Source organism: Micromonospora sp. NBC_00421 (assembly GCF_036017915.1).
In the GTDB taxonomy this organism is placed as follows: domain Bacteria; phylum Actinomycetota; class Actinomycetes; order Mycobacteriales; family Micromonosporaceae; genus Micromonospora.
The window spans coordinates 1,139,177-2,061,922 of the sequence record NZ_CP107929.1; the positions used below are offsets into that span (position 1 = coordinate 1,139,177).

Genomic DNA, 922,746 nt, shown 5'->3' on the forward strand with positions numbered 1-922,746 from the left:
AGCCCGGGGAGGTCGGGCAGGTAGGCGGTCGGGTCGATGTCGGACAACAGGCGGCCGATGGTCACGGCCTCCTCGGCGAGCCCCAGGGCCTCCTCCTGCCGGCCCAGGCCGCCCTGCGCCATGCCGAGGTTGTGCAAGGTTCTCGCCAGGTGCGACAGGTGGGTGGCGGGATCGGTCCGGGCCAACTGCCGGTACGTGTCCGCGGCTTCCTGGCTGTGGACGAGGGACTCTTCCCGCCGGCCCAGTTCCGACAGCACCTGCCCCAGGTTGTGCAACGATCTGGCCAGGGCGGGCAGATGGGTGGTGCGGTCGGCGTCGGCCAGCCGGCGGCGGATCGCCACGGCTTCCTCGATGGGCGCCAGGGCCTCCGCGTAGCGGCCGGCGTTGGCCAGGCGCCAGGAGCGGGTGGCGTGCAGGCGGGCCTCTTCCGCCGGATCGTCGGTCATGGTGAGCCGATGCGTGGTGAGGACGTCTACGATCGCGGCGGCACCGACATCGAGGTCGACGTGTCGGTCGGCGGGCAGCAGCGCCTCGACCGCTTCCAGCGCCGTGAGGTCGACACCGGGTATGCCGGCCAGGGTGCTGAGGGTGGCACTGCCGGCGATGATCGCGAGTTGTGGCCGGTCGCACAGGAGTGGGTACAGGTGTGCGGGCCCGAGGTGGGGCCAGCGGGCCGCGGCGGCGGTGAGGAAGGTGACCGCCCGCGAAGCGTACGTCGCGGATGTCGTACGCGGCGGGGAGTGATCCGACGCCGGCGATGGTGGGTCGTGCAGCAGCTCGCCCAGTCGGGTGGGCGCCCACGGTTCGGCCGGGTGGTCGGGACCGGGCAGGGTATGAGCGATGAAGTCCTCGGCCAGTCGGTCCGGGTACAGCGGTTCGAGCGCGGTGACCCGATGGGGATCGGCGGCCGGGTAGCAGCGGCTGTGGTCGCTGATGATCCGTTCGGCGGGCAGTTCCCGCTCGATCCGACGAAGCAGCCCGGTGGCCTCGGGGTGGGGGAGCGGGCCGGTGAAGGCGGCGGTGAAGACGGTACGGGCCATGACATCGTCGGGCGTGTGGTGGTTGAGCCCGTGGACGTGGCCCTCGTACAGACGGACCCAGTGTTGACGTTCGCGGTCGAGCAGGTAGCGGGTCAGCATCTTGATCCGCGTGGGTGGCTGGTCCCCGGTCGCGCGGGTGTCGACGGCGACGAGCGCGGCGACGTGCACGGTGAGGGTGAGCCCGAACTCCGGATGACCCAGGTCGAGGAGCGGGGGGAAGGCGGCCGGGCCGGGGATCTCGTAGACGGCGGCGAAGCTGTCATGGGCGGCGGTGAACATGGCCCACCGGTCGTCCTCGTCGTCAGGCAGCGGGTCCAGGTAGTGCTCGGAGGTGCCGGCCTGAACCCGGGGATCGTCCAGGTTGGCACGCAGTGCCGGCCAGAAGGACGCGCTGCGTGCCACCATCAACACCCGTGCCGGCTTGCCGGCCTGATGGAGCAGCGAGTTGCGCAGCAACCAGAGCAGGGTGGACAGCGGGTAACGGTCGGCGTAGTCGACGATCAGCAGCACTCCCCGGTGGCGGTCCAGTCGCAGGTCCTGGCTGCTCAGCAGGGCGCTGGGCATCCCCACGTGGGGCACCGCGGTGACGGCCTTCCAGCCCTCGGCGGCGACCTGGGCGGCGAGATGGTCGGCCAGCCGCGTCTTACCCCGGCCCCCCGGTGCGTGCAGCCAGCGCACCGCCAGTCGCGGCCCGGTCTCCGACCAGGTACGCAGCTCGTCGAGATCAGATTCGCGACCGGTGAACGGGACCACGCAGGCGTGGGCGTTGAGCATCCGGGAGGGCATCTTACGCAGCCAGCTCCGGTCCGGCAGGTCGGGCCGGCGGTGTTCCTCCAATAGATAGAGCGGTGTGCCGTCCCCGAAGACATGCAGGTCGGCACCGATCACCCCGTAGGCGGTGCCGGCGACAGCGGAGACGTTCTGGTGAACGGGGGAGGGCTCGATATTCACCGGGAAGGTCCCGGGTCGGGCACCGGGCCGATCGGGTCAGTTCCCGGCGGGGCGGGGTGGTTGATGATGCTGCCGAACATCACTCCCTGCGCGGTGGCGCCGGAGGCGGTCGCGGTGATGTTCTGTATCCACTGCTGCTGGGGAGTGGGCAGCCGGGTCAACAACTCGTCACGCAGATCACGCAGGGCGTCGGTCCTGGCCGGATCTTCCTCGATCAGGTCTGACAGGCGCATCTGCCAGGCCGGCAGTAGCCGTTGACGTACCTGATCGCGCTGGGCTGGCGGGGCCTGCTCCACCTCCGCGGCCAGGGCGTCCAGCCGCCGAACCGTGGCGGTTTCCCGGTGCGGGTCACCACGACCGAGTAGCCGGGTGAACCCGGAGCGTGCCACCTGCCACATGTCCGTCGCGGCCGCCTGTACCAGTACCGCCGCTCCGGTCATACCCAGATCTGTCAGCGTGCTCATATCCACGTGGCGCTCCTCCTCATCCGAAGGAATCGATATGTCTCGACGCTATCAAGCCGGTGCGACGGGCCGGAAAAGCACCTGTTCCGGCTCGGGCGGCGGTCGCGGTAGCCGCACATCGGGTGGCAGATTGGTATCAGGGGCGGCACGGGCTGCCAGGTGAACGTAGTCGACAAAGACGTCGATGTGGTGTCGGAAATGCGACCTCCGGTAAGGTGCCCGGCGCGCACAATGTGGGCGCCGCATATCCCGCAGCGAGGCGGCGAGCGATTGTCGATATCTGTGGACCGGCGGAATTCAGGGGATCTGTGGGGTGGTGGTGACCGGCTTGATGCCGTAGTCGACGAGCCGGGTGAGCAGGTCGCCGGGGTGAGCTGAGTGGCGGTGCTCAGATGGCACTGCCGATTGCCGGGCCGCGCGGTATCGGGGACGCTCCAGGTGCTGACGGGGCCGGATGGTGTGCTGCCGTGCTGACCCTCTCTTGCGGACATCCGGCGGATGCGGCCGTCAGCCAGGCCTGCTCCCACCTGGTCGTCGTACCGGAGGGCGGGGAGGTGGCGTGCTTCCGGTTGCCGAGCGGGCGTGGGGTGGCTCGACCTGATCTGCCGGGAGTGCGACGAGGCTGGTCGGCCGGCCGGGTTGGTCGCTACCGGTGTCGTGGGGGCAGGTGATCGACCTTGCTCCGATCGACGACACCGACGGTTCCCGGTGGCTGGCGCTCACCGCCGACGGCACGATCGTCGAGCTTGATCCGGGACGACGACCGGTTCACGGTGTTGGCGACCGTCGAGCTGGTCGACGAGCCGGAGCACGCGCCGTGGATGGACCGCCGGCTGAGGTACCGGCTGCATGCCTCCGCCTGCGGTCGCTTTGCGGCAGTGGTCAACGGCCACGGTCGGTACGGGCGGGTGGTGGATCTGGGTCGGGGCGCTGTCGTGACGCTCGCGCTCGACGGCGGGGAGCTCACCATGAGATGCACCTGAATGCCCGCAAGCACCCCGAGATGACGAGAGTGGCACGCCGGGTGGTGGCCTCACGTCCGGTGGCTGCGCATTTCCGGCGTCGCGGCCAGAGCGTCGCGCCACGTCTGGCACCACGCCGCGTAGTCGGTGAACACCTCCGCCGGCTGCTGACGGCTCTGCACGACGAAGCTCGGGTGAAAAGGCCGTCCGGTGGGAGTGCCGGTCGGCTGGTATCTCAAGTCGATGCTCCAGCGAGTGTGGTCGCTGAGGTTCGGGGTGGAACGGTGTGGTGTGTACCGGTGCATGAACACGACGCCGCCCCGTCTCACCGGGGCTGGTCGTGGTGCCTCGGCGGGTAGGTGGCCCGATGCGATCCGGGGACCGGGGCCGTGCGCGATGTACCCACCCCGCCACGCGTGGGGGATCACCTCGAGGCACCCGTTGTGTCGCGTGGTGTCCACCAACGGAATCCAGCAGGTGACAATATCTGAATTGTCGGCCTCATTCGACATCGTCGCCGCGTCCTGGTGCCACGGCACGTCATGGAATCCATCTCTCGCGCCTGTGGAATCTGCCGGTGGCTTTGCGCGGACGTGTTGAATGGGATTGCAGGTGATCTCTGCCCCGATGAGGAGTTCCAGTGCGGCCAGTAGGCGCGGGTGCCGCAGGAACGCAAACGTAGCCGGACCGAGCACCGTGGCGATGTCCATATGCTCGGTGATTTCAGGGGCTTGAGCGTGGAGCAACGCGGTCCGCCGTGCGAACGGCATGTCCGGGTAAAGATCGGCGAGGCGACCTTCGGCGCGGAGAGTGTTCGCGCGCTCCGTCAACCAGGCCGCGTACTCGTCGATTATCGGAGCGAGGTCGGCGTCGTCGAAAATGCTCTCCGCGACCAGTACACCTTCCTTGTGGAAAATGCGTACCTGTGCATCGCTGAGTGGCAAAGTTCCCCCTGCTGACTCTGTCAGTTCCAGGACTGATCCTAGCGCATGGTATGTTGCTTATCAAGCCACGATAATCAATGTGTCGGGGTTGACTGGCTTTGATCGTACGCCTAGCATTGCCATGCTGGCCGCCGGTGACCTGGGTCGCGGGGTGAGGCCTGTGGAGCCAAGCCGGGTCTTTTGGCTGGGGGCGATCCGTTGCTACCGACCATCTGGAGTGCTCAACGATGACACCGCACGTCGTCACGCTCGCACCGCAGATGATGCACTACATGGAAAACTTCTATGCGGACGGCAAGTTGAGCTGGCTGCCGTACGTGATGTTTTTTCATCCGGCGAGCCATCGCTCTGCTTTTGTCAACACCGACCGGCTGGGCTTCCGCATTTCCCGCCGAGGAGCCGAGGAAGTGTCGGTGGCAGGCCCGCAGCCGGACGGTGGGGTGAACATCCTGGTCGGTGGCTCCACCGCGTTCGGTGTCGGTGCCACCGCCGACGCCGCGACAGTGTCGTCGAGGCTGTGGTCCGCGTACGCGCCCGAGCATGCCTGGGTGAACCTCGGCGGTCGCGCTCACAACTCGGCTCAGGAACTGGTCAATTTCACGCTGCACCGGCACCTGCTGTCCGGTATTCGGAACATCGTGCTCTTCTCCGGGCTCAACAACCTCGGACTGGCGCGGCTGCCAGGGCGTATTCGCGGCGAGCACGGCGCGTTCTATCACTGTGACGAGTTCAACGAGATCATGCACGAACGGCAGCGGCCACCTCGACTAATTGGTTTGTCACAACGACTGCGACGGGATGCCGGAAAGGCCGGAGCGAAGCGCGATACGCACGCCAGACCCCCGGCCGAGCAGCAGATCGAGATCGCTGCCGACCTGACCCTGCGGCACCTCGGCACGTGGCGCCTGCTCGCGGACGCGTTGGGGGCGACACTGTCGTTCGTCCTCCAGCCACTTGCCACCTGGGTTCGGGAACGTCCGTCACCGCCGGAGCAACTGCTCTTCGACGAGCTGGATGCGGTCTTCAACTTCCGGGAAACCTATGGCGACATCATCCCGCCGCAGGTGGGCCAGGATTATGCGGCGGTGTTACGGGTCGGTTGCGAGAAGCTGGGGGTCCGCTTCGTCGATCTCGCCCCGCTGCTCGCGGATGCCGTCCGACCCGACGACTGGATTTTCGTCGACCGCGCGCATATGACCGACAGGGGTTGCGACGTCGTCGCCGCCCTGCTTGCCAGCCACTGCGACTTGCGATAGCCGGCGCCGGAAGCGCTGGCTCAACAGGAAGGACGGTCGATGCCTTGGCCCTGCTGCGAAGTTTCCTGCTCCGCCTGTTTCGACGCCCACGCAGGCGCGAAAAGCGTCGCCACGACGGTGACGGCTCCACGTACCCCATGTTCTGATCCGGTCGTCCGGCGGAGCCGCGATGCCTGACCTGGTCCTGGGGGTGTCCGCCCACTACCACGACAGCGCCGCGGCGCTGCTTGCCGACGGGGTCCCGATCGCCGCCGCGCACGAGGAACGCTTCAGCCGGCGCCGGCACGACCCGGCGTTCCCGGCCGCTGCCGTCCGGTACTGCCTGGACTCAGCCGGGGTGGCGTTACCGGACGTGTCCACCGTGGCCTACTACGAGGACCCCGTGCTGAAGTTTCGGCGGGTGCTGGCCAGCTACGCGGGTGCGGCTCCCCGGGCCTTCCGGACGTTCCGCGACACGCTGCCGTCCTGGTTGTCCTGGAAGCTCGCCATACGCCGCGACATTCGCCGCCACCTGACCGACCTCGACATGGGCGAACCGCCGCGGATCGTCACCGGTCGGCATCACCTGTCGCATGCGGCCTCGGCGTTCTTTCCGAGCCCGTACGAGTCCGCCGCCGTGCTGGCGGTCGACGGCGTCGGCGAGTGGGCCACCACGACGCTGTGGCACGGCACCGGCACCCAGCTGCGCCAGCTCGCGGAACTGCGTTTCCCGCACTCGCTGGGCCTGCTGTACTCCGCGTTCACCTACTTCTGCGGGTTCAAGGTGGACTCGGGTGAGTACAAGCTCATGGGGCTGGCCCCCTATGGCACGCCACGCCACACGGACCTCATCCGGGAGCACCTGATCGACATCAAGCCAGACGGGTCGTTCCGGCTCGACCTGCGCTGGTTCGAGTTTCTGCGTGGCCGGGCGATGACCGGTCATGGCTTCGAACGGCTCTTCGGCGGGCCGCGCCGCGATCCCGAATCTCCGCTCACCGAGCGCGAGTTCGACCTGGCCGCGTCGGTGCAGCAGGTGACCGAAGACGTGGTCCTCCGGCTGGCGCGCACCGCACGCCAGCTGACAGGCGAGCGCAGGCTGTGCCTGGCCGGGGGAGTGGCGCTCAACTGTGTGGCGAACGGCAGGTTGGCCAGCGAGGGGGTCTTCGACGAGGTCTGGATTCAGCCCGCCGCCGGTGATGCCGGCGGAGCGCTGGGCGCGGCTCTGTCCGTGGCGATGGCTCGCGGCGCATCCCGTGTGCACGTGGGCACCGGCCGCGACGCGATGTCCGGGGCGCTGCTCGGACCGGACTTCGACGGTGCCGAGATCCGGGCCAGCCTGGAGCGCCGGGGGGCGGTCTACCGGACGCTGGGTCAGGCCGCCCTGATCGACCAGGTCGTCGCCGCGCTTGCTGCCGGCAAGGTGGTCGGCTGGTTTCAGGGCCGGATGGAGTTCGGGCCACGCGCTCTCGGGGCACGCTCGATCCTGGGTGACCCGAGGGACCCCGACATGCAGTCCAGGATGAACCTCAAGATCAAATTCCGGGAGTCCTTCCGGCCGTTCGCACCGGCGGTGCTGGCGGAGGACGCCAAGGACTACTTCGACCTGAGCCAGGACAGTCCATACATGCTCCTGGTGGCGAACGTATCCGCTGCGCGACGGTTGGACGTCGAGCCCACGAGCCGGTCCACGGGGCTGGATCTGCTGAGGATCCCGCGTTCATCGATCCCCGCGGTCACCCACGTGGACTTCTCCGCCCGGGTGCAGCACGTCCGAGCAGACGACAATCCGCACTTTCATCGGTTGCTGACCGCGTTCAATCATGCGACCGGATGCCCGGTCCTGGTGAACACGTCGTTCAACGTCCGGGGCGAACCGATCGTGTGTACGCCGGACGACGCCTACACATGCTTCATGCGTACCGACATCGATCTGCTCGCGATCGGCGACCACCTGCTGGAGAAGGCGACGCAGCCTCCGTTGCAGGACGACGAATGGCGCTCGCGGATTCCGATGGACTAGCGCCGTTCGCCTGCCTGCCAATCGTCGGAAGGAGCCTGATGGGGACCGCTCTACTTGCCCTGGTGTATTACCTGTTGGTCACCCCGGTCGGTCTCGTGAGCCGGGTCGTCCACGACCCGTTGCGACGTCGTTGGAACCCGCACGCGTCGACCTACATGACCTATTTCACCGACCCTTCGGGAAGCCGCGACCGGGCTTGAAGTGGTGCCGTGGTTCGGTGACGCCCCGGCTCGGTGACGCCGGCTGGCACCGCATCACCGGCACGACCGACATCGCCCGCGCCACCCGCCAGGCCCCCCGTCGCTGACCCGGCCTGATCACCGCCGTGACCCGCAGCTACCTGACGACGCCATGCCCATGGCCCGCTACCGGACGACCGCCATGGTCCTCGAATCCTCGCTCGCCCTCACCAGACAGCCCTCGAAGTCCGCGAGGAACTGTTCGATCCGCGCCGCCGGTAGGTATCTGGTGTCGGCGCTGAGGGAAACGCGAGGAACAGCCGGCGGACCGAAAATCTTGAGAGAGAACCTGCACTGCAGCCACCCTGGATCGGCCTGCCATCTGAAGGACGTCTCCGCCGCCAGGCGACGGACGTCGGTGCTGTCTGCGGGCACCGCGACGGCGCTGTCTGCTGACGTCGACACGACAAGTTCGTCTTCCTGGGGCTGACTCGCCGCGGTCCAGACCGGCGGGCCGTCAGAGCGGGTGTCGTTGAAGTAACAGTCGCGTTGGACCACGCCGTCCTCCGCTTGCAGCCTTTCCACCGCCGCGTCCAAGTCCCGCTGGCGGTAGTACGCGTGCCAGTGTGCCTCGGCTGCGGCGCGGTCGGTCGCGGAGAGCAGGTCGTCGAACGTCCACGCCGCAGAGACGTCGAGCACGAAGAGGCCCTGCTGGCACATGTGCGTCACCATGCCCTGGTGGCCGGGCCAGAACCGGTTGCTGGTCAACGACTGCAGGTGGCACCGGTGCTGACCGGTCCAGCTGGTGAGCACGCACACGCAGGCCGCCTGTAGCACCGTGGATTCGCCGACGCCGTGCCGCGCGGCGAGGAGCCGGGCGGCCGCCCCGACCGCCGGCGACGTCAGCAGCGCGCTCCGGAACGCAGGGGTCTGAGGCGGTTCGGCCTCGGTGAACATCGACGATCGGACCCGCCCGATCTGCCTCGTCCAGTACTCCACGGACCTGGCCGAACGCCGTCGCGCGGCGGGAAGCAGCTGATTCCGGGCCAGATCCACAGGCTGCGGGACCTGGCCGGGGAGTTCCGCACCTTCCAACAGTTTGGCGAGATCCTCCCGGACGACGCTCAGCCCCTGCAGGTCGGCGGCGGAATGGCACAACGTCAGGAGGACGTGCTCTATGGCGCCGCCCCTCGTGACCAGGGCAACGCGCAGCGGGAGGTCACCCCGCGCGTAGTCGTACGCCATGGATCGCAGCCGGTGGGCAACCGCGTGGATCCCCGAACCTCCGGCCTCCACGACCTCGACGCGCAGGGCGCCGGAGCGCTCCACCGCCTGCCGATACTCGCCGTCGACAGCGAGGATCCTGGTCCGCAGTGATTCGTGCCGGTCGAGCAGGCGTCCGATCGCCGCCGCGATCGTGCGGGCATCCTGCTTCAGCCCCGGCGGTACCGCGACAACCGTTCCGACGTTGAAGTGGCCCGGCGCGTTGCGTTGGATCGCGTCCCAGATGCCCTGTTGACCCCAGGTCAGCGGCGCCGTTTCGCCGCGTGCGCCGGAGAAGGATGCGGCGACTGCATACCCGGCGCCGGTCTGCTGATCTGTCGCGCCCTCACGAATAGGTGCGGCGTCGTGGTCTGGTGTCGAGTCCAGCACCGCTACGACGCTACATCCTCACACTTCGATGGGGCAAGTGTGCTGCGGCGTGTGTGGCAGTCGCTCGTCGAGTGCGAAGAAAGTCGGTAAATCAATCGATGAACTTCGCTCGTGCTGCTAGGGTGATCGCAGAGATGCATCTACGGGGAAACGCGCGGGTTCGTGACTCGCGTGAGGGAGGTGCGTGACGCGCATCACTTCGGACAGTCTGGCTGTTCGGCAGCCACATCCAATCGACACCCATCCAGTGCCATCGCGCTGCGGCGCGACGACTTCCTGAATGGCTGTGAGCATGCTTTCTACCTCGGAAATCCGTGCTGCACTCGATGCTCGCGGATCGCGTCAGCAGGAACTATTCGCTGAGGCACGCCGCCTACGTGACAAGCACTTCGCGCGAAGCATCGTCCTCCGTGGGGTAATAGAAGTCACCAATGTCTGCCGCGTCAATTGCGACTACTGCCCCATGCGCCGCGACAACACCCGGTACAACGACCGCTACTTCATGAGCAGCGACGAGATCGTCCAACGAGCTCGCGAGATTCACGAAGCCGGTATCGACGTCATCCTGCTGCAGGGCGGCGAGGCGCCGCGGGTGCTGGCTGCGGTCAAGGAGGCGATCGCGGCCATCAAAGAACTCTACGGAGGCCGCGTCGAGGTGCTGCTCAATCTCGGCAGCCTCACCAGGGATCAGTACTCCGAACTGCGACAGGCCGGAGCCACGAGCTACATCCTCAAGCACGAGACAAGCGACGCCGCCCTTCATGAGCAGGTTCGCGGGGAGACCCTGGAGTCCCGACTGGAGAGCCTGCGGGACCTGCTCGATCTGGGCTACAAGGTGGGCACCGGATTCATCTCCGACCTGCCTGGCCAGCGGATCGAGAGCATCGTCGACGACATCGAGCTCGCCGGGCGACTCGGCGTCCACATGTGTAGCGTGAGTCCCTTCGCCCCGGCACCGGACACGCCCCTCGCGGACCAGCCCAGCGGCTCCCTCGACCTCGCGCTCAACTCCATCGCATGCCTTCGCATCTGCTATCCACACCTGCTCATTCCGTCGGTGAGCGCGCTGGAGAAGGCGGACAGCGGAGGGCAGGCAAGGGGTCTGGAGGCGGGCGCCAACGTCCTGACGATCAACTTCACGGCGGAGAGCGATCGCCAGCGGTACCTCATCTACGGAAAGAATCGGTTCGTCGTGCGGATGCAGCACGTGCAGGAGATCGTCCGCAACGCCGGCCTCGGCATCCGGGGTTCGATCTTTCTGCCCGACGGCGCGGGTCGTCCGGCATGACCGGCAAGGAAGCGGCGGCTGCGGAGAGATGACCTTTACTCGTCCAGCGCTGACCGCTCGCATCCTGGGTCGGGCGCCACAGCCCATCGGGCTTCAGGAGCGGTGCGGAGCGCTCGGCCAGCGACTGACCGAAGCGGGTGTGCGAGCGGGCGACGTCGTGATGCTCGACGATCTGCGGGGGGAGGGCGTCGCTGTCGCGGCGATGGCACTGTGGAGCCGCGACGCGATTCCCCTGCCGTGCCTGCGCAGTTCCGACGCGCCGAGCGGCCTCGCCTCGTTTCGGATCGAGGCGGACCTCACAGTGCACGCCGCGCGGTCGGGGCAACCCGTGCCGGAGGGACTCGGGACGACTGCCGTTCTTCACGTCAGCTCGGGCAGCACCGGCCGACCCAAAGTGGTGCGACGTGGCATCGCGAGCGTACTCATGGAGGCTGACGGCTACCAGGATGGTCTGTCGCTGAGTCAAGAGGACCGGTTGCTCGTCCCGATACCGCTGGCCCACTCGCTCGGCTGGGGTACGGCGATGAGCGGATTGCTGAGCGGCTGCGCTGTTGACGCACAACCCATGGTCCGGCCGTCCGCGGTGGCACGGAAGATAGACAGCGGCGCGGCGACGGTGGTGGCGCTGACTCCACTGGCCGCGCGACTTCTCGCCGGGACCACGCGCCATCCCGGTGGGCGTGTCCTGCGTTGCGCCTTCGTCGGTGCCGGTGCCGTCTCCGACCAACTGGACGAGGAATTCGGCGCGCGGTTCGGAGTCCAGTTGACGCGGGGATACGGGGCATCGGAGACAGGTGGGACGTTCATCGGGAACCGGGGGATCGGCCGACCTGTTTCGGGCGTCAAGGTCGTCCATCCGCTACCCGGCCACTCTGGTGAGCTGCAGCTGCAGCTGGATGCTCCCGTCGAGGGCTACCTGGACTCCACCGAACCGCCCAGCTGTACCTGGCACACCGGTGATCTGGTGCACCACGACGCCGACGGTGTCGTGCGTTTCCTGGAGCGGCTCCGGCCCGCCATTCGCCTCAACGACCGGTTCATCGACGCCTACCACCTGGAGCGTGTGCTGCGGGGCGTCAACGGCGTCGAAGCCGTGCACCTTCTGACGACGGCCAGCCCGGACAGACCCGAGGTAGAGCGGCTCTACGCCGTGGTGGCAGGGGTCGACCCGAACGCGGCAGAGCTCGAAGCATGCCTGGCATCCCTGCCGGACGACGTTCCGATCCCACGGATCATCCGATGCGACAGCCTGCCGTCGGACGCGGTCGGCAAACCGGATCGGCAGAAGATCATCGCACTTGTCCGGGCGGGGGACGCATGAGCCGGGAGGACCGGCGCCGTCGTGCATGCGGACACCTGGTCGCCGCGGCGGTCATCGACGCCTTGGCCGCGAGCGGCCCGCCGAGCTTCACCGAAGATGAGCTCATCCAGCACGAGGCGTTGCGGTTCCGGGACCTCGCGATGCTGGGCCTGAGTTCATTCGACAGGATGGCGCTGGCCTCGCGGCTCGAGGATGAGACAGGTGTGGAACTGGACGACGAGGTGCTGACCGATCCGCGGCGTCGATCCGTCGCGAGCTGGTCGGAGTGCCTGTTTCTGGCTGGTGCCCTCCGGAAGGGGCACGCGGACCTGGGACATGACGACGAAGGTCGAGCGGCAGGTACTCGACGGGCCGACGAGCGAGGGCATCTGCCTGGCATGCACCCCTGAATCGAGCGACCCCTCGCCCGCCGCCCGACCTACCCGCCACCGCACCCCGCCCCCGACGCCGAGCACGCGCCGTAAGGACCGTCACGGCGGTCCGCAGACCGAACAGGGGCGAGGGGATCCCCTTCGTCGGCTCCACCGCCGGCTTGACAATCGAAACATACCGATTAATGCTGGTGCTCGCGAGGCGAACCGAACGATCACCGGCGTCCGGCGTCCGGCGTCCCTCGTTCCGTCGCGCTGCCGTGCGCCGACCCCCGGAGGAATCGCAGCCACCATGGGACTGAAGAGCAGCCTTCTCGGTGTCACTGCGGCGGCCGTGACGTTTGCCGCAGCCCTGGACGGCACCGGCCTGCCGGCCACCGTGCCGACCAGCACGACTCCGCCGCCCGGCAGCGCTCCGCCGCCCAGCATGACTCCGCCGGCGAGCACCGCGGTGCCGACCAACCCCCCGCCGAGCGGGGCCGCGTGCAACGTCCGCTATTCGGTCTACACCTGGGACACCGGCCTGACCAGCAGCATCACCATCACCAACACCGGCCTGACCACTGTCACCTCCTGGCGGCTGACGTTCCCGCTGCCCGCCGGGCAACGCATCACCAGCGACTGGAACGCGGTGTACTCGCCGTCCAGCGGCAATGTCACCGCCCGTGGCCTCGACGACCACGTCGTCATCGGGCCGGGTGCCGCGATCGCCATCGGGTTCGTGGCCACCCACACCGGTGGCACCGGCAGCCCGTCCTCGTTCGCCCTCAACGGGACGCCCTGCTCGCTCGGCTGAGCTGCGGGCGGCCGGTCAGGGCGGCCGGGCCGGATCACCGTTGCCGACGTCACGGACGGCTCGGATCAACGCGCTGCGCGCCTGGCGACGAGTGGTCGCCCAACCAGCAGGGGGTGCGACGGGCCGCCCGGCGAGGGGTGCGCCGGGCGGCCCGCCACGTGGGGAAGGCTCAGATGAACAGGGTGTTCGGACCCATGCCGCAGACGATCCGGCCGTACAACTCGGTGTTGGTGTCGGGGTTGATCAGCCCGTGCAGGCTCATCGCGTTGACGTCCCGCACGATCCGCTGGATCGGCACGTCGCGGTAGATGGACGTGCCCCCACCGGCGGAGGCGAAGATGTCGACCGCCTCCTTGGCCAGCCGGGTCGCCCAGCCCTGGTCGGCGCGGACCCGGGCCCGCTGCTCGAGGGTCCACTCCGCGCCGGTGGCCGCGAAGCTGTCGACCAGGTCGGCGGCGTGGTACGCGTGGAACTCGGCCTGCTCGATCTTCATCAGCGCGGTGCCGACCTTCAGGTGGGTGATCGGGGCCTCGCTCTGGTTCTCGTACTCGGTGTAGGTGATCTTCCGGCCGGGCAGCCGGTCGAAGAACTCGTCGCGGGCGGACTTCGCCACGCCGACGACCGCCCCCACGCCGGAGGCCGCCGCGTTGAGCGCCGCCGGGGTACGCCAGACGGGCGAGTCGGCGTTGCCCTGCGACAGGCCCTGCGGGATCATCGCCGCGCTCATCGGGATGATGTGGCTGCTCGGGACGAACACGTCCCGGGCCACGGTGGTGACGCTGCCGGTGGCGGTCAGGCCGGTGGTGTACCAGTCGTCGACGATCTCCAGGCTGCCGATCGGCACCAGCGCCATGATCGGCTCCGGCTCGGCGTCCGGGCGCAACACGACCACCGCGATCTCCTGCCACTGCGCGTGGTGGGCCCCGCTGATGAAGTGCCAGCTGCCGTTGACGACGACGCCCCCGTCGGTGGGCACGGCCGTGCCGCCGACGCTGTTGGTGCCGCACACCCGGGTGTCGGGTACGGCGAACACCTCGTCCTGGGCCTCGTCGGGGAACAGGCCGGCGAGCCAGGTGGGAATCCACAGCACCGAGGTGACCCAGGCGGTGCTGGCGTCGCCCCGGCCCAACTCGGTGGCGACGGCCACGAGCGTGCGGGTGTCCGCCTCGTAGCCGCCGTAGCGTCGGGGCGTGCGGAGCCTGAACAGCCCCGCCTCCTCGATCGCGGCGACCGTCTCGTCGTGGAGCCGACGATTCTCCTCCTGCCACGCCGCGTGCTTGCGGATCAGCGGGACTAGACCCGCCGCACGCTGGACCAGTTCCTCGCGGGTGGGTGCTTCGGTGGTCGTGGGCACGTGTCCTCCTCAACGGGTGACCGGATCGACCGGGGTCGTGTCGGCCAGGCACCATCGACGCTGTCACACCCCGTGGGCCGTCACCTCTTCCGGATTGCTCGGTGTCGACTCATGACCAGTGGCGGAAGGGCACGAGCGGAGAAGTCGGCCGTTCGGGCCCGTGTCACGCTCGCAGGTGTCGCCCGGCCTGACCCCGGCCCGGCGGCGACCGTCTAGGGAGGAACGATGAGTTTTCCGCAGATCGTCTCGCGTGATGAGTGGATCGTGGCGCGGGAGAAGCTCCTGGAGGAGGAGAAGGCGCTGACGCGCGCCCGCGACCAGCTCAGCGCCGCCCGCCGGGCCATGCCCGTCGTGCCGGTGGAGAAGGAGTACGTCTTCGACTCGCCCGCAGGCCGGGTGACACTGCTCGACCTGTTCCAGGGCCGCCGTCAGCTCATCGTGCGGCACTTCATGTTCGCCCCGGAGGCGGAAGAGGGCTGTGTCGGCTGCTCGATGCAGGCCGACAACGTCGGGGACCTGTCGCACATGCACGCCCGGGACTCCTCGTTCGTGATGATCGCCCGTGCCCCGCTGGAGAAGATCGAGCAGTTCAAGGCCCGGATGGGCTGGAGCCACATCCCGTGGGTCTCGTCGTACGGCAGCGACTTCAACTACGACTTCAACGTCTCGATGGACAAGGGCGAGCTGCCGGCGGTCAGCTCGTTCATCCGCGAGGGCGAGAAGATCTTCCACGCCAGCTCGGTGTTCGACCGGGGCGGCGAGGTGTTCATCAACACCTACAACTACCTCGACGTCACCCCGCTCGGCCGGCAGGAGGAGGAGCTGGCGCACCCGTGGGACTGGTGGCGGCACCACGACCGCTACGGCTCCGACGAGGCCGCCAACCCCGGTGAGAACTGGTGGACCGGGGTGAACAAGTTCCGGGTGCAGCACGAGGGCGCGGCCGTGCAGGCGGCGGAGGCCGGGACGCAGTGACGCCGGCGCGGTGGGGCGCGGCGGCGCTCCACCCGCTGGGGCGGCCGGTTCCCGGCCGGGCGGCTCATCCCGCCCCCGGGAGCCGGCCGCCGCCGTGCGCGTGCACTGTCCGGGGTGCGTGGGCGGGCCTGTGTGCGACGGCCCGCCGGGCGCGTCGTGGGGATGACCTGCTGTGTCGCGGGTGCGGGCGGCTCAGGGGACGGTGACGCTGTGCCGAGGCGCCGGCACCGGGGCCGGTGCGCGTCGGGGGATGCCGCCGAGCATCCGCAACGCCGCCGCCGACGGCGACCCCGCCTCGACGGTGAACGTCACCAGCATCAGGTCGGACATCTCTTCCAGCCGCAGCGTGTGCTGGTTGACCGTCAGCGCCCCGACCACCGGGTGGGCCATGTCGTAGGTCATCGTCTCGCAGGTGCTCACCGGGTGCTCGGCCCACATCCCGGCGAACTCCGGGCTGCGCGACAGCAGCTCCTCGACCAGCCCGACGATCCGCTGGTCGCCCCGGTAGCGGCCCACTGCCATCCGCAGGTAGGCCACCACCGAGCGGGCCTTGCCCGGCCAGTCGGCGTACAGCTCGCGCATGCGGGGGTCGAGGAAGACCGAGCGGCTCATGTTGGGTGCCTCGTCGAGGTGCCAGGCGAGCAGCGCGTGGCCCAGCGGGTTCCAGGCGTGCACGTCGGTCGCGGCGCCGAGCACCATCGCCGGCACGTCGGGCATCATCGCGAGCATCTGGCGCAGGGCCGGTGGCGCGGCGTGGGCCAGGGCGGTCCGCTCGGGCGCCGCCCGGCCTGGGCGGGCGAGCACGAACAGGTGGGACCGCTCGTCGTCGTCGAGCCGCAGGGCCCGGGCGACGGCGTCGAGCACCTCGTCGGAGACGTTGTGTGCCTGGCCCTGCTCCAGCCTGGTGTAGTAGGAGACGCTCACGCCGGCGAGCTGGGCCAGCTCCTCGCGGCGTAGCCCGGAGACCCGCCGCCGCTCGCCGTAGCGGGTCAGGCCGGCGTCCTGCGGGCTGATGACGCCGCGTCGCGATCGGAGGAACTCGCCCAGCGAATTCATGCGAACCAGTATGACCGACGAGCATGACACTGTCAGTGGTACCCACGGTGGAAGTACCAACGGTTTCCGGCCGGGCGGAGCGGGGTGCCGTGCCCGGCCGGACCCGATCAGTGTCCTGAACGGACGTTCAGGCCGTCTCGGCCAGGAAACGCAGGATGTGGGCGTTGGTGATCTCCGGCTGCTCGGTGAGCGGAACGTGTCGCGAGTCGGGGACCAGCGCGCCGGCCGAACCCTTCGGCAGGGCCTCGACGATCCGGGCGAGCCTCTCCTCGTCCATCGCGAACGAGACGTCCTGCGCACCGAAGATGTTCAGCGTCGGCTGGGTCGGCAGGGCACCCCACAGCGCGCCCTGCTCGGCCGCCCACTCCGGGCTGCCGAAGGTCGCCGCCGGGAAGTTGGTCCGGTACATGCCCAGGGCGGCGCGCAGGTTCTCCGGGTTGCCGAGGGCGGCCCGGATGTCGGCCAGGTCCTGCGTGACGTCGTAGCCGTCGCGCGAGTACTTGTGCAGCATGAATTCGAGGAAGGCCAGGTCGTTGGCGGCGACCAGTTCGTCGGCGGCAGCCATCTGGAAGAACCAGAAGTGGACCTGGACGTCGATGCCCCTGGGGTCGAGCACGAACTCGCCGAAGAACTGGAACGGTGGCACGTCGCAGGCGACCAGCCGCGACCAGCGTTGCGGCGCCTGCACGGCCGCACACCACGAGACGGCGGCGCCGAAGTCGTGGCCGATCAGCACCGCCCGCTCGTCGCCGCCGAGGACCTCGTGCAGGGCGTTGACGTCGGCCATCAGGTCGCGGATGTGCTCGCGGCCCGGCGGCGGGACCGAGCTGGGGGCGAAGCCCCGGGTGAACGGCGCCACGACCCGGTAGCCGGCGTCGGCCAGCGCCGGCATCAGGTGCCGGTACGTGTTGGGGGTGAACGGGAAGCCGTGCACGAGCAGGGCCAGGGGGCCCTCGCCCAGCTCACGGTATGCGATGTCGATGCCGTTGACGGTGACCTGTGACTGACGCATGGGATGCCTCCTCGGCGGGCACGGATTGCCCCAAGACTGGCCGAGCCGAGCACCGCCCGCTTCTTCCTGCGTGCTGCCTCGTTGTAATGCGCGGACCTGGGAGGGGCCGTGGAGTACGCACTGGTGATCTTTCACGACGAGGCCGGCGAGCTGAGCCCGGCGGAGCTCGACGAACACCCCCGGCACCGCGCCTGGCTCGACGAGGTGCAGCGACGGGGGGCGTTCGCCGGCGGGCAGCGCCTGCGCCCCGGCCGGGTCGGCCGCACGGTGCGGGCCCGGTCCGGAGCCGTGCTGGTCTCCGACGGCCCGTTCATCGAGGCCCGGGAGCAGGTGGGTGGGTTCGTCCTGCTGCGCTGCGCCGACCTCGACGAGGCGACGGAGCTGGCCGCCCTGCACCCGTTCGCCGAGCTGGGCACCATCGAGGTGAGGCCGGTCTGGACCCGCTGACGTTCGCGGTCGACGCCGCCGTTGCCGGGGCGTTCCGCCGGGAATACGGCCAGCTCGTCGGCGGGTTGGTCGGCCTCACCGGCGACCGGGGCCTGGCCGAGGACTGCGTGCAGGACGCCTTCGCCATCGCGCTGCGACGCTGGCGCGACGAGGGTGTGCCGCGCCGGCCCGGGGCCTGGCTGACCACCGTGGCGCGCAACCGGGCCGTCGACCGGTTGCGCCACGAGAACATGGCCGCCGCCCGGCTGCGCGAGGCCGCGGCCACCCTCCCGGCGTACGACGAGACCCCGCCGGTGCCGCCGGTGATCCGGGACGTCCAGTTGCGGCTGATCTTCACCTGCTGCCATCCCACGTTGTCGCTGCCGTCGCAGGTCGCGCTGACCCTGCGTACCGTCCTGGGGCTCGGCCCGGCGGAGATCGCCCGCGTCCTGCTGGTCGCGCCGGGAACCCTCGCCCAGCGCCTGGTGCGGGCCCGGCGCGGCGTCCGCGACGCGGGCCTGTGCGGTGAACTGCCGCCGGCCGGCGAGCTGCCCCGCCGGGCCACGGCCGTACGGGCGGTGCTGTACCTGCTGTTCACCGAGGGGTACGCCGCCACGGCCGGCGGGGACCTGCTGCGGTGCGGGCTGTGCGCGGAGGCCGTGCGGCTGGGCCGCCTGCTGGCCCGGCTGCTGCCCGACGACCCGGAGACCCTCGGGTTGCTCGCGCTGATGCTGCTGCACGACGCCCGGCGCGACGCGCGCACCGACGCCCGCGGCGGCCTGGTGCCGCTGGAGCGGCAGGACCGCCGGCGGTGGGATCAGGGTCGGATCGCCGAGGGGGTGGGCCTGCTGGACCGGGCGCTGCGTCAGGGGCGACCGGGCCCCTACCAGGTGCAGGCGGCGATCGCCGCCTGTCATGCCACCGCCCCCGACGCGGCCCGTACCGACTGGCCCCAGATCGCCGGGCTCTACGCCGAGCTGGCCCAACTGACGCCGTCTCCCGTGGTGCGGCTCAACCGGGCGGTGGCGGTGGGGATGGCGGATGGCCCGCAGCGGGGCCTGGCGCTGCTGGAGCAGGTGGAACGCTCCGGCGAGCTGGCCGGCCACCACCTCGTCCCGGCCGTCCGCGGCGATCTGCTGCGCCGGCTGGACCGTCCTGCCGACGCGGCCGGGGCGTACCGGCGGGCGGTGGAGCTCGCCGGCAACGACGTCGAGCGTCGGTACCTGCGGGACCGGTTGGCGGAGGTCACCGGCGGTCTTCCGGATCAAGAAGGATAAATCAGCAGGGAAATGTATATTTCCCCGAGGTTCACCCGTCGGTCTGACGAACCCGGTCCGGCATCGCCGGGCCATGACGAGGGGATCAGACATGCTGCTGGAGAAGAGGACCGCGATCGTCTACGGCGCCGCGGGCGCGCTGGGCAGCGCGGTGTCGCGCGCCTACGCCCGGGAGGGCGCGACCGTGTACCTGGCCGGTCACCACCTCGACCGGGTGGAGACGCTCGCCAAGGAGATCACCGCCGAGGGCGGCCGGGCGTACGCCCACCAGGTCGACGCGCTCGACCAGGCGGCGGTCGAGGCCCACGCGGCGCTGGTCGCCGAACGGGCCGGGCGTATCGACGTGTCGTTCAACGCCGTCGGCCTGGACCACGTGCAGGGCGTCCCGCTGCGCGAGCTGGGCCTCGACGACTTCCTGATGCCGATGAACACCTTCGTGCGCACCCAGTTCCTCACCGCGTCGGCGGCGGCGCGGCGGATGGTGGAGCAACACAGCGGGGTCATCGTCATCCTGTCGACGTCCGCCGCGCGGGCACCCATGCCCTCGGGCGGCTTCGGGGTGGCCTGCGCCGGCATCGAGTCGCTCTCCCGGGAGCTGGCCGGCGAGGTGGGCCCGTTCGGGGTGCGCGTGGTCTGCCTGCGTCCCGACGCGATCCCGGAGAGCGTGCGGCACGGCTCCTACGTCCGCGAGACGTGGCGACGCGCGGCCGAGGCGAACGGGGCGACGCTGGACGACATGCTGGCGGCCAAGCCGGGCATGCCGAACCCGCTGCTGGGTCGGGCGGTGACCCTGGCCGACGTGGCCGGCACGGCCGTCTACCTCGCCTCCGACCTGTCCAGCGGCCTCACCGGCTCGATCACCACGGTCGGTTGTGGAGTGCTCGTCGACTGATCGTGCGCCGGCCGCCCGACGGATTTCTCTCCCGGGCGGCCGGTGTCCCTCTCGACGCCGGGTGCGAAATTGAGCAAGCTCGAAGAGTGCCTCGACCGGGTAGCGTTGGTCGGGACCGGCAGCGGATGCCGAAGATGCCCTCAGCAAGGGTGCCACTGTCAGTGGTACGCATGGCAGGGGGATAGGTAGCGAGGTCGCGGCTACCTAGTGTTCGTGGTCATGGCGGAGAACCAGAGCACGTCGGAGCAGCTCAGCTCCGCGCAGAAACTTGCCCTATTCGTCCTGCTCGGCGCGCAGTTCATGCTGTCTGTCGACTTCTCCATCCTCAACGTGGCGCTGCCCCGGATGGGCGAGGGCGTCGGCCTGTCGCTGGCGGACCTGCCGTGGGTGGCAAGCGCGTACGCGCTGCCCGCCGCGGGCTTCACGCTCCTGTTCGGGCGGGTCGCCGACCTGTTCGGCCGGCGGCGGCTGTTCCTGACCGGCATCGCGCTGCTCACTGTTGCCTCGCTGCTCGGCGGCTTCGCGACCAACCCGGAGATGCTGTTCAGCGCCCGCGTGCTGCAGGGCTTCGCCAACGCGATCGCCATCCCGGCCGCGATGGCGCTGCTGATCACGACCGTCTCCGACGAGCGGGCCCGCGCCCGGGTGCTCGGCCTCAACGGTGCGCTGCTCTCCGGCGGCTTCACCGTCGGCGCCCTGGTCGGCGGCAGCCTGGTCAGCGCCCTGGACTGGCGCTGGGCGTTCTGGATCAACGTGCCGGTGGCGGTCGCCATCCTGGTGCTGACCCCGCTGGTGATCAAGGAGAGCGTCCGGCCCGCCGGCGTCAAGCTCGACGTGCCCGGCGCCGTGACGGTCACCGCCGGCCTGCTCGCCCTGGTCTACGGCGTGAGCATGCAGAGTTGGATCGCCCTCGTCGTCGGCGCGGTGCTCATCGCGGCCTTCTGGTTCGTCGAGCTGAAGGCCAAGGCGCCCCTGGTGTCGCTGACCCTGCTCAACCGACCCAACATCAAGTGGGGCAACTACGGCGGCATCGTCGCCTTCGTGATGGCCAGCGGCGTCAACTTCGGCCTCACCCTCTACATGCAGGACGTGCTCAAGATGGCGCCGTTCACCACCGGTCTGGTGTTCGGCGGCCCGGGTCTGGTGGCCGTCGTCGCCGGCGTCATCGCCGGCCGCATGATCGGCAGGTACGGCTACCGCAACGTGCTCGCCATCGGCCTGCTGGCGCAGGGCCTGACCACCGTCCCGCTGCTGTTGACCGGCACGTCGACGACGCCGAGCCTGGCGCTGATCGTGCCGTCGCTGTTCCTGATGTACTTCGGGCACGTCACGGCAGTCGTCGCCTACACGGTCACCGCCACCTCCGGCCTGGACGACTCGCAGCAGGGCCTGGCCACCGGCCTGGCCACCCTGGCCCAGCAGATCGCGGTCACCATCGGTATCCCGATCTTCGGGGCGCTCGTGGCCGCCCGCACGGACGTGCTGGACGGCGTCCACTTCGCCATGCAGGTGCAGATCGTCGTGATCCTGGTTTCCGTGGCACTGATCTGGATCGGCCTGCGGGACCGGGGCGTTCCGACCGGGCCAGCCGCCGCCGAGCGGCAGGAGCCGGTGCCGACCGCCGAGGCGCAGCAGCCCGCCCCGGTGCCGGTGCCGCGCACGGTCAGCGAGAACACCGTCTAGACGCTGCCGCGTCCTGCCTGACCGTGGTGTACGGAGCGCTGGGCGCTCCGTACACCACATGCTCGCGCCCACCGGGCGTCCGCCACCCGGCGGCGGCCCGTGGGCCTGAGGTGGAGCGCGCGGACCTGTCGGCGTCGGCGGCGGTGACTCGCCGGCACCGACAGCGCTGAGTCGAATGCGACATCACGCGCCCCGACGCGCCCCGGCAGGCTCTCCCTCCGGCCACCCGGAGGACCAGGACCCGTCAGTCACGGGCGATGACGCGCCCCGACCACGGACCACACGGGGCCCGGACCACACGGGACCCGGACCACATGCGGACCTGGAACGCAGGGAGGCCCGGACGACCATGAGCGGCTACGCGGCCGGTGACGGTGCGGCCGGCGCGACGACGTCGGCGACTCGACTCACTGTGGGCCGGCCGGCAACGCCGACCGCTGCGCCCCCGGAGGTGGACAGCAGGACGGGCGCCCTGCGGGACTTCGCACCGCGGGACGCCCGTGCCGGGGACCGGTCAGGACTGCCTGAGCCAGTCGGCGAGCCGCTCGCCGATCATGATGGAGGTGAGGTTGGTGTTGCAGTTGACGATCGACGGCATGACGGAGGCGTCGCAGACGTACAGGCCCTCGATGCCGTGCACCCGCAGCCGCTCGTCGACCACCGCCCCCTCGTCGCCGGCCACGCCCATCCGGGCCGTGCCGACGGGGTGGTAGCCGCTGTCCAGGCTGAGCCGGACGTAGTGGCGCATCAGTTCGTCGTCGGCGACCATGTCCTCGCCGAGCACCACGAACCGCTGGCCCTGGTCGTTGATGCCCGCCGTCTGCATGAACTGCCAGCACTGGCGCACGGCGTCGACGAGGATCTGGATGTCGCGCTCGGAGTCGAGGAAGTTGAGCGCGACGTCCGGCGGCGCGGTGGGGTCGGCGGAGGTGAGGGTGAGCCGTCCCCGCGACTCGGGCCGCTGGTGCACGACCATCACCCCGAAGATCGTCTTTGCGGCGGCCAGCATCTGCAGCTCCGGGAAGAGCGTCAGGTCGAAATGGTTGATCATGTAGTACTGGAGGTCGTTGAACTCCGCCGAACCCGGCGCGGTGGTCCGCAGGATCGTCTGGAGGAACGCGTCCTGCGGGTCGAAACTGCCCTCCTGCGGCACCATGAAGGCGCCGGTGCGCGGGTGGTCGATCAGGTCGGCGCCGACCCCGGGCCGGTCCAGCAGCACGTCGATGCCGAGCCGCCGCAGGTCGCCGGCGGGCCCGATGCCCGAGCGCATGAGGATGGCGGGCGAGTTGACCGCCCCGGCGGCCAGCACCACGGTGCCGGCCTCGATCACCTCGGTGCCGCCGCCGGGCTTGGCGATCTCGACGCCGCGCGCCCGGGTGCCGGCGAACACCACCCGGTTGACGTGGACCCCGGAGCGGATCTCCAGGTTCTCCCGGCCCCGGGCCTCGCTGAGGTAACCCATCGCTGTGGAGAACCGGTTGTTGCCCTGGCGGTTGGACGGGATCGGGCCGACGCCGGTGGCCTCCGGGTGGTTGTGGTCCTCGACGTCGGGAAAACCGGCCTTGAGGCAGGCGTCGTGGAACACCTGCTGCACCGGGGCCATCTCGTCCTGGGTGAACCGGCGGATCGGGATCGGGCCGCCCTTGCCGTGGTACTGGTCGTCGAAGTCCTGGTCGTCCTCGAGCCGCTTGTAGAACGGCAGCACCTCGTCCCAGGCCCAGGCCGGGTTGCCCAGCTCGGCCCATTCGTCGAAGTTGTCCGGGGTGCCGCGCAGTGCGATGGTGGCGCCGACGGCGGACGATCCGCCGGTGACCTTCCCCCGCGGGAAGATGATCCGCCGGCGGTCGGTGATCTCGGCCTTGAAGTGCCAGTCGTGGCGGTCCATCGACATGGCGCTGCCGTCGAGCAGATCGGACGGGGTCTCGGCCACCGTCGCGAAGTCGGGGCCCGCCTCCAGCAGCAGCACCCGGCGGGCGGGATCCTCACTGAGCCGGGCGGCCAGCGCGGCTCCGGCGGAGCCGGATCCGACCACCAGATAATCGATTCCGTGCATCATCGGCGTCCTTCGGTGCGTGGGGGATGGGCGATCCTGTCGGCGTGCCGGACAGGGGTGGATGCGCTTCCATTGCGGACGTGCTCGGGACCCGTCCTGAGCATCACACCGAGCGCTGGCCGCCGCTTCTCCGCCGTTGCCGTGCCGCCCGCTGCGCCGCTGTCGCCGTACCGCCGCTGTCGCGCCGCGGCTGTCGCGTCAGGCGCGGGGCGAGCGCCGGCGCCGGGCGCGGGCAAGCGAGGCGGCTGTCGCCTCGTACCCGTCGCCCGCGCCGACCATCAGCGAGCGCAGCTGTGCCTCGAAGCAGACGTCGGCGTCGTACGGGTCGATCAGGTAGCCGCCGAGTTCGAGGCTCACCAGCCCGTGCAGGGCGATCCACATGTTCTGCGCGGCCAGCAGCGGATCTCCGGCGCGGAACCGGCCCTGTTCGGTGGCGCGGGCCACCGCGTCGACAAGCGGCTGGAGCGTGTACTTGCCGTGTTGCCGGTCGCCGTCGGCCAGGACGAATCCGCCGAGCGCCCCGCTGCCGAACATGACCTGGTAGAGCTGCGGGTGGTCGAGGGAGTTGGCCCGGTACGCGTGCCCGAGGGCCATCACGTCGGCGACGGCGTCGGAGGTGGCCCGCACGGTCGCCATGCGCCGGTGCAGGCGGGCGAAGCCTTCGTGCACCATCGCCCGGACCAGGTTGTCCATGCCGCCGAAGTGCGTGTAGACGGCCGTGGTCGAGGTGCCCACGGCGGCGGCGAGTCGGCGGGTGGTGAGGCCGGCGGTGCCCTCCTCGGCAAGCAGCCGGGCCGCGGCCTCGAGCAGGGCCGTCGCCAGGTTGGGGTCGATTCGGCGGGGACTCACGTTGACATGGTCTCACGCCCGGCGTACCTTCGATGGAGTAACGCTGTTACGTAACCGCGATACGCAAAAAGGTCGCCCAGCTCGTGGAGGTCCCAGTGAGCGTCGTCGCCCTCGCCCCCAAGACCCTCTCTCGCAACGACAACCGGCGCCCCGTCGCCACCGAGGCGACGGAGTTCGACCTGACCGTCACCGGGCGGCTGCCCGCCGAGCTGGACGGCTGCCTCGTCCGCATCGGGCCGAATCCGATGGGTGGCGACCTGCCCGGCCACGCCCTCGTCGGCGACGGCATGGTGCACGGGGTGCGCCTGCGCGCCGGCCGTGCGCTGTGGTACCGCAACCGGTGGATCCGCACCGACCGCACCACCCGCGCCCTTGGTGAGCTCGCCCTGCCCGGCCCCCGGCACGGGCTGTCCGACAATGCCAACGCCAACGTCATCCGGCACGGCGGGCGCACCCTCGCCCTCGGCGAGGCGGGCGTGCTGCCGGTCGAGCTGGACGACGAACTGGGCTCCGTGGCCCGGATCGACTTCGACGCCACCCTGCCGCACGGTTTCGCCGCGCACGCCGAGTGCGACCCGGTCACCGGGGAGCTGTTCGCCGTGGCCTACCACCACGAGCTGCCGTACGTCGAACACCTCGTGCTGAGCCCGCAGGGGCGGGTGCGCCGCAGCGAGCGCATCGAGGTCAGCGGCCCGCCGCTGATGCACTCGCTGGCGCTGACCGACAGGCACTCGGTGCTGTTCGACCTGCCGGTCACCTTCCAGCCGGCGCTGGCCCGCTCGGGCTCCCGCTTCCCGTACGCGTGGTCGCCCGGTCGACCGGCACGGCTCGGGCTGCTGCCCCGCGAAGGGCGGGGGGCCGACGTGCGCTGGTTCGACGTCGACCCCTGCTACGTCTTCCACCCCGTCAACGCCTACGAGGTCGACGACACCTGCGTGGTGGACGTGGTGCGCCACGCCCGGGTCTTCGACCGCGATCTGCACGCCCCGGGGGAGACCGCGCCGACCCTGTGGCGCTGGACGCTGGACCTGACCCGGGGCACCGTCGCCGCCGAGCAGCTCGACGACATCCCGCAGGAGTTCCCCCGCATCGACGAGCGCCGCAAGACGATGCCGCACCGGTACGCCTACACCGTGGCCATGCAGTCCGGAGCGGGGGTGCTGGGCGGCTCGGCGCTGCTGCGTCACGACCTGCTGCGCCGGGAGGTGGCGGTGCACGACTTCGGGCCGTACCGGGAGGCGGGGGAGGCGGTGTTCGTCCCGCGCGACGCACGCTCGGCCGAGGACGACGGGTGGCTGCTGACCTACGTCCACGACGGACGTACCGACCGCAGCGATCTGGTCGTGCTCGACGCCGGCGACTTCGCCGGGCCACCGGTGGCAGTCGTGCACCTGCCCGGCCGGGTGCCCAGCGGATTCCACGCCAACTGGATCGGATCCTGACCCGGCACTCCGGGAACGGACAGATCTCCGACAGCACCTGGGCAATCTGAAGGAACCGTGGCGCGGGCCGGCCGGTTAGCTTCGCGGCAACCGCTGTCTCGTTTTCCACGGGCCGTACGGCGGACTCTCCCGCGTTTCCATGGAAGGTGCCAAAGATGACCCAATCCCTCGCCGTCGCACCGTCTTCCGGGCTGCTCGCGCGGCTCAACGGGGCCTACCACCGGGCCGCTCTCAACGGCTTCCTCATCGTCGTGTTGGCGCACTGGGCCGAGCACCTGGTTCAGGCGTACCAGATCTGGGTCCTCGGCATGCCCCGGCCGAAGGCGCGGGGCGTGCTGGGCCAGTTCTACCCGTGGCTGGTCTCCTCCGAGTGGTTGCACTACGGCTACGCCATCGTGATGTTGGTCTTTCTCTTCGCACTGCGCCGGGGCTTCGTCGGGCGTGCCCGCACCTGGTGGACCGTGGCGTTGGCCATCCAGTTCTGGCACCACATCGAGCACTTCCTGCTGCTGTGGCAGGTGCAGTCCGGCACCATGTTCTTCGGCCAGAAGGTGCCGACCAGCATCCTGCAGCTCGTGCTGCCGCGGGTGGAACTGCACCTGTTCTACAACTCGGTGGTGTTCGTTCCCATGGTGATCGCGATGTACCTGCACCTGCGGCCGAACCGGCGCGAACAGGAGCTGATGACGTGCAGCTGCGTCGGACACCGCATCGCCGGCCGGTCCCTCGCCCCTCATGCCGCGTGAGCTGAGCCGCCCGCCCGGCGGCCGTCGCCGGGCGGCGGCCGTCGCCGTGGCGGTGGCGGTCGCCGGGCTGCTCGCGTTCCCCTCCGGCGCGGCCCGGGCCGACGGTGGCCCGGTCTCCACCGACCCGCCGGCCGGCGCGGCGCTCACCGCCGCGCCCGCCGAGGTGACCCTGGGCTTCGGCGCCGGTGTCGACGAGGGACAGTCGCACGTCGCGGTGCTCGATGCCGGTGGCGGGCGGCTCACCGACGCCGAGCCGGTCCGGGTCGGCTCCACCCGCCTGCGGCTGCCGATGCACGTCGACGCGGCCGGCGACTACACGGTCGCCTACCACGTCACCTTCGTCGACGGCACGACCAGCACCGGGGCGTACCGGTTCAGTGTGGGCACGGGCGTCGCTCCGGCCCCGCTGGACGACGCCGCGCGCCGGGTCAGCACCGAGGTGGTGGCCGACGCGCACGGGCACGGCGTCGACGGCTTCAGCGCCTTCCTGCTGTTCGTCGACGGCGTCGTCCTGGTCGTGGTCCTCGCCCTGTTGTGGCTACGTCCTCGGGGCGGGCGGGCGCTGGCCCTGCGCATCGACGAGTCCCGGACCTGACGGCGGCACGACGTGACGGCACTCCGGACAACGCGCAGCGGCGCCGACGAGATCCGTCGGCGCCGCTCGTGCGGGTGGTCAGGGGGTGGGGAAGAACGCACGGACGAACTTCTCCCACCCGCGCTCACCGATGAGCGCCCGCATCTTCGGCAGCAGGCGCGGCGGCATGCCGAGCCGGTAGCGGATGCGCGGGTTCGGGGTGGAGACCGCTGTCTCGAGGACCTTCGCGACGTTCTCGGCGCGGACGGCGATCTTGCCGCGCAGCGGCGGGTCGTCGCTGAGCCGGTACGCCTGGTGCCAGTCGACGAAGTGCTCCCAGAAGTCCCGGTACAGGGCGGGGTTCTCGTGCGAGTCCATGCCCAGGTCGGCGACGCTGTCGGGGACGAAGCCGCCGAGGATGGGCGCCGGCTGGAGCACCACCACCTTGATGCCGAAGGGAGCGACCTCCAGGCGCAGGGAGTCGCTGATGGCCTCCAGCGCGTGCTTGGTGGCCTGGTAGTAGCCCCGGCCCGGGGTGGCGAACATGCCGAAGATCGACGACATCATGATCACCCGGCCGCCGCCCTGCTCCCGCATGCCCGGCAGGACCAGTTGGGTGAGCCGGCACAGCCCGAAGACGTTCGTCTCGAACTGGGCGCGGACCTCGTCCATCGGGGTCTCCCCGATGGTGCCGTTGAGGCTGTACGCGGCGTTGTTGATCAGCGTGCCGACCGCCCCGTGCTCGTCGGTGATCCGCTTGACCGCCGCGGTCATCGACTCCTCGTCGTTGACGTCGAGGTGGAGCACCGTGATGCCCTCGTCGGCCAGGTCGGCCAGGGCGTCCACGTTACGTCCGGTGGCGTAGACCGGCCAGCCGGCCCGGTGCAGCCGCAGCGCGGTGGCCTTGCCGCTGCCCGAGGACATACCGGTGCCCGACGAGGCGCCCGTCAGCAGGATGGCGCGTGACTGGGTCATGATGGCGTCCCTTCCCGGCCGGAGATCACTCGTCGCCCAGCCGCGCGATGCGGCTGCGATCGACCGACGAGCCCAGCCCGGTGGCGTCGACCAGGCGGTTGATGAACGCGAACAGGCAGGCGCAGAAGACCGCCTCCAGCATCTCGGCGTCGCTCCAACCAGCTGCCGCGGCCTTCTCCCAGTCCGCGTCGGTGATCTTGTACGCGCCGGTGCTCACCTTCGTCACCAGCCGCATGAGCGGCATGGTGCGCTCGTCGACAGGCAGCTCCTCGACGCTGTCGGCGTCCGACACCGCCTCCAGCAGCTCGTCGCTGCCGCCGAACTGGCTCAGGAACCAGCTGTGCGTTCCGACGCAGTACGGGCAGCCGTTCAGCTTGGACGTCCAGGCCGAGATCAGCTCCTTGAGGTGCCGGGGCAGGGTTTCCCCGCCGAAGATGCCGCCGTAGCCGGCGATCACCACCGCGAGCAGCCGCGGATTGGTGGAGGTGAGCCGGAACATGTCGGGCACGAATGGCAACCCGGTGACCGCCTTGATTTCCTCGTAGAGTTCGGCGGTGCGACCCTGAGCCTGATCCTCGTCAATCATCGGGACTCTGATTCCCGGCTGTCTCGTCGTCGTTTCCATGGGCCATCTCCTCGTTGCTCGGGCGATCCCGGGCCAGGTGGGCGACGTTGCGTTCCACGACGAAGCAGGGCCGCTGTCGGCGCTGGCCGCAGCAATCTCCGACGGGGCTGCGGGGCAACACGGAAACGCTGGCGACGGCGGTCGGGCAGCGATTCCGCTGGCCCATGATGGCACGTCGTCGCAGCTCCGGTGCTCTCCCAGATTGCCTAGTGCGGGAACTCCCACGGTTGAACCGTCGGCGCGGTCGGACCGTACAGCCCACTGGCTGAAGGCACTTTTCGCCGATAATCTGTTCAATTCACAGAGATGGATGAGGTACGTGATGCCGGCAAGTGTTCTGCGACCGGTGCTGGGCGCGCTCGGGTTGACGCAGATTCGATACGTCGACCCGGTGCGTCGCGGGCGGGCCAGCGGCCTGGTGGCCGAGGTGTACAGGCAGGTGGAAAGGGACTTCGGTGTGCTGGCCCCACCGGTGGCCCTGCACGCCCCGGCTCCCGAGGTGCTGGCCGCCGCCTGGATGCTGCTGCGGGAGACGCTTGTCGTCCCCGGTGCCGCCCCCCGCGCGGCCAAGGAGGCGGTGGCCACCGCGGTCTCGCTGGGCAACGCCTGCCCGTACTGCGCGACCATCCACAACAACGCGCTCGGCCTGCTCGCCGGCGGCGGCTCCGCCCGGCCCGACGCCGGCGCGGCAGCGTTGGAGGAGGTCGTCAACTGGGCGATGCTGACCGACGGGGGCCCGCCGCAGCCGCCGCCGTTCCCCGCCGTCCAGACCCCGGAACTGGCCGGGGTGGCGGTGCTGCTGCACTACCTCAACCGGATGGTCAACGTGTTCCTGCGTGACATGCCGCTGCCGCCGGGTGTGCCGGAGGTGGCGTTGCCCGTCGTGCTGAGGGTGCTCGGCTGGGCCATGATGAGCGCCGCGCGACGTCCGCACGGGCCCGGTCTCTCGCTGGACCTGCTGCCGGCCGCGCCGCTGCCGGCGGACCTGTCCTGGGCGGCCGGCAACCCGACTGTCGCCCAGGCCTTCGGCCGGGCCTGTGCCGCGATCGACGAGGCTGGCCGCCGCTCGGTCCCCGAGGCTGTCCGGGACCTGGTGCAGGTCAACCTGGTCGGTTGGCGCGGCGGTCCGCGGGGGATCAGCCGGGCCTGGGTGGAGGGGTTGGTCGAGGGAATGCCCGAACGGCAGCGGCCGGTCGCCCGGTTCGCCCTGCTGGTCGCCTTCGCCTCCTATCAGGTGGACTCGGCGGTCGTGCGCGACTGTCGGGCCGCCGGGGCGGACGCCCCGACGTTGGTCGAGGTCTCCGCCTGGTCGGCGATGACCGCGGCCCGGTGGCTGGGCGTCCAGCTCCCGACCCCGGGGTGATCACTCCCGGACAGGAGTGGCATCGCCGAACAATTCGGATAATCGCTGCGACTGTCGGAATAAGTCACCTTGCCGCAGTGGGACCAGAGAAGTCTTCGTATTGATTTAACTCCATGCGTGGTATCGTCCTACTTCATCCGGACCACATTGGAACACTCACAGTAAGCGCGGTCCGATATCTTCCGGGTCCGCACTTACGCCACCCGGCGTGCGGTGCTTAGCGACATTTCAGGCCGGGTAGTCGAACACCTGTTCCGCTGCATGCGACGACGCCGTCGTGGCCGCTCCGAGCAGGGTCAGATCGCCGGTCGTCGGGATGTCCCGACGACCGGCGACCCCAGTGCACGGGCATGCCGTGCCTGGTGCGGTCGGAGTGTCCCCCACGTGTTAACCGAATGGAGTGATGGGCTGTGCACAATGCTGTCGAAAGAGCCATCTCGATCATGTGGGATCGCTACCACGAACCCCTGTCACTTGATGCGATGGCCGATTCTGCCTTTCTCAGTCGCTTTTACTTCTCTCGGCTGTTCCGGTCGAAGACGGGCACTTCGCCGGGGCGCTTCCTGACCGCGATCCGGCTTTACAAGGCCAAGAACCTGCTGCTCGAGACCGACATGAGCGTCACCGACATCGCCTACGCCGTCGGCTACAACAGCCTGGGCACCTTCATCAGCCGGTTCACCCGCAGCGTGGGTATCTCGCCGGCCCGCTACCGATGGCTCGCCGAGAACGGCATCCCGCAGCTGTCCCGCACCCGCACGGCCGGCCCGCGCCGCCGGGCCACCATCACCGGCCGACTCGTCCTGCCCCCGGTCGACGTGCCGGTCAAGGTGTACGTGGGCATCTTCGACAGCCCCATCGTGCAGGGGTTGCCGGCCTCCTGCGACATCCTGGAGGCCTCGGGCGAGTACGTGCTGCGCGACGTGCCGGAGGGGCAGTGGTACCTGCGGGCCGCGGCGATCGCGCTCGGTGACATCGCGGCCCGCCCGTCCATGCGTCGCCCCCTGGCGGTCGGCTCCCACGACGCGCTGACCGTGGCCACCAGCGACAACCTCACCGTCGACCTGGAACTGCACCACACCGGGGTGTTCGACCTGCCCATCCTGATCGCGCTGCCCGAGCTGGACAGCAACGACCCCGCCAGCCGCACCAGGCGCGGGTTCACCCGCACCGACCGGCGTACCGCCAGGCCGTCCCGGTTGCTGCACCGGGCCAAGTCGTGACCGCCGCCTCCGGGTGGTGGCGACCCCGGAGGCCGGATGGCGGCACCGTAACCGGGGAATGAGGGCGCGGGCCGAACGGGACCCGGCCACGCGCCCAGGAACACCCCGCGCAGAAGGCGGTCGGCCGGTGGCGCCCGGGCCACCGGCCGACCGCCGACAGCGGCTCAGCACAGCGGTGCGGCTCAGCGTACGGAGGCGGCGATCGGTGACTCCGGCACCCGGAACGGCCCCCAGGTGAACGCCGGCAGCCAGCGCCCCGGGTCGGCGCTCCACCGCAGCGACCGGATCTGCGACGCACTGCGGCGACCGGCCAGCGACAGGTACACCTCGTGCCACGGGCCGACCACGGTCACCGCCGGCTCGCCCGTACCCGCCACGGCCCGCCCGTGCTCGGTCTGCACCGCCAGCGGCGGCAGGCCACGGCCGTCGAGCGCGGCGGACAGTCCCCTCAACAGCACGTCGAAGGACGCCGGTAGCGCCGGATGGTCGACCGGCGGCGCGACGCCCAATGCCTGACGCAGGTCCAGCTCGTGGGTGAACGCGTCCATCACCAGGATGTGCCCGTCCATCGAGTCCGGGCCGGCGAGGAACTCCTCCACCGGCCCGCTCAGCCGCTCCCACTCGACGAGCAGCTCCGGCAGCCCGGCGTCGGGCGTCGCGCCGGGGACGGCACCGGTGACCCGACCGTGCACCCGCGCGCAGACCTCCACCAGGTGCGCGACGAGCCTGTCGACGGTCCAGTCCGGGCAGTGCGCCACCGGCAGCGTGCCCGCGCCGGGCGGCCCCTCGGCAAGCAGGTCCGCCGTGGCCCGCCGGACCTGGCGGTAGGCCGCGTCGGCGGGAACCCGGGACGGGCGGGACGGCTGCGGTTCGACGATGGTCACGGTCGTGCCTCCTCGCGTGGCGACGCCACGGCTTCGACGGAACCCGACGCGGGCGCGGCGGGAACGACAGGTGCGCCGGCCTGGCCGGCGGTGAGCCGTCCCGTACGGTGCAGCCAGCCCACGGTGTCGACGAGCGTCTCACCGATCGGCCGGGGCGCCGGCCCCGCCGACCGGGCCACGTCCTGCGGGCGGGCGTCGACGGCGCAGACGTAGCAGGCCCCGTACTCGGCCGGGATGTGCCACGGCCACACCCGCTGCGCCAGGTCGGTGGCGTAGGCGAAGGGCAGCATCGCCCGGGCCGGCAGGAACAGCGTGGGCAGCCGGCGGCCGGTCGCCTCGCGAACGGCCCGCAGGTAGCCGCGGGTACTCAGGTAGCGGCCCGGACCGAGGTGCCGCCCACCGTCCCCGGCCGGCGTAGTGGCCAGCTCCGCGAGCAGCGCGGCCGTGTCCCGGACGTCGCCGACCGGGAAGCCGCCGGTGGGCCACATCGGCATCAGGCCGCGCAGCACGTTGCGCAGCCGGGCGTTCTGGTCGCCGAGCCTCGGGTCGTCCGGGCCCAGCAGGGCGGGCGGATAGGCGATCACCACCGGGTCGCCCTGCGCCTGGTGCCTCCTGGCGACCCGCTCCGCGGCGGCCTTGCTCGCCAGGTACGTCTCCCGGGCCGTGGTCGGTGGCGACTGCGGGCCCACCGTCCCGGCCGCCGACGGCGCCAGCGCGCCGAACGTCGACACGTGCACCGAGCGCCCCACCCCGGCCCGGCGGGCCGCCGCGAGCACCACCTCGGTGCCGCGCGCGTTGGTCCGTCGGGTCGCCCCGTGCCACCGGCTGTCGAACGAGTAGACCGAGGCGGCGTGCACCAGCGCGTCGACACCACCGACGGCCCGGGCCACCGCCGTCTCGTCCAGCACGTCGCCGACGCAGACCTGCACCGCGTCGCCGGGCACCGACAGCGGGGACAGGGCCGGGACGACCCGGTCCGGATCCCGGGCCAGCACCCGCACCCGGTGCCCGGCTGCGGCGAGCGCCGCCACCGTGTGCGCGCCGACGAAGCCCGTACCACCCGTCACGAGCACCAACATCGCGAGCTCCTCTCCGCCCGCGACCGGCGCGCAGACGCGCGGCGCGACGCTGCTGCCGGGCCTGGCGGGCGGCTCGATCGTGTCCCGCCCGCCAGCGGCGGGCTACTCCCAACGTGCCGTTGTCCGGCACTGCGTCGCAGGTCAGAGGGCAATCGGGAAGTGGCTGCGGGCGTCGCGCGGTCGGGAAGATTGACCAGTTGGATCGTCGAATCTGGATGAATGGGAGCTACAGGTGGCCGGCACCATCAGGGCGCTCAGGCGCCGTGTCCTCACCCCAGACGTCAAGGAGACCCTCGTCTCCACCCGGGGCTTCCACGACAAGAATCCGGAGGCCCGCACCATCCTGGAGACGGTCGGTTCGTCATTTCTGACCGGGCTCTCCTCGGCCGCCGGCGCCCGCCGGGTGACCGACGTCGACACCGAGCTCGCCGAGCTGCCGACCCGCTTCCAGGGGTTCGCCTACGAGGGCGCGGCCATGGGCTTCGCGCTGGTCGACGCGCTCACCCCGGGAACACCCCGGCGCAGCGCCGAGTTCCTCGCCGGCACCGGCGACCGCCACGTCTACATGGCGTACGTCGGGATCGGCTGGGCGCTGGCGCGGCTGCCGAAGTTCCTGTGGCGGCGGGCCCTGGCCGCCGCCACCGACCCGCTGCTGCGCTGGCTCGTGCACGACGGCTACGGCTTCCACCAGGCGTACTTCCACACCGCGGAGTACGTGCACGGCCGGCGGGCGGTGACCGACTTCCCGTGGCCGCCCGAAGGCCCCACCGCGTACGCGGCCCGCGCCATCGACCAGGGCATCGGCCGGGCCACCTGGTTCGTCGCCGGCTGTGACCCGACGGTCGCCGCCGACCTGATCGACCGGTTCCCGGCGACGCGGCACGAGGACCTCTACAGCGGGGCGGGGCTCGCGGCGACGTACGCGGGCGGGTGCACCGCCGACGAGCTGCGGCTGTTCCTGGCCCGCTCGGGTGAGCACGCCCCGTTCGTCGCCCAGGCCAGCGCGTTCGCCGCGCAGGCCCGGATCCGGGCGGGGCTGCCGGTGCCGCACACGGAGCTGGCCACCCAGGTCTTCTGCCAGGCGTCGGCCGTCGACGCGGCTCGGGTCACCGACGAGCTGATCCCCGCGGGCCCGGACGCCTCCGGTCGGCCGGCGTACGAGGTGTGGCGGCGAGCCGTGGCCGCGCGGTTCCGGGCCGACGCCCCGGTACAGCCGTGACCGCGATCGCCGACCCGAACCGGCTGCGCCCGCCGGGCCCGTCGCCCTGGACCGCCCCGGCCCTGCTCGGGCGGATGGCCCGCAACCGGCTCGACGTCATGCGGGCGGTGTCCGCCCGGTACGGCGACGCGGTCCGGCTGCCGCTGGGGCCGAAGACGCTCTGGTTCTTCAACCATCCCGACCACGCCAAGCACGTGCTCGCCGAGAACCCGGGCAACTACCACAAGGGCATCGGGCTGGTGCACGCCCGCCGTACCCTCGGCGACGGCCTGCTCACCAGCGAGGGCGCGCTGTGGACCAAACAGCGCAAGGTGATCCAGCCGGTGTTCCAGGCCCGTCGGATCGCCCGCCAGGCCGACGCGGTCGCCGAGGAGGCGGTGCGGATGGCCGCCCGGCTGCAGCGCATGGTCGGTGCCGGCCCCGTCGACATCGGACACGAGATGACCGAGCTGACCCTCGGCGTGCTGGGCCGCACGTTGCTCGACGCGGACCTCGGCGAGTTCGGGGGGATCGGCGCGGCGTTCGAGGCGGTGCAGGACCAGGCGATCTTCGAGATGATGTCGCTGGGCGCCGTGCCGACCTGGGTGCCGCTGCCCCGGCAACGGCGCTTCCGTCGGGCCCGTGCCGAGCTGCAGGAGATCGTCGACCGGCTGGTGGCACACCGGCGGGCGGAGCCCGGCGGCATCGCCGACCGCGACGACGTGGTGTCCCGCCTGATCGGGTCGACCAGCCGGGAGGCCGACCCCCGGGTGGCCCGACAGCGGATGCGCGACGAGCTGGTCACCCTGCTGCTGGCCGGGCACGAGACCACCGCCAGCACCCTGACCTGGGCCTTCTATCTCCTCGACCGGCACCACGAGGTGTGGGAGCGGATGCACGCCGAGGCCGTCGAGGTGCTCGGTGACCGCAACCCGGTGTACGAGGACCTGCACCGGCTGCGGTACACCGCGATGGTGGTCGACGAGGTGATGCGGCTGTACCCGCCGGTGTGGCTGCTGCCCCGCATCGCCCAGGGCGACGACGTGGTGGGCGGCTGGCACGTGCCCGCCGGCGCGGACGTCGTGCTGTGCCCGTACACCCTGCACCGGCACCCGGAGTTCTGGCCCGACCCGGACCGCTTCGACCCGGAGCGCTTCGACCCGGACCGGCGCACCGACCGGCCGCGGTACGCCTACCTCCCGTTCGGCGCCGGCCCCCGCTTCTGCGTCGGCAACAACCTCGGCCTGCTGGAGGCGGTGTTCGTCCTGGCCTGCGTGACCCGGCAGCTGCGCCTGTCGCTGCGACCCGGGCACCCGGTGGTGCCGGAGCCGATGTTGACCCTGCGGGTGCGCGGCGCCCTGCCGATGCACGTCTACGAGGCCTGACCCCGCCCCCGCCCCGACCTGGCGCAATCGGTGCTTCCCGGCCGGTTGCGCCTCGTCGTGTCCGCCGGACGGCGGCGTCGCGGGTGGTGCCCCGTCGTGGTCCGAGCTCCCAGCGCCCTTCGGTGCGGCCGGATCCACAGGCGGGCACGGTGACGGCCGGGCGACCACGCGGGGTGCGTGGCCGCCCGGCCGTCGGCGGGTGGGCCCGGTGGGCACCGGGCCGACCCGGTCAGTCCTTGCCGACCTCGCAGAACCGGCCGCCGTGGAACAGCAGCGCGTCGCTGCTGCCGCCCCGGCCGGTGCCGAGCACGGAGCCGAGGAAGATGGAGTGGTCGCCGCCGTCGTACACGGCCGCCAGCTTGCACTCCACCCAGGCCACGTTCCCGGACACGATCGGCGCCCCGGTGTGCGGGCCCGTCTCGCACCGCACCGTGGCGAACTCCCGCTCGTCGCGGGGCCGGCTGGAGCTGGCGAAGTAGCGCGCCAGCCCCTCCTGGCCGGCGGCCAGGATGGACACCGCGAAGGTGCCCTGCGCCAGGACGGTGTCGTGCATGACGGAGCTGCGCTTCACGCACACCAGCACCATCGCCGGGTCCAGCGACACCGAGGTGAACGCGTTCGCGGTCATCCCGTGCGGCAGGTCCCGGCCGGACGTCACCACCGTCACGCCGGTGGCGAACATCCCCATCACCGCCCGCAGTTCGGCGTGGTCGGCCGTGGAGGTCTGTTGCTGGTCCGCTCTGGTCACGGCTCAGCCCTCCCCGACGCCTTCGAGGACCTTGCGCTGGCCGCCCGCGGCGGGGGCCACCGCGTACCGCGACAACGCCGTCCGCAGGGTGTCCGGTACCCGCGTCGGGCGGGTGTCGGTGTTCGGGCCGCGCATGCACGCGATCCGCTGCCGTCCCCGGGCCACCAGCTCCTCGAAGCCGTCGCGTAGCCGCACGTAGTCGAAGGCGAAGCCGATCTGGGTCTGGGTGAGGTCCTCCAGCCGCATCCGGATCGACAACTCGTCGAACGCGGTGATCTCGGTGAAGAACTCGCACTCGCACTTGAGGGTGAACAGCTTCAGGTCGTCGCGGATGTCCGCCAGGACCTCCGGTGCCTGCTCGCGCAGGAACATCTCCCGGCACCGGCCCTGCCAGCGCAGGTAGTTGACGTAGTAGACGTTTCCGACGAGGTTGGTCTCCTCGAAACCGACCAGGTGCCGGTACTCGTAGTAGGACTCCACGACTTCACCTGCTTCCTTGCGCCATCATCGTGAACACCACCGGCTCCTCGACGTCGTCGAGCGCGGTCACGAAGGTGGCGATCCGCGCCGCCCCCGACCGCAGGGCCACCCAGCCGGCCGGGCCGTTCGGCTCGGCCACCAGGTCGACCCGGGCATGGCCGTTCTTGCGTAGGCACTCGACCGCGCCCCAGACCCGGGTGGCCGCGACGGACAGGTCCTCGCCCTGCTCCCGGGCCAGCAGCGTGGCCAGGGCGAGCCCGTCGGGGCCGATCAGGCCGGCCCACTCGTCACCGGAGCGGGCCGAGGCCAGCTCCACGTCGCACCCCACCGCCGCCGAGGCGCCGGCGACGGCGACGGTGACCCCGCCCCCGTGCGAGGCGGAGATCCGCACGTCGGCGTCGACCTCCGGCTTGCCGTCCGGCCGGTAGCGCACCGTCGTCTCCGTGCCCAGCGCCCAGCTCACCGCGCGGGCGGTCTGCCGGCGGCGGGCAGCCGTACCGGTGGCGTCCGCGTCGTCGGGTCGCACCACGACGCGCAGCTCGTCGGGGAGGAACGCGCCGACCCGCCGCTCCAGGTACGGGCCGACCAGCGCCGGCAGCCACGGCCCCGTGCCGTCCTGCTTGCGTACGGCGTGCAGGCGTAGCCCTTCCCACCGCTCGACGACGTTGCCGTCGGCGTCGCAGACGTCCACGTCGTAGTGGTACGTGTCGCCCTGGCGCAGCCGTTCCACCGCGTGGATGGTGACGGTGTCCAGGGTGGCGGCGACCTTCGGATCGGCCAGGTGCAGCCGCTCGACGGCGCCCGGCAGCAGGGTCGCGTCCGGCACGCAGCACTGCAACGCGTGCATCACCGTGTCCCGGGTGCCCGGGTCGGCCAGGACCAGGTCACCGGGGCGGTACCGGGCGAACCACCCGTCGACCGGCCGGTTGGACACCCGCGCCGTGCAGCTCGTCGCCGCCAGGTCCGTATAGCCCAGCAGGCGCTGGAACCGCCGTCCCTGGAACAGCACCGGTCCGTACAGGTCGCGGGCCGGGTCGATCGGCAGCAACTCCGCCGCGGCGGAGCCCGGCCGGGGCTCGACCCGCAGCGTCCGGTCCCACCGCAGCCGGGCCCGGAAGTGGTCGGCGGCGAAGTTGGTGTCGCTGCTGCGTACCACCGCCTGGACCGTACCGTCGGCGGCGGCGAGCACCGCGATCCGGATCGTGGTGCCGCCCGCGGGTGGCACCACGATCGGCCGCAGCAGCTCGACGTCCTCCAGCACCGGGGCCGTCGTGCGCCCGGTGAGCGCCGAGGCCGCCTGCGCCATCGCCTCCATGCCCAGCACGGCGGGGAAGAGCAGGTCCCCGTCGAGCAGGTGGTCGGGCAGGTAGAGGTCGTCCTCGGCGGTCAGGTCGGCGTCCACGACCAGCTCCACGCCCGGGTAGTGCACCTGCAGCCGGTCGACGAAGCGCAGCAGCGGCACGTCGCACCGCTCCAGCGTGACCGTCGGCAGGCCGTCGGCGCGACCCATCACCACAAGCGTCTGCGGTGCGGCCGGGCTGGCCAGCACCTCCTTCAGCGTCGCGATGCCGGCCTCCACCGGGATCGGCGCGATGCCGTCGCGGGTGAGGGCCTCCAGCACCCCGAGCCGCTCGCCCATGCCGGCGCCGGACCACACCGACCACTCCAGCGCCAGGCACCGGATGTGCGGGTAGTCCTCGCCGACCTTGCGGGTCAGGTCGGTCATCCAGTCGTTGGCCGTGGCGTAGTGCCCCTCGCCGCGCAGCCCGGCCCGGCCGATGATGCTGCCGAAGGTGACAAGCAGCCGCAACGTGTGCGGGTCGGTCGCGGCGAGCACGGCCTCCAGCCCGTCGATCTTCGGGGCGAGGGTCCGCCGGAACGTGGCCTCGTCGAGGTTGGCCACCGCCGTCGGCTCGTTGCGGCCGGCGCCGTGCAGCACGCCGGTGACCGGGCCGAGGACCCGCTCGATGTCGTTGACGGCCGCCTTCACCTCGTCCAGCGCGGTGATGTCCGCGCGGGCGTAGTGGAAGCGCACCCCGGCGGCGGTGAGCCGGTCGAGGTTGGCCGCCAGCTCCGCGTCGGTCGCCGGATCGGAGCGGCCGATCAGGCCCACCGCCGCGAGGGTGTCCCGGCCCAGGGCCAGGGCGCACTCCGCGGTGATGCCCTTGCCGCCGCCGGTGACCAGCAGCACGTCCTCCACGCCGAGCCCCGGCCCGCCGTTGGGCGCCAGGGTCGCCGGCCGCAGCACCGGCACGTACCGGTTGCCGTCGGCGTCGTAGTGCACCTCGCTGAACCCGGCGGTGGCCGCCACGTCGGCGACCACCCGGGTCACCGTGGCCGTCACCGCCTCCTCGGACGGTGCGTCGGCGAGCGGCAGGGTGACCACAGTGGTGGCGATCTCCGGGTGTTCCTGGTGCAGCGTCTTGGCCAGGCCGGCGGCGTTGCGCCGGTCGCCGACCGTCACGAACCGGACGGCGGTGCCCTGTGCCAGCGCGGCCCGCGCCGCCCGCAGCATCACCGGGATGTGCTCGGGCTGGCAGTCGCGGGGCAGGCACAGCAGCACCCCGCCGCCGACCCGGGCCTGTTGCAGCGCCGTGCGCAGTGGCTCGGCGAGTGCGCTGTGCCCGGCGGTGAACGCCTGCCATCCGCCGTCGACCGGGGCGTCGACCCGGGGCCCGACCTCGGTGGGCACCAGGTCGACGGCGAACGCCCGCACCCACGGCGCCACCCCGGCGATCGACGTGTCCGACTCGTCGGTGTCGGCCGTGGCGCCGGCGTCGTCGAGGATCTGCGCGATCTCCGCCACAGTGGCGGTGGCGTAGCTGGAGGTCAGCGTCGGCGCCGCCACGTTGAGCTCCCGGGCGGCCTGGTTGACGATCTGGCCGACGGTGATCGAGCTGAGGTGCAGCTCGTCGAGCGGCCGGCTGTCCGGCCGCACCGCCTCCAGGGGAAGCTCCGCCCGCTCGGCGGCGAGCCGGCGCAGCAACCCCAGGCTGTCGACCGTGGCGCCGGGCCCGGAGACCGCCACCGACGCGCCGCCCGGCGCCACCGCGACGGCGGCCGGCTCCTCGGCGGTACGGGCCACCGCGAAGTCCCCGGCCGGCGCCGACTCGGCGGGGCTGGCGAAGAAGCGCAGCGGCCGGCCCGGCTCCAGTGGCCGGGTGAACCGGTCCTGGAACAACGCCCCGTGGTTGACCGGCGCCCCCGCCGCGTACGCCGCGCCGACCGCGTTGAGCAGGCCCGCGAGGGAGAGGCTGTCGGTCTCCAGCGAGATCGTCGGCACCTGCGGGGCGATGTCGGCGGCCAGCCCGCGCAGCACCCGGCCGGGGCCGACCTCCAGCAGCAGGTCGGCGTCGTCGGCCAGGCGGCGTACCGCCTGGGTGAACCGCACCGGGTCCAGTACCTGCCGGCGCAGCAGGTCCGGCACGTCGGTGTCGGCCGGCAGCACGGTGCCGGTGACCGTGGAGACCATGGTCTGCGACAGCGGCGCGAAGGTCTCGCCGCGCAGGTGCTCGGCGAACGCGACGGCCGCCGGGGCGACGGCCTCGGAGTGGAAGGCGTGCGACACCGCGATACGGGTCCAGAACAACCCGGCCCGCTCGGCGCGCGCACCGACCTGCTGCACGTCCTCGACCAGGCCGGAGACCACGGTCTGCTGCGGGCTGTTGTAGCCGGCGATGACCACAGGCGTGCCGGCCAGCAGCGGCTCCACCACCTCGGGGGCGGCGGAGATGCTGGCCATCGTGCCGTCCCCGGCGCTGGCGTCGGCCATGATCCGCCCACGTGCGCCGGCGGTCGCGATGAGCGTCTGCTCGTCCATGGCGCCGGCCCAGTGCAGGGCGGTCAGCTCGCCGAGGCTGTGTCCGGCCGCGCCGGTGGCCCGGATACCGAGCATCGACAGCGCCCGCAGGCCGGCGACCGACGCCGTCACGATCCGCGGCTGGGCCACCGCCGTGGCCACCAGGTCCGCACCGGGCGGCGGCTGGTGGGCCCGGTACAGGGCGTCGATCTCCTCGAACCGTCGGCGCAGCGCGCCGCCGTCGGCCCGTCGGCCCGCACCCTGGCCGGGGAAGAGGAACCCGATCCTCGGAGCGGGCCCCGCCGTGCCGAGGAAGACGCCGCCGGCCGCGTCGATCACCCGCTGCTCGCCCGCGTCGAGCAGCTCGACCAACCGCTCCAGCCGCTGCCGCGCCTGTTCGGGCGAGGCGACGACCACCGCCGCCCGCACCGGTCGGCCGGTGAGCTTTCCCGCCAGGGCCGCGGCCAGGTCGCCCAGTTCGGCGTACGAGAGCCGGCCCACCCACGGCGCCAGGTCCGACAGCCGCGAGCCCAGCTCCTGCGGGGTACGCGCGTCGAACATCAGCAGCTCGGCGTCCTGCCGGGAGCGCACCAGCGCGGTCGTCGACGCCCCGATGCGGGTCCGTCGGCCGCTCTCCGCGCTCTCGACCACCAGGTGGGCGTTGATGCCGCCGAAGCCCATCGACGACACGGCCGCCCGGACCGGCTTGTCGGCCGGCCACAGCTCCGCCGTGGCGGGCACCCGCAGGGCGGGCTGCTCCACGTCGAGCACCGGGTGCGGATCCACGTGCCCGGTGGCCGGGGGGATGACCTGCTGGCGTACCGCGAGGATCGCCTTGAGCAGTCCGGCGACCCCGGCGGCGGCCTTGGTGTGCCCGAAGTTGCCCTTCACGGTGCTGATCGCGGCGGGTGCGCCCACCGGGTCGGCCTCCTGCCGGGCCTCGGTGAACGCGCGCAGCTCCGTGGCGTCACCGACGGCGGTGCCGGTGCCGTGGCCCTCCAGGTAGGACACCGAGTCGATGCCGAAGCCGGCCCGCTCGTACGCCCGCCGGATGGCCAGCCGGTGGCCGCTGGCCTCCGGCCGGGTGATGCCGCCCTTGCCGTCGGAGGAGTAACCCCAGCCGGCGATGACGGCGTGCCGGCGCAGGCCTCGCGCCACCGCGTCGGAGTCGCGCATCAGCACCAGCATCCCGCAGCCCTCGCCGGGCCAGAACCCGTTGGAGTTGCGGTCGTAGACCCGCATCTCGCCGGTGGCCAACGCGCCGGTCTTGGCGAAGCCGATCACCTCGAACGGGTCGATGCTCAGGTCCACCCCGCCGGCCACGGCCGCGTCGAGGTCGCCCCGGGCCAGGGCGTTGCAGGCGGTGGCGACCGACAGCAGCGACGACGAGCAGGCACCGTCGACGGTGAAGCCGCCACCCTTGAAGTCGAAGTGGTTGCAGACCCGGCCGGCGATGGTGTTGGCCAGGCCGCCGGCCAGGGTGTCCTCGTCGATCGGCGGGAACGGTGCCTTGTAGCGCGGCTCCAGCCCGTCGAGGAACGCGCCGACGGCGGCGTCGTCCCAGCCCTGCTCGCGCAGCGCCGCCCCGACCGTGCGCCGCACGTACGGCCAGCGCAGCCGCAGCAGGTTGGCCCGGCTGAACTCGCCGGTGAGGGTGTTGCCGATGATCACGCCGGTGGTGGTCAGCGGCAGCCCCTCGCCGTCGGCGAAGCCGGCGTCGGCCAGGGCCCGGGAGACGGTGTCCAGGGCCAGCCAGTGCGTCATGTCGGTGGACCGGAAGGTGCTTCCGGCGATCTTGTACTTGACCCGGTCGAACTCGAAGCCCTCGATCACGGCGGCCTTGGCCGAGTAGAACCGGTCGGGCGCGGCGGGGTCGGGGGAGTAGTAGTCCTCGGAGTTCATCCGCTCGTCGGGCAACCGGCGGAAGGCCCGACGGCCGGTGAGGACGTTCTCCCACAGCTGGTTGGGGTCCTCCGCGTCGGGATACCGGCAGGCGATCCCGACGACGGCTATGCGTTCGCTCACGCGATGCTCCTGGGGGTGTCGAGGGTCAGCGCGGTGGCGGTGCGGGACTTCTTGCGGAGGTCGGCGATCCACCAGCCCACGCCGCGGATGGCGCAGACGACGACCACCGCGAAGAAGAGCGTGTAGACGACGTTGAACAGCATCAGCACGCCGTAGGTCATGGCCACGCCGGAGCCGAACATGAACTGGTTCATCGGCTTGACCGGGGTGGTGCCCGGGTCGGTGATCATGTAGTTGGTGAACAGCACGAACGCCACCCCGGTCATCACGCCCAGCGCGGAGAACAGCGCCACGTCCCAGATCCAGTGCCGGATGAACGCCTGGATGGCGAAGCCGCCGAGCCAGCCGACGATCAGCGGGACCTTGCGGGTCAGCAGCGCGTTGATCACGGTGCCGGCGGTCACGATGATGATCGGGATCATGATCCGGAAGTACGTGTTGGCGTTCTCCGTGAACTGGTACGGCGGGGCGATGGAGATCCAGGAGCCGAAGCAGACCAGCGCCATCGTGATGCCGAAGTTCGACGGGTTCATGTAGTGCCGCATCCGGCCGTAGACCGGCGCCTGGAAGACGTACTTGCCGGTCACGCCGACGATCACGGCGAACGCGATCGGCAGGAACATGTCGTTGGCGTACAGGAGCATGTTGCAGGCCAGCGCGGTGATGTGCGAAGGCAGCAGGAACTCGTACACCCGGCGGGCGCCGCCGCCGAGGAACCGGGGGGTGTCCTTCTTCGCCCAGGCCCGGACCAGCTCGAAGCTGATCTCGGCGGCGTAGCCGGTGAGCACGGCGAAGATGGGCCACAGCCACGGCTGCTCGAAGCCGAGCAGCGTGTAGCCGAAGATGTTGAACACGCTGATGGACAGGGCGAAGTTGCGCAGGGCCAGGTAGCGGCGGTCGGGCGCGGGTTTGGCCGGGACGACGGGAGCCGCGGGCGCGGTGTCGATGCTGGGGGGAGAGGCGATCGTGGTCATCGGTTCGGAACCTCCTCGACGCGGTCGGTCAGCACGAGGGTGTGCGTGCCGGCGGTGAGCTGCTCGCTGACGCTGTGCTGCTGGCCGCTCAGGTCACGCCAACGCATGTCGACGGTGACCGGGCCACTGGTGGCTCCCAGTCCGAAGTGGACCTCGAAGCTGCGCTTGCCGCCGTGGCCGCTGCCGCCGTCGAGCTGGGAGATCTGCTTGCGTCCGTCGGGCGTGGTGACGGTGACGGTGGCGCCGTAAGCCGGGGTGCAGAGCATCTTGCCCGCCGGGGCGTCGACCGCCGGCCGGTACAGCCGCAGGTTCAGGTAGTTGCCCTTGCCCGGCGCCTCGTTGACGTAGAACGCCGGCGGGCCCCACTGGCGGGCCACCGCGAGGTCCAACGCGCCGATACCCCGGGTGTCGGCCGTGGCGATGCCCCGGGTGGGGATCGGCACGTCCAGGCCGACCTGCCCGGTGATGTTGGCGAACTCGCCGCTTGCCGTGCGGGCGAAGAACGCCAGCGGCTGGCTGCCGGCGATGTCGTCGCCGGGCTGCATGTTCGGCCACATCGCCGGGTTGGACATCAGGTCGTCGTTCATCATGGCCATCTCCTGCAGCCACGGCCAGCGGTCGATCTTGCCCTTGACGAAGCCGAGGGTCTGCACGACGTCCAGGTCGCCGCTGTTGAGGAAGTCGCCGAACTTCACGTCCCAGCCCCAGCCGCTCCAGGCCAGGCCGAGCGGGCGGGCCTCCTGGGTGAACGGGGCGACGCCCTTGTCCAGCTTGGCGAGCATGTCACCCTCGTCGCGGGCCCGGTTGATCCAGACGAAGTTGCTCTCCTCCAGGCCCCAGGCCGTGGTGATGTTGGAGACCATCATGTCGAAGGTGCCGTTGCGGTCCAGGTCACCGAAGTCGATGCCCATGCCCTTGAACGAGCCGTTGCCGAGCACGAACGACTTGGGCGTGGTGGGGGTGCGCTCGCCGACGGCGACCGTGAATTCGATGCGGCCGGGCTTGGAGACGTTGTGCAGCAGGTGGTCGTGGCCGAAGTCGTTGGCGACGTAGACGTCGGGCAGGCCCCGGCCGGTGAGGTCGGCGGCGTTGAGGCCCAGCGTCCAGCCGGTCGACGCGACGAACGGGATCGCTGCGCGCTCCGGCACGAAGGTCACCGAGGGGGCGTCGCCCGAGGTCGCCGACAGCCAGCGCAGGACGTGGCTGCCACCACCGTTTGTGGCGCTGGACAGCGTCTCGTTCATCTCGACGTTGTCCTGGCCCCTGGTGTTGAGCACGTCGGACTCGGGGAAGTAGTTGCCGATCACCACGTCCGGCCGGCCGTCGCCGTCGAGGTCGCTGACCAGCGTGGCGTTGGTGTGCCACTTGGGCCCGTGGTAGAGGCCGTCGGGCGAGCTCTGCGGCAGCAGCTCCTGGCGCTGGTACGTCGCGTTGGACACCGTGGTGGCGCTGGCCTTGTGCAGGAACAGGATCGGCACCCGGCCCCAGAAGGTGACCATGAGGTCCATCCGGCCGTCGAGGTTGTAGTCACCCGGCACGCAGCCCATCGGCGCCATCGTGTCGTCGATCGGCAGCGGCGCCGGATCGAGGATGAACGGCGCGAACTGGTCCTCCTTCGGCGCGGTGGGCGCGTAGGTCACGACCACCTTGTCGGTGCGCACGTCCACGAAGCACAGGCTGTTGGCGCGGCCGTGACCGGTGAGGTCGTTGACGGCGATGCTCGCGCCGACCGACGAGACCCAGGCGCGGATCTTGTGGTAAGACCGGTTGACGTCGCGACTTGTCTTCTTGGGTAGCTGGTCGTAGCCGTCCGGGTAGGCGATCGGCTGCTCGGTGAAGCGGTATCGTGTGGCGGTCTCATCGGCACCGGCGACGGACACGCGGCTGTCGATGATGAAAAAGAGCGAGGCCACGAGTAGAATCGCGACTATTCCGGGACTGAGCGAGCGTGCGCGTTGACCCAGCACGGTACGGTCTCCTTACAACAGAGCCATCGGCTTCTGCCAAAGCCGATGGCGTGAACAGGACAGACGGCATCACCGCGGCGGTGTTCCACGGGCGGCCCCGGGGTGCTGCGCGGTAAGGGATGGGAAGTGGCACCTGACGTCGTGGGCCTCGCGGCCGACGGTGCGGCCGGAGGAGGGCGTTCTCCAGCCACTTCGGTCCGTGCGGCGAAGCTGCTTTCTGGCGTGCCTGGTTTCCTCCTGTAGCGGCGGGAAGGGTGGATGTTCGGCGACCGGATCGGGCCAGGTTCATCGTGCGACGGTGGCGCCGGGGCGCGCTTCTTTCACATTGCTCCCGACGTTTTCGCAGCATGAAAGCGGTTTAGTTCGCGTATAGCGGACGATTTGCCGCGCCGGATCCCTATTGGTCGATCTCGTTCGCGTTGATCCGCTGTGTCCACCCGTCCGGTGCAAGACGGCAATATGGCGACTAACTGTCGTGGCCGCGATGGCTAGCGTGGGTGGCGGCGCTGCCCGAGGCGCCGCCCGGGCGTCGTCCGCAGGGACCGCCCCCGCCCGGGTTCCGGGAAGAGAGGAAGCCGCCGTGTCTGTCGAGGGTTTCTGGAAGGTGGCCGTCGCCACCCCGTTCGGCGTCCGCCGCACCGAGTTGGAGCTGTTCAGCAAGGACGGTGTCCTGCAGGGCATCTCCCGTGGTGAGAAGGAGACGCTCACCCTGAACGACCTCCGGCTGGAGGGTAACCAGCTGTCCTGGTACCAGTCGATCAAGAAGCCGATGCGGATGGACCTGGCCTTCGACGTGACGATCGACGGCGACGAGATGACCGGCACCGCCAAGGGCGGCCCGATGCCGGCGGCGAAGGTCAGCGGTCACCGCGAGCCGGCGACCCAGCCCGCCTGAACCGTCGCCGTGTGTCGGCCCGTCCCCGCCCGCCCGGCGGGGGCGGGACCGCCGGCCCAGTTCGGCTCTTCGGCTGCACCATCCAACCCGGATATGTATTGACTTAAGTGCATTTATCTACAATGGTCATGGGTACTCGACGCGGGAGCATCCATGACCGACTTGCCAGCGGGCACCGAGCACCATCGTTATCTGATCATCGGCGGTGGTCCGGCCGGCCTCCAGCTGAGCTACTACCTCCAGCAGGCCGGCAGCGACTACCTGACGCTGGAGCGCGCGGCCGAGCCCGGCGAGTTCTTCCGCCGGTTCCCCCGCCACCGCAAGCTGATCTCCCTGAACAAGGTGCACACCACGAGCACCGATCCGGAGATCCGGCTGCGCTGGGACTGGAACTCGCTGCTGCACACCCCGGCCGACCTGCCGTTCGCCGACTACAGCCGGGAATACTTCCCCTCCGCCGACGACATGGTCCGCTACCTCGGCGACTTCGCCCGCCACCACGGGCTCGCCGTCCGCTACGACACGACGGTCGAGCGGGTGTCCAGGACCGAGGACGGCTTCCTCGTCCGCGCCGGCGGGCGGCTGCTGCACGCCGACTGCGTGGTGGTGGCGGCCGGCTGGGGCAGGCCCCACATCCCCGACGTACGCGGCATCGAGCACGCGATCGGCTACGAGGACATGAGCACCGACCCGGCCGACTACGCCGACCAGCGGGTCCTCATCCTCGGTAAGGGCAACTCCGCGTTCGAGACCGCCTCGGCGATCCTCGGGCACGCCGCCATGATCCACCTGGCCAGCCCGCGCCCCCTGCGGCTGGCCTGGAACACCAAGCACCCCGGCGACGTACGCGGCCACCACGGCGCGGTCCTGGACAGCTACCAGTTCAAGACCCTGCACTCCGTGCTCGACTGCGTCGTCGACGAGATCCGCCCGGTGGGGGACAGGTACGAGGTGCGCCTGACCTACACCCACGCCGACGGCGAGACGGCCGTGATGGAGTACGAGTCGGTGCTGCGCTGCACCGGCTTCGCCATGGACACCTCGATCTTCGCCGACGACTGCCGCCCCGGCATGGTGCCCAGCGGGCGGCTGCCCGCCACCCGCCCCGACTGGCAGTCGGTCGACGTCGACGGGCTCTACTTCGCCGGCACGCTGGCCCAGGACCGGGACTTCAAGAAGGCCTCGTCGGCCTTCATCGACGGGTTTCGCTACAACCTGCGTACCCTCGCCGCCCTGCTGCGCGAGCGGTACGACGGCGCGCCGCTGGCGTACGAGAAGGTCGCGGCGGACGCCGAGGCGCTCACCGAGGTGGTGCTGGACCGGGTCAACTGGAGCTCGGCGCTGTGGACCCAGTTCGAGTTCCTCTGCGACGCCCTCGTCGTCGACGCCGGCGCCGGGGTGGTGCGCCACTACCACGACCTGCCCGAGGACCACGCGGTCGCCCGGTTCGGCGGCGAGAGCCACTACTACACGTTCTCGCTGCGCTGGGGCCGTGACAGCTACTCCGACGTGTTCGCCATCGAGCGGCATCCGCAGCCCGACCGGGCTGCCGAGAGCGCCTTCATCCACCCCGTGGTGCGCCGCTACCGGGGCGGGGAACTGGTCGAGGAGCTGCACCTGCTGGAGGACCTGCTGGCCGAGTGGCGTCGGCAGGACCGGCACGTGCAGCCCCTGCGTGACTTCTTCACCGCGGACCTGGGGCGGTGAGGTCCTACCGGAGGACCATGACCTCCGACAACTTCTTGCGGGTCAGCTGCGGGACGGTGACCCCCTCGGCCGGGTAGCCGACCGGTATCACCAGGCAGGCGCGCTCCTCGCCCGGACGCTCGCAGATGTCGTTGAGGAACCGCATCGGGCTGGGCGTGTGGGTGAGGGTGGCGAGCCCGGACAGGTGCAGGGCGGTTATCAGCACCCCGACGGCGATACCCACCGACTCCTTGACGTAGTAGGGCTTCGGGGTGTGCGGCCCCTGGTGCACCTCGAACACCACGATGACCACGGGGGCGGTCTCCAGGAACGGCTTCTGCCAGTCGGTGCCCATCGGGGCCACCGCCTCCAGCCACTCCTGCGAGGCACGGCGCGTGTAGAACTCGACCTCCTCGGCCTCGGCGGCCTCGCGCAGCCGCCGCTTGCGGTCGGCGTCGGTCACCACCACGAAGCGCCAGGGTTGCAGGTTGGCGCCGCTGGGGGCCGTCGCGGCGGCCCGGACGGCCTCCTCGACGACCTCCAGCGGCACCGGCTCGGCCGAGAAGTGCCGCACCGACCGGCGGGCCGCCATCCGGTCGGCGAAGTCCCGGGCGGTGCGGCTCATCGACGTGGGATCCAGCCGTTGCAGCTGGAACGGGGTGGTCGCGATCTGGTTCACGGGGGGCCTCCATCGGCAGGTCGGGGCCCCTCCAGCATCACCCACGCCACCCGCCGCCGGTTGTGCGTGATTGCCCAGATCGCCGCCCGCGAACAGTCAGCCCGCCGTCCGCTCCGCGAGGTCGTCGACGACGTCGGCGAGCGTGCCGCCGTCGCGGACGACGGCCCGCTGGCGGCGCGCCCCGGTGCCGTCGACGCCGAGCCGCTCCAGCCACTGTCCGACGGGGTCGTGGTCGCTGTGGGCGCGTAGCGCCGGCTCGACCGTGGCCAGCAGGTCGCGGACCAGTTCGGTCGTCGGCCGCAGCCTGCCCGTGCGCGGGTCCAGGCCCTCGCCGTCCAGGCCGTCGCGGGCTGCCCGCCAGTAGGCCGCCCGCAGCAGCTCACCGGTGACGTGCGGGGTGGGTTCGCCGGCGGCCACCGCGGCCGACAGGTGCACCACCAGCGCCCGCACCAGTGCCGCGTACCGCGCCGCGTCCTCGGCGGTGGTGGCGGAGTCGGCGACCCGGACCTCCAGGGTCGGGTACCGCTCCGAGGGGCGTACGTCCCAGAAGATGGTGGCCCGGTCGACGAGCGCGCCGACGTCGAGCAGTTGCCGTACCACCTGGTCGTAGTGCTCCGCCGAGTCGAACACCGGCGGCGGCCCGGCCACCGGCCACCGGCCCCAGACCGTGGTGCGCCAGCTCGCGTACCCGGAGTCGCGGCCGTCCCAGTAAGGCGAGTTCGCGGTCAGGGTCAGCAGCAGTGGGAGGTACGGCCGCAGGTGGTTGCCGACCAGCACCGCACGCTGCCGGTCGGGCATTTCCACGTGCACGTGCAGCGCGCACAACGCCAGCTCGTCGTGCAGGCCCCGGTACATCTCGTTGCCGAGGGTCTGCCGCGGGCCGACGGTCATCGGCGGCGGCACCGCCCCCGCGACGGGGGCCGTGCCGGTGGCGACCACCCGCAGCCCGGCCGCCCGCGCGCAGTCCGCGACGACCTTGCGGGCCTCGCCGAGCTGGTCGGTCAGCTCGCCGAGGGTGCCGCAGGCGTGGGTCCGGGTCTCCAGTTGCAGTTCGGTGATCTCGCCCGACACCCGCTCCCCGAGCGACGCGGACGCCGCCGCCACGACCTCGGCGGCCCGGGGCACCGGGGCCCGGGTGACGGCGTCGACGACGAGGAACTCCTCCTCCACCCCGAAACGGGGCGGTGGGGCGGCCGGGGGCGTGGTGAGGGTCATGACACACCATTATGGACGGCTGATCGGCCCGTGGCCAGCAACGACGCGCCTCATAGGCGCGCGGGAACGCCTCGGGCCGCGCCGACCGGACCCCGCCGCTGCCGGGCGAGGACGCCGACGATCGTCGCGGCGAGCAGGGCGGCGCGGTCGGGCAACTGGCTCACGTCCACCCACTCGCTGCGGGCGTGCGACCCGCCGCCCACCCCGCCCAGGCCGTCCAGCGTGGCCACGCCCAGTGACCCGGTGAAGTTCGCGTCGGACGCGCCGGCGGCGTGCGCGGCCTCCAGCGGCGGCAGGCCCAGCTCGTGGCCGGCCCGCCGGGCGATCTCCAGCAGCGGCATGGCCACCGCCTCCTGCAACGGGTAGCGGTTGATCCCGCCGCCCACCACGAGAGCGGCCTCGGCCAGGTGGGGGGTCAGCGCGTGGATCAGCCGGTCCACCCGGTCGAGCTCCTCCCTCGTCCAGGCGCGCACGTCGACGCAGAACGTCGCCGACTCGGGCACCTGGTTGCTGATGCTGCCGGCGCTGAGCACCGTCGGCGTGACGCTGGTGCCCTCGGCGGCGAACGCCCGTACGGCCAGGACCTGGTGGGCCAGCTCGACGGCAGCGTTCACCCCCCGGTGCGGCTCCACGCCCGCGTGCGCTGCCCGGCCGCGGACGGTGATGTCGTACCTCGAACCGCCCTTGCGGGCGACCTTGAGCGCGCCGGTCTCCGTGGCCGGCTCGCCCACCAGCACCGCCCGCGACCGCCGGGCCTGCTGCTCGATCAGCGGCCGGGACGTCGGAGACCCGCTCTCCTCGTCGCAGGTCAGCAGCACCCCCACCCGGGAGGTGTCGGGTAGCAGCGACAGCGCGGTGACCAGCTGCACGATGCCCGACTTCATGTCGCACACCCCGGGCCCGGTGGCGATGTGGTCGGCGAGCGCGAAGGGCCAGTCCCGCGTGGTGCCCTCCGGCCACACCGTGTCGTAGTGCCCCAGCAGCAGCACCCGCTGGTCCTCGGCCTGCCAGAGCAGGTGCGGCAGCCCGTCGCGCACGACCCGCACGGCGGGCCGGCCCAGCAGCGGGCTGATCCAGCTCTCCAACAGGTCGGCGCAGGCGTGCAGGTGCCGCACCGCCCCGGGCGGGGATTCGGCGTGCACGAGTTGACGGAGTCGGTCCACCATGGGCCCGGCCTGCGTCCGGGCCTCCTGCCGTATGTGCGTCGTGTCGACCATGGTGCCGATCGTGGCAGCGGCCCTTACGCAGCGGCAATACGCATCCGTGCCCTGCTCGTCACCGTAGGTGTCGGCCCAGGTGCCGGCCTCGCGGACGGCATTCTCGAAGAGCCCGCGACCCGAAGCGTCGGGCCGCGATGGGCACTGTCGAAGAAGCGGACGGGCCGCCGGGCCGGCAGCATGCGCAGCAGGACCGCGTCGCCGCCGGCCGCGGCCTGTCACGCCGAGGAGAGACACGTGGCACACATCGATCTGGGTCTGGACGAGACGCAGTACCCGGGGATCAGCGGGCTCATGCACTACCGACCGGAGACCGCCAAGGCGCTCAACGCCCTGGCCGAGGCGCTGCTGCACGCCCCGCACCCCACTCTCGGCGCCGGCGAGCGGGAGCTGATCGCGGCGTACGTCTCCGGGCTGAACGACTGCACGTTCTGCTGCTCGTCGCACTCGGCATTCGCCGCCGCCCAGCTCGACGGCGGCATGCCGTTGGTGGTCCAGGTCCGGACGGACCCGGACACGGCCGAGGTCTCCGCGAAGCTGCGCGGCCTGCTGCGGATCGCCGCCGCGGTCCAGTCCGGCGGGCGCCAGGTGAGCACCGCGCTTGTCGACGCGGCACGCGCCGAGGGCGCGACCGACCTGGAGATCCACGACACGGTGCTGATCGCCGCCGCGTTCTGCATGTTCAACCGCTACGTCGACGGGCTCGGCACCCGACTGCCGGAGGACCCGGTGGCCTACACCGAGACCGCGCAGCGAATCAAGGTCGGCGGATACGTGGGCTCGGCCTGACCCGCCCCGGTCCGGCGGGCGCGGGGCCGCGCCCGCCGGCACGACCACCGTCCTATCCGTTGTACGGCATGGTGGGGAACCAGCCGTAGCCGAACATCGCGGGCAGCCGCACGTCCCAGTACACGACCATGAAGACACCCAACGCGATCAGCAGTGCCCCGGTCACCGCGGCGGTACGGGTCGGGCTGGCCGCGAGCCATCGCACGAACCGGCCCCGGGTGGCCACGATGACCAGGGCGAACAACGCGGTGACGATGGCGATGTTGCCGAGCGACTGGAGCACGAACGCGCCCGCCCCGTACAGCGGGTTGCCGGTCTCCACCGCCCAGTGGAAGAGCTTGTTGAACAGCGGGTACGGCCGGCCGATGAGGAACCCGCCGACCAGCGCGCCGAGCACCACCACCCGGGCGACCGGGCGACGCGCGAACGAGTCGGGCAGCGTGCCGAGCGCGGCCAGACCGAGGTAGACGAAGGCGAGCCCGATCACGCCGAAGACGACCATCGACTGGACCAGGCGCACCGGCAGCCCGCCGACGGTGTCGGTGGACAACTGTGGCAGCCGGTCGCCGAGCAGCACGCCCACGAAGCCGTACGTCGCGGCGACCGCCACCATCCCGACGGTGAGCCAGCCGACCGGCCGCAGCAGCACACGCAGCCCGGCCCGGGTCGCATCGGCGTCGCTGGCCTGGCTCATCGGGCCGACCGCGGCGGCCATCGCGATGTTGCACGCCGTGAACGTGCCGGCCAGGCCCGAGACGAACGCGAAGACCAGACCCGCGACGGTGCCACCGATGGCGGTGGCCTTCGCATCGTGGCCCAGCAGGGTGTTGGCGACGTTGTCGCCGATCACGTGGTCGACGAACTCGTACGACCACAGCACCGCCAGCAGGATTCCCGCCGCGACGCCGCCCAGGACGATCCGCCCGCGCGAGCGCGGATAGGCGTGCGCGGTGAGCTGGACCGCGCGCACTGTTTCGGTGTCAGTCATGGATGGATTGTGGAGACGGAACCCCCCGTTGCCTTCTTCCGGATTGCCCTGTGCGTCGGGCAGGACGGCAACCTCGAACAAGTGCCCGCGTGCCCGTCTCCTCCATGGTGGACTCATGTCGGTCACTCCGTACCAGTGGCGTCGCGTCCGTACCTCCGTGCCCGTCGTCCTCGGGCGGCTGCTCGACCTCGTCGGCGAGGCCCCGCCGGATCGGCCCGCCACCGCGCACTGGACGGTGGCGGACACCATGGCCCACCTGTGCAGTGTCGCCGCGATGGGGCTGGCCCTGGTCCGGAGCGCCCCACCCGACCTGCCGGTGCCCGATCTGCTCGAGCTGCGCCGGCGCACCACCGTCGACACGATCTCGGTGATGAACGCCGAGGTGCTGCGGCACTTCACCGAGCGGCGGCTGCCGGTGCTGGCCGAAAGGTTGCGCGCCGACGTCGAGGAGGTGCTGCGGGCGGCCGACGACGCCGGACCGGAGCACGAGGTGTCCTGGCTGGGCGGGGCCCGGCTGCCGGTCGCCGGGCTGCTGGCCCACCTGCTCAACGAGCTGAACCTGCACGCCTGGGACATCGCCCGGGCACTCGGCCGACGTTGGGCCGTCGACCCCGCCGACGCCGCGCTCTTCGTCGACCTGTTCATGATCGGCATGACCCGCCGTGGCTACGGCCGGCTGCTGGACCGGGACGGCCCGGCGCATCCCGGACCGATCTCGGTGAACTTCCGGCACCGCTTCGGTCCCGAGGTGACCATGGCGCTGATCGACGGCCGGGTGACGGTGGCACCGACGAAGCGCCGTCCCGACGTCCGGCTCTCCTTCGATCCGGCCACCTTCACGCTGATGCTGTTCGGTCGGGTGCCCCGGGTACGCGCGGTCCTCGGTGGCGCGGTGCGGGTGGGCGGCCGGCGGCCCTGGCTGCTGCCGATCTTCCTGCGCACCATGCGCCTGCCGTCCTGACCCGGGTCGCCGACCTCGCCTGCCGTGCGGCGGCGACCGCGCCGGCGGGGCGAAGGGCACGGGCGCAACACGGAAGAAGTGCCCGCGCGCTGACGGGTGCGACCGTGGGATGGACAAGGTCCACGAGGCGGAGAGCCTGCCCAAGGAGGAACTGGTGACGATTACCGAAACCCCCACGCGCGAGGAGATCCTCAGCCGCGTCGCCAAGGCCGAGCCGGTGCTGCGGGAGCACGTGGCCTGGTCGGAGGAGAACCGCCGCCTGCACGAGGCGACGGTCGAGGCGATGGCCGAGGCCGGCATCTTCCGGATGCGGGTGCCCAAGCGCTACGGCGGCTACGAGTGCGACGGCGCGACGCTTGTCGAGGTCGGCACGGCGCTGGGCCGCATCGACGGCTCCGTGGGCTGGGTCGCGATGGTGAACTGGATTCCCACGTACCTGGTCTGCATGTTTCCCGACGAGGTGCAGGACGAGGTGTTCTCGATTCCGGACGTGCGGGTCTGTGGCACCAACGCCCCCAAGGGCACGATGGTCCCGGTCGAGGGCGGCTACATCCTCAACGGCCGGTGGCCCTTCGTCAGTGGCGCGCACCACGCGCACTGGATGGAGGCGGCGGCGGTCATTCTGCGCGACGGCGCCGAGCCGGAGCCGGTCATGACCATGGTGCCGATGTCCGACATGGAGCTCGTCGACGACTGGCACACCACCGGGCTGCGCGGCTCGGGCAGCATCACGACGGTGGCCACGAACGTCTTCCTCCCCGCCGAGCGGGTCATCCCGCTGGGTGCCGCGCTGGGCCCGGACACGCTGTCGGCGACCAACCGGAACATCCCGATCTACTCCACTCCGGCCACGCTGGTCGCCGCGGTCTCCGGGGTCGGCATGCTGGCCGGGCTGGCGAAGGCGGCCCGGGACACCTTCTTCGACCGGTTGCCCGACCGGAAGATCATCTACACCGACTACCCGAGCCAGGCCGAGGCCCCGCTGACCCACCTACGGGTCGGCTCCGCCACCCACAAGATCGACCAGGCGGTGTTCCACGCCCGGCGGATCGCCGAGGTCGTCGACCACAAGGCGTTCAGCGGCGAGGCGTGGACGGTCGAGGAGCGGGTCCGGGTACGCGCCGACCAGGGCGAAGCGGCGCGACTGGCCAAGGAGGTCGCCGACATCTTCCAGATGGCCAGCGGCGGCACCTCCATCTACACCGACGTCCCGATCCAGCGCATCGTGCGGGACATCACCTCCGCCGCGCTGCACGGCCTCGTCGTCCCCGACGTCAACACCGAGCTGTACGGCAGGGTGCTGTGCGGACTGGAGCCCAACACCCTCTACATGTGACGCCTGTGCGCCGCGCCGGGCCCTTCCCACCACCGCCGTGGGGAGAGCCGGCGCGGCGTCGGTCGTCTGGTGCGGTCGGCCCGCCGTGACCGCGCGGGCCGGGCGTCCGTGACACCCGGCCCGCGCGGTCACGGCCGGCTCAGCTCGCCGCGCAGGACAACGACGGTACGCCGTTGGTGCCGCTCGCCGATCCCAGGAAGCCGAAGGTCGTGCTCCCGCCGGCACTGATCGCACCGTTGTAACCGACGTTTCGGGCGGTGACCGTCGCGCCGCTGGCGGTGACCGTCGCGCCCCACGCCTGCGTCACCTGTTGTCCGTTCGCGAAGGTCCAGGTCGCCGTCCAACCGCTGATCGCCGAGCTGCCGGCGGTCACCCGTACCTCGGCCTGGAAGCCGCCCTGCCACTGGCCGGTCACCGTGTACGACGCCGAACAGGACCGCCCGCCCGACGGCGGCGTGGTCGTCGGCGCGGCGGTGGTCGGTGCCGGGGTGGTCGTCGGTGGGGTGCTGGTCGGTGGGGTGGTGGTCGGCGGCGTCGTCGGGGTGGTGCTGCCGACGCCGCTCATGATGGCGTCGATGATGCCCTGCTGGGTGACCGTGGCGTTGCTGCGGTTGAACAGCCCGAACCCGTACGCCCCGTTGTAGCCGTTGTCCCAGTAGGCGGTGGCCGCCCCGTACTTCTTGGCGGTGGACACCAGGGTGCGCGCGTAGTCCGCGCGGTAACGGTTGTTCGTCGAGTCGGCGGCCGTCTTGTCGACCGAACCGTATTCACCGACGAAGACCGGGTAGCCACGCGAGACGAAGGTGTCGCGTACCTTCTTCAGCTGCGCGTCCATGAAGTCCTGCTGGCCCCAGGTCGACTTCCGTGCCGGATTGGTGGCGGCCGGCCCCCACTGCGTGATGGTGCCGTTCTCCTCGCCGGCGAAGTCCCAGGGGTCGTAGTAGTGCACGGAGATCATGAGCCGCTGCTCGTTGGCGGGAACGGACGTCGACCGGTACTGGTCCGTCGGCAGCACGAAGCCGTAGTTGCCCACGGTGTAGTCGATGTTGGTGTTCCAGCCGGGGACGAGCAGCCAGCGGGAGGTGTTGTTCCCGCCGGTCCGGCGGACCGTGTCCACGAAGATCTGGTTGTAGGCGTTGATGTTCGAGTAGCACGGTTGGGTGGGATTGCCGTACTGTCCGTCGAACTCCTCGTTCATGGACTCGAGGATGAGGTGCTCGCCGTAGCTCTGGAACCTGGTCGCGATCTGCTGCCAGACCTTCTGGTACTTGTCCCTGATCGTCGTCTGGTTGGACGAGTCGCAGATCAACCACGAGCCGGTGATGGTCTTGTAGCCGTCGCCATGCATGTTGATCAGCACATACAGACCGCGACCGTAGGCGTAGTCGACGATTTCCTTGATCCGGTTCAGCCAGGCGGAGCTGATCGTGTAGTTGGGGGCGGACCCGATGTTTCCCAGGTAGGAGACCGGGATGCGGATCGTCTTGAATCCCGCCGCCTTCACCCGGTCGATGAAGGCCTGCGTCACGACCGGGTTGCCCCAGGCCGTCTCGCTGGGGATCCCGTTGGCGTTGGCCTCCAGGGCGTTCCCCAGATTCCAGCCCGCCCCCATGTCGGCGACGAGTTGGGTGGCGTTCAGTGGGGCCATGCTGTCAGCCGATGCGGAACTCGCCAGCACGGCTGTGGATCCGGCCAGCGCCAGTACGCCGGAGAGCAAGGCGAACTGGACCTTTCTCAGTGTGGACTTCACGAGCATCTCCTGTCTTCGAACCAACCGTCACGCTGGGTTGTCGAAGCGATTCGACGATACTCGACTGCCTGGATGGGGCGGTCGATGGGCGGTCAAAGAATAGATGCCTGTATATAAATGAAGCAAGATTGCCGGCAGCACGTCTCCGTCGAGGGTTGATCACCGTGCGGGGGGCGGCACCCCCGTGCACCTGCGGGTGGACGGCCCGGCTTCGACCCGATGGGCGTGCCGGACGGCAGCAGCCGGCCGGCATGCGCGGAGGCGGCGGATCACCGGTGGCGGCGGGCCATCCACTGCCAGATGCGGGTGCCGTCGAGGCTCGGGTCGTTGCGGGCCACGTAGATCCAGGACCAGTGACCGGGGAACCGGTAGCCGTCCCAGACGACGTGGTCGTACAGGGTTATCAGTGATCCCGGGATGAGGTGGTGGGCGTGGACCGTGTTGGTCTCGGGCGGCACGGTGTCGTCGTCGCGTGAGGTGACCAGCCAGGTCGGGGTGTGGATCTTCGCCAGCTCCGCGTCGGTGATCAGCGGCGGGCCCTCTCCGCCGAGTGGCTCGACGACGCCGCAGACCGGCACCGACGCGGCGAACAGGTCGGGGCAGGCGACGGTCATCTCCAGGGACATGTAGCCGCCGTTGCTGCACCCGGCCACGTAGATCCGGTCGGGGTCGACGCGCTCGCGGTGGACGAGGTCCTCGACGATCTCGCGGATCAGCGGGGCGAACCGGGGACCGTCCTCCATCCAGTAGGAGGTGCTCTGGGGAGCGACGACGTACGCGTCGGAGAAGATCCGTTGCGCCTCCGGGGTGGCGAAGCCCAACGCGCCGCGGTTGGCGCGCAGCGTGGTCTCGTTGTCGTAGTAGTCGTCGGGCAGTGAGGCGCCCTCGCCGGCACCGTGCAGCCAGAGGATCAGCGGCAGCCGACCGCGGCGGGGGGACCGCTTCGGGGAGTACAACCGGTACTTCAGGCCCGAGCCCGAGACGTGGTGGCTGAAGGCGTCCACCTCGGGGTTCGACAGCCGCCCCTGCGCGAAGCCGGTGATGGTGACCGGTGGGCCGTGACGCCGGACGAGCGGGATGTTCTGCCTGATGGTGTAGACGAGGTCCAGCCGGACGTTGCGGCCCCTGCTCACGATGTAGCCGAGGGTGCCACCGCCGAGTTGACCTTCGGCATGGCTCAGGTCGAGCACGATGTTTCCGTGCCGGTCGAGCCGGGCTGCGGTCACCGTGCGGTCCAGGTCGTACTCGCTGAAGATCAGATCGCCGGGAGCGATCGGGATCGGGCTGGTGGCCTTGGCGTGCACGGTGAACGTGCCGGGGTGGAGCCCGGCGGGGTCGATCGGCCCGAGCCGGCCGGTGTCGAGGGTGACCGAGGTGACCTGTTCGCCGCCGTCGAGCGTCCGCGCGTCGAGGGTGAAGCTCACACCGGTGGGACGGTGGCCGTCGGCGTGGGCGGCAGGGCCGGGCAGTGCCAGGCCGACAGCGGCGCCGGCGCCGCCGGCCAGGACGGTGCGGCGAGTGACAGACGTGGACATGCGGCTCCCGGCACCTATGTAGACGTTCGTCGATAGAGGATCAACCTAGCGCCGCAGGGATCCGCTGGCAACCGGTGCCGTCTCGGGTGAGGCTCGGCGTGCCCACCGACCCGCCGACGCAACAGCCCCTTACCGCGCGGTCGGCTGACTGCCGGTGCTCGCGGCCTCCGGGTCGGCCGGCCCGACATTGGTCGGAGCGTCGGGGCTCGCGGCGGTCTGCAACTGGTACGACCGGTAGGTCAGCCAGAGTGCGACCAGCCCGGCGACTGCCGCTGCCACGCTGGCGAGCTGGTCGGCCAGGTCCGGGCCGAGCGCCAACACCCCGACGACGATGATCAGGACCGCCAGCCCGCCGAGCGCCACGGTGCGGACCTGCTGCTTGGCCAGGTGCGCCGTCCAACGGCGCGGGATCACCCTGATCACCAACTCCGCCAGGATGATGCCGGCCATCACCAGGATCGGCACCTGCCACGGCTCGACCTTCATGGATCCTCCTTCACCCCGTCTCCGGTTATTCGAGTGCCGCCTTCATGGCGGCGATGAACTCCGAGGTCAGGTCGGACTCACCGGTCAGCATCTGGTTGGTGTGGTCGACGAAGACCTCGGCGAACGCGCGGTATTCGGGGTGCATCGGCCGGGGCCGGGCATTCTCCACCGCACCCCGTAGTGCTTCCAGGTGTGGGATGACCGCCTGGAGGTTCCTGTCGTTGTACGCGTCGGCCAAGGTCGGGGCGAAGCCGTGCCCGGCGAGGATCTTCTGGGCTGCTGCGCCGGTCATGAAGTTGATGAACCGGAGGGCGTGGTCGGGGTGGGGGCAGGTGCGCACGAGTGCGAGGCTCTGGCCGCCGAGCACCCCGGGCCTCAGCGGGTCCACCTGGATCTTTCCGGCCAACAGGTCGGGGTCCTTACGCTGCTGGAGTTCGCGGTACTTCACCGGCCAGTTACGCATGAACGTCGGTCTGGCCTGCACGAACGTGTTCAGGCTCGCGTTCTCGTCGCTGGAGAGCGTGACCTTCTTGGCCTCGATGGCCGCCCGCAACGGTTGCAGCGCCTTCTGCCAGGGCTTCAGCTCGAACAGGATCTCGCCGTTCGCGCTCAGCAGTTCAGGGTCCACGGACATGGCGTGCTCCAGGACGTTGACCAGGAAACCCTCGTTGTAGTTCGACGAGTTGGGACTTAGCTGGCCGACGAACGAGCGCTTACCGGCGGTGGCGAAGGTGTCGAGCACGAGCGACAACGTCACCTTGTCGGGCTGCTCGGCCGCGGGATTGCGCCAGAACAACATGCCGACATCGGTGTTCAGCGGCGCGGCCCAGTAGCTGTTCGGGGCGTCGGCGACCTGGTGGAGATCCTTCACCGACGTCAGGAAGTTCGGGTCGGTCAGCCGGATCGGGGTGATCAGCTTCTGCGCGGCGAACTCGGGGATGTCGACGATGTCCAGGTTGAGGATGTCGGCACTGCCGTTCTGGGCTGCCGTCAACAGTCTCTTGCGTTCGTCGCCGGATCCGCCCTCGACCTCGTCGGTGAACCGGACCGGGGTGTCGGGGTTGGCCTGGTTCCACATGTCCATCAGCAGCTTGCGGGCCCCGGTGGGGTCGGCGCCGGTGGCGAGTCGGAGCTCGACCGGTGGTGGGCGATGTCCGCCGGGTAGCAGGTAGACCGCTGAGGCGCTCAGCGCGCCGCAGGTCAGCACCCCGCTGAGAAAGGAGCGCCGCGAGTACTGCTCGGACATGGTGCGGACTCCTTCGATCCAGGCCGGTTACATGCGCGCAACGAGTCATTCATCACGTTACGCTTTGGCGTTGATGAATGACGGGCCCGGTAGGGGCGCTTGGCGGAGGTTGTACTGTCGGAAACCGGATTCGACGCCGGGGCCGGCTCCGGTGTTCCGCTCTCTCGCCTGACAACATCTTCCGACGCAATTGTCAGTCCTGGAATATGCAGCAACGGGTCGCCGCTGTCGCACTGCCGGGTCGGTGGAACGTCGGGCCTCGTCGCCCGGATCCGGCGCAGCGGTCGTCACGGTCTGACCTGATCACCCGGACCCCTGATGGGCAGCCGATTGACCCACCACGACCAGTTAATATAGTTTCCTGATTCCTGTGGTGCCCGCCCGGGCGCACGTCGAGCCTGGGCACCGACCGGCTGGCGGCCCGCCGCCCCTTCCCCGAGGAAACGCCATGGTGCGCAGAAGAACAGTCGCCTACGCCGTGGGCACCCTGCTGACCGGCATCGCGGCGGTCGGCTACGGCCTGCCGTCGGCCAGCGCCGCGACCGCCGGCCCGATCACCGGTCTGGCCGGCAGATGCGTCGACGTGGCCGGCGCCGACCCGGCCAACGGCACGGCGGTGCAGCTCTACGACTGCAACGGCACGGCGGCCCAGACGTGGACGGTGGGCAACAGCGACAGCTCGATCCGCGCGCTCGGCAAGTGCCTCGACGTCACCGCCGCGTCGACCACCAACGGCGCCAAGATCCAGCTGTACGACTGCAACGGCACCGGCGCCCAGAAGTGGACCGCCGCCAGCGGAGGCGCCCTGGTCAACACCGCCTCCGGCAAGTGCCTCGACGTGACCGACCGGAGCAGCGCGAACGGTGCCCGACTGCAGATCTGGACCTGCGGTGGCACCACCAACCAGCAGTGGACCCTTCCCGGTGGCGGCACCCCCACGCCCACCCCGACCGCCACCGCCCCGGCCGGCACCAACCTCGACGACCCGGCGAAGAAGGACGTCGCCATGCAGCTCGTCTCGGCGGCGGAGAACTCCTCGCTCGACTGGCGCGCCCAGTTCTCCTACATCGAGGACATCGGCGACGGCCGCGGCTACACCGCCGGCATCATCGGCTTCTGCTCCGGCACCGGCGACATGCTCGAACTGGTCCAGGCGTACACGAACACCAAGCCCGGCAACGTGCTGGCCGGCTACCTGCCGGCGCTGCGCGCCGTCAACGGCACCGCGTCGCACGCGGGTCTCGACCCGAACTACCCCCGTGACTGGCGCACCGCCGCCAACGACCCGGTGTTCCGCGCCGCCCAGGAGTCCGAACGGGACCGGGTCTACTTCACCCCGTCGGTCCGCGACGGGAAGAACGACGGGGTCCGGGCGCTCGGCCAGTTCGCCTACTACGACGCGGCGGTCATGCACGGGTACGAGGGCATGCGTCAGATCCGCAGCCGTGCCCTCACCCGGGCGAAGCCCCCGGCGCAGGGTGGCAACGAGCGGACCTGGCTCCACGCGTTCCTCGACGAGCGGGTCGTCGAGATGAAGAAGGAGGAGGCCCACTCGGACACCTCCCGCGTCGACACGGCACAGCGGGTGTTCCTCGACAACGGCAACCTCGACCTGAACACGCCGCTGGTCTTCGCCGTCTACGGCGAGCAGTTCCGCATCGGCTGACTCGCGCCGTGCCACGGGGCGGTCCAGGGTGTCGGCGCGGTGCCGGCGCCCTGGACCGCCCCGCTCACGGTGCCCAGGGTGTCGTGATGTTCCAGGTGCTGTCCGCGGCCCACAGCACGGGTGTGTTCCACGCCGCGCCGCCGGTGCCGTTGCTCAGCCAGACCTCCGAGTCGTAGTGCCGCAGGTATCTGCCGCGGAAGTTGTAGGACTCCAACGAGACCCCGCCTCCGCTGACCCCGACCCGGGCGCACCAGGTGGCGTCCGCGCGGAGCAGCGCCGAGCCGTCGTTCGGCGAGTTGCGCACGCGCGACTCCTGGTGCCTGAGGAACTGCCCGGGGAAGTTGACCGACTCGAACGAATAGCACGCCGCGTCGGCCAGACCCGCCCGGACGGTGTACGTCGCGTCGCTCCTGAGCACCGCCGAGCTGTTCGCGTCCACGACCTCCGTATAGGCGAGGCTGTCCCGGTGTCGCAGGAACCGGTTGGTGTACCCGGGGGTCGTCACCTGTAGGGAACGGCGGGTGTTCAGTGGCAGCGCCACCGGCGCCGAGCTGCCGATCGTCCTGGACGCGTTGATCAGGGCCAGGTTGGCCGCCCGTACCCGGGCCTGGTCCATCTTGACCACCTGCCGGTCGTAGGTGAGGAATCCGTTCAGCTCACCCTCCTGGTCGGCGATCTCGGTGTAGACCGAGGCGCTCAACCCCTTGCCGAGCATGAGGTTCTGCGTGCCCTGCACCAGGCCGACGTAGCGGTCGGTCAGCGCGGTGGAGTTCGGTTGCCACTCGTAGGCGAAGAAGCTGCCGTTCGGGCTCCACTCGTGTCCGGACGCGCGCAGGCCGAGGCCGCCGAACTCGCCGAGCACGGCGATCCGGCTGCTCGACGGCACCGGCGAGTCCGGCCCCAGGTAGACGTGCCAGTCGTCGATGTCGCCGTTGCCGGGATCACCCGACGACTGGCAGCAGTTGTGGCCGCTGTGCGCGTTGACCAGCCGGGTCGGGTCCTGGGTCTTGACGGCCTGGGCGACCCGGCGGGTGTCGGCCAGCGCCCGCTCACCCCACCCCTCGTTGTAGACGGTGTAGGTGACGACGGCCGGTGAGCTGCGATGCTCGTCCACGATCTCGCGGGCCTCGGTTTCGAGCTGCGCCTGCTGCGCGTCGGTCGCGTTGATGTCCTGCGCGGTCAGGGACGGGACGTCCTGCCACACCAGCAGACCGAGCCGGTCGGCGTGGTAGAACCAGCGCTGCGGTTCGACCTTGATGTGCTTGCGCACCATGTTGAAGCCCAGGTCCTTGTGCTTCTGCAGGTCGAACGCGAGCGCGGCGTCGGTGGGGGCGGTGTAGAGCCCGTCCGGCCAGAAGCCCTGGTCCAGGGTGCCGGTCTGGAAGACGAACTGGCCGTTGAGCTTGGGTCGCAGGACACCGTCGACCATGCCGGTGCTGATCTCGCGCATCCCGAAGTAGTGGGTGGTCCGGTCGACCTGAGCACCTGCGGCATTACGCAGGGTGATGCGCAGGTGGTAGAGGAACGGGTCGTCGGGCGACCAGCGGCGGGCGCTCGGCACGGGCACCGCGAACTCGGTGAGACCGCCGGTGGCGGAGCCGACCACGGTGGTGCCGTCGAGCGCTTCGGCCAGGACGCTGTGACCGCTGACGTCTCCCCGGGTGAGGACCCGGACGCGCAGGGTGTTGTCGGTCAGGCGCGGAGTGAGGTCGGCCCTGCTGATCGAGGCCGTCGGCACCGGTTCCAGCCACACGGTCTGCCAGATGCCGGAGCTCGGCGTGTAGAAGATCCCGCCGGGCTGCTTGGTCTGCTTGCCGATCGGCGGCAGGCTGCCGTTCTGCCGGCTGTCCGTCGGGTCCCACACCTTCACCACGATCTCGTTCGCGCCGCCCCGCAACGGTGCGGTGACGTCGAAGCTGAAGGCGTCGTAGCCGCCGGTGTGGCCACCGACCGGCACGCCGTTGACCCAGACGGTGGTCTGCCAGTCGACGGCGCCGAAGTGGAGCAGCACCCGGCGTCCGTTCCAGTTCTCGGGCACCGTCACGGTACGGCGGTAGAACAGGTAGTTGCGGTTGTCCCCGGCGGCGCGCCGCACGCCGGACAGGGCGCTCTCCACCGGGAACGGCACGTTGATCCGCTCGGGCAGATCGGCGTTGAACTGCGGGGCGTCGTCGGTGGCGGACTGACGTAGCTGCCATTCGCCGTTCAGGTTGAGCCAGTCCGACCGGGTCATCTGCGGTCGCGGGTACTCCGGCAGTGGCGTGCCGTCGAGTGCCTGGGCGGTCCAGGGGGTGGTCAGCGGCGGGTTCTTGGCCGGTACGGCGTGCGCCGGTGCGGCCGGCGCGGCGAGCAGGCCGGCGACCAGGGTGAGGACGAGCAGTAGGGGTGCGACGAGGCGGACGGGATCGGGACGTGTCATGCCGTCTCCATCGGACGGGCCGTCAGGGCCGAGCTGCGCCACCGGCGGCTGGCAGTGGGGGTGTCGGGCGGCCGGTCAGGTCACGTCCGGTCCACGGGCCGGGCGCGGACGTCGGGAGTTCCGGGAGGGATCGGTGGTGGTAGTCATGACTCTGCGCGCTGTCCGTCCACGGTATCGGACTTCGGGGGACAAAGGGGCGACGGACGGGTGTCGTTCTGAGGCCCGGTCAGATGGCGTCGGGCCGCCTTGCTGAACTCGGCCAGCAGACGCGACCGGTCACCGGATCGGGTGGCGAGCACCACGTGGCCGGGGGCGATGCCCTCCAGCGCCACGGTGGTCAGGTCCGGGCGCAGACCGCGGATGCCGCCGGGCACGATGGCCACCGCCTGACCGGCGGCGACGAGTTCCAGCTTGTCCTCGGCTGCCGTCACGAGCGGGCCACCGGGCGCCGGCCGCCGTCGACGTCACGTGCGGCCTCGATCAGGGCCTGCGCGCCGGCAACGGTCGGTGGCTCGACCGGCGGAGGCGCCCCGGCGTACGACTCTGGGTCACGGCGCCCGCCCCGAGACCGGCGGCGAGCTGCGTCGCCAGCCCGCCTGCGGCGGGACCGCACCATCGCGGTCCCGCCGCAGGTCGCGTCAGCGCCGCACGACGGTGAAGCCGCCCGGCAGGACCCGTGCCGGCACGGTCGCGCCGGACACCACCGTCCGCGACCGGCGCACCCCCGCCGGGTCGTACGACTCGACGACGGCCGGTCCCGTGCCGGGCAGGGTGACAGTGGTGGTGCGCGGGGCGCGGGCGGCGCTGCGCAGCACCGCCGTGGCGTGGCCGTCGCCCGCGACGACGAACCGGGACAGCAGCGGCTCCAGCATGACCGCGTCGACCACCGCGCCGTCGCCGGTGGCCGTGGCCGCCAGCGCGGTGGCCCCCGCCGGCAGTTCGCCCGCCCCGGACAGGGTCACCGGCAGCAGCGCCCCGGGGGCGGGGGAGGTGCCCTGCGCGCCGGTCTGCCCGTGCCGCACCTGGCCCAGCGGCGACGTCCGGCCGTCACCGGCCAGGGCGGACCAGCGGGTGACCGCCGACGCGCCGGGGGTCAGGTCGACCACCGGCAGCACCAGCTCCGGCTGGGGCGACGGCGGCAGTTCCCAGCGGACGGTCGACCCGGCGGGCATCCGGACCAGGGACCCGCCGCTGATCGACGACTCACCGTTCCACGACGACGGCGGGGTGACCACTGTGGCCCCACCCTCGCGGGTGCCCTGCTCGGCCTCGACCACGCGGGTGCCGACACGTTCCACGATCCGACCCTGCCGGGCCGCCGCGGCCACCTCCGGTCGGGCGTCGAGGGCCAGCATGCTGAGCAGGCCGTGGATCGTCGACTCGGCGCCGGAGTTGCGGTTGATGGTCCCGTCGCCGGAGATGCCGTCGATCGTGCGCCCCGTCGCCGGGTCGTACGCGGGCACGCCGGCCGGGTTCGCACCGAAGTACCAGGCGGCGACGACCCCGGCGAGCTGGTCGAAGCCGCCGCGTCCGGTGGCGTCGGCGACGGCGAGCAGCGACTGCAGGCGGGAGTCCACCCCGTAGGCGATCTGGCTGCGGTCCACCGGGGTGGGGATCCGCCCGTTGTCCGGGCCGCCGGAGGTGAGCAGCCACGGGGTGAAGACGGCGGAGTCGGCCACCGCCGGGTCGAGCAGCCGCCGGTCGCCCGACACCCGCGCGGCGGCGGCCAGCGCGGCCGGCATCTGTGAGCCCCACCCGTGCCACATCGACCGCGACAGCGCCCACGGGCGGACCGCCCCGAACGGCCAGTGCCGGGCGTCGCCGCCGGCCAGCGCGGCGATGCCCGCGGCGAAGTGGCGCAACGCCAGGCGGGCCGTCGCCCCGCCGCCGGCCCGCACGTACGCGGCCAGCCCGAGGACCGCCTCGGCCGTCGCGTCGGCCCCGTCGGCGATCAACCAGGCGGGGGTGCGCTCGCCGTCGACGGTCTGGAAGGTGCCGTACCGGGAGAGGACCTGCCGTTGCAGCGCGCCGATGGCCAGGTCGAGGCGCTCGCGCAGGAAGCCGGCGAACCCGACGTCGGCGGTACGCCACGCGGCGTACCCCTCGCCGAGCGCCCACACCGTGCGGGCCAACCAGTACGACGGGCCGCTGTCGGACGGGTCCGGCAGCTCGACCGGCTCGGCGCTCGGGTTGAGGGTGCCGTCCGGCTGCGCCCACAGCACCACGTTGCCGGCGTGCGGCCCGGTCGTCGTCTGCAGGTAGGTCAGGCCGCGCAGCAGTTCCCGGGAGACGTCCCGGCTGCCCGTCGACCCGGTCTGCGTCCAGTGCCGCAGGTAGACCACGGCGGCCCGGGCCACGTCGTCGGCGTTGTACGCGCCCTGCCCCCAGGTGTCGGTGGCCGGGTCGTACGCCCCGCCGCCGACCCGGCGCAGGTTCCCGTCCGGTCCCGGCTCGGCGTACGTCCACAGCATGCCGACCTCGGGGGACTCGGCGAGCCGGTAGGTGGTGTGCCCCTCCAGCGCGGGCGGGGCGACGGCCTGGCGCAGGAAGTCCAGGTGCGAGAGGTTCGTCAGCGCCCCGGCAGCCGGCGCGGTGGCGGTGGACCCGGTGGCGGTGGACCTGGTGGCGGTGGACCTGGTGGCGGGGGCCGCCCCGGCGGGGGTGCCGGCGAGCAGGGGAGTGCTCAGGGCGAGCCCGCCCAGCAGCAGGGTGCGGCGCTTCACTGTGGCTCCTCGGTGCGGTCGGGACGGGGGTGTCGTCACGGCAGCCGGTCCAGCCGGGCCACGCCGATGCGGGAGTCCGCCATGCCGTAGAAGACGTAACGGACGCCGTCGACCTCCTCGACGGCGGTCGGGAACACCACGTTCGGCACGGTGCCGTTGCGCTCCTCGGCCAGCTCCGGCACGAGGATCGGCTCGGCGGTACGGGCCAGCACCCGCGACGGGTCCGCCGGGTCGAGCAGCATCGCCCCGGCGGCGTACTCGACGCGCTGGGTGGTGGGGTCGAAGCCCTCGGGGATCTCGCCGGTGACCCCGTGGTGGATCAGCAGCCAGCCCTCGGGCACCCGCAGCGGCGGCGGACCGGCACCGATCTTCAGCTCCTCGTACGGGAACTCCGACAGCGCCACGCAGCGGTGCCCGCGCAGCCGCACCAGCGCCCCGATGTCGGCGCGCACCTCGTCGACGGGCACGTAGGAGATCCAGATGCCGGGCCGTTCGTCGGTGACGCCGGCCGGCAGGTGCACCCCCTCGCCGGGGCGGAACCAGCCGAGGTCCCACATCGGACGGTGCAGCATCGCGTAGCAGTCCCGCCCGTCCGGGCCGGGCACCGGTTCGGGGAAGAACACGGCGTCCTTGTTGGGGAACATGTTCAGGTCGGTGTCCAGGTCGGGCTGGTAGCCGAACTGCACCGGCCCGAGTCGCTGCCAGTGCCGCAGGTCCGCCGACACCGCCAGGGCAAGGCGCGGGCCCAGTGGCCCGTACGCGACGTACGTCATCAGGTGTCGGCCCAGGTCCGGCACCCAGGTCGTGCGGGGGTCCTCGACCCCGGCGTTGTTCTTGCCCCGCTCCCAGCCCTCGTCGGGGGCCAGGACGACGCCGTCGCGGCGGACCCCGGCCGGTACGCCGTCGCGCAGCTCGACCTCGGCGAGGCCGACCCGGGACACGTTGCCCTCGGCGACGAGCCGGGGCAGCAGGTGCAGCCGTCCGTCCGGGGTGCGGCCGCTGGCCGGGTTCAACACCCCCTCGGCCTCCAGGGGCTGGCCGGGCTCGGGCGTCATCACGACGCCGATCCTGGTCAGGGTGTAGGGGACGGTGGTGGAGACAGTCATCGTCAGCCTTTCACTCCGGAACCGATGTCGGTGGAGACGAAGTACTTCTGGAAGGCCAGGAACAGGCCGACCGCCGGGGCGGCCAGGACGCACGCCCCGGCCAGCACCGCCCCGTACGGGTTGGCGGCGCGGGCCGCCACGTTGCTGATGTAGTTGGCCAGCGAGACCGCCAGCGGCTGCATGTCGGCCTGCTTGGTGACCAGGAACGGCCACAGGAACTCGTTCCACGGGCCGATGAAGGTCAGCAGGACGACGGTCAGCAGCGCCGGGCGCACCAGCGGCAGTGCCACCGACCAGAGCACCCGCAGCTCACCGGCGCCGTCGATGCGGGCGGCGGCGAACAGCTCGTCGGGCAGTTGCAGGAAGAACTGCCGGAAGACGAACACGGCAGTGGTGTTGATCGCGAACGGCAGGATCATCCCGAGGTACGAGTCGGCCAGCCCGTAACCGCGCACGATCAGCACGTACAGGGGGATCAGCAGCAGTTGGAACGGGATCACCTGCACCAGCAGCACGAGCGCGAACAGCGTCCCCCGGCCGCGGAACCGCAGCCGGGCCAGCGCGTAGCCGGCGAGCAGGCCGAACACCACAGTGCCGAGGATGACCCCGCCGGTGAAGATCCCCGAGTTGACCAGGGAGCCGAGCAGGTCCACCCGGGAGTTGATGTCCCGGTAGTTGTCCAGGGTGAGCCCCGAGGTGGGGAACGCCCCGGCCGGGGAGGTGTCCGGTTCGGCCTGCAACGACCCGACGAACATGTAGTAGAAGGGGAACAGGAAGACCAGCGCCCCGCCGAACAGCGCGACGGTGCGCAGTACCGTCGTCAGCCGACCGCCGGTGGCGCGCTTCCCGGGTGTGCCTGCCATGTCAGTCCCTCTCCAGCAGCCGTCGGTTGATCGCCGAGATCACCAGCACGCCGATCACCAGCAGCACGCCGATGGCGGCGGCCACGTCGGGCTGGCCCTGCTGGATGCCGCGCTGGTACATCACCAGCACCGGGGAGGCCGACGACCCGCTCGGGCCGCCGCCGCCGGTGAGCAGGTAGGGCTCGGTGAACAGGTTCGCGCCGGTGATGGTGGCCAGGATGACCACCAGGGCGGTCGCCGGGCGTACCGCCGGTACGGTCACCGACCGGAACCGGGCCCACGCCGACGCCCCGTCCACGGCCGCCGACTCGTACAGCTCCTTCGGCACGTTCTGCAACGCGGCGAGGTAGAGCAGGATGAAGAAGCCGAGCTGCTTCCAGGCCACGAACACGGCGATCACCGGCATCGCCAGGCCCTCGTTGACCAGCCAGGACGGGTCGGGCGCGAGCGGTCCGAGCAGCTGGTTGACAAGCCCTTCGGAGTTGAACAGGAACAGCCACACCCCGACCACGGCGACGCTCGCCGTGACGTACGGGACGTAGAACGCCACCCGCAGGAACATCCGTGCCCGCACCGCCTTGTTCAGCGCCACCGCCAGCAGCAGGGCCAGCACGGCGGTGAGCGGCACGTTGATGACGAGGAAGACGCCGATGTTGCCGAACGCCTGGCGCACCTGCGGGTCGACCAGCACCGCGCGGTAGTTGTCGAGCCCGACGAAGGGCCGGTCCACCACCGCCCCGGGCGCGGCGAAGAAGTAGTCGTGGAAGCTCATCCAGATCGCGAACCCGAGCGGGTAGGCGAAGACCGCGGCGACGAACACGGCGTACGGCGCGGCCAGGAGCAGGCCCACCGGGTGGCGGCCGAGCACCGCCGCCACCCGGCCGCGCGGGGCGCGGCGTCCGGTGCCCCCGCCGCCGGCCTTCGGCCCGGCGTCGGTGGCGGCTGCGGCGTGGGCGGTGGCCATCAGGATGCGGCGAGCTGCTCGGCCTTCTCCGCGGCGGCGGAGAGGGCGTCGGACACCGGCTTCTTACCGAAGATCACCGATTCGGTGTACGCGTCGCGGAACGCCTGCCAGATGGCCACCGAGTTCGGCACGTTGGGCACCTCGACGGTGCGCGCGGCCTGCTGGGCGAAGCCCTGGTAGGCCGGGTTCTTCGCGAAGTGGTCGGGGTAGGCGGCCGGCAGGTCGGCGCGCAGCGGCATCTGGCCGGTGGCGGTGAGCAGCGCGCCGTCCTGTTCCTTGCTGGTGGCGAACTTCAGCACGTCCCATGCGGTGGCCCGGTTCTGGCAGGCCGAGTACATGGCGACGTTCTTGGCGTCGCTGAACGTCTTCACCTGGTCGGCGGGCGTGCCGGCGGAGGTGGGCACCGGCACCGCGCCCCAGGAGACCTTGTCGCGGTAGACCGAGATGGCCCACGGGCCGACGATCGCCATGGCGGCCTTGCCGTCGGCGAAGGAGTCGCCGTTGTACTTCTCCTTGGGGGCGAGCCCCTCGTCGTAGAGGGTCTTCCAGAACTCGGCGACCCGCTGTCCCTCGGGGGAGTCGAACTGCGGCTTGCCGCCGTCGAGGAGCTGCTTGCCGCCGCTCTCGGCGGCGAACAGCGGGTAGAAGTCGAACCAGGACTGGAAGAACTCGCTTGTCGGCGCAGGGTAGATCGCGGCCTGCGCGGCACCTGAAGACTTGATCTTCCGGGCGGCGGCCAGGAACTGGTCGTACGTGGCCAGCTGCGGCTTCTCCGGGTCGAGGCCGGCCTGGGCGAAGATCTTCTTGTTATAGAAGATCATCACCGGGTTCGACTTCCACGGCAACTGGTAGAACTTGCCGTCCGGCGACGTGTACTGCCCGGCGTTGGCGCCGGTGCGCCCGGTGATGTAATCGGTCGCGCCGGCGAAGGAGTCGAGCGCGACCAGGCCGCCCTGCTTCTGGAACTGCGGCACGGCGGCCGGGGCGGTGTTGAAGATCAGGCATGGGGCGTTCCCGGCGGTGATGGCCGCCCCGATCACCTCCTCGGAGCTGGTGCCGGCCGGGATCTCCTGGGCGGTGATCTGCTCCTCGGCGTGCTGGGTGTTCCACGCCTGCACCATCGCCTTGCCCCAGGCGACCTCCTCGGCGTTGTTGGACAGCCAGACCGTGATCGGGCCGCGAGCGGCGTTGGCCTTGCCGGCGTCGCCGCCGCCGGAGTCGCCGCAGCCGGCGGTGGCGGCGAGGGCGACGGTCAACAGGGCGGCGGGAATGGTCCGTCTCATGTCTTCTCCGATCCGGGAACGGGGTCAGGTTCGTCCGCCCGCCGGGCCGGTGGCCGTCGGCGGTGCGGGTGCAGCGGTGTGGGGTCAGGAGGGTGGTATGGGCGGTGGTGCCGTCGATCCCCGCACGATCAGCCGCGCGGGCGGGATGGGGATGTCCGCTTCGGGTTTGCCGTCGATGAGGTCGAGCAGGGCGTCCGCGGCGGCCCGACCCCAGCCGAAGGGGTCGGTGCGGACGGTGGTGAGGGCGGGATTGACGTAGCCGGCGAGTTCCGTGTCGTCGAAGCCGGTGATCGACAGTTCGTCGGGCACGCGGATGCCCTGTTGGACGGCGATCGAGAGGCCGGCGATCGCCATCAGGTCGTTGCCGTAGACGATCGCGGTGGGCGGGTCGTCGCCCTCCAGCAGGGTGCGGGTGGCCTGCGCGCCGCCGGCCGCCGAGAAGTCCGACTCGATGGACCGGCCGGTGGGCAGGCCGGCGGCGGCGAGGGCCTGCTCCCACGCCTGCTGGCGGACGGAGCCGTGCAGGAAGTGCAGCGGCCCCGACACGTGGGCGATGCGACGGTGCCCGAGTTCCACCAGGTGGTTCACGGCGGCGGCGACCCCGGGCCGGTCGTCGACCAGGAGGGCGGGGTGGTCGCTCGGCACGTCCGGCCGACCGATGGTGACGGCGGGCAGCCGCAACTCGGCCAGCAGGGCGATCCGTGGGTCGCCGAGCCGCAGGTCGAGCACGAACACGCCGTCGACCCGTTCGGCGTTGGCGAGCCGGCGGTAGCTGGCCTCCTCGACCGAGAGGTCCGGCACCACCTGGAGTACGAGGGCCTGCCCGCGGTCGGCCAGGGTCCGCTCCACGCCGGCGATGAACGACGGATAGAACGGGTCGGCCCCGAGCAGTTCGGGCGGCCGGGCGATCACCATGCCCACGCTGAACGCCCGGGAGACGGACAGGGCCCGGGCCCGGTGACTCGGTGCCCAGCCCAGCGACGCGGCCACCGCGAGGATCCGGGTCCGGGTCTCCTCGCCCACCCCGGGGCGTCCGTTGAGAGCGAAGGACACCGCGCCCTTGGACACCCCGGCCGCCCGGGCGACGTCGGCGATGGTCGGTCGGCTCGGTCTCACGCGCGGCACCCCCTCGGTCACAATCCGGCTTTACTCGATTCACATCGACGTAACAAAACTCACTGCGGAGGGACGCTAGACCGGTTTAGTGAGCCGCGCAAGCCCAGCGTCGGACGCTGCTTTCGGTCCCCACCTGCTCACGTACGGTGGTGGCGGTCGGACTCGACGCCCCGCTCCGCCGACCTCTCGACGACCACCGGATCGTCGACGACGCGGGCGCCTGCGTGTCGCGCGTGGCGGTGTGGGCAGTGCCATGTTTCGTCCAGGGGGAGAGGGGCATTTTCCGGCTGCGTCCCAGGTGGGCCGCACGTTACCCGGTGGAGGCGCACGATGACGGTCGGCCGTTCGGAGACGTCGTCCGTTGTCGGCGACGGGGCCGGGCACCAGGTGCGGTCCGCGAGGCCGTCTCGGGTGGCGGGACTCCGATGGTGACCACCGGCAGTGAGGATCCGGGGGCGGCATTCCGCTCGGCCGTGCTCACCGGACGTCTCGATCTGCCGTTACCCGGTGGCGGACACACGGGTGAGCGGTGGTCGCGCTTCGTCGAGCTCGGTCGCGCCGACCTGACGCTGGCCCGGCTGGGGGAGGGGCACGCCGACGCCCTGGCGATCCTCGCCGAACTCGGCACGACGATCGATCCTGGGTGGCGCCGCGAGCCGTGGGGCGTGTGGGCGGCCGTGCCGGCTTCGGTCACCGCGACCCGGGACGGCGACCGGTGGCGGCTGACCGGTGACCGGCCGTGGTGCTCCGGGGCGGGGCTGCTGTCCCGGGCCCTGCTCACCGCGACTGCCCCCGACGGCGTCCGGCTGTTCGCGGTCGAGGTCGATTCCGCCGGGGTCACCCCGCTGGCCGACACCTGGCCCGCCGTCGGCATGGCCGCCAGCGACAGCCGGACCGTCAGTTTCGACGGCGTGACCGCCGTTGCCGTGGGCGGACCCGGCAGCTACACCGCGCGGCCGGGCTTCTGGCACGGCGGGCTCGGCGTCGCGGCATGCTGGTACGGCGGGGCGGTCGGGATCGCCGACACCCTGTACGCCGCGGCGCGGCACCGCCGCCTCGGCCCGCACGCCATGGCGCACCTCGGGGCGGTCGACGCGGTCCTGACCGCCGCCCGCGCCGTCCTGTTCGCCGCCGCCGACGAGATCGACGCGAACCCCAGCAGCGACGCGGACCGGTTGGCGCACCAGGTTCGCGCCACCGTCGAGGCGGCCGCCACCACGGTCCTCGACCGGGTCGGCCGGGCCCTGGGGGCGGGCCCGTTGTGCCGGGACGCCCGGCACGCCCGACGGGTCGCCGACCTGACGGTGTATCTGCGGCAGAGCCACGCGGAGGCGGACCTGGCCCATCTCGGTGAACTCGTGACGGCGGCAGGAGACCCCGGATGGTGAGGCCGATCGTCGACACGGGCACCGACGAGGGCACCTGGCGGGCATGGCCCGCACCGGCCGGCTGGCCCGAACTGGCGCTTGACGACCGGGCGTGGACGGTGCCGCCGTTGGTCGTCGCCCCGCATCCCGATGACGAGGTGCTCGGCGTCGGCGGCCTGGTCGCGATGCTCGCCGGCGACGTCGAGATCGCGGTCGTCACCGACGGCGAGGCCTCACATCCGGATTCGACTGTCCATTCGCAGGCGGAGCTGGCGGCGATCCGGCGGGCCGAGACGGTCACGGCCTGCGGGCTGCTCGGGGTCGTCCCCGCCGCCATCGACCATCTCGGGCATCCCGACGGTGGAGTCGACGAAGCGGCGCTCACCGACGCATTGACCACCCGGCTGGCACCGGGCCGGTGGTGTGTCACGACGTGGCGCGGCGACGGCCACCCGGACCACGAGGCGGTCGGGCGCGCGGCCGCGGTCGCCTGCCGGCGTACCGGTACGACGCTGCTGGAGTTTCCCGTGTGGACGTGGCACTGGGCCCGACCGGACCATCCCGACGTGCCGTGGCACCGTGCGCGCCGGATCGACCTGACCGGGGTGGCCAGATCGGCCAAGCGGAAGGCGATCGACGCCTTTCGTAGCCAGGTCCTGCCGCTCGGGCCGGCGCCCGCCGACGCCGCGATCCTTCCCCCGAACGTTCTCGCACGCTTCGCGCGTCCCTACGAAACGGTGTTCGTACCATGACCTCACGCGGCACCCCGGCCGGATACTTCGACGACCTGTATGCCGGCGCCGAGGACCCGTGGAGTTTCGAAACCCGCTGGTACGACCAGCGTAAGCACGAGGTGACCGTCGCCTGCCTGCCGCGCCGGCATTACCGGTCGGCTTTCGAACCGGGATGTTCGACGGGCATGCTCACCCGCCGCCTCGCACCGCGGTGCGACCGGCTGCTGGCGGTCGACATCGCCGCCGCACCGGTGGCGACCACCCGGCAACGGCTGTCGGGCCAGCCGCACGTACGGGTGGAGCGGATGCGCGTTCCCGACGAGTGGCCGGCCGACCGCTTCGACCTGATCGTGCTCTCCGAGCTGGGCTACTACTTCGACGACGCCGGACTGGACCGGCTGGTGGCCCGGACGGTGGACTCGCTCGAACCCGGCGGCACGCTCGTGGCCGTGCACTGGCGGCCGGCGGTGGCCGAGCACGCACGTGGCGGCGACGACGTGCACCGGCTGCTCGCCGGCGTGGACGGCCTGGTGCGGACGGCACGGCACGAGGAGGCGGACTTCCTCCTCGACGTCCTCCTCCGGGTGCCGCCGCCGGCCGGATCCGTCGCACAGGCCGAAGGTCTGTGGTGAACCGGATGGCGGTCGTCGTGCCCGCCCACGACGAGCAGGCATTGTTGCCCGCCTGTCTGACCTCGCTCCTCGACTCGCTGCGTCACCTGCCGGTGCGCTCGGAGGTGATCGTCGTGGCCGACGACTGTCGGGACGCCACGGCCACCGTCGCCGAACGTCTCGGCGCCGTCGTGCTGACGGTGCGGGCCCGCAGCGTCGGCCGGGCCCGCGCCGCCGGCATGACGCACGCGCTGCGGCACGGCCCGCAGGGTCTGTGGCTCGTCACCACCGACGCGGACAGCCGGGTGCCCCGGCGGTGGGGCGGCTGGCAGCTGCGCCACGCCCGTGCCGGCACCGACCTGCTGGTCGGGACCGTGCGCGTCACCGACTGGGCGCCCAGATCCACTCAGGTCCGCGAACGTTTCGAGACCCGGTACCGGCGGGGTCTGACCGGCACCGGTCACCGGCACGTCCACGGTGCGAACCTGGGCTGCGCCGCCACCGCCTACGAGCGGCTGGGCGGATTCGCCGACCTGCGCCACGGCGAGGACCACGACCTCGTCGAGCGCGGTCGTCGGCGTGCCATGCGGGTCGTCACCGACGCCGGCTGCGCGGTCCGGACCAGCGCCCGGCGACAGGGCCGAGCACCGCACGGCTTCGCCGGCTACCTCGACGCCCTCGACGACCGGCCACCGGCCCTCGACGGTCGGGCCTGAGCGAGGGCCGTCCGGCGGGGCGCCGGCCAGGAACGACGCCGCTCTCGGCGAGTACCGGGGCCGAGACCTGTCGCATGCCCTGTCCCGGGGCCGGACCGGGTCCGGCCCCGGGACAGGTGGCGGTCAGGTACGCAGGCTCCACCGCTGGTTGGCGCCGCCGTTGCAGGACCAGAGGACGAGCTTGGTGCCGTTGGCCGTGTTGGCGGCGTTGGCGTCCAGGCACAGGCCGGACTGTTGACCGGTGATGGTGCCGTTGGCGTTGACGTTCCACTGCTGGTTGGCGCCGCCGTTGCAGTCCCAGATGATCACCGCGGTGCCGTTGCTGGTGCCCTGGCCGTTGGCGTCGAGGCACTTGTTGCCGTACACCTGCAGTTGCCTGCCCCCGGTGTAGGTGAAGCGCTGGCCGGTGGCGCTGCCGCAGTCCCACAGCTGCACCTGGGTGCCGTTGTTCTGGGTCGAGTTCGGTACGTCCACGCACCGGCCGGACTGGGAGCCCACGATCTGCTGCCCGTTACCCGGTGGTGGCGTCGTGGGCGGGGCGGTCGTGGGCGGGGCGGTCGTGGGCGGCGTGGTGGGTCCGTCGCCGTTGAGTGAGGTGATGAATTTCCAGACTTCGGCCTGCGTCCAGGACTTGGCGCCGGGTGCGTAGGGGTCGGCGGAGCCGTCGACGGCGTTGGGAGCGTGTGGTCCGTCGAAGGCACCCCAGACGACGGGGTAGCCGGTGCGGCAGCCGGTGTACCAGGTGACGATGTGGGTGAGGCTGCCCTGGGCTGGTTCTCGCGGGCTCTGGGGGGTACAGCCGTTGTTCTGGACGAACCGGTCGCGCATGGAGCGTCCCCCGGAGATGGGGAGTGTGCCGTCGCGGAGACCGTGGATGCCGAAGTAGGCGATGGGTTGGGTGCCGCCCTGGCAGCCGCTGAGGACGCCGCCGGAGTAGACGATGACGCCGCGGAAGACGGTGGCGCGGGCGCAGGCGATGGCATAAGCCATGGCACCGCCGTAGCTGAAGCCGGAGGCGAAGAGCTGGGTGGTGTCGACGCAGAGGCTGTTTTCGATCTGCCGGGTCATGTCGTCGACGAAGGTGAGGTCCTGGCCGTTGCTGTTGCCCCAGCCGTTGTTGATGCCCTGGGGGGCGACGAAGATGGTGTTGGTCTTGCCGTACTTGTCGACACGAAGTCCGTAGTAGGACCATTCGATGCCGCTGGTGCTGCCGTTGTCCACCTGTTCGGCGGTACCGCCGACCCAGTGGAAGGAGAAGACCAGCCGGTAGGGGTGATTCATGTCGTAGGTGTCGGGGATGCGCAGGATGTAGCTGCGGCTACGGCCGCCGCTGGAGATGGTGTGGGTGCCGCTGGTGAGGGTGGGCGCCTTTCCGCAGCCGGCGGTGGTCGCCAGGGTGGCGGTGTTGGTGGCTGCGGAGGCGAGTCCGCCGCTGAGGGCGAGACCGGCGGCCATGGTGAGGGCGACCGCGGCGGCTGCCACGGTCGCCGCGGTTGACCGGTGTTTCAAGACCTTCAACTCCTTCTGTCCTGGAGATGTCACATCGGGCTGCGGGCCGGTGCGGAGACGGTGTGGCGGACCGCCGTCTCCCCGGGTCTGCGCCTCGGCGGCGGGCCTCCCGGGATCACCCCCGGTCACCTCGTCGATTCCGCTGGCCGCGACGGCACCGTGCGTCGAGCCTCGGATGTGGAGGTGACGCGCTACGGTGCCGGGCCCGGGTCAGCTCGGTCGCCGGGGGGTTGGCCCACGGCCGAACTGCTGACCGGGCAAACAGGCCCAACTCAGACAGGGTTTGCACAGGCTCGGCGAATCGATTCGACACACCATAGATCCGCGCCCATCAGTGCGTCAAGTGACGATCGTCGATGAAGCAGTGGGCCTGGCCTCTGTCGCGGACAGCTGGCACCTGTGGCACGACCTGCGCGAAGCCGCGGGTAAGGCCGGTCACTGTCGCTGTCGGGTCCGCTCCCCGGTCCAGGCCGCTTCGAGGATCGCGGTCAGGCTGTCGGTGTCGGTCGGGCCCGGATGGTTCTGGATCAGACGGGTGACGCCACTGGCCATCTCCGCGAAGCGCGGGAGGTCGGCGCGTGCCACGCCGATGTCCGCCAGGGTCGCAGGGATGCCGATGTCGGCGAGGAGCCCGTCGAGCCAGGTGAGGAACGCGTCTGCGGCCTCGGCCTCCGAGGCGTCGGTCACGTCGAGCCCGCACACCCCGGCGAGGACGGCCAGCCGGTCGCCGACGGCGTCCCTGGCCGCGTCCAGCGCGTACGGCAACAGCAGCCCGACGCCCAGGCCGTGCGGCGTGTGCGTGGCCGCACCGATGGGGTACTGGAGAGCGTGCGGGGCCCCGTTGCCCGCGTGGGAGAAGGCGAGCCCGGCGAGCACGGCCCCGTAGGACATGTCCGCGCGCGCGTCCGTGTCGCCTCCGTTCCTGACGGCACGACGCAGGCTACGGGCGATCCGCTCCGCGGCCAGGAGCGCGTAGTGGTCGGTGACCGGGTTGCGGCCGAGGAACACCTGCTCCACCGGGTCGCGCGGTCCGTGGGCCCGGGGCCGCGCGGTGTAGCTCTCCACCGCGTGACAGAACGCGTCGATGCCGGAGTGGGCGGTGACCGTCGCCGGGCAGGTGTAGGTGAGTTCGGGGTCGACGATGGCGAAGTCGGGCACGATGTGGACGCTGGAGACCCCCACCTTCAGCTCGCGGTCCGGGTCGGTCAACACCGAGACGGGGGTGAGCTCGGAGCCGGTGCCCGACGTCGTCGGCACCGCGACGAGCGGAATCGTCGGCCCCGGCACCTTCGACTCGCCGTAGAAGTCGCGCGGCGTCCCACCGTGGCGCCGGATGACGCCGACGATCTTGGCGAGGTCGATCACCGTGCCGCCCCCGATGGCGAGGATCACGTCGGCGTCCACCTCGGCGGCGACCGCGACGGCAAGGTCGACATCGGTGAGCGGCACGTCCGGGGTCGCGTCGGAGAACACCTCGACGACCTCGACCTTCTCCCGGACGGCGGCCACGATCCCGGCCACGCCCGGCTGCCCCAGCAGAACCCGGTCGGTCACGATGAGGACTCGCGAGCCGCTCTCGGCCACCACTCGTGGGATGTTCTGTGCGACCCCTTCGCCCACTATCAGCTGGCGTGGTCCGCGGACGGTCTCAAGCATGTCGGTGCCTTTCCGGAGCGTCGGCGGCGGTATGTCGGGCGGACGCCCGGAGCAGCAGGCCGGTCACGGTAGGTCGATCGCCGCGTAGGTGAGGTCGAGGTATTCGAGGATGCCCTCGTGCGATCCCTCCCGGCCGATCCCGGACTGCTTCACGCCTCCGAAAGGAGCCGACGGGTCCGAGATCAGGCCACGGTTGATGCCGAGCATCCCGGTGTCCAGCCCCTCGGCGAACCGCAGCGCCCGCTGCAGGTCACGGGTGAAGACGTAGCCGACCAGGCCGTGCTCGGTGTCGTTGGCCCTCGCCAGCACCTCGTCGTCGGAGGTGAACGAGATGACCGGCGCCACCGGGCCGAAGATCTCCGTCTTCAGCATCCGCGCATCCTCGGGTACGTCGACGACGACCGTGGGCGGGTAGAAGTGGCCCGGCCCGTCCGGACGCGCGCCGCCCACCAGGACCCGGGCGCCACGGTCGACCGCGTCGGTGACGAGCTCGTCGATCCTGGTGACCGACGCCTCGTCGATCAACGCCCCGACGTCCACGCCGTCGTCGAGACCGTGGCCCACCGACAGCGCGCCCATCCGCTCGGCGAAGCGGGCCGTGAACTCCTCGCGTACCGGTTCCTCGACGTAGATCCGGTTGGCCGCGATGCAGGACTCCCCGATGTTGCGCATCTTGGCCACCATGGCACCGTCGAGCGCGACGTCCAGGTCGGCGTCGGCACACACGATCAGGGCCGCGTTGCCGCCAAGCTCCATGGAGGTACGCAGCACGTTGTCCGCAGCCTGTCGGAGCAGCACGCGCCCGACCTCGGTCGACCCGGTGAACGACAGCTTGCGGGTCCGACCGTCTGCCAGCAGTGCGGAGACCACCTCGCCGGCCCGCTTGGTGGTCACCACGTTGACGACGCCCGGGGGAACCCCGACCTCCTCCATGAGGCGGGCCAGGAGCAGCATGGTCAGTGGCGTCTGGGCCGCCGGTTTGGTGATCGTCGTGCAGCCCGCGGCCAGCGCCGGAGCGATCTTGCGGGCACCCATGGCCAACGGGAAGTTCCAGGGCGTCACGAAGACGCACGGTCCGACCGGCTTCGGTACGGTGAGGATCCGGTATCCACCTGCGGGAGCGGTGCTGTAGCGCCCCTCGACGCGTACCGCCTCCTCGGCGAACCAGCGGAAGAACTCGGCGCCGTAGGTCACCTCCGCCCGCGCCTCGGCGAGCGGCTTGCCCATCTCGAGCGTGATCAGCCGGGCGATCTCCTCGGACCGTTCGGTCAGTGCCCGGTACGTCGCGGTCAACAGCTCTGACCGTTTCCGCGGCGGGGTCGCCGCCCACCCCGTCGTTGCCTTGTCCGCCTCGTCCAGGGCGGCGAGCCCGTCGACGACGTCGGCGTCGGCCACCTCGGCGATGGTCCTGCCGGTGGCCGGGTCCTCGACGGCGAAGGTGGCGCCGCTTGCGGCGTCGCGCCAGGCGTCGCCGATCCGGAGCCGCCGGTGCTCGGGGGCCAGGACGTTGATCGGGTCACTCATCGCGTCGCCTCCTGTGATCCTCGTGGTGATGTGCCGGCGCAGGTCGCCGTCGCCGCACGGCGCGGCTACCGCCCGGCCTCGGACAGCGACAGCCCGGTGCCCGCGTCGAACAGGTGCGCACGGTCCAGGTCGACCGTGACACGCACCCGCTCGCCCGGCGTACCGGTGACGGTGGGTCGTGCCTTGACCTTGATGATCTTCGTTCCCACCCGGACGTCGACCACCGTGCGGTCACCGAGCGGTTCGAGCCCGTAGAGCTCCCCCGACAACGACGCGTCCCCACGCTGCTCGACGGACAGGTCCTCCGCACGCAGGCCAAGCAGCAGCGCACGACCGTCCTCGGCGGTGGCCCAGCGGGGCCGCGGTAGCGTCCAACCCTCCGCGCTGACCAGACGATCTCCCTCGGCGTGGCAGGCGAGCAGGCTGATCGGTGGGCTCCCGACGAATCCGGCGACCCACTGGTTGGCGGGACGCTCGTACACCTCGGTCGGCGTGCCGACCTGTTGCACCTTCCCCGCCTTGAGGACCGCGACCTGGTCGGCCATGGCCAGGGCCTCGACCTGGTCGTTTGTCACGTAGACGAAGGTCGCTCCGAGGCTGCGGTGGATGCGGGTGAGCTCGGTGCGCATCTCGATGCGGAGCTTGAGGTCGAGGTTCGTCAGCGGCTCGTCCATGAGGAACGCGCGCGGGCTGCGGACCAGCGCCCGGGCCAGGGCGACCCGTTGCATCTCGCCGCCCGACAACTGCGCGGGACGACGCTGCAGCAGCCGTTCGATGTGCAGCAGGTTCGACATCCGTTCGACGGCGGCGGCGATCTCACGCGAGGAACAGCGGCGTGCCCGCAGCGGCGAGGCGATGTTCTCGTAGGCCGTGTGTCGCGGGTAGAGGGCGTAGTTCTGGAAGACCATGGCCAGGTCGCGTGCGGCCGGGGTGTCACCGGTCGCGTCCCGGCCGTCCAGGTGCACCGACCCGGCGTCGAGCTTGTCCAGGCCGGCGATCGCCCGCAGGGTCGTCGTCTTGCCCGCCCCGGAGGGCCCGAGCACGACGAAGAACGAACCGTCAGGCACGTCCAGCGTCACCCCGTCCAGGGCCTGGACCTTGCCGAAGGACTTGCACAGCCCGTGTGCTGCCACGGTTCCCATCAGGCCACCAGCTCTTCCGTGCGCACGTCGTAGACCGCCGGGGTCCCGCCGGTGTGCCGTAGCCCGACCGGTGCGTCGGCGGCGAAACGGACGGTCGGTGGCATCCGCACCCGTACGTCGCGTCGGCCGTCGTGGTCGACCACGTAGATGATCTCGTCACCCAGCCACTCCGCCGAGACCACGCGGGCCGGGACCGAACCTTCCGCCCCTGGTGCGGTGACCTCCAGTGCCTCCGGCCGGACGCCGGCGACCAGACGACTGTCGCGCGGCAGGCCCGGCGGTGGCGTGAGGGCCAGTCCGCCCTGACCGCGCAGCTCCCCGTCGGCCACCTCCACCTCGATCAGGTTCATCGGCGGGGAGCCGATGAACGCGGCGCAGAAGAGGGTCGCCGGACGGTCGTAGACCTCCAGCGGCGTGCCGATCTGCTCGACGCGGCCCTTGTTGAGGATGGCGATCCGGTGACCGAGCGACATCGCCTCGACCTGGTCGTGGGTGACGTAGACCATCGTCGCCCCCAGCTCTCCCTGGAGGTGCTTGATCTCCGTACGCATGTCCGCCCTCAGCTCCGCGTCCAGGTTGGTGAGGGGTTCGTCCATGAGGAACGCGCGCGGTCGTCGCACCAGGGCGCGGGCGAGTGCGACGCGCTGCTGCTCCCCGCCGGACAGTTGGCGTGGCCGCCGGTCCAGCAGCGGACCGAGCCGCATCAGCCGGGCGGCCTCCTCGACCCGCGCGCGCACCTCCGGCTTGGGCAGCCCCTCGGCCCGCAGCGGGAACGCCAGGTTGTCGCGGGTGCGCAGATGCGGGTAGAGCGCGTAGAACTGGAACACCATGGCGATGTCGCGCTCGGCGGGCGGCAGGTCGTTGACCAGCGTGTCGCCGATGCGGATGTCGCCGGTCGTCTGCCTCTCCAGGCCGGCGATGGCCCGCAGCGTGGTCGTCTTGCCGCACCCCGAGGGGCCGAGCATCACGAACAGCTCACCGTCGCCGATGGACAGGTCGACGTGCTCGACCGCGACCGTGCCGTCCGGGTAGCGCTTGTGCAGGGCGGTCACCTCGATGGCTGCCATCAGCGTCGCACCGCCCCGAGCGTCACACCGGCGACGAGGTGCCTGCGCACCAGATAGGCGAAGACGAGCACCGGTAGCGCGAACACCACCGAGGCGGCGGCCACCAGACCCCAGTCCACCGTGGTGCCACCGATGAGGCCGGCGATGGCGGGTGGGGCCGTACGCACGCTGTCGCTGGAGGTGAGGAAGATGGCGAACACGAACTCGTTCCAGGAGAAGATGAGGGCGAAGACCGCCGTCGCGGCGATGCCGGGCAGGAGCAGGGGGAGGGTGAACTTCCAGAACGCCTGCAGCCGGGTGTAGCCGTCGAGCATGGCGGCGTCCTCGTACTCGGCGGGCACCTCGTCGACGAACCCCTTCATCATCCAGATCGTGAACGGGACGTTGAACGCGGCGTAGATGAGGATCAGGCCGAGCTTGGTGTCGATGAGTCCGACCTGGCGGTACATCAGGAAGATCGGCACCACGACCACCACGGGCGGCATGAAGCGGGTGGACAGGACGAAGAAGAGTTGGTCCTTCTTGGCCTTCAACGTGAAGCGTGAGTAGGCCCAGGCCGCCGGCACCCCCAGCACGGTGGCCAGCACCGTGGAGACCCCGGCGACCACGACGGAGTTGAGGAACGAGCCGGACAGGGCCGAGCGTCCGCCGCCGGAGGCGACGAACACGTCCCTGAAGTGGTCCAGGGTGACAGTGAAGCCGAAGAACTCGGCGGGTACGGCGTAGACGTCCCGGTTCTCCTTGATGGAGGTCTCGATCATCCACAGCACCGGGAAGAGCATCACGACGGCCAGCACGGTCAGCAGCGCGACCTCCAGCGCGGACCGGCCCCGGCCCCGGCCGCCGGAGCGGCGCGCGGGGGGCCGGGGGTCCGGGGCAGGACCTGCGGCCACGGCCTCGTCGACGGAGACGGCCATCAGTCCTCCTTGAGCTTGTTCAGGTAACGCAGGTAGAGCTGCGTGAGGACGATGACGACGAGGACCATGAGGATCCCGTACGCCGAGGCGGTGCCGGTGTTGAAGCCCAGGAACGCGACCTTGTAGACGTGGAACGACAACGTCTCGGTGGAGACACCCGGCCCTCCGCTGGTCAGGATGTAGACGAGGTCGAACAGCCGGAACGCCTCGATGGCCCGGAACAACACGGCGATGAGCAGCAGCGGCCACACCAGTGGAAGCGTGATGGTGCGGAACCGGAACCACTCGGACGCGCGGTCGATCGAGGCGGCCTCGTACAGGTACCTGGGCACCGCGGTGAGGCCCGCGAGTGCGATGAGCATGATGAACGGCGTCCACTGCCAGGTGTCCACCATGATCAGGGAGACCAACGCCGTCCGCTGCCGGGTGAGCCACTCCACCTGCCCCAGCCCGAGCGAGCCGAGCATGCTGTTGACCACGCCGAACTGCGCGTCGAGCATGAACCGCCAGAACAGCCCGACCACGACCGGCGACAGCATCATCGGCACCAGGAACAGGGTGGTCAGCAGCCCCCGCCCGTGCGTACGCCGGGAGATCAGGTAGGCGATGGCGAAACCGAGCACCGTCTGCAGGGCGACCGCGCCGACCACGTAGATCAATGTCGTCAGGGCCCGCTGGTGGACCTGCGCCGACGTCAGGATGGCGGTGTAGTTGCCGAAGCCGACGAAACGGGCGGGCCCGCCGCGGGTGGCCGAGTAGTCGGTGAAGGACAGGTACAACGCCCACAGCAACGGGAACACCGACATGCCGAGCAACAGCAGCAGCGCGGGGGAGATGAAGGCGACGGCGAGCCCGCGGTCGCCCAGCCGGCGGCGGGACCGCCCCGGTGCAGGCGGCGTCGCGGACGCCACCTGCCCGGGGTGGTCGGTCGGCACGGGGATGGGGTCACTCACAGCCCGCCGCCGCCCTTGCGGTTGCTGGAGTCGAGCACGCCCTGCTGCTCCCTGGCGATGTCGTCGAGCGCCTCCTTCGGCTTCTTCGCGCCGTTGAGGGCCGCGTTCACGCCTGTGTTCTCGATGTCGACGAGACGCGCGTACTCGGGCACGTTCCACATGTCCCGCATCCGCGGCACCGAGTCGGTGTACACCTGGTTGAACGGCCCGGCATTGAGGAACTCGGGCGACTGGAGGGCGTCCGTACGCGACGGCACGCCACCAGCCGCGGCCCACTTCTTCTGGACGTCGGCCCGCTCGAACCACTGCATGAAGTTCAGGGCCTCGGCCTGGTTCGCCGTGGGGGAGTAGGCCGACACGTGCATCCCCATACCGCCGAGCGGAACCAGGTTCGTCTTCTGGCTCGGCAGGGTGGCGAAGCCCAGCTTGTCGAGGATCTGCTCCCGGGTGGTGCCGAGCTTCGACTGCTTCGGATCCAGCAGGCCGCCGCTCGCGGCGATCCAGTTGAACCCGATGCATGCCTTGCCCTGGGCGACCGCCGCGTTCACCTCGTCGATGAACCAGTTGCCGGAGCCCTTGGCGGTCAGCGGCTTCATCTTGTTGACCAGGACGTCCATCGCCTCATGGCCGGCAGCGTCGTTGAGGACGCCATCGATCTTGCGCTTCTTGGCGTCCCAGAGGTTGCCGCCGTAGACGCCGTTGACCGTGTTGTAGGTGACGGCCGCCGCGTCGGAGCCGTTGGCCTGGTGGAAGGCCAGCCCGCTGACGCCGGGGTTGTTCGCCTGGCACTTCTCGGCGACGGAGATCATCTCGTCCCAGGTCTGCGGTGGCTTGTCGCCGATCAGGTCCTTGCGGTAGATCATCGTCCAGGTGTCACCGAGCAGCGGCAGCCCGTACAGGCTGGCGTTCTCGTCGCGTTTGCCGGTCTCGGCCTGGGGGAACTGGCCGTAGGCCGCCAGAAGGTACGGGTCGTAGGCCTTGACGTCGATGTTCTTCTTGACGAAGTCGGTGAGGTCGAGAATGTTACCGTTCGTCACGGCCTCGCCGATGTGTTGCGAGTCCAGGATCGCGATGTCGAAGTCGGTCTTGCGCGCGGCGAACTGGGTGAACATCGCGTCGTGCCAGTTCGCGTTCGGCACGGTGTTGACCTTGACGGTCGCGTTCGGCCGTTCCTTCTTGTACTCCGCGTTCGCGAAGGCTTCCAGTGCGTGGGCGGGTGGCCAGTCGAACCAGATGAAGCTGAGGGTCAGCGGGTCCTTGGTGAGCTCGGGGATGGTCGCCGGTGCCTTGGGGGCGCTCGTCTTCGCGCCGTCGTCCTGGCCGCCGCCGCAGGCCGCCAGGGTGGTGGCCACCAGCAGCATGGCCGCCGTCGCCAGCTTCACCTTCCGACCGGAAACGGATGTTCGTACTATTCGCTTCGGGTGCCGCATCTTCGTGCCTGCTTTCTGGGTGGGGACTTCCAGGGCCTCGCTCAGCAGGTGCTTGGTCGTTCAGACGTGTCGCCGGGCTGGTGCGGGGGTCGACCCGCGGACCGGACTCACGGGTACACCGCGACGTGCCGGGTCTTCAGGCCGTCGAGAGGGACGTCGGTGCATCGGCGGCCCGGTGACGAACCGGGCAGGACGTCGAGCATGCTCATGGGAGCTCCAGGGGACGGGCGGAGCGATGGCAGGCGGTGTCGCGACGGTGCAGGATGACGGGTGTCCGTCAGTTTTCCTATACGATCCGGTGGGGGGCGTCAGCATGTCGCAGCGTGGTGACCGATGTCAACAGGTTCCCGAAGACGCAGGAGAGGACCTCACGTCACGATGGACGACGAAGCGATGACCGCCCGGGGCCGCAGGGCCGTGACGGGCGGAACGTCGTCGGGGCGCTCTGGCGGCCGGCTCGCCGACGAGGTGTACGACACGCTGCTCGGCCAGCTGATGTCGCTGCGGATCGAGCCTGGCTCCCGCGTCACGATCGACGTCCTGGCCCGAGAGCTGGGGGTCTCGCAGACGCCGATCCGGGACGCGCTGAACCGCATGGAGGCCGAGGGTCTGGTCGTGCGGGTGCCCCATGCCGGCTACCGCATTCCCCCCCAGATCACCCGGCACCGATTCGAGGACATGCTCGAAGCCCGCCTGCTCCTCGAGCCGGCGGCGGCGCGCAGATCCGCCGAACGGGCATCTCTGGAGCAGGTGGCCGGGCTGCGACGGATGCTGGCGGAGATGGCGGAGTTGGAGGGGGGCGACGGGCCCACCGCCTACGGCGCCTTCGGGCTACGCGACGCGGCCTTCCACGATCTCGTCGCCCTGAGTGCGGAGAACCAGGTCATCCGGGAAGCGCTCGCCCGCCTGCACAGCCACGTGCACCTCTTCCGGCTGCACCACGACACCCAGGTCACCCACCTGGCCATGGCCGAGCACGAGGAGGTGGTGGCCGCGATCGCCGCGCGTGAACCCGACGCCGCCGCCTACGCGATGCGTCGGCACATCCTGCGTTCGGGCGAGCGGTTCCGTCGACTGTTCGACGAGATCGGGGACGCGGACGCGGTGGCGGTGGAGGCTTGACGGGCGGGCAGGGCAGGGGAATGCTAGCTCAATCGGATCGGATTGGATCGCGTCCACCACCGCCACCACATGCGAGGAGAAGCAGGTGCCCAGAGCGCTGCTCCTGACCGGCGACGCCGCCGAGGAACTCGACACCATGTATCCCTACTACCGCGTACAGGAGGGTGGCTGGGACGTCGACGTCTCGTCACGGACGAGACGTGACGTGCAACTGGTCATCCACGAGTTCGACCCCAACTCCGACGCCTACGTGGAGAAGAACGGCCGGAAGCTGCCGGTCGACGTGCCCTGGGCCGAGGTCGACGTCGAGCGCTACGACGCCCTCATCATCCCCGGAGGACGGGCCCCCGAGTGGATCCGGGTCGACGCCGACGTCAGGCGCATCACCGAGCACTTCTTCGCCCGCAACCTCCCCGTCGCGCTGGTGTGCCACGGCGCGCAGGTGCCGGCGGTGTACGGGCTGCTGAAGGGCCGGAAGACGGCGTGCTTCCCGCCCATCACCGGTGACATGGAGAACGCGGGCGCGACGGTCATCGACGCTCCCGACGTCGTGGACGGCAACCTCGTCTCCTGCCGGGGATGGCCCGACATGCCGCAGTTCGGCAGGGCGATGATGGAGCTCTTCTCGAAGTCCGTCGACTCCGCATCGGCATGAGCCCCGCCCCGGTGACGGCGCTTCGGACCGTCACCGTCGGCGGCTCCCCCGTCCACGTCCTGGAGGGCGGCACCGGGCCTGCGGTGTTGATGCTGCACGGCTCCGGACCCGGCACGACCGGGTCCGGAGCCTGGGCGAGCACGGCCCAGGCGCTTGGCACGTCCTGGCGCCTGGTGGCTCCTGACCAGGCGGGGTTCGGCCGTACCCCTGTCCCGGCGGGCTCCTCCGGTGGGCTCCGGATGTGGACGGAGCAGGCCGCCGGCCTGATGGATGCTCTCGGCATCGAGGACTACGCCGTGGTGGGTCACTCCATGGGCGGTGCCGTGGCGCTGGCGCTGGCGGCCGCCCGCCCCCGACAGGTCACCCGGGTCGTGGCGGTCTCGACGATGGGCGCCCCCGGGGCGCCGCTCTCCGCCGACCTCGACGCGCTCTGGGCCGCCCCGGCCGGCCCGCTCGGGGCACGGGACATGCTCAGTCGCCTCGTCCTCGACCAGACGCTCGTGACCGATGCGGCAGTCGACGCCCGTGCGGACGCGATGCGGGCGGGGGCGGCCGCCTACGCGTCGTTGTTCCCGCCACCCAGGGCACGATGGGTCGACGATCTCACCCTCCCGGCGCGCACGCTGGCGGCGGTCCGCGCGCCCGTGCTGCTCGTGCACGGTGCCGAGGACCGGGTCACCCCGCTCTGGACGGCAACCCGGCCCCTGCTCGAAAACCTGGCCGATGTCCGTCTGCACGTGCTCGGCCGCTGCGGGCACGTGCCGGCGATCGAGCACCCGGACGAGTTCAGGCAACTCCTGTCGTGCTTCCTCCGCCGGGACCGCCGTCACTGACTGGCTGTGCAGATCCGTTCGGCCCTATCGGCCAGCGTAAATTGCTAAAGCAGTCTTTCAGGTGGAAGAGAAGTCTGGTCGCGACTTTCCCAAATGTGTAGAGTGAGCGCAGCGCAGCCCCGGCTGGCATTCCGCCGCTCGGGGCGACGAGTATCTCGGGCAGGCCGGGGAGGGCCCGCCGGTGGTGGGGCGACTTTTCCGATGGCTATGCGCCAGGGGTGGGCTGAGGCCCCCCGAGCAGGCGATCGTCTCCGGGCGCGAACGGCACCGACGTCTATCGGGGATGGCTGACCCCCCGACGAGTTTCGGCGAGGCGAGGTGGAGGAGGAAAGCATCCATGGAAGACAATGCGTTACGGTCCCGGCGCGGCTTTCTGGGAATGGGGGTGGGGCTGCTCGGTGCGGCCGGTCTGGCCGCATGCGGAGGCAACCCGCCGTCGACGCCCGGGGCGCAGGCCGAGGTCCCGAAGGAGCTCGTCGACGCCGCGGCACCGTTGAAGGGCGCCTCGCTGGGGATGCTGTCGCAGAAGCTGTACTCGGAGGCGGCGAACGCGGCGCTCGACGCCTCGATCAGGAAGTTCGCCGACACCACCGGCACGAAGATCGGAAACAGTCTGGTCCAGGCCGACGCCGGCGACCTGGTGGCCAAGATCGACGCCGAGGTCAAGGGTGGCGTGGCGCGTGACCTCGCGTTCATGACCGACTCGCGGTTCGTCGCCCAGTTCCAGTCACTGGGCGACCTGGAGGACGTGACGGACGTCGTCCAGACACTGACGGCGAAGTACGGCGAACCCACCGCAGAGTCCAAGAACTTCTGTGTCTTCGACGGCAAATGGTTCGCCATCCCCTACCACTTCATCGGGATCGGGTCCTTCCTGCGCAAGGACTGGATGAGCGACGAGGGCATCACCCCCAGGGACATCTACAGCTGGGAGGAGCTACGGGACCTCTGCCTGGCGATCTCCGATCCCGGCAAGCGGCGGTTCGGCTGGGGCATGACCGTGAACCGGTCCGGTGACGCCAACGGCATGATCGAGGCGTTGATCAACTCCTACGGCGGGGCGATCGCCTCCAACGACGGTAGGAAGGTCACGTTCGACTCTCCCGAGACGGTGCAGGCGGTGACCTTCCTCGGTGACATCTACACCAACCCCAGGTACAAGCCGATGCTGCCGCCCGGGGTGGCCGCCTGGACCGATTCCAGCAACAACGAGAACTGGCTCGCCGGGATCCTCGGCTACACCCGTAACCAGTTCAGCGTCTACGCGGACTCCAAGACGAAGAAGAACCCCGTCTACGAACGCACCCACGTCTTCGCCGACTGCATCGGGCCGGCCACCGACAACTCCCTGCTGCTCGGTCAGTCCCAGGGCTTCGTCATCTTCAAGGGGGCCAAGAACGCCGCACTCGCCAAGCTCCTGGCGCAGTACCTGGTCACCGCGCCCGCACTGGTCGGGGTGGCGAAGGAGGCGCCCGGTCTGGCGTTGCCGGCCTGGGAGAAGGTCTGGGACGCCGACCCGTTCTTCACCGGCGGCGACCCGGCGTTCCCCATCATGCGCAGGATCACCCAGCAGAAGCTGCCGCTGTCCACGAAGAACGGCCTGGAATTCCCGCAGAAGGCCAGCGCGGGGCAGCAGGCAGCCGTCGGCGCCTACGTCCTCACCGACATGATGCAACAGGTCATCCAGGGCACGCCGGCCGCGCGGGCCGTGCAGGCCGCCCACGCCAAGATGGTGCAGATCTTCACCCAGCAGGGTCTGCCACAGTGACGTCGGTCCGCCCGGCACCGGCCCCGGCGTCAGGAGCATCCCCGCGACCGGAGTCCCGTTCTCCCGGCGCGATCCAGCGACGGCTGGGTCGTGACTGGCGGCTGGCGGCGTTGTTCCTGGCTCCCATGGCCGTGCTGGTCGGCGCTCTCGTGCTCGTCCCGATCGGCTGGGCTGTCGTCACCAGCACCACCGAGCGGCACGGGCAGCACAGTGTCTTCGTCGGTCTGGCCAACTACCTCGCCCTGGCCGACGACGGGCAGTTCCACACCGGCGTCATGAACTCGTTCGTCTTCACCGCGTACGCCGAGGTGTTCAAGACGGTGCTCGGGCTCGTCTCGGCCCTGCTGCTGCACCACCGACGCCGCGGCCGGGCCGTACTGGCCGGGCTGCTGCTCGTGCCGTGGGTGGTGCCGACGGTGGTCACCGCATTCAGCTGGCGCTCGTTGCTCGACCCGATCTTCGGCAGCGTCAACATGCTGCTCACCGAGTCGGGGATCGGGCCGCTGCTGGTCAGCGCGCACCTGGTCGACAGCTGGCCCGCGGGTTGGCTGTCCGAGGCGTCCCTGGCCATGCCGTCGGTGATCGGAGTCAACGTGTGGAAGGGGGTGCCGTTCTTCACCGTCGCCTTCCTCGCCGGGTTGAAGGCCATCCCGACCGACCTGTACGAGGCGGCGACCGTCGACGGCGCCTCGGCGTGGCGGCGGTTCGTCCACGTGACGCTGCCCGGACTGCGTCACGTGATCACCGTGACGGTGACCCTGTCGTCGATCTGGACGTTCAACAACTTCGACCTCATCTGGTTGCTGACGCAGGGCGGCCCCGGCGACGCGACGGCGCCGTACGTGCTGGTCGCCTACTCGAAGGCGATCCTCCAACTCCAGTACGGCGCGGGGGCGGCGGTCACGCTGGTCATGCTGCCGGTCATCGGTGGGCTGGTGTTCGTCCTGGTCCGGCTGTTACGCCGGGACGCCGGCACCGCGCCGCCCCGACGCGCCCGCAGGCCCCGGACGGCCCCGCCGACCCGCACGGCCCGCGCGGCACTGCCGTGGGTGGTCGCCGTGGCGGTCACCGGGGCGCTGGCCTGGGTGTCGCCGCACATCTTCTGGAAGGCGGCGCTGGTTCTCGGAGTGTTCGTGGTGATCGCGGCGGTGGTCGGCCGGGTGGTCTCTACGCTCGGAGCGTCGGGTCGTCGCCGGACGTCGTCGCTGGTGTCGGGCCTGGCGTCGGGCATCGCCCTGGCCGGGTTGCTCCTCTTCGTCCTGGCCCCGCTGTACTGGATCGCCGTCACGGCCTTCAAGTCCGACGGTCAGATCGTCATGCACGCCAGCGACCTGTGGCCGACGCCGTGGACCCTGCAGCAGTTCACCGACCTCTTCGCCACCAAGCCGTTCGGCCGCTGGTACCTCAACACGGTGCTGGTGTCCGTGGCGTCCACGGTGGTGGCGCTGGTCTGTGCCGCCCTGGCGGGTTACGCGCTGGCCCGGCTGCGCTTCCGCGGGGCACAGGGTTTCACCGTCACGGTCCTGATCACCTACGTGATGCCTGGCGCGTTGCTGTTCATCCCGCTCTACCAGCTGCTCATCGGGGTCCGGCTCACCGACTCGCTGTGGTCGCTGGTCGTGACGTACCCGACCTTCACACTGCCGTTCGCCACCTGGCTGTTGACGGGATACTTCGCGTCGATCCCCGTCGAGTTGGAGGAGGCCGCGCTTGTCGACGGCTGCACCCGCCTCCAGTCGTTCCGCCGGGTGGTGCTGCCGCTGGCCAAGCCGGGACTGCTGGCGGTCGCGCTGTTCACCCTGACCAACGCCTGGAACGAGTTCCTCTTCGCCTTCGTGTTCATCACCAAGGACGAGTACAAGACGCTCCCTGTGGGCATGCAATCCATGATCACCGGGGACGTCGTGCCGCAGGGACAGCTCGCCGCCGCGTCACTGCTCGTCAGCATCCCCGTGGTGGTCATGTACGCCTTGGGGCAGCGCTTCCTGACCGACGGGCTCACCGCGGGCGCGGTGAAGGGCTGACCGGGACAAGCGAGGAGGGGCGGTCTCGCGGTCGGGTCGGTTCAGCTGGCCGCTCGGCGCCGGATGGCCGACCTGTTCGCAGTCGACACTCGGCGTCCTGCGAATCCGGGACGGTGAGATCGTCACGTACCACGACTACCCGAACGCGATAGGCGGCTCCGCCGTCGCGGGCAGCGATAGGCGGCTCCGCCGTCGCGGGCAGCCTGGACAGGCTGGGTACCCTGCTGATCAGCCTCCCGGGGCAGCCGTCGGGGGTCGTGACCGGCAGCCTCTGCGGCCGTGATCCCCGCGGCGAGGTGACCGGACCCGGGTGGAGGAAGATCAGGTCAGTTGGCCGTTGCCGGCCAGGTGGCGGTACCAGTGGGCGCTGTCCTTCCAGGTGCGCTCCTGGGTGTCGTAGTCGACGCGGATGATGCCGAAGCGGCGGTCGTAGCCGTAACCCCACTCGAAGTTGTCGAGCAGCGACCAGACGAAGTAGCCGCGGACGTCCGCGCCCTGCGCGCGGGCGTCGGCCACCGCACCGATGTGCCGGCGCAGGTAGTCGATCCGCCGGTCGTCGTGGATCCGTCCGTCGGCCGAGACCACGTCGTCGAACGCCGCGCCGTTCTCGGTGATCATCAATGGCTGGCCGGGGTACTCGCGCTTCAGACGTAGCAGGAGCTCGGTCAGGGCCGGTGGGTCGATGTTCCACCCCATCGCCGTGTGCGGGCCGGGCTGCGGCAGGAAGTCGACGTCGTCGGCGCCCACCCACGGCGAGTGGGCCGAGGCGCCGTGCCCGTCGGCGTCGGAGCGGGCCGAGTGCCCGTCCCAGGCGCGGACGAGGGTGCTGGAGTAGTAGTTGACCCCGAGGACGTCCAGCGGCACCGCGATCAGCTTCTCGTCACCGGGGTGCACGAACGACCAGTCGGTGACGGCGGCGGTGTCGGCGAGCAGGTCGGCCGGGTACGCCCCGTCCAGCATCGGGCCGAGGAACGCCCGGTTGGCGAGGGCGTCGATCCGCCGGACCGCGTCGGAGTCGGCGGCCGAGTTGGACGCGCCCCGCACGACGTGCAGGTTCAACGTCACCGACAGTTCGGCGCCCGGCGTCAGCTCCCGGACCACCCGCCCGGCCAGGCCGTGCGCCAGGTTCAGGTGGTGCACGGCAGCCAGCGCGGCCGCCGGTTCGGTCCGACCGGGCGCGTGGACGCCGGAGCCGTAACCCAGGTAGGCCGAGCACCACGGCTCGTTGAGCGTGGTCCAGGTGTGTACCCGGTCGCCGAGCGCCGCGACGATCCCCGACGCGTACTCCTGGAAGCGCAGCGCGGTCTCCCGCACCGGCCATCCGCCGGCGTCCTCCAGTTCCTGCGGCAGGTCCCAGTGGTACATGGTCGCGACCGGTCGGACGCCGCGCTCCAGCAGGCCGTCGACCAGCCGCGAGTAGAAGTCCAGGCCGGCGGAGTGGAACCGCCCCGAGCCGCCCGGCTGCACCCGGGGCCAGGAGATCGAGAAACGGTACGCGCCCAGCCCCAGCTCGGCGATGTGGTCCAGGTCCTGCGGCCACCTGTGGTAGTGGTCGGCGGCCACGTCGCCGGTGTCGCCGTTGCGGGTACGCCCGGGGGTGTGACTGTAGGTGTCCCAGATGGACGGACCCCGACCGTCCTCGGTGGCCGCACCCTCGATCTGGTACGCCGCCGTGGCCGAGCCCCAGACGAAGCTCTCCGGGAAGTTCCGTGCCGTCATCGCCCCGCCCTCTCCGTGCCGGCCACCACGCAGTGGTACCCCGACGACTCGCCCGCCACCAGTTCGGCGGTCGCCACCCCGTCGCGGAAGCTCACCTCGAACTGGGCGCCCGGCCCCTCGCCGGGCGCCGGGATCCGTACCCGTTGCCGTTGCCCCTCTGCCGGAGCGTAGAGCCGCAGTTCCACCCCGTCGGCCCAGTCGTAGTCGGGTCGGTCGCAGCGTGCCCCGAACCCGATGACCGCGCCGGGCCGGGCGAGCACCGGCAGGCTGTCGTACCCGTGCTTCTCGGTCACCCACGCCGGCCCGGTGAGCTGCGCGCCGGTGACCAGGTGGGTCCACGTGCCGGCGGGCACGTAGAAGGTGACCTGCCCGTCGGCGCTGAGCACCGGCGCGACGAGCACGTCCGGCCCGAGCATGTACTGCCGGTCGAGGTGTGCCACGGCCGGATCGTCCGGGAACTCCACGATCATCGGACGCATCATCGGGATGCCCTCCCGGTGCGCCTGCTCGGCCGTCGCCGCCAGATAGGGCATGAGACCGAGCTTGAGCCGGGTGAAGTGGCGCAGCACGTCCACGGCCTGGTCGTCGTACGCCCACGGCACCCGGTACGAGCCGGAGCCGTGCAGCCGCGAGTGCGAGGAGAGCAGTCCGAACGCGATCCACCGCTTGAACACCGCCGGGTCGGGGGTGCCCTCGAAGCCGCCGATGTCGTGGCTCCAGTAGCCGAAGCCGGACGACGCCAGGGACAGCCCGCCACGCAGCGACTCGGCCATCGCGACGAACGTCGACTCGCAGTCGCCGCCCCAGTGCACCGGGAACTGCTGGCCGCCGGTGGTGGCCGAGCGGGCGAACAGCACCGCCTCGCCCTCGCCCCGCTCGGCCTCCAACAGCGCGAAGACCGCCTTGTTGTAGAGGTAGGAGTAGTAGTTGTGCATGCGCTGCGGGTCCGACCCGTCGTGCCACACCACGTCGGTGGGGATGCGCTCACCGAAGTCGGTCTTGAAGCAGTCGACGCCCATGTCCAGCAGCGCTCTGAGTTTGCCGGTGAACCAGGCCACCGCGTCCGGGTTGGTGAAGTCGACGAGCGCCATGCCGGCCTGCCACTTGTCCCACTGCCACACCGACCCGTCCGGGTTGCGCACGAGGTAGCCGGCCTGCCGGCCCTCCTCGAACAGGTACGAGCGCTGCGCGATGTACGGGTTGATCCACACGCACACCTTCAGGCCCCGCTCGTGCAGCCGGCGCAGCATGCCCTCCGGGTCGGGGAAGGTCGCCGGGTCCCAGACGAAGTCGACCCAGTGGAACTGGCGCATCCAGAAGCAGTCGAAGTGGAACACCGACAGCGGCAGGTCCCGCTCGGCCATCCCGTCGACGAACTCGGTCACCGTCTTCTCGTCGTACGACGTGGTGAACGACGTGGACAGCCACAGCCCGTACGACCAGGCGGGCACCCGGGCCGGTCGGCCGGTCAGCGCCGTGTAGCGGCGCAGCACGTCCTTCGGGGTGGGGCCGTCGACGACGTGGTAGGTGAGCGACTGGCCCTCGACGCTGAACTGGGTCTGCGCGACGACCTCCGAACCGACCTCGAACGACACGTGCTCCGGGTGGTCCACGAACACCCCGTAGCCGGCGCTGCTGAGATAGAACGGCACGTTCTTGTACGCCTGCTCGCTGGCGGTGCCGCCGTCGGCGTTCCAGACGTCGACCGTCTGCCCGTTCTTCACGAACGGGCCGAACCGTTCGCCCAGGCCGTACACCGTCTCGCCGACGCCGAGCGCGAGTCGTTCGTGCACGTACCGGCGGCCCTCGCCGTCGGTGACGATCCCGATGCTGCGTTCGGTGGAGGCCGTGATCAGCCGGTCGCCGTGCCGGAACTCGACCCGCCAGCCGTCGACGAGCGCGACCCGGACGGTCAGTTCGCCGGTGGTCAGCGACGCGCTGATCCCGGTGATGTCGACGGTGACCGGGTGCGTGTCGTCGGTGCTCAGCCCGAAGTGGGGTTCGCGGGGCAGCCCGCCGTTGTGGTGGCCGATGGTGACCCCGACCACGCCGGGCGCGGGGGAGAAGAAGCGGACGGTGACGACGGGCCGGTTGAGCGTGTCGCCCCGACCGTTGATCCGACCGGCCGGCGCGAAGACGGTGAAGCCGCGGTCGTCCGGCTCGACCGATTCGACCGTGCCGGGGCGCAGCACGCTGACCCCCGGGCGCAGTTGCCAGTACCCGTCGGTGAACTTCACTTCTCGGCTCCTGCCGTGATGCCGCGCGCAAGGGTGCGCTGGAAGATGAGGAAGAAGAGGATGGCCGGCACCAGGCTGATCAGGGCGCCGGCGTTTGTCGTCGGGGCGTCCATCAGCCGGTCGCCCTGCAACGACGCGAGGGCGACCGGGATGGTCTGGGTCTGGTTGTCGATCAGCATGACCAGCGGGATGAGGAACTCGTTCCAGGTCCAGATGAAGAAGAAGATGAGCAGGACGGCGAGGGTCGGCCGCAGGTTGGGGAAGACCACCCGCCACAGCACCGTCCACTTGCCGGCGCCGTCCAGCGCCGCGGCCTCCAACAGCGCGCGCGGGAACGTGCCCAGCACCGAGGCGAGCAGGTAGGTGCCGAACGCGCTCTGGATGACGGTGAAAATGATGATCACCGACAGTCGGGTGTTGTAGAGGCCGATCTCCTTGGCGGCGTAGTACAGCGGGTAGATCAACGCCTCCTGCGGCAGCATGTTGGCCAGCAGGAACAACCCGACGATCCACAGCCGGCCGCGGACCCGGCCGATACCCAGGGCGTACGCGTTGAGCAGCGACACGACGACGCCGAGCACCGCCACGGATCCGGCGATGAGTGCCGAGTTCCACAGCTTGAGCGGAAAGTTCACCTCGTTCCAGTACGTCAGCAGGCCCCTGGTGTAGAACTCCGTCGGCCAGCTCAGCGGCCCGCCCGACGAGTAGTCACCAGGCGACTTGAACGCGTTGAGCAGCATGAACGCGAAGGGCACCAGCATGACGAGCGCGCCCACGGTGACCCCGGCGAGCACCACCCAGCGGCTGACGCCCCGGTGGTGCCGGTCGCGCACCGGCCGGCGGACCGGGGGCGCGGTGATGATGACGGCCATCTCAGATCCCCCGGTCCCGACGCTCGCTACGGGCCTGCACCCCGATGAAGACCACGGCCACCACCACGATGATCAGCGTGAGCACTGTGGAGATCGCGGAACCGTACCCGACCTGGAGCTTCTTGAAGAACGTGTAGTACGCGAAGTACGACGGCACGTTTGTGGCGTTCTCCGGGCCGCCCCGGGTCAGCGCGTAGATCGGCCCGAACACCTTCAACGCGGCGATGGTGCAGGTGAGGGCCACCACGAAGGTCTCCGGTCGGATCTGCGGAAGTGTGATCGCCCGGAACCGGCGCAGCCAGTTCGCCCCGTCGACCTCGGCCGCCTCGTACAGCTCCGGGTCGACCCGCTGCAACGCCGCCATGAACACGACCACCGGGTAGCCGATCTGCACCCAGATCATCACCGCCATCACCGCCGGCAGCGCGGTGTCCGGGTCGCCCAACCAGTCGTGGCGCAGCGCTCCGAGACCGACGGCGTCGAGCAGACTGTTGAACGCGCCGTCGGGGCGCAGGATCCAGCCCCAGACGATGCCGGCCACCACCACGGGCAGCACCTGCGGCAGATAGAACGCGGCCCGCAACGCCGCCGCCGTACGCGGCCTGAACCGACGCCCGATGACGTCGAAGAGCACCGAGGCGAGCAGCAGCCCGAGCAGGGTCGGCACCACCACCATCGCGACGATCATCGCCACGGTGTTGCGGAACGACGCCCAGAACACCTCGTCGTGCAGCAGCCGCTGGTAGTTGTCCCACCCGACGAAGGTGGGGTCACCGACGCCCGACCACCGGGTCAGCGACAGGTAGCCGGTGCCGACCAGCGGCACCCCGATGACCAGGATGAACAGCACCGCTCCGGGGAGCAGGTAGAGCCAGTACGCCGCGTCCCGGCCGCCCGGCCGGCGGCGGGACGGGGGAGCGGGGGTGGGGGTCGCCGCCGACGGTGTGGCGGCGACGGTGTCGGAGACTGCCATGGAGGATCCTTCCCGACGGGGCGGGCGGACGCGCCGGTCGTGCCGGACGCGCCCGCCGCGCACCGGGTCACTTGCCGGTGATCTCCTTGACGCCGTCGGCGTACGGCTTGGCGATCGTGTCGAGCACCTGGTCGGGGGACTTGGACCCGTTGATCAGGCCCTGGAACCCGCCGACCAGCACGTCGTAGTAGCCGGGCACCGGCCAGTCCGGGTAGAAGGCCAGACCGTCCTGCTTGCTGACCGTGTTGAAGTCCTCGATCAGCTTGCGGTCCTTCGGATCGCTGATCTTGGCGGGGTCACCGGCCACCGGGACGCCACCGTTGTTGCCGATCAGGTCCTGGATCTCGGGGCGCAGGGTGATGTCGATGAAGTCGTACGCCAGGCTCTTGGCCTTGCTGTTCGTCGGGACGACCCAGATGTTGCCGGACGAGCCGGCGTTGAGGGTGTTGCCCGGGAACAGGAAGGTGTCCCAGTTGGCCTTCATCTCGGCCTTGAAGCGGCCGTACCACCAACTGCCCGAGACGATCATCGGCGTCTTGCCCGCGATGAACGCGGTGCCCATGTCCTCGGCCTTGAGGCTCGCCGAGTCCTTGGCCACGTAGCCCTTCCTCACCCAGTCGGCGAAGGTGTCCGCGCCGTACTTCAGCGGGTCGGCGCGGAAGTCGACAGGGTTCTTGTAGAGCTGGTAGTCGTCGACGAACTGCCTGTCGGCCTTCGACAGGGCCAGCTGGTAGAAGAGCTGCCCGGCCGGGTACTCGGCACCGGCCATGCCCAGCGGGGTGATCTTCTTGCCGACGAAGGTGTCCATCGCGGCGGTCAGCTCCGCCATGGTGGTGGGCACCTTGACGCCGTTACGGTCGAACAGGTCCTTGTTGTAGTAGACCGTGACGTACTCGCCGTAGTTCGGCACGCCGAACCAGTTGCCCGACCCCATCACGCCCTTGTCGCTGTACCGCGCGGTGGTCTGCAGGCTGGGGCTGAGCCTGTCGGCCCAACCGCGCTTCGCGGCCTCGTAGCTGAGGTCGGTGAGCAGGCCCTGGGACGACAGCAGGCCGGCCGTCGCGTTGCCCTTGTTGTACTCCATGATGTCCGGGCCTTCGGACGAGTTGATGATCATGCCGGCGTTCTGCTGGATCTGCTCGAACGCCTTGCGCTCGAAGCGCACCTCGACGCCCGGGTGCTCGGTCTTGAAGATCTCGATGGCCCGGTCCCAGCCGACCCCCATCGCGCTGTTCTCGCCCTCGTAGTGCCAGAGCTTGAGGGTCTTGGCCCCGCTGTCGTCACCGCTGTCGTCGTCGCCGCACGCGGCCACGGTGGTCGTCGCGGTCGCCGCCAGGGCGATCGCGGCGACGATCCGGCGGAATCGCTGCATTGCTATCCTCCTCGTTGAGTATCGAGCCCGGTACTTCACTGGGTCCGTCGTCGCGTTGCCGCGCGGCGACGGGCCTTTTCTACTGGTCAGCCCCTATCGGCGGGCGGCTTCGTGGGGCTGCGGTCGAGCCCCGGATCTCCAGCGCGCACGGCAGCAGCTGCTGGTGGCGCTCGTCACCGGCCCCGTCCAGGTGGCGCACCAGCGCCTCGATCGCGATCCGGCCCATCGCCGACCCGGGCGACGTCATGGCGGTCAGCGCCGGGGTGGCCAGCTCGGCGACCTGCGGCGAGGTGACCATCGAGACGACCGACACGTCGTCGGGCACGGCCAGCCCCCGCGCGGTCAGTTCGCCGAGGATGCCGAAGATCGCCGCCTCGTTCATGGCCAGCACGGCCGTCAGGCCCGGCGCCCGTGCGAAGGCGGCGGCCAGCGCGGCCCGCCCGCCCGCGGCGCTGTCCTCGGCCGGGATCATGACCGGCTCCAGGCCGTGGCCGGTCATGGCCGTGACGAAGGCGTCCCGGGTACGCAGCGCCGGCCCGTAACCGCTGGCCAGCGTCTCGGCCGAGTGGTTGACGTAGACGATCTGCCGGTGCCCGAGGCCGACCAGGTGCGCCACTGCCTCCCGTACGGTCTGCGCGAAGTCGATGTCGACGTAGGAGAGCCCGTCGGTGTCCCCGGTGCGCCCGATCAGCACCAGCGGCACACCGGCCTGCTGGAGCGCGGTGACCCGCTCGTCGGTGAGCTGCACCTCCATCAGCACGACGCCGTCGAACATCCGCTGGCTGGCCAGCCGGCGCAGGCCGTCGAGGTCGCCGCCGCCACCGACGGGCGACAGCACCAGGTGGTAGCCGACGGCGCTGGCCGCCGCGGCGGCCCCGGTGACGAACGCCGTCTCGGTCGCGCCCAGGCCGCGTTCGTCCATCGGCAGCAGCAGGCCCAGGATCCGGCTGCGTCGACTGGCCAGACCACGGGCCATGGCGTGGGGCTGGTAGTCGAGCTCGGCCATGGCGGCGAGCACCTTGGCCCGGGTGGCCGGGGAGATCGGCCGGGCGCCGGTGAGGACGTAGGAAACGGTGCTGACCGAGACCTGCGCCAGGCGGGCGACGTCCTGCATGGTGGCCACCGCGCACCTCCTCCGGCCAGGCAGGGAACCGCTTGGGAATGGTCGTCGAAGCGGTTCGACGAAGCGGTTCGACAGACGCTAGACCTCCTGTTACAGCGACGTCAATAGCCGATGTCGAAGGAGGTCACCTCGTCGGGCGTTCGGCGAACGGGAAGCTCCAGGATCTGCGGGAACCGCCAGGTGCGCGCCCGGTGAACCGTCGGCTGCGCCCGGTGTGCTGGGCTTCCTCGTGGGCCCGTTCACGGCGAAGGCGGTCTTCCCGGACGGCGTCACGGCCCTGGCGAACGTGGGCTGCCCGGTCGGTCGCGCGGACGGGACGCGCGACGCGATCGAGGCGGTCTTCGCGCCGGCCCGCGACGCCGGGCCGTGGGTCGAGTTCGGCGGCTCCGCGGACCCCGCAGGACCGCCCGGGGGCCCGTCGGGATTAGGAACGAGTTTCGTCTCCACGTGGTCGGTATCCGGATGATCAGGCGTCGGCGACGGTGACGACGACCTTGCCACCGGGCAGGGTGTTCGCGGTCGCGTCGGCGTGCAGGGCCGGCAGTCCGGCCAACGGCACCCGCCGGGCGACGTCGACCCGCAGCTCACCGGTGCTGACCCGGGCGGCCAGGTCGGCGAGTTGGTCGGCGTCGCTTCGGACGAACAGGTCGATGCCGCGCACGCTGCGCTCCTCGTCGGAAGGGGCGGGCATCCAGACGGTGGTGTTGACCAGGGTCCCGCCGTCCCGGATCACCGTGACCAGCGCGGCGAGCTGTTCCGGGGCGACAGGCGCGAGGTTGAGTACCAGGTCGACCGGCTCGGTCACCGTCGACGTCACGTCGGTGGTGGTGTGGTCGATCACCTCGTCGGCGCCCGCGGCCCTGACCGCGTCGGCGCTGCGCGGGCTGGCCGTGGCGATCACCCTGGCACCGGCCTCCTTCGCCAGCTGCACGGCGTATCCACCGACCGCTCCGCCGGCCCCGTTGATCAGCACCCGCTGGCCGGCGGTCAGCTTGCCGTGGTCGAACAGCGCCTGCCACGCGGTCAGGCCCACCAGCGGGAGCGCCGCCGCGTCGGCCAACGGGATGTTCCGGGGCGCTCCCGTCAGGATCCCCGCCGGGGCGATCACGTACTCCGCGGACGCCCCGGTCCCCGTCATCGGCAGGAAACCGATGACCCGGTCACCGACCGTGACCTCGTCCACGTCGTCGCCGACCGCGTCGACCGTGCCGGCGACGTCGAGGCCGGGAGTGTGCGGCAGCTCGACCGGGATCGGGCCCTGCATGTAGCCCGCGCGGATGTTGCCGTCGACGCCGTTGAACGACGTCGCGGCGACGCGGATCCGGACCTGACCGGCGCCGGGGACGGGCTGCGCGACGTCCTCGTAGCGCAGCACCTCGGGACCGCCGAACTCGTGAAAACGTACTGCCTTCATCGCTGAACCTGCCTCTGTGAGCGCCGCCGATGTGCTTCGCACCCGAAGCAGGGCATGACCCCTGTGGCACCGCTTCGCGTGCGAAGGCACCCAGCCCGGCGTCACCGGGGCTGCCCGGAGGCAGCCGCCGGATCCGCTGTCGCTGGCTACGTCGACCAATCTGGCAGGCCCCGGCGCGGTTAGCCTGGGCCGGACTGGCCCACCTTGACGATTGCCGGTCCGCCGGCGTCGCCGACGATCTCCGCGAGGCGCGCGGCATCGGCCGAACCCGGTGCCGCGGTGAGCATCAGCGCCGCCAGATCGTCGCCCGGGATGGTGAGAAGGCTGCCGACGAGCGTGACGGTGTCACGGTCCGGGTGGACGAACGTGGCGCTGCTCTCGTAGGCCGCCACCGGTCGTGGCGTACGCCACAGGGTGTCGAAGAGGCTGCTCCGGCTCCGCATCTCGTCCACCAGTTCGGCGAGGGCGGCGTCGGCGGGGTAGCGCAACAGCGCGCTCCTCAGGCTGGCGGTGAGGACCGCCTCATGGTCGGTCGCGTCGGCGGCAGACTGCCGGAAACCGTTGAGCGGATCGCAGAACGTACGCCAGGCGATGTTCCACTCCCAGGGTTCCCCGGTGAGATCCCAGTGCCCCAGGGCCAGGAACGCGCTGTTCACGGCGACCAGGTTCATCGCCGCGTCGGAGACGAACATCGGGGTGTCCGTGAACCGCTCCAGCAGCCGCATCGCACCCGGACCGACCTCGTTGGGCACCTGCCCGTCCGCGGCGGCGTACCCGGCCAGTGCGCAGAGCCGCTCGTAGTCCGCCCGCCCGGTCCGTAGCGCACGGGCGATGGCGTGCACCACCCCGGCCGACGGATGGCTGCGCCCCTGCTCCAACCGCCGTACGTAGTCCGCGGACATCCCGGCGAGCTCGCCGAGCTCCTCCCGCCGCAACCCCTGCACCCGCCGACGGCCGACAGGTAGCCCGACAGTCGCAGGGGCCGTACTCTCCCGCAACTGGCGCACCGCGGCGCCGAACTCGTGACGTTCCACGGCCCCAGTGTGCCCCGACGGTCCAGGCAGCGGGTAACGGGCGGCCGGGCAGGACCTGCATGCGCAGTCGTACCCGTCCGTCTCGGTGCACGGTCTCGGGATACTCCGGCTCGGGCTGCTCCGTCACGTCGTGGGCGGTCACTGACCACGTGTTCGGCCACCGCTGGTCGAGGTGCGAACGGTCACCCGGCGGCGCGGCCCGGACGGCCCACCCCGCCCTCAGCCGGTGCCGAGACCCACGTCCCGGGCCCGGACGATGGCCTCGGCGCGACTGCTCACCTGCAACTTGACCAGGATGTTGGACAGGTTGTTGCGGACGGTCTTCGGGCTGAGCCCGAGCCGCTGGGCGATGGTGGCGTTGTCCAGCCCCCGGGACACCAGGTTCAGCACCTCGCGCTCCCGATCGGTGAGTTGCGGGAAGGGTGCCGGCCCGGTGGCGCGCACCCCGGACCACAGCGCGACGGCGTGGGCCGCGACCGCCGGGCCGAGGATCATCTCGCCGTTGGCGATCGCCCTGATGCTGCGCTCGACCTCGGTCGCGTTGGCTCCCTTGAGCAGGTAGCCACGGGCGCCGGCGCGCAGCGCCGCGATCAGCGACTCGTCGTCGTCGAGCATGGTGACGATGAGCACCCCGGTCTGCGGTGAGCGTCTGGTGATGATCCGGGTGGCCTCGATCCCGGACCGTTCGGCGAAGTGCAGGTCCATCAGCACCACGTCGGGACGTTCGGTCGCGACGACGTCCAGCGCGGCGTCGACGTCGGCGGCCTCGCCGACGCAGCGGATGCCGTCCAGAGTGGACAGCAGCGCGGTCATGCCGAGTCGGAACACCGGGTGGTCGTCCACCACGACCACCCGGATCGGCGACGTCACGTCCCGGCTCCCGGGGTGGGGATGGTCAGGGTGACGGCCGTGCCCTGCGGCCTGCCGGCGGTCGAGGTGGGGCCGATGGTCAACGTGCCACCGATGCCGGCCGCCCGCTCCCGCATCGACTGCAGTCCGACCCCACGCGACCGGGTGGGCGGAGGCGGCCCGCAACCGTCGTCGGCGACCGTGATCCTCACCCGGTCCGGCCGGTGGACGAGCGTGACCGTGCACACGCCGACCCCGGCGTGCCGGTGGACGTTACGGACCGCCTCGGTGATCACTCCGTAGGCGGCGGTCGCCATGGTGTCGGGCAACGGGCCGAGCTGCGCCGGGGCCGCCACGCGGATGTCGAGGCCGGCGACGGCGTACCGCTCGCGCAGGGTGTGCAGGGCCGGGATGAGATCGCCGTCGGCGAGGACCGGCGGCATCAGGTCGCGGGCCAGGTCGCGTACCTCCTCGGCGCGCTCGGTGGTCTCGACGACGAGCCGGTCGAGCAGTTCCCCGGCCATCGTCACGTCCCGATGGAGCAGGTTACGCACCGCAGCCAGGCCGAGCCCGATCCCGCTCAGTGCCGGTCCGAGTCCGTCGTGCAGGTCACGACGCAGCGTACGACGCTCCTCGTCGCGGGCCTCGGCGAGGCGCGCCCGGGACCTGGCCAGCGCCTCGTTGGTGCTGGCCAGGTCGACGACGGCGGCGACCACCGGGGACAGGTCGGCAAGCGCGGCGGCGGCGTGGCCGCCCAGCCGTTCCCCCGGCCGTGGCCAGGCGGTCAGCCGACCGACCGTCCGTTGACCGCTGACCAGGTCGACGGTGAGTTGCCCCGCGCCGGTCGGCGTCGGCTGGTGGTCCCCGGGACAGCCGGTGTAGGCCGTGGGCGCGCTGCCCGCACCCGACCGGTCGGTCACGGTGATGGTGATCCGGGCCAGGCGCAACGAGGTGGCGATGGCGAGAGCCACGTTCTCGATCAACTGTCCGCCGGAGTCGGCGTCGCGCAGCCGGTGGACGACCTGCCGCATCAGCGGCTCCTGGCTGTCGCCGTGCACCAACCGGTCGACCCGTCGCTGCACCCACTGGCGTACCGGCTGGAAGGCGGCGGCCAGCAGCGCGGTGACCACGATCTTCGGGGCGAGGGAACCCGCAGGCACCCACCGGTCGAGCAGGGTGACGGCACCGATGTAGGTGGCGATGACGCCGGCGGTCATCAACAGCCAGACCAGGGTCCGCCGGACGGCCACCTCGATTCCCCACAGGCGTTGCCGGAGCACCACGACGAGCACGGCGGCAGGAAAGAACGCCTGTGAGGCGAGCATCAGCGACGGCGCGGCCCAGGCTGGCCCGAAGCCCGGCCACCACGGCGGCGAGACCAGCAGGAAGGCCAGACACAGCAGGAGGTTCCCGACGGTCAGCCAACCCATCCCGTGCCGCTGCCCCGGCGGACCGGTACGCCACCGCCAGGCCGCCCCGGCCGCGGCGATCAGCCCCAACGGCACGAGCGCGGGCATGATCGGCCCGAACAGGTCGACACGCAGCTCCCGCAGCCCGCTATCGCTGATCGGGAACAGTCCGTACGGCGCCGGCGCGGTCAACGCCGCGACCTGGGCGCAGGCGAGGTAGAGCACCCCGGCGGCGACGGCGACCCGGGCACCCCGCCGCATCGGCCGGTCGGGCAGCAGCCACGGCATCAGCACCACCAGGCCGTACAGGCCGGGTAGCCAGGCCCAGTGGTGGGCGCTGGTCAGCGCGGCCGGTGCCCACCACTGTGGATGCCGCTCGGCCAGCAGGGTCCACTGCGCGGCGAACGCGGCGAGCGAACCGCCGAGCGCCGCCGCCGCGACGATCCAGCCGGCGAGGTGCGCCCGGCGGCCGAGGATCAGCCAGGCGACCCCGCCGTAGATCACCCCGTCCATCAGGTCGACCAGGGAGAAGAGCTGGGTGGTGGTCATCGGCGGCAGCACCGCGCACCAGGTGGCCACGGCCGCCACGGTCAGCGTCGCGGTCAGCCCGAGCACCGTCCAGGCCGCGACCCGGTGCCGGGTGTCGCGGTGCGGCGCGGGCGGCTCGTCGCCGGAGCGGAAGGTCATGACAGCCGCTCATTCTGCCCCCGGACAGCCGCCGCCCGAACGGGCCGGGGGACGGCTGTCCGTACGGCCGAGCGGCGGTGTCCCGTCCACCCGGGACGCCCGTCCCTGGTGGACGGGAGCGACCGCCGCGCAGACTGCCGTGCGCCGCTACCGCAGCGGCCGAACCCGCCGTGGCGCGTCCCCGTGCCACGGCACGGGTAGCCGGCGGGGACGGGCCGATGTCCCGCAGGTCGGGCAGCACGACGCGCCGACCCGTGACCGCATTCGGCTGGTGGACTTTGTGAAAGGAACCTCGACGATGGACGCTCCGGGCGGACCACCCCACGTTGTCTGTGGGCCGATCGTGCGCCGGGTCGATCCGGGCAGCGCGGCGGTCTTCGTCGCCGTCCGGTCCGCCTGCACCGTCACCCTCACCGTGTTCGAGACCGGCCCCGGCCCGACCTACGCCCGGGGCGCGACGGTGGCGACGGGCAGCCGGACCGCGGTCCGCCTCGGCGGCAACCTCTACGTGGCCACCGTCCAGGCCGTCGGCGGCCTACGGGAGGGCCGCCTGTACGGCTACGACCTCGCCTTCCCGGGCTCCACCGGCAACTGGTCGAGCCTGCTGGCCGCCGGGGCGGTGGCCGTCGACGAGACCGCCGCCCGGTCGCTGCTCAGCTACGCCGGTGACCCCCGGGCGACGGGCGGCGCACCCGGCTACCCCAGCTTCGTGACGCCACCGGCGGACCCGGGAAAGCTGCGGATCTTCCACGGGTCGTGCCGCAAGCCACACGGGGAGGGCCACGACGCGCTGGCCGTCCTGGACCCGATCCTGGCGGCGGCCGGCGGCGACCCGACGGTACGCCCGCACCAGCTCGTGCTCGGCGGTGACCAGATCTACGCAGACGACGTCGCCGACGTGCTGCTGGCGATGGTGCACGGGCACGACGCGGTGCCCGCCCGGGACGGGCAGCCGGCCGTCCCGGCGTTGCCCGGCATCGGGGCAACCCTGGGCCTGCCGCCGGAACTACTCCCCGACGGCTCCACCAGCCCGCCCGCCGACCGGCTGTTCACCCCCGGCAACCGGGCGGTGACCCTGGCCCGGGACGCGAAGTTCACCTCGGGCGAGGCCGACAGCCACCTGATGTCGCTGCGCGAGTACGCCTGCATGTACCTGCTCGCCTGGTCCGACCAGCTCTGGCCGGCGACCTATCCGCGGTTCGAGCACGTCTTCCCCGCCGACACCCGGATCCTGCGTGACCCGCAGGGCGGTGGACCCGGCGACACCGTCTACGACCGGCTGCTGGTCGGTCGCGCCTACGACGCCAGCAGCCAGCAGCAGAAGATCATCCGTCGTTTCCTGCGCTGGCACGAGCAGGCGATCCGACTGAAGAACTTCCAGCGCGGCCTGGTCGCCGTACGCCGGTCGTTGGCCAACGTCGCCACCTACATGATCGCCGACGACCACGAGGTCACCGACGACTGGAACATGACCCGGGAGTTCGTCACCGGTGCGGTGGTCGGGTCCGAACTGGGCCGGCGCGTCGTGCGCAACGCGATGGCCGCGTACGCGGTCTTCCAGGCCTGGGGCAACACCCCCGACCGGTTCACCGAGCAGGGCGCGGCCGGTGAGCCGGGCCGGGACCTGCTGACCGCGTTGAGCGGCTGGCTGGCCGCCCCGGCGGCGGTGGACGACCTGCGACTGCGCGAACGCCTCGGCCTGCCCACCGCGATCGGCGCCGACGGCCGGCCGGCCCGCCCCGCCGGTGCCCTCAGCTACCACTTCACTGTCACCTGGCCGCGTTACCAGCTCGTCGCCCTGGACACCCGCACCTGGCGGGAGTATCCGGCCGGCGCCGGGCACCCGGGCGGGCTGCTGCTCGCCGACCACCCGCTCGACGAGATGGTCAGCGGCGGCGGGGTGCTGGACGACGAGGCGGTCACCGTGCTGGCGCAGCCGGTCGCCGTGTTCGGGATGCCGCTGCTCGAACAGCTCGCCCAGCCGGCCATGAAGGCCATCGCCGGCCGGTACGAGGCCGACGCCGAGGACGCCTGGATCACCAGCGACGCGGCCACCCACAAGTTCCTCGGTCGGCTGCTCTCCGCCGCGCCGCCCGGCCCGGACGGCGTCCGTCGCCGCCGGATCGTCATGCTCGGCGGCGACATCCACTTCGGCTCGGCCGAGCGGATCCGCTACTCCGCGACGCTGCCGTACGCCAGCGGCCCCGACCGCGCCCACCCCTTCCAGGGGGTCAACCGCACCGAAGGGGTGATCGCCGGGTTCGTCTCCAGCGCCCTGCGCAACGAGGTGGCCCTGACCCGGCTGCTGCACGACGTCGGGTACGTGCCGCTGCTGGACAGCCTCGGCCGCATCGATCTGGTGGGCTGGGCCAACGAGGACGAGGGTCGGCAGGGGCGACGCTTCCAGGCCGGGGTCCAGGTCGGGGTGGCCGCCGACGCCGTGTCCGGTTGGTGGGTCTCCGGCCGGCCCGCGGTCAGCGACCACGACCGGCTCAAGCTGCTCGGCCGGCCGCCGGAGTGGAGCGTCCAGGTGCAGTTCGCCCACCACGACGAGGCCGACCCGACGGTTCGCCGCGACGGCACCCCGCAGACCGTGCTCGACCCGGCCGGGCTGCCCCGCGAGCAGGCGCTGGCGCAGTACCTGGCCGCCGCCCACAACCTAGACGGGTATCTCGGCACCTGGGGCAACGGCAAGGAGATCGTCGGGCACAACAACCTCGGCGAGATCACCTTCGACTGGCCGGCCGGCGAGTGCAAGCGGGCCACCCAGCGTCTCTGGTGGCACCTGCCGTCCGAGACCCGGGCCGCCGCGCTGACCAGCTACACCATCGACCTGTCGTACGGCTGTTCGCTGCTGGCCGACGCACCGTACGGCTACGTGTTGCGCCTCGACGACCACGACGCCCGCGCCGGCGGGAAGGCACACTACGACGGGGTCGACCGGCCGGCGACCCTGGTCACCGACAGGTGGGTGACCCGGCTCCAGGCCGACCTGGCCACGCTGGGCTTCGGCCCGGCGGGTGACCCCGGCACGTACGACCCGACGACCTACTGGGCGGTGCGCGAGTTCCAGACGTACGCCCGCGCGGACCGGGTCGCGCACGAACCCGCCGGGGCGACCGCCACCCGGTACTCCGACCGGTTGGCGGCGGTCGACGTGCCGGAGTCGGAGCGCTACCTGGGACCGGTCAGCGGGATCGCCGACCTGGCCACCCAGCTCGCCATCCGGCACTGGCTGGACAAGCGCTGGCGCTGCCCGGTGGTGGTGGAGGCGTGGCAGGTCGCCGGCGGCAGCCCGCAACAGCTCGCCACCGGCAACGTCTGGCGCGCCGACACCGCCCACCCGGCCGACCAGCGGCTCTACTCACGGGTGGTGACCGGCCGTCCGGCCGACGCCGGCCCGGCGCCGGCCGACCACCCCGAGCTGATCCCGCTGGGACGGTGGGGCAGTCGGGCCGCCGCGCCGCAGTGGGCCGGGCCACTGGTCGAGCCGACCCTCGAACTGCTCCCCGAGGCGCTGATCCCGCCGAGGGACGGGGAGGTCGGCGGACCGTCGCTGGCCGCGCTGGCCACCGCCGCCGGCAGCGGCGATCCCGCGGTGGCCGACCCGGCCCGCCGTCGGCTGTCCACCTTCAAGGTGCTGCGGGCGGTCGCCGAGAACACCCGACCCGGCTCCACCGGCGGCTGGTGCGACGTGCTGGACGGCACCGACGAGGGGGTGCTGCGGATCGGGCCGTTCGGCTGGCCCGCCGACGGCCCCCGCACCGCACCGGTGACCCTGCCGCCCCGGCCGGACTGGCGTACCCAACCCGGCCAGCTCTGGGCCTGGCTGGCCGCGCTGCGCGCCACCGACCGCGACGCGTACGAGGCGATGGGCGGGCTGGCCGGGCTGTCCGGGACGCCCGGCTGGGGAGTCGACGGCGGTGCCCTGCTCTACCCCGAGCTGCGGATCAGCCGGGCCCGGCCGGCGCTGAGCGACCACACCGGTGGCGCGGGCACCCCGATCGGGTACGTCCGCGAACTGCTCGACCTGCGCGGCTGGCACTGGGTGCACCGCTTCACCACCGGCCTGCGTACCCGACCCGGCGTCCGGCACGGCATCTGGCGCTTCGCCCGCCAGGGCCTGCACGACCTGCTCGGCACCCCGTGGGATCCGCCCGGCGCGACCCCGGTCACGGTGCCGGACGTGCCCGGCCCGGACGGCAAACCCCGCCGGGTGCGGATCGGTGACCTGTTCACCTCGGAACGGGCGGTGGCCCTGCTCGGCTGCTGGCAGACGTACCGTGCCCACCACCTGGTCGCCCTCGGAGCGCCGGTGGCCGGCGAACCGCCCGAGCAGCGGACCGTGCCCCGCGCCGGCACCGAACTGCGGACCGTGCTGACCGTGGCGCGGACCCTCGGGCCGGACTTCACCGGCCCGCCCACCGGCTGGACCGACGCCCACGAGGCCGCCCTGATCACCGCGATCGGCCAGGTCGTCGGGGCCACGTCCGACGCCGAGCTGACCGCCGCGCTGGCCGCGGTGCGGGCCTGGCCGACCTGGCCGGGTGGCACCGGCTACCAGCTTCCGGTCGCCGTGCTCCCGGCGGCGGACCGGACGCTGTCACCGCAGCGCGGCTCGCTGCGGCTGGACACCGGCGACCTGTCCCGGGTGACCGGATGAGCCCCCGACGCGACGACCAGCACCGCAGTGAAGGAGACCCGGACGCATGAGCGACGACGTGGAGCGGAACCGGAACGTCCTCGCCCTGCTCTGGGGCGAACTCCGTACCCTGGCCGAACCGGTGCTCGGCGCGGCCGACCCGTGGCGGCGGGCCCGGCTGATGCGGGCGCTGGGCTGGGACCTGGAAGCGGTCAGCGGGGTCGACGCGCACGCGTTCGAGCAGTGGGTCGGCACCGTCGGGGCCGCGATCGGGACGCTGGACGCCGCGATCGCCGACGGCCCGCCGGACTCGCTCGCCGAACTCAAGAAGATCGGCACCGCGGCCGGCACCGCGTTCGGACAGGTCGGCACGCTGCCCCCGGCGGTGCGCGGAAAGCTACCGCCGTCGGCCGGCCTGCCCGAGGCGCTTGCCGACGACCTCGTCGACCACCTGATCCTCACCTACCTGCTGCACCGGGCACCCTGGACGGTCCCGCTGCTGACCCTGCTCGGCCTGGTCACCCCCGGCGTCGAGCTGCCGGCCAGCCCGCCGATGCCGGCCGGTGACGCGCCGGTCCGGTTGCCCCGTCACCGCGACGAACTGCACCTGGAACGGCTCGTCGAGCTGGTCGCCGACCCCGGCGGTTACCTCAGGGGGCTGTACGCGCCGGCCGGTTGGGAAACCCCCGAGGCCGTCGACGCGCTGGCCGCGCGGCTGCTGCCCCGGCTCGCCGCCACGCTGCGCGCGTTCGGGGTGGACGCCGCGCACGGGGTGCGGCCGGGCATCGGCCCGGACCAGGGCGAGGCCGGGCAGCGGCTGGCCGACGGCCTGCTCCGGCTCCGGTTCGCCGTCGCCGGACCGCCCGGCGGGGAACCGCCCTCGCTGCCCGGCGGGGAACAGGCCGCGTTGCCCGGCGGGGGACAGCCCGCGTTGGTCGTTGGGGAACCGCCCGCGCTGCCCGGCCGGCAGGGACCGGGGTCACTGGCCGCCGCCGACCCGGACGCCCAGCTCCACCTCGGCGTCACCCTCGCCCTGGCCTGCTGGGACGGCCTGCTCACCGGGATCGTCGCCCCCACCGGCGAGGTGCACCTCGAAGGCGCGCTGGGCCGCTGGAACATCGCCACCGACCTGGCCGGCGCGGGCCCGGCCATCGCGGTCAACTCGGCCGGCGTGACCCTCGCCGGGGGCGGCCCGGCGGTGAAGTTCTCCGCCGAGATCGCCCGGATCGCGCCGAAGGACGAGCCCGGCTGGGTGATCGGCGCACCCGACGGCACCCACCTGTCCGTCGGGCAGCTCGTGCTGCGCGGTCGGGCGACGCTGAGCACCGGCCGGGACGACATCGAGCTGATGCTCGCCGCTGGCCGCGCCGAACTCGTCGTCAAGGCCGGCGACGGTGACGGGCTGCTGGCCCGGCTGCTGCCGTCCGACGGTCTGCGGTTCGGCTTCGACCTCGGCCTGGGCTGGTCGCTACGGACCGGCCTGCACCTGTCCGGGGCCGCCGCGCTGACCGCCGACTACCCGATGCACCTCTCGTTGCGCGGCATCCACCTGGAAGGGCTGCGGATCGCGCTCGCCGCCAGCACGCCCACCGCCAGCGTCGGCCTGACCGTCACCACCACGGTCCGGGCCGAGCTCGGCCCGCTGCGGGCGGTGGTGGAGAACATCGGGATCCGCGCCGACCTCGCCTTCCCGCCCGCGGTGCCGGCCGGCACCGGCAACCTCGGCAACGCCGACCTGGTGCCCCGGTTCAAGGCCCCGGACGGGGTGGGGCTGCGGATCGACAACGGCATCGTCAACGGCGGCGGTTACCTGTTCGTCGACGAACCCCGCGGCATGTACGCCGGCGCCCTCCAGTTGGGCATCGCCACCAAGGACGGCGTTTCACCGATGCGGGGCTTCCTGCTCCAGGCCACAGCGATCCTCAACACCCGCAACCCCGACGGCAGCCGACTGGTCGAGGCCGACGGCGACCACACCTTCTCGATGCTGGTCGTCGGCACCTTCCAGTGGTACCCGGGGCTGATGCTCTTCTGGGGCATCTCCATCACCGGTCTGGGGCTGGTGGTCGGGCACAACCGGCGCAGCGACCCCGAGGAGGTCCGCAACGCCGCCCGCGCCGGGACCCTGGACGCGCTGCTGTTCCCCGAGGACGTGGTGGGCCGGGCACCGGCGGTGATCGCCACCCTCAGCCGGATCTTCCCGGTCGACCCCACCGGCACCGTGCTCGGCGCGATGGTCCGGCTGAACTTCCTCTCCGGCCAGGTCGTCGCGGACCTCGCCGTGCTCGTCGAATTCCCCGACCCGGTCCGGGTGCTGCTGCTCGGCAGGCTGGTCATCGACTTCCAGTCGGCCGGACGGCTCCGCCTGGACTCGGCCGGCATCGTCGACGTCGCCCGCAGGGAGATCAGCCTCGACGGCGCCCTGATCGGCTCCCACCTGTTCGGCAGGCCGGTCTCCGGCGAGTTCATGGTCCGGGCCCGGTGGGGCCGCTCGTCGTCGTTCGCCCTGTCGATCGGCGGGTTCCACCCCAGGTTCTGCCCGCCGGCCGGCTTCCCGCCGGTCAAGCGGTTCGAGATCGCGCTGCAGAAGTCCGGCAAGGGCCTCAAACTCCACGCCTACCTGGCGATCACCAGCAACACCGCCCAGTTCGGGGCGGAGCTGGTGATGCACTTCGAGGCGGGTGCCCTGGCCGTCGACGGCCGGGCCTGGCTGGACGTGCTGTTCCAGTTCACGCCGTTCTGGTTCACCGCCGAGATCGGCGCGTACGTCACCCTGACCTACGACGGCACCGAGCTGCTGGTGGTCCGACTCGTCCTCGGGGTGAGCGGCCCCGGCCCCTGGCGGGCCTGGGGGGAGGCGCGCATCAAGTTCCTGTGGTGGGAGGTGTCGGCCAAGCTCGACTGGACCGACGGGAAGCGGGCCGACGCGCGGGAACCCAGCCAGGTGGACGCCGCGGCGCTGCTGGGTGCGGCGCTGTCCAGCCCGGACGCCTGGGAGATCGGGGCCGCCACCGTCGGCACGGAACCGGTGGCCCTACGGGCGGTCGAGGGGGCCGGGGGAGCGCTGCTGCTCTCCCCGGGGGCCACCCTCGGCGTACGCCAGAACGTCCTGCCCCTCGGCGTGGAGCTGCACCGGATCGGCACCTCCCGCATCCGTGGTCCGCACCGGTTCACCCTGACCGAGGTCAGTGTCGGCACCGGCGACGACACGGTACGCGGCACCCTCGGCGCGCCGATCCTCGACGACTTCGCCCCCGGCCAGTTCCGCGACCTGACCCCCGAGCAGCGGGTGCTCACCCCCGGCTTCGAACGGATGGAGGCCGGCCGTGCGGTGGCCCTGCCGGACGGCACCGCCCTGCCGGCGGACGACGCCACCGTCTTCGCCGGGCTCGACGCCGACGACGCCTACGACCGGGTGATCATCGACGACCCGCAGGACGCCGGACGGGAGATGCCGGCGACGCCAGCTGCCCGCTCGGCGACCGGCGCCGCACCGGGCGGGCTGCTCGCCCTGTTCGCGGCCACCGGCCCGGCCGCCAACGCCCGCAGCCGGACCACCGGAGCGGCCCGGTTCACCGGTGCCGACCTCGGTCTGCGCGACGCCGGGCCGTCCTGGCTGCCCGGCCCGGGCGTCCCGCACCCCACCGGCCGGCGACCCCGCCCGGCCCGGGTCAGCCCACCGGCGACCGCCCTGCCGACCGCGACGCAGGCCGCCGAGGTGGCCCCCGGGGGAGACCGCGGCCGGCTGTTCCGCCGGGTCGGTGTCCGCGTGCCCGACCCGACCATCGTCCTCGCCGAACCCGAGAAGGTGTCCTGACATGGGTGGCCTCCGCTTCCTGCCCTGGGTACGCGACGGCGTCGCCCGACTCGTCTCCGTACCCGACCCGCTCGGCGGGGCGCTGCCGCACACCCGCGCCGAGGTGGCGCTCTCGGTGACCGCGCACGGCACCGGCCCCGTCGGGGTCGAACCGGTGGACCTCGTCGGCACCACCACCGCCCTGCTGCACGGGCCGGGTGACGTGACCGGCCTGGACGGCCAGCAGATCATCCGCAGCCACCCGGCGGCGGGCGCGGACAACGTCGACGTGACCCTGTTCGCGGCGGTCGAGTTCGACCTGCCCGACCTGCCCTGGCGGTACACCCCGGCGAAGCCCGATCCGCAGGGCCGGCTGCGTCCCTGGCTGGTGCTCGTCGTCGTCCCGGCGGGCCCGCAGGGTCGGCTGGACACCTCGGCGGGGCAGCCGCTGGCCCGACTCGTCACCACCGCCGGGCAGCTCCCCGACCTCGCCGAGTCCTGGGCCTGGGCACACGTCCAGGTGCTGGCCCTCGCCGAGGACGAGAACGTCGCCGACATCCTCGCCGACGCGCCGCAGCGCACCCTGTCCCGGCTGATCTGCCCCCGACGGCTGGCCCCGGGCACCGACTACCTGGCCGCCGTCGTACCGGCCTTCGACGCCGGTGTGCGTGCCGGGCTGGGCCTGCCGGTCGACGCCGGTCCACTGGTGCCGGCCTGGGGCGTGGGCTCCCCGGCAGCCGATCCGCAGGCCCCGATCGTGCTGCCGGTCTACCACCACTGGACCTTCCGCACCGGCCCGGACGGCGACTTCGAGTCGCTGGCCCGGCGGCTGCGCGGCCGGGCCCTGCCGGCGGACGTCGGCCGGCAGCCGGTGGACATCGCCGCCGCCGGCGGTGGGCTGCCCGACCTCGCACCCGCCGGCGTGGAGGGCCGCTCCGTGCTCGCGTTCGAGGGTGCGCTCGCCTCGCCCAGCATGACCCCCACCGTCTGGCAGCCGGCCGCCGCCGCACCCTGGCAGGCCCGGATGACCGAGCTGCTCGCCCACGTCGAGGACTGGTTCACCCCACCGCTGTACGGCGAGATCCACCGCCAGCAGGGGCAGGTGCCACCGCCGGGCAGCGAGCCGCGCTGGCTGGCCGGGCTGAACCTCGACCCGCGCTACCGGGCGGCGGCGGCGCTGGGTACCCAGGTCGTCCAGAAACACCAGGAGGACCTGGCCGCCGCCGCCTGGCAGCGGGCCGCCGAGCTGTCCGAGGTCAACGAGCAGTTGCGGCGTGGGCAGGCGGCCCGGGACAGCGCCACCGCCCTGTTCGCCAAGCGGGTCGACCCGACGGCACCCGGAAACGCCCTCGGCGACGACCAGCTCGTCGCGCTGGCCCGTCCGGTGCACGACCTGGTCCCCGCCCCCGCCCCGACCGGGCTGACCAGCGCCGGCGTTGCCCCCGTCGAGTCGCTGGACGAACTACTCGACGGCAACGCCGGCGCCCGCGCGGCGACCAGCGCGCCGTTCCGCCGGTTGGCCCGTCCGCGCGGCCCACTCGCCCGCCGGCTGCGTCCCGCCGCGCCGGCACCGGCGGCGCTGCTGCGGCTGGCCGGCGGCGCGAGCCCGGTGCCGCCGGCCCGGATCCCGGCCGGCGGCGTCGTCTTCGACGATCTGGTCCCGCAGGAGCAGGGCATCGCCCGGCTGACCCGGGAACTCCTCGAAGCGGCCGACCCGTGGTGGCATCCGGCCGCCACGCTGGCTCCGACGTCCCTCGTGAGAGCCGCCGCGGACGACCCGGTCACCACGCTGGCCAGCAACGGCGGCGACCTGCTCGGCCCGGACCGGTTCTTCGTGGCCGCCGCCGACGGCCGGCTGTTCGAGCGACGCCGGCTCGACGGGGCCTGGACCTGGCGGGACCACGGCGCCCCGGCCGGCACCCGGGTGGTGACCTCCGGTGCCACCGTCGCCCCCGACCGGGTGTACGTGCGGACCCGCGACAGTCGGCTCTACGAGCGTCGCTACGACGGCGACCGGTGGGTGTGGACGGACTGCGGCAGCCCACCCGGCGGTGCCGCCAGCCGACCCACCGCCGGCGGCACCGACATCTTCATGCTCGCCCCGGGCGGTGACCTGTACCGCTTCGCCACCGTGGCCCGGACCTGGATCTCGCTCGGCCGCCCGCAGCTCGCCACCGGCGAGCGGTTGTGGGGTTCACCGCGCCCGACCCCGGCCGGCGTGTTCGTGGCCACCTCCGCCCAGCGGCTCTTCGTCCACACCGGGCAGTGGAGTCTGGTCGCCGACGGTCCCGGGCAGCCGCCGCCGACCTGGGGTTCCCCGGCGGCCTACCACACCCTCAGCCACCCCCGGGCCGACGGTTTCGGCTACCTCACCCCGACCGGTGAGCTGGTCACCCGGGTGCCCGGCTGGGGCGGGACCGTCAACCACGGCCGGGTGTCCTTCCGCCCTCCGCTGGCGCAGAACCTGCGGATCGTCTCGCTGGGTCAACAGACCGTGACCAGTGGCTACGACGAGGAGCCGGAGCTGCTCGTCCTGGCCCACCCCGAGGGCGACCCGGACGACCTGCGGCTGTACGGCCGCTACCAGTGGCGCAACGACGCGACAGGGGTCTACTCCTGGAACTGGGAGGAGATCGGCCGACCGGCCAACGGGATCGCCGCGCACCGGCCCGGCCCGGTCGTCGGCGACGACCGGGCCGGCGAGATCTTCGTCCGGACCGCCGACGGGAGGCTGGCCGCCTACACCTGGGGCGACCGGGCCGTCGGATGGGTCGACCACGGCACTCCGGCCGATCCACGTGGTGCCGGCCCGGACACCGCCCCGGCCCCGGCGCACGTCCGGTTCGCGCCCCGGCTCGGCCTGCTCTCCTCGCTGCTGGTGTCGTACCGGGTGGTCGAGGGAGCCGGCAGCCGGATCCGTTCGCAGGCCGTCCACCACCTCGACGAGGCGGGCCTGCTGCGGGAGGACACGCTCACCGCGCCGGTGGCCGGACCGTTCACCGGCGTGCCCGCAGCGGCCACCTCGATCACCGCCGGCACGCTCGCCGCCGGCGGACCGTCGTACCTGATCGCGGTGGCGGTGCTGGCCGGCAGCGCGCCCGGCACCCGGCGGCTGGCCTACTGGGTCGGCAGCGGGATCGACGCCGACGGCACCGCCACCGGCGGCTGGACCGGCCCGTACGAACTGCCCGATCCGGTGGGCGGGCACGCCGACGCGGTCGACGTCACCGTCGCCGACCTGGACGGTGACGGGTCACCCGAGCTCGTCATCGGGTACGCCGTCAACGGCACCGACCCGGCACGGGCGACCAGCCGGGTGTTCTACCGGGTCGGTTGGGGGCTGGACGCGGCCGGCCGGGTCACCCGGGGCTGGACGGACTCGCTGCCCACCCCGTACACCTTCACGGCGATCCACTCGGTCAGCGTCGACGTGGTCGACATGACCGGCGACCAGGTGCCGGACCTGTTGGTCTTCGTGGCCGGCACGGACGCGGCCGGGCTGCCGGCGGCCCGGTACTTCACCGGCCGGGGCATCAACCGGCGCGGCCGGATCGCCGACCCGGGTTGGACCGGCCCGCTGCCGGTCGCCGGTGAGGCGGCGGTGGCCGCCGGCGGCGCGGCGGGTGCGGCGGTCGTCGACGTCAGCGGCACCCGTCGTCCCGACCTGGTGGTGGCGTACCGCTCCCGGGTCGGGGTGCTCACCACCAGGGTCGGCTTCGACCTGGATCCCGACGGCGTGCCGGTGATCTGGAGCCCGCCGCAGGACATCCCCGGCGCGGCGGACGCGCCGACCGGACACGGTTGCAGCCTGCTCGTGGGCGACCTGCGCACCGACCTGGTTGCGGCGCGGAGCGCGATGGGCGACCGGTTCATCGCCGCCGCCGCGAACCACCAGGACCGGCTGGCCCCGGCCCAACGGTTGGCCGCCGACCCGAAGCCGACACGGGTGCCCCTCGCCCAGGCGGCGGGCGCGGTGCGCGCCACGGTACGCCCGGAGACCGCGGTCGCCGGTGAGGTGCTGGCCGGGCTGAGTGTCGCCGGTGACCTCCTGGTCGACGTGCTGCCCCCGACCGGCGACCCGCTGCGCCGACTGCTGGCCGGGATCACCTTCGACGTGCCCAGCTACGAGCTGCTACGCGGGCTGTCCCAGGAGTACGTGGTGCCGAACCTGCCGGCGGTGGCGCCGGAGACGATGACCGCGCTGGCCGCCAATCCCCGGTTCATCGAGGCGTTCCTGGTCGGGCTCAACCACGAGATGAGCCGGGAGATGCTGTGGCGGGGTTTCCCCGCGGATCCCCGGCAGACCTGGTTCCGGCAGTTCTGGGACGTCCGTGGCGCGGCGTCGGCGGGCGGGCCGCTCACCGACATCCCACCGCTGACCGACGATGCCTGGCGCACCGGCCCGCTCGGCAGCCACCTGACCGCGGTCGGCGCCGCCGACGAGCAGTCCCTGGTCCTGGTGATCCGGGGCGAGGTGCTGCGCCGGTTCCCGTCCACGGTGGTCACCATGCGGCGGGCCCGCTGGGTCGGGTCGCGGCGGGAGCCGACCGGGGTGGACCTGCCGCCGATCTTCCAGGCTTGGCTCTCCCCGGACCTGCTGCTGTTCGGTTTCCCGTTCACCGCCGAACAGGCCCGTGGCGCGACCGACCAGGCGCACGGCGATCCCGGCTACTTCTTCGTCCTGCGGGAGCAACCCACCGCACCCCGGTTCGGTCTGGACACCGAGCCGGCCGACCCGCCGTCGTCGGCCTCGCCGGGCACCCCGGTCTGGGCCGGTCAGCACTGGGACGACCTGCACTGGGGCGACCTGCCCGCCGGTGCCCGCTTCCTCTCCCCTTACGCGCCGGGCTTCCCGGCCACGCCGGTGGACGGCGCGGTGTTCGGCCGCAACGCCGCCGACATGGCCCGGGTGGCGCTGCAACGGCCCGTCATGCTCGCCCGCCACGCCAGCGACCTGCTGCTCACGCCGGAGACCCAACCATGACCGTCGCACCCCGCCCCGCCGGCACCACCGCTGTCCCGCCGGCCACCCGACCGTCGTCGGGGGAGCCGCAGGCCACCCGGCCTTCGCTGGCGCAGCCGCAGGCCACCCCGACGCCGCTGTCCGACGCGCTCACCGGCACCCCGTGGACGCTGTCCACCGGATACCCGCTGGCGCTGCTGCCGGTCCGGCTGGAGACCCGGTTCGCCGGTGCCTCGCTGCGGATCCGGGTCTATCCCGACCAGATCCACATCGACAGCCACGAACCCCGGCTCACCGACGACGAGGTGGCGGCCGGCCAGGCGTACTGGCAGGGTCCGACCGCCGACGGCACCGCCCCGACCGGCGGTGCCGTACCGGCCGGTGACCCGCTGCCGGCCGGGCCGGGTACGGAGGCCTGGGCCGAGCTGGTCCGGCGGTTCGGGGAGACCCGGGCCGGCTGGATCGCCCGGGTGATGGAGCCCGACCCGTCGACCGGTGACCTGCCCGACCCGCTGCGCCGCCCGGCGCCGTGGTGCGAACCGGCCCGGGTCCGACTGCTACCCACCCGTTGGTACGCGGTGGGCCGGACCACCGACGACACGCTGTTCACCGGCGTCTCCCTGCCGGTGACCCGCGACCTGGCCGCCGGACCGACCCCGGTGCCGCCCGCCGACCCGGCGACCCGCACCCCGGCCGGGGCGGGTGGCGCCACGGCACCCCCGGTCGACGAGGGCATGCGCTGGATGGTCGACTACCCGGCCGCGGTGGCCGCCGGAATGGCCTTCGCCGTCGACGTGCCCACCGACAGCGCCGGCCGGCCCCAACCGGTGGACCGCCTGCTGGTCTTCGGCGTCGACACCGACACCGCGCCGGACGTGTCCGCCGCGCAGCTCGGCCGGTTGCTGGAGGCCCACGCCGCCACCGACGGGCTGGCCTTCCTGCCGCCGGGCACCCCGACCAACAACACCGAGACGGTCACCGTGACCGCGCGTGCCCCGGTCGCCCGGGTCACCGGCACCGACGTGGTACCCGGCGACACCGGTGCGCCGGACGAGAACGCCGCCGCCCTGGCCAGCCGGGCTCTGGCCGTACCGCTGCGTGCCGTAGCGGCCGGGGCGTCCCCGACCGCGCCGACGGCCGACGACCTGGCGGCCGTCCGCCGTCGGCCGGTGCGCGCCGACGCGCCTACCGCGCTGGCCCGTGCCGCCGCGGCCGACCGGGACGAACGGCGGATGGCCCGGCTGGTCCGGCGGGCCCTCTGGCCGGCCGGACCGGGCAGCATGCTGCGGCACCTGCTGCCGGTGGCCACCCCCGACGAGCAGCGGAGACTACGCGCCCACTTCGTCGAGCACCTGCACCCGGAGGGGCCGTTGCCCACCCTGCGCGTCGGTGCCCAGCCCTACGGGCTGCTTCCGGTCGCGGCGCTGCGCCGCTGGCAGCCGGCCGGCCCCGCCGAGGCGCGGGCGGTCCCCGTGCTGCGCGAACTCTGGCAGCGGGTCTGGCTGGCCGCCCCGGCCCCCCGGATCCGGCCCGGGTTGCCCGACCCCGAGCAGACCATGGTGGAGATCCTGGCCACCGACGCCCGGGTGTTGGAGGTTCGGGCCCGCAGCATGCTCGGCAACGACTACGTGAGCTGGCTGTGGCGGTTCGCCCGGCTCGAACTCGGCCCGCACTGGCGGCAGCAGGTCGTCGAACCCGGCCGGGCGCTGCTGGCCGCGCTCGGTCTGGGTGGCCCGGTCGATCCCCGGCTGTCGCTGGCGGTCTTCGCCGAGGGTGCCTTCGCGCTGGGCACCCCGCTGGTGGCCGCACCCGGCCCGGCCCGGGCCGAGAGGATCCGGGCCTACCTCGACGCGCTGGCCGCGGTGGGCCTGCGCGGCGACCGGATTCCGGTCGCACCCGCCGCCGACGGGCCGGTGCCGCTGTTCCACCGGCTGCTGCGGGCGGCGCTGATCGCCGAACACTCGGCCGCCGCCGACCTGCTCGCGCAGGTCGCCGGGCTGCCGGCCGCCGCCGAGATCCCCGAGCCGGAACTGGTCGACGTCCGACCGGGCGAGGTCACGCCGACGCTGCGCCGGCGGCTGGCGGTCACCGTGCCCGGCACCGGCGGCCGGAGTGTGGGCGACTACCTGGCCGCCGCGACCGGGGACGGTGACGCCCGGCACCTGGCGGCCACCGCCGACCTGCGCGAGCTGCGCGGCGCGCTGGAGGGCCTGGCGACCGGGCTGGACACGGCCACCCTCGACCCGGACGACCTGGACCGGTACGTCGCCGGCACGCTCGGGCTCGCCGCGCACCGGCTGGACGCCTGGGTCACCTCCCTGGCAGGTAACCGGCTGGACCGGCTGCCCGCCACCCGTCCGCCCGGCACGCCCGACGGGCTGCACATCGGCGCGTACGGCTGGCTCACCGACCTGCGCCCTGCACCACCGCCCACCCTGGTCGACCGGCCCGCCCACGTGCTGGACCCCACGGTGCCGGCGAAACTGGTGGCGGCCCCGGCCGGAGCGGGTCACGTGCACGCCCCGTCCCCGGCGCAGGCGGCCACCGCCGCCGTGCTGCGCAGCGCGTGGCGCTCGCACGGCGGCGGCGACGACAACCCGGTAGCGGTCGACCTCTCCTCGCGCCGGGTCCGGCTGGCCGGGCAGCTCCTCGCCGGCATGCGCGACGGTCAGGCCCTGGGCGAGCTGCTCGGCTACCGGTTCGAGCGCGGCCTGCACGACCATCCGGACGGCCCGCTCGACCGGTACCTCCCGCTGTTCCGCAGGCTGGCCCCGGTGCGCGCGCACCGGGTCGACCCGGCCGAGGACGGCGGACCGCCGAGCATCGTCGACACCGTCGCGTCCACCGCCGTCGCGGACGGGTTGGAACTGCACCGGCTGCACCGGGCCGGCGCGCTCGCCGGCGAGCTGGCGAAGCTGCCCGGTGCCGCCCGGATCGCCGTCGGCGAGGTGCTCGACGAGCTGGCCGAGCACGCCGACGCGGTCGCCGACGCCCTGCTCGCCGAGGGCGTGCACCAGCTTGCCGTGGGCGACATGGACCGTGCCGCCGCGGCGGTGGACGTCGCCTCCGGCGCGGCCGGCAGCCCGCCGGAACTGCACTTCACCCGTACCCCGGCAAGTGGGGTGACGGTGACCCACCGGGTCGCCCTGCTGTTCCACCTCGACGACCGGTTCGCCGGCCGACGGGTGGACTGGCCGGCGGGCCGGTCCGCGCAGCCCCGGATCATCGGCGCGGCGGTCGACGCGTTGACCGCCGCGCTGCTGCCGCCCGCCGACCGGGTGTGCTGGCGGATGCGCTGGTACGCACCCGACGGCGGTGACGTCACCGACCCCGTCGAGGGCAGCCTGGACTTTCTCGGGGCAGCGGCGGTGGACCACCTCGCCGCACCGCCGCACCCGGGCGTGCCCGCCGGCACCGATCTGGACCGGCGGATCGAACTGGTCGCCTGGAGCAGTTTCGCACCGTCCCGGGTGACCCCCGACTGGCGGTTGGCGCTGGACTACGACCGGGATCCCGACTGGCCTGCCTCCCGGGTCAGCCTGGCCGAGTTCCTGTCTGCGGTCGCGGCGTTGCGTGACCTGTTCGGCCGGAGCCGGCAACTGCTCGCCGCCGACCTGGGCACCGAGTCCGACGCGCCGGTACAGGTCGACCACGCTACCCGGCACGAGGCCACCGAGCTGTGGCAGCTCGCCCGCGCCACCGCCGACGACCTGCGTCCCGCCGGCGGCCCGGCGGACCCGGCCGGGGGCGGGACCACCGTGCGTGACGCGCTGCGCACGGCCGCCGGGTTCGGCGTCGTCGGGGTGTTCCCGCCACCGCACAGCGATGCCGAGGTGGCGGAGGCCGGCCGGTCCGCGGGCGACGAGTTGGCCCGGCGGATCGCCGCGCACTGCCGGCTGGTCGCCGAGGCCCGGGGCACCGTGGCGTGCCCGCTGGACGGCTGCGACTGCGACCCGGAGACCGACTTCGACGACCCGGACGCGCCACCGCAGGCCCGCCGCGAACTGCAGGTCGCGCGGGTACGGGCCCTGCTCGGCGCCGACATGCCGGTGCTGTCGGCCAGCCGGGCCCCCGACCCGACCGCGCTGGCCACCGCACTCGCCGCCAGCGACGCCCTGCAGGGCGGCTCGCCCCACCCGGTACGACGCTGGCTGGCCCGCTACGGTCGGGTCCGCCCGGCGGTGGGCCGGTTGCAGGAGGCGCTGACCTACGCCGACGCCCTCGACGCGGGCGGGGTGGTGCGGGTGCCGGCGCGGGTCAGGGTCGCCCAACTGCCCTACCGGGCCGACGACCGGTGGGTGGGTGAGGCCCCGCCGCCACCCGACAGCCAACCGACCTCGCTGGTCCTGGTCAGCCTCGGCGACCTCGACCCCGTCCGGCCGGTGCACGGTCTGCTCGTCGACGAGTGGACCGAGGTGGTGCCGGCCGCCCGGACCCGGACCGGCCTGACCTTCGAGTACGACGCGCCGGCCGCCGCCGCTGCCCAGGCGGTGCTGCTGGCGGTCAGCGCCGACGGGACCCCGAGCTGGCAGCCGGCGGGCCTGGCCCAGGCCGTCGAGGAGACCCTCGACCTGGCGATCGCCCGGGTCACCGACCTCGACTCGCTCGGTGCCGGCGGGCAGTTCCTGCCCGCGTTCTACCTGCCGACCAACGTCGCCGAGGCGGCGACCACCACCGACTTCGTTCCGGACGCGGCACCCGCGACTGATGAGCAGGAGGGCCGATGACCCACCTCGGACAGGACCACCGGCCGACGTCGGCCGTCCCCCCCGATGCCACACCGGATCCGTCGGCCTCGGTGACGACCTGGACCCGGCTGGAGCCGCGTACCCGGCGGGGCGACCTGAGCCCGGCCCTGGAGGCACGCACCGCCGATCCGCTGTGGCTGCTCGCCCGGCAGTGGCAGTTCGGCGAGTTCACCGGAGAGGACGCCGGTTCGCCGGTGGCCGCCCGGGTGCACGCCGAGGTGACCCCGTTCACCAGGTACCGCCCGGGTGCCGCCTCGGGCAGCACCATCGGGTTGCCGGCCCACATCCCGCTGGAAGCGCTGGCCGAGCGGGAGGGCGCGGCCACCGCCGACGACCTGCGACTCTCGGTGGAGACCGGCCAGCAGTTCCTGCGGCTGCTGGCCGAGGCCGGCGCCGCCGAGCTGGCACCGGCGGTCGCCCGCCGCTACCGGATCCCCGCAGTGCCGCCGGACGCCCCGTCGGCGGCCGACGCGGCCACGGTCGGCTACCTGCGGGTGGTCGCCGGCCGGGTGCCGCACGGCGACCTGCTGCTGCGGGCCTGCGCGGCCGGGACGGTCGACACCGACGTGCCGGTGCCGCCGGCCCTGGCGGGCGCGGTGCGTACCGCGATCGTCGGCTGGCTGGCCTGGCTGGGGGTGCCGCCCCGGCCGCCCGGCCCACCCGGGGGATACCTGCTGCAGCTACCGGCGGTCATCTCGCCCGGGGTCGACCCCCGGCCGGCGAGCCCACCGTGGCCGCCGGCCGACTTCCACCCGCTGATCAGCACCGCCGGGCTGGAGGACACCGCCTGGCAGCGGGAGCGCATGGAGTACGAGTTCTCCGTCGCCGCCGCCGGGTCGGCCGGTGAGCTGGTGCTCGCCGCCCGGGAGTACGACGGTGACCGACTGGACTGGTACCACTTCGACAACGCGCCCGGTGACACGTTGCAGGCGCAGCCGGCCAGCCAGGAGCTGGTCCGGGTCACCCTGCCCACCCCGGTCGGTTACGCCGGGATGCCGGCCACCCGGTTCTGGGAGATGGAGGACTCCCGGATCAACCTGGCCCAGGTCGGGGCGGGCGCCGCCGACCTGGCCCGGATGTTCCTGCTCGAGTACGGCCTGGTCTACGCCAACGACCACTTCGTGGTGCCACTGGAACTGCCTGTCGGTTCGGCCACCCGGATCCGGTCGCTGATCGTCACCGACACGTTCGGCACCCCGACGCTGGTGCCGGCCGCTCCCGGCGGGCGCGGCTGGGCGTTGTTCCGGCCGTCCGGCGCGGTCACCGACGGGCCCGCCGACGTGCTGGTCCTGCCCGCGACGGCAGCCACCACACTGGATTCCGAGCCGGTCGAGGAGGTCCGGTTCGGCCGGGACGAGATGGCGAACCTGGCCTGGGCGATCGAGCGTACGGTGACCGGCGCGACCGGCCGGGGGATCGACCGCAGCGCGCAGGTCGCCCGGGCGGCCGTCCCGCCCCGTCCACCGGTGTCCGATCCGCCGCCTGTCGACCCGGTGACCGGACGCCCGGTGACCGTGCCCGAGCTGTCCTACGCGTTCGCCACCACGGTGCCGGAGAACTGGGTGCCGCTCGTCCCCACCCCGATGCCCGACGACCCGACGGCGGTGCGGCTGCGGCGGGTGCCGATCCAGCAGCCGACCCGTGACGGGCCGCCCGTCCCGGTGTCCGGGCACAGCCGGCTGCTCGACTGGCGGCCCGGTCCGGGCGGCACCGGGGTGGTCGAACTGGCCGTACCCGAGGAGGAGATCGGCCGGTCCGGGGTGCGGGTGCTGCGCCGTTGGCAGTTGGCCCGGGGCGTGGACGGCTCGGTGCACCTGTGGCTCGGTCGCTCCCGGCACGCCACCGGCGGTGCCGTCTCCAGCGGCCTGCGCTACGACGCCGTGGAGCCCCGATGAGCCCCGCCGCCGGGGCGGACGACCCGACCATTTCCACCGATCTCGAATCCGCGCGGAGAAACCGATGACGATCACCTGGAAGAACAACCTGCCGCTGCCGATGGCCCGGCCCCGCTACTACGACCACCAGTACCTGCGCGCCGCCGACCTGGCCCAGGCGGTGGACTACCTGCTGTCCCGGCAGCACCTCACCGCCCGGCTGCGGCAACCGGTCGGCGTGGTCAGCGGCCTGGAGCTGAGCGCGACCGGGAGCGACGTCACGGTCGCCGAGGGCGCGGCCGTCGACGCCGACGGGCTGCTCGTCGTGGTGCCCGGCAGCCGACGGCTGAGCCCGCCCGGCGACGGCACCTTCCAGGTCACCCTGCGTTACCTGGAGACGCTCACCGACCGGCGCGAGGAGGGCGGGGTGGCCGCCGAGACCCGGTGGACCGAGGAGGGTCGGGTGGAGCTGACCAGCACCCCGCCGGCCGACCCGGGACGCACCATCGTGCTCGGCCAGGTGGTCAGCAACCGGGGCGTGGTGACGGTGCAGAGCACCGGCCGGCTGGTCGCCGGGCTGCGGATGCCGGCCGGGGCGATCGTGCCCGCCGTCGGCAACTCGCCGGAGGCCGGCATCCAGTTTCCCGCCAACCCCGGCGGCGGGGTGGGCGACGAGGCGTTCATCCGCTACTGGGCGGCAGCCGGCGAGAACACCGTCCTGCGGATCGGCAACAACAACGACCCCGAGGACGCGATCGCCTTCCACCAGGCCGGCGGGGACCGGCTGCTGATCAGCCGGAGCATGCTGCACCTGGGCAGCCTGGACGGCACCGCCGTGCAGGCCGACCAGGTGGTCACCGGCCTCGGCTTCTGGGGGACGGGTGTCCAGCACGCGCAGCTCTCCTTCCGGGCCGGGCGCGGCTTCGAGCTGGTCGACCGCAGCAGCACCACCCCCGGGCTGGGCTACCCGCTGCACAGCCAGCCGTACGCGGACCTGGAGGTGCAGGAACTGCGGGCCGCGCGGGTCCGCGGACGCGGCGGGCTGAGCCTGGCCAGCGACGGCCAGGTCGCGGTCCGGGCCGGCGCCGGACTGACCGTGGTCAAGGAGGCCGGTGCCAGCGGGAACCTGACCGTCCAGGGCGCGCTCGGGGTGGCCGGGACGGTCAACCTCCCCGACGGGGGCTATCTCGCCGGTGCCGGACGGCTGCACCTGAGCGGCCCGGAGCGGCTCTACCTGCTCAACACCCAGGGTGTGTACGTCGGGTACGGCAACAACTCCGCGCCGGACGCGGGCTGCCTGTGGGTGGAGAAGCGGGGTCTTGTCGGCGGCGACCTGCAGGTCAACGGTCGGCTCGGAGTGAAGACGAGCCCGAACTCGATTCCCGACTGGAGTGGCGGGGGCATCAGCACCTTCGACATGTTCGTCTCCGGGGCTGTCTACGCGGGGCCGGCGGGCGGCCCGTACCCGATCTCGTTGGAGGCCGCCACCGGCAAGATCGTGGGCCGGACGAAGCAGTTCGTCATCGACCACCCGCTGGACGACCCGGCGGATCCGGACCGCCGGCTGTTGGTGCACGCCGCGCTGGAGGGCCCCGAGAACGGTGTCTACTACCGGGGTGAGGGGCGGCTCGTCGACGGCGTCGCCACCGTCGACCTGCCCGGGTACTTCGAGGCGCTGACCCGGCTGGAGGGTCGGACCGTCCAGCTCACCCCGGTCTTCGAGGACGACGAGCCGGTGTCGCCGTTGGCGGCGTCGCGGGTCGCCGCCGGCGAGTTCCGGGTCCGCACCGTCGACGGTGCGAAGGCGTCGCACGCCTTCTACTGGCAGGTCTCGGCGATCCGCGCCGACCTCGAACCGTTTGCGGTCGAGGTGCCGGCGACGCCGCACGCCCGCCCGGCCGCCCCAGCCGACGCCGCCCCGACGCCCGACGCCCCCACCGCCGCGTGACACCGCAACGGCGGCCAGCAGAGAGGAGTACGAGATGGACATGGTGATCGATCGGGTCGACGGGGGCCCGGTCCCGGAGGACGACGATCCGGAGAGCCGGATCGGGGAGGCGGTCGGGTACGACCTCTTCGCCGCCGAGGAGGAGCCGCCCCCGGAGCCGCCCGCGCTCGCGGCGTACCACCTGGCGCCGACGCTGCGGCTGCTGCGCGACGAGGTCGACAGGCGCTGGCCGCACCGGGACCGTGCCTCGGACGGCTGGATCGGTGATGCCGCCCACCAGGCCGGCACCTCCGACCACAACCCGGACGCGGACGACCGCTCGGTCAACGCGCTCGACATCGACCGGGACGGCATCGACCCGGTGCTGGTGATCCGCAAGTGCATCGCCCACCCGTCCACCCAGTACGTGATCTTCGACCGGACGATCTGGAGCCGGAGCCGGGGGTTCGCCCCGGCCCGGTACACCGGCAGCAACCCGCACGACAAGCACCTGCACGTCAGCGTCAGCCACCAGCGGGCCCTGGAGCGCAGCGACCGGAGCTGGGGGATCGTGGCGGCGCCGGTGCCGAAGCTCGGTGACCGGGTGCTGCGGCGCGGTGACCGGGGCGGTGACGTCCGCGAGTTGCAGGCCACCGCCAACCGGCTGGGGGCCGCTCTGGCGGTCGACGGTGACTTCGGGGCCGCCACCGAGGCGTGGGTACGCACCTTCCAGCAGTCTCGGAAGCTGGCGGTGGACGGTGTCGTCGGGCTGTTCACGGTGGCCGCCCTGCGCGCCGCGACCACTCCGCCCGCGCCGACGCCGCCCGGGCGGAAGCCGGGCTCACGTACCCTGCGCCGGGGGACGAGCGGCGACGACGTGGCATTCGTGCAGCGGTTCGTGGGGGAGCGCCGGTGTGGCCGCGCGACAGGCGACTTCGACGCGCGGACGGAGAGCGGCGTGCGGTGGTACCAGGGCCTGCGCGGGATCCCTGTCGACGGGGTGGTCGGACCGCGGACCTGGCGCGAGATGCAGGTGACGGTCGGCTACTGATCGGCGCGGCGGTCGCCGAGGCCCGTCCAGGGTTCAGCTCTGCTGGTAGTTCACCGCGGCGAACCCGCAGGGCTGGTGCAGGTGCAGGTAGTAGGCGCCCTCGCCGTACTCGTCCAGGTCCGCGCCGCCGATCAGACCCAGGTAGTCCATCGGTTGCCCGCAACCGGGGCAGTCGGGGTGCTCGGCGTCCTGGATCCAGTCGGGCCGGCCGCCCAGGGTCGATCCGCCCCGATCCCACGCGCTGGCCTGGTAGGGGCTCCGCCGGACCGCACCAGGGACCGGTATCAGCCTGGGCGGATCCTCCGCCTCGGCGGAGCCCAGGTGGCCCGGGCGGGTGTTGCCGGTCCACCAGACGGTGTCACCGGCCGGCGTGACCCGGCTGTACAGCGTCGTGTAACAGGCGCAGAAGTGGCATGTCTCGATCACCAGCCGGCCGGACCAGCCCGTGTGCGCCAGTGCGGCACCGACGGCAGGGTCCGCCGGATCGAGGTCCACCGCGGTCCACAGCGGTGACCCGCACCACGGACACGTGGGACCTTCCGTGCGTCGCGGTGCCCCACGCAGGATCCATGCGTACGCGGTGTCACCGCACAGGTCCCGTCGGCGGCCCTCCGGGCCGATCGTCCAGCCGCCCTCCCGCGCGTAGGCCAGGACGCCGACGTGCAACTTCTCCGCGCCGGCCGGCGGTCGTGTCGACCAGCGACGCAGGGCGCTCTCGGCCATCGGGTGCGCGGTGTGCGCCAGGATGACGAGCAGCTGGTTGAGCTGGTCGGGCGTCCGGCCACCGTCGATGTGTTCGATCACCCGGCGGACGACGTCCGCGTCCGCCGCCCGGTACAGCTTCCCCGGCCACCACACGCCCCGGTCGAGCAGCGCGCCGAGGTACGGCGTCAGCCTTCCCGGATCGGCGTCCGCGATCAGGGACAACTCCTCGATCGCGTCGTCGTCCCCGTCGACGGACACCTTCCTGATCAACTCCGCAACCACGAGGCGATGTTAGCCACCACGAGCCACGGGCCTCCCGGCGGCCGGTAGGCGACGGCACATGCCGGGCCCCGGCCTGCCGTCAGGTGGCCACCGGCCCGGTCACGCTCCTTCGGGCTGCTGACCCGGCCAGAACGGCCACTCCTCGAACGACCGGCACCGCCCGTCGTCGGCGAACCGCATCACCCACAGGTCTCGGTACTCCTGGGCGACCGGATCGCCGTAACGGACCTCGTGGCGCGACACCGCGGTGTCGCCGTCGACGGCGACGATCTCCCAGGTCATCCGGAACACCTCGGCGGGGCCCTCGCGGTGCTCCTCCCACATCCGGGCGATGGCCGCCAGGCCCACTACCGGCGTCCAGTACGGCCCCTGCTGGTAGCTCGCATCCTCGGTGAAGAGGGTGACAAGCGCATCCGTGCCCGGTGTCCGCCAGGCCCGTTCGTAGCCGGCGAGCCAGTCGTCGACCTGTCTCCTGTCCATGCCTCCCACCCTGCCATCCCGTGGCCCGTCGACCTCGCCAGCCGCGCCAGTGGCCCGGCTCCGGCCGGCGGAAGGCCCGAGCGGGTCAGTCGGCCGCTGCCAGTGCGGCCGTCAGGTGCGCGTGGGTGTCCTCGTCGAAGGCGACGAGTCGTACCCGTCGGACGTTCGTCGGGGTCGACCTGATCGTCGCGATGGCGATCCGGGCGGCCCGCTCGGGCGGGTAGCCGTACACGCCGGTGGCGATGGCGGGGAAGGCGACGGTACGGGCGTCGAGGTCGTCGGCGACCTGCAGGCTCCTGCGGTAACACGAGGCCAGCACCTCGGCCTCACCGTGGCCGCCGCCCGCCCAGACCGGCCCGACGGTGTGGATGACGTGCCGTACGGGTGGGTCGAGGTCGAACGCCGGGGTCGGCATCGCGTCGCCCGGCGCGCACGGGCCGATCGCGCCCCCGGCCCGGGCCAGCCGGGGCCCGGCCGCACGATGGATGGCACCGTCGACACCACCGCCACCCAGCAGGGACCCGTTGGCGGCATTGACGATGGCGTCCACGCTCTCCCTGGTGATGTCGCCCGTGACGACCTCGATCACTGTCACCGCAGCATCGTGGCACACCGGGCGCAGCCGTGCCGGGTCGCGCCGAGCACGGTTCCCGCGCGGTGCGTGTCCCTCCTGTCCGACGTCCGCCTTCGTGTCCGACGTCCGCTCTCCCGGCCGTGGTGGTCCGCTTTCCCGGCTGGGATGGTCCGCCCTCCCGGTCGTGGTGAACGGTGCCGTCCCGGCTGCGGGCCCGCCGGCAGGTCACCATACGCTGGGTCGGCATCCGACCCGCCTGACGAGGGGACCCTGCACCGTGCGCGATCAGCCCATCGGTTCCTGGCTCGACGATCTCGCCTCCGCCGCCCCGGCACCCGGCGGTGGTGCGGCGGCGGCGATGAACGCCGCCGTCGGCGCGGCGCTCGTGTCGATGGTGTGCAACCTGACGATCGGGAAGCCGAAGTACGCCGAACACGAGCCGATCATGCGGGAGGCTCTGGACGCGGCCACCCGGCTGCGTGCGCAGGCGGTTCAACTCGCCGACGACGACGCGGCCGCCTTCGGCGCTGTCACCGATGCATACAAGCTTCCCAAGGAGACCGACGCGGATCGGACGACCCGGACGGCCGCCATCCAGGCGGCGCTCGTGGGAGCCGCGGCGGTGCCGCTGCGTGTGGCTGCCGTGGCCGCGGAGATCATCGAGCTCACCGGTCGCGTCCTGCCGGGTGCGAACGTCAACGTCCTGTCCGACGTCGCCGTGGCGGCGGCCTCCGCCCGTGCCGCTCTCGATGCCGCCGTCATCAACGTCGAGATCAATCTGGGAGCGATGAAGGACGAGGAGCGTCGGGCCGGGTTGCGTGTCGAAGTGGACAGGCACGCGGCCGCTGCCGCCGCCGCGGACGACATCGTGAACGCCGTACGGGAGAGGATCCACACGTGAGGCTCATCGACGGTCGGGCCATCGCCGCCGCCATCGCCGCCGAGGTCACCGCCGCTGTCACCGAGCTCACCGCGCGGGGCGTCGTGCCGACGCTGGCCGTGGTCGTCCCGACCGGCGACGAGGCTACCGCCTGGTACGTCCGGTCGATCGAACGGGCCGCCGCCAGGGTCGGCATCACCTGCCGGGTCGACACGCTGACCGACCCGGACGGGAGGTCCATCGCCAAGCATCTCGACGAGCTGTCGGCCGACCCGACAGTGCACGGCATCATCTGCCAGACGCCGCTGCCCGAGGGCGTCACCCTGGACACCGTCGGCCGGCACATCGCGCCGGCGAAGGACGTCGACGGCGCCAACCCGGTCAGCCTGGGCCGTCTTGTCGCCGGCCTGCCGACCTACGCCCCGGCCACCGCCGCCGCCGTGCTGGAGATCCTGCGCCGTGAAGAGGCCGACCTGGCCGGTGCCCATGCCGTGGTCGTCGGCCGGTCCACGGTGGTCGGCAAGCCGGCCGCGCTGCTGCTCCTCGCGGAACACGCCACGGTGACGGTCTGCCATTCCCGTACCAGGGATCTACCCCGGGTCTGCGCGGACGCGGACGTCCTCGTGGCGGCGGTGGGCCGCGCCCATCTGGTGGGCGCGGAGCACATCAAGCCCGGCGCGGTCGTCATCGACGTGGGTACGAATCCGACCGCCGACGGTGGCCTCGCCGGTGATGTCGATCCGGACGGCGCACAGCGGGCCGGTTCCCTGACGCCCGTTCCCGGCGGTGTCGGGCCGGTGACGACCATGCTGCTGATGCGGCACACCGTCCAGGCGGCAGCACGCGAGGTGTGAGGCGAACGACCGATCGGGCGGGATGCACCCGGCCCGACGGGTCGGCCGGTAGGTGGTCCGCAGGATTCAGTGCTGGCGAGCGTCGGCGCGGACGGAGCGTCGGCGGCTGACGCGTCGATCCGGGCGTCCGGTCACGAGCCTGGTGGGGCCCGTACCCCGAAGCATGGTGGCCGCTGCTCCGTCCGGTGGTGGTCGTCATGCTGCGGTGGGCGGTGGGTGTCCGTCGGCGCCGGCGGGGTAGGCGCGGGTCTCGGTGACCTTGACGGCGGCCCACACGGATCGGCCGGGCCCCAGGTCGAGGTGGCTGGCGGCGGCGGGGGTGATGTCGGCGACGGCGGCGATCGGGCCGTCCAGTTGGACTCGCAGGTTGTCGCCGTGGCGTTGCAGGCCGGTGATGACGGCGGGCCAGGTGTTGCGGGGGCTGCCGTCGGGCCGGTGCGGGTGCAGGGCGACGGCGGAGGGTGGGAACGCGACGAACGCGTCGCCGTGCAGAGGGTCGGCGACGGTGAGGGTGAGCTGGTCGTCGACGCGGACGGTGTGGCCGTCGGCGGTGCCGCGGTAGAGGTTGAGGCCGACGAGTCGGGCGACGTAGTCGGTGCGGGGCCGGGCGGTGACGGTGGCGGCGTCGCCGTCCTGCACGACCCGGCCGTCCTCGATGATGACGAGCCGATCGGCCAGGACCAGGGCGTCGAGCGGGTCATGGGTGACCAGGAGGGTGCCGCCGGGATGGGCGTCGAGGTGCCTGTGGAGTTCGGCGCGGGTGTCGAGTCGGGTGCGGGCGTCGAGTGCGGCGAGGGGTTCGTCGAGCAGCAGTAGCACCGGGTCGAGGGCCAGGGCGCGGGCGAGCGCGACCCGCTGTGCCTGCCCGCCGGAGAGCTGTCTCGGCTTGCTGCGTGCCTGTGCGGCCAGGCCGACCCGGTCGAGCCAGGCGGCGGCCTGCCGACGGGCGGTGCGCCGGTCGGCACCCCGGCGACGCGGCCCGAAGGCGACGTTGTCGAGCGCGCTGAGGTGCGGGAAGAGGAGGTAGTCCTGGAAGACCACGCCGATCGGCCGGTGTTCGGGGGGTGTCCAGTGGTCCTGGTCGGGCCGGTCCACGTCGCGCCCGGCGAGGCTCAGGTGGCCGGCGGTCAGTGCTTGCAGACCGGCGAGGGCGCGCAGGGCGGTGGTCTTGCCGGCGCCGTTGGGGCCGAGTAGGGCGACCACTTCGCCGGCCTCGACCCGCAGTCGCAGGTCGAGGCGGAAGGTTCCCCGGTCGACGACGAGGTGGGCGTCCGCCACGGGGGAGCGGGTGGACCGGGTGTCGGTCATGGGCTGGTGATCCACTTGTCGCGGAGGCCGGCGAGGATGGCCACGGACACGGTCAGCAGGACCAGGCTGAGGACGACCGCGCCGTCCAGGTCGCCGCCCTCGATGGTCTGGTAGACGGCCAGCGGCATGGTCTGGGTGATACCGGGATAGTTGCCGGCGAAGGTGATCGTGGCGCCGAACTCGCCGAGAGCCCGGGCCCAGCACAGCACCGCTCCCGCGGCGACGCCCGGTGCCACCAGGGGCAGGGTGACGTGGGTGAAGGTGGTCCAGCGTCCGGCGCCGAGGGTGGCGGCGGCCTCCTCGTAGCGGGCGTCGGCCCCGCGTAGTGCGCCTTCGACGGCGATGACCAGGAACGGCATCGCGACGAACGCCTCGGCGACGATCACGCCGGTGGTGGTGAACGGCAGGGTGTAGCCGAACGTGCTGTCCAGCCATGTGCCGAGCAGGCCCCGGCGGCCGAACACCAGGAGCAGCGCCACCCCGCCGACCACCGGCGGCAGGACCAGCGGGACCGTGACCAGCGCGCGGACCACCCGCCGGCCGGGGAACCGGGTACGGGCCAGCAGCCAGGCCAGCGGCACGCCCAGCAACAGGCACCCGACGGTGGCGACGCTGGCGGTCTGCAGGGACAGCCGGAGCGCGGTCAACGCGCCGGGCTCGGTGAGCCGCTGCGGCAGGCTGCTCCAGGGGGCGCGGGCCACCAGCCCGGCCAGCGGCAGTACCAGGAACAGCAGACCCAGCAGCGCCGGGGTCAGCAGCGCCGCCGGTACGCGTTGCGCCCGGCGGCGGCGTGGCGGCCCGGTCCGGACGGGCTCGTCCGCTCGGACCGGGCGTTCACCGGTCGAGGTCACGCGTCACCCGGGCCGGTCACGGGGTCTGGAAGCCGGCGGCGGTCAGGACGGTGGTGCCCTGCCCGGAGCGGACGAAGGCGACGAAGGCCTGCGCGCCGGGTTTGTTGGCTGCGTTCTTCAGCACCACGATGGGGTAGTCGTTGATCGCGCCGGCGGATTCGGGGAACTCCACCCCGTCGACGTCGGCGTCGGCGGCCCTGGTGTCGGTGCGGTAGACCAGGGCGGCGTCGACCTCACCGAGCTTCACCTTCGACAGGGCGCCCTTGACGTCCTGCTCCAACGTGACCGGGGTGAGTTCCACCTGCGCGGCGGTCAGGACCCTGGTGGCCGCCGCGCCGCAGGGCACCTGCTCGGCGCAGCGGGCGACCTTCAGGCCGGGCCTGGTGAGGTCGGTCAGCGCCCCGATGCCTTTCGGGTTGCCCTCGGGCACGGCGATGACCAGTTGGTTCTTCGCGAAGACGACGGGGGCACCGTCGGCGTTGCCGGCATCGGTGACCGGCTGCATGTTCTTCGGCGCGGCCGAGGCGAACACGTCCGCCGGCGCGCCCTGGTTGATCTGGGTGGCCAGCGCGGAACTGCCGGCGAAGTTGAACCTGACCACCACCCCGGGGTGGGCGGCCTCGAAGTCCTTGCCGATCCGGGTGAACGACTCGGTAAGCGACGCCGCCGCGAACACGGTGACCGTCCCGGTCACCCCGGTGCCGGACGGGGCCGCGCCCGGCGAGCCTGCCTTGTTGCCGCCGCAGCCGGCCAGCCCGGCGACCGCGAGGGCCGTCACCCCGGCCAGCACGGCGCGGACGAAACGTGCACCCACCTGCTTCTCCTCCCCGAAGGTCGCGGTGCCCGCGCTCACGCGCCGGCCCGGGTCCTGTGCGTCGGGCCTGACCGCTCCACCACCACCGTGGTGGATTTGATCACCGCGACCGCGACGGAGCCGACCTGCAGGCCCAGTTCCTCGACCGCTTCCCGGCTCATCAGCGAGACGATCCGGAACGGCCCGGCCTGGATGTCCACCTGGGCCATCACCGTGTCCTTGGCGACCGCGGTGACGATCCCCCGCAGCCGGTTGCGCGCCGAGGACTCCTCCGACCGGCCGTCCGGTTGGCCCGCCTGCGCACGGACGAATCCGGCCAACTCGACGCCGTCGATCGCCCGGTGGCCCTGCTCGTCCCGGATGGCTGGCAGTCGGCCCGCATCCACCCAGCGGCGCACCGTGTCCACGCTCACGCCGAGCAGATCCGCGGCTTCACCGATCCGAAACACCGTCACACCGGGCACCCTACCGGTACGCAACTGCTGCTCGGAAGAGTGGTTACGACTGGCGACTGCGGCACCTACGACCTATCAGTGGCCGCACCTGCCTCATGCGTAGGAGTCGTCCTCCGCTGCCCCGTCCCGGGGGTCCAGTGCTCCAGTGGTCATCAGGCGAACTGCCGCAGCACGGTGGGGTCGGTGATGGTGTCGTCGGCGGCGAGCATGATCGCCTTCGACAGGATCGTCGACAGCATCGGGTCGTCGTCGAACGGCAGGTGCAGCCGCCCGGTGCCCCCGCGCGCGGGGACGATGCACAGGTAGGCGTCGTGGGGCTCCATCATGACGTTGCCCGAGCCGAGGTGGATCCGGTAGCCGCGCAGGTTCCCGCGTACGTGCAGGTAACGGTCCGCGAGGGTGGCCCGGCCGGCGATGGCCATCCGGGGGAGGAGCCGGGCCAGGGCGTCGCGGCGTACCTCCGCCGACGGGGTCAGCGCCCCGACCACGGTGCTGTGCCAGTAGTCCCGGAACCGGTCCTCGCCGCGGTCGGCCCACTGCGGGTCGGTGGCGATCGAGGTGACGCCGACGAAGAGGTCCACGTCCCGCATCGCCTCGGTGAACACCAGTGGCGGTACGTCCGCGACCGGTACGGGTTGCCAGGTCGCGCCGTCGGATCGGGCGAACCGCACCTGATCGGTGGCGCAGTGGTCGACGTCGTAGTTCCGGGGATCGTCCGTGCCGACCAGATGGTGGTGGAAGGACGCCCGCCACGCACCGCCGCCGAAGAGCTTCGTGGCTTCGCTGTCGTACCCGCCGTCCCAGGTGCCCAGGTAGCCGGCCTGCCAGCCGCGGGCGCGCATGAGCGCGTTCGCCTGGCGGTAGCGCAGGATGTGCGCGGCGAACCGGTTGGAGTAGGAACCGGTCCGCTCCTCGGCCGGGGTGAGCAGGTAGACCTCGCGGAAGGCCTGCTTGAACGGCTGCGTCAGGCCGGTGGCGAGCACCCGTTCACGCCAGGCGAGGATCTCGTCCACCCCGGCGCGGATGGGGTGCCACAGCCGGACCCGGTCACCACGCGCCGGCCGCCCGTCGAGACCGGCGACCGTCCAGCCGTCGGCGTCCTCGCGGGGCAGGCCCGCCGACCAGTCGCGTCCGTCGGTGCTGGTCTCCCAGAGCAGCCGCCGCCCGTACGTCCCGGTGACCGGGTGGTCCAGGAAGCGGGACACCCAGTCCGGGTACGCCCAGGTGCGCTCCTCGGACAGCAGCGCCTCCACCCGTTGGCGCTCGGCGGTCAGCGTCGCGTTGACGGCCTTCACCGAGTCGCGCAGCTGTTTCAGCTCGTCGGCGTGCGCCTCCTTGAGCACCGCGGGAACGCCCTTGAGCCCGACGTCGCCGCGGGCGAAGGTCAGGCGGGCCTTCTCGCCCTCGACCCGCACCGTCGCCTCGTACGGGCCGACCGGGGTCCGCCGGGTCCCGGCCGGGTCGAGCCCGTGATCGTCGACGGCGAGTTCCAGCACCTCGCTCAGTGACCACCCCCGCAGAGCGCCGAGGCGGGTCAGCGCGGTGTGCACCCGACTGCGTACCGCCTTGTTCTTCACGGTCACCGCGAGCCGCGCCAGGGTGCGCACCGGTGTCTCACCGTCGCGCCCGGTGAGCAGTTGCACGGCCGCGATCGCGGTGCGCTGGGCATGGGGGAAGCCCGCCGCCTGGCGGGGCGCGGCCGAGGCGGCGGCGGTGACCCTCGCCAGCAGTTCCGTGGCCGCCTCGTCCGACTCCCGCGACAGCGCCCACACCAGGCCACGGAGGAGGCGGTCCGAGTCGTCGTGCACGGAGTGCCGGTGGGCGGCGAACGCCTCCAGGATCGCGCGGACCGCCTTCCTCCCGTCGGTCGCGGTCTTGAGCTGCTCGTCGAGGCCGCGCAGCCATCTCGCCGGTGCGGTCGGCTTGTCGAGCGAGGCGCAGTGGGCCAGCAGTTCGGGCACACCCGGCGCGGCGAGGACGTCACCCAGGCCGGCGCGGACGAGCGGACCGAACTCGTCGCCGTGGTGCAGCAACCGGGACGGCACGCGGCGACCCGTGGCGCGGTCGACCGCCTCCCCGATCAGCGTGACGACCCGGCGTCGAGGGCCGGCCGTCGGGAGGTGGCCCGCGGCGAGTTCGTCGAACAGGGCCGCGAGCGCCGGCGCGAGATCGGCCAGGTCGGCGGGAGCCAGGTGCGCGGCGATCGTCGCCGGCAGCTCCAGATAGGCGACATTGTCGTAGCCCTGCCCCCGGCCGGCGACCTCCAGACTCCACAGCAGGTCCGCCCGGGTCCAGTCGTGTTCGTCGTCGACGAGACTCCGCACCACCTCGTTCAGCGCGGACGGCATCGAGCTGGCCGCCACCTCCAGGTGCACGGCCAGCGCGGCGCGGCGGCGCAGCTCGGTCGGCCACGACCCGGTGACGGCCCACTCCGGCGTACGGGTCACCGACGACGTCCAGTGGTAGGTGCTCGCCCGCCGGAGCAGCGGCCGCACCTGGGCGTCGGCTTCGGCGATCCCGGTCTCCACCCTGAGGCGGTCCGTCGCGCTCAGTGCGGGAAGCAACCGCATCCAGTCGGCCATGTCAGCCACCCACCAGGGGGACGAGCCGCACGAAGGCCACCTCGGGGTCCACGAGCAGGTCGATCTCCTCATCAAGGTCCTCGACCTGGCGCTCACCCACCAGCAGCACGAAGCCGTTGTGGGCGAAGGCGGCACAGGCCGCGTCCGCCTGACGTTCCCAGTCCAGCCGCCGGCCCCGACCGACCCGGTAGCCGTTCAACGTCGCCTCCGCGTCGGTCGGCCGTACCAGACCCCGGAAGACGTCGGCCTGCTCGGCATTGAACCGTGCCACCTCCTCGCGTACCCGCAACCGGACCAGCTCCCGCGCGGAGATGCGCTCCGGCAGACCGGCCAGCGGCCACTGGTCGATCGCCCTGCCGGTCGCCGTCTCGTCCCGAACCGTCACCGTGGCCATTGCGCCGTGCTCCTTGCCTTGGGTGAGCGGCATCATGGCACGACGGTCCGACGGGACAGTCTCGTCAGCCCTCCGGGCAGCGGTGTCGCCGCGCACAGCAGCGTGCCGGCAGCCGGGTACCGTCAGCGCAGGGATCACCCGTCCTGCAGGCTCTCCTGCAGTTCGGCGGGCGCCCGCATCCGCCACGCATCGGTGATCAGCTCGGCCAGCCGCTCGACTGACACCTCGGTGAGGCGCACCATCACCAGGGGCAGCCCCTCGTACCCGGCCGTCGTGAAGAACAGGGCGGGCTCGCCGAGGAGCAGCGCCTGCTTCTCCCCCTCATCACCGACATGGAGCACCGCGACATCGGTGCGGATCACCCGCGGTTTCCCCGGCACGCGTTCCGGATAAGACCAGACGAAACCCTTGTTCTCCACGCGGAAGTCGAAGCCGTCGCTGGGAATCTCCACCGCGTGGGGCAGCGCGAGCGCCAGACGGCGTACATCGTCGGCATCAGCCATCCGCAGAGGCTACAACGGCGCCCGATCCTCCTGCCCGGGACTCGGCCGGCGCTCCGTCCCCGGGCACCGTGCCTGCTGCTGTTCTTCGCATGGTCGACGTAATGGGGAGGCGTGGGTGATCTTCGCTGGTCACTGGTGCCTATGAAACTTGCTGAGGCTCTTGCGTTGCGCGCGGATGCGGCGCGTCGCGTCGAACAACTCCGTGCCCGCATCGTCGCCAGCGCCCGTTTCCAGGAGGGTGAGTCGCCTGCGGAGGAGGCGGCGGCGCTCCTGGCGGAGGTCGGCGGGGTGCTCGGTGAGCTGGAGTCGCTGATCCGGCGGATCAACCGCACCAACGCCGCGACCGTGGTCGACGGTGGCACGCTCACCGATGCTCTGGCCCGCCGGGACGTGCTCCGGTTGCGGCACGGCGTGGTCACCTCTGCCGCCGACGCCGCTGCGGGGGAGGGCCAGCGCGGGTTTCGGCAGTTGCGGTCGGAGCTGAAGATGATCCCGGCGTTGCCGGTGGCGCTACTGCGCGGCCAGGCCGACGATCTCGCCCGGCAGCTCCGCGAGGTCGACACCCTGATCCAGCGGAGCAACTGGGAGGTGGACCTGCTGGACTGACGGGTTGCGGAGCAGGTAGCCGACGTGGAGGCGTGCACGAACCCGAGAGCCGGCGGGTATTCCGGCTCACTCCTGGCGCGCCGAGGGCAGGCGCAGGGGTTCGATTCCCCGGCACACATCGCACGCCCAGCACAGCACACAGGTGACGGCGCACAGGGCACGGCACACTACCGGGTGCAGATCCACGACGGCGAGGGCGGGACAGGGGACCTCCGCAACCCCGTACCGACACGGCTCCTTCGATACCACGCGCGACCCCCGCACTGAGCTGCCGCGCCGGATCATCGCGCCTGTGTTCCTCGGCGTGTGGGACCGGCAACCCGACCCCGCCGTCGGCGGGGAGATCGTCAACGGCGAGCCGGGCCTGATCGCGACTGATCGTCAGAGCCGTACTCTCGCCGTGCTCGCACTCGCCACGACCGGCACTGGCAGGATCAGCCATGTGTGGGTGGTCCGGAACCCCCGGAAGCTCGACGCATGGCGCTGGTCTCCGACCGCCCCGGACCGCTGATCGATGCTCCGCCAGCGCCGGGAGTCATGCCGGCTCGGGCACGGCTCCCGGCTCGCCGTCGTCGGGCATCGGCTCGACCGGTGCCTCCGGCAACTCGCTGGGTGTGTCGGGAAGAAGCTCGCCGAGGTCGTCCGGCACGGGCTCCCGAGGGTCGAGGGGTGGATAGACATCGGGATCGAGGTCAGGATTTGTCATCGGGCGATTATCCGCCACGACCGTATCCCGCGCACGTCTGCCTCGGCCCACTCGTCACCGGTCAGCGTGACGACGGCGCATCCAGGGGGACCGTGCAGGCCAGCGGGAGGTGTAGACCGCTGCGGGCATCGAAGCCGGTAGTCGGGCAGCAGGCGGTGCCCCTGGCGGGCGACCAGGTCGACCGCGTCGATCAGGTAGTCGGCGACCAGGTCGGAGACGAAGTAGCCGAAGGTGATCCGGGTCCAGCCGGGCTTGATCCCACTCGCAGCCAAGGGCGATCTCCTCCTGGAACGCCCGGGAACGCTCCTCGTCGATGCCCAGCAGGCGGTGCCCGTAGGGGCCCGCGCAGGAGCATCCGCGCCGTCTGCTCCCGGCCTCGACTCACCCATCCGGACCGGCACGTACGCCGTACCCCGTCCGGCGTCCGGCGCGACGCCGCCGGACGATCGTCCACACCGGATGGCCGCGCCGGGGGGCGGCCCCCTTCGACCGGGCCGGCTGGTGCCCTCGCCCGTGCGGGTGCGACGATCTCGACCGGTCCTGCGGACGACCCGAGGAGGGCGCGATGGCCACCGGCGCCGAGCTGGACGACTGCCGGCGGGTCGCCGAGAAGGCGGCGCGTCTCGGCGGCCGGGAGCTGCTGCTGCGCTTCGGCGACCCCGGCCGCATCGACTACAAGACCGCCTCCACCGACCTGGTCAGCGAGGCGGACCGGGCCAGCGAGGCGCGCATCGTCGCGCTGCTGCGCGCCCGCCGGCCCGGCGACGGCATCCTCGCCGAGGAAGGCAGTGACCACGTCGGCGGTTCCGGGTTGCGCTGGGTGCTCGATCCCCTCGACGGCACCGTCAACTACGTCGCCGGGATGCCGTTCTGGTGCGTCAGCGTGGCCTGCGAGGAGCAGACGCCGGACGGTTGGCGGCCCGTCGTCGGGGTGGTCCACGACCCGGTGCACGACGAGACGTTCTGCGGCGTCCGGGGCCGGGGCGCGTTCCTGAACGACGTGCCGCTGGCTCGGCCCGCCGGCGTCGCGCTCGGCGAGGTCGTCCTCGCCACCGGGTACGCCTACGACGTCGCCCACCGCCGGGTGCAGGCGACCGTGGTCACCGACCTGGCCGGCGACGTACGCGGGGTGCGGATGTTGGGCTCGACGGCGCTGGCCCTGGCCTGGATCGCGGCGGGCCGCTGCGACGCGTACGTCGAGGACCGTACGTTCCGCTGGGACTGGGCGGCCGGTCTGGTGATCGCCGTCGAGGCCGGTGCCGCGGTCGAGGTGAGCGGCAGCCGGGTGCTCGCCGCCCCGCCGGAGCTGATCGACGGCCTGCGTCCTCGGGTCGCGGCGCTGGGTTGACCACTGCCGCCCAGACGGTCGGCCTGCGGCGTGAACGGTGCGGCGTCAACCGGCACCGAGACAGACGAACGCCGCCGCGGTGGCCCGGGCGGTGCTGTCACCGGAGGTGACGAAGGCCTGCTGGGCATCGGCGAGGGCCTGCGCCGGGCGGACCCCGGCCCGCATCCGTCGGTGCAGATCCAGCATGAGCGCGGTGGTGGGGTCGGCCGGCACCGGCAGCACGGTGGCGATCAGGCACCGTGCGCCGAGGGCGAGCAGCACGGCGGCGAAGCCCATGACCTCGTCGCCGGGACGCACCCCGGTCAGCCCCGAGTCGCACGCGGAGAGCACCACGCAGCCGGGCGGACGGGGGACCCGCTCCCACTCGTACGCGAACAGTGGTCCGTCGGCCAGTTCCAGGGTGGAGAACTGCGGGTTGTCGGCGCGGAAGGTGCCGTGGGCGGCGATGTGGACCAGGCCGGCCCCGTCCAGCGCCGCGGTCAACGCGTCGGCGGTGGCGTCGGCACCGGTGAGCAGGGTGGCCCCGGGCAGCACCTGCGCGAGTCGGCGTACCTCGGTCCGGCCGGCGGGCAGGCGCGGCCCGCAGGCCAGGACCGAGGGCCCGGCCGACGGCGGCTGGCCGTCCGCCCTGAGCCAGGCGGTGGCCGACGGGGCCACCGTCACGGGACGTCCGGCGCAGGTCGGCAACCCCGACCACGGTACGGCGTGCAGGGCCCCGACCGGCACGACCACCAGGGGGCGGTCGCCGAGGTGCCGCCGCAACGGATCGAAGAGCTGGTGGTCGAGGGTGGCCGCGGCGTGGCTGGCCCCGGCCCGCGCGGTGGTCGTGTCGCCGGTGGTGACCAGTCGGCGCAGGGCGAACCGGTGCCAGCGGGCCAGGTGCACCGCCTCGGCGAGCGGGCCGAGGTCGTGCAGGCTGGCCCGGCCGTCGCGGACCAGCACCGCCCGGAGCCGGTCGTCGTGGGCGACCAGCTCGACCAGCACGCGGGAGCCGAGCCGCCCGGCGAGCATGCCCACGCCGGGCGGAGCCATCACGCCGCTCCCCCCGGGCACCCGCCGGGCCAGGTCCTGGATGCGCCGTTCCAGCCGGGCCTGCCGGCTGCGCAGGGCGTGGGCCGGTCGGCCGGCCAGCACCGCGTCCTCCAGCAGGCTACTGACGAGCCTGAGCTCGGTGAGCGCCGCGAACAGGTCCGGGTCGTCAGGGGGCAGCGCCGGCCGCATCCGTAGGGTGTTGGCCCGCCACCGTTCGGCCCAGGCCAGGGTCCGGGCCGGGGAGCCGGCGCGCACCGCCATGTCGAGGCCCTCGGCGGCAAGTTCCTGTCCGTACGTTCCGCTGTGGGCGCGTAGCTCGGTGGCGCCGAGCGACGTGCGGTGCTTGTCGAGTACGGCCAGTCCCCGGCGCAGTGCGCGGGCCGCGCCGGGGTCGTCCCCGGTGAGCCGACGCGACCGGCCCAGGGCGTACCAGCCCTGGGCGCGGCGGGGGGCGGTGCCCCGACGGCGGGCCTGGGCGGCCACGTCGAGCAGGGCCACGGCCCGGTCGACGCGACCCGATGCGGCGGCCAGCAGGCCGGCGTCGATGCGGGTGGTCAGCGCCGGGCCCGGCCAGCCGGTGGCGTCGAGTTGGTCGGCCGTCCGCACCATCGCGGTGAGCAGGGCAGCCGTTCGGGTGCCCCGGCGGAACTCCGCGCGCAGTTCGACGTGCCGGGCGAAGGCGGCCCAGGTGCGGCGGCCCTGACGCCGGAAGCCGCCCCGGGCCTGGGCGGCAGCCGTGGTGGCGGTGTCCAGGTCGTCGGCCAGCAGCGCGGCCCGCGCCTGGGCGAGCTGTGCCTCGGCGAGGTCCGAGGCCATCGCCCTGCGGTGCAGCTCCCGTACGGCGGCGGCGGCGACCTCGACGGCCTCGTCGAGCAGCGGCACCGACAGCAGCAGCTCGAACCGGTCCAGCAGCAGCGCCGGACGGGGAACGGCGAGCCGCCGGTACTCCTCGTCGACGTCGGCGAAGCAGCGCAGCGCCACGGCGATCTCGCCGCGTTGCCCGGCGGCGATGCCGCTGTTCCAGCGGGCGTCCGCCGCCGCGAGGTCGAGTCCGAGCCGGTGGAAGGCAGCCGCCGCCCGGGAGAGGTCGTCGTCGGTGCCGCCGGGGGCGCCCCGGTGCGCGTGGAGTAGTCCTCGGTTGTTGCGGGCGCGAGCCTCCAGCAGCGGGTCGCCCTCGCGTTGGGCTATGTCGATGGCGATGCCGTAGTCGCGCACCGCCTCGGCATAGCGTCCGCGGTAGTGCAGCACCACCCCCCGCTGCATCCGGGCGCGGCCGGCGTCGGCACCCGTGAGCTGGGGCAGCGCGGCGGTCACGGCCCGCAGCGCCGCAGCGGTACGACCGGCATTGGCCAGCACGTACCCGAGGCTCATCCGGGCCAGTGCCTGGGTACGGGGGGTGCCGGCGACCCGTACCGCCCGGCGGAGGTGGCGCAGTGCGCCGGCCAGGTCGTTGAGCTCGCGCAGGGCCAGGCCGATGGCCCGTTCGGCGGTGGAGCGCTCGTCGTCGTCGGCGGTCTGGCTGGCGAGCACCCGGTGGGCGATCGTGATCGCCTCGGGTGGGTATCGCTGGACGGCGTCGAGTGCCGCCTGGGCCGTCGTGGCACCGGGACCGGTGCTGTCGGGCATGCCCTAGAGAGTCCACTACGGCCAGCCGCGAGTCAATGTCGAGAATCCGTCGCGTGAATGTCGTCAATGGGTTCGGCCCGCTGGTTGTGCAATTGACAAAGGGCGATGGTTTGGAATAATTGGCGGTCGGGGAATTCGCGGCGTCCGCCATCGGTGGGCGCGCTTCTCTCATGAGCATGGAGGATCCGTGCCGCCGTCTGACCAACCTTCCGTGCCGGGTCCGGCCGGCCGGCTGTCCCGGCGGCGGATTCTCGCGCTGTCCGCGTTGGCGGCGGCGGCACCGTTCGGCGTCGCACCAGGCCCGGCTGCCGCTGCTGGCGATTCGGACGCCGCCGCCTACCAGAAGGCGTTCGAGGCGGCGCTGGCAGCCGACCAGAACGTGCGCCGGTACACCGCGCCGGGTCGGGAGATCCTCTACCGGCCCCGGCAACTGCTCGCCGCCGACGTCGACGTCCAACGGGTCGCCGCCTGGTTGCGTGCCCACGACTATCCCGTGACCGTCGGCGCCGGCTTCGCCGGTGTCACCCGGCTGTCGTTCGATCGGGAAACCGACATCCCCGGTGTCGTGACGAAACTACGCGACCCCCGACAGTGGCCCGGTCAACCGGTGCCGGCGGTGCAGCCGCACCATGTGCTGATCGGCCTGGGCAACATCATGGGAAACCCGGGTACGCCACCCCGCTCGGCTGCGGCGCTGCCGCCGCCCGACCCGACCCGGCTCGGCGAGGGCACGGGGGTCACCGTCGGCATCTGCGACACCGGGATCTGGCGGCAGGCCGGCGGCTACCACCCGCAGTGGCTCGGCGGCGCATACCTGCCGCAGCTCGACGACGAGGACCCGCTCTACGTCCACACCGACGTGCTCGCCCCGCAGGGAGGGCACGGCACCTTCGTCGCCGGCGTGGTCCGGCAGGCTGCGCCGGGGGTACGCGTCGACCCGGAGCAGGCCCTGGATCCGACAGGTGTGGGGGACGAGGAGACGGTGGTGGCCGCCCTGAGCCGGCTCGCGCCGCAGGTCTCCGTGTTCAACCTCTCGCTGGGGGGATACACCCTCGACGACCAACCCTCGCTGCCCCTGGCCAACGCGCTGGCGGCGCTGCCGGCGACGAGCGCGGTGGTCGCGGCGGCAGGCAACGCCGGCACCAGTCGTCCGGTCTGGCCCGCCGCCCTGGACCGGGTGCTGGCGGTCGCGGCGCTCAGCCAGACGGCCGGCGGTCTGGTGCCGGCCGTCGACAGCTGCTTCGGGCCCTGGGTGGACGCCTGCGCCCTCGGTGAACGCCACAGCACCTACGTCGAGGGGCAGTTACCGCTGCCCGGCCGGCCGGTACGGCAGTTCCACGGGTTCGCCGTCTGGGCCGGCACCTCGTTCGCCACCGCACACGTCTCCGGACGTCTCGCCGCCCTGATGACCGCCGGGGGCCTCAGCGCGGACGCGGCGCGCACGACCCTGCTCGCCGCGGCGAGCTGGCATCCCGACTACGGGGTGTTCGTCGGATGAGCGGCACCGACGACCGGGCGGTGGCCCGGTGACCGGTCCGAGCGTGACCAGCCTGCTGTCCGCCGCCGCCGGCGGGGACGAGTCGGCCTGGGCCGAGCTGGTGCGCCGGTACACCCCGCTCGTGTACTCGGTCATCCGGGCGTACGACCTCAGTCGGGCCGATGCGGCCGATGTCAACCAGACCGTCTGGCTCCGCCTGGTGGAGCAGCTCGGCCGGGTACGCGAACCCGAGGCGCTGCCGGGCTGGCTGGCCACCACGACCCGGCGCGAGTGCTACCGGTTGTCCCGCCTCAGCCGCCGGGCCCGGCCCGTCGACCCGTACGACGATTCACTCGAGACCTGGCACGGGTTCTCCCGGGAGTTGGCCGCGATGGCCCCAGCCCCGGACGACGAGTTGCTGCGCGCGGAGCGACGGCAGGCGTTGCGCGAGGGCTTCGTACAGCTTCCACCACGCTGTCAGGCGTTGTTGGCGCTGCTGACGGCCGACCCGCCGATGAGCTATCGGGAGGTCGCCGAGCGGTTGGGGATTCCGGTCGGCAGCATCGGACCCACCCAGGCCCGTTGCCTGCGTAGGCTGCGGGAATGCCCGGCGATCGTCGGGTTCGTCGGAGCATCCGCCATCGGTACGAACGGGGGTGAGTCGGATGGAGCGGTGGCCGCCGGTCGATGACGAGGCACTGACGACGGAGTTGGGCGCGGCGTTGTGGGACACCGGGCCGGTCTCGGAGGCCTACCTGAGCGCGGCGCTGGCGGCGTTCACCTGGCGTACCGCGGACGCGGAACTGGCCGTCGCCGAGCTGACGTTCGACTCGGCGGTCGACGCCGAGCTGGTCGGGATGACCCGGTCTGCCGCGTCCGCGCGGACGCTCTCCTTCCGCAACGGGTCGGTGGTGGTGGAGATCGAGGTCAGTGACGCCGGGATCGTCGGGCAGCTCTTCCCGTCCGGCGGTGGACGGGTGAGTGCCCGGACGGCCTCCGGCACGTACGACGAGGTGCCGGTGGACGCGGTGGGGTTCTTCTCGTTGGGCGTCCCACCGTCGGGTCCGGTCCAGTTGTGCGCACGCACCGTCGGGTATGCGGTCTCCACCGCCTGGGTCTGTCTGCGCTGACCGCAGATCCGCTCCCGCCGGCAGTGGTGCGGCAGGCGATGCGCACCCGGTCTCCGGCCTCGGCCGGACCGACGAAGGTGGGGTGCGGGCCGGCTGGCCCGCACCCCACCCGGAGGCGGCGGTGACCCGCGCTACCCCCGCTGCTCGCCCGCCAGCAGGTATTGCACCCCACCGAGGTCGGCGCGCTCAGTGCCGTCGGCGTCCGGCCCGAACTGGGTCACGTTGAGCGCGGTCTCCTTGGCGAGGGCGGTCTCGGCCGAGAAGGCCAGCGAGAACTCGAGGCGCTCGCCGGGCTTCAGCATCAACCCGCTGATGCTGGCCTTCGCCGGTTCCACGATCTCCAACTCGGTCTTGCCGACCTGGCGGACGCCCGTACCGATCTTGCCGGCGGCCTGCCAGCGCTCGAACAGCGTCGCGCCGAGGTCGACGAAGACCCGGGCTCCCCGGGCCTGCTCTCCCGGCTGGGTGAAGACCAGGTCGTTCCTGGTCTCCACGGTGGTCACGTTGCCGATGGCGAATGGCCGGACGACCCGCGGCCCGCCCGCGGTGAGCCGGACCGAGTCGACGTTGCGCCAGGCGATGTTGTTGTTGTGCAGGGTGTTGACGCTGTTGCTCGGGCCCTCGAAGGTCATCGGGTCGGTGGGCGACACCCAGCGCGCCAACAGGCAGAAGTGCCCCGGTCCGGGCACCCCGGTCCACGGGATCGTCACCGTGGTGACACCCGGGTAGACGGTCACGCTGGCCGCGCCGATCTGGGTCCAGTGCGTCGGCCAGGTGGCGCCGCCGCCCGGGGTCGTCCGGTAGACCCGCAGCACTCCGTTGTCGATGCCCGAGCCGTACGGGCCGTTGTTGCGCAACTTCAGGAAGAGGTAGTTGGTGACACCGACGATCGGGTTCTGGCTGACGGCACACTCCACGGCGGTCGGGCAGACCTTGATGTCGGGGCTGGCCCACAGCGGGCTGTACGAGTGTGGTTGGACGCCGGTGTCGGCGGTGACGTCCTTGAGGTAGACGTCGGTGCGGGCCGCCGCGGCGGCCCTCTTCTGCGGTGCCTCGCCGGGTGCCGCGGCGGCTGCGGTGACCGCCAGCAGGCCGGCCAGCGCCGCGCCCGTGAGCACGGCCAACGTCGAGCGGCGGACCCGTTTCCCTACCTTGCCCATGACAGGTTTCTCCCATCGACGGGGGACGCCGAGCCCGGAGTGTTTCCATGCCGTGTCGGCGCGATGACATATGGAAGAGTCGTGGCTGCGCCGGGAAATACCGTCGCCGGCCACGCCGCCAGATGGCGCCAGGACCGGCAAAAGAGACAGTCATCGATGCTGCTGACGAAGCCGACGGCCACCGCGACACCGGTGCCGTAGCCGCAGGTGACCACCGGCCCGGAGGAGCGCCGCGATGAACGATGTGATCCCTACCGGCAGCCCCGGGACGATTCTGGTCTGTATCAGGGGGAACTCCGGTGCAGGCAAGAGCAGCATCGCCCGGCAGTTGCGGCTGCGGCATGGTCGTGGCTGTGCCCTGGTCGAGCAGGACTACCTACGCCGGATTCTGCTGCGGGAACGGGACCGGCCCGGTGGGCTCGCACCCGCCCTGATCGAGCAGACGGTCCGGATGGCCCTCGACCACGGCTACCACGTGATCCTCGAGGGGATCATGCACGCCGCCCGCTACCGTCGGATGCTCACCTCCCTACGCGACGGCCACCGCGGCCGTACGCTGTTCGTCTATCTCGACGTGTCCCTGTCGGAAACCCTGCGTCGGCACGAGCTGCGCCCGCAGGCCACGGAGTTCACGGCGGACAACATGCGTGACTGGTACGCCCCGCGCGACGTCGTCGGGTACGACGACGAGGTCGTCCTGCCCGAGGTGACCTCGATGGAGGAGGCCGTCCTCCGGATCGCCATCACCGCCGGGCTGCCCCTGACCGGACGTGACGCCGACGTTCCCCCCGCCACGCCCTGACGGCAGACCGCCGACCGACGACGTCGGGTTCGGGCCCGGCCGCGATACCCGTGTACGGCGCGGAGGACTGCCCCGGCCTCGGCCGAGGTCGGTGGGCTCTCCCGCGCGTCACGCGCGGTGACGGCGGGTCTTCTCGATGACGTCCCGGCCGTCGACGTGCTGCTGGCGGGGCGCGTAGCCGGCCTTGCGGAGAGCGGCTGTCGTGTCGGCCGTGGTGGCCTGGCTGGCCAGCACGGTCGGGGCGAGCAGACGCAGGTGGAGCGGGCCCAGCCGCTTGTCGGCACAGATCTGCGCCAGCAGCACGGTGTCGTCGCTGACCAGGGTGCTGACCACTGGCGAGACGCGTACCGACCCGTGTTGGCGGGCGACGTCGGCGAGCAGATAGGCAAGTGGTTGCGGCAGCCCGCCTTCGGCGATCTTCGTCAGGGCCTTCGTCAGGCGCTGCCTGGTCCAGCCGGCGTCGTACGCGCCGCGTACCGTAGCCGGGTTGAAGCGCCAGGTCGTGGCGGTGCCGCGGGACTCGACGACGGCGGTGGCACCGAGGAGCTCTGCCAGCTCTGGGCTTGGTGTTCCGGCCACGACCGCGGTCAGGTCCGCCTGCAACCGGGCGGTAGGGGTGACCTCGCCCAGGTCGCCGACGGCCTCGACGACGTCCGCGTCGGCGAGCAGCGCCTGGCCGGCGGGGCTGACAGCGCCCGCGCCGAGGACTCCCAGGGTGGTGGCCTCGTCCAGCAGGCCGCGTACGGTGGTGGCGCTTCCGAAAGTCAACGGCTGGCGCCACCAGGTCCACTGAGCCGCCTGATCGAGGTTCGTCGTCGCCCGGTGGCCCAATGCCCGCAGCGCGGCCAGCCGCGCGTGCGCCGACCAGGCCTCGTCGTATTCCGGCATCCATGGCCCGGTCTGCGACGACGGCAGGTAGTCCAGGTCGCGCCATGCCGTGAGGAGCACCGCGAGCCGGCGGTCCAGACCACGGGTGAGCCAGCGGTCGTACCCGGCCGTCGGGATCACGCGTGTGCCGAGTTCGGCCAGCCCGGCCTCCGTGGCGACGGCCAGCAGCAGTCGTACCGTCGGTGTCGTCACACCGAGCGCCTTCGCCGTCCGGTTCAGCTCCCGCACGCCGACGCCACCGGCCTTGACCGTGGCCAGCGGTTCGCGTCCCGCCCCGTCCAGCAGCGCCGCCAACAATCCGACCACGGCGATGCCCTGTGCCTGGGCGTCGCGGCGTACGGTCACCGGTTCCGGGGTGTGCCAGGCGACAGGCGGTTCCTGCGGCTGGAACGGCGCCCGGTAGTCCACGCCTCGCAGCGCGAGCGCGACCTGACCCGCCAGCTGGTAGTCCTCCCAGGTGACGCGGTAGACCAACCCGTGCTCCTCGGCCCAGTCCAGCGGATGCACCTGCCGGTAGCGGGGTTGGTACCGAATGCGGTGGGCAATGCCGCTGCCGCCGTAGCGGCGGATCCGCCCGCCCTCACGGTCGGCCTCCTGCACCAGCGACCGGGTCGCGGCCGGCATCCGCTTGACCAGAGCGTGCACGTTGTCCGGGTGGAGGAAGAACTCCGCCAGCGCCTCCAGCAGGTCCGCCTTGCGGCCCTTCGTGGGCAACCCCAGGTTGCCCGTGATCACCTTCAGGTCCTCGACGTTCAGCACCGCGGCGAGCTGACCTGCGGCGGGGCCGACACCCAGCGGACGGTCGAAGACCTCTCGCAGGATGCCGCTCACCGCGAACCGGCTCCGCAGCCGCCCGAGCAGCCCCGCATCGGTGGCACGCTGCAGATAGGGCGTCGCGTCGGCACCGACCAACGCCGACACCTCCGCCTCGGTGACCGCGCCGCCCAGCGCCGACGCCGCCTCCAACACCTGGAGACTCGGCAGGTCGAGGCCAGCAAGCTGGTCATACGGACTCACGACGACGCTCCCGGGACACGGCGACAGCCTGAATTCAACCGCACGAACCGGGCTCGTACGATGCGACCCGCCGGTCGACCAACCCACGGGGAGCCCGGACCGCCCGGAGAGCACCCGGCCGGACACCGACTCGGCGACGCTGCCGAACAGCAACAGGGCAGCACCGTTGACCAGCACCCGGTACCAGCCTTCCGGGTTGACGAGGAGCGGGCTCAGCAGCCGCCACCACTCGCCGTCGTACACGGCCCGGTCGCGGACCATCGCTGTCGGCACGTGGGAAGGCGGCGGTTGCTACGCGAGAACCAACTGCCCGAGTTCCTGGGTGCACCGGGTGAGCGCGACGTAGAGGCCGTTCCAACCGCGGGGTTCAGCGGCGATGCCCTGGGGATCGACGAGGAGCGCCGCATCCCATTCCAGCCCCTTGGACTGGGCTGCGGTGAGCACCGGCACATCGGTCAGCAGGGCGAGGAGTCCGGCGACGCGGTCGGCGGGGGCGATCACCCCGACCGTACCGCCGTGCCACCGTTCCTGCAGCTGTCGTACGGCTCGGGTGGCGGCTCCGGCGAGCTCCTCGGACGTGACCGTCAGCTCCCAGGGGGCGATGCCGGACGAGCGTACCGCCCGGGGCGGCACGCTGTGGCTACCGGCTCGCCTCAGGACGGGTTCGGTGAGCTCCATGACCTCACGCGGGGTTCGGTAGCAGATGGTCAGTTCCGCAGCGGTCCAGCGTTCTCCCAGAGCTGCGCGCACCGCCTGGGCCCAACTGGTGTGCCGGTGCGCTGCCTCCGCCTGGTCGATGTCGCCGACCGCCGTGATGGAGCGGCTGGGACACCGTCGGAGGACCATCTGCCACTGCATCTCGGACAGCTCCTGCGCCTCGTCGATGACGACGTGGCCGTACACCCAGCCGCGCTGGCGGCGCGCGTGGTCGGCGACGAACCCGCCGGGTGGTGGCGGGGCTTCCACCTCGCCGAGCAGGTCGGCGAGGGCGTCGAGGAGGGGGATGTCGCTCGATGCCCACGGTGCGGGCTCGGCCGCGACGGCGGTGATCTCCTCCGTGGACAACGCCGGAGCGAAGCGGGCCAGCAGCGTGCGGTCGGTCAGGAGGTCACCAAGCAGGGTCTCGGCATCGCGCGTGGGCCACCATGCTTCGACGAAGCGGGCGATTGTCGCGTTCTCCGCGATGTGGGACCGAAGCTCATCGATTTCTTCCTCGGAGAACAGTCCGTCGACGTCGCTGCCGGTGGACCCCCGGTCAGGACGGTGGTCATGCTGCATGCTCCGGTCGACACGGGCGAGGATGTCCTCGAAGCCCTCCTCCATCTCGTTCATCAGCGTCTCGCGCTGCTCGACGACGGCGTCGGCGAGGAGGTGGTGCAGCTGCTCGGCGAACGCCTGGCGGGCCCGGTGGTACGGGCGCCCCTGCACCGAGGTGAGTGCCTGGGCCACTGTCGTGGCGTCGATGACGTAGAACTCCCCCTCCCACCGCAGTTTCAGCTCGCGGGCCCGGGGGAGCAGCGACGTGACGTAGTCCTCGAGCGCGGGCTGCCACAGGGCACGGCCCTTGATCTCGGCGAGAAGCCGGCTCTCGTCGCGTCCCACCCGGATCTCGGGCAGCAGCGTGTCGCAGGTCGCCGAGACGACGGCGGTCTCACCGAGCGCCGGCAGCACCTGGGCGATGTACTCCAGGAACCGCGGGGAGGGGCCGAGGACCAGGACCGCCTGGTCCGCCATCTGTGGGTGGGTGAAGAGCAGATAGGCGACGCGGTGCAGGGCCACCACGGTCTTGCCGGTGCCGGGACCGCCCTGCACGATCAACGGGCCGGTCGCCTCCGCCCGGATGATGTCGTCCTGTTCGCGTTGCAGCGTGGAGATCGCCGTCGACATGCGACCGGTACGCCGCTGGTCCAGGGCGGCCAGCAGGGCGCCTTCGCCGACGAGTTCCGCCGTCATGGTCCCGTCCAGGGGCTCGTCGTCGACGCCGACGACGGCCGAGCCCTGCGTACGGATGTGCCGGCGTCGTGCCTGCCCCTGCGGATCGACAGCCGTCGCGGTGTAGAACGGCCGGGACGCGGGAGCGCGCCAGTCCAGCAGCAGCGGCTCGCTGTCCTCGTCGTCGTTGCGGAGACCGACCCGGCCCACGTGCCGCACGGTGCCGTCGAGACCGTCGAGGCGGCCGAAGACCAGCCCTTCCTGTGCCCGCTGTAGCTCCTCGTACTGCTGGCGGAGCATGCGCAGCCGCGCCCGTTCCAACGCGTCCAGGGCCTCTGCCGAAAGCTCGGTCTGTAGGTGGTCGACAAGCTTGTCGCGCCGGGCCAGGGCCAGGCCGAGAAACTCCTGTTCCTCGGCGACCGCGGACCGACGTGGGCCGTCCTCTGCGTTGGAGGTCGGCGCTTCGCTACTTGACATCACCTTGCTGATGCCGGCGGTGCCATTCTTCAGAGCAGATTTCCGGCCCATTCGCAGATCCTTGTATTGGTGCTCTTCCTCGGCCCGATCGGGTCCCAGGTGATCCGGTGGCAAGCATAGGGTCGGTGTCTCCCGACCGGGTGTAAACCCTACGGCCGGAGATGAAAATCTCAGTGCCTTGCAGTTCGCAGCCGCCTGTGGCCTCGCCTGGTCTTGATTCACCAATAGCCGCACTCGGTCTCATCCGCCCGTCGTCGGCGGGACCAGCACCGAGCCTTCTTCATGATGCGTCGCGGTCTGCTTCGACCGGGTGCTGCCGTGGCGGCCCTCGTCCGGGAGGGTGATCACGTTCGGGCCGGTCGGAGATCGCTGACGCGGTGGCGCGGGCCGCCGACCGGGACCTAGGAGGTCGACCCCTCCGGGTGACCGTACGGCGGGTGCACCGATCGGCTACCCGGATCGGGCGGCCATCCGACACCCCGTTGTAGCCAGTCGAACGATCTGGCGCCCACGTCGGGCGTGTGACAAGGATTGAGCGGTCCGATCGGACGGCATCGCTCACGTTGGCGAAATAAAAGGAAGGTCACATGAACCTGCCCGAGCATTGGTGGAGCGCTAGCCAAAGTTACGTTTCGGAGATCCTCTCACTGCTCGCTGCCGCGCCGGATCGTGAGGTCGCCTATTGGCGTGGCGAGGTGTTCTCTGGCGGTGACCTGATCCGGTCCGTGACTGAAACGTTTCTTGCGCTGCGCGACCGCGGAGTGGGCAAGGGGGACGTGGTGGCGATCCTGGTCGCACCGAACAGCCCCGAGATGCTCACCGCGCGGTACGCGACACAACTGCTCGGCGGTGCCGTGTGCTATCTGCGGACCACCAATCCCGGCACCAGGACGACGGTCCTTCCGCTGGATCACCAGATCCAGATCCTGCGCGAGACCGAAGCTGTGACCGTCTATGCCGATGCCGAGAGTGCGGAGCGTGCGGCAAAGCTCGCCGACGGTGGTGGTGTCCCGGTGACCCGTCTCGATCCTGGGGAACGCGACGAGGTCTCCCGGGTCGGGGTTGCCGACACCCCGGGTGCCGAGTCGTGGGAGCCGGACGCGCTGGCCTTCATCGGCTTCACGAGTGGCAGCACGGGGCGGCCCAAGGGCATCCGGTTGTCGGGCCGCGCGTGGGAAGCCACCTCGCGTGCCTGGATGCAGCTCGGTGGTGAAGCCGGCTGTGGCTCGATGTTGGCCTCCACCCCGCTGAGTCACGGCGTTGCCCCGCTGGTGGACGCCGTCCTCGCCATGGGCGGAGCCCTCCACCTCCAGGAGAGCTTCGACGCCGGGAGCTTCGTGCACACCGTCAGCACGGAGAAGGAGATCTCGTGGACGTTCATGGCGACGAACCACGTGTTCCAACTCATCGACCACCTGCTCGAGCGGGGAGTCCGCGACAGTGACGCCGTGGAGGCCGCGGGCCTGTCCACGTTGAAGCGGATCATCTACGGCGGCAGCCCCGCGGCACCCGCCAGAATTGCCCAGGCCTTCCGGCTCTTCGGCCCCGTCCTGGCGCAGGGCTACGCCACGACCGAGAGCGGTCGGATCACGACCCTGACACCTCCGGAGCACGGCGACCCGCAGCTCGCAGCCACCGTCGGGCGTCCCTTTCCCGAGGTGGACGTCGTCGTCTGCAACCCGGATTCGGGTGCGCAACTGACGGTCGGGGAGGTCGGTGAGGTCCGCGTCCGCTCACCGCAGATGATGGATGGTTACCACCGCGACCCGGAGTTGACTGCCCGGGTCCTCCGGGACGGCTGGTACTCCACCGGGGACATCGGCCGTCTCGACGAGCGAGGATATCTGACTCTCCTGGGTCGGGTGGCCGACGTCATCAAGGTCGGCGGCGTCAAGGTCCACCCGATCGTCCTCGAGGCGGAGATTCTCTCCCATCCGGGCGTCCGGCACGCCGCCGTCTACGGCGTGCGGGACGAGGATGGCAGCGAGCACATCCATGCCGCGATCGAATGCGATCCGGCCGAGGTGGTCGACGTGGAGACCATTCGCGCGGGAATTGCTGAGACGCTGTCCCCGATTCATGTGCCCGAGAAGTTCAATGTCCTGAGTGCGCTGCCGATGAACAGCAACGGCAAGCCCGACAAGGTGCTCCTGAGGGCGCAGTCCGTCTGACCTGGACCTCCGGGTTCGCATACCGATCGAACCGCTACGTCGAGAAGGCGAGTGAATGAACGTCCACCTGGCGTCATACCTGACCGGAAAAACTACTGACGATCTTGCTGGAAGCAAACGCGAGTTCCTCGAGATCGGCCGTCGTTCCGGCAATTACCCCATGGCCACCGCGCGGCGCGACGGGGTGGATTCGGAAGTAAGTGTATGGTGCAGCAACGACTATCTCGGAATGGGTCAGAACCGTCAGGTGATCACGGCCATGAAAGCCGCGATCGATAGCCATGGCGTAGGCTCCGGAGGCTCCCGGAACATCGGTGGGACAAACCACTACCACGTCCTTCTCGAAAATGAGCTGGCGGCCCTGCACGGCAAGGATGCCGCGCTCTTCTTCACCTCGGGATACACGGCCAACGAAGGATCCCTCTCCATCCTGGCGAGGATGCCGGAAGATACAGTCGTATTTTCCGATGCAAAGAACCATGCCTCCATCATCGACGGTCTCCGGCACAGCGGCGCGAAGAAGCACGTCTTCAGGCACAACGACGTCGCTCACCTGGAAGAACTGATCGCGGCGACCCCCGCTGACCGCCCGAAGTTCATCGTCGTGGAAACCGTCTATTCCATGTCGGGCAATGTGGCACCGCTGGCCGAGATCGCCGACATCGCCGACAGGTACGGTGCCACGACCTTCATCGACGAGGTCCACGCGGTCGGCATGTACGGCCCGCAGGGTGCCGGCATCGCCGCACGGGAGGGCATCGCCGACCGGTTCACAGTCGTGATGGGCACCTTGGCAAAGGGGTACGGAACGGTCGGCGGCTACATCGCGGGGCCGGCGGCCCTCGTGGACGCCGTGCGGACCTACTCGCGCTCGTTCGTCTTCACCACCTCGCTGCCGCCGGCGATCGCGGCCGGTGCGCTGGCGTCGGTTCAATACCTGCGGTCCTCGGACGTGGAGCGGAAGACCCTCTCGGAGAACGCCCGTCTTCTGCACAGCCTTCTGATCGCGGCCGACATCCCGTTCATCTCGACGGACTCCCACATCGTCTCGGCCTTCGTCGGTGACGACGCCACCTGCAAGCGGGCGTCCCAGCTGCTGTTCGAGCGGCACCGGGTCTATGTCCAGTCCATCAATGCCCCCAGCGTGCCGGCGGGCGAGGAGATCCTGCGGATCGCTCCGTCCGCCGTGCACGACCAGCACGACGTCGAGAACTTCGCCCAGGCCCTTCAGGAGGTCTGGAAGGAACTGGACATCCCGACCGCGAGCGCCCGGGACTGGTCGAGGTCAGGACTCTGCGGTGGCGGTGCCCGCACCGCCGTGACAGACGGACTGCTGCCGTAATGACCATGTCCGTCGCCGACGTGCTGGCCGACACGGCCACGCGGCTACCCGACCACGTCGCCGTCATCCACGGGTCGGAGCACCTCACCTACGGACGGCTGTGGGAACAGGCGCGTCGCCACGCCGCCGTGCTGCGGGCCAGCGGGGTGCGGCCGGGAGACCGGGTCGCGCTGCTCGTGGTCGACACCCCGCAGTTCCCCGTCGTGTACTTCGGCGTGTTGGCGACCGGCGCCGTGGTCGTCCCGCTGAACGTCATGGCGACCGCGTCGGAGATCGCACACGTACTGACCGACGCCGACGCCCGTTTCCTGGTGTGCGCCTCCTCGTTGCTCGCCCAGGCGAGAGAGGCGACGGGGCCGCTCGGCACGGTCCTTCTCACCGTCGGCCCCGGCCCCGCGGGCACTGTCGACCTGGAGAACGCGGCACAGGACACGGCGCCGATCGACGGTCCCGCCGTGCGGGAACCCGACGACGTCGCGGTCGTGTTCTACACCTCCGGCACGACGGGCGACCCGAAGGGCGTGATGCTCACCCACCGGAACATCCTGTACAACGTCGAGCGGATGGTCACCACCCCGTACGCGTTCCGCAGCGACGACGTACTGCTCGGGTGTCTGCCACTGGCGCACGGCTTCGGTCAGATCTGCGGCATGCTGACCGGCTTCCGGGCCGGTATATCCATCGTCATGATGCCGAGGTTCTCCGGCCGGGAGGCCCTGGCTCTGATGAGGAGACACCACTGCACGGTGTTCATGGGCGTGCCGACCATGTACGTCAAGCTGCTCGATGCGGTGGCCCAGGGAGAGCCCGTTCCCCGGCTCGACCGCGTCTACAGCGGGGGCTCGGCGCTTGCGGTCAAGACCCTCGACGACGTCCGACGCGTGTTCGGATGTCCGGTGTACGAGGGCTACGGGATGACCGAGACCTCCTGTAGCGTCGCCTACCACTATCCGGGCCTGACTTTCCGACCCGGAACCGTCGGTGTGCCGATCACCGGCATCACCGTCGGGGTAGCTCGGCCGAACACCGACCGGACCGATCTCCTGCCGGTCGGTGAGGTGGGCGAGATCGTGGTGCGCGCTCCCAGCGTGATGGCCGGATATCTCGGTCGTCCCGATGCCACCGCCGAGGTCCTGATCGACGGCTGGTTCCGCACCGGCGATCTCGGCAGGCTGGACGGCGACGGCTACCTCTCGATCGTGGGCCGTAAGAAGGACCTGATCCTGCGGGGCGGCTACAACGTCTATCCGCGCGAGATCGAGGAGGTCCTGGTCGGGCACCCGGCCGTGGCGCAGGTGGCGGTCATCGGTGTTCCGCACCCTGTGCTCGGTGAGGAGGTCTGGGCGATCGTCGTCCCGGCGCAGGACGTCGCCGCGCGAACGGGTGAAGAACTCGTCGAGTGGGGCAGACAGCGTCTCGCCGCATACAAGTACCCGCGTCGGGTCGAGTTCACCGACGCTCTCCCGACAGGGCCGAGCGGAAAGGTCCTCAAGCGGATCCTCGTCTCGACGTACGGGTCGACCGCCGGTGTGTAGCGGCAATCGACACGACCCGACTGTCCGACGGAACCGGAGTCGTCCTCCGGTGTCCTGAGGAACGAGTGGCTTCGCGGATGAGGCCGACCGACTCCGATCCGGCGCGGCGCGCGCCGTGGAAGGCGTCGGCATCCTGCGCCAGGCGGGATCAGATCGGCGAGACACGCGCGGCACGGCTGCGGGTGCGGCGACCAGACATCGTACGTGACAACAGGTAGGGCGGCTCGACCATGGTTGAATTCCCAGCGGACACGCCGACGTCGACCGAGGCGATCGCCATCGTCGGTATGTCCTGCCGACTCCCGCAGGCGGAGAGCCCGGCCCAGCTGTGGCAGCTCCTGCGCGACGGCCGCAGCGCCATTGGCGCGCCCCCGGCGGGCCGCCCCGAACTGCCCTCGCGGCCGGGGGGCTACCTCGAGGACGTCAGCGGCTTCGATGCGGGCTTCTTCGGCATCGGTCCGCGTGAGGCCTCGTCGATGGATCCACAGCAGCGGCTGATGCTCGAGCTGGCCTGGGAAGCTCTGGAGGACGCCAGGATCCTGCCGTCCGCTCTTGCCGACAGCCGGACCGGTGTCTTCGTCGGCGTCATCGCCGACGACTACGCCGCCCTCACGCATCGGCAAGGGGCCGAAGGCATCACCCGCCACACCCTGACCGGCCTCAACCGCGGGATCATCGCCAACCGCATCTCCCACACCCTGGGTCTGCACGGGCCGAGTGCGGCGGTGGACACCGGTCAGTCCTCCTCACTTGTCGCTGTGCACCTGGCAGTCGAGAGCCTGCGGCGTGGCGAGTCCACCATGGCCATCTGCGGCGGCGTCAACCTCATCGTGGCGCCGGAGAGCACCATCAGCGCCGAGCGGTTCGGTGCGCTGTCACCGGACGGCCTCAGCTTCACCTTCGATGCGAGGGCGAACGGGTACGTGCGGGGTGAGGGCGGCGCGTTCGTGGTGCTCAAGCCGCTGCGCGCCGCCGTGGCGGACGGCGACCCGGTCTACTGCGTGCTGCACGGCAGCGCGATGAACAACGACGGGACCACCGAGGGTCTCACCGTGCCTGGTCCGGCCGGCCAGCAGGACGTCCTGCGGCAGGCGTACGAACGTGCCGGGGTCTCGGCGGAGCAGGTGCAGTACGTCGAGCTGCATGGCACGGGCACCAAGCTGGGCGACCCGATCGAGGCGGCGGCCCTGGGCGCGGTGCTCGGTGACGGCCGCGTGCGGGGAGCCGAGCTGCGGGTCGGCTCGGTGAAGACCAACGTCGGACACCTTGAGGGTGCGGCCGGCGTCGTCGGCCTGCTGAAGGCGGCGCTCTGCATCCGTCACCGCGAGCTCGTGCCGAGCCTGAACTACGAGAACCCCAACCCCGACATCGCGTTCGACGAGTCGAAGCTCGCCGTACAGGAGAGCCTCGGATCGTGGCCACGCCCGGACGAGCCGCTCTTCGCGGGCGTCAGCTCGTTCGGTATGGGCGGCACCAACTGTCACGTGGTCCTTTCCGACTGGTGCACCGGGTCCGCGGCGGCGGAGTCGCCTGCCGCCGAGTCCGACCCGGGTGTGGTGCCGTGGGTGGTGTCGGGTAGGTCGGTGGAGGCTGTGGTTGGTCAGGCGGGGCGGTTGGTGTCGTTTTTGGAGGGGTGTTCGGGGTGGGATGTGGTGGGGGTGGGTCGTTCGCTTGCGGTGTCGCGGGTGGGTTTTGATCATCGTGCGGTGGTGGTGGGGGAGGGTCGGGAGGAGTTGTTGGCGGGTGTTCGGGGTTTGGCTGCGGGTGTGGTGGGTGGTGGGGTGGTGTCGGGTCGTGTGGTGTCGGGTGGTGGGGTGGCGTTTGTGTTTTCGGGGCAGGGTAGTCAGCGGGTGGGTATGGGGCGTGAGTTGTATGTGAGTGAGCCGGTTTTTGCGGCTGCTTTTGATGAGGTTGTTGCGGCTCTTGATGTGTTTTTGGATCGTTCTTTGGTTTCGGTGATTGAGGGTGAGCCGGAGCTTTTGGGGCGGACGGTGTTTACTCAGCCGGCGTTGTTTGCGGTTGAGGTGGCGTTGTTTCGTTTGTTGGTTCATTACGGGGTGGTGCCGGATTTTGTGGTGGGTCATTCGGTGGGTGAGGTGGTGGCGGCTCATGTGTCGGGTGTGTTGTCGTTGGGGGATGCGGCGCGTTTGGTGTGTGCGCGGGGGCGTTTGATGGAGGGTGTGGGTGGGGCGATGGTGGCGGTGAATGTGGGTGGGGAGCGGGTGTCGGGGTGGTTGGAGGGGCGTTCGGGTGTGGGTGTGGCGGGGTTCAACAGTCCGGTGAGTACGGTGGTTTCGGGTGATGAGGGTGCGGTGTTGGAGGTGTTGGAGTTGGCTCGGGCGGAGGGGGTGCGGGCGACTCGTTTGAGGGTGGGTTGTGCTTTTCATTCGGCGTGTTTGGATGGGGTGTTGGAGGAGCTTACTGAGGTGGCGCGGGGGTTGACGTATTCGGTTCCGCGGATTCCGGTGGTGTCGAATGTGACGGGTGGGTTGGTGGAGGGGTTTTCGGCGGAGTATTGGGCTGTGCAGGCTCGGTCGGCGGTGCGGTTCGCTGATGGTGTGGGCACGTTGGTGGGGTTGGGTGTGTCGGCGTTTGTGGAGTTGGGGCCGGATGCGACGTTGGCGGGTTTGGTGGGTGAGTGTTTGGGGGGTGTCGAGGATGTGGTGGTGGTTCCGGTGTTGCGTGGGGGGCGTTCGGAGCGGCGTTCTCTGGTGACGGCTCTGGCGCGTGTGCATGTGCATGGGGTGGGGGTGGAGTGGGAGCGGTTGTTGCCGGGTGTGGGTGTGGTGGATCTACCGACGTACGCCTTCCAACGCCGACGCTTCTGGCTGGACGACCCGGCGGTCGCGCCGGCTCAGGTCCCGCCCGTCGCGGCCGGGCGGAGCGCCCCGAAGCGGTCCGCGTCGCGCGGCGATGAGCTGGAGCTGGTCCGTACGCACGTCGCCGCGGTCCTCGGCCACGGATCGGCGCGCGACGTGGACATCGACACGACATTCAACGACCTGGGCTTCGACTCCCTCGCGGCCGTCGAGCTTCGCGACGCGCTGAACAGGGTCACCGGGCTCTCCCTGCCTTCCGGCCTCCTCTTCAACTACCCGACCCCGGCGGTACTCGCCGAACACCTCGGCGGTCAGCTCCTCGGCCTGGACGAGGGTCAGCGCCAGGGTGACGACACGTACGGGGCCGCCGCCCTCGACGAGCCGATCGCGATCGTGGGCATGGCCTGTCGGCTGCCGGGAGGGGTCGCCTCTCCGGAGGACCTCTGGCGTCTGGTCAACGGCGAGGTCGATGCGATCGACGGGTTTCCGACCAACCGCGGCTGGGACCTCGACTCGCTCTTCGCCTCCGATCCGGACAGCCCCGGCAAGACCTACGCCACCACTGGTGGTTTCCTACACGACGCGGACCGGTTCGATGCCGAGTTCTTCGGCATCAGCCCCCGCGAGGCGGCGGCGATGGATCCGCAGCAGCGGCTGCTGCTGGAGACGGCGTGGGAGGCCATCGAGCACGGCGGGATCGACCCGGCCGGGTTGCGCGGCACCCGCACCGGCGTGTACGTCGGCGCGACGGCGCAGGAGTACGGGCCACGGCTGCACGAGCCGTCCGGCGGACATGACGGTTATCTGCTGACGGGTAACACCGCAAGCGTCGCGTCGGGTCGGGTGGCCTACACCTTCGGGTTGGAGGGGCCGGCGGTCACTGTCGACACGGCGTGTTCGTCCTCGTTGGTCGCGCTTCATCTGGCTGCCCAGTCGTTGCGTCAGGGTGAGTGTGCGATGGCGCTCGCCGGTGGGGTGACGGTGATGGCGACCCCCGGCATGTTCGTGGAGTTCTCCCGGCAGCGGGGGTTGTCGCCGGATGGGCGGTGCAAGGCGTTCTCGTCGTCGGCGGACGGGACGGGTTGGGCCGAGGGTGTGGGTGTGCTGGTGTTGGAGCGGCTGTCGGATGCGGTGCGTGGTGGGCGTCGGGTGTTGGCGGTGATCCGTGGTTCCGCGGTGAACCAGGACGGCGCGAGCAATGGTCTGACGGCCCCGAACGGCCCCTCGCAGGAGCGGGTGATCCGGGCCGCGTTGGCGAACGCGCGGTTGTCCGCCGCGGAGGTGGACGTGGTGGAGGCGCACGGTACGGGTACCCGGTTGGGTGACCCGATCGAGGCGCAGGCGCTGCTGGCAACCTACGGTCGGGACCGCCAGGAGCCGCTCCGGCTCGGCTCGTTGAAGTCGAACATCGGTCACACGCAGGCCGCGGCGGGTGTGGCGGGTGTGATCAAGATGGTGATGGCGATGCGCGCGGGGGTGATGCCCGCGACGTTGCACGTGGACGAGCCGACCCCCGAGGTCGACTGGTCGGCCGGCGCCGTGGAGTTGTTGACGCGGCCCCGCCAGTGGCCGGAGGTGGGCCGCCCGCGCCGGGCGGGTGTGTCGTCCTTCGGCGTGAGCGGAACCAACGCGCACCTCATCGTCGAGCAGGCCCCGGAGATCGAGGCTTCGCTGGCGGCGGAGCCTGCGGCGTCGGGTGTGGTGCCGTGGGTGGTCTCGGGTAGGTCGGTGGAGGCTGTGGTTGGTCAGGCGGGGCGGTTGGTGTCGTTTTTGGAGGGGTGTTCGGGGTGGGATGTGGTGGGGGTGGGTCGTTCGCTTGCGGTGTCGCGGGTGGGTTTTGATCATCGTGCGGTGGTGGTGGGGGAGGGTCGGGAGGAGTTGTTGGCGGGTGTTCGGGGTTTGGCTGCGGGTGTGGTGGGTGGTGGGGTGGTGTCGGGTCGTGTGGTGTCGGGTGGTGGGGTGGCGTTTGTGTTTTCGGGGCAGGGTAGTCAGCGGGTGGGTATGGGGCGTGAGTTGTATGTGAGTGAGCCGGTTTTTGCGGCTGCTTTTGATGAGGTTGTTGCGGCTCTTGATGTGTTTTTGGATCGTTCTTTGGTTTCGGTGATTGAGGGTGAGCCGGAGCTTTTGGGGCGGACGGTGTTTACTCAGCCGGCGTTGTTTGCGGTTGAGGTGGCGTTGTTTCGTTTGTTGGTTCATTACGGGGTGGTGCCGGATTTTGTGGTGGGTCATTCGGTGGGTGAGGTGGTGGCGGCTCATGTGTCGGGTGTGTTGTCGTTGGGGGATGCGGCGCGTTTGGTGTGTGCGCGGGGGCGTTTGATGGAGGGTGTGGGTGGGGCGATGGTGGCGGTGAATGTGGGTGGGGAGCGGGTGTCGGGGTGGTTGGAGGGGCGTTCGGGTGTGGGTGTGGCGGGGTTCAACAGTCCGGTGAGTACGGTGGTTTCGGGTGATGAGGGTGCGGTGTTGGAGGTGTTGGAGTTGGCTCGGGCGGAGGGGGTGCGGGCGACTCGTTTGAGGGTGGGTTGTGCTTTTCATTCGGCGTGTTTGGATGGGGTGTTGGAGGAGCTTACTGAGGTGGCGCGGGGGTTGACGTATTCGGTTCCGCGGATTCCGGTGGTGTCGAATGTGACGGGTGGGTTGGTGGAGGGGTTTTCGGCGGAGTATTGGGCTGTGCAGGCTCGGTCGGCGGTGCGGTTCGCTGATGGTGTGGGCACGTTGGTGGGGTTGGGTGTGTCGGCGTTTGTGGAGTTGGGGCCGGATGCGACGTTGGCGGGTTTGGTGGGTGAGTGTTTGGGGGGTGTCGAGGATGTGGTGGTGGTTCCGGTGTTGCGTGGGGGGCGTTCGGAGCGGCGTTCTCTGGTGACGGCTCTGGCGCGTGTGCATGTGCATGGGGTGGGGGTGGAGTGGGAGCGGTTGTTGCCGGGTGTGGGTGTGGTGGATCTACCGACGTACGCCTTCCAACGCCGACGCTTCTGGCTGGACGGCCCGCGTGCCGGTGACGTGGAGAGTCTGGGACTGACGGCTGCGGACCATCCGCTGCTGGCTGCGGTGATCGCGGAACCGGACGGCGGCGGGGTGCAGTTCTCCGGGTCGTTGTCGTTGTCGACGCGACCGTGGTTGGCAGATCACACGATCGGTGGGACGGTCCTGGTGCCGGCAACGGTGTTCCTGGAACTGGCCGGTCATGCCGCCGAGCAACTCGGACACGCCACCGTCGAGGAGCTCACCCTCGAATCACCCCTCACGCTGACCGCAACCGCCGCAGTCTCGATCCGGCTGACCGTCGAGCGGGCCGATACGCGCGGAGACCGTCGGTTCACGGTGTACTCCAGGACCGGCGCAGGGCAGTGGACCGCCCACGCGGCCGGCCTGCTCACGCCCTTCGCCCCCTCGGCAGGTGTCTGCCTGGACCAGTGGCCGCCTGCTGATGGCGTCGCCATCCCGCTGGAGGGCGTCTACGACCGCCTCGACGATCGGGGTTACGGGTACGGACCGGCCTTCTGCGGTCTCCGTGCGGCCTGGCGCGTCGGGGACGATCTCTTCGCCGAGGTCGCGCTGCCCGACCAGCTGCACGACGAGGCCGGTCGTTTCGGCGTGCACCCCGTTCTGCTCGACGCGGCCCTGCACCCGCTGGTACTGGAGGCGGCGCAGGAGGGCGACACGATCCGCCTGCCGTTCTCGTTCTCGGGTTTCACCATGCACGCGGTCGGCGCCACGGTGCTGAGGGTCCGCTGGACCCGTACCGGCCAGGACACTGCGCGCCTCGCTGTCGCGGACGGGGCCGGCGCGCCGGTGGCGACGATCGGGGCGGTCTCCCTGCGACCTGTCGACCGTGATCGGCTCGCACCGGCCGGTCCGGCCGTGGCGTCCCTGTACCGCGTGGACTGGGATGCCGTGCCTCCGGTCGATCCCGTCGACGAGCAGCGGTGGGTTCGCGTGGGCGAGGCGCCGCACGCTGACCTCGGGGCACTCCGTGCCGCTGTCGACGCGGGCCTCCCGGCACCGGAGTTCGTGGTGGTCAGTGGTCAGGAACTAGCTACCGACGCCCCGGCTGACGTGCCTCTGCAGACCCACGTGACGACGGTGCGCGGTCTGCAGGTGGTGCAGGAGTGGTTGACCAGCCGGCAGTTCGCCGAGAGTCGCCTGGTGGTGGTCCTGCCCGACGGCGCGCTACCCACGGCGGCGCTCGTGGGCCTGGTCCGGACCGTCCAGTCCGAGCATCCGGGCAGGCTGGCCCTGGTCCACCTGGACGAGGGTGGGGCGGCGCTGTTGCCGGTGGCGTTGGCGTCGGGTGAGCCCGAGGTCGCGGTGCGCGGCGGTGGGCTGTTCGTACCGAGGCTGGCACCGGCTTCGGGTGTGGTCGCGGCCGTGGCGGCGGGCCCGGCCCCGGAAGGCCCGGCCCCGGGGGGCATGGACCCGGAGGGAACGGTCCTGGTGACCGGTGGCTTGGGTACGTTGGGTCGTCTCGTGGCGCGGCGGTTGGTGTCGCACCACGGTGCGCGGCATCTGCTGCTGGTGAGTCGCCGTGGTGGTGCGGCTCCGGGCGCTGCGGAGTTCGTGGCGGAGCTGGCGACGTGGGGTGCGCGGGCCTCGGTGGCCGCCTGCGACGTGTCGGATCTCGACGCGTTGGCCGGTCTGTTGGACGAGGTGACGGCGGATCGTCCACTGACCGCTGTGGTGCACACGGCAGGCGTGCTGGACGATGCGACGGTCGGGTCGCTGACGGCGGGTCAGCTGGAGCGGGTGCTGCGCCCGAAGGTGGACGCGGCCTGGAACCTCCACCGGCTGACCCGCGACCGCAGGTTGTCCGCCTTCGTGGTCTTCTCGTCCATCGCAGGTCTGGTGGGCACCGCCGGTCAGGCGAACTACGCTGCGGCGAACACCTTCCTGGACGCTCTCGCGCAGCACCGCCGGGCGCAGGGTCTGCCCGCCACCTCGCTCGCCTGGGGGCTGTGGGACAGCGCCGAGGGCATGGCCGGCGGCCTCGGAGATGCGGACGTCGCGCGTTGGAAGCGCAGCGGAGTCCTCCCGCTGCACCCGGAACAGGGCATGGCGCTGTTCGACGCCGCGCTGGGTTCGGCGGAGCCGCTGCTGGTCCCGGCCGAGCTGGACCTGGGTGCGCTACGCGCCCTGGCCGAGGGCACCGGGCTCCCCGGCCTGTACACCGGCCTGGTCCGGGCACGCCGTCGGCAGGCGACGGGCGTCGCCCCCGGCGCCGGCTCGTCCTGGGCCCGACGGCTGGCCCCGCTCTCTCCCGACGACCGGGCACGAGCGGTGCTCGAGACCGTACGGGAGACCGTCGCCCTCGTGCTCGGGTACGGCGCTGGTGCCGACGTCGATCCCGGCAGGGCGTTCAGGGACGCCGGCTTCGATTCGCTGACCGGTGTGGAGTTCCGTAACCGGCTCGACGAACTGACGGGTCTGCGGTTGCCGGCCACGTTGGTCTTCGACTGCCCGTCGCCGGGGGCGGTGGCGGACTTCCTGCTGGCTCGACTCGAGGTGTCCGGACCGGTTGTCGCCCCGTCCGTGGTTGCGCACGACCTCGGTTCGGACGAGCCGATCGCCGTGGTCGGTATGGGGTGCCGTTATCCCGGTGGGGTCGGTTCGCCGGAGGATCTGTGGCGGCTGGTGGCGGCGGGCCGGGATGCGATCGACGAGTTCCCGGCGGATCGCGGCTGGGACGTGGACGCGCTCTTCGACCCGGATCCGGGAAGGACCGGCAAGTCGTACACGCGTAGGGGTGGTTTCCTCTACGACGCTGCGGACTTCGATGCGGAGTTCTTCGGGCTGAGTCCGCGTGAGGCGGTGGCGACGGATCCGCAGCAACGCCTGTTGCTCGAGGTCGTGTGGGAGGCGTTGGAGCGGGGAGGTATCGATCCCGCCTCGCTGGCCGGTTCCTCGACCGGGGTGTACGCGGGTGTGATGTACAACGACTACGGGTCGCGGTGGGGGAGGGCTCCGGAGGGGTTCGAGGGCCATCTGCTGACGGGCACGATCGCGAGTGTGCTGTCGGGCCGGGTGGCGTACACGTTCGGCCTGGAGGGGCCGGCGGTGACCCTGGACACGGCCTGTTCCTCGTCGTTGGTGGCGGTGCATCTGGCAGCACAGGCGTTGCGTCGGGGCGAATGCTCGATGGCGGTTGCCGGTGGGGTGACGGTGATGTCGACGCCGAACACCTTCGTGGAGTTCTCCCGGCAGCGGGGGTTGTCACCGGACGGGCGGTGCAAGGCGTTCTCGTCGTCGGCGGACGGCACGGGCTGGGCCGAGGGTGCGGGCGTGCTGGTGTTGGAGCGGCTGTCGGACGCGCACCGGCTGGGGCACGACATCCTGGGGGTGATCAGGGGTTCCGCGGTCAACCAGGACGGTGCGAGCAACGGTCTCACCGCCCCGAACGGCCCGTCCCAGCAGCGGGTGATCCGTCAGGCTCTGGCCAACGCGGGGTTGACGGCCTCCGATGTCGACGCCGTGGAGGCGCACGGCACGGGTACCCGGTTGGGTGACCCGATCGAGGCGCAGGCGCTCCTGGCGACCTACGGTCAGGAGCGGTCCGGTGACCAGCCCCTGTGGCTTGGATCGATCAAGTCGAATATCGGTCACACGCAGGCGGCGGCGGGTGTGGCGGGCATCATCAAGATGCTGATGGCGATGCGTCACGGTGAGCTTCCGGCGACCCTGCACGTCGACGAGCCGACCCCCGAGGTCGACTGGACGGCGGGCACGGTGCAACTGCTGACGCAGGCGCAGAAGTGGCCGGAGCGCGGTCGTCCGCGTCGCGCATCGGTGTCGTCGTTCGGGATCAGCGGCACGAACGCGCATGTGGTCCTGGAACAGGGACCGGAGCCGATCGTGGCAGGTGGCCCGGTCGTAGCGGGGCTTCCGATTGTGGTGTCCGCCAAGAGTGCGACGGCGCTGGTGGCCCGCGCGGGCCAGCTCCGCGGACTTCTGGCCTCGTCGGTCGTGGAGCCGGCGGTGATCGCTTCGGCTCTTGCGACGCGGGTTCCGCACCTTCCGGTCCGGGCGGCCGTCACGGGGGCGGACCGCGACGAGTTGCTCGCGGGTCTCGAGGCACTGGCTTCGGGCGGTTCCGCGCCGAACCTGGTGCAGGCCGTCGCCTCCGGCAGGGGCAGGACGGTGTTCGTCTTCCCGGGTCAGGGTTCGCAGTGGCAGGGCATGGCGCTCGAACTCCTCGACTCCTCCCCGGTGTTCGCCGCGCGGCTGGCGGAGTGTGGGCAGGCGCTGGCGCCGTTCACGGACTGGTCGCTGCTGGACGTGCTGCGCGGTGTGGACGGCGCGGCCGGTCTCGACCGGGTCGATGTGGTGCAGCCCGCGTTGTGGGCGGTGATGGTGTCGCTGGCGGCGCTGTGGCGTTCGGTGGGCGTCGAGCCCGATGCGGTGGTCGGTCACTCACAGGGCGAGATCGCGGCGGCGGTGGTCGCCGGGGTGTTATCGATCGAGGACGCGGCGAAGATCGTCGCGTTGCGTAGCCGGGCGATCGTGAAGCTGGCCGGCACGGGCGGGATGGTGTCGGTGGCGCTGCCGGCCGACGAGGTTCGCGCGCTCGTCGCCCGTTGGGGCGGAGCGGTCGAGATCGCCGCCCACAACGGCCCGGCGAGCACCGTCGTCTCCGGTGACCCGCAGGCGCTGGCCGACCTCGTCGCGCAGAGTGAGGTCGACGGATACCGTGCCCGCACCGTTCCGGTCGACTACGCCTCCCACTCCGCCCACGTCGACCTGTTGGAGGACGAGCTACGGGAGCTGTTGGCCGGCGTCACGCCGCGTACCGGTGAGATCAGCTTCTTCTCCACCGTCACCGGGCAGCCGCTGAGCGGTCCGGAACTCGACGGTGGGTACTGGTTCCGCAACCTCCGCCGGACCGTCCGGTTGGAGGAGGCCGTCCGTGCGCTGCTCCGCGACGGGTACCGTGTCTTCATCGAGGTCAGTGCCCACCCGGTGCTCACCTCGGCGCTCGGTGACACCGCCGACGACGCCGGCGTACGCGGGGCCGTGGTCGTCGGATCGCTGCGGCGCGACGACGGTGGACCGGACCGCTTCCTGGCCTCGGTCGCCGCGGCACACGTCAACGGGGTGCCGGTCGACTGGTCGGCGGTGGTCGGCGCCGCCGGTGGACCGGTCGACCTGCCCACGTACCCGTTCCAGCGGCAACGCCACTGGCTCGAAGGCCCGCCGCCAGCCGGGGACGCCGGCGGGCTCGGCATGGCCGCCGAACGCCACCCGCTCATCGGGGCTGCCCTCTGGATGGCGGCCGACGAGGACAAGCTGGTCCTGAGCGGACGGATCTCCCTCAGCGGGCAGCCGTGGTTGGCGGACCACGCCGTGGCGGGCACCGTGCTGCTCCCCGGCACCGCCTTCGTCGACCTCGCGATCCGGGCGGGTGACCACACGGGTCTCGACCAACTCGACGAGTTGACGCTGGAGGCTCCGTTGGTGCTCACGGGCCGCGGCGCGGTGCAACTCCAGGTCGCGGTCGACGCTCCGGACCAGGAGGGTCGGCGTGCGTTGTCGATCCACTCCCGGCCGGAACCCGGGGCCGTCGACGCGCTGCCGAGCCCATGGGCCCTGCACGCCACCGGAACGCTGGGCCGCGCGCAGGCGCGCACGGGGGCGCGGGACGCCGCCGCCTGGCCTCCCGCCGGCGCGGAGCCGGTGGATCTGTCCGCGGCGTACGACACGCTCGCCGAGCGGGGCTTCCAGTACGGCCCGACCTTCCAGGGGTTGCGGGCGCTGTGGCGCGCCGGGACGGAGATGTTCGCCGAGGTCGCCCTGCCGACGGACGTCGCCCCGGACGGGTTCGGGATCCACCCGGCCCTGCTCGATGCCGCGCTGCATCCGCTGGCGCTCGCCGAGGGCGGCCGGCTGGTGCTGCCGTTCGCCTGGACGGGCGTCCGGCTCCACGCGGCGAACGCCAACATGCTGCGGGTGCGGCTCACCCCTGCCGGCTCGGGTACCGCGATCTCCCTCGCCGATGCCGGCGGTGCGCCGATCGCGACGGTGACATCGCTGGGCCTACGGTCGGTCGACCCTGCGCAGCTGGCCGGTCGGACCACTGCGGACCAACCGCTACTCGAGGTGGAGTGGACGGCCGTCGGTGCCGGCCCCACGATCACCCGGTGGGCCGTGCTCGACGGGTCCGGCCACGGGCTGCCCGCCCCGCTGGGGACCTACCGTGACCTCTCCGGCATCGAGGGGGGTCCGCAGCTCGTCGTGGTCCCCGTCGCCGACGGGGATCCCCGTGCCGTGGCACACAGCACCCTGCGGCTGGCCCAGGAATGGCTCGCCGACGCGCGGTTCGGCGATGCGCGTCTGGTCTTCGTCACCCGTGACGCGACCACCGCCCGCACGGAGGCCGGCCTCGGCTCGGCTCCCGTCTGGGGGCTGGTGCGTACCGCGATGTCCGAGCACCCCGATCGGTTCGGCCTGGTGGACGTGACGCAGTGGGACCTCTCCGCGGCCGAGCTGGGCCGTGCGCTGGCCGTGCCGGGAGCACAGGCGTGCCTGCGGGACGGGGCGCTGCTGGTGCCGCGGCTGGTCAGGTCGCCTGCGACCAGCCACCCGGCGCCTGCGCTGGACCCCGGGGGCACCGTGCTGCTCACGGGTGCGTCGGGCACGCTGGGCCAGCTGTTCGCCCGCCATCTCGTCGCCGCGTACGGCGTACGGCACCTGCTGCTGGTGAGCCGCCGTGGCCGGGAGGCCCCGGGCATGCTGGAGCTGGAGGCCGAACTCGTCGCGCACGGAGCCGAGCTGTCCGTGGTCGCCTGCGACATCGCCGACCGGGCGGCGGTCGCCACCGTACTGGAGGGTGTTCCCGCCGAGCATCCGCTCACCGCTGTGCTCCACACCGCCGGCGTGCTCGACGACGGCACGCTGCAGGCACTCACGGCCGGGCAGCTCGACACCGTGCTGCGTCCCAAGATCGATGGTGCCCGGCACCTGCACGAGCTCACGGCGGGCCTGGACCTGGACGCGTTCGTCCTGTTCTCCTCGTTGGCCGGCACGGTCGGCACCGCAGGACAGGCCAACTACGCGGCGGCCAACACCTACCTGGATGCCCTGGCGCTCCACCGTCGGGCGCTGGGGCTGCCGGGCACCTCGCTCGCCTGGGGCCTGTGGGCCGCCGACAGCGGGATGACCGCCCACCTGACCGACGCCGACCTGGCCCGGATGTCCCGAAGCGGAATCGCGCCGATCAGCAGTGAGCAGGGGCTGACGTTGTTCGACGCCGCCCTGGCGACCGGTCGCCCGGTACTCGTTCCGGCACTGCTGGACCACACCGGACTACGGCGGCGGAGCGAGGACGGCACGTTGGCCGCTCTCTTCCACGCACTGGTGCGCCCGGCGCGGCGGGTGGCGGTCGGCGAGCCGACAGGTGGAAGCCCGCTCCGGGAGCGACTGGCGGGCCTGCCGGCCCAGGACCAGCAGCGCGTACTGCTGGAGCTGGTTCGGGACACGGTGGCGTCGGTACTGGCGTACACCCGCGCCGACCAGGTCGCCACCGACCGAGCCTTCAGCGAGTTGGGCTTCGACTCGCTCAAGGCGGTGGAACTGCGCAACCGGTTGAACGCGGTGTCCGGGCTGAAGCTGCCCGCGACGTTGGTGTTCGACCACCCCGATCCGGTCGAGCTGGCGGGCTTCCTGCGGACGGCGCTCGTCGGTGCGGCGACCGGGGCGTCCGTGGCCGAACCGGTCGCCGGTGTTCCGGACGAGCCGATCGCGATCGTGGCGATGGCCTGTCGCTACCCGGGGAAGGTCGCCTCGCCGGAGGAGCTGTGGGCGCTGCTGTCCGACGAGCGGGACGGGGTGGGGCCGTTCCCGGACGATCGTGGCTGGGACCTGGACAACCTGTACGACTCGAACCCGGATCACGTGGGCACCTCGTACACCCGGCACGGCGGATTCCTCTACGACGCCGCGCAGTTCGATCCCGAGCTCTTCGGCGTGAGTGCGCGGGAGGCCACGGCCATCGACCCGCAGCAGCGCCTGCTGCTGGAGATCTGCTGGGAGGCGTTCGAGCGTGCCGGTATCGACCCGACCTCGCTCAAGGGCAGCCAGACCGGTGTGTTCGCCGGTGTCATGGCAAACGACTACGCCGCACGTCTGAAGGACGCCCCCGACGCGTTGGAGGGCTACCTGTCGGTCGGTAGCACGGTCAGTGTCGCCTCCGGCCGGGTCGCCTACACGTTCGGCCTGCAGGGACCGGCGATCACCGTCGACACTGCCTGCTCCTCGTCGCTGGTCTCGATCCACCTCGCCGCGCAGGCACTACGCAACGGTGAGTGCGGGTTGGCGTTGGCAGGGGGTGTGACGGTGCTGGCCGCGCCGACGCTGTTCGTGGAGTTCAGCCGGCAGCGCGGCCTGGCACCGGACGGCCGCTGCAAGTCCTTCTCCGCGCAGGCGGACGGCACGGCGTGGGCCGAGGGCGCCGGAGTGCTCCTGTTGGAGCGGCTCTCCGACGCCCGGCGCAACGGCCGTCGGATCCTCGGGGTCCTGCGGGGCACCGCCGTCAACAACGACGGTGCGAGCAACGGTCTCACCGCCCCCAACGGTCCCTCCCAGGAACGGGTGATCCGCCAGGCACTCACCAACGGGGGGCTGGTCCCGGCGGACGTCGACGTGTTGGAGGCCCACGGCACCGGCACCACACTGGGTGACCCGATCGAGGCCCAGGCGGTGCTCGCCACGTACGGGCAGGAACGCACGTCCCCCCTCCTGATGGGCTCGCTGAAGTCGAACATCGGGCACGCCCAGGCCGCCTCGGGTGTTGCCGGCGTCATCAAGATGATCATGGCGATGCGGCACGGAACGGTGCCGAAGAGCCTGCACATCGACGAGCCCAGCCCGCACGTGGACTGGTCCGCCGGCCGGGTGGAACTCCTCACCACGGCGGTGCCCTGGCCCGAATCCGGACGTCCGCGCCGGGCGGGCGTCTCCTCCTTCGGCATCAGTGGTACCAATGCCCACGTCATCGTCGAGCAGCCACCGGCCACCGAGGCGGTCTCGCCGCCCCCGCCGATGCCGATCGTGCCGCTGGTGCTGTCCGCGCACAACGAGGCGGCGCTGCTGGCGCAGGCCGATCAGGTCGGCGCGGTCCTCGCCGGAGCCACGCAGGAGGACCTGGCGTCGACCGGAAGCACGCTGGCCACGGGGCGTGCCGGGCTGGCGCACCGGGCCGTGGTGGTGGCAGCCACCGTCCCGGAAGCGGTCGGCGGGCTCGCCGCGCTGAGCGTGCGTGGCACGCCTGTGGCCGGTCGGACCGCTTTCCTCTTCACCGGTCAGGGCAGCCAGCGAATCGGTATGGGCCGGGAGCTGTACTCCGCCTACCCCGGCTACGCCGACGCCCTGGACGCCGTCTGCGGCGAGCTCGACCGGTGGCTGGACGAGCCTCTGCTCGACGTTCTCTGGGGTGAGGACCCCGCGTCGCTGGACCGGACCCATGTCGCCCAGGCCGCCCTGTTCGCCACCGAGGTGGCGCTCTACCGGCTCCTCGAGGGCTGGGGGATACGGCCGGACTTCCTCGGAGGTCACTCCGTCGGCGAACTGGCAGCCGCGCATGTCGCCGGCGTCTTCTCGCTGGCCGACGCCGCGAAGCTGGTCGCGGCCCGTGGCCGGCTGATGCAGTCCCTGCCCGGTGGCGGAACGATGCTCGCCGTCGAGGCCGACGAGCGGGAGGTGCTGAGGCTGCTCGACGGACGGGAGGACCTGCTGGGTGTCGCCGCCGTCAACGGCCCCACCTCGGTGGTCCTCTCGGGGGACACGGCGGCCGTCGCGGCGGTCGGAGCGGAACTGACCGCTCAGGGGCGGAGGACCAAGCGGCTCCGAGTCAGCCACGCCTTCCATTCCCCGCACATGGACGCGATGCTCGACGACTTCCACGCGGTCGCGAAGGACCTCGCCTTCGCCCCGCCCACCATCCCGATCGTGTCGACCCTGACCGGGACGCTGGCCACCGTCGAGGAACTGACCACTGCGGAGTACTGGGTCCGCCACGTCCGCCAGCCGGTGCGCTTCTGGGATGCGGCACGCGCGTTGGAGGCCGAAGGCGTGCGGACCTTCCTGGAACTCGGCCCGGACGGCGTGCTCAGCGCCATGGGACAGGATTTCCTCGACGCGGCGGCACTGCTGGTCCCGGTGCTGCGCGCTGGGCGTCCCGAGCCGCATACCGTCGTCACCGCCGTGGCCCACGCCCATGTCCGAGGCGTGCCGGTGCGCTGGCGTGCCCTGTTCGGCGAGAACGCCGGCCGGGCCGTGGACCTGCCGACCTACCCGTTCCAACGCCGGCACTACTGGCTGACCGAGGGGCGTGGCAGCGACGACGTCACCTCGGCGGGCCTGGACTGCGCGCGGCACCCGCTGCTCGGAGCCGGGGTGCCGCTCGCGGATTCCGACGGTGTGCTGTTCACCGGCCGGGTGTCGGCCCGTAGCCACCCGTGGTTCGCCGACCACACCGTCGCCGACACCCTGCTGGTCCCCGGGACGGCCCTGGTGGAGCTCGCCGTGCATGCGGGAGCCGCGGTCGGTTGCGAGCGACTGGAGGAGCTGACCCTCCAGGAACCCCTGGTCCTTCCCGACGCAGGGGCGCTCAGGCTGCAGATCACCGTCGGCAGCCCGGATGCGGACGGCCGTCGGCCGGTGGCGATCCACTCCCGTGGAGACCAGGACGGCGACGTCTGGGGCCGGCATGCCACCGGAAGCGTGGTCGCTGCCATTCCCCTCAGCCCGCATCCCGACCCCGAGCTGGCGTCCTGGCCTCCAGCCGACGCCGAACCACAGCCGGTCGACGACCTGTACGACCGCCTCGCCGGCCACGGCTACGGGTACGGCCCGGCCTTTCAGGGACTCCAGGCGGCCTGGCGGTCGGGTGACGACCTCTACGCTGAGGTACGGGCAGACGTCGACACTGATGGATTCGTCCTGCATCCGGCGCTGTTCGATGCCTCGTTGCATGCGCTGCTCCTGGAGGAGTCGGCGGAGATCCGGCTGCCCTTCTCCTTCGGCGGTGTCCAGCTGTCGGTGATCCGGCCCGGCCCCCTGCGGGTGAAGCTCTCGGTCGGCGGGAGCGGAGCCGTCGCGGTGCGCATCGCCGACGACACCGGAACGTTGGCAGCCACCGTCGAGTCGCTGACGCTACGAGCGCTGCCGACCGGCACGCTGACCGGCCACCCCCATCCGGACGTGTATGCGGTGGAGCGCACCGCGGTGGAACTCGCCACCGTGGGTGCCACGAGCATCGCGGTTCTCGGCTCCGACGACCTGGGGCTCGACGCCGGGTGCCATCGGAACCTCGCCGCCCTGACCGCGGACGGCGTGGCCGTTCCCGACGTGGTCGTCCTTCCGGTACGTCCAGCCTCCCCGGAGGCGACGGCCGAGGTCACGGGAGAGGTGCTGGCGGTGTTGCAGCAGTGGCTCGACACCGACAGGCCGATCGGAACACGACTCGCCGTGATCAGCACGGGGGAACTGGCGCACAGCGCGCTGTCCGGGCTGATCCGGGCTGCCGAGTCGGAACACCCGGGGCGATTCCAGCATGTGATCACCGACGGCCTGCCGGCCAGCGAGGAACTGCGCGCAGCGGCTCTGGCAGATCCGCGACCACAGCTCGAGCTGCGCGGGGGACACGCCTACGTGACCAGGTTGGTGAGGGTGCCGCAGCCGGTCCGACGCCCGGACTCCGACGGCCGGTTCGACCCGCAGCGTACGGTGCTGGTCACCGGTGGCACCGGGGCGCTCGGTGCCCTGGTCGCCCGGCACCTGGTGGAGGACCGTGGCGCCCGCCGGCTGCTGCTCACCAGCCGGCGGGGCGGCGCGGAGAACCTCGTGGCCGAGTTGACGGCGCTCGGTGCCGACGTGCGGGTGGCGGCCTGCGACGTGGCCGACCGTGGGGCGCTGGCCGAGCTGCTCGCCTCGATCCCGGACGAACACCCGCTCGCCGCGGTGGTGCACGCGGCCGGAGTCGTCGAGGACTCCACCGTGGCGGCGATGACCCCGGAGAGCCTCGCCCGGGTCCTGCGGCCGAAGGTGCAGGCGGCCTGGAACCTGCACGAGCTGACCGCCCGACTGGAGCTGACGGACTTCGTCCTCTTCTCCTCCGTCGCCGGCCTGGTGGGCAACGCAGGACAGGCCAACTACGCCGCGGGTAACACCTTCCTGGACGCGCTGGCCGAGTACCGTCGCGGCGTCGACCTGCCCGCAGTGTCCCTGGCCTGGGGGATGTGGCAGGGCGGAATGGCCGACGAGCTCGAACAGGCCGATCGGTCCAGGTTGATGCGCAACGGGGTGCTACCGATGCCGACCGACCAGGCACTCGCGGCGCTCGACCTGGTCATGGTCGCCGACAGGACGGCACAGGCAGACGGTGACCTCGGATCCCGACCGGTGCTCGCGCCGGTGGCGCTCGACCCTGCCGCGCTGCGCTCCCTCGGAGACACGTTGCCTGAGCTGTTCCGCGGTCTGGTGCGTGCCGGGCGACGAACGGACCGGCACACCACGCCCGTGGAGATCCCGCTGGCACAACGGCTCACCGGGATGGGCGAGGCGGAGCAGGAGGCGCTGCTGCTCTCCTTCGTCAAGGAGCAGGTCGGCGTCGTGCTGGCCCACCCGGCACCACTGACGATCGACGCCCGGCGCGGTCTGATGGACCTGGGCCTCGACTCGCTCACCGCCGTCGAGCTCCGCAACAGGCTCAACACCGCCACCGGGCTGAGGTTGCCCAGCACGCTCGTCTTCGACCACCCGACCACGGCAGCGCTGGCCGAACACCTGCGGGGTCACCTGATCGGCCAGCAGCAGGATCCCGTCCAGAAAGCACTGGACGCCCTGGAGGCCGTCATCGCCACCCCGGACACGCCCGACGGCGTCGCCCTCGCAGGAACGATCGCCGCGCAACTGCGCAGGCTGCTCCGGATGGTGGACGGAGGGCCGACCCTGCCGGCCGTCGAACTGGACACCGACGACGACCTCTTCGCGGCACTCGACAACGAACTCGGCAGGCAGGCATGAACAACGAGCAGAAACTGCGTGACTACCTCAAGCGGGCCACCGTCGAGCTGAGAGAGAGCCGTCAGCAGGTCCAGGAGCTGGAGGAGCGCGCCGGTGAGCCGATCGCGATCGTGGGCATGGCATGCCGGCTGCCCGGCGATGTCACCTCTCCGGCAGACCTCTGGGAGCTGTTGAGCGCGGAACGCGACGCGGTGGGTGCCTTTCCCGAGGGCCGTGGCTGGGACCTGGAGGAGCTCTACCACCCCGACCCCGACCATCGAGGGACCTCGTACGCCCGCGAGGGTGGTTTCCTGTATGACGCGGACCGGTTCGATGCCGAGTTCTTCGGCATCAGCCCCCGCGAGGCGGCGGCGATGGATCCGCAGCAGCGGCTGCTGCTGGAGACGGGGTGGGAGGCCTTCGAACACGCGGGCCTCGATCCGACCGCGCTGCGGGGCACCCGTACCGGGGTGTACGTGGGTGTCATGTACGACGACTACGGCTCCCGGTTCCCCAGCGCGCCGGAGGGCTTCGAGGGCTATCTGCTCACCGGGAGCGCGGGCAGCGTCGCGTCGGGTCGGGTGGCCTACACCTTCGGGTTGGAGGGGCCGGCGGTCACTGTCGACACGGCGTGTTCGTCCTCGTTGGTCGCGCTTCATCTGGCTGCCCAGTCGTTGCGTCAGGGTGAGTGTGCGATGGCGCTCGCCGGTGGGGTGACGGTGATGGCGACCCCCGGGACGTTCGTGGAGTTCTCCCGGCAGCGGGGGTTGTCGCCGGATGGGCGGTGCAAGGCGTTCTCGTCGTCGGCGGACGGGACGGGTTGGGCCGAGGGTGTGGGTGTGCTGGTGTTGGAGCGGCTGTCGGATGCGGTGCGTGGTGGGCGTCGGGTGTTGGCGGTGATCCGTGGTTCCGCGGTGAACCAGGACGGCGCGAGCAGCCAGCTGACCGCGCCGAACGGGCCCGCGCAGGAGCGGGTGATCCGGGCTGCCCTGGCCAACGCGCGGTTGTCCGCCGCGGAGGTGGACGTGGTGGAGGCGCACGGTACGGGTACCCGGTTGGGTGACCCGATCGAGGCGCAGGCGCTACTGGCCACCTACGGCCAGGCCCGGCGGAACGACCACCCGTTGTGGTTGGGTTCGGTCAAGTCGAACATCGGTCACACGCAGGCCGCGGCGGGTGTGGCGGGTGTGATCAAGATGGTGATGGCGATGCGCGCGGGGGTGATGCCCGCGACGTTGCACGTCGACGAGCCGACCCCCGAGGTCGACTGGTCGGCCGGCACGGTGCGGCTGCTGACCCGGGCTCGGCAGTGGCCACGGCCCGACCGTCCGCGTCGTACAGGTGTGTCGTCGTTCGGGATCAGCGGGACCAACGCTCACGTGATCATCGAAGAGGCGCCGCGTGGGCGTGCCGTCGACCCGGTGACCGGGCCGGATGCCGTGGTACGACAGTCGGAGCCGGCTCTACCGACGCTGCGCGCACCGTGGTTGCTCTCGGCCAGGTCGGAGGCCGCCCTCCGGGCGCAGGCGAGCCGGCTGCTGGCCTGGCTCGCCGACCACCCCGAGGTCGACGACGCCGATGTCGCCGCCGCCCTGACCGTCGCGCGGGCCCAGCTGGAGCAGCGCGGCGCGGTGCTCGGCGCCGACCGGGCCGGTCAGCTCGCCGGCCTCACGGCCCTGGCGGCGGGTACGGCTTCCCCGCAGGTGGTGTCGGGTGCCGTCACCACCGGCGAGACGGCCTTCCTGTTCACCGGTCAGGGTGCGCAACGTGTCGGTATGGGCGCCGGGTTGGCTGAGGCATTCCCGGTGTTCGCCGCCGCTCTCGACGAGGTGTGCGCGGAACTCGATGCCCTGCTGGGGGTGTCGCTCCGCGAGATCATGTTCGGCGCGACCGGTGGTGCCGGGAACAGTGGCGGTGAGACCGGGCGCATGCCCCCGCTCGACCGGACGGAATTCACGCAACCCGCGTTGTTCGCGTTCGAGGTGGCGCTGTACCGCCTCCTGGCGTCGTTCGGCGTGACCCCGGACGTGGTGGTCGGGCATTCGATCGGCGAGCTGGCTGCGGCCTACGTGGCCGAGGTGTGGTCGCTGGCCGACGCGTGCCGGCTCGTTGCCGCCCGGGGTCGGCTGATGGGCGCGCTGCCGGCCGGTGGAGCGATGCTCGCCGCCGCGGTGCCCGAGGAGCGGGCGCGGGAACTGCTCGCGGCGGGGACGGTCTCGCTGGCCGCCGTGAACGCGCCCGTGGCGACGGTGTTCTCGGGCGAGACGGCGGCGATCGACGCACTGGCGGACCGGCTGGCGGGCGAGGGGGTGAAGACGAACCGACTGACGGTCAGTCACGCCTTCCACTCGGCACTGGTCGAGCCGATGCTTGCCGAGTACGAGCAGGTCGCCAGCTCGGTGACGTATCAGACCCCACGGATCGGCGTGTGCTCGACGGTGTCCGGCGCGCCGGCGGGCCCCGAACTGCTGACGCCGCAGTACTGGGTGCGGCAGGTGCGCGAGGCCGTGCGGTTCGCCCCGGCGGTGCAGTCTCTCGTCGACGCCGGCGTGCGCCGGTTCGTCGAGGTGGGTCCGGACGCGGTGCTGTCGGCGCTGACCCGCCAGACGCTGATCGACGAGGTGGCGTCCCGCTCGCTGGTCGCGGCGGCGGCGCGACGCGGCGTCGACGAGACCGACCAGTTCCTGCGGTTGCTCGCCGCCGCCCATTGCGCGGGCGTCACCGTCGACTGGACGCCGCTGTCACCGGGAAGACCGGTCGACCACCTCGACCTGCCTGGATACGCTTTCCAGCATCGCCGTTACTGGGTGCAGCCCGACGACGGCGCGCTAGGTGACCTGGGCCGCGCGGGTCTCGCCGCGCTCGACCACCCGATGCTGCGCGTCGGCGCGCCGCTTGCCGGTCGCGACGAATGGCTCTTCAGTAGCAGGCTCTCCACCACCGGTCAGCCGTGGATCGCCGACCACACGGCCTTCGGGGCGGTGCTCCTGCCCGGCACCGGGTTCGTGGAACTCGCGTGTGCCGCGGGCCGCCACCTGGACCTACCCGTCGTGGACGAACTCGTCCTGGCGACGCCGCTGCTGTTCGACGGCACCACTGCCGTGGACGTGCAGGTCTCGGTGACCGAGCCCGACCACACCGGTCGCCGGGGCCTGTCTGTCCACTCGCGGACCGTCACCGGCACCGCGCGGTCCGACCCGGGCGAGCCGGAGTGGACGCTGCACGCCACCGGCACCCTCGCCCCCGCCGACGATGTGCCGCCGGCCTGGACCGACCCGGACTGGCCGCCGACCGACGGCACGTCGATCGACGGCACACGGCTGTACGACCGGCTCGCCGACCTTGGATTCGGCTACGGCCCGACCTTCCAGGGTGTGCGCGCCGCCTGGGCCGGTGGGGACGACATGTTCGCCGAGGTGACGCTGGACGAGACGACAGCGGGCCGGGCGGCGGGCTTCGTGGTGCACCCGGCGCTGATGGATGCGATCTTCCACGCTGCCATCGACGGACTCGCCGACGGTCTACCCGACGGCCGGCTGCCGCTTCCGTTCTCCTTCGGCGGCGTCCGGGTGTTCCGGCACGGCGTCACCGGGGTCCGCGCCCGCATCATCCGTTCGGGTCCCGGGAAGGTGCGCATCGACGCCTGTGACGCCACCGGCGCCGCGGTGCTGTCGATCGACGCCGTGCTCGCCCGCCCCGCGGACGCGCGCGCTCTCGCCGGCGCCCGCAGCCCGCTCTACGCTCTCGACTGGACGCCGGTGACGGCACCTGCGGTGCCGGACCGGCACCTGCTCGCACTGGGTCGACCTGTCGCAGGTGGTGCCGGGACGTTCGGGGACGTCGCGGCGTTCGCGGCAGGCGGGGGCCACCCGGGCGCGGCCGTCGTCTGGTCGCCCGAGACGGCGACAGCGGACGGCGACGACGTCCCCGCCACCATCCGCGCCGCCGTGCACGACGCCCTCGTGGTGCTGCGCGGCTGGTTCGCCGAACCGGGCTGCGCCGAGTCGTTGCTGGTCGTGCTGACCCGCAACGGCGCAGGTCTGCCCGGTGAGACGCCGGACCCCGCGGCGGCGGCCGTCCGCGGCCTGGTGCGCAGTGCGCAGTCGGAACATCCTGGACGCATCGTGCAGGTCGACCTCGATGACGACGACCTCGCGGACCTGCGCCGGTGGATCGCCGTGGCGGTCGCCACGGAGGAACCACAGCTCGCGATCCGCGACGGAGTCACCCTGGCACCGCGGCTGATCCGTACCGCGACCGGCGGATCGACTGACGGGCCCTTCGGTGACGGGACGGTCCTGATCACCGGCGGCACAGGTGGGCTGGGCGCCGTCACCGCACGTCACCTGGTCACCCGGCACGGGGTACGCAGACTGCTGCTCGTCTCGCGCCGTGGCCTCGCCGCGCCGGACGCCACGGCGCTGGTCACCGAGCTGACCGGGCTGGGCGCCGACGTACGCGTCGCCGCGTGTGACGTCAGCGACCGCGCCGCGGTCGCGGCCCTGCTGGCATCGGTACCGGTGCACGAGCCGGTGACCGCTGTCGTACACACCGCGGGCGTGGTCGACGACGGCACCATCGAAACCCTGACCGCCGAGCAGGTGGACCGGGTGCTCGCCCCGAAGGTCGATGCGGCCTGGCATCTGCACGAGCTCACCCGCGACCTGGACCTGTCGGCGTTCGTGCTGTTCTCCTCCGCCGGGCCGCTGCTCGGTGGGCAGGGTCAGGGCAACTACGCGGCGGCGAACGCGGCGGTGGATGCCCTCGCCCGGACGCGCCGCAGTGCCGGTCTGCCCGCGCACTCGCTGGCGTGGGGGCTGTGGAGACTCGGCATGGCCGAGGCATTGAACGACCCGGGTGGCGAACACCTGGCGCGTCGGATCCGTACGCGTCTCGGTCTGTCCCCGATCGAGCCGGACACCGGCATGCAGATGTTCGACCAGGCGGTGACCAGCGACGAACCGATGGTGACGACCGCGCTGCTCGATACCTCCGCCCTCACCGCGCTGGGTCGACTCGGCACGTTGCCCGCGGTGCTGCGTGGCCTGATCCAGCTACCGGCGCGCCGCCGGACCGCCGACAGCCCGTTGCGCCAGCGGTTGCTCGACGCCCCCGCCGACCAGTGGGAGGCGCTGGTCCGCCACGAGGTCCGCGCGATCGCCGCCGCCGTCCTCGGCCACGAGTCGGCCGACGCCATCGAGCCCGAGACCCCGTTCGCAGAGCTGGGCCTCGACTCGCTCGGCGGAGTCGAGTTCCGCAACCGGGTGACCGCAACCACCGGTGTTCAGCTTCCGTCCACGCTGGTGTTCGACTATCCGACCCCCGCCGCCGTGGCGGGTTTCCTGCGTACCCGGATCGACGGTTCGACGCCGACGCGACCGCGTCCCACCTCGACCAGGGCCAGGGCCAGGGCCGACGAACCGATCGCGATAGTCGGCATGAGCTGCCGGTATCCCGGCGACGTCGGGAATCCTGACCAGCTGTGGGAACTGGTCGCCGGACGCGTGGACGCGATCACCCCGATCCCCGGTGACCGCGGCTGGGACCTCGACCACCTGTACGACAGCGACCCCGGCAAGCCTGGCAGGATCTACACCCGGGAGGGCGGATTCCTGCGTGCCGCAGGTGATTTCGATGCCGCCTTCTTCGGCATCGGGCCCCGTGAGGCAGCGGCGATGGACCCGCAGCAGCGGTTGCTGCTGGAGGCGTCCTGGGAAGCGATCGAGGATGCCGGCATCGATCCGACCGCGCTGCGGGGCAGCGACACCGGGGTGTACGCGGGCGTCATGTACCAGGACTACGGCTACGTGGCGCGCGCGGCCGCCGACGGTGCCGCGGAAGGCTACCTGGCGACCGGGTCGGCCGGCAGCGTCGTCTCCGGCCGGGTGTCCTACGCCCTCGGTCTGGAGGGACCCGCGGTGACGGTGGACACGGCATGTTCGTCGTCGCTGGTGGCCGTGCACCTGGCGGTGCAGGCGCTGCGTGCCGGGGAGACCTCGCTGGTCCTGGTCGGTGGGGTGACGGTCATGTCGACCCCGCTGCTGTTCGTGGAGTTCTCCCGGCAGCGGGCGCTGTCACCGGACGGGCGCTGCAAGGCGTTCGCGAGTGCCGCGGACGGTGTCTCGTGGTCCGAGGGCGTCGGCGTGCTCGCCCTCCAGCGGTTGTCCGACGCGGAGCGTGCCGGGCGTCCGGTGCTGGCCGTGATCCGCGGTAGCGCCATCAACCAGGACGGCGCCAGCAACGGCTTGACCGCGCCGAACGGCCCGTCCCAGGAGCGGGTGATCGCGCAGGCACTTGTCAACGCCGGGGTGAGCGCGGCCGAGGTGGACGCGGTGGAGGCGCACGGCACCGGTACCACGCTGGGTGACCCGATCGAGGCGCAGGCACTGATCAACGCCTACGGACAGGACCGCGTCGAGCCGCTGCGGATCGGGTCGTTGAAGTCGAACATCGGGCACACGCAGGCGGCTGCCGGTGTCGGCGGTGTGATCAAGATGGTGCAGGCGTTGCGGCACGAGCTGTTGCCGCCCACCCTGCATGTCGACGCGCCGTCGCCGCACGTCCAGTGGTCGGCGGGCGCGGTACGGATCCTGACCGAGGTCGAGCCGTGGCCGGCCGGGAAGCGTCCGCGCCGGGCGGGGGTGTCGTCGTTCGGGATCAGCGGGACCAACGCACACGTGATCCTCGAAGAAGCACCGGCGGTCCCGCGGCCGGTCGATCTACCGCGTCCGGCGGTCGTGCCGTTGTTGCTGTCCGCGCGGACGACAGCCGCGCTGCGGGCCCGGGCACGTCAGCTGTACGACGCGCTGTGCGACAGTCCGGAGTGTGACCTGGCCGATGTCGCGGCGACCCTGGCGCTGCACCGCGCGCGGCTCGAGCAGCGCGCCGCCGTCGTGGGTTCGGACCGGGAGACGCTGCTGGCGGCCCTGGCGCGCCTGGCAGCCGGCGAGCCCGGACCGGGCGTCACCGACGACACCGGTCGGACAGGCACGACGGCGTTCCTGTTCACCGGCCAGGGCGCGCAGCGGATCGGGATGGGTGCCGGGCTGTACCGGGCGTTCCCGGTCTTCGCCGCCGCGCTCGACGAGGTGTGCGCGGAATTCGGAGCACACCTGGGGCAGCCGCTGCGGGAGGTGATGTTCGCCGAGACGATCGAGAATCCGCTGGACCGCACCGAGTACACCCAGCCCGCGTTGTTCGCGTTCGAGGTGGCGATGTGCCGCCTCGTCGAGTCGTTCGGCGTCCGACCGGATGCGGTGGCCGGGCATTCGATCGGCGAGCTCGCCGCGGCGTATGTGGCAGGTGTCTGGTCGTTGCCGGACGCGTGCCGGCTCGTCGCGGCCCGAGGTCGATTGATGGGGGCGCTGCCGACAGGCGGGAGCATGCTGGCCGCCGCGGTACCGCAGGAGCGGGCCGTGGAACTGCTGGCGGTGGGCGACGCCGGGCCGGCGGTCGCGACGGTCTCGCTGGCCGCGGTGAACGCTCCCGATGCGGTGGTCTTCTCCGGAGACACCGAGGCGGTATCGGCGCTCGAATCGAGGCTGGTGGCCGAGGGCGTCAGGACCAGCAGACTGCGGGTGAGCCACGCGTTCCACTCCGCCCTGATGGAGCCGATGCTGACCGAGTTCGCGCAGGTGGCCGGGGACCTGACGTACCACGAGCCACGGATACCCCTGTGCTCCACGGTCTCCGGTGAATTCGCCGGCGGGTCGGTGGGTACGCCCGAGTACTGGGTACGGCAGGTGCGCGAGACGGTGCGTTTCGCCCCGGCGGTGCGGTCACTACTCGATTCGGGTGTGCGTCTGTTCGTCGAGCTGGGGCCGGACGCGGTACTGACGGCCATGACCCGAGCCACTGTGGCGGCGGACCCCGCAGCGCGCGCATCGGTGGTCGCTGGATCCCGTCGTACGGTCGCCGAACCCGAGCAGTTCGTCACCGCGCTGGCAACCGCGCACTGCGCAGGCCGGCCGGTGCGGTGGGCGGCCTACTTCGGAGCTCGACCGCAGACCCGGATCACGTTGCCCACCTATCCCTTCCAGCACGAACGATTCTGGCTGCTCCCCGCTGAGGCCGCCGCGCCGCTCGCCGGTGCCGACTCCGTCGACCACCCGCTGCTGCACGCCCGGGTGCAGCTCGCCGGCAGGGACGAGTGGCTGTTCACCGGCAGGCTCTCGCTGCGCACGCACCCCTGGCTCGCCGACCACACCGTCTTCGGCACCGTCCTGATGCCCGGTAGCGGATTCGTGGAGCTGGCTCTGGCCGCCGGTGCCCGGCTCGGCGTGCCGCGCCTGGCGGAGCTGGAACTCGCGGCGCCGCTGGTCCTCACGGCCGACGGTGCCGCCGATGTTCAGCTCGCGGTGGGCCGACCCGACGCCGGTGGGCAGCGGACCGTGGCCGTCCACGTCCGCACCGCCGACGCCTGGGTGCTGCACGCCCAGGGCCTGCTCACGCCCGCCGCGCCGACCGCCGCACCGGACTGGTGCCAGCCGTGGCCTCCGATCGCCGGCGATCCGGTCGACGGGCAGCAGGTGTACCGCGCACTCGGCGACCTCGGCCTCGGGTACGGCCCGGTGTTCCAGGGTGTCCGTGCCGCGTGGTCGCGTGGCGAGGAGGTGTTCGCCGACCTGGCGCTCGACACCGCCACCGCAGCGCGGGCCACCGCCTTCGGACTGCATCCGGCGCTGCTCGACGCGGTGTTCCATGCCGCTGTCGGCCAGCTCGCCGAGAGCGGGTCCGACGGCCGGGTGCCACTGCCGTTCGTCTTCCACGGTGTCCAGCTGGCACAGTCCGGCGTCGGTGCCTTGCGTGTCCGCGTCGCCCGCGTCGCACCGGACGCCGTGCGCGTGGACGCGGTCGACGCGACCGGTGCCCTCGTGCTGAGCATGGAGTCGGTGCGGGCCCGCCCACTCGCACAGCAGGCGTTGGCCCGGCTGCGCGGTGCGGCACCGTTGTTCGACCTCGAGTGGGTCGCCGTGCCCGCCGTCGCCGAGGCGGACGCCGGGCGCGTCGTGGTGCTCGGCGACCCGGCGGCCGTCGCGGCCCCGGAACCCCCGACCTGCTGCGCCGACCTCGCCGACCTCGCCGTGCTGCAGGATGTTCCCGACACGGTGGTGTGGCCGGTGCCCCGCGGAACCGGTGCCGGCGCGGCGGACATACACGCCGCCGTGCTGACGGCGCTCGCGCTGTTGCAGGAATGGACAGCCGCCGAACACCCCGGCCGACTCGCGATCGTGACGCGCACGGCCGCCGGACTGCCCGGCGAGGAACCCGATCTGGTCGGAGCCGCCGTGGCGGGCCTGGTGCGTAGCGCACAGTCCGAACATCCGGGCCGGTTCCTGCTCGTCGACCACGACGGTGACACCCTGCCGATCAGGTCGCTCGCCGAGGCCGTGGCCCGGGACGAACCCCACCTGGCCGTTCGTGAGGGTCGGCTCCTGGCACCGCGCCTGCAGCCGCTGCCCGCCGCCGCACCGCTCATGCCACAGTCGTTCGGCCACGGCACGGTGCTCGTCACCGGCGGCACCGGCGGGATCGGTGCGATCGTCGCCCGACACCTGGTCGCCGCGTACGGCGTACGGCGGCTGCTGCTGGCATCGCGGCGCGGTGCCGCCGCTGACGGTGCCGCCGATCTGGTCGCGGAGCTGACCGGACTCGGCGCCCGGGTCCGGGTCGTGGCGTGCGACGTCACCGAACGCACCGCGGTCCAGGCCCTGCTGGCCGGGATCGACGTCGACGCCCCGCTGACCGCCGTCATCCATGCGGCGGGTGTCCTGGACGACGGCACGCTCGACACCCTCACCGCCGCACAGACGACCCGGGTGCTGGCACCGAAGGTAGACGCGGCACTGCACCTGCACGAGCTGACCCGTGACCTGCATCTGTCGGCGTTCGTGCTGTTCTCGTCCGCCGCGCCGTTGCTTGGTGGACAGGGACAGGGCAACTACGCCGCCGCGAACAGCGTGCTGGACGCGCTGGCACGTGTGCGGCGCGGTGCCGGCCTGCCCGCGCACTCACTGGCCTGGGGACTGTGGACCGTCGGCATGGCGGGGGTGATCGGCGGGGACGGCGCGGAGCAGCACGCCCGCCAGATCCGGACCAGGCTGGGCCTGATCCCGATCGACCCGGAGGCCGGGATGGCGCTGTTCGACGACGCACTCGCGACCGATCGGGCGACCCCGGTGACGGCACTGCTGGACATGCCGGCGCTGACCGCCCTGGCACGCGGCGGCACACTGCCCGCGGTACTGCGTGGCATGGTCCGGGTCCCCCCGGCCGCTGCCCCTACCGGGGTGGGCCTGGCGCGGCGGTGGGCCGCGCTGCCCGACGCCGACCGCGACCGTGTGATCCTGCGCGAGGTGCGCGACGTCGCCGCGGCCGTGCTCGGCCACGTGTCCGGCGACGCGATCGGCGCCGACGCGCCGTTCGCCGAGCTCGGTTTCGACTCCCTCGGTGCCGTCGAGTTCCGCAACCGGCTCGCACAGCTGACCGGGCTGTCGTTCCCGTCGACGCTGGTCTTCGACCATGCGACCGCCGCCGACGTGGCGAAGCTGGTGCGATCGCGGCTCGAGGAATCCGGCGTCGGCGTGGTGGAGCAGGCGCCGGCCGGCGTGCGCGGGACGATCACCGGCCTGGTGTCGGCGGCGCACCGACGCGGTGAGTTGGCAGGGGCGATGCCCCTGCTGGTCGCGGGCTCCGATCTGATGACCACCTATCCCGCCGCCGAGGCCGCCGCGCGGCACCCGGCTGTGCAGTTGCTGGCGCGCGGTGCCGCGGCGCCGACGCTGATCTGCCTCCCCTCGTTCCTGGCGGGATCGGGTCCGCACCAGTTCGCCCGGCTCGCCCGCGAGTTGGGTGGCGAGCGGCAGGTCGGTGCGTTACGGCTGCCCGGCACTCGCCCGGGCGACGACCTGCCAGCCACCTGGGCCGCAGCGATCGAGAGCCTCGCCGCGACCGTAGCGTCGGAACTCGAGCGGGGCCCGGTGGCGCTCGTCGGCTATTCGATCGGCGGTGCGCTCGCCCACGCGGTCGCCCGGCGGATCGAGGACGACGGCGGCGAAGTCACGGGCGTCGCCATGATCGACACGTACTCCCCGGAGGACCACGAACTCAACCGTCTGGTGCTCACCGACGCGCTGGGGCAGATCCTGTCCCGGGACAACGCCCTGACCCCCGTCGACGACCACGGCCTGGTCGCCATGGGCGGTTACGTGCGGATGTATCCCGAGCGGAAGGCCGAGTCGATCGCCGCACCGACGCTGAATCTGCGGGCCACCGTGACGCTGGGCAGCTTCGGCGACGTCGACCCCGTCCCTGACTGGCAACACCGTGGGCCGGTCCGGTGGGTCGAGGCGAATCACTTCTCGATCATCGAGGAGAAGGCGGCAGAGACCGCCGCGCACCTCCGGCGCTGGCTCGGTTCACTCGGCGGTCGTTGATCTGTCCACCGGGTGTCCGGAAGGGAGCCTCATGCAGCCGTGCCGACGGACGGCACGTCATCGAGCGGTCGGCACCTCACACCACGAGGAGCCCCAGATCCAGGGCCCGGACAACCGCGAGGGTTCGGTTCGGGCAGTTCAACTTGGCCAGGATGATGCCGACCGTGCGTTTGACGCCGTGTTCGGAGATCCTCAGCGACCGGGCGACCTGTCGATTGCTCTGCCCCTCGGCAATGAGGCAGAGTACCTGGCGTTCCCGTGCGGTCAGGGCGACCGTCGGCGCGCGCTTCGAGGTGGTGTCGTCACCGGCCTGGTCGGGTGTCGTCACGGATCTGCGAACCAGGGCCGCGGACACGTGGAACCGGCCGGCCTCCACGTCGACGATCGCCTCGCGGAGGGTCTCGGGCCGGAGATCCGCCCAGTCCAGGAAGCCGTTCGCGTGGTCGACCCACCACTGGTCGACGATGTCCTCCGAGTCCAACAGGATCAACACCCTCATGTGGTGGATGCGCAGCTGCTCGGCGATCTCGTCAGGCACCTGGTTCAAGGAATTGCTGGAAAAAATGACGAGCTGCCCGTCGCGGAATGTCGAGAGGCCTTCGATGTCCGTGATGAACTGCGCGGTCAAGGGGATGTCGAGTGAGCGGAACATCCCCTCGATGCTGTATCGACGGATGTGATCCTGGATCATCAGCACGATGTGGAGGTTGGTGTCGGTGCTGCCGGTCGCCATCGCGATCGCGGTCCGCAACGGCGATCGCCCGACCTGCAGGAACCGGCGGTCACGTGGATCGGGCAACAGGTAGTCGCCCTGCGGGGTGAGGGATCCGCGATCTTCACTGCGTGAACCCGCTCGCCACTTCACCCTGTCGTCCACGCCACCCATGTCAGTGATCCCCCGATTTTCGCGTCTTAATCTCGAAGGGCCCGAACCCATAGACGAGCATGGCACGAGTTTGCGGGGACCGTCCACCCCGGAACGAAGTAGCGGGAGCAATTCATGATCATCATTGGACCTGATGCGAACAGGGCGACCAGCGTGCGGCCTTGGGTGTGGCGTGGACGCCATCCGGACCGCGCGGTGGCGCTGGTCACAGCCAAAATGCTCTCGGGTGGCGGCGGGGCTGCGCGCCCATTGTCCGCCCGAAGCGACCACCCCCACCGTCATCTGCGAAGTCAGCACGGCCACGGGGTCGCAAGGAGCCGGTGTGGTAGCTGGCCGAAGGCATGAAATCCGCCCGGTCGCAACCCTCGGGGAATCATGGGATCCTCCGACTCGCAAAGCTGCCAGAGCCACAAAAATATTAATTCCGCAAGCCTGGCAAAGCGCGCCACCCGTTCGGGCGCCACAGTTCCTGAAAAGAGAAGCCAAGCTTGACAGTGACGTGGACCTTGCTTATAGTCCTGCCGTTCAGGCCCTTGCCGACCAATATCCGAAGGTATTCATGACCGCGCCTCACACGTTGCCGAAGGCCAGGCAGCAGTTGATCCTTGCCGTTCTCATGGTGTGTTCACTGCTGATTTGGCTGGACAATACCGTCCTGAGCACCACGCTGGAGACCCTTGCCGATCCGGTCCGCGGACTGGGGGCCGACCCCGGTCAGTTGCAATGGGCGACCGGTGCATACACGCTGGCCTTCGCCACGTTGATGTTCACCGCCGGGGCATTGGGCGACCGGTTCGGTCACCGGACCGTGTTCTCCAGTGGGCTGGTGATCTTCGCCGGGTCGTCGCTGTGGGCGGCGTACGCGAGCGACGCCGGCCAACTGATCGCCGCCCGATCGGCGATGGGGGTGGGCAGCGCGCTGATCACGCCCGCCAACCTGGCCATCCTCATGTGGACCTTCAGTGGCCCGGCGCGGGCCGCCGCGATCGGCATCTTCTCGACGTCGGCCGGCGTCGGAATGGCTGCCGGTCCGGTGCTGGCGGGGTTCCTGCTCGATCATTTCTGGTGGGGCTCGGTCTTCCTGATCAACGTCCCGGTCGCCGTCGCGGCGTTGGTCGGGCTCGCCGTGCTGGTCCCGAATTTCCGCAGCCCCACTCTGCGGCCACTGGATCCCGCGGGAATGCTGCTGTCGATCAGCGGCCTCGTGGCGTTGTCCTACGGGCTGATCCGGGCGGGGCAGGTCGACGACTGGAGTCGTACCGGCGTCTGGGCGCCGGTCGTCGTCGGTCTGGCCCTGCTCGCCGTCTTCGTGCTCGTCGAGCTGCACGTCAAGGTGCCCAGCTTCGATCCGCGGCTGCTCATGCAGCCCACCTTCGGTGGCGGCAACGTGGCGCTGGCACTGCTGCTCTTCGCGGTGGCCGCCATCACCTTCTACAACGCGTTCTACCTGCAGGGTGCGCTCGGATTCTCGCCGATGGAGGCCGGCTTGGCCAATGTCCCGACCGCACTCGGCGCGCTCGCGGGGGCGCCTCTCGGCTCGCGCCTGAGCCGCCACCTGCCGCTACGGGTCGTCACCGTGCCGGCGATGACCGTAGCCGCGTTGACCATGGCCGGGTACGGGTTCCTCGGACTACAGACCTCACTCGTCTCGATCGAGGTCCTGTTGCTGATCCAGGGTCTGTCGATCGGCATGGTGATCGGCCCGGTCACGGCCGCGTTGCTCAGCAACCTGTCGTTGGCGCAGGCCGGGGCCGGATCTGCCGTCACCAACACCGTCCGACAGACCGGAAGTGTGATCGGCATCGCCGTCGGCGGCACGATCATGTCGATCGTCTACCGACGTGCGATCGAACCCTCGCTGGGGGGAGTGCCGGCCCCGGTGCAGGATCAGGCGCGAGTCTCCGCCGAACAGGCTCGCCACGTCGCCACCGTCATCCACCGGCCCGCTCTGGCGCAGGCCGCCGATGACGCGTTCATCCATGCCATGCACGTCGGTGCGGCCTGGATCGCGCTCGTCACCCTCCTCGGGGCGGTGCTGCTGCTGCTCAGCCTGCCTGCCGGTGGCAGGAAGAACGACCCGATGCCGGAGCCGGACCACGAGGAGGACCGCGGCCCGGAGGCCACGGTTGCCCAGGTGCGGTGAGGGGGACGGTGCCCGGTCGTGGGTGGACAGGTCGCGGGGGCGGTCGGCCGGTTCCCGGCGTGGTGCCGACGTCGTTCAGCCGCCGACCGCTGCCGCCACCGCTTCCCCCAGGATGCCGAGGCCCTCGGACAACTCCTCGTCCGTCGACGTCAGGGGCGGCATGAGCTTCACCACCTCGTCGACCGAGCCGGACGTCTCCACCAGCAGCCCACGGGAGAACGCCTCCCGGGCGACCCGACCGGCCGTGCTCGGCTCCCGGAAGGCCAGACCCCACACCAGGCCCCGACCCCGTGACGCCGCCATCTGCGCCGGATACCGACCGGCGAGTTCCGCCAGCTGCTCCTCGAACAGGATGTCCCGTTCCGCTGTCTGCTTCTCCAGTTTGCTGTCGGTCCAGAACTCCCTCAGTGCGGCGGTCGCCGTGACGAAGGCGGGGTTGTTGCCGCGGAATGTTCCGTTGTGTTCGCCGGGTTGCCACACGTCGAGTTCGGTGCGGAAGAGAGTGAGGGACATCGGCAGGCCGTATCCGCTTATGGACTTGGAGAGGCAGACGATGTCGGGGGTGATCCCGGCGTGTTCGAAGCTGAAGAACGGGCCGGTGCGGCCGCAGCCCATCTGGATGTCGTCGACGATCAGCAGTATGTCGCGGCGGCGGCACATTTCGGCGAGGTCGGCGAGCCAGGTCGCGCGGGCCGGGTTGACGCCGCCTTCACCCTGCACGGTTTCCACGATGACAGCGGCCGGGAGGTCCATTCCGCTGCTGCTGTCGGCGAGCATGGTGTCGAGCAGGGTGAGCCCGGACACCCGGCCTTCGGCGAAGCCGTCGTACGGGATGCGCCAGGTGTGTCCGAGCGGGACCCCGGCGCCGGCGCGTGCGGTGGCGTTTCCGGTGACGGCCAGTGAGCCGAGCGACATGCCGTGGAAGGCGCGGGTGAAGGCGACGACGGTGTGGCGTCCGGTCACCTTGCGGGCGAGTTTGAGCGCGGCCTCGACGCTGTTGGCCCCGGTGGGCCCGGGGAACTGCACGCGGTAGTCCAGGCGGCGCGGGCCGAGTACCCGCGAGGCGAACTCGGTGAGGAAGTCCTGCTTCGCGGCGGTCAACATGTCGAGACTGTGGGTGACCCCGTCCCGCGCGAGGTAGTCCAGCAGGGCCCGCTTGAGTACCGGGTGGTTGTGGCCGTAGTTGAGGGCGCCGGCACCGGCGAAGAAGTCGAGGTAGCCGCGGCCGTCGCGGGCGAAGAGCCGGCTGCCCCGCCCGTGGTCGAACACGACGGGCCAGCTCCGGCAGTAACTACGGACCTCGGACTCGATTGTCGGGGCGATCATGATGTCTCCTCGGAGTTGGACCTGCCCGTCCACCACGGCCTCTTCAGTCCCTCAGGCCTGGGCCATCTGCTCACGCAGGCTGCGCGGCCGCATGTCCGACCACACCTCTGCGATGTGGTCCAGGCACTCCTGCTTCGACCCGGACGTCCCTTCGGCGGTCCAGCCGGGCGGCAGCTCCCGGTCGGCCCACCAGATCGAGTACTGCTCCTCGTCGTTGCGTACGACGCGGTAGACACCGTCGTCAGTCATGGCCCCTCCTGCTGGTCGGGTGATCCGAGTAGGTGGGCCCGATCCTGCCGGGCCCACCCGCACCGTCCATAGAGACGAACGCGCAGAGGCGTCGTGCGGTCGCGTCCCTGTTCGGTGGTTCCCTGCGTCGCGCAGGCTCTGGTCACGGCGGATCGCCAACTGGAAGGGGGCTCGACATGGCCGAGCGACGCCACCTGATCTCTATTGACGACCTCTCCGACGACCAGCTGCGCTGGATCGTCCAGCGTGGCGCCGAGTACTCGCGTGGTGCCGTGGGAGCGGACCGACCGCTGTCCGGGCGGGTCGTCGGCGTGCTGTTCCGCAGGACGTCCACCCGTACCCGGACCGCGTTCTCCGCCGGTGCGCTGCGGCTGGGCGCCGGACTGGTCACCTACGGCCCCGACGACCTCCAGTTGAACACCGGCGAGTCCGTCGAGGACACCGGGACGGTGCTGTCCGGCATGCTCGACGTCCTGGTGGCCCGTACCGCCGGGCCGGAGGCCGAGCTGCGGGCGTACGCCGCCCAGAAGCAGATGTCTGTGGTCAACGCGATGAGCGCTGTCGAACACCCGACGCAGGCCCTCGCCGATCTCACCACGATCGTCAGGCACTTCGGTCGGGTGGAGGGCGTACGGGTGCTGTACGTGGGGGAGGGGAACAACACCGCCTCCGCGCTGACGCTCGCGCTGTCCCGGTACCCCGGCACCGAGCTGCACCTGCGTACCCCACCGGGGTACGGCGTCGGGCAGCGGTACCTCGACCAGGCGGCGGCCTCCGCCCGGCACAGCGGTGCGCGGGTCGAACAACGGCACGACCTGTCCGCACTGCCACCTGTCGACGTCGTCTACACCACCCGTTGGCAGACCACGGGATCGACGAAGCCGACGCCCGACTGGCGTACGGCATTCGCCCCGTTCCAGGTCGACGAGGCGTTGCTGGCCGCCGTCCCGGACGCGGTGTTCATGCACGACCTGCCGGCACACCGGGGCGAGGAGGTGACCGCGGCGGTGCTCGACGGACCCGCGAGCATCGCCTTCACCCAGGCCGAGAACAAATACCACAGCGCCCGGGCGGTCCTGGAGTGGTGCGCCGCCGACCTGCCGAGCGGCGGAGCGGGGCTGTGACCACCTTTCTCGACGACATCTCCACCCACGCCGCGACCCGGCCCGACGCGCCGGCGATAGTCACCCCGGAGACCGTCGTCTGCTACGCGGACCTCGTCGCCCGGACCGACCGGCTCGCCCGCGCGCTGGTGGCCCGCGGCGTCGGTCCGGAGCAGGTCTGCGCGGTCCTGGTCGACCGGGGCCCGGAGGCCGTGATCGCGATGGCGGCCGTACTCCGGGCCGGCGGCGCCTTCCTCACCCTCAACGCCGAGCTACCCGACAACCGACTGGCGGCCATGGTCCGCACGGCCCAGGCCCGGATCCTGGTCACCACACCGTCCCGGGCCGGTCAGCCCGTCCTCCCCGTCGACGGCCCGACAGTGCTCGTCGACGCGCCCGACGTGCCGGCGACCCTGCCACTGCTGTCGCCCCGTTCGCTCGCCTACGTGAGTCACACCTCCGGCTCGTCCGGACCGCCGAACGCGGTACTGCTGGAGCACCGCGGCGTCACCAACTACCTGCGGTTCGTCGTCGCCGACTACGGACTCGGCCCGGACACCGTGGTGCTGCAGCTCGCGCCGTTCGGGTACGACGCCTCGATCCGCGACACGTTCGCCCCGCTCGTCGCCGGCGGGCAGGTGGTCCTGGTACCCCGCGCCACCCTGCTGCGGACAGGTGAGTTCGTCGCGGCCGTCCGGGAGTGGGGGGTGAACACGATCCTCTCGGCCACCCCGACGTTCCTGACGTCGCTGCGGCGCAGCGGTCTGCCCGATCTGCGGCTGACCGTGTCCAGCGGTGAGTCGCTGCGCCCGTTCCTCATCGCCGGCGGCCGGGACACCGTGCGGGGGCGGATGATCAACCAGTACGGTCCGACCGAGACCACGATGACCTCGACCCGCTTCGACGTGCCACCGGTCCCCGACACCACTGTCGACCTGATCGGGACACCTATCGACGGCGTCAGCGTGCGCCTGCTCGACGACGGTCTGCGCACCGTGCCCGACGGTGGCGTCGGCGAGGTGTGCATCGGTGGCTGCGGTGTCGCGCGCGGGTACGGCGGACGGCCGGCGTTGACCGCGGCCCGGTTCGTGCCGGACCCCCATGGGGCGCCCGGAACCCGCATGTACCGCACCGGTGACCTGGCACGCCGGTCACCCGACGGCGACCTCGTGTACCTCGGACGCACCGACCGGCAGCTCAAGGTCCGTGGCTACCGGATCGACCCGGCCGAGATCGAGGGCGCGCTGCTGGCACACCCTGCCGTCGCCGGCGCGGAGGTCTCCGCGGAGACCGACGTCGACGGCCGGGTCTTCCTCGTCGCGCACGTCGCCGGCGCGTCGGCGGAGGTGACGGACTCGGCTCTGCGCGCACATCTCGCGCTGACGTTGCCACCCCACATGATCCCGCGCCGGTTCGCCCGGATCGTCCGCGTGCCCACCACCGCCAGTGGCAAGACCGACCGTCGGGCGATCACCGCGGACCGACCGTGAGGACGACGGGCATCGGGCCCACCCTCGCGGACGTCCGGACGGCTGCCGCACGGATCACGGGCCTGGTGGATCGCACTCCGGTGCTGGCCCTGAACTCGCGGGTGCTGCTCAAGGCCGAGCACCGCCAGCGCGGCGGATCGTTCAAGGTCCGGGGCGCGGCGAACGCCATGCTCGCGCGGTACGCGGGCGAGGTGGTGGCCGGTTCGTCAGGTAACCACGGCATCGCCGTCGCCATGCTCGGTGCCGCCCTGGGCATCAGGGTGACCATCGTGATGGCCGCCGGCGCCAGCGACGGCAAGGCACAGGCGATCAGTGCGCTCGGCGCCGGTGTGGTGCAGGTGGCAGGCGGGGTGGTCGAGCGGGACCGCCGGGCCGAGGACATCGCCGCGGCGACGGGTGCGGTCCTCGTGCCGTCCTCCGACCACGAGCTGGTGGTGGCCGGGGCCGGCACCGTCGGGCTCGAGGTGTTCGAGCAGGTGCCGGGCCTGTCGACGATCTTCGTACCGACCGGCGGCGGTGGCCTGCTGGCCGGCGTCTGCCTGGCCGCGTCGGCGCTGTCCCGGCCGGTGCGGGTCGTCGGGGTGGAGCCGATGTCCGCCCGCCGGTACGCCGTCTCGGTCGCCCGGGGTGCGCCGACGGAGGTGCCACCGTCCCTGACGATCGCCGACGGCCTGCGGGGGCAACGACCCGGCACGGTTCCCTGGCCGATCATCAGGCACCGGGTCGACGATCTGATCGGCGTGACCGACGACGCGATCACCCACGCCCTGGGGATCCTTCGCCGCGCCGGTGTCAGCGCGGAGCCGAGCGGTGCGGTGGCGCTGGCCGGCGCACTGCGCGGATCCCCCGGCCGCGCGGTGGCGATCGTGTCCGGTGGAAACGGCAGCGCGGGCAACGGCAGTACCAGGACGACAGAAGAACCTCCGGCAGAACTGCTGCCGGCGTCAACCGGTGAGTCTGCACGTTCTTCCCTGCACTGTCTCGGTGGTGCGGAGGAGTCTCATGGCAGGCGCATCGCGGAGCGGATGCAATTCGAGGAGCGGCTCTATGACCGAACAGACACCCCCGGGGTCAGGAGTGCTGGCGACAATCGGCGCGACACCGATCGTCGAGCTGGTGAAGCTCGACCCACGTAGTCCGTTCCGGATGTTCGCCAAATTGGAATCGCACAACCCCGGCGGCAGCATCAAGGACCGCTCGGCGCTGGAGATGCTGCGAGAGCGCATCCGCGACGGGCGACTCGTACCCGGACGGTCGGTGGTGGTCGAATCGAGCTCCGGCAATCTCGGAATCGGGCTCGCGCAGGTCTGCGGGTATTACGGTATCCGCTTCATCTGCGTGGTCGACCCGCGTACCAACCGGCACAACATCGACGTCATGCGTGCCCTCGGCGCGCAGGTCGAGGTGGTCACCGACGTCGACCCGGCCACCGGTGAATACCTGCCCGTCCGCATCCGGCGGGTCCGGGAACTCGTCGCGACGATCGACGACGCGTACTGCCCGGACCAGTACTCGAACCCGCTCAACCCGCGGGCACACCACACGACCGTACGGGAGATCGTGGCGGCCCTGCCCGAGGTCGACTACCTGTTCTGCGCCACGAGTTCCTGCGGCACCCTGCGGGGGTGCGCCGAGTACATCAGGACGCACCAGTTGCCGGTGACCCTCGTGGCGGTGGACGCGTCGGGCAGTGCGATCTTCGGTCCGGCGGTCGGGTGGCGGATGCTTCCCGGCCACGGCGCATCGGTGCGTCCGAAGCTGTACGGCAGCGACCTGGCCGACGTCGTGGTCCGGGTCGACGACGTGGACGCGATCGCGGCCTGCCGTCGACTGGCCGCTCGCGAGGCGATCCTCGTCGGTGGCTCGTCGGGCGCCGTCGTGGCCGGTCTGGAGCAGATGCGCGACCAGATCAGGCCCGGGGCCACCTGCGCGATGGTCTTCCCCGACGGCGGCGAACGGTACCTGGACACCATCTACGACGACGACTGGGTCATGACGTACTTCGGTGACGTGGCGCATCTGTGGAACAAGCCCGACGTGCAGGTGGCGCCATGTTGATCCTCGGGGCGGGTGAGGTCCGCGCCGTCCTCGACGGGGCCGAGCACGAGGTGGTGTCCGCGGTGGACGCGGCGTACCGGTCGCACGCTCAGGGCCGCACGCGGGTACCGCAGTCGGTCTTCCTCCGCTTCCCGGACGGGGAGCGCGAACGGATCATCGCGCTACCGGCCTTCCTGGGTGGTGCGACGCCGACCTGCGGGGTGAAGTGGGTGTCGTCCTTCCCCGGCAACCTGGGCCGGGGGATGCACCGGGCATCGGCCGTGATGATCCTGAACTCGGTGCACACCGGGGTGCCGGAGGCGGTCCTCGAAGCGTCGGCGATCTCGGCCGGACGGACGGCCGCGAGCGCCGCCCTGGCGGCGGCGACCCTCTCCTCGTCCCGCCCGGAAACCGCGGTGACCCTCGTCGGCTGCGGCCCGATCGGCTTCGAGGTGCTGAGGTATCTGCGGGCCGTACTACCGGCGCTGGACACCGTGACGTTGTACGACCTGAGCGCCGAACGGGCGCGGTCGTTCGCCGCCGAGGCGCTCTCGGTCTGGCCGACGTTGACTGTCGACGTGGCGCCGAGCGCGGCCGACGCCCTGGCCCGCCACCGACTCGTCTGCCTGGCGACGACGGCGAGCGCCCCGCACCTGGGCACCGAGCACTGCCGACCGGGGACGCTGGTGCTGCACCTGTCGTTGCGCGACCTCACCACCGACTCCATCCGTTCCAGCGTGAACATCGTCGACGACGCGGACCACGTCTGTCGGGCCGCGACGTCGTTGGACCTCGCCCAGCAGGAAGCCGGCCACCGCGACTTCATCTCGTCCTCGCTGGGCGAGATCCTGCTGACCGGTAAGCGGTACGTCAGGAGCGACGACGCCGTGACGGTGTTCTCCCCGTTCGGCCTCGGCTGCCTGGACCTGGCGGTGGCCGACCTGGTCCGGGCTGCGGCATCGGCCCGCGGCCTGGGCACCACCCTGGCGAACTTCCTACCGACGGAGCAGCAGGTGCGCGCATGACCGACATCCTGGAAACCGGCAACCAGTTCCGACTGTCGTTCGAGCAGGAGCAGCTGTGGTTCCTCGACCAGGTCCGGTCCGGCGCGCAGGAGTACCTGCTGCACTGGGGATTCCGGCTGCGCGGGCCGCTGGACCGGGAGGCGCTGACGGCGGCCTTCTCCGAGATCGTCGGCCGGCACGAGATCCTGCGTACCCGCTATGCGACGGTCGACGGACAGCCGGTGCAGATCATCGAGGAACCGGCACCGGCCGACCTCACGGTGGTGGACCTCAGCGGATATCCGGCGGAGGAACAGGATCGGCGGGTACGGGAGGTCGGCGAGGTCGCGGTGACCACAGCCATCGACCTGCGCACCGCCGCGCCCTGGCGGTTGACAGTTGTCCAGCTTTCCCCGCGTGAGGCGATCCTGCTGATCGTGGTGCACCACATCGCCTTCGACGGCCCGTCGCTGGGCGTCCTCGCCAGGGAGCTGGGTGTGCTCTACGCGGCCCACGCCCGGGGCGAGGAGCCACCGCCGGAGCCGTTGCCGCCGTTGGAGCTCCAGTACGCCGACTTCGCCGACTGGCAGCGGAGCCGGTGGAGCGCCGACGACGCGGCGCTCCTGCGGCAACTGGACTACTGGCGTGCGCGACTGGCCGGACTGACCCCACTGGAGCTGCCGACGGACCGGCAGCGCCCCGCCGTCTGGGAGCCGGCCGGCGACGTGGTGGCGTTCGTGGTGCCGGCGTCGTCGGCGGCCCGGATCCTCGCCGTGGGACGCGCCGCCCGGGCGACCCCGTTCATGGTGTTCCTGGCCGTCTACCAGCTCCTGATCAGCCGTTACGCCGACCAGCTCGATTTCGGTGTCGGGGTGTCGACAAGTGGGCGGAACCGGGTCGAGCTGGAGCCGTTGATCGGTTCGCTCGCCCAGACTGTGGTGCTGCGGACCGAGCTGGCAGGCGATCCCACCTTCGTCGAGCTGCTCGGCCGCGTCCGTGAGACGGCCCTGGACGCCTTCGCCCACAAGGACGTGCCCCTGCAACGGCTCGCCGCCGAACTGGCGCCGGACCGGAGCCTGTCCCGTAACCCCCTCTTCCAGGTCGGGTTCGCGGTCCTCAACGGCCAGGGGGAGCCGCTGCGGCTGCCCGGCATCGAGGTCGACTGGGTGCCGACCCCGGTGCTCAGCGCCACCTTCGACATGTCGCTGCAGCTGGTCGAGGAGCCGGACGGATCGTGGGTCGGCCGGATGACCTATCCCACCGCGCTCTTCGACCGGGGCCGGATCCAGCGGATGGCCGACAACTACCTGGCGCTCCTGGAGAACCTCGCGGCGGCGCCGGAGGCACCGCTGCGGGACGTGCCGACCGTGACGGCCGCGGAACAGCGGCGGCTGCTCGGCGGGAACCCCGGGCCGCACGAGGCGACCGACGCGTTGCTGCCGCACCTGTTCCGGGCACGGGCCGAGGCCACGCCGGACGCGGTGGCAGTGGTCTGTGGTGACGTCGAGCTGACCTACGCCGAGCTGATGTGCCGGGCGGACGGCCTGGCCGGCTTCCTGCACACCCGTGGTGTCGGCGTGGAGACGGCCGTCGGCGTCGCCATGCACCGCGGCACCGATGTCGTGGTCGCGCTGCTCGGGACGCTCGTGGCCGGTGCGGTCTACGTCCCGCTCGCCCCCGACCTGCCGGCCGACCGCCTGGAGTTCATGATCGACAACGCCGGCGTCGACCTGGTGCTCACCGAGACGGCGCTGCGACGACGAATCCCACGGCGGGTGCCGGTGATGGTGCTCGACGAGCAGTGGGACGACATCGCCCGCGCCGCACCACCGCCCCCGGTGGCGCTCGACGCCGCGAACGCCGCCTACGTCATGTACACGTCCGGCTCCACGGGCCAGCCCAAGGGCGTCGTGATCACCCACGGCGGGATCCGCAACCGGGTGCTGTGGGCGGTGCGCCAGCACCAGCTGACCGCTGCCGACCGCGTCCTGCAGAAGACGACGATCGGGTTCGACGCCTCGATGTGGGAGTTCCTGGCGCCGCTGGTGTCCGGCGGTGCCGTGGTGATGGCGCCGCCGGACGCGCACCGCGACACCGCCGTGCTGGTCGGTGCGCTCGCAGCGCACCGGATCACCGTGGTGCAGCTCGTCCCGTCCGTGCTGCGGACAGTGGTGGACGAGCCGGAACTGGCCGCGTGCGGCGCACTGCGGCTGGTGTGCTCCGCCGGTGAGCCGCTGCCGACCGACCTGTGCGAGCGACTTCTCGGGGTGCTGGAGGTGGAGCTGTACAACACCTACGGCCCGACCGAGTGTTCGATCGACGCGACCGCGTGGCGCTACGAGCGCGGGGCGACGGACGGCACGGTCCCGATCGGCGTCGCGCTGCCCGGCGTCGACCTGTACGTGGTGGACTCCGCCGACCGGCTCACCCCCGTCGGCGTACCCGGCGAGCTGTGCGTCGGCGGCGTCGGCCTCGCCCGTGGCTATGCCGGGCGCGGCGACCTCGCCGCCGAGCGGTTCACCCCGAACCCGTTCGCCAGCCGGCCGGGTCAGCGGTGGTACCGCACCGGGGATCTCGTCAGGTGGCGTGCCGACGGCACGCTGGAGTTCGTCGGCCGGCTCGACGCGCAGGTCAAGGTGCGGGGGGTACGCGTCGAACCCGGTGAGGTGGAGGCCGTGCTCCGGGCGCATCCGTCGGTCGCGGCGGCCGTGGTCACCTCCTACCGGTCCACCGCCGGTGACCTGGAGCTCGCCGGCTACGTGGTGCCGGCCGCCGGGGCGACGGCGGAGCCCGACGAGCTGTCCGGATTCCTCGCCACCCGACTGCCCGCCGCGATGGTTCCCGCCGCCATCGTCACGCTGGCCGAGCTTCCGTCGCTGCCCAACGGAAAGGTCGACCGGTCCGCGCTGCCTGCCCCCGACAGCCGGCCGCGCGACGACGACCCCGGTCACGTCGCGCCGCGAACGCCCACCGAGCGGGCCGTCGCCACGGTCATGGGCGAGCTGACCGGGGTCGAGCGGGTCGGTGTGGCGGACGACTTCTTCGCGTTGGGTGGGCACTCGCTGCTGGCGATCCGGCTCGCGCACCGGCTGCGCCGCAGGTTCGGGCTGGAACTGACGGTGGCCACCCTGTTCGACGGCCGGACCGTGGAGCGGGTCGCCGCGGCGATCGACGCGGGCACGACCCCCGACAGCGGGCCGCAGATCGTGCCGGTGCCGCGTACCGGCGCACTGCCGACCTCGTTCGGTCAGCAGCGGCTGTGGTTCCTGGACCAGCTCGAACCGGGCAGTGCGGAATACCTGATCCCGATGGTGTACCAGCTCACCGGGGCGCTGGACACCGCGATCCTGCACCGCGCGGTGGAGCAGGTCAGCGCCCGGCACGAGGTGCTGCGCACCCGCTACGTCGCCGACAACGGTGTCCCGCTGCAGCTCGTGGATCCGCCCGGCCCGGTGGCCTTCGACGTGGTGGACCTGACCGGCACCGCGGATGCCGCGCCGCGGGCCAGGGCGATCATCGGGGCGGCGAGCGCCAGGCCGTTCGACCTCACCGCCGAGCGCCCGCTGCGGGTCACCGTCGTGCACACGGCGGTCGACGAACACCTGGTCGCGGTCACCCTGCACCACATCGCCTTCGACAACTGGTCGCTGGGCATCTTCCTGCGTGAGCTGAACGAGGCGTACGCGGCGGGCCTCGCCGGCACCCCGTGGTCGCCGCAGCCGCTCCCGGTGCAGTACGCCGACGTCGCCGCCTGGCAGCGCGACCGGCAGGCCGACGGCACCATCGGCAGCCAGATCGAGTACTGGCGGGCCCAGCTCGCCGGGCTCGTGCCTGTGGAACTGACCCCCGACCGGCCCCGCCAACCCGGGCGTGACCTCAGCGGTGACCTGCTGATCGTCGACGTTCCGCAGGCCACCGCGGCGGCGGCACGGGAGCTGGGCAACCGCACCGGTGCCACCCTGTTCATGGTGCTGCTCGCCGCGTTCGACGTGGTGCTGGGCCGCCACACCGGCCGCACCGACATCGCGATCGGCACCCCGGTCGCCGGCCGGACCCGGCCGGAGAGCGAGGACCTGGTCGGCTTCTTCGTCAACAACCTCGTGGTCCGGGTCGACCTGGGCGGCGAGCCGACCTCCCTCGACCTGATCGACCGGGTCCGCCGGACCACCCTGAAGGCGTTCGCCCACCAGGAGGTGCCGTTCGAACACCTCGTCGACGCCCTGCAACCGGACCGCGACCTGTCCCGCAACCCGCTGTTCCAGATCATGTTCGAGGTACAGCACACCACCGGTACCTCGGCGGCCACCCTCGCCGGGTGCACCGCGGTCGGCCTGGACAGTGGCGTGGCGGTGGCGAAGTTCGACCTGACCCTGTCCGTGATGGAGCAGCCGGACGGCCGGTTGGAATGCTGGTTCGAGTACGCCACGGCGCTGTTCGACCGCGCGACGGTCGAACGCCTCGCCCGCCAGTACCTACGCCTGCTGAGCGGCATGACCGCCGACCCGCACGCCCGGATCGGCGACCTCGATCTCCTGTCGGCCGACGAACGCCACACCATCGCGCACCGGTGGCCGGACCCCGACGCGCACCGGTTGGACCTGCTCGACCCGCCCGACGAACGGCACCTCTCGGTACCGGAGCTGTTCGCACGGTGGGTGGCCCGGACCCCGGACGCGACAGCTGTGGTGTTCGGTGCCGAGCGGCTCGGGTTCGCCGAGCTCGACGCGCGGGTCCACGCGCTCGCGCACCGCCTGCGGGCGATGGGCGTCGGACCGGAGGTCGTCGTCGGCTCATGCCTCGAGCGCGGGTTCGCGCCGGTCGTGGTGCTGCTGGCGGTGCTCAGGGCCGGCGGGGTGTACGCGCCGTTCGACCCGGAGCATCCGCCGGAGCGCCTGCGCTACATGCTCGCCGACGCCGGGGCGCACCTGGTGGTGACCACGGGCGGGTTCGCCGACCGGTTCGCCGGGCACGAGCGCCCGGTGCTTGTCGTCGACGACGACGAGGACCGGGCGGTTGCCCGGTCGTCGGCCGACCCGGCGCCGGTGACGGTTCCGGACAACCTCGCGTACATCATCTACACCTCCGGGTCGACCGGCCGCCCGAAGGGTGTGATGATCTCGCACCGGTCGTACGCGCACCACTGCCGGGTGATCGCCGACTACTACGGCATCCACCCCGGGGAGCGGGTCGTCCTGCTCTCGGCGCTCACCTTCGACGTCGCCATGGACCAGATCGGCGCCACCCTGACCGCCGGCGCCACACTCGTGGTGAGCGACCCGGTCTTCTGGACGCCGAGCGAGTTGCCGCCCAAGCTGGAGCAGTACGGCGTGACGATCATGGAGATCACCCCGGCGTACTACCGGGAGATGCTGGAGTCCGGTGTGGACCGGCTCGCCGGGTTGAAGCTCATGAACGTCGGCTCGGACGTGGTGACCGTCGCCGACGCCCAACGCTGGGCGGCGACCGGCCTGCCCGGCCGGTTCCTCTGCAACTACGGTCCCACCGAGGCGAGCGTCACCTGCATGCTCAACCCGGTCTCGGGCGACCTCGCCGACGAGCGCGGCACGGCCACCCTGCACATCGGCCGCGCGGTCGCCGGTACCCGGGTGTACGTGCTCGACGCGGGGCTGCGTCCGCTTCCGGTCGGGGTTCCCGGCGAGCTGTGCATCGGCGGCGTACGGCTGGCGCGCGGCTACCACCGGCGGCCTGAGCTGACGGCGGAACGGTTCGTGCCCGACCCGTTCGGGACCGAACCGGGAGCGCGCCTCTACCGCAGCGGTGACCTGGTCCGGCACCGGCCCGACGGCACCGTCGAGTTCCTCGGCCGGCTCGACACCCAGGTGAAGATCCGTGGTTTCCGGATCGAACTCGCCGAGATCGAAGCCGCGTTGGCCACGCACCCCGCGGTGTCCGCGGCCGTCGTCGTCGCGAAGGACGTCGGGCCCGGCGACAAGCGGCTCGTCGCCTACCTCGAGTGGCCCCACGACACCGGGCCCGACCTCGACGAGCTGCGGGCCTACCTGCGGGAGTCGCTGCCCTCGTACATGATCCCGTCGGCCTGGGTCACCGTCGCGGCCCTGCCGCTGTCACCGAGCAAGAAGGTCGACCGGGCGGCGTTGCCCGATCCGACACCACTCCAGCTCGACGGCGCCCGCGGGTACGTGGCACCGCGCAACCCGGCGGAGGAGACCATCGCCGCGATCTGGTCCGACATCCTCGGTGTCGACCGGATCGGCGTCGACGACGACTTCTTCGGACTCGGCGGGCACTCGCTGCTGGCCACCCGGGTCCTGGCCCGGCTGCGGGCGGCCCTCGCCGTCGAGGTCCCGCTGCGCAGCCTGTTCGACGCGACCACCGTGGCGGAGTTGGCCGTGGTGGTGACCGACCTGATCGCGGCGGAACTCGACGAGCTGACCGACGCCCAGCTCAGTGAACTGCTTTCCCGGGATGGTGCCCTGTGACTGAGACAATCGATCGAGCCGGTCTGCGCGCGGAGTTGCTTCGGCGCAGGCTCGCAGGTGCCGCGACCGCCGCGCCCGACGAAGGGATCGCCCGGGTGCCGCGCGGGACGCCGCCCGCGTCGTCGTTCGCGCAGCGCCGGCTGTGGATTCTCGACCAGGTCCGGCCGGGCGGCACGGAATACCTGGTCAGCGCGGGCCTTCGACTGTTCGGGCCGTTGGAGCCCGAGGCGCTGCGGGCGGCGCTGGACGGGATCGTGGCCAGGCACGAGGTGCTGCGCACCCGCTATGTGGTGGTCGACGGTGAGCCGTGCCAGCTGATCGACGCTCCGCAGCCGGCCCCGCTGCACGAGGTGGACCTGCGTGGTCTCGACACCGCCGCGCAGGACGAGCGGATCGCCGGCTGGCTGACCCACGACCGGGCACCCGTCGACCTCGCGACCGGGCCGGTGCTGACCGGAACCCTCGCGCGGCTGGCCGACGAGGAGCACGCGCTTGTCGTGACCCTGCACCACATCGCCTTCGACGGCTGGTCCGAGCAGGTGCTGTGGCGTGAGCTGGACCAGTTGTACCGGGCCGCGCTGACCGGCGGGCCGTCCCCGCTGGCACCACTGCCTGTGCAGTACGCCGACTTCGCCGGCTGGCAGCGCGGCGTGCTGTCCGGCGCCACGCTGGACCGTCAGCTCGCCTACTGGCGGCAGGCGCTGGCCGGTGCCACCCCGGTGGAGCTGCCACTCGACCGGCCGCGCCCGCAGGTCCGGGACAGCGCCTGCGACGTGGTCCCGTTCGCGGTGCCCGCGTCGGACGCCCGTGCCCTGCACGAGCTCGCCCGCCGGGCCGGCGCGACGCCGTTCATGGTGCTGCTGGCCGGGTACGCGATCCTGCTCGGCCGGTTCGGCCGGAGCGACGACGTCACGGTCGGCACCCCGGTGGCCTGTCGCGACCGGGCCGAGGTGCAGGACCTGATCGGGCTGTTCCTCAACACGCTGGTCCTGCGCGTCGACCTGTCCGGCGACCCGTCCTTCCCCGAGGTCCTGCGGCGGGTGAAGGAGATGGCGCTCGGCGCGTACGCCCACCAGGAACTCCCGTTCGAACGGCTGGTGGACGAGCTGGCCCCGGTACGCGACGCGTCCCGGACCCCGCTGTTCTCGACCATGTTCCTGTGGGCCGGCGGGGAGTCCGGGGCCCGCCACGTCGGCGGGCTGCGCGCCGAGGAGCTGCCGGTCGGTGAGAGCGACGCCAAGTTCGACCTGACGCTTGTGGTCGTCGACCAGCCCGACGGCACCCTCACCGGGTTCCTGAACTACGCCACCGCGCTGTTCGACCGGGACACCGTCGAGCGGTTCGCGGCCCACTTCACCGCCCTCGTCGGCAACGTCGCGCGCCGGCCGGACGCCCCGATCAGCCGGTTGGCCGAGTCCCCACCGGCGGAGCGGCGGCTGGTGCTGGGCAGGTGGAACGAGACCGACGTGGCGTACGGGACCGGCACCCTGCCGGAGCTGTTCGCGCGGCAGGCGGGCCGTACCCCGGACGCCGTCGCCGTCCGCTTCGAGGGCGAGGACGTCACCTACGCCGAGCTGGACCGGCGGGCCGACCGGCTGGCGCGGTACCTGGTCGACGCGGGCGTCGGGCCGGAGTCGATCGTCGGAGTGTGCCGTCGCCGCGGCGTCGGGCTGGTGGTGGCCCTGCTGGCGATCCAGAAGGCCGGCGGCGCCTACCTGCCGCTGGACCCGGACCACCCGGCCGAGCGCCGTGACTACATGTGCGCCGACGCCGGTGCCACGATCGTGCTCACCGACGACGAACCGGTCGTCTCCGACACCGGGCCGGTGCCGGCGGGGGCGGTCCCGGCGGGGCCGGACCACCCCGCGTACGTGATCTACACGTCCGGCTCGACCGGCCAGCCCAAGGGGGTCGTGGTCACGCACCGCGCGATAGTCAACCGGCTGCGGTGGATGCAGGACGCGTACCGGCTGGACGCCACCGACCGGGTGTTGCAGAAGACCCCGTACAGCTTCGACGTCTCGGTGTGGGAGTTCTTCTGGCCGCTGACCACCGGGGCCACCCTGGTGGTCGCCCGGCCCGACGGCCACCGCGACCCGCACTACCTGGCCGGACTGGTCGCCACCGAACAGATCACCACCCTGCACTTCGTACCGTCCATGCTCCGGGTGTTCCTGGCCGAGTCGTCCGGGCCGTTGCCGTCGGTGCGCCGGCTGATCTGCAGCGGCGAGGCGCTCCCCGCCGACCTGGCCGCCGCCGCCCACGAGCGGATCGGTGGCCGGCTGGACAACCTCTACGGGCCGACCGAGGCGGCCGTCGACGTCACCGCGGCCCGGTGCGAGCCCGGCACGCCGGTCACGATCGGCAGGCCGATCGCCAACACGCGCACCTACATCGTCGACGGGAACCTGCGACCGGTCCCGATCGGCGTACCGGGTGAGCTGCTGCTGGGCGGTGTGCAGCTGGCCCGCGGCTACCTCCACCGCCCGGCGCTCACGGCGCAGCGGTTCGTTCCCGACCCGTTCGACGAGGCCGGCGGTGGGCGGCTGTACCGCACCGGTGACCTCGCGAGGTACCTGCCGGACGGCCGCATCGACTACCTCGGCCGGCTCGACGACCAGGTGAAGATCCGCGGGCACCGCGTGGAACTCGGCGAGATCGAGGCGGTGGCGGCCGAGCATCCGGGCGTGTCCGCGGTCGCCGTCACGGTGCACGACGGCCAGCTCGTCGGCTACCTCGTCGCCCGGGGGACGGGCGTCGAGGTGGGCGAGGTGGCGTCGTTCCTGCGCCGTCGGCTGCCCGAGGCGATGATCCCGAGCCACTGGCAGCTGCTCCCCGCGCTGCCCCTGACCACCAGCGGGAAGACGGACCGCCGTGCGCTGCCCGCCCCGACGTCCGGTCGCGGCGGAGCGGCCGGAGAGTACGTCGCCCCCCGTACCGCCGCCGAAGGCGTCGTCGCCGACGCACTCGGTGCGGCGGTGGGCGTCGCCCGGGTCGGTGTGCACGACCGGTTCTTCGACATCGGCGGCGACTCCATCCGCGCGATCCGCGCGATCGGGGCCCTGCGCCGCGCGGGGCTGGACCTGTCGGTGCAGGACATCTTCACCCACCAGACCGCGGCGCAGCTGGCGACGCTCGCCGACCGGCCGGCGACCGGTGCGGACGACCCGCTGGTCGGCCCGTTCGAGCAGATCGGCCCGGCCGACCGCGAACGGCTCCCCGACGGCCTCGTCGACGCCTACCCGATGGGCCAGGTGCAGGCCGGCATGGTGTACGAGATGCTCGTCGACGACTCGCACCCGGCGTACCAGAACGTCACGAGCTTCGACATCGTCGACGACGGCCCGTTCTCCCTGGCCGCGTTGCGCGACGCCGGGCAGTGGCTGGTCGACCGGCACGAGATCCTGCGTACCACCTTCGACATGTCCGGCTACTCCGAGCCCATGCAACTCGTCCACGCCAGCGCGCGGGTCGAGATCGGCTTCGACGACCTGCGCGGGCTCCCGGAGGCCGAACAGCAGGACGTCCTGGCGCGGTACCGGCACACGATGCACTCGACGAGGCTGCCCGTCGACCACGCACCGCAGCTGCGCTGGCACGTGCACCGCACCGGGGAGCGGACGTGGGTGCTGACCCACACGGAGTGTCACGCCATCCTGGACGGCTGGAGCCACCACTCCCTCATCGGTGAGCTGCGGGACACCTACCGGGCGATCCGGGACTCCGACACCGACGCGCTGAAGCCCCCGCCCCCGGGGCGCTACGCCGACTTCGTCAGGTGGGAACGGCGGTCGCTGTCCTCCGGGGCGGACCAGGGGTTCTGGCGGGACCGCGTCGGTGACCACGACCGGGTCGCCCTGCCGGCGGACACCGCCCCGGCCGGCCACGGCGCGGTGCCGGAGCTGCGGATGTCCTGGCGGCATCTCGAACCGCAGCTACGGCAGCTGGCCGCCCGGACGCAGACCTCACTCAAGGCCGTGCTGCACACCGCGCACCTCGCGATGCTCGGCGTCATCACCGGCCAGCGGCGGTTCTTCAGCGGTCTGGTGGTCAACGGCCGACCCGAGTTGCTACGCGGCGACGAGGTCATGGGGATGTACCTCAACACCGTGCCGTTCGCGGTGGACCTGCGTACGCCCCGGTGGCGCGACCTCGTGCGCGCCGTGTTCGCCGAGGAGCTCGCCGTCTGGCCGCACCGGCGCTACCCGATCCCCGCGATGCAACAGAGCTGGGGCGGCGGCACGCCACTGGTCAGCGCCATCTTCTCCTATCTCGACTTCCACGTGCTCGACGCGCAGCAGGACGTGTTCGGCGCGGTCGTCGACGACAGCCCCAACGAGTTCACCCTGGTCACCTTGACCTTCCCGGGTGAGCTGCGACTGGAGTGCCGGGCCGGCTGGGCGACGCAGGAGCGGCTGACCGCCCTGGGGGAGACCTTCCTCGCGATGCTCGCCGCGATGGTCGCCGACGACGGCGCCGGTCCGGTGGACCTCGGCGGGACCCCGGCACACCGGTTCACCGTGCCGCAGCGGGACTGGCCCGCGCTGCCCGAGGTCTGCGTCACCGACCTGTTCACCACCCAGGCACACGCCCGGCCGGACGCCGTCGCGCTCGAGTGCGGCGAGTCGCGCCTGACCTACGGCGAGCTCGACGCCCGGGCCAACCAGCTGGCGTGGGCGCTTCGTGAGCAGGGCGCCGGCCCGGAGACGCCGGTCGCGGTGTGCATGGACCGCGGGATCGACGCGGTGGTCGCGCTGCTCGGCATCCTCAAGGCCGGTGCCTGCTACCTGCCGCTCGACCCGAAGTACCCGGACGACCGCATCGGGTACCTCCTCGACGACTCCGGCACCCGGATCCTGCTGAGCGGGCCGGGCCATGCCCACCGTTTCGCGACCCGCGCCGGGCTGACCACGCTGAGCCTGGACCCCGGCTGGTGGTCGCACAGCAGCCTGCCGACCAGCGCGCCACCGGTGGCCCTGTCCCCGGAGAACCTCGCCTACATCACGTACACGTCCGGGTCCACCGGGCGTCCGAAGGGCGTGCTGGTCCCGCACCGGGGCGTCGTACGGCTGGTGCACGGTCAGGACTACGTGCGGCTGGACGCCGACCAGGTCCTGCTGCAGGCCGGCACGCTCGCCTTCGACGCGTCGACGTTCGAGGTCTGGGGCGCGCTGTGCAACGGGGCACGACTGGTCGTCGCCCCGGAGACGCCCACCGCAGCCGAGCTCGAGGAGATCCTGCGCCGGCACGGGGTGACCGTGCTGTGCCTGCCCACTGGCCTCTTCGCCACCATCCTGGACGTCCGGCCGCAGGCGCTGGCCGGGGTACGCGAGGTGGTGGTCGGTGGGGAGGTGCTGTCTCCGCTGCACGTGCGTACGGCGATGGCGCACGGTGTGGTGGTCAGCAACGGGTACGGCCCGACCGAGAGCACCACGTTCGCCACCGTCCACCCACGGATTCCGCTGCCCGCGGTCACCGATGCCATCCCGATCGGGAAGCCGATCAACCACACCTACGTGCAGGTCGTCGACGAGAACCTCGATCCGGTTCCGTTCGGTGTGCCGGGTGAGCTGCTGCTGGGCGGGCCGGGCGTCGCCCGGGGATACCAGGGCCGGCCGGACCTGACCGCCGAACGCTTCGTACCGGACCCGTCCGGGGACTCGCCGGGGAACCGGCTCTACCGCACCGGGGACATCGTCCGCCAGGACCCGGACGGCACGCTCCGCTTCGTCGGGCGGCGCGATCACCAGGTGAAGATCCGCGGACACCGCGTCGAGTTGGGCGAGGTGGAGGTCGCGCTCGCCGAGCTGCCCCCGGTGCGGGCCGCCGCGGCGGCGGCGTACCAGGGTGTCGACGGGATCAAGCAGCTCGTCGGCTACGTCGTCCTCGACGAGGACGGCCCGACCGACCCCGCCCGGCTCGGCGACCTGATGCGGAGCCGGGTGCCCGGCTTCCTGGTCCCGACGGCCTGGGTACGCCTGGACGGGCTTCCGTTGAACAACAACGGCAAGCTCGACCGGGCCGCGCTGCCCCGGCCGGTGGCGGGCACGTCGGCACGGGAGTACAGCGCACCGCGTACGCCGACGGAACTGGCGGTGGCGGAGGTCTGGACCGATCTGTTCCACCTGCCCCGGGTCGGCCGGGACGACGACTTCTTCGACCTCGGTGGGCACTCGCTGCTGACGTTGCGGGCGATCGCGATGCTGCGGGACCGGCACGGCATCGAGACGACCGTGCGGTCCTTCGTCGAGCACCGCACGCTCGCGGCGCTCGCCGAGTCGATCGATCGCCACCGGTCGCCGGCCACGGCGTTGCTCTGGCTGCGCCGTACCGGTGACAAGCCCCCGCTGGTGTGCGTGCATCCCGGCGGCGGCAGCGCGCACTGGTACCGGCGGCTGGCCGAACACCTCGACCCGGACCTGCCGGTGGTCGCGTTCGAATGGCCGGGCCGTGACCCGTCGACCGGCGCGGTCCCGTCCACCGAGGAGATGGCGGCCCGCTACGTCGCGGAGCTGCGGGCGGACGTCCCGCACGGGCCGTACCGGATCTTCAGCTGGTGTGGCGGCGGCGGGGTGAGCAGCGAGATGGCCACCCGGCTGGCGGACGACGGCGAGGAGGTCACCTTCATCCTGCTCGACCCGGGGCAGGACGCCTGGCAGAAGGAGCACCTCTGGGACGAGTACGCCCTGATCAGGAAGTGCGTGACGAACCTGGAGCGGCTCGACGCGGCACCGCCGGACGAGGACACCTCGGTGCTCCGGCAGGAGACCCTGGCGCTGCTCGAACACATCGTGGACGACATCGTCGGCAACGACGGCATCACCCTGCCCGAGCGCGGCGCGGGGACGATGTGGCTGCCCGCCGCGCGGATGTGGGAGGAGGTCATGGAGATGGTGCTGTCCTACCGTGACCGCCCGTACGCCGGTCACCTGGACCTGATCGTCAGCGACGAACTGGCGCTGGGCGCGCACGAGGTCGTCAGCTCCGGGCAGAGCTTCGACGACTACCTGCAGCGGTGGCGGGAACGGACCGGCGAGGTGGCGGTCCACCGGATGAAGGGTGAGCATTTCTCGGTCATGAAGGAGTACGTGGCGGACCTCGCCCACATCGTGACGACGCTGATCGACACGCCGGCCGGGCGACGGTGAACGGGGTGCACACCGCGCCACCGCCCGGACCTGCTCCGGCCGGCCGGGCACTCGTGGCGGTGTACGCCGCCGGCAGCGGCTCCGCCTTCGGCAGCCAGATGACGATGCTCGCGTTGCCGTGGCTGGTCCTGGAGAGCACCGACTCGGCGCCCCGGGCGGGTCTGGTCTTCGCCGTGTCGGTGCTGCCCATGGCGCTGCTCGGATTCGCCGGCGGTGAGGTGATCCAACGGTTTGGCGCCCGCCGGACCATGGTGGTCGCCGACTTCGCCCAGGCCGTGGCCATCGCGGCGATCCCCGTGCTGGCCGCGCTGGACCGGCTCAGCTTCCCCCTGCTGCTGGCGGTGGTCGCGGTGATCGGCGTGCTCGGGGTGCCCTACTTCGCCGCCCAACGCGACCTGGCCACCGAGCTCGCCGGTCCGGACCCGAAGGCACTGATGCGGGCGAACAGCGTGCTGGAAGGGTGCTTCAACGTCGCCGCGCTCGCCGGTCCGGCCGTGGCCGGTGTGCTGATCGCGACCCTCGGTGCGGAGCAGGTGCTGTGGTTCGACGCCGCGACCTACGCGTTGTCAGGTCTGCTGCTGTGGTGGTTCGTCCCCCGCACGTCCCGGACGGCACCGCCGCCACCCCGGTCGGAGCAGCAGACCGCGACCCACACGGGGGTCCTGGCCGGCGTACGCGCGGTGCTCGGAGACGACTTCCTCCGCCGGGTGATGGTCTCGACCGTCAGCTTCGGTTTCCTCATGCGGGTCCTGATGCTCGCGCTGCCGCTGCTGGCGTTCGACCGCTTCGGCGGCGATGCCAAGGTCGGCGGGCTGCTGCTGTCGGGCTTCGGTGCCGGTGCCATCGCCGGGGCGGCGGTCAGCTATCTGGTCGGCAGCCGGTTGTCCCCGACGCTGGTCTTCGGTCTGGCCGCCTTCCAGCTCGTCCTTCCCTGGTGGGTGCTGCTGTTCGACGTGCCGGTGCCGGTCCTGGTCGCCGCGCTCGCGGTGTCCGGTGCGGCGCTTCCGTTGTCCAACGCCCCGTTCTTCAGCATCCTGGCCACCCGGTTCCCGGCCGACATCCGGGCGAAGGTGATCCAGGCGGTCATGACCATCAGCAACATCGCCGGCCCGCTGGGCTTCGTCGCCGGCGGAGTGGCGATCGGCCGCTTCGGGGTGACGACTACCCTGCTCGTCCTCGCCGCCCTGTCCACCCTCGCGGCGGTCAACCTCGTGGTGGCGCTGCGGCGGTTCGGTCCCGTGACGCTGACCGGCGCGCAGCCCGCGACGACAGGGCAGCCCGCGACGACAGGGCAGCCCGCGACGACAGGGCAGCCCGCGACGACAGCGGGACGGTAAGCCCGCCCGGCCCCGGTGCCTCAGCCGGGAAAGGTGCGATCCGTGGGCCGTCCGCGCTGGACGGCCCACGGATCGCACCCGTCCGGTCCCTGCGGTGCGACGTGCCGAGCACCCGGTGAAGAACGTCAGCCACGCCAGGACGGGCACGGTCGCAGGTTCGCCACCGTGCCCGTGCAATGTCGGCCCGGGCCGGGCCGACCGACCCCGCGACCTGTCGCCGTCGACCCCGTCCTCATGCCGGCGTCGACGGCACCGTCCTCATGCCGGCGTCGACGGCGTTTCCGTCTCGATCGCCGCGACCGCCAGCAGCCGGCCGGTGGTGGACTCGCGGAGCTCGAGGTCGGCGATCTCGGAGAGCGGGTCGGCGACGTTCTGCCATCTCCGCGCGGTGATGGTGAAGAGCGCGCCTAGGTCGGCATTGCCGAAGAAGCCCACCTTCTGGTCGATCACCCGCCGCTGGAGGAACTGTCGCTCGCTACGGCCGAGCCCGCGCCACAGTCGCAACAGCGCGGTGTCGAAGATCGAGAAGTACGAGGCGAAGTAGACCAGTCCGGCGCCGTTGATGTCCCGTACGGCGTCCAACGCGTACGCGAAGGACTGCTCCTGCCCGGCGAGCGTGAATCCGGGCGGCCCCGGAGCGCAGAAGCTGCCCGCGTGACGGGCCCGGCCGACGAGCGTACGTGGTGAGAACCGATTGGGAAGTCGCGGTAGATCGACGTGGTCGAAGTCGTGGGGGACGGTTTCGGTGAGGACCCGGTTGCTGTCCGGACGGCCACGCGCGATCCACCGGTTGAGCGTCTCCGCGTACATGCACTCCGGGTTCGGCGTCTCGTAGAACTCCGCCGGATCGAGGACCGCGGTGCCGGGGCCGGAACCGGCGGGCGCGAGCCGGTGCAGGGTGAGCACCGAGCCGCCGCCGAACTGGAAGACCCTCGACGTCACGTCGAGCTCGTCGCCGAAGGTCAGGCCGTGCGGATGAACGACCTTCCCGCCACGCACCCGGTAGTAGTAGAACGACAGATAGGTAGGTTGGCCCTCGGCGGTACGGGCGGCGTGCACGTTGGTGCGGCAGGCCTCGGCCACCGACTCCCACGTCCAGTCACCGATCCGCCCGAAGATCAGTGAGCCACCGCTGCACATCCCCGGCGCGACGACCACCCTCCGGGGGAGGGCTGTGTTCTCCGGCATCATCCCACCGTTCCCGTCGTGAGCAGTTCCGCCGCCCTGCGGATACGCCACCGGCGCACCGCCGCGAGGAACGCGTCGTTGTCCGCGGGCGAACCGATCGACACCCGAACGCCGTCACCGTCGAAGACCCGCGTCTCGACACCGGCCCGTGCACACCAGCGGCCGAACGGGCCCGCGTCCTCGCCGAGCCCGAGCCAGACGAAGTTGGCCTGGCTGACGGGAACCGCGAAGCCGTCGGCGAGCAGGGCCGCGCGCACCCGGGTCCGCTCGGCGATCGTCTCCCGGGCCCGCGTCAGGAGCACCTCCTCGACGCCGAGGGCGGCGATCGCCGTGCGCTGGGCCGGACCGCTCACCGCGTAGGGCAACGCCATCTCGCGCAGCGACGCCACGACGTGTGGGGCGCCGACGAGGTAGCCGACCCGAAGTCCCGCCAGGCCGTACGCCTTCGAGAACGTGCGCAGGACCACCAGGTTCGGATACCTGTCGCACAGCGCGAGGCCGCCGGCCCCGGCGGGCTCGTCGACGTACTCGAAGTACGCCTCGTCCAGGGCCACCAGGCAGGTCGGCGGGGTGCGATCGAGGAACGCGCGCAGCTGTTCCGGGCCGACCAGGGTGCCCGTGGGGTTGTTGGGATTGCAGATGACGACCAGCCGGGTGGTGGCGGTGATCCGATCGGCCATGGCGGTGAGGTCGTGCGTGTCGTCGACCAGCGGCACCCGCTCCGAGCGGACCCCCAGCTGGTCGGCGAGGACCGGGTAGTACTCGAAGGACCGCCAGGCGTAGACGGCCGTGGCCCCCGACCCGGCGAGCTGGAACAGCGACTGGAGCAACGCACAGGACCCGGCGCCCACCGCCACCCGGTCGGCCTCCACACCGTGGCGGTCGGCGAGCGCCAGGATCAGGTCGGTACACGCCGGGTCGGGATAGCGGTTGACGTCCCGGCCGCCCGCCGCCACCGAGGCGACGATGTCGGGCAGCGGGTCGTGTGGCGACTCGTTGCGCGACAGGCCCCGGGTGGCGGCGTGGGACGGCCCGGCGGTCTCACCCACGACAGCGCTCCGCGACCAGATCGGCGATGTCGCCGACGGTCGCGAGCTCCAGCAGTTCGTAGTCGGAGACCTCGATGTCCAGCCGCTGGCTGAGCAGGGCCGACAGCTCGACCACGGTGAGCGAGTCGAGGCCCACCTCGGCGCGGTCGGCGGTGGCGACGACGTCCTCGGTGCGCATCTGCAGGTCCTCGACCAGAATGGCCTTGAGTTGGTCAAACATGGCTCGTCATCCGTTCACCTCGACCCGTGGAGCCGGCACGCAACGTGAGCGTCACGTCCTCGATGAGGTCCTCCTGTCCGGCCACCGCCTGCAGGCGGCCCAGCGCGAAGAAGACGTCGCGCGGATCGACGCCCTCGCGGGCGGCGACGTCCAGCACCCGGTTCCTGAATCCGGAGAACACCCCGGCGAGACCACTCACCACGCCTATCGAGTCGATGGTGGGCGGTGCGGGCATCAGTTCCCGTTCGGCGATGTCCGCCGCGTCCAGCAGCCGGTAGAGGTCGATGCCGGTGTGGTAGCCCAGCCGTTCGAGCACGGGCACGAGGACCTCCAACTGCGTGTTGCCGGCCCCCGCGCCGAACCCCCTGGCGCAGGCGTCCAGGATGGTGGCGCCCGCCTCGGCGGCGGCGATCGAGTTCGCCACCGCCATACCGAGATTGTTGTGCCCGTGGAACATCACCGGCACGTCGACCGCGGACCGGATGGCCGCGATGCGCGTGCTCACGTCCGGCGGCAGGTAGTAGCCGGAGGAATCGAGGATTCCCACGCCGGTCGCGCCGAACCCGACGAGCCGCGCGCACTCCTCGGCCAGGCGCTCGGGAGTCGCCATGTGGCTCATCAGCAGTACGCCGTGGGCGTCGACGCCCACGTCGCGCAGCAGCCCGAGGTGCCGTTCGGCCAGGTTGCCCTCGGTGCAGTGGGTGCCGATCCGGACGAGGTCGACGTCGTACGAGATGGCCTGCCGGAGGTTCTCGGTGGTGCCCCAGCCCGGCAGCATGAACACCCCGAGCCTGCTGGTCGACAACGCGTCCCGGACCACCGAGAGCATCGCCGCGTCGCTGAGCAGGGCGCGGCCGGCCTGGAGGGAGGAGGCGCCCAGGCCGTTGCCGTGCCCCACCTCGACGACGGGCACCCCGGCCGCGTCGGCGGCCTCGGCGTACGCCCGGAGCTGGTCCCGCCCGAGTTGGTGGCGGACGGCGTGGTGGCCGTCGCGCAACGTCGGGTCGTGGATCAGGATCGGTCGCCCCGGCGTGTTCTCCACGGCTTGCCGGCTCATGATGCCCCCTCCAGGACGTCGATCGGTCGGCGTGCCACCGCACAGCGCTCGGCGACCCGGATCGCCGCGGAGTTGATGATGTCGAGGTTGCCCGCGTAGGCGGGTATCTGGTCGCCCGTGGAGGTCACCTCCACGGCGATGAACGCCCTGCTGTCGTCCGCCACGAGGCAACTCGTCACGGTGTAGCCGGCGGCGAAGGCACGGACGTCGGCGGCGGCGGCGGCCACGAGTGGGCGCACCGAATCGGGTGTCAGCCCCGCGCCGATCAGGGAGATGGCCACCCGGAAGGTCGCCGGAGGACGGGCCGGGCTGATGTTGAGGATGGCCTTCACGTCCCCGACGCCGGTGAACTCGCGCAGCGCGTCCTGGGTGGTCTCCACGTACTCGTCGATGTTCAGCCTGGTCCCACGGCCGACGCTGAGCGTCGCGGCGGTCGCGACCACCTCCACGTAGTCGACGCGGTGGGCCCGCGCGACCGCCCGGACGATCGGCACCGCCGCCTGTCCGCCGCAGCTGACCATGTTGAGGTCGCGGTGGGCGGTGACGTCCGCGCCGTTCACGGTGGGGACGACCATCCGCCCGATCCGGCTGGGCGTCAGGTCGACCAGCAGCGTGCCGAGCGGTGCCAGCGCCTCGGCGTGTTCGGCGTGCGAGCCGGCGTCGGTGGCGTCGAAGACCACGTCGAGCGGTGCGTCGAGGTCGGCCAGTGCGGGCAGGCCCCGGCTCGTGACCGGCAGCCCCAGCCGGGCGGCCCGCTTGAGGCCCGGGCTCTCGGCCGTCCGGCCGACGACGAGGTGAAGGTCCAGGGCGGCGGACCGGTCGGCCTTCATCGCCAGGTCGACGCCGATGAGTCCGGCGCCGAGTACCCCGACTGACAGCCGTCGTTCTGGATTCATCGAGGGGATCGCCTTCCTACCCGGGTCGTGACTACGCATGCGCTACGTGCAGGGTGACCGCGCCCAGCTGGTCGAATTCGGCGGTGTAGGTGTCGCCGGGGCGCAGCGGGACCGCGGCGTGCAGGGCACCGGTCATGATCAGCTGCCCGGCCTCCAGCGTGACGCCGTTCTCGCCCAGCAGGTTCGCCAGCAACGCCACCACCGCCACCGGGTCGCCCAGGGCGTCGGCGCCCCGACCGGACGCGACCAGCTCCCCGTTGCGGCGGAAGGCCATTCGTACGAGCCGGTGGTCCAGGTCCGGGCGGGCCGGGACCGGACGTCCCAGGACGGCTGCGCCGTTCGAGGCGAGGTCGGCGATCGTGTCGCCCAGTCGGATGCGCCAGTCCGCGATCCGGGAGTCGACGATCTCGAGACCGGCGACGACCTCTCCGATCGCCGCGTGGGCCTGCTCCACCGTGACGCCGGGACCGGTCAACGGGCTCGCCAGCCGAAAGACGATCTCGGCTTCCACCTTCGGCGAGATGAACTCGCCAGGAGCGAAGCGGGTGCCGTCCGGGTGGACGGTCGAGGCGAACACCGGGCCGTAGTCCGGTGCGTCGACCCCGAACATCTCCTGCATCGAGGTGGAGGTGAGCCCGGCCTTGTAACCGATCACCCGCTCGCCGTCGGCGACCAGCAGGTCGGTCAGCCGACGCTGGACGGCGTAGCCGCCCGCCGCGTCGAGCGTGGGGCGGGTGTCGGTGAACGGGGCGATCGGTACGCGTCTTTGCCGCGCCTCGTACAGGGCCCGGGCCATCCACTCGGCGTCGTGCTCCGCCAGGGCCGGTGATCCGTCGTTCCGGCTCATCGGGTGGCCACGAAGAGCCGGCTGCCGGGCATCGGCAGGGGGGTGCTGGTCACGTCGGAGAAGCCGGCCTGCCGGAAGAGTTCGCACCACTGGTCCTCGGCCGGCAGCCGTACACCCATCGCACTCTCGTGGAGGTAGCTGAACAGGGCACTGAAGGCGCGCTCGCCCGGTGTGTCCACGTACGGCACCGCATCGGTGACCACCAGGCAGCCGCCGTCGGCGAGGTGGTCGCGGCACGACCGCAGGACACCAGCGAAGACCTCGGGAGTCTGCGCGACGTCGTGCATGACGAAACCGGCGTGGACGATGTCCGCGCCGGCGAGGGGACCCGGGTCGTCCACGAGCGTCTCGACGGACCGGTTGACCACCGTGAGCCGATCGCCCACCTGGGCGCGGTGACCGGCGCGTTCGGCCTCCTCGCACGCCCCCGGGCTGAGGTCCAGGGCCACGCCGGTGCTGGTGGGCAGCTCGGTCAGCAGCCGGATCAGCAACGCGCCCGCACCGGCGCCGAGATCGACGATGCGCCGGGGCTTGCGGCTGATGATCTCGGACAACACCCCGGGATAGAAGCCGTACGAGCCGATCCAGCGGGACGAGACCGCCACCCGTCGGCCGTCGCGCTGGTGGTGCCGGCCGGCCGTCTCCGGTTCGCGCAGGAACCGCTCGGCGTGATCGATGTACGGCCGGTTGGCGTTGAGCGACCAGGAGAGGTAACCCGCCTCGTACCTGCGGTCCGCGAGCTGGGCGCAGGGCGCGAACAGCCCGGTCTCGGCGTCGTGCTCGAGCAGACCGGCGGCGACCATGGCGCGCAGGAACGGCAGGATGCGCGCTTCGGCGACGCCGGCCGCCGCCGTTGCCTCGGCCAGCGTGAACGGCGTCCCACGGTCGAGCAGCGGTGAGAGTCCCAGATTCTCGGCGATCTCCAGGAGAGTGGCATTCGCCGCCAGATCCGCAGCGATTCCACTGACGTCAGAACTGATCACTGATTCACCCCACGTCCCGCCGGTTCGGCGATTGTCCGGTATCGGCCCTTGTTGCTCTCAGTTCGCGTCCGTCGACCCGGCAGGCGCGGCCGGTGTGGTGACGCGAAGCCACCGCCGCCCATTCGACCAGGGTCTCCACGACGCGACACTGGTGCGTGCCGCCCGGTCGAATGCGCTGTCGGAGTGGCGGCGAGCTCTGCCGAGTCGTCCATCCACCGCTCCTCCGGTAACGGCGGTGACCCACCTTTTCGGCACGGGTCCGCAACGGTTGTCAATGTTCCACGGGACCCGGACCGGCTGCAGAGAAGAATCGGCAGACCTGCGGGAGACGTCGACTGTCGTCGCTTCCCGCTGGCTGCCTGTTCGGCGACCGGGTCGCGGCGCGGGGCGACGATAGCGAGTCGATGGTCCGCTATCGTCCGGCGCCGGTGGCTGACAGCGAGCCGACAGCGACCAGTTAGCTCGTCGCGGAACCGTACGCCCAGGAGATTCCGACGCCACGCCACGCCACGGCGCGGCGACGAAGGAGGCGTGATGGGCGAACCGATGTGGGTCAATGTCGTGGCGACCGACCCGGTGTTGGAGGCGGGCGTGACGAGCGCGATGCTCGGGTGCCCGGACATCACCGTGGTGACGACGCGGGAGCGGGCCGCGGTCACGGTCCTGGTCGTCGACCAACTGGGCCAGGACGCGCTGGACACGGTGCGGGCCGTCCGTGCCGGGGCGGACCGCCCCGAGGTGGTGCTCGTGGTGCCCGAGGTGGAGCCGGCTGAGGCGCTGTGGGCCATCGCGGCTGGTGCGCGCGGCCTGCTCCGACGCCGGGAGGCGACCGCGGAGCGGCTCACCCGCACCGTGCTGGCCGCCGGTGAGGGGGACTGCACGGTCTCGCCGGACATGCTCGACCGGTTGCTCGCCGCGCCGACCGTTCCCGCCGGCACCCTCGCGTCGAACATCAGCGACCGCGAGCGCGCGGTGCTGCGGCTGCTCGCCGACGGACGGGAGACCGGTGAGATCGCGCAGGAGCTGTGCTACTCGACGCGCACCGTGACCAGTGTCGTGCACGACATCACGCGGCGGTTCCGGCTGCGCAACCGGGCCCACGCGGTGGCCTTCGCCCTGCGGGCCGGGATGTTGTGAACGACGGACAGGAGAGGCGCATGACGTCCCCGACCGCACATCTGGTGGCCCCGGACGCGGTCATCCGGGCCGAGGTGCTGGCCGCCCTGCGGCAGGCCGGCGTCACCTCGGTGCCCGAGCCGTACGGATCACCGGACACCGTCATCGTCACCGCGGTCGCCACGGTGAGCGAGGCGCTGGTGGCGTGCCCGCCGCAGCCGTGGTCCGCGCCGCGGGGAACGCTGGTGATCGCGGACCGCTTCTCGCCGACGGACGTGGTCCGCGTACTACGGTCGGGGACCCTGGTGATGCTCCGGTTCACCGACGCCACACCGGGCCGGCTGGCCGCCGCGCTGCGGGCCGCCCGCGACGGCGAGGTCCGGTTGCCGCACGAGGTGCTGGTCGGGGTGCTCGGTGGCGTCGGTACGCCGGACCCGGCCGGAACGTCCCGGTCGGCTGGCCGGTCGCCGCTGACGCCCCGGCAGACGAGGGTGCTCGCGTTGATGGCCGAGGGCCAGGACAACGCGACGATCGCCAGGTCACTGCTGTGTTCCCACCACACGGTGAAGAACGTCATCTACGACATGATGGCGCGGTTGCAGGTGCGCAACCGGGCCCACGCCGTGGCCTGCGGGGTAGCGGCCGGTCTGATCTGAGCCGGTCGTCCACGGTCCTCCGCCCCGGTGCCGGCCGTGGTGTCCCGGCGGACCCGCTCCCGTCCGCCGGCGTGGGCGGTCCCGGGAGGGTGGCGTCCGGGCCGGCCGCTGTCACCGCTCGGCCGGCCGCCGGGGATCACCGGCCGGCGCCCGGTCGGCGATGACCCGCAACAGGTCGGCCGGCTCGGTCGCATAGCTCAACCTGGATCCGGGCAACTGCACCACTTCGGTGTCCCCGTACGCCGACCAGCTGGCCAGTGCCTCCGGTGCGATGCCCTGGTCCAGCCACCGGATCGCGGTCAACGGGCAGCGCAGCGGCGTCGGGCGGGGTATCCGGTAGGCCCGCAACGTGGCCAGGTCGGCCCGGAGCGCACGTACGCCGGTCGCGACGACCGACGGCATCGGGTTGCCGCCCGTGGCCACCGTGGTCGCCAGCACGCGTGCGGTCAGCTCGTCGTCGGTCGGCTCGGTCTGCGCCTCGCCGGCCGACCGGTGGAGACGGTGGGGTGCGGGACAGCCCGATACGAACAGGCGCAGGGGCGCCGGCGCGCCCCGCCGGTCCAACTCGACCGCGACCTGGTAGCCGAGCAGCGCGGCGCTCTCGTGGCCGAAGACCGCGAACCTCTCGACCCCTCGGCGCACCAGACCGGCCACGAGTTCCGCGGCCCGCTCCGGCAGCGTGGGCGGTGCCGGTGGACCGGTGGCCGTCGAGTCGGTCCCCTGTGCTCCGCCGCCTGGCCCGCCTGCGGCCGGCGTACGGACGACACACCACGGGCCGACGGCGTCGGGCCACCGATCGAACTGGAAGTGGCCGTTACCGGCGCTGGGTATGCAGATGAGCGCCGCGGTACCGGCATGCGGCGTATCGGTCCGGTGGTCCCGAGATGAGGCCATGAGGAAGGTCGCCTTCGTTGACGGAGAGTAGGCATTTCTTGCTCAATCGTCGTTCCACGCGCCTCCATGTCACTATCACCGGCAGGGTAGGTCCCGGCCGGTGGGTAAAGCGTGATGATGGGGACCTGAAAACGGCCGGCCATAGCTTCGTTCTGTCGGCGGCAGCCGGCACGAGAGCCGAAGCAGACAAGGGGTACCGAGTTGCGAGTGTCAATGGTTTCCGGTCCGTACCTGCTCACCACGCCGTTCACCTCGGTGGTCGCCGTTCCTGGCGACACTCCGTGGGGCTGATCATCCCTCCCGGAGGAGTCGCCGGAGGGCCGCCACCGGGGCGGCCCTCCGGCGACCCGGCGCCACCTGGCGTTACGGTACCGGCAATGGTTCGGCCATCGCGACGGCGATTCTGCGGGATCCGGTGAACGGTTCACGACCGTGGGCTGACAGCATATTGTCGACGATCAACACGTCGTCACGCTGCCAGTCGAATCGTCGCTGGGCGGCGCGGTAGCAGTCGCGCAGGTGTGCCACGATCTCGTCGGGGATCGGCCCGCCGTCTCCGTAGTACGTGTTGGTGGGCAGGTCCGCCTCGTCGAACATCTCCCGCAACCCCTCGCAGTCCTCCTCGGGCAGCGTGGTCACGTGGAAGAACGTGAGGTGGTTGAACCAGACGGTCTCGCCGGTCACCGGATGCTGGTGCACCGCCCGTCGGCGGGCCGTCGTGCGCAGGCCGGTGCGCCCGATCCACCGGACCTCCACACCGCTCGCCGCACAGTAGCGTTCGACCTCGGCCCGGTCGGTGGTGTTGAACGCCTGTTGCCACGGCACGCCGAAGCCCTCGGTGAAGTTGCGGACCACGGTCCAGCCGCGCCGGGCGAACTCCTCCCGCACGGTCGGGTCGATCGACCGCAGAACCCGACGGGTGTCGGCGAGCGGAGTGGCACCCAGCGTGTCGGGCGGGGTGATGCAGTAGAAGAACAACGTCAACGGCCAGGTCGCCTGGTACGAGTTCTCGTTGTGCAGGAAGATCTCCTCGGTCGGCGGGTAGTCCGTCGACGTGTAGACCTGGCCCGCGATGGTGCTGCGTGGTGACGACCGCTCGGCATAGGACAGCGGTGCGCCGGACACCGCCCGGACGACCCGCTCGAACCCGCTGACCCCGCCGACGTCGAAGCCGCGCAGCAGGACCGCGCCGTGGGTACGCAGCTGCCGACGGACCGAATCCCGGACCCCGGCGAGATGACTCGCGGCCGGCACGCCGTCGGTGGGCGCGGTCAGCACGCCGGGCAGTGCCGACTCGTCGCCGGTCACCGAGGGCGTGAGCTTGGTGGATGTGATCTCGCTGGTGGTCAACGGTCGACTCCCTTTCGGCCGGATCCCTGGCAACACACGTCGGTCCATGCGGCCGGGTCGTCGGGGTCATCCGGGATGCGTTCACAGATGACGTAGTGCTGTGGCGCCATTGCCGTCGGATACGCGCTCAGCGCCGCCATGCACGCGGCGTGGGCATCTTCAGGTGTGCGTACGGCCTCGGTCCGGGCCAGACGAGCGGCCAACGGCACACCGTGCACGGCGGTGAAGGCCCTGGCACCGGTGGACGCCAGTGCGTCGCCGAGCAGCCGTTGCACCTCGGTCACCTCGACCCAGCAGCCGTCCACGAACAGCCAGCCCGGCCCCCGCTGTACCGGGTCGAGCGGGATCGCGCCACGGATCCCCCGGGCGTCGAGGTCACCGGAAGCCGCCGTGATCAACAGGTTCTCGACCGCCAGGAGCAACGCTTCGGTCTCGTCGGCGGAGATGCGGCAGGTGTCGCTGCTCCAACAGCCGAGACGCAACTGTCCGTCGGTCCCGTAGAGATCGAACCGGATCAGCGTGGTCCCGACGGGCATCGGCTGCCGCCGGAGCTGCGTCGCGCGTCGCGCGGCGTCCAGTTCACCAGGTGCGGGTGCGGGTGCCGTGGCCCTGCCTGCTGCCGGACCTGACTCGATGACAAGGTTGTTGAACAGCGGTTCGCAGTCGAACACGATGCCGCGCTCGTGCTCGATCCGGCCGGCGACGGCACGCTGCCGGTCCACGTCGTACCGGCCGTGCCTGCTCGCGTCGACCACCGCGGCCCACGCCTGACGGACCAGCCGGTCGAGGGTGGTGTCACCGATCGTGAGCGTGATCAACGCGAGCTGTGCGAGGCTGCCGACGTGCTGCCGGAGGTACGGCTCGAAGCGGTTGGCGGACAGGGTGGGCAGCACGAGCTCCCGGCTGCCGGTCCGGTGCGAGAGCACCGCGCCGATCGCCGCCAGCACGACGCTGGCGCGACTCGTCCTGGTGCGCGCCGTCACCGCTCGCAACGCCATCCCGGCCGCGGCGGAGGTCATCTCGACGGCTACCGATCCGTCGCCCGCCGCGCCCCGTGGGACCGGGTACAGACACTGCGGCATGCGGGACAGCCGGTCGCGCCAGTAGTTCAGCACCGTCTCCTCGTGCCGCAGTGCCTTGGGCGTGTTCTCCAGGGCGACCAGGTCCAAGGGCTGGATCGGTGGTCCACCGGCCGGTCGTGCGGTGCGATCCCGGATCAGGTCCGCGAACTCCCTCTTGACGATCTCCATCGCCTGGTAGTCGACGGCGAGGTGCGAGCAACCGATCACCGCGGCCTGCACCACCGGGGCGGAGCCGGTGGACGGGTCACCCGGCAGCACCGCGAGGGCGACCCGGACCGGCAGTTCGTCGATGCGGTAGGCGCCTGCGGCGCGCAACCGACGGATGAGGTCCCGGGTCAGGCCGGCCCGGTCGACGAGCCGCGGGTCGGCGGCCTCGATCGCGTAGACCTCCACGACGAGGTCACCGGTGGCGTGCACGAACTGTCGTGGTGCGACGCCGTCGACGTACGTCGTACGCAGTCCCTCGTGCCGTGCGACCAGGGCCGCGAGTGCCTCGGCGACGTCGTCGACGACGGCTGTGGCCGGAACGTCGAGTTCTCCGGCGACGGCCGCGAAGAACTGCTCCGACTCACCGCGGAGCCACTGCAGGATGTTGTACTGGCCGATGTTGAGCGGCCCCTCGGCCGATCGTGTCCCGCTGAACGGCACGGTCACCGATGGCCGGGGGGCCAGGCTCACCGATCGCTCCCGGCGGCGGGGGCCGCGGGTCCGGGTTGCCTGGCGGGTCGGCGTCGTCCGAGTGCCCGGCACGGCACTATCGACATGCCCTGGTGAAACCATGTGCGCCAGATTATTGAGCGCCCCGTGCCGGGCAGTAGGGAAGGACCGGCAGCGACTCACGGGTCGGATCGTGTGCGTTGTTCTGCCGGTTGTTCCCTGCGTGCGCCGGGCCGCACCGGACATCATCGACCTGCGTCCATCAGGCGTGCGGCGGCCGGTCTGCCGCGTGGGTTCACGTCCACTCGGCCGGACCGTCCGACATGTCGTCGACCGCCGGGCGGATGCCGACGCACTCGATCGTGGGAGGCCCGAATGACCGTATCGATCCGTCAGCGGATCACCGATATCGCGGCGACGTCAACCGACCAGCCCGCGGTCGTCGGCTTCGACGAGAACTCCGTCGAGCAGGTACTGACGTGGCGGGAGTTGGCCGAGCGGAGCGGCCGGCGGGCGGACGCACTGGTGGACGCCGCCGCCCGGGGGACCGGCCCGGGAGTGGTCGCGGTCGAGGCGAACAACACGATCCAGGCGGTGGTAGACATCGTGGCCGTCCTCTCTGCCGAGCTGCCACTGCTGCCGCTGAACCCGGCCTCGCCCGGACCCGAGCGGGAGAAGCTCCTCGCCTTCATCGGCCGGACCTACGGCCGGGCTCAGCTCATCGCCGCCGCCGCCCCAGCCGCCGCCCCAGCCGCCGCCCCAGCCGCCGCCCACGAGGCCGCCTCCGACGCCGACGCGGGCCGGTCGGCGTGGTCGCCGGCCCGTCGGATCGGCTACCTGCTGCCGACCGGGGGCAGCTCCGGCCACCCGAAGATCGCGGTCCGCCCCGGGCCGCTCGGCTACGACCCGCACCAGGTGCCGTTGCCGTTGCGCCGTCGTGCCGGCTGGCGATCCGGTCAGCGGCAGCTGATCCTCGGCCCCCTGCACCATGCGGCCCCGTTCACCACCCTGCTGGACGGGCTCCTCGACGGCAACACCACCATTCTGCCGCCGTACTTCCTACCGGCCTGGACGGTGGAGCTGGTCGAGCGCCACGCGGTGGAGTGGATCCAGCTCACCCCGGCGCACATGCGCACCATCCTGCTGCTCCTCCAGCCCGACCCGGCGTCCTTCACCAGCGTACGCACGGTGATGCACACAGCCGCGTCGTGCGACTCGTTCACCAAGCAGCGGTGGATCGAGCTGGTCGGGCCAGAGCACCTGTACGAGGTGTACAGCTCGACCGAGAACATCGGCGGCACCCTGGTGCGTGGGGACGAATGGCAGCAGCGACCCGGAACGGTGGGTCGCGGGTTCTTCACGAAGATCAGCATCAGGGACGACGCCGGGAACCGGCTCGGCCCGGGACAGACCGGCAAGGTGTTCATGCGCGCCGGCCGGGTCTCCAGGGGAGACGCGTACCTGGGCAGCCAGGTGCTGGAAACGACCGCCGACGGTTTCGCCAGCGTCGGCGACTTCGGGTGGCTCGACGAGGACGGTTACCTGTTCCTCGCCCCCCGACGGCACGACGTGATCAATGTGGGCGGCGAGAAGGTCTATCCCAACGAGGTCGAGGCCCGGTTGCTGGAACACCCCGCGGTGCTGGACGCCGTGGTGGTGGCGACTGAGGAGCAGGTGCTCGGGTCGACGGTCGGGGCCTACGTAGTCCGCAGGCCGGGAGCCTCGGTCAGCAGCGGTGAGCTCATGGCGCACTGCCGGGCCGTTCTGGTCAACTACAAGGTGCCTACCCGGGTGACGTTCGTCGATCAGGTACCGCGCTCGTCCGCCGGGAAGCTCGAGCGGTGGCGGCTGGCCGGCCAGCGGGGTTGACGTCGCGGCCCGGTCCTCACCTACCTCCGGTCGACTCGTTCCCACCCCGCGCCGGTAGCCGGCCGGCAGCCTGGCGCAACGCGCCCAGCTCTTCGATGGAACGCGAGTGCCAGGGGTTGTTCTCCTGCATGGCGAAAGCGTTCGCGGCCTGCACGAAGAACTGTTCCGCGGTATCGAACTCGCCCCGGCCCAGGTATACCCGGCCGAGCCCGAACAGGGCGTGTGCGTGTACGTTCCGCTCGCGCGTCACCCGGCAGAGCTCGACCGCCTCGCTGAAATGGATCTCGGCCGCGGTGAACTCGTTCTGCTCCAACATGGCCCTGCCGAGGCCGTTGAGGGCGTAGGACTGGCCGACGCGGTCGTCCTGTGCCCGCGCCAGATCCAGCGCCGACTGGAAGACCGCCTTGGCGGTCAACGACTGTCCGGAGTCGGCGAAGACCTCACCGAGCCGGTACAACGCCTGTGCCTGGAGGCGCCGGTTACCGAGCTGTTCGCCCAGGGCGAGCGATTCCTTCGCCAGGGTCTCGGCCTGTGCCGGGGAACCGAGATCCAGATGGCAACGCGCCAGTCCACTCAGCACATGGGCCTGTGCGCCCAGGTCACCCACGGTCCGGAACTTCGCCAGGGCCTGCTCGTAACGGAGCACCGCGATGGCGGGCCGGCCCTGGATCCGGTCCAGGTGAGCAAGGTTGCGCAGCGTCAGTGCCGACCCGGCCTCGTCGCCTGCCGCGTCGAACAACTCCATGGCGTGCAGCAGGTTCTCGCCGTCGTCCTCGGCGTGTTGGGCGACGCCCAGCGAACCGAGCGACGCCCGCACGGCGGCTTCACCCCGGCGGTTGCCGGCCCTACTGGTGGCCTCCAGCGCGACGGTGTGCGTCGTACGCCACTCGGCGAACATGCCGCGTCTCTCGTACATGGTGACCGACACGACGGCCAGCTCCCAGCACAACTCGTCCAGCTCCAGCTCCGCCGCCTGGCGGACCGCCACCTCCAGCGTGATCCGCTCCTCGTCGAACCAGGCCGTCGGATCGCCGAGGAACCGGTCGAACTCGGCACGCGCGCCGGCCCACCGGGGCGCCGTCCCGTGCAGGACCGCGAAGCGCCCCCCGTAGATCCGTTGATGAGCCTCCTCGGCCAGGGCGAGCAGGGCGCCCAGCGACCGCGTGACCGCCTCCGTGTACGCCTTCTGGTCGCCCTGCGTCAACCGGTGCTCGGTCGCGAACACCCGTACCAGCTCGTGGAATCGATAGCGGGGTTGGCTGGTGAGCGCGGAGAGGTGTGCCTCCAGCAGCCGGACGTCCGCGAGCTCGTCGAGGAGCGCCGTCGCCCGCTTCGTGTCGCAGTCCAGCAGGGCCGCCGCGGTCCAGGCGCTGAACTCGTGGAGTTCCAGTGCGCTGAGGAGCCAGAACAGGGTCTGCGCCGGTGCGGTGAGTGACTCGTACACGTCGGCGAGCAGCGAACGGACCGCGACGTCGCCGTGGGAGAGCTCGTCCAGCCGGGACCGCTCGTCGCGCAGCCGGTCCACCAGGGTGCCGACCGCCCAGTGCGGGTGTGCGGCCAGTCGGACCGCGGCGATCCGGACGGCCAGGGGCAGGCCGCCGCACATCCGGGTCAGCTCCGCCGCGGCGTCGGGTGCCGCAGTGACCCGCTGCTCCCCGCAGATCCGACCGAGCAGGGTCAGGCTCTCGGCGGCCGACATCATGTCGACATCGACGGCGCGAGCGCCCGGGATGCCGGCGAGCCTGCGGCGGCTGGTGATCAGCACCGCCGGACCGGGCACGCCGGGGAGCAGATCGGCGATCTGGTCCTCGTTGCCTACATCGTCCAGCACGATCAGCAGCCGCCGGGTCGCCAGCTGGCTGCGTAGCAGGTTGATCCGCTGACCCCGCGTGCCGGGGATCGCCGCCGGGGCGACGCCGAGTCCGTGCAGGAGGTCGCTGAGTACCGCGTCGGTCGAGCGTGGTTGGGCGGTGCTCCCGTACAGGCAGGCGTAGAGGCTGCCGTTGACGAATCTGGCGCGTAACAGGTGGGCGACGTGCAGGGCCAGCGAGGTCTTGCCGCAGCCCGGTGCGCCGGTGATGATCGCGATCGGCACCTGTGTGGTGTCCTCGCTGGTCAGCGTGGCAGTCAACGTGTCGACAAGCGTGGCATGGCCGACGAAGTCCGGCAGATCGGCGGGCAACTCCTGCGGCCGGTGCAGGCCCGTGGCGGTCCCGGTACCGCCCTCGTCCACGTCGCCGCTGATGCTGCTGTCCTGGCTGAGGATCGCGCGTTCCAGTTTGCGCAGGTACTGGCTCGGCTCGATGCCCAGTTCGCCCACCAGGTTGGTGCGGGCCAGACGGTACGTCGCCAGCGCTTCAGCCTGGCGTCCTGATCGGTAGAGGGCGAGCATCCGGAATCCCCACAGGCGTTCCCGCAGGGGGTGTTCCGTGGTCAGCGCGACCAGTTCCTCGACCAGCTCCCGATGACCGCCCAGACCCAGACGGATCTCGGCGCGGTCCTCCAGCGCCATGATCCGTCGTTCCTCCAGCCGGTGGGAGGCGATCTCCGCGGCCCGGCCGGGCACTCCGCCCAACGCCGGGCCGGACCAGATGTCGATCGCACGGTCCAGGTGGGCCAGCGCTTCGTCCAGCCGTCCGTTGGCCGCGGCGGAGCGACCCTGGGCGAGGGCGTCGTCGAACACGAGGTAGTCGAGCTGCTGGCGGTCCACCCGGATGGAGTACCCCAGTGGGTTGGTGTCGATGATCTCCGGACTGCCGAGCGCCCGGCGCAGCGCGGAGATGCAGATCTGGATCTGACCGCGCGCGCTGGGCGGCGGGGAAGCGTCCCAGACGGCACCGATCAGCTTCTCGACGGTCACGACATGGTTGGCGGCCATCAGCAAATTGGCCAGCACTATACGTTGCCGCGGAGAGGTTATCGGCACGGGAGAACCATCGACCACGGCTTCCAATGTTCCAAGAACCCGGAACTCGACTCGTACCATGTCGGCAGCATACGGGATCGTCTGAACGACGAGCGTCAATCCCATTTTGCCCGGCCGTCGTGCGCTTGGCAAGCGGGCGGGCCTGGGTGGTACGCCGAGCCGGCCGCCGGGGGTAGCCTCAATTCTTCATGCTGCGGTGTGACGGGATATGAATGCTGTTAATGCTGCAGCATACGGGCGAAATCTCGGTATATTGTCTTGAATGGTTTGGTGTCGCTCGATGTCGTGAGGTTCCGGCATGTCGTGAGGTTCCGGCATGATCGTTTTGTCCCGCCCGAGGTGCGGCCCCGAGCCCCGGACCGCCGGTCACCTGCGCCTGATCGGTGCGTCCGGTGTGGAGACGGGATAGCCGGGCAGAGCCGAGGCCAGGGTCGCGACGGTCGGCCAGTCGAACAGGGCGCGTTCCGGCAGGTCCCGGCCCAGCGCGACGCTCAACCTGGCCACCGCCTGCGTCGCGAGCACCGAATGGCCGCCGAGGTCGAAGAAGTTGTCGTGCCGTCCCACCTCGTCGAGGTTCAGTACCTCGGCCCACACTTCGGCGATGGCCCGCTCCGTGGCGGTGCTCGGCACGTCCTCCTCGGCGAGCGATGACTGTGCGTAGCTGATCTCGTTCATCGTGCACTACCCCCTGGGTCGACGACAATGTGATGTCGAATAGCGGTCGGTCGCAGTCTCGCCACCCGTCGGCGTGAATTGTGGTCCGATTCGACAGGGTTAGGCAAGGGGCGGCGGCAAGAAGCAACGGCGGTCGGCCTCTTCCGGAATTTCTGCCGATGTTTCTCTGCGGCCACCCGGCTTTCCGTGAAACATTGGCGATTGTTGTCGATCCGTGCCGACGGCTCGGACTGCCGCCGTTACTGAAGGAGCGGTTGATGGTTGGCTTGACGGAGCTCGCATCCACCCTGCGGGGGCATTCGGCCGTGCGTGACGCACGGGCGACGACGATTCGCCACGATGATCGGGACGCCACGATCGGCGTGGTCGAGTTCTCCCAGTACGTGAGTGGGCCGGAGCTTCGCAGCTATGTGTGGGACCGGCTCGGTGCGAACTGCGGACTGGACGGCGTGCTGCTCGTCGACGCCATGCCGCTCGCCGGTGACGCGCTCGACACCGAGTACGTCCGGTCCGCCGTCGTCGCCGGCACGTGCACCCTGTCCGAAGGGCCGGCCGACGGCATCGAGGAACGGCTCCTGTCGATCTGGAGGAGCACCATGAACCTCAGGTGGATCGGCGTGCACGACGACTTCCTGGACCTCGGCGGCGACTCGATGGTGGCGGTCGAGATCCTCGCGAAGATCGAAGACGATTTCGGCCAGGCGCTTGACGTCTACGACTTCATGAGCACCTACAGCATCCGCGGCGTCGCCGGCCTGCTGCGTGAGCCCCGGGCGCTGCAACGGCAGTGAGCAGGTGGGGACGTCTTCATGATCGGCTCTTCCGGGCATCCCCACCGTCCGGCAACACTTGTTCCGCGTCCACCGGGGCCACCCATTTCCGGTTCCGTCTCACGGAGCCGGTGCAGGTCCAGTGCGACCTGACGGGTGGCTGAGCAAGGCCCGGTTCGATTCGGCTGCCGGAGCCCGGTTCCGCTCGCCGGGACGCCCGGTTTCGGCACAGTCATGGCGCCGCCCAACGGTGAACGGATCGGGGAGTCGACGCTCTCCGAGCGGTGGTGCCGGCAGGCCGTGCGAGCGTCCACGGAGTCGGTGCGCCACGGCCGGCAATGTGGGAAGGGCGCGCGTATCCAGTCCGGCAATAGGCGAATCGTTCTCGGGTTCGGGGTCGTCGTCGTCCGGCGACAGAAATTGATCTTACGCTGGCCCATCTGACGGGTGTCGGACCCTTTGTTACCCGCAGTGGGCGGCTGGTTCGCCGCGACCCGCGGCGCGCGCCTGGTCGACTCTGCCGATTCCCACGTCATCCCTGGAAGATGGGCGAGCATCCGCCGGTCTCGCGCCCATCCGGGGCACCTTCACGAGCGAGTCGCCCGCGGAGGGCCGGTGAATGGTCGCCGTCCCCGGCGGACGGCATCGTGCGGCTCCCGTCCGGGCGCGGGGCGTCGTCAGGCACCGGGCCACGCACCGTTTCCGCCGCCGACCGAGTAGGGATACTCAGCTGCGCACCGCATCCGGCCTCAGGCGTCGGCGTGTCGGTGCGGACAGAGTGTTGCTCATGGCCGAGCTACCGCACCGACCCGTCGCCCTGCGTACCGTCCCACCGTTGCCGACCGTAATGGCGTACGGCCGGCAGGTCGGGCTGGGGGTCCTCGGCCGGGCGGTCGCCGGGTTGGGTCGGCTCGTCGGTCGACATCGGGCCGGCTGGCGGTGGGTGGCCCGGCGGCACCACCCGGCGCTGGACGGGTTGGCCGCCGCGTACGCCCGGGCGGTCTGCGCCCGGGCCGCCCGGCAGGTCCCCGCCTACCGGGCCTTCCTGGACGCCCGACCGGCGGGCGTCCGCCGCCGGCTCGTCGACTTCCCGGAGACCGACAAGCGTAGCTACGTGGTGGCCCACGACGCCGCCGCCCGCTGCCGGCACGGGCGGTTGCCCACCCGGGGGGTGGTCGTCGACGAGTCGGCCGGCTCGGCCGGGCGGCCGTTCAACTGGCCCCGTAGCGAGCGGGAGCTCCGCGCCGTGCACCGGGACATCGCCGGCTACACCGGGCTGGTCTTCCCGATGCGCCGGCCGTTCGTGATCAACGCCTACTCGATGGGGGCCTGGGCGACCGGGACGACGACCGGCGCGGCGATGGCCCGGATCGCGGTGGTGAAGAACACCGGCCCGGACCTCGGGAAGATCATCGACACGCTGCGGGAGTTCGGCCCCGACTTCGACTACCTGGTGACCGCCTATCCACCGTTCCTGAAGCACCTGCGGGACCGGCTGGACGCCGAGGGTTTCCCCTGGTCGCGGTACCGGGTCTCGGCCAGCTGCGGCGGCGAGGGGATGACCGAGGCGCTGCGCGACTACCTGGAGCAACGCTTCGACCTGGTCCGGTCGGCGTACGGGGCGTCCGACCTGAGCATCGGCATCGGCGCGGAGACCCGGTTCACGGTGTGGCTGCGGCGTCGCCTGCAGACCGACAGGGGGCTGCGCGACGCCCTGCTCGGCGCAGGCGAGCAACGGCTGCCGATGGTGTTCCAGTACAACCCCTTCGCGACCTTCCTGGAGACCAACGAGCGTGGGGAACTGCTCTGCACGGTCACCGGCGGTGACGTGCTCCAACCCCGGCTGCGGTACAACGTCGGGGACGAGGCGCTGCTCGTGTCGTACCGGCGGGTCGTCGAGCTGGTCGGGGCCGATCCGGTACGCCGGGCCGAGTTGCGTACCGCGGTCTCGGCCGAGCGGATGACCCTGCCGTTGCTGCTGCTCTTCGGCCGCAGCGACTCCACCGTCTCCTACCTCGGCGCGAACCTCTACCCGCAGGACGTCGAGTACGGCCTCTACGTCGGCAACCCGTCCGCCGCCGAGATCAGCCGGTTCTGCCTGGCGCTTGTCGAGGACGCGGCGCTGGAGACCCGGCCGGTGATCCACCTCGAACTGCGCCGCCCGCTGGCCGCCCCGGAGCGCGACGCGCTCGCCGACGCGTGCCGCCGGGGGGTGCGTCGGCACCTGACCTCGGTCTCCCGCGACTTCGCCCAGTCCCTGGTGGAGGACCCGACCGCCGGCGACCTACGGGTGGAGCTGCACGAACCCGGCACCGGCCCGTTCGCCGGCCAACAGAAGATCAAGAACAGCTACCTGGTGAGGTGACCATGCGTACCCGTGACTTCTCCCGCGCCCCCGCGCAGGCCCGCGCCGGCGCCATGTTCATCGGCGGCACCCGCTACGCCAACCCGCTGGTGCTGCTGCGGTTGGCCCCGGCCTGGTTCCGGATGGTCCGTGACATGCGCCGGATGAAGGGCTACTGCTGGCACACGGTCTACTGGCAGTTCCCGTTGACGCTCGGCACCATCGCGTTCTTCACCGACCGCGACGCGATGCTGCGCTTCGCCCGGACCCGGCACCACCGCCGGCTGATGCTCTGGTTGACCGACGGCACCCGCAACGCCACCGCCGGCTTCATCCGGCTCTACACCGCCGCACCGGACGGCTACTCCAACGGCACCTGGCGGGCCGAGGACGCACAGCTGGGTCACATCGACACCTTCACCCCGCTGGGCGCGGAGACGACCGGGCCGGCGGTGCGCCGATGAGCCCGGCCCGGCACCGGTTCGCGCGGGTCACCGACCGGCGCGGCCTGCGGCGTTTCCTGGCCTTCGGCGACCGGCTGTACGCGGGCGAACCACGCCACGTGCCCACCCCACGGCAGCAGATCCGGCGCTGGTGGCGCGACGGCGTGCCGCTGTACCTGCTGCGCGACGCCACCGGCACGGTGGTCGGCCGGACCACCCTGCACACCGACGCCGACTTCGACGCCAAGCTCGGCCGCCGGTGCCAGCTCTTCGGGCTCACCGAGTTCACCGAGCCGGCCGCACGACCGCTGTTCGACGCGATCACCGCGCACGCCGACGCCGACCGGGAACTGCTGTTCGGCCCGGTGGCGCTGCTGCCCAACCAGGCCGGCGGGGTGATCACCTCCGGCTACGCCGAGCGGGGCTTCGTCGACAGCGCCTGGAACCCGCCGTGGTACGCGACCGCCTACGAGGCGTACGGCTTCGCCCGCCGGTTCGAGTCCGACACCTGGATCTGCCCGGTGCCCGCCCCACCGGAGCCGACCCCGCCGGTGCAGGTGGACCCGGACGGCGCGCGGATCGTGCTGCACCGGGGGGACGTGCGGCGGCTCGACGCGCAACTCGACCTGCTGCGCGGGATGCTCAACGCCTCCTTCGCCCAGCTTGGCTACTACACGCCGATCTCCGCCGCGCAGCTGCGGCGGCAGACCGACGGGCTGGCGTACCTGCTGGACGAGTCGCTGCTGCTCTACCTGACCCGCGACGGCGAGCCGGTGGCGTTCGTGCTCTGCGTACCCGACATCAGCGAGTTCCTGATCACCGTCCGGGGCGACCTGCACCTGGTCAACCAGGCGCGGCTGCTGGCCGCCCGCCGCCGGTACCGGCGGGAGGCGGTGCTGATCGTCAAGGGCGTGCTTCCGCAGCACCAGGGGCGCGGCTACCAACGGCTGCTCTCCACGCACCTGCACCGCAACCTGCACACCGCCGGCTACACCACGCTGCGCAGCACCTACGTCGAGCGGGACAACGCCGCGTCGGCCGCCCAGTACCGGCGGCTCGGCGGCCGCCCGCTGCACGGGTACACCTTCTACGCCAAGGAGCGGTAGGTGGACCTCGACGCGTTCCGCGCACTCGAACCGTGGTGCTGGCGGGCCCCGAGCGCGCACAACACCCAGCCGTGGCGGCTGCGCTACGAACCCGACGCGGTCCGGATCGGCTGGGATCCCGCGTACACCCTGCCCGCCGCCGACCCCACCGGCCGGGACCTGCGGCTGTCCCTCGGCGCGTTCGTCGAGACCTGCCTGATCGTCGCGGCCGACGCCGGCCTGCGGCTGGAGTACCTCGCCGACCACGACGAACGCCACAGGTGGGTGGGGCTGCTGCGGCCCGCCCCGCACCGCTACCCGACGCCGTTCCGCACCACCGATGTGTGGGAGCGTCGGACCCACCGGGGCACCCTCGCCGGGGGCGTGGAACCTGACGTCCTCGCCGCCCTGGACGCGGTCGCCCGGCCCGCCGGCGGCGGCGGCGTCCGGACCGTGCCGCGCGCCGACCGGCTCGGCGCCCTGCTGCGCGCCGCCGACCGCGGGTCGTACGCGGACCCGGCGGTCGTCGCCGAGCTGCGCCGCTGGCTACGGCTGGACCCGACCCATCCGGACTACCACGCCGACGGGCTCACCGACAGGTGCCTCGCGCTGTCCCGGCCCGCCGCCGCCGGGCTGCGGGTGGCACTGGCCGGGTACCCGCTGCTGCGCCCGCTGGGCCTGCCGAGACTACTCGCCGCCGCAGGGGGCGACCCGCTCGCCCACGGTGGCACCGTGCTGGTCCTGCTCGCCCCGGAACACCTCGACCGGTCCGGACAGGTCGAGTTCGGGCGGGTGCTGCTGCGCAGCTGGCTGACCCTGCACACGGCGGGGCTAGCGGCACATCCGCTGAGCCAGCTCATCGACGTCGCCGCCACCCGGGCGGCGCTCGGGACGCTGCTCGACGTCGCACCGCAACGCCTGCTGCACGTCACCCGGGTGGGGCGGCCCACCCGTCCCGCACCCCGGTCGGCCCGCCGGGTTCCGGCCTGTGCCGCTGCACCGCCGACCGGCTCGTGATCAGCAGGACGACGACGGCTCGCGGAGTGAACAAGACCTTCGTCCGCAGCCCGGGCTGAGCGCAGGGCCCCTGCGGTTGCGGTACCCGGCTACGGTCGGGACCGTGACTGACGGTGTCTTCACGGGTACGCGAGCGCCGGGTGGGGTGCCGCACTGGCACACCGTGCACCGGTCGCGTCTGTTCACTGTGCTTCCGGCGATCGCGCTCGGTCTGCTGGGCGTGAACTTCGGCTGGGAGGCCGTCCGCCGCAATGTCGACATCCGGGCACTCGCCGAATGGCCGTTGCGGTTCTCGTTGATCGACCTGCAGACCACCGCCGCCATCGGTGCCGCCCTCGCCGGTCTGATGTTGACGCGAGCCCAGTTCGCCCGGGCGAACCAGCCCCGCTTCGGGTACTCGTGGACGCCGCACGATGCGAACAACGACCGGTGGGAGTTGCACCTGTCGAACGCCGGCCCCGGTTACGCGGGCGTCACGAGGGTCGAGTACCGCCTCGGTGCCGGACCCTGGCTGCCGTATCAGACCTTCCGGGAGGAGCTTGCGGCACGCGGCGTGCGGCCGGCGGACGCCGACTTCTCCTGGTTGGGTCGCGCACCCCTCCCGCCGCAACCCAGGCTCGCGGAGGGATATCACCTCGGATCGTTCACCGTGCACGGCCTTGTGCAGATCGACCCGTTCGACATTCGGATCCACGCCGAGGACGGTCTCGGCGACCGGCACCAGCTGACCATCAACTCCGCGGCCCGCCTGCCCGTGCCCGCCTGGGAGCAGGTCGTCAGCGCGCGGGCGGACGACGCACCGGAGGGTGGCTGAGCGGACCACCACATCCGCCGGTCGACTCTCCCGTCGACCGGGCGGAGGTCGACCAACCCGTGGCCGGTGAGTTCGTCGACCAGCTCCCGGATCTCGTCGAGGCGCAGGGGCGGGTCGTCGTCGACAGCCTCGGCGGTCGAGCGGAGGGTGACCCACCCGTGGTACTCGAACACGGCAGAAGTGTACGGCGAGCCGGACGGGGGACGCGTGTTCCCGTCGCGACGGGGACAAAAGGGTTTGCGCAGGCAGTGGACCGGGAGTTTGACTGTGCTCACTATGCCCTTTCCTTCGCCGGTCTTCGTCGCGGGCACGGGTCGCTCGGGAACGTCACGGATCGCCGACGTCATCGGCGAACACCCGCTGATTCACCGGATTCCCATGGAGACCCGGTTCCTCGTCGACCCGGGTGGTCTGCGGGACCTCGCCGACGCGCTCACCAGCCGGTTCGAGCCCGGCGTCGGTGAGGACGCCCTGCGCCGGCTGAGCGACCTGCTCACCGTACGAGTGCCCGGCCGGCGCGACGATCGCGGCAGGACCGTTCCCGAGCTGGTCGGCGAGCGGCGCTACCGGGACGCGGTGCAGAGACTCTGGCCGCAGTTGATCGCGACCACCTACGACGAGCCTGCGCCGGCGGAGGGCTTCGGCGACGCCGACCGGCCGGCCGGGCCGTTCGCGCCGCCGAGCCGCCGACGGGTGGTTCCCCGGTACTTCAGCGACCGGGGTGACCTGGTCGCGATCCTGCGGGGTCTGGTCGACGGGTTGTTCGACGGGGCAGCCGCCGACGCGGGCAAGCCGACCTGGTGTGAGAAGACACCGTTCAACATGCTCTGCATGGATTTCCTCTGGGAACTGGTCCCCGAAGCGACAATCGTGCACATCACGCGTCACCCGGTCTCCGTACTCGCGTCCCACCTTGCCCAGCCGTGGGCGCCGCCCACCGTGCACGGCGCACTCGCCTACCTCACGCCGGTCTACCACCGATGGCTCGCCTGGCGGGACACGGTCGACCTGACGGCCAGGCGGTACGTCGAGGTGCGGGCGGAGGACCTCGCCGCCGACTGGCCCGGGCAGCGCCGCGCCCTGTTCGCACGGCTCGGCGTCGACGACGTCGTCACCCCCTCGACGTTCCAGTCACACCGGCTGACGAACCGCAGCGACCAGCTCGACGCCGCAACCCGGGAGTTCGTCGAGGAGGCACTCGGCAAGGTCATCCCCGCCATGGGATACGAGTGACCCACGCCGTCCTCGGCGAATCCCCGCTACCCCCGGATGCCCGCCCAGTCCACCCGTCTTCCGAGGTCACCATGTCCGACAGTCGTGTCGTCAGCTCCGCCCTGTCCTTCTCCTGGCCGGATGACACCCCGGTCTTCACCGACCTGTCGTTCTCCGTCCCCGGTGGCCGTACCGGCCTGGTCGCCGCGAACGGCGCCGGCAAGTCGACCCTGTTGCGGCTCGTCGCCGGTGAGTTGCGTCCGACCGGCGGCAGCGTCACCGTCGAGGGGGTGCTGGCTTACCTGCCCCAGCACCTGCCGTTCGCCCGGCACCAGACGGTCGCCCAGGTGCTCGGGGTCGACCGCGTCATCGCCGCGCTGCACGCCATCGAGGCCGGCGACGCCGCCGAGGAACACTTCACCACCGTCGGCGACGACTGGGACGTCGAGGCACGCACCCGCGCCGAACTCGACCGGCTCGGGCTGACCGACGTCACGTGGGACCGGCGGCTCGGCACCCTCAGCGGCGGCCAGGTGGTGTCCCTGGGCCTCGCCGCCGAACTGCTCAAGCGGCCCGACGTGCTGCTGCTGGACGAGCCGACCAACAACCTCGATCGCCGGGCACGGGAGCGACTGACCGCCGTGCTGCGCTCCTGGACCGGATGCCTGCTCGTGGTCAGCCATGACCGGGCACTGCTGGACGAGATGGACCGCATCGCCGTCCTGGACCACTGTGGGATCCGCTGGTACGGCGGCAGTTTCACCGCGTACGAGCAGGCGGTGCAGGCCGAGCGGGAGGTGGCCGAGCGACAGGTACGCCAGGCCGAGCAGGACGTGAAGCGGCAGCGGCGCGAACTCCAGCAGGCCCGGGAGCGGTCGGCCCGTCGTGCCTCCACCGCCTCGCGGAACCTGGCCGACGCGGGGCTGGCCCGGATCGTCGCCGGCAACCTCAAGCGGGACGCGCAGGTGTCGGCGGCCAGGGCCAACGACGTGCACGCCGCGCGGGCCCGCGACGCCCAGGCCCGGCTGGACCAGGCGAGCGCCGCCGCCCGCCGTGACGACCACCTCGTCGTCGACCTGCCCGACCCGACGGTGCCCGCCGGCCGCACCCTCTTCCACGGTGAGGGTGTGCGGGCCGCCTACGCCGGCCGGCCGGTATTCGCCGGTGACGGGGTGGGTCTGGTCATCCGGGGCCCCGAACGGATCGCCCTGACCGGGCCCAACGGCGCGGGCAAGTCCACGCTGCTGCGGCTGATCAGCGGCGACCAGGAACCGCTCGCCGGTGCCGTCATGCGGGCGCAGGGGCGGGTGGCGTACCTGTCGCAGCGTCTCGATCTGCTCGACCCGGACCGTACGGTCGCCGGGAACCTCGCCGCCTTCGCGCCGTCGCGGACCGGGGCGGACCGGATGAACCTGCTGGCCCGCTTCCTGTTCCGTGGCGACCGCGCCCACCTGCCGGTCGGTGTGCTCTCCGGCGGCGAGCTGCTGCGCGCCACGCTGGCCTGCGTCCTGTTCGCGGAACCGGCGCCGCAGCTGCTGCTGCTCGACGAGCCCACCAACAACCTGGACCTCACCAGCGTCGCGCAGTTGGAGAGTGCGCTCCTGTCGTACCGGGGGGCGTTCGTCGTGGTCAGCCACGACCAACGGTTCCTGGCCGAGATCACCGTGGGTCGCTGGCTCCGGCTGGCCGACGGCCGGCTCACCGAACTCGGCGAGCCGCCGCAGTGACCCGCGCGCTGACCGGTCACCCCGTGGTCCGTTCCGTCAGGAGGCGCCGGCGGCCGCACGAATGAGGTCGACGAGCAGGGCGGCCTCCGGGATGGCCACGGTGTGTGAACCACCGGGCACCTCCACCGTACGCCGGGAGCCCGCCCGCTCGGCCATGAACCGGTGGGCGGCGACCGGGATGTTGAGGTCCTCGCTGCCGAACAGGAACCAGGACGGCAGCGATCGCCAGGCGGGCTCGCCGGAGGGTTCGTTCAGGGCGGCCTCGGTGATCGGCCGCTGGGTCACCGCCATCACGGCAGCCCGCTCCGCCGTCGAGTGGGCGGCGAACTGGTGGTGGTAGCGGTTCTGCTGGATGTAGAGGTCGGTGTCCCCGCCGGGGAGCGTGACGGCGGCCAGCGTCTCGCCCAGGGAACTGCCGGGGAACCGCCCGGCCAGGACGACCGGTCCGGTGAGCAGGGCGCGCAGGTGGTCGGCGTCGTGCGGGACACCGCGCAGCGGGTTGGCCACGGCCACCGCGGGATAGCCGTCGCCGAGCAGCCCGGCGATCACGCCGTCCCAGCTCGCCGACTCGGCGAAGGCGCCGTGGACGAGGACGACAGTCGGCTTGCCGGGCGGTGCGGTGGTGGTGGACATCGCGGTACCTCCGGATGCTGGTGGGAGGGGCGACTCTATTGTCGGACCATCGGCGCACCGTCTCGTCCGTCGATCGACCGGCTCACCCGGCCGGGGAGACGGGCACCGGCGGGAGCCACCGCGAGTCGAAGGGAACTGATCGTGAACGACCAGCCAGAGCCACCGCCCGTGACCGGAGCGGCGATCAACCCGGCCGTGCCACCGAGCGGCCCCGGCTGCGTCGAGTGCGAGTCCTCCGGCGGGTGGTGGTTCCACCTGCGCCGCTGCGCCGGCTGCGGCCATGTCGGCTGTTGCGACTCCTCGCCGGGCCAGCACGCGACGGCACACGCGACCACGACCGGGCATCCGGTGGTCCGGAGTTTCGAACCCGGTGAGTCGTGGTTCTGGGACTACTCCGAAGACCGGTTCCACCCCGACGGGCCGGAGCTGGCCGGGCCGCCCTCGCGCCCGCTCGACCAGCCCGCCCCCGGTCCCCGCGGACGGGTGCCGGCGGACTGGAAGCGCCTACTGCACTGACTGCCGGGGCCTGCCCGCGGCGCGGTGCGCCGGGGCCGGTGGCGGAACCCGGGTCGATGAGCATCTTCGATGTCTTGACACCTCAGATGCGATCGCTAACACTTGTCTGCAATGCGCACGTAACAACCGGAACACATGTTGCCTGCCTCGGCGGAATGCAGGCCGAGGCTGCTCGTGCGGCACGTCAACCAGGTCGGGCGGTGGGCTCGGCGCCACGCACGCCCTGGCTAATGTTAGCGCTAACATACGCGACCGTCCCGGGAGGGCAGCATGTTCGTGGTCCCACGACGAGTACCACCGACGTCGACACCTGACGGCAACGGAGCAGCGTCGTCGCGCACCCGGCCGGTTCGGCGGCTGCTGGTCGCGCTGACGGCCGCGATGACCGCGATGGTCGGCGGTGTGGTCGTCACGTCGTCACCGGCCACCGCGGCCACCAGCCAGTTCCGGGGCATGAACTGGGCCGTGCTGGGGGACAACTTCAGCAAGGGCCCCCTCGTCGTGCAGGGCCTGAGTTCGTCGGACAGCAACGCGACGGTGCGGGCCAAGGCCAACGCCCTCTACGACGACATGGCCGCCACGATGGGGGTCAACACCGTCCGCCTGCCGGTCAACACCCACACGGTGGGGACGGCGTGGTGGAACGCCTATCGGGGGGCCATCGACGCCGCCACCGAACGTGGTTTCAAGGTCATCCTGGCCTACTGGGAGGACGGGGCCGCCTCCGGCGGTCGGATCACCAACCTCGGCGCGTGGAACGCGATGTGGACCACGGTGACCAACACCTATGCCTCGAACCCCAACGTCTACTTCGAGCCGATGAACGAACCGCACGGCTACAGCTCGGCGGACTGGCGCAACGTCGCGGCGAACTGGCTCAGCTCCCACTCCTCGGCGCCGCCCGGCCGGGTGCTGATCGGCGGCACCGGCTTCAGCCAGGACCTGCGCGACATCTGCAACGACAGCCGCTTCAACGCGACCCTGCTGTCCTTCCACTACTACGCCTTCTTCTACGGCGCGATGACCTACGACGCGTTCCTCGGCCACATCCAGGCCCGCCTCGGTAACTGCGCCTCCCGCGCGGTCGCCACCGAGTACGGCGCGCCCATGAACGACGGCCGCAACTACGCCGACGCGGGCAGCACCGACAACTTCGTGCGCTACATCCGGGCCATGGCCCAGGTCATGCGCAACAACCAGATGGGCGGCACCTACTGGCCCGCGCTCGGCGGCAAGCCCGGCACCATCGGTTACGACTGGTACTCGATGTACGCCCTCAGCGGGAGCGGCACCGACCTCAACCTCACCATCCGCAACACCTCCGGCGCCGACCGGATCCGGTACGGCTGGGGCGACACCATCGGCAGCGAGCCGACGACGCCCCCGACGACGCCCCCGCCGTCGACGGGGACGTTCTACCAGGTCACCGTGCGGCACAGCGGCAAGGCCATGGATGTCCAACAACCGAACACCGACAACGGCGCGCGCGTCGGCCAGTACACCTACACCGGCAACGCCTGGCAGCAGTGGCAGTTCCAGGACGCCGGCAGCGGCTACTGGCGCCTCGTTAGCCGGCACAGCGGAAAGTGCCTCGACGTGGTGAGCGCCTCCACCGCCGACGGCGCCGAGCTCGTCCAGTACACCTGTGGCAGCGGCACCAACCAGCAGTTCCAGATGGTCGCCAACGGCAACTACTTCCAGCTGCGGGCCCGCCACAGCAACAAGTGCGTGGACGTTCCGGCCTCGTCGACCGCGGACGGCGTGATCCTCAAGCAGTACACCTGCAACACCGGCGCCAACCAGCAGTGGTCCCGCACGGCCGTCTGACGGTCGTCCCGACCACGAGCACGGATGCACGGTGGCCCGCACGCCCCGCCGGTGGCCGGGGTGTGCGGGCCGGTGTGTGGGGCGGCCACCACCGCTGCCCCACACCACGCCGCACCAACCGCCCCCGGCCCGGAGGCAGCCCGACCCGGCCGTCCATTCTCGATCACCGGCACCCGGGGACGCCACCTTCCCCGGATGGCCGGCGCGTCCCGCCGTGACGCCCCCGTCGCAGGGGAACCGGGTGTGGGTACGACGGCCGACCGTCGTACCCACACCCACCGGCGTCGGGTCACCGCCCCCGTGGGGACGGCGGCGACACCGGGAGCCGTTACGGGGTCACGGTGCGCAGGTGGGCCCGGTACCCCTCGCCGTAGCTCTTGGTCGGGGTGCCGTCGTAGTCCTCGATGAGGACGTTGCCGCCGCTGCAACCCCACGGGTTCCAGGTCCATGCGGTGTAGCCGAGCCGGTTGCGGTCCAGCCAGGTGGTCAACCGGTCGATGTAGTCGTGGGCGCAGGTGTCCTGGCCGATCTCACCGGCGTGCACCGGCACCTGCGCGGCCACCGGCGCGATCTGGGTGTCCCAGCAGGTCTCGGTGACACAGGCGTTGAAGTTGTACGAGTGCCACGAGGCCACGATGTTGTTGCGCGGGTCGGTCGGCTTGTAGGTCAGCCACTGGGTCAGGTCGTTGGTCCAGGTCAGCCCGGGGACCAGCAGGACGTTGGTGGCGCCGGTGGCGCGTACCGCGTCGACCAGGCTCTGCATGCCGGCCACCGGGTAGTCGATGCCGGTGCAGGTGCCGCCGTCGCGCAGGCAGCGCCAGGCCGCCGTCATGTCCGACCAGTTGTTGGCGGCGTCCGGGTAGGGCTCGTTGAACAGGTCGAACAGCACCGCGTCGTTGCCCTTGAACGCGTTTGCCACCCCGGTCCAGAACTGTGGCGTGTACTGCCTGCTCGGCATGGGCTTCTGGCAGGTGGCGTCCACGTCCGGGCAGGCCGAGATGTTGCCGGTGTACTGGCCGTGGGTCCAGTGCAGGTCGAGGATCGGGTTGATGCCGTTGGCGACCAGCAGGTTCGCGTAGTCCTTGACCGCCTGCTGGTAGGTGGTGCCGCTGGGCGACCCGGACAGGCCCAGCCAGCAGTCCTCGTTGAGCGGGATCCGCACGGCGCGGATGTTCCAGGACTTCATCGCGTCGACCGAGGCCTGGTCGACCGGGCCGCTGTCCCACATGCCCTTGCCCTGCACGCAGGCGAACTCGCCGCTGGCCCGGTTGACGCCGAGCAGCCGGTAGGTGGCACCGCTCGCGGTGACCAGCCGGTTGCCGGAGACCCGCAGGCTCGGCGCGGCACCGCTCGGCGGTGTGGTCGTCGGCGGTGTGGTCGTCGGGGGAGTGGTCGTGGGCGGTGCGGTGGTGGGCGGTGTGGTCGTCGGTGGGGCGGTGGTCGGCGGTGTGGTGGGGGAGGGGCTGACCGTGCCGGTGCAGGTCGTCCCGTTGAGCGCGAACGACGTGGGTACGGGGTTGGTGCCGCTCCACGACCCGTTGAAGCCGATCGTGGTGGACCCGCCGGTGTTCAGCGCGCCGTTCCAGCTCAGGCTGGCCGCCGACACCCGCGCACCGGACTGGGACCAGGTGGCGCTCCAGCCCTGGGTGACCCGTTGGTCGGGCTGCGGGAAGTCGAACGTCAGGGTCCAGTTGGTGAGGGCGGAGCCGAGGTTGGTGATGGCGACGTTGCCGCTGAACCCGCCGGTCCACTGGCTCTGCACCGTGTAGGTGACCGCACAGGCCGAGGCTGCGGCCGAGGCCGGCAGGGTGGCCGCGGTCAGGCTGGCGGCCACCAGTGTGCCGGCTGCTGCCGACGCCAGCAGGGCATGACGACGTGTCATGAGGCTCTCCTAGTCATAGAGGGGAGCGTCGATGGGAGCGCGTGTGCGAGCTTTCTTTATGAGCCTCACTAAGTCAAGCGCATCGATGCCGTTTCGACGGATCGCCGGTGCGGGTACGCGGCGGCGCTACCGGGGTGAGGCGGTCGTCTCGCGGGCGACCACCGTCTCGGTAGCGCACCACCGTTCCGGCACCGACTCGCCGTTGATCAGCCGCAGCACGGAGTCGCCGACCGACTCGCCGAACGAGTGCACGTCGAGGCTCATCGTGGTGAGGGCCGGCGAGGCCAGCCGGCAGAGGCTGGAGTCGTCCCAGGCGATCAGGCTGACGTCGCGGGGAACCCGGTGGCCCGACTCCTTGGCCGCGTGCAGGCCCGCCACCGCCATCAGATCGTTGTCGTAGATGATCGCGGTGGGTGGCTCGGGCTCGCTCATCAACCGGGCGGTCAACCTGGCCCCGGACTCCGCCGAGTAGTCGCCCTCCACCACGACGGCGTCGACGGCGGCCGCCAGCATGGCGGCCGTGCGGGTCCGGGTGTGCACGAGAGTGCCGGGTCCGGTGATCCGGGCGATGCGGTGGTGCCCGAGTCCGACCAGATGCGCGAGAGCCGCCCGCATCGACCCGACGTCGTCCCGCCGTACCGCCGGGTTGTCGTGGGTCGGCTCACCCGCCACCACGACGGGCAGGCGGAGGTCCCGCAGCACCGCCGGCCGGGGGTCGTCCACCGCCGGGTTCACCAGCACGATCGCGTCGACCAGCCGTTGCTGCGCCCACCGCCGGTAGGCGGCGATCTCGGCGGCGTGGTGGGCGACCACATGCAGCAGCACCGACCGGCCGTGGGCGGCGAGTCGTTCCTCGATGCCGGCGATGAACTCCATGAAGAACGGCTCGGTGCCGAGCAGCCGGGGCGGTCGGGCGAGCACCAGGCCCACCGCGCTCGTCCTCCACATGTCGTCCACCGTGCACCCCCGGGTCAGTCAGCTTGCCGATTCGGTGAGCCCCGCCCGCTCGTCGGTCACCTGCTCGGGCGGGCGCGGCCCGGAACCCAGTGGTACGAGCTCGGATTCGAGGACCAGGGCGGCGGCGCCGATGGCCGAGGCCGTGGCGGCGGAACGGGAGAGCCGTACGTCGACCGTGTGCGTGCCCCGCGAGAAGGAGGCGCGGAGTTCGTGCCGGACGATGGGAAGGTACACCGACCCGGCGGCGGCCAGGCTCGGCCCGGTCAGCACGAGCACCTCGAGATCCATCAGGTTCGCCAGCGTCCGGGCGGCGGCCCCGACGTGCCGGGCGGACCGCTCCAGCAACGCCAGCGCGTGCGGTTCGCCCCGGCGTGCGGCGCGGCTGATCGCGGCGAAGTCGGCGACCACCGAGGGCCGCCGCGCGCCGACCGTGAAACCCACCGCCCGGGCCGCTGCCGGGTCCGACCGCGCGGCGGCGACCACCGCAGCCGGCCCGGCCAGCGCCTCCACACAGCCACGGGCACCGCACCAGCACCGCGGCCCGTCGGCCGACACGCAGACGTGCCCCAGTTCCCCGACGTTGCCGCTCGGCCCCCGGTAGGTGACGCCGTTGATGACCAGGCCGGCACCGATGCCGGTGCCCATGTAGAGGACGGCGGCCGAGGTCGCGGCGCCGAATCCGCCCGTCCAGTGCTCACCCAGCGCCGCCGCGGTCGAGTCGTTGTCCAGCACCACCGGCAGCGCCGTCACCTGTTCCAGCGCCCGGCCCAGCGGAAACCCGTTCCACTGCCGCATGGCGGGGGCGAGCCCGACGTCCGGGGGGCCGCCGATGCCCCGGGTGGCGTCGACCGGGCCGGGGAACACCAGGCCGACGCCGAGAATCCGGGCCCGTTCCACTCCGACGCCGGCGATGAGCGCGGCGATCTCGGTGGCGATCCGGGCGACGACGACCGGCGGCTCCTCGGCGCCGGCACCGGGACGGGAGATCCGGGCCACCACGGTGCCGCCCAGGTTGGTCAGCGCGTACGTGATGACGCCGTGATCCAGGTGCACGCCGACGGCGTACCGGGAGGCGTGGTCGAGTTGGAGCAGGACCCGCCGTTTGCCCCCGGTCGACTTGGCGTGACCGGTCTCGACGACCAGGCCCTCGTTGATGAGCTTGCGGACCAGGGTGGAGATCGTCGGTGCGGTGAAACCGGTAGCCTTGATCAGGCCGACCCGGCTGATCGTGCCGGCCGCCCGGATCGCGTCGAGAACGAGTGACTTGCTGCTCGCATGCGGTTTGCTCGCTGCTGGTCCGCTCACTGCTTCTCTGCCAGGGCTGTTCGGTCGGCCGACCGGAAGTATACAAGCAGTGCGATGTCGTAGGGCCCTGGCCCGGTCCGGGCTCCGCTCCTCGGCGCGGGTGGGCCTTACGCGCGGCGAGCCTCCCTGGCAGCCCGCCGGTACGCGTCGACCTACGCCGGGCTCACGACCTGCCCGTCGCGGCGGGCAGCCGTACCTCGAACTGGCAGCCCCGGACGGTGTTGCGCACGTCGACGCGGCCGCCGTGGGCCTCGACGAGACCACGCACGATCGCCAGGCCGAGCCCGCCGCCGCCACCGGATCCGGCCGTGCCCGGTGTGCGGGCCCGCTCGCCCCGGAAGGCGACGTCGAAGACCCGGTCCAGGTCCTGCTCGGGGATGCCGCCGCAGGTGTCCGAGACGGCCAGCCACACGCTGTCGCGTTCGTGGCCGGCGGCGATGTGCACGGTGCCGTCCTCGGGGGTGTACCGGACGGAATTGATCAGCAGGTTGCTGACGACGCGGGCGAGTTCGCGTTCACCGGCGCGTACGGAGGGCCAGCCGCTGTCCGCGGCGACCAGGCGGATCTTCCGGCCGGCGGCGAGCGGCGCGACACCGGCGATCGCGTCGGACACGATGTCGCGCAGCGGCACGGTGGTGGGTACGAGCCGCAGCGCGCCCGCGTGGATCCGGGACAGCTCGAACAGGTCGTCGACGAGTTGCGCCATCCGGTCGCTCTCCACCCGGATGCGGCGGTGGTATTCGGCGACGGTGGCCGGGTCGTCGATGATGCGGTCCTCCAGGGCCTCGGCCATCGCCCTCAACCCGGCAAGGGGAGTGCGCAGATCGTGCGACACCCAGGCGACGAGTTCGCGCCGTCCGGCCTCCAACCGCCGTTCCCGGTCCCGGGCCGCCTGGGCCCAGACGGCGGAGGCGGCCAGCCGGCTGCCGAAGACGGCACCGACGGCGAGGCTGATCACCGCGGAGGCGCTCACGGTGACCAGGACGACCCACAGGTCGTGCGGGGACAGGAACATGGCCTGGGCGACGGTGGCGACGCCGACGACCACGGCGAGCACGGTGACGGTGAGCAGCACCAGGACGTGTACGAGGATCGAGCGGCCGCGCAGCAGCCGGAGCATCCCGGCGCCGGCCAGCCCGACGACACCTCCGGCGGCGAGGGCGTAGAGCCCGATGAGCAGTGTGTCCTTCACCGGCGGGCTCCTTCGTCGAGCGGATCGTACCGGTAGCCGACGCCCCAGACGGTGCAGATGCGGCGCGGTTCCGCCGGCTCCTTCTCGATCTTCTCGCGCAGCCGACGGACGTGGACGGTCACCGTCGACTGGTCGCCGAACTGCCAGCCCCACACCTTGTCCAACAGGTCGGCGCGGGACCACGCCCGCCCGGGGTGGCGCATCAGGAACACCAGCAGGTCGAACTCCCGGACGGTCAGCGCCAGCGGCACGCCGTCGAGCTCGGCGACGCGTCGGGCGACGTCGACGGCGAGCTCCGCGTCGACGAGCCTGCCCAGGCCCGCCGACCCGGTGGCGGGCCCGGCGGTACGCCGCAGCACCGAACGGATCCGGAGCACGAGTTCCCGGGGCGAGAACGGCTTGGTCATGTAGTCGTCCGCGCCGACCTCCAGCCCCAGCACCCGGTCCGCCTCCTCGCCGAGGGCGGTCAGCATGATCACCGGAAGGTCGGGGAGCTGCCGGCGGATGCGGCGGCACACGTCGAGGCCGTTGATCCCGGGCATCATCAGGTCGAGCACCACGAGATCGGGCCGGTGGGCGGCGATCGCCGCGAGCCCGGCGGCGCCGTCGGCGGCCAGCCGGACCTCGCAGCCGTCCTGTTCCAGGTAGCGGCGGACGACGTCGCTGACCGTGGGGTCGTCGTCGACCACCAACACCCGGTGTCCCATTCCGGCCACGCTACCGACCGACCGACTACGAGCCGCTCCCGCCTGGCCTTTCGGATTCCTTACCGCGTGCCGGGGATCGGCGTCGCCGGTCTCTCCACAGCCCCGAGAGCACCGTCACGCCGGCGACGAGCAGCAGCACCACGGCGAGGTTCCGGCCGTACGGCAGCGGCAGCGCCGAGGGGTTGTCCGGGGACGTGCCGAAGCCGAGCACGAGCGGCAACGCCACGACGCTGAGCGCGGCGACGCTGATCGCGGCGGCCCGCGTCACCGGGCGGTGGCGGCGCGGGACGGACCGGGTGAGCGCGGCGCCGGCGGCCAGCAGCACGGCCATCCAGACGATGTCGTGCCCGACCAGCACGCCGGCCAGGAAGAGCAGCACCCCGGCCGGATCGATCTCGGGGTCGGCGAGCGCGCCCACCACGGCGTACCCCATGGCCAGCAGTCCGACCGCGACCAGCGCTACCCGGGTCCTCACCGCGACTGCCGGACGATGATCCGGCCGAGCCACTTGGTCTGTAGCACGCCGGGGCGGTTCGGGGCGATCAGGCGGGCGGGAAAACCGTGGTCGAGGTGCAGGGGTGCCCCGCCCAGCCGCAGGGCGACAAGCGTCAGCGGGTCACGTACGTGCGCCGGCCCGACTGTCGACGTGCGGTACCGGCCGACCTCCTCCAGCGACTCGACGACGACTGTCGCCCGGTCCAGGTCGACACCGACGAGCGCGACCAGGTCCCGCAGCCGCACCCCGCTCCACCGCCCGGTGGCGCTCCACCCCTCCACACAGGCGATCGGCAGCTGCGCGGTGTGCTGCTCCAGCGCGTGCAGGTCGGCGAGGTCCAGCTCGGTGCGCCCGGCGGGACCGGTGACCACCAGCCGGTACGCCGGGTCCAGCGCGCGGACGGCCACCCCGGCGCGCTGCGCGGTCTTGTTGACCGGTAGCCCCTGCGGTCCCACGTCCGGCCGGCGGGGGGCGAGCACCGCCAGCCCGGACAGCGGTCGGACGGTCTGCCCGACAGTGGTCAGGGTGACCAGCCCGGCCGCTGCGGCGACACCGCCGAGCAGCCCGCGTCGGCTGAGCCGGTCGGACGGCGACTCGTCGGTGGGCCGGGCGAGCGCGGCGCGTACGGCCGGCAGTTGTACGCCGACGTGCACCAGCAGCGCGCCGATCGCCAGCCACGCCACCCGGTAGTGCCCGGCGGTGAAGAAGTACGGCATCGGCGCGTACCAGCGGGAGACGTTCAGCACCCCGCCCACCACCTGGAACAGCGCCGCGGCGACCAGCACGGCGACGCTGGCGCGTTCGACCGCGTGGGCGATCGACCGGACCGGCGGCCAGCGGAACAGGTGGTGGTAGACCGACCACAGCTTGGCCCCGAGCAGCGGCACCGTGGCCAGACCCGTCGCCACGTGCAGACCCTGGGCGAACCGGTAGAGCCCCACCGGGCGGGCCGGCCAGCCGAACCAGCCCGGCGGGTTCAGGACCAGGTGACTGAGCAGCCCGGTGAGGAAGCAGACGGCGAACGCCACACCGAGCGCGACGCCGAGTTGGCTGGTCAGCCGGGTCGACCGTAACCGGGAGGGGAACCGGTCGGGCCGCAGTGGCCCGCGCCGCAGCACCTGCGGGGGTGCCGGCAGGGGCGCCTGCCACCAGCCTGCCAACCGCCGCAGCCGGGTGGGACGGCTGGTCACCTCGGCGTGAGGGTGGCGAACCACCGGCCCGCCTCCGTCCAGGTGTCGCGCACCCGCAGCGCCGTGTCCCCGGCCAACGCGGCAAGATCGTCGAGGGGTACGCAGGCCCACGGCAGGGGGCTGCCGGTGCCGCCCGGGGTCTGCACCGTGGCCGTGCCGGACCAGGCCGGGGTGCCGGGTGGCGCGAGCTCGGCGTGCAGCCGGCCGTCGGCCGCCAGCAGCCGGCGGCAGCGGCGTAACAGCCGGTGCGGGTCACCGCCGATGCCGATGTTGCCGTCGGCCAGCAGCAGGTGCCGCCAGCGACCGGCCCCCGGCACCGGGCCGAAGACGTCGCGTTGCAGCGCGACCGCGCCACGCCGGCGGGCCAGCCGGACCGCGATGGCGCTGACGTCGATGCCGAGGGCCGGGCGTCCGGCGTCGATCAACGCACCGGTGAGCCGGCCGGGACCGCAGCCGACGTCGAGGGTGGGGCCGGTGCAGCGGGCGAGCAGGGTGGCGTCCCCGGCGGTGGCGTCCCGGCACCAGACGGCCGGGTCGAACCGCAGCACACCGCCGCTCGGGTGCCGGGCCGTGAACGCGGTCGGGTGGCCCGACGCGGCCCGGTCGAACACGGCGTCGAAGACCGCGACGGCGTTCACCGGGCGACCGCCACGGGCGACGGCACGTCGGCGGCGACGGCGACGGCGAACCGGCTGCCCGCCGGGCACCGTGCGGCCACTGCGTGCGCGTCGGCCGCGGTGTCCACGTCCCGCAGGTGGGGCAGCAGGTGGACCCGCAGGCCGCGACGGCGCAACGCGGCCAGGGTGAGCCGGCCGGTGTCCGCCACCGAGGTCGGGATGGTGCGCAGCACCTCGGCGTGGTCGGGTACGCGCAGGCCCAGCGTCCACCAACCACCGTCGTCGGCCGGCCCGAACACCGCGTCCGGTCCGTCCGCCGTGCCGAGCAGCCGCGTCGCGGTGTCGAGGTGGCCGGCGGTGAGCTGCGGGGTGTCCATGCCGATCAGCAGGGTGCTGGTACCCACCTCGCGGGTGTCGGCGAACGCGTTGGCCAGCCGGTCGCCGAGCGGGCCGCCCCGCTGGGCGAGCCGCGTCCAGCCCGGTGGGGCCGGATGGTCACCGTCGACGACCAGGACCCGGGCGCCGGCCGTGGCCGTGGTGACTGTGTCGAGGGTGTCGGCCAGGGCGGCAGCGGCGACCCGGGCCGCCTGTTCGGGGGTGCAGGGCGGGCAGAGCCGCGTCTTGACCCGGCCTGGTTCCGGCTTCTTGGCCAGCACCAGCACCTGAGGGACGCTCACCGGGCCAGCACCGCGCTCATGTCCCGGACCGCGCGGGCGGTGCCGAGCACGGTGCCGGTGACCTTGGATCGGGTCCCGGCCGCCCGGGGGTGGTAGTCGACGTCGACCTCGACCACCCGCCAGCCGGCCCGACCGGCCGCGATCAGCAGCTCCAGCGGGTAACCGAAGCGGCGGTCCCGCAACCCCAGCGCCAGCAGGTCGTCCCGGCGGACGGCCCGGATCGGCCCGATGTCGTGGACGTCGAGGCCGGTCGTGCGGCGCAGCCGGTGGGCCAGGAAGGCGTTGGCGACCCGGGCGTGCAGCGGCCACACCCCGCGCGCGGTCGGACGCCGCCGGCCGGTGCCCAGCTGCGCCTCGCCGACGAGGACCGGACCGACCAGCCGGGGCAGCTGCGCCGGGTCGAAGGACCCGTCGGCGTCCAGCACGCACACCACCCCGTCGGCGGGGTCGGCCGCCAGGACCCCGGCGTGCACCGCCGCGCCGTACCCGGGCTCGGCCACGCTGATCACCTCGGCGCCGCAGGCGCGGGCCACCGCCGCCGAGCCGTCGGTCGAGCCGTTGTCCACCACGATCGGCCGGTAGCCGGCCGGCATCCGGGCCAGCAGGTCGGGCAGGGCCGGGGCCTCGTTGCGGCAGGGAAGAACCACATCGGTCATGCTGCGGACGGTAGGACAGGATCCGCCCGGAAATCCTTACCGGCCGATGACGGCGTTCTCCGGCACCGCGGAGTTCTTACGAACCGCTGACGGGAGACCGTCACCGGAGCGCGTCGCCGCCTGCCGGCTCTACCGTCGGCGGGTGACTCACGTACTCGTCACCGGCGGTGCCGGTTTCATCGGAACCCATGTGGTGACCGCCCTGCACGACGCCGGCCACCTGGTGACCGTGGTGGACTCCGGTCATCCCGGCGCACACCGGCAGCCGCTGCCGGACACCGTGGCGGGCGCCCCGCTCGTCCGGCTCGACCTGCGCGACAGGTCCGCCGTGGACGGGGCGCTGGCCGGCGTCGACGTGGTCGTCCACCAGGCGGCGATGGTGGGACTCGGCGTCGACCTGGACGACCTGCCCGAGTACGTCGGCTGCAACGATCTCGGCACGGCCGTCCTGCTCGCCGCGATGGCCCGCGCGGGCGTGCACCGGCTGGTGCTCGCCAGCTCCATGGTGGTCTACGGCGAGGGCGCCTACTCCTGCGCCGCCCACGGTCCGGTCCGCCCCGCGCCGCGAACCGTCGCCGACCTGGCCGCCGGCCGTTTCGAGCCGACCTGCCCGAGTTGCGGTGCCACCCTCGTGCCGGGGCTGATCGGTGAGGAGGCTCCGCTGGACCCCCGCAGCGGGTACGCCGCCACCAAGGTCGCCCAGGAACATCTCACCTCGGCGTGGGCCCGGCAGACCGGAGGCTCGGTGGTGGCGCTGCGTTACCACAACGTCTACGGGCCGGGGATGCCCCGGGACACGCCGTACAGCGGGGTGGCGGCGATCTTCCGCTCCTCGATCGAGGGCGGACAACCGCCCCGGGTGTTCGAGGACGGCGGCCAGCGCCGTGACTTCGTGCACGTCCGCGACGTGGCGGCGGCCAACGTCGCCGCGCTGGACGCGACCGGGACGCGCACCGGCTGGCGGGCGTACAACATCGCCTCCGGTCGTCCGGCCACCATCGGCGAGCTGGCCACGGAGCTCGCGCGGGCCGCCGGTGGCCGCCCGCCGGTGGTCACCGGCGAGTTCCGGCTCGCCGACGTGCGGCACGTGGTCGCCTCGCCCGCGCGGGCCGAGGCCGAACTCGGCTTCCGGGCCGTCGTGGGGCTCGCCGACGGGATCGCGGAGTTCGCGTACGCGCCGTTGCGCGGGTGAACGTCACCCCGCGCCACCGCCCGGCGCGTGCCGACCTGATCGCCGCCGCCGCCGCGCTCGGCCTGTTCGCGGTGGCCGCCGTCACCGGTGGCGTGCTGTATCTGCTGGGACATCCGGTGCACGCCAGCGCGGCGCCACTGTTCGCCGGGTGGTTGCCGCACGTCGGCCCCGGCACCCCGCTGGCCCTGCTGCTGGCCGTGCTGGTCTGCTGGCGTGGGCCCGCGCTGGCCGCCCGGTCGTCCTGGCGAGCGCTGCTCGCGATCTCCTACGCCACCGCGGTGGCCTGGACGCTGTCGCTCGCCCTGATCGACGGCTGGCAGCGCGGCATCGCCGACCGGCTGACCACCGAGTTCGAATACCTGCACGAGGTACCCGGCGTCACCGACATCCCGGCCATGCTTGCCGGGTTCTCCGGCCGGATCCTCGACCTGCAACCGGATTCCTGGACCACCCACGTGTCCGGGCACCCGCCAGGGGCACTGCTCGTCTTCGTCTGGCTCGACCGGGTCGGGCTGGATGGCGGCGGCTGGGCCGGCCTGCTGTGCATCCTGGTCGCGGGACTCGTCGCCGTCGCGGTGCCGCAGACCGTACGGCTGCTCGGCACCGACGAGGCGGCCCGCGCGGTGGTGCCGTTCGTGGTGCTGTTCCCCGGTGCGGTCTGGGCAGGGGTGTCGGCCGACGGGCTGTTCGCCGGGCTGACCGCCACCGGGGTCGCCCTGCTGGCCTACGGGGTGACCCGGGGGCGTGCCGTGGGCGCGGTCGCCGGCGGCGCCCTGCTGGCCTTCGGCTGCTACCTCTCCTACGGGCTGATCCTGATGGCCCCGATCGCACTGGCGGTCGTCGTGCTCGGCCGGCACCGGCGCACAGTGGGCTGGGCATTCGTCGGGGCGGTGCCGGTCGTCGCCGCGTTCACCGCCACCGGCTTCCTCTGGCCCACCGGCTACCACCTCGTCATCGAGCGCTACTACCAGGGCATCGCCAGCGACCGGCCGTACGGCTACTGGGTCTGGGCCGACCTCGCGCTCGTCGTCGTCGCCGCCGGTCCGGTGGCAGCCGTGATCATCCGTCGTGCGGCACTGGCCGCTCGCCGGGCCTTCTCGTCTCGCTGGCCGGACCTTCGCCGGCCGGACCTTCGCTGGTCGGACCTTCGCCGGTCGGGCTTTCGTCTGCCGGGGGCGGACCAGGCCGGTTGGCTGCTGGCCCTCGCCGCCACGGCGGTGATCATCGCGGCGGACCTGTCCGGCTACAGCAAGGCCGAGGTCGAACGCATCTGGCTGCCCTTCACCTGCTGGTTCATGGCGGGAGCGGCGCTGATCCCACCCGCCGACCGCCGCAGCTGGCTGGCGGTGCAGGCCGGGGTGGCCCTCACGGTCAACCACCTGCTCCTGACGGGCTGGTAACGGGACTTCTTACCGAAGCATGACGTACCCGTCGAACGTTGAGCTTCCACCGCCCGCCGGTCCGTACCCCGGGGCGACAACACATCACCGGAGCCGTCTTTCGGCTTTGAGGAGATTCCGATGAACCGCAGAAAGAACGGGACGCCGCTGGTGCAGTCGCGGCCGGCCCGGCTCGCCATGGCGGCGGTCGTGCTGGCGGCCACCGGTGCGCTGACCGTCACCTTCGTCACCAGCGGCGGCAAGGGCACCGCGGACGCCGCCACCAGCCTGGACCAGTTCGTGAAGATCGAGAACGTGGCGCCGAACGTGCAGAACCCGAAGCCGGCCGCCGGCGCTTCGACCGGCCGGTTCACCGTCGACTGCGGCACGAACGGCAACGGCAAGTTCAGCCCGGACAACCCGGTGGCCCAGCCCGGCATCCGCAACGGCGCCGAACACGTCCACGACTTCGTCGGCAACCTGGCCATCACCGCGAACTCCTCCAACGCCGACCTGGACGCCTCCGGCACCACCTGCCGCAACGGTGACAAGTCGTCCTACTTCTGGCCGGTCGTCCGGATCGACAAGAGCGTCCGCAGCGGCAACCAGGTCCAGCAGGCCCTCGCCCAGACCCAGCCGATGGTCGTCTGCCCCTCGGTCGGCAAGCGGCTGCGCGCCGTCCCCACCGGAGCCCGCGCCACCGTCGACCGCCTGCTGGCCGAACTGGACCGCCAGCAGGCTGCCGCGAACCAGCGGATGACGGCCAGCCGGGGCCGCATCGACGCCGCGTTCAACCGTGAGGTCATCGACTCGCTGCGGGCCCGCCGCGCCGCGATGATCAAGCAGATCAGCACCACGGTCACCGCCGCCGGCGGTAACCAGCCCGGCCTGGTCTCGCTCGTCGAATGTGACATCAGCTACGACGACATGCACGCCCGGATGCCCGGCGCCACCCACCGCGCGAGCGTCAAGGCGGCCCAGGCCGCCAACCCGCGGATCCAGTGCCCCAGCGTGCGGGACAAGTTGCCCGGCGTGCCCGCCGGGGCGCTCGCCGAGGTGAACCGCAACCTCGACGAACTCGACCGGCAGATCTCCGAGGCCAACGAACGCCTCGTCACCAGCCGTGGCCAGGGTGGCCCGGCCTTCGTCGACAACGCCATCCTCGGCCCGCTGCGCGCCAAGCGGACCGCCGTGCTCGACCGGATCGCCATCGCGATCAGCCGGCAGGCCGCCCGCCCGCAGGGCCTCGAAGCGTTCGCCACCTGCACCCTGGACCAGGCCCCCGGCGCCACGGCGGCACCGAGCAACGCGCCCACCACTGCCGCCGCGCCCACGACTGCCGCCGCGCTCCCCGATCCGCAGGGGCCCAACTTCGAACTGCCCGGCAACACCGGTGGCATCGTCCGCCCGGCGCAGGTGTTGATCGAGTACCGCGGCAACCCGGTCAGCAAGGTGGTGCCGATGCCGAAGTTCCTCCGGGCGCTCACCGGTGACGCCAAGCCGACCAGCCGTGGCCCGGCCAACGCCCGCGCCACCTGGAGCTGCGCGGGCTTCGCCGACCGGCTCTCCGACAAGTACCCGATCTGCCCCGCCGGCAGCCAGGTGCAGCGCGTGCACGACTTCCCCGGCTGCTGGGACGGCAGGAACATCGACAGCGACAACCACCGCAACCACGTCGCGTTCGCCGACAAGGCCACCGGCGCGTGCCCGCAGGGCTTCCAGGCGATCCCGCAGCTGCGGATCACCGTCGGCTACGACATCGCCCGCGACGTGCAGGTCAAGGGTCAGTACGCTCTCGACTCCTTCCCCGAGGAGAACCACAACCCCTTCTCCGACCACAACGACTTCGTCAACGTCAACTCCGCCCAGACCATGCAGCGCATCGCCACCTGCATCAACAAGGGCAAGAACTGCTCCTGACGACACTGGCACGAGCCGCCCAGGACGGGCCCGGGGCGGGAGTCTGACCAGACTCCCGCCCCGGGCCCGCGGCGCTGCGGCCTACCGGTCGGCGCCGGGGCGGGTGAGCAGGCGGCGTAGCACCGTGACGACCTCGGTGGGGGTCTCCTCGGCCATGAAGTGACCGGCGGACGTGGTGTGGTGCTCCAGGTCGGTGGCCCAGGCGCGCCACCGGGCGGCGGCGTCGAAACCGAGGGCCGCTCCCCAGTCCTGCTGGACCACGGTGACCGGCATGGTCAACCGGTTCCCGGCGGCCCGGTCGGCCCGGTCGTGTGCGAGGTCGACACCGGCCGAGGCGCGGTAGTCGGCGACGATGGACGGCACCGCCTCACGAGACGCCCTGAGGTACTCCGCGCGTACGTCCGGGGCGATGGCCTGCGGGTCCCGGGCCCAGACGTCGAGGAAGTAGCCGAAGAAGGCGTCCGGGCTGGCGCCGATCAGCTGCTCGGGCAGGCCGGGTGGTTGGGCCATGAGGTAGAGGTGGAAGGCGACCGCCGCGTCGACTCCGTGCAGGATGTCCCACGTGTCGGGGGTGGGCAGCACGTCGAGCGAGGCGAGGTGGGTGATCGTGTCCGGATGGTCGAGGCCGGCGCGGATGGCGACCAGCGCGCCACGGTCGTGCCCGGCGAGGGCGAACCGCTGGTGACCCAGCTCGCGGGCGAGGGTGACGACGTCGGCGGCCATGGTCCGCTTGGCGTACGTGTCGCCGTCGCGCTCGGCGGGCTTGTCGCTGGCACCGTAGCCGCGCAGGTCTGGGCAGATCACGGTGTGGTCGGCAGCCAGGTCGGTGGCGACGTGCCGCCACATGAGGTGGGTCTGCGGGAAGCCGTGCAGCAGCACGATCGGCCGTCCGGTGCCGCCCACCGCCACCTGGAGCCGTACATCTTCGTCGACGGTGACGCGCTGGTAGTCGAAGCCGGGAATGGTGGTGCTGGTCATCGTTCGTACCCTTCTGTTCGGTAGCCGTGTTCAGCGTGCCGCCCGCCGATGAGCAACCGATGAGCGCGCTACGTTGAGGCGGGACACGGAAGGGGGTTCGCGGTGCAGGTCGGGTTCGGCGTCCTCGGACCGGTCGTCGCGTGGGACGCCGACGGTGCGTCGATCGACCTGAGGGGGCCCCGACACCGCGCGGTGCTGGCCCGGCTCCTGGTGGCCCAGGGGCGGGTCGTCCCGGTCAGCCGGCTCGTCGACGACCTGTGGGAGGACCCACCGGCGGGCGCGGTGAGTGCGGTGCGCACGTTCGTGGCGGCCCTGCGTCGCGCGCTGGAACCGCAGCGCCCACCGCGCGAGCCGGCCCGGCTGCTGGTCACCGAGGGGCCGGGTTACGCGCTGCGGGCCGCGCCGGAGGCGGTCGACGCCTGGCGGTTCGACGACGCGGTGGTCGCCGCGTCCACCGCAACGCCCCGCGAGACCCTGGCGCGTCTCGACCCCGCCCTGCGGTGGTGGCGCGGGCCCGCGTACGCCGGCTTCGACGAGCCGTGGGCCGGTGTCGAGCGGTCCCGCCTCGAACAGCTCCGGTTGCACGCGATCGAGCGGCGGGCCGAGGCGCTCCTGGCGGTGGGGCGGGCCGTCGACGCCGTACCGGGTCTCGACGCCCATGTGGCCGAACATCCGTGGCGGGAGGAGGCGTGGCGGCTGCTGGCGCTCGCCCTGTACCGCACGGGCCGCCAGGGCGACGCGCTCGCGGTGCTGCGCCGGGCCCGTGGCCTGCTCCGCGACCAGCTCGGACTCGACCCCGGCCCACGCCTGCGCCGTCTGGAGACCGACATCCTCCGGCAGGCCGACCGGTTCGGTGACGATTCCGCCCATCCAGGTCCGGAACAGGTCTGGGCACAGGCCGCTGCGGCGTACGACCGCACGGTGGCCAGCGGCGCTCCGGCGCGACTCGAGTCGACCATCGGCCTGCTCAGCGGTCTCGCGGTGGCCGGACCGGAGGGGCTCGAAATGGCCCGGGACCAGCGGTCCGCAGCCGTCGCCGCCGCCGAGCGGCTCGGTGACCCCGAACTCACCGCCCGGGTGATCGGCGGCTACGACGTGCCGGCGATCTGGACCCGCTCGGACGATCCGCAGCGGGCGGGGCAGATCGTGGCGGCCGCCGAGCGGACCCTGGCCGCCCTGCCCCCGGGCTCCTCCGCTGCCACCCGGGCGCGGCTGCTGGCCACCGTCGCGGTGGAGTCGCGCGGCACCCGGTCCGCGCGGGGGCCGCAGGCGGCCCGGCAGGCGGAGGAGATCGCACGCCGCCTGGGGGATCCGGCCCTGCTCGCCTTCGCCCTCAACGGCGTGTTCATGCAGACGTTCCCGCGCGCGGGTCTCGCTCCCGCGCGGGACGAGGTCGGCGCGGAGATCGTGGCGCTCGCCGCCCGGCACGATCTGGTGACCTACGAGATCCTCGGTCACCTGATCCGCCTCCAGGCCCGCAGCGCGCGGGCGGACTTCACCGGCGCGGACGGCCACGCGGCGGTCGTGACGCGACTCGCCGCCCGGCACGGGCGACCGCTGGTCGGCGTCTTCACCAGGTGGTACGAGGCACTGCGGCTGACCGCGACCGGGGCGGCACCGCACGTCGCGGAGGCGGCCTACCGTGATGCGGCGGTGTCGTTGTCCGGTGCCGGCATGCCCGGGGTCGAGCGGGGGCTCCTGCCGCTCGCCCTGCTGTGCCTGCGCGTGTGGCACGGCCAGCCGGCCCGCTTCGCCCGGGACACCGACTGGGGGCCCTACCTGCCCTGGGCGCGTCCGCACGTGCTGCTGGCGCAGGATCGCCGGGCCGAGGCCGCCGTCGCGCTGCGTCGGATCCCCGAACCCCCGCCCGACCTGCTCTTCGAGGCCCTGTGGTGCCTGACCGCCCAGAGCGCGATCACGGTGGACGACCGGGAGGTCATGCGACGCGCCCGGACCGAACTCGCCCCGGCCGCCGCCGAGGTGGCCGGCGCCGGCAGCGGGATGCTCACCGTAGGTCCGGTCGCACATCACCTCGGCTGCCTCGACACCGCGCTCGGCCACCCGCGCTGACCGGGCCGCGACGTCGGAATACTCCGCCGCCCTGGTCGCCGCGCGCCGGTCGCCCCGGGCTGGGACAGGCCAGCACGGCAGGTGCACCCCGGCGCCGCGCGGAATCTAAGACATTTCCCATTTGCATTGGCGAGCATCTATCTCGACAGCCGCGTAGGGCGGCCGGTCAGAACAGGAGCAGCCCATGTCCGTACGACAGTCCAGCACGATCGACGACGCGGCGGCACGCCCGGTCAGCACCCTTCCCGCCGCGCCGGACGGCTGGCGGGGCCCCCTGCTGGACCACCTCCCACCACGCGAACGCCGGCTCTTCCACCGGTTCGGCAAGGGGCCGGCGGTGCCCGTACCCGATCTGCGTATCCACCAGGCGTTCGCGCGCTGGGCCGCCGCCACCCCGGATGCCGTCGCGGCCGAGCACCTCGGGGTGCGGATCGGCTACCGCGAGCTGGACCGCCAGGCCGACCGGCTGGCCATCCGGCTGGTGGCGCTCGGCGTGCGGACCGGGGACACCGTGGGCGTCTTCGCCAGCCGGTCGATCCCGATGCTGGTGGGGATCCTGGCGACGCTCAAGGCCGGGGCGGCCTACGTCCCGCAGGACGTCCGGATCGCCCCGGCCGGGCAGTTGCGGCAGGTCATCTCGGCTGCCCGCTGCCGGGTGGTGCTGACCACGTCGGCGACCCTGGACGCGGTGCCGGCGTTGCCCGGTGTGCCCCGGCTCGCGGTCGACGAGGTGATGACCGAGCCGCTGCCTGCGGAACACCACCCGGCCGTCGCGGTCCCGACCCGTCCGGTACGCGCCGACGACGGCTGCTACGTGCTGTTCACCTCCGGCACCACCGGCACCCCGAACGGCGTCACCGTGACCCACGGCAACGTGGCCAACATCCTGCTCACCGCGCCGGGCGACCTGGGGATACGGCCGGGTCGGCGGGTCGCCCAACTGCTCAACGTCGCCTTCGACATGGCGGCCTGGGAGATCCTGGGCTGCCTCGCCAACGGTGGCACCCTGCTGGTGCGCGACGGTGATCTCACCGCCACCGCCGCCCGCGCCGACGTGGTGATCGCCACCCCGTCGGTGCTCGGCCGGATCGACCTGGACCGGTGCCGGCGGGTGCGCGTCGTCGCCGTGGCGGGCGAGCCCTGCCCGCGTCCGCTGGCCGACCGGTGGGCCGCCGGCCGCCTCTTCTACAACTGCTGCGGACCGACCGAGACCACCATCGTCAACACCATGCACCGGCACCGGCCCGGGGGCCCGCTCACCATCGGTCGACCGACGCCGAACAACACCGTCTACGTCCTCGACGCCGACGGCCGGCCCTGCCGCATCGGCGAGGTCGGCGAGATGTGGGCCGGTGGCGGTTGCGTTTCCGTCGGCTACCTGGACAACGCCGCGCTCAACGCCGAGCGGTACGCCCCGGATCCGTTCCTGGGCGCGGGGCGGCTGATGTTCCGTACCCGGGACCGGGCACGCTGGTGCGCCGACGGGGAACTGGAACACCTGGGCCGCACCGACGACCAGGTGAAGGTCCGGGGCTTCCGGGTCGAGCTGGACGCGGTCTCCGCCGTGCTGGAGGCGGTGCCCGGCTGCCGGCAGGCGGTCACGCTCAGGCTGACCGACCGCGACCTGGTCTCCTTCGTCGCTCCGGCGGAGCTGGACCCGCAGCGGTGCCGGGAGGCGGTGGCCGCCGCGCTGCCCTACTACTGCGTGCCGGCGGCCGTGCACCCGTTGCCGGAGCTGCCGATGACCGGGCGGGGCAAGGTCGACCGGGACGCGCTGCGCCGGCTCGCCCTCGACCTGCGGTGGCAGTGGGCGCACATCGAGGAGGCGGCGGCGTGACCAGCACCGGTCTCCGGCCCCCGCCGGTCCCGCAGGCACGCCCGGTTACCGTCGCGGAGAGCGGGTCCGGCGGCGTGCTGCCACCGCCGGTGTCGACGCTGCGCCGGATCCTCGCCCACCCCCGGTTCATGCACCACCACCGCCTGGTGGCGGCGGTGCTCGCCACCAATATCGCGCTGTTGGCGTACGGGCTGACCGCCGGTTGGTGGCGCGGCCCCGAGGCGCTGGGTGACGCCGCCCTGGCGAACGTGGCGCTGGCGGTGCTGGTGCGTCAGCAGTACCTGGTCAACCTGTTCTTCTGGCTGGCCACCCGGGCACCCACCCGCTGGCCGCTGCGGATCCGCGCGACGTTGGGCAAGGTCTACCACTTCGGCGGGCTGCACGTCGGCGCGGCGCTGGCCGGGACCGGGTGGTACCTGGCGCAGCTCGGCGCGCTGACCGTCGGCGACGGACCCGGTGGGGCGGGGGCGCTGGTCACCGGGTACGCCGCCGCCGGCCTGCTGCTGGCGGTGGTCGGCACCGCGCTGCCGCCGGTGCGCTCCCGCCGGCACGACCTGTTCGAGCGCACCCACCGCCTCGGTGGCTGGGCGGCCCTGCTGCTGCTCTGGGTACAGGCCGGTTTCCTGGCCGGCGGGCCGGTCGCGTTGGCCGTCTCCCCGCAGGGCGGGGCGCTCGCCGTGCTGACCGCCAGCATCGCGCTGCCCTGGCTGCGGCTGCGCCGGGTGCCCGTGGTGGTGGAACGCCCCTCGTCGCACGTGGCGCTGGCGCACTTCGACCACGGGGTGACCCCGTTCCCCGGCTCGTCCACCGCGGTCAGCCGCAGCCCGCTGTGGGAGTGGCACTCCTTCGCCAACGTGCCGGCGCCGGGTCGGCCCGGGTTCCGGCTGACCGTCTCCCGGGCCGGCGACTGGACCGGGCGGTTCATCGACGACGCGCCGGAGCGGGTCTGGGTGAAGGGGATCAGCACGGCCGGGGTGGCCAACATCGAGACCCTGTTCCGGCGGGTGGTGTACGTGGCGACCGGCAGCGGCATCGGCCCGGTGCTGCCGCACCTGCTGGCCGGGCAGGTGCCGGCCCGGCTGGTCTGGGTGGCCCGCCGGCACCGGGAGACCTTCGGTGACCAGCTGGTCGACGAGATCCTCGCCCACCAACCCGACGCGCTGCTGTGGGACACCGCGCACGACGGCAAGCCCGACATGCTGCGGCTGGCCTGGCAGGCGTACCGCCGGTTCGACGCCGAGGCGGTCATCTGCATCTCGAACCGCCCGCTCACCTGGCAGGTGGTGCGGGGCATGGAGGAACGCGGGGTGCCCGCGTACGGCGCGATCTGGGATTCCTGACGGCATGGAGGCGACGATGAGGATCACCATCGAGAAGGACGACCGGGTGGTCACGGTGCGGTTGTGCCGGCCCGAGGTGCGCAACGCGTTGGACACGGCGTTGCTGACGGAACTGGTCGAGGCGCTGCGACCGCTGGACCGCGATCCGGGCGTGGGCTGTTTCGTGATCACCGGGTCGGAGCAGGTCTTCGCGGCCGGTGCCGACATCCGGGAGATGGCGGGCAAGTCCTTCCTGGACGTGGCGCTGGAGGACCACTTCGCGGGCTGGGACGCGTTCGCCGCGCTGCGCACCCCGAAGATCGCCGCAGTGGCCGGGTACGCCCTCGGCGGTGGCTGTGAGCTGGCGATGATGTGCGATCTGGTCTTCGCGGCGGAGAACGCCCGGTTCGGGCAGCCGGAGCTGCGGCTGGGGGTGATGCCCGGGATCGGCGGCACGCAGCGGCTGACCCGGCTGGTCGGCCCGGCCCGGGCGATGGACCTGGTCCTCACCGGACGCCAGCTCGATGCGGCAGAAGCGGAACGGTGGGGCCTGGTGTCGCGGGTGGTGCCGGCAGCGCGGCTACTGGCGGTGGCGCAGGACGCAGCGGCGGTGGTGGCCGGGCATCCCAAGTTGGCGACGCTGCTGGCGCGGGAGGCGGTCCGTCAGGCCGAAGAGGTCGGCGTACGGGCCGGGGTGCTGTTCGAGCGACGGGCCTTCCACGCCCTGTTCGCCACCGAGGACCGGCGGGAGGGCATGGCCGCCTTCCTGGAGAAGCGTCCGGCCCGGTTCTCGGGTCGCTGAGCCGCCCGGCGGCCCGGGGTCCCACCGGTCCCGGGCCGCCGGCTCAGAGCGCGCCGATCTGGTAGCCGAGTCCGTGTACGGTGCGGACCACCCCGTCGCCGAGCTTGCGCCGCAGGTAGTGCACGTACGTGTCGACCACCGCCTCGGTCCGGTCGGCGCCGAAGACCCGCCCGCGTAGCTGGCTGCGGCTGTGCACCATCCGGGGCTGGGTGGCGAGCAGCCGGATCAGCTCGAACTCCCGTCCGCTGAGCGTCACCTCCCGGCCGTCGGGCAGCCGTACCCCGCGCTGGGCCAGGTCCAGCTGCCCGGCCCCGATCGGGATCAGCTCGGCGGTGTCGAAGCGGCGGCGGGTCAGCGCCCGCACCCGGGCCATCAGCTCCGGCACCTCGAACGGCTTCGGCAGATAGTCGTCGGCGCCCGCGTCCAGGCCCCGGATCCGCTCGTCGGGGTCGGCCAGCGCGCTGAGCATGAGCACCCGGGCGGCGACCGCGCAGCGCCGCAGCCGGATCAGCAGGTCGACGCCGTCGATCGCCGGCAACCGGCGGTCCAGCATGATCACCTGGTACCGGCCGCGCAGGGCCAGGTGCAGGCCCCGTTGGCCGTCCCGGGCCAGGTCGATCGGGTAACCCGCCCGGCGGAACAGCTCGACCAGCATGTCGGCGAGTTCCGCGTCGTCCTCGACGAGGAGCAACGGGCCGTGCGCCTGGTCTGGCGGGTGGGTCATTCGTTCATGGTCGCACCGAAGTGGGGGACTGTTGACCGGTGGAATTCTTCACCGGTCGGAATCTGCTCATCTCGCGCTCCTGATCCACCCGGTCGCGGTTCGCCCGCCAGCAGAAGGGCCACCAGGACCCGGCGGGATCGCCGTCCGGCGGCGGCGCGCCGGCCCGCCCACCGAAGCGCACCGGCAGCCGTACGGTGAAGGTGGCACCCGCTCCCGGCCGGCCGGTGGCGCTGATCGTGCCGCCGTGCGCGGTGACCACCTCGCGGATCAGGGCCAGTCCGAGCCCGACCCGGCGGTCCCCGGCGTCGGGCCCACTGTGGAACCGGTCGAAGATCCGTTCGGTGTGCCGTGGGTCGAACCCCCGGCCGGAGTCGCCGACCGTCAGTTCGACGTGGTCGGCGAGCACCGGGCCCAACCGCACCTCGACGCGACCGCCGGTCGGGGTGTGCTGCAGGGCGTTCGCCAGCAACTCCGCCACCACCCGGTGCAGCGCGGGCCCGACGCCGCGGACCGGCACCGGGGCGCCCACACCGGCCACGGTGAGCGTCACGCCGTGCGTGGCGGCCCGGGGCGCGTCGGCCTCGACCGCCTCGGTGACGAGCGCGGCGAGGTCGACGGTGGCCACCGGCCGGGTCGTCGCCGTCGGGTCGGCCAGCCGGGCCGACAGGAGCAACTCGTCGACGATCTCCCCGAGCAGCCGGGTGGTACGCAGCAACCGGTCCAGATCCTGCTGGTCGGTGCCGGTGTCTTCGCCGGTCGACCGCTGCGCCAGCAACTGCGCCGCCGTGTGCACCCGGGTTATCGGGGCCCGCAGCTCGTGGCTGGCATCGGCGACGAAACGGCGCTGCCGGTCGAGTGCCTCGGTCAGCGGCTCCACCGACCTTCGGCGCAACCGCAGGTCGGTCGCGGTCGCCGCGACCAGGACCGCCACCGCGGCGGCCGCCACCCCCCAGATCAGGTGCCGCCGCTCGGCGAGCTGGAAGCGGGCGTCGAAGACCACCTGGACGACTTCGCCGTCGCGCAGTTGCGTGCGTACGTGGTAGATGGTGCCGTTGCGGGCCACCTGGTCGACCTGTGGCCGACCGGTACGTTCCACGGTGTGGATGGCCGGGTGGTGGGGGAAGCCGGCCGGAGGTGCGCCGCCGTGCCCGGTGTCGCTCGCGCCGCCGAAGATCCAGGTGCAGCCCGACGGGTCGGCGGGGCGGCCGTGCACCATGGCCCAGTCCAACTCGTGGCGGATCTTCGCCTGCTGGAGGTGCAGCAGGGCGGCGTAGCCGATCCCGCCGACCAGGGCCAGCAGGGCGACGACCAGCAGACCGACGGCCAGCCCGGTGCGCGGTCGGGCGCGGCGTACGCCGCCGGTCAGCGGCACCGCGCTGCCGCTCCCGGCCTTCCCGCCCGGGTGCGACCCGGTCTGCCGGTTCGGCCATCGACCCCCATTCCTCGAAGATGGCACATCGTCCACCGGATCGGAAGGGATCACGACGTCCTCCCGGATGGCGGGCCGGCGGAGGTCGGTTCCCTGCCGGCGCGGGAGCGAGTGAGCGTTAACATCTTGGTCGATACCACCACCGCAGCCCCTGGCGGCGGAGGGTGGTGGCGACGTGGCCGGGTGCCCTGAGCGGCTCTTGAGCCGCCCGAAACGCTCTGGTAACATCGCCGGATCTGAATGGGACCCCTGCCGGTTCGTTCGCCCCCACCAGCCCGATCATGAGAGTGCTCGACCTGTGATCGTCGATGTGAGCGTTCACATTGCCTGTCGGCTCCGGTCCCGACGTGGGAACGGCCGACGGGTGCGGGTCGACCACGCTACCCGGCCCCCGGCGACAACGTCACCGTGGGCCACCGCGCAGGGACCGTCCCCGAGAGGCTCCACCCGTCCTGATGAAGGAGCACCCCATGCATCTCCTGGCTGACACACCCGGCCCGGCTCCCCGTCCGCCGGGTCACCGGCGTCGGCGATGGCTGCTGCCGGCGGCCACGGCAGTCGTGACCGCCCTGAGCGGCGGCGTCGTCGCCGTCACCGCGACGGAGGCCGCCGCGGCCACGATCGACACCAACGCCTCGTACGTGCTGGTCAACCGCAACAGCGGCAAGGCCCTCGACGTCTACAACCTGGCGACCACCGACGGGGCCCGGATCACCCAGTGGACCCGCAACGACGGCAGCCAGCAGCAGTGGCAGTTCGTCGACTCGGGCGGCGGCTACTACCGGCTGAAGTCGAGGCTGTCCGGCAAGGTCCTCGACGTCTCCGGCAAGTCGACCGCCGACGGCGGGGCGATCGTGCAGTGGACCGACAACAACGGCACCAACCAGCAGTTCAGCATCCAGGACATCGACGGCTACATTCAGCTGGTCAACCGCAACAGCGGCAAGGCCGTCGAGGTGCAGGGCGCGGCCACCGCCGACGGGGCCAACGTCGTCCAGTACGCCGACTGGAACGGCACCAACCAGCAGTGGCAGCTCGTCCGGGTCGGTGGCACCACCACCCCGCCGCCCACGACGACCCCACCGCCGGGCGGCAACTGCACGTTGCCGTCGTCGTACCGGTGGTCGTCGACGGGTCCGCTGGCCAACCCGAAGTCGGGGTGGGTGTCGCTGAAGGACTTCACCGTCGCGCCGTACAACGGCAAGCAGCTCGTCTACGCCACCACGCACGACTTCGGCAACACCTGGGGCTCGATGAACTTCGGCCTCTTCACGAACTGGTCGGAGATGGCGTCGGCGTCGCAGAACGGGATGAACTCCGGCACTGTCGCGCCGTCGTTGTTCTACTTCGCGCCGAAGAACATCTGGGTGTTGACGTACCAGTGGGGTGCGGGCGCCGCCTTCTTCTACCGGACGTCGAGCGACCCGACGAACCCGAACGGGTGGTCGGCCGCACAGGCCATGTTCACCGGGAGCATCACCGGCTCGGGGACGGGTCCGATCGACCAGACGGTGATCGGTGACGGCCAGAACATGTACCTGTTCTTCGCCGGCGACAACGGCAAGATCTACCGGGCCAGCATGCCGATCGGGAACTTCCCCGGCAACTTCGGCTCCAGCTACACGACCATCATGAGCGACACCTCGGAAAACCTGTTCGAGGCGCCGCAGGTCTACAAGGTGCAGGGCCAGAACCAGTACCTGATGATCGTCGAGGCCAGGACCAGCTCCTGGGAGCGCTACTTCCGCTCGTTCACGGCGACCAGCCTGAGCGGCACCTGGACGCCGAATGCGACGACCTACAACAACCCGTTCGCGGGCAAGGCCAACAGCGGCGCGACCTGGACCAACGACATCAGCCACGGTGAGCTGCTGCGGACCAGCGCCGACCAGACCATGACCATCGACCCGTGCAACCTGCAACTGCTCTACCAGGGCCGTTCCCCCAGCTCCAGCGGCGTCGACTACGGCCTGCTGCCGTACCGGCCGGGGCTGTTGACGCGGCAGCGCTGAGCCGTACCGCAGGGCCGCCCCCCGGATTGTTCCTGAGATCCCCGCAAGGGGGCGGCCCGAGGGCGGTCCACGCCCCGCATCGACCAGCTCGGTAACTCCAGCGTCACCGGTCGGCAGGACCCGCACGCGCGGGTCCTGCCGACTCTCGTTTCCACAGGTACACCCGCCGCTCACACCCGGACCCGCGAAACCACTGGTGCGGCGGTCGACTCCCGTCAGCGGGACACCGAGAAGGCTGTCCGCTGTCCGTCGTCCGCATGGTCGGGTTGCGGGGCGGGCGGTGGCCCGGATGCCCCAGTCGATCACCCGTTGGCCGCCGGGACCTCAGCGACCGACCGCATCGGGGGCGCAGGGCGCGGCGGCGGCCTCAGCACACCGGCCGCGAACTGTCGGGCGCGGGGTGGAGCGGGACGGTCGTGACCGCCGTCGGTGCAGTGGCCGCCGCCGGAGGCCGGCCAGGGCCGCCGCCATCGGAGATCCGACCAGGGACTGTGGTGGTAGGTGAACGCAGCCGCACAGCCCCCGCCATCGTGGCCCGGCCCGGCCAACAGGAAGGAGGACCGGCTCCGTGGCTCGGAGCCGGTCCCCCTCAGTCAGCCCACCGCCGCGACGACGGCGGCGGGTGGTGCGTCACACCTGGGTGAACCGCCACTGCTGGTTGGCGGCACTGTGGCAGGTCCACTGCAGCAGCCGCGCGCCGTCGGTGGTGGCGCCACCGTTGACGTCCAGGCAGAGCCCGCTCTGCACGTTGCGCACCGTGTAGACCCCGGAGGTGGTGGTCGCCGTCGCGGTGAACTTCTGCTGGTTGCTGTTGTTGCAGGTGGCCTGCTGGAGGAACGCCCCCGCCGTGGTGGAGCCGCCGATCACCTCGGCGCACTTGTTGCTGTGCACCGCCTTCAGGTAGACCGCGCCGCTACCGGCGTCCACGGCCTGCCACTTCTGGTTGTTGCCACCGGTGGCCGCCCACTGGGTGAGCTGGGCGCCGTCGGCGGTGGAGACGCCACTGACGTCCATCAGCTTCCCGCTGTGCAGGGCGGTGAGCGTCCAGGTCTTCCCGGCCACGCCGGTGCCGGTGCCGGTGCCGGGCGTGCCGACACCGTTCCCGCCGAAGGTGTGCGAGTCGAGGTCGAACGCGTTGTTCGCACTGCTCTTGAACACCATGTAGAGCGGGTGCGTCCCGGACAGCGCGGACACGCTCACCGGCGCGGTGGACTGGTAGTTGTTCCAGCCGCCGGTGCTGGGCACCGGAGTGGTGGCCAGCAGGGTGCCGGTCGGTGAGTCGGCCCGCAGCTCGATCGAACCGCCACCGGACGGCGACGACAACCGGTAGCTGACCGTCGAGATGCCCGACAGGCTCATCGGGTTGAACGCGATCCAGTCGTTGTTGGAGATGTCACCGACCCGCTTGGTGCTCTCCGCGCTGGCCTCGTCGACCACCCGGATGCCGGACTGGCTGCTGAAGTACTCGGCCTGCTTGTGCTTCGGCTGGAGGATCGCCTGCGCGGTGCCGGTGAGCGGGGACGAGCCGCCCGGGCCACCGCTGTCGGTGTAGCGCGCGTTCAAGACGTAGAACAGGTTGGCGCCGTCGGGGTGCCCACCGAGCAGGTCGGTGGAGATGGTGCCCGAGCAGCCCGGGTACTCGGTGGTCTCGTGCGCGTGGTCGTCGTGACCCAGCGCCGGGTTGAGGAGCACCTTGGAGCAGTCGACAGTGCCGCCGTCCGGATCGGTGACGCTGATCTGGTACGACACCTTGTCACCGAAGGTGAGCATGCCGCCGCTGGCCGGCGTGGTGATGGTGACCACCGGCGCGCTGTTGCCGACGGTGATCTGGACGTTGGCGAAGCCCGTCTTTCCGGTGTTGTCGGTGACCTTCAACTGCGCCGTGTAGTTGCCGTTGGTGGTGTAGACGTGCGACGGGTTGGCCGCCGTCGAGGTGGTGCCGTCACCGAACGTCCACTGGTAGCTGAGCGTGTTGCCCGGGTCCGGGTCGGCCGTGCCGGCGCTGCTGAACTGGACGTTCAGCGGGGCGAGGCCGCTGGTGGGCGTGCCGACGGCCTTGGCGATCGGCGACCGGCCGCCCTGGATGTAGTCGATCCGGTAGAGCCCGGAGTCGCTGTTGCCGCCACCGAAGTTGGTGCCCCACTCCAGCACGTAGAGCGAGCCGTCCTTGCCGAACTCCAGGTCCATCGGCTTGTTGAACCGTCCCCCGGGCAGGAACGAGTTGGTGCGGGTCACCGCCGTGGCGGAGTCGAAGTGCACCTCCTTGATGTAGCTGCGCGACCACTCGTAGAAGAAGTGCACGCCGTCGTAGTAGGCCGGGAACTTCGTGGCCGACGGGTTCGCCGGGTCGTAGCGGTAGACCGGCCCGCCCATCGGCCCGGAGCCGCCGGAACCGAGCTCCGGGAAGTTCGACGAGGTGCCGTAGCCGTACCACATGTTGGGCGCGACGACCGGTCGCAGGCTGGTCAGGCCGGTGTTGTTGGGCGAGTTGTTGACCGGCGCGTTGCAGTTGAACTTGGCCCCGACCACGCCGGTGTCCGGGTTGAACGGCGCGTAGGGCTGGTTGTCACCGTGGCAGAACGGCCACCCGTAGTTGCCGGGCTGCTTGATCACGTTCAGTTCGACCAGGCCCTCGGGGCCGCGGTTGGTGGTGGGCGGGTTGCGGTCCGGCCCGTAGTCGGCCAGGTAGACCCAGCCGTTGGAAGGGTCGATCGAGAAGCGGAACGGGTTGCGGAAGCCCATCGCGTAGATCTCGGGCCGGGTCTGCGCCGTGCCCTGGGGGTAGAGGTTGCCCGTCGGGACGGTGTAGCCGCCGGTGGCCGAGGGGCGGATGCGCAGCAGCTTGCCGCGCAGGTCGTTGGTGTTGCCGGCGCTGCGGGCGGCGTCCAGGTTGGACTTGCCGGACCGCCAGTCCAGCGGGGCGTAGCCCTGCCAGTTGGGGTCGAGGTTCGGCGGCGTGTCGTCGCCGGTGCCGATGTAGAGGTTCCCGTCCGGGCCGAAGTCGATGTAGCCACCGGTGTGGCCGGGCTCGGGGAAGGTACGGTCCCGGTACGCCGGGATGTCGATGATCCGGGCCTCGGTGGACAGGTTGAGACTGTCACCGGAGAGCGTGTAGCGGGAGACGCGGTTGACGTCGGTGCTGCTGCTCGCCGGCGAGTGGTACAGGTACACGTACCCGTTGGTGGCGAAGTTCGGGTCCAGCGCCAGGCCGGTGAGACCATCCTCGCCGCCGGTGTAGACGCTCAGGGTGCCGGCGGTCACGGTGCTGTTGCTGGTGGGCTTGAAGATCTTGACCTGGCCGCCGCGCTGGATGTACATGACCCGACCGTCCGGCAGCACGGCCAGGGCCATCGGGTCGACCGTGTTGTCGTCCAGGGTGCGCTTCTCGAAGTTGCTCCAGACGGTGCCGCCGCAGTCGCCGGGCAGGTTGCCGGCGGCCCACTTCACGCCGCCGAGGACGTGGTCGCGGAAGCTCGTCTCGCTGTAGGAGGCGATCGCGTGGCCCATCGCGGTGGCCCACACCCGCCCGCCAGCGGCGTTGCGGCACCAGGAGATCGGGTGGTCCGGACCCATCGCCCGGGACCCCGGGTTGTAGGTGCGCTCGTCGGCGGTCACCAGCACGTGCACGTTGCCGCGCGGGTTGGCGTCGAAGTTGTACCACTCCTCGCTGCGGTTCCAACGGTCCGGCAGGCCGGTCGTCGACGGGTGCTGCTTGTCGGCGACGATGGCGGTGCCGGGCAGCACGCCGGGGGAGTGCTCGGGCATGTGGGCACCGCCGTTGAGGGTCTGGTCCCACCAGGGGTACTCGCCCTCGATGCCCATGTCCAGGGCGTTGTGGATGCCGACGATGCCCTTGCCGCTGGCCAGGTAACCCTCCACGGCCTGGCGTTGGGCGGCCGAGGTCCAGACCATGCCGGAGGTCTGGAACATGATGATCACGTCGAAGGTGGCGAGGTTGGCCGGGGTGAAGACGCTGGAGTCCTCGGTCTGCACCAACTCGAAGTTGTTGGCCGCCGCCTGCTGCTGGAACATGCTGATCCCGGCGGGGATCGAGTCGTGCCGGTAGCCCACCGTCTTGGTGAACAGCAGGGCGCGGAAGGCCGGTGCCGCCGACGCGGGTGGGGCGAGGCCGAGCGACAGTAACAGGCCGGCGATCATGGCGATGAGCAGTGTGGTGCGACGCATGCCGTCTCCTAGTTTTCGGCGGGCAACTCCGGTGGCGACCGTGGCTCCGTCGGCGCGTCAGGTGGTGGCTGGCGCAGGCAGGGCACGGGTGTGGTGCTCGGGTCGTCGTGCCGTCCGCCGTAACGGCCGTCAGCCCCGTTGATCGTCACAGAGAGTGACTTGTTGGTGTTCTCGTCCCGTGGGTCGCGAGGTCAGGATGATTGAGTCATCGATGACTGTCAATGGATTGGGGAAGGTTCGATGTTTCGACCTGTTGGTGGCAGCCGGCTGCGGACCCCTCGACGCGGCGGCGGTGCTGATCGGGGGGCGTGCCTGGGAATTGCATCGGGAGGAGGATTGTGGACAAGCATCGAAACATCTATCTTCATACGTGTGATGTTTCGTCGATGTCAAGGAAAGTTTGCTTCGACGAGACGTAAGCACCCGTGGCAGACAGCGAAAGTACTCCCGTCCGACTCGATGCACGAGCCGGACGTGGGGTGGCGATCACGTCGATGACTACTTTCTGTGAGGGTTCCCGGAATGTCAGACCCACCACCGGCGTCGCTGCTCACCCTCCGGGGGATCGGCAAGTCCTTCTTCGGGGTACGCGTCCTCGACGGTGTCGACCTCGACGTCGCGCCGGGCGAGGTGCACGCCGTCGTCGGTGAGAACGGCGCCGGCAAGTCCACCCTCATGAAGATCGCCTCCGGCGGGTACGCCCCGGACGAGGGCACCGTCGAGGTCGCCGGTGAACCGCGCGTCTTCCGGGGCCCGCGCGACGCGCAGCGGGCCGGGGTCGGCATCATCCACCAGGAGTTCAATCTGCTGCCGGAGCGCACCGTCGCGGAGAACGTCTACCTGGGACACGAGCCGGTGCGCCGCGGGTTGGTCGACCGCGGGGCGATGCTCGACCGCACCAGCCGGCTTCTCGCCTCGATCGGGGAGACCACCCTCGCGGCCGACGCCCAGGTGGGCCGCCTCGGCGTCGCCCAGCAGCAGGTCGTCGAGATCGCCAAGGCGCTCGCCCTGGACGCCCGGCTGCTCATCATGGACGAGCCGACCGCGGCCCTGGCCGACCACGAGGTCGAACTGCTCTACGGCCTGGTACGCCGGCTCCAGCAGCGGGGCATCGGCCTGCTGTACGTCTCGCACCGGCTCACCGAGGTCTTCGACCTGTCCGGCCGGATCACCGTCCTCAAGGACGGCCGCCGGGTCACCACCGTGGACACCGCCGACACCACCACCGACACCCTGGTACGGCACATGGTCGGCCGGGAGCTGTCCAGCTACTACCCGGACCGGGCCCGCCCCGCCGACCTCGGCCCGGTGCGGCTCACCGCCCGCGACGCGGGGAACCGGAAACTGCGTGGCATCGACGTCGAGTTGCGAGCCGGGGAGGTGCTCGGCGTCGGTGGTCTCCAGGGCGCCGGGCGGTCCGCGCTGGCCCGCGCGCTGTTCGGCGTCGACCCGTTCACCACCGGCGAGGTGACACTCGACGGCAGAACGGTCCGGCTGCGCTCGCCCCGGACCGCGATGCGGGCCGGCATCGCCTACGTCACCGAGGACCGCAAGGGGGAGGGCATCGTGCCCCGACAGTCGGTGCTCGACAACGCGCTGCTCGCCAGCCGGGCGGTCTTCGCGGCCCGGTCCGGTCGCGCCGCCCGTACCGCCCGGGTGCGGGAGCTGCTCGCCGCCGTCGAGGTCCGCGCCGCCGGCGACGACCAGGAGATCCGTTTCCTGTCGGGCGGCAACCAGCAGAAGGTCGTGCTGGCCCGCTGGCTCGCGCTCGACCCGCAGGTCCTGCTCTTCGACGAGCCGACCCGGGGCATCGACGTGGGCGCGAAGTCGGCCATCCACGATCTCGTCCGCCGGCTGGCCCGCGACGGCGCAGCCGTGTTGATGATCTCGTCCGACCTGCCCGAGCTGCTGGGGATGAGCGACCGGATCGTCGTCATGCGCGACGGCCGGATCGCCGGCGAGCTGCCCGCCGGCGCGACCGAGGAGGACGTGGTCGCCCTGGCCGTAGGCCACGTGAGGGCTGGCGCCCAGTGAGTGCGAGGAGTGAGCCGGGTTTGCGAGCCCCGCAGTCGCGAACGGGGATGGCTCTGGTGAGTGCGAGGAGTGAGCCGGGTTTGCGAGCCCCGCAGTCGCGAACGGAGACCGTCCGGTGAGCGTGTTGTCGTTGTTGCCGGCCCGACGGCCGGTGCCGGGCGTGTTCGTGGCGCTGGCCCTCACCCTCGCGATCGGCTGGCTGGTCGTCCTGGTCGACGGCGGCCAGTTGTTCAACCAGTCCACGACGGTGAGCCTGCTGCACGTCGCCGCCGGTCTCGGGTTCGTCGCCGTCGGCCAGACCCTGGTCATCCTCGGCGGTTCGCTCGACCTCTCCGTGGCGTACGTGATCAGCCTGAGCACCCTCGTCGCGGCCGAGACGATGAACGGCAGCGACGGCGCGCTGCTGCCGGCGATCGGCCTGGCGCTGGCGGTCAGTGCCGGCGTCGGACTGCTCAACGGGCTGCTCGTGACCAGGTTCCGGGTCAACGCGTTCATCGCCACCCTCGGCGTCGGGTTGCTGCTCAAGGGGTACCTCGACAGCAACTACGACGGCCCGGCCGGCAGCACCTCACCCGGCCTGGTGCAGTCGCTGGGCTATCAGCGCGTCGGCCCGGTGCCGCTGTCGTTCCTGCTGCTGCTCGCGGTGACCGCGGCGGCCTGGTTCGTACTGTCCCGGACCCGCTTCGGTCACCACCTGGTCGCCGTCGGCGGTGATCCGGAGGTCGCCCGGCTCTCCGGCGTCCGCAACGACCGGGTGCTCGTCACCGCGCACGTGCTGTGCTCGCTGTGTGCCGGGCTCGCCGGGATCTACCTGGCCAGCCGGCTCGGTTCGGGCGCGCCCCGGGTGGGCACCGAGGGCCTCTACGACCTGGAGTCGATAGCCGCGGTGGTGATCGGCGGGACCGCGCTCGCCGGTGGGCGCGGCGGTGTCGTCGGCACCGTCGGCGGGGTGCTGCTGCTCGCCAGCATCGACGCGATCTTCAACCAGCTCGAGGTCGACGCGTTCTTCAAGCAGGTGATCAGGGGCGTCATCATCATCGCCGCGGTCGCCGTCTACGCCCGTCGGGCTCTGCGAAAGGCGGCGGCCTAGCCATGCAGCTCGTCCAGCGTCGTCCGCTGTCACTGCGCCGTGTCCGGCTTCGCCCCGGCGGGGTGCTGCCGATCCTGGCCATCCTCGCGGTGCTGCTGGTGCTCGTCGGCATCCGGCAGCCCAGTTTCCTCGACCCGCCGTCGTTGATGTCCTTCCTGGGGCGTTCCGCACCGATCATCCTGCTCGCCGCCGGCCAGTACTTCGTGATCGTCTCCGGCGAGTTCGACCTCTCCGTCGGCTCGCTGGTCACCGCCCAGGTGGTGGTCGCGGCCCGGCTGATCGACGGCGACCCGGCCCGCACCTGGCCGGTGGTGCTGCTCCTGCTCGGCTTCGGGGCGCTGGTCGGGCTGGTCAACGGCCTGATCACGACACGCCTGCGGGTGCCGTCGTTCATCACCACCCTCGGCATGTTCCTGATCCTGGTCGGCGCGGTGTACCTGTGGTCCGACGGCGCGCCGAAGGGCGGTCTCTCCGAGGAGTTCCGGCGGTTCGGCCGGCGGGCGGTCGAGGACGTGCCGCTGCTCGGCCGGGTGCCGTACGCGCTGCTGGTCCTGGTGGCCGTCGCGGTGCTCGCGGTGCTGCTGATGCGGTCGGACTTCGGCCGGACCCTGGTCGCCGTCGGCGACAACCCGCGCACCGCGCAGCTGAGCGGGGTACGCGTCTGGCGTACCCGGACCGTCGCCTTCATCCTCAGCGGGCTGGCGGCGGCCGTGGCGGCGATCCTGCTGGGCGGCTACAGCGGGGTGTCGTTCCAGGCCGGTGCGGGCCTGGAGTTCGGTGCGATCACCGCTGTCGTCCTCGGCGGCGTCGCCCTGGGCGGGGGGCGCGGCTCGGTCGTCGGCGCGATGCTCGGCGCGTTGACCCTCGAACTGCTGTTCGCGCTGATGAATTTCTACGGCGTCTCCGGCGCCCTCAGGTCCACCGTCCAGGGCGCGATCATCCTGCTCGCCGTGGCGGTCTCGGCAACCCGTTCTTCGTCACGATAAGGGGAATCCATAGTGCGACGTTCCATGGCGGCGCTGGCCGCCGTCACCCTGCTGTCCCTCACCGCCTGTGCCACCGACGAACCGGGCGCGGGGCCCTCGGGCGGTTCCTCCTCCGCCGCCGGGTCGGGCACCGGGGAGCAGTCGAAGTTCTTCGTGCAGGCCGACTACGACGCGGAGTTGGCGCTGCTCGGCGCCACCCCGACCGGCGCGGCGGACAAGCCGTGGGAGCAGGTGCTCAATCCGGCCATGGTGGACACCGCGAAGTTCAGGAAGGCCGGGCCGCACAAGATCTGTTTCTCCAACGCGGCCTTGAACAATCCGTGGCGGCAGGTCGGCTTCAAGACCATGCAGGCCGAGGTGGAGGCGCAGAAGAGCCGCATCAAGGAGTTCGTGCACGTCGATGCCGAGGGCAAGGACCAGAAGCAGATCGCGGACATCAACGACCTGCTCGGCAAGGGCTGCGACGCGCTCATCGTCTCGCCGAACACCACCGCCACGCTCACCCCGGCCGTCGAGGCGGCCTGTAAGGCCGGGCTGCCGGTGGTCGTGTTCGACCGTGGCGTCGACACGAAGTGCCCGGTGACGTTCATCAACCCGATCGGCGGTTACGGCTTCGGCCACGTCGGTGCCGAGTTCGTCAGCCAGAAGATGAAGCCCGGCGGTAAGGTCCTCGCCCTGCGGATCCTGCCCGGCGTCGACGTCCTGGAAACCCGCTGGTCGGCCGCGAAGGTGGCGTTCGACAAGGCGAAGGTGGACGTCGTGGGGGTCGAGTTCACCGACGGCGACCCGGCCAAGACCAAGAAGATCGTCGACGACTACATCCAGCGGTACGGCACCATCGACGGCGTCTGGATGGACGCCGGCGCGGTCGCCGTCGCGGCGGTCGAGGCGTTCCAGGACGCGGGCAAGCCGGTGCCGCCGATCAACGGCGAGGACCAGCTCGACTTCCTGAAGATCTGGAAGGACAAGAAGCTCACCGCCATCGCGCCGACCTACCCGACCTACCAGTGGCGTACGCCGATCGTCGCCGCGCTGCGGATCCTCGACGGCCAGCAGGTGTCCAGCCCGTGGAAGCTGCCCCAGCCGACAATCACCCAGGACAATCTGGACCAGTACCTCGACGCGGACATGCCGCCGCTGCACTACGCGATGTGCGGCTGCACCGACCTGCCCGGTTACCCGCAGCGCTGGAAGTAGGTCCCGGTGTACGCCATCGGTGTCAACCCCTGGGTGTGGGCCTCGCCTGTCGACGACGCGGCCCTCGCCGAATTGGTCCCGCGGATCGCGTCGTTCGGCTTCGACGCGGTCGAACTGCCCATCGAACAGCCCGGCGACTGGGATCCGGCCCGTACCCGGGATCTGTTGGCCGCGCACGGTCTGGTCGCGGCCGGCGTCTGCGCGGTCACCCCGCCGGGGCGGGACCTGGTGAACGCCGCCCCGGCCGTCGTGGAGTCGACAGTCGCGTACCTCACGGGGTGCGTGACTGCCGCGGCGGCCGTCGGCGCGCCGTGCGTCGGCGGCCCGGTGTACGCCTCGGTCGGCCGCACCTGGCGGATGTCGGCGGCGGCGCGGGCGGCCTGCTACGCGGAGTTCCGGCGGGCGCTGACGCCGGTGGCCGAGCAGGCCGGCGAGCAGGGCGTCAGCATCGGGGTCGAGGCGCTGAACCGCTACGAGACGAGCGTGGTCAACACCGTCGCGCAGACGGTGGAGCTGATCGACGGGTTGCCGTCGAGCGTCGGCATCATGATCGACACCTATCACATGAACATCGAGGAGTCCGATCCGTACGCGGCCCTCGCCGCCGCTGGCCCGCACATCAAGCACGTCCAGGTCAGCGGCACCGACCGGGGCGCACCCGGTGCGGACCACTTCGACTGGCCGCGCTTCTTCGCCGTGCTGCGGGACACCGGTTACCGGGGCGCGCTCTGCATCGAGTCGTTCACGGCGGAGAACGAGACCATCGCCACCGCCGCGGCGATCTGGCGTCCACTGGCCCCCTCGCAGGACCGGCTCGCCACCGACGGCCTGCGCTACCTCCGGGCGGCCACCGCCGATCCGCCGGCCGCGGCCGGCTGAGGCGGTTCGACGGATGTGCCGTACGGGGGCCGACCACCGACGGTCCTGCCGGCGGCAGGACCGTCGGTGGTGGCTTGACAGGAAAGTGGAACCACAGGACAGTCGGCATACGCATTTATGGATACCGATATTAACTGGGTGGGGTGCGTCATGAGGAAGTCACTGACGGCCGTCGTCATGGCCGCCGTCGTCGCCCTGACCGGGATGGTCGCCGTGCTCGCGCAGTCCAGCGCGGCGAACGCGGCGGCCGGCTGCCGGGTGGACTACGTCGTCAGCAGCCAGTGGACCGGTGGTTTCAGTACCGACATCACGATCACCAACCTGGGCGACACCGTCAACGGTTGGACGCTGCGGTTCGCCTTTCCCGCCGTCGACCAGCTGCTCGCGCAGACCTGGAGCGCCACCTGGAGCCAGTCGGGCCAGCAGGTCAGCGCAACGAACCTGGGCTGGAACGCGACCCTGGGCACCAACGCCACGGTGAACATCGGCTTCGTCGGCTCCTGGTTCGGCAACAACCCCGTGCCCGCGTCGTTCACGCTCAACGGTGTCGCCTGCACCGGCGGCGTCCGGCCCAGCATGACGCCTACCGGGACGACGACGACGCCGCCGGTCGCCGACTATCCGGCGATCGTCACGTGGCTCGGCCCTGCCGCCGGCGCGGTCTACACCGGGCCGGGGCCCGTCCCGCTGGCGGCGACCGCGACGGTGGGCGGCGGCCACTACATCACCTCGGTGTCGTTCCGGGTGAACGGCGTCACTGTGGCGCAGGGGGTGAAGACCGCCGGTGACCGGTACGAGACCCAGTGGACCCCACCGGCCGGGGAGCCCGGCACCAGCACCACCTTCGTGCTGAACGTCTCCGCCGGCACCGACCAGTCGCTGTCCGGCGGTGCGCCGCCGCGGCTGGTCACGGTGGTGACGCCCGCGTCCACCGGCACCAACCGACCGCCGGCGGTGGCGCTGAGCACCCCCGGCGGGCAGACGTACTTCCTCGAACCGACGACCGTGACGCTGGTGGCGGACGCCACCGACACCGATGCCGGGGACGTCGTCGGCCGGGCGGAGCTGTACCTCGGCACGACCCGGGTGGCCACGACCACGACCAGCAGCGGGCAGCGCTACCAGTTCCCGGTGGACCTGGCGGCCGCCACGTCGTCCACCTTCACCGTCCGGGTCTACGACTCCCACGGGGGCGTCGGCATCTCGAACCCGCTGATTTTCACCGTCCGGTAGGCCGCCAGGTGCCCGGCGGCACCGCGGTTCGCAGGCGGGCCCGATCCCGGGTGGCGTACCCCGGCGATGGTGTCGGGGTACGCCGCTGCGGCGGGGGGAGGAAGGTCGGTCGGTGGCGTGAAGTCGGCCCGCGGTGGGGTCAGCGTGCCGCAGCGGGATGTTCCGGCCCCTGCGCCGCCTCATCAGTGCCCCCGTAGCCGCCCGGAGGAGACCATCCCGGACGACGCTTCCTGAGCCACCCGGACCACCCGCTCGCCTGCGGAACCGTCAGCGTCCGCCTGTGGCGTCGCCGGACCGCGCGCCAGCGGAGGCCGAACCGAGCACATCCGGTCGACCGGAAGCGCACTCGACAGTCGGGTCTGCGGTGCCGCACGGTCACCCCGCCTGGTCCCGCCAGCCGCGCCGACGGGTGGGCCGGGCCGGGCCGGTGCGGCCGGCGGGAACGCGGCGACCTGGTCACCGGCCCGAACTACCCACGTTGGTAATGGCCCCTGACCAGCGGGGTGGGCGAGTCTAACCAGGCATAGATCCGTACCTGTGAGTTCCGTGGGTCCGGCAGCTGGAGGGAAGGTCTGGACTTGCCATGCGACAACTTGAGGTGGCTCTGATCGGCGCGGGACTGATCGCGCGCCTGCACCTGGAGGCGTGGATCGGCGCCGGGGCGGCCGTCCGGGTCTGTTCCGACGACGGCCGGGCCGCCGAGTTGGCGCGTGAGTTCGGGGCGCGGGCCGTGGGCTCGCTGGACGAGGCGTTGGACGGTGCCGACGCCGTGGACATCTGCACCCCGACCGGCACCCACCGGGAGATCGCCCTGACCGCCATGGCCAGAGGCGTGGGCGTGGTGTGCGAGAAGCCGTTGGCGGCCACCACCGCCGAGGCCGAGGAGATCGTCGACGCCTCCGAGCGCGCCGGGGTGCGGCTCTACCCGGCCCACGACGTACGGTTCGCGCCGGCTTTCGCGCGACTGCACGAGCTGGTGGCGTCCGGAGGCCTGGGCGAGGGCACGACCGCGCGGTTCCAGTTCTCCGCGTACCACCCGAGGCCCTGGACGGGGTCGGTGCCGGCGCGGTCCGGCGGGATCCTGACCGACCAACTGCTGCACGGCGCGGACCTGGCCTACTGGATCTTCGGGGAGGTGGTCCGGGTGTACGCCTGCTACCAGGGCGAGATCGCCGCACCGGCCCCGCAGGGGGCGGTGGCGACCGGCACCGCCGTCCTCACCCACGCCAACGGCGCGATCAGCCAGATCGTGAGCCGGTGGACGGCCACGCCGAAGCCGCCGGTACGGGTGACGTTCCACGTCGCGGGCACCGGGGGCAGCGTGAGCTACGACTCCGAGTGGCCCCAGGAGGTCCGGGTGGCCGACGGCGAGGCCGGCGGCTTCGGCTACGCCGGCAGGTCGGTGTTCGCCACCGAGATGCGCGAGTTCGCCCAGGCCTTCCTGGGTGGCCCCGAACCGCGACTGGGTGCCCGGGACGCGCTGGCCGCGGTCCGCATCACCCAGGCGGCAGCGGAGTCCGCCTGGACCGGCCGCGCCGTGGAACTGCCTGTGAAGGGAGCCGCATGAAGGTCGCCGTCCTGTCCCTCGCGCACGAGCGCGCCGAGGCCTACGCCCGTCTGCTGCACGACCTGCCCGACGTCGAACTGCTCGTCGCCGACCCCGACGGCACCGCCGACGACCAGGAACGGGGCCGGACCCTCGCCGGACAGCTCGGGGTGCCCTACGCCGACGACTGGGACGAGGTCACGCAGTGGCGTCCACACGCCGTCGTGGTCACCGGGGAGGTCGGCCGTCGCCGGGAGGTGGTCGAGCGGATGGCCGAGGCGGAGGCGTTCGTGCTGTGCGAACAGCCGCTGGCGCTCACCGAGTCGGACGTCAAGGAGATGGTGGACGCCTGCGACATGGCGGGTGTCCGGCTCACCCTCGCCTCCCCGGCCTGCTACGGCGAGGCGTTCGCCGCGATCCGTCGGGGGATCGCCGACGGCGTCGTCGGCACCCTGACGACCATCCACGGCGCATACCACACCCCGCCGGTGGCCGGCCTGGGCGCCGTCGCCGCCAACGCCCCGTACCTGCTCGACCTGGTGGACACGGTGCTCGACGGGGCACCGGCGGAGCGGGTGTACGCGCAGGCGAACGACGTGCTCGGTGGGGGGCAGGGCGTCGAGAGCGCCGCGGTGCTCACCGTCACCTACCGCGGTGGGGTGGTCGCCACGCTCGACTGCAGTTGGAGCAGGTCGCCGGCGGCCGGACCGACGCTGACCCTCGTCGGGGACCGGGCGAGCGTGGAGTACGACGCCGCGCCCCGGTTGCTCGGCGGGTTCGACGCCGCCACCGGCGGTGAGCGGCGGGAAACGGGTGGGGAGGACCGGTATCCGCTGATGCTCCGGGAATTCCTCGACACGATCGACACCGGCAAGGGAGCCGGCCCCGACGGCGAGGTCGGGTTACGCACGCAGCGGATCATCCAGGCCGCCTACGAATCGATGCGCACCGGGCAGCCCGTCGACGTCGGATGACGACGTCGGCCCTGGCCGACCTCGGGATCCGGACCTGTCGATCACCTTTCGCGAGGATGGCGCCGACATTGTCGGTGCGGGAATCGCGTGCCCAGGTTCAGGCGGAAACGACCCGGCGAAATGGGAGACCAGATGAGTGTCACGCAGGTGGAAGTCGTCCTCAGTGGTGGGCCGGTCGATCTGTCGTCGGCGCAGCGCAGCGTCCCGGAGGCGGCGTTGGGACAAACACTCAAGATTCGACACGGGGCCGGCTACGAGCATTTCGTCCACGACGGTGAGTACCGGACGGTGAACGGCTGCGAGGTGGCGGTGTTCCGCTGGGCCGGGCGCACGAGAATCGCCGAATAAACCGCTCACCCACCATTTTCCGAGGGAGAAGGATTCCATGACCGACGCCATTTCCTTCGAGCAGCCGTGGGCGCGGACCGACAAGTTCGACCCGCCGGCGATCTTCGACGAGCTGCGGGAACAGCGTCCGCTCGCCCGGATGCGCTACCCGGACGGGCACGTCGGTTGGATCGTCTCCAGTTACGACCTGGTGCGGGAGGTCCTCAGCGACCTGCGGTTCAGCCACAGCTGCGAGGTCGGTCACTTCCCGGTGACGCACCAGGGGCAGGTGATCCCGACCCACCCGTTGATCCCCGGGATGTTCATCCACATGGACCCGCCCGAGCACACCCGGTACCGCCGGCTGCTGACCGGGGAGTTCACCGTCCGGCGGACCAGTCGGTTGACGTCGCACGTGCAGGCCGTCGCCGCGGAGCAGATCGAGGTCATGCGGGCGCACGGAGCACCTGTGGACCTGGTCGAGACCTTCGCCCGGCCGCTGGTGCTGCGGGTGTTGTCCGAGCTGGTCGGCCTGCCGTACGCGGAACGCGACCGCTATCTGCACGCGGTGATCCTCCTGCACGACGCCGAGGCGGACCCGGCGGCCGCGGCCGCCGCCTACGCCGAGGCGGGGGCGTTCTTCGACGAGGTCATCGACAGGCGTCGACAGCAGCCCGGCGACGACCTGATCAGTGCCCTGGTCGCCGACGAGGAGCTGACCGGGGAGGAGGTACGCAACATCGTCACGCTGCTGCTGTTCGCGGGCTACGAGACCACGGAGAGCGCGCTGGCAGTCGGCGTGTTCGCCCTGCTGCACCACCAGGACCAGCTGGCCCTGCTCCGGGCGGAACCGGCGAGGCTCGACGCCGCGATCGAGGAACTGCTGCGTTACCTGACGGTCAACCAGTACCACACGTACCGCACCGCGCTGGAGGACCTCAAGCTCCACGGCGAGTTGATCAGGAAGGGGGACACCGTCACGGTGTCCTTGCCGGCGGCCAACCGTGACCCGGCCAAGTTCGGGTGCCCCGCGAAACTGGACATCGAGCGGGAGACCTCGGGCCACGTGGCGTTCGGCTTCGGCGTCCACCAGTGCCTCGGTCAGAACCTCGCCCGGATCGAGCTGCGTACCGGGCTGTCGGCACTGTTGCAGGCCTTCCCCGACCTGGGGTTGGCCGTCCCGGCCGACGAGGTGCCGCTGCGCCTGCAGGGTTCCGTCTTCGCGGTGAAGAACCTCCCCGTCCGCTGGTGAGCGTTCCGCTCCGCTGATCCTCGAAAGGACCTGCCCCGCCGTGCGCACCGACCTCATCAGGCCATTGCCCGTCACGCTCCAGGAGAACGCGGCCCGGTTTCCCGGCAAGGTGGCCTTCGAGGACGACCGGCGGGCGGTGACGTACCGCGACCTCGAGGCGCGGACCCGGCGGCTCGCGGGGCACCTGGGGGGCCTCGGCGTCCGGCCCGGTGACCGGGTGGCCATCTGGCTGCCCCAGTCGGTGTCGACGGTGGAGAGCTACCTCGCGATCGTGCGCGCCGCCGGCGTCGGGGTGCCGCTCAACCCCGCCTCGGCGCAGGCCGAGCTGGAGTACCTGCTGTCCGACAGCGGCGCCACGGTGATCGTCACCGATGCCGCACAGGCCGGCAGGCTCCGGTCGATGCCGCACCTGACGGTGCTGGTGACCGGTGCCGAGGTGCCGACCGGGACGCTGTCGTACGACGCGCTCGCCGATGCCGAACCGGACCAGCCGGCCCGCGACGACCTCGGTCTCGACGACGTGGCCTGGATGTTCTACACCTCGGGGACGACCGGCCACCCCAAGGGTGTGCTGTCGACCCAGCGCAACTGTCTCTGGTCCGTCGCCTCCTGCTACGTGCCGATTCCCGGGCTGACCGACCGGGACCGGGTGCTCTGGCCGCTCCCGCTGTTCCACAGCCTCTCGCACATCGCCTGCGTGCTGTCCGTCACCGTGGTCGGTGCCACCGCCCGGATCATGGACGGCAGTTCCGCGTCGGACGTGCTCCGGGTGCTCCGGGAGCAGGAGTCGACCTTCCTGGCCGGGGTGCCCACCACCTACCAGCACCTGGTGACGGCGGCCCGGCAGCACGGCTTCTCGGCACCCCACCTGCGGATCGGCCTGGCCGGCGGAGCGGTCCTCGCCGCCGGGCTGCGCCGGGAGTTCGAGGAGACCTTCGGGGTGCCGCTCGTCGACGCGTACGGCAGCACCGAGACCTGCGGGGCGATCACCATCAACCCGCCGGACGGCCGGCGGGTCGACGGATCCTGCGGCCTGCCCGTGCCGGGCGTCGAGGTGCGCATCGTCGACCCCGGTACCGGAGTGGACCGTCCCGCCGGGGTCGAGGGGGAGGTGTGGGTCCGTGGGCCGAACGTCATGGTCGGCTACCACGACAGCCCGGAGGCGACCGCCGAGGCACTGCGCGACGGCTGGTTCCGCACCGGAGACCTGGCCCGGCGGGACGACGCCGGGTACTTCACCATCTGCGGGCGGAGCAAGGAGCTGATCATCCGCGGTGGGGAGAACATCCACCCCACGGAGGTGGAGGCGGTGCTGCGGACCGTCCCCGGGGTCGCCGACGCCGCCGTGGCGGGCCTGCCGCACGACACGCTCGGCGAGGTGCCGGTGGCGTACGTGATCCCCGGCGACACCGGGTTCGACGTCCAGGCCCTGCTGAGCCGGTGCCGCGAGCGGCTCTCCGCCTACAAGGTGCCCGCCGAGGTCCGCGAGGTGACGCACATCCCCCGCACCGCCTCCGGCAAGGTCCAGCGGCGGCTGCTGGCCGAACAGCCCGGCCGGGTGGTGTACGCGGCGACCGAGCACCACGACGCGCTGACGACCGTCGCCGAGCCCGACGACGCCGTCGCGGCGACCCTGCGGCGTCGGCTGTCCGCACTCGACGAACCGGCCCAACTGGCCCTCCTGGACGACCTGGTCCGCACCCAGGCGGCGGCGGTGTCGGGACAGCCGGGGCCCGGGTCGGTCCCGGCCGACCGGGCGTTCCGCGACCTGGGCTTCACCTCGCTGGCCGTCGTCGCACTGCGCAACCGGTTGACGGCGGGCACCGGGCTGCGGCTGCCGACCAGCGTTGTCTTCGACCATCCCACCTCGCTGGCGTTGGCCGCCTGGCTGCGGGCCGAGCTCCTCGGCGTCGACCGGACGGTCGACGAGCCGGTGCCGGTCGCCGACTTCGACGAACCCGTCGCCATCGTGGGTATGGCCTGCCGGCTGCCCGGTGGGGTGAGCGGGCCGGAGGAGCTGTGGGACCTGGTGGCCGCCGGTGTCGACGCGGTCGCCGAGTTCCCCGACGACCGGGGCTGGGACCTCGATCGGCTGTTCGACCCGGATCCGGACCGCACCGGCACCTCGTACACCCGGCACGGTGGTTTCCTGCGCGATGCCGGGCTGTTCGACGCGGGGTTCTTCGGGATCTCGCCGCGTGAGGCGCTGGCCATGGATCCGCAGCAGCGGTTGCTGCTGGAGACCTCGTGGGAGGCGCTGGAGCGGGCCGGCATCGACGCCTCGTCGCTGAAGGGCACCGACGTCGGCGTGTTCACCGGCGTCTTCGGCCACGGCTACGGCACCGGCGTCGACGCGCCGGAGCTGGAGGGCTTCACCACCACGGGGTCGGCCACCAGCGTGGCATCGGGGCGGGTGTCCTACGTGTTCGGCTTCGAGGGGCCGGCGATCACCGTGGACACCGCCTGCTCGTCGTCGCTGGTGGCGGTGCACCTCGCCGCCCAGGCCCTGCGGCAGGGCGAGTGTTCCCTGGCGCTGGCCGGCGGGGCGACGGTGATGGCGAACCCGGACACCTTCGTGGAGTTCTCCCGGCAGCGGGCGCTCGCCCCGGACGGCCGGTGCAAGGCGTACGCCGCCACCGCCGACGGCACCGGCTGGGCCGAGGGCGCGGGCGTGGTCGTGCTGGAGCGGCTGTCGGTGGCCCGGGAGCGCGGCCACCGGGTGCTGGCGGTGGTCCGGGGCAGCGCCGTGAACCAGGACGGCGCGTCGAACGGCCTGACCGCCCCGAACGGTCTGGCGCAGCGGCGGGTGATCCGTCGGGCGCTGGCCGCGGCGGGCCTGTCGCCGGCCGAGGTGGACGCGGTGGAGGGGCACGGTACGGGGACGACGCTCGGTGATCCGATCGAGTTGCAGGCGCTGCTGGCGACGTACGGTCAGGACCGGGACGCGGATCGGCCGTTGTGGTTGGGGTCGCTGAAGTCGAACATCGGGCACACCCAGGCGGCTGCCGGTGTCGCCGGTCTGATCAAGATGGTCCAGGCGCTGCGGCACGGGGTGCTGCCGGCGACGCTGCACGTCGACGCCCCGGCGGTGGGGGTGGACTGGTCCGCCGGTGCCGTGGCGCTGTTGACCGAGCCCCGGGAGTGGACCCCTGAGGGTCGTCCACGTCGGGCCGGGGTGTCGTCGTTCGGGGTGAGCGGGACGAACGCGCACGTGATCGTGGAGGAGGCGGCCGAGGAGCCGGCCGTCGCCGAGGTGGCCCCGCCGGTGGCGGCGGAGGTGGTGCCGCTCGTGGTGTCGGCGCGCAGCCCGGTGTCGTTGGCGGGTCAGGCGGGTCGGCTGGCCGGGTTCGTCGCGCGGTCCGGTCTGCCGTTGGCGGGGGTGGCCGGGGCGTTGGTGTCGCAGCGGGCGGTGTGGTCCGAGCGCGCGGTGGTGGTGGCGGGCTCGGTGGACGAGGCGTCGGCCGGGTTGGATGCGCTCTCCCGTGGTGAGCAGGCGGTCGGTGTGCTGACCGGCGGCGCGGAGGTGGCGGGCCGGGTGGTGTGGGTGTTCCCGGGCCAGGGGACGCAGTGGGTCGGCATGGGCCGGGAACTGCTCGACACCTCGCCGGTCTTCGCCGCCCGGATCGCCGAGTGCGCCGCCGCGCTGGAGCCGTGGATCGACTGGTCCCTGCGGGACGTGCTGCGCGGTGAGGCCCCCGCCGACCTGACCGAGCGGGTCGACGTGCTGCAACCGGCGTCGTTCGCGGTGATGGTGGGCCTGGCGGCGGTGTGGTCGTCGGTGGGGGTCCGGCCGGACGCGGTGGTGGGTCACTCGCAGGGTGAGATCGCGGCGGCCTGCGTGGCCGGGGCGCTGTCGCTCCGGGACGCGGCGCGGGTGGTGGCGCTGCGCAGCCGGGCCATCGCCTCGACCCTGTCGGGCCACGGCGGCATGGCGTCGGTGGCGTCGGGTGAGGACGAGGTGACCGCACACCTGACGCCCTGGGCGGGCCGGGTGGAGGTCGCCGCGGTCAACGGGCCGTCGTCGGTGGTGATCGCCGGTGAGGTCCAAGCGCTGGACGAGGCGTCGGCGGCGCTGGCGGCGCGGGGTGTGCGGGTACGGCGGGTGGCGGTGGACTACGCCTCGCACACCCGGCACGTGGCGGACGTCGAGGAGATCCTGGCCGAGGCGCTGGCGCAGGTCGAGGCGAAGGCGCCGGTGGTGCCCTTCTACTCCTGCGTGACCGGCGGATGGGTCCGCGACGCCGGGGTGGTCGACGGCGCCTACTGGTACCGGAACCTGCGTGCCCAGGTGCGGTTCGGCCCGGCCGTCGCCGCCCTGGTCGACCAGGGGTACGGCGTCTTCGTCGAGGTGAGCGCGCATCCGGTGCTCGTCCAGCCGATCAGCGAACTGGTGGCCGACGCCGACGTGCTGGTGACCGGCACCCTGCGGCGCGACGACGGTGGCCTGCGCCGGCTGCTGGCCTCGATGGCCGAGCTGTTCGTCCGGGGGGTGGCGGTCGACTGGGCCGCGATGTTCCCGCCGGTGTCCGGCCGGGTGGACCTGCCGACCTACGCGTTCGACAGGCGGCACTACTGGCTGCGGTCGACACCCACCACCACGGACGCCACGTCGTTGGGCCAGGAGACCACGGCACACCCCCTGCTCGGCGCGGTGGTGAGCCTGCCGGACTCGGCCGGCTTCGCGGCCACCTCGCGGTGGTCGTCGCGGGCTCTTCCGTGGCTCGCGGAGCACCTCGGCGCGGAAACCGTCGCGGTGCCGAACGCGACCCTGGTCGAGGTGGCCATCCGGCTCGGTGACCTGGCCGACACCCCCGTCCTCGACGACCTGACCGTCGAGGTGCCCGTGCTGCTGCCGGCGCGCGGCGGCCGTGACATCCGGGTCGTCGTCGGCGAACCCGACGGGACGCGGCGGCGGTCCGTGGCGATCCACTCCCGTGCCGCGCAGGCCCCGTTCGACGCGCCATGGACCCGCCACGCGCACGGCACCCTCGCCCCCACCGTCACCCTGCCGACCCGCCCGATGCCCGGAGTCGCCACCGAGGTCGACCTGGACGAGGGCGCGGCACGGGACGCCGACCGTTACGGGCTGCACCCCGCCCTGCTCGACGCGGCCGTCCGCGCCGTCCTGCCCGACGGCACGCAGCCGACCCGGTGGACCGGGGTGACCCTGCTGGCTTCGGGGGCCACCGCCGTGCAGGTCCGGCCGGGCCCGACGTCGCCGCAGGGGACCGCGCTGACGCTTACCGACGCCACCGGGCGACCCGTGCTGACCGCCGACGGGGTGCTCGGCACCGCCGAGGCCGACGAACCGGCCGGCGGTGCGTTGCCGCCCGACGCCCTGTTCCGGGTCGAGTGGACCGCGCTGCCGCTGCCGCCCGTGGACCGCGCCGTCGACATCGTGCCCGTCACCACCGGCGGGGACGTCGCCACGGCGGCGGCGACACCACCTGACGTCCTGCACTACGAGGCGGTCACCGGGGATCCCCGTACGGCGGCCGACGCCGCGCTGACGCTACTGCAGACCTGGCTCGCCGAACCGGCCCTGGCCGACACGCGACTGGTCGTGGTCACCGGTGACCACACCGCGCTCGACGTCGCAGCGGTGTGGGGCCTGGTGCGGTCGGCGCAGTCGGAGCACCCGGGCCGGATCGTGCTGGTCGACCTCGACGACGCGTCCCGGCCCGCGCTGCCGGCGGTGCTGCACAGCGGCGAGCCGCAGGTGCGGGTGCGCGACGGCGTCGCGGAGGTGCCCCGGCTGGTCCGGTTCTCGCCTGACGTCCCGACGCCGCACCGTCGACTCGACCCCGACGGCACCGTGCTGATCACCGGTGGCACCGGAACCCTGGGGGCCACCACGGCCCGTCATCTCGTCACCGCGCACGGCATCCGGCACCTGGTCCTGCTCAGCCGGCGGGGCCACGCCCCGCAGCTGCACGCCGAGTTGACCGCGCTGGGGGCGTCGGTAGACGTCGTCGCCTGCGACGCGGCGGACCGGGACCGGCTGCGGGACGTGCTGGCGGCGGTGCCGGCCGCGCATCCGCTCACCGCCGTGGTGCACACCGCCGGCGTCCTCGACGACGGGGTGCTCACCGAACTGCACCCGGAACGCCTCGACACCGTGCTGCGGCCGAAGCTGGACGCGGCGCTCCACCTGCACGAGCTCACCCGGGACCTGGACCTCGCCGCGTTCGTGCTGTTCTCCTCGGCGGCGGGCGTGCTGGGCAACCCGGGGCAGGCCAACTACGCCGCGGCCAACGCGTGTCTCGACGCGCTCGCCCGGCAGCGGCACCGGCTCGGGCTGCCCGCCGTCTCCCTCGCCTGGGGCTACTGGTCGCAGGCCAGCGACATGACCCGGCACCTGGGGGTCGCGGACCTGAGCCGCCACCGGCGTACCGGCATGACCGGCCTGTCCGCCGCCGAGGGCATGGCGCTGCTGGACGCCACCCTCGGCCTGGCCGACACGGTGGTGGCGGCGAAACTCGACCTGCCCGCCCTGCGGCGGGCCGCCGTGGCCGGCGACCCGGTCCCGCCGCTGCTCCGCGCGCTGGCCCCGGCGCCGCGGCCGAGGGCCGGCAGCGCCACCGGCCCCACGTCGCTGGCCGGGCGCCTCGCCGGACTCGCCGAGACCGCGCAGACCGAACTCCTGCTCGACCTGGTACGCGGACACGCCGCCGCGGTGCTCGGCCACGCCGACGCCGACGCCGTGCACCCCGGGCGCAGCTTCAAGGACGCCGGCTTCGACTCGCTCACCGCCGTGGAACTGCGCAACCGGCTGGCCGCCGCGACCGGGCTCACCCTGTCCCCGGCGATGGTCTTCGACTACCCGAAACCGGCCGCGCTCGCCGGGTACCTGCACACCAGGCTGCTCGGTGGGACCTCGCGCCAGCCGGCCGCAGCCGGTGCACCTGCCCCGACGACCGACGAGCCGATCGCGATCGTGGCGATGGCCTGTCGCTTCCCCGGGGGCGTGCACGGCCCGGAGGACCTGTGGCGGGTGGTGGCCGACGGGGTCGACGCGGTCACCGAGTTCCCCGCCGACCGGGGGTGGGACACCGACCGGGTCTACCACGAGGATCCGCACCACCCGGGCACCTCGTACGTGCGCCACGGCGCGTTCCTCGACGACGCCGCCGGCTTCGACGCGGCCTTCTTCGGCATCTCACCGAACGAGGCGTTGGCGATGGACCCGCAGCAGCGGCTGCTGCTGGAGACGTCATGGGAGGCGTTCGAGCGGGCCGCGATCGACCCGACCACGCTCGCCGGGCAGGAGGTCGGGGTCTTCGTCGGCGTCAACAGCCACGACTACGACACCCGCACCCTCCAGGCGGCCGGCACCGAGGGTTTCCGCCTCACCGGAAGTTCGGGCAGTGTCGTCTCCGGCCGGGTCTCCTACCACTTCGGCTTCGAGGGGCCGGCCATCACCGTCGACACCGCCTGCTCCTCCTCGCTTGTGGCGCTGCACCTGGCGGCGCAGGCGCTGCACCGCGGCGAGTGCACGATGGCCCTCGCCGGGGGTGTGATGGTGATGGGCACCGTCGAGACGTTCGTCGAGTTCTCCCGGCAGGGTGGCCTCGCGCCCGACGGCCGGTGCAAGGCGTTCGCCGACGGCGCGGACGGCACCGGGTGGTCCGAGGGGGTGGGACTGCTGCTCGTGGAGCGGCTGTCGGAGGCCCGCCGCCGGGGTCACCAGGTGCTGGCAGTGGTCCGGGGCAGTGCGGTGAACCAGGACGGCGCGTCCAACGGGCTCACCGCGCCGAACGGCCCGTCGCAGCAGCGGGTGATCCTGAAGGCACTCGCCGACGCGGGCCTGCGACCCTCGGACGTGGACGTCGTGGAGGCGCACGGCACCGGCACGACGCTCGGCGACCCGATCGAGGCGCAGGCGCTGCTCGCCACCTACGGCCAGGACCGACCGGCCGACCGGCCGCTGTGGCTGGGGTCGGTGAAGTCGAACATCGGGCACACCCAGGCCGCGGCGGGGGTCGCGGGCGTCGCCAAGATGGTGCTCGCCATGCGGCACGGCGTGCTGCCCCGGACGCTGCACGTCGACCGTCCGTCGCGCAACGTGGACTGGTCCTCGGGCGCGGTGGAGCTGTTGACCGAGGCGCGTGACTGGCCGGACACCGGCCGGCCCCGCCGGGCCGCGGTGTCGTCCTTCGGCATCGGCGGCACCAACGCGCACGTCGTCCTGGAAGCGGCTCCCGACCAGCCGGTCACCGACCCGCCGGAGTCGGCGTCGGAGCCGGAGTCTGGGCCGGAGTCGAGCGGCTTCCCGGTCCCGGTCGTGGTGTCGGCGCGGACGGCTGCCGGCCTGCGCGGCCAGGCGGGTCGGCTCGCCCGGTTCCTCGCCGACCGGTCCGACGTACACCTCACCGATGCGGCACACGCCCTCGTGACCACCCGCGCCCACCTCGAACACCGGGCGGTCGTGCTGGCCGCCGACCGGGGGCAGGCCGGCACCGGTCTGTGTACCGTCGAGCGTGGCGCGACGGGCCCCGGGATCGTCTCCGGCACCCCGGTCCCGGGCAGACTGGCCGTCCTGTTCACCGGCCAGGGCAGTCAGTGGGCCGGCATGGGACGCGAGCTCGCCGCAGCCTTCCCGGTCTTCCGTGCCGCGTTCGACACCGCCTGCGCCGCCGTGGACCGGCACCTGGGCCGGCACGCGTCGCGCCCGCTGGGTGACGTGGTCTTCGCCTCCGACGGTGAGCTGCTCGACCAGACCGTCTACACGCAGGGCGCGCTGTTCGCCCTGGAGACCGCGCTGTTCCGGCTGGTCGAGTCCTGGGGGGTACGCCCCGACCTGCTCGCGGGCCACTCGGTCGGGGAGATCACCGCCGCCCACGTCGCCGGGGTGCTGGACCTGGACGGGGCGGCCAGACTGGTCGCCACCCGGGGCCGGCTGATGCAGGACCTGCCCACCGGTGGCGCGATGGTCGCCGTCCAGGCGACCGAGGCCGAGGTCGCGCCGCTGCTCGCCGGGTCGGAGGGGGTCGTCTGCGTCGCGGCGGTCAACGGCCCCGACGCGGTGGTGCTCTCCGGCGACGAGGACGTCGTGCTCGCCGTCGCCGCCGAACTGGCCGGTCGGGGCCGCAAGACGCGACGACTTCCGGTCAGCCACGCCTTCCACTCACCGCTGATGACGCCGATGCTCGACGAGTTCCGCGCGGTGCTGGCGGACCTGTCGTTCCGGCCGGGCGACCTGCCCGTCGTGTCCACGCTGACCGGCGCGCTCGCCGGGGAGGGCCAGCTCGGCACCCCGGAGTACTGGGTCGACCAGGCCCGCCACCCGGTCCGGTTCGGCGACGCGGTCACCGCGCTGAGCGGGCACGGCGCGACGACCTTCCTGGAGCTGGGGCCGGGTGGGGCGCTGGCCGCGATGGCGCTCGCCACGCTCGGCGTACCGGAGCAGAGCTGCCTCGCCGTGCTGCGCAAGGACGGCGCGGAGGTCGCCGACCTGGTGGCCGCGGTCGCGGCGCTGCACGTGCGGGGCGTGCCCGTCGACTGGACCGGCCTGCTCGGCAGGCGTGCCACCGGGGTGGGAACCGAGCTGCCCACCTACGCGTTCCAACACGAGCGGTACTGGGCCGAGCCCGACGACACCGCCACCGGGGGCGCGGAGGCGCTCGGTGCCACAAGCGCCGGGCACCCGTTGCTCGGCACCGTGATCGACGTGCCCGACACCGGCGGCCTGGTGCTCACCGGTCGGCTGTCGCCACGCAGCCCGGGGGTGCTCCCCGGCCCGACCCCCCGGGTGCCGGTCGCCGTGCTGCTGGAGATGCTGGTCCGGGCGGGCAACGAGGTCGGCTGCGGCAGCCTCGACCAGATCGTCGTCGAAGCGCCGCTGACGGTCGCGGCGGCCGGGCGTACCCGGGTGCGGGTGACCGTGGCCGGTCCCGGCGCGGACGGACGTCGTGGCGTGGCCGTCCACGGCCTACCCGACGGCGCGGCGCCGGGGTCGTGGACCTGCCACGCCCGCGCCGTGCTGGTGCCCGGGGTGCCGCCGCCGGCGTTCGACAGGCGGGACCGGTCGGGCACCGAGCTCGGCCTCCCGGCCGAGCTGGCCGAGCAGGCCGCCGCGTTCACCCTCCACCCGGGACTCGTCGACGCCGCGCTGCGCGTCCTGGCCGGCGACGACGAGCGGGACATCGCGACGTGCCGGAGCATGACGGTGTACGCGCAGGGCGCCGCTGCCGTGCGGCTGCGGACGACACCGACGCCAGACGGCGGCCACCTGCTGGAGCTGGCGGACGTCGACGGCGAACCCGTCGCCACGATCGGCCCGCTGACCCTCGACGCCGCCGTCCCCGTCGCCCCGGTGCCGTTGACCCTCGACGCCGCCGCCGTCGTGGCGGTGGACGGTGACCCGCAATCGCAACCGCAACCGCTCGCCCGCCGGGTGGTGCCCCGGGGCGGGGCGACAGGTGCGGGGCTGTCGGACCGGCTCGCCGGGCTGGCCGTCGCCGAGCAGCTCCGGATCGTGCTGGACCTGGTCAAGGAGAGCACCGCCGTCGTCCTCGGCCACCGGGACTCGGACGCGTTCGACGAGGAGCAGCCCTTCAAGAGCCTCGGCTTCGACTCGTTGAGCGGGGTCAAGCTCCGTAACCGACTCCAGGACTTCACCGGCGTACGGCTGCCCAGCACCCTGGTCTTCGACTACCCGACGCCGGCGGTCCTCGCCGCCCACCTGCGCGCCGAACTGCTCGGTGAGCACCCGGAGCTGCCAGTCACCGCCGGGGCTGCCGTCTCCGACGAGCCGATCGCGATCGTGGCGATGAGCACCCGGCTGCCCGGCGGCGCGGACACTCCCGAGGAACTGTGGAACCTGGTACGGGAGCGGCACGACGCGGTCGCCGGCTTCCCCGTCGACCGGGGCTGGGATCTCGACGGCCTCTACCACCCGGACCCCGCCCACCCGGGCACCAGCTACACCCGTACGGGTGGGTTCCTCTACGACGCCGCCCAGTTCGACGGCACGCTGTTCGGGATCTCGCCCCGCGAGGCGCTGGCGATGGACCCGCAGCAGCGGTTGCTGCTGGAGACCTCCTGGGAGGTGCTGGAGCGGGCCGGCATCGACCCGCTGTCGGTCAAGGGCAGCGACATCGGGGTCTTCACCGGCATCGTCCACCACGACTACGTGACCCGGCTGCACCGGGTGCCCGAGGACGTGCAGGGCTACCTGATGACCGGGGCGGCGGCCAGCGTGGCCTCCGGTCGGGTGTCGTACGTGTTCGGCCTGGAGGGACCGGCGGTCACCCTGGACACCGCCTGCTCCTCCTCGCTGGTGGCGATGCACCTCGCGGCCCAGGCGCTGCGGCAGGGCGAGTGCTCGATGGCGCTGGCCGGCGGCGCGACGGTGATGGCCAGCCCGGACGCGTTCCTGGAGTTCTCCCGGCAGCGGGGGTTGTCCGCCGACGGCCGGTGCAAGGCGTACGCCGACGACGCCGACGGCACCGGCTGGTCCGAGGGGGTCGGGGTCCTGCTGCTGGAGCGGTTGTCGGTGGCGCGGGAGCGCGGGCATCCGGTCCTGGCACTGCTGCGTGGCAGCGCGGTGAACCAGGACGGCGCGTCCAACGGGCTGACCGCGCCGAACGGCCCGTCGCAGCAGCGGGTGATCCGCAGCGCGCTGGCCAACGCCGGCCTGACGCCCGCCGACGTGGACGCGGTGGAGGGGCACGGCACCGGCACCGCGCTGGGCGATCCGATCGAGGCACAGGCCCTGCTGGCCACCTACGGGCAGGGCCGGGACCCCGACCGTCCGCTGTGGCTGGGGTCGCTGAAGTCGAACATCGGGCACACCCAGGCGGCGGCCGGGGTGGCCGGGGTGATCAAGATGGTGCAGGCGCTGCGGCACGAGCTGTTGCCCGCGACGCTGCACGTGGACACCCCCACCACCAAGGTCGACTGGTCGGCCGGGGCGGTCCGGGTGCTGACCGAGGCGCGGGACTGGCCACGCGGCGGGCGTCCGCGCCGGGCCGCCGTGTCCTCCTTCGGGGCCAGCGGGACGAACGCGCACGTGATCCTGGAGGAGGCGCCGGCCGCGCCGACGGCGCCGGCCGCCCCGGAGGTCGTACCGGCCGGGGTGGTGCCGTTGGTGGTGTCGGCGGGCAGCCCGGGTGCGCTGGCCGGGCAGGCCGGCCGGCTGGTGTCCTTCCTCAAGGGTGCCGGTGCGGTGCCGCTGGCCGGGGTGGCCGGTGCGCTGCTCTCGGGGCGCGCGAAGCTCGGCCGGCGGGCCGTGGTGGTGGCGCAGACCGACGCCGAGGCGCTCGCCGGGCTGGGCACGTTGGCCCGGGGTGAGAACGCCCCGGGCCTGGTCACCGGCGGCGTGGACGTGCCCGGCCGGGTGGTGTGGGTGTTCCCCGGCCAGGGCTGGCAGTGGGTCGGCATGGGCCGGGAACTGCTCGACTCGTCACCGGTCTTCGCCGCCCGGATCGCCGAGTGCGCCGCCGCGCTGGAGCCGTGGATCGACTGGTCCCTGCCGGACGTGCTGCGCGGCGAGACCCCCGCCGACCTGACCGAGCGGGTCGACGTGCTGCAACCGGCGTCGTTCGCCGTGATGGTGGGCCTGGCGGCGGTGTGGTCGTCGGTCGGCGTACGACCGGATGCGGTGCTCGGGCACTCGCAGGGTGAGATCGCCGCGGCCTGCGTGGCCGGGGCGCTTTCGCTCCAGGACGCCGCCCGGGTGGTGGCGCTGCGCAGCCAGGCGATCGCCGCGAAGCTGTCCGGTCGCGGTGGCATGGCCTCGGTCGCGCTGCCCGAGCAGGACGTGCTCGGGCGGTTGACGCCCTGGGCTGGCCGGGTCGAGGTGGCCGCGGTCAACAGCCCGTCCTCGGTGGTGGTCGCCGGCGACGCCGACGCCCTGGACGAGGCCCTGGAACTCCTGGCCGGCCAGGGGGTACGGGTCCGGCGGGTGGCCGTCGACTACGCCTCCCACAGCTGGCACGTCGAGGACATCCGGCACACCCTCGCCGACGTGCTGGCCGGGATCGACGCGCAGGCGCCGGCCGTCCCGTTCTACTCGACGGTCACCGGCGACTGGATCCGCGACGCCGGGGTCGTCGACGGCGGCTACTGGTACCGCAACCTGCGCAGCCAGGTCGGATTCGGCCCGGCGGTGGCGGACCTGGTCGCCCAGGGCCACGGCGTGTTCGTGGAACTCAGCGCGCACCCGGTGCTGGTGCAGCCGATCGCCGAGATCACCGACGGGCTGGTGGTCGGGACGCTGCGCCGCGACGACGGTGGCCTGCGGCGGCTGCTGACCTCGATGGCCGAGCTGTTCGTGCAGGGGCTGGCCGTCGACTGGGCCGCGCTGCTGCCGCCCGTCCCGGTCCGGGTCGACCTGCCGACGTACGCCTTCGACCACAGGCACTACTGGCTGCACGAGGCCGACCCGGGCACCGACGCGGCCGAACCGGGCACAGACGGCGCTGACGCCGACTTCTGGGCCGCGCTCGAGCGTCCCGACCTGGACTCCCTCGCCGAGTTGCTGGAACTCGCCTCACCCGACCAGCGCGGTGCGCTGGACACCGTCGCCCCCGTGCTGGCCGACTGGCGGCGCAAGCGCCGCGAGATGTCCACCGCGGAGAAGCTGCGCTACCAGGTGACCTGGCAGCCCCTGGACCGGGAGGCCGCCGGGGTGCCGGCCGGCCGGTGGCTCGTCGTCGTGCCGCCGGCGCACGGTGACGACGCGCTCCTCGCCGACCTGGCCGGACAGGGCCTCGACCTGACCCTGCTGGAGGTCGACGCGCCGGACCGCACCCGGGAACGGCTCGGTGTCCGGCTGACCACGGCCCTGGCCGACCACGACCTGACCGGCGTGCTGTCCCTGCTCGCCCTGGACCCCGGGACCCCGACCGAGGTCGCGGCGACGACGCTCGCCCTGGTGCAGGCCCTGGGCGACCGGGCCGTCACCGCGCCGCTGTGGTGCCTGACCCGGGGCGCGGTGAACATCGGCATCCAGGACGCCGTCACCGCACCTGCCCAGGCCGCGCTCTGGGGCCTCGGCCGTGCCGTCGCGCTCGAACGGCCGGACCGCTGGGGCGGTCTGGTCGACCTGCCCGGGGCGAGTGACCCCCGCACGGCACAGTCCCTGCTCGGGGTGCTGAACGGCGTCGACGAGGACCAGCTCGCGATCCGCCGGTCGGGCACCTACCGTCGGCGGCTGGTCCGCAAGCCCGTACCCGAGCCGGCGGGCGGCGGGGGCTGGCAACCCCGGGGCACGGTCCTGGTGACCGGTGGGGCGGAGGGGCTCGGCCGGCACACCGCCGTCTGGCTGGCGCAGGCGGGCGTCGACCGGCTCGTCGTCACCACCACCGCCCACGCGCCCGACGACAGCGTGCCGGAGCTGCGGGCCGCACTGGCCGGGCTCGGCCTGTCCACGGTGGTCGAGTCCTGCGCCGATGCCGACCGGGACGCGATCGCCGCCCTGCTGGCCGCGACGGCCCCGGAGCAGCCGGTGACTGCCGTGGTGCACGCCGCCGACGTCACCCAGACCAGTTCCGTCGACGACACCGGCGTGGGCGACCTCGCCGGGGTGTTCGCCGCGAAGGTGGACACCGCGCTGTGGCTGGACGAGCTGTTCCGGGACACCCCGCTCGACGCGTTCGTCGTGTTCTCGTCGATCGCGGGGGTCTGGGGTGGTGGCGGCCAGGGGCCGTCCGGTGCGGCGAACGCCGTCCTCGATGCCCTCATCGAGTGGCGTCGGGCCCGCGGCCTGCGGGCGACCTCGATCGGCTGGGGCGCGCTGGACCAGATCGGGGTGGGCATGGACGAGGCCGCCCTGGCCCAGCTGCGCCGCCGGGGTGTCCTGCCGATGGCCCCCCCGGTGGCGGTGACCGCGATGGTCCAGGCGGTGGGCGGCAACGAGAAGTCCGTGACCGTCGCCGACATGGACTGGGCCGCCTTCGTCCCGGCCTACACCTCGGTGCGGCCCAGCCCGCTCTTCACGGATCTGCCCGAGGCGAAGGCCGCCCTGGCGGCGTCGCAGCCCGACACCGGTGACAGCGACACCGCCGCGTCGCTGGCGGACTCCCTGCGCGACGTCACCGACAGCGAACAGCAGCGGATTCTGCTCCGGCTGGTCCGTGGACACGCCTCGACGGTGCTGGGCCACGGCAGCGCCGAGGGCATCGGGCCGAGGCAGCCCTTCCAGGAGGTCGGCTTCGATTCGCTGGCCGCGGTCAACCTCCGCAACAGCCTGCACGCGGCGACCGGGCTCCGCCTGCCGGCGACGCTGATCTTCGACTATCCCACCCCGGAGTCGCTTGTCGGCTACCTGCGTGCCGAACTGCTCCGGGAGGCCGACGACGACCTGGCGGGGCGGGAGGACGACCTGCGGCGGGTCCTCGCGTCCGTGCCGATCGCCCGGTTCCGGGAGGCGGGCGTGCTGGAGACCCTGCTGGGACTGGCCGACGTGGACGCCACCGGCCCGGATACCGGGCCGCCCCCGGCGGACGACGACGGGGAACTGATCGACGCCCTGGACATCGCCGGTCTCGTCCAGCGTGCGCTGGGCACGACGAGCTGACCACCGATGACGAACGAACGTGGAGGATGGGTTATGTCGGCGCCAGACGAGCAGATCGTCCAGGCACTGCGTGCCTCGCTGAAGGAGAACGCCCGGCTTCAGCAGGAGAACAGTGCGCTTGTCGCCGCGACCGCGGAGCCTGTCGCGATCGTCTCGATGGCCTGCCGGTACGCCGGCGGCATCCGTGGCCCCGAGGACCTGTGGCGGGTGGTGACCGACGGCACCGACGTCTACACCGGCTTCCCCACCGACCGCGGCTGGGACCTGGAGGGCCTCTACCACCCGGACCCGGACAACCCTGGGACGACGTACGTCCGGGAAGGTGCCTTCCTGCACGACGCCGGGCAGTTCGACGCCGCGTTCTTCGGGATCTCCCCCCGGGAGGCCCTGGCGATGGACCCGCAGCAGCGGCAACTGCTCGAGGTGGCGTGGGAGACCTTCGAGCGGGCCGGTATCGATCCGCACTCGGTGCGGGGCAGCGACGTCGGGGTGTTCGCCGGGATCGTGCACCAGGACTACGCACCCGACCTCAGCGGGTTCGAGGGGTTCCTCAGCCTGGAACGCGCGCTGGGCACCGCGGGCGGGGTCGCCTCCGGCCGGGTCGCGTACACCCTCGGGCTCGAGGGACCCGCGGTGACCGTCGACACCATGTGCTCGTCGTCGCTGGTCGCGGTGCACCTGGCCGCCCAGGCGCTGCGCCGGGGCGAGTGCTCGATGGCGTTGGCCGGCGGTGCGACGGTGATGGCGACGCCGGGCGGGTTCGTCGGCTTCGCCCGTCAGCGGGGGTTGGCCTTCGACGGGCGCTGTAAGTCGTACGCCGCGGGTGCCGACGGCTCGTCCTGGGCCGAGGGCGTCGGCGTGCTGCTGCTGGAGCGCCTCTCGGTGGCCCGGGAACGGGGTCACCAGGTGCTGGCGGTGATCCGGGGCAGCGCGGTGAACCAGGACGGCGCGTCCAACGGGCTGACCGCGCCGAACGGCCCCTCCCAGCAGCGGGTGATCCGCAACGCGCTGACCAGCGCCGGGCTCCGGCCGACCGATGTGGACACCGTGGAGGGCCACGGCACCGGCACCGTGCTGGGCGACCCGATCGAGGCCCAGGCGTTGCTCGCCACGTACGGGCAGGGCCGGGATCCGAGGCAGCCGTTGTGGCTCGGCTCGGTCAAGTCGGTCATCGGCCACACCCAGGCGGCGTCCGGGGTGGCCGGGGTGATCAAGGCGGTGCTGGCGCTGCGCCACGGGGTGCTGCCGGCGACCCGGCACGTGGACGCGCCCACGCCGCAGGTGGACTGGTCGGCCGGCGCGGTGGAGCTGTTGACCGAGACCCGGGACTGGCCCCGTAACGGTCGTCCCCGCCGGGCCGGTGTGTCGTCGTTCGGTGCCAGCGGCACCAACGCGCACCTGATCCTGGAGGAGGCACCGCAGGAGGCGGCCCCGGCCCCGCTGCCGCCGACCGGGGTCGTTCCGATGGTGGTGTCGGCGCAGACCACCACCTCGCTCGCGACTCAGGCGGGCCGGCTGGCGTCGTTCCTCGCCGACACCCCGGCGCCGCTTCCCCAGGTGGCCGGGACGCTGGTGGCGGGCCGCGCCACGTTGGGCGAGCGGGCCGTGGTGGTGGCGGGCTCGACCGAGGAGGCGGTGGCCGGGTTCGGTGCGTTGGCGCGGGGTGAGAACGCGCCAGGTCTGGTGACCGGCTCCGGTACGCCCGGTCCGGTGGTGTGGGTGTTCCCGGGCCAGGGGACCCAGTGGGCCGGCATGGGCCGGGACCTGCTGGACTCCTCCCCGGTGTTCGCGGCGCGGATCGCGGACTGCGCCGCCGCGTTGGAGCGGTGGGTCGACTGGTCGCTCGTCGACGTGCTGCGCGGGGACGTCGACCCGGCGGTGCTGCAGCGGGTCGACGTGCTGCAACCGGCCAGTTTCGCGGTGATGCTGGGCCTTGCCGCGGTCTGGACGTCGGTCGGTGTGCAGCCCGACGCGGTGCTCGGCCACTCGCAGGGCGAGATCGCGGCGGCCTGTGTGGCCGGTGCGCTGTCGCTTGACGACGCGGCCCGGGTGGTGGCGCTGCGCAGCCAGGCGATCGCCGGGACGCTGTCCGGGCGGGGCGGCATGGCGTCGGTCTCGCTGAGCGAGGAGGAGGCGACCCAGCGGCTGGCCCGGTGGGCCGACCGGGTCGAGGTGGCCGCGGTGAACGGCCCGTCGTCGGTGGTGGTCGCGGGCGACGCCGACGCCCTCGACGAGGCCCTGGACCTGCTCGACGACCAGGGCGTCCGGGTACGGCGGATCGCGGTGGACTACGCCTCGCACAGCCGGCACGTGACGGACGTCCGCGACGCCCTCGCCGACGCGTTGGCCGGGATCACCGCGCTGGCGCCGACGGTGCCGTTCTACTCCACCGTGACGGGGGAGTGGATCCAGGCCGCCGGGGTCGTCGACGGTGGCTACTGGTACCGCAACCTGCGCCACCAGGTGCGGTTCGGCCCGGCGGTCGCCGAGCTGCTCGCCCAGGGGCACGGCGTGTTCGTCGAGGTCAGCGCGCATCCGGTGCTGGTGCAGCCGATCAGCGAGATCGTCGACCGGGCCGGCTCCGAGGTGGTCGTGACGGGGTCGCTGCGGCGCGACGAGGGCGGCCTGCGCCGCCTGCTGACCTCGATGGCCGAGCTGTACGTCCGGGGCGTACCGGTGGACTGGTCGGTGCTGCTGCCCGACGGGGCGGGACAGCCGCCCGTCGCGCTTCCCACCTACGCGTTCGACCACCAGCACTACTGGCTGCGGATGGGCGACTCGGCCACCGACGCGGCGTCGCTGGGCCTGGTCGGCGCCGACCACCCGCTGCTGGGCGCGGTGGTGCCGCTGCCGCAGTCGGACGGGTTGGTCTTCACCTCCCGGCTGTCGCTGCGGACCCATCCGTGGCTGGCCGGGCACGCGATCGGCGGGGTGGTGATCATCCCCGGCACGGTCTACGTCGACCTCGCGGTGCGGGCCGGCGACGAGTTCGGCTTCGGCGTCCTGGAAGAACTGGTGATCGAGGCGCCGCTGGTGCTGCCCGAGCAGGGCGGGGTACGGCTCCAGGTCGCCGTCGGCGGGCCGGCGGAGACCGGGCTGCGCCCGGTGTCGGTGTACTCGCTGCGCGAGGACGGCACGGACACCTGGACCCGGCACGCCACCGGCCTGTTGGCGGCCACGCCGACGACGCCGGTGACCGGATTCGACTTCACCGCGTGGCCGCCGCCGGGGGTACGGCAGGTCGACATCGACGGCTTCTACGCCGACCTCGTCGAGCGGGGTTACGCCTACGGCCCGGCGTTCCAGGGGCTACGCGCGGTGTGGCGGCGCGGCGACGAGGTGTTCGCCGAGGTCGCGCTCCCGGACGACCAGCGGGAGGACGCCGGCAGGTTCGGTATCCATCCGGCGCTGCTGGACGCCGCCCTGCACACCAACGCCTTCGCCAACCCGGACGACGACCGGCGGGTGCTGCCGTTCGCGTGGAACAGGTTGGTGCTGCACGCCGCCGGCGCGTCCGCGCTGCGGGTACGGGTCGCGCCGTGCGGGCCGGACGCCCTGTCGTTCCAGGCCGCCGACGACACCGGCGCTGCGGTGGTGACGATGGACTCGCTGGTGTCGCTGCCGGTCTCCGCCGATCAACTGGAGACGGCGGCGCAGGAGAGCCGCGACTCGCTGTTCCAGGTGGAGTGGACCGAGCTGCCCCCGGTCGCCGCCGCCCCGGTGCCGTCCTGGACGACGGTCACCGGCCCGGCCGACGTGGCGGCCCTGACCCGCGGCGCAGCCGGCGCACCGACGGCCGTCCTGCACGCCGTCGGTGACGACGACGGGCCGCTGGCGCTGACCACCAGGGTGCTGGCGGTGGTGCAGGCCTGGCTGGTCGCGGACGAGCTGGCGGACGCGCGGCTGGTGGTGGTGACCCGGGGCGCGACGCCCGCGCGGGACGGCCTGGTGGGCGACCCGGCCGGCGCGGCGGTCTGGGGTCTGCTCCGGGCCGCCCAGGCGGAGAATCCGGACCGGTTCGTCCTGCTCGACGCCGACCCCGCCGGCCCGGACCTGCTGCTGGGACCGGCACTGGCCAGCGGTGAACCGCAGCTCGCGGTGCGGGGGACCACCCTCGCCACCCCCCGGCTCACCCATGCCGCGAACCAGGATCCGGGTGCGCCCGACGTGTTCCGGCCGGACGGGACCGTGCTGGTCACGGGCGGGACCGGGTCGTTGGCTGCCATGCTCACCCGGCATCTGGTGTCCCGGCACGGGGTGCGCCGGCTGGTGCTGGCCAGCCGCCGGGGTCCGGCCGCCGACGGTGTCACGGAGCTGGTCGCCGAGCTGACCGCGCAGGGCGCGGACGTGTCGGCGGTGGCCTGCGACGTGTCCGACCGCGACCAGGTCGCGGCCCTGCTGGCGGAGCACCCCCCGACGGCCGTGGTGCACCTGGCGGGCGTCCTGGACGACGGCGTGATCGGCGCGTTGACAGCCGAGCGGCTGGCCGGCGTCTTCGCCCCCAAGGTGGACGCGGTGCGGCATCTCGACGAGCTGACCCGGGGCACCGCACTCGACGCCTTCGTCGTCTTCTCGTCGGCCGCCGCGCTGATGGGCTCCGCCGGTCAGGGCAACTACGCCGCGGCGAACGCCTTCCTCGACGGGGTGATGGCCAACCGCCGGGCGGCCGGGCTGCCGGGCGTGGCGCTGGCGTGGGGCCTGTGGGAGCAGAGCACCGGCCTGACCGCCCACCTCAGCGCCGTCGACCAGGCCCGGATGAGCCGGGGAGGCGTCCTGGCGATGACCCCGGCGGAGGGCACCGCCCTGTTCGACGTGGGTCTGCACGCCGACCAGGCGCTGTTGGTGCCGATCAAGCTCGACCTGAAGGCGATGCGGGCCCAGGCCGCGACCGGCGGGGACGTCCCGCACCTGCTGCGCGGTCTGGTCCGGGTGGGCCGGCGGGTGGCGCGGGCGTCGGCCGGCGACAGCGGCGGGCTGGTCCGCCGGCTCGCCGGGCTGACGCCGGACGAGCAGGAGACCATCCTGGTGGGCATCGTCCAGGCCGAGGCGACCGGGGTGCTGGGCTTCAGCGGACCGGAGCTGGCGCAGGGCACCCGCACCTTCAACGAGATCGGGTTCGACTCGCTGACGGCTGTCGAGCTGCGTAACCGGCTGAGCGCGGCGACCGGGGTGAAGCTGCCCGCCACGCTGGTCTTCGACTATCCCACGCCGGTGGCGTTGGCCCGGCACCTGCGTACCGAACTGGGCGACACGGTGGCCGGCACCGCGACCACGGTCACCGTGCTCGCCGATCCCGACGAGCCGGTCGCGATCGTCGGCATGGCCTGCCGGCTGCCCGGTGGGGTCACCGACCCCGACGAGCTGTGGCGGATGCTGTCCGAGGGACGCGAGGGGATGTCCCCCTTCCCCGACGACCGGGGCTGGGACCTGGCGGGCCTGTTCGACCCCGATCCGGAGCGTCCGGGTACGTCGTACACCCGGCAGGGGGGTTTCCTCCAGGGCGCCGGCCTGTTCGACGCCGGGTTCTTCGGGATCTCGCCGCGGGAGGCGCTGGCGATGGATCCGCAGCAGCGGTTGCTGCTGGAGGCCTCCTGGGAGGCCCTGGAGCGGGCGGGCGTCGACCCGACCGCGGTACGCGGCCACGACATCGGTGTCTTCACCGGCGTCTCCATCCACGACTACCTGGAGTCGCTGAGCAACATGCCGGCGGAGCTGGAGGGCTTCGTCACCACGGCCACCGCCGGCAGCGTGGCCTCCGGCCGGGTGTCGTACGCGTTCGGCTTCGAGGGACCGGCGCTCACCGTCGACACGGCGTGTTCGTCGTCGCTGGTGGCGATGCACCTCGCCGCGCAGGCGCTGCGCCAGGGCGAGTGTTCGATGGCGCTGGCGGGCGGGGTCGCCGTGATGGGCTCGCCGATCGGCGTGCTCGGCATGTCCCGGCAGCGCGGGCTGGCCGAGGACGGACGGGTCAAGGCGTTCTCCGCCACGGCGGACGGCACGGTGCTGTCCGAGGGTGTCGCCATCGTCGTCCTCGAACGGCTGTCGGTGGCCCGGGAGCGGGGCCACCGGGTGCTTGCGGTGATCCGGGGCAGCGCGGTCAACCAGGACGGCGCGTCCAACGGGCTGACCGCCCCGAACGGGCCGTCGCAGCAGCGGGTGATCCGCAGCGCGCTGGCCAACGCCGGCCTGACGCCCGCCGACGTGGACGCGGTGGAGGCCCACGGCACGGGTACCGCGCTGGGCGATCCGATCGAGGCGCAGGCGTTGCTTGCCACCTACGGCCGGGACCGCGACCCGGAGCAGCCGCTCTGGCTGGGTTCGTTGAAGTCGAACGTCGGGCACACCCAGGCCGCCGCCGGGGTGGCCAGCGTGATCAAGATGGTGCAGGCGCTGCGGCACGACGTGCTGCCGCCCACCCTGCACGTGACCGAGCCCACCGGCCAGGTCGACTGGTCCGCCGGGGCGGTCGAGTTGCTGACCGAGGCCCGGGACTGGTCCCGCAACGGTCGTCCGCGTCGGGCCGGGGTGTCGTCGTTCGGGATCAGCGGCACGAACGCCCACCTGATCATCGAGGAGGCGCCTGCCGACGAGGTCCGGGCACTGCCCCCGGAGGAACCGGCGGACGGCGTGGTGCCGCTCGTGGTGTCGGCCCGCAGCGCCGGCTCCCTGGCGGGTCAGGCGGGCCGGCTGGCGGCGTACGTCGAGCGGGCCGGCGAGGTGCCGCTGACCCGGGTGGCGGGAGCGCTGCTGTCGAGCCGGGCGCTGCTCGGCGACCGCGCCGTGGTGGTGGCGGGCTCGGCCGGGGAGGCGTCGGCGAGCCTGGCCGCGCTGGCCCGGGGCGAGACCCCGGCCGGGGTGGTGACCGGCAGCGTGCGGGTGCCGGGGAAGCTGGTGTGGGTGTTCCCCGGCCAGGGGACCCAGTGGGTGGGCATGGGCCGGGAACTGCTCGACACCTCCCCGGTGTTCGCCGAGCGGATCGCCGAGTGTGCCGACGCGCTGGCGCCCTGGATCGACTGGTCCCTGGTGGACGTGCTGCGCGGCGACACCGGACCCGAGGTGACGAACCGGGTCGACGTGCTGCAACCGGCCAGCTTCGCGGTGATGGTGGGGCTGGCGGCGGTGTGGGCGTCGGTGGGTGTGGTGCCCGACGCGGTGGTCGGCCACTCCCAGGGCGAGATCGCCGCGGCCTGCGTGGCGGGCGCGTTGTCGCTTCAGGACGCCGCCCGGGTGGTGGCGTTGCGTAGTCAGGCCATCGCCGCCGAGCTGTCCGGCCGCGGCGGCATGGCGTCGGTGGCCCTGAGCCAGCAGGAGGCGGTCGCCCGGTTGACGCCGTGGGCCGACCGGGTCGAGGTCGCCGCGGTCAACGGTCCCACCTCGGTGGTGATCGCCGGTGACGCCGAGGCACTGGCCGAGGCGGTGGAGGCGCTGTCCGGTCGGCGGGTGGCGGTGGACTACGCGTCGCACACCTGGCACGTCGAGGACATCGAGGACGAGCTGGCCGAGACGCTTATCGGGATCGACGCGCAGGCGCCGGTGCTGCCCTTCTACTCCACGGTCACCGGCGGGTGGATCCGCGACGCCGGGGTGGTCGACGGTGACTACTGGTACCGCAACCTGCGCCACCAGGTGCGGTTCGGCCCGGCCGTCGCCGATTTGATCGACCAGGGTCACCGGGTGTTCGTCGAGGTGAGCGCGCACCCGGTGCTGGTCCAGCCGATCAACGACGTGGTCGACGGCACCGAGGCCGACGTCCTGGTGACCGGCACACTGCGCCGTGACGACGGTGGCCCGCGACGGCTGCTGACGTCGATGGCCGAGCTGTTCGTGCACGGGGTGCCGGTGGACTGGCAGGCGATGCTGCCGCCGGTCACCGGTCGGGTGGACCTGCCGACGTACGCGTTCGACCACCAGCACTACTGGCTGCACCCGGCGGTGGCGGCGGACGCGTCGTCGCTCGGGATGGCAAGCGCCGACCATCCGATGCTCGGCGCGGTGGTCCGGCTGCCGCAGTCCGACGGGTTGGTCTTCACCTCCCGGCTGTCGGTGCGGTCGCACCCGTGGCTGGCCGGGCACACCGCCGGCGACGTCGCGGCCGTCCCGGGATCCGGGCTGGTCGAGCTGGCGGTACGCGCCGGTGACGAGGCCGGCTGCCCGGTCCTCGACGAACTGGTGATCGACACGCCGCTCGTCGTCCCCGCCCACGGCGGGATCCGGGTGCAGGTCGCCCTGAGCGGGCCCGGCCGGGACGACGCCCGCACGGTGGACATCTACTCGCTGCGCGAGGACACCGCCGACGAGGTGTGGACCCGACACGCCACCGGCCTGCTCTCGCAGACCCCCGGGACACCGGAACCGTTCGACTTCACCGCCTGGCCGCCCCCCGGCGCGCGTCCGGTCGACATCGCTCCGCACGACGCCGGACCGGCCGAGGAGGGTTCTCCCTACGGCGAGGCGGTGCGGGCCGCGTGGCGGCGCGGCGGAGAGGTGTTCGCCGAGGTCTCCCTGCCCGAGGGGCAGGTCGCGGAGGCGGCCGGATACGGCCTGCACCCGGGGTTGCTGGCCGCGGCCCTGCACCCGGGCCTGCTGCCCACGGCGGACGGGGCCGGTGCGCCGCTCCGACAGCCGCTGGACTGGCACGGGCTGGTGCTGCACGCCGTGGGCGCGTCGACGCTGCGGGTCCGGCTGGTCGCCACCGACGCCGACACGGTGGCGCTGAGCGCCGCCGACGACACCGGCTCGCTGGTGCTGACCGTGGACTCGCTCGGGCTCCGTACGCCGTCCGGGGGCACGGCCGACGCCGGCACGCAACCCGTCAACTCGCTGTTCCGGGTGGAGTGGACCGAGCTGCCCGCCGACGGTGCCGTGCCGACGCCGGCATGGACGCCTGTCGCCACCGCCGACGAAGTGGCCGCCCTGACCGACGTACCCCCGGCGGTCGTGCTGGACGCGACAGGTGCTGGCGATCCCCTGACGGTGACCGCCCGGGTGCTCCAGGTCGTCCAGGCCTGGCTGGCCGGCCCGGGGCTGGAGGAGTCGCGGCTGGTGGTCGTGACCCGCGGCGCGGTGCCCGCCGGGGACGGCGCGGTGCCGGACCCGGCCGGGGCGGCGGTGTGCGGTCTGGTGCGTGCCGCCCAGGGTGAGAACCCGGACCGGATCGTCCTGCTCGACCTGGATCCGGCCCTCGACGGGGGCGTGGAGCCGGTGCTGGGGGCGGCCCTGGCCAGCGGTGAGCCGCAGCTCGCGGTGCGCGGGACCACCCTGTCCGTGCCCCGGCTCGCCCGCGCCACCCGGACCGCCGACCCGGCCACCGGCTTCGGCCCGCAGAGCACCGTCCTGGTCTCGGGCGCCGGCGTGTTGGGCGCGCTGGCCGCCCGGCACCTGGTGGCCCGGCACGGTGTCCGCCGGCTGGTGCTGGCCAGCCGGCGGGGTGCGGCCGCCGACGGGGTGGCCGAGCTGGTCGCCGAGCTGTCCGGGCGGGACGTGGACGTCACCGTGGTGGCCTGCGACATGTCCGACCGGGATCAGGTGGCGGCCCTGCTGGACCAGCACCCCCCGACCGCGGTGGTGCACACGGCAGGTGTCCTGGACGCCGGCGTGATCGAGACGGTCACCCCGGAGAAGCTGGCCCGGGTCTTCGCGCCGAAGGTGGACGCGGTGCGGCATCTGGACGAGTTGACGCGGGGGCTGCCGTTGACGGCGTTCGTGGCGTACTCGTCGGTGTCGGCGGTGTTCATGGGTGCCGGTAGCGGTAGTTACGCGGCGGCGAACGCGTTCCTGGACGGATTGATGGCGCAGCGCCGATCGCTGGGGTTGCCGGGGTCGTCCCTGGCCTGGGGTCTGTGGGAGCAGACCACCGGCATGGCGGCGAACACCGACGAGCTGACCCGGGCCCGGATGAGCCGGCGTGGCGGGCTCCAGCTGATGACGCAGGCCGAGGGCATGGCCCTCTTCGACGCCGCCCTCGGCGCGGAGCAGGCGCTGCTGGTGCCCGCGAAGTTGGACCTGCGCGGCGTCCGCGCCGACGCCTCGACCGGCGGCGCGGTGCCGCACATGCTGCGTGGTCTGGTCCGCGCCGGCCGGCGGCAGGCGAGCTCCGGTGCCGCCGGCGGGGGACGCGGCCGGCTCGCCGAGCGGCTGGCCGGGCTCACCCCGGCGGACCAGCTCTCCCTGCTGCTGGACCTGGTACGCGGCCAGGTGGCGGCCGTCCTCGGACACACCGGTGCCGGTGCGGTCCGGGCGGACGCGGCGTTCAAGGACGCCGGTTTCGACTCGTTGACCTCGGTGGAGCTGCGCAACCGGCTGCGCGAGGCGACCGGGCTGAAACTGCCCGCCACGCTGGTGTTCGACCACCCGAGCCCGCAGGCCCTCGCCCGGCACCTGCGCGACGAGCTGGGCGACGGCACGCCGACGGTGGCCGTGCCGACAGTCGCCGCCGCCGACCCGGAGGAGCCGATCGCCATCGTCGGCATGGCGTGCCGGCTGCCCGGTGGGGTGGCCGGGCCGGCGGACCTGTGGCGGCTGGTGGCCGAGCGCCGGGACGCGGTGTCCGGGTTCCCCACCGACCGGGGCTGGGACCTGGAGGGCCTGTTCGACCCCGACCCGGAGCGTCCGGGCACGTCGTACACCAGCCGGGGCGGTTTCCTGCACGAGGCGGGGCTGTTCGACGCCGGGTTCTTCGGGATCTCGCCGCGGGAGGCGCTGGCGATGGACCCCCAGCAGCGGTTGCTGCTGGAGGCGTCCTGGGAGGCGCTGGAGGACACCGGGGTGGACGCGACCGCGCTGAAGGGGGCCGACGTCGGCGTGTTCACAGGCGTCTTCGGCCAGGGCTACGTCGCCCCGGGGGCCAGCGTGGTCACCCCCGAGCTGGAGGGCTTCGCGGGGACCGGCGGGTCGTCGAGCGTGGCGTCGGGCCGGGTCTCCTACGTCTTCGGCTTCGAGGGCCCGGCGATCACGATCGACACGGCCTGCTCGTCCTCGCTGGTCGCCATCCACCTGGCGGCCCAGGCGCTGCGGCAGGGCGAGTGCTCGATGGCGCTGGCCGGCGGTGCGACGGTGATGGCGAACCCGGGCGCTTTCGTCGAGTTCTCCCGGCAGCGGGGGCTGGCCGTGGACGGGCGCTGCAAGGCGTTCGCCGCCGCCGCCGACGGCACCGGCTGGGCCGAGGGCGTTGGCGTGGTGGTCCTCGAACGACTGTCGGTGGCGCGGGAGCGGGGGCACCAGATCCTGGCGGTGCTGCGCGGCAGCGCGGTGAACCAGGACGGCGCGTCCAACGGGCTGACCGCGCCGAACGGCCCGTCCCAGCAGCGGGTGATCCGCCGGGCGCTGGCCAACGCCGGGCTGGTCCCGGCCGAGGTGGACACGGTGGAGGCGCACGGCACCGGCACCGCCCTGGGCGACCCGATCGAGGCGCAGGCGCTGCTCGCCACGTACGGCCGGGACCGTGATCCGGGCCGGCCGCTGTGGTTGGGGTCGTTGAAGTCGAACATCGGTCACGCGCAGGCCGCCGCCGGGGTGGCCGGGGTGATCAAGATGGTGCAGGCGCTGCGGCACGGGGTGTTGCCGGCGACCCTGCACGTGGACGCGCCCACGCCCGAGGTGGACTGGTCGGCCGGCGCGGTCGAGCTGCTGACCGAGGCACGGGACTGGCCGCGCAACGGGCACCCGCGCCGGGCCGGGGTCTCCGCGTTCGGGGTCAGCGGCACCAACGCGCACCTCATCCTGGAGGAGGCGCCCCCGCAGGACGACACCCCCACCCCCGCACCGGCCACCTGCCCGGACGTGGTGCCGGTGCTGGTCTCCGCGCGCAGCGCCACCGCGCTGGCCGCGCAGGCCGGCCGGTTCGCGGCGTACCTCGACCAGGCAGGCGAGGTGCCGCTGGCGGACGTGGCCGGGGCGCTGGCCTCCGGTCGGGCCGCGCTTACCGAGCGGGCCGTGGTGGTGGCGGGCTCCCGGGCCGAGGCGACGGCCGGGCTCACCGCGCTGGCGGCCGGCGGGAACGCGCCCGGCGTGGTGACAGGTCGGGCGGGCGCCCCGGGCAAGGTGGTCTGGGTGTTCCCGGGCCAGGGCACCCAGTGGGCCGGGATGGGCCGGGAACTGCTGGCGTCCTCGCCGGTCTTCGCCGAGCGGATCGCCGAGTGCGCTGCCGCGTTGACGCCGTGGGTGGACTGGTCGCTGATCGACGTGCTGCGCGGCGAGGCCCCGCCCGACCTGCTGGACCGGGTCGACGTGCTGCAACCGGCCAGTTTCGCCATGATGGTCGGCCTGGCCGCGGTGTGGCGGTCGGTCGGGCTGCGGCCGGATGCCGTGGTCGGGCACTCTCAAGGTGAGATCGCCGCCGCCTGTGTGGCAGGCGCGCTGTCGCTCCAGGACGCTGCCCGGGTGGTGGCGTTGCGCAGCCAGGCCATCGCCACGGCGCTGTCCGGGCGGGGCGGCATGGCGTCGGTCGCCCTGGGCGAGGACGAGACGGTCGCCCGGTTGACGCCCTGGGCCGACCTGGTCCAGGTCGCCGCGGTCAACAGCCCCACCTCGGTGGTGATCGGCGGCGACGCCGGAGCCCTCGACGAGGCGCTCGCCGCGCTGGCGGCCGACGGGGTCCGGGTCCGGCGGGTGGCGGTCGACTACGGCTCGCACACCGTCCAGGTCGAGCAGATCCGCGACCTGCTCGCCGAGACGCTGGCGGACGTGCGGGCGCAGGCCCCGACGGTGCCGTTCTACTCGACAGTGACCCGGGAGTGGATCCGCGACGCCGGGGTCGTCGACGGCGGGTACTGGTACCGCAACCTGCGCGGTCAGGTGCGCTTCGGCCCGGCCGTCGAGGATCTGCTCGGCCGGGACCACGGCGTGTTCGTGGAGATCAGCGCCCATCCGGTGCTGGTCCAGCCGATCAGCGAGATCGTGGACGACGCCGACGTGGTGGTGACCGGGTCGCTGCGGCGCGACGACGGCGGCCTGCGGCGGCTGCTGACCTCGATGGCCGAGGTGTACGTCCGGGGCGTGGCGGTGGACTGGACCGGGCTGCTGCCCCCGCCGCCCCGGCGGTTGGAGCTGCCGACCTACGCCTTCGACCACCGGCACTACTGGCTGCGCCAGCCCATCGGCGTCGCCACCGACGCGACGTCACTGGGACAGGCGACGACCGACCACCCGTTGCTGGGTGCGGTGGTCCAGCTGCCCACCTCGGACGGCCTGGTGTTCACCTCGCTGCTGTCGGTGCGCTCGCATCCGTGGCTGGCCGATCACGCGGTCGGCGGGGTGGTGATCCTGCCCGGCAGCGGGCTTGTGGAACTGGCCGTACGCGCCGGCGACGAGGCCGGTTGCCCGGTGCTCGACGAGTTGGTGGTCGAGACGCCGCTGGTCCTGCCCGAACAGGGCGGGATACGGGTGCAGGTGGCCCTGGGCGGGCCGGGCGCGAACGGCACGCGGGGGGTGGAGGTGTACTCCCGCCGCGACGGCGGCACCGGCACCTGGACGCGGCACGCCGTCGGGGTGCTCTCCGCGACACCGGGCGGCAGCGGCACCGAATACGACTTCACCGCGTGGCCACCGCCGGGCGCGGAACCGGTCGACGTCGGGGACTTCTATGCCGACCTGGCCGAGCGGGGTTACGGCTACGGCCCCGCGTTCCAGGGCCTGCGTGCGGTGTGGCGGCGCGGCGACGAGGTGTTCGCCGAGGTGGCCCTGCCCGAGGACCTGCGCCCCGAGGCGGGCCGGTACGGCGTCCACCCGGCGCTGCTGGACGCCGCCCTCCAGGCCGCCACGGCCGGTGCCACCGGAGAACAACCGGACGAGGCGGTGCTGGCCTTCGCGTGGAACGGATTCGTCCTGCACGCCGCGGGTGCGACGGCGCTGCGGGTGCGGCTCGCGCCGAACGGGCCGCAGACCCTGGTCGTCGAGGCGGCCGACGGGACCGGTGGACCGGTGCTGACGATGGACTCGCTGGTGTCCCGCCCGGTGTCGGCGGCGCAACTGGGTGCCGCCGGGCACGACGCCCGGGACGCGATGTTCCGGGTGGACTGGAGCGAACTGCCCGGGACCTCCGCCGAGCCGGTGCCGTCGTGGACGCCGGTCTCCACCGCCGACGAGGTGACGGCACTGGCCCAGGGCGAGGAGCTGCCACCGGTGGCGGTGTGCGACGCCGACGGCGGTGCCGGTCCGCTCGCGGTGACCTCCCGGGTGCTGGCGGTCGTGCAGGCGTGGTTGGCCGAGCCCCGGCTGGAGGAGGCGCGACTGGTCGTCCGTACCCGGGGTGCGGTACCCGCCGGTGGTGACCACCTGGTGACCGACCCGGCCGCCGCGGCGGTGTGGGGTCTGGTCCGGGCCGCCCAGGCCGAGAACCCGGACCGGATCGTCCTGCTGGACGCCGACCCCACCCCCGGGGCCGCTGCGGACCCGGTGCTGGTGGCCGGTGAACCACAGCTCGCCGTGCGGGCGGACCGGCTCTGCGTTCCCCGGCTCGCCCGGGTCGCCGACCCGCTCCGGGACGCCCCGGTCGCCTTCCGGTCGGACGGCACCGTCCTGGTCTCGGGTGTCGGCGCGTTGGGTGCGCTGGTGGCCCGGCACCTGGTGGCCCGGCACGGGGTACGTCGACTGGTGCTGGCCAGCCGGCGCGGCCCGGCCGCCGAGGAGACGGCCGAGCTGGTCGCCGAGCTGACCGCACAGGGCGTGGACGTGTCGGCGGTGGCCTGCGACGTGTCCGATCGGGACCAGGTCGCGGCGCTGCTGGCCGAACACCCGGTGACCGGCGTCGTGCACACGGCCGGGGTGTTCGACGACGGGCTGGTCGGCGGGTTGACCCCGGACCGGCTGGCCGGGGTGTTCGCGCCCAAGGTCGACGCGGTACGGCACCTCGACGAACTCACCCGGAGCCTGGACCTGGACGCGTTCGTCGTGTTCTCGTCGGTCGCGGGCGTGGTCGGCGGCGGCGGTCAGGGCAGTTACGCCGCGGCGAACGCGTTCCTGGACGCGGCGATGGCGCACCGGCGGGCGGCGGGCCATCCCGGGCTCTCGTTGGCCTGGGGCCTGTGGGAGCGCAGCGTCGGGATGGCTGCCCACCTCAGCATCGTCGACCACGCGCGGGCCAGCCGTGGCGGCGTGCTGGAGCTGAGCCGGGCCGAGGGCCTGGCCCTGTTCGACGCCGCGTTGCGGATGGACCAGGCGCTGCTGGTGCCGATCCGGCTGGACCCGCAGGCGATGCGGGCCGACGTCGCCGCCGGCGGCGCGGTGCCGTCGCTGCTGCGGGGCCTGGTACGCGCGGGCCGGCAACAGGCGCGGGCCGCGGCCGCGCCGGACGACTCGCTGGCCCGCCGGCTCGGCGGGCTTGCCCCGGCCGACCAGGAGGCGCTGCTGCTGGACGTGGTGCGCGGCCAGGTCGCGGCGGTGCTGGGGCACGCCGACCCGCAGGACGTCCGGGCGGACGTGGCCTTCAAGGACGTCGGGTTCGACTCGTTGACCTCGGTGGAGCTGCGCAACCGGCTGCGCGAGGCGACCGGCCTGAAACTGCCGCCCACGCTGGTCTTCGACTATCCGAACCCGGTGGCGCTCGCCCACCACCTGCGGACCCGGTTGCGCCCGGACGACACCGCGCCCGCAGCGGACGCGACGGTGGACGAGGCGCGGCTGCGGCAGGCCCTCGCGTCGGTCCCGCTGGCCCGGCTGCGGGCGGCAGGACTGGTCGACGCCCTGCTCGAACTGGCCGGCACGGACGAGCCGGACGACGGTGCCGCGCAGGAACGGGAGGTCGGCGACCTGGACGTCGACGACCTGGTGGAACTGGTGCTCGGCGGTGAGTAGCCCCGGGTGGTCCGGCAGCTGCTACGGAGGAAAGGTGGGCGTGCGGTGAGTGCGTCGTACGAGAAGGTCGTCGAGGCGTTGCGGCGGTCGGTGGCCGAGGCCGGCGAGTTGAAGAAGCGCAACCGCCAGCTGCTCGGCGCGTCCCGGGAGCCGATCGCGATCGTCGGGATGGCCTGTCGGCTGCCGGGCGGGGTGGCCGGGCCGGCAGACCTGTGGCGGCTGGTGTCCGAGGGCCGCGACGCGGTGTCGGGGTTCCCGGACGACCGTGGCTGGGACCTGGACAACCTGTTCGACCCCGACCCCGACCACGCGGGCACCTCGTACGTCAGCCGGGGCGGTTTCCTGCACGAGGCGGGGCTGTTCGACGCCGGGTTCTTCGGCATCTCACCGCGTGAGGCGCTGGCCATGGATCCGCAGCAGCGGTTGCTGTTGGAGGCCTCCTGGGAGGCCTTCGAGAACGCCGCCGTCGACCCGACCGCGCTGAAGGGCGCCGACGTCGGCGTCTTCGTCGGCACCGCCCCGCAGGGTTACGGGTCCGGTCCGATCGGGCCGGAGATGCAGAGCTTCGCGGGGACCGGGGTGGCGTCGAGCGTCGCCTCGGGCCGGGTGTCGTACGTGTTCGGTTTCGAGGGGCCGGCGGTGACCGTGGACACCGCCTGCTCGTCGTCGCTGGTGGCGATGCACCTGGCAGCGCAGGCGCTGCGGCAGGGCGAGTGCACGATGGCGCTGGCCGGCGGGGTGATGGTGATGTCCAGCCCCAACTCCTTCGTGGTGTTCTCCCGGCAGCGGGGGTTGGCGGCGGATGGGCGGTGTAAGGCGTTTGCGGAGGGTGCGGATGGGATGGGGTTGGCGGAGGGGGTGGGGGTGGTGGTGTTGGAGCGGTTGTCGGTGGCGCGGGAGCGTGGTCATCGGGTGTTGGCGGTGTTGCGGGGTAGTGCGGTGAATCAGGATGGTGCGTCGAACGGGTTGACGGCGCCGAATGGTCCGTCGCAGCAGCGGGTGATCCGGGCGGCGTTGGCGAATGCCGGGCTGTCACCGTCCGAGGTGGACCTGGTCGAGGGCCACGGCACCGGGACGTCCCTCGGCGATCCGATCGAGGCGCAGGCGTTGCTTGCCACCTACGGCCAGGACCGGGAGCCCGGGAGGCCGTTGTGGTTGGGGTCGTTGAAGTCGAACGTGGGTCACGCCCAGGCCGCCGCCGGGGTGGCCAGCGTGATCAAGGTGGTACAGGCGCTGCGGCACGGGGTGCTGCCGCCCACCCTGCACGTCGACGCCCCCAGCACCGGGGTGGACTGGTCCGAGGGCGCGGTGGAGCTGCTGACCGGGGCCCGTCCGTGGCCCCGCGACGGGCATCCGCGTCGCGCCGGTGTGTCGTCGTTCGGGGTCAGCGGGACCAACGCGCACCTGATCATCGAGGAGGCACCCGAGGAGGTGCCCGCCACTGACGGGGTGCCGGCCGACGGGGTGCCGGCCGACGGGGTGGTGCCGCTGGTGGTGACGGCGCGCAGCGCGGCGGCGTTGGCCGGGCAGGCGGAGCGGCTGGCCGGGTTCCTCGCGACGACCCGGTCGCCGCTCACCGGGGTGGCCGCCACGTTGGCCGCCGGCCGGGCCGTGCTTGACGACCGCGCCGTCGTGGTGGCCGGTTCGACCGAGGAGGCACTGACCAGGCTCGGCGCCCTCGCCCGGGGGGAGGACACCGCCGGGGTGGTGACCGGCAGCGCCCGCGCGCCAGGGAAGCTGGTGTGGGTGTTCCCGGGCCAGGGTTCGCAGTGGGTCGGGATGGGCCGCGAGTTGCTGGACTCCTCACCGGTGTTCGCCGCCCGGATCGCCGACTGCGCCACCGCCCTGGCCCCGTGGATCGACTGGTCGCTGGAGCAGGTGCTGCGTGGCGAGGCCGATCCCGAGCTGACCGACCGGGTCGACGTGCTCCAGCCGGCCAGCTTCGCCCTGATGGTCGGCCTGGCCGCGGTCTGGACGTCGGCCGGCGTACGGCCCGACGCCGTGCTGGGCCACTCGCAGGGTGAGATCGCGGCGGCCTGCGTGGCGGGGGCGCTGTCGCTCGACGACGCCGCCCGGGTGGTGGCGCTGCGCAGCCGGGCCATCGCCTCGACGCTGTCGGGAAAGGGCGGCATGGCGACCGTGGCGCTCGGCGAGGACGACGCCGTCGCCCGGCTGGCGCCGTGGGCCGACCGGGTCGAGGTGGCGGCGGTGAACGGCCCGACGTCGGTGGTGGTCGCCGGGGACGCCGAGGCCCTGGACGAGGCGCTGGCGTCGCTGGCGGGCCAGGACGTCGGGGTACGGCGGGTGGCGGTGGACTACGCGTCGCACTCGCGGCACGTGGCGGACCTCCGGGAAACGCTTGCCGAAGCGCTGGCCGGGATCACGGCGCAGGCGCCGGCGGTGCCCTTCTACTCGACCGTGACGGGTGAATGGATCACCGACGCCGGGGTGCTGGACGGGAACTACTGGTACCGGAACCTGCGCCACCAGGTCCGGTTCGCCCCGGCGGTGGCCGAGCTGCTCGACCGGCGGTTCCGGATCTTCCTGGAGGTCAGCGCGCACCCGGTGCTGGTCCAGCCGGTCAACGAGATCGTGGACGACGCCGACGTGCTGGTCACCGGCTCGCTGCGCCGCGACGACGGCGGTCCGCGCCGGATGCTCGTCTCGCTTGCCGAGCTGTTCGTCCGGGGCGTACCTGTGGACTGGACCCCGTGGCTGCCGGCCTCGGCGTCGGCCCGGGCGGAGCTGCCGACCTATGCCTTCGACCACCGGCACTACTGGCTCCGGTCGGCCGACACGGCGACCGACGCGACGGCGCTCGGCCAGTCCGCGCCGGATCACCCGCTGTTGAGCGCGGTGGTGCGGTTGCCCCAGTCCGACGGGGTGGTCTTCACGTCGCAGCTCTCGGTGCGGTCGCATCCGTGGCTGGGCGACCACGCGATAGGTGGCGTGGTGCTCTTCCCCGGCACCGGCCTGGTGGAGTTGGCCCTGCGGGCCGGCGACGAGGTGGGCTGCCCGGTGCTCGACGAACTCGTGACGGAGACGCCGCTCGTGGTTCCCGAACACGGCGGGGTGCGGGTCCAGGTCGCTGTGGGCGGACCGGACGACGACGGCGTACGCCAGGTGGACGTGTACTCGCAGCGCGGGGAGGCCGCCGACGGGTGGACCCGGCACGCCACGGGTTCGTTGTCGGCACGGCCGGGCGACAGCGGCGACCGGTTCGACTTCACGGCGTGGCCGCCCCCGGGCGCGCAGCGGGTCGAGGTCGGCGACTTCTACGCCGACCTGGTCGAGCGGGGTTACGGCTACGGTCCCGCGTTCCAGGGAGTGCGGACTGTGTGGCGGCGGGGCGACGAGGTGTTCGCCGAGGTCGCCCTGCCCGAGGAGCACCGCGCCGAGGCCGCCGGCTACGGCCTGCACCCGGCGCTGCTGGACGCGGCCCTGCAGACCGGCACCGTCGCCGCCGCGGCGGACGAGCCGCAGGGGCAACCCGGGCGGTCGGTGATGCCGTTCGCCTGGAACGGTCTCGTGCTGCACGCGGTGGGCGCGGCGGCGCTGCGGGTCCGGGTCACCACCGGCGGACCGGACACGATGGTCGTCGAGGCCGCCGACCAGACCGGCGGACCGGTCCTGACGATGGACTCGTTGGTGTTGCGCGCGGTCTCCACCGACCAGGTGGACCCGGCCGGGACCGATGCCCTGTTCCAGGTCGACTGGACCGCGCTCGCCACTGTCGCCGGGCAGCCCTCGCCGTCCTGGGTGGCGGTGGACGGCCCCGACGATGTGGCCGCCCTGACCGAGGTGCCCGACGCGGTGGTGGTGACGGCGGTCGGTGCCGGCGACGCGCTGGCCGTGACCTCGCGGGTCCTGGCGGTCGTGCAGGCCTGGCTGGCGGCGGGCGAGCGGGACGAGTCGCGGCTCGTGGTGGCCACCCGGGGCGCGATGCCCGCCGGTGACGGCGGGGTGACCGACCCGGCGGCGTCGGCGGTGTGGGGTCTGGTGCGGGCCGCCCAGGTCGAGAACCCGGACCGGATCGTGCTGCTGGACGCCGATCCCGCCACTCCCGACGGACCGGAGGCGGTGCTTGGCGCGGTGCTGGGCAGCGGCGAGCCGCAGGTGGCGGTACGCGGGTCGACGCTGGCCGTGCCGCGCCTCGCCCGCGTCCCCCGGGGCGCCGGCTCCCCGTCCGGGTTCGGCCCGGAGTCGACCGTGCTGATCTCGGGGGCCGGCACGTTGGGTGCTCTCGCGGCCCGGCACCTGGTCGCCGGCCACGGGGTGCGGCGGCTGGTGCTGGCCAGCCGGCGGGGCCACGCCGCCGACGGGGTGGCCGAGCTGGTCACCGAGCTGACCGCGCAGGGCGTCGAGGTGTCGGTGTGGGCCGGTGACCTGTCCGACCGGGATCAGGTCGCCGCCCTGCTGGCGCAGGAGCGTCCGACCGCCGTCGTGCACACGGCGGGGGTGTTCGACGCCGGGGTGGTCGGGGCGTTGACCCCGGAGAAGCTGGCCCGGGTGTTCGCCCCGAAGGTCGACGCGGTACGCCACCTGGACGAGCTGACCCGTGACCTCGCCCTCGACGCGTTCGTCGTCTACTCGTCCGCCTCGTCGATCTTCATGGGCGCGGGCAGCGGCGGCTACGCGGCGGCCAACGCCTACCTGGACGGCCTGATGGCCCAGCGCCGGGCGGCGGGTCTGCCCGGGTTGTCGCTGGCCTGGGGGCCGTGGCAGCAGCTCACCGGGATGGCGGACACCATCGACGACGTCACCCTGGACCGGATGAGCCGGCGTGAGGGGCGCGGCGGCGTACGCGGTCTCGGGTCCTCGGACGGCATGGCGCTGTTCGATGCCGCCCTGGCGTCCGGGCCGGCGCTGCTGGTGCCGGTCCGGCTGGACCTGCGGGAGGTCCGGGCCGACGCCGCTGCCGGTGGGGGCGTACCGCCTCTGCTGCGGGGACTGGTCCGGGTGGGGCGGCAGTCGGCGCGGGCGGCGGCCGGCGGGGACGGCGGGCTGGCCCGTCGACTCGCCGAACTCGCCCCGGCCGACCAGGAGACGCTGCTGCTGGAGCTGGTACGGACCCAGGTCGCGGTGGTGCTCGGGCACGCCGAGGCGGGGGCCGTCCGGGCGGACGCGGCGTTCAAGGACGCCGGGTTCGACTCGCTCACCTCGGTGGAGCTGCGTAACCGGCTCCGCGAGGCGACCGGTCTGAAGCTGCCGGCCACCCTGGTCTTCGACTACCCGAACGCGCAGGCCCTGGCCCGCCACCTGCGGGCCGAGATCGCCGTCGAGGAGGTGTCGCCGGTCGACTCCGTCCTGGCCGACCTCGCCGGCCTGGACTCGGCGATCGGTGCCGTGGCCGGCGACGACGAGGCCCGCGACCGGATCACCGCGCGCCTGCGGGAGCTGCTCGACACGGCCGAGGCGGCGGCCGATCCGGGGCCGTCCGACGACGACCTCGACACCGCCAGCGACGAGGAGCTCTTCGCGCTCGTCGACCGTTTCGCCTGACCACCGCACGACCCGCAGACCGGCAATCGGACACGGACATCCCCGGGGAGCTGAGTTTCCATGGCTGACGAGGTGCAACTCCGCGACTACCTCAAGCGGGCCATCGGCGACGCCCGCGACGCCCGCAGGCGGCTGCGCGAGGTCGAGGACCAGGCACGGGAGCCGATCGCGATCGTCGGGATGGCCTGCCGGTACCCGGGCGGGGTGACCTCGCCGGACGACCTCTGGCGGGTGGTGGTGGACGGGGTCGACGCGGTCGCCGGTTTCCCCACCGACCGGGGCTGGGACCTCGACGTCCTGTTCGATCCGGATCCCGACCGGCCGGGCACCTCCACCACCAGCCGGGGCGGTTTCCTCTCCGACGCCGGCCTGTTCGACGCCGGATTCTTCGGGATCTCACCCCGCGAGGCGCTGGCGATGGACCCCCAGCAGCGGCTGCTGCTGGAGGCGTCCTGGGAGGCGATGGAACGGGCGGGCGTGGACCCCTCGTCGTGGCGCGGCACCGACGTCGGCGTGTTCACCGGGTTGTCCAGTCAGGGCTACGGGGCCGGCTCCGGTCGCCCGGTCGCGCCGGAGTTGGAGGGGTTCGCCGGCACCGGTGCCGCGCCGTGCATCGCCACCGGCCGGGTGTCGTACGTGTGCGGTTTCGAGGGGCCGGCGGTGACCGTGGACACCGGCTGTTCGTCGTCGCTGGTGGCGATGCACCTGGCCGTGCAGGCGCTGCGGCAGGGCGAGTGTTCGGCGGCGCTGGCCGGCGGCGCGATGGTGATGGCCCAGCCCGGTTCCTTCCTGTCCTTTTCCCGGCAGCGGGGGTTGGCGGCGGATGGGCGGTGTAAGGCGTTTGCGGAGGGTGCGGATGGGATGGGGTTGGCGGAGGGGGTGGGGGTGGTGGTGTTGGAGCGGTTGTCGGTGGCGCGGGAGCGTGGTCATCGGGTGTTGGCGGTGTTGCGGGGTAGTGCGGTGAATCAGGATGGTGCGTCGAACGGGTTGACGGCGCCGAATGGTCCGTCGCAGCAGCGGGTGATCCGGGCGGCGTTGGCGAATGCCGGGCTGTCACCGTCCGAGGTGGACCTGGTCGAGGGGCACGGCACGGGCACGGTGCTGGGTGACCCGATCGAGGCGCAGGCGCTGCTTGCCACCTACGGTCAGGGCCGGGAACCGGGGCAGCCGTTGTGGCTGGGCTCGGTGAAGTCGAACATCGGGCACACCCAGGCGGCGGCCGGGGTGGCCGGCGTGATCAAGGTGGTGCAGGCGCTTCGGCACGGGGTGCTGCCGCCCACCCTGCACGTACAGCAGCCCAGCACCGAGGTCGACTGGTCGGCGGGTGCGGTGGAGCTGTTGACCGGGGCCCGGCAGTGGCCGCGCGGTGACCGGCCACGTCGCGCCGGGGTGTCGTCGTTCGGGATCAGCGGGACCAACGCGCACCTGATCATCGAGGAGGCACCGGAGGAAGCACCCGAGGAGGCGTCCGAGGCACCCGATGCCGAGGTGTCGGCGCCCGGGGTGGTGCCGCTGGTGGTGACGGCGCGCAGCGCCGGGTCGTTGACCGGCCAGGCCGCCCGGCTCGCGTCGTACCTGGAGTCGGCCCCGGTGCCGCTGGTGGAGGTGGCCGGCGCGCTGCTCTCGCACCGGACCCTTTTCGACGAGCGCGCCGTGGTGGTCGCGGGTTCGGCCGGGGAGGCGTCGGCCGGGCTGGCCGCGTTGGCCCGGGGCGAGACCGCCCCCGGTGTGCTGACCGGTGCGGGCCCGGCGGGCAAGGTCGTGTGGGTGTTCCCCGGTCAGGGGACCCAGTGGGTCGGGATGGGCCGGGAACTGCTCGACTCGTCCCCCGTCTTCGCCGCGCGGATCGCCGAGGTCGACGCCGCGTTGACGCCGTGGATCGACTGGTCGCTGATCGACGTGCTGCGCGGTGACGCGGATCCGGGACTGACCGATCGGGTCGACGTGCTCCAGCCGGCCAGCTTCGCGGTCATGCTCGGGCTGGCGGCGGTGTGGGCGTCGGTGGGTGTGCTGCCCGACGCGGTCGTCGGCCACTCCCAGGGCGAGATCGCCGCGGCCTGCACGGCCGGCGCGCTCTCCCTCGCGGACGCCGCACGGGTGGTGGCGCTGCGCAGCCAGGCCATCGCCGCGAAGCTGTCCGGCCGGGGCGGGATGGCCTCGGTCGCGCTCGGCGAGGAGGACGTCCTCGCCCGGTTGCGGCCCTGGGCGGACCGGGTCGAGGTGGCCGCGGTGAACAGCCCGTCGTCGCTGGTGATCGCCGGGGACGCCGAGGCGTTGGACGAGGCGCTGGAGGCGCTGGCCGGGCAGCAGGTCCGGGTACGGCGGGTGGCGGTGGACTACGCCTCGCACAGCCGGCACGTGGAGGACATCCGCGACGCCCTCGCCGACACGCTGGCCGGGATCACCGCACAGGCCCCGACGGTGCCGTTCCACTCGACGGTGACGGGGGAGTGGATCCGCGACGCCGGGGTGACCGACGGCGACTACTGGTACGAGAACCTGCGCCGACGGGTCGGGTTCGGGCCGGCGGTGGCCGACCTGGTCGCGCAGGGCTACCGGGTGTTCGTCGAGGTGAGCGCCCACCCGGTGCTGGTCCAGCCGATCAGCGAGATCGTCGACGACACCGACGTCGTGGTGACGGGCACGCTGCGGCGCGACGACGGCGGGACGCGCCGCCTGCTCACCTCGATGGCCGAGCTGTTCGTCAGGGGCGTACCGGTCGACTGGACCGGGGTCCTGCCGCCCGTCGCCGGGCACGTCGACCTGCCGACCTACGCCTTCGACAGGCAGCACTTCTGGCTCCGGCCCGAGGAGTCCGCGACCGACGCGGCGTCGCTCGGTCAGTGGGCGACGGAGCACCCGCTGCTGGGGGCGACGGTCCCGCTGCCCCGCTCCGACGGCCGGGTGTTCACCGCGCGGCTGTCGCTACGGTCGCATTCCTGGCTGGCCGACCACGTCGTCGGCGGGGTGGTGCTGCTGCCCGGCAGCGCGCTTGTGGAGTTGGCGGTGCGGGCCGGCGACGAGGTGGGGTGCCCGGCGCTCGACGAGCTCGTCACCGAGTCGCCGCTGGTGCTGCCCGAGCACGGCGGGGTCCGGGTGCAGGTGTCCCTGGGCGGGCCGGCGGACGACGGCACCCGGACGGTGGAGGTGCACTCGCTGCCCGACGGCGTCGACGACGGGTGGACCCGGCACGCCCGGGGCACGCTGTCCGCCGCGTCGCCGCCGGCCCCGGAGTTCGACTTCGCCACCTGGCCGCCGATCGGTGCGCGGCAGGTCGACCCGGCGGACCGCTACCCCGACCTGTCCGCACGTGGGTACGTCCACGGCCCCGCCTTCCAGGGGCTGCGCGCGGTGTGGCAGCGGGGCGAGGAGGTGTTCGCCGAGGTCGCCCTGCCGGACGAGGTGGCCACGGAGGCGGCCGGCTTCGGGATCCATCCCGCGCTGCTGGACGCGGCCCTGCACGCCACTCTGCCCACCGCCGACGGCGACCCCGACGAACTGCGGCTACCGCTGGACTGGGCCGGGCTGGCGCTGCACGCGGCCGGCGCCTCGGCGCTGCGGGTACGGCTGGTGCCCGGCGCGGCCGGTGTCGTCTCGCTGGCGGCGGCCGACGGGACCGGCAGCCCGGTGCTGACGGCCGAGTCGGTCGTGCACCGTCCGGTCACCGTCGCCGGGCTCGCCGCCGCCACGACGCCGCAGGACGCGTTGTTCCGGGTGGAGTGGACCGGCCTGACCGCCCCGGCGGCGACATCGGCCGACGCCCGGCCCGACGTCGAGGTGCTGGAGGTGGCCGGTGGAGCCGACACGCTGGCCGTGACCTCGCACGCGTTGGCGGCGCTCCAGGACTGGCTGGGCCGGGCGGAGCAGGCGCGACTGCTTGTGGTGATGCGGGGGGCGGTGCCGGTTGGCGACGGGGCGGTGGTCGACCCGAGCGCGGCGGCGGTGTGGGGGCTGATGCGTTCCGCCCAGGCCGAGAACCCCGACCGGATCGTCCTGCTGGACCTCGACGCCGACGGTGCCGCGGAGCAGGTCCTGGGGCCGGTGCTGGCGAGCGGGGAACCGGAGGTCGCCGTCCGCGCGGGGAAACTCCTCGTCCCGCGCCTGGCCCGCGCCGACACGCCCGCGCCGCAGACCCCCGCCGACGCGCCCGCGTCGCAGGCTCCCGCCGGATTCGGTCCACACGGGACGGTGCTGGTGTCCGGTGCGGGTGTGCTCGGGGTGTTGACGGCCCGGCACCTGGTGGCCCGGCACGGCGTACGACGTCTGGTGCTGGCCAGCCGGCGGGGACCGGACGCCGAGGGCATGGCGGACCTGGTCGTGGAGCTGACCGGGCAGGGCGCCGAGGTGTCTGTCGTCGCCTGCGACCTGTCCCGCCGCGACGACGTGGCGGCCCTGCTCGCACAGCACCGCCCGACCGGGATCGTGCACACCGCCGGCGTGCTGGACGACGGGGTGGTCGAGGCGTTGACCCCGCAGCGGTTGGCGCGGGTGTTCGCCCCCAAGGTGGACGCGGTACGGCATCTCGACGAACTGACCCGGGGCACGGACCTCGACGCGTTCGTGGTGTTCTCCTCCGGCTCGGGGGTGTTCGGCTCGCCCGGCCAGGGCAACTACGCGGCGGCGAACGCCTTCCTGGACGCCACGACGGCGAACCGTCGGGCGGCCGGGCTGCCCGGCTTGTCGCTGGCGTGGGGCCTGTGGGAGCAGGCCACCGGGATGACCTCGCACCTCGGCGGAGCCGACCAGGCCCGGATGAGTCGGGGTGGCGTGCGGCCGATCACCGCGGCGGAGGGTGTCGACCTGTTCGACGCCGCGCTCGCCGCCGGGCAGGCGTTGCTGGTGCCGGTCAAACTCGACCTCCGCCAGCTGCGTGCCGGCGGTGTGGTGCCACACCTGCTGCGCGGCCTGGTCCGGCCCGGACGGCAGCAGGCGCGGCGGGCGGCCGACGGCGACGGCGGGCTGGCCCGGCGGCTCGCCGGACTCGCTCCGGCGGAGCAGGAGGCGGTGCTGTTGGACCTGGTGCGTGCCCAGGTCGCGGTGGTGCTCGGTTACTCCGGCGCGGCGGCGGTCCGGGCGGACGGGGCGTTCAAGGACGCCGGGTTCGACTCGTTGACGTCGGTGGAGCTGCGTAACCGGCTGCGGGACGCGACAGGCCTGAAACTGCCCGCCACGATGGCGTTCGACTATCCCACCCCGTACGCCCTCGCCCGGCACCTGCGCGACGAACTGGGCACCGGTGGTGACGCACTCACCCGGGTCACGGCCAGGATCGAGGAGGTCGAGTCGCTGATTGGCGAGCTGACGCTCGACGAGTCGACGAGATCCGCCCTCACGCTCCGCCTGCAGGGGCTGGTCGCCAGGTGCACAGGGGTCCGTGGGCAGGGCGAGGTCGCCTCGGTGGCGGAGCAACTCGAATCCGCCTCCGCCGACGACGTCCTCGACTTCATCGACGCGGAACTCGGACTCACCTGACCTCGGTGCGCGCCGCCGGACCCCATCGACACCTTCGTGAGGACAGACGACAATGGCCACTGACGAGAAGCTCCTGCAGTACCTCAAGCGCGTCACCGCCGAGCTGCACACCCTGCGGCAGCGGGGTTCCGGGCACGCCGACGAGCCGTTGGCCGTCGTGGGCATGGCGTGCCGGTTCCCCGGTGGGGTGTCCTCGCCGGAGGAGCTGTGGCGGCTGGTGGCCGACGGGGTGGACGCCCTCTCCGACTTCCCCGAGGACCGGGGTTGGCCCCTGGAGGGCCTGTTCGACCCGGACCCGGACCGCCCCGGCACCTCGTACACCAGTCAGGGTGGTTTCCTGACGGGCGCCGGGCAGTTCGACGCCGGCCTCTTCGGGATCTCCCCCCGGGAGGCGCTGGCGATGGACCCGCAGCACCGACTGCTGCTGGAGACGTCGTGGGAGGCGCTGGAGGACGCCGGGGTCGATCCGACGTCGATGCACGGCACCGACGTCGGGGTGTTCTCCGGGGTGTTCACCCAGGGCTACGGGGCCGGGTCGATCACGCCGGAGCTGGAGGCCTTCGCCGGCACCGGGTCGGCGTCGAGCGTCGCGTCCGGCCGGGTGTCGTACACCTTCGGGTTCGAGGGGCCGGCGGTCACCATCGACACCGCCTGTTCGTCGTCGCTGGTGGCGATCCACCTGGCCGCGCAGTCGCTGCGGCTGGGGGAGTGCTCGATGGCGCTGGCCGGCGGGGCGACCGTGATGCCGACACCCGGCACGTTCGTGGCGTTCTCCCGGCAGCGGGTGCTCGCCGCCGACGGGCGGAGCAAGGCGTTCGCCGCCGCCGCGGACGGCACCGGTTGGTCCGAGGGCGTCGGTGTGGTGGTGCTGGAACGGCTGTCGGTGGCCCGGGAGCGTGGCCACCGGATCCTGGCCGTACTGCGGGGCAGCGCGGTGAACCAGGACGGCGCCTCGAACGGGTTGACCGCGCCGAACGGCCCGTCGCAACAGCGGGTGATCCGCAAGGCGCTGGCCGGGGCCGGGCTGACCCCGGCGGAGGTGGACGCCGTGGAGGCCCACGGGACGGGTACCGCGCTCGGCGACCCGATCGAGGCCCAGGCCCTGATCGCGACCTACGGCCAGGGCCGCAAACCGGGCCGCCCGCTGTGGCTGGGATCCGTCAAGTCCAACATCGGGCACACCCAGGCGGCGGCGGGCGTGGCCGGCGTGATCAAGATGGTGCAGGCGCTGCGGCACGGCGTGCTGCCGCCCACGCTGCACGTGGACGAGCCCACGCCGCAGGTCGACTGGTCCGCCGGCGCGGTCGAGCTGTTGACCGGGGCGCGCGACTGGCCGCGCGACGGCCAACCGCGCCGCGCCGGGGTCTCCGCCTTCGGGATCAGCGGCACCAACGCGCACGTGATCCTCGAAGAGGCCCCCGCCGCCGACGTCGCGACGGCCCCGGCGGAGGCGCCCACCGGGCTGGTGCCGCTTGTCGTGTCGGCGGGCAGCGCCGCCTCGCTGACCGCGCAGGCGGATCGGCTGGCCGCCTTCCTCGCCGGCACCGAGCTGCCGCTGGCCCGGGTGGCGACGGCCCTGCTGACCGAGCGGGCGGTGCTCGGTGAGCGCGCCGTGCTGGTGGCGGACACCACCGCGCAGGCGGTCGCCGGGCTGCGCGCGCTGGCCGGCGGCGAGGCCGCCCCCGAGGTGGTGACCGGTTCGGTTACGCCCGGCCGGGTCGTGCTGGTCTTCCCGGGGCAGGGCGCGCAGCGGCCCGGCATGGGCCGTGAGCTGTACGACAGGTATCCGGTGTTCGCGCAGGCGCTGGACGAGGTCTGCGCGCACCTCGACGCGTGTCTGGCCGGCTGGATCGACCACCCGGTGCGCGACGTCGTGCTGGACCGGCTGCCGCGCAGCGGTGACCTGCTGAACCAGACGGTGTTCACCCAGGCCGGCCTGTTCGCGCTGGAGAGCGCGCTGTTCCGGCTGGTCACCTCGTGGGGGGTGCGGCCGGACCTGGTGATCGGGCACTCGATCGGCGAGCTCACCGCCGCGTACGCCGCCGGGGTGTTGTCGCTCGCCGACGCGGCCCGGGTGGTCGCGGCACGCGGCCGGCTCATGCAGGCGTTGCCGCCGGGCGGGGTGATGGTCGCGGTGGCCGCGAGCGAGGCGGAGGTCGCCGACCTCCTCGACGAACGGGTGGAGCTCGCCGCGGTCAACGGCCCGTCCTCCGTGGTGCTCTCCGGCGACCACGACGCCACCCTCGCCGCGGCGGACCGGCTGCGCGAGCGGGGCCACAAGACGAAGCAGCTAGTCGTCTCGCACGCGTTCCACGCCCACCAGATGGAGCCGATGCTGGCCGGGTTCGCCGCCGAGATCGCCGGGGTGACCTGGCATCAGCCGACGATCCCGGTGGTGTCGAACGTGACAGGCCGGCTGGCGGAGCCGGGCGAACTCGCGGACCCGGGGTACTGGTCGGCGCACGTACGCCGGCCGGTCCGGTTCGCCGACGGGATCGCCGCCGCGCTGGCGTACGGCGGCGACCTGTTCGTGGAACTCGGGCCGGGCGCGACGCTGACCGCGATGGTGGCGGAGACCGCCGCCGCGACGGACGCCGAGGTCAGGTGCGTCCCGGCGCTGCGCGACGGCCGCCCGGAGGACCGGACGCTGCTGACCGCGCTTGCCGAGTTGTTCGTCCGGGGCGTCCCGGTCGACTGGGCCGGCCTGCTGCCGCCGGTGACCGGGCACGTCGACCTGCCGACGTACGCCTTCGATCAGCGGAACTACTGGCTGCCGCCCGGCGGGGCCGGGGCGGACGCGACGTCGTTGGGGCAGTCCGCCGTCGACCACCCGCTGTTGGGTGCGGTGGTACGCCTGCCGCAGTCCGACGGGCTGGTGTTCACGTCGCTGCTGTCGCTGCGGTCGCACCCGTGGCTGGCCGACCACGCGATCGGTGGCCGGGTGCTGGTGGCCGGGACCGGCCTGGTCGAGTTGGCGGTCCGCGCGGGCGACGAGGTCGGGTGCCCGGTGCTCGACGAGCTGGTCATCGAGACGCCGATGCGCGTCCCGGAGCGCGGCGGGGTGCGGGTGCTGGTCGCCGTGGGCGCCGCCGGGGACGGCGGGACCCGCCCGGTGGACGTGTACTCGCAGCGCGACGACGATGCCGACGAGTGGACCCGGCACGCCACGGGCCTGCTGTCGGTCGGGCCGGCGGCGCGGCCCGCCGGGTTCGACTTCACCGCCTGGCCGCCGCCGGGCGCCCAGCCGGTCGAGACGGGCGGTGTCTACGCCGACCTGGCCGAGCGGGGCTACGCGTACGGCCCGACGTTCCAGGGGCTGCGGTCGGTGTGGCGGCGGGGCGAGGAGGTGTTCGCCGAGGTCGCGTTGCCGGCGGAGACCGGCACCGGGTCGGGCGGCTTCGGCATCCACCCCGGGTTGTTGGACTCCGCCCTGCACGCCGGCATGCTCGGCACCGCGGCGGCGGAGGATGCCGGCCCGCCGGTGCTGCCGTTCGCCTGGAACGGGATGGTGCTGCACGCCGCCGGCGCGTCGGCGCTGCGGGTGCGGATCACCTCCGCAGGCCCCGGCGCCATCGCGGTGGAGGCGGCGGACCCGACGGGTGCCCCGGTGCTGTCGGTGGATTCGTTGGTGTCCCGGCCGGTGTCGGTCGACCAGCGGGACGCCGGCCCGTCCCGCGACTCGTTGTTCCGGGTGGAGTGGACCGCGCTGCCGGCGGTCGCCGGGGAACCCGTGCCGTCGTGGGCGTCGGTGGCGACCGTCGACGACGTGGTGGCCCTGGTCGACGACCCGCCGGCGGTGGTGGTGTTCGAGGCGGTCGGCGCGGACGACGCGCTGGCCGTGACCGCGCGGGCGCTCGACGTCCTCCAGGTGTGGCTGGACGCCGGTCCGCAGGAGTCGCGGCTGGTGGTGGTGACCCGGGGTGCGGTGCCCGCCGGTGACGGCGGGGTGGCCGACGCCGCCGCGGCGGCGGTCTGGGGGCTGGTGCGGTCGGCGCAGGCCGAGAACCCGGACCGGATCGTGCTGCTGGATCTCGACCCCGACGACACCGTCGAGCAGGCGCTGGGGCCGGTGCTGGCGGCGGGTGAACCGCAGGTCGCGGTGCGGGGCACCGGGCTCTCGGTACCCCGGCTGGCCCGGGTGGCGGCCCCGTCGGACGCCGCGACGACCGGCTTCGACGGGCCGGGGCCGGTCCTGGTCACCGGCGGCACCGGGTCGTTGGGCGCGCTTGTCGCGCGGCACCTGGTGTCAGGGCGCGGGGTGCGGCGGCTGGTCCTGGTCAGCCGGCGTGGTCCGGCCGCCGACGGTGCGCAGGAGCTGGCCGCCGAGCTGACCGGGCAGGGCGCCGTGGTCTCGGTCGTCGCCTGTGACGTGTCGGACCGCGACCAGGTGGCGGCGCTGCTGGCCGCGCACCGGCCGACGGCCGTGGTGCACACCGCGGGTGTGTTGGACGACGGCGTGATCGGGGCGTTGACCGCCGACCGGTTGGCCACCGTGTTCGCCCCCAAGGTGGACGCGGTCCGGCACCTCGACGAGCTCACCCGGGGGCTGGACCTCGACGCGTTCGTGGTGTTCTCGTCCGCGTCCGGGGTGTTCGGCTCCGCCGGGCAGGGCAACTACGCGGCGGCGAACGCTTTCCTGGACGCCACGGTCGCCCGCCGCCGCGCGGCCGGCCTGCCGGCGGTGTCGCTGGCGTGGGGCCTGTGGGAGCAGACCGACGGGATGACCGCCCACCTGGGCGAGGCCGACCAGGCACGGGCCAGCCGTGGTGGCGTCCTGGCGATCGGGCCAGCCGAGGGGATGGCCCTGTTCGACGCGGCCGTGCGCACCGACCAGGCGCTGCTGGTGCCGGTCAAGCTGGACCTGCGGGCGACCCGGGCGACCGTGCCGTACCTGCTGCGCGGCCTGGTCCGGCCGACCCGGCAGCAGGCCCGCGCGGCGGCGGCCGGGGACCAGGACCTGGTCCGCAGGCTGGCCGGTCTCGACCCGGCCGCGCAGGAGGCGCTGCTGCTGCACCTGGTACGCGGTCAGGTCGCGTTCGTGCTCGGGCACGCCGGCGCGGACGCGGTGCGCCCGGACACGGCGTTCAAGGACGCCGGATTCGACTCGCTGACCTCAGTCGAACTGCGCAACCGGCTGCGGGAGGCGACCGGGCTGAAACTGCCGGCGACCCTGGTCTTCGACTACCCGAACCCGGTCGCCCTCGCCCGCTACCTGCACGGGGTGCTGGGCGAGCGGGTGGCCGGCACGCCCACCCCGGTCGCCGCCGTGGCGGACCCGGACGAGCCGATCGCGATCGTGGGCATGGCCTGTCGGCTGCCCGGCGGGGTGACCAGCCCGGACGACCTGTGGCGGCTGGTACGCGACGGCCGCGAGGGCGTGTCGCCCTTCCCCACCGACCGGGGCTGGGACCTGGCGGACCTGTTCGACCCGGACCCCGACAACCGGGGCACCTCCACCACCAGCCGGGGCGGCTTCCTCGCCGACGCCGGCCTGTTCGACGCCGGGTTCTTCGGGATCTCGCCCCGGGAGGCGTTGGCCATGGACCCGCAGCAGCGGCTGCTGCTGGAGGTGTCGTGGGAGGCCCTGGAGGGCGTCGGCATCGACCCGACCTCGCTGCGGGGCAGCGACGTCGGCGTCTTCACCGGGATCTCCGCCCAGGGCTACGGGATCGGGGTGCCCGCGCCCGAGCTGGAGGGCTTCGCGAGCACGGCCGGGGCGGCGAGCGTGGCGTCCGGCCGGGTGTCGTACGTGTTCGGCTTCGAGGGGCCGGCTGTCACCATCGACACGGCGTGTTCGTCCTCGCTGGTGGCGATGCATCTCGGTGCGCAGGCGCTGCGGCAGGGTGAGTGTTCGATGGCGCTGGCCGGCGGGGCGACCGTGATGGCGACGCCGGGCACCTTCGTGGCGTTCTCCCGGCAGCGTGGTCTGGCCGGTGACGGCCGGTGCAAGTCGTACGCGGACGGCGCGGACGGCACCGGCTGGGCCGAGGGCGCCGGCGTGGTGGTGCTGGAGCGGCTGTCTGTGGCGCGGGAACGCGGTCACCGGGTGCTGGCCGTGCTGCGGGGCAGCGCGGTGAACCAGGACGGCGCGTCCAACGGGTTGACCGCGCCGAACGGACCCTCGCAGCAGCGGGTGATCCGCCGTGCCCTGGCCAGCGCCGGTCTCGACCCGGCCGACGTGGACGTGGTGGAGGGGCACGGGACCGGGACGGCACTGGGGGACCCGATCGAGGTGCAGGCCCTGCTGACCACGTACGGGCAGGACCGGTCGCCCGACCGTCCGCTGTGGTTGGGTTCGATCAAGTCGAACATCGGCCACGCGCAGTCGGCGGCGGGCGTCGCCGGTGTGATCAAGATGGTGCAGGCGCTACGGCACGACCTCATCCCCCCGACGCTGCACGTGGACGCCCCCACCTCCCAGGTGGACTGGTCCGGGGGAGGGGTGGAGCTGCTGACCCGGGCACAGGAGTGGCCGCGCGACGGTCACCCGCGCCGGGCGGGGGTGTCGTCGTTCGGGATCAGCGGGACGAACGCGCATCTGATCATCGAGGAGGCGCCGCCCGAGCCGGCCCCGCCGGTGGCCGCCGCGCCGCCGGCCGGTGTGCTGCCGTTGGTGGTGTCGGCGCGCAGTGCCGGCTCGCTGGCCGGGCAGGCCCGCCGGTTGGCCGGCGTCGTCGAGGACGCCGACGGGGCGTCGTTGGCGGCGGTGGCGCGGGCGTTGGTGTCCGGGCGGGCCGTGTTCGGGGAGCGGGCCGTCGTGGTGGCGGGGTCCGCCGAGGAGGCGTTGACCGGCCTGCGGGCGCTGGCGCACGGCGAGAGCGCCCCCGACCTGGTGGTCGGCCGGACGACCACCTCGGGACCGCCCGGAAAGCTGGTCTGGGTCTTCCCGGGCCAGGGGGCGCAGTGGGTGGGCATGGGGCGGGAGTTGCTGGACTCGTCGCCGGTGTTCGCCGAGCGGGTCACCGAGTGCGCCGCCGCGCTGGCGCCCTGGGTCGACTGGTCCCTGCCGGAGGTGCTGCGGGGGGAGTGCGATCCCGCGTTGATGGAGCGGGTCGACGTGCTCCAGCCCGCGAGCTTCGCGGTGATGGTCGGGCTGGCGGCGGTGTGGTCCTCGGTCGGGGTGTTCCCCGACGCGGTGCTGGGCCATTCCCAGGGCGAGATCGCCGCGGCATGCGTGGCGGGTGCGTTGTCGCTTCAGGACGCGGCCCGGGTGGTGGCGCTGCGCAGCCGGGCCATCGCCACGGAGCTGTCCGGACGCGGTGGCATGGCCTCGGTCGCCCTGGGCGGGGAGGAGGTCGCCGCGCGGCTCGCACCGTGGGCCGGGCGGGTCGAGGTGGCCGCGGTCAACGGTCCCGGCTCGGTGGTGGTCGCCGGCGACGCCGAGGCGTTGGACGAGGCGCTCGACGCGTTGTCCGCCGACGGCGTGCGGGTGCGCCGGATCGCTGTGGACTACGCCTCGCACAGCCGGCAGGTGGAACGCATCCGGGACACCCTCGCCGACGCGCTGGCGGGGATCCGCGCGCAGGCGCCGGTGGTGCCGTTCCGCTCGACGGTGACCGGCGAGTGGATCTCCGCCGCCGGGGTCGTCGACGGCGGCTACTGGTTCCGCAACCTGCGCCACCAGGTGGGTTTCGGTGCCGCCGTGGCCGAGCTGGTCGACCAGGGGCACCGGGTCTTCGTGGAGGTGAGCGCGCACCCGGTGCTGGTCCAGCCGATCACCGAAAGCACCGACGACACCGACGCGGTGGTCGTCGGGTCGTTGCGGCGCGGTGAGGGCGGACTGCGCCGGCTGCTCACCTCGATGGCCGAGTTGTACGTCCGCGGTGTCGCGGTGGACTTCGGCGGCGTGCTGCCCACCCCGACCGGCCGCGTCGACCTGCCGACCTACGCCTTCGACCACCAGCACTACTGGCTGTACGCGACCGAGCCCGCCACCGACGCCGTCTCGTTGGGGCTGGCCGGCACCGACCATCCGATGCTCGGCGCGGTGGTCCGGCTGCCGCAGTCCGACGGCCTGGTGGTCACCGCCCGCCTCTCGTTGCGTACCCACCCCTGGCTGGCCGACCACGCCGTCCGGGACGTGGTCGTGGTGCCCGGTGCCGGACTGGTCGAGCTGGCCGTCCGCGCCGGGGACGAGGCCGGCTGCGCGGTGCTCGACGAGTTGGTGATCGAGGCGCCGCTCGTGATCCCCCCGCACGGTGGGGTCCGGCTACAGGTCGCCGTCGGCGGGCCGGACCACCACGGCACCCGTACCGTCGAGGTGTTCTCCCAGCGTGAGGACGTCGACGGCGGCGCGGACAGTTGGACGCGGCATGCCACAGGTGTGCTCGCGGTGGACGCGCCGCGGGGGCACGGCGGCGGGTTCGACTTCACCGCCTGGCCGCCCCCCGGCGCGCAGCCGCTGGACATCGGCGAGGGCTACCGCCGGCTCGCCGAGGTGGGCTACGGGTACGGCACGACGTTCCAGGCCGTCCGGGCGGTGTGGCGGCGGGGCGAGGAGGTCTTCGCCGAGGTGGCGCTCCCCGAGGAGCACCGGGCGGAGGCCGGCAGGTTCGGCATCCACCCGGCGTTGCTGGACGCGGCCCTGCACTCGACCCTCGTCGGTGCCGTGTCCGCCGCCGACGCGTCGGGCGGGCAGGAACTGTCGTTGCCGTTCGCCTGGAACGGGCTGCGACTGCACGCGGCCGGCGCCGCGGTGCTGCGGGTACGGGTCACCAGCCCCGGGCCGGACGCGATGGCGCTGGAAGCCGCGGACGAGGCCGGTGGCCTGGTCGTGACGATGGAGTCGCTCGTGGGTCGGCCGGTGTCCGACGCGCAGTTGGCGGCCGCCGCGGCGGGAACCGCGCCCGCCGACTCGCTGTTCCGGTTGGAGTGGGTCGGGCTGCCCCCGGTCCGGGTGGAGTCGGCACCGTCCTGGCTTCCCGTCGCGGACGCCGAAGCGGTGGCCGACCTGGCCGACGACGTGTTGTCGGGCACGGTGGACGCCCCGGCGGTGGTGGTCCTGGAAGCCGTCGGCGGCACCGACGTGCTGGGGCTGAGCACCCGGGTGCTGGACGTGGTCCAGTGCTGGCTCGACGGCGGCGGGTTCGAGGAGTCGCGGTTGGTGGTCGCGACCCGGGGCGCGGTGCCCGCCGGGGACGGTGCGGTGACCGATCCCGCCGGCGCGGCGGTGTGGGGCCTGGTACGGGCCGCGCAGGCGGAGAACCCCGACCGGATCGTCCTGGTCGACCTCGACCCGGCCGGCGGGGAGGCGACGGAGTCGAGGTGGGGTGCGGTGCTGGCCTCCGGTGAGCCGCAGGTGGCGGTGCGCGGCGCGGCGCTGTCGGTGCCGCGCCTCATCCGGGCCACCGGCGCGGTGCCGGCGGCCGGGAAGGTGTTCGGCCCGGACGCGACGGTGCTGGTCACCGGTGGCACCGGGGCGTTGGGCGCCCTCGCGGCCCGGCACCTGGTCACCCGGCACGGGGTGCGACGGCTGGTGCTGGCCAGTCGGCGTGGTCCGGCCGCCGAGGGCGCGACCGCGCTGGTCGCCGAGCTCACCGGGCAGGGTGCCGAGGTGGCGGTGGTCGCCGCCGATCTGTCCGACCGGGATCAGGTGGCGGCCCTGCTGGCCCAGCACCCCCCGACCGCGGTGGTGCACACCGCCGGTGTCGCGGACGCCGGGGTGATCGGCACGGTCACCCCGGACCGGTTGGCGGAGGTCTTCGCGCCGAAGGTGGAGGCGGTGCGGCATCTGGACGAGTTGACGCGGGGGCTGCCGTTGACGGCGTTCGTCGTGTACTCGTCGGTGTCGTCGGTGTTCATGGGTGCCGGTAGTGGTAGTTACGCGGCGGCGAACGCGTTCCTGGACGGATTGATGGCGCAGCGTCGGTCGCTGGGCCTGCCGGGGTTGTCGTTGGCGTGGGGCCTGTGGGAGCAGACCACCGGCATGGCGGCCGGCACCGACGAGCTCGCCAGGTCCCGGATGACCAGGCGTGGCGGGCTCCTGTCGCTGACCCCTGCGGAGGGCATGGAGCTCTTCGACGCCGCCGTCGGGTCCGGGCAGGCGCTGCTGGTGCCCGCGAAGTTGGACCTGCGCGGCGTACGCGCCGACGCCTCGACCGGCGGCGCGGTGCCGCACCTGCTGCGTGGCCTGGTCCGGGCCGGTCGACAGCAGGCGCGTGGCGCGACCGGCGACGAGGCCGGGCAGATCGCCGAGCGGCTGGCCGGACTGCCGGCCGCCGAGCGGGCCGGGATCCTGCTGGATCTGGTGCGGGCCCAGGTGGCCGCGGTGCTGGGCTACCGGGCCGGCCACCACGTCGAGGCCGACCAGGGACTGTTCGAGGTCGGCTTCGACTCGCTCACCGCCATCGAGCTGCGCAACCGGCTGCGCGACCTCACCGACCGCAAGATCGCCGCCAATCTCGTCTTCACCCATCCGACACCGGAACGGATCGCCGCCCACCTGTACGAGCTGATGTACGGCGACCGGGCGGACGTCCCGGCGGCGATCTCCGTCTGAGAGAGGGTGACGACGTGTTCGACGTGGACGGCTACCTGCGGCGGATCGGCTGCCAGGGAATGACCGGGGTGGACCTGGAGACGTTGCGGGTGCTGCAGAAGAGGCACCTGATGGCGATTCCGTACAGCAGTCTCGCCTACGACCTCGACGACGGGGTGGTCGTCGTCGACCTCGACGACGACGCGGTGTTCACCCGGAGCATCGTCGATGGGCGGGGCGGCGCGTGCTACCACCTGAACCGCCTGTTCTACCGGCTCCTCTGCGAGCTGGGCTACCAGGCCACGCTGCTGGCGGGCAGCACCACCGAGGGCCGGGCCGCGTTCGGCAGCGACGTCGAGCACATGTTCGCCCGGGTCGCCCTGGACGGTGCCGACTGGCTGGTCGACGTCGGCTACCCGGGACCGACGTACGTCGAGCCGCTGCGGGTCTGCGCCCCGGTGCAGGCCCAGTACGGCAGCCGGTTCCGGCTGGTCGACCAGGGGCCCGGGATCGCGCTGCAACGCAGGGGGGTCGCCACCCGCTGGGGCACTGTCTACACCTTCACCATGCAGCCCCGGCAGTGGAGCGACTGGAAGGAGATGGAGAGCAACTTCCGGGAGATCCTGGCCGATCCGGGCCGGGACGACACCCGGGAGGTCCTGTGTGGCCGCGCCGTGGACGACGGGCAGGTGTTCCTGCGGCAGCGCCGTTACCTGACCGTCCGCAACGGTCGTGAGCAGGTACGCACGATCACCGACGACGACGAGCACCGGATGCTGCTGTCCCGCATCCTCTCCGGTCACCTCGACTGAGCTCGAACCCGGTCGTTACCAGAAAGGGAGACGATGGAGAAGCTGGATCATCCGTTCGCATGGTTCGTCGACTTCGTCCGGGCCTGCTTCGTGGAGTACTCCCGCTTCGTGTGGGCCTTCTACGGCGGCGCGCCGGAGCTGATGGCCGCCCGCCCGGCGCCGCAGCCGAGGGGCGTCCGCCCCGCGCCGCGGTCGACGGCCGCCCGCCCGGCGCGGTGGCCCGGGCCGGAGACCGTGGAGAAGACACCGTGAGCGCGACGGTTCCGGTGCGGCTCGGTGACCGCTCCTACGACGTGTCCGTCGGCGCGGGGGTCCGTTCCTCCCTCGCCGAGGTGGTGGGCCGGTTGGGTGCCAGACGGGCGGTCGTGGTGTCGGCCCGGCCACCGCGGTGGGTTCCCGACCCGGGGGTGGAGACGCTGCTGTTGCCGGCCCGCGACGGCGAGCACGGCAAGACCCTCGCCACCGTGGAGGCGTTGTGCGGCGAGTTCGTGCGGTTCGGGTTGACCAGGAACGACGTCGTCGTCTCCTGTGGCGGCGGGACGACCACCGACGTCGTCGGGCTGGCCGCCGCGCTCTACCACCGGGGGGTGGACGTGATCCACCTGCCCACGACGCTGCTCGCCCAGGTGGACGCCAGCGTCGGCGGGAAGACGGCGGTGAACCTGCCGGACGGCAAGAACCTGGTCGGCGCGTTCTGGCAGCCCCGTGCGGTGCTCTGCGACACGGACTACCTGTCCACCCTGCCGCCCCGGGAGCTGGCCAGCGGGTTCGGTGAGATCGCCCGCTGCCACTTCATCGGCGCCGGTGACCTGCGCGGCCTGCCGCTGACCGCGCAGATCGCCGCCAGCGTGGCCCTCAAGGCCGGCATCGTGGAGGTCGACGAGCGCGACGCCGGCCGGCGGCACCTGCTCAACTACGGCCACACGCTGGGTCACGCGCTGGAGTTGGCGACCGGCTTCGCGCTCCGGCACGGTGAGGCGGTCGCCATCGGCACGGTCTTCGCCGGCCGGCTGGCCCACGTGCTGGGTCGGATCGACCAGGCCAGGGCGGACGAGCACCTGACGGTCGTCCGGCACTACGGCCTGCCCACCGCACTGCCCGCCGGGGTCGATCCCGAACTCCTGGTCGGTCAGATGCGCCGGGACAAGAAGGCGGTCGACGGACTCGGTTTCGTCCTGGACGGGCCCGCGGGCGCGGAACTGGTCGGCGACGTGCCGGTGGCGGCGGTCCGGCGGGCCCTCGACGAGATGCCGCGGGTGCCGATGGCCACGCTGGTCGGGGCCGCCACCGCCGATGCGGTCTCGACATGAGACGGTTCCCGCACCCGCCGGGCGACGCCGACGGACCTGCGCACGCCCGCTGCCCGGCGGATCGGCTGCTGGCCCACCGGTTGGACGAGGCGCTGGCCCGTCCCGCGGCGCAACAGCCGGGCTGGCCGGACCCGGACCGGGCCCGGGCCGTCGTCGCGCGGTTGCGGCAGGTCGATCCGATCGTGACGCCGGTGGAGACGGCCCGGCTGGCCGATCGGCTCGCCTCGGTCGCCCGGGGTGAGGCGTTCCTGCTCCAGGGCGGCGACTGCGCCGAGACCTTCGCCGACAACACCGAGTCGCACCTGCGCGCCAACCTGCGGGTGCTGTCCCGGATGTCCGACGTGCTGACCGGGGCCACCGGGATGCCGGTGGTCAGTATCGCGCGAATGGCAGGCCAGTACGCCAAGCCCCGGTCCAATGCCGTGGACGCGTCGGGCCTCCCGGTGTACCGCGGTGACATCGTCAACTCCGCCGAACCCACCCTCGCCGCCAGGACGCCCGACCCGTACCGCATGTTGCGGGCCCACGCGCACGCGGCGGGCGCGATGGAGGTGGTCCGCCGGGTCGGCGCGGGCGGGGTCTACGTGAGCCACGAGATGCTCCTGCTCGACTACGAGCGGGCCGTGCTCTGGGCGGATGCCTGCACCCCCCGAGCCCGGCTGACCAGCGGTCTCGCCCACTTCCTGTGGGTCGGTGAGCGCACCCGTCAGCTCGGCGGGGCGCACGTCGCATTCGCGGAGCTGCTGGCCAACCCGATCGGCGTCAAGATCGGTCCCGGGGTGACCCCGGAGCTGGCCGTCGAGTACGTGGAGCGCCTCGACCCGGACGCCGTCCCGGGACGGTTGACGCTGGTGAGCCGGATGGGCCACGCCCTGGTCCGGGACGTGCTGCCGCCGATCGTGGAGAAGGTCAACGCCTCCGGGCACCAGGTGGTCTGGCAGTGCGACCCTATGCACGGCAACACCCGGCTGTCGGGTAACGGGTTCAAGACCCGGCACTTCGACGGAGTGCTCGACGAGCTGGCCGGCTTCTTCGAGGTGCACCGGGGACTCGGCACCCATCCGGGCGGCATCCACGTCGAGGTGACCGGCGAGGACGTGACGGAGTGCCTGGGTGGCGGCTGCGGGATCACCGAGCGTGACCTGCCCACCCGCTACCGGACCGCCTGCGACCCGCGACTGAACGCCGCGCAGTCGGTCGAACTCGCCGTCGCGGTCGCCGCGATGCTGACCGGTCGGGGCTCGGCCGGGCGGGCGGGACGGTGCTGACCACACCCGCACCCGTGAGCGGCACCACCCGGCTGTACGTGGTCCTGGGTGATCCGGTCGTCCAGGTGCGCTCACCCCTGCTGGTCAACCCGCTCCTCGCCCGGCTGGGCGTCGACGCGGTGCTGGTCCCGGTGCACGCGCGGCCGGAACACCTCGCCCGGATCCTGGACGGGTTGCGGTGTGTCGGCAACGTCGACGGCATCTTCGTCACGGTGCCGCACAAGGCCGCGGTCGTCGCGCTCGCCGATCGGTGCAGCCCGATGGTCCGGATCGCCGGGAGCGCCAACGCGCTGCGCCGGGACGACGACGGCAGCTGGTACGCGGAGAACTTCGACGGTCTGGGCTTCGTGGCCGGTCTGGTGGCGGCCGGCCACGAGCCGGCGGGCCGTCGGGTGGCCCTCGTCGGGGCGGGGGGCGCGGGCAGCGCCATCGCGGCGGCGCTGCTGTCGGCGGGGGTCGACCGGTTGGCCGTGTGTGACCCGGACACCGCCCGACTGGCCGGTCTGCGCTCCCGCCTGGACCCGCACTGGCCCGGCCGCACCGTCACCTCGGCCGGGCCGGACCTCGACGGCGTCGACCTGGTGGTGAACGCCACGCCGCTCGGGCTCGAACCCGACGACCCGCTGCCGATGCGACCGGACCTCCTACCACCGGGCAGCGTGGTGGCCGACATCATCATGCACCCCCGGGAGACCCGCCTGTTGCGGGCCGCCGCGGCGCGTGGGCACACCGTCCATCATGGATTCCACATGCTCGACGGGCAGCTCGATTCGTACCGCTCCTTCTTCCGCTGGGGCGACGTGTCGACGACTACCAGACCGAGGGATGTTGGCCCCCGACCGCGCTCATACCATGACGCAAGAGGCTGAAATCGCCATTTCCCTGTCACACGGCCATTCACGCTTTCTCCCAATGGGATCCACCACGAGAATCGGAGAGCCATGGACGCGCGACCGGCACCAGAATTCCCCGCGTGGCCTCAGCACGACGACGCCGAGCGGGACGGCCTGATCCGTGCGCTCGAGCAGGGCCAGTGGTGGCGCATGGGCGGATCCGAAGTGGACTCGTTCGAGCGAGAGTTCGCCGACCACCATGGCGCCGAACACGCGCTGGCGGTCACCAACGGCACACACGCGCTGGAGCTCGCCCTGCAGGTCATGGGAGTCGGGCCGGGCACCGAGGTCATCGTGCCGGCCTTCACCTTCATCTCCTCCTCCCAGGCGGCCCAGCGGCTCGGCGCGGTCACCGTCCCGGTCGACGTCGACCCGGACACCTACAACATCGACCCGGGAGCGGTCGCCGCCGCCGTCACGCCACGCACCAGGGCGATCATGCCGGTGCACATGGCCGGTCTGATCGCCGACATGGACACGCTGGCGAAGATCTCCGCCGAGAACGGCGTACCGCTGCTCCAGGACGCCGCGCACGCGCACGGCGCGCAGTGGCAGGGCCGGCGCGTCGGTGAGCTGGGCAGCATCGCCACCTTCAGCTTCCAGAACGGCAAGCTGATGACCGCCGGCGAGGGCGGTGCCGTGGTGTTCCCGGAGGGGGAGAGCGAGAAGTACGAGCTGGCCTTCCTGCGGCACAGCTGTGGTCGGCCCCGGGGCGACCGCCGCTACCTGCACCGGATCTCCGGGTCCAACATGCGGCTCAACGAGTTCTCCGCCGCCGTGCTGCGGGCACAGCTGCGTCGCCTCGACGCGCAGATCGCGCTGCGGGACCAGCGCTGGACGCTGCTGTCGCGGCTGCTCGGGGCGATCGACGGGGTGGTGCCGCAGGGCGGCGACGTGCGCGCCGACCGCAACTCGCACTACATGGCGATGTTCCGCGTCCCCGGCATCAGCGAGGACGGCCGCAACGCCCTGGTCGACCGGCTGGTGGCGGCGGGTCTACCGGCGTTCGCCGGGTTCCGCGCGATCTACCGCACGGAGGCCTTCTGGGAGTTCGGCGCACCCGACGAGAGCCTGGACGCCATCGCGGAGCGCTGCCCGCACACCGATGCCATCAGCCGGGACTGCGTCTGGCTGCACCACCGGGTGCTGCTCGCCGGAGAGCAGGAGATGCACGCGACGGCCGAGATCGTCGCCGCCGCCGTGGCCACCGCATGAGCATCCGGGTTGCGGTGGTCGGGCTCGGCTGGGCGGGGCGGGAGTTGTGGCTGCCGCTGCTGCGTGCGCACGCCGACTTCGAGGTCGTCGCGGTCGTCGACGCCGACCCGGCGTCGCGGGCGGCGTTCCGGGACGAGCCGGGCCTCGCCGTGCATCCCACTGTCGACGCGTTCACCGCGAAGGAGGTCGACCTGGCCGTCGTCGCGGTGCCCAACCACCTGCACGTCGAGGTGGCCGGCGCGTTGCTCGCCACCGGGATCTCGGTGTTCGTCGAGAAACCGGTCTGCCTGACCTCTGCCGAGGTCGACGTCCTCGCGATGGCCGAACGCCGGGGCGGGATGCTGCTCGCCGGCAGCGCCGCCCGGTACCGGGGTGATGTCGAGGCGTTGCGGCGGGCGCTGCGGGACCTGGGTGACATCCGGCACGTCGACCTCGGCTGGACCCGGTCCCGCGGCGTGCCGCGGGCCGGCGGCTGGTTCACCCAGCGCGGCAAGGCCGGCGGGGGAGCGCTGTTCGACCTCGGCTGGCACCTGGTAGACACGCTGGCGTTCCTGCTCGGCCCGGCCACCTTCACGCAGGTGATCGGCGTGACGTCGGACGACTTCGTCAACGTGGACGCCTGGCGGGCGGCGTGGCGACAGGACCAGCCCGGCGCCGACGCCGCCGACGTGGAGGACACCGCACGCGGTTTCCTGGTACGCGACGACGGCGTCTCGGTCGCCCTGCGGGCCAGTTGGGCATCGCACGAGGCGCGGGACGTGTCGTCGATCCGCGTCGAGGGCCGGGCCGGGGTCGCGGAGTTGAGGTGCACCTTCGGCTTCAGCCCCAACCGGGAGCCCGATCCGGTGCTGACGATGACCCGGGAGGGCGCCACGACCCGGCTCGCGGTGCCGACCGAGCGGATCGGCATCGAGTACACCCGGCAACTGGACGACCTCGCCGCGATGCTCGCCGACCCGGCCAGCCGCGGCCGCGCCATCGCCGAGGCCCGGCCGATCGTGCAGATGATCGAGAACTTCTACGCGTCGGCGGGGTCGGCGCGTGCCCGGCGCACGGTGTCCGCGTACCAGTGAAGAGGTCTCCATGGCATTTCCGATCGTCGACCGGCCGGCGACCGCGACCGACCCCTCGGCACCGGTCCGGCACGCGGTCATCTTCGACCTCGACGGGGTCGTCGTCGACAGCTTCGCGGTGATGAGCGAGGCCTTCGCCATCGCGTACGCCGAAGTCGTCGGCGACGGCCCGGCGCCCTTCGGGGAGTACCGTCGCCATCTGGGTCGCTACTTCCCGGACATCATGCGGATCATGGACCTGCCGCTGGCGATGGAGGAGCCGTTCGTCCGGGAGAGCTACCGCCTCGCCGACCAGGTGCAGGTCTTCGACGGCATCCTCGAACTGCTGCTGACCCTGCGGGTCCGCGGCCTACGGCTGGCCATCGCCACCGGCAAGAGCGGGCCACGGGCCCGTTCACTGCTGGACCGGCTCGGCCTCCTGCCGTTCTTCGCCCACGTGATCGGCTCCGACGAGGTGGCCCGCCCCAAACCGGCCCCCGACATCGTGCGACGCGCCCTGGACCTGCTGGACGTGCCCCCCGAGCGGGCCATCATGATCGGGGACGCGCCGACCGACCTGGCCAGCGCCCAGGGCGCCGGGGTCGCCTCGGCCGCCGCGCTGTGGGCGCCGCCGGAGGACATCGCCGAGTTGCTCGCCGGCGGCCCCGACCTGGTGCTGCACCGCCCCGCCGACCTGCTCGCCCGCTGTCCGGCCGTCCCGGCCGGCTGACCGTGGAGACGGCCCACTACCTCGGCGTCGACGTCGGCGGCACCAAGGTCGCACTGCGGGCCGAGACCGACGCCGGGCTCGTCCGGGAGTCCACCTTCGGCTGGACGCCCCGGCACAGCGTGACCCGGGATCTCGCCCAACTCGCCGGGGAACTGACGAAGCTGCGGGCCGGCATCGGTGCCCCACCGCGCTCGGTGGGGGTCGCGATGCCGGCGACGGTCGGCCCGGGGGGCCGGGTCACCTCGTGGCCCAGCCGGCCGGAGTGGGTCGACCTGGACCTGGACGCGGCCCTGCGGGCGCTGTTCCCCGGGGCGAGCGTCGCCTGGGCGGACGACGGCGATCTCGGCGCGCTCGCCGAGGCGCGGGCCTCTGGCTGTGACGATCTGCTCTACGTCGGGGTGGGCACCGGCGTCGGTGGCGGTCTGGTCCTGGGTGGCGTCCCCTGTCCCGGACCCGGCCGTGGCTCGTTCGAGATCGGGCACGTCATCGTCGAGTCGGGCGGGGCGAGCTGCGTCTGCGGCCGGCGCGGGTGTCTCCAGGCGGTCGCCTCCGGACCGGCCACCCTGCGCCGCGCGGCGCGACTGCGGGGAGCGGAGGTCACCTTCGACGAACTGGGGCCGGCGGTGCGCGCCGGACAGCCCTGGGCCGTCACCGCCGTCGACCGGACGTGCCGCGCCCTGGCCGCCGCCGTGACCAGCGTGCAGGAGCTGCTCCACCCGCAGCGTGTGCTGATCGGTGGGGGCTTCTCGGCCGGCGTCCCCGAGATCGTCGACCGGATGGCCGCCTGGTTGGCCGAACTGGCACGCCCCGGACACGACCCGTTGCCGGTGGCGCCGGCCCGGCTGGGCGGTCTGTCGTCGTTGCACGGCGCGGTGTCGCTCGCCCGCCTCGTCGCACCGCCCCCGGCCGGGCCCGCGCGAGGGTCGACGTCACCGCCGGCCGGCGTACCTGTCCCGACCGCCGCCCCTGCCGACAGCGCGGGATGACCACCGGGCCGACCGGTCCGACCACAGGCGTCAGCCCACCCCGGCGGGTCGGAGCAGCGGCAGCACGATGGTGTCGACGATGTCCTCGAGGGTCGCGTCGGAGACGGGTTGGAGGGTGGTGAGGAGTTCGAGCCGCAGCAGGGCGAAGGGCAGCTCCCGGACCCGTGCGGAGAGTCGGGTGAGATCGATCTCACCGCGCGCCGCGGCGCGGCCGTAGACGATGTCGAGGGCGTGTGGGCGGCCGTACCGGATCACGTCGCGAAGGTCGGCCGGACCGGTGCCGGTCTCCTCGAAGTACCCGGCGAGGTGGACGCTCATCACGGTGACGAACTCGGTGCGGGTGCGGCTGATCTCCTGCATCAGGGCTAGCAGGTCGCCGCGGAGCGAGCCGGTGTCCTCGGGTGCCGGGACACGGTTGCGCTCGAGGACGTGGACGATCGTCGCACGCAGCAGCTCGAGCCGGTCGCCCCAGCGTCGGTACAGCACGGGACGGCTGGTCCCGGCGCGCGCGGCGACGGCGTCCATGGTGAAGCGCGCGTAACCGGCCTCCTCCAGCTCCTGCCAGGACGCGTCCAGCAGGGCCTGCTCCAGTGCGGCGCCCCGTCGCCGGCTGCCCGGCTCACCCACCTCGACTCACCTGCGCAGCATACTTGCGGGCCCGGTGCGCCCGATCTAGAGTCGCCTCTCGATAAGAAACAACGATGTATCTTAGGATGTGTCCATGTCTGCATCCGGCAAGCCCGCACCCGCCGCAACGCCGACCGATTCCGATCGCATCGACCCGGTGGTGCGGCGGCTGGCGCTCACGATCATCGTCGGTGCCCTGGCGGCGGTCTTCGACACCACGATCGTCAGCGTCGCCATCAACGACCTGGCCCGTGACCTGGATGCCCCGCTGAGCACCATCCAGTGGGTGAGCACGGGCTACCTGCTGGCCATGTTCGTCACCATCCCCATCGTCGGCTGGACCCAGACCGCGGTCGGCGGCAAGCGGTTGTGGCTCGGTTCGCTCGGGTTCTTCCTGCTCGGATCGGTGCTCTGCGCGTCGGCGTGGGACGCCCCCAGCCTCATCGTCTTCCGGATCGTCCAGGGCGTCGCCGCCGGCGTCATGATGCCGCTCATGAGCACGCTGATCATGCAGGCCGTCCGGGGTCGCAACATCGGCAGGGTGATGGCGACCATCAGCCTGCCCGTCGCGCTCGGCCCGATCCTCGGCCCGGTCCTGGGCGGCCTCCTGCTGGCCACCGGGAACTGGCGGCTGCTCTTCCTGGTCAACATCCTGTTCTGCAGCGTCGGTGGCTGGCTCGCGTTCAGGAACCTGCCCGACGACCGGCCCGTCGGCGAGCGGGGCCGGCTCGACACCGTCGGCCTGCTCCTGTTGTCGCCGGGTGCCGCCGCCCTCATCTACGGCCTGTCCCAGATCCCGGTCACCTCCGGCCTCGACAGCCCCAGGGTCCTGGTCCCGCTCCTGGCCGGCCTCGTCCTGGTCGCCGGTTTCATCGGCTGGGCGCTGCGCCGGGGAGCCGGGGCGCTGGTGAACATCCGGCTGCTGAGTCACCGGTCGCTCGCCGCGTCGGCGGGCCTGCTCTTCCTGGTCGGGGTGACCCTGTACGGCGCGATGCTGCTGCTGCCGCTCTACTGGCAGCAGGCCCGAGGTGAGGACGCGCTCGGCGCGGGGCTGCTGCTCATCCCGCAGGGCATCGGTTCGCTGTTGTCACGGCCGCTAGCCGGTCGGTGGACCGACCGGGTAGGGCCCCGCTGGATCGCGTTCGCCGGCTTCGGCATCGTGGGCCTGGCCACCGTGCCCTTCGCCGTCGCCCCCGACGCGCCGTACCCGCTGCTGATGGCCGTCCTGGTCGTGCGCGGTCTGGGGCTGGGCACCGCCACCATCCCCCTGGCCAGCGCCGCCTACCTGGGCCTGGACCACCGCGACATCCCCAACGCCAGCATCATCGTCCTGGTCACCCAGCAGATCGGCGGCTCGTTCGGCACTGCCGTCCTGGCCATGATCCTCCAGCACGCCGGTTCCGGCTCGCGGGCACCGGACGCCGTCACCCGGGCCTTCGGCACGACCTTCTGGTGGTCGGTCGGCTTCACCGTCCTCGCCGTGCCGCTCTGCCTCCTGCTCCCCGGCCGTCCCAAGCCTCTTCCCGATTCCGAGAAACCCCAATCCGAGGTCGCCGCCCGCGCCTGAACCGCAGCGCAGCTGCTTATCCGAGGGGTATCTCCGACGTGCCCCAGGGGCCGACTGGTGCATGTCCGCAGGGTGACCCGAAGGTCGAGCCATTTCGTCATCAGAACAAGGTGGACAGTGCTCGGAGGCCACGGATCGGACGGTGGGTGTCTGATTCCCAACTCAGTTCGCAAATGTCTCCACAAGGTATGGTCAGCGGTGCTGGCCTGCCCTACCCTACGATGGCTCGCACGGATCGCCGGTGATCGTAAGGCAATCCTGTGGATGGCGGGGTCGACGCACATCGACATTCGGTAATCCACTTCTGCGGCGGAGGTCGCTTCAGGTGATCACCGGTGTTGCGGGTCGCGGCGGTGCTGTTCCTGTTCATCCCAGGTGGAGAATGTCGGCGCCTGCCCGCGTACTGACGAAGACTGCGACAGGGTTGGAGAGAACAGAACATGGATAGTCCAGGGGGAATCGTTCGGTCACGGCGCGGGTCCGTCCGCACCGTCGGCCTGTTGGCGGCTCTTCTCGTCGCCCTCCCCACCGCGGGCTGCGGCACCGACAAGGTCGAATACCGTGACGACCGAGGAGACATCACCCAGCTCGTCTACCGCTTCTACGCCGACACGACGGAGGGGAAGTTCGACGATCTGAACAAGGTGCTCTCCGAAGGGGTGGTGGTCAGCAATCCCGGTGGGGGTCTCACCGAAGGACGGGACAAGGTCATCGCCGGCGCGTCCGAGGGGTTCAAGACCGAGGACCGGGTCCAGGAGCTGGTCAGCAACGTCCTCGTCGACCTGGACGGCGACAAGGCCAAGGTCCGGGCGGACGTGGTGCAGCTCTTCGGTAGCAGCGTCACGCCGAAGGGGAAGATCGCGCCGGAGCCGACCCTCACCCTCAACTCGCGGATGCGCTTCGAGGCGACGCGCTCCTCGGACGGGTGGCGCCTGTCGCGCATCGAGGGCGACGTCCTGTGGGCGATCGACAAGTCCGTTCCCGCCCCCGCCCCGCGTTGATCCCGGGTAAGGGGTAGCCGGCGAGCCGGGGAGGGGCGGTGTCGTCCACCGTCCCGAACCGGCGGACCGCCCTCCGTCCGACCGGGACGGGCGGCATGCGGACGCCGTGTCGAATCACACGCGTCCGGCGGTGGCTCGCCACCCTGGTCGGCGGCCACCTTCCGGCTTCCACTGCTATCAAGGCGAGGTATGCCCAGCCGCCCTCGCCTGCCCTAGCCTACGAATGCTCGTACGGATGACCGATGGGGCCGACAACAGGCTGGCGGGGGGGAATGATGGCGATCCTGGTGACCGGTGCGACCGGCAACGTCGGCCGTCACGTCGTCGACCTGTTGGTGCGGGCGGGCGCGGACGTGCGGGCGACCTCCCGCAAGCCGGAGTCGCTCGACCTGCCGGCGGAGGTCGACGTCCGCCGGGCCGATCTGACCGACCCGGCGACGTTCACGCAGGCGTTCCAGGGCGTCGAGAAGGTATTTCTGTACAACCAGCCGGCCAGCATCGACGGGGTGATGGCGGCCGCGAAGGCCGCCGGGGTCAGGCACGCCGTACTGCTGTCCTCGCTGGCCGTCGCCGGTCGCGACCCGGACCACTGGATCGCCAGGTGGCACCGGGAGGTGGAGGAGGCGATCGAACGGTCAGGTCTGTCGTGGACCTTCGTCCGACCGGGCGCCTTCGCCGTGAACTCCCTGCTCTGGGCGCCCGCTATCAGGCAGGGCCGGCCGGTGCGGCTGCACTACGCGCACTCCTACCTGTCCTCCATCCACGAGCGGGACATCGCCGAGGTGAGCACCCGCGCCCTGCTGGAGGAGGGCCACGCCGGGGCGAGGTACCACCTCAGCGGCGGTGACAGCATCACCCAGGCCGAGCAGATCGCCCTCATCGGTAAGGCGATCGGCCGAGAGTTGACGATCGAGGACGTCACGGGCGACGAAGCCCGCGCCGAACTGCGGGAGCGGTTCGGGCCCCGCCTTCGGGAGCTGATCCGGGAGGGGGTGATCGGTCCGACGGACCCGCCGGGGATCATCGAGACCAGGATCCGCTACTACCTGGAGGCCCTCGACGGGCCCGCCGAGATCGACCGGACGGTCGAGCAGGTCCTCGGCAAGCCGGCGCGGACCTTCGCCGACTGGGCGGTGGACCACCGGGCGGACTTCATGAGCTAGCCGTCCGGATCGTGGTGTCTGGCGGTCGCCACGAATCTCCGCACCGCACCGGTAACCCCCACGTCACCGCACTGGCTGCTCGGAAGGTTCGCGTATGACTGACACCGTGGTGTTCCCGCAGGACCGTACCTGTCCCTACCAGCCGGCACCCGACTACCCGTCGCTTGTCGACCAGCGGCCACTCGCCCAGGTTGCGCTCTATGACGGGCGGCGGGTCTGGGCGGTCACCGGTCGTGAGCTGACCCGCCGGCTCCTGGCCGACCCCCGCATCTCCAGTGACCGCACCAACCCCGCCTGGCCCATGATGTTCCCGAGCATCGCCGCCGCCGTCGGCGACGCACAGCAGAAGGTCATGAAGATCGTCACCGCGTTGGTGGGCGTCGACGGCCCGGTGCACCAGGCCCGGCGCAAGATGCTGATCCCCAGCTTCACGATCAGGCGGATCAACACCCTGCGTCCGATGATCCAGGAGATCGTCGACCAGCGGCTGGACCACATGGTCGACAACGGCGCTCCCGCCGATCTGATCCCGGCCTTCGCGGCCCCCGTGCCGGCCACGGTGCTGTACCGCCTGATGGGCATCCCGGACGACGACCACGCGTCCTTCGCGCGGATGTCGCACCAGCTCGCCGCCGGCCCGAACGCCAACCAGGCGTACGACGTGCTGATGGCCTACATGGGTGACCTGATCGCGGAGAAGCGACGTAACCCGGGGGAGGGGGTGCTCGACGACCTCCTCACGAAGCGCGGTGCCACGGACGACGCGGACCACGAGGAGTTGGTCTCGACGCTGGTCCTCCAGGTGGCGGGCGGCCACGGCACCACCGGGACCATGATCTCGCTCGGCCTGTTCACCCTGCTCCAACACCCCGACCAGTTGGCCGAGCTGCGGGCCGACCCGGCGCTGATGCCCACCGCGGTCGACGAGCTGCTACGCTTCGTGTCCATTCCGGACGGTGTGACCCGGCTGGCCACTGACGACATCGAGGTCGAGGGAGCCACCATCCGCGCGGGCGACGGCGTCTTCTTCATCACCTCCCTGATCAACCGCGACGCGGAGGTCCACGAGGAGCCGAACTCGCTGGGTCTGCGCCGCAGCACCGCCCGGGACCACGTCACGTTCGGGTTCGGCACCCACCAGTGCCTCGGCCAGAGCCTGGCCCGCATCACGATGGAGATCGCCCTCGCCACCCTGCTCCGACGCCTGCCCGGCCTGCGTCTGGCCGTCCCGGCGGAGGAGGTTCCGTTCAACCCGACCGCGGGCTTCGAGGTGCTGACCACGCTACCGGTCACCTGGTAGCACCCCGCAGGTGTCGGTACGCCGCCATCCCCACGCAGGAGTAGAACCAATGGATTCCCCCGTTCAGCGTCGTGCCTTCCTGGCCTCCACCGTGCTCGGTACCGCGGGCGTCGTCGCGGGGGTGCAGACGCTCGGCCCGGGTGCCCCGGGGGCGTCGGCGGCGACGGGCAGCGGAGCCCGGGCGCCACTCGTGGCACCACAGTTCGGTCTCACCAAGTTCCTCGACCCACTGCGGATTCCGCCGACGGTCCGACCGTCGTCGGGGCGTCACCGAGACGAGCTCACGATCACGATGACCAACGCGCGGCGCCGGTTGCACTCCCAACTGCCCGAGACCACCCTGTGGACCTACGAGGGACAGTTTCCCGGCCCCACCATCGAGGTGCGCCGGGACAGGCGACTGCGGGTCGCCTGGGTCAACGAACTACAGGGAACGGTGCCGCTGGTGGCGGTGCGGGCGCCGTACGCGGTGCCGACGCCGGCGAACATGCCCGGCTACCGCAGCGCGGACGGCAGCCTGCCCACCGGGGTGGAACTCATCGACGGGGTCGCGGGCCTGCCGCCCTGGAACGTCGTCCACCTGCACGGCGCGACGACCAACGGCGGCAACGACGGCTGGGCGCACAACGGCATGTCGCCGGGGGACGTGCAGCTCACCGAGTACCCGAACCGGCAGGCGGCCACCGCACTGTGGTACCACGACCACGCGATGGCCGTGACGCGGTTCAACGTCCACGCCGGGCTCGTCGGCCTCTACCTGATCCGCGACGAGGAGGAGGACCGGCTGCGACTGCCCGGCGGTGACCACGAGATCCCGTTGGTCATCGCCGACCGCAACCTCGACACCGACCCGGCGACCGGGGCGCTCACCGGCCGGTTGCTGTTCAAGTTCCAGTACCAGCCCGCGACCGGTACGTCGGCCCCCGTCACCGGCCCGTTCACCGTCGTCAACGGCGTCATCTGGCCGCACCTGGACGTCGACGCGCGCTGGTACCGCTTCCGGGTGCTCAACGCGGCGAACGGCCGGTTCTTCCGGCTCGACCTGGTCGACGAGGCGGGCGTCGTTCACAACGACGCGGTCCGCATCGTAGGCACGGACGCCGGCCTGCTGCCCGCCCCGGCGGCGGTGCCGGCGGGCGGGCTGACCCTCACCCCGGCCGAGCGCGTCGACCTGCTCATCGACTTCAGCCGGTTCAAGGGGCAGCGCCTGCGCCTGGTCAACACCGGTGCCTCGGTCGACCCGGACATCATGCAGTTCCGTGTCGAGAGCCGGAGCCGCGCCGACTTCTTCACGCCGCCGGCCCGGCTGTCCGGCTCGTACGTCCGGCTGCGAGAGGGCAGCACCGTTCCGGAGGATCACGACGAGGTGTTCGTGGCGACGACCCTGCCGGGGGTGGCAGGTCGACCGCACCCGGAGATGTGGGAGTTGCAGGAGATCACCGACCCGGCCGAACTGCCCACCCGGTTCCCGCAGGAGGGGATCATCCAGCTCACCGACCCGGCCGCCGGGCGGGTGCGCACCTTCCGCAAGGTCGCGCGGCTGTTCGACGAGACGACGACGGTCTTCATCGACCGGGGCCGGTGGGTGGTGTGGAATCTGATCCAGCTCGGTGGGGCCCCGCATCCGATGCACATCCACCTGGCCCGGTTCCAGCTGCTGACCCGGTGGAAGTTCGCCGACCTGACGGCCTTCGACCTCGCGGTCGGCGGCACCAGCAGGCCGTTTCCCGCTCCCGGTGAGGGCCCGCCGATCGAGAAGCACGAGGAGGGTTGGAAGGACACCTTCAACCTGTGGGCGGGGGAGTGGATCCGGGTCGCCGGCCGCTTCGAGGGTGCCACCGGCCAGTTCATGTACCACTGTCACATCCTCGACCACGAGGACGAGGGCATGATGCGGCCCTTCGTCGTCCACCCGGCCGAGGTGGCCCGGTTCCACATGCATCCGGGCGGCTCGACCCACCACTCCGGCAGTTCGGAGCACCACCCGGGGGGCGGGGGAGGTCCAGGTGGGCGTTGACCGCCGACGGTGCGGCGCGGGCCCTCCGCTCGACGACGACCACCGGACCGGGGCCGACGCCGTCAGCGTCGGCCCGGTCCCGGCGGGAGCCTCGGCTCTCGTCGACGTCGGTGACGGTGGGCGCCGCTTCGTTCTGTCCGATTGTTGCCCAAGGCGACCGAGGGGGCCGGCGGCCACCCTCGGCTGTCACGGGCCGGACCCGCCACCCGGTGCCGTACCTGCCGAACAGCACATCGCCACAGCGCGCCCGACGTCAGGCCGTCCCGGTCGCGCCTGTTCGCCCACGCGCCAGCGGCGGGGGTACGCCCCCGCCGTCCGTAAGGCCGGTCGGCCGGCGAATCCGGTCGACCGCGTGCCCACTACGTGACACCCTGGGAGGCAGACATGGACACCATCAGCGGGACCTGTCCCGTGGCCACCAGCAATGGGACCTCCGCACTGGACATGAGGGACGCGGACCTGCTCCGCGACCCGTTCCGGGGATACTCGCGGCTACGCGAGCAGGACCGGATCGTCCGGGCCGTCTACCCCACCTCGCCCACACCGCTGTGGCTGATCACCCGGTACGACGACGTCAAGATGGTGCTGGCTGACCAGCGCTTCGCCAACAACCCGGCAAGCGTTCCCGGCGCGAACGTCGACGACCTGCACGAAGAGCTGGCCAAGGCGCTCGGACTCGAAGAGAAGTACATCAAGATCTTCACGAGCAGCCTGCTGGACGCCGACGGAGAGGACCACGTCCGGCTGCGGCGGCTGGTGTCGCGCACCTTCACCGCACGCCGCGTCGCCGCCCTGCGTCCCCGGGTGGAGGAGATCGCCGCGAGACTGCTGGACCAGCTCGCCCGGCGGGCGGCCGAGGACGACGCCGACGGGGTGGGCGTCGTCGATCTGATCGAGAACTTCGCCTACCTGCTGCCGATCAACGTGATCTGCGAGCTGATCGGCATCCCCGAGGCCGACTGGCCCAGGTGGCGGCAGTGGGGCCGGGCCGCGTTCTCGCTGGAGCCGGGGGCGCAGAACGAGCCGATGCGTGGCATGGTGGACCACATCACCGAACTGGTCGAGCAGCGCCGGGCCGTGCCGACCGGCGATCTGTTGTCCGGGCTGATCGAGGCGCACGACGAGGAGGGGGACCGGCTCACCGGGGACGAGCTGATCACGATGGTGCTGACTCTGGTGCTGGCCGGCACCGAGAACACGGCGCACATGATCGGAAACGGCACCCTGGCGCTGCTCACCCATCCCGACCAGTTGCACACGCTGCGCGCCGAACCCGCGTTGATGCCGGCGGCGGTCCAGGAGCTGATGCGGTGGTGCGGTCCGCTGCACGGGACCCAGTTCCGGCACGCGGTGGAGGACGTCGAGGTCGGCGGTGTCACGATCAGGCAGGGCGACCGGCTGATGTGCATGCTCGTCGCGGCCAACTACGACCCGCGTTACTTCCCCGACCCCGATCGACTGGACCTCCGCCGGCAGCCCGACGGCCAACGCGAGCTGCACGTGGGCTTCGGTGCCGGTCTGCACTACTGCCTGGGCGCGCACCTGGCCAAGCAGGAGTTCGAGGTGGCGTTCGGCGGGCTGCTGAGCCGTTTCCCGCACCTGGAGCTGGCCGTCCCCGCGGAGGAGCTGGAACGGCAGAACATGCCTGGCTCGTGGCGGCTGCGGCGGCTGCCCATCCGCCTGCACGGCGCCGGGTCGCGGCTCGGCTAACGGGCCCGGTGTGCCTGGTCGTGGCTGCTGGCTCGGGGTCGGCGGACCTGAGACAGCAGCCGCGACCAGGTAGGGCGCGGACGGTCGCCCGCCGACCACGGCGACCGGTGATCGTCCGGTCGCCGTCAGTGGGCACCTCGCCGCTCGACGGCGACCGGGCACCGGTGACGGGGTACGACAGCAGCGCGCCGAAGCCGGCGCGCTGCTTGCCGTCGGGGGAGTCCTGCCCGGGTGGTCAGTTCACCGTGGTGTGGGGGTCGACGAACACGTCTCCGCCCTCGACGCGTACCAGATAGACGTCCACCGGGTCGACGGCGGGTGGCGAGGTCGGCACGCCGGTGCGCAGGTCGAAGCAGGCGCCGTGCATCCAGCACTCGATCCCCTTGCTGGTGACCTCGCCCTCCGACAGCGACATCCGGGCGTGCGTGCACTGGTTCCGCAGCGCGTGCACCTCGTCCCCGATGCGGACCACCACGACGGGGACGTCACCGACCTGGACGGCAAGAGGTGCCTTGTCTTCCAGGTCGGACAGGGCACACAGTCGGATCCCTTGCGGCGTGCGCATACGGGCGGTTCTCCCTCTCGACGGGAACGTGCTGGTCTGCCCGGACGGGCTCGATGGAGGTCAGCGTACGACGCCGTGCAGGTCTGGGCGGTCCTGTATCCGGACCGCCCAGACCTGCACTTTCGGGCGTGGATGATCAGCCGGCCCGCCCGGGGCACCGACAGGGTGCCGGGGTGCTCAGGCGAGTTTCAGCGGGAGGGTCCTGGTCCGGGTGAACCCGGGCCGCAGGATCCACGGGATCTCCTCGCGCGGCACGGCGAGGGAGAGGTCCGGGAACCGGGTGAACAGCCCCTGCAACGCCACCTCCGCCTCCTGGTAGGCCAGGTGCTGACCGAGGCAGCGGTGGATGCCCTTGCCGAACCCGAGGTGACTCTCGCTGCCGACGGCCAGCCGGTCGATGACCAGCTTGTTGGGGTCGGGGAACTTGCGCGGATCGGTGTTCGCCGCCAGCAGCAGCGGCGCCACCGGCGCACCCCGCGGGATCGTCACGCCACCCAGCTCGATGTCCTCCACGGGGAACCGCGGCTGCGCGAACTGGATCGGGCCCAGGCGCTGCAGCTCGCGCACCGCCTGCGGCCACATCGACGGGTTCTCCTTCAACCGCGCGAGCTGGTCGGGGTTCTCGAGCAGGATGATGACCGAGTTGCCGATCAGGTACGTGGTGGTCTGGTGGCCGGCGGTCACCAGGCTGAACAGGATGCCGATGATCTCGTCGTCGGAGACCCGGCTCGGGTCCTCGGCCTGCGCCTGCACGAGGGCGGTGACCAGGTCGTCCTGGGGCTCGGCCCGCCGCTTCTCGATCAGCTCCCGGGCGAGGTCGATGCACTTGAGCAGCGTGGTCGGGATGCGTTCACCGTTCATCGTGGCCATCGAGTCGCCCCAGGCCCGCCAGTGCGGCCGGTCGGGTTCGTCGATGCCGACCAGCTCGCAGATCACGGTGACCGGCAGCGGGTAGCAGTACTCCTCCACCAGGTCGACCGGTGAGCCGTCCCTGCTGTCCTCGGCCAGCTTGTCCAGCAGGTCCGCGGTGATCTTCTCGACTCGGGGGCGCAGCTTGCCGATCCGGTGTGCGGTCAGCGCGTACGAGACCAGCTTGCGGAGCCGGGTGTGGTCCTCGCCGTCGGAGACGTTGAGGAGGTTGGCCATCCACGGGATGAGATCCGGTGGGAAGTCCAGTCGCTTGAACACGCCGTCGCGGATGTCCGCGATGGTCGAGTCGGCCGGCGGGTTGGTGACGAACCGCGGGTCGGTGAGGACCTGGCGGACGTCCTCGTAGCGGGTGACGAGCCACATCTCGGGCCCGCCCATCATGGTGCCGATGTTCAGCGTCCCGGTGGTCGGGCCGGTCTCCTCGCGCAGCCGCGCGTACCAGCCGAACGGGTCGGCGACCACTTCTGGTGAGAACAGGTCGACCGTCTCGGCCGTCGTCTCGGCAGTGGTCATGAGCCCCTCCCTTTCGTGTCGAATAGCGTGCGATCCGTTGGCGTGGGGCGGGCGCGTTACGGCGCCTTTTCGGCAACGATAGGGAGCGGCCGGCGGGCTGAGCATCCCTCAACCTGATAGGTGTCGGTGCCGGCGGCGCTATCAGCGTGAGGGATGTTCGGCCGGTGTGGACTGTCCTAGGCTTCGACAGCGGAGTATGGGTCGGCGGGAGCTGGTTCGCTGTCTGTTGGAGCAATTGGGAGGACCCTGCGGTGACGACCGAGACGATGAAATCTCCACCCGCCGACGAATCGCTTCAAGCGCCGCTTTCCCGGGAGTTCCTGCAGCGCGATGATCCGTTCGCGCTGCCACCCGGTCTGGCGGCGCTGGCCGGGCAGTCCCCGGTGGGCAGGTCGACATTGCCCGGCGGGGAACCGTGCTGGATGGTGTCCGGGTACGAGGAGGCCCGCGCGGTGCTGTCCGACCCGCGTTTCTCGGCCGACCGGTTCCGCTACCACCCCCGGTTCAAGAACCTCTCCCCGGAGGTGGGGGAGCAGTTGCGCAGCGGCAAGGCGCGGGCCGGATCGTTCATCAACATGGATCCGCCGGAGCACACCCGTTACCGCAAGTTGCTTGCCGGCCTGTTCACGGTGCGCAGGATGCGGGACCTCGCCGCGCGGATCGAACAGATCGTCACCGAGCGGCTGGACGCGATGCTGGCTGCGGGAACCAGCGCCGATCTCGTGCCGGAGTTCGCGGTTCCGGTGCCCTCGCTGGTGATCTGCGAGCTGCTCGGGGTGGGCTACGAGGACCGGGCGGAGTTCCAGCAGCGCGCGGCGGACCTGCTGCAGACGAACGTGCCGGTCAAGGAGGCGATCGAGAACACCGAAGCGCAGCGCGCGTTCATGCAGCGGCTGGTGGCGGACAAACGGGCGAATCCCACCGACGACATGATCTCCGGGCTGGCCCACCACCCGGGCGCCGATCCGGCGCTTACCGACGACGAGCTGGTCGGCATCGCCAACCTCCTGCTCTTCGCGGGTCTCGACACCACCGCGAGCATGCTCGGGCTGGGCACGTTCGTACTGTTGCAACGGCCCGAGCAGCTCGCCGCGCTGCGCGCCGACCCGTCCCGGGTCGGCGACGCCGTCGAGGAGCTGCTGCGCTTCCTGACTATCGTCAGCACGGGGCTCTTCCGGTTCGCCAAGGAGGACCTTGAGCTGGGCGGGGAGCACATCCCGGCGGGGGCGACGGTGGTGGTCTCCCTGCTGGCCGCGAACCGGGACGGGCGGCACTGGCCGCAGCCGGAGGTGCTGGACGTGACCCGTGAGCGCACCTCGCACCTGGCGTTCGGCCACGGTGTGCACCAGTGCCTCGGCCAGCAGCTGGCCCGGATCGAGATGACTGTCGGCTACACCGAACTGCTGCGTCGGCTGCCCGGTGTCCGCCTCGCCGTACCGCCGGCGGAGGTGCCGCTGCGCAACGACATGATCACCTACGGGGTGCACGCCCTGCCGATCGTCTGGGACGCCCGATGAGGGTCCGTGCCGACCGGGGCGTCTGCGTCGGTGCGGGACTGTGTGTGCTGCGGCTGCCCCGGATCTTCGACCAGAACGACGAGGACGGCACGGTGGTGCTCCTGCGGCCCGACCCGGACCCCGACCAGGAGGACGCCGTGCTCAAGGTGATCGCGGCCTGCCCGTCCGGGGCGTTGCGGGCCGATCGCTGAGGCCGACGGCCGCCCGGCCGTACCCCACCCGGCACCGGGCCCCGTTCCCCACCCGGCGCAGCGCGGGTACGGGTCGGCGCACCGTCCGCGACAGCGGGCGGTGCGCCGGGTGGGGTCGTCCGGTCAGTGCGTGGCGACGAACTCCTTGAGCGTGCCGATGACGTACTCGATCATCTCGGTGGTGATGCCCGGGTAGACGCCGATCCAGAAGGTACGCTCGGTCACCGTGTCGCTGTTGGCCAGTGAGCCGACGATGCGCTGTGGCCGGCCGATGTAGGCCGGGTGCCGGGTGAGGTTGCCCGCGAACAACCGCCGGGTACGGATCTTGTGGCTCTCCAGGTGGCCGACGATGTCCGGGACGTCGAAGCCCGCGTCCGGCAGCACCGTGATGATGAAGCCGAACCAGCTCGGGTCGCTGCCCGGCGTCGGCTCGGGCAGCAGCAGGCCGGGCAGGCCGTCCAGCCCCTCCCGGAGCTGACGCCAGTTGCGCTTGCGGGCCTCGATGAAGTCGGGCAGCTTGGCCAGTTGGCTCAGCCCGAGCGCGGCCTGGATGTCGGTGCTCTTGAGGTTGTAGCCGACCTCGGAGAAGACGTACTTGTGGTCGTAGCCCTCCGGGAGCGTGCCGAGTTGGAGGTCGAACCGCTTCAGGCAGCGGTCGTCCTCGCCCGGCTCGCACCAGCAGTCCCGGCCCCAGTCGCGGAACGACTTCGCCAGCTTGGCCAGCCTGATGTCCGAGGACAGCAGCATGCCGCCCTCACCCATGGTCAGGTGGTGCGCCGGGTAGAAGGAGATGGTGGAGAAGACGCCGAAGGTGCCGGTGAGTCTGCCCTGATAGGTCGAGCCCACCGCGTCGCAGTTGTCCTCGATCAGGTGGCACCCGTGCCGGGCGGCCAGTTCGGCGATCTCGGCGACCGGGAACGGGTTGCCCAGCGTGTGCGCGATCATGATCGCGCGGGTGCGCGGGGAGATCGCCTGCTCGACCAGCTCGGCGGTGGTGTTGTAGGTGCCGAGTTCGATGTCGACGAACACCGGCACGAGGCCGTTCTGCAGGATCGGGTTCACCGTGGTCGGGAAGCCGGCGGCGACCGTGATCACCTCGTCGCCCGGCCTGAGCCGTTCGTCGCCCAGCTCCGGTGAGGTCAGGGTGCTCAGCGCGAGCAGGTTCGCCGACGAGCCGGAGTTCGTCAGCACCGCCTTGCGCCGCTTGAGCGTCCTGGCGAGGGACGACTCGAACTTCGCCGTGATCTGGCCGGAGGCGATCCGCAGGTCGAGCGCGGCGGCCACCAGGGCCTCCCGGTCGTCGGCGTCCAGCACCGCACCGGAGGACAGGATCGGAGTCTGCCCGGGAATGAACGGTGTGGGTCCGGGGACCTGGGCCTCGTGATAGCCACGGACCAGTTCCAGCAGGTGCGATCGGGCTGAGTCGACCATGTCGTATCCCCTACGGTCGAGTGCGGGATGTTCGCTGAACCTTGCGCTGGAGCCGGAGCGGCGGCCAGGCGTCCACCCGATTCCGGCGCACGGCAGATCCGGCGCACGGCAGAACGGCCGTACCTTTCGGAATCTCTCCGGAAGAGACTAGAAGTGCCGGAACGAGCCGGCATCCCCCAACGTGGTAGACCCATTCTGGAAAGTCGATTGATACTATCCACTTTGGTGATGACCCTGGCCTGCGGCATCGGCAAGCTGGTTCCGGTGGAGCCGGCCGGTGGGCAGATGACGCCTTTTCCGGGCCCGGCGCCGCAGCCGGATCCATGACCGCTGGGAGGACAAACTTGCGGGTCCTAATTCTCGCCGGGATCGCCCCGTCCACGATATTCAGCCACGTCCCGCTCGGGACGGCCCTGCGTAACGCGGGACATCAGGTCATGGTGACCGCCTCGCTCGACGATCTGGTCTCGACCATCGCCGGGGTCGGGCTCTCCGCCGTACGGGTCACCGACCCCGCGGTGTCCCCCCGCGAGATCATCGCCCGGGACAGCCGGCTGCTGCGTGTCCCGGAGGACCCGATCGAGCGGGAGCAGCAGTCGGGTCACTGGTACGCGCGACTGGAGGCGGTGACCCTCGACGCCCTGCTGGCGTTCACCAGCGACTGGCGTCCGGACGTCGTCATCGGCGGGATGGCCTCCTACGCCGCACCGCTGCTGGCGAAGCGCCTCGGGGTGCCCTACGTACGCCACGCGTGGGACATCCACGACCCGCGGCTGCTCGACCTCGGCGCGACCGAAGAGCTCCAGCCCGAGCTGGCCGAGCTGGGCCTGGACGTACTGCCCGAGCCGGATCTGATGATCGACATCACCCCGCCGAGCCTGCGTCCGCCGGACGCCGCCGACGCACAGCTGATGCGCTGGATTCCGGGCAACACGCAGCGCTGCCTGGAGCCGTGGATGTACACCCGGGGCACGGACACCCGGATCGGCGTGACCATCGGCACGGGCGTGGCGACCTACCACCAGTACGACTTCCTCCAGGCCATCGTCGAGAACGTCGGCACCCTGGACGCGGAGGTCGTGGTGCCGGTGGCGGACGACGCCCTCCCCGTCCTGCAGGAGCGGCTGACGAACGTCCGGGCCGGCTGGGTTCCGCTGGACGTCCTCGCCCCCACCTGCGACGTCCTCGTGCACCAGTCCGGCGGCAGCACCATGATGACGGCGCTGAGTTTCGGGGTGCCCCAGGTGCTGATTCCCGACCCCAACCTGTTCCGGGCCAACGAGATGGCCCGCCGCATCGTGGAAGCCGGTGCGGGGCTGATGCTCTCGCCGGAGGAGGCCACCAGCGACGTCATCGCGAAGACCTGCCAGGAGATCGTCGCCAACCCGGGCTACGCCGCCGCCGCCCGCGCGCTCGCCCGCGAGATCGCCGCCCTGCCGTCCCCGGCCGAGGTGGTTCCCGTGGTCGAGTCGCTGGTCCACGAGGCACCCCCCGGAGGCACCGACTGAGCCGTCCGGTCCGCTCCGCCGCCGAGCCGTGGGGCCGCCCGACCACCCACGTTGGTGATGGCCCCGGGCAGCCGTGTGGAGGAGCCTGATCAGGCTTGAAGGCGCAGGTCACCCGACCCTGCACGCTGACTGGAGGCCGATTCGTGACACGAGCGGGAACGTGGCGCACCCTGGCACCCACCGAACAGATCCATGCCGCCAGGGAGGCGTACATCGGATACACCGTGCGCGCCGAGGGCCGGCTGGACCTGGCGGCGCTCACCACCGCGTACGCGGCCGTGTGTCAGGCCTATCCCCAGCTCGGGGCGCGGCTGGACGACGGCGACGACGGACCGGTCTTCGTCGAGTCCGACACCCGGCCGGAGCTCCGCACCGGTGGCGGGGACCTCGACCGTCCGTTGGCCGGGGTGACGCTGGACCAGCGCCGGACGCTGAGCGCACTCAACGTCGTCCGCGACGGCGACGTGGCGACCGTGTGCCTGCTGACCCATCACAGCATCGCCGACGCCAACCACTCCGTCGCGCTGCTCGCCGAGATCTGGTCCTGCTACACCGATGTGGTCGGTGGCGTGCCCGTCGAGCTGCCCCGCCACCCGTACCCACGGTCGCTGGAGGAGCTGCTCGCCGAGCGCGGCATCCGCCCGACGGTGCCCGACCGCGGACCCGCCCCCGGGCCGATGGCGATGGCCGCGCCGTCGACCGACCCGGACCGGAGCGCCTTCGCCCGCAACGGCGTCCAACACCGCCTGACGGCGGCGCAGACCACCGCGCTGGCGGAGCTCGGCCACCGGGAACACGTGACGATCAACGGGTTGCTGGCGGGCGTCCTGCTCCTGGTCGAGGCGGACCTTCGCGACCTGCCGCTGACCGAGCTGGTGTACCGGTTCACGGTCAACCTGCGCGGGCACCTGACCCCGCAGGTCGGTGCGACCGAGGGCACTAACGTGTTGGGCGGTTCCGGGTTCGTCGCCACCGACGACATCGGGCCCGACGCGGTGACGCTCGCCCGGGCGATCGGTGAACGGCTGCGGGCGGGCCTGGCCGACGGGTCGATCCAGCGCAGCCTGCTGGACCTGTTCAGCCGGTCCGCGCCGGAGGCGAAACCGTGGGACCCGGGCGCCGGACCCGTCGCGGTCGGCATGATGAACTGGGGCCTGGTGCCGCCGATGCGGACGCCGGACGAGCTGCGGCTGACGAACTTCCACGCCGTGTCCAGCATCAGGGAGTTCTCGACCCTGGGCGGGTACGTCGTGAACACCTTCGACGGACGGATCGGCATCGACATGTTGTGGCCGGAGGGGGACGCGGACCTGCCGAAGCGCCTCGACCACCTGCGGGAGCAGCTCAGCCGGCTGAAGTTGCCGCGATGAGGGCCGCAGCGGTCACCGGCGCCCACCGTGCCTGCGGAGCTGGCGGTCACCCATGACGCCACCGGGCCTGACCAATCGCAGCATGACGGTACGGCCGCTGGACATCGACGGCGCGTTCCTCATCTCGTCCCGGTCGTTCACCGACGACCGTGGGGTGTTCTTCGAGGCATACCGGGAAGACGTGCTGGCCGAGGTGCTCGGGTACCCACCGAAGCTCGTCCAGACCAACTACTCGGTCTCGCACCGGAACGTGCTGCGGGGCGTACACGGGGCGGCCGTCCCGCCGGGCCTGGCCAAGTTCGTCACCTGCGTCCGGGGCTCGATGCTCGACTTCGTGGTCGACCTGAGGACGGGCTCACCGACCTTCGCGAAGTGGGACATGATCGTCCTGGACGGGCGGGGGGCCTCCTCGATCTATGTGGAGGAGGGGCTCGGGCACGCCTTCGTCGCGCTGGACGACGACACCTGCGTCCAGTACCACCTCTCCGAGCTCTACCGGCCGCAGGACGTCATCACGGTGCACCCGCTGGACCCCGAGATCGGCCTACCCCTCAGGCTCCCCGGTGCGCCGGTCCTGTCCGACCGGGACGCCGCGGCGCCCTCGCTGCGCGAGGCTGTCGAACGGGGCCTGTTGCCGGGCTACGACGCCTGCCTGGCGCTCCGGGCGACCCGCGCACACCAGTCCGTCACCCCCGAGGTGCCGGTCGGGTCGTGGACCGCCGGCTGACAGGAGGATGGCGGGTGGCCGGAAGGCCACCCGCCACGCCCCGCCGCGCGAGTGGTCAGCCCACGCCCTCGGCGAGTCGGACCAGCGACGCCCGCAGCGCCTGGCCGAGGTAGTCCAGGTCGGCGTCCGTGGCGTTCAGCGGCGGTGCCACCAGCAGGCCCTCACCGCCGCCGCCCCGGCGGTACCCGACGAACGGATAGAGCAGCAGACCGTTGCTCCTGGTGATCCGGAGAGCCTCGCCGACGGTGCCCGGGGCCAGTTCGATGCCGTGGAAGTAGCCGACGCCCCGGACGTCCGTCACCACGGGCAGATCCCGGGTCACCTCGGCCACCACCTGGGTGACCGCCGCACCGCGTACCTGTTCGCGGTCGAGGGCGCCGAGCTCGTCGAGCACCGACAGCACGGCCAACCCGGCCCGTGCCTGTAGCGGGGTCGCCGACATGGTCCCCATCAGCGGCAGCCACGCCCCGCTGGACAGGATGTCCTCGGCCAGGTCCAGTGCGATCATCGTGGCGGCCAGCGGGACGTATCCCGCCCCGAGCCCCTTCGACAGCGTGACGATGTCCGCACGTACCTCCGATGCGTGGTGCGAGGCCAGCGGGAGCCCGGTACGACCCAACCCGGTGAGCACCTCGTCGTGGATGAGGAGGACCCCGTACTCGTCGCAGATCTCGCGGACCGCCCGCAGATATCCGGGCGGCGGGGTGTAGCCGCCTCCGGTCGTGCCGTTGACGGGTTCCATCAGCACCGCGGCGACGCTGTCCGGGCCGGCGTCGACGATGGCGTCCCGGACGGCCTGCGCGCACTCCACCCGGCAGGTGGGGTACGGGCAGTCGAGATGCTGACCGGGGTAGGGGGGATCGAAGGCCGGTCCGATGCCGAAACTGTCGTCCTCGTGTGGCCGCCGGGAGCGGTGACCGGACAACGCGAGCACGAACGCGCTGTTGCCGTGGTAACCGAGCGACGCCGTCAGCACCCGGTGCCGGTTCTTCTCACCCCGTGACCGCTGGACCAACCTGGCCAGGGCGATGGCGGCCTCCACGGCATGGGTGCCGGTGGGGGTGAACATGACGCGGTCGTCCGGCCGGTGCACGGCCCTCGCCGTGGCGGCGGCCAACTGCTCCATGCCGCTGGCCAGCAGCGAGCCAGGACTGGCGTACGTGCAGATTCCGACCTGGTCCCGCAACGCCTCGACCACGGTGGGGTGGGCATGGCCGATGTTCACGTTGATGATCCCACTCGACGCGTCGAGATAACGCTGCCCGGTCGAGGCGAAGATCCAGGAACCGGCGGCGTGGCTGTACGGGATGGGGGGAATCTGCAGCCGGGCGGCCAGCAACTGTGAGGCGCTCGCCGGGTCACCCATGGTCCCGCCCCCCGACCACCCTGTCACGGACACTGAACAGCTGCATGCGGTACTCCTGCCGGTCGGCGCGGGCCGGCCCGCGATCGGGATCGAGTTGTTTCGGTATGGTCCGACCGGGGGGCAGCGCCGGCACTGTCCCGATCGGCCGCGGTCACCTGCGGCTCACGACGACCCCTCCCGCCGACCGGTGGCGACCCGGGCGGCGGTGCGGTCGACACAGTCCCTCGCCCTGATGCGGATGTCGTCGACGAGGACCGCCTGCCGTAGCGCGTTGTCGTCGTCGCGGAGGTGCCCGGACCGGACCGCGGTGGCGAACGCGTTCACCGCGTTCGCCACCTGGTCGTCGGGCGTCAGCCGGAGCTCCTGCACGCCCGCGTGCCGCTCCAGGCGCACCACCGGGACGTGGTCCGCGGGTGGGCTGTAGGCATGCTCGACGACGATCCGGCCCTCGCTGCCCCAGAGCTGGTACTCGGACCGGTAGGAGTGGTCGAGACCGAAGGTCAACTGCGCTCCCACCCCGTCGTCGGTACACAGCAGGGCCTGTCCGCAGGAGTCGACGTGGGCGCCGTGCCGGGAGGTCAGTACCGCCGAGAGCACGTCGAGTTTGTCACCGCCCAGGAAGGACATCGCCGCGCGCACCGGATAGACCGCGGTGTCCAGCAGTGCGCCACCACCGAGCTCGACGCGGTGACGCACGTCGTCAGCCGGACGCCTCGGTACCCCGAAGGAGGCGTGGAAGGAACGCAGCGAGCCGATCGCACCGTCGGCGACCTGACGTCGGACCGCCGCGTGCTGGCTGTGGTGGAGGAACATCATGTTCTCCACCAGCACCAGGCCGCGGGAGCGCGCGGTGGCCAGCAGTTCACCCGTCCGGGCCGCGGTCGTGGTCATCGGCTTCTCGGCGAGCACGTGTCTGCCGGCGTGCAGGGCGTTCTCGATCCAGGGGGCGTGCAGGGCGTTGGGCAACGGGATGTAGACGGCCTCGACCTCGTCGAGGTCCAGCAGCGCCTGGTAACCCCGGACCGCCCGGCAGCCGTAGGGCCGGGCCGTCTCCGCTGCCGTGTCCAGGTCCCGGCTGGCGATCGCCGCGATCTCGATGCCGGGAGAAGCGGCCATGGCAGGCAGCACCCGGCGACGGGCGATGCTCGCGCACCCCATGATCCCGATCCGTACGGGCGTCACCAGCTCTCCTTCCCGGGTGTTGCGGCAGGTCGGCAACGATCGCGGTGAGACGTGGACCTGCCGGCCCGGCCGGCCCGGTCGACCCTCCCGGCAAGGCCCTTTCGGACAGTAGGACCGCCGGGGCACGGTGGGCATCCCCTGATCTGATAGCCGACGGACGGCGGGACGGCGGCGCCATCAGACCGAGGGATGCCCGGCCGATCACCCTTGTCCTAGCGTCGAGCACAGGCACGCACGCACACCAGGGCGGAAGTCGGCCTGCTGCGCCCCGGACCCGAGGAGAGGCCCCAGCGCCCGGACCGTCGTGGGGTGGGACCTCACCACCAGTTGCCGGTTGCGGGGCGGCTGGCCCGGCGAGCAGGCACGACATCAGGGGGATCCTGTGATTGACAGCTCTGGCGCGAGGCACGCCGTCCTGGAAGCGGAACGGGTCGGTCGGGTCACGGCCCCGGCCGACGACGCGGTGATGTCCATGGCGGACTTCCATTCGTGGTTCAGCGCACGCACCAGGGCGAACAGCTTCCGGGTGGACCGGATTCCGTTCGCGGACCTGTCCGGGTGGGACTTCGACCCGGACACCGGCAACCTCGTGCACGCCAGCGGACGGTTCTTCTCCATCGAGGGCCTGCGGGTCCGGACCGACCGGCCGTGGGCGGGCGAGTGGGCCCAGCCGATCATCGTGCAGCCGGAGATCGGGGTGCTCGGCATCCTGGTGAAACGGATCGACGGTGTCCTGCACTGCCTCATGCAGGCCAAGATGGAGCCGGGCAACATCAACGGCCTCCAGCTCTCGCCGACCGTGCAGGCCACCCGCAGCAACTACATGAGGGTCCACGGCGGCGCCGACACGAAGTACCTGGAGTACTTCCGACCCGGCTCCCGCGGCAGGGTGCTGTTCGACGGTTTGCAGTCCGAGCAGGGGTCCTGGTTCCTGCACAAGCGCAACCGCAACATCGTCGTCGAGACCGAGGAGGAGGTGCCACTCGACGAGGACTTCTGTTGGCTCACGCTCGGTCAGATCCGTCGCCTGCTGCTCCTGGACCACATGGTGAACATGGACTCCAGGACCGTCCTGGCGTGCATCCCGCCGGCGCTGACCGGACCGGACGTCCAGGACGCCGGCGACGACCCGTTCACCCGCGCGGTCCTGCGGTCGCTGGCCGGTCACGGTAGCGCCGCGCACGACACCGGGACGATACTCAGCTGGCTGACCGAGATGCGGTCCCGGCAGGAGATGGTGCAGCGTCGGGTGCCACTTCGGCAGGTCACCGAGGACGGCTGGCGGCTCGGCACCGACGTCATCGACCACCGCGACGGCAAGTACTTCGACGTGATCGCGGTGGCCGTGCAGGCGAGCAGTCGCGAGGTCGCCGCGTGGACCCAGCCACTTGTGGCACCCAGACAGGCCGGTCTGCTCGCGCTGCTGGTCAAGCGGATCGGCGGGACGCTGCACGCGCTGGTACAGGCGCGTAGTGACGCGGGCATGCTCAACGTCGCCGAGCTGACCGCCACCGTGCACTGCCAACCGGGCAACTACGTGGACGTGCCGGCGGAACACCGTCCCCGCTACCTCGACTACGCGCTCACGGCCACCGCCTCCCGCGTCCGGCTGGACGTCCTGCACTCCGAGGAGGGCGGCCGCTTCCACCACGCGCAGAACCGTTACCTGGTGATCGAGGTCGAGCCCGACTTCCCCGAGCCCGACGACCGGTACCTGTGGGTCACGCTGTACCAGCTCACGTCGCTGCTGCCGCACAGCAACTACCTGACGGTGGAGCTCCGCAGCCTGATGGCGAGCATGCGGTGTCTGGCGCAACGGCTCTGAGAAACCCGGCAGGGCCGGCCGACGGGTCGCCCGCCGCCCGGCCGGTCCTGCCCGGCTGCTGCCGCGTCAGCCGGTCCGCATCGGCGCACCGGCGGGCGCGGTCACGTGTAGCTGGTCACGCAGGTCGTCCACCAGGTCCCTGAGGCCACCGGGGTCGTTCGCCGCACCGAAGACGTGGTGATCGGGACGGACCAGCAGGTACGACACCGCGAACCGGGCCAGGTACGGGCGGTAGACCTCGTCCACGTCCACCACCCCGTCCCCCGGCGCGTCCCCGGGGGCCAGCAGCCGGACCAGGTGGGTGTCGAGTTCGGCGAGGAAGGCCAGTCGGTCCCCGTCGAGTGCGGTGCGGGGATCCCCGGTGGCCAGCAGGACGAAACCCCGGCCGACGACATCGTCGAACAGCCCGGTGGTGTCGTTGCGCGTCACCCGCCCCTGCGGCACTACCGCACCCGCCGGTGGCTCGGCCGCGTCGGCTCCGGGCCGTCGGTGCAGCAGCCCGGTCGAGAGCGGCTTCGCCGGCTCCGGGCGGCCCGCCGGGCGTCCGCGCCGGTTCGCCAGCACGGTGGCGTCCCGCTCGGCGGCGGCGGCCGGATCGGTCACGCAGATCACCCGGCCCAGCTGGACCGATGCCAGGATCGCGTCCCGGACCTGCGTACGCCGCTCCTCGGTGTAGCTGTCCAGCAGGGACTCGGCCACCGTCCCGCGGAGGACGAGGTCGAGCTTCCAGGCCAGGTTGACCACGTCCCGGATACCGGAACACATGCCCTGCCCGGCGAAGGGCGGCATGAGGTGGGCGGCGTCGCCGGCCAGCAGGACGTGCCCCACCCGCCACTGCTCGGCCCACCTGGCCTGGAAGATGTACGTGGTGCTGCGCAGCAGGGTGGCGTTGTCGGGGGTGACGCCGTACGGCCTCAGCAGACGCCAGGCCGTCTCGTCCCGGTTGAGCTCGGCTGTGCTCTCGCCGGGCAGCCGCATGAACTCCCAGCGTCGCCGCCCGGGGCCGCTGCCCACCTGGGTGGTCGGTCGGGCCGGATCACAGAACTGCACGTTGGTGGGGACGAACTCGCGCGGTTCGCGGAGCTCGACGTCACAGAGCAGCCACTCGTAGGAGAACCCGAGGTCCGTGACGGCGACGTCGAGGTGGTGGCGGACGAAACTGTTGGCGCCGTCGCATCCCACCACCCAGCGGGCGGAGAGCACCCGGGTCGCACCGTCGTCGTCGGTGACGCGTACGTCGACCAGCTGGTCGCGGTCGGTGATGCCCACCACCTCGTGGCCACGGAGCACGGTGACCGCGGGAAGCGACGTCACCCGGGCGGCGACGAGTTCCTCGAGCGCCGGCTGGTGCATCGTGTTCGCGTCCGGCCAGCCGTACGGGCCGGAGGTGCTGAACACGATGTCCAGCAGGGTCTCACCGGCGGCGGTACGCCACTGGTAGCCGCTTGCCGGTTCCGTGATCCGACCGAGGTCCGGACCTATTCCGGTGCTGGCCAGTAGGCGGGCGGTCTCACCGTCGAAACTGGTCGCCCGGGGAAGCCGGTACGGCCGGGGACGGCGTTCCAGCACGGTCACCCGCCAGCCGCGCCGGGCGAGCAGCACCGACAGGGTGGCACCGATCGGCCCGTTGCCCACGATGACGACGTCCACGACGGTCATGGAAACTCCACAGGTCGGCGCTGCACGAAGGGGATCGGAAGGGGACTCGTCACGCCACGGCGGGTCTGCTGCCGACCAGCTCCCGCCGCAGCACCGCCAGCACGTCCGCGTTCCGGTCGACCAGGAAGAAGTGGCCCCCCGGGAAGATCCGGAGTTCCATCGGCCCGGTGGTGTGCTCACCCCAGGCGCGCGCCTCGTCGAGGGACACCCGGGGGTCGCTGTCCCCGGTGAGGACTGTGACCGGGCAGTCGAGCCTCCGGCCGGGGTCGTGCCGGTACGTCTCGATGGCGTGGTAGTCGCTGCGGACGGCCGGCAGGATCATCTCCAGCACCTCCGGGTCGGCCAGCATGGTCGGTTCGGTGCCGCTCAGGTTCCGCAGCTCGGACACGATCCGGGCATCCGGCAGGTGGCGCACCCCTTCGTCCCGGTAACGGGACGGGGCCCGTCGCCCGGAGGCGAACAGGTGAACCGGGGGCGGCATGCCGGCGTCGGGCATCCGCAACGCCACCTCGTAGCCGAGTACCGCGCCCATGCTGTGCCCGAACAGTGCCAGGGGGCGGTCGTCCAGGGGCTGTAGCGCGTCGAGGATCCGGTCCGCCAGATCCGGGACGTTGTCGACGGCGGCCTCGTGACGACGGTCCTGGCGGCCCGGGTACTGGATCGCCAGGACCTCCACCGTGGAGGAGAGCGCCCTGGACACCGGGTGGAAGAAGCTTGCCGAGCCGCCGGCGTGGGGCAGGCACACCAGCCGGGGCGCGCCCTCCGGTGCCGGGTGGAACCGGCGCACCCACTTCTCGACGTGCTCCGCAGACTGAGGCACAGCCGTGTTCCTTTCCACAGGTCGCGACCACTGTTGGTGGGGGCAGCCCGCCCGGTGGGTGTCGATCAGCCCCCCGGCTCGTGTCCTCCTCGGTGCCTTCGGTCGAGCCGGCGACCGGCACGGCCCTTCGGAGGGTAGGACCGGCGTGGGGCGGTGGGCATCCCCAGATCTGACAGTGCGGTGTCGTCGACGGTGCTATCAGGTCTGGGGATGCCCACCGATCGGGTCTGTCCTAGCGTGGAAGAACCACGCAGGTCGTTGTCGGTGGCAGGTCGAGCGGACCGCCCTGAACTGAGAGGTGTTCCTTGAGTGTGATGCTTCTCCTCAACGGTCCCAACCTGGGTGCGCTGGGCCACCGCGAGCCGGAGATCTACGGCACCGACACCCTTGCCGACGTCGAACGGGCGGTCGCCGAAGAGGTGGGTTCCCGTGGCTGGGAGGTCGTCTCGGTGCAGCGTGACGGGGAGGGCGAGCTGGTCGGCGCGATCCACGAGCACCGGGACACCACGGTCGGCGCCATCGTCAACCCCGGAGCGTTGATGATCGCCGGCTGGAGTCTGCGGGACGCCCTGGCCAGCTACGCGCCACCGTGGATCGAGGTGCATCTCAGCAACGTGTGGGCGCGCGAGCAGTTCCGGCACGAGTCGGTGATCGCCCCGTTGGCGAGTGGGGTGGTGGTGGGGCTGGGTGCCTACGGGTATCGCCTCGCCGCCCAGGCGTTGTTGCACCTCTGCACGCCGGCCTGACTCAGGATTCGAGTGTTCTTCACGAATTACGTGATTCCCCTGCCACGCCACGGCGGACCTCGAAATGATGTCCCCGGCCTCAGGCGCAGGCCGATGGGGTGACTATTCGGGCATTTTATTCGCGCGTGACTCCCGGTTACGATTTCGGATCTTGGTGGCCGGTGTCGCCGCGCGGGCCGCGCCCGGTTTTGTCTTCATTCCGACGTGCGCACAACGTTACCAGGGGGTAACATCTGATCGACATCAGCCTATATGCAGGCAGTCTTTCTGTCCACACTCCGGGAATTTTGATCAGTGTCCTACTTGGTAACCAGAGGAAACGTCCGGCGGCGGTGACTTCGCAATCCACCCTGGACGCAGCGCGTCGGCGGTAGTACTGTCGGTCACGGGTCAGCCGCCCGTGGTAATTGTCAAGAGGGCAACTGTCCGGAAAACAGGAACCACTGGGGAGGATCCTTGTCGTCTTTGCTGACGCCGGCGCCTGCCGGCGTGGAGATTCCCGGTGACCGCAACCGCTATGCATCGCAGGTGCCATTCCCCCAGAACCCCTTCGTAGGGTGCGGGGACGAGCCCGGATCCCATTCGTGTGCGACCGCCCGGCTCTTTCGCCGTTCCGCCTTGTGGTGGTACGGGGGTCGCCTCGACGCGGGCTTGCACTATGCCACCGAGGCCGTCGGAGTGAAGTGTGAAGAGGGCCACGAATTCTGCGAGCTGACTCCCTATTGGCGAGTCGCGTTGCTGACGAAGGCCAGGGATCTCGAGGTCGGCTGGCGGCTGATGGACTCCCTGGAGCGGCACCGGGAGGAGTCGGACTCGCAACTCGTCGCCGCGACGTCGCTCATCATCCGGGGCGAGCTGCTGTTCGCCATGGGGTGTGTCGACGACGGTCTCGCCGAGGTGACCGCGGGGCTGCAGGTCGCGGAGCGCTGCGAGGCCCGGTCCCTGCTGCCCACCGGCTATGTCGTACTGGCACTCGCCGCGCTCCGCCGGGCGGACATGAGGACCTGTCTCACCTATGTGGACAAGCTGACCGGTGAGGCCCTGCTGGGTTACTTCGGTCAGGCGGCGGGGGCGTGGGTGACCGCCCAGGCGGCAGAGGCCCGGGGCGGGGTGGAGCGGGCGGCGGGACTCATCGCCGGGATCGTCTCCAGTCACCTCGTCCTTCGGCAGCTTCTCGTGTCCGAGCCGGCGGCGGCGTCCTGGCTGGTGCGCGCGTCCCGGACGTTGGGCGCCGACGACCTCGCGGAAGCCGCGGCCGCGGCGGCCTCCGCCGCGGCCGCCGCGCATCCGGGGTTCAGCGTCATCCGCGCGGCGGCGTTGCACGCCGCCGGCCTGCTGGAGGAGGACTCCGGCAAGCTGCTCGAGGCCGCGAACCTCTATCCCGACCGGTGGTGCGGCGCCTCCGCCCGGGAGGACCTGGCCGGCTTGTTGGCCAAGCGGCGGTCGGAACGGAACAACACAATTCGTATCTTCGAGTCGGCGTTGGTCGCCTACACCGCGGTCGGTGCCGCCCGTGATGCCTCCCGGGTCGCCAACAAGCTCCGCGAATACGGCGTGCGACGCGGTGTGATCCGGACGGTCGAGTGCGAGGGGCAACTGCCGCACGGGCTCACCAACACCGAATTCGCGGTCGCGGAACTCGTGAGTCAGGGTCACACCAACAACGAGGTCGGCCGGCAGCTGTTCATCTCTCGACACACCGTGGCCTTCCATCTCAAGAAGGTTTACCAGAAGATGAGCCTCAGCTCGCGTGTCGAGTTGGCGGCCAGCTGGAAGACAATTCAATGGCGGCATGGATCGTAGAATTGGGGAAAAAGATGGTCGAGGGGAACTGGTGAAGAAGCCGACGCCGGATGAGATTGGCCATGGCTATGACGCATTTGCGGATCTGCTCGACCAGCTCTGGGGCGAGAATCTGCACCATGGTTACTGGAAGGACGCGTCCGAAGACGTGTCGGTGGACGAGGCCGCCAATCGGCTGACCGACAGGCTCGCCGGTCTGCTGACCATCGAGCCGGGTGATCGTCTGCTCGATCTCGGTTGTGGTATCGGGGAGCCGGCCATGAGGCTGGCCGCGGCCCACAAGATCGAGGTTGTCGGGGTCTCCATCAGTAGGCGGCAGGTGGAGCGGGCGAACGACCGTGCGGTCTCCGCCGGGCTGGCCGACCGGTTGTCCTTCCAGTTGGCCGACGCGATGGATCTCCCATTCCCGGACGAGTCCTTCGACGTCGTCTGGGCCCTGGAGTCGCTGCACCACATGCCGGATCGGGCTCATGTCCTCCGGCAGGCGGCCCGGGTACTGCGGCCCGGGGGGCGGTTGGCGATCGGTGACTTCATGCTGCTCCCGAGCGACGACGGGTACGAGGCGGGTGCCGCCCGCGTCAACCAGGCCAGCAAGGGTGTCCTGTCGGTCGTCAGCCTCGACGACTACCTCTCCCTCATCCGCGCCGCCGGGCTCGAACCCGGCCCCACCGAGGACGTCAGCAAGCACACCCGGCCGTCCTGGGGCAAGGCGGCGGAGCGGTTCGGTGCCCTGCGGGAACAGGCCCTGCCGCACATCGGGGCGGAGCAGTTCGATCTCACGCTCTCCCGGTTCCACGCGTTCAGCGCGGAGCCGTCGCTGGGATATTCCCTCCTGACCGCCCGGAAGCCTGCCTGATCGACCACGACCCGCTGGTGGTGGCGGGTGCGGCCGCCGGCCCGCCGGTGGCGGCTCGCCCCCACCCCAGGTGAACACCGTATTGACCAGGCAGTGGGGAAAGCGTTGCGCTTTCCTCGGAACCGAGATGGGGCAGGTGGGAGCATGCAGACGACAGAAACGACGTTACGCGGCCTGTTCGGCAGGATGGTCGGTGACGAGAAGCACGGGTGGGCGGCGGCGTCGACGCTGCATGCCATCTGGGTGCTCTACGACCGGGTGCTCAACGTCTCGCCGGCGAACATCGACGACCCGGACCGGGACCGGTTCTTCCTCTCCAAGGGTCACGGGCCGATGGCCCACTACGCGATGCTCGCCGCGAAGGGGTTCATCGCCCCGGAGACGCTTGACACCTGGGCGCAGCTCGGTTCGCCACTCGGTCTCCACCCGGACCGCACGCTGGTGCCCGGCGTGGAGATCAGCAGCGGCTCGCTCGGTCACGGGCTCCCGCTGGCGGTGGGAACCGCCCTCGCGCTGCGTGCCGAGGGGCGGCGGGCCCGCGTGGTGGTGCTGATGGGCGACGGCGAGTTCGACGAGGGCAGCAACCACGAGGCGATCGCGATCGCCGGTCGTCTCGGGCTGGACCGGATCACCGCGATCGTGATCGACAACCGGTCGGCGAGCCTCGGCTGGCCGGACGGCATCGCCCGGCGCTTCGAGGTGGAGGGCTGGCACGCGGCCACCGTGGACGGACGCGACAACGACGAGTTGTACCGGGCACTGACCCGGGAACCCGACGGACGACCGCAGGCAGTGGTCGCCGAGATCCGCGAGATCCGGGAAGGGAGCGCGGCATGAGCATCCAGGTGGACAGGAAGCTGATGCGGTCCGTCTTCGTCGACACCGTGATCGAGTCGCTGGCGACCGATCCCAAGGTGGTCCTGCTGACCGCGGACATCTCGTCCTGGTCGTTCGACGAGGCCCGGGTCACCTACCCCGACCGGGTGATCAACGTGGGCATCCGCGAGCAGGCGATGATCGGGATGGCCGGTGGCCTGGCGCTGAACGGCTTCCGGCCGGTGGCGCACACCTACACGCCGTTCCTGGTGGAGCGTCCTTTCGAGCAGATCAAGCTCGACCTCGGGCACCAGGACGTCGGTGCCGTGCTGGTCAGCATCGGCGGCTCCTACGACGACCTGCCCCGGGGCCGGACCCACCAGGCCCCCGGCGACGTGGCCCTGTTCGACACGCTGCCCGGCTGGACCGTGCACGTGCCGGGGCACGAGGACGAGGCGGAGAAGTTGATCCGGGACGCGCTGGCCGGCGACGGGCGGGTCTACGTGCGCCTGTCCGACAAGGCCAACGCCGAGGCGGCCCCGGTGCTGGACGGCTTCACCGTGCTGCGGCAGGGCAGCGCCGGCGTGGTGGTCGCCGTCGGGCCGGTGTGCGACGACGTGCTCGCCGCGACGTCCACGGCGGACGTGACGGTGCTGTACGCCTCCACGATCCGGCCGTTCGACCACGCCGGCCTGCGCGCCGCGGTGACCGGCGCACAGCCGAACGTGGTGGTGGTCGAGCCGTACCTGCGGGGGACCTCGGCGCACGAGGTGGCCGAGGCGCTCGGCGACGTGCCCCACCGGCTGCGGTCGCACGGGATACGGCGGGACGAGGAGGTGCGTGCCTACGGCAGGGCCGCGGACCACGACCGGCTGCACGGTCTGGACGCCGCGAGCCTGGCCGAGTCGATCGGCGACTTCCTCCGTTAGGCCCGTACCGCGCAGGGGTGGGCGCCGGCTGTCGGACCGGCGTCCCCACCCCGCCGGGCGCGCCGCCCCGGACGACGGGTGCGCGCCCGTCGGACCCGGACCCGCGCCACGTCGACGCGGGAGCGGGCGGTCCGCCGCGCCGGTGGCCACGCCGGGTCACGGCCGCGTCCGACGGCCTTTACCATGGAGGCTGCGCCGAGGGCGTTGCCCTTCCGGTGGTCTCGTACTGGTGGTTCCTGTTCTGTGGGGTGGTGGTCGCGGTGGCGGTCGGCATGATTCTCAGCTTCGACGACGTGAAGGGTTACGGTTTCATCCGGCCCGAGGGCGGTGGCGAGGACGTCTTCGTCCACGCGAACGACTTCGGTGACCAACGTCCGGCCGTGTCGCCGGGCATGCGCGTGGAGTTCGAGTCGGTGGAGGGCAACCGCGGCCTCAAGGCGCTGTACGCCCGGCTGCTCAACCCGGGGGCGGGGGCCCCGACGCGTCCGGTGGTGATCCACGGCCCGACCGCCTCGCCCCGGTCGTCGGCCGACGACCGGGGCGACGACGACGAGTGCGACGTGCTGACCTCCGCCGCCTTCCGGGCCGCCATCACCGATCTTCTCGTCGAGCAGGTGCCGACGCTCACCGGCGGCCAGATCAGCCAGATCCGGCAGCACCTCTCGCAGCTCGCCCGCTCGCACGGGTGGATCGAGGACTGACCCCGTCGCCACCCGGGTCCACCGCGGTGGACCCGGGTCAGCCGGCCGCGTAGGCGTGACGCGAGGTCCGCTCGGCGAGCCACAGCCAGCGGCGCTGCACCTCGCCGCCGGTGGCCGCCACCATGGCGAGGGCGTCGGAAGACACGGCGGTCAACGCCGTAGCGGTCACCGCCGGATCGTCGAGCAGCGCCGCGCCGTCGCGGAACGCCTCCGCCTCGGCCGCACCGCCGAACCGGGGGGCGACCTCGTCCCGCCAGAAGTCGGCCCAGGCCAGCTCCGGGTTCCAGGAGAACCGGGCGTACGCCAGGTAGCTGATCTCGTTGGTCGGGTGGTACGCGGACGGCTCGGCGAAGATGGTCAACCCGCGCAGCCCGGCCGCCCCGGACCGGGCCGCCATGTCGGCGTACATCTCGGGCACCCAGGAGTGGCGCTGCCGGTTCCACTGTGAACCGGCGTGGGTGCGCAGCACGTTCGTGGTGTGCGGGAGCCGCTCGACGTGCGCGGCGGTCAACCGGTCCCGCTGCTCGTACCAGAAGGCCCGGTTCACGCAGTACTGGTAGGCGACGTCGTCGGGCAGGTCGGCGAGGGGCCGCTGGGCGTCGAGGTCGAAGATGTTGTCCCAGTACACCTCGACGAGGTGGCGCAGCGGCACGCCGGCCGGGCCGGGCCGCCGGGCGGTCTCCAGCAGCGTCGGGTACACCGACCGCATCGCCTCGTACGACCAGGAGGTGCGCTCGCCCCCGGTGCGCGTGGCACACCTGGCGCAGGCGCAACTGCCGTAGTCGCCGGTCTCGAAGTTGATCCCGCCCACCGGCAGGGTGTCGAGCAGCCAGTCGACGGCGTCGCGGTGCCAGGCCAGGTTGTCCGGCTGGGACGGGCAGGCGGCCATCAGGTACTCGCTGGCCGGGAAGTGCAGGTCACCGAACTCGTCGATGTCGAAGCCGACCTTCTTCGGTAGTTCGGCGGCGAGGTCGGGGCGCTGCCGCAGCCAGGTGGCCAGGTTGTAGCGGTGCCGGCCGTCGAAGTAGATCCCGCCGTAGGCGTTGATGCCCACCCCGGCGATGATCCGCACCCCGCGCGCGTTGGCGTACTCGCACAGGTCGCGGGCCGCCTGGACACCACCGTGGGCGTCGCGCAGCAGCCCGTACACGACGATGCCGCCGATCCGCTCGCGGGAGCAGAAGTCGACCAGCCGGCGGTAGTCGGCGCCGAACGCGTCGGCGGACTTCGCGTACGGGTTGAGCGCGCCGATCTCCTGCTGTCCGAGCTGGCGGGTGTCCCAGTTGGTGGAGTGGTCCCAGGTCCACAGGGTGCGCAGCGGCAGCCCGGGGGCGCTGGCGGTGGTGCCGACCGGCAGCCCGGCGGGGGTGGCGGCGGCGACCAGGGCGCGGGCGGCGTGGACCAGGCCGGCGAACGGGTCGCCGGTGAGCCGGATCTCGCCCTGTTCCGGCACCTCGACGCGGTGGCCGCCCTCGGGTAGCGCCGGGTCGGCGGCGAGTCGGACCGGCACCGCGTCGGGACCGCCCTCGCCCCACGCCTCGCGGAGCAGGTCGGCGGCGAACGGGGCGGCTGCGGCCCCGAGCACCCGTACCCCGGAAATCTGGCGGAACGACGACATCATGACCTCCCGATGGTCGGTGCGGTGGCGGCGAGGTAGTCGACCACGTCGAGCGCGGTCCACACCCCGTGTCGCCAGTAGGGGTCCTGTTCGAGGTGGGCGCGGGCGGCGGGCGCGTCGGCGGCCCGCAGCACCAGCACCGAGGCGCGCAGGTCGGCGTGCGCCCCGACGACGAGGGCGGTGCCGTCGACGAGCAGGGCACGCATGTGCGCCAGGTGCGCGGCCCGGTGCGGTTCCCGCCGGGCGGCGGCGTCGGCGGCGAAGGTGGCGGTGACCAGATAGGTCGGGGTGAAGCGCAGGTCCGCGCCGGGGTCGCCGGCCGGGCCGGTGGGGCGGGCCGGGCCAGGGTCGGCGGGCCTCACGCGTCGGCCCCGATCGCGCCGAGCAGCCGTTGCATCGCGACCCGGTAGACGGTCTGCGGGCGGCCGGCGCCGGTGCTGACGTGCACCCCGACCTCCTCGGCGAAGCCGGCCGCCCGCAACGCGTTGAGCAGCCGGCGGGCCGAGCGGGCCTCCACGCCGTACGCGTCGGCGAGCCCCCGGGCGGTGATCTGGTCGGGGTCCATCTGGTGCAGGGCCTCCAGCAGCCGGCGGGTGGACAGCGGCCCGATCCGCAACTGCTCGGAGACGCGCAGCATGCCCGGGCCGGTCTCGCGCAGCCGGGGACGCACGGCGATCTCCCGGCTGGAGTGGACCTCCCCGTCGGGGAAGACGACGTGAGTGTCGCCGCTGTGCCGACCGAGGGCCAGGGCCTTGCGGGCGTTGTCCTCGGCGGCGGCGATGGTGGTGCCGGCACCGAAGCCGACGGCGTGTTCGACGTCGACGCCGCGCAGGGTGAGCAGGGAGGCGTGTCCGTCGCGGTGCCGGGCCAGGGCGCTCTCCACCGTGCCCCGGGTGGTGGTGATCACCATCGTCCGGTCGTCGATGGTGGCCAGCCGACCGCGCATCCGCTCGGCGTGTTCCAGCAGCGCCTCGCGTACCCGCAACCGCTGCCGTTCGGCCTGGTACGGGTCCTGCACCCGGTGCGTGGGGACGCCCAGGTCGACCATCATCACCGCGATCTGGGTGGCCCGGGACTGGCGTACCTCGGCGGCGAGCCAGGCGCGACGCAGCGCGTCGCGGACCGACGCCCGGGTGTGTTCGACACGCCACACCGGTACCCCGCTGTCGACGAGGTCCCGGTGTACCGCGCCGAGGCAGGTCAGGCAGGCCTCGACCGCACCGGAGGCGTACCGCTCCCGGTGGTAGGCGGTGATCTCGTCGAGGCCGGAGAAGAGCAGGCCGGAGGAGTCGGCGATGGGCAGGATCTCGGTGGGCGGCTCGACCTCGATGTCGTGGTAGGTCTCCCGGACGGTCTCCGCTTCGATGGTGTCGACGCTGACCCGGGGCAGTCGTCCACCGGTGGCGAGCAGCATCCGTGACAGCGTGCGGTAGAGGTCGATACCGGCGTGCGGGACGTAGTCGATCTCGGCCCGCAGCTCCCCGGTGGCGTTGGCGAAGGCGTATGGGATGCGCCCGGTGAACAGCAGTACCTGGCACACCTCGTCCAGCTCCCGGGCCAGATCGGGGGCCTGCTCCGGGCGGGTGTACGCGCGGGTGGTGACCGCCTCCGCGCGGCCCTCCCCGGCCGCGACCTCCCGGACGAGCCGGATCGAGTCCTCCGGACCGATGATCCCGATCACGATAGTGCCTCCACGTGAGTGTGCCGCTGGCCTGGTGGGTGGGGTGCTCAGCCGGTCCAGACCGTGCCGGTGAGGCCGGCGCTCGCCGGCGACGCCAGCAGGACCAGCGCCGAGGCGACGTCCTCCGGGCGACCCAGCGCGGCTTCGACGGCGGCGATCCGTCCGTCGTCGGTGCCGTTGGCCCGTGCCTCGGCCAGCGACAGTCGCATCAGCGGCGTGTCGATGTCGCCGGGGCAGAGCGCGTGCACCCGGATCCCCTGTGGACCGAGCTGGCGGGCCAGGGTGAGCGCCAGACCGTGCAACCCTCCCTTGCTCGCGCCGTAGGGTACCGAGCCGGAGCCGACCTGCACGCCCGCCTTCGAGCCGACCAGCACGAGCACCCCGCCGTCGGGGCGCAGGTGCCGGGCGGCGTGCTTGGCGACCAGGAAGGGACCGGTGAGGTTGACGGCGATCACCTGGGCCCAGAGCGCGACCGACACGTCCCGGACGTCGAGACCCTGCCCGCGCATCACCCCGGCGACGTGCAGCACGGCGTCGATCCCGCCGAGGTCGGCGGCGGCGGCGTCGAGCGCCTCGGCGACCTCGGTCTCGACGGTGACGTCCACCCGGTGCGCGCAGGCCCGGCCGCCGGTGTCGCGGACCTGCGCGGCGGCGGTGTCCGCGCCGGCGGCGTCGGCGTCGAGGACGGCGACCGCCGCGCCGGCCGCCGCGGCGGCGGCGACGGTGGCCCGGCCGATGCCGGACGCACCGCCGACGACGACCACCCGCCGGCCGGCGAGCAGACCGGCGGGTGCGGTACCGGCGGTGGCGACGCCGGCCGGCGGGGTGCCGTCGTACGGGCCCGCGCCGACCGGCCGTTCGTCGCGTGGGCCCGCGGCGGCGGGCGGGACGGCGTCGTTCACGCCCGGACCGTCCGGCGGACGGCGTCGGCGACGGTGGCCGCCTCGGGCACCACGACCGCCTGGAGGGCGGGCGCGGCGGGCATCGGCACGTCGGGGGCGGCGACCCGGGCGATCGGGGCGCGCAGGTCGGTGAAGCACTCGGCGGCGGCGCGGGCGGCGATCTCCGCGCCGAACCCGCCGGTCAGGTTCGCCTCGTGCGCGACGACCAGCCGGCCGGTGCGGGACACCGACGTGGCGACCGTGTCGAAGTCGAGCGGGTTGAGCCAGCGCAGGTCCACCACCTCGACGTCGATGCCCTCCTCGGCCAGGGTGCCGGCGGCGTCGAGCGCCGCCGACACCATCCGGGACCAGGCCACGACGGTGACGTCGGTGCCGGGGCGGACCACCCGGGCCCCGCCGACGGGCTCGACCGGGGCGTCGGTGCGCACCTGGCCCCGGGTCGGGTAGAGCATCCGGGCCTCGGCGACCACCACCGGGTCGTCGCTGACCACGGCCGTGCGCAGCATCTGGTACGCGTCGTCCGGGGTGGCCGGCAGCGCGACCCGCAGCCCTGCGGTGTGCGCGAAGTACGCCTCCGGCGAGTGCGAGTGCTGGGCGCACGCCCCGGGGGAGTAGCCCTGCTGCATCCGGATCACCAGCGGGGCCTTCCAGCGGCCGGCGCTGGAGTAGTGGATGGTGGCGATCTGGTTGACGATCTGGTCCATCGCCACGAACGAGAAGTCGGCGTACATGATCTCGGCGATCGGCCGCAGCCCGGTCATTGCCGCGCCGAGGGCCATGCCGAGGAAACCCGTCTCGGAGATCGGGGTGTCGAAGATCCGCTCGGAGCCGAACCGCTTGTGCAGCCCCTTGGTCGCGCCGAACGGCCCGCCGGGCAGCGCGACGTCCTCGCCGAAGTAGATGGTGTCGGTCCGGCTGTCCAGGGCCCAGGTGAGGGCGGCGTTGACGGCCTGGATGTAGCGCAGCGACTCAGACATAGACGTGCTCCTCGGCGGTCGCCGGGTCCGGGTGGGGGACGGCGCGGGCGGCGGTGACGGCGGTTTCGATCTCGGCGGACACCTCGGCGTCGATGGCGTCGAGCCGGGCGGCCAGGTCGGCGTCGGCGGCCTGGCGGATGCGGGCCAGCGGCTCGCGTTGCCGGGCGGCGGCGATCTCGCCGGCCGGGCGGTAGTGCTGCGCGTCGCCGCTGTAGTGGCCGACGAGCCGTTCGGTCATCGCCTCCACGATGGACGGGCCGGAGCCCTCCCGGGCCCGGTCGACGGCCTCGGTGACCGCCTCGGCGACGGCGTCGGGGTCGTTGCCGTCGACCACCCGGCCGGGCAGGCCGTAGCCGGCGGCACGTTCGGCGAGCTGCCGGACGCGCACCATGTCGGAGATCCGGGACATCTCGGAGTAGACGTTGTTCTCCACCACCAGCACCAGCGGCAGGTCGAGCACGGCGGCGAGGTTGAGCGCCTCGTGCACGTTGCCCTGATTCATCGCGCCGTCGCCGATGCTGACCACGCTGACCGCCCCGCTGCCGGTGCGTTGCGCGGTGAGCGCCGCGCCGGTGGCGATCGGCACGCCGGCGCCGACGATGGAGTTCTCGCCGACGAACCAGCGTCCCGGGTCGGACAGGTACGGCGAGGCCGCCCGTCCGCCGCACAGCGCGGAGTCGCGTCCCATCATCTCGGCGAACAGGCCGGTCAGGTCGACGCCGCGGGCGATCGCCCAGCCGTGGCCACGGTAGGTGGCGGTGACGTGGTCGCCGTCGCGCAGCGCCCGGCACGCGCCGACCGGGATGGCCTCCTGGCCGTTGCACAGGTGGATCGAGCCCGGGATCTCGCCGGCGTCCTTGAGGGCGGTCAGCCGCTCCTCGAACCGGCGGATCCGGGCCATCAGCCGATAGTCGTCGAGCTGCCCCATCACACCCCCAGAGATAATTGAGCCCTATTCCGGCTCGTTGGTTGAGGAGCCTAGACCAGCAGTCCAAGGCTATGGAAGAGTGCACAAGCAAGTTTGTGGCCGTTATTGGTCTCTAATTTGGGGGAGTCGGCATGGAGATCGTCGAGGTGGAGTCGGCGGTACGCGGGGACGCGCACTTCGTCCAGGTACGCACGTCCGACGGGCGGACCGGGGTGGGCCAGTCCGCGTGCTGGGGATATCCCGACGCGGTGCACGCCGTGGTGCAGACGTTCCGGCCGTACCTGCTCGGGGCCGACCCGGACCGCATCGAGCACCACTGGCACCACCTCTACCGGATGGGCCCGTTCCGGGGCTCGGTGCTCACCGCCGCCGTCTCCGCCGTCGACCTGGCGCTGTGGGACCTGCTGGGCAAGCGGCTCGGGGTGCCGGTGTGGCAGCTGCTCGGCGGCCGGGTGCGCGACCGCATCCGGCTGCACCTGCTGCTGCCCGGCACCGGCGCGCAGGCGCTCGCCGAACAGGCCGCCGCCGCGGTCGCCGACGGCTTCACCGCCGTGAAGTTCGACCCGCTGCCGGCAGCCTACGGTGACCTGTCGCAGGCCCGGCTGGTCGCCGAGACCGAGGCCACCACGGCCGCCGTCCGTGACACCGTCGGCCCGGACGTCGACCTGCTCATCGAGCTGCACCGCAAGCTCACCCCGTTGCAGGCGCAGGCGGTGGTGCCGGCGCTGGCCCGGCACCTGCCGCTGCTGGTCGAGGACCCGATCCAGATCGACAGTGTGAGCAGCCAGGCCGAGGTGGGCCGGCGGGCGCCGGGGGTGCCGATGGCCAACGGGGAGCGGCTGCACACCATCTGGGAGTTCAAGGAGCTGCTGGCGCAGGGCGGCGCGCAGTATGTCCGGCCCGACGTCGGGCTGGCCGGCGGGCTCAGCCACGCCCGGAAGATCGCCGCGCTGGCCGAGGCGCACCACGCGGCCGTGGTCACCCACAACTGCCTCGGCCCGCTGCTCACCATGGCCTCGGTGCAGCTCGACACGGTCATCCCGAACTTCGTCACCCAGGAGTACTCGCCGCTGGACGACCAGCTCGCCGACGGCCCGGCCCGCGCCTGCGTCCGGCGCGACGGCGGGTTTCTGCCGGTGCCGCAGGAGCCCGGCCTGGGCGTGACGCTCGACCTGGCCGACACCCGGCCACTGGACCTGACCGGTCGGCCGCTGACCCGCATCCCGCTGCGCGCCGACGGTTCGGTGGCGTACGCGGTCTGATGGCGGGCACCGCGACGGCCCGGCGGGGACCTCCCCACCGGGCCGTCGCGGCCTGGTCGCGCCCGTCACGGCGGCGGCTGCCCCGGATGGTGGAACACCGGGTACGCCCAGAGCGGCTCGCCGTCGGCGTCGGCGATCTCGGCGAACAGGTGGGCCAACGACGCAGTCCAACGGGCCTGCACCGGCGAGGCGGCGGTGACCGCGCGGGCGTCGGCGAAACCCCGGCGGGTCCGCAGCACACAGATCAGCAGCAGGCCGTGCCGGTAGATGTGGTAGTCGTAGACGCCCGCCTCGTCGAGCAGCGCGGACAGCTCCGGCCACGCCCGGGCGTGCCGCCGCTCGTATTCGGCCTCCGCGCCGGGGCGCAGCCGGTAGAGGTGGCACACCTGCTCACCCGGCCCGGCCGCCCCACTCACCGACGCCCCCACCGGACCGGGCCGACCGTCGTCACCCGGACCGGGCCGACCGCCGCCACCCGGGCACAGCCGGTCGGGGTCACCCGGGTTCGGCCGGTCGGGGTCACTTGCCGGAGCCGGCGAGCGCGCCGGAGACGAGTTGCCGCTGGAAGACCAGGTAGACGATCAGCACCGGCAGCAGCGCCACGATCAGGCCGGCGCTGACCAGCGGCACCGACACGTCGTACTGGCCGCTGAGCAGGGAGACGCCGACCATCAGCGTCTTGCTGTCCGAGCCGCCCATGATGACAAGCGGCAGCAGCAGGTCGTTCCACATCCAGACGAAGTTGAAGATGGCCAGCGCCGCGATGGCCGGGGTGGCGATCGGGGCGAGCAGCCGGAACAGGATGGTCAGGTGTCCCGCGCCGTCGACCCGGGCCGCCTCGATCAGCTCGTCGGGCACCTGCTGGAAGTAGCCGGCGAGCTGGTAGGTGCCCAGCGGCAGCCCGAACGCCGCGTACGCCAGGATCAGGCCCTGGTACTGGCCGGACATGCCCAGGTCCAGCACCGTCTGGTAGAGCGGGTAGATGATCGCCTGGCTGGGGATGGTCAGCGTCACGATGATCAGCAGGAAGACCACCTTGCCGCCCCGGAACCGCAGCTTGGTCACCGCGTACGCGACCAGCAGGGCGGCGAGCACCGACAGCACCAACCCGCCGAGCGTGGTGATCAGCGAGTTGAGCAGCAGCCGGGGCATGTCCATCCGGCGGAACGCCTCCAGGTAGTTCTCGAAGGTGATCCCGGCCGGCAGGCCCAGCGGGTCGTCGGCGAAACCGGACTGGGTCTTCACGGAGCTGACCACGGTGAACAGCAGCGGGTAGATCGCCGCGACGGCGACGACGACAAGCGCGAAGGTCAGCAGGTAGCGCCCGATCCGGGCGAAGTGTCGCGGGTTCATCGCGGCTTACGCGTCCCCTCGGTGAACATGTGCCGGACGCTGAAGATCGACAGCACGGCGACGAAGACGAACAGGGCGATGCCGATGGCGGAGCCGTAGCCGCGGTCCAGGAACTGGAAGGTGGTGAGGAAGACCAGGTACTCGGGGAGCATGGTGGCGTCCCCCGGGCCGCCCTGGGTCAGCGCGTAGATCAGCGGGAACAGCCAGATCAGCACGCCCGAGGCGCAGAGCACGCTCCAGTACGCCACGGTCGGGCGCAGCATCGGCACGACCACCGACCACAGCCGCCGGAAGAACCCGGCACCGTCCAGGTAGGCCGCCTCCAGGGTCTCCTCGGGGATGGTGGCCAGGCCGGCGAGGTAGGTCATCACCCCGAGCCCGAAGAAGCTCCACAGGGCGACCGCCACCAGCGAGAACAACGCGCTGTAGCGGCCGTTGAGCCACTCGATCGCGAGCGGTTCCAGGCCGACGAAGCGCAGCAGGGCGTTCAGCGGCCCGTCGGGGGCGAGGATCTGCCGGAACATGATGCCGACCACGATCGGCGCGATGGTGTACGGCACGAAGTACACCGCCCGGAAGAACTTCCACCCGGGCGACCGCTGGTGGATCAGCAACGCCAGGATCAGCGGGAGCACGATCCACACCGGCAGGGTCGCCACCACCAGCAGCGCGTTGCGGAAGCTGGTGAGCACCATCGGGTCGTCGAACATCCGGGTGTAGTTGTCCGCCCCGGCGAACTCGCCGCCACCGAAGCCGCTTGACGACTCGAAGCTGGTGATCACCCCGCGTACCAGCGGCACCAGCTTGAACAGCACGGCCAGGACGAGGGCGGGGAGCACCAGCGCGGCACCGAGCCACCACTCCCGGGCCCGCCCGGGGCGGGGCGGCCGCCGGGTCGGCGCGGGCGGGGCGTCGGCGCCCACCGGGTCCGACACCGGCGCGGTGGAGATCGTCATCAGGGTTCCTCTCCCCGGGTCGGGCGGGCGGGGCGACACCACGTCGCCCCGCCCGCCGGTGGTTACTTGCCCTGCTTCTTGGTGGGGCTGCGCTCCAGCGCCTGCTGCATCTGGTCGGCCCACTTGTCCACGGTGAGCTGGCCGAGGGTGACCTGCTGCCAGCCCCGGGCCAGGGCGTCGGCCTCCGGGCCGGAGAGCATCACGCCGGCGTGCAGGGTCGGCTGGGCGACCAGCTCCTGGATCTTGACGAAGGCCGGCGACGACGGCAGCAGCGCCTTGTCGACGGTCTTGTTCAGCGGCTGTCCCTTGCCGTACTTCACCCAGAGCTCGCCGTTCTCCTTACCGGCGAGCCAGCTGATGAACTCCAGGCCGGCCTGCTTCTTCTCGCTCCACTGGGTGACCCCGTAGACCGCGCCCTCGATGCCGGAGAACTTGCCGGCGAGCGGCGCGGCCGGGTCGATCGTCGGCCACCGGGTGACGCCGAGCTTGTCGTCGCCGAGGGCCTTGCCGAACGCCTCCCAGTTCACCGCGTCGGAGATGATGGTGCCGGCGAACGCGGCGTCGCCGCGCTGGAAGATGTCCGCGCCGTCGGGGAGCATGGTGATCGACGGGGCGTTCTTGTTGGCCCAGCCCTTGGTGGTGATCTCGGCCAGCTTGCCGAGCACCGACACCAGCTTCGGGTCCTTCCAGGACAGCTTCCCGGCGAGCAGCGCCCGGATGTCGTCCTCGGTGAGGTAGTTGCGGGCGATCTCCGGGAAGTCCCAGTAGGCGGGGAAGGTGCCGGACAGGCCCAGCGCCAGGCAGGTCTTGCCGGCCTTCTTCACCGCCTCGCAGGCGGCCCCGAACTCGTCCCAGGTGGCCGGGGGCTGCTCCGGGTTCAACCCGGCGGCGGTCAGGACGGCCTTGTTGTAGTACAGGACGTTGCCCTGGTAGGAGAACGGCACCCCGTAGCAGGTCTTGCCGGTGTCGAAGCCCTCGCAGGCCCCGCTGTAGGTGACCAGGTCCTTGGTGATCTCGGCGGCCTTGTCACCCAGCGGCACGTACGCCCCGCGCCTGTCGAAGAGCTCCAGCCCGGCGTTGTTGGCCATCACGTCCGGCCCCGACTGCGAGGTGATGTAGGGGCCCTGCACCTCGGGGTACTTGTCGAACGGGACGGACTGCATCTCCAGCTTGATGTCCGGGTGGCTGCCCTCGAAGCTGGTCTTGACCTGCTTCCAGTACTCGGCGCCGCCCGGCTCCCAGGTCAGCACCTTGAGGGTGACCGGGCCGTCGGCGGCGTCGTCGCCACCGCATCCGGTCAGCAGGGCGGCGGCGGCCATGCCGGCGGCGAGGACGCCGGCCAATCTCCGTCGAAACATCGGTTTTAGCTCCTGTCACAAGTGGGGGGGCTCAGGGGAGTCGGCGGACCGCGCCGCCGCTGTCGGCGCTGCCGGCCACGGCCTCGGCGACCTGCACCACGTGCAGTCCGTCGGCGAGCGGGACGACAGCCGTCGGTGCGGTGCCGTCGATCCGGCTCAGGAAGTGCCGCAGCTCGGCGGCGAGCGCGCCGCCGCCGTCGACCGGGGACAGCAGCCAGTCCGGCGCCTCGGTCGGCTCGCCCTGGACGAGCAGCGTGGGGTGGCCGAGGTCGACGTGGGCGACCCCGTCGGTGCCGTACACCTCGACCAGGTCCGAGGTGTGGTGGGGGGTGCTCTCGGGAAGCAGGTAGCTGTTGCGGATCGACGACACCACGTCGTTGGCGTGTCGCAGCTCCGCCCACACCAGGACCGGGGTCGCCGATCCGGGTCGGGTCCGGGCCGCCGCGCGGACCTCGACCACTGGCGCTCCGGCGTACCAGAGGGCCAGGTCGATGTCGTGGACGGCGGTGAGCAGCGCGGGGTGTTCGCGCGGGAAGAGCCGACTCAGGGTGCGGGGCCGGTCACGGCGGGACGACACGGCGAGCACGTCGCCGAGCCGGCCGGCGCGGATCGCGTCGTGCAGGGCCCGGTGCGGTGGGCTGTGCCGCAGGAGGTGCCCCGGCTGGCAGAGCACCCCGGTGCGCTCGGCGGTGGCGACGATGGCGGCGGCGTCGGCGACTGTGGTGGCGAGCGGCTTCTCCACCAGCACCGGCACTCCGGCGTCGAGCAGCGTCACGGCCACCGTCCGGTGCGCCGGGCCGGGCACGCAGACCGAGGCGGCGTCCGGCGTCGCGTCGGCGAGCAGCTCGGCGACGTCGGCGTACGTCCGCGGCACCTGGTACTGCGCGGCCACCCGGGCGCGGGTCGCGGCGTCCGGCTCGACCAGGGCGGCCACCGGCACGCCGAGCGACCGGTACCCGGCCAGGTGCCGGACTCCGAACGCCCCGGCCCCGATCACCGCCACCGACGGGCTCATGCCCCGACCGCCTCGACGGTGCCGGCACGGTCACCCGTGCCGGGCTGGCCGGCCCCGGCGTCCCCGTGACCGTCGGGAGCGGCCAGCCGGCCGTCGAGCACCGCCCGGGTGAGCCGCTCCAGGGCGGCCACCCCGACGCCGAGGCAGCGTTCGTCGACGTCGAAGGCGCCGGAGTGCAGCGGTGCGCCGCCCTGCTCGCCGGTGACGCCCAGCTTGACGTACAGGCTGGGGCCGAGCGCGGCGAGCAGCGCGAAGTCGTCGGTGGTCAGCGGGGGTTCGGTGAGGTCGGCGAGCTCGACCACCCCGGGCAGCTCGGCGCGGGCGAGCGCCACCAGGGCCGCCGCGTTGCGGACCGGGGGCATCTCGTTGGCCCAGGTGAACCGCAGCCCGAGGTCGAGCGCGGCGGCCTGCTGCCGGGCGATCCGCTCGATGACCTCCTTGAGCCGGGCGCGGACGGCCTCGTCGTGGGTGCGCAGCGTGCCGGTGGCCTCGGCCCGCTCGGCGACCTGGCTCTGGCTGGCCCCACCGGAGATGGTGCCGATGTTGAAGGCCACCAGCTCGTGCGGGTTGCGGGAGCGGGCCACCCCGGCGTGCAGCAGGTTGACGATGCCGGCGAGGCCGAGGATGGCGTCCCGGCCCAGGGCCGGGGTGGCGGCGTGCGCGGCCCGGCCGGTCACCTCGAAGCGGAAGGCGTCCTTGGCCGCCATCGCGGTCAGCCGGTCCACCCCGATCGTCCCCACCGGCAGGTCCGGCCAGCAGTGCAGGCCGAGGACGGCGTCGAAGCGCCTGTCGCGCAGGGCCTCGTCGGCGAGCACCGCGGCGGCGCCGGAGGTCGCGCCGAAGGGGATCTCCTCGGCCGGTTGGAACAGCACGGTCACCGAGCCCCGGGCGGGCGGGTCGGCGGCGAGCCGGGCGGCGACACCGGCCATCACGGTCATGTGCACGTCGTGCCCGCAGGCGTGGCAGACGCCCGGGTTGGTCGACGCCCAGGGCACCTGCTTGGCGTCCTGCACCGGATAGGCGTCCATATCGGCCCGAAGCAGCACCGAGGGTCCTTCGGTACGTCCTTCGATCTCCGCGAGCAGGCCGGTGCCGGCGACGCCGGTGCGGACCCGGGCGATCGGCGCGAGCCGCCCGGCGAGCACGGCAGCGGTCTGCTGTTCAGTGAACCGCAGCTCGGGGTGCTGGTGGAGCTGCCGACGCAGCCGTACCAGATCGTCAACGTCCTCGTGCGCCTGCACCACGCGGTCCACTCCTCGCCTGCGTCCGATAATCCGGACCTAATTGAGACAAGAACCTAAGCGAGGGGTCCTCCCGCGTCAATGGGCAGCTCAGAATCGGTTAGGGTCCGGCCATGGAACGCGCCGACGCCCACCTGCACCTGTTCGCCGACGGTTATCCCGGCCGGTACGGAAGGTCACCGGCCGGGGGTGACGAACTCGCCGTCTACCGGACGTTGCGCCACGAACACCGCATCGCGCGGGCCCTCGTGGTCGGCTACGAGGGTGGCCCGGAGTTCACCGGCAACAACCGGCACCTGGCCCGGCTCGCGGCGGCGCACGACTGGATCGCCCCGCTGGCGTACGTTCCGGTCACCGGCGTCGACCCCGCCGGGCTGGACCGCTTCCGGTCGGCGGGGTTCGCCGGCATCGCGGCGTACCTGCCCGACCCGGCCGCCGCCGACACCTTCGCCGGCTGGCTGGCGCGGACCGCCGGGACGCTCAACGACACCGCGACGCTGCTCAGCCTCAACGCCCCACCCGAGGCGGCCGGACGGCTCGGCCCGGCGTTGGCCGGCCTCGACGGGTGCCCGGTGCTGTTCAGTCACCTCGGCCTGCCCGGCCGGCAGCCGACCGTCCCGGACCTTTCGGCCGCCGCCGACCGGCTCGCCCCGCTGACCGACCTGGCCCGGCTGCCCCACGTCGGGGTCAAGGTCTCCGGCCTGTACGCCGTCAGCGACCCCGCCGAGGGCTACCCGCACGCCGCCGCCCGGCCCTTCGTCGAGACGCTGCTGCACCACTTCGGGGCGCAACGGCTCTACTGGGGTTCCGACTTCGCCCCCAGCCTCGACCACGTGTCGTTCGCGCAGACCCTGCACCCGGTCGGGCTCGACGGGCTCTCCACCGCCGAGGCGGCCGACGTGTTCGGCGGCAACCTGCGCCGCGCGCTGCGCCGCTGGGCGGCCGGGAGCGGCCCGGGAACGACGCCGACCGGCCCGGTCGACTGAATCGGCCCGACACCGTGGAGCCGTCCGGCCCGGCCGCCGACCGGGCCGCCCCCGTGGACCTTGTGGGGCGGCCCGGTCGACCGGTCGTCGCGGGGTGGTCAGGCTACGGGCGCTCCACTGCTGGTTCTGCTGACCGTTGCGGGACCAGAGGATGAGCTTGGTCCCGTTGGCGGTGGCGACGCCGCTGGCGTCGAGGCACACGGCTTCGACCGGGTCTCGGTCAACGACATCGCCGCGGCGGCTGTCGCCGACGCCGACCGGGCATTCGCCCGACTGCGGTCCGGCGTCGACGACACCACGCGGGACGGCCCGTAGGGTGGTTCGGGTGGGGTGAGCCCGCGTGTCCACCAGCGACAGCCCGGGGCCCGCCGCGTTCGAGCGGGTGCGGATTCGCGGACTGCGTTAACACTTGACGTCATCGATGTTAGCGATAACGTACGGAGGTCAGTGCCGCACTGCCACCCGCCACCCCGAGGTGATCAGTTGAAGCGTCGTACCCTGCTGTCCGCCACCGGCGCCGCCGTCGCCGGGGCGACCCTGCTGCGTCCCTCGACCGCGTCTGCCGCCCCCGGCGACGGCTACGCCATGGCGTACTTCACCGAGTCACCGAGCATGACCGCCGCCAACTACGGGCTGCACCTCGCCGTCAGCACCGACGGCCTGAACTGGACCCCGCTGAACCAGAACCGGCCCGTCGCCACCCCGACGCTGGGCAGCCGGGGCCTGCGCGACCCGTTCATCCTGCGCAAGCAGACCGGCGGGTTCGTGGTGCTCGCCACCGACCTCAACGGCACCGACTGGAACTACCAGAGCCAGTACCTGCACGTCTGGGACTCCACCGACCTGCGCACCTTCACCGGGTACCGGCTGTTGAAGGTGCACTCCCTCGCCACCCACGCCTGGGCCCCCGAGGCGTACTGGGACGCCGGGCGCGGGCGGTACGCGGTCGTCTACTCCGCGGTCACCGGCGGCCGCAACGTGCTGATGGTGAACTACACCAGCGACTTCGTGACCGCGTCCGCCCCGCAGACGTTCTTCGACCCCGGCTACGACGCCATCGACGGCAGCTTCGTCAGCGTCAACGGGGTCAACTACATGTACTTCAAGAACAACACGAACAGCACCCTGCTCGGCACCCGCTCGACCACCCTCGACCCGGGCAGCTTCAGCATCCACACCGCCGCCATCGGCCCCGGCCGGGGCGTCGAGGCACCGCAGATCGTCAAGTCCCACACCGCGGACACCTGGTACCTGTGGGGCGACACGTGGAGCCCCAACGGCCGGTTCTTCTGCTGGCAGACCACCAACGTGGCCGGCGGCGCGTGGAGCCTGCTCAACGACCGGTCGTATACCCAGCCGCTGAACTCCAAGCACCCGGGCATCACCCCGCTCACCTCGGCCGAGGTGACCGCGCTCACCGTCGCCTGGGGTGTGCCGGCGTGGAACCGGGTGAAGTCGTACAACTTCCCGGACCGCTACGTGCGGCACGGCGACAACGTCGGGCGGATCGACGCGTACCCCTTCGACCCTTACCAGGACCAGCTGTGGACGCTGGTGCCGGGCCTGGCCGATCCGGCCGGGGTGTCGTTCCGCTCGGTGAACTATCCGGACCGGTACCTGCGCCACTACGACTACGCGATCCGGCTGGCGGCGAACGACGGCACGAGCGCCTTCCGGGCCGACGCGACGTTCCACCGGACGGCCGGCTTCGCCGACGCGTCCTGGACATCGTTCCGCTCGTACAACTTCCCGGATCGCTACCTGCGCCACTACGACTACCTGCTGCGCATCGACCCGATCACGAGCGGCTCGCCGGCCACCGACAAGCAGGACGCCACGTTCCGGATCGGATACTGACAGCCGACGGAACCGACGGGCCGAGGAGGCAGCGGCGCGCCGGCCGGCGGACCACGCGGGCGCCGGGACCGCCGCCCCTCTATCCTGGCGCGATGCCGTACGCCGATCTCCGTGTCGCGCAGTGGAACGACCGCTCCGACGAGGCCGCCGAGCGGCTGGCCCGGGAGATCGCCGCCCGGCACGACCTGACCCTGGTGGGCCTGCGGGACAACGGCTACGCGGGACGGTCGCACCGGACGGCGCTGTTCGACCGGGGCGGACTGCGGTTCGCGCTGGTGCCCGGCGGGCGGCCGACGCTCGGCTACGACGCGGCCCGGTTGAACCCCGACGCCGGCCAGCTGGCCAGCTACGCCGACAGCGCCGAGGAGTACGGCCTGCCACCGCTGGCCGCGCACGTCGACGCGCTGACCTCGCCGGTGCGCGCCGTCGACCTGCCGGCGATGCTGGTCGCGGTGGAGGCTTGCGAACCCGGCGGGCTCCCGCTGCCCCCGGACGACCCGCGGGTCCGCGAACTCGTCGCGTCGATCGGCCACCGGGGGGACGGGGCCACCACGGTGCGCTCGGCCGACGGGCTGACCGTCGAACTCGACCGTACCGGCCGGGTGACCCGGGCCTGGGCGGTCGAGGAGGCCGACTACGACGAGGCGGTGGCCGCCCTCGCCGGCCTCGGCCTGCGGACCGCCACCCCGGACGAGTGGGAGTGGGCCTGCGGCGCCGGCGCGACCACACTGTTCCGCTGGGGCGACGACACCCCCGCCGACGGCTACCCGGACGAGTACCCGGACGGGGTGCACCGGACGCCGAACCTGTGGGGGCTGGCCATCGGGCAGGATCCCTACCGGTACGAGGTGACGACCGAGCCGACAGTGGTGTGCGGCGGCGACGGCGGTGTCACCGCCTGCGGCGGCAGCGGTTTCTTCCTGGGCTGGCTCACCCTCGCGACCGCCTACCGCGACGGGGACTTCGGCCGGTGGCTCGCCTCCGACGACGGGTACGCCGACGAGATCCTGACCCGCCCCGTGATCAGCCTGGACTGACCGGTCGGGCCGGTCAGCCCTTCAGCGGGTACGGGATGAAGGTGCTGCGGTTCTCGTCCAGGTCGAGCCGCCCGCTGATCGGGGCGGCGGCCCGCTGCGGGCAGGTCATCCGCTCGCAGGTCTTGCAGCCGGGGCCGATCGACGTGACGGCGTCGGTCGCGTACAGGTCGATCCCCGTGGAGTAGACCAGCCGGTCGGCGTGCCGGGTCTCGCAGCCGAGCCCGATCGCGTAGACCTTGCCGGGTTGGTTGTAGCCGCCGTGGTGCCGGGTGATGGTGCGGGCAATCCACAGGTAGCGCTGCCCGTCGGGCATCGCGGCCACCTGCACCACCACCCGGCCGGGCGCGCTGAACGCCTCGTAGACGTTCCACAGCGGACAGGTGCCGCCGGTCAGCGAGAACGGGAAGCCGGTGGCGGACTGGCGTTTCGACATGTTGCCGGCCCGGTCGACCCGGACGAACGAGAACGGCACCCCGCGCGCCCGGGGTCGTTGCAGCGTGCTGAGCCGGTGGCAGACCGTCTCCCAGCCCATGGTGAAATGCTGGGTGAGTAGCTCGATGTCGTACCGGTGCTGCTCGGCGGCCGCCAGGAAGGGCTCGTAGGGCAGGATCAGCGCGGCGGCGAAGTAGTTGGCCAGGCCGACCCGGGTGAGGATCTGGGTCTGCGGGTCGTCGAACCGTTCCTCCTCCACGATCTCGTCGATCACGTCGGCGTACTCCAGCAGGGCGATCTGCGCCGCCATCCGCATGGCCTCCTGCCCGGCCCGCAGCGACGTCGACAGGTGCAGGGTGCGGGTCTGCGGCCGGTAACGGTGCAGCTCGTCGCCGAGCAGGGTGGCGTCGTCGCGGCGGACCTGCACGCCGTGCCGCTGGGCGAGCCGGTCCTGCAACGTGGAGCGGACCTCACCCCGGCGCATCCCGATCGTCGCCGCCAACCGCTCCGCCGCCTCGTCCAGATCCGGCACGTAGTTCTGCCGGCGGTAGAAGAACTCGGTCACCCGGTCGTGCGGGCTGCGCCCGACCGTGTCCCGGTCGCCCAGCAGCTCGGCGAGCTGCTCGTCGGCCTGCCGGTAGCGGCGGTGCAGGTCGAGCACGGCCTCCGCGACCTCGGGCAGCCGGGTGGCGAGTTCGGTGAGGTCGGCGACGCCCGGTCGGCCGGGCAACGCCTCACGTAACCCGGCGACCAGCCGTGGGGTGTCCCGGGGGGCGAACACTGTCGGGTCGACGCCGAACACCTCGGTGATGCGCATGAGCACCGGCACGGTCAGCGGACGCGTGTCGTGCTCGATCTGGTTGAGGTAGCTGGGCGAGATGTTGAGCAGTCGGGCCAGCCGGGACTGGCTCAGCGCGCGGTCCTCACGCATCCGGCGCAGCCGGGCACCCGCGAAGGTCTTGTTCGTCACGCTCACCTCCCCGCTGCTCTTTCGGCAGCCCAGCACCCTTGGCAGAGTGCGAATATACCTGTTCGCAACTTCGCAGAACCGGGTGTGAACTTCTCAGAACTTGGCTTCTTCCGTCCCTCGACCACGCCCTGGACACCGTGTGACCGTGGGTGACACGCCGGCCGGGCGACGCGTTCGGCGACGCCGGGCGGCACGACGAATCCGGTGCCGGCGGCACGACATCCGAGGAGACGAGATCATGCAGAACGCCGTGGAGCGGTTGCGTACCGAGTGGGAGACCGACCCGCGCTGGCGGGGAGTGCGCCGCAGCTACCGCGCCGAGGACGTGGTCCGGCTGCGCGGCGCCGTCCAGGAGGAGCACACCCTGGCCCGGCGCGGGGCGGAGCGGCTGTGGCAGCTGCTGCACACCGAGGACTACGTCCACGCCCTGGGCGCGCTCACCGGCAACCAGGCCGTGCAGATGGTCCGGGCCGGACTCAAGGCGATCTACCTGTCCGGCTGGCAGGTGGCCGCGGACGCCAACCTCGCCGGACACACCTACCCCGACCAGAGTCTCTACCCGGCCAACTCGGTGCCCGCCGTGGTGCGCCGGATCAACAACGCGCTGCTGCGCGCCGGCCAGATCACCACCGCCGAGGGCGACGGCGGCGGGACCGACTGGCTGGCACCGATCGTCGCCGACGCCGAGGCCGGCTTCGGCGGACCGCTCAACGCCTACGAGCTGATGACCGCGATGATCGGGGCCGGTGCGGCGGGCGTGCACTGGGAGGACCAGCTCGCCGCGGAGAAGAAGTGCGGCCACCTCGGCGGCAAGGTGCTCGTCCCCACCGGGGCGCACGTCCGCACCCTGGAGGCGGCCCGGCTCGCCGCGGACGTCGCCGGGGTGCCGTCGGTGGTGATCGCCCGCACCGACGCGCAGGCCGCCACCCTGCTCACCACCGACGTGGACGAGCGGGACCGGCCGTTCGTCACCGGCGAGCGGACCGCCGAGGGCTTCTACCGGGTGCGCAACGGCATCGACCCGTGCATCGCCCGGGGCCTGGCCTACGCCCCGCACGCCGACCTGCTCTGGATGGAGACCTCCACCCCCGACCTGGAGGTCGCCCGCCGCTTCGCCGAGGCGATCAAGTCCGAGTACCCGGACCAACTCCTCGCCTACAACTGCTCGCCGTCGTTCAACTGGCGCAAGCACCTCGACGATGCCACCATCGCGAAGTTCCAGCGGGAACTCGGTCACCTGGGCTACCGGTTCCAGTTCATCACCCTGGCCGGCTTCCACGCCCTCAACTACTCGATGTTCGACCTGGCCCGGGGCTACGCCGCCGACGGCATGCCCGCCTACGTGGCGTTGCAGGAGCGGGAGTTCGCCGCCGAGCCGGCCGGCTACACCGCGGTCAAGCACCAGCGCGAGGTCGGCACCGGCTACTTCGACCTGATCAGCACCGTGCTCAACCCGGCGGCCGAGACCACCGCCCTGCGCGGCTCCACCGAAGAGGAGCAGTTCGCATGAGATACGAGATCGTCGGCCCGCTGGCCGACCGGTTCGACGAGGTCCTCACCGCCGACGCGCTGGAGTTCCTGGTCGCGCTGGACAGCGAGTTCGCCGCCCGTCGGGTGGCCCTGCTGGACACCCGCCGGGCCCGCCGGGACCGCTACGCCACCGGTCAGTTCCCCGATTTCCTGCCGGAGACCGCCGCGATCCGCGCCGACCCGGGCTGGCGGGTGGCCCCGCCCGCACCCGGCCTGGTCGACAGGCGGGTCGAGATCACCGGACCGACCGACCGCCGGATGACTGTCAACGCGCTCAACTCCGGGGCGAAGGTGTGGCTCGCCGACTTCGAGGACGCCACCGCGCCGACCTGGCACAACGTCGTCTCCGGCCAGCTCAACCTGATCGACGCCCTGGACCGGCGGATCGACTTCACCGACCCCCGTGGCAAGCGGTACGTCCTCGGCGAGGAACTGGCCACCATCGTCGTCCGTCCGCGCGGCTGGCACCTGGTGGAGAAGGGGATCGTGGTCGACGGGCGGCCCATCTCGGCCAGCCTGGTCGACTTCGGGCTCCACCTGTTCCACTGCGCCCGGCGGCAGCTCGACGCGGGTGCCGGGCCGTACTTCTACCTGCCGAAGCTGGAGAGCCACCGGGAGGCACGGCTGTGGAACGACGTCTTCGTCTTCGCCCAGCAACGCCTCGGCCTGCCCCGGGGCACCATCCGGGCCACCACGCTGATCGAGACGATCACCGCCGCCTTCGAGATGGAGGAGATCCTCTACGAGCTGCGCGAGCACTCGGCGGGGCTGAACGCGGGCCGGTGGGACTACATCTTCAGCGTGATCAAGAACTTCGGGCAGTGGCCGGACTTCGTCCTGCCGGACCGCTCCGAGGTGACCATGACGGTGCCGTTCATGCGCGCGTACACCGAGCTGCTGGTGGCCACCTGCCACCGGCGGGGAGCGCACGCGATCGGCGGGATGGCCGCCGTCATCCCGAACCGGGATCCACAGGTCAACGAGGTCGCCCTCGGCCGGGTGCGGGCGGACAAGCGGCGGGAGGCCGGTGACGGGTTCGACGGTTCGTGGGTGGCCCACCCGGGCCTGGTGGACACCTGCCGGGAGGAGTTCGACGCGGTGCTGGGCGACCGTCCCCACCAGCTCGACCGGCTGCGGGACGACGTCACCGTGACCGCCGCCGACCTGCTCGCCGTGGACAAGACCCCCGGCCGGGTCACCGCCGCCGGGCTACGGGCCAACATCGCGGTCGCGGTGCGCTACCTCGACGCGTGGCTCGGCGGCACCGGCGCGGTGGCCCTGTCGAACCTGATGGAGGACGCCGCCACCGCCGAGATCGCCCGCTGCCAGGTCTGGCAGTGGCGGCACCACGGCACCCCGCTGGCCGACGGCGGCTGCGTGACCGACGACCTGGTCCGGTCGATCCTCGCCGAGGAGTTGGCCGCCCTGGTGAGCGGGCGCGCGGGCACCGACCGGGACCGCGCCGTGCGGGCCGCCCGGATCGTCGAGGACACCGCCCTCGGCGAGGACCTGCCGGCCTTCTTCACCACCGGCGCGTACGCCCGGCACCTCGATCCGACCCGCCGGCGCGACCTGCCGGTCCGCTGAGGCGGAGACCGCGCGGCCTGGGGAGGGTCATCCTTCCCCGGCCGCGTCGGCGTCGACGGACTCGCGGCGGATCCGGCCCGGCCCGGACAGGGCGCGAGGCACCGGCTCGGTCGGCACGCACCGGCTCGGTGGGCCGTGGCGGGAAGAAGCCGGGCGTCACGGGGTGGGGCGGACTCCGGTGAGTCGGCATACGGCGGTGAATCCGTCCGGGGTGCCCGGCCAGTGTCGTGCGACGGCGTCGATGCCGGCGCGACGGACCACGGAGCGCAGCACGGCAGCCACGATGATGGCGTCGTCGGCGAAACCCAGCACCGGGATCACGTCGGGGATCAGGTCGACGGGGCTCGCCAGGTAGGCGATCAGCAGGTAGAGCCGCACCCGGACGCCGGTTGGCAGGCCCGGGTCGGTGGCCAGCCGGCGCAGCATCCGGATGAGGTCGGGCAGGATCCGGACCGCCTCGGTGAGTAGGGATCCCTTCGGCCGCACCAGCAGCAGGCCGATCGTCAGGGCCGTCCAGGAGGCGGCGAGCGCGATGCCGATGCCGAGGAGCACCTTCCACGTCATCAGGCGAGTATTCCTGCCCGACCCGGCGGACGCGCGCCAGGCGCCGTCCCACCGGCACGCGGGTAGCGTTCCGTACGGGCCGATCTTCGAATGTTTCGGTGACGGTGCCGTGGACGGTGCCCGCGACCGCCTGCCGCCGGCCTTCCCGAGTCTGGTGGTGCTCACCCCACCTGCATAAATGTATGCCCGTGCCCGAATGGCGGTTTCCGGAATATTTCCGAAAGTTGTTGACAGTGTGGCCGGGCGGTATCGATACTGGCCCTTCGGCATGGATGTATGTCTATCGATTGTTGGCGTCGTGCATCGAGGAGGACCTGTGAGCAACACCCTGAGGCAGCGGATGAAAGTCAGCAGGACGGCTTTGCCGATGGCGGTGTTGTTACTTGTCGGCGGTGGGGTGGCGGTCCAGTCCAGCAGCCCGGCCGCCGCAGCCGAGACCACGCTGCGCGCCGCGGCCGCCAAGGCCGGGCTGTTCTTCGGCACCGCCGCCTCGCCCAACCGGCTCTACCCGATCCTCGGTCAGGAATTCAGCCAGCTGACCCCCGAGAACGACATGAAGCCGGACCGGATCGCCACGTCGAGCGGTGGGCTACAGAACACCAGCGGCGCGGACCAGCTGGTCAACCACGCGCAGAGCAACAACATGGTGGTCCGGGGGCACACCCTGGTGTGGCACTCGCAGGCCGGCGCGCTCCAGGGCGCCAGCCAGGCGACGCTGAACACCTTCATCGGCAACGCCATCAACCGCTGGGGCAGCAAGATCGCCTACTGGGACGTGGTCAACGAGTCGCTGGAGGACAACAACACCGGCCGCCGCCGCAACCAGTGGCCGCACAGCATGAACCGGGACGCGAACGGTGACGGTGACTTCTTCGACGCCGGTGACACCGACGTCATCCGGGACTCGTTCATCCGGGCCAAGCAGGTAGTGCAGGCCGGCGGGTACTCCACCAAGCTCTGCATCAACGACTACGACGTCGAGGGCCTGACCGTCCAGGGCGGCGGCCCGAACCGCAAGGCCAACGCGCTGTACGACATCGTCCGCACCTACCGGCAGTACATCGACTGCGTCGGGTTCCAGTCGCACTTCAACGACAACCCGAACAGCATCATCACCAACGACCTGCAGGCCAACATCCAGCGCTTCGCCGACCTCGGCGTCGAGGTGCACCTCTCCGAGGTCGACATCGACGACGACCTGAGCAACAACGACATCGGCACCGGCCAGGCGGAGAACTACCGCAAGGTCGTCCGGGCCTGCCTGAACGTCGCCAAGTGCACAGGCATCACCGTCTGGGGCATCTCCGACAGCGAGTCGTGGCGCTCCTCGGAGCGGGGCCTGCTGTTCACCGGCGGCAACGGCAGCTACCAGAAGAAGGCCGCCTACCACGCGGTCCTCGACGAGCTGAACAAGGGCCGGGGCACCACCCCGCCCACGACCCCGCCGGTGACGACCGCCCCGCCGACGACCCCGCCGCCGACCACTGCGCCCCCGACGACTCCGCCGGTGACCACCCCGCCGCCGACCACGCCGCCGGTGACCACCGCCCCGCCGACCACGCCGCCGTCGACCGCCGGCTGCGCGGCCACGGTCTCGCTGAACTCGTGGACCGGTGGTTTCGTCGCCACCGTACGGGTCACCGCCGGCAGCGCACCGATCCGTGGCTGGAACGTCCAGCTCACCCTGCCGTCCGGTGCCACGGTGACCAGCGTCTGGAACGCCAACCGCACCGGCACCAGCGGCGCCGTGCAGTTCAGCAACGTCAACTACAACGGCGCGGTAAGCGCCGGTCAGTACACCGAGTTCGGCTTCCAGGGCACCGGTGCGGCCAGTGGCCTGACCCCGGTCTGCACCGCCTCCTGAGCCATCCCTGTCCTGGACGGGCGCGGGTCGTCCGTCCAGGACAGGGAGAGGCGGCCGGCGACGGCGGTCCGGCCCGGGATCCGAACGCCGGCCCCGTGGAACCGCGTCCGCCCTCCATCCGCCGGGGCGCCGATCGCCGTCGTCGTCAGCTCGGTTCACCTCTGGGGTCTCTATATTGGTGTGGCCTGCCGCAGCGGGTGGAACTGTCGTGAAAGAGGCGCGACGGGTCGGCCAGAGGGGGGACGTGGGTGGCACTGACCGACGACGCGATCGCGAAGATCCGGAGCATGATCTCCAGCGGTGAGCTGCCGCCGGGTGCGCGCCTCCCACCCGAGCCGCAGTTGGCCGTGCAGATGGGCCTGTCGCGCAGCGGCGTCCGGGAGGCGGTCAAGGTGCTCGAGTCGGCCCGGGTGCTCGACGTACGACGAGGCGACGGGACGTACGTCACCAGCCTCGCCCCCCGGTTGCTGCTGGAGGGCCTGGGTGTCGCGGTGGAACTGCTGCGCGACGACACCCTGCTGGAGGTGATGGAGGTGCGCCGGATGCTGGAGCCGATGGCGACCGGGCTGGCGGCACTGCGGATGACCGACGCCAGGCTCGACGAACTGCACCACATCCTGGCCGAGATGCGGGCGGCGGCCGACGACGCGGAGAAGCTGATCGGCTTCGACACCGCCTTCCACCACACCGTCGTCGCGACCACCGGCAACGAGACGCTCACCTCGCTGCTCGACGGGTTGTCCAGCCGGACGCTGCGGGCCCGGGTGTGGCGGGGGTTGATAGAGGGCAACTCGGCGCACCAGACGATCGACGAGCACCACGCGATCTACCTCGCGCTACGGTCACGCGACCAACTGCTCGCCCAGGCGAGCGCGCTGATCCACGTCAACACCTCCGAGGCGTGGCTGCGTACGGTGCTCGCCGCCAAGGCGGCCGATGCGTGAGCCCGACGGTGGCCGGGGTCATCCGGTCCGGGTCGGTGGCGGGAGCGGTGCGACCCGCCGGGCCAGGTCGTAGGTGCGTACGGCGGTGCCGGCGAAGATGTCCTGCCGGTCCCGCTCCGACAGGGGCGGCAGCGCCGCCGTCAACGCCCGGCACACTCCGGCGTAGTCCGACCTGAGCAGGCACACCGGCCAGTCCGAGCCGAACATCAGCCGGTCCGCGCCGAACTCCGCCACGGCCACCTCGACGAAGGGGCGGAGGTCCTCCGGTGACCAGGTCGGCCCGGCCTCGGTGACCAGACCGGACAGCTTGGCGGTGACGTTGGGGTTGGCGGCGAGCGCGGCCAGCGGACCGCGCCAGCCGTGCAGACCCGCCGTACCCTGGTCGATCCTGGGTTTGCCCAGGTGGTCGAGGACGAACCTGAGCTGCGGCACCGCCGCGGCCGCGCGGGCCGCCGCCGGTAGCTGGTCGGCGCGGATCACCAGGTCGAACGTGAGCCCGGCGGCGGCGATCTCGGCGAGACCACGACGCACGTCGGCCCGGTCGAGGTAGTCGGGATCCGCTTCCCCCTGCACCTGCGAACGCACCCCGGCCAGGAGGTCGCCGCCGCGCAGCCGGCGGTAGGCCGCGACGGTGGCGGGCACGTCGTCGGCCGCGACGTCGAGCCAGGCCACCACCGCGAGGATCGGCGCGGTGTCGGCGGCGTAGCCGAGGAACTCGGCGGCCTCGTCACTGTGGCAGCGACCCCCTTCCACAAGCACGGTGCCGGTCACCCCGGTCGCGGTGAGCTCGGCGGTCAGGTCCGCCGGGGTGAACGGCCGGCGGATCGTCGCCAGCTCGGGCGCGTCCAGCCAGGCGTATCCGCGTTCCGGGCGCCACAGGTGGTGGTGCGCGTCGATGATCATGCCGTCGGCGCTCCCGCCGTCGCCGGCGCGGAGGTCCACTGCGGACCGTCCGGGAAGCGGAAGGCGGCCAGCGAGGCCGGCAGGATCTCCGCGCTCATGCCCGGGGCGGTGGGAGTCAGGTACCGCCCGCCGGTGACCCGGGCCGGGTCGACGAAGTGCTCGTGCAGGTGGTCGACGTACTCGATGGCCCGGTCGTCGGTGCTGCCGCTGACCGCGACGAAGTCGAACATCGCCAGGTGCTGCACCAGCTCGCACAGCCCCACCCCGCCGGCGTGCGGGCAGACCGGCACCCCGAAGCGCGCGGCGAGCAGCAGGATCGCCAGGTTCTCGTTCACCCCGGCGACCCGGCAGGCGTCGATCTGCACCACGTCGACCGCCTCGGCCTGGAGCAGTTGTTTGAACATCACCGCGTTGTGCACGTGCTCGCCGGTGGCCACCCGGATCGGGTCGAGCGCCGTACGGACGGCGGCGTGCCCGAGCACGTCGTCGGGCGACGTCGGCTCCTCGATCCAGTACGGGTCGAACGCGGCGAGCTCGCGCATCCACCGGATCGCCTCGGGTACGCCCCAGATCTGGTTGGCGTCGACCGCGAGGCGGATCGCCGGCCCGACGGCTCGCCGGGCGATGCCCATCCGGCGTACGTCGTCGGCCAGGTTCCCGCCGACCTTGAGTTTGATCAGTCGATAGCCGTCCCGTACCGCCTCCACGCAGAGCCGGGCCAGCTTCTCGTCGTCGTAACCCAGCCAGCCCGGGGTCGTGGTGTACGCCGGATAACCCTCGGCCCGCAGCCGGCTCTCCCGTTCGGCCCGGCCGTCGGCCGCCCGGCGCAGCAGCGCGAGCGCGTCGTCCTCGGTGAGGGCGTCGCGCAGGTAGCGGAAGTCGACCTGGGCGACAAGCTGTTCCGGGGTGAGGTCGGCCAGCAGCTTCCACAGGGGTTTGCCGGCCCGTCGGGCGGCGAGGTCCCACACCGCGTTGACCAGGCCGCCGGCGGCCATGTGCACGACACCCTTCTCCGGGCCCAGCCAGCGGATCTGACTGTCGCCGACGAGTCGCCGCGCGAGGGCGCCCGGGTCGGCGGTCAGCTCGTCCACCGGCTGGCCGACCACCATCGCGGCGAGCGACCGGACGGCGGCGACCTGGATCTCGGTGCCGCGCCCCACGGTGAAGACCAGCCCGTGCCCCTCGGCGCCCGCCGAGGTCCGCACGACGACGTATGCGGCGGAGTAGTCGGGGAACGGGTTCATCGCGTCCGACCCGTCCCGGTGGACGGAGGTGGGGAAGCGTACGTCGATCGTCTCTACCGACGAGATGCGCTCAGTCAACGGAACTCCTGGGTTGGGGAACGGTTGGCGGTCTGCTGCCTGTCTCGTGGCGTGGCTCGTGCGGTCAGGCGTTCAGGTCTGAACCTTGCCGCCGGTGATCCGCGAGACCACCAGGGCGACCAGGATGACGGCGCCGTTGAGGAAGTTGGTCCACTGTGCGGGCACCCCGGCCAGGGTCAGCACGTTAATGATCATGAAGAGCAGCAGGACGCCGGTGAAGGCGCCGAAGACGCTGCCCCTGCCGCCGTTGAGGCTCACCCCGCCGATCACCGCCGCCGCGAAGACCTGGAAGATCGCCCCGTCGCCCTGGGCCGCCGGCACCGCCGCCAGCCGGCCGCTGATCAGCAGCCCGGCCAGGGCGGCGAGCACGCTGGCCACGACGAGCGCGATCCACAGCACCCGGTCGGTACGGATGCCCGCGGCGCGGGCCGCGTCGGCGTTGCCGCCGATGGCGTACAACGCCCGGCCCGCGCGGGTGTGGCCGAGGACCACGATCCCGGCGGCGAACAACAGCAGGGACACCCAGATCGAGGCCGGTATCCCGAACCAGCTGGTGGAGCCGAGATACGTCATCGACCCGGGCAGCGCGAAGAAGGTCTGTCCGCCGGAGATGCCGGTGAGCAGCCCCCGCAGGATGATCAGCATGCCCAACGTCACGATGAAGCCGTTGAGGCCGAACCGGACGATGAGCAGCCCGTTGAACGCCCCGACCAGGGCACCGACGAGCAGGACCACAGGCACCGCCCAGTCCTCCGGCAGCAGGCCGAGCCCCAGCCCCCGGGTGAGCGCGGGGTCGACGACGAGCCAGGCGGCGATGCCCGGCGCGAGCCCGAAGGTGGACTCCAACGACAGGTCCATCTTGCCGGTGATCAGCACGATGGTCTGGGCCAGCACCAGAATGGCGATCTCGGACATGCTCTGCAGCACGTTGACGATGTTGTCGGAACTCAGGAACACCGGGCTGATGACCCACCCGACGACCGCCACCGCGACGATCGCCGGCACCAGTGCCAGGTCGCGCAGCCGGGCGAGGGCCAGGCTCCGCGACGGTGCCGACGACGGCGGACGCGACGGTGGTGGCGCAGGAGCCGACGCCTTCCCGGTGGACAGCGTCTCAGACATGGTGGAGGTCCACCCCTTCCATCGCGGCTACCAGATCGTTGTCGCTCCAGCCGTGGGCCATCTCGCCGACCACCCGGCCCTGGAACATCACCAGCACGCGATCGCAGATCCGCAGGTCGTCGAGCTCGTCGGAGACCACCAGCACGGTGGCGCCCCGACGTCGCACGTCCTCGACGACACCGAGCAGGGTCTGCTTGGACCGCACGTCGACCCCGGCGGTGGGCGTGATCAGCACCAACAGCTGCGGATCGTTGGCCAACGCCCGGCCCATCACGACCTTCTGCTGGTTGCCGCCGGACAGCTCGGCGACCGGCACCTGTGGCCCGGACGCCTTGATCGTCAACTCGGCGATGGTGTCCCGGGCCAGTGCGTCCCGCCGGGCCGGCGAGATGAGGCCGTACCGCCCGACCCGGTCCGGCACGGTCATCGTGACGTTCTCCGCGATGGACAGCGACGGCACCAGACCCTCCCGGTGCCGGTCCTGCGGCACCAGACCGACGCCGGCGTCGAGGGCGTCGGGCACGCTGCCCGGCCGCAGCACCCGGCCGGCGAGGGTGACCGTCCCACCCGCGGGGCGGGCGAGACCGACGATCGCCTCGGCCACCTCGACCTTGCCGCTGCCACCGCCACCGGCGATGCCGACGACCTCGCCCGCCCTGGCCTCCATCGACAGTCCGGCGCCGGACGAGGTGACCAGGTCGCGCACCGACAGCAGCACCGGCGCGGCGGACGTCGGGGGTCGGTGGCCGGCCGCCGGCAGCGTCACGTCCTCCCCGGTCATCGCGGCGACCAACGCCTGCCGGTCCAACTCGGCGACCGGGGCGGTGACGACGTGCCGGGCGTCGCGGAAGACCGTGACCCGGTCGCAGAGTTCGTAGATCTCCTGGAGGTGGTGGCTGATGAACAGGAACGTCACGCCGTGCGCCCGCAGGTCCCGGATCCGGGTGAACAGGCGGTTGATGCCCGCCGCGTCGAGCTGGGCGGTCGGCTCGTCGAGGATGATGAACCGGGCACCGAAGGACAACGCGCGGGCGATCTCCACGAACTGCCGCTGCTCGACCGAGAGGGCGGAGGCCGGCTGGCGGACGTCGACGTCCACCGACCAGGTCGCCAGCAGCTGTTCCGCCTCCCGGCGCAGGCTCGACCAGCGGATCAGACCGCTGCGGGAGCGGGCGTGCCGGTTGAGGAACAGGTTCTCCGCCACCGTGAGGGTGGGGATGATCGTCGACTTCTGGTAGACGCACGCCACCCGCTGCCGCCACGCGTCGCGGTCGGCCAACGGCGGTGCCGGACGCCCGTCGAAGGCCACCGCGCCACCGTCGGCGGCCTGCAGCCCGGTCAGGATGCCCACCAGCGTCGACTTGCCGGCGCCGTTGCGCCCCACCAGGGCGTGCGTCTCACCGCGGTGGACCACGATCCCCGCCTCGGACAGGGCGAGGGTGGAACCGAACCGTTTGGTGATCTCCACGGCCTCGACGACCGGCGGGTGGGCGTCGACCGGCCCGCCGGTCGGGCGGTGCGCGGTGGCACTCATGCCTGACGGCCCCACAGCGACGTGTCGTCGAACTTCACAGTCGGCTGCCCCCCGACCGGTGCGCCGTCCAACGTCACGAGCGGTGCGGGGAGCTGGTCCTCGAGCAGGCCCTCGCGCACCTGGATGATGGTGCTGCCGTGCTCGGTGGGGCCGGGCTGGAAGGTCCTGCCCTCGATCGCCGCCTTGGCGTACTCCAGCCCGTACTTGGCGTAGAGGTCGGCGGGCTGGCTGACGGTGGCGTCGATCAGGCCGTCGCCGATGTTCTTCAGCTCCTCGGGGATGCCGTCGTTGGAGACGACGAAGACGTGCTTCGGGTCGGTCGGCGGCACCTGGAGGTCGCGCTGCTTGAGGATCTGCAGGGTGCCCGACAGGGCGAAGGAGGACTGCATGTAGATGCCCTTGACGTCCGGGTCGGAGGCGAAGCGGGTCTGCAGCTTCGACGCCGCCACGTCGGCCTTCCAGTCGGTCGCCTCCCCGAACACCTTGATGCCGGGGAACTCCTTGCCCATGCACTCGTGGAACGCCTCGGTGCGGTCCCGACCGTTGATCGAGTCCAGGCCGCCCTGGAGCATGACGACCTTGCCCCGGCCGCCGAGCTTGCTGCCCAGGAACTGGCACGCCTTGGTGCCGTAGGCGCGGTTGTCGGCGCGTACCACCATGAACACCTTTCCGGTGTCGGGGCGGGTGTCGATGGTGACCACCGGGATCTTGCGGCTCTCCAGTTGGCTCAGGGTCGGCGCGACGGCGGCGGTGTCCTGCGGGGCCATCACCACCCCCTTGACGCCCTGGCTCATGAAGGTCTGCGCGTTCGAGATGAGGTTCGCGATGTCGTTCTGCGAGTTGGTGGTCTTGAGGTCGACCCCCAACTCCTGGGCGGACTGCGGCACGTACTTGATGTAGGAGTTCCAGAAGTCGGTGTCCGAGCGCGGGTAGTCGACCCCGATGAGCGCCTTGCCGCCGCCCGAACCGGCCCCGTCGCCGCCCCGGTCGCCGCAGCCGGCGGTGAGGGTGGCGGTCGCGCCGAGCAGCAACGTCAACCCCGCGCTCAACAGCTGTCTGTGGTTCATGGGGACTCTCCGTTTCTCGGGGCGTGGTCCGGCACGCCTCCTGGGGCGGGGCGGTGCTGGTCGGCGTAGGGGTGCCCGCCCACCGGTCATACGTCAGACGTTAGAGTTTCCAGTGGTGGACGTCAATGCCTGAGATCCCCCTCATGGGCAGGCTGCGCCGATTCGCACCGACCGGCAACGGCGGGCAGACGTCAGATCAATCCCCCATGGCGTCCGGCCTGCGGGGCGGCCGCAGGCACGCCGGGGGTACGCGACGGGGGTGCCCTGCGGTCAGCCCCGGCCGGGCTCCGGTCGGTCGTCGAAGGCCAGGGTCACCGTGCCGTCCGCTCATTCTGCCGGTCGGGCGCCGATCGTGGGGAACCCGCCGTGACCGCAGGCCTCGCCCGCCTCCCCGGGAATCCGGCCGACCCCGCCCCCGACTTCCACTCAGTGGAAGACCTCGTCCCGGTCACCGGGTGCCGCGCGCGATGATGCAGTGGCATCGACGTACGTCGAGAAGGAGGTCGGTCGGATGGTGTTCGCCCGGGACCAGTGGTACGTGGCGGCCTACGGCGGTGAGGTCGGCCGGGGTCTGCTCGCCCGTACGGTGCTCGGTGAGCCACTGGTGCTCTACCGCACCGGGGCGGGGGAGGCGGTGGCGCTCGCCGACCGGTGCGTACACCGGCGCTACCCGTTGTCCGAGAGCCGGCTCGACGGCGACACGGTCGTCTGCGGCTACCACGGCTTCACCTACGACCCGACCGGCGCGTGTGTCTTCGTACCCGGTCAGCAGCGCATTCCGCGCACCGCGAGGGTCGCCTCCTATCCGGTGGTGGAGCAGGACTCCTTCGTCTGGGTCTGGATCGGCGACCGGGACCGGGCCGATCCGGCCGCGATTCCCCGTGCCCCGTGGCTTGCCGACCCCCGGTACGCGGTGGTGCGCGGGATGGCCCCGCTGGACGCGCGCTACGGCCTGCTGGTCGACAACCTGCTCGACCTGTCCCACGAGACCTACCTGCACGGTGGTTACATCGGCACGCCGGAGGTGGCGGACACCCCGATCACCACCGAGGTCGACGAGGACCGGGGCGTCGTCTACGTCAGCCGGCACATGGACGACGCCGAGTGCCCGCCGTTCTATGCCCACTCGACCGGGATCCAGGGCCGGATCACCAGGTGGCAGGACATCGAGTACCACCCGCCCTGCCTCTATCTCCTGCACAGCCGGATCGCGCCGCAGGGGGTGCCGCCGCCCGCCGAGGGCGAGGACAGCGACGCCTTCCACGCCGAGATCGTGTACGCGATCACCCCGTCGACCGCGCACACCACGTACGACTTCTGGGCGGTGGCACGCGACTTCGCCATCGACGACGAGTCGGTCAGCGAGTACCTGCACCAGAGCAACCACACAGTGGTCATGCAGGACGTGGCGGCGCTGAACATCCTGGAGCGGGTGATCGCCGCCGAGCCGGAGCGCTACCAGGAGTTGAGCATCAACATCGACACCGGTGGCCTGGCCGCCCGACGGCTGCTGGCCCGGATGGTCGGGTCGGGGACGGTGGGAGTGCCGCGGTGACCTCCCCTGTCCGCATGCTCACCGGAGAGCGGGTCCACCGGGTCCACTGGGTGCCGGGCACGGACACGCTGCGCGGGATCTGCCACTGCGGTGCCGAGCGGGCCGCCGACGAACCGGTCGAGTTGTGGGAGTGGCTGCTCGGCCACCCGCGGGGCCACCGGGTTCCGGCGCGGCCGGCGTCCGTACCACCGGCGCGGCCGGCGGCCACGGCATCCGTGCCAGGGCGGCCGGCGGTGCCGGCGTGACCGACCTGGCCGGGACGGAGCTGGTGGTCGTGGCCCGGGAGCGGGTGGCGGCGGAGGTGGTGGAGATCGGCCTGGGTCGTCCGGACGGCGGCGACCTGCCCGGGTGGACCCCGGGTGCGCACGTCGACCTGGAGTTGGGCCCGGGGCTGGTCCGCCAGTACTCCCTCTGCGGCGACCCGGGGGAGCGGTCGGTCCTGCGGATCGCGGTGCAACGCGAACCGGACGGGCGCGGCGGCTCCCGGCTGGCGCACGAGCGGCTCACCGTCGGCGGCGCCGTCCGGGTGCACGGTCCCCGCAACACCTTCCCGCTGGTCGCCGGCCCGTGCTACCTCTTCGTCGCCGGCGGCATCGGCATCACCCCGATCCGGCCGATGGTGGCCGCCGCCGACGCCGCGGGCGCCGACTGGCGACTGGTGTACGGCGGCCGCAGCCGCGCCGCCATGGCCTTCGCCACCGACCTGCGGGAGACCTACGGCGACCGGGTGAGCCTGCACCCGCAGGACGAGACCGGCCTGCTCGACCTGGTCACCGTGCTGGGTGGACCCGACACCGGCCTCGTCTACTGCTGCGGCCCGGAATCCCTGGTCCGGGCGGTGGAGGAGCACTGTCGGGACTGGCCGCCCGGCGGCCTGCACGTCGAGCGGTTCGCTCCACGCGACGACACCGGCGGGCCGGAGGCGGCGATCGAGGTCGAACTCGCGCTGTCCGGCAGGACGGTGACCGTGCCGGCGGGCACGTCGATCCTGCGGGCGGTGGAGCAGGCCGGCGTGGCGGTCCTCTCGTCCTGTCGGGAGGGCACCTGCGGCACCTGCGAGACCCCGGTGCTCGCCGGGGTGCCCGAGCACCGCGACAGCCTGCTCACCGCGCAGGAGCGGGCCGCCGGGGACACCATGCTGATCTGTGTCTCCCGGTCCCGTACGCCCCGGCTCGTCCTGGAGCTGTGAGCGGTCGGCGCGGGCGGGGAGGATGGTGGGGTGCGCGGGCAACCGGGACGGTCGGTGACGAGCCGGGTGTTGGCGCTGCTCGACGCGTTCAGCCCGGCCGACCCGGCGCTGACCCTGAGCGAGCTGGCCCGGCGGGCCGGGTTGCCGCTGTCCACCGTGCACCGGCGGGTCGCCGAACTGCTCGCGTGGGGGGCGCTGGAACGCGGCGACGACGGGCGGTACCGGATCGGCCTGCGGCTGTGGGAGGTCGGCTCGCTCGCGCCCCGGGGCCTGGGGCTGCGGGAGGTGGCCCTCCCGGTCATGGAGGACCTTTACGAGGTGACCCACGAGAACGTCCAGCTCGCCGTCCGGCAGGACCTCGAACTCGTCTTCATCGAACGGATCGCCGGGCGGCACGCCGTGCCGGTGCTCACCCGGGTGGGTGGCCGCTTCGCGTTGCACGCCACCGGCGTCGGACTGGTCCTGCTCGCCCACGCGCCCGTCGAGATCCAGCAACAGGTGCTGGCCGCGCCGCTGGAGCGGTACACCGCACTGACCGTCACCGACCCGGGGCGGCTGCGCCGCTGTCTCGCCGAGGTGCGCCGGGCCGGGTACGCGGTAAGCGACCGTCAGGTCACCATGGACGCCCTGTCGGTGGCCGCGCCGATCCGTGCACCGCAGGGCGTGGTGGCGGCGATCTCGTTGGTGGTCGCCCACGACCGGGCGGACCCGGTGGCGCTGGCGCCGCTGGTCCGGGCCGCCGGCCGGGTGCTCTCCCGGGCATTGGGCGGCGCACATCGGTGACCACCGGTCGGGTGCGGTCGCGGTGTCAGTCGGGGAAGGCCAGCCGGCGCAGCAGTGGGGCCAGCCACTCGTGCTCCCGGGGTGTCACGCCGGCCAGCGAGCCGAGCCCCACGGCGTTGACGGCGTCCTGGGCGCGGACGAACAGGGCCCGACCGGCCTCGGTGGCGACCAGGACGTTGGCCCTGCGGTCGGCGGGGTCGGCGTGCCGCTCGACCAGGTGGCGCTGCTCCAGCCCGTCGATGAGGGCGACTACCTGGCTCGGGTCGAGACGCAGGAACTCGGCGAGCTCCCGCTGGGTCGGGCGGACGTCGTCGGCGGCCAGGGCGAGCACCGAGTAGGAGCGGGCCTTCAACCCGTGCTCGGCGAGGGCGGCGTTCGCCGCTGCCAGGGCGAGCGCGTTGGCCCTGGCCAGCAGGAAGCTGAGGTCCCCGGCGAGCACGCTGTCCCGCAGCCGGTCGCGGCCGGTCGATCGGCTGCGTTCGGCGGGGGACATGGCGACGATGGTAGCAAGCTTCCTAAATAATTGACATTTTCAACGGTCCATGCTCAGATCGCATCGACGAAAGGGAGTGCCCATGTCACTGGACGGCAAAGTCGCCATCGTCACCGGATCCGGGCGCGGGCTCGGCCTCGCGTACGCCCGGGAGTTGGCGCGACGCGGCGTGGCCGTCGTGGTCAACGACGTCGACGCCGAGGCCACCGCGGAGGCCGTGGCGGCGATCGGGGCGTCCGGCGGGCGGGCCGTCGCAGTGGTCGCACCGGTCGGCCCGACCGAGACCGCGACGCAACTCGTCAGTACGGCGGTCGCGCAGTTCGGCCGGCTGGACATCCTGGTCACCAACGCCGGCGTGCTGCGCGACACCGTGCTGTGGAAGATGAGCGACGACGACTTCGACACGGTGGTCAACGTGCACCTGCGCGGCACCTTCACCACCGTGCGCGAGGCGGTGCGGCACATGCGGCAGGCCGGCGAGGGCGGGCGGATCATCTGCATCGGGTCACCCACCGGTCAGCGGGGCACCTTCGGCCAGACCAACTACGCGGCTGCCAAGGCGGGCATCGTCGGCATGGTCCGCACCTGGGCGCTGGAGCTGAAGCGGTCCGGCATCACCGCCAACACGGTCGTCCCGGTCGCCGCGACCGCGATGACCGCCACCGTCCCCTACTTCGCCGCCGCGGTACGCGCCGAGGCGGACGGCGAGCCGATGCCCGCGTTCTTCCGGCACGATCTCGGGTTCGGCACGGCCGACGACGTCGCCGGGCTGGTCGCGTTCCTCGGCTCCGACGCGGCGGCCCAGGTGACCGGGCAGGTGCTCGGGGTGGGCGGTGACCGGCTCCAGGTCTGGACCCACCCGGAGGCGGCGCTGACCGCGTACCGCGAGGGCGGCTGGACCTACGACGCTCTGGTGGAGGCGTGGCCGGCGACGTTCGACGGGGCCGCGCAGAGCGTCGGCGAGAGATTCCCGGAGCTGCCCGCCCAGTTCCAGCCGGCGGCCCCCTGACCCGTCCGACCGGTGCACCCCACCGACGAGACCGCCCGCCGGATCCGACCCCCCCGACGGAGGCCGCCCCCGTGTACCAGCCCGCGATCGACCTCGACGCCGTCACGGCGATCGACATGCACGTGCACATCGAGGTCGACGGCCACGGCCACACCTCGCTGCCCGAGCCGCTGGTGGCGGCGGTGTCGAAGTACTTCCGGACGGACGGGCCCCGGCCCGCCGTCGACGCGGTGGCCCGGTACTACCGCGAGCGCGACATGGCCGCCGTCGTCTTCACCGTGGACGCGGGCACCCAGCTGAAGCATCCACCGCTGTCCAGCGTCGACATCGCCCGTGCCGCGGCCGAGCACGCCGACGTGCTCATCCCCTTCGGGTCGGTCGACCCGCGCACCGGCGAGGCGGCCCTCGAACTCGCCACCCGGCTGATCGAGCAGGAGGGGGTACGCGGCTTCAAGTTCCACCCCACAGTGCAGGGCTTCGACCCCGGCCACGACGAGTACGCCCCGCTGTGGGGCCTGATCGCGCGGGCCGGGCTCCCGGCGATCTTCCACACCGGGCAGACCGGCATCGGCGCGGGCACCCCGGGCGGCTACGGCCTGCGGCTCGGCCTGTCCAATCCGATGCTGCTCGACCCGGTCGCGGCCGACTTCCCCGACCTGCAGATCGTGATGGCCCACCCGTCGGTGCCCTGGCAGGACGAGGCGCTGTCGGTGGCCACCCACAAACCCAACACCTGGATCGACCTGTCCGGCTGGAGTCCGAAGTACTTCCCGGCCGAGCTGGTGCGCCACGCCAACTCGGTGCTCAGGCGCCGGGTGCTCTTCGGCACCGACTATCCGCTGCTCACCCCCGACCGGTGGCTGCGCGACGTCGCGACCACCGACCTCAGGCCGGAGGTGCTCCCGGGCATCCTCAAGGACAACGCGGTCCGGCTGCTGGGCCTCGCCGGGGAACGACGAGAGGAAGCGCCATGACCACGACCATCACCTACGACCAGCTCGCCGACCTCGCCGGCACCGATCTGGGGCACACCGGGTACCGGACGGTCACCCAGGACCAGGTGCACCTGTTCGCCGACGCCACCGACGACCACCAGTGGATCCACGTCGACCCTGAGCGGGCGAAGGCCGGCCCGTTCGGCGCGCCCATCGCGCACGGCTTCCTCACCCTGTCCCTGGCGGTGCCGTTCTGGACCGAGCTGCTCGAGGTCAAGGGCGTGTCGACCAAGGTGAACTACGGCCTCGACCGGGTGCGCTTCCCCGCCCCGGTGGTGGTCGGGGCGCGGGTGCGGATGCGGGCCACGGTCGCCGAGGTGACCGAGGTCCGGGGCGGCTACCAGCTCACCGTCGACCAGACCATCGAGATCGAGGGTGCGGCCAAGCCGGCGGTCGTCGCGCGGGGGTTGTACCGCTTCCACGCCTGAGCCCGGGTGTCCGAGCCGGGTGGGCACACCACCTCCACCTCCACCACCAGGAGACTGCTGATGCACCAGCACGGAATCGGCGCGTGGGTGGCCAGGCGCCGGCTCACGTCCCCGGACCGGGTCGCCCTCATCCACGGCGAGGGCTACACCGTCACGTACGCCCAGTTCGCCGACGCCGTGGACCGGGTCTCGGTGGTGCTGGGCGAGCACGGCGTCGGCACCGGTGACGCGGTGGCCTACCTGGGTGAGAACAGCCCGGAGTTCCTCCAGGTGATGTTCGCGGCGGCGCAGCTCGGTGCCGTCTTCGTGCCGGTCAACACCCGGCTGGCGCCCCCCGAGATCGGTCACGTCCTGACGGACTGCGCCGCCCGGGTGCTGATCCACGACCCGGACTTCGCGGTGCCGGTGGCCACCGCCCTGCCGGCCGTCCGGCCCCCGCACGTCGTCGTCACCGGTGCGGGCACCCCGGACCGGCCGGGGCTCGCCCCCCTGGTGCGGGAAGCCGATCCCGGGCACGCCGGCCACGCCGACCCCGACCACCAGGATCCGGCGGCGATCGTCTACACCTCGGGCACGACCGGTCGGGCCAAGGGCGCCGTGCTGACCCACGGCAACCTCACCTGGGTCGCGCTCAACTGCGTGGTCGACTACGACGTCGTCTCGACCGACGTGGCGTTGATGATCTCGCCGCTGTTCCACGTCGCCTCGCTGGGAATGGGCGCCCTGCCCGTCATCCTCAAGGGCGCCACCATGGTCGTCGAGCGGGGCTTCGAGCCGGGGCGGGCGCTGGCGCAGATCGCCCGGCACGGGGTCACCATGCTCAGCGGCGTGCCGACCACCTACCAGCTGCTGGCCGACCATCCCGCCTGGTCCTCGACCGACCTGTCCACGCTGGCGAAGCTCACCTGCGGCGGCTCGGCGGTGCCGACCCGCATCCTGGACGCGTACGAGGCGCGGGGCCTGTCCTTCTCCCAGGGGTACGGCATGACCGAGGCGTCGCCGGGCGTGACCGCGCTGCCCCCCGCGATGACCCGGGCCAAGCAGGGCAGCGTGGGCCTACCGCACTTCTTCACCGACGTGCGGATCACCGACCCGACCGGAGCCGTGCTGCCCGCCGGTGCCGTCGGCGAGATCGAGGTGGCCGGGCCGAACGTCTTCCCCGGCTACCACGGGCTGCCGGCGGCGACCGCCGAGGCGTTCACGGCCGACGGGTGGTTCCGCTCCGGGGACCTGGGCCACCTGGACGCCGACGGTTACCTGCACATCTCCGGCCGGCTCAAGGACATGATCATCTCGGGTGGGGAGAACATCTACCCGGCCGAGATCGAACTGCTGCTCGGCGAGATCGACGGAGTGGTCTCGGCGGCCGTCATCGGGGTGCCGGACGACCGCTGGGGCGAGGTGCCGTGGGCGATCGTGACCGTGCGGCAGGGGGCGACCGTGGACACCGACACCGTGCGGGCCCACCTCGACGGCCGGCTCGCCCGCTACAAGCTGCCGAAGAACGTGGTCGTCGTCGACGAGCTGCCGCGCACCGCGTCGGGAAAGGTGCGCAAGGCCGACCTCAGGGCCCGCTTCGCCGGCTGACCGTGGGGCGGGCCGCGACGAGGGCGGCGAACTCCGCCGCGGACGCCTCGGCCAGCGTCCGGTGCACCCGACGGTAGGTCTCCACCGACCGGGTGGCCGGCCACTGCGCGTCCATGAACTCCGCCGGCAGCCGCGGGTCGGCCCGCAGCAGGGCGAGCCAGTCCGCCACCAGCATCGTCCGCAGGGTCAGCGCGCTCGACGCCAGCGCCGTCGCGGCCGGGTCGTCCCACACCTCGATGAACGCCAGGTGCTCGCGGCGGATCGCCTCGATGTCCCAGGCGGCGCGGACGCTCTCGCCGATCGGGAAGCCGGCGAGTTCGCGGGCGTGGAAGGCGACCACGGCGTGCGGCGCGAGGTCCTGTCGCAGCGGCTCCAACGACCCGGCGAGGTCGACCTCGCCGGGCGCCAGCCAGAGCCCGTCGCGGATCGGCGCGAAACCCTCCCAGGTGAGGGTGGAGCGCAGTCGGTGCCGCAGCCGGCGCTGGTCCTCCGGGATCGAGAAGGTGACAAGCGTCCAGCCGCTGCCCTGGGGGTCGAACGGTCGTGGCCCGCGCACCCGGTAGGTCGCCTCGCGCAGCACCGCCGCCCCGTGCTCGGTCAGCGAGAACAGGGTCTCCCTGCCGCTGCGGCCCCGGGTGAGGATGCCGCTGCGGACCAGCCGGTCGAGGGTGGCCCGGATCGCCGGCGCGGCGACGCCCGCCCCCTCCAGCACGGTGATCAGGGCGCTCGCCCGGATCGGCCCGGTGGCGTCGTCGACCACGTGCTCGCCGAAGAGGGCGAGCAGGAGTTGCTTCGGTTGACGCCGGCTCACGGTCGTCCCTTTCGACGGGCGGGTGCCCCGGCGCTCACGGCGCGAGGTGCGGGGCCACATTCTGCCCCCGCTTGGCCCGCTGGATCTCGCCGTAGACGTGCGTGCGCAGCTCGGTGAAGCGGGGCAGGGCGCGGGTGCCGATCTGGTCGCGCTCCGCCGGCAGGTCGATCGCCAGGTCCTCGCGGACCCGGGTCGGGGAGTGCGACAGCACCAGCACCCGCTGGCCCAGGTACACCGACTCGTCGATGTCGTGGGTGACGAAGAGGATCGACATCCCACGGCGGGCGTGCAGCTCGCGGACCAGGTCCTCCAGGTCGGCCCGGGTCTGCGCGTCCACCGCGGCGAACGGTTCGTCCATGATCAGGACCTCGGGTTGGTAGGCGAGGGCCCGGGCGATCGCCACCCGCTGCTGCATCCCGCCGGAGAGCTGCCACGGGTGGCTGCACGCGGCGTGTGCCAGGCCCACCGCGTCGAGCGCGTCGGCGACCAGCGTGGCCCGGTCCGCGCGGGAGAGTTTCTTGTGCCGCAGCGGAAGCTCGACGTTGCCGCGCACCGTCAGCCACGGATAGAGGCTGCGGCCGTACTCCTGGAACACCACGGCCATCGCGGGGCTCGGGCCGGTCACCGGCGCGCCGTGCATCTCGACCACCCCACCGGTGGGGCGCAGCAGCCCGGCGAGGCACTTCAGCAGGGTGGTCTTGCCGCACCCGGACGGCCCGACGATGCAGACGAGCTCGCCGGCGTCCATGGTGAAGCTGAGGTCCCCGATCGCCTCGACGTCGCCGGTGGGGGACTGGTAGACCTTGCGCAGGTGCTCCACCCGCAGCAGGGTGCGCCGGTCAGGCACGGTTGACCTCCCTGATTCCGTGGTACCAGCGCAGCACGCGCCGTTCGACGAGACCGAATGCGACGGCGAGCAGGACACCGACCAGCCCGAGCAGCAGGATGCCGCTCCACATCTCGGCGACCAGGTAGTTGCGCTGGAAGTAGGCGATCCGGTAACCCAGCCCGGCCGACGAGGCGAACATCTCGGAGATGACCATCAGGATGAGGCCGACCGAGAGCGCCTGCCGGACCCCGGCCATGATCCGGGGGCTGGCGGCCGGCAGCACCAGGAACCACAGCCGCTGCCACCAGGTGACCCGGAACGACCGGGCGGTCTCGGTCAGCACGCTGTCGGTCGCCCGGACACCCTCGACGGTGTTCAGCAGGATCGGCCAGACCGCGCCGGAGACGATCACCGCCACCTTCATCGTGTCGGTGATGCCGAGCAGGAGCATGGCCACCGGGATCAGCACCGGTGGCGGGATGGCCCGGAGGAACTCCAGCAGTGGTTCGAGCAGTTCGCGCAGCCACCGGGTCAGGCCGATGACGGTGCCGGCGGCGATGCCGAGCACGATCGACGCGGCGACGCCGAGGCCGAGGCGGTAGAGGCTCGGCAGCACGTCCTCGACGAACGCCGGGCCGATCCAGGTGTCGACGAAGGCTTCGGCGATCGTCACCGGGCCGGGGAAGAACAGGCTGGTCGACCTGGTCGCCACCAGGCCCCAGAGCACCAGGAGCAGCAGCGGCAGCCCGAGCGCGTGCAGCACGCCCGCCATCAGGCGGTCGCCGGCGGCGCGACGGCGCGGCGGGGTGGCGATCCGGCCCGGGTACGCGGTCACTGCGCCTGCTCCCCTCGTACCGACTGGTGCCACGACAGGGTCCGCCGTTCCACGAACCGGAAGACGAGGTTCACCGCCAGCCCGAGCAGGCCGGTGACCACGACCAGGGCGTACAGGCCGACGGCGTCCCCACCCGAGCGGGACAGCTCGATCATGCGGCCGAGGCCGGGGTTGCCGATCACCATCTCGGCGGTGACGGCCAGGATGAGCGCCACCGCCGCCGCGAGCCGCACGCCGGTCATCAGGTACGGCAGGGCGGTCGGCAGGACGAGGTGGGTCAGCCGTTCGCGGCGACGTAGACCGAAACTGAGCGCGGTGTCCCGGGCGACCGCGTCGACGTCGGCGACCCCGTAGATCACCTGCACGAACACCTGCCAGAACGACGCGTAGACGATGATGACCAGGGCCGCCTGCCGTTGGATGCCGAACATCAGCACGGCGAGCGGGATGAGGGCGACCGACGGGATGGGGCGCAGGAACTCCACGATCGTGTGCGTCGCGCGCCGCAGGAACGGCACCAGGCCGACGACCGTGCCGAGGACGACGGCGGCGACCGTCGCCAGTGTCACCCCGATCGCCCAGGACGTCATGGTGCTGCCCAGCCGCCGCCAGAACGCGAGGTCGACGAGCTGTTCGGAGAGCCGTGCCAGCACGTCGGTCACGTACGGCAGGTACTGCGGGTCGACCAGGCCCAGTGCCGGGACCGCCTGCCAGACGGCGAGGAATCCGGCCAGGCCGACGACGCCCAGCAGTGCCCTGCGCGACGCGGGCAGGCGGCGGGTGGGGAGCAGGCGCATGTCACCTCCGTGGTGGCGTGGGCGGTGCGGCCCTCCCCGGACCGGGGAGGGCGTCGGCCCGCCGGCTACTGCTGGTGGACGAGGCGGTCGAGGTCGGGTTGCCGGTCGAGCACCCGGTACTTCTGCGCGAGCTCGGCGAGCTTCTGCAGGCTCGACCGGTCGACGTCCCAGCCGAACGCCGGGAGCCGGACCGACTCCGCCACCGGCGGCGGCAGCTGGAGGTTGTCCTTGATGGCCTGTCGCACGGCCGTCTCGTTGGCCGGGTCGCGGGCCCATTCCAGGGTCTTCTTCATCGCCGCCGAGAAGTCCTCGACCAGCTTGGCGTCCTTCTCGGTGCGTTCGGTGGTGGTGATGGTGGTGAGGGTGGCCAGGCCGGGCACGACCGCCTGGTAGGGCGCGACGACGAAGGTGTCGCCCCGGCTCTTGAGCTGGGTGACGAAGGGCTCCGGCACCCAGGCCGCATCGATGTTGCCGGCCGCGAGTTGGGCCGGAGCGTCGGGGAAGGCGACCTCGACGAACTTGATCCGGGTGGGGTCGCCGCCGTCCTTCTCGACCGCCGCCATGATCGTGACGTCGCCGGCGGCGCCCAGGCTGTTGACCGCGACCCGTTTGCCCGCGAGGTCGGCCGGTCGCCTGATGCCGGACCTGGCCGAGGCCACCACGGCGTTGATGTCGTCGCCGTCGGCGTACGAGGAGGCGTAGTTGCCGATGATGACGACGCCGAGCTTCTGCAGGTCGGCCCGGAACGGGCCGAAGGGCTGGCCGATGGCGAAGTCGATGTCGCCGTTCATCAGCGCGGGGATGGCCTGCGCGCCGCCCTGGGCGGGCAGCACCTCGACCTGGAGCCCACGCTCGGCGAAGAGGCCCGCCTTGATGCCGCCCCACAGCGCGGCGGTCTCGGTGATGGGCAGCGCCGCGACCCGCACCTTGCGCAGGTCGCCCGAGGTCTGCGCGGACGGGGTGGACGCGTCGGAGTCGGTACATCCGGTGAGGGCGATCGCGGTGACGGCGATCAACCCGAGAGCCATGACCTTCTTCATTGACGAGGCCCTTCCTGGGCGGGGGTGGTGGGGTGCGTCGGAAGCCGGCGGGACATGCCTCGGATCTGCGGGTGCACCGACCGCTGCGTGGGGGCGCACGCCGCTGTGGTGGCCATGGTCAGCCACCCCGGCATCGAAAGTCAAGAATCTCTGACGCCCGTCAGGAATTAGTTGAACGACGCTGTGTCGTGGTGGCGTCGCTCCCACCGGTGCCCGGGCAGGAGGGGGCCGCCACCCCCGGTGACCGCGCTTCCGCAGTGGCCTGTCCGAGGTGGTCAGACCTCGGGCAGGCCCACGTAGTTCTCGGCCAGGCTGGTGGCATAGGCCCGGGAGGTGGCGACGTACCGCAGCGTCGCGGTCTGCAGCTTCGTCTCGTACGGGTCGTCGTGCGCCAGCCGGTGCAGCATCGAGGTCATCCACCAGGAGAAGTGCTGCGCCCGCCAGACCCGACGCAGCGCGGTTGCCGAATAGCCCGCCAGCAGGTCGGTGCGCCGGTGGTCGTACCAGGCGGCGAAGGCGTCCCCGAGCAGCGCGACGTCGGCCAGCGCCAGGTTCATCCCCTTCGCGCCGGTCGGCGGGACGATGTGCACCGCGTCCCCCGCCAGAAACAGCCGCTCCCACTGCATCGGCTCCACCACGAAGCTGCGCATGCCGGTGACGGACTTCTCCAGCACCGGCCCCTCGGTCAGCGACCAGCCCGGCACCGTCTCCAGCCGGGTCCGCAGCTCCGCCCAGATCCGCTCGTCCGGCCAGTCGGCGAGGTCGGCGTCCGGGGCGACCTGGAGGTAGAGCCGGGAGATCTCCGGGGAACGCATGCTGTAGAGGGCGAAGCCCCGGTCGTGGTGGGCGTAGACGAGTTCCTCCACCGCCGGCGCGGCGGCGGCGAGCACGCCCAGCCAGGCGACGGGGTACACCCGTTCGTAGCTGGTCAGCACCCCCTCGGGCACCGCGCCCCGGCTCACCCCGTGGAACCCGTCGCAGCCGGCCACGAAGTCGCAACGCAGCTCCTCCTCGCGCCCGTCGCGTCGGAAGTGGACGATCGGCGAGTCCGTGTCGAGGCCGGTCAGGCGGACCACGTCGGCGTCGAACAGGATGGTGCCGTCGGCCGCGAGCCGGGCGGCGATCAGGTCCTTGACCACCTCCTGCTGCCCGTAGACGGTGATCGCCCGTCCGGTCAGCTCGGTCATCGGCACCCGGTGCGACTCGCCGGCGAAGCGCAGCTCGATGCCCTCGTGCCGCAACCCCTCCCGGCGCAGCCGCTCGCCGAGGCCGGCACGGCGGAGCAGGTCGACCGAGCCCTGTTCGAGGACGCCGGCCCGGACCCGGTGCTCGACGTGGTCCCGGCTGCGGCTCTCCAGCACCACCGACTCGATGCCGTGCCGGTGCAGCAGGTGCGACAGCATGAGTCCGGCCGGTCCGGCGCCGACGATGCCGACCTGGGTACGCATCCGCGACCTCCTCGTTCCCCGCCCGCTGCCCGTCCGCACGGGAGCGTGACCGGGTCTTCCCGGGAGGGTGGACCTCGGCCCGGCGGGCACTGCGCCGTGTTCGCTCAACGAACGGCTGTTCTCCTTCTGAACGTTGGCACGCGGCCCGGCCGCCGTCAACGCGTTGACGGATACCGTTGTCCGCCCGTACGTTCGACATGGGTACGACGGTCCGCATGGCGAACAGCCGGGGTGGCCCAGATCCGTGGGAGGTGGGGAAGCGCATGGCGAAGCTGGTCCCGCTGGCCGACGGCGTGGCGGACCTGGTCCGCGACGGTGACGTGGTGGCCCTCGAAGGGTTCACCCACCTCATCCCGTTCGCCGCCGGCCACGAGATCATCCGCCAGCGCCGGCGGGAGCTGACCCTGGTCCGGATGACCCCCGACGTCGTCTACGACCAGCTCATCGGGGCGGGTTGTGCCCGTCGCCTGGTCTTCTCCTGGGGCGGCAACCCGGGGGTGGGGTCGCTGCACCGCTTCCGGGACGCCGTGCAGCACGCCTGGCCGGGTCCGCTGGAGCTGGAGGAGCACAGCCACGCGGGGATGGCCAACCGCTACGTGGCCGGGGCATCCGGGCTGCCGTTCGCCGTCCTGCGCGGCTACACCGGCACCGACCTGCCCCGGCACACGGCCAACGTCCGACCGGTCGACTGCCCCTTCACCGGGGAGACCCTCACCGCCGTGGCGGCCCTGCGCCCGGACGTGACGGTGGTGCACGCGCAGCGCGCCGACCGGGCCGGCAACGTGCAGCTGTGGGGCATCACCGGGGTGCAGAAGGAGGCGGTGCTCGCCGCGCACCGGTCACTGGTCACCGTCGAGGAGATCGTGGACGAGTTGACCCCGGTGCCCGGGCAGGTCGTACTGCCGGGTTGGGCGGTCACCGCCGTGGCCGAGGTGCCCGGTGGCGCACACCCCTCCTACGCCCAGGGCTACTCGGTCCGGGACAACGACTTCTACCGGGCCTGGGACGCCGTCAGCCGGGACCGGGACACCTTCCGCGCCTGGCTCGACCGGCACGTGCACCGGGCCGGAGTGGCGACGTGAGCGGGGAGAACACGATGGCGGACTGGACCGCGGACGAGATGATGACCGTCGCCGCCGCACGACAGCTCCGCGACGGCACCGCCTGCTTCGTCGGGATCGGTCTGCCCAGCACGGCGGCGAACCTCGCCCGGGCCACCCACGCCCCCCACCTGGTGCTCGTCTACGAGTCCGGCTGCCTCGGTGCGAAACCGGACCGGCTCCCACTGTCCATCGGCGACGGCATCCTCGCCGACACCGCCGACGCGGTGGTGTCGGTGCCGGAGGTGTTCAACTACTGGCTCCAGCCCGGCCGGATCGACGTGGGCTTCCTCGGCGCCGCGCAACTCGACCGGTACGGCAACCTCAACACCACTGTCGTCGGCGACGACTACGCCGCCCCGGGGGTCCGGCTGCCCGGCGCCGGTGGGGCACCGGAGATCGCCGCCTCCTGCGGCGAGGTCGTGGTGATCGTCCGGCAGAGCCGCCGCACCTTCGTCGACCGGGTCGACTTCGTCACCTCGGTCGGGTACGGGGCGGGCCCGGGCGACCGGGAACGGCTCGGCCTGCGCGGCGGCGGCCCCCGCCTGGTGATCACCGACCTCGGTGTCCTCGAACCCGATCCGGTCACCTGCGAGCTCACCCTGACCCGGCTGCATCCCGGCGCGACCCGGGAACAGGCGCGGGCGGCCACCGGCTGGGACCTCGCCGTCGCCGACCCACTGACCACGGGCGACCCGCCCACGGCAGACGAGCTGTCGGTGCTGCGCGCGCTGGAGGCGACCACGCACGGCACCCCCGGCCGGGCGGGTGCCCCCACCGGCCGGCGACCGGCTGATGCCCCCACCGGCCGGCCGGTGGCCGTGGTGCCGGACGCCTGAGGGGAGACGACGATGACCGGGGACACCACCCACCGGGTCGGCGGCGCGCCGGTGCTGCCGGCGTACCGGCGCGACGACGTCGACGTCCACCCGCCGCTGCTCAGCCCCGACTACCTGTCGACCGTGGCGCGGGCGCCGCGGCAGCCGCTGGCCCACCTGCCGCAGCGGCTGACCGAGATCACCGGGCCGTTGCTGGGCGAGGGACGGCTCGGCCACCTCGACCACGACCTGACCCGCCAACACGACGGGGAACCGCAGGGGCAGCGGATCATCGTGCACGGCCGGGTCCGCGACGGCGACGGCCGCCCGCTGCCGCACACGCTTGTCGAGATCTGGCAGGCCAACGCCGCAGGGCGCTACCGGCACGCGAACGACACCTGGCCGGCCCCGCTCGACCCGCACTTCGACGGGGTGGGCCGGGCACTCACCGACGACCAGGGGCGCTACCGGTTCGTCACCGTGCGGCCCGGCGCCTACCCCTGGCGCAACCACGACAACGCCTGGCGGCCGGCGCACATCCACTTCTCGCTCTTCGGCCGGGCGTTCACCCAACGGCTGGTGACGCAGATGTACTTTCCCGGCGACCCGCTCTTCTTCCAGGACCCGGTGCTGCACTCGGTGCGCGACCCGAGGGCCCGGGAACGGCTGGTCGCCCGCTACGACCACGCCGCCACCGTGCCGCAGTGGGCGCTGGGGTACGAGTTCGACCTCGTGCTGCGCGGCCGGGAAGGCACCCCCTTCGAGGACGGGGACGACGATGAGTGAACGGCTGGGGGTCACCCCGGCGCAGACCGTCGGGCCGTACCTGAGCATCGGCCTGCACTGGCCCGACGGCCCGTACGTCGTCCCCGAGGGCACCCCGGGGGCGTTCTGGATCCGGGGCCGGATCGTCGACGGCACCGGAGCACCGGTGGTCGACGCGCTGGTGGAGAGCTGGCAGGCCGACCCGGACGGCCGGTTCGACCATCCGGACGACCCGCGCGGCGCCTGGCCGCCCGCGCTCGCGGGGTTCCGGGGCTTCGGCCGCAGCGAGACCGACGACCAGGGGTGCTACCGGCTGCTGACCGTCAGGCCGGGTTCGCTGCCCGACCCGGACGGCGGCACCGAGGCCCCGCACCTGAACCTGTCGGTTCTCGGCCGGGGGCTGCTGCACCGCCTGGTCACCCGGCTCTACTTCCCCGACGAGCCGGCGGCCAACGCCGTCGACCCGGTGCTGCGCAGCCTGGACGCCGACCGCCGCGACACGCTGCTGGCCGCCACCGCGCCGGACGGGTTCCGCTTCGACATCCGCTTGCAGGGTGACCGTGAGACCGTCTTCTTCGCCGTCTGACGGCCTGCTCTCCGGCCTCTCCGGCACCCCCGACGTGGACGCGGAACTCGGCGACCCGGCCCTGCTGCGGGCACTGCTCGACGGGGAGGCCGCACTGGCCATGGCCGGGACGGACGCCGGTGTGCTGCCCGCGTCGGCGGCGGATGCGATCGTCGCCCGGTGCCGCCCCGAGCGGTACGACCCGGTCGCGCTCGGCCGGGCCGCCGACGCCGCCGGCAACCCCGTCGTCCCGCTCGTGCGGGAGCTGACCGCCGCCGTGCCCGAGCACGCCCGCCCCTGGGTGCACCTCGGGGCGACCAGCCAGGACATCCTGGACACCGCGCTGAGCCTGGTGGCCGTGCGGGCGCTCGGTCCGCTGCTGGGTCACCTCGACGCCGCCGTCGAACACTGCGCCCGGCTCGCCGAGACCCACCGGGACACCGTGCTGGTCGCCCGGACCCTAGGGCAGCACGCGGCACCCACCACCTTCGGGCTCACGGCCGCCGGGTGGCTGACCGGCCTGGCGCAGGCCCGGGACCGGCTGCGGCAGGCGCGGGTCGGGCAACCCGCCCAACTCGGCGGTGCGGTCGGCACCCTCGCCGCGCTCGGCCCGGCCGGGCCCGAGGTCGCCGCGCGGTTCGCCGTACACCTGGGATTGCCCACGAGTGCGCTGCCCTGGCACACCCGCCGGCAGCCCCGCCTGGACCTGGCTGCCGCGCTCGGCGGGGTGCTCGCGGCCACCGGCAAGGTCGCCCTCGACGTGGGCCTGCTCGCCCGGACCGAGATCGGCGAGGTCGCCGAGGGTGGCGCCGGTCGGGGTGGCTCCTCGGCCATGCCGCACAAGCGCAACCCGGTGGACTCGATCCTGATCGGTGCCGCCGTACGACGTGGTCCTGGTCTGGTCGCCACCCTGTTCGCCACGGCGGTGCAGGAACACGAGCGGGCCACCGGCGGCTGGCACGCCGAGTGGGAGCCGCTGTGTGACCTGCTGCGCCTGGCCGGTGGTGCCGCCGGCCGGTGTGCCCGGCTGCTGGCCGGGCTGCAGGTCCGTCCGGAGCGGATGCGGGCGAACCTCGACGCGACAGGTGGGCTGGTGCTCGCCGAGGCCGTCGCCGCGCGGTTGGCCCCCGCTGTCGGGCGTACCGTCGCGCACGACCTGGTCACCCGGGTCGCGGCCGCACCCTCGTTCCGGGCCGCGCTGCTCGCCGACCCCGAGATCCGCGCGCACCTGTCCGAGGTGGAGGTCGACGAGGCGCTCGACCCGTACCGCTGGCTCGGGTCGGCCGGCCTGTTCGTCGACCGGGCGCTGGCCGCCGTCCGGGCGGCGGGGGAGTGACCTCCCGGCTGCACCTCACCGTCGACGGTCCGGCCGCCGCGCCGGTGCTGGTGCTCGGCAGTTCCCTCGGCACCACCGGCGCGATGTGGGAACCGCAGGTCCCGGCGCTCGCCGAACGGTTCCGGGTGATCCGGTACGACCACCTGGGTCACGGCCGCTCGGCGGTGCCGGCCGGGCCGTACACCCTGGATCTGCTGGGTCGGGAGCTGCTGCGGACGCTTGACGACCTCGGCGTGCCGTGGGTCCACTACGCGGGGCTGTCCCTCGGCGGCATGGTGGGGATGTGGCTCGCCGCGCACGCCCCCGACCGGGTGCGGCGGCTGGCGCTGCTCTGCACGTCGGCGTCGCTCGGCCCGGCCGAGCGGTGGCGGGCGCGGGCGGCGACGGTACGCGCCGGTGGTCTCCCGGCGATCGCCGACGCGGTGGTGGACCGCTGGTTCACCCCGGCGTTCGCCGCCGCCCGCCCGGACGTGGTCGCCGCACACCGGGCCATGCTGACCGCGACCTCCCCGGCCGGTTACGCGGCCTGCTGCGAGGCGATCGCTGCCATGGATCTGCGCCCCGCGCTGGGCCGGATCGACACGCCGACACTCGTCGTCGCGGGCGCGGACGACCCGGCGACCCCGGTGGCGCACGCCCGGGAGATCGCCGCCCGTATCCCCGGTGCGCGGCTGGTCGTCCTCGACGCGGCGGCGCACCTGGCCAACGTCGAGCAGCCCGCGCGGGTGGGCCGACTCCTGCGGGAACACGTCGACGAGGAACCGGGTGGATGATGGACGACCGCGAGCGGCACGAGACCGGCATGACGGTACGCCGACAGGTGCTCGGTGACGCGCACGTCGACCGCGCGGTCGCCGACACCGACGAGTTCACCGCCGACTTCCAGGACTTCATCACCCGCTACGCCTGGGGCGAGGTGTGGAGCCGACCGGGGCTCGACCGGCGTAGCCGCAGTGTGGTCACCCTCGCCGTGCTCGCCACCCTGCACCACGACGAGGAATTGGCGATGCACGTGCGCGCCGCGCTGGGCAACGGCCTGAGCCGTCAGGAGGTGGCGGAGGTGCTGCTCCAGGTGGGCGTCTACGCTGGCGTACCGGCGGCGAACCGGGCGTTCAGGGTGGCCCGGGAGGTCCTGCGGCAGGAGGCTGGGTGAGGGTGGGCGGGGAGGCGGCGCGGTCGCCGGAGTTCGTGCAGTCGCTGGAGCGCGGACTCGCGGTGATCCGGGCGTTCGACGCCGAACATCCGCAGCTCACCCTGAGCGAGGTGGCCCGGCGGACCGGGCTGACCCGGGCCGCCGCCCGCCGGTTCCTGCTCACCCTCGTCGAGTTGGGGTACGTGCACACCGACGGCCGGCTCTTCTCGCTGCGACCGCGGATCCTCGCCCTCGGCTACGCCTACCTGTCGGGCCTGGGCCTGCCCGAGATCGCGCAGCGGCACATGGAGGCACTTGTCGCGCAGGTGCACGAGTCCTGCTCGGTGTCGGTGCTCGACGGCGACGAGGTGGTCTACGTCGCCCGGGTGCCCACCAAGCGGATCATGACGGTCGGCATCAGCGTGGGCACCCGGTTCCCCGCGTACGCCACCTCGATGGGCCGGGTGCTGCTCGCCGCGCAACCGGCGGACTGGTTGGACGACTACCTCACCACCGCGCCACTGCGGCCGTTGACCCGGCGCACCGTCACCGACCCGGTGAAACTGCGCGCACTCCTGACGAAGATCGCCGCCCAGGGGTACGCGATCGTCGACCAGGAGTTGGAGGAGGGACTGCGGTCCCTGGCCGCGCCGATCCACGGCGAGAACGGTTCGGTGATCGCGGCGGTGAACCTCTCCGCCCACGCCACCCGGGGGTCCTTCGAGCTGATCCGGCGGGAACTGCTCCCACCGCTGCTGGCCGCCGCGCGGCGGATCGAGGAGGACCTGCGGGGAGCCGGCTCTTCTCCCGCCGCGAGCACCGTCACCTGACCCGGTAGAGGCGGGTCGTCGGCTCCACGACGGCGGTCAGCAGCGCGCCGGGCACGAGTCCCGGGTCGTCGGGCCGGATCGTGTCCGCTTCGAAGGTGGCGAAGCCGGGTCCACGGATCCGCAGGTGGAGGACGAGCCCCGGGTCCTCACCACCCAGGTGGGGTGCCACGGTGAGGATCTCGGCAGTGGCGGCGACACCGGCGGCGTCGAGTTGCCGCGCGTCCCGGCGGGACCGGCTGACCACCCGCCAGCCGAAGGCGCCGAAACCGACCCCGACGATCGTGGTGAACACCTCACCGGCGAGCAGGCCCCAGCGCTCCCCGGGCGGCACCGGCAGGCCCCCCGTCAGGTCGGCGGCGAGCAGGACCGGGCCGGGTAGACAGATAGCCAGGAACAGCAGCCGGCAGAGCAGTGCGCCGACCGGCCCGATGGGCGTTTCCGCCTCCCGGGGTGCACTCGTCATGCCGGCACCCTAGAACACCGGTGCGTCGTTGCGGCGCCCCGCTCGTCGTTCCGGCGCCCTGGCGCTTCTCCGCCGCCGTCCCGTCCGCCCCCATGTGCGGCGGGCCGGTGCCCAGGCACCGGCCCGCCAAACGGTCTGCTCCACCGGCTGTGCGGTGGGTGGTCAGCCTCCGGCGCAGGTGACGGTGGCGCCGGTGCCGCTTCCGGTGCCCTGGAACCCGAAGCTGGTGCTCTGCCCCGCGCCCAGTCGGCCGTTGTAGCTCTGGTTGGTGACGGTGATGGTGCCGCTCGTCCCGCTGGCGACGCCGTTCCACACCGAGCTGACCGACGTGCCGCCTGGCAGGGTGAGGGTGACCCGCCAACCGGTGAGCGCGCTGGTCCCCGCAGTGACGCTGACGTTGGCGACGAATCCGCCGTTCCACTGGTCCTGCACTGCGTAGCCGGCGGTGCAGCCGGTGTTCCCGCCGGGCGGCGTGGTGGGCGGTGGGGTGGTCGGCGGCGGCGTGGTCGGCGGGGGAGTCGTGGGTGGCGGCGTGGTGGGTGGCGGCGTGGTCGGCGGTGGGGTGGTGGGCGGCGGGCCGTCGAGCGTCAGGTTCTTCTGCTGGACGGCCCACTGGGTGCGGCACAGCCCGCAGTCGGGGCCGACGAAGTTGCTGCCGGCGGTGGTGTCGCCCTTGAGTCGCCACTTGAGGTAGAGCACCGCCACCCGGCCGAACTCGCCGCCGTTGGGCTGGTCGTACGTGCCGCCGTGGCCGACGTTCAGGTTGCCCATGAAGGCGGGCAGCCCGGCCGGCAGCTTGCCCCAGTCGTCGACGGCGTTCGGGTAGGCGATGTCGCTGGGCCCGCCGACGAAGTAGGCGATCGGCTTGGTGAGCCGTCTGAGCTGGTAGTCGTCGGCGTCGTTGAGCAGGCCGCTGCTGAAGATGCCGGTCGTGGTGACGCGCGGGTCGTTGGAGACGGCGTACGCCTCCAGACCGCCGCAGGAGAAGCCCGCCACGGCGACCTTGCCGGTGTCGATCCGGTTGTAGTACTTGCTGCCCTGGCGGGAGTTCTCCGCGACCGCCCAGTCGATGGACTGGGTGAGCATCTGCGAGTTGGTGGAGCCGGAGGCGTTCGGCCCGCCGTTGGCGATGGCCAGGAAGCCGTGGGAGGCGATCTCGCGGAGGAAGTTGCCCTGCGACAGGCCGTTGGCCGAGCAGCCACCGTTGCCCCACACCAGGATGGGCAGGCGTTCCGACGGCAGGGTCTGGGGCCGGAAGATGGTGTGGTTGGGCAGGCTGGTCGAGGTCTCGTAGTCGGCCGGATATGGGCCCGAGCCGCCGACCGCGGCGTCGGCCGGTGTCGCGCCGAGCACCATGAGCACGGAGGCCGCCGGCACGATGGCGGCCACCAGGCCCGCGTAGATCTTCGATCTCCTTGTCATGCATCCTCCAGCGGACGTCGGCGATGGCACCCCCTGCGGCGGCGGTGGCGACTGTGCGGCCGGGCCCCGACCGGGGAGGTCGGCGCCGGCCATGGGTCGGGTCGGCGGGGACGCGTCGACCACCCGGCCGCAGTCCCGCAGGCGGTCGGCGGTGTGCGGTCACTATCACCGAGGCAACGATAAGTGTCAATGTGTTGCCCGGCTGGTGGGCCGTGGACGTGGTCAGCCCGGCCAGGAAGGTCTCCCTGGCCTGCGGGCGGGGCCAGGGGTTCGGCAGCAGGTGCGGGGGCGGATCCGGGTCGGTGTCGGCGAACCGTCGCCAGCAGTCCATCTCGACAGGACCTGGGCCCGGGGTGAACGGAGGTCGTCGGCAGGCTGTTCGGCGATCACCTCACCAGATCGTTCCACCGCCCCGCGCAGCGCCGGTCGGGCCCGCAGCGTCCCACCCGGCCCGTGACATGATGACGCCCATGGGCAAGCAGCAGGACGTCGGTGGGACCGACCGTCACAGTGGGTCGGGTGCCGCGGCGCAGGGTGCGACGGATGGCGGGGTCGACGCCCGACTCGCCATCGCGCAGGATCCCGGCACCACCCACCTGGCGCTCATCGACCTGGCCGCCGACCCGTCGGCGGTGGTCCGCAAGGCGGTCGCCAGCCGTCCAGACGCGCCGGCACAGGCGCTGCGACCGCTGGCCCGTGACGGTGACCGGCACGTCCGGGAGGCGGTGGCGAAGAACCCCTCGACCTCGATCGCCAACCTGCTGCGCCTGGTCAAGGACGCCGACCGTTGGGTCCGCTGGGCGGTCGCCGGCAACCCGGCCTGCGACGAATCGGTACGGCGGGTGATGGCGCAGACTGCGGACAAGGAGCTTCGTGGTCTGCTCGCCGAGTCGCGGGACCTGGAGCCCGAGTTGGCCGCCCGGCTGGTCGCCGACGTCTCACCCGAGGTGCGGGAACGGCTCGCCATCCACACCCACGACCCCGAGGTGATCACCGCGTTGCTGGCCGACCGGACGGCACGGGTGCGCAAGGGGCTGGCCCGCAATCCGCGCACCACCGCCGCCCACCGCAGCGCGCTCGCCCAGGACCCGGTGCCGGACGTCCGCGCCGCGCTGGTGCTCGCCGTCGCGCTGGATGAGGCGGATCTGCGCCTTCTGGTCGACGACCGGTCGGTGCAGGTGCGGATGGCCGTGGCGACGTCGGAGGTCGTTCCGCCGCACCTGCGGCAGGTGCTCGCCGACGACCCCGACGAGATGGTGGCCGGTGCGGCCCGGGAGTTTCGCCCCGGATCGGGAGCCTCCCCGGTGGTACGCGCGCCGCGCGTCGGCCACCGGGCTGCGGGGGCCGGTCGCGGCCGGCCGGGCAACAACACCGGGCGCTGAGTCCGGCCCGTACCACCGGTCCTCCCCTGGCGGCCCGTGGGACCCATTGGCATCTGCGGGGGGTCTTCCCGGCGGGTGGATCGTGCGCGAAACTTCTCGGGCGGATTGACCGGGGTGGCTCTCTTCGGTTCCTTCCGACCGGACGGTAGCATTGTGTGGCTGTACACGGGACAGGAGGCCACCAATGGCGCGTGCGACGTCTCGCCCGGAGTCGACCCGACGCCGGCAACGCTGGCCGGACGGGTACGACCCGGAGAACACCCGCAACTCGTTGATCACGAGTGCGCTGGGGCTGATCGAGCAGCGTGGCTTCGACCGTACCTCGGTGCAGGAGATCGCCGACCAGGCACAGCTCACCAAGGGTGCCTTCTACCACCACTTCGCCAGCAAGGACGACCTGCTGCGGCACATCCAGGAGGAGTACCTGGAGGCGCAGCTCGCCGCGATCCAGAAGATCGAGGCGGACAGTGACGACCCGACCGTCCGGGTGCGGGAGCTGATCCGGTTCAGCCTCACCAGCGTGGCCGAGTACCGGGCCCACGTGACGATCTTCTACCAGGAGCGGCGCTATCTCACCGGTGACCTGTTCGCCGAGGTGACCCGCAAGCGTGGGCTGGTGGAGGCGGCCTTCGCCGGGATGATCGCCGACGGCGTCACCCGGGGTGTGTTCCGCGCGGACGTCGACCCGCGGATCGCCACCTTCGGGCTGGTCGGCATGTGCGCCTGGGCCTACCAGTGGCTCAACGTGGGTGGTCCGCTCAGCGTCGACGAGGTGGCCCGCCAGTTCAGCGCGATGGTGCTGGAGGGCCTGTCCGCCTGACCGCCCGGCCCGGTGGCTGATCCGGTGGCGTCGGCATGCCCGTGGGCGGCCGGGGACGGGCGCTCGGTGACCTGGCCCGGACGGGGCGCCGGCCCGCAACGCCGCCGTCAGGCGGATGGATCGTCCGCCGGGTGACCGTCAGCCGATCGTCAGTCGGCGAGCAACTGGCGGGCCATGACGATGCGTTGGACCTGGTTGGTTCCTTCGTAGATCTGGGTGATCTTGGCGTCGCGCATCATGCGTTCGACGGGGTAGTCGCGGGTGTAGCCGTACCCGCCCAGCAACTGCACCGCGTCGGTGGTGATCTCCATCGCCGCGTCCGACGCGAAACACTTGGCCGCCGCACCGAAGTAGGTCAGGTCGGCGTCGCCGCGCTCGGACTTCCCCGCCGCCGCATACGTCAACTGCCGGGCCGCCTCCAGCTTCATGCCCATGTCGGCGAGCGTGAACTGCACGCCCTGGAACTCCGCGACCGCCTTGCCGAACTGCTTACGCTCCCGCACGTAACCCTTGGCGTAGTCGAGTGCGCCCTGGGCGATCCCGACGGCCTGGGCGGCGATCGTCACCCGGGTGTGGTCCAGGGTCCGCATCGCGGTGCCGAACCCGGTCCCCGGCTCACCGATGATCCGGTCGGCCGGAATCCGCACGTTGTCGAGGTAGACCTCCCGGGTCGGGGAGCCCTTGATACCGAGCTTCTTCTCCGGCGCGCCGAAGCTGACCCCCGGGTCGGACTTCTCCACCACGAACGCCGAGATCCCCCGGGACCGGGCGGCCGGGTCGGTCACCGCGAACACCGTGTAGAACTCCGAGACACCGGCGTTGGTGATCCACCGCTTCACCCCGTTGAGCACCCAGTGATCACCGTCACGCACCGCCCGGGTGCTCATCGACGCCGCGTCACTGCCCGCCTCCGGCTCCGACAGGCAGTACGAGAACATCCCCTCACCCGAGGCGACCGGCGGCAGGTAGCGACGCCGGAGTTCTTCCGACCCCGCCAGCAGCAGCGGCATCGTGCCGAGCTTGTTGCCGGCCGGGATGAGGGCGGACGAGGCGCAGGCGCGGGCCACCTCCTCGATCACGATCGCGGTGGCCAGGGCGTCCGCCCCCGCGCCGCCGTACTCGACGGGGATGTGCGGGGCGTGGAAATCGGCGGCCCGCAGGGCGTCGTAGCCGGCCCGGGGGAACTCGCCGGTCTCGTCGGCGGTGGCGGCGTGCGGCGCGACCTTGTCGTCGCACAGCGCCCGGACGGCCTCCCGGACCGCCGCGTGCTCCTCGGGCAACTGGTACGCCTCGAACACCGCAAACCCCCTCGTCGAAATGCCTGCCGGAGATAATACCAGCCGGTCGGTATGAAAGGCATCCCTTGAGTTGTCCGATCCGGAGGTGTTAGATACCCACCAGTCGGAATGTAGGAGGCCGGATGACCCGCGCGGTCCGGGCAGGCATGGACTTCATCTCCGCGCTCGACCGGGGCAGCCTCGGGGCCTGGCCCGGCTGTGCGCCGGGGACGCGACCTGGTGGGTGGACACCGGCCCGGACCGACGCGGTGGCGACCCGGTCCTCGCTCCGCACGGCAGCGGGCGCTTCCCGTTGCCCGCGGCGTTGGCGACGGCGCTGGCCCCGTGGCCGGCCCTGGCCCGGGGCGACCTCGACGCGTTCGGCGCGCTGTTCACCGCCGACGCCACCTGGTGGACCGACTCCGGCCGCCGCCGCGACCTCGGCCGGCAGCACCGGTGGGGCGACCTCGACGCCGGCCCGTTGCACGGCCGGGTCGCGATGACCGGCAAACTCGCCGCGTTGCGGGCGCGGCTGGCCGGCGGGGCGTACCGGTCGGCCGCCGTCGAGGTGACCGCCGAGCGGTGGGTCGTCGACGACACCCTGGTCGCCGTCGAGGCCCGGGGCGAAGCCACCCTCGGGGACGGCTCCCGCTACCAGAACCGCTATCTCTGGGTCGTCGACGTCCAGCCCGGGGGCATCGCCGGGGTCCGCGAGTACTGCGACACCCTGCACGTCGCCGACCTGATGGGCCACGACGCGGAGGTCGGTCGATGACCCTGCCCTTCACCGACCTCAACCACGTGCTGACCACCACCCGGTCGGTCCGGCTGCGCCTCGACTACGACCGCCCGGTGCCGATCGGCCTGATCGGCGAGTGCCTGCAACTCGCGGTGCAGGCCCCCACCGGCGGCGGCGCGGAGGACTGGCGCTGGCTCGTCGTCGGCGACCCGACCCTCAAGGCCGAGTTGGCGAAGCTCTACCACGCCGCCTACCAGGAGTACGTGCACCAGCCGCTGCACAGCGCGGCGGGCGCGGACAGCGACCTCGTCCGGGGCCGCCTCGGCGGTGTCGACGCCGACGGCACGGTCAGTGCCCGGACCGCACGCATCCTCGCCGGTGCCGAACACCTCGCGCGGAACATCGGCCGGGCCCCGTACCTCGTCATCCCCTGCGCGACCCGGCCCGACCCGGCCACCGGTGGCCCCGGCACCAACTCCGCCCTCTACGGGTCGCTCTATCCGGCGATCTGGCAGTTCAACCTGGCGTTGCGGGCCCGGGGGCTCGGCACGGTGATCACCACCCTGCACCTGCACCACGCGGCGTCCGTCGCCGTGCTGCTCGGCATCCCCGACGACGCGGTGCAGATCACCATGCTGCCGGTCGCGTACACAGTCGGCACCGACTTCAGGGTCGCGGCCCGCCGGCCCGTCGACAGCGTCAGCTATCTCGACCGGTGGGGGACGCCGTTGCCCTACCGGGACAAGCCCGTCGACCGCCTCACCGGAGAGGACCACGGATGAGCAGCAAGGTGATCACCGACATCGACGAGGTGCTGACCACCACCCGTGCGGTGCGCCGCCGGATGGACCTCGACCGACCCGTCGGCCGGGCCGTCATCGAGGAGTGCCTGCGCCTCGCGCAGCAGGCGCCGATGGGCTCCAACCTGGAGGACTGGCGGATCGTCGCGGTCGACGACCCGACGCTCAAACGGCAACTGTCCCAGCTGTACACCGAGATCTGGGACGCCACCGTCGCGCAGCCTCTGGCCGGCGGCGAGGCGGCGACCACCGCCCGGTTGTCGCCGAGTGTCCGCGCCGACCCGCAGGCCCAGGCGCGACAGCACCGGGCCACCCGGGTACGCGAGGTGCTCGGCCTGCCCGACGACTGGCGACCCGTCACCCTCGCCCCGGTCGCCTACACCCGGGGGCTCGACTTCCGCCCCGCCGTCCGGGCCGACCTCGCCGACGTGGCGAGTTGGAACGGGCCCACCGAGCGGGCCGGATCGGCGGCGTGATGAGAGCCGCCCACGTCCTGACGCCCTGCGCCGACGACCCGGTCGACGCGCTGCGGGTCGGCGACCTCGCCGCCCCGGTGGCGCCTGCGGGCTGGGTGGAGGTCGAGGTCCGGGCCGGCGCGCTCAACATGCACGACATCTGGACGCTGCGTGGCATCGGCACCACGCCGCCCGCCGGGCACCGGGTCATCGGCAGCGACGCGGCCGGCGTCGCCGGGGACCGGGAGGTGATCGTCTACCCCGTGCTGCCCACCGCGCCGAACGGCCGGACCGTCCGCCACGCGCGGCTGCTCCCCGATGCCGGGCACGGGGTCCTCGCCGAACGGATCGTGGTGCCGGCGGCGCACCTCGTCCCCAAACCGGCCGGGCTGAGCTGGGCCGAGGCGGCCAGCCTCCCGACGGCCTGGCTCACCGCGTACCGCATGCTGTTCACCAGGGCGGCGGTCGCCCCCGGGCGGGTGGTACTGGTGCAGGGCGCGGGCGGCGGGGTCGCGACCGCCGCGATCGGCCTCGCGGTGGCCGCCGGTGCCACCGTGATCGTCACCTCCCGATCCCCGGCCAAGCGGGAGCGGGCGCTGGCCCTCGGCGCGGCCGTCGCCCTGGACAGCGGCGCGCGGACGCCGGAACTCGCCGACATCGTCGTCGAGACCGTCGGCCCGGCCACCTTCGCCCACTCGACCCGCTCGACCCGGGCCGGCGGGACCATCGTGGTGTGCGGTGGCACGAGTGGTTTCACCGCCGAGTTGGACCTGCCGCGCCTGTTCGCCCGGGAGATCAGCGTGCACGGCGCGACCATGGGCACCCTGGACGAGTTCGTGGCGCTTGTCGGGTTCGTCGACACCCACCGGGTCCGGCCCACCGTCGACAGCGTCGTCGACCTCGCCGACATCCGCGTCCAGGCCGGCCGGATGCTCGCCGGCACCGGGTTCGGCAAGCTCTGCGTGAGCCTCACGTGACCTCCGTGGTGCTGACCCGGCGGGGGGCCGCCCTCTGGGCGCGGATCGACCGTCCCGGTGCCGGCAACGCCTGCGACAGCACGGTGCTGGCCGGGCTCGAACGGTGGCTCGCCGGCGCGGCCGACCCGGACGTCCGGGTGCTCGTGCTCACCGGGACCGGCCGGAGCTTCTGCGCCGGGGCCGACCTCGCCGAGGCCACCGCCCTGCTCGGGGACCTGCCCGCGCTGCTGACCTTCCTCGACCGGGGCCGCCGCCTGGTACGCGGCATCCGGGCGGCCCCGGTGCCCACCGTCGCCGCGGTCAACGGGGCGGCCTTCGGTGGCGGCCTCGAACTGCTGCTCGGCTGTGACCTCGCCGTCGCCGCCGACAGCGCCCGGATCGGCGACCGGCACCTCGCCGTCGGCCAGGTACCCGGCTGGGGGTCCAGTGCCCTGCTGCCGCTCGCCGTCGGCCCGGCGCTCGCCCGCCGCCTGCTGATCACCGGCGAGACCTGGTCGGCCGAGGAGTCCGCAGGTCGGGGACTGGTCAGCGCGGCGGTGCCCGACCATCACCTCGTCCCGCACGTCGACGCGCTGACCGAGGCGATCGCGGCCCTCGACCAGTCGGCGGTCCGGCGGATGCTGGACCTCGCCCGTCCGGTGGTCACCGACGCCGCCTGGGACCGGGAGTGGGCGACCCTCACCACGCACCTCGCCGGCCAGGCGGCCGCCGTGGACCTACCACCGGAAACGGAGTCCCACCGATGCGCGCCATGAGACGAACCACCGTCGACACCCCGAGCGACCTGCTGGAACTGGTCGGCGCGGAACTGGGCGTCAGCGCGCCGCAGGTGGTGACCCAGCAGCAGGTCGACCAGTTCGCCGACGTCACCGGGGACCACCAGTGGATCCACGTCGACGTCGAGCGGGCCCGGTCCGGGCCGTTCGGCAGCACCGTCGTGCACGGGTTCCTGACCCTGGCGCTCGTCCCCCGGCTGCTCGCCGACATCCTCGAGGTGCGGACCTTCTCGATGGGGGTCAACTACGGCCTCGACCGGGTCCGGTTCATCAGACCGTTGCCGCCGGGCACCGCGATCCAGGCCACCGCGACCCTCGTCTCGGCGACACCGATCGCCCCGGCGGGGGAGGGCTCGGCCGGCGGGGTGCAGGCCAAGGCGTCGGTGGTGGTGGAGTTCGCCGAGGCGTCGCAGCCCTGCTACGTGGCGGAGATCCTGTTCCGCTACTACGACGCCTGAGACCGGTTGCCGGCGCTCACTCGGTCGCCGTCCGGGACGGCGTGACGAACCGCCCGCGGTAGAACGACAGCGCCGGCACGTCCGTCGGCTTCAGGTGCACCTGGTCGACGTCGAGCAGGATGATCACGTGGTCCCCGCTGGTGACCACCTCGTCGCGCCGCCCGGTGAGGATAGCCGGGGTGTCCGGCAGCAGCGGTACGCCGTCCGTGCCGGGTACCCAGGACACCCCGGCGAGCCGTTCGGCCCCGGACAGGCCGGAGGTGGCGAACCTGCGGGCCACGTCCTGCTGGTCCTGACTGAGGATGTGGATCGCGATCCGGTCGGACGCCAGCAGGACCGGGAAGCTCGACGAGAAGCTGGTGACGCAGAAGAGCACCTTCGCCGGTTCCAGCGAGACCGAGGTGAACGAGTTCACGGTCAACGCGGCGACGACGCCGTCGGCGGTCACCGCGGTCACCGCCGTCACGCCGGTGGGGAAGTGTCCGCACACCTGGCGGAACTCGGCGGAGTCGAACAGGGGCTCGGCCATCATCGGTTCACCGCCGGGTCGCAGGAGTCGTGGTCGGGACGGAGCCCGTCTTCGAGCTGGATGAGGCAGAGGGTGTGACCGTCCGGGTCCTTCACCAGGTGCAGGCGTCCGTGCGGGCTGTCGACCGGCCCGACGGTCGGCAGCCCGCCGAGGGCGGTCACCCGGGCCAGCGCCTCGTCGAGGGACGCGACGGCGAAGTAGGTGATCCACTTCGACGGGATGAGGTTCGGCCAGGCGTTGTCGAGGGCGAGGACCCCGGCGACGGGGACGTCCCCGAGCATCAGGACGGTGTAGGGCCGGGTGGTCGGTGAGTCGTCGCGCTGGGCGGTGGTGTAGCCGAACAGGGCGCGGTAGTAGGCCACCGACTCGGCGGGCTCGCCGGTGTCCAGCTCGTTCCAGCACAGCGCGCCCACCGAGTTGACCGCCTGGACGCCGACGCGCGACTCACCCTGGTAGAGGCCGAAGGCGGCGCCGAAGGGGTCGACGACCGCCGCACCGGTGCCGGCCGCCGGCAGGTAGCGCGGTGGCGTGACCAGTTCGCCGCCGAGCGCCACCGCCTGCCGCGCGGAGGCGGCGACGTCGTCGACGGCGAAGTAGGCGAGCCAACCGCGGGGCCGGCCGCCGTGCAGGGTCGTGGCGTCGGAGATCCCGGCGACGTCCCGCCCGTCGATGCTGCACATCCGGTAGGTGGTGGCACCCAGCCGTTCGGCGCGGACCGTCCACCCGAGCAGCGCGCCGTAGAAGGCCTCGGCCCGCTGCGGGTCGGGGGTGCACAGCTCCACCCAGACCGCCTCGCCGGGCTTGAAGCGGGGGCTCATCCGCCTGCTCCCCGGGTGGTGCGGCCCGCGACGACCGTGCGCGCCGAGATGTCGTACGCCTGGTCGGCGGTGCCGGTGGCCAGGCTCGATTCGACCACCTCGACCACCGCCCGCAGGGTGGCACCCGGCACGGCCAGCAGGGTGTCGACGAGGTCGTCCACCGCCCGGTCCAGGTCGTCGTCGGCGACCACCCGGACGACCAGGCCCCAGCCGAGGAGTTGTTCGGCGGTCGCGGTCGCCGCGCCGGTCAGCAGGTGGTAGGCCTGCTGCCGGGGCACCGACCGGGCGATCGTGTGGCCGACACCGGCGGGGGCGAAGCCGTACCGCGCCTCCGGGAGGGACAGCCGGGCGTCTGTGGCGGCGACCGGCAGGTGCACGGCGCTGAGCAGACCGACGCCGAACCCGATGATCCGCCCCCGGACGCCGGCGACGACGGGCACGGGCAGCCGTCTGATCCGGTGCAGCGCCGCGTCGCTGGCCCGCAGGTCGGCCGCGACCGCCTCCCGGGTGGCGTCGGCCAGCGCGGCGAAGGAGGAGGTGTCCCAGCCGGCACAGAAGTGCTTCCCTGCCAGGTCGAGGCGGACGACCGCACACCTGTCGTCGGCTGCGGCGGTCTCCAGGGTGTCGACGAGGTGGTGCAGCGCGGCGCTGTCGAAGCAGTTGCCGCGTGCCGCGTTGTCGTAGCGGACCCGGGCGAGGCGGCCGTCGTGCCCATGAGTGAGGGTGATGGTCACGGCAGCATCATACATACCGGTCGGTATGAATACAACGTCGCTGGTCGGCCGGCCTTTGTCACGCGAATGTCACGAGCGGGATACCCGGTCGACCCGTTGACTTGATACCGGCTGGTCGGTACTTTGTGGCGAACGTCACCGCTGCCTCACGCGGAGACATGACGGGTCCATCGCCGTGAAGGACACCATGATGATCATGAAATCCCTGCGCTCCCGGCGCTCCTTGGCACTGGTCGCCGCCCTGACCGTCGCGAGCGCCGGCCTCACCGCCTGCGGCGGCTCCGACTCCGACAGCACCGGCTCGTCCGACACCGCCCCCATCCGGGCGCTGCTCGCCGCTCAGCCGGCCACCCTCGACCCGATCGTCGGGGCGCGTTCCGCCCAGATCGTCTGGGCGACGATGCTCGAACCCCTGATCAACACCGGTAGCGACCTCGCCCCGGCCGACACCGGCCTGGTCACCGGCTGGACCCGCACCGACGCGACGACCTGGACGTTCAAGGTCCGTCCCGACATCAGCTTCAGCAACGGCGAGAAGGCGGACGCGGCGGCGGTGGCCAACACCATCACCCTCACCCGCGACAGCGCGGCCTCGCAGCTCAAGTCGTACTTCGGCAACGTCACCGCCATCGAGGCGCCCGACGCCACCACCGTCGTGGTGAAGACCAAGACCCCGCAGTACGACATCCCCGACCTGCTCACCACCGTCTACCTGGTGCCGCCGAAGTACTACCAGGAGAAGGGCTCGGAAGGCTTCGCCGCCGCACCCGTCGGCACCGGCCCGTACGTCTGGGCGGGCGGGAACGCCGGCCGGGACATCTCGGTCAAGCGCAACCCCGACTACTGGGGGACCAAGGCGACCAACACCGGTGTCACCTTCACCTGGGCCAACGAGGCCGCCCAGCGGCTCGCGCTGATCCAGAGCAAGAGCGTGGACGTCTCCTTCGACCTGCCGCCGGCACAGGCGAGCGCGGCCAAGTCCGCAGGCGTCAACGTGGTGAGCACCGAGACGGCTATCAAGATCATCGCCTTCCTCGACTCCACCAAGGCGCCGTTCGACGACCCCAAGCTGCGCGAGGCGGCGGCCCTGGCCATCGACCGCGACGCCATCGTCAAGGGAATCTTCGACGGCCAGGCGGTGGCCGACGCCGGCCTGCTCAACGTCAAGCCCGGCCAGCAGCCGACGCAGAGCGTGACCGCCGACGTCGCCAAGGCCAAGGAACTGGTCGGCGGGGCGAGCCCGACCGTGCAGATCACCTACCCGGCGGCCCAGTACACCAACATCGAAGAGGTCTCCCAGGCCGTCGGTGGCAGCCTGGAGAAGGCCGGCTTCAAGGTCAGCTACGTGCCGCTGGACTACGGCACGCTGGTCAAGCGGATCATCGGCCGCCAGGTGCCCGGCATCTCGATCTTCGCCGGGGTGCCGAACGTCGCCGTGCCGGACTACTTCGTCAGCGGCTTCATGAAGACGAAGTCGATCACCGGCAACTGCCCCGACCCGCAGATCGACACCCTCGCCCAGCAGGCCCTGGAGCAGGACGACGTCCAGCAGGCCACCCCGATCTACGAGCAGCTCAACACGATCGGCGTGGTCCAGAAGCACTGCTACGTGCCGCTGTACCGGCAGGTGTTCAACTACGCGAACGGACCCGGCGTCTCCGGCGTGGTGTTCGGCCCGCTGAACACCGTGGACTTCACGAAGACGACCCGCTGACGATGTCCGAGGTAGTGGAGACGGGGGTGCCGGGCGACCTCGCCCGGCACCCCCGCACCCCGGCGTCGGACCTCCCCGTGCTGGAGGTCGACGACCTCGTCGTCGAGCACCGCGACGGCGGCACCGGCTCGCTCTTCCGGGCGGTCGACCAGGTGTCGCTGCGCATCGCGGCAGGCGAGAGCGTCGCCGTCGTCGGCGAGTCCGGTTCCGGCAAGACCACGCTCGCGATGGCGGCGACCGGGCTGGGCCCGCGCGGCCGGGGCGACGTCCGGCTGCTCGGCCACTCGCTCTCGGCGATCAGCCGCACCCGGCTGCGGCGGCTGCGCCCCGAGGTGCAGGTGGTCTTCCAGGACCCGCACGGCTCGCTCGACCCCCGCCAGTCGGTCCGGTCCGGGCTGCGGGAACTACGCGCCCTGCAACCCGAGCGGACCTCCTGGATCGACGACGCCGACCTGCTCGGCCGGGTCCGGCTCGCCCCGGACCTGCTCGACCGCTACCCCCACCAGCTCTCCGGGGGCCAGGCACAGCGGGTCTGCATCGCCCGCGCGCTGCTCATGCGACCGCGTCTCATCGTCGCCGACGAACCGACCTCCGGCCTCGACGTCTCCGTCCAGGCCGACGTGCTGGCCCTGCTGCGGGAGATCCGGACCACCACCGGCGCGGCGCTGCTGATGATCAGCCACGACCTGGCCGTGGTCCGTTCGCTCTGCGACGTCGTGCACGTGATGCACCGGGGCCGGGTCGTCGAGGCAGGGCCCTGCGACCGGGTCTTCGGCGCCCCCGAGAACGACTACACCCGCGAACTGCTCGCCGCGATGCCCGGCGCGCGCTGGAGGTCCCGCCGATGAAGGCCAGCACCGTACGCCGCGTCGGCGGCCGGCTCGCGTCGCTGTTCGCCTCGCTGCTCATCGCGCTCAGCCTGGCGTTCCTGCTCGGCCGCCTCTCCGGTGACCCGACCGCCACCATCCTCGGCCCGATGGCCCCGCCCGAGCAACGCGAGGCGCTGCGCCACCAGCTCGGCCTGGACCTGCCCGTCGCCGTGCAGTACCTCGACTACCTCAAGGGCGTGCTCACCGGCGACCTCGGCCAGTCGTTGCAGTTCTACCAGTCGAACACCGCGATGATCGCCGACCGGCTGCCGTTCACCCTGCAACTGGTCGGCGCCGGGATGGCCCTCGCCCTACTGGTCGGCATCCCGCTCGGGGTGCTCGCGGCGACCCGGGAGGGCACCTGGTGGGACCGGGGCGCCTCCACCGTCGCCCTGCTCGGCCAGTCGGTACCGGTCTTCTGGTTCGGGATGATGCTCGTGGTGCTGTTCGCCGTACAACTCGGCTGGCTGCCCGCCGGGCAGTCCGGCAGCCCGAAGCACCTGGTCCTGCCCGCGCTCACCATGTCGGTCTACCCGATGGCGCACATCGCCCGGCTCACCCGGGCGTCGATGAGCGACGCGCTGGCCGAGCCGTACATCGACTCCGCCCGCGCCCGGGGGATCAGCACCCACCGGGTGGTGTGGCGGCACGCCTTCACCAACGCGATGATGCCGATCCTGACGATCGTCGTGCTCCAGACCGGCATCCTGCTCTCCGGGGCGGTCGCCGTCGAGTACGTCTACTCCTGGCCGGGGCTCGGGCAGCTCGCGTTGCAGGCCATCCAGTTCCGGGACTTCCCGTTGGTGCAGGCGATCGTCGTGTTCGGGGCGCTGGTCTTCGTCGTGCTGAACCTGCTCGTCGACGTCCTGCACTCGATCGTCGACCCGAGGGTGAGGTGACCATGAGCCAACTCGAACTGGACCCCGTCGCGGGCACCGTGCCGCCGCCCCGCCGGGCCGGCCGGCGCGGGCGTACCTCGGTCTTCTGGCTGGCCCTGCCGCTGGCGGTGGCCGCCGTCGGGGTGTTCGTGCTGCCGCTGACGGGGCTGCTGCCGGAGGGCGGTCAGGACCTCGCCGCGACCCGCCGGCCACCCGCGTTCCTCGCCGGCGGCAGCTGGGCGCACCCCCTCGGCACCGACAAGCTCGGCCAGGACCTGCTCACCCAGTTCGTCTCGGCCGGTCGGCTGACCATCGTGATCGGCCTGGTCGGCGCGCTCGTCGCGATCGGGCCCGGCACACTGCTCGGCCTGCTGGCCGGCTACTTCCGGGGTGGTGTCGACCGGGTCATCTCGATCCTCATCGACGCCCAGCTCGCCCTGCCGTTCATCCTGGTCGCCCTCGCCATCATCGCCAACCGGGGCAGCTCGCTGCCGGTGCTGTTCCTGGTGCTGGCGCTCACCGGCTGGGCGGTGTGCGCCCGGGTCACCCGGGCGGCGACCCTGGCGATCCGGGAACGCCAGTTCGTCATCGGCCTGCGCGCGGCCGGCGCGTCCGAACCCCGGATCGTCTTCCGACACGTCCTGCCCAACCTCGCCGGCACCATCGTGGCGCTCGGCACCCTCCAGGTCGGCACGGCGATCCTGGTCGAGAGCGCGTTGAGCTTCCTCGGCCTGGGCGTGGTGCCGCCGATGAACAGCTGGGGCTCGATGCTGGCGTCGGGCCAGGACGAGCTCAGTCAGGCCTGGTGGATCGCCTTCTTTCCCGGGCTCGCCATCACCGGGCTGGTGCTGCTGGTGAACCTGCTCGGCGACGCGCTGCTCACCCACCACGACCCGCGGAAGAGGCGGCGATGACCGCACTGCTGAAGCTCACCGGGCTGTCGATCACCGCCCGGCTCGCCGTCGACGAGCTGCGCCTGCTCGACGACGTCGACCTGGAGATCCGCCGGGGCCAGATCGTCGGGGTCGTCGGCGAGTCCGGCAGCGGCAAGACCACCCTGGCCCGCGCCGTCGTCGGCCTGCTCGACCGCAACGTACGGGTCGACCGGGGCAGCATCGCGGTCGCCGGTGAGCAGGTGGTGGCCCCCGGCGTCGACCGGACCGACCGGGTCCGGGGCAGCGCCGTCGGCATGGTCTTCCAGGACGCGTCGCGGTCGTTGAACCCGCTGATGAAGGTCCGCACCCAGCTCGCCGAGGTGCTGCGCCGGCACGTCCGGGGCATCACCCGGGCCGAGGTCGAACGGCGCTCGGTGGAGGTCCTGGCGCAGATGCGGATCTCCGATCCCGCCCGGGTGCTGGCCAGCTACCCCCACCAGCTCTCCGGTGGCCTGCGGCAACGGGTCGCCATCGGACTCGCCGTCGTCACCCGCCCCGCGCTGGTGATCGCCGACGAGTGCACCACCGCCCTGGACGTCACCACCCAGACCAAGGTCGTCGACCTGTTCCGCACCCTGGTCGACGAACTCGGCATCGGCCTGCTCTTCGTCACCCACGACCTGATGCTCGCCAGCGACCTGTGCGACCGGATCGCGGTGATGAGCGGCGGGCGGGTCGTCGAACAGGGCGACGCCCTGACCGTGCTGGACCAACCGCAGCAGGAGTACACCCGACGCCTGCTCGCCGCCATTCCCTCGTGGAGCTGAAGGAGAACCCGCGCCCCATGCCCGACCAGCCCGGCATCGACGCCTACGCGGCCTACCTCCCGGCGTACGTGCTCGACGACAACAGACTCGACCCGACCACGCCGCCGCGCACCGGTGGCCCCGCCCGCAGCGTCGCCGGCTACGACGAGGACGCCGTGACGATGGCCGTCGAGGTGTTGCGCCACGTCGCCGCCGACACCCCGGCCGGACGGCACCTGCTGCTGGCCACCACCAGCGCGCCGTACGAGGCGAAGACCTCGGCCGGGGTGGCGCACGAGGCGCTGGGGCTCGACCCCGGCGTCACCGCGCTCGACCTGCGCGGCCACCGGGCCGGCGCGTCCGCCCTCGACCTGGTGGTCCGGGCCGGCGCCACGGCGGCCCTGGCCGACGTGCGGACCACCCGCCCCGGCGCCCCCGACGAACTCGCCCAGGGCGACGCCGCCGCGGCGTTCGTCGGCGGTGCGCGGGCCGCCGTGCTCCTGGCCCGCGCCGGCCACACCACCGAGGTGCTGGACCGCTGGCGGCTGCCCGGAGAACGGCACGACCGGGTCTGGGACGAACGGTTCACCGCCGAGATCCTCGTCGCCGCAGGCCTCGACACCGCCCGCCGCGCCCTGGCCGAGGCGTCCCTCGACGCCGTCGACCAGGTCGTCGTGTCGTCGTCGAACCCGCGCGCCGCGACCGCGCTGCGCAAGGCGCTCGGCGGCACGGGGCAGGACGCGACCATCGAACGGGCCACCGGCTTCACCGGCGCCGCCCACCCTGGGTTGCTGCTCGCGGCGGCGCTCGACGAGGCGCAACCCGGCCAGACCATCCTGCTGCTGTCGGCCACCGAGGGCGCCGACGCGTTCGTCCTGCGGGTCGGCGACGGGGTACGCGTGGCCCGGGGCGGCCCCTCCGTCCGCGCGCAACTCGCCGCCCGCCAGCGCCTCGGCTACGGCCGCTACCTGCGCTGGCGTGGGCTGCTCGACGTGCAGGGCCCGGCCCGGCCGGCGGCCCCGGCCCCGGCGGCCCCGCCCATGCACCGCCGGGCCGGCTGGAAGTACCGGCTGGAGGGCAGCCGGTGCGACGCCTGCGGCCGGGTCACCACGCCGCCCGGTCGGGTCTGCGCGTCCTGCGGCATCGCCGGGTCGGACGCCGCGACCGGGAAGGTCTCGCTGCGCGACCGCACCGCCCGGGTGGTCTCGGTGACCCGGGACCACCTGACGACCATGCCGGAACCGGACGTCGCGATCGTCGTCGCCGACGTGGACGGCGGCGGCCGGCTCAGCGCGTACGCCACCGACGTGGCACCGGGCGACGTGGTGGTGGGCATGCCGATGACCCCCACCTTCCGCCGGCTCTGGACCACCGACTCGATCCACAACTACTTCTGGAAGCTCCGCCCGGCACCCGCCGACGCCGCGCCAGGGAAGGACACCGCCGATGGCCAGTAGGCGCACCACCCACGACGTCGCGATCGTCGCGATGGGCTGCACCCCGTTCCGGGACCACTGGAACTCCTCCGCCGACGACCTGCTCGTCGACGCCGTGCAGGAGTGCGTCGGGTCGCTGCCCGACGTCACCCTCGACGACGTCGACGCGTTCTGGGTCGGCACCCAGGGGTCCGGCCTGTCCGGGCAGACCCTGGCCCGACCGCTGCGGCTGACCGGCAAGCCGGTGACCCGGGTGGAGAACTACTGCGCCACCGGCTCGGAGGCGTTGCGCAACGCGGCCTTCGCGGTCGCCTCCGGGGCGTACGACATGGTGATGGCGACCGGGGTGGAGAAGCTCAAGGACTCCTCGTACTCCGGGCTGTCGGCGGTCTTCCCACCCGCCGACGGCACCGACGTCGACTGGACCGCGCCGGCCGGGTTCTCCCTGCTCGCCCCCGCCTACCAGGCGGCCTACGGGATCGACGAGCGGGAGATGCGCGCCGCGATGACCCGGGTCGCGGTGAAGAACCACGCAAACGGCGCCCGCAACGAACGCGCCCAGTTCCGCAGGGCCGTCTCCGCCGAGACGGTGGAACGGTCCCCCCGGATCGCCGGTCAGCTCGGCGTCATGGACTGTTCGGGCGTCTCCGACGGCGCGGCGGCGGCGATCCTGGTCCGGGCCGAGGACGCCCACAGGTACACCGACAATCCGGTCTACCTGCGCGGGATGAGCTTCGTCGCCGGCTCCGGGTCCGGGCTGGCCGCCGACGGCTACGACTTCACCACCTTCCCCGAGGTGGTCACCGCCGCCCGCGAGGCGTACGCGCAGGCCGGGGTGACCGACCCGGCGACCCAGATCTCGCTGGCCGAGGTGCACGACTGTTTCACCCCGACGGAGGTGGTGCTGATGGAGGATCTCGGTTTCTCCGCCCGCGGCAAGGCCTGGCGGGACATCCTCGACGGCCGCTACGACCCCGACGGGGCGCTGCCTGTCAACACCGACGGCGGGCTCAAGTCGTTCGGCCACCCGATCGGCGCGACCGGGCTGCGGATGATGTTCGAGTGCTTCACCCAACTGCGCGGGGAGGCCGGTGAGCGGCAGGTGCCCGACGCCCGGTTGGCGGTGGCCCAGAACCTCGGTGGGCAACCGGGCTCCTGCGTCGCGTTCGTGGCGGTCCTGGGGAACGAGCGATGAGCGCCCGGGTCACCCTCGACGGCCGGGTCGTCGTCGTCACCGGGGCGGGCAACGGCATCGGTCGGGCGCACGCCCTGACCCTCGCCGCGCACGGCGCGTCGGTGGTCGTCAACGACCTCGGCGGGACGGTCGACGGCTCGGGCTCCTCCGGCGCGGCCGATCAGGTGGTGGCGGAGATCCGCGCGGCCGGCGGCACCGCCGTCGCCTCGACCGACTCGGTGGCCACCGCCGCCGGGGGCGCCGACCTGGTCGGCCGGGCGATCGACGCCTACGGCCGGCTCGACGCCGTGATCCACAACGCCGGCATCCTGCGGGACCGGACGCTGGCCAAGATGACCGACGAGGACGTCCGCGCGGTGCTCGACGTGCACCTGGCCGGCGCGTTCCACGTCCTGCGCCCTGCCTGGCCGCACCTGGTCGCCCAGGGGTACGGCCGGATCGTGCTGACCAGTTCGTCGTCCGGCCTGTTCGGCAACTTCGGCCAGGCCAACTACGGTGCCGCCAAGACCGGCCTGATCGGGTTGATGAACGTGCTCGCGCTGGAGGGCGCCCGACGGGGCATCCTGGTCAACGCGATCGCGCCCACGGCGGCGACCCGGATGACCGAGAACCTCCTGGGCGAGTTGACCGACCGGTTCGACCCGCAGCACGTGGCCGCGGTGGCGACCTTCCTCGCCTCGGAGCAGTGCCAGCTCAACCGGCACATCCTCACCGTCGGCGGCGGCCGGGTCGGGCGGATCTTCCTGGGCGTCACCCCCGGCTGGTACGGCGGGACCGCGCCGGCCTCGCCCGACGACATCCTCGACGCGGTCGACGAGATCTGCCGACTCGACGACTTCATCGTGCCGGACAGCGGCGCCGACGAGGTCACCCTGATCCAACGGGTCCTCGGCGGGCCGTCCGGACCGTCCGCCTGAACCGCGCGAACCCCATCGGAAGGCAGGCATCATGCCGGTCAGCGAAGTGCACCACGTGGCCATGACCGTCTCGGACGTCGACCGCGCCGCGGACTTCTACGAGCGGGCCCTGGGTTACCGCCGGACGCTGCGTACCGACGTCGGCGGGCCGGGGATCGAGGTGTCGCTGGGGTTGCCCGCCGGCACCACCGGCCGGGTCCAGTACCTCCAGGGCCCCAGCCGGGTCGGCCAGCTCGAACTCATCGAGTGGAACGGCGTCAAGACCCGCACCGCCACCGCCGGTCACCTGGAACTGGGCACCTTCCTGCTCAGCTTCGAGGTGCCCCTGGACGAGTTGGACGCGCTGCACCGGCGGCTGACCGACCTGGGCGCGGAGTGCCTGTCCGCGCCGAACCGGGTGCTGCTGGACAACTACGGGTACATCACCGCCTTCGCCGCCCGGGACCTCGACGGCAACCTGCTGGAGTTCGTGTCGTTGCCGTCCCGGGAGGAGATCCTGGCCCGGCGGCGGGGGAGCGTCGACTGATGGCCGGCAGCAACTTCACCGAGACGCTGCGCCGCCAGGCGTTGCGCCGCGCCGACGCCGAGGCCCTGGTCGACGGGTCCGCCCGCTGGACGTACGCGGAACTCGACGCCGACGTCGACCGGCACGCCGCGGCCCTGCGCGACGCCGGCATCGCCGACGGCGACCTGGTCGGGGTGCTGGGGCGCAACACGGCCACCTACGTCATCGAGTTGTTGGCGCTGAGCCGGCTCGGCGCGATCTCGGTGCCGCTGAACTGGCGGCTGCACGTCAACGAGCAGGCGTACGTCCTCGACCAGGCCGGCGTCACCGGCCTGCTCTACGACGACGACTTCGCCGCCGACGTGGACCGGCTGGCGGCCGGCACCGGGCTGCGGACCCTGGTCGCCAACGGGAAACTCGTCGTCGGTGACGCCCGGCGGCTGGCCGACCTGCTGGCCGGTCAGCCACCCGGTGTCCGGGTCGCCGACGCCGACAAGAGCCCCGCCGACGTGCACCGGCTGCTCTACACCTCGGGCACCACCGCCCGCCCCAAGGGGGTGGTGCACACCTGCGGGAACCTCACCGCCAACCACTTCGCGCAGGTCCTCGAACTGGAGTTGACCGCCGCCGACCGGATCCTCGTCTCCGCCCCGCTGTTCCACGTCAGCGGGCTGGAGGCGCCGGGGCTGGCCACCTTCGTGGCCGGCGCGACGATGGTGCTCACCCCGACGTTCAAGCCGACCGACATCGCCCGGATCGCCGCCGAGGAACGGATCACCGGCCTGGTGCTGGCCGCCCAGATCCTGTTCGGGCTGCTCGACCTGGACGACCCGCCGGACCTGGGGTCGCTGCGCTACCTGCTCTTCGCCGGTGTCGCGCCGAGCGTGCGGCAGGAGGTGAAGCGCCGGCTGCCGCACGTCCGCCTGATCGACACCTTCGGCATGACCGAGCTGTGCAACGGGGTCTGCTATCTCGACGCCGCGCACGAGCAGAGCAAGCTGGGCGCGCTCGGTGCGCCGTTCCCCGGGGTGCAGATCCGGATCGTCGACGAGCACTTCCGGCCGGTCGGCCCGGACGTCGAGGGGGAGATCATCGTCCGGGGGGAGAAGGTCTCGCCCGGTTACTGGAACGACGACGAGGCCAACCGGCGTACCCGGCGTGACGGCTGGTTCCGCACCGGCGACGTGGGGCGGATCGACGCCGACGGCTACCTGTGGTTCGTCGACCGCCGGGCCGACCTGATCAAGTCCGGTGGGGAGAACATCGCCAGCGCCGAGATCGAGCGGGTCCTCGCCCGGCACCCCGACGTCGCCGAGGTCGCGGTGATCGGGGTGCCCGACCCGCGGTGGGACGAGGTGCCCAAGGCGTTCGTCATCCTGCGCCCCGGCGCGACCGGCACCGCCGAGGAACTGCGCGCGCACTGCCGGGCCGAACTGGCCCGCTACAAGGTCCCCCGGTACGTGCAGCTCGTGACGACGCTGCCGCGCAACGACTCCGGCAAGGTGCTGAAGAAGGCCCTGCGCGAGGCGGAGACGGCCCGGTGAGCACCGCGAACCTCGCCGCGATGCTGGCCGGCAACGCCCGCCGGTTCGCCGACGCCGACGCGCTGGTCTTCGAGGGTCGCCGGTGGACCCACCGGCAACTCGACGACGACGTCAACGCGCTGGCCGCCGGCCTGACCGCCGAGGGGGTACGCCGGGACAGCCGGGTGGCGATCGTGGCGGACAACGTCCCCGAGTTCCTGATCCTCTCGCTGGCGCTGGCGAAACTCGGCGCGGTCTTCGTCCCGCTGAACTACCGCCTCACGGCGGGGGAGTTGGCCCGGCTGCTGGCGCACGCGCGGGTCGGGGCGGTCGCCACGGTGCCGGAGTTCGCCGCGCTCACCACCGCCGCGCTCACCGACCTGCCGGGCGTACGCCGCTTCGCACTGGAACCGATCGACGACGGCTGGACCGACCTGCGGGCGCTCGTCGCGGCGCACCGGGGCGCGCGGGTCGCCGACGCCGCCCTCGACGACACGGCCCTGCAACGGATCGTCTACACCTCCGGCACCACCAGCCTGCCCAAGGGGGTGCTGCTCACCCACGGCAACGTGAACAGGAACATGCACGCCCAGATCGTCGAGCTGGGGCTCCGGCCGACCGACCGGATCCTCAACGTCGCGCCGCTCTACCACGTCGGCGGCACCGACCTGCCCGGCTACGGCATCTGGCACGTCGGCGGCTGCATGGTGCTGCACCGCCGCTTCGTGCCGGCGGCCGTGCTGCGGGCGATGGAGGGCGAGCGGGTCACCGGCATGGTGCTGGCGGCGACGATGCTGGACATGGTCCGCCGCGAGGCGACCATCGTCGGCGCGGACCTGTCCTCGGTGCGCTGGCTGATCTTCTCCCAGGTCACCCCGGCGCTGTTCGCCGTGGCCCGGGGGCTGTTCCCGAACGCCCGGCTGATCGAGGGGTACGGCCTCACCGAGACCTGTAGCGGGCTGACCTACCTCGATGCGGCGCACCAGGAGTCCAAGCAGGGCTCGGTGGGTCTTCCGGTGCCGTGGGTCCAGGTCCGGGTGGTCGACCCGGACGGCAACGACGTGCCGGTCGGCGAGAACGGCGAGGTGGTCGCCCGCGGGCCGAAGGTGAGCCCCGGCTACCTCGACGATCCGGTGGCGACCCGGGCCGCATTCCGGGACGGCTGGTTCCACACCGGTGACATCGGCTGTTTCGACGCCGACGGCTACCTGTACATCCGCGACCGGCTCAAGGACATGATCCGCAGCGGCGGGGAGAACATGTCAAGTGCCGAGATCGAGAACGTGCTGGCCGACCATCCGCTGGTGCTGGCCGTGTCGGTGGTGGCCGCGCCGCACCCGGTGTGGCAGGAGGTGCCGGCCGCGTTCGTGGTCGCCCGCCCGGGGCTGACCCCCGAGGCGCTGATCGCGCACGCCCGCCAGCGGCTCGGTCGGTTCAAGGTGCCGAAGGAGGTCTACCTGGTGCCGGAGTTCCCCACCAACCCGTCCGGCAAGGTGCTCAAGCGGACCCTGCGGGAGCTGCGGTCGACGCTGCGCCCGGACTGGACGTACGACGAGGCCCGCCGCGACTGAGGCCGGGTGCGGCCGGGTGCCGCGTGCGGCGTCATTGGTCGGCGCGGGTGGCGTGGCGCAGCAGGGCGAGGGTGTGCACGAGGGCGAACCGCCGGGTGCCCCGGCCCAGTTCGTCCCACGGCTTCTTCCAGGTCATCCGCCGGGCGAGGTCCCACGCGGTGCCGCTGTCGCGGGTCAGGGCGCGGACCGTGTCGACCTCGTCGCGGTGGAAGGCCGCGAGGGCCTCGGCGCGGGCGGCGACGTCCCGGTAGGGGAACTGGTGGGCGGGGCAGGCGATGGCGGCTCCGAGGTCGCGGATGCGGGCCAGCGTCCGGAACAGGTCGGCCGCCGGGTCGTCGCCGGGGCGGCTGACGATGGCCAGTTGGGTGGGCCCCTCGGCCATCATGGTGTCGCCGGTGAAGACCAGCCCCCGGCTGTCGACGTAGACGGTGTGCCCGTAGGTGTGCCCGGGGGCGGGCAGGGCGCGGATGGTCACGTCGCCGAAGCGGAGTTCGGTCTCGCCGGTCAGGGCCAGGTCGAGCCGCAGGCTCTCCGGGTGTTCGGCGACGGCGACCGCGTCGGCGTACATGGCGGCGACGACGTCGGGCGGGGCCCCGGTCAGGTCGAGCGCGGTGCGTACCTGCTGGAGGAAGGTGCCGCGCCGCTGGTGCATGGTGGCGAAGTCGTCGGCCCCACCCATGATCACCCGCGCGCCGGAGACGGCCCGTACCCGGTCGGCGAACCCGACGTGGTCCGGGTGGTTGTGGGTGAGCAGGACCGCCGTGATGGCGTCGACCCGCTGACCGACGGCCGCCACCGACTGCTGGAACGACGCCCAGCAACTCGGGTGGTCGTAGCCGGCGTCGACGAGGACCGGTCCGTCGCCGGTGGCGATCAGGAAGACGGTGATGGACCGCAGGGCGCTGCCGTGCAGGGGGACGGGGATGGCCCAGACACCGTCGACGACCTGGGCGGGGACCGGCACCTGGCGGGCCCGCCAGGTGGCGGCGTGGGCGTCGCTCACGGGTCTGGACATCGTCGGGAGGCTCCCTTACTGTGGGACACCAACATACCGGATGGTCGGAATCTAGCTCAAGGAGTCCGATGAGCGAGGAGCGGACCGGGTTCCGGCTCTGGGCAGCCGCGGAACCGGACCTGTGCGCGATCGTCACCGCCGACGACCGGCGGATCTCGTACGGTGACCTGTTCGCCGAGGTGAACCGGATCTCGCACGGGCTGCGTACCCACGCGGGCCTGCGGCCCGGCGACACCGTCGCGGCGGTGATGACGAACAGCCCTGGCCTGGTCGCGCTCTATCTCGCGGCGATGCAGTCGGGCCTCTACCTGGTGACCCTCAACTACCACCTCACCGCGCCCGAGGTCGGCTACATCCTCGCCGACAGCGCCGCCCGGGTGGTGGTGGGCTCCGAGCGGGTCGAGGACGTCGTGGTCGCCGCCGCCGAGGCCGCCCCCGGCATCCAGGTCTTCGTCGACGGCACGCCCCGCACCGACCGGGCCCGGCCGCTGTCGACGCTCACCGCCGACATGCCCACGACCAGCCCGGCGGACACCCCGGCCGGTTCGCTGATGATGTACACCTCGGGCACCACCGGCCGACCCAAGGGGGTCAAGCGCCCGCTGAGCGGCGTCGACGCGGACACCGGCGCGCTGACCTACGTCTGGCTGTTCCGGGAGTTCGGCATGGAGCGCGACGCGTTCGCGTCCTGGCTGGTGTCGGCCCCGATGTACCACTCGGCCAACATCACCCCGGCGATGGGCGCGCTGCACGCCGGCGGCACGATGGTCCTGATGGACGGCTGGACGCCTGAGGGCTTCCTGCACCGGGTCCAGGCACGCCGGGTCACCGGGACCAGCATGGTGCCGACCCACTTCTACCGGCTGCTGCAACTGCCCGAGTCGGTCCGCGCCGGCTACGACATCTCCTCGCTGCGCTACGTGCTGCACGGCGCCGCGCCCTGCCCCCGCGAGGTCAAGCAGCGCATCCTCGACTGGTTCGGCCCGGTGGTCTACGAGTACTACGGCTCGACCGAGGTCGGCACCACCGTCGCGCGACCGCACGAGTGGCTGGCCCATCCGGGCACTGTCGGTCGGCCGGCCTCCATCTCCACCCTGCGCATCCTCGACGAGCTGGGCAACGAGTTGCCCGTCGGGCAGACCGGCATCGTCTACATGCGCCAGGGCGACGACCGGATCGAATACCACAACGACCCCGGCAAGACCGACGGCGCACGCCGCGACGGCCTGATGACCGTCTGGGACGTCGGGCACGTCGACGCCGACGGGTTCCTCTACATCACCGGTCGTGCGGCCGAACTGATCCTGGTCGGCGGGGTCAACGTCTATCCGGCCGAGATCGAGGCGGAGCTGATCGGCCACGACTGGGTCGCCGACGTCGGCGTCGTCGGCACCCCCGATCCGGAGTTCGGCGAGGTGCCCCAGGCACACGTCGTGCTGGCCGACACCGCGCCCGACCCGGACACGGCCGTCGCGGAGTTGCGCCGGCACCTCACCGACCGGTTGGCCAAGCCGAAGCGCCCGGCGTCCTACGTGCTGCGCGACGCCCTGCCCCGGGACCCGAACGGCAAGCTCTACAAGGCCCGGCTCACCCGCGCCGAAGAGGCCAGCGCGTGACCGGCGACATCGACGACCCGGTGGGAGGTGGGCATGGACTTCGCTGACAGCGACACCGATCTGGCGTTCCGGCGCGAGGTCGGCGGGTGGCTCGACGGGGCGCTGGCGGACGTGCCCGACCAGGAGGAGCTGTCCCAGGACGCGCGCGAGCACTGGTCGCGGGTGTGGCAGGACCGGCTCTGCGCCGGCAACTGGGCCGGCCTGTCCTGGCCGGTCGCGCACGGCGGCCGGGGGATGGACGCGCTGGCACAGGCCGTCTTCAACGAGGAGGCCGCGGTACGCGGTGCGCCGTACCCGCTCAACGGGGTCGGCATGATGCTGGCCGGGCCGACGATCATCGCGCACGGCACCGACGCCCAGCAGGCCCGGCACCTGCCCGGCATCCTGCGCGGCGACGAGTACTGGTGTCAGGGCTTCAGCGAGCCCGGCTCCGGGTCGGACCTGGCGAGCCTGACCACGGCGGCGACCCGGGTCGACGGTGGCTGGCGGATCAACGGGGCCAAGATCTGGACGTCCAACGCGCACAACGCGTCGCACTGCCTGCTGCTGGCCCGCACCGACGCCGCCGCGCCGAAGCACCAGGGCATCACCTACTTCCTCGCGCCGATGGACGGGTTCACCGTCCGGCCGCTGGAGATGATCAACGGGGACACCGAGTTCAACGAGATGTTCCTCGACGACGTGTTCGTCGCCGACGCCGACGTGCTCGGCGGGGTCGGCGACGGCTGGACCGTCGCGCTCACCACGCTCGCGTTCGAACGCGGCAGCATGGCGCTCAACCTCTGGGTCTGGGCCCGCCAGGCGGTCGACCGGCTGATCGACGTCGCGGTCGAGCGGGGCGTGGCCGACGACAGCGCGTTCGCCGACGCGGTGGGCGCGTTGCAGTGCGACGCCGAGGCGGTCCGGATCGGGTCGATGCGGATGCTCGGCGAGAGCCGGGCCGGTGGTGTCCCCGGCCCGGAGACCTCGGCGCTCAAGAGCCTGTGGGCCCGGGTGGTGCAGCACGCCAACCGGCTCGCCGTGCAGCTCGACGAGGCCGGCGGGGTGCTTGTCGACGGCGACGGCGCCGCCGCCCGGATGCGTCGTTACCTGCGCGCCCGCGCCCACACGATCGAGGGCGGCACGGAGGAAGTCCAGAAGTCGATTCTCGCGGAGCGGGTGCTGCGCCTGCCCCGCTCACGCTGAGCGGAGTGGTCTGGTGCGCGCAACATTCACCCAGGAACAGCGGGAGATCGGTGCGACAGTGGGCTCGCTCGCGGACGCCGACCGTGGCACCGCCCGCGAGCTGCTGGCCGGTCCGTGGCGGGCCCCGGCGGCTGACGGGCCGTTGCTGCGGGACTTCGGGCTGCTCGGGGTGCCCGAGTCGGCCGGTGGCATCGGGTCGGGCCTGATCGACCTGCTGGTCGCCGTCGAGGCGCTCGGCGAGCGGCTGGTGCCGAGCCGGTTCCCGGCGCACGCGGCGGCGGTCCAACTGCTCTGCGGCGACGAGCGGCGCACCGGTCCGCTCCCCGACGAGGTGCTCGACGGCCGCCGGGTGCTCACCCCGGCGGTCGACGTGCCGGGCAGCTCCGGGTGGGTCGACCGGGCGTCGCCGGACCCGCTGGTACGGACCCTGGTGCCGTACGCGGCGCAGGCGGACGGCGTCGTCGCCCTCGGCCCGGACGGGGTCTGGTTCGCCGACCCGCTCCGGACCACCGCCCGGCAGTCGGTGGACCCGGCGGTGCCGCTGTCGGACCTGACGGTGGCCGCCCCGGAGCGGACGCAGCCCGCCGGGTCCGGCCCGCTGCGGGCCGCGCTGGTGGTGGCGGCCGAGCTGTGCGGGGTGGCGCAGGGGGCGGTCGACCTGGCCGCCGAGCAGGCCCGGACGCGTCGGCAGTTCGGTCGGGTGATCGGTTCGTTCCAGGGGGTCGCGTTCCCGCTCGCCGAGGCGGCCACCGCCCGCAAGGCGGCCTGGGACCTGACCCTGTACGCGGCGTGGGCGGTGGACAACGGCCGGCCGGACGCCGCGATCCAGGTGCACGCCGCCAAGGCGGCGGCCGGGCAGGCGGCGGTCTTCGCCGCCGAGCGGTGCATCCAGGTGCACGGCGGGATGGGCATCACCATGGAGGCGGACCCGCACCTGTTCCTGCGCCGGGCGTTCGTGCTCGACGCCCGGTGCGGGCGGGGCGCGTGGCACCGGCGGCGGACCGGGGAGCTGCGGGTCGGGTCGCGTCGAACACCGCAGGCCTGACCTGCGGAAGTCTTGCCGGGCATCGGCCGGGGCAGTAACATACCGGCTGGTCGGAATAAATGAGGAGAAGGCCGTGAAGTTCGGAATCATGAACCTGTTCCCGGTGGCCGACGGGGTCTCGGACCACCAGGTGCTCCGGGAGACCCTCGACGAGATCCAGCTGGCCGACGAGCTGGGCTTCGACTCGATCTGGCTCGCCGAACACCACTTCTCGACGTACGGCATCCTCGGCAGCCCGGTGAACTTCGGCATGGCCGTCGCCGAGCGGACCCGGCAGATCACCATCGGCACCGCCGTCCTGGTGCTGCCGCTGCACCACCCGCTGCGGCTGGCCGAGGACATCGCCGCCCTCGACGTGCTCAGCGGCGGCCGGGTCTCGATCGGCGTCGGCCGGGGTTACCAGCCCGCCGAGTTCGCCGGCTTCGGCATCCCGCTGGAGGAGTCGAAGCAGCGTTACCAGGAGACCCTGGAGATCCTGCGGCTCGCGCTGTCGCAGGAGAACTTCTCCTACCACGGCGAGATCTTCCACTACGACGACGTCACCACCTACCCGAGGCCGTTCACCCCGGGCGGGCCGCCGATCCTGCAGGGCACGGTCTCCCCGGAGAGCTTCCGGGAGCGCGGCGCGGTCGGCGAGTCGATCATCACCTCACCGAACTTCACGCCGTTGGGCATCATGCAGAAGAACTTCGACCTCTACCGGCAGAGCATGCGGGAGAACGGCTTCGACATCTCCACCTACGACCTGCCGTTCATGCAGCAGGTCTGGTGCGGTGACAGCGAGGAGGGCCTGCGCGCGGCCGCCCAGGCGGCGATGAACTACTACAAGTCCGTCGGCAAGGTCATCCCCGGCTCGGAGGACGCCATCGCCAAGGAACGGTCCTACTACGCGGCCGTGGCCAAGAACATCGAGCTGCTGACCCTGGAGCAGACGCTTACCCACGGTGGCAACTTCGGCTCGGCCCAGCGCGTCATCGAGACCATCGAGATGCTGCGCGAACAGCTCGGCATCAACCACTACATCGGCTGGCTGCGGATTCCGTCCCTGGACCGCAAGGCCGCACTGCGCTCGATGGAGGAGTTCGCCGACAAGGTCATCCCGCACTTCCGGGCCCAGGAGCGCGCCGCCGACAGCGTGCCCACTCCCGAGGCGGTCGCCGGGTGAAGATCAGCTGCTTCCTGAGCGCCCAGTTCGACCCGTCGGCGTCGGCCACCGAGGGCATCGACGGCGTACTGGCCCAGGCCGCCGCCGCCGAGGCGGCCGGCTTCCACGCCGTCTACCTCGGCCACCACTACCTGGCCCGATCGGCGTTCGTCCAGCCGGTCCCGCTGGCCGGCTACCTCGCCCACGCCACCTCCCGGGTCCGGATCGGGTTCGGGGTCCTGCTGGCCCCCCTGCTGAACCCGGTCGCGCTCGCGGAGGAGCTGGCCTCGCTCGACGTGCTCGCCGGCGGCCGGCTGACCGTCGGCATCGGCGCCGGCTACCGCCGCCGCGAGACCACCGCGTTCGGCGTCGCCTGGGAGGACCGGCTGCGGCGACTGCGGGAGTACGTGCCGATCCTGCGTTCCCTGTGGAACGGCGAGACGATCGACATCGCCGGGAGCTGGGGCGAGGTCCCCGGCGCGTCCCTGGCGCTGCGCCCGGCCCAGCCCGGCGGCCCACCACTGTGGATCGGCGCGTTCGCCGAACCCGCGATCCGCCGCGCCGCCCGACTGGACGCCCCGTGGCTGATCGGCCCCAAGGGCAACGACGGGGAACTGGCCCGACTGCTCGGCATCTACCGGGGTGACCTGGCCGAGCGGGGCTTCCCACTGGACCGGGAGTACCCGATGAGCCGTGAGGCGTACCTCGGCGACAGCTACCCGGCGGCCGTCGCGGCCGTCCGCCCGCACCTGCAACGCCAGTACGCCGGCTACAAGTCCTGGGACGACGCGCAGTCTCTCGACCTGGACCGCTACCTGGCCGAGGACTGTCTGGTCGGCTCGGCCGACGAGATCGTCGCCAAGCTGCGCCGCTGGGAGAGCGAGTTGGGCATCACCGAGGTCTCGCTGCGCCACCAGTTCGTCGGCGCCGGCCAGGACGAGGCGATGGAACAGCTCGCCCGCTTCGGCGCGGAGGTCATCCCGAGGGTCACCACGACCGTGCCAGGGGGGACCCGGTGAACGCCGGCAACCTGGCCGGCATCCTGGAGGGCCGGTGCGCCGACCGGGCCGACCTGCCGGGCCTGTACGGCGAGGACGGCCGGTCCTGGACGTTCGACCAGATCGACCTGCTCGCCGGGGGTGTCGCCGCCGCGCTGCGGGCCGAGGGCGTCGGCCCCGGCGACCGGGTCGCCTGCTACCTGACCAACGGACCGGAGATCGTGTTCCTGCTCTTCGGCGCCTGGAAGATCGGCGCGGTGCCGGTCACCGTCAGCAGCCTCTACAACGCCGCCGAGCTGGCCGAGTCGGTGGCGAAGACCGCGCCCCGGCTGCTGCTGGTCGACGACCGCCGCCCGGACGTGGTAGCCGAGTTCCTGGCCGCGCAGGACGCCGTAAGGGTCACCGCCTCCGCCGCTTCCGTCCCCGCCGTCGCTTCCGCCGGCTCCGGCTCCGCTGCTGACGACGCCGGCCACGGCCGGCTGCCGGTGCGGTCCACCACACAGCCGTTGACCGGTGTGCCGGCGTTGCCGTGGCGGCGGGAGGTCCGGGTCACCGGGGTCGACGTCGGGCCGGAGGCCGAGGCGTGCATCCTGTTCACCGGGGGCACGACCGGGCGACCGAAGGCGGTCAGCGTCACCCACGGCGGGACCCGCGAGTCGCTGATGCGGCTGGCCCGGGTCACCACCGGCACCGAGGCCGAGGGCACCGCCGCGCCGCAGGCCAGGCCGAACCTCGTCGCCCTGCCGCTGTTCCACAGCGGCGGCCAGCACGCGCTGCTGTTCGCGTACTTCGTCGGCCGGCCGGCGGTGGTCTGGGAACGCTTCGGCGTCGACCGGCTCGCCGACCTGATGGCGCGGTTCGGTTTCGACAACCTCTTCCTACTGCCCACCATGGTCTTCGACATCGTGCACGCCGAGCGGGACCTGCCGTTCGACGGGGTCAAGTCCGTCCTGGTCGCCGGGCAGGCCATCTCCTGGCCGGTGCGGCGCGCGTTCGAAGAGCGCTACCGGGTGCCCATCCTGGTCAACTACGGCTCGACCGAGGCCGGGCACATCGCCGGCTGGACCGGCCGGGACATGAAGGCCGGTCGGTGGAAGCCGGGCTCCGCCGGCCGGGTCTACCCGGGTGTCGAGTTGGAGATCCGCGACGACGCCGGCACCGCGCTGTCGACCGGCGCGGCGGGTGAGGTGGTGGTCCGCTCCGCGCTGACCAGGGGGTACGTCGACGACGTCGCCGCGTCGGCCGAGCTGGTCCGGGACGGCTGGGTGCACACCGGCGACATGGGCTACGTCGACGCCGACGGGGTGCTCTTCCTGGTCGGCCGCAAGCGGGACATGATCAAGTGCGGGGGTTTCCAGGTCTGGCCCGAGGAGATCGAGGACGAACTGCGGGCGCATCCGCTGGTGCGGGACGTCCGGGTGCTCGGCCGGCCGGACGACCGGCTGGGCGAGATCCCCGTGGCGCTGGTGGTCCGGGTGGCCGACGACGCGGTCGCCGACACCGATCTCGCCGCGCGGCTCGTCGCGTACGCCCGGGAGCGGCTGGCCCACTTCAAGACCCCCCGGCGGATCGAGTTCGTGCCAGCCCTGGAACGCAGCGCCACCGGCAAGATCAGCCGCGCGGCGGCCCCCCTGCCGGAGGCGGACGGGGTCGCCCCCGTGGCGGTGTCCCGTACGGACAGCCGATCGACAGCTTGGGGGAGCCGATGAGGTTCGGCATCATGGCGTCGCACCAGTACCCGCCCGGCGACGACCTCGGCAGGCACCTCGACGACCTGTTCGGCACCGTCGAACTCGCCGCGGAGCTGGGCTACGACTCGGTGTGGACGATCAACCACTTCCAGTCCAACCTGGCCACCCCGCAGCCGATCTCGATGCTGGCGAGCCTGATCCCGCGCTCGGGGGACATGCTGCTCGGCACCGGCATCCTGCTGCTGCCGATGTTCCACCCGGTGCACGTCGCCGAGGAGTTCGCCACCCTGGACCACCTCTCCGGCGGACGGGTGATCCTCGGCGTCGGGGCGGGTTACCGGGAGAACGAGTTCGCGGCGTTCGGGGTCGACCCGGAGACCCGGTTCCGCCGGTTCGACGAGAGCCTGCGGCTCATCCGGGCGCTGTGGACCGGGAACCCGGTCACCCATGACGGGGAGTTCTATCCGCAGGTCGACGCCACCATCGGCATCCCGCCGCTGACCCCGGGCGGCCCACCGATCTGGATCGGCGCCGGTGGGAAGAAAGCGGTCCGTCGGGCGGCCCGGCTCGGCGACGCCTGGTACGCGCCGGGCAACTCACCGAGCCGCCGGTTCCTGCCGGAGCACCTGGCCGTCTACAACGAGGCGCTCGCCGAGTACGGCCGGGACCCGGCGACGGTGCAGCGGCCCGTCGGTGTGGAGCTGTACTGCGCGCCGAGCACCGAACAGGCCGTCGCGGAGGCGTTGCCGCACGCCCGGGTCGAGTACTCGACGTACGCCGAGTATCCGGCGCTGCGCTGGCAGCGGGACCGCTTCGACGAACTGGTCCGCAACACGCTGCTGCTGGGCTCGCCCGAACTCCTCGTCGAGCGGATCAGCGCCCTGCGCGACCTGGGCTTCGACCACCTCATCTTCCGTCCCGGGTGGCTCGGTATGCCGACCGAGAAGCTCCGCGCCTCGCTGCGACTGTTCGCCACCGAAGTGATCCCCGCCTTCCGTACCACCTGACCTAAGGAACCGCCGTGAAGAAGACCGAAGCCGAGCTGCTGGAAAGCCAGTGGGACGTCGAGAACATGGAGGTCGATCCCGAGGTCCTCGCCAAGTACGTCCGCTACGACGTGGACGAGGAACGGGCCGTGGCCACCATCACCTTCGACCGCCCCGAGCGGCTCAACGCCATTCCGGTGGCTGCCTTCGAACGCGTCGGCGACCTGGTGAAGGAGGCGGAGACCGACGACCGGGTCAAGGTCATCGTGTTCAAGGGGGAGGGTGAGCACTTCGGCACCGGCGCGGACGCCGCCGAACTCGGCCACTACATCGGCTACAAGACCGGCACCGACAAGGCGTCCCGGCGTCGACCGGCCCAGCGCCAGCGCATCCTGCCGGACCGCAACGTGCTCAGCTCCGGCTTCACCCGCCCGATCATCGAGTCGCTTAAGGCGACCATCTGTCAGGTGCAGGGCTACTGCTACGGCGGGCACTTCCAGATCGCGCTCTCGGCCGACATCGTCATCGCCTCCCCGGACGCCCGGTTCACCCACCCGGCGTTCCGCTACCTCGGTCCCGCCCCGCAGGACATGTACCACTGGATCGAGAAGGTCGGCCTGACCACGATGAAGGACGTCATGCTCACCATGCGGGCGATCGGCGCGGAGGAGGGCGAACGCAAGGGTCTGGTCACCAAGGTCGTCGCACGCGAAGAACTGCAACGCTGGGTCGACGACTACGCCGACGCGATCGCCGTGATGCCGCTGGACTCGCTGATGATGGGCAAGTCGATGATGCAGGTGGTGATGGAGGCCCGGGGCAAGGGCCTCGGAGCGATGACCGGCTGGGTCGGGCACGGCTGGGCCACCAACGTCAGCTTCGCCGACGGGGACTGGAACTTCCTCAAGGAGCGTCGGGAGAAGGGCATCGCGCAGGCGCTGGCCGACCGGGACCGGCTGGTGGCGCCCTACTTCCGGCTCAGCGACAGCCGGTCGCGGGAAGAGTAGGCGACCGGCGTGAGGTTCGGCATCCTGCTCGACCACCAGTACGCCCCCGGCGACGACCTGGGTCGCCGGGTCGGTGAGACAGTCGAGTACGTCCAGCACATCCGCGACCTGGGCTACGACTCGGTCTTCGGTATCCACCACTACCTGTCGTCGCTGAGCACCCCGCAGCCGCTGCCGCTGCTGAGCCGGCTCATCGACCACTCCGGGACGATGCAACTCGGCACCGGCATCCTCATCCTGCCGCTGGGCCACCCGGTGCACTGGGCCGAGGAGATCGCCACCATCGACCAGATGTCCGGTGGCCGGTTCGTCCTCGGTATCGGCTCGGGCTACCGGGACGCCGAGTTCGCCTCGTTCGGCATCGAACGGCGAACCCGGGTGTCCCGGATGAACGAGGCGCTGGCGGTGATGCAGCAGCTGTGGACCGGGGAGCCGGTGCACCACGAGGGTAGGCACTTCACCCTGGACGGGGTGCGGTGCAGCGTACCGCCGGTGCAGCGTCCGCATCCGCCGGTCTGGGTGGGCGCCAACGGCCCGACCGGCATCGCCCGGATCGCCCGGCAGGGGCTGCCCTGGCTCGCCCCGTCGAACGTGCGCCGCAACTGGGCCGTCGGCAACCTGGCCGACTACCGCGAACAGCGGCGGGCCGCCGGCTTCGACGAGCGGGACGCGGTCTTCCCGATCCACCGGGACCTGTGCGTGGCCGACTCCGCCGACGCCGCGTTCGCCGTCGCCGGTGACGCGGTGAAACGCTCCTACGGAGAGTACGTCCAGTACGGTATGGACTTCTTCGAGTCGCAGTGGGACGCGATCAAGGAAAAGGCGCTCTTCTTCGGCTCGCCCGACGACATCGCCGCCAAGATCCAGGACTTCGCCGACGCCGGCTACAACCACTTCGTGTTCCGTGCCCAGTGGCTCGGCCTGCCGATCGAACGGTCGATCGAGATCGTCGAGCGGTTCGCCCGCGAGGTCATGCCGAGGTTCCGCCCATGAGGATCGGCCACGTGATCGTCCCCGCCGACGACCTGGACGCCCAACTCGCCTTCTACACCGCGCTCGGGCTGACGGTGCGCTTCCGCGACGGCGACCGCTACGCCGCCGTCACCGACGGCACGGTGACCATCGGCCTGGCCGACGCCACCCAGCAACCCGTCGCCGGCCGCACCGTGCTCAGCGTCCAGGTCGACGACCTGGACGCCTGCGTCGCCCGCCTGGTCGCCGCCGGCGCCACCGCCACCGCCCCGGTGACCGGCCCCCACGAACGCCGAGCCCTGGTCACCGACCCCGCCGGCAACCCCCTCACCCTCTACCAACCCCACCCCTAACCCCGCCCGCCCCTCCCGCCCGCCCCTCCCCTGGCCCCCGCCCCACCCCCGCCCCGCCCGGTGATCAAGAGAAAAACGTCAGGATCGATCTCCACGATGACGCAAACCTCTTGATCACCGGGGCGGGCGGGGCGGGCGGGGCGGGGGAGGGGCGGGGAGGGGCGGGGGTCAGGGGAGGGGAGGGCGGGAGGGGTGGGAGTTGGGGGATGAGAAGGAGACTGATGTGAGCGTGAGTGATGGGCTGGTTGGTCGGACGGTCGGAGTGCTCGGTGGGACGGGGCCGCAGGGGCGGGGGTTGGCCCGGCGCTTCGGGGCGGCCGGGTTGGACGTCGTACTGGGGTCGCGGGACGCGGAGCGGGCGGGGCAGACGGCCGTCGCCCTGCCCGGTCGGGTGCGGGGCGGGTCGAACGCCGAGGCCGCTGCCGAGGCAGACATCGTGGTGGTCGCCGTGCCGTGGGCCGGGCACGCCGATCTGCTCACCGCCCTCGCGCGGGTGTTGGCCGGGAAGATCGTGGTCGACTGCGTGAACCCGCTGGGGTTCGACAAGCAGGGCGCCTACGCCCTCGCCGTCGCGGAGGGATCCGCCGCCCAGCAGGCCGCCGCGATCCTGACCGGGTCGCGGGTGGTCGCCGCGTTCCACCACGTCTCCGCCGTGCTCCTGGAGGACCCGGGCCTCGACCCGGTCGACACCGACGTCCTCGTGCTCGGTGACGACCGCGAGGCCACCGACCTGGTCCAGGATCTCGCTGCCACCATCCCCGGGGTCCGGGGTGTCTACGGCGGGCGGCTGCGCAACGCTCACCAGGTCGAGGCGTTCACCGCCAACCTCATCGCGGTCAACCGGCGCTACCGGGCCCACGCGGGCCTGCGGATCACCGACGTGTGACCCAGGCGGCCGGCTGGCCGCAACCGGATCGACGTGTGGCGTGACGGCAACGGCTCGCTGAGTGGGCGTCGGCACCGTGATGTCAGTCCGGGACGGGGAATACCGGGATTTCCGGTAGGGAGGATGCCCTACCGGAACTGCCCCGTGGAATGTCTGGCGACGGCTCTGTGAGTTCTCCGGTACGACCGGTGAACCGAGAGCCGATTCACGCATGTGCGCTCCCGCCCGCTGGCTCCTGCGGACGGATTCGGCCCCGGTACCTGATTTCCGGTCAGTCCACAGATCGGAACGTGGCATTCAAAGAACACTTATCGCGCCGCCGGCGGTATGCGGAATCTCTCGGTTCGCCTCGTCGGGGTGTCGCGGATCCGGGTCGACCGGATGTGGGCGGTCGCGCGTTGTCGGCCCTGCGGCGGGGTCGTCCCGCCGCAGGGTCCCAGGAAAGCGCCCGGGGCAACGGTCATGTCGGGCAACCGCATGCCGACCTAGAAATTGCCGAAGGCAACCACAAAGTATCTTTGCTGTCGCGGCTCCGGTGGAATGTTAATTGGTAAAGCTCGATTGATCTAGAGGTAGCCCCAGCTCAGGGCGGCTGTGACCGAAATATTACGGTAGGTGTTAACGGTGGCCGTTGCCCTTCTTGGGGGGTTGCCCGTGTTTTGGGGCGCGTCATCGCCGATCGGTGCAGGTGGGCGCTTCGCCGGAAGATCCCGCCTCTGGGGTGACTGGGGGCGTATTGGCACCGGTTTGTTTCTGTGATTTATCGGGGCGATTTTGTAAACCGAAAGTGATCATCCCAGTTCAGCGCCATTCTCAGCATTCATCCAGCTTGTTTTATGGATGTGATCCACGTCACACTAGCCGCCCTGAATTCCGCTTCGGCAAGGGTCCGTACGCAGGCACTCCGTCTTGTTAGCGTTCTCATTCCCCGGACGTCGTTGAATCTGTGCATTGACCGTGAGGAACGTGGAAAAGTACTCTCGTGGCAATCCCACATCCGTATTGGACGGTTGCTTTCCAGGGCTGACGACTGATCGGAGCAGGCCCATGTTCGATGTAATCGTTGTCGGTGCACGCTGCGCGGGTTCGCCCGTGGCAATGCTGTTGGCCCGACGTGGCCACCGGGTCCTGATGGTCGACCGCTCCTCATTTCCGAGCGACGCGGTGTCGACCCACTACATCCACCAGGCCGGGCTGTCCCGCCTCCAGGCGTGGGGACTGCTCGACGAGGTGATCGACGCGAAGACGCCGGCCATCCGGAAGATGAACTACGCCAACCACGGCATCCCGTTGACCGGGTTCGCCGATCCGATCGACGGGATCGACGCGGTCTACTGCCCGCGTCGGGTCGTGCTCGACGAGATCCTGGTCAACGCCGCCCGCCGGGCCGGCGTCGAGGTCCTCGAGCAGTTCACCGTCTCCGACCTGGTCTTCTCCGACGGTCGGGTGGTGGGCATCCGGGGCCGCGAGGGCGACGGGCCGGAGCAGGAGTACCGGTCCACGGTGGTGGTCGGCGCCGACGGCTTCCACTCCACGGTCGCTCGGAAGGTCGGCGCGGAGCTGTACAACGTGCGGCCCGCCGCCGGCTTCACCTACTACTCCTACTACAGCGGGCTGGACTGGGGCCTGCACCACAAGACCGGCTTCCACGAGCAGTGGTTCGGCACCTGGCCGACCAACGGCGACGTCAACATGGTCGCCGTCATCTGCACCCGCCGGCAGCTCAAGGAGTTCCGCCAGGACCCCGAGGCGCGTTTCCTGGCCGTCTTCGACGACGTCGAACCGGAGATGGGCGCGCAGCTGCGCGAGCAGGGCCGGCGCGAGGAGCCGTTGCGGCCGATGCGCTACCCGGACAACTACTACCGCCGCTCGCACGGCCCCGGCTGGGCGCTGGTGGGCGACGCCGGCTACCACAAGGACCCCATCACCGGGTGGGGCATGACCGACGCCTTCCTGCACGGCGAACTGCTCGCCGACCGCATCCACGAGGCGCTCTCCGGCGAGCGGACCATGGACGACGCCCTCGCCGACTACGTCAAGGTGCGCGACGAGGAGAGCGCGCCGGTCTACGACTACACCACGGCGATGGCCGAGCTGACCCTCGACCCGTACCTGGAGGCGGTGCTCGGCGCGATCAGCACCAGCCAGGAGTGGACCACCAAGATGCTCGGCATGATCGCCGGCGGGGTCGAGGGGCACGAGCTGTTCGCCCCCGACAACCTGGACCGGATCTACGACGACGCCGGCGTACCCCCGCACAAGCGGATCTACGAACCGTCCTGATCGGCGTGAGGCCGCGCGGGACAGGCGCGGCACGACGGTGGAGGGCGCCCCGGTCCTCCGCCGTTCGTACGTGGCACTTGATCCCCCGAGGAGGCAGGCAGATGACGCGCGCGTCCAGCATGTTCGATCTCATCGGCCAACAGGACGACCAACGGTCCTACTACGACACCGGCGGCCGTGGCCGGTCCCACGCGTTCTACACCGGTGAGGAACAGCACCAGCGGGAGCTGGAACGGATCTACCGCCGCCGCTGGCTGCCGGTGGACCACGTCTCCCGGTTCACCGAGAAGGGCTCCTACGCGACCCTGACCATCGGCACCGGCTCGATCCTGATCATCAACGGCGACAACGGCATCCAGGCGTACCACAACTACTGCCGCCACCGGGGGTACCGGCTGGTGGAGGAGGCCACCGGCAAGCGGCAGAGCATCGTCTGCATCTACCACTGCTGGGTCTACGACCGCAACGGCAAGCTCAAGAGCTTCAACGGCACGTACTTCGACCACTTCTTCGACAAGGAGAAGAACGGCCTGCTGCCGATCCGTACCGAGATCCGGTTCGGGGTCGTCTTCGTCACCTTCTCCGACGACGCCCCCGACCTCGACGCCTCCCTCGGCGAGTTCGGCGAGTTCGCCCGGGTCTACGAGCTGGCCGACCTGAAGTGCGTGCAGGCGAAGGACTACCCGGTCGCCTCCAACTGGAAGCTGGTGGCGCACAACGTCAACGAGAGCCTGCACTTCCCGACGGCACACAAGGACCTGCACCGGATCACCGACTTCGACGACGCGGGCACCTACGAGCTCAAGGGCGACATCGTCGGCGCGTGGCAGGTCATCCGGGACAAGTACAACTCGGTGTCGATGACCGGACGCAGCGACCGGACACCCATGCCGCTGGTCCCGGACGCCGACCTCAAGAAGATCAACTGGATCACCATCCTGCCGAACCTGCTCTTCGGCTTCACCGCCGACTACGTGATGATGCAGTGGGTCTGGCCGGAGAGCCCGAGCACCTGCTACGTGCGGCACTTCTGGCTGTTCCACCCCTCCGAGACGGCCCGCAGCGACTTCTCGCACGAGGCCGTCTTCGCGCTCTGGGACAAGGCCAACTACGAGGACTGGGAGATGTGCGAGCGGACCCACCGCGGCCTGTCCAACCCGCTCTGGTCGCCCGGGCAGCTCTCCCTGGACGAGGAGGTCGTCTCCCAGATCGACGCCTGGGTGGCGCGCGAGACGGCCGACCCCGTCGACACCGAGGGATGACGGCCGTGGTCAACTGCTTCCTCATCGGCGGCACCCGGGTCCTGGCCCGCTGCGCCGACCAGCTCGTCGAGGCCGGGATCCGCGTCGAGGGCGTCTTCACCGACGACCCGGTCGCCGCCGCCTGGGCGGACGCGCACGACGTCCCGGTGCTGGACCCGCACGCCGACCTCGCCGCCGCGCTCACCGCCACCGAGGTCGACTACCTGTTCAGTATCGTCAACTTCCGGATCCTGCCCGGCCCGGTGCTGGCGCTGCCGAAGGTGGCCGCGGTCAACTTCCACGACGGTCCGCTGCCCCGCTACTCCGGCAGCAACGTCGCCGCCTGGGCGCTCTACGAGGGGGCGACCCGGCACGCCGCGACCTGGCACCTGATGACCGAGGCGGTGGACGCCGGCCCCGTGTTGCTGGAACGGTGGTTCCCGGTCCGGACGCATTCCACCGCGCTCTCCCTGACCTACGAGACCGCCGAGGTGGGCATCGCGCTCTTCGCCGACCTCGTCGGGCACCTGCTGCGGCGCGGACTGCCCGAACCGGTCGACACCGGCGACCGGGAGCGTCGCTTCTACCACCAGCGCGACCGGATCGCCGGCGGTGGCCTCATCCACGCCGGCACCTCCGCCACCGAGGCCGAACGCATCGCCAAGGCCCTCGACTACGGCACGTTCCCCAACCCGCTCGGGGTGCCGGCGCTGATCACCGCCCAGGGTGCGGTGTTCACCAGCCAGGTCCGGCGCATCCCCCGCGAGGACCCGCCGTCGGTGACCGTCGCGACGGCCGTGACCGACTCCGCGCTGACCCTGTCCACCCCCGACGGCGACCTGCTGCTGAGCGACTTCACGGCGACCGACGGCAGTGCGCTCAGCGGCCGGGCAGTGGCCCAGCGGCTGGGCATCACCCCGGGCCGGCCGCTGCCGGCCGCGCCACCCGGGCGGTTGGCGGCGATCACCGACGCGCAGGGTCCGCTGCGCCGGCACGAGTCCTGGTGGAGGGCCCGCCTGACCGACCTGCGGCCGGCGCCGCTGCCCGCCGAGGACTTCACCGCCGCGTCCGCCCACTACGGCCGGTACGAGCTGGCCTACCTGCCCCGGTCCCGGGCCGAGACGGTCACCGTCATCCGCGCCTTCCTCGCCGTGCTCGCCGAACGGATGGAGGCGCCGAGCTTCGACTTCGCCTGGTCGACCTCCTCCGCGCCGGCCCTGGCCGAGGCGACCTGCGGGCTCGCCGTCGCCCGCGTCCCGGTGCGCTTCGACGCCGGCGCCGCCGACGAACTGTCCGCCCGGCTCGACGAGGCCACCGCCCGGCACGGTTACGCCACCGACCTGGAGGTACGCCTCGGTCTGGCACACCGCCCGGTCGGTGCCGACGGGCCGACCTTCACCCGGATCGCCGTCCTCCAGCGGCACCCCGACGACGAGGCGGCCACCGAGCCGGACACCGAGATCGCCCTGATCTGCCTGCACGACGGCCCGCCCACGGTGTTCGTCCGGGAAACCGCGATGTCCGCCGACGAGGCGCTGGAGTTCGCCGAGCGGGTCGAGGACATCGCCCTCGGGGCCATGCTCCTCGGCACCGCCGCGCCCATGCCCACGCCGGCTGCCGCGTCGACGCCCGCCGCTGCCGACGAGGCTGCGATCGCCTCGGCCGAGCCCGCCCCCGCGGACAGGGTCGATTCGGCACCGGCCGGTGCGACGCCGCCCGACGGGTCCGGGGCCACCCGACACGACGGGTCCGACGCCGTGGGCCCGACCGACGTCGCGTCGTACCCGGACCGTGCGGCCGAGCCGGCAGCCTCCGTACCCACAGTGCTGGATCTGGTCGCGGCCACCATGGCCGCCCGTCCGGACGCCGTCGCGGTCCGCAGCGGTGCCCGCCGGATCGACTACGCCACCCTGGACTCCTGGGCCGACGCCATCGCCGCCCACCTGTACGACCAGGGGATCGGTGCCGGGTCCGTCGTCGGCCTGCTCACCGAGCGCGGCCCCGACCTGGTCCCGGCGATGCTCGGCATCCTGCGGGTCGGGGCGGCGTTCCTGCCGCTCGACCCGAACTATCCGGTGGAACGACTGCGCCGCTACGTGCAGGTCGCCGAGTGCGATCTGATCCTCGCCGACGAACACAGCCTCGCGTTCGGCGCGTCGGTCGGTCCGGTGCTGCCGATCCCCGGCCCGGACGGGTCAGCGCTGGCCGCGCCGCCGACGGTCACCGGCGCCGACCTCGCGTACGTGCTGTTCACCAGCGGGTCGACCGGCGAACCGAAGGGGGTGGAGATCGGGCACGCCGCCCTGGCGAACTTCCTGACCGGCATCGGCGAACGGCTCGGCTCGTCCGAGACCGACATCGTCCTCGCGCACACCACCGTCGCGTTCGACATCTCCCTGCTGGAACTGCTGCTGCCGCTGACCGTCGGCGCGACCGTGACCCTGGCGTCCCGGGCGGTGGCCCGCGACCCGCACCGGCTGGCCGACCTCATCGGCGAGGTCACCGTCGCCCAGGCCACCCCGAGCATGTGGCGGCTGCTGCTGGAGACCGGCTGGACGCCGAGGCCGCAGCTCACCGTCCTGTCCGGCGGCGAGGCCCTGGTGCCGGCGACCGCCCAGCAACTGCACGGCACCGCCCGTGCCCTGTGGAACCTCTACGGCCCCACCGAGGCGACGATCTGGGCGTCCGCCCACCGGGTCGAGTCGGTCGGCGCGTTCCTGCCCCTGGGCGAACCGCTGCCCAACCTCACCCTGCACGTGCTCGACGCCGACCTGAACCCCGCCGACACCGGCGAGCTGTACCTGTCCGGCGTCGGCCTGGCCCGGGGCTACGTCAACCGCCCGGACCGCACCGCCGAGGTGTTCCTCACCCATCCGGCCAGCGGCCAGCGGCTCTACCGCACCGGGGACACCGTACGGCGGCACGCCGACGGCGCGATCGAGTGGTTGGGTCGGGCCGACTCGCAGGTCAAGGTCCGGGGCAACCGGATCGAACCAGCCGAGATCGAACGCGTCCTGGCGGAGTGCCCCGGCGTCACCGCCGCCGCCGTCGTCGCCGTCGCCTTCGAGGGCCGGGGCGAACCGCGGCTGACCGCGTACCTCGTCGGCGAGCGCACCCTGGTCAAGGCGGAGCTGGACACCTTCGTCGGCCGGCGGCTGCCCGAGTACATGGTGCCGGACGCCTATGTACGGCTCGACGCGATGCCGTTGACCGACAACGGCAAGATCGCCCGTGGCCGGCTGCCGCTGCCGGACCGGCACACCATCATCCGCACCGGCGTCCCCTCCGTCGCACCCACCGCGACCCCGACGGCCACCGGCTCCACCCCGGAACCGACCGTCCCGCCGGAGCCCGCCGTCGTCCCGCAGTCGACCGTCGCGCCGGAGCACCGCATCGCGCGGGTCTTCGCCGCCGTGCTCGGTCACGACGAGTTCCTGGTCACCGACAACTTCTTCGACCTCGGTGGGGACTCGGCAAACGTCACCCGCGCGGCGCTGGCGCTCACCGAGGAGTTCGGCGTCCCGGTGAGCCCACCGGCGATCTTCGCCACCGGCACCCCCGAACGGCTCGCCGGACTGCTCGAACCCGCGCCCAGCGCGTCCGGGCGCTCCCGGACCGGCACCACCGGGGCGACCCCCGAGCAGGCCGTCGTCGCTGCCGCCGAGGCGGTCGTCGCGGCCACCACCGACGCGGCTGCCGACCGTACCGTCGACGCCGCGTCGGACCCGGCGCACCCCGTCCCGGCCGGTGCGACCGGCGGACCGCAGGCCGCGACCGGCGACCCGGCCGAACCCGACACCGTACGGCCGGAGCCGCCCCGCCACCGCGCACCGGCGACCCGGTCCGGGACCCCGGCACCCGACACCGTCGGGGAGCCGCTCGCCGTCATCGGCCTGGCCTGCCGGTTCCCCGGTGCCGCCACCCCCGACGAGTTCTGGGCCAACCTCGCCGACGGGGTTTCCAGCGTCGGAGACGCGCCGACCGGACACCGTGGCTGGGGTCACCTCTGGTCCACCGCCGACGAGGTCCCGACCGGCTGGGTCGACCGGGTCGAGCACTTCGACGCCGCCCGGTTCCAGCTCACCGACCGGGAGGCCCGACGGCTGGACCCGTTGCAGCGGCTGCTGCTGAGCGTCACCGACGAGGCCCTGGAGAGCTGCGGCCACACCGCCGCCTCCCTCGGCACCGCCACCGGCGTCTTCATCGGCACCATCGCCAGCGACTTCCCCGAACTGGTGGCGGGCAGCATCGGGGCCGGCGACCCGCACGTGGCCACCGGCACGGCGGTGTCGATGGTGGCCAACCGGCTCTCCCACGCCTTCAACTGGTCGGGGCCGAGCTTCGCCGTCGACACGGCCTGCTCGTCCTCACTGGTCGCCCTGCACCAGGCGGCCATGCACCTGCGCGCCGGGGAGGTGGACGCGGCCGTCGTCGGCGCGGCCAACCTGGTGCTGACCCCCACCAAGACCCGCTCCTTCCTGCGCAACGGCATGCTCTCCCCGACCGGGGTGTGCCGCACCTTCGACGACGACGCCGACGGGTACGTCCGGGGCGAGGGCTGTGGGGTCATCGTCCTGAAGCGGCTCGCCGACGCCGAACGCGACGGCGACCCGATCCTCGCGGTGGTCCGCGGGTCCGCGGTGAACCACACCGGTGCCGCCGGCTTCCTGACCGCGCCGAGCAGCACCGCCCAGCAGGCGGTGATCCGCAGCGCCCTGCGGCGGGCCGGCGTCGAGGCGGACGGGATCGGCTACATCGAGGCGCACGGCACCGGCACCCAGCTCGGGGACCTGATCGAGCTGGAGGCGTTGCAGGCCGCCCTGGGCCCGGCGCGGCGGGGCACGGTGGCGGTCGGCTCGGTGAAGACGAACATCGGCCACCTCGAACCGGCGGCCGGGATCGCCGGCCTGATCAAGACGATCCTCGCGCTCCAGGCGGACCGGATTCCGCCCTCGGCCCACCTCACCTTCCCGAACCGGGCGTTCCGCTTCGAGAACTCGCCGCTGTTCGTCCCGGACCGGCTCGTCCCGTGGGTCGGGCCCCGGGTCGCCGGGGTCAGCAGCTTCGGCTTCGGCGGGGTGAACGCGCACGCCGTCCTCGCGGCGGCCCCGTCGCCGACCCGGGCGCCCGCCCGGACCGGTCCCGGCCTGCTCACCCTCTCGGCCGGCTCGGAGGAGGGGCTGCGTATCCTCGCCGGTCGGCTCGTGCACCTGCTCCGGGCGCCGTACTGCCCGCCGCTGGCGTGGATCTGCGTGGCCAGCCGGCAGCGGCCGGCGGCGACGTACCGGCTCGCCTGCGTGGTGGACACCGTCGAACAGCTCGACGACAAGCTGATGCTCTTCCTCGCCCGCGCCGAGGGCACCCGGAACCTGTACACCGGGGTCGTCCCCATCTCGTCGGGGTTGACCCTGCCCCCGCTGGGTGACGCGCCCGGACGCGACGCCCTCGACTCGGCGGCCCGCCGCTTCGTGGCCGGCGACGGTCTGGTGGCCGGGGAACGCGCCCCGGTGCGCTTTCCCACCGCCCCGCACGAGGAGAAGCACCTGTGGCTGGCACCCGCGTCGTCGGCGGGGCAGCTCCCGGCGGCCGGCACGCCCGGCGACCGGTCGTGGCGCGAGCACCCGGAGGCCCTGGAACACGTGGTGCTGGGCGACCCGACGCTGCCCGGCGCCGGCTACCCCGGCAAGGTCGCCGAGCTGCTCGGACGGGACGCCTTCACCCTGCGGGACCTCACCTTCCGGGCCACCGTACGGCCGCCGACGACGCTCACCGCCGAACGGCACGGCACCCGGGTCACCTTCCGTGACGACACCGCCGCCGTGGTCTGCGACCTGGAGGTGACCGACCCCGAACCGGCCGATCCGACGCTCACCCCACCCGCCGACCCCGTCGGGCTCACCCCGGTCGACCTCGACGGCATGTACCGCGACTTCGACCGCAACGGCCTGCGGTACGGCCCGAGCTTCCGCTGCGTACGCCAACTGTCGATAGCGGACGGTGCGGCGACCGGCACCCTGCGGGTCGAGGCCGGACCCGACGCCGGTCCGGTGGACGCCCGGCTGCTCGACGGTGCCTTCCAGGTGGCCCTCGCCGCCTGCGGGGCGCAGGGCCTCTACGTGCCGTTCACCGTCTCCCGGCTGACCGTGCGGGGCCGGCTCACCGGCGAGGTCCGCGTGCACGCCCGCCGGGACCGGGGCAGCGCGCCCGACGCCGGGCTGCTCACCGCCAGCCTGGTGGTGCTCGACGGCGACCGGCCGGTGCTCACCGCCCAGGGCGTCACCTGGCGTCGGATCTCCCCGGCACCGCCGTCCACCCCGTCCACCCCGGCGGGCGCGCACGACCGGGCCCGGTTCGACGGCACCACCCCGCCCGGCGGCCCCGCGCACCGTGACGCCCCGCCCGGGTCCGTCCCGGTCCACGGTGCCGAGGGCAACGGTCGGGTCCCGGCCGCGACCGGACCCGCCGCCGCAGCCCCCGTCCCGGCCAACGGGGTCGCCGCCTCCTTCCCGGTCATCGGGGCCGCCGGTGCCGGCGACCTCGGTCGGGCGCTGGCCCGGTGGATCGCCGAGGGCCTGGAGACCGACGTCGAGACCCTCGAACTGGACCGCCCGTTGGAGGCGCAGGGGCTCGACTCGATGCTGGCCGTCTCGCTGGCCCAGGACATCCGTAGCCGGCTCGGCGTGGACATCCCGGTCACCATGCTGCTCGAGGTGGGGACGGTGGAGAACCTCGCCCGGGAACTGCGCGACACGTACGGCGTCACCGCCGTGCCCGGTGCCGTACCGGCAACCGGCGCGGTGCCACCCGCACCGGACGGCGGCTCTCCGGCTGACACGCCGGTCGTACCGGCCCCGGCCCCGGCTGTGGTGACGCCGGTCGCCGAGGCGACCTCGGCGGCTCCGGACCGGCACGACATCGCCATCGTGGGCATCGACGGCGTCTTCCCCACCGCCGGCAACCTCGACGAGCTGTGGGAGGTGCTCACCAGGGGCGAGGACTGCCTCCGCGAGGTCCCGAAGTCCCGCTGGGACATCGACGACTACTACTCCGACGCGGCCGAACCCGGCACCGTCTACCTGCGCCGGGCGGGCTTCGTCGACGATCTGACCGACTTCGACGCGCCGTTCTTCCGGATCTCACCGGCCGAGGCCCAGTGGATCGACCCGCAGCAGCGCCACCTCATCCAGTCCGCCTGGCGCGCGCTGGAGGACGCCGGCCTGTCGGGCCGTACGGCCGGCCGGTCGACAGGCGTGTTCGTCGGCGCCAGCTACCAGCACTACCGGGACATGGTCGTCGGCGACGTGGTGCAGACCGCTGCCGGGCTGGGCAACCACAACGCGATCCTGGCGAACCGGGTGAGTTACTTCCTGGATCTGTCGGGGCCGAGCATGACGATCGACACGTTGTGTTCGTCGTCGTTGGTGGCGTTGCACACCGCCGTGCGCAGCATCCGCAATGGCGAGTGCGACCAGGCCATCGTTGCCGGAGTCCACCTGGCCATGTCTCCGCAGTACTTCCAGCTCGGCTCCCGCCTGCGTTCGTTCTCTCCGTCGGGTGCGTCGCGGGCGTTCGATGCGGGGGCGGATGGGTTCGTGCCGGGTGAGGGTGTGGTGACGGTGGTGGTGAAGCGGTTGGTGGATGCGGTGCGGGATGGGGATCGGGTGCGGGGGGTGATTCGGGGTTCTGCGGTGAATCACGGTGGTCGGACGAGTGGGTTGACGGTGCCGAGCAGTGCGGCGCAGCGGGAGGTGATCGTGGCGGCGTTGCGGGATGCGGGTGTGGGTCCGGAGGGGATCGGGATGGTGGAGGCGCATGGGACGGGGACGTCGTTGGGTGATCCGATCGAGGTGGAGGGTTTGACGCGGGCGTGGCGGGGGTTTACGTCGCGGACGCAGTTCTGTGCGATTGGTTCGTTGAAGTCGAATATTGGTCATTTGGAGCCGGCGGCGGGTTTGGCGGGGTTGGTGAAGGTGTTGTTGTCGTTGGAGCACGGGGTGGTGCCGGCGACGTTGCATGTGGTGCGGCCGAATGACCATATTCGGTTTGAGGACACTCCGTTTTTTGTGGCGGATCGGCCGGTGTCGTGGCCTCGGGTCGAGGGTGTGCCGCGTCGGGCGGCGGTGTCGGCGTTCGGGATGGGTGGGGTGAACGCGCACGTGATCGTGGAGGAGGCACCGGCCCTGGCGGTTCGGGAGCCTCTGCCACAGGGGTCGTTTGTGGTGAAGGTGTCCGCGGCCAGTGAGGACGGGGTGCGTCGGCTCGCGGACGGGTATGCGCGGGTGTTGTCGGGTGTGGGTTCTGCTGACCTGGGTGATGTGGGGTTCACGGCGAATGTGGGTCGTGCGTCGCATCGGTTCCGGGTGGCGGTGCAGGGTGTTGACGGGTCTGGGTTGGCCAATGCTCTGAGCGCGGTGGTGGGTGGGGATCGGCCGGTGGGTCGGTTGTCGAATCAGCCGCCGTTGTCGGTGTTCCTGTTCTCGGGTCAGGGTTCGCAGTATGCGGGGATGGGTGCGGGGTTGTACGCGACTGAGCCGGTGTTTCGTGAGGCGTTTGATGAGTGCGCTGAGCTGGTGGGGTCGTGTTCGGATGTGCTGTTGCGGGAGGTGGTGTTGGGGGGTCGGGGTGGTGAGTTGGTGCAGACGCGGTTCGCGCAGGTGGGGATCGTGTCGGTGCAGGTGGGGTTGGTGCGGTTGTTGGAGTCGTGGGGTGTGCGGCCGGGGTTGGTGGTGGGTCACAGTGTGGGTGAGTTGACGGCGGGTTGGGCGGCGGGGGTTTTCGGGTTGGGGGAGTTGTTGCGGTTGGCGGTGGTGCGGGGTGGGTTGATGCAGGCGCAGCCCTCGGATGGGGCGATGGCGGTGGTGTTCGCCGACGCCGGATCGGTGGAGGCGGTGTTGTCGTCGTTTCCGGGGGTGGAGATCGCGGCGTTCAACGCCCCGCGCAGTGTGACGATCTCCGGCCCGGCCGAGATGGTGGAGGCGTTCGGGTCGGGGTCGGGGTTGCGGACGCAGCGGTTGACGGTGAGTCATGCGTTCCATTCGGCGGCGATGGCGGGTGCGGTGGACCCGTTCGCCCAGGCGTTCGGGCAGGCGGTGGTGTCACCGCCACGGGTCGGGTTCGCCTCCACAGTGACGGGTGGTTGGCATGACGCCGGGTCAGTGGCGGATGGCCGGTTGTGGGGGTCGGGGATTCGCCAACCGGTGCGTTTCTCCCAGGCGATCGAGGCGGTGGGTGCGGCTGGTGGTCGGGTGTTCTGGGAGATCGGCGCGCATCCCGTGTTGACCGGTCTGGCGCGGTCGACGCTTACCGACACCGGTCTGACCTGGTTGTCGACGCTGCGACGGGACCACGACGATCAGGCGCAGCTCCACACGGCGGTCACGTCGTTCTACAACCAGGGTCACGGTGAGATCGACTGGGCCGGGGTGCACCACGGGAAGGGACACCGGACCACCACCATCCCCACCTACCCCTTCGAGCGCCGGGAGTTGAGCGCACCCCGGTTCCCCGGTTCCGCCGCCGCGCGGCGTCGACCGGAGCCGGAGGTCTCGGTACCCGCAGCAGGTGACGAGGCAGTCGGCCACCCGTTGTTCGACCGTCACTACGAGCACTGAGCGAGGGAACGTGACGTACCGGGTCGAGACCTACGAGAAGACCTTCGCCGCACACGAGCCGTTCATCGCCCAGCACCGCTCCGGCGGTCTCGGCATCCTGCCCGCCGCCGTGCAACTGGAGATGGCCCTGCTGGGGGTCGCCCAGCGCGGGGCGTTCCGCCCGCTCGAACTCGTCGACGTCGCCTTCGTCCGGCCGTTCACGGTCGCCGACGGCGAGCAGGTCACCGGCCGCCTCGACGTGACCCTGGGGGAGCGGACCCGGTTCGAGTTGGGCGCGGTGACCCCCGAGGGCCGCAGGACGGTGTCCACCGGGTCGGGCGGGCCGATCCCGTCGGGCACCCGGCCGCCGGCCGCCTGGGCGGTGAGCTGCCCGGTGCCGGTCCCGCCGGAGCGCGTCTACGCCGGCTGGTCGGCCGCCGGCCTGGTCTACGGGCCTGACTTCCGCACCGTACGCCGGCTCGCCGTCGGCGCGGGCACCGCCGAGGCGACCCTGGAGACGGTGGCCCAGCCGCTGCCGTGGTACTCCCATCCGCTGCTGATCGACGGCGTCTTCCAGGTGGTCAGCTGCGCCCTCCAGGACCTCACCGGGGGCGACCCACCGGGGCCGATGCTGCCGATCGGGGTGGCCCGCCTCGCCCTGCACGCCGAGCTGTCCCCGCTCAGCGCCGGAGTGACCGTCCGGGTACGACGTACCGCCGTGCAGGACGCCTGGTCCGTCGCGGACGCCATCCTGGTCGACGACACCGGCCGGGTCGTCGCCGCACTCACCGGGGTACGGATGCGCCGGTCGCCGGCCGCGCGTCCCGCACCGGCGACCGGGCGGCTGCTCACCCGGATCGACTGGGCCCCCGCCGCCGCCCCCGCCCCCGGGGGGCCGGCGGCCGGCACCTGGGTGGTCCTGCACCACGGCGAGCGGGACGGTCCGGGTGCGGCCACCGTGCGGGCACTGCGCGCCGACGGGGCCCGGGTCGTCGAGGTGCTGCCCGAGCCACCGGCGTCGGGCCTCGGGGCCGACCAGCGGGTGATCCCGGAGCCCGACGAGCCGGCGTTCCAGCGGCTCTGGGCGGAGCTGGCGGAGCCGGTCGCCGGCGTGGTGCACCTGTGGAACACCGGCCCGGCCCGACCGGAACCCACCGAACTGCGTCTCGGCCTCTACTCCTGCCTCGCCGCCCTGAAGACCCTCGGCCAGCGGCAGCGCTCCGGGCACTTCCTGGTCGGCACGGAGCTCGGTCAACCGGTGGCCGGTGGCGACATCCCGGAGCCGGCCCGGGCCGCGCTGTGGGGGCTCGTCCGCACCGCCGCCATCGAGTACCCGGGGCTGCGGCCCCGTCTCGTCGACCTCGATCCCGCCTCGGCCGTCGCCCTGCCGGCCGAACTGGGCGACGGGGGACCGGTGGAGACCGGCTACCGTGCCGGAGTACGGCACGCGCCGGTCCGGGTGCCCCTGGCCGCGGCCGACGGTGGTCGGCCATCGGTCCGGCCGGCCGGCCGTTACCTGATTCTCGGCGGCCACGGTGGGCTGGGCCTGGCGGTGGCCCGCCGCTTCGCCGCCGACGGCGCCGGCCTGGTCGCGCTGGTCAGCCGCTCCGGCGGCACCGGCATCGACCCCGCCGTCCTGGCCGGCATCGAGTCGTACGGCTGCCGGGTGGTCTCGTTCGCCGCCGACGTCGGCGCACCCGGCGCGCTGGCCGAGGTGGTACGGGAGATCGGCCGCCGCTTCGGTGACCTGCACGGGGTGGTGCACGCCGCCGGTGCGCTGAAGGACGGGCTGCTGCGCGGCACCACCGCCGGGGACGTGGCCGAGGTGCTGCGCCCGAAGGTCGACGGGGCGCACGAACTGGCCGCCGCCGTAGCCGGCACCGCGCTGGACTTCGCCGTGCTGTTCGCCTCGGTCTCCGGCACCTTCGGCAACCTCGGCCAGGGCGGGTACGCCGCCGCCAACGCCTACCTCGACGCGTTCGCGCACGCCCAGGGCAACCCGTGGACCAGCGTGGACTGGGGGCTGTGGGGCGAGGTGGGCATGGGCACCGCGGTTGCCGAGCAGCTTCGGCGGCGCGGCGTCCGGCCGCTCGGCACGGTCGAGGCGCTCGACGCGCTGATGACCGTCCTGCGTGACGACGTCCGGCAGGTCGTCATCGCCCATCCCGACGTCGCGCCGGGCGTCGGGCCCGTCGGCACCGGGGAGACGCCCGGCGCCGGCGTGGCCCCCGCCCACCCGACACCCACGCCGCCGGCCGCCGCCCATCCGGCCCCGGCCGCCGCCCATCCGGCCCCGGCCGCCGCGCACCCGGCCCCGGCCGCCGCTGGGCCCGGTGCGTCCCCGCGTGGGTCCGACGACATCGACGCCGGACGCACCGAGGACGGGCTCGCCGACTTCCTCGCGGAGCGGCTGGGCCTCGACGATCTCGACCGGACCGCCCCGCTGACCGACTACGGCATCAACTCGATCCTGAGCGTCGAGCTGGCCGAGGAGTTGTCCCGGCGGTGGGCGGTAGCCCTCCCGGCCACCCTCTTCCTCGAGTACGGCGACTTCGCCGAGCTGGCCGGGGCGCTCGCCACCCGGTACGGGGCCCGGCCACCCGCCCCGCAGCCGGCACCGGCCGCCGCTGCGCCCCCGCCGGTGGCTGTCGTGCCGGACCCGGCTCCCGTCACCGGGCCGGCGGCACGGCGGGCCGGTGACGTCGCCGTGGTGGCCGTCTCCGGTGACCTGCCCGGGGGACGCGACCTGGCCGACCTGTGGCCGATGCTGCGCGCCGGCACGGACGCGTTCACCGAGATTCCGGCCGACCGCTGGCCCATCGACGACCACTACCAGCAGCGCAGCCCCGACATGACGGGCACCTACTGCCGGACCGGCGCGTTCGTCGCCGGGATCGACCGCTTCGACCCGAAGTTCTTCGGCATCGCCGTCCGGGAGGCCGAGGAGATGGATCCGCAGCAGAAGCTGCTGCTGGAGCACGCCTGGTCGGTGGTGGACGACAGCGGGCTCGCCGGCCGGCGGGACATCGGCGTGTTCGTGGGGGCCACCTATACCCATCACCGCGACGCGCAGGGGTTGGCGGCCGTCGGCCCGCACACCGCCCTGGGTTCGATGAACGCCGTCCTGGCCAACCGTATCTCCTACGCGCTCGACCTGACCGGCCCCTCGCAGACCGTCGACACGCTCTGCTCGTCGTCCCTGGTCGCCCTGCAACAGGCGGTGGTGAGCCTGCGTACCGGGCAGTGCGGCGCGGCCATCGTCGCCGCCTGCCACGTCGGGCTGACGCCCTGGTACTACCGCAGCCTCAGCCAGCTCGGCGCGTTGTCACCGACCCGGCCCCGGCCGTTCGACGACCGGGCCGACGGGTTCGTGCCCGGCGAGGGTGCGGTGGCAGTCATGCTCAAGCGACTCGACGACGCCGAACGCGACGGCGACCGCATCCACGCGGTGATCCGGGGCGCGGCGGTCAACCACGGTGGCCGGGGCAGCGCCCTGCCGGTGCCCCGCAGTGAGTCGCAGGTCGCGGTGATCCGGGCCGCGCTGGCCGACGCCGCGCTCACCCCGGCCGACATCTCCCTGGTCGAGACGCACGGCACGGCGACCCGGCTCGGCGACCCGATCGAGATCGCCGCCCTGGCCGAGGTCTTCGACGGCGACCGGCCCGAACCGTGCCAGCTCGGCTCGGTCAAGGCCAACATCGGTCACCTGGAACCGGCGAGCGGCCTGGCCGGCCTGGCCAAGGTGCTGCTCTGCCTGGAACACGGTGAGATCCCACCGTTGGCCGGGTTCGCGACGCTCGGCGCGCACATCGCCCTGCCCCCGGGCCGGCTGGCCATCCCGACCGCACCGCAGCCGTGGCGGGCCACCGGGCCGCGCCGGGCCGGCATCAGCGCCTTCGGCATGGGCGGAACGAACGCCCACGTCGTCGTCGAGGAGTACCTGCCCACCCCGGCCGCCCGCCCTGCCGACGGGCCGGCGCGCGAGCACCTGCTGGTGCTGTCGGCGCACACCCCCGAGCTGCTGGCCCGGCGGGTCGCGGACGTCCGGCGGATGATCGAGGAGGACGTCGCGGTCGACGTCGCGGCGCTCTGCTTCTCGGCCTCGGTGGGGCGGGTCCACCTGCCGTACCGGGTCGCCGTGCTCGGGGCGACCGGGGCGGCCCTCGGTGCGGGCCTGCGCCGGGCGCTGCGCCTCGGGCCTGAGCTGCCGGGCGCGGTGCTGCGCGGGGACACGGTGCTCGTCGGGGACACGGTGCTCGTCGGTGAGCCGGTGCCGGTGGGGCGGGATCTCGCCGAGCGGTTGGCGCGCCACCTGCCGTGGCCCGCCGAGCGGATCGTCGCCGAGCTGCGTACCCCCGACGGCGGGTTGCTCACCGCGCTGGCCGGCTGGTACGTCGCCGGCCGCGACGTCGACTGGCGACCCCTGTACGACGGTGCCGGGCTGCGCCGGCTCACCCTGCCGCCCTACCCGTTCCGGGACCACGCCGGCCGGGTGTCCACCCGGCCGGCCCCCGGTCCGTCGACGCCGCTCCCGGCGGTCGCCGCCGACCCGGCGGACGGTCACCGGGAACCCGGGCTCGACCGGTTGCTGGACGCCCACCGGGTCTTCGGCCGGCAGACCGTGCCGGCGGCCCTCCTCGTCGCCCGGGGGTTCGCCACCGCCGCCGTCCTGGAGCGGCTCGCCTTCACCGCCCGTGGCACCGGGCGGCACCAGCTCACCGACGACCGGTCCGACGCGACCGTCGGCAGCACCGTGACGTTCCGCTACGGCGGCCAGGTCATCGGCCGTCTCACGGTGGGCGCGGTCCGATCGGAGGGTCCACCCCCCGCGCTGCTGCCGGCGGACGGGGAGTACGCCGCACACCCCCGCACGCTCGACCCGGCCGGTCTGTACGCGTGGTTCGCCGCGAAGCGGGTCGACTACGGCGCGGCACTGCGGGTCGTCGGCCACATCGCGTACGGCACGACCGGGGTGCTCGTCCGGGTCGACCACGCCGACGCGGACCCGGCGGTGCGCGCGGTGGCCGCGCTCGACGCGGCGCTGCAGAGCATGGCGGTGTTGACCCTTGCCGATCCGGCCGCCTCCGCGCTGACCTACCTGCCGGTGTCGATCGGACGGGCGGTGCGCTGGGCGGACCCGGCCGACACCCGGCACGTGCGGCTGCGGCTCACCGGGCAGGACGTCGACGGCAGCCGGCGGGCCGACGCCGCGCTGCTGGACAGCGCCGGCCGGGTCCTGGTCTCCCTCACCGACGTGGTCTACCGGCCGGTCGCCGCACCGACCGACACCCCCGTCGCGGACCAGCCGGCAGCGGACACCTCCCCTGTGGTGGGCCCGACGTCCACGGCCGGGCGGGAGCCGGCCACCGCTGTCGCGGTCGAGGAGATCGTCGTCGAGGTGGTCCGCACGGTGCTGCGGGACCCGGACGTCGCCGCGACCGGTTCGCTCGCCGCGACCGGCATCGACTCGATGCTCGCCACCATGGTCGCGGCCGAACTCCAGGAACGACTCGGGGCGACGCTGAGCCCGGTGGAAGTGTTGCAGGCGCGGGACTGCCGGGCGTTGGCCGCCGTGGTGACGTCCGCCCTGTCCGCGCAGGCCCCACCCGTGACCAGCGCCCCGGCCGTGGCCGGCACCGGGGCCGCCCCGGCGGCCGAGGCCGACCTTCCCGGGCCCGCCGTGGCCGACGCCCGCGTCAGCACCGGGCAGCCGGTTCCGGTCCCCCCCGCCGTACGGGTACAGCCTCCGGCCGGGCCGGACGGCGGGGACCGGGGCGACCTGGCCGTCATCGGGATCGCCTGCGCGCTGCCCGGCGCCACCGACCCGGAGGGCTTCTGGTCCCTGCTGGCGCGCGGGGGCAGCGGCACCGGCCCCGCGCCCGCCTTCCGCTGGGCGGGGGGCGGCGACGGGGCCGCGATCGGCGGCTTCCTGGGCCCGATCGACGAGTTCGACGCCCGGTTCTTCGACTTCTTCGCCAAGCAGGCCGAGGTGCTCGACCCACAGGTCCGCTGGCTGCTGCGTACCGCGTGGGAGGCGTTGGAGTCCGCCGGGACCGCCCCACTGTCCACGCCCGCCTCGACCGGTGTCTTCGTCGGCGCCAGTTACCAGCACTACAAGGACTACAACCTCGCCCCGGAGTTGGACGCCCCGAGCGGACTCGGCAACCACAACGCGTTCCTGGCGAACCGGGTGAGTTACTTCCTGGATCTGTCGGGGCCGAGCATGACGATCGACACGTTGTGTTCGTCGTCGTTGGTGGCGTTGCACACCGCCGTGCGCAGCATCCGCAGCGGTGAGTGCGACCAGGCCATCGTCGCCGGGGTGCGGCTGGCGATGTCCCCCCTGCACTACACCGCGATGCGGAACCTGCGGGCCCTCTCCCCGTCGGGTGCGTCGCGGGCGTTCGATGCGGGGGCGGATGGGTTCGTGCCGGGTGAGGGTGTGGTGACGGTGGTGGTGAAGCGGTTGGTGGATGCGGTGCGGGATGGGGATCGGGTGCGGGGGGTGATTCGGGGTTCTGCGGTGAATCACGGTGGTCGGACGAGTGGGTTGACGGTGCCGAGCAGTGCGGCGCAGCGGGAGGTGATCGTGGCGGCGTTGCGGGATGCGGGTGTGGGTCCGGAGGGGATCGGGATGGTGGAGGCGCATGGGACGGGGACGTCGTTGGGTGATCCGATCGAGGTGGAGGGTTTGACGCGGGCGTGGCGGGGGTTTACGTCGCGGACGCAGTTCTGTGCGATTGGTTCGTTGAAGTCGAATATTGGTCATTTGGAGCCGGCGGCGGGTTTGGCGGGGTTGGTGAAGGTGTTGTTGTCGTTGGAGCACGGGGTGGTGCCGGCGACGTTGCATGTGGTGCGGCCGAATGACCATATTCGGTTTGAGGACACTCCGTTTTTTGTGGCGGATCGGCCGGTGTCGTGGCCTCGGGTCGAGGGTGTGCCGCGTCGGGCGGCGGTGTCGGCGTTCGGGATGGGTGGGGTGAACGCGCACGTGATCGTGGAGGAGGCACCGGCCCTGGCGGTTCGGGAGCCTCTGCCACAGGGGTCGTTCGTGGTGAAGGTGTCCGCCGCCACCGAGGACGGGGTGCGTCGGCTCGCCGCCGCGTACGCCGACGCCTTCGCGGCCTCCCCCGACGACCGGGCCACCGCCGACCTCTGCCACACCGCCAACGTGGGCCGCTCCCCGCTCGACCACCAGACCGCGGTGAGCGGCCCCACCGGGCAGGCCCTCGCCGAGCAGCTCCGGGCGGTCGCCGACGGCCGAATCCCGGTCGCCCGCGTCGACCGCCACCGGCCCGCCGACCCGCTCCCCGCCGACCCGGCGCGGCGGCACGCGGCGGTGGTGGAGCAGGTCCGGCAGGGCCGGGCCGACATCGACTGGGCCGCCCTGTCCGCACCGGGCGCACGGAGCGTCGCGCTCCCCACCTACCCGTTCGACAGGGGCCGCTACTGGCACACCCGTCCCGCCCCGGCGGTGACCGTGCCGGCCCCGGTCACCACTGTGCACCTGCCCCCGGAGCACACCCCGGAGGACCCCGGGCCCGCCGCCGGCCACCGTCCCGGCGACCCGGCGTCGACGCCCGCACCGGAGGCGCTGTGCACCCGGTGGCGGCCCGCCGGCCCGCTGCCCGGCGCATCGGCGTACGGGGTCACCGTGCGGGTGGTCGTGGCGGACCGGGCCATCGGCGGCGCGGTCTCCGCCGCGCTCGCCGCCCAGGGCGCCGACCTGGCCCCCGACGGGGCGACCCCCCGCGCCCTGGTGGCGGTCGAGACCGCCCCCGGGTCCGCCGGGACCACACCGGACCTGCGCGGGTTCTGGGAACAGCTCCGCTCGTACGCCGCCACCGTCCCGCCCCAGGGCAGAGTGGTCTGGGTCGCCTACCGGTCGGCCGCCGTCGACGAGACGGACCGTGCGCTGCTCGACCCCGAGGCCGCCGCGCGGGCGTTCGCGGTCCGCGCCGCCGCCGCCGAGAACCGGTTCACCGTCGCCGTGCTCGACCTCGACCCGGCCGACCCGGTCGAGATCCGGGCCCGGCAGGTCGCCGCCGAGTTCGCCGCGCTGCGCGCCGGCGACGACACCGTCGTGGCCTACCGCCGTGGCGTCCGGTACGTGCCGACTCCGCTGCCGGCCCCGCCGGGCCCCCCGGCCGACCTGACCGGGGACGGGTACCACCTGGTTACCGGCGGCCTCGGCGCGGTCGGCCGGCGACTGGTGACGCACCTGGTGACGCGCGGTGCCCGGCGCATCGGCATCGTCGGCCGGTCGCCTGTCGACGGGGCAGCCGAGGACTTCCTGCGCGGGCTGCGCCCGGCTGCCGAAGTGGACTACCAGCGGTGCGACGTCGCGGACCCGGTCGCGTTGACCGCCGTCGCCGCGTCCTTCGCCCGCCGGTGGGGCCGGCTGCGCGGGATCGTGCACTGCTCCGGCGGGGTCAACCAGTTCGGGTCGCTGCGTCGTCGGCAGTGGTCGGAGGCGGCCCGGGTGACCGCCCCGAAGGTCGCCGGCTCCCGCAACGTGATCCGGCTCGCCCGTACCGAGGGCGCTGACCACGTCGCCCTGGTCTCCTCGATCGCCGGCGCCCTGCCCGACGCCGGCCGTGGCCTGGTGGACTACGCCCTGGCCAACGCGTACCAGCTGGCCCTGGCCGAGCAGGCCGGCGACGACGGTCCGACGGTGACCGCGCACGCCTGGCCGAACTGGTCCGGCATCGGTATGGCGGCGGACGAGTCCTTCTCCGCCGGGCACTCGATCACCCTCGACCAGGCGGTGGCCGGCTTCGACGCGTACCTGCTCACCGGGGGTGCCGTGGTGTTCCCCGGCAGCGCCGTACCGCAGCCGACCACCGTGTCCGCACCGCCGTCGGGGGCGGATCACCGGCCCGCGCCGACGGCGGGCCCGGCGTCCGCCCCGGCTGACCGGGCACCGGCTGACCCTGCCCCGACCGACCCCGCCGGTGGCGACGCCGTGCCGGCCGGACCGCAGTCCGGCGGTGATCCGGGGGACGCGTACCGGCTGGTGCGGGACGCCTTCGTCGACGTGCTCGGTGAGGACCCGGGTGATTGCCCCCTGCCCGACCTCGGGCTGGACTCGCTTGTCATCGCCGACCTGACCAGCGCCATCGAGCGGCTCAGCGGAACGACAGTCGACCCCTCGCTGGTGATGCGGTCCCGCACCATGGCCGACCTCGCGGCCGGGCTGACCGACCGGGCCGGCGCGTCGGCCGTACCGCCCGACCCGGCGCCCGGGCCCGATCCGGCATCCGGCGCACCCGTGGCGGTGTCGTCCGCGCCCGGTCCGGACGACCCGGTGCCCACGGCGAGCCTCAGCGCACTGCTGCGGCCACTGCTCGCCAACGGCCAGCAGCCGCGCCACTGACCTGCCCACCGAGCCTGACGGAAGGAGCGACGCGAGCATGACGGACAGTCGAATCGCGGTGATCGGCATGGCCGTACGGCTTCCCGGTGCCGAGGACGTGGCGGACCTGCGCTGGATGCTGACCCACGACTCGGTGGAGGTCGACGAGGTCCCGCCCAGCCGGTGGGCCCGCGACCACTACCTCGGCGACGGCGACCACCAGGGCACCCACCACCGGGGCGCCTTCCTCCAGGACCCGTTCTCCTTCGACCACGAGGCGTTCGGCCTGACCGCCGGTGACGCCGTCCTGCTCGACCCGCAGCAGCGGGTGATGCTGGAGGTCGGCGCGCGGGCGCTGGAGGACGCCGGCTACCGGTCCGTCCGCCGCCGCCTCGACGCGGGTGTCTTCGTCGGCGCCCGGATGAACTCCTACGGCTTCGACCACGGTCGTGGGCTGGCCCCGACCGGCCCGGCCGGCACCGGACGGCCGGTCCCGGCGGCGCTGTGGGGCCGGTCGCAGAACTTCGTCGCGGCCTGGCTCTCCGACCGCCTCGACCTCACCGGCCCCAGCCTGGTGGTCGACACCGCCTGCTCGTCCTCGCTGACGGCGGTCTGGTTGGCCTGCCAGAGCCTCGCCGCCGGCAGTTGCGAGATCGCGCTGGTCGGCGGCGTGGACCTACTGCTCGACCCGCTGACCTTCGTGCTGCTGTCCCGCACCGGCGCGCTCTCCCCGGACGGGCTGTGCCAGACCTTCGACGAGAAGGCCAACGGGTACGTCCCCGGCGAGGGGGCCGTCGCCCTGGTGCTCAAGCCGATGGCCACGGCGGTGGCCGACGGTGACCTCATCCTCGGCGCGATCGCCGGCACCGGCGTCAACAACGACGGCCGCACCATGGGGGTGACCACCCCCAACCTGGAGGCCCAGATCGCATTGCTCGACCGGGTGTACGACCGGATCGACCCCACCACCGTGCAGTACGTCGAGACCCACGGCACCGGCACCGCCATCGGCGACCCGATCGAGGTACGGGCCCTCACCGACGTGTTCGGCCGGCGCGGCGTCGCCCCCGGTGGCGTCGCGCTCGGCTCGCTGAAGCGGCGGATCGGGCACCTGCACTCGGCATCCGGCCTGGCTGGCCTGGCCAAGATCGTCCTCTGCCTGCGGGACGAGGTCGTCCCCGGGGTGCCGGTGTCCACCGTCAACCCGCGACTCCGGTTGGACACCGGCCCCCTGCACCTGCCGGCGCGTCCCCGGCCCTGGCCGGCGGCCCCGATCCGCCGGGCCGGCGTGAGCGGCTTCGGCTTCGGCGGCACCAACGCGCACGTGGTGGCCGAGGCGGCGACCGGGCCCGCGCCGACCACCGCCGGGGCCGGGCGGCACGCCGAGGTGCTGGTCCTCTCCGCCGACAGCCCGGACGTGCTGCGCGAACTGGCCGCGCAGTGGGTGGAGTTCCTCCCGTCGGTGGCCGGCGAGGTCGCCGACGTGCTCGCCACCGCCCGGCTCGGCCGCCCGGCCCGCGCCGTACGCTGCGCGGTCGCCGGACCGGACGCCGACCGCCTCGTCGCCGCGCTGCGCGCCCGGCTGCTGCGCGCCGACGTCCCGCTCGGGGAGCCCACCGGACGACCGCCCGTGGTGGCCGTCCGCCCGGTGGCCGGGTCCGCGCCGCCGCGCTGGCTGCTCGCGCTCCACCACGACGTGCCGGCGGTACGGGAGATCGTCGGCCGGTTCGAGAGCGCGGTCGGTAGCCCGGTGACGACGTTCTCCGGTCCGCTGCTGCGGATCTGCGCGGGGGTCGTCCTGGCCGTGGCGCTGCGCGACACCGGGGTACCCGAACAGGCGGTCGACCTGCCGTCCGGCTGGGCGTCGATCGCCGACTTCGTGCACGGACGTACCTCCCTGGAACAGGCGCTCAGCACGGTGCTGGCCGCCGGAGCCGCGACCACCGATGCCCCGGCCCCCGCCGGCCCGGACGTCGAGGCCCAGGTGGACCTCGGTGCGCGCCTCGCCGCCGCCACCGACGAGCGGGAGGTCGCCGGGGTGCTCGCCGCCGTCACGGCGGAACTCTACGAAGCCGGGGTGGACATCGACTGGGCCACCTTCCAGGGGCCGGTCGCCTGGCGCAAGCGCCTCCTGCCGGTCGGTCAGGCCCGGGGCCCCGCGCTGGACCTGCGGGAGCCGCTGCGCTCCGCCGAGCCCGGCGGCCCGCTGACGCTCGACGACGCCGGCCCGGCCGGGTACGCCTTCTCCCGCGTCTTCGGGCCGGGCGAGGTGCCGATCGCCCAGCACTCGGTGTACCGCCGGATCATGCTCCCCGGTGTCGCCTGGTTCGACTTCCTGCGCCAGGGCGCCGAGCTGCGCGGCGAGCCGTTCCACGGGGTGCGGGACGTGCTCTTCCACCGCCCGCTCATCCCGACCGGCGCGCACCGGGTGCTGTGTCGGGTCGACGCCGAGGGGCGGTTCACCGTCGCCGACGCCGACGACACCCCCTTCGTCACCGGCCGGTACGCCCGGCAACCCGATCCGACGCCCGCGCCGTCACCGCTCGCGGCGCTGCTCGACACCTGCTCCCGGGTGCACGCCGGATCCACCGTGTACCGCTGGCTGCGCCGCATCGGCTACCAGCACGGCCGGTACTACCGCAACATCTCCTGGGTCGCCAGCCTCCCCGGCGGCGGCACCCTCGCCCGGATCGAGGGGGGCCGGCAACGTGCCCTGAACCCCCCGGACGTCCAGCTCTTCCCGGGTCTGCTGGACAGCGTCACCATCGCGGCGATCGACCCGGACAACCCGGTGTTCGGCACCGACCACGTCACCGCGTTCATCCCGCTCTCCGTCGACCGGGTGAGCGTGCACGGTCCGCTGTCCGACGCCGCCTACGTCCGTACCGAGATCTCCTTCTGGAACGAGGAGGCGTGCCGGGTCACCCAGGTCGTCCTCGACGCCGCGGGCGTGCCCCTGCTGACCTTCGGCGACATCTCCTCCAAGCGGGTTCCCGTCCTCGCGTTCAGTGACCCGCCCCCGGCCGACACCACGCGGCGACCCGCCCCCGCCCCCGAGTCGTCCGCCGCGCCGGCCCGTACCCCCGCTCTCGAACCGTCGGTCGCCCCGTCCCCGTCCCTCGCCCCGGTCGAGGCCGTCGGGTCGGCCGGCGTGCCCGGGACGACACCGTTCGCTCGGGCACTCGCCTGGTTCCTGGCCCTGTCCGGTACGGACGCCGAGCACGTCGACGCCGAGTTCCTCTCCGCCGGCTTCGACTCCGTCGGCCTGGTCGGGCTCAGTGAACGACTGTCCCGGGAGAACGGGCTGTCGTTGTATCCGACCGTCTTCTTCGAGTATCCGACCCCCCGCAGCTTCGCCCAGCACCTCGTCGACGAGGCACCCGAGTTCGTGGCCGCGTTGGCCACGCCGCCGTCCGTCACGCCGCCGTCCGTCACGCCGCCGTCCGTCACGCCGCCCGCTGTCACGCCGCCACCCGCCGTGACGCCGCCCGCTGTCACGCCGCCGCCTGTTACGTCGCCGACCGCCGCCGTGCTGCCGTCGGCCGCCCCGGTTTCGGCCGTCACCGTGCCGACGGTTGCCGGCGCGGCGGAGCTTGCCGGGGTCGACGGGACGGACCCGGGGCGCGACATCGCCGTCGTGGGTGCCGCGATCCGGGTGCCCACCGCCGGCGACCTCGACGCGTTCTGGACGCTGCTCACCGACGGGCGCGACACCGTCGGTGCCCTGCCCGAGGGCCGGTGGCAGCCGCTGGAGGGCCCGGTACCGCAGGCGTCCTTCCTGGAACGGGTCGACGAGTTCGACCCCGTGCCGTTCCGGATCTCCGCCCGGGAGGCACCGCTGATCGACCCCCAGGCCCGCATCGTGTACGAGACCATCTGGCAGGCCCTGGAGGACGCCGGCCGGACGGGGCAGGGGAGCCCGGACAACCGGATCGGCCTGTGGATCGCCTACAGCCACGACCACTACCACGAGGAACGGTCCCGACACGGGGTGGCCGACGGGCGCGGGCTGGGCCTGGAGGCGATGATCCCGAACCGGCTGTCGTACCTGATGGACTGGCACGGCCCGAGCGTCGTGGTGAACACGCTCTGTTCGTCGTCGCTGGTGGCGTTGCACACCGCTGTACAGCACCTGCGGGCCGGCGACATCGACACCGCCGTCATCGGTGGCGTGCACGCCGCGATCAGCCCGGAGTACTTCGACTCCATGCGGGACCTGCGCGCGCTCTCGCCCAGCTTCCGTTGCCGGGCCTTCGACGTCGAGGCCGACGGGTTCGTGCCCGGCGAGGGGGCGGTGGCGATCGTGCTCCGCCGCCGGGTGGACGCCGAACGGGACGCCGACCGGATCCGGGGCCTGATCAGGGGGGTGGCGGTGAACCACGGCGGCCGGACCACCCGCTACTCCGCCCCGAGCCCCGCCGGACAGCGGGAGGTGATCGTGGCGGCGTTGCGGGATGCGGGTGTGGGTCCGGAGGGGATCGGGATGGTGGAGGCGCATGGGACGGGGACGTCGTTGGGTGATCCGATCGAGGTGGAGGGTTTGACGCGGGCGTGGCGGGGGTTTACGTCGCGGACGCAGTTCTGTGCGATTGGTTCGTTGAAGTCGAATATTGGTCATTTGGAGCCGGCGGCGGGTTTGGCGGGGTTGGTGAAGGTGTTGTTGTCGTTGGAGCACGGGGTGGTGCCGGCGACGTTGCATGTGGTGCGGCCGAATGACCATATTCGGTTTGAGGACACTCCGTTTTTTGTGGCGGATCGGCCGGTGTCGTGGCCTCGGGTCGAGGGTGTGCCGCGTCGGGCGGCGGTGTCGGCGTTCGGGATGGGTGGGGTGAACGCGCACGTGATCGTGGAGGAGGCACCGGCCCTGGCGGTTCGGGAGCCTCTGCCACAGGGGTCGTTTGTGGTGAAGGTGTCCGCGGCCAGTGAGGACGGGGTGCGTCGGCTCGCGGACGGGTATGCGCGGGTGTTGTCGGGTGTGGGTTCTGCTGACCTGGGTGATGTGGGGTTCACGGCGAATGTGGGTCGTGCGTCGCATCGGTTCCGGGTGGCGGTGCAGGGTGTTGACGGGTCTGGGTTGGCCAATGCTCTGAGCGCGGTGGTGGGTGGGGATCGGCCGGTGGGTCGGTTGTCGAATCAGCCGCCGTTGTCGGTGTTCCTGTTCTCGGGTCAGGGTTCGCAGTATGCGGGGATGGGTGCGGGGTTGTACGCGACTGAGCCGGTGTTTCGTGAGGCGTTTGATGAGTGCGCTGAGCTGGTGGGGTCGTGTTCGGATGTGCTGTTGCGGGAGGTGGTGTTGGGGGGTCGGGGTGGTGAGTTGGTGCAGACGCGGTTCGCGCAGGTGGGGATCGTGTCGGTGCAGGTGGGGTTGGTGCGGTTGTTGGAGTCGTGGGGTGTGCGGCCGGGGTTGGTGGTGGGTCACAGTGTGGGTGAGTTGACGGCGGGTTGGGCGGCGGGGGTTTTCGGGTTGGGGGAGTTGTTGCGGTTGGCGGTGGTGCGGGGTGGGTTGATGCAGGCGCAGCCCTCGGATGGGGCGATGGCGGTGGTGTTCGCGGACGCCGGATCGGTGGAGGCGGTGTTGTCGTCGTTTCCGGGGGTGGAGATCGCGGCGTTCAACGCCCCGCGCAGTGTGACGATCTCCGGCCCGGCCGAGATGGTGGAGGCGTTCGGGTCGGGGTCGGGGTTGCGGACGCAGCGGTTGACGGTGAGTCATGCGTTCCATTCGGCGGCGATGGCGGGTGCGGTGGACCCGTTCGCCCAGGCGTTCGGGCAGGCGGTGGTGTCACCGCCACGGGTCGGGTTCGCCTCCACGGTGACGGGTGGCTGGCATGACGCCCGATCAGTGGCCGACGGCCGGTTGTGGGGGGCGGGGATTCGCCAACCGGTGCGTTTCGCCCAGGCGATCGAGGCGGTGGGTGCGGCTGGTGGTCGGGTGTTCTGGGAGATCGGCGCGCATCCGGTGTTGACCGGTCTGGCGCGGTCGACGCTTACCGACACCGGTCTGACCTGGTTGTCGACGCTGCGACGGGACCACGACGATCAGGCGCAGCTCCACACGGCGGTCACGTCGTTCTACAACCAGGGTCACGGTGAGATCGACTGGGTCGGGGTGCACCACGGGAAGGGACACCGGACCACCACCATCCCCACCTACCCCTTCCAGCGGCAGAGATTCTGGGTCCACGGTGGAGCCGACGAAACGGCGAATGCCACAGTCACCCGGCCGGCTCCGGAGAGACGGGAACCACCCAGACACAAGATCCACCTTTATCCGCCCGCCCGGGAAAGCCACGTCGACAAGGACCGGATGTCATGACTACGGAATACGGACTCAAGCGTCACTTCAACGGTGACGCCGCCCGCCTCATCGGTGGGAAGATCCGCGAGGTCCGTCCGGACTTCGACGTCGAGGAATACGCCGCCGAGGTGGAGCGGCGCATTCCCGGAAAGGAGCTGAAGGACCGCGTCCTCGTCCTGGCGGAGGGGCTGCGCAGCCGGCTCCCCGAGGACTACCCCGAGAGCGTGCAGATCCTCCTGGCCATCCTCGGTGACGAACTCGCCGAGGGCGAGGGGATGTTCAACGTGAGCTGGTACCTCATGCCGGTGGCCCGGTTCGTCGAGGAGTACGGCCTGGACCACCCGGAGGTGTCCCTCGACGCACTGGTCGAGATCACCAAGCGGCACACCGCCGAGTACGCCATCCGCCCCTTCATCGAGCAGCACCACGAGCTGACGATGAAGCGGATGGCCGACTGGGCCCGCGACCCCAGCCACAACGTCCGGCGAATGGCGAGCGAGGGGGTGCGTCCCCGGCTTCCCTGGGCGCGTACGCTCACCGCCTTCGTGCGGGACCCGCAGCCCGTACTGGAGATCCTCGAACCGCTGCGCAGCGACTCCTCCGAATACGTGCGCAAGTCGGTGGCGAACAACCTCAACGACATCTCCAAGGATTCGCCCGACCTCGCGTTGGCCACCGCGTTGCGTTGGTCGCAGGAGAGCCCGACCCCGGAGACCACCTGGATCGTCCGGCACGCGCTGCGCACGCTGGTCAAGAAGGGCAACCAGGAGGCGTTGGCGATCGTGGGCGTCACCGGGGGCGAACACCTCCGGGTGCCCTCGATGCGGCTCCACCCGCGCAGCCTGGCGCTCGGTGATTCGACCATGATCCGCCTCGACATCGAGAACACCGACAGCCGCCGGCACACCGTCACCGTGGACTACGTGGTGCACCACGTCCGCAAGAACGGCCAGCGCATCCCGAAGGTCTTCAAGCTGACCACGCTGGACCTCGCCCCCGGCGAACGCCGGACGGTGGAGAAGTCGCACCCGGTCCGGGAGGTCTCCACCCGGCGCTACTACGCCGGCGAGCACCTCGTCGACATCCAGGTCAACGGCCAGGTGCTGGCCACCGACAGATTCGACCTCCGGCTGTGAGCGCCCCCCGTACGCCGCTCGCCGCCGACCACCCGGTGCTGCGCGACCACCGGATCGGCGGCACGCCGGTCCTGCCCGCGGCGGCGCAGCTCGACGCGATGCTCACCACCTGCGCGGCGGCCCACGACGGTGGCAGTTGGCGTCTCGACCAGGTGGCGTTCCTCGTGCCGCTGTCGGTCCCGCCCGGCGGATCGGTCGAGATCGAGACCGTGCTCAGCCCGGCGGGGGAGTGCACGCTCGGTTCGTGGCAGCCGGACGGGTCCGGTCCGGTCCTGCACAGCAGGGCCCGGGCCACCCGCAGCGCGTTGGCACCGCCGAGCTACCGGGACGTGGCGGGGCTACGCGCCGGCTGCGTCGACGAGGTGCCGCTCTCCGCCGTCGCCGAGTGGCGGCGGGGCAGCGGCATCGCGTACGGGCCGACGTTCCAGGCGATCCGCGCCGCACACCGGGGGCCCGACCGGATGCTGGCCGTGCTCCGCGCGTCCGGTGGGCTGACCGAGCGGCACTTCGTCCCGCCACCGCTGCTGGACAGCGTGTTCCAGTGCCTCGGGATGCTCGACGACGGCACCGCCGGGGCCTGTCTGCCCTGGTACGTCGGGCGGGTCACCGCCCGCCGCCCGGTGACCGGCACCGTCCTGGCCCTGGTCGAGCGGACCGACCCGGCGGGCGGGGCCGGCGGCGCGGTGCGCGGGCGGGCCACCGTCTGCAACCAGCAGGGCGAGGTGCTGTTGGAGCTGGACCGGATCGTCCTCAAGGCGGCCAGCCCCACCACCGACCCGGCGGCGGCCTCCCGCCACCGGCCCCCGTCGCCCCACCTCACCCCGCTTCCCGCCGACCCGGCACCCGCCGGGACGCTTCCCGCCGATCCGGCCCCCGCCGACCCGGTGCCCGCTGACCCGGTGACCGCCGGGTCGGTCACCGCCGTGACCTGGCGGCCGGTCGTTCCCACCCCGGAGCCGGCGACCGAACCGGGCCGCACCTGGGTGGTGTCGGGGGAGGCCGGCGTCGAGTCGTACGAGGGTGGGCCCGTCCTGCTCACCCCGGCCGACCTGCACGACTCCCACCTCGACGAGACGCGCGTCGGGACGCCGCCCGTCGAGGTGGTCTACGTGGCACCGCGCACCGTGCGGGACCGGGCCGAGGCCGTCGCGCTGCTGCACGGCGTCTTCACCCTGGTCCGGCGGCTCGCCGCGCAGCCCCCGATGCCGGCCCTCACCATCGTCACCAACGCCGCCCAGCAGGTCACCGGGGACGAGTCGATCGAGCCCGGTCAGGCCGCGCTGTGGGGCCTGGCCCGCACCCTGCGGATCGAGCACCCGCAGACCCGGATCCGTCTCGTCGACATCGGACTGGCTGGCGGCACCGAGCCGCCGACCCTCGACGAGGTGCGGCACGGTGAGGCGGAACTCGCCTGGCGGGACGGGTCCTGGTACGCCCCCGCCCACCAGGAGGTGCCGGACGTGCCCGGGCGGTCGGCCCGGCGAGTGGCCGGTGGCCGGTTCCTCGTCACCGGCGGCCTGGGCGGTATCGGCCTGCACGTGGCGGAGTTCCTGGCCGGTGCGGGCGGTGCCCACCTCACCCTGGTCGGCCGCACGGTACCCACCGAGGGGCCGACCCGGGACCGGCTGGACCGGCTCGCCGCCACCTGCGACCTGCGGGTCGTCGCCGCCGACGTCCGTACGCTGCCGGACGTGCTGCGGGGCGCGGAGCCCTTCGACGGGGTCTTCCACGCCGCCGGTGTGTTGCGCGACGGGTTGGCGCGCAGCCTGTCGGCGGAACGGATCGACGAGGTTTTCGAGCCGAAGATCGGTGGGGTGCACGCGCTCGACGAGGCGTTCCCCGTCGACGCGCGACCCGGGTTCGTCGTCCTGTTCTCCTCCATCTCGGCGACCCACGGCAACCTCGGCCAGAGCTCGTACGCGACCGCCAACGCCTACCTCGACGGCTACGCCGCACGCCGTCGGGGCGCCGGGGAGGCGTGGTACAGCCTCGGCTGGGGCCTGTGGCGCGTCGGCATGGGTGCGGGGATCGCCGACGCCGCGGCGGCACGTGGCATTCCGGCACTGACCGCCGCCGCCGGCATCGCGCTGCTGCGGCACACCCTCGAACTGACTCCCGCGAACTACGTCGTGTCCGCAGTCGACGAACCGGAGGACGACCAGATGACCCCTGTGACCCCCGTCGAGACCCGGCTGTGGCCGGCGCTGTCGGCGATCCTCAAGCGGACCCTGCACGTCGACCGGGTGTCGCCCGACGACAACCTGCTGGAGCTGGGGCTGGACTCGATGATGGCGGTCGAGGTCTCCGCCGCGCTGGCCGGTGAGGGGTTGGACGTCGATCCGGTGGCCATGTTCGACCACCCCGACGTGGGCGCGCTGGCGCGGCACCTGGAAGGGCTGCCGCGCCACGCACCCGGGCCGGGCCCGGCCGCCCCGCCGCCCCCGTCCGCCGTCATGGCGGCCCCGCCCACCCCGGCCCCACCCGTCGCCGTACCGGCCGCGCCGGTCGCCGGGCGGTCCGGGTCCGCCGCCGTACCGGCCGGGTCTCCTGCCCGGCCGGCCGGTGCCTCGCCGGACGCGGTGGCCGCGTCGGCGACCCCGCGCTTCGTGCCGGACTGGGACCGCTACCGCGACGTCGACGGTGCCGCCGACCGGCACCCACCCCGACCTGACCACCGGCCGGAGGTCGGCCCGGCGGCGGAAAGCCCGGCAGCGAACGGATACCGGCCGACGGTGGGCCCGGCGGCGAACGGACACCGGCCGACGGTGGGCCCGCCGATCGGCCGGGAGCGGGCCGCCGGGCCGCCCGGCGTCGCCGTACCGGTCGGCGCGTCGGTGCCCCGCCGCACCCTGCCCGGCCGGCTCGGCGACCACCCGGGCGGCTCCTTCCTCGACCGGCGCATCGACGCGCTGTCGGTGGACGACCGGGTGGTCATCGCCCAGGACGACTACTTCTACGAGCCCGTCATCGAGGAGTCCAAGGGCGCCTGGATCAAGTTCGACGGCCGGTGGTTCCTGAACTTCGCGTCGTACAGCTATCTCGGGCTGATCGGCCACGACTACATCAACCACCAGGCGCAGCGGGCCCTGGAGCGGCACGGCACCGGCGCGCACGGCGTGCGGTTGCTCGCCGGCACCCTGCACCTGCACCGCGAGCTGGAGCTGGGCATCGCCCGGTTCCTCGGGGCCGAGGACGCCATCGTCTACACCAGCGGCTACATGGCCAACGTGGCGACGATCGGCGCGCTGGTCGGGCCGGGCGACGTGGTGATCGGCGACGTGTACAACCACGCGAGCATCCTGGACGGCTACCGGTTGTCCGGCGCGACCGTGATCACCTACGCGCACAACGACCTGACCGACCTGGAACGCGCCCTGCGCCGGGCAGGCGACGCCGGGAAGCTGGTGGTCACCGACGCGGTGTTCAGCATGGACGGCGACATCGCCGACCTGCCCGGCATCCTGGCACTGTGCGAGCGCTACGACGCGCCGCTGATGGTCGACGAGGCGCACAGCCTCGGCGTGCTGGGCGCCACCGGCCGGGGCATCACCGAACACTTCGGCATCGATCCGGCCCGGGTCGCGGTCAAGATGGGCACGCTGTCCAAGACGGTGCCCAGCACCGGCGGCTACGTGGCCGGCTCCAGCGACCTGGTCTTCGCCCTGAAGAACAACGCCCGGGGCTGGATGTTCTCCGCCGCCGGCACCCCCATGCAGGTGGCCGCCGCGCGGGCCGCGGTGGAGGTGATGGAGGCGGCCCCGCAGCTCACCGGGGAACTGCGGGCGCTCACCGACAGGTACCGGGCGACGCTGCGCGGACTCGGGTTCGACACCATGGCCAGCGAGACCCCGGTGGTGCCGATCATCTGTGCCAGCGCCGGGCAGGCCCAGGAGATGGCCCGGCTCTGCCAGGTCGACGGCATCTTCGTCCAGCCCATCGTCTATCCCACGGTGCCCAAGGCGCTGCCCCGGCTGCGCACCATCGTCAACCTCAGCCACTGCGCCGACGACCTCGACCATGCCGTCGCCGTCTTCACCCGGGCCGGCCGGCAGGTCGGGCTCATTCCCTGAGAGCTGCCGGCGCGCTCCGACCCGAGACCCACCCGTGTTGCCGGCCGCCCGACCGGGCGGTCGGCGGAGGAACCCCGTCGAGAGGAGAACGCAGTGAGTGACATCGACAGCAGGGCCTTCTTCGGTGCCGTCCTGAAGGCCGTCGCCTGCACCCGCAACCACAACACCGACGAGACCGGTTACGCCGAGGGGGTGCTGACACCGACCGCCCGGATCCGGGAGTTCGAGAAGGAAATCGGCGACCGGGCGCTCACCCGGGCCGAGGCCGAGCAGGTGCTGGGCTGGCTGGACGCCACGTTCCGGGCCAAGCTCACCCCCGCCGAGGAGCGGGAGCACTACCACCGGTACATCGCCGAGGTGTCCGGGGTGACCCGGGCACCGGCCACCGTCGCCGCCTGACCGGCGGCGTCCGGTCCGGGGTGCGCCGCCGACCCGGCCCCGTCGGTGGCGCGCCCCGGCCACCCGCCCCCTGCCCGATCGTCGAGCGCCGAGGACGTCGCCATGTCGAAGCTCGCCTGGTACAGCCACGAGATCTGCTTCTGGCACGACCCCGGACCGGGGTCGGGCTACCTGCCGGTCGGTCCGGGCATCGAACCCCTGCGCCAGCACGCCGTCGACCCGGACCTGCGCCGGGCCGAGGGGCTGGTCCGGCTGGCCGGGGTGCTGGACCACTACACCCGGGTCACCCCCGAGCCAGCCACCGACGACGAACTGCTGCTGGTGCACGTGCCGGAACACCTCGACCGGGTCGAGGCGGCCTCCGCACTGGGCGCGGGCGACGCCGGGGTGTACGCGTACGTCAACCACCACAGCGCCCAGGCCGCCCGGGTGGCGGTGGGGGCCTGCGTGCAGGCGGCCACCGCTGTGCTCGACGGGCGCTTCGACCGGGCGTACTGCCTGGTCCGGCCGCCCGGACACCACGCCGAGCCGGACCGGGCGATGGCGCTGTGCCTCTACAACAACGTGGCGGTCGCCGCCCGGGCGGCGCAGCGGCACGGGGTACGCCGGGTGCTGGTGCTCGACTGGGACGTGCACCACGGCAACGGCATCCAGCGGACCTTCTACGACGACCCGGACGTGCTCTACGTCTCGATCCACCAGGAGGGGCTGTTCCCGCCCGCGTCGGGGCTGGTGACCGAGACGGGTGCGGGCGCCGGCGTGGGTCGTACCCTCAACGTGCCGTTGCCGGCCGGGTCGGGGCACGAGGCGTACCTGGCGGCGCTGTCCCGGCTGGTCACCCCGGCGGCGCGGGCCTTTCGCCCGGAGCTGATCCTGGTCGCGGCCGGTGTCGACGCGAGCGGTCACGACCCGATGGGTCGGATGATGTGCACCAGCCGGACCTTCCACGCGTTGACCGTGGGGATGTGCGCCCTGGCCGACGAACTCACCGGCGGGCGGATCGTCTTCGTCCACGAGGGCGGCTATTCGGCCTGGTACCAGCCGACGCTGGTGCTGGCCATCGCGTCGGCGATCGCCGGCCTGCCGGAGCCGCCCGATCCCTTCCTGCACTCGCTGGAGCACCTTCCCGGGCAACGGCTGCGACCGCAGCAGAGCCGCGTGGTCGAGCACCTGGAAGCCCACCACCCGATGCTGGCACGAGGAGGGCGGAGCCGATGAACGGCTGGTTGATGCGGGTGGGTGCGGGCCTGCGGCACCCGGTCGACGGCGGGTCCCGGCCCGCCGGCCCGGGCCGCGGCGGGCCGTGGGCGCGACTGATCGCGCTGCCGCACGCCGGCGGCTGGCCGTCGGCGTTCCGCACCTGGCGGCCGGTGCTGCCGGCGGGGGTCGAGCTGCTGGTCGCCCAGTTGCCCGGCCGGGGGCTGCGGGCCGGCGAGCGGCCGCTGCGCCGGGTGGCCCCGCTCGTCGACGGCCTCAGCCGCGCCGTCGCGGAGCTGCCACCGCTGCCGTACGCGGTCGTCGGGCACAGCTTCGGCAGTGTGCTGGGCTACGAGCTGACCCGGGCGATGGAGCGGCTCGGCCGGCCGCCCCGGCTGCTCACGGTGTCGGCCCGCCAACCGCCGTGCTTTCCCAGCGAGCCGCCGTTCGCGCACCGCCGGACCGACGCCGAGCTGCTGGAACACCTGGTGGAGATCGGCGGGATCGGCCCGGAACTGCTGCACCGGGGGGACCTGGTGCGGCCCGCGCTGGCCGCGATCCGGGCCGATCTCGAAGCCATGGAGACCTACCGTCGACCGCCGACCGGGGTGGCGGTGCCGATCCTGTCGCTGGGCGCGGTGGACGACCCGGTGGTCGTCGCCGACCGGCTGCACCTGTGGTCGCTGGAGACGACGGGGGCCTTCACCCGCCGGATGTTCACCGGCGGCCACTTCTACCTGTACGCGCCGGACACCGCAGCCACCATCGCGGAACATCTTTTACCGCTTTGTTTCCCCCATCTGGCGGAACATCAAGAAATGTCCCACCCCAGTGCGACCCTGTCGCGCTGACCACTCCGCACGATCCAGAGAGGAACCACCTTGGGCACCACGAGCGAACCGCAGCACCGGGCGAGCCCCCGGGAATGGCTGGGCCTGGCAGTGCTGGCACTGCCGACGCTGCTGCTCTCCATCGACATGAGCGTCCTGCACCTCGCGGTGCCGCACATCAGCGAGAGCCTGCTGCCCAGCGCGCCGCAGATGTTGTGGATCATCGACATCTACGGCTTCATGATCGCCGGCCTGCTGGTGACCATGGGCACGCTCGGCGACCGCATCGGCCGGCGTCGGCTGTTGCTGATCGGTGCCGCCGCGTTCGGGGTCGCCTCGGTGATCGCCGCGTACGCCGACAGCCCCGCCATGCTGATCGCCGCGCGCGCCGTGCTCGGCATCGCCGGCGCCACCCTGATGCCGTCCACCCTCGCGCTGATCAGCAACATGTTCCAGGACGCGAAGCAGCGGGGGATCGCGATCGCCGTCTGGGTCACCATGTTCTCCGTCGGCATCGCGCTCGGCCCGGTGGTCGGCGGCGCGTTGCTGGAGTACTTCTGGTGGGGCTCGGTCTTCCTGCTGAACGTGCCGATCATGGCGGTGCTGCTGCTGGCCGGCCCGCGCCTGCTGCCCGAGTACCGGGACGCCGACGCCGGCCGGCTCGACCTGACCAGCGTGGCGCTGTCCCTGGCTACCATCCTGCCCGTCATCTACGGCCTCAAGGAGCTGGCCAAGGACGACCCGGGCCTGCTGCCGGTGCTCGCCATCGTCGTCGGCCTGACCGTCGGCGTGTTCTTCGTCCGCCGGCAGCGGGGTCTCACCAGCCCACTGATCGACCTGCGCCTGTTCCGCAACCGCGCGCTGACCACCGCCCTGGTGGCGATGCTGTTCAGCATGCTGATCGCCGGGGGGACGTATCTCTTCGTCACCCAGTACCTCCAGTTGGTGGTGGGGCTCTCCCCGCTGCGCGCCGGGCTCTGGCTGCTACCGGCGGCGCTCGCCCTGATCGTCACCTCGATGCTCTCGCCGGTGCTGGCCGCGCGCTTCGCCCCGGCGCACGTGGTGGCCGTCGGCCTGGCCGTCTCGGCGGTCGGGCACCTCACCCTGGCCCTGGTCGGCAGCGAGGGCGGGCTCACCCAACTGGTGGTCGGCTTCCTCCTGGTCTATGCCGGGGGTGGGCCGCTGATCGCCCTCGGCACCGACATCGTCGTCGGCTCGGCACCGCCCGCGCAGGCCGGATCCGCCTCGGCCGTCTCGGAGACCAGCACCGAACTGGGCATGGCGCTCGGCGTCGCCATCCTGGGCAGCATCGGCACCATCGTCTACCGCAGCCAGCTGACAGTTCCCGAGGGAGCCGCCGCGGGCGACACGCTGGCCACCGCCGTCGCCGCCGCCGAACGGCTGCCCGGGGAGGTCGGCGCGACGCTGCTGGCCTCCGCCCGGGAGGCGTTCACCGACGGGCTGAACGTGATCGGCGCGATCAGCACCGTGATCACCGTCCTGCTGACCGTCGCGGTGCTGACCATGGTCCGCGGACGACCGGCGGGGTCGGACGACGCACCGGTGGCCGACGCCGTGCCGGCGCGGACGGCGTCCTGACCGGCGTCCGCCCGTCGGGCCGGGGCGGGCCGGTGGACCACGCGGCCACCGGCCCGGCCCGGGGCCGCCCCGGGATCAGTAGGCGTAGCTGACCGAGATGGTGACGTTCGGGCAACCACCGGCCAGGCTGGTCAGGGCGTTCTTCTCGGTACTGTCGACGGTGAGCCGCCAGCGGGTCTTGGTGGCGACCCACTCGGTGACGTACCGGCACCGGGCGGTGGCGTACGGCGGCAGCCAGGTTGCCGGGTCCTGGTCGCCCTTGGCCTGGTTGACGTTGTCGGTGACGGCCGCCAACGGCCGGCTGTCACCGAGGTCGTTGGCGTACGCCTGGCGGCGGCTGGTGGTCCAGCTGCGTGCCCCGGAGTCCCACGCCTCGGCGAGCGGCACCATGTGGTCGATGTCGAGGTCACCGGCGGCGGTCCAGTAGGCGTTGTCGTAGTAGGAGTACCAGCGGCCCCCGCTGAGGGCGCAGCCGCTGCCGACGGCGGGCGCGCTGACCGCCTCGGCGAGCAGCACCTCGTTGCGGGTGGTGCAGCCGTCGCCGTCGGCGTCGATCCAGTGCGGGAAGAGGTCCCGGCTGTAGCCGGTGCGATTCTCGGCGGCGACGGTGAGGTCGGCGACGGCGGTGGTCAGCGGGGCGGAGTAGCCGGCGGCCCCGGCGGGGTGGGCGAGGCCGGTGGTGGCGAGGACCGCGGTGAGGATGGTCGCGGCGGCACGCGGGCGTCGGTTCATGGTGCTCCGTCCAGGTGAGATGTGGGCTCCCTGGGAAATGTATAGACGAAGATCGAAGCATTGGTCCAGCACGCGTTCCGTGAACGATGGACGAAATCGCCTGTCAGCGGCGGGCCGGCAGCCGGGCCAGCTTGTCCGGGTTGACCACCAGCAGCAGCCGTTCGATGCCGCGTACCGAGGTGTCAAGCGTGATCAGGGTGACCGGGCGGTCGCTCGCGACCAGCAGCCCGGGGCCGCCGTTGACCTCGACCAGGTCGATAGTCGTCGTCCGCCAGTACTTGCGCCGCACGTTGTCCAGGAAGGTGGTCACCCGGGCCACCCCGCACACGTCGCGGCGGGCCGCGTGCACCCGGCCGCCACCGTCGGAGCGGGCCACCACGTCGGCGGTGAGCAGCTGCTCCAGCGTGGCCAGGTCGCCGTCGCGGGCCGCACCGAGGAACGCCCGCACCAGTTGCCGCCGCCGCTGCGGCGGGGCCGGCGTGGACCCCTCGACGGCGAGGTGCCGCCGCGCCCGGCTGGCCAGTTGCCGGGCGTTCGGCTCGGAGGTGCCGAGCACCTCGGCGATCTCCCGGTACGGGTAGTCGAACGCCTCGCGCAGCACGTACGCGGCCCGCTCGGCGGGGGCCAGCCGCTCCAGCAACAGCAGGACCGCGACGTCCAGCGCCGCCGCCCGTTCCGCGCCCAGGGTCGGGTCGGCGCTGGTGTCGACCGGTTCGGGCAGCCACGGCCCGACGTACGTCTCCCGGGTGGCCCGCGCCGACGTCGCCGCGTTCACCGCCAGCCGGGTGGTCGTGGTGGTCAGGAAGGCCGCCGGGTTGCGTACCCCGCTCCGGTCGACGCCCTGCCAGCGCAGCCACGCCTCCTGCACCACGTCCTCGGCCTCGACGACGCTGCCCAGCATCCGGTAGGCCAGCCCGAACAACCTCGGCCGCACGTCGAGGAACGCGGCCAGGTCCGCCGCCGCCACGGTCGGTTGCCCGTCGGCGGTGGCCCCGGAGCCGGTCGTCATGCACCTACCGTAGGCGGCACGACGCGCGGACCCGACGTCACCCGACGTCGGGTCCGCGCGCAGGGTCAGCGTGCGCGCCACTCGGCCAGCCGGATGCCACCGGTACGGGCGTCGCCGAGCGGGACCAGCGACTGCTCCGTGAGCAGCGCCCCGAAGTAGCGCCCCTGCGGGTCGGTGACCACCGACCGGGGGTCACCGGCGGCGGCCAGTGCCTCCCGACCCAGCTCGTCCATGCCGAACCGCTGCGGCCCGGCCAGCTCCACGATCCCGTCGACAGGTGCGCCGACCGCGATCTCGGCCACCACCGCCACCACGTCGTCGGCGGCGATCGGCTGGATCAGCGCCGGGGGCAGGCGCACCTCGTCGCCCACGACGGCGGACTCGACGATGGCCGGCACGAACTCGAAGAACTGGGTGGCGCGTACCACCGTCCACGGAATCCCGGCCGCCGCGATCAACGCTTCCTGCGCCACCTTGGCCCGCATGTAACCGCTGTCCGGGATGCGGTCGGCGCCGACGATGGACAGCGCCACGTGATGCCGTACACCGGCCTCAGCCTCCGCGTCGAGCAGGGTACGGGTGGACGTCTCGAAGAACGTCAGGACGGCCACCTCCTCGAACGACGGTGAGTTCGACACGTCCACCACGACGTCGGCGCCGTCGAGCGCCTCCGCCACCCCCACGCCGGTAAGCGTGTCCACTCCGGTGCGCGGCGAGGCCGCTACCGCGTCGTGGCCCTGCTGCCCGAGCAGCGCCACCACTCTGCTGCCGATGAGTCCGCTGCCCCCGATGACGACGATCTTCACAGTTGATCCACTCCCTGTCCGTCCGTGGCGGTCGTACCACCCTGCATCCATACGACCGGCCGGGTCGTCGATCCGTGACAGCTCCGGCCCGATTCGCTCGTCGCCCGCCGGCTCCCGGCAGCCGCGGCACTGCGCCCACCGGCCGATCCGCCAGCTCACCAGCGCCGTGCCGGCAGGCCGGTCCGTCGCCGGGTAGCGTTCCGGCGGTGGGTGCGCCGGCACCCGGGTGAGGGAGAGATCATGGTGGCCACGACGACGGTGGAGGTGCCGACCAGCGACGGCGCGGCGGACGCCTACCTGGTCCGGCCGGACGACGACGGGCCGTTTCCGGCGGTGCTGTTCTTCATGGACGCCTTCGGACTGCGCCCCCGGCTCGCCGAGATGGCCGAGCGGATCGCCGCGCGCGGCCACCTGGTGCTGGTGCCGAACCTGTTCCATCGGGCCGGCCGGGCACCGCTGTTCGACCTCGGTGACTTGGCCGACCCGCAGCGGCGCGGCGAGCTGTTCGGGCGGATCGTGCCGCTGATCACCGCGCTCACCCCGGAGCTGATGGCCCGGGACAGCGGGTCCTACCTGGACTTCCTGGCGGCCCGTGACGACGTCGCGCCCGGACCGGTGGCGATCGTCGGGTACTGCATGGGTGGCACCAACGCGCTGCGCGCGATCGCGGCGCATCCGGACCGGATCGCGGCGCTGGCCAGCTTCCACGCCGGCCGGGTCGTCACCGACGAGCCGGACAGCCCGCACCTGGGCGTCGGCGCGGTCACCGGTGAGCTGTACTTCGCCCACGCCGACCAGGACGCGTCGATGACCGCCGCACAGATCACCACGCTGGAGCGGGCGCTCGACGCCGCCGGGGTCAGCTACCGCTCCGAGCTTTACCCCGGCGCCGCCCACGGCTTCACGATGGCCGACACCCCGCTCTACGACGAGCAGGCCACCGAGCGTCACTGGTCCGCCCTGTTCGACCTGCTCGACCGGACCTTCGGGGGGAGCGGCGCGGCGGCCGGATGACGGTCGGCGCGCGGCCTCATGACAGTCGCGTGACATTCGGCCCGGGGCGGCCCTGAGCCGGTTTCACCACCCGGTCGCCGGGGGCAGAAGCCAGGCGACAGCGACTCGTGGAGGGACGGAACACGTGGAAGTACAGGGCTTCTTCACCGCCATCATCATCGGCCTGGTCATCGGAGCGCTGGGCCGGTTGGTGGTGCCGGGCAAGCAGAAGATCTCCATCCTGCTCACCCTGGCCATCGGCGTGGTGGCCGCGATTCTCGGCACTCTGGTGGCCGCGGCGCTGGGCGTCGACGAGACGGCCGGCATCGACTGGATCGAGCTGTTCATCCAGGTGGCCTTCGCGGCCATCGGTGTCGCCCTCCTCGCCGGTACGTACGGCCGACGTCGGCACTGACCTGCGCCCCCGTGCCGGCCCACCCCCTCCCCGGGGCGGGCCGGCACGGCTGTCGGCCCCCGTCCCCGCCGGTCAGCGGTCGGCGGGTTCGTCCTGCCCGGCGGGAGGCGGGAACGCCAGCGCCACGGTCAGGTCGAGCACCGTGCCGGGCTCGTGCAGCCGGTCGCCGTACAGCTCGCGCAGCCGACCCATCCGGTAGCGGACCGTCTGCGGGTGCACGAAGAGGTCGGCGGCGACGTCGTCGCGGCGGCCCTGGTGCAACAGCCAGGAGCGCATCGTCTCGGCCAACCGCGCGGCGGTCGCCGGTGAGAGCGTGGCCAACGGCGCGAGCACCTGGGCCCGCAGGTCGGCGAGCGCCTCCGGATCGGTGTGCAGCACCAGCCGGGCCAGGTGTTCCTCGGTGTCCAGCGCGGCGCCGTCCGCCGGTGGAGCCACGCCGAGGGCGAGCGCCTTCAACACCCGCTGGTACGACCGGGCCACCGCGACCCAGGGGCGGGCCGGCCCGAGCACCGCGCGGTGTCCGTGCAGCACCGTGGCGAGCTGCCGTCTTCGCCCCCCGTGCATGTCCGGTACGAGCAGCAGCGCCGCCTCCTCGGCCCACTGCGTCCCGGCCAGCTCCTCGCCGCTCTCCAGGGTCTGCGGGCCGAGCACGGCGAGCACCGCACGCAGGCTGCTACGCGGCAGCGCCGCCACGGTCAGGGTCTGCGGCGGGGGCCACTCGGCCCGCTCGGCGCTGCGCCGCAGCACCTCCTCCGGTTCACCGGCGAGCAGTTGCTGGGTGAGCCGGTCCAGGTCCCGCCGCCGGGCCCGACCGACGTTGGCCAGCTCGTCGGAGTGCCCGGCGACGCTGGCGGCGGAGAGCTCGTCGATGTAGGCGAACATCAGCTCGGCGAACTCGGCGACCGTCTCGGCGGAGAGCCCGCTGCGTACGGTGGTGGTGGAGACCTCCCGCCAGGCCACCCGCGCCCCCACCCGGTACGCGGCCAGCAGCGAGTCCATGCTCCGCCCCGCCCGCGCCTCCCCGGCGCCCAACGCGTACGCGGCCTCCAGCGCCCGGCTCAGCGGGGTGCTCGGGTCGGCCGCCCCGGCCCGCTCGATGAGCTGGAGGAAGGTGCCCAAGGCGATCCGTACCGCGTTCTCGATCTTCTCGCGCATCTGACCGGTGAGGGTGCCGGAGTAGGCGGGCACCTCGCCGGTGATGGTGGTGACGGTGTGCGCGGCGACCAGCGGCAGCCGGCTGCGTAACCGCTCGGCCACCTGAGCGTCGAGCTCCAGTCGACCGCCAAGGTGGCCGGCTGCCCCCGATTCCGACATGTTGTTCCCCTCGAACAAGAAATCGCGCCCGATTCACCTTCCTGGGTCAAGATGTTATGCGAAAGAGCGAGCACTCTGGGGTCATGACCACCACCGTCCCTCGTCCCCCGGCGAAGGCATCCGTCCGGGACCGGCTGCTCCGGCTGGCCGAGACGGTCACCACCCCGCTGCTGCCGGAGGACTACCTCGACCTGGTCGCGCCACTGCGCGCCGGGGCCGCCCTGCGCGGGCGGATCGTCGCCGTCGACCGGGAGACCCGGGACGCGGCCACCCTCACCATCCAGCCGGGCCGCGCCTGGCGTGGCCACACCCCCGGCCAGTACGTCCGCCTCGGCGTCGACGTCGACGGGGTACGGCAGTGGCGGGCCTACTCGGTGACCTCCGCCCCCGACCGCCCCGACGGTCGGATCACCGTGACCGTCAAGGCCATCCCGGACGGCCGGGTCAGCAACCACCTGGTGCACCGGACCAGGGTGGGCACCGTCGTCCAGCTCGACCAGGCGCTCGGTGACTTCGTCCTGCCCGACCCGGCCCCGGGCCGGGTCCTGTTCCTCACCGCCGGCAGCGGCGTCACCCCGGTGATGGGCATGCTGCGCGCCGGTGTGCACACCCGGGCCGACGTGGTGCTCGTGCACTCCGCACCGACCCCGGACGACGTGGTGTTCGGCGCGGAGCTGCGCGCGCTGGCCGCGCAGGGTGGCATCCGGCTGGTCGAGCGGCACACCGACCGGCACGGGCTGCTCGGGGTCGGCGAGCTGGCCACCCTGGTGCCCGACCACCTCGACCGGCAGACCTGGGCCTGTGGGCCGGTCGGCATGCTCGACGCGGTGCAGGAGCACTGGGCGGCGGCCGGCGTCGCCGACCGGCTGCACACCGAGCGGTTCCGGCCGACGGTCATCGCCCCCGGTGAGGGGGGCACCGTCACCTTCACCCGGGCCGGCCTCACCCTCGACGCCGACGGCGGCACCCCGATCCTCGACGCCGGCGAGGCCGCCGGGGCGCTGATGCCCTCCGGCTGTCGGATGGGTATCTGCTACGGCTGCGTCCTGCCGCTGCGTCAGGGGGCGGTGCGGGACCTGCGTGACGGGACGCTCACCACCGCCGTCCCGGGCGACGGCGTGCTCATCCAGACCTGCGTGTCGGCGGCGGCCGGTACCTGCGACATCGATCTCTGACCAGGAGGCCGGACGTGACAGTCATCCAGAAGAAGACCGACAACCCGATCGCCCACCTGAGCGCCGAGGACATCGAGATCCTCGGCAAGGAGCTCGACGCGATCCGGGACCGGGTGCTAGCCGAGCGTGGCGAGAGCGACGCGGCCTACATCCGCAAGGTGATCAAGACCCAGCGGACGCTGGAGATGAGTAGCCGCGCGGTGCTGCTCTTCTCGCTCTTCCCGCCGGCCTGGGTGGTCGGCACCGCAGGTCTGGCGGTGGCCAAGATCCTGGAGAACATGGAGATCGGCCACAACATCCTGCACGGCCAGTACGACTTCATGCGCGACCCGAAGATCCACTCCACCACCTGGGAGTGGGACCACGTCTCCCCGGCCGACCAGTGGAAGCACTCGCACAACCAGCTGCACCACACGTACACCAACGTGCTCGGCAAGGACAACGACCTCGGGTACGGCATCATGCGGGTCGACGAGGACCAGAAGTGGTACCCGCTGCACCTCGGCCAGCCGCTGTGGAACTTCGTCAACGCCTGCTTCTTCGAGTACGGCATCGCCGCGTACGACCTGGAGCTGGGCCGCAACCTGCGCAAGGGCCGGCACAAGGCCCCCGAGTTCCGGGCCCGGCTGCGCGCGGTCGGCCGCAAGATCCGCCGCCAGGTGCTCAAGGACTACGTCATCCACCCGCTGCTGTCCGGCCCGTCCTTCCTCAGCACCCTCGCCGCCACCTTCACCGCGAACCTGATCCGCAACCTGTGGAGCCACTCGGTGATCATGTGCGGGCACTTCCCCAACGGAGTGGAGACGTTCTCCAAGACCTCGATCGAGGGGGAGACCCGGGGCGAGTGGTACCTGCGGCAGATGCTCGGCTCGGCCAACATCAGCGGTAGCCGGCTGATGCACATCATGACCGGCAACCTGTCCTTCCAGATCGAGCACCACCTCTTCCCCGATCTGCCCAGCAAGCGCTACCAGGAGATCGCCCCGCAGGTGCGGGCGCTGTTCGACAGGTACGGGCTGAAGTACACCACCGGCCCGCTGCCCAAACAGGTCGCCTCCGCCTGGTGGAAGGTCATCCGGCTCTCCCTGCCCGACCGGGAGGCGGCCCGCCCGACCACCGACGAGCGCCCGGCCCGCGCGCTGGCCACCTCCGGGGTCTGACCCGCCGCCGGCACCGTCCACCCGGGCCGGTCAGCAGCCGGTCCAGCGCGCCGGGCTGAGCCGTCCGCCGGAGGTCCAGCCGACCACCGTGCCGTCGTCCGCTATCGACTCCGCCTTGAGGTAGTGGACACTTCCCCCCCGCCCCGGCAGCGGCGTCACCCGGTCGCCGTGCCCCACTGCCGCATCGCCGACCACCACGCCGCTGGTCGTCACGCCGTATATCCGCCAGCCCACCGCCGGATGGACCGGCGTCACCTTCCCGGTACGCAGGTTCCACCGATACGGGGTCCCGTCGCCCTCGTCGGGGGTGTCGTCCGCCCCGCCGGCCGCCCAGTCGCCCCGGGCCGCGCTCGCCCAGGAGCGCGGCTTGCCGGGCACGGCGAGCCAGTGGATCCCTCCGTCCGGGCGGCGCACCCAGCCGGCGTAGTGCGTCGTGCCGCCCGGCGCGACGGAGGTGCCGACGACACTGCCGTCGTCCAGGACCGCGTCGGCGCTCCCCTCGGTCAGGGGCGTGACCGTCTCGACCGTGCCCGGTCGGTCCGCCGGCCACCGCAACGGCAGTTGGGTCTCGGTCGCCTCCACCGAGCCGTGCCCCACGATGTCGCCGCGTGCGTTGATCCCGGTGGCCCAGACGTTCGAGACGGTTCCCGGAACGGGCAGCTCCGTCAACTGGCCGTCCTGGTACCGCCAGGGACGGTACGTCGCCGAGATGGAGCCGTTGCCGATCACGACCCCTGCCGTGTTGACGCCGGTGACCTCCCCGGCCAGCGGGGTGGGCACGGCGGTGACCCGGTTGCCGCGCCAGAGCAGCAGCAGCGGTTCCCACACCCCGTCGGTGATCCGGGCGCCGGTGCCCGCGACGAACCGGTTGGCCGGATCCACCGCCTCGGCCTTGCCCTGCGTCGCCTCGGCCGGCAGCGGCAGCGGATGCAGCACGCAGAGTCGGAGGCTGTCCTGGCGTGGCCCGGCAACGGCCGCACCGGGCAGGCCCAGCGCGGCGGTGAGCAGGCCGACGGCGACCCCGGCGAGCATGCGGTGGCGGACCATGGCGACTCCGATCGACAGCTGTTGCGGAAAACCCCGTACTCAGCGTGCGGAGCACGTTACCCGAACGCTCCGATCGTGGTGTGCCGGTACGAGCGGTGGCCGGTGCGGGATCATGGGGAGACGCACCGGAGGGATCCGAGATGGCCTACGTGTTCCTGCTGATCGCGATCAGCGCCGAAGTGGCCGGCACCAGCCTGCTCAAGGCGACGCAGGGGTTCACCCGGCTCTGGCCGACGGTCGGGCTGGCCGCCGCCTACCTGCTGGCCTTCGGCATGCTCGCGCTGGCGGTGCGGGACATCCCGGTCGGAGTGGCGTACGCCGTGTGGTCCGGCCTCGGCACCGCTGCGATCGTCGCGGTCGGCGCGGCCTTTCTCGGTGAGCCGTTGAGCGTGTCGAAGGTGATCGGGGTGGGCCTGATCATCGGGGGAGTGGTGGTGCTCAACCTCGGCGGGGCGCACTGAGCCGGCCGCCCCGGGTGCGGGCCGGCCGGCTCAGGCTCCGGCGGCGGCCGACGGCGACCGGCGCAGTGCCGGTGCCGCAGGCCCGCCTGTGGGATCCGTCGACGGTCAGCAGCCGACCCAGCGCATCGGGGTGACCCGGCCGTCGTTACGGAACCCGACGACGACGCCGGTGTCGGCGATGGCCCGGGTGCCGGTCCCACCGGGCAGCACCCGCGAGGTGCCACCCCGGGCGATGCGGTCCCCGCCGACGACCACCCCGCGCGCGTTGACGTCGGTGACCGACACCAGCTCGTCGGCGAGCCGGGACCACGAGCGGTCCCGCAGATCCCAACGCACCTTCACCGCGTTGGCGCCGCCCAGGTCGACCCGGCCGACCGCCCAGTGGCCCGCCGCGGCGTCGACCAGGGCGGTGCGGGCACCGGGCACGGTCAGGTCGGCGACCCGGCCGTCGGGACGACGGACCCACGCCGTCCACTCCGCGAAGTCCCCGGCGTTGCCGACGATGGTGCCGTCCTGGGTGATCGCCGCGGGCTGGGCGTCGGGCCGCGGGATGTCCAGCACCTCGACGGTGCCCGGCCGGGCCGCGGGCCAGCGCAGCGGGTGGTAGCGACCGGTGGTCCTGTCCTCGGCGGTGCCGACGATGTCGCCGGCCTCGTTGATCGCCGTCGCGCCGACGCTCTGGGACGGTGCGACGGGAAGCAGGGTGAGCTTTCCGCCGCGGTACACCCAGGGGCGGCTGTACGCGTCGATCCAGCCGTTGCCGAGAACCGTCCCGTTGGTGTCGACGTCGGCGACGTCGCTGACCAGGGGCGACTCCAGGGTGGTGAGCCGGTCCCGGTCCCAGACCAGCAGAAGGTCACGGTTTCCGGTCTCCTCGACCCGCAGCGCGGTGCCGGCGACGAACCGGCCGGTCGGGTCGATGGCCTCGGCGTCGGCCCGGTACACATCGGGTGGGTAGGCCAGCGGGCGGACCGTGCAGCCCGACCGGCTCTGGCCGGCCACGGCCGGTGTGCCGGCGACGCCGACCGGGGCGGCCAGCAGCCCGACGGTCAGGCCGGCGACAGCGGTACGTCGTGCGAGGTGGGTCATCGTCACTCCCCGTTCGGGTCCCGGGGTTGTCCCGGGCACTTCCGATGACCGTCACACGTACGCCGGGGCGTGCCGGTTGCGCCGCTGTCCGATCCCGGACCGACCTGTTGCGCTCCACCCGGCAGGGGCGGGGTTCGTGGGGAGACGGTGGGACCCGGGTCCGCACTGTGGGACCCGGGTCCGTGACGTGGTTACCGGCGTGGGTCAGTGGCGACCCGCCGAGTGCCGGTGCACCGACTGCCGTCCCCGGACGAACGCCAGCACGATCACCGCCAACAGCGCGATGACACCGATGATGGCCAGCCAGCGGACCGCCTCCAGCAGCAGCCCGAGCAGGATGAGCGCGCCGCCGACGACACCGACGACGAAGAGCATGGCCCGCATGTCCACCTCCTCTGACAGCACTGACCTGCCTGCGTTCCCGTTCCGTGCCGTCGTATGCCTGGTCAGCGCCGGGCGACGTAGACGGTGTTGGCGGACTCGCCACCGGTCAGCGGGTTGGCGAACGCGACGACGTGGGCCCGCCAGGTCGGGAACACCTCGGCGAGGACCCGGCCGAACGCGTCGTCCGGCGGATCGTCCGACCAGAGCGCGAACACCCCGTCGGGATGCAGCAGGTCGGCCAGCCGACGCAGGCCGCCGGCGGTGTAGAAGGCGGCATGGCTGGGGTGCAGTACGTTGCGCGGGGAGTGGTCGACGTCGAGCAGCACGGCGTGGAAACGCCGGCCGGGCTGCTCCGGGTCGAAGCCGGTGCCGTCGGCGACGGCGGCGAAGAAGTCCGCCCGGACGAACCGGGTCCGCGGGTCCGGGGCGAGGCCGGCGGCGAAGGGGAGCAGTTGGCGGCGGTGCCAGTCGATGACGTCCTCGATCGTCTCCACCACCAGCACCGAACGCACCCGACCGTCCTCCAGGGCGGTACGGGCGGTGTAGCCGAGGCCGAGACCGCCGACCACCACGTCGAGGGGCTCGTCACCCAGCGGGGCCAGGCCCAGCCGGGCCAGTTCGATCTCGGCGACCGGAAAGAGGCTGGACATCAGGTACTCGTCGTCGAGCTTCACCTCGTACACGTCGACGTCGAGGGCGGGGTCCCGCCGCCGGCGCAGACTGATGGCGCCGATCGGGGTCTCCCGCCAGGCCAGTTCCTCGAATCGCACGCCCACCCGGCCGTCCTTCCACCGTCGTCGTGCCGGGATGCTACCGGGGCGACCGGTTCGGATCGGTGTCGGCTCGCGCGGCGCCGTCGTAGGGCGGCGTCATTCGTCGGACGACCGACCGGACGCGGCTCCGCGGCCGCTGCCGGCGTCGCGACGCAGGGTCCACGGGACATCGACGCAACGCATATCCTGTCCGCCGAGGACTCGCGGAAGGGACGCCATGCCGTCGCGGCAGGACCAGCTCCACTCCTACCAGTTCACCATGCAGCGGGCCGTCGCCGCCCTGGTCATGCGGGAGACCGACCCGGCGCGTTCGCCGTTTCGCCGACTGGCCGGAGCGGGTCTGGCCAGCGTGCTGGTGGCGGCGATCGGCCTGGGCGGTTTCGCGCTCTACGGACTGTTCGCCGGCGGCGGGTCGAAATGGCGGGACACCGGCGCGGTGATCGTGGAGAAGGAGTCCGGGGCCCGGTTCGTCTACCGCGACGGCCGGCTGCACCCGGTGCTCAACTATGCCTCGGCGCTGCTGATCGTGGGGGCGGACCGGTCCCGCACGGTGCTGGTGTCGCGGCGGTCCATCGAGGGGGTGCCGCGTGGGCTGCCGCTGGGCATCGCCGACGCGCCGGACTCGCTGCCGGCGTCCGGGCGGCTCTCCACCGCGCCGTGGACGGTCTGTTCCTGGGAACCGGCCGAGGCCGCTCGGGCCGCCCCCCGGTCGGCGTTGCTGATCGGCCGGGAGGTGACCGGCGGGCGGCAGCTCGCCGAGGAGGCGGTGCTGGTCCGGCACCCGGACGGCTCCCTCCACCTGATCTGGCACCAGCGCCGGCACCTGCTGCGGGACACCGCCCAGGTGCTCGCGGCCCTGGCCGCCACCCGGGAACGCGCGGTCCCCGCCGCCCCTGCGCTGCTCAACGCCCTGCCGGCGGGCGTCGACCTGGCCCCGCCCGCGCTGGTCGGCCTCGGCGAGCCCTCGTCCGAGGTCGCCGGTGCCGCGATCGGAGAGGTCTACCTGGTCCGCAACTCCGGTGGTGGCCGGCAGTACGCGGTCGCCGAGCGGGACGGCCTGGCCGGCATCACCGAACTCCAGGCGGCGCTGCTGATGGCCCGCACCGGCCAGGACGAACCGGCGCCGATCACCCTGGGCCGGTTCGCCGCGCTGCCCAAGCTGCCCGATCTGGTGCCGACCGGCCCGACCGCGCCGCCGCCCGCCCCGCCCCGCCTGGCCGGTGCCGACGGTGGCGCGCTCTGTGCCAGGGTCGGCACCGACGGCGTGGTCCAGGACGTACGGATCGGCACGGCCACGCCGGATCCCACCGCCGCCGCTCGTACCGCCGACCGCTCGGGCGGGGTGCGCGTCGACCACGTGTTGGTCGAGCCGGGCCGGGGTGCGGTGGTCGAGTCGGTGGCCGCGCCGGGGGCCGGCGGTGGCGCCGTGTCGGTGGTCACCGACCTGGGCCGCCGTTACGTGCTCGCCGACGTCGAGGTGCTCGGCATGCTCGGCTACCAGGGGGTCACCCCGGTACGGCTCCCCGCCGGCCTGGTCAGCCTGGTCCCCGCCGGCAGCACCCTCGACCCGGTCGCCGCCCGGTCGGCCGCCGGCCCGTCCTGACCGGCCCCGCCGCGGAGGCCACCCCCGGCGATGATCGACGGAGGTACCCGGTGATCGACGCCGGGGTGACGGCCGTCCGGGCGGCGCGGGCCGGCCGTCGTCGCCGGGCGGCACCCGGGCGGCCCTGATGGCGCGGGTTCAGGCGGGCGGGCGACGCAGCAGGCTGACCGCGAAGTCCGCCTCGTCCCGCCAGGGGCGCAGGTCCCAGGTGGCGAAGCGCTGTTCGAGCCGAAGGCCGGCGGCGACCGCGTCGCTGTCGAAGTGGTCGAGCCGGTACCCCCGGTCGAGGCCGAAACCGACGAGGACCACCCCGTCTGGGCGCAGGTGGCCGGCGATCCGGGCCAACACGGTGGGTTCGGTGCCGGCGGCGACGAAGGCCATCACGTTGCCGGCCACCACGGCGGCGTCGAAGGGCTCGGTCTCACCGGCCGCGGCGAGATCCAGTTCGACGAGGTCGGCGACCAGCCAGCGGGGCCCGGGGTGGTCGGCGCGGGCCGCCTCGATCAGGGCGGGGTCGGCGTCCACCCCGACCACCCGGTGCCCCCGCTCGGCGAGCGCCGCGCCGACCCGGCCGGTGCCGCAGCCGGCGTCCAGGATCCGGGAGCGGGGTGCCACCACCGCGTCGACCAGGCGGGCCTCACCGGCCAGGTCGGCACCCTCGGCGGCGAGCCGCCGGAACCGGTCGATGTACCACTGCGAGTGTTCGGGGCCGGTCTCGGTCGCCCACCGGGTCGGGTTGGTCATGTCGCCACGGTAACCGGCCGGCCGGGCGCGACGGGGCGCTCACCGCCTCTCCGGCACCGGCGGGACGACGGGCCGGGGAGCAGGCTCAGGGCAGCTGGGCCACAGTGACGAACTCGTTGTAGGTGAAGACCTTGCCCATCGACCGGGGGAACGGGAAGGAGTACTGCTTGACCACAGTCATGCCGAGGTCCCGGGCGGCCTGGGCGGCCTCGTCGAACCCGACGAACCGGACATGGGTGGCGTCGCTGGCGTACCCCCGCTCCTGCGGGGTGATGAAGACCGCGGTGCCGCCGGAACGCAGGAACGGCAGGTAGCCGGAGACGACCTCCAGGGCAGCCTCGGCGGGCAGGTGCTCCAGCAGGTGGGCGGCGAGCAGCGCGTCGAAGGCGCCGGGCCGGGCGTGCGGGGACTGGTGGAACTCCTCGATGGTGTACGCCTCCAGCCCGGCCGCCCGGGCGTGCGCCACCGAGGTCGGGTTGTGGTCCACCCCGACCGCGCCCTCACCCAGGTTGGCCAGGTTGCGGCCGAGGCCGCAGCCGACGTCGAGGGTACGGCCCAGCTCGAGGCGCTGGAGGTTCCACCGGTACGGCGCCTGCACGTCGAGCACCTGCTTCCAGCGCGCGCCACCGAGGCGTTGCAACCGCTGGGTGTAGTCCTCACCCTCGGTGCCCGCCGCGGTGTCCTGCTCTGCTCGACTCATCGCCGGCCCCTCTGCCCGTCGCGGAAACGTCGCCACCCGGCAGGCGTGCGGAGGCACGCTGCCGGCCGTCGGGTGCCCGCGCCGACGCGGGCACCCGAGAGATGCTACGGACCCGGGCGGCCGTCGTCAGCCCCCGTGAGCGGCGGTTCGGCACCGGGTCGGCGCTGGTCACCCTGGGTGATCTCCGATTCGACCCCGGGTGTCGGTCAGCCCTTCTCCGCCCCGCTGGTCAGCCCCTCGGTCAGGAGCCGCTCCCCGGCGAAGAAGAGGATCACGATGGGCAGGGTGAGCAGCACCGATCCGGCCATCAACACGGTCTTGGGCACCTCCACCCCGTCGGCCAGCAGGGACAGCCCCAGCGACACCGTCCACCTGTCGGGTCTGTCGACCATGAAGAGCAGGGCGAAGAGGAACTCGTTCCAGGCGATCATGAAGACGTAGAGGGCGACCGCCATGATCGACGCCCCGGCCGAGGAGCGAGCCGGGTCAGGCCGGCTCGGGCGGGTCGGTGAGGTCGGCCTCCGTGGGCTCCCGTGGCTCGGCCACCCAGGCCGAGAAGACCGGCACCCCGTGCCACGGCCCGACTCCGCCGTCCCGGTGGTCGGTGGCCACCGCGAGCACCGCGTACGGGTGCCCGAAGCGCAGCACGGCGGTCCGTCGGAGACCTTCCGGTGGAAGGCTGACCAGGGAGAACGCCCCGGTCACCGCGGCGGCCTCGAAGCCGTACCGGCCGTAGTGGGCCACCGCTGCCTGCCGGGCCTCGACGCCCACCTCCGCGCCGAGCAGCCCGCCCAGCGTTCGGGCCAGCGCCGGGAAACCCAGCCCGGGAGCGGTCAGGTCGTGCTCGTCCTGCGCCGACCAGCAGGGCAGCACCGCGTGGTGCCGCTCCTCCCGGCCGTCGCGGGCGGAGGTGCGGACCCGCTCCTCGCGCAGCGTCCCGAGTGGTCCCGCCCCGAGCGGCAGGTCGAACAGGGACCGGCGGGCCGGTTCGCCGTCCACCGCGGCACCGGCCAGTTCGTAGCCGGCGGCGAGCACGTCGGCCGGCCGGACCGCCGGGTCGGCCACGACCGAGAGCACCACCAGCCCGGCCCCGTCGCGTTCCACCGCCGATGCGGTGTGCACGGCGACGTCACCGGCCGCCCCGGTCGACGCGATCCACGCCCGGTGCCCGTGCTCCGGGGTACGCAACGCCCGCGTCAGCCGTCCGGCCCAGCCGCCGCCCGAGCGGTCGAGCGCCGAGCCGGGCACCAGGTCGAACGGCGCGGCCCAGGAGATCCGGGTGGCCAGGGCGCTGGCCAGCGCCAGCAGCACCCGGGGAGAGACGGTGAGCGGGAACCTGTCGACCAGCCCCAGGGTGTGCTCGCGGGACCAGGCGTCCAGGCCCGCCTGGTCGGGCAGGGGGCCGGTGGCGGTGTGGCGGGGCAGCCCGTCCTGCCAGCCGGCCAGCTTCCCGGTGTCCGCACCGGGGCGGTGCCAGACCGCGGTGGCCGACGGCACCAGCGGGTGCGGCCGGTCCAGCAGCGCGGCGGCCGCCGCCGCGGCGGTCTCCCCGTCGACGCCGAGCACGTCGGCCACCTCGTCCCGGACCGCACCGGTGGCGGCCGGCGCGGCGAGCGCCAACAGCAGCCAGGCGCCGAGCGGGGAGGCGACATGGTGCCGGTCACCGATGTCGGCGTGCAGCCGGGCGGCGTACCGGGCCAGTGGGGCGTACGGGATCGTCGTCATGCCCTCCACTGTGCCCACCGGGGGCGCCGTCGGCACCCCGGTCAGGACCAGAGTTCGAAAGGTTCGTCGATCTGCTCGCCGGCCAGGAACGCGGTGAGCAGCTCGGGCAGCCGGCCGGGGTAGAACCGGGCGGTGCTGGTGACGATCTCGTCGACCCTCCACCAGCGGAAACCGAAGTAGTCCTCCACCTCGTAGTCGAGCCGGTCGGCGCCGTCGACGTCCGGCGCGGCGGCGTCGAGGCGTACCGTCAGCACCACCTCGTCCTGGACGTGCCGTAACTGACGGTGGATGAAGCTGGCCCGCCGCCGCCAGGTCGGCGGGCCGAGCTGCCCGGCGGTGACCACGAAGCCGGTCTCCTCCCGCAGCTCCCGCAGCGCGGTCTGCGGGTACGACTCCCCGGGGTCGACGCCCCCACCGGGCAGCTCCCACCAGGTGCCGAGCCGGGGATGCTCCGGGTCGCGGGTGTGGAACAGCAGGATCAGTCCGTCCCGGTCGCGGACCACCAGCCGCACGGCGGTGCGTTCGAGCACGGGCAGGTCCCGGGGCAGTTCGGTCACGGGGCTCCCTCGACGGGGCACCGTCAGGGCGGTGACGGTGCGACGATGGCGATCATGGCTGAGGTCTTCGGTGAGGTGGCGGCGGACTACGACGAGATCCGGCCGGGATATCCGGCCGCCCTCGCCGGGACCATCCTCGCCTATCACGGCGGACCCCCCGCCCGGCTGGTCGAGGTCGGTGCCGGCACCGGCCTGGCCACCGCCCTGCTGGTCGACCTCGCCGCGGCGGACGCCGAGCCGACCCGCCGGCCGCCGGCCGCGGCGGGGCCTGAAGGTTCCGGGCGGCGGGAGCGGGGCGTGGCAGGGCCGGCAGCCGTCGCACCGGAGCCGCGCCGGCCGGGGGCCCGGGTGACCTGCGTCGAGCCGGACGCCCGGATGGCGGCGGTGCTGGCCGCCCGGTTCCCCGGCGTCGAGGTGACCGTGACCCGGTTCGAGCGGTGGTCACCGCCGCCCGGTGGGGTGTCGCTGCTGGCCTGCGCGTTGGCCTGGCACTGGCTCGACCCGGCCACCCGCAACCGGCGGGCCCACGACGCGCTGACCCCCGGTGGCACCCTGGCCGTCTTCGCCCACCGCTACGACTACGTCGACCCGGCCCATTCGGCGGCGATCCGGGCGGCCTTCGAGTCGGTCGACCCGGTGCCGCACCACGACCAGCCGGAGGACTGGTTCCACGCCGACATCACCGCCAGCGGACTCTTCACCGACGTGCGGTCGACAGCCTTCCGCCGGTCGGTGCCGCTGACCACGGCGGCGTACCAGCGGCTGGTCGGCACCTTCTCGCCACAGCTGCGCCGACCACCGGAGCTGCGGGAACGGGTCCTCGCGGCGATCGGCACCGCGGTCGACGGCTTCGGCGGCACGGTCACCCTGGACCTGCGGACGACGCTGGTGCTGGCCCGTCGGCCGGCCTGACGAAAAACCGGTGGGCGGGTCGTGTCGATCCGGCGGGGTCCCCGTTCGACCTGAGGTGAGAGGGTCGGACAGCGACCCGACGGCGAGGAGCGAAGATGGCCAAGTACATGCTGATCATGCGGGGTACGGACGAGTCCGTCGCGAAGATGATGGAGACGCCCTTCGAGGAGATGCTGGAGACGGTGGGGCGGTTCAACGAGGAGCTGATCCGGGCGGGTGTGCTGGTGGCCGCCGAGGGCCTGGAGGACCCGGCCGAGAGCGTGGTGGTCGACTACAGCGGGGAGACCCCGGTCGTCACCGACGGGCCGTACGGCGAGACGAAGGAGCTGTTCGGCGGCTTCTACCTGATCGACGTGGCATCGAAGGAGGAGGCCGTGGAGTGGGCCCGGCGGATGCCGGCGATCAGCGGCAGCAGGTGCGAGGTCCGCCGGGTACCCAGCATCGACGAGTTTCCGCAGGACAACGAGTGGGTCGTCAGGGAGCGGGCGTGGCGCGAGCGGACCGGCCAGCTCTGACCACCACCGGCCACGGCACCGCCGCCGGTGACGGCCCGCCGGGCGCCGGGTCGGCGCGGCGGGCCGTCGAGGCGCTCTGGCGGATCGAGTCCGCCCGGATCGTCGGGGCGCTGGCCCGCTTCACCGGCGACTTCGCGCTGGCCGAGGATGTCGCGCAGGAGGCGGTGGCGCAGGCGCTTGTCGGCTGGGCGCGCGACGGGGTGCCGACGAACCCGGTGGGCTGGCTGCTCACCGCCGCCCGGCGGCGCGCGGTCGACGCCTTCCGCCGCCGGGCGGCGTTGGACGAGCGGTACGCCGCGCTCGCCGGTCAGCTCGCCGGGGGTACCGGCGGATCGCCCTCCGACGACCTGCCGTGGGACCCGGACCGGGTCGACGACGACATCCTCGCGCTGATGTTCGTGGCGTGTCATCCGGTGCTCTCTCCCGAGGCCCGGCTGGCTCTGACGTTGCGGGTGGTCGGTGGTCTGTCGAGCGAGGAGATCGCGCGGGCGTTCCTGGTGCCGGTGCCCACCGTCCAGGCGCGGATCACCCGGGCCAAGAAGACGATCGCCGCCGCGCGGGTGCCGTTCGCGCTCCCCGAGCCGGCGCAGCGTCGGGAGCGGCTCGGCGCGGTCCTGAGCGTGCTCTACGTGATCTTCACCGAGGGGTCGACGGCGACGAGCGGTGACCGGCTGCTCCGCCCCGACCTGGCGTACGAGGCGATCAGGCTGGCCCGGACGCTGGCCGCGCTGCTGCCCACCGAGCCGGAGGTGCACGGCCTGCTCGCCCTCTGCGAGCTGACGGCCGCGCGGTTCCCGGCCCGGGTTGACGCGGACGGCGAGGCGGTGCTGTTGGCGGACCAGGACCGGCGGCGGTGGGACCGCTCGGCGATCCGGCGGGGCGTGGCCGCGCTCGGTCGGGCCTCGGCGCTGGGGCGGGGCCTCGGGCCGTACGGGTTGCAGGCGTCGATCGCCGCCTGCCACGCCGGTGCCGCCTCGGTGGCGCAGACCGACTGGGCCCGGGTGGTGCTGCTCTACGAGGCGCTCGGCCGGGTCGCGCCCTCGCCGGTCGTCGCGCTGAACCGGGCGGTGGCGGTGGCGATGGCCGACGGGCCGCAGCAGGCGCTGGCCGTGGTGGACGAGGTGGCCGCCGCCGGTCGACTGGCCGGGTCCCACCTGCTGCCGAGCGTGCGGGGTGAGCTGCTCGCCCGGCTCGGTCGGACCGTCGAGGCGCGGGCCGAGCTGGAGTTCGCCGCCCGGTTGTGCCGCAACGCCCGCGAGCGCTCGGTGCTGCTGCGCAAGGCCGACGCCCTCGGCGGGTGACCCGGATGGGGACGGCGGTAGGCTGCCCGCCGTGGCAGGTCTGTTGAGGAACGTGGCGACCCGGCTCGGCCGGGTGACCGGCGCGGTCGGCGCGCAGCGGGGCACCCCCGGTCCGATCCCGGCGCAGCCGGCCCGGCGGCGGCAGGTCAGCGCCCTGCAACGGCGGGAGCTGTCGTACGCGCCGGAGCCGGACGGGCAGGCCGACCCGGGGGAGATCGTCTGGACCTGGGTGCCCTACGAGGACGACCCGAAGCAGGGCAAGGACCGCCCGGTGCTGGTGGTCGGCAGGTCCAGCCGCACCCTGTTCGGGCTGATGCTCTCCAGCCAGAGCGAGCGGGACGGCCAGCGGCACTGGCTGGCGCTGGGCCCGGGGGAGTGGGACCGCGACGCCCGACCCAGTTGGGTACGCCTCGACCGGGTGCTCACCATGCGCGAGGACGGCATCCGCCGGGAGGGCGCGGTGCTGGACCGGGGTCGCTTCGACCGGATCGGGCAGGCGCTGCGGGCCGGTTACGGCTGGCGCTGAGCCGCCGACTGCCGCCCCGGCCGGTCGCCGGGGCGGGCGGACCTCAGCACTCGGCGAGCCGGGCCGCGTCGAGCAGTTGCCGGGGTGACTGCCGGCTGGCGACGCCCTTCGCCCGGTACATCGCGGCGTCGGCCCGGCACAGCGCGTCGGCCAGTTGGGTGGGGCCGGTGACCGGGGCGAGTCCGACCGAGGCGGTGACCCGGACGCTGCACGGGCCCAGCGGGATCGGGGCGGCCATCGCCTCGCAGAGCCGCCGGGTGGCGTGGTCGATCCAGCGCCTGTCGACCGACGGGCTGGCCAGCAGGCCGGCGAACTCGTCCCCACCGAGCCGGGCGACCAGGTTGTCGCCGGCGAAGGCGGCCAGCCGCTGGGCGACGCTGATCAGCACCTGGTCACCGGCGGCGTGCCCGTAGCGGTCGTTTACCTGCTTGAAGTCGTTGAGGTCGAGGACCACCGCGATGAGGGGCTGCCCGCCGGCGTCGGTGAGCAGCGTGGCGGCCAGCCGGTAGAAGGCCCGACGGTTGGGCAGCCCGGTGAGCGGATCGTGGCTGGCGGCGTGCCGTTCGGCGGCCAACTCGGCCTGGAGGTGCTCCAGTTCCGCCTCGGCCTGCAGTGCCCGGCGGCGTAGCTGCCACACCGAGACCAGGGCCCCGGCTGCGGAGACGCCGGACGCGACGGTCAACGGATCCGGCACGGGTCCTCCCTCGCGGTGCGGCGTACGGCCCGGTCGGCGGCGGCCGTCGTGCCGTGCCGGACCCTCGTTTCCCCAGGTCAATGCCCCGGGAGTGGTAACCCAAAGTGAACGGATAAGTACCGCCCACGTTGGGTTATCATGCTCGCTGTCCGATGCAGATGCAATAGCAGATGCACGTGCAGCACGGCCGGATCTGATGTCGCGCAGCCCCTCCAACCCGCACCGTCCCCTGGCGACACCGGTCCGCACCCCGACAGAAAGACATCCATGCAGCAGCCTGAGAACGGCGTCCCCACCACCCAGCTGCCCCCCCTGAGGTGGGAGAAGAGCCGGCGGAGCAACCCCAGCGGCAACTGCGTCGAGTTGGCGGCACTCCCCGGCGGAGCCGGCATCGCCATGCGCAACTCGCGCCACCCCGAGGGGCCGGCCCTGATCTACACGGTGGACGAGATAACAGCGTTCGTCCTCGGTGCGCGGGACGGCGACTTCGACCACCTGATCGACTAGTGCGCCACGGTCCCGCCCACGGGACCGTATCCGTCCGGAGGATGTTCACCTCACCGTCGGTCCATGGCATGCTTACTCGTCGGTCGGGCGGGGGCCAGGGGCCGATCGGGTGTGGGCATTGTGCGGAGGGGCGGGGCACGTGACGATGGTTGCCGCCGAGGGGGGACCGGCCACCGGCCCCACGGTGTTGCGGATGCTGCTCGGCGCGCAGTTGCGCCGGCTGCGGGAGGCCAGCGGCGTCACACGGGAGGGTGCCGGCTGGGAGATCCGTTCCTCGGAGTCGAAGATCAGCCGGATGGAGCTGGGTCGGGTCGGCTTCAAGGAACGCGACGTCGCCGACCTGCTCACCCTCTACGGGGTCACCGCCGTCGACGAGCGCAACGCGCTGCTCAAGCTGGCCCGGGACGCCAACAGCCCCGGCTGGTGGCACCGCTACGGTGACGTGCTGCCCACCTGGTTCCAGTCCTACCTGGGCCTGGAGGCGGCCGCCGCGTTGATCCGCAGCTACGAGGTGCAGTTCGTCCCCGGCCTCCTCCAGACCCCGGACTACGCCCGCGCGGTCGTCCTGCTCGGGCACCGGGGCGCCGCGGTAGAGGAGGTCGACCGTCGGGTGGAACTGCGGATGCAGCGTCAGCAGTTGCTGCACCGCACCGATCCGCCGCAGCTCTGGGCGGTGATCGACGAGGCCGTCCTGCGCCGGCCGATCGGCGGCCCGCAGGTGATGCGGGGGCAGTTGACCGCGCTGGTCGAGGCGACCCGTTCGCCGCACATCCGACTACAGATCATTCCGTTCGACGCCGGTGGCCACGCCGCGGCCGGTGGGGCCTTCACCATCCTGCGGTTCGGCGACGACGACCTGCCCGACATCGTCTACATCGAGCAGCTGACCAGCGCGCTCTACCTCGACAAGCGGGAGGACCTGGACTACTACGCGGCGGCTATGGAACGGCTCTGCGTCGAGGCCACCCCGCCGGAGCGTACGCCGGAGGTCCTCACCCGACTGCGGGACGAGCTCTACCCGCAGTGACCGCCCACCGGCCTGCCGGCACCGCCGGGACGGCCTCTACGATGGCGGGAACCGAAGACAGTGGACGGACGCCATCGACCACCGATGGCGCGGAGTCATGGAGGACCCGGTGACCACCGATGCCCCGACGGGCGCCGCCCAGCACCCCAGCGACCGGATCGACACCTCGGTCGCGCACCCGGCCCGCCGCTACAACTACTGGCTCGGTGGCAAGGACAACTTCCAGGCCGACCGTGATTCCGGCGACGCCATGGCAGCGGCCTTCCCGACCATCCGTACCGCCGCCCTGGAGAACCGTCGGTTCCTGCAACGCGCGGTGGCCCACCTGGCCCGCGAGGCGGGCATCCGGCAGTTCCTGGACATCGGCACCGGCATCCCGACGGCGGACAACACCCACGAGGTGGCCCAGGCCATCGCCCCGGACGCCCGGGTGGTCTACGTCGACAACGACCCGATCGTGCTGGCCCACGCCCGGGCGTTGCTGACCAGTTCGGCGCAGGGCGCCACCGCCTACATCGACGCCGACCTGCGCGACCCGGAGAAGATCCTGCACCACCCCGAGCTGCGGCGCACCCTCGACCTGGGGCAGCCGGTCGCGCTGATGCTGGTGGCCATCCTGCACTTCGTGCCGGACCCCGACGACCCGTACGGCGTGGTCCGCCGGCTGCTCGCGGAGTTGCCGCCGGGCAGCTACCTGGCCGCGTCGCACGCCACCTACGACCATCTTGCTCCGGCGGTGGCTGAGGAGGCCCGGGTGGCGACCCGGAGCGGCAACGCACCCGGCATGATCAATCTGCGTGGTCGGGACGACTTCGCCCGGTTCTTCGACGGCTTGGACATGGTCGAGCCCGGCCTCGTCTCGGTGGCCGAGTGGCGGGCCGAGACCGAGCCGCAGCCCCGGCCCACCGCGGACGAGGTGAGCATGTACGGCGCGGTGGCCCGCAAGCCCTGACCAGGTTTCACCGACCGAGCCCGAGCGAGGTGGCCGGGGGCAGGTCGGCGGGCGGGTCCGTGCCGTCCCCGCGTGTCGGCCCGCGTGGTCGATTCGTCGACCGGCTCGTAACTTTGTCGGATGATCACACGTTCGCTGGCGCTCAGCCCCCGCACGGTCGTGTCCACCGCCGAGCCCTCGTCCGACGGTCCGGTGGGTTACGTGACCGGCCTGGTGGAGCGGCTCGGCGGCCCCGGCGCGGGGCTGGCGGTGGCGCTGGAGAACCTGTTCCCGCCGATTCCCAGCGAGGTGATCCTGCCGCTGGCCGGCTTCGCCGCCGCCCAGGGGCGGATCAGCCTGGTCGGGGCGATCCTCTGGACGACGCTCGGTTCCGTGGTCGGCGCCTGGGTGCTCTACGGCATCGGCGCGGCACTGGGCCGTGACCGGATGCGGGCCGTCGCGGGCCGGCTGCCGCTGGTGAAGCTGAGCGACGTGGACCGCACCGAGGCGTGGTTCCTCAAGCACGGGGTCAAGGCGGTGTTCTTCGGGCGGATGATCCCGATCTTCCGCAGCCTCATCTCCATCCCGGCGGGGGTGGAGCGGATGCCGATCCCGACGTTCCTGCTCTTCACCACGCTCGGCAGTCTGATCTGGAACACCACCTTCGTGATGGCCGGCTTCCTGCTCGGCGACAACTGGCACGTCGTCGAGGAGTACGTCGGGTCGTTCCAGAAGGTCGTCATCGTGGTCTGCGTCGCCGCCGCCGGCTGGTTCGTGGTCAACCGGGTCCGCCGGGCGCGCGCCGCCCGCCCCGACGCCCCGCCCGCCGACACCCCGCCCGCCGCCGACACCGTCGACCGGTCGGATCCCGGCGACGGTACGACGTACCGGGGGACCGTCTACCGGGGTGGCGTCTGGGGACGCGACACCGACTGAGCCGGGCCGGCGGTGCTGTCGTACGCCGGGCGGAATGATCCGTTCCGGCTGCCCGTACGTACTGCCGGGTGGGGATCGGGACAGGGGAGGCACGATGACGGAGCCGCACCAGGAGTACCGTCCGACGACGGGGGAGCAGCGACCGGTCTTCGAGCCGGTGATCGAGGTGATCGGCGAGCCGGTCGGGGTGACAGGCGACCCGGCGGGCGACCCACCGCCCCGGTCACCGTGGCCCCGCGGAGCGCGCCTGCTGGCTGCCGCGGCGGTGCTGGTGGTGGCGCTCGGCGCGATCGCGGTGGTGGTGACCATGGCCAACCCGGACCGGCTGGGCGTGGTCTTCTCCGGCGGACAGGGTGGGGCGCCACCGGTGACGGTGACCGCCCGCCCGGGTGGCGCGGGCGCCGCCGAGGCCGCCGCCGGGCGGACCGCGACCGCACCGGTCGGCGGGTTGCGCCGGGCCACCTTCGAGTTGCTGGACGGGGTGACCTCGTTCCGGCTGCGCGCCGCCGACCTCGGCGCCGACCTGTACCGGATCAGCAGCCCGGCCGACGCCGGCCTGACGCCCCGGCCCGAGGTGTCCGGCGACCGGGTGCAACTGCGGGTGACCCGTCGGGACAAGCCCGGCCGGGGCGTCGTCGACGTGGTGCTCAACTCCCGGCTGACCTGGCGGCTGCGGCTGATCGGTGGAGTCAGCGACCACGTCCTCGACCTCGCCGAGGCAAGGCTGTCCGGGGTGGAGCTGATCGGCGGCGCGGCCCGGGTCGACCTGCGGTTGCCACCGACGTCCGGCACCCGCACCGTACGGATAACCGGAGGCGTCAACCAGTTCGTGATCCGGGCCCCCGACAGCCCGCCGGTCCGGGTCCGGGCGGGTGCCGGCGCCGGCAGCGTCGTCTGGTACGGCGACCGGCGCGACGGCCTCGCCCGGGGGGCCACCGTCGGCTCGCCGGACTGGGACCGGTCGCCCGATCGGCTCTACCTCGACCTCGTCGCCGGGGCCAACACGGTCACCGTCGTCGAGGACTGAACCGGCGGGGACCGGACCGTGGCGGGTGGGCCGGCATAGAGTCGAGCGGTGGACCGTACCGAATCGTTGCCGGCGCAGACCCGACCACCCGGCGTCGCCCCCGAGGACCCGGGCAGCGTGCTGCTGCCCGGCCACGACGTGCCACTGGGCCGGTACACCACGGTGCGCCGGCTGCTGCCGCAGCGGGCCCGCCGGATGGTCGGGGCGTGGTGTTTCGTGGACCACTTCGGCCCGGACGACGTCGCGCAGCGGCCGGGGATGGAGGTGCCGCCGCACCCGCACACCGGCCTGCAGACGGTGACCTGGCTGCTCGACGGCGAGATCGTGCACCGGGACAGCCTCGGCAACGTGCAGCCGATCCGGCCCGGCCAGCTCAACGTGATGACCTCCGGGCACGGCATCGCGCACTCGGAGCGGTCACCCGCCACCCATCCGCCGGTGATGCACGGCGTACAACTGTGGGTGGCGCTGCCCGACCCGGCGCGGGCCGGTGCGGCCGACTTCGCCCACCACGCCGACCTGCCCCGGTGGCGCGACGGCGACTGGGACCACACCCTGCTCGTCGGTGAGCTGGGCGGGGAGGCGTCCCCGGCGGTGGTGCACACCCCGCTGCTCGGTGCGCAGCTCGAGGCGCACGGCCCGACCCCGGCGACGTTGCCGCTACGCCCCCGCTTCGAGTACGCCCTGCTGGCGATGTCCGGCCGGGCCCGGGTCGACGGCCTGTCGCTGGAGCCCGGCGCGCTGCTCTACCTGGGTTCGGGGCGGGAGCGGCTGGTGGTGGCCGCCGATCCGGGCAGTCGACTGATGCTGCTGGGCGGCGAGCCGTTCGACGAGCCCCTCGTCATGTGGTGGAACTTCGTCGGGCGCTCGCACGAGGAGGTGACCGCCGCCCGGGAGGACTGGATGGCCGGCCGTCGGTTCGGTGCGGTCGCCGACGACGCGGCCCCGCCGCTGCCCGCCCCGGAACTGCCGAGCGTCCGGTTGAAGGCCCGGGACCGGCGGGGTGACCTGCACGGTTGAGCCGGTGGCCGGCCCGTGTGCTCGCCCACAATATTGCGGAAATCAGCCGTACGGGTGATGGCCTGTCATAGGCTGGTGTCGGCAGTGATGCCCGCCCGGTTCGGGTGGCCGCCCGGTTGTTGGCCGGTGAACAGGCACGCGTGCGCCCCAGGTCGCGGTTCGCGACCCGGGGCGCCCGCCTTCCCACCCCCACCCCCACCCCCACCCACCCCCGTTGGCACCCGGTGATCAAGAGGTTTACGCCAAGTCGATCACGGAAGTTGGCGTAAACCTCTTGATCACCGGATACGGGCGGGGTGGGTGGGGTGGGTGGGGGTGGGGGTGGGGGTTAGATGCTGCGGAGGTGTTGGGAGATCCGGGGGTGGCGCTTGTTTCTCGCCTGCCGTGCGTGTTGGGCGGGGTCCACCTCGGGGGCGGTGTCGATGCCGGCGGAGCGGGCCACCTCGGCGTCGTTGACGTAGTCCACCGGCGGCAACGCGCGCAACGCCCGCAACACGTCCGGTGGAGCGCCCTCCCGCTCGGCCTGGCATAGCACGGCGTCCTTCTCCGCCGGGAAGTCCAGGGTGGACAGGTACCGCAGGACTTCGGTCCGACTGGCCATCGGGTGAGCCTCCTCGCCTCCTCGGTTCCGGTCACGATCGGCGGCGGTTACCCGTCCGGCGGCTGATCACTCGCCGTCGAGGCGGAAAACCACCCTGTGTCGTCGAGGTGGATTTCCGCGTCGCTTCGCGTACCCGGGCGGCGACACGAGCGTCGTTTCCGGGTCGCCGTGGTGGGTAACCGAGCGGTCCCATGTCGAAGGGAGCCCCGGATGAACTACGACACCTTCGTCGACCAGGTGGCCCGGCGGATCCGGACCGGTCCTGACCGGGCCGTGGTGCTGGTCCACGCCACCCTGGCCACCCTCGCCGAACGGCTGACCGGTGGGGAGGTGCTCGACCTCGCGACGCAGTTACCGGCGCCGCTGCGACTGGCGCTGCGGCCCGGCCCGAGCACCGAGGCAGCCGACCGGTTCGACGCCGCCGAGTTCGTCGCCCGGGTGGCGCAGCGGGCCGACCTGGACGAAACGGCTGCCCGGGAGGCGGTGCGGGCGGTCTTCGTCACGGTCCGCGAGGCGGTCAGCGGTGGTGAGTTCGACGATCTGGTGATCCGGTTCCCCCGCGACTACCGGGATCTGGTGGAGCCGGCGCTCGCCCCGGGTGGGGCCGCGTTGCGCCGCGCCTGACCCGGCGGGCCACCGGGAGCGGGACCGCCAGTCGGGCACACAGCCGTTGACCAGGGCAACCACGCCGCAACGGTGGGGTGCCCTGACTTGGCGAGTCGTCCGACCTGGCCTAACCTGGACGCACGAGGGGAGTACTTCCCACGAATCATTCCGGTCAGTACGGCGTGCCCCGGGCGCGCCTCGGGTGGTTGCCCACGGCGAATCGTGGGTGAAGGAGACCTCGAACATGGCACGGTGTTCGAGGAGGCTCCATGACCGATCTGTCATATCTTGCTGCCGGTGAATTGTCGTCGGTCGGCACACCGACCCTCTGGGCGGTCACCATCGCCGGCGTGCTCGCCCTGCTGGTCCTCGACTTCCTGGTCACCCGCCGCCCGCACGAGGTGTCGATCAGGGAGGCCCTGGGCTGGTCGGCGTTCTACATCGCGCTGCCGCTGGCCTTCGGCGGCTGGGTCTGGTCCCGGTACGGCTCCCAGCAGGGCGTCGAGTACCTGACCGGTTACCTGGTCGAGAAGTCGCTCTCCGTCGACAACCTCTTCGTGTTCATGCTGCTGCTGGCCGCCTTCGCGGTGCCCGCGGTGCTCGCCCAGCGGGTGCTGCTCTACGGCATCGCCGGTGCGCTGGTGCTGCGCGCGATCTTCATCGCCCTCGGCGCGGCGGCGTTGCAGACCCTCGACTTCGCCTTCCTGCTCTTCGCCGTCATCCTGATCGCCACTGCGGTCAAGCTGCTGCGCGACGCCCTCTCCGGGCACGAGCAGGAGGTCGACATCAACAAGATGCGGTCGGTGCGGCTGCTGCGCCGGTTCATGCCGGTGGTCGACGAGTACCACGGCACCCGGATGACGATCCGCCAGCACGGTCGGCGGGCGCTCACCCCGTTCGCCCTCGTGGTGGTCGCGGTGCTCGCCACCGACATCGTCTTCGCGGTCGACTCGGTGCCCGCCGTCTACGGCATCACCGAGGACCCGTACCTGGTCTTCGCCACCAACGCGTTCGCGCTGCTCGGGCTGCGGGCGCTCTACTTCGTGCTGCACGCCGCGCTCAGCCGGCTGGTGCACCTCAGCTACGGTCTGGCGATCATCCTGGCCTTCATCGGCGTCAAGCTCGGGCTGCACTGGGCGCACGGGATCTGGTCGGGCGTGCCGGAGATCCCGACGTTGGCCTCGCTCGGCGTCATCATCGGCGTCCTGACCGTGGTCACCCTCACCAGCCTGCGGGCCACCCGCGACCGGGAGACCGGCGAGGCCGACGTGGTCACCGAGAAACACTGACGGCACGGAACCGGCGGCGGTACGTGACGTCACGCCGCCGGTTCCGTGGACGGTCCCGGCGAACTCTCCCGCCCGGGGCGGTCCAGGTGGTACGACTTACCGGTGGGAATCGTGTCACCGGGCTTCCAGGGCCGACGTCGTACGACCGACCCGGCCCTGCCGCCGGGGCAGTACCTGACCGAGGACTTCCCGGTCCTGTCCGCCGGGCCGACCCCCAGGGTGTCCCCGGACCGCTGGGAGTTCGTCCTCGCCACCGAGACCGGCGACGAGTTCCGCTGGTCCTGGGCGGAGCTGATGAGCCTGCCGCAGGAGACCCCCACGGTGGACATCCACTGCGTCACCCGGTGGTCCAAGTTCGGCACCAACTGGCAGGGTGTCTCGCTGGACGTGCTGCTCGACGGGGTGGACACCGCCGCCGACTACGCCCAGGCCCACTCGTACGGCGGCTACACCACCAACCTGCCGCTGGACGACCTGCGTGACGGTCAGGCCTGGCTGGTGCACGGATACGACGGCGAACCGCTGCCCGCCGAGCACGGTGGGCCGGCCCGGCTGCTGGTCCCGCACCTCTACTTCTGGAAGTCGGCCAAGTGGGTACGCGGGCTGCGGCTGACAGTCGAGGACGAGCCCGGTTTCTGGGAGACCGCCGGCTACCACGACTACGGCGATCCGTGGCGCGAGCAGCGCTACCAGGGCGACTGAGGTGACCGCTGCCGCCGCGGGTGGCCGGCGGGCCGTGCCGCTGGGCTGGCGGGTGGCCCGGCTGGTGCAGCGCCGGGTCGAGACGTCCACCGCGCAGACCCTGGTCCTGTCGGTGCCGGACTGGCCGGGGCACCTGCCGGGGCAGCACGTCGACGTCCGGCTCACCGCCCCCGACGGCTACCAGGCGGCCCGGTCGTACTCGCTGGCCGGGCCGGCCGACGGCGACCGGATCGCGTTGACCGTGCAGCGGGTGCCCGACGGCGAGGTGTCGCCGTACCTGACCGACGCCTGGGTCGAGGGCGACCCGGTGGAGGTGCGCGGTCCGGTCGGTGGCTGGTTCGTCTGGCGGCCCGCGCAGACCGCGCCGGTGTTGCTGGTCGCCGGGGGTTCCGGGGTGGTGCCGTTGATGGCGATGGTGCGGGCCCGCCGGGCCGCCGGCAGCCGGACGCCGTTCCGGCTGATCTACTCGGTCCGCACCCCGGCGGACGTCATCTACGCCGACGAGCTGCGGACCCGCGCCCGCGACGACCCCGGCCTGGACGTGGCCTACGTCTACACCCGGCAGGCGCCCGACGGGTGGCGGGGCGAGCCGCACCGGATCGGGCTGGCCGACGTGAACACCTACGGCTGGCCGGCGGAGCTGGAACCGCTCTGCTACGTCTGCGGCCCGACCGGTTTCGTGGAGACCGTCGCGGACCTGTTGGTGGGGCTGGGCCACCAGACCCGGCGGGTACGGACCGAACGGTTCGGACCCACCGGCTGACCGGCGAGGAGAATCGATGACCGAGATGTCCTACCTGGACGGCAACATGCTCGACGGGCCGCTGCGCGAGCTGTTCGCGGTGGACCTGAGCACGGCGACCGGGCGGTGCGCGTCGTGCGGCATGGTCGGCCCGATGGCCGGCCTGCGGGTCTACGCCCACGCCCCCGGCCTGGTGGGTCGCTGTCCGGCCTGCGCCGAGGTGATGGTGCGGCTGGTCCGGGCCCCCGACCGGGCCTGGCTGGACCTGCGCGGCATCACCTACCTCCAGGTGCCGATGCCGACCGTGGAGCCGTTCCCCCGGCCACTCTGACCCGTTGCGGGCGGCGCAGGGCGTGGTCGTCCGGGTCCGGATGTCCGCCGACTCGGGCCGCCCGGGTGATCCGACACGTTTGTCCTGCCGGGGGTCGGGAAGGGAGCGGACATGACGAAACCTCGTGTGGTGATCGTGGGGGCCGGTTTCGCCGGTTACCACGCGGCGAAGGCGTTGCGCCGATCGGCCGGTGGGCGGGCCGAGATCGTGCTGCTGAACGCGACCGACTACTTCCTCTACCTGCCGCTGCTGCCCGAGGTGGCCGCCGGGGTGGTCGAGCCGGCCCGGATTTCCGTGCCGTTGACCGGCACGCTGCCCGGGGTGCGGGTGGTCGTCGGCGAGGCCGACCGGGTCGACCTGCAGAACCGCTGGGTCGGGTTCACCAACCAGGAGGGGGATCGGGGCCAGTTGGCCTACGACCGGCTGGTGCTCTCCGTCGGCAGCGTCAACAAGCTGCTCCCCATCCCCGGGGTGACCGAGTACGCCCACGGCTTCCGGGGCCTGCCGGAGGCGGTCTACCTGCACGACCACGTGGTCCGCCAGATCGAGCTGGCGGAGCAGGCGGAGGACCCGGCCGAGCAGCAGGCCCGGGCCACCTTCGTGGTGGTGGGCGCGGGCTACACCGGCACCGAGGTCGCGGCACACGGGCAACTCTTCACCGACGCGCTACGGGCGCAGCGGCCCCGGTTGCGGGTCCGCCCCCGGTGGATGCTGCTCGACGTGGCCCCCCGGGTGCTGCCGGAACTTGACGAACGGATGTCGAGGACCGCCGACCGGGTGCTGCGCCGCCGGGGCGTCGACGTACGGATGGGCACCTCGGTCGCCGAGGCCACTGCCGACGGGGTACGGCTCACCGACGGCGAGTACGTCCCGACCTGCACGCTGGCCTGGTGCGTCGGGGTACGCCCCGACCCGTTCGTGGCCGAGCTGGGCCTGCGGACCGAGAAAGGCCGGTTGGTGGTCGACGAGTACCTCAACGTCCCCGGTTTCCCCGAGGTGTACGCCTGCGGTGACGCCGCCGCCGTGCCGGACCTGGCCCGCCCCGGGCAGATCTGCGCGATGACCGCCCAGCACGCGCAGCGGCAGGGCAAGCTCGCCGCGCAGAACATCGCCGCCTCCTACGGTCACGGCCGGCGTCGCCCGTACAAGCATCACGATCTGGGCTGGGTGGTCGACCTGGGGGGTAAGGACGCGGCGGCGAACCCGCTGAAGCTGTCGCTGTCCGGGTTGCCCGCCAAGGCGGTCACCCGTGGCTACCACCTGTTGGCGATGCCCGGCAACCGGGCCCGGGTGAGCGCGGACTGGGTGCTCGACGCCGCGCTGACCCGGCCGGCGACGCAGCTCGGCCTGGTCCCGGCCAACGCCGTCCCGTTGGAGAGCTCTTCGCCCGAGGTGCCCGTGCGCACCCGCTGACCGGAAATGATCGGTCCGGCCGCCGGTCATCCGGCGGCCGGACCGTGCTGGTCGGTCCCGTGCCCGTCGGTCCCGTGTTCGGCGGGGGCGGGGAGGGGTCGCCGGTCGGCGGGGGCGAACTCGCGCAGCAGGAGTTGGACGATCCCGGCGGCCGGAATGGCCAGCAACGCACCGACCAGCCCGGCCAGTTCGGCCGCGACGAGCACGCTGACCAGCACGGTGAGCGGGTTGAGCCGGACCGCCCGGGACATGATCAGCGGTTGCAGCAGGTGGTTCTCCACCTGTTGGTAGACGACGAAGAAGACGAGCACCACGATTCCGGCGGTCGGGGAGCGCAGGAAACCGGCCCCGGCCGCGACGATCGCCCCGAGCGTCGCGCCCACCAGCGGGATCAGGTCGGCGATCGCCACCAGCAGCGCGATCACCGCCGCGAACGGCACCCCCACCAGGACCAGCACGACGTACGTCCCGAGTCCGCAGATCACGCTGATCAGCAGGTTCCCGCTGAGATAGCCGGTGATGGTCCGCGCGGCGCCCCGCCCGATCCGGTCCAGGCGCACCGCCGTGTCGTCGCCGACCGCCCCGAGGGTCGCCCGGATGATCCGGGGCGACTCCAGCACCATCAGGTACGCCAGCACGACGACGGTGACCGTGCCGGCGAGGGTCTGCAACACGCCCCGGAGCAGCCCCACCGCCGGTTGGCGCAGCTCACCGCCGTACCGCTGGACCTGGTCGGAGTGGTGACGGGCGTACCCCAGCAGGCCGAGCCGGTCGAGCAGGCCACCCAGCGGCCCCTGGCCGGCGCGGGTCTGCCGCAGCAGGTCGGGGGCCCGGTCGGCGAACCGACCCAGCTCGTCCAGCAACGGCACCAGGATCACCGCGCCGACCGCCGTCAACAGCCCGAACACGGCGAGGAAGACCAGCAGGGTGGCGAGGGCACGGTGCCGCACCAGGCGGCGTTCCACCCGGTCCACCAGGGGTTTGACGGCCACCGCGAGGAACGCGGCGAGCAGGATCCAGCTGAGCACCCGCCGGGTGGACCAGAGCAGGCCGAGCCCGACGACGACCGCCAGCACCAGACCGATGACGATCAGTGCCCGGCGAGCGGTGCCACGATCGTCGGCGGTACTCATCCGCCGCGGCTACCCGGCGTCGGGGTCCGGAAACCCCGCCCCAGGGTGGCCCGCCCGACAATGACCCGTCGGCGTACCCCGGTGACCCGCCCGTCCGTAACCGCTCCCGGGGGTGGGCCGGTCAGCCGGCGAGGGTGGCGTCCCGGGCTGGCCGTGCCCCGCCGACGAAGGCGTCCAACGCGGTCCCGTGCAGCACCCCGCCGGGCACCTGGTCGGTGGCGGCCCGGGTGGTCAGCCGCCCCACCGGCAGCCGTCCCGGGGCGCGGGTGCCGGCCAACACGACGTTGCCGTACCGCCGGCCGCGCAGCATCCGCCGGTCGGCGACCAGGCAGACGTCGGCCAGGACCGCGCGCAGGGTGGCCACCTGGACCCGGGTGAAGACCAGCGGCGGCAGGTCGGTGACGTTGACCAGGTAGCCGCCGCCCGGCCGCAGGACCCGGGCCACCTCGGTGACGAACTCCACGCCGGCCACGTGCGCCGGCATCCGGGCCGCCCGGTAGATGTCCGCCAGCACGAGGTCGTACGCGTCGTCGGGCGTACCGCCGACCGCCTCCCGCGCGTCGGCGACCTCGACCCGTACCTGTGGTGGCACCGGGGGCAGTTCCCGGTCGACAAGCGCCACCACCGCCGGATCCCGCTCGACGACCCGCTGCGTCGAGCCGGGGCGGGTCGCCGCGACGTACCGGGGCAGGGTCAGCGCACCGCCGCCCAGGTGCAGCACGTCCAGCGGCCGACCGGCGGGAGCGGCGAGGTCGACCAGGGCGGCCATCCGGCGGACGTACTCGAAGTGCAGGTGACGCGGATCGGTCACGTCGACGTACGACTGGGCGACGCCCCCGGCGAGCAGCACGCGCCCGCTACGGCGGGCCGGGTCGACGACCAGTTCCAGCCGGTCGTCGTCGCCCGCGACCCCGGCGGCTTCGGCACGCGCGGCGGGGTCGCCCCGCTGGCTGGCGGCAGGGTCCATGCCGGCACGGTAACCCAGGTCCCGCGGTGCGGTCGCGCCCGCACCGGCAGCACCGGGAGACACACCGACCGCGTGGCCGGAGGGTCCGCCCGCCGCTTCACTCCCCGGGGGTGAGGGGTGCTCACCCGCCCGGGGCAGATCATCGAGCCGACCGGAGGTCTTCCGAGGCACGCGGAAGGGAAGGTCGTCATGAAGAGGATCGTCGAGATCGTCCCGGCTCGTCCCGGCTGGTATTCGCGGTGGCAGGTCGGCCCCGAGGTGACGCGGTGCTACCCGGTGAGTCTCTGGGCCCTGGTGGAGGAGGCCGACGGCTCGGGACGTGAGGTGGTGGGCATGGACTGCGCCGGCCAGTGGCCCGGAGCGGAGGAGAACGAGTCGGGCGGCGGATTCGTCAGGTACCTGTTCCAGATGCCCGATTCCGGCCTTCCGGAGGACGTCGCACCGCCGTCCTCTGCCGCGCCGAACTCGACAGGTCCCCGGCGGCAACCCGCCGTCGCGGCGGATCGGCCCGCCGTGGCCGCGTGACCGACCGGTCGACGAGGTGGCTCAGCCCACCTCGCGCGCGTCGTCGACGACGCGCGCCGCCTGTTGCTCCACGGCCAGCAACTCGGCCAGGCCGGTACGGTCGAGCAGCTGTTGGAGCCGGGTGCCGACCCCGGTCAACCGGACCGACCCGGTGCCGCCCTGGCTGAGCACCACGAAGGCGCTCAGACCAGACGAGTCGCACAGGCCGACCCCGTCGACGTCGATCGTCAACTCGTGGTAGCCGTCCGCACGGGCTCGGGTCGCCGCGTCGACCAGCTCCGACGCGGTGTCGAAGTCGAGGTCACCGGTCACCCGCAGCAGGGCACGGCCGGCCTCGATCCGGGTCACCTCGATGGACAACAGCGGCGGACGCATGCCTCCATGTTCCCAGCAGACGGTGATCGGGAAACGCCCGGGGTTGCGGCGGGGACGGGGGAACCGGGCCGGCGGAACCGGGCCGGCCCGACCGGTCGTCCGGTTCAACCGGAGGCGGCGGATCGCTGCGGGGCGGGGACGGCGGACTGCGCCGGCAACGGACGCGCCAGCAGACCCGTGACCCCCGTCATGTCGAGGATGGTCGTCAGGAACCGGGGCGTGGCCCGCAGCCGGATCAGCGTCCCGCCCCGTTGGCCCTCGCGCCAGGCGTGGACGATGACCGACAGGCCGGTGCTGTCGAGGAAGAGCAGCCCGGAGAAGTCGAAGACGATCACCGTCGGTCGTTCCGTCAACAGCCGGTCGACCTCGGCACGCACCGGACCGGAGGTGGTGAAGGTCAGCTCACCGCCGACCGAGACGACCGGCGACCGGGGATCGGCGCGGTCCACCGACATGGTCAGCGGGGCAGCCTGGGGATTCCTGCCATGGGGCACCACGTCACGCCTTTCCGCATGCCCGACGGGTCGGGCCCGACTTCGCCGGATCGTAACAATCTCCCGGGGCGGCCGCAGCAGGTGCGGAACCGCGGTGCGGTGGCGGTATCGGCGTTCCGGCGTAGGCTGAGTGGAACAGATCGGAACTTACCGGCTACCTCCGCGGCAGAGCGGACGGCGACAAGGGGAGTGGGGCTCAACTGGTGACTGCTGCCGACGTCAGGGGCTTCGACCCGGGCGACGGGCGGATCTCCATGTCGAGCGCCGGACGGGCTGCGGCCCGGGCCGTCGGCGCCGTCGGCGGGCTCCCGCCATTGGCCCCGGACCGGGGTGACCCCGAGCCTGCCTGGTCGGAGGTGGTCGAGCACTTCCGCGAGGGCCTGGTCGTCTGCGACGCCGCCGGCGTGGTACGACACGTCAGTCCGGTCGCCAAGCGGCTGCTGCCCGAGGTGGCACCCGGCCGTCACCTGGCCGCTGCCGGGCTCGCCGTGCTGACCGAGGTCGGCGCCGAGCGGGACGGATTCGGTCATCACGGTAGGCGGCTGCGGATCCGCCGGGTGCCGCTGTCCGGGTCCCGTAGCTGCCTCTATGTCGAGGACGTCACCGACAGCGTCTCGCGCGCGGACGCGTTGCTCGCCGAGCGGGCCCGGTCCACGTTCCTCGCCGTGGTCGGCGAGAAGCTCGGCAACCCGCTGCACCCCGACCGGGCCGCCGCCGCGGTGGTGCGGCTCAGCGTACCCACCCTGGCGGAGGTGGCGGTGCTGGTGCTGGCCCCCCGCTCCGGGCGGGCCCGCTGGTGGCGGGCGACCCGGGTCGACGACGAGTCCCCCACTGTGGACAGCGGCGTGCTGCCCGCCGCAGCGCTGCCCTCGGCGATCACCGAGGGTCTGTCCGGGGTGGAACCACAAGCGGTGGACTGGCTCGTCGAGCAGGCTGCCGAGGCCGGCTGGCTGCCGGGGCTGTCGGTCCGGGAGGTGACCGCCTGGGCGGTTCCGCTGCCCGGTCGGGACGCCCCGGCCGGGGTGCTGCTGGTGGCTCGCCTCCTCCGCGGGTACGACGACGCCGACGTGGCACTCGTCCGGGCCTTCGCTGCCCGGGCCGGGGCAGCGCTCACCACCGCGCTCCTCTACCGCAACCAGACCGAGGTGGCCGACACCCTCCAGGCCAGTCTGGTGCCGGTGGAGCCGACCGTGGCGGACGGCGTGCAGTGGGGGACTGCGTACCGACCGGCCCAGGCGAGCCTGCGGATCGGCGGCGACTTCTACGGCGCGCACCGGTTGGCCGACGGCGGGTCGGTGTTCTTCCTCGGCGACGTCTCCGGCAAGGGGGTGGAGGCCGCCGTCTTCACCGGGCAGTTGCGCCAGTGCCTGCAGGCGCTGTACCGCGTCGAGTCCCGTCCCGGCCGGTTGTTGAAGCTGCTCAACGATGCCCTGCTGGAGACCACCCAGGCCCATGGCCAGGGCCGTTTCGCGACAATGGTGCTCGGGGTGGTACGCCCGCAGCGCGACGGGGGCCTTTCGTTGACCATGGCCGGCGGCGGTCACCTACCGCCGCTGGTGCTGCGCAACTCCGGCGAGGTCGAAACGGTGCCGCTGAGCGGAATGCTGATCGGCGTGGTCCCCGATCCCCGGATCGGCGAGGTCACCGTCCGGCTGGCGCCGGGGGAGACCTGCCTGCTCTACAGCGACGGGGTGACCGAGGCGCGGGGCGGTCGCCGTGGTGACGAGCAGTTCGGGCAGGGCCGGCTGGTGCACGCGGTGACCGGCTGTCACCGGATGCCCGCCCCGGCGCTCGCCGAGCGGATCGAACAGGTCACCGGCGACTGGCTGGCGCACGGCGACCACGACGACATCGCCGTGCTCGCGTTGCGGGCGACCGGCCCGGCCGGCCGCCCCCAGCGACACCTGCACTCGGTGCCTGTCATGACGGACCCGGCCGGGACGGACCCGGCCGGGGAGGGGACGTCCCCCTCGTGACCGCCCCGGCCGACCCGTCGCACGCCGTGACCACCACGTCCCGCGCCCTGGACGACTTTCTCGTCACCCTCGCGGAGGCCGACGAGTACGGCGCGATCGAGGTGGCGACCGGGTTGCTCGACGCCGGTGTCCCGGCGGAGCGGGTGCTGCTCGAGCTGGTGGCCCCGGCGCAGAGCGAGGTGGGGGAGCGGTGGGCCCGCAACGAGTGGAGCGTGGCGCAGGAGCACGCCGCGACCCACATCAGCGAACGGGTGGTGGCGGCGGTCGCCGCGTACGCCGATCCGCGTCCCACCCGGGGGCGGATCGTGGTGGCCTGCATGGACGGTGAGTGGCACGCCCTGCCACCCCGGTTGGTCGCCGAGGTGCTGCGGTTGCGCGGCTGGCAGGTGACCTTCCTGGGCGCCAGTGTCCCGGCCGCCCATCTGGTGTCGTACCTGCACCGGCACGACGCGTACGCGGTGGCGTTGGCCTGTGCCCTGCCGATGCGGCTGCCGTACGCGCACCGGATGGTCGAGGCGTGCCGGCGTTCTGACGTGCCGGTGGTGGTCGGCGGGCGCGGGTTCGGTGTGGACGGCCGGTGGGCCCGGCGGCTCGGTGTCGCCTGGGCACCGGACGCGCCGAGCGCGGCGGACCTGGTCGCCGACGAGCGGGCGTTGCGCCGGGTCGTCCCGGCGGACCTGGCCCACCTGGCCGACGACGAGTACGCCAGCCTGGTGAAGCGGCGCGGCGAGCTGATCGACTCGGCGGTGGCGGACCTGCGTGCCCGGGTGCCGGCGGTCGCGGGGTACACCTCGGCGCAGTGGGATGCCACGATCAGCGACCTCGGGCACGCGGTGGACTTCCTGGCTGCCGCCGTCTATGTCGACGACCCGGTGTTGTTCACCGATTTCGTGGCCTGGTGGGTGGCGATCCTGAGCAGTCGGGGCGTGCCGGCAGGGGCGGTCGCGTCCACCCTCGGCCACTACCGCCGTGCCCTGCGTGACTTCCCCCGGGCGGGACGGTTCGTGGCGCTGGGCGTGACGGCGAGCGTCGCCTCCGGTGGCGTCCGGCGCTGACGCGGCGTTGCGGCCCTGCCGGGGACCGCTGCGTATACTTGCTGCACTGCAAGGGTCTGCCTGCGGTGGGAGCGAGAGGGACGACGTTGACCTTCACCGTCACGCACACCGAGCGCGACGGTGGTGGCGCGTGCCTGCGGCTCGTCGGCGAGCTGGATCTCGGTGCGGCCGGAGCGCTCAACGCCGAGATCGACCGGCTCGCCGCCGCAGGTGAGCGACACCTGCTGCTCGACCTCACCGAGTTGACCTTCTGCGACTCCACAGGCATCGCGGCCTTCGTCCGTGGTGACAACCTGGCCGCCGCCGGGGGCGGGTGGCTGCGACTGTTCGGGGCGACCGGCCGGGTGGACCGCGTCCTGCAGATCACCGGTCTGGCCGAGGTGCTGCGCTACCAGCCGGACACCGTCGACCCGCGGTCGCAGGCCGCCCGGTGATGGGCTAAATTTCCCCGCCAGCGGGTGACCGACCCGGTTCCCCGTCCTGCGGATGACGCGTTCAGTTCCCCCGCCGACGGGGTACCGACACCGTCGCCCCCCGATCGACGACACAGACAGGTTGAACCCATGGACCGAGGCGCTACGAACCCCGTCCGCATCCTGGTGGTCGACGACGACCCGGGTGACGTGCTGATGATCGAGGAAGCCCTGGCGGACTCCGAGATCGCCAAGGTCATCGACGTGGTCGGTGACGGTCAGGAGGCGATGGAGTTCCTGCGGCGGGAGGGCCGGCACGTCGACGCCCGCCGCCCCGACGTGATCCTGCTCGACCTGAACATGCCACGGATGGACGGGCGTCAGGTGCTCGGCGAGGTCAAGCGGGACGACGACCTGCGTACCATCCCGATCGTCGTGCTGACCACCTCGAACGCGGACACCGACATCGTGGGCAGCTACAGCCTCCAGGCCAACGCCTACGTGACCAAACCGATCGACCTGGACGACTTCAACGACGTGGTACGCCGGATCGACGAGTTCTTCGGTCGGGTCGTGGTGCTGCCGAAGCGTTCCTGACCGCGCGGATCGTCCCGACGCGTCCCGGGCCGGGCGCCGGCCACCGGCCCGGCGGTCACCCTCAGTTGCTGAACATTTTTCCCGAACTCCCTCGGTGGCGGGCTGCTGCCGCGAGGATCGAGCTGGGACAGACGTACCAGCTTCCTGGGGGGCGACACGTATGAGGTTCTCCGTCGTTGAGTCCGGCTACGACCGGCGGCAGGTCGATTTCTGCCTGGACGAGCTCACAGTCCGGTTGACCCGGCTCGCCGCGCGGGCGGAGGTGTTCGTTGGCGCGGGGCGGGACGCCGACCAGATCCGCCAGGAGGCCACCCTGCTCCTGGCGCTGGTCGACCGTCGGCAGGGCGGCGGCGACCGGGCGGCGGCCCGGCCGGCGGGTCCGGCGGCCGGACAGACGGCGGCCGAGTTCCTGGCCCGCGCGCGCGGCGAGTTGAACGCCGCCCGGGAGGAGGCCCGACAGCTGCGGGAGCGGGTGTACGCCGAGGCGGTACAGGCCCGCCGGGAGTTCGAGGCGTCGCTGCGCGAACGGCGGCACCGGGCGGCCCAGGTGGACCAGCTGCTGACCGGGCTGAGCGTCGAGACGGTGCCCGCCGACACCCCGACCGCCGCCGCCGGTGGCGTGCCGGCGACCCGGGTGGCCACCGGCACCGACGAGGTGACCGTCGACCGACCGGAGCCGGGCACCCGGGTGGCCTGACCACGTCCACCGCTCCGCCGGCTGCTCCGGCTCGTCTGCGGGCCGGTTCGGGCGGGCTGCCGGCCAGGTCGGTGCGTCCCGCCCGGGGCGGCTCAGGTCAGCGCGTCGACCACGGTGGTGGCCCGCACCTCGTGCCGCGCGTACGCGTCGGGGTAGGCGGAGATCTGCACGGCCTGCGCGGCGTCGGTCACGCTGAGCTCCCGCCAGCCGGGGATCTCGGCCAGCGCCGAGTAGAAGGCCCGCGCCGCGTACGCGGGGCGCATCAGCTGCGCGACGGTGCCCCAGCCGCTGCTCGGTCGCTGCTGGAACAGGCCGACCGAGTCATGGTCCGACCCGCTGCCCTGGTGCGGATGGTCGTACGACTCGGGCAGCACGTCGCTGGCCAGGTTGTGCAGGTCGCTCTCCTGCATGGCGGTGGCGACGGCGACCACCAGGCCGCGTCGGGGCACCCCCAGGTCGACACCGACCTCGACGATCACCGCGGCGTTGTCCATCTGGAGTTGGGTGAGCCCGGCGACCGGGCGGGGCCGGGCCGGGCGGGCCGGCTTCTTCGGCTTCGGCGCGGCGCTGCGGGCGGCCGGTGGGCGGGGGCTGGCCGGGACCGGGGTGACCGGGACGGCCAGCGGCGAGGCGGCCCGTTGCAGGGACCGGGAGGCCCGCTGTTCGTCGGCCGCCCGCTCGGCCAGCACCTCCTGGACGGGTCGGGGTTCCCGGTCGACGCGGTGGGTGCCGGCGAACGCGACCAACCCCAGGCAGCAGGTGACCCCACCGGCGAGGGCGATCCGGGCGGGGGTCGAGGCGAGAGCGGCGCGGGCGCCGCGCCGGGGCGGCTCTGGCGCACGGTGCCGGCCGATCCTCCGTTCGACCGGGGGTGCCTCGGTCGGACGGCCGGCCGGGCGGTTCTCGGTCGACGGCTGCTCAGGGGTGTGGTCGGGGTGCACCCGCCGAGGCTAGAGAGGTTTCTACCGGGGATCATCGCCGCTATGGGTGGCCTGCGCCACAATTCGTCGCTATCCGCCCGGATGTTCTCCTCCAAAAACAGTTAAGCCCGCAAAACGTGCGAGCCTAATTTGCCGCTTATTACTTATTGTTCGGGCCTTTATCCGTCAGGTGGGGGCGTCCCGCCGGGCGAAGATCGGCCATCGGTCGTTCGGCGCAGGCATCCGGCCGTACCGCCGAGGGCAGCCTCGGCCGGGCGGCGGATGCGCTCAGTGCCTGCCGTTCTCGGCCGCGCTCACCGTCAGCCGGTGCCGGCTGTTGTCGTCGCTGGAAAAGGGCCAGAGTCGGTCGGCGTACGCGACCAGCTCGGCCAGCTGGTCCCGGCTCAACCCCACCGACGAGATGCTGGCGTGCACGTCGGCCCGGTACCGGCCGTCGTCGTCGCGCCCCAGCCTCGCCTCGGCGGTCACCTGCACCGTGTGCGCCTCGTCGGTGATCTCCCCGGCCGCCTCGACCGCCGCGTGGTGCAGGCAGGAGGCGAAGGCGGCGGCGAGCAGCTGCTCCGGGGTCAGCCCGGTGCAGTGCGGCGCGAGCGGCGACGCCAGCGCGGTGGACAGCCCCCCGTCGTCGGTGCGTACGTGTCCGCCCGCGGCGGTCGCGCTGGCCTCGTGCAGCCAGGAACTCGGATCCGGCATCGCGTCCCTCCCTCACTCGTCGGCCGGTTTCCCGGCCACGAACGGGTGAAACGCCGTTCCCGGGGCCAGCACACGTCCGGCGTGCGGGTCGGCACGACCTGTGCGCGGCCGGAATGCGGTCAGCGCGACGCGGTGCGGGTCCAGTCGTGCAGCGCCACCGCCTCGGTCGCCTCGGCGGCGGACCGCTCGGTCCACGGCGACACCGGTGCCGTCCGGGGCCGGGGCACCGAGGCCAGCATCGGCACGTAGACCCGGGCGTCGACCACCTCCGCCAGCTCCAGCGCCGCCATGAGGCTGCTGGGTCGCTGGTGCGGGTCGTCGTCGAGGCAGCGCCGGCACAGGTCGACCACCTCGCCCGGCAGTCCCGCGATCGGCGGCAACGGCTCCGCCGTGATCTTCCGACGGGCCCCGACCAATTGGGTGGCGGTGATCCCCGCCGCGTACGGCAACCGTCCGGTGAGGCAGTAGTAGAGCAGCACCCCCACGGCGTACATGTCGGCGGCGGGGGTGGCCGGCTGCCTGTCGAACTGTTCCGGGGCCAGGTAGGCCGGAGTGCCCACCACCACGCCGTCCGGGCTGCGGTCGGGTGCGCCGGCCGGGGTGGCGATGCCGAAGTCGAGCACCTTCGCCCCCGACGGGGTGAGCATCACGTTGGCCGGTTTGACGTCCCGGTGGACGATGCCGTGCGCGTGTGCCGCGGCGAGCGCGGCGGCCACCTCGGCGCAGACCCGGACGGCGATCCGCCAGTCCAGCGGCCCGGCCCGCAGGTGCGCGGCGAGGGTCTCCCCCTCCACCAGCTCCATCACGATGTACGGCATCTCCCGACCCGGCAGCGTGGTCGAGGTACCGAAGTCGTGGACGCTGGCGACGTTGGGATGCACCAGGCAGGCGGCGGACCGGGCCTCGGTCCTGATCCGCTCGACCGAGGTCTCCTCGCCCCGGTGTGCGGGCGACATCAGCTTCACCGCGACCGGCCGGTCCAGCACGACGTCGTGGGCACGCCAGACCTCGGACATGCCACCCAGGCCGATACGCTGTTCGAGCTGGTACCGCCCGGCGAGCGTCCTCATCGACCCGCTCCTGTCCATGCCGACCGCGTCGCCCGGGATGGCGATGGCGCTGCTGAGCCGGTACCCAGCGGCTGCGCTGGGCAAACTGTGCCCGTGCCGCCCCGGCTGCCGGATCGGACCATCCGGGACCGTCCGGCCCGGTACGGTTCGAGCGGGGCCACCGCCACGCGCACAGCGGGCACACAGGATGGGCACAGGTCAGGACCAGTAACCGGTCCCACGATGGGGGCATGGTGACCGAGGGGCAGACCGCACCGAACCGGATCGAGCTGCGCCGCCCCGACGGCGAGCCCGTCCGGGTGCTGGTGGTCGACGACGAACCCACCCTGACCGACCTGCTGTCGATGGCGCTGCGCTACGAGGGCTGGCAGGTGCGCAGCGCCGGTAACGGCATGGCGGCGTTGAGCGCCGCCCGGCAGTTCCAACCCGACGCGGTGGTGCTCGACGTGATGCTCCCCGACCTGGACGGCTTCCAGGTGCTGCGCCGGCTGCGCGAGCACACCCCGACCGTGCCGGTGCTCTTCCTGACCGCCCGGGACGCGGTCGAGGAACGGATCGCCGGGCTGACCGTCGGCGGCGACGACTACGTCACCAAGCCGTTCAGCCTGGAGGAGGTGATCGCCCGGCTGCGCGCCCTGCTGCGTCGCACCGGCTTCGCGGTGACCGCCCGGGAGGAGGCCGTGCTCACCGTCGGTGACCTCACCCTCGACGAGGACAGCCACGAGGTACGCCGGGGCGACGAGCTGATCACCCTGACCGCCACCGAGTTCGAGCTGCTGCGTTACCTGATGCGCAACCCGCGCCGGGTGCTCAGCAAGGCGCAGATCCTCGACCGGGTCTGGAACTACGACTTCGGCGGGCAGGCCAACGTGGTCGAGCTGTACATCTCGTACCTGCGGAAGAAGATCGACGTGGGGCGGGCGCCGATGATCCACACCCTGCGCGGCGCCGGTTATGTCCTCAAGCCCGCGCCGTGACCGGACCGACCGCTCGCCGCGCGGGCGGTGGGCCGGCTGGTCGCCGCGCCGCCGGCTGGTGAGTTGGTCGCCGCGCCGCCGGGTGGCCGGTTGGTCGCTGCGCCGCCGGCTGGTGCTCGCGGTGGTCGGGCTCCTCGCGCTGGTCAGCGTGGGCATCGGCGGGCTGACCACGATCGCGCTGCGGCACTTCCTGATCTACCAGGTCGACACCCAGCTCGCCGGGGACAACCGCCGCTACGACAGTCGGCTGCTCGGGGACCGGAGCCCGGACCAGCAACGCCCCCTCGACCAGAGCAGCGGCCGGCAGACCCCGCCCGACCCGCCGCCGACGTTCCCGGTGGACTCGATCGGGATGCGGTTCACCCCGCAGGGAACGCTGTCGGCCCGGATCCGGACCAGCTCCGGGGCGACCGCCGCCCTCGCCGCCGCCGAGGTGACCCCGCTGACCAGGCTGCCCACCGATCACGTGCCGCACACCGTCGAGCTGGGCGAGCGCGGGGACTACCGGGCGGTGGCCCGCCAGCTCCCCGACGGCGTCGTCGTGGTCTTCGCCATTCCCCTGCACGTGGTGCAGGAGACGGTGTGGTGGATGGTAGTCGCCCAGGCGGGGGTCGCCGCCGCCGGGCTGCTCGTCGCCGGCAGCCTGGGCGCGTTGATCGTCCGGGCCACGCTGCGCCCGTTGCACCGGGTGGCAGCCACCGCCGGGCGGGTCGCCGAACTGCCGCTGGACCGGGGCGAGGTGGCCCTGTCGGTACGGGTGCCCGCCGCCGACACCGACCCGCGTACCGAGGTGGGGCAGGTGGGCGCGGCGCTGAACCGGATGCTGGGCCACGTCGCCGCCGCGCTCGCCGCCCGGCAGGCCAGCGAGACCCGGGTACGCCAGTTCGTCGCCGACGCCTCACACGAGCTGCGGACCCCGCTGGCCGCGATCCGGGGCTACGCGGAGGTGGCCCGCCGGGGCCGGGACCGGGTGCCGCCGGACGTGGCCCACGCGCTGCGTCGGGTCGAGTCCGCCAGCACCCGGATGACCAGCCTCGTCGACGACCTGCTGCTGCTGGCCCGGCTGGACTCCGGCCGGCCGCTGGCCACCGGACCGGTCGACCTGACCGCGCTGGTGGTGGACGCGGTCAGCGACGCCCACGTCGCCGGTCCCGAACACCGCTGGCAGCTCGACCTGCCCGACGAGGCGCTGGAGGTGCCCGGCGACAGCGTCCGGCTGCACCAGGTGGTGGCGAACCTGCTCGCCAACGCGCGGGTGCACACCCCACCCGGCACCACCGTCACCACCCGGATCGCCCCGGTGCCCGGCGCGGTGGAGATCAGCGTCACCGACGACGGCCCGGGAGTGCCGCCGGAGCTGCGCGACGAAGTGTTCGAACGGTTCGCCCGGGGTGACAGTTCGCGCTCCCGGGAACACGGCAGCACCGGCCTCGGGTTGGCCATCGTGGCCGCCGTGGTGGAAGCCCACCACGGCACCGTCGCACTGGAGAGCCGACCGGGCCGCACCGTCTTCACGGTACGGCTGCCGGATGCCGCTGCCCCCACACCGCCGGATTCCACAGCCCACGCATAGCCGGGTCACGGGGTCGGCCCAACCAGCTCGCCCAGGCTGGCCGTATGGACAGAACCGAGAGCCTGCTGACGACGCCGGCCAGCGCGCCGGACGCCGCGACCGTACCGCCGTCGGGCCCGCCCGACGCCGCGACCGTACCGCCGGCGCGGTCGGCGTCGGTCCACCCGGGCGCGGACGACGCCCCACCACGACGTGACCCGCGCTGGGTGAGACCCGCGCTGGCGGTGCTGCTGCTCGGCGCCGGCCTGCTCTACCTGTGGGGCCTGGGCGCTTCCGGCTGGGCGAACTCGTTCTACTCGGCGGCGGTGCAGGCCGGCGCGGAGAGCTGGAAGGCGTTCTTCTACGGCTCCTCCGACGCGGCCAACTCGATCACCGTCGACAAGACGCCGGCCTCGCTGTGGCTGATGGCCCTGTCGGTACGGATCTTCGGGCTCAACAGCTGGGCGATCCTGGTGCCGCAGGCGCTGCTCGGTGTGGCCTCGGTCGGCGTCCTGTTCGCCACCGTCCGCCGCTGGTACGGCCCGACCGCCGGCCTGATCGCCGGAACGGTCCTGGCGCTCACCCCGGTCGCCACCCTGATGTTCCGGTTCAACAACCCGGACGCGCTGCTGGTCCTGCTGCTGGTGCTCGGCGCGTACGCCACGGTGCGGGCGGTGGAGACGGCCAGCACCAGGTGGATCGTGCTGGTCGGGGTGCTTGTCGGCTTCGGCTTCCTCACCAAGATGCTTCAGGCGTTCCTGGTGGTCCCGGTCTTCGCCGGGGTCTACCTGCTGGCCGCGCCGACCGGCTTCTGGCGGCGGATCCGGCAGCTGCTGCTGGCCGGTCTGGGGCTGGTCGTGGCCGCCGGCTGGTGGGTGGCGACTGTGGAACTGGTCCCGGCCAGCGCCCGGCCGTACATCGGCGGTTCGCAGCAGAACAGCATCCTGGAGCTGACCCTCGGCTACAACGGCCTCGGCCGGATCACCGGTGACGAGGAGGGCAGCGTCGGCGGCGGTGCCCGGATGGGCGGCGGCGGTGGGCCGTTCTCCGGGCGGACCGGCTGGTTGCGGATGTTCGACACCGAGGTCGGTGGCCAGATCTCCTGGCTGTTGCCGGCCGCGCTGATCCTGCTCGTCGCCGGCCTGGTGCTGGCGGGCCGGGCGGCCCGTACCGACCGCCGTCGCGCCGGGCTGCTGCTGTGGGGCGGTTGGCTGCTGGTCACCGGGCTGATCTTCAGCTTCATGTCCGGCATCTTCCACGCCTACTACACGGTGGCCCTGGCCCCGGCGGTCGGCGCGCTGGTCGGCATCGGCACCGTCCTGCTCTGGCAGGAGCGCCGGACCGCAGTCACCGCGCCCGCTACCGCGGTCAGCGCCCGGTGGCGGGGGCCGTTCGCCACCGTCACCCTGGCCGTCACCCTCGCGGTGACCGCCTGGTGGTCCTGGCGGCTGCTCGGCCGCAGTCCCGAGTTCCACCCCTGGTTGCGCACGCCCGTGCTGGTCGCCGGCCTCGCCGTGGCGGTGCTGATCGTGCTCGCCCGGCGGCTGCCCCGGCGGCTGGTGCCGGTGGCGCTGGTGCTCGGCGCGTCGGCCGCGCTGGCCGGCCCGGCGGCGTACGCGGCGCAGACCGCCGGCACCGCGCACACCGGGTCCATCCCTAGCGCCGGCCCGAACGTGCAGGGCGGTTTCGGCCCGGGTCGCGGCGGACCCGGTGGCCGGATGGACGGGGGCATGGAGTTCCCCGGCGGCGGTTTCCCGGGCGGCAACCGGGACGGCGGCACCGGCCGGAACGGTCAGCCTCCCGGCTTCCCCGGTGGCACCGCCAACGGCGGTACGGGCCAGTTCCCCGGCTTCCCCGGCGGCACCGCCAACGGCGGTACGCGCCAGTTCCCCGGCTTCCCCGGCGGTACCGGTCAGGACGGCGGCACCGGTCAGGACGGCGGGCGTACCGGGGGTGGCCAGGGGAGGATGGCCGGCGGGATGGGTGGGCTGCTCGACTCCCGGGAGCCGAGCGCCGCGCTGAAGGCGCTGCTGAACGCCGATGCCGACGACTACACCTGGGTCGCGGCGGCCGTCGGCTCCAACAACGCCTCCGGCTACCAGCTCGCCACCGGTCGGCCGGTGATGGCGATCGGCGGCTTCAACGGCAGCGACCCGTCGCCCACCCTGGCGCAGTTCCAGGCGTACGTGGCCGAGGGGAAGATCCACTACTTCGTCGGCGGGGGCGGCTTCCGGGCCAACGGGGGCAGCTCCGCCTCCCAGGAGATCGCCGCCTGGGTCACCGAGACCTTCCCGGCGCAGACCGTGGACGGGGTCACCGTCTACGACCTGAGCAACGCAGGGCAGGGCTGAGCCATGACCCACACCAGCGCTCCCCGGCCGGCCGTCGAGACCCGGGCCGGCACCCCGACCGCCGTGCTGGACGTGGTGGTGCCGGTCTACAACGAGGAGGTCGACCTCGGCCCCTGCGTACGCCGGCTGCACGCCCACCTCAGCGCGCACTTCCCCTACCCGTTCCGGATCACCGTGGCGGACAACGCCAGCGTCGACGGCACCCTCGCGGTGGCCGAGGCGCTCGCCGGCGAACTGCCGCACGTCGAGGTACGGCACCTGACCGCCAAGGGCCGGGGCCGGGCGCTGCGGGTGGCCTGGTCGGCCTCGGACGCCCCGGTGCTGGCGTACATGGACGTGGACCTGTCGACCGACCTGGCCGCGTTGCTGCCGCTCGTCGCGCCGCTCATCTCCGGCCACTCGGACCTGGCCATCGGGACCCGGCTGGCGCGCACCTCCCGGGTGGTGCGGGGCACCAAGCGGGAGGTGATCTCCCGGGCCTACAACCTGTTGCTGCGCGGCACCCTCGCGGCCCGGTTCTCCGACGCGCAGTGCGGCTTCAAGGCGATCCGGGCCGACGTGGCCCGGGAACTGCTGCCGTTGGTGCAGGACACCGGCTGGTTCTTCGACACCGAACTGCTGGTGCTCGCCCAGCGGGCCGGACTGCGCATCCACGAGGTGCCGGTGGACTGGGTCGACGACCCGGACAGCCGGGTGGACGTCGTGGCCACCGCCCTGGCCGACCTGCGGGGCATCGGCCGGCTGGGCCGGGCGCTGGTCACCGGGGCGCTACCACTGGCCACGCTGCGGGAGCAGTGGGGTCGGGCACCGTTGACCGCACCACCGGCGCGGGTGCCGGTCGGGCTGCCCGGCCAACTGGCCAGGTTCGCCCTGGTGGGGGTGGTCAGCACCGTGGCGTACCTGGTGCTGTTCGTGGCGACCCGGGGGGTGCTCGGCGCGCAACCGGCGAACCTGCTGGCGCTGCTGGTGACGGCGGTGGGCAACACCGCGGCGAACCGGCGGCTCACCTTCGGCATCACCGGTCGTCGGGCGGCCGGGCGGCACCACCTCCAGGGGCTGCTCGCCTTCGCCCTCGGCCTGGCGTTGACAAGTGGTTCGCTCGCCGCCCTGCACGCCGCCGGCACCCCGTCCCGGCCGGTCGAACTGGTGGTGCTGGTGGCGGCGAACCTGGCCGCGACGGCGCTGCGCTTCCTGCTGCTCCGGCTCGCGATGCACCACCGCCGGAGCTGACCCGGCGGACGGCGTCGGGCGGGCGATGGCGCAGCCCGCCGGAACAGACGGCCCGGCCGGCGGTGCGCCGCCGGTCGGGCGCTACCGGTCGGGCGTGGCGTCCGGGGAGAAGTCGGCGGTGGTCGCCCGGACGACCAGTTCCGGAGCCAGCCGCACCGACGTGGCGCTGCCCGAGCCGAGCCGGGTGAGCAGGGCGTGCAGGGCCTGCGAGCCCATGTCCCGCAGCGGGGTGCGGATCGAGGTGAGCGGCACCAGGAGCTGGGCGTCCACGTCGATGTCGTTGTAGCCGACCACCGCCACCTGCCGACCCACCCGCAGTCCGTGGTCGCGCAGGGTGCCCATCGCCCCGATCGCGGCGAAGTCGTTGACCGCGAAGACGCCGTCCGGCTGCCCGGTGGCCAGCAGCCGGGCCATCGCCGAGGCCCCACCGGCGACGTCGAAGGTGGACGGCACCACCCACCGGGGATCGACCGGTACGTCCCGGGCCTTCGCCGCGGCGAGGAAGCCCGCGACCCGGTCGGCGGAGGTGCTGGCGTGGTCGGGGCCGGCGATCACCGCGAGTCGCCGGCACCCCACGTCGATCAGGTGCTCGGCGGCGAGCCGACCACCGAGGCGGTCCCGGCCGGTCACCGACGGGAAACCCCGCGAGGCCCGACTGACCAGCACGAACGGCACCCCGTCGGCGGCCAGCCGGGCCAGCATCGGGTCGTTGCGCCGGGCGTCGCCGATGATCAGCCCGTCCACCCGTTCCCCGATCAACCGCTCGATGCGCAGCGCCCGCGCCTCGTCGTCGTCCCAGCTGCTGCTCACCACCGCCTGGTAGCCGGCGGCGGCAGCGGCGGCGTCGATGCCCTCGAAGACGGTGGCCAGCACGATGTCGGTGATCCGGGGGACCAGCACGCCGATCACCCCGGTCTTGCCGCTGCGCAGGCTGGCCGCCCAGCGGTCCCGGTGGAACCCCAGTTCCTTGGCGGCGGCCACGATCCGGGTCGCGGTCGCCGGGCTGACCCGTACGTCGTCGCCGCGCAGCACCCGGGAGACGGTGGAGACGTGCACACCGGTGAGGCCGGCGACATCGCGCAACGTCACCCGTTTGTTCACTGTGCCTCCCGTGCCGCACCCGTACTCGTACCCGGCAACCTAGCTGAGATGACTGCCTCCGTTCACATCGAAGGTGGTGCCGGTGACCGTGGCGCAGGAGTCGGAGAGCAGGAACAGCACGATGTCGGCGATCTCCTCCGCCGAGGAGACCCGGCCCAACGGCATCCGGGCCCGCAACCCCGCCTTCTGTTCGGCGGTGAGCCGGTCGTGCATCGGGGTGGCCACCGGGCCGGGCGCGACGGCGTTCACCCGTACCCCCTGTGGTCCGAAGTCGACGGCCAGGTGCCGCATCAGGCCGAGCACTCCCGCCTTCGCCGCCGCGTACGCCGTACCCGACAGCCGGGTGCCACCGTCGCGGGCGTTGAGGCTGCTCATCAGCACCAGCGACCCGCCGCCGGCCGCCGCCATCCGGGGCACCACGGCCTGGCTGACGACGAACGCGGCGGTGAGGTTGTTGCGCAGCGTGCGGTCCCACTCGGCGAGGGTGGTCTGCGCGATGCCACCGGCGCTGACCACCCCGGCCAGGTGGGCCACCCGGCGTGGGGTGCCGATCGCGTCGACGAACTCGTTCACCGCGACCGGGTCGGCGGCGTCCACGCCGGTGGTCACGTCCAGCACGTGCACCGTCTCGCCCCGGGCCCGGGCGGTGGCGACCACGGCCGCGCCGATGCCGCTGGCCCCGCCGGTCACCAGCAGGCTCACGGCGTACCGCCGAGGATCTCGTCGCGGGCCCGCCGGTAGGCGTCGGAGAGCAGCATCTCCGGCTGGGAGTAGACGACGAAGCGGACCCCCCTGTCGATCCAGCGGCGGGCCTCCTCGGCGGAGTAGGCGAGCATGCCGGCGACCCGACCGGCCGCGACCACCCGGTCGACGAACGCGATCGCGTGCTTCTCCACCTCGGGGTGGGTGGGCTGGTAGCCCAGGCCCAGCTTGACCGACAGGTCGGCCCGGCCGAGCATCAGCACGTCGAGGTCGGCGGCGAGGATGTCGTCCAGATTGGCCAGTCCGGTGGGGGTCTCGACCAGCGCGACGACTGTGGTGTTCTGCCCGGCCCAGGTCAGGTAGCGGTCGAAGTCGCCCCGGGCGGTGCCGTGCCCGGCGGCACGGGCCGCCGAGCACAGCGTCCGGTCGCCGACCGGCGGGTAGTGGGTCAGCCGGGCCGCCTCGACGGCCTGCACGCCGGTCTCCACCAACGGCAGCACCACCCCACCGGCGCCGCTGTCCAGCGACCAGAGCAGGTCCTTCTCCTCGATCCGGCGCAGTCGGACCAGCGGGGTGGTCCCCGCCGAGCCGGCCGCCCGGACCATCGCCAGCACGCTCTGCTCGTCGGCAGCGGCGTGCTCGGTGTCGACGACCACGAAGTCGTAACCGAGGGCGCCGAGGATCTCGCCGATCGCCGGTTCCTGGAGCAGGGTCAGGCTGCCCAGGGCGACGCCACCGTCGCGCAGCACCTCGGCCAGCCGGCTCGGACGGGGATACATCAGGACTCCAGCTTCTGTACGCCGCCGCAGTCGCGGTTCACCGGCACCTCGCCGACGATCTTGAGCGCGGCGTCGACGACCGAACCGTCGTGCCAGTCACCGACCTCCGGCAGCTTCTCGATGATCTTGTTGTCGAGCAGCCACTTGCCGTCCTCGGCGGCCACCGTGGCGGTGTCCACCCGGCCGTTCGGGTCCATGTACGGCCACTGGTCGGTGCCGTACAGCTTGCTGATCGTCGCCGCCGGGGCCTTGGTCCGCTCCGCCACGATCTTGATCACGTCGTCCTTGTTGGCCGGGTCCTGGTAGTAGCGCACGCCCTCCAGCCAGCCGGCCATCCACCGGGCCGCCACGTCGGACCGCTTGCTGATGAAGTCCTGCGACATGGTGATCAGGCCCTGCTCCTGGTTGGGCGCCACCTCGTTCATCGCCAGCACCCGCTTGGCCTGCCCGTCGCTGATGAGCTGGTACGCCAGCGGCTGCACCACGAAGCCGGCGTCCACCGCACCGCTCTTGAGCGCGTTGGCGGTGTCCGGGTAGCTCAGGGTGACGATCTGCGCCAGGTCGGACTGCTTCAGCCCGACCTCACCCAGCGCCCGGTCCAGCCAGTACTCGGTGGTCGAACCCTTGGCCAGGATCGCGACCTTCTTGCCCTTGAGGTCGGCCACGCTCTTCAGCCCGCCGTCGTAGGACTGGGTCCGGGCCAGCAGGAGGTTGTCCGACGCGCACCGGTACTGCTGCCGGTCGGCCACCGCCCGCACCCGCAGCCCCTGGTTGACCGCGTTGAACAGCGCCCCACCGGTGCCCGGGATGTTCACGTCCAGCTTGCCCTGGCCCTGCACCGCCAGCCGGGAGTAGATGTCGGCGTTGCTGAACTCCACCTCGACCTGGTGCTTTCCGAAGAAGCCCTTCGCGTCGGCCACCATCATCGGGGCCAGCGAGAGGATCTCCAGGGAGTTGACTGTCACCTTGTCGGTGCCGCCGGCGCCCTTCGACTCCGCGTCGCCACCGCAGGCCGCGGTGCCTACCAGCAGGCTCGCCCCCAACAGCGCGGCGATGACACCCTTTTTCTTGATCGTCGTGATCCGCTTGATTGTCATGATTGGCCCTCCGTCCAGCTGAAGAAGCGCCGCTGCACGCGCAGCGTCACCGTGGTGAGGAAAAAGCCCATCGCCGCGATCACCGCGAGCGTGGCGTACATGTTGTCGATCTGATAGATCTGCCAGTAACGCCAGGTCATCGACCCGACGCCGTCGCTGGCGGCGAGGAACTCGCCGGCGATGGTGCCCAGCAGGGCCAGCCCGGCGGCCAGCCGGATGCCGGCGAAGATGGACGGCAGGGCACCCGGCAGCACGATCTTCCAGAGGATCTGCTGCCGGCCGGCACCCAGGTTGCGGGCCATCAGGATCAGCCGCTCGTCGACCTGGAGCACCCCGGACATCGCGTTCACCACGGCCGGAAAGAACGAGATGATGCCGGCGAGCACCACGATCGGCCGTCCGCCGGTGCCGAAGATGACCAGCAGCAGCGGCAGGATCGCCACCACCGGGATCGGGTACGTGATGGCGATCAGCGGGTCGATCAGCACCCGGACCCAGCGGGACCGCCCCATCGCGATGCCCAGCAGCGTCGCCGGGATCACGCCGAGCAGGAAGCCGAGCAGAATCCGCTGCGCGGTGATCCCGACGTTCGGCAGCAGTTCCCCGGAGGAGAAGAGGTCCACCAGGGCCTGCACGCACTCCGACGGGGCCGGGAAGAAGGTCTTGTCGATCAGTCCGGCCATGCTGCCGGCCTGCCACAGCGCCAGCACCACGACCACCGGGACCATGCTGCCCAGCCCGCTGCTGAGCAGCTTGAAGCCGCGACCGGGCGGGCGTTCCGCGCGGGGGTCCACCGCGTAGCGGACCACGGGTTCGTCGGCCGCCCGCTCCCGGGCCGGCACGCTCTGCTCGCTCATCGGTCCCCCTTCGCTTCCGCCCACTCGGCCGCCAGGGTGGCGTCGCGCAGCTGCGCCCACAGGTGACGCTTCAACTCGGTGAACCGCGGGTCCAACTCGACGTCGCGGGTACGCGGCCGGGGGAACGGCACCCGGATCTCCTCGACCACCCGGGTCGGCCGGGGCCCCAGCACGATGATCCGGTCCGCCAGCAGCAGCGCCTCCTCGATGCTGTGCGTGATGAACAGGACCGTCTTGCGGTGCCGGGACCAGACCTGGAGCAGCTCGTCCTGCAGCAGGGTCCGGGTCTGGGCGTCCACCGCCGCGAACGGCTCGTCCATCAGCAGGACCTCGGGGTCGCTGGCCAGCGCGCGGGCGATCCCGGCCCGCTGGCGCATCCCGCCGGACAGCTCGTGCGGCTTGTTGTCGGCGAACGCCTCGATGCCCATCATCGCCAGGTGCTCCCGGGCGACCTCCCGCCGCCGGCCGGCGGGCACCCCGCGCAGCTCCAGCCCGAACGCGACATTGTCCACGATGGACCGCCACGGGATCAGCGCGTAGTCCTGCCAGACGATCGAGGTGAGCGGCCCGGCGGCGCTGCGCTCACCGACGAACCGGATCTCCCCGTCGTCCGGCCGGCGCAGCCCGCCGAGCAGACCGAGCAGCGTCGACTTGCCGCACCCGCTCGGCCCGATCACGCAGACGAACTCCTGCGGCTCGATCGTGGTGCTGAGGCTGCCGACCACCGACAGCCGGCTCCCGTCGGCCCGGGGATAACCCTTGGCCACGTTGTCGATCTCGATGCGCATGGTCACTGCCCTCCGTGGGCCGGCAGGTCGGAGTAGTTGTGGTGCCACCAGTCGGCGATGTCCCGCCGCCTGGCGAACCAGACGCCGGGCAGGTCCTGCGCCCAGGCGATGAGGTCGCGCAGCGCGGAGGCCCGACCGGCCTGGCCGATCAGCCGGGCGTGCAGCCCGATCGAGATCATCTTGGGGGAGGTCTCGCCCTCCTCCCACAGGTACTCGATGCCCCGCCGGCAGTTCTCGAAGAAGTCGGTCGGGTTGCCGTAGCCGGGGCTGAAGGCGAACCGGCCGTCGTTGTAGGTGTGGGTGTACGGCAGCACCAGGTGCCGCTGCCCCGCCACCTGCACCCAGTACGGCAGGTCGTCGTTGTAGGCGTTCGAGTCGTAGCGGAAGCCGCCCTCCTCGACCAGCAGCCGCCGGGTCCGGTCCGACGGGGCGTACCGGGAGTACCAGCCGACCGGGCGTTCCCCGCACAGGTCCGTGATCAGCGCGGTCGCCCGGCGGATCTCCTCCCGCTCCTCGTCCTCGGTCATCCCGGACGGCTCCCGCCAGCGCAGGCCGTGCGAGCAGATCTCGTGCCCGGCGTCGACGAACGCCTTGGTCAGCGGCCGGTTACGGGCCAACGCCTCGGCGCAGCCGTACACGGTCACCGGGGTCTCGGTCCGGTCGAACAACCGCAGCAGCCGCCACGCCCCGGCCCGGCTGCCGTACTCGTAGACCGACTCCTGGGACAGGTCCCGGTGCTCCGCGCTGGTAGGCGTGTACGAGATCTCGCCGACCCACTCGTTGACGCTGTCGCCGTCGAGGAGGCTGTGCTCGGCACCTTCCTCGTAGTTCAGGCACAGGCTCACCGCCACCCGGGCGCCACCGGGCCACTCGACGCGGGGCAGGTCCGCGCCGTAGCCGACGAAGTCCCGCTCGGTGCCGGGTTCGACTCTGATCACCATGACGTCGTGTCCTCTCTGCTGGATGGGCCGGGCCCAGCGGGAACCGGCGGTGGACCGCCGTTCGGATTCGGTGCCCCACCCCGGACCAGCGCGGTGAGGTCTCGCAGTCGGGTCGCCCCGGGTGCCCGGGTCAGCCCGTGCAGCAGATCGGCCGCCCCGGCAGGTGCCCCCGGCGTGCGCAGCAGCGCGGTGTCCACGGCGGCCAGTTCGTCGGCCGTCATCGGGTCCTCCCGGTCGCCGTGGTGGAAGCGGGCCCGCCCGGTCAGCCGTGCCCCGCTGCGCGTGGTCACCTCCACCACCGCCGGTCGGCCCGCCGGATACCCCTGGTCCAACCCCGGGTCGTGGCGTACGGCCACCCGCTCGGCGAGCCGTGCCGCCCCCACCCGCCGGTCGTCCGGTGGGCCGTCCGGGGCGCCCGGATCCGTGCCGAGCAGCCCACAGGCCACCACCCACGGGATGCTGAACTGACGGGCCAGCCGACCGACCGGACGCCGCTCGGCCAACAGGGCCGCGCCCGCGTAGGTGTGCACGGTCACCGCCGCCACCTCGTCGGCCGGCAGGTCCCGGGCCATCGCGCGGGCCGCCGTCCAACCGGTCAGGGTGTGCGCGCAGACCCCCACCGGCTTGAAGTAGGCGTCCGGCAGCAGCGGTCGGGCCAGCAGCGCGGCGTCCACCCCGGCCCCGCCCGGCAGCCCCTGGTGGGCGGTCCGGCCGAGGTGGGGCAGCGCCGGATCGGTGGCCGGGAACCCGGCACCGGCGAGCCGGGCGACGGTCACCCCGTGGGCGGTGCCGAGGGCGGGCAGCAGGTAGTGGGCGGCGCGTCCCCGGCGGGTGTCGGCCTCCGGCCCGGCCAGCGCCACGGTCAGCGCCAGGTTCACCGCGTCGGTCAACGCGGGGGCGTCCTGACCGGCGACGATCCCGGCGGCGGCCGCCGCCGCGCCGGTGCCCCACCCACCGTGCGGGTGCACCCCGGGGCGGGGTGCGCCAAGCAGCAGACCGAGCCGGGCGCCCACCTCCCAGCCGACCGCCAGCGCCCGCAGGAACACCCGCAGGCTGCGGTCGTCGGCCTCGGCGACGGCCAGCGCGGCGGCGTACGCGTGCAGCCCCGGGTGCCCCCGGGACTCGCGTAGCCCCTCGTCGCACTGGCTCACGGTGATCGCGGCCGCCGTCACCGCCGCGGCCCGCGCCGGCTGGTCCGTCCCGCCCGGGACGGCCAGCAGGGTGCAGTGGCCGTCCGGGTCACCGGCGGTGTCGAGCCCGGCGGGCAACTGCCCACGGGCCGCGACGGCGTTGGCGGTCAGCCGGGCCGCCACCTGCCGGACCAGGACCTGGCCGCCGCCGGTGGCCAGCAGCGCGTCGGCGGCCTCCACGGCGCTGACGACGAGCGCGGCCAACACGTCGTCACGGGCGTCGCCCCGCCGGTGGCTGGTCACGGGGTGATCACCTGCTTGCCGAGGACCCGCCGGTCGGCGAGCGCCTGGTGGGCCCGGCCGGCATCGGCCAGCGCGAGGACCGCGTCGACCCGGGGAGTGAGCTGTCCCGTCGCGACCAGGCCCAGCACCCGGGCGATCTCGTCGGGGCGCTGGCTGCGCGACCCGCGCAGCTCGTACTCGTTGCGGAAGGTCTCGATGAGGTCGAGGTGCGGGTGCTCCCCGGCGTGGCCGCCGCCGACGATCAGCCGCCCGGTGGGGGCCAGGGTGCCCAGCGCGGCCTCGAAGACGTCGCCGCCGATGTGTTCGACGATCACGTCGAAGCCCGCGCCCCCGGTGATCTCCCGGGCCTCGGCGGCCCAGTCGGGGTTGCGGGTGCTCAGCACCGCGTCCGCGCCGAGGGAGGAGACGAAGTCGGCCTTCGCCGGGTCGCCGATCAGGCCGACGACCCGGGCACCGCCCAGCTTGGCGAGCTGGACCACCGCGTGCCCGAGTCCACCGGCGGCACCCGGGGCGAGGACCCACTCGCCGGGGGCGAGCCGGCCGATGGAGTACAGGGTGCGCCAGGCGGTGCCGAAGGAGATCGGGGTGGCGGCGGCGACCACCGGATCGAGGTCGCCGATGTCGAGCAGGCCGCGCGCCGGGGCCACCGCGTGCCGGGCGTAGCCGCCCCACCGGGTGATGCCGGGCATGTCGGCGTACGGGCAGAGGTTGGCGCGCCCGCCCAGGCAGCGGGGACAGGCCCCGCAGGGCGTGTTCGGCAGCACCAGCACACGGTCGCCCGGGGCCCGGTCGGTGACCCGGGAGCCGAGCCGCTCCACCACGCCGACCACTTCGCGGCCGAGCACGTGGGGCAGCCGCAGCGGCATCCGGGACACCCCGCTGCGCAGGTCGGCGTCGAGGTGGTTGACGGCGACGGCGAGCACCCGCAGCACGACCTCGTCCGGTCCGGGCTCGGGCAGGTCCACCTCGGTGCGGGTGAGCGTCTCGGGGCCGCCGTACCCGTTCATGGTCACTGCTTCGGTCTTCACGGTCGACGTCCTTCCACCATGGTGCGCAGGGCTTCCGGCACGGCGCCGGGTGCTTCGACGGCCAGGGCGAGGGCCAGCGCCACCCGGGCCTGGGTGCCGGTGAGGTCACCGGCGAAGAGCGCGCCGGCACGGGCGAGGGTGGCGCCGCCGCCGGCGTACACCGGGCGGACCCGGCCCGCCCCGGTCCGGCTGGTGATGACCACGGGTACGCCGCGCCGGCGGGCTTCCCCGACGGCCTCGGCGACCGCGGGCGGCGCGTTGCCGGCCCCGAACGCCTCGACCACGATCCCGGCGGCCCCCGCGCGCAGCGACGCGCGGAGGTGGGTGCCGTCCGCGCCGGCGACGAGCTTGATCAGGTCCACCCGGGGAAGCGTGGTGGGGACCGGTCGGTCGGCGTAGTGGCTGCCCCGGGCGGCGGTCGACACCCGCAGCACGCCGTCCGGGTCCACCAGGGCCAGCACCCCGGCGGTGCCGCCGGAGAACGCCGACACCGCCGAGGTGTGCACCTTGCGGCTCTCCACCGCGGCGTAGGCGACGCCACCCATGACCGTCGCCGCTCCCATCGGCTGCGGCGCGCTGACCACCCGGATCGCGTCGGTGAGGTTGCGCCGGGCATCGGAGTCGGGTTCGTCGGCGCTGCGTTGCGCGCCGGTCAGCACGACGCGGGCGTCGGGCCCGGTGAGCTGCCCGGTCAGGTAGGCGGCCTCTTCCAACGTGTCGGTCCCGTGGGTGACGACGACGCCGGCGAACCCGTCGGCGAGCTTGGCCCGGACGGCGTGGACGGTGGTGAGCATGTCGTCCAGGGAGAGCGCGAAGCTCGGGCGGCAGGACAGGTCGAACCCGTGGATCTCGACGTCTGCCGTGACGGTGACGTTCTTCAGCAGGTCCGCGACGGAGTCGGTCACGGCCAGGCCCTCGTCGGGGTCCCACCGCGACGCGATCGTCCCACCGGTTGCCAGAACCGCGATCCGCACCAGCCACACTCCTTTGCGCAAACGATTGCTCAACTGGGTGATGACAGTTGCACAAACGTTCGTCCTGCACAAGAGCTGCGGGAACGCAAAGCCGAGGAAGTTATCCGACGGCGACCAGCCAGGTGACGCCCCGGTGTCCGACCTGTTGCAGTGTCCGTCTTTGTCCGGTTCGGGCCGGTGGCCGGTGTCGTGGCGTGCTCGCAGCCAGGGACGTGGCAGGCTGGCTCCGTGTACCGGGAACGACCTGCGGAGGCGATCGTCGGCGCGGTGCTCTGGGCCAGCGAGAGCCGCCCGGACGCCCCGCCGACACGCGTGCTGCCCGACGGTTGCCTGGACCTGCTCTGGTCGAGCCGGTCGGGCCTGCTGGTCGCCGGGCCGGACCGCACGGCGCACCTGAGCGTGTCGACGCCGGGGGAGCATTGGCGCGGTGTCCGGCTACCTCCCGGGGTGGGCCCGGCCGTCTTCGGCATCCCCGCCGACGAGCTGCGCGACCGCCGGGTACCCCTCGAAGCCCTCTGGGGGCGGGCCGCCATCCGGCTCCCCGAGCAACTCGGCACGTCGCCGACGGCCGCCGACCTGGCCACGGTGGCTGCCGAGCGGCTCGCCCGGGTGGGTGGCGCGGACCCGCTCGGCCCCCGGGTGGCCGCGCTGCTCGCCGCCGGTGCCACGGTCACCGCGACCGCCGTCGAGGTCGGCCTCGGCCCGCGCGCCCTGCACCGACGCAGCCAAGCCCTCTTCGGGTACGGCCCGAAGACCCTCGCCCGCATCCTGCGGCTGCACCGAGCCCTCGCCCTGGCCCGTCGCGGCGTCGGATTGGCCGAGGTGGCCGCCCGCGCCGGCTACGCCGACCAGGCCCACTTCACCCGCGACGCCCGGGCCCTGGCGGGCGTCCCGCCGACCGCGCTGCTCACCCCGTGACCCCCGCCTCCTGCGGCGCCGGTCTCCCGTGCTGCCCTGCCCTACTGTGCTGCCCCTGTGGGTGCTGTCGTGCCCTGCGGTGCTGCCCTGCCCTGCGGTGCTGCCCTGCCCTGCGGTGCTGCCCTGCCCTGCGGTGCTGCCCTGCCCTGCGGTGCTGCCCTGCCCTGCGTGGCCCGGAAGTTCGCTGTCGAAGCCATCGCCGGGCAGCCGGAGGCCGGGGCGGCGTCAGCGGGCTGATCGGGACGGCCCTGGTGCGACCTGGGTGCGGCCCTGGTGCGATCCTGGCGCTCCGGCAACATGGTGAGCGCCGGCCCCACCCGGCGGACAGCGGGTAGCCGGGGCCGACCGTGTGCTGTTCGGGTCCTTTCGAGCTGATGACCCGAACGACTCACCACCCCGCCCTCTCGCAGCTGTCCGACGGGAGTACTTCGATGTCGGCGGCGATGGTGGGCCCTCGCCGTCCGGAGCACCCGATGGACCGGTTCCGGGAGGAGATCGGCCGGCTCCCGCTCGCCCCGAACCGACCCGGCGGCAGCGAAGCCGGTGGGCAGGTCGGTCAGGTGAGTCGTTGACGTCATCAGCTCGACAGGACCCGAACAGCACCAACACCCGGCCCTGCTCCCGACAGGATCCTGACCGGGTGTCGGCCCGCCGGGGGCAGTAGCGGAGCGGGCGGCCGTCGCTGGTCGAACGGGTCAGCTCGGGTCGAGGGGGGCGAAGAGGTCGACGCCGTTGCCGTCCGGGTCGTGCAGGACGGCGTACCGCTGGCCCCAGAAGGCGTCCCAGGGGGCGACCTCGCCGTGAAACCCCGCGTCGGTGAGCGTGGCCCAGTACCGGTCCACCTCGGCGGGATCGGCACACCGGAAGGCGAGGCTGGCGCGTGGGCTACCGCTGGGCGGCGTCCATTCGGGGTGGAAACCGCGCAGCATCGTCACGGTGTCCCAGGCCAGCCGCAGTCCACCCGGCAGGGGGACCTCGACGTGGTCCTCGTGGTCGGCGTCGGCCGGGATGTCCAGCCCGAGCCGACGATAGAAGTCCAGGGTGCGGGCCATGTCGGTGACCGCGGTGCTGACGAGATCGAAGCGAGGCGTCATGGGGTCAGGCTAGAACGGCGCCCGGGTCGGGGTCTTGAACGGAACGGACGGTGCGGAGGGGGGCGGAGGCATCCATGTGCCCTCGCGGTCGGGACGGACGACGTACGGTGTCAAGGGAGTAAACCGTCTTTCAGGGTTAAAAGCCCCATTGCGGGCGTGCCTGGTGGCGGTCCATGACGGCGAGGGAAGGGAGCGGCCGATGATGCACCTGGCCTACCTGGACGCGGGGTCCGGCAGTCTGATCGTGCAGGCGGTGGTCGGCGGAACAGCGGGTGCGGCGGTCGCCGCCAAGCTCTACTGGCGGCGCTTCGCGGCCCGCTTGGGTCGCCAGCCCACCGAACCCGCCGCCGACAGGCTGTCCGCCGAGCCTACCGGGGCCGCCGTAGGCCGGCTGCCCACCGGACCTGCCGAGGTCATCCCGACCGACCGGCAGCCGCGCCAGCCTGCCGACGGCTGACGGCGGGTGCGCGGATGACCACGACCGACCTCGGGATCCGGGCCGAACCGGGTTCCTTCCGCGACCCCGCCAACCGGGTCTTCCACCTCGGTGAGCAGGTGCTGCGCGGTCTCGGCCCCGGGGCCGCCGCCGACTGGCGCGCCCTCGCGGCCAGCGACTTCTTTGCCGCGCTGCTCGCCGAGGGCAAGGTCTGCGGCACCACGGTCGTCGACCCGGCGACGCTGCCGGACACCGGGTGGACCACGGTGCTGCGGCACGAGCGCATCCCGTTCGTGTCGCACCCGTACGAGTGGTCGTTCGGCATGTTGCGGGACGCCGCCCTGCTGCACCTGGAGATCCTGCGCCGGGCCCTCGAAGCGGGGTTCACCGTCAAGGACGGGTCGGCGTACAACCTCCAGTGGCAGGGTGCGACGCCGGTGTTCATCGACATCGGCTCGTTCGCGCCGCTGGTCGAGGGGGAGCCCTGGGCCGGCTACCGGCAGTTCTGCCAGACGCTGCTCTACCCGCTGCTGCTCCAGGCCCACCTCGGCGTGGACTTCCAGCCCTGGCTGCGGGCCCGGGTCGACGGCATCGAACCGGACCAGCTGCGCCCGCTGTTCCGGGGCATCCGGCGACTGTTGCCCGGCGTGCCGACGCACGTGCACCTGCACGGCGCGATGCAGGCCCGGCACGCCGCGGCCAGCAGCAGCGCCGTCGCCGCCCAGTTGCGCGACGCGGGCTACTCCCGCGGCCTGGCCTTGGCCACCGTACGCCGGTTGACGAAGCTGGTCCGTCGGCTGGACCGGCGGGTCGACGGCGGTCACTGGGTCGACTACCAGCGCACCTGTGCCTACAGCGCGGCGGACCGGGCGGCCAAGGAGGACTTCGTCGCGGCGGCCGTGGCGGCCGGCGACACCGCCCGGTTGGCGCTCGACCTCGGCGCCAACGACGGCCGTTACGCCCGGATCGCCGCCCGACGCGCCGCCCAGGTGGTCGCCGTCGAGCAGGACCCGGCCGTGGTCGACGCCCTCTACCGGGTGCTGCGCGCCGAGGGCGACCGGCGGATCCTGCCGCTGGTGATGGATCTGGCCGACCCGTCGCCCGGCGGCGGCTGGCGGGGCGTGGAGCGGGCCGGGTTCGCCGCCCGGACCCACGCCGACGTGGTGCTCGCCCTCGCCGTGGTGCACCACCTGGCGATCGGTCGCAACGTGCCGCTGTCCGAGGTGGTCGACCAGTTGGTCGGCTACGTCCGGCCCGGCGGCCGGCTGGTGGTGGAGTTCGTCCACCCGGAGGACCCGATGGCGCAGCGGCTGCTGGCGAACAAGCCGGCCGGGCTCTTCCCCGACTACCGGAGCGACGAGTTCGCACGGCTGCTGGCCCTCCGCTGCCGGGTCGAACGTCAGCAGGACCTGCCATCCGGAACCCGGACGCTCTACCAGGCGGTGGTGGATGGCTGAACCGACCCTCACCAGTACGCCGAGCCGCCGTCAGGTACCCGTCGCACCACCCGGGGCGGACGGGGAGTCCACCCCGTCCACCCGGCGGGTCGAGCTGCGCCGGGCGGGCGAGGTGGTCGCCCTGGTCGGCCTGGTGGTCACCCAACCCCTGCTCGACGTGCTGGGCCGCAGCCCCGACTTCTTCCTGTTCCACCGGGCCACCAGCGGGGACGTCCTCGCGTTGGTGGCGTTGGTCGCGCTGGTGCCCGGTGCCGTCGTGGTGCTGCTCGGGGCGGTGACCCGGCTGGCCGGCGTCCGGGTCCGGACCGGTACCCACACCGTCGTCGTCGGGTTGCTGCTGGCCGCGCTTGCCGTGCAGGTAGGTCGGCAGGTGACGCCGCTGCGGGGCGTACCGCTGCTGCTGGTGGCGGTGCTGGTCGGCGCGGGCGGGGCGGCGGCGCACCGGCGCTGGTCGGTGCTCGGTCGGGTGCTGCGGGTGGCCGCCCTCGGGCCGGTGGTCTTCGTCGGGTTGTTCCTGTTCGCCTCGCCGGCCTCGGCGGTGGTGCTGCCCCGGGCGCACGAGGGCGCCGCCGGGGTGGCCGGACCGGGGTCGCACCCGCCGGTCGTCATGATCGTCCTGGACGAGTTGCCGCTGGTCTCGCTGCTCGGCCCGGACGGGCGGATCGACGCCACCCGCTACCCGAACTTCGCCGAGCTGGCCGGCGGCGCGACCTGGTACCGCAACGCCACCGGGGTCAGCGGCTGGACGCCGTACGCGCTGCCGGCGATGCTGACCGGCCGCTACCCGGCGCAGCCTTCCGCGCCGCACTACTCGCAGTACCCGGACAACCTCTTCACCGCCCTCGGCGGCCTGTACGACATCCGCGCCCAGGAGAGCATCACCCGGCTCTGCCCGCCCAGCCGCTGCGACCAGCCGGTCGCCCCGGAGCAGGGGCTCGGCGTGCTGGTGCGGGAGAGCAGCACGCTGCTGCGCCGGATCGCCGCGCCGGTGGACAGCCGGGTCGACCCGGAGGAGTCGTACCGGGAGCAGACCGCCGCCGAGGTGGGCCTGGACGCCGCCGAACCGGTCCCGGCCGACCCGAAGTTCCGCTGGGACAGCCTCAACGACAACCAGCCCGCCCGGTTCACCAGCTTCCTCGCCGGCCTGCGCCCGGCCGACCGGCCGACCCTGCACTTCCTGCACCTGTTGATGCCGCACCCGCCGTGGACGTACCTGCCGTCCGGGGCCCGCTACGTCGCCCCGGACGACCTGCCCAACGACGGCGCGGGCTGGGTGGACCTGGCGCGGGCCCGGCACCTGGCCCAGTTGCGGTACACCGACCGGCTGCTCGGCGAGACGCTGCGGACGCTGCGCGCCAGCGGCCTGTACGACAGGTCGCTGCTCCTGCTCACCGCGGACCACGGGGTGAGTTTCACCAGGGACTGGCAGGGGCGGGGGCGGGACGCGATCGACCACGCGGCCGGCGAGGTCGCCTGGGTGCCGATGTTCGTCAAGGCCCCCGGTCAACGCGCCGGAAGGGTCGACGACCGCAACTGGGAGCACGTCGACCTGCTGCCCACCATCGCCGACGAGGTGCACGTCCGGATCCCGTGGCGGCTCGACGGGCGGTCGGCGAAGCAACCGCCGCGGGAGCGTACCGAGAAGTACTTCTACGACCGGCCCGGTGAGCGGATCGTCCTCCCCGGCGGGGTGCCGGCCCGGCCCGTGCCGCCCGCCCCGCATCCGCTTGTCGGTACGACGGTGGGGGAGAAGCCGGCCGGCGGCACCGCCACCGTGGCGGACCTGGCCGCGTTCGACCACGTCGATCCGGCGTCCGGGGAGCTGCCGGCCCTGGTCGGGGGCAGCGTGCCCCGGCAGGTGCCCGACGGCACGCTGCTCGCGGTCGCCGTCAACGGCCGGGTCGGCGCGGTCGTCCCGGTGGTGCCGAGGGACCAGGGGGGCCGCCGGTTCGCCGCCTTCCTCCCCGACGACCACCTGTTCCGGCCCGGGGCGAACCGGTTGGACATCTACCGGGTGGGTGCCGACGGCGGGCTGCGCCGGCTGACCCTTTCCTGACTTTTCGTCGACTTCCGCCGCTTTCGACCGTGCCGTCCCCGGCGTCCGACCTGGTGCGACCGGTCCACGCCCGACGGGGTTTCCGCGCCGCCGGGTCGGGAATCGGGTGACGCATACCTCACCGCAGAACCACGGCGGGCGGTATCCCCGCGACCGCGATTACGGTAAAAGCGAAGGCAATTCAACGAAGATTCGCCGGCGAAGCGAGGAACCACATGACGGAAGTGAAGCTCGACCACCCCGGTGGGCAACTTTCCATGCCGGTGCAGGGCGCGGTCGAGGGTCCTGCGGGCATCGGGGTCAGCAAGCTGCTCAAAGAAACCGGGATGACAACATACGACCCCGGTTTCGTGAACACGGCCTCCTGTTCGTCCGCGATCACCTACATCGACGGTGACGCGGGCATCCTGCGGTACCGCGGCTATCCGATCGACCAGCTGGCCGAGAAGTCCTCCTTCCTGGAGGTCTCCTACCTGCTCATCTACGGTGAGCTGCCGACCCAGCAGCAGCTGGGCGAGTTCAGCGAGCGGATCCGGCGGCACTCCCTGCTGCACGAGGAGATGCGCCGGTTCTTCGACGGGTTCCCCCGGGACGCCCACCCGATGGCCGTGCTGTCCTCGGCGGTCAGCGCCATCTCCACCTTCTACCAGGACAGCCTGGACCCGTTCGACTCCGAGCACGTGGAGATGTCCACGGTCCGGCTGATGGCGAAGGTCCCCACCATCGCCTCGTACGCCTACAAGAAGTCCATCGGGCAGCCGCTGCTGTACCCGGACAACTCGCTGGGCTACGTGGAGAACTTCCTGCGGATGAACTTCGGCGTGCCCGCCGAGCCGTACGAGGTCGACCCGGTGGTGGCCCGGGTGCTGGACATGCTGTTCGTCCTGCACGCCGACCACGAGCAGAACTGCTCGACCTCCACCGTGCGGCTGGTCGGCTCCAGCAACGCCAACCTCTTCGCCTCGGTCTCGGCCGGGGTGAACGCCCTGTTCGGGCCGCTGCACGGCGGTGCCAACCAGGCCGTGCTGGAGATGCTGGAGAAGATCGAGGCCGACGGCGGTGACGTCGCGTCCTTCGTCCGCAAGGTGAAGGACAAGCAGGACGGTGTGAAGCTGATGGGCTTCGGGCACCGGGTCTACAAGAACTACGACCCGCGGGCCGCCATCGTCAAGAAGGCCGCCCAGGACGTGCTCGGCCGGATGGCCACCCCGGACCCGCTGCTGGATCTCGCGATGCAGCTGGAGGAGATCGCGCTGGCCGACGACTTCTTCGTGTCCCGCCGGCTCTACCCCAACGTGGACTTCTACACCGGCCTGATCTACAAGGCCATGGGCTTCCCGACCAAGATGTTCACGGTGCTGTTCGCGCTGGGCCGGCTGCCCGGCTGGATCGCCCAGTGGCGCGAGATGATCAGCGACCCGGAGACGAAGATCGGCCGGCCCCGGCAGATCTACACCGGCGCCCCCGAGCGGGAGTTCACCGCGATCTCGCAGCGCTGAGCCTGGTCACCACGAAGGCCGCCGACCCCGCAGGGGGCCGGCGGCCTTCGTGCGTACGCCGGGCTCGGCGTCGGTGCCGGCTGCGCCGGGCTCGGCGGCGAGCGGTCAGCGCAGGCCGGCGGCGACGAGCAGGTTGCCCGCCGGGATCGGGGCGGTGACCCGGCCGGTCGCCATCCGCTGCTCGGCACGCTGCGCGGTGAACGCGGCGTCCCCGGCGATCGCCGAGGCGTACGCCGTCGCGGTGCGCTGGGCGATCGCCGACCAGCCGTACTGCTCGTGCACCATGGCGCGGGCGCGGCGGGCGAGCACCCGGGCACGGTCCCGGTCCGACAGCAGCGCGTGGACGGCCTCGGTGAGGTCGGCCGGGTCCTCCGGGGCGAAGGTCATCCCGGTCACCCCCGGCTCGACGATCTCGGCCAGCCCACCGGTCTCGGACACCGCGAGCGGCGCACCGGCCGCCGCCCCCTCCAGGGCGACCATCCCGAACGGCTCGTAGATGCTGGGCACCACGAAGCAGTCCGAGGCGGCCATCACGGCCGGCAGGTCGGTGCCGCCGAGGAAGCCGGGCATGGCGACCGTGCCGCCCAACCCGAGCCGGTGCACCTCGGCCTCCAACTCCGCCTTGTACGGCCCGTCCCCGACGATCACCGCACGCAGGCCGGGGTGCCGTTCCCGCAGCCGGGGCAGGCCGGCGATCAGGTGCTGGACGCCCTTCTCGTAGACCAGCCGACCGGCGAAGGTGACGAGCGGACCGTCCCCGGCGAACCGGGTGCGGGCCGCGGTGACCGCCGAGGTCGGCACCTTCCAGCGGTGCGGCTCGACCCCGTTGGGGACCACGTCGACCCGGGCGGTCGGCACGTCGAACAGCGCGCCCACCTCGTCGCGCATGTACCGGGAGCAGACGACCACCCGGCCGGACTCGGCGGCCAGCCACTGCTCGACGCCGTGGATGGTGCGGTTCATCTCGCCCGGCAGCCAGCCCTGGTGCCGGCCGGCCTCGGTGGCGTGGATGGTGCTGACCAGCGGCACGTCCAGGTGCGCGCGCAGCGTCATGGCGGTGTGCGCGACCAGCCAGTCGTGGGCGTGGATCACGTCGTACGTGCCGGACTCGGTGGCCCGCAGGGCGGCCCGGGTCAGGGTGTGGTTGAACGCCATCGTCCAGGCCAGCAGCGAGTCGGTGGCCAGCGGGAAGGTCACCGGATCCTCGGCGGCCCGGACGATCCGCACGCCGTCGGCGTACTCCTCCAGCGGCGCGCCCTCGGTGTGCCGGGTGACGACGGTGACCTCGTGCCCGGCGGCGGCCAGGGCCACCGACAGGGCGTGCACGTGCCGGCCGAGCCCGCCCACCAGCACCGGCGGGTACTCCCAGGAGAGCATCAGGATGCGTCGGGTGCGCGGGGGCACGCCGGAGCCGCCGCCCTGCTGGGGGATCTGGGGCCGGAAGGTGGGGGTGGGCCGGCAGGTCCGGTCCACAGCGGTCGCGAGCTGGTCGCTGATCCGCAGGGTGGTCACAATCGATCTCCGTCCGTGCACACGGGGTTGCGCCGGCGACGATGGCGGCGGAAGGGGTGGTGGTGGGGGTGGCCGAGGGCCGAGGACGGACCCACCGCGCGGGCGCGTCCGCGTCCAGCAAAGGCCATCAGGCGGCCCGGCGCATCTCGAAAGGGCCTATCGTGACGGACGACACCTGAAGGTGCGTGACCGCTCGGGCGGGTGGATGTCGGGCGCCGTCCGAACGGGTGGATTGACCGGCCCGACCGCGGGGCATCAGTGGCGTACGCACCGGCGGTCCCCGACTCGACCGGTGTGGTCATGATGATGGGGCCTAAGGAGCGACATGCAGGTCTGGCCGGGTGAGCGTTACCCCCTGGGCGCCACCTATGACGGGATGGGCACCAACTTCGCGATCTTCTCGGAGGTCGCCGAGAAGATCGAGTTGTGCCTCTTCGACGAGTGGGACACCGGTGCCGAGCGCCGGGTCGAGCTGCGTGAGGTCGACGCGTACGTCTGGCACGCGTACATCCCCGGGATCGAGCCGGGTCAGCGGTACGGCTACCGGGTCCACGGCCCGTACGACCCGGCCAACGGGGTCCGGTGCAACCCGCACAAGCTGCTGCTCGACCCGTACGCCAAGGCGGTCGACGGCGAGGTCAGCTGGGACCCGGCGGTCTACGACTACGAGTGGGGCGGCGACCCGGACCGGATGTCGGAGACCGACTCGGCCCCGTTCATGCCCAAGTCGGTGGTGGTGAACCCGTACTTCGACTGGGGCAACGACCGACCGCCGCGCACCCCGTACCACCACTCGGTGATCTACGAGGCGCACGTGCGCGGGCTGACCATGCGCCACCCCGACATCCCGGAGGAGCTGCGCGGCACCTATGCGGCGATCGCCTCCCCGGTGATGATCGACTACTTCAAGCAGCTCGGGGTGACCGCGATCGAGCTGATGCCGGTGCACGAGTTCGTGCACGACCACCGGCTGGCCGACCTCGGCCTGCGCAACTACTGGGGCTACAACAGCATCGGCTTCTTCGCCCCGCACCACGGCTACTCCGCGCTGGGTCGGCTCGGCCAGCAGGTGCAGGAGTTCCGGGGCATGGTCAAGGCGCTGCACGCCGCCGGCATCGAGGTCATCCTCGACGTGGTCTACAACCACACCGCCGAGGGCAACCACCTGGGCCCGACGCTGAGCTTCAAGGGCGTCGACGCCCCCAGCTACTACCGGCTGTCCGAAGAGGACAGGCGCTACTTCGTCGACTACACCGGCACCGGCAACAGCCTCAACGTACGCAGCCCGCACTCGCTCCAGCTGATCATGGATTCGCTGCGCTACTGGGTGACCGAGATGCACGTCGACGGCTTCCGGTTCGACCTCGCCGCCACCCTGGCCCGCGAGTTCTACGAGGTGGACCGGCTCTCCACCTTCTTCGAGGTGGTGCAGCAGGACCCGGTGGTCAGCCAGGTGAAGTTGATCGCCGAACCGTGGGACGTCGGCCCCGGCGGCTACCAGGTCGGCAACTTCCCGCCACTGTGGACGGAGTGGAACGGCAAGTACCGCGACACGGTCCGCGACTTCTGGCGTGGCGAGCCGGCCACCCTGGCCGAGTTCGCCTCCCGCATCTCCGGCTCGGCCGACCTCTACCAGGACGACGGCCGCCGCCCGTTCCACAGCATCAACTTCGTCACCTGCCACGACGGGTTCACCCTCAACGACCTGGTGTCGTACAACGACAAGCACAACGAGGCCAACGGCGAGGAGAACCGCGACGGCGAGGGCCACAACCGGTCCTGGAACTGCGGCGTCGAGGGGGAGACCGACGACGCCGGCGTCACCGCCCTGCGGGCCCGGCAGCGGCGCAACTTCCTGGCCACCCTGATGCTGTCCCAGGGTGTGCCGATGCTCGGCCACGGCGACGAGATGGGCCGCACCCAGCACGGCAACAACAACGCCTACTGCCAGGACAGCGAGCTGGCCTGGGTGGACTGGGAGCAGGCCGACGACGAGCTGCTGGCCTTCGTCCGGCGGCTCACCGACTTCCGCAACCGGCACCAGGTGTTCCGTCGCCGCCGGTTCTTCACCGGCCTGCCGGTGGGCGGCCGCAATGCCGAGGCGGGGCTGCCCGACCTGGCCTGGTACACCCCCGACGGCAGGGAGATGACAGGCGAGGACTGGGGCAACGACTTCGGCCGGTCGGTGGCCCTGTTCGTCAACGGCGACGGCATCCCCGAACGCGGCCAGTACGGTCAGCGGCACCGGGACACGTCGTTCCTGCTCTGCTTCAACGCCCACGACGCGCCGCTGGACTTCACCCTGCCGGGTGAGGAGTTCGGCAAGCGGTGGGAACTGGTGATCAGCACGGCGGAGCCGGACCCTGAGAAGCCGACGGTGGTCGAGGCGGGCGGCGCGATCTGCGTGCCGGACCGCTCCCTGGTGGTCCTGGAGAGGACGGTCTGACATGCCCGCACAGCCCCGACCCGACGCGCCGGTGCCGGTCGGGTCGACCTACCGCATCCAGGTCCGGCCCGGGTTCGACCTGGACACCACCGCCGAGCTGGCCGACTGGCTCGCCGACCTGGGCGTCACCCACCTCTACACCGCGCCCCTGCTCACCGCGACCCCCGGCTCCGCGCACGGCTACGACGTGGTCGACCACCGCGCGGTCAACCCGGAGCTGGGCGGGGAGGTCGGCCGGCAGCGGCTGGTCCGGGCGCTGCGGGCGGTCGGGCTGGGCCTGGTCGTCGACATCGTGCCCAACCACGCCGGGGTCGCCCAGCCGGCCGCCAACCCGGCCTGGTGGGACGTGCTGCGCCGGGGGCGGAACTCGGCGTACGCCGACTGGTTCGACGTCGACTGGGACCGGGGCCGGCTGCTGCTGCCGGTGCTCGCCGACAGCCCCGACGCGCTCGACGACCTCAAGCTGGTCGACGGGGAGCTGCGCTACCACGAGCACCGGTTCCCGGTCGCCGACGGCACCGCCGCCGGCAGCCCCCGCGCGGTGCACGACCGGCAGCACTACGAGCTGGTCTCCTGGCGGCGCGGCGACGCCGAGCTGACGTACCGCCGGTTCTTCGCCGTGTCCGACCTGGCCGGGCTGCGGGTGGAGGATCCGGCGGTCTTCGACGCCACCCACGCCGAGCTGCTGCGCTGGGTGGCCGACGGCGAGGTCGACGGCATCCGGGTCGACCACCCCGACGGCCTGCGTGACCCCGCCGGCTACCTGGACCGGTTGCGCGCCGCCGCCCCGCACGCCTGGCTGGTGGTGGAGAAGATCCTGGAGTACGGCGAGGAGCTGCCGGACTGGCCGGTCGACGGCACCACCGGCTACGACGCGCTGGCCGCGGTCTGCGGCCTGTTCGTCGACGGGCGGGCCGAGGGTGACTTCACCGCCCTCGACGCCCGGCTCACCGGCCGGCACACCTCCTGGCAGGACCTCACCCACACCACCAAGCTGGAGGCCGCCACCCGGCTGCTCGCCGCCGAGCTGAGCCGACTCGCCGCGCTCGCCCCCGACCTCGACCGGGAGGCCACCCGGGCGGCCCTGGCCGAGCTGGCCGCCTGCTTCCCGGTCTACCGGGGCTACCCGCCGCACGGGGCCCGGCACCTGGCCGCCGCCCGCGCCGAGGCCGGCCGCCGCCGGCCCGACCTCACCGCCACCCTGGACGCGGTGACCGCGCTGCTGCGCCGCCCCGAGCACGAGCTGGCCGCCCGCTTCCCGCAGCTGACCGGCGCGGTGATGGCCAAGGGGGTGGAGGACACCGCCTACTACCGGTGGAGCCGGTTCGTCGCCCTGAACGAGGTAGGTGGCTCGCCGGCCCACTTCGGGGTGGCCCCGGCGGAGTTCCACCGGTTCGCCGCCGCCCGGCAGGTCCGCTGGCCGACCAGCATGACCACGCTCTCCACCCACGACACCAAACGCGGCGAGGACGTCCGGGCCCGGCTCGCCGTGCTCGCCGAGCTGCCGGCCCGTTGGGCGGAGCAGGTGGGCGACTGGACGACCCGGGCGCCGCTTGCCGATCCGGCCTTCGCCCACCTGCTGTGGCAGACCGCCGTGGGTGCCTGGCCGATCGACCGGGAGCGGCTGCACGCGTACGTCGAGAAGGCCGCCCGGGAGGCGTCGGTCTCGACGAGCTGGGCCGACCCCGACGCGGCCTTCGAACACGACCTGCACGCCCTGGTCGACCGGATGTACGACGACCCGCAGCTGCACGCCGAGATCACCGCGTTCGCCGCCGAGCTCACCCCGCCCGGCTGGTCCAACTCGCTCGGGCAGAAACTGGTCCAGCTCGCCATGCCCGGGGTGCCCGACACCTACCAGGGCACCGAGCTGTGGGAGGACTCCCTGGTCGACCCGGACAACCGCCGCCCGGTCGACTTCGCCGTACGCCGGGAGCTGCTGGCCCGGCTCGACGCCGGCTGGCAGCCGACGGTGGCCGCCGACGGCGCGGCCAAGCTGCTCGTGGTCTCCCGCACGCTGCGGCTGCGCCGGGCCCACCCGGAGCTGTTCGCCGGCTACCGGCCGGTGGCCGCGCACGGGCCGGCCGCCGGGCACGCGGTCGCCTTCGACAGGGGTGGCGCGATCGCGGTGGCGACCCGGCTGCCGGTGGCGCTGGCCCGCGACGGCGGTTGGCGCGGCACCATCCTGTCGATGCCCGGCAACAGTTTTACCGACGTGTTCACCGGACGGGTCTACAGTGGGTCCGAGCTGCCCCTTCATGCTCTGTTGAGCAGCTATCCCGTCGCGCTGCTCGCGCCCACCGCCCTGCTGGCTCCCACCGACCCCGTGGAGGCTGCCGCATGACCGAGTTCACCGTCTGGGCGCCGGACGTCGCCCGGGTCCGGCTGCACCTGCCCGGTGTCGCCGACCACGACATGCGGGCCGGGCCGGACGGCTGGTGGCGGGTCGAGGTGCCCGACGCCGGCCCCGGCACCGACTACGCGTTCCTGCTCGACGACGACGACGACACCCCGCTGCCCGACCCGCGTTCGGCCTGGCAGCCGGCCGGGGTGCACGGGCCGAGCCGACGCTACGACCACGCCGCCTTCGACTGGACCGACCAGGGCTGGACCGGCCGGCAACTGCCCGGCAGCATCCTCTACGAGCTGCACGTCGGCACGTTCACCCCGGAGGGCACCTTCGACGCGGCGATCGGGCGGCTCGACCACCTGGTCGACCTCGGCGTCGACCTGATCGAGCTGCTCCCGGTGAACGCCTTCAACGGCGAGCACAACTGGGGGTACGACGGGGTCTGCTGGTATGCCCCGCACCAGCCCTACGGCGGGCCGGACGGGCTGAAACGCCTGGTCGACGCCGCCCACGCCAAGGGTCTGGGGGTGATCCTCGACGTCGTCTACAACCATTTCGGGCCCTCCGGGGCCTACGCGCCGAGGTTCGCGCCGTACCTGAGCGAGCAGAGCAACCCCTGGGGCCGCACGGTCAACCTGGACGGCCCGCACTCCGACGGGGTACGCCGCTACATCATCGACTCGGCGCTGACGTGGCTGCGCGACTACCACGTCGACGCCCTGCGGCTGGACGCCGTGCACGCGATGCCCGACTCCCGGGCCGTGCACGTGCTGGAGCAGATGGCGGTCGAGGTGCAGGCGCTCGCCACCCACCTGGGTAGGCCGTTGTCGCTGATCGCCGAGTCCGACCTCAACGACCCCCGGCTGGTCACCGCCCGCGAGGCTGGTGGCTACGGCCTGCACGCCCAGTGGAACGACGACGCCCACCACGCCCTGCACACCCTGCTCACCGGGGAGCGGCAGGGCTACTACGGCGACTTCGGCTCGCTGGAGTGCCTGACCGACGTGCTGACCGGGGCGTTCTTCCACGCCGGCACCTGGTCCAGCTTCCGCAACCGCAGCCACGGCCGTCCGGTGGACCGGCACGCCGTCCCCGGGCACCGCTTCGTGGCCTATCTGCAGAACCACGACCAGATCGGCAACCGGGCCACCGGCGACCGGATCTCCGCCGGGCTGTCGCCCGCACTGCTGCGGGTCGGGGCGATGCTGCTGATGACCGCGCCGTTCACCCCGATGCTCTTCATGGGGGAGGAGTGGGCGGCCAGCACGCCGTGGCAGTTCTTCACCAGCCACCCCGAGCCGGAGCTGGCGGCGGCGGTGGCCACCGGCCGGCGGCGCGAGTTCGCCGCGCACGGCTGGCCGCCCGGCGACGTGCCCGACCCGCAGGACCGGCAGACCTTCCTGCGCTCCCGACTCGACTGGGCCGAGCTGGACAAACCCGAACACCGCGAGATGTACCACTTCTACCGGCGGCTGATCGCGCTGCGCAAGAGCCGGCCCGACCTGGCCGACCCGCGCCTGCACCGGGTGGAGGTACGCCACGGCGACGAGTTCCTGGTGGTCCGCCGGGGCGGGTGCCTGGTGGTGGCGAACCTCGCCGGCCGCCGTCAGCGGATCACCCTGCCCGGGGTGGCCCGTCGGGTGCTGCTCACCACCGGTGAGGGCGTCACCGTGATGCGCGACCGGGTGGAGCTGCCGGCGGAGACAGCGGCGATCGTGGCCCTCTGAGCGCCGCGCACCCGTCGTGGCGCGGTCTCGCGCTGGTGCGCGCGGTGCGCGGCATGGTGCGTTCTGTCCTCGGCATGGTGCGCGCGGTTCTCAGGCTGACCTCGCGGCGGATCGTTACGTTGGGTATCGATCGTGGCGGGACCAACATGCCGGCAGAAGGTGTATGCCGAGCTGTCATATTTATGCCTGTGTGTCATAAGCCCGAGCGGACGTATGACCCTCTCGTCAACTAGGGGCCGGACCGGTGTCGCCAGCTCGCTCAGCTGGTGCACCTGCTGACCACGGCGCAGTCGAAACGATCCTGGGCAGACGCCTATGAAGCGGCTCCGCCGTCGGCGAGGTAGATCGGGGTACGAAGAGCACGGGCGCGAATCGCGGCACTCACCCGTGGGGCAACGTTGTCGGGAAGGCGTTGTCCGGCTTCACCGGGTGTAAAGAAACCAACACCTTCGATTTCCTGCTCCGGAAGGGTGAGACCATCGTGCTGGGTGATGGTCCCGCAGTCAAAGGTGAAGTGGACGAGGGCACGCGGCCGTTGCCCGGCCGGCGGTGCCCAGTCCACGACAAGTAGCTCTCCCACTGCCACGGTGACGCCGAGTTCTTCGCGGGCTTCGCGGGCGCATGCGTGGTGCGGATACTCGTCCTGTTCCACATACCCGCCCGGGAAGGCCCAGTGATCGCGGTAGGTGGGCTTGACGAGGAGCACATTGCCGACCGGGTCCGTGATGAAGGCGGCCGTGGCGGCATGGAAGGTGGACAGGTTCGCGTACCAGGTGCTGGGCTCCGTCCATGTCACGCGTGTGACGTTAGCCGTAGGTGTCGATGCTGGCTTGCCCTGTGTCAGAGGCGGCCTGAATGCGAGCGCGGCGGCGGCGTGGGCGCGAGCGTGCTGAGGAGGTCGTGGACGTCGGCCCTCGTTCGGTGGGGGGTTAGCGCGGTGGCGAGTTCCTGGATGCGCTGCGTCACCCGCGCGGAGGAAACTTGCGGTGCATGCCGGGCAGCCTCTCGGCCCCAAGTGCAGGCTGCGTCGAGGTCTCCTGCCCGGGCATGGGTGAGCGCGATCAGGGCGCTGTGTAGTACACGTGTCCGGGCATTCTGGGTGGTGAGGGTGATCGCGTCGGATGCGTGCCGCAACGCCTGCCGGTGCAGGCGTAGGTCGCTGAGACACTTCAGGGTGGTACCCGCGAGATGGGCCGGGCTGAAGTAACTGACCCAGCGTGGGCTGTCCTCCTTGCGCATCCGATCGACAGCCCGTTCTGCCTTGGCAAGCGCTGCTCGACAGGCCCGCCTTTCCCCGGATCGGCCATAGGCGCTGGCGGCCGTGGTGTAGAGGCGGGCGCGGACCGCAGCGGGGGCGCGGCCCGCCCCATCGACGGCTGCCTCGGCGAGTCGGGCCGCGTCCCGGGTATGCCCGAGGTAAACGGCCTGAGTGGCGAGGTTCGCCAAGAGATGGGCACCGTAGAGGCGGTCATCTGCGGCCTTGGCGAGTCGTAGGGCGATGGTGAGGTGATGCTGGGCGATGCCGTGTTCACCCGCGTCGTAGGACATGAAAGCGAGTTGGCCGCAGAGCGTTGCGGTGGCGCGCATGAGATCACGCCCGACGGCGTCTGCGTAGGCGCCATGCAGCATGGGAACTACCTGCCGGGCGAGGAGATCGGCCATGAGTGCGCGGGTGTGCGGGGAGCCGCCGCCGTGGCGTCGGTCAAGGTCGGCGAAGTGTTCGGCGAGGAGATACAGCGGTTGAATGTCAGCACCCGTGAGCGATGTTCGCCCATCGCGGGCCACCTGTGTGTCGGGAAGGTCGTATCGCCAGGCGAACGCGGCCTGTAGCGCCGCTCCGCTGTGGAATACCCCTCCGATCGGTGAGTTGACCCGGTGGGCGAGCAGCGTCCAGAGCCGTCCGGCAGCATCGATGGCACCGCTGGCAGTCGGGGGATAGGCGGCATCCGCGAAATCGGTGCCGACGAATCCGAGTTCCGTCATCTCAACGGGGCGGCCGAGTTTCCGGGCGATCGTCTCCGCCATGACGGTCTGCACATGCTCAGCTGGCCGACGTCCACGAAGCCACCAGTAGACGCTGGCCGCGTCGTAGCGCCAGCTGCCCTGAGCCCGGCCCGCATGGTTGACCTGGCGGGCGAATGCCGCATGCGCATTGCCGTAGCCAGCGGCGAACAGCAGTGCATCAAGAGCCTTGTTCGTTACCGACCGCGCCATTCATCTACCCCTGGGAGTTGAGCGGCTACCACCAGTGACGAGCGTAGAGGGAGAACCGGCGTGGTAGGGGTCCACGCAAGCCCGCGCAACCCGGGGCAGGGGCAGCGCAATCGCGCACACGGCTCGTCATCTGGTCGGTCGACCAGCAGTCGACTTCGCTGAAGCCCATCAGGGAAGCCGGCGAAGGACGCCGGAGTTGTCGACGGAGGCGGATATGCGGGAGCAGGGGAACGAGCGGGTCGCGAGTCGGGGAGAGCAGGCCGAGGCCGCCGAGCACGAGGCCGCCAAGCGTCGCATTCTCGCGCAGGCCGAGGCGGAGCGGATACCCGTCGAGGACACGACGCGCGCGGTGCCGGATCGGCGGTGGCGGCGTGGGCGCTGACGAGCTGCCGGTCGGGCGGCGGGTGGCGCGCTGGCGGGTGCGGCGGCGGATGACCCAACAGATGCTCGCGGACCGGCTCGGCAAGTCGAAGAGCTGGGTGGACAAGGTCGAACGCGGGGTCCGCGCGTTGGACCGGTACTCGGTGATCCAGGAGATCGCCGAGGTGCTGCGGGTCGATCCGGCGCTTCTGCTCGGCACCGGGCTGCCGTCGCCGGGCCGGGCCGGTGGGTTGGACGGGGTGGACGGGCTGCGCGCCGCCCTCGCCCGCTACGACCTCACGGCGGCCGTGGTGCCGTCGGCGACCCTGGAGCGGCACGTCGCACACGCCTGGCTGACCTACCAGCACGCGCACTACGCGCAGGTGGTGCGGGCGCTGCCGGGGTTGCTCGACGCCGCGCGGAGCCGGCACGCGACAGCGCCCCAGGGGGCAGCGGAGCTGTTGGTGCAGACGTACCGGGTCGCCTCGGCGGTGCTGGTGAAGCTCGGCGAGGCCGACCTCGGGTGGTTGGCCGCCGACCGGGCGATGGCCGTGGCCGGTGACGACCCGGCACTGGCGGGGACGGCGGCCGTGGCGGTGGGGCAGGCGCTGCGTGCGCTGGGCCGTGGTCGGTTGGCGCTCGCGGTGACCGTGGTCGCCGCGCGTCGCGTCGCCCCCAGGCCGGTACGCGACGCCCCGGCGGCGCGGCAGGCGCTCTGCGGGACGCTGCTGCTCCAGTCCGCCCTTGCCGCCGCCGAGCACGGCGACACCCGCCGGGTCGACGAGTTGATCGACCTGACTGCCGGGATCGCCAACCGGGTCGGGGGCGGTGACGATCCCCACCGGATCTGCTTCGGGCCGGTCGCCGTCGAGCTGGCCCGGGTGGTGGCGGCTGTCGAGATGGGTGACGGTGGGGAGGCTGTCTACCGGCACGAGCAGGTGACCCGTCGGGAGGGGTGGCGGCTGCTGCCGGCCGAGTACCGGGCCGCCTACCTGGTCGACGCCGCGCGGGCGTACCTCCAGGTCGGTGATCTGTTCGGGGCCGGTCGGGTGCTGGTCGACGCGGACGGCATCGCGCCGGCCGAGGTGCGGTGCCGTCCGGTGGCCCGTACGGTGATCGCCGAGCTGGCCCGGGGTCGGCCGACGGCGGCCGGTGTCGCGCGACTGGCCACGCTGGTCGGCCTCACCACCCGGTGACCGGGCCGCACTCCGGGTGCCCGGTCCCGGCCCGCGCCTCCCGTAGTCGGCGGGCCACCGCCCGAGCCCGTCGCGTCGACCGGGGCGGCCCGTGGTGGTGGCCCGGCCGGTCCGACCGGCCGGGCCACCCCGAAGACCGGCGGTTACAGGGTGACCTGCCGGCCGCCGAGGGTCACCACGAGCCGGCCGTCGGCGGCGAAGGACCAACCGATCGCCCCGGTGTACGACGCGCAGCGGGAGCCGTTGCTGCCGTTCCAGAACTGGTTGGAGCTGTCGCTGTTGCCGACGATCTTGTCGTTCGAGCCGCTGCCGCTGCGGCACGAGGTGTTGCTCCGGAACACCGAGCTGCCGCCGTCGAACGAGAAGTTGCGCTCGGTGTTGTCGATGCTCAGGTTGTTCGAGATCGACATCGAGCCGAGGTTGCGGTTGTAGGTGAACCCGTGCTTGCCGTTGCGGTAGGCGATGGTCCGCCGCACGACGTGGTTGACGCCGATGTCCTCACCGCCGAGCTTGAAGCCGTTGCGGTCACCGTTGCCGTTCTGGGTGCCGTTGCTGAGCGTGCCGTTGTTGTAGGCCAGGGAGTCCTCGATGGTCACCACGCCGATCGGCCCGGTGTCGGTCTTGGTGTAGAGGTCCCACCCGTCGTCGATGTTGTTGTGGGACACCGCGTACCGGAAGACGTTGCCGCTGCCGACGGTGAGCTTGGCGGCGAAGCCGTCGGCGTCCTCCCCGTCGGAGTCGGCGTTGTCGTGCGACTCGGCGCTCAGCACCAGGTTGTTGGCCGGCCACTGGTCGCGCGGGGTGCTGGAGGCGATCCGGGAGAGTTGCAGCCCGCTGTCGCGGTTGAAGCGGGTCACCGTACGTTCGATGATGTTGTTGCTGCCACCCACGAAGATCCCGTTGTCACCGGCCCGCTCGACGACGATGCCCTGGACGTGCCAGTACGACCCGTTGAGGGCGAGCCCCCGGTTGGCCGGGTCCTCGCTCATCGCCGAGAAGTTCAGCACCGGCTTCTCACCCGGGTAGGCGAACAGCTTCTTGCGGGCGCTGGCGGTGCCGTTGTTGCCGGGTGCGATGGTCACCGTCTGCGCCAGGTTGTAGGTCCCGGCGCGGACGTAGATCGTCCCGCCGGCGGTGACCCGGGTGATGGCCGAGGCGAGGGTGGTCGGGTTCGCCTGGGTGCCGGCCGCACCGGCGCTGCCGTTCGGTGCCACGTACAGCGTGCTGCCCGACGGCGGGGGCGTCGTGGGCGGTGGGGTGGTCGGCGGCGGGGTGGTCGGCGGCGGTGTGGTGGGCGGGGGTGTGGTGGGCGGTGCGGTCGTCGGGGGCGCGGTGGTGGGGGTGCCGGTGGTGGGGGTGACGCCGCCGGTGCAGGCCACCCCGTTGACCGCGAAGTTCGTCGGGACCGGGTTGCTGCCGGTCCAGGTGCCGTTGAAGCCGAACGAGACCGTGCCGTTGGTGGCGACCGCCCCGTTGTAGCCGGCGTCCCCGGCGCTGACCGAGCTGCCGTTCTGGGTGAACGTGGCGTTCCACCCCTGGTCGACGCGTTGCCCGGCACCGAACGTCCAGGTGGTCGTCCAGGCGCTGAGCGGGTCGCCCAGGTTGGTGAGGTTGACGCTCGCGGTGAAACCACCGGACCACTGGGTGGACACCGTGTAGTCGATCCGGCAACCGGCGGCGGCCTGGGCGGCGTTCGCGGTGATCACGACACCGGCCGCGGTGAGCGTCGTCGCGGCGACCGCGGAGACCCACCACGCCGTACGGCGCTGTCGAAAGCTCATGGTTCTCTCCTGTGGGGTGGGGTACGGAGCCCGCGGGGAACCGGCGACACCGGTGCCCGTCGGTGTCGAGGCAGGCGGGTGCTGCCCGGACGCCGTCGTGGAGCGGGGCCTGCTCGCGCCGGACCGGCCCGGATCATCGGGCGCGAGGTGCCTGCTCGGTACGACCAGCGTCGTCCCGGAGATGATGACCAGCGCAGCGACAAAGTAAGCGCTTTCCGTCAACGTACTGAGCATTCTCGATGTCGTCAATCACGGCGTCGTGCTGGACCTGGTGACCCACCGCCGCCCGCTGCCCCCGCCGCTGTCGGCTGGCCCGGCTATCCTGCGCCGACGCCGGGACGCCCCGGCGACGGCTCGGAGTGGGAGGTCAGGTGACGGCAGGGGACACTGCCCCGGCGGCGTACCAGGTGGCCGTTCGCGCGGTGGCACAGGAATCGGGCGCGGGCCGGATCGCCGCACTGCGTCGGCTCGGTGCGCTGGCGGCGGGGCATCCCGGGCTCCGGCCCCGGGCCATCGGGTCGGTCGCCGACCACCTACGGACCCCGTACGACGCCGACGGGTGGGATGCCGACGCCCGGCGGGAGGCGGGCCGGGTGCTCGCCGCGCTGCTGCGCGCCGGGGCGACGGCGAACCCCCCCGGACGGGCCGGTGGGCGGGGCCGCCGATCGGCAGCCGCCGTCACCCGCCGTCGCCCTCGACCTGCGGGAAGCGACCCTGGTGGACCTCCGCGAGGTCCTCGGCGAGGTCAGCCGGTCACCCTGGCGATGAACGCGGCGACGTTCGCCACAGTCCGCTGGGCCTTCTCCTCGGCGGTGAGCGACTCCGGCAGCCGGGCACCGGGGCCGGCGTCCTTGCGCCCCCGCACGTACAGGGAGCAGGCGAGGTCGGTGCAGATGTAGGTGCCCACGGAGTTGCCCTGCTGACCGGCGCGACCCGCCTTTGCCGCGACCATCAGGGAGACGCCGCCGGCCGGGCTGGTCAAGCAGATCGCGCACATGCCGCGCGGTGGCTGCCGGGTGGTGGGGGTGGGGCAGCGCAGGGCCAGCGCCGTCCGGCGGCCGTCCAACTCGGCGACGAGGTAGGCGCGGTCCGGTGCCCGGGGATCGCGCCAGCCGAGGTAGTCCAGGTCGGCCCAGGGTTGCTGGGCCAGGTCGCGGGGCACGTACAGCCGCTTGGTCTCGCCCTTCGTGCAGTTGACGAACGCGGAACGGATCTCCTGCTCGGTCAGTGGTTCCATAGCGGCAACGGTAATTTGCCTAAAACCTTTAGGCAAACTCATAATGAGTTATGGCACGTACGGGCTTGACCACCGAACGCCTCACCCGGGCCGGTGCGGACCTGGCCGACGAGGTCGGCTTCGACCGGGTGACCGTCTCGGCGCTCGCCCGGCGCTTCGACGTGCAGGTCGCGAGCCTCTACTCGCACCTGAAGAACTCCCAGGACCTGCGCACCCGGATCGCCCTGCTCGCCCTGGACGAACTCGCCGTGCGGGCCGCCGACGCGCTGGCCGGGCGGGCCGGACGGGACGCGCTGGCCGCCCTCGGCGGCGTCTACCGCGACTACGCCCGGGAGCACCCCGGCCGGTGGGCCGCCGCGCAGCTCCGGCTCGACCCGGCCACCGCCGCCGCCAGCGCCGGTGGCCGGCACGCCGAGCTGACCCGGGCCATCCTGCGCGGTTACGCGCTGACCGAACCCGACCAGACGCACGCCGTCCGGCTGCTCGGCAGCGTCTTCCACGGCTACGTCAGCCTGGAACTGGGCGGCGGGTTCAGCCACAGCGCCCCCGACACCGAGCAGACCTGGACGCGGGTCCTCGACGCCCTCGACGCCCTACTGCGCAACTGGCCCGCGCCCTGACCGCCACCTCGCATCGTGGCCTGCCGCCGTCAGCGCGCGCTCGTGTGTTGCCTGCGGTCAGGGAACCGGCCACTCGTGGACCGGGCTGTTGCTGTGCATCAGCTCGACGTAGTGGCGGACCACCTCGCGCAACGCCTCCGGCCGGTCGAGATGGTCGGCGGACTCCAGCCGGTGCAACGTCGCCACCTGCCAGCTCGCGCCGTTGCGCCCGGTCAGGCAGCGCTGCTCGATGATGCCGAGCAGTCGGTCCCGTTCCGCCGGGTCCACCCCCCACCCGTCCAGCCCCTGGTGGGCCAGGGGCAGCAACCGGCGCAGCACCAGCTCGGTCGCCGGCAGGTAACCCAGGCCCGGCCAGTAGACCTGGGCGTCGATGCCGTGCCGGGCACCGCTCGTGAAGTTCTCCTCCGCCGCGCTGAACGACATCTGTGACCACAGCGGCCGGTCGGCCTCGGCCAGCGCCCGGACCAACCCGAAGTAGAACGCGCCGTTGGCGATGGTGTCCACCACGGTCGGCCCGGCCGGCAACACCCGGTTCTCCACCCGCAGGTGCGGCCGGCCCTTCCACACGTCGTACACCGGCCGGTTCCAGCGGTAGATGGTGCCGTTGTGCAACCGCAGCTCGGCCAGCCTCGGCACCCCACCGGCGGCAAGCGTCTCGGCCGGGTCCTCCGGGTCGCAGACCGGCAACAGCGCCGGGAAGTAGCGCACGTTCTCCTCGAACAGGTCGAAGACGCTGTTGATCCAGCGTTCCCCGAACCAGACCCGGGGGCGAACCCCCTGGGCCTTGATCTCCTCGGAGCGGGTGTCGGTGGCCTGCTGGAACAGCGGCACCCGGGTCTCGCGCCACAGCTCCCGGCCGAAGAACAGCGGCGAGTTCGCGCCCAGCGCCAGCTGGATCCCGGCGACCGCCTGGGCGGCGTTCCAGTAGGCGGCGAAGTCGGCCGGGCTGACCTGGAGGTGGAACTGGGTGCTGGTGCAGGCCGCCTCCGGGGTGATGGTGTCGGCGGTGGTGGCCAGCCGCTCCACCCCGCTGATCGCGATCCGCAGGTCCTCCCCCCGGGCGGCGAAGATCTGCTCGTTGAGCAGCGCGTAACGCGGATTCGCCGACAGCGCCCCGGCGGTCAGGTGCTCCGGCCCCAGTGTGGGCAGGATGCCGATCATCACCATGTGGGCGTCGACCGTGCGGGCCTTCTCCTCGGCGGCGTTCAGGCTGGCCCGGACGTGAGACTCGAACTCGGCCGTGCCGGTGCCGACCAGCCGGCGCGGCGCCACGTTGATCTCCACGTTGAACTGGCCCAGCTCGGTCTGGAAGTCGGGGTCGGCGATCGCGGCGAGCACGTCGGCGTTGCGCATCGTCGGGCGGGAGTCGTCGTCGACCAGGTTCAGCTCGATCTCCAGGCCGGTCATCGGCCGCTCCACGTCGAACCGGGACTCCCGCAGCATCTCGGCGAAGACGTCCAGGCACCGGCGTACCTTTTCCCGGTAACGGGCCCGGTCCTCCCGGCTGAAGGTGCGCGCTCCGACTTCCTCGCCCATGGCCACCGCCCTGTCACCGTTGGTCCCGTCAACCTCGCACGTCCCGGGGGAACCCGGAAGACCCGAAGGACCCTCTACGTACCCACCGACGACCCGGGTGATCCCCGTCGCCTCGCGGCCGTCGCGGACCGGCCGGCGACGGCGGCTGGATAGCATGGCCCGATGCGCGAGAAGACGACCCGGTTGTTCGTGGCGGCGGCGATCGCCGAGGCGTGCTCCTGGCTGGCCCTGCTGGTCGGCATGGCGGTCAAGTACGGCCCGCCGGGCAACGAGGTCGGCGTGCAGATCTTCGGCCCGATCCACGGCGCGCTCTTCGTGACGTACGGGATTCTGGTGCTCGCCGTCGCCCGGCTGCACCGGTGGTCCCTCGGGGTCACCCTCGTCGCCCTGGTCTGCGCGGTGCCGCCCTTCGCCACCCTGTTCTTCGAGCGCTGGGCCACCCGCCGGGGTCTGCTGCGCGCCACCGAGCCGCAGCGGCCACTGGCCCCGGTCGGCTGACCGTAGGCGACCGACCTCCGCCGGCGTGCCCGGACCCCGGACCCCGGCCCGCCGGTTCGCCGTCGTCAGGTGAGGACCACGGCGGCCGCGACCAGCAGCACCAGCACCGCCCCCAGCACCGCCTGGATCAGCAGCGGCGGGCCGAGATGGCTCCACACCGTGGCGGTACGCGGGGTGAGCAACTGCCCGGTGGTCAGGTTGACGATCCGTTCGATGCGCGGCGGCAGGTCGACGTCCTGCGGGCGCAGGGTGAGCTGCACCCAGTCCGACGGGTGCACCGCGCTCTGCGGCAGGTGCCCGTGCAGCTCCACCTCGTAGAGCTGGCCGTGGTCGTCGCGTACCCGCAGCGGGGTGACCAGGAACTCCGGCCCCTTCTTCAGGTCCTTCCAGGTGCGCCGCGCGCCACCGCCGCCGATGTTGGACAGCACCGTGCGTACCAGCATCACCAGCAGGCCCGCCACGCTCGCCGCGGTCAGCACCGCCACCAGCACCGGCTGGCCGATCCTGACCTCACGGGAGTAGCCGTCCATGAACCGGACCACCCGCCCGGTGAGTATCCGCTGCGTCGGGCGTACCACCCGATTACGGAGATCGCTGTCCATGTTCACCACCGAGAGTCCGGTTCCGTTCACCGATGGTATCCGGCGTTCGACCCGGACGACGTGAATGAACCGGGGGTCACGTCCCCCGGGACACCGGGATTCCGGCCGAGGTGACATCCCGGGCGGGCCGGGTAAGCGGGCGGCCGAGCCGGAAAGGGGTCGAGCATGCAGCTGTCCTTCCTGCGCCCGCTCTACGACCGTCCCGGGCCGTGGTGCTCGGTCTACCTGGACGCCTCCCGGGACACCCAGGACGCGCGTCCGGCGTTGGACCTGCGCTGGCGGGCCCTGGCCGAGCAACTCGCCGCCGACGGCGCGGACGAGCCGACCATCGCGGCACTGGACCGGGTGGTCCGGGGCCACGACCCGATGCCGGGCGACTACGGGCTTGCCGCGTTCGCCAGCCGGGGCACGGTGGTGCTCTCCGAGTACCTGTCCGCGCCGCCGTTGCGTGACCTGGCCGCGTACACCCCGCTGCCGCACGTCATGCCGCTGCTCGCGCAGCGCGGCGAACAGGTGGCCTGGGTCCGGGTGCTCGCCGACCGGACCGGCGCGGACGCGGTCGCGGTAAGCGCCGGCGGGGTGCCCCGACGGACCCACGTCACCGGCCGGCAGACCTATCCGCTGCGTCGGGTGCAGCCCGGCGGCTGGTCCCAGTCCCGCTACCAGCGGGCCGCGATGGAGGCCTGGCACCACAACGCCGGGGACGCCGCCGCGGCCACCGCCGAGCTGGCCGACCGGGTCGGCGCGGACGTGGTGGTGGTGGCCGGGGACGTCCGGGCCACCGGGATGATCGCCGCACAACTGCCGGCACGCTGGCAGGACGTGGTGGTCCGCACCGACGCCGGCTCCCGGGCCGGCGGCGCCGACCCGGCCGCGATGGACGACGTCACCGTGCAGACCATCGCCGAGGTTGCCGACCAGCACGTCACCGCCGCGCTGGACCGGTTCGGCACCCAGCAGGACGTCGGCGCGGGGCTGGACGCCGTGGTGGCCGCCCTGCAACGTAACCAGGTCGACACCATGCTGCTCGTCGACGACCCGTCGGCCGTCGGCGAGCTGTGGATCGGCCCCCGGCCCACGGACATCGCCACCGCGCCCGGCCTGCTCGCCGCGGTGCCCGACCCGCAACGGGTCCGCGCCGACGCGGCCCTGGTCCGGGCGCTGGTCGGCACGGACGCCGAGCTGACCGTCCTCGGGCCGGACGAGGCCCCCGAACTGGCCGACGGGGTCGGCGCGGTGCTGCGGTACGTCGACCCGGCGACCCCGGGACGCGACCATGGCTGACCGTACGGTCGCGCACCTGGTGGTGGACCGGTTACGGGCCTGGCGGGTGCCCCGCGTCTTCGGCTGCCCGGGTGACGCCATCGCCCCGGTGGTCGAGGCGGTGGCCGCCGCCGGCGGGGACCCGGAGTTCGTCCCCGCCCGGCACGAGGAGACCGCCGCCTTCATGGCGACCGGACACGCCAAGTTCACCGGCGGCGGCATCGGGGTCTGCCTTGCCACCCAGGGGCCGAGCGCGGTGCACCTGCTCAACGGCCTGTACGACGCGAAGCTGGACAGCCGGCCCGTGGTGGCGATCGTGGGGGAGGACGTCTCCGGCCCCCTGGGCGAGGTGCACGAGGAGATCGGGTTGAGCCGGCTCTTCGGCGACGTGTGCCACCAGTTCGTCCGCTACGGCCGCAGTCCGGCCCAGGTGCCGTCCCTGCTCGACCAGGCGTTCCGGACCGCCGCGGCGACCCGCAGCCCGACCTGCGTGGTGCTGCCCCGGGCGTTGCAGGTCGCGGCCGTACCGGAGCTGGCACCGCACGCGGCGGGGGTGCTCAACGCGACGCCCGGCGAACCGCTGGCCCGGGTGCTGCCGCACCAGGCGGACCTGGACGCCGCCGCGGCGTTGCTCACCGTCGGGCGACGGGTGGCGATCCTGGTCGGGCAGGGTGCCCGTGGTGCGGCGGAGCAGATCGCGGTGCTGGCCGACCGGCTGGGCGCGGGGGTGGCCACCTCGCTGCTGGGCAAGCCGGTGCTCGACGAGCGGTTGCCGTTCCACACCGGGGTGCTCGGCGAGGTGGGCACCCCGGCCGCCGCGCAGCTGATGGGGGGCGCGGACACCCTGCTGCTGGTGGGCACCAACGACCCGTGGACCGACTACCTCCCGCCGCCCGGCCAGGCCCGGACCATCCAGATCGACATCGACGGGCGGCGGATCGGCACCCGGTACCCGGTGGACGTGCCGCTGGTCGGCGACGCCACCGAGACGTTGCGGGCACTGGTGGGTCAGGTCGCCGACCGACCCAACCGGCAGTGGCGGGCCACCGTCGAGGGCTCGGTCGACCGCTGGCGTACGGAGGCTGCCGCCCGCGCCGCCGAGCCGGCCGAGCCGGTCAACCCGCAACTGGTGCTGCACGAGCTCTCCGCCCGGCTGCCCCGTACCGGGGCGGTCGCTGTGGACGTCGGTACGGTGCTCTTCTGGTACGCCCGCCACCTGGCGCTGCCACCCGGGGTCGACGCCCAGCTCTGCGGCACCCTCGGCTCGCCGGGGTGCGCCCTGCCGTACGCGCTCGCCGCGAAGCTGGACCGCCCGGACGCACCGGTGGTCGCCCTGCTCGGCGACGGTGCGATGCAGCTCAACGGGCTCGCCGAGCTGATCACCGTGGCGCACCGCTGGCAGGACTGGGCCGATCCCCGGCTGGTGGTGCTGGTGCTCAACGACCGCGACGACCGCGACCCGGGCACCGGCCGGTGGGTGCCCGGCGTGGCAGCGGCACCACCGCGCCCGGCTGCGGTGACCGGCCGCCGGCCCGACGTGCCGTACGCCGGTTGGGCCCGGCTGCTCGGCCTGCACGGCGTCCGGGTGGACCGGCCGGAGCTGGTCGGCGCGGCCTGGGACGAGGCGCTCGCCGCCGACCGGCCGTGTGTGCTGGAGGCGGTGGTGGACCCGACGGTGCCACGGCGGGTGCCGGAGCCGGCCCTGGCCGACCTGCGGAGCCTGTTCGCCGACGGGGACGCCACCCGACGGATCCGGGACCGGATCATGTCGGCCGAACGGTCGGTCGTCGAGGCCGACGATCTCGTTTAGCCCCCGCCACCAGGGCATCTGACCCCCCGAGGCTCCCGGCGGGGCGTACCGGCTGGCGGTCGACGATTGCGCCCGTCGGTGCGGGATGCCCCGTTTAGACCCCGGAGGGACGGGAAGCCGGGCCGCGTGGTGAGTGAACGGGGCAGGGTGGAGCCGGTGCCGGAGGTGCCGGTGGGAACGACGACGGGCACCGGGCTGGCCGGCGACCGGGTGGTCGCGCCGGGCAGCACCGCGCGGGTGCTGGTGGCCGCCGCCGCCCGGGCGTTGCGCGGGCTGGACTGCGCCGACCTGGGGCCTGCCACGCCGTCGTCCCGGTTCATCGCCGCGCCGGAAGCGGTCCGGAGGGCCGCCGCCACCCGGGCCGCCGGCCGACTGGCGCTCACCGCCGCCCAGGCCGGTGCGGTGGACGGCGAACGGGTGGCCCGGTGGATCGTCGACCAGTACCCCCGGCAGCGGTACCCGGCGGTGGTGCTGGGCTCGCCGCACGCCGCCGCCGTGCACCTGGCGGTGGCGCTCGGGGCGCCCTGGTTGCCCGCCGGGTTCGAGCTGACCGCGCACTGGACCCACGGCGCGGTGGACCGGCCCGCAGCCGCCCTGGACCAGGGTGCCGCGTTCGCCGCCCGGATCCTCGCCGGCAACCCCGACCTGCACGTACGCCAGGTGCACTGCCCGGCCAGCCGGGGCGCGCTGGCCGGCGTGACCGTCAGCCTGCTGGCCCGGTGGCGGGCGCTGCCGGTGGCGTACGCCCGGTTCCTGGCCGACCGGCTGACCTGCGGGTCGGTGGTGCTGCTGGTCGGCGACGTGCGCAGCTGGCCGGTGTCGGACCCCGGGCAGGGGCACAGCTTCCAGCTCGGCTCCCCGACCAGCGGGCTGGAACCGGTGGACTTCCACCCGGACTCGCCCGCCCTGCGTCAGGTGCTCCGGGCGGCCGGCGGGGTCGGGACCGGATGGGAGCCGCCGGCGGTGACCGCCGCCCGCGAACCCGCCGAGCACGGGGTGGAGCCGGATTTCATTCGGGCGCTGGGTCACTGGGCCCGCACCCGGGGGCACGAGCTGCGTCAGGTGCAGGTGCCGCACCCGGGGGCGCTCAGCGCGGCCACCGCCGACCTCTACCGCCGGTGGCTGCGGCGGGCCGGCAAGACCGGTGACCGGTTGGTGGTCGAGTGCGGCCGGTTGCTCGACCCGTGGCAGGTGGTGCGGGCGGGACTGGTGCCGTACTGGTGCGAGAACGCGACCCGGCGCAGCGTGGAGGACGCGGAGTGGTGGCTCGCCGGCAGCGAGCCGTTCAGCTCGGTGGACGTGCTGCCCGAGTCGCCGGGGATGCGGTCACCGGCGTTGGCCGGGCTGCCGCAGTGGCTGGCGGTGGCCGCCTTCGGCCGTCGTCGCCGGGCGCTGGACCGCACCGCAGCCCGGGGCTACCCGGTCGGTTCGGTGGCCACCCGGCGGGCCACCGAGGTGCTGCGCGGGCAGCCGTACGATCTGCCGACCCCGCCGCCGCTGAGCGTGGGGGAAGCGCTGGCCGGGCTGCGCGAGGCGGGCGTGCCGCTGGGGCTGGCCGTGTCCTGACCGGCCCGGTCCGGCCGTTGGGCGGCACCGTCACAGGGGCGGGAAACCGACGCCGGTAACCCGGAAAGGGGACACCCGGGGTGTCCGCGCCGGCCGGCCGGACCCGGCACGCCGAAACATCCTCGCGAACCCGGGGGCGCGTGGTTGAGTACCTGAGGAGCGGGAAGACCGCCCGCCGCGACGGCTCGACCACGCCGCGTGGCGACCGGTCGTCGTCCCCGCGCGGCCGGTGATCCCGGCGCGGCACGTGACCCAACTTCCGACCCGGTGCGTGGTCCCACCACGCGCACGACCGGCTCGATCCGGGCGGGGGACCTTCCTGAGGGAGGCGCGGATGTTCGGACAGACCACCACGACCACACCACCACCACCGACCGAACGGGGTCTGGAGGACCTGGACGCCGCCGCGATGGCGTACGCCGCGCGGATCGCCGGCCTGCCACCGGAGCGCCGGGGCGAGGCGCGCGAGGACCTGGTCCGGTTCGCCCTGCCGTTCGCCGGCCGGCTGGCCCGCCGCTACCGGGGGCGGGGCGAGCCGCTTGAGGACCTGGAGCAGGTGGCCCGGCTCGGCCTGGTCAACGCCGTCGACAGGTACGACCCCGAGCGGGGTTCGTTCACCGCGTACGCGGCGATCACCATCGTCGGGGAGATCAAGCGGCACTTCCGGGACCGCACCTGGGGGGTGCACGTGCCCCGCCGGCTGCGTGACCTGATCCTGGAGGTCGGGCAGGCCACCTCGGCGTTGACAAGTGAGCTGTCCCGGGCGCCGAGCGTGGCCGAGTTGGCGGCCCGGCTGGAGACGCCGGAGGAGGAGATCCTCGCTGCCCTGGAGTCGGCGGCCGGTTACAGCCCGGCCTCGCTCAACGCGCCGGTCGGCGGGGAGAGCTCCGCCGAGTTCGGTGACCTGGTCGGTGAGTCGGACAACGCGTTGGAGTCGGTGGACGACCGGGTGACGGTCAGCGGGCTGCTGCACCGGTTGCCCTGGCGGGAGCGGCGCATCCTGGCGATGCGCTTCTACGGCAATCAGACCCAGGCGGAGATCGCCGCCCGGTTCGGCATCTCGCAGATGCACGTGTCCCGGCTGCTGTCCCGGGCGTTGACCTGGCTGCGGCAGGCGATGCTCGCCGACACCCCGCCGCCGTGGCAGAACGGCACCGCCGAGACGGAGACCGGCCGGAACCGGATCGTGGTCAAACGCACCGCGGAGCGGACCGTGGTGGAGGTCGGGGGCGAGATCGACCGGGACGGCGCGGACCAGTTGCGCCGGACGATGTTGGAGGCGGTCGCCGGGCAGCCCCGCGAGCTGGTGGTGGACCTGGACGGCGCGGGTGGGGTCGACGCCGGTGGCATCGCCGCCCTGGTGGCCGGCCGGGACGCCGCCATCCGGACCGGGGTGCCGGTGCGGTTGACCCGGGTCCGGCCGGCGGTGGGGCGTTCGCTTGCCGCCGCCGGCCTGCCCGCCGCCGTGGACGCCTGAGCGTACGGACGTCGCCGGGCCGGCACCGTCGCACGGTGTCGGCCCGGCGGGCTGCTGTCGTCAGGCGGAGTCGTCGTCCCTGCCGTGCGGGTGCCGCCACCGCTCGGCGCTGCGGGGTTCTCCCCCGGTGTCGGGCTGGTCGGTCTCCGGCGCGTCGGAGTGCGCGAAGCCGGGACGGCGGACGTCCTCCGGCTCGGGCACGTCCACCGGGCGGGCGCCGGACTGTGGCGCAGGTTGGTACGCCACCGCGTCCCCCGCCCCGTGCGCGCCCTCGGCGGCCGGTGACTCGGGGACGTGCCGTTCGTGGTGCAGCTCCTCGTGCAACTCCTGCGGCGGTCGGGTGGTGCGTTGCGGCAGGTCCCGACCGAGGTCGGCGACGTTGGGACCGTACTTCGCGTCGAAGGCGGGGCGCTCGGAGCGGATCCGGGGCATCCGGTCGAAGTTGCGCAGCGGCGGCGGGCAGGTGGTGGCCCATTCCAGGGAGTTGCCGAACCCCCACGGGTCGTCCACCGTCACCAGCGCGCCGTACCGCCAGGACTTCCAGACGTTGTAGAGGAAGAACAGGGTGGACGCGCCGAGCACGAAGGAGCCGACGGTGGAGATCGTGTTGAGCGTGGTGAAGCCGTCGCTGGGCAGGTAGTCGGCGTACCGCCGGGGCATGCCCTCGTCGCCCAGCCAGTGCTGGACCAGGAAGGTGGCGTGGAAGCCGACGAACATGGTCCAGAAGTGCAGCTTGCCGAGCCGTTCGTCGAGCAGCCGGCCGGTCATCTTGGGAAACCAGAAGTAGACCCCGCCGAAGGCGGCGAAGACGATCGTGCCGAACAGCACGTAGTGGAAGTGCGCCACCACGAAGTACGAGTCGGTGACGTGGAAGTCCACCGGCGGGCTGGCCAGCAGCACCCCGGTCAGGCCGCCGAGCAGGAAGGTCACCAGGAAACCGATGGCGAACAGCATCGGCGTCTCGAAGGTGAGCTGCCCCTTCCACATGGTGCCGATCCAGTTGAAGAACTTCACCCCGGTGGGCACCGCGATCAGGTAGCTGAGGAAGCTGAAGAACGGCAGCAGCACCTGACCGGTGGCGAACATGTGGTGCGCCCAGACGGTCATCGACAGCACGGTGATCGCGACGGTGGCCAGCACCAGGCCGGTGTAGCCGAAGATCGGTTTGCGGCTGAAGACCGGAATGATCTCGGTGATGATGCCGAAGAACGGCAGCGCGACGATGTAGACCTCGGGATGGCCGAAGAACCAGAACAGGTGCTGCCAGAGCATCGGTCCGCCGGTCGCCGCGTCGTACACGTGGGCGCCGAGCAGCCGGTCCGCGCCCAACGTCAGCAGCGCGGCGGCCAGCAACGGGAAGACCAGGATCACCAGGACGGCGGTGAGCAGCATGTTCCAGGTGAAGATCGGCATCCGGAACATGGTCATGCCGGGGGCGCGCAGGGTCAGCGTGGTGGTGATCAGGTTGACCGCGCCGAGGATGGTGCCCAGCCCGGAGACGACCAGGCCGACCACCCACAGGTTCGCGCCGACGCCCGGGGAGTTCGTCGCATCGCTGAGCGGGTTGTACGCCGTCCAGCCGAAGTCGGCCGCGCCGCCCGGGGTGAGGTAACCGCCGACGACCATGATGCCGCCGAACAGGTACAGCCAGTACGCGAACGCGTTGAGCCGGGGGAACGCCACGTCCGGCGCGCCGATCTGCAACGGGACGATGTAGTTGCCGAAGGCGAACACCAGCGGGGTGGCGAAGAGCAGCAGCATGATCGTGCCGTGCATGGTGAAGGCCTGGTTGTACTGCTCGGGGGAGAGGAACTGCATCCGGGGCCGGGCCAGTTCGGCCCGGAGGAGCAGCGCGAGCACCCCGCCGATCAGGAAGAACCCGAACGAGGTGCTCAGGTAGAGCAGGCCGATCTGCTTGGCGTCGGTGGTGCCGAGCAGCCGTAGCAGCTTGTTCCCGGGCAGCGCCGGGCGGACCGGGCCGGGAAAGCCGCCGAACCGGGCCGGGGCGAGGATCGCCGGCCCGCGATCTTGTGCGGGTTCCGTGGTTACCCGTCTGGGCATGGCTCTCTCACCCCGTCGTTGACGACAGAAAGGACGGGCGCGGCTACCCGTCCCTGTGCCTATGTAACCAGGCGAGAGGGGGAATTTCGGTCAATTCGCGGGCAGGAGCGCCCAGACCACCTTGCCGTCGGCCAGTGGGGAGCTGCCCCAGCGCTGTGCCATCTCCCGGATCAGCAGCAACCCCCGGCCCCCCTCGGCGGTCAGGCTCGGGCGGCCCGCGCGGGCCGCCGTCCGGCTGCCGTCGGCGACCGCCACCCGCAGGTAGGGCTGGTGCAGGGTCAACGTGATCCGCATCGGGGTGTGGGCGTGTCGCACCACGTTGCCGACCAGTTCGCTGAGCACCAGCGACGCCGGCTCCGCCAGGTGCGGCACGTTCCACCGGGAGCAGGCGTCCCCGACCAGTTCGCGGGCCCGCCGGCAGGCCCCCGCCACCGGCTCCAACCGGGCCCGCAGCCGGGGTGCCGCGGACGCCCCGGCCAGCCGGGTCGCCTCCGCGCAGTCCTGCCGCACCGGCACCACCCGGCAGGTGGTGGAGGTGGCCAGCCAGGCCGCGGCGTCCGGCGGGGGAGAGCAGAGCACCACCGGTACGGCGGGCCAGTCGGCGGCCTGCCGGGCGGTGGCGGCGAAGACCGACAGCGCCAGCCGGTCGGCGACGGTCACCCCGCCCAGGTCGACCACCAGCGCGTCCGGCTGGGTGGTCAGGCAGCGGTCCAGCGCGGTGTGCACGGCGCGCATGGTGCCGAGGTCGAGCGCGCCGGTGAGGCGTACGACGGTCACGGGTGACTCGTCGCGAACCTCGCAGGTGATGCGGCTGACCATGCGGCCCCTCGATTCCGTTCGTGGTGCTGGGCAGATCCGCCAGGTACCCGCGGCCCGGCGGGACGAAACCGGGTCCGGACCGTGACGGTCCGGACCCGGTCAGGGTGGCTACGGGTGGGTCAGACGGGCTGCAGGTGTGGCGCTCGGGCGCCCGCGCGGACCGTCTCGTAGAGGGTGACGTACTTCTGCGCCATCACCGCCGGGGTGAACCGCCCGGCGGCCTCCCGTCGACACTCGTCCGGGTCGAGTCGGCCCGCCGCCAGCAGCAGCTCACCCAGCTCCTCCTCGTCGTCGGTGAGCAGACCGGTGCGCCCGTGCGCGATCAGCTCGGGCAGGCAGCCCCGGCCGGTCGCCACCACCGGCGTGCCCAGCGCCAGCGACTCCACCACGGCGGTCCCACCGGGCTCCTCCCAGCGCAGCGGGAACAGCGACGCCCGCGCCCCGGCCAGCAGGTCGTCGCGCTCCCGACCGGCCACCGTGCCGACCCAGCGGACCAGGTCACCGTCGATGTGCGGGGCCACCTGGTCGTAGAAGAAGCGCACGTCCGGGTTCTGCCGGGCCTCGTCGCCCGCCGCCGCCAGATCCGCCGGCCGGTGGTACGGCCCGACCGGGCCGGCGAGCACCAGCGGCACCCCGGTCCGCCGGGCCAGCCGGGCACCGACGTCCTGGCCCTTGCCCGGGTTGATCCGGCCCAGGATGATCGCGTAGTCGCCCTTGGCCGGCCGGGGCGCCCGGTCGGCGTGCACGGCCAGCGGGGTGGACAGGTGAACGTGCCCGACCGAGTGCTCCCGCAGCGCCCGGGGCGCGCGGGCCAGTTGGGAGGCGGAGACCCCGTTGACCCGGACGCGGGCCCCGGCGGCGAGGTTGCCGTACAGCTCGGGGTGCTTGGCGAGGTCCCAGTGCAGGGTGTGCAGCACCGGCGGGGCGTCCGGTCCCATCGCTGCGAGGGTGGCCAGCCCGACCGCCTCCACGTGGTCGTGCACCAGGTCGATGTCGGCCCGCCCGTGCACCTGCCGGACCACCCCGGCCAGGTGTGCCTGGGCCACTCCGCACACCTGGTTGTACGGCCGTTGCAGGGCCGCGAACTGCCCGTCGTCGAAGACCGAGAACTTCTCGTCCACCGGCAGGGTGCTCGACCCCACGGAGGCCAGCACCACCTTCACCCCGAGCCGACGCAGCTCCGGCACCAGGGTGGCGACGACGTTCTCGATGCCGCCGTAGCCGGGAGGTGGCACGGACAGCCAGGGGCCGGCGTTCATCAGCACGGTGAGGCTCATGACGGGGGTTTCCTCTCGGTGCGGCCGGAGTCGCGGGCGGGCGTCCACCCGCTCGTGGGGCGGCACTGCTTCGGTCGCGGCCGGGGGATCCGTGTGGTCGGTTCGGCTCGGGTGGCCGGTTCGGCTCGGGTGGTCGGCTCGGCGCGTGCGGTCACGCGGCGGCCACCCGCCGGTGCGGCACCCGGTGCCGCAGGTCGGCCAGGGGCGGGCGTTCCTGCACCGAGACGTCGTTGACGACGATTTCCCGGTCCAGGTTGGGCAGCGCCTCCGAGCCGCCCCGACGGAACTGGGTCAGCAGGGTTCCCGGGCTGGTGCCCGGGGCGGCCCAGCCCCGCCGCTGCAACCGCGTCCAGGCGGTGTGCATGATCTGCGCGGACATCCGGCCCAGGGCCGCGGTGTCCTGGTGCCGGTGTTTGCGCTCACCCAGGTCGACCTGGGCGAGTGCGTCCAGGCCGACCAGCTCGAGCAGGTCGATCAGCATGGCCGTCTCGACTCCGTAGCCGGTGACGAACGGCACCCGCTCCAGCACCGTGCGCCGACCGGCGTACTCGCCCGCCAGGGGCTGCACGAAGCCGGCCAGTTCCGGCCAGAACAGGTTCAGCAGCGGCCGGGCCATCAGCTCCGTCACCCGCCCGCCCCCGTCGGCCTCCACGCTGGTCGCCCCGACCAGCGGCCGGTGGTAGAAGCCCTTCACGAACTCGACCGAGGGATCGACAAGCAACGGGCCGATCAGGCCGGTCACGAAGTGCGGCCGGAACTCCCGCAGGTCGGCGTCGACGAAGGCGACGACGTCGCCCCCGGCGGCGGCGAGGCCGGCCCAGAGCGCATCGCCCTTGCCGGTCAGCCGGGGCAGGCCACGGGTCATCTCGTCCTGACCGACCACCTCAGCCCCGGCGGCCCGGGCCACCTGGGCGGTCCGGTCGGTCGACCGGGAGTCCACCACGATCAGCTCGTCGACCAGCGGAACCCGGTCCATCAGGTGCTCCCGGATCGTCGAGACGATCGCCCCGACGGTGGCCTCCTCGTTGCGGGCGGGAAGCACCACGCTGACCCGGTTCTCCCCCTTGGCCCTCATCAGCCGTAGCGCGGGCCAGTCCTGCGCCGACGTCGTCCGATATGTGGCCCACGCCTCCACGACAGGCGAGACGATCGGTTCTGTATCCCGCACTGGCACAACCCCCCAGATCCTGGCGGAAAACCCGGACGTGGTTTTCCCATCCCCGCTCAATCGCTAACCGGTTATCCCTAACAGCTTGATCACACCGGCTCCACCTGCCGGTTCCGGGCAGGTGAACGCTGTGTTGCGGCCCGGCTCCGGGTTTCGCGGCTCCCCGCCGGGGGGAGTGCTGTCGGCGATGGTCGTGACAGCGTCGAGAGGGCCGATGGAATGCGTACCTGCCGGGTGGGCCTGGTCGGGGCCGGTGGGGTGGCGCAACGCCACGCCCGCGTGCTGGGGAGGTTCACCGACGTGGAAGTGATCGGCGTCACCGACGTGGCCCGGGACGCGGCGACGGAGCTGGCCGCCGCGCACTCCGCCCGGGTCTTCACCGACGTCGACGAGCTGCTGGCCGCCGGCCCGGACGCCGTCTACGTCTGCGTACCCCCGTTCGCGCACGGGCCGGTGGAGGAGGCGGTGATCGCGGCCGGGGTGCCGATGTTCGTGGAGAAGCCGGTGGCGGTCGACCTGGACACCGCCGAGCGGATCGCCGCCCTGGTGCAGGACCGGGGGCTGCTCACCGCCGTCGGGCACCACTGGCGGTACCTGTACGTGGTGGAGCAGGCCCGGCAGCTGCTCGCCGACCGTCCGGTGCGGATGGTCAACGGAGCCTGGCTGGACAAGGTGCCACCGGTGGCGTGGTGGGCGGTGCGGGACCGCTCCGGTGGCCCGGTCGTCGAGCAGGCCGCCCACGTGCTGGACCTGATCCGCGCACTGGTCGGCGAGGCGGTCGAGGTGACCGCGTACGGCGACGGCAGCCCGCCGCCCGTCGACGGCGCCGACATCGACTCGGTGACCGCCGCCACCCTGCGCTTCGCCGACGGGGCGGTGGGCACCCTCGCCGCCGCCTGCGTGCTGGGCTGGAAGCACCGGGCCGGCGTGGAGATCCTCGCCGACGGGCTCGCCCTGTCGCTGGGCGAGGACGGCCTGTCGGTCCGCGACGCCGACGGGGAACGCCACCTGCCGGCCGACCCGGACGGTGCCCGGGTCGCCGTCGACCGGGCCTTCGTCGACGCGGTCACCGGGGTCGGCGACGACATCCGGGTGCCGTACGCGGAGGCGCTGCGTACCCAGCGGCTGGCGGTCGCGGTCGCGCAGAGCGCCCGTACCGGCCGTGCCGTCACGCTGCCCACCGGCCCGGCCGCGCTCGCGCCGGTGGTCGGCGGCGTCCCCGGTGCGTCGGCGGGGGTGGCCGTCGATGCGTGACACGGTGGTGGTGGTCAGCGGCCCGGGGCGGGTCGAGGTGGCCGAGCAGGACGCCGGTGAGCTGCGCGACGGCACGATCCGGGTACGGACCCGCTACAGCGGGGTCTCCGCCGGCACGGAGCTGAGCTTCGTCAAGGGCACCAACCCCTACCTCAACGTCACCTTCGACGCCGGCCTCGGCCTGTTCCGGCCCGGGGCGGCCAGCACCCCGTACCCGGTGACCCGGCTCGGCTACATGCAGGTCGGCGAGGTGGTGGAGAGCCGCACCCCGGCGATCGCCGTCGGCACCGTCGGCGCGATGACGTACGGCCACCGCACCGGGTACGTCGCCGACCCGCTTGCCGAACGGTTCGTGCCGCTGCCCGACGACCTCGATCCGATGCTCGGCGTCTATGTGGCGCACATGGGTCCGATCTGCGCCAACGGCCTGCTGCACGCCGCCGCCGACCTGTGCGGCACCGACGTGCGCACGCTCGGCGACGGGGTACGCGGCCGGCGGGTGGCGGTGGTCGGCGGTGGCGTGGTCGCCCTGCTCACCGCGCTGTTCGCCAGGCGACACGGTGCCGCCTCGGTGGTGGTGGTCGACCCGACCCCGCAGCGCCGGCAGGTCGCCGAGGCCCTCGGTCTGGAGACCCTCGACCCCGAGGCCGACGACCCCGCCGTGGTGCTCAAGACCCGGTGGAACCACAGCGCCGGCGACCGGGGCGCCGACGTGGTGTTCCAGTGCCGGGGCCAGGACTGGGCGCTGCACCTGGCGCTGCGCCTGCTCCGTCCGCAGGGCACCGTGATCGACCTGGCCTTCTACCAGGGCGGGGCGGACGCCGTCCGGCTCGGCGAGGAATTCCACCACAACGGCCTGGCGCTGCGCTGCGCCCAGATCGGCCGGGTGCCCCGCGGCCTCGCCCCCACCTGGGACCGGGAACGTCTCTCCGCCGAGACGATCGACCTGCTCCGGCAGTACGGCGACCTGATCCGCAAGCACCTGATCTCCGCGGTGGTCCCGTTCGAGGAGGCCCCCACCCTGCTCACCGACCTCGCCGACCGCCGTCGCCAGGAACTCCAGGTGATCCTCACCTGCTGACTTTCGCCCCACCCCCCACATCGGTGCCCCGCGCCGGCCTCGGTGCCCCGCGCCGGCCTCGGTGCCCCGCGCCGGCCTCGGTGATCAAGAGGTTTACGTCAGCGTGGACGATTCTTCTGACGTAAACCTCTTGATCACTGCTGGGAAGGGGAGCCGTCCGACCTTGTTAACCTTGAGCGACGGTGGGAACCATCCGCGGTGAGGCGCTCCCTCGTGGACGGACCCTCGACCTCCTGAGAGAAGCGGCTGCATCATGGACCTGACCGGCGCGCGGTGGCACAAGAGCACGAAGAGCGGCGGCAACGGTGGCAACTGTGTCGAGGTCGCGGGCAACCTTCCCGGCGTCGTCCTGGTGCGGGACACCAAGGACCGGGACGGCGGGGTGCTCGCGTTCGCCCCGGCGGCGTGGCGGGGCTTCGTCGACTTCGCGAGTCGGCGGGGGTCGGCCGGTGCGGCCCGGTGACGGAAGTGCGGGACGTTGAGCCGTAGCGCTCCCCGCCCAGAAGGCGGCGTCAAGATGTCCGCCCACTTCCCGCGTATGTGGGGTTGACGCGGCTACGGAGCCTCAAGATCATGTTGCGATCTGGCGCACTCTCCCCGGCGTGTCGTCTCCCTTTCGGCAACCCGATCATGGGGCGGGGCCCTGCGTACCGTCGCCGTGGGGGAGGGACGGCTTCGCCCCTCCGGCTCCGTGCCGTTGTTCGGAAGGTCGCGCCCAGGGGCGGCCCCTGCCGGGGTCGGCCTCGTTGGTCATCGACGACCGTCAGGCTGGGCCCTGGTCGGCCGCCTGCCTGCCAGCTTCCGGTGTGTCGCCGGCACCCCCCGTTGACCTGCCCGGATGGGCCGGGAACAGGACACCGGGATCGCCACGCGCGGACCGGGCAGCTTTTTTCGGGTTGGTTCGCGTACCGTTGCGGCTCATGGGTGTGTCGCAACGGTTGAAGAGCAGGTTCCGGCGGTTCCTCCAGCGCCCGGGGACGACGGTCGACCTGGCTCCGCTGGAGAAGCTGCTACCGCGGATCGCCGCGCGCGAGGACGAGCTGTCGGCGCTGGACGACGCCGCGCTGACCGAGGCCGCCGGTGCCGCCACGGAGTACGCCGAGATCTGCGCCGTCGGCCGCGAGGCCGCCCGACGCGGCCTCGACCAGCGGCCGTACGACGTGCAGCTGCTCGGCGCGATGGCGCTGCTGTCGGGCAAGGTCGCCGAGATGGCCACCGGTGAGGGCAAGACGCTGACCGCCACCATCGCCGCCTACGGGCACGTCCGGCTGGGCAACGGCCCGGTGCACGTGCTCACCGTCAACGACTACCTGGCCCGCCGGGACGCCGAGTGGATGACGCCTGTCTACCGGCTGCTCGGGCTGACCGTGGGCTGGGTCAACGAGGCGTCCACCCCGGCCGAGCGCCGGACGGCGTACGGCTGCGACGTCACCTACGTCTCGGTCAGCGAGGCCGGCTTCGACTTCCTCCGCGACCAGCTCGTCACCGACCTCGCCGACCGGGTGCAGCCGCCGCTGGCCACCGCCGTGGTCGACGAGGCCGACTCGATCCTGATCGACGAGGCCCGGGTGCCGATGGTGCTTGCCGGTTCCGTCACCGGCGAGCAGGATCCGGTGCACGCCGCCGCCGCGCTGGTGCGTGGCCTGCGCAAGGGGAAGCACTACACGGTCGCCGAGGACGGCCGCAGCGTCGCCTTCACCACCGAGGGTCTGGCCGCCGTCGAGGCCAAGCTGGGCGACATCGACCTGTACGACACCGAGCACGTCGGGCAGCTCTCCGCGGTCAACGTGGCGCTGCACGCGCACTCCCTGCTGCACCGCGACGTCGACTACATCGTGCGGGACGGCTCGGTGGAGCTGATCGACGAGATGCGCGGCCGGGTGGCCCAGCGCCGTCGCTGGCCGGACGGTCTCCAGGCCGCCGTGGAGGCCAAGGAGGGCCTGGACGCCACCGCCGAGGGTGAGGTGCTGGGCACCATCGCCGTGCAGGCGTACATCGGCCTCTATCCCAAGCTGTGCGGCATGACGGCGACCGCGGTGCTGGTCGGTGACCAGCTCCGGGAGTTCTTCGACCTCGAGGTGGCGGTGATCCCGCCGAACACCCCCTGCGTCCGGGAGGACGAGCCGGACCGGATCTACGCGACCCGGGCCGAGAAGGAGGAGGCGCTGGTCGACGAGATCCGGCGCTGCCACGAGGCGGGCCGCCCGGTGCTTGTCGGCACGCTCGACGTGAAGGAGTCCGAGGGGCTCGCCGCCGGCCTGCACGCCGCCGGGGTGCCGTGCGTGGTGCTCAACGCCAAGAACGACGACGAGGAAGCGGCGATCATCGCCGAGGCCGGCGCGTACGGCGCGGTGACCGTCTCCACCCAGATGGCCGGTCGGGGCGTGGACATCCGGCTCGGCGGCAGCGGGCAGGTCGACCAGGAGCGGGTGGCCGAACTGGGCGGGCTCTACGTCATCGGCAGCGGCCGGCACGACAGCCGCCGGGTCGACGACCAGCTGCGCGGCCGGGCCGGCCGGCAGGGTGACCCGGGCGGCTCGGTCTTCTTCGTCAGCCTGGAGGACGACCTCGTCGTCCGGCACGCCGGCGACACCATCCCGGCCTCGCCCCGGATGAACGCCGACGGCCTGGTCACCGACGAGCAGGTCGACTACGCGGTGGAGCACGCCCAGCGGGTCGCCGAGGGCGTCAACCACGAGATCCACCGCAACACCTGGCGTTACAGCGTGGTGATCGAGCAGCAGCGGATCGCCCTGGCCGAGCGCCGGGAGCGGCTGCTGACCTCCGACGTGGCCGCGCTGATGCTGCTCGACCGGATGCCGGACAAGGCCGGTGAGATGGACGAGGACCTGCTCGCCCGGGTGGCCCGGTCGATCGCGCTCTACCACACCGACCGGCTCTGGGCGGAGCACCTGGCCGAGCTCTCCGAGGTGCGCGAGGGCGTACACCTGCGGGCGCTGGGCCGGCTCGACCCGCTGGACGAGTTCCATCGGGCAGCGGTGCCGGCGTTCACCAACCTCATCCCGGAGATCGAGACGCGCACCCTGGCCACCTTCGAGGAGACCGAGTTCGACGAGGACTGGGAGCCGGACGCCGCCAAGCTGGTCCGGCCCAGTGCCACCTGGACGTACCTGGTGCACGACAACCCGTTCGGCTCGGAGCTGGACCGGCTGATCGCCTCGGTCGGCCGCCGGCTCGCCGCAGCCCGCTGAGCGTCACCGGAACCCCTCCGGGTCGGTCCGGCCCGGAGGGGTTCCTTTACGCGGTTTGGATGCGGTTTTGCGAGGGTAATAGCCCGGGGCTCACGATTCGGGGAGAGATCACGACGATGACACAGGCGACGACGCCGGTGACGGGCAGCAGGTGCGCTACGGAGCCTGTGGTGCGGTGAGACTGGGCATGCGGGAGCTGACGATCGACACGCTCGGGGTACTGGAGACGGCCGCCCTGTTGCGGGAGTTGACCGCTGCGCTGATCGCGGTCGACGACTTCGACGAGGCACTGACCGAGCTGGTCCGGGTCACCGGGGATGCCGTACCGGGGGTGGTCTGGTGCGGTTTCACCGCACTGCGGGCCGGGGAGCCCGCCGGGGTGGCCGCCTCCGACCCCCGGCTGGCCGAGCTGGACGACCTGGGGCACGGGGCCGAATCGCCCGCGATGAGCGCGATCAGCCGGCGCGAGATGATCATCGCGGCGGATCTCACCACCGAGGAACGTTGGTCGGCCTGGACCGACCGGGCCCGTGGGCTCGGCGTACGAGGGGTGATCTCGGCCCCGGTGGACGTCGACGAGCAGGCGGTCGGCTCGATCAACTTGTACGCCGACCGGGCCGGAACGCTCGGCACCCGGCACCAGCTCACCGCGATGCTCCTCGCCGAGCACGCCGGGCTGCTGCTGGCTGCCGTCCGGGACCGGGCCAGGCGGGCCGAGCTGGCCGGTGAGCGCGATGGTGCGCTGCTCGGCGAGAACGTGGTCGGTCAGGCCGTCGGAGTGATCATGACGCAGCGGGGATGTCCGGCGCCGGAGGCCCTCGACGTGCTGCGCAGCGCCGCGTCCTCACTGGACATCCCGTTGCGGGAGGTGGCGGAACGGTTGGTCACCACCGTCTCCCGTCCCCGCGAATCCTGACCGGCCGGACGGCCCTCACCTTTCGGTGTCGTTTCTCCCCGGCCCCGCGAATCCCGGCCCGATCGTTTCGTCGCACCGGCCCCCGGGTAGCACCCTGGACCGGTGAGCTGAGCCGAGCCTGGGGAGGAACCGATGGAGAGCCGCCTGAGGGTGCAGGGGCATCCCATCCAACCGATGCTTGTGACGTTCCCGTTCGGACTCTTCGTCAGCGCCACCGTCTTCGATCTGGCCGACGTGGCGGGCGGCCCGGCCTTCCTCGGTGAGGTCGGCTACTGGACGGCGATCGCCGCACTGGTGGCCGCCGGGCTCGCCGCAGTGGCCGGCATGATCGACCTCTGGGACGTACGGCCGGGCCCGCACCGCCGCACCATGGTCACCTTCAACATGGTCAACGCGGGCATGGCGGCGCTCTTCCTGCTGGCCTGCCTGATCCGGGCGGACGCCCCGCAGCGCGGCGCAACCGGGATGCTGCTGGCGACCGAGTTGGTCGCCCTGGCGGTCGGTGGGGTCGGCGTCGGGCTGGGCGCCCGGCTGATGCGCCAGTTCGAGTCCGGCCGGCGGGAGCCCGTCGGCTTCGACACCCTCGACGGCGTGCCGGCCGGTTCCACGGTGGAGATCCTCCGCCCCACCCCCTGAGCCTCCGCGCCACCCCCTGAGCCTCCGCCCGAACCCCTGGGTCTTTGTCCGACCCCTCGTCGTCACCCTCGGGGAGCCGCCCGTGGGCCCGCAGAGCGTTTCACCCGCCGAGGGGAACCGCTCTGCGGCGATCCGGGGTGGATCGTCGCGCGCGGGTTATCGGGTTGCCGGTCGCGGGCCGCTGCCGCAGGGTGGGCGGATGGCCGAACGCAGTGCTGCCGAGTTGATCGCCGAGGCGACTGCCGCTCCCGTGGACGGCTGGGGTTTCGGCTGGCTGGACGGGCGGGCGACCGAGGAACGTCCGCCGTGGGGATACGCCCGCCAGGTGGCCGACCGGATGGCGACGGCGGGCGCGGCGTTGGACATCGACACCGGCGGCGGCGAGGTGCTCGCCGAGGTGCCGCAGCCGCCTGCGCTGCTGGTCGCCACCGAGGCGTGGCCCCCGAACGTCGGGGTCGCCCGGCGGACGCTGCGCCGGGTGGGTGGCCGGGTGGTCCAGGTCGGCCCCGGCTCCCGCCTGCCGTTCCGCGACGCCGCCTTCGACCTGGTGACCAGCCGGCATCCGGTGGACACCGGGTGGGCGGAGGTCGCCCGGGTACTGCGGCCCGGTGGGTGCTACCTGTCCCAGCAGATCGGCGCGGGCACCATGCGGGAGCTGAGCGAGGCGGTACTGGGGCCGCTGCCGCCGCCGGCCACCCGGCACACCGCCCAGGCGGTCGCCGCCGCCCGGGCCGCCGGCCTCGACGTGGTACGCCTGGAACGGGCCACCCTGCGGGCGGTGTTCCACGACATCGGCGCGGTGGTCTGGTTCCTGCGCAAGGTGGTCTGGACCGTGCCGGACTTCGACGTGGACCGGTACCGCCCACAGCTCGAACGGCTGCACACCCGGATCCGGGCCGAGGGCGTGTTCGTCGCCCATTCCCGACGCTTCCTGATCGAGGCGGTCAGACCGACGACGAGGGACGCGTCCGGGTCGGCCTGACCGGCCCTCGCCGGCTGCTCGGTGAGGGGTCCCGGAGTGGCGGGTCAGCGGGTGGCGAGCAGGGTGAGCATCTCCGGCAGGTCGAAGAAGCGGGCCGTCTCCACCGCCGACGGGGTGCCGTGGTCCGGGTCGGCTCCGGCGTCGAGCAGCGCCCGTACCGTCTCGGCGTGGCGTCGGAACACCGCCGCGGCGAGCGCGGTCTGCCCCCGGTCGTTGACCCGCGTGTGGTCCGCGCCCCGGGCCAGCAGCGCCGCGACGGTCTCCGGGTGGGTGTGGTACGCGGCCAGGATGAGCAGCGTGTCGCCCTTGTCGTTGGTCATGTTCACCGGCAACCCGGCATCGACGTGGCCGCCGAGTTCCGCTGCCTCACCCGTCCGGGCCAGGTCGAACATCCGGTGGGCGAAGGCCAGTGTCTCGGCGTCGAACTCCTCGGTCACCGGTCCAGCCTAGAGGTCCGGGCACGGGCGGGGTGGCACCGACCGAAGAGGGCAGGGACATCACGCCGGTGGAGGGATCGCGTGGCACGGCGCTGGCGCATTCCGCGTCCCAGTATCCGGTATTACCTACTAAACCTATAGGCTTTACCGTCTAGAGTGTCTTCGGACGCATCACACGGGAGTAGCCATGACCAGCATCCTCGCCACCGACCTGCTCGCCGTCGCCGGCCGGTACGCCGATCCGGCCACCTGGGCGGTGCCACTGCGCTTCGACCCCACCGAGCGTTGGTACGCCCGGCTCGCCTCGACCGGCGAGTACGAGGTCTGGGCGTTGAGCTGGCTGCCCGGCCAGGGCACCGACCTGCACGACCACGGCGGCTCCTCAGGTGCCTTCCTGGTCGTCGCCGGGGAGCTGATCGAGCGGACGGTCTCCGGTGGGCGGCTACGCCCACACCGCCTCACCGCCGGGGCGAGTCGCCGGTTCGGCCCTCGACACGTGCACGAGGTGACCAACCGGGGGGACCAACCGGCGGTCAGCGTGCACGTCTACCGACCCGCACTGCGCCACATGACCCGTTACCACCTCGTCGACGGCCGGCTCGAGGTCGCCGAGGTGGCCCTGGCCGGTGTCTCCTGGTGACACCGGCCGTTCCCGTTTCCTCGCCCGTCGGCTCGCCCATGGAAGGACCGCGACGATGCCGCAGCACCCCACCCGTACCGAGAGCTGTCCGGCCCCACCACCGGGCTCGCGCGGCATCGACGAGATCCTCGCCGAGGCCCGCACCCGACTGCGTCGGCTCGACCCCGAGCAGGCGCACCTGGCCCACCGGGGCGGGGCGTTGATCGTCGACATCCGGCCGGCCGCCCAGCGTGCCGCCCACGGCACCGTACCGGGCGCTCTGGTGATCGAACGCAACGTGCTGGAGTGGCGGCTCGACCCGCGCTGCCCGGCCCGGCTGCCCCAGGCGGTCGGGTACGACCTGCCGGTGCTGGTGATCTGCCAGGAGGGCTACACCTCGTCGCTGGCCGCCGCCGCGTTGCAGGACCTCGGCCTGCACCGGGCCACCGACGTGGTGGGCGGCTTCGTCGCCTGGCGGATCGCCGGCCTGCCGACCCTGGGTCCGACGCCGTCGCACCGTTCCCCGTCCCTCGCGCCGCCGGTGACCGCCGGCCGGACGCCGCACTGACCGTCGCGCCCCACCGGGCGTGGCGGACGCACCGCCACACAGGAGGCTCCCATGTCCCTCGTCGCCCTCACCGCGCGTCCGCATCCGCCGGGCCGCCCCGACCGGGTGGCGCCGGGCCGGCCCCGGTCCACGCCGTCGCTGACCATCACCCTCGACCTGACCGCCGGGCCGCTGACGCCCAGGCTGGCCCGCCTGGTCGACCTGCTCGGCGAACTGGCCGAGACGGGGGAGGGGGTGGTCCGGCTGAGCGAGCCGACCGCGCCGCGCCTGTTGTCGTCGTTGCCGACCCCGCGCCCGACGCCGACCGGCGGGGAGCCGACACCGGCCACGGACCATCCGGAGACCCTGCGGATCCTCGTCGGCACCCGGGTGGTGCGCCAGGGTGACCGGGAGATCCCGCTCACCCGCATCGAGTTCGACCTGCTGCTCTTCCTCGCCGAGCATCCGCACCGGGTCTTCACCCGGCTCCAACTGCTCGCCAGCGTCTGGGGGTACGAACATGCCGTCGTCCGCACGGTGGACGTGCACGTCCGCCGGCTGCGCGCCAAGCTCGGCGCGGAGGCCCCCCTGGTGACCACCGTGTACGGGGTGGGCTACCGGCTCGCCGACGAGGCGAGGGTGCGGGTCGACCGCTTCCGTTGACCACGGCACCATCGCGCGACGCACCCGGCTCGTCCGACCGGGTGCGTCGCGTCGTGTCGGCCGTGGTGCGACGGGCGGGCACCCCCGTACCGGGGCGGTGCGGCGCTTCTGCTGTAATCATCTGGCTCGTACGCAGAGCGAGGGATCGGCTGCGAACTGTTCGTCAATTGTCACATTCATGCAACGCGGTCGCCCCTTGACCCTCGTCCAGGGGCCGGGAAGCATCGATGCAGCGGCGTCCCGGGCCGTGGGAGATACCCGGACCAGCCCAAGGAGGACCATGTCGGTCAGCCCCGCATCGTCGCGCGCCGGATGGCATACGTCCCAACCCTCGGTCCCCGGTCGACCCCCCGGCGGCCAGCGCCGCCCCGCCACCGCCACCGCCGCCCCCGTGCTCACCGTGACCCTGTCCATCCCGCTGGCCAGCGAGGAGTCGCTCACCCCGCCGGCCCGCCGGCTGTTGGAGGCGGCCCGGGAGATGCTGGAACGTGGGGAGGGCACCGTCGCCACCACAGGTGTCCCCGCCGAACGGCGAGCCGACCAGCCCCCGGCCGGGCGGTCCCCGGGCCGCACCCTCGCGGCCACCATCCCGATGCTGCACATCCTGGCCTCCTCCCGTTCGGTGCTGCGCGACGGCGAGCCGCTGCCGCTGACCCGGCTGGAGTTCGACCTGCTGCTGCACCTGGTGGCCCACCCCCGGCGGGTGTTCACCCGGCTGCAACTACTCAACGCGGTGTGGGGCTACGAGCACGCCGGGGTGCGCACGGTCGACGTGCACGTACGTCGGCTGCGTGGCAAGGTCGGCGTCGACGTCCCGCTGGTGACCACGGTCTACGGGGTGGGCTACCGGCTCGCCGACGACGCCCGGGTCACTGTGGACCGCACCGGCTGAAACCCTCGCCCGAAGGCGCGTTCGACCGCCCGTCGAGCAGGCCGCCCGGGTCGGCTGCCGGCCCGCGGGGCACCATGGTCGGATGCGCGTCCGCCCGATCTCGCCCGACCGGCTCGTCGCCGAGCTGACCGAACGGCTCCTCGCGGTCGGGTCCGTTCCCACCCCCGACGGGTCCGCTCCGCCCGCCCACCTGCGGGTCGCCGTCGACGGCCCACCCGCCGCCGCCCCCGACCGGCTCGCCGACGCGCTGATCGACCCGCTGCGCGCCCGCGGTCGCCCGGCGCTGCACCTGCGCGCCGGGGACTTCCTCCGGCCCGCCTCCGTGCGCTACGAATTCGGCCGGACCAACCCCGACGCCTACTACGAGGGCTGGACGGACGAGGCCGGCCTGCGCCGGGAGGCGCTCGACCCGGCCGGCCCCGGCGGCACCGGGCGGGTGCTCCCCTCGCTCTGGGACGCCGGGGCGGACCGGGCCAGCCGGGCGGCCTACCAGGAGCTGTCGCCGGGCACGGTGCTGTTGGTCAGCGGGGCGTTGCTGCTCGGTGGCGGGCTGCCCTTCGACCTCACCGTGCACCTGGCCCTCTCACCGGCGGCGCTGGCCCGACGCACCGATCCGGCCCACCGGTGGACCCTGCCGGCCTTCGCCCGGTACGCGGACGAGGTCGTCCCGGCGTCCTTCGCCGACGTGGTGGTCCGGGTCGACGACCCGCGCCACCCGGCACTGGTGCAGCGGGACGACACCGACGGCTGAGCCCGGCCGTCTGGTCGGCGTCGAGGCCGGAGAATCCGGCGGTTTGCCGGGCCGCAACTGTGGGTACTCGCCCGGCTCACAGGGCACGGATGATCTCGCCGTGCCGTCCGCGTCCGGGGCATGCCCACCCGCGCGCCAGGCCCAGGAAAGGCAGGCAGCGATGCTCGTCCACGACACCCTCGGCACCGACCGCACCGCGGCGGAGGCCGACCAGATCCGGACTGCCCTGCGGGCCCGCTACGCCGAGCTGTCCGCGGAGTACGAGCAGGCCGTCGCGCAGAGCCAGGTGCTGCGGCTGGTGGAGGTCGGCGACACCGCCGGCGACGACCAGGCCGACAGCGGCACCAAGACCGCCGAGCGCGACACCGCCCAGTCCCTGCTGCGCACCATCCTCGACCGCCGGGCCCAGTTCGAGCACGCCCTGACCCGGTTGGACGAGGGCAGCTACGGTTTCTGCGAGCGCTGCACGGCGCCGATCCCGGTGGAACGGCTGGAGATCTTCCCGGCGGCCACCGCCTGCGTGAGCTGCAAGCAGAACCGGGAGCGGCGGGCCGCCTGAGCGGTGGCCGATCGTCGCCGCCACTTCTTCCCAAGTGGGTGGATCGTGGCCGGGCCGTTCCGGTCCGGTCAGGTCAGGTCAGGTCGCACGGTCCGGTCAGGTCGGACGGTCACCTCTCAAGGGCCGGCCATGTCTCACCCCGTCAGGGTGAGGGCGGCTCATCCTGACGACGCGCAGCATGGGTGGTGCCGGCCGGGTCATCCGGCCGGGACACAGCCTGGCCGTGCACGCGGCCGGGACACATCGGGCACGGAGGTGACCGAGATGGCGGTACGGGTGGTGGCGGATCCACGACGGGGCGCGGTGCTGCACGTCGTCGGTACGGGTGGGGACACCCGCCGACCGGAGCGGACCGGCCGGACAGGCAGTCCGGCCCGACAGGAGCGGGGCCCGTCGGGGCCGCCCCGACGCGCCGAGGACCGGCGATGGACCGGCGATCCGAAGGCCGGGGGGTGACCTCATGGCGGAGCAACTGATGTCGGCATTCGAGTCTTCCGTGGACAAGACCAACCTGATCCTCAAGGACATCGAGCAGGCGTACGGCTGGCCCCGGGCGCGACGTAACCAGTCGTACGCGGCGTTGCGCACGGTGCTGCACCTGCTGCGTGACCGGATGACCGTGCAGGAGTGCGCGGAGTTCGCCGCCCAGTTGCCGGTGCTGGTCCGGGGGATCTACTTCGACGGTTGGCAGCCGGAGAACGTGCCGGTCAAGTTGAACCGGGACGACTTCCTCTACGAGATCCGGCAGGGCTTCCCGTACGACGTCGAGGGCGGCCCGGAACGGGTGGCGCAGGTGGTGCTGGACACCCTGCGTCGGCACGTCACCCAGGGCGAGTGGCAGGACGTGAAGTCCGGCATGCCCCGGGACCTGCAACAACTGATTCCCTGACCCGGGCGGGCGGGACCTCCCGGCCTCAGACCCGACGATCCGTTCCCGCACCTCGGGCGGGCCGGATACGGTGTGGTTAGAGAAGATCGTATGGGGGGTACCACCCGCCTGACAGACCCCGCCCCGCGGCGGGGCGGCACACCCGAGGGAGCACCCATGGCACTGAACGACGACGACATCCAGACCACCAGCGGCGGCGGCCTCGAGGGACCGGCCGACGGTGGCGCGACCCCGGGGCAGCACGACGGTGGTGCCGACGGCGGTGCGGAGGGTCCGGCCGACGGCGGGGCCACGCCCGGTCAGCACGACGGTGGCGCTGACGGCGGTGCGGAGGGTCCGGCCGACGGCGGGGCCACGCCCGGTCAGCACGACGGTGGCGCCGACGGCGGTGCCGAGGGTCCGGCCGACGGCGGCGCGACCCCGGGTCAGCACGACGGTGGCGCCGACGGCAGCGCCCGCTGACCGACACCGTGACGACCATCGACCCGCCGGGCGGCCACCGCCGCCCGGCGGTCCCGTCGGCCCCGACCCGGGCGCTGGCCCGTTGCGTCAGCGTCGAGCCGGCCAAGTTCGCCGCCGCCCACTGGGGCCGCGCGCCGCTGCTGTCGCGGGCCGCCGAGCTGCCCAACGCCGACGGCTTCGTCGACCTACTGAGCCCCGACGACGCCGACGAACTGCTCAGCCGGCGTGGTCTGCGTACCCCGTTCCTGCGGGTGGCGAAGGACGGCCAGCTGGTGCCGACGGCCCGGTTCACCGGCGGCGGCGGGGCGGGCGCGGAGATCGGCGACCAGGTCCGCGACGAGCGCATCCTGGAGCTGTACGCCGGCGGCGCGACCCTGGTGCTCCAGGGGCTGCACCGGCTCTGGCCCGCCCTGATCGACTTCGCCCGTGACCTGGGCACCGCGCTGACGCAACCGTTGCAGGTCAACGCCTACCTCACCCCGCCTGGCAGTCAGGGCTTCGCCACCCACTACGACACCCACGACGTCTTCGTGCTCCAGGTCGACGGTCGCAAGCACTGGCGGATCCACCCGCCGGTGCTCGCCGACCCGCTGGAGAAGCAGCCCTGGGGTGGCCGGGCCGACGAGGTGTCCGCCACCGCCGACGGGCCGCCCGCACTCGACGTGGTCCTCGACCCCGGCGATGCTCTCTACCTGCCGCGTGGCTGGCTGCACAGCGCCCAGGCGCAGGAGTCCCGCTCGCTGCACCTGACCGTCGGCATCCGCGCGCTGACCCGGTACGCCCTGGTCGAGGAGCTGCTGGCGCTGGCCGCCGAGGATCCCCGGCTGCGGGCCGGGTTGCCCTTCGGCACCGACGTCGCCGACCCCGACGCCATCGAGCCGGAGCTGACCGAGACGGTGGAGGCGCTGCGCGACTGGCTGCTCCGGGCCGACCCGGTCGCGGTCGCCGCCCGGCTGCGTGACCGGGTCTGGTCGGCGGCCCGCCCGGCCCCGATCCGCCCGCTCGCCCAGGCCGCCGCGCTCGCCGACCTCACCGCCGACAGCCGGATCGCCTCCCGGGACGGGCTGCGCTGGCAGCTCACCGCCGCCGCCGACCGGGTGGCGCTGCGGTTGGCCGACCGCACCATCACCCTGCCCGCGCAGTGCGCCCCGGCGCTGCGCGCCCTGCTCGGCTCCACCGGCCTGCGGGTGGGCGACCTGCCCGGTCTCGACGACGACACCGACCGGCTGGTGCTGGCCCGCCGCCTGCTGCGCGAGGCGGTCGCCGTCCCGGCCTGAGCGCCCGCGCGCGCTCAGCGGGCCGACACCAGCAGCAGCACCGTGGTAAGAAGCCCGGCGACCAGGACGATCGCCAGCGGGCGGGGACCGAGCAACGCGTGCCGCCGATCCGCCAGCCGCTTCGCCGGCGCCAGCCCGGCCACCGGGCCGAGCAGCGTCACCACCAGCGCCAGCACCGGCATTCCCACCGCCAGGTCGCCGCCGTGCCGCTGGCCGACCGCGCGGGCGGCGGCCCCGAGGGCGTACGCGACGACCGCCCCGGCCACCCCGCAGAGGGCGAGCAGCGGGTTCACCGACCCCGGCAGCTCACCGCGCTGACCGGTGCGGTCCAGCAGCTCGCGTACCCCGTGCAGCAGCGGCACCGGGTCGCCTGTGACGTCCCGGGCCGGTCCCGGCGGGTCACCGAGTCGGCGGGTGCCGAGCCGGGAACGCAGCTCGGCCCAGAGGTGACCCACCTCGGCGTCGACCCGTTCCAGCAGCGACCGGGCGTCGGTCACCTCCTGCTCGGCGTCGTGAAGTTGGGCGACGGCCTGGTGCACGGCCCGTTCGGCGGCGGTGCACTGCTGGTCGTGCCAGGCCTGCGCCTCGGCCCGCTGGGCGGCCACCCGACCGGTCAGCTCGGCGAGCCGGCGGACGTGGGCGGCGTAGGTGTCACTGGCGACCGGTTCGTTCATCGGGACGGACCATAGGGGATGATCACCTGTCCGGTGCGGTGCACCGCCCGGTCGAAGAAGAGCCCGCGCCACGGACGCGGGTACCAGTCCGGCCCGCCGGAGCCCGGGTAGAGCGCCGAGCCCAGCTCGCCGCCCTGCACGTCCAGGGCCACCCAGGCGCCGATCTGGTCGGTCCGGGCCGCCGGCCCACCAAGGTCCGCCCGCATCCGGGCCACCCCGCGCCACCAGGCCAACACGTGGGTACGCCGTTCCGGCCCGTCGTGCAGGATCCGGCGCAGCCGGTCCAGGCCGGTCGATCCGGGCGAGCCGGTCGCCAACGCCCCGGCCGCCGCGTCGACGGCGAACAACAGCAGGTAGTGCGGGGTGCTCGGGGTGCCCGGTCGGGTCAGCGTGGTCGCCGTCTCGGCCATCAGCTCGGCGACGGTCTCCTCGTCGTACCAGGCGGCGTCGTCGGCGAGGTCCTCGTAGAGGGCGCGGGCCGCCGGGTCGGCGTCCGGGTCGAGGCAGGCGATGGAGAACCGGGCGCTGCCGGGGCGGTGCTGCCGGGCCAGCGAGCGGGCGGCGGCGTCGAGCACCGCGCACGCCTCGTCGACCCGGGTGCCGAGGACCGCGAGGTTGCGGCCGGGCGCCCGGGGCAGCCGCAGCGCCGCCGACCGGGACTGCACGTCGATGATCTCCCCGAGGACGGCGACCGGGCCGCGCGGCCCGAGGTCGTTCTGCGGTGGGGTGAGGGCCCGGAAGTCGGGGGCCTCGGCGAGGCGGGGGATGGCGTCACCGTCGAAGAGCCGGGCCGGGGCGGCGTCGGCCGGGCGCATCCGCCACAGCCGGTGCTGCAGATCGCTCCAGGTCTCCCAGTCGCTGGCCGACGGGATCCTGGCCACCTGGTTGCCCTCGGTCATGCCCGACTCGGCGTTGACCACCGCGTGGTGTCGGGGCAGCGCCTGCGCGGCGTCGTTGCGCTCGGCGAGGATGCGCAGCGCCTTGGGCAGCGCGATCCTCAGGGTGAACTGGGCGACCAGGGCGGGCCGTCCCCACAGCGCCTCGATGCCCCGGACGTCCTGCGAGGCGAGCACCAGGTGGATGCCCTGCGAGCGGCCCCGCCGGGCCAGGTCCTCCAGCAGGTCGGCGGCCTCCCGGGCCACCACGTCCCGGCCGGCGAGCAGCGCCTGGAACTCGTCGACCACCGCGACGATCCGGGGCCAGTGCCCGGTCGGGTCCACCGCCCGCAGCTCGGCCAGCTTGGTCACCTCGTGCTTCTTGGCCGCGTCGGCCCGGCGGCGCAGCTCCTCGGCGAGGAACCGCAGCAGGGCCAGGCCGAACTCCCGGTCGGTGTTCACGTTGATCCCGACCAACCGCATGTGCGGCAGCCAGCTCGGGTCGCGGCGGCCCTGCGCGAACCGGGCGAAGGACACGCCCTCCTTGAAGTCGAGCAGATAGAACTCCAGCTCGGCGGGGGAGTAGCGGGCGGCCAGCGCACCGATCCAGGCGAAGATGAGGTTGGTCTTGCCGGTGCCGGACGGTCCGCCGATCAGCGCGTGCGGAGGATAGTCGCCGAGGGTCAGCAGCACCGGACGGCCGTGCGGTCCCTCGCCGATGGGCGCGGTCAGCCCGTGCGCCGAGTCGTCCTTCCACATCTGCTCCGGCGGGGGGAGCAGGTCGGTGAAGGGCGTCGGCGGCGGGCCGGCGTTGACCCGGGCGGCGACCTCCCGGCAGGTCTCGGTGACCAGGGTGGCCGGTGGGGGCGGGTCGAGGCGTACGGGTGGGCCGGGTGGTGCGCCGATGCGGGCCTCGCCCGGCCCGGTGCGGATCCGGGTGAGGCTCGGGTCGTCGGGCAGGTCGATGCCGCGTACCACCAGGTGCACCCCGCAGGCCGCGCCGGTGCGGACCACCCGGTCGAGCTGGCCGCGCTCGTGTCGGGACAGCTCGTCCCCGCCGAGCAGCACCGCCACCCGCCACGGTTCGGGTCGCCGGCCGGTCGCCACGGCCAGGGCGCGCAGCGAGCCGTACTCGCCGGCCAGCACCGTCTCGTTGATCCGGCGGATCTGCTCCACCAGGTCGTCGAGGAGCCGGGCCAGGCCACCCGGCCCGACGAAGGTGAGCAGCCCGGCGGTGCCGAGCGGAGCGAAGCCGGCCAGCCCGCCGCCGAGATGTTCGGGGTCGTAGCCGTAGAGCCGTACCGCGCCCGGGTCGGCCCGGCCGACGCCGCGCAGCAGCAGCGCCGACACCACCGCGTCGGCGCCCTCCCGGTCGTCACCGTGCAGCTGCACGTGACCGGCGTCGAGCAGGGGCACCAGCGCCGGGACCGGTTCCGCGCCGGGGATCCGTAGGGCGCCGACGCGCAGCGGCCCGGGGCTCTCGCCCCGTCCGGCCGGGGTGACCTGCCACCCCGACCAGGGCGCGGAGGCCGCGCCGGGGGCCTCCCGACGGGCGGCCTCGGTCGCCCGGTGGGCCAGTTCGGCGAGCCGCGCGGCATGTCGCCTGTCGATGTCGGCCAGCCGTCGGTCGCGTTCGGCGCCCACCCGCTCGGGCACCGTCGCGGCGGCCCGCCGGACCCGGGTCAGCCGGTCCCGGGCGGCGGTCAGCTCCCACTCGGCCGTGGCGAGCCGGCCACGGGTGACGCCGAGCGCCTCGGAGAGCATCCCCCGCACCCGCGCCGCCAACTGGGTACGCAGGTCAGCCATGGGGCCTACCGTCCGACCACGGACCCGTCCGGCGGGCAGCGGTGGGCTCGGCCCGGGGCGGTGGGCTCGGCTCGGGGCGGCGGCGCGGGGCCGGTTCGGGCCGACGCGGTGGGCGTGAGTCGGTGTGATGCTCGGCGGGCGGCCGTGGCGGGGACCGGTCGGGTTCCGGTGCCGGCTCCGGCGTCGGCTGTCGCTGCGGGGCGCGTTCCTCGCGGGGCAGGTCCCGGCCCAGCCGGTCCAACAGCACGCCGGTCAGCACGCCCGCGGTGACGGCGGGATCGGCGGCGTGGGGCTGCTCGCCCCCGCCCTCGTCCCGGCGCGGCGGGGGCATCCGGCAGACCCGGGTGAGCAGGGTCTCCAGCACCGGCGGCGGCAGGCCGGGCAGCAGGTCGCGGACCCGGCCGTCCAGTTCCCGGCGCAGCCGGGGCAGGTCGTCGGCGCGGGGCGGATGCCCGAGCAGTTCCCCGGCGAGGTCCCGCAGCAGCGGCGGGGCGATCGCGGCCAGACCGAGGCCGACGTCGGCGTGCGCGGCCCGCAGCTCCCGGTGCAACCGGTCCCGGTCGCCGGAACGGATGCCGGTGACCACCCGACGCAGCAGTTCCCGGGAGTCGGCGACCCGTTCGTCCGGCTGCTCCGGTGAACCCTCCCGGCCGCCGGTCAACTCGGCCACCCGCACCGCCCACCAGCGCTTGACCGTGGGGTCCTCCTCGGTGGCCGGTGGCGGGGCGGCCGGTGGTGGGTCGGCGTCGCCGCGTGGCCCGTCGTGCCGGGGGGCGGGGCCGGTGGCCCGGGGCGGGGGCGGGCCGTCGGGGGCCAGCCCGATCGCGGCCAGATAGCCGGTGAGCTGTTCCTGGGCGACCCGCAGGGCATGCCCGGCCGATTCGGCGTGCTCGGTGGCGGCGGCGAGCTCCGGCACCCCCATCGGGTTTGCCGATTCCTGGCGGACCCAGCGCAGCCGCTCGGTGGCCTGGCCGAACTTCTCAAGCGCCAGGGCGAGCTGGGCGAGGGGGAACTCCTCGGCGGCGGCCCGTACCTGCGCTCCGACGTCCTCGACGATGGACACGACGACCCGCTACAGCGACGACACGTAGAGCTGCGCCTGTTCCACCGCGACGAGCGTCGCGGCGAGACATTCCTCCAGCTCCTGGCCGGCCTGGGTGAGCGACGCCTGGGCCGCCTCGACGGTCTCGTGCCCGCTGCCCTCCAACGCCCCGGCGAGGGTCTGCTGCGCCTCGGAGAGCTTCTCCCCGGCGGCCTGCACGGCTGTCTGCCCGTCACCGATCTGTTGAAGGGCGATGTCGATCGCGGCCTTCAGTTCGGCGACGCTCGCCACGGTGACCTCCTGGGGGCGGGGAGATCTCCATTACAACGTATACCGCCGGGGGAGAGAACATCCGCCCTGGCAGTGTTGCCGCCCGGTTGTCCGGTTACCGCCCTGACGTGCGCGAAGTCGCCGGACTGGTCTCGCCGGAAAGACGCCTGGTCCCGTCGACGGGACTTCCGGCGGGCCCGCCGGAGCCTGATCCCGGCCGGGCCGGGGAGCCGACCGCCCGCGGTCAGGAGGGCAGCCAGCGGGGGCCGTACACCTCGGCGCCCAGTTCGCCCACCCGCCCGCGCAGCTCCCGGTCGGCCGTCACCACCAGCCGACGCCGGTCCGGCGCGTCGCGTACCAGGTCGACGATGGTGTCGTCGCCCGAGCCGGGTGCGGCGACGGTGCGTACCCCGGCGACTCCCGGCACGTCCCGGGCCGCGCCCTCCACCACCAGCACCACCTCGACGGGCGCGGGCAACTCCGGGGGTACGCCGGCGGCGGCCACCGGGACCAGCCGGTCCCGTAGCCGGGCCGCCGCGCCGGCCCGGTCGTGCCACCAGCCGTCCGGTCGGGAACCGACCACGTTGGCACCGTCGACGATCAGCAGCGGGTGGATGTCCATGCCCCCACCCTGCCACCTCAGGGCGTTTGTCGGGGCGACCGTCGGGTAGCCACCGGCGATCGTGTCGCGCCTGCGTGTCGCCCTCGGCGACCCTGCCGGGCCCAAGGAGCGGAGGACAGCCATGATGGGACCCGGTGACTTCGGCTCCGACCCGTGGGACGAGTTCCTGGCCCGGTACTTCGGCCGGGGCGAGGGTGGACGCCGCCCGGCGCACCGGGTCGACATCACCCGGCTGATGACCGCCGACGCCCGGGAGATGCTGGCCGACGCCGCCCGCCGGGCCGCCCAGAAGCACAGCACCGACCTGGACACCGACCACCTGCTCTGGGCGGCGTTGCAGCGTGACCCGCTGCGGGACCTGGTCCGCCGGGCCGGTGCCGACCCGGACGCCCTGGTCAACGCGCTCGGCGGACGCGGCGACGGCGCCCCGCGCGGCGAGGTGCCGCCGAACCTGTCGCTCACCCCGGCGGCCAAGCGGGCGTTACTCGACGCCCACCAGTTGTCCCGGGCGATGGGGGCGAACTACATCGGACCCGAGCACATCCTGATGGCCCTGCCGCTCAACCCCGAGTCGCCGGCCGGCCGGATGCTCGCCGCCGGCCGGATCCAGCCCGAGTCGCTCCAGGCGGCCGGGGCCGAACGTGGCCCGATGGCCGGCCCGAAACCCGACCGGGGCACCCCCACCCTCGACCAGTACGGCCAGGACCTCACCGATCTGGCGGCCAACGACCAGATCGACCCGGTGATCGGCCGCGCCGACCAGATCGAGCAGGCGGTCGAGATCCTGTCCCGGCGGACCAAGAACAACCCGGTGCTCATCGGTGAGGCCGGCGTCGGCAAGACCGCCATCGTGGAGGGTCTGGCCGAACGGATCTGCGACGGTGACGTGCCGCAGACCCTGCTCGGCAAGCGGGTCGTCCAGCTCGACCTGGCCGGCCTGGTCGCCGGCACCCGCTACCGGGGCGACTTCGAGGAACGCCTCAAGAAGGTGATCGACGAGATCCGGGCCCACCGGGACGAGCTGATCATCTTTCTGGACGAGATCCACACCCTGGTCGGCGCGGGCGGCGCGGGCAGTGAGGGTGGCATGGACGCGTCCAACATGCTCAAGCCGGCGCTGGCCCGTGGCGAACTGCGGGTGATCGGGGCGACCACGTTGGACGAGTACCGGCGCAGCATCGAGAAGGACGCCGCCCTGGCCCGCCGGTTCCAGCCGGTGCTGGTGCCCGAGCCCGACGTCGAGGACACCGTGGCCATCCTGCGCGGGCTGCGGGACCGGTACGAGGCACACCACCAGGTCCGGTTCACCGACGAGGCGCTCGTCGCCGCCGCCGAACTCTCCGACCGGTACGTCACCGACCGGTTCCTGCCGGACAAGGCGATCGACCTGATCGACCAGTCCGGTGCCCGGGTACGGCTGCGGACCCGGACCCCCGCCTCGGACGTCCGGGAGCTGGAACAGCAACTGGAGGACGTCCGCCGGGACAAGGAACAGGCGGTCGCCGACGAACAGTACGAGAAGGCGTCCGCGCTGCGTGACCGGCTCGCCGAAGTGGAGGCGCAGATCGGCCGGGCCCGGGGCGACGGCGGGGACAGCCAGGTCCCCTCGGTCGGCACGAAGGAGATCGCCGAGGTGGTCTCCCGGTCCACCGGCATCCCGATCAGCCAGCTCACCGAGGAGGAGCGGGACCGGCTGCTGCGGCTGGAGGGGCACCTGCACCAGAAGGTGATCGGCCAGGACGACGCGGTCGCCGCCATCGCCGAGGCGGTCCGCCGGTCCCGCACCGGGCTGGCCGACCCGAACCGGCCGATGGGCAGCTTCCTCTTCCTCGGCCCGACCGGTGTCGGCAAGACCGAGCTGGCCCGCGCGCTGGCCGAGGCGCTCTTCGGCGAGGTGGACCGGATGGTCCGGGTCGACATGAGCGAGTTCCAGGAGCGGCACACCGTGGCCCGGCTGGTCGGTGCGCCCCCCGGTTACGTCGGCTACGAGGAGGCCGGCCAGCTCACCGAGGCGGTCCGTCGCCGCCCGTACGCGGTGGTGCTGCTCGACGAGATCGAGAAGGCCCACCCGGACGTGTTCAACATCCTGCTCCAGGTGCTCGACGACGGCCGGCTCACCGACAGCCAGGGCCGGACTGTCAACTTCAGGAACACCGTACTGATCATGACGAGCAACCTGGGCTCGGAGCTGATCACCGGCGCTCAGCGTACCGTCGGGTTCGGCGTCGGCGCGCAGGGCGACCAGCAGGAGGCCGACGAGCTGCGGGAGCGGTTGATGCGCCGGCTCCAGGAGAACTTCCGCCCGGAGTTCCTCAACCGGATCGACGAGACGATCATCTTCCAGCGGCTGGAGGCCGAGCAGCTGCGCCAGATCACCGGCCTGCTGCTGGAGGAGACCCGCCGCCGGCTGCACGCCCAGGACATCCAGGTCGACTTCGCCCCGGCCGGCACCGACTGGCTGGCCGAGCACGGCTACCAACCGGAGTTCGGGGCCCGCCCGCTGCGCCGGGTGATCCAGCGGGAGGTCGACAACCGGCTCTCCCGGATGCTGCTGGAGAACCGGCTCTCACCGGGGCAGAAGGTCACCGTCGACGCGCGGGACGGACACCTCACCTTCGACGTGTCCGCCGGCGACCGCGACCACACCGCCGCCAGCACCTCGCATCCCCGATGACCGGAGGGCGGAGATGACCGAACCCGAGGAGACCGGGGACGACGCCGAGCGGACCGCACCGATCCCGGCGCCTCCGACGGCGAACCCGGGCCGGGTCCAGGTGCCACCGGAGGGCCTGGACCAGTGGACCGACGACGGGGACCCGGCACCGCCCGGGCCACCGGAAGAGGAGGCGTGATGGCACGCGAACAGCGACTCGACCCCGAGGTCGAGGTGCTCTGGGAGGACTTCCACGCCGAGGTGAACGTCCCCTCCGAGCAGCTGCGGCAGTGGCTGCTGACCCGGGGGTCGGGGGAGGAGGCGTTCGGCCCCGGCCCGGACCTCGACCTGCCCGAGCCCGGCCGGCAGATCCTGGCCGTCCTGCGCAAGCGCAAGGTCGACCTCACCCCGGCCGACGTCGAGGTGATGCGGGCCGCGGTCGACCGGATCCGGGCCCTGGTGGAGGAGAAACCCGGCGCCGGCAACGCCGACGACGAGTGGCGGCACGCCCTGCTCGACCTGGGCCACGACGTCCTCGTCGAACGCTGACCCGGACCGTCGCTCGCTGATCCGGTTCGGATGCTGGCCCGGTTCGGATGCTGGTCAGCCATGGCGGGGGCACCCGGGACGGTGTCCCGGGTGCCCGGTGTGCCCGGTCGTCGGTGGGGCTACCCGGACCCGAGGCTGGGCAGGTGCAGGCCGGCGGCATCGGCGGCGTCCTGCCGGTCGGCGCGGGTCTGCTCCTCCCGGGTGAGCAGCGTCGCGTACTCGGTGATGTCGGCCGGGTCGGGCACCTCGGGCAGGCGACGCAGGAACGTCTCGACGTCCCGGGCGGCGGCGGCGTGCGCGGCGGCCGCCCGGCGCAGCAGTTCCCGCTGGTCGGCGGCCGGATAGAGATCGGTCATGCAGGGCTGATACCCGTCGTCACGCCGTTCGCACCCGCCCGGCCGGTCGGGACGCACCGGTGTCCCGGGCCCCGAACTCGGGATGCCGCAGCAACCAGGCCAGGTATTCGGGGTGCGCGGCAAGCGAACCGGTGTACGCGGCCACCGCGTCCTCCAGCACCGCCTCGGCGACCCGGTCCGCCGGGGACTCGGGGTGCCAGCCGAGCAGCAGCCGCCACCGCAGCGGGGTGCCGGCCAGCCGGCGGGTCACCAGGCCGGCGACCGGGCGGAAGGTGGCCTGGCACAACGCCACCGCCTCGCCGGCGTCGACCAGATCCATGCAGCCGCGGACGTCGGTCTCGTACACCTTGCGGGGGGTGAACCCGGCGCGGGCGCACGCGGCGGCGAAGCAGTCGCCGAAGCAGCCGTCGCCGGGCGCGGCCACCCACTGCTCGTGCCGCAGCTCGGCCAGGCCGACCTCGTCGTGGTCGGCCATCGGGTGACCGGCAGGCAACAGCACCAGCACCGGGTCGACCGCCACCTCCCGCCAGGACAGGCCGAACTCCGCCGGCGGGGTGGCGTCGCCGCAGATGCCGGTCAGTGCGAAGTCGAGCCGGCCACCGGCGACCAGGGCGCCCAGCTCGTCGGCGGACCACGACGCGTAGGTGGTGATCTGCGCGTGTGGCTGCTCGGCGGCGAGCCGGTGCACCAGCCGGCCCAGGATCGGGCTGTTCACCCCGCCGAAGCGGTACCGGCCCAGGGCGTCCTCGGCCCCGGCCAGCCGGGCCGCCTCGTCCTGCAGACCCTTCATCGCCGGCAGCAGGACCCGGGCCCGGGACAGCACCAACTCACCCAGGGCGGTCGGCCGGGCTCCCCGACGATCCCGTTCGAACAGCGGACCGCCCAGCGTCCGCTCGATGCGCTGAAGCTGGGCGGTCAGGGCCGGCTGGGCCAGGCCGAGGGTGGACGCGGCCTTCGTCACGCTGCCCGTCTCGGCGATCGCGCAGACCACCCGCAGGTGACGCAGCTCCAGATTCATATGGTGACGGTATGGCCACACGTCGATAGACGGAAGGCCCTGGACGCAACCGGGCCGACAGACCTGACGGATCGGGGCCGATCGATCACCGTCCGGATCGGCGGGTGAGGTCGCTCAGTTGGGTACGGCGTCCGGTCACCGCGTCCCGCAGCTTGTCCACCACTCCGACGGCCGGTTCGACGATCCGGTTCCACGGCGGGGTGGCCGGGGTGCCCGGGTGCGGTCGGGTCGGGGCCGCCTCCTCGGCGATCTCCCACCGGTTGCCCAGTCGGATCAGCTCCGCGTCGGTGGCCACCTCGCGCAGCGGGGTGATCAGGTCGGCGACAGTGCTGACGTGCCGGCGGATCCGGGCCGCGACGTCGGCAAGCGTCGGATCGTTCGGGCCGCCGAGGGCCTTCAACGCGGTGAGCAGCGCCGCGTCCGCCTCCAACTCCCGGTCCACCCGGTCGGCGGCGGCGGGCAGCGCGGCGCGGGCGGCGGGCAGCAGGTACTGCTCCTCGGCCGACAGGTGCCGCGACACCATCGCGGTGAGCACGTGGAGCACCTCCCGCCGCCGCGCGACCGGCAGGCTCGGGTCGGTGACCTGGTCGACCAGGTCGAGCAGGTGCCGGTGTTCGGTGTCGGCGAGGTCGGCCATGCTCCGCCCGCCGGGACGGTAGGCGTCGTTGGCGGCCGGCGGCAGCGGGGGCAGGGGAACGGCGGACATGACGCCCTCCTCGACGGGGGCCGGCGCGGGTCGCCGGCCGGGTGCGACGGGCGGAACGGGGACGCCAGCGGCACTACCCGTACCCGATGGTCGGCAAACCCGGGACGGCCGTGGCGGGCGGTCCCGGCCGGGGTCGACGGCAGGTCGGCCGGGTGGTCAGCAGTGGGGACCGGCCGGGCCGTCGGCAGCGGGGCCGGTGACTGGTAGAAAGAGGCGATGACGAGCGACGCCGCCTCCGCCCCGCCCGACCCCACCGCCGAGGTCGTCGACCTCTGCCGTGACCTGCTGCGCATCGACACCACCAACACCGGTGACAACGCCACCAGCGCGGGTGAACGCCGGGCCGCCGAGTACGTCGCGGAGAAACTCGCCGAGGTCGGCGTGGCCGCCGAGATCCACGAGTCGGCGCCGGGCCGGGCCAACGTGGTCGCCCGTATCCCCGGTGTGGACCCGGGGCGCGACGCCCTGCTGGTGCACGGTCACCTGGACGTGGTGCCCGCCGACGCCGACGAGTGGTCGGTGCACCCGTTCTCCGGGGAGATCCGCGACGGCTACCTGTGGGGCCGGGGCGCGATCGACATGAAGGACTTCGACGCGATGGTGCTGGCGGTGGTGCGGCACTGGCAGCGCACCGGCGTCCGCCCACCCCGGGACATCGTGCTGGCCTACACCGCCGACGAGGAGGCGGGCAGCGACTACGGCGCGCACTTCCTCGTCCAACGCCACCGGGGCCTCTTCGACGGCTGCACCGAGGCGATCGGCGAGGTCGGCGGCTTCTCCTACTCGATCAGCGACGCCCAGCGGCTCTATCTGATCGAGACCGCCGAGAAGGGCCTGGACTGGCTGCGGCTGCACGCCAAGGGTCGCCCCGGGCACGGCTCGTTCATCCACGACGACAACGCGGTCACCGCGCTGGCCGAGGCGGTCGCCCGGATCGGCCGGCACCGCTTCCCGATCACCGTCACCCCGACCGTACGGGCCTTCCTGGCGGAGCTCTCCGACGTGCTCGGCGTCGAGCTGGACCCGGACGACCCGGAGACCGCGATCGCCAAGCTCGGCCCGATCGCCAACATCATCGGCGCGACCATCCGCAGCACCGCCAACCCGACCCGGCTGGCCGCCGGTTACAAGGACAACGTCATCCCCGGCCGCGCCACCGCCACCATCGACTGCCGCAGCCTGCCCGGCCAGTCGGAGATGCTGGAGCGGCAACTGCGCGAGCTGGTCGGCCCGGACATCGAGATCGAGTACATCCAGCGCCAGCCGGCCCTGGAGACCACCTTCGAGGGCGACCTGGTCGAGGCGATGTCGGCGGCGCTGCGGGCCGAGGACCCGGGGGCCCGTCCGGTGCCCTACATGCTCTCCGGCGGCACCGACGCCAAGGCCTTCGCCCAGCTCGGCATCCGCTGCTTCGGCTTCGCCCCGCTGCGGCTGCCGGCGGACCTCAACTTCTCGGCGTTGTTCCACGGCATCGACGAGCGGGTACCGGTGGACGGACTACAGTTCGGCGTGCGGGTGCTCGACCGGTTCCTCCGCAACTGCTGAGCAGTACCGGTGCCGCACCCACCCCATTTGTCGAAGGGACCTCCTCATGACCGACCAGCACGGTGAGCTGGACGCCGCCCTGGAGCGCGTGATCGACGCGGCCCGCGCCCACCTGACGGCCGTCCGTGCCGCCCAGGGGCGGATCGACGACGACGACGTGTGGCAGGCGTACGTGGCGTTGAACAACGCCTCCTTCGCCTACGACGAGCAGCTGCTCGACGCGTTCGGCGAGGTCACCCCCTGGGACGTCGAGTCGATCGACCCGGACGAGGCGGACGAACGGTTCGGCGGTGCCGCCGAGGGCGCCGAGGCCACCGACCCGCACCCCCAGGTGATCTCGGTGCGGCAGCGCCGCGACTACCGGGTGCCCAGCGTCTCGGCGCTGCTGCGGGTCGCCGAGGTGGCCCGTCGGGAGGGTACGCCGGAGGGGGACGAGCCGGCGCCGGTCGAGGGGGTCGGCGAGGCGGTGCTGGAGCTGTTGCAGAGCGGCGACGGTTCGCTGAGCGCCCTGGACGTGCCGGAGCTGGAGCCGCTGGACGGCGTGGTGATGGTCAGCGAGGTCGGCACCCCTGTCGACCTGGAGTCGTTCGACGACGACGATCCGGTGGGCCCGTTCACCCCGGCCGCCGACGACCGGCTGGTGGGTCGGCTCGACGAGCACCCGTTCCTCGACGAGGACGAGCACGACCACGCCGGGCACCAGCACTAGCCGGGGCGCAGGCCCGCCCGGGGTCCGGCGTGTCCGGCCCCGGGCGCAGGCCGACGCCCGGCGACCGTTGCCCGCGCAGGTCGGGTGCGGATCGGCCGGTGACCGGCGCCGGGGCGGTCAGTAGGACAGGCCCGGTTGGGGTTGGTTGACCCGACGGCGACGCAGCATCACCTTGCGGGTGCCGTCCCGGAAGAGCTGCACCCGGGCCAACTCCCAGCCGGAGAACTCCGCCTGGATCGCCAGCTGCGCCGCGGCGGTCAACCGGTCGACGTTCGGCGGCAACCGCAACGGCGCGTATTCGTAGTCCATGACACCTATGCTGCCCAGCCCGGCGGCCCCGCGCCACCCTTTGCCCGGTGCGCCGCGCCACCGCCGGCGTCGTGCCGCGTGGTGGCCCGGGATCGGGCGGTCGCCCGGTCCCGTCGGTCAGCCCGACACACAGTCGGTCGCCCCGTGCTGCCAGGAATGGTCGTAACGGCCGGCGATCCGCTCGATGAACTCCTCGACCGCCCGCTCGTCGAGGGTGTCCAGGCGGCCCAGCCGCTGCCAGCCGGTCAACCCGATGCCGTGCCCCAGCGGTGGGTAGGGGGCCACCACCACGTCGCGGGGATGGCGGCGGCCGAGCCGTTCCAGCTTCTCGACGTCGCCGGGCGGGACGTCCGGGGCGTACTGCACCAGCACGTGGCCGTGTTCCAGGGCGTGCACCTGGAGTTCCTCCGGCACCGCGTCCCGGTAGATGCCCGGCACGACCACCCGGGGCGAGTGCGGCCCCGATGTCGGCGGCAGCGTCCGGTACGGCTCGTGCGGCGCCCCCTCGTACGCGATGTGCCGGTCGCCCTCGAACGGTTGGGCCGTGCCGGGCAGCCGGTCGCAGGGCAGCGCGGTGTCCCCGCCGACCAGGCCGACCAGCACCCCCACCCCGAGGCTGGACATGGTCGCCACACTGAGCACGGTGACCACCACGCTGACCACCGGGCCGAGCCATCTGCGGTTCACGTGGCCAACCTTCCCGCGCGGTAACGATTACGTACGACCACCCCGAGCGGAAGCAGGACGTTGAGCGACGCGAAAGCCGCCAGCGCAATTCCTTCCCACCAGTAGGCGCTGCCGAACGGTGCGCCTATCAGCACCCCGGCGGCCCAGCCGAGTGTCACTTTCGCCCCCGGTAGCAGAAAATGGATGGCGAACCAGACCATCCAGATGACTCCGGCCACATACAACAATCGGTACCAGCGGGACACCCGCAGATCCCGGGCGTGCGCGTCCCGCAGCACGTTCCGTTCGGCGGGGGTCAGCCGGCGAACCCATTTCTTGAGGCTGAGCCGGGTCACCTCGTGCAGGTTGCGGCAGCCGGTCGCCGTCGCCATCACCAGGTACATGTCGGTACGCAGGTAGGCCAGGGTCTGGAAGGCCAACTTGACGGCCTGGCTGAAGACCACCATGGCGAGGAACCGGACCATTCCCGGCGGCAGCTCCAGCCAGCCCCGCGACCAGGCGAAGCGCGGGGCGACCGCGGCGAACAGCAGTATCCCGTCGATGGCCATGCCGGCGAGGAACGGGCCGTAGCGGCGTTCCGGCGGCAACGCCCACAGCCCGGTCAGGTCCGTCTCCAGGACCGGGAAGATCCCCCGGCGTTCCAGCCGCAGCTGCGACCGGACGCCGACGGCCGCGCCGGCGAAGGCGTGCCACGCCTCGTGCACCACAGTGAGCAGGGCCACCGTGACGTTGGTGATCAGGAGGCTGAGCACCACGTCGGGAAAGATGAAGGTGTCCTCGTAGGTGGGCAGCAGCGACGGCTCGGCGGCGAACATCGCCAGGGTGGCCAGCAGCGCGCCGACGTAGATCGTCCAGGCCACCCGGCCGAACAGCGGCCGGACCAGCCGGGCCGGGATGCGGGACACCGACCAGGGGCGGGCCTGCGCAGGCGGCGGGCCGTCGTCGGCCTGCGCCCTGATGATGCCCGCCTCGACCAGCACCTCGACGAAGTCCAGCGCGTCCACCGGCTCACCGGTCTCGCGCTCCACCTCGTCGGCGGCCTCGGCGACGGTCCGACCGGCCGCGAACAGTGCCACCAGCCGCGCCCCCACCTCGGGCACCACCACGAAGTTTCCGCTGGCCAGGTCACCGACGACGTACTCGTCGTCCTCCTCCTGGCGGACCACCAGGTGCGCCACCGGCGGTCGGCTGTCCAACCCGAGCGCGGTCACCGTTCCTCCTGCAACCAGCCGCAGGTGTCGCACTTCGTGCCGGGCCGGGGATTGACCACGTAGTGGTAGGTCAGGTCGGTCAGGCTCAGGTGGAACATCCGGCCCCGGGTGGTGGTCGGGATGCCGGCGAGGTGGTGGACGGCGTCGAGGGCGGCCAGGTGCCCGGTGAGGTTGGCGGTGGGGGCGATCACCGCGTGCCCGGTGAAGGCGAACAGCTCCTCCGGCTCGGCACCGTGCTCCTCGCGCAGCCGGTCGGTGACGCTCGGCAGGCACGCCTCGCAGCAGGTCTGACCGGGCACGAAGAGACCGATCACCGCCATCGGGCCGGCGTACTGGGCGAGCATCCAGGGCGTTCCGGTGGCCAGGGCGGCCCGGTTGGTCCACTCCCGGATGGCGTGCCGGGGCTGGTCGGCACAGAGCACCAGCAGGTCCCGGTCGCGCATCAACGCCGCCACGTCCTGCGTCGAGTCGACCCGCGCCTCCTCGCCGGTCACCGTGACGTGGGAGTTCATCCGGCGCAGCCGGGCCACCGCGGTCGCCACCTTGGCGGCGCCGATGTCGTCCTCGGTATAGAGCAGTTGCCGGGTCAGGTTGCCCGGCTCGACCACGTCGAAGTCGACGCAGTGCACCGTGCCCACCCCGGCGGCCACCAGGGAGGCGGCCACCGCCGTACCGGAGCCGCCGAGCCCCAGCACCACCACCCGGCCCGCCTTCAGCCGGGCCTGCACCTCGTAGCGGGAGGTGCGCGGGGTGAGATCCACCCAGGCGTGGTACGTGAACGCCCGGTCGTACCGGTCGATCTCCTCGGGGCTCAGCTCGGGCGGGGGCGGCGCGGCGGCGTCCTCCACGTACCCGGCGTCGATGATCGTCTCCAGCGCGTCGGTCGCCTCGTCGGCAGTCATCCCCGAGTGCCCGGCGCGCAGCGCCGCCACGATCTCGGCCCGGGTCCGGGTGCCGTCCATCAGCCCGAGCAGCGTCCAGAGGCTGCCGTCCTCGTCGTCGATCTCCGCGCCGATCCCCACCTGTCGGCCACCGATGTTGATCAGTGTCGGGTGCAGGCGTACCGGCTTGTGGATGCCCTTGATCCGGGGCCGCAGCATCGGGCGATGACCTCCTGGAGGATGGCCGGCCGGGGCGCGGCACGCCGCGCCCCGGCCGAAACGGGGTGGGTCAGCCGCAGACGTCGTTGCGGCAGCCCGGGTCGGTGATGATGGCGACGGTGGTCTCGAGCCGCTCGAGCTTGCGCACGACGACCTTGGCGGGCTTGCGCTTGACGTCGGTCTTACGGTCCACGGGTCCTCCAGCGAAATGGGAGAAACGACGCGGCGGGGGTCGCTCACGCCGCAATCATTAGAGCATCGTCATTGGTTCGCCACAATGTTTGCCGGGATCCGATCGGATTACCCGCGACGGCGGGAATCCCTTTTCGGACAGGACCACCGGAAACTGGACGGAGAAAGCTGGGCCAAAAGCGCGCCAGGGGAGTCGAAGCCGCCTATTCGGACGGAACATCCAAGGGCGGGTGGATCGAATTATGGGGGTGTGACAGTTGGTAAAGGATGATCGGCGAAATTGACGCGCTCCGGTGCGCTTTTGGGGCGTTCCGCCACCTTGTGTGAAGGGCAGTCGCGGGCACCGCCACCCGGCAACCGGGCGTGGGCGGGCGGCGCGGATCGACGCACCTGCCAGCGCCTGCGTCACGACGGCGTCCGTGCGGGCGGGGGGAGGAGCGGGTCAGCCTTCGCGTTCGGGGTAGCCGGCCGGGACCGCGGACACGTCGTCCAGCGCGGTGGTGATCTCCTCCGGTAGGACCATCCGTTCCACCTGCAACGCGCCGAGCAGTTGGCCGACCGTGCGGGCGCCCAGGATCGGCGCCGTCACCCCCGGCCGGTCCCGGATCCAGGCCAGCGCCACCTCCAGCGGCGACACGCCCAACCCGCCGGCGGCGATGCTCACCGCCTCCACGATGCTGGAGCAGCGCGGCTCCAGGTAGGTGGCGACGAACGGCTCGAAGTGCGCCGACGCGGCCCGGGAGTCGGCCGGGCGGCCGTTGCGGTACTTGCCGGTCAGCACCCCCCGCCCCAGGGGCGACCAGGGCAGCACGCCCAGGCCCAGCGCGGCGCAGGCCGGCAGCACCTCCCGTTCGACCCCCCGCTCCAGCAGCGAGTACTCCATCTGGGTGGCGACCACCGGGGCCCGCCCCGGCCAGGCCGCCTGCCAGGCGGCGGCGCGGGCGGTCTGCCAGCCGGAGAAGTTCGACACCCCGACGTACCGGACCCGACCCGACGCGACCGCGTGGTCCAGCGCGGCGAGGGTCTCGTCCAGTGGGGTCTCCGGGTCGTAGCCGTGCACCTGCCACAGGTCCACGTGGTCGGTGCCGAGCCGGCGCAGCGAGCCGTCCAGGGTACGCAGCAGATGCCCCCGCGAACCGTCCCGTCGCCGGCCGCTGCCCGGACGCAGGCCCGCCTTGGTGGCGATCAGCACGTCCTCGCGGGGGACCAGGGTGCCCAGCAACGACCCGAGCACCGACTCGGCGTCCCCGTCGGCGAACACGTCGGCGGTGTCGACCAGGTTTCCGCCCGCGTCGAGGAAACTCTTCAACTGGGCCGCCGCGTCGTCGGCGTCGGTGTCCCGGCCCCAGGTCATGGTGCCGAGCGCGAGCCGGGAAACCGCCAGCCCGCTTCGGCCGAGCGGTCGTTGCTGCATGGGTGAACCTTATTTCGAACCCGCCGCAACCGATATCCTCGCTCCCGGCATCTCTGCCTGTCGGGTCGCCGATCCGACCGTCACCACCGCCCCGGGTCGCTCGTTGGGCACTCCACGCGCCGATCCGGTCGCTCGTCGTCCACCCGCGCAGCCCGCCCAGTGTCCGGGGCCCGGTGGCCGGTGGGCGGCGGGGCCGACGGCATTGCGTAACCTGATGCGACCTGTGGTGCGGGATGGGGAGGATCAGTGCGACTCGGGCTCAGCCTCGGATATCAGACGGCGTGGAGTACGCCGGCGGACCACCTGGCGCTTGCCCAGGAAGCGGACCGCCTCGGTTACTCGGTGGTGTGGGCGGCGGAGGCGTACGGCTCGGACTCCCCGAGCATGCTCGCCTGGATGGCGGGCCAGACGCAGCGGATCGACCTGGGTAGCGCGGTGATGCAGATCCCCGCCCGTACCCCGGCGATGACCGCGATGACCGCGGCGACCATCGACGCGCTCTCCGGTGGCCGGTTCCGGCTCGGCCTCGGCGTCTCCGGCCCGCAGGTCTCCGAGGGCTGGCACGGCGTCCGGTTCGCCAAACCGCTCGCCCGCACCCGCGAGTACGTCGACATCGTGCGGTTGGCGGTGGCCCGCAAGGAGGTCGCCTACGACGGCGAGCACTACACCCTGCCGTTGCCCGACGGCCCCGGCAAGGCGCTGCGGTTGGGCTTCCATCCGCCGCGCGCGCACATCCCGCTCTACCTGGCCGCGGTCGGCCCGAAGAACCTGGAGCTGGCCGGCGAGATCGCCGACGGCTGGCTGGCCGTCTTCTACGCCCCGGAGTTCGCCGAGGAGCAGCTCGCCTCGGTGCGGGCCGGTCGGGCCAGGGCGGGCAAAGAACTGGCCGGTTTCGACGTGGTGCCGTCGGTGCCGGTGGTGGTCGGCGACGATGTGGCCTCCTGCGCCGAGCTGGTCCGCTGGTACGCCGCCCTGTACGTCGGCGGCATGGGCAGCCGGCAGCAGAACTTCTACAACCAGTTGGCCACCCGGATGGGCTACGGCGACGCCGCCCGCCAGGTGCAGGACCTCTACCTGGCCCGCCAGCAGCGCGACGCGGCGGCGGCGGTGCCGATGGAGTTCATCGACCGGACCTCGCTGCTCGGCCCGAAGGAACGCATCGCCGAGCGGATGCGGGAGTACGCGGCAGCCGGGGTGACCACCCTGTCGGTCACCCTGTTCGTGGCCGACCGGGACAGCGGCGTGCAGACCCTGCGCACCGTCGCCGAGGCCCTCGACCTCTCGGGAGTCGGCGAGTGACCTGGGTCGAGGCCATCGTCCTGGGCATCGTCCAGGGGCTCACCGAGTTTCTTCCGGTCAGTTCGTCGGGGCATCTGCGGATCACCTCGGCGATCTTCTTCGACCGGGACGCGGGCGCGTCGTTCACCGCGGTCACCCAGTTGGGCACCGAGGCGGCCGTCCTCATCTACTTCGCCAAGGACATCTGGCGGATCACCCGTACCTGGCTGGTCGGCATCAGGGACTCCTCGGTGCGCTCCAGCCTCGACTACCGGATGGGCTGGTACGTGATCGTCGGCTCGATCCCGATCGGGCTGCTCGGTTTCCTGTTCAAGGACCAGATCCGCACCGCCGGACGCAACCTGTGGGTGGTCTCCACCACGCTCATCGTCTTCGCCTTCGTGCTGGCCTTCGCCGAGTACTGGGGTCGGCAGACCCGTACCCTGGCGAACTTCCGGATGCGTGACGGTGTGGTGATGGGCTTCGCCCAGGCGATGGCGCTGGTCCCCGGGGTGTCCCGCTCCGGCGGCACGCTCACCGCGGGGCTGCTGCTCAACCTCACCCGGGAGGCCGCCGCCCGGTACTCGTTCCTGCTGGCCATCCCGGCGGTGGTGATGTCCGGCATCTTCAGCGTCGGGGACGTCTTCGAGCCGGCCGCGCCGGGCACCTCGGTGCCCTCGGTGGCGCAGATGGTGGTGGCCACCATCATCGCCTTCGGGGTCGGCTACGCGGCCATCGCCTGGCTGCTGCGGTACGTGGCACACCACACCCTGTACGTCTTCGTGCTCTACCGGGTGGCGCTCGGCACCTTGGTGCTGGCGTTGCTGCTCACCGGCACGATCAGCGCCACCTGACCCGACGCCGACCGATGGCCCCCGACGCCACCACAGGTGTCGGGGGCCGTCGCCGCCCCGGCTGCGCCTAGGGTGGGGGCGTGGCGACCCTTCTGCTTCTGCGACACGGCCGGACGACCGCGAACGCCGACGGCGGACTGGCCGGCCGGCAACCGGTCGAGCTGGACGACACCGGCCGGGCCCAGGCGGGCGCGGTCGGCCAGCGGCTGCGCGGCCTGCCGCTGGCGGCGGTGGTGACCAGCCCGCTGATCCGCTGCCGGCAGACCCTAGAGCTGGCGCTGCCGCAGGCCGAGCCGGTGGTCGAGGAGGGGCTGATCGAGTGCGGCTACGGCTCCTGGGAGGGGCAGTCGCTGAAGAAGCTGGCCAAGGAGCCGCTCTGGCCGGTGGTGCAGCAGCATCCCAGCGCCGCGGTCTTCCCCGACGGCGAGTCGATGGCGCAGATGTCGGCCCGCGCGGTCGCCGCGGTGCGTGCCTGGGACGCCCGGATCACCGCCACGCACGGGCCGGAGGCGGTCTGGCTGGCGTGCAGCCACGGCGATGTGATCAAAGCCATCGTGGCCGATGCCCTGGGGGTGCATCTCGACCTGTTCCAACGCATCGTGGCCGATCCGGCCTCGGTCACCGCGATCCGCTACACCCCGCTGCGGCCGTTCCTGGTCCGGCTCAACGACACCGGTGGTGACCTGGCCGCTCTGGTGCCCCCGCCGGCCAAGCGGCGGCGTCGTGCCACCCGGCCGGTCGACTCCGACGCGGCCGTCGGCGGGGGTGGGGGAAGCGCCGGGTGAGCCGGGCCGCCCGCCGCCGCGCGGGCCGGGCGGTTTCGCCCTCGGCTGATTCGGCGTCGGTGCCTTGCGCGACGGTTCCACGCTCCGGATAGGGTCGTGGGTATGACCCACCAGGTGCACGCCTTCGAGCCGCCGGAGCGGTTCGTCGCCGGGACGGTCGGGGCGCCCGGGGAGCGCGCGTTCTTCCTCCAGGCCCGCGGCGGCGGCCGGCTGGTCAGCGTCGCGCTGGAGAAGGTGCAGGTGTCCCTGCTCGCCGAGAAGCTGGAAGAGCTGCTCTCCGAGGCGCAGCGCAGGTTCGGTGTCGAGCTGCCCGAGGCGCCCGCAGCCGTCGGCGACAACGACCCGTTGGACAACCCGGTCGACGAGGAGTTCCGGGTCGGCACCCTCGGGCTCGCCTTCGACGTGGACTCCGTCACCGTGGTGATCGAGGCGATCGCCGCCGGCGAGGCGGAGGCCGAGGTCGAGCTGGACGACGACGACGACGAGGACGACGACGACGAGGAGCCGGACGAGGATCTCGACCGGTTGCGGGTGCGGTTGACGCCGGAGGCGACCCGCGAGTTCATCGAGCGGGCCCGTCGGGTGGTCAACGCCGGCCGCCCGCCCTGCCCCCTCTGCGGTCAGCCGCTCGACCCGGCCGGGCACCTCTGCCCCCGGCACAACGGCTACCACCGGTGACCTCGTCGGAGGTGCAGCGCCAGGACGCCAGCGCCGCGCTCCGGCTGCTGTGCGACGGTGAACTGGTGTTGGAGGGTCGGCTGGTCGACGCCTCCAACACCACTGTCCGCGCGATGCTGACCCTGGACGGCCGGACGGCCCGGTGCGTCTACAAGCCGGTGCGCGGTGAGCGCCCGCTCTGGGACTTCCCCGACGGCACCCTCGCCGGCCGGGAGGTCTCCGCCTACCTGGTCTCCCGGGCCACCGGCTGGGACCTGGTCCCGCCGACGGTGCTGCGGGATGGGCCGCTCGGGCCGGGGTCGTGCCAGCTCTGGATCGACGAGCCGGACGACGCCGAACCGCTCGTCGGGTTCGTGCCGGCAGAGGCGGTGCCGCCACGGTGGTTCCCGGTCGCCGCCGCCCGGGACGACGACGGTGCCGCGTACGCCCTGGCACACGCGGACGATCCCCGGTTGGCCCGGCTGGCGGTGCTGGACGCGGTGCTCAACAACGCCGACCGCAAGGGCGGTCACGTGCTTGTCGGCGCGGACGACCGGGTCTACGGGGTGGATCACGGGGTCTGCTTCCACGTCGAGGAGAAGCTGCGGACCGTGCTCTGGGGCTGGGCCGGTCGGGAGCTCCCCGCGGACGCGGTGCAGGTGCTCGACGCCCTCGCCGGGCAGCTCGCCGGTGAGCTGGGCGAGGAGCTGGGCGCGCACCTGACCCTCGGCGAGATCGCCGAACTGTGCGCCCGGGTGGAGCGGCTCAGGACAGCAGGCCGTTATCCGTTGCCGCCGCAGGAGTGGCCGGCGATGCCGTGGCCGCCCATCTGAGTCGCTGTCACGTTGATCACTCGGGCGCTCCCTCCGGGTGGCCGGACGGCTCGTTAGGCTGACGGTCATGGAGTCTTGGGCGGGACACGAGGTGCCACGGCTGCCGGGTGACGGCGGGCCACTGAGCTTGTACGACTCGGCGCGGCGCGGTGTCCACCCGAGCCGGCCCACCGGCCCCGCCACCATGTACGTCTGCGGCATCACCCCGTACGACGCCACCCACCTGGGGCACGCCGCCACCATGATCACGTTCGACCTGGTGCAGCGGATGTGGCGCGACGCCGGGCTGACCGTCCGGTACGTGCAGAACGTCACCGACATCGACGACCCGCTGCTGGAACGGGCCGAGCGTGACGGGGAGGACTGGAAGGTCCTGGCGATGCGGGAGACGGCGCTGTTCCGGGAGGACATGGAGGCGCTGCGGATCATCCCCCCCGCGCACTACGTCGGGGCGGTGGAGTCCATCCCGGACATCGCCGACCGGGTCCAGGAGCTACTCAAGGACGGTGCCGCGTACCGCCTGGACGACGGCACCGGCGACGTCTACTTCGACGTCGCCGCCGCCCCGGCGTTCGGCTACGAGTCGAATCTGACCCGGGAACAGATGCTGGAGATCTTCCCGGAGCGCGGCGGCGACCCGGACCGGGCCGGCAAGCGCGACCCGCTCGACCCGCTGCTGTGGCGCGGCGCCCGCGACGGCGAGCCGTCCTGGCCGGGCGGTGAGTTGGGGGCCGGTCGACCCGGCTGGCACATCGAGTGCACGGTGATCGCGCTGAACCTGCTCGGCGACCGGCTCGACGTGCAGGGCGGCGGCAACGACCTGATCTTCCCGCACCACGAGTGCTCCGCCGCGCACGCCGAGCGGCTCACCGGCGAGGCGCCCTTCGCCGACCACTACGTGCACGCCGGCATGATCGGCCTGGACGGCGAGAAGATGTCGAAGTCCAAGGGCAACCTGGTCTTCGTCTCCCGGCTGCGCGCCGACCGGGTCGATCCGATGGCCGTCCGGCTCGGCCTGATCTCCGGCCACTACCGCGCCGACCGCGCCTGGACCGACGACGTGCTGGACGCCGCCCACCAGCGGCTGGACCGGTGGCGGCGGGCCGCCACCGCCCCGTCCGGGCCGTCCGGCGCGGCCTTCCTCGCCGGGGTACGCGAGCGCCTCGGCGACGACCTCGACACCCCGGGCACCCTGGCCCTGGCCGACGACTGGGCGGACGCGGCCCTCGCCGGTACCGGTGACGACCCGCAGGCCCCCGCCCTCTTCGCCACCACCCTCGACGCCCTGCTCGGCATCAGCCTCTGACGGTGCCTGCCGCCCCGACCGGTCCGACCGGAGGCTGGCCTGTCCCCTGCGCAGGTGATGAGCTGTCGTCGGCGGCAGTGGTGGTGACTGCTGATCCGACCCTCCGCCGTTGACGGTGCGGACCGACGGGCGATCGGGGCGGTGGGCGTGCTTCACCGATCGGTCTGCGCGGGTGCCGGCGGGCCGGTCTGCCGCACCCCGAGGGGTGTTCACCGTTCCTTCCACCGTGGAGCGGGCTGGCGCAGCGCGACACGGGTCTGGGTCTGCACCACGCCACAGCTCTTCTTGAGCCGACGCAGGAGCGAATCCAGGGCGGCGGTGTCCCGGAGCCGGGCTCGCAGCAGGTAGTCGTACGGTCCGGTCATGTGCACCGCGTCGATGATCTGCTCGATCGGGGCGATGGCGGCGACGAACGTCTCGTAGTCGGTGCCGCCGTCGAGACGTACGTCGATGAAGACCTCCAGTCCACCCCGAAGCTCCGGCGCGTCCTGGCCGGTGACCACGGTGTAGCCGAGAATGATGCCGTCGTCTTCCAACCGACGGACCCGGGCGGCGGCGGCATTCGTGCTCAGGCCGATCTGTCGGCCGATCTCACTGAACGAACACCGCGCATTGTCCGTCAAGATGCCGAGAATCTGCTCGTCCAGCCGGTCCACACCGAGAATCCTAGCCTGACACCGCATTTTCCTCGGTCACCCTCGTTGTGGTCACCCAGACTCGGCTCATGCGTGATGACCTCGTGGTTCTTGCCGTTGCGGGATGCGCCGCCGGGCTGGGGGTGGCGATGCCCCTGGGAGCGATCGGGGTGCTGATCCTGCGGGAGGGAATGCTGCGTGGTTACCGCAGCGGGCTGGCCGCCGCCACCGGGGTCGCCACCGTCGACACCCTCTACTGCCTCGGCGCGCTCCTGGCCGGGGCCGCGCTCTCGCCGGTGATCGCCTCGTGGGGGGACACTCCCCGCTATCTGTCCGGGGCGGTGGTCATCGTGCTGGGCTGCTATCAACTGGTCGCTCTGCGGCGCTCGCCTGCCGCGGCGCGCCCGACGAAGGCCGGCTCCGCCCCGCCCGCCCCGCCTGCTGCTGGCCCTGCTGCGGCTGCTCCTGCTTCGACTGGTCCTGCTTCGGTGGAGCCTGCTTGGGTGGAGTTGGCCCCTGCCGGTTCTGGTTCAGGTGGTCCTGGGGTAGGTGGACCTGTCACCGCTGGTCCGGTTGCGGCCGATGCTGCGGCGGCTGGGCCCGGCGCGGTGAGCACCGACGTGGGTCGTCCGGGGGTGGGCAGTCCCCGATCGACGCCCCGGTATCGATCGGTCTACGCCCGGTTCGTGGTTCTCACCGCGATCAACCCGTTGACCCTGGTCTACTTCTTCGCGCTGGCCGGGGTGGTGACCACGTCGGCGGGCAGCTGGATCGGGCCCACCGTGTTCGTCGTCGCCACCGGCCTCGCCTCACTGCTCTGGCAGACCGCGCTCGCGGCGATCGGCGCGGCCCTGGGCGCCACCGTCCCCGTACGGGTCGCCGACGCGCTGGGGGTGGTCGCCTCGCTGGTCGTCGTCGCGCTCGGCGCGACCGTCATAGTGGCCACCGCGAGCACCTGACGTATGCGCTTCCACCCCGGTTGCTCCCGCTGGAGCACCCCGTTCGGTAGGTGCTCCCGTCCTCCCGCCGCCATGAACCATGATCCAATAGCCGTTCTAACGACGACACGCCGTCCACACTGCGCGAAACGGCAATTGGATCATGAGGGCATCCGGTTGCTGGGGTGGGCAGTCAGCCGAGGACCAGGCCGGGGTCGGGGTCGGGGTCCGGCGTGGGGGCGGGCACCTGGTACTCCTCGGTGAGCGTGGTCATCGGGCCGGGCCAGGTGGCCTGGGCGACCTCGATCGGCTTGCGGTGGGCGTCGTAGGCGACGTGCAGCAGGTGCAGCACCGGCGTGTCCGGGCGGATCTGGAGGGTCTCCGCCTCCTCCCGGCTGGGTTGGCGGGCGCTGATGGTGTCGGCGGCGGTGGCGTACCGCCGGCCGGTGGCCTCCTCGGCCTCCTGGTAGAGCGGTCGGCCGAACGCCTCGGCCCGTTCCAGCGAGGTGCCGGCGGTGTCCCTGGGCAGGAACCAGGAGGCACCCACCTCCACCGGTGACTCGTCGGTGCGCACCAGGTGCCGACGGCAGAGCAGCTCGGTGCCGTCGGCGACGCCGAACGCGTCGGCCACCTCGGGTGGGGCGGGCGCCCTACCGACCGATACGAGCTGCTGACGGTACCGGGCGGCGAGGTCGGCGTGGTAGCCCCGGAAGCCGCCGTACCGGCCCCTGGAGAGCCGGTTGAGTCGCCGCCGGGTGCCCCGGACGTACGTACCGGAGCCGGGTTTGGTGATCAGGACGCCCTCGACCCGCAGCTGGTCGACGGCGCGCTGCACGGTCTGTTTCGCCACGCCGAACATCTCGGCGATGGCCGGGATGGACGGCAGCCGCTCGCCCGGCCCCCAGTCGCCCCGACGCACCTGGGCCTTGAGCTGCGCAGCGATCTGCCGGTGCGGGAACTCGGCGGCTCCCGGGTTGATCTGCACGCCCGCCTCCTCCTGACAGCTAGGTTCCTAGGATGCCCTAGAGGCCGTGACCGCGCCACCCCGGACACGCGAACGGCCCGCACGAATCACTGGCGGTCGCCGGCCGGACGCGACCGTCGAGCCGACAGAGCATCGCTGTCGGCTCGACGGTGACGGGTCGGGTGTGCGGGGCTGCTACCAGGAGCCGGCGGTGGGGCCGGCCGAGCCACCCCGACGGCGCAGGTACTTCTCGAACTCCTGGGCGATCTCGTCACCGGTCAGCGGGGTGATGCCCGCGTCGCCGACCCGTTCCTCCAGCTCGCGGACGTACTCACCCAGCTCGGCATCCTGCTCGGCGGCGCTGCGGACCCGCTGCTCCCACTCGGCGGCCTCCTCGGCCAGGTCGGCCATCGGCACCGGCAGGTCGAGCACGTCCTCGACCCGGTGCAGCAGGGCGAGGGTGGCCTTCGGGCAGGGCGGGTTGTTGGCGTAGTGCGGCACGTGCACCCAGAACGACACCGCGTCGACCTCGGCCCGGGTGCAGGCGTCCTGGAGCACCCCGACGATGCCGGTGGGGCCGTCGTAACGGGTGGGGGTGAGCTGGTAACGCTGGGCGGCCTGGGCGTCGGAGGCACTGCCGCTGATCGGCAACGGCCGGGTGTACGGCACGTCGGCCAGCAACGCGCCGAGCAGCACCACCCGCTCCACCTCCAGGCTGTGGCAGATCTCCAGCACCTGCTGGCAGAAGGTGCGCCAGCGCATGCTCGGCTCGATGCCCCGGATGAGCACCACGTCGCGCTCGGTGCCCTCGGGGCTGGCCACCATGAACTTCGTGGTGGGCCACTCCACCCGGCGGGTCTCGCCGTCGGACATGGTGATGGTCGGGCGGCTCACCTGGAAGTCGTAGAACTCCTCCGGGTCGATCTCGGTGATCTCCCGGGCCTGCCAGACCTGTTCCAGGTGTTCCACGGCGGCGGTGGAGGCGTCCGCGGCGTCGTTCCAGCCCTCGAAGGCGGCGATCGCCACCGGGGAACGCAGCACCGGCAGCCCGTCGAACTCGGTCACGCCGTCACCTCGCCCCGCTCGTCGCCGACGGCGCCGGGGGTCGGCCCGGTCACCCGCCCGCCGTGCACGGTGGCGTCCCTGATGTCCTTCACGTCCGCCAGCCTACGTCCCGGCGCGACGCACGGCCCGTCGGCCGCGCCGGTCCGTCCGCCCACCGCGCCCGCGAAGCGGGACGAACGGCACGGTGAGGGGATCGGCGCATAGGGGGACGGGCGCGGGCGCGGCCGACGGAAGGCTCCTCGCACCACCCTGGAACCCTGGTGGGCAGCGAGGTCGGGGCTGGGCTGGCGGCCATCGAGCCGCTGAGGGTGGACCTGATCGGGCTGAACCGCTCCACCGGCCCGGCCGAGATCCGCCGCGACGGCATCGAGACGATCGAGGCGGTGGGGCAACCTCGTCCACGGGCCGCCCCACCGCGCGTCACTCGGGGATGACGAACTGGGCGGTGCTGGTGGTGTCGTAGCTGACGCCGTTCTTCTCGGCGTGGTGGATGCAGTGGACCGTGGCGGTGCGGGACTGGACGGGGACGCCGGTGACCGGGACGGTCGGAGACCAGAAGGTCACGTCGACGAGCGCCCCGTTGTTCTCGGAGTCGTAGTCGTTGGTGGCATAGGCGAGCACGGTGGCCGAGCAGCGGACGTTTATGTAGTTGGCGTCCACCCGGTCGTTGCCCCAGGTGGCGAGCCGCGAGTATCCGCGGACCTTGATCCCGCCGACGCGTAGCGGCCAGGTTCCCTCGTGGCCGACGCTCTCCAGTTGGATGACGCCCTGCAGGTTGTACGCGGGTGCCGGTGGAGACGTGGGCGGGGGCGGGACGGGGTCGCCACCGCTGCCGCCACCGTCGCAATTGAGGGAACACTCAGGTTCCGAGGCGTACGTCGGCATGGCCATCGCGCCGGTGCCCACAAGGCAGGCCAGCAGGGTGATTCCGACGGTTGCAACGCGTCTGAGCACGTCATCTCCTATCAGTGGGCCCGAGGAATGGGCCCGGGGTGTGCGATCGGACCCGTAGGTTATCGCTGCCATTTTCGGAAACGCAATGGATACCGGCCGGTACGGCCGGGCCCGGAGCTGCTCCGCTGGGTCGGCCATGAAGCATGGGTGGGAGTAGTTGCTGTTCAGTGGGGGTGTGGCGGGTCCCGGCGCGCCGGGACAACGACGAAATTCAAGCTGTTCCGGCAGATGGTGGCCGGGTGCGTGGTGTGCTGTTGAATCGGGCGTGTGGCGAACTGGTGGTAATTGTCTGGGGCGGAGGGGTATGCGGGTGGCCCGACTGGTTCTTCCGTGCCGCCGGGCCTCGCGTGAGTAGACCTGACTCAATTCGTTAATCGTTTGCCGTGTAAATGCCACCGAAGGGGTGTGGTGCGGGCGCAAGGCGCGATATCGGTGACATCGGTCGGTCGCGAAGCGTGTCGACGCCCGACGGCGGTCGAGTTGGCGCTCAGTTGCCCGCGCGGTTCGGCTGGCGGGGAGCGGCTGGGTGACCTGCGCGCCGCGGCCGCTGCCGCCGGCGTCGACCACCTGTTCGGGCCCGCCGTCCTCGTCGAGGTCGAGGCGACGGCGATCCTGGACTGAGCGGCCAGCTCAGGGGCGTCGCGCCGGCTATGATCGCCCATTGCGCGATCGCCCATTGCGCCGCAGTGGCCCGTCCGATGGTTTGGAGAGACGCGATGAGCACGGACGACCGCTCAGCCGGGCCGTACGCTGCCGACAGCCACGATCTGATCAGGGTGCAGGGCGCGCGGGTGAACAACCTGCGTGACATCAGCATCGAGCTGCCGAAGCGCCGGTTGACCGTGTTCACCGGGGTCTCCGGCTCGGGCAAGAGTTCGCTGGTGTTCGGCACGATCGCCGCCGAGTCGCAGCGGTTGATCAACGAGACCTACAGCGCCTTCGTGCAGGGCTTCATGCCGACGTCGGCCCGGCCCGAGGTGGACGTGCTCGACGGGTTGACCACGGCGATCATCGTGGACCAGGAGCGGATGGGGGCGAACGCCCGCTCCACGGTGGGCACCGCCACCGACGCCACCGCCATGCTGCGCATCCTGTTCAGCCGGTTGGGGCAGCCGCACATCGGCCCGCCCAACGCGTACTCGTTCAACGTTCCCTCGGTGCGGGCCAGTGGGGCGATCACCGTCGAGCGGGGCGCCGGGCGGACGAAGACCGAGAAGGCGACCTTCCACCGGCTCGGTGGGATGTGTCCGGGCTGCGAGGGGATGGGCGCGGTCACCGACATCGACCTGTCGGCGCTCTACGACGACACCCGGTCGCTCAACGAGGACGCGCTGACCATCCCCGGCTACAGCATGGAGGGCTGGTACGGGCGGATCTTCCGGGGCTGCGGCTACTTCGATCCGGACAAGCCGATCCGCCGGTACACGAAGACCGAGTTGCACGATCTGCTGTACCGGGAACCCACCAAGATCAAGGTCGACGGCATCAACCTGACGTACGCCGGGTTGATCCCGCAGATCCGGAAGTCGTTCCTGGCCAAGGACGTCGACACCCTGCAACCGCACATCCGGGCGTTCGTGGAGCGCGCGGTGACCTTCACGACCTGCCCCGAGTGCGCCGGCACCCGGCTGGGCCCGGAGGCCCGGTCGTCGAAGATCGACGGGCGGAACATCGCCGACGTCTGCGCGATGCAGATAAGCGACCTCGCCGACTGGGTACGGGGCCTCGCCGAGCCCTCGGTGGCCCCGCTGCTCACCGGCCTGCAACGGCTCCTCGACTCGTTCGAGGAGATCGGGTTGGGCTACCTGTCGCTGGACCGGCCGACGGGCACCCTGTCCGGTGGGGAGGCGCAACGGACCAAGATGATCCGTCACCTCGGATCCTCGCTGACCGACGTCACCTACGTCTTCGACGAGCCCACCGTCGGGCTGCACCCGCACGACATCCAGCGGATGAACAGCCTGCTGCTGCGGTTGCGGGACAAGGGCAACACGGTGCTGGTGGTGGAGCACAAGCCGGAGGTGGTGGCCGTCGCCGACCACGTCGTCGACCTCGGCCCGGGTGCCGGCTCGGCAGGTGGCGAGGTGGTCTTCACCGGCACCGTCGCCGGGCTGCGCGCCAGCGGCACCCTGACCGGGCGGCACCTGGACGACCGGACCGCGCTGAAGCCGACGGTGCGCACCCCGTCGGGCGTGCTCCAGGTGCGCGGCGCGGACACGCACAACCTGCGCGACGTCGACGTCGACATTCCGCTGGGAGTGCTGGTGGTGGTCACCGGAGTGGCCGGGTCGGGCAAGAGTTCCCTGGTCCACGGCTCGGTGTCGGGGCGCGACGGGGTGGTCGCGATCGACCAGGGGGCGATCCGGGGGTCGCGGCGGAGCAACCCGGCGACGTACACCGGGCTGCTCGACCCGATCCGCAAGGCGTTCGCGAAGGCCAACGGGGTGAAGCCGGCGCTGTTCAGCGCCAACTCCGAGGGGGCCTGCCCCGGCTGCAACGGTGCCGGTGTCGTCTACACCGACCTGGCGATGATGGCCGGGGTCGCCACCGTCTGCGAGGAGTGCGAGGGAAGGCGGTTCCAGGCCGCCGTGCTGGCGTACCACCTCGGCGGTCGGGACATCAGCGAGGTGCTCGCGATGTCGGTGACCGAGGCGGCGGAGTTCTTCGGCGCGGGTCCGGCGCGTACCCCGGCGGCGAGCGCCGTCCTCGGCCGGCTGGCCGACGTCGGGCTCGGCTACCTGCGTCTCGGTCAGCCGCTGACCACGCTCTCCGGCGGCGAGCGGCAGCGGTTGAAGCTGGCCACCCGGATGGCCGACCGGGGCGGTGTCTACGTCCTCGACGAGCCGACCACCGGGCTGCACCTCGCCGACGTGGCACAACTGCTCGGCCTGCTCGACCGGCTGGTCGACGCCGGCACCTCGGTCATCGTCGTCGAACACCACCAGGCGGTGATGGCGCACGCCGACTGGATCGTCGACCTCGGCCCCGGCGCGGGCCACGACGGCGGACGGATCGTCTTCGAGGGCACCCCCGCCGACCTGGTCGCCGCCCGCTCCACGCTCACCGGCGAACACCTCGCGGCCTACGTCGGCCGCTGACGCCGGCCCATGCCGGGCCGGGCCGTCGCGCGAGGTCCGGACTCCGCCGTCGGGCGCAACACCTACGAAAAGCCCCGGCAACAGTGCAGAATGACGTTCATCGATTTAATGGGAAGGGTGTGTCGATGGGACGTCTCCGTCAAACCGCGCTGGCGGTGGTGCTCTGCGTGCTCGGGGGCCTGCTGGTCGCCGCGCCCGCGCGGGCCAACGCCGCCGGGCCGGTCCCGCACTACCTGATGACCGCGTTCACCAACAGCAGCGAATCCAACATGTACGTCTACGACTCGGCCGACGCCACCCGGTTCACCCTCCAGCGGGCCAACGCCTACACCCCGCCGTCCGGGCTGGTCCGCGACCCCAGCGTCATCCGGCACACCGACGGCTACTACTACCTCGTCTACACCACCGGCTGGACCGGCAACACCATCGGCATCGCCCGCAGCGCCGACTACCTGAGCTGGACGTTCCAGCGCAACGTCACCATCTCCGTCGCCCCGGCCAACGGCAGCACCTGGGCGCCCGAGTGGTTCGTCGACAGCGACGGCAGCGTGCACATCGTGGTGTCGGTGTCCCAGACCGGCACGGCAGGGCAGTTCCAGCCGTACCGGATCACCGCGACGAACGCGGCGCTGACGGCGTGGAGCGCGCCGGCCGCGCTCACCGGCATCGGCACGAACCACATCGACAGCTTCATCGTCAAGGTCGGCGGCACCTACCACAACTTCACCAAGAACGAGACCACCAAGTACATCGAGCACGCCACCGCCAGCGCGCTGACCGGCCCGTGGAGCTGGGTCGGCACCGGCAACTGGGCCGGTTGGGGCGCCGGCCTCGAAGGCCCCGCCCTGGTCCGGTTGCCCGACAACCGGTGGCGCATCTACTTCGACCAGTACGGTGCCGGCCGCTACTACTCCGCCGACAGCAGCGACCTGTACGGCTTCACCGGCAAGACCGAGCTGGCCGGCCTGTCCGGCACGGTGCGGCACTTCACGGTGCTGCGGGAGAGCGTCGGCGACACCTCCGCGCCGCCCACCGGGAACCGTTCGCTGCGCTCGGCGAACTTCCCCGACCGGTACGTCCGCCACCGCGACAACCTCGCCCGCATCGACGTGCTCAACAGCGGCAGCGCGCTCGCCGACCGGCAGGACGCCACCTTCCAGATCGTCGCCGGGCTCGCCAACGCCTCCTGCTACTCGTTCCGCGCGGTCAACGGCTCCTACCTGCGGCACTGGGACTTTTCGATCCGGCTGGCCGGCAACGACGGCAGCGCCGTCTTCGCCGGGGACGCCACCTTCTGCAGCCGTGCCGGGCTGGCCGGGGGCGGCAGCTACTCCTTCGAGTCGTGGAACCATCCGGGGCGCTACCTGCGGCACTACGACTACGTGCTGCGGGTCGACCCGTACGCCGCCGGCAGCACCTTCGCCGGCGACGCCTCGTACACCCTGACCACGCCGTTGGCCTGAACACCGGCGCGTCTCGGCCGGTGGGCGTGCGCGACGCCCACCGGCCGGGCCACCGTCAGCGGGTGGTCGGCAGGCCGAACGCCGGGAACAGCGTGCCGTCGAGGAACGAGGTGAGCTGGGCGATCCGGCCGTCACGCACCGTCAGCACGGTGAGCGACCAGGGCAGGTACGGGCCGGTGCCGTCGCGGCGCAGGTAGTGGGCCACCGCCGGCTGGCCGTTGGCCGTCACCGGCTCGTGCCGCCAACTGCCGCAGGTGGTCAACGGCACCGCCTGCGCGAAGTCGAGCACCGCGTCGCGGCCGGCGTACCAGTGCGGCAGCGGTGGCATCGACCAGGTGACGTCCTCGGTGAGCAGGGCGACCAGGGCGTCGGCGTCGCCGTTCTCCAGGGCGGTGGCGTAGCCGGCGACGATCTCCCGCAGTCGGGTGTCACCGAGCGTGCGCAGGGTCCGCTGCTGGCTGCGGGTCGGCGTCCGTTCGGCGACGACCCGGCGGGCGCGCGCCAGGGCGGAGTTGACCGAGCCGGTGGAGGTGCCCATCATGGCGGCGATCTCGGCGGCGGTGAAGCCGAGCACGTCGAACAGCAGCAGGGCGGCGCGCTGGTTGCCGGGCAGGTGTTGCAGCGCGGCCACGAAGGCCAGCTCGACGGCCTCCCGTAGCTCGTACCGGGCGTCGGGGGCGGCCGGACCGGCGGCCAGGGCGGCATCGGGATACGGGCCGAGCCACCGGACGTGCCCGGCGGCGGCGCTGTCCGGCACGGCGTGTGCGCTGGCCGGCCCCAGGTCGACGGGCAATGCCCGCCGGCCCCGCCCGGCGGCAACGTCGAGGCAGGTGCGGGTGGCGACGGCGTAGAGCCAGGTGCGCAGCGAACTGCGCCCCTCGAAGCGGGGCAGTGCCCGCCAGGCCCGCAGCAGCGCCTCCTGGACCGCGTCGTCGGCGTCGTGCGGGGAGCCGAGCATCCGGTAGCAGTGTGCGTGCAGCCCCGGTCGCAGCGGTGCGACCAACGTGGTGAACGCGAGGTCGTCCCCGCCCCGGGCCCGGGTCAGGGTCACGTCGTGGTCGTCGGCCGCCATGCCGGCGAGAATAATGCTCACGACCGACGATTCTGCAGCTCGCGGGGAGTCTGTACCGGGTAGGCCTCGCACCTGAACCTCCGGAGGACCCGAGATGAGCACTCCCACCACCGTGCCGGTGACCACCGCCACCCTGGCCGTCCCCGACGGCACCCTGTACTTCGAGGTACGCGGCCGGGGCCCCCTGGTGGCGCTGGTCGCCGCGCCGATGGACGCGCGCACCTTCGCGCCCCTGGCCGACCTGCTCGCCACCGACCACACCGTGCTCACCACCGACCCGCGTGGCATCCGCCACAGCCGGCTGCACGACCCCGAGCAGGACTCCACCCCCGAGCTGCGCGCCGACGACCTGGCCCGGCTGCTGGCCCACCTGGACGCCGGCCCGGCGACGGTGCTCGGCTCCAGCGGCGGCGCGGTCACCGTGCTGGCGCTCGCCCAGACCCACCCGCAGGCGGCGCACACCGTGATCGCCCACGAACCGCCGCTGCTGCTCCTGCTCGACGACCGCGCCGAACTCCTCGCCCGGGAGGACGACATGGTCGAGACCTACCGGCGCGGCGACCGGCTGGGCGCCTGGCGGAAGTTCCTCGCCAACGCGAACATCACCATGCCGGAGGAGATGATCCAGGGCATGTTCGGCCACGAACCGGACCCGCAGGACGCCGCCGACGAGAGCTACCAGTACCTGCACACCCTGCGGGGCACGACCCGCTTCGCACCGGACGTCGCCGCGCTGCGCGACGGCCCGACCCGGGTGCTGGTCGGCCTGGGCGAGGAGTCGGGCGGGGAGCTGTGCGACCGCAGCTCCCGGGCGCTGGCCGCCGCCCTGGGGGCGCCGCCCACCATGTTCCCCGGCGGGCACCTCGGCTTCGCCGACGACCCGGCCGGCTTCGCCGCCCGGCTGCGTGAGGTCGTCACCGGGTAACCGTCGGTCACAGGGGGGTGGCCGGCGGAAGTCGGCGACGGCCGCCCCCCGTACCGGGAGGCCGTGGCGGCGGCGACCGATGGACGACAGTCGCGGGAATACCGGGAATCCCGGTCCTAGAGTGCCGGCCATGAAGATGATCGTGCGACTCGTCGGTGGGCTCGCGGTCCTCGTGGCGGCGATGGCGGCGGGGCCGGTGCCGGCCTACGCCGCGCCGGCCGGTGGGGGCCTCGGGCTGGACCTGCGGACCGCCGCTGCGCGGTACGCGCCGGGCGAGGCCATCCGGTTGACGCTCACGGTCGACAACGCCACCGGCGCGGCCTGCGGGCTGGCCACGGCGGCCGAGGGCACGGTGCAGGTGACCTCGGTCCGCCGGGACGGGCAGGAACTGGTCCCGGCCCTGGGCCGCAGCTTCTACGGCGACGGCATCGGCGCGGCCGCCACCGCCGGCACGTCGACCGTGGAGCCCGGGGCGAGCGTGACGGTGTCGCTGGTGAGCATCCGGGTGCACGAGGGGACCGATGCCGGAGCCGTGGTGCTGAGGTCGGTGGCGGCGACCCCGGACGGCGGTGGGCTGGACACCCGGTGGCCGGTCGGGGCAGCCGGCCGCTACGAGGTGACGGCGGGTTACACCGTGCTGCCGGTGACCGGGCTCGACAACCCGTGCCCGGGTGCGACGGCGCTGCGGACCACCAGCTTCACCGTCGGCGACGGCACCCCGACCGTCCCTGGACGGTGGCGTTGGCTGCTCGGCGGCGGGGTGGTGCTGCTACTGGTCGTCGTCGGTGCGCTGGCGGTCCTGCTCCTGCGGCGTGGTCGCCGTCGCCCGGCCGCTGCCGTGATGGCGCTGCTGCTCGTCGGCGTCGGGGCCGGCGTCGGCGGGACCGGACGGCCGGCGCGGGCCGACTACCAGGTCGACCCGAGTTCCGGGGTTCCGGTCAGCGGTGTCGACTTCCAGGCGGCGGTCGACGGCTGCCTACAGGGGTTCGCGGCGGCCGGCGGTGACCCGGCGGGCATCCTGCCCCGGCTCAAGGACCCGAAGTCACCCCGGGTGCGGATCATCCCCACCCCCGGCGGGTCGGGCTCCTTCGAGACCCCGGACAGCAAGGACGGCAAGGGCTCGTCCACGGTGACCTGGAACCCGACCTCGGTCGACCCGTACGGCGACGGGATCGCCCGGGACCCGTGCGCGGCGCTGTACCACGAGCTGAACCACTCCGACGACATCTCCCGCGACGCCGTGCCCAAGGGCGACTGCGGCGCCACCGGGATCAAGAGCGCCGAGGTCAAGGCGACCCTGGCCGAGAACAGGTACCGGGCGGCCAAGGGCCTGCCACCGCGCACCGAGTACGACGGCAAGCCGCTGCCGAAGAGCTTCGACGAGTGCCGGAAACCCGCGAAGAAGACCCCGCCGCCGAAGGGGCCGGTGAAGCTCTGCGAGGACGGGGCCGACTGCGGTGGCAGCAACGGCGACCCGCACCTGGTCACCTTCGACAGGCACTACTACGACTTCCAGGCCGTCGGCGAGTTCGTGCTCGTCGAGTCGACCTCGGGCGACCCGCTGGCGGTGCAGGCCCGGCAGGCCCCGATGGGCGACTCGCGGACGGTGTCGGTCAACACCGCCGTCGCCTTCCGGATCGGCGCGCACCGGGTCGCCCTCACCCTGGTCGACGGCGACACCGAGGTACGCGTCGACGGCACCGCCCGCGTGCTGCCGCCGGGGGAGACGGACCTGCCCGGCGGCGGCACGCTCACCCGCCGCGACTCCGACACCGGTCCCGCCGACGGCTACGACCTGCGCTGGCCCGACCGCTCCGCCGCCGCCGTCGACCAGATCGGCCCCTACGGCTACCGGGTACTGACCAGGCTGGCCCCGGGCCGGGCCGGGAAGGTACGGGGACTGCTCGGCGACTTCGACGGTGACCCGAGCGACGACATCGCCGCGCCGTCCGGTGCCACGCTGAGCCAGCCCGTGCCGTTCGGGAAGCTCTACCCGTCGTACGCGGACGGTTGGCGGGTCACCCGGGACAGTTCCCTGTTCAGCTATGCCGACGGCCGGGACACCGGGTCGTTCACCGACCGTGGTTTCCCGGACCGCGCGGTGACTGTGGACGACCTCGACCCGACCCGGCGGGCCCGCGCCGAGCAGGTGTGCCGGTGGGCCGGGGTCACCGACCCCTGGCAGCTCGCCGAGTGCGTCTTCGACGTCGGGGTGACCGGCCGTCCCGAGTTCGCGGTCAGCGGCGTCGGCACCGAGCGGATCGCCCCGCCGGCCGCCGCGCCGATCGCCGCGACCCCGGTCGCCACCGGGGCGCTGACCCCGGGCGGCGATCCGCTGATCTTCCCCGCCCGGGCCGGCGACGCCGTGTTCGTCGACGTCAGCGCGCCCGGCCTGGCCGACCGCTGCTCCCCGTACCGGCTGCTCGACCCGACCGGGGCGGAGGTGGCCAGCGGCTGCAACATCAACGGGCGTGGTCACATCGACCGCACCGACCTCACCCGCGACGGCAGGTACACGGTGGTGGTCGACGCCGCCGCCGGTGACACCGGTCGGGCCACCGTGCGGGTCTACGCGGCCCGGGACACCACCGGCGCCCTGCGACCGGATGCTCCGGCGGTCTCGGTGACGATCGCCGAGCCGGGCGGCCGGGCCCGGTACCGGTTCACCGGTGTCGCCGGCCAGCGGGTCTTCGTCGAGGTACCGGAGAGCACCCTGCCGGACCAGTGCTCCCCGCTGGAACTGCTCGACCCGGCCGGAAAGCAGCTGAGCAGCGGCTGCGTCGTCAACGGCAGCGGCGACATCGACGGCACGGTGCTGCCCGCCGACGGGACGTACACCGTGCTGGTGGACCCGGTGGACCGCACCGTCGGCACGGTCGCGCTGCGGCTGTTCGCCACCCGCGACCAGATCGGCACGATCACCGTCGACGGCCCGCCGGTCGTGGTGACCGTCGACCAGCCCGGCACCGTGCGGGGTTACCGGTTCACCGGCACGGCCGGCACGTCGGTGACCGTGACGGCCACCGACGCCACGCTGCCCGACCAGTGCTCACCGCTGGAGCTGCGCGACCCCGACGGCGAGCCGGTGGGCACCGGCTGTGTGGTCAACGGAGTCGGTGGGATCGACGCGACAGTCCTGCCGGCCACCGGTGTCTACACCGTCGTCGTGGACCCGTCCGGGGCGGCCACCGGCACGGTCACCCTCACCCTGCGGCACTGACCCGATGCCGGCGGTGGGCCGTTTACGCAGGTGAGAGTGGTACGGATCATCCGGACGGTGGACGTCGCCCGCCGCCGGCTGTGGCAGGGTGGATCCGTGCACCCCACTGCGGCCCGCCTGCTGGCGCTGGTCGGCGTGCTCGTGCTCGCCGCCCTGTTCGGCTGGTGGTGGCGGCGACGCGACGGCCGGCTCCACCCGGCCACGCCCAGGTCGGCGTCCGACGACGCCCGGTCGCCGGTCCTGGCCACGCTCGGGGTCCCCGCCGGGACGGTCACGCTCGTGCAGTTCTCATCGGCGGTCTGCGCCCCCTGCCGGGTCACCCGCCGGCTGCTGGCCGAGGTGCAGCAACAGGTCGACGGGCTCCACCTGGTGGAGGTCGACGCCGAACGGCACCTCGACGCGGCCCGGGAACTGGGCGTCTGGCGTACCCCGACGGTGCTGGTGGTGGACGCCGCCGGCCGGGTCGTGCGGCGGGCGAGCGGGGTGCCGGACCGGCAGGAGCTGATCGCCGCACTCCGCCCCCTGCGCGTCGGGGCCGGCCGGTGAGCGCGGGCCGGCGGTCGGGTACGGGCAGGCCGGTGGGGCGCCGTGGGCGGGTGGGCGCGGGCCGGCGGACGGCCGGCGCGGCGTTGACCCGTCGGCGGGCGGTGGATCACGGTCGGCTGGCGGCGAGCCTCTGTCCGCCGGCCGTCCTCGGCTGACCCCACCCCGCCCCCACAGCGCCGGCCCCGGTCCTGCGAACCCCGGCGTCACCCCTGGCTGAACGGACCCCTCATGCTGCTCGACCCCCGCGCGCCGCGGTTCGCCGCCGCCGTGACCACCGTCGTCCTCGCCGTCGCCCTCGTCACCGGGTCGACGGTGCCGCTGATCGCCCAGGCGGTGGTCTTCGCGGTGACCGCGGCCAGTCCCCGCCTCGGCCCGTACGGGCTGCTCTACCGGGTCTTCGTCGCGCCCCGGCTCGCCCCGCCCCGCGAGCTGGAGCCCGCCGCGCCGGTGCGCTTCGCCCAACTCGTCGGCCTGCTCTTCGTGCTGGTCGCCGCGATCGGCCAGTTCGTCGGCGTACCGGCGCTGGGCTTCGCCGCGACCGGCGCGGCGCTGGTGGCGGCGTTCCTCAACGCGGCCTTCGACCTCTGCCTCGGCTGCGTCGGTTACCTCGCCCTGCGCCGGCTGGTCGGCCGGCCGATGACGGCCCGGGTGCCCACCGGCCTGTCCTGAACCGGTCGGACGGTCGGGCTGCCCGATCGTTCCGGGCAGGGGCTTGAAGTCCTATCGCATTGATAGGAAAATCGATTCATGCTGCTCGCCATGCTGTTCGCCTCTCGCCGGGTCGTAGACCTGATGCGGGTCGCCGCGCAGCGCTGTCCCGGACTGTCCGCCACCGTCTGACCGTCCGTGCCGCCGCCTGCTGGTCGCCGGCCTGCGCCGGCCGGTGGCGGTCCGCGACGTCGGGCCCGGTGCCGCGCCCGGCCCCGACGCCGGTCCCGATCCGCCGCCACGACCACCTCACCCGACCCGGGGAGCTCACATGACCGACGCAGCGCACGACATCGGGCCCTTCGTCAGCGACTGGCGGGACTGGCACCGGCGGCACGAGGAGACGCTGGCCGCACCGTACGGCTTCCTCGCCGTCACCGGTCTGCACTGGCTCACCGCCCGGCCGCAGCGCTTCCCCGACCTGCCCGGGCAGTGGCACACCGGCGACGAGGGGGTGGTCGTCACCCTGGCCGGGGGCGAGCAGCTCACCGTCGACGGTCGGCCGGTGCGGGGCCGGCACGGGTTCGGGCCGATAGCCGAGCGTGGTGGGCGCACCGTCGGGATCGAGGGCGGGGTGTTGGAGGTGGCCCGTCGCGGCGGGCGGGACATCCTGCGCCCCCGCCGCCCCGACCATCCACTGCGCACCGCCTTCCGGGGCACCCCGGCATACCCGCCGACACCGCGCTGGGTCCTCGCCGGGCGGTACGTGCCGTTCGACACGCCCCGGCCGACCACCGTCGGTGCGGCGGTGGAGGGGCTCGAGCACGTCTACGACGCCCCCGGTCGGATCGAGTTCAGCGTCGACGGGGTGCCGTTGCGGCTGACCGCGTTCGACGGCTTCACGCCGGGCAGCCTGTCGGTGCTGTTCACCGACGCCACCTCCGGCGTCACCACCTATCCGGCGAACCGGGCGCTGGCCGTCGACGCCCCGGACGCCCAGGGCCGGGTGACGCTGGACTTCAACCGGGCCGCCAACCTGCCCTGCGCGTACACCGACTTCGCGACCTGTCCGCTGCCGCCGGTGGAGAACCGCCTGCCGGTCGCCGTCGAGGCCGGCGAGAAGATCCCGTACGAGCGGCACGCGCCCGCCGCCCGGCCGTGACCGTCCGATCCGTCCGCAGGAGGCCCGTCAGATGACCGTGCCCGACCATCTCCCGCCGCCGGTCGAGGCCGACGCGGACGCGCTGCGTACGCTGCTGCGCCACCAGGCCAGCACCGTCACGGTGGTCACCGCGCCCGGTGCCCCGGCGGTCGGCTTCACCGCCACCTCGTTCACCTCGGTGTCGCTGGCCCCGCCGATCGTCTCGTTCTGCCTGAACGTCGGCTCGTCGAGCTGGTCGACGGTGGCCCGGACCCGGCATCTGGCCGTGCACCTGCTGGCCCACCACCAGCAGGAGTTGGCCCGCACCTTCGCCACCAGCGGTATCGACCGGTTCGCCGCACCGACCCGGTGGCGGGTCGGGCCGGAGGGGGTGCCGATCCTCGACGACACCCTGGCGTGGCTGCTCTGCCGGGTGGTCGAGCGGGTGACCGTCGGCGACCACGCGATCGTGCTCGCCGAGCCGGAGCTGATCCGGCACAGCGACGTCGGATCGCCGCTGCTGTACCACCGGGGCCGGTACGCCGGTCTGGCCGGCGGCCCGGACGGGGCGTCCCGCCGTCCCGCCGCCTGACCGTCCTGCCGCTCGATCGACGCGCCGATCCCGCCGGGCGCAATACCTGTAAATCCTATAGCCTTAGTATGCAATGCGTCAACGGATCGATCGCTCCACGTGCGATAGCCGACATCCGACGCGTGTTTCGTTGACATCACCGGCGCCACGGAGGTGGACTCGGCCCATGTCCAGCGAGCTGCGGCTGACGATCCGCGGCCACATCGACTTCGGTCGGGTGTGGTCGAGTTCCTGTCTGGCCTGACCCGGCACCCACACCCGTACCCGACGCGCCGTACCGGCCCGTCGAGGTGGGGCTCACCGCCGAGCTGACCGCCGCACTGTTTCCGACACCCTCCACCGGCCCGCGCCCTGTGCCCGGCCGGTTGTCGGCGTACCCACTCCCGCCTGTCTGGACAGGAGACCCCGTCATGTCCGTCCGCCCCCTGCGGACCCTCGCCGTCGCCGCCGTGCTCGCGCTCGCCGCCGGCTGCGCCACCGCCACCACCCCGGCCGTCGAGGCCGCCGGGCAACCCCGCTCCGGCGGTGCCCTCACCTGGGCCGTGGAAACCGAACCGATCACCCTCAACCCGCACCAGTACGCCCAGGCCAAGGCCCGCCTGCTGGTCTGGAACAGCTTCGAGTCGCTGCTCACCTACGACAGCCAGGGCAAGCTGGTGCCCTGGCTGGCGACCGGCTGGCAGGCCACGCCGGACGGCCTGAGCTACACCCTGCCGCTGCGCGCCGGGGTGACCTTCACCGACGGCACCCCGTTCGACGCCGCCGCCGTCAAGGTCAACCTCGACAAGCTCCGCGAGCCCGGGTACGCGCCGGCGGTCGCCGCCGTGCAACTGCGCAACCTCCGGGCCGTCGAGGTCGTCGACCCGCGCACCGTACGGCTCACCCTGACCGCCCCCGACGTGCTCATCCTCGACTTCCTCGCCTCCCCGCAGGGTGCCCAGGTGTCGCCGAGGTCGCTGCGGGAGGCGAAGAACCTCAAGGCCGGCGGCGTCGACGTCGTCGGCACCGGGCCGTTCGTGCTGGACCGCTACGTCCCCGGCCAGGAACTGCACTACCGGCGCAACCCCGGCTACGACTGGGCCCCGCCCACCGCCACCCACACCGGCCCGGCCCACCTCGACGAGATCACCTACCGGTTCCTCAAGGAGTCCGCGGTGCGGGTCGGCGCCCTCACCTCGAACCAGGTACAGCTCATCGAGGGCGTGCCCGCCACCGACCAGCCACTGATCACCGGCAACCCCCGACTGCGGCTGACCCGCGAGCTGAACTCCGGCTCGGCCTATTCGTACTACTTCAACGTCTCCCGCGCCCCCTTCGACGACCTGCGGGTCCGGCAGGCGTTCCGGGAGGCCCTCGACGTCGACACCGTGCTGGCCTCGGTCTACCGGGACACCGCCACCCGGGCGTGGAGCGTGGTCAGCCCGTCCAGCCCGCTCTACGACAGGCGGCTGGAAGGCGGCTACGGCGGTGACACCGCCAAGGCCAACAGCCTGCTCGACCAGGCCGGCTGGAAGACCCGCGACGCCGACGGGTACCGCACCCGGGACGGCCGGCGGCTCACCGTACGGCTGGTGCAGGCCGCCCCGTACGTCCGGGACCGCCGCGACGTGCTCGCCCAGGCCGTACAGGCGGCGGTGAAGCAGAGCGCCGGCATCGACCTCAGGGTCTCCCTGGTCGACCAGGGCACCGCCCAGCAGGCGTTCGAGCGCAACGAGTACGAGGTCTTCGACAACTCCCGCGCCGACACCGACGCCGGAGCGGCGCTGAACCTGCTGCTGCACTCCGGGGGCGGCATCAACCGCGCCCGGATCAACGACCCGCAGCTCGACAGGCTCCTGGAGGCCGGGCAGGCCACCGCCGACCCGTCCCGTCGGGCCGCCGGCTACGCCGAGCTGCAACAGCGGGTCGTCGCGGAGCAGGCGCTCGCCCTGCCGCTCTACGCCCCGGCCGACCAGATCGCCGCCAGCACCACCGTGGGCGGGGCACGGTTCGAACCCACCGCCGGGGTGCCGGCCAGCGCGTACGACCTGTGGATCGCGCGATGAGCCTGCTCCGGGCGGTGCTCCGCCGGGTCGCCACCGGCCTCGTCGTGCTCTGGGTCGCCGCCACCGCCGCCTATCTGGCGCTGCTGGCCGCGCCCGGGGACACCGTGGACAGCATCGTCGCCGACGGCGCGGACACCCCGCAGATCCGCGCCCAGATCATCGCCGAGTGGGGCCTGGACCGGCCGGCGGTCGTCCAGTACCTCGACTACCTGTGGCGGCTGGCCGGGGGCGACCTGGGCCGCTCCTACCTGCTGCAACGTCCGGTCGCCGAGGTCATCGGCGAGCAACTCGCCCCCACCGCGACCCTCGCCGTCGCCGCCGCCGGACTCGGGGCGCTGCTGGCCGTCGCGATGGCGGTCGGCACCGCCGGCCGTCGCCGGCGCTGGCCGCGCCGGGCCAGCTCCGGCGTCGAACTCCTGCTGGTCTCCACCCCGCCGTTCCTGATCGGCATCGTGCTGCTCAGTGTGCTGTCCTTCCGGTACGGGCTGTTCCCGGTCTCCGGCGACCAGGGGACCGCCGCCGTGGTGCTGCCGGCGGTCACCCTGGCCCTGCCCATCGCCGGCCTGCTCGCCCAGGTGCTGCGCGACGGCCTGGACCGGGCGCTGGACGAGCCGTTCGTGTTGACCGTCCGGTCCCGGGGGGTGCGGGAACGGGCGGTGCTGCTGCGCCACGCCCTGCGGCACGCCCTGTTGCCGGCGGTCACCCTCGCCGGCTGGCTCTTCGGCATCCTGCTCGGCGGTGCCGTCATCGTCGAGCAGGTGTTCGGCCGACCCGGTCTCGGCCAGGTCACCCTGAGCGCGGTGACCAGCAAGGACATGCCGGTGGTGCTGGCCGTGGTGACGCTCTCCGCCGCCGTCTACGTGCTGGTCAACACCGCCGCCGACCTGACCCACCTGCTCGTCGACCCGCGCCTGCGAAGGAGCTGACGATGACCGTCACCCTGGGTCCCACGCCCACCGCCGTCGCGGCGGTCCCCCTCGGCGTCGATCCGCCCGCCCCGGCCCGCCGACGGTGGGGCCGGCCACGACCGGGACTGCTCGCCGCCGGGGCGTACCTCGTCCTGCTGGTCGTCGCGGCGGTCCTCCCGGCGCTGCTGGCACCCGGCGATCCGCTCGCCGCCGACCCGCGCGCCGTGCTCACCGCCCCCGACGCGGCGCACTGGTTCGGCACCGACCACCTCGGCCGTGACGTCTGGACCCGGGTGGTGCACGGTGCCGGGCACTCGCTGACCATCGGTCTCGCCGCGACCGCGATCGCGGTCACCGGCGGGGTGCTGCTCGGACTGCTCGCCGGGCTGGCCCACCGGTTCGCCGACGAGGCGCTCAGCCGGTCCTTCGACGCGTTGTCGGCGTTCCCGCTGCTGCTGCTGGCGCTGCTGCTGATCACGGTCGCCGGCCCCGGCACGGCCAGCCTGATCGTCGCCATCGGCATCGCCACCCTCCCGCACCACGCCCGGGTGGTACGCGGACAGACCCTGCTGGTGCGCCGGGCCGGGTACGTCGAACAGGCGGTCAGCTTCGGCCTGTCCCGGCCCCGGCTGGTGCTGCGGCACGTGCTGCCCAACGTGATCGGCCCGGTCCCGGTGCTCGCCGTGATCGGGCTCGGTGAGGCGATCCTGGCCGCCGCCGGGCTCAGCTTCCTCGGCCTCGGCCCGCAGCCACCGTCACCGGAGTGGGGCGCGATGCTCTCCGAGGGCCGCAACTACCTGCAGGTGGCCTGGTGGATGACGGTGCTGCCGGGCGCGGCGGTCACCGCCACGGTGGTGGCGCTGACCGTGGTCGGACGACACTGGCAGGTCCGCTTCGACGGGCGGCAGCCGTGATGGCCCCGCTGCTCACCGTGGAGGACCTGCACGTCACCTTCGACACCCCGACCGGCCCGGTGGAGGCGGTACGCGGCATCGACCTCACCGTCGGGGCCGGCGAGTGCGTCGCGGTCGTGGGGGAGTCCGGCTCGGGCAAGAGCGTCACCGCCCGTACCCTGGTCGGTCTGGCCGGTGACGGTGCCCGGGTCCGGGCCGCCCGGCTCGACCTCGCCGGCCGGGACGTGCGGGCCTACCGACCACGGGACTGGCGGCGGGTGCGGGGCCGGCTCGCCGGGCTGGTGGTGCAGGACGCGCTGGCCTCCCTCGACCCGCTGCGCACCGTCGGCGCGGAGATCGGCGAGGTGCTCGCCGCGCACGACATCGTCGGTCGGTGGGAACGCGCCGGCCGGGTCACCCACCTGCTCGACCAGGTGCACGTGCCGGAACCCGGCCGCCGGGCGCGGCAGTACCCGCACCAACTCTCCGGCGGGCTGCGGCAGCGGGCGCTGATCGCCTCGGCGATCGCCGGCGAACCCGCCCTGCTCATCGCCGACGAGCCGACCACCGCGCTGGACGTCACCGTGCAGGCGCAGATCCTGCGGCTGCTCGCCGAACGGCGGGCCACCGGGGTCGGGCTGCTGCTGATCAGTCACGACCTGGCGGTGGTCGCCCAGGTGGCCGACCGGGTCCTGGTGATGCGAGACGGCCGGATCGTCGAACACGGTCCGACCGGGCGGGTGCTGCGGGCCCCGCAACACCCGTACACCCGGCAGTTGCTTGCCGCGGTGCCGTCGGCCACGTCACGGGGGCGTCGGCTCGGCGAACCGGCCCGGGTCCGCGACGGCTGCGCGGTGCCGGCGCTGGGGCGTACCCCGCTGCCGGCGCGGCCCGCCGTCCGTCCGGACGACACCGTGCTGGCCGCGGTCGGCCTGACCAGGCGGTACGGCCCGCACACCGTCGTGCGGGACGTCTCGTTCAGCGTCGCCCGGGGCGAGACGCTGGGGCTGGTGGGCGAGTCCGGCTCCGGCAAGAGCACGATCGCCCGCCTCGTCGCCGGCCTGCTCGCCGCCGACGCCGGCACCGTCACCTTCGAGTCCACCAGGTGGTCCGGGGTGCCGGAGCGGACCCGCCGTCCGCTGCGCCGACGGATGCAGCTGATCTCCCAGGACCCGTTGGGCTCCTTCGACCCCCGGTACACCGTCGGCCGGCTCGTCGCCGAGAACCTCGACCCCGGGCCGGACCGGAGCGACCGGGTGGTCGCCCTGCTGCACCGGGTCGGCCTCGGCCCGGAGCTTGTCGACCGGCACCCCCGGTCGCTGTCCGGCGGGCAACGGCAACGCGTCGCCATCGCCCGCGCCATCGCCCCCCGGCCCAGCCTGATCATCTGTGACGAACCGGTCTCCGCCCTGGACGTCTCCGTCCAGGCCCAGGTCCTCGACCTGCTGGCCGAGCTGCGGGCCGCCGACGGCACCGCCCTGCTGTTCATCTCCCACGACCTGGGCGTGGTGCACCACCTCGCCGACCGGGTGCTGGTCCTGCACGACGGCGCGGTGGTCGAGCAGGGTCCGGTCGGCGACGTCTTCAGCTATCCCCGGCACCACCACACCCGGTCCCTGCTCGACGCGCTGCCCACGCTCGTCACCGCCGGCTGACCGTAGGAGGAGAACCATGCCCGATCCCACCCTGCACCTGGCCGTCGCCCTCGACGGCCTCGGTTGGCACCCCGCCGCCTGGCGGCTGTCCCACGCCGACCCGGCGGCGCCGCTGTTCCCCCGCTGGTGGGCGTCCCTGGTCGGACAGGCCGAACGGGGTGCCCTGGACCTGGTCACCATCGAGGACTCGCTTGACCTCCAGTCGTCCCTGCCCGACGGGCCGGACGGCCGGGTCGACCAGGTCCGGGGCCGACTCGACGCGCTGCTTGTCGCCGCCCGCATCGCCCCGCTGACCCGGCACATCGGGCTCATCCCGACCACAAGCGTCACGCACACCGAACCGTTCCACGTCTCCACCGCGGTGGCCACCCTCGACCACGTGACCGGCGGCCGGGCCGGCTGGCTGCCCCGGGTCTCCGCCCGCCGCTCCGAGGCCGGACACTTCGGCCGGCGGAACCTGCCCCCGCTGGATCCGACCCGGCTGGCCGAACCGCAGCACGCACGGCTCGTCGGTGACCTGTTCGCCGAGGCCGCCGACGCCGTCGAGGTGGTCCGCCGGCTCTGGGACAGTTGGCAGGACGACGCGGAGATCCGCGACGTCCCGACCGGCCGGTTCGTCGACCGGGACCGGCTGCACTACACCGACTTCACCGGTCGGTGGTTCTCGGTCAGGGGGCCGTCGATCGTGCCCCGGCCGCCGCAGGGGCAACCGGTGGTCGCCGCGCTGGCCCACTCGACGGTGCCGTACGCGTTCGCCGCCCGGCACGCCGATGTCGTCTTCGTCACCCCCACCGACGCCGGGCACGCCGAGGCCGTCGTCGCCGAGGTCCGGGCGGTGGAGGAGACCGTCGGCCGGTCCGGCCCGCCACTGCGGATCCTGGCCGACCTGGAGGTGCTGATCGACGACACCCCGGCCCTGGCCCGGCGGCGTCGGACCCGGTTGGACGAGCTGCACGGCGCGGAGTTCCACGCCGACGCCGCCGCCTTCACCGGCAGCCCCGGGCAGCTCGCCGACCTGCTCGCCGAGTGGCGTCGGGCCGGGGCGGACGGCTTCCGGCTGCGTCCCGCCGTGCTGCCCGACGACCTCGTCACGATCACCAGGGCGGTGGTGCCAGCGCTGCGCGACCGGGGCCTGTTCCGCGCCGGTCACCCCGGTGGGACGCTACGCGACCTGCTCGGCCTGCCCCGGCCGGACAACCGGTACGCCGTCGCGGGCACCGACTGATCCCAGGAGACACCCATGCCCAAGCAGATCATCCTCGCCGCGCACTTCCCCGGGGTGAACAACACCACCGTGTGGAGCGACCCGGCCTCCGGCAGCCACATCGACTTCGCCTCCTTCGTCCACCTGGCCCGCACCGCCGAACGCGGCAGATTCGACTTCTTCTTCCTGGCCGAGGGGCTGCGGCTGCGCGAACAGCGGGGCCGGATCCACGACCTGGACGTGGTGGGTCGACCGGACACCCTCACCGTGCTGGCCGCGCTCGCCGCCGTCACCACCCACCTGGGTCTGGCCGGCACCCTGAACACCACCTTCCGGGAGCCGTACGAGCTGGCCCGGCAACTGGCCAGCCTGGACCACCTCTCCGGTGGCCGGGCCGCCTGGAACGTGGTCACCACCTCCGACGCGTTCACCGGGGAGAACTTCCGCCGGGGCGGCTACCTCGACCGGTCGCTGCGCTACGAACGGGCCGCCGAGTTCGTCCGTACCGCCCGGCAGTTGTGGGAGTCGTGGCCGGCGGACGCGGTCGTCGGCGACCGCGACGGCGGCCGCTACGTCGACGAGGCCGATCCGGGGGTCTTCGCCCACCGCGGCGACCAGTTCGACATCGCCGGGCACTTCACCGTGCCGCGCAGCCCGCAACTGCACCCGGTGATCCTCCAGGCCGGTGACTCGGGTGACGGCCGGGATTTCGCCGCGTCCAGCGCCGACGCGATCTTCTCCCGGCACGGCACCCTGGCCGACGGTCAGGAGTTCTACCGGGACGTGAAGGCCCGGCTGGCCCGCTACGGCCGCAACCCCGACGATCTGAAGATCATTCCGGGGGTGACCTTCGTTCTCGGCGACACCGACGCCGAGGCCCAGGAACGCGCCCACCACATCCGCCGCCAGCAGGTCAGCCCGCAGACCGCCATCCTACTGCTGGAACAGCTCTGGAACCGGGACCTGTCCGGGTACGACCCGGACGGCCCGCTGCCGGCCGAGGACCCCGACGTCTCCGCCGACGCGATCAGCCGGGGCCGGGCGGGGATGTACCCGGACCCGGTCGGCACCGCCCGGCAGTGGCGGGCGCTGGCGCAGGAGAAGGGCCTCGGCATCCGCGACCTGATCATCGAGGTCACCGGCCGGCAGTCCTTCGTCGGCACCCCGCAGCGGGTCGCCGAGCGGATGAACCACTTCGTGCAGTCCGACGCCGCCGACGGGTTCATCCTGGTGCCGCACCTGACCCCGGGCGGACTCGACGAGTTCGTCGACCGGGTCGTCCCGCTGCTCCAGGAACGCGGCGTGTTCCGCACCGAGTACACCGGCACCACCCTGCGCGACCACCTCGGCCTGCGGCCCGCCCGCCCGCTCACCCGGGTCGGTGCGGCATGACCGGCCCGCAGACGTCCACCCCGGTCACCGTCTGCCGGCTGCGCTGGGACGACCCGGACGCGGTGGCCCTGCGGGCGGCGATGACCGGGGAACTGCGCCAGCGCTACGCCGACCGTCCGCACGACCCGATCCACCTGCCCCCGGCGCGGGTGCTCGCCCCCGGCTCGGTGGCCTGGACCGGGGTGGCCTACACCGCCGACGCGCTCCCGGTCGGCCACGCCGCGCTGCGCTGGCACGGCGTCGACCTGGAACTCAAACGGATGTACGTGGTGCCCGCCCACCGGGGGCGGGGCGTCGCCGACCAGCTCCTGGACGCCGCCCGCGAAGCGGCCGGGCAGTTCGGCGCGGGCCGGATCGTGCTCCAGACCGGCGACCGGCAACCCGACGCGGTCCGCCGCTACGAACGCGCCGGCTACCGGCCGGTCCCGGTCTTCCCGCCGTACGACGCGTTGCCCTACTCCCGCTGCTACGCCCTGGTGGTACGCCCCGCCTCCGCACGGAAGGCCCCGGTCCCGGCATGAAGTTCCTGCTGATCACCCTGATCACCCACCTGCCCGACCCGGTCACCGGACGACGCCGGAGCACCACCGAACGGTTCCGGGAGGTGGTCGACACGGCAGTGCTCGCCGAGGAACTCGGTTTCGACGGCTACGGCGTCGGCGAACGACACGAACGCCCCTTCATCTCCTCCTCCCCGCCGGTGGTGCTGAGCCACATCGCGGCGCGGACCCGCACCATCCGGCTCTTCACCGCCGTCACCACGCTGAGCCTGCTCGACCCGGTCCGCGCCTACGAGGACTACGCCACCCTCGACCACCTCTGCGACGGTCGGCTGGAACTGATCATCGGCAAGGGCAACGGCACCGCCCAGGCCCAGCTCTTCCACGTCACCGCCGAGGATCAGTGGGACCGCAACCGGGAGGGCTACGAGCTGTTCCGTCGGCTCTGGCGGGAGGACCGGGTCACCTGGTCGGGCCGGTACCGACCGGCGCTGACCGAGGCCGAGACCTGGCCCCGTCCGCTGCAACAGCCCATCCGGGTCTGGCACGGCAGCGCCACCAGCCGGGAGTCGGTCGACCTGGCCGCCCGCCACGGCGACCCGATCTTCTCCGCCAACGTCACCAACCCGGTCGAGCCGTACGCCGAGCTGGTGCGCTACTACCGGCAGCGGTGGGTGCACCACGGCCACGACCCGGCGGACGCCCTCGTCGGGGCCGGCACCGCCGGCTTCTACACCGCCCGGACCTCGCAGGAGGCGGTCGAGACGTACCGGCCGATCTTCGAGGCCCGGCTCGCCGCGTTCCGCCGGCTCGGCGTCGAACCGGTCTTCCCCACCATCGAGGACGCCGTGGCCCGCAGCTCCCTGCTGGTCGGCAGCCCGCAGCAGATCGTCGACAAGGTGCTGCGCTACCACGGGCAGCTCGGCCACGAGGTGATGCACCTCCAAGCCGACCACGACGGGCTGACCGAAAAGGCCCACCGGCTGAGCCTGGAGCTGTTCCAGGCCGAGGTGGCGCCGGTGCTGCGCCGGGAGATCCCCAGCCGTCCCTTCCGTCCGCCGGCGACCGCCGCCGCACCACGCTGACCAGAAACGGGGAATCCGATGTCATCGACCGCACTGTCCGTGCTCGACCTGTCCCCGGTGCCCGCCGGTGGCACCGTCACCGACGCCCTGCGGCACACCGTGGACCTGGCCCGCCGGGTCGAACAGTTCGGTTACCGCCGCTACTGGCTGGCCGAGCACCACCTGGCCGCCGGGGTGGCCAGTGCCGCCCCGGCCGTGCTCATCGGGCAGGTCGCCGCGGCCACCAGCGTGCTGCGGGTCGGCTCCGGCGCGGTGCAGGTGGGTCACCGCACCGCCCTGTCGGTGGTGGAGGAGTTCGGCACCCTCGCCGCCCTCCACCCGGGTCGCATCGACCTCGGCATCGGCCGGTCCGGCCAGCGTCGGGCCGAGGCCGCCCAGGAACCCGCCGCGCCCCTGCCACCACCGGCCGAGGCCCGGGTGGTCGACGGGCTGCTGATCCCCGCACCTTTCTCCTTCGCCCACCTCGTCGGCGCACCCCGGTACGCGCTCGCCGCCGCGCTGCTGCACCAGGCCGGTGCTCAGCCGCCCGCGTTCGCCGGGCAGCTCGACGACATCCTCGCGTTGCTGCGCGGCGACTACCGGGACGCCGACGGCCTGGACGCGCACGCCGTCCCGGGGGAGGGGGCGGACCTCCAGGTGTGGCTGCTGGGCAGCAGCGGTGGGGAGAGCGCCCGACTCGCCGGGGCGCTGGGCCTGCCCTTCGCCGCCAACTACCACGTCAGCCCCGCCTCGGTGCTGGACGCGGTCGGCGCCTACCGGGCCGCGTTCCGACCTTCGGCGGCGCTGGCCGAGCCGTACCTGGTGGTCTCCGCCGACGTGGTGGTCGCCGACACCGATGCCGAGGCGCGTCGGCTGGCCGTGCCGTACGCGCCATGGGTGCGCGGCATCCGCAGCGGCGGGGGCGCGATCCCGTACCCGAGTCCCGAGCAGGCCGCCGTCCTGCCGTGGACGGACGCCGACCGGCAGCTCGTCGCCGACCGGGTGGACACCCAGTTCGTCGGCGCGCCGGAGACGGTCGCCGCCCGGTTGCGCACCCTGCGGGACGTCACCGGCGCCGACGAGCTGCTGGTCACCACGATCACCCACGATCACGCCGACCGGGTGCGGTCCTACCAGCTGCTGGCGAAGGAATGGGCCCAGTCCGGCGACGCCGGCCGGGCCTGAGGTGCGGTCGGTTCGCTCACCCCGGCCCGGACGGGACCACGTATCGGGGGTGTCCGGGTCGGGGTGTCGCGTCAGCTCATCGCACTGAGCAGGCCGGTCTCCGGCTGGGTTCGTCCGTGGCCGCGGCTTTCGCCGGGGCCGGGCTATATTGACGTCAGTCGCTTGCTGCTCTGGAGGTGTCTGACGTGAGAGCCCGTTCGATGGTGGTGGCGGCGGTCGTGGCGGGGCTCGCGGCGACCGGCGCAGGCACCGCCACGCTCGCCGGTGCCGCCCCGGCCGCCCAGGCACCGGCCGCGGTGGCCCTGGCCACCGGTGACTTCGACTTCACCCGCCCCCAGGTGGTGGCCACCGGCCTGACGGTCCCCTGGGGGATGGACTTCCTGCCCGACGGCAGCGCCCTGACGGCGCTGCGCAACTCCGGCCAGGTGGTGCGGGTCCGCCCCGGGCAGGCCCCCGAGCAGGTGGCCCAGGTCTCCGGCGTCAACGCCACGGGCGAGGGCGGGCTGCTCGGCCTCGCGGTCTCCCCGGGGTACGTCCAGGACGGTTACGTCTACGTCTACCTCACCACCGCCACGGACAACCGGATCGTCCGCTTCCGGCTCACCGCGCCCCAGAACCAGGAGCCGGTCCTGACCGGGCTGGCCCGGTCCAGCATCCACAACGGCGGGCGGATCGCCTTCGGCCCGGACGGGATGCTCTACGCCGGCGTCGGCGACGCGGGGCAGACGGCCAACGCGCAGAACCCGCAGAGCCGCAACGGCAAGATCCTCCGGATGCGGCCGGACGGTTCGGTGCCATCGGACAACCCGACGGCCGGCTCCCTGGTCTACAGCCTCGGGCACCGCAACGTGCAGGGCCTGACCTGGGACGCCCAGGGCCGGCTCTATGCCGCCGAGTTCGGGCAGAACACCTGGGACGAGGTCAACCTCATCGTGGCCGGCGGCAACTACGGCTGGCCGACGGTCGAGGGTCGGGCCAACGATCCCCGGTTCCGGGATCCGCTCGTGGTCTGGTCGACCGCCGAGGCGTCCCCGAGCGGCGCGGCGATCGCCGGCAACCGGCTCTTCGTCGCCGCGCTGCGGGGTACCCGGCTGTGGAACGTGCCGCTCACCGGGACCGGTGGGGTCGGCACCCCGACGGCCGAGTTGACGGGCGCCTACGGCCGTCTGCGCACCGTCGAGTACGGGCCGGACGGCTGGCTCTGGGTCACCACCAGCAACCGGGACGGGCGCGGCACCCCGGCGGCCACCGACGACCGCATCCTGCGCTTCCCGCCGAGGGACACCGCCACCCCGCAACCGACCACTGCCCCGCCGACGACCGCCCCGCCGACCAGCTCGCCCACGACGCCCCCGCCCACCACCACCCCGCCCGGCACGCCCCCGCCCGTCTCGTGCCGGGTCAGTTGGCAGCCCAACCAGTGGAACGGCGGGTTCACCGCCGAGGTGTCGATCACCAACCTCGGGTTCTCGGTGACCGGTTGGACGTTGACCTGGACCTTCGGTGCCGACCAGCGGGTCACCAACGCCTGGAACGCGCAGGTGACCCAGTCCGGGGCCGCCGTCACCGCCCGTAACGTCGCCTGGAACGGCGACCTGCCGCAGAGCGGCACGGTCACCTTCGGCATCCAGGGCACCTTCGGCACGAGCAACCCGCGCCCCACCGCGTTCCAGTTCAACGGGGGTGTCTGCCTGGTCCAGTAACCCGATCTCACGGTCAGCGTCGACGGCGGCCGGGGTCGGTCGAACCGGGGCAATGTGCCGGATTCGCCGACGCCGGGCCCCGTTCCGGTGGAGCCTGCGAGATGTGCCATCGCGTACGGCTGCCGCGGAACGGGGTGATCGTGAACCGGAGGTTCGTCGGGCTGTTGGTGCTGACCAGCGTGTCGCCGATGATCGAGGCCGCCGTGGTCGTCCTGCTGGGCTTCCGGGCAGCCGAGGCGCTCCCGCCGCAGGTCACCGCCGTCTGGCCGTACGACACCTACCACGATCTGCGCTGGCTCTACGTCTACCACCGGTCGTGGTGGGAGTTCGTGCTCTGGCTGTGTTACGTGTTGGTCGCCCGGGGCCTGTTCACCACCGGGCTGGTGGTGCTGGCCTGGCCGGCCGGGATGCGCAGGCCGTCGGTGTGGTGGCTGCTGCGGCGCAACGTCGGGCTCTCCGTGCTGGTCGGCGGTTTCGTCGCACCGTGGGCGGCGATCTCGGTGGCGGCGTCGGTGGTGGCGCTGTCCTGGGTGCTGCTGGCGTCGCTGCTGCCGATGTTCCTGCTCGCGCCGTTCCTGCAACGGGCTGGCGTGGTGGAGCACTGGTGGCGGGGGCTGCCGTCGATCTCACTGATCGGCTGGTCGCTGCTGAACTTCGTGGTGCTCACCCTGGCCGGGGCGCTGTGCTGGAGGGTGCCCGGCTGGTGGACGGTGCCGGTGGCCGGCGCGGCGGGGGCATTGAACGGGCTGCTGTGGAACCGGACGATCCGGGCGGCACTGCTGCCGTCGCGGGTGCGCTGGGCCCGGGTGCCGGTGACTCCGCTGGCGGCCCTGCTGGCGTTCGCCGTACCGCTCGTCATCCCACCGCTGACGGATCTGGTGCCGGGCAACGAGCCGTGGATCAAGACGGCCGTGCTCGACCGGCCGCTGCCGTCCGAGGTCACGCACGCGGTGATCGTGCTCACCGGCTACGGCTCGGCCTACGGGGGCGAGCAGCCGGCCGACCCGCGGGTGCAACGCTTCTCCTACCGGGGGCTGGGCCCCGACGGCAGGCCGCTGGCATACCAGCCCCGGGACACCACGAAGTCGATGGCGGACAGCGTGCGGCTGCTCGGCCAGCAGGTGGAACGGCTGCACCGGCGTACCGGACGGCGGGTGGCGCTGATCGGGGAGAGCGAGGGGGCGATGGTGGCCCGCACCTACCTCGCCCGACGCCCCGATCCGGCGGTCGACGCCCTCGTGATGTTCAGTCCGTTGATCTTCGCCGGCCGGGCCTACTACCCGCCCCCGCACCACGACCAGGGGTGGGGGGTGGTCACGGGGTGGCAGTTGCGGGCCGTCTTCGCGCTGGCCGGCGTCGGCAGCGGGCCGGACGAGCCGTTCATCCGTTCGCTGCTCGACGACGCGCCGTTCTACCGTAACCAGCTGATGTGTCCCGTGCCGGGGGTCCGGATGGTCGCCTTCCTGCCCACCGCGACGGCCACCGAGGCGCCCCCGGGCGAGTACACCCGGATTCCGGTGGTCCAGATTCCCGGGGTGCACGGCGCACTGTTGGACCGGCGGCTGCTCCAGCAGCGGCTGATCGACTTCCTCCTCGGTAAGCCGATCGCCCAGACCAGGGTCGAGTATCCGCTGCTCCAGAGCTTCGCCGCCGCCTGGCAGGCGCCGCCGCTGCCGATCGCGGCGAACCCGGCCTGGGCGGGCAACCGGCAGCCCGATCCGGCGTTCACCGGAAAGGTCTGCCTGCCGGCCCGGTGACTGTCCGGACCGGCCCTGTCACCCCACCCGCCGACCCGCAGGCCGCGCGCCGGCCGCCGTGGTCAGCTCCACAGCAGTTGGACGACGACCAGCGCGGCGACCAGATCAGGGCCGCGCAGCACCTGACGGACCAGGTCGACCGGCATCATCGCGAAGGGGGTGTTGACCATCGCCCCGCCGTAGCGCATCGGTGGGCGGGTGCCGGCCCAGAAGGCGGCCGTCACGACCCCGGGCAGCAGCACCGCGTCGAGCGGGCCGGGGACCGACCGTAGGGCGGGCAGGGTGGCCAGGTACCACAGCGTGGCCCCGACGCCCGGCAGGACCAGGTGCGTCAGTCGCAGCAGGATGTCGTTGCCGCCGAGGGACCGCCGCAGGCCCGGTGAACGGCTCACCGCGCGGAGCCCGCCGGTGAGCAGACCCGTCGCCAGGTACGCCAGGATCACGTGTGCCGGGCCCGCGGCCGACGGCAGCGCCACCGCGACGGCGTACATGGTCAGCAGCGCCCCGGCCCAGCCGACGAGGGCGCCCCGACGCCGGGACAACCGGCGTACCTCCGCCTGGAGCAGCACCGGGAACCGGCCACCGGGGCGGAACCGTCGGCCGCGCACCAGTCCGACCGCGCGCCACCGGCGGCTCTCCACCAGCGCGGCGAGCAGCGACGGATCCAGCAGCACGGCGGCGGTGGTGGCGGCGTTGGCGAACTGCGCCCCCGTGGTCAGCGCCGCCCGGTCCACCCGGGCGAGCTGCCGGTGCGCGCGGACGGTCGACGCCACCGCGACCGGCAGCAACGCCAGGCCGACGCCGGCGGTGAGCGGCACCGGTGGCAGCGGGAGGGACCACCCGACGGCGTGCCCGACCACCACCAGCACCGCGATCGCCGCACCGACGGCGGGCAGACCGACGGTGAGCAGTCCCGCCCAGCGGGGCGTGGCGCGGGCGCTCTGGGCGATGACGGCACACCCGGTCGCGGTGGCTCCGCAGGTGAGACCGGCCAACGCCGACCAGCCCAGGTCGGCGGGGCGGTCGAGGCCACCGGCGAAAGCGGCCGCCACCGCCAGCAGGCCCGCCCCGGCGGTGACGCCGCCGACCAGCCCGCCGAACCGGGGGAGCAGCCACGCCCGGCGGTCCACCGGAGAGCTGACCAGCCAGGTCTGGGTAGCGGGGGTGACCAGCAGCGGTCCGATCAGCCGCAGCCCCCACCAGGCGAGTCCGGCCCCCGCCGTCACGGCGGCGACGGCGATCCAGTACCGGTCGCCCGGGTCGGTCCGGGTGACCTGTGGGGCCGCCAGGTGGTCGCGGATCGCGGCGACCGCGAACCAGCCGTACAGGGCGACGAACAGGACCACGACGTAGGCGTCGGTGAGCACCTCGCCGAGCGAACCGGGATGGTGCCGGCGGCGGGCCCGTCGCAGCCGGGCCCGCAGTTCCCGGGGTGCGGGTCCGACCACCGGCGGTGGGGAGGTCCTGGTCGACGTCACCTCAGCCGCCGATCTCGACCCGCCGGTCGGCGACCGCGTCGATCAGATCGGTGTCGTGGGACGCCATCAGCACCGCCGTGCCGGCCGCCTTCTCCCGCAGGAGCCGCTGCGTCAGCCAGGCCCGGCCCCGGACGTCGAGGCGCTGCTCCGGTTCGTCGAGGACGAGCAACCGGCGCGGGCGTACGAAGCAGGAGGCGAGGGCGAGGCGGCGGCGCTGGCCGCTGGAGAGGGTCGCCGGGAGTTGGTCGCGGGCCGGTTCGAGACCGAGTTCGGTGAGCACCTCCGCGACCGGGTCGGCGGTGCCGCCGTGAGCGTAGGCGACCAGTTCGAGGTGTTCGACGACGGACAGGTCCGGAAAGAAGTCGACGTCGTCGAGGGCGGCGGCGACCGCCGCGCGGACCCGGGGGTCGGTCTCGTCACAGCGGCGGCCGTCGAGCAGGACCTCGCCCTCGTCGGGGCGGTCCGCCCCGACGACGCAGCGCAGCAGGGTGGTCTTGCCGGCGCCGTTCGGGCCGACGACGACGGCGACCTGCCCCGCGTCGAGCTGGAAGCGCACGTCGTCGAGGACGACCAGCGCGCCGAACCGGCGGATCAGCCCGCGTACGGCAAGGATGCTCACAGTTGCCCACTGTCGCACGCGGGCCGATGGTGCCGCCGCCCTGGTCCGACGTAACGGTCAGCCCTTCACGGCACCGATCAGCACACCCTTGATGAAGTGCCGTTGGATGAACGGGTAGACCGCGACGATCGGGGCGACGGTGAGCACCACCACCGCCATCTTGATCGCCTCGGTCGGTGGCATCGTCACGCCGCTGCTGCCGCCGGAGGTGTGCGGGGCCTGGCCAGCCAGCAGGTAGCTCTGCAACACCCGCTGGATCGGGTACATGTCGTTTCGGTCCATGAACAGCAGCGCATCGAACCAGACGTTCCAGTAGCTCACCGCGTAGAACAGGCCGACCACGGCGATGACCGCCCGGGACAACGGCAGCACGATCCGCATCAGGGTACGGAAGTGACTGGCCCCGTCGACCCGGGCGCTGTCCAGCAGCTCCTGCGGGATGGCCTGGAAGAATCCCCGCACCACCACCAGGTTGAACACGCTGATCGCCGGCGGCAGGATCAGCGCCCAGATGGTGTCCTTGAGGCCGAGCCCGGTCACCACCAGGTATTTCGGCACCAGCGGCGGGTAGACCAGGAACGGGACCAGGAAGTAGATCAGCAGCCAGCGGTAGCCGACCGAATGCGGCTGGGACAGCCCGTACGCGGCGAGCACCGTCACGGTCAGCGCCAGCGCGCTGCCGATGACGGTGACCAGCGTGCTGATCCACAACGCCCGGGTGACCGCCCCACCGGCGAAGATCGTTTCGTAGGCCGCGGTGTCGATGCCCCGGGGGATGACGACGATGCCGCCGGCCTCGGCGAGGGTCTCCCGGGAGGACAGGCTGGTCACCAGGATCACCCAGAGCGGGAAGAGCACGCTGAGCACGAGCAGGGTCAGGAAGGCGGCCTTGAGCCCCTGGCCGATCCGGGTCGGCGGTTCCTCCCACACGGGCCGACGGTCGCGCCCGGTGCGGGCCCGCAGTGCGACGGTCTCGGTCATTTCGAGTAGATCCCCCGTTCGCCGAGCAGGTGGGCGACCCGGTTGGCGGCCAGGATCAGGCCGAGCCCGATCGCGGCCTTGAACAGGCCGGCCGCCGCCCCGTAGCCGTAGTTCCCGGTGGCGATGGAGAAGTGGTAGACGAAGGTGTCGAGCACCTCGGCGGCCTGCCGGCCCACCGCCTCGCGTTGCAGCAGGAACTGTTCGAAGCCGACCGAGAGGGCGTCACCCAGCCGCAGGATGAGCAGCAGCACGATCACCGGGCGCAGACCGGGCAGGGTGATGTGCCACAGCCGCCGCCACCGGCCGGCGCCGTCGGCCGCCGCCGCCTCGTAGAGGCTGGTGTCGATGGTGGACAGCGCGGCGAGGAAGACGATGGTCCCCCAGCCGACGTCCTTCCAGACCGCCTCGGCGGTGACCAGGATGATGAAGGTGTCCGGGTTGGTCATCACGTTCCACGGCTGCATGCCGGCGTCGCGCATGGTCTGCGCGAGCAGGCCGGCGCCGCCGAGCATGGCGACGAAGAAGCTGACCACCAGCACCCAGCTGAAGAAGTGCGGCAGGTAGACGACGGTCTGCACGAAGCCGCGCCACCGGCTGGAGAGCAGGTTGTGCAGCATGATCGCCAGGAAGATCGGCAGCGGGAAGAAGAAGACCAGCTGGAACGCGGTGATCGCCAGGGTGTTGCGGAGCGCTTCCCAGAAGGCCGAGTCCTCGAAGAGCAGCTGGAACTGGCCGAAGCCGATCCAGTTGCTGCGCGCGAACGCCTGCAGGGGGTTGTCCCCGAGGTAGGGGTTGTAGTCCTGGAAGGCGATGACGTTGCCGAGGATCGGCAGGTAGCTGAAGACCAGCAGGACGAGGAAGCCGGGCGTCACCATGGCCAGCAGTTGCCAGTCCCGCCCGAGCCGGGCGCGCAGCGGCACCCGGCGCCGACGGGCGGGGCGCTGGCGGTGCCTCGCCCGGGTGGGGCCGTCGGGCCGGGTCCGGTCGGACCCGGCCACGACGGTGGTGTCGCGAGTGGTCATCGCCCGGCCTTGGGCAGCGACTTGGCGAGCAGTTCCCGTGCTTCCTCGCCCCCGTTGGCCTTCCACTCCTGCACGATGGCGTCGACGTCGGAGAGCGGCCGGCGGCCGCGCAGCACGTCGGTGAGCTTGTCCTCGGTGGGCACCTGGTTGGCCTTGTACGCGGCCGGCATCTCCAGCTTCACCCCGTCCCAGGGGTCCTTCTCCAGGTACTTCACCATATCGTTGGAGTAGGTCAGGAGGTCCGGCACGTAGTTCGGGGTCTCCGGGTACGGGCCGATGGTGGGGTTGCGACCGCTGATGAAGAAGTACTGGTTGGCGATCTCCTTGAACGCCAGGTCGGTCTTGACCGGCCCGTTCGGCGTGCTGGTGTGGTGCTTGCCCGCCACCCCGTAGTCACGCAGCTGGGCCTCCTGCGAGCCCAGCGGCGCGGAGCACCAGTTCATGATCCGCAGCAGCTCCTCGACCCGCTCCTTGCCCAGCCCCTTCTTGACGAAGGTGAAGGAGATCGGTTCGTCGTCCCCCCAGACCAGCGGGTCGCCGCCGGTGGCGGAGAAGACCGGCACCGGCTGGATGTTGAGCTTGGGGTTGACCTTCTGGTGCTCGGCCTGGGCGCCCTGCCAGAAGCCCACGCCGTTGCGGGTGAAGACGATCGCGCCGTTCTTGGCGAACAGCTGGGCGCTGTCCGCACCTCTGGTGGCGATGATCTCGGGGTGGACCAGACCGTCCTTGTAGATCTTGGCCATCACCTCCAGGGCCTGCCGGTACTCCGGGGTCTCGTACTTGAACTCCGGGGTCCCGTCGGCCTTCAGCCGCCAGCCCTGCTTGGAGGCCGGCACCTTGTGGTACATCTGGATCATGTCGAAGACGTTGTCGAACGCCCACACCTTCTTGGCCGGGTCGGTGACCTGCTTGGCCACGGAGAGCAGGTCGTCGAGCGACGCCGGCACCGCCAGCCCCCGGGCGTCGAGCAGGTCCTTGCGGGTGAACAGCGCCCAGGGGAACGGCCCGTCGGTGGGGTTGGGCACGGCCACCAGCCGCTCGTTCCACAGCGAGTTGCGCCAGGCCCCGGTCGGGAACGAGGCAAGCATCGGGTACGCGGCGGCCGCGTCGCCCTTGAGGTAGTCGGTGAGGTCCTCGAAGAGCACCTTGATCGCCTCGGAGAAGCGCGGGATCTTCTCCACTTCCCAGCCCGGTACGCAGAGCAGGTCCGGGACGTCCCGGGCGCCGAGCATCGCGTTGAGCTTGTCGGCGTAGGTGTTGCCGTCCTGGATGGTGAAGCTGACAGGGGTGCCCAGCTCGGCGTTCACCGCCTGCAGGTAGGCGCTCTGGGTGACCCCGGGCGGGGCCGGTCCCCACGCCGGGGTCATCGCGGTGACCTGCTTGCCGCTGGTGCCGGGCCGTTCGGTGATCGCGTCGACAAGCGAGCTCGGGTACTTCGTGTAGCCGTCGGGCACCGGGCGGGTGCCGATGATGTCGGGCTTGATGCTCTGGGCCAGGTCCTTGTGCGTCGGCAGCAGGTCGGCGAAGGCGTCGAGGTTCTGCGCGGCGCCGGAGCCGGCCGGCTTCTCGGAACACCCGGCGAGCAGCGGGCCGCCGGCGACGGCGGCCGTGCCGAGGCCGACCAGGCCGAGGAAGTGTCGGCGCGAGGCTGTCGAGCCGGGTTTCTGGGGTGTCATCGGTCCCCCTTCGAGAAGGGCTGGGAAGCGGATTCGCAGGCTGAGGTGCAGTAGTTGGTGTGGATGTTAAACAAACTAATGGACGGCGGGAGATTCCGACAAGAGGCATCGATGCCCCGGCCTCGGTGGACCCGGTCCCGACCCGGCCGTCGAGTCGGCCGGGTACGTCCGGTGCCCCCGGACGTCGATGTCGGCCGGTGGTGACGGCGGGAACGGCGGCGCTGTCGACAGGCGGCCCCCCCGCCGGCTGCGTAGGCTGCCCGGATGAGCGCACCGTCCCGCATCCTGGTCTACGGGGTGTACGGCGCGGGCAAGTCCACCCTCGCGGCGGTGCTGGCCGACCGGCTGCGGCTGCCCTGGCACCCGGTCGACGACCTGCTGTGGCAGCCCGGCTGGGTCGAGGTGCCGGTCGCCCAGCAGCGCAGCCGGATCACGCAGATCTGCCGGGGAGAACGCTGGATCCTCGACGGGGCCTACCACGGGTGGCGGGATGTGCCGTTGGCCCGCGCGGACCTGGTCGTCGCCCTGGACTACCCGCGCTGGCGGTCCTTCGGGCGGCTGCTGCGTCGTACCCTCGGCCGGCTGGTGACGGGGGAGGAGATCTGCAACGGCAACCGCGAGTCACTGGGGAGCGTGCTGTCCCGGGAATCGATCCTGGTGTGGCACGTCAGCGCGTTCGGCCGGGCCCGGCGACGGATGCGGGCCTGGCAGGCGGATCCGTCCGGGCCGCCGGTGCTGCTGTTCCGGTCGCCGGCGGAACTGGACCGCTGGGTGGCCGCCCTGCCCCGGCGGTGAGCGGGCCGGGGCAGCCCCCTGCGCCCCGGCCCGTCACTGTCGTGGCGCAGGACCGTTGTCGACGAACCGGAACACCGTGTTCAGGGTGGCGTCGCCCAGCTCTTCGAGGATCAGCCCGCGCTGGTCGGAGTACTGGAGATAGGCGGAGTTGTTGCTGAGGGCATAGGTCTGCTGGCCGCCGTCCGAGCCGTGCGCGACGATCGAGAACAGTTGTCGCGGCTCGGCCGGCGAGCAGGTCGCCGCGACGACGGTGAGCGGGTCGGAGCCCGCCGCCCGGACCTGCCAGCAGGCCCGCTTCCCGTCCGCGTCCGGCTCGGCGGTGCGGACCAGGTAGTTGCCGGACTCCTGCGGCACGAACACGAACAGCCGACGACCCTCGTCGCCATCGACCTCACCGAGCCCCTCGTCGGCGAGCAGGGACACCACGGATTCCACCGCCGAGGACCGGACGAGGACGAACTGGCGTTGGCCGAGCCGCAGCGGGTCGGTGGGCGACGAACTCCGGGGCGCACTGGGCGTGGCACTGGGGGTGGCGCTGGGCGATCCGGACGTCGGTTCACCGGTGTCCGAGGTGTTCGGGGTCGGTTCGGCGGACGGGGTGCCCGGGGTCGGCCCGGCGGACGGGGAGCCCGACGTCGTCCCGTTCGGGCCGGCGGGCAGGGTGGTGTGTGGGGCCCCGGCAAGGCGGACCATGGTGACGCCGGCCCCCAGCGCGCCCACCAGGGCGACCCCCAGCGCGGCGCTCGCGACCTGTCGACGACGACGCCGGCTGTCGCCCCGACGACGGACCTCGGCGACGGCGGCGAGCCGACCGGTCTGTCGGGCGTGCTGGGCCAACCCGCGCAGGGCCTCGTCGAGCGTGTCGTCAGGCCCCATGGCTCCTCCCGCCCGTCGTCTGATGTTCGTCCGCGGTCAGGTGCACGGCCAGGCCCCTGCGTCCCCGGGCCAGCCGGGTCTTGACGGTGTTCGGATTCGCCCGGGTCTCCACGGCGATCTCGGCCACGCTGAGGCCGACCAGATGATGCAGCACGATGGCCCGGCGCTGCTCGGCGGGGATCCGCCGCAACGCGTCGACAAGCACGACGTGGTCGACGGAGACCGAGTCGACCTGCTGCCCGGCCGCCTCCCGCCGGTGCGCCCGGACGCGGTTCACCGCCTTACGCCACGCGCTCACCGCGATCCGGTAGGCGACCTTGCGGACCCATGCCTCGGGGCTGTCGCACTCCCGCACGGTCGACCACCGTCCCCAGGCGCGGGCGTACGCCTCGGCCACCGCGTCCTCGGCCTCGGTACGGCTGCCGACCATCGCGTACACCTGCCCCAGCACCCGCTGAGCCGACGAGGCGTAGAAGGCGTCGAACTCCTCGGTGTCACGCATCGATCAAACTCTCCACCCGACCGGTCACCGCTGATCCCACTCCACCGGGCCAGGGGGCCGCCCTGGCGCGGTCGGATCGGTCGGGGCCGTCCTCCCGTCCGATCCGACCGGCCTGCCGTCAGCGGTTGGCGGGCGCGGGTCCGTTGTCGTTGAACCGGAAGCTGCTCGTCGGCGGGGCGTCACCCAGCTCCTCGAGGATGAGGCCGGAGCGTGCGGAGTTCCGCAGGAACGCCCCGGCGTTGCTGATCAGGTAGGACGGCGTGGTGCCGCTGGTGGCGGTGATGATCTCGAACTGCTGGCGGGGGTCGTCGGCCTTGCAGGTGGCGGCCTGTACGACCAACGGCTGGGTGTTGCCCGGATTATGCACCCGCCAGCAGAGCGGACCCGCACTACCCCGGGCGTACGCCTTGATGAGGTACTTCTGCTGGCCCAGCGGAGTCGGCACGAAGAGCTGCCGGCCCTGGTCGTCGTCGACCTCGGCCAGCCGTCCGGAGTCGGTCAGCGACAGACCGCCCTCGAACGAGCCGACCCGCACGATCGTGTACTGACGGGTGCCGGTGAACCCTCTCGGCGCGGAGCTGGTCTTCGGCGGCGTGGCGGACAGCCCCACCGGGACGGCCGCCGCACCCTGCTCCGGCGCGGCCGCCGGTGCGCCGGGCCCGGTGTCGACCGCGCACGCCGCCAACGCGCCGGTCAGTGCCAGCAACCCGGCACCCGCGATCCATCGTTTCATCGACATTGTCCGCTCCTCGGGGTGGATGATGTGGTCGGTGGGCACGTCGTCGCACCGGCCCGGTGTCGGCCTCGTTGCCCGACTCACCCTTCAGGACGTCCGGCACGGCCACCCGGTTTCCACCCCACCCCACGTTTTTCGGCACCCCCGACGTCGTCCGCGGCGACGGGAGCGGGTGTGGGGCTCAGCCGCCCGGCCGATCACCGATCGCGGGTCGGCCCGCAGCCCGCGGAGCGACACGCGGTGCCGGCCGGCCGATGGGCGGTGCCCGGACGACGAGTTTGGGATGCTGTGCCGGTCCACAGATCGACATCATCCGACCCGAAGGGACCTCTCCGATGGCAAAGGTCATCTCCACGCTGTTCATCTCGGCCGACGGCGTGGCCGAGATCGACCCCGAGTGGCACTTCCCGTACTTCGACGACAACATGGGCCGGGCCGTCACCGAGGACTACGCCACCGCCGACGTGCTGCTCGTCGGCCGGGAGACCTACGACAGCTTCGCCGGGGCGTGGCCCGACCGGGAGGCCGCGGGCGGCGAAGACGCGCCCTTCGCCAAGCAACTCGGCGACCTGCGCAAGGTGGTCGTCTCGCGGCAGCCCCGGGACTTCTCCTGGCGGAACTCCGAACTGCTCGACGGTGAGCTCGTCGCCGCCGTCGCCGCGCTCAAGGACGACCCCGCAGTGGGCGGCATCCTCATTCCCGGGTCGATCTCCGTGGTGCAGCAGCTGCTCGCCGCCGGCCTGGTCGACGAGCTGCGACTGCTCGTGCACCCGGTGGCGGCGCGCAAGGGCCGTCGGCTGTTCGACGAGGGGGAGTCGCCGTACCACCTGCGGGTGACGACGACGGAGGCGTTCCCGACCGGGGTGATCCGGGTGATCTACGTGCCGGCCGACGCGCCCGTCCCGGCCGGTTACGACGAGGCCAAGGAGAATCTGGCGGGAGAGTAGCCGCCCGCCCCGCGCGGACCGCCCGGCCGCCGTGCGCCGCCGGTGTCGCGTGGTGCCGACCCGGTCGGCGGCCCGCGCGGCGTGACGCTGACGGATACGCGATCCTGTTCGTCCGGTCTGTCGTGGCGGTGTCGCCGGTCGGCGTACCGGACTATCGCGTGGATCCGGGTGGCTGTCGGTCCAGCTCGGCGGTGGTGACGCCGCCCTGCGTCCGCAACCAGGCGACCAGCTCGGTGGCGCCGCGCCGGACGGCCGCGTCCAGGGCGGTGCGGTGCTCCCACGGCGGTATCCAGTTGAGCCGGGCACCCCGCTCCCACAGGTAACCGGCGCAGGACTGCCGACCGCCGTGACAGGCTCCCCAGAACGCCACGTCGATCTCGTCCGACGACGGAAGGGTGACGCCGCTGAAGGCCTGCTCCACCCGGTCGAGCAGGCCGAGCGTGGCCGCGTCGGTGAGGGTGGTGCGGGCCCCCCGTACGACGAGCCGGTACGCCGCCCGCCACTGGGCGAAGGCCCGCGCGTCGGCGAGCGGCGTGCCGCCGGCGATCACACCCCCGGGGGCCTCGATGTCGGCACCGGCGTCCAGCAGCGCGTCGACGACGTCCACGTCGTCGCAGCTGGCGGCCCAGTGCAGCGGGGTCTCCTGGTGCGGTCCGACGAACCGGGCGTCGACGTCGGCACCGGCGGCGACCAGGGTGGCCACGGTGGCGGCACCGTGCGGAAACCGGCCCGGCCAGTCGGTGACCACGTGCAACAGCGTGCGGGAGGTGACGCCGGGTCGGTCGACGATGCGCGCGGTGGTCAGCCCCGGGTGTGCGGTGAGCAGCTGCCGCAGCGCGGTGCGGTCGCCGTCGCGGATCGCCCCGGTCACCGCGACCGCCAGCGGATCGTCGACGCTGAGCAGCAGGGGATCAGTCACCTCCGCGACCCTACCTGTCGTCGGGAAGCAGCCGGTCCAACGGCCGGGGACGTGCTCCAGATCGAGGGCGCGCACCAGCGCGACGGCGTATCGCGCCTTACGGCCGCTGGTGGTGCCCAAACTGGAGTTGCCACCGGGAGCCGTAGCGGCTGAGTCGGACCACCGCCAGCGGCGCGACGTCCAGCCGGGGCAGGGTGGCCGTCGGGAGCCGCAGTGCGTGCCCGATCGCCACCCGGACCACCATCGGGTGGGTCACCGCGACCACCCGGACGCCCTGGGCGAGTCGGCAGTCGAGCCAGCCCCCGACGCGTTCGCGTAGCGCGGCGAGGGACTCCCCGCCGTGCGGTGCGGCGTCGGGAGTGTCCCACCACTGCCGCAGCGCGTCGGGGTCCCGCGCCCCCACGTCCGCCAGGCTCTGCCCGGACCAGTCGGCGTACCCGCAGTCGGCCAGCGCGGCCTCGACTGTGGGGCGCAGCCCGAGGGCGTGAGCGGTCTGCACCGCCGCCGGCGCCGGGCTGGTCAGGCAGACGTCGACCGGGCCCAGTGGGCCGCGCCGGTCGGAACCGGCCAGGGCGAGGGCGGCCCGCCGGCCGCCCTCGTCCAGGTCGTCGTCACCCGCGCCGAACACCGCCCGCCGCAGGGCGGCGGTGTGCGCGTGTGCGACCAGCCGCAGGCTGGTCGCGGTCACGCCGGTGTTCCCGCACCGGTCATCGGCTCGCCGGGGTGACAGTCGGAATCCCGCCCGCCCCCGGTCGCCGGTCCAGCCGCCGGCCCTGGCTCATCAGGGCGCTGAACAGCAGGCCGATCGCCGCCCAGAGCACCACCTGGGTACCGAGAGCGGCCAACCGGAAGTTCCACAGCAGAGTCGCGGGGAAGTCGTCCGGCACCTCCTGGAAGGACGGCAGGACGACATACCCGGCACCGGCGACCAGGAGGAAGCCCCCGACGGCCGCGCCGACCCGTTGCCAGACCGGTGCGTCGGGGCGGACCGACCGGTAGCCGAGGGTGCCCGCCCAGACCGCCACCAGACCGAGCACCACCAGGGTCAGGTAGGCGGCGGTGCGTTGGTCGATGGTGTCGGGACTGCCGACCGCCGGGGGGTTGGCCGGATACTTGAGGAACGGCACGAGCACCGCGCCGAGCAGGGCGCCGCCGGCGAGCAGCAGCGCCGACCGGCCGTCGTCCGTGGTCCGCAGGCGACGGCGCAGGAGCGCGTACCCGGTCGCCAGCAGGCCACCCATCGCGGTGCCGAACAGCCCGGTGGCCAGGAACAGGCCGGCCCGCTGGCCGCCCCGGCCCACCAGGGCGTCGGCGTGGTGGTCGTCGGCCACCGGCCCGGTGTGGCTGGCTGCCTCCTCGATCGCGATGGCCGCCTCGATGCGCGGCTCACCGACGAGGTAGCCGAACGCCCCCGCGAGCAGGCCGGCGACGAGACCGGCGAGCAGACCGCGGAGCAGGACGGTGGCGAACGTGGGTGGATTGTGGGTGGGGTTCAGTGGCACGGGACACCGAGCAGGTGCCGGCCGTCGTGCATGAGCTCGTGCAGGTACATGCCACTGCGCGAGACCGCGCCCTGGTCGAACGCGACCAGATAGGTGAGCAGCAGGAGTACGCCGACGACGGCCAGTGCCGCCCAGTACACGCGGGTCGACCCGACGGGGTGCACCAGCGGCTGGGCGGGAGTGGAACTCGACATGGGACACGAACCTTCCCGGGGATGACGCGTCCCCATCGCAAGGCTGCGGACGACCGAGCGTCCTGGCTCGCGGACCCGTCGACGACGGGGACCGCTCACAGTGGCGCGACCGCGCCGGATTCTCACCGGCTTACCTCGCGACGCCGCAGATTTGGATCGACCGTAGCGGCGTGACCCCCGAGCGGTCAATCGTCATCCCGCCGAATGTGAGCAACCGGGGCGGGGACCGGCGCTGCGCGAGTCGACCGCCCCGTCCGACGCCGAGCGGGCGGCCGGACGGGGCGGTCGGTCATCGACCGGCTGGTGCGGGTGAGGTGGGGACGGTGCTGGTACGGCGTCGTCGGCCCACCGCCCCCAGGACGACGTCGACGAGGAGGAAGACGAGCAGGGTGAGCCCGATCAGCGGCAGCGCCCAGCCGACCGCCACGACCAGTGGTGTGCCGACGATCAGGACGCCGCGCGGAAGGCCGCGTACGCCGCCGCGGGCCGGTGGGGTGCCGGTGAGGGCGCGGCGGTCGGCGCGGGTGGGCCGGCGTTGCCACCACATGCGGTAGCCCCAGACGATGACGCAGAGCAGCCCGAGGGCCAGCGCGGCGAGCAGGATCTGGTTGAGCGGTCCGAAGAGCACCCCCATGTGCGCCTGGATGCCGAGACCACTGAGCTTGGCCAGCAGTGGCCAGTCGGCGAAGTCGCTGCGGGCGGTGACCGTGGCCGTGGTGGGGTCGACGGCGACCCGGTCCTTCGCGACCGGCCAGACGTTGTCGACCTGCGTGACGGTCCAGGCCGAGCCCGGTTCCGGCGCCGGGGCGATCTCGACCGGGCCGGTCAGACCGGCCGTACGGGCGGCGGTCAGGACCCGGTCGAAGGCGGCCGATTCGACCACCCCACCCGCTCCGGCCGCCTCGTGGTGACCACCACCGGTGTCGGCCGGGGCGGTGGGCGCGGCGGTGAGGGCGGTGGAGATCTGCGGGGCGCGGGCGTCGAGCGCGTCGAGGCCGGCACCGAAGTTGGCCCCGGCGTACCGGGACCAGGTCAGCCCGGTCGCGGAGAGGAACAGCAGGCCGACGGTGAGCCAGACGCCGACGGTGGCGTGCCAGCCCCGGGTCCGCCGTACCCCTCTGGCGGTGGACAGATCCGGCACGAGCAGGTGCCGGACGGTGGCCCGGGAGGCGCGGCGGCGACGCCACCACAGTACGACCCCGCCGAGCGCGATGACCCACAGCCAGCTCGCGGCCAGCTCCGAGTAGTGCCGGCCCACCACCCCCAGATGCAGGTTGCGGTGCAGGTCGTCCAGCCAGGTGGTGGCCGGCGTGGACCCGAACCAGGTGGTCAACTGCCCCTGCACCCGGCCCGTGAACGGGTCGACGTATACGGTGTGCTGCTTCTCGCCCAGCTCCGGCGCCGAGAACACCACCCGGGTGGTCCGGTCGTCCGCACCGGGCTGCACCGCGGCGACGCTGCCGTAGGGGTGCGCGTTGCGTGCTGCCCCGACCTGGTCGGCCACCGGCAGCCGACGCTCACCCACCTGGGCCACCGTCAACCGGTCGCCGTAGAGCATCCCGTCCACCTGCGGAGCCACCGTGTAGGCGAGTCCGGTCAGCGCGGCGACCACCAGGAACGGCGCGACCAGCACACCGGCGTAGAAGTGCAACCGCAGCAGCAGCGCACCGAACGGGGAGGTACCTCGGGCCGACCGGGCGGGTGGGTCGGCGGTGGTGGCGGCGGGCTCCGGCGTCGACGGGCCGGACAACTCGGTGACAGACATGTTCTTCCGATCGGAATTGTCGGGATACACCCGGTGGTCGTTCCCCGTGCATGCGTGCGGGTCGGCCGGGTCCGTGGTGTCGGCCTCGCCCGGAGAGGTAGTCGGCGCGAGCGCCGCCATGGTTCCCGGGAATGTCCGGACGGGACGGGTCCGTCGAGGGTCCGGTGCCTGGTGGCGGCCCGTGCCGTCGCGGCTGTCGACATCGGAGGGTCCGGTCCCGGCGTACGGGTGGACGCCTGACCTCAGCGGCGAAGCGGGCGGCGTCGCCACCACACCAGGCCCGCGACCACCGCCAGGACGACCACCGCGCTGCCGGCGACGGCGGTGCCCGGACCACCACCGGTGTCCCCGGCCGCGGCGGTGACCGGGCCGCCCGACGCCGTCGGGGGAGCGGCCGTCGGCGCGGCACGGCCGGCGGGGTCGGCCACGGTGAACGGGTACGACCCCTGCACCGGATGCCCGTCGGCGGAGACCACCCGGTAGGCGACGGTGTACGTCCCGTTGGGCAGTGGGTCGGTCACCTGGACGGTGCTCTTCGTTCCGGTGACCACCGGATCGCCGGTGGGGACCCGCCGTTTCGTCCCGTCGGTGAGCACGATGGTGGTGAAGGTCGGGTCCAGCCGTGCCATGAATTCCAGCGTGATCTCGGCCGGCGCGCTCGGCAGCGTCGCCTCCCGGGCCGGGGAGGCCGAGCGGAGGCTGTTGTGCGCCCACGCCGGCGTTGCGGCGACGAGCAGCGCCAGCACGGCGGCCGACAGCGCGGCGGCGAACCGGACGACGGCGGGGCGGATCGGCGTGGTGATCATGATGCTCCGGGTGGGCTGGTTCATCCGAGCACCTGTTGGCCGATCCAGCCGTCGGGTGGGCAGCCGGGTGGGATGGCGAAGACGGCGGAGCCGATCGGGGTGGTCCACTCGTTGAGCAGGTCCCGGTCGGCGAGCCGGCGTTGGATTGGCAGGAACTGGTTGGTGATGTCGGCCTGGTAGGCGGCGAAGATCAGTCCACTGTCGGCGTGCCCCTGCGGGGTGGGGGTGCCGTCGTAGTTGTAGGGGCGGCGCAGGATCCTCAGCCGGTCGTCGGTGACGTGGGCCCGGGTGAGGTGGGAGAAGTCGGGGATGACGGTGAGACCGTCCTCGCCGACGGCGGCGAAGTCGGGTTCGTCGTGTTCGTCGGTGCCGGTGAGCGGGGCCCCGGTGTCGAGGCGGCGGCCGATGGCCAGCTCCCGGTCGGTGCGGCCGAGCAGGTCCCAGGTCTCCAGGTTCATCCGGATCCGGCGTACCACCAGGGTGGTGCTGTCCTTGAGCCAGGCCGGGCCGTCGGGCACCCAGACGGCGGTGTCCAACGGGGTGCCGGGGCGGGGGTTGGCGGTGCCGTCGAGTTGGCCGAACAGGTTGCGTTGGGTGTGGCCGGCGGGTTCGACGCCGGGGCTGCGCCGGAAACCCTGCTGCACCCAGCGGACGGTGGCGAAGGGCCGGCTGTCCTTGATCAGCACCCGCTGGGCATGGGCGACGGTGACCGCGTCGTCGGCGCAGATCTGCACCAGCAGGTCGCCGCCGGACCAGGCCTGTTGGAGCCGGTCGATCCGCAGCGCCGGCAGGTCGACCACCGAGGTCGGTCGCCGGTCGTCGACGCCGGCCGCCCGGTAGAGGCCCGGCCCGAAACCGAAGGTCACCGTGAGTCGGGCGGGCAGCAGCCCGAGTTCCGCCTCGGTGTCGGCCAGCGCCGGCCGGCCCTGGGTGAGTCGGGCGGCGTCGTCGCTGAGCAGCCGCAGCAACCGGCCCAGCGCCGCCCGGTCGGTTCCGGGCCGCAGGGTGAACGCGACGAACGCGCCGTGGGCCTGCGGCTCGGTGGCCACCCCTGCCTGCCGGGGGCCGTGGAACGGCTCGACCAGGCTGCCGACGGCCGCGACGGGCGTGATGTCGGGGGTGGCCTGTGGTGGTGCTGCACTGTCCTCGGCACGGATCGCGGTGACGGCGGCTGCTCCGGCGAGGGCTCCTCCGGCGGCCATGACCCCGCCGGTGAGCAGGCCGCGCCTGCTCACCGGCCGGGCGGGTGGCGTGTCCGTCACGACGCCGGGCTCATGCTCATGGTCGGCGTGGCGCTCATACCGGGCATGGGCTGGCCGTGACCCGGGGCGTAGCTCTCCTGCGCGCCGGTGAACGGCTTGGCCACGGCGGTGAACTGCTGGGTCCTGCCGTCGGCGAAGGTCAGGGTGAACGTCAGCTCGTCGCCGGCCTGCACGGGCTTGGCCAGGTTCATCAGCATGAGGTGGTCACCGCCGGGCTCCAGCGCGTGCGTGCCCTTCGCCTTGATCACGATGCCGCCCTGCTTCTGCTGCATGACCATCTTCCCGTCCTTCATGGTCATCTCGTGCAGCTCCATCGGGGACACCGACGTGGTGGCACCGGTCAGCGTCACATCCGCGTCGCCGTCGTTGACCAGGGTCCCGAAGGCCGCCGTCATCCCCTTGTCGGCCGCCTTCACCCACGGGTCGCGAATACCGACCACCCCTGCGGCCGTACCCGCCGAGGCCGCGGCAGAGGCGCTCGACTGCGGGCCCGACGCCGGGTCGGCCGGACCGCAGCCGACGACGCCGACCGCCAGCAACGCTGCGGTGGTGAGGATGACCGACGAGCGTCGATTCGAGCCGAGTGGGCCGGTGGGGCGCATGGGTTTCTTCCTCCGTTGTCCTGATGATCTGTCCCGTTGGTCGGTCACCGGGCACCGAAAGTTCCGGCCGGGCGGGATTGTGAAGTTCCGGCCGGGCGGATCGTCGTTCCGTCGGGCGGGCCGGGCGACGGCCGGTCAGGCCGCCGACCGGTCGCGGACCCGCGCCGAACCCGGGTGCGGGGGCAGCAGGCGCAGCGTCGGCGTGGCGGCGGCGGGCACGTCGTTCGCGGTGAGCCGCCAGGCGGGACGGTCGCCGTGGCCACGCCCGGCCGGACCGTCCGGTCGCCACCGGGGCCGGGACAGGGCGACCACGATCAGGTAACCGGTGAGCAGGAAACCGTGACTGACCAGCCGGGTCGGATCCACCCGGCCGGTCACCAGGTCGTTGGCCGAGAGCAGCACGAGCGCCCCCACGAAGGCGCTCAGGGTCGGCAGGAGCCCGCTGGTCGGGGTGCGCCGGGCCGCGACGAAGAGGAAGCCCGCGCCGACGGCGATGTTCCACGCCGCCGACTCGTGCCACAGGTGCCCGGACGCCAGTGCGTCGAGGGCGCCGTGGGCGTGGCCGCCGACCGTCGGGCCCCGACCCACCTGCGCCAGCCCCAGCACCAGTTGCAGGGCGCCGATGAGGGCCAGCCCGGTGCGCAGGGTGAGCACGAGTCGGTCCCGGAGCCGCCGGGGCGCGGGGAGCGCGGCCAGGACGACGTCGGCGAGGTCGGGCCCGGTTGGGTCGATGGTCGGACGTTGCCGGTCGGGAGCGGGTGCGGCGATCGTGAACCGTTGCCGGTCCGGACCGGGGGAGGAGAGCGTCAGACGGGACCGCCGGGTCACCGTCGCGGCCTTGTCACACCAGTCCCGGCAGTCCGCGCACCGGTCCAGGTGGGCGTCGGCCGCGAGCCGTTCGGCAGGGGTCTCCTCGCCGTCCAACTGCGCCGACAGGATCTCACGCCACTGCTCACACCCCATGTACCGATAGTCGGACCGCAGGGCGTCGTGGTTCCCCGCCGCCTTCCCTGATCTGCCGTGGCGGCCCAGGTCACCGGTCAGCCGGCGGCGCTTCCCGGCCTGCGTCGGATCGACTGCGGGTTGCCGTCGACCGCCGCGACGAGATCTTCCCGGGCCCGCGCGACCCGGGAGCGGATGGTGCCGACCGGGCAGCCACAGACCTCGGCCGCCTCGGCGTAGGACAGGCCGAGGACCTGGGTGGCGACGAACGCCTCCCGACGGTCGTCGGGCAGGGCCAGCAGCAGGTCGTTGAGGACCACCTCGCCGTCGAAGCCGCTGCCCCGGGTGTCGGGCGTGTCGTGCCACTCGGACAGCGGGACTGTCCGTGGCCGGGAGGTGGCGGCGCGGACGTGGTCGACGGCGGTGCGGCGGGCGATGCCGAGCAGCCAGGTGCGGGCCGACGACCGGGCGGCGAACGATGGTAGCGAGCGCATGGCCCGCAGGTACGTCTCCTGGGTGAGGTCGTCGGCCTCGGCCGGGCTGATCAGGTGGGCGACGAACCGTCGTACGTGCTGCTGGGTCGCCCGGATGAACCGGGCAGCGGCGTCCCGGTCACCCCGACCCGCAGCCAGCGCCCACGCGGTGATCTCCGCGTCGTCGTCGGTCACCTGCCACCTCCGTGTCCGGTTCTGCCGGCCGCCATGGTCCAGCGCCGCCCCATCAGCCGTCACGACGGGGTGTAGTAGGTCCCGGGTGAGCGTACGGCATACCCCGCGTCACCCCCGCCCACTGGTACGGACGGAAGCCGACGGCGGATCACCTCCGGGCGCAGGCCGTCGGGTGGGATGCCCGCCGGGAACGGTGGCACAGCCGTGGGCGAGTTTTGAACACGGGAACTCGATGTTGGGTGCTCGTGACCAAAACTTTTGCCATCTGCGTAAAAAGTTCGTGAACTGTTGCGCGAAGTCCACGCTTCGTGAGGATGATCCGATGCGCCGTCTCCCTCCGACCTGCGGACCCGTCGGACGTGCCCTCGCGGGCCTGTTCGCGTCCGTGCTCGCCGCAGCGATCGTCTTCCTGCCCACCCCCGGGCCGGCACAGGCACACGGCACCCTGGCGATGTCCACCCCGGCCGCCGGCGCCACGGTGGCCGAGCCGCTGACGGAGGTGGAGCTCTACTTCACCGAGCAGGTCGCCGCCAACGCGTACTTCACCGTCACCGGCCCCGGCGGCGGTCGGGTCGACGCCGGCTGGCGGCACGGCTCGCCCCGGCCCCTGGACAAGCCGGTACGGGAGTACCTGCTGGTCAACGGGAAGTTCGAGCCCAAGGAGTACAGCACGGGGTTCCCTGCGGTGGTGACCCTCGCCCACCTTCCGGCGGCGGGGCAGTACGCGGTGAGCTACCTGTCGGTGGCCTCCGACGGCGAGCCGGTGCGGGGCACGATGAGCTTCCGGTACACCGGCCGGTCGACCGCCGCGCCGCAGGGTTGGCGTCCACCGGTCGACCAACCGGACCCGGCGCTGGTGGCCGCCGCCGAGCAGCACGCGACCTCCGGACACGCCGGCGGCCCGGCGGCGTCCGCGGTGCCGACGGCCCCCTCGACGGCCGCCGCCCCCGTGGCTCCGCCGGCCGCCGCCCCCGACGACGACGAGGGTGGCCTCGGGTGGTTGGTGTGGGCCGGCGGCGCGGTGCTGGTGGTGGCGGCGGTCGGTTACGCGGGCTGGCGTCGTCGCCCGGTTCCTGCCGGTCGACCGGCAGGCCGGGCGGGCGGTCGCTCCGGCGGCCGGTCGCGCGTGCCGGGTACGACCCCCCGGCGGGGTGCCGCCGCCCGTGCCGGACGGCCCGGGACGGTAGCCGGTCGCAAGGGCGCGGCCCGTACCGCCGCCACCGCCGCCCCACATGCCGCCGGCTCGCGTCCTGCCGTCACCGCCGCCTCGCGTGCGACCACCACCTCACGTGCCACCACCGTCGCCCCGCGGGCCAGGGTGGACGACCGGCTGGCAGTGGTGGCCGACGACGGTGCTGCCCCGACCGGTGACGGAGCACTGGCCGGTGACGGTGTCGTTCCGGCTGGCGGCGGTGCCGCCCCGACAGGTGACGGTGTCGGCCCGGCCCCCGGTTCTCGGCTGGGTAACCGGAACCTCGCGTTGCTGGTGGGGGGCCTGGTGGTGGCCCTGCTGGCCGGCTTCGGGCTGGGGCGGATCAGTCCCACCGCGCCGCCGCCCACCCGGGCCGCCGGCACGCCGCTGTCCACCGGGCCGGTGCTCTCGGCGGGGGACGGACACCAGCACGGGGCGGGCACCGGACCGCACACCCATCCCGGTGACGGGGGTGGGACCCAGGTGACCGGGATGTCGGTCAACGCCGGGGGCTACACGGTGCAACCGACGGCCCGGTCCCAGCCGGCGGGCGTACGGGCGGACTACCGGTTCCGGATCGTCGGCACCGACGGACAGCCGGCGACCCGCTTCGCTGTCGTCCACGACAAGCAGCTGCACCTGGTCGTGGTGGGTCGGGACCTGAGCGGTTACCAGCACCTGCACCCGACGATGGAGGCGGACGGCACCTGGACCGTCCCGCTGACGCTGGCCCGGCCCGGCGGCTACCGCATCTATGCGGACTTCTCGGTGACCGGTGCCGACGGCAGCACGTTGCCGCTGGTCCTGGGCGTCGACCACCAGGTCCCCGGTGCGCACGACCCGGTCCCGCTGCCGCCGGCCGCGCCCCGGGCGACGGCCGGGCCGTTCACGGTGACGATGGCCGGCACGCCCACGGTGGGCGTGACGGTGCCGCTGTCCTTCCGGCCCGACGGGGTCGACCCGGCGCGTCTGGAGCGCTACCTGGGGGCGTACGGGCACCTGGTCGTGGTGCGGGAGGGCGACCTCGGTTACGTGCACGTCCACCCGGAGCCGGAACTGGTGGACGGGGCGGTCCGGTTCTGGCTGACGGCACCGAGTGCGGGTCGGTACCGGGCGTTCTTCGACTTCCAGGTCGACGGGAAGGTGCACACCGCGCAGTACACGCTCGACCTGGCCTGAGCGCCGGCCGGGCCGGGGGCCGGCCGGTCGGGCATGATGGGTCGGTGAAGATCCTGTCCATCCAGTCCTCGGTCGCCTACGGGCACGTCGGCAACTCGGCGGCCGTGTTCCCCCTCCAGCGGCTCGGGCACGAGGTCTGGCCGGTGCTGACCGTGCACTTCTCCAACCACACCGGGTACGGCGCCTGGCGCGGGCCGCTGCTGGCCCCGGCCGACGTGGCGGAGGTGATCGAGGGCATCGCCGACCGTGGGGTGCTCGGCAGCGCCGACGCGGTGCTGTCGGGATACCAGGGCGACCCGGCGATGGGTGCGGTGGTCCTCGACGCGGTGGACCGGATCAAGGCGGCCAACCCGGACGCGGTGTACTGCTGCGACCCGGTGATGGGCGACACCGGCCGGGGGATGTTCGTCCGGCCCGGCATCCCGGAGTACCTGCGCGACGTGGTCGTCCCGCGCGCCGACATCATCACCCCGAACCACTTCGAGCTGGACTTCCTCGCCGGCCGGGCGACCACCACCCTGACCGACGTGCTGGACGCCGTCGACCTGGTACGGGCGACCGGGCCACGACACGTCCTGGTCACCAGCGTGCTGCACGGCGACGTGCCGGCCGGCTCGCTGGAGGTGGTGGCCGTGTCGGACGAGGGGGCCTGGGCGGTGACCACCCCGTTGCTGCCGATCAACCCCAACGGCGGCGGTGACGTGACCGCGGCGCTCTACCTGGCGCACCTGTGGACGACGGGGTCGCCCGCGACGGCGCTGGAACGGACCATCGCCTCGGTCTTCACCGTGCTGGAGCGGACCCTGGCGGCGGGTACCCGGGAGATCCAGCTGATCGCGGCCCAGGACGCGATCGCCGATCCGCCGGCCAGGTTCGCCGCACGCCGGTTGCGCTGACCAGGTCCGGGCGGCTGTATCGAGCAGCGTCGACCGGGCCGCCGTGCTCGTCGGCACCGCCGGTGAGGGCCTCCACCACCTGCCCGTAGTCGCCGAGGTCGGCCAGTAGGAACTCGCCGTCGACGTCGCGGGGATCGCGCCCTGCGGCCCGGTCCACGGCCAGCACGTCGACACCCACGGCCCGCAGGTGGGCCACCACGGCGCGGCCGAGCTTGCCGGTGGCCCCGGTGACGACGACACGTCTGGGAAGTGCGGATTCAGCTGCCCGGTCGGTCATGCCCCTCATCCTTGCGGCAGTGGGGTCGTACCGCATCCGGGAGCCGGTGACCCGGACCCTCGCGGGCCGGCGACCCGTCTCGGCGACGGGCGGCGACGGCCGGGCGCCGGCGCGACACCCGGGTCGGTCGGGTGGTCCCGGCGCAGGCTGACGCCGCCGGGCTCAACCGGCGCGCAGGGCGTGCGCGAGCCGGCGGACGGCCTCGTCCATCAGGCCGGGCGGGGCCGACGCGTAGCTGAGCCGCAGGTGCGGGGCCGGGGGTTCGGCGGCGTACCAGGGGCGGCCGGGGAAGACGACGACACCGGCGGCGGCTGCGGCGGCGGCCAGCGCGACGTCGTCGGTCCCCGCCGGCAGCCGGACCCACAGGTGCAGGCCGCCGCGCGGGACCGGCTGCCCGACGAGCTCGGGCAGGTGCCGGCGCAGCGCGGTCAGCAACGCCTCGCGACGGGCACGCAGCGCAGTGCGCAGGGTACGCCGGTGCCGCTCCCAGGCCGGGCCGCTGACGAACTCCATGGTGGCCTGTTGCAGTGGCCCGGCGACGAAGAAGTCGTCGAGCAGCCGGCCCGCCCGTAACCGGTGACCGGCCGGGCCACGGGCGCCGATCGCGGCCACCCGCAGCCCGGGAGCGGCGGACTTGGTCAACGACCGTAGGTAGACGACGTGTCCGTCGGGGTCGTCGGCGGCCAGCGGCGGCGGGGCCGGCCCGTCGATGGTGAGGTCACGGGCGTAGTCGTCCTCGATCAGGAACGCCCCGGCGTCGCGTACCGCCTCGACGACCCGGGGCCGGCGGTGCGCTGCGAGCGTCGCGCCGTGCGGATTGGCGTACAGCGGCTGGCAGTAGAACAGCCGTGCGCCGGTCCGGGCGAACGCGGCGGCGAGCTGGTCGGGTCGTACCCCGTCGGGGTCGGCGGGCACCGGCACCACCCGCAGCCCGGCGGCCCGGCCGGCGGCCAGCGCGCCCAGGTAGGTAGGTGACTCGACGAGCAGGGTGTCGCCGGGCGCGGCGAGCGCCCGCAGTGTCGACGACAGGGCGGCCTGTCCGCCCGAGCAGATCACCATGTCCTCGGCGTGCAGCCCACCCCCGGCCTCCCGGGCGAACCAGGCACGCAGGTCGGCCCGGCCGTGCGCCGGGTCGCGCTGCCAGGACGCGGGTTGCCGGGCGGCGCGGGTGAGCGCCGCGCCGAGCGCGGCGGCGGGCTGGAGGTCGGCGTCCAGGTAGCCACCGGAGAGCGGGATCGCCCCGGCGGGCGGCAGCGCCAGCAGCGCCCGCATCTCTTCCTCGCCGGGCCGGCGCGGGCCGAGCGCCACGGTCTGCCAGGACAGGTCGGCGACCGGCGTCGGCCGGGGCGGGGTGGCCACGAAGGTGCCCCGGCCGGCGCGTGCCTCGACCAGCCCCTCGGCCACCAGCTGCCGGACGGCCGCGGCGACGGTGACCGGGGAGGCGTGATGCCGGGCGGTCAGCTCACGGACCGACGGCAGCCGGGCACCGGGCTCTGCGCCGGCCACCGACCGGCGCAGATCTTGGATAACACGCTCGGCTGCGTTACCGTCTTCCATGAGAGCCAAGAGTAACGCTACCGTCCCCGAAGCGGTAACAGCCGACCGGTTTACCGGCCTCGCCCTGGGCGCGCTGGGCGTGTGCGCCTTCAGCCTGTCGCTGCCGGCCACCCGGGTCGCGGTGCAGCAGCTCGACCCGTGGTTCGTCGCCTTCGGCCGGGCCGTCGGCGCGGCGCTGCTGGCCTGGGCCTACCTGCGGTGCACCGGGGCGCCACGGCCCACCCGCGCCCAGCGGCGGCGACTGTCGATCGTCGCCCTCGGGGTGGTGGTCGGCTTCCCGCTGTTCACCTCGCTGGCGCTGCTCGACCAGACCGCCGCGCACGGGGCCGTCGTCATCACCGTGCTGCCGGCCGTGACCGCCGTGTTCGCGGTGCTCCGCAGCGGGGAGCGCCCACCGCCGACGTTCTGGTTCGCCAGTGGCGGCGGGCTGCTGACGGTGCTGGTCTTCCTCGGCGTCGGCGGCGCGGTGCGCGGCGCGCCGGCCACGTCGGACCTGTTCCTGCTCGCCGCGGTCCTGCTCTGCGGCCTCGGGTACGCCGAAGGCGGCGCGGTCGCCCGCGAGCTGGGTGGCGCCCGGACGATCTGCTGGGCGCTGCTCTACGCGCTGCCGGTCACCGTGCCGGCCGCCCTCGCCGCTGCCGTGGCCCACCCGCCACGGGCGGACGCCGGGGCCTGGTCGGCCTACGGCTACCTGACCGTGGTCTCCATGTTCCTGGGCTTCTTCGCCTGGTACGCGGGACTGGCCCGGGGTGGGGTCGCCCGGGTGGGTCAGCTCCAGCTCGCCCAGCCGGTGCTCACCCTGCTCTGGTCGGCGTTGCTCCTCGCCGAGCATGTCCCGGTCACCGCGATCGGCGTGGCCCTGCTGGTGCTGGTGCTGGTCGTACTGATCCAGCGCACCCGCGACCGGACCCTGGCGTCGGCCCCGCCCCGGCCCGTGCCCCCGTCCACGGGCAGCCCCGATCGGGGTTCCGGTCAGCCGGAGCCGGATCGTTGCGGGGCGGCCTGAACCGCCGGGGGTCCGGTCCCCGTCGATGGGGCCGACGGGCGTTCCTGTTCCGCCGACAGTTCCTGTTCCGCCGACCGTTCTGGTTCCGGTGGTCGGGGTGGCGAGATCCAGGTGACCAGGACCACCGAAATGATCATGAGGAGGAACCACGAGGCGAGCTTCGTCGGCGACACCGGGTCCCAACCGGCCACCTGGCCCGGGTAGAGCCAGGCCTGCGACCAGGTGGCGATGTTCTCCGCCAGCCAGATGAAGAAGGCGACCAGGAGGAAGGCCAGCAGCAGCGGCATCCGCAGCCGGAACCGGAAGACCCGGAAGTGCATCACGCAGCGCCCGAACACCAACGCGACGACGGTGATGAGCAGCCACCTGCCGTCCGGAAGGTAGTGGTTGGTGAAGAAGTTGGCATAGATCGCGATCGCCACCAGGGCCGTCACCCAACGCCGGGGATAGCGGGCGAAACGCAGGTCGAACAGTCGGTTGACCCGTACCAGGTAGGAGCCGACCGCGGCGTACATGAAGCCACTGAACAGCGGCACCGCACCGAGCCGGAACACTCCGTCCGGGGCGTAGGACCACGAGCCGACCTGCGTCTTGAACAACTCCATGACCGTCCCGACGAGGTGGAACAGGAGCACCACCCGCAGTTCCCGCAGGGTTTCCAGGCGTCCGGCCAGCATGGCCATCTGGATGGCGACCGCGGCGACCGTCAACAGGTCGTTGCGGGCGAGGGCGGCGTCCTGCGGGTACCAGAGCCGGGCCGCCAGGATGACGGCCAGCATCGCCCCACCGAACACGCACGCCCAGGCCTGTTTGAGTCCGAAGACCAGGAACTCGACCAGCCAGCCGGCCGGTCCACGTCGGGGCAGCCGGGCCAGGAACGCGCGGAAGCGGGCATCGACCGCACGTTCCGTCGTGGTCAGACCGGCCGGTCCGGGCGCAGGAGGCATCGGTGGCGACGCTACCGTGCCCCGGTCGGGCGGGTGCCGACGGTCAGGGGGACGTCGAGAACACGCCGAGGAGACCGAGGCCACCGCAGCAGAGCACCCCGAACACGGCAAGCGTGACGAGCAGGATGCTGTAGTTCGACCACATGCCGAACTTCGTCACGTCGGTGCCGTGCCCGTCGTGGACCCGGTTGCGCCAACCGCCGAAACGGAACGACAGCGGGTACACGACCCCGGGCTGGACGACCAGCGCGGTGGTGATGACGGGGATGCCCATGAAGTCGGTGTAGCGGACGTCGTGCGGCCCGGCCGGAACGGCCACGTACCAGGTGCCCTCGCCGGGGATCGCCACCAACCGGCCGTCGACCTTGAACCGGCTGGTGGACGGGGCGGGCACCAGGTACGGCCCCCGGTTGACCGAGACGACCAGCACCGCGTGCCCCGGCGGCGGGGGAATCGGGTGAGGATAGGCGATCATCGGCGTGACGCCACCGGGCGCGGGCGGGTACGACGGCTGAGGAGGATACGACACCGCCACATCCTGGCACGGCCCCCGGAGCGGGTCCGCGCGGGCGGCGTACGACAGGCGTGGGTGGGACGGCAGCGGCGGACCGCCCCTCGCGCAGTCCGGAGCCGCTCGGGTTGAACCGTCGGCGCCCCGGTTCGTAGAAGGGGGCCGGGACGGGAGGATGTCGGTGGGACCGAGGGTGTGGAAAGCGATGGTGGGGATGCGGCGAGCCTTTGTCACGGTGCTGCTGGTCGGGATCGCGCTCGTCGTTCCGGCGGGACCGGCACGTGCGGTGCCCGCCGAGACCGGTCGGTACTACGTGGTCGGGCCACCGGTCGACGGGCAACGGGAGTACCTCTACGCCATCGCGCTGCGTACCCTCGGTAACGGCAACCGGTTCCGGGAGATCGTCGACCTCAACGTGGGTCGGGTCCAGCCGGACGGCGAGACGTTCACCGACGGTGTGGTCCTGCGCCCCGGCTGGCGGCTCGTGCTGCCCCGGGACGCCAAGGGCCAGGGGGTACGGATCGGACGGCTGCCGCAGGCAGGTGCGCCTGCACCGCGTCCGCCGAGCCCGAGCGCGCGGGCCTCGACCCCTTCCCGGCCCAGCCCGACCCCTCGTACGGTGGCCCCCTCCTCGGCGGTCGCCTCCCGCCCCGCCACCACCCCGGCGCAGGCGGGAACCCGGGCGGTCGCCCGGCCCCCCGACGACCCGGCAGCGTCCGGCCCGCTGGACCCCCTGGTGATCCGGGTCGGTGCCGGGTTGCTGGCGGTCTTCTTCGCCGCCGTCGCCGTCATGCTGCTGCGTCGGGGCGGGGGCCGCCGGGTGGTGCTGGAGGACGACGGGCCCTGGCCGCCAGCACGGCACCACACCCCGACCCCGGCCGAACTCGCTGCCGGGCCGGTGACCGACCACCCGGACCTCCCGCCGTCGGCGACCCGACCGGCACCGGCAATCCTGCCGCCACCTCCACCACCGCCCACCGTGCCACCACCACCGCCCACCGTGCCGGCGCCGCCCACCCTGCCGCCACCTCCGGCACCGCCCACCGTGCCGGCGCCGCCCCGGACGATCCGGCCGGTACCGCTGACCCGGCCGGCACCTGCACCTGCATCCGCGCCATCAGCACCGCCGGCAGTGGCGGCGGCAGTGGCACCTGAACCGGCGGCAGTGGCACCTGAACCGGCGGCAGTGGCACCTGAACCGGCGGCAACTGCATCGGCACCGGCGCAGCCGGGGATCGGGGCGACGAAACAGGACGAAGCCGCAGCCGCCGTGCCGTCACCCTCGGCACCGGTCCTGCCGGCGAAGCCGGTGTGGCCGCCCCGGACACCGCAGTCGGCACCGCCCCGGCCCACCACGGTCGACCTACCGTCGGTGGCGTCACCGGAGACAGCGACGCCAGCAGAGTCAGCGACGCCGGTGGCGCCGGTCGAGCCAGTGGCGCCGGTGGCGTCACCGGCCCCGGGCCGGCCGGCGACCGCAGTCCCGGCTACGCCCGCCCCGCCCACCGGGCCGGAGCTGCCCCGACCGGCGGTGCCGAGCGGGAACGAGGTCCCCTACCTCAGCACCGACCTGGAGACCGGGTTGGGGGCGATCCGGGTCCGGTTGGTCGGGGTGGCGGCGGGCCGGGGCGCGCCCGCCTATGCCTGGCTCGGTCCGGACGAGGCCGCCCCATCGGCGACCCTGCCGTTGGTGCTGGGGCACAAGGGGGGCTGGCGGTTGCACGTCGACCTGGGCCGGGCACCCGACGTGCTCACCCTCGTCGGTGACGCCGAGGACTGCCGGCACACCGCCGCTCTCTTCGCCCGACAGCTGCGGGCGGCCGGGATCGGGGTGGCCACGGTGGGCGCGGTGCTCGGCGCAGAGGCCCCGGAGGGCGCCTGGTCGCTGCCGGGGCTGCCGGCGGCACCCGCCCCCGGTGCCGACCCGCCGCCGTACGTGGTGTTCACCCCCGGCCTGACCGGCCCGGCGCTGGTCGGGGCGCGTCGACTCGCCACCGAGACCGGGGGGCGGTGCGTGCCGGTGGTGATCGGACCGGTGCCCGCCGGCCGGTGGTCGGTTCAGGTGGCCCCGGGCGACGGCGGGTCGACCACCCGGGGTGGGACGGCGGACTGAAGAGCGGCGACGGCGGACGGTAGCGGGCCTGGGGCGAGATCCCCGATCCGCTGCCACCCGCCCGCCTGCGCACGGTAGGCGCGCTGCACCACGATCCGGTCGTACGACCGGCTGCCGAGGACGAGCGCGACTCCGGCCCGATGCAGCTGCTCCACTCTGGTCCGCACCAGGGGCAGCCCGGTCAGCAGGGCGTGGGTGGCGTCGATGTCCACGGTGCGGCCCGGCGGCACGCGGACCTCGACCAGCAACCGGCCCGGCACTGCGACGGGCCGCTGCTGGTAGAGCGGCAGCCAGCCCCGAGGCAGCCCTCGCGACGTCGCCGGTAGCAGGGCATAGGCCTGCCGGCTGCCGAAGCCGGGCCAACGGCGGACGTCGTTCGGCAGCCCGGCGACCGACCGGCCGGTGGGTGCGGGCCGGATCCGCAGCGGTTCGCCGTCGGCGTCCACGGTGGGCAGCAGCCGGCCGAAGTCGTCGAACCGGAAGCCACCGACCAGCCGGACCCGGTCCAGCCGGCCCGCCGGTAGCAGGTATGTGTCGGGGCTGCCCAGGACGTGCTTGAACCGCGCCGGGACGTGCGAGCGCAGCACCACCGTAGGGATGGCGCCGCCGGGCCCGATCCGGACCCGCAGCAGGTGGCTGCCGGTGGGGGCCGACCGGGGGTCGAGGAAGGCGGCCAGGAACAACTCGACGCCGGGCACGCCGTCGCTGACCGCCCGGGACGGATCGCCCTCGGTGAGGACGTACGCCTCGAAAGCCTCGGCGTTGACCTGCTGGCCCCGCCGTAGCCAGGGCGGGCCGTAGTCCGCTGCGCGGCGGTGCTCGGTGACCAGGGCGGGCCGGGGTAGAGGCACCGCCGGCTGCCCCGACGCCGACCCGGTGGCACCGCCGGCCACCACCGGGGACGGTGCGGTCGCGGTGCCCGTGGTGGAGGGTCCGGTGCGGCTCGGCGTCGCAAGCTCGGTGGCGTCACCGTCCGGTACGGGTGCCGCGTCGTCCACCCGGTCCGCTGCGGGGTGGTGGCCGTCCACCAGGGCGGCGTCGTGGCCCCAGGCGGCGGGGGAGGCCACCACGATCCGCTGTCGGTCCAGCCGGGACACCAGCAGCCCGTCGGCTGTCGCATCGAGGGTGGACGGGCCGTCGGCGTACCTCGGTCGGTGGGCCTGCCAGGCGGCGACCGCGCCGGTCGGGTCGAATGCGCGCAGGTCACGGCGGTCGTCGACCAGCTCGGCCCGGCCTCCCGCGGGTGGGGTCCAGACGGTGGCCCCGGTCGTCTCGGCCAGTTCGACCGCCTGCGCTACGAGGCGGGCCTGTTCGTCGGCGTCGGACGGCCAGGTCAGCCAGAGTCGCAGGTCGGCCCCGTAGAGCGGCAGGTCGCCGAGGACCGCGGCGAGCTGCCCGCCGCTGTGCACCTCCTGGGTGCCGCTGTAGTTCCCGACCAGGAAGCCCCCGGACCGGGCCGTGACGGCGACGGTGACCACCCCGGTCGACGCGCCGAGGCGGTGCGCGGTGGCCCGCCTGGTCACGAAGTCGGCCCGGGTGGCGAGGGCGAGGCCGTCCGGCAGCGGCAGGCCCACCACCCCGGTACGGGGACGGACCAGACCGTCGTCCACCGCGAACCAGCCCGGCAGGGAGGTGGCGAGATCCGGTGGCTGGAGCACGAGCCAGTCCATCGGCTGGCGGGTCACCCGGTCCAGGGGGACCGCGTCCAGCGGCCCGCCGTCGGCGGCCGGCCGGGCGGCCCCGCCGGTCGTCCGGTCGGTGGCGTGCCGGATGTCGGAGCCGTCCGGGCTGACCAGCACGTCGTGCCCGAGCAGCCCGGCCACCTCGGTGAACAGGTCGAGGTGCCGGGCCCCGTCGTCGGCGAGGATCCGGACGTCCTGTGCGGCGTCTGCGCCGTGTCGGACCAGGGTGGCGACCGCGCGGGCGTCGAGCGGTCGGCCGGGGTCGGTGGGCACCACCAGCCGCCCGCCGGGGCCGGGTGCCAGCCAGAGGTCGAACAGCCCGGCGATCCGGCGGTGCCGGCGCGGATCGAAGCGGCGGGTGGCCGGCACCCGGTCCAACCCGCTGCCACCCGCCGGCCCTGCCGTGCGCCCAGACCCCTTCACCGCCGCCCCACCTTCGTCTCCACCGGCACCTGCCGTCCGGTCCGCCCGCTCGTCACCACCGTCGGCGTCGGACGGTCGGCTTCCTACCGGTCTACCCGCTCCCCCGGGGGACGGCCCGAGGAGATCTTCCCGTCATCGGCGGCCGGTACTCTCGGCTGACCTCATGACGAGGATCATGGAAATCTGGTTCAGATTGATTTGAACGAACTCGCCGCTGATCCGCAATAGACGGTGAAGGCCGGTGACGCCCGGCCGTGGCGACTGAAGGGGGACACCCAGTGCTGGCGAAGCGCTCCATCCTTGCCCGCCTGCTCGCGGTGGTGGTGGCCGGCTGCGCGCTCATGGCGCCGACCGGGCCGTCGGTGGCGAAGGCCGCGAACGATCCGCAGCCGTACGTGAAGTACTACGTGGTGGCGGCGCAGTACCAGGGCCAGCCGGAGAGCCTGACGGCGATCGCCCGGCGGTTCCTCGGCAGCGGCGAACGGTCCGCGGAGATCTACCAGCTGAACACCGGACGGGTGCAGCCGGACGGGTCCCGACTGACCGACCCGGGCCGGTTGAAGGCCGGCTGGCAGCTGGTGCTGCCGTGGGACGCGGCAGGTGAGGGGGTGGAGTACGGCCAGCTCCCGACCGGGAAGCGCCCCACCCCGAGCGCCCGCCCCACCGGCACGAGCGGCCAGGAGCCCGACGCCGCCAGCCCGAAGCCGAGCCCGACGCGGACCATCGGCAGTCCCCGACCCGGCGCTACCGGCCCGAAGTGCACCGCCACCACCGGGTCGAGCAGCCGTTCGGACTGGGCGCAGCTGAGGATGGCCGCCGACAGCGCCTGGACCCTGACCCGGGGCAACGGGGTCAAGGTGGCGGTGGTCGACACCGGTGTCGACGCGACCGTCCAGCAGCTGAGCGGTCGGGTCGCGGTCGGCGCGGACGTGACCGTCGGCAACGGGCGCGGCGACACCGACTGCCTGGGCAGCGGCACCGCCATGGCGGGCATCATCGCCGGTGACAGCAGTGTCGACGGCAGCCCGGTCGGCATCGCCCCGGACGCCACCATCCTGCCCGTGCGGGTCGTCCGTGGGTCGGGTGCCGCCCGGGCGGCCGACGCGGCGAACGCCATCGAGGTGGCGGTCAGCGCCGGTGCGTCGGTCGTCGCGGTCGGTTCCCACGTCGACCTCGGTGACCCGGCGGTGGCGGCCTCCGTGGCCACCGCCCTCGACCACGACGTCCTGCTGGTGGCCGGCGCGCCGACCAAGGCGGTGACGCCGCCGTCTCCCGCCGGCCGGTCCGGCGGTGGGGCGCTGCTGTTCACCGGCGGCGTCGGGGCCGGTGAGCAGCTCGCCGAGCAGTACGCGGAGGGTGCGGTCGAGGTGGTCGCGCCCGGGGTGGACGTGGCGAGCCTCGGCGTCGGTGGTGGCCGGGCGGTCAGCAACACCGGCACCGAGTTCGCCGTGGCGTTCGTCGCCGGGCAGGCGGCGCTGATCCGGGCGGCCCAGCCCGACCTGACCGCCGCCCAGGTCAAGGAGCGGATCCGGAGCACTGCCGATGCGATCGGCGGGACGGCCCCGGAGGCCAGGTACGGCTCGGGCATGATCAACCCGGCCGCCTCGGTGTCGGTGGCGGTGGACGACCGCAACCAGGTGGCCAGTCAGCAGCAGGGCAACAGCGGCGCGGCGTTCGCCGTCATCCTCGGCATCGCGCTGCTCTGCGGCGCCGGCGTCGTCTTCGGACTCCGCCTGCGCCGCCGCCGGTTCGGCGGCTGACCGACCCCGCACCGGACGGACGGTGCCGGATGCCCGGTGGCCACCCCGAAGGGGCCACCGGGCATCCGGCCGTGGCGGTCGGCTACCGCCGGGTGAAGGTCTGCTTCGGGTTGAACACGCAGACCCAGGACATCATCGGGGCGCCCACCCCGTGACCGTCGACGTCGAGGCAGCGGTCGGTCTCCCGGTTGAGCAGGGAGCTACGCTCGCCGCGCTTGATCCACTCCCACTTCTGGGCGGGGTTGCCGCTGCACACGGCGACCTGCACGGGAGTGCCGTCCTTCTTCTCACCCCAGGCCACGTCGAGGCAGAGGCCGTTGGCCCGGACGCTGCCGTCGGAGCGGAAGTCCCACCACTGCGACCTCTCCTCCCGACACTTGCTCAGCACGGCGCGTACCCCGTCGCTGGTGCCGGCGGTGACGCACAGCCCGGTCTCCTGCCCGACGATCTGCTTGGTGCCGGCCGGTCGGGTCGGTGCCGGCGTCGGCTTCTTGCTCGGCGGGTTCGCGGGAGGCGTCGTCGGTGCGGCCGGGCTGTCGCTCGGGGTGGGCGACGGCGGCGCCGACGGCGTCGTGGTGGGCGTGGGTGACATGGGCGACGGGCTGGCCGACGGCGGTGCCGTCCGGAGCCGGTTGTCGAGGGCGTAGTAGTCGGTGTGCTCGCGTACGGTCCGCAGGAACGCCTGCGTCCCGGCGTCCAGGTCGCCGCCGGCCTGGCGCACGGCGGCCGGACCGTTGCGGTACGCGGCCAGCGCCAGCAGGGACGGGTCACCCTCCAGCCCGGCCAGCTCCCGGTGCAGGGCGCACAGGGCGGCGCCGGCCGCCGGGATCGCCACCTGCGGATCCCAGGCCGAGGAGTCGGTCGGGCCGTACGCCTGCCACACCTCGGGTCGGAACTGCGCGATTCCCCGCTGCCCCTCGGCGCCCAGCATGTTGGCGTCGAAACCGGACAGCGCCATCAACTGGGCGGCGACCAGCGGGGGCGTGACCTCCGGGCAGACCGAGCCGGCCCGGACGACGAGCGCGGTGTAACCGCCGGGCACCGCCTTGGGCTGCTGCACGCCGTTGCTCGGCCGGACCTCACCGGAACCGCCGAACGCGGTCAGCTTGCCGTAGTAGGCGGCGTACCCACTGGCCCGGTCGACGTACTCGACGGCGTCGGTCGGCACCCCCTTGGCGTCGCGTACCTGGTCGAGGTCGGTGTGGAACGCGGCCAGCGAGAGCCGCCACATCTCACCGGGGACGTCCGCCAGCCGGACCTGCCCGTTGAGGTCACACATCAGGTGGGCCAGGGCGAGGATGTTGGCGGCGGGATCGGAACGCTCCGCACCGGGCCAGGGGGCCCACTGCTTCCATGCGGCGGCGTCGAGACCGGCGATGCCCTGACCACCGGAGGCGGTGCTGCCGGCCTGCCCGTCCAACCCCGACTCGGCCATCAGCTGACCGGCCAGCCGGGCCGGGGTGAGCGTCGGGCAGGAGCGGGCGGCGGCCTGGATGGTCGTCAGGTGTTCCTTGGAGACGGTCCGACCGGTCAGGTCGTCGTCCCGGGCCGAGGCCGCGCCCCAGCCGACGGCGGCCACCACCGTGGACAACACGGCCAGGCCGGCGAGCACGCCGGCGGCGGTACGACGGGGGATCGACCCCAGTCGCGAGCGTAGGGAGGGGTGATCGGATTTCACGGGAGGTGTCCCTTCCGGCGTGGCGACATCGCTGTCGTGACGGACGCGCGATGCCTTCGGTTCACCGGGCTCGAATCGGATCGGATGATTTTGGTCCGGTCGTCATTGAACCGAGGGGGTGACCGGGCCGTCAACGTGGCTACCGCCGGGCCGGGCCGATTCGGCACCGGACGCCGGCGGCGATGGCCGTGTCGTTGATCGGAGCTGTGATGCTGACTCGCCGCAGGGTACTCGGGATGGGATTCGCCGGCGCCGCCGTGGTGGGCGTGCCGCTGGTGGCGGCCCCGTTGATCTCCCGGGCACGGGCCTCGGGTGGCCTACCGTTGAACGTGGTGAACAGCACAGGCCGCTTCGCCAACTCGGCGATCCGGATGTACGTCGTCGGCACCGACCCGGAGACCGGCGCGATGGGCTACGTCCGGGAGAGCGGACGCTTCACCCCGGCGGACCCGGCGCACAACGGCCCGGACGGCGTTGCCGACATCGGCATCCCGCTGGCCGGCTCCGGGGTGACCCGGTTCGTGCTGCCGATGATGTCGGGCCGGATCTACTTCGCCATCGACGGCCGGCTGAGGTTCACCGTCGTCACCGACGGCAACGGGCGGCCGGCGTTGCAGTACCCGGTCGGCTGGGTGGCCGACGACCCGAGCTTCGGGGTGCTGCACGACTGTTGCGAGTTCACCTACAACGCGACAGGGATGTTCTGCAACACCACCACCGTGGACATGTTCAGCATTCCGCTGTCGATCCGGCTGCTCGGCGACGTGGAGCAGGCCACCGGCAAACTGGTCGACGGCGGTCGGGATGCGATCTTCGCCGAGCTGGCCCGCCAGCCCGGGTTCGAACGGCTTGTGGTCGGCGGCGGGTTGCGCGTCATCGCGCCCGGCAAGGGCATCGAGACGGGTCGTTTCGACCCGGCGTACTACGACGGCTACATCGCCGAGACGTGGGACCGGTACAGCCGCACCGACCTGCGCGTCCACGGCCCGACGGGCACCTTCCGCGGCCGGGTGGTCGACGGGCGGTTCACCTTCGACGGCGGGGTACGGGCCTTCGACCGGCCCTCGACGCTGAACGTGTTCCACTGTGACGGGGCGCTCGCCGCGCCGAACGACGGGCGCTCCGGGCCGGTGGCTGCGGTCCTCGGCGCCGGGTTCAACAGGTCGGTGCTCGACCAGCCGGACCAGCCGACCACCAACCGGGACGCCTACTACCAGCATCCGGTGACCAACCACTACTCCCGGGTGCTGCACCGGCACAGCGCCGACGGCCGGGCCTACGGCTTCCCCTTCGACGACGTCGCCGACGACGCGTCGTACATCCAGGACACCGCGCCGCGGGAGATGACGATCACCCTGACGCCCTTCGGTGCGGGCGCGGCCGAGGCTCCGCCGCCCCAGGCCGGTCCGCCGGTGGTCGAGGCCGGTCCGCCGGTGGTCGTCGCGCCGGCACCTGTCGTCACCACCGGGAACCGTGGGGTGGGGCAGGAGATCGCGGCGGCGGGCTTCGACAGGCAGCAGGGCGTCCGGACCGCACCGTCCAGCGAGGGCGGCGAGCACCTGGGGTTCCTCGCCCACGGCGACTGGGCCGGGTACCGGGGGGTCGACTTCGGCCGTGAGCCGGCGACCCAGTTCCAGGTGCGGGTGGCCTCCGGCGCACCACAGGGCATCTCCGGCCTGATCGAGGTACGCCTCGACGCCCCCGGCCTGCCACCGGTGGGCACCATCGCGGTGGCCAGCACCGGCGGCTGGCAGAGCTGGGTCACCGTGCCGGGGAACCTCGCCCCGGTGACCGGGGTGCACGACGTCTACCTGACCTTCGCCAGTGGACAGCCCGAGGAGTTCGTCAACGTCCGCTGGCTGCGTTTCACCCGATGAGCCGGGCCACCCTCGTCGCCCCCGTCGACAGGTGGGTGGGGGCCCCGACCGCCACCGCCGTTCACCCCCGCCGTCGACCGGCCGGCCGACGGCCCGGGCGATCGTCCGATGAGCACGGTTATGCTCTCTTCCTAGGCGGGCTGGACGTCGAGACGACGGCGCGGCCGTACGGGTGCGACCCGTACGTCAGGGGGAGGCGTTCTGTGTCGGCGGTGCCCAACGAAGCGCCCGGGGTCACCGGCGACGCGGCGGTCGAGCGGGCCTCCCCCGAGGCCCTGATGCGCTGGATCCACGAGCAGTACCGGGGGCCGCTGCTGCGTTTCCTCACCCGGCTGGTCCTCGGCCGACAGGAGCTCGCCGAGGACCTGGTCCAGGAGACGTTCCTGCGTACCTGGCGGAACCTGGAGACGCTGGCGGAGGATCCGCGTCGGATCGCCCCGTGGCTCTACACGGTCGCCCGGCACGTGGCGATCGACGCGATGCGCGCCCGGCAGGCCCGCCCGCCCGAGGTGGCCATTCCCGACCTCAACCGGCTCGCCTCGGCCGACGACGAGATGGACCGGGTGGTCAGCACCCACACGGTCCGGCTGGCGCTGCAACAGATCAAGCCCGAGCACCGCGAGGTGCTCGTCGAGATGTACTACAAGGGCTCCTCGGTCGCCGAGGCCGCGCAGCGACTGGGAATTCCGGAGGGTACGGTAAAGTCGAGAACGTACTATGCGGTACGCGCGCTGCACGCAGCGATCGGCCCGACCGAGTCGCCCTGATGACGCGACGTGGCGGTTTCCCGCTCGATCCCCCGTACGGCTGCCGTCCCGGGGGTCGTCACACCGGCTACGGTGTGTCCGGGTCGAGAAGGAGGGCGTGATGCGCACCGGCGGCGAACATCCCACCGCTGAGCACGCCGCCCTGGCCCTCTACCTGCTCGGCGCGCTCGACGACACCGACCGGGTCGCCTTCGAGGCGCACCTGGCCGGGTGTGGGGAGTGCCTGTCCGCTGCGGGCGAGATGGGCAGCGTGACAAGTGCCCTCGGCGGGCTGGACGCCACCGACTGGGACGAGCTCGTCGCCCTGACGCCGGAGTTCGCTGTCCCCGTGGAGTTCACCCCACCTGCGAGCCGCGCACCTGCCTCCACACCCGCCCCGCCTGCCGATCCCCCGCCGCCGACGACCTCCGACGCGCCGGCGACCCCGGCCGTGTCGGCGACCCCGGCTGCGTCGGCGACCCCGGCCGCGCCGACGACCCCGGCCGCCGACACCGGGCGGCCGACGGGGAGCCGTCCTGGCGGAAGTCGTCCCGGCGGAAGCCGACCGGGGAGAGCGTCCGGAGCCGGTGGCACCCGGCCCGGCGACCCGGCGCGGCGTCGCCGGATGATGCTCTGGGGCGGGGTGGCCGCCGCGCTGGTGGCCGTCGTCCTGGCCGGTGGGGTCGCGGCCGTCAACGGGTTCGGTGGCCGCAGCGGGGTGGTGCTCACCGCGACCGGGGAAGCGCCGGCCCAGGGGGTGAGCCTCTCCGTCGCGATCACCACCGACGAGGGACGCGGCTCCACCATCCGGATCACCGCGACCGGCCTGCGCCAGGGCCTGCGGTACCGGCTGTTCGCGGTGACCCGCGACGGCACCACCCACGTGGTACGGGACTGGACCGCCTCGACCGGGCCGCAGGAGGTGACCGGCGAGCTGTCGCTGCCGGTCGCCGACCTGGCCTTCGTCACGGTGGGGCTGGTGGACGGCACCGCGATCGTCACCGCGCCGATCTCCCGCTGAGCCGCCCGGACCCGACCTGTCAGGTTTCCGGGCCCGGGCGGTCTCCGTCGTCAGTACGGGTCGGTGTGCGGGACCTCCTTGGCCCGGTGTGCTCCCGCCTTGCACCCGGCGAACGGCCCGGCCGGGTTGCGCAGGCTGTTCAGCACCGGTTCCAGGTAGTCGCGGTGCCAGTTCGCCGGGCCGCACAGCCCGGCGTCCGGCCCGGTGAGCTCCTGCCAGGCCAGCCACAGGCCGTGCAACTGCGCCACCGCCTCGGGGTGCTGCCACCACCGCCCACACCAGGGCGCGGTGGAGGAGGCCTCCCGGGCGTAGACCGGTACGAGCAGCAGCCGGACCCAGTCACTGAGCAGCTCCAGTTCCTCGGTGTACTCGTCGTCGCGCAGGTAGAGGATGAACGGCGAGGTCGGCGGCTTGTCGACCGGTGGCCCGTCGTCGGCGGGGCGTTGCTCCTGCGGCGTCACCGTCATGGAAACTCCTCATCGGTCTGCCGGCCGGATCCGGTCCGCCGGTCGGGTCGGGCTGTCAGTCGGTGGGCGTCGCGGAGGGCGTCGCGGTCGGCGGGAACGAGGGCGGTGGGCCGCCGAGCCCCTGGTACTTAGCGAACAGTGACCGCACCTGCGCCAGGTAGAGCTGCGCCGCGTTGCTCGAGGGGACGCCACCGGCCCGGCGTACCTCGTCGATGCCGACGGCGTACGCGGCGAGCGTCAGGTCGAGCACCTCGCCGATCGCCTGGCCGTCGTCGAGCAGGGCCTGGGCCTGTCCGGCCAGGGCACAGACGTGTTTGGCCTGCGCCGCGATCGAGTCCTCCTCGTCGGCCGCGTCGGTGTCACCGTCGTCGTCGCTGTCCTCGCCGTACTTCGTGAACACCTCGGGCGGTAGCTGGGAGATGCCCTTCTCCCCGTTCGCGCCCACCTTCGCCGGATCCCACCCGGAGGCCACCTCGATCTGCGCGGCGATCACCACGGGCCCGATCTGGGTGCAGGTCTTCCCGGCGTCCTCGATGCTGTCGGCCAGGCCCTCGGGCACCTGGTCGGGGTCGAGGGTGCCCTTGCCGTCGCCCTGGGCGGCGGCGAGCGAGTCGTCGGCGGCGCTGACCGGGTCGGCCGAACCACCGCCGCCCCCGAAGAGCAGGATCAACGCGACAAGCGGGGCCAGCAGCACGCCCAGCGCGCCGATCACGAAGACGGCGGCGGCGCCGACGACCCCGGCCACCGGCGTGGCCAGGCAGCTCAGCCCGGCCGCGACGGCCGCCCCGATCAGGGCCGCGCTGCTCCGGTTGGACCCTTGCGTCGGCTCCGCGCCGTCGTTGTCGGACGCTGCCATCGTCGCCTCCCAGGCTGGTCGTCATCGCGGTGGAAAAAGTTCGTGCTCGGCGTGAACCGGGGGGCGGGAGCCCTCGTAGTGGCGTCCGTCGACCGCCCGGCCCGCCGTACTGACGGGGCCGGACCCGGGGTGGTTCAACCGGGAGCCGACGAATGGAGCGACATTTCCGAGGAGGTGGTGCATGGGGCCCGCGACGATCGCCGACCCGGTAGCACGCAGGCCACCGGGGCCGTCGTCCCCCCGGACCGGTCCCGGGGTGGGCACGCCGCCCCGCCGGTCGCTGTCCGAGACGGGCCTGGGCTGGATCGCGGCGCACGGCGGTGCCGGTGCGACGACGCTCACCCGGCTCTTCGGCGGCACCGACCTGGGCTGTCGGTGGCCGGATGCGGCACGGGCGGAACCGGCCACGGTGATGCTTGTCGGCCGGACCGACGCCGAGGGGATGCGGGCGGTGTCCCGGGCCCTCAACGCCCTGCGGGAGGGGCGTCACCCGCCCGGGATGCGGCTGGTCGGGCTGGTGCTGCTGGCCGACGCCCCGGGCCGGTTGCCGCCGGCGCTGGCCCGCCGGATCCGGGTGCTGCGGTCGGTCGCGCCGGTGCACCGGGTGCCCTGGATACCGGCCTGGCGGCTGGGACAGCAGCCCGCGCGGCTGCCCAAGGCCCTGGAGCGGCTGCGGGCGGCGGCCGGGGACGGGAGGAAATCGTGACCCGCGCGTCCGAGATCGTCGCCCACCTGCTGGCGCTCGGTCCGGGGGCGGGGCCCTCCCCGTTGCCGACCTTCAGACCACCACCGCCGTACAACCCGGCGGGCGGGGCGGCGGACGACCTGCTGAACCTGCTCGCCTGGGGGGTCAGTGCGGCCGGTGTCGCCGGGCTGCTCATTCTCGGCATCTCGATGGCCATCCAACTCAACCGGGGCGTGCCCGGGGAGATGAGCGACCACTTCCGTGGGGCGGTGTTCGTCGCGATGGGCTGTGTGCTCGGCGCGACCGCCGGACCACTCGTCATGTTCTTCGGTGACCTCGGACTCTGAGCCGGATCGCCGCCGGCCGGACAGCGCACCCCGCACTGCCGGCCAGTTCCACCCCGTCACCGCCGGAGCGTCGCCGACGCCTCCGGTGATGTCCCCTGCCCGAAGGAGCTGTTCCGATGTCGTTCACGAGCCTGTCCCAGTACGCCGGGGCCTACCTGGTCGCCCGCTTCCCGGTGGCCCTCGACCCGACACCCGCCGGGGGTGGGGGGATCAACCCCACCCCCAACGCGCCGGGGCAGCTGAACACCCTGGTGAACAAGCTGCTGGGCCTGATCGCCTGGGCCGGCACCGCCGCCGGGGTGGCCGGGGTGCTGATCACCGGCACGATGATGGCGATCTCCGTGAAGCGCGGGGAGAGTTCCGAGCACATGTCCCGGCTCGGCCTGGTGCTCGGTGGTTGCATCCTGGTCGCCGTCGCGGGTCCGTTGGCGAACTTCTTCCTCGGCGGTGCCGGCACCACCGAGGGCCAGCCGCAGTGATCGGCGGGCGACGCCGGTCCCCGTCGGACGCGCCGTTCTGGGCCGAGCGCGGTTGGATCCTCTCCGTCGCGTTCCTCGCCGGAATGACGCTGCTGGCGGCGGGCGCCTGGGCGTCCGGCGCGACCCGGGAGACGCCTGTCGACCCGGTGGCCCGCACCGCTGTCGCGCAGGTGGCGCAGTGCCCACCCCGGCCGGTGGTGGCGGCGGGGCCGGCCGTGCCGCCGGAGGACGTGACGTGGCGGACCCTCGACGGTGGGGACCGGGTGCCGGTCTCCGCCACGCAGGGCCCGTCGCGCACCGCCGACGGGGTGCTGGGCTGCTTCGCGCACACCCCGATCGGTGCGGTGCTCGCGGCGCACGCAGTACCCACCCAGTTGGCCGGGTCGGCCTGGCGGGCGGTGGCAGAACGGCAGGTGTTGCCGGGGCCGGGCCGGGACGTGCTGGTGGCCCGACTGGAGGCCGCCGCCGGTGTGGTCACCAGTCGTGGCGGCGGCAGCTACGCCGGCTTCGCCCTCGTCCGGTACGCGGCCGACGCGGCCCAGGTGCAGTTGCTTGTCAAGACCGGTGCCGGCGGTTACGTGGCGACCCTGGTCGAGGTGCGCTGGGACGCCGGGGACTGGAAATTGGTGCCGTCCCGGGCCGGGGTGGTGCACGCCTCGATCGGCGCGGTCACCGGCAGCGCCGGCTACACCCTCTGGAGGAAGTAGATGGGCGGGTGTTCGCCTCCCAGTCCGCTCGACATCATCACCGGATTCTTCTCGTTCCTCGGTGACCCGATCGGCACCCTGGTCCGGATGATCGCCAACCTGATGCTGGCCGCCGCGATCTCGATCTTCGCCGAGCTGAGTGCCTCGGTGCCGACGCTGGGCACCACGGCCGAGGGCGGCCCGGACGACGTGCCCAGCCTGATCAGCGACCAGATCGAGTGGGTCGTCACCTATCTCGCGATCGGGTCGGTGCTCTTCGCCGGGGCCCGGATGGCGATGGAACGCAAGGGCACGGCCGGCCGGACGGCGTTGCAGGGCTTCCTGCGGGTGATCCTGGTCGCCGGGGCCGGTTCGTGGGTGGTGGGCCGGGCGGCCAGCCTCTCCGACGGCTTCTCCGACCATCTGCTCAAGTCCGCGGCGATGGAGGTGGTGATGGGGGTGCCGTGTGTGGACAACGGCTCCTCGATCGAGTCGTTCCTGCTGCTGGTGCTGGCCTTCCTGCTGCTGATCGCCGCCATCGTGCACGTGCTGATGCTCTATCTGCGGCTGGGCGTGATGACCATCATGCTCGGCACCCTGCCGCTGGCCGCCGCCGCGTCCATGACGAACTGGGGGGCCGGCTGGTGGCGCAAGCACATCGGCTGGACGGTGGCGTGGCTGCTCTACAAGCCCGCCGTCGGCCTGATCATGTTCTCCGGCGCGGAGATGCTCGCGGTCGGCAGCCGTACCCAGAACTCCTCGCACATCCGGATCGCCGGCATCGGCGTGCTGCTGTTGTCGGCGGTCGCTCTGCCGGCGCTGCTCAAGATCGTGGTGCCGGCCACGGCGGCGCTGGGCAACGGCGACCCGACCGGGACCGCCATCTCGGCTGCGGGCGGCATGGTCGCCTCCGGGGCGAAGCGGGTCGCCGGGTCCGCGCTGTCCCAGGGCGGCGGTGGTGGCGGCTCCCCGTCCGGAGCACGCGGAGCCCAGGGTCGCCGGGGCGACACCGGTGGGCAGGGCCCCGCGGGCAGCGAGGGGCGGACCGGCCGTACCGGTGGCACCGGTGGTGGCAGCGCGGCCGCCGCGAGTTCCGCGGCTCGACTCGCCGGCCCGGTCGGGGCGGCGATCGAGGGGGCGCAGCGGGCGGCCCGGACCGGCCGGAACATGGCGGCCGGCACGGTGTCGGGCGCGGACGGCGACGCCGGCCACAACTGACAGCGCGGGCCGCCGGCCGGCCGGGAGAGACCCCGGCCGGCGGCCCGGTGAGACGAGGGAGAGGCAATGTCGACGGAAGCCATCATCGAACCGACGTACGGCAACTGGCGTCGACCCCGCCGGGCCGGGCTCGGCCCGCTCGGCCTGGTCGGCACGGTCGGGGTGTTCGGCGGGCTGGTGCTGGTGCTGCTGGCCTCGCTGGCGTCGCTGCAGGCGGCGCTGGTGGTCGGCGTGCCGCTGGTGGTGGCCCTGCTGCCGATGGCCGTACGCACCCAGGACGGCCGCAACCTCTACCAGCTGCTGACGCTGCGGATCGGCTGGTCCCGCCGGGTGTCGCGGCGGGAGCACCTGTACGTCTCGGGGCCGCTGTCGGCCCGCCCGGGTGGCCGGTTCCCGCCGCCCGGCCTGCTCAGCGGGGTGCTCGCCCGGGAGGGCCGGGACGCCTACGACAGACCGTTCGGGGTGCTGCACCACAAGAGCCGCAACCTCTACACGATCGTGCTGCGCTGTGAGCCCGACGGTGGTTCGCTCGTCGACCCGGAGCAGGTCGACACCTGGGTGTCGCTGTGGGGTGAGTGGCTGTCCCGGCTCGCCCACGAACCGGGGCTGCGCGGGGCCTCGGTGGTGGTGGAGACGGCCCCGGACCCGGGCACCCGGCTCGCCGCCGAGGTGCTGCCCCGGTTGGACGCCGCCGCTCCCGCCGCGGCCCGTGCCGTGCTGGAGGAGGTGGTCGACGACTACCCGTCGGCGTCGTCGGAGATGAACTCGTACATCACCCTCACCTACGCCCCGGTGGGTGGGCCACGGCGCGATCCGGAGGACGTGGTCACCGACCTGGCCATCCGGGTGCCCAGCCTGCTGACCGGGTTGATCGGTGCGGGCGGGGGCGTCGCCGAGCCGCTGTCGGCCGAGCAGATCGCCGAGGTGGTCCGGGTGGCGTACGACCCGGCCTGCGCCGCCGAGGTGCTCAGCGTCCGGGCCGAGCACGGGGAGACCGGGCTGGAGTGGGCCGACTGCGGGCCGGTCGCCGCGGTCGAGTCGGTGGACGCCTACCAGCACGACTCGGGGGTCTCCCGGACCTGGCTGCTCACCCTGGCCCCCCGGGGCACGGTGCGCTCCAGTGTGCTGCGCACCATGCTCGACGCCTCCGCCGGGACCCGCCGCAAACGGGTGGCGCTGCTCTACCGGCCGATCGACCCGGCGACCTCGGCCCGGATCGTCGAGGCCGACCGCCGGACGGCGCAGTTCATGGCCACCTCCGGGCGGGGCATGGTGCAGGCGCGGGCGGCCGCCGAGGTACGCGCCGCCGAGCAGGCCGCCGCCGAGGAGGCCACCGGCGCCGGGCTGGTGGAGTTCTCGCTGATGCTCACCGTCACGGTCGACGACCGGTCCCAGCTCGACGACGCGTCGGTGCTGGTCCGCAACATGACCGGAGCCACCCGGATCGCGATGCGGCCGGCCCACCGGATGCAGGCGGCGGCGTTCAGCTGCACCCTGCCGACCGGGATCCTTCCGTGGGAGCAGACCGTGCTGCCACACGAACTCCAGGAGGCGATGTGAGCAGCGCACCGGTGGTCCGCGCGGACGGGCTCGGGGCGGGCTGGCCGACCGGGACCTCGGGGGCGCACACCGCGCTGACCGGGCTGGTCGGCGATCCGGACGACGGGGCTCCCACCCCACCGAAGAAAGCCCGCCCGCCGCGTCCCCGCCGTGAGCTGCCCCCCTCGGCCCGGGGCTGGGATGGGCCCGGCGGTGGCCGGGTCGGCTATCTCGACGCGCCGACCATGTGGCGCGCCACCACCGTGCAGGCGTGCGGGCTGTGGCCGTTCTCGGCCGGTTCGGGCGCGCCGATGTCCGGGGTGCCGCTCGGTCAGCACCTGTTCACCGGCGCCACGGTCTGCGGTGATCCGATCTCCTGGTTCACCCGGGCCCGGTACATCTCCAACCCGTCGCTGTTCATGCTGGGCATGCCCGGTCTGGGCAAGTCGACCCTGATCAACCGGATGGCGGTGGGCCTGGCCGCCACCGGTGTGGTGCCGTTGGTGCTGGGCGACCTCAAGCCGGACTACGCCGACACGGTCCGCGCCCTCGGTGGGCAGGTGATCCCGATCGGGCGCGGGGTCGGCGGGATCAACGTGCTGGACCCGGGGGCGATGGGCCTGGCTGCCGAACGCATCGGCGGCCGGGCCGGCCGGGCGCTGGCCGCAGAGACGCACGGCCGGGTGCTGAACATGGTGGCGGCGTTGCTGACCATCGTGCGGGGCCGGGCTCTGGACGACCACGAGCAGTCGGTGCTCTCTGCCTGCCTGCGGCACCTGCGGGAACGTACCCCGGAGCACCGGGCCCCGCTGCTGCCGGACCTGCTCCGGGTGCTGGAGGAGGGGCCCGACCGGGTCCGCGCGGTGACCCTGGACCGGGGCCAGGAGAGCCGCTACCGGGACGCGGTGGACCCGCTGCACCGCTCCCTGCTGGGCATCCTCGACGGTGCGTTGGGGGACACCTTCGGCGCGACCACCTCCACCCGGATCGACCCGGACGCCCCCGCCGTCTGCATCGACATCTCCCGGATCGGGGAGTCCGACACCCAGCTCACCGCGGCGGCGATGCTGGCCGCCTGGTCCGAGGGCCTGGGCACGGTCGCCGCCTCGCACGCCATGGCCGACGCCGGCCTGGCCCCGCGCCGCTGGTTCTTCACCATCCTCGACGAGCTGTGGCGGCCGCTGCGGGCGGCCTCCGGCATCGTCGACCGGATCGACGCGCTGACCCGGCTCAACCGGTCGCTCGGCCTCGGCGACGCCAAGATCACCCATACCCTGAAGGACGCCGAGGCGTTGGGTTCCGACGCCGACCGGGCCAAGGCGCGCGGTTTCGTGGAGCGGGCCGGGATCGTGGCCTGCGCCGGTCTGCCGGCGGCGGAGATGACCGACCTGGGCCGGGTGATCGGCCTGTCCAAACGCGAGATCGAGCTGGTCTCCTCCTGGTCGTCGCCGCCGGGCTGGGCGAGCACCGGCAGCAACGAGGAGCCACCCGGGCGGGGCCGGTTCCTGATCAAGGTGGGTGGCCGGCCCGGCATCCCGATCCGGGTCTCCATCACCGACACCGAACGCCGGCTGCACGACACCAACCAGCGCTGGGTGCAGAACGGGTACGCAGCCCAGCAGGCCGCCGAGCGGGCGGCGGCCCGGCAGGCGGCCTTCGAGGCCGAGGCGGAGCTGGGAAACCTGGCCACCCGGCCGGAGCTGGCCCACCTCGCCGACGAAGCCGTTGCGGGCGAGCGGGGGTGGCGGGCATGAGCCGGACGTCGTCGGGCGCCCCCCGGGGGGCGGACCTGTTCTTCTGGGCGTTCTGCCTGGTGGTCCTCGCCAACGCGGCGCTGTTCACGGTCGCCTGGCTGGGCGGCACCCTGGGCGCCGGGGTGACCGGGCACGGTTGGCAGCCGCCGCCGTTCACGCTCGGGGCCTACCTCACGCTGATCTCCGGGAACACCGGCACGCTCTGGCCCGGCGCGTCGCCGTACGCGGTCTACGCCGGGATGCTGGCGGTGTCGCTGCTGGTCGTCGTGCCGGCGGTGCTCGTCGGGCGTCGGCTGCTCGACCTGCGCGGGCGGGGCGTCGGGCTGGCCCGGGTGCGTGACCTGGCCCCGCTGACCCCCGTCGGGATCGCCGCCCGCGCCCGGGAGCTGCGTCCCTCGCTGGCCGGGGTACGGCAGCTCGCCCCGGACGAGACCGGCAACCTGCTCGGCGACCTCGCGCCGAACGGTCCCGAGCTGCGCTCCTCCTTCGAGGACGTGGAGTTGGACCTGATGGCCCCCCGGGCCGGCAAGTCCACCGGGATCGCCGTGCCCCGGGTGCTGCGGGCCCGGGGAGCGGTGCTGCTCACCTCCAACAAGTCCGACGTGTACGCGGTGACCCGGGCCGAACGGGACCGCGTCGGTACGGTGTGGACCTTCGACCCGCAGGGCATCGCCCACGTTCCCCGCCAGATGTGGTGGGACATCCTCGCCGACTGCGCGACCATCGAGGGGGCCCGCCGGTTGGCCGGGCACTTCGTGGCGTCGGTCAACGACGACACCGCCAAGAAGGACTTCTGGATCTCGGCGGCGCAGAACACCCTGACCGCGCTCTTCCTGGCCGCCGCCCGGGGGCGGGCACCCGTCGCCGAACTGCTCGGCTGGCTGGCCGACCCGGCCGACCGTACCCCGATCGACCTGCTGCGCGATGCCGGTCTGCCGGCGATGGCCGAGCAGTTGCAGGGCACCGTACGCGGGGCGGTGGAGACCCGCGACGGCATCTACGAGACGGCCCGGCAGTGCGTGGCGTGCCTGCTGGACCCGGAGATCCTGGCCTGGGTTTCCCCGGACCCGTACCTGCCGCAGTTCCGCCCGGACCGGCACGTGCTCGGTCGGGACACCCTCTACCTGCTCTCCAAGGACGGTGGTGGCTCCGCCGCCGGGGTGATCGCCGGGCTCGCCGACGCGACCCTGCGGGCGGGAGTGGTCGCCGCCGAGCGGATGGGCGGCCGGCTCGACCCGCCGATGACGGCGGTGCTGGACGAGGCGGCGAACGTGTGCCGGATCTCCGACCTGCCCGACCTCTACTCCCACCTCGGGTCCCGGGGGATCAACGTGGTCACCCTGTTGCAGAGCTACCGGCAGGGGTCCCGGGTCTGGGGCGAGGCCGGGATGGACGCGCTGTGGGGCGCGGCCACCATCAAGCTGCTCGGCGCGGGGCTGGACGACGCCGACTTCGTGGAGAAGGTCTCCAAGCTGGTCGGTCAGCACGACGTGAGCACGGTCAGCGTCTCCCGCAGCCGGGACGGCTCGTCCCGGTCCACCTCGTACCGGCAGGAGCACGTGCTGCCGCCGGACCGGATCCGGGCCCTGCCGAAGGGAACGGCGTTGCTGCTCGCCACCGGCATCCGCCCGGCCGTGATCACGCTGCGGCCCTGGTACAAGGAGCCGGACGCGGGTCGAATCTCCGCCCAGGCCCGGCAGGAGGTCGCGGCGATCACCGAGCGGGCCGCCGGCAAGGCCACCACGACGCCGTGGTAGGCCGGCCCGGCGAGAAAGTCGGAGCACCGGCTGAACCGGCCGCCGGGACCGGTCGTAAAGGGCGTGTCAACCGTTGGCCGAGCATCGAGGAGCCCAGGTGTCTTCACCCCATCAGCCGCCGCCGGGCGGGACCGGAGATCCCACCGGCAATGGCTACAACTACCCGGTCCAGCAGCCCTACACCCCGAGCAACTACAGCCAGAACAGCTACGAGAGCGGCTACACCCCGAGCAACTACAGTCAGGACGCACCGAGCACCACGTCCCTGCCGGCGGGCTACGGCCAGTACAGCGCGGCCGACTACCAGGCCGAGGTGGTCCAGCAGTACGGTACGTCGAACTCGTCCGGGCGCAGCAGCCCCGGCCCGGGTGACTCGATCAGCGTCGAGTGGAACGACCAGGAGACCAGCCAGCACTCCCTGGACGGCCAGAACCGGGTGATGACCTGGGCGCAGCAGGCCGGCCGGTGGGTCTACGAGAACGACGAGAAGATCGTCAACTTCGTGTCGTTGGTGGCCTCGCCCGGGGTGCAGGGCGCCGCCGGGCTCGGGGGCAGCGCGGTCGCGAACAGCGTCGGGCTGGCCCTGGCCGCCGGGCCGGGCGCGTACGTGGTGGGCAAGGAAGTGGTCAACTCGCTGCGCAACGGTCGGCAGGGGGACCTGGTACGGGCCGCGTACGGCGCGGTGGCTGCGGCGGGTGCGATCACCTGGGGTGTCGGCTACGCACCGGGCCAGAGCACGACGGCCGGCAACGCGGGGGCCGTCGTGCACGGCGTGGGCTCCGGGTTCATGGTCACCCGGGCTCCCCGGGAACAGCCGAGACGATCGCGACGGGACCCGGAGTCCGGAGGACGCGCCAACCGGGACGTCGCCGCCTCGGCCAGCTCACACCGCCGATCCGACGGGCAGTCCCGCCACCACAGCTCCCGCACCTCCGGCCACGACGCAGGTTCCGCCCGCGAGCCGGCGGTCAGGCGCGGCGCGTACGACCGGAACGCCGAGGGGCCTCGGAGAGGCGGGGGCGGGGGTGGGAACGGCTAGGGGCGCACCCTGCCGTAACCCGTTCGGCAGCGGGGTGCCGCCGCGTCGCGTCCGTGGACGCGGCGGCACCCCGTACCCCTGCGGCGGGTTGCCGGGTCACCCGGCGGGCCGCAACGCCGCCCGCCGGGACGGGCTGGTCGGTCAGACCCGCCCGTGGGGCAGGGTGAACCGCCAGCGCCGCGCCCGTAGCGCCGGCACGGCCCGGTCGACCGCGGTGACTGTCTGGCGGCGGTCCCCGCCGCCGTCGTGCATCAGCACCACCGCGCCGGGGGTGACCCCGTCGAGCAGCCGACGGACGAGTTCGTCGGTGCCCGGCGGCTCCCAGTCCCCGACGGCCAGCCGCCAGCCGAGCGGCTGCATGCCCAGCGCGGCGGCCACGGCGGGACTCGCCCCCCAGGCCCCGTAGGGCGCGCGGAAGTACCGGATTCTGGCTTCCGGCACGGCCCGCCGGATGGCCTCGTTGGTCTCCCGCAGATCCGCCTCGATCCGATCGGGTGACCAGGAGGTCATGTCGTCGTGCCGCATGCCGTGGTTGCCCAGGCGGTGACCGTCGGCCACGATCCGTCGTACCACCTCGGGGTGCGCGTCGACGTGCTCGCCCCACAGGAAGAACACGGCGGCGATCCGGTGCCGGCGCAGGACGGTGAGCAGCCGCAGCGTGTCGGTGGGGTTCGGGCCGTCGTCGAAGGTGAGGCTGACCGTCCGCCCGCCGCCCCGGGCCGTGTCGACGATGTCGGCGCTCACCGCCGGCCTACCGGCGCGGCTTCGGCGTCGCCCGGGCCCGCACGTACGGCGGTCCGGCGTAGATCAGGTCGGCCTTCATCAGCTGGTACGCCCGCTTGGGCTGGTAGTTCTCGTCGTAGATGGTGGCCAGGCCCTGCGGCGGGTCGTCGAAGGTGCCGGGCACCCAGGAGTGCCGGTCGGTGAAGCCCCAGACGGTGAACGACAGGCAGCGCGGCTCGGCCAGGCAGGCCTGCAACAGCACGTGGAAGTTCGCGGCGGACGCCTGGAGCCGCGGGTTGATCTCCTCGGAGTCGCCGGCCTGCACCCCGTCGGTCAACCGGCTGCGCACGTCGACCTCGGTGAACGCGGTGGACAGCCCCAACCCGGCGAACCGGTGCAGCGCGTCGGCGACCTGGAGGGTGTCGTAGTTGCCGTACTGGGTGCCCAGGTGACCCTGGCTGCCGACCCCGTCGATCGGTACGCCCCGGGCCAGCAGGCCCTTGACCATGTCGAACACGAACTGGGTCTTGTCGTTGGCCGGGTCGCCCGAGCCGAACGCCTCGATGTTGTAGTCGTTGTAGAACAGCAGGGCGGTCGGGTCGGCGGCGCGGGCCCAGCGGAACGCGTCCGCCACGTAACCCGGGCCGAGGTGCTCGGCCCAGAAGCCCTTGTAGTGCAGGGTGGACGGGGTGTCCCAGGGGTCGCTGACGGCCTCGTTGACCACGTCCCACTGCCAGATCTTGCCCCGGTAGCGGCTGGCCACCGTGGTGATGTGCCGGCGCAGGATCGACCGCAGCTCGGTGTTGTCGATGGACCCGTCGGCCACCCCGTCGGTCAGCCACTTCGGCAGTTGGCTGTGCCAGACCAGCACGTGGCCCCGGACCTTCTGGCCGTTGCGTCGGGCGGTGGCGACGAGTTCGTCGGCCGCCGTCCAGTCGTAGGTGCCCCGGGTGGGTTCCAGGGACTCCCACTTCATCACGTTCTCCGCGGTGACCGTGGAGAACTCGTCGCGCACGATCTCCCGGTAGCGGGGTTCGGCGGGGTCGGCGAGGGCGGCCATGTCGACAGCGGTGCCGACGTACAGGCCGTGGCGCTGGCCCAGGGTGCGCAGGCTCTGCGCGGTCGGGTCGTACGGCCGCTGCGCTGTGGCCGGCACGGCGTTCAACACGCCGGCGGTCGCGACGGCGACCAAGCCGGCAGCCATCCACCGTCTGAACATCATCCGCGTTCCTTTCCTCAAGGCACGTCGACAGTCGACGGCGGTGAGCTGGGGGAGGGGCGCGGCCTGCCACCGCAGCGCGGGTGAGCGGCCGCACCGGACACAATCGATAGTTGAACATCGATTTCCGGAAGTCGACTGGAACATTACGAGCGCGGGCTCGTCGGGTCAACCATCGATACTTCCGGAACTGCTGGTCAGCCCCGTCGACCGGTCATCGCAACAGTTTCGACAGCCAGGTCGCGCACGACCACGACCGGCCCCTCCCGGAGCCGGTCGTGGTCGTGGTGGGTGCGGCCGGTCAGTGCTCCCGGTAGGTGGCCAGGTCGAAGTCGGCGTGGCCGCCGTCGCCGCCGAGATCCTGGACCCAGAGGCCGAGGAACGCCCCGGTGAACCCCCAGGCCGCAGGCTCGCCGTCGATGATCAGGGCGGCGTGCTCGTCGGACAGGATTGTCGCGTCCAGGTCGATCGGGAGCTGCTGCCAGCCCGCGTCCAGGTCGTAGCCGAAGCGGACCACCGGGCCGTCGAACTCCGCCCGCAGGCCGACCCGGGTGAGGCCGCCGGTGTCGACGGTCAGCTCGGGGTGGGCGGTGCGCCGGCCGTTGTCGGAGCTGAGCAGCTCCAGCACGGTCCGGCCGTCGTCCGCCCGGGTCAGGTAGAGGTGGTGCCAGTTGAGGGTGTTGTAGTAGGCGGTGATCCCGGCCAGCTGACGGTGGTCGACCGGGTCGAACTCGACCACCGTCTCCAGCGCGCACCGGGTCGCGCCCACCCGCCGGGCGACCAGGCTGGGGGCCTGCCGTCCCACCGGGGACTGCCCACCGTGCACCCGCAGGTGGGACGGGCGGGACCGCAGGTCGATCCAGTCCGGGGTGGCCGGTCGGCGCAGCGTCGACCAGGCCGGGCCGAGCTCGGCGGCGTCGAAGTCGTCGGTGGCGGGTTCCGCCGGCCAGGGATGCGCCGGCAGGTCGGGCGCGGTGATCTCGTCCGACGGCACCCCGCCGGGGATCCGGGGCCAACCACCGGCGGGCCACTCGACCTGCTGGAGCGCCGTCTCCCGGCCCAGCACACAGCTGCCCAGCGGGGAGTAGGGGCGGCCGACCAGGTGGGCCAGGTACCACCCGCCGTCGGGGGTACGCACCAGGCTGCCGTGGCCGGCCTTCTGCAACCGCAGATCGGGCCGGCCGACGGAGGTGAGCAGCGGGCCGTCCGGGTCCACCTCGTACGGCCCGAGCAGGTCCCGGGACCGGGCCACGGTGACCTGGTGCTCCCAGCTGGTGCCGCCCTCCGCGGTGATCAGCCAGTACCACCCGTCGTGGCGGTAGAGGTGCGGACCCTCGGTGACCCCGACCGGGGTGCCGGTGAACAGGATCCGGGGCCGGCCGACGAGGCGGCGCGTGGCCCGGTCGTACTGCTGGATCTCGATGCCGCCGAAGCGGTCCCGGCCGGGCCGCCAGTCGGCGCTCATGGCCAGCAGCCAGGTGGTGCCGTCGTCGTCGTGGAACAGTGCGGCGTCGAAGCCGCGCCCGTGCAGCTTCACCGGGTCCGACCAGGGGCCGGTGATGTCGGGCGCGGTGATCAGGAAGTTCTGCGGGTCCCAGTAGCCGCTGGCGAAGCTGGCCACGTCGCTGTAGACGAGGTGGAACTCGCCGTCGTGGTAGGTCAGGTCCGGGGCCCACACCCCGTTGGAGTCGCCGCAGCCGCGCAGGTCGAGCAGGCGACGGTCGGTGATGATCCCGCCCAGCTGTCGCCAGTGCACGAGGTCGCGCGAGTGGTGCAGGCGCACCCCCGGGTACCACTCGAAGGTCGAGGTGGCCAGGTAGTAGTCGTCGCCGACCCGCAGGATCGACGGATCCGGGTGGAACCCGGCGAGCACGGGATTGCGGATCGACCGGGCAGCGGTCGCCACTTCAGCGGTGTCGGTCGACACGGGCACTCCTCGGGGCAGCTCTCGAAACTTTCGGAATCATGGCCATGGTCGGTGAGGCCCTGCACACGCTAGCCGTTTTCACCGCGATAGGACAGAGGTCTTGACCCGCGCGGAAACAACTCGTAGCGTGCCCGCCATCGATCGGTAATACCGGCGACGCTCTGAAAGTTCCGGAGATACACGTTTCGAAATCGCCGGCTCGACCGGCACCCGAGCACCTCGTGAGTCCCCCGAAGGGATTGATCATGACCGCGCACCTCTCCCGCAGATCGCTGCTCGGCCTCGTCGGCGCCGGTGCCGGCGCGTACCTGCTCAGCGGTTGCAGCGACGACGCCTCCGACGACCCGGACGCCCCGCAGACCATCAACTGGTGGCACATCCAGAACACCGAGCCGATGCTGCCGGTCTGGGCGGCGGTCGCCCAGGAGTACCAGGGCGCGCACAGCAACGTGAAGATCGAGATCCAGCCGCTGGAGAACGAGGCGTTCAAGGCCAAGTTGACCACCGCCACCCAGGCCGGCTCCCCGCCGGACCTGTTCCAGTCCTGGGGCGGTGGGGTGCTCAAGCAGCAGGTGGATGCGGGTCTGGTCAAGGACCTCACCGAGACGGTGGCCCCGTGGAAGGACAGCCTGCTGCCGCTCTCCCTGGAGCCCTACACGGTCGACGGCAAGATCTACGGGGTGCCGTTCGACATCGGCATGGTCGGCTTCTGGTACAACAAGGACCTCTTCGCCCAGGCCCAGATCACCGCGCCGCCGGCCACCTGGGCCGAGCTGCTCGACGTGGTCCGCAAGCTCAAGACCGCCGGGATCACCCCGGTGGCGCTGGCCGGCAAGGACAAGTGGCCGGCCCACTTCTACTGGGCCTACCTGTCCATGCGCATCGGCGGGCTCGGCGCACTTCAGCAGGCCGCCAAGGACAAGAACTTCGAGACCCCCGACTTCGTGGCCGCCGGTGAGCGGCTCAAGGAGCTGGTCGATCTCCAGCCGTTCCAGAAGGGCTTCCTGGGCGCGGAGTACGGCTCGCCGGACGGTCAGGCCGCGACGATGGGCAACGGCAAGGCCGCGCTGGAGCTGATGGGACAGTGGGCCCCGTCGGTGCAGGCGTCCAGCTCCACCAACAAGAAGGGGCTCGGCGACAAGCTCGGCTTCTTCCCGTTCCCGGCCGTCGACGGCGGCAAGGGCTCGGCGACCGAGGTGTTCGGTGGCGGCAACGGCTTCGCCGTCGGCAAGGACGCTCCGCCGGCCACCCTCGACTTCCTCAAGACCCTGCTCAGCGTCGACGTCCAGCGCCGGAGCACGAAGACCGGCGCGGTGCTGCCGACGGTCAAGGAAGCCACCGACGCCGTCGCCGACCCGAACAACAAGGTCGTCGCCCAGACCCTGGCCGCCGCCACCGGCTTCCAGCTCTACCTCGACCAGGCGTACCCGCCGGCCGTCGGCCAGCAGGTCAACGACAGCGTCGCCGCGCTGGTCGCCGGCAGCAAGTCACCCGCCCAGATCCTCAAGGACATCACCCAGGTGGCGAAGACCCAGTAGTGACGTCCCACCCCACCGATCACCAGCCGCCGGCGAGAACTGAGTGGAGCAGGCATGACCACGCCATCGACCGTGTCCGATGCGGTACCCGGCGGTCGAGTGACCGACCCGTCGGGGCCGGGGCCGGGCGGCGTACGCCGTACCGGCCGCCGGCCCCGGCCGGGCCGCCGTCGCGCCCTGGCCGTCTTCCTGACCCCGTCCCTGCTGCTGTTCCTGCTGCTGGTGCTGGCACCCATCGTGGTGGCCAGCTACGCCAGCCTCTACAAGTGGAACGGCTTCGGCCTGCCCGAGAACTTCATCGGGCTGGACAACTACACCCGGGCCTTCGCCGACCCGGTGTTCCGGGGCGACCTGTGGCACGGGCTCATCCTGATCGTGCTCTCCCTGGCGGTCCAGCTGCCGGTCGCGATGGGCCTGGCCATGCTGCTCAACCAGCCGCTGCGGGGACGCGCGATCTACCGGGTGATCTTCTTCGCCCCGTACGTGCTCTCCGAGGTCACCACCGCGGTCCTGTTCAACCTGGTGTTCTCCCCGAACCGGGGATTCGGTGACGCGATCTCCCGGTTCCTGGGGGCCGACGCCGGTGCCGTCTTCGCCGACCCGGACACCGTCCTGTACGCCGTCTTCCTGGTGGTCTCCTGGAAGTACTTCGGCCTCTACATGATCCTCTTCCTGGCCGCCCGGCAGAACATCCCCAAGGAGCTGAACGAGGCGGCGGTCACCGACGGTGCCAGCGCCTGGCAGGCGTTCCGCCTGGTCACCCTGCCGCTGCTCGGGCCGACCATCCGGATCAGCGTGTTCCTCTCCGTGATCGGCACCATCCAGCTGTTCGACATGGTCTGGGTGCTCACCGGCGGTGGCCCGATCCACGCCTCGGAGACCATGGCCGTGACGATGTTCCAGTACGGCTTCCGCCGCTTCGAGGTGGGCTACGCCAGCGCGATCAGCATCATCATGTTCCTGCTGAGCCTCGTCTTCGCCCTCATCTACCAGCGCGTCGTCCTGCGCCGGGACACCGAGGGCGCTCTCACCGTCCAAGGAGACCAGCGATGACCAGCCCGGCGAACCCGGCCCAGCGGGCCCGCCGCCTCCTGCTGCACCTCGTCTGCATCGCCGTCGGCGCGCTCATCGTCGTGCCTGTCTGGTTCGGGGTGATCGGCGGGTTCAAGGACAACGGGCAACTCTCCACCAACCCGCTCGGGCTGCCCGACCCGTGGGTGCCGAGCAACTACGTCGACATCTTCACCTCCGGGGTGTTCTGGCGGAACGTGGGCAACAGCGTCTTCATCGCCGTGGCCAGCACGTTCGTCGTCGTCGCGGCGGCGGCGATGGCCGCGTACGTCTTCGCGCGGTTCGCCTTCCGGGGGCGGGAGTTCCTGGTCACCCTCTTCGCGATCGGGCTGATGTTCCCCTTCGCGGTGGCGATCCTGCCGCTGTTCATCCTGCTGCGCGGGATGGGGCTGCTGGACAACCCGCTCGGGGTGATCCTGCCCCAGGCCGCGTTCGGACTGCCGATCACCATCATCATCCTGCGCCAGTTCTTCCGGACCATCCCCGGCGAGGTCGAGGAGGCGGCGACCCTCGACGGCTGCGGCCCGTTCGGGTTCTTCTGGCGGGTGCTGCTGCCGATGGCCCGGCCCGCCCTGGCCACCGTCTCGGTGCTGGCCCTGGTGAGCAGCTGGAACAACTTCATGCTCCCGCTCGTGGTGTTCACCGACCAGAGCTGGTGGACGCTTCCCCTCGGGGTCCAGGCGTTCCAGGGTCAGTACTCCGACGACACCGCCCGGGTGCTCGCCTACGTGGTGCTGTCGATGATCCCGGCGCTGGGCTTCTACGCCATCGCCGAACGTCAGCTCATCGGTGGGCTGTCCGGCAGCGTCAAGGGGTGACCCCGACCTGCTGCGATAGCCTTCTGCGACCGTAGTTCCCACAGACGAAAGGGCGACCGTGGGCTCCGAGAACGGCAGGAACGTCACCATCGCGATGATCGCGCGGTTGGCGGGCGTCTCCGTGCCCACGGTCTCCCGGGTGATCAACGGGCGCTCCGACGTCGCCCCGCAGACCCGGGAACGGGTGGAGGAACTGCTCACCCGACACGGCTACCGCCCCCGCTCGGCCGCCCGGCGTACCCAGTCCGCCCTGGTCGACCTGGTCTTCAACGACCTGGACAGCCCGTGGGCCGTGGAGATCATCCGCGGTGTGGAGGACGTCGCCCAGGCCAGCGGGGCCGGCACCGTCGTCTCGGCCATCCACCGGCGTACCTCGTCGGCCAAGCAGTGGCTCGACAACATGCGTACCCGGTCCACCGAGGGGGTCATCTTCGTGACCTCGATGGTGGAGCCGCCGTTACAGGCCGAGCTGCGCCGGCTGCGGCTGCCGGTGGTCATCGTCGACCCCGCCGGGGTCGCCCCCCAGGAGGCCCCGACGATCGGTGCCACCAACTGGGCGGGCAGCCTGCGCGCCACCCAGTACCTGCTCGGCCTCGGGCACGGCCGGATCGGTTTCATCGCCGGCCCGCCCCAGCTGATGTGCAGCCGGGCCCGGATGGACGGCTACCGGGCCGCGCTCGACGCCGCCGGCCTCGCCGTCGACGACCGCCTGGTCCGGCCGGGCAACTTCTACCACGAGTCCGGCTACACCGCCGGCATGCACCTGCTGGGCCTGCCCGAACCGCCCACCGCCATCTTCGCCTCCAGCGACCAGATGGCGCTCGGGGTCTACGAGGCGGTCCGCAAGCGTGGCCTGCGGGTGCCCGACGACGTCAGCGTGGTCGGCTTCGACGACCTGCCGGAGGTCAGGTGGTGCTCGCCGCCGCTGACCACGATCCGTCAACCGCTTGCCGAGATGGGCATGCTTGCGGCCCGTACCGTGCTGCGGCTCGCCCGGGGCGAGACGATCGAGTCTCCGCGCGTCGAACTCGCCACCGACCTGGTCGTCCGGGACAGCGCCGCCGCACCGCGTAGCCGCTGACCCGACCCGGGTCGGCGGTCGGCCGATCGTCGCCGGAAGCGGTGGGTAGTGGCCGATCGGACGGCCCGGATGGGCCCGATCGGACAGCATTGCATCGACAGTCATCGAATGCCAGACTGTTCTGGCGTCGTCACGCTCGGGAGCCAGCGTGACCACTCGTGCGCCGATCCGTCGGACACGCGAGGTGGCCGCGCCACCCCGCGCCGGGCAGTCCGCGACGGTGACCACCGGTCGGTCGTCCTCGCCCGTCGACCGTGCCGTCCGGTCGTCCGACATCCACCCGGCCATGACAGCCGATGATCGCGCAGCACCTCACCCGCCCACCGCACGGTGGGCGACAGTCCCGGATCCGGCACCCAGGCCCGTCCCGGCCGTCGGTGCCCCCGCAACCCTCGGAGGTACGGATGTTCCGCACGTTCGGCGTGGTGCTGGCGACCACGACCATGACCCTGGCCGGACTGGCCGCGACGATCACCGGCGTCCAGGCGCAGCCGGCCCTGTCGGCCGCCGCCACCCCCACCCCCGGCCCCACCCTGACCTGCCCGCCGGCGCTGCCGGTCTCCGGTCAGTTCCTGTCCGCCACCACCACGAGCATCACCATCAGGTACTCGATGATCCTCAGCCCGCCGTGCGGCTACGACCCGCCGATCACCGTCATCCTCTTCGCGAGCCGGGAGGATGCCACGGCGTGGCGGAACCCGGTGGCCTCGGCGGTGTCCGGCGCGGAACGGTACGGGGACCTGACCGTTGGGGGACTGACCCCGGACAGTGAGTACTGGTTCCGGTTCAGCGCCGGGGACAAGCACGACCCGTACGTGATCAGCGGGCCGGTACGGACCCTCGCCGTCTCGTCGGCGGCGTGTCAGGCGACGGTCACCATCGACAACCGTTGGACCGGCGGATACGCCGCCACCGTCACCGTGCGTAACACGGCCCAGCAGCCGCTCAACGGCTGGCAGGTCACCTGGCGGTGGTCCGGTGACGAACGCATCTCGGCACTCTGGAACGGCGTGGCCAGCACCTCCGGTGCCGACGTCACAGTGCGCAACGCCTCCTACAACGGGACGCTGACGCCGGGTGGCAGCACGACGTTCGGCATGCTCGTCTGGACCAACGCGGCGACCGGCGGGCTGACGCTGACCTGCGGCCGGTGACCGTCGGCTCCGACCGGCAGGTGGCGGACGTGCCGGTCGGAGCCGAACAGGCCGCAACGGGGTCCGCACCGGAGTGCTGCCCTCCACCGGGTGGCGGCGCTCCGGTCGGCGGCCCGGGCGGCGCTGACCGTGCCGACCCCCGGTGATCCAGAAGGACCGGTCGACGCGGTGCGGCTACCGCGCGTCATGCGGGGAGCGACTCCGTGATCCGCGCGTACTCGGCGGCCATCTCCGGCGTGGCCAGGAAGTCGTCGAGCGCGGCCGAGACCCGGTAGTCGACCTCCTCGAGGGAGCGGATGGCGAGTTCGTACAGCTCGCCCCGCCGCTGCTCCTCCAGGTAGGTGGTCCAGTGTTCCAGCGCCGAGAGCACGATCAACAGTCCGGGGTCCATGTCGCCCTCGGCGAGGATGCCCTCGTCGATGCGGTCCAGGTGGGCGCGCAGTTCGGTCGCGTCGGCCGTGGCGATGTGCTCCCGGGCGGTGGTCAGCGCCGCCCAGGCATCCTCGTCGAGGTCGTCCTCACCGGCCTCGTCGATCAGGTCGGCCCGGACCAGGCGGGTGATGGTCGACAACCCGAAGGTGTGCAGGTCGTCCTCGCCGGCCGCGTCGACCAACTCGCGGATGGCCGCTTCGCACTCGTGGTATCGCACCGCGCCAGGGTAGTGCCCGGCCCCGACGACCACCACGTCCGTCGCAGTGGGCACGTGCCACCCGGCGGGCCGCCGACGGTGGCCGGTGCCGGCCGGGACGGAGCGCCCCGGCCGGCACCGGTGACGACTACGGCCGCCAGCGGATGCTCGGGTTCACCTGGCCGGTCCAGTTGAAGATGGCCATGTTGTCCCACTGGTTGCCGGTGCCGTTGATGTTCGCCGGATCCCAGCCGTTGCCGGGCACCGCGTACCAGGTCGGCTCCCAGTAGAAGACCCCGATCGCCCCGGCGTTGCGGGCGGTGTCCTGCACCCAGGAGAACTCGGTGGCCTGGCCGGCCCAGCTCGCCTGGTGGCCCGCACAGGGCTCGCCGCCGTTGATCGCGTTCGCCTCGTTGTCGGCGTTCGCGGCGGTGAACGGGTACGCCGTCTCGGTGAGCACGACGGGCTTGCCGTACCGGGAGCGGACGTCGGTGATGACGTTGTAGAGGTTGGCCAGCGTGCCGTGCCACATGCAGTAGTAGGACAGCGCGGTGAGGTCCCACTGCACGCCCTTGGCGCGGATGCCGTCGTAGAACCAGCGGGCGTGGTCCATGCTGTCCGAGTTGGCGGTGTGGATGATCACCTGGGTCCCGCCGTTGCACTGCTTGGTGGCCTGGTAGCCGGCCTTGAGCAGCAGGCTGAGGTTGGTGAAGTCGTTGTTGACGACCTTGCCGTCGTTCCAGAGCATGCCGACGTTGATCTCGTTGCCGATCTGCACGCTGTCCGGCGTGGTGCCCTGGGCGCGCAGGCTGGTGCAGACGTCGTAGGTGTAGTTGTAGACGTCGGTCTGGAGTTGACCGATGCCGTGGTTGGCCCAGGCCGCCGGCTTGTACTGCTTGCCAGGGTCGGCCCAGGTGTCGGAGTAGTGGAAGTCGATCATCAGCTTGAGGCCCTTGGCCTTGACCGTCCTGGCGTACGCCAGCACCTTCGCCTTGTTGTTCCAGCCGCTGGCCGGGTTGTTCCAGACCCGCAGCCGGACGTAGTTGACGCCGAGGCCCTTGAGGATGTCGAGCGGGTCGCGGGCGGTGCCGGCGGCGTCGTAGTACCGCGCGCCGAGGTCCAGGCTGCGTTGCACGGAGGAGACGTCCGCGCCGAGCATGGTCAACGTGTTCGCGGCCGAGGCGGGTGCCGGCGGGCCGAGCAGGGCGGCGGGCAGGGCGACCGCCGCGAGGAACGCGACGGCCCAGGCTCGCAGGCGGGAGCGGTACGGAGTCATCCGGACCTCCTCGGTGGTGGGGTGGTGGGGATGCGGGTGCGGCGTCACCGACGGCGACACCAATCGACGGTCATGACTATAGCGGGGTGCGGTGGTGCTACGGACCACGCGAAGCGGGCCATCCGGGAAACCCGGATGGCCCGCTCACGCCGCGTAGGTCAGAGGTTCAGGCTCCAACTGTTGAGGTAACCGGTGTCGAGACTCGCCGTGTCCTGGACCCGCAGCCGCCAGGTCCCGTTCGCGGTCTCGGAGGAGAGGTTCACGGTGTACGTCTGGTCGATGTTGTCGGCGCTGCCACCGGAGCGGTTCTGTAGCGTGTACACGCTGCCGTCCGGGGCGACCAGGCTGACCACCAGGTCACCGATGTAGGTGTGCACGATGTGCACCTCGATCTTGCTCGCGGTCGACGGGGTCGCCGCGCAGCCGCTGATCACGATCGCGCTCTCCACAGTCGAGTTGTCGGCGATCGGGACGTCGGTCCCGTTCGTGCCGTTGCAGCCCGGCAACCCGTTCACCGTCAGGTTCAGGGTGGCCGTCCGGGCGATCGAGGGCGAGGTGCCCACCACCGTGATCGCCACCGTGCCGCTGCCGGCAGTGGCGGCGGCGCTGACAGTGACCGTGGTCGAGCCACCCGCGGTGACCGACGACGGCGCGAACGACACGGTCACCCCGGCCGGCAGCGGGCCGGTCGAGAAGGTGACCGTCTCGGCGGTGCCCCGGACGACTGTGGTGGAGACCGTGGCGGTGCCCGAGGTGCCCGGGTCGAGGGTCAGCGTCGCCGGGGTGACCGCGACGGAGAAGTCGTTGGCGGCGCACGACTCGGTGCCGGTCACGTTCACCGCGGTCCAGGCGGCCATCACCGCCTTGTACTCGGTGCTGCACAGGCCGTACAGGTCGGTGGCGGCCGACAGGGTGTGCAGCCGCGCGGTGTTGGTCGGCTGGGCGGTGTTCACGTAGCGGGTGTTCGAGACGAAGTACGCGTCCAACGCGCGGAACCAGATCTTCTCCGCCTTCTCCCGGCCGATCCCGGTCACCGGCGGGGCCGAGCCGCACAGCGGCGAGGTGCCGTACGGGGTGGCCCCGGAGCCCTCGGCCAGGTTGAAGAAGAAGTGGTTGGCCACCCCGGAGGAGTAGTGCACGTCGAGGCTGTTGGTGCTGCTCGACCAGCAGCCGTGCGACGAGCCGTCCAGCGTCGGGTTGTACATGTAGCGCAGCGGGGTGCCGTTGCCGTTGATGTTGATCTTTTCGCCGACCTGGTAGTCACCCGGGTCGACCGGGGTGTTCGCGTAGAACTCCACCATGTTGCCGAAGATGTCGCTGGTGGCCTCGTTCAGCCCGCCGGACTCGCCCGAGTAGGTCAGGCCACCGGGGACCACGTTCTCGGTGACGCCGTGGGACATCTCGTGACCGGCGACGTCGAGCGCGACAAGCGGCTTGGCGTTCCCCGCGCCGTCGCCGTAGGTCATCTGCGCGCCGTCCCAGAAGGCGTTGACGTAGGCGTTGCCGTAGTGCACCCGGCTCGGCACGCCGGTGCCGTTGCCGAAGATGCCGTTGCGGCCGTGCACCTCGGTGAAGTAGTCGAAGGTCGTGGCCGCGCCGAAGTGCGCGTCGACCGCGGCGGACTGCCGGTTGGACGCCGCCCCGGTGCCCCACACGTTGTCGGCGTCGGTGAAGGTCGTGCAGGTCGAGGTGCCGTTGTTCATGTCGCAGGTCCGACCGTTGCCCCGGGTCGGGTCGATCAGGCTGTAGGTCGAGCCGGACTGGGTGGTGTCGATCGCGACCGGGCCGGCGTAGACGCTGTTGCCGGTGCCGACGACGGACTCGATCTCGTCGTACGAGCCGATCCGGGTGCCGGTGAGCGCGTCGCTGATCACGTGCAGCTTGGAGGGGGTCTGCCCGTCCGGGGCCCAACCGGTGACGACGGTCTCCCAGGCGAGTCGGCCGGTGCCGCTGCTGGCGTCGACGAACAGCTCCGCCGCCCCGGTGCCGGTGACCTTGCCGGAGAACTCGGCGATCGCGGCCTTGCGGGCCTTCGCGGCGCTGACCTTCGGGGTGGTGGCGAGGGTCAGCGGGGCGGCCAGGCCGACCGAGCTGCCGGCGTAGTCACCGTCGGCCTCGGTGCGGATGACGAAGTCACCGCCGTAGACGCGGAGCCCGTCGTAGGTGCGGGTGTAGCGGACCGCGCCGCCCCCCTTGGCGTCCCGCCTGCTGCTGTGCACGGCGTAGCGGTCCTTCGCCGAGGACCTGACGGCTCCCGCGTGATCCTTGAGGGCGGTGTCGGCGGCGGCGACCAGCGCCGGCCCGGGGGTGGACGGTGGGGCTGCGGACACGCTCGTGGTGGTGACCACGAGACCGCTGCCGACCAGCATGGTGACGCCGGCCAGCGCTAGGGCTGATCTCAAACTGACCTCCCCAATCCGAGATGCTTTCGCATCCATCGATAGCGAGATCATCGTCGGCGGTGAGGAGTCTGGGAAGACAACTGTCGATGGATATTCATACCGACTTGCCCATCCCAGGAATGCTATGACCGATGAGTTGTGCCCGGGGTGTTCCGTCCCCGTTAAGGACGGAACACCCCGGCAACAATCCGGGTCGTGGTCAGCGCAGGCCGGCGAACAGGTCGTCCTCGGGCAGCGCCGCCCCGGTGGTGTCGCGGACCCGGACGAAGGTCTCCAGGCCCATCAGCTCGACGAACCGGTCCCGGCCCAGGCGCAGGAAGAAGATGTTCTCGGTCTGGCTGGCATGGGCGGCCAGCGCGTCGAACTTCTGCGCGCCGTGACTGCTGGTGTCCACCCAGGTGGTGATCTCGTCGTCGGGCAGGCCGAGCTGCGGCCCCGGCTCGTCCGCCGCGTCCGGCTCGGCCCACTCGACGCCGATCTCCTTCATCGCCCGGCCGAACTCCGCGAACGCCTTACGCGGCACGGTGGTCCAGTAGACCTTCGCCGGGATGTCGGTCATCGCGACGGCGGCCATGGTGATCCGGTGGGCCTGGATGTGGTCCGGGTGGCCGTAGAACCCGTTCTCGTCGTAGGTGACCACGACGTCCGGCCGGTAGCGGCGGATCAGCTCCGCCAACCGGTCGGCCGCCTCCACCACCGGCGTGGTCCAGAACGCGCCGGGCAGGTCGTTGTTCGGCCAGCCCATCATCCCGGAGTCGGCGTAACCGAGGGTCTCCAGGTGGGTGACCTTCAACGCCGCACAGCTGGCCTCCAGCTCCTCCTGCCGCATCGCCACCACGGCGGCCGGATCGTGCCCCGGATCGCCCGGCTTGACCCCGCCGGGACCGTCGCCGCACCGACCGTCTGTGCAGGTCACCAGCACGGTGGTGATGCCCTCCGCCGCATACCGGGCCAGCACGCCACCGGTGCTCGTCGCCTCGTCGTCGGGGTGCGCGTGCACCGCCATCAGGGTCAGGCCTCGCTCAGTCATGCCCTCACCCTAGGCGTCGCACCCGGCAGCGCCCGGTACCGGTGCGACGCCGGCTCCCACCGGCGCGGAACACCGGCCGGTCCGGCCGCACCATCGGCCCGGCCCGGTTGGTAGTTTGATCATTCAGCACCTCACCTGGAGACGACATGACCACCACCTGGACCGTGCCGGGCCTGCCGTTCGCCCTGACGCCGTACCCCGAGACGGCGTGGACGGTCGCCGCGGCAACCGGCACGGTGACGGTCGCGGCGGCCCCGCACAGCGACATCTTCCTCGACCCGGGAGCGGGCGACCCGCTCAACGCCGAGTCGATGCTCAACGCGGCGACCCTGCTCGGCCTCCCCCCGGACGGCGACTTCCAGCTCAGCGCCCGGGTCACCGTCGAGTTCGCCGCGACCTACGACGCGGGGGTGCTGCTGTTCTGGGTCGACGAGCGGCACTGGGGCAAGCTCTGCTTCGAGTTCTCCCCCGACGGCGAGCCGATGATCGTCTCGGTGGTCGCCCGGGGGGTCGCCGACGACGCCAACGCCTTCGTCGTCGACGGCCGTACGGTGTGGTTGCGGGTGTCCCGGATCGACCACGCCTTCGCGTACCACGCCTCGCTCGACGGCACGACGTGGCGGATGATCCGGTTCTTCGCCGTCGACGGCGCGGCCACCGCCGCCACGATCGGCTTCGAGGCGCAGTCGCCGACCGGTGACGGTTGCCGGGTCGTCTTCGACGACATCCGCTTCACCCGCGACCGCCTGGCCGACCTGCGCGACGGCTCCTGACCCGCGCCCCGGTCGCCGACGCTGGCCCTTCGGGCTGGTGCGGGCGTTCGATCCGGACGGCGTCGCCCCGGACGAGTTCGTCGTGGATGCGCCGGCGGGCGGCGGTGACGGCGCGGCCGGCCCGCTCGTCGCCGTCGGCGAGACGTTGCCGCAGCAACCGCAGCGCGACGGCGCGATTGAGGCTGAACTGCCGTTCGGTGTCGACCACGACGACGAGACCCGAGGGACGGTGGGTCGCCCGTACCGCCGTGCTTGCCTTGTTCCGGTGCTGGCCGCCGGGACCACCTGTGCGGCAGGCGACGATGTGCACGTCGGCCTCGGTGAACGTCGTGGTCGGGATGTCCACCTGGCACGGCCGGGCGGTGACGTACCAGTTCCGGCGACCCGTCGTGGGCCGGTAGGGGCTGGGCGCCTGCCAGCACAGGGTGCCGGTCCACCCGGCGGTGAACGTCTCCACGTCGGCCCCGGTGAGCCGCACCAGGACCGAGCGGTAGGTGGCGTGCCGGTCCCCGGCGACGGTCCCGACCCGGTGGGTGGTCACCCGGTGCCGGACGGCGTCGGCCTCCAGCCGGTCCAGGAGCCGGGCCGCCGCCCAGGCACACTCCTGCGGACCCCGCCCGGCGGACAGCAGCAGGTGGACGCTCATCACCGACCTCGCCGTCGGCGCTCGTCCCGGCGGGCCGGTCGGGGACCGGACCCGAGGTCGGGCGTCTTGTAGGTGACAAGCGGGACGGTGCTGGCCACGGGGGTGGCCAGGTCGTGGCCGACCAGGTCGGCGAGCACCTGCTCGATGCGTTTGTAGGCCGTCGGCGCCTCCTCGAAGAGCAACTGCCGGTCGCCGCACACCACGAGCGAGCCGACAGGCGTACGCCGCAACTCCTCGACGGTGTGCTTGGCCCGACCCCGACGCAGCGCGTCGGCGCGGGACATCTTGCGACCCGCGCCGTGGGCCACGGAATGGTTGGCCGCCGGCCCCGCGTGGCCGGCGACGAGGTAGGAGCGGGTGCCCCGGGTGCCGGCGACCAGCACGTCGCGGCCGTCGCCCGGGGCCGCGCCCTTGCGGTGCAGGTAGCAGCCGTCGCGGACCTCGACCAGGTTGTGGCACTGGTCGACGACCGGTGCGGTGGGCTCGGCCCCCAGCGCGTGGGCGACCCGGGCGGCCAGCAACCGCCGGTTGAGCGCACCCCAGCGGACGGCCTGGTCGTGCCGTACCAGGTAGTCGGCCGGATCGGGGGCCGGCCCCGCCCCGTGGACCTCGGTGTGCGCCCGCAGGATCCGCTCGCCCAGGCCCCGGGATCCGCTGTGCACGACGAGCACGAGGTCACCGGCGGTGAGCCCGAGCCGGGCCGCGTGGTCCGCCGCGAACACGGTCTCGATCCGGGCGAGTTCCACGAAGTGGTTGCCCCGACCGACCGTGCCGAGGCCCTCGACATGACCGGCGGGCGGATCGCCGGCCGCGACGGCCCAGGCCGGATCGTCGGCGTCCCGCCCGGGGGCCAGCGCCCGGTCGAGGTCGGGGAACCGCGCGGCGAGCCGCTCGGGTACGACCCGCCTGAGGCTGATCGGGAAGACGGCGATGCCGCACCCGATGTCGGAGCCCACCAGGTGTGGGTAGAGCACGGTGGAGGACATCGCGGCGCCGATCGGGGCACCCTTGCCCGGGTGCAGGTCGGGCATGGCGGCGACGTGGCGCATGCCGTCGAGGGCGGCCACCTGGTGGCACTGCCGGACGGCGTCGGACTCGATCCAGCTCTCGGGGGAGGCGAAGACGGTGACGGTGGCCATGGTCGACGGCGGCAGGGAACCCTGCCGTGGGGGGTGCTCGGACACGGACGCTCTCTTCCGGAACGGGATGGACGGACGGCGCGAGGGCACGACGACGCGACCGGGGCGTCGTGGGCCTACGGGTGCGGGTGGGGTGTCCGTCAGAACGTCATGTCCACCAGCCTGCCCCGGCGGACCGGGTACGCCAACCGGTTTTCCGGCCGGCCGGGCGCTCAGCCGACCCGGACGCCCAGCGGGTCGGCGAGCAGCCGGGCGAAGCCGAGCTCCGCCGCGCCGACCACTGTGGCGTCGTCACCGAGGGCGGAGACCCGCAGTTGCGCCCGGGTGCGCGAGACCGGCAGGACGTTCGCGGCGATCCGGTCCCGGACGTGCACCGCCGAACCCCGGTACACCTCCCGCAGCATGCCACCGAAGATCACCATGCCGGGGTTGAACAGGTTGATCACGTTCGCCACCCCGATGCCCAGCCAGTCGCCGATGGTCCGTAGTGCGTCGCGGGCCGCCGGTTCGCCGCGACCGGCGGCCTCGACCACCTCGCGGACCGCGTCCCGGCCGATCAGGTCGGCGGGTCGACCGGCCGCGTCGAGCAGCGCCCGCTCGCCGACCTCCGCCTCCAGGCAGCCGCGCGAACCGCACCCGCACGGTCGTCCGTCGTACGGGTTGACGAGCATGTGACCGACCTCGGAGCCGTACCCGCCGTCGCCGCCGAGCAGCTCGCCGCCCACGATGATCCCGCCGCCGACCCCGACGTCGCCGTGCAGGTAGACCAGGTTCCGTACCCCGACGCCCACGCCGCGCTGGTGCTCGGCCAGCGCGCCCAGGTGGGCCTCGTTGCCGACCAGGACCGGCAGCCCGAGATCGAGCCGACGCTCCAGCTCCGCGCCGAACGCCTGGTCCACCCAGCCCAGGTCCGGGCCGAACCGCACCATCCCGTCCCCGGGTCGGATCATGCCGCAGTACGACGCGCCGATCCCGACGCAGACCGCCCCCGGTGCCGCCGTCCGGTGCAGTTGACGGCCGAAGTCGGCCAGCACCCGGACCACGGTGTCCAGGTCGACGCCCGCGCGGGCCCGGTGTGCCTCCCGCCGCTGCTGGATCTGGCCACCCAGCCCCACCCGGGCGGCCACCAGCCGGTCCACCGCGATGTCGAAGGCGAGCACGTACACCCGGTCGGACGCCGGCCGGACCACCAGGGACGGTCGTCCGGCCCGGCCGGTCAGCTCCGGAAAGCCCTCGTGCACCAGGCCGGCCGCGACGAGTTCCGTGGTGAGCGCCAGGACGGTGCTGCGGTTGACGCCCAGCCACTCGGCCAGCCCGGCGCGCGACACCGGGCCGCCGAGGTGCACCCGCCGGAGCAACGTCCCCAGGCTCCGGCGGCGGCTGTCACCAGGCGACTGCCCGTCCACTGTCGGACTGTTCGGCATCACGAGGCGGACCCTGTCGATCGGCGGCGGACTACCCGTCGAGCGTAGTTGCCGGCACCGCCGTGAGTCACCTCGCCCGCCGGGGACCCCGCGCCGTAGCGGCGCGGAGTCCCGTCCCGTCGGGGGACCGGTCAGCCGTCGATCCGGGTGATGTTGCGGATCTTGTTCACCGCGTCCAGGGCGGCGACCTTGTACGCCTCGGACAGGGTCGGATAGTTGAAGACCGTGTCGATCAGGTAGTCGACCGTGCCGCCGCAGCCCATCACCGTCTGCCCGATGTGGACGATCTCGGTCGCGCCGGTGCCGAACACGTGCACCCCGAGCAGCCGGCCGTCCTGCGGGGAGACGAGCAGCTTCAACATGCCGTACGAGTCGCCGACGATCTGCCCCCGGGCCAGCTCGCGGTAGCGGGCGATGCCGACCTCGAACGGGGTGGAGCTGTTGGTCAGCTCCTCCTCGGTCTTGCCGACGAAACTGATCTCCGGAATCGTGTAGATGCCGATCGGCTGCAACTCCTGGAGCTCGCGGGACGGCTCGCCGCAGGCGTGCTGCGCGGCCATCCGGCCCTGCTCCATCGAGGTGGACGCCAGCGCCGGGAAGCCGATCACGTCGCCGACCGCGTAGATGTGCTCCACGCTGGTGCGGTAGTGCTCGTCGACCGAGATCCGGCCGCGTTTGTCGGCCTCCAGGCCCGCCGCGTCGAGGGCCAGGTCGTCGGTCTGCCCCTGCCTGCCGGCGGAGTACATGACCGTGTCGGCGACGATCTTCTTGCCGCTCTTGAGGATGCACAGCGCGGCGTTCTGGTGCTTCTCCACCGCGGCGACCTCCTCGCCGAAGCGGAACGTCACCGACAGGTCGCGCAGGTGGTACTTGAGCGACTCGATGATCTCCTCGTCGCAGAAGTCGAGCATCCGGTCGCGGCGTTCCACCACCGTCACCTTCGTGCCCAGGCCGGCGAACATGGAGGCGTACTCCATGCCGATCACGCCGGCGCCGACCACGACCATGCTGCGCGGCACGGCCTCGAGGTTGATCACCCCGTCGGAGTCGACGATCGTCCGGTCGTCGAAGTCGACGCTGTCCGGCCGGGCCGGCCGGGTGCCGGCGGCGATGACGGCCTTGTCGAAGGTGATCCGGGTGTCGTGCCCGGAGCCGGCGTCCACCCAGACCGAGTGCGGGTCGGCGAACCGGCCGGTGCCGGTGATCAGCGCGACCCGGTTGCGGGCCAACTGGTTGCGGATCACGTCGGTCTGCCGCTCGATCACGTGCTGGGTGCGGGCGGCCAGGTCGGCGACGGTGATCTCCTCCTTGACCCGGTAGCTGCTGCCGTAGAGGTCCCGCTGGCTCAGGCCGGTCAGGTAGAGCACGGCCTCCCGCAGTGTCTTGGAGGGGACGGTGCCGGTGTTGATGCACACCCCACCGATCATGTCGCGGCGGTCCACGATCCCGACCCGCCTACCGAGCTTGGCGGCGGCGATCGCCGCCTTCTGACCGCTGGGCCCGGAGCCCAGCACCAACAGGTCGTAGTCATACACGGCTCCTAGCCTCGCAAGCAGCCGCAACATCCGCCAGTCGTGATCGTCCCGCCGCTGCGGGGTCAGGCGTGTGCGGGCACGCTGGTGGCGACGGGCTGCGGGCGGCCCGGCAGGAACAGGCTCGCCAGGGCGACGATCACGGCCCCGGCGACGGTCCACCAGAACGCGCCGTCGAAGGCGTCGGCGGGGGAACGGCCGTCGGTGAGGCCGCTCTGCACGATGAGCGCCACCATCGCGACGCCCAGGGACGCGCCGATCTGGTTGAGGATGAACAGCGTGCCGGTCGCCCCGCCGATGGCCTCGGCGGGCACGGTCCGGTAGACCGCGCCCATCGTCGGCGCGCCGACCAGGCCCATGCCGAACCCGGTCACCAGCTGGGCGGCGGTGAGCAGCACCTGCGAGGTGGCCGGGTCCGCCCCGGTGTAGACCAGGGCGCCGAACCCGATCAGCACCGCCCCGGCCGGTACGAGTCCCCGGGGGCCGAACCTGTCGGCGAGTTTGCCGGCGATCGGCATCCCGAACATCGTCCCCAGCCCCAGCGGCATGAGCAGCAGGCCGGCCGCGAGGACGCTCTCACCGCGTACCTGCTGGTAGAACAGCGGAAGCAGGAACAGCAGCGAGAACAGCATGCTGCCGAGCAGGAACATGGTCACCACGCTCGAGCTGAACCCCCGGCTGGCGAACAGGCGCAGGTCGATCAGCGGATGCGCGGTGCGCCGCGCGTGGGCGACGTACCCGCCGGTCAGGAGCACGCCCAGCACGATCCCGAGCACGACCCGGGTGGCACCGAAGCCGGCGGTCCCCGCCTGGGACAGGGCGTAGACCAGGGCGGCGAAGCCGGGGGAGAGCAGTGCCACGCCGAGCACGTCCAGGGGCGGGGCATTGCCCGGTGCGGGTCGTTCGTCCCTGAGTACCACCACGGCGAGCACGATGGCCAGCAGCGCGATCGGCACGTTGACCAGGAAGATCCACTGCCAGGTCAGGTTCTGCAGGATCAGGCCGCCGACGATCGGGCCGAGGACCGGCCCCAGGGTGATCGGGATCGAGATCAGGCCCATCACCCGGCCCATCCGGCCGGGACCGGCGGCGGTGGCGACGACGGTGAGCATGATGGGTTCGAGCAGGCCGCCGGCGAAGCCCTGGAGCACGCGGAACGCGATCAGGCTGCCGACGTCCCAGGCCAGCGCGCACAGGGCCGAGCCGACCAGGAACAGGGTCAGGGCCGTCAGCCAGACCCGCTTCGCGCCGAAGCGGGCCACGGACCAGCCCGCCAGGGGGATGGCGACCGCCACGGCGAGCAGGTAGCCGGTGGCGACCCAGGAGATCGTGCCGAGTGAGGTGCTGAACCGGGCGGTCAGGGTCTCGACGCTGACGTTGATGATCGTCGCGTCGAAGTAGGACATCACGCCGCCGAGCACCATCACGCCGAGCAGGCGCAGTAGCGGGGCGTCAAGTCGGTCGGACTGGGGTGGGGTCATGGCCGTCTCCGGATTGGTCGGATCGGTTCGTTAGATTGAACTGGCCAGTTCATTTTGACGCACTGGACGGTAGCATGGCGACATGACTGACGGCGAGACCCCGACCGCACCGCGCGGCAGGCTGGACAAACGGCAGGCGATCATCGGGGCGGCGCTGCGCGTCTTCGCCCGTGAGGGCTACGGCCAGGCCAGCATCGACGTGATCGCGGCCGAGGCCGGCGTGGCCAAACCGACCATCTACAACCACCTCGGTGGCAAGGAGAACCTGTTCCGCCACGTCCTCGCCGAGATCGCGGCCCGCTCGAACGCCAAGACCCTGGCTGCGCTCCAGACCTTCCCCACCGATCCGCAGGACCTGCGCAATCATCTGAACACCGTCGGCCTGCGGCTGGCCGAGTGCTTCGTCGACGAGCAGTCCTCGGCGCTGCGCCGGTTGCTGCACGCCGAGATCGGCCGGTTTCCCGATCTGTTCGACGCCGTCCTGGACAGCGGGCCCAACCAGGCGACCGAGGCGCTGGCGGGGCGGTTGGCGAGGCTCGCCAACGCGGGTTACCTGACCATCGAGGACCCGATCCGGGCCGCCCGGCAGTTCGTCGCCCTGCTCACCGACGAACTGCCCGCGATGAGTGCCCTCGGCACCCGCCCGGTCGACCCCGACGACCTGGAGCGTGCGGTGGCCGCTGGAATCGACACCTTCCTGCGCGCCTTCGCGAACCCGCCGGCCGGGCCGGGCCGGGCGGCCGCACCCGGACGGCCGGTGGCCCTGCCACGCTGACCGGTGGGCCGCACCGGAGGCGGCACGGACACCAGGGTCACGACGCTCGCCTGCCGTGCCCTCTCTCATGATTGCGGCGGTGGCCACCGGCGCGTACGCCGACGTCCGCCTCCGTCACCTACGGCCCGAGCGACAGTCCGGATATCGCGCGACTGCCCGGTACCGGGCAGTCGGTCGGCGCTACGGTGGCACGGTCGCCTCGGCACCCTGCCGTGGTCGGCACCCCGCCGGGGAACGCGCGCACAGGCGACGAGGGGATCAGGTGACGGCAGCGTCATGACCGACTACGGACACGAGTTGCTGTTCGGCGGCTTCCTCACCCCCGACGCCCGGCGCCCGGAGCAGGTCGTCGCCCGCGCCAGGTTCTGCGAGCAGGTGGGCCTGGACCTGGTCACCTTCCAGGACCACCCCTACCAGCCGGGTTTCCTCGACAGCTGGACGCTGATGTCCTACCTGGCGGCGGCGACCAGCCGGATCCGGCTGGCCGGCAACGTGCTCAACCTGCCGTTGCGGCAGCCGGTGGTGCTGGCCCGCAGCGTCGCCAGCCTGGACCTGCTCAGCGGCGGTCGGGTCGAACTCGGCCTCGGCACGGGCGCGTTCTGGGACGCCATCGAGGCCAACGGCGGCCGGCGGCTCGCCCCCGGGCAGGCGGTGGACGCGCTGGACGAGGCGATCCGGATCATCCGCGAGGTGTGGGCCGCCGACCGGCGTGGCGGGGTACGGGTCGACGGTGAGCACTACCGGGTGGTCGGCGCGAAGCGCGGTCCCGCCCCGGCGCACCCGGTGGGGATCTGGGTCGGCGCGTACAAGCCGAGGTTGTTGCGGCTGGTCGGCCGGACGGCGGACGGCTGGCTGCCGTCGCTTGCTTACCTGCCGAAGGGGCCGGGGGAGTTGGCCGACCTCAACGCGCTCGTCGACGAGGGCGCGACGGCGGCCGGGCGGGACCCCGCCGAGGTGCGGCGGCTGCTCAACATCTCCGGCCGGTTCACCCGCACCGGCGCGGGGTTCCTCGACGGTCCGCCGCAGCAGTGGGTGCGGGAGCTGACCGAGCTGGTGCTGGAGCACGGCACCTCCGGGTTCATCCTCGGCGCCGACGACCCGACCAGCATCGAGCTGTTCGCCCAGGAGGTCGCCCCCGCCGTCCGCGAACTGGTCGCCGCCGAGCGGGCCGGGTCGACCGCGCCCAAGCCGGCCACGCCGACGGCCGGCCCGGAGACGCCGGTCCCGGGTGGACCGGCGGGGGAGCAGCGCGAGGTCGCCCGGACCGGCGGCATTGCGGGGCTCGCGGTGACCCCGACCCCCGATCCCGGGGTACGACACAGCGACCACCGCCTCTGGGACGAGTCGACCCGGCCGGTCGCTCCGCCCGCCCCGGCCGGGCACGTCTACTCCCCGCAGGCGCAGGCCGCCGGTGGGCACCTCGTCGACGTCCACGACCACCTGCGTCAGGAGCTGAGCCAGGTACGCGACCTGCTCGACCAGGTCCGGCAGGGGGTGCTCTCCGCCGGGGACGCCCGCGGGGTGCTCAACCGGATGACCATGCGGCAGAACAACTGGACGCTGGGGGCGTACTGCGCCGCGTACTGCACGATGGTGACCCAGCACCACGGGCTGGAGGACGACGCGATCTTCCCGCACCTGCGGCGGGCCGACCCGGGGCTGACGCCGGTGATCGACCGGCTGGAGCAGGAACACGTCGTCATCCACGACGTCGTCGAGGGCGTCGACCGGGCGCTCGTCGCGCTGATCGGGGACCCGGGGCGGCTCGCCGGGCTCCAACAGGCGGTGGACCTGCTCACCGACACGTTGCTGTCCCACCTGTCGTACGAGGAACGCAACATCGTCGAACCACTGGCCCGGTACGGCTTCTACCCCGGGCAGCTCTGACCGCCGCGACCGGCGGCCTGCCGTCGCGCTACACCTCCGCTGCGGGGGCAAGGACCCCGGTGCCGGACCAGTCGATGTACTCCTCGCTGATGGACCGGTCCGGTTCACCGTCCTCGTCGAGGGTGCCGAACGCGGCGTGGAAGCGGCCGAAGCCGTACCCGCAGGCGGCCAGGGTGGCCAGCGCCCACGGCCGGAGGTTGGCGGGCAGCTTCTCCGGAAAACGGCGGTCGACGGTGACCTGGACGACGCCGAGCAGGTCGTAGGACTGCTCGAAGGTGCCCGCGTCGAGCACCCGGCACAGCGAGAACGCGTGCGGAACCCGCTCCTGCTGGTACACCCAGCGACCCACCTGTTCCATGGCCGTTCCTCCCTGGTGTTGTCGGTGTGTTTTCGAGGATGCACCCGAGAGTGCTTGATATCAAGTGTGTCGGCCTGAATACTCATCGTCAATGTTGGTGGCGGGAGGAGTGGTCATGTCCGCAGGGTCCTCGGCATCGTTCGACGGTCGAGAAGGGTTGGCGCAGTTGGCGTCCTCACCGGTGGTGCAGGCATGGGAGTTGGGCATGCGCCTGCGCCAGCGCCGCGAGGAGGTCGGCTTCACCGCCGCGGCGGCCGGTCGCGCGATCGGCATCATCCAGGCGTACGTCTCCGGTGTGGAGGCCGGGCGGGTCAAGCTGCCGGCCCGACGGCTGGCCCAGATCGTCGAGGCGTACGAGCTGGAGCCGGAGGAGGCCGCCGAGTTGGAGCAGTTGCGGGCCGGGGCGGCCCGGCGTGGCTGGTGGCACGAGTACTCGCAGCTCTTTCCGGCGGAGTTCCTGCGTTTCCTCGGCTACGAGGCCGGCGCCGACCACATCCGCAGCTTCCACCCGGAGGCGATACACGGCCTGTTGCAGACCGAGGAGTACGCCCGCGCGGTGATCCGGGGCGGCACCACCACGATCCGACTGACCGAGGTGGACCGGCGGGTCGCCGTCCGGATGGCCCGGCAGGCCCGGCTCGACGGCGCGCACCCGCTGCGGATCAGCGCGGTGCTCAGCGAGGGCGCGCTGCGCCAGCAGGTCGGCGGCCCGGAGGTGATGCGTGCCCAGCTCGACCATCTCGTCCGGCTGGCCACCGAGCGACCCGGGCAGATCGAGATCCGGGTGCTCCCGTTCACCGTCGGGGCCCACCCGGCATTCGGTGGCCCGTTCGAGGTGCTGTCGTTCCCGTCGCCCCGGCTGCCGGACCTGGTCTGGCAGGAGAACCTGACCTCCATCGACATCATCGACCAGTCGATCCGGGTGACCGACTACGTGGTCACCTTCGCCGAGACCCGCGAGTTGGCGTTAGGCTCGGACGACTCGGTCGACCTGATCCGCCGGATCGCCAAGGAGATGATGTGACCACCTCTCGTCGTGACTGGTTCAAGTCGTCCCGCAGCTCCAGCAACGCCAACTGTATCGAGGTGCGGTTCGGCGAGAGCGGGGTGGGCGTCCGCGATTCCAAGGATCGCCACGGTCCCACCCTCGCCTTCGCCGGTGCTTCCTGGGTCAGCTTCACTTCCGCGCTCAAGCGACGTGCGGTCCCGCCTTCCTGATCGGTGGTCGTCCTTCCTGGAGCCGATGTCAGGTTTCGGATAGTGAGCGCCCGGCACCTGATCGGCTACCTTGGCGGTCCGTCACTCTCGCCAAAGGACAACACGTGGAACCGGGTTCGCTCGCATCCGATGCAATCGGCCTGCTGGCCGCACTCGCGCAGGGAACGCTTCAAGGGGTGGGAGCGCAGGCCGGCGAGGAACTGTACGACCTGGTGGCCGCTCAGATGCGCACGGCCGGTGAGCGCCCGGCGCTCGAAGCGTTCGAGGAGGATCCCACCAACACCGCGATCCAGCGGCGGTTCCGGGCCGCACTCGCGCACGAGTTGGCGGCCGACCCGCAGTTCCGGGCCACCGTCTCCCGCATTGCCGAGAAGGCCGTCGACGGGAATGCATCGGTGTCATTCGGAAACACCGTGAATTCGCCCACCAACATCCTCTCCGGCGAGGCCCAGCAGGGGGACAGGTACAACTACGGCCACCAGGGCAACAAGATCAATTTCGGTGGCATCCTGATCGCCGTGGTGGCGGTCGTCGCGCTGTTCTTCGCCGGTCGGGCGATCTACGTCAGCGTCGGTGGCGACTCCTCGGGCGGTACGGGCCTGAGCGAGAGCAGCACCTGCACCGAATACCTGTCCAAGGACGATGCCACCCGCAAGGAGACCATGCGCAGGCTCTACCTGGAGGCGGGAAAGGCGGACCGGGCGGGTGACGCGTTCATCCTGCAGAACGCGGACTACGAATGCGGGCAGCGACCGAAATCCACGCTGGCGCAGATCGTCGGTTGATGCGATGACATTGACCGCGGAGGACCGTACGGCCATCACGGATCTGATCAACCGGCACGGCCACCTCACCGACAGCGGCGAGTTCGACCGGATGCCGGAGCTGTTCACGGCGGATGTGGTCTATGACGTCACGGCCCTCGGCGGGGGCGTGCTCGTCGGGCTCGCCATGCTGCGGGACGCCGCGCTCGCCCTGGGTGCGGGCAACCCCGTCGCCCACCACGTCACCAACATCGTGCTCACCGCGGTGGCCGAGGACCGGGTGCACGCGCTGTCGAAGGGCATCGGCATCACCGTGGACGGCACCGTCGGCAGCGTGACCTACGAGGACACCGTCGTACGCGGCGACGACGGGTGGCGCATCAGCCACCGCACGGTGCGCCCCCGGCGGATCCCCCTGACGCGCTGATCGCCGCAGTGGGCCGGCGATGCCTGTCGGTACAGGGGTGCCGGAGTTCGGCGCGCGGTGCCATAATCGTGACGGTGCCCGTGGCTGTCGCCGCCGGCTCCGGGGGGCGCCTCCGCACCGCGCGGACGGCGGGGACAGACTCCCCCGGAGGCCACCGTGGACACCATCCCTCTCGCCGATCTCGTCGACCTGCTCGACGGCCTGCTGCAACTCGGCGCGGCGGCGCTCGGTCTCGCCACCGCCGTCGTGGTCGCCCGTGCCGGCCGGTCGCGCCGACAGCGTGACGAATGACCAGTGACCGGGCGTGTCCGGCCATTGACACGTCTCATGGTCCGAACCATCGTCTGGGGAACCGTCTCTCGCGTCGAAGGGCTCCCCGATGGTCGACACCGCGCACACGTACGTCATCGTCGGAGCCGGCCCCGCCGGCCTGCAGCTGAGTTACCACCTCCAGCAGCAGGGCGCCGACTACCTGACGCTCGAACGCAGTGCCGAGCCGGGCGGGTTCTTCCGGCGGTTCCCCCGCCACCGTCGGCTGATCTCGCCCAACACGGTGCACACCGACAGCACCGACCCGGAGATCCGGCTGCGGGGGGACGGGAACTCGTTGCTCAACGACTCGGCGGAGCTGCTGTTTGCGAACTTCAGCGAGGAGTACCTGCCGTCCGCCGACGACCTGGTGCGCTACCTCGCCGAGTTCCAACGGGTCCACCAGCTCCGGGTCCGCTACGGCACCACAGTCGAGCAGATCAGCCGCGAGGACGACGGGTTCCGCGTCCGCACCGACCGGGGTGGCGTACGGGCGCGCTGCCTCGTCGTGGCCACCGGCTGGGGCAGGCCGTTCGTGCCGGAGATCACGGGCATCGAGCACGCCACCGGGTACGAGGAGATGGACCTCGATCCCGATCGGTACGCCGGCCGGCGGGTCCTGATCATCGGTAAGGGCAACTCGGCCTTCGAGACCGCCTCGGCCCTGCTCGGCAAGGCGTCGCTGGTGCACCTGGCCAGCCGGCAGCCGGTGCGGTGGGTCCGGGACACCGGTCACCCCGGCGACGTCCGGGGCCAGTACGGCGCGATCGCAGACGGCTACCCGTCCAGCGCGGTGCTCGACTGCACCATCGACGCGATCCGGCCGGTCGACGGGGGATTGCGGGTCTCCGTCACCCATCCCCACGGCGGGACCGCCGAACTGGACTACCACGAGGTGCTGCGGTGCACCGGGTTCAGGATGGACACCGCCCTGTTCGACGCCTCCTGTACTCCGGAACTGGTGCGCGACGGCCGGCTGCCCGCACTGCGCCCCGACTGGCAGTCGCGCAACGTCGACGACCTCTACTTCGCCGGCACCGTCGCGCAGGCGCGGGACGTGCGGCACGCCTCGTCGTCCTTCATCGCGGGCTTCCGGTACAACCTGCGGACCTTCACCCGGATGGTGCGGGAACGCTACGACGACGTGCCGATGCCCGGCACGACGACCCCGGGTGAGCCGGCGGCGCTGGCGAAGGTGATGCTCGACCGGGTCAACTGGAGTTCGGCGCTGTGGAACCAGGCTGGGTACCTCTGTGACGTCTTCGTCCGCGACGACGCCACCGGGGACTTCCGGCACCACGAGGACCTGCCGGAGGACTACGCCGTCGAGCGGTTCGCCGACGCCGCCCACTGCTACACCCTCGCCCTGCGTCGGGGCCGCCACGATGAGAGCTCCGCCGTCGACCGGCCCCCGACGGGAGAGAGCGCCCTGCTCCACCCGGTCATCCGGCGGTACCGGCACGGGGAACTGCTCGCCGAGCAGCACCTGCGGGAGGATCTGCTGGCCGAGTGGCGGCGGCCGGACCGCCACGTCCAGCCGCTCGTGGAGTTCCTGATCGGGGACCTCAACGGCGGATGACGGCGGGTGCGTCCGCCACGAACGGCGGCAGGCCAGCCGATCGGCGAACGCCTGCGGGCCGGTCCGACAACCCACCCGCCGGCACCGCCCGACGGCGGTCGTCCGGATCCGTGCTCAGCCGATCGGTCCGGCGAAGGCGTCGACGGCCTGACGCGACACGGCCCCCTGCGTACCGCACAACGCGGCGACCAGGAACTGCGACCGGGCCCGGTTGATCGGGCTGGCCTGACCCGGTGCGGCGTACCGGATCAGGTTCTCGGCGAGGGTGACCTGGCGGCTGCCGTCGGCGCGGTGGAACGTGTACGTGCTGTGCCCGATCACGCCGCCGGTGTGCCCCCAGACCGGCCCGCAGGGCAGCTGCGCCCAGGACAGCCCCAGCCCGTAACCGGCGCTCGGGTCCGCCGGGTTGGCCACCACCGTCTGCATCGCGGCGAGCTGCGCCGGTGGCAGCAGCCGACCCGCCAGGAGGGCCCGGTAGAACCGGTTGACGTCGTGCGGAGTCGACACGATCTCCCCGGCCGCCCAGCCCCAGGACATGTTGTAGACGCTGAAGTCGCCGAGCGTCCCGTCCGTCAGCGGCACGTACGCCAGGGAGTGCGGGCCACGGATGTGGGTCCGGAGGCCGGGGAAGTAGGTGTCGCGCAACCCGAGGGGACGCAGGATGCGCCGGCCCACCTCGGCCGCGACCGTTTCACCGGTGAGCTGTTCCAGCAGCATGCCCAGGACGATGTAGTTGGTGTTGGAGTAGGAGTACGCCGCCCCCGGTGCGTGGGTCGCCGGCAGGGACAGCCCGATCCTCACCAACTCCGGCGGGGTGAACGTGCGGTGCCGCAGCGCCTCGAAGTCGTCCACGGTCCGCAGGATGGCCTCCGGGTAGTCACCGAGGCCGCTGGTGTGGTTGAGCAGCATCCGGACCGTGATCTGCCGGCCGGTCTCGCCGGGGATCAGGTCCGGCAGATAACCGGCGATCGGCGCGTCGAGCCGTACCCGGTGTTCCGCCTCCAGTTGCAGCAGCGCGGTGGCGACGAAGGTCTTGGTGAGGCTGCCGACCCGGTGCTGGAACCCGGGCCGGACCGGGCGGCCGGTGTCGACGTCCGCCACCCCGGCGGCGCCCTGCCAGGTCCGCCGGCCGGTGCGTACCTCGGCAAAGACCCCCGGCATACCGGCGGCCCGCTCGGCGTCGAGGAGCTGTTGCAGGACGCCACCGGTGTCGGGGCGGGTGGTGCCGGGCGCGGCGGCGGCCGGCGGCGCGGTCGGCAGCACCAGCAGCAGCACACCGCTGATCGCGCCAAGGAGGACTCTGTCTCGAATGAGGGATCGCACCGGCGAAGACTATGGACGGGGCCGGTTCGCGGGCATCAGGTGAGTCCCCGACCTCGTCCACCGGTTCGTCTCAGGGGCGCGCTCGACTGTGGAACCGCTGTCGTACCGCAGGGGCCGCTGCCCCGCCGTCGCGCGGTCAGCCGGCGTCGGACAACCGGGCCGCCCGGCCGTACAGGTAACGCTGGCGGGGGAGGTTCGTCGACAGTCGGGCCGCGTGGGCGTACGCCTCCCGGGCCTCGGTGAGTTCGCCGGAGCGTTCCAACAGGTGTGCGCGGGCGGCGTACCACCTCGGGTCGTCGCCGATCCGGGCATCGGCGGCCAGCGCGTCGAGCAGGTGCAGCCCGGCGGCGGGGCCCCGGGCCATCGCCACCGCCACCGCGTGGTTGAGGGCCACCACCGGGCTGGCTGAGATCCGCATCAGCACCGCGTACAGGGCCTCGATCTGCGCCCAGTCGGTCTCCTCGGTGCTCGCCGCCTCGTCGTGCACCGCCGCGATCGCCGCCTGGAGCTGGTACGGCCCGACGTCCCCGCGCGGCAGCACCGTGCTGATCAGGGCCACCCCCTCGGCGATCTGGTCGGCCCGCCACCGACCGCGGTCCTGCTCGGCCATCGGCACCAGTTCGCCGCCCGGGCCGACCCGGGCCGGGCCCCGGGCGTCGGTGAGCAGCATCAACGCCAGCAGCCCGGTCACCTCGGGGTCGTCCGGGAGCAGCCGGTGCAGCATCCGGGTCAGCCGGATCGCCTCGGTGGACAGCTCCACCCGGCGCAGGCGCGGGCCGGCGGTGCTGGCGTACCCCTCGTTGAAGATCAGGTAGAGCACCTGCCGGACCGCGTCGAGCCGGGCCTGACGCGCGGCGGCGTCGGGTAGGGCGAACGGCAGCCCGCTGTCCCGGATGCGCTGTTTGGCGCGGGTGATCCGCCGGGCCATGGTGCCCTCGGGCAGCAGGAACGCCCGTGCCACCTCGCCGGTGCTCAGCCCGCCGACGGCTCGCAGGGTCAACGCGATCTGGGCGGCCGGCGGCAGCGCCGGATGACAGCACAGGAACAGCAGCACCAGACTGTCGTCGCCCGGATCCCGATGGTCGGCCGCCGGGACGAGCCACCGCCCGGCCGGCACCGCCCGGCCAGCGTCGTCCTCCCGTCGGCGGCGGGCCTGCTCGCTGCGGAGCAGGTCGGTCAGCCGGCGGGCGGCCACGGTGATCAACCAGCCCCGGGGGTTGTCGGGCAGGCCGTCGACCGGCCAGCGCGTCGCGGCGGCCAGCAGCGCCTCCTGGACGGCGTCCTCTGCGGTGTCGAAGTGACCGTACCGGCGGACGAGCGCGCCGAGGACCTGCGGCGCGAGCACGCGCAGCAGGTCCTCGACGGCGGGTGGGCCCATGATGACCGGTCAGCCGTCCAGGTCGTCGATGCCGTCGGCGACCGGCCGCACGTCCACGTATCCGCCCTCGGCGTCCGGGTCGACGAAGCGGGCGGCGATCTCGGTCGCCCGGTCGAAGCTGGCGCAGTCGACGACGGTGAAACCCGCAAGCACCTCCTGCGTCTCCGGGTAGGGGCCGTCGGTGACCACCGGCGTGCCCTGCCGCAGCCGCACCCGCCGGGCGTGCACCGGGGCGGTCAACCCCTGCCCGTCGACCAGCTCGCCGGACTCGGCCAGCTCCTCGTGCACCGCCGCCATGTGGGCGTGCATCGCGGCGACCTGCTCCGGCGACATCGGCGGCTGGGCACCGGGGCGACCGGCCATCGCGTCGTAGAAGCGCTGCGTGCCGTACAACATGATCATGTATTTCATGGGTTCTCCTCTCGGCCGGCCGCCGCGCGGCCGGACATCCGAGACGTCGGAGCCGCCGGGCCGACCCGGACACCGGACCCGAGGCTAACCGCCGACGATGCGGGGGACGCCGTGGTTGGCGGCGATTACCTATCGTGGTCCCATGACGACGATGTGGGTGGTGCTCGGGGTGGCGGCACTGGCGACGGTGGGCACCGTCGGTTGGGTGGCCTGGCGCGACCGGGCCCGCGCCGCCGGGGCCGAGGACCGGGCGGCCGGGCAGGACGCCCAGGCCAGAAAGCACCGGTACGAGATGGAGCGGCACCACGCCCAGAGCGAGACGGTCCACCGGAACCAGCGGCATTCCTGACCGGTCGGGCCGGGTCGATCCGGGTCGCCCATGGTCAACGGGACGCCGGCCGGGCATGATCGTTCCACGGTCGGGGTAGCACCGACCACAGGACCGGGACGCCTGGGAGGCACACGGTGACGGCAGGCTCGCGACGCCGCTCGCACGGACCACTCGTCGCCGCGCTGACGGCGCTTGTGGTGGCGGTCGGCTGCGCCGCCGGCGGGGTGGGGGAGAGTAGCCCGCAGCAGCCCCGGGAACCGGCCCCGCAGCGGTCGTCCCGCCCGGCGGCCTCGCCCGAGGCGCAGACCACCCGCGCCGACGGCACCACGAGCGTGGCCGAGTTCAAGAGCGACATCGACGACGCCGTCACCATCGCCGAGCGGTACTGGACCGCCCAGTTCCGGGCCACCGGTCAGCAGTTCCGGCCGATCCGGCGGATCGTTCCCTACCAGCGGGAGGGCGAGGTCTCCTGCGCCGGGCAGGCGCTTCCCCGCAACAACGCGGTCTACTGCTCCCAGGGCGACTTCATCGCCTACGACGTCAACTGGTCGGTGGCGGCGTTCCGGCAGGTCGGTGACGCGTTCGTGTTCTACCTGCTGGGTCACGAGTACGCCCACGGCATCCAGGTCCGGCTCGGCATCCGCGCCGACTTCACCATCCAGCAGGAGTTGCAGGCCGACTGCATGGCCGGGGCGTACCTCGGTGACTCGGTCCGCGACGGCACCCTGAAACTCGACGCCGGTGACCTGGACGAGTTCCGCGAAGGGCTGCTCGCCGTCGGCGACGACCCCGACCAGCCGTGGTTCGCCGAGGGGTCGCACGGCACCGCCGAGCAGCGCACCGACTGGTTCTTCCGCGGCTACGAGAAGTCCCTGGACGCCTGCAACCTCGGCTGAGGAGCAGGTCACGTCCGGGCGGCGTGGCGGCGGGCGGTCCCGGCCGGGCTGGCAGGATCGCCCGGGAGACCACCACCCGACCGCCAGGAGGATCCGCTGAGCAGCCCACACCCCGCCGCCGTGCTCTTCGACATGGACGGCACCCTGGTCGACAGCGAGAAGCTCTGGGACATCGCCCTGTACGAGTTGGCCGCCGAGTACGGCGGCACCCTGACCGGCCCGGCGCGGCGCGCGATGATCGGCACCGCGATGGCCGCGTCGATGCGCATCCTCCACGACGACCTCGGTCAACCCGAGCGGGATCCGCAGGCCAGCGCCGAGTGGATCCAGGCGCGGATCCTGGAGCTGTTCCGCACCGGGCTGCGCTGGCGGCCGGGCGCGCTGGCCCTGCTGCGGGCGGTCCGCGCGGCCGGCATCCCCACCGCGCTCGTCACCTCCAGCGGCCGGTCGCTGGTCGAGGTGGCCCTGGACACCCTCGGGCGGGACAGCTTCGACGCGGTGGTCTGCGGCGACGAGGTGGACTCGGCCAAGCCGCACCCGGAGCCGTACCTGACGGCCGCCCGGTTGTTGGGTGTCCCGATCGGTCGGTGCGTGGCGATCGAGGACTCGCCGACCGGGGTGGCCAGCGCGCTCGCCGCCGGTGCGGCGGTGCTTGCCGTACCGGCGGAGGTGCCGGTGCCGCCGACCGACGGCGTACACCAGTTGGAGAGCCTGACCGCGGCGGACCTGGAGCTGCTGGCGGCGCTGCTCGGCGAGCCACCGGCCTGAGCTGGCCCCACCTGCGGTGTCGGCCGGCATGCGCGGCTATGACGAAGGGGGTTCCGCCGACCGGCGGAACCCCCTTCGCGGTGAGTGGGATCAGTCGTGCGCGATCGCGCCCAGCACGTTGATCCGGGCCGCCCGGATCGCCGGGAGCACCGCCGCCACCACGCCGATGACGGCCGCCAGCAACAGGAACAGCCCCATCTGACCCCAGGGCAGGATCAGGTCGGTGATGCCGTCGTCCTTGAGCGCCCGGACCACCGCCGCGCCGAGGCCGACGCCGACCACGATCCCGAGCAGCGCCCCGAAGACGGAGATCACCACCGCCTCCACGGTGATCATCCGCATGGTCTGGGCCCGGCGCAGCCCGATCGCCCGCAGCAGGCCCAGCTCGCGGGTCCGCTCCAGCACCGACAGGGCCAGCGTGTTGACGATGCCGAGCACCGCGATCACGATGGCCAGCGCCAGCAGGATCTGGATCATCGTGAGCAGGCTGTCCAACTGGCCGGTCTGCTGCGCGATGAACGCTTCCCGGTCGGCCACCGACACCTCCGGGCTGTCGGCGAGCAGGGCCTCCAGCTGCGCCTGTACGCCCGCCACCGGCGTTCCGGGTGCCAGTTGGACGAACCCCTGGTTGGGCTTCGGGATGGCGAAGTCCTGCACCGCCTGCGGCGGCAACTGCACCGGGCTGGTCAGCTCGGAACTCTGGTAGATGCCGCTGACCGTGTAGGTGCGTGGCTCGCCCCGGGAGGCCTGCACGGTCACCTTCGACCCGACCGAGATGTTGCGGGACTCGGCGGTGTCCGAGCTGAACAGCATCTGGTCCGGGCCGAGCCGGCTGATGTCACCGGCGGTGGCCTTCGCCCCGAAGATCCGCTGCAACGCGCTCACGTCGCTGGACGCGGCCAGCCAGGTGACCTTCCCGTCGACCATTCCCATGTCGCCGTACTCGCCGTCGGCGAGCTGGACACCGGGCAGCGCCGCCGCCTTCGCCAACACCGCCGGGTCGAAGCTGGCCGGGCGGGAACCACCCGACGCCCCGGAGATCACCAGCTCGGCCTTGATGGTGTCCCGGGCCAGAGCGCCGATGCTGCCCTTCGCCGAGTCCAGGATCACCGTCACCCCGGTCACCAGGGCGATGCCGACCATCAACGCCGCGGCGGTGATCGCCGTGCGGCGCGGGTTGCGACCGGAGTTGAGCCGACCCAGCTTGCCCGGCACCGACCAGGCGAAGACCGCCCCCAGCAGGGAGACCACCGGTCGGCTGATCAGCGGGGTCAGCAACGCCACCCCGATGAAGGCGAACAGCACCCCACCCAGGATGACGGCCAGCGTGTTGTCGTCGGCGGTGCCGCTGAGCCCGAGGAACAACAGCACCGCACCGATCCCGGTGATCACGCCGCCGGTCACGGTCACCCTGGTCAAGGGCCGGTCCGGGTTGGCGACGTCCTGCATCGCCGCGATCGGCGGGATGCGCGACGCCCGCAGCGCCGGCAGCAGCGCCGCCACCACCGTGATCACCAGACCGACCGCGAACGAGCCGATCACCGCCGAGGACGGCACCCCGATCCCGGCCAGCGTCAGCCCACCCGCCAGGTTGCCGAAGACGTACGCCAGCAGCGCGCCGATGCCGATGCCGGCGCCCAGCCCCAGCACCGAGGCGATCAGGCCGATCGCCACCGCCTCCAGCACCACCGAGCCGATGATCTGCCTACCGCTGGCCCCGATCGCCCGCATCAGGGCCAGTTCCCGGGTCCGCTGGGCCACGATGATCGAGAAGGTGTTGAGGATGAGGAAGGTGCCCACCAGCAGCGCGACGGCGGCGAACCCGAGCAGGATCTTGTTGAAGAAGGACAGGCCCTCCTTCAGGCTCGCCGAGGCGTCCGCCGACAGCTGTGCGCCGGTCTTGACCTCGACGTCGCCGCCCAGCGTCCGGGCCAGGTCGTCGCGCAACGCGGTGTCGTCGACCCCGTCGGCGGCCCGGACCGTGACGTTGGTGAAGACGTCCCGCGCGCCGAGCAGCAACCGCTGGGCCACCGGCGTGGTGAAGGCGACCTCGTTGACCCCGCCGATCGAGTCCCGGTCACCGCTGTAACCGAAGACCCCGACCAGGGTGAAGGTCTCCTTCGGCGACAGCGGGGTCAGCACCCCGACCCGGTCGCCCACCTTCACCTTGCCCGCCTGCGCCAGCGCCGCGTTCACGACGATCTCGTCGTCCGCCCGGGGCTCCCGCCCCTCCCGCAGCTTCACCAGGTCGCTCTCGCCCCGCCAGTTCGCCCCGAGCTGCGGCGGCCCGAACGAGGTGACCACCTTGCCGTTGCTGCCGATCAGCTGGGCCCCGTCGGTGGTGACCACCCCGGTGGCCTCGGCCACCCCGGCGACCTCGCGGACCCGTTGCACAGTGGCCGCCGGCACCGTCGCCGGCACCTGCTCACCCTGCATCTCGCCGAGCGCCACCTTGGGCTTGCCGGCGACGTTGACGTCGATGCCCTCGTACGCGTCGGCGAAGACCGCGTCGAACGAGCGGCCCAGGGTGTCGGTGAGCACGAACGCCCCCGAGACGAACATGACGCCCAGCACCACGGCCAGGCCGGACAACAGCAGGCGCACCTTGCGCGCCAGCAGACTCTTGAGGGTGGCCCGCAACATCAGCCGGCCACCTCGACCGGGGTGTCCAGCTTCTTCATGGTGTCCAGCACCGTGTCGGCGGTCGGCTCGATCAGCTCCGAGACGATCTGCCCGTCGGCGAGGAAGACCACCCGGTCGGCGTACGCGGCGGCGGTCGGGTCGTGGGTGACCATCACGATCGTCTGCCCGTGCTCGCGTACCGAGTTGCGCAGGAAGTTGAGCACCTCCGCGCCGGAGCGGGAGTCCAGGTTACCGGTCGGCTCGTCGGCGAAGATCACCTCGGGGCGGGCGACAAGCGCCCGCGCGCAGGCGACCCGCTGCTGCTGACCACCGGAGAGCTGCGACGGCCGGTGCCCCAGCCGGTCCCGCAGACCCACCGTGTCGATCACCGTGTCGTACCAGGCCGGGTCGGGTTTGCGACCGGCGATCGACATCGGCAGCAGGATGTTCTCCTGGGCGGTGAGCGTGGGCAGCAGGTTGAACTGCTGGAAGATGAAGCCCACCTTGTCGCGGCGCAGCTTCGTCAGACCCGAGTCACCCAGCCCGGTCACGGTGGTCTCGCCGATCTGCACGGTGCCCCTGCTCACCGAGTCCAACCCGGCCAGACAGTGCATCAACGTCGACTTGCCCGAGCCCGACGGGCCCATGATCGCGGTGAATCTGCCCCGCTCGAACTCGGCGCTGACCCCGCGTAACGCGGCGACCTGCGCCTCGCCGGTGCCGTACACCTTCCACACGTCGTTCGCCCGGGCCGCGGCCGGTGATTGCCGGCCTACCGTCACGGTCACGTCATCTACCTCTTCCGTCTGGCTGTGTATGCCCCACCGCCCCCGCTGGTCGGTGGGGTAGCTCCCATCCTCGGTGCCGTCCGGCGCGGATCCGTCCGACCGTGGGTTGACCCGGCGCGGATTTCCCGCTGCGGGTGGGCCCGGAGATCGTCTCAGGGTTCTCCCCGAGCCGTCCGCCGATCGCGCCACACCCCGCAGTGCGCTGGGGTGTCGGCGTCGACGCTAGAGCCTGACGTCACGTCACGGTCAACCGCGCCGCGCCGTCCTCCGTCACGGTAGGTGAGCACGACAACGCTGCCATCGGCCCACCGGCCTCACTGTGGGTACACCCCGGGGCGGACCCGCCACCGGTCGGCTACGCCTTGGGGCGGACCAACCCCGACTCGTACGCCAGCACCACCGCCTGCACCCGGTCGCGCAGCCGCAGCTTGGTCAGCACGTGCCCGACGTGGGTTTTGATGGTCGTCTCGCTTACCGACAGCGCGGCGGCGATCTCCGCGTTGGACAACCCCCGCGCCACCTGGACGAGCACCTCGCGCTCCCGTTCGGTCAACGTGCCCAGCGCCTTCGGCGGGCTCGCCGTCGGGTCCGGCAGCACGGTGGCGAACCGGTCCAGCAGCCGCCGCAGGATGCGTGGCGCCACCACCGCCTCCCCGGCGGCCACCGTGCGGATGGCGGTGACCAGGTCCTCGGCCGGCACGTCCTTGGCCAGGAAGCCGCTCGCCCCGGCCCGCAGCGCCCCCACCACGTACTCGTCGAGGTCGAAGGTGGTGAGGATGAGCACCCGCACCGGCAGCCGGGCGTCGACGATCGCCCGGGTCGCGGCCACCCCGTCCATCCGGGGCATCCGGATGTCCATCAGCACCACGTCGGGCAGCAGCCGACGGGACAGCTCCACCGCCTCCTGACCGTCCCCGGCCTCGGCCACGATGTCCAGGTCGTCCTCGGTGCCCAGCACCATCCGGAACCCGGTACGCAGCAACGGCTGGTCGTCGGCGAGCAGGATCCGCACCGGCCGCCCCGATGTGCGCGGGGAGGCCCGCCCCTCGTCCTGCGCCAAGGAAGGGGCGCCGCCGTGCGTCTCGCCCATCTGCCGTCCCCGTTCCACAGTCATGCCGGGACCGTCCCGACCGGTTCCACCGGAATTCTCGCGTACACCCGGAAGCCGCCGCCGGGTCGTGGCCCGATCCGCAGGGTTCCACCGTAGAGGCCGACCCGTTCCCGCATGCCGACCAATCCGTGCCCGATCCGGTCGGGCCCCGGTTCGGGACCCCGTCCCGTGTCGGTGATCTCCACGGTCAGGCCACCGTCCTCGACCCCCAACCGGACCGTCGCGGTGGCCCGCCCGGCGTGCTTGAGCGCGTTGGTCAGCGCCTCCTGCACGATCCGGTAGACGGTCAGCGACACCCCCTCATCGACCGCCGGCCCCGGCTCCGCGACCTCCAGGGTGACCGGCAGCCCCGCCTCGCGTACCTGCTCCACCAGCGCGGCGATGCCGGCCAGACCGGGCTGCGGGGTGAGGTCGGCGGCCGGCTCCGCGTCGGTACGCAGCACGTCGAGCAGCCGCCGCAGCTCCCGCAGCGTGACCCGGCTGGTGTCCTCGATCGTGGCGACCGCCTCGTCGGCGGCGGCCAGGTCCCGGTGCAGCACCCGCCGTGCCCCGGTGGCCAGCACCCCCATCACGCTGACGTGGTGGGCGACCACGTCGTGCAGCTCCCGGGCGATCCGCCGCCGTTCGTCGGCCACCGCCTGCTCGGCCAGCGACCGCTGGTTCTCCTCGGCCACCCGGGCCCGCTCCCGCAGCGCCCGCAGCGAGGTGCGCCGGGCCCGCACCGCCCGACCCACCGCGTAGGCGAGCAGCGCGGTCAGCAGGTTGTTGAGCACCAGGTACGCCGGGCCGACGTCGAGCCCGGTGTCCACCGGGGTGAGCACGTTGAGCACCGCCACCGGCACCCAGAGAAGCGTCGTGGCGGCGACCGCCGGCAGCACCTGCCAGCCGACCGCCATCGTGTAAGTCAGCACCAGGAACGTCAGGCTCTGGGTGGTCGGGGCGTGCCCGAGCAGCGCCGGCACCGCCAGGGTGGCCAGTGCGGCCCCCACCGCAGGCCACGGGGCGACCCGGCGCAACACCACCGGCGCCGCGCACAGCACGCTCCAGCCCAGCGCGGACGGCAACTGCCGGGGCCAGAACTCGCGCGGGGTGAGCAGGACGAAGGCGACCTCCAACACCACCAGGGCGACGGCGAAGAGGGCGTCACCGGCCAACGGCCGGCGCACCCACCACCGTTCGGCTCCCTCGGTCATACCGCGACGCTAGCCGCCCACCGGGCCGCCCGGTCGTCGCCGACGGTGAACCTCGCCTCATCCTCGCGGATGAGCACGTCTCCGCCCACCGGGCGGATCCGCCGCCGCTACTCGTCGGCGCCGGGGGTGGCCGGTCGGGACCGGGCGTCGCGCAACGGGTCGGCTGCGGCGGCCCGCTCGGGAAACGGCGGCGGGGTGCCGCCGAACGTCGGGCAGTGCACCTGGTGGTTGCACCAGTCGCAGAGCCGACTCGGCCGGGGGCGGAAGTCCTGCCGCTCGGTGGCCTGCTCGATGGCCTGCCAGAGCGCCACCACGGTGCGCTCGAAGCGCAGCAACTCCTCGGCGTCGGGGGAGTAGTCGCAGATCTCGGCATCCTTGAGATAGAGCAGGCGCAGCACCCGGGGCACCACGCCCCGGGTGCGCCACAACACCAGCGCGTAGAACTTCAGCTGGAACAACGCCCGAGCCTCGAACGCCTCCCTCGGCGCCCCGCCGGTCTTGTAGTCGACCACCCGCAGCGCCCCGTCCGGGGCCACGTCGAGCCGGTCGAGGTAGCCCCGGATGAGCAACTCGTCGTCGACCACCGCGGAGATCAGGCTCTCCCGTTCGGCGGGCTCCAGCCGGCGCGGGTCCTCCACCGCGAAGTAGCCCTCCAGCAGCGCCGCCGCCGACCGGAGGAACTCGGCGGTGCCCGCCTCGTCGCCCGGATCGAACAGGGCGGCCAGCTCGGGCTGCTCGGTGACCAGCCGGTCCCACTGCGGCCCGACGAGATCACCGGCGGCGTCCGGGGTGCGCCCGCCCGCCGGCAGGTCGAACAACCGCTCCAGCACCGCGTGCACCAGGGTGCCCCGGGCCTGCTCGACGCTGGTGCGTTCGGGCAGCCGGTCGATGCTGCGGAACCGGTAGAGCAGCGGGCAGGTCTTGAAGTCGGCCGCCCGCGACGGCGACAGCGACGCCCGGATCGTGGCGGGTAGCACCGCCGGAGAATGCTGCTTGTCGACCACCGGTTCCGCCGTCATGCCCCGAAGGCTAGGACACCGGTGTGACAGGGCCGCCCTCGCCGCACCGGAGCATGATCGCGTGGCGCGTAGCATCGTGGCGGTGGAGTCCCGTTCCCGCACGCCGCGCCGGCGTACCGGCCTGACCGTCGGCCGGGTGTTCGGGGTGCCGCTGCACCTCAACGTGTCGATGCTGCTGCTGACCCTGCTGGTGACGGTCACCTACGCCGAGTTCGCCCGGGACCGGCTCGGGTTGTCCCCGCTCGGCGGCTACCTGATCGGCCTCGGCTTCGTGGTGTCGCTGCTCGGCTCGGTCCTGCTGCACGAGTTGGGGCACGCGCTGACCGCCAGGCGGTACGGCATCGGTGTGCGCGGGATCACCCTGGAGCTGCTCGGCGGCTACACCGAGATGGACCGGGACGCCCCGAACCCCCGGGTGGAGCTGCTCGTCGCGCTGGCCGGGCCGGCCGTCTCGGCGGTGCTCGGCGGGCTCGCCGTGGCCGCCACCCTGGCCGCCCCCGATCACACCCTGACCCACCAGCTCGCGCTGCAACTGGCGCTGAGCAACGTCATCGTGGCCGTGTTCAACCTGCTGCCCGGCCTGCCCCTGGACGGTGGCCGGGCGCTGCGGGCCCTGCTGTGGCGGATCACCCGGGACCGGCACCGGGCCACCGAGGCCGCCGGCTGGGTCGGGCGGGCCGTCGCGGTGGGCACCGCCGGGCTGGTCGTGCTGCTCACCGTGCAGCGGGTCCTGGTGCCGCTGGCGTTGCCGCTGATGCTGCTGGTCGCGATCACCCTCTGGCGGGGCGCCGGCCAGTCGATCCGGTACGCCCGGATCAGCCGCCGGGTGCCGCTTATCGACCTGGCCCGGCTGGCCCGGCCGGTCTTCGCCGTACCCACCGGGACGCCGCTTGCCGAGGCGCAGCGCCGGCACGCCGAACAGGGCCCACCCGGGTCCGCCGTCGCCGTGGTCGACGGCGCCGGCCGACCGGTCGCCCTGGTCGACCCGGCGGCGGCGGACGCCGTGCCGCCGGGCCGGCGGCCCTGGCTGGCGGTGGACACGGTGGCCAGACCGCTGGCCGCCCTGCCGACCCTGCCGCTCGGTCTCGACGGCGAGCGGGTGATGGCGGCCGTCCAGGCACACCCGGGCGCGCGGTACGTGGTGACGTCAGGCGAAGATGTGGTCGGCGTTCTGCACATCGCGGATCTCGCCCAGGTCCTCGAACCCACACGGAAGATGAACAGGTGACCGCAGCACATCCCCCCACCCTCCCGGCCCGCGACGGCACACCGGCGTCCACTGCCACCGCCGAGCTGCCCCCGGTGCACCGGGGGCCGTTCCGCCCCGGCGACCGGGTGCAGCTGACCGACCCCAAGGGGAGGATGCACACCGTCACCCTGGAACCCGGCAAGGAGTTCCACACCCACCGGGGCATCCTGGCGCACGACGCGCTGATCGGGCAGCCCGACGGCAGCGTGGTCAGCACCGCCGGCGGCGGGACGGCCTTCCTGGCGCTGCGTCCGCTGCTGTCGGACTACGTGCTGTCCATGCCGCGCGGCGCCCAGGTGATCTACCCGAAGGACTCGGCGCAGATCGTCGCCATGGGCGACGTCTTCCCCGGCGCCAAGGTGCTGGAGGCCGGCGCCGGCTCCGGGGCGCTGAGCTGTTCGCTGCTGCGCGCCGTCGGCACCGGCGGCGAGCTGCACTCCTACGAGGTGCGCGACGACTTCGCCCAGATCGCCCGGCGCAACGTGGAGGCGTTCTTCGGTGCGCCGCATCCCGCCTGGCGACTGCACGTGGGCGACGTCGCCGACTGCCCGGAGACCGGGTTCGACCGGATCATCCTGGACATGCTCACCCCGTGGGAGACCCTCGACATGGTCGAGCGGGCGTTGCTGCCCGGTGGCGTTTTCGTCGGCTACGTGGCGACCACCCCGCAGCTGTCCGAGCTGGTCGAGGCGCTGCGCGAGCGGGGCGGCTGGACCGAGCCGCGGGCCTGGGAGTCGCTGGTACGCGACTGGCACGCCGAGGGGCTCGCCGTGCGCCCCGACCACCGGATGATCGCGCACACCGCGTTCCTGGTCTCCGCGCGTAAGCTCGCTCCGGGCGTCACCGCGCCGCCACGCCGCCGCAAACCCAGCAAGGGTGCCGAGGCGTACGCGGAACGCAAGCAGGCGCTGCGCGAGGCGGCGGCGGCCCGGGAGGCGGCGGCGCTGGCCGCCGTCACGTCGGCCGTCGGAGCCGACGAGGCGGACCGGTCGTGACGGCGGATCGGAGCGGCTGGGCGTGAACGGGCGGATCCCGACGGCCGGTGCGGGCCGTCGGTGTGACCTGGGGGAGAGGGCATGAGTCAGCCGGGTTTCGGCGGCGAACTGCCGGCCGTGTTCCCGGACTGGTCGCCGTACCAGGATCTGGAGTCGGCGGCGCGCGCCTATCTGCGCGACCCGGACATCGCCCTGGAGGCGCTCGGCGGGGTGCTGCGCGGGGCCTCGGTGCTCGGGTTCACCCTGGAACGCTTCGTCAACGAGGTCAACGGGGTGTGGCAGGAGGTCGTCGTCTGTGACGGCAGCCGGCTGGTGCTCTGGCACGGCGAGGACGTGCCGCCGGGGGAGGGGCCGCCCGGGTCGATGACGTCGTCGCTGCGGGTGGTGCCGGTCTCCACGGTCACCGAGGTCGGTTGCCGGCGCCGGCTGACCCGGGCAGAAAACGGCGAGGTACGGGTCGACAGCATCGACGTCTACCTGCTGCTCACCTCGCTGGACGAGGCTCCGCCCGGTGACGAGATGGTCGGTGCGCCCCGACACGACGCGCTACGCTTCGGCAAGACCCTCGACGACGGCGGGGCCGGCCAGATCGCCCGGTTGGAGGAGTTCGCCCGGATGGTCGCCTCGGTCGTCGGTCGGCCACTGCTGTAGTCGGGCCGACGGGTCGGGAGTGACGGTCATCACTTTCGGCCCGTCGGCTCACCACAGAGTCGTCTTTCCGACGGTGGATGTCGGGACGTCACCGGGCCGGGCGGACCGGCGCCGGAGCGGTCAGCCGCCGACGGTCAGTCGTCCTCGGCCTCGGGGCCGGCCACCTCGACGCCGTCGCTGCCGCGCACCACGTGGATGCACTCGCCCGGGCACTCCTTCGCGGAGTCGATGACTTCCAGCCGCAGGTGTTCCGGCACGTCGACCCGGCTACCGGGGGCGAGCCGCAGCTCACCGTCGGTGCCCTTGACGTACGCCAGGCCGTCGACGTCGAACTCGAAGACCTCCGGCGCGTACTGCACACAGAGCCCGTCGCCGGTGCAGAGATCCTGGTCCACCCAGACCTGCAACTGGTCGGTCGCGACGTCGGTCACCCGGCACCCCCCATGTTCTCCCGTCCCACCCCTCGACGGTACCCGAACGGCCGGACCCGCCCCGCAGGCGTCCCTTGGCGATCAAGGTTCGGTGACGAGGGCGTTGCGTGGGACCGAATCGGCCTCATAGCGGCTAGTGTTAGGGCAGAACGTTCAAGCCCCCCGGGGAGGTGGGACGTGGCACGCAGTGACGACGCGGACTCGCGCGCCGCACGGTGGGAGAAGGAGGCCCACGATCTCTCCACGCAGGTCGCGTTCCTTCAGGAGGAACTCGCCCTGGTGCGGCGCAAGTTGACCGAAAGCCCCCGACACGTCCGGCAGCTCGAAGAGCGGCTGGCGGCCACCCAGGCACAGTTGGCGCGGCTCACCGAGAACAACGACCGGCTCGTGAGCACCCTCAAGGAGGCTCGCGCGCAGATCGTGACGCTCAAGGAGGAGATCGACCGGCTGGCACAGCCGCCGTCCGGCTACGGCGTCTTCCTCGCGCGGCACGACGACGGCACGGTGGACATCTTCACCGGCGGACGCAAGCTCCGGGTCGCCGTCTCACCCTCACTGGACGCCGAGGAGTTGCGGCGTGGCCAGGAGGTCCTGCTCAACGACGCGCTCAACATCGTCGACGCGTTCGGCTACGAGCGGGTCGGCGAGGTGGTGATGCTCAAGGAGATCCTCGCGGGTCCCGAGGGCAGCCCGGGCGACCGGGCGCTGGTGGTCTCGCACTCCGACGAGGAGCGCATCGTCCACCTGGCCGACACCCTGATCGGCACGGCGATCAGGGCCGGCGACTCGCTCATGATCGAGCCCCGCTCGGCGTACGCGTACGAGCGGATCCCGAAGAGCGAGGTCGAGGAGTTGGTGCTGGAGGAGGTGCCCGACGTCGACTACACCGACATCGGCGGCCTCCAGTCGCAGATCGAGCAGATCCGCGATGCGGTGGAGCTGCCCTTCCTGCACGCCGACCTGTTCCGGGAGCACCAGCTCCGGCCGCCGAAGGGCATTCTGCTCTACGGTCCGCCGGGCTGTGGCAAGACGCTCATCGCCAAGGCGGTGGCCAACTCGTTGGCCAAGAAGATCGCCGAGCGGTTGGGCAAGGACCGGCACACCAGCTTCTTCCTCAACATCAAGGGCCCGGAGCTGCTCAACAAGTACGTCGGCGAGACCGAGCGGCACATCCGGCTGATCTTCCAGCGGGCCCGGGAGAAGGCCGGGGAGGGCACTCCGGTCATCGTGTTCTTCGACGAGATGGACTCGATCTTCCGGACCCGTGGCTCCGGCGTCTCCTCCGACGTGGAGAACACCATCGTCCCGCAGCTGCTCAGCGAGATCGACGGTGTCGAGGGCCTGGAGAACGTCATCGTGATCGGCGCCTCCAACCGGGAGGACATGATCGATCCGGCCATCCTGCGCCCCGGCCGGCTCGACGTGAAGATCAAGATTGAGCGTCCGGACGCCGAGGCGGCCAAGGACATCTTCTCCAAGTACATCCTCGCCGGGCTGCCGCTGCACCCCGACGACCTCGCCGAGCACGGCGGCGAGCCGAAGGCCACCGTGGCAGCCATGATCGACGCGGTGGTCCTGCGGATGTACTCGGAGACCGAGGAGAACCGTTTCCTCGAGGTGACCTACGCCAACGGTGACAAGGAAGTCCTCTACTTCAAGGACTTCAACTCCGGCGCGATGATCCAGAACATCGTCGACCGGGGCAAGAAGATGGCGATCAAGGAGTTCCTCACCTCCGGGCGCAAGGGGCTGCGGTTGCAGCACCTGCTCGACGCCTGCGTCGACGAGTTCCGGGAGAACGAGGACCTGCCCAACACCACCAACCCGGACGACTGGGCCCGGATCTCCGGCAAGAAGGGCGAGCGGATCGTCTACATCCGCACGCTCGTCTCCGGCGGCAAGGGCACCGAGACCGGCCGCTCCATCGAAACCGCGAGCAACACCGGCCAGTACCTCTGACCGGGAGATCGGACGGGCCCGCGACGCGACGCGTCGCGGGCCCTGTCGTCTGCATCACCCACTGTTAACCGGACCGCCCCCGCGTCCGGCAGGTGGAATGCCGGACTCGTCGTTAGACTTCCCCCACCGCGTAGTCGACTCCGAGGAACCGCGTGCCGCCCGAGCTCTCCGTCGTTGATCCGCCACTGTCCCCGGCGGTGGACCAGACGCCCCCCACCGTCCCGACGCGCCGGCCGGCCCGCCGCTGGCGGTGGATTCCCCTCCTGCTGGCCGCCCTCGTCGCCGCGTGGGTCGTACCCCTCGCCGGGCACGCCCTGCACCGGGAGTGGCTGCTCCCCCCGATCGTGCTGATCGCCACGGCCAGCGTGCTGCGCGGTGGCCGCACCCTGCTCGACCGGCTGATGCTCGCTCTCGGCCTGCTGCTCGGCCTGGCCGCCGTCGGCGGTCTGATCTTCCCGATCTGGCCCTGGGGGATGCGTCCGGTGCCCGTCACCGGGGTCGCCCTCACCGTGCTCGTCCTCGCCGCCGCCGCGCTGCGCCGCCTGCCCCGGTTGCCCAGACCTGGCTGGGCCGACCTGTTCCCGCTGGCCGGGGCCACCGCCATGGTGGCCTACCTGAGGCAGCCCTGGCAGCGCGCCGACGACCTCGCCGACCGGCTCACCGTCCTCGGCATGGGCGAGGACAACTGGCGGCACATGGCGCTGTTCGACGTCATGGGACGCCTCGACGGCTACACCTTCGTCGACCCGGCCGCCGCCCGGGAGCAGATCACCGCCCAACTCGTCTACTACCCGCAGGGCTGGCACCTGATCACCGCCCTGCTCGACGGCTTCCTGACCCCCACCGCGCTGCGCGTCGACGACCTCGTCGCCCACTACTTCGGCTGGACCATCGCCGGCTTCGGGCTGCTCACCCTGGTGCTGATCTGGGCCGCCCAGCGGCTGTCCGGCCCGATCCACCTGCTGCACCGCACGGTGCTCACCGTGGTCGTCGGCGCGGTGGTGCTCGGCACCCAGCTGCCCCGCCTGCTCAACGCCGGCTACCCCACCGAGGTGCTCGGGCTGACGCTGACCGTGCTGATCGCCGCGCTGGTCGCCCGCCCGGTCCCCGGCACCCGGGAGCAGGTCGTGCTGCTGTGCGCCCTGCTCGCCGCCGTCGGGTTCACCTACTACCTGTTCCTGCCGGCCGCCGCCGTGCTGGTGCTGTGCTGGGTGCTCACCCACTGGCGGGAGGCGCTGCGCCGGTGGTTCACCGTGCTCACCGTCGGCCTGGCCGGCGCCGCCCTCGCCCTGATCGCCCCGCTGCTCGGCGTGCTGCGGGCCGGGCAGACCGAGGCGTTGGTCATCGGCTCGTCCCAGGCCGTCGAGGGGTGGCGGGCGCTGATCTGGCTCGGCGGCATCGTCGGGGTGGCCCTGCTCGTCCAGGTCGCCCGCGCCGATCCGGCCTGGCGACGCTGGCTGCTGGTCTGCGTCGTCGGCGCGGCCCTGCCGCTGACCATCGCCCAGCTCAACACCAACTCCGGGGTGCCGCCGGGCTACTACTTCGTCAAGGCCACCCACCTGGCCACCGCGCTGCTCGTCGTCGGCGCCGCCGCGGTGGTCCGGCTGCTGCCGGTGCCCCGGCCCGCGCTGAGCTGGCGGGGGGTCGGCAGTACGACGGCGGGGGTGCTCGCCGCCGCGCTCACCATGACGGTCGCGGTGGCGCTCTGCGGGGTCACCGGGTGGCACCGTAGCCTGCTGCTTGTCGACGAGAAGACCTGGGCGCAGCACTGGGTCCACCAGGACCTCACCCTGCCGTCCAGAGTGGCCTGGGTGTGTGCCGACGCCCAGCAGCGCTACCCCGAGGTGCCGGGCACCACCACCCTGGTCATCGACCGTGGCCCGATGCGGTCGTACCTGATCTCGCTGTGCCTGTCGGCGCTGCACGGCACCACCGCCGCCACCGACCCGGGCATCTACAGCCTGCCGTTCCTCGAACCGGACCGCACCGACATCATCGTCCGGCGGGTGGCCGGTCCGATCCGGTTCGTCACCTCCGACCCCAAGGGGGAGCGTCGGGTCCACCGGATGCTGCGCGACGAACCCGCCCTGCGGCACCGGCTCAGCTGGGTGCCGCTGACCGTGCCGGAGTGCGACGTGGCCCCCTCCGACGAACCGCCCCCGCCGACCCTCGAGACCGCGACACCCGACCCGGCCGAAGTGGCATGCCCCCTTCCCCGGTGAGGCGGACTACGCTCGACGTGACGGCGGACCGGGTCAGGCGAGCGGAGCGGGTAGGTCGATGAGCGTCAGAAGAATCATGGGCACCGAGGTCGAGTACGGGATCTCCGTGCCCGGCCAGGCCGGAGCCAACCCGATGGTCACCTCGTCCCAGGTGGTCAACGCGTACGGCGCACGCCCGGAACTCAACCGTGGCGGTCGGGCCCGCTGGGACTACGAGGAGGAGTCGCCGCTGCGCGACGCCCGCGGCTTCACCTACTCCGGGGCCGCCTACGACCCGGCGGAGGCGCTCGCCGACGAGGACCTCGGCCTGGCGAACGTGATACTCACCAACGGTGCCCGGCTCTACGTCGACCACGCACACCCTGAGTACTCCACCCCCGAGGTGACCAACCCGCTCGACGTGGTGCGGTGGGACAAGGCGGGGGAGCGGGTGATGGCCGAGGCAGCCCGCCGGGCGGCCACCATTCCCGGCACCCAGCCGATCCACCTCTACAAGAACAACACCGACAACAAGGGTGCCAGCTACGGCGCGCACGAGAACTACCTGATGCGCCGGCAGACCCCGTTCGCCGACATCGTGGCGTACCTGACGCCGTTCTTCGTCACCCGCCAGATCGTCTGCGGTGCCGGCCGGGTCGGGATCGGCCAGGACGGCGGGCAGAGCGGGTTCCAGATCTCCCAGCGGGCGGACTTCTTCGAGGTCGAGGTCGGCCTGGAGACCACCCTCAAGCGGCCGATCATCAACACCCGCGACGAGCCGCACGCCGACGCCGACAAGTACCGTCGGTTGCACGTCATCATCGGCGACGCCAACCTGTCGGAGATCTCCACCTATCTCAAGGTGGGCACCACCGCGTTGATCCTCACCATGATCGAGGAGAAGGCGCTCGGTGCCGACCTGGGCATCGCCGATCCGGTCGCGGAGCTGCGCGCGGTCAGCCACGACCCGTCGCTGACCCACCGGATGCGGCTGCGCGACGGCCGTCGACTGACCGCCCTGGACCTCCAGTGGGCCTACTACGAGCGGGTGCGCTCCTTCGTGGACGAGCGGTACGGCGCGGACACCGACGCGCAGACCCTGGACGTGCTGGAGCGCTGGGAGCGGGTGCTGGACCGGCTCGGCCGTGACGTGTTCCTCTGCGCCGACGAGCTGGACTGGGTGGCCAAGTTGCGGCTGCTGGAGGGTTACCGGGAGCGGGAGAAGCTGGGCTGGAGCTCGCCCAAGCTCCAGCTGGTCGACCTGCAGTATTCCGACGTACGGCCGGAGAAGGGCCTCTACCACCGGCTGGTGACCCGGGGGTCGATGAAGACGCTGCTGGACGACGAGCAGACCCGCCGGGCGATGACCGAGCCGCCCGAGGACACCCGGGCCTACTTCCGGGGTCGCTGCCTCGCCCAGTACGCCCCCGAGGTGGTCGCGGCGAGCTGGGATTCGGTGATCTTCGATGTGGGCCGGGAGTCGCTGGTCCGGGTGCCGATGATGGAGCCGGAGCGGGGCACCCGCAAGCACGTCGGCGCGCTGTTCGACAGGTGCGACACCGCCAAGGACCTGCTGGAGACGTTGACCGGCGGCTGACCCGACCGGTGACGGCGGCCCGTCGTGCGTCGGATGCCGGCGCGCGGCGGGCTTTTCGTCGTCTCCGCGAGGTAAGTTCATCGCAGACGATCGTGGAGGAGGCAGCGAGATGGCTTCACAAGAGGGCGGCCAGACCCAGTCGGGCAAGTCGCACCAGGCCGAGGAGATCGACGACGTCACCACCGAGGCCAACCCGGAGGTCGCCGAGCGGCACGCCGAGATCACCGAGGACGTCGACGACCTGCTCGACGAGATCGACTCCGTCCTGGAGGAGAACGCCGAGGAGTTCGTGAGGGGGTATGTCCAGAAAGGGGGTGAATGAGGCAAATGTCCGGTTTGCCGGAGGCGACGGACAAGGTGTGCCCCCAGTGCGGTCGCTCGTTGCCGACGTCGGCCTTCCACCGGAACCGGCGACGCGTGGACGGCTTGTCGTTCTACTGTAAGACCTGCGCGGCGGCCCGCTCCGAGGCGAGCCGCCGCAGGCGCGGGATCGCTCCGCAGCGGAAGGCGGACGTGCCGCTCGCGGACGGTCTGAAGTGGTGCCCTGACTGCGAGCAGATCAAGCCCATGGACGCCTTTCCCCGCACCACCAACGCGAGCGGACGCCACAGCTACTGCAAGCCCTGCCACAACTCACGCGGCAAGGAGACCGTGCAGCGGCTCTACGGTGGCAGTCGCGAGTACCACCTGCGCCGCCGCTACGGGATCGGCGAGCAGGAGTTCCAGGAGCTGCTCGCCGAGCAGGGCGGTGTCTGCGCCGTCTGCGGCGCGGAAGATCCTCAACATGTGGACCACGATCACCGCACCGGATGGGTGCGCGGGATACTCTGCTTCAACTGCAACGGTGGTCTTGGCCAGTTCCGTGACAGTCCCACGAGGCTGGCCAGGGCGATCACGTATCTGAGAGGAACCACGTGGCAGCGGGCTTTGATCCATCCGGGCGTCTACCAGATGTGTTCACCAACGCGGGGACGTCCTCCTTCACCTCGTTCCTGAGCCGGGTGGCCCCCGAGATGCTGCCCGGCCGACGGCCGCTGCCGCCGGGCATGGCCGCCGACCTGGCGCCGCACGCGACCACCATCGTGGCCATCTCGGCCGTCGGTGGCGTGGTGCTGGCCGGCGACCGTCGGGCCACCATGGGCAACCTGATCGCGCAGCGGGACATCGAAAAGGTGCACCCCGCCGACGCGTACTCGCTCGTCGGCATCGCCGGCACGGCGGGCATCGGCATCGAGCTGATGCGGCTGTTCCAGGTGGAGCTGGAGCACTACGAGAAGATCGAGGGCGCGATGCTCTCCCTCGACGGCAAGGCCAACCGGCTCGCCTCGATGATCCGCGGCAACCTCGGCGCGGCCATGCAGGGGCTCGCGGTCGTCCCGCTCTTCGCCGGGTTCGACCTGGCCGCCCGGGATCCGGCCCGGGCCGGGCGGATCTTCAGCTTCGACGTCACCGGTGGCCCCTACGAGGAGACCGGCTACGACGCGATCGGCTCCGGTTCGCTCTTCGCCAAGTCGGCACTGAAGAAGCGGTACCGCGCCGGTGTGTCCGTCGACGACGCGACCCGGCTCGCCGTCGAGGCGCTCTACGACGCCGCCGACGACGACACGGCCACCGGTGGGCCGGACCTGACCCGGCGGATCTATCCGGTGGTGATGACGGCGACCGCCGAGGGCACCCGCCGGCTCACCGAGGCCGAGACGGCCACCATCGCCGAGAGCGTCGTCGCCGGGCGGATGGAGAACCCGGGCGGCTGACCCGTCCCCACCCCACCAGCCTCAGTCGTCGAGACAGCGCCAGAAGGAGAACCGCCGCCGTGGCCATGCAGTTCTACGCCTCGCCCGAGCAGATCATGCGCGACCGCTCCGAGCTGGCCCGCAAGGGCATCGCCCGGGGGCGCAGCGCGGTGGTCCTGAGTTACACCGGCGGGGTGCTCTTCGTCGCGGAGAACCTCTCCAGCGCCCTGCACAAGGTCAGTGAGATCTACGACCGGATCGGCTTCGCCGCCGTCGGCCGGTACAACGAGTTCGAGAACCTGCGCCGCGCCGGGGTACGGATGGCCGACCTGAACGGCCTGAGCTACGACCGGCGCGACGTGACCGGCCGGGCCCTGGCCAACGCGTTCGCGCAGACCCTGGGCGCCATCTTCACCGAGCAGTCCAAGCCGTTCGAGGTGGAGATCTGCGTGGCGCAGGTCGGTGCCACGGCCGACGAGGACGAGCTGTACCGGCTCACCTACGACGGGTCGGTCAACGACGAGCCGGGCCGGATGGCGATGGGCGGCCAGGCCGAGGCGATCACCGGGGTGCTCAAGTCCGAGCACCGGGCCGACCTGTCGCTCGCCGAGGCGGTCAAGGTGGCCATGAAGGCGCTGAGCAGCGTCGGCGGCGAGGGCGGCGCGGCCCGGACGATCGCCCCCAACCAGCTCGAGGTGGCCGTCCTGGATCGCGGTCGGGTCGGGCGTACCTTCCGGCGGATCACCGGGGCGGCGCTGACCGCGCTGCTGGAGGGCGACGCGGCCGCTGACGCCGCGCCGGCCGACGGCCGGGCCAAGACCCCCTCGGTGCCCACCGAGGAGGCGCACAAGCCCACCACCTCGGCCGGCTCGGCGGACCTGGAGGGCCAACCCCAGGAGAAGCCGGAAGCGTAACGGCGACACGCGTAGGGGCCAGGGTGGTGAACCCCGGCCCCTACGCGTGGATTCCGTGCCGACGCCGAGCCGCCGGTGCCGTGCGGCACAGCGGCGGGGCGTGTGGGACGGGTCAGGACTTGCGCAGCAACGGCTTGGCCATGGCCCAGTAGGCGGCGGCGATGACGTTGAAGATGCCCATGCCGGGCGGCGACTCGACGTTCGACGGGTCGACCTTCGCGGTCATCAGCTCGGCGATGACCCCGTCGGGGACCATCCGCTCCTGCTGGAGCTGCCGCCGCCGGGTGCGCACCCAGGCCCGGTTGGTCCAGAGCCAACCCCAGCCGCGTGCCTTCTCCCGCCCCCAGCCGCCGAGCAGCGCGGCCACCAGCAGGGCCGCCTCGGTGAGCAGCAGCATCGGGGCCAGCACCACCAGGGTCCGCGTCTCGTACGCGGTGAGCAGCGAGATCAGCCTGTTGCGTTCCAGCAGGTAGTGCTTGAGCTTGTTGCGGGAGAACTCGTAGTGGTGCACCACCACGGCGTCCGGGACGTACTCCTGGCGCAGCCCGCGCTGCCACAGCCGCAGGCTGATCTCGGTGTCCTCGTGGTAGGCGAAGTACTCGGCGGCGAAGCCGTCCAGCTCCCTCCACAGCGCCCGGTTGATCACGAAGCAGCAGCCGCTGATCGACGGCACGGTGGTCCGCCGGGCGTGCGCGCTGGCGGGTTCGCCGTTGCCGCCGGCCCAGGACAGCCCGATGTAGTGCAGCGGGTTGCCGGAGGTGTTGATCAGGTCGGGGTTCTCGGCGAGCCGGATCGAGGCCATGGCCGCGCCGACACCGGGCTCGCCGGCCACCGCCACCGTCCGGGCCAGCGCGTCGGGGGCGACGACGGCGTCGGAGTTGACGAAGGCCAGCCACTCCCCGGTGGCCTCGGCGGCACCGACCCGGCAGCCGCCGGAGTAACCGGTGTTCTCCTCCGGCCGGACCACCCGTACCCCGGCGAAGCCCTTGACCACGTCGATGCCGTCACCGGTGCAGCCGTTGTCGACCACGATCAGCTCGATCTCGACGTCGGTGCTGGCCAGCACGGCGCGGGCGGCGTCGACCAGGTAGGGCTCGGCGCCGTAGGCGAGCATCACCGCGGACACCTGTGGGCGGGGCATCTAGAGACCTCCGGAGACGCCGGTGGCCACCACGTCGTCGAGTGGCCGGACGGGGGTGGGGGTGGCCGGGCGGGTGCCCCGGCGCAGCAGCAGGACGGCCATGGTGGCGGCCACCACGACGGAGCCGACCGCATAGGCCAGTTCGACGCGGAGCGCGATCGGGGCCGGGACGGCGGTGACGGCGAGCAGGGCGGTCACCCCGATCGTCCAGGAGATCGCCTGGGCGCGGTGCCGGTCCAGGGCGAGCAGGGCCTGGCCGAGGACCATGGCCCACAGGTAGGCGAGGGTGCCGACGGCCAGCCAGGCGAAGTCGCCGTGGCCGAGCACGCCTGGGGCGTCGAAGAGCCGGTGGACCAGCCAGGGGCCGAGCACCACCGCGCCGAGTGCCCCGGTGACGCCGAGGGCGGTGACCACGCCGAGCGCCCGGCGCAGCAGACCGTGGAAGCCGGTGACGTCGCCGGTGGTGGCGGTGGTGGCCAGGCCGGGCAGCAGGGACGCCTGCATCGAGCCGAAGACGAACAGCGGGATGCGGACCAGCACCAGGGCGGAGAGCAGCGCGCCGGCGGTGGCCACGTCGGCCGGGTCGAGCAGCCGCGCGTTGATCACACCGACGTTGACCACGACCTGGGAGAGCAGGCTGGAGACGGTGAGCAGGCCGAGGCCGCGCAGCAGGGTTCCCCAGGCGACGGGGACGCCGCCGCCGACGACGCGCAGCACCGGTGGGAGGGTCACCAGCACCGACAGCAGCGGGGCGACGACAAGCACCGCGCCGTACCAGACCGGGTCGGTGACGCCGCCGAGGCCGAGCCCGGCGACCAGCGCGATGCGCAGCCCGCCGTCGACCCCGAGCTGGGTGCCGTACCAGGGGAAGAGTTGCAGACCGGACAGCACGCCCCGGGTGGTGTAGGCGACGGCCATCGCCACCAGCGCACCGATCAGCACGGCGACCATGGTCCCGTCGCCGGCGAAGAGCCGGTCGGTCAGCGCCCGGTGGCCGGCGATGGTGGCCACGACCAGCAGCCCCAGCACGACGGTGGCGACGATCGCCCCCCGGGCCAGCACCGGGCCGGGGGGCAGCCCCTGGCTGCGGCGGGCGGCGACGACCCGGGCCACCTCCTGCTCGACCGGGATGAAGACGCCGATGCCGAGGGTGAACACGATCGACCAGAGCACCGACAGCGAGGAGTAGTCGGCGAGGTCGAGGGCGTGCCCGGCGACCGCGAGGTGCACGTAGGAGGCGAGCCCGAGCAGGGCCAGGCCGCCTCCGACGGCGAGGGTGCCGGGCGGGACGAGGTGGAGCAGTCGCCGCATCACCGGCGGATGAGCGCCAGGGTGAGCACCGCGAAGGCCCGGCCCAGGTAGATCATCGCCTTGGCGGGGGAGTGGCTGGGGGTGCCGGCCATCCGCTTGCGCATGGCGACCGGCACCTGACGGATCCGGTAGCCGCGTCGGGCGGTGTGCACCAGGGTCTCCACCGTGTCGCCGAGGTACTCGGCCGGGTACCAGCCGGCGAACATCTCGATGACCCGCCGGTTGGCGGCCCGGAAACCGGAGGTGGTGTCGGTCAGCCGGGTCTTGGCGACCCGGGAGAGCACCCCGGACAGCATCACCATCGCCCAGCGCCGGGGACCGCGCACCGAGTAGTCGCCCTCGCCGGCGAACCGGGCGCCGATGACCAGGTCGTTGTCGTCGAGCAGGTCGACCAGCTTCGGCACGTAGCGCGGGTCGTGCTGGCCGTCGGCGTCGATCTGGATGGCGACGTCGTAGTCGTTGTCCCGGGCGTAGCGGTAGCCCAGCCGCATCGCCCCACCCACCCCGAGGTTGTACGGCAGCTTGGCCACCAGGGCACCGGCGGCGGCGGCCACCGCGGCGGTGCGGTCGGTGGAGCCGTCGTCGACCACCAGCACGTCGACGCCGGGCAGTTCGCCACGGACCTCGCCGACCACGTCGGCGATCGACCCGGACTCGTTGAGCGCCGGGATGATGATCAGGACGCGCTTGCCGTTAACCATCGTGGGACACCAGTTCGTCTCGGGCGGCTGCGCCGGTCCGGGCGGTTTCGGCGAGGCGGGCGGCGCGCTCCGCCTCGATCTGGGCGCGGAGCAGGGCGAAGTCCTCGGCCAGGGTGCGGGTCTCCTCCTCCAGCGCGCTGACCTCCCAGCTCAGGTGTACGCAGACCAGCAACAGGAAGACGATGCCGAGGAAGAGCACCAGGCTGACGCCGGAGACCACCCCGAGAAAGCCGGCCACGTTGTCCAGCAGCCGGGGGAACAGCGACAACGGGATCACGATGACCAGGACGCCGAGCCAGAGCATGCCGTACTTCTCGCGGAGCTGCCGGCGGCGCAGCAGCTCGACGATGGTGGCGAGCAGGATCAGGCCGGTCAGACCGGTGACGAGGGTGAGCTTCATGCGACCTTCCACGGGGCGGGTGCAGTGGGGGAGTCGAAGGCGGCGGACAGCGCGTCGCGCCATTCCGGCAGGGGGGACAGGCCGGCCTCGGCCCAGCGGTCGTGCCCTAGCACACTGTACGCCGGTCGCGCGGCGGGACGCGGAAACCGGTCACTGGTGGTGGGCCGGACCCGGTCCGGGTCGAGCCCGGCGAGGGTGAAGGCGGCGCGGGCCAGGCCGTACCAGGTGGTCCGGCCGGTGCAGGTGCCGTGGTAGATCCCGGCCGGGGCCCGTCCGGCCAGGGCCGCGTCGGCGAGCGCCACCAGCTGGGTGGCCAGCGCGTACGACCAGGTGGGCTGGCCCTGCTGGTCGTCGACCACGTCGAGGTGCTCGCGGTTGGCGGCCAGACCGATCATCGTGGTGACGAAGTTTCGCCCGTGCGCCCCGTAGAGCCAGGCGGTCCGTACCAGGTAGCCGGTTTCGGGGAGGAATCGGACCACGGCCCGTTCCCCGGCGAGCTTGCTGCGGCCGTACGCGTTGACCGGGGCGGTGGGGGCGTCCTCGGCGTACGGGGTGTCGGCGTCGCCGGCGAAGACGTAGTCGGTGGACACGTGCACCAGCCGCGCGCCGTGCTCGGCGCAGGCGCGGGCGAGGTGGGCGACCGCGTCGCCGTTGACCGCGGTGGCCGCCGCCTCGTCCCGTTCGGCCCCGTCGACGTCGGTCCACGCGGCGGCGTTGAGCACCACGTGGTGACCGGCGACGGCGGCCCGGACCGCTCCGGCGTCGGTGATGTCCAGCTCGGGGCGGGTGACGGCGGTCACCTCGAGGTCGTCCCGGGCGGCCAGCACGGCGAGCAGGTCCCGGCCGAGCATGCCGCCCGCACCGGTGACGAGGACCCGGGTCATGCGGCAGGTGCCGTCTTCAGCGGCTCCCACCAGGCCCGGTTGTCCCGGTACCAGGCGACCGTCTGGGCCAGGCCCCGGTCGAGGTCGATGCTCGGGGCGTACCCCAGCTCGGTGTTGATCTTGCTGATGTCCAGCGAGTAGCGGCGGTCGTGGCCCTTGCGGTCGGTGACCGGGACGACCCGGTCCCAGCCGGCGTCGCAGGCCTCCAGCAGCCGCCCGGTCAGCTCCTTGTTGCTCAGCTCGGTGCCGCCGCCGATGTGGTAGACCTCGCCGGCGCGGCCGGCGTGCGCCACCATCGCGATGCCCCGGCAGTGGTCGTGCACGTGCAGCCAGTCCCGGACGTTGCCGCCGTCGCCGTAGAGCGGCACGGTCCCGCCGTCGAGCAGGTTGGTGACGAACAGCGGGACGACCTTCTCGGGGTACTGGTACGGGCCGTAGTTGTTGGAGCAGCGGGTGACCACCACGTCCATCCCGTGGGTCCGGTGGTAGGCCAGCGCCAGCAGGTCGGACCCGGCCTTGGCGGCGGAGTACGGCGAGTTCGGCGCGAGCGGCCAGCTCTCCGTCCAGGAGCCCTCGTCGATCGAGCCGTACACCTCGTCGGTGGAGACGTGCACGAACCGGCCGGTGCGGTGGCGCAGCGCGGCGTCCAGCAGGGTCTGGGTGCCGAGCACGTTGGTGGTGACGAACGGGGCGGCGCCGGTGATCGAGCGGTCGACGTGCGACTCGGCGGCGAAGTGCACGATCACGTCGTGCCCGGCCACCACCTCGTCGACCGTCGCCGGGTCGCAGATGTCACCCCGGACGAACCGCAGCCGGGGATCGTCGCGCACCGGGATCAGGTTGTCGAGGTTGCCGGAGTAGGTCAGCTTGTCCAGCACGGTCACCGCGGTGGGTTCGACGGCGGGCACCCCGGCGGCGTCGCCACCGGGCGCACCCAGCAGCATCCGTACGTACTCCGACCCGATGAATCCGGCTCCGCCGGTGACGAGAATCCTCACGGGGACGGAAGTGTACGCGCATCGGCCCGCCCGCCCGGGGAGCACGACCCCGGTGTCCGGTTCGCGTCGGTCCGGGTAGGCTCCCCCGGTGCGTGGAATCCTTCTCGCTGGTGGCACCGGGTCGCGGCTGTGGCCGCTCACCCGTGCGGTGTCCAAGCAGCTGATGCCGATCTTCGACAAGCCGATGGTCTACTACCCGCTGTCGACGCTGGTGATGTCCGGAATCCGGGAGATCCTGGTGATCACCACACCGGAGGACCAGGACCAGTTCCAGCGACTGCTCGGCGACGGTAGCCAGTGGGGGTTGCGACTGGAGTACGTCGCCCAGGCCCGCCCGGAGGGCATCGCGCAGGCGTTCGTCCTCGGCGCGGACTTCGTCGGCGACGACTCGGTGGCGCTGGTGCTGGGTGACAACATCTTCCACGGCGCCGGCCTGGGCCGGCAGTTGGCCGACAACGGCGACCTGGTCGGCGGGCGGGTCTTCGCGTACCCGGTGGCCAACCCGCAGGCGTACGGGGTGGTCGACTTCGACGCCGACGGGCGGGTGCTGTCGATCGAGGAGAAGCCGGCCCGGCCGAAGTCGCGTTACGCGGTGCCGGGGCTGTACTTCTATGACAACCGGGTGGTCGAGATCGCCGGCAAGCTCACCCCGAGCGCCCGGGGCGAGCTGGAGATCACCGCGGTCAACGAGGCGTACCGGGTGACCGGGGAGCTGTCGGTGACCGTGCTCGACCGGGGCACCGCCTGGCTGGACACCGGCACCTTCACCTCGATGATGCAGGCCGGCGAGTTCGTCCGGGTGATCGAGGAACGGCAGGGGATGAAGATCGGTTGCGTCGAGGAGGTCTGCTGGCGGGCCGGCCTGATCGACGACGACCAGCTCCGCGCGTTGGCCGATCCGCTGCTCAAGAGCGGTTACGGTGACTACCTGCTCGAACTGCTGGCCGACAAGCACGACGAGGTGGTGCTGCGCGGCGCGCAGCCGGGAACGGAGAGGGAGCGGTGAAGATCCGTCCGCTGAGCATCGAGGGCGCCTTCGAGGTCACCCCGCAGCAGCACGGCGACTCGCGGGGCCTGTTCATGGAGTGGTACCGCTTCGACCACCTCGCCGAGGCGGTGGGCCACCCGCTGCGGCTGGCCCAGGCCAACCTGTCGATCTCCGGCCGGGGGGTGGTGCGCGGCATCCACTTCGCCGACGTTCCGCCCGGCCAGGCCAAGTACATCACCTGCGTACGGGGCGCGGTGCTCGACGTGGTGGTGGATGTGCGGATCGGCTCGCCGACCTTCGGCCACTGGGAGGGTGTCCGGCTCGACGACACCGACCGCCGGGCGGTCTACCTGGCCGAGGGGCTCGGGCACGGCTTCTGCGCGCTGACCGACGACGCCACCCTGACCTACTTCTGCTCGACCACCTACAACCCGACCGGGGAACACGGGGTGCACCCGCTCGACCCGGAACTGGGCATCGAGTGGCCGGCCGAGACGCCGCAGTTGTCCGCCCGGGACGCGGCGGCGCCGACGTTCGCGCAGGCCCGCGCGGCGGGGCTGTTGCCGGACTACGCGTCCTGCCGGTCGTTCGTGGCCGGATTGGGACCGGACGGAATGTCGTACTCGGACGGGATCTGAGCGCCCGGACGACACGACCTGTGCTGTGACAGTGACGAACCGACCCTCCGGGCGGCTAGTGTCACATCATGGAGCGGCGAATCTTCGGCCTCGAGACCGAGTACGGCGTCACCTGTACCTATCGCGGGCAGCGGCGGCTGTCCCCTGACGAGGTCGCCCGGTATCTGTTCCGCCGGGTGGTCTCCTGGGGTCGGTCGAGCAACGTGTTCCTGCGCAACGGGGCACGGCTCTACCTGGATGTCGGGTCGCACCCGGAGTACGCCACTCCGGAGTGCGACTCGGTCACCGATCTGGTCGCCCACGACCGGGCCGGTGAGCGCATCCTGGAGGGCCTGCTCGTCGATGCGGAGAAGCGGCTGCACGACGAGGGCATCGCGGGTGAGATCTACCTGTTCAAGAACAACACCGACTCGGCCGGCAACTCGTACGGCTGCCACGAGAACTACCTGGTGTCCCGGCACGGCGAGTTCGGTCGGCTCGCCGACGTGCTCATCCCGTTCCTGGTCACCCGGCAGCTGATCTGCGGGGCCGGCAAGGTGTTGCAGACCCCGCGCGGTGCGGTCTACTGCCTGTCGCAGCGGGCCGAGCACATCTGGGAGGGCGTCTCCTCGGCGACCACCCGCAGCCGACCGATCATCAACACCCGCGACGAGCCGCACGCCGACGCCGAGCGGTACCGCAGACTGCACGTCATCGTCGGCGACTCCAACATGAACGAGGTCACCACGCTGCTCAAGGTCGGCTCGGCCGACATCGTGCTGCGGATGATCGAGGCCGGGGTGGTGATGCGCGACCTGTCCCTGGAGAACCCGATCCGGGCCATCCGGGAGGTGTCGCACGACATCACCGGCCGGCGCAAGGTGCGGCTCACCTCCGGCAAGGAGGTCAGCGCGCTGGAGATCCAGCAGGAGTACCTGGCCCGGGCCACCGAGTTCGTCGAGCGCCGGGGCGGCGACCAGACCGCCAAGCGGGTGGTGGAGCTGTGGGGCCGGGTGCTGAACGCGGTGGAGAACGGCAACCTGGACCCGGTGGCCCGGGAGATCGACTGGGTGAGCAAGCTCCGGCTGATCGAGCGTTACCAGCGCAAGCACGACCTGCCGCTGTCGCACCCCCGGGTGGCGCAGATGGACCTGGCCTACCACGACCTGCGCCGGGGTCGGGGCCTGTACGGGCTGCTGGAGCGGCGCGGTCAGGTCGACCGGGTGGCCACCGACCCGGAGATCTTCGAGGCCAAGGAGACCCCGCCGCAGACCACCCGGGCCCGGCTGCGCGGTGAGTTCATCCGGCACGCCCAGGAGAAGCGGCGCGACTTCACCGTCGACTGGGTGCATCTGAAGCTCAACGACCAGGCGCAGCGCACCGTGCTCTGCAAGGACCCGTTCCGGGCGTACGACGAGCGGGTGGAGCGGTTGATCGCCAGCATGTGACCGGGTGGGCCGGCGGCCGACATCGACCGTCGGCCCCACCGGTACGCTGGCGGGGCGATGAACGACTCCGAACCCACCGACCGTGAGCGCGGCGACGCCGAGCGGCTCACCTGGATCGAGCGCCGCCGGGCGAAGATCCGGGACGAGGTCGCCCGCAACCGTCGGGGCGAGTACACCGTGCCGACCTGGGTGCTGGCCGTGGCGCTGGTCGCCATCGTGGGCGGCTGGCTCGCACTGGTCTTCCTGGCCGGATGAGTCTCTTCCTGGCCGGTTGAGTCGTCCCGGTCGGGTCAGCCGGCCAGCGCGGCGGCGTGCCGTCCGGCGGCTGCCGCCGCGAGGAAGTAGGCGTGGTCGGCGTCCAGGCCACGGCCCATCGTGGACAGCTTCACCGGACACCCGCGCAGCGCGGCGTCCAGGCCCTCGGTGCCGACCCGGACCAGGGTGTGCCGGGCGGCCAGCGGGGCCAACGCGGCGTCCACCTGGGCCGCCAGTGCGACCGGAAGGTCGCCCGGCACCACCAGGTCCGCCGGGGCCAGCGCCACCCGGCCGTACGCGGTGAGACTGTGGTGCGAGACGCCCCGGTGCCGGGGGCGGGCGTCGGCGTCGGAGATCCGTAGTGAGCCTACCGGCCGGCCACCGAGCACTGCCACCGCGTTGACCGCCTCACCGACGGCGACCCCGGAGAATCCCCACCGGGTGCCGGTGCCCAGGTTGCCGGGGCCCTGCGCGACGATCGCCACGTCGGCGCGGAGCACGTGCCGGGCGGCCAGCAGACCGGTGTGCAGGGTGGTCGCCTCCAGGTCCCCGCCGAACGCCTGCCCGACGCTGATCGTGCCGACGAGCGTGTCCCGCAGCCCGTCGAGGGTGCGGGAGAACCAGGCCGGCAGCGCGCCACCGTCGGTGAGCAGGTACGCGACCCGGGCCCGCGGGGCGTCGGCGTGGATGCCGGCGAGGACGGCAGGCAGGGCGGAGTGCAGGTCGGCGGTGACCACCGGCAGGCCGTCCAGGGTGTCGACGTCGGCGAGCAGCGCGTGGTGCGGCGACGCCTCCTCGTCGACCCCCAGCAGGATCGGCTGGAGCGGGGTGTACCGGGCCTTGACCAGGTGCCCGGCGTCGCGGGTGTCGCCGGCCTGCGCCGGGTCGGCGGGCAGCCGGTCGGGCAGGGCCACCACCAGGGCGTACCCGCCGGTGCCGAGGCCCATCAGCAGCGCCCCGGCGTTGAGCAGCACCCGGTCGCCGGGCTCCGGGTCACCGACCAGCTCCGGGTAGGCCAGGGCGCGCATGGCGGTCCCGTCGGGCAGGGCGACGTCGATCTCCACCGCGCCGGCCCACCGTCGTCGTACCGCCGTGACCGTTCCCGACCGCCATCGCACCATGCCCGGCACGCTATCGGCGGCCGCCCGGGCGACCGCGTGCGGGTCCGCCGTCACTCAGGCCGGCCCGGCCATGTCCTGGTCGGACCCCTGCCCGGCAGGTCGGGCGTCGGCGGCGGGGTCGGTCCGTTCCCGGGTGATCCGGGCCTGCGCCGTCGAGTCGCGCTCTTCCTGGGTACGCCGGGCGCGTCGGTCGGTGACGCCGGGCAGCGACCGGGTGGGGTCCAGGAAGACGTATCCGATCTCCGGATAGCGGCCGGTGAGCCGCCGCTCGGCCTCGTCGGCGGCAGCCTCGATGTCGGCCCCGGTCGCCTCGTCCCGGAAGTCGACCTTGGCAGCCACCAGGATGTCCTCCGGACCGAGCTGCATGGTCAGCAGGGTGTCGATCCGGTCCACCGTCGGCAGGGCGGCCAGTTCCGCCTCGATCTCCTGGTGCAGCCGCTCGGGCACCGCCCGGCCGACCAGCAGCGAGATGTTGCTCTTGGCGAGGATGCCGGCGACGACGAGCAGCAGCAGACCGATCAGGATCGAGGCCAGACCGTCCCACAGCTCGTCGCCGGTCCACTCGGACAGGCCCAGCCCGACGCCGGCGATGAGCAGGCCGATCAGGGCGGCGCTGTCCTCCAGGAACACCGCCTTGACGGTGGTGTCGGCGGTCAGCCGCAGGAACCGGCGGGGGGTGGTCCGCCAACGGCGGGACTCGCCGCGCACCTGGCGTACCGCGCGGGCCAGCGACACCGACTCGATGGCGAAGGAGACAGCCAGCACGACGTACGAGATCAGGTAGTTGCCGCTGTGCTCGTGGACCAGGATGGTGGTCACGCCGTGGGTGATGGCGAAGCCGGCCCCGGCGACGAAGGTGAACAGCGCGGCGAGGAACGCCCAGACGTAGCTCTCCTTGCCGTACCCGAAGGGGTGGCGGACGTCGGCGGGCCGGGCGCCCCGGCGCAGCGCCAGGTAGAGCAGCACCTCGGTGGTGGTGTCGGCGACCGAGTGGGCCGCCTCGGAGAGCATCGCGGCCGAGCCGGAGAGCACCCCGGCGACCAGCTTGGCCACCGCGATGGCGAGGTTGGCCGTCCCCGCCACCACGACGGTGCCGACGCTCTCGGTCTTGACTTCGGCTTCCGACATGCGGTCACCGTAAGTCCCCGGAGCCCGTCCCGCCCGGAGCGGCCGGCCGGCTGGGCGGGGGCTGGGCGGGGGCTGGGCGGGGTGATCAAGAGGTAAAGGTCATGTTGATCTCGGGTGATGACGCAAAGCTCTTGATCAACCGGGAAAGGCGGCGGGGTGGGGGTGGGAGGGGGGAGGAGGGAGGAGGGGGTGGGAGGGGGAGTGGAGGGGGTGGGGGTGGGGGTGGGGGTGGGGGTGGGGGTGGGGGTGGTGGGGACGCCGGGGTGCGGCGTGGGTGCACGGGTTTACGGGCCGGGCTGCTAGCGTTCACCCGTGTCGCGGAGTCGTACCGAACGCCTGGTCAACCTGGTGATCTGTCTGCTGTCCACCAGGCGGTTCCTGACCGCCGCGCAGATCGCCGCGACGGTGCCCGGCTACGAGCACGATCCGGAGGACGCCAAGGAGCACGAGGCGTTCCAGCGTAAGTTCGAGCGGGACAAGGCCGAACTGCGCGAGCTGGGGGTGCCGTTGGAGACCGGGACGGCAAGCGTCTTCGACGCCGAGCCCGGTTACCGGATCGCCCACCGGGAGTACGCCCTGCCCGACATCCCGCTCGCACCGGACGAGGCCGCCGCGGTGGGCATCGCCGCCCGGTTGTGGCAGCACGCCGGGCTGGCCGCCGCCGCCTCCTCCGGGCTGGCCAAGCTGCGCGCGGCCGGGGTGGACGTCGACCCGCAGGCCACCCTGGGGCTGGAACCGATGGTCACCGTCGACCCGTCGTTCGCCCCGCTCACCGCCGCCGCCCGGGACCGCCGCGAGGTCACCTTCGACTACCGGGTGCCGGACCGGGACGCCCCGACCCGCCGCCGGTTGCAGCCGTGGGGGGTGGTCTGCTGGCGGGGTCGCTGGTATGTCGTCGGGCACGACCGGGACCGCGCGGCGACCCGCTGCTTCCGGCTCTCCCGGGTGGTCGGCGTGGTCCGGGCCACCGGTGCGCCGGGCGCCTACGACCCGCCCCCGGGGCTCGACCTGATCAGCCATGTCGCCCGCTGGTCCGGGCCGGTCGAGCGGACCGGCCGGGCCACCGTGCTGGCCGTCGCCGGCCGGGCCGCCGGTCTGCGCCGGTGGGCCGTGCAGAGCGTGCCCGGTCCGGACGGCGACCACCTGGTGCTGCCGTACGCCGATCCGGAGTCGCTGGCCGGCCAGCTCGTCGGCTACGGCCCGGACGTCCGGGTGCTGGAACCACCCGAGGTGCGGGACGCGGTGATCCAACGGCTCAAGGAGATCGCCGCCCGGCACGACGAGCTGGCCGTGGCCGGTGGTGCCCGATGACCCGCCCCGCCGCCCGCAGCGGCTCCCGTACCTCGGCCGACCGGCTGGCCCGGCTGCTGAACCTGGTGCCCTACCTGCTGGCCCGGCCGGGCATCGAGGTCGCCGAGGCCGCCGGTGACCTGGGTGTCACCGAACGGCAGCTACGCGAGGACCTGGAGCTGCTCTGGGTCTGCGGCCTGCCCGGCTACGGCCCGGGTGACCTGATCGACATGGCCTTCGACGGTGACCGGGTGACGATCACCTACGACGCCGGCATCGACCGGCCGCTGCGGCTCACCCCGGACGAGGCGTTGGCACTGGTGGTGGCGCTGCGGATGCTCGCCGAGACGCCGGGGGTGGCCAACCGGGAGGCGGTCGAGCGGGCCCTCGCCAAGATCGAGAACGCGGCCGGTGACCTGGTCGGTGCCCCGGTGGCGGTCCGGCTGCCCGGTGAGGGTCGACGGGAGCAGGAGCTGCGGGCCGCGGTGGAACGCCGTCGGGCGCTGCGGATCACCTACTACACCGCTGCCCGGGACGAGAGCACCGACCGCACCATCGACCCGCTGCGGATGCTGATGGTCGACGGCCGGGCGTACGTCGAAGCGTGGTGCCGCCGGGCCGAGGCGGTGCGGTTGTTCCGGGCCGACCGGATCGACGCGGTGGTCGAGCTGGACGAGCCGGCCGTGGTGCCGCCGCAGGCCCGACCGCACGACCTGCGCCAGGGGATCTTCCGCCCCGCCCCGGACCTGCCGCTGATCACGCTGCGGATCGGCCGGGGGGAACGGTGGATCACCGAGTACTACCCGTGCGAGCGGGTCGAGGTCGACGGCGACCGGTGGGTGGTGTCGCTGCGGGTGACCGATCTCGGCTGGGCCCGCCGCTTCGTGCTCGGGCTGGGCCCGGACGTCACGGTGGTCGCCCCGGCCGAGCTGGCCACCCAGGTACGCGCCCAGGCCGCCGCCGCGCTGGAGGCGTACGCCACCCCGGTCTCGGCCGGCCCGGTGGGCCCGGTGCACGCCCGGTAGGCTGACCGCCGTGGTGAAGTGGATCGTTCTCGCGGTGCTGCTGTTCGCGCTTGTCGTGTTGGCCCTGGCGGTCCGTCCGGTGCTGGTGCGGCTGCCCCGGTTGCGCCGGGCTGCGGTGGCGTTGCAGCGCCGCCAGGCCGACGCGGAGGTGTTGCGGCACAGCGCCGAGGCGTTGCAGGAGCGGGCCGAGGCGCTCCAGCGGCAGACCGGGACGACCCAGCAGCGACTGGAAGTGATCAAGGCCAAGCGCGGGAAGTGATCGACACCGGTCGGTGCACCGCGCGTCCGCTGCGCGCCCGACGTCCGGTTCCCGCAGCTCTGCACCCGTCCAGGTGGTTGACGGGACAGTCAGCGGTGGTCGAGACTTCACCGGCCGGACCGCATCAGCGGTGGCCCGGCGGGTGGCAGTGGCCCGTCACGCACGTACGATGGGCTTCGACACACCCCTCGACACAGAGCGACTGGAGCTTCCCATGGGTGCCCTCAAGCCGTGGCACATCGCCGTACTCGTGGTCGTGCTGATCCTGCTCTTCGGCGCGAAGCGGCTTCCCGACGCGGCCCGTTCGCTCGGCCGTTCGCTGCGGATCATCAAGGCAGAGACCAAGAGCCTGGCCGACGACGACCGCGACCTGGCCGAGAAGGCCGACGCGCAGTCCGGCTACCAGCCGCTGCCGCCCCAGCAGCCGGTGCAGCAGCAGCCGTACGCCCAGCCCCAGCAGCCGTACGCCCAGCCGCAGTACGCCCCGCAGCAGGCTCCGCAGCAGCCGGTCGCCCCGCCGGTCGACCCGGTGCAGCGCGTCCGCGACAACTGACCGAAGGGCCCGATCACCGTGGCCTTCGCGCTCCGTAAACGCGGCCCCAGCACCTTCGAACGGGCCTCCGACGGCTCCATGACCCTCATGGAGCACATCCGCGAGCTGCGGAACCGACTGTTCCGCGCCTCGCTGGCGATCGTGGTGGGCTTCGGGCTGGGCATCTGGCTGGCCGGCCCGGTGCTGCACCTGCTCCAGCAGCCCTACTGCGACCTGCCCAAGGCCCGGCTGGCCAACGGGCTGTGCAACTTCGTCCAGCTCGGTCCGGCCGACCTGTTCCTGCTCCAACTGAAGGTGGGGCTCTGGGTCGGCCTGATCGTCGCCGCCCCGGTCTGGCTCTACCAGCTCTGGGCGTTCATCGCCCCCGGCCTGCACCGGCACGAGCGGCGCTACGCGTACATCTTCACCGCGCTCGCCGCGCCGCTGTTCGCCGCCGGTGCGGTGCTTGCCTACTTCGTCACCTCCAAGGGTCTGGAGTTCCTGCTCAACGTCTCCGGCGGCGGGGACATCACCACCACCCTGGACATCACCCGCTACATCTCGTTCATCACCAACCTGATCCTGTTGTTCGGGGTGGCGTTCGAGTTCCCGCTGCTGGTGCTGATGCTCAACTTCGTCGGGTTGGCCAGCGCCCGGAAGCTGTTGAGCTGGTGGCGGGTGGCGATCTTCGTGTTCTTCGCCTTCTCCGCAGTGGTGACGCCCACTCCCGACCCGTTCGGGATGACCGCGCTGGCGCTCTGCCTCTCCGCGCTCTACTTCGCCGCGGTCGGGGTGGCGTTCCTCAACGACAGGCGTAAGGGCCGGGGCAAGGCGTCCTACGCCGGGCTGAGCGACGACGAGGTGTCACCGTTGGAGCTGGACGACGATCCGGTGGTGGCCACTCCGGAGCTGGAACTGTCCGAGCCGGTGGGCGTCTCCGAGCCGGTGGCCCCGCCCCGACCGATCGACCGTCGTTTCGACGACATGACCTGATCACTGCTGGTTCCGTACCATCCGACGCCGCTCCCGCCCTGCCGGGAGCGGCGTCGTGCGTCCCGCCCCGGGGGCGACACCTTTCCGGGGGAACGTGGGGGCGGCAGGGGCGGCCCTCTCCCCGCCTCCTACCGACGGGTGGGCTGCCCGGCGGTGGTGGGCGGCCGGTGGGGGAGATCGGCGTCGTAGCGGAGTCGGGCGGCCTGCACCTCGGCCAGGTGGGTGGTGGCCCAGGACTCCAGGCCGGAGACGAGGTCGAGCAGGCTGCGGCCCAGCTTGGTGAGGGCGTAGTCGACCCGGGGCGGCACACTGGCGTGCACCGTGCGGGTGACCAGGCCGTCGCGTTCCAACCCGCGCAGGGTCTGGGTGAGCATCTTCTGGCTGATTCCGTCGATGCGCTCGGCCAACTCGCCGTAGCGCCGGTCGCCGGCGGCGAGAGTCAGCACGACGAGCACGCTCCACCGGTCGCCGATCCGGTCGAGGACCTGTCTGCTGCCGCAGTCGCGGTGGAACGGGTCGGGGTGCATCACTTCACTCTCTTTCGGTGCGTCACAAACTTCAAGGTGCCTACTCTCCGAAGGGAAGTATTGCTGATGGCCTGCGTGTTGACCACTACGACAACAGCACCCACCCGAAGGAGAACGCGATGTCCGTCGTCGTCACCGGGGCCACCGGCCACCTGGGCCGCCTGATCGTCGAGTCCCTGCTGCGTCGGGGCGTACCCGCCGGGCGGATCGTGGCGCTGGGGCGGGACGTGGGCCGACTCCGCGACCTCGCCGACCGGGGCGTCACGGTCCGGGCGGCCGACTACACCGACCGCGACTCGCTGCGCGCCGCCTTCGCCGACGCCGAGCAGCTGATGTTCGTCTCCGGCAGCGAGGTCGGCCAGCGGGTGCCCCAGCACCGCAACGTGATCACCGCGGCCCGCGAGGCCGGTGTCGGGCTGGTCGTCTACACCAGCATCGCCCACGCCGACACCTCCGACCTGCTGCTGGCAGCCGAACACCGGGTCACCGAGGAGGAGTTGGGTGCCTCCGGCCTGCCGTACGTGCTGCTGCGCAACAGCTGGTACCTGGAGAACTACACCGGCCAACTGGCCGGCTACCTGGAGCACGGGGTCGCCGGGTCGGCCGGCGACGGTCGGGTCAGCGCCGCCACCCGGGCCGACTACGCCGAGGCTGCCGCCGAGGTGCTCACCACCGAAGGACACGCCGGCCGGGTCTACGAGCTGGGCGGCGAGGCGTTCACCCTGACCGAGTTGGCCGCCGAGGTGTCCCACCAGAGTGGACAGGAGGTGCGCTACACCGACCTGCCGGTGCCGGCGTACACCGCGCTGCTGGTCTCGGCCGGGCTGCCCGAGCCGTACGCCGCGATCCTGGCCGACGCCGACCGGGGCCTCGCCCGGGGCGCGCTGTACGTCCCCGTCGAGGACCTGGAGAAGCTGCTTGGTCGTCGGCCCACCACCCTCGCCGAGGCGCTCCGCGCCGCCCGCTGAACCCGACCGGGGAACACGGAGGCGGGGCGGGATAACCGGTGGGGGCACACCACCGGCCCACCCGACAATGCTCGACATGGATCACCAGACGCTGGTGCGGGTCAGCAAGCGGATCTCGCTGGCCCTGCGCCACCAGCCCGCCCGATTCGGCCTCACCCCCGACCCGGGCGGGTGGGTGCCCGTGGTCGATCTGCTGGCGGCCGTCCGGATCGACCGGGCCGATCTCGACGCCGTCGTCAGCGGCAACGACAAGCAGCGCTTCGCGGTGACCCGGGACGCCGACGGGGTCGAGCGGATCCGGGCCAGCCAGGGTCACTCGTACCCGGTCGACCTGGGGCTGACCGCCGAACCGCCACCCGCCCGGCTCTTCCACGGCACCGGGGACGCCGCGCTCGACTCGATCCGGGCCACCGGGCTGCACCGGGGCGGACGGCACCACGTACACCTGTCGCCGGACGTGGCGACGGCCCGGCGGGTCGGGGCCCGGCGGGGCGGCGCGGTGGTGGTGCTGACCGTCGACGCGGCGGCGATGGCCCGCGACGGGCACGCCTTCTACCGCAGCGCCAACGGGGTGTGGCTCACCGACGCGGTGCCGCCGGCCTATCTGACCTGGCCACCGACGGACCCGGGGGCGTCCCGGTGAACGACGTGGCGTGGTCGGTGGCCCACTGGTGGAAGGTCCGCGCCGGCCTGCCGAGCAGCTCGGACACCGTCGAGGTGACGTGTGCCGGGCGGCCCGTCGCGGCGTTCCAGGCGGCCAGGAGCATGTCCACCGCCGGCCGGGCGGCTTGCGGGCTCTGCTGCCGGAACTCGTCGGGCGGCAGCTCCTCGAACGTCAGCCGGCGGCCCAGCGCGTCGCCGAGGATGCGTACCTGTTCGGCCTGGGTGAGCGACTCGGGGCCGGTCAGGACGTAGTCGCCGCCGACGTGTCCGTCCTCGCGCAGGGTCCGCGCGACGACCTCGGCCACGTCCCGGTCGTCGACCGGGGCGGTCTCGGCCGCGCCGTGGGGCCACCGGACCACGCCGTCGCCACGGACCGCGGTGGCCCACCAGGACAGGGCGTTCGACGCGAACATCCCCGGCCGGACGATCGTCGAGTCGAGGCCGGTGGCCGCGATGAGCCGCTCGATCTCGGCGTGCAGCGCCGCCATCGGGTTCGGCTGCTGGAAGAACGGGTGCGGGGTGCGGTGCGGGGCGGACAGGTGGACGACCCGCCGGGCGTGGGCGGCCAGCCGGTCGACGACGGCCGCTGCGGTCTGTGGCGGAGCGGTCCAGACCAGGAGGACCGTGCTGACGCCGGCCAGCGCGGCGTCGAGCGACCCGGGCACGGTGAGATCGCCGGTGACGATCTCGACGGTGCCGGGCAGCTCCGCGGCAGACTCGGCCCGGCGCACCAGGGCGCGGACCGGTACGCCCGCGTCGGTCAGCAGGTCGGTCACGGCGCGGCCGACGCGGCCGGTCGCCCCGGTGACGAGTATCGGGGGCTCCCCCGGTGGTGTCGGTAGCTCTGCCGGTGTCGACCGGGTGCGTGGGGTGTCGATTCGTGCCATGGTCGCCATCTTTTCGTTACCGAGTTAAAAAGGCAACCAGGTAATAACTGTTACCGTGGCGGAGTGAACGAACCGGTCGGACTGCGTGCCCGCAAGAAGGCGCGGACCCGGGACGCGCTCGCCGACGTGGCGATCTCGCTGTTCCTGTCGCGCGGATTCGACCAGGTGTCGGTCGCCGACGTCGCCGCGACGGCCGAGGTGTCGAAACCGACCCTGTTCCGCTACTTCGCCACCAAAGAGGACCTGATCCTGCATCGCTTCGCCGACCACCAGGGCGAGGCGGCCCGGGTGGTCCGCGATCGACCTCCCGGGATGCCGCCGATGGTGGCGCTGCACCGGCACTTCCGGGCCGGGCTCGATCGCTTCGAGCCGGTCACCGGCCTCAACGACCATCCCGAGGTGGTGGCGTTCCACCGACTGGTGTTCACCACCCCCAGCCTGGCGGGACGGCTCCTGCGATACCTGAACGACGACGAGGACGCCCTGTCCGCCGTCCTCGACCCGGGTGTCCGGGGCCGACTGCTGGCCGCCCAGGTGATCGCGGTGCAACGTGTGCTGGCCCGGACCAACTGGCAGAAGATCGCCGACGGGCGGACCGCAGAGGAGGTGCGGCCCGAGGCGGTCGCCGACGCGGACCTGGCCTTCGCCCCACTGTGCCACTCCACGGGCGGCCCCTAGCCCACCGCGTCCACCCGGACACCGGGCAGCGCCGCCGGGCGGGTGCTCCGGCCGGCTCCCCGCGCCGGCGGGGTATGGTGCGATTGTCGTGCCAGACGGGGTGGCCGGGTGAGCGGGTGGGGTGTCGGCCCACCACATCGGCCGGGGTCGACGCCGCCGACGCCGCCACGCGTCCCCGCCACCCGCCGTACGAGGGACGCCCGCCGGGAAGGAACCGCGCGATGGCACCGCTCCCGCTGACCCCGTACGACGCACTGGCCGAACTCGGCCGCATCCGACTCGACGAGGTCGGCGTGGACGAGGTGTTACGGGTGATCGCCGACCTGGCCCGGGACAGCCTACGCGGGGTGACCGAGGTGTCGGTGACCCTGCTGCGCGGCGGCACGCCGCAGAGCGTCGCCGTCACCGGCGCCGTCGCCCTGCTGCTCGACGAGTGGCAGTACCGGCAGGGCCACGGGCCGTGCCTGGACGCCTCCATCACCGGCGACACCCTTGTCGTGTCCGACACCGCCACCGAGGAACGGTGGCCGGCCTGGGCGGCCCGGGCCGCCGACGCGGGCATCGGCAGCACGCTCGCCAGCGGCCTGCCGATCCAGGAGGCGGTGGTCGGCGCCCTCAACCTCTACGGGCCCACCGCGCACTCGTTCGACACCGAGACGGTGGATCTGGCCCGGACCTTCGCCGCGTACGCCGCGGTGGCCCTGGCCAACGCCCATCTCTATTCCAGTGCCACCACACTGGCCGGACAGATGCGGGCGGCGATGGAGAGCCGGGCGGTGATCGAGCAGGCGAAGGGCATCATCATGGGCCAGCGCCGGTGCACGGCCGACGAGGCCTTCGGCATCCTCGCCAAGCTCTCCCAGGACACCAACCGCCGGCTACGGGACGTCGCCGCCGCCCTGGTCGGCCGGGCCACCGCGGGTACCCGCTGAACCCCGCGCCTCAGCGGTCGGCAGCGGTGGGCTGACCGGGCACCGGCCGGACGACCTGCTGCACGAGGGCCTCCGCCACGTCCCGCAGCTTGCGGTTGGAATTCTGGGAGACCCGGGCCAGCATGGCGAACGCCTCGTCGGCCGTGCACCGGCGCTGGCCCATGATGATGCCCTTCGCCTGCTCGATCACCGCCCGGTTGCGCATTGCTGTCTGCATCTGCTCGGCCAGGGTGGCGGTGCTGTCGTACAGGTGGGCGTTGGCCAGGGCCACCGCGGCGTGGCCGGCGAACGTCCGGGCCGACTCGGCCACCCGGCCGAAGGCGTCCGGCCGGGTGCCGTAGAGGTTCAGCGCGCCGACCACCGCCTCCTGGATCGGCAGGCCGATCGACATCGAGGAGCACACCCCCGCGGCGTGCGCCAGTGCCGCCCACTCCGGCCAGCGCCGCTCCTCGGTCATGTCCGCGACGATCAGCACGGCGCCGGTGGTGGCCGCGTCCAGGCACGGGCCGCGACCCTGCTCGTACTGCCACCGGTCGAGTCGGAGCGCCAGGTCACCGGTGTGGGCCGCGGTGTTCGCCTCGGTGCCGTGCACCAGGGTGACCGTGACTTCGGCGGCCCCCGGGAGGCTGGCCCGGGCCAGCTCGGTGATCCGGGTCAGGACGGCGTCGAGGTCCATCTCGTCGTGGCGGATGGACCCCAACCGGAGAACAGCCTCGGTGAGGTCGAGCGGTGACTGCGGCATGCGTCTGACGTCCTTGCGAACCGGCGCGAACCCGCCGGCGACGCCGGCAGCGCGTGACGATCGGTCCGTGCCGGGGGCCGCGGGGTGCGGCTCCGCCAGGACGGACCGTGGACCGCGCCGCTGCTTGACGCTCGCTCGCGACACCCCGTGGGGCGTCGAATGCGGAGCACCACTGTACCGGTCGACAGGCGGCGGCACACGGCGGACACCACCGCAGCGTCGACTTACCGGTGGTGTCCGGGCCAGACACCGGGGGATGATGACGTCCGACGACGACAGGGGAGTGGACGGATGACAGTGGAGATACCGCGTGGCGGTCGGGTGCTGTTCATCGGCGACAGCATCACCGACGCCGGGCGTGACCGGGCCGACGAGGCCGACCTGGGGGTGGGCTGGGCGATGATGGCCGCCGCCTGGTTCACCGCGCGGCACCCGGGCCACCGGGCGACCTTCCGCAACCGGGGCGTCGGCGGTGACCGGGTACGGGACCTGCGGGCCCGCTGGGCGGACGACTGCCTGGCGCTGGCCCCGCAGGTGGTGTCGGTGCTGATCGGGATCAACGACACCTGGCGGCGGTACAGCAGCGGCGAGGTCACCATGGTCGAGGAGTTCACCACCGACTACCGGCACCTGCTGGCCACCACCCGGGACGCGCTGCCCGACGTGCGGCTGGTGCTGATGGAACCCTTCCTCATCCCCGTCGACGACCTCCAGCGGCGCTGGCGCGACGACCTGGACCCGAAGGTCGACGTGGTACGCAAGCTGGCCGCCGAGTTCGACGCGACGCTTGTCGCCGTGGACGCGTTGTTCGGCTCCGCCGACGCCGACGACCGGGTGTGGACCGACGACGGGGTGCACCTGACTGCGTCCGGGCACGCGGTGCTGGCCCAGCAGTGGCTGGCGGCGGTCACCCCGGCCAGCTGAGGTCGTACCGCACCGGGGGAGGCCGTGTCCCGGGCCGGCTCACCGGCCGGGCCGGCGTTGCCACGGCCCGGGTGATCCTCTACGGTCGGTGCAGCGGTTGGCGGTGCGGTCCTTTCCAACCCCCACCGCCGAGCGGCCCCGTGGCGGGCCGGGGCCGGTGGGGCCCCGGAGTGCCCCGCCGGTGGCCCGACGGCGGTCCCGTGTGTCCTCCTGCCCCCTCGTCGGTCCGCGCCCCTGCGCGCGTTCGGAGTCGGTACGGTGGGAAACACGCCGAGCCGCCCCGGGAGATCCCGTGTTCCTCACACCCCACGAGCAGGACCGCCTGCTCGTCCACGTCGCCGCGGACGTCGCCCGCCGACGACGCGAGCGCGGACTGCGCCTCAACTATCCCGAAGCCGTCGCCATGATCACCGCCTTCCTGCTGGAGGGTGCCCGGGACGGCCGGACGGTCACCGACCTGATGGTCGCCGGCCGCACCGTGCTCAGCCGCGACGACGTGCTCGACGGAATCCCCGAGATGCTGGGGGAGGTGCAGGTGGAGGCGACGTTCCCGGACGGCACCAAGCTGGTGACGGTGCACCACCCGATCCCGTGATCCCCGGGGAGATCCTGCCCGGCGACGGGCCGGTCGAGATCAACGTGGGTCGTCCGGTGACCACCCTGCTGGTGGTCAACACCGCCGACCGGCCGATCCAGGTCGGCTCGCACTACCACTTCGCCGAGACCAACCCGGGGCTGCGCTTCGACCGTTGCGCCGCGTACGGCCAGCGGCTCGCCGTACCGGCGGGGACGTCGGTGCGGTTCGAGCCGGGGGTCAGTCGTACCGTCGACCTGGTGCCGCTGGGCGGGGCGCGGATCGTGCCGGGGCTGCGCGGCGAGGTCGCCGGCCCGCTCGACCGGGAACCGGGCCCGCCCTTCGGGGAGCCCGACCCACCCGCCGGCAGGTCCGGCCCGGGTTCCGGGGAGGCCGGCCGGTGAGCACCGTGGACCGGCGACGCTACGCCGACCTGTACGGCCCGACCACAGGCGACCGGATCCGGCTGGCCGACACCGACCTGCTGATCGAGGTGGAGGTCGACCACTGCGTCGGCGGGGACGAGGCGGTCTTCGGCGGTGGCAAGGTGATCCGCGAGTCGATGGGCCAGTCCCGGGCCACCCGGGCCGAGGGCGCCCTGGACACGGTGATCACCGGCGCGGTGGTGCTGGACCACTGGGGGGTGGTGAAGGCCGACGTCGGCCTGCGCGACGGGCGGATCGTGGCGCTGGGCCGGGCCGGCAACCCGGACACCATGCCCGGCGTGCACCCCGATCTGGTGATCGGACCGTCGACCGAGGTGATCGCGGGCAACGGGCGGATCCTCACCGCCGGGGCGGTGGACACCCACGTGCACTTCATCTGCCCGCAGCTCGTCACCGAGGCGCTGACCTCGGGGATCACCACCCTGGTCGGTGGGGGCACCGGCCCGGCCGAGGGCACCCGGGCCACCACCGTCACCCCCAACGCCTGGCACCTGGCCCGGATGCACGAGGCGCTCGACACCTTCCCGGTGAACGTGCTGCTGCTGGGCAAGGGCAACACGGTCTCCACCGAGGCGCTGTGGGAGCAGTTGCGGGCCGGCGCGGGCGGGTTCAAGCTGCACGAGGACTGGGGGACCACCCCGGCGGCGATCGACGCCTGCCTGCGGGTCGCCGACGCGTCCGGGGTGCAGGTCTCCATCCACACCGACACCCTCAACGAGGCCGGCTTCGTGGCCGACACGCTGCGCGCCATCGCCGGTCGGGCGATCCACTCGTACCACACCGAGGGGGCGGGGGGTGGGCACGCGCCGGACATCATCACGGTGGCCGGGGAGCCGAACGTGCTGCCGTCGTCGACGAACCCGACCCGCCCGTACACCCGCAACACCCTCGCCGAGCATCTCGACATGCTGATGGTCTGCCACCACCTCAACCCGTCGGTGCCGGAGGACCTGGCCTTCGCGGAGAGCCGGATCCGACCGTCCACGATGGCCGCCGAGGATCTGCTGCACGACCTCGGCGCGATATCCATCATCGGCTCCGACTCGCAGGCCATGGGGCGGGTCGGTGAGGTGATCACCCGGACCTGGCAGAGCGCGCACGTGATGAAGCGGCGGGTGGGCGCGCTGCCCGGCGACGGCCCGGCCGACAACCACCGGGCCCGCCGCTACGTGGCGAAATACACCATCTGCGCGGCGATGGCCAACGGGCTGGAGCGGGAGATCGGCTCGGTGGAGCAGGGCAAGCTCGCCGACCTGGTGCTCTGGGACCCGGCGTTCTTCGGCGTCCGGCCGCACCTGGTGATCAAGGGCGGGATGATCGCGTACGCGCAGATGGGCGACGCGAACGCCTCCATCCCCACCCCGCAGCCGATGCTGCCGAGGCCGATGTTCGGCGCGTACGGCGTGGTGCCGGCCGCGACCAGCGTGGCGTTCGTGGCGCCGGCCGCGCTGGAGGCCGGCCTGCGGCTGGACGTGCGCCGCCCGCTGGTCCCGGTGGCCGACGTGCGGTCGCGGGGCAAGGCCGACCTGCCGGAGAACGGTGCGCTGCCGCGCATCGAGGTCGATCCGGACACCTTCACCGTCCGGATCGACGGGGTGGTGGTCGACCCGGAGCCGGTCTCCGAGCTGCCCATGGCACAGCGGTACCACCTGTTCTGATGATCCCGTCGAGCATGGTGCTGCTGCTGGCCGACGGCAGGTTCCCCGCCGGGGCGCACGCCCACTCCGGTGGTCTGGAGGCGGCGGTGGCGGCCGGCCTGGTCACCGATCCGGCCACCCTGGCCGAGTTCCTGCGCGGCCGGCTGGCCACCGGCGGGCTGGTCACCGCCGCGTTCGCGGTGGCGGCGCACCGGGCCGCCGGCACGGCCGACCGGCGGGCCGCACTGGCCCGGCTGGACGCCGAGCTGGATGCCCGTACCGCCTCCCCGGCACTGCGGACGGTCTCCCGTCGGCAGGGCCGGGCCCTGCTGCGGGCCGGGCGGGAGCTCTGGCCCGCCGGCGGCTTCGACGCCCTGCCCGTCGGCCCGCCCGGGCCGCACCAGCCGCTGGTGCTCGGCCTGGTCGCCGCCGCCGCCGGCCTCGACCCGGTCGCGGTGGCCACCATCGCCGCGTACGGGTCGATGACCGGCCCGGCCAGCGCGGCGGTGCGGCTGCTCGGCCTCGACCCGTACCGGGTGCACGCGGTGTTGGCGGCGCTGGCCGTCGACTGTGACGCCACGGCGTCCCGTGCGGTCGCCACCGCCGACGACCCACCCGAGCGGTTGCCGGCTCCGGCCGCACCGCTCACCGATGTCCACGCCGAAGTCCACACCACCTGGGAGGTGCGTCTCTTTGCGTCCTGAAACCGTATCGAAGACTCCGCACGCGCAGATTCCGCACGACGAGACCGTGCCGCACAGTCATCCGGAGCCGGGGGTCGACCCGCACGCCCCGCTGCCGGCCACCGCCCGCCCGCTGCGGGTGGGCATCGGTGGGCCGGTCGGCTCGGGCAAGACCGCCCTGGTCGCGGCCCTGTGCCGGGCCTTCGCCGGTGAACTGCGCCTGGGCGTGGTGACCAACGACATCTACACCACCGAGGACGCCGACTTCCTGCGCCGGGCCGGGGTGCTCGACCCGGCGCGGATCCGGGCGGTGGAGACCGGCTGCTGCCCGCACACCGCGATCCGTGACGACATCGGCGCCAACCTGGACGCCATCGACGAGCTTGTCGACGGCGTCGGCCCGCTGGACCTGGTGCTGGTGGAGAGCGGTGGGGACAACCTCACCGCCACCTTCAGTCGAGGGTTGGTCGACCGGCAGATCTTCGTGGTCGACGTCGCCGGCGGCGACAAGGTGCCCCGCAAGGGCGGCCCCGGGGTGACCTCCGCCGACCTGCTGGTCATCAACAAGACCGACCTGGCGCCGATGGTCGGCGCCGACCTGTCGGTGATGGACCGCGACGCCCGCGCCCGGCGCGGAGACCTGCCGACGGTCTTCCTGTCCATCGTGGCCGACCCGGTGGCAGCCCTCGTGGCGGACTGGGTCCGCCACGAGTTGGCCCACCACCGTGGCCAGCTGGTCGTCGGCTGATGCGCGCGGTCGCCCGGCTGGTGGCCGTGGCCGACGGTCGGGGCGGCACCGTGCTGCGCGAGCTGCGGGGCGAGTCACCGCTGCTGCTGCGGCAGGCCACCGCCGAGGCCGGCGTCGCCACGGTGTACGTCGTCGGCGGGGCGGCCGGCCCGTTGGCCGGTGACGACCTGCGACTGACGATCGAGGTGGGGCCGGGGGCGGCGGTGCGGGTGCGTACCGTCGCCGCCTCGGTGGCCCTGCCCGGTCGGGCCGGGGCAGTCTCCCGGATGCGGGTGGAGGCGGTGGTGCACGCCGCCGGCGCCCTGCACTGGTTGCCGGAGCAGTTGGTGGCGGCGGCCGGCTGCCACCATGTCGCCGAGTCCCGGGTGGAGCTGGCCGACGGGGCCCGGTTGAGCTGGCGCGAGGAGCTGGTCTGCGGCCGGTACGACGAACCCGCCGGTGACGTCGTCGTGGCCAGCTCGGTCGACTACGCAGGTCGACCGCTGCTGCGGCAGTCCCTGGCGGTCGGTCCGACGGCACCCGGCTGGGCCGGGGCGGCGGTGCTGGGCGGTGCGACGGCGACCGGCTCGCTGCTGGTGGTCGACCCGGACTCCCGCCCCGGCCCGGCCATGGCGGACGCGGGCGGCGGCAATGCCCAGGGTCGGGTCCTCCAGACCCGTCCGGGCGAGCTGGCCGCCTGGCTGCCGCTGACCGGGGGCCCCGCGGCCCTGCTCACCGCCACCGCCGCCGATGCGCACGGCCTGCGCGTCCTGCTCAGTGCCACCGCCGAGGGCGGTGCCGGCCCCGTCGCGGGCGCGGCGGTGGCAGGCCCGCTGCCCACCACCACCATGACGACCGGCCGCCCGGGGAGCACCGCGCGGGTGGACGCCGTCGGCCAGCGCTGAGCTGTGGCCGCGGGGCCGGCCGGTCAGCCGGCCGCGACCGGGTGCCGGCGCGGGTCGAGCCGGGCGGCCAGGTCGACGAGCTGACCGGTCAACGCCACGTCGTCGAGGATCCCGGCCAGCTCGGCCCGGACCAGGGCGTCGACGCGGTCCTGTTCGCGGCGGCCCCGGGGGGTGAGGTAGGCCCGGATGCGTCGCCTGTCGAACGGGTCGATCCGGCGGTGGACCAGGTTCTGGTCGACGAGCTGGTCGACGAGCTTCGTCAGGGTGCCCGGTGGCAACGACTCCTCGGTGGAGACCTCGCTCATCGGGTGCCCCTGCCCGTCGGCGAGACGGCACAGCACCCGCCACGCCTCGACGGTGAGCCCCTCGGTGGCGAGCACCGCGCCGACCCGCCGGGCGAGCAGCCGTTCGGCGCGGGTGAGCGCACGCATCAGGTCGACGGGCGTGGCGGGAACGTCGGCCATGTCTCTCCCCGGTCGGTGGGTTGCCATGTTACCGAAGCGTCCCGGTTTCCGGCCGGGTCTGGTGGCCCACCAGGGTTGCCGGCAATCATGTCAGCATGTCCGTGCCGCTGCCGCGCCCCCGCGGTGTGCCGGAGTCGGTCTCCCACGGTGTGCCGGAGTCGCGTCCCCGCGGTGTGCCGGAGTCGACTTCCCACGGTGTCCCGGAGACGCGTCCCCGCGGTGTGCCGGAGCCGTTTCCCCGGTCGGGCGGCGCGGCCGGCCCAGTGCCCTGGCTGACCGTCGACCGGTCGGTGGTCAGTGTCGCACTGGTCTTCCCGATGCGCGGGCCGGCGGGCATGTTCGGCCCCACCTGCGAGCTGTGTGCCCAGTTGGCGGTGGAGGAGGTCAACCGGGCCGGTGGGGTGCTCGGCCGGGAGCTGCGGCTGGTGCCTGTCGACGGTGGGGCGCCACCGGCGCAGGTGGCCGCCGAGGTGGAGGCACTTGTGTCGACCGGTGCGGTGCAGGGGGTCACGGGTTGGCACATCTCCTCGGTCCGGCAGGCGGTGGCACCCCGGATCGCGCACCGGGTGCCGTACGTCTACACCGCCCTGTACGAGGGCGGGGAGCGTACCGAGGGGGTCTTCCTGACCAGCGAGACGCCCGACGCCCAGCTCCGGCCGGCGATGCGGCTGCTCGCCCAGGAGCAGGGCGTACGCCGCTGGTACGTGGTGGGCAACGACTACGTCTGGCCGCGCCGCACCGCGCGGGCCGCCCAGCGCTACGCCCGTGACAGCGGGGCGTCGGTGTGCGGGCGGGCGTTCCTGCCGCTGGGCACCGAGGACTTCGGCCCGGTGCTGCGCCAGGTCGAGCGTGCCGAGGCCGACGGGGTGCTGATGCTGCTGGTGGGCGCGGACGCGGTCCGGTTCAACCGGGCCTTCGGCCGGTCCGCCCTGGATCAGCGATGTCTGCGGCTGAGCACCCTGATGGACGAGAACATGCTGTTGGCCAGCGGGGTCGGCGGCACCCGCCGGTTGTTCAGCACGGCCGGGTTCTTCGCCGGCCTGGTCACCCGGGAGAACCTGGACTTCCACGGCGCGTTCGCCAGCCGGTTCGGGGTGGAGGCGCCGCCGCTGGGCAGCCTGGGGGAGTCCTGCTACGAGGGGGTGATGCTGCTCGCCGCCCTGATCGCGCAGGCCCGCACCCTGGACGTGCGGGCGATCGGCGCGTCGGCCGACGCGGTCACCTACCACGGCCCCCGAGGCGAGCTGCACCTGCGCCACCGCCACGTCCGCCAACGCATCTACCTGGCCGAAGCCGACGGCCTAGATTTCACCGTCCTCTCCGAACTCTGACCCACCCCACCCCACCCCACCGCCCCCGCCCCCGCCCCGCCCACCCCTGCTCCGGTGATCAAGAGATTTACGTCACCTCCGCACAGAAGATTGACCTATACCTCTTGATCACCCACCTCAACCCACCGCCGCAGCCGGGACGGCCTGCATCCGGCTCGGTGATCAAGAGGTTTGCGTCAGGTTCGACTCCCCTTCTGACGTAATCCTCTTGATCACCCAAGACCACCGCCGCCGGGGTGGGGTGATCAAGGGGTTTACGTCGTCCGGCGGTCGGCTGGTGACGTAAACCTCTTGATCACCGTCGAGGGTGGAGCGGGTGGAGCGGGTGGGGTGGAGGGGTGGGTGGGGTTCCGGGCGGGTGGGTGGTTGACAGGGGGGTGGGTGGGGGTTCTAGGATGCTTCCTGCGTGAAGTATTCGCCATTCCTGCCATTGTCGAGAGTGAGTTCGGGCGGTTAGCGCTTTGCCTGGGCCGGGTGGGTGGCGGGTTCCTGCCATGCATTTCTCTTGAGCCATCGTCTGTGATGACGGTGGCTTTTTTGTGCGCGGCGATCGGTTCGGGAAACAGTCAATTAAGGGCTGGGAAACGTGGCGGCAATCAAGCGGGCAGAGTCTTTCCCTGCCCGTAAGTCCACTGCGGATCGCCGTGGCGACGTCCCACCCGTCGCCCGGGGGCACCGCCGACGAGTAGTACTACCGCACCGCCTGCCAATCATCGACAGCAATACCTGCCGGCCAGTGCGGGTCGGCACGGATATCATTCGGCGAACATCGCTCCGCAGGGAGAATGAATGTCACAGTTCCGGGGCCGCCGCATTCTGGCGGGCGCCATGACCCTGATCGCCGCGGCCGCCCTCGCGGGTTGTGGCAGTAAGACCTCCGATGGGAAGGCCACCGCCGGTGTCAGCGCCGACGTATCCGGCGATACCGTCAAGGTCGGTCTGCTCAACTCGCTCTCCGGCACGATGGCCATCAGTGAGGTCACCGTACGGGACTCCATCATGCTGGCCGTCGAGGAGATCAACGCCGCCGGTGGTGTGCTGGGCAAGAAGATCGTGCCGGTCGGTGAGGACGGCGCCTCGGACTGGCCCACCTTCGCCGAGAAGGCCGAGAAGCTGATCTCCCAGGACCGGGTCGCCGCCGTCTTCGGTTGCTGGACCTCGGCCAGCCGCAAGGCGGTCAAGCCGGTCTTCGAGAAGAACAAGGCGCTGCTGTTCTACCCGGTGCAGTACGAGGGGCTGGAGCAGTCGCCCTACATCTTCTACACCGGTGCCACCACCAACCAGCAGATCGTGCCGGGCCTGGACTACCTCAAGGCGCAGGGCAAGAAGTCGGTCTACCTGGTGGGTAGCGACTACGTCTTCCCGCGTACCGCCAACAAGATCATCAAGGCGTACGCGGCGGCGAACGGGATGACGGTGCTCGGCGAGGACTACGCCCCGCTCGGCTCCACCGAGTTCGGCACCATCGTCAACAAGGTCCGCTCGTCGAAGGCCGACGCGGTGTTCAACACCCTCAACGGCGACAGCAACGTGGCGTTCTTCAAGGAGTACACCTCCGCCGGGCTGACCGCCGCGCGCATGCCCGTGGTGTCGGTGTCGATCGCCGAGGAGGAGGTCAAGGGGATCGGCACCCAGTACCTCGCCGACCAGCTGACCGCCTGGAACTACTACCAGACCACCCCCGGCGCGGCCAACCAGAAGTTCGTCGCCGCCTACAAGGCGAAGTTCGGCGCGGACAAGCCGACAAGCGACCCGATGGAGGCCGCCTACGTCGCGGTGCACCTGTGGAAGGCGATGGTCACCAAGGCCGGCTCCTTCGATGTGGAGAAGGTCCGGACCGCCTCCGGCGGCATCACCTACGACGCCCCGGAGGGCCTGGTCACCGTGGACGGCCCCACCCAGCACATCGCCAAGACCGCCCGGATCGGCAAGGTCGGTGGCGACGGGCTGATCACCGAGGTGTGGAACTCCGGCAAGCCGATCACGCCGGACCCGTACCTGAAGAGCTACCCCTGGGCGAGCGGCCTGAGCTGACCGATCCCGGCCCGGGCGGGAGGCACCCCCGCCCGGGCCGACCCACCACATCGGAGCGCGAACGTGACAGTCCTCTTCGGCCAGCTCTTCACCGGCATCAGCATCGGCGCGGTGCTGCTGCTCGTCGCCCTCGGCCTGGCGCTGACCTTCGGCCAGATGAACGTGATCAACATGGCGCACGGCGAGTTCATCATGGCCGGCGCCTACACCACCTACGTCCTCCAGCAGACCGTGACCGCCGCCGGCTGGTCGCTGCTGGTGGCACTGCCTGTCGCCTTCGCGGTGGCCGGCACCATGGGCGTGCTGCTGGAGGTGCTGCTGATCCGCCGCCTCTACGCCCGTCCGCTGGACACCCTGCTGGTCACCTGGGGCGTCTCGCTGATGCTCCAGCAACTGGCCCGGGACGTCTTCGGCAGCCCCAACGTGCAGACCCGGGCCCCGGCGCTGCTGACCGGCAACGTGGCTCTGCCCGGCGGGCTCACCGTCGCCAACAACCGGCTGTTCATCCTCGCGCTCGCGCTGGCCGCAGTGCTGGCGCTGACCCTGGCCCTGCGCCTCACCCCGCTCGGGCGGCGGATCCGCGCGGTGGTGCAGAACCGCGACCTCGCCGCCGTCTCCGGCATCCCCACCGCCCGGGTCGACCGGACCACCTTCTTCATCGGCTCCGGGCTGGCCGGCGTCGCCGGGGTCGCGCTGACCCTGCTCGGGCCGATCGGCCCGACGATGGGCACCAACCTCATCATCGACGCCTTCCTGGTCGTCGTGGTCGGCGGCATCGGCCAGCTCAAGGGCAGCGTGATAGTCGCCTTCGCGCTGGGCGTGCTCCAGGCCACCGGCGAGTACCTCACCACCCTCAGCGTCGCCAAGGTGATCGTCTTCGTGGCGATCGTGGCGTTCCTCCAGTGGCGGCCCCAGGGGCTGTTCACCCTGCGTACCAGGAGCCTCGCATGAGCGCCGCGCCGCTGGTCGGCACCGATCCCGCCAGCGTGGCCGCAACACCTCCGGGCGGCCGGCGGGGCCGGCGGTTCGACGGCCCGGCGCGGACCGCCGTCGGGTTCGCCCTCGGTGCGGCGCTGCTGTTCGCCGTCGCCCCGCTGGCCCTGTCGGACTTCCGGCTGTCGCTGCTGGCCAAGTACCTCTGCGTCGCGATGGTCGCGGTCGGCATCGGCATCGCCTGGGGCCGGGGCGGCATGCTCACCCTCGGCCAGGGGGTGTTCTTCGGCCTGGGCGGCTACGCGATGGCCATGCACCTCAAGCTCGCCGACGCCGGCCCCGGCCAGCTGCCCGACTTCATGCAGCTCTACGGCCAGCTCGACGAGCTACCGCTGTGGTGGCGGCCGTTCGCCAGCCCCTGGGTCGCCCTGCCGGCCACCGTGCTGCTGCCGATGGCTGTCGCGTTCGGCCTCGGCTCGCTGGTCTTCCGCCGCCGGGTACGCGGCGCCTACTTCGCCATCCTCAGCCAGGCGCTCGCCGCCGCGATGGTGATCCTGCTGGTCGGCCAGCAGGGCACCACCGGCGGCACCAACGGCCTCACCGACATCCAGGGCTTCTTCGGGTACGACCTGGACGACCCGGTCAACCAACGGATGGTCTACTTCGTCATCGCCGCCAGCCTGCTCGCGTTGCTGGCGCTGGCCCGGCAGCTCATCCGCAGCCGCTACGGCGAACTGCTGGTCGCGGTCCGCGACGGCGAGGAGCGGGTCCGCTTCCTCGGCTACGACCCGGCCGGCGTCAAGCTCGTCGGTTACGTGGTCGCCGCCGGGATGGCCGGGCTGGCCGGGGCGCTCTTCGTCCCGGCGGTGGGGATCATCTCACCGGCGCTGATCGGGATCGTGCCGTCCATCGAGTTCGTCATCGGCGTCGCGGTGGGTGGCCGGGCCACCCTGCTCGGCCCGGTGCTCGGCGCGGTCGCGGTGGCCTGGGCGCGTACCGCCCTGTCGGAACGTTTTCCGGGCACCTGGACGTACCTGCAGGGGTTGCTGTTCGTGCTGGTGGTGGCGTTCCTGCCGGGCGGCCTGGCGTCGCTGTGGGCGCTGGCCCGGCAACGCCGGTCGGACCCGGTCGGCGCGCGGCGGTGGCGGCGGTCCCGGCCGGCGGACCCGGCCGAGGCCCGGACGGAGGTGTCAGCGGCATGACCGGCGAACAGCTCGACGGCCTGTGCGTACGCGACCTGCGGGTCACCTTCGACGGGTTCACCGCCGTCGACGGGGTCGACCTCGACGTGCCGCCCGGGGACATCCGCTTCCTGATCGGCCCCAACGGTGCGGGCAAGACCACAGTGGTCGACGCCGTGACCGGGCTGGTCCGGGCCACCGGCTCGGCCCGCTTCGGTGACCGGGAACTGCTCGGCCGGGACGTGCACCGCATCGCCCGGCTCGGCATCGGCCGCACCTTCCAGACCGCCTCGGTCTTCGAGGAACTGACAGTGGTGCAGAACCTCGACATCGCCGCCGGGGCCAGCCGGAGCTGGTGGACGTTGGCCCGCCGGCGCAACCGGATCCCCGACGAGGTGGCCGCCGCGCTGGAGACGATCGGGCTGACCGACCGGGGCGACCAACCGGCCGGTGCGCTGGCGCACGGGCAGAAGCAGTGGTTGGAGATCGGCATGCTGCTGGTCTCCGACGCCCGGCTGCTGCTGCTCGACGAGCCGGTCGCCGGGATGAGCCACGAGGAACGCGACGCCACGGGCGCCCTGCTGGAGACGGTCAGCCGGGACCGCACCGTGGTGGTCATCGAACACGACATGGACTTCCTGCGCCGCTTCGCCCGCAGCGTGACCGTGCTGCACGCCGGTCGGGTGCTCAGCGAGGGCACCGTCGCCCAGGTCCAGGCGGACCCCCGGGTGCAGGAGGTCTACCTCGGCGTCGACACCGCACCGGAGGCGTGATGTTGGAGTTGCGCGGCGTGCACGCCGGCTACGGACGCAGCGAGGTGCTGCACGGGGTGGACGTGGCGGTCCCCACCGACGGAGTGGCCGCCGTGCTCGGCCACAACGGCGCGGGCAAGAGCACCCTGCTGCGGGTCGCCGTCGGGCTGCTGCGCCCCCGCACCGGCACGGTCACCCTCGACGGCGAGGACGTCACCCGGCTCGCCCCGCACCAGCGGGTCGCCCGGGGCCTGGCGTACGTGCCGCAGGGGCAGCAGTGCTTCCCGCACCTGACGGCGGCGGAGAACCTGCGACTGGTGGCCGACGGCCGCCGCGACGGGGCCGCCGCCACCGCCGAGGCGCTGGACCTGTTCCCGGCGCTGCGGACCCTGCTGCGGCGGCGGGCCGGGCTGCTCTCCGGCGGCCAGCGCCAGCAGTTGGCCATCGCCCGCGCGCTTGTCACCCGGCCCCGGCTGCTGCTGCTCGACGAACCCACCGAGGGCATCCAGCCCTCGGTGGTCGCCGAGATCCAGGACCGGATCGTCGAGCTGGCCACCCGGGCCGGCATCCGGGTGCTGCTGGTGGAGCAGCACCTCGGCTTCGCGCTGCGGGTGGCGACCCGGCACTACGTGCTGGAGTCCGGGCGGGTCACCGCCACCGGGGACGGTGGCAGCGGCGCCGAGCAGGCGGTCCGCCGGGCGCTCGCGGTCTGAGCGGACGCCGGTGCGGCCGATCCCGGTCGGCCCGGTCCCGACCGGTCGGAGTGCCGGTACGGACGCGGGATCCTGGACACTCACCGTTCGCCGCGGACGGTGAGCGTCCAGGATCCCGCCCGTTTCGATCGCGACGGGAGGACCCGCCGGGGTGTGGTCACGCGAGCCGTACGGCGTCGCCCTCCACGGAGATGGCCTTGGCGGGCAGTGGCTGCCGGGCCGGGCCGCTGCGGACGGCGCCGTCGGCGATGTCGAAGACGCTGTTGTGGCAGCCGCAGACGATGGTGCCGTCCTTGACCGAGGTGACCGTGCAACCCTGGTGGGTGCAGGTCGCCGAGAACGCCTTGAAGGTGCCGGCGGCGGGCTGGGTCACCACCACCCCCTCGGTCTTGAAGATCTTTCCACCGCCGACCGGGATGTCCGCCACCGCGGCCAGGGCGGCGGGCGCGGGCGGTGCCGCCCCGGGCGCGGCCGGCGAACCGGACGCCCCTCCCGCCGACGGCGCGGCGGAGGAGCCGCCACCGGAGGGCCCGGCGGCCGGTGCGGAGGCGGCGGGCGCGGAGGCGGCCGGTGCGGAGGTCGGCTCGCCGTACGTCTGGCACCCGGTGAGCAGGGCGGCCACGCCCGCGCCGCCGGCACCGGCCAGCAACGTCCGCCGCGACGGGCAACCGGTCGTACGTTCGTCGCACATGGCTGTGCCGTTCCTCTCCCGGATCACGTGCCGACCCCGAACGTGGTGAAGTACCACAGCGAGGAGGTCACCCAGATTCCCATCAGGACGGTGAAGAGCAGGCCACCGGCCACCGGCAGTACCCACCCGGCCAGCCCCTGCTTGGGCAGCGCCAGCATCTTCATGGTGAACACGCCGAAGAACAGGCAGCCGAACAGCGAGTGCAGCAGGGTCCGGGCGTCATAGTCGGCGAAGCCCAGCGCGTAGAGACAGTGCACCGCCACCGGAACGGTCAGCAGGAACGCCACGCGTCCGCTCCACCGGTGTGCCGCGCCCGCCCAGGAGGGCGAGAAACCGCCGAGCCGGCCCCACATCGCCATCGCGGAGAGCAACTGCACCACGGCGAACAGCGCCGCGCCGCTGCCCAGCCAGACCTTGACCGTCATCGGGCTGGAGAAGCCGGCCACGCTGACCGCGATCCCGGTGGGTTCGTGCATCCGGGCGTACGCCCCGATCGCGACCGTGACCGCCGCCCCGATCAGCAGCGGTACGACGAGCGAGGCCGGTGGTGCGCCGGTCGGGACGGGGGGGATCACGACGGGCGGGCGGTCGGGCAGCACCCGGACGGACGGTCCGTCGTCCATGTCGCGTCCGCCGGTCTCGAACCTCTGGCGGGCGTTCATCACTCACCGGCATCCGGGTCGGCCGTCACCGGCTGCGCGTCGAGGGTACGACCATCGAGGATGGTGGTGCCGAACGCCGGGTCCAGCGGCGGGGCGGGCACCGGCGTGCCGTCCCGGGTGACCACCCCGATCTGGCTGCCGTCCGGCAGCATGATCCAGCCGCCGTCGACGCCGGCCCGGCGCTGCTGTGCGGTGGCCCGGTAGAGCACCGGGTCGGCCTTCTTGGTCTGCTTGGCGGTGAACTTCCACCGTCGTTGGCCCACCACCATCTCACCGGAGGCTGTGCCGTTGGCGAACGTGCCGGTGAGCACGGCGCCCTGCTTGCCGGTCAGCTTCATCCGACCGTCGGCCGCGGTGCCGTCGAGCCACACCTCCAGGCTCTTGCCGTCACATACGTACGCCTTGGCCTTGCCGTCGGTGACGGTGATCGCGATGGTCGCGCCGCCGTCGAGCCGGCCGGTCCAGTTGGAATCCGCTCCGGCAACCGGTGCCGCCCTGGTGGGCGCCGGCGCGGCGGGCGTCGCGGACGCGCCCGGTTGTCCCCGCTGCTCCGCCGGGGCGTCACCCGGCGCCGACGGCTCGGCCGGGGCATCGCCCGGCGGTGCGGTGGACGGGGCGGCAGCCTCCGGCGCGACCGAGGCGGTCGCCGCCTGCGGTTCGGCCGATCGCGGCGCGGCCTTTGCGCTCATCGCGAACAGGACGGCAGCCATGCCGGTCCCGGTCAGCAGGGTGAGCAACGGGGTCATGCGCTTCATGAGCAGCTCCCTTCACCGGGATGTACGCGGTCGGGGCGCCTGTCGTTCAATTTTCGTGGAGATCATCACGGACGGACGGACGCGTGGTCGGCTCGTCGCCAGGAGTCACCAGCGTCGTCGTGGCCCGCGGGTGCGGGCATCCCGCCCGGGGGATGGCGTGACGGCCGGTCCCGGTCCGGCCGGCCGATAGGGTGTCGGGCATGGCCGCCGTGTTTACGTACCCCTGTGCGGCCCGGTGACCGGGTCCGGCGTGCCCGCACCCGGACAACGGCGGCCCCCCGGCCCCGGGGCTGCCGGCCCGCCCGGCCTGGCCGAGCGGTGTGCCCGGATCACCCGGTCGCGTCCCTTCGAGGCGGCGATCGTGGTGCTCATCATGGCCAACGCGGCGGTGCTGGGGGTGGAGACGTACCCGGATCTCGGGGTGGCCCGGCCGGTGCTGCACTGGCTTGAGCTGGCCTTCCGGGTCGCCTTCGTCGTCGAGATCGTCGTGCGGGTGCTGGCGTACGGGCGTCGGCCGCAGGACTTCCTCCGGCACGGGTGGAACGTGTTCGACCTGGTGGTGATCGCGGCGATCTTCCTCCCCGGGTTGCACGGTGACTCGGCGTTGCTGCGGGTCGTCCGGGTCGCCCGGGTGCTGCGGCTGGTGCGTTTCTCACCGGGACTGCGCACCATCGTCGCCGCGCTGTGGCGCAGCCTGCCCGGCGTCGGCGGGTTCCTCGCGCTGGCCATGGTGACCCTCTACGTGTACGGCATGGCCGGGTGGTTGATCTTCGGTCGGGCGTACCCCGAGCAGTACGGCGACATCGGCCGGTCGTTGCTCACCCTGTTCGTGCTGCTGTCCCTGGAGACCCTGCCGGATCTGGTCGAGCAGGGCCTGGCACTGTCGCCGTGGACCCTGCTCTACTACGTCAGCTACGTGATCATCACGGTCAACCTGCTGCTGAACATCCTGATCGCGGTCATCGTCAACTCGATGGAGGAGGCCCGCCGGCTGGAGATGACCGAGCGGCTGGCGCCCGGCTACGACGGCGACGGCGACGGCATCCCCGACGAGGTGGACCGGATCGCCCTCACCCAACGCCTGGACGACCTGCGGGCGGTCATCGCCGAGTTGGAACGGGAGCTGCGCATCGACCGCGACGAGCCACCGGGCCGCCACCGGCCCGTCACCGGCCGCACCGACGCCCGCTGACCGGCCGCTTCCCCGATCCGTCGCCGGCCGCACCGACGCCCGCTGACCGACCGCTTTCCCGATCCGTCGCCGGCCGTCCGCTGCCCCGCCGACCGCCCCTCGGTGGTGGCCTGACGTCCCACTCTCCCACCTGGTGGAACGGTGGCGGTGGGCGTTCGGGTCCTGATCATGATAGGGATGAAGGGGCGCGCGGCCGTTACCGGCCGACGCCCCTGGCGATGGTGGGCGAGGGAGGTCGGCATGCGGTTCGAACGTACGGTCATTCCCGGGGTCGGACTCTGCCAGCGCTTCGCCACCGCGCACGGCCAACAGGCCGGCGTCATCTCCCACCCCGGTGGGCGGCGCGACGTGGTGATCTACCACCCGGAGGACAGCGACACCGCGCTCTGCACGCTGGTGCTCGACCGGTCCGAGGCGCAGGCCGTCGCCGGGGTGCTCAACCAGGCGGTCACCGTCGACCACCTCGCCGAGCTGGAACGCCAACTCCCCGGCGTCACCGTGGTCCGAATACCCGTCACCGTCGGAAGTGTGGGCGACGGACGGCGCTGGCGGGACACCGCACTGTCCCGCCGACCGTTGTCGCTGCTGGCGGTGGTCCGTGCCGGCCGGGTCGTCCCGACCCCCGGCGACGACTACGTCCTGCTCGCCGGCGACGAAGTGGTCGTCGCGGGTGCGGAATCGGCCACCACGACCGCCGTGGACGTGCTCGCCGGCCACTGACCGGGCACTGCGACAAACCGACCAACCAGGTGACGCCACCACTGCGGTGGCCGCGCGACCCGAGGACGTCCGTCCCCGCGCCGCCGGTCCCGCACAGCCCCGAACGGGTGGGTGGCTCCCGACACTGATCTTCGAGGAGGGTGTGTGCTGGTCCTGGTGGCCGTCCACGCACTGGCAGCCGTGGTCGCCCCGGGGCTGGTACGCCGTTTCGGACGCCGCGCGCTCTATGCCGTCGCGTTGGCCCCGGCGGCCACGCTGGTCTGGGCGCTGACCCGTGCCGGTGGGGTCCGGGCGGGTGAGCCGGTGGTGGAGACCTGGCCGTGGGTACCCCGGATCGGGCTGGAACTCGCCCTGCGGATGGGCACCCTGTCCTGGCTGATGGTGGTGCTCGTCGGCGGGGTCGGCGCGCTGGTGCTGGCGTACAGCGCCCGCTACTTCCGGTCCGACGACCCAGGGCTGGGTCGCTTCGCCTCGGTCTTCGTCGCCTTCGCCGGCTCCATGCTCGGCCTGGTCGTCTCCGACGACCTGCTGCTGCTCTACGTGTTCTGGGAACTGACCACCGTCTTCTCGTACCTGCTGATCGGGTACGACCCGGCGAAGCGGGCCAGCCGGCGGGCCGCCATGCAGGCGTTGCTGGTCACCACCCTGGGCGGGCTGGCGATGCTTGCCGGTTTCGTGATGCTCGGCCAGCACGCCGGCAGCTACCGGTGGTCGGTCGTCGCCACCGACCTGCCCGGCGGCGGTTACCTGGTCACCGCGCTGATGCTGATCCTGCTGGGGGCGCTGAGCAAGTCGGCGATCGTGCCGTTCAGCTTCTGGCTGCCCGGCGCGATGGCCGCGCCCACCCCGGTCAGCGCCTACCTGCACGCCGCCGCGATGGTCAAGGCCGGGGTGTTCCTGGTCGCCCTGCTCGGCCCGGCCGTCGCCGGGGTCACCGCCTGGCGGATGGTGCTGCTCGTCGCCGGCCTGGCCACCCTCTTCCTCGGTGCCTGGGTGGCACTGCGCCAGACCGACCTGAAACTGCTCCTCGCCTACGGCACGGTCAGCCAGCTCGGGCTGCTGATGGTGGTCCTGGGCGCCGGCACCCGGGACGCCGCCCTGGCCGGTGCGGCGATGGTGCTGGCACACGCCCTGTTCAAGGCCACCCTGTTCCTCGTCGTCGGGATCGTCGACCACACCACCGGCACCCGGGACCTACGCGAACTCAGTGGCCTCGGCCGGCGCGCGCCGGCCCTGGCCGGGGTGGCCGTGCTGGCCGCCGCGTCGATGGCCGGACTGCCGCCGATGGCCGGCTTCGTCGCCAAGGAGGCCGCCTTCGAGGCGTTCCAGCACGGCGGCACGGCCGACCTGCTGGTGCTGGCCGGGGTGGTGGCCGGCTCGGCGCTGACCGTGGCGTACACCCTGCGGTTCCTCTGGGGGGCGTTCGCCGGCAAGCCCGGTGTCGCGGCGACCGACCCGCACCCGGTGGGCTTGTCGTTCCTCGCCGCACCGGCGTTGCTCGCCGTGGCCGGGCTGGCGGTCGGCGTCGCCGCCCCGGCGCTCGACGGGCTGCTCGCCCCGTACGCCGACGGTTTCTCCGCCGCCGGGCCCGGCTACCACCTGGCGCTGTGGCACGGCCTGACCCCGGCCCTGGGGTTGTCCGCCCTCGCGGTGGCCGCCGGCGGCGCGCTGTTCCTGCTGCTGCACCGGGGACGGCTGCGGGCGACCCGGCGGACGCCGCTGGACGGCGCGGCCGGCTACGACCGGGTGGTCGCCGGGGTGGACCGGCTCGCCGTGGAGCTGACCGGCGCGACCCAGCGCGGATCGCTGCCGTTCTACCTCGGGATCATCCTGGTGGTGCTGGTGGCGCTGCCGGGCGGAGCATTGCTCACCGGCGGGCCGTGGCCCCGGCAGTTCCGTGCCTGGGACACCCCGTTGCAGGCGGTCGTCGCCGCACTGGTGATCGTCGCCGCGGTGATGGCCGCCCGCGCGTTGCGCCGGCTCACCGCGATGATCCTGGTCGGCGTCGCCGGCTACGGCACCGCCCTGATGTTCGTCCTGCACGGCGCGCCGGACCTGGCGTTGACCCAGTTCCTGGTGGAGACCGTCACCATCGTCATGTTCGTGCTGGTGCTGCGCCGGTTGCCGGTGAAGTTCTCCGAGCGGCCGATCCGGGCCAGCCGGCGCGGCCGGATCGCGATCGGGGTCGCCGTCGGCGCGGTCGTGTCCGGGATGGCCTGGGTCGCGGCGAGCGGTCGGCTGGCCGCCCCGATCTCCGACCGGTTCCCCGACGAGGCGGTCTCCTACGGCGGCGGCAAGAACGTGGTCAACGTGATCCTGGTCGACATCCGGGCCTGGGACACCATGGGGGAGATCGCCGTGCTGGTGGTGGCCGCCACCGGGGTGGCCAGCCTGATCTTCCGCCGCTCCCGGGACCTGGACCGGCGCAGCGCCTTCCCCGGCCCCCGGCCGACGACCGGCGGGCCCCGCTGGCTGACCGCCGGCTTCGAGGCGCACCGGCACTCGGTGATCCTCCAGGTGGTCACCCGGCTGCTCTTCCACGCCATCGTGCTCTTCTCCGTCTACCTGCTCTTCTCCGGCCACAACGCCCCCGGCGGCGGGTTCGCCGCCGGACTGGTCGCCGGCCTGGCCCTGGCCGTGCGCTACCTGGCCGGTGGCCGCCGGGAACTCAACGCCGCCGCACCTGTCGACGCCGGCGCGGTGCTCGGCGCCGGGCTCTTCCTCGCCGTCGGCACCGGAGTGGTCGCGATGCCGCTGGGCGGGGAGTTCCTGCAGAGTGCGGTGCTCGACCTGCACCTGCCCCTGCTGGGCAAGGTCCACTTCGTCTCGTCGGTCTTCTTCGACGTCGGCGTCTACCTGATCGTGGTCGGCCTGGTGCTGGACATCCTGCGCAGCCTCGGCGCCGAGATGGACCGCCAGCAGGAGGACGCCCGCGACGACGTACGGGACAAGGAGCTGGTGTGACCCCCAACCTCACCTACATCGTGGTGGTCGGTGTGCTCTTCGCCGCCGGGGTGACCCTGCTGTTGGAACGCAGCCTCACCCGGGTGCTGATGGGCGTCATCCTGCTCGGCAACGGGGCCAACCTGCTGCTGCTCACCGGCGGCCGGGCCGGTGGCCCGCCGATCGTCGGCACCTCCGACCAGGCGGAGATGAGCGACCCGCTGCCCCAGGCGATGGTGCTCACCGCCATCGTCATCACCCTCGGCATGACCGCGTTCCTGCTGGCGCTGTCGTACCGCAGCTGGCACCTCAACGGCCACGACGAGGTGCAGGACGACGTGGAGGACCGCCGGATCATGGACCTGGCCGACCGGGACGAGGGGCCGGGCACCGACGACGCCGACCAGCCCGACTCCGACGACCAGCCCGACCCCGATGGCCGGCCCGATCCGGACAGCCGCCGGCCGTCGGCGGCCTCGGTCGCGGCGGTGGCCGCCGAGCGGGGGCGGGACGCGTGAACTACCTCGTCCCGCTGCCGGTGGTGATGCCACTGCTCGGCGCGGCCCTGACCCTGCTGCTTGTCAGCCGGCCCCGCGCGCAGCGCTGGGTCAGCCTCACGGTGCTCACCGCGACCGTCGCGGTGGCCGCCACCCTGCTGGTCCGCGCCTCGATCGACGGGCCGCTCGTGGTCGAGGTCGGCGGCTGGGTCGCGCCGCTGGGTATCGTGCTCGTCGCCGACCAGCTCGCCGCGCTGATGCTCGTGGTGTCCGCCGCCGTCACCCTCTGCGTGCTGGTGTACTCCATCGGGCAGGGCATGGCGGACGGGCACGAGGACACCCCGCTGTCCGTCTACCACCCCACCTACCTGGTGCTCACCGCCGGCGTGTGCAACGCCTTCCTCTCCGGTGACCTGTTCAACCTCTACGTCGGCTTCGAGATCCTGCTGGTCGCCAGCTACGTACTGCTCACCCTGGGCAGCACCGAGACCCGGATCCGGGCCGGCACCACGTACGTCGTGGTCAGCCTGCTGTCGTCGTTGATCTTCCTGGTCGCGATCGGGTTGGTCTACTCCGCCACCGGCACGCTCAACCTGGCGCAGCTCGTCGACCGGCTCGACGCGCTGCCGGACGACCTGCGGCTGGTGCTCCAGGGGATGCTGCTGCTCGCCTTCGGGATCAAGGCGGCGGTCTTCCCGCTGTCGGCGTGGCTGCCCGACAGCTACCCGACCGCGCCCGCGCCGGTCACCGCCGTCTTCGCCGGCCTGCTCACCAAGGTCGGCGTGTACGCCATCATCCGCACCGAGACGCTGCTGTTCCCCGGCGGCCGGACCGCCGACCTGCTGCTGGTGGTGGCGGCGCTGACCATGCTGGTCGGCATCCTCGGCGCGGTCGCCCAGTCGGACATCAAACGACTGCTGTCGTTCACCCTGATCAGCCACATCGGGTACATGCTGTTCGGGGTGGGGCTCAGCTCGTCGCTCGGGTTGGCCGCCGCGATCTTCTACGTGGTGCACCACATCACCATCCAGACCACTCTCTTCCTCGCCGCCGGCCTGGTCGAACGCCGGGGCGGCAGCACCGCGCTGGACCGCCTCGGCGGACTGGCCCGGCTGTCGCCGCTGCTCGCCGTGCTGTTCTTCGTCCCCGCGCTGAACCTGGCCGGAATCCCACCGTTCTCCGGCTTCCTCGGCAAGCTCGGCCTGGTCCAGGCCGGGGTGGACGACGGCGGCCCGCTGGCCTGGGTGCTGGTCGCGGGCGGGCTGCTGACCAGCCTGCTCACCCTCTACGCCATCGCCCGGGTGTGGAACCTGGCTTTCTGGCGTCGGCCGCACCCCGAGATGCCCGAGCCGCAGGACAGCGTGCACACCGTCCGCACCGACGGGGTGGAGCAGCCCTACCGGGGGCCGGACCGTGACGCCCACCCGGGCGCGATGCTGCCCCGCCTGATGATCGCGCCGACGGTCGCCCTGGTGGTGCTCGGGCTGGCGTTGACAGTGGTGGCCGGGCCGCTGTTCGACCTCAGCTCCGACGCCGCCGACGACCTGCTGCGGCGCACCCCGTACGTCGAGGCCGTCTACCCCGGGGGTACCCCGTGAGCCACGATCAGTCCGCCGAGGTCAGGTCGCCGCAGCCTTCCGGGGAGCCGCCATCGCCGGAGCATCCCGAGGACCTGCCGCTGACCCCGGCGGCCCGACGCCGTAACCGGGCAGTCGCGATGGTCGTCCTGGTCACCGTCTGGGTGCTGCTCTGGGGGACGCTGAGCTGGGCCAACGTGCTCGGTGGGCTGGTCGTGGGGCTGGTCGTGCTGACCGTCTTCCCGCTACCCCCGGTGACCTTCGCCGGGCGGCTGCACCCGCTGCCGTTGCTGCGGTTCACCTGGCGCTTCCTGCGCGACCTGGTGGTGGCCAGCGTCCAGATCGCGGCGCTGGCGTTCCGCTTCGGGCACACCCCGCAGGGTGCGATCATCGCGGTGCCGCTGCGGGTCCGCTCCGACCTCAACCTGACCCTGACCGCCGAGGCGCTGTCCCTGGTGCCGGGCAGCCTCATCGTCGAGGTCGACCGGGACACCGGCACCCTCTACGTCCACGTCCTCGGGGTGCGCACCCGCGAGGAGGTCGAGCGGTTCCGGGACGGGGTGCTGGAGTTGGAGGCCCGGTTGATCGAGGCGATCGGCTCGACGCAGGAACTGCGTCTGGTCCGCGAGCACACACCGTCCGCCGCCCTGGAAGGGACATCGAGATGACCGCTGTCGCCGTGATCGTCACCGTGCTGCTGGCGGTGGCCGGCGCGCTCACCCTCATCCGGATCGTCAGGGGGCCGTCCGTGCTCGACCGGGCCGTCGCCACCGACGTGCTGCTGGCCATCGTGGTCGCCGCCGTGGCGACCGAGGTCGCCTACAGCCGGGACGCGACAGCGCTGCCGATCCTGGTGGTGCTGGCCATCCTCGGCTTCGTCGGCTCGGTCAGCGTCGCCCGGTTCGCCACCCGCCGGGACGACAGGTGAGCGTCGACGCGGTGCTGGACGTGGTGGCCGCGGTCTGCCTGCTCGGCGGCGCCCTGCTCAGCCTGGCCGCCGGGGTCGCCCTGGTCCGCTTCCCCGACCTGCTGTCCCGGATGCACGCCGCCGCCAAACCCCAGGTTCTCGGCCTGCTGCTGGTGCTGCTCGGTTGCGCGCTGCGGCTGCGGACCGGGGTGGACGTCACCACGCTGGTGCTGGTCGGCGTGTTCCAGCTCGCCACCGCGCCGGTCGCCGCGCACATGATCGGCCGGGCCGGTTACCCGCACGACCGGATCCGCACCGACCTGCTGATCACCGACGAACTCGCCGCCCACCTCGACCGGCTCCAGGCCGACCGGCGGCCCTGACCGGGGCGGCCGGGTCGGGGGACCCGGCCCGCGACGGTCAGGGTGCCTCGACGACCTCCCGGCCGAGCGGCCAGAAGGCCGCCGGGACGAGCTTGAAGTTGGCGATGCCGAACGGGATGCCGATGATCGTGACGCAGAGCGCGATCCCGGCGAGCAGGTGGGACAGCGCCAGCCACCAACCGGCCAGCAACACCCACAGCACGTTCGCCAGCCCCGACGGCACACCGGCCCCCGGCTTGGCGACCAGGGTGCGGCCGAACGGCCACAGCGAGTACGACGCCAGCCGCAGCGAGGCCACCCCGAACGGGATGGTGATGACGAGGACGAAGCAGATCACCGCGGCGACGAAGTAGCCGAGCGCCAGCACGATTCCGCCACCGAGGATGAGCCACAGCACGTTCAGGACGAAGCGAATCATTCCTCCATAGTGACCAGCGCCCGCCACCGTGCCGACAGGGCCGGGCGGAGATCCGTCGACCGGGCTCGAACCGGCGTCCAACCGGTCCCTAGCCGGCCGCTCCACCACTGAGCTACGACGGATCTCCGCGGTCCCACCGACTGGGCTCGAACCAGCGTCCACCCGGTGAAGAGCCGGGCGCTCTACCGCTGAGCTACGGCGGGGCACCAGCGATGCTGCCGGATCAAGGAGTCGACTGTCCACCGGATTGTGGTAACTCACGGAGGACCACGTCGGCCGGTACCTGGATCGCGCTGCCGTGCATCGGGCGGCCGGAGAAGACGCCGGCCGAGCGCAGTGCCGCCGCCCACACCGGGTCGACGACGGCCACCCCGTGCACGAGTTCCGGTGTCGGCCGGAAGGTGCCGACCGCCCCGGCCGGTCGGGGCGCCAGCCACCCGCACCGCTCGCCGTCGACGCCGGCCTCGGCGCAGGCCGCCGCCACGTCCGCCCGGGTACAGGTGGCGGTGCCGTCGAGGACGTCCCAGGGCAGCGGCAGCCGCGCCCAGACCGTCGTGTCGGGGTGCAGGCCCCCGCCGGTGGACCGGTGCCAGGCCGCGAGGTCCGCCGCGATCAGCAGCATCGCCTTGCCCGGACAGGCCGCGTCGAGCAGGTCGAGGCTACCGGTGGCGGCCAGGGTGGCGATCCACGCCGTACGGGCGGTGTTGTATGCGCCGCAGAGCAGGTTCCACGTCGACGAGTCGTTGCCCCGGCGGACGACCATCGTGGCCCGGTCGAACTCGCTGGCCGACCAGATCCGGGCCAGCAACTCGGCGACCTGGCGCATAGTGGCCCACCAGCGACCCAGCAGCTCACCACGTTGCCGGTCGGTGAGCCGGGCGAGGACCTCCGGGGTCGGATGGACCTGCGCGATCATCCACCAGTCCGTGTCGGGGGCGGCAACACACTGCCGGAACAGCAGATCGGCGATCTCGTCGTACGGGTTGTCCCGTCCGGACAGGGTGAACTCGCGGCGCAGCTTGCGCCGGGCGGTGAGGTACGCGACGAAGCAGGCGGCCCAGGGATCGGCCACGAAGGTCGCCAGCGGGAGACCGGCGGCGAACCCGGAGCGGGCCACCAGGGTGAGCTGCCGCCGGGTCTGCCCGGCTCCGAGCCGTCCGGCCTTGGCGGCCACCCGCCGGGTCACCCGGAACCGCCGGTTGTACTGCCGCTTGGACAGCTCGATTCCGGCGGCGACCCGGTCCGCCCGGTTCAGCCGGTCCCGCTGGAAGTCGAGCCGGTGCTCGTCCCGCACGCCGAGGGACTCGCCGAGCCGGCGGGTGAAGTCGAGCAGTGACGTCGGGTCGTCCGGGTCGACGCCGTCGTCGGGCAGCGTGAACAGTCGCCGCGCCGCGTCGACCTGGCGGGTGCCGCCGACCGGGCGGGCGAAGTCGTCCGACATGGAGCTCTCGCCGTGCCACCGGGATGCCGCGCGGGCGGCTCGACCCAGCAGCATGCGGTCCCGCTGGTCGAATCGGTCGCCGACGGCCCGGAACACCAGGTGGGCGACCTCCTCCGGTCGGGGCCGCCGGTCGAGGGTGGCGTACAGCGCGATCAGCGCGTCCGACGGGGACAGTTCGGCGAGGGACATGCGGGTGATGGTGACAGCGGCCGGAGCGGTCGGGCAATCCGATTCGCCGGCGCTGCGGGCCGTTTCTCCCACGTTGGCGCTGCGGGCCGTTTCTCCCACGTCGGCGCTGCCCCCTGGTGGCACGGTTGACCGTCACCTCGGCCGGCCAATCATGATCTTATGTACCGATGATCAATCCCACTCCTCTCATGAGTCTCGTCGCCGGCGTCTGGGGCTTCAAGACCCTCGCCGTCGGGGTCGAGTTCGGCCTGTTCACCCGGTTGGCCGGCGGGCGGACCATCACCGTGGCCGAGGCCGCCGCCGAGTTCGGACTCGACGAACGCCCGGCCGACCTGCTGCTGGCCGCCAGCGCGTCGCTCGGGCTGCTCGACAAGGCCGGCGACGGCTACCGCAACTCCGAACTGGCCGAGCAGTTCCTGGTCGAGGGGCAGCCGTACTACTTCGGCGCCCAGGTCCGCTACTCCGACCTGCGCACCTACCTGCCCTGGCACCGGGTGGGGGAAGCGCTGCGCGGCAACCGGCCGCTGACCTGGGACCCGCAGCAGCAGAAGTCCCTGTTCGACACCGCCGACTCGGAGCTGGTGGCCCAGTTCTGGGATGCCATGTTCGCCACCTCCCGGTTCACCGCCCGCGCGCTGGCCGACGCGTACGACTTCGGCCGACACCGTCGGCTGCTCGACGTGGGCGGCGGGGCCGGGGCGTTCCCGATCGAGTTCTGCCAGCGGCTACCGCAGTTGCGGGCGACCATCCTGGACCTGCCGCACGTCTGCGTCCGGGCCGAGGAACGGATCGCGGAGGCGGGGCTGACCGGGCGGATCGGCGCGGTCGCCGGTGACTTCCTCGCCGACCCGGCCCTGCCGGAGGGGCACGACGTCATCCTGCTCAGCATGATCCTGCACGACTGGGACGAGCCGACCAACCGGGCGCTGCTGGCCCGCTGCCACGCCGCGCTGCCACCCGGTGGCGCGATCGTCGTCTCTGAGTTGCTGCTCAACGACGAGCGCACCGGCCCGCCGGAGGCCGCCCTGATGGGCATGAACATGCTCATCGAGACCGAGGGCGGCAAGAACTACTCCGGCGCGGAGTACACCGCCTGGCTGGTCGACGCCGGCTTCGTCGACGTCCGTACGGTGCCCTTCGACGCACCCGGCGCCAACGGCGCGGTGGTGGCCCGCCGGCCCTGACCGCGTGCTCCGGCCCGCCGCCCGGACACCGGTGCGGCGTGCCGGCGGCGACCCGTCGGCGCGGACGGCATCCGCGCCGACGGGTCAACGCCGACGGGGTCAGCCCGGCTTGTACGCGGTGACCAGCTCCCACCCGCCGGGCAGCACCGCCACCCGGGTGAAGCCGACCTCGGCGAGCAGTCCGGTGTAGAACTCGACCTCCCGCAGCCGGCTCACACAGCTGTCCACCCCGATCAGGAAGTAGCTCCAGAAGAACTGCACGGCCAGCCGGTCCGGGGTGCGGAACTCCTCGCCGATCAGCAGCAGCCCGCCCGGCTCCAACGCCGCGTACGCCTGCTCGACCAGGTGTCGGGCCACGTCGTTGGGCCAGTCGTGCAGCACCCGGACGAACGCCATCGCGTCGTAGCCCGACGGCAGCGGCCCGGCCAGGAAGTCGCCGCCGACGAACCCCAACCGGTCGGGATGACCCCGGGCGATCCGGGTGGCCGTCACCAGAGGGGACACCGGCGGCAGGTTGAACACGTCGGCCCGCAGGTCGGGGGCGGTGTCGAGGATGTGCGCGGCGAGCGTGCCGTCGCCACCGCCGACGTCCAACAGGCGTCGCCGGTCCGGCCAGAGCCGGTCGGCGTGCCGGTGCAGCGTCTCGATCACCGGGCCGAGCCCGGCGGCCATGCTGCGTTCGAAGTCGGCGGTCTGCGCGTCGGTCTTCGGCGGCCAGGCGAAGTCGTCGTCGGTCATGCCGACCTCACCGCGCAGGCTCTCGGCGAGCCGGCCGTGCAGCACCCGCCACGGGTAGCGGTCCCGGTCCCGTTCGATCGCGTCCGGGCCGACCGCCGCCACCACGGCGTCCCGCAGCCCCGGCACCGCCCGGTAGGTGGCGGCGGCGATGTCGTCGCCGGGCTCGTGCCGGGTGACGCAGCCGAGGGTCTCCAGACAGTCGAGGAACTTGTAGAGCCGCAGCGGGCGCACCCCGAACCGGGCGGCCAACGCGTCGAGGCGTACCGGGCCGGGTTCCAGCGCGTCGAGCAGGCCGAGGGCCAGCGCGGTCTCCAGCACGTCGACGGCCTTGGGCCCGTTGAAGAGCAGGCTCATCAGCGCCCGGGGCGACAGGGTGACGGTCACCGGCACAGCTCCTCGTCCAGCGCGTCCATGAACGCGTCCACCTCGTCGAGGGTGTTGTAGACGTGCGGTCCGACCCGCAGCCAACCCCGCCAGCTGCAGATCATGCTCCGCGCGGCCAACCGCCGCTTGACCGCCTCGCCGTCGGCGACGTCGAGGCACACCACCCCGCCGCGACGCTCCGGGTCGGTGGGGCTGACCACCGTGATACCGGCCGCCGCCGCCCGGTCCAGGACCCGCTGGGTGAGGGCCAGCGAGTGCCGCCGGATCGCCGCGGTGCCGACCCCCGCCAGCAGGTCCAGGCCGACCTGGGAGGCCAGCGAGGTCAGCGGGTACGGCGTACCGCCGGCGAAGCGTTGCGCTCCCGCCGCCCAGCCGGTCGACGGGCGGAAGGTCAGCGCCCGGTCGCCGGCCTGCCAGCCGGTGGCCGCCGGTGCCAGGCGCTCCACCAGGTCGGGGCGGACGTAGAGGAAGGCGGTGCCGACCCCGCAGAGCCACTTGTGCGCGCCGCCGAGGACGATGTCGACGCCGAGCGCGGTCACGTCCAGCGGGACCACCCCGACGGTCTGGAAGGCGTCCACCACCACCAGGGCGCCGACGTCGTGGGCGCGGGCGACCAGCCGGGGCAGGTCGACGGTGGCCCCGGAGGAGAAGCTGGCATGCGGTACGCAGACCAGCAGCGTCCGCTCGTCGACCCGGGCCAGCAGGGCGTCCTCGTCGAACCGGGGTCCACCGGTGCCGACCACGTCGAGCCGCGCGCCGTAGCGGCCGAACGCGGTGCCGATGAACGGCACCGTCGGGTACTCCAGGTCGGTGGTGACGATCCGGTCCCGTGGCGGGCGGTAGTCGAAGCAGGACAGCACCCGGGCCAGCAGGGTGCTCAGGTTGGCGTCGGTGACCACGCTGCCGGCGGGTGCGCCGAGCAGCGCGGCCACCGAGTCGGCGTACCGGTCGAGGCCGACGTGCCAGCCCTGCCACACGTCGTCGCGCCAATCGCGCAGGGTCTCCCAGTAGCCGGCGAGCACCTCCTCGACGCCCCGGGGCACCGCGCCGGTCGAGTTGTTGTTCAGGTAGACGCACGTCTCCAGCAGCGGGAACTCGGCGCGCAGGGCGGCGTGGGCGGCGGCGTCGAGGCACCGCGCCGGGAGGGTGTCGGATCCGCTCACTCGGGGCGGCCTCCAATCGGGTCGGTCCGGGATGGACGGGGATCGGTGGACACGGCGGTGAAGACCGGCACGGAGCGGACGGCCGCCAGGTAGGGGGTGCCCTCGGTGTAACCGGTGCCGGTGCGGGAGCCGAGCATCCGGACCGCCAGCCGGTGATGGGTGCGTCGCCAGGTCAGCACGGCCTCGGCGAAGGCCGCCATCTGCTGGCGGACCAGGGTGTGCTCGGTTCCCCGGAGCCGGCCGTCGCGGACCGCCGCCCGGTAGGCCTGGTCGATCGACGGCTGGCCGGCCCGTACCAGGTCGCGCACCTCCGGCACCGACCGGTACGCGGTGGAGTCCAGCCGGGCCGGCTCCGGGGTACGGCACAGCGACTCCATCAGCTTGTAGGAGCGGGACTGGATCGCGCTGGCCCCCTCGGTGTACTCGCGGAACGTCCGGAACGCCGCCGGTTGCATGGTGGCCAGCAGCGAGAACAACGCCCCGGCCCCGCCGATCAGCTCCCGGGCGTACGCCAGCCGGGCGGCGGCCTGGCGGGGTCGACCGGTGCCCAGCGCGGTGATCGTGGCCCGCAGCTCCTCGGCGACCCCGGCGAAGAGGCACTCGTACGCCTGGAGCACCCGGATGAACAGGTACTCGTCGTGGGAGACGTAGACCGGCAACATGCTCAGCCGCAGGACCCGCTCCCGGGCGGCGTCACGACCGGTGACGGCGAGCCGGTGCAGCGCCACCGCCGCGGTGACCGGGTCCGGGTCGGTGACCGTCCCGGCCAGACCGAGCCGGGTGAGGGCGGCGAATCCGGCCCGTACCCCGAGCCGGCACCGCTTGGTCACCAGCATCGGTCCCGGCCGCTGCTCGGGGAGCAGGTCGGTGCCGTCGGTCGAGGCGGCCAGCTCGAAGGCGACGGCGTCGGCGACGAGGTCGACCAGGAGCCGGTCGCGCTCCCGCCGCCCGACGGCCGGTAGAGGGAGCAGGGGCAGGGCCAGGTAGCTGAGGTAGTCGTACCGGGCGTCCCACTTGTCGAGCGCCACGTCGAGGAAGGCGGACAGCTGGCGGTCGGGGGCCGCTCGGGCGTTCACCTGGGCGCGGAGCTGGTCCAGTAGGGCAAGGAGTTCTTTTTTGACGAAGTGTTTACCGACTCGATTGAATTCGGCGACTACCGCGTGGTAGGGGAATTGTTCGGGGTCGGCCGTACCGGACGACCAGTTCGTCAGCTCACGCACGAACCGCACCTCGGATGGGGATCGGTCAGGGACAGCGCCGACGATTCTTCGAGTGGCGCGGCTCGTCATGCCTGTGCGGTGCGGGAATGGGTCGCCGCCGGTACGTCGGTGTCCGGCCGGGCCGACCGCAGCTCGGGGAAGAACCGGTGTCCGATGAGCTTGGCGAGCACCGTCGCCGGGCTCCCCGGAGACCCGGCGGGGGCGTGCCCGCCGACCCGCAGGGCGACCTCGTAGTGGCGTACCCGCCACTGGGAGACCCGCTCGTCCCAGGCGGTCATCGCCTCGGCGAGCCGGCGGGTCGGGTCGGTCGGATCCAGCGCGCCGAGCCTGCCGCCCCGGGTGGCGAGGTGCGCGGTGAAGGCCCGGCCGAGCTGTCGGCTCACCGTCGCCACCCGTCGCCACCCGGGTGACTCGGCGCCGGATCCGTTGCCCAGTGCCGGCTGCATCGCCTGGAAGTCGACAGGTGACAGGTGGCGGAACATCTCCAGTTGGTCGGTGACCAGTCGTACCGCGAGCGTCGCGCGCTCCAGTAGCGACGCTGCGGCCTGCGGGTCGTCGGCCGTGGTCCGGGCGACGGCCTCGGCCAGCTCGGCCTCGGCCAGCTTCAGCCACAGCTCGGCGGACTGGTGCACCACCTGGAAGAGCAGCTCGTCGCGGTGCAGCATGTCCGCCGGGTCGCGTTGCAGATCGAGCAGCTCGTCGGTGCGCATGTAACGGGCGTAGTCCGTAGCGCCGCCGCCCGGCAGCACAGGTGACTGGTCACGTTTCATGAATATCCCTCCGGTGAACGCCGGCGCGGCACGGATCCCGGCGCTCAACGGCGGCAATTATGCAACGAACATCAGCAATGTGTCACCCCCGACTTTTGTATTCTTCGGCCGCCTGTCGAGGGATGAATCACGTTTTTCCGGCCGGATCGCCGGTGCGGGCAGAATGAATTGTGTCCGGCCGGCGTCGATGATTGCCTGCTGAGTGGCGGGTCAAGCGGGAAGTGGGTGCCGGGGTGGACCACGCCACCCTCGTTACCGAGAGTGGCTGCTTGCCTACCTGCTGGTCGTGTGGTGGGGTTCTCCTGACGTGCCGGGCGCGGTCCCGCCGCAGCGCTCTCGGCGGTGGTGGGTGATCTGTTTCGGATTCACGAGGGGGTGCCATGACGACTGCGCCGATCTCCGGCTCGCGGCTGATCGACGGCTTCGGCGAGGTGTCCATCCGACCGGTGGAACCGGACCGGGACGTCGGGCTGATCCACGACTGGGTGACCCGGGAACGGTCCCGGTTCTGGGGCATGGGCGATGCCAGCCGGGAGCGGGTCCACGAGATCTACACGTACCTGGACTCGTCGACCACCCACCACGCCTACCTGGTCCACCGGGACGGCCGGCCGGTGGCGCTGTTCCAGACCTACGAGCCGGCCGCCGACCCGGTCGGGGGGTGCTACGACGTACGCCCCGGCGACTTCGGCATCCACCTGCTCATCGGCCCCCCGGACGGCGGGGTGGAACCCGGCTTCACCGGTGTGCTCCTCGACGCCTTCCTCGCGTTCGTGCTGGCCGACCCGGCCCGGCTGCGCATCGTGGCCGAGCCGGACGCGCGCAACGCGCGGGCCGTCGACCGGCTGGTCCGCGCCGGCTTCGTGCCCGGCCCGCAGATCGACCTGCCGGACAAGCGCGCCCAACTGCTCTTCCTCGACCGGTCGGCGGTGCGCGGCTGAGCGGGGCCGCCACGCCGACCCGGGCCGCCATGCCCGCCATGCTCATGCCATGCCCGCCGGGCAGTCGGGCAGCGGACCCGCCATGCTCATGCCATGACCGCCGGGCGCCTTGCCCGCCGGGGCCGGTCGGGGCGCGGCGCGGAGCGGCGGTGGCGTCCCCGAACGGGGGGCTGGTGGGCCGGGTGGCCATCCACCAATCTGGTTAGGTTAGCCTCACCTACATGTTTGGTGATCGAGTTCGCCCGTCGGGGGAGCGCGCCCGTGCCACGGGCGGCGGGACCGCGACCCTGCCCGTCGCACCGTGGCGACTGTTCGACGTGCAGGTACGCACGGTGCGTCGGCTCAGTCCGTCCTTCCTCCGGGTCACCTTCACCGGACCGGGCCTCGACCGGTTCGCCGACAACGGTTACGACCAGCGGATGAAGCTGGTGCTGCCGTTGCCCGGCCGGCGCGGCGTCCAACTGCCCGGCGGCGTCGACTGGTACGCCCACTGGCGGGCGCTGCCCGAGGACGAACGCTGTCCCATCCGCACGTACACCGTTCGGGCGGTCCGGCCGTACCTGGCCGAGGTGGACGTGGATCTGGTGCTGCACGGTGACAGCGGCCCGGCCGGTCGGTGGGTGCTGCGGGCCCGCCCCGGCGACGAGGTCGGCCTGTTCGGGCCGGACGCCGGTTACCACGGTGACCACGGCGGCCTCGAGTTCCGTCCGCCGCCCGCCGGTCGGCTGCTGCTGGCCGGGGACGAGACCGCCGTACCCGCGATCTGCGCCATCCTGGAGCGCCTGCCGCTCGACGCCCGGGGGCAGGCGCTGCTGGAGGTGCCGGACCGGGCCGACGTACTGCCGGTCGTCGCCCCGCCCGGCGTCACGGTCGACTGGTTGGCCCGCGACGGCGGCGAGCACGGCAGCCGGCTGCTCCCGGCCGTCGCGGCGGCGGCGGAACACCTGCTCCCCACCGGCGGGCCGGTTCCCACTGCCCCGGCCCCCGGCGTGCCTGTCGCGGACGTCGACGTCGACCGGATCCTGCTGTGGGAGGTCCCCACCCCGTCGGCGCCGGTCCCGGTCTACGCCTGGCTGGCCGGTGAGGCCGGCGTCATCCGCGCGCTGCGCCGGCACCTCGTCGCCGAGCGGGGCATGGACCGCCGGGCGGTCGCGTTCATGGGGTACTGGCGCCGGGGGCGCGCGGACCCCGCCTGAGGCGTTTCCTCCGGCTGTGACCCGCGTTACCTCTCGGTGGAGCGGGAATCAGCGAAGCGGATCCGGATTTGAAGCAAGGTGTGACTGTCGCACTGTCCTCCGCCCGGCCGCACCACGACCGGGCGGAGCTTCCCCGATGACCGATGTCGCCCACGACCAGTTGACGAAGGTCGCACCGACGCCGGGTGACCTGATGACCCGGCGGCAACGGGTGCGGCTCGTGCTGGTCCTCGGCTCGCTGATCGCCATCGGCCCGCTGACCATCGACATGTACCTGCCGGCGCTGCCGGCCATCGCCGCCGACTTCGCGACCACCTCGGCGGCGGTCCAGCTGACCCTCACCGGCACGCTCGCCGGGCTGGCCCTGGGCCAGCTGCTGATCGGGCCGTTCTCCGACGCCGTCGGACGTCGTCGCCCGCTGATCGCCGGCCTCACGCTGCACATCGTGGCCTCGGCGCTCTGCGTCGTCGCCCCCACCATCGCGGTCCTCGGCGGCCTGCGGGTGGTGCAGGGCCTCGGCGTCGCCGCCGCCACGGTGGTCGCGATGGCGGTGCTCCGTGACCTGTTCAGTGGCACCGCCTTCGCCACCCTGCTCTCCCGTCTGCTGCTGGTGATGGGTGCGGCGCCGATCCTCGCCCCGACCCTCGGCGGCGGGGTGCTGCGCTGGACCGACTGGCGGGGCGTCTTCGTGACCCTGGCCGTCTTCGGCGTGCTGCTCGTCGTGGTCGCGGTGGTCGGTCTGCCCGAGACCCTGCCGGTCGCGCGCCGGCAACGCGGTGGCGTGTGGCAGACCGTGGGCCTGTACGGCACACTGCTGCGCGACCGCACCTTCGTGGGGCTCGTCCTGGTCGCCGGCCTGGCCATGGCGGCCCTGTTCGCGTACGTCGCCGGTTCGTCGTTCGTCCTCCAGGAGGGGTACGGGCTCGACGAGCAGCAGTTCGCGTTGGCGTTCGGAGCGGGCGCGGTGGGGCTGATCGGGGCGGCCCAGTACAACGTTCGCCTGCTGCGCCGCTACTCACCGCAGCGGATCCTGGTCACCTCGCTGAGCCTCGGGACGCTGGCCGGGTTGGCGCTGCTGGCCTTCGCCGTGACCGGGTTCGGTGGGCTGCCCGCCCTGCTGGTGGCGCTCTGGGTGGTGCTGGGGGCGGCCGGGCTGGCGATGCCGAACGCCCCGGCGCTGGCGCTGTCCCGGCACGGTGAGGCGGCCGGCACCGCGTCCGCCCTGCTCGGTGCCGTGCAGTTCGGCGTCGGTGCGGTGGCCGCGCCGATGGTGGGCGTGCTGGGCAACGGCGCGGTGGCGATGGCCCTGGTGGTGGCCGGCGGCATGGTGGCGGCGCTGGCGGTGCTGTTCCTGGTGGTACGGCCCTCCCGGCTCGCCGACCTGGAGCCGACCTCGGCGGTCGTGGCCGTGCACTGAGCGCTTCGACCCGCCCGCCGCCACGGCGAGGGTCCGGGGAGACCGCGACGCGCGCCGACACGAACCCGCGCTGACGGCAGGGGACGCCATCGGGCCCGGTTGACCCTGACACTGTGGCAGGGGTTTGACTGTGGCCGGGAGGTGGGCCGGATGACCTGGTCGCAGGGGGATACGGAATCGGCGCGCGCGCTTCGGGGGCTGGCGCACGGCGACCCGTCGGTGCGGTTGCGTGCTGCGCTGGCGATCGGCACCACCCCCGATCCGCGGTGCGTCGACGCGCTCGTCGCCCGCTGCGCGGTCGAACCCGACTTCCCGGTACGCGAGATGCTGACCTGGGCACTCACCCGGCACAGTGCCGTGCTGACGGTTCCCCGACTGGTCGCCGAACTGCGCGCGACGCGGGCGCAGGCCCGGAGCCAGGCGCTGCACACGTTGTCCAAGATCGGGGACCGGAGCGCCTGGCCGGCGATCACCCGGGCGCTGCTGACCGACGCCGACGACGAGGTGGCGCGCAGCGCCTGGCGGGCGGCTGTCGCCCTGGTGCCGGAGGGGGCGGAACCCGGGCTGGCCGTGGTGCTGGCGACCCAGCTCGGGCGCGGCGACCGGCAGACGCAGTTGAGCCTCGGTCGGGCGTTGGCCGCGCTCGGCGAAGTGGCCGAGCCGGTCCTGCACGCCGCCACGACGGACCCCGATCCCCGGGTACGCGCGCACGCGCTCGCCACCCGCAGGCTGCTGCGCGACCCGGACGCCGGATTCGTGGTCTCGGTCGAGGAGGCGAAGCGCGTCGTGGCCCTCGGCGACTTCGGCCGGGAGGGGTGAGCAGGGTGCTGATCGGTGACGTGGCACGACGCTCCGGGGTCAGCGCCCGGATGCTCCGGCACTACGAATCGCTCGGCCTGGTACGTCCGACCGGTCGTACCGGCGCCGGCTACCGGGAGTATTCCGGCGAGGACATCCGGCGGATCTTCCACATCGAGAGCCTGCGGTCGCTGGGGCTGTCGCTGCGCGAGGTGGGGCGGGCCCTCGACGATCCCGGCTTCACCCCCTCGGTGCTCGTCGACGACCTCATCCGGCAGACCCGGGCGCGGATCGCCACGCAGACGCGACTGCTCACCCGGCTGCGGCGGATCGGTGCCGTCGAGCCCGACGACTGGGAGGACGTCCTCCAGGCCGTCGCGCTCCTGCAGGCACTGGGTTCGCCGAGCGCGGGAGAGCGCCAGCGCGCCGCCCTGGCCTCGGTCGGTGCGGTGCCGGTGGAAGCACTGGTCGAGGCGGCGTTGGGCGAGCCCGACCCTCACGTGGCCGGGGCGCTGCGGTGGGCGTTGGCGCACTCGGGGGTCGAGGGACTGCCGCTGCTGGCCGACGGGCTCGACTCGCCGGCGGCCGAGGTACGCGAGCGTGCCGTCCGGTGCGTCGTCGAGATCCCGCACGAAGCGGTGACGGCGGTGTTGCGGGACGCCCTCGGCCACCACGACGTGGTGGTCCGCAGGTACGCGGCTCTGGCCCTCGGGGCCCGGGGCGTCGCCGACGCCGTCCCGACCCTGGTCGACATGATCGTCGAGGCGGCGAACGACGTCGAGGCCGCCGACGTGCTGAGCGCGCTGGCGACCGATCCGGTGTCGGCGGACCGGATCGCCGCCGCGCTCATCGAGCGCTGTGCCCACGGCACCGTGGAGCAGTCGGCACGGCGACGGCTGACCCAGGCGCTCGCGGGCATCCCGGGGAACCGGACGGAGCGAGCGCTGGCGGCACTCGTCGGTGACCAGGACCGCTCCGTGGCGCTCACCGCGACCTACATCCGCACGCTACGCACCACCCGGGACGGGGCTTGCTGAGCGGTGACGTGCCGGGGCGGTGCCCCCGTCGGGCGACCGCGCGCCCGGCACCGGCGCGGCCACTCGGGCGGGCCTCGGGTCGCTCCCCGTCACCGGTCAGCGACCGCGACGGTGCCGGACGATCAGCGTTCCCGCGCAGAGCACGGCCACCAGGCCGCACGCGGAGCCTACCCACGGGTTGTCGCCGACGGTGGTGAGCACCACGTTGGCCGCCGCGCTGACGAACAGGACCAGCCACAACAGCGGGCGGAGCAGGCCGTCCGTCCGCTGCGGGGTCTCGGCCGGGGCGTCGGTGACGCGGTACGGATCGGTCATGGCTGCCTCCTCGGTGCGACGGTCGTCGACCTGTCCGACGCTAGGCGGGCGGCGGGTCGCCGACGATCCCGCCAACGCCACCGTCGGTGGTACAGCAGGCTGTACCTTCCGGGCCGGAGGCTGCCGGCCGGGCGTGCGGCGGCCTATGTTGGCGCGGGAGGTCTTCCGATGACGTACCTGCGGGACCGGATCCGCGCCTCGGTCGACGCCCTCGAGCATCTCGTCGGCGGGCTCGGCACCGCGCTGCTGGCGTTGGCGGCGCTGCTCTGGGCGGCGCTCGTGGCGGTGGCCTGTCTGGTCGGGGTGGGGTTGCCGGCGGCGCCCGGCGCGCTGCGGGTGGTCCGTTCGGTGGCCGACCGCGAGCGCGCCCGACTGTCCCGCTGGGGCCGGCCGGTCCCCGCCCCGGGACCGGTGCCGGCCGCGCTGCGGGTGGCGGTACGCGACCCGTTCGTCCGTCGGGAACTCGGCTGGGTCACCCTGCACTCGGTCAGCGGTCTGGTCACCGGGATGCTCGGCCTGGCCCTGCCGCTCTACGCCGTGCAGGACGTCACCTTCCCGCTGTGGTACCGGCTGATCCCACCCGAGGCCGGTGCGCCGGGGATCATCTGGTGGCACATCGACGGGCTGGCCGAGGCGCTCGCGGTCGGCCTGCTCGGGGTGGGCTGGCTGGCCGCCACGGTCGTGTGTGGCCCGGCACTGGCCCGCCTCCAGGCCCGGCCGGGCCGGTGGCTGCTGCCTCCGCCGCCGGGGGTGGACCTGTCGTTGCGGGTCGCCGAGCTGACCGCCACCCGGGCCGCGGCGCTGGACGCCCACGCGGTCGAACTGCGCCGCATCGAACGTTCCCTGCACGACGGCACGCAGAACCGGCTGGTCGCGGTCAACGTGCTGCTGGGCGCGGCCCGCCGGGCGGTACGGCGGGACCCGGAGCGGGCCGACGAGATCCTGGGGCGGGCGCAGGACGCGGCGGAACAGGCCCTCGGTGAACTGCGTACGGTGGTGCGCGGCATCCTGCCGCCGGTGCTGGACGACCGGGGCCTCGCCGGTGCGCTGGCCGGCCTGGCCGGCAGCTGTGCGGTGCCCTGCCGGCTCACTGTCGACGTGGCGGTACGCTGCGCGGTCTCGGTCGAGGCCACCGCCTACTTCGTGGTGGCGGAGGCGCTTACCAACGTGGTCCGGCACAGCGGCGCCGGGCACGTCGACGTGACCGTGCGCCGGGAACAGAGCCGGCTTCGGGTGACCGTGGAGGACGACGGGCACGGCGACGCCGACGAGGCACGTGGTTCGGGGCTCACCGGCATCCGCCGGCGGGTCGAGGCGTACGACGGCCGGTTGACCCTGACCAGCCCACCGGGAGGACCGACGAGAATGGACGTGGAGCTGCCGTGCGGATCGTGATCGCCGAGGACGACCCGCTGCTGCGGGAGGGGCTGGCGCTGCTGCTACGGGCGGAGGACCTGGACGTGGTCGACACGGCGGGCACCCCGGGCGAGTTCCTGACCGCGATCGACGCGTACGCGCCGGACGTGGCGATCGTGGACGTCCGGATGCCGCCGACGCACACCGACGAGGGCATCGTGGCCGCGGTGGAGGCCCGTCGCCGCCAGCCCGGCCTCGCGGTGCTGGTCCTCTCGGCGTACGTGGAGCAGGCGTTCGCCACCGAGTTGTTCGCGGTCGGCGCGGCCGGGCTCGGCTACCTGTTGAAGGAGCGGGTGGGCCGGGTCGAGGAGTTCCTCGCCGCGCTGCGCCGGGTCGCCGACGGCGGCAGTGTGATCGACCCGGAGGTGGTGGGGCAGTTGCTGGCCCGCAACCGCCGGCCGGACACGGCGCTGAGCGAGCTGTCGCCGCGCGAGCGCGAGGTGTTGGGACTGATGGCCGAGGGGCTCGGCAACACCGCGATCGCCGAGCGGTTGTACGTCACCGACGGCGCGGTGCACAAACACATCCGCAACATCTTCGCCAAGCTCCAGCTCCCCCCGGACGACCGGGCCGACCGCCGGGTCACCGCGGTGCTGCGCTACCTCGACGGCGACCGGCGGTAGCGCCTGCTGTACCCCGACCCCGGCAGCCCGCTGGATGGTCTCCGGTTCCCCGGCTCCATAGCGTTCCTGGTGCGCGCAGTCCACCCCCGCTGACACGGAAGAGGCCACCAGGATGCCAGTCCACCCGGCACACCCCATCGACCCCGCGAGGACCGTCGACCGCGCGAGGACCGTTGCTCCCGGCCGGACCCTCGCCCCGGCCGGGGCCGTCGGTACGGCGGTCCGGGTCGCGCAGCTCACCCGGGTCTACCCGGCCGGTCGTACCCCGGTGACCGCGCTGGCCGGGGTCGACGTCGCCTTCGACCGGGGCACCTTCACCGCGGTGATGGGGCCCTCCGGGTCCGGCAAGAGCACGCTGCTGCAGACCGCCGCCGGGCTGGACCGGCCCACCTCCGGTCGGGTCGTCATCGGCGACACCGACCTGTCGGGGCTGTCCGAGACCCGGCTGACCGAGCTGCGGCGGACCCGGATCGGGTTCGTCTTCCAGGCGTTCAACCTGATCGGCGCGCTCACCGTCGAGGAGAACATCGTGCTGCCGCTGCGGCTGGCCCGGATCCGGCCGGACCGGGCCTGGCTGAGCCGGGTGGTCGAGCGGGTCGGGCTCGCCGACCGGCTGCACCACCGGCCGGCGGCGCTCTCCGGCGGCCAGCAGCAACGGGTGGCGATCGCCCGCGCGCTGGCCACCCGGCCGGAGGTGATCTTCTGCGACGAGCCCACCGGGGCACTCGACTCGCACACCGCGGCGCAGGTGCTGACGTTGCTGCGGGCGGTGGTCGACGAGCACGGGTTGACAGTGGTCATGGTGACCCACGACCCGGTCGCCGCGTCGTACGCCGATCGGGTGCTGGTGCTGGCCGACGGCCGGATCGTCGCCGACCTGCCGCAACTCGGCGCGGCCCGGATCGCCGAGCACCTGGCGACGCTGGACGGGCGGGCCGTCCGTTGACCGGGCTGGCCGCCCGCCTGCTGCGGCACCGTGTCGGCCCGGCCGCCGCGACGCTGCTCGCCCTGGTCGCCGGGGTGCTGATCCTGGTCGCCATGGGCACCCTCGTCGAGTCCGGGCTGCGGTTCCGCCCGGAACCGCGGCTCTGGGCGGCGGCTGACCTGGTCGTCGCCCACCGCACGGTCAGCCACACGTTCCAGGAGTTCGGCGGCGACACCAGCACCAGCACCGTCGCCCTTCCCGAAGGCGGCACGGTCGATGCCGCCCTCGCCGACCGGATCCGCCGGCTGCCCGGTGTCGCGGCCGTCACCGCCGACGACCGGGTGCCGATCGGCGCACCCGCAGCCGTCGGGCACGGCTGGGGCACCTACGCCTTCGCCGGTCGGCCGGTCACCACGGGCGTCGCGCCCCGGGCCGACGACGAGGTGGCCGCCGACGCCCGGCTGGGCGCGGTCCCGGGCGACCGGATCGACCTGGTCGTCGGCGGGGTCGGCCGGTCCTACCGGGTGAGCGCCACCGTCGACACCGGCACCGCCTCGGTGTTCTTCACCGACGCGCAGGCCGCCCGGTTGTCCGCCGCCCCGGGGCGGGTGGACGCGATCGGCGTGCGGTTGACACCCGACGCCGACCACGCCGCGGTCGCCGACGCGGTCCGCCGGATCGTCTCGCCCACCGGTGCCACGACCTACGTCGACGCCGACCGGGGGCAGGCCGAGCAGTCGGCGAACCTGGCCGCCCAGGGCCTGCTGGTCACCGCCGGTTCGGCGTTCGGCGGGTACGTCGTCCTGCTGATCGTCTTCGTGGTGGCCGGCACGATCGGGCTCTCCGTCCGGCACCGCCGCCGCGACCTGGCGCTGCTGCGCGCGATCGGGGCCACCCCGGGTCAGGTGCGTCGGATGCTGCTCGCCGAGGCCGCCCTGCTCGCCCTGGTCGCCGCCGCACTCGGCGGGCCCACCGGCCTGCTGGCCGCCCGCTGGGCGCACGGTGAACTGGTCGGCCGGGGGTTCGTCCCGGCCGACTTCCCGATGACCGGTGGCCTGCTCGCGGTGCCCGTCGCGGTCGGTACGGCGGTGCTGGTGGCGGTGCTCGCCGCGCTGGTCGCCGGCCGACGGGTCACCGCGATCAAGCCGGTCGAGGCACTCGGCGAGATCGCCGTCGAAGCCCGACGTCCCGGCCGGGTACGGCTGATCGCCGGTGGCGCGACGCTGGCGGGCGCCGGCTCCGCCGGGGCGTTCACGGCCGGCAGCGGCGGCTCGACCGGGGCGCTGGCCGGCGCGGTCGGCATGCTCTACCTGTTCGTCATCGCGGTGGCGCTGCTCGCACCCTGGATCAACGGGTACGCCGCCCGGCTGCTGACCCCGGTGCTGTCCCGCCTCTGGCGGGTCAGCGGTTACCTGGCCGCGGCCAACCTGCGGGCCAACGCACAGGGCATGGCGACCGTGTTGACCGCCCTGGTGCTGTCGGTCGGGTTCGGCGGCTCGGTCTGGTTTCTCCAGACCAACCTGGAGCGGCAGACCGTGGCCCAGAGTGCTGCGGGAACGCTCGCCGAACGGGTGCTGACCGCCCCGGGCGGGCTACCCGCCGACGCCGTCCGCCAGGTCCGCCAGTTGCCCGGGGTGCGGGCCGCCACCGGGGTACGCCGTACCCAGGTGGTGGTGCGGTCGACCGACGGGATCGAAGCGGTCGGCGCGCAGGCTGTCGACCCGGCCGGTCTCACCGGCACCATGGACCTCGACGTGCGCCAGGGCGACCCGGCCGACCTGGCGGAGGACACCGTCGCGCTGTCCGCGACGCAGGCGTCCGCGTCCGGGTGGCAGGTCGGCGACCGGGCGGACCTGTGGCTGGGCGACGGCACCCCGGTCACCCTGCGGGTCGTCGCGATCTACGGCCGGGGCCTCGGCTTCGGCGACGTCACGCTGGCCACCGGGACGGTCGCCGGGCACACCGCCGGGGGCACCGCCGACGAGATCCTGGTCCGTGCCGGACCGGACGCCGACGCCGCGCTGGCCGCCTGGTCGGCCGGGCAGCCGGGCGTCCAGGTGCGGGACGCGGCCACCCGTGCCCGGCTCATCGGCACCGACCTGGCCCTCGGCGCCTGGCTGAACCGGCTGCTGGTCGGCGTGCTGGTGGGCTACGCGGCACTGGCCGCGGCCACCACGATGGTGCTGGCGGCGCTGGCCCGCCGGCGCGAACTGGCGCTGCTGCGGCTGGTCGGGGTCACCCGACGGCAGGTCCGGGGGATGGTCCACGCCGAGCAGGCCGGGCTGCTCGGCAGCGCGGTGCTGGTCGGCGCGACGATCGCGGCGCTGACCCTGGGCGCGATCGTCGGCGCGCTGACCGGCAGCCCTGTCCCGTACGTGCCGCCGCTGGGCGCGGTGACGGTGCTCGGCGGGGCGACCCTGCTGGCGCTGGCGACCACGGTGTGGCCGGTCCGCCGGTTGCTCCGGGTGCCGCCGATCGACCACATCGGCCTCAAGGAGTAGCGGCGGGGAACCCCTCCGGCCGGCACCCCTGGGTGCCGGCCGAACCCGACGGCACGCCGGGCGGGCGCTCTCGGCGTGCCGAACCCGGCGGCGGCGAGTTTCTGTCGGGGGTGCCGCCTAGGCTGGCCGGATGATCGACCGGCGGCAGGTGCTGCACTTCCGCGTGCAGGCACAGCAACTCGACCGGGTCGAGGGCACGCTCGCCGACACCGCGATCCTCGACATCGGGGCGCAGGACACCGGCCCCGACGGCGGCCGGTGGGCGCTGGCCGTGCGCGGGGTCGAGGTGCCGGAACCGTCCCTGGCGGACCTGGTCCTGCTCTGGACCGTCCGGGGTGCGCCACACCTCTACCGACGCGCCGACGTGGGCGAGGTGGCGGCGGCGGTCGCGCCGTACTCCGACGCCGACGCGGGCAAACGCATCTACGACGCCGCCAGGCCGTTGAAGGCAGCCGGCATCGGCAACCTGGCCGCCCTCGACGAGGTGGCCGCGCGGCTGCGGGACGTCGTCACCGCGCCGACGGTCAAGGGGGACGTCTCCGGTCGGTTGGCCGAGCTGCTGCCCCAGCCCTACCTCCGGTTCTGCCGCCCCTGCGCCGCCACCCACCTCTACGAGATGCCGTTCCGGCTGGCCGCCGTGCGGGCCGGGCTGGAGCTGCGACTCGACACCTCGCCACCGGTCCTGCACCGCATCCCGGGATTCACCAGGGCCGCCACGTCGGGTGACCGGTTCGACCTGATCCGCGCCTACCTGCGGCTGCTCGGCCCGGCCACTCCCCAGCAGGTGGCCGACTATCTCGACGCCCCGGTCAGGGACGTGAAGGCCCGCTGGCCCGAGGACGTGACCGAGGTACGGGTCGACGGGCAGGCCCGCTCGGTGCTGGCCGCCGACGCGCCGGCACTCGTCTCCTGCGACGACACCACGGCCGTCCGCCTGCTCGGCCCGTACGACCTGTTCCTCCAGGCCAGGGACCGGGCGACCCTGGTGCCGGACGCGGCCCACGCCAAGGAGTTGTGGCCGGTGCTGGGCCGCCCCGGCGCCGTCCTGGCCGGCGGCGAGCTGGTCGGCACCTGGCGTCCCCGCAAGTCCGGCCGGGCGATGAAGCTCGCCGTCCAGCCGTGGCGCAAGCTGTCCGCCGCGACCCGCGACAGCATCGTCGCGCAGGCGCAACGCCTCGCCGCGCACCGGGGCGTCTCCCGCGTCGACGTCGACATCGACGCCTGACCGGCGGCTTGACACCGGTCCGCGACGGTGGGGGAGGATGAGGCGTGCGGGTACCACTTTCCACGCCACCCACCATTCCCGCCGGGGCACTCGCCGCCGGCCCGCAGCCGACCCTCGCCGCGCCGGGTGACCTCGTCCTGCGCCCCTGGGAACCGACCGACGCCCCGGTGTTCCTGGCCGCCTACCAGGATCCGGAGATCCAGCACTGGCACGCCCGTCATCCTGCCTCCGAGAGTCAGGTCCGGGAGTGGTTCGTGGAGTACCACCAGGCCTGGGCGCGGGAGACCGGTGCCAGCTGGGCGGTGACCCGGGACGGCGGTGAAGTGCTCGGTCGGATCGCCCTGACCAGCATGGATCTCGATGACGGTGTCGCCGGGTGTGCGTACTGGGTGCTTCCCGCCGCCCGGCGGACGGGGGTCGCCTCCCGGGCGTTGACGGCGTTGGGCGACTGGGCGCTGGACGGGGCGGGCTTCCACCGTCTGCACCTGGATCACTCGACCCGTAATGCCGCGTCCTGTCGGACCGCGCTGCGGGCCGGCTTCCTTCTGGAGGGCACCAAGCGCAGCGACGCCGTCCATCGCGACGGCAGGCACGACATGCATCTGCACGCCCGCATCCGGGGCGATCGACCAGCCGTCTGACACCGGCACCCCGTCCATGGCCACGAGCCGGTCAGAGCCAGCCGTTGGCGCGGGCGGTGCGGGCCGCCTCGATCCGGTTGCGGGTGCCCGTCTTGCCGATCGCGGCCGACAGGTAGTTGCGGACCGTGCTCTCCGACAGGTGCAGCCGGGCGGCGACGTCGGCGACCGTGGCGCCGTCCACGGCGGCGACGAGCACCTCCCGTTCCCGCTCGGTGAGCGGATTCGGGCCGGCGGCCAGCGCCGCCGCCGCGAGGGCCGGGTCGATCACCCGTTGACCGGCCAGCACCCGCCGGACCGCGACCGCCAACTCCTCCACCGGCCCGTCCTTGACCAGGAACCCCCGCGCCCCGGCCTCCATCGCCCGGCGCAGGTAGCCGGGCCGACCGAACGTGGTGAGGATCAGCACCCGGCAGGAGGGCAGCCGGTGCCGCAACGCGGCTGCGGTGTCCAGCCCGCTACCGTCGGGCATCTCGATGTCCAACAGGGCCACGTCGGGGCGGACCCGCAGGGCCGCCGTCAACGCGGCGGTGCCGGTGCCGGCCTCGGCCACCACCTCCATGTCGGGTTCGAGGTTGAGCAGCAGGGCCAGTGCGCCGCGCATCATGCCCTGGTCCTCGGCGAGCAGCAGCCGGATCATCGGCGCACCGACCCGCCCGTGCCGGTGGGGATCCGGGCGGTGAGCCGCACACCGCCGCCACGGACGGCGGTGACGCGCAGCTCGCCGCCGGCCTGTGCCAGCCGCTCGGTGAGACCTCGCAGGCCGTTGCCCGGCTCGGCCCGGCCGCCGACGCCGTCGTCGTCGATGGTCAGCACCGACTCCTCGGCGTCGGCGCGTACCTCGATGTCGCAACGGGACGCCCGGCTGTGCCGCAGCACGTTCGTCACACCCTCCCGCAACACCCAACCGAACGCGTCGTCCGCCTCCACCGGCAGCGGACGGCCGGGCTGCCGCACGGTGACGGTGATCCCCCCGTCGGTCAGGGCGGTGCGGGCGCCGTCCATTTCCCGACCGAAGCTGCGGTCCCGGTAACCGGTGACCGCTTCGCGAACCTCGGCGAGCGCGGTACGGCCGATCCGTTCGATGTCACCGGCCTCCGCCGCCGCCCGCCCCGGATCGGTGGGGGCGAGCCGGCGCACCACCTCCGCCTTCACCACCACCAGGGACAGCGTGTGGCCGAGCAGGTCGTGCAGGTCCCGGGCGAACCGGAGCCGCTCCTGTTCGACCGCCGTGCGGGCCAGCTCAAGCTGGGTGCGTCGCAGCTCCGCCACCAGTCGGGCCGTCCGGGCGAACGCCAGGGTCAGGGTGCCCGCGAGCACCGTGATCAGCGCCGAACCGGCGATGTCACCGGCCGGCACCCGGTGCGCCACCCCGATCACCAGGACGGCGGCGGCACTGCCACCCACCCAGGCGAATCCGAGGCCCGGCCGGACCAGCCCGATCGCACCGGCCGTCGCGACGTACATCAGCAGGATCAGCCAGCCCTCCGGGCCGCCGGCGTACGCGCCCGCGAGGCCCACCCCGAGCGCCGTGAACACCGCCAGACCGAGGTGGGTCAGCACGGGTGGCACCGCCAGGTCGGCCACCGGCACCGCCACCAGCGCGAGGTAGAGCAGCGCGAAGGTGACCAGCCCGGTCGCCGCGACCGCCGCCGGACCTACCTGCCCGTGGGTGATCGCGGCGGCCGGGGGCAGCAGCAGCCAGAACCAGAGCGTGTGCGCGGCGACCAGCAGGAAGCCCCGGCGGCGGCTCCTGCCGGTGACGCTTGTGACACCGGGCATGGTCGTCACGGTAGCGGGATCTCAGCGAGGCGCGGTCGACCGGCGGTACGTCGCCGCAGCGAGCACGCCGAAGGCCACCGTCCACCCGACGAGCACCGCCAGTCCGGTCGGGTCGGGGGCCAGGCCGGCCGCCGCACGCCAACCGAGTTCGGCGAACCGGTACGTCGGCAGCGCGTGCGCCAGGTGCCGCAGCACGTCGGGGAAGTACGCCGCCGGCACCAGCAGTCCGCCGAGCACCGACAGGCCGAGGAAGGCGAGGAAGTTGACCGGCTGGGCGAGCTGCGGGGGGAGGCCGTACCCGATGGCGAGCCCGAGCAGCGCGAACGGCACCGTGCCGACCCACATCAGCACCAGCAGGGCCGCCCACCTGCCGGCGGGTAGCTCGACGTGGTGCTGGAGGCGTCCGGCGATGCCCACCGCGACCAGCGCCGGCACCCCGCTCACGGTGCCGACCAGGGCCTTCACCGCGACCACCCGGCGGGGGGACAGCGGGGTGACCCGCAGTTGGTGCAGCCAGCGCACCGCGCGTTCCTGGGCCACCGACGAGCCCACCGAGAGCACCCCGGCCATCGCACCGTAGCCGGCCAGGCCGACCATGAGCGCGGCGGCGGCGGTGACGCCCTCGAGCCGGTCGCCCGCCGGAAGCAGGCCCGAGAAGATCACGTAGGTGACGACCGGGCCCAGCACGGTGAACAGCGCCAGCCGCGGGTCCCGGACCAGGCGGCGTAGCTCGAAGCGCAGATAGGCACGCATGTCAGTGCTTCCCCTCCGCGCCGGTGAGGGTGAGGAAGGCCGCCTCCAGCCCGACGCCGGTGACCTCCAGGCCCCGGAAGCCCCGGTCGGCGGCCAGCGCCAGCACTGTGGCGTCGGCGTCGTCGGTGGTGAGTACCACCCGACCACCTCGGACCTGCACCGACCGGACGCCGGGCAGCAGGTCGAGGCCCGCCACCGACCCGTCGGCGAGGTCGAAGGCCACCGTACGGCCGCCGGCCACCGCCCGGACCTGCGCCGGCGGACCGTCGGCCACCACCCGCCCGTCGGCCAGCAGCACCACCCGGTCGGCGTACTCGTCGGCCTCGTGCAGGTGGTGGGTGCTGAACAGGACGGTGTGACCGTCGGTGGCGTACCGGCGGATCGCCGCCCAGAACGCCTGCCGGGCGGCGACGTCCAGCGCCGCGCTGGGCTCGTCCAGGACCAGCAGGTCCGGGTCACCGGCCAACGCGAAGGCGAACCGGGCACGCTGCGTCTCGCCGCCGGAGAGCCGGTCCAGCCGGCGGTCGGCCCGGTCGGTCAGCCCGGCCAGCGCGAGCACCCGGGCGGTGTCCAACGGCCGGGGATACAACCCTCGGGCGAGTGTGACCAGGTCCCGCACCGTGGCACCGGCGACGAAACCGGCGTCCTGCACCATTGCTCCGACCTGGCCGGCCCGGACCGCCTCGCCCGGTGACCGGCCGAACAGCGTCACCGTTCCGGAGTCGGGTGGGGCGAGGCCGAGTAGGAGCGAGATGGTTGTCGTCTTGCCAGCGCCGTTGGGACCGAGCAGGGCGACCGTGCTGCCTGACGCGATGGTCAGGTCGATCCCGTCGACGGCCCGTACGGGGCCGAACCGCCGGGTGAGCCCGGTCAGGCGTACTGCGGTGTCATCCATGCCCGTCACGCTAGGCAGCCGGGGTCGGCGGTGGCAGAGCCGACGATACCCGGCCGTCCAGGACAAATGTCCCGGCCGTGCCCAGGTCGGCGAGCCGGTCGCGCCCTGCCACGGTCGGCGGGGGTCCGCCTACGCCGGCACCGGTCCTCAGTGTTCCCTGCCCACCGCACCGGGCTCCACCGAGGACCGCGTACACCGCCGGGCTCCGCGGTCGCGTCGACTTTACGGCTGATGTCTGTCGACAGGGGACCCGACATAGCGTGTGCTTCCCGGGACAGCCCGGCGTGGCCCACGAACGCCACGCCATCCGGCCCGTTCCCCGACCTGGTGAAGTGAGGCCTTCTCGATGACGGTTCCACCCCCTGATCCCGCTGGCCCCGGCCGTCGGCGGCTGGCCGGGCTGCTCGCCGCCGTGCTGGTCGCCACCGCGCTGCCGTTGATCGGCGGCGCTGCGGCGGTCGCCGCGCCGGCCGACCCCGGCCCGTGGCGGCAGCTGCCCGGCGAGACGTCGACGAACGCCCGCGACGGGCGAATACCCGACATCCGCGCCGCGCGATTCACCGCGTACACCCTGGACCGGGCGGTGCTGGCGGACACCCTGGCCGACGTGCCGGCCGAGCGGGCCGGCGCGGCCCGGCGGGGGCAGCCGGCGCTGACCGTCGTGCTGCCCACCCCGACCGGGCGGTTCCAGCGGTTCGCCCTGGTCGACTCGCCGGTGATGGAGCCGGGGCTCGCCGCCCGGCACCCCGAGATCAGCACGTACGTCGGCCGGGGCCTGGACGACCCGACGGCGACCATCCGGGCCGACCTGACCCCGCTGGGCTTCCACGCCTCGATCCGGTCGGCCGGGGGACACTGGTACCTCGACCCTTACTACCACGGTGACCAGAGCGTCTACGCCAGCTACTTCGCCCGGGACCTGCTCGACACCGACCCGGCCCTGGTCGAGCGGGAGGACGTCGCGGCGGCGGCCGAGGCGCTGACGCCGGAGGTTACCGCTGACGAACCGGCAGGCACACCGGTCACCCTGCGCACCTACCGGCTGGCGCTGGTCACCGATCCCTCGTACGCCACCTTCTTCGGCGCGGAGAACGTCACCGCAGCCAAGGTGACCCTGGTCAACCGGGTCACCCAGATCTACGAGGACGAGACGGCGATCCGGTTGGTGCTTGTCGACGGCACCGACAGGACCAACCTGAACACCGCCGCCCTGGCCACCGAGCCGAACGGACCGTGTGGCGCGGCGGCCTGCTACACCCCGACGCAGATCTCCTCGTGCACCAGTTCGCTGCTCAACCGCAACCGGATCGTGCTCGGTCAGCTGATCGGCGCGAGCAACTACGACGTCGGGCACATCGGTCTGGGCCTGCCCGGCGGCGGGGTGGCCGGTCTCGGCGTGGTCGGGCTGGACGGCAAGGCCCGGGGCTGCACCGGCCTACCGACCCCGGTCGGCGACTTCTACGCGGTCGACTACGTGGCGCACGAGATCGGCCACCAGTTCGCCGGCAACCACACCTTCAACGGCACCCAGTACAACTGCTCCGGCAGCAACCGCAGCCCCGCCAACTCGTACGAGCCGGGCAGCGGATCGTCGATCATGGCGTACGCGGGCATCTGCCAGCAGGACAACCTCCAGCCGCACAGCGACCCGTACTGGTCACAGCGCAGCTACACCGAGATCAGCACCTTCGTCACCGGCACCCGGGCGGCGCTCAACGAGGTGCAGACCGGCTCGCTGTCCGACTTCGACACCGACGGTGACTCGTTCACCGTCAGCTACGCCGGGCAGTCCTCCGCACCTGTCGTGCGCGGCGGCAACTACACCGCGGCCGGGATCAAGGCGGCCATCGAGGCGATCGCCGGCTGGCCGGCCGGGGCCACCGTCACCGTGACGGCCTTCGGCGGGCTCGGCGCCCCGAACGACACCGGCTTCCAGGTCACCTTCAACGGGGGACCGCTGGCCGGGGTCGACGTGCCGTCGCTCGGGCTGACCAACACGGTGGGGACGACCGGCTTCGTCGGTGAGACCGCCCGGGGCGGTGCGGCGGGCAACGGCGGCTTCCGGACCGAGCAGACCGGCAACCGGGCCCCGGTGGTCACCGTGCCGGCATCGGCGTACACCATTCCGGCGCGGACCCCGTTCGCGCTGACCGGTGGCGCGACCGACGCCGACGGCGACACCGTGCGCTACCTGTGGGAGCAGAACGACAGGGGTGGCGCCACCGGCACCGCGCTTGTCAACAACACCAAGACCAACGGGCCGCTGTTCCGGCAGTTCGGCGAGGCGGCGGTGGTCAGCCCGACCGACGCGCTGGAGTACCACTCGCCGGGGCAGAACGCGGTGACCACCGACCCGACCCGGCACTTCCCGAACCTGGCCCAGATCGCGGCGAACAACACCAACGCGGCCACCGGCGGCTGCCCTGCCGCACCGGCCCCGCCGGCCACCGGCGGGGCGAGCAACGTGCCGGCCACGACGGTGGACTGCTACTCGGAGTTCCTGCCCACCGGCGACTGGGTCGGCGTCGGCAACGACCGGACCCTGCACTTCCGGCTCACCGGACGGGACGGCCACCCCGGTGGCGGCGGTATCGGCAGCGCCGACGTGGCGCTGACGGTCGCCCCGGCGGCCGGACCGTTCCTGGTCACCTCGCAGGCGACGTCGACGGCGTACCTGGGCGGCGGCACCGTGCCGGTCACCTGGGACGTGGCCGGCACGGACGCCGCCCCGATCAGCGTGGGCGAGGTGCGGATCTCGCTCTCCGTCGACGGCGGGGCCACCTTCCCGCACGTGCTGGCCGAGCGCACCCCGAACACCGGCGCGGCGACGGTGACGTTGCCGAACGTGGACACCGCCCGGGGCCGGCTGAAGATCGAGGCGGTCGGCAACGTCTTCTTCGACCTGAGCGACGCCGATCTCACCGTCACCCGGGTCCGGGCGGCGACGGTCACCTACACCGGTGACGCCCTGGCCTCCCCGGTGGACGACGCCGACTCGACCGGCGTGCTGCTGCGGGCCACCGTCCTTGGTGGCGGCGGTGACGTCCGCAACGCCACGGTGACCTTCAGCGAGGGCGGCGAGACCCTCTGCTCGGCGGTCGCGACGCCGTTCGGCGCGGCGGCGGACGACGGCTCGGCCAGTTGCCGCGCCGTGCTGCCGCACGGCGCGCACCCGGTCACCGCCACGCTGTCGGGGGCGTACACCGGCAGTGCGCCGGCCACCGTCACGGTGGCCGGCGGGTACGGCCGGTCGGTCGCCGGCTCGGGCTACCTCAGGGGCGGGGCCACCGCCGGTGGTTACCCGCTCGACGATGACCGGCGCATCGAGGTGACCCTGGACGGCCGGATCAACAACGGCAAGAAGCTGGTCGGCAGCGCGAAGGTCGGCTACAAGTCGGCAGGCAAGCGGTACAAGTTCCAGAGCACGGCGCTGGAGTCGTTCGGCGTCGCCACGGGGGCCGGGGAACCGGTCGCCGACCTGCGCTACCAGGTCACCCTCTACGACATCTCCACCGCGCAGGACCCGGTCGCGGTGGCGACCGGGCTGACCATGCGGGTGACCGCCACCGACCGGGGCGAGCCGGGCCGGCGGGACGGGATCGGCATCACCGTCTGGGACGGCGACCGGTTGCTCTTCTCGTCCGACTGGACCGGCGCGTCGACCCGGGAGGGCACCCTGACCGCCTCCGGCGGCAACCTCACCATCGGCTGACCAGGCCGACCGCGACACCCGACGTCCTCCTCCGCCCACCCGGCGGGGGAGGACGTCCGGCTTCGCGCCGGGCGGTGGGTGGGGCGCGGCGGGCGCCCGGCACGATGAGGGGGTGACCGCCCCCGCCCGCCCACCGCTCGCCACCCTGGACGCGGTCCTCGAACGGCTGACCTACGTCAACGAGGAGACCGGCTACACCGTCGCCCGGGTCGCCACCGACCGGGGGACCGACCTGCTGACGGTGGTCGGCGCGCTGCTGGGCGCGCAACCCGGCGAGAGCCTGCGGCTGTCGGGGCGCTGGTCGTCACATCCGAAGTACGGCCGGCAGTTCGAGGTGGACTCCTACACCACGGTGCTGCCGGCGACCATCCAGGGCATCCGACGCTATCTCGGTTCCGGCCTGGTCAAGGGCATCGGGCCGGTGTTCGCCGAGCGGATCGTGGCGCACTTCGGCCTGGACACCCTGCGGGTCATCGAGGAGGAACCGGCCCGGCTGGTGGAGGTCGCCGGGCTGGGGCCGAAACGCACCGCGAAGATCACTGCGGCGTGGGAGGAGCAGAAGGCGATCAAGGAGGTGATGGTCTTCCTCCAGGGGGTCGGGGTGTCGACGTCGCTTGCGGTACGGATCTTCAAGCAGTACGCCGACGCGTCGATCGAGGTGGTGACGAAGGAGCCGTACCGGCTGGCGGCCGACGTGTGGGGGATCGGGTTCAAGACCGCCGACACCATCGCCCAGGCGGTCGGCATCCCGCACGACAGCCCGCAGCGGGTGATGGCCGGCCTGCGGTACACCCTGTCCGAGGCCACCGACTCGGGCCACTGCTACCTGCCCGCCCCCGCGCTCGTCGCCGACGCCACGAAGATCCTCGACGTGCCCGGTGACCTTGTCACCCGCTGCCTGGACGACCTGATCGGCGAGGAGGGTGTGGTCCAGGAGTTCCTGCCCGGCGGCGACGGCGATCCGGTGCCGGCGGTGTACCTGGTGCCGTTCCACCGGGCCGAGCAGTCCCTCGCCGCCACCCTGCTGCGGCTGCTGCACGACCGGGCCGACCGGTTGCCCCACTTCACCGACGTCGACTGGCCCCGGGCGCTGGCCTGGCTGCGCTCGCGCACCGGCAACGACCTCGCCCCCGAGCAGGAGCATGCCGTCCGGCTGGCGCTGACCTCGAAGGTGGCGGTGCTGACCGGCGGGCCCGGCTGCGGCAAGAGCTTCACCGTCCGCTCCATCGTCGAACTCGCCGCCGCCAAGAAGGCGAAGGTCACCCTGGTCGCCCCGACCGGCCGGGCCGCGAAACGCCTGTCCGAGCTGACCGGGCACCCCGCCGCCACCGTGCACCGGCTGCTGCAACTGCGCCCCGGCGGGGAGGCCGCCCACGACCGGGACAACCCCCTCGACGTCGACCTGCTCGTCGTCGACGAGGCGTCCATGCTCGATCTCATCCTGGCCAACAAGCTGGTCAAGGCGGTGCCGCCCGGGGCGCACCTGCTGCTGGTCGGCGACGTGGACCAGTTGCCCAGTGTCGGCGCGGGGGAGGTGCTCCGCGACCTGCTCACCGCGTCCGCCATCCCCCGGGTGCGGTTGACCCGGGTCTTCCGGCAGGCCGCCCAGTCGGGGGTGATCACCAACGCCCACCGGATCAACGCCGGCCGCCCACCCCTGCTCGACGGGCTGCCGGACTTCTTCCTGTTCGCCTGCGACGACACCGAGGCGACCGCCGCGCTGACCGTGGACGTCGCCTGCACCCGGATCCCCGCCCGGTTCGGCCTCGACCCGCGCCGGGACGTGCAGGTCCTCGCCCCGATGCACCGGGGGCCGGCAGGTGCCGCCGCCCTCAACACCCTGCTGCAACAGCGCCTCACCCCGCACCGCGAGGGTCAACCCGAGCGGCGGATGGGCGGGCGGGTCTTCCGGATCGGCGACAAGGTCACCCAGATCCGCAACAACTACGACAAGGGCCAGGCCGGTGTCTTCAACGGCACCCTCGGCATCGTCACCGCGCTCACCCCCGAGGAGCAGACCCTCACCGTACGCACCGACGAGGACGAGCACCTCGACTACGAGTTCGACGAGCTCGACGAACTCGCCCACGCGTACGCGATGACCATCCACCGCTCCCAGGGCTCGGAGTATCCCGCCGTCGTCATCCCGCTGACCACCAGCGCCTGGATGATGTTGCAACGTAACCTGCTCTACACCGCCGTCACCCGGGCCCGACAGCTCGTCGTGATAGTCGGCTCCCGCCGCGCGCTGGCCGCCGCCGTCCGCACCGTCGGCGCCGGCCGCCGCCACACCGCCCTGGACCACCGCCTCGGCGGATCGGCCGGATAGCGGGTGTGGCCCGCCGGTCGCGGTGGGGCCCGCCGGGGTGCGGGACACCCCTGCGGTGGTTCCGCACCCCGCCGCCCGCACCGACAGCCGGCTGTCGCGCCGGTCACCGTCCGAGGGCGGTGACCGGCGCGACGATCCGGTCAGGTGGTCGGCACCGGGGTCAGCGGTAGCCGGCGGCGGTGATGTTCGCCTGGACCGCGTTCTCGGTCGCGTCCGACGGGTAGCCGGCGACCATCGCCCCTTCGTAGAAGGTGCCGGCGCTGAGGTTCGCGCCGCCGTCGGGCTTGCAGCAGTCCCCGCCGCTGCCCAGGATGATCGCGCCCTGCTTCTTCATCGGGCTGTACCCGGGCGGCAGTGAGCCGTCGTAGAGGGTGTAGAGGCTGCCGGACTGGGCGTTGCTGCCCTTGATGGCGAAGCGCGAGGTGCCGTTGTTCTTCAGGGTGGCGGTGACGAACTTGCTGGTGAACGCCCGCTGGTTGGGGTTCCAGGAGCTGCTGCCGCCGGGGAACAGGCCCCACTCCAGGTCCGCCTGCACCCACGGGCCGGTGCCGGAGCAGCCACCGAACCAGCACTGCTTGCCGAAGTTGAGGGCATCCATCGCCCCGGCGGCGTCGGCCTTGCGGGTGGTCTCGCTGTTGCCGTAGTCGAAGCAGCAGCCGCTGTTGACGTGGGTGCCGCTGGTGACCATGTACATGCCCTCGGGGGCGGCGCCGGTCGGCACCCCGGTCAGGTGACCGTCGCGCCAGTAGCTGTTGCCGGGATTGATGTAGAGCGAGTACGCCTTGGCGCCGCCCACCGTCAGCGACTCCGAGGTCGCGACCGCCGGCTTGCTCTGCGGTGAGCCGGGAACCACGCTGGACCCCTGGTACCACAGGTCGTTGCCGCGACCGGACTGGTCGAACACGACCGTGACCACGCAGGTGGTGCCGGTGCAGAACGAGTCCTGGGTCGCCGCGTTGGCGGTGCCGCCGGTGCCGGTCAGCCCGATGTTGCGGGTGGTGTTGTCCGAGGAGCGCCGCACCTGGTAAAGGTTGCCGGCGTACGACGCGTAGAGCGCCCGGGTGGTGCTGTGCGCGGCCACGCACGGGGTGCCACCGGCGGCGTAGATGTCGCACGGCAGGGAACCGCTCGGCGGGGGCGTGGTCGGCGGCGGGGTGCCCGGCGGCGTGGTCGGCGGGGGAGTGGTCGTCGGCGAGGTCCACTGCTGGTTGGTCTGACCGTTGCAGGTCCACAGCAGGATCTTGGTGCCGTTCGCGGTGCCGTTGCCGTTGGCGTCCAGGCACAGGCCGGACTGCACACCGACGATGCTGCCGTTGGCGTTGACGTTCCACTGCTGGTTGGTCTGGCCGTTGCAGTCCCAGATGATCGCCGCCGTGCCGGCGGTGGTGCCCCGGCCGGAGGCGTCCAGGCACTTGTTGCCGTAGACGGTGAGCTGCCGGTTGGCCGTCCAGGTCCAGGTCTGGTTGGCACCACCCTGGCAGTCCCACAGCTGCGTCTGGGTGCCGTTGGTGGTGCTGGAGTTGGGGACCTCGAGGCAGCGGCCGGAGGCGGTGCCGACGATCCGGGTGCTCTGCCCCGGTTCGATGGCGGCCAGCGCCGGCGCGGCGGCGGCCTCGGCGACCGGCGAGGTGATGCCGGGGGTGGCCCCGGCGACGACGAGGACGCCGGCCAACGCACCGACCAGCATGGTGAGCCGGTGGAGACGGTGGCGTCGCGGGAGGGGATCTCGGACCTGGCCTGGTCCGCTGGGGGACGGGGTGCGCACGAGGCGGCTCCTTGGTTCGTCGGCGGCACGGGCCGGGCGGGCCCGCCCACGGGTGGTGGCGGTGGTCGTGGTGGTGGCGAATCGGTTCGGAACTCCCCAAGGATTACCGAAAGAGTGACAGCAATCAATGACTGAGGTCGTTCGTCCGGGGTCTTTCGTCACCCGGGCGGCCGGCGCAGGGCCGGGCGCCGGCCGCCCGGCACCCGGCCCGCGGTCCTACCGGCCCCAGAGCCGCCACGTCTGGTTCAGCGGGCTGCTCTGGCCGACCGGCTTGCAGGTCCACTGCAGGATCCGCGCCTGGGCGGCGGTGGAGACCCCGTTGACGTCGAGACACTTGTTGCTGTGCCGGGCGACCAACTGGTAGTCGTGGGAGTCGTTGCCCCCGTAGGTCACCCGGCGGAGGGTGAACTGCTGGCTGAGGCCGTTCTGACAGGTCCACTGCTGCACGGCCGCGCCGTCGGCGGTGGACGCCCCGCTGACGTCGAGGCACTTGCCGCTCTGCTGGTTGACCACGGTGTACGTGTTGGCCACCCCGTCGACCGGGCGGAAGTTCCACTGCTGCTGGTCCCCACCCTCGCAGTAGAACTGCTGCTGGGCGTTGCCGTCGGCGGTGCCCAGGCCGGTGTTGTCCAGGCACTGCTGCGAGTGCTGGGCCACCGCCACCGACTGGAAGCCGGCGTCCGAGGGCGGCAGCAGGGTGACCGTGTAGGTGTCGTCCTGGTTGCCGTACGGCAGGGTCACCGAGGCGTTGTTGTTGGCCACGGTGACCACGGTGTTCGACACCGTCACCGGCCCCTGCACCGCACCGCCGTTGTTGTACGGGATGCGCTGGGTGAGCACCCGCACCTGGTTGTTCTGCACGATGCCGCTGGTGGTGTCCAGCCGCTGCAGGTTGACGGTCAGGTTGCCGGTGGTCCGGCCGCCACCGACCAGGACCTTCGCCACCCCGCTGGCCTTGGTGGCGTAGGCGTCGTAGGACTGGCTGGCGGTCACCGCGGCGATCTGCCCGGTCTGTGAGGCGTAGTAGCGGTAGACCCACCACTCGCCCTTGGGCTGGTGCTGGCCGGCCGAGTTGCGTACCAGCAGGTTGCCCAGGTCGTTGTGCAGGTTGCCGCCGCCGGCCCAGTTCGCCCGGAGGCCGTCCGCGCGGGCCCGCTCCAACCGCGCGATGTACCAGGCACCGTCCGCCGGGTTCTGCTCGTTGGACGCGCCGTACTCGTTGATCTGGTAGGGCCGGGGGTGGGCGATGCCACGCGGGTCGAGGGTGGCGTTGGCGGCGGCGACGTTGGCGACCGGGTCACCCGGCAGCGAGTGCCAGCTGACGATGTCCGGCACCGTGTTGGTCGAGCGGACGAAGTCCAGGTACTGGTTCCAGAACGCGTGGTTGGTCGACGGTACGCAGGCGCAGCTCGGCCCGACGATGAGCTGGTTGGGGAACTCCGCGCGCAGGCGCTGGTAGGTGCGCCGCCACAGTTCGAGGTACTGGGAGATCGGGCGGTTCCAGAAGATGGTGATGTTGGGTTCGTTCCAGATGTCCCACTGCACGGTCAGCCCGGCCGCCCGGACGTCGCCGATGAGGCGGGTCAGGAAGTTGTCGTAGTCGGTCCAGTTGCCGTTGTCGCCGGGGAAGCGGGAGATGCCCGCACCGTCGGCACCCCACAGGTCGTGCGGCAGGATGATGAACTGACCACCGAGGGCGGCGGTCCGCCGGGCCTGGGCGAGGGTGGAGTTCCACCGCCTGTCGTAGTTTCCGCCGACCCAGCCGCTGCCGGGCAGTTGCGCGCCGCCGGCGCGCATGTACTGGAACTTGACGTCCCGGTAGAAGTGGTCGGCCGGGCCGCTGGCGTTCTCGGTCATGCCGTAGATCCAGCCGGAGGCACGGTAGGTCGGCGTGCCGGTGGTGCTTGAGAAGTTGACGGTGATCGACTCGTCGGCGGCCTGGGCCGGGGTGGCGGCGACGGCGGTCGCGGCGACGGCGAGCAGGCCGACGGCGAGTCGGGTGACGATCACCCGGGCTCGTCCGGGCCGGCTGCGGGACGGGGTTTTCACGGGCGGCTCCTTGGTGGGGCGCGGGGACGCTCTCCGGAGGACTTCGCTTGCGAATCGATTCGCAGGAATCGTAGAGTCGCGTACTGAAGAATGTCAATGAAATGACACTCCGGTGACGCCGATGTTTCCGCCGCTGATCCCCTTCCTGGCGGCTCCCCCTTGACCCGCGCGTGTGGACGGACCTATCTTCGTTCGAACCGATTCGTCGAACCGATTCGCGGCATGGTCGGACCGCGCCTCACCCGCGCACCGGCCACCCCGCATACCCGCCACCTGACGTTCCCCGCGAGACACGTTCCCTGCGAAGCGAGGCAGCACATGACCGCAACCAGCCGTCGGCGGTGTCTGGCCGCCGCCGTCGCACTCGTCGCGTTGGCCGGGAGCGCCTGCTCGTCCGCCGACGAGCCCTCGGGCGGCGGCAGCTACCTGGTCTGGGACCCGTACCCCCAGTTCGCCGAGGACTCCACCTGGGTCGCGCTGCTGAAGAAGTGCGGCGAGTCGGCAGGGGTGACCGTCGACCGGACCGGCTACGACACCACCGACCTGACCAACAAGGCCCTGCTCGCCGCCCAGCAGGGCAACTCGCCGGACGTGCTGATCGTGGACAACCCGGTGATCTCGACGCTGGCCGAGGCCGGCGCGCTCACCACCACCGACGAGAACAAGCTGGACGTGTCGACCATGGCGGCGAACCTGCTCGGCGCCGGTCAGCGCGAGGGCAGGACGTACGGGGTGCCGATCGGGGCGAACACCCTCGCCCTCTACTACAACAAGAAGGTGCTGGCCACCGCGGGCGTCGATCCCGCCACCATCACCGACTGGGCCACGCTGGACGACGCGTTGACCAAGGTGAAGGCCAAGGGCAGGAAGGGCATCACCTTCTCCGCGATCGGCACCGAGGAGGGCAGCTTCCAGTTCCTGCCCTGGTTCTGGGGCTCCGGCGCCCAACTGACCGGTCTGGACTCCCCGCAGGCGGTGTCCGCGTTGACGCTGTGGACCGACTGGCTCAAGCAGGGGTACGCCCCGAACTCCGTCATCAACAACACCCAGACCACGAGCTGGCAGGAGTTCGCCACCGGCGACTACGCGTTCGCCGAGAACGGCACCTGGCAACTGGCCAACGCGGAGAAACTCGGCTTCGGGTACGGCATCATCGCGATCCCGGCCCGCGCGGGTGGCCCGGCGCCCGCCCCCACCGGCGGTGAGTTCGTCTCCATCCCGGTGCAGCGCAGGACCGACAGGTATCCGACGTCCCAGCGGCTCGTCACCTGCCTGACCAGCGCCGACAATCTCCTTGCCACCGACACCACGCTCTCCTACGTCGCGCCCGTCACCGCGGTGCAGGAGCGGCAGGCTGCGGCGGACCCCAAGCTCAAGGTCTGGGTGGAGGCGGTCCGGGCCGCCAAGGGACGCACCGGTGACAACCTCGGCACCAGATATCCGAAGATCTCCGAGTCCCTGTGGACCGGGGTGCAGGGGGCGCTCAGCGGAGCGAAGACACCGCAGGAGGCGCTGGCAGCCGCGCAGCGTACCGCCGGCTGACCACCCCGCACCGGCATCATGACCACCCCGAGACCCGCCGCCGGGCCACCGACCGCCACGCCACCGACCACTGGGACAGCTGACATCCCGCCACCGACCGCCACGACAGCCGCCGCCACCGCCGGGCGGGGCCGTCGTGGGCTGGCCGCCGCCGTCCCGCCCGGGTACCCCGCGTCCCGGGTGGGGCGGTGGTCGGCCTGGGCGTTCCTGGCCCCGGTGACCGGCTACCTGGTCGTCTGTTACGCGTACCCGCTCTACCGGAACCTGGAGTTGAGCCTGCGGGAGTACACCGTCCGGTCGTTCGTGCAGGGCGGAGCGCCGTTCGCGGGCCTGGACAACTACCGGACGGTCCTGGCCGACCCGACCTTCGGCCCGGCGCTGACGCACACCCTGATCTTCACCGGGGCGTCACTCGCCCTCCAGTTCGCCATCGGGATGGCCCTGGCGCTCTTCTTCCACGGGCACTTCCCGCTGTCCCGGACGTTGCGGGCGGTGATCCTGGTGCCCTGGCTGCTCCCGTTGATCGTCTCGGCGTCCACCTGGTCGTGGCTGCTCAACAGCGACGCGGGTCTGGTCAACGCGGCACTCGGCCTGGTCGGGATCGACCCGGTCAACTGGCTCACCTCACCCCGCTGGTCGCTGGTCTCGGTGATCATCGCGAACGTCTGGATCGGCATCCCCTTCAACCTGGTGGTGCTGCACAGCGGCCTCCAGGCCATCCCGGCCGAGGTGTACGAGGCGTCCGCGCTCGACGGGGCGACGGGCTGGCAGCGGTTCTGGTCGATCACCTTCCCGCTGCTGCGCCCGGTCTCCGCGATCACCCTGCTGCTCGGGCTGATCTACACGCTGAAGGTCTTCGACCTCATCTGGATCATGACCAGGGGCGGTCCGACCGATTCCTCCACCACCCTCGCCACCTGGTCGTACCGGCTCGGCTTCGGTAACCTGCTACCCGAGTTCGGCCCCGGCGCGGCCGTCGGCAACCTGCTCATCGTGCTGGCCCTGCTCGCCGGGTTCGGCTACCTGCGGCTTCAGCGGAGGCAGCAGTCATGACGACCACCGCCCCGTCCCGCAGCTGGTGGAAGACCGGCGTCGGCCTGGTGCTGACCGGTCTGATGCTCTTCCCCGTCTACTGGATGATCAACGTGTCGTTCACCCGGGACCGGGACATGCGGGCCGACCCGCCGCACCTGTTCCCCGTCGACGGCACCTGGGAGGGCTACCGGGCGGTGCTCGACCAGCAGCTGCCGTACCTCGGCACCAGCTTCCTGGTCGGCCTCGGCACGGTGGCGCTGACCGTGGCGTTGGCCGCCCCCGCCGGCTACGCGCTGGCGAAGCTCCGGCCGCCCGGCGGCCCGGCGCTGAGCTTCGGGCTGCTGATCGCCCAGATGGTCCCGGGCATCATCATGGCGATGGGCTTCTACGCCGGCTATCTCGAACTCGGCATCCTGAACACCCTGCCGGGCCTGATCCTGGCCGACTCGACCCTGGCGGTGCCGTTCGGGGTGCTGATCTTCACGGCCTTCATGGCCGGCATCCCCGACGAGCTGCTCCAGGCCGCCGTGGTCGACGGCGCCGGGCGGCTGCGCACCTTCTGGTCGGTCGTGCTGCCGGTGAGCCGCAACGCGATCGTCACGGTGTCGCTGTTCGCGTTCCTCTGGGCCTGGTCGGACTTCGTCTTCGCCTCGACGCTGGCCGGCGGCGGCGAACACCAGCCGATCACCCTGGGCATCTACCACTACATCGGCAACAACAACCAACAGTGGAACGCCATCATGGCCACCGCCGTCGTCGCCTCCGTCCCGGCCACCGTGCTGCTGGTCCTGGCCCAGCGGTACGTCTCGACCGGGATCACCGCCGGCGCCGTCAAGGACTGACCATCCGTACCACAGAAAGGCGCCGCCACCCATGACCGTCGCACCGTCCGGTCCGGAGTTCTCCATCCAGGACATCCCGTTCAGCTACCGCGGTTCCTGGCTCAACATCTCCCCGGTGGTGGCCGAGAAGACGTACGCCGACGACCTGCACCTGGTCTCCCACCAGACCGGGCTGCACCCGGTGCTCCGCCTCACCCCCGATGCCGATGCCATAGTCGTCGCCACCCCCGCCCTGCTGACCTGGCGCAGCGGCAACGGCCGGATCGAGGCGGGCTACCAGGGGCCGGACACCCTGCGCCTCCGCGGCCGGGGGCTCGGGCTGCGGATCGCCGCCGCCGCCGGAACCCTCACCCCGTTCAGCGGCACCTACCTCTACCGCGACCCGGTCGACGGGTCGGCCGTGTTCACCTCCTACGAGACCGGCCGCCGCTACCGGGTCACCGTGCTGTCCGGAGCGCTGCACGGCACCGACGGGATGGAGGCGCTCGGCCCCGCCGACCGCTGGCTGGACCTCCCCGCCGACCAGCCGTGGGAGATCGCGATCGAGGAGTACGCCACCGCCCGCCGTCCCTACGTCCGGTCCGGCACCTTCGACCAGCTGTGCCGCGACCGCAGCACCGAGTTCGCCGCGTTCGTCGACGCGGTCGCCCCGTGGCGGGGTGTCGACACCCCCGCCGCCGAACTGGCCGCGTACGTGCTCTGGTCGGCCACCGTCGAGCCTGCGGGTTTCGTCACCCGACCCGCCGTGCTGATGTCCAAGCACTGGATGGACAAGGTGTGGAGCTGGGACCACTGCTTCAACGCGATCGCCCTGGCGGCCGGCGAGCCGGAACTCGCCTGGCACCAGTTCCAACTGCCCTTCGACCACCAGGACCCCGCCGGCGCCCTCCCGGACTCGGTCACCCACTCGGAGGTGCTGCACAACTACGTCAAACCACCCATCCACGGTTGGGCCCTGGGTCACCTGCGCCGCCGGCTGCCCACCCCGCCGGACCGGGCGGCGCTGGCCCAGACGTACGACCGGCTGGCCCGGTGGACCGGGTTCTGGCTCGACGCGCGCCGCGCCCCCGGCCACGACCTGCCCCACTACCAGCACGGCAACGACAGCGGCTGGGACAACGCGACCACCTTCGACCACGGCCGGGTGCTGGAGACCGCCGACCTCGCCGCCTTCCTGGTCAGCCAACTGCGCTGCCTGGCCGACCTGGCCACCGAGCTGGGCGAGCCCGCCGACCGGTGGACCGCCGAGGCCGACCGGGTGCGCGCCGCCCTGCTGCGGGACCTGTGGGACGGCGAACGCTTCACCGCCCGCAGCCCGCACACCGGGCGACGACGCGCCAGCCGCAGCCTGCTCGACCTGATGCCGGTCACCCTCGGCGCCGAACTGCCCACCCCGGTCGCCGCCACCCTGGCCCGGGGCGTCGAGGCCCACCTGACCACGCACGGGCTCGCCACCGAGCCGACGGACTCGGCCGACTACCTCGCCGACGGCTACTGGCGTGGCCCGATCTGGGCGCCCTCCACGGTGCTGGTCGAGGACGGCCTGCGCCGGGCCGGGCACACCACGATCGCCGACGAGATCAGTCGACGCTTCCTGGCCCTGTGTGAGAAGTCCGGTTTCGCGGAGAACTTCGACGCCGAGACCGGCGCAGGGCTCCGCGACCGGGCGTACACCTGGACCGCCAGCAGCTATCTCATCCTCGCCGCCGCCCAGCAGGAACGCCGCGGGTCACCGGAGGGCAGCCGGAGCACGCGGACGGACCGGGCGGGGTGAGTGTCGTCGGCCTCCCCGGACCCGGCCGGGCGACCGGAGTCGCGCCGCACCGGGCCGGGTCAGCGGGACCGGGCAGGGCCGGTGCTGGAGCGCAACGAGATGGGTGGGGCGTACAGGCGGTGCCGGGGCGTGGCGGCAGGGGCGGCGATCAGCTCCAACAGCAACGACACCGCCTCGGCGCCCATCTCCCGCATCGGCACGTCCGCGGCGGTCAGCGGTGGACGGAAGTCCTCCGCCCAGTGTTGGGCGGCCACTCCGGTGACGGAGAAGTCGCCCGGCACGGACAGCCCGGCGCCGTGCAACGCGCGCTGCATGCCGGGCAGCGCCGCCTCGTTGATGGTGGCCACCGCCGTGATCTCCGGATGCGTCGCCAGCAGGTGCTCCACACACGCCTCGCCCGACGTCGTGTCGTCACCGCAGCAGACGTCCACACCGGTCAGGCCCCGCTCGGTGACCGCCGCCCGGAAGCCGGCGAGGGCACGGTGGCTCGGGCCGTAGCCGGCGGCGACCAACTCGGCCGACCGGTTCACCAGGGCCACCTGACGGTGCCCCAGATCGGCCAGGTGGTGCACGCAACGGGAGATCAACGCCGCGTAGTCGATGTCGATCCAGCTCATCCCGTGCGGGTCGGCGGTCCGGCCTATCGTCACGAACGGCAGCCCCGCAGCGGCCAGCCGGGTCACCCGGTCGTCGGTCAACCGGATCTCCATCACGACCACACCGTCGACCCGACGCCCGGTGACGATCCGCTCGAACGACCGGTCGTGGTCGCCGCCGGACGGGGACAACAGCACGTCCAGGTCGTGCCGGGCCGCCGCCTCGACGACGCTGGCGACGAAGCCCAGCTGCATGTCGGTCAGGCGCTGGCTGGCCGGGGGGATCACCAACCCGAGGGTGCGGGTGCGTCCCTCCTTGAGTGCGCGGGCGCTCGCGTTCGGGCGGTAGCCCAACTCGTCGATGACCGCCTGGATGCGCTGCCGGGTCGTCGCCGACACGGTCCGCTTCCCGCTCAGCACGTAGGACACGGTGCTGCGGGACACCCCGGCCCGCCGGGCGATCTCCCCGATGTTCATGCCCGCCCTCAGACCGAATCCGACACCGACGCGGGAATGCGCCGTGCTTCCCGTGGAGCATAACCGTCCCGGAATTCCAGCACCGGCCCAGGAACTGTTCTGCGGCCGCCTCCGTGGCGATCCACCGCGCCCGGCCTTCGGCGGTGTCGAAGGAGGGTGGACGGGTGGGAAGGGGTGGCGCTATGCATCGATAGTAATTAATGTAAAAGGTCTGACGTGTTATGTCAGAAGCATGGCTCGATGGGCAGATCAGCCTCCTGCTCCGGTCGTTCGGACGTAGGACACCGCCGCACCGGAAGCAGCCGCCACCGCACCCCCACCGTTCCGGAGAGGATTCGATGAATGTGAAGAGAAGGTCGAGTCGGTTGACGGCCGCCCTGGCGACCGTGGTCGCCCTCGTTGTCGTCGGCGGCGGCTACGTGGTGTCGGATGCGCCGGGCGCGCGCGCCGCGACCACCGGCCCGTGTGACATCTACGCCTCGGGTGGTACGCCGTGCGTGGCCGCGCACAGCACCACCCGTGCCCTGTACGGGGCGTACAACGGTCCGCTCTATCAGGTCCGGCGGACGTCGGACAACGGCACCCGGGACGTCGGGGTGCTGAGCGCGGGTGGTGTCGTCAACGCCGCCACCCAGGATTCCTTCTGCGCGAACACGAGTTGCGTGATCACGATCCTCTACGACCAGTCCGGCCGCAACAACCGCCTCACCCAGGCACCTCCCGGCTACTGGCCCGGCCCCGCGCCGGGCGGCTGGGACAACCTGGCGGACGCGAAGGCGGCTCCGATCACCGTCGGCGGGCAGAAGGCGTACGGCGTCTACGTCTCGCCCGGCACCGGTTACCGCAACAACAACACCAACGGCGTCGCCACCGGCGACCAGCCAGAGGGCATCTACGCCGTCGTCGACGGCACCCACTACAACCAGTGGTGCTGCTTCGACTACGGCAACGCGCAGACCGACGGCCAGGCCGACGCCCCGGCCATCATGGAGACGGTCTACTTCGGCGCCAACAAGCAGTGGGGCTACGGGGCGGGCGCCGGCCCGTGGGTCATGGCCGATCTGGAGTGGGGGCTGTTCTCCGGGGTGAACGCGGGATACAACAACATCGCGTCGATCAACCACCGTTTCGTGACCGCGATGGTCAAGGGTGAGCCGAACCACTGGGCGATCCGGGGTGGGAATGCGCAGTCGGGCGGTCTGACTACCTATTTCGACGGACGGCGTCCCAACGGTTACCACCCGATGAAGAAGGAGGGGGCGATCCTGCTCGGCATCGGCGGCGACAACAGCGTCTCCGGTCGCGGCACCTTCTTCGAGGGGGTGCTGACCTCGGGCTACCCGTCGCCGGCCACGGAGGACGCCGTGCAGGCCAACATCGCCGCCGCCGGATACGCCCCGGCCGGTGGCGGTACGCCGCAGCAGGGCGTCCAGGTCGTGGGTGGTCAGTCGGGCCGCTGCGTCGACGTGCCGAACGGCAGCACGACCAACGGCACCCAGGTCCAGTTGTGGGACTGCACCGGTGGCACCGCGCAGCGCTTGACCTACACCGCCGGCAAGCAGCTCCAGGTGCTGGGCAACAAGTGCCTCGACGCCAACGGCCAGGGCACCAGCAACGGCACCCAGGTCATCATCTGGGACTGCCACACCGGTGCCAACCAACAGTGGAACGTCAACGCCAACGGCACCGTCACCGGTGTGCAGTCGGGACTCTGTCTCGATGCCACCAACGCGGCAACGGCCAACGGCACCAAACTCGTCCTCTGGTCCTGCAACGGGCAACAGAACCAGCAGTGGAGCCTGCGTAGCTGACCAGGCCGCGACAACCGGCCGGGCCGGTCCCGGGCAGGACACGGGGCCGGCCCGGCCGGTTGTCGCGCGGCGGCACCACGCGTCGCGCTATCCGTGGCGCAGGTGACCGGCCCGTGCCACCGCCAGCTCTTGCCTGTCGTTCTGCGTGTTCACCGCCGGCACCTGCCGCTCTACTCGTCGTAGATGGATGGTGCGGCCCGAGCGGGGGCCGGACCGGTGACAGGAGAGCTTCGACACCCGTTACATCTGCGTGGACACCCACGGCAGCGGTGACGCGTACGCCCGGGCGTGCAACTACGGCGGCTACCAGACCTGGCGGTTGAACGGTCGGTGATCCGACCATGCGGTACGTCACTCGTCGATGCCTGGAATCTGGGGCGGTGATCTGTGAGGGTGTGCTCGGTGAAGCCGATACCGAGCGCACCCGAACGGTCGACGCTGGGTGCCGTCCTGCGTGGGTGCCGTGTGGCGGCGGGCCTGTCGATCGAGGGGCTCGCCGAGCGCTGCGGGGTCAGCGCCCGGGCGATCAGCGACATCGAACGCGACCGGGTCCGCCGTCCGCAACGGCGTACCCTGACCGTCCTGCTCGACGTCCTCGCCGTGCCGGACGACGAGCGTCGTCGCCTGGTCGAGGCCGCCTCCGTGCGGCCGGCGGGCGGGGAACCCCCCGATCCGCCGCGCTATTTCAGCGGCCGGGCAGCGGAGTTGCGGGCCCTGGGCGACATCGCCCGTCGTCCGTCGGGTGACCGGCAGCAGGCCACCGCGCTCGTCGTCACCGGACCGGCCGGGGTGGGCAAGACCAGCCTCGCCCTGCGGGCCGTGGCGGATCTGGCCACGGAGTTCCCCGACGGCCGGTTCTTCGTCGACCTGCGCGGCATGGACGACGTCCCGACCACCCCCGGCGAGGCGCTGCACCGGCTGCTGCGGGCGCTCGGCGTGCCGGAACGGCGGATTCCCGCCGGGCTCGACGGGCGGGCGACGGCGTACCGGTCGGCGCTGTACGAACGCCGGGCCCTGGTGGTGTGGGACAACGCCGCCGACGAGGCGCAGGTCCGGCCGTTGCTGCCCGGGGCAGGACGCAGTCTCGTGGTGTTCACCAGCCGGCGACGGCTCAGCGGCCTCGACACCGCGCAGTGGCTGTCGGTGGAGCCGTTGCCGGCCGAGGACTCCACCGCCATGCTGCGGGCCATCGCCCGCTCCGACGCCGCCACCGACCCGGTCGCGCTGGACGAACTGGCCCGGCACTGCGGCCACATGCCACTGGCGCTGCGGGTCACCGGGCAACGGCTGTCGGAGGAGCCGGGGCTGTCGGTGGGGGAGCTGAACCGGCGGTTCTCCGGGGAGCAGGCCCGCCTGCGGGTCATCGACGCCGGCGCCGCGGGTATCCACACCGCGCTCAGCCTGTCGTACCGGCGGCTCGGGGACGACCTGCGACGGACCTTCCGGCGGCTGTCCCTGATGCCGGGTCCGGACTTCGGTCCGGACCCGGTCGCCGTGGCCACCGACGCCGCTGGCGAGCAGGCCGAGCGACGGCTGGAGGCGCTGGTCGAGAGCGGACTGGTGGCCGCCGTGCCGGCGGACCGGTACGGGCTGCACGACCTGGTACGCGACTTCGCCGTCGACCGGATGACCGCTGAGGAACCGGACGCGGTCGGCCCGTTGCGGACGTCGTCGCTGCGCTGGTGGCTGGCGCGTACGATCGCCGCGGGGCGGCACTTCGAACCGGACGGACCGCCGTCGCTTGCGGAGTTCCGGGATCGCGCGGCGGCGACGACGTGGCTCGACGCCGAGCGGGGCAACTGGTTCGCCGCGTTGCGGTCGGCCGCCGCCGAAGGGCTGCACGAAGCGGTGGTCGAGGCCGTCGACGCGCTGCACTGGTTCTCCGACAGCCGGGTCCACCTCGACCTCTGGCCCGAGGTCTTCCGGTTGTCCGCCGAGTCCGCCGCCCGGCTGGACGACCCCCGCACCGAGGCGGTCCATCTCAACTACCTTTCCTGGGCGCAGGCGATCTGCCAGCGCGAATACGCCGGCAGCGTGGCCACCGCCACCCGGGCGCTGGACCGGGCGGTCCGCGCGGGCGACCCGGCCCAGCAGGGCTGGGCGTTGCTCTACGCCGCCAGCGGCCACACCGGGTTGGGCGAGTACGCGGCGGCGCTGAGGCAACGGCAGCGGGCCTGGGTGATGCTGCGCCGCGCGGCCGACCGGGAGGGCCTGCCGCAGGCGATGGCCTCGCTCGGCTCATCGCTGCTCGCCCTCGGTAGACCTGTCGAGGCGCTGCGGGTGCACGAGCGGACGCGACGCCTGCTCCGCGATCCGCGCTATCCCATCGCGGCCTTCGCCCGCGCCGCCACCGACGCGCTGAACTGCCGGCGGATCGGCGACGATCTCGCCGCCCTCGGCCGGTGGTCGGAGTGTGTCGCCCTGCGGCGGGAGGCGGTCGCGCGGTTACGCGCGAACGCGATGCCGGCGATCGAGGCCGTGGCGTTGGTGGAGTTGGCCGAGGCGCTGCGGCGCACGGGGGAGACCCGGGAGGCCCCGGCGCACCTGGTGCGGGCGATCGAGTTGGCCGACGACTGCGACGATCCGGACCTGGCCGGCCGGGCCGCGACGCTGCTTGTCGACCTCACCCGGGAGGAGCCTGGCCCGGGCGGGGATCAGGTGCCGGGCGGGGGTCAGGTGCCGGGCGCGACACGGGCGAAGGCGCGTACCAGCGGGTGCGGCTCGTAGCGGTGCTCACCGCCGGCGGTGACCCAGCCCCGCTCGGCCAGGTCGAGCAGGCCCGCCTCGACGGGGACGGCACCGACCGGCCGGGTCAGCAGCCGGACGGCGCGGCGGGCCCGTGCCGGCAGCCCGGCGTACGTCCGCTCGAACGCGTCGCGCACCGACAGGTCACCGGCCACCAGCGCGTCCAGGACCAGCTCCGGCCTGGCCAACCGGTCGATCAGCCACTGCGCGCTCCACTGCGGCCGGGTCAGCAGCCGGTTCGCGGTCACCCGCAGCGCCAGTGGCAGGCCGCCGCAGCCGTCGGCCAGCGCGGCGACCGAGGGCGCGGGCGCGATGCCGTCCACCATCGCGGTGAGGGCGGCCCGTGCGTCGGCCGCCGGCAGCGGCGGCACCAGCCGCCGATCGGTCGCCGGCAGGTGCGTCAGCGGATGCCGGCCGGTGATCAGGGTGACGCCGAGGGCGTCCGGCGGCAGCAGCGGCCCGACCTGGCGGTCGTCGCGTACGTCGTCCAGCAGCACCAGGACCCGTCGGGTGCGCAGCAGGTCACGGTACGCGCCGATGGCCACCGGGTCGGGCCCGTGCGATGCCGGCTCGGACGCCGGCAGCAACCGTCGTGCGATCGTCGCGGCGGTGGTGTCCGCGACCGGCCCGAGGAACCGCACCCCGTCGGGGAACCGTTCGGCGAGGTCCGTGGCGGCCTGTACGGCCAACGCCGTCTTACCCGAGCCGGGCAGGCCGAGCAGCTGCACCGCGTGGCGGCGTAGCAGCTGCCTGGTCAGCCAGGCGAGGTCGTCGCGGCGGCCGGTGAAGTGTGCGGTCACCCCGGGTAGACCGGTGACCCCGGCGACCTGTTCGCCGGCCGCGCGGAGCTGGCCGGCGTCCACCCCGTCCAGGCCCAGCGCCGCGCCCAGCGCCCGCAGGGTGCCGTGGTGCGGGCGGCGGATCGTGTGCCGTTCGATCCCGCCGATCGTGCGGGGGCTCACCCCGGAACGGACGGCGAGTTCCTCGATGGTCAACCCGGCGGCGATCCGCAGTGACCGAAGCCGGTGGAGCTGTTCCTGCGTGTTGTCCCGCACCCCGTACCCCCGCCAGGACGACTGCTGTCCGGTCCAGTAGACGTCGCCGGGGTGACACCCGGGGTGAGGGTATCGTCACACCTTGTTCCGGGGCTGGTGGGACGCGGGTGGCGGCCGTCCGCCGTCCCGGCCTGCGGGACGGCGGACGGGGGTGGTCAGGCGACGCCCACCCGCTGCCACTGCTGGTTGGTGCCGGAGCCACAGGTGTACTGGATCACGCGGGCGCCGTCGGCGGTGGAGTTGCCGGTGACGTCGAGGCACCTGCCGCTGTGCCGGGCCACGAACTGGACGTACCCGGAGCCCGCGTCGCGTGCCTGCCACTGCTGGTCGGTGCGGCCGGACTGGCAGGCGAACTGCTGCACCGCAGCGCTGTCGGCGGTGGACCCGCCGGCCACGGTGAGGCACTTGTCGCTGTGCCGGGCGACGATCTGGACGTAGCCGGAGCCGGCGTCGCGCACCTGCCACTGCTGGTTGGTGCCGCTGTTGCAGGAGTACTGGGCCACGGTGGCGGCGTCGGCGGTGGACCGGTCGAGCACGTCCAGACACTTGCCGCTGTGCCGGGCGCGCAGGGTCTCGTAGGTGTAGCCGCCGGCGACCCCGGTGACCACGCCGGTGGCGGTGTCGATTGTCAGTTGCGGGTACCAGCTCATGGTGAGCGAGGTGGCCGAGGGGAAGTTCAGTGGCAGCCAGACGTACCGGGACTGGTTGACCGGGCCGCCCGTCGCGCCGGCCCACCGGTCGCCGAGGTAGAGGTACGAGGTGGCGGCGCTGCCCTGCACCGGCAGCACGTACGCCGACTGGGAGTCGTAGGTGGTGCCGTCGGCGAAGTTGGTCGGGTTCGTCCAGGTGCCGCCGACGCTGCTCGCCGTGGCGTACCGGGCCTGGTTGGGTGACCAGCCGGTGGCGCCCGAGGTGACCAGGAAGTAGACCCCGTTGCGTTTGAACATCGCCGGGGCCTCCCGGTAGTTGTCCGGCCACAGCGTCCGGACCAGCGACGCGACCCCGGTGTAGTCGGCGGTGAGGCGGTAGATGTTCAGGTCCGCGTTGTTGCGGGTGGCGGAGATCAGGTACGCGGTGCCGTCGTCGTCGCGGAACACGGTCTGGTCCCGGGAGTCGTGGCCCAGCGGCCGGAAGCTGCCCAGGTAACGGTAGTTCCCGTCGACCGTGCTGGAGGTGGCCACCGCGACCCGGGCCTGGTTGTAGTCGACGCCGTTCTCCCAGTGCATCCAGAGCACGTACTGGCCGGTGGTGGCGTTGTAGATCACCTTCGGTCGTTCGATGTTGGCCGTCGCCAGTTCCCCGGCGGAGGACTGGGTGAGCACGTTGTTGCGGAACTCCCAGGTGCGCAGGTCGGTCGAGCGGTAGACCGACACGTACCGGAAGGTGTTGTTGTCGTTGCGGTTCTCGCCGAACCAGTAGTAGTAGTCACCCACCTTGATCATGCCGCCGCCGTGGGCGTGCACCCCGGCGCCGGCGGTGTCGGTGAACTGGGTGCCGTTGGGCACGGTGACCGGCGCCGCCCCGGCAGGTGCGGTGAGGGTGAGCGGGGCGAGCAGGGCCGCGCAGGCGGCGAGGGCGAGGACGATCCGTCGGAGGGTGGTGGGTCTCGGCGCGGCAGGCATGGGCCGACTCCTCTTGCGGTGGACGCGAGGTGCCCGCAGGGACGCGCGGGCCCTTTCTTCGCCCATCACGATAGGCCGACACACTCATTAGTGCCCATAAGTCGATGTGATGAGCATCAATATTTTGGGAGTGGAGGCGGGGTCCCTGGTCGACCGGGTGGGCCCGGCTGTGCCGATCGTCGGGATGGCGAGCAATGATATGCGTCACATTGTGAACCCTTCTCGCGGTGTCCGGCACGGAAGGCGCTTTACGGGCCGAATCCCTTTTCCGCACCCCACATTTCACCACCGAAGACTCGGTTCGACGGGCGAAGGCACCGGAGATCGTCGCGCAGAGTGATCACCTATCACCCGGTGTGGTCGGTTGGGGTTGATTGCCGTCTGGCAACGAGCGTCTCGGTTTGTGCCGCTCACTACCCTGACCGATGATCCAGTGCCTGGGTACCGTCGACAGCGATAAGGGCTTCAGATGAGCAACAGTCACCCTCCGTACGGAGAACAGCCGGATCCGAACGTCACCCCGTGGAGCGGGCCGCCGGCCCCGCCCGCCGGCTACCCGGCGTACGGCCAGCCCGGTCAGCCCCCGCAATACGGCCAGGCCCCGCAGTACGGCCAGGCCCCGCAGTTCGGGGTGCCGGTGCCGCCGCAGAAGTCGAACCGGGGTCTGGTCATCGGCCTGATCGTCGGTGCCGTGGTCCTCATCCTCGCGCTCTGTGGCGCGGGCATCGGGCTCGCCCTGGTCAACTCCGACGACGAGGCCGACCCGACGCCGTCGCCGAACGCGACCACCGATTCCGGGCCCGGCACGGACACCTCGGCCAGCCCGCAGCCGTCGGAGTCGTCGCCGGAGCAGCCGAACAACAACAACAACGCGGTGACCGCCCGGTACTCCAGCGACCTGTCCTCGGTCTGCGACGGCAGCCCGATCCTCAACGCGGCCACCTACAGCGGCCCGGCCACCGCCAAGGCGTACGTCTTCTCGAACAACCCCGAGCGGCCGACGTTCTGGTCGTCGAAGCTGGTCGGCTCCGACAAGCGCTACTACGCCAAGTCGGCCGACTTCACCACCGTGTCGGTGGTCGGCTGCATGTCGATGGTCCCGGGCAGCGAGGGCGCGCCCAAGAAGTGCGACTACAAGGACAGCGCCGGCAAGAGCGTCAGCGTCTCCTACATCTCCTCGCGCTACCAGCTGACCTTCTTCGCCGCCAAGACCGCGGAGAAGATCGGCGACGGCGGCACCGTGAACGCCCCGGCGACCCGGTGCCCGAGCTTCATCTCGTACAACAAGACGACGATGACGGCGTACGCGGCGCCGGACAGCGGCACCATCGAGGCCGCGCTGGACAAGTTCCTGTCGTGAGGTCGCGGCCGGGGGCGGGAGCATCCTCCCGCCCCCGGCGGCCCACTCAGGTGTTGACCGGGCGGCGGGCGACAAGCAGCACGTGCGTCACCGGCCAGTCCAGTGGTGCCCCGTCCACCGTGGACAGCGCTGCGGTCGGCGCGAGCCGGTGGGTGACGATCCAGTCGTTGCGGTACGGACCGCTGGCCGGGTCGACCTCGAAGCCCACGTCGGCCAGCAGGGACTTCCAGTCGGCCCACTCCAGCCCGCAGAACTCCTCCCGGGTCTCCGACAACCAGTTGTCGGTGTAGTCCTTGCGGGTGAGGAAGTCCATCGCCGCGCCGAGCGGCAGTTCGACCAGCTCGCCGGTGCCGTCGTCGACCGGGCGGTGCGGGAACGGGAACCGGTAGTCGACGGCGAACTGGTCCAGCCGGGCCCGCGTCGACAGCCCGGCGAGCCGCCCGGCCACCTGCTCGGCCGGCAGCGCCGCCAGGTCGGTGCGGGGCCGTGCCGGGTTCGTCCCGTCGGTGGTCGACAGCCGGAGCCGCACCGTCCGGTCCCGGCCGTCCGGGCCGCACACGTCACTGTTGATCCACACCCCGCCGGGCACCGTGTGGTCGTAGATGGCCTGCACGAACCGGCGCAGCGACGCCATCCGGTCGCCGTAGGACCAGATCTCGTGGGTCAGCGCGAAGGTCATCGTGGTGTCCACCGAGCGGGGTGCGAAGACCGCCCCACCGAGCACGTTGCGGCGGTAGAAGAACACGTTCGGGTTGGCGAAGAAGCCCTGCGCCTTCTTGTGCACGCACTCCTCGTACAGGTGCCGGGCCACCTCCACCCCGATCAGGTCGCTCTCCCGCAGCGCCGGCTCCCGGTCGGCCAGCTCCAGCACCGCGCCCGCGCCGCAGCCGACGTCGACGATCCGGCCGGGCCGCACGTGCTCGCGCACCGCCGCCCACTTGCGCTGCGCCGCGTCGGCGAACGCCTCGGCGTACGTCCGGTAGTCGCGGGTGGCGGTCAGCCCGCCCTCGTCCCCGACCACCGGGTCGTTGACCACCGAGCGGACCAGCTCGTCGAGCCGGTAGCGGGCGTACACGTCGAGGGTCGCGGGGTGGGCCAGCTCCTGCCAGGACGGGTCGTCGGCGGCCAGCCGCAGCAGCACGTCCCACGGTCGGGCGGGTGCCGGGTCGACGTCCGCCTCCACCCCGGCGATCGGGAACCCCAGCCCGGCGTACATGTCGGCGACCTGCGGGGTCGAACAGGCGACCACGGTGTTCGCCGGGGTCAGCTCCAGGCCGGCGGTCGCCGCCACGTTCTTCAGGGTCACCTCGGCGAACCGGTCGGTGGCGGCGGTGTCGAAGACCGGCACCACCACCGAGCGCAGCCCCGCCAGCACGCTGAACCGTTCGATCGCCGCCTCCCGGCGGTGGTAGGGGACCGGGTTGCGACGGGTGTTCTCGTGGTTGGCCGAGGTGACCGCCCAGACCACTGTGACCTCGTCGGCATGCTCGGATACGTCCTCGGCAGTGGCGTCGTGGTCGCCTCCCACCACCCCGCGTCCACCGTCGGGAGCGTAGCGGTTACCGCCGGTGGCGAGCCGGTGCAGATAGTCGGCCTGGAACCGGGTCAGCAGGTGATGTCGGCCGGGAAACAGCAGGTAGCGGGGCATCCCCAGTTCCTAGCCGACGCCGGCTGCCCGGCGCCGCGCGGGGTGCCCGGTGGGGAGGGAGCCGCAGGCTCCGCGTGGGTGTCTGGGCCGGTCGGGGTGTCTGGACGGTTGGAGGTGTCTGGACGGTTGGAGGTGTCTGGGCCGGTTGGGGGCGGCACCGCGCGGTGCCGCCCCCAACCGGTGGGCTCAGCCCACCACGGAACGCAGCGGGACCTGCTCGGCCCGCAGGGTCCGCACCAGGTCGCCCAGGAACGGGTGCTCGTCGATCTGGAGACCCGCCGGGTTCGGGATCATCAGGTACGCCGAGCCGTCCGTCACGGAGACCCGGGCGGTGTCGGTGTACCTGTCGACGACCGCCTCGGTACGGGCCAGGTCACCGGCGGCCACCTGGATGGTGAACGGCCGCCACTCGCCGCCCAGGTTCTCGGCGACCGGGGTGGCCGCCGCGGCGGCGCGGGCCGGGTCGACCGCAACCGGCGACGCGGTCCGGGCCGCCGTGCCGGTGGCCGGGTACAGCAGCGCGTTCGCCACCAGGTGCAGACCACTCTCGTTGTACGCTCGGAACAGCGGGTTGAACGCGAACAGCACCGCCCGTCCGGCACCGGTCGGCTCGTCCACCACCGCGACGGTGCCCTTGAGCGCGTCACCCTGCACCGTGTAGCCGTTGGCCCAGAACGTGTCCCCGCTGGGGTAGCGGAGCACGTTGCGGCCGGTGCTGCTCGGGTTGAGGATCGGGTCGTTGTTGTTGAACTCGAAGTCCTCCGCAGGCCGGCCCAACCCGACCGGGCTGTCCGGGTCCACGTCGACCCGCAGGTGCGAGCCGATCACCGTGTAGCCGGTCGGCTTCGGCTTCTCGGTGGTCGAGGTGAGCCCGGCGGCGCGGGCCATCCGGGTGCCCTCGTTGCGCAGGCCGAGGTAGGTGTGGCCCTGGGCGATCCAGGCGCGCAGGTTGGCCTGCCCGGTCGCGGTCAGCCCGCCTGTCGCGTTGCTGCCGTCCGGCACCAGCAGCACCGTCCGGTTGGTGAAGGCGGGGGTGTTGTCGTTGATGTCGGCGGTGGTGACCGGGGTGAGGTCGAGGCCCCACCGCTTGCCCAGCACGTACCGGGCCTCACCGTGCGAGCCGGAGGTCGTGGAGATGCCGGTGCCCTGGAACAGCCCGACGTCCGGCCGGCTGACCGGGGTGCCGACCGCCGCCGTGGTGTACGGGGTGAGCGTCACGCCGAGCTTCTTGGCAGTGGTGTTCAGCTCCGGGGTCAGCGCGCCGGCAGGCATTCCCACCTCGCCGCTGTCCAGGTCCCGGACCAGCTCCACGCCCTTACCCAGCAGGGTGAAGGTGAACTCGGCCGCGGCGGCGGAGTCCAGCGCGAAGGTGTAGGAGCCCTTCAACGGCGGGGCGGCCAGGATCTTGCCGCCACCGGTGTTCTGGATCTTGTCGATCAGCTCCGCGTTGGGCTTGACGTCGGCGCCTGTGTAGACGGCGTTCACGCCCATCAGCAGCGGGTTGCTCCACGAGGACACGTCGTAGAAGTACGGGAACGGCGTGTACGGGTCCTCACCCATGATCGCCTGGATCCAGTGCTTCTGCGGCTGGTTCATCGGGATCCAGTACGAGCCGACCGGCACGGTCAGGTTGGTCGCCGAGCGGCCGCCGAAGAGCTTCGCGGTGGGCAGCTTGACGGCCTTCTTGACCTGGTAGACCTCGACGTCCATCCGGCGCAGCCGCTCGACCAGCTGCCGGGCGTCGGCGAGCTGCCGGTCGGGCAGCAGGAAGTACGACCGGACGGTCTGGTTCGGCACCGGGAACTGCACGGTGTTGGTGGGCTGGACCACCTCGTTGGGCTCCAACGTGCCGGCCCGACCCTGGGCGAGCGCGTCCTTCCAGACCTTGAACCAGCCGTTGAGCACCTCGCTCTTGTGCGCCGCCGCCCAGCCGAGGGTCGACCACTGGGTGTGGAACTGCTGCTGCACCCGGTCGGCCACCGCCGACGAACTGCCCTTCTCGAAGGTCATGCCGGCTGCGCCGAAGCCGGCGGCCGGCACCGTGTCGCCGTACCCCATGAAGAACAGGTCGTAGGTGGAGTAGTTGAAGTAGCACTCGGTGGTCACCGTGGCGCTGCACGCGCCGTTGTAGCCGAAGCCGGTCTTGTTGGCCTCGCCGATCCGGTTGATCCAGTCCACCGCCTCGCCGGCGATCTCGTGGTGGATCGGGTCGGCGTTCGGCGGGAAGAAGTACTGTCGGCCGCCCATCTCGTGCGCGTCGATGAAGACCTGCGGCGGGTACTTCCGCATCAGCTCGAGCTTGCCGTCGGTCTCCTGCTGGGTCCGGGCGAACCAGTCCCGGTTCATGTCGAAGCCGTACTCGTTCTGCCGGCGGCTGGCGTCGCGGCCGTCCGGGTTCTGCGTCGGCACGATGATCGTGACCAGGTTGTCGTTGCGCTGCTGGACCTCGCAGGACAGCCCGGCGGCCAGCTCGTACAACGTCTTGAGGGCGGCGTCGGTGCCGCTCTTCTCGCCGCCGTGCACGTTGGCGGTGACCCAGACGATCGCCGGGGCCGCCTCGGCGATCTCGCCGGCCCGCTGCTGGTCGACCTGGCGGGGGTCGCGCAGCGAACGGACGTCCTCGGCGATGCCCTTGAGCACGGCCGGTCGCACGTTACGCTCGTTCGACACGACCGCGTACGGCAGCGGCTGGCCGAGCACACTGGTGCCCATGACGCCGGTGACGACCCGCTTCGAGGCGGTGTCCACGGCGCTCAGGTAGCCCCGGACCTCCTCGTTGGTGACCACCCGCTCCTGGCCGGTGCCGAGCGGGAAGCCGAGGAAGCTCTCCGGGCTGGGCACCGAGGCCAGTCGGTCGGCCGGATCGGTACTACAGGTCGTCGGGGGCGCGGCGGCGGCCGACGGGCCGACCAGTAGGGGCGTCATTCCGGCTAGTAGTACGATTGCGGTGGCGCTCGCCAGCCGCCTGGGGGAAAGCAATGTGGATCGGATGTCCGCAGGTCGCATAAGGTGTCCAGTTTCCCTTCCCGGGAAATGAATCAGGGGTGCCCGGAGCGTATGACCTGCGCTTTCGGGCGGTCAAGATTCACAACAGGGCGGCGATACGTGATCTGCCAATTGCCCCACACCTGGTCGAACGCGGGCGTTCAGCGGCGAGTCGACCTATCCACTGTGGAGGTCGGTTGCCGCGTCGACGGTGCGGGTGGCCCGGGTCGCGTCTGCGGGTGTCCACGAAACGAGACCGGCCCCCGTGCCCGCCGGCCCCGCTGGCAGCGGCGACGGCGGGCACGGGGGCCGGTCGGTCAGCGCACCCGGACGAACACCGGGTTCGAGTAGAACCACAGGTCGCTCCACGGGCTCTCCAGCCCGTCGGCGAGCGGCTCGGCCTCGTCGGTGCTGGTGCCGCGTACCCGCAGGTAGCTGTCGGTGTCGACGTTGCGCAGGGTGTGCCGGATGACGTGATCGGCGCCCTGCTGCCGCCAGTCGCCGGGGCCGAACCGGGCGACCACCGAGGTGGTGGGATTGGTGTCGGCGTCCCGGTCGGCGCTCGGGCCGGTGATCTGACCGACGATCAGGTCCACCCGCCGGACCTGCGGGCGGTCCCCGTTGGCGTTCGTCCCGGCCGGCGGCCGGAACCGGATCTCGACGTCGACGTCGGTGCGGTTACGGCGGCTGACCGTGATGGTCTCGCCCATCTCGGCCGAGCGCCCCTGGCTGCTGGCGGTGACGTCGAGCCGGGTGATCAGGTCACCGGTGGTGACGAAGATCCGTCCGTGGCGCAGCCCGTCCATGATGTCGCGGTACTCCTGGCGGGCCAGCACGTAGGTCTTGCTGTACTCACCAGGCCAGAAGTCCGCGCCGCCGCGCGACCAGTGCACGTGCGAGTCGGAGGTGGCGGTGATCCACCAGTGCCGTCCCTCACCGAGCAGCGCGTCCCACAGCCCGCCGACCCGGGCGGTCGCCTGGTCGTAGCCGCCGTAGGTGGGGTGGTTGCCGTACCCGCCGCGGGCGCCCCCGTTGAGCGGGGCCGCCTGGTGCCCCGGGGCGCCCTCGAAGCCGACGTACACGTCCGGTGCCGCGTCGTTGCCGTTGCGGAACTCGTGCGGGAGGTCCTGCCCGTAGACCCCGAGCCCGGTCGCCGACCGGGAGGTGTGGTGCGCGATCACCAGCGGCTTGTGCGGCATGTTCCGGGCCACCTTGAGGAACTCCACCATCTTGGCCTCGGTGTCCCGGCCGGGGTCGGCCGGGAACGGGTCCCGCTTGGCGAACCGGCTCTCCAGCTCGAAGAGCTGCTTCGCCTCGTCGGCGTGCCGCGGGATCATCAGGGTGTGGTGGTCCATCGCCGGGGCGTCGAACTCCATCCCCCAGAACTGCAACACCTCGGGCACCAGCCGGCGGGACCGCAGCAGATCGGGGTACGCCTGCTCCAGGTTCACCTTGGAGTGCGTGGGCCCGCCGTGGTCGGTGCACATCGCCCAGGTCAGCCCGAAGTTCTTCGCCATGATCGCGTTGGTGACGATCGGGTAGACCGCGTCGGCGCCCTTGCGGAACGTCGGCGGGTTCGTCGAGGTGTCGAAGTCGCCGCTGTACTCGGAGTGGATGTGGTGGTCGCCGGCCCGCCAGCTCCGGTTGTCGGGCCGCGCTGAGCCGGCCTTCGTCTGATCCTGCCGGTCCGGGTCGGCCTGGGCCGCCTCGACGCCCACGAACGGGCCGGTGGCGGCGAGCGTCGCGCCGACGCCCGCGTACTTCACCAGTTGGCGACGCGACAGCTGACCGCCTGTGGCGTCCTCGGATTCCCTGTCCTGCACTGCGGAGCCCTCCGCTCGATCCGGTGGTGACCGTGTCGATCACGAAGCCTGCGAGAGGCTGGTGAACAGCCGTTGCACGGTGGCCGGGACCGGCATGAACGCCGCCCGGCCAGCGGAGGTCCCGTCCCCGGCCGCGCGTCGGGTGGAGGTCCCCGTCGCGCAGCGCGACGGGGACCTCCACCCGAGGTCAAGGCAGGTCGGCGACGGCCGGCGGGCATCGGGCGGAGCGTGGATGTGCCGTGGCCCCGCCGGGGTGACCGGCGGGGCCCGACCTGATGGTCATCCGGATCGTGACGGACGACCAGGGTGTGGGGGTGCCGCCCGGCTTCGGTGCCCGGGGCGGCCGGGACGGGTCAGTTGCAGGTGGTCCCGTTGAGCGTGAAGGGTGCCGGGGTGGTGGGAGCGCCGCTGGCGGTGAAGCCGAAGCTGACCGCCCCGTTGGTCGGGATGTTGGCGTTCTGGCTCTCGTTGGCCACCGTGACGGCCGCGCCGGTCTGTTGGAAGACGCCGTTCCAGTGGCCCTGGATCAGCTGGCTGCCGGGGAAGGTCCAGCCGAGCGACCAGCCGTTGACCGTCGGACCGTCGTTGTAGACGGTGATGCTGGCGTTGAAGCCGGTGCCCCAGGAGTTGGTCACCACGTACGACACCCGGCAGGTGCTCGTGAGGGTGGTCGCCGGCCGGATGTCGCCGTAGTCGTCCCGGGCGGTGGCGAAGTCCTGGAAGCCGAAGCCGGGACCGGCCGACCGGGTGGTGGTGCCGGCCGCGAGGACGGTGCCGTTGGCGTTGACCGAGTAGACCGGCCCACCACTGTCGCCGCCCCGGGCCGACTCCGCGCCGTCGAGCTGGGTGGCCTCGACCAGGTCCTCGATGTCGTCGTAGTGGAAGTCGACCCGCAGGTTGCAGACCGGTCCGCCGATCTCACCGGCCGAGGTGTATCCCGACTGGCAGAGCAGTTGGCCGGGGAAGACCTCGGTCCACCCGGTCACCTGGGCGCGTACCTCGTCGTTCTGCCCACCGACATAGATGTGGCTGCCCGGCGAGGAGGTGGAGACCAGCATGGTGTCGTGGTCGTCGTTGCTGGCGACCGAGTAGCCGATCAGCGTGCCGGTGTTGGTGTTCGTGTTCCAGCCGACGTGCCAGGCCTGCCCGATGGGACCGCAGTGTTCCGCGGTGAGCAGGTAGCCCACGTTGGTGCTGTGGTTGCGGACGCCGAAGCCGGCGGTGCAGGCGTAGGTGGTCAGGCCGATGCCGATCCCGCCGTCGTACGGCGCGGAGTCGTTGTACCGGGACCGCTCGACCATCCGTTCGCGCACCACCGTCCGGGTGGTGACTCCGGTCGCCGGCAGCTTCGGCTGCTTCGCGCCGGCCTTCGGGTCGACCGCGACCTCGATCCCGGAGCCGTCGGTCCGCAGCCGGACGGCGTGGGCGGCGTCGTTCGGGTCGGCCTCGACGACGGGGGCGAGCTTCGCCGCCGCCTTCTTCAACTCGCTGCGGGTGTAGGTCGCCCCGACGACCTCGACCGGTGCGGTACGGCGAGCGGTCGTCACCGCCGCCGCGACGTCACCGGGCAGGGTGCCCTTCCACCAGAGGGTGACGTGGTCGTCCACCAGCCCGATACCGGCGTAGCCGCGCGGCGCACCGGCATCGACGGCGGTGCGGACGACGTTGGCGGCGTCGACGAGCGGGGCCTGGGCGAGCATCCGGTCCCGCGTCTGCGCCGGGATCAGGTCGAGAATGGAGCGGCCGTTCTCGGGCGTCGGCGTCGTCGCCGACGGTGCGAACGGCTGGCTGGGCGCGGCGTGTGAGGGCGCCGCCAGCGGACCGACCACCACCGTGGCACCGAGCAGCACGCCGGCGACCACCACGCGGTAGGTCACATTCCGGGTTTGCGTCATGGCTGTGAGTCAAGTGATCCCGGGGCGCCGAGAACAGGCAGAAGCATCGGCAAGAATCCGGCGGGACCGTCGGCGATGCTCCTGCCTGCCGCCCGCCTGTCTTCCGGCGGGCATGGGACATCTCACACGACCCGGATCGGGACGTGCGTCGACCGCCGATGGCGTGCCGGGAAGCAGGCCCCGGCTCCGATCGACCTCATCGGAGGCGACCCCGTTGCGGGCCGACGAGCAGGGCGGCGACCGCCTGCGCGGTGGCCGGGTGCTCAGCCAGCAGCGCCGGCACCGCCACCCCCACCGGGCCGGCGGGCGGCGTCGACCAGTCGCCGTCGCAGCCGAGCAGCGCGGCGACCGCGTCGACCGCCACCGGATGCCCGGCGAGCAGGGTGTGCACCTGCCCCACCGGCCCGGCCCGGTGCGTCGTCGGCGCGGGTGCGGGCGCCGGCCCCAGCCAGGGCGGCACCCAGGCATCCAACTCGGGCAACGTCCCCGGGAAGGTACGCGCGGCCTCACGGACCAGCAACGGGACCAGCTCCGGGCCGTGTTCCCGCAACGTGGTGATCAGAGTGGGCAGCCAGGGCAGCAGCACCGGGTCGGGCAGCCGGGCGAAGGCGGTGGACATCGTCTCCACCACGAACGGCGCGAGCCCCGGCACCGGTTCCAGCGCGTGCACGAAACCGGAGAGGTAGCGCGGGAAGGCCGGCACCACCAGCGGGTTGGCCAACAGTTGCCCGCAGCGCTCCCGCAGCTCGGCCAACGGCAGCAGGCCGAGCTGGTGTCGGGCCGCCCAGACCAGGGCGACCTTCGCCGGTGTCTCCGGATGCGACTGGGCCACCGCGAGCTCGAGCTGGGACCGGTCGCAGCCCAGGGAGAGCGCCAGGCTCTCCATGCTGAACAGGAAGCCCAGCATCGCCCCGACCTGCCGGACCCCGGTTTCCTCCTCGACGAACGCGGTCGGCAGCAGGGTGCAGTAGTGCGCGTAACCGGTCGTCACGAACGCCTCGCACCAGGCCGGCAGGGTCGGCGCGGTGGCCCGGTGGTGGGCCAGCAACCGGCGGATCCGCCGCAGCACCTCGGGGGCGTCGTCCACGGTGCGCTCGGTGGCCAGCAGCTCCACCGCCCGGGTGCCCAGCTCGTCGACCAACCGGGGGCTGTTCAGCAGCCGGATGGCGTCCTCCACGGCGGCGAGGGCACCGGCGGCGGTCGCGTCCGGGCCCCGGACCGATCGGCGCAGCCGCTGCTCCAGCACCTGTTCGACGGTCACCCCCTCGTAGCCCAGCTCGATCAGCGCCCGCTGGTGGCGGCCCAACGCGAGGTCCCAGCTCTCCTGGATCGACCGGTGCCCCAACCGGCGTTCACCCATGATCGGGCGGACCGCGTCGGCCGGGAGCAGGTGCCGCAGCATCCACAGCAGATCCGAGCAGCCGGTCAGCCCGGGATTGGCGTGCAGGTCCAGCAGGGCCCGCCCGATGGTGCGTTTCTCCAGGTCCAGCCCGAGCGGTTGGAGCCGGTCGAGCACGTCGCGGGCAAGCGGCGGCAGGGCGTCGTAGCCGACCTGCCCGATCCGGTCCCCGCCGAGCAGGATCTCGCAGAGCCGCCGCACGTCCCGTCGACCCGGTACGACGTCCTTCTCGATGCAGGTCACCGCCGCGTCGGCGAAGTCGTACGGGGTCGGGCGGGCCCGGTTGCGCAATCCGGCCAGCAGGATCGAGGTTTCGAACACCGCGATCGCGTCGGCGGTGCTGGCCAGGTAGCCGTTGCGTCGGGCCAACCGGACGATGTCCACGCACCAGCCGCGCAGCTCCGCCTCGTCCAGCCCGTCCAGGTGCGGGGGCGCGGCGAGGAACCCGGTGAGCCGGTCGGCGACCGACCCGGCCGGCGCGGCGACCGGCACCGTTGCCTTGCGTCGGCCCCGGGTCTTCCCGCCCCGTTGGCCGTCGAGCCGGTAGGGCGTCAGGCCCGACCCGCCCACCGCCTTGGTCCAGGTGGCGGCGGCGATCGACACCGAACCCGGTGCCAGGCCGAACTGCGCCTCGATGGCCGAGTGGCTCGACGGGATCAGCCCGTACCGCCAGCGGGTGCCGGTGCGGGGGGTGATCTCGAAGTCCGGGGCGGGGGAGTCCAGGCCGAACTGTGCGACCCGGCTGGCGGCGTGGAACGCGCCGCACACGTAGAGACAGTCCGCCGGATCGGCCCCGGACGCGGCGAGGTGCTCCCGCATCCGGGTCCACATGTAACGTTCCCGGTCCTCGTCACGGTCGGTACGGTCCGACCCGGCGGGTCGCAGCCGCCGGAACAGGCTGCCGATCAGCACCATAACCTGCCGGTAGGTGTCGTGGTCGGCGTCGGCGAGGGGCCGCTCGACGTACTGGTCCCACCACTCCGACCAGTGCCGCACCTTGCCGTGGTGCAGCAGGTACGCCTCCAGCTCGGCGAACCGGGGCCGCAGGTCGCCGATCTCCACGCCGACCGCGTCGCCGTGCAGCGCCGCCTGCTCACCCGCGCCCCCGGTCGACGCGGTGGCCGCCGCCGGTGCGGTGTCGTCCCCGGCCGGCGGGGCGTCGTCGCGGGGGGACCACTGGAAGACGTGGTCGGTGGACCGGTCCACCAGCACCAGCTCCACCCCCGGCGTCTCCAATGCGTACGCGATCGCCTGGTACTCGGCGGACGCCTCGGTGACCGGCGCGACCACACTGAGCGGCCCCCACTCGGCGGGGAAGCCGTCCAGCTCGGAGGCGAACGCCTGCACCGCCACCGGTAACCGGCAGTTGCGCAACTCGTCCAGGAGGGGCTGGAGATCCTCGCAGAGTTCCAGGTAGATCACCTTGGGCTGCTTGTGCCGCAGCCGGCGTACCATCGCCAGCGCCGAGGCCGGCGAGTGGTGACAGACCGGGAAGATCTCCAACCGCTCACCCAGCGCCCGGTCGACGTCGTCGACGATGCCGGCGAGGATGCCGGCCAGCGCGTCGGCGGAGCCGGCGAAGGTGGCCGCCGCATCGGTGAGCTGCTCCCGCAGCGCCCCGAACGGCCCGGCGACCACGCCACCCCCGGCGGCGGGGCCCGGGTCCTCGGCACCGCCCGCGCGGTGCGGATCGACCGGGGCGGTGCCGGTGGCGGTGTCGGCGGTCATGACAGCGAGGCGATCGCCTGGCGACCGCCGTCGAGGAAGCCCGCCCAGCCGGCGCTGTCCTGCTTGGCCCGGGGCTCCACCACCCCGTGCAGGTACTTGTTGAGGATCGCCAGGTCCTCCGGGCTGCGCCGGGCCAGCGACCCCATCAGCGACCCGGCCAGCGTCTCCGCCCGCAGGGTACGGTCGCCGAAGAACTGGCTGTGCAGGATGGCGTCCTCCAGCACGCCGATCTGCTCGGCGGTGGACAGCGCCGACTCCAGCTTCTCGTCGTCGCTGGTCGCCGACGCGGCGGCGGCCCGCAGGTCGGCGAAGCTCTGCAGCAGGATGTCCAGCAGGGTGGGCGGCACGTCCAACTCGATGCGGTGCCGCCGCAGCAGCTCCTCGGTGCGGAACCGGACGATCTCCGCCTCGCTGCGCTTGTTGGTGACCACCGGGATCCGGACGAAGTTGAACCGCCGCTTCAACGCCGACGACAGGTCGTTGACGCCCCGGTCCCGACTGTTCGCGGTGGCGATGATGGAGAATCCGGGCTGGGCGAAGACGATGTTGTCGTCGTTCAGCTCGGGGATGGAGACGTACTTCTCCGACAGGATGGAGATCAGCGCGTCCTGCACGTCGCTGGTGGACCGGGTCAGCTCCTCGAAGCGGCCCACCACGCCCTGCTCCATCGCCGTCATGATCGGTGACGGGATCATCGACTCGCGGGACTGGCCCTTGGCGATCACCATCGAGACGTTCCACGAGTATTTGATGTGGTCCTCGGTGGTGCCGGCGGTGCCCTGCACCACCAGGGTGGAGTTGCGGCAGATCGCGGCGGACAGCAACTCGGCCAGCCAGCTCTTGCCGGTGCCGGGGTCGCCGATGAGCAGCAGGCCCCGGTCCGACGCCAGGGTCACGATGCTGCGTTCGACGAAACTGCGGTCGCCGAACCACTTCTGCGGGATCTCCCGCTCCAGCCCGTCGGCCCGTTCCGAGCCGAGGACGAACAGCCGGACCATGCGCGGGCTCAGCCGCCAGGAGAACGGCTTCGGGCCGGTGTCGACCGACTCCAGGTAGTCGAGTTCCTCGGCGTACTTGACCTCGGCGGGGGCACGCAACATCTCGGACATCAGGGGTGTCTCTCCTAAGTGAGGAAGCTCTTGAGCTCGAAGACGAGTTTGCGGATGTGGCCGGAGAGGACCGGGGTGCCCAGGTCCTTGAGGCGCTGCCGGAACCAGGGGTTGACGCTCTGCTGGCCGGAGCTGCTTACCGAGCCGACCGGGATGAACCGCACCCCGGAGCGGTGCACCGCCTCGATGCCGTCGAACAGCGGCTGGGAGCGGTCGAACTCGTAGAAGTCCGAGATCCACACCAGCACCGTGTTGCGCGGCTCGACGATCTTCGGGCGGGCCATCGCCATCGCCACCGGCCCGTCGTTGCCGCCGCCGAGCTTGGTCCGCAGCAGCACCTCGAACGGGTCGTGCACCCACGGGGTCAGGTCCAACGCCCTGGTGTCGTACGCGATCAGGTGCACGTCCACCTTGGGCAGGCCGGCGAAGATCGAGGCCAGGATGGTGCAGTTGACCATCGAGTCGACCATCGAGCCGGACTGGTCCACCACCACGATCAGCCGCGACGGGGTGGTCTTGCGGGCGGTCTGCCGGTAGTAGAGCCGGTCGACGTAGAGGCGTTCGTCCTCCGGGCTCCAGTTGGTGAGGTTCTGCCAGATGGTGCGGTCGAGGTCGAGGTTGCGGTACACCCGCTTCGGCGGCACCGACCTGTCGATCGTGCCGACACTTGTCTGCTCGACCTGGGTCCGCAGCACCTCGGCGACCTCGTCGACGAACCGCCGGATCAGCGCCTTGGCGTTGGCCAGCGCCACCCCGGACAGATTCGCCTTGTCCCGCAGCAGCTGCTCGATCAGCGACATGCTGGGGGTGAGCTGGCTGGCCAGTTTCGGGTCGGCCAGCACCTCCCGCAGGTGCATCCGGCGGACCAGGTCGCCCTCCAGGCCGGCGAGGGTGCCGCCCAGCCCGGTGCCACCCTGCCGACGCAGCTCACCCGGGGGGCAGCCGAGCGCCTGCTCGAACCAGCCGGCGTCGGCCTGCCAACGGGCCAGTTGACCGGCGCTGACCGGCCCTGACCCGGTGCCGAAGACGTTGAGCAGCAGCTTCGACACCAGCGCCGCCCGGCGTACCTCGGTCGTGCCGGGCCGGTGCGTCCCGATGTCGCCGTCGTCCGGGTGACCGCCCCCGGTCGTGGCGTCATCTTCGCTGGTAGCGCCACCCGCCTCCAGCACCTCGCCGGCCGGCGTGCCCGCCGTGCTCTCGCCGTCGCCACCGGCGACGCGGTCGGCGGCGTGGTCGGCGCTCCCGGCGGGGTCGGGGGCGAGCAGGCCGCGCAGTTCGTCGGCGAGCGCGGGAAAGCGCTGCACGACGGTGTCCATCGAGACGGTCGGGTCCAGCAGGGCCGCGGGCAGGCCGAGGTCGTCGACCACGGCCACGCTCGCCGATTCCAGGGTGGGCTGCTCGTCGGGGTCGAAGAGCCGGCCCAGCAGCCGCCAGTAGAGCACCTGCCGACGGTTGGCGGCGGCCAGATCACCGGGGATCACGGCGTCGTGAGGGGGTGCGGTGTCCCCGGTCGGAGTGGGTTCGGTCATCGGCGCAGCAACCGTCCCGCGCGCTCGCGCAGCACGGCCACGGCGTCGCCCGCCCTGGCCTCGGCCTTCGCGACCTTCGGGTCGGTCACCCCGTCGGCCCAGTCGCCGTTGTGTGCCTCCACCGGCCGGCGTTTGACCGTGGCCCGCACCGCCAGTGGCTGCACCAGCCACCGCCCGTCGTCCCAGCGCAGCAGGCCCAGGCAGGCCGACGAGGCGGCGACCAGCGCGGGAGTGAGTGGGCCACCCGCCGGCAACCGGTCGACGGTGACCGCGAGGCGATGCCCGTCGAGGTCGAGGGTCGTTCCGTCGTCGTGCACGGTGTAGCCCTCCAGCAGCACCGGCTCGGCGATCGCCGCCGGGTGCCGGTCCAGCGGCGGGGTGGCCGTCGCCGTCGCCGAGCCGAGCAGCACCCGGGCGGTGGCGAACGGGTCGGCGGGCTCGCCCGCCTGCGCCCGGCCGTCGACCCAGTGCAGGTCGCCGCCGTGCACCGGCAGGTCGGTGACGGTCAGCGTCCGCCGCTGCGCGATCGCAGTGAGCAGGACGGGGTACGCCGACAACAGCCGCCAGACCGCCGGCCCACCGATCGTGGCGACCTTGGCCGCGCCCACCGTCACCCGGACCAGCCGGGGCGTCGGGGCGTCGGCCGGTTCGAGGATCGCGTGCAGTTGCACCTGGACGGCGGTTTCGTGCTCATGGACGTCGACCCCGAGCGGCAACAGCCGACCGGTCACCTGTTCGGTTTCCGCCACGGTGGCCGGGGCCGGCCAGTCCTGGGCGAGCAGCATGCTCCGGGACCACAGGTCCGCCCAGCGGCGTACCGGCACCTGCGGCATGGTGGCCACCGGCAGCCCGGCCCGTAGCTCGGCGGCGAACCCGTCGAGCAGTACCGCGAGCCGGCGCGACCCCGGCTCGGCCAGCGCCGCCTCGACCGGCGTCCCGACGGCGGAGAGGAGTTCGTGGTCGACGCCGCGCCACCCGGCGAGGGCCGCCTCGTGCAGCCAGGACCGGGCGGCGGCACGGGCGGGGGAACCGTCGACCGGCCCGCCGGCCGGCGACGTCCACGCCGCCCGGTCCCGCCCGAGGGCGGTGTCACACCGGTCGAGCAGGGCGTCGTGGGTCGCCCCGAGCAGCGCGGCCCGTGCTCCGGCCAGCGCGGCCAGATGTTCCTGGCCGACCGAACCTGCGATCACCTTGCCCACCGCCTCGGCCACCCGCTCGCCCAACGGCGTGCCGGCCACCGCGCCGGCCAGTGCCGTCAACGCGGCGGCGTCCTGTTCGCCGACCCGGGCGAAGCCACCCAGCAGGGCCTCGTCGAAGCCGGCGACCACGTCGTCGGCGTCGGCCAGCCCGGTGGGGGCGTCGTCGTGCAGCTGCGCCAGCTGTGCGCCCCGCATCAGCGACCCGCCCCGGTGGACGGGAACCAGTGCAGCTCGGGCAGCGCGGTGGTGCTGGCCGGGAGTTCGAGGTAGGCCAGGTGGCGCAGGAACCGGCTGAACACCACAGCGGCCGGGGTCGGCTCGTGCCGGGCGTCGAGCCGGGACAGCAGCTCGACGCCGGTCTGCGTCCCGTCGCCGGCGTCCACCCGCAGGTAGCGGGCGACCCGGTCGACGCCGTACTGGAGCACGGCCTCGTCGGCGAGGGCCTCCAGGTGCTTGCAGGGCGCGCCGCGTAGCCCACCGCAGGGCCGGTTGTTGTTGGTGCTGCAATGGTAGGCGTGGGTGCCGGCGGTCACCGACGAGACGTAGACCCGTTCGATGTCGGACCCGCTGGACACCACCCCCTGCAACCGTCCGTCGGCCAGCTCGACGAAGGGCACCTTGGCCAGCTTGCGGGGCCGGGCAGGCGGCACCACCACCAGCACGCTCCGCCGCCGGGCGGCCCCGTCAGGGTCCGTCACCACACGTCCTCCCACCCGCCGTGACACCGGCGTCGACCAGGGTTGATGGCGCGCGCCGGCCGGGGCCGGCGACGCCGTGACCACAAGATCATGGCCCACGGGTACGACAGTTCCGCACTGCCCTTCCCGTTCGGTCCGACACAGGAACCGTCCGGAGGGATGGGGGTATCGACCGTCTCAACTACGAGCCGAACGACAGGTGCTCCCCACCGGTCGTTCGTCGCTTCCTCAGCCTCGGACACGCGGCGTTCGTTCGTACGGGTCACCGGATCACCCGGTCGGGGCGGGGCGCGATGACCCCCAGGAGCGGCAGGGCGATGAGCAGGGTGACCGCGACCAGGAGGCCGCTGACCCATACCGGACCGAGGTCGCCAGCATCGGCACTGAGGGTCGCTGCGGCAACGACGGGGCCGCCAGCAGCACCGACGTTGAGCGCCGCGGTGGCATACGACCCTCCCATGGTGGGGGCGCCCGCTGCCTCGTAGAGCACCCGGGCGATCAGGGTGGCACCCAACGCGAAGGAGAGCGTGCCCTGCGTGACCGCGAGGAGGAGAAGGGCCGCAGGCTGGGTAGCCAGGGCCCCCAACGCGATCCAGCCGAGCAGTAGCAACGGACCACCGACTGCGATCACGATCGCGGGATGCCTGTCGGAGAGTCGTCCCGCGACGGTGACGCCGACGAAGGACCCCGTGCCGAAGAGCACCAGCACGGCCGGAACCCAGAGCTCGCCCAGGCCGGCGGTGTCGGTCACGATCGGTGCCAGGAAGGTGAACGTGGCGAAGGTGGCGGCGTTGACCAGGGCACCGAGCAGCATGACCAGGAGCAGCCTGGGCATCGTGAGCTGGGCGATCTCGTCGCGAAGCGACGAGGTCGCCGCAATCCCCGCAGGGGTCCTCCCGGCCCGGGCTGGGATGCCCTTCACGACGCCGAGGGCAGCGGGAACGCAGAGCAGGGCAATCGCCCAGAAGGTCGAACGCCAGCTGAGCAACGTGCCGAGCAGCGCACCGCCTGGCACTCCCGCGATGGTGGCCACCGTCGTGCCGGAGAGCAGCACCGCCAGTGCGCGCCCCTTCTGGTCAGGTGCGACGAGCGTGGCCGCCGTGCTCAGTGCCACGGCGAGGAAGCCGGCGTTGGCCAGGGCGGCGATCACCCGGGTGACGAGCAGGATCAGGAAACTCGTGGTCAGCGCGCCCACGACGTGGACCACGGCGAACACCAGCACGAAACCCAGCAGGCTGGCCCTGGCGGGCCACCGGCGCGCAAGCCCCGCCATCAGCGGCGCGCCGACGACCATCCCGACAGCGAACGCCGACGTCAGAAGCCCGGCGGCGCCGACCGACACGTGGAGGCTGGTGGCGATGTCCGGCACCAGGCCGGCGAGCATGAACTCCGAGGTGCCCATGGCGAAGACCGCCACAGCAAGCAGGTAGAGCGGCAGATGCATCGAGAACTCCGAGGTGAGAGAACGAGAGGGAGACGTCTCGTCACCGCGGCCAGCGCCCATGAGGTGTGCGCAGACCTCCCACGCAGCAGCAGAACTGCGGGGAGGCGAACTAGGAACTCAGCGGTTCAGGGGGCTGACGGCGTGACCGAAAGCCCCCACCTTGGATGCCTCAGGGCTCGACATGTCACAAACACTACTCAAGCCGTTGACGTCCGCGACGGGCGGCGTCACAGCGCCCACCGACATCGACCAGTTGCTCCAGTGGGTTTTCCGGGGAGGCCGGTTGGTAGCGTGCGGGGTCGGCGGTGGCCAACACCTCGACGATCTGCCGATAGGTCTCGATGTCGCCGGGACCTCGGATGACCAACGGGATCTGCCGGTACCGGAACGTCACCGGCCCGCTGTGGGGGTGGAGACGCGCCGGCCTACGAGTCCTGCTCGGAGGTGTCGGCGACGAAGACCCCGATGCCCATGCGGCCGACCAGTTCGCCAAGCTCGATCATGGAGTCCAGCGCTCGCCGTACCGTCATGTGACTGGTTTCGTACTCGGCGGCGAGCAGGCGGGTGGCGGGAAGCTTGCTTCCCGGCGGGTAGATGCCGGCCCGGATCTTCGCGCGGAGATCATCTCTGATCTGACGCCAGAGCGGCTGGGCGTACGGCATGCGGTCAGCAAATCAGCCGACGAGGTCCAAAAGTAAAGCATCCCCATCCTATCTTTACAGGCTTTACAGGTCTGTTAGCCTTCGGCCAGAGAGCCGGACGGAAGGGGAGGGTCATGGGTCGGCGGTGGAAGTGGTTCTTGAGGGTGGGGCGGGCGGCTGTTGACCTGGTGGGGAGGGTCGTGCCGGAGGGGGTTGGGTCGGGGTGTTCGCGGTCGTCGGGTGGGCTGGTGGGCGTACCCGATGGGTCTGCGGCCCGGTGGTGTGGCGGTGTGGTGCGGTCCGGGCGGGGCGTGCGGCGGGTGGGGGTGACGCGGAACCAGCGGGCGGGGCGTTACGCGCTGCTGCTGCCGTCGGGTGGGTGCCGTGGGCGGCGGGGGAGCGGGTCGGGCGAGGGGCGGCGGGCCGATGGTTGACGGCGGGTCGTCGGTGCCGCGTCGGCACCTCGGGCGGGTGCTGGGGCAGTTGCGGGTCGAGGCGGGGATGACGGTGGACGGCGCGGCGGAGGCGTTGCAGTTCAGCCGGCGGAAGTTGTGGCAGATCGAGGCGGGCCGGTCCGCCGTGAGCCGTAGTGACGTGCGGGTGATGTGCGGGCGTTACGCCGCGCGGCCCGAGTTGACCGGCGTGTTGGTCGCCCTGGCCGGGGAGACGCGGGCGAGGGGTTGGTGGCATGCCTATGGGGATCCGCTGCCCCGCTGGTGCGAGCCGTACGTCAGCCTGGCCGGCGACGCCTGTCGGCTTCGCGAGCACGCCGACGGGATGATTCCCGTGCTGTTGCAGACCCGCGACTATGCGACGGCCGTGTGTCGGCAACGGCCGGATCTCACGGTGGGGGACCGGGACCGCCTGGTCGAGGTGCGGTTGCGGCGGCAGGGTGTGTTGCGGCGGCGGCTGCCGGCGGCACCCCGGTTGGAGGTGGTGCTCGCTGAGGGCGTGCTGCTGCGTGCCGTCAGCGACCCGGCGGTGATGGTCGCGCAGTTGCGGCACCTGGTCGAGGCGAGCCGGTTGCCGCAGGTGTCGCTGCGGGTGGTGCCGCTCGCCGTCGGGGTGCACCGGGCCCTTCTCGCGGGCCCGTTCCTGCTGCTCGACTTTCCGCCGGTCAACCGGGTCGAACCGGACCCGCCGGTGGTCTACCGGGAGTTGTTGACCGGGGCGCTGTATCTCGACCGGGTGTCGGAGGTGGCCGCGTATGAGGAGGCCTGGGCCGGTCTGGACGCGGTGGCCCTGGACCACGACGAGTCCCGCCGGCTGATCGAGAAGATCAGCGCCGAGGTCCACCAACCGGATGTCTGACCGCCCGCAGGCCCGTCGCCGTACCGGCATCGATACCGATCGTAGGATTGTCAGATGGTGCGGGTGGCTGTGGCGACCGATGCGGGGCATCCCGGCCGGGCCAACGAGGATTTCGCCGGTGCCGTCGCCGCCGGTCTGGTGCTCGTCGACGGTGCCGGTGGCATCGCCGACGCCGCCCAGGTCTGCCACCACGGCGTGGCCTGGTACGCCACCCGTCTCGGTGGTGCCCTGCTGGGCGCTCTGTCCCTGGGGCGGAGCCTGCGCGACGTGCTGGCCGAGGGCATCGAGCGGATCACCGACGAGCACCGCGACACCTGCGACGTCGCCCACCCGATCAGTCCGTACGCCGCGGTGGCGATGCTCCGGTTCGCCGGCGGGCGCGTCGAGCATCTGGTCCTCGGTGACGCGGTGGCGGTCCTCGGCCGGGTGGGCGGCGAGCCGTTCGTGGCCCACGATCCGCGTGAGGTGGTGATCGCCCGCTCCTTCGAGCGGCGGTTGCGGGGCGTACCCCCGGGCAGTGACAGGTACCGGCGGCTGCTGGGCGAGTTGCGGGCGCACCGGAACAGCCCGGGCGGCTTCTGGGTGGCCAAGGACGACCCCCGGGTGGTGGACGAGGCGGTCACCGGCAGCTGCCCGGCCGCCGAGGTGACCGTGGCGGCACTGCTCAGCAACGGCGCGAGCAGGCTGGTGGACACCCTCGGGCTGACCGACTGGGCGGGACTGCTGGACCTGCTGGCGTCCGCCGGCCCCGACGAGGTCATCCGCCGGGTCAGGCAGGCCGAGGCGCGCGACGGCATCGCCGCCGACGACGCGACGGTCATCTGCCGCAGCTGAGTCAGCCCCACGGCGGCAGGTGCCGGCGGGGGAAGCCTGGTGGTGCTGTCGACCGCGACCGTGTTAGGCCCCGCCGCCCACCGGTTGCCGGCCGGGCGGCAGGGCCTCGGCCCGGGGCTAGCGCAGATGCCTGGCGAAGAACCTGGCCGCGTCCTCCCCGGCGAACTGCGGGACACCGGTGTGCCCGCCCATGTTGGCGTGCAGCGTCTTCTCCCGGGAGCCGAAGGCGTCGAAGAGGTCCAGGGCCGCCTTCCGGTCGTTCCCCTCGTCATCCCACTGCAGCAGGACGTGCAGCGGGATGGTGACCCGTCGGGCTTCCTCGAACATGGTGCGGGGCACGAGGCTCCCGGCGAAGAGGCCGGCGGCCACGATGCGCGGCTCGACCACCGCGAGCCGGATGCCGACGGAGATCACTCCCCCCGAGTATCCGACCGGGCTGCCGATCCCGGGCAGTGACAGGAGGGCGTCCAGGGCGGCCCGCCACTCCGGGACGGCCCTGTCGACGAGCGGGAGGACGAGGGCGTCGACGATCTCGTCGCTGACCGGCTCCCCGGCCTCCACAGCCCGGCGCAGGTCGGCGCGGGCCCGCTCGGCGGCGGCCCACCGGGGCCGTTCACCGCTGCCGGGAAGCTCGATGGTGGCCGCGGCGAAGCCGTCCGCTACGGCGTGCCGGGCCCGCGCCACCAGACGGGGGTGCATCCTGCGCAGTCCGAGCGGGGGGTGGCCGAGCAGGATCAGCGGGGCGGGTACGGATGCGGATGCGGGCGTCCACAGGATGCCGGGGATCTCGCCGAGGGTGAACTCGCGCTCGAGGACGCCGTCGTCGAGGCGTTGCTCAGCAGTGAATCGCATGGTCGTGCCTTTCGGGAGTGCTCGTGGAACGGCGCTCCCGGACGACCTACCGCCCGACCGTGACCCCGGAGGGGAGCACCCATGTCGACATGTTCACGGGTACCACCTCCTCGGTCTCTCGCACGGCCTCCGGAAAGCTAGCAGCGGCCGGGGTGGTCCGCCAGCCGTTTTCTCCGCACCGGCTCCGCGGCCCGCCCGGGATGTCTGCGATGCTTCTCCCATGCCTGCCTTTCCGCCCACCTTCGCCGAACAGGTCGTCGCCCAACCAGCCCAGGCCCAGTTCGAGGCGTTCCTCGACGAGCACCGCGACGCGCTCAACGGCTGCCTGGACGGGCTGACGGAGGAACAGGCACGTCGTTCGCTGGTGGCCTCCCAGACCACGCTGCTGGGCCTGGTGAAGCACGTGACCTTCGTGGAGAGGGTCTGGTTCGACGAGGCCGTCACCTGCCGCTCGCGCGCCGAGCTCGGCCTCCCGGAGCGGTCGGAGGACTCGTTCGTCCTCGACGACCACGACACGATCGCCACCGTCCGGCAGGCCCACCGTGAGGCCTGCGCGGCAGCACGCCGGGCGACGGCGTCGTTGGGCCTCGACGACATCCTGCGCGGGAACCGGCGGGGTCCGCTTCCGCTGCGGTGGGTGTACCTCCACGTGCTACGTGAGCTCGCCCAGCACTGCGGGCACGCAGACATCCTGCGCGAGCAGCTCCTCCACGGGTAGCACGCCGCCTGGCCCGGAGATCTGGCCGCTGTGGCCAAGCCCTACCCCCGTGAGTTCCGCGATGACGTCGTGCGGGTGGCCCGTGACCGTGACCCGGGCGTGACCGTCGAGCAGATCGCGAAGGACTTCGGAGTCCACCCGATGACGCTGTTCAAGTGGCTGCGCCAGGCTGACGTTGACGCGGGAGTCAAGCCGGGTGTCAGTGGCGGCGAGTCAGCCGAGCTGCGCGAGGCCCGCAAGCGGATCAAGCTCCTCGAACAGGAGTACGAGGTCCTGCGTCGGGCCGCGGCCTATCTGTCGCAGGCGAACCTGCCGGAAAAGGCTCTACCCGCTCGTGAGCGAGCTGGCCGCCGACGGGATCCCCGTCGCGGTGACGTGCCGGGTGTTGAAGATCGCTCGCCAGCCTTATTGCCGGTGGCTCGCTCGGCCGGTGGGTGACGCCGAACTCGTTACCGCTTACCGCGCGAACGCTCTGGTGGTCGGCGCGGGCGGATCGTCCCGTATCGCACGGTGGTCAGCGGCGGCCGGCGGCCAAGGCGACGAGGTACTGTCCGCCGCCGGCGTCGACGCTCGCGGTCACCGGTAGTCCGGGCACCAGTCGAGAGAACCGGTCGACCAGCCAGTCGGCCGCCTCCTGGGCGTCCTTCCTGCTCGGGCAGCGGGCGACCAGTTCCCGGCCGCCCTTGCGTTCGAGCCGTTCGGCGACGGCGATCAGCGGCGCGGGCTCCACCACGTGCAGGCGGTCCGGCCAGGCGATGACCACCTTGACCGCGCCCTTGCGGGTGTTGCAGGCGCGGTGCGCGAGTCGCTCGACGACCTTGGCCTTCCGGTCGGCGGTACGGCTGTCGACGCTGGGGCCCCGGGGGTCGTTGACCGACCTGTCGGCGTCGACCGGCTCGTCGCACACCCAGCATCGCCAGTTGTCACGCCGCGCGACGTCGTCGAGAAGACTCATCCCTGAAACCTAGCCGGTCGGTCCGTCGCGCGACGACGGCCCCGCCTTGGCTGACCCCCAGGGGGCACCGAGCCGCAGTGAGCCGAGTCGAGCCGAACAGATACGGTTGCTGGAGCGGTTGCCGATACCCACAACCGCCAACCGCTCCGGCGGCACCCGGGCCCGGGAATTGACCGTGCCCACCGGAACACCGAGACGATCGGTCACCGTGTTGGGCGAGTCGCCGTGCGACCCGGCCACCGCCACCAGCTGCCGCTCGTCGGCCAGCCGGTCGGGGACCTGCGCCGGGTGCACCACGGGGATGCCAGCGGCACGCGCCGCTCGAACCTCCAGCACGTTGGGCTCGCTCGCCGGGCTCGGACTGCCCATCCTGATGCTGGACATGGCGACCGCTGCCTTGATCCGCGCGTCGGGGAACGCGGTGAGCAGCGCGTTGGTGGTCATGCCGCCCATGGAGTAGCCGGACACGCCGATGTTGGCCGTGTCGATGTGGCCGGCCAACGGGTCGGTGCCGGTGTTCAGGGCGAGTGTCCGGGTGATGGCTTCGGAGACGTCCCGGGGCAGCTCGCCGTTGTAGGTGTCACCGACGCTGGCCTTGGTGAAGACGGGGGCCGGGACGATGAGGCCGGCTGCGGCCATCGGTCGGATGTGTGCCAGGGCGCCCTGTGGGCTGGCGCCACTGCCGTGGGTGTACTGGCAGACGGGGAAGACGCCCGGGGCGACCGGTGCGTTGGTGGTGGGGCCGCTGCCGGACGGACCGGTGGAGGGGTAGTACACGAAGGTGGTCACCTGACGGTTGCCGCGCGTCCAGTTGTACTGGCGTACGCCCACCGCGAACGGGGTGGCCGGTGCGGTCCGTAGCGGGCCGATGGTGTCGGCCTGTGCCTGCCAGGGGCCGAGCAGGGGTGCCGCGCCCATGCTTGCCGCGCCGGCAGCGCTCAGCCGCAGAAAGTTCGGTCTTCGCATGAGTGTCACTCCAGTCCTGTGAGAAGTCGTCACTGTGGGATCGGCGTACCCGGGCGGGCCGGCGTGCCGGGAAGCTGATGCCGACGCGGAAGGCGGTGGGACGCCGCTGCCGGGCTGCCGCCACGTCCGGCCCGTGGGCGCGGACGTGGCGGCGTGGGCCAGCGTCCCGAATCGTCGTCGCGGCGGGTTTGCCGGCCCTGCCTCGATCTCAGCGGATGCTCCATCGCTGGTTCGACCCGCCGGCGCAGGTCCACAGGATCACCCGGGTGCCGTTGGCGGTCCCGCCCGACTCGGCGTCCAGGCACAGGCCGGACTGGGTGCCGCTGATCGTGCCGTTGGTGTTGACGTTCCACAGTTGGTTGGTGCCGCCGGTGCAGTCCCAGATGATGGCTCTCGTGCCGGGGGACGTGCCACCGCCCTCAGCGTCCAGGCACTTGTTGCCGTACACCCGCAGTTGTCCCGCGCCGGTGCGTTCCCATCGCTGGTGGGATCCGCCGTTGCAGTCCCAGAGCGCCACCGCGGTGCCGTTCGCCTGGGAGGCGTTGGTCACGTCCACGCAGCGGCCGGAGGCGGTACCGACGATCGCACCGGCCGTCGAGGGTGGCGACGTGGGCGGCGGGGTGGTCGGGGTGTCAAGACCGAAGAAGTGGATGGTGTCGTCCGCGAGGATTTGCAGGTTGTGCGGTTGGCCGGTCTCCTGGATCGCTTCGACGCCATTGCCGTAGCGGGTGCGGACCCAGCCGGAGCGGGGCTGGTTCTGTTCCGTGGATGTCGGCGTCTGGCTGACGCCGAGCACGTTGGTCCACTGCTTGATCTCTTCGCCGAAGTTGGGGAAGCGCAGGGTGTCGTCGTTGGTGCCGTGCCACAGTTGCATCCGTGGCCGGGCGCCGGAGTAGCCGGGATATGCGGCCCGCACGACGTCACCCCACTGCTGGGCCGACCGGATGATCTGTCCGTTGGCGCAGGCGCTGTTCCACGAACTGGGGCCGGCGAAACACCCGAACGGCACGCCGGCGTAGGCCGATCCCGCACGGAACACGTCCGGGTAGGCGCCGAGCAGCACATTGGTCATCATGCCGCCGGACGAGTGACCCGTCACGAAGATGCGCCCCGGATCCGCGGCGTACCGTTGTTGGACATAGTTCACCATCGACACGATGCCGAGGGAGTCGCCGCCACCGTTGTGGCTCAGCGACGCGGTCGAGTGGACGTCCCAGCACCCGTCAGTGCTGGGGGCCGACGGATAGATGACGATGAAGCCGTACCGGTCGGCCAGCGATGCGTAGCTGGTGCCGCCGTAGAAGTCCTGTGCGGTGCCGTGACACCAGTGCACCCCCACCACGACTGCCGGATTGGGTTTGACGCTCGTCGGGACGTACAGGAACATCCGCGCCCCGCTCGGATTGGTGCCGAAGTTGGTGATCTCCTGGAGCGAGGCGGCAGCTGCGGGCGGTGCCAGCGTCAGCGCGCCGAGGACGACTGCGATGATGCTCGCGGCCCCGACGGCGATCATGGAACGGAGCCGGTTCGCGGTTCGCTGGCGGCTCATCAGTGATCCGCCTGGCTGCCCCGGACCACGCAGGACCGGTTGTTCTCCCAGCCCCAGCCGTCACCGTCCGGGTCGCTGGCGGCGCTGGCGCAGTACGGGTACCCGTTCGGCGCGGTGGCACTGGGAGTCGGCGTGCCGCTGTCCGCGCGGCCACCCCGGACCACGCAGGACCGGTTGTTCTCCCAGCCCCAGCCGTCACCGTCCGGGTCGCTGGCGGCGCTGGCGCAGTACGGGAAGCCGTTCGGCGCGGTCGGCGGCGGGGAGGTCGGGGTGGAGGTTCCCAGCAGCGGGGTCAACGCCGGGAAGAACTTCGCCTCGATCTTACGAATGCCGGTGGTGTCGTTCGGGTGCACGCCGTCGACGGTGTCCTGCGCCGGATTGAAGCCGGTGTACTGGTCCACCACCCGGACGGGGGACCTGCTGGTGCTGTTGGTCGCGGCCCACCCGGGAATGCCGGCGTTCAAGCTCTGCACGTTGGCGTTGCAGTTGCCGCACCCTGCGGGGGCCATCGGCAGGATCTGTGCGACGAGCACCTTGACGTCCGGGTTGTTGGCCCGCATCTGCGCCAGCAACTTCGAGTACGCGCCCAGGATGGCCGCAGTTCCCTTGTTGCTCCAGACGTCGTTGGTGCCGAGCATCATCACGACGACGTTCGGTCTGGTGGCGGACAGCCACCCGGGAAGGAGATTGCCGTCGGCGATTCCTGTCGCGAGGAAGCCGCCGTGGCCCTCGTTGTCGACGTCGAAGGTGCCGGAGCAGTACGGGTTCCGCAACGTTCCGACAAAGTCCACGTTGGGGTATCCGGAGGACTGGAGGTGTTGCCAGAGCAGCGACCGCCAACAGCCGTTCGAACCGGTGATCGAGTCACCGAGGAGCATGACCCGGGTGGATGCCGCCGCGCTCGCCGACGGCTGAACGAGGAGGTACGGGGCCAGGATCGCCAGGAAGGCGACGAGGGCGAAACACCACTTTTTCGTCACAGCAGCTCTCCTTGAGGATCGTTTTCGCCGCGTCCAGCGCACGGTCGACGGGGGCCTGACCGGCCCTCTCCGGCGTCGACCACGGCCAGGGCGGTCCGGGTACGGACATGACTGATCGTCTGATCGGGTGGCGCGGGCGTCCGGTGCCTCAGCCACCCGCTGGTGGTCAGCTGACCGCGCAGTTGACCACCGGTGTCGGGTTGCTGCCGGTCGAGGACACCAGGAAGCCGAAGCTGGTCGTGCCACCCGGTGTCAGGCCGCCGTTCCAGCTCACGTTCTGTGCGGTGACCGTCGTGCCGGCCTGCGTGACCGTGGCGTTCCATGCCTGCGAGACCTGCTGACCGCTGCCGAGGCTGACCGTTGCGGTCCACGTCGATGTGGCCGCCGTCGAGCCGTTGCGGATGCTCACCTCGCCCTGGAATCCTCCGGACCACTGGGAGACCACCTGGTACGTCGCCGTGCACCGTCCGTTGCCGGGCGGGGGTGTCGACGGTGACGGGGTCGGGGTGGCCGAGGGGGTCGGGTCCGGCGGCGAGGTGGGCGGTGGGGTGCCGCCGAGCACCCGCGCGAGCGCGGGGTGGAAACGGTTGGCCATCTTGCGGAAACCCGAGTCGTTCGGGTGCACCCCGTCGCCGGTGTCCGTGGCCGCGTCGAAGCCGGTCCACTGGTCCACGACGACGATGGGCGACTGGGCGGTGGTGAGACCGGCGGCCCAGCCGGGGATCCGGTTGTTGAGCGTGATGGTGTCGGCGGGGCAGGTGGCGCAGCCGTGGTGCGGGATGATCTGCGAGACGATGATCTTCATGCTGGGGTTGTTCGCCCGCATCTGCCCGACCAGCTTGGTGAACGCGGCGAGGATCGTGTCCATGGACTGCCAGCCGCCCCAGAGGTCGTTCGTGCCCAGGTGCATCACGACCACATCCGGCCGTGCCGCGCTCAACCAGGGCGGGAGCTGGTTGTTGCCGGCGATGCCGACGGCGGAGAAGCCACCGTGGCCCTCGTGGTCGGCATCGTAGGAGAAGCCGTAGTTGCAGCTTCCGCCATCCGAGGCGCTGCCGACGAAGTCGATGTTCGAGTAGCCGGCGGTCTGCAACTGGTTCCAGAGCAGGGCGCGCCAGCAGCCGGGGCCCGCGGTGATCGAGTCGCCCAGCGGCATGATCCTGATCGGCGCTGCCGCCGACTGGTGGGGGGCCGACCGCACAGGGGTGCCGGGGAGCGCCATCGTGAGCGCCAGGGTCGTGGTGATCGCGGCGAGCGCCGCGTACCGAAGGGTCTTTCGCGACATCGGGGACTCCCTACCGCGTCACGGTGAGCAGATGATCGCGGCCGAGGCGGGGAAGTGTGGCCGCAGGCAGTCTGGCGGCCACCGGCGAGTCGGCTGACGCCGACGCCGGCAGGACAGGGTGAGGTGTCATTGATGCTCTCCTGAACTAGCGGGGAGCGTCGATGGGAGCGCACCTCGGAGCTTTATTCATTAACATGATTAAGTCAAGTGGGTCGATGTGGAGAGTCGAGGCGGTGACGCTCGCCGGCGAGCGAGGAGGGAGAAGGAGTTCGGCAGTCGGCCGTCCCATGCGGCGGCGGTGACACCGCCCGCCCGCCAGAACGGCTCGGCATACTCACCGACGTGCAGGACCTCCATGCCGGCGGCCACCAACGCGGTGATGACCTGACCGAGGTTCCACTGCCACTCGACCGCGCCGTTGCCGGGGAAGGTGTCGTTGACGTGGCTGGTGGCGAAGTAGCTGCGGTCGGGGCGGATCCGGGGCTGGTCGGTGTCCCACGTCCACAGCGGTACTGCCGGATGTGCCTCGTAGACGAACAGGTGCCCGGCGGGTCGTAGCAGCCTGACCACCTCGTTGGCCCACGCGTCCAGGTCGGGCATCCAGATCAGCGCGCCCTTCCCGGTGTAGACCAGGTCGGCGCTGGCGTCCGGCAAGGGTACGTGCTGTGGCACTGTGGCGGCGATGTACCGGCATGCCACGCCGAGTTCGTCGGCTCGCCGCTGCGCCGCATCGACGGCGACTTCGCTGTAGTCGACGCCGACCACGGATCTGGCCCCGGCGTACACGAGCGCGGGGTCGTCCAGGCCGTGGCCGCTCTGAAGATGGATCACCTCGGGCGCATGGGCCAGGACATCCCGCAGCAGGTCGCGCTCGATGTCGAGGAGCGAGTCACCGGTCGCTGCTTGGGCCAACAGATCGTCGTACTCGCGTACATGCTCCTGTGACGCCGTCTCCCAGGCGATCTTGTTCGTCAGCGTCGTCGGATCGTCCATCATGTCCTCCTTCACGCCACCAGGCTTCAGCAAGAGGGTCGACCGGCACGGCGATGCGGCAGAGCCCACCACAGAACGCATTGCCGCTGCGGTCGTCAGACTGCGGTGAGGTGCAGCACGAGCGCCTGTACCGGCCAGAGGGCGGGTAGCTGCAGGCCGACCTCGGTGAGCACCAGGCCCGGGACGACGACCGGTGTCTTGCCCACCCACGCCGGGGTCGCCCATCCCCACTGCGCCGCGCCGATCTCGTCGCGGAGGCGCACCGAGTATCGGCGCTCCGGGTCCAGACCGTCCAGCCGCAGCCGCTCGACCAGCGCCTCCTCGAACGAGCTGACCGTGCACACGGTGAACAGCGCCTCGCCCCGGTCGGGGGCGACCACGCCGCGCACCCGCAGCGCCGGGTCGCACACGTCCGGGTGCACCACGGTGCCGGTGTGCAACAACCCGCGGAGCTCCTTGTAGAGGTCGGCGAACGCGGTGATCGCGTCGACCTCCTCGTCGGTACACCCCACGATGTCCCACTCGAACCCTGCCGAGCCCTGCAGGGCGGTGGCCATGCGGTAGGACAGGGCGGTGGCGCGACCCGACGAGTGTGCGGGCGAGGGGCCCACATGAGCGCCGACGAGCTCCGGTGGCAGCAGGAGTTCCGTCCAGCGTTGGATGTCCTGCCGCTCGACGGGGTCGTTGGAGTCCGACGCCCACACCCGGTCGGTGCGTTCGAGGATGCCGAGGTCGGCGCGTGCCCCGCCGGAGGAGCACGACTCGATTTCGAGGCCCGGGTGGTCGGCCTTGAGGCGCTCGATCAGCCGGTACACGGCGAGCGTCTGCGCGTGCGTGCCGGGCACCCCGTCATGCACCGCTTCGACCAGGTCCCGATTGTGGTCCCACTTGATGAAGTCGATGCCGAGCCCGCCGATCAGCGCGGACATCTGCGCCCGCACATGCTCCCAGGCTTCGGGATGGGCCAGGTCGAGCACGTACTGGGTGCGGAAGGACAGCCCCGTGGGCGACGGAACCGACGCCGGGTTGGCGAGCAGCCAGTCCGGGTGCGCGCGGGCCAACTCCGAGTCGAGGTTGACCATTTCGGGCTCGAACCACAGCCCGAACTGCATGCTGAGTGAGTGGACGAGGTCTGTCAGGGGTTCGAGGCCCTGCGGCCACACCGTCGGGTCGACCTGCCAGTCGCCCAGCCCTGCGGTGTCGTCGCGGCGGCCGAGAAACCAGCCGTCGTCGAGCACGAAGCGCTCCACGCCCACGGCGGCGGCGCGGTGTGCGAGCTGCTCCAGGCGGGCGGGGTCGTGCTGGAAGTAGACCGCCTCCCACGTGTTGAGCACGAGCGGCCGGGGGGTACGGGGATGCCGGGGCCGCGCCCGTGTCCAGGTGTGAAAGCGGTCCGCGATGCCGTCGAGACCCGCGGCGGACCACGCGAAGTACGCCGTGGGGGTGCGGTACGACTCGCCGGGAGCCAGGCGCACCTCCCCGCGTCGCACCAGCTCGCCGACGCCGAGCAGCGTGACATGCTCCGTGACCCGGTCGGTGCGGTGACGGACGTCGGCACTCCAACCGAGGTGGACCGCCCACGCCTCACCCCGGCGGTTGCGCGGTGACCCGATCGACGCGATCGTCACCCATGGGGCGTCGTGCCCCCCACGGCCGCGGCGCGACTCGCGGGTGGTCGTCCCCCGGGGCATGGCCGTGGTGAGCGGCGACTTCTCCCGGGTCCAACGCCCGGAGAAGGCGGTGAGGTGGTCGGCGGTCTTCGGCACCGGGAGCGTCGCCTCCAGCCATGCCACCTCCACCTCCCCGGCACCGTCGTTGATCAGCTCGTGCTGCAGGAGCGCCAGCCCGCCGGCGCCGAGTTCCACCCGGATGCGCAGGGTCAGGCCGGCGACGGCGTCGGTCGCGGTGATGCGCACGGACCCGGAATCCTCGTGCTCGACCTGCGACGACCAGCGCGGATAGAGGGGACGGCCGTCGCGGGTGGCGAGCAGACCCGGTCGGCCGGACCAGCCGTTCGCTTCCTCGGGCACGACTGGTAGGCGCCAGGCGGCGTCCAGCGTGCCGGGCGTCGTCTGCCGGCTGGTGGCCAGGTCCAGGGCGTCGAGGTCGCCGGCCTCCAGCGGGCCGAGGTCGGCGCCCCAGTGCAGGACGGCGGGCAGGCCGGTGGCGGGATGGGCGAGGATGATGGCCACGCCGTCGCGGCGCAGTGCTGTCCAGGCGGTGTGCGGTACGGGGGTGCGTGGAGACGACATCTCTCTCCTGGCTCTCGTCGGGCGGGACCGGGCGGGGTGGGTGGGGACGTCAGGCGGGCGTCCTGGCGATGTGCTCCACGGTGACGCTGCGCAGGACGTGGAGGGCGCCGCCGATGGCGGCGGCGGTGTCCACGTTGGCGGACAGGAGGACGCGGGGCCGGCTGAGCTTTCGGCTGAGCGCGTGGCGGGTCAGCTCCGCCTCGATGAACTGCTGGTAGAGCGGGCCGGCGCTGATGAGGGCGGGTCCCGCCAGCACGACGGTGTCGAGATCGAAGAGGTTTACCATGGTCACCGCCGTGCGACCGATCCAACGGGCGGACTGCTGGAGGATCGTCGTGGCGTCCGGGTCGCCCGCCTGCCAGCCGCGCACGACGCGCCCGAAGTCGGCGAGGGTGTCTTCCTCGTGGGCCTTGATGCCGAGGCGCTCGGCGAGGTCGGGGCGGGCGAGCACCTGCGCGACGACCGTGCGCGGGCCCGCCTCGGCCTCGGCGCAGCCGCGGTTGCCGCAGACGCAGGGGGCGCTGGCGCCCATGAGCCCCACGTGCCCTATCTCGACGGCGTTCGAGGCGCGACCGCGGTAGGCGTTGCCGTCCGCCACGATGCCGCCACCCAGGCCGGAGCCCAGGTAGATGAGCCCGAACGTGTCGGTCGGCACCGTGCCGGACCACTGCTCGCCGGTGGCCGCCGCCGTCGCGTCGTTCTCCAGCAGGACGGGTAGACCGAGCCGGTTCGACAGTGTCGATGTCAGGGGGTACTGGAGCCAGTCGGGCGTGGGATGGGCCATCAGCAGCATGCCGCGCTCGCGGTCCTGAGGCCCGTGGGTGACCAGGCCGACGCCGAGGACCCGCCCGCGCGGCACGCCCGTGCGGTGTACCAGGTCGTCGACCTGGTCGGCCAGGGTGGAGACGGCCGCATCCGGCCCGCTGGTCCCGGTGCCGCGGAAGCCTGCGGTCGCGACCCGCCGGCCGGCGAAGTCGATCACGACGATCGTCGTCGTGGTGCGGTCGAACTGGACGCCGATGGCGTACCAGGCATCGGCCTCCAGTTCCAGCAGGCGTCGGGGCTGGCCCCGGCCCTGCTGCTCACGACCCACCTCGCGCACGAGGCCCCCGTCGAGCAGGCGGCGGACCACATGGGTGATCCTGGCCTGCGTGAGGCCGGAGAGTTCGGCGAGCTCCACCCGGCTGAGCGTGCCGCGGGTGCGCAGGAGATCGAGCATTCGCCCGGCCGTGGTGACGCGGCCATCGTCGTTGCGGAGCATGCCGGAGCCCTCCTGGATCCGATCGGGAGCTGGAACCGGGTTGATCACTCCCGCTCATATGTTCATCCGATCAACTAAATAGCGCAAGGGGCGACGAGGGTGACCTCACCGGCCCGGCGAAGCCGATGGGTCGGGATCGGCGCGGTGTGGTCGGGCTGGACGACGACGGCATGCCCGGTGGCAGCGCCCAGCTCGGACCGAAGCCGGCGACTTTCCAGGTGTATCCGCTGCTCATGGTCTGTGTGAAGGGTGCCGCGAATCCTCGGCAGGGTGGCCCGTCCCTGGCGGTCGCCGGGGCGGGGCCGGGCGGCTGTGACCAGCTGTTCGCCGGTGCCGGAGCGAGAACTTATCGAGATCAATTCGCCCCATGCATTGACTGAGTAAATTTAGTCGCTTAAGAATACATGTCATGCCCTTCCTGGGCCATGGCGGGCGAGCACCGCCCCCCGCGTGAAAGGACCAAGATGTCTCTTCTCACCGGCATGTCGCGCCGCGCTGCGACGCTCGCCGGCGCAGCCGCGCTCGGCCTCGTGCTGACCGGCTGCTCCGGCGGGACCACGTCCGCCGGCTCGGAGGCCACGCTGGTGGCCTACACCGGTCAATCGGGCGACTACCAGATCAACTTCAACCCGTTCTCGCCGTCCCGGATCGGGGGCCTTGGCGCGACCTACGAGACGCTGTTCTTCGTCAACAAGGCCAAGGTGTCCGACCTCGTGCCGCTGCTCGGCACCCAGCAGTCCTGGAACACCGACGGCACCGTCCTCTCGGTGACCCTGCGCGACGGGGTGACGTGGAGCGACGGTCAACCCTTCACCGCGAAGGACGTCGCGTTCACCTTCGGCCTGCTGAAGAGCAACGCGGCCATCAACAACATCGGTTTCGACGGCACCGCCACCGCGGTGGACGACACCCATGTCACCTTCACGTTCAAGGCACCCGCCTTCGTCAAGGGCCCCGACCTGCTCGGCACCGTGCCGATCGTCCCCGAGCACCTGTGGAAGACCATCAACCCCACCCAGGACGTCGTCGAGAAGCCCATCGGCACCGGCGCCTACCTGATCGGTGATTTCAAGCCGCAGGCCTTCACCTACGCGGCGAACCCCAAGTACTGGGGCGGCGAACCGAAGGTCAAGAAGATCCGCTTCGTCGCGCTGTCGGGCAACCAGGCCGGCGCGGACGGCATCGCGGCCGGCACTGTCGACTGGTTCACCGGGCCGATCCCCGACATCAAGAACACCAAGAAGAACTTCCCGAAGTACGACGCGTACACCCAGTGGCAGAACCAGATGGTGCTCGCCACCTGCTCCAGCGTGCAGATGGGCTGCAAGGGCCCGCAGACCGACCCCGCCGTCCGGCACGCCCTCTACGCCGCCCTCAACCGGACGCAGCTCAACAAACTGGCGTTCCAGGACACCGCCAGCGCGATCTCCCCCGCCTTCACGCTCACCCCCAGCCAGGACCAGTTCGCCTCTGCCGCCCTCACGGAGAAGGTGGCGCCCATGGCCGCCGAACCGCAGAAGACCGCGCAGAGCTTGGAACAGGCCGGCTGGGTCAAGGGCGCCGACGGCATCTACGCCAAGGGCGGCCAGCGGCTGTCTCTGACAGTCGAGGTCGTCACCGGCTGGACGGACTACATCACCGCGATCGACACGATGGCCTCGCAGGCCAAGGCCGCCGGAATCGACCTGCAAGCCGCCCAGTCCTCCTGGAACGAGTGGACGGAGAAGAAGGGATCCGGCAACTTCCAGCTGGTCATCGACTCGCTCGGGCAGGGCCCCGCGCCGGATCCGTTCTACCTCTACACCTACTTCTTCGACTCCAACACCGGAGCCGAGGTGGGTAAGTCAGCCGGAAACAACTTCTCCCGCTACACCAACCCGGAGGTCGACGCGGCGCTCGACAAGCTGGCCGCGCTCCCGCTCGACGACCAGGCGGCCCGGCAGCCCTACTTCGACACCATCCAGCAGGCGGTCGTGCGGGACATGCCGTACGTCCCGATCCTGACCGGTGGGACGACGAGCGTGTGGAGCACCGCGAAGTTCAGCGGCTGGCCCTCGGACCAGGACCTGTACGCCTTCCCCGCGGTCTGGTCATCCCTCGACGCCGCGGAGATCTTCAAGCGGCTCAAGCCCCAGAGCTGACCGCCCCAGACGTCGCCCCGAGGAGAGAGCGTTGCCGTGAGTTACTTCCTTCGCAAGCTGGGTTTCTACGTGGTGGCCCTCTGGGCCGCCCTGACCCTCAACTTCGCCATCCCGCGACTCCTGCCCGGCAACCCCGTCGACATCCTGCTGGCCAAGCTCCAGCAGCGGGGCGGCTCGGTCAGCCCGGAGACGCGCAAGGCGTACACGCTCCTCCTCGGGGGCGACGACACGGGCTCCCTGTGGAGCCAGTACCTGAACTACCTCAAGAACCTCGCACACGGCGACCTCGGTGTCTCGGTGAGCTACTACCCGGCCAAGGTCTCCGACGTGATCCTCGGGTCGCTGCCCTGGACCCTGGTGCTCGTCGGGGTCGCCACCGTCCTCGCCGCGCTGCTCGGGGTGCTCCTCGGCGCGATCGTGGGGTGGCGCCCCGGCACCTGGCTCGACTCGTTGGTCCCGGCCACGACGCTGCTGGCGGCCATCCCGTACTTCTGGCTCGCCCTGATCCTCACCTACCTGCTGGCCCGGGTACTCGGCTGGTTGCCGCTGCAGGGCGGCTACGACGTCGCGCTCACCCCCGGCTGGAACACGGAGTTCATCCTCTCGGCGGTGCGGTACGCGATCCTGCCCGCCCTGACCATCGTCCTGGCGTCGATCGGCGGGTGGCTGCTCGGAATGCGGAACATGATGGTCTCCACCCTGTCGGAGGACTACGTCCTGACCGCAGAGGCCAAGGGCCTGTCACCGAGCAAGATCCGACGCTCCTACGCGGCGCGCAACGCCGCCCTTCCCTCCGTGGCCGGGTTCGCCATCTCCCTCGGGTTCGTGGTCTCCGGCTCGGTCATCACGGAGCAGGTCTTCTCCTACCCCGGGATCGGCGGGCGCCTGCTCGGCGCCGTGACGAACAACGACTATGCGCTCATGCAGGGGGTCTTCCTCTTCATCACGCTGGCCGTGCTCGGCGCCAACCTGATCGTCGACCTGCTCTACGGCCTGATCGACCCGCGCACCCGCGCCCGGCACTGACGGGGGAGACAACGATGACGAACCTCACCCCCGCCAGCGCGCCGACCGTGGCTGACGCCGCCGACACGCTGATCCAGCCGACCGGCTCGACGGGCCGTCCCGCCCGGTCAGGCTGGCGCATGCTCCTGCCCTCCATGACGCCCTGGCTGGCCATCGGTCTCACGCTGGTCGTCGGAATCACGCTCTTCGGAATCCTCGCCGTCTATGTCGTGGGCGACCCCAAGCAGATCCGGGACCAGGGGCTCACGCCGCCGTCGGCGCAGTTCCTGCTCGGCACCACCCAGACCGGGCAGGACGTGCTCGCGCAACTCGCCTACGCCACCCGTGGCTCACTGCAGATCGGCGTGCTCGTCGGCATCCTCGCCACCGTCCTGTCGGCGTTCTTCGGCATCTACGGCGCCTACCGCGGTGGCATCCTCGACGAGGCGTTCTCCCTGCTGTCGAACGTCTTCCTCGTGATCCCCGGCCTGCCCCTGGTCATCGTGATCTCCGGCTTCGTACCCCGCGAGAGCCGTGGCGTGTGGACCATCGTCGTGGTGCTCGCCCTGACCAGTTGGGCCGCGTCGGCGCGGGTGCTGCGCGCCCAGACGCTCTCGGTGCGAAACCGCGACTACGTCGCCGCGTCGAAGGTCGCCGGCGAGAAACCCTGGCGGGTCATCGCCGTGGAGATCCTGCCGAACCTCCTGCCCGTCCTTGCGTCCCAGTTCGTGTTCGCGATCATCGCCGCGGTCCTCGGCGAGGCCGGTCTGGCCTTCATCGGCCTCGGCGCCTCGAACTCCGCAACGCTCGGCACGATGCTCTTCTACGCGCAGAACGGGTACGCGCTGTCGCTCGGCGCCTGGTGGTGGTTCGTGCCGCCGGGCCTGATCATCGCGCTCTTCGGCATGGGCCTGTCCCTGGTCAACTTCTCGATCGACGAGACCATCAACCCCAAGCTCAAGAACCTCCGCCTGTACCGCAGGCGCGCGCGGCAGGCCGCGCGTATGGAGCGGCAACTGGCCCGACGCGGCGCAGGTGCCACAGGCACCCCGGCCACCCGCTCGACAGTCTCGGAGGTGCCCCCGCGATGAACACGACGCTGCTGAACGACAACACCCCCGCCACCGGCCGGCCGAGGACCGACGCCGTCCTGACCGTCGAGAATCTCACAGTCGTGTACGAGGCGGACGCGCCGGTCACGGCCGTGCGGGACGCGAGCCTGACCCTGCACCGGGGGGAGGTCCTCGGCCTGGCCGGCGAGTCCGGCTGCGGCAAGACCACCCTGGCGTACGCGATCAACCGCCTACACCGGCCGCCCGCCCGGATCGTGTCCGGCCGCGTGACGTTCCACGACGGTGGCGGCGACGACGTCGACGTGCTCGCGCTGACCGACACCGAGCTGCGCGCCTTTCGCTGGGAGAAGCTCTCCATGGTGTTCCAGGGGGCAATGAACGCCCTCAACCCCGTCACCACCGTGCGGGCGCAACTGCGCGACACCCTCTTGGCCCACCGCCCCGGCCTGTCCCGGGCGAAGGTGCGCGAGCGATCCGAAGAGGTGCTGCGACGCGTCGGGGTGGAACCCCGGCGGTTGGGCTCCTACCCGCACGAGCTGTCGGGGGGAATGCGCCAACGAGTCATGATCGCCATGGCGATGCTGCTCCAACCACAGGTCATGATCCTGGACGAGCCCACCACGGCTCTGGACGTCGTCGTCCAACGCGAGATCCTGAGCGAGATCATGCGGCTCCGCGACGAGCTGAACTTCGCCGTCATCTTCATCACGCACGACCTGCCGCTGCTACTGGAGATCAGCGACCGCATCGCCGTCATGCTGGCGGGCGAGATCGTCGAGCTCGGTGCGGCCGACCTGTTGTACCGCCACGCGCAGCATCCGTACACCCGCAAGCTCCTCGGCTCGTTCCCGAGCCTGTCCGGAGCGCGCGGGGCGTTCATCCGGTCCGGTGTCGACGAGACCGCCCTCACCGACAGCGCCATCGAGGAGCGAGCATGACCCTCGTCCACGTGACCGACCTGGTCAAGGACTACGGACTCCGTACGGGACTACGTCGCACGCGTTTGCGCGCCGTCGACCACGTCAGCTTCGACCTGATCCCCGGGCGCACCGTCGCCCTCGTGGGAGAGTCGGGGTCGGGGAAATCCACCATCGCCAAGATCCTCACCCGCATGGAGAAGCCCACGTCCGGCAGAGTTGACGTGCGTCTCGACGACGGCACCCCGGTGCACGGGTCGCTGTACCGGCGGCAGGTGCAGATGGTCTTCCAGGACCCTTTCGCCTCCCTCAACCCCTTCCACTCGATAGAGCACCACATCGCCCGTCCGCTGCGCATCCACCAGCGCACCCGTACCGCCGCCGAGACACACGCGCGCGTGCTGGAGATGCTCGAACGGGTCAACCTCACACCCGCCGAAACCATCGCGCCGCGCCGTCCGCACGAGCTCTCCGGCGGCCAGCGGCAGCGCGTCGCGATCGCCCGCGCTCTGGCGCCGGGGGCGCAGGTGCTCATCGCGGACGAACCCGTGTCCATGCTGGACGTCTCGATCCGCCTCGGGGTGCTCAACCTCATGGGTCGCCTGCAGCGGGAGGACCGGCTCGCCGTCCTGTACATCACCCACGACCTGGCCACCGCGCGGCACTTCTCGGACGAGATTCTCGTGCTCTACCGCGGTCGGATCGTGGAGCGCGGGCCGTCCGACGCGGTGATCCTGGACCCGCACCACGACTACACCAAGTTGTTGGCGAGTTCGGCACCAGATCCCGAGCGTCTCGACCGGATCACGGCTGCGGTCACGGTCGACCGCGACGCGATCGACAACAGCGTCTGCTACGACCACCGCACCCGCCGGTGGGTGGAGGCCGGGGTGCCCTCGGTCACGGCGGCCGGCATGCCCGCGGGCTGACCCGGGGGGCCACGCCCCAGCTTGTCGTATTCGTTTTCGAACCCGAGGACACCGCATGGCTCGCCTTCCCCTGACTTTCCGTGCCCTGCGTCACGGCTGGACCCTCACCGCCCCCTCGCTCCCCGACGACGCCCCCGAAGCCGTCACCGCAGCCCTCGCCGACGGCGTGCCCGCCGTCGTGCCCGGCGAGGCGCACCTGGACCTGCGGCGTGCTGGCCTGATCGACGACCCGTTCGACGGTGCCAACGAGGCCGCGCAGCAGTGGATCGGTGACACGACATGGCGCTTCTCGACGACGTTCACCTGGGCCGACGACGCCTCGACACGCCACGATCTGGTGGCTCACGGGCTGGACACGGTGGCCACCGTCCAGCTCAACGGTGACGTCGTCGGGCGGACGCAGAACATGCACCGCTCCTATCGCTGGGACGTGCGTGGGGCACTGCGTCAGGGGGAGAACACCCTCACGGTGACGTTCGCCGCTCCGGTGCCCGAGGCGACGGCGCGGGCCCAGCGTGACGGCGCCCTGCCGCGCGTCAACCACCACGAGTACAACCAACTGCGCAAAATGGCGTGCTCGTTCGGCTGGGACTGGGGCATCGACGTCGCCGGTGCCGGCATCTGGAAGCCGATCGGGCTCGACTCATGGTCCGGGGTGCGCATCGCCTCGGTGCGGCCGCTCGTCGACGTGGTGGCGACCGGGGGCACCGACGGTGCCGCCCGCCGCGACGACGGCCTGCTGAGGGTGCACGTGGACGTGGAGCGCGACGGCAAACACGCCGACCAGGACGTCTCGCTCACCGTCACCGTCACCGACTCCGACGGCGGGACGCTGCACACCGGCTGCACCGTGCCCGCTGACGAGACGTCCGCCGTCGTCCTCGTCACGGTGCGCGACGTGCGGCGCTGGTGGCCCGTCGGATACGGCGACCAGCCGTTGTACGACGTGCAGGTCGAGGCGAAGACCGCAGGTGACGCCGCGTCCTGGTACGGGCGTGTCGGCTTCCGCACCGTGGAACTCGACACGACGCCCGACGAGGCAGGGGCCCCGTTCCTGCTCCGGGTCAATGGCGAGCGGGTGCTCGTGCGGGGCGCCAACTGGATCCCGGATCACGCGTTCCTCACCGTGGTCGACCGCGAGCGGTACGCCCGCCGGGTGGCCGACGCGCTGCAGGCCAACATCAACCTGCTGCGCGTGTGGGGCGGCGGCATCTACGAGTCCGACGACCTGTACGACCTCGCCGACGAGCACGGCCTGCTGATGTGGCAGGACTTCCCCTTCGCCTGCGCCGCGTACAGCGAGGACGCACCGATGCGGACGGAGATCGACGCCGAGGCCCGCGAGAACGTGGCGCGGCTCAGCCCGCACCCGTCCCTCGTGCTGTGGAACGGCAACAACGAGAACACCTGGGGCTCGGTGGACTGGGGGTGGCCCGGCCGCCTGGACGGTCGGGGCTGGGGCGACCTCTACTACCGCCACCTGCTGCCGCGCGTGCTCGCCGAGCTCGACCCGACCCGCCCGTACTCACCGGCGAGCCCGTACTCGTTCGGCGACTACCGGCACCCGAACGACGAGCGGTACGGCACCATGCACGTCTGGGACGTGTGGAACAGGGCGGACTACACCGGCTACACCCGGTACAAGCCGCGCTTCGTCGCGGAGTTCGGCTTCCAGGCTCCGCCTGCCTGGTCCACGCTCGCCGCCGTGGTGCACGACGAGCCCCTCGACCCGTTCGGCCCGCAGATGCTGGTGCACCAGAAGGCCAACCTCGGCAACGCGAAGCTCGAGCGCGGTTGGCAGGGCCACCTGCCCGACCCCGTCACCATCGAGGACTGGCACTGGACCACCCAGCTCAACCAGGCGCACGCGATCCGGTTCGGCGTCGAACACTTCCGCTCCCTGACGCCCCACAACACCGGGACGATCCTGTGGCAGCTCAACGACAACTGGCCGGTGGTGTCCTGGGCCGCCGTCGACTTCGCCGAGCGCCGAAAGCCCCTCTGGTACGCCCTGCGGGCCGCATACGCCCCGCGACTGGCCACCCTTCAGCCGCGTGCGTCGGCCGAGGCGTGGGCCGCCGCGTGGGAAGGACTCGAGCCGGACCCGGACACTCTCGCGCTGGTGCTCGTCAACGACACCGCCGAGGCGTTCCGCGGCGTCTTCACGGTGACGCGGGAGACATTCGACGGCACGCTCCTCGCCAAGGCCACGATCGAGGCGTCGGCGCCCGCGCGCGGCGCGGTGACGATCACGGTTCCGGACGACGTCGCCGCGTTCGGAGATCCCGCCACCGAGGTGATCGTGGCCGAGTCGGACGATGGCACGGCAGGGTTCGCACCGGCCTTCCGGCACGGCGTCGACGTGGTCGACCAGCGCCTCGACCCCCGGCCGCTGCGGGTCGAGGCCGTACCCACGGATGACGGCTGTCTGCTGCACGTGGCCGCCACCTCCTACGCCCGCGACGTGTTCTGCCCTGCCGACGTGGTGAATCCCCTGGCCTCGGTGAACGACGGCATGGTGAACCTTCGGGCCGGTCGGTCCGTCACCATCCGGGTTACGTCGCCGGCAGGTGATCCACAGGCCTTCGCCGCGGCCGTGCGCTGTGCCAACGCCCTCCTGGACCCGGCAGAGAGGACCTTTCCATGACCGCCGTCCCGGCTGTCCCCAGGCAGTTGCCCGCCCACCACGCGTGGCTCGATGCCGAGTGCCGTCGGCTGATCGCCTTCGGCGCGCGGTCCGCGCTGCCCGACGGCGGCGCGGCCTACCTGGACACCACTGGCGCGCCGGATCCCGCCCATGGCGTGCTCACCTGGATCACCGCCCGCACCACGCACGTGTACTCGCTCGGCGTGCTGCTCGGCGTGCCCGGCAGCGCCGCCGTCGCCGACGCCGCACTCAAGGCTCTGACCGGCCGGCTGCGCGACTCCGGGCACGGTGGGTGGTTCCACGCGCTCGCACCGGACGGCACCCCTGACCGCGCCGCCGGCAAATCCTGCTACAACCACGCCTTCGTGCTGCTGGCGGCGTCGTCCGCGGCGCTCGCCGGCCGGCCCGGCGGTGCCACGCTGCTCGCCGAGGCCGCCGACGTCTATCTCACGTGGTTCTGGGACGACGACGCCGGTCGCCCGGTGGACACCTGGGACGCCGACTTCACCAGGGCCGACGACTACCGCGGCCTCAACGCCACGATGCACTCCGTCGAGGCGCTGCTCGCCGTGGCCGACGCCGTCGAGGTGCTCGATGCTCCGGACGCGCCCGGCGTCGGCGGGGGAGCGCCCGCCTGGCGGGACCGGGCCGCGCGGGCGGCACGATTCGTCGTCGAGCTCGCCAACGCACACGACGGACGCCTGCCGGAACACTTCGGGCCGGACTGGGCCCCGGTTCTCGGCTTCAACCGCAACCAGCCGGACGACCCCTTCAAGCCGTACGGCGCCACACCCGGCCACGGCCTGGAGTGGTCGCGGCTGCTGTTGAACGTCGAGGCCACGATCGGCACCGACGAAGCCCTCGCCGCAGCAGCGGTGCGGCTGTTCGACCGGGCCGTCGACGACGGCTGGGCTGCGGACGGTGCGGAGGGGTTCGTCTACACCACCGACTGGGACGGCACGCCGTTGGTGCGTCAGCGGATGCACTGGGTGGTGGCCGAGGCGATCGCCGCCGCCGCGGCACTGCACCGGCGCACCGGCGAGCGGCGGTTCGCCGACAGCTACGCCGCCTGGTGGGACTACGCCGAGCGCCATCTGCTCGACCGCGCAGGCGGCTCGTGGTGGCACGAGCTCGACCCGCACAACACTCCCGCCACGACCGTGTGGCCCGGCAAACCCGACGTCTACCACGCGCTTCAGGCCACGCTGCTGCCGCGCCTGCCGCTCGCGCCCACGCTCGCCCGAGCGCTTCGGGCGGGGCTGCTCGTCCCGTCGCCGGAGGGCACCGACGGCCGATGGCAGCCGGCATGAGCGGGCCCGGACCGTCGGTGGGAGCGGTGCTGGTGATCGGTGAGACGCTGATCGACGTGCTGCCGGCGAGCCGCGGCGACGGTGCCGATCTCGGCGTACGCGAGCTACCCGGCGGCAGTCCCGCGAACGTGGCGGTGACTCTCGGGCGTCTGGGCCGGGGGCCGGTGCTCGTCACCACCCTCGCCGACGACGCGCGCGGCGCCACCGCGCGGGACTGGCTCGAGGCGTCGGACGTCACAGTCGTGGCGCAGCCGCCGGCCACCGGGCGGACGTCGGCTGCCGCCGTCCGGCTCGCCGCCGACGGGTCCGCGACCTACGACTTCGACCTCACCTGGGACCTCTCGCCCGAGATCCTCGCCGGTGTCATCGCGGCGGGCGGCATCGCGGTCCTGCACGCCGGCTCGGTCGCCACCGTGCTCGACCCGGGGGCCGACACGGTCGAGGCCGCGCTGCACGGGGCGCGCGGGCGCTCCCTGGTGACGTTCGATCCCAACGCGCGCCCGGCGGTCACGCCGCACGTCGCGCGGGTGCTGCCGCGCGTCGAACGGTTGGTGGGCCTCAGCGACGTCGTCAAGGCCTCCACCGAGGACCTCGCCTGGTACCACCCCGGCGTCGACCCGATGGAGGTGGCCCGTGCCTGGGCTGCGTCGGGGCCGGTCCTGGTCGTCGTCACCCGGGGCGCGGACGGCAGCGTGTTCGTGCGCGGCGACGACGTCGTCACCGTGCCGGGCCGGCCGGTGACCGTGGCCGACACGATCGGCGCAGGCGACACCTTCATGGGGGCGCTCATCGACGCGCTCGTCGACCTCGGGGTGCACGGGCCGACCGCACGCGGGGCGCTCGCCGCGCTTGGCAGGGAGGAGTTGCGCCGGGTGGGATCCCGGGCGGCGAGCGCTGCCGCGATCACGGTCTCCAGGCCGGGTGCCGATCCACCGACGTCGGCCGAGCTCGACGCAATGGCGCGGGCGGCCACCGGCTGAGGCGGCAGCGTCACCACGACGGCTGCGGGCTCAGAGGCGGGCCCGCAGCCGTTCCGGCGGGGGAGGAGGGACGCTGTCAGTCCTTGTCGGGCCGCTCCTCGGCCCGGGCTGCCGCATTGGCGCAGCGCAGCACGCGGGGATGCCGCAGAGCGGACGAGTCGGCCAGGGACGCCTCGGTGCGCACGGTGAAGGTGTGGGTCTCGCCCGCGAGCAGCGAGACGAGCATGTCGTCCACGACCGCGTCGGGGGCCACCTTGTCGGCGAGCAGGGCGAGGTCGCGGACGTACGACGTGGCCCGCACGTCCACCCGGTAGCCGCCGGTCACGGGCGTGACCTCGGCCGTGAAGGGGGCCGGGTCGTAGGCGATGTCGCGGTCCTCGGCGAACTGGTGGTGGACGCGGATGCCAGCGGCGGCGACGGTCAGCAGCTCGCTTCTCGGATCGACCGGGGTGAGCAGCTCGTCGGCCAGGCCGAGCAGGGCGACAGACCGCGGCGCGACATCGAGCGGCATCTCGACGGTCGCCAGGATGTCGCCGGCGAGGGTCTGCCGCGCGGCGCGGACCGTACCCGTCCATGTCTGGTCGTGATCGTTGACCGCGACCAGGGTGGGCCTTCCGTGGCGGGGCTGCACGGTCAGCAGCCGTGGCGCGAACGCGTGCTTGAGCGCGTAGTAGAGGGGCTTGGGTCGTTCGTCGCTGTCCACGGCGGCCCAGGAGGTGACCGGCCAGCAGTCGTTGAGTTGCCAGACGAGGGCCCCGGCGGTGTACGGCCACCAGGAGCGGAAGTGCTCGACGCCGAACGCCACCGCCCGTGCCTGGTTGAGCTGTGTCGCCCAGTGCCACTGCGCGAAGTCGTCAGGCACCGGCAGGTGGGGTGCGAGGCCGCGGTCCAGCTTGCCGTTGCCGTCGCCGGCCTTCTGGTGCAGCAGAAACGCGGGTGAGGTGGGTGCCAGCGGCTGGTCACGGATCCAGCGGGTGAGGGTCGCCCAGGTGGGCGGGCCCTGGAAGCCGAACTCCGCGCAGAACCGCGGGATGTGATCGCGGTAGTGGGTGTAGTCGAGCATGTTCCAGACGTCCCACTCGTGGCGGGTGCCGTAGCGGGCGTCGTTGGGCGGGAGATCGCCGGGGCTGTACGGGCTGCCGGGCGCGTACGGGCGGGTGGGGTCCAGTGCGGTGACGAGTGCGGGCAGCAGTTCGGTGTAGTAGCCGAGCCCCCAACTGCGTCCGTCGAGGGCCTCCTGCCAGCCCTCCCAGTCGGTGTAGGCGGGCAGGTTCTCGTTGTTGCCGTTCCACAGCACCAGCGACGGGCGGGCGACCAACCGGGTGATGTTCTCCCGCGCCTCGGCCTCGACCTCGCTCCGCAGGGGCTCCTCCTCGGCATAGAAGGCACACGCGAAGGGGAAGTCCTGCCACACCAGCACGCCCCGCTCGTCGCAGGCGGCATAGAAGTCGTCGGTTTCGTAGATGCCGCCGCCCCAGATCCGCAGCATGTTCATGTTCGCCTCGACGGCCTGGTCGATCCGGCGGGCGAGCCGTTCGGGGGTGACCCGGGTGAGGAGGTGGTCGTCCGGGATCCAGTTGGCGCCCTTGGCGAAGACCCGGGTGCCGTTGACGACGAACACGAACGGCGTGCCGGTCCCGTCGGGCTCGGTGTCCACGGTGACGGTGCGGAAGCCGATCCGACGTCGGTCGGTGTCCACCGGCTCGGCGTCGGCCAGGAGCGTGACGGTCAACTCGTAGAGCGGCTGCTCACCGTAGCCGACCGGCCACCACAGCCGGGCGTCCGGCACGAGGACGGTGACGTGGGTGGCGTTGCCGGAGACAGCCGTCCGTTCCTCGCGGCCGGCCACGGTCACCACCGCGGTGTAGTAGCGGTCCGCGGCGCGCTCCACGTCCAGGTGTACGTCGACGCGGCCGGTGCCGTCGGGGTCGACGGTGACCAGCGGCCGCACCTGGGCCAGCCGGGCGGTGTCCCAGCGTTCCAGCCGTACCGGCTTCCAGATGCCGGCGGTCTGCAGGTCCGGTCCCCAGTCCCAGCCGAAGGAGCAGGCCATCTTGCGGATCGCGTTGTACGGGTGCGGGTAGGCGCGCTGCCGCCAACCGAGTTGGCTCTCTGCCTGTTCGGCGTAGGTGAGCGCCGCTCCCAACGTCACGGTCAGCTCGTTGTGGCCCTCCCGCAGGGTCTCTCGGACGTCGAACCGGTAGCCGCGGTGCATGTTGGCGGTCCGGCCGAGCACGACGCCGTTGAGTGCGATCGTGGCGATCGTGTCGATGCCGTCGAAGACCAGTTCCACCCGCTCACCCACGCCGGGCGCGGACGCCTGGAAGACCGTCGCGTACTGCCAGTCGACGCGGTGCATCCAGGTCAGGGACGCTTCGTTGCTGTCCAGGTAGGGGTCGGGGATGAGCCCGGCGGCCATCAGGTCGAGGTGGGTGCTGCCGGGCACCTGTGCGGGGATGTCCCGTCCGGCGAGGACGTCTGGCGTGGGGCCTCCGTTGGCGCGTAGACGCCAGCCCTCGTGCAGGGTGGTGCACGTCATCGGGTCCTCCTCCTCGTCGGCGGCAGGGGGTCAGGCCCGAGGAGCATCCTTACGTAGGCAAACGAAGTAAGTCAATGCGTCAAGTGCGCGCAGGCTTCAGCGGGCAGTGGCACCCGGGCCCATCTACCCGGCGGTGCCCGATCCGGCGGCGCGTGCCCTGTCCTGCGGATGTGGATGACCGAGAGTCAGCTCGCTCCGCAGGACGAGGACCGCACCGCCGATCGCCGCCGCGTCCGACCCGTTGACCGACGGCACGATCCGTACCTGGTGCGCCCGCCGGGCGAACGAACGGCGGTCCACCTCCTGTTGGATCATCATCTGGTAGATCGAGCCGGCCACGGCGAAGCTCGGTCCGGCCAGGACGATCGCCTCCAGGTCGAACAGGCACGCCATGGTGACGGCCGCGTGACCGAGGTAGCGGGCCGACTGCTCGACGAGCCCTCGTGCGCCGGCGTCGCCGGTGTTCGCCGCGGCCGCGATCCGCGCGAACTCGGTGAGGACGTCGGCGGCGGCCGGGTCCAGCGCCAGCCGGCGGCCGAGCCCGGGTGTCGCCAGGGCCTGCCGGACCAGGGCCGTCGGGCCCGCGTAGTTCTCCAGGCAACCGACGTTGCCGCACGGGCACTCGTCACCGTTGACGTCGATCGAGATGTGGCCGATCTCCACGCTGTTCGACGAACTTCCCCGATAGACCTCGCCGGCGACCACCACGCCACCGCCGATCCCGGTGGCCATGTAGATGCAGCCGTAGGTGCTTCGCGGGTCGACCGTACCCATCCAGTACTCACCGATCGCCGCCGCCGCCGCGTCGTTGTCGAGCAGGACGGGCAACCCGAGAGCCTCCGCCAGCCGCCGCGCGACCGGGTGGTCGAGCCACTCGTCGGTCGGTTGCGGCGTCAACAGCACACCCGCGCGTCGATCCTGCGGTCCGTAGCTGACCAGGCCGACCCCCAGCACCCTGTCGCGGTCGACAGCCGCCGTGGCCAGCAACGCGTCGACCTGCGCTGCCACCAGTGGCAGCGCCCGCTCCGGTGGCATCGACGCCACGCCCTGGAACGACGTCCGGGCCACCTGCCGACCCGCCAGGTCGATGACCACGATCACGCAGGTGTTGCGTTCGAGTTGAACCCCGACGCTGTAGCGGGCCAGCGGATTGAGCTGCACCATGGTGCGTGGCTTGCCACCCGTCGGCGCACCCCGACCAGCCTCGACCACAAGGTCGTCGCCGATCAGCTCGCGCACGACCTCGGAGATCGTCGCGCCCGTCAGCCCCGTCGCCGCCGCGAGTTCCACCCGGCTGATGCTGCGCGCCGACCTGATCACGTCCAGCACCAGGCCGCGCGTCTTCGGTCGGCTGGCCCAGATCGGGCTGCTCGCCACGGTCCCTCCCAGTTTGCACCCGGTCCGCCAGGCTACTTCACTCAGCACCTCGGTGGTTACCGCACTGCCTCCGTCACCATCTGCGCCGGCCCCTACATGTATTGACTTTCGTAACCAAGCTAATAAAGGATGGCCCGAAGCGCTCCCATCGATCTCTCACCAGCACGAGGAGATCAGATGAACCATCGACACGCACTGCTGGCCACCGGCACCGCCGGTGTGCTGGTGCTGGGCGGCATGGCAACGTCCACGCCCTCCGCTGCGGCGGCCGCCACCGGTTGCGCAGTCACCTACACGGTGCAGAGCCAGTGGCCGGGCGGGTTCACCGCCAACGTCGCCGTCACCAATCTCGGCGACGCGGTGTCGAGCTGGAAGTTGACCTTCGACTTCCCCAGCGCTGGCCAGCACGTCACCCAGGGCTGGGGTGCCACCTGGACCCAGGCCGGCACCCGGGTGACGGCCGCCAGCATGAGCTGGAACGGAGCGCTGGGCACCGGTGCCTCGACCTCGATCGGGTTCGGCGGCTCGTGGAGCGGCGCGAACCCGGTGCCCACGTCGTTCGCGCTCAACGGCACCAGGTGCACCACTCCGCCGCCGACGACTCCGCCGCCGACGACTCCGCCACCGACCACCCCGCCACCCACCGGGTCGGCACCGGCGCTGCGGGTGTCCGGGAACCAGATCGTCACCGCGGCCGGCAAGCCGTACCGGCTGCTGGGGGTCAGCCGGTCCAGCGGAGAGTTCGCCTGCGTGCAGGGCAAGGGCCTGTGGGACTCCGGACCGGTCGACCAGGCCTCGATCGATGCGATGAAGACCTGGAACATCCACGCCGTGCGGGTTCCGCTGAACGAAGAATGCTGGCTCGGCCTCAACGGCTCGCCCAGCGGCGTCACCTACCAACAGGGCGTCAAGGACTACGTGAACCTGCTCGTCGCCAACGGCATCAACGTCATCCTCGACCTGCACTGGACCTGGGGCGCCTACCCCAACAGCCCAGACTGGCACTGCAAGGACGAACACGCCACCTGCCAGAAGCCGATGCCGGACGCGCGGTACGCCCCCCAGTTCTGGACCGGCGTCGCCAACGCGTTCAAGGGCAACGACGCGGTCGTGTTCGACCTGTTCAACGAGCCCTACCCGGACATGCCCGCCGACTGGGACAAGACCCTGGGCTGGCAGTGCCTACGTGACGGCGGCACCTGCACCGGCCTGCCCTACGAGGTGGCCGGCATGCAGGACCTCGTCGACGCGGTCCGCGCCACCGGCGCCACCAACCTACTCATGATCGGCGGCCTGGAATGGGCCAACGACATGCGGGAGTGGCTGACCTACAGGCCGAACGACCCGCTGCACAACATCGCCGCGTCGTGGCACGCCTACAGCTTCAACGCCTGCGCCACCGAATCCTGCTGGGACAGCCAGATCGCCCCGCTCACCCAGCACGTCCCGATCGTGATCGGCGAGTTCGGCCAGGACAACTGCGCCTTCGACTACATGCGGCAACTGGTGAACTGGGCCGACGAGCACGACCTGAGCTACCTCGCCTGGACCTGGAACCCCTGGGGCTGCACCAGCGGCGCCGTGCTCATCAAGGACTGGGCCGGCACCCCGGAACCCGGCATCGGCGAGGGCTTCAAAGCCCACCTACTGACCCAGAACCCCTATCTCTGAGCAATCTCGTCGGCCGGCCGGCGCCGAGAGCGCTGGCCGGCCGACGACCCACCCACCCGTACCCCGAGGGGATGGCATGCGCAGGAAATCTCGACTGACGTCACCGGACACGCCGAGGGCAACACGTCCCGGGTCCGAGGTGCGACGGCCGTCGGCGGCGACGACCGGGGGGATCGGCGATGTCTGACCTCCCACCGCGTGTGCTGTTCGGTGCGGCCTACTACCACGAGTACCAGCCGTACGAGCGGCTCAAGACCGACCTCGACCTGATGGCCGCGGCCGGCTTCACCGTCATCCGGGTCGGTGAGTCGGTCTGGTCGACGTGGGAGCCGGAGGACGGTCAGTTCGACCTCGACTGGCTCCAGCCGGTCCTCGACGGTGCCCACGAACGCGGGATCAGTGTGGTCCTCGGCACCCCGACGTACTCGGTGCCCCCGTGGCTGGCCCGCCGGTATCCCGAGATCGCCGGGGAGCTCCGTACGGGTGAACGGATGGGGTGGGGCGGCCGGCAGGAGGCGGACTACACCCACGCCGCCTTCCTGTTCCACGCCGAGCGCGTGACCCGCGCGGTCGTCGCCCGGTACGCCGACCATCCGGCCGTCATCGGGTTCCAGGTCGACAACGAACCCGGCCTGTGGCTGTTCCGCAACCACGGCGTCTTCCAACGATTCGTCGACGACCTGCGCCGCACGTACGGCAGCGTCGAGGCCCTGAACCGGGAATGGGGTCTGGTCTTCTGGTCCAACCGGCTGACGACCTGGGCCGACCTGTGGCGCCCGGAGGGCAACACCCATCCGCAGTACTCGCTGGCGTGGCGGCGCTTCCAGGCGCGGCTGACCACGGAGTTCATCGGCTGGCAGGCCGGCATCGTGCGCGAGTACGCCAGCCCGGGACAGTTCGTCACCACGTGCATCGACTACGGGCGGCCGGCCGTCGAGGACGACGAACTGGCCGCCCGGCTCGACGTGACCGCGGGCAACGCCTACTACGAGCCGCAGGACGCGTTGACGCTCCCCGACACCCGTACGCCGCCGCCGGACCGGGTGGGCGACGGGGCCTGGACGATCCACCAGCACGCCGACCGGATGTGGAGCTCACGCCAGGAACCCTTCCTGGTCACCGAGACCAACGCCAACCACCGGATCGCCCCGCACAGCCGTCCCGCCTACGACGGGCAGTGGCGGCAGGCCGCCTGGGCCCTCGTCAGCCGCGGCGCGCAGATGATCGAATACTGGCACTGGCACACCATCCACGCCGGTGCGGAGACCAGCTGGGGCGGGATCATCCCGCACAGCGGACGGCCCGGACGCGCCTACCGGGAGATCGCCCGCATCGGCCAGGAGCTCGGCACCGCCGGTGACCTCGTCGCCGGGCTGACGCCCGACGCCGACGTCACCCTGCTGCACTCCCTGCCCACCCGGTGGCTGATGCAGGAACACCCCCCGCTGGCCCGCCAGGACGGCAGCGGCGACACCGACTCCTACCACGCGTTCTTCGACGCCTTCCACCGCGGGGCGTTCGACGCCCGGCTGCAGACCCGCATCGTCCACGTCAGCCAGCTCGTGACCCAGCCCGTGGAGCAGGCCGTCGAGAGCCACCCGGTGCTCGTGGTGCCCGGACTCTACGTCGCCGAGGACGCCACCCTGGACTGGCTGAAGGCGTACGCGCACGCCGGCGGGCACCTGGTGGTCGGTCCGCGCACCGGCTACAGCGACGGCGAGACGCGGGCCCGCGTCGACGTGCAGCCCGGACGCCTCGCCGACGCCGCCGGAGCGTGGTACGAGGAATCCGCCAACCTGCTGGACGAGGTGCCGGTGACCGCGCGGGACGCCGGACTGACCCTGCCGGGGCGGCCCGCCGCGACCCGCTGGCTGGACGCGCTGATCGCCGAGGACGCCACCGTGCTGGCCGGCTACGACCACCCGCACTTCGGGCAGTGGGCCGCCGTCACCACCAGGGTGGCCGGACGAGGACGGGTCACGTACGTCGGGGCGCTGCCCAACGTCGACCTTGCCCGGGGCATCATGCGCTGGCTGCTCGCCGAGCGGTCAGAGCAGTGGTACGCCATGCCCGACTCCGTGACCAGCACCGGAGCGACCGCCCGCACCGGGCAGCGGTTGCGCTTCCTGCACAACTGGTCGTTCACCCCGGTGGAAGTCCGGGTCCCGGTCGCGGTCACCGACGTGCTCGACGCCACCTCGTACGCCCCGGGAGACGAGCTGCCGCTGGGGCCGTGGGACGTGCGCGTCCTCGTCGAGAACTGACCGGTCCGGCGGACCGGATCGCCCCGGGCCTGGTGGGGGGACACCAGGTCCGGGGCGATTCCGTGGCCACCCGTACCGTGGGGTGGGACGGGCCGACCGACGAGGCGGGTGGGTCACCCGGTGGCGGTGCGGGTCGTGGGCAGCGGCCGGCTGACTGCCGGGGGAGCACTGCGGATGCCGCCGGGGCCGTGCCGCCAGGCGCCGCCGGGTCGGTGACGCCTGGCGGCACGACCGGCGGGTACGACGGCGGGGACCGGGTGCCGCGCCGAATCGGCACCCGGTCCCGGCGTTGCCGGCGAGTTACTGCCGGGTCCACTTCTGGTTGCTGCCGCCCGTGCAGTTCCAGGTCTGCACGATGGTGCCGTTCGCGGTGCCCGCGCTGGTCACGTCCAGGCACAGCCCGGACTCGCGGCCGACGACCGTGCCGTCACCGTTGAGGGTCCACTGCTGGTTGGTGCCGCCGTTGCAGTCCCAGATCTGCACCTTGGCACCTGCGGTGGTGGAGTGACCGGGGACGTCGAGGCACTTGTTGCCGTACACCTGCAGGGCGCCGTTGGGCAGTGCGACCCAACGCTGGTTGCTTCCGCCGGTGCAGTCCCAGATCGCCAGTTGCGTGCCGTTGGTGGTGCTGGCCCCGGGCACGTCCAGGCACCGCTGGGAGCCGACGCCGCGCAGCACGTTACCGGAGCCGGTCGGCGGCGTCGTCGGTCCGTCGAGTCGCCAGCCGTGCTGGAGCCGGTCGAGCCCGGACTGGTTGATGACGGTCAGTGACAGGTTGGTGCCGCTGCCGGTCAGCGACGTGATGGCGCAGGAGGCGTTGAAGCAGGGGCCGGGACCCTGGGTCTGGTTGGCCTCCTTGACGCCGGTCCAGACCAGCGAGCCCATGCCCAGCTCCCGCACCGTGTCGGTGAGCGCGTAGAAGTACGACACGTTGTTGTTGCCGTCGCGGGGTCCGTTGTAGTTGACGCCGGTGTTCATCGGCACGCCGAACTCGGTGAGAATGGCGCGGTCGGCGTATCCGCACAGGCGGGCCTTGAAGCTGTTGATCCACTCTGCCTCCGTCGGGTGGGTCTCACCACCCAGGGTGTACATGTGGATCGACAGCAGGGTGCCGTTCAGCCGGGAGTCCGCGCCCACGGCGCACAGGTCGATGTCCGACCAGAGCCCCGGCACCACGATCCGGCCGCGCGGGATGTTCGAGTAGCGCTGCAGGAACGCTGCCGCGAGATCGGTCAACTCGGTCGCGCTGTACCCCCACGGCTCGTTCACGATGTCGAAGTAGAACCGGCTGTTGCTGCCGTACTTGGTGATGACCGTGTCCCACATCCGGTAGAACGCGTTCATGTCGCTGATCCGGCCGCCGGTCGGGGGCCAGGGGGCGATCATCACGTTCATGCCCATCGCGCTGGCTGCGTCGTACGCCGCCGTCAGGCTGCCCCACCACGGGGACGACGTGGTCTGCGGGTTGATCCCGAACCGGATCGTGTTCGAGCCGAGGTCCTGGAATCCCCTGAGGATCGCGGTGGCCTTCGTGTAGGTGGTCGCATAGCTGTCCGACTTGGACAGCCCGATCGGGACGTTCTCGTCGTAGAGGAAGTTGTCCCTGGCGTCCGCCCAGTTGACTCCGCGGAACTGGCTGGTGGCGGCCTGCGCCGGTGCGCTGGTGGCCACGTGGACGCCCAGTGAGCCCAGCAGCACGGTGACGGCCGCGCCGATCGAGGCGAGACGCCACAGGCGTCTACGAACAGTCATGACATCCTCCATGTCAGTTGCCGATGGTGATCCAGCTGTCGCGCCGGGCCCGGCTGCCGGGTGCCGCCTATCCGAGGCGCCACTGCTGGTTGCTGCCGTTGTTGCAGGCCCAGAGTTGGGTCAGGGCGCCGTTGGCGGTGGAGCCGCCGCTGACGTCGAGGCACAGACCGGACTGGACGCCGGTGATGGTGCCGTTGGCGTTGACGTTCCATTGCTGGTTGGCGCTGCCGGTGCAGTCCCAGATGATGACCCGGGTGCCGTTGGTGGTGCCCTGACCGGCGGCGTCCAGGCATTTGTTGCCGTAGACGGTGAGTTGTTTGCCGGCGGTGCGGGTCCAACGTTGGTTGGTGCCGCCGTTGCAGTCCCAGATCGCCAGTTGGGTGTCGTTGGTCTGGGAGGCGCTGGGCACGTCCAGGCACCTGCCCGCCCCGACCGCGCGCACCGGACCGCCCGTGGCCGGCGGGGACGACGGCTGGCCGGTGGATCCGTACGGGCACTCGCTGAGGTACCGCGAGACGCCCGTGGAGTCCGCGAGTGCCGGGCACAGGAACTGCGTGTAGCGGTTGTCGTTGTCGAGGAAGATCTTCAGCCAGGGGATCTCCCGCCGGGTCACCTGGGAGTTTCCCCAGGTGGGGAATCCGTGGCCGCCCCCGGAGAGCTCGACGTAGGCGCCCTTCGTGGTGGCCGGTTTGGTGGCCCACAGGCTGTTGATCGAGGACGGGGTGACCGTGCCGTCGTCCCGCGCACCCATGATCAGCGTGGGTACCCGGACACTGGACAGGTTCTGCGAGAACGAGGCCGGTGCCAGGGGGATGGCCGCCTTGAGGGTGGGACGCCGTATGGCCGCGCTGATGGCGCCGCCACCGCCCATGGAGTGACCGAGCACGGCGAGCCGGTTGGGGTCGACCCGGTCTCGAACCGGGCTCTGCCCGGTGAGGTAGTCCAGCGCGGCCAGCAGCTGGGTGCCCCGAGCGGTGTCGAAGTCGGTGGGGCTGTTGGTGTCGATGCCGATCACCACGAAGCCGAAGGATGCCAACCAGGGTCCCATCCAGGCACCCTCGGCAGCCCAGGAAGCGGTGTAGCCCGGTACCGCCGCGATCGCGCCCCAGGTCCCCTGACTGGTGTCGGTCGGGTAGTAGATCTTCCCGCCGTTGAAGCCGTAGCCACGCGGCACGGTGATCTCGGCCGTGGCGAACGTTCCGCGGTTGGCGGCGACGCTCTGCACCGTGGGATCCGGCCCCCGCTGGTAGGACGCGGCGGCAGCCGAGGGGGAACTGTCCACCACCGCAGCCCCGGCCATCGCCACGCCCAGCAGGGCCGCAGCCCCGCCCGCCACGATGCGCCAGCCCCGCCGGGGCGGGGAACCGCGTTCCCGCCGACCGGCCCCGGCACCGCCCGGCATGCCGGACCGGGGATCTCCGGCCGGTACCGGGCGGAGATCCCCGCCGAGTCCATCGCGAGCGTCTGTCTTCACGATGTTCACACCTTTCGTAGGATCCTGCTCCGCACCTCGGCCGACGGCCCCTCGGGGATGTCCTCAGCGCGAATTGGTGGCGAGGAGGCGACGGCTCCTCCGGGCCATGCCGGTCAGTCATGGCCCGGAGGGCCGCGCTCACCTCAGGTTCGGGACCTCGTCGCGGGTGACCACGTACGAGCTGTTGTAGACGGTGTTGATGAAGGACGGCGAGTTGATGCTGCCGTCGCTGATGAAGCTCGTGTGCCAGGTGTTGAACAGCACCCACCGGGCACCGGAGGACTGCAACTGCGCCGGGTCGGGGATGCGGCCGTTCTCGTGCAACGCGATCGGGACCGTGCCGCCGTACACGCTGCGGGCGGCGTTGAACATCGACGTCAGCGGCCCGTGGTCACCGGCGTACGTGTCGGCACCGCCGATGTCGACGTACTGGTTGCCGGGGTACCAGGCGGCGCTGGGGGAGCCGTTGAACGGGTGCAGGTAGACCAGGTTGTGCACCCCCTGGGCGCGCATGAAGTTGTAGGTGTAGACCCACAGCCGGTTGTACTGGCCGGCCCCCTCCATGCTCCACCAGAACCAGGTGCCGCTGGCCTCGTGCCAGGGGCGGAACAGGACCGCGCCGCCACCGTTCTGAATGACCTTCAACTGGTTGGCCCAGGCGGTGAGCCGCTGGTTGAGCCGGCCGTTGTCGGCGGTGCCGGAGGTCAGTGCCGCGTTGATGTTCGCCCGCATCAGGGAGCCGTTGTAGCCGTCGGTGTTCTGCGCGGGCGAGCCCATGTGGTAGCCGACCATCGGGATGCCTCCGGCGTTCCACCAGGCCAGCCCACGGGCACCGAAGTCGGGGGCGTCACCCATGTCCTGGCCGCGGATCGCCGGGTACTTGCCGGAGGCGTTGCGGATGATGTTCATCTCGTAGTCCGGACCGCTGACCCAGGTGGACTCCTGCTGCCCGGACAGGATGTGGTTGCCGTACTGGCTGTAGACGTAGCACAGCAGCCGGCGCGCGGCGGCGGTGGCGTTCGGGTCGACCGGGGCGGCGGTGCAGCCACCCGGGTTGGTCGGCGGGGTGGTCGGTGGCGTGGTCGGGTTGCCACCGGTCTGCGACCAGCGCTGGTTGGCCTGGCCGTTGCAGTTCCAGAGGGCGACCAGGGTGCCGGCGGCGGTGGCGCCGCCGGAGACGTCCAGGCACAGCCCGGACTGCACACCGGTGATGCTGCCGTTGGAGTTCAGCCGCCACCGCTGGTTGGCCGCCCCGGTGCAGGACCAGACGATCGCTGCGGTGCCCGGGCTGGTCTGGCCAGCCTCGGCGTCCAGGCACATGCTGTTGTTGAACACGCGCAGCTCACCGGCATCGGTGAGGGTCCAGGTCTGGTTGGCCTGGCTGTTGCAGTCCCAGATCTGCACGCGGGTGCCGGTGGTCGGGGCGTTGCCGACGACGTCGAGACAGCGTCCGGACGCGGCGCTGACCAGCCGTCCGGTCGACGCGGCCGCGGCACCGCCCGCGGTCAGCCAGAGCGCGGACACACTGACGCTGCCGGCTGTCACCGCAGCGAGGAACAGGCTCATCCACCGGGTGCGGCGACGCCGCACCACCGGGGTGGGATGGGCAGTGATTGCCATGGAGGGCCTCCGGGGTGAGGGACGGGTCGGGTTCGACGGGGACGGGATCACCGGAGATTGGGAACTTCGTCGCGGGTGACGACATAGCTGTGGCCGTAGACACGCCGTAGGAACGTGACGTCGTTGCGCTCGGTGAGCCAACTGCCGTTCCAGGTGCTGAACAGCACCCATCGGCTGCCGGTGGACTGGAGCTGGTCGGGATCCGGGATGGGGCCGTTCTCGTGCAGGGCGATCGGGACGGTGCCGCCGACGATGTCGCGGGTGCGGTTGAACAGCGACGTCAACGGGCCGTGGTCGTTGGCGTAGGTGTCGGCGCCGCCGATGTCCACGTACTGCTTGCCGGGGTAGAACGAGGAGTTGGGTTCGCCGTTGTACGGGTGCAGCCAGACCAGGTTGTGGATGCCCTTGGTCCGGGTGAAGTAGTCGAACTGGAAGCGCCACAGCCGCTGGTACTGGCTGCCGCCCTCCTTGCTCCACCAGAACCAGGTGCCGCCAGCCTCGTGGTAGGGCGCCCACAGGACAGCGACGCCGTTGGACTGCAGGCGCTGCAACTGGGCTGCCGCGGCGTCCAGCTCGGCGAGATAGGAACGGTTCTCGGCGGTGCCGGGCGTGAGGGTGGCGTTGATGGACGCGGTGCCGCCGTAGTTGCAGGAGCTGGTCGCCGGCGCGCCGACATGCCAGCCGATCAACGGAATGCCGCCGGCGTTCCACCAGGCGAGGGCCCGGTCGACGGCCCCGGGGCGGTCACACATGTCGAGGCCGCGGATGGCCGGCTGCTTACCGGTGTTGGTCAGGATGTGGTTGAACTCGGCCTCGCTGCCGTTGGTCTCCCGCTGGCCGGACAGGATGTGGTTGCCGTACTGGCTGTAGAGGTAGCACAGCAGTTTGCGAGCCTGGGTGGTGGCCTGCGGGTCGACCGGAGCGACGGTGCAGGTGGTCGGCGGGGTGGTCGGTGGGGTGCTCGGCCCCCCGGATTGGCTCCAGCGTTGGTTGGACTGGCCGTTGCAACTCCAGAGCACCACCCGGGTGCCGTTGGCCGAGTTGTTGCCCTCGACGTCGAGGCAGAGGCCGGACTGGGTGGCCGTGATGCTGCCGTTGGTGTTCCACCGGAACTTCTGGTTGGTCTGGCCGGTGCAGTTCTGAATGGTGAGCGGGCTGCCGGCCGTGGCGCTGGCGAGGTCCAGGCATCTGGTCTCGTTGAAGGTGCGCAGTTCGCCCTGGCTGGTGGAGACCCAGCCCTGGTTCTGCTGCCCGTTGCAGTCCCAGATCGCGACCGGGGTGCCGGCCGTGGGGCTGTTGCCCGACACGTCGAGGCAGCGTCCCGACGCTGCGCTGACCAGCGGACTGCCGACTGCGGCCGAGGCGGTGCCCGCCCCCAGTAGTGCCGCGCCCCCGCTCGCGGCCACCATGGCCGTGGCGAGCATGATCCTCCATCGCATGACTTCTCCTCTCGGGTTTCGTGGGGCGTCCGGCCCGTCCGGCTCAGCGGGTGGTGACGTGGTGAGCCACGGAGCCGGACGTGCCCGGCGGCCCGGCCCCGTGGAGCAGTGCGGACAGGTGTGGATAACTCGATGCGAGTTACCGGGAGAGTTGTTCCTGTCGTCGACCCTGCCGAGGTAGGCCTTGAACGGGTACGGCTCCAGCGCTGCGGTCGGGGCGGTCTGGATGTCGGTGCAGCGGGCGCCGTCCACGAGCCGTCGCGGCGCCCCGGCTCCATGCGCCGGGCTGCGGCGACGAGGCCGTGGTTAACATGCCGGAATCATGTGCTTAATTCATACACGATGTCAAGTATCTCGATGCATTGCGGCGCTGCAACACCGCGTCATGGCGCGATGTTGGTTCACTGCATCAAGAAACTCCGGCCGGGTCTCCTCCTGGCCGGGTACCCGGAAGGTGGTCGTCAGCGGCCGAGGATGCGGTGCTGGAGGGCGATGACGGCGGCGCCGCGGGCCCATTCGCTGAAGGTGAAGGGCTTGACCACCACCTCGACGGGCGTCGAGGTCCAGTGGGTGTGCGCGGTGAGCGCGGCGTCGAACGCCTCGGCGCACACGTCGTACATCGCCACCGCCTCGCCGGACAGGATGACCAGCTGCACGCCGGTGATGTTGGCGACCGTGGCGACCACCTGCCCGAGGGCGCGGCCGGCCTCCTCGAAGATGCGCCGGGCCACCGGCTGGCCTTCCCCCGCCAGCGCCAGGCACGCCTCGAAGGTCAGGCCCGGACGCTCGAGGGTGCCAGCGACGGCCCGTCGGATCGCCGCCGAGCTGGCGTACGCCCGGGCGCAGCCGCGGTGCCCCATCTCGCACAGCGGCCCGTTGTCGTGGATCGGCAGGTGGCCCACCAGGCCGGTTCCCCGGCCGGCGCCACTGACGAGGCGGTCGCCGATCACCAGGCCGCAACCGAGGCCGGCACCCACCGTGACCAGTGCGAACGAGCTGTGCCCCACGCCGGCGCCGAACCACTGCTGGGCGGCGGTCAGCGCCCGTACGTCGTTCTCCACCACCGCCGGCAGGCCCGTGGCCGCCGCGACGAGGTCGCCCAGGGGCACGTTGCGCCAGCCCAGGAACGGAGAGGTGGGCACGACCGGGTCTCCTCCGGAGGCCGTGCCGGCCAGGCTTATTCCAAGGGCCGCGGCCGGCTGCCCCGACCCGGTCAGGTCACGCACGGCGTCGCCGATGCGGGTCACCACGTCGTCGACGGCGTGACTGATCAGGGGGCGACGCAGCTCGTGCTGTATCTCGGCGCGAAGATCGGTGCGGACCGCGAACAACGCGTCCTCGGTCAGCTTGACCCCGATCAACGCCGCGCGGGCCGGATCGACCGCCAGGGGCTGCGAGGGGCGACCCATCGTGCTGCGGTCGCCGAGCGGCTGATGGAGCAGGTAGCCGTTCTCCAGCAACGGTTTGGTCAGCTTCGTCACGGCCGACGGCGAGAGGTCCAACCGGCGTGCCGCCTCCGCCCGGGACAGCGGCCCGTGCACGAGCAGCTCCACGAAAACCGATCGCATGCCCTCGGTCAGATGCGCATCGGATAGCACACTGGACATCTTGGACAAATTTGTTGATGATGTCAAGGAATGAACGCGGCCTGACCCCTCGGTCGCCGGGTGCAGTGCCGGATTTAGTGCACGGAGGACGTAGTGTCGCTGGTGTCCCTCGATCAGGACGGCCGGTTGTGGGCACTCAACACCCGCGACTCCACCTACGTCATCGGCATCGAGATCGACCACGCGACCGGCGAGGCGCTGGTGCTGCAGAAGTACTGGGGACCGATCCTACCGCCGGGGGCTGCCCGGGAAGCCGCCGCCATGTCGGCCGGGCCCGGTAGTCCCTCGGGCGCTGGCCGGCACGTGACCAGCTTCTCCCGCCCGGTCGAGGTCGAGGAACTGCTGCCGGTCGACGGCGGCCTCCGCTGGGGCCTACCGGCCCTCCAGATCGCGGTGGACCAGGTGCGGTCGCTGGAGCTGCGGCTCGTCGGCGTCAGCGCGGCCTCCGGGGACGGGGTGGACCAGCTCGACATCGCGCTGGAA

At 72.4% G+C, this 922,746-nt stretch carries 712 protein-coding genes, 2 tRNA genes, 7 pseudogenes and 1 riboswitch (2 of these 722 only partly in view); of the genes and pseudogenes, 407 read left to right on the plus strand and 314 right to left on the minus strand.

The window, feature by feature from the left end; all coding sequences use genetic code 11:
- Together OHQ87_RS05370 and OHQ87_RS05375 are read right to left on the minus strand one after the other, a co-directional pair.
- Positions 1-1,991, minus strand: the 5' portion of a protein-coding gene (locus tag OHQ87_RS05370; protein ID WP_328345480.1) for a tetratricopeptide repeat protein. 1,288 nt of this gene lie to the left of the window's left edge; only the first 1,991 of its 3,279 coding nucleotides appear in the window; it begins with the start codon at positions 1,989-1,991; the stop codon falls past the left edge of the window.
- On the minus strand, positions 1,988-2,455 hold the full coding sequence (locus OHQ87_RS05375; RefSeq protein WP_328345482.1) for a hypothetical protein: 468 nt from the start codon (positions 2,453-2,455) through the stop codon (positions 1,988-1,990). Before OHQ87_RS05375 ends, OHQ87_RS05370 begins: the two co-directional genes overlap by 4 nt.
- 746 nt (positions 2,456-3,201) lie before the next feature.
- Between OHQ87_RS05375 and OHQ87_RS05380 the strand changes: the two genes are divergently transcribed.
- Positions 3,202-3,438: a hypothetical protein gene (locus OHQ87_RS05380; protein ID WP_328345484.1), complete on the plus strand. Its 237-nt coding sequence runs from the start codon at positions 3,202-3,204 to the stop codon at positions 3,436-3,438.
- A 50-nt stretch (positions 3,439-3,488) separates the two neighbouring features.
- Here OHQ87_RS05380 and OHQ87_RS05385 read toward each other — a convergent pair whose 3' ends face one another.
- Entirely contained in the window at positions 3,489-4,361 is an 873-nt protein-coding gene (locus OHQ87_RS05385) for a phytanoyl-CoA dioxygenase family protein (RefSeq protein ID WP_328345486.1), read from the minus strand.
- Positions 4,362-4,588: 227 nt separating this feature from the next.
- Between OHQ87_RS05385 and OHQ87_RS05390 the strand changes: the two genes are divergently transcribed.
- Both OHQ87_RS05390 and OHQ87_RS05395 read left to right on the plus strand, forming a co-directional pair.
- Positions 4,589-5,617 (plus strand): Inducer of phenazine A, encoded by a 1,029-nt coding sequence (locus OHQ87_RS05390; RefSeq protein WP_328345487.1) that lies wholly within the window; start codon positions 4,589-4,591, stop codon positions 5,615-5,617.
- Between the two features lie 169 nt (positions 5,618-5,786).
- The gene (locus OHQ87_RS05395; protein ID WP_328345489.1) at positions 5,787-7,619 is read left to right on the plus strand and encodes a carbamoyltransferase family protein; all 1,833 of its coding nucleotides are present in this window, start codon (positions 5,787-5,789) and stop codon (positions 7,617-7,619) included.
- Between the two features lie 365 nt (positions 7,620-7,984).
- On the opposite strand, the gene OHQ87_RS05400 is transcribed toward OHQ87_RS05395, so the two are convergent.
- A complete protein-coding gene (locus tag OHQ87_RS05400) occupies positions 7,985-9,451 on the minus strand; it encodes a condensation domain-containing protein (protein WP_328345490.1) in 1,467 nt (488 codons plus the stop codon).
- A gap of 280 nt (positions 9,452-9,731) precedes the next feature.
- Here OHQ87_RS05400 and OHQ87_RS05405 point away from each other — a divergent pair, with 280 nt between their 5' ends.
- From OHQ87_RS05405 to OHQ87_RS05420, 4 genes are all read left to right on the plus strand, one after another.
- Positions 9,732-10,739: a biotin synthase BioB gene (locus OHQ87_RS05405; protein ID WP_328345491.1), complete on the plus strand. Its 1,008-nt coding sequence runs from the start codon at positions 9,732-9,734 to the stop codon at positions 10,737-10,739.
- Between the two features lie 160 nt (positions 10,740-10,899).
- On the plus strand, positions 10,900-12,060 hold the full coding sequence (locus OHQ87_RS05410) for an AMP-binding protein (protein WP_328345492.1): 1,161 nt from the start codon (positions 10,900-10,902) through the stop codon (positions 12,058-12,060).
- Entirely contained in the window at positions 12,057-12,449 is a 393-nt protein-coding gene (locus OHQ87_RS05415) for an acyl carrier protein (protein WP_328345493.1), read from the plus strand. The genes OHQ87_RS05410 and OHQ87_RS05415 overlap by 4 nt, the downstream gene beginning before the upstream one ends.
- Before the next feature lie 274 nt (positions 12,450-12,723).
- The gene (locus OHQ87_RS05420; protein WP_328345494.1) at positions 12,724-13,227 is read left to right on the plus strand and encodes a cellulose binding domain-containing protein; all 504 of its coding nucleotides are present in this window, start codon (positions 12,724-12,726) and stop codon (positions 13,225-13,227) included.
- A 169-nt stretch (positions 13,228-13,396) separates the two neighbouring features.
- On the opposite strand, the gene OHQ87_RS05425 is transcribed toward OHQ87_RS05420, so the two are convergent.
- Positions 13,397-14,581 (minus strand): acyl-CoA dehydrogenase family protein, encoded by a 1,185-nt coding sequence (locus OHQ87_RS05425; RefSeq protein ID WP_328345496.1) that lies wholly within the window; start codon positions 14,579-14,581, stop codon positions 13,397-13,399.
- A 225-nt stretch (positions 14,582-14,806) separates the two neighbouring features.
- Here OHQ87_RS05425 and OHQ87_RS05430 point away from each other — a divergent pair, with 225 nt between their 5' ends.
- Positions 14,807-15,556, plus strand: a complete 750-nt coding sequence (locus OHQ87_RS05430) for a DUF899 domain-containing protein (RefSeq protein ID WP_328345497.1) — start codon at positions 14,807-14,809, stop codon at positions 15,554-15,556.
- 192 nt (positions 15,557-15,748) lie between these two features.
- On the opposite strand, the gene OHQ87_RS05435 is transcribed toward OHQ87_RS05430, so the two are convergent.
- Both OHQ87_RS05435 and OHQ87_RS05440 read right to left on the minus strand, forming a co-directional pair.
- Positions 15,749-16,612, minus strand: coding sequence for a helix-turn-helix transcriptional regulator (locus OHQ87_RS05435; protein ID WP_328345499.1), 864 nt, complete (start codon positions 16,610-16,612; stop codon positions 15,749-15,751).
- A 127-nt stretch (positions 16,613-16,739) separates the two neighbouring features.
- Positions 16,740-17,624, minus strand: a complete 885-nt coding sequence (locus tag OHQ87_RS05440) for an alpha/beta fold hydrolase (RefSeq protein ID WP_328345501.1) — start codon at positions 17,622-17,624, stop codon at positions 16,740-16,742.
- Positions 17,625-17,732: 108 nt separating this feature from the next.
- Between OHQ87_RS05440 and OHQ87_RS05445 the strand changes: the two genes are divergently transcribed.
- The 4 genes from OHQ87_RS05445 to OHQ87_RS05460 all read left to right on the plus strand — a co-directional run bounded on the left by OHQ87_RS05445 (position 17,733) and on the right by OHQ87_RS05460 (position 21,902).
- Positions 17,733-18,071 (plus strand): YciI family protein, encoded by a 339-nt coding sequence (locus tag OHQ87_RS05445; RefSeq protein ID WP_328348751.1) that lies wholly within the window; start codon positions 17,733-17,735, stop codon positions 18,069-18,071.
- Entirely contained in the window at positions 18,068-19,327 is a 1,260-nt protein-coding gene (locus tag OHQ87_RS05450; protein ID WP_328348752.1) for an RNA polymerase sigma factor, read from the plus strand. Before OHQ87_RS05445 ends, OHQ87_RS05450 begins: the two co-directional genes overlap by 4 nt.
- A gap of 91 nt (positions 19,328-19,418) precedes the next feature.
- Complete coding sequence (locus tag OHQ87_RS05455) at positions 19,419-20,219, plus strand: SDR family NAD(P)-dependent oxidoreductase (protein ID WP_328345503.1); 801 nt, start codon at positions 19,419-19,421, stop codon at positions 20,217-20,219.
- Between the two features lie 219 nt (positions 20,220-20,438).
- Positions 20,439-21,902 carry an MFS transporter gene (locus tag OHQ87_RS05460; RefSeq protein ID WP_328345505.1) on the plus strand — a complete coding sequence of 488 codons (1,464 nt, stop codon included), beginning with the start codon at positions 20,439-20,441 and terminating at the stop codon, positions 21,900-21,902.
- 514 nt (positions 21,903-22,416) lie between these two features.
- On the opposite strand, the gene OHQ87_RS05465 is transcribed toward OHQ87_RS05460, so the two are convergent.
- Both OHQ87_RS05465 and OHQ87_RS05470 read right to left on the minus strand, forming a co-directional pair.
- The gene (locus OHQ87_RS05465) at positions 22,417-23,958 is read right to left on the minus strand and encodes a GMC family oxidoreductase (RefSeq protein WP_328345506.1); all 1,542 of its coding nucleotides are present in this window, start codon (positions 23,956-23,958) and stop codon (positions 22,417-22,419) included.
- Positions 23,959-24,153: 195 nt separating this feature from the next.
- Positions 24,154-24,804 carry a TetR-like C-terminal domain-containing protein gene (locus tag OHQ87_RS05470; RefSeq protein WP_328345507.1) on the minus strand — a complete coding sequence of 217 codons (651 nt, stop codon included), beginning with the start codon at positions 24,802-24,804 and terminating at the stop codon, positions 24,154-24,156.
- Between the two features lie 95 nt (positions 24,805-24,899).
- Between OHQ87_RS05470 and OHQ87_RS05475 the strand changes: the two genes are divergently transcribed.
- The 3 genes from OHQ87_RS05475 (at position 24,900) to OHQ87_RS05485 (ending at position 27,587) form a co-directional block, all read left to right on the plus strand.
- A complete protein-coding gene (locus tag OHQ87_RS05475) occupies positions 24,900-26,246 on the plus strand; it encodes a carotenoid oxygenase family protein (protein ID WP_328345509.1) in 1,347 nt (448 codons plus the stop codon).
- A gap of 155 nt (positions 26,247-26,401) precedes the next feature.
- Positions 26,402-26,992, plus strand: coding sequence for a hypothetical protein (locus OHQ87_RS05480; protein WP_328345511.1), 591 nt, complete (start codon positions 26,402-26,404; stop codon positions 26,990-26,992).
- Complete coding sequence (locus OHQ87_RS05485; protein ID WP_328345513.1) at positions 26,982-27,587, plus strand: copper resistance CopC family protein; 606 nt, start codon at positions 26,982-26,984, stop codon at positions 27,585-27,587. Before OHQ87_RS05480 ends, OHQ87_RS05485 begins: the two co-directional genes overlap by 11 nt.
- 78 nt (positions 27,588-27,665) lie before the next feature.
- Here the strand turns inward: OHQ87_RS05485 and OHQ87_RS05490 are convergent, their stop codons facing one another.
- Both OHQ87_RS05490 and OHQ87_RS05495 read right to left on the minus strand, forming a co-directional pair.
- On the minus strand, positions 27,666-28,541 hold the full coding sequence (locus tag OHQ87_RS05490; RefSeq protein WP_328345515.1) for an SDR family NAD(P)-dependent oxidoreductase: 876 nt from the start codon (positions 28,539-28,541) through the stop codon (positions 27,666-27,668).
- A gap of 25 nt (positions 28,542-28,566) precedes the next feature.
- A complete protein-coding gene (locus OHQ87_RS05495) occupies positions 28,567-29,166 on the minus strand; it encodes a carboxymuconolactone decarboxylase family protein (protein WP_328345517.1) in 600 nt (199 codons plus the stop codon).
- Between the two features lie 322 nt (positions 29,167-29,488).
- Between OHQ87_RS05495 and OHQ87_RS05500 the strand changes: the two genes are divergently transcribed.
- Together OHQ87_RS05500 and OHQ87_RS05505 are read left to right on the plus strand one after the other, a co-directional pair.
- A complete protein-coding gene (locus tag OHQ87_RS05500; protein ID WP_328345519.1) occupies positions 29,489-30,529 on the plus strand; it encodes a carboxymuconolactone decarboxylase family protein in 1,041 nt (346 codons plus the stop codon).
- A gap of 524 nt (positions 30,530-31,053) precedes the next feature.
- Entirely contained in the window at positions 31,054-31,752 is a 699-nt protein-coding gene (locus OHQ87_RS05505) for a helix-turn-helix transcriptional regulator (RefSeq protein WP_442930794.1), read from the plus strand.
- Between the two features lie 182 nt (positions 31,753-31,934).
- On the opposite strand, the gene OHQ87_RS05510 is transcribed toward OHQ87_RS05505, so the two are convergent.
- Together OHQ87_RS05510 and OHQ87_RS05515 are read right to left on the minus strand one after the other, a co-directional pair.
- Positions 31,935-32,636 carry a maleylpyruvate isomerase family mycothiol-dependent enzyme gene (locus tag OHQ87_RS05510; RefSeq protein WP_328345523.1) on the minus strand — a complete coding sequence of 234 codons (702 nt, stop codon included), beginning with the start codon at positions 32,634-32,636 and terminating at the stop codon, positions 31,935-31,937.
- A complete protein-coding gene (locus OHQ87_RS05515) occupies positions 32,633-33,715 on the minus strand; it encodes an NAD-dependent epimerase/dehydratase family protein (protein WP_328345525.1) in 1,083 nt (360 codons plus the stop codon). The genes OHQ87_RS05510 and OHQ87_RS05515 overlap by 4 nt, the downstream gene beginning before the upstream one ends.
- A 232-nt stretch (positions 33,716-33,947) precedes the next feature.
- Here OHQ87_RS05515 and OHQ87_RS05520 point away from each other — a divergent pair, with 232 nt between their 5' ends.
- Positions 33,948-34,934 (plus strand): DUF1702 family protein, encoded by a 987-nt coding sequence (locus OHQ87_RS05520; protein WP_328345528.1) that lies wholly within the window; start codon positions 33,948-33,950, stop codon positions 34,932-34,934.
- Positions 34,931-36,298 carry a cytochrome P450 gene (locus OHQ87_RS05525; protein WP_442930685.1) on the plus strand — a complete coding sequence of 456 codons (1,368 nt, stop codon included), beginning with the start codon at positions 34,931-34,933 and terminating at the stop codon, positions 36,296-36,298. Before OHQ87_RS05520 ends, OHQ87_RS05525 begins: the two co-directional genes overlap by 4 nt.
- 229 nt (positions 36,299-36,527) lie before the next feature.
- Here OHQ87_RS05525 and OHQ87_RS05530 read toward each other — a convergent pair whose 3' ends face one another.
- The 5 genes from OHQ87_RS05530 to OHQ87_RS05550 all read right to left on the minus strand — a co-directional run bounded on the left by OHQ87_RS05530 (position 36,528) and on the right by OHQ87_RS05550 (position 46,291).
- On the minus strand, positions 36,528-36,986 hold the full coding sequence (locus OHQ87_RS05530) for a flavin reductase family protein (protein ID WP_328348754.1): 459 nt from the start codon (positions 36,984-36,986) through the stop codon (positions 36,528-36,530).
- Positions 36,987-37,049: 63 nt separating this feature from the next.
- Complete coding sequence (locus OHQ87_RS05535; protein WP_328345530.1) at positions 37,050-37,526, minus strand: acyl-CoA thioesterase; 477 nt, start codon at positions 37,524-37,526, stop codon at positions 37,050-37,052.
- 4 nt (positions 37,527-37,530) lie between these two features.
- Entirely contained in the window at positions 37,531-43,350 is a 5,820-nt protein-coding gene (locus tag OHQ87_RS05540) for a type I polyketide synthase (protein ID WP_328345531.1), read from the minus strand.
- Complete coding sequence (locus tag OHQ87_RS05545; RefSeq protein ID WP_328345533.1) at positions 43,347-44,324, minus strand: enediyne biosynthesis protein; 978 nt, start codon at positions 44,322-44,324, stop codon at positions 43,347-43,349. Before OHQ87_RS05545 ends, OHQ87_RS05540 begins: the two co-directional genes overlap by 4 nt.
- Positions 44,321-46,291 (minus strand): ASPIC/UnbV domain-containing protein, encoded by a 1,971-nt coding sequence (locus OHQ87_RS05550; protein ID WP_328345535.1) that lies wholly within the window; start codon positions 46,289-46,291, stop codon positions 44,321-44,323. The genes OHQ87_RS05545 and OHQ87_RS05550 overlap by 4 nt, the downstream gene beginning before the upstream one ends.
- Before the next feature lie 580 nt (positions 46,292-46,871).
- Here OHQ87_RS05550 and OHQ87_RS05555 point away from each other — a divergent pair.
- Together OHQ87_RS05555 and OHQ87_RS05560 are read left to right on the plus strand one after the other, a co-directional pair.
- Positions 46,872-47,186 carry a hypothetical protein gene (locus OHQ87_RS05555; protein WP_328345537.1) on the plus strand — a complete coding sequence of 105 codons (315 nt, stop codon included), beginning with the start codon at positions 46,872-46,874 and terminating at the stop codon, positions 47,184-47,186.
- A gap of 153 nt (positions 47,187-47,339) precedes the next feature.
- Positions 47,340-48,893, plus strand: coding sequence for an NAD(P)-binding domain-containing protein (locus OHQ87_RS05560; protein WP_328345539.1), 1,554 nt, complete (start codon positions 47,340-47,342; stop codon positions 48,891-48,893).
- A 4-nt stretch (positions 48,894-48,897) separates the two neighbouring features.
- Here OHQ87_RS05560 and OHQ87_RS05565 read toward each other — a convergent pair whose 3' ends face one another.
- From OHQ87_RS05565 to OHQ87_RS05575, 3 genes are all read right to left on the minus strand, one after another.
- A complete protein-coding gene (locus OHQ87_RS05565) occupies positions 48,898-49,497 on the minus strand; it encodes a nitroreductase family protein (RefSeq protein ID WP_328348755.1) in 600 nt (199 codons plus the stop codon).
- A gap of 150 nt (positions 49,498-49,647) precedes the next feature.
- Complete coding sequence (locus OHQ87_RS05570) at positions 49,648-50,766, minus strand: carboxylate-amine ligase (protein WP_328345540.1); 1,119 nt, start codon at positions 50,764-50,766, stop codon at positions 49,648-49,650.
- A 50-nt stretch (positions 50,767-50,816) separates the two neighbouring features.
- Positions 50,817-51,983: a M20/M25/M40 family metallo-hydrolase gene (locus OHQ87_RS05575; protein WP_328345541.1), complete on the minus strand. Its 1,167-nt coding sequence runs from the start codon at positions 51,981-51,983 to the stop codon at positions 50,817-50,819.
- A 237-nt stretch (positions 51,984-52,220) separates the two neighbouring features.
- Here OHQ87_RS05575 and OHQ87_RS05580 point away from each other — a divergent pair, with 237 nt between their 5' ends.
- The gene (locus tag OHQ87_RS05580) at positions 52,221-52,772 is read left to right on the plus strand and encodes a carboxymuconolactone decarboxylase family protein (RefSeq protein WP_328345543.1); all 552 of its coding nucleotides are present in this window, start codon (positions 52,221-52,223) and stop codon (positions 52,770-52,772) included.
- A gap of 52 nt (positions 52,773-52,824) precedes the next feature.
- Here OHQ87_RS05580 and OHQ87_RS05585 read toward each other — a convergent pair whose 3' ends face one another.
- Entirely contained in the window at positions 52,825-53,760 is a 936-nt protein-coding gene (locus tag OHQ87_RS05585; RefSeq protein WP_328345545.1) for a hypothetical protein, read from the minus strand.
- A gap of 115 nt (positions 53,761-53,875) precedes the next feature.
- On the opposite strand from OHQ87_RS05585, the gene OHQ87_RS05590 reads away from it, so the two are divergent.
- Complete coding sequence (locus tag OHQ87_RS05590) at positions 53,876-54,721, plus strand: maleylpyruvate isomerase N-terminal domain-containing protein (RefSeq protein ID WP_328345547.1); 846 nt, start codon at positions 53,876-53,878, stop codon at positions 54,719-54,721.
- 109 nt (positions 54,722-54,830) lie between these two features.
- On the plus strand, positions 54,831-56,057 hold the full coding sequence (locus OHQ87_RS05595; RefSeq protein ID WP_442930686.1) for an acyl-CoA dehydrogenase family protein: 1,227 nt from the start codon (positions 54,831-54,833) through the stop codon (positions 56,055-56,057).
- Between the two features lie 139 nt (positions 56,058-56,196).
- Here OHQ87_RS05595 and OHQ87_RS05600 read toward each other — a convergent pair whose 3' ends face one another.
- The 4 genes from OHQ87_RS05600 to OHQ87_RS05615 all read right to left on the minus strand — a co-directional run bounded on the left by OHQ87_RS05600 (position 56,197) and on the right by OHQ87_RS05615 (position 61,074).
- Positions 56,197-57,807, minus strand: coding sequence for a cellulase family glycosylhydrolase (locus tag OHQ87_RS05600; protein WP_328345551.1), 1,611 nt, complete (start codon positions 57,805-57,807; stop codon positions 56,197-56,199).
- 269 nt (positions 57,808-58,076) lie between these two features.
- On the minus strand, positions 58,077-59,342 hold the full coding sequence (locus OHQ87_RS05605; RefSeq protein ID WP_328345553.1) for a prolyl oligopeptidase family serine peptidase: 1,266 nt from the start codon (positions 59,340-59,342) through the stop codon (positions 58,077-58,079).
- 129 nt (positions 59,343-59,471) lie between these two features.
- Positions 59,472-59,828, minus strand: coding sequence for a hypothetical protein (locus tag OHQ87_RS05610; RefSeq protein ID WP_328345555.1), 357 nt, complete (start codon positions 59,826-59,828; stop codon positions 59,472-59,474).
- A 25-nt stretch (positions 59,829-59,853) separates the two neighbouring features.
- Positions 59,854-61,074 carry an extracellular solute-binding protein gene (locus OHQ87_RS05615; protein WP_328345556.1) on the minus strand — a complete coding sequence of 407 codons (1,221 nt, stop codon included), beginning with the start codon at positions 61,072-61,074 and terminating at the stop codon, positions 59,854-59,856.
- 448 nt (positions 61,075-61,522) lie between these two features.
- On the opposite strand from OHQ87_RS05615, the gene OHQ87_RS05620 reads away from it, so the two are divergent.
- The gene (locus OHQ87_RS05620; protein ID WP_328345558.1) at positions 61,523-62,740 is read left to right on the plus strand and encodes a chitosanase; all 1,218 of its coding nucleotides are present in this window, start codon (positions 61,523-61,525) and stop codon (positions 62,738-62,740) included.
- Between the two features lie 64 nt (positions 62,741-62,804).
- Here OHQ87_RS05620 and OHQ87_RS05625 read toward each other — a convergent pair whose 3' ends face one another.
- The 8 genes from OHQ87_RS05625 to OHQ87_RS05660 all read right to left on the minus strand — a co-directional run bounded on the left by OHQ87_RS05625 (position 62,805) and on the right by OHQ87_RS05660 (position 73,214).
- On the minus strand, positions 62,805-65,159 hold the full coding sequence (locus OHQ87_RS05625) for an AbfB domain-containing protein (protein WP_328345560.1): 2,355 nt from the start codon (positions 65,157-65,159) through the stop codon (positions 62,805-62,807).
- 143 nt (positions 65,160-65,302) lie between these two features.
- Entirely contained in the window at positions 65,303-65,590 is a 288-nt protein-coding gene (locus tag OHQ87_RS05630) for a hypothetical protein (RefSeq protein WP_328345562.1), read from the minus strand.
- Between the two features lie 207 nt (positions 65,591-65,797).
- The gene (locus OHQ87_RS05635) at positions 65,798-67,882 is read right to left on the minus strand and encodes a hypothetical protein (RefSeq protein WP_328345564.1); all 2,085 of its coding nucleotides are present in this window, start codon (positions 67,880-67,882) and stop codon (positions 65,798-65,800) included.
- A 35-nt stretch (positions 67,883-67,917) separates the two neighbouring features.
- Positions 67,918-68,988, minus strand: a complete 1,071-nt coding sequence (locus OHQ87_RS05640) for a glycoside hydrolase family 130 protein (protein WP_328345566.1) — start codon at positions 68,986-68,988, stop codon at positions 67,918-67,920.
- 2 nt (positions 68,989-68,990) lie between these two features.
- Positions 68,991-69,851, minus strand: coding sequence for a carbohydrate ABC transporter permease (locus tag OHQ87_RS05645; protein WP_328345567.1), 861 nt, complete (start codon positions 69,849-69,851; stop codon positions 68,991-68,993).
- A 1-nt stretch (position 69,852) separates the two neighbouring features.
- Entirely contained in the window at positions 69,853-70,815 is a 963-nt protein-coding gene (locus tag OHQ87_RS05650) for a carbohydrate ABC transporter permease (protein WP_328345568.1), read from the minus strand.
- Positions 70,815-72,098: an extracellular solute-binding protein gene (locus OHQ87_RS05655; RefSeq protein WP_328345569.1), complete on the minus strand. Its 1,284-nt coding sequence runs from the start codon at positions 72,096-72,098 to the stop codon at positions 70,815-70,817. Before OHQ87_RS05655 ends, OHQ87_RS05650 begins: the two co-directional genes overlap by 1 nt.
- 84 nt (positions 72,099-72,182) lie before the next feature.
- Positions 72,183-73,214, minus strand: coding sequence for a LacI family DNA-binding transcriptional regulator (locus tag OHQ87_RS05660; protein WP_328345570.1), 1,032 nt, complete (start codon positions 73,212-73,214; stop codon positions 72,183-72,185).
- Between the two features lie 428 nt (positions 73,215-73,642).
- Here OHQ87_RS05660 and OHQ87_RS05665 point away from each other — a divergent pair, with 428 nt between their 5' ends.
- From OHQ87_RS05665 to OHQ87_RS05680, 4 genes are all read left to right on the plus strand, one after another.
- The gene (locus OHQ87_RS05665; protein WP_328345571.1) at positions 73,643-74,602 is read left to right on the plus strand and encodes an acyl-CoA dehydrogenase; all 960 of its coding nucleotides are present in this window, start codon (positions 73,643-73,645) and stop codon (positions 74,600-74,602) included.
- A gap of 98 nt (positions 74,603-74,700) precedes the next feature.
- Positions 74,701-75,333 (plus strand): PIG-L deacetylase family protein, encoded by a 633-nt coding sequence (locus OHQ87_RS05670; protein ID WP_328348756.1) that lies wholly within the window; start codon positions 74,701-74,703, stop codon positions 75,331-75,333.
- Positions 75,330-75,947 carry a class I SAM-dependent DNA methyltransferase gene (locus tag OHQ87_RS05675; RefSeq protein ID WP_328345572.1) on the plus strand — a complete coding sequence of 206 codons (618 nt, stop codon included), beginning with the start codon at positions 75,330-75,332 and terminating at the stop codon, positions 75,945-75,947. The genes OHQ87_RS05670 and OHQ87_RS05675 overlap by 4 nt, the downstream gene beginning before the upstream one ends.
- 5 nt (positions 75,948-75,952) lie before the next feature.
- Positions 75,953-76,642 carry a glycosyltransferase gene (locus tag OHQ87_RS05680; protein WP_328345573.1) on the plus strand — a complete coding sequence of 230 codons (690 nt, stop codon included), beginning with the start codon at positions 75,953-75,955 and terminating at the stop codon, positions 76,640-76,642.
- A 123-nt stretch (positions 76,643-76,765) separates the two neighbouring features.
- Here OHQ87_RS05680 and OHQ87_RS05685 read toward each other — a convergent pair whose 3' ends face one another.
- The 8 genes from OHQ87_RS05685 to OHQ87_RS05720 all read right to left on the minus strand — a co-directional run bounded on the left by OHQ87_RS05685 (position 76,766) and on the right by OHQ87_RS05720 (position 86,792).
- Positions 76,766-78,097, minus strand: coding sequence for a ricin-type beta-trefoil lectin domain protein (locus OHQ87_RS05685; protein WP_328348757.1), 1,332 nt, complete (start codon positions 78,095-78,097; stop codon positions 76,766-76,768).
- 489 nt (positions 78,098-78,586) lie between these two features.
- Complete coding sequence (locus tag OHQ87_RS05690; RefSeq protein WP_328345574.1) at positions 78,587-79,807, minus strand: iron-containing alcohol dehydrogenase; 1,221 nt, start codon at positions 79,805-79,807, stop codon at positions 78,587-78,589.
- A gap of 63 nt (positions 79,808-79,870) precedes the next feature.
- A complete protein-coding gene (locus OHQ87_RS05695; RefSeq protein ID WP_328345576.1) occupies positions 79,871-81,331 on the minus strand; it encodes an NAD-dependent succinate-semialdehyde dehydrogenase in 1,461 nt (486 codons plus the stop codon).
- A gap of 65 nt (positions 81,332-81,396) precedes the next feature.
- Positions 81,397-82,473: an ABC transporter ATP-binding protein gene (locus OHQ87_RS05700; RefSeq protein WP_328345578.1), complete on the minus strand. Its 1,077-nt coding sequence runs from the start codon at positions 82,471-82,473 to the stop codon at positions 81,397-81,399.
- Positions 82,473-83,540, minus strand: a complete 1,068-nt coding sequence (locus OHQ87_RS05705; RefSeq protein WP_328345580.1) for an ABC transporter ATP-binding protein — start codon at positions 83,538-83,540, stop codon at positions 82,473-82,475. The genes OHQ87_RS05700 and OHQ87_RS05705 overlap by 1 nt, the downstream gene beginning before the upstream one ends.
- Positions 83,540-84,457 carry a carbohydrate ABC transporter permease gene (locus OHQ87_RS05710; RefSeq protein WP_328345582.1) on the minus strand — a complete coding sequence of 306 codons (918 nt, stop codon included), beginning with the start codon at positions 84,455-84,457 and terminating at the stop codon, positions 83,540-83,542. Before OHQ87_RS05710 ends, OHQ87_RS05705 begins: the two co-directional genes overlap by 1 nt.
- On the minus strand, positions 84,457-85,410 hold the full coding sequence (locus OHQ87_RS05715) for a carbohydrate ABC transporter permease (RefSeq protein ID WP_328345584.1): 954 nt from the start codon (positions 85,408-85,410) through the stop codon (positions 84,457-84,459). The genes OHQ87_RS05710 and OHQ87_RS05715 overlap by 1 nt, the downstream gene beginning before the upstream one ends.
- On the minus strand, positions 85,407-86,792 hold the full coding sequence (locus OHQ87_RS05720; RefSeq protein WP_328345585.1) for a sugar ABC transporter substrate-binding protein: 1,386 nt from the start codon (positions 86,790-86,792) through the stop codon (positions 85,407-85,409). The genes OHQ87_RS05715 and OHQ87_RS05720 overlap by 4 nt, the downstream gene beginning before the upstream one ends.
- A gap of 426 nt (positions 86,793-87,218) precedes the next feature.
- Here OHQ87_RS05720 and OHQ87_RS05725 point away from each other — a divergent pair, with 426 nt between their 5' ends.
- From OHQ87_RS05725 to OHQ87_RS05745, 5 genes are all read left to right on the plus strand, one after another.
- Positions 87,219-87,962 (plus strand): GntR family transcriptional regulator, encoded by a 744-nt coding sequence (locus OHQ87_RS05725; protein ID WP_328345587.1) that lies wholly within the window; start codon positions 87,219-87,221, stop codon positions 87,960-87,962.
- 85 nt (positions 87,963-88,047) lie between these two features.
- Entirely contained in the window at positions 88,048-88,617 is a 570-nt protein-coding gene (locus tag OHQ87_RS05730) for a DJ-1/PfpI family protein (protein WP_328345589.1), read from the plus strand.
- Positions 88,614-89,450, plus strand: coding sequence for an alpha/beta fold hydrolase (locus tag OHQ87_RS05735; protein WP_328345591.1), 837 nt, complete (start codon positions 88,614-88,616; stop codon positions 89,448-89,450). The genes OHQ87_RS05730 and OHQ87_RS05735 overlap by 4 nt, the downstream gene beginning before the upstream one ends.
- Positions 89,451-89,787: 337 nt before the next feature.
- Entirely contained in the window at positions 89,788-91,218 is a 1,431-nt protein-coding gene (locus OHQ87_RS05740) for an extracellular solute-binding protein (RefSeq protein WP_328345593.1), read from the plus strand.
- 125 nt (positions 91,219-91,343) lie between these two features.
- Entirely contained in the window at positions 91,344-93,242 is a 1,899-nt protein-coding gene (locus tag OHQ87_RS05745; protein ID WP_328345595.1) for an ABC transporter permease, read from the plus strand.
- A 321-nt stretch (positions 93,243-93,563) separates the two neighbouring features.
- Here OHQ87_RS05745 and OHQ87_RS05750 read toward each other — a convergent pair whose 3' ends face one another.
- The 10 genes from OHQ87_RS05750 to OHQ87_RS05795 all read right to left on the minus strand — a co-directional run bounded on the left by OHQ87_RS05750 (position 93,564) and on the right by OHQ87_RS05795 (position 106,931).
- Positions 93,564-94,961, minus strand: coding sequence for a GH1 family beta-glucosidase (locus tag OHQ87_RS05750; protein WP_328345597.1), 1,398 nt, complete (start codon positions 94,959-94,961; stop codon positions 93,564-93,566).
- Positions 94,958-97,198 carry an alpha-xylosidase gene (yicI, locus tag OHQ87_RS05755; RefSeq protein ID WP_328345599.1) on the minus strand — a complete coding sequence of 747 codons (2,241 nt, stop codon included), beginning with the start codon at positions 97,196-97,198 and terminating at the stop codon, positions 94,958-94,960. Before yicI ends, OHQ87_RS05750 begins: the two co-directional genes overlap by 4 nt.
- A complete protein-coding gene (locus OHQ87_RS05760) occupies positions 97,195-98,070 on the minus strand; it encodes a carbohydrate ABC transporter permease (RefSeq protein WP_328345601.1) in 876 nt (291 codons plus the stop codon). The genes yicI and OHQ87_RS05760 overlap by 4 nt, the downstream gene beginning before the upstream one ends.
- 1 nt (position 98,071) lies before the next feature.
- Entirely contained in the window at positions 98,072-99,043 is a 972-nt protein-coding gene (locus OHQ87_RS05765; RefSeq protein ID WP_328345602.1) for a carbohydrate ABC transporter permease, read from the minus strand.
- Between the two features lie 67 nt (positions 99,044-99,110).
- Positions 99,111-100,415: an ABC transporter substrate-binding protein gene (locus tag OHQ87_RS05770; protein WP_328345604.1), complete on the minus strand. Its 1,305-nt coding sequence runs from the start codon at positions 100,413-100,415 to the stop codon at positions 99,111-99,113.
- Positions 100,416-100,494: 79 nt separating this feature from the next.
- The gene (locus OHQ87_RS05775; RefSeq protein ID WP_328348758.1) at positions 100,495-101,529 is read right to left on the minus strand and encodes a LacI family DNA-binding transcriptional regulator; all 1,035 of its coding nucleotides are present in this window, start codon (positions 101,527-101,529) and stop codon (positions 100,495-100,497) included.
- A gap of 475 nt (positions 101,530-102,004) precedes the next feature.
- Positions 102,005-102,952 (minus strand): NADP-dependent oxidoreductase, encoded by a 948-nt coding sequence (locus OHQ87_RS05780; protein WP_328345605.1) that lies wholly within the window; start codon positions 102,950-102,952, stop codon positions 102,005-102,007.
- A 179-nt stretch (positions 102,953-103,131) separates the two neighbouring features.
- Complete coding sequence (locus tag OHQ87_RS05785; protein ID WP_328345607.1) at positions 103,132-103,986, minus strand: helix-turn-helix domain-containing protein; 855 nt, start codon at positions 103,984-103,986, stop codon at positions 103,132-103,134.
- Positions 103,987-104,205: 219 nt separating this feature from the next.
- Positions 104,206-104,856 carry a response regulator transcription factor gene (locus OHQ87_RS05790; protein WP_328345609.1) on the minus strand — a complete coding sequence of 217 codons (651 nt, stop codon included), beginning with the start codon at positions 104,854-104,856 and terminating at the stop codon, positions 104,206-104,208.
- Complete coding sequence (locus tag OHQ87_RS05795; RefSeq protein WP_328345611.1) at positions 104,853-106,931, minus strand: sensor histidine kinase; 2,079 nt, start codon at positions 106,929-106,931, stop codon at positions 104,853-104,855. The genes OHQ87_RS05790 and OHQ87_RS05795 overlap by 4 nt, the downstream gene beginning before the upstream one ends.
- Positions 106,932-107,229: 298 nt before the next feature.
- On the opposite strand from OHQ87_RS05795, the gene OHQ87_RS05800 reads away from it, so the two are divergent.
- From OHQ87_RS05800 to OHQ87_RS05830, 7 genes are all read left to right on the plus strand, one after another.
- Entirely contained in the window at positions 107,230-111,594 is a 4,365-nt protein-coding gene (locus tag OHQ87_RS05800; RefSeq protein ID WP_328345613.1) for a peptidoglycan-binding domain-containing protein, read from the plus strand.
- Between the two features lie 46 nt (positions 111,595-111,640).
- Positions 111,641-115,390, plus strand: coding sequence for a DUF6603 domain-containing protein (locus OHQ87_RS05805; RefSeq protein WP_328345614.1), 3,750 nt, complete (start codon positions 111,641-111,643; stop codon positions 115,388-115,390).
- A 1-nt stretch (position 115,391) separates the two neighbouring features.
- On the plus strand, positions 115,392-120,353 hold the full coding sequence (locus tag OHQ87_RS05810) for a hypothetical protein (protein WP_328345616.1): 4,962 nt from the start codon (positions 115,392-115,394) through the stop codon (positions 120,351-120,353).
- Positions 120,350-125,059 (plus strand): hypothetical protein, encoded by a 4,710-nt coding sequence (locus OHQ87_RS05815; protein ID WP_328345618.1) that lies wholly within the window; start codon positions 120,350-120,352, stop codon positions 125,057-125,059. The genes OHQ87_RS05810 and OHQ87_RS05815 overlap by 4 nt, the downstream gene beginning before the upstream one ends.
- A complete protein-coding gene (locus OHQ87_RS05820) occupies positions 125,056-126,975 on the plus strand; it encodes a hypothetical protein (protein ID WP_328345620.1) in 1,920 nt (639 codons plus the stop codon). Before OHQ87_RS05815 ends, OHQ87_RS05820 begins: the two co-directional genes overlap by 4 nt.
- 64 nt (positions 126,976-127,039) lie before the next feature.
- A complete protein-coding gene (locus OHQ87_RS05825; RefSeq protein ID WP_328345622.1) occupies positions 127,040-128,902 on the plus strand; it encodes a hypothetical protein in 1,863 nt (620 codons plus the stop codon).
- Positions 128,903-128,936: 34 nt separating this feature from the next.
- Positions 128,937-129,932 carry a peptidoglycan-binding domain-containing protein gene (locus OHQ87_RS05830; RefSeq protein WP_328345624.1) on the plus strand — a complete coding sequence of 332 codons (996 nt, stop codon included), beginning with the start codon at positions 128,937-128,939 and terminating at the stop codon, positions 129,930-129,932.
- Between the two features lie 33 nt (positions 129,933-129,965).
- On the opposite strand, the gene OHQ87_RS05835 is transcribed toward OHQ87_RS05830, so the two are convergent.
- From OHQ87_RS05835 to OHQ87_RS05845, 3 genes are all read right to left on the minus strand, one after another.
- A complete protein-coding gene (locus tag OHQ87_RS05835; protein ID WP_328345626.1) occupies positions 129,966-130,919 on the minus strand; it encodes a hypothetical protein in 954 nt (317 codons plus the stop codon).
- 99 nt (positions 130,920-131,018) lie between these two features.
- The gene (locus OHQ87_RS05840) at positions 131,019-131,399 is read right to left on the minus strand and encodes a nuclear transport factor 2 family protein (RefSeq protein ID WP_328345628.1); all 381 of its coding nucleotides are present in this window, start codon (positions 131,397-131,399) and stop codon (positions 131,019-131,021) included.
- An 85-nt stretch (positions 131,400-131,484) separates the two neighbouring features.
- Positions 131,485-131,994 (minus strand): O-acetyl-ADP-ribose deacetylase, encoded by a 510-nt coding sequence (locus tag OHQ87_RS05845; RefSeq protein ID WP_328345630.1) that lies wholly within the window; start codon positions 131,992-131,994, stop codon positions 131,485-131,487.
- Between OHQ87_RS05845 and OHQ87_RS05850 the strand changes: the two genes are divergently transcribed.
- Both OHQ87_RS05850 and OHQ87_RS05855 read left to right on the plus strand, forming a co-directional pair.
- Positions 131,963-132,874, plus strand: coding sequence for a cyclodeaminase/cyclohydrolase family protein (locus tag OHQ87_RS05850; RefSeq protein ID WP_328348759.1), 912 nt, complete (start codon positions 131,963-131,965; stop codon positions 132,872-132,874). The genes OHQ87_RS05845 and OHQ87_RS05850 overlap by 32 nt on opposite strands.
- Positions 132,871-133,707 carry a bifunctional 5,10-methylenetetrahydrofolate dehydrogenase/5,10-methenyltetrahydrofolate cyclohydrolase gene (locus OHQ87_RS05855; protein ID WP_328345632.1) on the plus strand — a complete coding sequence of 279 codons (837 nt, stop codon included), beginning with the start codon at positions 132,871-132,873 and terminating at the stop codon, positions 133,705-133,707. The genes OHQ87_RS05850 and OHQ87_RS05855 overlap by 4 nt, the downstream gene beginning before the upstream one ends.
- Before the next feature lie 195 nt (positions 133,708-133,902).
- Here the strand turns inward: OHQ87_RS05855 and OHQ87_RS05860 are convergent, their stop codons facing one another.
- The 7 genes from OHQ87_RS05860 to OHQ87_RS05890 form a co-directional block, all read right to left on the minus strand.
- The gene (locus tag OHQ87_RS05860; RefSeq protein WP_328345634.1) at positions 133,903-135,015 is read right to left on the minus strand and encodes an ABC transporter ATP-binding protein; all 1,113 of its coding nucleotides are present in this window, start codon (positions 135,013-135,015) and stop codon (positions 133,903-133,905) included.
- Positions 135,012-135,866 (minus strand): ABC transporter permease, encoded by an 855-nt coding sequence (locus OHQ87_RS05865; protein ID WP_442930689.1) that lies wholly within the window; start codon positions 135,864-135,866, stop codon positions 135,012-135,014. The genes OHQ87_RS05860 and OHQ87_RS05865 overlap by 4 nt, the downstream gene beginning before the upstream one ends.
- A gap of 16 nt (positions 135,867-135,882) precedes the next feature.
- Positions 135,883-136,680, minus strand: a complete 798-nt coding sequence (gene modA / locus OHQ87_RS05870; protein WP_328345636.1) for a molybdate ABC transporter substrate-binding protein — start codon at positions 136,678-136,680, stop codon at positions 135,883-135,885.
- Positions 136,681-136,715: 35 nt separating this feature from the next.
- On the minus strand, positions 136,716-137,135 hold the full coding sequence (locus OHQ87_RS05875; RefSeq protein ID WP_328345638.1) for a TOBE domain-containing protein: 420 nt from the start codon (positions 137,133-137,135) through the stop codon (positions 136,716-136,718).
- 152 nt (positions 137,136-137,287) lie between these two features.
- A complete protein-coding gene (locus tag OHQ87_RS05880) occupies positions 137,288-139,717 on the minus strand; it encodes a DUF4132 domain-containing protein (protein ID WP_328345640.1) in 2,430 nt (809 codons plus the stop codon).
- 1 nt (position 139,718) lies between these two features.
- On the minus strand, positions 139,719-140,111 hold the full coding sequence (locus OHQ87_RS05885) for a hypothetical protein (RefSeq protein WP_328345642.1): 393 nt from the start codon (positions 140,109-140,111) through the stop codon (positions 139,719-139,721).
- 134 nt (positions 140,112-140,245) lie between these two features.
- Complete coding sequence (locus tag OHQ87_RS05890) at positions 140,246-140,614, minus strand: MmcQ/YjbR family DNA-binding protein (RefSeq protein ID WP_328345644.1); 369 nt, start codon at positions 140,612-140,614, stop codon at positions 140,246-140,248.
- 141 nt (positions 140,615-140,755) lie between these two features.
- Between OHQ87_RS05890 and OHQ87_RS05895 the strand changes: the two genes are divergently transcribed.
- Entirely contained in the window at positions 140,756-141,220 is a 465-nt protein-coding gene (locus OHQ87_RS05895) for a DIP1984 family protein (RefSeq protein WP_328345646.1), read from the plus strand.
- A 292-nt stretch (positions 141,221-141,512) separates the two neighbouring features.
- Positions 141,513-141,731 carry a hypothetical protein gene (locus OHQ87_RS05900; protein WP_328345648.1) on the plus strand — a complete coding sequence of 73 codons (219 nt, stop codon included), beginning with the start codon at positions 141,513-141,515 and terminating at the stop codon, positions 141,729-141,731.
- A gap of 24 nt (positions 141,732-141,755) precedes the next feature.
- On the opposite strand, the gene OHQ87_RS05905 is transcribed toward OHQ87_RS05900, so the two are convergent.
- Entirely contained in the window at positions 141,756-141,926 is a 171-nt protein-coding gene (locus OHQ87_RS05905; RefSeq protein ID WP_328345650.1) for a hypothetical protein, read from the minus strand.
- A complete protein-coding gene (locus OHQ87_RS05910) occupies positions 141,923-142,198 on the minus strand; it encodes a hypothetical protein (protein ID WP_328345652.1) in 276 nt (91 codons plus the stop codon). Before OHQ87_RS05910 ends, OHQ87_RS05905 begins: the two co-directional genes overlap by 4 nt.
- 293 nt (positions 142,199-142,491) lie before the next feature.
- Between OHQ87_RS05910 and OHQ87_RS05915 the strand changes: the two genes are divergently transcribed.
- Positions 142,492-143,274: an inositol monophosphatase family protein gene (locus tag OHQ87_RS05915; protein ID WP_328345654.1), complete on the plus strand. Its 783-nt coding sequence runs from the start codon at positions 142,492-142,494 to the stop codon at positions 143,272-143,274.
- Positions 143,275-143,319: 45 nt separating this feature from the next.
- Here the strand turns inward: OHQ87_RS05915 and OHQ87_RS05920 are convergent, their stop codons facing one another.
- Positions 143,320-145,932, minus strand: a complete 2,613-nt coding sequence (locus OHQ87_RS05920) for a CHAT domain-containing protein (protein ID WP_328345656.1) — start codon at positions 145,930-145,932, stop codon at positions 143,320-143,322.
- 187 nt (positions 145,933-146,119) lie between these two features.
- Between OHQ87_RS05920 and OHQ87_RS05925 the strand changes: the two genes are divergently transcribed.
- The 3 genes from OHQ87_RS05925 to OHQ87_RS05935 are packed head-to-tail and all read left to right on the plus strand — an operon-like array spanning position 146,120 to position 148,539.
- Positions 146,120-147,430: a S8/S53 family peptidase gene (locus tag OHQ87_RS05925; RefSeq protein WP_328345658.1), complete on the plus strand. Its 1,311-nt coding sequence runs from the start codon at positions 146,120-146,122 to the stop codon at positions 147,428-147,430.
- A gap of 28 nt (positions 147,431-147,458) precedes the next feature.
- On the plus strand, positions 147,459-148,100 hold the full coding sequence (locus tag OHQ87_RS05930) for an RNA polymerase sigma factor (protein ID WP_328345659.1): 642 nt from the start codon (positions 147,459-147,461) through the stop codon (positions 148,098-148,100).
- Entirely contained in the window at positions 148,075-148,539 is a 465-nt protein-coding gene (locus tag OHQ87_RS05935; protein WP_328345661.1) for a hypothetical protein, read from the plus strand. Before OHQ87_RS05930 ends, OHQ87_RS05935 begins: the two co-directional genes overlap by 26 nt.
- Positions 148,540-148,670: 131 nt before the next feature.
- Here the strand turns inward: OHQ87_RS05935 and OHQ87_RS05940 are convergent, their stop codons facing one another.
- Positions 148,671-149,699, minus strand: a complete 1,029-nt coding sequence (locus tag OHQ87_RS05940; protein ID WP_328345663.1) for a hypothetical protein — start codon at positions 149,697-149,699, stop codon at positions 148,671-148,673.
- A 235-nt stretch (positions 149,700-149,934) separates the two neighbouring features.
- Between OHQ87_RS05940 and OHQ87_RS05945 the strand changes: the two genes are divergently transcribed.
- Positions 149,935-150,501 (plus strand): kinase, encoded by a 567-nt coding sequence (locus OHQ87_RS05945; protein ID WP_328345665.1) that lies wholly within the window; start codon positions 149,935-149,937, stop codon positions 150,499-150,501.
- A 108-nt stretch (positions 150,502-150,609) separates the two neighbouring features.
- Here OHQ87_RS05945 and OHQ87_RS05950 read toward each other — a convergent pair whose 3' ends face one another.
- Together OHQ87_RS05950 and OHQ87_RS05955 are read right to left on the minus strand one after the other, a co-directional pair.
- Positions 150,610-152,406, minus strand: coding sequence for a helicase-associated domain-containing protein (locus OHQ87_RS05950; RefSeq protein WP_328345667.1), 1,797 nt, complete (start codon positions 152,404-152,406; stop codon positions 150,610-150,612).
- Between the two features lie 291 nt (positions 152,407-152,697).
- Positions 152,698-155,037: a HelD family protein gene (locus OHQ87_RS05955; RefSeq protein WP_328345669.1), complete on the minus strand. Its 2,340-nt coding sequence runs from the start codon at positions 155,035-155,037 to the stop codon at positions 152,698-152,700.
- A gap of 365 nt (positions 155,038-155,402) precedes the next feature.
- Here OHQ87_RS05955 and OHQ87_RS05960 point away from each other — a divergent pair, with 365 nt between their 5' ends.
- The 5 genes and pseudogenes from OHQ87_RS05960 to OHQ87_RS05980 all read left to right on the plus strand — a co-directional run.
- The gene (locus OHQ87_RS05960; protein ID WP_328345671.1) at positions 155,403-156,986 is read left to right on the plus strand and encodes a class I adenylate-forming enzyme family protein; all 1,584 of its coding nucleotides are present in this window, start codon (positions 155,403-155,405) and stop codon (positions 156,984-156,986) included.
- Between the two features lie 55 nt (positions 156,987-157,041).
- On the plus strand, positions 157,042-158,328 hold the full coding sequence (gene hemA / locus OHQ87_RS05965; protein ID WP_328345672.1) for a 5-aminolevulinate synthase: 1,287 nt from the start codon (positions 157,042-157,044) through the stop codon (positions 158,326-158,328).
- The gene (locus OHQ87_RS05970; protein WP_328345674.1) at positions 158,328-159,863 is read left to right on the plus strand and encodes a long-chain-fatty-acid--CoA ligase; all 1,536 of its coding nucleotides are present in this window, start codon (positions 158,328-158,330) and stop codon (positions 159,861-159,863) included. Before hemA ends, OHQ87_RS05970 begins: the two co-directional genes overlap by 1 nt.
- Before the next feature lie 230 nt (positions 159,864-160,093).
- Positions 160,094-178,690 (plus strand): type I polyketide synthase, encoded by an 18,597-nt coding sequence (locus OHQ87_RS05975; protein ID WP_328345676.1) that lies wholly within the window; start codon positions 160,094-160,096, stop codon positions 178,688-178,690.
- Between the two features lie 2 nt (positions 178,691-178,692).
- A pseudogene (locus tag OHQ87_RS05980) lies at positions 178,693-190,104 on the plus strand (SDR family NAD(P)-dependent oxidoreductase); the annotation flags it as partial.
- 76 nt (positions 190,105-190,180) lie between these two features.
- Here OHQ87_RS05980 and OHQ87_RS05985 read toward each other — a convergent pair.
- On the minus strand, positions 190,181-190,981 hold the full coding sequence (locus OHQ87_RS05985) for a response regulator transcription factor (protein WP_328345680.1): 801 nt from the start codon (positions 190,979-190,981) through the stop codon (positions 190,181-190,183).
- 508 nt (positions 190,982-191,489) lie between these two features.
- Between OHQ87_RS05985 and OHQ87_RS05990 the strand changes: the two genes are divergently transcribed.
- Entirely contained in the window at positions 191,490-193,133 is a 1,644-nt protein-coding gene (locus OHQ87_RS05990) for an MFS transporter (RefSeq protein WP_328345682.1), read from the plus strand.
- Between the two features lie 75 nt (positions 193,134-193,208).
- On the opposite strand, the gene ectB is transcribed toward OHQ87_RS05990, so the two are convergent.
- Together ectB and OHQ87_RS06000 are read right to left on the minus strand one after the other, a co-directional pair.
- A complete protein-coding gene (gene ectB, locus OHQ87_RS05995; protein WP_328345684.1) occupies positions 193,209-194,459 on the minus strand; it encodes a diaminobutyrate--2-oxoglutarate transaminase in 1,251 nt (416 codons plus the stop codon).
- A 51-nt stretch (positions 194,460-194,510) separates the two neighbouring features.
- Positions 194,511-194,708, minus strand: a complete 198-nt coding sequence (locus OHQ87_RS06000; RefSeq protein WP_328345686.1) for an MbtH family protein — start codon at positions 194,706-194,708, stop codon at positions 194,511-194,513.
- 176 nt (positions 194,709-194,884) lie between these two features.
- Here OHQ87_RS06000 and OHQ87_RS06005 point away from each other — a divergent pair, with 176 nt between their 5' ends.
- The 8 genes and pseudogenes from OHQ87_RS06005 to OHQ87_RS06040 all read left to right on the plus strand — a co-directional run bounded on the left by OHQ87_RS06005 (position 194,885) and on the right by OHQ87_RS06040 (position 215,288).
- Positions 194,885-195,832, plus strand: coding sequence for an ornithine carbamoyltransferase (locus tag OHQ87_RS06005; protein WP_328345688.1), 948 nt, complete (start codon positions 194,885-194,887; stop codon positions 195,830-195,832).
- Positions 195,829-197,301: an amino acid adenylation domain-containing protein gene (locus OHQ87_RS06010; RefSeq protein WP_328345690.1), complete on the plus strand. Its 1,473-nt coding sequence runs from the start codon at positions 195,829-195,831 to the stop codon at positions 197,299-197,301. Before OHQ87_RS06005 ends, OHQ87_RS06010 begins: the two co-directional genes overlap by 4 nt.
- Positions 197,298-198,233: pseudogene (locus OHQ87_RS06015) on the plus strand (threonine ammonia-lyase); the annotation flags it as partial. The gene OHQ87_RS06010 and the pseudogene OHQ87_RS06015, both read left to right, overlap by 4 nt.
- A gap of 115 nt (positions 198,234-198,348) precedes the next feature.
- Complete coding sequence (sbnA, locus tag OHQ87_RS06020) at positions 198,349-199,359, plus strand: 2,3-diaminopropionate biosynthesis protein SbnA (protein ID WP_328345692.1); 1,011 nt, start codon at positions 198,349-198,351, stop codon at positions 199,357-199,359.
- Entirely contained in the window at positions 199,353-200,363 is a 1,011-nt protein-coding gene (gene sbnB / locus OHQ87_RS06025; protein ID WP_328345693.1) for a 2,3-diaminopropionate biosynthesis protein SbnB, read from the plus strand. Before sbnA ends, sbnB begins: the two co-directional genes overlap by 7 nt.
- Before the next feature lie 8 nt (positions 200,364-200,371).
- Positions 200,372-206,803 carry a non-ribosomal peptide synthetase gene (locus OHQ87_RS06030; protein ID WP_328348761.1) on the plus strand — a complete coding sequence of 2,144 codons (6,432 nt, stop codon included), beginning with the start codon at positions 200,372-200,374 and terminating at the stop codon, positions 206,801-206,803.
- Positions 206,800-213,951, plus strand: coding sequence for a non-ribosomal peptide synthetase (locus OHQ87_RS06035; RefSeq protein ID WP_328345695.1), 7,152 nt, complete (start codon positions 206,800-206,802; stop codon positions 213,949-213,951). Before OHQ87_RS06030 ends, OHQ87_RS06035 begins: the two co-directional genes overlap by 4 nt.
- Before the next feature lie 5 nt (positions 213,952-213,956).
- Complete coding sequence (locus tag OHQ87_RS06040; protein ID WP_328345698.1) at positions 213,957-215,288, plus strand: MFS transporter; 1,332 nt, start codon at positions 213,957-213,959, stop codon at positions 215,286-215,288.
- A 258-nt stretch (positions 215,289-215,546) separates the two neighbouring features.
- On the opposite strand, the gene OHQ87_RS06045 is transcribed toward OHQ87_RS06040, so the two are convergent.
- From OHQ87_RS06045 to OHQ87_RS06075, 7 genes are read right to left on the minus strand one after another with little or no spacing between them, the layout of a single operon-like run.
- The gene (locus tag OHQ87_RS06045) at positions 215,547-216,476 is read right to left on the minus strand and encodes an LnmK family bifunctional acyltransferase/decarboxylase (RefSeq protein ID WP_328345700.1); all 930 of its coding nucleotides are present in this window, start codon (positions 216,474-216,476) and stop codon (positions 215,547-215,549) included.
- Positions 216,476-217,525 carry a histidinol-phosphate transaminase gene (locus OHQ87_RS06050; RefSeq protein WP_328345702.1) on the minus strand — a complete coding sequence of 350 codons (1,050 nt, stop codon included), beginning with the start codon at positions 217,523-217,525 and terminating at the stop codon, positions 216,476-216,478. The genes OHQ87_RS06045 and OHQ87_RS06050 overlap by 1 nt, the downstream gene beginning before the upstream one ends.
- Positions 217,518-217,745: an acyl carrier protein gene (locus OHQ87_RS06055; RefSeq protein WP_328345704.1), complete on the minus strand. Its 228-nt coding sequence runs from the start codon at positions 217,743-217,745 to the stop codon at positions 217,518-217,520. Before OHQ87_RS06055 ends, OHQ87_RS06050 begins: the two co-directional genes overlap by 8 nt.
- Positions 217,738-218,802, minus strand: a complete 1,065-nt coding sequence (gene dmpG, locus OHQ87_RS06060) for a 4-hydroxy-2-oxovalerate aldolase (protein ID WP_328345706.1) — start codon at positions 218,800-218,802, stop codon at positions 217,738-217,740. Before dmpG ends, OHQ87_RS06055 begins: the two co-directional genes overlap by 8 nt.
- On the minus strand, positions 218,799-219,698 hold the full coding sequence (locus OHQ87_RS06065) for an acetaldehyde dehydrogenase (acetylating) (RefSeq protein WP_328345708.1): 900 nt from the start codon (positions 219,696-219,698) through the stop codon (positions 218,799-218,801). Before OHQ87_RS06065 ends, dmpG begins: the two co-directional genes overlap by 4 nt.
- Before the next feature lie 31 nt (positions 219,699-219,729).
- The gene (locus OHQ87_RS06070; protein ID WP_328345710.1) at positions 219,730-220,545 is read right to left on the minus strand and encodes a 2-keto-4-pentenoate hydratase; all 816 of its coding nucleotides are present in this window, start codon (positions 220,543-220,545) and stop codon (positions 219,730-219,732) included.
- Positions 220,542-221,528 carry a class I SAM-dependent methyltransferase gene (locus OHQ87_RS06075; protein ID WP_328345712.1) on the minus strand — a complete coding sequence of 329 codons (987 nt, stop codon included), beginning with the start codon at positions 221,526-221,528 and terminating at the stop codon, positions 220,542-220,544. Before OHQ87_RS06075 ends, OHQ87_RS06070 begins: the two co-directional genes overlap by 4 nt.
- A 534-nt stretch (positions 221,529-222,062) precedes the next feature.
- Here OHQ87_RS06075 and OHQ87_RS06080 point away from each other — a divergent pair.
- The gene (locus tag OHQ87_RS06080; protein WP_328345714.1) at positions 222,063-222,665 is read left to right on the plus strand and encodes a response regulator transcription factor; all 603 of its coding nucleotides are present in this window, start codon (positions 222,063-222,065) and stop codon (positions 222,663-222,665) included.
- A gap of 20 nt (positions 222,666-222,685) precedes the next feature.
- Positions 222,686-223,300 (plus strand): helix-turn-helix transcriptional regulator, encoded by a 615-nt coding sequence (locus OHQ87_RS06085; RefSeq protein WP_328345716.1) that lies wholly within the window; start codon positions 222,686-222,688, stop codon positions 223,298-223,300.
- 111 nt (positions 223,301-223,411) lie between these two features.
- On the opposite strand, the gene OHQ87_RS06090 is transcribed toward OHQ87_RS06085, so the two are convergent.
- The 3 genes from OHQ87_RS06090 to OHQ87_RS06100 form a co-directional block, all read right to left on the minus strand.
- Positions 223,412-224,194, minus strand: a complete 783-nt coding sequence (locus OHQ87_RS06090) for a thioesterase II family protein (protein ID WP_328345718.1) — start codon at positions 224,192-224,194, stop codon at positions 223,412-223,414.
- Between the two features lie 363 nt (positions 224,195-224,557).
- Positions 224,558-225,481: a TauD/TfdA family dioxygenase gene (locus OHQ87_RS06095; RefSeq protein ID WP_442930795.1), complete on the minus strand. Its 924-nt coding sequence runs from the start codon at positions 225,479-225,481 to the stop codon at positions 224,558-224,560.
- 59 nt (positions 225,482-225,540) lie between these two features.
- Positions 225,541-227,304: a condensation domain-containing protein gene (locus tag OHQ87_RS06100; protein ID WP_328345720.1), complete on the minus strand. Its 1,764-nt coding sequence runs from the start codon at positions 227,302-227,304 to the stop codon at positions 225,541-225,543.
- A gap of 354 nt (positions 227,305-227,658) precedes the next feature.
- Between OHQ87_RS06100 and OHQ87_RS06105 the strand changes: the two genes are divergently transcribed.
- Positions 227,659-229,152, plus strand: coding sequence for a class I adenylate-forming enzyme family protein (locus OHQ87_RS06105; protein WP_328345722.1), 1,494 nt, complete (start codon positions 227,659-227,661; stop codon positions 229,150-229,152).
- A gap of 16 nt (positions 229,153-229,168) precedes the next feature.
- Here the strand turns inward: OHQ87_RS06105 and OHQ87_RS06110 are convergent, their stop codons facing one another.
- A complete protein-coding gene (locus tag OHQ87_RS06110; protein ID WP_442930690.1) occupies positions 229,169-232,030 on the minus strand; it encodes a BTAD domain-containing putative transcriptional regulator in 2,862 nt (953 codons plus the stop codon).
- 414 nt (positions 232,031-232,444) lie between these two features.
- On the minus strand, positions 232,445-232,753 hold the full coding sequence (locus OHQ87_RS06115; protein ID WP_328345726.1) for a phosphopantetheine-binding protein: 309 nt from the start codon (positions 232,751-232,753) through the stop codon (positions 232,445-232,447).
- Positions 232,754-232,947: 194 nt separating this feature from the next.
- Here OHQ87_RS06115 and OHQ87_RS06120 point away from each other — a divergent pair, with 194 nt between their 5' ends.
- The 6 genes from OHQ87_RS06120 to OHQ87_RS06145 all read left to right on the plus strand — a co-directional run bounded on the left by OHQ87_RS06120 (position 232,948) and on the right by OHQ87_RS06145 (position 239,226).
- Positions 232,948-233,544 carry an acyl carrier protein gene (locus OHQ87_RS06120; protein ID WP_328345728.1) on the plus strand — a complete coding sequence of 199 codons (597 nt, stop codon included), beginning with the start codon at positions 232,948-232,950 and terminating at the stop codon, positions 233,542-233,544.
- A 766-nt stretch (positions 233,545-234,310) separates the two neighbouring features.
- Entirely contained in the window at positions 234,311-235,888 is a 1,578-nt protein-coding gene (locus OHQ87_RS06125; protein WP_328345730.1) for a phenylacetate--CoA ligase family protein, read from the plus strand.
- A gap of 2 nt (positions 235,889-235,890) precedes the next feature.
- Positions 235,891-236,331 (plus strand): DUF4188 domain-containing protein, encoded by a 441-nt coding sequence (locus tag OHQ87_RS06130; RefSeq protein WP_328345732.1) that lies wholly within the window; start codon positions 235,891-235,893, stop codon positions 236,329-236,331.
- Positions 236,328-237,416, plus strand: a complete 1,089-nt coding sequence (locus tag OHQ87_RS06135) for a GNAT family N-acetyltransferase (RefSeq protein ID WP_328345734.1) — start codon at positions 236,328-236,330, stop codon at positions 237,414-237,416. The genes OHQ87_RS06130 and OHQ87_RS06135 overlap by 4 nt, the downstream gene beginning before the upstream one ends.
- Positions 237,417-238,412: a nitroreductase gene (locus tag OHQ87_RS06140; RefSeq protein WP_328345736.1), complete on the plus strand. Its 996-nt coding sequence runs from the start codon at positions 237,417-237,419 to the stop codon at positions 238,410-238,412.
- Positions 238,413-238,515: 103 nt separating this feature from the next.
- Complete coding sequence (locus OHQ87_RS06145) at positions 238,516-239,226, plus strand: hypothetical protein (protein ID WP_328345738.1); 711 nt, start codon at positions 238,516-238,518, stop codon at positions 239,224-239,226.
- A gap of 35 nt (positions 239,227-239,261) precedes the next feature.
- Here the strand turns inward: OHQ87_RS06145 and OHQ87_RS31335 are convergent.
- Positions 239,262-239,573 (minus strand): annotated as a pseudogene (locus tag OHQ87_RS31335) (Imm7 family immunity protein); the annotation flags it as partial.
- Here OHQ87_RS31335 and OHQ87_RS06150 point away from each other — a divergent pair.
- A complete protein-coding gene (locus tag OHQ87_RS06150) occupies positions 239,503-240,459 on the plus strand; it encodes a sulfotransferase family protein (protein ID WP_328345740.1) in 957 nt (318 codons plus the stop codon). The pseudogene OHQ87_RS31335 and the gene OHQ87_RS06150 overlap by 71 nt on opposite strands.
- Positions 240,460-240,530: 71 nt before the next feature.
- The gene (locus tag OHQ87_RS06155) at positions 240,531-242,165 is read left to right on the plus strand and encodes an ABC-F family ATP-binding cassette domain-containing protein (RefSeq protein ID WP_328345742.1); all 1,635 of its coding nucleotides are present in this window, start codon (positions 240,531-240,533) and stop codon (positions 242,163-242,165) included.
- Positions 242,166-242,201: 36 nt separating this feature from the next.
- Here the strand turns inward: OHQ87_RS06155 and OHQ87_RS06160 are convergent, their stop codons facing one another.
- Positions 242,202-242,798, minus strand: coding sequence for an alpha/beta fold hydrolase (locus tag OHQ87_RS06160; RefSeq protein WP_328345744.1), 597 nt, complete (start codon positions 242,796-242,798; stop codon positions 242,202-242,204).
- A gap of 141 nt (positions 242,799-242,939) precedes the next feature.
- Here OHQ87_RS06160 and OHQ87_RS06165 point away from each other — a divergent pair, with 141 nt between their 5' ends.
- Together OHQ87_RS06165 and OHQ87_RS06170 are read left to right on the plus strand one after the other, a co-directional pair.
- A complete protein-coding gene (locus tag OHQ87_RS06165; protein WP_328345745.1) occupies positions 242,940-243,314 on the plus strand; it encodes a UBP-type zinc finger domain-containing protein in 375 nt (124 codons plus the stop codon).
- 270 nt (positions 243,315-243,584) lie between these two features.
- The gene (locus OHQ87_RS06170) at positions 243,585-245,141 is read left to right on the plus strand and encodes an RICIN domain-containing protein (protein WP_328345747.1); all 1,557 of its coding nucleotides are present in this window, start codon (positions 243,585-243,587) and stop codon (positions 245,139-245,141) included.
- A 328-nt stretch (positions 245,142-245,469) separates the two neighbouring features.
- Here the strand turns inward: OHQ87_RS06170 and OHQ87_RS06175 are convergent, their stop codons facing one another.
- The 10 genes from OHQ87_RS06175 to OHQ87_RS06220 all read right to left on the minus strand — a co-directional run bounded on the left by OHQ87_RS06175 (position 245,470) and on the right by OHQ87_RS06220 (position 254,820).
- The gene (locus OHQ87_RS06175; RefSeq protein WP_328345749.1) at positions 245,470-247,023 is read right to left on the minus strand and encodes a cellulase family glycosylhydrolase; all 1,554 of its coding nucleotides are present in this window, start codon (positions 247,021-247,023) and stop codon (positions 245,470-245,472) included.
- A 126-nt stretch (positions 247,024-247,149) separates the two neighbouring features.
- Positions 247,150-247,971 (minus strand): LacI family DNA-binding transcriptional regulator, encoded by an 822-nt coding sequence (locus OHQ87_RS06180; protein WP_328345750.1) that lies wholly within the window; start codon positions 247,969-247,971, stop codon positions 247,150-247,152.
- 27 nt (positions 247,972-247,998) lie between these two features.
- Positions 247,999-249,285: an ROK family transcriptional regulator gene (locus OHQ87_RS06185; RefSeq protein ID WP_328345751.1), complete on the minus strand. Its 1,287-nt coding sequence runs from the start codon at positions 249,283-249,285 to the stop codon at positions 247,999-248,001.
- Between the two features lie 163 nt (positions 249,286-249,448).
- A complete protein-coding gene (locus tag OHQ87_RS06190; protein WP_442930796.1) occupies positions 249,449-250,405 on the minus strand; it encodes a sensor histidine kinase in 957 nt (318 codons plus the stop codon).
- Positions 250,406-250,473: 68 nt separating this feature from the next.
- A complete protein-coding gene (locus tag OHQ87_RS06195) occupies positions 250,474-251,184 on the minus strand; it encodes a response regulator transcription factor (protein ID WP_328345755.1) in 711 nt (236 codons plus the stop codon).
- Between the two features lie 25 nt (positions 251,185-251,209).
- Positions 251,210-251,659: a hypothetical protein gene (locus OHQ87_RS06200; protein ID WP_328345757.1), complete on the minus strand. Its 450-nt coding sequence runs from the start codon at positions 251,657-251,659 to the stop codon at positions 251,210-251,212.
- Complete coding sequence (locus OHQ87_RS06205; RefSeq protein WP_328345759.1) at positions 251,656-252,870, minus strand: molybdopterin-dependent oxidoreductase; 1,215 nt, start codon at positions 252,868-252,870, stop codon at positions 251,656-251,658. Before OHQ87_RS06205 ends, OHQ87_RS06200 begins: the two co-directional genes overlap by 4 nt.
- On the minus strand, positions 252,867-253,508 hold the full coding sequence (locus OHQ87_RS06210) for a class I SAM-dependent methyltransferase (protein ID WP_328345761.1): 642 nt from the start codon (positions 253,506-253,508) through the stop codon (positions 252,867-252,869). The genes OHQ87_RS06205 and OHQ87_RS06210 overlap by 4 nt, the downstream gene beginning before the upstream one ends.
- Entirely contained in the window at positions 253,505-254,164 is a 660-nt protein-coding gene (locus OHQ87_RS06215) for a TIGR04282 family arsenosugar biosynthesis glycosyltransferase (protein ID WP_328345763.1), read from the minus strand. Before OHQ87_RS06215 ends, OHQ87_RS06210 begins: the two co-directional genes overlap by 4 nt.
- On the minus strand, positions 254,161-254,820 hold the full coding sequence (locus tag OHQ87_RS06220; RefSeq protein ID WP_328345765.1) for a glycosyltransferase family 2 protein: 660 nt from the start codon (positions 254,818-254,820) through the stop codon (positions 254,161-254,163). Before OHQ87_RS06220 ends, OHQ87_RS06215 begins: the two co-directional genes overlap by 4 nt.
- 142 nt (positions 254,821-254,962) lie before the next feature.
- Between OHQ87_RS06220 and OHQ87_RS06225 the strand changes: the two genes are divergently transcribed.
- The 3 genes from OHQ87_RS06225 (at position 254,963) to OHQ87_RS06235 (ending at position 259,311) form a co-directional block, all read left to right on the plus strand.
- Positions 254,963-256,012: an NAD-dependent epimerase/dehydratase family protein gene (locus OHQ87_RS06225; RefSeq protein ID WP_328345766.1), complete on the plus strand. Its 1,050-nt coding sequence runs from the start codon at positions 254,963-254,965 to the stop codon at positions 256,010-256,012.
- Complete coding sequence (locus tag OHQ87_RS06230) at positions 256,009-257,412, plus strand: hypothetical protein (protein WP_328345768.1); 1,404 nt, start codon at positions 256,009-256,011, stop codon at positions 257,410-257,412. Before OHQ87_RS06225 ends, OHQ87_RS06230 begins: the two co-directional genes overlap by 4 nt.
- A 120-nt stretch (positions 257,413-257,532) precedes the next feature.
- Positions 257,533-259,311 (plus strand): DUF1996 domain-containing protein, encoded by a 1,779-nt coding sequence (locus OHQ87_RS06235; protein WP_328345770.1) that lies wholly within the window; start codon positions 257,533-257,535, stop codon positions 259,309-259,311.
- An 81-nt stretch (positions 259,312-259,392) separates the two neighbouring features.
- On the opposite strand, the gene OHQ87_RS06240 is transcribed toward OHQ87_RS06235, so the two are convergent.
- On the minus strand, positions 259,393-260,289 hold the full coding sequence (locus OHQ87_RS06240) for an alpha/beta fold hydrolase (RefSeq protein ID WP_328345772.1): 897 nt from the start codon (positions 260,287-260,289) through the stop codon (positions 259,393-259,395).
- A 102-nt stretch (positions 260,290-260,391) separates the two neighbouring features.
- On the opposite strand from OHQ87_RS06240, the gene OHQ87_RS06245 reads away from it, so the two are divergent.
- The 4 genes from OHQ87_RS06245 (at position 260,392) to OHQ87_RS06260 (ending at position 266,317) form a co-directional block, all read left to right on the plus strand.
- Positions 260,392-262,359, plus strand: a complete 1,968-nt coding sequence (locus tag OHQ87_RS06245) for an AfsR/SARP family transcriptional regulator (protein ID WP_328345773.1) — start codon at positions 260,392-260,394, stop codon at positions 262,357-262,359.
- A 184-nt stretch (positions 262,360-262,543) separates the two neighbouring features.
- A complete protein-coding gene (locus OHQ87_RS06250; protein WP_328345775.1) occupies positions 262,544-264,196 on the plus strand; it encodes an amino acid adenylation domain-containing protein in 1,653 nt (550 codons plus the stop codon).
- Entirely contained in the window at positions 264,193-265,536 is a 1,344-nt protein-coding gene (locus OHQ87_RS06255) for a hypothetical protein (protein WP_442930691.1), read from the plus strand. Before OHQ87_RS06250 ends, OHQ87_RS06255 begins: the two co-directional genes overlap by 4 nt.
- A 16-nt stretch (positions 265,537-265,552) precedes the next feature.
- Positions 265,553-266,317 (plus strand): enoyl-CoA hydratase-related protein, encoded by a 765-nt coding sequence (locus OHQ87_RS06260; RefSeq protein WP_328345777.1) that lies wholly within the window; start codon positions 265,553-265,555, stop codon positions 266,315-266,317.
- A 43-nt stretch (positions 266,318-266,360) separates the two neighbouring features.
- Here the strand turns inward: OHQ87_RS06260 and OHQ87_RS06265 are convergent, their stop codons facing one another.
- The gene (locus OHQ87_RS06265) at positions 266,361-267,041 is read right to left on the minus strand and encodes a response regulator transcription factor (protein ID WP_328345779.1); all 681 of its coding nucleotides are present in this window, start codon (positions 267,039-267,041) and stop codon (positions 266,361-266,363) included.
- A 4-nt stretch (positions 267,042-267,045) separates the two neighbouring features.
- The gene (locus OHQ87_RS06270) at positions 267,046-268,413 is read right to left on the minus strand and encodes a sensor histidine kinase (protein ID WP_328345781.1); all 1,368 of its coding nucleotides are present in this window, start codon (positions 268,411-268,413) and stop codon (positions 267,046-267,048) included.
- Between the two features lie 527 nt (positions 268,414-268,940).
- Between OHQ87_RS06270 and OHQ87_RS06275 the strand changes: the two genes are divergently transcribed.
- Complete coding sequence (locus tag OHQ87_RS06275) at positions 268,941-270,482, plus strand: non-reducing end alpha-L-arabinofuranosidase family hydrolase (protein ID WP_328345783.1); 1,542 nt, start codon at positions 268,941-268,943, stop codon at positions 270,480-270,482.
- Positions 270,483-271,112: 630 nt separating this feature from the next.
- Here OHQ87_RS06275 and OHQ87_RS06280 read toward each other — a convergent pair.
- Complete coding sequence (locus tag OHQ87_RS06280; RefSeq protein WP_328345785.1) at positions 271,113-274,667, minus strand: ThuA domain-containing protein; 3,555 nt, start codon at positions 274,665-274,667, stop codon at positions 271,113-271,115.
- Positions 274,668-275,189: 522 nt separating this feature from the next.
- On the opposite strand from OHQ87_RS06280, the gene OHQ87_RS06285 reads away from it, so the two are divergent.
- The 24 genes and pseudogenes from OHQ87_RS06285 (at position 275,190) to OHQ87_RS06400 (ending at position 347,214) form a co-directional block, all read left to right on the plus strand.
- The gene (locus OHQ87_RS06285) at positions 275,190-276,701 is read left to right on the plus strand and encodes a sugar ABC transporter ATP-binding protein (RefSeq protein ID WP_328345787.1); all 1,512 of its coding nucleotides are present in this window, start codon (positions 275,190-275,192) and stop codon (positions 276,699-276,701) included.
- A 115-nt stretch (positions 276,702-276,816) separates the two neighbouring features.
- Entirely contained in the window at positions 276,817-277,791 is a 975-nt protein-coding gene (locus tag OHQ87_RS06290; protein WP_328345788.1) for an ABC transporter permease, read from the plus strand.
- Positions 277,792-277,793: 2 nt separating this feature from the next.
- The gene (locus OHQ87_RS06295) at positions 277,794-278,777 is read left to right on the plus strand and encodes an ABC transporter permease (protein ID WP_328345790.1); all 984 of its coding nucleotides are present in this window, start codon (positions 277,794-277,796) and stop codon (positions 278,775-278,777) included.
- A 12-nt stretch (positions 278,778-278,789) separates the two neighbouring features.
- Positions 278,790-279,974: an ABC transporter substrate-binding protein gene (locus tag OHQ87_RS06300; protein WP_328345792.1), complete on the plus strand. Its 1,185-nt coding sequence runs from the start codon at positions 278,790-278,792 to the stop codon at positions 279,972-279,974.
- Positions 279,975-279,980: 6 nt separating this feature from the next.
- Positions 279,981-280,853 (plus strand): sugar phosphate isomerase/epimerase family protein, encoded by an 873-nt coding sequence (locus OHQ87_RS06305; RefSeq protein WP_328345794.1) that lies wholly within the window; start codon positions 279,981-279,983, stop codon positions 280,851-280,853.
- Positions 280,854-281,003: 150 nt separating this feature from the next.
- On the plus strand, positions 281,004-282,086 hold the full coding sequence (locus tag OHQ87_RS06310; RefSeq protein WP_328345796.1) for a cellulose binding domain-containing protein: 1,083 nt from the start codon (positions 281,004-281,006) through the stop codon (positions 282,084-282,086).
- A 583-nt stretch (positions 282,087-282,669) separates the two neighbouring features.
- Positions 282,670-283,653 carry a Gfo/Idh/MocA family protein gene (locus OHQ87_RS06315; protein ID WP_328345798.1) on the plus strand — a complete coding sequence of 328 codons (984 nt, stop codon included), beginning with the start codon at positions 282,670-282,672 and terminating at the stop codon, positions 283,651-283,653.
- Positions 283,650-284,606 (plus strand): Gfo/Idh/MocA family protein, encoded by a 957-nt coding sequence (locus OHQ87_RS06320; protein WP_328345800.1) that lies wholly within the window; start codon positions 283,650-283,652, stop codon positions 284,604-284,606. The genes OHQ87_RS06315 and OHQ87_RS06320 overlap by 4 nt, the downstream gene beginning before the upstream one ends.
- A gap of 132 nt (positions 284,607-284,738) precedes the next feature.
- Complete coding sequence (locus tag OHQ87_RS06325; RefSeq protein ID WP_328345802.1) at positions 284,739-284,954, plus strand: DUF5988 family protein; 216 nt, start codon at positions 284,739-284,741, stop codon at positions 284,952-284,954.
- A gap of 37 nt (positions 284,955-284,991) precedes the next feature.
- Positions 284,992-286,185, plus strand: a complete 1,194-nt coding sequence (locus OHQ87_RS06330) for a cytochrome P450 (RefSeq protein ID WP_328345804.1) — start codon at positions 284,992-284,994, stop codon at positions 286,183-286,185.
- 40 nt (positions 286,186-286,225) lie between these two features.
- Positions 286,226-301,708, plus strand: coding sequence for a type I polyketide synthase (locus OHQ87_RS06335; RefSeq protein WP_328345806.1), 15,483 nt, complete (start codon positions 286,226-286,228; stop codon positions 301,706-301,708).
- Positions 301,709-301,741: 33 nt separating this feature from the next.
- Positions 301,742-317,497, plus strand: coding sequence for a type I polyketide synthase (locus OHQ87_RS06340; protein ID WP_328345808.1), 15,756 nt, complete (start codon positions 301,742-301,744; stop codon positions 317,495-317,497).
- A gap of 45 nt (positions 317,498-317,542) precedes the next feature.
- The gene (locus tag OHQ87_RS06345; RefSeq protein ID WP_328345810.1) at positions 317,543-322,999 is read left to right on the plus strand and encodes a type I polyketide synthase; all 5,457 of its coding nucleotides are present in this window, start codon (positions 317,543-317,545) and stop codon (positions 322,997-322,999) included.
- Positions 323,000-323,071: 72 nt separating this feature from the next.
- Positions 323,072-328,471 (plus strand): annotated as a pseudogene (locus OHQ87_RS06350) (type I polyketide synthase); the annotation flags it as partial.
- 52 nt (positions 328,472-328,523) lie between these two features.
- The gene (locus tag OHQ87_RS06355; RefSeq protein WP_328345813.1) at positions 328,524-338,969 is read left to right on the plus strand and encodes a type I polyketide synthase; all 10,446 of its coding nucleotides are present in this window, start codon (positions 328,524-328,526) and stop codon (positions 338,967-338,969) included.
- 59 nt (positions 338,970-339,028) lie between these two features.
- On the plus strand, positions 339,029-339,760 hold the full coding sequence (locus OHQ87_RS06360) for an arylamine N-acetyltransferase (RefSeq protein ID WP_328348764.1): 732 nt from the start codon (positions 339,029-339,031) through the stop codon (positions 339,758-339,760).
- Between the two features lie 33 nt (positions 339,761-339,793).
- A complete protein-coding gene (locus OHQ87_RS06365) occupies positions 339,794-340,012 on the plus strand; it encodes a hypothetical protein (protein WP_328345815.1) in 219 nt (72 codons plus the stop codon).
- Complete coding sequence (locus OHQ87_RS06370; RefSeq protein ID WP_328345817.1) at positions 340,009-341,070, plus strand: 3-dehydroquinate synthase family protein; 1,062 nt, start codon at positions 340,009-340,011, stop codon at positions 341,068-341,070. The genes OHQ87_RS06365 and OHQ87_RS06370 overlap by 4 nt, the downstream gene beginning before the upstream one ends.
- Positions 341,067-342,338: a 3-deoxy-7-phosphoheptulonate synthase class II gene (locus tag OHQ87_RS06375; protein ID WP_328345819.1), complete on the plus strand. Its 1,272-nt coding sequence runs from the start codon at positions 341,067-341,069 to the stop codon at positions 342,336-342,338. The genes OHQ87_RS06370 and OHQ87_RS06375 overlap by 4 nt, the downstream gene beginning before the upstream one ends.
- Positions 342,339-342,352: 14 nt before the next feature.
- Positions 342,353-343,207, plus strand: coding sequence for a shikimate dehydrogenase family protein (locus OHQ87_RS06380; RefSeq protein ID WP_328345821.1), 855 nt, complete (start codon positions 342,353-342,355; stop codon positions 343,205-343,207).
- A 72-nt stretch (positions 343,208-343,279) separates the two neighbouring features.
- Positions 343,280-344,446: a 3-amino-5-hydroxybenzoate synthase gene (gene rifK / locus OHQ87_RS06385; protein WP_328345823.1), complete on the plus strand. Its 1,167-nt coding sequence runs from the start codon at positions 343,280-343,282 to the stop codon at positions 344,444-344,446.
- Positions 344,443-345,519: a Gfo/Idh/MocA family protein gene (locus OHQ87_RS06390; RefSeq protein WP_328345825.1), complete on the plus strand. Its 1,077-nt coding sequence runs from the start codon at positions 344,443-344,445 to the stop codon at positions 345,517-345,519. The genes rifK and OHQ87_RS06390 overlap by 4 nt, the downstream gene beginning before the upstream one ends.
- 10 nt (positions 345,520-345,529) lie before the next feature.
- Positions 345,530-346,228: an HAD-IA family hydrolase gene (locus OHQ87_RS06395; protein WP_328345827.1), complete on the plus strand. Its 699-nt coding sequence runs from the start codon at positions 345,530-345,532 to the stop codon at positions 346,226-346,228.
- A gap of 2 nt (positions 346,229-346,230) precedes the next feature.
- On the plus strand, positions 346,231-347,214 hold the full coding sequence (locus OHQ87_RS06400) for an ROK family protein (RefSeq protein ID WP_328345829.1): 984 nt from the start codon (positions 346,231-346,233) through the stop codon (positions 347,212-347,214).
- Between the two features lie 30 nt (positions 347,215-347,244).
- Here the strand turns inward: OHQ87_RS06400 and OHQ87_RS06405 are convergent, their stop codons facing one another.
- Positions 347,245-347,841 (minus strand): TetR/AcrR family transcriptional regulator, encoded by a 597-nt coding sequence (locus OHQ87_RS06405; RefSeq protein WP_328345830.1) that lies wholly within the window; start codon positions 347,839-347,841, stop codon positions 347,245-347,247.
- A 94-nt stretch (positions 347,842-347,935) separates the two neighbouring features.
- Here OHQ87_RS06405 and OHQ87_RS06410 point away from each other — a divergent pair, with 94 nt between their 5' ends.
- The 6 genes from OHQ87_RS06410 to OHQ87_RS06435 all read left to right on the plus strand — a co-directional run bounded on the left by OHQ87_RS06410 (position 347,936) and on the right by OHQ87_RS06435 (position 356,599).
- Positions 347,936-349,408 (plus strand): MDR family MFS transporter, encoded by a 1,473-nt coding sequence (locus OHQ87_RS06410; RefSeq protein ID WP_328345832.1) that lies wholly within the window; start codon positions 347,936-347,938, stop codon positions 349,406-349,408.
- 500 nt (positions 349,409-349,908) lie between these two features.
- Complete coding sequence (locus tag OHQ87_RS06415; protein ID WP_328345835.1) at positions 349,909-350,409, plus strand: nuclear transport factor 2 family protein; 501 nt, start codon at positions 349,909-349,911, stop codon at positions 350,407-350,409.
- A gap of 242 nt (positions 350,410-350,651) precedes the next feature.
- Positions 350,652-351,572 carry an NAD(P)H-binding protein gene (locus OHQ87_RS06420; protein WP_328345837.1) on the plus strand — a complete coding sequence of 307 codons (921 nt, stop codon included), beginning with the start codon at positions 350,652-350,654 and terminating at the stop codon, positions 351,570-351,572.
- Positions 351,573-351,666: 94 nt separating this feature from the next.
- Entirely contained in the window at positions 351,667-352,872 is a 1,206-nt protein-coding gene (locus OHQ87_RS06425) for a cytochrome P450 (protein WP_328345839.1), read from the plus strand.
- A 49-nt stretch (positions 352,873-352,921) separates the two neighbouring features.
- Positions 352,922-354,889, plus strand: a complete 1,968-nt coding sequence (locus OHQ87_RS06430; protein ID WP_328345841.1) for a multicopper oxidase family protein — start codon at positions 352,922-352,924, stop codon at positions 354,887-354,889.
- Between the two features lie 444 nt (positions 354,890-355,333).
- Positions 355,334-356,599: a cytochrome P450 family protein gene (locus OHQ87_RS06435; protein ID WP_328345843.1), complete on the plus strand. Its 1,266-nt coding sequence runs from the start codon at positions 355,334-355,336 to the stop codon at positions 356,597-356,599.
- A 235-nt stretch (positions 356,600-356,834) separates the two neighbouring features.
- Here OHQ87_RS06435 and OHQ87_RS06440 read toward each other — a convergent pair whose 3' ends face one another.
- Positions 356,835-357,164 carry a non-heme iron oxygenase ferredoxin subunit gene (locus OHQ87_RS06440; RefSeq protein ID WP_328345845.1) on the minus strand — a complete coding sequence of 110 codons (330 nt, stop codon included), beginning with the start codon at positions 357,162-357,164 and terminating at the stop codon, positions 356,835-356,837.
- Between the two features lie 177 nt (positions 357,165-357,341).
- Positions 357,342-358,607: a cytochrome P450 family protein gene (locus OHQ87_RS06445; RefSeq protein ID WP_328345847.1), complete on the minus strand. Its 1,266-nt coding sequence runs from the start codon at positions 358,605-358,607 to the stop codon at positions 357,342-357,344.
- Between the two features lie 320 nt (positions 358,608-358,927).
- On the opposite strand from OHQ87_RS06445, the gene OHQ87_RS06450 reads away from it, so the two are divergent.
- Together OHQ87_RS06450 and OHQ87_RS06455 are read left to right on the plus strand one after the other, a co-directional pair.
- Positions 358,928-360,124: a cytochrome P450 gene (locus OHQ87_RS06450; RefSeq protein ID WP_328348765.1), complete on the plus strand. Its 1,197-nt coding sequence runs from the start codon at positions 358,928-358,930 to the stop codon at positions 360,122-360,124.
- On the plus strand, positions 360,121-360,315 hold the full coding sequence (locus OHQ87_RS06455) for a ferredoxin (RefSeq protein ID WP_328345849.1): 195 nt from the start codon (positions 360,121-360,123) through the stop codon (positions 360,313-360,315). Before OHQ87_RS06450 ends, OHQ87_RS06455 begins: the two co-directional genes overlap by 4 nt.
- Before the next feature lie 123 nt (positions 360,316-360,438).
- Here OHQ87_RS06455 and rfbH read toward each other — a convergent pair whose 3' ends face one another.
- On the minus strand, positions 360,439-361,746 hold the full coding sequence (rfbH, locus tag OHQ87_RS06460; RefSeq protein ID WP_328345851.1) for a lipopolysaccharide biosynthesis protein RfbH: 1,308 nt from the start codon (positions 361,744-361,746) through the stop codon (positions 360,439-360,441).
- Between the two features lie 344 nt (positions 361,747-362,090).
- On the opposite strand from rfbH, the gene OHQ87_RS06465 reads away from it, so the two are divergent.
- The 3 genes from OHQ87_RS06465 (at position 362,091) to OHQ87_RS06475 (ending at position 365,351) form a co-directional block, all read left to right on the plus strand.
- Positions 362,091-363,254: a nucleotide disphospho-sugar-binding domain-containing protein gene (locus tag OHQ87_RS06465; protein ID WP_328345853.1), complete on the plus strand. Its 1,164-nt coding sequence runs from the start codon at positions 362,091-362,093 to the stop codon at positions 363,252-363,254.
- 143 nt (positions 363,255-363,397) lie between these two features.
- Positions 363,398-364,624, plus strand: a complete 1,227-nt coding sequence (locus OHQ87_RS06470) for a phthiocerol/phthiodiolone dimycocerosyl transferase family protein (RefSeq protein ID WP_328345855.1) — start codon at positions 363,398-363,400, stop codon at positions 364,622-364,624.
- Between the two features lie 82 nt (positions 364,625-364,706).
- On the plus strand, positions 364,707-365,351 hold the full coding sequence (locus OHQ87_RS06475; RefSeq protein WP_328345857.1) for a dTDP-4-dehydrorhamnose 3,5-epimerase family protein: 645 nt from the start codon (positions 364,707-364,709) through the stop codon (positions 365,349-365,351).
- Positions 365,352-365,406: 55 nt separating this feature from the next.
- On the opposite strand, the gene OHQ87_RS06480 is transcribed toward OHQ87_RS06475, so the two are convergent.
- Together OHQ87_RS06480 and OHQ87_RS06485 are read right to left on the minus strand one after the other, a co-directional pair.
- Positions 365,407-366,717: an aminotransferase family protein gene (locus OHQ87_RS06480; protein WP_328345859.1), complete on the minus strand. Its 1,311-nt coding sequence runs from the start codon at positions 366,715-366,717 to the stop codon at positions 365,407-365,409.
- A gap of 162 nt (positions 366,718-366,879) precedes the next feature.
- Positions 366,880-367,899 carry a Gfo/Idh/MocA family protein gene (locus OHQ87_RS06485; RefSeq protein WP_328345861.1) on the minus strand — a complete coding sequence of 340 codons (1,020 nt, stop codon included), beginning with the start codon at positions 367,897-367,899 and terminating at the stop codon, positions 366,880-366,882.
- Positions 367,900-368,281: 382 nt separating this feature from the next.
- Between OHQ87_RS06485 and OHQ87_RS06490 the strand changes: the two genes are divergently transcribed.
- A complete protein-coding gene (locus OHQ87_RS06490; protein ID WP_442930694.1) occupies positions 368,282-369,724 on the plus strand; it encodes an NDP-hexose 2,3-dehydratase family protein in 1,443 nt (480 codons plus the stop codon).
- A 66-nt stretch (positions 369,725-369,790) separates the two neighbouring features.
- Here OHQ87_RS06490 and mhpA read toward each other — a convergent pair whose 3' ends face one another.
- Together mhpA and OHQ87_RS06500 are read right to left on the minus strand one after the other, a co-directional pair.
- Positions 369,791-371,383 (minus strand): bifunctional 3-(3-hydroxy-phenyl)propionate/3-hydroxycinnamic acid hydroxylase MhpA, encoded by a 1,593-nt coding sequence (gene mhpA, locus OHQ87_RS06495; RefSeq protein WP_328345863.1) that lies wholly within the window; start codon positions 371,381-371,383, stop codon positions 369,791-369,793.
- A gap of 49 nt (positions 371,384-371,432) precedes the next feature.
- On the minus strand, positions 371,433-372,203 hold the full coding sequence (locus OHQ87_RS06500; protein WP_328345865.1) for a thioesterase II family protein: 771 nt from the start codon (positions 372,201-372,203) through the stop codon (positions 371,433-371,435).
- A 305-nt stretch (positions 372,204-372,508) separates the two neighbouring features.
- Between OHQ87_RS06500 and OHQ87_RS06505 the strand changes: the two genes are divergently transcribed.
- From OHQ87_RS06505 to OHQ87_RS06530, 6 genes are all read left to right on the plus strand, one after another.
- Complete coding sequence (locus tag OHQ87_RS06505) at positions 372,509-372,949, plus strand: type II 3-dehydroquinate dehydratase (protein ID WP_328345867.1); 441 nt, start codon at positions 372,509-372,511, stop codon at positions 372,947-372,949.
- A 651-nt stretch (positions 372,950-373,600) separates the two neighbouring features.
- Complete coding sequence (locus OHQ87_RS06510) at positions 373,601-374,752, plus strand: helix-turn-helix transcriptional regulator (RefSeq protein ID WP_328345869.1); 1,152 nt, start codon at positions 373,601-373,603, stop codon at positions 374,750-374,752.
- Positions 374,753-374,783: 31 nt separating this feature from the next.
- A complete protein-coding gene (locus OHQ87_RS06515) occupies positions 374,784-375,608 on the plus strand; it encodes an SAM-dependent methyltransferase (protein WP_328348767.1) in 825 nt (274 codons plus the stop codon).
- Between the two features lie 144 nt (positions 375,609-375,752).
- Positions 375,753-376,445, plus strand: coding sequence for a thiamine pyrophosphate-dependent enzyme (locus OHQ87_RS06520; RefSeq protein WP_442930695.1), 693 nt, complete (start codon positions 375,753-375,755; stop codon positions 376,443-376,445).
- Positions 376,442-377,353: a transketolase family protein gene (locus tag OHQ87_RS06525; RefSeq protein WP_328345871.1), complete on the plus strand. Its 912-nt coding sequence runs from the start codon at positions 376,442-376,444 to the stop codon at positions 377,351-377,353. The genes OHQ87_RS06520 and OHQ87_RS06525 overlap by 4 nt, the downstream gene beginning before the upstream one ends.
- Before the next feature lie 260 nt (positions 377,354-377,613).
- On the plus strand, positions 377,614-378,054 hold the full coding sequence (locus OHQ87_RS06530; RefSeq protein WP_328348769.1) for a cold-shock protein: 441 nt from the start codon (positions 377,614-377,616) through the stop codon (positions 378,052-378,054).
- 37 nt (positions 378,055-378,091) lie between these two features.
- On the opposite strand, the gene OHQ87_RS06535 is transcribed toward OHQ87_RS06530, so the two are convergent.
- Genes OHQ87_RS06535 through OHQ87_RS06560 form a run of 6 tightly spaced genes read right to left on the minus strand, consistent with a single transcriptional unit; the run spans position 378,092 to position 384,160 of the window.
- Positions 378,092-379,672 (minus strand): hypothetical protein, encoded by a 1,581-nt coding sequence (locus OHQ87_RS06535; RefSeq protein WP_328345873.1) that lies wholly within the window; start codon positions 379,670-379,672, stop codon positions 378,092-378,094.
- Positions 379,672-380,034, minus strand: a complete 363-nt coding sequence (locus tag OHQ87_RS06540) for a YciI family protein (protein WP_328345875.1) — start codon at positions 380,032-380,034, stop codon at positions 379,672-379,674. Before OHQ87_RS06540 ends, OHQ87_RS06535 begins: the two co-directional genes overlap by 1 nt.
- A complete protein-coding gene (locus OHQ87_RS06545; RefSeq protein WP_328345877.1) occupies positions 380,031-381,353 on the minus strand; it encodes a hypothetical protein in 1,323 nt (440 codons plus the stop codon). Before OHQ87_RS06545 ends, OHQ87_RS06540 begins: the two co-directional genes overlap by 4 nt.
- Before the next feature lie 47 nt (positions 381,354-381,400).
- Positions 381,401-382,255 (minus strand): SDR family NAD(P)-dependent oxidoreductase, encoded by an 855-nt coding sequence (locus OHQ87_RS06550; RefSeq protein WP_328345879.1) that lies wholly within the window; start codon positions 382,253-382,255, stop codon positions 381,401-381,403.
- Entirely contained in the window at positions 382,252-383,232 is a 981-nt protein-coding gene (locus OHQ87_RS06555) for an alpha-ketoacid dehydrogenase subunit beta (protein WP_328345881.1), read from the minus strand. The genes OHQ87_RS06550 and OHQ87_RS06555 overlap by 4 nt, the downstream gene beginning before the upstream one ends.
- Entirely contained in the window at positions 383,225-384,160 is a 936-nt protein-coding gene (locus OHQ87_RS06560) for a thiamine pyrophosphate-dependent dehydrogenase E1 component subunit alpha (protein ID WP_328345883.1), read from the minus strand. The genes OHQ87_RS06555 and OHQ87_RS06560 overlap by 8 nt, the downstream gene beginning before the upstream one ends.
- A 131-nt stretch (positions 384,161-384,291) precedes the next feature.
- Here OHQ87_RS06560 and OHQ87_RS06565 point away from each other — a divergent pair, with 131 nt between their 5' ends.
- A complete protein-coding gene (locus OHQ87_RS06565; RefSeq protein ID WP_328345885.1) occupies positions 384,292-385,422 on the plus strand; it encodes a mandelate racemase/muconate lactonizing enzyme family protein in 1,131 nt (376 codons plus the stop codon).
- A gap of 65 nt (positions 385,423-385,487) precedes the next feature.
- Here OHQ87_RS06565 and OHQ87_RS06570 read toward each other — a convergent pair whose 3' ends face one another.
- The 6 genes from OHQ87_RS06570 to OHQ87_RS06595 all read right to left on the minus strand — a co-directional run bounded on the left by OHQ87_RS06570 (position 385,488) and on the right by OHQ87_RS06595 (position 391,348).
- Positions 385,488-385,838 carry an L-rhamnose mutarotase gene (locus OHQ87_RS06570; RefSeq protein ID WP_328345887.1) on the minus strand — a complete coding sequence of 117 codons (351 nt, stop codon included), beginning with the start codon at positions 385,836-385,838 and terminating at the stop codon, positions 385,488-385,490.
- A 103-nt stretch (positions 385,839-385,941) separates the two neighbouring features.
- Entirely contained in the window at positions 385,942-386,775 is an 834-nt protein-coding gene (locus OHQ87_RS06575) for a carbohydrate ABC transporter permease (protein ID WP_302744508.1), read from the minus strand.
- The gene (locus tag OHQ87_RS06580; protein WP_328345894.1) at positions 386,772-387,731 is read right to left on the minus strand and encodes a carbohydrate ABC transporter permease; all 960 of its coding nucleotides are present in this window, start codon (positions 387,729-387,731) and stop codon (positions 386,772-386,774) included. Before OHQ87_RS06580 ends, OHQ87_RS06575 begins: the two co-directional genes overlap by 4 nt.
- A 62-nt stretch (positions 387,732-387,793) precedes the next feature.
- Entirely contained in the window at positions 387,794-389,089 is a 1,296-nt protein-coding gene (locus tag OHQ87_RS06585; RefSeq protein WP_328345896.1) for an ABC transporter substrate-binding protein, read from the minus strand.
- Between the two features lie 31 nt (positions 389,090-389,120).
- A complete protein-coding gene (locus OHQ87_RS06590) occupies positions 389,121-390,104 on the minus strand; it encodes a Gfo/Idh/MocA family protein (protein ID WP_328345898.1) in 984 nt (327 codons plus the stop codon).
- A complete protein-coding gene (locus OHQ87_RS06595) occupies positions 390,101-391,348 on the minus strand; it encodes a M20 metallopeptidase family protein (RefSeq protein WP_328345900.1) in 1,248 nt (415 codons plus the stop codon). Before OHQ87_RS06595 ends, OHQ87_RS06590 begins: the two co-directional genes overlap by 4 nt.
- A 110-nt stretch (positions 391,349-391,458) precedes the next feature.
- Here OHQ87_RS06595 and OHQ87_RS06600 point away from each other — a divergent pair, with 110 nt between their 5' ends.
- The 3 genes from OHQ87_RS06600 to OHQ87_RS06610 all read left to right on the plus strand — a co-directional run bounded on the left by OHQ87_RS06600 (position 391,459) and on the right by OHQ87_RS06610 (position 395,225).
- A complete protein-coding gene (locus OHQ87_RS06600) occupies positions 391,459-392,331 on the plus strand; it encodes an amidohydrolase family protein (RefSeq protein ID WP_328345902.1) in 873 nt (290 codons plus the stop codon).
- Positions 392,332-392,814: 483 nt separating this feature from the next.
- Positions 392,815-394,188: a glycoside hydrolase family 43 protein gene (locus OHQ87_RS06605; protein WP_328345904.1), complete on the plus strand. Its 1,374-nt coding sequence runs from the start codon at positions 392,815-392,817 to the stop codon at positions 394,186-394,188.
- A gap of 92 nt (positions 394,189-394,280) precedes the next feature.
- Complete coding sequence (locus OHQ87_RS06610; protein ID WP_328345906.1) at positions 394,281-395,225, plus strand: hypothetical protein; 945 nt, start codon at positions 394,281-394,283, stop codon at positions 395,223-395,225.
- A 13-nt stretch (positions 395,226-395,238) separates the two neighbouring features.
- On the opposite strand, the gene OHQ87_RS06615 is transcribed toward OHQ87_RS06610, so the two are convergent.
- Positions 395,239-396,627 (minus strand): short-chain fatty acyl-CoA regulator family protein, encoded by a 1,389-nt coding sequence (locus OHQ87_RS06615; protein WP_328345908.1) that lies wholly within the window; start codon positions 396,625-396,627, stop codon positions 395,239-395,241.
- Positions 396,628-396,865: 238 nt separating this feature from the next.
- Between OHQ87_RS06615 and aceA the strand changes: the two genes are divergently transcribed.
- Positions 396,866-398,137, plus strand: a complete 1,272-nt coding sequence (gene aceA / locus OHQ87_RS06620; protein ID WP_328345910.1) for an isocitrate lyase — start codon at positions 396,866-396,868, stop codon at positions 398,135-398,137.
- Complete coding sequence (gene aceB / locus OHQ87_RS06625; RefSeq protein ID WP_328345912.1) at positions 398,134-399,744, plus strand: malate synthase A; 1,611 nt, start codon at positions 398,134-398,136, stop codon at positions 399,742-399,744. The genes aceA and aceB overlap by 4 nt, the downstream gene beginning before the upstream one ends.
- A 156-nt stretch (positions 399,745-399,900) precedes the next feature.
- On the opposite strand, the gene OHQ87_RS06630 is transcribed toward aceB, so the two are convergent.
- On the minus strand, positions 399,901-400,308 hold the full coding sequence (locus OHQ87_RS06630; RefSeq protein ID WP_328345914.1) for a YkvA family protein: 408 nt from the start codon (positions 400,306-400,308) through the stop codon (positions 399,901-399,903).
- 316 nt (positions 400,309-400,624) lie between these two features.
- Between OHQ87_RS06630 and OHQ87_RS06635 the strand changes: the two genes are divergently transcribed.
- Both OHQ87_RS06635 and OHQ87_RS06640 read left to right on the plus strand, forming a co-directional pair.
- Positions 400,625-402,172 carry an endo-1,4-beta-xylanase gene (locus OHQ87_RS06635; protein WP_328345916.1) on the plus strand — a complete coding sequence of 516 codons (1,548 nt, stop codon included), beginning with the start codon at positions 400,625-400,627 and terminating at the stop codon, positions 402,170-402,172.
- A gap of 248 nt (positions 402,173-402,420) precedes the next feature.
- Positions 402,421-403,116, plus strand: a complete 696-nt coding sequence (locus OHQ87_RS06640; RefSeq protein WP_328345918.1) for a FadR/GntR family transcriptional regulator — start codon at positions 402,421-402,423, stop codon at positions 403,114-403,116.
- Between the two features lie 18 nt (positions 403,117-403,134).
- On the opposite strand, the gene OHQ87_RS06645 is transcribed toward OHQ87_RS06640, so the two are convergent.
- The 5 genes from OHQ87_RS06645 to OHQ87_RS06665 all read right to left on the minus strand — a co-directional run bounded on the left by OHQ87_RS06645 (position 403,135) and on the right by OHQ87_RS06665 (position 409,064).
- Positions 403,135-404,019, minus strand: coding sequence for an amidohydrolase family protein (locus tag OHQ87_RS06645; RefSeq protein WP_328345920.1), 885 nt, complete (start codon positions 404,017-404,019; stop codon positions 403,135-403,137).
- On the minus strand, positions 404,016-405,341 hold the full coding sequence (locus OHQ87_RS06650) for an enolase C-terminal domain-like protein (RefSeq protein WP_328345922.1): 1,326 nt from the start codon (positions 405,339-405,341) through the stop codon (positions 404,016-404,018). The genes OHQ87_RS06645 and OHQ87_RS06650 overlap by 4 nt, the downstream gene beginning before the upstream one ends.
- Positions 405,342-405,413: 72 nt before the next feature.
- The gene (locus tag OHQ87_RS06655; protein WP_328345924.1) at positions 405,414-406,463 is read right to left on the minus strand and encodes an ABC transporter permease; all 1,050 of its coding nucleotides are present in this window, start codon (positions 406,461-406,463) and stop codon (positions 405,414-405,416) included.
- Positions 406,456-407,997 carry a sugar ABC transporter ATP-binding protein gene (locus OHQ87_RS06660; protein WP_328345926.1) on the minus strand — a complete coding sequence of 514 codons (1,542 nt, stop codon included), beginning with the start codon at positions 407,995-407,997 and terminating at the stop codon, positions 406,456-406,458. The genes OHQ87_RS06655 and OHQ87_RS06660 overlap by 8 nt, the downstream gene beginning before the upstream one ends.
- On the minus strand, positions 407,994-409,064 hold the full coding sequence (locus tag OHQ87_RS06665) for a sugar ABC transporter substrate-binding protein (protein WP_328345927.1): 1,071 nt from the start codon (positions 409,062-409,064) through the stop codon (positions 407,994-407,996). The genes OHQ87_RS06660 and OHQ87_RS06665 overlap by 4 nt, the downstream gene beginning before the upstream one ends.
- 475 nt (positions 409,065-409,539) lie before the next feature.
- Here OHQ87_RS06665 and OHQ87_RS06670 point away from each other — a divergent pair, with 475 nt between their 5' ends.
- Genes OHQ87_RS06670 through OHQ87_RS06685 form a run of 4 tightly spaced genes read left to right on the plus strand, consistent with a single transcriptional unit; the run spans position 409,540 to position 412,591 of the window.
- Positions 409,540-410,619 carry an aromatic ring-hydroxylating dioxygenase subunit alpha gene (locus tag OHQ87_RS06670; protein ID WP_328345929.1) on the plus strand — a complete coding sequence of 360 codons (1,080 nt, stop codon included), beginning with the start codon at positions 409,540-409,542 and terminating at the stop codon, positions 410,617-410,619.
- Positions 410,620-410,633: 14 nt separating this feature from the next.
- A complete protein-coding gene (locus tag OHQ87_RS06675) occupies positions 410,634-410,864 on the plus strand; it encodes a hypothetical protein (protein ID WP_328345931.1) in 231 nt (76 codons plus the stop codon).
- Positions 410,861-411,808, plus strand: a complete 948-nt coding sequence (locus OHQ87_RS06680) for a PDR/VanB family oxidoreductase (protein ID WP_328345933.1) — start codon at positions 410,861-410,863, stop codon at positions 411,806-411,808. Before OHQ87_RS06675 ends, OHQ87_RS06680 begins: the two co-directional genes overlap by 4 nt.
- A 54-nt stretch (positions 411,809-411,862) precedes the next feature.
- Entirely contained in the window at positions 411,863-412,591 is a 729-nt protein-coding gene (locus OHQ87_RS06685; RefSeq protein WP_328345935.1) for an IclR family transcriptional regulator, read from the plus strand.
- Between the two features lie 25 nt (positions 412,592-412,616).
- Here the strand turns inward: OHQ87_RS06685 and OHQ87_RS06690 are convergent, their stop codons facing one another.
- On the minus strand, positions 412,617-413,084 hold the full coding sequence (locus OHQ87_RS06690) for a MarR family winged helix-turn-helix transcriptional regulator (protein WP_328345937.1): 468 nt from the start codon (positions 413,082-413,084) through the stop codon (positions 412,617-412,619).
- 82 nt (positions 413,085-413,166) lie between these two features.
- Between OHQ87_RS06690 and OHQ87_RS06695 the strand changes: the two genes are divergently transcribed.
- From OHQ87_RS06695 to OHQ87_RS06710, 4 genes are all read left to right on the plus strand, one after another.
- Complete coding sequence (locus OHQ87_RS06695; protein WP_328345939.1) at positions 413,167-414,093, plus strand: SDR family oxidoreductase; 927 nt, start codon at positions 413,167-413,169, stop codon at positions 414,091-414,093.
- Between the two features lie 71 nt (positions 414,094-414,164).
- Positions 414,165-415,067, plus strand: a complete 903-nt coding sequence (locus tag OHQ87_RS06700) for an amidohydrolase family protein (protein WP_328345941.1) — start codon at positions 414,165-414,167, stop codon at positions 415,065-415,067.
- Positions 415,064-415,516, plus strand: coding sequence for a MaoC family dehydratase (locus OHQ87_RS06705; RefSeq protein ID WP_328345943.1), 453 nt, complete (start codon positions 415,064-415,066; stop codon positions 415,514-415,516). Before OHQ87_RS06700 ends, OHQ87_RS06705 begins: the two co-directional genes overlap by 4 nt.
- A 60-nt stretch (positions 415,517-415,576) precedes the next feature.
- The gene (locus OHQ87_RS06710) at positions 415,577-417,103 is read left to right on the plus strand and encodes an acyl-CoA synthetase (protein ID WP_328345945.1); all 1,527 of its coding nucleotides are present in this window, start codon (positions 415,577-415,579) and stop codon (positions 417,101-417,103) included.
- Here OHQ87_RS06710 and OHQ87_RS06715 read toward each other — a convergent pair.
- The 6 genes from OHQ87_RS06715 to OHQ87_RS06740 form a co-directional block, all read right to left on the minus strand.
- Complete coding sequence (locus tag OHQ87_RS06715; RefSeq protein ID WP_328345947.1) at positions 417,081-417,914, minus strand: PaaX family transcriptional regulator; 834 nt, start codon at positions 417,912-417,914, stop codon at positions 417,081-417,083. The genes OHQ87_RS06710 and OHQ87_RS06715 overlap by 23 nt on opposite strands.
- Positions 417,915-417,948: 34 nt before the next feature.
- Positions 417,949-418,761 carry an ABC transporter ATP-binding protein gene (locus tag OHQ87_RS06720; RefSeq protein ID WP_328345949.1) on the minus strand — a complete coding sequence of 271 codons (813 nt, stop codon included), beginning with the start codon at positions 418,759-418,761 and terminating at the stop codon, positions 417,949-417,951.
- Positions 418,754-419,578: an ABC transporter permease gene (locus OHQ87_RS06725; protein WP_328345951.1), complete on the minus strand. Its 825-nt coding sequence runs from the start codon at positions 419,576-419,578 to the stop codon at positions 418,754-418,756. The genes OHQ87_RS06720 and OHQ87_RS06725 overlap by 8 nt, the downstream gene beginning before the upstream one ends.
- On the minus strand, positions 419,575-420,375 hold the full coding sequence (locus tag OHQ87_RS06730) for an ABC transporter permease (RefSeq protein ID WP_328345953.1): 801 nt from the start codon (positions 420,373-420,375) through the stop codon (positions 419,575-419,577). Before OHQ87_RS06730 ends, OHQ87_RS06725 begins: the two co-directional genes overlap by 4 nt.
- Positions 420,376-420,440: 65 nt before the next feature.
- The gene (locus tag OHQ87_RS06735; RefSeq protein ID WP_328345955.1) at positions 420,441-421,403 is read right to left on the minus strand and encodes an ABC transporter substrate-binding protein; all 963 of its coding nucleotides are present in this window, start codon (positions 421,401-421,403) and stop codon (positions 420,441-420,443) included.
- A 287-nt stretch (positions 421,404-421,690) separates the two neighbouring features.
- The gene (locus tag OHQ87_RS06740) at positions 421,691-422,863 is read right to left on the minus strand and encodes a 4-hydroxybenzoate 3-monooxygenase (protein ID WP_328345957.1); all 1,173 of its coding nucleotides are present in this window, start codon (positions 422,861-422,863) and stop codon (positions 421,691-421,693) included.
- A 263-nt stretch (positions 422,864-423,126) separates the two neighbouring features.
- Here OHQ87_RS06740 and OHQ87_RS06745 point away from each other — a divergent pair, with 263 nt between their 5' ends.
- From OHQ87_RS06745 to OHQ87_RS06780, 8 genes are read left to right on the plus strand one after another with little or no spacing between them, the layout of a single operon-like run.
- The gene (locus OHQ87_RS06745; protein ID WP_328345959.1) at positions 423,127-423,945 is read left to right on the plus strand and encodes a CoA transferase subunit A; all 819 of its coding nucleotides are present in this window, start codon (positions 423,127-423,129) and stop codon (positions 423,943-423,945) included.
- Positions 423,946-423,959: 14 nt separating this feature from the next.
- The gene (locus OHQ87_RS06750) at positions 423,960-424,802 is read left to right on the plus strand and encodes a CoA-transferase subunit beta (RefSeq protein ID WP_328345961.1); all 843 of its coding nucleotides are present in this window, start codon (positions 423,960-423,962) and stop codon (positions 424,800-424,802) included.
- A 12-nt stretch (positions 424,803-424,814) separates the two neighbouring features.
- Positions 424,815-425,567: a protocatechuate 3,4-dioxygenase subunit beta gene (gene pcaH, locus OHQ87_RS06755; RefSeq protein ID WP_328345963.1), complete on the plus strand. Its 753-nt coding sequence runs from the start codon at positions 424,815-424,817 to the stop codon at positions 425,565-425,567.
- Positions 425,560-426,132: a protocatechuate 3,4-dioxygenase subunit alpha gene (pcaG, locus tag OHQ87_RS06760; RefSeq protein ID WP_328345964.1), complete on the plus strand. Its 573-nt coding sequence runs from the start codon at positions 425,560-425,562 to the stop codon at positions 426,130-426,132. Before pcaH ends, pcaG begins: the two co-directional genes overlap by 8 nt.
- Complete coding sequence (gene pcaB / locus OHQ87_RS06765; protein WP_328345965.1) at positions 426,101-427,447, plus strand: 3-carboxy-cis,cis-muconate cycloisomerase; 1,347 nt, start codon at positions 426,101-426,103, stop codon at positions 427,445-427,447. The genes pcaG and pcaB overlap by 32 nt, the downstream gene beginning before the upstream one ends.
- On the plus strand, positions 427,444-428,220 hold the full coding sequence (pcaD, locus tag OHQ87_RS06770; RefSeq protein ID WP_328345967.1) for a 3-oxoadipate enol-lactonase: 777 nt from the start codon (positions 427,444-427,446) through the stop codon (positions 428,218-428,220). Before pcaB ends, pcaD begins: the two co-directional genes overlap by 4 nt.
- Entirely contained in the window at positions 428,217-428,600 is a 384-nt protein-coding gene (pcaC, locus tag OHQ87_RS06775) for a 4-carboxymuconolactone decarboxylase (protein ID WP_328345969.1), read from the plus strand. The genes pcaD and pcaC overlap by 4 nt, the downstream gene beginning before the upstream one ends.
- Positions 428,597-429,409 carry an IclR family transcriptional regulator gene (locus OHQ87_RS06780; protein ID WP_328345971.1) on the plus strand — a complete coding sequence of 271 codons (813 nt, stop codon included), beginning with the start codon at positions 428,597-428,599 and terminating at the stop codon, positions 429,407-429,409. Before pcaC ends, OHQ87_RS06780 begins: the two co-directional genes overlap by 4 nt.
- On the opposite strand, the gene OHQ87_RS06785 is transcribed toward OHQ87_RS06780, so the two are convergent.
- Together OHQ87_RS06785 and OHQ87_RS06790 are read right to left on the minus strand one after the other, a co-directional pair.
- Positions 429,402-429,872 (minus strand): hypothetical protein, encoded by a 471-nt coding sequence (locus OHQ87_RS06785; RefSeq protein ID WP_328345973.1) that lies wholly within the window; start codon positions 429,870-429,872, stop codon positions 429,402-429,404. The genes OHQ87_RS06780 and OHQ87_RS06785 overlap by 8 nt on opposite strands.
- A 162-nt stretch (positions 429,873-430,034) precedes the next feature.
- Positions 430,035-431,294 carry a cellulose binding domain-containing protein gene (locus OHQ87_RS06790; protein ID WP_328345975.1) on the minus strand — a complete coding sequence of 420 codons (1,260 nt, stop codon included), beginning with the start codon at positions 431,292-431,294 and terminating at the stop codon, positions 430,035-430,037.
- A gap of 470 nt (positions 431,295-431,764) precedes the next feature.
- Between OHQ87_RS06790 and OHQ87_RS06795 the strand changes: the two genes are divergently transcribed.
- Together OHQ87_RS06795 and OHQ87_RS06800 are read left to right on the plus strand one after the other, a co-directional pair.
- Positions 431,765-432,676 carry a hypothetical protein gene (locus tag OHQ87_RS06795; RefSeq protein ID WP_328345976.1) on the plus strand — a complete coding sequence of 304 codons (912 nt, stop codon included), beginning with the start codon at positions 431,765-431,767 and terminating at the stop codon, positions 432,674-432,676.
- A 184-nt stretch (positions 432,677-432,860) separates the two neighbouring features.
- Complete coding sequence (locus OHQ87_RS06800; protein WP_328345977.1) at positions 432,861-433,496, plus strand: TetR/AcrR family transcriptional regulator; 636 nt, start codon at positions 432,861-432,863, stop codon at positions 433,494-433,496.
- A 149-nt stretch (positions 433,497-433,645) separates the two neighbouring features.
- On the opposite strand, the gene OHQ87_RS06805 is transcribed toward OHQ87_RS06800, so the two are convergent.
- On the minus strand, positions 433,646-434,794 hold the full coding sequence (locus OHQ87_RS06805; protein WP_328345979.1) for an acyl-CoA dehydrogenase family protein: 1,149 nt from the start codon (positions 434,792-434,794) through the stop codon (positions 433,646-433,648).
- Positions 434,795-435,017: 223 nt separating this feature from the next.
- Between OHQ87_RS06805 and OHQ87_RS06810 the strand changes: the two genes are divergently transcribed.
- Genes OHQ87_RS06810 through OHQ87_RS06835 form a run of 6 tightly spaced genes read left to right on the plus strand, consistent with a single transcriptional unit; the run spans position 435,018 to position 438,978 of the window.
- Entirely contained in the window at positions 435,018-435,548 is a 531-nt protein-coding gene (locus OHQ87_RS06810) for a nuclear transport factor 2 family protein (protein WP_328345981.1), read from the plus strand.
- Positions 435,545-436,294: a nitroreductase family protein gene (locus OHQ87_RS06815; RefSeq protein ID WP_328345983.1), complete on the plus strand. Its 750-nt coding sequence runs from the start codon at positions 435,545-435,547 to the stop codon at positions 436,292-436,294. The genes OHQ87_RS06810 and OHQ87_RS06815 overlap by 4 nt, the downstream gene beginning before the upstream one ends.
- Positions 436,291-436,788, plus strand: coding sequence for a nitroreductase family protein (locus OHQ87_RS06820; protein ID WP_328345984.1), 498 nt, complete (start codon positions 436,291-436,293; stop codon positions 436,786-436,788). The genes OHQ87_RS06815 and OHQ87_RS06820 overlap by 4 nt, the downstream gene beginning before the upstream one ends.
- Complete coding sequence (locus OHQ87_RS06825) at positions 436,788-437,744, plus strand: zinc-binding dehydrogenase (RefSeq protein WP_328345986.1); 957 nt, start codon at positions 436,788-436,790, stop codon at positions 437,742-437,744. Before OHQ87_RS06820 ends, OHQ87_RS06825 begins: the two co-directional genes overlap by 1 nt.
- Positions 437,741-438,499 carry an enoyl-CoA hydratase/isomerase family protein gene (locus OHQ87_RS06830; protein ID WP_328345988.1) on the plus strand — a complete coding sequence of 253 codons (759 nt, stop codon included), beginning with the start codon at positions 437,741-437,743 and terminating at the stop codon, positions 438,497-438,499. The genes OHQ87_RS06825 and OHQ87_RS06830 overlap by 4 nt, the downstream gene beginning before the upstream one ends.
- The gene (locus tag OHQ87_RS06835) at positions 438,496-438,978 is read left to right on the plus strand and encodes a MaoC family dehydratase (RefSeq protein ID WP_328345990.1); all 483 of its coding nucleotides are present in this window, start codon (positions 438,496-438,498) and stop codon (positions 438,976-438,978) included. The genes OHQ87_RS06830 and OHQ87_RS06835 overlap by 4 nt, the downstream gene beginning before the upstream one ends.
- Positions 438,979-438,994: 16 nt before the next feature.
- On the opposite strand, the gene OHQ87_RS06840 is transcribed toward OHQ87_RS06835, so the two are convergent.
- From OHQ87_RS06840 to OHQ87_RS06850, 3 genes are read right to left on the minus strand one after another with little or no spacing between them, the layout of a single operon-like run.
- Positions 438,995-439,510 (minus strand): flavin reductase family protein, encoded by a 516-nt coding sequence (locus tag OHQ87_RS06840; protein WP_328345991.1) that lies wholly within the window; start codon positions 439,508-439,510, stop codon positions 438,995-438,997.
- Complete coding sequence (locus tag OHQ87_RS06845) at positions 439,507-440,325, minus strand: VOC family protein (RefSeq protein WP_328345992.1); 819 nt, start codon at positions 440,323-440,325, stop codon at positions 439,507-439,509. Before OHQ87_RS06845 ends, OHQ87_RS06840 begins: the two co-directional genes overlap by 4 nt.
- On the minus strand, positions 440,322-441,059 hold the full coding sequence (locus OHQ87_RS06850) for an enoyl-CoA hydratase/isomerase family protein (protein ID WP_328345993.1): 738 nt from the start codon (positions 441,057-441,059) through the stop codon (positions 440,322-440,324). Before OHQ87_RS06850 ends, OHQ87_RS06845 begins: the two co-directional genes overlap by 4 nt.
- 196 nt (positions 441,060-441,255) lie before the next feature.
- On the opposite strand from OHQ87_RS06850, the gene OHQ87_RS06855 reads away from it, so the two are divergent.
- From OHQ87_RS06855 to OHQ87_RS06905, 11 genes are read left to right on the plus strand one after another with little or no spacing between them, the layout of a single operon-like run.
- Positions 441,256-442,773, plus strand: coding sequence for an ABC transporter substrate-binding protein (locus OHQ87_RS06855; RefSeq protein ID WP_328345995.1), 1,518 nt, complete (start codon positions 441,256-441,258; stop codon positions 442,771-442,773).
- Positions 442,774-442,775: 2 nt separating this feature from the next.
- Positions 442,776-443,621, plus strand: coding sequence for an ABC transporter ATP-binding protein (locus OHQ87_RS06860; RefSeq protein ID WP_328345997.1), 846 nt, complete (start codon positions 442,776-442,778; stop codon positions 443,619-443,621).
- On the plus strand, positions 443,618-444,541 hold the full coding sequence (locus OHQ87_RS06865) for an ABC transporter permease (RefSeq protein ID WP_328345999.1): 924 nt from the start codon (positions 443,618-443,620) through the stop codon (positions 444,539-444,541). Before OHQ87_RS06860 ends, OHQ87_RS06865 begins: the two co-directional genes overlap by 4 nt.
- A 2-nt stretch (positions 444,542-444,543) precedes the next feature.
- Positions 444,544-445,434: an ABC transporter permease gene (locus OHQ87_RS06870; protein WP_328346001.1), complete on the plus strand. Its 891-nt coding sequence runs from the start codon at positions 444,544-444,546 to the stop codon at positions 445,432-445,434.
- On the plus strand, positions 445,431-446,222 hold the full coding sequence (locus OHQ87_RS06875; protein ID WP_328346003.1) for an ABC transporter ATP-binding protein: 792 nt from the start codon (positions 445,431-445,433) through the stop codon (positions 446,220-446,222). Before OHQ87_RS06870 ends, OHQ87_RS06875 begins: the two co-directional genes overlap by 4 nt.
- A 17-nt stretch (positions 446,223-446,239) precedes the next feature.
- Positions 446,240-447,658, plus strand: coding sequence for a zinc ribbon domain-containing protein (locus OHQ87_RS06880; protein ID WP_328346004.1), 1,419 nt, complete (start codon positions 446,240-446,242; stop codon positions 447,656-447,658).
- On the plus strand, positions 447,648-448,832 hold the full coding sequence (locus tag OHQ87_RS06885) for an acetyl-CoA acetyltransferase (protein WP_328346005.1): 1,185 nt from the start codon (positions 447,648-447,650) through the stop codon (positions 448,830-448,832). The genes OHQ87_RS06880 and OHQ87_RS06885 overlap by 11 nt, the downstream gene beginning before the upstream one ends.
- Positions 448,829-449,749 carry an SDR family NAD(P)-dependent oxidoreductase gene (locus OHQ87_RS06890; protein WP_328346006.1) on the plus strand — a complete coding sequence of 307 codons (921 nt, stop codon included), beginning with the start codon at positions 448,829-448,831 and terminating at the stop codon, positions 449,747-449,749. Before OHQ87_RS06885 ends, OHQ87_RS06890 begins: the two co-directional genes overlap by 4 nt.
- A 31-nt stretch (positions 449,750-449,780) precedes the next feature.
- On the plus strand, positions 449,781-450,275 hold the full coding sequence (locus tag OHQ87_RS06895) for a VOC family protein (protein WP_328346008.1): 495 nt from the start codon (positions 449,781-449,783) through the stop codon (positions 450,273-450,275).
- Complete coding sequence (locus OHQ87_RS06900) at positions 450,275-451,798, plus strand: class I adenylate-forming enzyme family protein (protein ID WP_328346010.1); 1,524 nt, start codon at positions 450,275-450,277, stop codon at positions 451,796-451,798. Before OHQ87_RS06895 ends, OHQ87_RS06900 begins: the two co-directional genes overlap by 1 nt.
- Entirely contained in the window at positions 451,795-453,348 is a 1,554-nt protein-coding gene (locus tag OHQ87_RS06905) for a class I adenylate-forming enzyme family protein (protein WP_328346012.1), read from the plus strand. Before OHQ87_RS06900 ends, OHQ87_RS06905 begins: the two co-directional genes overlap by 4 nt.
- 31 nt (positions 453,349-453,379) lie before the next feature.
- Here OHQ87_RS06905 and OHQ87_RS06910 read toward each other — a convergent pair whose 3' ends face one another.
- The gene (locus OHQ87_RS06910; RefSeq protein ID WP_328346014.1) at positions 453,380-454,363 is read right to left on the minus strand and encodes an MBL fold metallo-hydrolase; all 984 of its coding nucleotides are present in this window, start codon (positions 454,361-454,363) and stop codon (positions 453,380-453,382) included.
- 68 nt (positions 454,364-454,431) lie between these two features.
- Here OHQ87_RS06910 and OHQ87_RS06915 point away from each other — a divergent pair, with 68 nt between their 5' ends.
- The 22 genes from OHQ87_RS06915 (at position 454,432) to OHQ87_RS07020 (ending at position 504,241) form a co-directional block, all read left to right on the plus strand.
- Positions 454,432-455,979, plus strand: coding sequence for an AMP-binding protein (locus OHQ87_RS06915; RefSeq protein WP_328346016.1), 1,548 nt, complete (start codon positions 454,432-454,434; stop codon positions 455,977-455,979).
- A gap of 33 nt (positions 455,980-456,012) precedes the next feature.
- On the plus strand, positions 456,013-457,164 hold the full coding sequence (locus OHQ87_RS06920; RefSeq protein ID WP_328346019.1) for an acyl-CoA dehydrogenase family protein: 1,152 nt from the start codon (positions 456,013-456,015) through the stop codon (positions 457,162-457,164).
- Positions 457,165-457,177: 13 nt separating this feature from the next.
- The gene (locus tag OHQ87_RS06925; RefSeq protein ID WP_328346021.1) at positions 457,178-458,209 is read left to right on the plus strand and encodes an acyl-CoA dehydrogenase; all 1,032 of its coding nucleotides are present in this window, start codon (positions 457,178-457,180) and stop codon (positions 458,207-458,209) included.
- A 73-nt stretch (positions 458,210-458,282) separates the two neighbouring features.
- A complete protein-coding gene (locus OHQ87_RS06930; protein ID WP_328346023.1) occupies positions 458,283-459,374 on the plus strand; it encodes an LLM class flavin-dependent oxidoreductase in 1,092 nt (363 codons plus the stop codon).
- The gene (locus OHQ87_RS06935) at positions 459,371-460,372 is read left to right on the plus strand and encodes an LLM class flavin-dependent oxidoreductase (protein ID WP_328346025.1); all 1,002 of its coding nucleotides are present in this window, start codon (positions 459,371-459,373) and stop codon (positions 460,370-460,372) included. Before OHQ87_RS06930 ends, OHQ87_RS06935 begins: the two co-directional genes overlap by 4 nt.
- Complete coding sequence (locus OHQ87_RS06940; RefSeq protein WP_328346027.1) at positions 460,369-462,060, plus strand: class I adenylate-forming enzyme family protein; 1,692 nt, start codon at positions 460,369-460,371, stop codon at positions 462,058-462,060. The genes OHQ87_RS06935 and OHQ87_RS06940 overlap by 4 nt, the downstream gene beginning before the upstream one ends.
- Positions 462,057-463,049 (plus strand): LLM class flavin-dependent oxidoreductase, encoded by a 993-nt coding sequence (locus tag OHQ87_RS06945; RefSeq protein WP_328346029.1) that lies wholly within the window; start codon positions 462,057-462,059, stop codon positions 463,047-463,049. The genes OHQ87_RS06940 and OHQ87_RS06945 overlap by 4 nt, the downstream gene beginning before the upstream one ends.
- 14 nt (positions 463,050-463,063) lie before the next feature.
- Complete coding sequence (locus OHQ87_RS06950) at positions 463,064-464,035, plus strand: enoyl-CoA hydratase/isomerase family protein (RefSeq protein ID WP_091246929.1); 972 nt, start codon at positions 463,064-463,066, stop codon at positions 464,033-464,035.
- Between the two features lie 9 nt (positions 464,036-464,044).
- Entirely contained in the window at positions 464,045-465,028 is a 984-nt protein-coding gene (locus OHQ87_RS06955) for an LLM class flavin-dependent oxidoreductase (protein ID WP_328346034.1), read from the plus strand.
- Positions 465,025-465,360 carry a VOC family protein gene (locus OHQ87_RS06960; protein WP_328346036.1) on the plus strand — a complete coding sequence of 112 codons (336 nt, stop codon included), beginning with the start codon at positions 465,025-465,027 and terminating at the stop codon, positions 465,358-465,360. The genes OHQ87_RS06955 and OHQ87_RS06960 overlap by 4 nt, the downstream gene beginning before the upstream one ends.
- Positions 465,361-465,559: 199 nt before the next feature.
- Complete coding sequence (gene npdG, locus OHQ87_RS06965; RefSeq protein ID WP_442930698.1) at positions 465,560-466,246, plus strand: NADPH-dependent F420 reductase; 687 nt, start codon at positions 465,560-465,562, stop codon at positions 466,244-466,246.
- A 1,047-nt stretch (positions 466,247-467,293) separates the two neighbouring features.
- Complete coding sequence (locus OHQ87_RS06970; RefSeq protein ID WP_328346042.1) at positions 467,294-468,529, plus strand: NAD(P)/FAD-dependent oxidoreductase; 1,236 nt, start codon at positions 467,294-467,296, stop codon at positions 468,527-468,529.
- 101 nt (positions 468,530-468,630) lie between these two features.
- Positions 468,631-469,791 carry an aromatic ring-hydroxylating oxygenase subunit alpha gene (locus tag OHQ87_RS06975; protein ID WP_328346044.1) on the plus strand — a complete coding sequence of 387 codons (1,161 nt, stop codon included), beginning with the start codon at positions 468,631-468,633 and terminating at the stop codon, positions 469,789-469,791.
- Positions 469,788-479,381: a polyketide synthase gene (locus OHQ87_RS06980; RefSeq protein WP_328346046.1), complete on the plus strand. Its 9,594-nt coding sequence runs from the start codon at positions 469,788-469,790 to the stop codon at positions 479,379-479,381. Before OHQ87_RS06975 ends, OHQ87_RS06980 begins: the two co-directional genes overlap by 4 nt.
- A 10-nt stretch (positions 479,382-479,391) precedes the next feature.
- Positions 479,392-488,736, plus strand: a complete 9,345-nt coding sequence (locus OHQ87_RS06985) for an SDR family NAD(P)-dependent oxidoreductase (RefSeq protein ID WP_328346048.1) — start codon at positions 479,392-479,394, stop codon at positions 488,734-488,736.
- 37 nt (positions 488,737-488,773) lie between these two features.
- Entirely contained in the window at positions 488,774-495,028 is a 6,255-nt protein-coding gene (locus OHQ87_RS06990) for a polyketide synthase (RefSeq protein ID WP_328346050.1), read from the plus strand.
- Positions 495,025-496,146 carry a DNA alkylation repair protein gene (locus OHQ87_RS06995; protein WP_328346052.1) on the plus strand — a complete coding sequence of 374 codons (1,122 nt, stop codon included), beginning with the start codon at positions 495,025-495,027 and terminating at the stop codon, positions 496,144-496,146. Before OHQ87_RS06990 ends, OHQ87_RS06995 begins: the two co-directional genes overlap by 4 nt.
- Positions 496,143-500,216 (plus strand): aminotransferase class I/II-fold pyridoxal phosphate-dependent enzyme, encoded by a 4,074-nt coding sequence (locus tag OHQ87_RS07000; protein WP_328346054.1) that lies wholly within the window; start codon positions 496,143-496,145, stop codon positions 500,214-500,216. Before OHQ87_RS06995 ends, OHQ87_RS07000 begins: the two co-directional genes overlap by 4 nt.
- 93 nt (positions 500,217-500,309) lie before the next feature.
- A complete protein-coding gene (locus tag OHQ87_RS07005; protein WP_328346056.1) occupies positions 500,310-500,615 on the plus strand; it encodes a hypothetical protein in 306 nt (101 codons plus the stop codon).
- Between the two features lie 102 nt (positions 500,616-500,717).
- Entirely contained in the window at positions 500,718-501,833 is a 1,116-nt protein-coding gene (locus OHQ87_RS07010; RefSeq protein WP_328346058.1) for a class II histone deacetylase, read from the plus strand.
- Positions 501,830-502,663, plus strand: coding sequence for a thioesterase II family protein (locus OHQ87_RS07015; RefSeq protein WP_328346059.1), 834 nt, complete (start codon positions 501,830-501,832; stop codon positions 502,661-502,663). The genes OHQ87_RS07010 and OHQ87_RS07015 overlap by 4 nt, the downstream gene beginning before the upstream one ends.
- Before the next feature lie 126 nt (positions 502,664-502,789).
- Positions 502,790-504,241 (plus strand): MFS transporter, encoded by a 1,452-nt coding sequence (locus tag OHQ87_RS07020; protein ID WP_442930797.1) that lies wholly within the window; start codon positions 502,790-502,792, stop codon positions 504,239-504,241.
- A 75-nt stretch (positions 504,242-504,316) separates the two neighbouring features.
- Here the strand turns inward: OHQ87_RS07020 and OHQ87_RS07025 are convergent, their stop codons facing one another.
- The 3 genes from OHQ87_RS07025 to OHQ87_RS07035 all read right to left on the minus strand — a co-directional run bounded on the left by OHQ87_RS07025 (position 504,317) and on the right by OHQ87_RS07035 (position 506,788).
- On the minus strand, positions 504,317-504,973 hold the full coding sequence (locus OHQ87_RS07025) for an HNH endonuclease family protein (RefSeq protein WP_328346063.1): 657 nt from the start codon (positions 504,971-504,973) through the stop codon (positions 504,317-504,319).
- A gap of 103 nt (positions 504,974-505,076) precedes the next feature.
- Complete coding sequence (locus tag OHQ87_RS07030) at positions 505,077-505,982, minus strand: RNA polymerase sigma-70 factor (protein WP_328346065.1); 906 nt, start codon at positions 505,980-505,982, stop codon at positions 505,077-505,079.
- A 65-nt stretch (positions 505,983-506,047) separates the two neighbouring features.
- A complete protein-coding gene (locus tag OHQ87_RS07035) occupies positions 506,048-506,788 on the minus strand; it encodes an SDR family oxidoreductase (protein WP_328346067.1) in 741 nt (246 codons plus the stop codon).
- Positions 506,789-507,028: 240 nt separating this feature from the next.
- On the opposite strand from OHQ87_RS07035, the gene OHQ87_RS07040 reads away from it, so the two are divergent.
- Both OHQ87_RS07040 and OHQ87_RS07045 read left to right on the plus strand, forming a co-directional pair.
- Positions 507,029-507,802 carry a dienelactone hydrolase family protein gene (locus tag OHQ87_RS07040; RefSeq protein ID WP_442930699.1) on the plus strand — a complete coding sequence of 258 codons (774 nt, stop codon included), beginning with the start codon at positions 507,029-507,031 and terminating at the stop codon, positions 507,800-507,802.
- Between the two features lie 124 nt (positions 507,803-507,926).
- Entirely contained in the window at positions 507,927-508,196 is a 270-nt protein-coding gene (locus tag OHQ87_RS07045) for a GlsB/YeaQ/YmgE family stress response membrane protein (protein WP_328346069.1), read from the plus strand.
- A gap of 72 nt (positions 508,197-508,268) precedes the next feature.
- Here OHQ87_RS07045 and OHQ87_RS07050 read toward each other — a convergent pair whose 3' ends face one another.
- On the minus strand, positions 508,269-509,510 hold the full coding sequence (locus tag OHQ87_RS07050) for a PucR family transcriptional regulator (RefSeq protein ID WP_328346071.1): 1,242 nt from the start codon (positions 509,508-509,510) through the stop codon (positions 508,269-508,271).
- A gap of 83 nt (positions 509,511-509,593) precedes the next feature.
- Between OHQ87_RS07050 and OHQ87_RS07055 the strand changes: the two genes are divergently transcribed.
- Together OHQ87_RS07055 and OHQ87_RS07060 are read left to right on the plus strand one after the other, a co-directional pair.
- Positions 509,594-510,685, plus strand: coding sequence for a ferredoxin reductase (locus OHQ87_RS07055; RefSeq protein ID WP_328346073.1), 1,092 nt, complete (start codon positions 509,594-509,596; stop codon positions 510,683-510,685).
- Positions 510,686-510,699: 14 nt separating this feature from the next.
- Complete coding sequence (locus OHQ87_RS07060; protein WP_328346074.1) at positions 510,700-511,845, plus strand: fatty acid desaturase family protein; 1,146 nt, start codon at positions 510,700-510,702, stop codon at positions 511,843-511,845.
- Positions 511,846-511,875: 30 nt separating this feature from the next.
- Here OHQ87_RS07060 and OHQ87_RS07065 read toward each other — a convergent pair whose 3' ends face one another.
- Entirely contained in the window at positions 511,876-512,892 is a 1,017-nt protein-coding gene (locus OHQ87_RS07065) for a hypothetical protein (RefSeq protein WP_328346076.1), read from the minus strand.
- A 140-nt stretch (positions 512,893-513,032) separates the two neighbouring features.
- On the opposite strand from OHQ87_RS07065, the gene OHQ87_RS07070 reads away from it, so the two are divergent.
- Positions 513,033-513,353, plus strand: coding sequence for a DMT family transporter (locus OHQ87_RS07070; RefSeq protein ID WP_328346078.1), 321 nt, complete (start codon positions 513,033-513,035; stop codon positions 513,351-513,353).
- A gap of 105 nt (positions 513,354-513,458) precedes the next feature.
- Here OHQ87_RS07070 and OHQ87_RS07075 read toward each other — a convergent pair whose 3' ends face one another.
- The 3 genes from OHQ87_RS07075 to OHQ87_RS07085 form a co-directional block, all read right to left on the minus strand.
- Positions 513,459-514,442, minus strand: a complete 984-nt coding sequence (locus OHQ87_RS07075; protein ID WP_328346080.1) for a hypothetical protein — start codon at positions 514,440-514,442, stop codon at positions 513,459-513,461.
- Positions 514,443-514,646: 204 nt separating this feature from the next.
- Positions 514,647-514,826, minus strand: a complete 180-nt coding sequence (locus OHQ87_RS07080; protein WP_328346082.1) for a hypothetical protein — start codon at positions 514,824-514,826, stop codon at positions 514,647-514,649.
- 62 nt (positions 514,827-514,888) lie between these two features.
- A complete protein-coding gene (locus OHQ87_RS07085) occupies positions 514,889-515,602 on the minus strand; it encodes a spermidine synthase (protein ID WP_328346084.1) in 714 nt (237 codons plus the stop codon).
- A gap of 214 nt (positions 515,603-515,816) precedes the next feature.
- Here OHQ87_RS07085 and eccB point away from each other — a divergent pair, with 214 nt between their 5' ends.
- On the plus strand, positions 515,817-517,202 hold the full coding sequence (eccB, locus tag OHQ87_RS07090) for a type VII secretion protein EccB (protein ID WP_328346086.1): 1,386 nt from the start codon (positions 515,817-515,819) through the stop codon (positions 517,200-517,202).
- A gap of 138 nt (positions 517,203-517,340) precedes the next feature.
- Here the strand turns inward: eccB and OHQ87_RS07095 are convergent, their stop codons facing one another.
- The 5 genes from OHQ87_RS07095 to OHQ87_RS07115 all read right to left on the minus strand — a co-directional run bounded on the left by OHQ87_RS07095 (position 517,341) and on the right by OHQ87_RS07115 (position 520,928).
- The gene (locus tag OHQ87_RS07095; RefSeq protein ID WP_328346088.1) at positions 517,341-517,946 is read right to left on the minus strand and encodes a class I SAM-dependent methyltransferase; all 606 of its coding nucleotides are present in this window, start codon (positions 517,944-517,946) and stop codon (positions 517,341-517,343) included.
- 85 nt (positions 517,947-518,031) lie between these two features.
- Positions 518,032-518,646, minus strand: coding sequence for a methyltransferase domain-containing protein (locus tag OHQ87_RS07100; protein ID WP_328346090.1), 615 nt, complete (start codon positions 518,644-518,646; stop codon positions 518,032-518,034).
- Positions 518,647-518,852: 206 nt separating this feature from the next.
- A complete protein-coding gene (locus tag OHQ87_RS07105) occupies positions 518,853-519,101 on the minus strand; it encodes a hypothetical protein (RefSeq protein WP_328346093.1) in 249 nt (82 codons plus the stop codon).
- Between the two features lie 31 nt (positions 519,102-519,132).
- On the minus strand, positions 519,133-520,371 hold the full coding sequence (locus OHQ87_RS07110; RefSeq protein ID WP_328346095.1) for a hypothetical protein: 1,239 nt from the start codon (positions 520,369-520,371) through the stop codon (positions 519,133-519,135).
- A gap of 41 nt (positions 520,372-520,412) precedes the next feature.
- Positions 520,413-520,928: an NUDIX hydrolase gene (locus OHQ87_RS07115; RefSeq protein ID WP_328346097.1), complete on the minus strand. Its 516-nt coding sequence runs from the start codon at positions 520,926-520,928 to the stop codon at positions 520,413-520,415.
- A 54-nt stretch (positions 520,929-520,982) separates the two neighbouring features.
- Between OHQ87_RS07115 and OHQ87_RS07120 the strand changes: the two genes are divergently transcribed.
- The 4 genes from OHQ87_RS07120 (at position 520,983) to OHQ87_RS07135 (ending at position 524,182) form a co-directional block, all read left to right on the plus strand.
- Positions 520,983-521,840 (plus strand): class I SAM-dependent methyltransferase, encoded by an 858-nt coding sequence (locus OHQ87_RS07120; protein WP_328346099.1) that lies wholly within the window; start codon positions 520,983-520,985, stop codon positions 521,838-521,840.
- 95 nt (positions 521,841-521,935) lie between these two features.
- On the plus strand, positions 521,936-522,355 hold the full coding sequence (locus tag OHQ87_RS07125; RefSeq protein WP_328346100.1) for a YciI family protein: 420 nt from the start codon (positions 521,936-521,938) through the stop codon (positions 522,353-522,355).
- Positions 522,356-522,438: 83 nt separating this feature from the next.
- Complete coding sequence (locus OHQ87_RS07130; RefSeq protein WP_328348771.1) at positions 522,439-523,656, plus strand: RNA polymerase sigma factor; 1,218 nt, start codon at positions 522,439-522,441, stop codon at positions 523,654-523,656.
- A gap of 31 nt (positions 523,657-523,687) precedes the next feature.
- On the plus strand, positions 523,688-524,182 hold the full coding sequence (locus OHQ87_RS07135) for a type II toxin-antitoxin system PemK/MazF family toxin (protein WP_328346102.1): 495 nt from the start codon (positions 523,688-523,690) through the stop codon (positions 524,180-524,182).
- A 43-nt stretch (positions 524,183-524,225) separates the two neighbouring features.
- Here OHQ87_RS07135 and OHQ87_RS07140 read toward each other — a convergent pair whose 3' ends face one another.
- Positions 524,226-524,876, minus strand: a complete 651-nt coding sequence (locus tag OHQ87_RS07140) for a GGDEF domain-containing protein (RefSeq protein WP_328346104.1) — start codon at positions 524,874-524,876, stop codon at positions 524,226-524,228.
- 267 nt (positions 524,877-525,143) lie between these two features.
- On the opposite strand from OHQ87_RS07140, the gene OHQ87_RS07145 reads away from it, so the two are divergent.
- The 6 genes from OHQ87_RS07145 to OHQ87_RS07170 all read left to right on the plus strand — a co-directional run bounded on the left by OHQ87_RS07145 (position 525,144) and on the right by OHQ87_RS07170 (position 530,324).
- On the plus strand, positions 525,144-525,383 hold the full coding sequence (locus OHQ87_RS07145) for a DUF397 domain-containing protein (protein ID WP_328346106.1): 240 nt from the start codon (positions 525,144-525,146) through the stop codon (positions 525,381-525,383).
- A gap of 145 nt (positions 525,384-525,528) precedes the next feature.
- Positions 525,529-526,410, plus strand: coding sequence for a helix-turn-helix domain-containing protein (locus tag OHQ87_RS07150; RefSeq protein ID WP_442930798.1), 882 nt, complete (start codon positions 525,529-525,531; stop codon positions 526,408-526,410).
- Between the two features lie 97 nt (positions 526,411-526,507).
- Entirely contained in the window at positions 526,508-527,362 is an 855-nt protein-coding gene (locus tag OHQ87_RS07155; RefSeq protein ID WP_328346110.1) for an SAM-dependent methyltransferase, read from the plus strand.
- A gap of 120 nt (positions 527,363-527,482) precedes the next feature.
- Entirely contained in the window at positions 527,483-528,277 is a 795-nt protein-coding gene (locus OHQ87_RS07160) for a DedA family protein (RefSeq protein WP_328346112.1), read from the plus strand.
- A 94-nt stretch (positions 528,278-528,371) separates the two neighbouring features.
- On the plus strand, positions 528,372-529,304 hold the full coding sequence (locus OHQ87_RS07165; RefSeq protein WP_328346114.1) for a hypothetical protein: 933 nt from the start codon (positions 528,372-528,374) through the stop codon (positions 529,302-529,304).
- A gap of 48 nt (positions 529,305-529,352) precedes the next feature.
- On the plus strand, positions 529,353-530,324 hold the full coding sequence (locus OHQ87_RS07170; protein WP_328346116.1) for a pirin family protein: 972 nt from the start codon (positions 529,353-529,355) through the stop codon (positions 530,322-530,324).
- 328 nt (positions 530,325-530,652) lie between these two features.
- Here OHQ87_RS07170 and OHQ87_RS07175 read toward each other — a convergent pair whose 3' ends face one another.
- On the minus strand, positions 530,653-530,925 hold the full coding sequence (locus tag OHQ87_RS07175; RefSeq protein ID WP_328346118.1) for a DUF2795 domain-containing protein: 273 nt from the start codon (positions 530,923-530,925) through the stop codon (positions 530,653-530,655).
- Between the two features lie 210 nt (positions 530,926-531,135).
- Between OHQ87_RS07175 and OHQ87_RS07180 the strand changes: the two genes are divergently transcribed.
- From OHQ87_RS07180 to OHQ87_RS07205, 6 genes are all read left to right on the plus strand, one after another.
- Positions 531,136-531,549 carry a DUF2267 domain-containing protein gene (locus OHQ87_RS07180; RefSeq protein WP_328346120.1) on the plus strand — a complete coding sequence of 138 codons (414 nt, stop codon included), beginning with the start codon at positions 531,136-531,138 and terminating at the stop codon, positions 531,547-531,549.
- A gap of 251 nt (positions 531,550-531,800) precedes the next feature.
- Positions 531,801-532,820: a TerC family protein gene (locus OHQ87_RS07185; RefSeq protein WP_328346122.1), complete on the plus strand. Its 1,020-nt coding sequence runs from the start codon at positions 531,801-531,803 to the stop codon at positions 532,818-532,820.
- Between the two features lie 111 nt (positions 532,821-532,931).
- The gene (locus OHQ87_RS07190) at positions 532,932-533,522 is read left to right on the plus strand and encodes a sulfite oxidase-like oxidoreductase (RefSeq protein WP_442930799.1); all 591 of its coding nucleotides are present in this window, start codon (positions 532,932-532,934) and stop codon (positions 533,520-533,522) included.
- Between the two features lies 1 nt (position 533,523).
- Complete coding sequence (locus tag OHQ87_RS07195; protein ID WP_328346126.1) at positions 533,524-534,285, plus strand: ferredoxin reductase; 762 nt, start codon at positions 533,524-533,526, stop codon at positions 534,283-534,285.
- A gap of 16 nt (positions 534,286-534,301) precedes the next feature.
- Positions 534,302-534,595: a DUF6510 family protein gene (locus tag OHQ87_RS07200; protein WP_328346127.1), complete on the plus strand. Its 294-nt coding sequence runs from the start codon at positions 534,302-534,304 to the stop codon at positions 534,593-534,595.
- 111 nt (positions 534,596-534,706) lie between these two features.
- Positions 534,707-536,008, plus strand: a complete 1,302-nt coding sequence (locus OHQ87_RS07205) for an NAD(P)/FAD-dependent oxidoreductase (protein WP_328346129.1) — start codon at positions 534,707-534,709, stop codon at positions 536,006-536,008.
- A gap of 26 nt (positions 536,009-536,034) precedes the next feature.
- On the opposite strand, the gene OHQ87_RS07210 is transcribed toward OHQ87_RS07205, so the two are convergent.
- Both OHQ87_RS07210 and OHQ87_RS07215 read right to left on the minus strand, forming a co-directional pair.
- Positions 536,035-537,141, minus strand: a complete 1,107-nt coding sequence (locus tag OHQ87_RS07210) for an AI-2E family transporter (RefSeq protein WP_328346131.1) — start codon at positions 537,139-537,141, stop codon at positions 536,035-536,037.
- Positions 537,142-537,262: 121 nt separating this feature from the next.
- Positions 537,263-538,108 carry a spermidine synthase gene (locus OHQ87_RS07215; protein ID WP_328346133.1) on the minus strand — a complete coding sequence of 282 codons (846 nt, stop codon included), beginning with the start codon at positions 538,106-538,108 and terminating at the stop codon, positions 537,263-537,265.
- A gap of 189 nt (positions 538,109-538,297) precedes the next feature.
- On the opposite strand from OHQ87_RS07215, the gene OHQ87_RS07220 reads away from it, so the two are divergent.
- Complete coding sequence (locus tag OHQ87_RS07220; protein WP_328346135.1) at positions 538,298-538,633, plus strand: hypothetical protein; 336 nt, start codon at positions 538,298-538,300, stop codon at positions 538,631-538,633.
- A gap of 21 nt (positions 538,634-538,654) precedes the next feature.
- Here OHQ87_RS07220 and OHQ87_RS07225 read toward each other — a convergent pair whose 3' ends face one another.
- Together OHQ87_RS07225 and OHQ87_RS07230 are read right to left on the minus strand one after the other, a co-directional pair.
- Positions 538,655-539,008: an STAS domain-containing protein gene (locus OHQ87_RS07225; RefSeq protein ID WP_328346137.1), complete on the minus strand. Its 354-nt coding sequence runs from the start codon at positions 539,006-539,008 to the stop codon at positions 538,655-538,657.
- A gap of 104 nt (positions 539,009-539,112) precedes the next feature.
- A complete protein-coding gene (locus OHQ87_RS07230) occupies positions 539,113-539,463 on the minus strand; it encodes an STAS domain-containing protein (protein ID WP_328346139.1) in 351 nt (116 codons plus the stop codon).
- Positions 539,464-539,705: 242 nt separating this feature from the next.
- On the opposite strand from OHQ87_RS07230, the gene OHQ87_RS07235 reads away from it, so the two are divergent.
- From OHQ87_RS07235 to OHQ87_RS07255, 5 genes are all read left to right on the plus strand, one after another.
- The gene (locus OHQ87_RS07235; RefSeq protein ID WP_328346141.1) at positions 539,706-541,478 is read left to right on the plus strand and encodes a PP2C family protein-serine/threonine phosphatase; all 1,773 of its coding nucleotides are present in this window, start codon (positions 539,706-539,708) and stop codon (positions 541,476-541,478) included.
- Complete coding sequence (locus tag OHQ87_RS07240) at positions 541,475-542,533, plus strand: cobalamin B12-binding domain-containing protein (RefSeq protein WP_328346143.1); 1,059 nt, start codon at positions 541,475-541,477, stop codon at positions 542,531-542,533. Before OHQ87_RS07235 ends, OHQ87_RS07240 begins: the two co-directional genes overlap by 4 nt.
- An 86-nt stretch (positions 542,534-542,619) precedes the next feature.
- Positions 542,620-542,967, plus strand: a complete 348-nt coding sequence (locus tag OHQ87_RS07245; RefSeq protein ID WP_328346145.1) for an STAS domain-containing protein — start codon at positions 542,620-542,622, stop codon at positions 542,965-542,967.
- Between the two features lie 129 nt (positions 542,968-543,096).
- Positions 543,097-543,543: a response regulator gene (locus tag OHQ87_RS07250; protein WP_328346147.1), complete on the plus strand. Its 447-nt coding sequence runs from the start codon at positions 543,097-543,099 to the stop codon at positions 543,541-543,543.
- 160 nt (positions 543,544-543,703) lie between these two features.
- Positions 543,704-544,240 (plus strand): ATPase, encoded by a 537-nt coding sequence (locus OHQ87_RS07255; RefSeq protein ID WP_328346149.1) that lies wholly within the window; start codon positions 543,704-543,706, stop codon positions 544,238-544,240.
- A gap of 92 nt (positions 544,241-544,332) precedes the next feature.
- Here OHQ87_RS07255 and OHQ87_RS07260 read toward each other — a convergent pair whose 3' ends face one another.
- The 3 genes from OHQ87_RS07260 to OHQ87_RS07270 all read right to left on the minus strand — a co-directional run bounded on the left by OHQ87_RS07260 (position 544,333) and on the right by OHQ87_RS07270 (position 546,944).
- On the minus strand, positions 544,333-545,181 hold the full coding sequence (locus OHQ87_RS07260; protein WP_328346151.1) for a hypothetical protein: 849 nt from the start codon (positions 545,179-545,181) through the stop codon (positions 544,333-544,335).
- A gap of 267 nt (positions 545,182-545,448) precedes the next feature.
- On the minus strand, positions 545,449-545,874 hold the full coding sequence (locus OHQ87_RS07265) for an OsmC family protein (protein ID WP_328346153.1): 426 nt from the start codon (positions 545,872-545,874) through the stop codon (positions 545,449-545,451).
- Positions 545,875-545,993: 119 nt separating this feature from the next.
- A complete protein-coding gene (locus OHQ87_RS07270) occupies positions 545,994-546,944 on the minus strand; it encodes a serine/threonine-protein kinase (protein WP_328346155.1) in 951 nt (316 codons plus the stop codon).
- A 230-nt stretch (positions 546,945-547,174) separates the two neighbouring features.
- On the opposite strand from OHQ87_RS07270, the gene OHQ87_RS07275 reads away from it, so the two are divergent.
- Genes OHQ87_RS07275 through OHQ87_RS07290 form a run of 4 tightly spaced genes read left to right on the plus strand, consistent with a single transcriptional unit; the run spans position 547,175 to position 553,054 of the window.
- Complete coding sequence (locus tag OHQ87_RS07275) at positions 547,175-547,921, plus strand: response regulator transcription factor (RefSeq protein ID WP_328346157.1); 747 nt, start codon at positions 547,175-547,177, stop codon at positions 547,919-547,921.
- A gap of 58 nt (positions 547,922-547,979) precedes the next feature.
- On the plus strand, positions 547,980-549,494 hold the full coding sequence (locus OHQ87_RS07280) for a HAMP domain-containing sensor histidine kinase (protein ID WP_442930801.1): 1,515 nt from the start codon (positions 547,980-547,982) through the stop codon (positions 549,492-549,494).
- A 44-nt stretch (positions 549,495-549,538) separates the two neighbouring features.
- Positions 549,539-551,824 (plus strand): glycosyltransferase family 39 protein, encoded by a 2,286-nt coding sequence (locus tag OHQ87_RS07285; RefSeq protein ID WP_328346161.1) that lies wholly within the window; start codon positions 549,539-549,541, stop codon positions 551,822-551,824.
- A gap of 3 nt (positions 551,825-551,827) precedes the next feature.
- Positions 551,828-553,054: a glycosyltransferase gene (locus OHQ87_RS07290; RefSeq protein ID WP_328346163.1), complete on the plus strand. Its 1,227-nt coding sequence runs from the start codon at positions 551,828-551,830 to the stop codon at positions 553,052-553,054.
- An 81-nt stretch (positions 553,055-553,135) separates the two neighbouring features.
- On the opposite strand, the gene OHQ87_RS07295 is transcribed toward OHQ87_RS07290, so the two are convergent.
- Genes OHQ87_RS07295 through OHQ87_RS07340 form a run of 10 tightly spaced genes read right to left on the minus strand, consistent with a single transcriptional unit; the run spans position 553,136 to position 562,754 of the window.
- The gene (locus OHQ87_RS07295) at positions 553,136-554,155 is read right to left on the minus strand and encodes a LacI family DNA-binding transcriptional regulator (RefSeq protein WP_328346165.1); all 1,020 of its coding nucleotides are present in this window, start codon (positions 554,153-554,155) and stop codon (positions 553,136-553,138) included.
- A gap of 39 nt (positions 554,156-554,194) precedes the next feature.
- On the minus strand, positions 554,195-554,857 hold the full coding sequence (locus tag OHQ87_RS07300; RefSeq protein ID WP_328346167.1) for an SDR family NAD(P)-dependent oxidoreductase: 663 nt from the start codon (positions 554,855-554,857) through the stop codon (positions 554,195-554,197).
- Complete coding sequence (locus OHQ87_RS07305; protein WP_328346169.1) at positions 554,854-555,636, minus strand: HpcH/HpaI aldolase family protein; 783 nt, start codon at positions 555,634-555,636, stop codon at positions 554,854-554,856. Before OHQ87_RS07305 ends, OHQ87_RS07300 begins: the two co-directional genes overlap by 4 nt.
- Positions 555,636-556,733: an ABC transporter substrate-binding protein gene (locus tag OHQ87_RS07310; RefSeq protein WP_328346171.1), complete on the minus strand. Its 1,098-nt coding sequence runs from the start codon at positions 556,731-556,733 to the stop codon at positions 555,636-555,638. The genes OHQ87_RS07305 and OHQ87_RS07310 overlap by 1 nt, the downstream gene beginning before the upstream one ends.
- On the minus strand, positions 556,730-557,590 hold the full coding sequence (locus OHQ87_RS07315; RefSeq protein ID WP_328346173.1) for an ABC transporter permease: 861 nt from the start codon (positions 557,588-557,590) through the stop codon (positions 556,730-556,732). Before OHQ87_RS07315 ends, OHQ87_RS07310 begins: the two co-directional genes overlap by 4 nt.
- The gene (locus OHQ87_RS07320; protein WP_328348772.1) at positions 557,587-558,378 is read right to left on the minus strand and encodes an ABC transporter ATP-binding protein; all 792 of its coding nucleotides are present in this window, start codon (positions 558,376-558,378) and stop codon (positions 557,587-557,589) included. Before OHQ87_RS07320 ends, OHQ87_RS07315 begins: the two co-directional genes overlap by 4 nt.
- A gap of 2 nt (positions 558,379-558,380) precedes the next feature.
- A complete protein-coding gene (locus tag OHQ87_RS07325) occupies positions 558,381-559,319 on the minus strand; it encodes a polysaccharide deacetylase family protein (protein ID WP_328346175.1) in 939 nt (312 codons plus the stop codon).
- Entirely contained in the window at positions 559,313-560,752 is a 1,440-nt protein-coding gene (locus OHQ87_RS07330; RefSeq protein WP_328346177.1) for an MmgE/PrpD family protein, read from the minus strand. Before OHQ87_RS07330 ends, OHQ87_RS07325 begins: the two co-directional genes overlap by 7 nt.
- Positions 560,749-561,780 (minus strand): zinc-binding dehydrogenase, encoded by a 1,032-nt coding sequence (locus OHQ87_RS07335; RefSeq protein ID WP_328346179.1) that lies wholly within the window; start codon positions 561,778-561,780, stop codon positions 560,749-560,751. Before OHQ87_RS07335 ends, OHQ87_RS07330 begins: the two co-directional genes overlap by 4 nt.
- A complete protein-coding gene (locus OHQ87_RS07340) occupies positions 561,777-562,754 on the minus strand; it encodes an asparaginase (RefSeq protein ID WP_328346181.1) in 978 nt (325 codons plus the stop codon). The genes OHQ87_RS07335 and OHQ87_RS07340 overlap by 4 nt, the downstream gene beginning before the upstream one ends.
- A 228-nt stretch (positions 562,755-562,982) precedes the next feature.
- Here OHQ87_RS07340 and OHQ87_RS07345 point away from each other — a divergent pair, with 228 nt between their 5' ends.
- Positions 562,983-563,672, plus strand: coding sequence for a helix-turn-helix transcriptional regulator (locus tag OHQ87_RS07345; protein WP_328346183.1), 690 nt, complete (start codon positions 562,983-562,985; stop codon positions 563,670-563,672).
- A gap of 695 nt (positions 563,673-564,367) precedes the next feature.
- Here OHQ87_RS07345 and OHQ87_RS07350 read toward each other — a convergent pair.
- Complete coding sequence (locus OHQ87_RS07350; protein WP_328346185.1) at positions 564,368-564,766, minus strand: VOC family protein; 399 nt, start codon at positions 564,764-564,766, stop codon at positions 564,368-564,370.
- A gap of 199 nt (positions 564,767-564,965) precedes the next feature.
- Between OHQ87_RS07350 and OHQ87_RS07355 the strand changes: the two genes are divergently transcribed.
- The 4 genes from OHQ87_RS07355 (at position 564,966) to OHQ87_RS07370 (ending at position 570,214) form a co-directional block, all read left to right on the plus strand.
- Positions 564,966-565,223 (plus strand): hypothetical protein, encoded by a 258-nt coding sequence (locus OHQ87_RS07355; RefSeq protein WP_328349129.1) that lies wholly within the window; start codon positions 564,966-564,968, stop codon positions 565,221-565,223.
- Positions 565,224-565,237: 14 nt separating this feature from the next.
- Complete coding sequence (locus tag OHQ87_RS07360) at positions 565,238-566,659, plus strand: methyltransferase (protein WP_328346187.1); 1,422 nt, start codon at positions 565,238-565,240, stop codon at positions 566,657-566,659.
- A complete protein-coding gene (locus OHQ87_RS07365; protein WP_328346189.1) occupies positions 566,652-568,715 on the plus strand; it encodes a sulfatase-like hydrolase/transferase in 2,064 nt (687 codons plus the stop codon). Before OHQ87_RS07360 ends, OHQ87_RS07365 begins: the two co-directional genes overlap by 8 nt.
- Before the next feature lie 215 nt (positions 568,716-568,930).
- Complete coding sequence (locus OHQ87_RS07370) at positions 568,931-570,214, plus strand: citrate synthase (protein WP_328346191.1); 1,284 nt, start codon at positions 568,931-568,933, stop codon at positions 570,212-570,214.
- 105 nt (positions 570,215-570,319) lie between these two features.
- Here the strand turns inward: OHQ87_RS07370 and OHQ87_RS07375 are convergent, their stop codons facing one another.
- A complete protein-coding gene (locus OHQ87_RS07375; protein ID WP_328346193.1) occupies positions 570,320-571,726 on the minus strand; it encodes a glycosyltransferase family 4 protein in 1,407 nt (468 codons plus the stop codon).
- A gap of 325 nt (positions 571,727-572,051) precedes the next feature.
- Here OHQ87_RS07375 and glgX point away from each other — a divergent pair, with 325 nt between their 5' ends.
- Genes glgX through treZ form a run of 3 tightly spaced genes read left to right on the plus strand, consistent with a single transcriptional unit; the run spans position 572,052 to position 578,249 of the window.
- A complete protein-coding gene (gene glgX, locus OHQ87_RS07380; protein WP_328346195.1) occupies positions 572,052-574,172 on the plus strand; it encodes a glycogen debranching protein GlgX in 2,121 nt (706 codons plus the stop codon).
- A gap of 1 nt (position 574,173) precedes the next feature.
- Positions 574,174-576,516: a malto-oligosyltrehalose synthase gene (gene treY / locus OHQ87_RS07385; protein WP_328346197.1), complete on the plus strand. Its 2,343-nt coding sequence runs from the start codon at positions 574,174-574,176 to the stop codon at positions 576,514-576,516.
- The gene (gene treZ / locus OHQ87_RS07390; RefSeq protein WP_328346199.1) at positions 576,513-578,249 is read left to right on the plus strand and encodes a malto-oligosyltrehalose trehalohydrolase; all 1,737 of its coding nucleotides are present in this window, start codon (positions 576,513-576,515) and stop codon (positions 578,247-578,249) included. The genes treY and treZ overlap by 4 nt, the downstream gene beginning before the upstream one ends.
- A gap of 313 nt (positions 578,250-578,562) precedes the next feature.
- Here treZ and OHQ87_RS07395 read toward each other — a convergent pair whose 3' ends face one another.
- Complete coding sequence (locus OHQ87_RS07395) at positions 578,563-579,045, minus strand: NUDIX hydrolase (protein ID WP_328346201.1); 483 nt, start codon at positions 579,043-579,045, stop codon at positions 578,563-578,565.
- A 44-nt stretch (positions 579,046-579,089) separates the two neighbouring features.
- Positions 579,090-580,463 carry a hypothetical protein gene (locus tag OHQ87_RS07400; protein ID WP_328346204.1) on the minus strand — a complete coding sequence of 458 codons (1,374 nt, stop codon included), beginning with the start codon at positions 580,461-580,463 and terminating at the stop codon, positions 579,090-579,092.
- Between the two features lie 196 nt (positions 580,464-580,659).
- On the opposite strand from OHQ87_RS07400, the gene OHQ87_RS07405 reads away from it, so the two are divergent.
- Both OHQ87_RS07405 and OHQ87_RS07410 read left to right on the plus strand, forming a co-directional pair.
- A complete protein-coding gene (locus tag OHQ87_RS07405; RefSeq protein ID WP_328346206.1) occupies positions 580,660-580,845 on the plus strand; it encodes a hypothetical protein in 186 nt (61 codons plus the stop codon).
- Positions 580,835-582,019, plus strand: coding sequence for a helix-turn-helix domain-containing protein (locus OHQ87_RS07410; RefSeq protein WP_328346208.1), 1,185 nt, complete (start codon positions 580,835-580,837; stop codon positions 582,017-582,019). The genes OHQ87_RS07405 and OHQ87_RS07410 overlap by 11 nt, the downstream gene beginning before the upstream one ends.
- 143 nt (positions 582,020-582,162) lie before the next feature.
- Here OHQ87_RS07410 and OHQ87_RS07415 read toward each other — a convergent pair whose 3' ends face one another.
- Complete coding sequence (locus tag OHQ87_RS07415) at positions 582,163-583,800, minus strand: cellulose-binding domain-containing protein (protein ID WP_328346210.1); 1,638 nt, start codon at positions 583,798-583,800, stop codon at positions 582,163-582,165.
- Between the two features lie 745 nt (positions 583,801-584,545).
- Positions 584,546-585,037 (minus strand): FBP domain-containing protein, encoded by a 492-nt coding sequence (locus OHQ87_RS07420; protein ID WP_328346212.1) that lies wholly within the window; start codon positions 585,035-585,037, stop codon positions 584,546-584,548.
- Positions 585,038-585,102: 65 nt separating this feature from the next.
- Here OHQ87_RS07420 and OHQ87_RS07425 point away from each other — a divergent pair, with 65 nt between their 5' ends.
- Complete coding sequence (locus tag OHQ87_RS07425) at positions 585,103-585,657, plus strand: TetR/AcrR family transcriptional regulator (RefSeq protein WP_328346214.1); 555 nt, start codon at positions 585,103-585,105, stop codon at positions 585,655-585,657.
- A gap of 57 nt (positions 585,658-585,714) precedes the next feature.
- On the opposite strand, the gene OHQ87_RS07430 is transcribed toward OHQ87_RS07425, so the two are convergent.
- A complete protein-coding gene (locus OHQ87_RS07430) occupies positions 585,715-587,193 on the minus strand; it encodes a glutamate--cysteine ligase (RefSeq protein WP_328346216.1) in 1,479 nt (492 codons plus the stop codon).
- A gap of 162 nt (positions 587,194-587,355) precedes the next feature.
- Between OHQ87_RS07430 and OHQ87_RS07435 the strand changes: the two genes are divergently transcribed.
- Entirely contained in the window at positions 587,356-587,691 is a 336-nt protein-coding gene (locus tag OHQ87_RS07435) for a DUF3817 domain-containing protein (RefSeq protein ID WP_328346218.1), read from the plus strand.
- Positions 587,692-587,756: 65 nt separating this feature from the next.
- Here OHQ87_RS07435 and OHQ87_RS07440 read toward each other — a convergent pair whose 3' ends face one another.
- Positions 587,757-588,302: a hypothetical protein gene (locus tag OHQ87_RS07440; protein WP_328348773.1), complete on the minus strand. Its 546-nt coding sequence runs from the start codon at positions 588,300-588,302 to the stop codon at positions 587,757-587,759.
- Between the two features lie 156 nt (positions 588,303-588,458).
- Here OHQ87_RS07440 and OHQ87_RS07445 point away from each other — a divergent pair, with 156 nt between their 5' ends.
- The 4 genes from OHQ87_RS07445 (at position 588,459) to OHQ87_RS07460 (ending at position 594,409) form a co-directional block, all read left to right on the plus strand.
- Positions 588,459-589,577, plus strand: a complete 1,119-nt coding sequence (locus OHQ87_RS07445) for a baeRF2 domain-containing protein (RefSeq protein ID WP_328346220.1) — start codon at positions 588,459-588,461, stop codon at positions 589,575-589,577.
- On the plus strand, positions 589,570-591,366 hold the full coding sequence (locus tag OHQ87_RS07450) for a thiamine pyrophosphate-binding protein (RefSeq protein WP_328346222.1): 1,797 nt from the start codon (positions 589,570-589,572) through the stop codon (positions 591,364-591,366). The genes OHQ87_RS07445 and OHQ87_RS07450 overlap by 8 nt, the downstream gene beginning before the upstream one ends.
- Positions 591,367-591,537: 171 nt before the next feature.
- On the plus strand, positions 591,538-592,932 hold the full coding sequence (locus tag OHQ87_RS07455; RefSeq protein WP_328346224.1) for a hypothetical protein: 1,395 nt from the start codon (positions 591,538-591,540) through the stop codon (positions 592,930-592,932).
- A 334-nt stretch (positions 592,933-593,266) separates the two neighbouring features.
- Complete coding sequence (locus tag OHQ87_RS07460) at positions 593,267-594,409, plus strand: SigB/SigF/SigG family RNA polymerase sigma factor (protein WP_328346226.1); 1,143 nt, start codon at positions 593,267-593,269, stop codon at positions 594,407-594,409.
- A gap of 60 nt (positions 594,410-594,469) precedes the next feature.
- On the opposite strand, the gene ctaD is transcribed toward OHQ87_RS07460, so the two are convergent.
- From ctaD to OHQ87_RS07480, 4 genes are all read right to left on the minus strand, one after another.
- The gene (gene ctaD, locus OHQ87_RS07465; protein WP_328346228.1) at positions 594,470-596,470 is read right to left on the minus strand and encodes an aa3-type cytochrome oxidase subunit I; all 2,001 of its coding nucleotides are present in this window, start codon (positions 596,468-596,470) and stop codon (positions 594,470-594,472) included.
- A 90-nt stretch (positions 596,471-596,560) separates the two neighbouring features.
- Entirely contained in the window at positions 596,561-597,289 is a 729-nt protein-coding gene (locus tag OHQ87_RS07470; protein WP_328346231.1) for an ATP-binding protein, read from the minus strand.
- A gap of 119 nt (positions 597,290-597,408) precedes the next feature.
- Positions 597,409-598,566, minus strand: coding sequence for a glycosyltransferase (locus OHQ87_RS07475; RefSeq protein ID WP_328346233.1), 1,158 nt, complete (start codon positions 598,564-598,566; stop codon positions 597,409-597,411).
- A gap of 151 nt (positions 598,567-598,717) precedes the next feature.
- Positions 598,718-599,701, minus strand: coding sequence for a glucosyl-3-phosphoglycerate synthase (locus tag OHQ87_RS07480; protein ID WP_328348774.1), 984 nt, complete (start codon positions 599,699-599,701; stop codon positions 598,718-598,720).
- 252 nt (positions 599,702-599,953) lie between these two features.
- Here OHQ87_RS07480 and OHQ87_RS07485 point away from each other — a divergent pair, with 252 nt between their 5' ends.
- From OHQ87_RS07485 to OHQ87_RS07520, 8 genes and pseudogenes are all read left to right on the plus strand, one after another.
- Positions 599,954-600,988 carry a Gfo/Idh/MocA family protein gene (locus OHQ87_RS07485; RefSeq protein WP_328346235.1) on the plus strand — a complete coding sequence of 345 codons (1,035 nt, stop codon included), beginning with the start codon at positions 599,954-599,956 and terminating at the stop codon, positions 600,986-600,988.
- Entirely contained in the window at positions 600,981-602,069 is a 1,089-nt protein-coding gene (locus tag OHQ87_RS07490) for a zinc-dependent alcohol dehydrogenase (protein WP_328346237.1), read from the plus strand. Before OHQ87_RS07485 ends, OHQ87_RS07490 begins: the two co-directional genes overlap by 8 nt.
- A 156-nt stretch (positions 602,070-602,225) precedes the next feature.
- Positions 602,226-602,332 (plus strand): annotated as a pseudogene (locus OHQ87_RS07495) (XRE family transcriptional regulator); the annotation flags it as partial.
- The gene (locus OHQ87_RS07500; protein WP_328346239.1) at positions 602,323-602,532 is read left to right on the plus strand and encodes a DUF397 domain-containing protein; all 210 of its coding nucleotides are present in this window, start codon (positions 602,323-602,325) and stop codon (positions 602,530-602,532) included. The pseudogene OHQ87_RS07495 and the gene OHQ87_RS07500, both read left to right, overlap by 10 nt.
- Positions 602,533-602,989: 457 nt before the next feature.
- A complete protein-coding gene (secA2, locus tag OHQ87_RS07505; protein WP_328346241.1) occupies positions 602,990-605,281 on the plus strand; it encodes an accessory Sec system translocase SecA2 in 2,292 nt (763 codons plus the stop codon).
- Between the two features lie 175 nt (positions 605,282-605,456).
- On the plus strand, positions 605,457-606,197 hold the full coding sequence (locus OHQ87_RS07510; protein ID WP_442930706.1) for an ANTAR domain-containing protein: 741 nt from the start codon (positions 605,457-605,459) through the stop codon (positions 606,195-606,197).
- A 132-nt stretch (positions 606,198-606,329) separates the two neighbouring features.
- On the plus strand, positions 606,330-606,833 hold the full coding sequence (locus OHQ87_RS07515; RefSeq protein WP_328346243.1) for a DUF2231 domain-containing protein: 504 nt from the start codon (positions 606,330-606,332) through the stop codon (positions 606,831-606,833).
- Positions 606,834-607,032: 199 nt separating this feature from the next.
- Positions 607,033-607,815, plus strand: coding sequence for a class I SAM-dependent methyltransferase (locus tag OHQ87_RS07520; protein ID WP_328346245.1), 783 nt, complete (start codon positions 607,033-607,035; stop codon positions 607,813-607,815).
- A gap of 44 nt (positions 607,816-607,859) precedes the next feature.
- Here OHQ87_RS07520 and OHQ87_RS07525 read toward each other — a convergent pair whose 3' ends face one another.
- Entirely contained in the window at positions 607,860-608,207 is a 348-nt protein-coding gene (locus tag OHQ87_RS07525) for an ankyrin repeat domain-containing protein (RefSeq protein WP_442930802.1), read from the minus strand.
- 232 nt (positions 608,208-608,439) lie between these two features.
- On the opposite strand from OHQ87_RS07525, the gene OHQ87_RS07530 reads away from it, so the two are divergent.
- From OHQ87_RS07530 to OHQ87_RS07570, 9 genes are all read left to right on the plus strand, one after another.
- Complete coding sequence (locus tag OHQ87_RS07530) at positions 608,440-608,892, plus strand: cysteine dioxygenase (protein WP_328346249.1); 453 nt, start codon at positions 608,440-608,442, stop codon at positions 608,890-608,892.
- 55 nt (positions 608,893-608,947) lie between these two features.
- Positions 608,948-609,439 carry a rhodanese-like domain-containing protein gene (locus OHQ87_RS07535; RefSeq protein ID WP_328346251.1) on the plus strand — a complete coding sequence of 164 codons (492 nt, stop codon included), beginning with the start codon at positions 608,948-608,950 and terminating at the stop codon, positions 609,437-609,439.
- A gap of 51 nt (positions 609,440-609,490) precedes the next feature.
- Complete coding sequence (locus tag OHQ87_RS07540; RefSeq protein ID WP_328346252.1) at positions 609,491-610,081, plus strand: winged helix-turn-helix domain-containing protein; 591 nt, start codon at positions 609,491-609,493, stop codon at positions 610,079-610,081.
- A 280-nt stretch (positions 610,082-610,361) separates the two neighbouring features.
- Entirely contained in the window at positions 610,362-610,973 is a 612-nt protein-coding gene (locus OHQ87_RS07545) for a winged helix-turn-helix domain-containing protein (RefSeq protein ID WP_328346254.1), read from the plus strand.
- Positions 610,974-611,055: 82 nt separating this feature from the next.
- Complete coding sequence (locus OHQ87_RS07550) at positions 611,056-611,724, plus strand: uridine kinase (protein ID WP_328346256.1); 669 nt, start codon at positions 611,056-611,058, stop codon at positions 611,722-611,724.
- A 160-nt stretch (positions 611,725-611,884) separates the two neighbouring features.
- Entirely contained in the window at positions 611,885-612,283 is a 399-nt protein-coding gene (locus OHQ87_RS07555) for a TraR/DksA family transcriptional regulator (RefSeq protein WP_328346258.1), read from the plus strand.
- A gap of 460 nt (positions 612,284-612,743) precedes the next feature.
- Positions 612,744-613,172, plus strand: a complete 429-nt coding sequence (locus OHQ87_RS07560; RefSeq protein ID WP_328346260.1) for a DUF2267 domain-containing protein — start codon at positions 612,744-612,746, stop codon at positions 613,170-613,172.
- A 156-nt stretch (positions 613,173-613,328) separates the two neighbouring features.
- Positions 613,329-613,634, plus strand: coding sequence for a hypothetical protein (locus OHQ87_RS07565; protein WP_091239370.1), 306 nt, complete (start codon positions 613,329-613,331; stop codon positions 613,632-613,634).
- A gap of 8 nt (positions 613,635-613,642) precedes the next feature.
- Positions 613,643-614,911 (plus strand): cupin domain-containing protein, encoded by a 1,269-nt coding sequence (locus OHQ87_RS07570; protein ID WP_328346265.1) that lies wholly within the window; start codon positions 613,643-613,645, stop codon positions 614,909-614,911.
- Positions 614,912-614,925: 14 nt separating this feature from the next.
- Here the strand turns inward: OHQ87_RS07570 and OHQ87_RS07575 are convergent, their stop codons facing one another.
- The 5 genes from OHQ87_RS07575 to OHQ87_RS07595 form a co-directional block, all read right to left on the minus strand.
- The gene (locus OHQ87_RS07575; protein ID WP_328346267.1) at positions 614,926-615,585 is read right to left on the minus strand and encodes a hypothetical protein; all 660 of its coding nucleotides are present in this window, start codon (positions 615,583-615,585) and stop codon (positions 614,926-614,928) included.
- Positions 615,582-618,266: an FtsK/SpoIIIE domain-containing protein gene (locus OHQ87_RS07580; RefSeq protein ID WP_328346269.1), complete on the minus strand. Its 2,685-nt coding sequence runs from the start codon at positions 618,264-618,266 to the stop codon at positions 615,582-615,584. The genes OHQ87_RS07575 and OHQ87_RS07580 overlap by 4 nt, the downstream gene beginning before the upstream one ends.
- On the minus strand, positions 618,259-619,329 hold the full coding sequence (locus OHQ87_RS07585; RefSeq protein WP_328346271.1) for a hypothetical protein: 1,071 nt from the start codon (positions 619,327-619,329) through the stop codon (positions 618,259-618,261). Before OHQ87_RS07585 ends, OHQ87_RS07580 begins: the two co-directional genes overlap by 8 nt.
- Before the next feature lie 9 nt (positions 619,330-619,338).
- Positions 619,339-619,599 (minus strand): hypothetical protein, encoded by a 261-nt coding sequence (locus tag OHQ87_RS07590; protein WP_067305468.1) that lies wholly within the window; start codon positions 619,597-619,599, stop codon positions 619,339-619,341.
- Positions 619,600-619,822: 223 nt separating this feature from the next.
- Positions 619,823-620,200 (minus strand): hypothetical protein, encoded by a 378-nt coding sequence (locus tag OHQ87_RS07595; RefSeq protein ID WP_328346276.1) that lies wholly within the window; start codon positions 620,198-620,200, stop codon positions 619,823-619,825.
- A gap of 121 nt (positions 620,201-620,321) precedes the next feature.
- Between OHQ87_RS07595 and OHQ87_RS07600 the strand changes: the two genes are divergently transcribed.
- Genes OHQ87_RS07600 through OHQ87_RS07610 form a run of 3 tightly spaced genes read left to right on the plus strand, consistent with a single transcriptional unit; the run spans position 620,322 to position 623,402 of the window.
- Positions 620,322-622,874: an ATP-dependent Clp protease ATP-binding subunit gene (locus OHQ87_RS07600; RefSeq protein ID WP_328346278.1), complete on the plus strand. Its 2,553-nt coding sequence runs from the start codon at positions 620,322-620,324 to the stop codon at positions 622,872-622,874.
- Between the two features lie 13 nt (positions 622,875-622,887).
- Positions 622,888-623,052 carry a hypothetical protein gene (locus tag OHQ87_RS07605; protein WP_328346280.1) on the plus strand — a complete coding sequence of 55 codons (165 nt, stop codon included), beginning with the start codon at positions 622,888-622,890 and terminating at the stop codon, positions 623,050-623,052.
- Positions 623,052-623,402 (plus strand): DUF3140 domain-containing protein, encoded by a 351-nt coding sequence (locus OHQ87_RS07610; protein WP_328346282.1) that lies wholly within the window; start codon positions 623,052-623,054, stop codon positions 623,400-623,402. Before OHQ87_RS07605 ends, OHQ87_RS07610 begins: the two co-directional genes overlap by 1 nt.
- Positions 623,403-623,521: 119 nt before the next feature.
- Here OHQ87_RS07610 and OHQ87_RS07615 read toward each other — a convergent pair whose 3' ends face one another.
- The 3 genes from OHQ87_RS07615 to OHQ87_RS07625 all read right to left on the minus strand — a co-directional run bounded on the left by OHQ87_RS07615 (position 623,522) and on the right by OHQ87_RS07625 (position 625,482).
- The gene (locus tag OHQ87_RS07615; RefSeq protein ID WP_328346284.1) at positions 623,522-623,758 is read right to left on the minus strand and encodes a hypothetical protein; all 237 of its coding nucleotides are present in this window, start codon (positions 623,756-623,758) and stop codon (positions 623,522-623,524) included.
- A 19-nt stretch (positions 623,759-623,777) separates the two neighbouring features.
- The gene (locus tag OHQ87_RS07620; RefSeq protein ID WP_328346286.1) at positions 623,778-624,776 is read right to left on the minus strand and encodes a LysR family transcriptional regulator; all 999 of its coding nucleotides are present in this window, start codon (positions 624,774-624,776) and stop codon (positions 623,778-623,780) included.
- An 85-nt stretch (positions 624,777-624,861) separates the two neighbouring features.
- On the minus strand, positions 624,862-625,482 hold the full coding sequence (locus OHQ87_RS07625) for a hemerythrin domain-containing protein (protein WP_328346288.1): 621 nt from the start codon (positions 625,480-625,482) through the stop codon (positions 624,862-624,864).
- Between the two features lie 216 nt (positions 625,483-625,698).
- Between OHQ87_RS07625 and OHQ87_RS07630 the strand changes: the two genes are divergently transcribed.
- Entirely contained in the window at positions 625,699-627,027 is a 1,329-nt protein-coding gene (locus OHQ87_RS07630) for a M20/M25/M40 family metallo-hydrolase (protein ID WP_328346290.1), read from the plus strand.
- A gap of 46 nt (positions 627,028-627,073) precedes the next feature.
- Complete coding sequence (locus tag OHQ87_RS07635) at positions 627,074-627,736, plus strand: hypothetical protein (RefSeq protein WP_328346292.1); 663 nt, start codon at positions 627,074-627,076, stop codon at positions 627,734-627,736.
- Positions 627,737-627,853: 117 nt separating this feature from the next.
- Here the strand turns inward: OHQ87_RS07635 and OHQ87_RS07640 are convergent, their stop codons facing one another.
- From OHQ87_RS07640 to OHQ87_RS07665, 6 genes are all read right to left on the minus strand, one after another.
- Positions 627,854-628,045, minus strand: coding sequence for a DUF5703 family protein (locus OHQ87_RS07640; protein WP_282341856.1), 192 nt, complete (start codon positions 628,043-628,045; stop codon positions 627,854-627,856).
- A 117-nt stretch (positions 628,046-628,162) separates the two neighbouring features.
- Positions 628,163-628,732 carry a DUF3105 domain-containing protein gene (locus OHQ87_RS07645; RefSeq protein ID WP_328346299.1) on the minus strand — a complete coding sequence of 190 codons (570 nt, stop codon included), beginning with the start codon at positions 628,730-628,732 and terminating at the stop codon, positions 628,163-628,165.
- Positions 628,729-629,943, minus strand: coding sequence for a hypothetical protein (locus OHQ87_RS07650; RefSeq protein ID WP_328346301.1), 1,215 nt, complete (start codon positions 629,941-629,943; stop codon positions 628,729-628,731). The genes OHQ87_RS07645 and OHQ87_RS07650 overlap by 4 nt, the downstream gene beginning before the upstream one ends.
- Positions 629,940-631,043 carry a HesA/MoeB/ThiF family protein gene (locus OHQ87_RS07655; protein WP_328346303.1) on the minus strand — a complete coding sequence of 368 codons (1,104 nt, stop codon included), beginning with the start codon at positions 631,041-631,043 and terminating at the stop codon, positions 629,940-629,942. The genes OHQ87_RS07650 and OHQ87_RS07655 overlap by 4 nt, the downstream gene beginning before the upstream one ends.
- Positions 631,044-631,113: 70 nt before the next feature.
- Positions 631,114-631,236 (minus strand): hypothetical protein, encoded by a 123-nt coding sequence (locus OHQ87_RS07660; RefSeq protein ID WP_281190395.1) that lies wholly within the window; start codon positions 631,234-631,236, stop codon positions 631,114-631,116.
- Positions 631,237-631,677: 441 nt separating this feature from the next.
- Positions 631,678-632,649 (minus strand): aldo/keto reductase, encoded by a 972-nt coding sequence (locus OHQ87_RS07665; RefSeq protein ID WP_328346309.1) that lies wholly within the window; start codon positions 632,647-632,649, stop codon positions 631,678-631,680.
- 246 nt (positions 632,650-632,895) lie between these two features.
- Between OHQ87_RS07665 and OHQ87_RS07670 the strand changes: the two genes are divergently transcribed.
- The 6 genes from OHQ87_RS07670 (at position 632,896) to mshC (ending at position 638,362) form a co-directional block, all read left to right on the plus strand.
- Entirely contained in the window at positions 632,896-633,948 is a 1,053-nt protein-coding gene (locus tag OHQ87_RS07670) for an LLM class F420-dependent oxidoreductase (RefSeq protein ID WP_328346311.1), read from the plus strand.
- Positions 633,945-634,781 carry an undecaprenyl-diphosphate phosphatase gene (locus OHQ87_RS07675; protein ID WP_328346313.1) on the plus strand — a complete coding sequence of 279 codons (837 nt, stop codon included), beginning with the start codon at positions 633,945-633,947 and terminating at the stop codon, positions 634,779-634,781. The genes OHQ87_RS07670 and OHQ87_RS07675 overlap by 4 nt, the downstream gene beginning before the upstream one ends.
- Positions 634,782-634,861: 80 nt before the next feature.
- Positions 634,862-635,566, plus strand: a complete 705-nt coding sequence (locus tag OHQ87_RS07680; protein WP_328346315.1) for a histidine phosphatase family protein — start codon at positions 634,862-634,864, stop codon at positions 635,564-635,566.
- Between the two features lie 102 nt (positions 635,567-635,668).
- Positions 635,669-636,244 (plus strand): DUF3090 domain-containing protein, encoded by a 576-nt coding sequence (locus tag OHQ87_RS07685; RefSeq protein WP_328346317.1) that lies wholly within the window; start codon positions 635,669-635,671, stop codon positions 636,242-636,244.
- The gene (locus OHQ87_RS07690) at positions 636,241-637,056 is read left to right on the plus strand and encodes an SCO1664 family protein (protein ID WP_328346319.1); all 816 of its coding nucleotides are present in this window, start codon (positions 636,241-636,243) and stop codon (positions 637,054-637,056) included. The genes OHQ87_RS07685 and OHQ87_RS07690 overlap by 4 nt, the downstream gene beginning before the upstream one ends.
- Before the next feature lie 67 nt (positions 637,057-637,123).
- Positions 637,124-638,362: a cysteine--1-D-myo-inosityl 2-amino-2-deoxy-alpha-D-glucopyranoside ligase gene (gene mshC / locus OHQ87_RS07695; protein WP_328346321.1), complete on the plus strand. Its 1,239-nt coding sequence runs from the start codon at positions 637,124-637,126 to the stop codon at positions 638,360-638,362.
- Positions 638,363-638,571: 209 nt separating this feature from the next.
- Here mshC and OHQ87_RS07700 read toward each other — a convergent pair whose 3' ends face one another.
- Complete coding sequence (locus OHQ87_RS07700) at positions 638,572-639,018, minus strand: Lrp/AsnC family transcriptional regulator (RefSeq protein WP_328346323.1); 447 nt, start codon at positions 639,016-639,018, stop codon at positions 638,572-638,574.
- A 68-nt stretch (positions 639,019-639,086) separates the two neighbouring features.
- On the opposite strand from OHQ87_RS07700, the gene OHQ87_RS07705 reads away from it, so the two are divergent.
- Positions 639,087-639,956: a LysE family transporter gene (locus tag OHQ87_RS07705; RefSeq protein ID WP_328346325.1), complete on the plus strand. Its 870-nt coding sequence runs from the start codon at positions 639,087-639,089 to the stop codon at positions 639,954-639,956.
- A gap of 172 nt (positions 639,957-640,128) precedes the next feature.
- On the opposite strand, the gene OHQ87_RS07710 is transcribed toward OHQ87_RS07705, so the two are convergent.
- Together OHQ87_RS07710 and OHQ87_RS07715 are read right to left on the minus strand one after the other, a co-directional pair.
- Positions 640,129-640,920, minus strand: a complete 792-nt coding sequence (locus tag OHQ87_RS07710) for a GntR family transcriptional regulator (protein ID WP_328346327.1) — start codon at positions 640,918-640,920, stop codon at positions 640,129-640,131.
- Positions 640,921-641,094: 174 nt separating this feature from the next.
- Positions 641,095-641,964 (minus strand): PAC2 family protein, encoded by an 870-nt coding sequence (locus tag OHQ87_RS07715; RefSeq protein WP_067305527.1) that lies wholly within the window; start codon positions 641,962-641,964, stop codon positions 641,095-641,097.
- 260 nt (positions 641,965-642,224) lie between these two features.
- On the opposite strand from OHQ87_RS07715, the gene OHQ87_RS07720 reads away from it, so the two are divergent.
- Positions 642,225-642,398 carry a hypothetical protein gene (locus OHQ87_RS07720; protein WP_328346330.1) on the plus strand — a complete coding sequence of 58 codons (174 nt, stop codon included), beginning with the start codon at positions 642,225-642,227 and terminating at the stop codon, positions 642,396-642,398.
- Here OHQ87_RS07720 and OHQ87_RS07725 read toward each other — a convergent pair.
- Positions 642,385-642,918 carry a hypothetical protein gene (locus OHQ87_RS07725; RefSeq protein ID WP_328346332.1) on the minus strand — a complete coding sequence of 178 codons (534 nt, stop codon included), beginning with the start codon at positions 642,916-642,918 and terminating at the stop codon, positions 642,385-642,387. The two genes, OHQ87_RS07720 and OHQ87_RS07725, sit on opposite strands and share 14 nt — an antisense overlap.
- Positions 642,919-643,350: 432 nt before the next feature.
- On the opposite strand from OHQ87_RS07725, the gene OHQ87_RS07730 reads away from it, so the two are divergent.
- The 3 genes from OHQ87_RS07730 (at position 643,351) to OHQ87_RS07740 (ending at position 647,479) form a co-directional block, all read left to right on the plus strand.
- Positions 643,351-643,539: a hypothetical protein gene (locus OHQ87_RS07730; protein ID WP_328346334.1), complete on the plus strand. Its 189-nt coding sequence runs from the start codon at positions 643,351-643,353 to the stop codon at positions 643,537-643,539.
- Between the two features lie 77 nt (positions 643,540-643,616).
- Positions 643,617-646,016 (plus strand): ATP-binding cassette domain-containing protein, encoded by a 2,400-nt coding sequence (locus OHQ87_RS07735; protein ID WP_442930711.1) that lies wholly within the window; start codon positions 643,617-643,619, stop codon positions 646,014-646,016.
- Between the two features lie 125 nt (positions 646,017-646,141).
- On the plus strand, positions 646,142-647,479 hold the full coding sequence (locus OHQ87_RS07740) for a glycoside hydrolase family 43 protein (RefSeq protein WP_328346338.1): 1,338 nt from the start codon (positions 646,142-646,144) through the stop codon (positions 647,477-647,479).
- Between the two features lie 55 nt (positions 647,480-647,534).
- On the opposite strand, the gene OHQ87_RS07745 is transcribed toward OHQ87_RS07740, so the two are convergent.
- Positions 647,535-648,572 carry a sigma-70 family RNA polymerase sigma factor gene (locus tag OHQ87_RS07745; protein ID WP_328346340.1) on the minus strand — a complete coding sequence of 346 codons (1,038 nt, stop codon included), beginning with the start codon at positions 648,570-648,572 and terminating at the stop codon, positions 647,535-647,537.
- 73 nt (positions 648,573-648,645) lie between these two features.
- Here OHQ87_RS07745 and OHQ87_RS07750 point away from each other — a divergent pair, with 73 nt between their 5' ends.
- From OHQ87_RS07750 to OHQ87_RS07830, 17 genes are all read left to right on the plus strand, one after another.
- Positions 648,646-649,476: an alpha/beta fold hydrolase gene (locus OHQ87_RS07750; RefSeq protein ID WP_328346342.1), complete on the plus strand. Its 831-nt coding sequence runs from the start codon at positions 648,646-648,648 to the stop codon at positions 649,474-649,476.
- 130 nt (positions 649,477-649,606) lie between these two features.
- Positions 649,607-652,696 carry a VWD domain-containing protein gene (locus OHQ87_RS07755; RefSeq protein WP_328346344.1) on the plus strand — a complete coding sequence of 1,030 codons (3,090 nt, stop codon included), beginning with the start codon at positions 649,607-649,609 and terminating at the stop codon, positions 652,694-652,696.
- 57 nt (positions 652,697-652,753) lie between these two features.
- The gene (locus OHQ87_RS07760; RefSeq protein ID WP_328346346.1) at positions 652,754-653,242 is read left to right on the plus strand and encodes a TlpA family protein disulfide reductase; all 489 of its coding nucleotides are present in this window, start codon (positions 652,754-652,756) and stop codon (positions 653,240-653,242) included.
- Between the two features lie 228 nt (positions 653,243-653,470).
- Positions 653,471-653,911 carry a DUF4395 domain-containing protein gene (locus OHQ87_RS07765; RefSeq protein WP_328346348.1) on the plus strand — a complete coding sequence of 147 codons (441 nt, stop codon included), beginning with the start codon at positions 653,471-653,473 and terminating at the stop codon, positions 653,909-653,911.
- Positions 653,912-654,221: 310 nt separating this feature from the next.
- Entirely contained in the window at positions 654,222-655,052 is an 831-nt protein-coding gene (locus OHQ87_RS07770; RefSeq protein WP_328346350.1) for a DUF1684 domain-containing protein, read from the plus strand.
- Between the two features lie 31 nt (positions 655,053-655,083).
- Positions 655,084-655,623, plus strand: a complete 540-nt coding sequence (locus OHQ87_RS07775) for a flavin reductase family protein (protein ID WP_328346352.1) — start codon at positions 655,084-655,086, stop codon at positions 655,621-655,623.
- Between the two features lie 410 nt (positions 655,624-656,033).
- Entirely contained in the window at positions 656,034-657,668 is a 1,635-nt protein-coding gene (locus OHQ87_RS07780; RefSeq protein WP_328346354.1) for an ABC transporter substrate-binding protein, read from the plus strand.
- Positions 657,665-658,594: an ABC transporter permease gene (locus tag OHQ87_RS07785; protein WP_328346356.1), complete on the plus strand. Its 930-nt coding sequence runs from the start codon at positions 657,665-657,667 to the stop codon at positions 658,592-658,594. Before OHQ87_RS07780 ends, OHQ87_RS07785 begins: the two co-directional genes overlap by 4 nt.
- A 2-nt stretch (positions 658,595-658,596) precedes the next feature.
- Positions 658,597-659,490, plus strand: a complete 894-nt coding sequence (locus OHQ87_RS07790) for an ABC transporter permease (RefSeq protein WP_328346358.1) — start codon at positions 658,597-658,599, stop codon at positions 659,488-659,490.
- Complete coding sequence (locus OHQ87_RS07795) at positions 659,490-661,124, plus strand: ABC transporter ATP-binding protein (RefSeq protein WP_328346360.1); 1,635 nt, start codon at positions 659,490-659,492, stop codon at positions 661,122-661,124. The genes OHQ87_RS07790 and OHQ87_RS07795 overlap by 1 nt, the downstream gene beginning before the upstream one ends.
- A 16-nt stretch (positions 661,125-661,140) precedes the next feature.
- Positions 661,141-662,349 (plus strand): LLM class flavin-dependent oxidoreductase, encoded by a 1,209-nt coding sequence (locus OHQ87_RS07800; protein WP_328346362.1) that lies wholly within the window; start codon positions 661,141-661,143, stop codon positions 662,347-662,349.
- Positions 662,350-662,364: 15 nt separating this feature from the next.
- Positions 662,365-663,720: an NtaA/DmoA family FMN-dependent monooxygenase gene (locus tag OHQ87_RS07805; protein ID WP_328346364.1), complete on the plus strand. Its 1,356-nt coding sequence runs from the start codon at positions 662,365-662,367 to the stop codon at positions 663,718-663,720.
- Positions 663,717-664,241: a GNAT family N-acetyltransferase gene (locus OHQ87_RS07810; RefSeq protein WP_328346366.1), complete on the plus strand. Its 525-nt coding sequence runs from the start codon at positions 663,717-663,719 to the stop codon at positions 664,239-664,241. The genes OHQ87_RS07805 and OHQ87_RS07810 overlap by 4 nt, the downstream gene beginning before the upstream one ends.
- The gene (locus OHQ87_RS07815; protein ID WP_328346367.1) at positions 664,238-665,305 is read left to right on the plus strand and encodes an LLM class flavin-dependent oxidoreductase; all 1,068 of its coding nucleotides are present in this window, start codon (positions 664,238-664,240) and stop codon (positions 665,303-665,305) included. The genes OHQ87_RS07810 and OHQ87_RS07815 overlap by 4 nt, the downstream gene beginning before the upstream one ends.
- 18 nt (positions 665,306-665,323) lie before the next feature.
- Positions 665,324-666,469 carry an LLM class flavin-dependent oxidoreductase gene (locus OHQ87_RS07820; protein ID WP_328346369.1) on the plus strand — a complete coding sequence of 382 codons (1,146 nt, stop codon included), beginning with the start codon at positions 665,324-665,326 and terminating at the stop codon, positions 666,467-666,469.
- A 185-nt stretch (positions 666,470-666,654) separates the two neighbouring features.
- Positions 666,655-668,172, plus strand: a complete 1,518-nt coding sequence (locus tag OHQ87_RS07825; RefSeq protein WP_328346371.1) for a PQQ-dependent sugar dehydrogenase — start codon at positions 666,655-666,657, stop codon at positions 668,170-668,172.
- A 140-nt stretch (positions 668,173-668,312) separates the two neighbouring features.
- Positions 668,313-669,929: a hypothetical protein gene (locus OHQ87_RS07830; RefSeq protein WP_442930712.1), complete on the plus strand. Its 1,617-nt coding sequence runs from the start codon at positions 668,313-668,315 to the stop codon at positions 669,927-669,929.
- 62 nt (positions 669,930-669,991) lie between these two features.
- Here the strand turns inward: OHQ87_RS07830 and OHQ87_RS07835 are convergent, their stop codons facing one another.
- Genes OHQ87_RS07835 through OHQ87_RS07855 form a run of 5 tightly spaced genes read right to left on the minus strand, consistent with a single transcriptional unit; the run spans position 669,992 to position 675,705 of the window.
- Complete coding sequence (locus OHQ87_RS07835) at positions 669,992-671,407, minus strand: DUF6297 family protein (RefSeq protein ID WP_328346375.1); 1,416 nt, start codon at positions 671,405-671,407, stop codon at positions 669,992-669,994.
- Position 671,408: 1 nt separating this feature from the next.
- The gene (locus OHQ87_RS07840; RefSeq protein ID WP_328346377.1) at positions 671,409-672,026 is read right to left on the minus strand and encodes an ABC transporter ATP-binding protein; all 618 of its coding nucleotides are present in this window, start codon (positions 672,024-672,026) and stop codon (positions 671,409-671,411) included.
- Between the two features lie 57 nt (positions 672,027-672,083).
- Positions 672,084-673,007 (minus strand): carbohydrate ABC transporter permease, encoded by a 924-nt coding sequence (locus tag OHQ87_RS07845; protein ID WP_328346379.1) that lies wholly within the window; start codon positions 673,005-673,007, stop codon positions 672,084-672,086.
- Positions 673,004-674,029 carry an ABC transporter permease gene (locus OHQ87_RS07850; protein ID WP_328346381.1) on the minus strand — a complete coding sequence of 342 codons (1,026 nt, stop codon included), beginning with the start codon at positions 674,027-674,029 and terminating at the stop codon, positions 673,004-673,006. The genes OHQ87_RS07845 and OHQ87_RS07850 overlap by 4 nt, the downstream gene beginning before the upstream one ends.
- Positions 674,026-675,705, minus strand: coding sequence for an extracellular solute-binding protein (locus OHQ87_RS07855; RefSeq protein ID WP_328346382.1), 1,680 nt, complete (start codon positions 675,703-675,705; stop codon positions 674,026-674,028). The genes OHQ87_RS07850 and OHQ87_RS07855 overlap by 4 nt, the downstream gene beginning before the upstream one ends.
- 264 nt (positions 675,706-675,969) lie before the next feature.
- On the opposite strand from OHQ87_RS07855, the gene OHQ87_RS07860 reads away from it, so the two are divergent.
- Positions 675,970-676,500 (plus strand): adenylate kinase, encoded by a 531-nt coding sequence (locus OHQ87_RS07860; protein ID WP_328346384.1) that lies wholly within the window; start codon positions 675,970-675,972, stop codon positions 676,498-676,500.
- 33 nt (positions 676,501-676,533) lie between these two features.
- Here the strand turns inward: OHQ87_RS07860 and OHQ87_RS07865 are convergent, their stop codons facing one another.
- The 3 genes from OHQ87_RS07865 to OHQ87_RS07875 all read right to left on the minus strand — a co-directional run bounded on the left by OHQ87_RS07865 (position 676,534) and on the right by OHQ87_RS07875 (position 678,617).
- A complete protein-coding gene (locus OHQ87_RS07865; protein WP_328346386.1) occupies positions 676,534-677,376 on the minus strand; it encodes a hypothetical protein in 843 nt (280 codons plus the stop codon).
- Positions 677,366-677,878, minus strand: coding sequence for a sigma-70 family RNA polymerase sigma factor (locus OHQ87_RS07870; protein WP_328346388.1), 513 nt, complete (start codon positions 677,876-677,878; stop codon positions 677,366-677,368). Before OHQ87_RS07870 ends, OHQ87_RS07865 begins: the two co-directional genes overlap by 11 nt.
- Positions 677,879-677,996: 118 nt before the next feature.
- The gene (locus OHQ87_RS07875; protein WP_328346390.1) at positions 677,997-678,617 is read right to left on the minus strand and encodes a hypothetical protein; all 621 of its coding nucleotides are present in this window, start codon (positions 678,615-678,617) and stop codon (positions 677,997-677,999) included.
- A gap of 332 nt (positions 678,618-678,949) precedes the next feature.
- Between OHQ87_RS07875 and OHQ87_RS07880 the strand changes: the two genes are divergently transcribed.
- On the plus strand, positions 678,950-679,561 hold the full coding sequence (locus tag OHQ87_RS07880) for a dihydrofolate reductase family protein (protein WP_328346392.1): 612 nt from the start codon (positions 678,950-678,952) through the stop codon (positions 679,559-679,561).
- Positions 679,562-679,712: 151 nt separating this feature from the next.
- Here the strand turns inward: OHQ87_RS07880 and OHQ87_RS07885 are convergent, their stop codons facing one another.
- The 10 genes from OHQ87_RS07885 to OHQ87_RS07930 form a co-directional block, all read right to left on the minus strand.
- A complete protein-coding gene (locus tag OHQ87_RS07885) occupies positions 679,713-680,480 on the minus strand; it encodes an ankyrin repeat domain-containing protein (RefSeq protein ID WP_328346394.1) in 768 nt (255 codons plus the stop codon).
- A 97-nt stretch (positions 680,481-680,577) separates the two neighbouring features.
- Positions 680,578-681,168, minus strand: a complete 591-nt coding sequence (locus tag OHQ87_RS07890; RefSeq protein WP_328346396.1) for a histidine phosphatase family protein — start codon at positions 681,166-681,168, stop codon at positions 680,578-680,580.
- Positions 681,169-681,187: 19 nt separating this feature from the next.
- Positions 681,188-681,982 carry a CbtA family protein gene (locus tag OHQ87_RS07895; protein ID WP_328346398.1) on the minus strand — a complete coding sequence of 265 codons (795 nt, stop codon included), beginning with the start codon at positions 681,980-681,982 and terminating at the stop codon, positions 681,188-681,190.
- Complete coding sequence (locus OHQ87_RS07900) at positions 681,973-682,176, minus strand: CbtB domain-containing protein (protein WP_328346400.1); 204 nt, start codon at positions 682,174-682,176, stop codon at positions 681,973-681,975. Before OHQ87_RS07900 ends, OHQ87_RS07895 begins: the two co-directional genes overlap by 10 nt.
- A 34-nt stretch (positions 682,177-682,210) precedes the next feature.
- A riboswitch (cobalamin riboswitch) is annotated at positions 682,211-682,352 on the minus strand.
- Positions 682,353-682,465: 113 nt separating this feature from the next.
- Complete coding sequence (locus tag OHQ87_RS07905) at positions 682,466-683,941, minus strand: PepSY-associated TM helix domain-containing protein (RefSeq protein WP_328346402.1); 1,476 nt, start codon at positions 683,939-683,941, stop codon at positions 682,466-682,468.
- 242 nt (positions 683,942-684,183) lie between these two features.
- Positions 684,184-684,747: a copper resistance CopC family protein gene (locus OHQ87_RS07910; protein ID WP_442930803.1), complete on the minus strand. Its 564-nt coding sequence runs from the start codon at positions 684,745-684,747 to the stop codon at positions 684,184-684,186.
- A 20-nt stretch (positions 684,748-684,767) separates the two neighbouring features.
- A complete protein-coding gene (locus OHQ87_RS07915; RefSeq protein WP_442930805.1) occupies positions 684,768-685,982 on the minus strand; it encodes a Dyp-type peroxidase in 1,215 nt (404 codons plus the stop codon).
- A 23-nt stretch (positions 685,983-686,005) separates the two neighbouring features.
- Complete coding sequence (locus OHQ87_RS07920; protein ID WP_328346408.1) at positions 686,006-686,611, minus strand: copper chaperone PCu(A)C; 606 nt, start codon at positions 686,609-686,611, stop codon at positions 686,006-686,008.
- A 135-nt stretch (positions 686,612-686,746) separates the two neighbouring features.
- Entirely contained in the window at positions 686,747-687,574 is an 828-nt protein-coding gene (locus OHQ87_RS07925; protein ID WP_328346410.1) for a zf-HC2 domain-containing protein, read from the minus strand.
- A 77-nt stretch (positions 687,575-687,651) separates the two neighbouring features.
- On the minus strand, positions 687,652-688,221 hold the full coding sequence (locus OHQ87_RS07930) for a sigma-70 family RNA polymerase sigma factor (protein ID WP_328346412.1): 570 nt from the start codon (positions 688,219-688,221) through the stop codon (positions 687,652-687,654).
- 322 nt (positions 688,222-688,543) lie between these two features.
- Here OHQ87_RS07930 and OHQ87_RS07935 point away from each other — a divergent pair, with 322 nt between their 5' ends.
- Both OHQ87_RS07935 and pdxY read left to right on the plus strand, forming a co-directional pair.
- Positions 688,544-690,592 carry a copper resistance CopC family protein gene (locus OHQ87_RS07935; protein ID WP_328346414.1) on the plus strand — a complete coding sequence of 683 codons (2,049 nt, stop codon included), beginning with the start codon at positions 688,544-688,546 and terminating at the stop codon, positions 690,590-690,592.
- A 44-nt stretch (positions 690,593-690,636) separates the two neighbouring features.
- Positions 690,637-691,488, plus strand: a complete 852-nt coding sequence (gene pdxY, locus OHQ87_RS07940) for a pyridoxal kinase PdxY (RefSeq protein WP_328346416.1) — start codon at positions 690,637-690,639, stop codon at positions 691,486-691,488.
- Here the strand turns inward: pdxY and OHQ87_RS07945 are convergent.
- Positions 691,376-691,801, minus strand: a complete 426-nt coding sequence (locus tag OHQ87_RS07945) for an NAD-dependent epimerase/dehydratase family protein (protein WP_328346418.1) — start codon at positions 691,799-691,801, stop codon at positions 691,376-691,378. The two genes, pdxY and OHQ87_RS07945, sit on opposite strands and share 113 nt — an antisense overlap.
- 126 nt (positions 691,802-691,927) lie before the next feature.
- The gene (locus OHQ87_RS07950; RefSeq protein WP_328346420.1) at positions 691,928-693,322 is read right to left on the minus strand and encodes an aminotransferase-like domain-containing protein; all 1,395 of its coding nucleotides are present in this window, start codon (positions 693,320-693,322) and stop codon (positions 691,928-691,930) included.
- Between OHQ87_RS07950 and OHQ87_RS07955 the strand changes: the two genes are divergently transcribed.
- Positions 693,321-694,328 (plus strand): DMT family transporter, encoded by a 1,008-nt coding sequence (locus OHQ87_RS07955; RefSeq protein WP_328346422.1) that lies wholly within the window; start codon positions 693,321-693,323, stop codon positions 694,326-694,328. The genes OHQ87_RS07950 and OHQ87_RS07955 overlap by 2 nt on opposite strands.
- On the opposite strand, the gene OHQ87_RS07960 is transcribed toward OHQ87_RS07955, so the two are convergent.
- Positions 694,295-695,275, minus strand: a complete 981-nt coding sequence (locus OHQ87_RS07960; protein WP_328346424.1) for a DUF817 domain-containing protein — start codon at positions 695,273-695,275, stop codon at positions 694,295-694,297. The genes OHQ87_RS07955 and OHQ87_RS07960 overlap by 34 nt on opposite strands.
- A gap of 43 nt (positions 695,276-695,318) precedes the next feature.
- The gene (locus tag OHQ87_RS07965) at positions 695,319-695,750 is read right to left on the minus strand and encodes a hypothetical protein (RefSeq protein WP_328346426.1); all 432 of its coding nucleotides are present in this window, start codon (positions 695,748-695,750) and stop codon (positions 695,319-695,321) included.
- Positions 695,751-696,000: 250 nt separating this feature from the next.
- On the opposite strand from OHQ87_RS07965, the gene OHQ87_RS07970 reads away from it, so the two are divergent.
- Positions 696,001-697,899 carry a hypothetical protein gene (locus OHQ87_RS07970; protein WP_328346428.1) on the plus strand — a complete coding sequence of 633 codons (1,899 nt, stop codon included), beginning with the start codon at positions 696,001-696,003 and terminating at the stop codon, positions 697,897-697,899.
- Here the strand turns inward: OHQ87_RS07970 and OHQ87_RS07975 are convergent.
- Positions 697,845-700,004, minus strand: a complete 2,160-nt coding sequence (locus OHQ87_RS07975; RefSeq protein ID WP_328346430.1) for a hypothetical protein — start codon at positions 700,002-700,004, stop codon at positions 697,845-697,847. The two genes, OHQ87_RS07970 and OHQ87_RS07975, sit on opposite strands and share 55 nt — an antisense overlap.
- Positions 700,005-700,282: 278 nt before the next feature.
- Here OHQ87_RS07975 and OHQ87_RS07980 point away from each other — a divergent pair, with 278 nt between their 5' ends.
- The gene (locus OHQ87_RS07980; RefSeq protein WP_328346432.1) at positions 700,283-701,764 is read left to right on the plus strand and encodes a S8 family serine peptidase; all 1,482 of its coding nucleotides are present in this window, start codon (positions 700,283-700,285) and stop codon (positions 701,762-701,764) included.
- Between the two features lie 82 nt (positions 701,765-701,846).
- Here the strand turns inward: OHQ87_RS07980 and OHQ87_RS07985 are convergent, their stop codons facing one another.
- The gene (locus OHQ87_RS07985; protein ID WP_328346434.1) at positions 701,847-703,442 is read right to left on the minus strand and encodes a ricin-type beta-trefoil lectin domain protein; all 1,596 of its coding nucleotides are present in this window, start codon (positions 703,440-703,442) and stop codon (positions 701,847-701,849) included.
- Positions 703,443-703,678: 236 nt separating this feature from the next.
- On the opposite strand from OHQ87_RS07985, the gene OHQ87_RS07990 reads away from it, so the two are divergent.
- From OHQ87_RS07990 to OHQ87_RS08000, 3 genes are all read left to right on the plus strand, one after another.
- Positions 703,679-705,319 (plus strand): beta-1,3-glucanase family protein, encoded by a 1,641-nt coding sequence (locus tag OHQ87_RS07990; protein ID WP_328346436.1) that lies wholly within the window; start codon positions 703,679-703,681, stop codon positions 705,317-705,319.
- Positions 705,320-705,531: 212 nt separating this feature from the next.
- Positions 705,532-706,086, plus strand: a complete 555-nt coding sequence (locus OHQ87_RS07995; protein WP_328346438.1) for a sigma-70 family RNA polymerase sigma factor — start codon at positions 705,532-705,534, stop codon at positions 706,084-706,086.
- A gap of 100 nt (positions 706,087-706,186) precedes the next feature.
- Positions 706,187-707,086, plus strand: a complete 900-nt coding sequence (locus OHQ87_RS08000; RefSeq protein ID WP_328346440.1) for a zf-HC2 domain-containing protein — start codon at positions 706,187-706,189, stop codon at positions 707,084-707,086.
- Between the two features lie 50 nt (positions 707,087-707,136).
- Here OHQ87_RS08000 and OHQ87_RS08005 read toward each other — a convergent pair whose 3' ends face one another.
- On the minus strand, positions 707,137-707,553 hold the full coding sequence (locus OHQ87_RS08005) for a DUF4913 domain-containing protein (RefSeq protein WP_328346442.1): 417 nt from the start codon (positions 707,551-707,553) through the stop codon (positions 707,137-707,139).
- 55 nt (positions 707,554-707,608) lie between these two features.
- The gene (locus OHQ87_RS08010; RefSeq protein ID WP_328346444.1) at positions 707,609-708,409 is read right to left on the minus strand and encodes a transglycosylase SLT domain-containing protein; all 801 of its coding nucleotides are present in this window, start codon (positions 708,407-708,409) and stop codon (positions 707,609-707,611) included.
- Positions 708,410-708,590: 181 nt separating this feature from the next.
- Here OHQ87_RS08010 and OHQ87_RS08015 point away from each other — a divergent pair, with 181 nt between their 5' ends.
- From OHQ87_RS08015 to OHQ87_RS08055, 9 genes are all read left to right on the plus strand, one after another.
- A complete protein-coding gene (locus OHQ87_RS08015; protein ID WP_328346446.1) occupies positions 708,591-709,115 on the plus strand; it encodes a hypothetical protein in 525 nt (174 codons plus the stop codon).
- Entirely contained in the window at positions 709,112-709,441 is a 330-nt protein-coding gene (locus OHQ87_RS08020) for a hypothetical protein (protein WP_328346448.1), read from the plus strand. Before OHQ87_RS08015 ends, OHQ87_RS08020 begins: the two co-directional genes overlap by 4 nt.
- A 116-nt stretch (positions 709,442-709,557) precedes the next feature.
- Positions 709,558-709,920 carry a hypothetical protein gene (locus OHQ87_RS08025; RefSeq protein ID WP_328346450.1) on the plus strand — a complete coding sequence of 121 codons (363 nt, stop codon included), beginning with the start codon at positions 709,558-709,560 and terminating at the stop codon, positions 709,918-709,920.
- On the plus strand, positions 709,917-710,627 hold the full coding sequence (locus OHQ87_RS08030; RefSeq protein ID WP_328346452.1) for a hypothetical protein: 711 nt from the start codon (positions 709,917-709,919) through the stop codon (positions 710,625-710,627). The genes OHQ87_RS08025 and OHQ87_RS08030 overlap by 4 nt, the downstream gene beginning before the upstream one ends.
- Entirely contained in the window at positions 710,628-711,824 is a 1,197-nt protein-coding gene (locus tag OHQ87_RS08035) for a hypothetical protein (RefSeq protein WP_328346454.1), read from the plus strand.
- A gap of 66 nt (positions 711,825-711,890) precedes the next feature.
- Entirely contained in the window at positions 711,891-713,384 is a 1,494-nt protein-coding gene (locus tag OHQ87_RS08040; protein WP_328346456.1) for an SCO6880 family protein, read from the plus strand.
- On the plus strand, positions 713,381-715,117 hold the full coding sequence (locus OHQ87_RS08045; RefSeq protein WP_328346458.1) for an ATP/GTP-binding protein: 1,737 nt from the start codon (positions 713,381-713,383) through the stop codon (positions 715,115-715,117). The genes OHQ87_RS08040 and OHQ87_RS08045 overlap by 4 nt, the downstream gene beginning before the upstream one ends.
- Positions 715,114-716,874 carry a type IV secretory system conjugative DNA transfer family protein gene (locus tag OHQ87_RS08050; protein WP_328346459.1) on the plus strand — a complete coding sequence of 587 codons (1,761 nt, stop codon included), beginning with the start codon at positions 715,114-715,116 and terminating at the stop codon, positions 716,872-716,874. Before OHQ87_RS08045 ends, OHQ87_RS08050 begins: the two co-directional genes overlap by 4 nt.
- A gap of 97 nt (positions 716,875-716,971) precedes the next feature.
- Positions 716,972-717,913, plus strand: coding sequence for a hypothetical protein (locus tag OHQ87_RS08055; protein ID WP_328346461.1), 942 nt, complete (start codon positions 716,972-716,974; stop codon positions 717,911-717,913).
- A 141-nt stretch (positions 717,914-718,054) separates the two neighbouring features.
- On the opposite strand, the gene OHQ87_RS08060 is transcribed toward OHQ87_RS08055, so the two are convergent.
- The 3 genes from OHQ87_RS08060 to OHQ87_RS08070 all read right to left on the minus strand — a co-directional run bounded on the left by OHQ87_RS08060 (position 718,055) and on the right by OHQ87_RS08070 (position 721,782).
- Entirely contained in the window at positions 718,055-718,657 is a 603-nt protein-coding gene (locus OHQ87_RS08060) for a polysaccharide deacetylase family protein (protein WP_328346463.1), read from the minus strand.
- Between the two features lie 7 nt (positions 718,658-718,664).
- Complete coding sequence (locus OHQ87_RS08065) at positions 718,665-719,858, minus strand: endo-1,4-beta-xylanase (RefSeq protein WP_328346465.1); 1,194 nt, start codon at positions 719,856-719,858, stop codon at positions 718,665-718,667.
- Positions 719,859-720,156: 298 nt separating this feature from the next.
- Positions 720,157-721,782 carry a glycoside hydrolase family 43 protein gene (locus OHQ87_RS08070; protein WP_328346467.1) on the minus strand — a complete coding sequence of 542 codons (1,626 nt, stop codon included), beginning with the start codon at positions 721,780-721,782 and terminating at the stop codon, positions 720,157-720,159.
- 245 nt (positions 721,783-722,027) lie between these two features.
- Here OHQ87_RS08070 and OHQ87_RS08075 point away from each other — a divergent pair, with 245 nt between their 5' ends.
- The 5 genes from OHQ87_RS08075 (at position 722,028) to OHQ87_RS08095 (ending at position 727,444) form a co-directional block, all read left to right on the plus strand.
- Entirely contained in the window at positions 722,028-723,320 is a 1,293-nt protein-coding gene (locus tag OHQ87_RS08075) for an extracellular solute-binding protein (RefSeq protein WP_328346469.1), read from the plus strand.
- 54 nt (positions 723,321-723,374) lie between these two features.
- Positions 723,375-724,373, plus strand: a complete 999-nt coding sequence (locus tag OHQ87_RS08080; RefSeq protein ID WP_328346471.1) for a carbohydrate ABC transporter permease — start codon at positions 723,375-723,377, stop codon at positions 724,371-724,373.
- Positions 724,370-725,209 (plus strand): carbohydrate ABC transporter permease, encoded by an 840-nt coding sequence (locus OHQ87_RS08085; protein ID WP_328346473.1) that lies wholly within the window; start codon positions 724,370-724,372, stop codon positions 725,207-725,209. The genes OHQ87_RS08080 and OHQ87_RS08085 overlap by 4 nt, the downstream gene beginning before the upstream one ends.
- A 94-nt stretch (positions 725,210-725,303) precedes the next feature.
- The gene (locus OHQ87_RS08090; protein ID WP_442930806.1) at positions 725,304-726,290 is read left to right on the plus strand and encodes a LacI family DNA-binding transcriptional regulator; all 987 of its coding nucleotides are present in this window, start codon (positions 725,304-725,306) and stop codon (positions 726,288-726,290) included.
- Positions 726,291-726,694: 404 nt separating this feature from the next.
- The gene (locus tag OHQ87_RS08095) at positions 726,695-727,444 is read left to right on the plus strand and encodes a cellulose binding domain-containing protein (protein ID WP_328346476.1); all 750 of its coding nucleotides are present in this window, start codon (positions 726,695-726,697) and stop codon (positions 727,442-727,444) included.
- Between the two features lie 184 nt (positions 727,445-727,628).
- On the opposite strand, the gene OHQ87_RS08100 is transcribed toward OHQ87_RS08095, so the two are convergent.
- The 4 genes from OHQ87_RS08100 to OHQ87_RS08115 form a co-directional block, all read right to left on the minus strand.
- Positions 727,629-728,093 (minus strand): hypothetical protein, encoded by a 465-nt coding sequence (locus tag OHQ87_RS08100; protein WP_328346478.1) that lies wholly within the window; start codon positions 728,091-728,093, stop codon positions 727,629-727,631.
- 127 nt (positions 728,094-728,220) lie between these two features.
- The gene (locus tag OHQ87_RS08105; RefSeq protein WP_328346480.1) at positions 728,221-729,348 is read right to left on the minus strand and encodes a glycoside hydrolase family 53 protein; all 1,128 of its coding nucleotides are present in this window, start codon (positions 729,346-729,348) and stop codon (positions 728,221-728,223) included.
- A gap of 158 nt (positions 729,349-729,506) precedes the next feature.
- The gene (locus OHQ87_RS08110; protein WP_328346481.1) at positions 729,507-731,750 is read right to left on the minus strand and encodes a M4 family metallopeptidase; all 2,244 of its coding nucleotides are present in this window, start codon (positions 731,748-731,750) and stop codon (positions 729,507-729,509) included.
- Between the two features lie 199 nt (positions 731,751-731,949).
- A complete protein-coding gene (locus OHQ87_RS08115) occupies positions 731,950-732,780 on the minus strand; it encodes a PIG-L family deacetylase (protein ID WP_328346482.1) in 831 nt (276 codons plus the stop codon).
- Between the two features lie 146 nt (positions 732,781-732,926).
- Here OHQ87_RS08115 and OHQ87_RS08120 point away from each other — a divergent pair, with 146 nt between their 5' ends.
- The gene (locus OHQ87_RS08120; RefSeq protein WP_328346483.1) at positions 732,927-733,553 is read left to right on the plus strand and encodes a DUF1349 domain-containing protein; all 627 of its coding nucleotides are present in this window, start codon (positions 732,927-732,929) and stop codon (positions 733,551-733,553) included.
- Here the strand turns inward: OHQ87_RS08120 and prfH are convergent.
- From prfH to OHQ87_RS08145, 5 genes are all read right to left on the minus strand, one after another.
- On the minus strand, positions 733,513-734,199 hold the full coding sequence (gene prfH / locus OHQ87_RS08125) for a peptide chain release factor H (RefSeq protein ID WP_328346484.1): 687 nt from the start codon (positions 734,197-734,199) through the stop codon (positions 733,513-733,515). The two genes, OHQ87_RS08120 and prfH, sit on opposite strands and share 41 nt — an antisense overlap.
- Positions 734,199-735,338, minus strand: coding sequence for an RNA ligase RtcB family protein (locus OHQ87_RS08130; RefSeq protein WP_328348776.1), 1,140 nt, complete (start codon positions 735,336-735,338; stop codon positions 734,199-734,201). Before OHQ87_RS08130 ends, prfH begins: the two co-directional genes overlap by 1 nt.
- A gap of 212 nt (positions 735,339-735,550) precedes the next feature.
- The gene (locus tag OHQ87_RS08135) at positions 735,551-736,762 is read right to left on the minus strand and encodes an ROK family protein (protein WP_328346486.1); all 1,212 of its coding nucleotides are present in this window, start codon (positions 736,760-736,762) and stop codon (positions 735,551-735,553) included.
- A 131-nt stretch (positions 736,763-736,893) separates the two neighbouring features.
- Complete coding sequence (sthA, locus tag OHQ87_RS08140; RefSeq protein WP_328346488.1) at positions 736,894-738,297, minus strand: Si-specific NAD(P)(+) transhydrogenase; 1,404 nt, start codon at positions 738,295-738,297, stop codon at positions 736,894-736,896.
- A 62-nt stretch (positions 738,298-738,359) separates the two neighbouring features.
- On the minus strand, positions 738,360-739,775 hold the full coding sequence (locus tag OHQ87_RS08145; RefSeq protein ID WP_328346490.1) for a DHA2 family efflux MFS transporter permease subunit: 1,416 nt from the start codon (positions 739,773-739,775) through the stop codon (positions 738,360-738,362).
- 82 nt (positions 739,776-739,857) lie between these two features.
- On the opposite strand from OHQ87_RS08145, the gene OHQ87_RS08150 reads away from it, so the two are divergent.
- Together OHQ87_RS08150 and OHQ87_RS08155 are read left to right on the plus strand one after the other, a co-directional pair.
- The gene (locus tag OHQ87_RS08150; protein ID WP_328346492.1) at positions 739,858-740,550 is read left to right on the plus strand and encodes a TetR/AcrR family transcriptional regulator; all 693 of its coding nucleotides are present in this window, start codon (positions 739,858-739,860) and stop codon (positions 740,548-740,550) included.
- Between the two features lie 276 nt (positions 740,551-740,826).
- Complete coding sequence (locus OHQ87_RS08155) at positions 740,827-742,437, plus strand: LLM class flavin-dependent oxidoreductase (RefSeq protein ID WP_328346494.1); 1,611 nt, start codon at positions 740,827-740,829, stop codon at positions 742,435-742,437.
- A gap of 28 nt (positions 742,438-742,465) precedes the next feature.
- Here the strand turns inward: OHQ87_RS08155 and OHQ87_RS08160 are convergent, their stop codons facing one another.
- Positions 742,466-742,795: a hypothetical protein gene (locus OHQ87_RS08160; protein ID WP_328346496.1), complete on the minus strand. Its 330-nt coding sequence runs from the start codon at positions 742,793-742,795 to the stop codon at positions 742,466-742,468.
- A 115-nt stretch (positions 742,796-742,910) separates the two neighbouring features.
- On the opposite strand from OHQ87_RS08160, the gene OHQ87_RS08165 reads away from it, so the two are divergent.
- From OHQ87_RS08165 to OHQ87_RS08190, 6 genes are all read left to right on the plus strand, one after another.
- Positions 742,911-743,819 carry a DUF5753 domain-containing protein gene (locus OHQ87_RS08165; protein ID WP_328346499.1) on the plus strand — a complete coding sequence of 303 codons (909 nt, stop codon included), beginning with the start codon at positions 742,911-742,913 and terminating at the stop codon, positions 743,817-743,819.
- Positions 743,816-744,013 carry a DUF397 domain-containing protein gene (locus OHQ87_RS08170; RefSeq protein ID WP_328346501.1) on the plus strand — a complete coding sequence of 66 codons (198 nt, stop codon included), beginning with the start codon at positions 743,816-743,818 and terminating at the stop codon, positions 744,011-744,013. Before OHQ87_RS08165 ends, OHQ87_RS08170 begins: the two co-directional genes overlap by 4 nt.
- A 104-nt stretch (positions 744,014-744,117) precedes the next feature.
- Positions 744,118-744,798 carry a hypothetical protein gene (locus tag OHQ87_RS08175; RefSeq protein WP_328346503.1) on the plus strand — a complete coding sequence of 227 codons (681 nt, stop codon included), beginning with the start codon at positions 744,118-744,120 and terminating at the stop codon, positions 744,796-744,798.
- 4 nt (positions 744,799-744,802) lie between these two features.
- Complete coding sequence (locus tag OHQ87_RS08180; protein WP_328346505.1) at positions 744,803-745,204, plus strand: nuclear transport factor 2 family protein; 402 nt, start codon at positions 744,803-744,805, stop codon at positions 745,202-745,204.
- A gap of 156 nt (positions 745,205-745,360) precedes the next feature.
- Positions 745,361-745,495 carry a hypothetical protein gene (locus tag OHQ87_RS08185; protein ID WP_328346507.1) on the plus strand — a complete coding sequence of 45 codons (135 nt, stop codon included), beginning with the start codon at positions 745,361-745,363 and terminating at the stop codon, positions 745,493-745,495.
- A gap of 88 nt (positions 745,496-745,583) precedes the next feature.
- Entirely contained in the window at positions 745,584-747,092 is a 1,509-nt protein-coding gene (locus OHQ87_RS08190) for an NAD(P)-binding domain-containing protein (protein WP_328346509.1), read from the plus strand.
- A 114-nt stretch (positions 747,093-747,206) separates the two neighbouring features.
- Here the strand turns inward: OHQ87_RS08190 and OHQ87_RS08195 are convergent, their stop codons facing one another.
- From OHQ87_RS08195 to OHQ87_RS08205, 3 genes are all read right to left on the minus strand, one after another.
- Positions 747,207-748,415, minus strand: a complete 1,209-nt coding sequence (locus tag OHQ87_RS08195; protein WP_328346510.1) for a serine hydrolase domain-containing protein — start codon at positions 748,413-748,415, stop codon at positions 747,207-747,209.
- A gap of 136 nt (positions 748,416-748,551) precedes the next feature.
- On the minus strand, positions 748,552-749,793 hold the full coding sequence (locus OHQ87_RS08200) for an RNA polymerase sigma factor (RefSeq protein ID WP_328346511.1): 1,242 nt from the start codon (positions 749,791-749,793) through the stop codon (positions 748,552-748,554).
- 9 nt (positions 749,794-749,802) lie between these two features.
- Complete coding sequence (locus tag OHQ87_RS08205; RefSeq protein ID WP_328346513.1) at positions 749,803-750,204, minus strand: YciI family protein; 402 nt, start codon at positions 750,202-750,204, stop codon at positions 749,803-749,805.
- Between the two features lie 142 nt (positions 750,205-750,346).
- Between OHQ87_RS08205 and OHQ87_RS08210 the strand changes: the two genes are divergently transcribed.
- The 3 genes from OHQ87_RS08210 to OHQ87_RS08220 all read left to right on the plus strand — a co-directional run bounded on the left by OHQ87_RS08210 (position 750,347) and on the right by OHQ87_RS08220 (position 752,199).
- Positions 750,347-750,553, plus strand: coding sequence for a hypothetical protein (locus tag OHQ87_RS08210; protein ID WP_328346515.1), 207 nt, complete (start codon positions 750,347-750,349; stop codon positions 750,551-750,553).
- Between the two features lie 116 nt (positions 750,554-750,669).
- Positions 750,670-751,431 carry a neutral zinc metallopeptidase gene (locus OHQ87_RS08215; protein WP_328346517.1) on the plus strand — a complete coding sequence of 254 codons (762 nt, stop codon included), beginning with the start codon at positions 750,670-750,672 and terminating at the stop codon, positions 751,429-751,431.
- 120 nt (positions 751,432-751,551) lie between these two features.
- Entirely contained in the window at positions 751,552-752,199 is a 648-nt protein-coding gene (locus OHQ87_RS08220) for an HAD family hydrolase (RefSeq protein ID WP_328346519.1), read from the plus strand.
- A 90-nt stretch (positions 752,200-752,289) separates the two neighbouring features.
- Here OHQ87_RS08220 and OHQ87_RS08225 read toward each other — a convergent pair whose 3' ends face one another.
- The 5 genes from OHQ87_RS08225 to OHQ87_RS08245 all read right to left on the minus strand — a co-directional run bounded on the left by OHQ87_RS08225 (position 752,290) and on the right by OHQ87_RS08245 (position 758,932).
- Positions 752,290-754,842 carry an ABC transporter permease gene (locus tag OHQ87_RS08225; protein WP_328346521.1) on the minus strand — a complete coding sequence of 851 codons (2,553 nt, stop codon included), beginning with the start codon at positions 754,840-754,842 and terminating at the stop codon, positions 752,290-752,292.
- A complete protein-coding gene (locus tag OHQ87_RS08230) occupies positions 754,842-755,609 on the minus strand; it encodes an ABC transporter ATP-binding protein (protein ID WP_328346523.1) in 768 nt (255 codons plus the stop codon). The genes OHQ87_RS08225 and OHQ87_RS08230 overlap by 1 nt, the downstream gene beginning before the upstream one ends.
- A gap of 355 nt (positions 755,610-755,964) precedes the next feature.
- Entirely contained in the window at positions 755,965-756,699 is a 735-nt protein-coding gene (locus OHQ87_RS08235; RefSeq protein WP_442930807.1) for a response regulator, read from the minus strand.
- A gap of 20 nt (positions 756,700-756,719) precedes the next feature.
- On the minus strand, positions 756,720-757,913 hold the full coding sequence (locus OHQ87_RS08240) for a sensor histidine kinase (RefSeq protein ID WP_328346526.1): 1,194 nt from the start codon (positions 757,911-757,913) through the stop codon (positions 756,720-756,722).
- 107 nt (positions 757,914-758,020) lie between these two features.
- Complete coding sequence (locus OHQ87_RS08245; RefSeq protein WP_328346528.1) at positions 758,021-758,932, minus strand: RecB family exonuclease; 912 nt, start codon at positions 758,930-758,932, stop codon at positions 758,021-758,023.
- Between the two features lie 136 nt (positions 758,933-759,068).
- Between OHQ87_RS08245 and OHQ87_RS08250 the strand changes: the two genes are divergently transcribed.
- From OHQ87_RS08250 to OHQ87_RS08260, 3 genes are all read left to right on the plus strand, one after another.
- A complete protein-coding gene (locus tag OHQ87_RS08250; RefSeq protein ID WP_442930808.1) occupies positions 759,069-760,160 on the plus strand; it encodes a site-2 protease family protein in 1,092 nt (363 codons plus the stop codon).
- Positions 760,161-760,225: 65 nt separating this feature from the next.
- Positions 760,226-761,176: a tRNA (adenine-N1)-methyltransferase gene (locus OHQ87_RS08255; protein WP_328348778.1), complete on the plus strand. Its 951-nt coding sequence runs from the start codon at positions 760,226-760,228 to the stop codon at positions 761,174-761,176.
- Between the two features lie 81 nt (positions 761,177-761,257).
- On the plus strand, positions 761,258-761,827 hold the full coding sequence (locus tag OHQ87_RS08260) for a hypothetical protein (RefSeq protein ID WP_328346530.1): 570 nt from the start codon (positions 761,258-761,260) through the stop codon (positions 761,825-761,827).
- A gap of 134 nt (positions 761,828-761,961) precedes the next feature.
- Here the strand turns inward: OHQ87_RS08260 and OHQ87_RS08265 are convergent, their stop codons facing one another.
- Positions 761,962-762,258: a ferredoxin gene (locus tag OHQ87_RS08265; protein ID WP_328346532.1), complete on the minus strand. Its 297-nt coding sequence runs from the start codon at positions 762,256-762,258 to the stop codon at positions 761,962-761,964.
- Between the two features lie 177 nt (positions 762,259-762,435).
- On the opposite strand from OHQ87_RS08265, the gene arc reads away from it, so the two are divergent.
- From arc to prcA, 7 genes are all read left to right on the plus strand, one after another.
- Positions 762,436-764,217 carry a proteasome ATPase gene (gene arc, locus OHQ87_RS08270; RefSeq protein WP_328346534.1) on the plus strand — a complete coding sequence of 594 codons (1,782 nt, stop codon included), beginning with the start codon at positions 762,436-762,438 and terminating at the stop codon, positions 764,215-764,217.
- Between the two features lie 197 nt (positions 764,218-764,414).
- Positions 764,415-766,439 (plus strand): hypothetical protein, encoded by a 2,025-nt coding sequence (locus OHQ87_RS08275; RefSeq protein ID WP_328346536.1) that lies wholly within the window; start codon positions 764,415-764,417, stop codon positions 766,437-766,439.
- A gap of 58 nt (positions 766,440-766,497) precedes the next feature.
- Complete coding sequence (dop, locus tag OHQ87_RS08280) at positions 766,498-768,015, plus strand: depupylase/deamidase Dop (protein ID WP_442930715.1); 1,518 nt, start codon at positions 766,498-766,500, stop codon at positions 768,013-768,015.
- Positions 768,016-768,124: 109 nt separating this feature from the next.
- Positions 768,125-768,337: a ubiquitin-like protein Pup gene (locus OHQ87_RS08285; RefSeq protein ID WP_328346538.1), complete on the plus strand. Its 213-nt coding sequence runs from the start codon at positions 768,125-768,127 to the stop codon at positions 768,335-768,337.
- A 5-nt stretch (positions 768,338-768,342) separates the two neighbouring features.
- Positions 768,343-769,011, plus strand: a complete 669-nt coding sequence (locus OHQ87_RS08290; protein WP_328346540.1) for an endonuclease VII domain-containing protein — start codon at positions 768,343-768,345, stop codon at positions 769,009-769,011.
- Entirely contained in the window at positions 768,930-769,769 is an 840-nt protein-coding gene (gene prcB / locus OHQ87_RS08295; RefSeq protein WP_328346541.1) for a proteasome subunit beta, read from the plus strand. The genes OHQ87_RS08290 and prcB overlap by 82 nt, the downstream gene beginning before the upstream one ends.
- Positions 769,770-769,828: 59 nt before the next feature.
- Complete coding sequence (gene prcA / locus OHQ87_RS08300) at positions 769,829-770,662, plus strand: proteasome subunit alpha (protein ID WP_328346542.1); 834 nt, start codon at positions 769,829-769,831, stop codon at positions 770,660-770,662.
- A 112-nt stretch (positions 770,663-770,774) separates the two neighbouring features.
- Here prcA and OHQ87_RS08305 read toward each other — a convergent pair whose 3' ends face one another.
- From OHQ87_RS08305 to rfbB, 6 genes are read right to left on the minus strand one after another with little or no spacing between them, the layout of a single operon-like run.
- Positions 770,775-771,803, minus strand: coding sequence for a glycosyltransferase family 2 protein (locus tag OHQ87_RS08305; RefSeq protein ID WP_328346543.1), 1,029 nt, complete (start codon positions 771,801-771,803; stop codon positions 770,775-770,777).
- Positions 771,804-773,114, minus strand: a complete 1,311-nt coding sequence (locus OHQ87_RS08310; RefSeq protein ID WP_328346544.1) for a lipopolysaccharide biosynthesis protein — start codon at positions 773,112-773,114, stop codon at positions 771,804-771,806.
- Entirely contained in the window at positions 773,114-773,815 is a 702-nt protein-coding gene (locus tag OHQ87_RS08315; RefSeq protein ID WP_328346545.1) for a glycosyltransferase family 2 protein, read from the minus strand. Before OHQ87_RS08315 ends, OHQ87_RS08310 begins: the two co-directional genes overlap by 1 nt.
- Complete coding sequence (locus OHQ87_RS08320; protein WP_328346546.1) at positions 773,808-774,215, minus strand: DUF2304 domain-containing protein; 408 nt, start codon at positions 774,213-774,215, stop codon at positions 773,808-773,810. Before OHQ87_RS08320 ends, OHQ87_RS08315 begins: the two co-directional genes overlap by 8 nt.
- On the minus strand, positions 774,212-775,099 hold the full coding sequence (gene rfbD / locus OHQ87_RS08325) for a dTDP-4-dehydrorhamnose reductase (protein ID WP_328346547.1): 888 nt from the start codon (positions 775,097-775,099) through the stop codon (positions 774,212-774,214). Before rfbD ends, OHQ87_RS08320 begins: the two co-directional genes overlap by 4 nt.
- Positions 775,096-776,097, minus strand: coding sequence for a dTDP-glucose 4,6-dehydratase (rfbB, locus tag OHQ87_RS08330; RefSeq protein ID WP_328346549.1), 1,002 nt, complete (start codon positions 776,095-776,097; stop codon positions 775,096-775,098). The genes rfbD and rfbB overlap by 4 nt, the downstream gene beginning before the upstream one ends.
- 88 nt (positions 776,098-776,185) lie before the next feature.
- Between rfbB and rfbA the strand changes: the two genes are divergently transcribed.
- The 4 genes from rfbA (at position 776,186) to OHQ87_RS08350 (ending at position 779,405) form a co-directional block, all read left to right on the plus strand.
- Entirely contained in the window at positions 776,186-777,103 is a 918-nt protein-coding gene (rfbA, locus tag OHQ87_RS08335; protein WP_328346552.1) for a glucose-1-phosphate thymidylyltransferase RfbA, read from the plus strand.
- Complete coding sequence (locus OHQ87_RS08340) at positions 777,100-777,723, plus strand: dTDP-4-dehydrorhamnose 3,5-epimerase family protein (protein WP_328346554.1); 624 nt, start codon at positions 777,100-777,102, stop codon at positions 777,721-777,723. The genes rfbA and OHQ87_RS08340 overlap by 4 nt, the downstream gene beginning before the upstream one ends.
- A 68-nt stretch (positions 777,724-777,791) precedes the next feature.
- On the plus strand, positions 777,792-779,150 hold the full coding sequence (pafA, locus tag OHQ87_RS08345) for a Pup--protein ligase (RefSeq protein ID WP_328346555.1): 1,359 nt from the start codon (positions 777,792-777,794) through the stop codon (positions 779,148-779,150).
- Positions 779,151-779,207: 57 nt separating this feature from the next.
- Positions 779,208-779,405 (plus strand): hypothetical protein, encoded by a 198-nt coding sequence (locus OHQ87_RS08350; protein WP_328346556.1) that lies wholly within the window; start codon positions 779,208-779,210, stop codon positions 779,403-779,405.
- 35 nt (positions 779,406-779,440) lie between these two features.
- On the opposite strand, the gene OHQ87_RS08355 is transcribed toward OHQ87_RS08350, so the two are convergent.
- A complete protein-coding gene (locus OHQ87_RS08355; protein ID WP_328346557.1) occupies positions 779,441-780,526 on the minus strand; it encodes a DUF3866 family protein in 1,086 nt (361 codons plus the stop codon).
- A gap of 54 nt (positions 780,527-780,580) precedes the next feature.
- Complete coding sequence (locus OHQ87_RS08360) at positions 780,581-781,654, minus strand: cation diffusion facilitator family transporter (RefSeq protein WP_328346559.1); 1,074 nt, start codon at positions 781,652-781,654, stop codon at positions 780,581-780,583.
- Between the two features lie 312 nt (positions 781,655-781,966).
- On the opposite strand from OHQ87_RS08360, the gene OHQ87_RS08365 reads away from it, so the two are divergent.
- The 5 genes from OHQ87_RS08365 to tatC all read left to right on the plus strand — a co-directional run bounded on the left by OHQ87_RS08365 (position 781,967) and on the right by tatC (position 785,753).
- On the plus strand, positions 781,967-782,965 hold the full coding sequence (locus tag OHQ87_RS08365) for a helix-turn-helix transcriptional regulator (RefSeq protein ID WP_328346561.1): 999 nt from the start codon (positions 781,967-781,969) through the stop codon (positions 782,963-782,965).
- Complete coding sequence (locus tag OHQ87_RS08370; protein WP_328346563.1) at positions 782,962-783,969, plus strand: helix-turn-helix transcriptional regulator; 1,008 nt, start codon at positions 782,962-782,964, stop codon at positions 783,967-783,969. Before OHQ87_RS08365 ends, OHQ87_RS08370 begins: the two co-directional genes overlap by 4 nt.
- Before the next feature lie 10 nt (positions 783,970-783,979).
- Positions 783,980-784,228, plus strand: coding sequence for a hypothetical protein (locus OHQ87_RS08375; RefSeq protein WP_328346565.1), 249 nt, complete (start codon positions 783,980-783,982; stop codon positions 784,226-784,228).
- Positions 784,229-784,442: 214 nt separating this feature from the next.
- Positions 784,443-784,781 (plus strand): Sec-independent protein translocase subunit TatA, encoded by a 339-nt coding sequence (tatA, locus tag OHQ87_RS08380; RefSeq protein ID WP_328346567.1) that lies wholly within the window; start codon positions 784,443-784,445, stop codon positions 784,779-784,781.
- A gap of 18 nt (positions 784,782-784,799) precedes the next feature.
- Positions 784,800-785,753, plus strand: coding sequence for a twin-arginine translocase subunit TatC (gene tatC, locus OHQ87_RS08385; protein ID WP_328346569.1), 954 nt, complete (start codon positions 784,800-784,802; stop codon positions 785,751-785,753).
- Positions 785,754-785,881: 128 nt separating this feature from the next.
- Here tatC and OHQ87_RS08390 read toward each other — a convergent pair whose 3' ends face one another.
- Positions 785,882-786,280, minus strand: coding sequence for a winged helix-turn-helix transcriptional regulator (locus OHQ87_RS08390; protein WP_328346571.1), 399 nt, complete (start codon positions 786,278-786,280; stop codon positions 785,882-785,884).
- Between the two features lie 119 nt (positions 786,281-786,399).
- Between OHQ87_RS08390 and OHQ87_RS08395 the strand changes: the two genes are divergently transcribed.
- Together OHQ87_RS08395 and OHQ87_RS08400 are read left to right on the plus strand one after the other, a co-directional pair.
- Positions 786,400-787,248 carry an SDR family oxidoreductase gene (locus tag OHQ87_RS08395; RefSeq protein WP_328346573.1) on the plus strand — a complete coding sequence of 283 codons (849 nt, stop codon included), beginning with the start codon at positions 786,400-786,402 and terminating at the stop codon, positions 787,246-787,248.
- 76 nt (positions 787,249-787,324) lie between these two features.
- Complete coding sequence (locus OHQ87_RS08400) at positions 787,325-787,891, plus strand: RNA 2'-phosphotransferase (protein ID WP_328346574.1); 567 nt, start codon at positions 787,325-787,327, stop codon at positions 787,889-787,891.
- Here OHQ87_RS08400 and OHQ87_RS08405 read toward each other — a convergent pair.
- Positions 787,827-788,798: an NAD(P)H-binding protein gene (locus OHQ87_RS08405; protein WP_328346576.1), complete on the minus strand. Its 972-nt coding sequence runs from the start codon at positions 788,796-788,798 to the stop codon at positions 787,827-787,829. The two genes, OHQ87_RS08400 and OHQ87_RS08405, sit on opposite strands and share 65 nt — an antisense overlap.
- A 63-nt stretch (positions 788,799-788,861) precedes the next feature.
- Here OHQ87_RS08405 and OHQ87_RS08410 point away from each other — a divergent pair, with 63 nt between their 5' ends.
- Positions 788,862-789,476, plus strand: a complete 615-nt coding sequence (locus OHQ87_RS08410) for a TetR/AcrR family transcriptional regulator (protein WP_328346578.1) — start codon at positions 788,862-788,864, stop codon at positions 789,474-789,476.
- 221 nt (positions 789,477-789,697) lie between these two features.
- Positions 789,698-790,408, plus strand: coding sequence for a GAF and ANTAR domain-containing protein (locus OHQ87_RS08415; protein ID WP_328346580.1), 711 nt, complete (start codon positions 789,698-789,700; stop codon positions 790,406-790,408).
- A 10-nt stretch (positions 790,409-790,418) separates the two neighbouring features.
- On the opposite strand, the gene OHQ87_RS08420 is transcribed toward OHQ87_RS08415, so the two are convergent.
- Positions 790,419-791,150: a GAF and ANTAR domain-containing protein gene (locus OHQ87_RS08420; protein WP_328346582.1), complete on the minus strand. Its 732-nt coding sequence runs from the start codon at positions 791,148-791,150 to the stop codon at positions 790,419-790,421.
- Between the two features lie 291 nt (positions 791,151-791,441).
- Here OHQ87_RS08420 and OHQ87_RS08425 point away from each other — a divergent pair, with 291 nt between their 5' ends.
- The 7 genes from OHQ87_RS08425 (at position 791,442) to OHQ87_RS08455 (ending at position 797,046) form a co-directional block, all read left to right on the plus strand.
- Positions 791,442-792,074, plus strand: a complete 633-nt coding sequence (locus OHQ87_RS08425) for an SGNH/GDSL hydrolase family protein (RefSeq protein ID WP_328346584.1) — start codon at positions 791,442-791,444, stop codon at positions 792,072-792,074.
- Positions 792,075-792,366: 292 nt separating this feature from the next.
- Positions 792,367-792,669 (plus strand): urease subunit gamma, encoded by a 303-nt coding sequence (locus tag OHQ87_RS08430; protein ID WP_328346586.1) that lies wholly within the window; start codon positions 792,367-792,369, stop codon positions 792,667-792,669.
- Entirely contained in the window at positions 792,666-793,052 is a 387-nt protein-coding gene (locus OHQ87_RS08435) for an urease subunit beta (RefSeq protein WP_328346588.1), read from the plus strand. Before OHQ87_RS08430 ends, OHQ87_RS08435 begins: the two co-directional genes overlap by 4 nt.
- The gene (locus OHQ87_RS08440; RefSeq protein ID WP_328346590.1) at positions 793,049-794,752 is read left to right on the plus strand and encodes an urease subunit alpha; all 1,704 of its coding nucleotides are present in this window, start codon (positions 793,049-793,051) and stop codon (positions 794,750-794,752) included. The genes OHQ87_RS08435 and OHQ87_RS08440 overlap by 4 nt, the downstream gene beginning before the upstream one ends.
- Complete coding sequence (locus OHQ87_RS08445; protein ID WP_328346592.1) at positions 794,752-795,435, plus strand: urease accessory protein UreF; 684 nt, start codon at positions 794,752-794,754, stop codon at positions 795,433-795,435. Before OHQ87_RS08440 ends, OHQ87_RS08445 begins: the two co-directional genes overlap by 1 nt.
- Complete coding sequence (gene ureG / locus OHQ87_RS08450; protein ID WP_328346594.1) at positions 795,425-796,162, plus strand: urease accessory protein UreG; 738 nt, start codon at positions 795,425-795,427, stop codon at positions 796,160-796,162. The genes OHQ87_RS08445 and ureG overlap by 11 nt, the downstream gene beginning before the upstream one ends.
- Complete coding sequence (locus OHQ87_RS08455; RefSeq protein ID WP_328346597.1) at positions 796,162-797,046, plus strand: urease accessory protein UreD; 885 nt, start codon at positions 796,162-796,164, stop codon at positions 797,044-797,046. The genes ureG and OHQ87_RS08455 overlap by 1 nt, the downstream gene beginning before the upstream one ends.
- A 23-nt stretch (positions 797,047-797,069) precedes the next feature.
- On the opposite strand, the gene OHQ87_RS08460 is transcribed toward OHQ87_RS08455, so the two are convergent.
- On the minus strand, positions 797,070-797,510 hold the full coding sequence (locus OHQ87_RS08460; protein ID WP_328346599.1) for a MarR family winged helix-turn-helix transcriptional regulator: 441 nt from the start codon (positions 797,508-797,510) through the stop codon (positions 797,070-797,072).
- A gap of 290 nt (positions 797,511-797,800) precedes the next feature.
- Here OHQ87_RS08460 and OHQ87_RS08465 point away from each other — a divergent pair, with 290 nt between their 5' ends.
- The 6 genes from OHQ87_RS08465 (at position 797,801) to urtE (ending at position 804,454) form a co-directional block, all read left to right on the plus strand.
- On the plus strand, positions 797,801-798,841 hold the full coding sequence (locus OHQ87_RS08465; protein ID WP_328346601.1) for a substrate-binding domain-containing protein: 1,041 nt from the start codon (positions 797,801-797,803) through the stop codon (positions 798,839-798,841).
- Positions 798,842-799,630: 789 nt separating this feature from the next.
- Positions 799,631-800,875, plus strand: coding sequence for an urea ABC transporter substrate-binding protein (gene urtA, locus OHQ87_RS08470; protein ID WP_328346603.1), 1,245 nt, complete (start codon positions 799,631-799,633; stop codon positions 800,873-800,875).
- 63 nt (positions 800,876-800,938) lie between these two features.
- Entirely contained in the window at positions 800,939-801,826 is an 888-nt protein-coding gene (gene urtB / locus OHQ87_RS08475) for an urea ABC transporter permease subunit UrtB (protein ID WP_328346605.1), read from the plus strand.
- Positions 801,823-803,010 (plus strand): urea ABC transporter permease subunit UrtC, encoded by a 1,188-nt coding sequence (gene urtC / locus OHQ87_RS08480; protein ID WP_328346607.1) that lies wholly within the window; start codon positions 801,823-801,825, stop codon positions 803,008-803,010. Before urtB ends, urtC begins: the two co-directional genes overlap by 4 nt.
- Positions 803,007-803,762, plus strand: coding sequence for an urea ABC transporter ATP-binding protein UrtD (gene urtD, locus OHQ87_RS08485; RefSeq protein ID WP_328346609.1), 756 nt, complete (start codon positions 803,007-803,009; stop codon positions 803,760-803,762). The genes urtC and urtD overlap by 4 nt, the downstream gene beginning before the upstream one ends.
- Complete coding sequence (gene urtE, locus OHQ87_RS08490) at positions 803,762-804,454, plus strand: urea ABC transporter ATP-binding subunit UrtE (protein WP_328346611.1); 693 nt, start codon at positions 803,762-803,764, stop codon at positions 804,452-804,454. The genes urtD and urtE overlap by 1 nt, the downstream gene beginning before the upstream one ends.
- Positions 804,455-804,611: 157 nt before the next feature.
- Here the strand turns inward: urtE and OHQ87_RS08495 are convergent, their stop codons facing one another.
- The 3 genes from OHQ87_RS08495 to OHQ87_RS08505 are packed head-to-tail and all read right to left on the minus strand — an operon-like array spanning position 804,612 to position 806,562.
- On the minus strand, positions 804,612-805,145 hold the full coding sequence (locus OHQ87_RS08495) for a Rieske (2Fe-2S) protein (protein ID WP_328346613.1): 534 nt from the start codon (positions 805,143-805,145) through the stop codon (positions 804,612-804,614).
- Positions 805,146-805,168: 23 nt separating this feature from the next.
- Positions 805,169-805,768, minus strand: coding sequence for a DUF6529 family protein (locus OHQ87_RS08500; RefSeq protein WP_328346615.1), 600 nt, complete (start codon positions 805,766-805,768; stop codon positions 805,169-805,171).
- Between the two features lie 38 nt (positions 805,769-805,806).
- Positions 805,807-806,562 (minus strand): hypothetical protein, encoded by a 756-nt coding sequence (locus tag OHQ87_RS08505; RefSeq protein ID WP_328346617.1) that lies wholly within the window; start codon positions 806,560-806,562, stop codon positions 805,807-805,809.
- Between the two features lie 250 nt (positions 806,563-806,812).
- Between OHQ87_RS08505 and OHQ87_RS08510 the strand changes: the two genes are divergently transcribed.
- From OHQ87_RS08510 to mnhG, 8 genes are all read left to right on the plus strand, one after another.
- Entirely contained in the window at positions 806,813-807,754 is a 942-nt protein-coding gene (locus OHQ87_RS08510; protein WP_328346619.1) for an ion transporter, read from the plus strand.
- 240 nt (positions 807,755-807,994) lie between these two features.
- Positions 807,995-808,474: a potassium transporter TrkA gene (locus OHQ87_RS08515; RefSeq protein WP_328346621.1), complete on the plus strand. Its 480-nt coding sequence runs from the start codon at positions 807,995-807,997 to the stop codon at positions 808,472-808,474.
- A 144-nt stretch (positions 808,475-808,618) separates the two neighbouring features.
- On the plus strand, positions 808,619-811,438 hold the full coding sequence (locus tag OHQ87_RS08520) for a Na+/H+ antiporter subunit A (RefSeq protein ID WP_328346623.1): 2,820 nt from the start codon (positions 808,619-808,621) through the stop codon (positions 811,436-811,438).
- Positions 811,435-811,935 (plus strand): Na(+)/H(+) antiporter subunit C, encoded by a 501-nt coding sequence (locus OHQ87_RS08525; RefSeq protein WP_328346624.1) that lies wholly within the window; start codon positions 811,435-811,437, stop codon positions 811,933-811,935. The genes OHQ87_RS08520 and OHQ87_RS08525 overlap by 4 nt, the downstream gene beginning before the upstream one ends.
- On the plus strand, positions 811,932-813,512 hold the full coding sequence (locus OHQ87_RS08530; protein ID WP_328346626.1) for a Na+/H+ antiporter subunit D: 1,581 nt from the start codon (positions 811,932-811,934) through the stop codon (positions 813,510-813,512). Before OHQ87_RS08525 ends, OHQ87_RS08530 begins: the two co-directional genes overlap by 4 nt.
- A gap of 74 nt (positions 813,513-813,586) precedes the next feature.
- Positions 813,587-814,159 carry a Na+/H+ antiporter subunit E gene (locus OHQ87_RS08535; RefSeq protein ID WP_442930809.1) on the plus strand — a complete coding sequence of 191 codons (573 nt, stop codon included), beginning with the start codon at positions 813,587-813,589 and terminating at the stop codon, positions 814,157-814,159.
- Entirely contained in the window at positions 814,156-814,419 is a 264-nt protein-coding gene (locus OHQ87_RS08540) for a monovalent cation/H+ antiporter complex subunit F (RefSeq protein ID WP_328346630.1), read from the plus strand. Before OHQ87_RS08535 ends, OHQ87_RS08540 begins: the two co-directional genes overlap by 4 nt.
- Complete coding sequence (mnhG, locus tag OHQ87_RS08545) at positions 814,416-814,781, plus strand: monovalent cation/H(+) antiporter subunit G (RefSeq protein ID WP_328346632.1); 366 nt, start codon at positions 814,416-814,418, stop codon at positions 814,779-814,781. Before OHQ87_RS08540 ends, mnhG begins: the two co-directional genes overlap by 4 nt.
- Positions 814,782-814,818: 37 nt before the next feature.
- Here the strand turns inward: mnhG and OHQ87_RS08550 are convergent, their stop codons facing one another.
- The 4 genes from OHQ87_RS08550 to OHQ87_RS08565 all read right to left on the minus strand — a co-directional run bounded on the left by OHQ87_RS08550 (position 814,819) and on the right by OHQ87_RS08565 (position 816,829).
- Complete coding sequence (locus OHQ87_RS08550; RefSeq protein WP_328346634.1) at positions 814,819-815,199, minus strand: YccF domain-containing protein; 381 nt, start codon at positions 815,197-815,199, stop codon at positions 814,819-814,821.
- Between the two features lie 50 nt (positions 815,200-815,249).
- A tRNA-Pro gene (locus tag OHQ87_RS08555) sits at positions 815,250-815,321 on the minus strand.
- A 9-nt stretch (positions 815,322-815,330) separates the two neighbouring features.
- A tRNA-Lys gene (locus OHQ87_RS08560) sits at positions 815,331-815,402 on the minus strand.
- A gap of 20 nt (positions 815,403-815,422) precedes the next feature.
- Positions 815,423-816,829, minus strand: a complete 1,407-nt coding sequence (locus tag OHQ87_RS08565; RefSeq protein ID WP_328346636.1) for a hypothetical protein — start codon at positions 816,827-816,829, stop codon at positions 815,423-815,425.
- 167 nt (positions 816,830-816,996) lie between these two features.
- Here OHQ87_RS08565 and OHQ87_RS08570 point away from each other — a divergent pair, with 167 nt between their 5' ends.
- Positions 816,997-818,013, plus strand: coding sequence for a methyltransferase (locus OHQ87_RS08570; RefSeq protein WP_328346638.1), 1,017 nt, complete (start codon positions 816,997-816,999; stop codon positions 818,011-818,013).
- Between the two features lie 99 nt (positions 818,014-818,112).
- Here the strand turns inward: OHQ87_RS08570 and OHQ87_RS08575 are convergent, their stop codons facing one another.
- From OHQ87_RS08575 to OHQ87_RS08590, 4 genes are read right to left on the minus strand one after another with little or no spacing between them, the layout of a single operon-like run.
- Positions 818,113-819,135: a methyltransferase gene (locus OHQ87_RS08575; protein ID WP_328346640.1), complete on the minus strand. Its 1,023-nt coding sequence runs from the start codon at positions 819,133-819,135 to the stop codon at positions 818,113-818,115.
- Positions 819,132-820,298: an aminotransferase class V-fold PLP-dependent enzyme gene (locus OHQ87_RS08580; protein WP_328346642.1), complete on the minus strand. Its 1,167-nt coding sequence runs from the start codon at positions 820,296-820,298 to the stop codon at positions 819,132-819,134. Before OHQ87_RS08580 ends, OHQ87_RS08575 begins: the two co-directional genes overlap by 4 nt.
- Entirely contained in the window at positions 820,295-821,527 is a 1,233-nt protein-coding gene (locus OHQ87_RS08585) for a tryptophan 2,3-dioxygenase family protein (RefSeq protein WP_328346644.1), read from the minus strand. Before OHQ87_RS08585 ends, OHQ87_RS08580 begins: the two co-directional genes overlap by 4 nt.
- Positions 821,528-821,583: 56 nt before the next feature.
- Positions 821,584-822,288 (minus strand): tryptophan 2,3-dioxygenase family protein, encoded by a 705-nt coding sequence (locus tag OHQ87_RS08590; RefSeq protein ID WP_328346646.1) that lies wholly within the window; start codon positions 822,286-822,288, stop codon positions 821,584-821,586.
- Positions 822,289-822,301: 13 nt separating this feature from the next.
- Between OHQ87_RS08590 and OHQ87_RS08595 the strand changes: the two genes are divergently transcribed.
- The 6 genes from OHQ87_RS08595 to OHQ87_RS08620 all read left to right on the plus strand — a co-directional run bounded on the left by OHQ87_RS08595 (position 822,302) and on the right by OHQ87_RS08620 (position 827,677).
- A complete protein-coding gene (locus OHQ87_RS08595) occupies positions 822,302-822,490 on the plus strand; it encodes a hypothetical protein (protein WP_328346648.1) in 189 nt (62 codons plus the stop codon).
- Positions 822,491-822,668: 178 nt separating this feature from the next.
- Complete coding sequence (locus OHQ87_RS08600; protein ID WP_328346650.1) at positions 822,669-823,229, plus strand: GNAT family N-acetyltransferase; 561 nt, start codon at positions 822,669-822,671, stop codon at positions 823,227-823,229.
- A gap of 221 nt (positions 823,230-823,450) precedes the next feature.
- Complete coding sequence (locus tag OHQ87_RS08605; protein ID WP_328346652.1) at positions 823,451-824,425, plus strand: siderophore-interacting protein; 975 nt, start codon at positions 823,451-823,453, stop codon at positions 824,423-824,425.
- A gap of 193 nt (positions 824,426-824,618) precedes the next feature.
- Entirely contained in the window at positions 824,619-825,842 is a 1,224-nt protein-coding gene (locus tag OHQ87_RS08610; protein ID WP_442930810.1) for a multidrug effflux MFS transporter, read from the plus strand.
- 150 nt (positions 825,843-825,992) lie between these two features.
- Positions 825,993-826,661 (plus strand): HEAT repeat domain-containing protein, encoded by a 669-nt coding sequence (locus OHQ87_RS08615; RefSeq protein WP_328346656.1) that lies wholly within the window; start codon positions 825,993-825,995, stop codon positions 826,659-826,661.
- A gap of 5 nt (positions 826,662-826,666) precedes the next feature.
- Positions 826,667-827,677: a MerR family transcriptional regulator gene (locus OHQ87_RS08620; protein WP_328346658.1), complete on the plus strand. Its 1,011-nt coding sequence runs from the start codon at positions 826,667-826,669 to the stop codon at positions 827,675-827,677.
- 96 nt (positions 827,678-827,773) lie between these two features.
- On the opposite strand, the gene OHQ87_RS08625 is transcribed toward OHQ87_RS08620, so the two are convergent.
- Positions 827,774-827,992, minus strand: coding sequence for a hypothetical protein (locus tag OHQ87_RS08625; protein WP_328346660.1), 219 nt, complete (start codon positions 827,990-827,992; stop codon positions 827,774-827,776).
- Between the two features lie 168 nt (positions 827,993-828,160).
- Here OHQ87_RS08625 and OHQ87_RS08630 point away from each other — a divergent pair, with 168 nt between their 5' ends.
- The 6 genes from OHQ87_RS08630 (at position 828,161) to OHQ87_RS08655 (ending at position 835,323) form a co-directional block, all read left to right on the plus strand.
- The gene (locus OHQ87_RS08630) at positions 828,161-829,387 is read left to right on the plus strand and encodes a sensor histidine kinase (protein WP_328346662.1); all 1,227 of its coding nucleotides are present in this window, start codon (positions 828,161-828,163) and stop codon (positions 829,385-829,387) included.
- Positions 829,375-830,031 (plus strand): response regulator transcription factor, encoded by a 657-nt coding sequence (locus tag OHQ87_RS08635; protein WP_328346664.1) that lies wholly within the window; start codon positions 829,375-829,377, stop codon positions 830,029-830,031. The genes OHQ87_RS08630 and OHQ87_RS08635 overlap by 13 nt, the downstream gene beginning before the upstream one ends.
- 112 nt (positions 830,032-830,143) lie before the next feature.
- Positions 830,144-830,977 carry an ABC transporter ATP-binding protein gene (locus OHQ87_RS08640; protein WP_328346666.1) on the plus strand — a complete coding sequence of 278 codons (834 nt, stop codon included), beginning with the start codon at positions 830,144-830,146 and terminating at the stop codon, positions 830,975-830,977.
- Complete coding sequence (locus OHQ87_RS08645; RefSeq protein WP_328346668.1) at positions 830,974-833,457, plus strand: ABC transporter permease; 2,484 nt, start codon at positions 830,974-830,976, stop codon at positions 833,455-833,457. Before OHQ87_RS08640 ends, OHQ87_RS08645 begins: the two co-directional genes overlap by 4 nt.
- Positions 833,458-833,587: 130 nt before the next feature.
- Positions 833,588-834,682: a winged helix DNA-binding domain-containing protein gene (locus tag OHQ87_RS08650; RefSeq protein WP_328346670.1), complete on the plus strand. Its 1,095-nt coding sequence runs from the start codon at positions 833,588-833,590 to the stop codon at positions 834,680-834,682.
- A 44-nt stretch (positions 834,683-834,726) separates the two neighbouring features.
- Positions 834,727-835,323: a GNAT family N-acetyltransferase gene (locus OHQ87_RS08655; RefSeq protein WP_328346672.1), complete on the plus strand. Its 597-nt coding sequence runs from the start codon at positions 834,727-834,729 to the stop codon at positions 835,321-835,323.
- Between the two features lie 31 nt (positions 835,324-835,354).
- On the opposite strand, the gene OHQ87_RS08660 is transcribed toward OHQ87_RS08655, so the two are convergent.
- From OHQ87_RS08660 to OHQ87_RS08675, 4 genes are read right to left on the minus strand one after another with little or no spacing between them, the layout of a single operon-like run.
- Positions 835,355-835,960, minus strand: coding sequence for a response regulator transcription factor (locus OHQ87_RS08660; protein WP_328346674.1), 606 nt, complete (start codon positions 835,958-835,960; stop codon positions 835,355-835,357).
- Positions 835,957-837,102 carry a sensor histidine kinase gene (locus OHQ87_RS08665; protein ID WP_328346676.1) on the minus strand — a complete coding sequence of 382 codons (1,146 nt, stop codon included), beginning with the start codon at positions 837,100-837,102 and terminating at the stop codon, positions 835,957-835,959. The genes OHQ87_RS08660 and OHQ87_RS08665 overlap by 4 nt, the downstream gene beginning before the upstream one ends.
- A gap of 21 nt (positions 837,103-837,123) precedes the next feature.
- Positions 837,124-837,855, minus strand: coding sequence for an ABC transporter permease (locus tag OHQ87_RS08670; protein WP_328346678.1), 732 nt, complete (start codon positions 837,853-837,855; stop codon positions 837,124-837,126).
- Position 837,856: 1 nt separating this feature from the next.
- Positions 837,857-838,750: an ABC transporter ATP-binding protein gene (locus OHQ87_RS08675; RefSeq protein WP_328346680.1), complete on the minus strand. Its 894-nt coding sequence runs from the start codon at positions 838,748-838,750 to the stop codon at positions 837,857-837,859.
- A 346-nt stretch (positions 838,751-839,096) separates the two neighbouring features.
- Here OHQ87_RS08675 and OHQ87_RS08680 point away from each other — a divergent pair, with 346 nt between their 5' ends.
- Together OHQ87_RS08680 and recD2 are read left to right on the plus strand one after the other, a co-directional pair.
- Complete coding sequence (locus tag OHQ87_RS08680; RefSeq protein ID WP_328346682.1) at positions 839,097-842,462, plus strand: M12 family metallo-peptidase; 3,366 nt, start codon at positions 839,097-839,099, stop codon at positions 842,460-842,462.
- A 112-nt stretch (positions 842,463-842,574) separates the two neighbouring features.
- Positions 842,575-844,791, plus strand: coding sequence for an SF1B family DNA helicase RecD2 (gene recD2 / locus OHQ87_RS08685; RefSeq protein ID WP_328346684.1), 2,217 nt, complete (start codon positions 842,575-842,577; stop codon positions 844,789-844,791).
- A 160-nt stretch (positions 844,792-844,951) separates the two neighbouring features.
- Here the strand turns inward: recD2 and OHQ87_RS08690 are convergent, their stop codons facing one another.
- The gene (locus tag OHQ87_RS08690; protein ID WP_328346686.1) at positions 844,952-846,478 is read right to left on the minus strand and encodes an arabinofuranosidase catalytic domain-containing protein; all 1,527 of its coding nucleotides are present in this window, start codon (positions 846,476-846,478) and stop codon (positions 844,952-844,954) included.
- 294 nt (positions 846,479-846,772) lie between these two features.
- Positions 846,773-848,605: an RICIN domain-containing protein gene (locus OHQ87_RS08695; RefSeq protein WP_328346688.1), complete on the minus strand. Its 1,833-nt coding sequence runs from the start codon at positions 848,603-848,605 to the stop codon at positions 846,773-846,775.
- A 318-nt stretch (positions 848,606-848,923) separates the two neighbouring features.
- Between OHQ87_RS08695 and OHQ87_RS08700 the strand changes: the two genes are divergently transcribed.
- From OHQ87_RS08700 to OHQ87_RS08715, 4 genes are read left to right on the plus strand one after another with little or no spacing between them, the layout of a single operon-like run.
- On the plus strand, positions 848,924-850,147 hold the full coding sequence (locus tag OHQ87_RS08700) for a sugar ABC transporter substrate-binding protein (RefSeq protein ID WP_328346690.1): 1,224 nt from the start codon (positions 848,924-848,926) through the stop codon (positions 850,145-850,147).
- An 18-nt stretch (positions 850,148-850,165) separates the two neighbouring features.
- Complete coding sequence (locus tag OHQ87_RS08705) at positions 850,166-851,200, plus strand: carbohydrate ABC transporter permease (RefSeq protein WP_328346692.1); 1,035 nt, start codon at positions 850,166-850,168, stop codon at positions 851,198-851,200.
- The gene (locus OHQ87_RS08710) at positions 851,197-852,024 is read left to right on the plus strand and encodes a carbohydrate ABC transporter permease (protein ID WP_328346694.1); all 828 of its coding nucleotides are present in this window, start codon (positions 851,197-851,199) and stop codon (positions 852,022-852,024) included. Before OHQ87_RS08705 ends, OHQ87_RS08710 begins: the two co-directional genes overlap by 4 nt.
- Before the next feature lie 31 nt (positions 852,025-852,055).
- Entirely contained in the window at positions 852,056-853,798 is a 1,743-nt protein-coding gene (locus OHQ87_RS08715) for an amylo-alpha-1,6-glucosidase (protein WP_328346696.1), read from the plus strand.
- Positions 853,799-853,857: 59 nt separating this feature from the next.
- On the opposite strand, the gene OHQ87_RS08720 is transcribed toward OHQ87_RS08715, so the two are convergent.
- Entirely contained in the window at positions 853,858-854,871 is a 1,014-nt protein-coding gene (locus tag OHQ87_RS08720) for a LacI family DNA-binding transcriptional regulator (protein WP_328346698.1), read from the minus strand.
- A 338-nt stretch (positions 854,872-855,209) separates the two neighbouring features.
- Here OHQ87_RS08720 and OHQ87_RS08725 point away from each other — a divergent pair, with 338 nt between their 5' ends.
- On the plus strand, positions 855,210-856,682 hold the full coding sequence (locus OHQ87_RS08725; protein ID WP_328346699.1) for an arabinofuranosidase catalytic domain-containing protein: 1,473 nt from the start codon (positions 855,210-855,212) through the stop codon (positions 856,680-856,682).
- 402 nt (positions 856,683-857,084) lie between these two features.
- The gene (locus tag OHQ87_RS08730; protein ID WP_328346701.1) at positions 857,085-859,409 is read left to right on the plus strand and encodes an ATP-binding protein; all 2,325 of its coding nucleotides are present in this window, start codon (positions 857,085-857,087) and stop codon (positions 859,407-859,409) included.
- Here the strand turns inward: OHQ87_RS08730 and OHQ87_RS08735 are convergent.
- A complete protein-coding gene (locus OHQ87_RS08735; protein ID WP_328346702.1) occupies positions 859,355-860,482 on the minus strand; it encodes a helix-turn-helix domain-containing protein in 1,128 nt (375 codons plus the stop codon). The two genes, OHQ87_RS08730 and OHQ87_RS08735, sit on opposite strands and share 55 nt — an antisense overlap.
- Positions 860,483-860,637: 155 nt before the next feature.
- The gene (locus tag OHQ87_RS08740) at positions 860,638-862,104 is read right to left on the minus strand and encodes an RICIN domain-containing protein (protein WP_328346704.1); all 1,467 of its coding nucleotides are present in this window, start codon (positions 862,102-862,104) and stop codon (positions 860,638-860,640) included.
- Between the two features lie 469 nt (positions 862,105-862,573).
- On the opposite strand from OHQ87_RS08740, the gene OHQ87_RS08745 reads away from it, so the two are divergent.
- Positions 862,574-863,464, plus strand: coding sequence for a hypothetical protein (locus tag OHQ87_RS08745; protein WP_328346706.1), 891 nt, complete (start codon positions 862,574-862,576; stop codon positions 863,462-863,464).
- Between the two features lie 46 nt (positions 863,465-863,510).
- Here the strand turns inward: OHQ87_RS08745 and OHQ87_RS08750 are convergent, their stop codons facing one another.
- The 13 genes and pseudogenes from OHQ87_RS08750 to OHQ87_RS08810 form a co-directional block, all read right to left on the minus strand.
- On the minus strand, positions 863,511-865,112 hold the full coding sequence (locus OHQ87_RS08750; RefSeq protein ID WP_328346708.1) for a class I SAM-dependent methyltransferase: 1,602 nt from the start codon (positions 865,110-865,112) through the stop codon (positions 863,511-863,513).
- A 186-nt stretch (positions 865,113-865,298) separates the two neighbouring features.
- On the minus strand, positions 865,299-868,037 hold the full coding sequence (locus tag OHQ87_RS08755) for a M14 family zinc carboxypeptidase (protein WP_328346710.1): 2,739 nt from the start codon (positions 868,035-868,037) through the stop codon (positions 865,299-865,301).
- Positions 868,038-868,414: 377 nt separating this feature from the next.
- Positions 868,415-869,920, minus strand: a complete 1,506-nt coding sequence (locus OHQ87_RS08760) for a phosphoesterase (RefSeq protein ID WP_328346711.1) — start codon at positions 869,918-869,920, stop codon at positions 868,415-868,417.
- A gap of 353 nt (positions 869,921-870,273) precedes the next feature.
- Complete coding sequence (locus tag OHQ87_RS08765; RefSeq protein ID WP_328346712.1) at positions 870,274-871,815, minus strand: cellulose binding domain-containing protein; 1,542 nt, start codon at positions 871,813-871,815, stop codon at positions 870,274-870,276.
- Positions 871,816-872,011: 196 nt separating this feature from the next.
- Positions 872,012-874,942 (minus strand): DUF5682 family protein, encoded by a 2,931-nt coding sequence (locus tag OHQ87_RS08770; RefSeq protein ID WP_328346713.1) that lies wholly within the window; start codon positions 874,940-874,942, stop codon positions 872,012-872,014.
- The gene (locus tag OHQ87_RS08775) at positions 874,939-876,051 is read right to left on the minus strand and encodes an ATP-binding protein (protein ID WP_328346714.1); all 1,113 of its coding nucleotides are present in this window, start codon (positions 876,049-876,051) and stop codon (positions 874,939-874,941) included. Before OHQ87_RS08775 ends, OHQ87_RS08770 begins: the two co-directional genes overlap by 4 nt.
- Positions 876,052-876,065: 14 nt before the next feature.
- Positions 876,066-877,142 (minus strand): annotated as a pseudogene (locus tag OHQ87_RS08780) (VWA domain-containing protein); the annotation flags it as partial.
- Between the two features lie 135 nt (positions 877,143-877,277).
- A pseudogene (locus OHQ87_RS08785) lies at positions 877,278-877,580 on the minus strand (hypothetical protein); the annotation flags it as partial.
- Positions 877,577-878,974 carry a hypothetical protein gene (locus OHQ87_RS08790; RefSeq protein WP_328346715.1) on the minus strand — a complete coding sequence of 466 codons (1,398 nt, stop codon included), beginning with the start codon at positions 878,972-878,974 and terminating at the stop codon, positions 877,577-877,579. The pseudogene OHQ87_RS08785 and the gene OHQ87_RS08790, both read right to left, overlap by 4 nt.
- The gene (locus tag OHQ87_RS08795; RefSeq protein WP_328348780.1) at positions 878,974-879,441 is read right to left on the minus strand and encodes a hypothetical protein; all 468 of its coding nucleotides are present in this window, start codon (positions 879,439-879,441) and stop codon (positions 878,974-878,976) included. Before OHQ87_RS08795 ends, OHQ87_RS08790 begins: the two co-directional genes overlap by 1 nt.
- 298 nt (positions 879,442-879,739) lie before the next feature.
- Complete coding sequence (locus OHQ87_RS08800) at positions 879,740-880,921, minus strand: Cmx/CmrA family chloramphenicol efflux MFS transporter (protein WP_328346716.1); 1,182 nt, start codon at positions 880,919-880,921, stop codon at positions 879,740-879,742.
- A gap of 193 nt (positions 880,922-881,114) precedes the next feature.
- A complete protein-coding gene (locus OHQ87_RS08805) occupies positions 881,115-881,315 on the minus strand; it encodes a hypothetical protein (protein WP_328346717.1) in 201 nt (66 codons plus the stop codon).
- Positions 881,316-881,346: 31 nt separating this feature from the next.
- Positions 881,347-881,583 carry a GntR family transcriptional regulator gene (locus tag OHQ87_RS08810; protein WP_328346719.1) on the minus strand — a complete coding sequence of 79 codons (237 nt, stop codon included), beginning with the start codon at positions 881,581-881,583 and terminating at the stop codon, positions 881,347-881,349.
- A gap of 405 nt (positions 881,584-881,988) precedes the next feature.
- Between OHQ87_RS08810 and OHQ87_RS08815 the strand changes: the two genes are divergently transcribed.
- Together OHQ87_RS08815 and OHQ87_RS08820 are read left to right on the plus strand one after the other, a co-directional pair.
- Entirely contained in the window at positions 881,989-882,873 is an 885-nt protein-coding gene (locus tag OHQ87_RS08815) for a helix-turn-helix domain-containing protein (protein WP_328346721.1), read from the plus strand.
- A 54-nt stretch (positions 882,874-882,927) separates the two neighbouring features.
- Positions 882,928-883,707 carry a hypothetical protein gene (locus OHQ87_RS08820; RefSeq protein WP_328346723.1) on the plus strand — a complete coding sequence of 260 codons (780 nt, stop codon included), beginning with the start codon at positions 882,928-882,930 and terminating at the stop codon, positions 883,705-883,707.
- Positions 883,708-883,824: 117 nt separating this feature from the next.
- Here OHQ87_RS08820 and OHQ87_RS08825 read toward each other — a convergent pair whose 3' ends face one another.
- The gene (locus OHQ87_RS08825) at positions 883,825-884,559 is read right to left on the minus strand and encodes an alpha/beta hydrolase (protein WP_328346725.1); all 735 of its coding nucleotides are present in this window, start codon (positions 884,557-884,559) and stop codon (positions 883,825-883,827) included.
- A 220-nt stretch (positions 884,560-884,779) separates the two neighbouring features.
- On the opposite strand from OHQ87_RS08825, the gene OHQ87_RS08830 reads away from it, so the two are divergent.
- Positions 884,780-885,277 carry a DinB family protein gene (locus OHQ87_RS08830; protein ID WP_328346727.1) on the plus strand — a complete coding sequence of 166 codons (498 nt, stop codon included), beginning with the start codon at positions 884,780-884,782 and terminating at the stop codon, positions 885,275-885,277.
- A 30-nt stretch (positions 885,278-885,307) separates the two neighbouring features.
- Positions 885,308-885,715 carry a transposase gene (locus OHQ87_RS08835; protein ID WP_328346729.1) on the plus strand — a complete coding sequence of 136 codons (408 nt, stop codon included), beginning with the start codon at positions 885,308-885,310 and terminating at the stop codon, positions 885,713-885,715.
- A gap of 76 nt (positions 885,716-885,791) precedes the next feature.
- Here OHQ87_RS08835 and OHQ87_RS08840 read toward each other — a convergent pair whose 3' ends face one another.
- From OHQ87_RS08840 to OHQ87_RS08875, 8 genes are all read right to left on the minus strand, one after another.
- Entirely contained in the window at positions 885,792-886,232 is a 441-nt protein-coding gene (locus tag OHQ87_RS08840; protein WP_328346731.1) for a hypothetical protein, read from the minus strand.
- Between the two features lie 9 nt (positions 886,233-886,241).
- Positions 886,242-887,198 carry a hypothetical protein gene (locus OHQ87_RS08845; RefSeq protein ID WP_328346733.1) on the minus strand — a complete coding sequence of 319 codons (957 nt, stop codon included), beginning with the start codon at positions 887,196-887,198 and terminating at the stop codon, positions 886,242-886,244.
- Positions 887,199-887,406: 208 nt separating this feature from the next.
- The gene (locus tag OHQ87_RS08850; protein WP_328346735.1) at positions 887,407-888,747 is read right to left on the minus strand and encodes an extracellular catalytic domain type 1 short-chain-length polyhydroxyalkanoate depolymerase; all 1,341 of its coding nucleotides are present in this window, start codon (positions 888,745-888,747) and stop codon (positions 887,407-887,409) included.
- The gene (locus OHQ87_RS08855; protein ID WP_328346737.1) at positions 888,747-889,727 is read right to left on the minus strand and encodes a carbohydrate-binding domain-containing protein; all 981 of its coding nucleotides are present in this window, start codon (positions 889,725-889,727) and stop codon (positions 888,747-888,749) included. Before OHQ87_RS08855 ends, OHQ87_RS08850 begins: the two co-directional genes overlap by 1 nt.
- A 166-nt stretch (positions 889,728-889,893) precedes the next feature.
- Entirely contained in the window at positions 889,894-891,012 is a 1,119-nt protein-coding gene (locus OHQ87_RS08860; RefSeq protein WP_328346739.1) for a cellulose binding domain-containing protein, read from the minus strand.
- A 198-nt stretch (positions 891,013-891,210) separates the two neighbouring features.
- Positions 891,211-892,020: a class I SAM-dependent methyltransferase gene (locus tag OHQ87_RS08865; RefSeq protein ID WP_328346742.1), complete on the minus strand. Its 810-nt coding sequence runs from the start codon at positions 892,018-892,020 to the stop codon at positions 891,211-891,213.
- A gap of 80 nt (positions 892,021-892,100) precedes the next feature.
- Entirely contained in the window at positions 892,101-894,257 is a 2,157-nt protein-coding gene (locus OHQ87_RS08870) for an alpha-galactosidase (RefSeq protein WP_328346744.1), read from the minus strand.
- Positions 894,258-894,306: 49 nt separating this feature from the next.
- The gene (locus OHQ87_RS08875; protein ID WP_328346746.1) at positions 894,307-895,518 is read right to left on the minus strand and encodes an ROK family transcriptional regulator; all 1,212 of its coding nucleotides are present in this window, start codon (positions 895,516-895,518) and stop codon (positions 894,307-894,309) included.
- A gap of 464 nt (positions 895,519-895,982) precedes the next feature.
- Here OHQ87_RS08875 and OHQ87_RS08880 point away from each other — a divergent pair, with 464 nt between their 5' ends.
- From OHQ87_RS08880 to OHQ87_RS08915, 8 genes are read left to right on the plus strand one after another with little or no spacing between them, the layout of a single operon-like run.
- Positions 895,983-897,659 (plus strand): ABC transporter substrate-binding protein, encoded by a 1,677-nt coding sequence (locus OHQ87_RS08880; RefSeq protein ID WP_328346748.1) that lies wholly within the window; start codon positions 895,983-895,985, stop codon positions 897,657-897,659.
- 36 nt (positions 897,660-897,695) lie between these two features.
- The gene (locus OHQ87_RS08885; RefSeq protein WP_328346750.1) at positions 897,696-898,685 is read left to right on the plus strand and encodes an ABC transporter permease; all 990 of its coding nucleotides are present in this window, start codon (positions 897,696-897,698) and stop codon (positions 898,683-898,685) included.
- A 14-nt stretch (positions 898,686-898,699) separates the two neighbouring features.
- Positions 898,700-899,755 (plus strand): ABC transporter permease, encoded by a 1,056-nt coding sequence (locus OHQ87_RS08890; protein WP_328346752.1) that lies wholly within the window; start codon positions 898,700-898,702, stop codon positions 899,753-899,755.
- Complete coding sequence (locus OHQ87_RS08895; RefSeq protein WP_328346754.1) at positions 899,752-900,675, plus strand: ABC transporter ATP-binding protein; 924 nt, start codon at positions 899,752-899,754, stop codon at positions 900,673-900,675. Before OHQ87_RS08890 ends, OHQ87_RS08895 begins: the two co-directional genes overlap by 4 nt.
- Positions 900,672-901,583, plus strand: coding sequence for an ABC transporter ATP-binding protein (locus tag OHQ87_RS08900; protein WP_328346756.1), 912 nt, complete (start codon positions 900,672-900,674; stop codon positions 901,581-901,583). Before OHQ87_RS08895 ends, OHQ87_RS08900 begins: the two co-directional genes overlap by 4 nt.
- Positions 901,584-901,638: 55 nt before the next feature.
- On the plus strand, positions 901,639-904,230 hold the full coding sequence (locus tag OHQ87_RS08905; RefSeq protein WP_328346758.1) for a glycoside hydrolase family 2 protein: 2,592 nt from the start codon (positions 901,639-901,641) through the stop codon (positions 904,228-904,230).
- Positions 904,227-905,540, plus strand: coding sequence for an AGE family epimerase/isomerase (locus tag OHQ87_RS08910; protein WP_328346760.1), 1,314 nt, complete (start codon positions 904,227-904,229; stop codon positions 905,538-905,540). Before OHQ87_RS08905 ends, OHQ87_RS08910 begins: the two co-directional genes overlap by 4 nt.
- Positions 905,537-906,520: a carbohydrate kinase family protein gene (locus tag OHQ87_RS08915; RefSeq protein ID WP_328346762.1), complete on the plus strand. Its 984-nt coding sequence runs from the start codon at positions 905,537-905,539 to the stop codon at positions 906,518-906,520. Before OHQ87_RS08910 ends, OHQ87_RS08915 begins: the two co-directional genes overlap by 4 nt.
- A 76-nt stretch (positions 906,521-906,596) precedes the next feature.
- Here the strand turns inward: OHQ87_RS08915 and OHQ87_RS08920 are convergent, their stop codons facing one another.
- Complete coding sequence (locus OHQ87_RS08920; RefSeq protein WP_328346764.1) at positions 906,597-909,059, minus strand: glycoside hydrolase family 2 protein; 2,463 nt, start codon at positions 909,057-909,059, stop codon at positions 906,597-906,599.
- Between the two features lie 123 nt (positions 909,060-909,182).
- The gene (locus tag OHQ87_RS08925) at positions 909,183-910,436 is read right to left on the minus strand and encodes an ROK family protein (RefSeq protein WP_328346766.1); all 1,254 of its coding nucleotides are present in this window, start codon (positions 910,434-910,436) and stop codon (positions 909,183-909,185) included.
- A gap of 177 nt (positions 910,437-910,613) precedes the next feature.
- Here OHQ87_RS08925 and OHQ87_RS08930 point away from each other — a divergent pair, with 177 nt between their 5' ends.
- Positions 910,614-912,107 carry a cellulase family glycosylhydrolase gene (locus OHQ87_RS08930; RefSeq protein ID WP_328346768.1) on the plus strand — a complete coding sequence of 498 codons (1,494 nt, stop codon included), beginning with the start codon at positions 910,614-910,616 and terminating at the stop codon, positions 912,105-912,107.
- A gap of 179 nt (positions 912,108-912,286) precedes the next feature.
- Positions 912,287-914,371 carry a beta-galactosidase gene (locus tag OHQ87_RS08935; RefSeq protein ID WP_328346770.1) on the plus strand — a complete coding sequence of 695 codons (2,085 nt, stop codon included), beginning with the start codon at positions 912,287-912,289 and terminating at the stop codon, positions 914,369-914,371.
- 300 nt (positions 914,372-914,671) lie between these two features.
- On the opposite strand, the gene OHQ87_RS08940 is transcribed toward OHQ87_RS08935, so the two are convergent.
- The 5 genes from OHQ87_RS08940 to OHQ87_RS08960 all read right to left on the minus strand — a co-directional run bounded on the left by OHQ87_RS08940 (position 914,672) and on the right by OHQ87_RS08960 (position 922,224).
- Positions 914,672-916,123: a ricin-type beta-trefoil lectin domain protein gene (locus tag OHQ87_RS08940; RefSeq protein ID WP_328346772.1), complete on the minus strand. Its 1,452-nt coding sequence runs from the start codon at positions 916,121-916,123 to the stop codon at positions 914,672-914,674.
- Positions 916,124-916,190: 67 nt separating this feature from the next.
- Positions 916,191-917,525: a poly(ethylene terephthalate) hydrolase family protein gene (locus OHQ87_RS08945; protein WP_442930811.1), complete on the minus strand. Its 1,335-nt coding sequence runs from the start codon at positions 917,523-917,525 to the stop codon at positions 916,191-916,193.
- A 210-nt stretch (positions 917,526-917,735) separates the two neighbouring features.
- On the minus strand, positions 917,736-919,217 hold the full coding sequence (locus OHQ87_RS08950; protein WP_328346773.1) for a lectin: 1,482 nt from the start codon (positions 919,215-919,217) through the stop codon (positions 917,736-917,738).
- A 47-nt stretch (positions 919,218-919,264) separates the two neighbouring features.
- Positions 919,265-920,656, minus strand: coding sequence for a glycosyl hydrolase (locus OHQ87_RS08955; RefSeq protein WP_328346774.1), 1,392 nt, complete (start codon positions 920,654-920,656; stop codon positions 919,265-919,267).
- A 461-nt stretch (positions 920,657-921,117) separates the two neighbouring features.
- Positions 921,118-922,224, minus strand: coding sequence for an ROK family transcriptional regulator (locus OHQ87_RS08960; protein ID WP_328346776.1), 1,107 nt, complete (start codon positions 922,222-922,224; stop codon positions 921,118-921,120).
- Between the two features lie 132 nt (positions 922,225-922,356).
- Here OHQ87_RS08960 and OHQ87_RS08965 point away from each other — a divergent pair, with 132 nt between their 5' ends.
- Positions 922,357-922,746, plus strand: the beginning of a protein-coding gene (locus OHQ87_RS08965; protein ID WP_328346777.1) for an alpha-galactosidase. 1,860 nt of this gene lie beyond the right edge of the window; only the first 390 of its 2,250 coding nucleotides appear in the window; the start codon lies at positions 922,357-922,359; its stop codon lies beyond the right edge, outside the window.

Bases quoted from the DNA above. Each gene is read 5' to 3' on its own strand.
- OHQ87_RS07010 (WP_328346058.1), top strand. From the start codon at position 500,718: ATGTCGAAGCTCGCCTGGTACAGCCACGAGATCTGCTTCTGGCACGAC.
- OHQ87_RS07270 (WP_328346155.1), bottom strand. From the start codon at position 546,944: ATGAGGACGCTCGCCGGGCGGTACCAGCTCGAACAGCGTATCGGCCTG.
- OHQ87_RS08680 (WP_328346682.1), top strand. From the start codon at position 839,097: ATGACGGTTCCACCCCCTGATCCCGCTGGCCCCGGCCGTCGGCGGCTG.
- OHQ87_RS08200 (WP_328346511.1), bottom strand. From the start codon at position 749,793: ATGGGCCCACCCGCCGTCGAGGACCTGCTGCGCGTGCTCGCGCCGCAG.
- OHQ87_RS05770 (WP_328345604.1), bottom strand. From the start codon at position 100,415: ATGCAGCGATTCCGCCGGATCGTCGCCGCGATCGCCCTGGCGGCGACC.
- OHQ87_RS07555 (WP_328346258.1), top strand. From the start codon at position 611,885: ATGCTCGTCCACGACACCCTCGGCACCGACCGCACCGCGGCGGAGGCC.
- OHQ87_RS08090 (WP_442930806.1), top strand. From the start codon at position 725,304: ATGATCGCGCGGTTGGCGGGCGTCTCCGTGCCCACGGTCTCCCGGGTG.
- OHQ87_RS06180 (WP_328345750.1), bottom strand. From the start codon at position 247,971: ATGTGGAGGACGAGCGCGGTGGGCCTGGTGCTCGCCCGACCGCCCCGG.
- OHQ87_RS08180 (WP_328346505.1), top strand. From the start codon at position 744,803: ATGACATTGACCGCGGAGGACCGTACGGCCATCACGGATCTGATCAAC.
- sbnB (WP_328345693.1), top strand. From the start codon at position 199,353: ATGTTGATCCTCGGGGCGGGTGAGGTCCGCGCCGTCCTCGACGGGGCC.
- OHQ87_RS08035 (WP_328346454.1), top strand. From the start codon at position 710,628: ATGGGCGGGTGTTCGCCTCCCAGTCCGCTCGACATCATCACCGGATTC.
- OHQ87_RS05495 (WP_328345517.1), bottom strand. From the start codon at position 29,166: ATGGAAACGACGACGAGACAGCCGGGAATCAGAGTCCCGATGATTGAC.
- OHQ87_RS07955 (WP_328346422.1), top strand. From the start codon at position 693,321: ATGAGAGCCAAGAGTAACGCTACCGTCCCCGAAGCGGTAACAGCCGAC.
- OHQ87_RS05420 (WP_328345494.1), top strand. From the start codon at position 12,724: ATGGGACTGAAGAGCAGCCTTCTCGGTGTCACTGCGGCGGCCGTGACG.
- OHQ87_RS07070 (WP_328346078.1), top strand. From the start codon at position 513,033: ATGGCCTACGTGTTCCTGCTGATCGCGATCAGCGCCGAAGTGGCCGGC.
- OHQ87_RS07420 (WP_328346212.1), bottom strand. From the start codon at position 585,037: ATGGAACCACTGACCGAGCAGGAGATCCGTTCCGCGTTCGTCAACTGC.
- OHQ87_RS06590 (WP_328345898.1), bottom strand. From the start codon at position 390,104: ATGAGCCCGTCGGTGGCGGTGATCGGGGCCGGGGCGTTCGGAGTCCGG.
- OHQ87_RS05690 (WP_328345574.1), bottom strand. From the start codon at position 79,807: ATGCTTGAGACCGTCCGCGGACCACGCCAGCTGATAGTGGGCGAAGGG.
- OHQ87_RS05530 (WP_328348754.1), bottom strand. From the start codon at position 36,986: ATGGGGATGTTCGCCACCGGCGTGACGGTGGTGACGTCCGGCCGGGAC.
- OHQ87_RS05615 (WP_328345556.1), bottom strand. From the start codon at position 61,074: ATGTCCGAGCAGTACTCGCGGCGCTCCTTTCTCAGCGGGGTGCTGACC.
- OHQ87_RS07880 (WP_328346392.1), top strand. From the start codon at position 678,950: ATGGCAAAGGTCATCTCCACGCTGTTCATCTCGGCCGACGGCGTGGCC.
- eccB (WP_328346086.1), top strand. From the start codon at position 515,817: ATGCCGTCGCGGCAGGACCAGCTCCACTCCTACCAGTTCACCATGCAG.
- OHQ87_RS06995 (WP_328346052.1), top strand. From the start codon at position 495,025: ATGACTACGGAATACGGACTCAAGCGTCACTTCAACGGTGACGCCGCC.
- OHQ87_RS07545 (WP_328346254.1), top strand. From the start codon at position 610,362: ATGTCGGTCAGCCCCGCATCGTCGCGCGCCGGATGGCATACGTCCCAA.
- OHQ87_RS06175 (WP_328345749.1), bottom strand. From the start codon at position 247,023: ATGACACGTCGTCATGCCCTGCTGGCGTCGGCAGCAGCCGGCACACTG.
- OHQ87_RS05465 (WP_328345506.1), bottom strand. From the start codon at position 23,958: ATGATGCACGGAATCGATTATCTGGTGGTCGGATCCGGCTCCGCCGGA.
- OHQ87_RS07535 (WP_328346251.1), top strand. From the start codon at position 608,948: ATGCCGCAGCACCCCACCCGTACCGAGAGCTGTCCGGCCCCACCACCG.
- OHQ87_RS06160 (WP_328345744.1), bottom strand. From the start codon at position 242,798: ATGTCCACCACCACCGCACCGCCCGGCAAGCCGACTGTCGTCCTCGTC.
- OHQ87_RS06740 (WP_328345957.1), bottom strand. From the start codon at position 422,863: ATGCGTACCCAGGTCGGCATCGTCGGCGCCGGACCGGCCGGACTCATG.
- dmpG (WP_328345706.1), bottom strand. From the start codon at position 218,802: ATGAGCCGGCAAGCCGTGGAGAACACGCCGGGGCGACCGATCCTGATC.
- pcaC (WP_328345969.1), top strand. From the start codon at position 428,217: ATGATGGACGACCGCGAGCGGCACGAGACCGGCATGACGGTACGCCGA.
- OHQ87_RS05390 (WP_328345487.1), top strand. From the start codon at position 4,589: ATGACACCGCACGTCGTCACGCTCGCACCGCAGATGATGCACTACATG.
- OHQ87_RS05860 (WP_328345634.1), bottom strand. From the start codon at position 135,015: ATGACCGACACCCGGTCCACCCGCTCCCCCGTGGCGGACGCCCACCTC.
- OHQ87_RS06285 (WP_328345787.1), top strand. From the start codon at position 275,190: ATGTCAGACCCACCACCGGCGTCGCTGCTCACCCTCCGGGGGATCGGC.
- OHQ87_RS07750 (WP_328346342.1), top strand. From the start codon at position 648,646: ATGAGCACTCCCACCACCGTGCCGGTGACCACCGCCACCCTGGCCGTC.
- OHQ87_RS06055 (WP_328345704.1), bottom strand. From the start codon at position 217,745: ATGTTTGACCAACTCAAGGCCATTCTGGTCGAGGACCTGCAGATGCGC.
- OHQ87_RS08540 (WP_328346630.1), top strand. From the start codon at position 814,156: ATGACCGCTGTCGCCGTGATCGTCACCGTGCTGCTGGCGGTGGCCGGC.
- OHQ87_RS06220 (WP_328345765.1), bottom strand. From the start codon at position 254,820: ATGACCGATGTGGTTCTTCCCTGCCGCAACGAGGCCCCGGCCCTGCCC.
- OHQ87_RS07080 (WP_328346082.1), bottom strand. From the start codon at position 514,826: ATGCGGGCCATGCTCTTCGTCGTCGGTGTCGTCGGCGGCGCGCTCATC.
- OHQ87_RS07160 (WP_328346112.1), top strand. From the start codon at position 527,483: ATGATCACACGTTCGCTGGCGCTCAGCCCCCGCACGGTCGTGTCCACC.
- OHQ87_RS08790 (WP_328346715.1), bottom strand. From the start codon at position 878,974: ATGCGGGGCGCACAGCTGGCGCAGCTGCACGACGACGCCCCCACCGGG.
- OHQ87_RS05650 (WP_328345568.1), bottom strand. From the start codon at position 70,815: ATGGCCACCGCCCACGCCGCAGCCGCCACCGACGCCGGGCCGAAGGCC.
- OHQ87_RS08670 (WP_328346678.1), bottom strand. From the start codon at position 837,855: ATGCGTGCCTATCTGCGCTTCGAGCTACGCCGCCTGGTCCGGGACCCG.
- OHQ87_RS05825 (WP_328345622.1), top strand. From the start codon at position 127,040: ATGACGATCACCTGGAAGAACAACCTGCCGCTGCCGATGGCCCGGCCC.
- OHQ87_RS05800 (WP_328345613.1), top strand. From the start codon at position 107,230: ATGGACGCTCCGGGCGGACCACCCCACGTTGTCTGTGGGCCGATCGTG.
- OHQ87_RS07855 (WP_328346382.1), bottom strand. From the start codon at position 675,705: ATGACACCCCAGAAACCCGGCTCGACAGCCTCGCGCCGACACTTCCTC.
- OHQ87_RS08075 (WP_328346469.1), top strand. From the start codon at position 722,028: ATGACCGCGCACCTCTCCCGCAGATCGCTGCTCGGCCTCGTCGGCGCC.
- OHQ87_RS05410 (WP_328345492.1), top strand. From the start codon at position 10,900: ATGCTCGACGATCTGCGGGGGGAGGGCGTCGCTGTCGCGGCGATGGCA.
- OHQ87_RS07490 (WP_328346237.1), top strand. From the start codon at position 600,981: ATGCGTGACACGGTGGTGGTGGTCAGCGGCCCGGGGCGGGTCGAGGTG.
- OHQ87_RS08025 (WP_328346450.1), top strand. From the start codon at position 709,558: ATGTCGTTCACGAGCCTGTCCCAGTACGCCGGGGCCTACCTGGTCGCC.
- OHQ87_RS06440 (WP_328345845.1), bottom strand. From the start codon at position 357,164: ATGCGCACGCCGCAAGGGATCCGACTGTGTGCCCTGTCCGACCTGGAA.
- OHQ87_RS07870 (WP_328346388.1), bottom strand. From the start codon at position 677,878: ATGCGTGACACCGAGGAGTTCGACGCCTTCTACGCCTCGTCGGCTCAG.
- OHQ87_RS06065 (WP_328345708.1), bottom strand. From the start codon at position 219,698: ATGAATCCAGAACGACGGCTGTCAGTCGGGGTACTCGGCGCCGGACTC.
- OHQ87_RS07785 (WP_328346356.1), top strand. From the start codon at position 657,665: ATGAGCCTGCTCCGGGCGGTGCTCCGCCGGGTCGCCACCGGCCTCGTC.
- OHQ87_RS05515 (WP_328345525.1), bottom strand. From the start codon at position 33,715: ATGTTGGTGCTCGTGACGGGTGGTACGGGCTTCGTCGGCGCGCACACG.
- OHQ87_RS07600 (WP_328346278.1), top strand. From the start codon at position 620,322: ATGATGGGACCCGGTGACTTCGGCTCCGACCCGTGGGACGAGTTCCTG.
- OHQ87_RS08665 (WP_328346676.1), bottom strand. From the start codon at position 837,102: ATGCCCGGTGTCACAAGCGTCACCGGCAGGAGCCGCCGCCGGGGCTTC.
- OHQ87_RS06395 (WP_328345827.1), top strand. From the start codon at position 345,530: ATGGCATTTCCGATCGTCGACCGGCCGGCGACCGCGACCGACCCCTCG.
- OHQ87_RS07025 (WP_328346063.1), bottom strand. From the start codon at position 504,973: ATGAACCGACGCCCGCGTGCCGCCGCGACCATCCTCACCGCGGTCCTC.
- mshC (WP_328346321.1), top strand. From the start codon at position 637,124: ATGGAGTCTTGGGCGGGACACGAGGTGCCACGGCTGCCGGGTGACGGC.
- OHQ87_RS06295 (WP_328345790.1), top strand. From the start codon at position 277,794: ATGCAGCTCGTCCAGCGTCGTCCGCTGTCACTGCGCCGTGTCCGGCTT.
- OHQ87_RS08515 (WP_328346621.1), top strand. From the start codon at position 807,995: ATGCGGTTCGAACGTACGGTCATTCCCGGGGTCGGACTCTGCCAGCGC.
- OHQ87_RS08000 (WP_328346440.1), top strand. From the start codon at position 706,187: ATGCGCACCGGCGGCGAACATCCCACCGCTGAGCACGCCGCCCTGGCC.
- OHQ87_RS05795 (WP_328345611.1), bottom strand. From the start codon at position 106,931: ATGACCTTCCGCTCCGGCGACGAGCCGCCCGCGCCGCACCGCGACACC.
- OHQ87_RS06655 (WP_328345924.1), bottom strand. From the start codon at position 406,463: ATGTCTGAGACGCTGTCCACCGGGAAGGCGTCGGCTCCTGCGCCACCA.
- glgX (WP_328346195.1), top strand. From the start codon at position 572,052: ATGCAGGTCTGGCCGGGTGAGCGTTACCCCCTGGGCGCCACCTATGAC.
- OHQ87_RS06900 (WP_328346010.1), top strand. From the start codon at position 450,275: ATGGCCGGCAGCAACTTCACCGAGACGCTGCGCCGCCAGGCGTTGCGC.
- OHQ87_RS06690 (WP_328345937.1), bottom strand. From the start codon at position 413,084: ATGTCCCCCGCCGAACGCAGCCGATCGACCGGCCGCGACCGGCTGCGG.
- OHQ87_RS07815 (WP_328346367.1), top strand. From the start codon at position 664,238: ATGAAGTTCCTGCTGATCACCCTGATCACCCACCTGCCCGACCCGGTC.
- OHQ87_RS06420 (WP_328345837.1), top strand. From the start codon at position 350,652: ATGGGGCCGACAACAGGCTGGCGGGGGGGAATGATGGCGATCCTGGTG.
- OHQ87_RS07845 (WP_328346379.1), bottom strand. From the start codon at position 673,007: ATGACCGAGACCGTCGCACTGCGGGCCCGCACCGGGCGCGACCGTCGG.
- OHQ87_RS07925 (WP_328346410.1), bottom strand. From the start codon at position 687,574: ATGGGGTGTGAGCAGTGGCGTGAGATCCTGTCGGCGCAGTTGGACGGC.
- OHQ87_RS08945 (WP_442930811.1), bottom strand. From the start codon at position 917,525: ATGCCGGGCGGTGCCGGGGCCGGTCGGCGGGAACGCGGTTCCCCGCCC.
- OHQ87_RS08720 (WP_328346698.1), bottom strand. From the start codon at position 854,871: ATGAACATCGGGGAGATCGCCCGGCGGGCCGGGGTGTCCCGCAGCACC.
- OHQ87_RS06410 (WP_328345832.1), top strand. From the start codon at position 347,936: ATGTCTGCATCCGGCAAGCCCGCACCCGCCGCAACGCCGACCGATTCC.
- OHQ87_RS06815 (WP_328345983.1), top strand. From the start codon at position 435,545: ATGACCCTGCCCTTCACCGACCTCAACCACGTGCTGACCACCACCCGG.
- OHQ87_RS08930 (WP_328346768.1), top strand. From the start codon at position 910,614: ATGAACCATCGACACGCACTGCTGGCCACCGGCACCGCCGGTGTGCTG.
- OHQ87_RS07400 (WP_328346204.1), bottom strand. From the start codon at position 580,463: ATGGCGCGGTCGGTAACGAACAAGGCTCTTGATGCACTGCTGTTCGCC.
- OHQ87_RS06310 (WP_328345796.1), top strand. From the start codon at position 281,004: ATGAGGAAGTCACTGACGGCCGTCGTCATGGCCGCCGTCGTCGCCCTG.
- OHQ87_RS08210 (WP_328346515.1), top strand. From the start codon at position 750,347: ATGACGACGATGTGGGTGGTGCTCGGGGTGGCGGCACTGGCGACGGTG.
- OHQ87_RS07525 (WP_442930802.1), bottom strand. From the start codon at position 608,207: ATGTTCGACCTGGCCCGGACGGGTGAGGCAGCGGAACTCGGCGGCCAC.
- OHQ87_RS08650 (WP_328346670.1), top strand. From the start codon at position 833,588: ATGATCGACCGGCGGCAGGTGCTGCACTTCCGCGTGCAGGCACAGCAA.
- OHQ87_RS05975 (WP_328345676.1), top strand. From the start codon at position 160,094: ATGGTTGAATTCCCAGCGGACACGCCGACGTCGACCGAGGCGATCGCC.
- OHQ87_RS06235 (WP_328345770.1), top strand. From the start codon at position 257,533: ATGAACCGCAGAAAGAACGGGACGCCGCTGGTGCAGTCGCGGCCGGCC.
- OHQ87_RS07470 (WP_328346231.1), bottom strand. From the start codon at position 597,289: ATGGTCAGCCGCATCACCTGCGAGGTTCGCGACGAGTCACCCGTGACC.
- OHQ87_RS08415 (WP_328346580.1), top strand. From the start codon at position 789,698: ATGGCACCGCTCCCGCTGACCCCGTACGACGCACTGGCCGAACTCGGC.
- OHQ87_RS07015 (WP_328346059.1), top strand. From the start codon at position 501,830: ATGAACGGCTGGTTGATGCGGGTGGGTGCGGGCCTGCGGCACCCGGTC.
- OHQ87_RS06750 (WP_328345961.1), top strand. From the start codon at position 423,960: ATGGCGGACTGGACCGCGGACGAGATGATGACCGTCGCCGCCGCACGA.
- OHQ87_RS07805 (WP_328346364.1), top strand. From the start codon at position 662,365: ATGCCCAAGCAGATCATCCTCGCCGCGCACTTCCCCGGGGTGAACAAC.
- OHQ87_RS05455 (WP_328345503.1), top strand. From the start codon at position 19,419: ATGCTGCTGGAGAAGAGGACCGCGATCGTCTACGGCGCCGCGGGCGCG.
- OHQ87_RS06070 (WP_328345710.1), bottom strand. From the start codon at position 220,545: ATGAGCCGGAACGACGGATCACCGGCCCTGGCGGAGCACGACGCCGAG.
- OHQ87_RS07655 (WP_328346303.1), bottom strand. From the start codon at position 631,043: ATGCTGCGGCCCCGGATCAAGGGCATCCACAAGCCGGTACGCCTGCAC.
- OHQ87_RS08425 (WP_328346584.1), top strand. From the start codon at position 791,442: ATGACAGTGGAGATACCGCGTGGCGGTCGGGTGCTGTTCATCGGCGAC.
- OHQ87_RS06195 (WP_328345755.1), bottom strand. From the start codon at position 251,184: ATGGGACACCGGGTGTTGGTGGTCGACGACGACCCCACGGTCAGCGAC.
- OHQ87_RS06865 (WP_328345999.1), top strand. From the start codon at position 443,618: ATGAAGGCCAGCACCGTACGCCGCGTCGGCGGCCGGCTCGCGTCGCTG.
- OHQ87_RS08260 (WP_328346530.1), top strand. From the start codon at position 761,258: ATGAGTCAGCCGGGTTTCGGCGGCGAACTGCCGGCCGTGTTCCCGGAC.
- OHQ87_RS08765 (WP_328346712.1), bottom strand. From the start codon at position 871,815: ATGACGCAAACCCGGAATGTGACCTACCGCGTGGTGGTCGCCGGCGTG.
- OHQ87_RS08950 (WP_328346773.1), bottom strand. From the start codon at position 919,217: ATGGCAATCACTGCCCATCCCACCCCGGTGGTGCGGCGTCGCCGCACC.
- OHQ87_RS08630 (WP_328346662.1), top strand. From the start codon at position 828,161: ATGACGTACCTGCGGGACCGGATCCGCGCCTCGGTCGACGCCCTCGAG.
- OHQ87_RS05820 (WP_328345620.1), top strand. From the start codon at position 125,056: ATGACCCACCTCGGACAGGACCACCGGCCGACGTCGGCCGTCCCCCCC.
- OHQ87_RS07860 (WP_328346384.1), top strand. From the start codon at position 675,970: ATGAGCGCACCGTCCCGCATCCTGGTCTACGGGGTGTACGGCGCGGGC.
- OHQ87_RS07365 (WP_328346189.1), top strand. From the start codon at position 566,652: ATGGCTGAACCGACCCTCACCAGTACGCCGAGCCGCCGTCAGGTACCC.
- OHQ87_RS05840 (WP_328345628.1), bottom strand. From the start codon at position 131,399: ATGGACAGGAGACAGGTCGACGACTGGCTCGCCGGCTACGAACGGGCC.
- OHQ87_RS07350 (WP_328346185.1), bottom strand. From the start codon at position 564,766: ATGACGCCTCGCTTCGATCTCGTCAGCACCGCGGTCACCGACATGGCC.
- OHQ87_RS07460 (WP_328346226.1), top strand. From the start codon at position 593,267: ATGTTCGGACAGACCACCACGACCACACCACCACCACCGACCGAACGG.
- OHQ87_RS08235 (WP_442930807.1), bottom strand. From the start codon at position 756,699: ATGGGCGAGACGCACGGCGGCGCCCCTTCCTTGGCGCAGGACGAGGGG.
- OHQ87_RS06795 (WP_328345976.1), top strand. From the start codon at position 431,765: ATGGGCAAGCAGCAGGACGTCGGTGGGACCGACCGTCACAGTGGGTCG.
- OHQ87_RS08850 (WP_328346735.1), bottom strand. From the start codon at position 888,747: ATGAGCCGCCAGCGAACCGCGAACCGGCTCCGTTCCATGATCGCCGTC.
- OHQ87_RS07250 (WP_328346147.1), top strand. From the start codon at position 543,097: ATGGACCGAGGCGCTACGAACCCCGTCCGCATCCTGGTGGTCGACGAC.
- OHQ87_RS08460 (WP_328346599.1), bottom strand. From the start codon at position 797,510: ATGGCCGACGTTCCCGCCACGCCCGTCGACCTGATGCGTGCGCTCACC.
- OHQ87_RS08225 (WP_328346521.1), bottom strand. From the start codon at position 754,842: ATGTTGCGGGCCACCCTCAAGAGTCTGCTGGCGCGCAAGGTGCGCCTG.
- OHQ87_RS08845 (WP_328346733.1), bottom strand. From the start codon at position 887,198: ATGCGAAGACCGAACTTTCTGCGGCTGAGCGCTGCCGGCGCGGCAAGC.
- OHQ87_RS05935 (WP_328345661.1), top strand. From the start codon at position 148,075: ATGGAGCGGTGGCCGCCGGTCGATGACGAGGCACTGACGACGGAGTTG.
- pafA (WP_328346555.1), top strand. From the start codon at position 777,792: ATGGAGCGGCGAATCTTCGGCCTCGAGACCGAGTACGGCGTCACCTGT.
- OHQ87_RS07990 (WP_328346436.1), top strand. From the start codon at position 703,679: ATGGGATTCGCCGGCGCCGCCGTGGTGGGCGTGCCGCTGGTGGCGGCC.
- OHQ87_RS06555 (WP_328345881.1), bottom strand. From the start codon at position 383,232: ATGTCTGAGTCGCTGCGCTACATCCAGGCCGTCAACGCCGCCCTCACC.
- OHQ87_RS07475 (WP_328346233.1), bottom strand. From the start codon at position 598,566: ATGAGCCTCACCGTGCTGATGAACGCCGGCCCCTGGCTGTCCGTGCCA.
- OHQ87_RS07120 (WP_328346099.1), top strand. From the start codon at position 520,983: ATGGCTGAGGTCTTCGGTGAGGTGGCGGCGGACTACGACGAGATCCGG.
- OHQ87_RS07595 (WP_328346276.1), bottom strand. From the start codon at position 620,200: ATGGACATCCACCCGCTGCTGATCGTCGACGGTGCCAACGTGGTCGGT.
- OHQ87_RS07790 (WP_328346358.1), top strand. From the start codon at position 658,597: ATGACCGTCACCCTGGGTCCCACGCCCACCGCCGTCGCGGCGGTCCCC.
- OHQ87_RS07175 (WP_328346118.1), bottom strand. From the start codon at position 530,925: ATGGCCAGTCGGACCGAAGTCCTGCGGTACCTGTCCACCCTGGACTTC.
- OHQ87_RS06320 (WP_328345800.1), top strand. From the start codon at position 283,650: ATGAAGGTCGCCGTCCTGTCCCTCGCGCACGAGCGCGCCGAGGCCTAC.
- OHQ87_RS05680 (WP_328345573.1), top strand. From the start codon at position 75,953: ATGGCGGTCGTCGTGCCCGCCCACGACGAGCAGGCATTGTTGCCCGCC.
- OHQ87_RS08940 (WP_328346772.1), bottom strand. From the start codon at position 916,123: ATGACTGTTCGTAGACGCCTGTGGCGTCTCGCCTCGATCGGCGCGGCC.
- OHQ87_RS07225 (WP_328346137.1), bottom strand. From the start codon at position 539,008: ATGCGTCCGCCGCTGTTGTCCATCGAGGTGACCCGGATCGAGGCCGGC.
- OHQ87_RS06315 (WP_328345798.1), top strand. From the start codon at position 282,670: ATGCGACAACTTGAGGTGGCTCTGATCGGCGCGGGACTGATCGCGCGC.
- OHQ87_RS08565 (WP_328346636.1), bottom strand. From the start codon at position 816,829: ATGTCCCTCGCCGAACTGTCCCCGTCGGACGCGCTGATCGCGCTGTAC.
- OHQ87_RS05440 (WP_328345501.1), bottom strand. From the start codon at position 17,624: ATGCGTCAGTCACAGGTCACCGTCAACGGCATCGACATCGCATACCGT.
- OHQ87_RS07180 (WP_328346120.1), top strand. From the start codon at position 531,136: ATGAACTACGACACCTTCGTCGACCAGGTGGCCCGGCGGATCCGGACC.
- OHQ87_RS07210 (WP_328346131.1), bottom strand. From the start codon at position 537,141: ATGAGTACCGCCGACGATCGTGGCACCGCTCGCCGGGCACTGATCGTC.
- OHQ87_RS07100 (WP_328346090.1), bottom strand. From the start codon at position 518,646: ATGAGTCGAGCAGAGCAGGACACCGCGGCGGGCACCGAGGGTGAGGAC.
- OHQ87_RS07850 (WP_328346381.1), bottom strand. From the start codon at position 674,029: ATGACCACTCGCGACACCACCGTCGTGGCCGGGTCCGACCGGACCCGG.
- OHQ87_RS07125 (WP_328346100.1), top strand. From the start codon at position 521,936: ATGGCCAAGTACATGCTGATCATGCGGGGTACGGACGAGTCCGTCGCG.
- OHQ87_RS06915 (WP_328346016.1), top strand. From the start codon at position 454,432: ATGAGCGAGGAGCGGACCGGGTTCCGGCTCTGGGCAGCCGCGGAACCG.
- OHQ87_RS05490 (WP_328345515.1), bottom strand. From the start codon at position 28,541: ATGACCCAGTCACGCGCCATCCTGCTGACGGGCGCCTCGTCGGGCACC.
- OHQ87_RS07110 (WP_328346095.1), bottom strand. From the start codon at position 520,371: ATGACGACGATCCCGTACGCCCCACTGGCCCGGTACGCCGCCCGGCTG.
- OHQ87_RS06475 (WP_328345857.1), top strand. From the start codon at position 364,707: ATGACGGTACGGCCGCTGGACATCGACGGCGCGTTCCTCATCTCGTCC.
- OHQ87_RS05685 (WP_328348757.1), bottom strand. From the start codon at position 78,097: ATGGCCGCCGGTCTCGCCCTCAGCGGCGGACTCGCCTCCGCAGCCACC.
- OHQ87_RS07200 (WP_328346127.1), top strand. From the start codon at position 534,302: ATGACCGAGATGTCCTACCTGGACGGCAACATGCTCGACGGGCCGCTG.
- OHQ87_RS07950 (WP_328346420.1), bottom strand. From the start codon at position 693,322: ATGGAAGACGGTAACGCAGCCGAGCGTGTTATCCAAGATCTGCGCCGG.
- OHQ87_RS08610 (WP_442930810.1), top strand. From the start codon at position 824,619: ATGACCCGGCGGCAACGGGTGCGGCTCGTGCTGGTCCTCGGCTCGCTG.
- OHQ87_RS08080 (WP_328346471.1), top strand. From the start codon at position 723,375: ATGACCACGCCATCGACCGTGTCCGATGCGGTACCCGGCGGTCGAGTG.
- OHQ87_RS07360 (WP_328346187.1), top strand. From the start codon at position 565,238: ATGACCACGACCGACCTCGGGATCCGGGCCGAACCGGGTTCCTTCCGC.
- OHQ87_RS07450 (WP_328346222.1), top strand. From the start codon at position 589,570: ATGGCTGACCGTACGGTCGCGCACCTGGTGGTGGACCGGTTACGGGCC.
- OHQ87_RS08115 (WP_328346482.1), bottom strand. From the start codon at position 732,780: ATGACTGAGCGAGGCCTGACCCTGATGGCGGTGCACGCGCACCCCGAC.
- OHQ87_RS06330 (WP_328345804.1), top strand. From the start codon at position 284,992: ATGACCGACGCCATTTCCTTCGAGCAGCCGTGGGCGCGGACCGACAAG.
- OHQ87_RS07285 (WP_328346161.1), top strand. From the start codon at position 549,539: ATGGACAGAACCGAGAGCCTGCTGACGACGCCGGCCAGCGCGCCGGAC.
- OHQ87_RS06535 (WP_328345873.1), bottom strand. From the start codon at position 379,672: ATGTCGTCGTTCCGCCAGATTTCCGGGGTACGGGTGCTCGGGGCCGCA.
- OHQ87_RS07075 (WP_328346080.1), bottom strand. From the start codon at position 514,442: ATGACCCACCTCGCACGACGTACCGCTGTCGCCGGCCTGACCGTCGGG.
- OHQ87_RS08755 (WP_328346710.1), bottom strand. From the start codon at position 868,037: ATGACGCCCCTACTGGTCGGCCCGTCGGCCGCCGCCGCGCCCCCGACG.
- OHQ87_RS07230 (WP_328346139.1), bottom strand. From the start codon at position 539,463: ATGTCGGTGGACCGCGCCGATCCCCGGTCGCCGGTCGTCTCGGTCGGC.
- OHQ87_RS06980 (WP_328346046.1), top strand. From the start codon at position 469,788: ATGACGGCCGTGGTCAACTGCTTCCTCATCGGCGGCACCCGGGTCCTG.
- OHQ87_RS05905 (WP_328345650.1), bottom strand. From the start codon at position 141,926: ATGACAAATCCTGACCTCGATCCCGATGTCTATCCACCCCTCGACCCT.
- OHQ87_RS06920 (WP_328346019.1), top strand. From the start codon at position 456,013: ATGGACTTCGCTGACAGCGACACCGATCTGGCGTTCCGGCGCGAGGTC.
- OHQ87_RS08675 (WP_328346680.1), bottom strand. From the start codon at position 838,750: ATGGATGACACCGCAGTACGCCTGACCGGGCTCACCCGGCGGTTCGGC.
- OHQ87_RS07500 (WP_328346239.1), top strand. From the start codon at position 602,323: ATGGACCTGACCGGCGCGCGGTGGCACAAGAGCACGAAGAGCGGCGGC.
- OHQ87_RS08875 (WP_328346746.1), bottom strand. From the start codon at position 895,518: ATGCTCCGCAACGACGATGGCCGCGTCACCACGGCCGGGCGAATGCTC.
- OHQ87_RS08245 (WP_328346528.1), bottom strand. From the start codon at position 758,932: ATGACGGCGGAACCGGTGGTCGACAAGCAGCATTCTCCGGCGGTGCTA.
- OHQ87_RS06135 (WP_328345734.1), top strand. From the start codon at position 236,328: ATGAGCCCGGCCCGGCACCGGTTCGCGCGGGTCACCGACCGGCGCGGC.
- OHQ87_RS07265 (WP_328346153.1), bottom strand. From the start codon at position 545,874: ATGCCGGATCCGAGTTCCTGGCTGCACGAGGCCAGCGCGACCGCCGCG.
- OHQ87_RS05765 (WP_328345602.1), bottom strand. From the start codon at position 99,043: ATGGCAGTCTCCGACACCGTCGCCGCCACACCGTCGGCGGCGACCCCC.
- OHQ87_RS06695 (WP_328345939.1), top strand. From the start codon at position 413,167: ATGTCACTGGACGGCAAAGTCGCCATCGTCACCGGATCCGGGCGCGGG.
- OHQ87_RS07325 (WP_328346175.1), bottom strand. From the start codon at position 559,319: ATGGTGATCAGAGTCGAACCCGGCACCGAGCGGGACTTCGTCGGCTAC.
- ctaD (WP_328346228.1), bottom strand. From the start codon at position 596,470: ATGCCCAGACGGGTAACCACGGAACCCGCACAAGATCGCGGGCCGGCG.
- OHQ87_RS06875 (WP_328346003.1), top strand. From the start codon at position 445,431: ATGACCGCACTGCTGAAGCTCACCGGGCTGTCGATCACCGCCCGGCTC.
- OHQ87_RS05745 (WP_328345595.1), top strand. From the start codon at position 91,344: ATGGCCGTGCTGGTCGGCGCTCTCGTGCTCGTCCCGATCGGCTGGGCT.
- OHQ87_RS07810 (WP_328346366.1), top strand. From the start codon at position 663,717: ATGACCGGCCCGCAGACGTCCACCCCGGTCACCGTCTGCCGGCTGCGC.
- OHQ87_RS07565 (WP_091239370.1), top strand. From the start codon at position 613,329: ATGGCACTGAACGACGACGACATCCAGACCACCAGCGGCGGCGGCCTC.
- OHQ87_RS07770 (WP_328346350.1), top strand. From the start codon at position 654,222: ATGACCGACGCAGCGCACGACATCGGGCCCTTCGTCAGCGACTGGCGG.
- OHQ87_RS07865 (WP_328346386.1), bottom strand. From the start codon at position 677,376: ATGGGGCCTGACGACACGCTCGACGAGGCCCTGCGCGGGTTGGCCCAG.
- OHQ87_RS07630 (WP_328346290.1), top strand. From the start codon at position 625,699: ATGACGAGCGACGCCGCCTCCGCCCCGCCCGACCCCACCGCCGAGGTC.
- OHQ87_RS07020 (WP_442930797.1), top strand. From the start codon at position 502,790: ATGAGCGTCCTGCACCTCGCGGTGCCGCACATCAGCGAGAGCCTGCTG.
- urtD (WP_328346609.1), top strand. From the start codon at position 803,007: ATGACCGGCGAACAGCTCGACGGCCTGTGCGTACGCGACCTGCGGGTC.
- OHQ87_RS06190 (WP_442930796.1), bottom strand. From the start codon at position 250,405: ATGCTCCGGCTGCTGCGCGGCCGCTCGATCCTCGTACACGTCCTGGTG.
- OHQ87_RS07575 (WP_328346267.1), bottom strand. From the start codon at position 615,585: ATGAACGAACCGGTCGCCAGTGACACCTACGCCGCCCACGTCCGCCGG.
- OHQ87_RS08870 (WP_328346744.1), bottom strand. From the start codon at position 894,257: ATGTCGTCTCCACGCACCCCCGTACCGCACACCGCCTGGACAGCACTG.
- OHQ87_RS08190 (WP_328346509.1), top strand. From the start codon at position 745,584: ATGGTCGACACCGCGCACACGTACGTCATCGTCGGAGCCGGCCCCGCC.
- OHQ87_RS06560 (WP_328345883.1), bottom strand. From the start codon at position 384,160: ATGGGGCAGCTCGACGACTATCGGCTGATGGCCCGGATCCGCCGGTTC.
- OHQ87_RS08750 (WP_328346708.1), bottom strand. From the start codon at position 865,112: ATGCCCCGCTACCTGCTGTTTCCCGGCCGACATCACCTGCTGACCCGG.
- OHQ87_RS06970 (WP_328346042.1), top strand. From the start codon at position 467,294: ATGTTCGATGTAATCGTTGTCGGTGCACGCTGCGCGGGTTCGCCCGTG.
- OHQ87_RS06785 (WP_328345973.1), bottom strand. From the start codon at position 429,872: ATGACGAGTGCACCCCGGGAGGCGGAAACGCCCATCGGGCCGGTCGGC.
- OHQ87_RS08600 (WP_328346650.1), top strand. From the start codon at position 822,669: ATGACGACTGCGCCGATCTCCGGCTCGCGGCTGATCGACGGCTTCGGC.
- OHQ87_RS05815 (WP_328345618.1), top strand. From the start codon at position 120,350: ATGACCGTCGCACCCCGCCCCGCCGGCACCACCGCTGTCCCGCCGGCC.
- OHQ87_RS07515 (WP_328346243.1), top strand. From the start codon at position 606,330: ATGGAGAGCCGCCTGAGGGTGCAGGGGCATCCCATCCAACCGATGCTT.
- OHQ87_RS08840 (WP_328346731.1), bottom strand. From the start codon at position 886,232: ATGAGTCTTCTCGACGACGTCGCGCGGCGTGACAACTGGCGATGCTGG.
- OHQ87_RS07315 (WP_328346173.1), bottom strand. From the start codon at position 557,590: ATGAGCGAGCAGAGCGTGCCGGCCCGGGAGCGGGCGGCCGACGAACCC.
- OHQ87_RS08550 (WP_328346634.1), bottom strand. From the start codon at position 815,199: ATGATTCGCTTCGTCCTGAACGTGCTGTGGCTCATCCTCGGTGGCGGA.
- OHQ87_RS07560 (WP_328346260.1), top strand. From the start codon at position 612,744: ATGGCGGAGCAACTGATGTCGGCATTCGAGTCTTCCGTGGACAAGACC.
- OHQ87_RS06325 (WP_328345802.1), top strand. From the start codon at position 284,739: ATGAGTGTCACGCAGGTGGAAGTCGTCCTCAGTGGTGGGCCGGTCGAT.
- secA2 (WP_328346241.1), top strand. From the start codon at position 602,990: ATGGGTGTGTCGCAACGGTTGAAGAGCAGGTTCCGGCGGTTCCTCCAG.
- OHQ87_RS06250 (WP_328345775.1), top strand. From the start codon at position 262,544: ATGTCCGTACGACAGTCCAGCACGATCGACGACGCGGCGGCACGCCCG.
- OHQ87_RS08740 (WP_328346704.1), bottom strand. From the start codon at position 862,104: ATGCCTGCCGCGCCGAGACCCACCACCCTCCGACGGATCGTCCTCGCC.
- OHQ87_RS07685 (WP_328346317.1), top strand. From the start codon at position 635,669: ATGACCCACCAGGTGCACGCCTTCGAGCCGCCGGAGCGGTTCGTCGCC.
- OHQ87_RS08725 (WP_328346699.1), top strand. From the start codon at position 855,210: ATGAATGTGAAGAGAAGGTCGAGTCGGTTGACGGCCGCCCTGGCGACC.
- aceB (WP_328345912.1), top strand. From the start codon at position 398,134: ATGAGATACGAGATCGTCGGCCCGCTGGCCGACCGGTTCGACGAGGTC.
- OHQ87_RS05705 (WP_328345580.1), bottom strand. From the start codon at position 83,540: ATGGCAGCCATCGAGGTGACCGCCCTGCACAAGCGCTACCCGGACGGC.
- OHQ87_RS08390 (WP_328346571.1), bottom strand. From the start codon at position 786,280: ATGCACCCCGACCCGTTCCACCGCGACTGCGGCAGCAGACAGGTCCTC.
- OHQ87_RS06430 (WP_328345841.1), top strand. From the start codon at position 352,922: ATGGATTCCCCCGTTCAGCGTCGTGCCTTCCTGGCCTCCACCGTGCTC.
- OHQ87_RS08285 (WP_328346538.1), top strand. From the start codon at position 768,125: ATGGCTTCACAAGAGGGCGGCCAGACCCAGTCGGGCAAGTCGCACCAG.
- OHQ87_RS05850 (WP_328348759.1), top strand. From the start codon at position 131,963: ATGTCGCCCGTGACGACCTCGATCACTGTCACCGCAGCATCGTGGCAC.
- OHQ87_RS07615 (WP_328346284.1), bottom strand. From the start codon at position 623,758: ATGACCGATCTCTATCCGGCCGCCGACCAGCGGGAACTGCTGCGCCGG.
- OHQ87_RS06005 (WP_328345688.1), top strand. From the start codon at position 194,885: ATGGCCGAGCGACGCCACCTGATCTCTATTGACGACCTCTCCGACGAC.
- OHQ87_RS06660 (WP_328345926.1), bottom strand. From the start codon at position 407,997: ATGAGTGCCACCGCGCACCGCCCGACCGGCGGGCCGGTCGACGCCCAC.
- OHQ87_RS06085 (WP_328345716.1), top strand. From the start codon at position 222,686: ATGACGTCCCCGACCGCACATCTGGTGGCCCCGGACGCGGTCATCCGG.
- OHQ87_RS07445 (WP_328346220.1), top strand. From the start codon at position 588,459: ATGCAGCTGTCCTTCCTGCGCCCGCTCTACGACCGTCCCGGGCCGTGG.
- OHQ87_RS05640 (WP_328345566.1), bottom strand. From the start codon at position 68,988: ATGACTGTCTCCACCACCGTCCCCTACACCCTGACCAGGATCGGCGTC.
- OHQ87_RS07310 (WP_328346171.1), bottom strand. From the start codon at position 556,733: ATGACAATCAAGCGGATCACGACGATCAAGAAAAAGGGTGTCATCGCC.
- OHQ87_RS06455 (WP_328345849.1), top strand. From the start codon at position 360,121: ATGAGGGTCCGTGCCGACCGGGGCGTCTGCGTCGGTGCGGGACTGTGT.
- OHQ87_RS07625 (WP_328346288.1), bottom strand. From the start codon at position 625,482: ATGTCCGCCGTTCCCCTGCCCCCGCTGCCGCCGGCCGCCAACGACGCC.
- OHQ87_RS08960 (WP_328346776.1), bottom strand. From the start codon at position 922,224: ATGCGATCGGTTTTCGTGGAGCTGCTCGTGCACGGGCCGCTGTCCCGG.
- OHQ87_RS05735 (WP_328345591.1), top strand. From the start codon at position 88,614: ATGAGCCCCGCCCCGGTGACGGCGCTTCGGACCGTCACCGTCGGCGGC.
- OHQ87_RS08320 (WP_328346546.1), bottom strand. From the start codon at position 774,215: ATGAAGCTCACCCTCGTCACCGGTCTGACCGGCCTGATCCTGCTCGCC.
- OHQ87_RS08105 (WP_328346480.1), bottom strand. From the start codon at position 729,348: ATGACTCCGTACCGCTCCCGCCTGCGAGCCTGGGCCGTCGCGTTCCTC.
- OHQ87_RS05545 (WP_328345533.1), bottom strand. From the start codon at position 44,324: ATGACCACGATCGCCTCTCCCCCCAGCATCGACACCGCGCCCGCGGCT.
- OHQ87_RS05740 (WP_328345593.1), top strand. From the start codon at position 89,788: ATGGAAGACAATGCGTTACGGTCCCGGCGCGGCTTTCTGGGAATGGGG.
- OHQ87_RS05500 (WP_328345519.1), top strand. From the start codon at position 29,489: ATGCCGGCAAGTGTTCTGCGACCGGTGCTGGGCGCGCTCGGGTTGACG.
- OHQ87_RS07920 (WP_328346408.1), bottom strand. From the start codon at position 686,611: ATGCGCCCCACCGGCCCACTCGGCTCGAATCGACGCTCGTCGGTCATC.
- OHQ87_RS06425 (WP_328345839.1), top strand. From the start codon at position 351,667: ATGACTGACACCGTGGTGTTCCCGCAGGACCGTACCTGTCCCTACCAG.
- OHQ87_RS08355 (WP_328346557.1), bottom strand. From the start codon at position 780,526: ATGGTGCGATGGCGGTCGGGAACGGTCACGGCGGTACGACGACGGTGG.
- OHQ87_RS08405 (WP_328346576.1), bottom strand. From the start codon at position 788,798: ATGGCACGAATCGACACCCCACGCACCCGGTCGACACCGGCAGAGCTA.
- OHQ87_RS05725 (WP_328345587.1), top strand. From the start codon at position 87,219: ATGGACGACGAAGCGATGACCGCCCGGGGCCGCAGGGCCGTGACGGGC.
- OHQ87_RS05375 (WP_328345482.1), bottom strand. From the start codon at position 2,455: ATGAGCACGCTGACAGATCTGGGTATGACCGGAGCGGCGGTACTGGTA.
- OHQ87_RS07530 (WP_328346249.1), top strand. From the start codon at position 608,440: ATGACCAGCATCCTCGCCACCGACCTGCTCGCCGTCGCCGGCCGGTAC.
- OHQ87_RS07255 (WP_328346149.1), top strand. From the start codon at position 543,704: ATGAGGTTCTCCGTCGTTGAGTCCGGCTACGACCGGCGGCAGGTCGAT.
- OHQ87_RS06675 (WP_328345931.1), top strand. From the start codon at position 410,634: ATGCTCACCGGAGAGCGGGTCCACCGGGTCCACTGGGTGCCGGGCACG.
- OHQ87_RS08360 (WP_328346559.1), bottom strand. From the start codon at position 781,654: ATGTCGGAAGCCGAAGTCAAGACCGAGAGCGTCGGCACCGTCGTGGTG.
- OHQ87_RS05560 (WP_328345539.1), top strand. From the start codon at position 47,340: ATGACCGACTTGCCAGCGGGCACCGAGCACCATCGTTATCTGATCATC.
- OHQ87_RS06130 (WP_328345732.1), top strand. From the start codon at position 235,891: ATGCGTACCCGTGACTTCTCCCGCGCCCCCGCGCAGGCCCGCGCCGGC.
- OHQ87_RS07635 (WP_328346292.1), top strand. From the start codon at position 627,074: ATGACCGACCAGCACGGTGAGCTGGACGCCGCCCTGGAGCGCGTGATC.
- OHQ87_RS08120 (WP_328346483.1), top strand. From the start codon at position 732,927: ATGACCACCACCTGGACCGTGCCGGGCCTGCCGTTCGCCCTGACGCCG.
- OHQ87_RS05970 (WP_328345674.1), top strand. From the start codon at position 158,328: ATGACCATGTCCGTCGCCGACGTGCTGGCCGACACGGCCACGCGGCTA.
- OHQ87_RS07040 (WP_442930699.1), top strand. From the start codon at position 507,029: ATGGTGGCCACGACGACGGTGGAGGTGCCGACCAGCGACGGCGCGGCG.
- OHQ87_RS06115 (WP_328345726.1), bottom strand. From the start codon at position 232,753: ATGAACGAGATCAGCTACGCACAGTCATCGCTCGCCGAGGAGGACGTG.
- OHQ87_RS08015 (WP_328346446.1), top strand. From the start codon at position 708,591: ATGGGGCCCGCGACGATCGCCGACCCGGTAGCACGCAGGCCACCGGGG.
- OHQ87_RS08350 (WP_328346556.1), top strand. From the start codon at position 779,208: ATGAACGACTCCGAACCCACCGACCGTGAGCGCGGCGACGCCGAGCGG.
- OHQ87_RS06155 (WP_328345742.1), top strand. From the start codon at position 240,531: ATGTCCGACAGTCGTGTCGTCAGCTCCGCCCTGTCCTTCTCCTGGCCG.
- OHQ87_RS06820 (WP_328345984.1), top strand. From the start codon at position 436,291: ATGAGCAGCAAGGTGATCACCGACATCGACGAGGTGCTGACCACCACC.
- OHQ87_RS07665 (WP_328346309.1), bottom strand. From the start codon at position 632,649: ATGCAGCAACGACCGCTCGGCCGAAGCGGGCTGGCGGTTTCCCGGCTC.
- OHQ87_RS08500 (WP_328346615.1), bottom strand. From the start codon at position 805,768: ATGGACGACGGACCGTCCGTCCGGGTGCTGCCCGACCGCCCGCCCGTC.
- OHQ87_RS08690 (WP_328346686.1), bottom strand. From the start codon at position 846,478: ATGCTGGTCGGTGCGTTGGCCGGCGTCCTCGTCGTCGCCGGGGCCACC.
- OHQ87_RS08135 (WP_328346486.1), bottom strand. From the start codon at position 736,762: ATGCCGAACAGTCCGACAGTGGACGGGCAGTCGCCTGGTGACAGCCGC.
- OHQ87_RS08305 (WP_328346543.1), bottom strand. From the start codon at position 771,803: ATGCCCCGCCCACAGGTGTCCGCGGTGATGCTCGCCTACGGCGCCGAG.
- OHQ87_RS07610 (WP_328346282.1), top strand. From the start codon at position 623,052: ATGGCACGCGAACAGCGACTCGACCCCGAGGTCGAGGTGCTCTGGGAG.
- OHQ87_RS06150 (WP_328345740.1), top strand. From the start codon at position 239,503: ATGCCCTTTCCTTCGCCGGTCTTCGTCGCGGGCACGGGTCGCTCGGGA.
- OHQ87_RS07305 (WP_328346169.1), bottom strand. From the start codon at position 555,636: ATGTATCCCCGTCCGAGCCGGCTGGCCGAGGTGCTGCGCGACGGTGGC.
- OHQ87_RS08395 (WP_328346573.1), top strand. From the start codon at position 786,400: ATGTCCGTCGTCGTCACCGGGGCCACCGGCCACCTGGGCCGCCTGATC.
- urtE (WP_328346611.1), top strand. From the start codon at position 803,762: ATGTTGGAGTTGCGCGGCGTGCACGCCGGCTACGGACGCAGCGAGGTG.
- OHQ87_RS05610 (WP_328345555.1), bottom strand. From the start codon at position 59,828: ATGAAGGTCGAGCCGTGGCAGGTGCCGATCCTGGTGATGGCCGGCATC.
- OHQ87_RS06705 (WP_328345943.1), top strand. From the start codon at position 415,064: ATGACCACGACCATCACCTACGACCAGCTCGCCGACCTCGCCGGCACC.
- OHQ87_RS07755 (WP_328346344.1), top strand. From the start codon at position 649,607: ATGAAGATGATCGTGCGACTCGTCGGTGGGCTCGCGGTCCTCGTGGCG.
- OHQ87_RS05480 (WP_328345511.1), top strand. From the start codon at position 26,402: ATGACCCAATCCCTCGCCGTCGCACCGTCTTCCGGGCTGCTCGCGCGG.
- OHQ87_RS08315 (WP_328346545.1), bottom strand. From the start codon at position 773,815: ATGGTTAACGGCAAGCGCGTCCTGATCATCATCCCGGCGCTCAACGAG.
- OHQ87_RS08910 (WP_328346760.1), top strand. From the start codon at position 904,227: ATGACCGCCGTCCCGGCTGTCCCCAGGCAGTTGCCCGCCCACCACGCG.
- OHQ87_RS05805 (WP_328345614.1), top strand. From the start codon at position 111,641: ATGAGCGACGACGTGGAGCGGAACCGGAACGTCCTCGCCCTGCTCTGG.
- OHQ87_RS08570 (WP_328346638.1), top strand. From the start codon at position 816,997: ATGATCAATCCCACTCCTCTCATGAGTCTCGTCGCCGGCGTCTGGGGC.
- OHQ87_RS05695 (WP_328345576.1), bottom strand. From the start codon at position 81,331: ATGAGTGACCCGATCAACGTCCTGGCCCCCGAGCACCGGCGGCTCCGG.
- OHQ87_RS08890 (WP_328346752.1), top strand. From the start codon at position 898,700: ATGACGAACCTCACCCCCGCCAGCGCGCCGACCGTGGCTGACGCCGCC.
- treZ (WP_328346199.1), top strand. From the start codon at position 576,513: ATGACCGAGTTCACCGTCTGGGCGCCGGACGTCGCCCGGGTCCGGCTG.
- OHQ87_RS07430 (WP_328346216.1), bottom strand. From the start codon at position 587,193: ATGGGCGAGGAAGTCGGAGCGCGCACCTTCAGCCGGGAGGACCGGGCC.
- OHQ87_RS05880 (WP_328345640.1), bottom strand. From the start codon at position 139,717: ATGGCCGACTGGATGCGGTTGCTTCCCGCACTGAGCGCGACGGACCGC.
- OHQ87_RS07740 (WP_328346338.1), top strand. From the start codon at position 646,142: ATGGGACGTCTCCGTCAAACCGCGCTGGCGGTGGTGCTCTGCGTGCTC.
- OHQ87_RS07900 (WP_328346400.1), bottom strand. From the start codon at position 682,176: ATGTCGAGTTCCACTCCCGCCCAGCCGCTGGTGCACCCCGTCGGGTCG.
- OHQ87_RS08420 (WP_328346582.1), bottom strand. From the start codon at position 791,150: ATGCCGCAGTCACCGCTCGACCTCACCGAGGCTGTTCTCCGGTTGGGG.
- OHQ87_RS05625 (WP_328345560.1), bottom strand. From the start codon at position 65,159: ATGACACGTCCCGATCCCGTCCGCCTCGTCGCACCCCTACTGCTCGTC.
- OHQ87_RS08705 (WP_328346692.1), top strand. From the start codon at position 850,166: ATGACCACCCCGAGACCCGCCGCCGGGCCACCGACCGCCACGCCACCG.
- OHQ87_RS07620 (WP_328346286.1), bottom strand. From the start codon at position 624,776: ATGAATCTGGAGCTGCGTCACCTGCGGGTGGTCTGCGCGATCGCCGAG.
- OHQ87_RS06265 (WP_328345779.1), bottom strand. From the start codon at position 267,041: ATGACCCACCCGCCAGACCAGGCGCACGGCCCGTTGCTCCTCGTCGAG.
- OHQ87_RS05415 (WP_328345493.1), top strand. From the start codon at position 12,057: ATGAGCCGGGAGGACCGGCGCCGTCGTGCATGCGGACACCTGGTCGCC.
- OHQ87_RS06730 (WP_328345953.1), bottom strand. From the start codon at position 420,375: ATGCGCCTGCTCCCCACCCGCCGCCTGCCCGCGTCGCGCAGGGCACTG.
- OHQ87_RS06825 (WP_328345986.1), top strand. From the start codon at position 436,788: ATGAGAGCCGCCCACGTCCTGACGCCCTGCGCCGACGACCCGGTCGAC.
- OHQ87_RS05830 (WP_328345624.1), top strand. From the start codon at position 128,937: ATGGACATGGTGATCGATCGGGTCGACGGGGGCCCGGTCCCGGAGGAC.
- mhpA (WP_328345863.1), bottom strand. From the start codon at position 371,383: ATGACCGTCGTGGACGTCGTCATCGTGGGCAACGGGCCGATCGGTGCC.
- OHQ87_RS07290 (WP_328346163.1), top strand. From the start codon at position 551,828: ATGACCCACACCAGCGCTCCCCGGCCGGCCGTCGAGACCCGGGCCGGC.
- OHQ87_RS07055 (WP_328346073.1), top strand. From the start codon at position 509,594: ATGACCACCACCGTCCCTCGTCCCCCGGCGAAGGCATCCGTCCGGGAC.
- OHQ87_RS06280 (WP_328345785.1), bottom strand. From the start codon at position 274,667: ATGCGTCGCACCACACTGCTCATCGCCATGATCGCCGGCCTGTTACTG.
- OHQ87_RS06790 (WP_328345975.1), bottom strand. From the start codon at position 431,294: ATGACAAGGAGATCGAAGATCTACGCGGGCCTGGTGGCCGCCATCGTG.
- OHQ87_RS06870 (WP_328346001.1), top strand. From the start codon at position 444,544: ATGAGCCAACTCGAACTGGACCCCGTCGCGGGCACCGTGCCGCCGCCC.
- rfbD (WP_328346547.1), bottom strand. From the start codon at position 775,099: ATGACCCGGGTCCTCGTCACCGGTGCGGGCGGCATGCTCGGCCGGGAC.
- OHQ87_RS08815 (WP_328346721.1), top strand. From the start codon at position 881,989: ATGGTTGACGGCGGGTCGTCGGTGCCGCGTCGGCACCTCGGGCGGGTG.
- OHQ87_RS08590 (WP_328346646.1), bottom strand. From the start codon at position 822,288: ATGAAACGTGACCAGTCACCTGTGCTGCCGGGCGGCGGCGCTACGGAC.
- OHQ87_RS06445 (WP_328345847.1), bottom strand. From the start codon at position 358,607: ATGACCACTGCCGAGACGACGGCCGAGACGGTCGACCTGTTCTCACCA.
- OHQ87_RS08810 (WP_328346719.1), bottom strand. From the start codon at position 881,583: ATGCCGTACGCCCAGCCGCTCTGGCGTCAGATCAGAGATGATCTCCGC.
- OHQ87_RS07415 (WP_328346210.1), bottom strand. From the start codon at position 583,800: ATGAGCTTTCGACAGCGCCGTACGGCGTGGTGGGTCTCCGCGGTCGCC.
- OHQ87_RS06745 (WP_328345959.1), top strand. From the start codon at position 423,127: ATGGCGAAGCTGGTCCCGCTGGCCGACGGCGTGGCGGACCTGGTCCGC.
- OHQ87_RS07205 (WP_328346129.1), top strand. From the start codon at position 534,707: ATGACGAAACCTCGTGTGGTGATCGTGGGGGCCGGTTTCGCCGGTTAC.
- OHQ87_RS08955 (WP_328346774.1), bottom strand. From the start codon at position 920,656: ATGCGATGGAGGATCATGCTCGCCACGGCCATGGTGGCCGCGAGCGGG.
- OHQ87_RS08165 (WP_328346499.1), top strand. From the start codon at position 742,911: ATGTCCGCAGGGTCCTCGGCATCGTTCGACGGTCGAGAAGGGTTGGCG.
- OHQ87_RS06990 (WP_328346050.1), top strand. From the start codon at position 488,774: ATGACGGACAGTCGAATCGCGGTGATCGGCATGGCCGTACGGCTTCCC.
- OHQ87_RS06390 (WP_328345825.1), top strand. From the start codon at position 344,443: ATGAGCATCCGGGTTGCGGTGGTCGGGCTCGGCTGGGCGGGGCGGGAG.
- OHQ87_RS07105 (WP_328346093.1), bottom strand. From the start codon at position 519,101: ATGGCGGTCGCCCTCTACGTCTTCATGATCGCCTGGAACGAGTTCCTC.
- OHQ87_RS08205 (WP_328346513.1), bottom strand. From the start codon at position 750,204: ATGAAATACATGATCATGTTGTACGGCACGCAGCGCTTCTACGACGCG.
- OHQ87_RS07640 (WP_282341856.1), bottom strand. From the start codon at position 628,045: ATGGACTACGAATACGCGCCGTTGCGGTTGCCGCCGAACGTCGACCGG.
- OHQ87_RS08040 (WP_328346456.1), top strand. From the start codon at position 711,891: ATGTCGACGGAAGCCATCATCGAACCGACGTACGGCAACTGGCGTCGA.
- OHQ87_RS06890 (WP_328346006.1), top strand. From the start codon at position 448,829: ATGAGCGCCCGGGTCACCCTCGACGGCCGGGTCGTCGTCGTCACCGGG.
- OHQ87_RS05775 (WP_328348758.1), bottom strand. From the start codon at position 101,529: ATGCAGGACGTCGCCCGCCTGGCGCAGGTCTCGGTCAGCACCGTTTCC.
- OHQ87_RS06885 (WP_328346005.1), top strand. From the start codon at position 447,648: ATGGCCAGTAGGCGCACCACCCACGACGTCGCGATCGTCGCGATGGGC.
- OHQ87_RS07220 (WP_328346135.1), top strand. From the start codon at position 538,298: ATGAAGAGGATCGTCGAGATCGTCCCGGCTCGTCCCGGCTGGTATTCG.
- OHQ87_RS05890 (WP_328345644.1), bottom strand. From the start codon at position 140,614: ATGGCTGATGCCGACGATGTACGCCGTCTGGCGCTCGCGCTGCCCCAC.
- OHQ87_RS06800 (WP_328345977.1), top strand. From the start codon at position 432,861: ATGGCGCGTGCGACGTCTCGCCCGGAGTCGACCCGACGCCGGCAACGC.
- OHQ87_RS08085 (WP_328346473.1), top strand. From the start codon at position 724,370: ATGACCAGCCCGGCGAACCCGGCCCAGCGGGCCCGCCGCCTCCTGCTG.
- urtA (WP_328346603.1), top strand. From the start codon at position 799,631: ATGTCACAGTTCCGGGGCCGCCGCATTCTGGCGGGCGCCATGACCCTG.
- OHQ87_RS06600 (WP_328345902.1), top strand. From the start codon at position 391,459: ATGGAACGCGCCGACGCCCACCTGCACCTGTTCGCCGACGGTTATCCC.
- OHQ87_RS06260 (WP_328345777.1), top strand. From the start codon at position 265,553: ATGAGGATCACCATCGAGAAGGACGACCGGGTGGTCACGGTGCGGTTG.
- OHQ87_RS06365 (WP_328345815.1), top strand. From the start codon at position 339,794: ATGGAGAAGCTGGATCATCCGTTCGCATGGTTCGTCGACTTCGTCCGG.
- OHQ87_RS07065 (WP_328346076.1), bottom strand. From the start codon at position 512,892: ATGGTCCGCCACCGCATGCTCGCCGGGGTCGCCGTCGGCCTGCTCACC.
- OHQ87_RS07970 (WP_328346428.1), top strand. From the start codon at position 696,001: ATGCGGCGAGCCTTTGTCACGGTGCTGCTGGTCGGGATCGCGCTCGTC.
- OHQ87_RS08830 (WP_328346727.1), top strand. From the start codon at position 884,780: ATGCCTGCCTTTCCGCCCACCTTCGCCGAACAGGTCGTCGCCCAACCA.
- OHQ87_RS06910 (WP_328346014.1), bottom strand. From the start codon at position 454,363: ATGTCCAGACCCGTGAGCGACGCCCACGCCGCCACCTGGCGGGCCCGC.
- OHQ87_RS08155 (WP_328346494.1), top strand. From the start codon at position 740,827: ATGACCGACTACGGACACGAGTTGCTGTTCGGCGGCTTCCTCACCCCC.
- OHQ87_RS06710 (WP_328345945.1), top strand. From the start codon at position 415,577: ATGCACCAGCACGGAATCGGCGCGTGGGTGGCCAGGCGCCGGCTCACG.
- OHQ87_RS08820 (WP_328346723.1), top strand. From the start codon at position 882,928: ATGGTGCGGGTGGCTGTGGCGACCGATGCGGGGCATCCCGGCCGGGCC.
- OHQ87_RS05595 (WP_442930686.1), top strand. From the start codon at position 54,831: ATGGACAAGGTCCACGAGGCGGAGAGCCTGCCCAAGGAGGAACTGGTG.
- OHQ87_RS05575 (WP_328345541.1), bottom strand. From the start codon at position 51,983: ATGGTCGACACGACGCACATACGGCAGGAGGCCCGGACGCAGGCCGGG.
- OHQ87_RS08400 (WP_328346574.1), top strand. From the start codon at position 787,325: ATGGATCACCAGACGCTGGTGCGGGTCAGCAAGCGGATCTCGCTGGCC.
- OHQ87_RS06045 (WP_328345700.1), bottom strand. From the start codon at position 216,476: ATGCCGGAGAACACAGCCCTCCCCCGGAGGGTGGTCGTCGCGCCGGGG.
- OHQ87_RS08370 (WP_328346563.1), top strand. From the start codon at position 782,962: ATGACCCGCCCCGCCGCCCGCAGCGGCTCCCGTACCTCGGCCGACCGG.
- OHQ87_RS05895 (WP_328345646.1), top strand. From the start codon at position 140,756: ATGAAACTTGCTGAGGCTCTTGCGTTGCGCGCGGATGCGGCGCGTCGC.
- OHQ87_RS06000 (WP_328345686.1), bottom strand. From the start codon at position 194,708: ATGACTGACGACGGTGTCTACCGCGTCGTACGCAACGACGAGGAGCAG.
- pcaH (WP_328345963.1), top strand. From the start codon at position 424,815: ATGACCGGGGACACCACCCACCGGGTCGGCGGCGCGCCGGTGCTGCCG.
- OHQ87_RS07905 (WP_328346402.1), bottom strand. From the start codon at position 683,941: ATGTCTGTCACCGAGTTGTCCGGCCCGTCGACGCCGGAGCCCGCCGCC.
- OHQ87_RS08770 (WP_328346713.1), bottom strand. From the start codon at position 874,942: ATGACCGCCGACACCGCCACCGGCACCGCCCCGGTCGATCCGCACCGC.
- OHQ87_RS08715 (WP_328346696.1), top strand. From the start codon at position 852,056: ATGACCGTCGCACCGTCCGGTCCGGAGTTCTCCATCCAGGACATCCCG.
- OHQ87_RS05570 (WP_328345540.1), bottom strand. From the start codon at position 50,766: ATGACCCTCACCACGCCCCCGGCCGCCCCACCGCCCCGTTTCGGGGTG.
- dop (WP_442930715.1), top strand. From the start codon at position 766,498: ATGAGCGTCAGAAGAATCATGGGCACCGAGGTCGAGTACGGGATCTCC.
- OHQ87_RS06665 (WP_328345927.1), bottom strand. From the start codon at position 409,064: ATGAACCACAGACAGCTGTTGAGCGCGGGGTTGACGTTGCTGCTCGGC.
- OHQ87_RS08640 (WP_328346666.1), top strand. From the start codon at position 830,144: ATGCCAGTCCACCCGGCACACCCCATCGACCCCGCGAGGACCGTCGAC.
- OHQ87_RS05915 (WP_328345654.1), top strand. From the start codon at position 142,492: ATGGCCACCGGCGCCGAGCTGGACGACTGCCGGCGGGTCGCCGAGAAG.
- OHQ87_RS07765 (WP_328346348.1), top strand. From the start codon at position 653,471: ATGCTGCTCGACCCCCGCGCGCCGCGGTTCGCCGCCGCCGTGACCACC.
- rfbH (WP_328345851.1), bottom strand. From the start codon at position 361,746: ATGGTCGACTCAGCCCGATCGCACCTGCTGGAACTGGTCCGTGGCTAT.
- OHQ87_RS05460 (WP_328345505.1), top strand. From the start codon at position 20,439: ATGGCGGAGAACCAGAGCACGTCGGAGCAGCTCAGCTCCGCGCAGAAA.
- OHQ87_RS05605 (WP_328345553.1), bottom strand. From the start codon at position 59,342: ATGTCCACGTCTGTCACTCGCCGCACCGTCCTGGCCGGCGGCGCCGGC.
- OHQ87_RS07275 (WP_328346157.1), top strand. From the start codon at position 547,175: ATGGTGACCGAGGGGCAGACCGCACCGAACCGGATCGAGCTGCGCCGC.
- OHQ87_RS06645 (WP_328345920.1), bottom strand. From the start codon at position 404,019: ATGATCATCGACGCGCACCACCACCTGTGGCGCCCGGAACGCGGATAC.
- OHQ87_RS08615 (WP_328346656.1), top strand. From the start codon at position 825,993: ATGACCTGGTCGCAGGGGGATACGGAATCGGCGCGCGCGCTTCGGGGG.
- OHQ87_RS08860 (WP_328346739.1), bottom strand. From the start codon at position 891,012: ATGTCGCGAAAGACCCTTCGGTACGCGGCGCTCGCCGCGATCACCACG.
- OHQ87_RS05620 (WP_328345558.1), top strand. From the start codon at position 61,523: ATGGTGCGCAGAAGAACAGTCGCCTACGCCGTGGGCACCCTGCTGACC.
- OHQ87_RS07150 (WP_442930798.1), top strand. From the start codon at position 525,529: ATGGTTGCCGCCGAGGGGGGACCGGCCACCGGCCCCACGGTGTTGCGG.
- OHQ87_RS07735 (WP_442930711.1), top strand. From the start codon at position 643,617: ATGGTTTGGAGAGACGCGATGAGCACGGACGACCGCTCAGCCGGGCCG.
- sbnA (WP_328345692.1), top strand. From the start codon at position 198,349: ATGACCGAACAGACACCCCCGGGGTCAGGAGTGCTGGCGACAATCGGC.
- OHQ87_RS07435 (WP_328346218.1), top strand. From the start codon at position 587,356: ATGCGCGAGAAGACGACCCGGTTGTTCGTGGCGGCGGCGATCGCCGAG.
- OHQ87_RS05590 (WP_328345547.1), top strand. From the start codon at position 53,876: ATGTCGGTCACTCCGTACCAGTGGCGTCGCGTCCGTACCTCCGTGCCC.
- OHQ87_RS06340 (WP_328345808.1), top strand. From the start codon at position 301,742: ATGTCGGCGCCAGACGAGCAGATCGTCCAGGCACTGCGTGCCTCGCTG.
- OHQ87_RS08900 (WP_328346756.1), top strand. From the start codon at position 900,672: ATGACCCTCGTCCACGTGACCGACCTGGTCAAGGACTACGGACTCCGT.
- OHQ87_RS07820 (WP_328346369.1), top strand. From the start codon at position 665,324: ATGTCATCGACCGCACTGTCCGTGCTCGACCTGTCCCCGGTGCCCGCC.
- OHQ87_RS05885 (WP_328345642.1), bottom strand. From the start codon at position 140,111: ATGGCCACGGTGACGGTTCGGGACGAGACGGCGACCGGCAGGGCGATC.
- OHQ87_RS08095 (WP_328346476.1), top strand. From the start codon at position 726,695: ATGTTCCGCACGTTCGGCGTGGTGCTGGCGACCACGACCATGACCCTG.
- OHQ87_RS05430 (WP_328345497.1), top strand. From the start codon at position 14,807: ATGAGTTTTCCGCAGATCGTCTCGCGTGATGAGTGGATCGTGGCGCGG.
- OHQ87_RS07320 (WP_328348772.1), bottom strand. From the start codon at position 558,378: ATGCGCATCGAGATCGACAACGTGGCCAAGGGTTATCCCCGGGCCGAC.
- prfH (WP_328346484.1), bottom strand. From the start codon at position 734,199: ATGAGCGTCCACCTGCTGCTGTCCGCCGGGCGGGGTCCGCAGGAGTGT.
- OHQ87_RS06170 (WP_328345747.1), top strand. From the start codon at position 243,585: ATGTTCGTGGTCCCACGACGAGTACCACCGACGTCGACACCTGACGGC.
- OHQ87_RS08920 (WP_328346764.1), bottom strand. From the start codon at position 909,059: ATGACGTGCACCACCCTGCACGAGGGCTGGCGTCTACGCGCCAACGGA.
- OHQ87_RS07800 (WP_328346362.1), top strand. From the start codon at position 661,141: ATGCCCGATCCCACCCTGCACCTGGCCGTCGCCCTCGACGGCCTCGGT.
- OHQ87_RS07355 (WP_328349129.1), top strand. From the start codon at position 564,966: ATGATGCACCTGGCCTACCTGGACGCGGGGTCCGGCAGTCTGATCGTG.
- rifK (WP_328345823.1), top strand. From the start codon at position 343,280: ATGGACGCGCGACCGGCACCAGAATTCCCCGCGTGGCCTCAGCACGAC.
- OHQ87_RS07945 (WP_328346418.1), bottom strand. From the start codon at position 691,801: ATGCGGTACGACCCCACTGCCGCAAGGATGAGGGGCATGACCGACCGG.
- OHQ87_RS08505 (WP_328346617.1), bottom strand. From the start codon at position 806,562: ATGAAGCGCATGACCCCGTTGCTCACCCTGCTGACCGGGACCGGCATG.
- OHQ87_RS07550 (WP_328346256.1), top strand. From the start codon at position 611,056: ATGCGCGTCCGCCCGATCTCGCCCGACCGGCTCGTCGCCGAGCTGACC.
- OHQ87_RS08160 (WP_328346496.1), bottom strand. From the start codon at position 742,795: ATGGAACAGGTGGGTCGCTGGGTGTACCAGCAGGAGCGGGTTCCGCAC.
- OHQ87_RS08240 (WP_328346526.1), bottom strand. From the start codon at position 757,913: ATGACCGAGGGAGCCGAACGGTGGTGGGTGCGCCGGCCGTTGGCCGGT.
- OHQ87_RS07030 (WP_328346065.1), bottom strand. From the start codon at position 505,982: ATGACGACCGGCTCCGGGGCCACCGCCGACGGGCAACCGACCGTGGCG.
- OHQ87_RS06110 (WP_442930690.1), bottom strand. From the start codon at position 232,030: ATGGCCGCCAACCATGTCGTGACCGTCGAGAAGCTGATCGGTGCCGTC.
- ectB (WP_328345684.1), bottom strand. From the start codon at position 194,459: ATGATCGCCCCGACAATCGAGTCCGAGGTCCGTAGTTACTGCCGGAGC.
- OHQ87_RS07185 (WP_328346122.1), top strand. From the start codon at position 531,801: ATGACCGATCTGTCATATCTTGCTGCCGGTGAATTGTCGTCGGTCGGC.
- OHQ87_RS06960 (WP_328346036.1), top strand. From the start codon at position 465,025: ATGAGGATCGGCCACGTGATCGTCCCCGCCGACGACCTGGACGCCCAA.
- OHQ87_RS08495 (WP_328346613.1), bottom strand. From the start codon at position 805,145: ATGTGCGACGAACGTACGACCGGTTGCCCGTCGCGGCGGACGTTGCTG.
- OHQ87_RS07520 (WP_328346245.1), top strand. From the start codon at position 607,033: ATGGCCGAACGCAGTGCTGCCGAGTTGATCGCCGAGGCGACTGCCGCT.
- OHQ87_RS07965 (WP_328346426.1), bottom strand. From the start codon at position 695,750: ATGATCGCCTATCCTCACCCGATTCCCCCGCCGCCGGGGCACGCGGTG.
- OHQ87_RS07775 (WP_328346352.1), top strand. From the start codon at position 655,084: ATGACCGTGCCCGACCATCTCCCGCCGCCGGTCGAGGCCGACGCGGAC.
- OHQ87_RS08010 (WP_328346444.1), bottom strand. From the start codon at position 708,409: ATGGCAGCGTCCGACAACGACGGCGCGGAGCCGACGCAAGGGTCCAAC.
- OHQ87_RS06520 (WP_442930695.1), top strand. From the start codon at position 375,753: ATGCAGACGACAGAAACGACGTTACGCGGCCTGTTCGGCAGGATGGTC.
- OHQ87_RS08745 (WP_328346706.1), top strand. From the start codon at position 862,574: ATGAGCAACAGTCACCCTCCGTACGGAGAACAGCCGGATCCGAACGTC.
- OHQ87_RS05780 (WP_328345605.1), bottom strand. From the start codon at position 102,952: ATGAAGGCAGTACGTTTTCACGAGTTCGGCGGTCCCGAGGTGCTGCGC.
- OHQ87_RS06610 (WP_328345906.1), top strand. From the start codon at position 394,281: ATGCCGTACGCCGATCTCCGTGTCGCGCAGTGGAACGACCGCTCCGAC.
- OHQ87_RS08915 (WP_328346762.1), top strand. From the start codon at position 905,537: ATGAGCGGGCCCGGACCGTCGGTGGGAGCGGTGCTGGTGATCGGTGAG.
- OHQ87_RS08005 (WP_328346442.1), bottom strand. From the start codon at position 707,553: ATGACGGTGACGCCGCAGGAGCAACGCCCCGCCGACGACGGGCCACCG.
- OHQ87_RS08310 (WP_328346544.1), bottom strand. From the start codon at position 773,114: ATGCGGCGACTGCTCCACCTCGTCCCGCCCGGCACCCTCGCCGTCGGA.
- OHQ87_RS06880 (WP_328346004.1), top strand. From the start codon at position 446,240: ATGCCCGACCAGCCCGGCATCGACGCCTACGCGGCCTACCTCCCGGCG.
- OHQ87_RS07145 (WP_328346106.1), top strand. From the start codon at position 525,144: ATGCAGCAGCCTGAGAACGGCGTCCCCACCACCCAGCTGCCCCCCCTG.
- OHQ87_RS06240 (WP_328345772.1), bottom strand. From the start codon at position 260,289: ATGACCAGCACCACCATTCCCGGCTTCGACTACCAGCGCGTCACCGTC.
- OHQ87_RS05940 (WP_328345663.1), bottom strand. From the start codon at position 149,699: ATGGGCAAGGTAGGGAAACGGGTCCGCCGCTCGACGTTGGCCGTGCTC.
- OHQ87_RS08150 (WP_328346492.1), top strand. From the start codon at position 739,858: ATGACTGACGGCGAGACCCCGACCGCACCGCGCGGCAGGCTGGACAAA.
- OHQ87_RS05760 (WP_328345601.1), bottom strand. From the start codon at position 98,070: ATGGCCGTCATCATCACCGCGCCCCCGGTCCGCCGGCCGGTGCGCGAC.
- OHQ87_RS06480 (WP_328345859.1), bottom strand. From the start codon at position 366,717: ATGGGTGACCCGGCGAGCGCCTCACAGTTGCTGGCCGCCCGGCTGCAG.
- OHQ87_RS07910 (WP_442930803.1), bottom strand. From the start codon at position 684,747: ATGATCACCACGCCGATCCGCCCCGCCGTCGTCCGGTTCGCCGCCGCG.
- OHQ87_RS06975 (WP_328346044.1), top strand. From the start codon at position 468,631: ATGACGCGCGCGTCCAGCATGTTCGATCTCATCGGCCAACAGGACGAC.
- OHQ87_RS08935 (WP_328346770.1), top strand. From the start codon at position 912,287: ATGTCTGACCTCCCACCGCGTGTGCTGTTCGGTGCGGCCTACTACCAC.
- OHQ87_RS05920 (WP_328345656.1), bottom strand. From the start codon at position 145,932: ATGCCCGACAGCACCGGTCCCGGTGCCACGACGGCCCAGGCGGCACTC.
- OHQ87_RS06090 (WP_328345718.1), bottom strand. From the start codon at position 224,194: ATGGCCTCATCTCGGGACCACCGGACCGATACGCCGCATGCCGGTACC.
- OHQ87_RS07875 (WP_328346390.1), bottom strand. From the start codon at position 678,617: ATGTCGATGAAACGATGGATCGCGGGTGCCGGGTTGCTGGCACTGACC.
- OHQ87_RS05395 (WP_328345489.1), top strand. From the start codon at position 5,787: ATGCCTGACCTGGTCCTGGGGGTGTCCGCCCACTACCACGACAGCGCC.
- OHQ87_RS06360 (WP_328348764.1), top strand. From the start codon at position 339,029: ATGACCGGGGTGGACCTGGAGACGTTGCGGGTGCTGCAGAAGAGGCAC.
- OHQ87_RS07605 (WP_328346280.1), top strand. From the start codon at position 622,888: ATGACCGAACCCGAGGAGACCGGGGACGACGCCGAGCGGACCGCACCG.
- OHQ87_RS05710 (WP_328345582.1), bottom strand. From the start codon at position 84,457: ATGGCCGTCTCCGTCGACGAGGCCGTGGCCGCAGGTCCTGCCCCGGAC.
- OHQ87_RS06860 (WP_328345997.1), top strand. From the start codon at position 442,776: ATGTCCGAGGTAGTGGAGACGGGGGTGCCGGGCGACCTCGCCCGGCAC.
- OHQ87_RS07485 (WP_328346235.1), top strand. From the start codon at position 599,954: ATGCGTACCTGCCGGGTGGGCCTGGTCGGGGCCGGTGGGGTGGCGCAA.
- OHQ87_RS08905 (WP_328346758.1), top strand. From the start codon at position 901,639: ATGGCTCGCCTTCCCCTGACTTTCCGTGCCCTGCGTCACGGCTGGACC.
- OHQ87_RS05655 (WP_328345569.1), bottom strand. From the start codon at position 72,098: ATGAGACGGACCATTCCCGCCGCCCTGTTGACCGTCGCCCTCGCCGCC.
- OHQ87_RS05700 (WP_328345578.1), bottom strand. From the start codon at position 82,473: ATGGGAACCGTGGCAGCACACGGGCTGTGCAAGTCCTTCGGCAAGGTC.
- OHQ87_RS07050 (WP_328346071.1), bottom strand. From the start codon at position 509,510: ATGTCGGAATCGGGGGCAGCCGGCCACCTTGGCGGTCGACTGGAGCTC.
- OHQ87_RS06435 (WP_328345843.1), top strand. From the start codon at position 355,334: ATGAGGGACGCGGACCTGCTCCGCGACCCGTTCCGGGGATACTCGCGG.
- OHQ87_RS07095 (WP_328346088.1), bottom strand. From the start codon at position 517,946: ATGACCAACCCGACCCGGTGGGCGACCGAGACCGGCCCCGAACACTCG.
- OHQ87_RS08130 (WP_328348776.1), bottom strand. From the start codon at position 735,338: ATGGCCACCGTCACCGTCTTCGCCTCCCCCGAGAGCTGGATCGAGTCC.
- OHQ87_RS06105 (WP_328345722.1), top strand. From the start codon at position 227,659: ATGACCGTATCGATCCGTCAGCGGATCACCGATATCGCGGCGACGTCA.
- OHQ87_RS07540 (WP_328346252.1), top strand. From the start codon at position 609,491: ATGTCCCTCGTCGCCCTCACCGCGCGTCCGCATCCGCCGGGCCGCCCC.
- OHQ87_RS08660 (WP_328346674.1), bottom strand. From the start codon at position 835,960: ATGATCCGGCTGCTGCTCGCCGAGGACCAGGGCATGATGCGCGGCGCA.
- OHQ87_RS06080 (WP_328345714.1), top strand. From the start codon at position 222,063: ATGGGCGAACCGATGTGGGTCAATGTCGTGGCGACCGACCCGGTGTTG.
- OHQ87_RS05405 (WP_328345491.1), top strand. From the start codon at position 9,732: ATGGCTGTGAGCATGCTTTCTACCTCGGAAATCCGTGCTGCACTCGAT.
- OHQ87_RS07705 (WP_328346325.1), top strand. From the start codon at position 639,087: ATGCGTGATGACCTCGTGGTTCTTGCCGTTGCGGGATGCGCCGCCGGG.
- OHQ87_RS06355 (WP_328345813.1), top strand. From the start codon at position 328,524: ATGGCCACTGACGAGAAGCTCCTGCAGTACCTCAAGCGCGTCACCGCC.
- OHQ87_RS06525 (WP_328345871.1), top strand. From the start codon at position 376,442: ATGAGCATCCAGGTGGACAGGAAGCTGATGCGGTCCGTCTTCGTCGAC.
- OHQ87_RS06735 (WP_328345955.1), bottom strand. From the start codon at position 421,403: ATGGCTCTCGGGTTGATCGCCGTCACCGCGATCGCCCTCACCGGATGT.
- OHQ87_RS08700 (WP_328346690.1), top strand. From the start codon at position 848,924: ATGACCGCAACCAGCCGTCGGCGGTGTCTGGCCGCCGCCGTCGCACTC.
- OHQ87_RS08895 (WP_328346754.1), top strand. From the start codon at position 899,752: ATGAACACGACGCTGCTGAACGACAACACCCCCGCCACCGGCCGGCCG.
- OHQ87_RS06575 (WP_302744508.1), bottom strand. From the start codon at position 386,775: ATGAACCCGCGACACTTCGCCCGGATCGGGCGCTACCTGCTGACCTTC.
- OHQ87_RS06835 (WP_328345990.1), top strand. From the start codon at position 438,496: ATGAGACGAACCACCGTCGACACCCCGAGCGACCTGCTGGAACTGGTC.
- OHQ87_RS07780 (WP_328346354.1), top strand. From the start codon at position 656,034: ATGTCCGTCCGCCCCCTGCGGACCCTCGCCGTCGCCGCCGTGCTCGCG.
- OHQ87_RS08445 (WP_328346592.1), top strand. From the start codon at position 794,752: ATGATCCCGTCGAGCATGGTGCTGCTGCTGGCCGACGGCAGGTTCCCC.
- OHQ87_RS05565 (WP_328348755.1), bottom strand. From the start codon at position 49,497: ATGAGCCGCACCGCCCGGGACTTCGCCGACCGGATGGCGGCCCGCCGG.
- OHQ87_RS05810 (WP_328345616.1), top strand. From the start codon at position 115,392: ATGGGTGGCCTCCGCTTCCTGCCCTGGGTACGCGACGGCGTCGCCCGA.
- OHQ87_RS08775 (WP_328346714.1), bottom strand. From the start codon at position 876,051: ATGTCCGAGATGTTGCGTGCCCCCGCCGAGGTCAAGTACGCCGAGGAA.
- OHQ87_RS08290 (WP_328346540.1), top strand. From the start codon at position 768,343: ATGTCCGGTTTGCCGGAGGCGACGGACAAGGTGTGCCCCCAGTGCGGT.
- OHQ87_RS07935 (WP_328346414.1), top strand. From the start codon at position 688,544: ATGCGCCGTCTCCCTCCGACCTGCGGACCCGTCGGACGTGCCCTCGCG.
- OHQ87_RS06945 (WP_328346029.1), top strand. From the start codon at position 462,057: ATGAGGTTCGGCATCATGGCGTCGCACCAGTACCCGCCCGGCGACGAC.
- OHQ87_RS07215 (WP_328346133.1), bottom strand. From the start codon at position 538,108: ATGGACCCTGCCGCCAGCCAGCGGGGCGACCCCGCCGCGCGTGCCGAA.
- OHQ87_RS06565 (WP_328345885.1), top strand. From the start codon at position 384,292: ATGGAGATCGTCGAGGTGGAGTCGGCGGTACGCGGGGACGCGCACTTC.
- OHQ87_RS05585 (WP_328345545.1), bottom strand. From the start codon at position 53,760: ATGACTGACACCGAAACAGTGCGCGCGGTCCAGCTCACCGCGCACGCC.
- OHQ87_RS06855 (WP_328345995.1), top strand. From the start codon at position 441,256: ATGAAATCCCTGCGCTCCCGGCGCTCCTTGGCACTGGTCGCCGCCCTG.
- OHQ87_RS06125 (WP_328345730.1), top strand. From the start codon at position 234,311: ATGGCCGAGCTACCGCACCGACCCGTCGCCCTGCGTACCGTCCCACCG.
- OHQ87_RS05435 (WP_328345499.1), bottom strand. From the start codon at position 16,612: ATGAATTCGCTGGGCGAGTTCCTCCGATCGCGACGCGGCGTCATCAGC.
- OHQ87_RS08065 (WP_328346465.1), bottom strand. From the start codon at position 719,858: ATGATGTTCAGACGGTGGATGGCTGCCGGCTTGGTCGCCGTCGCGACC.
- OHQ87_RS06585 (WP_328345896.1), bottom strand. From the start codon at position 389,089: ATGTTTCGACGGAGATTGGCCGGCGTCCTCGCCGCCGGCATGGCCGCC.
- OHQ87_RS08050 (WP_328346459.1), top strand. From the start codon at position 715,114: ATGAGCCGGACGTCGTCGGGCGCCCCCCGGGGGGCGGACCTGTTCTTC.
- hemA (WP_328345672.1), top strand. From the start codon at position 157,042: ATGAACGTCCACCTGGCGTCATACCTGACCGGAAAAACTACTGACGAT.
- OHQ87_RS05960 (WP_328345671.1), top strand. From the start codon at position 155,403: ATGAACCTGCCCGAGCATTGGTGGAGCGCTAGCCAAAGTTACGTTTCG.
- OHQ87_RS06845 (WP_328345992.1), bottom strand. From the start codon at position 440,325: ATGAGCCCCCGCTTCAAGCCCGGCGAGGCGGTCTGGGTGGAGCTGTGC.
- OHQ87_RS06895 (WP_328346008.1), top strand. From the start codon at position 449,781: ATGCCGGTCAGCGAAGTGCACCACGTGGCCATGACCGTCTCGGACGTC.
- OHQ87_RS07155 (WP_328346110.1), top strand. From the start codon at position 526,508: ATGGAGGACCCGGTGACCACCGATGCCCCGACGGGCGCCGCCCAGCAC.
- OHQ87_RS05645 (WP_328345567.1), bottom strand. From the start codon at position 69,851: ATGGCAGGCACACCCGGGAAGCGCGCCACCGGCGGTCGGCTGACGACG.
- OHQ87_RS08710 (WP_328346694.1), top strand. From the start codon at position 851,197: ATGACGACCACCGCCCCGTCCCGCAGCTGGTGGAAGACCGGCGTCGGC.
- OHQ87_RS06275 (WP_328345783.1), top strand. From the start codon at position 268,941: ATGCATCTCCTGGCTGACACACCCGGCCCGGCTCCCCGTCCGCCGGGT.
- OHQ87_RS05750 (WP_328345597.1), bottom strand. From the start codon at position 94,961: ATGACGGCACGGAACTTCCCGGAGAGCTTCGTCTGGGGCTCGGCCACG.
- OHQ87_RS08880 (WP_328346748.1), top strand. From the start codon at position 895,983: ATGTCTCTTCTCACCGGCATGTCGCGCCGCGCTGCGACGCTCGCCGGC.
- OHQ87_RS06375 (WP_328345819.1), top strand. From the start codon at position 341,067: ATGAGACGGTTCCCGCACCCGCCGGGCGACGCCGACGGACCTGCGCAC.
- OHQ87_RS07960 (WP_328346424.1), bottom strand. From the start codon at position 695,275: ATGCCTCCTGCGCCCGGACCGGCCGGTCTGACCACGACGGAACGTGCG.
- pcaG (WP_328345964.1), top strand. From the start codon at position 425,560: ATGAGTGAACGGCTGGGGGTCACCCCGGCGCAGACCGTCGGGCCGTAC.
- treY (WP_328346197.1), top strand. From the start codon at position 574,174: ATGCCCGCACAGCCCCGACCCGACGCGCCGGTGCCGGTCGGGTCGACC.
- OHQ87_RS05945 (WP_328345665.1), top strand. From the start codon at position 149,935: ATGAACGATGTGATCCCTACCGGCAGCCCCGGGACGATTCTGGTCTGT.
- OHQ87_RS08825 (WP_328346725.1), bottom strand. From the start codon at position 884,559: ATGCGATTCACTGCTGAGCAACGCCTCGACGACGGCGTCCTCGAGCGC.
- OHQ87_RS05675 (WP_328345572.1), top strand. From the start codon at position 75,330: ATGACCTCACGCGGCACCCCGGCCGGATACTTCGACGACCTGTATGCC.
- OHQ87_RS07795 (WP_328346360.1), top strand. From the start codon at position 659,490: ATGGCCCCGCTGCTCACCGTGGAGGACCTGCACGTCACCTTCGACACC.
- OHQ87_RS07165 (WP_328346114.1), top strand. From the start codon at position 528,372: ATGACGGAGCCGCACCAGGAGTACCGTCCGACGACGGGGGAGCAGCGA.
- OHQ87_RS06630 (WP_328345914.1), bottom strand. From the start codon at position 400,308: ATGACGTGGAAGGTGCTCCTCGGCATCGGCATCGCGCTCGCCGCCTCC.
- OHQ87_RS08800 (WP_328346716.1), bottom strand. From the start codon at position 880,921: ATGCATCTGCCGCTCTACCTGCTTGCTGTGGCGGTCTTCGCCATGGGC.
- OHQ87_RS07370 (WP_328346191.1), top strand. From the start codon at position 568,931: ATGACGGAAGTGAAGCTCGACCACCCCGGTGGGCAACTTTCCATGCCG.
- OHQ87_RS08625 (WP_328346660.1), bottom strand. From the start codon at position 827,992: ATGACCGATCCGTACCGCGTCACCGACGCCCCGGCCGAGACCCCGCAG.
- urtC (WP_328346607.1), top strand. From the start codon at position 801,823: ATGAGCGCCGCGCCGCTGGTCGGCACCGATCCCGCCAGCGTGGCCGCA.
- aceA (WP_328345910.1), top strand. From the start codon at position 396,866: ATGCAGAACGCCGTGGAGCGGTTGCGTACCGAGTGGGAGACCGACCCG.
- OHQ87_RS08455 (WP_328346597.1), top strand. From the start codon at position 796,162: ATGCGCGCGGTCGCCCGGCTGGTGGCCGTGGCCGACGGTCGGGGCGGC.
- OHQ87_RS06580 (WP_328345894.1), bottom strand. From the start codon at position 387,731: ATGACGATCTCCACCGCGCCGGTGTCGGACCCGGTGGGCGCCGACGCC.
- OHQ87_RS08145 (WP_328346490.1), bottom strand. From the start codon at position 739,775: ATGACCCCACCCCAGTCCGACCGACTTGACGCCCCGCTACTGCGCCTG.
- tatA (WP_328346567.1), top strand. From the start codon at position 784,443: ATGGGTGCCCTCAAGCCGTGGCACATCGCCGTACTCGTGGTCGTGCTG.
- OHQ87_RS06840 (WP_328345991.1), bottom strand. From the start codon at position 439,510: ATGATGGCCGAGCCCCTGTTCGACTCCGCCGAGTTCCGCCAGGTGTGC.
- OHQ87_RS08605 (WP_328346652.1), top strand. From the start codon at position 823,451: ATGTTTGGTGATCGAGTTCGCCCGTCGGGGGAGCGCGCCCGTGCCACG.
- OHQ87_RS07580 (WP_328346269.1), bottom strand. From the start codon at position 618,266: ATGGCTGACCTGCGTACCCAGTTGGCGGCGCGGGTGCGGGGGATGCTC.
- OHQ87_RS05485 (WP_328345513.1), top strand. From the start codon at position 26,982: ATGCCGCGTGAGCTGAGCCGCCCGCCCGGCGGCCGTCGCCGGGCGGCG.